Below are 915,333 nucleotides of genomic sequence, written 5' to 3'. Positions count from 1 at the left end.
CGAGCACGAGGGCATCGAACCGGACCTGATCGTGACGGCCAAGGGCATCGCCGACGGCCTGCCCCTGTCGGCGGTGACCGGCCGGGCCGAGATCATGGACGCCCCGCATGTGTCCGGCCTGGGCGGCACCTATGGCGGCAACCCGATCGCCTGTGCCGCCGCCCTGGCGACCATCGAGACCATCGAGGGCGAGCAACTCGTCGAGCGGGCCGGCGCCATCGAGCGTCTGATGAAGGATCGTCTGCACCGGATGCAGGCCGACGACGAGCGGATCGGCGATGTCCGGGGCCGCGGCGCGATGATCGCCATCGAACTGGTCAAGCCCGGCACCACCGAACCGGACGCCGAGCTGACCAAGGCCCTGTGCGCCGCAGCGCATTCCCGCGGCGTCATCGTCCTGTCCTGCGGCACCTACGGCAACGTGCTGCGTTTCCTGCCGCCGCTGACGATCAGCGACGAGTTGCTCACCGAGGCGCTCGACATCCTGGCCGCCGCATTGGCCGAACTGTCCGCCTGACCGGGGGGTGACCCGGCGGGCCGACTAGTGCGGCACCGGCGTCTGGCGACGGGATCCGAACAGCCGATTCCTGAGGCCGTGCCGGCGACGCGGCACCGTGGTCCGGTCCGGCTCGGTGGCCATGATCGGTCCGGTGTCGGTGCGGGTTTCGACCGGCATATCGCGCACGGTGGTGTCGCGCACGTGGGCGTCGCGCACCGTCACGTCACGGATGCTGCGCACCGAGACCCGTCCGATAGCCGCCGCGCCCAGGAAGACGATCAGTGCGCCGAGGCCGGAGAAGAAGGCCAGTTCCAGTGCCACACTCTTGGTCTCGGTGACGGCCACCGGGCTGCCCGGCGTGCCCAGGCCCAGCGGTGCGGCGAATGCCCGCCCGACGACGAACCACGCACCCGCGGCCACGCTGAGCCAGCCGCCCAGCATCGCGGTCGCGCGGTTGCGCGATGTCAACAGCAGCAAGCCGCCGATCACGGCGACCGCGCCCGGGAGAACCTCCAGCCAGCCGCGCCCCATGGTCCAGACCCACGGCGAGTCGGGTGTGTAGGCGAAATCGAAGTACGGACCGACGAATGGGATGAGCGCACCCCACACGCCGAGGACGATCAACAGAAAACCGCTCAGAGCTCCGCGACTGCGGGCGATGTGCATCCTGCCGCCGCGGGTGGTCACGCGTGTATCGGTCATGGTGGGCCTCCTCTGCCGCGGCAGTGATTACCCAACCCGGCCGACCCGTAACCGCTATCCGACCAGGTGAACCACCAGCAGCACCACCGCGATCAGCGGGAAGATTCCCTGGCTGACCGCGGCGCGGGCCTTGTCCGGTGAGGACAGCAGCAACACGAGCGCGGCCGCCAGCATCGAACCGACCCCGGCCAGGATCAGCGCCGCCCCGACCCCGGCATGTCCGGACGCGGCGGCAACGATGCCGATCACGGACACGATCGCCAGGAACAGGTTGTAGAACCCCTGATTGAACGCGAGTTCCCGGGTCGCCTCGGCCTCCTGCGCGCTCAGCCCGAACGTCGCCCTGGTGCGCGGCGAGGTCCAGGTCAGCGATTCCATCACGAAGATGTAGACGTGCAGCAGCGCGGCCAGGCCGGCGACGATCAGTGCGGCGACGAGCATGCCGGTCATTCAAACAGGCCGGTCTGCTGTCCCAACCCGCGAACCGGCGGTTGCAGGCCCAGATGGGTCCAGGCCAGCGGCGTGGCCACCCGCCCGCGCGGTGTACGCGCGATCATCCCGGCCCGCACCAGGAACGGCTCGCACACCTCCTCGACCGTGGTGGCTTCCTCCCCCACCGCGACGGCCAGTGTCGACACCCCGACCGGGCCGCCACCGAAGCTGCGGGTCAGCGCCGTCAGCACCGCGCGGTCCAGTCGGTCCAGGCCGAGTTCGTCGACGTCGTAGACCTCCAGGGCCGCCTTGGCGATATCGCGGGTGATGACGCCGTCGGCACGTACCTCGGCATAGTCGCGCACCCGGCGCAGCAGCCGGTTCGCGATCCGGGGGGTGCCGCGGGATCGTCGGGCCACCTCCGAGCCGGCGCTGGCTTCCAGTGCGATGCCCAGGATTCCGGCCGAGCGCTGCAAGACCAGCTCCAGATCGGGCGGGTCGTAGAAGTCCATGTGCGCGGTGAAACCGAACCGGTCGCGCAACGGCCCGGTCAGCGCGCCCGAACGGGTGGTCGCACCGACCAGGGTGAAGGGTGCGACATCGAGGGGAATCGAGGTGGCCCCGGGTCCCTTGCCGACGACGACGTCGACGCGGAAGTCCTCCATCGCCAGATAGAGCATTTCCTCGGCGGGCCGGGCGATGCGGTGGATCTCATCGATGAAGAGCACATCACCTTCGACCAGATTCGACAGCATGGCGGCCAGATCACCGGCGCGCTCCAGCGCCGGGCCGGATGTCACCCGCAGCGCCGAGCTGAGTTCGGCGGCGATGATCATGGCCAGCGAGGTCTTGCCCAGACCGGGCGGACCGGACAGCAGGATGTGATCCGGTGTGCCACCGCGGTTCTTGGCGCCTTCGAGCACGAGCTGCAGCTGTTCGCGCACCCGGTGCTGACCGATGAATTCCTGCAGCGACCGCGGCCGCAGGCTGGCGTCGATATCACCCTCGCCGACCGTCAGCGCCGGTGAGACATCCCGGTCCTCGGGTTCCTCGGCATCGTCGAAACGTCCCATGCCTACTTCTTACCGAGCATCGACAACGCCGCCCTCAGCGCACCGGAGGTGGTGGCGTTCGGCTCGTCGGCCAGCACCTTGTCGGTGGCCTCCTCGGCCTGTTTGGCCGCAAAGCCAAGTCCGACAAGGGCTTCCACCACGGGTACCCGCACCGCATGACCGCTCGCCGCGGCCGTGCCGCCGGACCCCGGCACCGCGCCGATCTTGTCGCGCAGTTCCAGCACCATCCGTTCGGCACCGCGCTTGCCGATCCCGGGCACCCGGGTCAGCGCGGTGACGTCGCCGTCGGCCAACGCCTGGCGCAGCGCCTGGGCGTCGTAGACCGCCAGGGTGGCCAGGGCGATCTTGGGCCCCACCCCGGACACCCCGAGCAGGGTGTTGAACAGATCGCGCGCCTCACCGTCGGCGAAGCCGTACAGCGTCATCGAGTCCTCGCGCACGATCATCGCGGTGATGAGCCGGGCCTGCTCACCGCGGCGCAGCGTGGACAACGTCGTCGGGGTGGCCATCACCTTGTAACCGACGCCGGCGGCCTCGATGACGGCGTGGTCCAGGGCGATGTCGATGACCTCACCGCGCACCGAGGCGATCACGCGCGCACCGCCTTCAGCCGGGCCTGATAGCGCTTCTTCTGTTCGGCCGCCTTGGCCTCGGCCTCGGCCATCCGCGCGATCATCGGCGCCCGCCAACAGTGGCAGATCGCCAACGCCAGCGCGTCGGCCGCATCGGCGGGCGTCGGTTTCTGTTGCAGGGCAAGGATCTTCGTCACCATCGTGGTGATCTGCGCCTTGTCGGCCCGGCCGTTGCCGGTGACCGCGGCCTTCACCTCAGAGGGGGTGTGGAAGTACACGTCGATACCGCGGCGGGCGGCGGCGAGCGCGATGACCCCGCCGGCTTGGGCGGTGCCCATGGCGGTGTTGGCGTTGTGGTTGGCGAAGACCCGCTCGATGGCGATCACGTCCGGGACGTGGGTGTCCATCCAATGCTCCACCGTGTCGCTGATGGTCAGCAGCCGCTTCTGCAGCGGTTCGTCGGCCGGGGTGCGCACGACGTCGACATCGAGGGCGGTGACATGGCGGCCGCGCCCGCTCTCGATCATCGACAACCCGCAGCGCGTCAACCCGGGATCGACTCCCATTACCCGCACGCCAACCCCTTCGCGTAAGAACACTTGTTCGATAGGTTAGCGGCCCGGGCCGACACGACGGGTCAGGGACACGCGTCAGATGGCGAAGTGACCCGATCGCCACCCGCCGGACACCTGCAGCGCCAACTCGTCGATGCGCGCCCCCGACCGTCGCCAACCGCGCACGAACTCGGTCTGGACCTCGGTACCGTCGCGCTCGACCACGATGCGCCAGCGCACCCCCAACCCCTTGGCCAGCAGCCAGAACGGCCAGAGCAGGAAGAACGGCGCCGCCAGCAGGATCCCGATCAGCCCGTCGAACGCGAGATCCACGACATTCCCGAAGGGCCACCAGCGCCGGTACACCGACCACTGCACGCCATTGGGGTCCGTCACGACAGCCATCGGCATATCTTGCCGTGGCAGGCTGGAAACATGCGAGTCATCATCGCCGGTGGACACGGCCAGATCGCCATGATTCTCGAAAAGTTGCTCGCCGAGCGCGGCGATACCGCGGTCGGCCTGGTGCGCAACCCAGCCCATGTGCCGGACCTGCAGGCCGTCGGCGCCCGGGCGGCGGTGCTGGATCTGGAGCACAGTTCGGTATCCGAGGTGGCCGACGTGCTGCGCGGGGCCGACGCGGTGGTGTTCGCCGCCGGGGCCGGTCCCGGCAGCGGTGTGCACCGCAAGCAGACAGTGGACCGCGACGCGGCGATCCTGCTGGCCGACGCCGCCGAGGCGGCCGGGGTATCGCGCTACATCATGGTGTCGGCGATCTCCGCCGACGACCGTAGCCTCGACGACTCCTACGACGAGGTGTTCCGCGCCTATATCCGGGCAAAATCCGAGGCCGACGCCGATGTGCGGGCGCGCGCCGGGCTGCGGGCCACGGTCGTGCGCCCGGGCCGGCTGACCGACGACGCCGGCACCGGGCGGGTGCGCATCGCCGATTCCACCGGCCGCGGCGACATCCCGCGCGCCGATGTGGCCGCGGTTTTGCTGGCGGTGCTGGATGATCCCGGCACCGCCGGGCGCACCTTCGAGCTGATCGGCGGTGACACCCCGATCAGCTCCGCGTTGTAGGGGCGAGCGGAGCGACGGGAGTTGGCTCAGTCCTCGTCGAGCTGGGCGGCGACATCATCGGGGATGTCGACGTTGGTGTAGACCTCTTGCACGTCGTCGCTGTCTTCGAGCGCGTCGACCAGCTTGAGCACCTTGCGGGCGGCCTCCAGGTCGACCTGCACGCTGACCGACGGCTGGAAACTGGCCTCGGCGGAGTCGTAGTCGATTCCGGCGTCCTGCAGCGCGGTGCGCACGGCGACCAGATCGGTGGGCTCGGAGATGACCTCGAAGCTCTCCCCCAGGTCGTTGATCTCCTCGGCGCCGGCCTCCAGCACCGCGGCGAGCACGTCGTCCTCGGACAGGCCGTTCTTCTCCAGCGTGATGATGCCCTTGCGGGAGAACAGGTAGGACACCGAACCCGGGTCGGCCATGTTGCCGCCGTTGCGGGTCATCGCGACCCGAACCTCGCCGGCGGCCCGGTTCTTGTTGTCGGTCAGGCACTCCACCAGGACCGCGACACCATTGGGCCCGTAGCCCTCATAGGTGATGGTCTGCCAGTCGGCGCCGCCGGCCTCTTCACCGGCGCCGCGCTTGCGCGCCCGCTCGATATTGTCGTTGGGGACGGAGTTCTTCTTGGCCTTCTGGATGGCGTCGTAGAGCGTCGGGTTGCCACCCGGGTCACCACCACCGGTGCGCGCAGCGACCTCGATGTTCTTGATCAGCTTGGCGAAGTTCTTGCCGCGACGGGCGTCGATGATCGCCTTCTTGTGCTTGGTGGTGGCCCACTTGGAATGGCCGCTCATGCAGATACGCCCTCTTTCTGGTGAAACGTCAGTCGACAAGTCTACGGGCACCGACGGCCGGGACCGTCGCACCGGGGCGCCGTTCGCACGCACCGAGCTCGGTGATGAACATGTGTTAACTGAACCACACTCGCTGGTCGGCTAACTTACTCCAAAGTAAGGTATGCGCCATGACCTTCTCCCTGGAGTTGTCCTCAGACCTGCTCGACGTGCAGAAGTGGGTCCACGAGTTCGCCGCCGACGTCGTGCGGCCGGCCGCCCCCGAGTGGGACGAGCGCGAAGAGACGCCCTGGCCGGTCATCAAGGAGGCCGCCAAGGTCGGCCTGTACTCCATGGAATTCTTCGCCGAGCAGGCCGCCGAACCCTCCGGGCTCGGCATGATCGTGGCCTTCGAGGAGATGTTCTGGGGTGACGCCGGTATCGCGCTGTCGATCCTGGGTACCGGTCTGGCCGCGGCGTCGCTGGCCGGCGGCGGCACCCCCGAGCAGATCGGCGAATGGCTGCCGCAGATGTTCGGCACGGTCGATGATCCCAACGTCGCCGCCTTCTGCTCCTCCGAACCCGGCGCCGGCTCCGACGTGGGCTCGATCTTGACCCGCGCCCGCTACGACGAGGCCACCGACGAGTGGGTGCTGAACGGCACCAAGACCTGGGCGACCAACGGCGGCATCGCCGAGGTGCACATCGTGGTCGCCTCGGTGCACCCCGAGCTGGGCAGCCGCGGTCAGGCGTCGTTCATCATCCCGCCGAACACGCCCGGCTTCAGCCAGGGCCAGAAGTTCCTCAAGCACGGCATCCGGGCCTCGCACACCGCCGAGGTGGTCCTCGACGATGTGCGCATCCCGGGCCGCCTCATCGTCGGCGGCAAGGACAAGTTCGACGAACGCATCGCCAGGGTGCGCGAGGGCAAGCGGACCAACGGACAGGCCGCGATGGCCACCTTCGAGCGCACCCGGCCGACCGTGGGCGCGATGGCCGTCGGCGTCGCCCGCGCCGCCTACGAATACGCCCTCGACTATGCCTGCGAGCGTGAGCAGTTCGGCCGCAAGATCGGCGAATTCCAGGGCGTGGCCTTCAAGCTGGCCGATATGAAGGCCCGCATCGACGCCGCCCGCCTGCTGGTCTACCGGGCCGGCTGGATGGCCCGCAACGGCAAGGCCTTCGAGTCCGCCGAGGGTTCGATGGCCAAGCTGGTCGCCAGCGAGACCGCCACCTACGTCACCGACGAGGCCATCCAGATCCTCGGCGGCAACGGCTACACCCGCGAATACCCGGTGGAGCGGATGCACCGCGACGCCAAGATCTTCACCATCTTCGAGGGCACCAGCGAGATCCAGCGGCTGGTGATGGCCCGCACCCTCACCGGGCTGGCCATCCGCTAGTCAGCGCAGCGAGTCGACGAACATCCGGTGCACCCGCCGGTCGCCGGTGACCTCCGGATGAAATGAGGTGGCCAGCACCTTGCCGTGGCGTACTGCGACGGGATGTCCTGCGGCGCTGGCCAACACCTCGACCTCGGGTCCGACGCGTTCCACCCAGGGCGCCCGGATGAAGACGGCATGCACGTCGGTGTCCAGGCCCGTGAACGGGATGGACTCCTCGAACGAGTCGACCTGACGGCCGAAGGCGTTGCGCCGCACGGTCATATCGATACCGCCCAGCGGCAGCGCCTCCCGGCCCGGCACCCCGGCATCAAGGATCTCGGTGGCCAGCAGGATCATCCCGGCGCACGAGCCGTAGGCGGGCATTCCGTCGGCCAGCCGGGCCCGCAGCGGCTGTAGCAGTTCGAACTCGCGCAGCAGATGGCTCATCGCCGTCGACTCACCGCCCGGAATCACCAGCGCGTCAACAGCGTCCAGTTCGGCGACACGGCGGACCGTGACCGCCTCGGCGCCGGCCTCGGTCAGCGCGGCCAGATGTTCGCGGGTGTCGCCCTGCAGCGCGAGAACCCCGACGCGGACCGTCACTTCGTGGGCGGGACGAAGTCGCGCTGATAGCGGGTCAGACCCTCCTGCATGACGGCCGCGACCATCTCGCCGTACTGATTGAACAACTTGCCCTGGGTCAACGCCCGACCGCCGCAGGCCGACGGCGAGGACTGGTCATACAGCAGCCACTCGTCGGCGCGGAACGGCCGCATGAACCACATGGCGTGATCCAGCGAGGCGATCATCAGGTGCTTGCGCTCGTCGGGGTGATTCACCTGCGCCGAGCCCAGCAGTGTCAGATCGGACAGGTAGGCCAGCGCGCAGATGTGCAGCACCGGATCATCGGGCAACGGGTCGCGGTGCCGGAACCAGACCTGCTGCTGGGACGCCTTACCGGGCACCTTGGTGACCTGATCACGGGGCACGATCCGGACGTCCCACTCGTCGAATTGCCGGAAGCTGGCGTCGTCGAACACCTTGGCGTTGGTCTTGAATCCGGGCACCTCGTCGGGACCGGGTGCGGTCGGCATGGCGTCCTGGTGCTCGATACCGCTCTGGTCGGTCTGGAACGACGCCGACATGCTGAAGATGGTCTGGCCGTGCTGCACCGCACTGACCCGGCGGGTGGCGAACGATCCGCCGTCACGGATGCGCTCGACCAGATACACCGATGGTGCGCGGGCGTCGCCGGGGCGCAGGAAATACCCGTGCAGCGAATGCACCTGGAACTTGGGGTCCACCGTGCGCACCGCCGACACCAGCGACTGCCCGGCGACGTGTCCACCGAAAGTGCGTTGCAGGAAACCTGATTCGGGGCTGAACACACCGCCGCGATAGATGTCGACCTCCAACTGCTCGAGGTCGAGGATCTCCTCGATCGACATGCGGCGGGCTACCAGCCGCGCTCGGCGAGGCGGTGCGGTGCCGGGATGTCGTCGACATTGATGCCGACCATCGCCTCCCCCAGCCCGCGCGACACCTTGGCCAGCACATCGGGATCGTCGTAGAAGGTGGTGGCCTTCACGATCGCCGCGGCACGCGCGGCCGGGTCGCCGGACTTGAAGATGCCCGAGCCGACGAACACCCCCTCGGCGCCGAGCTGCATCATCATCGCCGCATCGGCCGGGGTGGCGATACCACCGGCGGTGAACAACGTGACCGGCAGCTTGCCCGCGCGCGCCACCTCGGCCACCAGCTCATAGGGGGCCTGCAGCTCCTTGGCCGCCACGAACAGCTCATCCTCGGAAAGCGAGGTCAACCGGCGGATCTCGCCGCCGATCTTGCGCATGTGGGTGGTGGCATTGGAGACATCCCCCGTGCCGGCCTCACCCTTGGAGCGGATCATCGCCGCACCCTCGGTGATGCGCCGCAGCGCCTCACCCAGATTGGTCGCCCCGCACACGAACGGCACGGTGAATTGCCACTTGTCGATGTGGTTGGTGTAGTCGGCCGGGGTCAACACCTCGGACTCGTCGATATAGTCCACGCCCAGGCTCTGCAGGATCTGCGCCTCGACGAAATGCCCGATCCGCACCTTGGCCATCACCGGGATGGTGACCGCGGAGATGATGCCCTCGATCATGTCCGGATCGCTCATCCGCGACACGCCACCCTGGGCGCGGATATCGGCGGGCACCCGCTCCAGCGCCATCACCGCCACCGCGCCGGCGCCCTCGGCGATGCGCGCCTGCTCGGGCGTGACGACATCCATGATGACGCCACCCTTGAGCATCTCGGCCATCCCGCGCTTCACCCGCGCGGTGCCCGTCTGACTACCGGAACCAGGTGCGGTTTCCATCGCTATCTCCTCCACATCGCTACTGATTCAGTCTAAGGGTGGTGCCAAATCAATTGAATCCGCAGCCTCAGCGGATGGCCTGAGGCTGCGTACCGGGCCCGGCACCGCGCACGTCGGCCAGCTCACCGGCCTGCGCCAGCAGTTCGCCGAGCTGTAGCGGATACACGGACTCACCATTGGCGACCAGCTCGCCGATCATTGTCGCATCGCACCATCGGTGCCCGTGAATGTAGCTGCGTTCCAGCGGCGTGTGCCCCGTGGTCGACGGTTCGAAGCGCCGGGTCCGGTGCACGAAGAACATCTCCTCGCTGCGCACGACGGACCCGTTGAAGTCGATGACGGCCTCGCGCCGCCATACCGGGCCCACCAGCTCGGTGGGCGCCAACGCCAGCCCGGTTTCCTCGGCCAGCTCGCGTGCGGCGGTCTCGGCGAGCTCCTCTCCCGGTTCCACCGCGCCGCCGATGGTGAACCACCACCGCCGCGCGTCCGCACCGGCACGGGCCGGGTCGGAACCGCGGAACAAAAGCACACAGCCGTCCTCGTCGAGCAGCACCACCCGGGCGGACAGCCGATCGGTCACGGCCCCGGCCGTCCCGACGGCCGGTCCGGCGCGTTCGGCGATCTCGAAATAGCTCGGCAGGGCGGCCGTGCCGCCCAGGTGCAGCAACCGCACCATCGGACGTTCCCGCAGAGCCAGCGTGTCGCGCACCGCATCGTTGTGGAACCGGCGGGCCAGCAGCACCCTGGCCTCGGCATCGGCCAGTTCGGCGACGAGCGCCGTCGGCAGTGTCACCGGATCGACCTGCGACAGCGCCGCCGACAAGGCGTTCTCGGCGGCCTCGCGCGCGGGCCGGTCGGCCCGCTCGGCGGCATCGGCCAGGGCGGCCAGCCGCTTGCCCTCGGGCGCGCGCCCGTAGGCGTCGACGGCGACCGCACGCGCCACCACCGCGCGGCGGGCCAGCGCACCGTCGAGCGCCTGCCAGGACAGGTCGTAACGCACGTGCAGGCGGTCGAGGCGATTGGCGGTCAGGTACGCCCAGCTGCCGGCCAGCAGCAGCACCGATCCCAGCAGGATCAGCAGCACGACCACCCACACCATCACGGGGTGCTGCCGCTCGCCGCGCCGGCGATCTGCACCTTGGCACCCGATCCGCTGACCGTCTCGTACACCCGCATGATCTCGTCGGCCACCACCGACCAGTCGTACCGGCGCACCGCGGCGGCCGCCGCGCGCACGTAGCGCTGCCGCGCTTCGTCGTCGCCCAGCAGTTCGATCAGGCTGTCGGCCAATGCGTCGGCGTCGTCCACCGGCACCAACCGTCCGGCCGCGCCCTGGTCCAGGACGCGGGTGAAGGCGTCCAGATCACTGGCCACCACCGCGGTACCGGCGGCCATCGCCTCCACCAGCACGATGCCGAAGCTCTCTCCACCGGTGTTGGGCGCGCAGTAGACGTCGGCGCTGCGCAGTGCCGATGCCTTGGTGGCATCGTCGACGGCGCCGAGGAACCTCAGGTTCGCCGCGTACCGGCCGGCCTGCTCGGACAACTCGTCGGCATCGCCGCGGCCCACCACCAGCACCTCGACCTCGGGGAACCGCTCGACCAGTCGGGGCAGCGCGCCCAGCAACACCGACATGCCCTTGCGCGGTTCGTCGAAGCGGCCGAGGAACAGCACCGATTTCGACGGGCGCGGATACCCCGGCAGTGCAGGCGCATCGGCGAACTCCGCGATGTTCACCCCGTTGGGTATCTCGACCGCATCCGAGCCCAACGCCTCCATCTGCCAGCGCCGGGCCAGGTCCGATACCGCGATGCGGCCGACGATCTTTTCGTTCAGCGGGCGCAACATGCCCTGAAAGACGCTGAGCGTCAACGATTTCGTGGTCGAGGTGTGAAATGTCGCGACGATCGGGCCCTCGGCGATCATCAGGGCCAGCATCGACACGCTGGGCGCGTTGGGTTCATGCAGGTGCAGTACGTCGAACTGACCGTCCATGAGCCAGCGTTTGACCTTGCGGTGGGTGGCCGGGCCGAAGCGCAGCCGCGCCACCGAGCCGTTGTAGGGGATCGGGACCGCCTTGCCGCCGGAGACCACGTAGTCGGGCAGCGTCACATGCGGCGACGCCGGGGCCAGCACGCTGACCTCATGGCCGCGGGCGCGGAAGACCTCGGCCAACTGCAGCACGTGTGCCTGCACGCCACCGTGCACATCGAACGAGTACGGGCACACCATCCCGATGCGCATCAGCGCTCCCGGGGCTCTTCCAGCCGGGCCCGCCGCTCGGCGGACAGATCCGCGATCCACTGCGGCTGCATCATGTGCCAGTCCGCCGGGAACTCGGCGATACCGGCCTCGAAATGTTCGGCCAGCGCCTGGGTGATCGCACCGATATCACCGGAGGAGGTGTCCAGCGGGGCGTGGATGCGGGTGCCCCAGCCGCCGTCGGTGAACCAGGTGTGCACCGGCAACAGGGTGGCGCCGGTCTCCACCGCCAGCCGCGCCGGCCCGGCGGGCAGTCGGGTGGCCTCGCCGAAGAAGTCGACCTGCACACCGGAGCGGGTGAGGTCCCGGTCCGACATCAGGCAGACCAGCCCGTTGGCGCGCAACCGATCGGCCAGCACCTCCGCCGGCGGCCGCGCGCCGCCCGTGAGCGGCAGCACCTCGAAACCCAGACTCTCGCGGTAGTCGACGAACCGGTTGTACAGCGACTCCGGTTTGAGTCGTTCGGCCACCGTGGCGAACTTGCCGAAGGTGTTGGTCAGCCACACCCCGGCCATGTCCCAGTTGCCGCTGTGCGGCAGTGCCATCACCGCGCCCCGGCCGGCGGCCAGCGCCGCGGCGATGTGCTCGTCGCCCTCGATGCCGTCCTGCAACTGCAGCGCCAGCGTGCGGTGGTCCATCGACGGCAGCCGGAAGGCCTCCCGCCAGTAGCGGGCGTAGGACGCCGTCGACGCCCGGATCAGGCTGCCGGGCACCTGCTCGGGCGCCACGCCGATCACCCGGGCCAGATTCTTGCGCAGCTGCGCAGGCCCGCTGCCGCGCGCCGCGTAGAGCGCTCCAGCGTCGAACATGTTGCGGGCCGCGAACTCCGGCATGGCGCGCACCACCCGCCAGCCCGCCGCATAACCCAGATCGGACAGCTGACCGCCCAGCGGCAGCCGGAATCCCGCCAGGCTGGGCAGCCCGGCCGACGGAGTGCTCACGAATCGCCCTCCGTGGGTGTCGCCGGGGTAGTCGGCAGCGGGTCCATCGCTGTCGGGGAGGTCCGCACCGCGTGCAGGCGCTGCGCCAGGGTGACCAGGCTGGCGACCGCCAAACCCCACATGGCGACGTCCAACAGCACCGGCAGTCCGAAGATGCCGGCCAGACCGGCGCCGGTCAACACGATGACCAGCCGTTCGGGGCGTTCGATGATGCCGCCGTCGCCGCGCAACCCACTGGCCTCGGCGCGGGCCTTGATATACGAGATCACCTGCGAGGTGACCAGACAGATCAGGGTGGCGACCACCAGCGCGGTGTTGTGCGCGCCGAACGCCGCCCACCAGGCCAGCCCGCAGAAGATGGCGCCGTCGCTGAGCCGATCGCAGGTCGCGTCCAGCACCGCGCCGAACCGCGTTCCCCCACCGCGTTCTCGCGCCATGGCACCGTCGAGCATGTCGGCGAGCACGAAGAACCAGACGGCCACCGCGCCCCACCACAGCTGACCGATCGGGAACAGGGTGAGCGCCGCGACGATGGAACCCGCGGTGCCCAGGATGGTGATGCTGTCGGGGGTGAGCCCGGCGCTCAGGGCCGCCCTGGCGACCGGGCGGGAGATTTTTGTGTACGCCGCCCGGGTCATCAGGTAGAAGTTGCTCACGCTTGTTTCGCCCACTCGTCGGCGAGCAACCGGCGGGTCTCCCCCAGCAACTGCGGGATCACCTTGGAGCCGCCGATGATCGTGATGAAGTTGGCATCCCCGCCCCAGCGCGGTACGACGTGCATGTGCAGGTGTTCGGCCAGCGAGCCGCCCGCCGACGTGCCCAGGTTGAGTCCGACGTTGAATCCGTGCGGCCGCGATACCGCCTTGATGACCCGGATCGCTTTCTGCGTGAAGGCCATCAGCTCCGCGGTCTCATCGGTGCCGAGGTCTTCCAGTTCGGACACCCGCCGGTAGGGCACCACCATCAAATGGCCGGGGTTGTACGGGTAGAGGTTGAGCACGGCGTACACCAGGTCACCGCGTGCCACCATCAAGCCGTCCTCGTCCGACATCGCGGGGATATCGGTGAACGGCTCCTTCGACATCGCCGACCCGGCGCCCTTCTTCATGGGCGATTCGGCGATATAGCTCATCCGGTGCGGGGTCCACAACCGCTGCAGGTGGTCGGGTTCACCCACCCCGGTGTCTACGATCGCCTCGTCCTCGCTCACATCTGCACCGTCAGCAGATCGGCTGTGGGGGTGGCATTCTCACGCCGGGCGATCCAGTCCACGATCGCGTCGACCGCGGCGTCGCGGTGGATACCGTTGACCTGGGTGCGGTCGCCGAACCGGAACGACACCGCGCCGGCCTCGATGTCCTTGTCGCCGGCGAGCAACATGAACGGCACCCGCTGGTTGGTGTGGTTGACGATCTTCTTGGCCATCCGGTCATCGCTGCCGTCCACCTCGACCCGGACCCCGCGGCTGCGTAGCTGGGCGGCAACCTCTTCCAGATAGGGCAGGTGCGCGTCGGCGACCGGCACCCCGACCACCTGCACCGGGGCCAGCCAGGCCGGGAACGCGCCGGCGTAATGCTCGGTGAGCACGCCGAAGAACCGTTCGATGGACCCGAACAGTGCCCGGTGGATCAAGACGGGGCGCCGACGGGACCCATCAGGGCTGGTGTACTCCAGCTCGAACCGGTCCGGCATGTTGAAGTCCAGCTGGATGGTCGACATCTGCCAGTTGCGCCCGAGCGCGTCCTTGACCTGAACCGAGATCTTGGGCCCGTAGAACGCGGCGCCGCCCGGATCCGGCACCAGTGCCAGCCCGGACGCCTCGGCCACCTCACGCAGTGTGTCGGTGGCCTCCTCCCACACCTCGTCGGAGCCGACGTACTTCTCCGGGTCCTTGGTGGACAGCTCCAGGTAGAAATCGTCGAGGCCGTAGTCGCTCAGCAGATCCAGCACGAACTGCAGCAGCGAGCTGAGCTCGTCGCGCATCTGCTCGCGGGTGGTGTAGATGTGCGCGTCGTCCTGGGTCATGCCGCGCACCCGCGTCAGGCCGTGCACCACACCGGACTTCTCGTAGCGGTACACCGAGCCGAATTCGAAGAGCCGCAGCGGCAGTTCGCGGTAGGAACGGCCCCGCGAGCGGTAGATCAGATGGTGCATCGGGCAGTTCATCGGCTTCAGGTAGTAATCCTGGCCGGGTTTGCGGACCGTGCCGTCCTCGTTGTACTCGGCGTCGATCTGCATCGGCGGGAACATCCCGTCGGCGTACCACTCCAGGTGACCCGACGTGATGTACAGGTTCTCCTTGGTGATGTGCGGGGTGTTGACGAACTGGTAGCCGGCCTGCTCGTGCTTGCGCCGCGAATAGTCCTCGAGTTCCTTGCGCACGATCCCGCCCTTGGGGTGGAACACCGGCAGCCCCGAGCCGAGTTCATCGGGGAAGCTGAACAGGTCCAGTTCGACGCCCAGCTTGCGGTGATCGCGACGCTGGGCCTCCTCGATGAGTTCGAGGTGGTGGTCCAGCGCCTCCTGCGACTCCCAGGCGGTACCGTAGACGCGCTGCAGGCTGGCGTTGTTCTGGTTGCCCCGCCAGTACGCCGCGCTGCTGCGGGTGAGCTTGAACGCCGGGATATAGCGGGTGGTGGGGATGTGCGGACCGCGGCACAGATCGCCCCAGATGCGCTCCTTGGTGCGCGGGTTCAGATTGTCGTAGGCGGTCAACTCGTCTCCGCCGACCTCCATGACGTCGGGGTCGCCGGACTTGTCGTCGACCAGTTCGAGCTTGTACGGCTCACCGGAAAGCTCTTCGCGCGCTTGATCCTTGCTCTCGTACACCCGCCGGGAGAACAGCTGGCCGTCCTTGACGATCTTGGCCATCCGCTTCTCCAGCTTGGCCAGGTCCTCGGGCGTGAACGGCTCGGCGACGTCGAAGTCGTAGTAGAACCCGTCGACGATCGGCGGGCCGATGCCCAGCTTGGCCTGCGGGAAGAGCTCCTGCACGGCCTGGGCCAGCACGTGCGCGCACGAGTGCCGGATGACGCTGCGGCCGTCCTCGGTGTTCGCGGCCACCGGCTCGACGTGCGCGTCGGTATCGGGCACCCAGGACAGGTCGCGCAACCGGCCGTCGGCATCGCGGACCACCACCACGGCGTCCGGGGCACCGCGTTCCGGCAGCCCCGCCTCACGCACCGCTGCACCGGCGGTAGTCCCGGCAGCGACCCGGATCAGGGCTGCGGGGGCTGAACTGGCGGCGGCGGTCATCAGGGGTTCTCCTAGCGGTTCGAGTGAATCGCGACCATGCTATCGGGGTTATCCCAGCGCAATACCTACGACCCGATGCCGATCGGGCTCTTCAGCCAGGGCCAGTCGATACCGACCCAGCCGGCCACCAGTCCCACGGCGCCGAACAGCCACAACGTGACCACCACCACCGCCGCGGTGAAGGCCGCGCTGAGCGCCTTGACGACGATGTGCTGGCGGCCGAACCACGCCATCACCTTGTCGTAGCGCTCCCGCACCCAGTGCAGTGCGACCTGCGCAGCCCGGAACTCGGTGGCCAGGATGCCCAGGCCGAGGAAGACGATGGCCCAACCCGGGCCCGGATACGGGATGGTGATGATGCCGACGATGAGCACGACCGTGCCGATGACGCCGACCACGCTCCGGTACACGAGATTGGCCATCGGCCGTTCGCGCAGCTTGTCACGCCAGCGGGCCCAGGCGCGCTTGTCGCTCATGCGGTTCCCTCGCAGGCTCGGGTCCCGCATGCCGTCTGTCGATTCGCTCCGCAAGCGTCGCTCATGGCTGCCCCGGCTTGAGCCGGACGAACAGGGCGTCGGCCTCGGTCAGCACGTCGGGCCCGTCCGTCAATCGTCCGCTGACGAAGATCTTGCGGCCCTCGATCCGGTCGATACCGGCGTCCACCTGGAGTTCCCTGCCGATCGGCACGATTCTGCGGTAGTCGATGCCCAGGTGCGCCGTGCGCTGGTACATGCTCTTCGTCAGCTTCGCGGTGGTGTAGCCGAGCAACGAGTCGAACAGCAGACCCAGCACACCGCCGTGCACCGCGCCGTTGCGGCCGAGGTGGTAGCGCCGGAACTGCACGGTGCCGCTGACCCGGTCATCGGTGACGCGCAGATCCATCGGTACCGACATGATGTTGCCGCGGTTGGGCAGATCCATCCGCCGTCCCGACGGTGAATGCCACTCGTCGGCCTCATACGGTGCCAGCAGCGCCGCGACCTTCTCGACCAGATCGGCGGCCTCGCTGATCACCTCGTCGGGTGCGTCGGCGGCGCGGGCGTGGTCCTGCAGCGTCCGGACGGCCTCGATGAACCGTCCGTAATCGGGTCCGCCCCTATGGGTGGGCTCGGGCGGGTTGAATCCGCCGCCGGGATGCGCGCTGCCGGTCGTCACGCCGCCAACGTTATTGCACCGCCGCGTCGAGCAATGTCTCAGCCGCGGAGCGCGCGTACTCGGCCCGTGCGGGATCGTCGAACACCATGGCCCGGCCGGCGACACCGTCGGCCAGGATGGCGAGCTGTTCGGCGAGCGAGCCGGGGTCACGCACACCCAGTTCCTGCAGTAGCGCGGCCAGCCGCGCGGTGAACTCCTGTTTGCGGTCTCGGGTGTAGACGTGTGCCGGGCTCGCCGGGTCCGGGAACTCTGTGGCGGCCGCGGTGAACGGGCAGCCACGGATCGGGCCGTCCGGTCGGTCGATGTGGAACAGGGCAAGAATCCGCTCGCGCACGGGGATGTCCTGTCGCTCGAGGACGCTTTCGGTGGTGAGCCCGGCCTCGGACAGGTGCTTCAGATAGGCGAGCACCAGATCCTCTTTGACCGGAAAGTGCGCGTACAGGGTCCTTTTGGAGACCGGCGCCGCCGCGGCGATCTGCTCCATCGTCGTCGCATTGATCCCGCCGGCCTCGAACAGACGGGTCGCGGCCGCCAGGATCCGCTCGCGACCTCCTCGCGATGTCCCCACCCATTGAACTATACGGCAACGTTTACTTTGGCGCCGGGATTCGGTTAACATCGCACTCAAGTAAACGAGAACGTGTACACAAGGGAGTGTTGATGTCCGCAACGGATTCGCTGACGCAGTCCATCGACCATCTGGTCCGCAGCCGTCGGGCGACCCGCGCATTCCTGGCCGACGAGGTTCCCACCGACACCATCGAAGCGGTCTTCGAGCTGGCCAACCAGGCTCCGTCGAATTCCAATACCCAGCCGTGGCATGTCGAGGTGGTCAGCGGCCCGGCGCGGCAACGGCTGGCCGACGCGATCGTGGCCGCGGGAAAGGCCGGCCAGATCTCACTGGACTTCCCCTACAGCGAAGACATGTATCGGGACGTGCTGCGCGACCGGCGCAAGCAGTTCGGCGCGCATCTCTACCAGACCCTCGGCATCGACCGTGACGACGCCGCGTTGCTGGATGTCTACAACAAGAAGAGCTTGCGCTTCTACGGCGCACCCCATGTCGCCATGATCTTCGCCCCGAGCACCGCCGAGGCGCGCATCGCCGCCGATGTCGGGATCTATCTGCAGACCCTGCTGCTGGCCATGACCGCGCACGGAATCGCTTCGTGCCCACAGGGGTTGCTGTCCTTCTACGCCGACACGGTGCGCAACGAACTCGGTGTCGAGCCGGACCGCCGACTCCTGGTGGGCGTCGCCTTCGGCTACGCCGATGATGCTGCGCCGGTCAACGGTCTGCGGGTACCGCGCGCGAGTCTGGCCGAGACGACGCGGTTTCACCGCTGACGCGATGAGCGCACTGCCATAGTGGAGTTGTGGACCTGACCTATCCGGAAGTCGGTGCGACCAAGGGGCCGCTGCCCGACGGCTACCAGCACGTCCACGTGGGCGCAGTGATCGGGCACGGCCGGGCCCGGTTCGAGGAGGCCGCCGACGCGGTCATGCACTGGGGTATGCAGCGCGGCGCGGGGGTGCTGGTGCGCGCCGATGCCGAGGCCGCAGACGTGGGCGCCGAGGTGACGGTCGGATTCTGGCCACTGCGGGCGCCGTGCCGGGTGGTGTACGTGCTCGACGACATCGACCGGCGCGGATTCGCCTACGGCACGCTGCCCGGGCACCCCGAGTCCGGTGAGGAACTGTTCGCCGTGCGCTATGACCCGGCCGACGGGTCGGTGCACGCCGAGGTGACTGCGTTCGCCCGGCATGCGACGTGGTGGAGCAAGCTGGGCGGGCCGGTGACCCGACTGGCGCAGCGGGTGATCACCCGCCGCTATCTGACGGCGGTCTAGTTGCCCAACAACTTGGCGACGTTGTTCTTGAGTTCGTCGGTGCCGAACGTCAGCTCCTCGGCGGTGGTGGCGTAGTCCAGGGTGATCTGCACCTGACGTTCCAACTGCATGTTCAGGATGCGCTTGGTGGATTCCACGGCCTTCTGCGGCAGTTCCAGGATCTTCTTGGCCGCCGCCAGCGCCTCGGCGAGCGGGTCGGCGACGACATGGTTGGCCAGACCCAATTCGACGGCCTTCTGCGCCGGGATGCGGGCACCGGTCAGCGCATACTCCTTGGCCTGCAGGATGCTCATCTGCATGGGCCACACCAGCGGTCCACCGTCGGCGGCGACCAGACCGACCTGCACGTGCGGGTCCGACAGGAACGCCCGCTCCCCCATGTAGACGATGTCGCTCAACGCGACGACGCTGCAGCCCAATCCGACCGCGGGACCGTTGACGGCCGCGATCACCGGGATGCGGCAGCGCGCCATGCCCATCACGATCTCGCGGCCGTCGGCGATGGTCTTGGCACGCAGATCGGGGTCCTGGCTGATCTGCTGGATGTAGTTGAAGTCACCGCCGGCCGAAAAGGCCTTGCCCGCGCCGGTGATGACCGCGGCCCGGGCCGTGCGGTCCTGGCTGAGCCGGCCCCAGATCCGGGCCAGGCCGACATGCAGGTCGTCGTTGACGGCGTTGAGTTCGTCGGGCCGGTTCAGGGTGATGATGCGCAGCGGGCCGTCGGCCTCGACCTGGATCTCGTTGGGCATGTCGTACATGTCACACCGCCATTCTGAGGATTCGTCCCGCGATGATGTTCTTCTGGATCTGAGAGGTGCCGCCCATGACGCTCTGCGAGCGGCTGTACAGGTAGGTGCTGAAGAGGTCGGGATCGCTGGTGCCGGTCTGGGCCAGCACGGCGTGGCCGACCGACTGCTCCACCCAGGTCATCAGCAGTTTGTCGATGGAACCCTCGGGGCCGTGCGAGATTCCGTCGAGTTGTTCGGAGAGCCGGCGGCGCACATGCTGGCGCAGCACCTGCACTTGCACAGTGGCCCAGGCCAATTCGTCGCCGGGTTCGCCCGTGCGCGCCAACTGGTTGACGGTCTTCTCATAGCGGGCGGCGTACCCCAGTGTGGACGGTTCGCGTTCGTGGCCGACGACGGTCATCGCCAGCGCCCAGCCGTCGCCGGGATTGCCGACCATCTGACTGGCCGGCACCCGCGCGCCGTCGAAGAGCACCTGGCCGAACTCGTTGCTGACGCCGTTGATCATTTTCAACGGTCGCTGCTCGATCCCGGGCTGATGCATGTTCACCAGAAATGCTGAAATGCCCTTGTGCCGTGGCACATCTTTCTCGGTGCGGGCCAGCAGCAGGCACCAGTCGGCGACGTCGGAATAGCTCGTCCAGATCTTGTGCCCGTTGATGACGTACTCGTCGCCCTCGAGAGTGGCGGTGGTGGTCAGCGAGGCCAGATCCGATCCGGCGCCGGGTTCGGAGAAGCCCTGGCACCAGCGCTGCGTGCCGTCGATCATGCCGGGCAGGAAACGCTGTTGGATCTCCTCGCTGCCGTGGCGACCCAGGCCGGTGACCAGATAACCCAGGCTCGGTCGCGGCGGGGCTCCGGCGCGCGCCAACTCCTCGTCGACGATCACGTCGTAGACCGCGGGCAGTTCGAGGCCGCCGAACTTCTTCGGCCAGGTCGCCCCGAAAAATCCTGCCGCATGCAGGGATTGGTGCCACTCGCCCTGCCGGGCCCAGTACTCCTCGGTCGTCTTGGGGAAGTTGGGCGCCTGTTCGGTCAGCCAGGTGCGCAGCCGTTCCCGGAAGGCGAGTTCGGCCTCGGAGTCACGAAAGTCCAACGGAGATCTCCTTCAACGACACCGGCCACAGACCGGTGGACACCAGCACCCGGCGCAGGTAGACGTGCGCCGCGCATTCCCAGGTGTTGCCGATACCGCCGTGCACCTGGATGGACGTCTCGCAGATGGTGTGCGCCGATTTCGCGCAGTACACCTTGGCCACCCGCGCCGCCTCCAGCGCGACACCGGATGCCTCCTCGTCGACGGCCCAGGCCGCGTAACGCAGGATGCTGACCGAGCCCTCGATGAGCACCAGGCTCTCGGCCAACATGTGCGCGATCGCCTGATAGGAGCCGATGGCCTTGCCGTACTGCTCGCGGACCTTGGCGTAGTCGGTCGCCAGGTCGAAGGCGCCGCGCGCGGCGCCGAGGATGTCGGCGGCGGTGACCACCAACGCCAGCGCGTGGGCGCGTTGCGTCTTGTCGTCGTCGAGCACACCGGCCGGAGTGCGTTCGCCGGCCGCCGCCTGCCAGCGGGTCAGGTCCACACCTGGTGTCGCGGCGCCGAGGGCGACCGTGCCGACGGCCGCACCGTCGAGCACCACACCCGTCGGGATCCCGCGGGCGTCCGGCGCATGGTCCCCGAAGACGATGGTCGCACCGGTCTGCCCCAGATCATCGGCCAGCACCGGGCCGAGGAACGGCACATCGACCAGTCCGCGACCGAATTCCTCGGCCACGATGGCGACTTCGACACCGGAGGCGCCGTCGGAACGCAGCGAACGCCAGCCGGTGGCGTCCACCGTCTTCTCCAGCCGGGCGACGCGCCGGTCGTCCCCGAGCTCCCCGACCGCGCCCGGCCCGAGGTCGTCGGCGAGCTTGGCCGCGGCATCCCGAAGTTGCTGCTGCTCGCTGGTCAGCCGAACATCCATGAGAGGAGCCTATCCTTTCTGGAGAATCCGATTCTCATCTGGCCAGAACTTTACTACCAGAAGGGTGTTTGTCACAGCCCGCCGGCCAACCTCCATGCCCGCTGCGCCAGGCCGCGATAGCGGTCGCGGAACAGATCGGTGCCGGCGCGCGCGTCCGAGGCGTTGCCGTCGAGTCCGCGCCGCCACACGCCCGCCACGATCGAGGCGAGCCGGAACATCGAGAACACGACGAAGATCGGCAGGTCATCGGGCACGTCGCGACCCGCCTCCCGGCAGTACGCCGCAACGAACTCGGATTCGTCGGGGATACCGGTGCCGGTGAGATCCTCGCCCTCGACCCCCATCAACGGGTCGGTGTCACCGGGCAGGTGATAGGTCATCGCGGCGTATCCGAGATCGGCCATGGGATGGCCGATGGTGGCCAGTTCCCAGTCGAGCACCGCGACGATGCGTGGTTCGGTCGGATGCAACAAGACGTTGCCCAACCGGTAGTCACCGTGGGCGATACAGGCCTCGTCGGCGGTGGGCAGATGTTGGGGCAGCCAGGTGGCGAGGCTGTCCATCTCGGCACACTCCTCGACCTTGACGGTCTCCCAGGTCCGCGTCCACAACGCCACCTGCCGGGCCAGATAGCCGTCGGGACGGCCGAAGTCCGACAGCCCGGCGGTCCGCCAGTCCACCCGGTGCAACCGCGCCAGCACCCGCGCCAGATCGGCATAGACCGCGGCGCGGTCGTCCGGCGTCGCGTCGCGCAACACCCGGTCCGGGAAGATCCGGCCCGGCACATGCTCCATCACGAAGAACGGTGTGCCCAGCACCGAATCGTCGTCACACATCACCCGCATCCGCGGTACCGGGACGTCACTGTCGGCCAGCGCCGACATCACCCGGTGCTCGCGGCCGACATCGTGGGCCTTGGGCAACAGCGCACCCGGCGGCTTCTTACGCAACACGAATTCGCCTGCCGGGCTGTGTAAATGGAAGGTGGGATTGCTCTGGCCGCCCTGGAACTGGCGGATCTGCAGCGGACCGTCGATACCGTGGCCGGCCAGATATCGGCGCAGCGCCTCCTCATCGAATCGATGCTGGGGCAGGACCTCGACGAGTTCGGGAACACCGGACATCCCGGCAGCGTCTCACATCCGTTAACCCGGCCGACGCTCATTGAGCGCGCGCCGTGCACGCGGTGCTGCGAGACTTTGATCATGACCGACCTCGTCGCGCCGCCTTCCGCCTACGAACCCAGCCGCACCGGACTCTCGGCGGACGCCCTACGACGGGCCATCAACGATCACATCCGGTATTCGATCGGCCGCCCGGCCGCCGCGCTGCGCCCGGAGCATTACTACCGGGCTCTGGCTCTCGCGGTGCGCGATCGCATGCAGGACAACCGGGTGGCCTCCACCCAGACGTCGCTGGACCTCGGCAGCAAGGTGACCTGCTACCTGTCCGCCGAGTTCTTGATGGGTCCGCAACTGGGCGCCAACCTGCTCAACCTCGGTATCGAGGAGGCGGCCCGCACCGCGCTCAACGACATGGGACAGGACCTGGAAGAGATCCTGGCCTGCGAGGAGGAGCCCGGCCTGGGTAACGGCGGGCTGGGCCGCCTCGCCGCGTGTTATCTGGATTCACTGGCCACCCTGGAGCGCCCGGCCATCGGCTACGGCATCCGCTACGAGTTCGGCATCTTCGATCAGGAGATCCACGACGGCTGGCAGGTCGAAAAGACCGACAACTGGCTGATCAACGGAAACCCCTGGGAGATAGCCAAACCCGATGTGCACTACCCGGTGTTGTGGGGTGGTCACACCGAGCGCTATGCCGACGACGCCGGTGTGGCACGGGTGCGCTGGATCCCGCAGCGCATCATCCAGGGCGTGGCCTATGACACCCCCATCCAGGGCTACGGCGTCAAGACCTGCAATGTGCTGACGCTGTGGAGCGCGCGGGCCGTGCAGTCCTTCGCGCTGGAGGCCTTCAACACCGGCGACTACTACAAGGCCGTCGAGGAGGAGGTGACCTCGGAGACCGTCACCAAGGTGCTCTACCCCAACGACGAGCCCGAGGCCGGCAAGCGACTGCGACTGCTGCAGCAGTTCTTCTTCGTATCGTGCTCGCTGCAGCATGTGCTGCACATCATGGACGACTTGGCCGAGGCGTCGGTGCATGATCTGCCGAAGAAGTTCGCCCTGCAACTCAACGACACTCACCCCTCCATCGGCGTCGCCGAACTGTTGCGCCTGCTGGTCGACGAGCGTCGCCTGGACTGGAACACGGCCTGGTCCATCACGGTCGCCACTTTCGGTTACACCAACCACACCCTGCTGCCCGAGGCGCTGGAGAAGTGGCCGCTGGGCATCTTCGCCGAGAGCCTGCCGCGTCACCTGGAGATCATCTACGAGATCAACAGCCGGTTCCTCGACGAGGTGCGCGCCAAGTTCCCCGGTGACGAGGCACGCGTGCGCCGGATGTCGCTGATCGGTGAGAACGGTGCCAAGTCCGTGCGGATGGCCCATCTGGCCACTGTCGGCAGCCACGCCATCAACGGTGTCGCCGCGTTGCATTCGGAGTTGCTCAAGGACAGCGTGCTCAAGGACTTCTATGAGCTGTGGCCGGAGCGCTTCTCCAACAAGACCAATGGTGTCACACCGCGGCGCTTCGTCGCCCTGTCCAACCCGGGCCTGCGCCAGTTGCTGGACCGCACCGTGGGTGACGGATGGCTGACCCACCTGGACCGGATGCGCGGTCTGGAGGCCTTCATCGACGATGACGGCTTCCGTGCCGAGTGGCGGGATGTCAAGCGGGCCAACAAGTCCCGGCTGGCCGAGTTCGTCCATGCCGAGACCGGTGTCGAGCTGGACCCGACCTGGATGTTCGACATCCAGGTCAAGCGCATCCACGAGTACAAGCGCCAGCACCTCAACGTGCTCAACATCGTGACCCAGTACCTGCGGATCAAGAACAATCCCGGTATCGACATGGCGCCGCGCGCCTACATCTTCGGCGGCAAGGCCGCGCCCGGCTACTTCCTGGCCAAGCGCATCATCAAGCTCATCACCGCCGTCGGTGACATGGTCAACTTCGACCCTGAGGTCAACCGCTTCATGAAGGTGGTGTTCCTGCCGAATTTCAACGTGCAGAACGCCCATCTGATCTACCCGGCCGCCAACCTGTCCGAGCAGATCTCGACGGCCGGCAAGGAGGCATCCGGCACCGGGAACATGAAGTTCATGATGAACGGCGCGCTGACCATCGGAACGCTCGACGGTGCGAACGTCGAGATCCGCGAGGAGGCCGGCCCGGAGAACTTCTTCCTCTTCGGGCTCACGGTCGACGAGGTACAGGCACTCAAGCACGCGGGCTATCAGCCCTCCTCCCGCGTCGCCGCCAACCCGGAGTTGCGGGCCGTGCTCGACCTGATCGCCGGCGGCCACTTCTCACATGGTGACACCGAGGTGTTCCGGCCGCTCGTGGACAACCTGATCCACGACGACCCGTTCCTGGTGCTCGCCGATTACGCCTCTTATGTCGAGTGCCAGGACCGCGTCAGCGCGGCCTGGCAGGACCGCGACGCCTGGTCGCGGATGTCGATCCTCAACGCCGCCCGCAGCGGCAAGTTCAGCTCCGACCGGGCCATCGCCGAATACTGTGACGACATCTGGGGTGTGCACGCGGTTCCGGTCACCAACGAGAAATGACGACCGTGTTTAACCTCCTCCGAAAGTGGTAGGCCGATAGGTATGACGTCCACTGTGCTGTCCGATGATGAGGTCACCCAACTCGACGCCTACTGGCGAGCTGCCAACTATCTGTCCGTCGGGCAGATCTATCTGTTGGACAACCCGCTGCTGCGTGAGCCGCTGACCGCCGAGCATGTCAAGCCACGGCTGTTGGGACACTGGGGCACCACACCGGGGTTGAACCTGTTGTACACGCACCTGAACCGGGTCATCCGCCAACGCGACACCGACGTCATCTACATCACCGGGCCCGGGCACGGCGGTCCCGGTCTGGTGGCCAACGCGTACCTGGAGGGCACCTACTCCGAGGTGTACTCCGGCATCGGCGAGGATATCGACGGCTTGCGAAAGCTGTTTCGCCAGTTCTCATTTCCGGGTGGTATTCCCAGCCATGTCGCTGCCGAGACACCTGGCTCCATCCATGAGGGCGGCGAGCTGGGCTATGCGTTGGTGCACGCTTTCGGCGCGGCGTTCGACAACCCCGACCTGGTGGTGGCCGCCGTCGTCGGCGACGGCGAGGCCGAGACCGGACCACTGGCCGCGAGTTGGCATTCCAACAAATTCCTCGACCCGGTGCGCGACGGCGCGGTGCTGCCAATCCTCCATCTGAACGGGTACAAGATCGCGAACCCGACAGTGCTGGCCCGCATCCCGGCCGAGGAACTCGACGCGTTGATGCGCGGCTACGGTTATGTGCCGATCACCGTCGCCGGTGACGACCCGGCGCAGGTGCACCGACTGCTGGCGGAAGCCCTCGACGATGCATTCGACCAGATCGGCGCGATCCAGCGCGCCGCCCGCGAGGACGGGCAGACCGGTCGGCCGCTGTGGCCGATGATCATCCTGCGCACCCCCAAGGGCTGGACCGGACCTCGCGAGGTGGACGGCAAGAAGGTCGAGGGCACGTGGCGCTCGCATCAGGTGCCGCTGTCGGAAACACGCACCAACGCCGAGCATCTGGAGGCGCTGCGCGAGTGGCTGCACAGCTACCGGCCCGAGGAGTTGTTCGACTCCTCCGGTGCGCTGCGGGCCGACCTGCGCGCCCTGGCACCGGCGGGCAGTCGCCGGATGAGTGCCAATCCGCACGCCAATGGTGGGGCGCTGCTGCGCGATCTGAAGTTGCCGTCCATCGTCGACCACGCCGTCGACGTTCCCACCCCGGCCTCGGCGACCGGTGAGGCGACCCGGGTGCTGGGGACCTACCTGCGTGATGTCATCGCGCAGAACCCGGACAACTTCCGCCTGATGGGTCCGGACGAGACGGCCTCCAACCGACTGGCGGCGGTGTTCGACAAGACCGACAAGGTCTGGCAGGCAGAGCAATCCCCCGATGACGAGCACCTCGCGCCGGACGGCCGTGTGATGGAGGTGCTCTCCGAGCACATGTGCCAGGGCTGGCTGGAGGGCTATCTGCTGACCGGGCGGCACGGCTTCTTCAGCTGTTACGAAGCCTTCGTGCACATCGTCGACAGCATGGCCAACCAGCACGCCAAATGGTTGTACAGCAGCAACACCCTCGACTGGCGACGGCCCATCGCCTCGTTGAACTACCTTCTGACATCGCATGTGTGGCGCCAAGACCACAACGGTGCCTCACACCAGGACCCCGGCTTCATCGACCACATCGCCAACAAGCGACCCGAAGTGGTACGGGTGTACCTGCCGCCGGATGCCAACACGCTGCTGTCGGTGGCCGATCACTGCCTGCGCAGCCGCCAGTACATCAACGTCATCGTGGCCGGTAAACAACCGGGCCTGAACTACCTGACCATGGACGAGGCCGTCGCACACTGCACCCGCGGGGCCGGCATCTGGGAGTGGGCCGGGAACACCACCGGCGAACCCGATGTGGTGCTGGCCTGTGCCGGTGATGTCCCCACGCTGGAAACGCTTGCCGCAGCCGACATCCTGCGCCGCCGGCTGCCCGACCTGTTGGTCAGGGTGGTCAACGTGGTCGACATCATGCGGTTACAGCCGGAGAGCGAGCATCCGCACGGCATGTCCGACTACGAGTTCGACGCGCTGTTCACCACGGACAAGCCGATCATCTTCGCCTACCACGGATATCCCTGGCTGATCCATCGGCTGGCCTACCGGCATGCCAATCACGCCCAACTGCATGTGCGCGGTTTCAAGGAGCGCGGGACCACCACCACGCCGTTCGACATGGTGATGCTCAACGACCTGGATCGGTTCCATCTCGTGCTCGACGTGATCGACCGGGTGGACGGCTTGGGCAGCAAGGCCGCCGGGCTGCGTCAGGAGATGGTCGACGCCCGGCTGGCCGCGCGGCTGTACACCCGCGAGCACGGCGAAGACGACCCCGCCATCTCCGGGTGGACGTGGGAGCGACTCGACTGACGTTTCCCATTGCGACATTCGGGTAACCGATACCGCATGCGGACACCGGCGAAGAACAATTCCGCGCGCGGTGATGCAATGCGCACCTGGGTACTTGTGCCGATCATCACATCCGTGCTGCTCACCATCCTGGCCATCGCACTGCTGCTCGCCTACCGCTAACGCCGTCGGCGCTTCGAAATCCCACGCCCGCGCATCCCTGCACGAGGGTTTGCTCCACCGATCCGACGTTTGCCGGCGAGATCAGCGCAACGGCCGTGAGCGCGGCTCGGCAGGCCGATAGCGTGCGCATTTCGCACACGGATCTACTGAAGCGGAAGATTCTGCACCCTTGCGGTGGCGTGCAATTAGTGTGCTACGCGTGGACCTGGAGGGCTTGATCGGCGGCGGGCTGAGCTTGCTGGGCGCGGTGGTTAGACGGGCGCCGTTCGCCGGTGACGTGCTGCCGCTGCTCGCCGAAGCCGAACGCGCCGCGGTCCGGGTCGCGCGGCGACATCTGGCCGACCTCGATCCGCCGGCCGTCGAAGCCGCCGAGGACGACGACCCCGAGTCGCCGAACACCGTGCTGCGTCGCCTGCTGGACCGCTCCATGTACAGCAGTCCCGACCGCAGCCGTGACGCGCTGTATCTGGATCTGCTGGAATCGTTGGTCCCCGACGAGGCCCGCATTCTCGCTGCGCTATCGGACGGATCCGCCTATCCCGTGATCCATGTGGCCGAACCCGGCACCGGTGCGGCGCCGTCGTTCGCGTTGAAGAACGCCTCGACCGTCGGTCGATCCGCCGGAGTGTCGTTGCCGCGCCACACCCCGCTGTATCTGACCAGGATGTTGCGCCTGGGCCTGGTGCGGCTCGGCCCCGAAGCGTCCTCGATGTACGACGAGTACGAGATGTTGTTGACCGATTCGGTGGTCAACATCGCGCTGGCCACCGCGCGCCGCGGGGTTCGCGGCGCCCGTGTCATCCGGCGCACTGTTCGTATCAGCGATCTCGGCCAAGAGTTGTGGGAGGCAGCGAAATGACCGACTTCTGGGCGAACGCCTTCTCCTATCCGCTGTGGGTGTACTTCACGATCCCGCTCGGGGCGGCGTTCGTCGGCTGGATCACCAAGATCCTGGCACTGAAGATGATGTTCTATCCGGTCGAGTTCAAGGGCATCAAACCCTACCTCGGCTGGCAGGGGCAGATACCCCGGCGAGCACCGAAGATGGCTGCCGTGGCCGTGGATTCGCTGACATCGGGGATTCTCAAACCCGAGGAATTGTTCGACAAGATCGACCCCGACGAGTTGGTCGCCGAACTCGGCGACCCGCTGCGCGAGGCCGCCGAGGAACTGGTCGACACCATGATGATGTCGTTCCAGCCGCAGGTGTGGCGGGCCACCCCGGACCAGGTCAAGGATCTGATCGTCGCCAATGTCGAGGGTCGCATCCCCACGGCCGCACGCGGGATGTTCGAGGAATTCCGCGGCCAGGTCGACCAGATTTTCGATATCAAGCACATGGTCGTGACCAACCTGGTGCGCGACAAGGCCACGCTGAACTCCGTTTTCGAGGATATCGGCCGCCCGGCGTTCACCTTTCTGATCAGGTCGGGGCTGTACTTCGGGTTCATCATCGGCGTGGTCCAGATGTTGGTGTTCGGTTTCACCGGCTGGCATCTGGCGCTGCCGCTGTTCGGCCTGCTGACCGGCGGCCTCACCGACTGGGTGGCGCTGCAGATGATCTTCCGGCCGCTGGAACGCAAGAACATCTTCCTCGGTATCAAGTGGCAGGGTGTCTTCCAGGCCCGCCGCAAAGAGGTCATCCGGGGCTACGCCGCGCTGATGGCACGGGAGATCTTCACTCCCAAGGCCATCATGGAGAGCCTGCTCACCGGGCCGATGTCGGACAAGTTCTTCGACATCATCCAGACCGAGATCGGCCGGACGATCGACAGCCAGATGGGATTCGCCGGCCGGGTCATCAACGTCCTCGGCGGCCGCCAGTACCAGGAGATGAAGGTTCAGATCGCCAACTCCATCATCGAGAAGCTGCCCGAAACATCGTCCTATATCGAGGAATACGCGGCGAGCCGGCTCGATCTGGAGAACGTGATGGTCGAGAAGATGGACGATCTTGACTCACAGTCCTACGAGAATCTGCTCCGGCCGGCCTTCAAGGACGACGAGTGGATCATCGTCGTCCTCGGTGCCGCGCTCGGATTCCTGTGCGGTGATTTGCAACTGCAGCTGATCCTGTTGCTGGCTCACTGAGGTGCGGTTGGCGCGTCGCCGACCTTGACCAGGCGCACCTGTGGCTTGTCGGGCACGCGGTCGGCCAGGAACCACCGGAACGCGAGGTTGCCACGCGGATAATCCAGGGTGGTCAGCGAATTCGGGTGCGCGGTCTGCCCCCGCGACACCACGACCGTCACCGAACCGTCGCTGTTGGGCACCGCGGTGTGCCCGTTGACCGAACTGCGGGCATCGCGCACGCCCGGTACCGCCATGAATTGGTTCCAGACGACCAGGTTCCAGAACCGGCACGGCGGTGGGCGGTGCGTGATCACCAGCGCCTCGTCCTCGGCGAGGTCGAAGCTGCCATAGGAATAGCAGGCGTCACGCGCCGACCAACCGAAGTTGAAGTCGGGCACCTGATACGGCGCGGCGAAATCGTTGGCGGCCATATCGGTGACATGGCCGAGGTTGTGCTGGTCGGCGTTCCGCACGCCGACGGCCATCGGCACGATGGCGAACATGGTCTTCAGCCAGGTGGCCGTCGAACGCAGCGCGGCCGCGGTCTCTTCGTCACCGTGGCGGAACGGTTCCGGCGTTTCCAGCGCCTCGATGTTCCAGGTCACCGGTCTGCCGGTGTGCGGATCGGCCTGATAGTCCCGCGTCATCAGCACCGCAGCGTCGGCCACCGGTCCGAACTCGAAGGAGAAGTTGCCATCCGCATCGAAGTCCATATCGTCATCGCGCAGCAGCGCGACGATGCGGTCCGACCAAGCGCCGGGCGCCGGTTCGTTGTAGGCCGTCACCGAGAAGTACACGCTGTCACCGCGATTGCCGCTGATGCGGTAGCGGCGGGTCGGATCGACCGGGCACATGTGGTAGATGGCGTCGGTGTTGTCCCCTCCCCAGCGGCGGTCCGGCCGCCACGGCGAGTTGACCTCCAGCCAAAGCGGACGGCTCGGATCGGCGAACAGGTAGGTGTCCAGCGCCACCCCCAGGGTGGTGGCCAGCATGCGATAACCGTCGGCCACATGCCGGTCGTCGGTTACCGCCTTCGGCCCGGTCAAAAAGGAATCATCCAGGCCACGCAGGGTGTCGAGCAGTTCTCGCCACGCGCGCTGTGACTCGTGTGTCATGCCGAGATTCCTCTCACTATCAGGGTCGTGGTGCGTTCGAGCCAGCCGTCGTCGGGCGCGGTGCCGCGGGTCAGCACTGCCAGCAGGGTGATTCCGGCGATCGATTCGGCCAGATCGGTGGCGGTGACACCGGCTCGCACCTCCTTGCGGGCCACGGCCGAAGCGAGGTAGGTACCGAGGTCACGCTCCAGGATGTCGCCGAAGCGCACCAGCAGCGCGGCATGCAGAGCGGGATCGGCGGCCATCTCGGCGATGAGACCGGGCAGCGCAGCGCGGGCCGCCGGAGTGCTGAGCACCGCCAGCGTGCGGCGCAGCATCTGGCGAACGTCGTCGAAAACCACGCCGCTGACCGGCAATTCGGTGCCCTCCCCCAGCGGGAAGACCGCCTCGTGCACCAGTGCGGCCTTGGTGGGCCAGCGCCGGTAGATCGCCGGCTTGCTGGTACCGGCCCGGGCGGCGATGGCGCCGACGGTCAGATCCGCGTAAGAGGTCTGACCGATCAGCTCCACCGTCGCACGCAGGACGGCGGCATCGATGTGCGGATCGCGGGGTCGACCGATCTCTGTCCTCATTACGAAACTCAGAGTAACATAAACCGTGTGACCGACACCACACCTGCTGTCGTCGAGCTCGACGACCTCGCGCGACCGCGGTACAGCGCAGCGGCACAACAGATCCGGGATGTCATGGACTCGATGGCAGCTCAGTGCCCCCTCGATTCCGACGTACTGCACGACCGGGCCCGTGAGGCGACCGGTCTCGACGACTTCGGCGCCGCGGATTACCGCGACCGCCTGGACCGTTACCTGACCGAGTTGCGCGATATCGACATGCACGGTCCCGGCATCGTGAACTTTCACTCGCAGTTGGTGCAGTGGCTCAAGAACCGACTGCTGCTGACCGATCTGTTGACCCGCCATCCCGAGATCCACGACATCGAGTTGATCCCACCGGTCGTCATCGCAGGACTGCCGCGCACCGGGACCACACATCTGCACAACATGCTGGCGGCGGCGCCCACCTTCCGCAGCCTGCCCTACTGGGAGGGCGTGGAACCGTACCCGCTGCCCGCCGAATCCGGCCAGGTGCCCGATCCGCGGATCACCCGCATGGACACGGCAGTACAGGTCATGGACACTTTGATGCCGCATTTCGCATTGATGCACGAGATGACCACCGAGCACGCGCACGAGGAGATTCAACTGCTGGCCAACGACTTCTCCACAATGCTGATGGAGACGCTGGCCCATGTGCCGCGGTGGAGCGCGTACTACCGGTCCCAGGACCAGACCGGATCGTATGAGTACCTGCGCATGCAGCTCAAAGCACTGCAGTTCCTGCGGGGCGGGCGCCGGTGGGTGCTCAAGTCACCGCAGCATCTGGAGCAGATCGAGGTCCTCGACGCGGTGTTCCCCGGCGTCGTGGTCGCCTTCACCCACCGCGATCCCCTGCCCGTGGCGGTGTCGATGATCGCCATGATCACCTACAGCGCGCGCATGTACAGCGATCGGGTGGACGTGCCGGGCATTGCCGCGGCGTGGGTGCAGCGGCTGGGATCGCTACTGGACGGTTGTGTGCGACAACGCGATACGATTTCGCCGCAGCGGTCGATCGACATCCGGTTCGACGACTTCATGGCCGACGAATCCGGCACGGCTCGTGGGCTCTACGACCTGGCCGGCGAATCGTTCGACGAGCCTGCGCGCACGGCGATCGAGGCGTACCTGCACGGCCATCGCCGTGGCAGGCTGGGCCGGGTCGCCACCTCGGCGGCGATGTTCGGCCTCGACGAGGATGAACTGCGGGCACGCTTCGCGGCCTATTACGAGCGCTTCCTCGACTGAGGACCAAAGTCCTTTTCTCCGGTGCCTTTGGACTCCGGCGCCTGCGGGTGCGATTCTCCTACCGTCGAGCCATGACCTACGTGATCGGCTCCGCGTGTATCGATGTGATGGACAAGTCGTGTGTCGCCGAGTGCCCTGCCGACTGTATCTACGAGGGCGCGCGGTCGATGTACATCAATCCCGACGAATGTGTGGACTGCGGCGCCTGCCGAATCGCCTGCCGTGTCGACGCGATCGTGTACGAATCCGACCTGACCGATGACGAAATGCCGTATCTGGCAGACAATGCCGCGTTCTTCGAGTCGGTGCTGCCCGGCCGCGACACGCCGCTGGGATCCCCTGGCGGCGCCCATGAGGTGGGTCGGGTCGGCGTCGACACCCCGCTGGTGGCGGCGCAGCCGGTGCGCGACGCGCCGGCGCACTGATCGCGAGGGATGCTGGAGCACATGATTGAGGTATTGACCGATATGCCGGCGGGCGTGACCGGGATCCGGGTGTCCGGCCGGGTCGACGGTGATCAGATGCGCGCCTTCAAGCCGACGATGGACGAGATCGCCGCCGGCGGCGAGATCCGGATCGTCGAGGTGATCGAGCCCGACTATGCGGGTTTCGGTCCGGGCGGGTTGACTGAGGACCTGAAGATGGGTTTGGGCGCACTACTGCACCACCATTCGGCATTCAAGCGGATCGCCGTGGTGGCCGACCGGGACTGGATCATGCACACCGTTCACGCGATCGGCTGGATCTATCCAGGCGAGATCGAGGTCTTCGGCCCAGAGGATCTGGAGAAGGCCAAACAGTGGGCTGCCGGCTGAGACGGTTCAGCCGGTTGCCAGTTCGTCGGGGTCACTTGCACACAGCGAGGTGCTGCGCCCGAACAGAAAACCCTGCCCGAGTTCACAACCCCAATCCATCAGCAGCTCGCACTGCGTCACGGTCTCGATACCTTCGGCGATGATCGACAGCCCCAGAGTCGTACCCAGGCTCAGCACCGCCTGAGTGACCGCGGCACATCGCGCATCATCGGGCAACCCGGCGATGAACTGCTTGTCGATCTTGAGAATGTCGATCGGCAGGTCGACGATCTTCGCCAAACCGCTGAACCCCGTGCCGACATCATCGATGGCGATGAGCACACCGGCATCACGCAGACGCTCCAGGTCGGCCTTGGCGGAATGCGCGATGCGACCGGCGTAGGTCTCCGTCAGTTCCAGGACCAGCCGGTCCGAGCTCAGCTGAGAGTCTTGCAACGCCGTCATGACATCCGAGTGCAGATCGCCGACTTCGAGCTGACGTCCGGAGACATTGACGTGGATGGCCGCCGAAGCCAATGACCCGGTCCACTGTGCGGCTCGGCGACAGGCCTCGTTCAGCACGTAGCGACCGATCGCCGGCATATGTGGTGAGTTCTCCGCGACGGCAAGGAATCTGTCGGGTCGCAGCAGACCCTGCTCGGGATGGTCCCAGCGCAGCAGTGCCTCCATGGCGACGCAGCGACCGGTCGCCAGGTCCACGATCGGCTGGAAGTGCACGACGAGTTCGCCGAGGCGCACGGCGCGCTCCAACTCCGAGATCAGTTGCGACGCGGCCATCATCGCCGATTGCTCGAACTGACCGCCCGACGTGATGCGGTTCTTGCCGCTGCGCTTGGACTGGTACATCAGCGCGTCCGCACGCCGCAACAGGGTTTCTGCGGTGGAATCCGACTGCGATGTCGCCACGCCCGCGCTTACCGACAACTGGTCACAGATGTGGCCGGTGGACAGTTGTATCGGCCGTCGAACCTCGGCGCGAATGCGTTCGGCCACCCGTTGGATCTGTGCTGCCTCCGCGATACCCGGGCACAGCACGGCGAACTCATCCCCGCCGAGTCGCGCCGCGGTGTCATTCGACCTGATGGCGGACTGGATCCGTTGGGCCACCACGGTCAACACCTCGTCACCCTCACCGTGACCCCATGTGTCGTTGACGGCCTTGAAACCGTCGAGGTCCAGGAAGATCACCCCGACACCACCGAAGTCATCGCGTTTCGCTTCGGTCAGCGCGCGGTCCACGCGGTCCATCAGCAGCGCTCGATTGGCCAACCCGGTCAGTTGGTCGTGCAACACCATGTGCTGCAACGTCGCCTCGGCCTGCTTACGGGCGGTGATGTTCTCAACCAGGCAGATGCCGTACGGCACGGACCCGCGGGGGGCAATGACCGAGGCGGACGCCGAACCCCACTCCACGGAGCCGTCCGCGCGCTGCAGGGCCACCTCGGCCTCGAACCGGTCACCGATCGTGAGGGCAGGTAGCCGCCCCAAACTCTGTGGGCACGAATCACTGTCGTCATCGCACAGATCGGTGACGAGCATGCCGGGCACCTCACCCACCCGCCGTCCGATCAGTTTCGCCATCGCCTGATTACACCGGGTGATTCGCCCGGTCGATCCCGGTGCGACGTCGAACAGGAACATTCCCACCGGTGCGGTGTCGAATGCCAGCCTGAATCGCTCCTCGCTCTCCGCCAGCGCCTGCTCGGCCGCCTTCTGTTCGGTGATATCCGTTGCGACAAAGATGTATCCCGAGCAGGCGCCCACCGGATCGACCATCTGGGATACCGCCAGGCTCACCCGGACGTGGGCACCATCGCGCCGGACGTAGGTCCATTCGCGAACCTCGGCGCGCTCCGGCGAGACCCGGCGGGTGAACACCTCGAAACCGACCGGGACAGCCAATTCCACGGCGCGAGCCCCGACCTCGGCCACGTCGTGGATGTCGAGCAAGGTGCGGCCCAACATCTCGGATCGAGCCCAGCCGAGCAATCGCTCGGCGCCGTTGTTGAACACCGTGATGCTTCCCGAGGGGTCGGTGCCGATGATCGCCTGTTCGGACGCGGCCTGAAGGACACCGGCGAACAGGTCGCGCGCCTCCCGGAGGGCATCGGCATTCTTGCGCTCGTCGGTTACGTCACGGAACGCGATGACCTTGTGGCGCGATCGATTTGCCAGCGGCGCGGCCGTCAGCTCGATCACTCGGGCGTCGTGCGACGCGACGATGACGTCCCGCCGCGCGGCGGCGCCGGCACCTTCGCCGACGGTCGGATCCGGCCGTTCGGCAACAGACAACACATCCGTCACCAGATGCGACTCGCTTGCCTGCGCGTTCTCGAGCACGACCGTTCCGTCCGGAGCAACGACAACGACACTGTCGTGGATGCTGTCCAAGACGGCGCCCAACATCTGCGAGTCTCGATCCGCCCGGTCGCGCGCCGCTTCCAACTGGGTGATCAGTCGTGCCCGGGAATCGCGGTACAGCGACAGCGCCAACGTGACGATGGTCAGACTGCACACCATCGTCTGCGCCAGCAGCGCGCGGGTCTGCGGGTCCGCGACCGCGAAACCCCCTCGGCCCGACAGTGTCGCGTAGATGATCCATGCGCCGGCCAGCGCGAGGAACATCGTGCTCACCGTGGTGCTGTATCGCAGCGCCAACCACATCGCCGGTACGAGACTCAGAAACGCCAGTGACATACCGGTGTTGGCCCAGAACGTCCAGACGAACACCACGGCCACAGCCGCTGCGACGGCCATTGCCTCGGCGGTCGCGGCGGCCGTGATCTTGGGGCGCTGCCACGCCACGTCACGCAACCGCAGATAGATGGACACACCGAGTAGGGCGGATGCTCCGTTGCGCACGACGAACAGGGCGAACGTCTCCCAGATGCGGCCATCACCGCTCGCGGACAAGTAGGCGGTGGCCAGTACCGCCGCACAACTCGCAGCGCCGGTCACCGCGGCAATCAGGTGGGCCAGGTCCACCGGATCACGCAGCACCGCCCTGGCGCCTCGCCACTGCAGCAGGTACACCGTCACCACGGCGAGGGTGAGGTTGACCAGAACGAACCAGGCGGCCAGGCCGAGCGGTGCGCCGGTGGCGAGATTGGTGGCGAAGGTGACGGCCGCCAGGGCCGCGATATGGGCACCGCGTTCCACCGGTCCGCGGCGGTACACCGCGAGCAGCCATATGATTGCCACCGCCGCCGCCGGCCATGCCAGTGCGACCTCCCCACCGCCCAGCCGGGTCGCGCGTCCCGCCACGATGGCGAGCGCATAGGCCACCGCGAAGCCGCAGAGGATCATCGCCGAACGTGCACGTCGCGCCATCGCACCCCATTCATCGCAGGCGTCAATTAATAGCATGCGCGCAGCCGGCCCACCGCGAGGCGAATCCGCCGATGATCTTGTCGATAGCAAAGGCTTACCTTTGCGGAGAATGCCGCGCGTGCGGAGGTCGGTGACTACCGGCGCCCATGGAAAAGGCCGCCCATGCGGGCGGCTTTGTTGTGGTCCCGACTGGGATCGAACCAGTGACCTTCCGCGTGTGAGGCGGACGCTCTCCCCCTGAGCTACGAGACCGGGGAACGAGGAGGAAGACTAGCACGCGCCTACCGGCCAGCTGGAATCCCCTGGTCATGGTGGCGCCATATTCACCTCGAACGGGGCTGCGTGTCGACCCATGCGCGGGTAGACATAGGTCAGCACAGCCCCGACAGTGAGGATTGAGATGGCACGACATCTTTCGGTTCAGGTCGCATCGGCCGGCGCAGCGCTGGAACTGACCGAAGTGGACACCGCGCCACCGGGCCGCGATCACGTCCGCATCGCCGTACAGGCCTGCGGGGTGTGCGGCACCGACCACGCATTCGTCAACGGCGCCTTCCCCAACCTCACCTGGCCGGTGACCCCCGGACATGAGATCGCCGGCACCGTCGCCGAGCTCGGCGACGGTGTCCAGGGGTTCGCCGTCGGTGACCGCGTGGTCGTCGGCTGGTTCGGCGGGCACTGCGGACACTGCACGCAGTGCCGCAAGGGCGATTTCATCCATTGCGAGAACGCCCAGATCCCCAGCTGGCACTACCCCGGCGGGTACGCCGAATCGGTCACCGTCCCGGCCAACGCGCTGGCCCGCATCCCCGACGCGTTGTCCTTTGCCGAGGCCGCCCCGATGGCATGCGCCGGTGTGACGGTGTTCCACGGGTTGCGCGAGACGAAGGCCAAGCCCGGCGATCGGGTGGCCGTGCTCGGCGTGGGGGGCCTGGGACATCTCGGGGTGCAGTTCGCCCGCGCGATGGGCTTCGAGACCATCGCGATCGCCCGCGGCGCGGACAAGAAGCAGGACGCCCTGGATCTGGGCGCGCATCACTACGTCGACTCCAAGGCCGGTGACGTCGCCGAGGCGCTACAGGCTCTCGGCGGCGTCTCGGTGGTGCTCGCCACGGCCGCCAACTCCCAGGCCATGGCCGACACCATCGGCGGGCTGCTGCCGCGCGGTGAGCTGATCGTCGTCGGCGTGACACCGGACCCGCTGCCGATCAGCCCGATGCAGCTGATCTCCCCCGGACTGAGCGTGACCGGGCACCCGTCGGGCACCGCGCGCGATGTCGAGGACACCATGGAGTTCGCCGTGCAGTCCGGGGTGCGCGCCCGCATCCAGGAGATGCCGTTGGCCCAGGCAGCCGAGGCCTACGCGGCGATGGACACCGGCAAGGCCCGCTACCGAATGGTGCTCACGGTCTGAGCAGGAGCGATAGATTCGCGGCCATGACCCTTCGGCTTTTCAGCATGGCGGCCTCGTTGGGTGCCGCGGCGGCGGTGGTCGCGGCCCCGGCCGCGGCGGACGACCTCGCGCATTTCTCCTCGCCGAGCGGCAACGTGGGCTGCGTCCTGGATGCCGATTACGTGCGCTGCGATATCGCCGAGCATGATTGGGCAACGCCGCCGCGGCCGGCCGACTGTGAGTTTGATTACGGCCAGGGCATCGCGCTGTCGCTCGGCGAGCCCGCGACATTCGTCTGTGCTGGGGATACGACGCTGGGCGGTCCCGATGTGCTCGATTACGGGCAATCGATCACCCGCGGATCGCTGCGTTGCACCAGCACCGAGAGCGCGATGTCGTGCCAGAACACCGGCACCGGGCAGGGCTTCTCGATCTCACGGCAGGTTTACCAGGTGTTTTAGGCTTGATTGCCTGCATGTTTCAGGTGATTTGTAGTTACGCGTGGGGTTGGACTAATGTTCTGATCCGCACCGGGTGACGATCTCACTCGGAGCACGCGGATGTAGCGCAGTTGGTAGCGCATCACCTTGCCAAGGTGAGGGTCGCGGGTTCGAATCCCGTCATCCGCTCGAAGGTGCAGTGGCATCAACCCCAATGGTGGAGTGGCCGAGTGGTGAGGCAACGGCCTGCAAAGCCGTGCACACGGGTTCGATTCCCGTCTCCACCTCCATAGTTGGACCCGGCGCGATTAGCTCAGCGGGAGAGCGCTTCCCTGACACGGAAGAGGTCACTGGTTCAATCCCAGTATCGCGCACCACGTTCTACCAGCGGTTTTAACGGCATAGATCGGCTGTCATGCCAAATACGTGCCAAACGGATTGAAGCGGCTCTCGGCATCACCGAGAGGTTGCTCGCCAATGCCCACACCCGAAGTTGTCAGTCCCCCGGCGCACACTGCCGGCATGACACTCACAGCCGAGGTCAATCCGCATCCTGTCGATTCGGCGACCCGCACCTGCTGCGGCGGAATCGGCACCCACACCCGCGACTGCCCCTCCGATCCGGTGCCCCCGGCCGGTGCCGAACCGGACATGTGGAACGCCGAAGGTGTCCGCGAGGTCTACCAGCAGGTCGGTTACATCCCTGTCAGCACTGACCTGTTGTCCTGCCCGACCGTGACCGTGGCGGCCGAGCAGCGGCGCGACGGGTCCATCGGTTGCGTCGACATCCTGCTCGACGTGGCAATGGGTCGCTCCGATGCCACACTGAGCATCGCCCAGGCCCGCGAACTGTCCGCGCTACTCATCGAGGCGACGACGATTGCGGACGGGTGGGTGCAGCGATGACCGCGCCCGAGCAGGCATTGTGTTGCCAGTGCGGACAGATCCGCACCTACAAACGAGCCCGAAACACCGTTCCCGAGCGGATGGATTCGCAGACCTGGCATCGAATGACGGGCAACCTAAAATGCGCCGCCTGCGGCACCATTACGCGCCACGCACTGCTGCGTTCTGATACCGCCCGCGACTATGCCGAGGACTACCAGCGGTTGGCTCTGGGCGGTGAACCTGTCGACCGCCTCGAAGATGTCGACCGGGCCCGCAGCGAGTACCGGCTCGGATTGCCTCGCAACCCTTACCTGCAACACCGCTACTGGATATCTGAAGCGCGTACCGCGTGGCAGGACGGGTCAAAGATCGTCACCGCGTTGTGCGGTGAGCGCATCACACTCGATTGCGACCCCGACAGCGAACGCTGCGACCAGACCAATCTCACCGCGCCCACCGAGGTCCGCGACGACCAGGAATACGAGGACTCCACCACCGGCCTGTGGTGGGTGGAGATGGATTGCGTTGACTGCCTGCGGGTGTCGAACGCTGGTCGACTCAAGTATCAGCGCAAACTGCTGACGGCCGAGCTACTACAAGTGACAGGCTCTATCGACAACCTCGATGCGGTGCAGATTGCCGAACTCCGCGAGCACCTGGGCCGACTCACCGACAAAGCGGAACGCTCGTGACCGTCAACCCTGAGCAGATATTCGAGGTCGCCCGCCGTGCTTTGGCGGCCGAGGTCCGCGAGATGGTCAACACCCTCGCACCACGCGATCTGACGGCCAGCGAGTTGGCCGCGTTGGTGACCTTGCTTCGGCCACCCTACGAACGGTTCACCGCCGCCGCGCAGGCACAGCCGGCGCCCGTCCTTGAATTGGTGCCATCTGCCCGCAAGCGATCAGGTAAAGGTAAGTAGTGCAACGCAAAGACTGGTGGGTGCCCGGCCTCTACCTCGATGAGGCCGGGTACTACCAGTTCGACGGCGCGCCGATGGACGCCGAACTGTTCACCCAGGCGTGCAGCGACGTCGGTCGAAACGAAGGCCCTGCACTACTTCTCGATCTGTACAACGCAGGAGCCATCGAAATCTGGAACCACCCCGCTGTCGTTGTCGACGTATGGGCGATGTGCGAGTTCCCGGCCACCAGATTCGACCCGCCGACGATCTGGGTCGAGTTGTTCGAAGAGGCCGGGTTTACGCACGACGGTCAGCCCGCCGACCGACCCGAGCAGCCGGTGACCCTCTATCGAGGCTGCCATCCTGGCCGCCGATTCGGCATGTCCTGGACCACCGACACAGGGCAGGCCCGATGGTTCGCCCAGCGCGACCTCGGGCAAGGCGTCGGCGATGTCTACACAGTGTCCGCTGACCCCTCGTGGCTGCTCGCCTACATCGGCGACGAGCACCGACAGGAATCCGAGTACGTGATCGATCCGGCGTACCTCAACGACGGGGTTGTTAGCCAGTTGCGCACTCCCCCAATTGCTGCGGGTTAGACGTAATCTCCTCTCGGAGTTGCGCCTCGGCCTAGAGCATGTGACTCGCGGGGGGCAGCAACGTTATGCACAATGTCGTGCATGTGGTCCTTCAAGTTCGACATCGCGACCGTCCAGCATCTCGCCTCGCCAACTGTCGAGGAACCGAATTGTCTGGCATCAAGCCCTGATTTCACAGCAATCTTTGGCGGCTGGCCCAACTCGCTTCAGGGGCTCGGCAGCGCATTGATCGGCGGTTTGGTAGCAGCCTTGACTGCCTACGTTGTCGTACGTCTGACGGCCAACGACAATCGCAATCGAGCGCTCGAAGATGAGGCGAGGCTTGTGGCTCGTGACCTTCTGCGTGCGGTGAGTAAGAATTTTGTTGGTGTCTCCGATAAGCAAGAGCTTCGGGTGGACCATGAGACAGCAGGTGTACTCAACTTGGAACTGCGGTTTGCCGCCGCGGTGTTGGAACATTACAACGCCGGTCTAGCGAAGCACGTTGAAAACCAAGCCAACTACATCGAAAAGAAGGCGGAGCATTGGAAGACAGCTTTGCCGTCGGATACAGACGCACCCGCTCGCTACAACGACATGTTGCACGCAATCGAAAAACTGCAGGACCCTGTCATCGATTGGCTAAAATCCCCTGCGAGGCCCAAGCGGTTTTGGCGACGCCGTTCCGCCAGCAGGTAACCCGCGACCCTCGACTACCTCTTGGGCAAGACATGGGTCGTCGCGCTTGAGTTTGGAGAGGATGGCGTCAGCGTCGTTACGAGATGTTCGGGAATCAGTTGAGTGGCACTCAACTGAACGGCGGTCACCACCATTGACGTTTGCCTCCGGCACTGCTTCCCGCCATGCCTGCTCAATGCGGGCAGACAAGTCCGGGTCGTGCGCACCAACCCAAGCGGTCAGCGCATTTCGAGGTCGTCGCGGGGCAACTCTGCACGCACCGACGACTCGCCGCCGCCCTTAGCAAACGTTGGTTTCAAGTTGATCTCGACAGGCTGGATAGATGGCTCGTCGCCGGTAGCATCAGCGTTCATCTGTGTTTCGTCGGACACTACGAACTCCTTTCAATAATGACGCGGGTTGGACCTGGGGCACCTTGCGTGCCGAAGATGACACTGAGTGACGCAGCGATAATCAGCAGGGCGATCGCTGCAATGAGGATGCGGAAGCGCTTCGCAACACCGAACTTTCCATCCAAAACGCCGAGCGCATGACCGATGGCATCTTGATGGCCGCATGCGTAGTTGTAGTAAATCTGCTCGCGAGAGACGGGCGGCGACACCGCCAGGTGGACATCGGTATCAAATGCAACATTGACCTTCGCAGGGATGGGTTTGAAGATCAGAAACGCCATCGCAACTGCAGCTAGATAAGCGCAGATCGCGATCCAGAAAAAGACCTGCTGCCTAGGTCCGGTAGAGAATCCGAAGAAGGCGACCGCAGCGGTCGCCAGTGCCAGTAGCGTTGACGAATTCGCACGGTACTTATCGATCTGCCCCTCGACCAACGCACGAGCGGACTTCGACTCTTCATAGAACAGCTTTACGGTATCGAGCAGCACTTGCGCCACTGATGGCACCTCCCCATAACCCCACCTACCTGGTCATACGAGATACTGCCTCATGCCAGCCACACCCGCTCCGGTACCGCGCATCTTCGATGACGTCAAGCGCACAGATGCAACTCCTGCGTACGACACCGAAGACTCGTTCCATTTCCTCAATCGAGCAGCGGGTCCACACTGGCAGCGCGTCCGCGAGCTGGTCGATACCTGGTTCGCCGACTATCCGTCAGAAGCAAAACACGACCTCCGGAGCCGGTTCCGCGAAGCTGGCGCGCCACAGCACTATGGGGCCTGGTGGGAACTGTATGTCTACACCCTGTATCGACGCCTCGGCTATGACGTGCAGATCCATCCGACACTGCAAGGCACTACCCGACAGCCAGACTTTCTCGTCACGCGCGGAGAGGCCTCAGCATATGTCGAATGTGCGGTGTATCTGTCTCGCGCAGGCGCAACTGCCAGTGCCGGTGGTGAGCGTAGTTGGATCTTCGAAGCGACGAACCGGGCTCGCAATCCGAACTTCATGGTGGACATCGAGATTCGGCGCGCCGGAAAACAGAGGCCGAAAGCCTCGGAGATCATCGAACCGCTCGAACAGTGGCTCGCAGCTCTCGATCCAGATGCGGTGTCAGCACAGCTCGACCGCGGCTTCGAGCCTCCACAACTCGCCTTAGGGGTGCGGGGCTGGGAGATCGAATACGGAGCCTTTCCAGTGGACCCCGACCGGCGCGGGGTAGACGGTCGAATGATCGCTGTATACCCGCCGGTCACAGCGTTCATCAGCAACGACATGTCACGCTTCAAAGAACTCGTGAGACACAAGGGCGGCCGCTACGGCACGCCCGACAAAGCACTCACGATTGCGATCCTCAACACTTCAGGATTCTCGGAGACACAGGAGGTAACTGAGGCCCTGTTCGGTTCTGAAGCAGTGAGATTCTATGAAGGAGAACCTGGTTCAGTCCAAGGTTTCCGAAAGCGCGACGGGTATTGGAGGCAAGGGCCGCCCCCGCGAGGCACCCGCGTCTCATCGGTTCTGGTCGGGCAAAACATCTCACCGTGGAGAGTGACACCCGAACTACCAAGCGTGTGGGTCAACCCGTGGGCTGATATCCAGGCACCACACCTACCGCTAATAACCCGCACCGCTCACGACAGTGGCGAGGTGTACGAGGTACAGACCGGCGAGGCGGCACACACTATGTTCGGCCTCGACCAGGACTGGCCAGGTTTCCCAGATCTCACCTAAGGCTGTTCTGCGCCTTATAGATTGGACACCGGGACGACCACGTCATCGGGCGACACCACAACGTTCTGAACCGACCGATCCCACGGAAGGTGAAACCGCCGGCCCTTCACCGCGTACTGGACAAGCTCCACGCGGGCCTTCGGCACCGTCACGGGTTGGCCGGCCTCCAACGCCTCCAAGAGTCGGCGCGGCCGAACGAAGCACCCCTGCGAATGATCCTGCCGATCCGCCCACGAAATGTCGGGATCAGGCCACCCGCACAGGTCACGCTCCCGCGCCTGCATCCGCCCGTACACGCCCGGGATGCGGACGCCGACCTCACCGCCGCCGCTAACCCTGGGCACGCTGCCACCTCGCATTCGCCGCAGACCGAGCCCGCCGCGTAGTCGAGGACTCCGCTACCGCCAGATCCGTGCGCACCTGCTTCACCAACCGAGCCGACAACCCCTCCAACAACCGGATCTCCGCCGACAACTTCAACCGCTGCCCGACATCCTCGGTCTCCTCGTACACGACCAGAAAGTCCGCCTTCCGATCCAAAACCGATGCGATCTGCGCCAGAATCGATGCCTCAGCTGCACTCCACACCAGAGTGATGCCTTTGCTCCGTCCAGCCTCCGACAGCTCCCTATCCAACTCCCTGAGCACCTTTCGTGCCTCTGCGGACTTAGCTGCCATACGGAACACCTCCAAAATCAGCGTTTATGCGTGCTCAGACAACGAGAAGCGGGAGCCGGGGTGGCTGGTTGAGGGGCCCGGGAGGGGGTGGAGGCCGGGGTGTGGCTCGGGCTGCCTCCGGTAGTTCGGTCGCCCGCCTGTCGACCTGTTGCCTCCTGCGGGACAGTCCCGGCGGAGCGCGTGCTCGGGTGAGGTTGGTGCTGTTCTGTCTTGCTGGTGGCCGAGGTCCCAACTCTGGTCAGGTCTGATCGGTTGGTGACACCGCCGGCAGTTGACGTTGCCAGTAGCGACGTGTGCTGCCCATTGTTGGCGTTGCTTGCGGTGATCGTGGCCGTATCCGCGTGCTTGTGGGGTTCCTTGAGATGGCATGTCACTGCTCTCTATTGGTCGCTGATGTCGGGGCGCGGCGCAGGAACGGGCTCGGGTTTCGAAAGGAGGTGTGCCGTCATGGCCCGTCCTTCCCCGCGTATCAGTCGGGTAGTCACGCCGCGCCCCAGGTTCATCAGTGCGATCCGAGCTTGATGATGCGTCGTTCGGCTACGGGCGTTGGCTGCCGCAGGTGTCGGAGTTCGCGGATCGGTTGTGCGGTGTTGCTGGTGGTGGTGATGCCGGCCAGGACTGTGGGGTTCGGGTTGGCGGCGTTGATCCGTTCCTCGTTGAGCTGGTCGAGCTGGGCACGGGTGGGAATCCATGCCTGCGCGGTCGAGGTGGCCAGCCACAACAGGAACTCGACGGGGTCGGCGGGCCAGGGCTCAGCGCGGTGTGGTGATCCGTTGACCGTGACTGTGTGGTTCAGGCTGCCGGGTGTGCGCCAGTCGGGCCACAGCGCGTCGAGGTTCGCGAGGTGCAGATCGCTGGCGGGTTCTTCTCCACCTGCTGAGGGCTGGGCGGATTGCTGGTAGTCGGGGTAGTCGCGCATCACCGCTGTCTGGGCGAGGCGCAGTTGGTGGTAGTCGGCGGTGTGTGCGGTGAGGCGTTGCCAAGTGTCTCCCCGGTTGGCAGCAATCGCATCCTGGGCGGTGCTGGCTCCGTCGAGTTCGGTTGCGATGCCGGCGACCTCGGACAGCAGTGACTGCAGGTCGCTGTTGAGGCCGGCCAGGATGGTGTCGGCGTTGGTGAGCCGGATGCTGTTGGCGGATGCGCTGGCGTCACGGTGGAGTTCGGTCAGGGTGCGGAACAGGAGTTCGCGGCGGGCGATCTCGTTGGCGTGGTCGAGGGTGGCATCGATCCATGCCTCGGTGATCGCGCCCGTCTGGAGCGGGTGACCCTGACTGACCGTGGTGTCGACCGGCTTAAGGGCGTTGATGCGAGCACGGGCTTCGTCGGCGAGGTCGAGGTACTCGTTGTAGCGGTCGAGCCGGTCATAATGCTTGGCAAGGAACCGGTTAGATTCGCGGGTGTGTGCGGGCAGTGTCATGGGTCAGCCTTTCGCCTTGATGCCGAACCGCTTTTCGAGCTGCGCCTTGGCTTGCTCACCGGGCTTGGTGTTGCCGTGCCATCCGGGTGGGCGAATACGTGCCCACAGTGCGTGGAGTTCGTCGTCGCTCATGTCGACGAGTTGCTGTTCAGTTTCCGGGCTGAGTTCGGTCACTGTGCTGCCTTTCGAGGTAGTCGATTACGTCGGACTCGCGGAACAGGTAGCGTCCGCCAACGAGCTGGCCGCCGATCTCCTCGGCGTGCCGCTGCACGTACCGCAGGCCGCGTTGGAGCATGGAGGCGGTGGCTGCGGCTCCGATCCATGTCTCTGATGGTGGTCGATCAACTGTGGCGCAACTACTTTCGTGTCGCGCACACGACAACCTGATCTGTGCGTCGAGCCTCTGGTACAGCTTGCCCACTTCGGGTGGAATGGCGCGTTGCCCGACGTTGAGGTGCCGGACGAATCCCGCAACGGCGTAGTAGGCCGCTGCGGTTTCGGCGCCGTCCAGGTTCACGCGGGCACCGTCCGTTGGCGGCCGGGGCGATGTGAACGGACCCGGCCGGCGATCACACCGTAAGGCTGTTTCACCCTCGGCAGGCCGTCGAGCCAATCGCTACACCGGTCCAGCGCGGGGCACTGCCCGCACAAGCTGAGCGCCTGCGTATGCCGTTGGTGGACAGTGTGATCGGGTTCCCCGGTCGCAGCGTCATCGAACAGGGCAGACCGGTTGCGGCAGTTGGCACCGGGCAGGCTCGGAGCACCCGCGAGCAGCACCACAAGGTCGTTCCAGTTGGCACTCACTGGTCGTCCTCCCCCGCCGTGTCGAGGTCGGTGATGTCCGATTTGAGATCGGGAAACCCACCGAGGATGTCGTCGGTGTCCATCGCGTTCGCGGCGATGTCGTACCCGTCGACCGGTCTGACCTGACCTTCGGATTCGTCGTTGAGCTTGTTGATCTCGGTCACACGACCGTTCCACGACCGGGTTCGGGCCTCGGCGAGCATCACCCGAACGTCGTAGTTGGACGCGTGAGTCTCGAGTTCTTCGACCATCTGGGGCACCACGAGGGTGGCGATGGTGTCGAGGGCTGCCATCGTGACCAGGAACAACAGCCCGGTGTCGCCGTTCAATTCGTTGAACAGTCTCGTCTTTACGGTGTCGACGCGGTCATGCTCGTAGCCTTCTGCCTCGTCGGCGAGGCCGGCGTCGAGGATGTCGAACGTCAGCCGAGCGCCGAACAGCTCTTTGGCGGTAACCGAGGGCAGCGTTAGCGCGGCTCCGGTGCGGTTGCCGTCAGCATCGTGAGCCGGGATTGCGGTGATGAGCGTTGACCATGGTTCTTCGATCAGGCTCCAGCCGCGCGCTTCGTCGGCCTCAGAGCGTGCTTTCGCCAACCGAGCGGGCTGTTCGTCACGGGCCTTGTCGATGCCTGCCAGCAATTCCTTGGCCAGGCGCAGCGTCTCACCGGAGTAGTGCGAGACCTGCTCTGGGGTGGTGTTGTTCTCGGTCATGTCAGTAGGTCCCCTCGGAGATTTTGAAGTCGCCCGGTCGTCGCGGGCATGTGGATGTTTCGGTATCTGATGGCAGCCAGTGCCGCGTGTCGCAATGAGGGCAGACGATCTGCACGAGGCGGCGACCGTCGGACAGGGTGCGGCGTTGTCGGATCACAGCGTGCTTCACTGCGCCTCCCTGTTTGCTACGACGCATTCACCTCGGCCGCAATATCCGCGAGCTTGTTGACCGGAGAGCCGTAGTTCACCGCCGCAGAATCGGCATTGTGCATTGTTTGTGGCGGCATCCCCGTCAGAGGGCGTCAGAGGTGTCAGAACCGCAGGTGGAGTACCGTTTTCGTCCTGACGGGTATCGACGGTCTGACGGGGTAGGGCGTCAGATGCGAAAACCCCGTCAGACGGTTTATCCGGTTCTGCCTGCGGTTCTGACGGTCTGACGGGTTCTGACGGGGTGGCCCGCAGGTAACGATTGAACGCATCGCTGAAGGAGTCCAGCCGATACCCGCGCGCCGATCCTGCCGGGTTGTGTTTGGTCTTGATCTTGTACTCGCGCAGCCGGTAGGCGAGTTTGCTCGGGTCGAGGTCGAATCCCTGCCACGGCGAGTCCGATATTCGCCGCAACTCGGTGCACAATTCCTGCGACGGGATGAACGTGCGGCACTGTGAGGTGAAAACCTCGCGGATGTCAGTCAGCAGCAGCGTGCCCAGGTTGCCGTCCTCGTCGTCCTCGGCAGCCGAGTTGACCAACGCCGTGCACGCGGCCCGCGCCAATTCTGGCCACCGTCCCCCGGCAGCATCCGCCACCGCGATCAATGGTTCCCAGGTGTCGGCGGCACGGTCCTCTACGGGCATATCCGGTTCGGCCTTGGCGAGAACGTCGAGTTGCGCTGCCGCCCAGTACGCCAGGCGGTCACGCAACGCAGCCAGGATCGGGCCGTCACGGCGCGACCGGAACTGAGACACCGTTTCCCCTGGCGTGCGCCGTCGCATGGTGATGTTGACCGCACGGTCGGTGATCGTGTCGGGCATTGATCCGATCCCCGCCAACGCAGCCATAGCGAACGTCGGAAACTCAGTCGGGATCTGCTGCGGACCTACACACCGCAGCGCGGGCCGGCCGCGCTGGTGGCCGGCGTTCAATAAGGCGCGAAAATCCTCATTGTTCTCCGCGACCCGCTTGCTGCCGAAAATCGTGTCGGCCTCGTCCACAATCAGCGTCGGCGGGTGGTCCCCACCGATCGACCGAAACAGCGCCGGCACCGTGGCGTTGACCGTAGCGAGCGGGTTGTGACAGGTGCCGCCGATCACGTCGAGCAGACGACTTTTTCCGCACCGCTTCTGCGGACTGTTGGCGACATACCGGGGCGCAACCTCGAACGCCGATAGCGCGTGGGTCGTGGTGATCCATAACGTGGTCGCTGTCTCAGCGTGCGAATCGGGCAGCACCACATACTTCGTCAACGCAGCCCGCAGATCATCGAGCAGCGCCGCCCCGTCCTCGTTCATCGGTTCAACTGTGTTGGCGTCGATCACTGTGTGACCTCCCGCCGTGCCGCGACATCCCGCAGCGAACGAGCGGCAGCTTTCATATCGCCGCCGTGGTCGAGCACGGCATACGCCCGAAACTTTGTATAGCCGCGAGGGTTACCCGATTCGGTGATGTCGAACGGGGTGTTCGGTGAGTACACGAACAGGCATCCGTTCTTGATCGTCGCTGAGCACTTCGATGTGGCGGCCGGGTGTAGCCACCGAGCACCATCGACATCAGGATCGGCATCGATGCAGCGCCACCCGTGAATCTCCAGAATGGTTGCCCAACTGGCTTTCACGGTGAACTCGTCGGCAATGGACCGGCCACCGTTGAGCGAGTACGCCGGTCGCGGCGATGGAGACACCACCGGTTTCGGTTCGGGTCGCAGCAGTGCGACAAGCCAGGATGGCGGGGCGGCCACCGGGCCGTCAATGCGCCGATACTGCTGCCCCGATGCGGGGTGGATGGACGGTGCCTGCACTGTGTAGCCCGCCGAGGTCTTGATTTCCAAACCCTTCGGCAGGCGGGTGTACGACAACTTGCCCTGCGGTCGACGGAAGTACAGGTGCTTTCCGCCGGCCTCCCGACCTGAGATGGTCGTCAGCGTCTCCGGTAGAGGCTCGTAGGAGGTCTCCAGTTCAGCCAGTGCATCGAGGCTGTCGACATCGAGGACGAACATCGAATCAGGCACGCGCGCACCAATGTTGAACTCGCCTTGCGCCCACCAATCCGTGACCTGCTGAACGTCAGTGCTGAAGTCCAAGACACCGTGTGGGACGAGGCGTCCGAAGGGATCTTTACCGTGAAGGTGCAACACCCTCCCGGTTTTTCTGTCTCGGTGACAGAGTGGACCGACTGCCCAACCGTTCTGGGCGTACTCGATCGCGTGGGCGAGCATATTGGGTTCACTACTCACCGGTCACCGCCTTGGCAGCGCACTTCGGTCCGATGTGTGCGGCAACAGACTGCGGTGTGCTCAGCGGGTGCCCGCATTCTCGGCAGCGGACACTGATTGAGTATCCGAGTGCACGCAGCTCATCGAGCAACTGCTGTTCGCGGCGCTCGTCAGCGGTCGGCGCTGCGTATCCATCCTCAGGGCGATGGACGATAGAATCAGTGGCACAGGTTGAGTGATTGCGAAGGGGCCGGTCTGAGGGGGCCGGCCTTTTTCGTGGGCTCATGCCGCACCGCCAAACGGGCGCATCGCGTCGTCAACTTCGTTCAAGTCAACGCGGACGAGTCGGCTACCGCTGCGGTAGCCGGTGAGTCGCCCATCGGCGATCATCTGCCTGATGGTGCGTTCTGTTACGCCGAGGTAGTCGGCAGCTTCGCTGATCTTGCCGTAACGCCGCGCTCGACGGTCAGCCCGGTTTGGGCTTTGCGGCGTGGGACGATCGGCAGTTCGAGAGCACGTTTTGGACATGTGAAGCCAGTCCCCTTCGGGATCTGGCTCGCTGGCCCGTCGAAATTTGCGAGCGTCTGCGGACCCTGCCGCATGACCTGGCGCAGCTAGGAATTGTCCGAGTGCGCCGTCAGATCGGAGACTACACGAACTTCACCACAACTCCGCTCGGTGCCGTCGTACGCGGCGTGTCAGAAGCTATGTTTGACGGGGTGGGGAAACGGTTCTTTTTCCGGGTCGGCCCAGTATGAACTCCATCGACAACGCCCGCTCCCCTGAACACCGACATGCCAGCATCAGAAGCGATCTGGCTTCCTTCGCCTTCGTTTCTTCATGGTCCGAGATCGGAAAGAACTGCCAGTCTTTGTCGACGCGGATCGACGGTTTTCGCTGAGCCATGGCACGCGCCCTCTCTGCTGGCGGCATGTCTGTTGGCAGCCTGTCGATCGTCGACTCGACATCTCGGTACCGGACGACGCGGTAAGGGTTCAGTCGCAAGACTTCACACAGCAGCGACGCGCACCCTTTGCAGTAAATCTCATGCGTCACATACTTTTTGCGCCGATGCGCTGGGAGTGTGGCGAGGGCGTGCAACTGGTTACGCAGGTAGTCGTTCTGCGCCTGCAACTCGTTGTAGAAGTCGTCGTCGTGCATGATCTACGACCCTTCGGCGAGCTTCGAAAGTAGGGCAGCGATCTGTTTGTCGCGGCCCTGCGCGGCATGCTGGTAGCGCATTGCAGCCTGAGGTGTCGAATGCCCCAGCCTGGCCATGAGTTCGGCCAAACTCGCACCCGTCGCCGCCGCAAGCACCGCGCCCGAGTGCCGGAGGTCGTGCCAGCGCAGATCCTCCCGCTTCGCGGCGGCACGCGCCTTGTACCAGTGTCGGTACAGCGTTGAAGGCTGCATGTGCCCGCCGTTCTCGGCTGGGAAGAGTAGCGAATCAGACTTGTTACCAACAAATTTAGCGAGATGGTGTTCGATCTGTGGGAGGAGGTGCGGTGGAATGGCGATGTCTCTGACGCCGGCATCGCTTTTGGGTGTCGTCACCGAAAAGGTGCCGCCCTGCGCGCGAACCGCAGCGCGGCGAACTCGGATGATCTCATCACTCAGATCGATGTCTCCCCTGCGCAGTTCGACCGTCTCGCCGAACCGCATCGCGCACCAGGACGCCAGGGTGACCATCAGTTGTAGTCGCTCAGGCATCGCGGCAGTGACGGTAGCCAGCTCGGCGACTGACGCAGGTCTGATCTTGTGGACCCGTCTTGCTCGGCCAGCACCGGTGATCCGACATGGGTTGGCGTCAATCAGTTCATCGTTGACCGCGCTCCCGAGGATGGTCCGCAACAGGCTGTAGGTATGGCTACGCAATGTGGGCCTGTCGGCCAGGGTCGCCGCGTACCACTCACGAACATCCTTCGGGGTGATCGCCGAGACCTGACGATTGCCAAACGCCTCGATCAGGTGGTCATCGAGGATCGACTGATAGTGCTCGCGGGTGCGGTCCTTGATCGGCCGGCCGGCGACCTGGCGCGTGGCGAGCCAGCCTGTTGCGTAGGCGCTGAAGGTCAGCTGTTCGGGCTTCTTCGCGGCGGCCGCAGCGTTCCACAGGTTGGCGTCGATCTCACGGCGGCGGTCGGTGAGAAAGGCTTCGGCATCGATCTTCGCGGCGAAGGGTTTCGGTGCGGTGATGTAGCTGCCATCCGGGCCGGTGTAGCGGACCTGGTACCGACCCGAGGGCAGCTTCCGGATACTGCCGAACGCGCGCTTGTCCCGCCTGTCGGGGTCGCGTGCCAAACTGCGTGCCAAAGGATCGCCGCCATTTCGTGCCATGGAACTGTGTCGATTGCCAGTACCGTTTCGTGCCAAATACGTGCCAAACGAACATACATCAGTTTCCGCTTGACTCCGCTTAACTCCAGCGATACTGTGCGACGTGTCTGCAGTTCAGAGGCCATCTGCACTGGTCAGGCATCCGAATTGAAAACTCCGAGAACGCCTACTTCAATCCCAGTATCGCGCACCACACGTATTGAAGATCAGGCCCGGTTCCCACCGGGCCTTTCTTGTTCCTACACCAGCGGGTCGCCCACCCGCTGTGCCGTCAGCGGTGTCACCACCGTGTTCCCTTGATCGCCGCACTCGTTGCTCTCCACGACGGTCGTCAGCGCACCGGTGAACGTGCCGTCCGGCACCGGCGTGAACTCCAGGGTCACCCGCGTCCACGACTGTCCGGCGACGGACCCGTCGTCGTAGGTGCAGCTGGACTTCACCCGCGCCGGCGCGGTGTCCCTCCAGGCCCCGTTGGTCAGTTGGAACGACAGCGTCCGCGCCCCGGCCCGGCGCTGCCTGTCCGGTCCGAGCACCTCCCCGGTGGCCACGCAGGCCCCGTCGGTGCAGGTCGACGTCAGCGTCAGCCAATCCTGCGTCGGTGCACCCTCACTACCCCAGGTGACCTCGCCGCCGCCTTCGCGTCCGGTGTCGCGATAGGTGGCCCGATCCGGTTGGTAGCGAACGTGATAGACGCCGTCGAGCAGATCGGCGCGGGGTGCGGCGGCGGGTGCGGGATCGTCACGCAGCGCCCACACCGCGACACCGGACGCGGCGACGATCACCACCACGGCCGCAGCGACGGCGATGGCCGTGATGCGCCCCGATGACCACCGCGGCGGCTCGGGCTCGACGGCCTCGTCGTCTTCCAGACCCCAGGCGAACGCCGATTGGGTATCGGCGTCGGCCACACCGGCCAGTTCGGTGGGCGCCCCGGCCTCGGCCATGTACCCGGTGGGATCGTCCTCGGACGGCCCGCCCGATCGCGCCATAGCTGTGCACCCCCTCGCTCGATTCTCGTCAGCCTATCGGCGGGCAGCGCGGCAAACCGGCTTGTCGGTACCCGGACCTAGCATCCTCGCCAAGGACGCACAGCAAGGGGAACGGCAATGGCCAAGCGCGGGAGTGACGACGGTGCCTCCACCGTGCTCGGCGGCATCGTGGTCGGCATCGTGGTCGGCATCGTCATCCTCATCGCCATGGTCCCCAAGCCGGTGTGGATCGCTCTCGGCGTGATGCTCGTGGTCACGGTCGTCGTCTGGGCGGTGTACAAAGCCGTCGACTCCTACGACAAGCGGCAGGCGGCCGCCCAGGAGCAGGCACGCGTCGATCGGGCCGCGCAGGCCGCCGCGGCCAAACGTGACCGGGCCGAACACCTGCGCCGGCAAAAGCAGCGGCGCATCGATGCCATGGGACGCAAGAACGCCGATCTGGTCGACCTCGCCTGGGTGAAGGTCACAAAGGTCGCCGCATCGGAAGCGGCGCGCTCGGGATGGCTCGGTGATGTCGACTTCACCGCCGATATCGCCGGGATCACCGACAACTTCGAGAAGGCGCACGCACTACGCAAGGTGACCGACGAGTTGTCGGCGCTGGACAAGTCCAGCGCCGAGGATCGCAAGATCCTGGCCGACGCCAAACGCACCGCGGCCAACCTGGAACGCAGCGCCATCGAACTCGTCGAGTTGATCGACAAGTGCGCCACCGAAGCAGGTTTGGTCGACAAGTCGCTGCAGCAGGAGCGCCGCGACGCCCGCACCGCCGATCAGCGCGCCGAACTGCACGCCAAGCTGAGCTCCATGTTGTACGGCATCGAGGCGACGCCGGATCCCGCTGCCCGCGACTCGACCGCCGACGCGGTGATGGCGCGAGTGCAGGCCTACCGCGAGATCAAGAATCGGATACAGCTGGTCCGCGACGGCTGAAACCAGCCGTACACAACACGTTCCACCGCCATCTGCCGCCGCGCAGGACACCGTAGGCCTGCGCGTCGCCGGCCCGTCACGTGCGCTGCCCAGACTCGGCCGTGTCTCTCCCCCACCCCAGCCGGCGCGCATTGCTCAAGGGTGCGGTCATCCTCGGCGCACTGCCCATCGTGGGCTTCACGGGCCGACCGCTGCCCCGCGACCCGTTCACCCTGGGCGTGGCCTCCGGTGACCCCGCCCCCGACGGCATGGTCCTGTGGACCCGGTTGGCCATCGACCCGCTGGCGGGTGACGGCGCGGGCGGTATGCCCGCCCGCCCCGTCGATGTCGACTGGGAACTGGCCGCCGACGAGGCGTTCAGCCGGATCGAGCAGCGCGGCACCGTCACCGCGCTCCCCGAATCGGCGCACAGCGTGCACGTCGAACTGCATGGCCTGCGCCCCGGCGCCGACTACTTCTACCGGTTCCGCGCCGAAGGCCACCTCTCGGCACCGGCGCGCACCCGCACCGCGCCGGCACCGGGCAGCCTGGCACCCATGACCATGTGCGTGGCGTCCTGCTCGCACTACGAGCAGGGCTGGTTCACCGCGTACCGACGGCTGGCCGAGGACCAACCGGATCTCGTTGTGCACCTTGGCGATTACCACTACGAGTATGCAGCGGGCAAGGGTGGCGCCGCCCGCGTACGCGATCATGTCGGACCCGAGACGGTGACCCTGGCCAACTACCGGCAGCGCTACGCGCAGTACCGCACCGATCCCGACCTGCAGGCCGCACACGCCGCCGCGCCGTGGCTGGTGGTGTTCGACGATCACGAGATCGCCAACAACTGGGCCGACGAGATCCCCGAGAACCCCGATTTGTTCTTCGCGCGCCGCCGTGCGGCCGCGCTGCAGGCCTACTACGAGAACATGCCGCTGCGAGCGTCGGCCGCACCGCGGGGCATCGACATGCAGCTGTACCGCCGGGTGCCGTGGGGCACGTTGGCGACATTCCACATGCTCGACACCCGCCAATACCGCACCGACCAACCCTGCGGTGACGAGTTCCGCGCCGACTGCCCGCAGCGGCACGACCCGTCGGCGACCCTGACCGGCGCCGAGCAGGAACACTGGCTGCTCGACGGGTTCGCCACCTCACGGGCGCGCTGGGACATCCTGGGCCAGCAGGTGTTCTTCGGCGGCGTGGACATGACGCCCGGGCCGGAGGTCGGTGTCAATCCCGACGGCTGGGACGGCTACACCGCCAACCGGGACCGGGTGATCGCCGGGCTGACCACCTCTCCGGTACGCAATGCCGTGGTGCTGACGGGGGATATCCATTCCCATTGGGCGGCAACCGTTCACGCCGTCCCCGGCGGACCGCCGATCGCCACCGAACTGGTCACCACGTCGATCAGCTCCGGCGGTGACGGCTCGGACACCCGCGCCGAGGTCGAGGCGATCCTGCCGGAGAACCCACACATCAGGTACTTCAGCAATCGGCGCGGATACATCCGGGCGCGGATCACCCCCGACGACATCCGGGCCGATTTCCGGGTATTGCCCTACGTGTCGCGCCCCGGCGCGCCGGCCGATACCGGGGCGACGTTCGTCATCGCCGACCGGGAGCCGGACCTGCGCGCGCTGTGAATCAGGCCAGCGTCAGCATCCAGGCCGGGATCCAATGGGTCACCGGCCGCTCCCGGGTGCCGAACCGGATCTGATAGGTCACCAACCCCCACCACGCACCCTGCTCGCACAGACCCCAGCAGGTCAGCTCGGCCTCGACCACCCGGTGCATCTGCAGGCCGAGCGGATGGTGGCGGCCCCAGCGGCAGTGCGGCTGACGCGGGAACAGCGCGGCCAGGTCGACCAGGACGACCCGCGGCGGGTCGACGCGCCGGAACACCTCGCGCGTGGGCTGTCCGCCGTACCCGATGGCCTGCATCTCACCCACCGTTCGATCATATGTTCGAACGGCGGTTGCGGAAAAGCCGCCTAACGACCGTGTGCGTCGAAGAACACCGCCGCCGCCTGCGAGGCACTGAACGATCGGATGGCCGGCCCGACCTGGTCGGCCGGCAGGATCTCGGGCGCCCCCGGCCAGGTGTGCCCACCCCCGTCCACCCGCATGTAGACGACCTCGGAGCCCTCGGCACACGGATAGCTGACCCGTTCGACGTGCATACCGTCACCGGCGCCGGGCTGCGGTTCGATCAGTGGGGCCGGGTCGCAGCCGTTGAGAGCACGCCAGCTGTCCACCAGGGCGGTCGCGGCCAGGATGCTGCTGGCACCACCGCGACCCACCATCGGGCCACCGGCGAACGGCACGATCGGGTCCAGCGTGCCGTGCGTGGTCAGCACCGACACCGGGCGTGACGGATGACAGCCCATGTTGGCGCCCAGCGTCGCCCCGACCGGCGCGATGGCGGAGAAGACGTCGGCACGTTCACACGCCAACCGGTTCACCATGAATCCGCCGGCCGACAAACCGGTCGCGAACACCCGGCCGGGGTCGATGCCGAACTCCGCCGTCAGCCGCTCGACCAGGGCCACCAGGAAGCCGACATCGTCGACGCCGGTGCGGTCGGGCACCGAGGCACCTCGCCCGTCGGCCCAGCTGAAGTCGATGCCGTCGGGGTAGACGACGACGTACCCGCGCGCGTCGGCCACCGGGTTGAAGTTCGTCAGCGCAGCATGCTGGGCGCCGGTCTGACCGCCGGCGTGCAGGCTCACGACCAGACCGGTCGGCGGCCCGGGCGGCACGTGGAGCTGATAGGTCCGGCTCAGTCCCCCGAAGTCGATATGCGCCACGGGAGGCTGCGCCCGCGCAACAGGTAGGGGTCCCAGCACGCAGCCCAGTACCGCCAGCAACGATGCCGTGAGTTTCCCCCGCACCTGCGCGAGCTTAGATGCCGGCGCCGTACAGCGACTCGAACTTCTCGATCGACCGTTCGATATCACCCTTGACGGTGCGGGCGGCCACCGAACCGATCGGGCCGAACAGCGGTGGACCGCCCAGGTCGAGCGTGACGGCGAACGCGCAACCGGCCGAGGTCGGCTTGACCGCCATCTTCAACCCGTACTTGGTGCCGCCGACACCCTTGCCGGTGACCTCCAGCAGCCGGGGCGGATCCATCTTGCGCACGGTCCAGGTGACGCGATTGCGCATCCCCTTGGCACCGGCGACCCCGATCAGCGTCGTGCCGACCTCCAGTTCCTCGGGCACATCGCAGCGCCAGCCCTCGTGCATCACCAGCCAATCCCCCAACTCGGAGAGGTTGGCGGCATGCGCCCACGCCGCCTCGGGACTCAGCGTCAGTTCGCGGGACAGTTCAAGCTTGGCCATGGGCGAATGCTAGTAGGTTGGGCAGTCGTGGACGACGCACAGCGCAGCAGAGTCGATGCCGGAAATCTGACCGCAGTCTCGGAGACCGCGCTGCTCACCCTCAACGCCAGGGCCCATCAGGCGCGCCACCGTAAGCCGGTCATCGACGACCCGATGGCCATCCGACTCGTGGATGCCATCGAGTACGACTTCGACAAGTTCGGCCGCAAGGGCCAGGAGATGGCGTTGCGGGCCGTCGGCATAGACCGGGCCGCCACCGACTACCTGTCGACGCATCCGGCGGCCACGGTCGTTGCCCTCGCCGAGGGATTGCAGACCAGCTTCTGGCGACTGGTCAAGGCCCTGCGCAATGGTAGCTTCCGTTGGCTCACAGTCGACTTCGAGCCCATCATCGCGCTGCGGGAGAAGCTGCTACCGGCCGATCCGCGGATCACCGCACTGGCGCAGTCCGCCCTGGACTACAGCTGGATGGACCGCGTCGACACCGCCAACGGCGTGTTCATCACCGCCGAGGGCCTGCTGATGTACCTGCAACCCGACGAGGCGATGGGACTGATCACCGAGTGCGCCAAGCGTTTTCCGGGCGGCCAGATGATCTTCGACCTGCCGCCGGTGATCGTGAAGAAGCTGACCCGCAAGAACGGGATGCGCTCGTCGCGACGATACCGCGTGCCGCCCATGCCGTTCAGCCTGGCACCGGATGAGCTGGCCGATCTGGTCAACACCGTGCCGGGGATCCGCGCCGTGCACGACCTGCCGATCCCCAGGGGTCGCGGTCTGCTGTTCGGCAAGCTGTTTCCCGCGTACTGGCAATGGAATTGGAGCAAACAGTACCGGGGTGCTTACACCCTGCTGGAATTCGGCTGATGACAAGCTATGTCGCGCTGTTGCGCGGCATAAATGTCGGGGGCAAGAACATCATCGCCATGCGGGACCTGCGCGCGGCGCTGGATGAGCACGGTTATGACAATGTCAGCACCTACATCCAGTCGGGCAATGTGCTGTTCGACACCGATGCCGACGCCGCAACCCTGGAATCCGACGTCGAGGCCGTGCTGGAGAAGGCGTTCGGGGTACCGCTGGTCGTCGTCATCCGCTCGCACCGTCAACTGCAGTCGGTGATCAGCGAGGCGCCGAAGGGTTTCGGTACCGACCCGGACACCTATTACAGCGATGCGGTGTTCCTCAAGGCGCCGCTTGCCGCCGAACAGGTGATGAGCATCCTCGAGTTGCGTGAGGGTGTCGACCACGCCTGGCCGGGCAACGGCGTCGTCTATTTCGCCCGACTCGGCGCCGAGCGCACCAAGAGCAAGATGAGCAAGATCACCGCCAAACCCGAGTACAAGCAGATGACCATCCGCAACTGGAGAACGACCGTCAAACTGCTGAATCTGCTCGACGCTCAGAGCCCCAGCAGGTAGGCGATCACCGCGATCGACGGCACCGAGGCCAGCGTGGTGATCAACGTGGCGTTGCGCGCCAGCGATTCACCGCGTTCGAACACCGAGGCGTAGGTGTTCAGATTCTGTGCCGCCGGTAACGCCGCCAACACCGTGGCGATCGCCGTCTGCTCGGCCGACAGCCCGAATGCCCATCGTGCCAACACATACGCCAGCGCCGGCATCACCAGCACCTTGAACACGATCGCCAGCCACAGGTCCACCCGGTTCTCGCGGTCATCACGACCGGTCTGGCTGACCAGGGCGATACCGAAGGCGATCAGCACGGTCGGAATGGCCAGATCGGCCAGCAGCTCCAACGGCTGGTGCACAGCCCGCGGCAGCGTGACCCCGGTGAACGCCAGCAGCGTCCCGATGGCGCTGGCCACGATGATCGGGTTGGTCACCAGACTCCTGACCTGCGCGCCGATCGCACCGCCGTCCCGCCCGGCGGAGTTGATGATGCCCACACCCAGGGGCACCAGCACCACGGTCTGGAACACGATGAGCGCCGACACCTCGGTGGTGCTGCCCAGCACGTAGGCACTCAGCGGAATGCCCAGATTGCCCGAGTTCACCCACGACGCCGCCCACGCACCGATCGTGGCATCGGCACGATCACGACGCCGAAGCGTCACCGCGATCACGAAGTACACACCGAACATCACCATCGTGGTCAGCGAGGACACCAACAGCGGCAACGAAAAGACCTGCGATGGAGTGGAATCGGCCAGCGACAACAGCAGCAGGGCGGGCACCCCGATGTGGAAGGCGACCCGGTTGAGCACCATGCGCGCGTTGTCGCCGAGCACATTGCCGCGCCCGACGATCATGCCCACGACGATGATGATGGCGATGACGGCGAAGGCCTCCAGCACCGCCAGCACCGCACACTCCTTCGCTCACCACACCTCATCGGTGATTATCGCAGCCGCAGCGATGAGTTCTGCCATCGCAACCGGTCGGTAGCTGCATGACAGAGGACACCATGACGGCCACGCTGGTCGTGGACGCCCGACCCGATGCGATCTTCGACATCCTGACCGATCCATCCACACATGGCGCCATCGACGGCACCGGCCGGGTGCAGCCACCCGTCGATCCCGCACCGCTGACCGCAGTCGGACAGATTTTCCGGATGCGCATGTATCACCCGAACCATCCGAACGGCCACTACGAGATGGCCAACCGGGTCGAGGTGCTCGACCGGCCGCGCGCCCGATGTGTCGCCACATCACCGCGACATCGAGTTCCCGCCGTTTCCGCCCAGCCATCTGCAGACCTCGCTGCGCCATCTCGCCGAGCTGGCTCGCCGGCCGAGTGCGCCCTAACGCGTGGCCAGTTCGCGCAGCACCAGATCCGTCGTCGCCCAGTCCATGCACTTGTCGGTGACGGACTGACCATAGGTCAGCGGCCGGGCCTCGGGTGCCTGGGCTCCGGCGACCAGAAAGCTCTCCAGCATGACGCCGCTGACCGGCGCCCCGTCGCGCACCAGCTGGGCGACCTCGGCGGCCACCGCCGCCTGGCGCACATGGTCCTTGCCGGAATTGGCGTGGCTGCAGTCGATCACGAGTCGGCCGGGCAGGCCGACGGCGGTCAGTTTGGCCGCGGCCGCGCTGATCGATTCGGCACCGTAATTGGGCCCATCCGTGCCGCCGCGCAGGATCACGTGGCAGTCCTCGTTGCCGACGGTGGTCACCAGGGCGCCCCGGCCCATATCGTCCATTCCGAAGAAGACGTGCTGTGCGGCAGCGGCTTTCACACCGTCCACGGCGACCTGGATGTTCCCGTCCGTACCGTTCTTGAAGCCCACCGGCATGGACAGCCCGGAGGCGAGCTGGCGGTGCACCTGCGATTCGGTGGTCCGCGCACCGATGGCGCCCCACGCGACCGCGTCGGCGATGTACTGCGGGCTGGTCGGCTCGAGGAACTCGCAACCCACCGGCAGACCGATATCGATGATGTCGAGCAGCAGCTGGCGGGCGGTGCGCAGGCCACGCGCGACGTCGAAGGTGTTGTCCATCCCCGGGTCGTTGATCAGGCCCTTCCAGCCGATCGTGGTGCGCGGCTTCTCGAAGTACACCCGCATGACGATCTTGAGCCGGTCTCCGAGCTCGTCGGCGACCTTGACCAGCCGGCTGGCGTAATCCAACGCCGCTTCCGGATCGTGGACCGAACAGGGACCCACCACGACCAGGAGACGATCATCACGTCCGGCCAGGATCTCGGCGACCTCTTCGCGATCGCGGGCCACCCGTTCCGCCCGCCGCGGCCCCAACGGGAACTCGGTGAGCACATCGTGCGGGCTGGGAATCTCGCTGAAACTGCGGATCCGCCGGTCCGATGTCTCGGGTGCGGTGGCGATCTGCGCCATGTTCATGTGCTGAGGTGCCTTCCTGGTATGGGCACCTACGTGAGTCCGGCGCCCTGTAATGACGAAAGGCAGCGACCTGAATGGTCACTGCCTGGGCTCCGGGTGGATGCGCGGTTAAGTCAGCGCTTCATCGGCTCCGCCCGGAGCCTTGATAAAGCGCCAATAGGCGACGCATCCACCGATGTTCACGACGGCCACGTTACACGGCCGTCGCGATACGGCAAAAGCGCCCCCCGGGATATCTCAGGGCTTGAGCCGCCAGGCGTATCCGGCAATCCCGATCCCGATGAGGGCGATGATCGGGCCCAGCACCGACCACGTCGTGGTGTTGCTCATCGGACTCCCGCCCACCGCACCGAAACCCTGCAGGGCGAACAGGGTGCCGAACAGGGCCACCACGATTCCGATGCTCAACACCGCGATACGCATGCCCTCGACAGTAGCCTCGGCAATGATGCGTGAAACCTCTTTCCTGGACCGGACCCGCGACGGCTATGACCGCACGGCCGCCGGCTATGTCACCGCATTCGGCAATCACCTCGACGACAAACCACTCGACCGGGCAATGCTGCGCGCCTTCGCCGAGATGGTGCCCGCGGATCACCGGGTCGTGGACATCGGGTGCGGCACCGGGGTGGCCACCGCCGTCCTGCAGCGCCACGGTGTCGCTGTTTTGGGAATCGACCTGTCCCCCAATATGATCGCGCACGCGCGTCGCCGTCACCCGGATATCGAATTCACGGTCGGATCGATGACCCGGCTCGACCTGCCGGACGCCGCGATCGGTGGGCTGTGCGCGTGGTACTCGACCATCCACGTTCCCGACGAGGCACTGCCGGCGGTGTTCGCGGAATTCCATCGGGTGCTGATTCCCGGCGGCGTGGCACTGCTGGCCTTCCAGGTCGGCGATCACCCCCGGCACTTGACCGAAGCCTTCGGTGAAGAGGTCGATCTGCTGTTTCACCGTCGCCGGCCCGACACGGTTGCCGATCTCCTGCGCGACGCGGGCCTGCCGGTGCACGTACGGGTAACCCGCGAGCCCGACGACGACGGTGTTGAATCGACACCGCAGGGGTATCTCATTGCCCGCAAACCGATCTCAGGAGCAGATTCCGCGTGACCGACCGCATCGAAGTCCAGCGCACCATCGCCGCACCGGCCGGCGACATCTTCGCCGTGTTGACCGACCCGCACGGGCATGTTGCCATCGACGCCTCCGGCATGCTGCAGGATGCCACCGGCGAGCCCGCACGCCAGGTCGGCGACCAGTTCGTCGTCCACATGGACCGCGAGGCGCTCAACGATTTCCCGATGGGCCGCTACGACGTGACCGTCGACATCGTCGACTACGAGCAGGACCGGTTGATCGCCTGGACCATCCTGGGCCAGATCAAACCGCAGATCGGCCACGTCTACGGCTACCGCCTGGAACCGATCGAGGACGCAACGGTGGTCACCTCGTTCTACGACTGGTCGGCCATCGACGACAAGTGGCGCGAGGCGGGCATCTTCCCGGTGATCCCGGAGACCGCACTGCGCGCGACCCTGGGCATCCTGGATCGGACGGTGCGCCGCGGGTATCCCCGCCCATAACGTCAACCAACAGTTGACGCATGGAGAAAGTCAACCTACGGTTGACGCATGACCGATTCCGTCAGCCTCGACGAACTCATCCGCACCATCAAGTCCGTGCACACCGACGCCCTCGAACAGCTCTCCGACGCCGTCCTGGCCGCCGAACACCTCGGCGAGGTCGCCGACCACCTCGTCGGACACTTCGTCGACCAGGCCCGCCGATCCGGCGCCTCCTGGACCGAGATCGGGGCCAGCATGGGCGTGACCAAACAGGCCGCCCAGAAGCGGTTCGTCCCCAAGGGCGACACCATCGACCCGAACGAGGGGTTCGCCCGCTTCACCCCGCGCGCCCGGTCGGCGGTGGTGTTCAGCCAGAACGCCGCGCGCGACGCGCAGAACATCGAGATCACCCCGGACCATCTGCTGCTGGGACTGCTCGTCGACACCGAGTCCGTGGCGATCGCCGTGCTGCAATCCCAGGGAGTCGGCCCGGACGCCATCCGGGAGGCCATCGCCCTGCCGCCCGCGAGCGGCCAAGCCCTGGACCTGGTGCCGTTCAACGGACCCGCCAAGAAGGTCCTTGAGCTGACCTTCCGTGAGGCACTTCGGTTGGGCCACAACTACATCGGCACCGAGCACATGCTGCTGGCGCTGCTGGAATCCGAGGACGGTGACGGCACCCTGCATCGCCTGGGTGTCGACAAGGACCGGGTGACCGCCAAGGTCGTCGAACTACTCGACTCCATCACGGGAATGAAACCGCGCGCCTAGCTGTCCATCTCCCACATGGAACTCACCTCAGCCGCACGCGACCTCATCGGGTCCGGCGCCGACGCCACCCTTGTCACCATCAACGCCGACGGCAGTCCGCAGGCCTCGGTGGTGTGGGTGGCATGGCGGTCCACTCCCGACGGCGACGAACTGGTGGCCGCCCACCTGTCGGACAAGTATCAGAAGGTCCGCAACATCCGGCGCGACGGACGGGTCATCGCCACCGTGCTCGCGCCGAGCCGACCGGGCCTGCAGCGCGAGTATCTGACGGTGGCCGGCACCGCCCGCATCGTCGACGGTGGTGCCCCCGAACTGCTCAAAGAGCTCGCGGTGGCCATGCTGGGCTCCGACGAGCACTTCCCGCCCAAGGACGCACCGCAGGGTTTCCTGACCCGGATCCGCATCGAATCCGTCGGCGGCATGGGCCCCTGGGTGGGCTAAACCTCCGAGCCGCCGCCGGGCATGTGCCATCATGCGAGGCAGCAAAGGGAGGGTTCGTATGTCGCGCTTGTTGTCGGTGCTCTTCGCCGTGGTGACGATGATGGCCGTCGGTGTCGCACCGCCGGCCACGGCCGCCGAGACGCCGATCGGCAATCTCGGGGAGACGCTGCGCGTCGAATTCGACGACTTCGTCGCCGATGTGACCGTGCACGACGTGCTGCCGGTGCCGGTCCCGCCGGGCTGGGGCTGGAACGGGTCGCCGCGCTGGCGGGCGCAGGGTGGACCGTGGCGGGCCGACGTGACCGTCAACGTCATCTCGGCACCCAACCCCTACAAGCTCTCGATCGCCACCGCCTTCAACGGTGTCACCCCCTATGCCGACGCCTACGCCTCCAAGCACACCGATGCCCCGGACGCGCTGGAGAAGGCACTGCTCAACGCCGCGCCGGGGTCGACCGTCAAGGGCGGGGTCTACTGGGACGTCTACCGCGCGCTGGTGACCAATGTGGTGATGATCAACCCGCAGACCGGAACCCATCTGGCGCAGTGGAACATCTGGCAGCCCGGCACCCCGCTGCCTTGATCCGGCCCGCCGGCGGCGCCGATCTCGACGAACTCGCCGCGGTGGCCGCGACCACGTTCCCGCTGGCCTGCCCGCCCGGTGTCACCGAGGCCAACATCGCGGCGTTCATCGCCGACCACCTGTCGGTGACCGCATTCGGCCGTTACCTGCAGGACCCGGACCGAAAGGTCCTCATCGCCCGCGACGAGACGCGAATCCTCGGTTACGCCATGCTGATTCGCGGTGTACCCGATGATGCCGATGTGGCGCGGGCGGTGCCGCTGCGCCCGGCGATGGAACTGTCCAAGATGTATGTGCTGCCCGACGCACACGGCGCCGGCGTGTCGGCCGCGCTGATGGCCGAGTCGCTACGCCACAGCGCCGACTCGGGCGCGGTCTGCGTCTGGCTCGGCGTGAACCAGGACAATGTTCGGGCCCAGCGCTTCTACGCCAAGTCCGGCTTCGAGATCACCGGCACCAAGACCTTCCGACTAGGTGACAGCATCGAGAGCGACTACGTGATGACGGTCAAACTCGGCTGAGGACATCGCGGGCGACGGACAGCGTCTCGTCCGGATGCGTGAGATGCACCGAGTGTGTGGAATCGGGCCAGCACGTCAACGTCGCGCCCAGCGCATCGGCCAGCCTCCGGTGGGCCACCCATGTCGTGCTCGACGGTGAGCGGTCGGCGGTGACGACGACAGCGGGCACCCGGGGCAGGTCCGACTCGTCGAAGCCGGCTGCGACCGCACCCAGCCCGGTGACCGCGTGCGCGAGTTCGACCAGATCGGCCTCGGCGGCGATGCGGTTTTGTGCGGCAGCACAATCGGCGCGCATACCGCGTGCCTGCGCAGCCGCGCCACGTACTGCGCGGGCCTTGAAAAGCCGGTGCAGCAACGGAATTCGCGCCACCGCGCCGACGGCACGGAATGCCCACTCGGCCCGGCGGCACAGCGCCGCATCGTTGATCGGTGTGACGTCCAGCAGGACCAGACCGGCCACGTCGCCGGGGTGCTCGGCGGCCAGGAGCAGGGCGATGGCACCGCCCAGACTCTGACCGATGACGATGACCGGTCCCAGGCCGAGACGCGTGATCAAGTCGTGCAGGTGCGCCGAAGCTTCGCTCAGCGGCACGGCGATGTCATGCACGATGACACGGCAGCCCGGTTCGGCGACAAGGGATTCCGCCAGTCCGGGAAAGAACCCCGCGCAACGCGCACCGGCGCCGGGAATCAACAGGACGGCCGGGCCGGTCTCCCCGAGGACCTGCATCCCTACTTCGACTGCGCCGCGGCCGTCAGCGCCAACAGACGCGAGGTGGCGCGCAGGTACTTCTTGCGGAAGCCACCGGCGACCATCTCGTCGCTGAAGATGGTGTCCAGCTTGGTCCCCGAGGCCAGGATCGGCACGCCGGCGTCATAGAGCCGGTCGGTCAACGCCACCAGCCGCAGCGCGACGCTCTGATCGGTGATCGGGTGCACACCGGTGATGAACACTTCCTTCACCCCGTCGATCAACGCGTGGTAGCGCGAAGGATGCATGGTCGCCAGGTGCGCGCACAAGGCGTCGAAATCATCCAAGGTCGCACCGTCGACCCCGGTGGCACGGGCGCGAACCTCGTCGTCGGACAGCGGCTCGGGAGCCGGCGGCAACCCGCGGTGCCGGTAGTCCGGGCCCTCGACGCGCACGGTCGTGAAGATCGCTGCCAGGGTGTTGATCTCCCGCAGGAAGTCCTGCGCGGCGAACCGGCCCTCCCCCAGCTGCTCGGGCAGGGTGTTGGAGGTGGCGGCGATGGACACCCCGCGCTCCACCAGCGCCGACAGCAGCCGCGAGATCAGCGTGGTGTTGCCCGGGTCGTCGAGCTCGAACTCGTCGATGCAGACCACCACGTACTCGCCGAGCAGATCGATGCACTCGGTGAAGCCGAAGACCCCGGCCAGCTGCGTCAGCTCACCGAAGGTCGCGAACGCCGTCGGCGCCACATCGGCGCCCGACAGCGCGTAATAGGTCGAGGCCAGCAGGTGGGTCTTGCCGACGCCGAACCCGCCGTCGAGGTACACCCCGACGCCGGGCAGCACCTCTTTCTTGCCGAACAGTTTCTTCTTGCCGGCCCGGCGCTGCAGCGCCTGATCACAGAACGACCGGCACTTCTCCACGGCCGCGGCCTGCGACGGTTCTGCCGGATCGGGTCGATAGGTGTCGAAGCTGACATCGGCGAACGTCGGCGGCGGGACCAACCGCGCCACCAGTTGTTCCGGCGTGACTTTCGGGTGCCGATCCACCAGGCCGTCGACACCTGCGCCGCTTTGCATGTCGTGCACCCTATCGACGTGCTGCAATGAAACCCATGCCGGATAGCGCCGCTGGGACGGAATTCACAACGCTGGGACCCGTCGACACCCCGGACACCGAGCTCGCGCAGCGGTACGCCTACCCCGAGGATCCGCGGTCATGCTGGGTGCGGGCCAACTTCATCAGCAGCCTCGACGGTGCGGCCACCGCCGAGGGCAGATCCGGTGTGCTGGGCGGCCCCGGCGACCGGGCGTTGTACCGACTGATGCGCGAGCTGGCCGATGTGGTGCTGGTGGGCGCGGGCACGGTGCGCGTCGAGGGGTATTCGGGCGCGCAACTCGGTGCCGCCGAGCGGCAGCGCCGCAACGCCCGCGGACAGGGCGAGGTACCGCCGATCGCCATCGTCACCCGGTCCGGCTCGCTGGACCACACGCTGCCGGTGTTCACCCAGACCGAGATCGCCCCGCTGATCCTGACCGCCCGCAACTCGGCCGCCGACACCCGCACCCGGCTGGCCGGACTGGCCGATGTGCACGACTGCTCGTCGGACGATCCCGGCGCCGTCGACCTCTCCGTCGCGTTGCGCACGCTGGCCGAGCGCAACCTCATGCGCGTGCTCACCGAGGGCGGTCCCAGCCTGCTGGGCGCGCTGATCGCCGGCGGCATGCTCGACGAGCTGTGCCTGACCATCGCCCCCACCCTGGTGGGCGGGACCGCCAAACGCATCACCGAGGGCCACTCCGAGGCGCTCACCCGGATGCGGCGCAGACACACGCTCACCGACGACGACGGTTACCTGTACACGCGCTACAGCCGCGACTGATCCGGCGCCGTCGATCGCTACTGTGGTCGGCATGCGTGTGGTGCCTGGCCTGAAGTCGGCGATCGCCCTGTCTGCGGTCACAGTCCTGCTGACATCGTGCGCCCCGCTGCTGGCCGCCAACCCGCGCTACGCCACCGATGACGGTGCCGGCCCGCAGGGTGTGCCGGAACCGACCACCGCCGCGGCCGGCCCTCCCGCGGTGGAGGCCCCCCAGAACGATCCGCTGAACTGGTCGGACTGCACGGCGCAAACGTTCCGCGACGCCGCCGTGCCGGCCGTACCCGGCGTCACCCTGGAATGCGCCGACTACGTCGCCGACCTGGATCCCATCAAGGGGGCCACCGGATCCCTGAACATCGGTGTCGTCCGGGCGAGCAGCGCCGACACACCCGACGATGCCGGCCCGCTGGTGATGACCACCGGGAGCGACCTGCCCTCCTCGACGCAGCTTCCGGTCTGGCTGTCGCGGTCGGGCACCGATGTGCTCAAGACCCATCCGATCGTCGCCGTCGACCGGCGCGGGATGGGCCTGTCCGAGGCGATCGAATGCCGCGACCTGTTCGACCGTCAGGAGATGATCGACCAGACCCAGTTCGAGCCCGGTGATGATCCGGTGGCCAATCTGAGCGCGATCGTGCAGACCGCGACCACCACCTGCACCGACCAGATCGCCCCCGGCGACTCGGCATACGACAACGCCCACGCCGCCGAGGACATCGAGCGGCTGCGCAGCACCTGGGAGGTGCCCACCATCGCGCTGCTGGGCATCGGCAACGGCGCACAGGTCGCGCTGGCCTACGCCGGCTCGCACCCGGACAAGGTGTCGCGATTGGTGCTCGACTCGCCGCTGCCGCTGGCGATCGGGGCCGAGGCCGCCGCCGAACAGAAGGTCAAGGGTCAGCAGGCCGCACTCGACGCGTTCGCCCAGCAGTGCACCGCCGTCAACTGCCCGCTGGGCCCCGACCCCAAGGGCGCGGTCGACGCGCTGCTCAGCGCGGCACGCGACGGCAACGGCCCCAACGGCGCATCCGAGGCGGCCGTCGCCGATGCCATCACCACCGCGCTGGCCTACCCGCGCGGTGACCGGGTGGCCGCCACCAACGCGCTGGCCGGTGCCATCGCCTCGGCCCGCGGCGGTGACACCGCCGCGATGACCGATCTGATCGCCCAGGCCGAGGACCTACGCCGGACCGATGGCCAGTTCGTCAACAGCTGCAGCGACGCCCTCAACCGGCCCACGCCGGACCGGGTGCGCGAACTCGTCGTCGCCTGGGACCGCATCTACCCGCAGTTCGGCTCGGTCGGCGCGCTGCGCATGGTCGACTGCCTGAGCTGGCCCAGCGGCACCGCGCCCGAGGACCCTGCCAACCTGAAGATCCCGACACTGCTGCTCGGCGTGCAGAACGACCCGATCATCGGCAACGAGGGCGTGGCTGCGGTGGCGGCGACGATCATCAATGCCGGATCGAACAGCAAGCGGGTGATCTTCCAGGGCATCGGACACGGCGCCGGCATCTATTCGCCGTGCGCGCTGCCGCCGGTGATCGGCTACCTGGCCGAGGGCAAACTGCCCGAGACCGACACGTTCTGCCCTGCCTGAGGAGGCCGTCAGGCGGTCCGGTGTAAATTGCGCAGGTGTCGTTGCTGCCCTCAGTCCTGAACGCGTTCCGCCCCAGCACCTCACCGCCGAGCACCGCAACGATCCTGCGGTCCGTCCTGTGGCCCATCGCCATCCTGTCGGTGATCCACCGCAGTTACGTACTGGGCACCAACGGCTACATCACCGATGACTTCGGCCCGGTCTACCGCGCCGTCATCAACTTCAAAATGGGCTGGGACATCTACAACGAGAACTTCAACCACGTAGACCCGCACTACCTGTACCCGCCGGGCGGCACGCTGCTGCTGGCGCCGTTCGGCTACCTGCCGGTGGACGCCGCGCGCTACTGGTACATCACCTTCAACGTCCTGGCCTTCCTGATCGCGGCGTACCTACTGCTGCGGATGTTCGACTACACGCTGTCCTCGGTGGCCGCACCGGCTCTGGTGCTGGCCATGTTCTGCACCGAATCCGTCACCAACACCTTGGTTTTCACCAACATCAACGGGTGCATGCTGCTGGGTGCGGTGTTGTTCTTCCGGTACCTGCTCAAGGGCGGCCGCAATGCCGAACTGCTCGCCGGCGCGGCCATCGGCCTGACGCTGGTCGTCAAACCCTCGCTCGCGCCGCTGTTGCTGCTACCGGTGCTCAACCGCCAGTTCTACACGTTGATCACCGCCGTCGGTGTGCCGCTGGTGTTCAACGCGGCGGCCTGGCCGCTGGTGTCGGATCCGATGAACTTCGTGCGGCGCACCGTGCCCTACATCATGGAGACCCGCGACTACTTCAACTCCTCGATCCTGGGCAACGGCATCTACTACGGCCTGCCGATGTGGCTGATCCTGACGCTGCGCATCGTGTTCCTGCTGCTGGCCGCGGGCAGCCTGTACCTGCTGTACCGGTACTACCGGCAGCGCGACCCGCTGTTCTGGCTGCTGACCTCGTCCGGGGTGTTGCTCACCGCATCGTTCCTGGTGCTGTCACTGGGCCAGGGTTACTACTCCACGATGCTGTTCCCGTTCCTGATGACAGTGGTGCTGCGAAACTCCGTGCTGCACAACTGGCCGGCCTGGCTGGCGGTATACGGATTCATGACGATGGATCGCTGGCTGCTGGCCCACTGGCCGACAACCGGACGGTTCCTGGAGTACATGAAGATCACCTACGGCTGGTCGCTGATGCTGATCGTGGTGTTCTGTGTGCTGTACTTCCGCTACCTGAACGCCAAGGCCGACAACCGGCTCGACTCCGGTATCGATCCGCCATGGATGACGGATGCCGATCGGCGCGCTAGCGTGAATTCATGACGACCGAACCCGCTCCCAGAGTGCAGCTGAGCGACGACGAGTGGCGCGAAAAGCTCACCGCCGCCGAATTCCAGGTGCTGCGCCGGGCCGGCACCGAGCGACCGTTCACCGGTGAATACACCGACACCAAGACCGCCGGCGTGTACGAATGCCGTGCGTGCGGCGCCGAGTTGTTCCGCAGCACCGAGAAGTTCGAATCGCACTGCGGCTGGCCGTCATTCTTCGACCCCGCCGATTCCGACGCGGTGATCCTGCGCCGCGACGACTCACTGGGCATGACGCGGGTGGAGGTGCTGTGCGCCAGTTGTCACAGTCATCTCGGTCACGTCTTCGAGGGTGAGGGCTATCCGACTCCCACCGACCAGCGGTATTGCATCAACTCGATATCGCTGCGTCTGGTGCCGACCAGCGCGACCTGAGCAGCGCCAGCATCTCCTGGGGCGCCAACGGCTCACTGAACAGGTAGCCCTGCCCCACCTGGCATCCGAAATCCCGGAGCACCGAAGCGGTTTCGGCGGTCTCGACACCCTCGGCGACGGTGGTCAGCCCCAGCTCGCGCGCCAGGTCGATCACCGACCGGACGATGGCGGCCGCCCGCCGATCGTCGGTCAGCGCCGTGACGAAACCGCGGTCCAGTTTGAGTTCGTCGATGTACAGATCGCGCAGGTACGACAGGGCCGAGAAGCCGCTGCCGAAGTCGTCGATGGCGACCCGGACACCGTTTTCGCGCAGCCGGGTGATGACGGCCCCGACGAGCTGATTGTTCTCGATCAGCAGGTCCTCGGTGATCTCCACCGTCAGCAGCCCGAAGGGCAGATCGCGCGACTGCAACGCCCGCTCGATGCGGACGGGCAGCTCACGGTCGGCCAGCGACGGCGCGAACACGTTGACCGCCACCGGAACCGAGAACCCGAGATCACGCCACTGGGCCACCTGGTCGAGCGCCTGATCCAGGACGAGTTCGTTGATCGGGCGCATGAGCCCGTGGTCACGTACCAGCTGCAGGAAATGATCCGGGCCCAGCAGACCCCGGTCCGGGTGCGGCCACCGCACCAGCGCCTCGATACCCACGAGCGTGTCGTCGTGCAGGTCGAATTTCGGCTGGTACACCAGGGTCAGTTCGCGGTTGTCGATGGCCTGTCGCAGCTGCCCCAGTGTCTGGATGGCCACCGCACTGTCGACGGCATCGACGGCGGCGATGCGACGTTGTTCGGTGTGGTCGGCATCCCCGACGAGCACGTCGTCGTCGGAATAGGCACGCACACCGCGGATCCGGGTGCGTTTGGCGGCATACATCGCCACATCGGCGCGCTTGAGCAGCTCCTCCGCCGTCAGTCGCGGTCCGTGCGAGGTGGCGACGGCCAGTCCCGCACTGGGACACAACAACAACTCGTGGCCGTCGACGACGAAGGGTTCACCGAAGGCGGCCACCACCCGGTTGGCCACCAGCCGGGCCTGGACCTCGTCGCCCTCCATCAACACCACGAACTCGTCGCCACCCATGCGGGCCACCGTGTCACTGGTCCTGGTGTGCCCGATGATCCGTTCGGCCGCCTGCACCAGCAGCGAATCGCCGGCCAGATGGCCCAGTCCGTCGTTGACCAACTTGAAGTCGTCGAGATCCAGTGACAACACCGTCACCGACTGCTCGTCGCGGTGATGCAACGCCACGGCGTGGGCCAGGCGATCGGCGAACAACGCCCGGTTCGCCAGCCCGGTCAGCGGATCCCGCATCGCTTGTGCCGCAACGGTTTCCAGCAGCCGCCGGTTCTCGCCGACGACGATGAACTGGCGCAGCAACACCAACACGATCAGCAGCACCGAGGCGATCAGCGCCGGCGGGATTCCGGGTGTCGCGGCGAACCGCACGGTCGCCGCCACCATCGCCGCCACGATGGGCACATAGGGCAGCCACATCGCCGCACGGGAGATCCGCTGATCGCTGTCGATGCCGGCGCCGGTTCCCCGCTGCGAACTCAGTGCCGCCAGCGCGATCAGCAACAGTCCCAGTGCCCAGCCGACGCTGCCGAAGGTGACGGCGGCGAAATCGTTGTGGGCGTTGGTGTATACGAAGATCCCGTCGGCGATGGCCATCAAAGTCATCCCGCACACCAGCAACGCGAGCGACCTCCGCTGACTGGGTTTGGCGCGGCCCAGGACCAGCACCGCGACGGTCAGCACACCGAGGTCGAGCACCGGATAGGCCAGCGCGAGACCGACGGCGAACCGACTGCTCCCGCCGGAGGTGAACAGCTGATCCAGCACTGTCCACCAGCCGATCTGGAAGAACGCGACCGCCACGATGAAACCGTCGAGCACCAACCTGCCGTGGGTGTAGGTTGAGGCGCCGGCGGGCACCGCAAGCAGGCCGACGCAGACGAACACGGGCAACATCAGGTAGGCGATATCGGCGACCGTCGGGAACGGCGACACCGCCAGCCACCATTCGTAATACGCCCAGATCACCGAACCTGCCGTGTATCCGGCCATCCCGATGCTCACGCACACCCAGACCGAACGGTCTCGGCCGCGCGCCCGCCAGGCGGCGTGGGCACAGCACGCGGTGACGAAGACCGCGATGAACACGAAGGCCAGATCCTCGACGGCGAGGCGGGTCTGCGCCGAACCCCAGCCGCCGATCAGCCAGACACAGAACGCCGAGGTGGCGACCGCAGCCACCACCCCGATCCTGCCGGCTATCGGCATTCCCGAACGCTAGCAAACATCGGCGATCCGGGGGCCGCGACTGACGGGACCGCCGTTACGGCAGCTTCGACAGCAACTGCTCGACACCCACCCGCGGACCGGTGAAGAACGGCGTCTCCTCGCGCACGTGGCGCCGCGCGTCGGTGTACCGCAGTTTCCACATGAGCTCGACGATGCGGGCCAGGTCCGGGCCCTCGAAGGCCAGGATCCACTCGTAATCACCGAGCGCGAATGCCGGCACGGTGTTGGCTCGCACGTCGGGGTATTCGCGTCCGGCCATCCCGTGCTCGACGAGCATCTTGCGCCGCTCGTCCTCGGGCAGCAGATACCAATCCAGCGACCGCACAAAGGGATACACGCAGATGTAGTCACCGGGATCCTCACCGGCGATGAATGCCGGCACATGGCTCTTGTTGAACTCGGCCGGCCGGTGCAGGGCGACCACGCTCCACACCGGGTCGCTGGCCAGCCCCAGCGTGGTGCGCCGGAACGCCGAGTAGGTCGCCTGCAGATCCTCGATCCGTTCGGCGTGCGTCCAGATCATGTAATCGGCGTCGGCCCGGAAACCGGTGACGTCGTAGAGGCCGCGGACCACGACACCGTGCTCCTCCTGCTCTTTGAGGAACGTCGCGGTCTCGTCGATGACGGAGCTGCGGTCCTCGTCCAGCGCCTCGGGCTGGACGGCGAAAACCGAGATCATCATGTACCTGGTCATCGAGTTCAGCGTGTCGTAATCGAGCTTGGCCATACGCCCTATCCTGCCACCAGCCGTGCGGCCGCCTTGGCACCGGACCCGACACAGGCGGGCACCCCGATCCCGTCCAGATAACCGCCGGCGACGGCCAGCGCCGGCGGCAGACCGGCGCGCAGTTCGGCCACCAGATCGGCGTGGCCGGGACCATATTGCGGCATGGCCTCGATCCAGCGCTGCACGCGGTAGTCGACCGGGTCCGCGGCGATGCCGAAAACGTCCTGCAGATCGGCCAGCGACCAGTTCAGCATGTCGTCGTCCCCGACGCTGCGGGCCATGGTGTCGCCGAAGCGGCCGTAGGACAACCGCACCAGTTCGACGTTGCCGCGCCTGCCCCACTTGCGTGAGGTCAGCGTGATCGCCTTGGTGTGCAACTGCTCGCCGGAGGCCACCAGCACACCGGACTGGTCCGGCAGCGGTGTCCCGCCGGGCAGTGCGAGCGCCACGAGCGCGGTCGAGGCCACCGGGATGCGCCGGGCGGCGGCCGCGCTGCGCGCCGCGATGGGCTCGATCAGGCGGGCCAGTCGTGGGGCGGGCACCGCCAGCACGACGGCGTCGGCGCGCCAGCGGCCGCCTTCGTCGTCGACCAGCTCCCAGCCGCGCCCGGACGGCACCACCGACTCGATGCCCACATGTGCCCAGCGCAACCCGGATTGGCGGGCCAATTCGTCGACGAGCACACCGTAGCCGCCGTCCAGCGCCCCGAACACCGCACCGGGTTGCGGTGGCGGCAGTGCGGTGCGGACCGCCTCGGTGAGGTTGCGTGCCCCGCGGTCCAGCGCGGTGGCCAGCGTCGGGAACGCCGCGCGCAGCCCGATGGTGGCCGCCGATCCGGCGTACACCCCGGTCAACAGCGGCTCCACCGAGCGCGTCACCACCTGGGAGCCGAAGCGGTCGCCGATCAGTTCGGCCACCGAGGGGTCGGCGCCGGGCCGCCAGTTCAGCGGACGACGCGGCTCGTCGACGATCCGGGCCACGGTGGCGTCGTCCACCAGGCCGGCCACCGAATCGGCGTGCACCGGGACACCCTGCAGCGTGCCGGTGGGCAGTGGATGCAGCCGGCCCTGGCTGTAGATCAGTGGCCGGGCACCGGCGCTGGCGACCTGACGATGGGTCAGGCCCAGCTCGGCGAGCAGGGCCGGCACCTCGGGCCGGCGGGTGATGAATGCCTCGGCGCCCAGATCCATCGTCATGCCGCCGACCTGTTCGGTGCGCAGCACCCCGCCGAGCCGGTCGGCCGGATCGAACAGTGTGATGTTCGCGTCCGGACCGGCCGCGACGCGCAGCCGGTAGGCGGCGGTCAAACCCGAGATACCGCCACCGACAACGCAATACGTCGACGTCACAACGAATGCACCAGCGCGACGAGGTCGGTCACCACCCCGGGATCGGTGGCGGGCAGCACACCGTGGCCGAGGTTGAAGATATGGCCGGACGCCCCGGCCTCGATCGCCGCCCGACCATCCTCGACGACACTGCGCGCGGCGCGTTCGACCACCGGCCATCCGGCGAACAGCGTCACCGGGTCCAAATTGCCCTGCAGCGCCTTACCGGCGCCGACGCGCTGGGCGGCCGCCGCCAGCGAGGTGCGCCAGTCGACGCCGACCACGGTGGCACCGGCCTCGCCCATCGCGCCGAGCAGTTCGGCGGTACCGACACCGAAGTGGGTCATGGGGACCCCTGCCGAGGCGAGCGTCGCGAAGATCCGCGAGCTGTGCGGCAACACGTAGGCGCGGTAGTCGGCCAGCGACAGCGTGCCCGCCCACGAATCGAACAGTTGGATGGCGTCCACGCCGGCATCGAGTTGAGCCTGCAGGAAGGCGATTGTCAGATCCGTCAGCGAGGTCATCAGCGCGTGCCAGGTCTGCGGCTCACCGAGCATCATCGCCTTGGTCTTCTCGTGGTTGCGGCTGGGACCGCCCTCCACCAGATACGACGCCAGGGTGAACGGGGCGCCGGCGAAACCGATCAGCGGAACCTCACCGAGGGCGGACACCAGCAGTGCGACGGCCTCGCTGACCGGCGCGACCTGCGAGCGTTCCAGTGGCTTGAGCGCGTCGACGTCGGCGCGCGACCGGATCGGGTGCTCGATCACCGGGCCGACGTCGGGCACGATGTCCAGCGCAACGCCCGCGGCGCGCAGCGGCACCACGATGTCGGAGAACAGGATGGCCGCGTCCACCCCGTGCCGGCGGACCGGTTGCAGGGTGATCTCACAGACCAGTTCCGGATCGAAGCAGGCAGCCAACATGCTGTGCTGTGCCCGCAGGGCCCGGTACTCGGGCAGCGAACGTCCGGCCTGCCGCATGAACCACACCGGGGTGCGGGTCGGGGTGCGGCCGGCGGCGGCGGCCAGGAACGACGACTCTGGCAGGTCACGACGGGTGCTCATCGGCCCCTATGTTGCCACGCGCCGCGAAGTCGGCGCGCCTGCGCAAGGCTGAGACCAGTTGGGGCTAGCGTCGGTCACTGTGACGTCCGCCGAACCGGCTCAGTTCCGCACCGCGGTTGCGGCGATGAATGCCGCTACCGTGCGGCCGGAGATCGAGCTCGGGCCGATCCGTCCGCCGCAGCGGCTGGCCCCGTTCAGCTATGCGCTGGGCGCCGAGGTCCGCCACCCCGATACCGCCATCGTGCCGGAGCGCTCCGAGGGTGACGCGTTCGGCCGGCTGATCCTGCTACACGATCCCGAGGGCGCCGAGGCCTGGGACGGCACCATGCGCCTGGTCGCCTATATCCAGGCCGACCTGGACTCCAGCGAGGCCGTGGACCCACTGCTGCCCGAGGTCGCATGGAGCTGGTTGGCGGATGCGCTGGCCAGCCATGCCGAGGCGGTCACCGCCCTGGGCGGCACCGTCACCGCCACCACGTCGGTGCGCTACGGCGACATCTCCGGGCCGCCGCGCGCGCACCAACTGGAATTGCGGGCGTCGTGGACGGCGACCGATCTGGAGTTGGGACCGCACGTACAGGCATTCTGCGAGGTCCTCGAGCACGCGGCCGGACTGCCGCCCGCCGGCGTGACGAGCTTGGGATCCCGCACCCGCGCCTGACATGACCGAATCCGAGGAAACCGGGGCCGAGCCCGAGCCGGAAGCAACTCCCCTGCTGGCCCCTGCAGATGGGGTGCCACCGGTGGCGTTCTACCCCAGCGACATGGTCAAGGCCGCCGATCTGCTGGCGTCGGGCACCGGGCCGTTCGCCATCGACGCCGAGCGGGCGTCCGGGTTCCGCTACTCCAATCGTGCCTATCTGATCCAGATCCGCCGGGCCGGCGCCGGCACCGTGCTGATCGACCCGGTGAATCACGGCGGGGACTCGTTGACCGTGATGGCGCCGCTGGCGCAGGTGCTGAGCACCGATGAATGGGTGCTGCACGCCGCCGATCAGGATCTGCCGTGCCTGGCCGAACTGGGGATGACCCCGCCGCGGTTGTACGACACCGAGCTCGGTGCGCGGCTGGCCGGGTTCGAGCGGGTCAACCTCGCCGAGATGGTGCGTCGGCTGCTCGGTCTGGGCCTGGTGAAGGGTCACGGCGCCGCCGACTGGTCCAAGCGGCCGCTGCCGGCGGACTGGCTGAACTACGCCGCGCTGGATGTCGAGGTGCTGCTGGAACTGCGCGAGGCCGTCGCCGCGGTGCTGGCCGAACAGGGTAAGACCGAGTGGGCGGCACAGGAATTCGAGCATCTGCGCACCGCCGAACCGCCGACCACCCGGCGCGACCGTTGGCGGCGGACATCGGGCATCCACAAGGTGCGCGATCCGCGCGCCCTGGCCGCCGTGCGTGAACTGTGGGTCACCCGCGACCACATCGCGCAGCGCCGGGATATCGCGCCCGGACGCATCCTGCCCGACGCGGCGATCATCAATGCCGCGACGACCGATCCCGACACGATCGAAAAGCTCACCGCGCTTCCGGTGTTCGGCGGCAGCCGGCAGCGGCGCAGTGCACAGGTATGGCTGGATGCGCTGGCCCGGGCCCGCACCGACCCCGATCCGCCCACCGGCTCGGAGCCCACCACCGGTCCGCCGCCGCCGGCACGGTGGTCGCGGCGCAAACCCGAGGCCGCCGAACGTCTGGAGGCCGCCCGCACCGGGCTGGCCGAACTGTCGCAACGTGTTTCGGTGCCCACCGAGAATCTGCTGACCCCGGATACGGTCCGCCGCTTGTGCTGGGATTGGCAACCGGTGCCCGATGTGCGGGCCGGTGTCGAGGATTTCCTGGTGGCCTGCGGTGCGCGGCCATGGCAGCGGGAGTTGACGGTGCCGGTGCTGACGACAGCCTTGACTACACAGCCCGACGCGTAGCGGAGGACGCCGACGTGGCCGAAAAAGACGAGACGCACGACGAGAAGGACCGCCAGCGGTTCGCCGATCGCGTCCTCAGCATCGTCGAGGACGCCGTCTACTGGGCCATCGCGGCGATTCTGGTGGCCGGAGCGGTGGCCTTGCTGGTGGCCCAGGTCAGGACCATGTTCTCGCTGTTGGACAAGCCCACCTCCAACGTCATGCTGGAACTCCTGGACGGCGTGCTGCTGATCTTCATCTTCGTCGAATTGCTCTACGCCGTGCGGACCAGCCTGCGGTCCCACGAGATCGCCGTCGAACCGTTTCTGATCGTCGGAATCCTGGCTTGTATCAAAGAGATCGTGGTGCAGTCGGTGGAGGCGGCCAAGCTCGTGGGCCAGGGGCCGGAATTCGCCCGGACCATCGTGCAGACCGGGGTGCTCGGCGCACTGGTGCTGGTACTGGCGGTGGCGGCGTGGGTGCTCAGACAACGCCGCCTGGCGGCTCCGCCTGACGAGGACGACTGAGCGCCACGCAGACAGAGCCGACTAGTCGACGCTGTTCTCGACCCGGTCGCCGACCGCCGAGCCCAGCGCCGCCACCCATCCGGTGATCTGGCGGGCGATGTGCTGATCGGTCAACCCGACCTCGGTGAGCACCTCACCGCGGGAGGCATGCACCTGAAACTCCTGCGGCACACCCACATCGCGGCACGGCACGTCGATCTCGTTGTGCCGCAGAGCCGCCGACACCGAGGACCCGATGCCGCCGTGGACCCCGTTGTCCTCGAGGGTGACGACGAGTTTGTGCGCTCTGGCCAGGGCATGCAGCGCCTGCGGAACCGGCAGCACCCAGCGCGGATCCACGACCGTCACGCCGATGCCCTGCTGCTGCAGACGCTGTGCGACGGCCAGACCCATCTGGGCGAAGGAGCCGACGGCGATCAGCAGCACATCCTCGGATGATCCGGGGCCGGGCTTGGCCAGGATGTCCACACCGTCGCGCCGCTCGATGGCCGGAATGTCTTCGCCCACAGCACCCTTGGGGAATCGGATGGCGGTCGGGCCGTCCTTGACGTCGAGCGCCTCACCGAGTTCCTCACGCAGCCGGGATGCATCGCGCGGCGCGGCCACCCGCATCCCCGGCACGATGCCCAGGATCGACAGGTCCCACACACCGTGATGGCTGGCGCCGTCGGGGCCGGTGACACCGGCGCGGTCCAGCACGATCGTCACCGGCAACTGGTGCAGGGCAACGTCCATCATCATCTGGTCGAAGGCGCGGTTGAGGAAGGTGGAGTAGACCGCAACCACCGGGTGCATACCGCCCATGGCCAGGCCGGCCGCCGAGGTCATGGCGTGCTGCTCGGCGATGCCGACGTCGAACAGCCGGTCCGGGTACTGCTGGCCGAACGCTGCCAGGCCGGTCGGGCCGGGCATCGCCGCGGTGATCGCCACGATGTCGCGGCGTCGACGCGCGATCCGGATCAGCTCGTCGGAGAAGGTGCCGGTCCAGCCGGGGGCGGACTCCGAGGTCGCCAGACCGGTCACGGGATCGATGATGCCGCAGGCATGCATCTGTTCGGCCTCGTCGGCCTCGGCGGGCGCAAAACCCATGCCCTTGCGGGTGACGACATGCACGATCACCGGCGCGTTGAAACCACGCGCGTGCCGCAGCGCCGCCTCGACGGCGTGCTCGTCGTGGCCGTCGATCGGGCCGACGTACTTCAGGCCCAGGTCGGTGAACATGGCCTGCGGCTGCAACGCATCCTTGAGGCCGGCCTTGACGCTGTGCATGCACTGGTAGCAGATCTCACCGATGACGGGGACGCCGCGCACCACATCGCGGCCCTTCTCCAGCAGCTTCTCGTAGCCGGGCTGAAGCTGCAGTGCCGCCAGATGATCGGCCAGTCCGCCGATCGTCGGCGCATAGCTGCGACCGTTGTCGTTGACCACGATGACCACCGGCCGGTTGGACCCGGCGATGTTGTTCAGCGCTTCCCAGCACATACCGCCGGTGAGCGCGCCGTCGCCCACGACGGCGACGACATGCCGGTTGCGGTGGCCGGAAAGCTCGAAGGCCTTGGCCAGACCGTCGGCATAGGACAGCGCGGTGCTGGCGTGGCTGGACTCGACCCAGTCGTGCTCGCTCTCGGCGCGGGACGGATAGCCCGACAGGCCGTCCTTCATCCGTAGCTGATCGAAATCGGCTGCGCGCCCGGTCAAGATCTTGTGCACATAGGACTGGTGCCCGGTGTCGAAGATGATCGGGTCATGCGGCGAGTCGAAGACCCGGTGCAGTGCCAGGGTCAACTCGACGACGCCGAGGTTGGGGCCCAAATGTCCGCCGGTTGCAGCTACCTTGTGAATCAGGAATTCACGGATCTCACCGGCCAGCTCGTCGAGCTGCGACTGCGACAGGCGCTGCAGATCTGCGGGTCCGCGGATCTGTTTAAGCATCCCGCCAGCTTACCTACGTGTCACCCGTCAGTCCTGTCGAGGCTGGTAGATGTCGGGCACGCCGTCGTGATCATCGTCGGCGGTCTCGGTTTCCTGGATCCGGCGATAGGCGGCGTTCCTGGTGGCCAGCAGCACCGACGCCAGCACCGCGGCCGACAACGAGCCGGACAGCACACCGACCTTCACGAATTCCTCACGCCCGGGCTCGGCGTAAGCAAGATCACCGATCAGCAGCGACACCGTGAACCCGATCCCGGCGAGCATCGACACGCCCAGGACATCGATCCAGCGCAACGTGGAGTCCAGCTCCGCGCGGGTCACCTTCGACAGCGTCCAGGTGGTGAGGAAGATGCCGATCGGCTTGCCCAGGACGAGGCCGAGCACGATGCCCAGGGTGATCGGATGCGCCAGCGCGTTGGCCAAGCCGCTGAAACCGCCGAGGCTGACCCCGGCGGCGAAGAAGGCGAACACCGGGATGGCGACACCGGCCGACAGCGGCCGGCTCTTGTGCTCGAAGTACTCGGCCATCCCCGATCCGAGTTCGTCGCCCGTGCGGGTCACGGAGCGGTGGACGGGCACCGCGAAGCCGAGCAGCACACCGGCGACGGTGGCGTGCACCCCGGATTCGTGCATCAGCACCCAGGTCGCGATCGACAGCGGGATCAGGATCCACCAGGCCTTGATGCCGCGTTGCACACAAAGGGCGAACAGCGCCAACGGGATCAACGCCGCGGCGAGCGCGACGACGTCGAGATCGTCGGTGTAGAAGACCGCGATCACGGTGATGGCCAGCAGATCGTCGACGACCGCGAGGGTCAGCAGGAACATCCGCAGGGCCGACGGCAGATGGGTGGAGATCACGGCGAGCACGGCCACCGCGAAGGCGATGTCGGTCGCGGTCGGGATGGCCCAGCCGTGTAGCGCACCCTCACCGCCCCGTGCGGCGACCGCCGCGAAGATCAGCGCGGGTACCGCCATGCCGCCGACGGCCGCGGCGATCGGCAACGCGGCACGGCCAGGGTCGCGCAGGTCACCGGCGACGAACTCGCGTTTGAGTTCCAGGCCGACGACGAAGAAGAACAGCGCGAGCAGTCCGTCGGCGGCCCAGTGTCCGACGCTGAGGTTCAGGTGCAGGCCGAACGGTTCACCACCGATCTCGAAATCCCGGATGGCGAAATAGGTGTGGGCCCACGGCGAATTGGCCCAGATGATGGCGGCTGCGGCGGCGACGAGCAGGATGACGCCGCCGACGGTCTCCTTGCGCAGGATCTCCGAGACCCTGCGGGCTTCCGGCCATGAGCCGCGTGAGAGAAGTCCGGGGTTGTCCATGGGGCTCCCTTGGTCGGCGTTGCACGATCGCCGACCAGACTTCCCGGCACACCGGAAGTTGACCCTATTACACCTCGTCGAGTTCGGCGTCGGGGCGGGTCCAGCCCAGGATCATCGCCGGCGAGCAGCCACCGATCAGCAGGACCGTCAGTGCCATCAGACCACCGGCGTAGGGCATGTTGGGGTCGGTGCCCCCGGTGATCACGGCACCGAAGATCAGGTAGGCCACCGGAATCATCATCAGATTCTGTGTGATGGTCAGCCCGATGGACCGGGCGCTGTTGCGTTGGGCGATCTCGTATTCGTCCAAGGCGCCCTTCGGCGCATCACCGCGCCGACTGGACACGATCTGCATGGCGATCCACACCGGGAAGAACACCAGACAGGCCGGCAGCCACAGCAGCGGCGCCCAGTCGACACCGAATGCGCACAGCACGCTGACGCCGAACATGAACGTAAAGGTGACCGCGAGTGTGATGACGAGGATCCGCCTGCGACGGCGGCTGCGCCACGCGGGTAACGACGTGGCCCACACGTTCTCCTGCTTGAGGAACCGTCTGGTGCGGTAGTCCTGGTAGCGCTCGAGCAGATCCATCTCAGCCATCGTCGCGGCCCCCTTCGATTCGTCGGTACACCTGGGCGGACAGCGGCGCGAACTCGGTCCGTGAGAACACCGCCTCGACCGGAAGATCGAACACATCGCAGATCCGGAAGGCCAGATCGAGGCTCGGGTAATGGTCGCCGCGTTCCAGCGCGCCGACCGTCTGCGGGTTCACCTCGATCTGCGCCGCCAGGTCGGCCCGGCTCATTCCGCGTTCCGCGCGCAGCACGCGGATACGGTTGTGAATGGGAAGTGATTCCCCCCGTTTCACCGGGCTCATACAACCTATTGTTGGGAAAACCCAACGAATCGTCAAGACTGGTGCGTATACCGGCCGCGCACCCACTGGGCCGGATGGCGCGTCCGGCGGCGCGGCCGATAGCGCCGCAGACCGGCGGACCGGACGGGCCAATGCCGTGGGCGTGTCCGCCTGGCCGCACCATCGCGATATCGCGCCTTGTACGTGGCCAGATCGATCGGCTTACCCCAGAGACCGCCCTCGCGGCGGCCGGCGATGCGGATCTCCACCACCGCGGCGATGAAGGCGCCCACCGCGATACCCGCGGGCACCGCCGCCAGCCAACTCCCCGCAGCCCATCCGGCGATGAAGATGCCCAGCGCCATGAAACCCACGACCCCGAAGATGAACCCGATGTACGCGACGGTCGTCCCCGACAGATTTCTCATCACAATCACCTCGCGCGGTGGATACCCACTCCAGGCTGATCGCAGCACGTTATCCAGAACCAGATCAGGCCGCCTCGGCGCGATGTTCACCCGACTCGTCGGCCGACTGTTCGACGCGGCGATAACGGGCGCGGTAACGCTCGGCATCAGAGGACTTCGACTCGGACCACGGGCCGCCGGCCCGCGCGCCACTTCGCAAGCCTGCGATAGCGGCACCGAAGGCGATGACCACGCCCGGCCCGCCCAGCCACGCCAGCGGACTCTGCGTCGCCAGCGCCGCGACGAACAGTCCGAGCACGGCGAACCCGAGCAGACAGCACAGGTAACCGAGGAAGACGAGCGATGCACCCGAAAAACGCTTGAACAAACTCACACCTCTCATTTCGAACACCATCACCAACAATACGCTACGCGTAGCGTATCGCTCCGTTCAGCGTAGTCTCAGGCCTGAAATCTGTGGGCAGCCAAGCCGAGGAGAACTGTTGACACCGCCGACGGATACGGGCGACCGAATCGCCGACTCCGCCCTTCACCTTCTGCGGACCGGCGGTTCGAGGGCTGTCACCGTGCAAGGGGTTCAGACGCACTCCGGCATCGCCAAGACGACCATCTATCGCCGCTTTCGAAACCGCCGCGAGATGCTGAGGTCCGCGCTGTCGGCGTCGATGACCCCGCCGCCGGCGCCCCCGCGGGCAGACCCATCCGATCGTTTGCGCTGGCTCATCCGACAAGCCGTCGCGGCGGTCGACGGCGGGATCGGATTCGGCGGTTTCGCATCACTGTTGACCGAAGAGGACCCCGAGTTCATCGGGCTGTTCAGGGAAGTACTGTCCGAGCAGCGCGCCGCCCTGGTCGCGGTCGTCAACGAACTCGGCGACGATGGCGCCATCGCCGCAGGCCTCGATCCGGAGACGCTGATCGATGCCATAGTCGGCACATACGTCGCGGCACGTGCCCGCACCGGCGACCCGGGCAACTGGGAAGAGCGCACGTTCGCTCTGCTGAAGACCGCACTTGTCGTACGCCAGGTGTAGCCTTCATTCGTGTTCGAAAGTTTGTTCGATCTGGATCCCGCGGCCTCCGAGGAGGAGCTGCGGGACACGGTCGCGCACCTCGAACGCCTGAAGTCGGCCGCGGCCGCTGCCCAGGCGCGGGTCACCGCGCTGTGGTGGGCGAAACGACGGGCCGCCGAGGCCGCCGCCGGCGTCCCTGCCGCCAAACGCGGTCGCGGGCTGGCCGCCGAGGTCGCCCTGGCCCGCCGAGACTCGACCAAGAAGGGCGACCGACATCTGGGGTTCGCCAAGGCGCTCGTCCATGAGATGCCCTACACGTTGGCGGCCCTGGAGGCCGGGGTGCTCTCCGAATGGCGGGCAACCATCATCGTCCGCGAGTCGGCCTGCCTGGACGTCGATGATCGCCGCCGCCTCGACAAGGAGATGTGCGCGGACCCCGCCACGCTGGAGGGCCTGGGCAACACGCGCATCGCGGCCATGGCCAAGACGATCGCCTACCGGCTCGACCCGCACGCCGTTGTCGACAGGGCGGCCAGGGCGCCCGCGGATCGAACGGTGTCCACACGGCCGGCAGCCGACAACATGGTGTACCTGACGGCGCTGATGCCCCTGGCGCAGGGAGTGGCCTGCTACGCCAGCCTCAAACGACAGGCCGACGTCACCGGCGACGGCCGTTCTCGGGGACAGATCATGGCCGACACACTGTATGAGCGCGTCACCGGTCGCGTCGCCGCGGAACCGGTGCCGATGACGGTCGATGTGGTCCTCTCCGATGAAGCTCTCGTCGGCAACAGCGATGACCCGGCGTACGTCCAGGATCACGGCCCGATCCCCGCGGAACTGGCGCGCCGACTGATCACCGAGGCCATCGACAAACAGGGTTGGGTCGAACTGCGCCGCCTGTACGCCGCCCCGGCGACCGGAGCGCTGGTGGCGATGGAGTCCCGCGCCCGCGAGTTCCCGAAGGGACTGGCTCAGTTCGTCCGCCTACGCGACCAGGTCTGCCGAACGCCGTTCTGCGATGCGCCGATTCGCCATATCGACCATGCGCGCCCGCACAGCCGGCACGGGCCGACCAGTGCCCTGAATGGCCGAGGGTGCTGCGAGCAGTGCAACTACACCAAAGAACAACCGGGCTGGCACGTCCGGACGTTCTTCGATGCCGCGGGCAACCACGTCACCGAACACACCACCCCGACCGGCGCGGTCTATCGATCGACGGCACCACCGGTCGCCGGCGGGATGCGAATACTGACCCGTGACGTCCACCTCGTCACGATCAACCGCGCGGCCTGAACTACCGCGTCAGCACCGCCACGCATTCGACGTGGTGGGTCAGCGGGAACGAGTCGAAGACCCGTAGTGTCTCGACGGCGTACCCCTGTTTGAGGTACTCCCCCACATCACGGGCGAACGATGCTGCCTCGCAACCGATATGGATGATCCGCGGAACTCCCGCCAACGCCTCGATGATCTCGCGGCCGGCTCCCGAACGCGGCGGATCCAGCACGGCGACGTCGGGACGTGAGGGCTCCGCCGTGATGGCGCGGCGCACGGAATCGGTGACCACCGAGACCTGCGGCAGGTCGGCCAGCGCGGTGCGCGCGGACCGTGCCGCACCGCGCGAGGTGTCCACCGTCAACACCCGCCCGGTCACGCCCACACCGTCGGCCAGAACGGCCGCGAACACGCCGGCGCCGCCGTACAGATCCCACGCCGTCATCCCCGGTTGCAGCGCGGCCGCATCCCGGATCAACGCGCTGTAGGCGCGCGGTGCATCCTTGTGCGCCTGCCAGAACGCGGTCACCGGCACCTGCCAGCGACGCTCACCGATGCGCTGCACCGCTTCGTACTCACCCTCGATCACCTGGGTGCCGGCCTTGCGCCCGCTGCGCGGGCCGGCCTGCACGACATGGCGACGGCCCTCGTCGTCGAGAGCCACATGCAGTTGCGCGCCGGGGGTCCACCGCTGTCCATCGAGGCCGTCGACCAACCCGTCGGGCAGTTGCGCACAGTTCAGCGACTCGACCAGTTCGTCACTGTGATAGCGGTGGAATCCGGCACGGCCGGCGTCGGAGACATCCAGTCGCACCCGGGTCCGCCAGCCGGTCGCGGCGCCGTCACCGATCGCCTCGGCGACTCCGTCCCATTCGTACCCGCCCAATCTGCTGAGCTGGTTGGCCACCACCGCACCCTTGAGCCGGCGGGCGGCTTCCGGCGCCACGAACGCCAGGTCGCAGCACCCTGAACCCTGCGCGCCGGCGATCGGGCACAGCGGGTCGACCCGGTCCGGCGATGCCTCGAGCACCTCGACAACATCGGCGTGCCAATAGGATCCGCGCTCGGACATCACCTGCACCCGCACCACCTCGTCGGGCAGCGCGTGGCGCACGAACACCACCCGCCCGTCGTGGCGCGCCACACAACTGCCCCCGTTGGCCGCAGGCCCGGTGGTCAGCGTCAGAACGGTCAATCCAGAAATCCTCTGCGTGCATCGCCGGGTGCGGATTGCGGCTGCATGGTCTTGAGCCGCTCCGACGAGTTGAGCTGCCAGGGTACCGAAGTCACCATGACGTTCGGCTCGAAGAGCAGCCTGCCCTTCAGCCGCAGCGCGCTCTGATTGTGCAGGACCTGCTCCCACCAGTGCCCGACCACGTATTCGGGGATGAAGACCGTGACGACGGTGCGCGGGGACTCCTTGGTGATCCGCTTCACGTAATCGAGTACCGGCCTTGTGATCTCACGGTAGGGCGAGGCGATCACCTTCAGCGGTGTACTGACGTCGCTGTCCTCCCAGGTGTGCACCAGCTCACGGGTCTCGGCGTCGTCGACGCTGACGGTGATGGCCTCCAGCACATCGGGACGGGTGGCCCGCGCGTAGGCCAGCGCGCGGCGCGTCGGCAGGTGCAGCTTGGAGACCAGGACCACCGCGTGGTTGCGGCTGGGCAGCACGATGTCCTCGACCTCGGCCTCCTGCTCGTCGAGCTCACGCGCCACGGTGTCGTAATGCCTGCGGATCATCTTCATCAGCACGAACAGCGATCCCATCGCCAGGATCGCGATCCAGGCGCCCGCCATGAACTTGGTGACGACGACGATCACCAGCACCGTGCCGGTGCACGCACAACCGATCGCGTTGATCACCCGCGAACGCATCATGTGCCTGCGCACCGCCGGATCGGTCTCGACCCGCAGGTAGCGCGTCCAGTGCCGGACCATGCCGATCTGGCTGAGGGTGAACGAGACGAACACACCGACGATGTAGAGCTGGATCAGGTGGGTCACCTCGGCCTGGAACGCGACGACGAACCCGATGGCCGCCAGCGCCAGGAACAGGATGCCGTTGGAGAACGCCAGCCGGTCGCCGCGGGTGTGCAACTGCCGCGGCAGGAACCGGTCCTGGGCCAGGATCGCGCCCAGCACCGGGAAACCGTTGAACGCGGTGTTGGCCGCGAGCACCAGGATCAGAGCAGTCACCCCGGCGATGGCGTACAGGCCGATCGGGAAATCGTGGAACACCGCATCGGCGAGCTGGGCGATCAGGGTCTTCTGGTGATAGCCCTCGGGCGCGCCGACCAGTTGCGTCTCGGGATGCTCGGCGATCTTCACGCCGGTTTCCTTGGCCAGCATGATGATGCCCATGAACAACGTGGTGGCGATCACACCGAGCATGAGCAGCGTCAAGGCGGCATTGCGCGATTTCGGCTTCTGAAAGGCCGGAACCCCGTTGCTGATCGCTTCCACACCCGTCAACGCAGCGCACCCGGACGAGAACGCCCGCGCAACCAGGAACACCATGGCCACCGCCATCAGGTCGCCGTTCTCGGAATGCACATCGAAGGATGCGGATTCGGCGCGCAGATCGTGGTCGAGCACATAGATCTGGAACAGCCCCCAGCCCAGCATGACGAAGATGCCGATCATGAAGGCGTAGGTGGGAATCGCGAACGCGGTCCCGGACTCCCGGATGCCGCGCAGGTTCAGCGCCGCCAGCAGCAGTATCGCCGCCACCGCGAACCACACCTTGTGCTGGTTGATGAACGGCACCGCCGACCCGATGTTCGCCATCGCCGACGACATGGAGACAGCCACCGTGAGGACATAGTCGACCAGCAGCGCGCTGGCCACCGTCAGCCCGGCCGTTCCGCCGAGGTTGGTGGTGACGACCTCGTAGTCGCCGCCGCCGGACGGGTAGGCGTGCACGTTCTGCCGGTAGCTGGCGATGACGATCATCATCACCAACGCGACGGCCAGACCCACCCAGGGCGCGAACGAGTAGGCCGCCAAGCCGGCCATGGACAGCACCAGGAAGATCTCTTCCGGTGCGTAGGCGACCGAGGACAGCGCGTCGGAAGCGAACACCGGCAAGGCGATCCGCTTCGGCAGCAGCGTGTGCGACAGCTTGTCACTGCGGAACGGTCGACCCAGGACCAACCGCCGGGCGGCGGTCGAAAGCTTGGACACGAGTGCCAAGAGTAAGCGCACCGGCGATTGGCTGTAGCGTTCCGGGTGCGCTGGTTGAATGGCGTGTCAGATGTGACGGTATTCCTGGACGACGGCCAGAGAGGACCGAGAGTGCGGGTAGTCGTGATGGGGTGCGGCCGGGTCGGCGCCTCGCTGGCGGACGGGCTGGCCAGAATCGGCCACGAGGTGGCGGTCATCGATCGTGATTCCACCGCGTTCAACCGGCTGTCCCCCGAGTTCACCGGCGAGCGCGTGCTGGGCATGGGTTTCGACCGGGATGTGCTGCTGCGCGCGGGTATTCAAGAGGCCGGCGCCTTCGCCGCGGTGTCCTCCGGCGACAACTCCAACATCATCTCCGCCCGGGTGGCCCGCGAGACGTTCGGCGTCGAACGCGTCGTCGCGCGTATTTATGACGCCAAGCGCGCCGCCGTCTACGAGCGGCTCGGCATCCCGACGGTGGCCACCGTCCCATGGACCACCGATCGACTGCTCAACGTGCTGACCCGGGAATCGGAGACCACCAAGTGGCGTGACCCGTCCGGCAATGTCGGGGTCGCCGAGCTACCCCTGCACGAGGATTGGGCCGGACATCCGGTGACCGAATTGGAATCCGCCACCGGCGGCCGGGTCGCGTTCATGCTGCGGCTCGGTTCGGGGCTGCTGCCCGACAGCAAGACGATCATCCAGGCCGGCGATCACGTGTTCATCGCCGCCATCTCCGGACATATCGGCGAGGCGCTGGCGATCTCGGCGCTGCCGCCCAGCGAGGACAACGAATGAAGGTCGCCATTGCCGGCGCCGGGGCGGTCGGCCGGTCCATCGCCCGCGAACTCGTCGGCAACCACGAGGTCACGCTGCTGGAACGCGACCCCGAGCACATCGACGTCGACGCCATCCCGGCCGCGCACTGGCGCCTCGGCGACGCCTGCGAGATCAGCCTGCTGGAGTCGGTGCGCCTGCAGGAGTTCGACGTGGTGATCGCCGCGACCGGTGACGACAAGGCCAATGTGGTGGTCAGCCTGCTGGCCAAGACCGAGTTCGCGGTGCCACGCGTGGTGGCGCGGGTCAACGATCCGCGCAACGAGTGGCTGTTCGACGAGAACTGGGGCGTCGACGTGGCCGTGTCCACCCCACGCATGCTGGCCTCGCTGGTCGAGGAGGCCGTCGCGGTCGGCGATCTGGTGCGGCTGCTGAGCTTCCGCAAGGGCCAGGCCAACCTCGTCGAGATCACCCTGCCGGATGACACGCCATGGGGCGGCAAGGCCGTCAAGCGGCTGAACCTGCCGCGCGACGCCTCGCTGGTGACGATCCTGCGCGGTCCGCGGGTCATCGTGCCCGAGGGCGACGAGCCACTGGAGGGCGGTGACGAGCTGGTGTTCGTCGCAACGGCCGAGGCCGAGGACGAACTGCGCGAACTACTCCTGCGGCCGCAGGGCAGGTGATTCCTGCAGCGCCTTCTGCGCGGCCCGGATGGCGAACCAGGTGATCAGCGCGGCCACACCGGTCAGCGGCCAGCCCATGGCGATCCTGGCCACACCGAGCATGCCGACATCATCGGCGTCATACAGGTGGCGCTGCACGACGAACCGGGCGGCGAACACCACCGCCCAGGCACACGTCGCGACGTCGAAGGCGAGCACCGCTCGGCGCACCGACCGCCACTGCCGGCCCTGTCCGCTGAACCAGCCCCATGCATAACCCACCACCGGCCGGCGGATCAGCACCGAGACGGTGAAGATCGCGGCGTACACGAGCGACATCCAGATGCCGTAGGCGAAATAGCCGCGCGATTCCCCCAGCCACCACGCGATGAGTGCGCTGATGCCGACGCCGATGAATCCGGACACCGCCGGTTGGATCGTTTCTCTGCGGATCAACCGCCACACCAGGACCAGGGCCGCCGTACCGAGCGCCGCGTAGATCGCGGGCATCAGGCCGAACTGCGTGGAGACCGGGACGAACACCAGCACCGGCAGGGAGGAGTAGATCAGCCCGCTGACGCCGCCGATCTGGTCCAGGACGGCCTGGGCGCCCTTCTTGGGCGGCTCCTCGGTGGGTGTCTGTTCGGCGGAGGTCGGCTCCGTCACTTCTGAATCTCGTAGTGCGGGTTGTAGATCGCCTTGGCACCGCTGTCCAGCTTGCCGAGGCGGCCGTGCACGCGCAGGGTGCGGCCTGTTTCGATACCGGGGATCCGGCGCTGGCCCAACCAGACCAACATCACCGCGTCGGTGCCGTCGAACAGCTCGGCCTTGACTCCCCCGGCGCACGCCTTGCCGTTGCACTCGACGCTGCGCAGGGTGCCAACCATGGTGACTTCCTGGCCGCGTTCACAGTCGATGGCCTTCTGCGCGCCGGTGCCGGCCGCCTCATCGCTGAGTTCCTCGACGTCGAGTTGCTCGGGATCTTCCGTGAGCCGGCGGGTAAGCCGGCGGAGATACCCTTCGGCGGTAGCCATGACCTCTCCCTCACCGCGGATCGTCTTCGATCCACATACTGACCAACGCCACCGTAGACCTGTTGGTTCCGATTCGCCACGCCGGGCACCGGCGCGGCACCATCGTCCGATGACCGTCGACTTATATGGCGTCACGACCGTTTTGATGGCCGGCACCGGATCCGACGACGACTACGCCCGACGGGCGTTCGCGGACGCACTGCGCGAGGTCGGTGCGCAGGTGGTCACGCCCGCCCCCGAGCCGCAGCGACTGATCGCCGGTTATCTGTCGGCGTTGCAGGAGGCCGCCGGCGCGGGCGGTCGGATCGCGGTCGGCGGCGTCTCCATCGGCGCGGCCATCGCGGTCAACTGGGCGCTGCACCACCCGGGCAGCACGGTCGCGGTGCTCGCCGCGCTGCCGGCCTGGTCGGGCGCGCCCGACGACGCGTCCGCGGCGCGGGCCGCCCGCGCCTCGGCACATCAGCTGCGCACCGACGGTCTGGCCGACACCATCGCCGCGATGCGGGCCTCGAGCCCGGCGTGGCTGGCCGATGAACTGGCCCGGTCGTGGACCGGGCAGTGGCCGGGCCTGCCCGATGCCATGGAGGAGGCGGCGCGCTATGTGGCGCCGACACCGCAGGAGCTGAGGACACTGGCGGTGCCGATGGGCGTGGCCGCGGCCACCGACGACCCGGTACATCCGCTCGATGTCGCCGTCGGATGGGTCGCCGCGGCGCCTCGTGCGGCGCTGCGGACCGTCACCCTCGACGAGATGGGCGCCGACCCCGCACGCCTGGGCGCGGCGTGTGTGGCCGCCCTCGGCGAGCTCTAACCGCCGGTGATGGTGCTGCGCATCTGCTGCATCGCCGTGCCCTGGGCGCTGCGGCGCGCGGCGGGCTCCGGCGGGGTCTGACCCTGCGCCTGGGCTTGAGCCTGAGCTTGGGCCTGAGCCTGCTGAGCCGCGGCGGCGCGCAACTGGGCGGCCATCGCCTCGGGCAGCTGGATGGCCAGCGGGGTACGCACCGGCAACGGGGTGTCACCGCGGCGAACCACGGTGTCCACCAACGCCTCTCGGGCCTCGGCCGCTAAGGCGTCGACATTCTCGGGGAGCCCGTTGACCACACAGCGGATCATCCAGCGGTAACCGTCGACACCGATGAAGCGCACGACGCCGGGCTGCTGACCCTGCGGTGCGGCGTTGCTGGCGCCGACGACCTCGCGGCCCCACTTGCCGTCCTCGATGCGGACCTTCGCCCCGTCCTTGCGCAGCGACTCGGCGAGCTCGGCGGCAACCTCACGCCACAGGCCGGCCGACTTGGGCGCCGCGTAGGCCGCGATGGTGAATCGCCCGTTCGGGGTGACCACCCAGACCGAGCTGGGCACACCCTGATCGGTCAGCTCGACCTGTACCTGACCGGCCGCCGGCAGCGGGATCAGCACCGACCCGAGATCCAGTCGCGCGACGGTCGCGGACTCCGGATCGTCGAAATCCTCGATGTCGAAGGGACCGTCGAATTCTTCGTCGTTATCTTCCATCACAAACTCGCATGTCCGCCTGAGGAGCCGTGGCCACCGCCGCCACGGGAAGTGTCAGCCAGCCCGGCATCGTTGAACGACGACACCTCGACCAGCTCGGGAAGCTCCACCCGCTGCACCAGCAGCTGCGCGATGCGGTCACCGCGTCGCACCGCGATCGGTTGCTGCGGGTCGAGGTTGATCAGCGCCACTTTGATCTCACCACGGTACCCGGCATCGACGGTCCCGGGCGCATTGACGATCGAAAGACCTACGCGCGTAGCCAATCCGGACCGGGGATGGATCAACCCCACCATCCCGTGCGGGATGGCCACCGCGATCCCGGTGGGCACCAGGCTGCGGTGCCCGGGCTCGAGATCGACGTCGGCGGCGCTGTACAGGTCGACACCGGCGTCACCATCGTGAGCCCGGCTGGGCATCGGAAGGTCGCGATCCAGTCGCACGACCACCAGAGAAGTGGACACGACGAAGGAGATTACTCTTGGGCACGTGTCCGACACGCGCGCCATCACCCAAACCGTGCGCTACCGCGAACGCCTCCGCGTGCCGTGGTGGTTCTGGCTGCCCGGCCTCGGGCTGGCCGCGCTGATCGCCGCAGAGGTGAACATGGGTGTCGAGGCGCTACCGGACTGGGTGCCGTACGCGGTGCTGCTGCCGGTGGCGGCGGCGGTGCTGATGTGGATGGGCCGAATGGAGATCCGTGTCGTGCAGAACGGTTCTGCATCCGATCCGGCCGTGGAGTTGTGGGCGGGGCCCGCGCATCTGCCGGTCAACCTGATCGCCCGTTCGGCCGAGGTTCCCCGATCGGCCAAGTCGGCGGCCCTGGGTCGCCAGTTGGACCCAGCGGCCTATGTTCTGCACCGGGCCTGGATCGGCCCGATGGTCTTGATCGTGCTGGACGATCCCGACGATCCCACCCCCTACTGGCTTGTGAGCTGCCGGCATCCGGATCGGGTGCTGGCCGCGTTGCGCAGCTGATCGTCGGGAGATCCGCCCTGCACGGCCTGGTTCAGGCCGCGCAGTCCGTGCAGATCATCATGCCGTTCTTCTCGCTGGCCAGCCTGCTGCGGTGGTGCACCAAAAAGCAGCTCGAGCAGGTGAACTCGTCGGCCTGCTTCGGCACGACTCGCACCGACAGTTCCTCACCGGACAGATCGGCACCGGGCAGTTCGAATGATTCGGCAGACTCGGATTCGTCGACGTCCACGACGGCCGATTGGGCCTCGTTACGCCGTGCCTTGAGCTCCTCGAGCGAATCCTCCGAGACATCGTCGGTCTCGGTGCGTCGCGGAGCGTCGTAGTCGGTTGCCATTCAATCCCCTCCTAATCCATCAGCGTCATGCAGCAAGGCTTTGTACCAGCGTCGAACGCCTGCGCCAAATGATTCGTGCCCCGAATCGGTCCGGATTGACTGTGATTTATATCACAGACGAAAACTCCTGGTAGTCGGCCGCGCCCCGACCTACCTCTAAGGTGCAGGAGTGGTCGCATCCATCACCGAGGGCACGGCGTTCGACAAACACGGCCGGCCGTTTCGTCGCCGCAACTTCGTTCCCGTGCTGTGCCTGTTCGTGGTGCTCGCCCTGGTGACCGGCGTGGTGTGGGTCATCGCGCTCAACCAGACGACCGATGTCGCCCAGGCCAGGGCGTGCAACCCCCCGCCACCGGCCGAGGACGCCACCCAGACGCGACTGGGCGAGCCCGTCTCGCGCGCCGACATGGTCGAGGTGATGCCCGCACGCCTGGCCGACACCAAGGTGCAGGTGCTCAATGCCAGCGGGCAGGGCGGGCAGGCCGCCGAGGTGTCCGGTGCACTGCGCGACCTCGGTTTCGCCCAACCCACCGCCGCCAACGATCCCGTCTACGCCAACAGTCGGCTGGAATGTCAGGGCCAGATCCGCTTCGGCGAGACCGGTCGCGCCGCGGCCGCCGCAGTGTGGCTGGTCGCGCCGTGCACCGAACTCTTCCAGGACGGCCGCACCGACGACACGGTGGATTTCGCGATCGGCACCGAATTCACCGAATTCAGCCGCAGCGACGATATCGACGCAATGCTGGCGGGCCTGCGTCCCGATGCCACCCAGCCCGCGGATGCCGAGCTGTTGACCAAGATCCACAGCGCCACCTGCTGAGTCAGGCCGGCTGCGCCAGCCGCTCGCGCAGCGCGGCGGCGACACCCGGGGCCGCGGCCATCAGCGCAGTGCCACCGTCGTCGGGCAACTGGACCACCGCGCCGGCCTCGGTGGCGATCAGCGTGCCCGCCGCCCAGTCCCACACGTGCACGTCGTCCTCGAAATAGGCGTCCAGCCGACCGGCGGCCACCATGCACAGATCCAGCGCGCAGGACCCGATCCGACGCACATCGCGCACATCGGGCAGCAACCCGGCCAGCACCGCCGCCTGCCGGGCCCGCTGCTGCGCCTGATACGAGAATCCGGTGCCCACCAGAGCCATGGACAGATCGTCAATGACGTTGCAGCGCAGCGCGGTCTGCGTACCGGACCGGCTGACCGTCGCGCCCTGACCCGACGCCGCCGAATACAGCTCATCGGTCGACACGTTGATCACGGCGCCGGCCACCGAGACACCGTCGATCTGCACCCCGACCGACACGGCATAGGCCTCGATGCCGTAGACGAAGTTCACCGTCCCGTCGATGGGGTCGATCACCCAGACCGGGACGCCGGGTTCGCCGACGGCCGAGCCGCCCTCCTCCTCCCCGAGGACGTGATCGGCGGGGCGCAGCTCGGCCAGCCGCTCGCGCAACAGTCGCTCGGTCTCCTTGTCCACCACGGTCACCGGGTCGGTGGGTGTGCTCTTGCTCTCGACCGCACCGGCGGCCGGTGTGGCACCGAACACCTCGGCCCGCCGGGTCCGCACGAAAGCCGCGGCCTCCGTGGCTAGTTGCTCGGCCACCATGCGCAAGGTCTGCGGATCATTCATGGACACATCGCATCACACCGAGGACAAACTCGTTGTCGCGCACCACCTCCAAAACCGCGGTGACAGGCACTACTGTGGTGTCCGATTGTCCGCCGGACCCTGCTGAGGAGCGTTCCTGTGACCGAATCGCCCAATACTGGCTTCGGCGTCGACGTCGGCGGCAGCGGCATCAAGGGGGGCATCGTCGACCTCGACACCGGCGCCCTCGTCGGCGAACGATTCAAGTTGGCCACCCCACAACCGGCCACACCCGAGGCCGTCGCGGCCACCGTCGCGGCCGTGGTGCGCGAGTTCGGGTGGACCGGCAAGCTGGGGGTCACCTACCCCGGCGTGGTGACCAATGGCACGGTGCGCACCGCCGCCAACGTCGACAAGGGCTGGATCGGCACCAACGCCGCCGAGATCATCTCGCAAGTGCTCGACGGTCAACCGGTCACCGTGCTCAACGACGCCGACGCGGCCGGACTGGCCGAGGAACGCTACGGCGCGGGCAAGGACAACACCGGCGTCATCGTGCTACTGACCTTCGGGACCGGCATCGGGTCGGCGGTCATCCACAACGGCGTGCTGCTGCCCAACACCGAGTTCGGGCACCTGGAGGTCGGCGGCAAGGAGGCCGAGCACCGGGCCGCGTCCTCGGTCAAGGAACGCAAGGAATGGAACTACCAGCGCTGGACCGAGGAGGTCACCAAGGTCCTGGTGGCCATCGAGAACGCGATCTGGCCCGACCTGTTCATCGCCGGCGGCGGTATCAGCCGCAAGGCCGACCGCTGGATCCCGATGCTCAAGAACCGGACGCCGGTGGTGCCGGCCGCGCTGCTGAACTCGGCGGGCATCGTCGGCGCAGCGATGGCCGCCGAGGGCATTCACGTGCAGTAACACGCCGTCGGATTTGCCGCACGGCGCAGAAGTCGCGCACACTGTCGTTACAATGGTCGACGGCGGCCGCCTACCGACATAGTGGCGGGTATCCCAGCAGAGATCAACGCCATTATTCGAAAGACAGCCGACGAATTCCGGTGAGGCCTGCGCGCGCTCACCGTCCAGCAAGACCGAGAGGGTGTACGTGGCAGCGACAGAGGCAAGCCCGGCAACCGAAGAGCCGGTGAAGGCCACCGCCACCAAGACCGCCGCGAAGAAGGCGCCGGCCAAGAAGGCGCCGGCCAAGCGGGCCGCGAAGAAGGCCCCTGCGAAGAAGGCGCCGGCCAAGGCCGCCGCGCCCCGCGGCAAGAAGGACGAGTCCGCCGAAGACCTGGAAGGCGCCGAGGACCTCGACGTCACCGAGGAACTCGAGGCCGAGCCCGGCGACGATCTCGAGGACGTCGAGATCGACGACCTGGAAACCGACGATGATGCCGAGGACGCCGGCGAGGAGGCCGAAGGCGACGACGCCGCTCCCGCGGCCGCGGGCACACCGGCCAAGGAAGGGGACGACGAGCACCCCGAGCCGTCGGAGAAGGACAAGGCCTCCGGCGACTTCGTCTGGGACGAAGAGGAATCCGAGGCGCTACGGCAGGCCCGCAAGGATGCCGAGCTCACCGCGTCGGCCGACTCGGTGCGCGCCTACCTCAAGCAGATCGGCAAGGTGGCGCTGCTCAATGCCGAGGAAGAGGTCGAGCTCGCCAAGCGCATCGAGGCCGGGCTGTATGCCACCCAGCTGATGAGCGAGCTGGCCGAGAAGGGTGAGAAGCTGCCCGCGGCCCAGCGTCGCGATATGCAGTGGATCTGCCGTGACGGCGACCGCGCCAAGAACCACCTGCTCGAGGCGAACCTGCGTCTGGTCGTCTCGCTGGCCAAGCGCTACACCGGCCGCGGCATGGCATTCCTGGACCTCATCCAGGAGGGCAACCTCGGTCTGATCCGCGCGGTGGAGAAGTTCGACTACACCAAGGGCTACAAGTTCTCCACCTACGCCACCTGGTGGATCCGCCAGGCCATCACTCGCGCCATGGCCGACCAGGCCCGCACCATCCGCATCCCGGTGCACATGGTCGAGGTCATCAACAAGCTGGGCCGCATCCAGCGCGAGCTGCTGCAGGACCTGGGTCGCGAGCCCACGCCCGAAGAGCTGGCCAAGGAAATGGACATCACGCCGGAGAAGGTGCTGGAGATCCAGCAGTACGCGCGTGAGCCCATCTCGCTGGACCAGACCATCGGTGACGAAGGCGATTCTCAGCTCGGCGACTTCATCGAGGATTCCGAGGCCGTGGTGGCCGTCGACGCGGTGAGCTTCACCCTGCTGCAGGATCAGCTGCAGTCGGTGCTGGAGACGCTGTCCGAGCGCGAGGCCGGTGTGGTGCGGCTGCGGTTCGGCCTGACCGACGGTCAGCCCCGCACCCTCGACGAGATCGGTCAGGTCTACGGCGTCACGCGTGAGCGCATCCGCCAGATCGAGTCCAAGACGATGTCCAAGCTGCGCCACCCGAGCCGGTCCCAGGTGCTGCGCGACTACCTGGACTAGGCATTCGGCACGAGGCGGCCGCCCCCGACGATTCGGGGGCGGCCGTTTTGCGTTTCCGGCTAATGCCTGACTTTGCGCTCGCGAAGTTTGTAGCTCATCGGCCAGGACTCCCGGGACTCATCACCGGTCAGCGGCACCCCCTGGCTACCCAGCTTGACGTCGTAGGCCTCAAGATCAGGGCCGGCTTCACGCTCGGCGCGCTCCCGCGCCAGATAGTAGAGCTGGTCGATCTCGAGTTCCTTGAACGCGACGAAGGTGCTGCGCCGCACGGTGTGCGGGCTGGTCGCCTCGGCGACCATGCGGTCGGTCAGCACCCGACCGCCCAGCACCGCGCCGCCCAGTAGCAGGAACGGCACCACCCAGTAACAGATGAACGACAGCGGCGTCCTGGTGTCCAGGATGGTGGCGTCGCCGTACACGAGCGGCGGTATCGCCGAGGACAGCGTCATACCGGCGAACGCCGCGACCCAGATCCAGGTGATCAGCGTGGTGATGCGGCCGAACAGTTCGCTCTTGATGACCTCGGGGGGCTGATCGGCCTCGGCGAACTCACGCACGAAGGGCCGGCCGGCCAGCACCCCCACCAGCGCGACCAGGAAGATACCGGCGGCACTGAGCGGTTGGATCCAGCGTTCCATGAAGGCCTGACTCACCGTCACGGTGAGCACCGCCAACACGACAAACGTTGCGATCGCTCCGATTTCCAGTGTCCGGGCCTTCGCGCCACGGGCCCGGCCGACGACGAACGAACCGACCGCGACGGCCAGTGCCACCAGGACCGCCGCCAGGAAGGGGACGTTGCCGACCAGAATCCAGTAGACGATCCACGGCGCGAAGCCGGACAGTATTGCCACAGTGAGTCAGTTTACGAAATCAGGTCGATCTGTCACGCATCAGCGCAGCACCACGGTGCTCGGTGCGCGCGGCGCACCCAACATGGCGCGATGCGAGGGCGGCTTGCGGCCGCCCTCGTCGGCTATCCCGTAGCGCTCGGCGAGTTCGGCACCGATCAGCGTGTGCCCCGACAGCGCCGGAAGCTCCGGGTCACCGAACAGGGCGTCGATCAGATGACCGGTGAACTCCGGGGTCTCGGCGTGCTCGGCGGTGGCGGCCAGCGCCTCGGGCCGGCCGGTGAACGCCGCGCGTAACCGTTCGGTCAGCAGGATGCCCATCCAGATCGACACGCATGCCACCGACGTATCGCCGAAGTCGACGGCCATATCGGCGGCCATCTTGTCGATACCGGCCTTCTGCGCCCCGTAGGCGGGGCCGTGCATGTAGCACACCGACCCCGGCGAGGAGGTGAACGCGATCAGCCCGCGCGGGCGCAGCGACAACAGCGGGGCCGCGTGCCAGGACGCCACATAGGCCGAGCGCAGCCCGACGTTGAGCACATCACCGAGCCCGATCGGTTTGTCCCAGAACGGTTTCGAGCCGGTGAGCTCATCGTGCACGACCGCGGCATTGTTGACCAGCAGGTCCAACCCGCCGGCCTCGGCAGCGACGCGGCCGAACAGTTCGGCGACGGCATCGTCGTCGGCGTGATCCACCGTCACCGCGACGCCCTCGCCACCGGCCGCGGTGACCTGCTGCGCGGCCCCGGATTCCGCGATCGAGCGGCCGGTCAGATAGACCCGCCACCCGTGCGCGCCGAGCGCCACCGCGATCCCCCGCCCGGCGCCGCGACTGGCCCCGGTCACCACTGCAACCCGCGTGTCTGCCGTCACGCCCCCAACCTACGGCCCGGCCGCGATGACTACGATGGCGGCGTGCCAGCACTGCCGAATGCCGCGAATGACCCGTCGTCCGCCGGCAGATAGGGCGTGACACTTGTCACAGCAGCGGCCGGCAACGGGCCGTACAAGTGTGGGAACACCATCGATTCGGGATCGGTCGGCACGCCGGGCTCCCAGCGCACCGGATCCGTCAGCGCCGCCGGGTCGATGGTCAACAGCACGAGATCGGTTCGGCCCGCGAACAATCGGTTCGCCGGCAGATGAACCTGCTCAGGGGTCGAAAGGTGGACGAACCCGGCCTCGGCCAGCGATGCGGGCCGGTGCGCGCCGGCCGCCGAGGCCTGCTCCCATTCGGCCCCCGAACACAGGTGCAGAAGCACGTCAGATTGGGTATCCATGCCGTCCAGGTTGCCCGCACGGTAACACCGGCGCAGTGAGACACGACACACCGGTGAACCTCAGGGGAACAAGGCCAGAACCGAAAACGTCTGACACAGTAGACATACGCACCGAAGCAGAACGGAGGAAGCGCCGTGAACGCAACCTTGACCAGTCCGGAACTGACTCGGGCCGATCGCTGCGACCGCTGCGGTGCCGCCGCGCGCGTACGCGCGACGCTGCCGTCGGGAGCCGAGCTCCTGTTCTGCCAGCACCACGCCAACGAGCACGAGGCGAAGCTGATCGAACTGGCGGCCGTGATCGAAGTGAGTCCGGTCGACGCATAGCGAACGAACCGCGCCGCCCGACCGGGCGGCGCGGTTCATCGTCGGGGATGCTGGAGCGGTGATGACCGACCAGCCACCGGCGAAGCCATCACGTCATCACGTCTGGCCCATCACCAAACGCACCCTGTCGAAGGCTTGGGACGACTCGATCTTCGCGGAGTCGGCGCAAGCGGCCTTCTGGTGTGCGCTGTCCCTGCCGCCGCTGCTGTTGGGGATGCTGGGCAGCCTGGCCTATCTGGCTCCGCTCTTCGGTCCGGACACCTTGCCGACCATCGAAGATCAGCTGATCGGTACCTCGGAGCGGTTCTTCTCGCAGAACGTCGTGAACGAGATCATCGAGCCGACCATCTACGACATCGTGCGGTCGGCGCGCGGTGAGGTGGTGTCGCTGGGTTTCGTGATCTCGTTGTGGGCGGGATCCTCGGCGGTGTCGGCCTTCGTCGACTCGGTGGTCGAGGCGCACGACCAGACCCCGCTGCGCCACCCCGTGCGGCAACGATTCTTCGCGCTCGGGCTCTACGTGATCATGTTGGTGTGCGCGGTGGTGACCGCACCGTTCATCGCCCTGGGACCGCGCAAGATCACCGAGTTCATCCCGGACAGTTGGTCGCACGCCCTGCAGTACGGCTACTACCCCGTGCTGGTGATCGCCCTGATCCTGGCGGTGACCGTGCTCTATCGGGTGTCACTGCCCAGCCCGTTGCCCACCCACCGACTGGTGGTCGGTGCGGTGCTGGCGACCGCGGTGTTCCTCATCGCGACGTTCAGCCTGCGGTTCTACCTCACCTGGATCACCGCGACCGGTTACACCTACGGCGCGTTGGCGACGCCGATCGCCTTCCTGTTGTTCGCGTTCCTCGCCGGGTTCGCGGTCATGATCGGCGCCGAACTCAACGCCGCGATCCAGGAGGAGTGGCCGGCGCCGGCCACCCACGCCCGACGACTGCGAGTGTGGATCGCCGAGAAGACGGAGAAGACCGAGAAGGCGGAGAAGAACTCCGCTACTTCTTGAGCTGCTCGTAGATCTTCTTGCAGTCCGGGCACACCGGCGAGCCGGGCTTGGCGGCCTTGGTCACGGGGAACACCTCGCCGCACAGCGCGACGACATGCGTGCCCATGACGGCACTTTCGGCGATCTTGTCCTTCTTGACGTAATGAAAGACCTTGGGGGCGTCGTCATCGGTTCCGTCGTCGACGCGTTCGTCGGTATCGGGCCGTTCGATGGTCTGGGTCTGCATCCCTCCATTGTGCCCGGCAGGTGTGCAGGGTGTCGCAGGTGTGGGACAGTGGAGTCATGAAACAAAGCCCCGAGCTGAGTTTCGACGACGAAGGTCGCCCGGTGCTCATTACCCGCGCTGCTCTGCCCCACGACGAGCAGCACCGCGCACGGGTGCGCAAATATCTGACGTTGATGTCCTTCCGCATCCCGGCACTGGTGCTCGCCGCCGTCGCCTATGGCATCTGGAACAACGGGCTGATCTCCCTGGCGATCATCGTGGCCTCGATCCCGCTGCCGTGGATCGCGGTGTTGATCGCCAACGACCGGCCGCCGCGCACCGCCTCCGAGCCGCGCCGGTACCCCGACGCCGGCACCGGTCGGCGCACGCCGCTGTTCTCCACGGCGCAGCGTCCCGCGCTGCAGGCGCCGGTCCGGCCGGACCCGAGCGCGGACACCCCGCCCGCCGGGCCCGGCGTTCCCGACTGAGCAGCCTCTTCGTCACTTCTCAGGACATTCTCAGGTCGTCGGTTTAAACCCGCAGGTCAAGTGGTACGCCACAAGGACCGGGCGGGAACTCCCAGTCCCCCTCGGGCGTTGTACGCAGTGACAGTTCCGCCGAGCAGGGAGGCCGTACATGGCGATCGCCACCGCAAGCCGCATCGATTCCGATCTGGACGCCCAGAGCCCCGCCGCCGACCTGGTCCGCGTGTATCTCAACGGCATCGGCAAGACCGCGCTGCTGAACGCGGCCGACGAGGTCGAGCTGGCCAAGCGCATCGAAGCGGGTCTGTACGCAAAGCACATGCTGGACACCAAGAAGCGGCTCGGCGAGGCCCGTCGCCGTGACCTCGCCGCGGTGGTCCGCGACGGTGACGCCGCCCGCAGGCACCTGCTGGAGGCCAATCTGCGCCTCGTGGTGTCGCTGGCCAAGCGCTACACCGGTCGTGGCATGCCGCTGCTGGACCTGATCCAGGAGGGCAACCTCGGACTCATCCGCGCGATGGAGAAGTTCGACTACGCCAAGGGATTCAAGTTCTCGACCTACGCCACCTGGTGGATCCGCCAGGCCATCACCCGTGGCATGGCCGATCAGAGCCGAACCATCCGCCTGCCCGTCCACCTCGTCGAGCAGGTCAACAAGTTGGCCCGGATCAAGCGTGAGATGCACCAGAACCTCGGCCGTGAGGCCACCGATGAGGAACTGGCCGAAGAGTCGGGCATCCCGGCCGAGAAGATCGCCGATCTGCTGGAGCACAGCCGCGATCCGGTGAGCCTGGACATGCCCGTCGGCAGCGATGAGGAGGCACCCCTGGGTGACTTCATCGAGGACGCCGAGGCGATGTCGGCCGAGAACGCCGTCATCTCCGAGTTGCTGCACACCGACATCCGCTATGTGCTGGCCACCCTCGACGAGCGCGAGCAGCAGGTGATCCGGCTGCGCTTCGGCCTCGACGACGGTCAGCCCCGCACGCTGGACCAGATCGGCAAGCTGTTCGGGCTGTCCCGCGAGCGGGTTCGCCAGATCGAGCGCGAAGTGATGTCCAAGCTGCGTAACGGGGACCGGGCCGAGCGCCTGCGTTCCTACGCCAGCTAGACCCTGATCCATCCCCACCCGTGATGCCCGTCGCGTTCCGCGGCGGGCATCACAACGTGCAGGGGGATGTTGCAACCCTGTTCAACGCCCCGGACAGCTAGACTCGGGTGGTAACTGCAGGGCCTGGAAGGTAGGGCATGAACGATCTCATCGACACCACCGAGATGTACCTGCGGACCATTTATGACCTCGAAGAAGAGGGCGTGGTGCCGCTGCGGGCGCGTATCGCCGAACGCCTGGAGCAGAGCGGCCCGACCGTGAGTCAGACCGTGTCCCGGATGGAGCGCGACGGCTTGCTGCACGTCGCCGGTGACCGCCACCTCGAACTGACCGAGAAGGGCCGCTACCTGGCCATCTCCGTGATGCGTAAGCACCGCCTCGCCGAGCGGCTGCTGGTCGACGTGATCGGTCTGCCGTGGGAGGAAGTCCACGCCGAGGCGTGCCGCTGGGAGCACGTCATGAGCGAGGACGTCGAGCGGCGCCTGGTGCAGGTGCTCGACAACCCGACCACCTCACCCTTCGGCAACCCGATCCCCGGGCTGTCCGAGCTCGGCTTCGGTGGGTCCGGTGACAGCGAGGACGCCAATCTGGTGCGCCTGACCGAACTACCGGCGGGCTCGCCGGTGGCGGTGGTGGTGCGTCAACTGACCGAGCACGTCCAGGGCGACGTCGAACTGATCGGCCGACTCAAGGATGCCGGCGTGGTACCCAACGCCCGGGTGACGGTGCAGGCCAGCGATGACCCCGGCGACCAGGGCGGTGTGCTCATCCTGATCCCGGGCCATCAGGAAGTCGAACTCCCCCACCACATGGCGCACGCGGTCAAGGTCGAGAAGGTCTAGCCCGCCCGCCGGCCGAACGGCTGTCGCGGCGGCAGCCGGACGCCCAGCGTGCCGGCCGTCCTGTAGCCCGAATGCGCCAACTCGCGGATCTGTTCCGGCCGCATACCGGACTGCAGTGCGCAGTCCAGCATGGTCGCCATCCGGTGCCCGGGACCGATGGCGACCGCGGCTTCCAGCGCGATACCGGCCAGTGGACCGTCGCCGCGTGCATAGGCCGAGAACGCCAACAGTGTCAGCGCCTCCAGCCGCCAGGGGGCGCTCAGCAACCGGGCAAGCGTCGCCCACAGCGCCTCGGCATCGCCCGCGCCGGCGCCCACCGCCAGTGCATAGAGGGTGTCGCGCACCCTCGGGTCCGGCAGTGCCGCGGCGACGGTGACGATGTCGGCGTCCTCGATGTCTTCACCCGCACCGACCCGGGCCGCGAGCGCGATGGCGGCCTCGACCGCGCGGCGTGCCATGCGCATCGTCAGCGCAGGGCGAGTCGAGGTGCGCAGGGCCTCCTCGATCCGTCTGCTGCGCGCAATGTCGGTGACGGCGATGACCTGCTGCAGTTCGGTGCGGCGTCGATAGAGCCGCCGACCGTCGAGCACCGCCGCGGCCGCCAGCGGCGAGGACTCCGGATCATCGATGAATCCGCTTGCGTCACAACCGCAGACACAGCACCACCGGCCGCCGACCTCGACGCGGTCCACGGCCAGCACGGCCAGCAGTTCGACGCCCTCGTCCTGCATCGACAGGGTCAGGTCGGCGGCGAGATCCGCATGGTCTCCGCCGTGCTCGTCCACGATCACGGCGACCGCGCCGTCGTGACCCGAGGCGGCCACCACCTCGGCCAGATGTGCGGTGTTGCCGGTCAATTGCGGGGTCAGGTCGACGCGCATCACAGCGCCGAGGTCGCCGTCGTCGAGTGTGACCACCGTCAAGGACTGTTCCGGAACGAAACCCAGGACCGCGGGCAGCGCGGCGATCAGTGCAGCGGGACGGCCGAGGTCGAAACCGCGAGATTGTTGTGTCATGCGCCGATCGTCACTGCCGTCGGCGACCCGATCGGACCCCGCACCCGCCCGCACACCGCGGCCTGTGGATCAAACCGCGACTGTGGACAACTCAGGCCGCGGCGTCCGCCGTGGGCAGCAGTCGCTCCAACACGTCGGTCAGCGTGATCAATCCCAGCATCGCGCCGGCGTCGTCGGTCACCACGACCAGATGGCTGCGGGTTTCACGCATCGTGCGCAGCGCGGCATAGGCCGGGGTGGCTGCTTCCAGCAGCAGCGCCGGGCGCATCAGGTCGGCTGCCCGCACCTGCGGGCCGGCCTGCACCGTATCCCGAACGTGAACGACCCCGAGGATGTCGGCATCATCGCGGACCAGCAACCGTAGATGCCCGGTGCGCCTCGATTCCGCCTGGATCGCCGCGGGCGTCGCCGCCGGTACCACGCTGTCGGGCGCCGCACCGGTACGCAGCATGTCACCGATGGTCAGTGCCTCCAGTTCCAATGCGCTGACCAGATGACCGTGATAGCGCTCGTCCAGCGTTCCGACGGTGGCCGAATGTTCGACCAGGTGGCGCAGCGCATCGGGATCCTGGCCGGTGGCCACCTGGTCGACGGGTTCGACGCCGACCTTGCGCAGACACCAGTTGGCCAGCCGGTTCAAGGTGCCGATCAGCGGGCGGGTCAGCCACATGAAGGCCCGCATCGGCAGCGCCAACATGGTCGCCGACCGCTCGGGATGCGCGATCGCCCAGGATTTGGGCGCCATCTCACCGACCACCAGATGCAGGAAGGTGACGATGATCAGGGCGAGGATGAATCCGCCGACATCGGCCAGCCAGGACGGAGCGCCCCAACCGGCGAATGCGGGCGTCAGCCAGTGGTGCACCGCGGGTTTGGTGATGGCACCGAGCGCCAGGGTGCAGATGGTGATGCCCAGCTGAGATCCGGCCAGCAGCACTGACAGCTCCGAGGCCGAGCGCAGTGCCGCACGCGCCGAACGGCTTTCGGATGCGGCATCTTCGAGTCGGTGGCGCCGGGCGGCGATCAACGCGAACTCGACGGCCACGAAGAAGGCACTGGCCGCGATCAACCCGGCGGTCACCAGTGCGACGACCCAGGGGTTACTCATCGGGATCCTCCCGGTCCTCGGCTTCGGCGGGGATCTCGCTCACCGTCACCAGAACGCTTGCGGGGACGTACTTCTCGACCGATTCGACGGTCGCGTCGAGGCGCCGGCGCTGCGGCGGGTGATCGGCGACGAGTTCGGACGGCTCGACACCGAGGTCGACGGACACGGCGTCACCGACGTCGGGCAGACCGCCGAACTCGGCGATCAGCAGGCCCGCCAGCGTCTCGTAATCCCCCTCGGGAAGGTCATGTCCGACGGCGCGGCCCAACTCGTCGAGGGCGACGTCACCGCGCACCCGCCAACCGTCACCGCTGGGCACGATGTCATCGTCGGTACTCACCTTGTCGTGTTCGTCGTCGATCTCACCGACCAGTTCCTCGGCCAGGTCCTCGACGGTGAGCACGCCGGCGAACCCGCCGTATTCGTCGATCACCAGCGCCATTTCGTCGTGCGCCTCGGTCAGCGTCCGCAATGCGACCGGCAGGGGCAGCGTCTCGGGAAGAATCACCGCCGGGCGACACGCCGCGCCGGCCGTTGCCGACGGGTCCTCGGCGCCCAGCAGATCGTGCAGATGGATCACCCCGACGAGGTCATCGGGCGAGTCGCCGACCACCGGGTAGCGGGTGTGGCCGGTGGCCATCCTGGCCAGCACCGCACCCACCGGCTCATGGGCGCCCACCACGTCGACGCGGCCGCGCGGGATCATCGCGTGCTCGGTGGTGCGGGTGGGGAAGTCCAGGATGCGGTCCAGCAGGGTGGACAGCTCCTCGGGGATCTCACCGGTCTGCCGCGAGTCGGCGACGATGTGCTCCAGGTCGCGCGCGGTGGCCGAGTGTTCGACATCGTGAACAGGTTCGATGCGCAGCGCGCGCAGCAGCGCATTCGATGATGCGTCGAACAGTTTGATCAGCCAGCCGAAGACGCCGAGGTAGATGTTCGTGGACAGCGCCAACCGGCGGGCCACGGGCTCGGGACGGGCGATGGCGAGATTCTTCGGGAACAGCTCACCGAAGACCATCTGCACCACAGTGGAGAACACCATGGCCAGCACGGTGCCGATCGCCACGCCGACGGCCACCGGAACGCCAACCCCACCCAGCAGTTCGCCCATGCCCTCGCCGATCAGCGGTTCTGCGACATAACCGACCAGCAGACCGGTGACGGTGATACCCAACTGGGCGCCGGAGAGCATGAACGACGTCCGCCGCGTCACGGTCAACGCCCGCGCGGCCGCGCCGTCGCCGGCCTCGGCGCGCGCCTTCAGTCTCGATCTGTCCACCGCCATATAGGCGAATTCCTGGGCGACGAAATAACCGGTCAGCGCCGTGATGGCGCATACCACCAGGATTCCGACGAGAATTCCCAGCGCCGTCAGCATCGGGGGTCCTGCTCAGGTCTTCGAGGTTTGCGCTTGGCGCGTCGCATTGTGCTCTCTGTGTGGTGGGAAACTCCGTCACACCTACAGACGAACGAACCGGTACCGAAAGTTCCCGACGCAGAAAACTGCCGAAAGTTCACCCGGAGTTTGCCGTCCCCGGCATGCGTGTCGCCGACCGCGAGCGTAGGACTTCACCCATGGGTTCCATGCAGGAATACGACCTCGTCGTCATCGGCTCCGGGCCGGGTGGACAGAAGGCCGCGATCGCCGCGGCCAAACTCGGCAAGTCGGTGGCGGTGGTCGAGCGCGGCCGCATGCTCGGAGGGGTCTGCGTGAACACCGGGACGATCCCGAGCAAGACCCTGCGCGAGGCCGTGGTGTACCTGACCGGGATGAGCCAACGCGAGCTCTACGGCGCGAGCTATCGGGTCAAGGACAAGATCACACCGGCCGACCTGCTGGCCCGCACCCAGCATGTGATCGGCAAGGAGATCGACGTGGTGCGGTCACAGCTGATGCGCAACCGCATCGAGCTCTACGTCGGGCACGCGCGTTTCATCGACGCCCACACCGTTTACGTCGAGGATCCGACCCGTGCCGAGCGCGTCACGGTCAGCGGCCGTTACGTCGTCATCGCCACCGGAACCAAACCGGCCCGCCCCGGCGGCGTCGCGTTCGACGACCACCGGGTGCTGGACTCCGACGGCATCCTGGACCTCAAGAGCATCCCGACCTCCATGGTCGTCGTGGGCGCCGGGGTGATCGGCATCGAGTACGCATCGATGTTCGCCGCGCTGGGGACCAAGGTCACGGTGGTCGAGAAGCGGGCCACGATGCTGGAGTTCTGCGATCCCGAGATCATCGAATCGCTGAAATTCCATCTGCGCGACCTGGCGGTCACGTTCCGGTTCGGTGAAGAGGTCACCGCCGTCGACGTCGGCGCCGCGGGCACGGTGACGACGCTGGCCAGCGGCAAGCAGATCCCGGCCGAGACGGTGATGTACTCGGCCGGCCGACAGGGCCAGACCGACGATCTGGACCTGGCCAATGCGGGTTTGGAGGCCGACAATCGCGGCCGCATCTTCGTCGACGACAACTACCAGACCAAGGTCGACCACATCTATGCCGTCGGTGACGTCATCGGATTCCCGGCGCTGGCCGCCACCTCGATGGATCAGGGCAGGCTGGCCGCCTATCACGCGTTCGGCGAGCCGTGCCACGCCATGACCGAGCTGCAGCCGATCGGGATCTACTCGATCCCGGAGGTGTCGTATGTCGGTGCCACCGAGGTGGATCTGACCAAGGCCTCGGTGCCCTACGAGGTCGGTGTGTCGCGCTACCGCGAGTTGGCCCGCGGCCAGATCGCCGGCGACTCCTACGGCATGCTCAAACTGCTGGTGTCCACCGAGGATCTGCGGCTTCTGGGCGTGCACATCTTCGGAACCAATGCCACCGAGATGGTGCACATCGGCCAGGCAGTCATGGGTTGTGGCGGCACCATCGAGTATCTGGTGGACGCGGTGTTCAACTATCCGACCTTCTCGGAGGCCTACAAGGTGGCCGCGCTGGATGTGATGAACAAACTACGGGCGCTCAGCCAGTTCAAGAGCTGACGGGATTTCCGGTCGCCTGCCCGGTGTTGCACCGTTGTCAGGGGTCGCACACAGCGGTTCCGGCAAAGTGCGAGACACTAGTGAACAGGAGGTGAACCACATGGCCGATTCCCAGGAGCAGCATTACCAGCCCGAGCAGAACGGGATGTACGAGCTGGAGTTCCCCGCACCGCAGCTGTCCGCGGTCGACGGCAGCGGACCCGTTCTGATCCACGCCTTGGAGGGGTTCTCCGATGCCGGCCACGCCATCCGACTGGCTGCCGAGCATCTGAAGAACACCCTCGACACCGAGTTGGTGGCCTCGTTCGCCATCGACGAGTTGCTCGACTACCGGTCGCGGCGGCCGCTGATGACGTTCAAGACCGACCACTTCAGCGGCTATGACCAGCCCGAGCTCAACCTGTATGCGTTGCACGACAGCGTCGGCACGCCCTTCCTGCTGCTGGCCGGGATGGAGCCAGATCTGCGCTGGGAACGGTTCATCACCGCGGTGCGGTTGCTGGCCGAACGTCTCGGCGTGCGGCAGACCATCGGGCTGGGCACCATCCCGATGGCGGTACCGCACACCCGGCCGGTCACCCTCACCGCGCACTCGGCCAATGCCGATCTGATCGCCGATTACACGCCGTGGGTAGGTGAGGTCCAGGTGCCGGCCAGTGTGTCGAGTCTGCTGGAGTTCCGGATGGCCCAGCACGGCCACGATGCAGTCGGTTTCACCGTGCACGTGCCGCACTACCTGGCGCAGACCGCCTATCCCCCGGCGGCCGAGACGCTGCTGGCCGAGGCCGCCCGGGCCGGTTCACTGCAGATCCCGCTGGCCGCCCTCGGGGAGGCTGCCGCCGAGGTGCACACCAAGATCAACGAGCAGGTCGAGGGCAGCGCCGAGGTCGCTCAGGTGGTGAGCGCCCTGGAGCGTCAGTACGATGCTTTCGTTGCCGCTCAGGAGAACCGGTCGCTGCTCGCCCGCGACGAGGACCTGCCCAGCGGTGAGGAGTTGGGCGCGGAGTTCGAACGTTTCCTGGCCCAGCAGGCGGACGGCAAGGAAGGCTTTCCGGACAGCTTTCCCGACGAGAACGACCGCCCCTAGTCCCGCGAGGGCGGACCGGCGAGGAGTGGCCAGATGACCGAGCGCAAGACCACCCTTCGCAGCGTCCGCGAGGTGACGCCGACCCTGCAGTTCCGCACCATCCATGGATACCGGCGGGCCTACCGGATCGCCGGCTCAGGACCTGCGGTGCTGCTGATCCACGGGATCGGTGACAACTCGACCACCTGGCACACCGTGCAGACGATGCTGGCCCGGCGGTTCACCGTCATCGCACCCGACCTGCTGGGACATGGGCAGTCCGACAAGCCACGCGCAGACTACTCGGTGGCCGCCTACGCCAACGGCATGCGCGATCTGCTCAGCGTGCTCGACATCGACCGGGTGACCGTCATCGGCCATTCGCTCGGGGGCGGGGTCGCGATGCAGTTCGCCTACCAGTTCCCGCAATTCGTCGATCGGCTGGTGCTCGTCGGTGCCGGCGGGGTGACCAAGGATGTCAACGCCGTGCTGCGGATCGCGGCGCTTCCCGGGGTCAGCGAGTCGCTGGCGCTGCTGCGGTTGCCCTTGGTGCTTCCCGCACTGCAGGCGCTCGGACGCCTGGGCGGCACGGTGTTCGGGTCCACCGGAGTGGGCCGCGACCTACCCGACATGCTGCGGGTGCTGGCCGATCTGCCGGAGCCGACGGCATCGTCGGCGTTTGCCAGGACGCTGCGCGCGGTGGTGGACTGGCGCGGCCAGGTGGTCACCATGCTGGATCGCTGTTATCTGACCGAATCCGTTCCCGTGCAGTTGATCTGGGGCCGACAGGATTCGGTGATCCCGGTCAGCCACGCCTGGCTGGCGCACGCGGCCATGCCGGGTTCTGCCCTTGAGATCTTCGAGGGCTCAGGACATTTCCCGTTTCACGACGACCCCGAACGGTTCGTCGACATCGTCGGTGCGTTCATCGACAGCACCCAGCCATCCGAGTACGACCACGAGCTGCTGCGTGAACTGCTGCGCGCCGGCATCAGTGAACGCGCCATCACCGGCCCACTGGACACCCGGGTCGCCGTCCTGGATGCGATGGGCGCCGACGAGCGCAGTGCCACGTGAGCCGAGGACGAGATTAGGATCGTGGCATGGCCGTCGATGTTGATGTCTTACGCGTATTCACCAATGCCCGGGGCGAGTTCGGGAACCCGCTCGGCGTGATCGACGCCGCGACGGTCGATCCCGCGGACCGACAGCGGATCGCGGCCGAACTGGGTTACAGCGAAACCGTATTCATCGATGTGCCGGAGTCCGGCGCGGCCAGCGCGCATGTGCGGATCTTCACTCCGACGACCGAGCTGCCGTTCGCCGGGCACCCGACCGTCGGAACTTCGTGGTGGCTGAAGCAGCGCGGACTGCCGGTGCGCACTTTGCAGGTGCCGGCGGGCCTGGTGCAGGTCGACTATGTCGACGACGAGTTCACCGCGATCAGCGCCCGCTCGGATTGGGCGCCCGAACTCGCCATCTACGATGTCGATTCGGCCGAGCAGGTTTCGGCGGCCGACCCGGCCGACTACGGCGATGATGTCGAGCACTACGTGTGGGCGTGGACCGACCGGGAGGCGGGCGCTCTGCGTTCGCGAATGTTCGCCCCGCACCTGGGAATTGTCGAGGATGAGGCTACGGGAGCCGCCGCGGTGCGGATGACCGATTATCTGAGCCGGGATCTGCTGATCACCCAGGGCAAGGGCTCGGAGATCCGTACCTGGTGGGACCCCACGGGTTGGGTGAAGGTGGCCGGACGGGTCGTGGCCGAGGACTCACGTCGGCTCGACTGAGTGATTCAGCCCGAGGTGCTCACGCGATGGGCGCGCAGCGCCTCGATCTCGCGTTCGAAGTCGTCGGCCGAGGAAAACGACCGGTACACCGAGGCGAACCGTAGGTAGGCGACCTCGTCGAGGTCGCGCAGCGGACCCAGGATGGCCAGTCCGACTTCGTTACTGGGAATCTCCGGCGAGCCCGCGGCTCGCACCGCGTCCTCCACCTGCTGCGCGAGCAGGTTGAGGGCATCGTCATCGACCTGACGCCCCTGGCATGCGCGTCGCACGCCCCTGATGACCTTCTCGCGACTGAACGGTTCGGTGACGCCGCTGCGCTTGACGACCGCGAGCACCGCGGTCTCCACGGTGGTGAACCGCCGACCACATTCCGGGCACGAGCGCCGACGGCGGATCGCCTGGCCCTCATCGGTTTCGCGGGAGTCGACGACTCGCGAATCGGGATGACGACAGAACGGACAGTGCATCACTGCTCCTTTGCCGCACCACAATCGGACCGTATTTGACGCTTCCGAGCGTACCTGCATGGCCGGCGACCGTCGCACGTCGGATCAGCCGATCGGCGCGATCAGGGTCTGCCCGGCACGCACGGCGCCGGAATCGAGCTTGTTGAGTTCGCGGATGCGCTCCATCACCGAGTCGGCGGGCACATCCGGGGCGACGCGCTCGGCGATGCTGTGCAGTGTCTCCCCGGCCTGGACCTCGACGACCGACAACCGGGTCGGCATCTCGATCGGCTGGTCGGACGCGGGTGCGCCCACCTGTGCCACCAGCCCCAGCCACAGGGTGATACCGCCGGCCAGCAGCGCCAGCAGCACCGTGACCGCCGGGGTGATCGGCCGGCTGCGGTGCGATGCCCGCGACATCAGCACGCCGGTCCCCCGGTACCCGAGCGAGGCACCCCCGGGCCGGCGGGTCTGCGGGCGCCGGCGGCGGACCACCACGTCACGCGGCAGCGGCCACACCTCGGCCGCCGATGACGGCCGGTGCTGGAGTTCCCGGCGCCGGACGGCGCCGGCGTCCAGTCGGTCGCGATGGTCACGCACGTCGCTCCGCGCTTCCAGAATCGTCATGTGCCTGCCTCCTCGTGGCTGGTGTTCGCTTCTATGTTCGAACGATAGTCGATCATGTGTTCGATGGATAGAACACGTGATCGAACTGTTAGCGAACGATAGCGGCGACCACCGACAAGTCCGGGCGCCTCAGCCCGAGGCGCCGGCCAACAGGCCGGTGGAGGCGAATTTCAGGCCTCGGCGCAGTTCATCGAGGCTGATCGGATCATCGCTCTCGATATAGCGCAGCGTGGTCGCCACCGCCATGTTGTAGAACAGCCACGCCAGGGCCCGCGCGCTGAGCTCGTTGCGGTACCGGTCGCGGTAGTACCCCATGTGCAGCGTCGCCATCGCGAGCAGGGTCGCGTTCAGTCCGGAGATGTTGTCGAACGTGCGGACATGATCGGGCCGCTCGGCGAGATAGCGGATCAACCTCCGGTTCGCGATCGTGAAGTCGATCAGGATGTCGATCGAGGACTCCATGGCGGCCTCCGGTTCGGCCATGGTGACCGCGCGCAGCATGTCCTCGATCGCGGGCGCCTGCTCGGCGGCCAGTTTCTCGATGGCCGCGTTGATGATCTCCTCCTTGTTGGCGAAGTACTGATAGATCGACCCCTTGCTGACACCGGCCCGCTCGGCGATGGCATTGGTGGTCAGCTGCTCGGGGCCGGTCTTGCGCAACAGGGTCGCGGCAGTGTCCACAATTTTTGCGACCATCTCCCTCGAACGCTCCTGCTTCGGTGCCTTTCGATGCCGTGACGTGCTTTTATCGGCAGCCAATGCAGCCTCCTAACGCGACTTGAATGCGACCGATAGGTCATATTAGCGTCGCTGCCCCAAGCCTTGAGGAGGTGCGCGCAGTCATGACTGCCACCACGGATCTACCCGTTCACGATGCCGAAGACGCCGGCCGGCCCGAGCTGGTCCCGCTGGACTCACTGACCGCCGAGCACACCGGGCGCTGGACGTTTCTCATCGTCGACGGGGCGGCGTTCATGATGCAGGCCATGGAGCCGGTGATCGCCGAGATCACCGGCCGCTACTCGGCGGCCTTCCACGGCGACCCGGGTGGCCGCGCGATCCGCTCCGTCGACTCGGTGCTGCGGTGGACCTACGGCGGCACCGAGGCCGTCGCCGAGGGCAACCGGGTGCGCGCCATGCACCAGCCGATCACCATGCGCAGCGCCGCCGACGGCAAGCAGATCAGCGCACTGAACCCGCAGTCCTATCAGTGGGTGATCGCCACCGGCTACATCGTCACGGCCCAGGGCGGCCGGCTGCTGGTGGGGCGTGAGTTCACCGCCGACGAGAAGGCCGAGTTGCTACGCGACAACCGCCGACTGGCCCGGCTGTTGCACGTGCCGATGCGCGACTACCCGCAGACCCCGGCCGAGATGGATGCCTACTTCGAGTCCTGGATCGACAGGCTGGAAGCCACCCCGCAGGCACTGCAACTGATCGGCGAGATGAAGACCGGCAAGGTCGACCTGCCGCCATCGGTGCCCGCGCTCCTGCGCCCGCTGGCGCGCCGGATCCTGCGCCCCGGGCTGCGGCTGAATTACCTCTCGGTGGTGGGGCTGCTCGATCCGCGGTTGCGCGCGAAGCTCGGCGTCACCTGGAGCACGGCCGAAGAGCGTGAACTGCAGCGCATCTACACCGTCATCCGCACGGCCTACCGGATCCTGCCGGATCGGCTGACCTATTTCCCGCTGGCCTATCACGCCCGCAAGCATCACGAGTGCCTGGAGAAGATGAAGCAGCGCCAGCAGAAGTCCTTCGCCTACAACCTGCCCGGTGCCCGATGAGTGAGGTGCCCGCACCGCCGCCCACCACCCGCGCGCGCAGCATCGCCCGCCTGACGCTTGCCGGCGCGATGATCTTCGCCGGCCTCAGCCACCTGTTCTGGGCCCGTGAAGAGTTTCAGGCTCAGGTGCCGAAGTGGGTTCCGATGGATGCCGACGGTGTCGTGATGGCCTCCGGTGGCGTCGAGATCACCCTCGGCGTCGGCCTGGCCCTGCTGCGACGCGACCGCGTCCTGGTCGGCCGGCTGCTGGCGGCGTTCTTCGTGCTGATCTTCCCGGGCAACATCGCGCAGTACCTCAACCATGCCGACGGTTTCGGCCTCGACACCGACACCAAGCGCCTGGTCCGGTTGTTCTTCCAGCCGGTGCTGATCGCCTGGGCGCTGTGGTCGACCGGGATCCCGCGACGCCGATGAAGACACGCGACACGCCTCGAACACATGTTTGATTATCGGTGCGGCGGCGACTACATTCAGCCCCATGAGCGACAGCAGCGACACCCCTGAGGCACGCTCCGGCCTGACCGAGCGTCAGCGCACCATTCTCGAGGTCATCCGCACCTCGGTGACCACCCGTGGCTATCCACCGAGCATCCGGGAGATCGGCGACGCCGTCGGACTCACGTCCACCTCGTCGGTCGCCCACCAGCTGCGCACCCTGGAACGCAAGGGCTATCTGCGGCGCGATCCCAATCGCCCACGCGCGGTGGACGTCCGCGGCGCCGACGACACCGTGACGCCGATCGTCGCGACCGACGTCGCGGGCTCCGACACACTGCCGGAGCCGACCTTCGTCCCGGTGCTCGGACGCATCGCCGCGGGCGGACCGATCCTGGCCGAGGAGGCCGTCGAGGATGTCTTCCCGCTGCCCCGCGAGTTGGTCGGCGAGGGTTCACTGTTCCTGCTGAAGGTGGTCGGCGAGTCGATGGTCGACGCGGCGATCTGCGACGGCGACTGGGTCGTCGTCCGTCAGCAGAACGTGGCCGACAACGGCGATATCGTCGCCGCGATGATCGACGGCGAGGCCACCGTGAAGACCTTCAAGCGGACCAAGGGCCAGGTGTGGCTGATGCCGCACAACCCGGCGTTCGAACCGATCGACGGTAACGACGCCGTGGTGCTCGGCAAGGTCGTCACCGTGATCCGCAAGGTCTGATCAGTCGGCCCGCACGAAACCGTTCGCGCGGGCGAACTCCTCACTGGCGAACCAGATCTCGGCCTCGGTATCGCGGTAGCCGCGGCTGCCCGGCGCCCAGTACAGACCCGTCTTGGTGTCCGCCTTGATCGGATAACCCTCGGGGGCCCGGTAGCGGTCGGTGGTGGCCAGCCGCATGGACGTCCAACCGGCGTCTTCGGCCTCGTCGTCCGGTGCCGCCGCCGCGTGCCGGCCGCTGGGGACCTCGGGCTCGTAGGACGGCAGCGGCGGGACCCCGACCACCGCGGTCGGCGGCTCGACGTCGAGTTCGGGTACCGACGGCTCCGGCGGCAGCGTTTCGATGCGGGTGGGCGCGGTGTCCACCGCGTCCTCGTCGAACACCGGCTCCTGCGGTGCTTCCGCCGGCTCCGGCTCAGCGCCGTATTCGGGCTCAGCGCCGTATTCGGGCTCGTCGCCGTATTCGGGCTCGTCGACGTACTCGGCGTCGACGAAATCGTCCCGATCGTCGTCGTCGAGATCCTCGCCGAGATCGTCGGTGAAGTCGTCGGCGGGACGGGCACCGGCCTCGGCCGAACGCTTGGCATACGGCGGGGTCTCGCCGACCGGCGGCACCAGCGCCCACGGGCTCTGCGCACTCTGCTGCTCGTAACCACCGTCGTGCAGCACGCCGGTCTCGGGTTCCGCGTCGCGGCGGGCGTCGGGACCGTCATAGCCGTCATAACCGTCGTAGCGGTCCTCGTAGCCGCCGTAACCCCGGTCGTAGTCCTCGAATCGGTCGTCGCGGGAGCGCCGATTGCGCAGCACCGCAACGGCGATCACCGCGATCAGGCCGACCAGCGGGATCAGGCCGAGCAGCCACCACCAGCGCCACGTGTACCACTTGTCACCGTCACCGCCCGACGCCGCCTCGGGTGCGGCCGACGGGTTCTGCGGCGCCTCCGCGCCGGGCACCTGCAGACCGGTCAACTGCGATTGCAGGCCGGCCGGCTCGGTGCTGAACTGATTGGTGGACGAGTCCCAGGAGATGGACCCGCCGTTGAACTGCTGGGTGACGATGTTGCCGTTCTCGGTCTGATCCGCCTTGGGTGCGCCGAGCTCACCGGTTGCACCGCCCAGCTTCTGCCATGCCGCATTCATCGCGCCACGGACGATGACGGCACCGAAATCGGGCGTCCAGAAGATGACCGGCTGGTCCTCGGCGGCGAACGGCACCACCGCACTCTGCGGAGCCAGGCCACCATCGGCTTCGCTCGCGGTGGGAAATCCGAGATCCCCGGTCGGCCCGCCGACACTCTCGTACTTGGCCAGCACCTGACCGGTCACCACGTTGGCACCGGTGGCCGGGCTGTAGAAGATCTTGCCGCCGGCGTAGTTCTGACCGACACCGTCGGCACCGATCGCGTACTGCGCACCCTCCTCGGCACCCAGCGGGCCGAGCTCCCCACCGGCCGCCCGGCGGGCCGCGGCGATGGCCGAGGTGGCGTCCGAGGGAACCTCGACGGCACCGAGTTGACCCGCCAGTTCGGGCGGGACCGTCGTGAAGGTTCGAGTCTTGCGGTTCCAGGAGATCTCACCACCGGTGAACTTCTGGCTGACCACATCGCCGTCGGTGGTCTCGTCCTCGCTGGGCACCCCGAGCACCCCGGCCGATCCGCCCAGGGTGTCCCAGGCGCTGTTGATCGCACCGCGGACCACCCGGGCACCGGTGTCCGGTGTCCAGAAGATGACCGGGCTGTCCGGGGCATTGAACGTGACGTTCCGGCTGTTGGCCGCGCGGCCCGGACCCTCATCGATGGTCGGAAAGCCCAGGTCACCGGTGGGCCCGCCGAGAGATTCGTACTTCTCCAAGATGGCGCCGGTCATGATGTGGGCACCGGTCCCGGGGGTGAAGAAGATCTTGCCACCGGCGAAGTTCTGGCCGAAGCCCTCACCCGCGGGATAGACGCCGCCGTCCTTGGGTCCGAGTGGACCGGCCGGTCCGCCGCCGGCGGTCTCCCACGCAGCCGTGATCGCCGCGTCGGCATCGCTTTCCGGTGTCGCGACGGCCGGCGGCGCCAGCAGCACCGTCGCGGCCATCAGCCCGGCACTCACCAGCACTGCCGCCGCCCGCCCGGCCAGATTGCCGAACCGGGTTCGCTGCGTGGTCATTCGGTCCCTCCCGAAGTCGTGCAAAACCCCACGAAAGTATCGTGTTCGTCAACTTTGCGTCAGTTGACCGCGAACTCGTGGGATATTGCCACCTGCACCGACGGCGTGTCGGACCGGTCAGACTCCCAGGCCGCGCCCGATGATCTCCTTCATGATCTCGGTGGTCCCGCCGTAGATCGTCTGGATCCGCGAATCCAGGAAGGCCCGCGCGATCGGGTATTCGCGCATGTAGCCGTAGCCGCCGTGCAGCTGCAGACAGCGGTCCACCAGTCGCACCTGAGCCTCGGTGCTGTACCACTTGGCCATCGCGGCCTGCTCGACGGTCAGCTTGCGGTCGAGGTGCAACCGGATGAACTCGTCGACCATGATGCGGATCGCGGTCGCCTCGGTCGCCAGCTCAGCGAGGGTGAACCGGCTGTTCTGGAAGCTGCCGATGGGCTTGCCGAACGCCTTGCGCTCCTTGGTGTACTGCAGGGTCTCCTCCAGGGCGGACTCCATGGCCGCCGCGGCCATCACCGCGATACTGATGCGCTCCTGCGGCAGGTTCTGCATCAGGTACAGAAAGCCCATGCCTTCCTGTCCCAGGAGGTTCTCCGCGGGCACCCGCACATCGGTGAACGACAGTTCGGCGGTGTCCTGCGCCTCGAGTCCGATCTTGTCCAGATGCCTGCCCCGCTCGAAACCTGCCATGCCGCGCTCGACGACAAGCAGCGAGAAGCCCTGTGCACCCTTGTCCGGATCGGTGCAGGCCACCACGATCACCAGGTCGGCGTGGATACCGTTGGTGATGAAGGTCTTCGAACCGTTGAGCACATAGTGGTCACCGTCGCGCACCGCGCGGGTCTTGATGCCCTGCAGGTCGCTGCCGGTGCCGGGCTCGGTCATTGCGATCGCCGTGATCAATTCCCCGCTGCAGAAGCCGGGCAGCCACCGCTTCTTCTGCTCCTCGTCGGTCAGTTCGATCAGGTACGGCGCGATGACGTCGTTCTGCAGCGTGAAGCCCAGCCCGCTGTGGCGTCCGGCGGTGGTCTCCTCGGTGACGATGACGTTGTAGCGGAAGTCCGGGTTCCCGCCGCCGCCGTACTCCTCGGGCACGGCCATCCCGAGGAAGCCCTGCTTGCCGGCCTCGCGCCAGACTTCGCGGTCGACGATCTTGGCCTTCTCCCACTCCTCCTGGAACGGGGTGGCGTGGCGTTCGAGAAACGCGCGATAGGACTCGCGGAACAGGTCGTGCTCGGGCTCGAAGAGCGTGCGGTCGAACTTGACGGCGCCCATCTGTGACCTCCGGTACTGGTTGCGGATGTGTGGCGCCCAACATATATCAACCGGATGGTTGGTCGGCCCACCCGGCGTCGGACCTAGGATTGGCGAGGTGTCGCCCCGCAGCAGCCTTGCCCACTGGGGCGCCTTCACCGCCGACATGGCCGATGGTGACATCGCGTCGGTGACCCCGGATCCCGGCGACACCGATCCGTCACCGCTGCTGGGCAATCTGGCCGGCTCCGTGCGCCACCGCGCCCGGGTCGCCGGGCCCGCCGTGCGCGCGGGCTGGTTGCGCGACGGACCCGGCCCCAGCGCTTCGCGCGGCGCCGACGAGTTCGTCGGCGTCTCCTGGGACGAACTCACCGAACTGCTGGCCACCGAGTTGCGCCGCGTCGTCGACACCCACGGCAACGAGGCGATCTACGGCGGCTCCTACGGATGGTCCAGCGCGGGCCGCTTCCACCACGCCCAGAGCCAGGTGCACCGCTTCCTCAAACTGCTCGGTGGCTACACCTTCTCGCGGCATTCCTACAGCCTGGGCGCCACCGGGGTGATCATGCCGCGGGTGGTCGGCACCCATGACGATCTGTTCAAACGGTCCACGAACTGGGACGTCATCGTCGAACACACCGATCTGGTGGTGGCCTTCGGCGGACTGGCATCGAAGAACACCGGCATCAACCACGGCGGCACCACCGATCATCCGGCCCGCGCCGCACTGGGCCGGTTCCGCGACCGTGGGGGCCGGATCGTGTCCTTCTCCCCCCTGCGCGACGACGTCGAGGGCGAGCACGAGTGGCACGCGCCCCTGCCCGGTACCGATGTGGCGATCATGCTGGGACTGGCCCACGTCCTGGCCACCGAGAACCTGGCCGACCGCGCGTTCCTCGACGAATACTGCCTGGGCTACGACCGGTTCGAGCGCTATCTGCTCGGCACCGACGACGGCGTCCCGAAATCCCCGCAGTGGGCGGCCGGGATCAGTGGCCTGGCGGCCGAGGACATCGCCGCGCTGGCCCGCCGGATGGCCGCGGGCCGCACCCTGGTCACCGTCAGTTGGTCGTTGCAACGGGTCCGCCACGGTGAGCAGGCGCCGTGGATGGGATTGACGCTGGCCGCGATGCTGGGTCAGATCGGGCTTGCCGGAGGCGGTTTCGGCCACGGCTACGGGTCGATGAACGAGCCCGGACTGGCGCCGCTGCGCCACCCGCTGCCGGTGCTGCCGCAGGGTGCGAACCCGGTTCGCACCTTCATCCCGGTCGCAGCCGTCAGCGATATGCTGCTGCGCCCGGGCGAGCAGTTCGACTACAACGGCCGCCGGCTGACCTATCCCGACATCCGGTTGGTGTACTGGGCGGGCGGTAATCCCTTCCACCACCATCAGAACATCGGCCGGTTGCGGCGCGCGCTGGCCCGCCCCGAGACCATCGTGGTGCACGACCCGTACTGGACCGCGATGGCCAAACACGCCGATATCGTGGTGCCCTCCACCACCGCGTACGAGCGCGACGACTTCTCCGGTTCCAAGAACGATCCGCTGCTGGTGGCGATGCCCGCGCTGACCCAGCCGTACGCCGATGCCCGCGACGATTACACGACATTCGCCGCGCTGGCCGAGCGGCTCGGCGTGGGTGCGCAGTTCACCGAGGGCCGTACGGCGCGGCAGTGGCTGGCGCACATGTACGAGCAGTGGTCGGCGGCAGTGGACTTCGAGGTTCCGCCGTTCGACCAGTTCTGGGCCGACGGCAGGTTGCGGCTGCCGACCGAGCCGGGCCTGACGCTGCTGGCCGACTACCGGGCCGATCCGCACACCCACCGGCTGCACACACCGAGCGGGCGTATCGAGATCTTCTCCCCCGATATCGACGCATTCGGCTATTCGGACTGCCTCGGCCACCCGGCCTGGTTGGAACCCAGCGAATGGCTCGGCGGGCCACGCGCCGAGCGCTTCCCACTGCACCTGCTGGCCAATCAACCCGCCGCCCGGTTGCACAGTCAGCTCGACATGGGCGCCACCAGCCAGAACTCCAAGGTGTCCGGTCGCGAGCCCATCCGGATGCATCCCGCCGACGCCGCGGCCCGCGGCCTGACCGATGGTGATGTGGTGCGGGTGTTCAACGATCGCGGCGCCTGCCTGGCCGGTGTGGTGATCGATGATCGGCTGCGCCCGCAGGTGGTGCAGTTGGCCACCGGCGCCTGGTATGACCCGTTGGACCCGGCGGACCCGGATTCGCTGTGCGTGCACGGTAATCCGAATGTGCTGACCGAGGATGTCGGCACGTCATCGTTGGCGCGCGGCTGCACCGGTGCCCATGTGCTGGTGCAGGTGGAGAAGTACACCGGGCCGCTACCGCCGGTGCGGGCGCATGAACCTCCGGTGCTGCGTCAGCGCGCGGGCAGCGCAGGCGCGATCAGGTCGACGAAGGCATCCACGACGCGGTAGGTGTCGGCCATCGGGTAGTCGCGCAGGATCGACCCGGACAGCATCGTGGAGATGATGCCCCAGGCCATCACGGCGGTGTCGGCCGCCGATTGTTCGCCCAGTGAGGCGAAGTCGGCCGCCAGGGTGCGTTGGGCGACGGCGGCGAACTGGTCCATCAGTGCGCGCGCATTGGTGTCTGCGGTGTTCTGCAGCAGCATGCACACCTTGAAGAATGCGGGGCGCCGCTCGAAGCTGCCGATGACGCCGCGCAGCTTCTCACGGACCTGCGCCGCGGTGAGCGGGGTGTCCGCGGCGGCCTCGGCGAACACCGGCTGCGCCCACTCCATCAGCACGGCGGCGTACACATGCTCCTTCGAGCTGAAGTAGCGGTACAGGGTGCCCAGCGCCACTCCGGCGGCCTCGGCCACATCACGCATCTGGATCTGTTCGTAGTCGTGCGCCTTGAGCAGATCCAATGCCGCCGTCACGATCTGGGCGCGCCGGGCCTGCTTGTAGCCGGGCAGGGTCTCGGTCATGCGCGCGGCAGTCCGAGGATCATGGTCGCGATGATGTTGAGTTGGATCTCGATGGTGCCGCCGCCGATGACCTCGGCCGGCATCATCAGGCTGTCGGCCACCGCAGGCTGCGCCGCACCGCCCACCATGGCCGCCCGCCCGCTGAAGGCCAGCGCGTCGGCGGTCACCCGGCGCACCAGCAGCGCGGTGCCCACCTTGCCGACGCTGGAGGCCGGCCCCGGCCCGTGTCCGGCGAGCCGACGCAGCGTGTCGCGCACCGCCAGCGCACCGATGGCGTTGGTGGCGGCGCGAACCTGACCCAGCGCCTGACGCACCGCCACATCACCCGGGTCGGCGCGTCGCGCCAGGGCGCGCAGTTCACTTTCCTTGTCCAATTTGGCGTAGGCACCGATGGCGACGCGTTCGTTGGCCATGGTCGCCAGCGCATGGGACCACCCGGCGGTCGGCTCGCCGACCAGCATGTCGTCGGGCACGAACACGTCGTCGAAGAACACCTCGTTGAAGTGTTCGTCACCGCTGGCGGTGCGCAGCGGCCGGATGGTGATCCCCGGTGTGGTCATGTCGACCAGGAAGTAGCCGATGCCCCTGTGCTTTGCCGCGTCCGGGTCCGTCCTGGCCAGCAGCGCGCCCCAGTCGGCGCGCTGCGCCGACGATGTCCACACCTTCTGCCCGTTGACCCGCCAGCCACCGGCGACCTTGGTGGCGCGGGTGCTCAGGGCCGCCAGATCCGATCCGGCGCCGGGTTCGGAGAACAGCTGGCACCAGCCGATCTCGCCGCGCAGCGTCGGCACCGCGAACCGGTCACGCTGTTGGTCGGTGCCCGCGCTGAGCACGGTGGGCAGGATCCACTGCGCGATCCCCAGCGACGGGCGCACCAGCGTCGGCCGCTTGTCGAACTCCTCGTCGATGACGAGTTGCTGGGCCGGTGAGGCAGCCAGTCCCCACGGGGCCGCAAGGTAGGGCGCCACCAGACCGGCATCGGCCAGCGCGGTGCGCTGCGGGCCGGTCCAGTACTCGTCGTAATCGGGGTTCTGCCGGCCCGGAGCCTCATTGGTCAGCAGTGCCGCCGCGTCCAGTGCGGCGCCGACACGCGCGCGGAAGTCCTGCTCGACCTGAGCCAGCTCGATCGCGAAATCCCTTGCTGGGCGGTCCGGTTCGCCCAGGACACCGGCCCACTGCGCGACGTTGCCGGCCGCTGCGGCCAGACTGATCGACCGTTTCCAGTACAGATGCAGGTCGTGCTCCCAGGTGTAGCCGATGGCACCGAACATGGTCAGCGCATCGACCACCAGTTCCGGGAGCCGTCCGATCGCCGCGATGGCCGCCCCGGCGGCGGCGGTGTGGTGCTGCTCGACCGATTGTTCGGCACCGCGCACCGCATCCCAGGCCGACGCCGCGGCCAGTTCACTGTGGATGAACAGCATGGCGGCCTTGTGCTGCAGCGCCTGGAACGACCCGATGGGACGGCCGAACTGTTCGCGCACCTTGAGGTAGGCCACCACGTTGTCGACGCACCAGCGGGCGATACCCGCGGCCTCGGCCGCCATCAACCCGACGGTGTGGCACTGTGCGCGCACCGGGTCGATACCGGTGAGCACCTGCTCGACACCGATGCCCACGGCGGTACAGGTCAGCGTGCCGACATCGCGGGTCAGATCCGTCGGCTCCTCGGCGCGCACCGAGACCCCGGGTGTGTCGGGTCCCAGCACACACCACATCGGTTCACCGGCTTCGGTTTCGGCGTATGCGACGAGCCATGCCGCCGATGCCACCCCCAATTGCGGGCCGACCACACCGTCCAGAAGCCACCGGTCACCGTCGGGCACCGCCCGCAGTACGCCATCGGCCGGCAACAGCAGTGCGGCCGGTGCGCCGGCCGCGATCGCCGCCGCCGTCCTTGCGGCCGCGGGCTCGTCGACGACACCGGCAAGGACCGCTGCCGTGATCGCGGTGGACAGCAGCGGCCCCGGTAGCAACCCGTAACCCGCGGCGTCGACGACGCATGCGGCATCGGCATAACCACCACCCTGACCGCCGGCCTGCTCGGGCAGACCGATCGCGTGCAGGCCCTGGGCCACCAGCGCATCCCAGAACGCCGGCCGCGTCCCGGCGGCGAGGGCATCGAACTGCGAGCGGGTCAGTTCCAGTCCCCCGTGGCGGCGGGCGAACCCGGCCATCGCCTCGGTCAACTGGGATTGTTCGTCGGTCAGTGCGAGCGCCACGGATGGCTCCTATTCGGCTGCGGTGTAATGCAACAGGGTGATGTCGGCACCGTCGGGCTCGGTGAAGACCGGCGTCATCGGCATCCCGATCCGCAACCGCGCCGGGGCGACACCGACGATCTCGGTGGCCAGCCGTGGACCTTCGTGCCATTGCACGACACCGAGCAGATGCGGGACCGCGTCGGCGAACTGCGGTGCGACGGGTCGCTGTGCGACCGCGTAGCTGACCAAGGTGGCCTCCCCCGAGATCCGGCGCCATTGCAGATCATCGGCGAGGGTTCCGGGCGCGAGGACCCGCGGATAGAACACGTAGGCATCCAGTGACGGGGAGAACTGGATCCACACCTCTCGCCGGCGCAAGCCGTCCCAGAACGGTGCCGACGTCGGAGTCGGTATCGGAAGTGGTCGCTGCACGGCTAATCCCCCTCCAGCACAAGTGCTTCCTGTTCACTGAGCACACCGCCGTTGCCCGAGACGAAGGCCCGGTTGCAGTCGCGCACCTGGGTGCGCTCGGCACGGCCCATCAGCTGGCGGGTCGCATCGCAGACATGGTGCAGCCCACCGGCGTTGCCGGGTTGCCCGTAACCGAGCTGACCGCCGGCGGTGTTCATCGGAAAGTCACCGCGGAACGTCAGATCGTGGTCGGTGACGAACTGCATGCCCTTGCCCTTCTCGCAGAAGCCCGCGTCCTCCAGCGTCAGCAGCGCGGTGATGGTGTAGCAGTCATAGATCGACACCATGTCCATGTCGGCCGGGGTGAGCCCGGCCATCCCGAAGGCCGAGGCGGCCACCTTGACCATCGGTGTCTGCAACGGATCGGCGGCGTACACCGGTGACTTGTAGGGCACCCGCTCGCCGAACCCCTTGATCCAGACCGGGCGGTGGCGGCTCTTGCGGGCCAGTTCGGCATTGGTGACGAGCACGGCCGACCCGCCCATGCACGGCATGACGATCTCCAGCATGTGCAGCGGAGAGGCGATGATCGGGCTGTCCAGCACGTCGGCGACGGTCACCGGCTTGTCCCGGAACACCGCACCCGGGGTGTGATTGGCGTTGACCCGCTGGTCGACGACGATCTTGGCCATCGCAGACTCGTCGTAACCGTAAGCGGCGGCGTACATCTGGGCCACCTGGGCATAGGGCCCGTTCTGTCCGAGATAGCCGTAGGGGATCTCGAACTCCGCCTGCGGCGAGCCGTACCGAAAGCTGGAGGCGCCGTAGTACAGGGCGTCCCCGGGATCGTAAGGACGCTGCGCCGACATCGGGGTCAGATAGTTGGCCGGGATGGCGCACAGCACCGCCTGGCAGATGCCCAGTTCGATGGCCGCGGCCGCGCGCCACACCATCGCGGCCCCGGATGCTCCGCCCAGATCGACCAGCTCGGCGAAGTTGACCGCCAGTCCCAGATACTCGACGATCGTCGACGGGACGAACAGCTGGGATTCGGCGACCCCGCAGGTCACCAGGCCGTCGACCTGATCGACGGACAGTCCGGCATCGGCGACGGCGGCCGCGGCCAGTCGCGCCCACTGCTCGATGATGAACTCCGGCGCGCCGGACGGTTTCCGCGTCGCGGGCAGCTCGTGGAACCCGACGATGGCCGCCTCGCCGCGCAACCCCATGACACGTCCCCCTTCGGTCGACACCACCAGCGACATTATTAGAATGAGATTCTATTTTCAATCTGCGGGTTACGCTCCCGCCGCGGCGCTCGAGTGCGACGATCCGACCATGACTCCTGCACTGCGCATGGGGCGGCGGTTGCTCACGACGGTTCTCACCGTGGCGACGGCATTACTCATCACCGTCGCCACCACCCTGTCGATGGCCGTCGCGCTGGCCGCGACGGCGCTCATCGTGCCCGGTACCGGGACACCCAACGCCAATATCGTGGGCAACTACCTGGAGAACGCCAGGGATTACTACATCGCGCCGTTCAACCCGGCCTGCACCGCGGCCAACGACTGTGCGCTGCAGGGCATCGACTACCCGGCCCAGTTCTGGCCGATCCCGCTGCCGGGATGGGGCGGGCTCAGCGGGGCCAAATGGGATGTGTCCACCGGCGAGGGATTGGCCAACCTGAACTCGACCCTGGTCGACACGCTGGCCCAGAACCCGCCGAACACACCGGTGGTGCTGATGGGTTACTCGCAGGGCGGAAACATCGTCAGCCGCCAGAAGCGCAATCTCGGCTACCTGCCCAAGGATCAGACCTACCTGTCGTTCGTCATGATCGGCAACAGCAACCGACCCAACGGCGGCCTGTTCGAGCGGCTGGCGTTCTTGGGGCATGTCCCGATCCTGGATGCCACCTTCGGCCTGCCCGCACCGACGGACACCTGCGATCACATCTGCGCCACCGATATCGCCTTCGAGTACGACGGGGTGGCCGATTTCCCGCTCTACCCGATCAACGGGCTCGCGGTGCTCAACGCGATCGCCGGATTCTGGTACGTGCACGGCACCTACCTGGCCCCCAACGCCAACAGCGATGTCGGCGAACTTCCCGATGACTACACCCCCGAGGAACTGGCCGCCGAGGTCGCCGACCCCGACAACTGGCAGGAGCACGGCGACACCCGGTATGTCACCATCCCGACCAGGACGCTGCCGATCGTGCGGCCGTTCCTGGAATTCGCCTCGTTCACCAACACCGAATTCCTGATCAAGCCGATCGTGGCGCTGGTGTCACCGCTGCTGCGGGTGATCATCGACGCCGGCTACGACCGATCCTTGAGCTACGGCACACCGGCACCGTTCCGGCTCATCCCGCGGATCAACCCGATCACGTTCGCCAAGGACGTGGTCGAGGCCATCGACGAGGGAATCCATGCCGCGTTGGGCAGAAATCCTGCGCCGCAACAGGTTACGCCGAAGCCGGCACCGCGGGTCGAGGCCGCGACCGCCCAGTCGCCGGCCCGCGACGAACCGCGGGCACACCTCACCGGACTGCGCGGCCCGACCGGCGCCGAGGTGCTCGAGGCCGCACGCGACCGCGACACCGCCTCCACCGGCCACGACGACGAGCGCACCGAGGACGACGAGGCCGCCCTCGACGATGTCGTCACCGACGAGGGCTCCGGGAGCACCGACGATTTCGGGACCGAGGGCGCCGGGGCCGAAGACGCCGAGGATTTCGGGACCGACGACGCCGGGGAGACGAACACCACCGACGACGACGCGGAAACCGACCCGCCGGCGTCCACCGACGCCGAGGCGGCCTGACCCGCGAGCAGGCGCACCGACGCTGAACCGCGGGGGATTCAGCCGGTGTGCCTGCTCGTGTCGCTACCAGTTACTGAAGTCGCGCAACGCGGCGGCCAGCGACACCGGAACCCGAGCGGCGATCTTGGTGCCCTGCTCGATGTGCTCGGTCGACTCGATCCGGCCCTCGGCATGTACGCGTGCCACCAGGTCACCGCGGTCATAGGGCAGCGTCACATCGACGAAGGTGTCGGTCGGCTCGACCAGATCGGCCATCCGGGTGCGCAACTGCTCCAAGCCTTCACCGGTGTGCGCCGAGACGAACACCGCATCCGGCAGCGCCCGGCGCAACTGCGCCAGCGCCAGGTCACCAGCCGCGTCGATCTTGTTGACCACCAACAACTCCGGTGCCGGCGCCCCGTCGTGATCGCCGTACACGTCGCGGATCACCTCGCGCACGGCGGCGATCTGCGCCAGCGGGGTGGCATCGGAGCCGTCCACCACGTGCACGAGCAGATCGGCGTCGACCACCTCCTCCAGCGTGGACCGGAACGCCTCCACGAGCTGGGTGGGCAGGTGCCGGACGAATCCGACGGTGTCGGTCAACACGAACGGCCGACCGTCGGCGAGTTCACCGCGCCGGGTCGTCGGCTCCAGGGTGGCGAACAACGCGTTCTCCACCAGCACACCGGCCCCGGTCAGGGCATTGAGCAGGCTGGACTTGCCGGCATTGGTGTATCCGACGATCGCCACCTGCGGCATGTCGGAGGCCCGGCGCTGACCACGCTGGGTGTCGCGGATCTTCTTCATCTCGCGGATCTCGCGGCGCAGCTTGCTCATCCGCTCGCGAATGCGTCGCCGGTCGGTCTCGATCTTGGTCTCACCGGGACCACGGGTGCCCACGCCGCCGCCCGCACCACCGGCACGACCACCGGCCTGCCGCGACATCGACTCACCCCAGCCGCGCAGGCGCGGCAGCATGTACTCCATCTGCGCCAGTGACACCTGCGCCTTGCCCTCGCGGCTGGTGGCGTGTTGGGCGAAGATGTCCAGGATCAGCGCGGTGCGATCGATGACCTTGACCTTGACGGCCTTCTCCAAGGCGTTGAGCTGCGCCGGGCTCAGCTCACCGTCGCAGATGACGGTGTCCGCGCCGGTGGCGGTGACGATCTCACGCAGCTCGAGGGCCTTGCCGGAGCCGATGTAGGTCGAGGCGTCGGGTTTGTCGCGTCGCTGCACCAACCCTTCGAGCACCTCGGATCCGGCGGTCTCGGCCAACGCGGCCAACTCGGCCATGCTGGCGTCGACGTCGGCGGCGCTGCCCTCGGTCCAGACCCCGACCAGCACCACCCGTTCCAGGCGCAGCTGGCGGTACTCGACCTCGGAGATATCGGTGAGTTCGGTCGACAACCCGGCCACGCGGCGCAGGGCCGCGCGATCCTCCAGTGCCAGCTCGCCGGTACTGGGTGTCAGATGATTGGGTTCAGTCATATGTGCTTTCGATGGTGACACGCCGTCGGGCGCTCACGCATGTGAATAATCGCCTGCCAGTTCGCCGTGCGCGACAAGGACCGACGGGCCGCGCAGGAAACTGGTCGCGGCCGTGATCGCGACCTCGACCTCGCCACCGGGGATGCGCACCCGCAGCGAGCCGGTGTCCTCGCCCTGATCGACCAGTGCGGCGAGCGCCGCCGCGACGGTTCCCGTTCCACAGGAACGGGTTTCGCCCACACCACGCTCATGCACGCGCATGGTGACCACGCCGGCGTCCGGCCGGGTGAGCACCTCGACGTTGACGCCCTCGGGAAACTGGACCGGGTCGAACGACACCGGCGCCGCGACATCGAGTACGCCCAGTTCGGCCACGCTCAGATCGGTGACGCAGGCCAGATGGGGATTGCCGACATCGACGCCGAGGCCTTCGAAGGTGCGGCCACCCACCACCGCCGACCCCGAGCCCAGCCGGTTGGCCTTGCCCATGTCGACGGTCACCTCGGCGCGCGTGCCGTCCTGCGCGTCGAATCCGTGCACCACCACTGGACGGGGACCGGCCGGCGAACCGACGACGAACTCGTCACCGCGCTCCAGCCCGGAGGCCCGCAGATAATGCGCGAAGACCCGAACCCCGTTACCGCACATCTGCGCGATCGAACCGTCGGCGTTGCGGTAATCCATGTACCAGTCGGTGCCGGCCACCCCCTCTGGCAGTGCGGCGAAAACCCCCGCGGCCCGTGCCGCCGCGGCGGTGGTGACCCGCAGCACCCCGTCGGCGCCCAGACCGCGGCGCCGGTCGCACAGCGCGGCGACCCACGCGGGCGTCAACGCGAGGCGGGCGTCGAGGTCGGGCAGCACGACGAAATCGTTCTGCGTCCCGTGCCCCTTGGCGAACGGGATGGCGGGCGTCATCTGTCCAGGATACTCAGCGCCGCGTCGACGAGATCGGCGCGCGCACCGTCGAGCCAGTGCACCCGGTGATCGCGTCGGAACCACGACCGCTGCCTGCGCACGTACCGCCGGGTGCCCAGGAAAGTAGCCTCCTGCGCCTGCCGGAAGCCTGGGTCGTCACCGGCGTCCAGGGCGGCCAGCACCTGGGCGTACCCGAGCGCACGGGCAGCCGTGACGCCGTCGCGCAGACCCCTGCCGATCAGGGCCTGCACCTCGGCCACCAGGCCCTCGGCGAACATGGCCTCGGTGCGCAACGTCAGTCTCTCGTCGAGAGCGCTTGTCTCCCAGTCCAAGCCGATGATCTCGGTGCCCCAGCGCGGGTTGCCGATGCGCGGCGCGGACGCCGCGAACGGCTCGCCCGTCAGCTCGACGACCTCCAGTGCCCGCACGATACGCCGCCCGTCGGTGTCCAGGATGGCCGCACCGGCGGCGGGGTCCAGCCAGCTGAGCTCGGCATGCAGCGCGGCGACGCCGACCTCGGCCAACCGGGCCTCCCAGCGCGCCCGCACGGCCGGATCGGTGGCAGGGAACGACCACTGGTCCAGCAACGACTGGATGTAGAGCATCGATCCGCCGACGATCACCGGGACGGCAGCTCGCGCCATGATCGCCTCGATATCGGCGGCCGCGCGTTGCTGATAGCGCGCCACCGAGGCGTTCTCGGTGACGTCGAGGACATCGAGCTGGTGGTGGACGATCCCCAGTCTCTGCTCGGGCGGCAGTTTGGCGGTGCCGATGTCCATACCGCGGTAGAGCTGCATGGCGTCGGCATTGACGATCTCACCGCCGAGTCGCTGCGCCAGCGCCAGCGCCAGCGCCGATTTACCGGTCCCGGTCGGCCCGATGACGGCGATGGGACGGATCGGCAGGCTCATACCTTCCACGCGCCCACGAAGTAGCCGACCCCGTAGGGCGCGCCGCGGTACAGCTCGGTCGCCGCGACCGGGGACGCCCCGACCAGGCCCGTGAGCACCCGGTAGGCGTGGCATCCCACCGCCGGGGCGGCCGCACGGTGCACCGCCGCGGCGTCCCCGGCGGCCAGCGCGTCGTCGAGAGCGCCCTGCGCGGGCACCGACTCCGGCTCGAATCCCCCCGGTGCGGACGCGGTCAGGGTGTTGGCGCCGTCGGCGACGACGAGGACCCCCACCGGATCGGCGGACGCGTCGAGCAGCGTGCGCAGCCGCCGACCCGCGTCGACGCCGTCGGCTCCGTAGAGGCGCACCTCGGCGGTGGCGGTCGGCGCCACCTGGGCGCGCACCCAACCGGTGATCAGCGCGGCCAGCGGAAGCTCGGTCACCGGGCCGTCGGCCTGCGGTGACAATGCCACCGGCACATCGGCCCCATATCCGGCGAACGTGCCGACGGCGTGCGAACCGATGATCGCCTCGGTGACACCGGATGCGATGGCCACCCAGCGCTCCGGCAGCTGAGCGGTCGCGGTCAGCACCGCCGCACGCAGATCGGCCACCTCGGCCGCGGCCGCTCCGGCCAACTCCGGCACCAGGATCGGCGCCGACGGGATCAATGCAATGGCCGCCAACACATCTTCACGCTATCGTCCCGCCGATACCTGCCCGTCGGCCCAGCCCGCCTCACCGCGCGCCAGCGCCGCGGTCGCCAGCACCATCACCGTCACGGCGGCCACCAGGGTGACCCAGCCCGCCTCACCCGGGCGCAGCGTCTCGCCGAGCACCACGACGCCGAGCGCGGAGGCCACCACCGGTTCGGTGACCGTCATCGTCGGCAGCGACGCAGTCAGGGCGCCGGCCCGGAAGGCCGCCTGCTGATAGGCGGTGCCGGCGACGGCGACCAGCGCCCAGGCGTAGAGCTCCGGGGTGCGCAGCAGGTCGGCGAGGCCGTCACCGAGCCGGTCGACCACGCCCTTGGTGAGGATGGCGAAAACACCCCACAGCGCGCCGGAGACGACGGACAGCAGGATCGCGCCGAGCGGCCGGCCCGCCCAGATCCGCGCGCCGATGATGCACAGCACCAGCACCGGGCCCAGGACGGCGCCGACGCCGAGCCACACCTCGGTACCGGCCCGGGCCTGCCCGGCCGTCGGGTTGCCGACCGTCACGATCACCGCCACCGACGCCGCCAGCAGCACCGCCCATGTCCATTCGAACCGGCTTACCCGGTGCCGGTTGGCCCGCGCGTTGAGCGGCAGGGCGAACAGCAGCGAGGTGACCAGCAGCGCCTGCACCAGCAGCACCGAACCCAAGCCCAGCGCGGCGGCCTGCAGACCGAAGCCCAGCGCGGACACCAGGCTGCCGATCCACCAGCCACGGTCGCGCAGCAGGCGCAGGAACAGCTGCAGGTGGCTGACATCCTCGTCGGTGACCTCATGCGCCGAGCGTTGGTGGATGACATCGCCGATGGCGATGAACGCGGCGGCGCCGAGCGCCAGCAGTGCGGCGATGTCCGCCTTGTCCAACGCGTCCTCCTGAAGGTTCGGGTCCTGAGGGTGCCGGTAAACACATGCCGATCGCAACCGCGGTTTCCGCCGACCTGCTTGAATAGCGGGCGGAAGCAATCCGGCGCCGCGTCGCGCGGCAGGTGCGTGGGTCAGACCACGCGGAGTGCGAGGAAGACTATGACAACCAGCGACTCAGGTTCGGGCGAGACCACCGCGGCATCGGCTCCGAAGCCCAAACCCATCCCCCGGCCCGGCCCGCGGCCCGCACCCCACCCCCGACCCGCGGCGGCGGCGCCTGCGCCGGCCGTGCCGGCGTCGGTCGACCCGCACCGGTTCGGCCGCGTCGAGGACGACGGCACCGTCGTGCTCATCACCTCGGCCGGCGAGCGGGTCATCGGGTCCTGGCAGGCCGGTGACGCCGAGGCCGCGTTCGCACACTTCGGGCGTCGCTATGACGACCTGAACACCGAGGTGGCGCTGCTGGAGACGCGGTTGGCCGCCGGCACCGGGGATGCCCGCAAGATCAAGTCTGCGGCCGCCGCGCTGCTGGAGACGCTGCCGACCGCGGCGGTACTCGGCGATGTGGACGCCGTGGCGGCCCGGTTGACCGGCATCGTCGAACACGCCGACGGGGCGGCCGCCGAGGAGCGCGCGCGTCGCGATGAGCACCGGGCCGCCCAGACCGCCCGCAAGGAGGCGCTGGCCGCCGAGGCCGAGGAGATCGCGAACGCGACCGGTCAGTGGAAGGCCGCCGGTGACCGGCTGCGCGCGATCCTGGACGAATGGCGCACCATCACCGGCCTGGACCGTAAGACCGATGACGCGCTGTGGAAGCGCTACTCGGCCGCGCGTGAGACGTTCAACCGCCGCCGCGGCTCGCACTTCGCCGAGCTGGACCGGGAACGGGTGGGTGCCCGGCAGGCCAAGGAAGCGCTGTGTGAGAGGGCCGAGGCGCTGCGCGACTCGACCGACTGGGCGGCGACCGCCGCGGTGTTCCGCGATCTGCTGAGTCAGTGGAAGGCGGCCGGCCGCGCGGCCAAGGATGTCGACGACGCACTGTGGGCGCGCTTCAAGGCGGCCCAGGACACCTTCTTCACCGCGCGCAATGCCGTCCACGCCGAACGCGACGCCGAGTTCACCGCCAACGCCGAGGCCAAGGAAAAGCTGCTGGCCGAGGCCGAGCGCATCGACATCTCCGATCCGAAGGCGGCACAGGCGGCGTTGCGCGCCATCGGCGACAAATGGGACGCCATCGGCAAGGCGCCCCGCGAGCGGTCGGCGGATCTGGAACGCCGGCTGCGCGCCGTGGAGAAGAAGGTCCGCGACGCCGGCACCGTCGACCACACCGACGCCGAGGCGCAGGCCCGCGCCGATCAGTTCCGTGAGCGTGCCGAGCAGTTCGAGCGCCAGGCCGAGAAGGCCGCGGCCGCCGGCAAGACCAAGGACGCCGAGAAGGCCCGCGCCAGTGCCGCGCAGTGGCGGGAGTGGGCGGAGACGGCGGCCGAGGCCGTCACCAAGAAGCGCTAGTCCTGATCGTCGTCGAGCAGCGTCTTGCGCTGCTGCTGCGCGATCGCCGCGCGGCGTTCCTCTTCGGCACTCAGATGCACCGCGGTTCGCGTCCACACCACCCGGGCCCAGTGGAAGGCCAGCACCAGCACCGCGATCCAGGCGATGATCAGCCCGAGCCCGGGTCCGGGCAGGTCACCGCCGGCGGTCTGTCGCGACCACACCGCCAGCATGCCGGCCGGGCAGGCCACCGCGGTGCCGGCCAGCGCGATCCAGGCCAGCGTCCAGCGCCGGGTCAACAGCGCCAGGATCGAGAAGCCGACACCGAACACCAGTGTCAGCCAGACGAATACGCGCGAGGGCAGCGACAGCCCGTCCGCGTGCGCGACATCGCTGCCGATCAGCACGTCCAGTCCGCGCGAGGAACCGGTGTGCGGCAGGATGAACGTCACCAGCAGGACGAAGACGCAGATCGCGACCACCAGCGCCCGTGCGCCCGGGTCGATCTCGGCGGCGACGCGACGTTCGGCGGCCTCCAGGTCATCCTTGAACTCTTCGAAGTCCGATGAATTCTTGTCACTCACAATGTGCATCCAGACGTCGAACATCCCGGGACGGATGTGGTGGCGACCGGCGGCGCGCCGATACCGGGCATCCCCAGCCCGACGCCGGTGACCGGGCGCCGACCGGCGGCGTGCGCGTCACCGGCACGTGTGCGGCGATGCGTCAGGACCGGGCCGTCGGCGACCAGGAAATGCGGGGCCGCACGGGTCACGGTGGTGGTGACGATGTCACCGGGGCGGATATCGGCGCCGGCGGCGTCGAAGTGCACCAGGCGGCCGTCGCGGGCGCGGCCGGACAGCCGGGCGGTGGCGGCGTCCTTGCGGCCTTCACCGGCGGCGACCAGCAATTCGACCTCGCGACCGACCTGGGCCTTGTTCTCGGCCCAGGAGATCTGCTCCTGCAGTTCGATGAGCCGCTGATAGCGTTCGCCGACAACCTCTTTGGGGAGTTGGTCAGCCAGCACCGCGGCCGGCGTGCCGGGCCGCTTGGAGTACTGGAAGGTGAACGCGCTGGCGAACCGAGCCTGGGCGACAACGTCGAGGGTGGCCTGGAAATCCTCTTCCGTCTCCCCCGGGAATCCGACGATGATGTCGGTGGTGATGGCGGCGTGCGGGATCGCGGTGCGGACGCGGTCGATGATGCCGAGGAACTTCTCGGCGCGGTAGGACCGGCGCATGGCCTTGAGGATGCGGTCCGAACCGGACTGCAGCGGCATGTGCAGCGTCGGGCAGACATTGGGCGTCGTCGCCATGGCCTCGATGACGTCGTCGGTGAATTCGGCCGGGTGCGGCGAGGTGAACCGCACCCGCTCCAGGCCGTCGATACCGCCGCAGGCGCGCAACAACTCGGCGAAGGCTCCCCGGTTACGCGGGATCTGCGGGTCGGCGAACGACACGCCGTAGGCGTTCACATTCTGTCCGAGCAGCGTGATCTCGAGCACACCCTGGTCGACCAGGGTGCTCACCTCGGCCAGGATATCGCCGGGCCTGCGGTCCACCTCCTTACCGCGAAGGGCGGGCACGATGCAGAACGTGCAGGTGTTGTTGCAGCCGACCGAGATGGAAACCCAAGCCGCATAAGCCGATTCGCGAGCCGCCGGCAGCGCCGACGGGAATTCCTGTAGCGCCTCGGCGATCTCGACCTGGGCAACGCGTTGATGACGGGCCCGCTCCAGCAGCACCGGTAGCGAACCGATGTTGTGTGTGCCGAACACCACGTCGACCCAGGGCGCCTTCTTCAGCACGGTGTCGCGGTCCTTCTGGGCCAGACATCCGCCGACGGCGATCTGCATGTCGGGATCGGACGCCTTACGCGGGGCGAGGTGGCTGAGGTTGCCGTAGAGCTTGTTGTCGGCGTTCTCCCGCACGGCGCAGGTGTTGAACACCACGATGTCGGCGTCGGTGCCGTCGGCGGCGCGGGCATAGCCTGCCGCTTCCAACAGCCCGGACAGTCGTTCCGAGTCGTGCACATTCATCTGGCACCCGTAGGTGCGGACTTGATAGGTGCGCACGGCGGCGTCGGCCGGGTGCGAACCCGCCGGTATGTCTGCAGCCACCATGGAAGTCACGACGTTCATGTTACGGGGGTGTCGATACGCCCCATCGGCAGCATTACCTGGGTAGGGTCTGAGCCCATGACCACCGCGGCTTCGGTCCCGATGATCTCGCTACAGGCTGTCAACAAGCATTTCGGCGATCTACACGTGCTCAAGGACATCAACCTCGATGTCCCGCGCGGGCAGGTCGTCGTGGTGCTCGGCCCGTCGGGTTCGGGCAAATCAACGTTGTGCCGCACCATCAACCGGCTCGAGCCGATCGATGACGGCACCATCTCCATCGACGGCGAGGTGCTGCCCGAGGAAGGCCGCAAGCTGGCCCATCTGCGCTCCGACGTCGGGATGGTGTTCCAGTCGTTCAACCTGTTCGCGCACAAGACGATCATCGAGAACGTCATGCTCGCGCCGGTCAAGGTGCGCAAGATGGGCAAGGACAAGGCCCGCGCCGAGGCGATGAAGCTGCTCGACCGGGTGGGCATCGCCAGTCAGGCCGAGAAGTACCCCGCGCAGCTGTCCGGTGGGCAGCAGCAGCGCGTGGCGATCGCCCGCTCGCTGGCGATGAGCCCGAAGGTGATGCTGTTCGACGAACCCACCAGCGCGCTCGATCCGGAGATGATCAAAGAGGTGCTGGCCGTCATGACCGACCTGGCGACCGAGGGCATGACGATGCTGGTGGTGACCCATGAGATGGGTTTCGCGCGGCGCGCCTCCCACCGCGTCGTGTTCATGGCCGACGGCGCGATCGTCGAAGACGCCGAGCCCGAAGAGTTCTTCGGCAATCCCAAGTCCGATCGTGCCAAGGACTTCCTCGGCAAGATTCTCAACCACTGAATCGAAGGAGCACGCAATGTCATTTCGCGTTCGGGCGGCGGCCGCCGCCGTCCTGGCCGCAGCGCTTCCGCTGACCCTGGCCGCCTGCGGTGGCGGGTCCGGTGGCGACGAGAACAAGGTCGTCATCGGCACCAAGTTCGATCAGCCCGGCCTGGGCCTGAAGAACCCCGACGGCACCATGAGCGGTTTCGATGTCGACGTGGCAACCTACGTCGCCGAGCAGCTGGGCTATACGCCCGAGCAGATCGAGTGGAAGGAATCGCCGTCGAGCCAGCGCGAGACGCTGATCCAGAACGGGCAGGTGGACTTCATCGTGGCCACCTACTCGATCACCGATGCGCGCAAGGAGAAGGTCAGCTTCGCCGGGCCGTACCTGATCACCGGTCAGAGCTTGCTGGTACGTGCCGACGACAACGAGATCGTCGGGGCCGAGTCGTTGGAGAACAACAAGAAGCTGTGCTCGGTGACGGGATCCACCCCGGCGCAGCGCATCAAGGACAAGTACCCGGGCGTGCAGTTGCAGCAGTACGACACCTACTCGGCGTGTGTCGAGGCGCTCAAGAGCGGTGCGATCGACGCGGTGACCACCGACGAGGTGATCCTGGCCGGCTACGCCGCCCAGGAGCCCGGCACCTTCAAGCTCGTCGGCGAACCGTTCTCCGAGGAGCGTTACGGGATCGGCCTGAAGAAGGACGACACCGAGATGCAGACCAAGATCAACGACGCGATCACCAAGATGGAGACCGACGGCGCGTGGGCCGCGGCCTTCGAGAAGAACCTCGGCCCGGCCGGTATCGCGACCCCCGAACCGCCCGCCGTCGACAAGTAGTCGCCGCGCGTGCAGGTTTTCAGCGAGTATCAGGACCGGATCTTCGCCGCGTTCCTGGTGACCATCGAACTCACGGTGTACTCCGGTATCGGTGCACTGGTGCTGGGCACCGTGCTGGCCGCCATGCGGCTGTCGCCGGTGCCGGTGATGCGGGGTGTGGGCACCACGTATGTGAACGTGGTGCGCAACACCCCGCTGACCCTGATCCTGGTGTTCTGCTCGCTGGGTCTGGCCAACACGCTGCACATCACGTTGACCGATCCGGAGTCGCCGACCTCCATCATCGACAGCAACTTCCGGTTGGCGGTGCTCGGTTTGACGGTCTACACCGCGGCGTTCGTCTGTGAGGCGATCCGTTCCGGGGTGAACACGGTGCCGATGGGTCAGGCCGAGGCGGCGCGTTCGCTCGGCCTGACCTTCACCCAGAATCTGCGGATCATCCTGCTGCCGCAGGCCTTCCGGGCGGTGATCATCCCGCTGGGTTCGGTGTTGATCGCGCTGACCAAGAACACCACCATCGCCTCGGCGATCGGGGTGGCCGAGGCGGCGCTGCTGATGAAGGAGATGGTGGAGAACACCTCGGCGCTGCTGGTGGTCGGCGGGATTTTCGCGATCGGGTTTGTGATCCTGACCCTGCCGATGGGTCTGTTCTTCGGTTGGTTGGGCAAACGTTGGGCGGTGCTTCGGTGATGAGCGCTTGCGCGAAGAACAGCGGGCACATGAGCGCTTGCGCGAAGAACAGAGGGCACATGAGCGCTTGCGCGAAGAACGGACAAATATGAGCGCGGGTTCGTCAGTTCTGTTCGATGCGCCGGGGCCCCGGGCGCGCAAGGTCAACATGGCGCTCGCGGTCGTCACGGTCGTGGTGTTCGCCGCGATCCTGGCCTGGGTGGCGTGGAAGTTCGCCGCCGCCGGTCAGTTCGACGCCGCCAAGTGGGAGCCGTTCTTCACCGGCAATCTGTGGACGACGTACGTGCTGCCCGGTATCGAGGGCACGCTGACCGCGGCGGCGGTGTCGATCGTGCTCGCCCTGGTGCTCGGCTGCCTGCTGGGTGTGGGGCGGTTGTCACCGGTGCGGGCGGTGAGCTGGACCTGCGGTGTCTTCGTGGAGTTCTTCCGCGCGGTGCCGGTGCTCATCATGATGCTGTTCTCTTACGCGCTCTTCGCGATGTACGGGGTGTTCGCCTCGGAGTATCTGGCGTTGGCCGGCGTCATCACCGGCCTGACGCTGTACAACTCGGCGGTGATCGCCGAGATCGTGCGTACCGGTGTGCACGCACTGCCGCGCGGGCAGGCCGAGGCCGCCTCCGCGCTGGGGATGACGTGGTCGCAGACGATGGCCAACGTGCAACTGCCACAGGCGATCACTTCGATGCTGCCGGTGCTGGTGTCGCAGATGGTGGTGGTGCTCAAGGACACCGCGATCGGGTATCAGATCACCTTCGTCGAGATGGTGCGTCAGGCGCAGAGCGTCGGATCGGCCTACGGCAACTACATTCCGGCACTCATGGTCATCGCGGCGTTGATGATCGGACTGAACTTCGCACTGTCGGCGTTCGCCACGCGGCTCGAGGCACGGCTGCGCCGATCGAAGAAGGGACCCGAACCGCTGGAGGCCAAGCCGTTGTCGCAGGACGGCTCAGCGCTCTGACGGTCGGCCCAGCGCCAGACCGGCGCAGGAGATGAACGCCGCACACACCATCACGATCCCCAACGGACCGGCCGTGTGTTCGCCGGCCAGGCTGACCAATGGCGATACCGCGGCGGCGAGCAGGAACTGGGTGGCTCCGAGCACGGCCGATGCGGTGCCGGCCGCGCGGGGTGCGGCCGACAGGGCCAGGGCCGTGGCGTTGCCGAAAACCAGGCCCATGCCCGCGACGGCGGTGAACAACGGCAGCGCCAGCCACCCGGCCGGGATGCCGGTCAGCGAGATGGTGAGCACGGCGATGCTGGACACCAGGATGAGCGCCAGCCCGGCGGCGGCCAGTGGCCGCGGGTCCACCCGCGCCGACAGCCGGGCGCTAAGCGCACTCATCAAGAGCAACCCGAAAGCGTTGACCCCGAACATCGCCCCGTACTGCGCCGACAACAGACCCATCATCGTCTGATAGACGAACGGTGAGGCCGAGATGTAGGCCATCATCACCGCGAACGCGAACCCGAAGGCCAGTAGGTTGCCGAGATAGACGCGTTGGCTCAGGTCGCGCAGAGGCGAACCGGCGGTGGCCCTGTCGGCCCGCAATGCACTGCGGCGCTGCGCAGTGTGGGTTTCGCGGATGACCGTCAGAGCGGCGATCAGCATCACCACGACCAACGCCAGGATGACCGCCAGGGCACCGCGCCAACCCACCGGGCCGACCAGGAAACCGCCGGCCAACGGTGCGGCGATCGGCGCGACACCGCCGACGATCATCATCAGGCTGAATGCGCGCGCGGCGGCGCGCCCGGATGCCAAGTCGGAGATGATGGCCCGACCGATCACCATGCCTGCCGCGCCGGTGAGACCCTGGGCGAAGCGGGCAACGATGAGCACCTCGACGGTCGGGGCAAGGGTGGCGACGAGGCTCGCCCCGACACAGACGACGGCGCCGATCAGCAGCGGCTTGACCCGGCCGAACCGGTCCGACAGCGGACCGAAGATCAACTGTCCACCGGCCAGTCCGAGCAGGAACGCCGTCAAGGTCAGCTGCACGTCGGTGGCCGTGGTCTGCAAGTCGGTGACCATCTGCGGGAAGGCCGGCAAGTAGAGGTCGGTGGCGAACGGCGCGACCGCCGACAACAGCGCGAGGGTGACCAGCAGTCCGGGTGTAATGCGCGGCGCGGTGCCGGTACGCGCCGGGGCGTCGACGGATGTCGTCATACAGCATCTCCAGACATAGTTATCATTTGATAGTTATATTTCTATAACTATCAGGTAGGGTGACATCCATGCAAGCTCGATCGCGTCACACTGAACGGTTGGCCGACCTCGCCGACCTGGTGCTAGCGGTATCGCGTGCCATCAAGGCCCGCACGGCGGCAGACCCGTCCGTGCTCGATCTGTCGGCCACCGAGGTGACGGTGCTGCGCTTCATCGACCATCACCCCGACTCCAGCCCGAGTGTGGTGGCCGCCGGAACCGGTCTGCAGCGCAGCAACATGAGCCGGGCACTGCGCGATCTGGAGGCCAAAGGTTTGGTGCGGCGCGCCACCGACCCGGCCGACAGTCGCCAATCACTGTTGCGGTCCACCGATCTTGCCGCGCAGAATCTGGCGCGCATCCGGGCAGTCTGGGCGTCGATCCTCGATGCGGCACTCGACGGCCGAGAGGATGTCGACGCGGCGATACGACTACTCGGCTCCGTGGAACGCGGTCTCTACTAGGAACTCTCGGGCCACGCCCGGAGCGACCGATCAGCGATGGCGTGCAGATCCTCGCCGGAGGCACCACTGCGCGCCTGCACCGCGATCCCCTGACACGTCGCGGCGATCCAGCGGGCCAATTCGACCGGGTCCTCGCCGGGAATCTCACCTGCCGCCTGCGCCTGCGCGAACCGTTCGGCGAGCACGGTGACGGCGGCCTCGCGCATCTCGGCGAGTTCACAGCCGCCCTGCACCAGCAGACAGCCGGCCGGGTGGCCGGGCCGGATCGTGGCATCGGCCGCCCCGTGCACCATCGCTCGCGCGACGTCGCGGGCAGTGGGCATCCGCAGCGCCGCGGCGGCGTAGTTGCCATAGCCGGCCACGTAGTGCTCGGCGGCGCGGCGGAACAGATCCTCCTTCGACCCGAACGCGGCATACAGGCTGCGCCGGTTGACGCCCGTGGCGTCGGTGAGATCGCTGACCGACACGCCGTCGAAGCCGTGTTCCCAGAACAGGCGCGTGGCGATGTCGAGCACCTGCTCGGGCCGGAACCCCCTGGGTCGACCGACCGCCATCTCGCCTCCCTATGTGATGTGGACCACACCCGGAATGATTATCGCACTGCGGTACTTGACCTGGACAGAATTAATAACCGATCGGTTCGAAAGAACCTTCCGACCCGGAGGACACCATGACCGACACCACCACACCGCTGGCCGGACGACGCGCGCTGGTCACCGGCGCGTCCCGCGGCATCGGCGCCGAGATCGTGCGGCGACTGGCCGCCGACGGTGCCTCGGTCGCGTTCACCTACAACTCCTCGCCGGCCCCGGCCGAGGAACTGGTCGCCGAACTGACCGACGCGGGCGCCAAGGTGGTGGCCATCCAGGCCGATGCCGCCGACGCCGAGGCGACGGCAGCGGCGGTCGACACCGCGGTGGCCGAACTCGGCGGCCTGGACATCCTGGTCAACAACGCCGGTGTCGCGTCCGGCGCGCTCATCGAGGACTTCACGCTCGACGAGTTCGACCGGATCGTGAACGTCAACGTGCGCGGGGTGTTCGTCGCCACCAAGGCCGCCGTACCGCATCTGGGAAAGGGCGGCCGCATCATCAACATCGGCAGTGTGAACGCCGAGAGTGTTCCGTTGCCCGCCTTCTCGGTCTACGCGCTGTCCAAGGCGGCCGTCGCCGGCTTCACCCGGGGCCTGGCCCGCGAACTGGGGCCGCGCGGTATCACCGTCAACAACATTCAGCCGGGGCCGATCGCCACCGACATGAATCCCGCCGAGGGTCCGCTGGCCGAGCAGATGACCCCGCTCCTGGCCGTCGGCCACTACGGCCAGACCGGTGATATCGCCAGTGCCGTGGCGTTCTTGGCCTCACCGGAAGCCGGCTACGTCACCGGCATCGCCCTGAACGTCGACGGCGGCTTCCTGATCTGAGGTCACACGGCGCGCCGCTCGCGCTCCTGCGCGAGCTGCGTGCTGACCACGTCGAAGGCCATGCCCTGGCTGTAACCGCGGCGGGCCAGCATGGCGACCAGCCGCCGCGTCACCTTCAGCTCGTCATCGAGCCGTTCGCGGCGCAGCTTGGCGGCCACCAGCTGCTCGGCCTGCACCCGCCACTCCCCCGCGTCGACGCTGTCGAGCGTCGATGCGATCAGCTCGGCGTCGACACCCTTGGTCCGCAGCTCGGCGGCCAAGGCGCGCTTGCCTTTTCCACTGTTGGTGCGGCGGCTGCGCACCCACTCCTGCGCGAAGGCTGCGTCATCGAGCAGTCCGACCTCGACGAGACGATCGAGCACCCGGACGCCGACATCCTCCGGATAGCCTCGCTTGGCCAATTGGGCTTCCAGTTCGGCGCGGGTACGGGCTCGAACGGTGAGCAGGCGCAGGCACACATCCCGCGCCTGCTCATCCCGTTTGGGTCCAGCCGGCTCAGAAGTCGACGGGGGCGGGGAGAACGTCATCATCGGTCAGCACGGCACCGATACCGAGCTTCTCCTTGATCTTCTTCTCGATCTCGTTGGCCACGTCGACGTTCTCCAGCAGGAACTTTCGGGCATTCTCCTTACCCTGGCCCAGCTGCTCGCCCTCATAGGTGAACCACGAGCCGGACTTGCGGATGAAGCCGTGCTCGACACCCATGTCGATCAGCGAGCCCTCGCGGCTGATGCCCTGGCCGTACAGGATGTCGAACTCGGCCTGCTTGAACGGCGGCGACACCTTGTTCTTGACAACCTTGACCCGGGTGCGGTTACCGACGGCGTCGGTTCCGTCCTTCAGCGTCTCGATACGACGCACGTCCAGGCGCACCGAGGCGTAGAACTTCAGCGCCTTACCACCGGTGGTGGTCTCGGGCGAGCCGAACATGACGCCGATCTTCTCGCGCAGCTGGTTGATGAAGATCGCGGTGGTGCCCGAGTTGTTCAGCGCACCGGTCATCTTGCGCAGCGCCTGGCTCATCAGGCGGGCCTGCAGGCCGACGTGGCTGTCACCCATCTCGCCCTCGATCTCGGCACGTGGCACCAGGGCCGCCACCGAGTCGATGACCAGGATGTCCAGCGCGCCCGAGCGCACCAGCATGTCGGCGATCTCCAAGGCCTGCTCACCGGTGTCGGGCTGGGACACCAGCAACGCATCGGTGTCCACGCCGAGCTTCTTGGCGTACTCCGGATCGAGCGCGTGCTCGGCGTCGATGAACGCCGCGATACCGCCGGCGGCCTGGGCGTTGGCCACGGCATGCAGTGCCACGGTGGTCTTACCCGAGGATTCCGGACCGTAGATCTCGATGACGCGGCCGCGCGGCAGACCGCCGATGCCCAGCGCCACGTCCAGGGAGATGGAGCCGGTGGGAATGACCGAGATCGGCTGGCGCACCTCTTCACCGAGGCGCATCACCGAGCCCTTGCCGTAGTTCTTCTCGATCTGGGCCATCGCCAGTTCGAGTGCTTTTTCGCGATCGGGAGCCTGTGGCGCCATGGGAGTACCTCTCCGGTAGTCGTGCGGTTGACCGGGGTTCCGGTCGGTTGGCTGTGAGACTAGAACGCACCACCGACAAGTGACCGCGGTCGAACGATCACCAGACTAACGAACAGGTGTTCGAAGGCAAGGAGACACGCCGCCGACGCGGCGGGCGAGACGAAAGCTCACCACTGATCGCGCGGCACCTCGAAGTCCGCACACAGCGCCCGCCACACGTCCCGGGGGTCCACACCGGCCTCGATGGCCTCGGCAGCGGTTCGCCCACCGAGTGCGCTGAGCACGTGGTCGACGAGCACCGATGCCCCGTAGGCGGCACCGAACTGACCGGTGACACGTTCGTTGAACTCGGTGAGACGCACGCCGCCAACCTACCGACTCGCCGCCAACACGTCATGGCACACCCGTACCGGATCGGCGATCCCGGCGGTGTGCTCGCCCGCCCGGCGCGCGGCGCCACGGTAGGCCGGATCGGCCAGCACGGTTGCCACCGCCGACGTCAGCGATTCGACCGTCAGCGGCCGAATCAACTGCCCGAGACCCTGGCGCACAACACGATTGGAGATCTCCCACTGATCCCCACCGCCGGGCACGGTCACCAGCGGCACTCCGTGCAGCAACGCCTTGGACACGATGCCGTGCCCACCTCCGCAGACCAGCACATCGGCATGCGCCAACAGTTCGTCCTGGCGCCCCAGCCCGACCACCGCCCACGGCGGGACATCCAGATCGTCTCCGTTGAGCCGCGATATCGCCACCCGCAGCCCCTCGGGCAGGCCGCGCCCGGGCCCGAGTCCGCTCAGCGCCAGTTCGGCCAGACCGGCGGCGCCGGTCACCGCGGTGGAGGGCGCAACCACGACCAGCGGGCCGTCCCCCGGCGGGGGGCTCAACACCGCATCGGTGGGCTCGAAGTGCAATGGGCCGACGATGACGGCCTCATCCGGCCAGTCCGGGCGGGGTACCTCGAGTGCGGGCAGCGTGGCGATCAGGCGCCGCAACGGGCCCGGATCGCGGGCGGGCAACCCGATATCCACCCGGGCCCGGGCCCGGTGCCGATGCCCGGCGCGGATGGAGCGCGCGGTCAGCGCCCGCATCACCGTGTCGCGCAGCCGGCCGCGCACCCCGACACCGGGTGCCAGCCCACTGCCCAGCGGCGGCAACCCCTTCGACGGCAGGTACAGCGGGTGCGGATTCAGCTCGATCCAGGGCAGTCCGATCAACTCGGCGGCCAACCCGCCACAGGCAGTGATCACATCCGAGACCACCAGATCGGGCGACAGGGAGCGCAGCCCGCTCTCGTTCAGCACGGCCATTCGTGCGGCCCGGCGGTGAATCTTGGCCCCGGCGTCGGCATCATCGTCATCGGCGTCGGGATCCAGCCCCGCCAACAACACGGCGTCGATCCCGGCCGCCCGCGCCACGTCCAGCCACTGCGCACCGGTGAACAGCGTCGCCGAATCCCCCGCGGTGGCGAACAGGCGGCACAGCGCGATGGCCGGGAACGCATGCCCGGGATCCGGTCCGGCCACAACAGCTACACGCACGCCGCCCACCCTGTCACATACCCTGAGGTACATGACCGACCAGGCAACACCTGCCAGCACCGAAGCCGCCAACATCGCGACGGTGGAGAAGTTCCTGTTCGCACTGCGCGGACCCGATCTCGACACGGCGGGCGCGCTGATCGACGAGAACATCGTCTACCAGAACGTCGGGTTCCCGACCGTGCGCGGCAGGCAGCGCACCATCAAGGTCTTCCGATCTCTGGATCGCCCGGCCTTCGGATTCGACGTCGCCATCCACCGCACCGCCGCCGACGGTGCCGTCGTACTCAACGAACGCACCGATGCGCTGATCCTGGGGCCCGTCCGTCTGCAGTTCTGGGTGTGCGGCGTCTTCGAGGTCCACGACGGCCGCATCACCCTGTGGCGGGATTACTTCGACATGTTCGACATGACGAAGGCACTGGTGCGCGGGGTGGCCGGCGCCGTCATTCCCGCGCTCCGCCCCAGACTCTGACGGGCCGTTTCACGCCCCGCGCAGCTGCCCCAGCTCGCTGTAGGCCTGCGCCCAGCCCTGCAACCGGTCGGTGGCATGGACCAGCTCGTCGCGGTAGCGCTGCCGCGCCATCGGCGAGTGCGACACCTGGCCGTTGTTGACCGATGACACCAATTGCGCTGCGGCAGTGACCATTTCGTCGTACTGACGGGCGCCGTGGGAAAGCTGGGCGGTGAACGACGCGATGGTCGGCGCCAGATGCGCGCGCGCCCGCGGCGATGCCGATGCGGCGCGCTCCATGGCCACCACCTCACTTGCGGTGGCGGCCATGGTGACCGCCGTCTGCCCGGCGGCCTCGGCGATCTCGCGCAATTCCTGCTCGGGCAGCATCCGTCCACGTTGCAACACGCCGAGCAGTGAGTACAACCCCCGTTCCGAGGACGCCAGGTCGGCCATCGGCTTGCGGGCCGCCGAACCGAACGGCGGCATCCGCCGGGCCGTCGGACCGGCCGGCAGTGGCTCGGCCTTGAGCCACCGGTAGCGCAGGAACAGCAGCGTGGCCGGGAACGCGGCCCCCGCGGCGATCACGCCGGTGACGATCAACGCCCACACCGGGGTACTCCACGACGCCAGCACCGCGGTGACCAGGATCCAGAACGCACTGCTGACCGCGAAGAACAAGCCGAGCCGCAGCGCCCAGCGCCGTTTACGCAGCAGCTTGGCGCGCGGATCGGACATGGCGGCGAGCTTGCTCGCGAGCAGACCGGAGAACTCGGCCGCGGTGTCGATACCGCCCTGCAGTCCGCGTTCGGCGATACTGCGCCAACCGCGCGGCCGTCCTGCTCTAGAGCTCAGCGCCATGTCTCATTCCTATTGCGAGAGTGGGTTTTCCGGTGCCGCAGCCGGCGGGTTGGCGGCCGGGGTGGTCGGCGTCGCCGGAGTGGACTGCGGGGTGGACGCGCCGCCGGAGGGCAATGCCTCACCACGCATCGAGGCGCGGATCTGCTCCAGCCGGGAGTGCCCGGCCATCTGCACGCTGGCCTGCTGAACCTCCATCATGCGGCCCTGCACCGAGTTCTGGGCCAGTTCGGTGGCGCCCATCGCGTTGGCGTAGCGGCGCTCGATCTTCTCCCGGACCTCGTCGAGATTCGGGGTCGTGCCGGGCGCAGAGATCTCGCTCATCGAGCGCAGCGAGGCGCTGACCTGCTCCTGCATCTTGGCCTGCTCCAGCTGGCTCAGCAGCTTGGTGCGCTCGGCGATCTTCTGCTGCAGGACCATCGCGTTCTGCTCGACGGCCTTCTTGGCCTGGCCGGCGGCCTGCAGCGACTGATCGTGCAGGGCCTTGAGGTCCTCGACGCTCTGCTCGGCGGTCACCAACTGAGCGGCGAACGCCTCGGCGGCGTTGGTGTACTCGGTGGCCTTCGCGGCGTCACCGGCAGCGGTGGCCTGGTCGGCCAAGGTCAGCGCCTGCCGCACGTTGGCCTGCAGCTTCTCGATATCCGCGAGCTGACGATTCAGCCGCATCTCCAGCTGGCGCTGGTTTCCGATGACCTGCGCGGCCTGCTGGGTCAGGGCCTGGTGCTGGCGCTGAGCGTCCTCGATCGCCTGCTGGATCTGCACCTTGGGATCGGCGTACTCGTCGACCTTGGAGCTGAACAGCGCCATGAGGTACTTCCACGCCTTGACGAACGGATTGGCCATGGGTTCATTCCGCCTTCGTATGTTCGGGTTCTTCGGGTGCCAACCTATCGTTTAGGGACCGGGTCAGGCCACCGCCATGGACACCGCCTGCGGGATCACGACCTTGGTGCTGGCATCGATACCCGTGACGCTGGGCGCCGCCAGTTCTTCCTGTCGGGCCAGCTGCTCACCGGCATCGAAGAGCACCCGCGACATCGGGATGTCCAGGGCGTCGCAGATGGCGCTCAGCAGCTCGCTGGAGGCCTCCTTGCGGCCGCGCTCGACCTCGGACAGATATCCCAGGCTCACGCGCGCCGCGTCGGACACCTCCCGCAGGGTGCGCCCCTGCTCGGTCCGGGCGCCACGCAGGACGTCGCCGATCACCTCACGTAGCAGTGTCGTCATACAAGGGTCAACGCCGCGGACGGCTCGGGGGTTCCCGCGGCGCTCAGGTCGCCGGCCGGGCCCGTGAATCCCGCACGGCCGAAATCACATAGTCGATGCCGGTCAGCACCGTCAGCAGCACGGCCAGCCACATGATGGCGGTGGCCGTCCACAGCCACAGCCCCGAGATCGGAAGGATGAACAATCCGATCGCGACGGCCTGGACCAGCGTTTTCACCTTGCCACCGCGACTCGCCGGGATGACGCCGTGGCGCAGCACCGCCAGTCGTAGCACGGTGACGCCGATCTCACGGACCATGATGACGATGGTGATCCACCATGGCAGATCGCCCAGCATCGACAACCCGATCAGAGCCGAACCGATCAGCAGCTTGTCGGCGATGGGATCGGCCAGTTTGCCGAATTCGGTGACCATCCCGTAGGCCCGGGCCAGCGCCCCGTCGAGGTGATCGGTGATGACCGCCGTCGTGAAGACGACGAAAGCAATTGTCCGCCAGAAGGTCTCATGGCCGTCACCGACGAACAGCGCGGCCAGGAACACCGGGACGAGGATGAACCGGACCCCGGTCAGCAGGTTGGCGACGTTGGCTACCGACGCACGGGGCACCACGGGATCGGTATCTGGTTGGCCCGGCACCGCAACAGAATATCGGTTGCCGTTGCCGATACTCTCGCTGCTGTGAACCAGGACGTCGATCCGCCGGCCGAAGCCGTCACCGTGCGCCGGGCCAGGACGTCGGATGTGCCGGCCATCAAGGAACTCGTCGACATCTACGCCGGCAAGATCTTGTTGGAGAAGAACCTGGTCAACCTCTACGAGGCGGTGCAGGAGTTCTGGGTCGGTGAGATCGCCGGAGAGATCGTCGGATGCGGCGCGCTGCACGTGCTGTGGGCCGATCTCGGCGAGGTGCGCACGGTCGCCGTGCACCCCAAGGTGCGGGGTAAGGGCGTCGGGCATCGGGTGGTCTCCCAGCTGCTCGACGTCGCACGCGAGTTGCACCTGCAGCGCATCTTCGTGCTGACCTTCGAGACCGACTTCTTCGGGCGGCACGGGTTCACCGAGATCGCGGGCACCCCGGTGACCGCCGAGGTCTATGAGGAGATGTGCCGCTCCTTCGACACCGGCATGGCCGAGTTCCTCGACCTGTCCTATGTGAAGCCCAACATCCTGGGCAACACCAGGATGTTGCTCACCCTCTAGAAATCGTCCTCGTCGGCTGAGTCTTCTGCGCCGTTGGCGTCCGAGCCACCGCGGATCAGCGCCAGCGTTCCGGCCAGCTCATCCGGCTTGACCAGCACCTCGCGCGCCTTGGATCCCTCGGACGGGCCGACGATGTTGCGGGTCTCCATCAGGTCCATCAGTCGCCCGGCCTTGGCGAAGCCCACCCGCAGCTTGCGCTGCAGCATCGAGGTCGAGCCGAACTGGCTGGACACCACCAATTCCACGGCCTGCAGGAAGACGTCCATGTCGTCGCCGATGTCGGGGTCGACATCGGACCGGTCACCGTTGGGTTTGGCCGCGGTGACGCCGTCGACGAACTCCGGCTCGGCCTGGGCCTTGGTGGCCTCGACGACGGCGTGGATCTCCTCGTCGCTGATGAAGGCGCCCTGCATACGGATCGGCTTGTTCGCACCCATCGGCAGGAACAACCCGTCACCCATACCGATCAGCTTCTCCGCCCCCGGCTGGTCCAGGATGACGCGGCTGTCGGTCAGCGAGGACGTCGCGAAGGCCAACCGCGAGGGCACGTTGGTCTTGATCAGACCGGTCACCACATCGACCGACGGGCGCTGGGTGGCCAGTACCAGGTGGATACCGGCGGCACGGGCCTTCTGCGTGATGCGCACGATCGCGTCCTCGACATCACGCGGGGCGGTCATCATCAGGTCGGCGAGCTCGTCGACGATGGCCAGGATGTAGGGGTAGGGCTTGTAGACCCGCTCGCTACCCAGCGGTGTGGTGATCTCGCCGGAGCGCACCTTCTCGTTGAACACGTCGATATGGCGCACCCGGGAGGCCTGCATGTCCTGATAACGCTGTTCCATCTCTTCGACCAACCAGGCCAGCGCGGCGGCGGCCTTCTTGGGTTGGGTGATGATCGGCGTGATCAGGTGCGGAATGCCTTCGTACGGCGTCAGTTCCACCATCTTGGGGTCGATCAGGATCATCCTGACCTCCTCCGGGGTGGCGCGAGCCAGCAGCGAGACCAGCATCGAGTTGACGAAGCTGGACTTACCCGAGCCGGTCGAGCCGGCCACCAGTAGATGCGGCATCTTGGCCAGGTTCGCCGAGATGAAATCGCCCTCGATGTCCTTGCCCAGGCCGATCACCAGCGGATGGTGGTCGCGGCGGGTCGACGGCGCCGTCAGCACATCGGAGAGCCGCACCATTTCGCGGTCGGTGTTGGGCACCTCGATGCCCACGGCCGACTTGCCCGGGATCGGCGCCAGCATGCGCACGCTCTCGGTCGCCACCGCATAGGCGATATTGCGGTGCAGCGCAGTGATCTTCTCGACCTTGACACCAGGCCCGAGTTCGACCTCGTAGCGGGTGACCGTCGGACCGCGGGTGCAGCCGGTGACCGCGGCGTCCACCTTGAACTGTTGCAGCACCGAGGTGATGGCATCTTCCATCTGATCGTTGGCCGCGGTCCGCAGCTTGGGCGGATCCCCGGCGATCAGCAGATCCAGCGACGGCAGGGTGTAGGGACCCTCGACCACCCGGTCCACGACCATGGTGTCGTCGACCTTCTTGGGCTTCTTGGGTTCGACCTTGGGCTTGCGCGGTTTGACCGCGACCGGCTCGGGAACCGTTGGGGCCTCGGCCGGTTCGGGCAGCGGATAGTTCTCCATCGGCGTGCCGCCGGGCAGTTCGGCGGTCGGCCACTGCGCAGCGTCGCCGTAGTCCTCGTCGTAATAGCCGTCGGAGAAGTCCTCGGTGACGGCGTCGGTGTCGTCGTCGTAGTCGTCACGCTCGTCGTAGTCGTCGTAATCGTCCTCGTACCCACGGGTGCTGAACATGTCGCGCAATGTCGCGGGCAGTTCGCGGATGGTGGTGCCGGTCAGCAGCAACAGACCGAAGAGCACACCGATCACCAGTAGCGGTGTCGCGATCCACACCGTCAGACCATCCGAGAGCGGGCCGCCGATGACGAAACCGACGAAGCCGGCCGCCGCGCGGCGCTCCATCGGGTCCAGCGGCGCGCCGGACCAGATGTGCCACAACCCCAGAACCGGCAGCGCGACCATCGCCGAGCCGAGGATGAGGCGCGGGCGGGCGTCGAGATCGGGTTCGGTGCGCATCAGCACGATGGCGATGACGCCGACGATCACCGGCACCAGGACCACGGCGCCGCCGATGATGGTGCGCAGCACCGCGTCGATCCAGCCGCCGACCGGTCGGGCCGCGTCGAACCAGGAACTCGCGGCAACGACGACGGCGATACCCAGCAGTGCCAGCGCTATTCCGTCGCGGCGGTGGCCGGGCTCGAGATCGCGGGCCCGCCCGACGGAGCGGGCGGTGGAGCCCGCACCCTTGGCAACCATCAGCCAGCCGGCCCGGGTGCCGCGGCCGACGGCCGCGCCGGCGGCGGCGAAACGGGACGGTGAGCGACGCGGCGCGGGCTTGCGGCGCGGTGTCGTCGGGCGCTTCACCGGCTTGGTTGCTGCCCGCGACTTGGCGCCCGAACGGCTCTTTGACGTGCTCGAACGGGCTCCGGACCGGGCGGCGGTCTTGTTGGCCATGGGGGTCAGCCTAGTCGCAGCCGCCACTTTTTCACCATCTGCCACACGTGTCACAAATCGGTCTCGAAACCGGGCGCGGAGCCCTACGGTGCCCGAGTGAGCACTCCGAGCAAGGTCCGTTGTGCCGTATATGCCGCAATCGCGCTGATCGCGCTGGTCGCGACCTGGAGCCAGAACATCGCCTACCTGGACTCCGGCGTCGCGTTCCTGCCGGATTTCGCCGCGGATCTGATGGCCAGCGCGGCGAGTCGGTCGTTCACCGCCGACCTACTGCTCTTGGCGCTGGCCGTCGCGGTCCTCATGCTGACCGAGGCCCGCAGACACAGTGTGCGGTACGTGTGGTTCTACATCGGCGGCGGCATGCTCATCGCCATCAGCGTGACGTTCCCGCTGTTTCTGATCGCCCGCGAGGTCGCGATTGCCACGGCATCGAAAGCCGATGTGCTGTGACCGCCACCACGCGTTCTGGTTAAGCTAGACACCTGTCCGATTCCTACCCACCGAGGAGCGTTGCGTGCCCGTTGTCGTCGTCGCCACCATGACCGCCAAGCCCGAATCCGTGGATATCGTCCGTACCGCGTGCACCGATGCCATCGCCGAAGTCCACGCCGAGCCGGGCTGCGAGCTGTACTCCCTGCATGAGGCAAACGGCACCTTCGTGTTCATCGAGCAGTGGGCCGACGAGGACGCGCTGAAGACGCACAGCACCGCCCCGGCCGTCGGCAAGCTGTTCGGAACGGTCGGCGAGCATCTCGACGGCGCACCGGATATCAAGATGCTGGCACCGGTGGTGGCCGGCGATCCCGCCAAGGGCCGGCTGCGCGGATAGGCGTCGACGTGGGATCGCTGTCCGGCAAGGTCGCCTTCATCACCGGCGCGGCGCGCGGGCAGGGCCGAGCGCACGCGGTCAAGCTCGCCGCCGAGGGCGCCGACATCATCGCCGTCGACCTGTGTGACCAGATCGCATCGGTGCCCTATCCGTTGGCAACCCCGGACGATCTGGCCGCAACCGTCAAACTCGTGGAGGAAACGGGGGCCCGCATCTACGCCGCCGAGGCCGATGTACGCGACCGCGAGTCGATCAAGACGGCACTGCGGGCCGGCACCGAGGCACTCGGCGACCGGCTCGACATCGTCATCGCCAACGCCGGCATCGCCCCGATGGCCGGGGAGGACGCCTGGCAGGACGTCATCGATGTGAACCTGACCGGGGTGTACAACACCGTCGACGTCGCGATGAAGCCCATGGTGAAGTTCGGCAACGGCGGCGCCATCGTGTTGACCAGCTCGGTGGCCGGCCTGGTCGGGCTCGGCTCACCGATCGCCGGTTCCGTCGGCTATGCCGCGGCCAAACACGGCATCGTCGGGTTGATGCGGGTGTACGCGAATGTGTTGGCGCAGTTCAATATTCGCGTGAACTCGATCCATCCCGCGGGGGTGGACACCCCGATGATCGACAACGAGTTCACCCGCAGCTGGCTGGCCGGGATGGCCCAACAGGAGCAGCGCGGACCGGACATGTCCAATGCGCTGCCCGTGCAGACGCTGCAGGTCGACGATATCGCCAACGCCGTGCTGTGGTTGGTCTCCGATGCCGCCCGCTACGTCACCGGGGTGACGCTGCCGCTGGACGCCGGATACGTGAACAAGCGCTAGTGGTGTCGAATCCGGCCGCGCAGACGGCGTTCGGTCCGATGGTGCTGTCGGCCGTCGAGGCGCTGGAGCCACCCGAGCGGCGCCTGGTCGATGATGAGATGGCCGCCTCGTTTCTGCCCGGGCGGATGCGCGCGCTGGTACGCATGGCCCGGTCCGCGGTGGTGCGCCGGCTACTGGTCGCCGCATCGGACCGGTCCGGACCGGGCCTGTGGGCCGGCATCGCCTGCCGGAAACGGTTCATCGATGACAAGGTGTCCGATCCGGCCAGCGAGATCGACTCGGTGGTGATCCTGGGTTCCGGCCTGGACACCCGGCCCTATCGCATCGCGCGGTACAGCGATCTGCCGGTCTTCGAGGTCGACCAGCAGATCAACATCGACCGCAAACGAGCCGCCGTGCAGCGCGTCCTCGGCGCCGTACCCGACTCCGTGCATCTGGTCAGCGTCGACTTCGAGTCCGATCCGGTGATGGCGGCGTTGGCGGCCAACGGCTTTCGCGACACCGGCGCCACGTTGTACATCTGGGAGGGCGTGACCCAGTACCTGACGCCGGCCGCCGTAGACGGCATGTTCGACCAACTGCGCGCGGCGGTTGCGGGCAGCAGGTTGGTCTTCACCTACATCCGCCAGGACTTCATCGACGGTACGCAGCTGTACGGCGCCGACGCGGTTCACCGCAGGTTCCGGCGCCGCGCGCAGCTGTGGAAATCCGGATTCGTGCCCGAAGACCTCGAGGAGACGCTGCGCGGGTTCGGCTGGCGACTGATCGAGCAGGCAGGCCCCAGCTACTACCGCGACACCTACATCCGGCCCACGGGCCGCGCGATCAGTGCATCGCCGATCGAGTGGACGGCACTGGCCGTGCGGGTGCCCTAGATCTCGATGACCGTGGGCACGATCATCGGCTGCCGGCGGTAGGTCTCCCCCACCCATTTGCCGACGGTGCGTCGAACCGCCTGGGCTATCCGCACCGGATCGGTGACCTGGTCGCCGGCGAGGCGTTCCAACTCGTCGGCCACTTTCTCGGCGACCGGCTCGAGCGCCTTCGGGTCCTCGGAGAAGCCCCGCGAATGTAGATGCGCCGGCCCGGCGGCACGACCGGTCCCGCGGTGCACCACCACGGTGACGGCGACGAAACCCGATGACAGAGTGAGTCTCTCACCGAGGGTGGTCTCGCCCACATCGCCGGTGACCAGGCCGTCGACGAAGCGCTTGCCCACCGGCACCGCGCCGGCGATCGAGGCGACTCCGTTGATCAGATCGACGCTGACCCCGTTCTCGGCGAGCAGGACGTTCTCGGCCGGCACCCCGGTGCGCACCGCCAGCGCGGCATTGGCCCGCAGGTGCCGCCAGGTCCCGTGCACCGGCATGACATTGCGCGGACGCACGCCGTTGTACAGGAACAACAGTTCACCGGCATAGGCGTGACCCGAGACGTGGACGCGCGCCTGAGCATTGGTGACCACCCGGGCACCGATCTTGGCGAGCGCATCGATGACGCCGAAGACCGCCTCCTCGTTACCGGGAATCAACGACGAGGACAGGATCACCAGATCACCCGCGGTCAGGATGATGCTGCGATGCTCACCGCGCGACATCCGCGACAGTGCCGCCATCGGTTCGCCCTGGGTCCCGGTGGTGATGAGCACGACCCGCTCGGGCGGCATCATCTCGGCGGCGGCGATATCGAGGATGTCCTCATCGGCAACGCGCAGGAATCCCAGTTCGCGGGCGATGCCCATGTTGCGGACCATCGACCGGCCGACGAAGGACACCCGCCGTCCCAGCGCCACCGCGGCGTCGATGATTTGTTGCACCCGATCGACATTGGAGGCGAAGCAGGCAACGATCACCCGTCCGTCGGCACCGCGTATCAGGCGGTGCAGCGTCGGACCGACCTCGCTCTCCGACGGGCTGACACCGGGGTGCTCGGCATTGGTCGAGTCACACAGGAACAGGTCCACCCCGGCGTCGCCGAGGCGTGACATCCCGGGCAGGTCGGTGGGCCGACCGTCCAACGGCAGTTGGTCGAGCTTGATGTCGCCCGTGTGCAGGATGGTGCCGGCACCGGTGTGCACCGCGATGGCCAGGGCGTCGGGGATCGAGTGGTTGACCGCGAAGTACTGGCACTCGAACACCCCGTGGGTGCTGCGTTGCCCCTCGCCGACCTCGATGATCTTGGGTTTGATCCGGTGCTCGCGACACTTCTCGACCACCAGGGCCAGCGTGAACTTCGATCCCACCACCGGGATGTCGGCGCGCAGCTTCAGCAGATGCGGGATCGCGCCGATGTGGTCCTCGTGGGCGTGCGTCAGCACCAATGCCTCGACATCGTCGAGGCGGTTCTCGACATGGCGCAGATCCGGCAGGATCAGGTCGACGCCGGGCTCGTCATGACCGGGGAACAGCACACCGCAATCGATGATGAGCAGTCGACCCAGATGCTCGAAAACGGTCATGTTGCGCCCGATTTCGCCGATCCCGCCCAGCGCGGTGACCCGCAGACCGCCGGGGGCCAGCGGCCCCGGTGCGGTGAGTTCGGCCGTCATCGCAGGACGCCGGCGGTGCGCATGTCGGCGGCCAGCTCATCGATCTCCGAGGGCGCCGCCGGCACCTGCGGCAGCCGCGGCGCTCCGGCATCGATCCCCAGCAACCGCAGCCCCTCCTTGGACATCGTGACCCCACCCAACCGGCACTGGGCGTAGTACAGCGAGCCCAGCGTGGTGTTGATCTTGCGGGCGGTGGCGATGTCACCGGAGTTGAACGCGGTCAACATCTCTCGCAACTGCGGCGCGGCGACATGGCCCCAGACGCTGATGAAGCCGACCGCCCCCATGGCCAACCACGGCAGGTTCAGTGCATCGTCGCCGGAGTAGTACGCGGTGCCTGTTTCGGCCATGAACTGGCCGGCGCCGTGCAGGTCGCCCTTGGCGTCCTTGACCGCGACGATGTTCGGGTGCTCCGACAGTGTCCGCAAGGTGTCCCAGTCGATCGGGATGATCGAGCGCGGCGGGATGTCGTAGAGCACGACCGGCAGGTCGGTGGCGTCGGCGACCGCGGTGAAGTGGGCCACCAGCCCGCGCTGCGAGGGACGCGAGTAATACGGGGTCACCACGAGCAGACCGTGCGCGCCCGCGGCGGCGCTGGCCTTGGCCAGGTGAATGCTGTGGGCGGTGTCATAGCTGCCGGCGCCGGCGATGATGCGCGCCCGGTCGCCGACGGCCTCCAGCACGGCCTCCAGCAGCGCGATCTTCTCGTCGTCGGTGGTCGTCGGCGACTCCCCGGTGGTGCCGGACACCACCAGACCGTCGCAGCCGGTGTCGACCAGGTGCGTGGCTACCTTCTTGGCGGCCGCCAGGTCGAGCGAGCCGTCCGGGCCGAACGGCGTCACCATGGCAGTCAGCACGCTGCCCAAACGCGCGCTGACATCAATTCCACTGGCGGTCACGCGCGTCAGATTACCCGCTCACCCGAGCGGTTTATGCAGCGCGGTTTCGGTTCCGGTGACGCGGTCATCGCCCACGCCGGATCGACCGTTGCGCCGAATCTGGTGCGCACCTCCCCCGGACCCCGCCCATACGCTGGATCACAGCCATCAATCGGGGGACGAAGATGCTGCGGTGGAACGATTCTCAATGGTCGGCCGGGCCCGGCACAGGCTCGAAGAGGACTCGGTGCTCATTGACCTGGGCGTGCTGGACGAGCCGCCGTCTCATGACGACTACGGACAGTGATGCCTCCATCCGACGAGGTCAACAAGGTACGGCAGTACGGTTCCGCTGATACGGTTGACCGTATGAAGACGACGGTGACGTTGCCCGACGAACTGGTCCGGCAGGCGCAGGCGCTCGCCCGTCGCGACCACACCACCTTGCGCGAGCTGATCGAGACCGGCCTGCGTGCCGTCGTCAAGGAGCGGTCGTCGACCTCGGCCTTCACGCTCTCGGATGCCTCCGTCGACGGAAACGGGCCGAGGCCGGAATTCCGGGGCGCACCGTGGGCGCAGATCCGCGAATCGATATACGACGCGCGGACATGATCGCGGTCGACACCAACATCCTGGTCTACGCCCATCGTCGCGATGCCGAATTCCACACCGAGGCAAAACGTCTGGTTTCGACGCTCGCCGAGGGACGGTCCGCGTGGGCGATTCCGTGGCCCTGCCTGCACGAGTTCTTCGCCGTCAGCACCCATCCGCGGATATTCGATCCGCCGAGCACCGTTGACCAGGCGGTCGCGCAGATCGATGCATGGCTCGGTTCTCCGACACTGACGCTGCTCGCCGAGACCGCCGGCTACTGGGAGCTGTTTCGGCAATTGTTGGGCCCAGGCAGGGTGACGGGCCCGCTGGTACACGATGCACGAATCGCCGCGCTGTGCGCCGCTCACGGCGTGCGTGAACTCTGGTCGGCCGACCGCGATCTCGGACGGTTTGCCGACTGTGTGCAGGTGCGCAATCCGTTGATCCGGTGACGCCGGGCGCGCCGGCGCCCTATGCCGTGCTCAACGCGGGCGATCCGCCGACATAGACGATGCCGGGGTGGAACCGGGACTGGGTGGCACCGGCGATGGCCGCGGCGAATCCATCGGCCGAGGGTGTCGGCGCGATCCGGACCCCGTTGGTCATGTCACCCGAAACGACCGTGAAATGGATTCCCCGGCGCTGGAATTCGTTGCGCATGCCGTACATCGCGGTTTCCCCGGCGCGCATGCTCGCCGCGATCGGCGCGTAGCCCTTCGGCACCGCCTTGTGCGGATAGAAATGCGCCTGATGGCTGGTGACGTAGACGACGCGCGCACCCGTCGGCATCAGTGGCAGGGCCAGTTCGACGAGGCGGCGCTGGGCATCGCGATTGACCCGCATCGCGGCCGACGCGTCGGTGTCCAGATCGAGTCCGCCGGAGGCGTTGAGAACCAGTGTGTCGAGCCTTCCGAAGCGCAGGCGGATACCGGCGATCATCGACGTGGCCGCGGCGTCGTCGGCGATATCGGCGACCACCGCCGAAGCGTGTCCGCCGGCGGCGCGGATCGCGTCGACGACGGCGTGCGCGCGGTTGGCCTTGTCGCGATCGTTGACCACGACGTGGGTGCCCGGATGTGCCAGTTGCCGGGCCACCTCGGCACCGATTCCCCGGGAGGCACCGGTGACCAGGGCGATCTGAGTGTCGTGCATGTCGGATCCTTTCGTCCCTGGGGCTACTCGGATCACCGTACACCCAAATTAAGAAAAGTAAGAGATCTTTAAGGTCACGGTGAGGTGGAGGGTCCGTCGCAACCTAGAACCGGTCAATGGGACCCACCTGTCAGGAGGCCGTCCGCCGATGGCTCACGATACGGTTGCCGCCGGCGCGTTTGGAGCGGTACATCGCCGCATCGGCAACCGCGAGGAGTTCGTCGAGGAACGACGGATAGTCGACGTCGGCGCGGGCATCCAGCGTCGTCTCGCAGCTACCCAGACTCGCCGTGATACGTCCCGGCAGCGCCGCGATTCCCAGCCGGATCCGTTCTGCGGTGCCGGCGTGCAATTCGGCCGGCGCGGTATCGGCGATCACGAACTCCTCACCGCCGAGCCGCGCCACGACCCCACCCGGCCCACAGTGCTGTTGCAGCACCGCACCGATACCGACCAGCGCTTCGTCACCGGCGGCATGCCCGTGGGTGTCGTTGAGCGCCTTGAAGTCATCGATGTCGATCATCGTCACGTTGACCGGCGTCGCCACCCCGCGACGCGCCAGGATCATCTCGTGCACCGCGTTGTAGAACGAGCGGCGGTTCGGCAGGCCGGTCAGCGGATCACGGTCGGCGAACCGCAGGTCGGTGTGCAACGAATGCACCAGTGCATGGATGCCGAAGGGCACGCCGAGGTTCAACCCGAGCACCACCAGCACCGAGGCCACCACCAGCGCGGCGTCGCCGGTGCCGGCCAGCAGGCCGGCCGCCGAGATCGCCGCGCACGTCGCGGCGACCACGAAATTGGCCAGCACATGCACGAGGGCGTGAAAGTAGGCGAGCATCCCTCCGATCGCGGCGAACATGGTGCACCCCATCAGGCCGCCGTATGACGTCGACAACGTCAGACACCCCACGGCGATGGAGCCGCTGCACACCGCGTGATAGATCAGCGACCCGGTTCGGGTCGGCCAACCGACCAGCCACACCGAGGCCGCCGCGATCGCCAGCACCGACACGACGACGGCGATGATCCGCGCGGCAGGGCCGGCGGGACCGTACGGGCTCGCGATCATCAGCACCGGCACGGCGGCGAACAGCGCCGTGAACCCGAAAGTGGCGAGCCGCCACTGCAGATCGAGTCCGCGGTCCTGCAGGTATGCGCTGAACCAATGGAACTGATCGTCCTGTTGCCACCACCGTCGGTCCCGCCCGGACATCGGTAACAGTCTGCACGTTATTGACGAGTCCGTCATCCTTGCCTGGGCAACGACATCGGCGCGCCGGATCAGCGCTTCATGAATTCGACGACCACGGCCGCCAGCTGCGGGCCGATGTCTTCCTGCAGAAAATGTCCCCCGCCGGCCATCGTCACATGATTCTGACCGGCCGCACCCGGGATCAGCTTTCGCAACGGCGCATCTCCCCCGCTGGTGATCGGGTCGGAGTCGGAGAACGCACACAAAAATGGCCGCTCGAAACGGCGCAAACCCTCCCAGGCCGCGCGATTCGCCGCAGCCGCGGGATCGTCGGGAGTCGTCGGCACCAATGTCGGGAACTGCCGTGCACCCGCCTTGTACGAGTCGTCGGGAAATGGTGCGTCGTAGGCGGCGACCACCTCCGGCGACAGCGTACTGACGCAACCCCCGTCGACGATCTTGCCGACCGGGAAGTCCGGACTCTGCTGACTGAACCGTTGCCAGGCCAAGAACGCCTCGCCGGGATGCTGATCGCCGGTCGGCAGTGCCGTGTTGGCGGCCACCACGCCGGCGAATCGCTCCGGGTGCTCACCGACCAGACGCAGCCCGATCAGTCCGCCCCAGTCCTGGCAGACCAGCGTGACATCGCGCAGTCCGATCTGTTCGATCGCCTCCCAGGTCCAGTCGACGTGCGCTTGATACGTGTAATCCTCGCGCCGACGCGGTTTGTCGCTGCGGCCGAATCCGATGAGGTCGACAGCGACCGCCCGCAGTCCCGCCGCGACGAGCACCGGAATCATCGTGCGGTAAAGGTAGCTCCACGACGGTTCTCCGTGCAGCAACAGCACCACCGGGCCGTCTGCTGGTCCCTCGTCGAGGTGATGCACGCGCAGTCCGCCGACGTCGACGTAGTGCGGGGCGAACGGGAAGTCGGGCAGGTCGGCGAAGCGCTCGTCGGGAGTACGCAAGAAGTCCATGCCTTCACCCAAGCAGGCACCGGCCCGTTGGCGGTGGATTTTCCGCACCCGGCTTGTCGGACCCATGCCCTTTACTGTCCTGTTCCCCGGAACCGGGTCATCGCATCGCCCGCCCAACGATGCACTACGCGAAGGGAACGCGCATGTACTGGGCCATCGGCGGATTCGCCGCGATCATCCTGGCCGGACTCGGCGTCGTTGTCGTGATCCTGCGACGGCTCGACTCCTTCGATGCCGAACCGCTGGCCGATCACTTCCCGCCACCGGCGGATCAGTGAGCCAGCACGGCACGCAACGGGGTGACCAGATCGCCACGCTCGCCGACTGCCACATCCTCGAGGCCGAGCCACTCAGCCATCGACCGCAGGTGCGGCGCCATTCCCACCGCCACCCGCGACGGGTCCTCACCGGCCTCGGTGAACGCGCCCAGCACGTGCAGGGTCGTGCCCGCGCGTTTGAGGTCGACGCGCCCGACCAGCCGTCCGTCCAACAGGAACGGCCAGACGTAGTAACCGAACTGGCGCTTGGGCGCCGGGGTGTAGATCTCGATGCGATAGTGGAATCCGTCGAACAGCCGCTGCACCCGCGGCCGGAAGAAGATCAGCGGATCGAACGGGCACAGCAGGGCGCTGCCCCGGTCCCGACGCGGAATCGACTGTCCCGGAACGATATAGGCCGGCGCATTCCAGCCGGCGACCTCGACGGCCTCGAGCCGGCCTTCGGCCACCAGGTCGGCCAGTGCCGGCTTGCTGAGCTTGGGCCCGAGCCGGAAGTAGTCCCGCAGGTCGGGTTCGGTGCCGACGCCCAGTGCCGCGGCGGCGCGCAGCAGCAACTCGCGCACCGCCTCGTCGTCGGAGACCTCCCGGCCCAGCACCTCGGCCGGCAGGACCCGCTCGGTGAGGTCGTAGTGGCGGGCGAAACCGACCCGGGTCGCCGTGGTCAGCACCCCGGCCGACCACAACGCCTCGGCCACCCATTTGGTGTCGCTGCGGTCCCACCACGGGCCCTTGCGCCCGCGCGGTTCGTGTTCCAGATGCGCCTCGATCTGCCCGGCCGTGGACGGACCCAGTTCGGCGACGGCGGCGATGATGTCCTCGGCCAGCCGGCCGTTGCGCTTGACGATCTCGGTGCCCCAGCGACCGTGCTCGTACTCGCGCATCCGCCAGCGCAGCAGCGGCCAGTCCTCGACCGCCATCAGCGCGGCCTCATGGGCCCAGTACTCGGTGAGCAGGCGCGGTGCCCGTGCGCTGTGCGACCACGCCGCTTTGTCCAGCACATCCCGGTCATAGGGCCCCAGCCTGCTGAACACCGGGGCGTAGTGCGCGCGCACCGCGACCGACACCGAGTCCAGCTGCAACACCTGGATGCGCGAGATCAGCCGTTTGAGGTGGGCGCGGGTGACGGTTCCGCGCGGGGTGGGCTCGTGAAATCCCTGTGCGGCCACGGCGATGCGCCGGGCCTGCGCTGTGGTCAGAGTCGGCACGCCGCCATCGTGCCGCATGGCACCGACAACGGTGTCAGCGCAGGTAGCTGGAGAACCGGTAGCGCAGTCCGGAGCTGCTGGTCAACCACTCGCCGACGGTGCCGATCCAGGATTCGTCGAGCACCGGAGCCATCGCGTCGTCATCGTCACGCGTCAGGTCGACCTCGATCTCGGTGACCTCGCAGCGGTCGGCCGACGGCAACGCCAGGCCGTAGAGCTGCGCCCCGCCGATCACCCAGCCGTCCAGATCGGCGGGCAGGTCGGTGACGACCTCGGCGCCCTCGGCCGCGTACTGCGCATCGCGGGACACCACGATGTTGCGACGCCCGGGCAGTGGCCGCACCCTGGCCGGCAGCGACTCCCAGGTCAGCCGACCCATCACCACGGGCTGGCCCATGGTCAGCTCCTTGAACCGGGCCTGATCCTCGGGCAGCCGCCACGGGATGGAGTTGGCCCGCCCGATCACACCGGAGGTGGACTGCGCCCAGATCAGCTTCACACTGCCACCGGGGCCTTGATTCCCGGGTGCGGGTCGTAGTTCACGATCGCGATGTCCTCGTAGGTGTAGTCGAAGATCGAATCACGCGGCGCGAGAACCAGTTCGGGATACGGGCGCGGCTCGCGGGACAACTGCAACGTCACCTGGTCCACGTGGTTGTCATAGATGTGGCAGTCCCCGCCGGTCCAGATGAATTCGCCGACGCCCAGGCCGGCCTGCGCGGCCATCATGTGGGTCAGCAGCGCGTAGCTGGCGATGTTGAACGGAACCCCCAGGAACAGGTCGGCGCTGCGCTGGTACAGCTGGCACGACAGCTTCCCGTCTGCGACGTAGAACTGGAAGAACGCGTGGCACGGCGGTAGCGCCATCTGCGGGATCTCGCCGACGTTCCAGGCCGAGACGATGTTGCGGCGCGAGTCCGGGTCCCGCTTGAGCAGTTCCAGCGCCGCCGAGATCTGGTCGATGTGCGCACCCGACGGCGTCGGCCAGGACCGCCACTGCACACCGTAGACCGGCCCCAGATCGCCTGTCTCCGAGGCCCATTCATCCCAGATGGTGACGCCGTGGTCCTGCAGCCAGCGCACATTGGAGTCACCGCGCAGAAACCACAGCAACTCGTAGACGATCGACTTGGTGTGCACCTTCTTGGTGGTGATCAGCGGGAACCCGGCGCCCAGGTCATAACGCATCTGGTGGCCGAACAGGCTACGGGTCCCCGTGCCGGTGCGGTCCGCTTTGGGTGTGCCGTTCTCCAGCACCAGACGCAGCAGATCCTCGTAGGGAGTCACAACCGGAGCCACGGGAGTCAGCTTACGTGGCCCGACCCTCCGACCCCCGACCCCCGTTGACGGCGTGGCGCAGCCACCCGATCGGGTAGAACGGAGCTATGCCGACTTCCACCGACACCCTCACCACCGCGGACGGCAGCTGCCGGGTCACCGTGGCGACTCCCGACGGCGAGGGTCCCTGGCCCGGTGTGGTCATGTACCCCGATGCCGGCGGTGCGCGCGCCACCTTCGACGAGATGGCCGCGCGGCTGGCCGGCTATGGCTACGTGGTGCTGGTGCCCGATGTCTATTACCGCACGCCCGGCTGGGCGCCGTTCGAGATGGCCACCGTGTTCGGCGACCAGGCCGAGCGCAAGCGGCTGTTCGGGATGATCAAGAGCGTCACCCCCGACATCATGGCCGCCGACGCGGCCGCCTTCTTCGATCATCTCGCCGGACGACCCGATGTGATCGGCGAGCGCTTCGGCACCACCGGCTACTGCATGGGTGGGCGCACCTCGCTGATGGTCGCCGGTCGGGTGCCCGAGCGGGTGGCCGCGGCGATGTCGTTCCACGGTGGCGGTCTGGTCTCCGACGACGCCGACAGCCCGCATTTGCTGGCCGGGGAGATGAAGGCGGTCGTGTACGTCGGCGGCGCACAGGATGACGCCTCGTTCACCACGGCGCAGGCCGACACCTTGGACCAGGCGTTGACCGCGGCCGGGGTCGAGCACACCGTCGAGTTCTACTCGGCCGCACATGGATTCGCGGTACCGGACAATGCGCCCTATGACCCTGCCGCGGCCGAGCGGCACTGGAAGTCGATGGCCCGGGTGTTCGGGGCTGCGCTGGGCTGAGGGTTACTTGTTCCTGCGCGCGTGCAGGAAGGTGGCCAACGCCCGGAAGATGCCGCGCGAGGCATAAACCGCCGCGACGACCGACAGCACGATCAGAACGATGAACATCACCAGCCAGTTGGCGCGGCTGTGGCTGACGTTCCACCACACGATGGTGAAGAGCACCGTACAGATGAACACCACGATGTCGCGCCAGTTGCCGTCATAGGAGGCGGCCAGCTGGCGGATCTCACGCTGCTTCTCGACGGCGGTGACGATATCGTCGATCCGGATGTCGATCGATCGCTGCAGTGCGGCGCGGCGCTCGACCTGGTCTTCCGGCAGCATCGCCAGCAGCTCCATGTCGGCTTTGATGTTGCCGCGGATATCGGGTCCCTTGACGGCCCCGGCCGCCAATCCCAGCAGTGCGCCGCCTGCGATCGGTGCCGCACCGAGCGCGATCTCGGCGATTCCGGGCATGTCTCCTCCGTTACTGAGTCGGCGTCGCGGTCAGTGTGCCATCAATGCCGGATCGGCACGGTCATTGCATCAACTGCGCCGCGACGCTGGCTCCGAGGTTCCAGCAGGCTTCCAGGTCGCCCTTGTCCGGCTTCCCGGACACCACGACGTGCTCGGTCGCCTTGATCCACCCCAATCCGGCGGTGATGCCGTCGACCGCGCGCTGCGCGCCCTCGGTGCCCTCGTTACCGTGCAGATACAGCCCGAACGGCCGGCCGCGGGTGCTGTCGAGCAACTGGTAATAGGCACCGTCGAAGGCATGCTTGAGCGCACCCGAGATGTATCCCAGGTTCGCCGGTGTGCCCAACAGGTAGCCGTCGGCCTCCAGCATCTCCGCCGCCGAGACCGTCAGGGCGGGCCGGCGCAGCACCTCGACACCCTCGATCTCGGGATCGGTCGCGCCGGCCAGCACCGCCTCGAACATCTCCTGGCAGTGCGGCGACGGCGTGTGGTGCACGATGAGCAGCCTCATCGCGCGGCCCGTTCCATCTCGACGGCGGTGCGCATGGTCTCGCGCGCCCGGCTGCGGTCCCCGGCGTAGTCGTACGCCCGGGCCAGCCGGTACCAGCGCACCCAGTTGTCCCGGTCGGCTTCCAGTTCCTCACGCGTGCGCTCGAACAGCGCATCGGCGGCATCACGTTCGATGCGGCCCGACGCCCGGCGCGGCAGGTCGCTCACATCGAGGTCCATCCCGGCCGCGCGCGCCAGCCGGACCAAACGCTGATGCGCCAGCCCGGCGCGTAGCGTCGCCAGCATCGCCCACAACCCGATGATCGGCAGCGCCAGCAGCGCGATGCCCAGTCCGATCGGCGCCGGATCTCCGGAGTTGATCAGCGCCAGGGCCGTTCGGCCCAGCATCACGAAATAGGCGAGCAGCGCGACACACATGAATCCGATCAGCAGCTGGATCCGCAGGGCACGCCCGCCGTCGTCGCTCATGACAGATCGAGCAGCGGCTCAATCCCGATGGTCAGGCCGGGACGCCGGGCGATCTCACGCACTCCGAGCAGCACACCGGGAACGAACGAGGTGCGGTCCAGACTGTCGTGGCGGATGGTCAACGTCTCCCCCAGCGTGCCGAACAACACCTCCTGATGCGCGATCAGACCGGTCAGCCGGATGGAATGCACCGGCACGCCGTCCACATCGGCGCCACGGGCACCTGGCAGCCCGGTGCTGGTCGCATCGGGGTTGGGCGGCAGTCCCTTTCGCGCCTCGGCGATCAGCTTGGCGGTCCGGGCCGCGGTGCCCGACGGCGCATCGGCCTTGTGCGGGTGGTGCAGTTCGATGACCTCGACGGATTCGAAATGCCGGGCCGCCTGCTTGGCGAAGTGCATGCTCAGCACGGCGCCGATGGCGAAATTCGGGGCGATCAACACCGCCGCGCCGGGCTTGGCGTCCACCCACTGCCGCACCTGCGCGATGCGGTCCTCGGTGAAGCCGGTGGTGCCCACGACGGCGTGAATCCCGTTGTCGATCAGAAACTTCAGGTTCACCATCACCACGTCGGGGTGGGTGAAGTCGATGACCACCTCGGTGCCGCTGTCGGTCAACACGGTGAGCGGGTCACCGGCGTCCACCTCGGCGGACAGGTCCAAATCCGCCGCTTCCCGAACGGCCTCGACCATGGTGGCGCCGACCTTGCCCCGGGCGCCCAGCACTGCGACTCGCATGATCGGAAGCCTACTGCGCCGGTGGATCGGTACCGTGAGCACATGCGTCTCGCTCGGATTGCCCTCGTCGCGCTGGCCCTGGTCGGCTGTTCGGGGACCGCCGGCGCCGAGGAACCCAGCCCCGAGGGCCGCACGTTCGTGTCGGTGGGCGTCACCGGTGACCAGATCCCCGGCGGCGGGCCGCTGACGCTCGAGTTCGTCGACGGCCGGGTCTCGGCATTCGCCGGGTGCAACCGCGGGTCCGGCATGGCCGACCTGGCCGGGGGCCAGCTGAGTACCGGCGACCTCGCGACGACGATGATGGCCTGCCCGCCGCCCTTCGACGCGGCCGACGCCTGGATGACGCGACTGTTGCAGTCGCGCCCGGCCTGGACGCTCGCCGGTGATGATCTCACCCTGAGCGGCGCCGGCCTGACCGTCACGTTGCGGGACAAGGAGGTGCTCGACCCGGACCGGCCGCTGATCGACACCAACTGGCGGGTGGACAGTCTGATCACCCGCGACGCGGTGATGACCTCGGTGGTCCTGGAGCAGGCCAAGCCCGGGCTGACGATCCGCGCCGACCAGACCGTCGTCGGGTGGACGGGATGCAACACCTTCTACGGCCGCGCCGAGGTCACCGGACAGACCGTGGCCTTCGGACCGGTCAACACCAGCGGGCCCGCGTGTACGGGAGAGGTCGGTGAGCTCGAGCAGGCGGTGCTGCGGGCGCTGACCGGTGAGGTCAGCGCGATCATCGAGTCCGATGTTCTGACCCTGACCAACACCGAAGGGGACGGATTGCGGCTGCGCGCCGAGTAGCATCCGGCCATGCGTGGTTCCAAGATCCTGATCACCGGCCCGACGGGACAGGTTGCCGCTCCGATCGCGCGATCCCTGGCGGCCGACAACGAGGTGTGGGGTATCGCCCGGTTCACCGACAGCGCGGCGCGCGCGGACCTGGAGCGTGCCGGAATCCATTGCGAGACGGTTAATCTCGCCGCCGGTGACTTCAGCGCACTGCCCACCGATTTCGACTATGTGCTCAACCTCGCCGTCGCCAAGAGCGGCCGCTGGGACAAGGATCTGGGCGCCAACGCCGAGTCGGTCGGCCTGCTGATGGCCCACTGCGCCGACGCCAAGGCGTTCCTGCATTGTTCGTCGGCAGCGGTGTACGACCCGCCGGGTGACGAACCGCGCAGCGAGACCGCGGCTCTGGGCGACAACCACAAGCCGCTGTTCCCGACGTACTCCATCTCCAAGATCGCCGGGGAGGTGGTGGCCCGCACCATGGCGCGGGCGCTCGGCGTGCCGACGGTCATCGCGCGTCTCAACGTCCCCTACGGCGACAACGGCGGCTGGCCGTTCTATCAGATGGAGATGCTGCTGGCCGGCATGCCGATCCCGGTGCCTGCGGGCGGGCCGGCCCGCTACAACCCGATTCACGAGGACGATCTGATCGCCATGCTGCCGAAGATGCTGGACGCCGCGTCGGTGCCGGCGACGACGGTCAACTGGTGCGGCGACCAGACCGTCAGCCTGCAGGAGTGGTGCACCTATATCGGCGAACTGGTCGGCCGCGAGCCCGTCTTCGAGGTGAGCGAGCAGGCGTTGCGCAGCGGTCCGACCGACACGACCAAGATGCATGAACTGGTCGGCGGCACATCGGTGGACTGGCGCGACGGCATCCGGCGGATGGTCACCAAGTTCCATCCCGAATTGGTCGGTGCGGCCTCGTCAGCTCTCTAGTTCGGCGAGCGCCTCCTCGGCCTCGCCGAGCTCGGCGGCGGCCTGTTCTGCCACCTCGGCGGCTCGCGCCGCGGCCCGCTCGGCCGACTCGGCTTCGGCTGTCGCCGCGTTCATCTCGCGTTCGGCAGCGCTGAGGTCGGTCAGCAACTTCTCGTACCGGCGCAGTGCTGTCGAGGCCCTGGTCCGTGATTGTTCCAGGATCTCGCCGGCCTGCTGCGACGCTTCGCGGGCCGAGGCGGCCGTCTTGGCTGTCGTGTCGCGACGTTTGCGCGCCGCGCGCAGATCCGCGGCCGACACCCTCGGTTCGGCCGCGGACTCGGACTTGTCGGCCGGCGCGGACTTCGGGGCGGGTCGGCTCCGGGACCGGCCCGCCGCTGGCGTGGACACCGACTCGGACACCCCACCGAAGTCACCGAACCCCGACCACTCCTCGGCCTTCTCCAGTCGGCCCAGCCGCGACGCCACCTCCGGGTCGGCGATCGCGGCCTGCAGAGTATGGGTGACATCGTCGCGCAGGGTGGCCGTCGGGTCGCTCACCTCGGCCGCGGAGAATGCGGCCCGCGCCAGTTCGCCGACGAGGGTGCGTTGCGTAGTGGTCAACTCGCGGATCCGCGCGCCATCCATGGCGGCATGTGCCGCACGCAGTTGGGCGGTCAGTTCGGCCAGCCTGTCGACGACGGTGGCATCGGCGTGCACCAGCGCGTTGACCACCCAGGCCGCCGACGTGGGCCGCCGCGCTGCGGCCAAACGTTTGGCTGCCGCCGCGTCGCCCCGTTTCTTCGCCGCCGCTGCCAGTTCCTTGCGTAATGCGGTGAATTGGCCGGGCGCAACGCCATAGAGCGTGTCGAGATCCTCCTCGACGCTCATAGCGGCGACGCCCCGCGCAGGTGCTCGAAGATCAGCGAGGTCTGGGTGCCGGCCACATCGGCGTCGGCATTGAGGTTCTCGACGACGAATGCCCGCAGGTCCTCGGTGTCGCGGGCGGCGACATGCAGGATGAAGTCGTCCCCGCCGGCCAGGAAGTAGACATCCATCACCTGCGGTCGCTGCCGGATCTGGGCGATGAAGTCGCGGATACGGCCCCGGGCATTGGACTGCAGGCTCACCGAGATCATCGCCTGCAGGGTCAAGCCAACCGCCGCGGGGTCGATATCGGTGTAGAAGCCACGGATCACCCCGAGTTCCTGCAGTCGCCGCAGCCGTCCGTGACAGGTCGACGGCGCGATACCGACGATCTCGGCGAGCGCACTGTTGGCGATGCGCGCGTCGGCATGCAGCGCCAGCAGCATCCGCCGGTCGATCTCGTCGAGGTCCGAGGGTCGAACATCCTTCGGCGCGGGCGCGAGCCGCGGACCTCGCACTGACGATTTTTCAGTCATATGGGCAGTCTAACGAATTCTTCGCATAGTTATTGTGCTCAAGCCGACGTTTCTTCACACTTGGAAACACACCTGCATTCCAGCCAATCGCAAGGAGCGATCATGCTCGTCGGTATCCCGACCGAGATCAAGAACAACGAGTTCCGCGTCGCCATCACCCCGGCGGGCGTGGCCGAACTCACCAGGCGGGGCCACGACGTCATCATCCAGGCCGGTGCCGGTGCGGGCTCGGCCATCACCGACAACGATTTCAAGGCCGCCGGCGCCGAGATCGTCGAGACCGCCGAGCAGGTGTGGGCGGATGCCGAGTTGCTGCTCAAGGTCAAGGAACCGATCGAGCCCGAGTACGCCCTGATGCGCACGGGCCAGACCCTGTTCACCTACCTGCACCTGGCCGCGTCCAAGCCGTGCACCGATGCTCTGCTGGCCTCGGGCACCACCTCCATCGCCTACGAGACCGTGCAGACCGCCGATGGTGCACTTCCGCTGCTGGCCCCCATGAGCGAGGTCGCAGGCCGGTTGTCGGCGCAGGTCGGCGCGTATCACTTGATGAAGGCCCACGGCGGCCGCGGCGTGCTGATGGGCGGCGTGCCGGGCGTGGCGCCGGCCGAGGTCGTGGTCATCGGCGGTGGTGTCTCCGGCTACAACGCCGCGCGTGTCGCCGCCGGCATGGGCGCCCATGTCACCGTGTTCGACCTGAACATCAACACGCTGCGCCGCGTCGACGGTGAGTTCGGTGGCCGCATCGAGACCCGCTACTCCTCCAGCCTGGAGTTGGAAGAAGCCGTCAAGAAGGCCGACCTGGTCATCGGCGCCGTGTTGGTGCCCGGCGCCAAGGCCCCCAAGCTGGTCACCAATTCCACCGTCGCACACATGAAATCGGGCTCGGTGCTGGTGGACATCGCGATCGACCAGGGCGGCTGCTTCGAGGACTCCCGTCCCACCACCCACGACGATCCCACCTTCGCCGTGCACGACACCGTGTTCTACTGCGTGGCCAACATGCCGGGCGCGGTACCGCGCACGTCGACCTTCGCCCTGACCAACGCGACCATGCCGTATGTCCTCAAGCTGGCCGACAAGGGCTGGCGGCAGGCCTGCACCGATGACGCCGCGCTGGCCAAGGGGCTGTCCACCCACGAGGGCGCACTGCTGTCCCAGCAGGTGGCCACCGACCTCGATCTGCCGTTCACCGATCCCGCGGCACTACTGGCCTGAACCCCTCCCGCCGGCCGGTCGTGTCCCTACATTCCGGCCGGCGGATGGCCCAGGCAGATCAGCGCACCCAGCGGATCCTGGATGACGGCCAACGTGCCGTAGGGCGTCTCTTCCCCGGGCATCGGACTGCTCGCACCCAGCGACTCGGCCAGGGCCACCGTTGCGGCGACATCGTCGACGGTGATGTAGATCTGCCAGAACGACGGCACCTCGGGCCCGAACAGCGTCGCCGAATCCATGATCCCGGAGTACGCGCTGTCGCCGATGAACACCTGCGAGTAGCGGTCGGGCCCCACGGCCGCGGCGTCGCCGCCGGTGCCGATCTCCTCAAGGCGCGCCCCGATCACCGGCGGATAAAACGCCCGCGACTTCTCGTAGTCCTTGCTCTGGCATTCGAACCAGTACGGGGTGCCGTGCACGCCCCACTCGGTGAAACCCACGTGGGTGCCGGGCTGCCAGAAGCCGATGACCGCGCCGGCCGGATCGGTGACGACCATCATCGACCCCATATCGCCCACGGGCATCGGCGGTACGACGACCGTGCCGCCGTGCGTCTGGACCGCCGCTTCGGTGGCCGCGGCATCGGCGGTGTGCAGATACACCGACCAGATGTTCGCCGGCCCGTCGCCCATGTGCGGCGCCAGACCCGCGATCCGCTTACCGTTGCAGGTGAAGTTCTGATAGCCACCGAACTCGGCCTGCGGCGGGGCCTCGACCTCCCACCCGAAGATGGCGTTGTAGAACTCGGCCGCGCGGGCCGGGTCGCTGCTCATCAGGTCGCACCAGATCGGTGCCCCCACGGGGGCGGCGTACCTGCTCATACTGATCCCTTTCGTCGGCGTGGTCACCAGATATGACAGCGCAGCCGGAGAAAACTCATCGCTATGGCGTGCCGAGCAGGTGCGGCAGCACCAGCGCGGCGACCTCGCCGATCATCGGACGCAGTCCGGGTGCGTCCGGGTCGGCCGACTGGGTCCTGGTCATGATCGCCAGCAGCACCCGCGCGCCGTTCGGTCCGTAGGCGATGCCCACGTCATTGGTGGTGGCGTAGTCACCGCTCCCGGTCTTGTCCGCGGTCGTCCAGTCCGGCGGCAGACCGGCCCGCATGCTCGAGGTCTGGTTGGCCCGCATCCAGCCGTCGAGCACCGCCCGTTGAGCCGGGGGTAATGCATCGCCGGCCAACAGGTTCCGGTATCCATTGCCCAACGCCTCGGGCGTGCTGGTATCGCGCGGATCCCCCGGTATCGCCGAGTTCAGTTCCAGCTCCCAACGGTCCAGACGTGTCCGCTCGTCGCCGATGCTGCGGGCGAAGTCGGTGATGGCGCGGGGTCCGCCCAGGGTGGCCAGCAGCAGATTGGCAGCCAGGTTGTCACTGCGCTGCAGGGCGGCCTGACACAATTCGGCCAGCGTCATCTGTCCGCCCGCACGCTCCTGCGTGATCGGCGAGTTCGCGATGATGCCGGCCGGATCCACGAAAACCGGCTTCTCCAGTGATAATTCGCCGTCGGCCACCCGGCTCAACACCGACGCGGCGGCGTAGGTCTTGAATGTCGAACACATCGCGAACGCTTCGTCGGCGCGATTGCGCACCGACAACCCGGTGTCCAGATTCAGCCCGAACAACCCGATGAACGCGTTGTGCCGGGCCTCCAGGTCGCGGATCTGTTCGGGCAGCGAGGGCGCAGGAGCAGCCAGCGCGGACTCGTCAGCACAGCCGGCCGCTGCCCCCACCGTCACCAGCGCCAGACCACCGATCAGGAGATCACGTCGTGACAGAAGCATCATCCGACTGTAACAACTCACCCCGCGATATCTCGAAGTCGGTGCGGCAATGACCTTTTCGACTTGTACGGGCCGAGTACCGCGGCACCGAGCGGCTTGGTCAGCAAACGCCGGGCGACCGCGTTCACCTCTTCCAAGGTGACGGCGTCTATGAGTTCCAACGTTTGCGCGATGCTGCGGTGCGTGCCGAAGTTCAGTTCGCTGCGACCCATCCGGTGCATCCGCGAGCTGGAATCCTCCAGCCCGAGCACCAACCCGCCGCGCAGGGAACCCTTGGCGATGGCGCATTCCGCCTCGGTGATACCGTCGCGCGCCACGTCGGCCAGCACATCGGTGGCCACCCGGACCACCTCGTCGAAGCGCTCCGGCAGGCAGGCCGCGTAGACGGAGAAGGCACCGGCATCGGAGAACGTGTCGACGCTGGAGTACACCGAGTACGCCAGCCCGCGGGTCTCCCGGATCTGTTGGAAAAGCCGCGAACTCAGCCCGCCGCCCAACGCGGTGTTGAGCACCGACAGCGCCCAGCGGTGCTCCCAGTACCGACCGGGGCTGCGCACCCCGGCCATCAGGTGACTCTGTTCGCCGTCACGGCTGACCAGCTCCAGCGACGGCTTGCCCGGCACCCGGCCGGTGCCTTTGCGGTGCGGCGCCGCGGTGCGACCCCGGACCAACCGCGGCCCGAAGTACTCTCGCGCCAGAGCAACGACCTCGGCATGGTCGATATTGCCGGCCACCGCCAGCACCATCCGCTCGGGGGTGTAGCGGCGGACGTGGAAGGAATGCAACTGTGTGCGGGTCATCGCCGAGATCGACTCGACGCTGCCGATCACCGGTCGCCCCACCGGATGATCGCCGAACATGGCGGACAAGAAGATGTCGCCGAGGGTGTCCTCGGGATCGTCATCGCGCATCGCGATCTCCTCGAGCACGACATCGCGCTCGACCTCGACGTCCTCGGCGGCACAGCGCCCGTTGAGCACCACATCGGCGACCAGGTCGACGGCAAGTTCGAGGTCCGAGTCCAGCACGTGGGCGTAGTAACAGGTGTGCTCGCGCGCGGTGAACGCGTTGAGCTCACCGCCCACCGCGTCGACGGCCTGGGCGATCTGCACGGCCGACCGCGTCGGCGTCGATTTGAACAGCAGGTGCTCCAGGAAGTGTGCGGCACCGGCGACGGTGGCACCTTCGTCGCGGGAACCGACGCCCACCCAGACACCCACCGATGCCGAATGCACCGACGGGATGTGCTCGGTGACCACCCGCAGACCCCCGGGTAGGTCCGTTCGGCGCGTGGGCGTCGACATGGGCACTCCTTTCCGCGGCGACCCATGTTGCCGTATGTCGCTGCGGGCACCTAATTCGGCCCGCTCGGCGCGGCTCAAAGGGGAACGACGCCGGCGTACGGCACGCCGCTGAGATAGGCCATATCGCGTTCGAAGGTCACCAGGTCGTGGATGTCGAAGTCGGCCAGCCGCCGGTGTCCGCAGGCACGGGCCAGCACCGACATCAGATCGACCGTCGCGCCCAGGAACCGGGCCAGCCGCTGCGCGGCCTGCTGCACATGCAGCCGTTCCCGCAGATGCTCCTGTTGGGTGGCGATGCCGACCGGGCAGTTGTTGGTGCCGCAGGCACGCATCCCGACGCAGCCGATGGCCTGCAGTGCCGAGTTGGCCAGCGCGATCGCGTCGGCCCCCAGCGCCATGGCCTTGGCCATGTCGGCGGCCGTCCGGATGCCACCGGTGGCGACCAACGTCACCTCCCCCGACTTACCGCAGCTGTCCAGATGCCGCCGCGCCCGGGCCAACGCCGGAATGGTCGGCACCGAGATGTTCTCCCGGAAGATCAGGGGTGCGGCCCCGGTGCCGCCGCCGCGGCCGTCGATGATGATGTAGTCGACACCGATCTGCAACGCCGCATCGATGTCCTCCTCGATGCGCTGGGCGCTCATCTTGTAGCCGATCGGGATACCGCCGGAGCGCTCGCGCACCTGCGCGGCGAAGTCGACGTACTGGTCGATCGATGTCCAGTCCGGGAACCGCGCGGGTGAGATCGCATCGGTGCCCGGCGCCAGCCCGCGCACCTCGGCGATCTTGCCCACCACTTTTCTTCCCGAAAGATGCCCGCCGGTACCGGTTTTCGCGGCTTGACCGCCTTTGAAGTGAAAGGCCTGCACGACATCGAGGCGGCCGAGGTCCCAGCCGAAGCGACCGGAGGCCAACTCATAGAAGTACCTTGAATTGGCCTGCTGCTCCTCGGGCAGCATGCCGCCCTCGCCCGAACAGATGCCCGTTCCGGCCAGTTCGGCGCCGGCGGCCAGCGCGACCTTCGCCTCCTGGGACAGCGCCCCGAAGCTCATATCGGTGACGAACAGCGGGATGTCGAGCGCCAGCGGTTTGGCCGCCTTGGGGCCGACGACCACACCGGTTTCCACCGGTTCGTGATCGAGCAGCGGCGGCCGCGCCAGTTGCGCGGTCACGAGCTGGATGCTGTCCCACGACGGGAGTTCGGTGCGCGGCACACCCATGGCACCGGTCTTGCCGTGCATGCCCAGTCGCGACAGACCGTGGTCGGCCAGTTCTCGGATATCGGCGACGAACGGCTCCTCCGGCGTGCCGGCGAGATCCGAGAACTGTGCCTGGTATTGGCCGTTGCGCGCGAGCTGCGGGTGCCGGGCGGCATAGGCGCGCACCGCGGCGACATCGACGGACACCCGCCCGTCTCGGATGGTGGTGCCGAAGGTCGGCAGCGCGACGGAGTGGTTCACCGGGGACACCCCGGTGGCGATGTCGTAGCGCCATCCGTGCACGCCGCAGACCAGCGAATCACCGTCGACGTGACCGTCGGCCAACCGCACGCCGCGGTGGGCGCATCTGCCGTACAGCGCCGAGACGGTGTCGTCGGCCCGCCGCACCAGCACCAGGTCGACACCGGCGACGGTGATCGGGTGCGGGCTGTCGGGAACCAGATCGTCTAGGCGGACCGTGGTTTCGTGGTCGTCGATGGTGCTGACTTCGGACAAGGCGGTACTCCTCGCTGCTGTGCACCGAGCGAGTCCGCCCGGAGGGGCTTCACCCGCAACAGCATACGGAAAGTGCTTGCTACCCGCGCTTTTGGCGTCGAATACGCAACGATGCCCGGCACCTTCCGGTGCCGGGCATCGTTGCGGATCGGACTAGGCTTCGGCGCCTGCGGGTGCCTCGGCGTCGGCCGGTGCCTCGGCCGTCTCCTCGTCGACGAGCACCAGCGAGATCTTGCCGCGGTTGTCGATGTCGGCGATCTCGACGCGCAGTTTGTCGCCCACCTTGGCCACATCCTCGACCTTGGCGATGCGCTTGCCGCGGCCCAGCTTGCTGATGTGCACCAGCCCGTCGCGCCCGGGCAGCAGCGACACGAACGCACCGAAGTCGGTGGTCTTGACCACGGTGCCCAGGAACCGCTCGCCGACCTTCGGCAGCTGCGGGTTGGCGATCGCGTTGATCTTGTCGATCGCCGCCTGGGCGGCCTCACCATTGCTGGCGCCGACGAACACGGTGCCGTCGTCCTCGATGGAGATCGACGCGCCGGTCTCCTCGGTGATCGAGTTGATCATCTTGCCCTTGGGCCCGATGACCTCTCCGATCTTGTCCACCGGCACCTTGATGGTGGTGATGCGCGGGGCGTACGGGCTCATCTCGTCCGGGGTGTCGATGGCCTCGGCCATGACCTCCAGGATGGTGATCCGCGCGTCCTTGGCCTGGCTCAGCGCGCCGGCGAGCACCTGCGAAGGGATGCCGTCGAGCTTGGTGTCCAACTGCAGGGCGGTGACGAACTCCTTGGTGCCCGCGCACTTGAAGTCCATGTCGCCGAAGGCATCCTCGGCGCCCAGGATGTCGGTCAGTGTGACGAAGCGGGTCTCGCCGTCGACCTGGTCGGAGACCAGCCCCATGGCGATACCGGCGACCGGGGCCTTGAGCGGCACACCGGCGTTCAGCAGCGACAGGGTCGAGGCGCAGACCGAGCCCATCGAGGTGGAACCGTTGGAGCCCAACGCTTCCGAGACCTGACGGATGGCGTACGGGAACTCCTCGACGCTGGGCAGCACCGGGACCAGGGCGCGCTCGGCCAGCGCTCCGTGGCCGATCTCGCGACGCTTGGGCGAGCCCACCCGGCCGGTCTCGCCGGTGGAGAACGGCGGGAAGTTGTAGTGGTGCATGTAGCGCTTGGAGGTCTCGGGGCCCAGCGAATCGATCTGCTGGGCCATCTTGACCATGTCGAGGGTGGTGACACCCATGATCTGGGTCTCGCCGCGCTCGAACAGGGCGCTGCCGTGCGCGCGCGGGATGACCGCGACCTCGGCGCTCAGGGCGCGGATGTCGGTGACGCCGCGGCCGTCGATGCGGAAGTGGTCGGTCAGGATGCGTTGGCGCACAAGCTTCTTGGTAAGCGACCGGTAGGCGGCGCCGATCTCCTTCTCGCGGCCCTCGAACTGACCGGCCAGGCGCTCGAGCACCTCACCCTTGATCTCGTCGGTGCGGTCGTCGCGCTCGGCCTTGCCCGCGATCGTCAGCGCCTGCGAGAGCGCCTCGGTGGCCACCGCGGCGACCTGGTCGTACACATCGGCCTGGTAGTCCGGGAACAGCGGATACTCCACGGTTGCCTTACCGGCGGCGGCGTGCAACTCCTCCTGCGCGGTGCACAGTGCGGAGATGAACGGCTTGGCCGCCTCCAGGCCTTCGGCCACAACGGTTTCGGTGGGCGCGACGGCACCGCCGGCCACCAGTTCGATGACCTTCTCGGTGGCCTCGGCCTCGACCATCATGATCGCCACATCACCCTCGACCTTGCGGCCGGCGACGACCATGTCGAAGACGGCGTCCTCGAGCTGCTCGACGGTCGGGAACGCCACCCACTGGCCGTTGATGAGCGCGACGCGCACGCCACCGACCGGGCCGGAGAACGGCAGGCCGGAGATCTGGGTGGACGCCGACGCGGCGTTGATGGCCAGCACGTCGTACAGATCCTTGGGATCCAGGCTGAGCACGGTCACCACGACCTGGATCTCGTTGCGCAGACCGGAGACGAAGGTCGGGCGCAGCGGCCGGTCGATCAGGCGACAGGTCAGGATCGCATCGGTGGAGGGCCGGCCCTCACGGCGGAAGAACGAACCGGGAATCCGGCCCGCGGCGTACATCCGCTCCTCGACATCGATGGTCAGCGGGAAGAAGTCGAAATGGTCCTTGGGCGACTTGCTGGCGGTGGTGGCGCTCAGCAGCATCGTCTCTTCATCGAGGTAGGCGACGACGGAACCGGCCGCCTGCCGGGCCAGCCGGCCGGTCTCGAAGCGGATGGTGCGGGTGCCGAAGCTCCCGTTGTCGATGACGGCGGTGGACTCGAACACACCCTCGTCGGTTTCAACTGCAGACATTGCAGCCTTTCTGGGTATTCAGCTGTTTCGCGCGCTCACGCGCCAGCGGTCCCCTGAACTCGGCTACGGCCGTCGATCGAAGCGGCCGGGTGTGTACATCCCGGCAGCCACTACCGAAGACCGCCCGATCAGAGCGGACACTGCTTGTGACGCGCAGGGACGGTGCGCGCGGATCTGCGCGAACCGCACCTTCTTGCTCGGGCCGAACACGGCCCAAAACATCTTCATGCTACACCGGCGGTGTTCCCCGGCCGTCAGCCGACATCCTCGACGCACACCGTGAACCGGCGCTGGTCGTAGGCATAGCCGATACCGCTGCGGCACTGGTCGACATTGGCGACACCCCGCAGTATCTCGGTCGCGCGCTGCCGGTGCGGCTGCGCGCCGTCGGCGCAATCGACACGCAGCGGATCGCGGCCGTTGTCCGGGTCCACACTCATGCACTGGCCGACCACCCAGTCGACATCCATGCAGATGGTGCTGCTGGTGTCGCTGAAGGTGCTGTGCGTGGAGTAGTACGAGTCCACGTCCGTCGGGCAGCCGTCACTGGACGTGGCGGTCGCGATGACCTTGAACGTCGAGTCGGGGCTGCCGCAGGCAGCCTTGACGGCATCGGGCCGTTCGGGCGTGCCGACCACCTTCAGGCAATCTCCGACCTGAAGCGCGGCGGCGGCCGCCGACGAACAACCGGTAAGTCCCCCCACCACGCACCCGAGGGTGCAGATCGCAGCCAGAGCCGCGGTCCGGTGTGTCAGCGACGCAGCCCGAGGCGCTCGATCAGCGAGCGGTAGCGCTCGACGTCGACCTGCGCGACGTACTTGAGCAACCGACGCCGGCGACCGACCAGCAGCAGCAACCCCCGCCGCGAGTGGTGATCGTGCTTGTGAGCCTTGAGGTGTTCGGTGAGATCCTGGATCCGCTTGGTCAGCAGCGCGACCTGAGCTTCCGGCGAGCCGGTGTCGGTGTCGTGCAGACCGTACTGGCCCAGGATTTCCTTCTTCTGTTCGGCAGTGAGCGCCACGAAACAACTCCATCAAAAAGGTCCGCGAGGAACATCTGAGGCGCGGCCGCCGCGAACTGCAGCACGCGCTGGGTCGCCGGAAATAGTAACAGTGCCCCGCGCGCCGCGAAAATCGAGCTCAGGAGCCCACAGCGAGAATCGCGCGGGCCCGCTCGGTATCGGCTCCCATCTGCACCACCAGGTCGTCGACCGAGTCGAACTTCTCCTGCCCGCGGATGCGGGCCACGTAGTCGACGGCGACGTGCTGGCCGTACAGGTCGGCCTCGGTGTCCAGGACGAAGGCCTCGACCGTGCGGGTCCGCCCGGAGAAGGTCGGGTTCGTGCCCACCGAGACTGCCGCCTGATAGCGCTCGCCGGGAGTCACCGTCCCCACCACCGGCCCGTGCCCGAGCACGGTGAACCAGGCCGCGTACACCCCGTCGGCCGGGATGGCCGAGTGCATCGGCGGTGCCACATTGGCGGTCGGGAAGCCCAGTACCCGGCCCCGGCCGTCACCGCGCACCACCACGCCCTCGACGCGGTGCGGACGGCCCAGCGCCTCGGCGGCGGCCACCACATCGCCGGCGTCGACGCACGAGCGGATATAGGTCGACGAGAAGGTGACCGACTCGTCGCGGGCGAATTCCTCGGACACCAGGGTCATGCCCTCGACGGCGAACCCGAAACGCTCACCCGCCTTGCGCAGCAGGTCCACGTTGCCGGCGGCCTTCTTGCCGAAGGTGAAGTTCTCCCCCACCACGACCTCCACCACATGCAGGCTTTCGACCAGCAGTTCATGGATGTAGCGCTCGGGCGTCAGCTTCATGAAGTCCGCGGTGAACGGCATCACCAGGAATACGTCGACACCTGTTTCCTCGACCAGTTCGGCGCGCCGGGCAAGCGTCGTCAGCTGTGCTGGATGGCTGCCCGGGAACACCACTTCCATCGGATGAGGGTCGAAGGTCATCAGCACCGTCGGCACGCCGCGTGAGCGTCCCGACTTCACCGCATGACTGATCAACTCGGCGTGTCCGCGGTGTACACCGTCGAACACTCCGATCGTCAGGACGCATCGACCCCAGTCCGTGGGGATGTCCTCCCGGCCCCGCCACCGTTGCACAGCAGTCAGACTACGGCCCCGACGCCTCGCCGTCTGCGTCCGGGATGCACGGATCAGGCAAAGATTGCCTAAACTCACCAGTCGTGAGTCCGAACAGCAACCCCCAAGACTTGTCGACGGTTGCGCAGGACTACCTCAAGGTCATCTGGACGGCGCAGGAGTGGTCGCCGGACAAGGTGAGCACCAAACTTCTGGCCGAACGCATCGGCGTGTCCGCGAGCACCGCGTCGGAGTCCATCCGCAAGCTGGCCGATCAGGGTCTCGTCGATCACGCCAAGTACGGCGCCGTCACCCTCACCGAGGCGGGCCGTCAGGCCGCGCTGGCCATGGTGCGTCGGCACCGACTGATGGAGACGTTCCTGGTGCGCGAACTCGGTTACGGCTGGGACGAGGTGCACGACGAGGCCGAGATCCTGGAGCACGCGGTGTCGGACCGCATGCTGGACCGCATCGACGCCAAGCTGGGCTTTCCGACCCGTGATCCGCATGGTGATCCGATCCCGGCGCCCGACGGGCGGGTCCCGACCCCGCCGGCACGCCAATTGTCGGTGTGCTCGGACGGCGAGGACGGGACCGTGGCCCGGATCTCCGATGCCGACCCGGAGATGCTGCGGTATTTCGACAGCGTGGGCATCGCGCTGGATTCCCGGCTGCGGGTGGTCGCCCGCCGCGACTTCGCCGGGATGATCTCGGTAGCCGTGCAGAGCCCGGCCGATCCCGAGCAGTCGATCACCACGGTTGACCTGGGAAGCCCTGCCGCAGAAGCTATCTGGGTGGTCTAGCGCACCGCTCGCAACCGCCGCACGCTGCTGGGCGCCGCGCTGACGGTGTCGGGCGCAGAATGCACCAGTCGCAACGTCGGGCGCCGCACCGCGGATGGCTCGGATGCCGCCACCAGCAACATCTGCACGCTGTGCGCCAGTTGCTCGGCCCCGTCGCGCTCGATGACCGCCACGACGGGCTCGGTGAGCAGTTCACCGGCGATCTCGCTGGTGACCGTGAGCCGCGATCCGTCGTCGGCCGGTGTGATCAGGAACGTCAGGCGGGTGCGCAGGCCTGCCTCGCCGGTGCCGATGAGCACCAGCGTGCCCGGCGCCATCGCCGAGTCGACCGTCCACTCCACGGTGGCGGCGATTCCGAGCATCAGCGTCTCGGCGGTCATCCGCGCGCCGGGCACGAACTGCGCGCGCGGTTGGGTCACCCAGCGCTGGTGCACCGTGAGCCAGTCCGACCAGGTGCGCGGATCCGACAGCACCGTCCACAGCGCCGCCGGAGTGACCGGCAGGTGGGCATTGTGGGTCGCATGGCCGACCAGGGCGCCGTGCTCGCCGTGCGCCCAGGCGGGCTGATAGGTGAACAGCGGATGGTCGCAAACCGGTGCGTGCTCGCTCATGTTCTGTACAACGCCCACGTTCGGGCAAAAGTTCGCCGAGAACCTGGGATTTGGCTAATAAAAACACGGCGGAGACTGACGGCAACCTGATAACGCGGTTTGCGTCCACCGCGATCCGGCCTCACTCGTGCAGCCTGCGGTGGTACTGCGCGCGAGACTGTGCATCGACGACGCTGAAGGCCGTGTCGAAGTGCGTCGCGCGCATGATCCGGTGCCGGACTCGGTCCGGCAACGCATTCGCGAGGGTGACCAGCGCGCCGAGCTCGCGCGGCACCGACACCACCGGGCGACCGCTGCGGACGGCCGCGACGATCGCCGCGGCCACATCGGCAGGTTCGACCTCCGAGATCGGCCGAACCCAGGCCGGCACGGAGTGGCCGGCCGACAGTTCGGTGCGCACCACACCCGGCAACACGGCGGTGACCCCGATACCCTCGGCCGCCAGCTCCAGGTGCAGGGCCTCGGTGAAACCGACCACGGCGTGCTTGGTGGCGCAGTAGGTGGCCAAACCCGGGAATGCGCTCGCCCCCGCCAGTGAGGCGATGTTGACGATGTGGCCGCCCCGAGTGCGCATCCGCGCCGCAGCGAGTTTTGAGCCGTACAGGACACCGCGCAGGTTGACGGCAACGATCCGGTCCGTCATCTCGTCGGATTCCTCGACGAAGAGCCCCGTCGGCATGATCCCGGCGTTGTTCACCAGGACGTCCAACGACCCGAACCGGCTTTCGGTCTCGTCCAGAAAGCCGGCGAAGGTCGTCGGCTCGGTGACATCGAGCCGCAGTCCGCAGACCACCCCGCCGGTGGTCTCGGCAAGTTCGGCCGCCGTCTTCTCCACCAAGGCCTCGTCCACATCCCCGAGCGCCACCCGGGCCCCGACGCGGGCAAATGCCGCACCGGTGGCGCGGCCGATGCCCCGGGCGGCGCCGGTGATGGCCACCACCCGACCTGACATTGTCGGGATTCTGGTCATGAGCACTCCTCCTGCAGGACCTTCTTCAGGACCTTTCCGGTTTCATTGCGCGGCAACTGATCGATGAAGACGACATCGCGAGGGACTTTGTGGCGGGCCAACTGGGATCGCACGAACGCCCGGACATCGTCGGATTCGAGGGTCTCGCTGCTGCGAACGACGAAGGCGCGCAGCCGCTGTCCGAACTCCGCATCGCCGACCCCGACGACGGCGGCCTCCAGCACATCGGGGTGCTCGGCGAGCAGGTTCTCGACTTCCAGCGGGAAGACGTTCTCGCCGCCGGAGACGATCATGTCGTCGTCGCGACCGTCGACGAACCACAAGCCGCTCTCGTCGAAGTGACCGGTGTCGCCCGTGGACAACAATCCGTCGACCGACTCTTTGTGTCCGCCGTCGGTGTATCCCTGGAAGCTCAACCCGCTGGACACGAAGAGCGTGCCGGTGCGACCGGGTTCGGTGATTCTGCGGCGGCGCTCGTCGTAGGCGGCCATCGTGCACCCCAGCGGCGGCCGGCCCACCGTGCCCGGGGCCGCGCGGAGATCCTCGGGTGTGGCCACTGCCGCGACCGCTACCTCGGTCGAGCCGTACAGGTTGTACAGCACGTCACCGAAGGCGTCCGCCGTCCGCCGGCACAGCTCGGGAGAGAGCGCCGAGCCGGCCGCGAACACCACCCGCAGCGAGGATGTGTCGTACCGAGCGAGCACATCTGGCCCGAGGTCCAGGATGCGGGTCAGCATGGTGGGCACCACGATCAGTGCCTGCACCCGGTGTCGTTCGATCGCGACCAGTGCCGCGACAGGATCGAATCTGCGCGCCAGGATGACCCGGCTGCCCAGCGCGAGTCCCATGGTGCAGGTCGCCAATCCGGTCGCGTGGAACATGGGAGCGGCCACGTAGTAGCTCGCATGCGCGGGCCACGGGATGCGGTCGATCAACTGGGCCGACTGCAGGGGGCTGACCCTGTTGCGCGGTGCACCCTTGGGGGTTCCGGTGGTCCCGCTGGTGAGCAGCACGATGGCACCGACCGTGTCCGGTGCCGGCAGCGGGTCCGTGGGCTGGCCGGCGGCTATCGCCGTCAAACTCATTCGCCCACAGTCCCGCTCGGCCCAGCCGAGGACGCGCAGCACGCCCGGTTCCAGGACGTCGAGCAGATCGGAGAACTCCTCATCGGCGATCACGGTGGTGACGCGTTCCCGACGACACACGTCGGCCAGCTGCGGAGCCGCGAACCCGGTGTTCAACAGGACCACCCGCGCCCCGGTGTGGCCTGCCGCGAACAACGTCAACAGCAATCCACGGTGGTTACGCGCGAGCAGCCCGATCACCGCGTCGGCGCCGACGCCGTGCGCAGAAAGCCCATGCGCCAGCGCATTCGATTGGCGTTCGAGTTCGGCGAAAGTCAGGGTTCCGTGCTCGTCGGTCAGTGCCGGCGCCGAGCCGTACCGGGCGGCGCTGTGCCGTATCAGCCCGGCGAACGCGCCGTACTGTCGCATCCAACGCGACGCACGCAGCGCCTGCACCGGCCGACGCGGATCCACCAGTCCGCGGCGTAGCAGCACCAACGCAGCCGCGCCGAGATCGGTGGTGGTGGACACGATCTGGAGAAGATTCTTCACCTCACACCTTCCAACCCGACGACCAGCCGCGCCACCGTCTCGGGATCGTCGAGTTGTGGGCAGTGTCCAGAGCGGGGCAATATCACCAGCTCACTGCCGGGAATCTGTCGATGTAGTCGTCTGCTGGCGTGCACAGGGATGATTCGATCCTTTGCTCCGTGCACCACCACCGTGGGGCAGCTGACGCACACACCGTGGTGTCCCGCCGTGGTCTCTCGGGCATATTGCAGGGCATACCGCCCCAGGTGAGCGAGTTCGGATCCGCTGGCCAACAGCTGAGTCCAATACGCCAGCACCTCGGGGTCCGAGGTGGCCCCGGGACCGTAGAGCACCTGCCGAAGCGCTCGTGCCGCAACCCATTGCAGCACCCTGGATGGCACCGGCACACGGGCCACTTCCTGCCATACCCGCGCCGGGATGTCACCGTAGCGGGCAAGCCGCGCCAGCCAATGCCGGGCATTGACCGGGTCGTCGATCGCCACCAGACCCCGAACCAGCTGGGGTCGCCGATCGGCAGCCCGGACCGCGGTCGCGGCCCCGAGCGAATTACCCACCAGCAGTGCGGGACCCGTCTCCTCGAGAAGCGAATCGACGAAGGCATCGAACTGCGGTAGCAGTGGCCCCGGGTCGCGGGGACCTGCCCGGCCGAAGCCGGGCAGGTCCACCGCGACGGCACGCCGTCCTTGTTCACCCAGACACGCGAGCACTGCGCGCCAGGTGTCGGCGCTGTCGGCGTAGCCGTGTAACAGCACCACCGCAGCGCCGTCCCCCGGCACCGATAGCATGCGGGTGTCGACACCGTTGAAGGTGGCTGGACACTCCGCGATCATCCCGCGAGCAGGCCCTTCGCGATATGAGTGACCTGCACCTCGTTACTGCCGGCATAGATCATCAACGACTTGGCATCGCGGGCAAGCTGCTCGACACGGTATTCGGCCATATAGCCGTTGCCGCCGAACAGTTGCACGGCCTCCATGGCGACCTCGGTGGCGGCTTCCGAGGAGTACAGCTTGATCGCCGACGCCTCGGCCAGCGACGGAAGCGAACCCGCCTTCAGCCGCGCCAGCGTCTGGAACACCATGTTCTGCACGTTCATCCGGGCAACCTCCATCTTCGCCAACTTGAGCTGGATCAGTTGGAAGGCCGAGATCGGGGTACCCCAGAGGACACGGGTTCGCGCATAGTCCAGGCTGAGCCGATGACACTCGTTGATGATGCCGAGTGACATCAACGCAATGCCCACCCGTTCAGCGGCGAAATTCGCCCGGGCACTGTCGCGCCCGTCGCCGCTGGCGTGGCTTTCGGTCTCACCGAGCAACCGGTCTGGCGAGAGCCGGACATTGTCGAAGAACAGTTCTCCGGTCGGCGAGGACATCATGCCCATCTTTTTGAAGGCCCGGCCCTGGGTGAGGCCCGGCATGCCCGAATCCAGCACGAACGTGAGGACCGGACGGTCCCGGCGGTCGACGTCGGTGCCGTCATCCAGCTTGGCGTAGACCACCAGGACGTCGGCATCGGGACCGTTGGTGATGAACGTCTTCTGTCCGTTGAGGATGTAGTCGCCGCTGCCGTCACCCGCGCGCTTGACGTAAGTCTTCATGCCGCCGAAGGCATCCGACCCCGCATCCGGTTCGGTGATCGCCCATGCGGCGATCTTCTCCAGCGACATCAACTCGGGAAGCCAGCGTTCCTTCTGGGCCAGCGTGCCCCGACTCATGATGGTCGACGCCCCCAGCCCCAGGCTGACCCCGATGGTACTCAGCAGACCGATGCTCACCGCGGCCAACTCGACCACCATCACCGCGGCCATCGACGCCTGTGCGCCGATATCGCCGAGTCCCCCACCGGCGGACTTCGACTTCTCCTGCCGTGGCTCTGCCGAGCCCGCCGCGGACTCTTTGGCCCGCTGCCGGTCCAGCATCGACTTCACCGCGTCGGCGGCCATGGCGTCCAGGCCGAACTCACTGAAAAGCTTGCGCGCGAACGGGTACGGCGACAACTCGCCGGTCTCCAAACCGTCCAGATGCGGGCGGATCTCCTTGGCGATGAATTCGCGCACCGTGTCTCGCATGATGAGATCGGTGTCGGACCACTCGATCATGACGGCAGCCTGCCGGCAATGTCGTCGATCTGCCACAGACCGTCGGTCTCGATCGTGTCGACATCGTGCCAGCCGCGCAGTTGGGAGATGGCGCCGCCCTGCACGGCGTACACCTGCCCGGTGACCGGGCATTTCTCGGTCGCCAGATAGGCGACCAGCGGGGAGATGTTCGCCGGACTGAACAGATCGACCCCGCCGTCCTCGGGTTCGGCCATCAAGGCACCCATGCCGGGCGTGGCCAGCGTCAGCCGGGTGCGCGCAATCGGGGCGATGGCATTCACGCGCACGCCGTACCGCTCCAGTTCCTCGGCGGCGACCAGCGTCAGGGCGGCGATCGCGGCCTTGGCCGACCCGTAGTTGCACTGGCCTGCGTTGGGAATGGTGGTGCCGGAGCCCGAGGCGGTGTTGACCACCGCGGCGTTGGGCTGGTCCCCGGCCTTGGACTGCGCCTTCCAGTACGCCGCGGCGTGGCGCAACACCGAGAAATGGCCCTTGAGGTGCACCGCGATCACGGCATCCCAGTCGGACTCCTCCATCGTCGGGATGAAACCGTCACGCAGGATGCCGGCGTTGTTCACCACGATGTCCAGTCGGCCGAACTCCTCGACCGCCTGCTGCACCAGAGATTGCGCACCGCTCCAGCTGGCAACGTTGTCGGTGTGGGCCACGGCCGCGCCACCGGCCGCTCTGATCTCGGCCACCACGTCGTGCGCGGGACCTGCGTCGGTGCCGTCTCCGGTATTGCTTCCGCCCAGGTCGTTGACGACCACACTGGCGCCCTCCGCCGCGAACAGCAGGGCATGCTCGCGGCCGATCCCTCGGCCGGCGCCGGTGATGACGGCGACCCGCCCTTCCAATGCTCCCATGTGTTATGCCTCCTCGGCGATCTCGGCCAAACCGTCGGTGATGACGAGGTCGGCTCCGCGTGCAGTTTCGAATGCGTAGCTGGTGATTCCATCGGTGCTGGATTTCCGCCAGATGGTGGTGGTCAGGTCGTCACCGGGCAGCACCATCTTCGAGAAGCGCACGGCGAACCTCTTGAGCCGGTGCACGTCTGAGCCGGCCACCTCGGTCAGCACGGCCCACGACGTGAAGGCCATCGTGCACAGCCCGTGCGCGATGATGCCGGGCAGACCGGCGTCACGGGCCACCTCTTCGTCGAGGTGGATCGGCATCGGGTCACCCGCGGCCGGGCTGTAGCGGAAGGTCTGATCGTCGTCGACATGCTGGGTCACGGTGGCGACGGGTGGGTGGGCACGTAATGCGTCGTCGAAGCGGTGACTGGGGCTCAGTTCACCGACCGCCTTGCCCGCGTCGAATCCACGCACGAACGTCGTCACATACTGCTCGTTGACCAATTCCCCGTCCTCGGTGCGGCATTCGAGGTAGATCGCCGCCCGGGTCCCGTTCTCGAGACCTTCATAACCGATCATCTTGCCTCGCGAGACCAGCCGGTCCCCGGGTTTGATCGGCCGATGGAAGTGGAAATCCTGTTCGCCGTGCACCACCCGAGGAATCAACTCGACGGGCAGCACATCGACCGCCGGCACCAGCAGCGCCTCGAACACCGGCACGATGGCGAACACCGGAGGTGCAATGTGCCCCGCCCGGTGTGCGGCGATCGGATCGTTCGTGGCGGCGGCGTACGCCGCGAGGCGGTCCTCGGTGACCTCGAAGCGCTCCTCGTCGGTCCAGGTGTTCAGCCCGCTGTCATCGAAGACGAGTTCCGGGTCGCTGGTCACGTTGTTGGTCACCGTCATGCCGACGCCCGAGCCAGTGCGTCCAGAGCGTCCAGACTCTTGTCGAGCTGCTTGACACCGTCCTTCTCGACCGCCTTGGCCAGCGCACCCTTGACCAGTGCTCCCTCGAAGTCACCGGCGACGGTGAATCGAGAACCGTTGCCGGCCGGCTCGATGGTGAAGGTGAATCGCGCCTTGACGCCCGCCATTCCGGTTCCACTGAGCACGAGGCGCCCGGGCGCTTCGACCTCTTCGACGGTCCAGTCGATCTTGTTGGCCATTCCCAGCATGACGATCTTGGCGCTGAGTTTCACGCCGGCGGTGAGCGTGCTGGGCGGTTCGTCCAGCCACTTGTCGTGCACGGTGAACCACTTGTCCCAGGTCTGCGGGTCCGCCACGGTGGCCCACAGATCGCCGGGCCCGGCGGTCAGCTCGCGAGTTGCTTCGATATGTCCCATGGGTGTTCTCCTTCTGCGTGTTTGGACGATCAGCGCTGTGCGCGCCGATAGGCGGTGACGACGGCGGCGCCGCCGAGCCCGATGTTGTGTTGCAGCGCGGCGGTCACGTTGTCCACCTGACGCTTGTCCGCGGTGCCGCGCAGCTGCCAGGTCAGTTCGGCACACTGGGCCAGACCTGTCGCACCGAGCGGATGACCCTTCGAGATCAAGCCACCGGACGGGTTGACGACCCAGCGACCGCCGTAGGTGGTGTCACCGTTGTCGATGAGCTTTGCCGCCTCGCCTTCGGCGCAGAGGCCGAGGGCTTCATAGAGCAACAGTTCGTTGGCGGAAAAGCAGTCGTGCAACTCGATGACCTGGAAATCCTCGGGGCCGAGCCCGGACTGGTCGTAGACCTGTTGCGCGGCAGCAACATTCATATGGTATCCGATGAGCGCCTTGCAGCTTCCGTCGAAACTGTTCTCGAAGTCGGTGGTCATCGCCTGACCGACGATCTCCACGGCCTGGTCGGCCAATCCATGCTTGTCGACGAAGTCCTCACTGGCCAGGATCGCAGCCCCGGACCCGTCAGATGTCGGCGAGCACTGCAGCTTGGTCAGCGGGTCGTAGATCATCCGCGACGCCAGGATGTCGTCCAGACTGTATTCGTCCTGGAACTGCGCGTACGGATTGTTGACCGAGTGTTTGTGGTTCTTGTACCCGACCTTTGCGAAATGTTCTGCGGTCGAACCGTATTGCTGCATGTGCTCGCGTCCCGCGGCGCCGAACATCCAGGGTGCCGGCGGAAAGAGCACCTCGGATATCTCGGCGAGCGCCAAGAAGTGCTTGGCCATCGGCTGTTCGCGATCGTCGTAGGTCGACCCGAGCGATCCGGGCTGCATCTTCTCGAACCCGAGTGCCAACGCACACTCGGCGAGTCCGCTGCGAACCGCGCGCGCCGCCAGGTAGAGCGCGGTGGAGCCGGTGGAACAGTTGTTGTTCACGTTGACAATCGGAATGCCGGTCAGCCCCAGCTCGTAGACCGCCCGCTGCCCCGAGGTGGACTCGCCGTACACGTAACCGACATAGGCCTCCTGAATCTCGCGGTAGTCGATGCCGGCATCGGCCAGCGCCTTGGTGCCCGATTCACGGGCCATGTCGGGGTAGTCCCAGCCCTCGATCGCGCCAGGCTTCTCAAACTTCGTCATCCCGACACCGATGACGTAGGTCTTTCTGGGCATGATTCTCACTTTCTCTCCGGTGCCTAAAACATACCGTCTGGTTTGTATCTAAGCAAGAGTGAATCAGACGGGTGTCCCCATCGTGAGATGGTTACCGTCCAAAGAGGATTCGATCGTGCCGGTCATGGACAGCTGGTTGGCGATCGTGACGTTGCTCGCCCGCAGATAGCCGCGGTCGCTCCCGTCAGCGCCGCTGACGACGATGTTCGCGGTGTAGGTGATGTTGGTGAGGCTCGGATTGTTGGTGGTCGTTTCCGTTCCGTTGAGGATCATTCCCGCCTCGTCCTCGAAGTCGACGTAGGTGACCGTCGTCGTGGTGATATTGCCGACCTTGGTGGTGGTGACCTCGGCCCGGCCGCCCACCCGACCCTCGCGTGCCGGCTCCAATGGCGTCGCCTTGGGGACCACCGTCGCCAGCGCCGGAGCCCACGACGAGGTATCGGGCGTCGCGTTGCCGGCGGGCATGGTGCCGCCGTCGATGTTTCGCAACTCGGCCACGACCAGCCGCGTGTCGGTCGGGTCGGTGGTGCTACGTTCCCAGAACGCGACGCTGGTCCCGTCGGGACTCCAGTTCGCTACGGGCACAGAGTTGTACGCACCGGTGGGATCGCCGAGGAACAGGCCGTTCTCCCGATTCAACTCGTCCTCGCGCGACACCACCCAGGCCTCGTTGAGCGTGCCCTTCTTCGCCTGAAATGTCGGGAAGACGACATAGGCCGGGACGAAGGTGGGCCGCACGATCTGCGACATCGGAGTCAGATAGTCCTTGGTGCGCGAACTTCCCACGGCGAGCCATTCACCGTTGGGCGACATGTCCACCGATTCGTCATAGTCGAGGTTGGCGGTCAGTCGGGACACCTGGCCGGTGTGCAGATCCACCAGCACGCTATCGGCATTGCCGGCCTCGTACTTGCCGGAGAAGTCGGTGACGATGACACCCGAGCCGTCCTGGGTGAAGTTTTTCAGCTCACCCCCGATATAGACCGCCCGCGCGTCCACGACGTCATATCCCGTCTCGGTGCGCTGGAGCGTACCGACCGAAGCGACGAGTTGGGTGGCCGGTCCGGCCGCCAGCAGCTGCGTGAAGCCGACGTGCTCGCCGTCGGGTGCCACTCTCAGCTCACGCTGCTTCTGTACCACGGTCACACCCGGCGCGACCGCGGTCGGCACGTTGATCTTCAGCAGCGCCGAGCCGACGCCACAGGAACTGACCCCGCCGGCACATTCCAGGATGTAGTGCTCCGCGGTCTCCCCGCCGGTGTCCGACTGTGTGCCCGCGCTCAACAGCACCCGGTTGCCATCGTCGAACACAAACGGCTTGGACAAGTTGACGGTGACCTCCGGGGCCAGTCCCAGGGTGAGGCAGGCCAGGCCCGTGCCGTCCAGATTCACCCGGTAGATCTCCGACCGGGTACCGCCCTGTGGCGTGGCACGGAAGACGAGACCCGTTCCGTCCGCAGTGAAGACCGCATTCTGCGGCTGCAGGATGTCATCGGGCAGTGGAACGATGAAGCGTTCACCACTGGGCAGAATGCTCTCGACGTGCAACGAGATCCCCGCCTTGGGATTGCCGTGGTCACGTCTGACGAGGTCACGCAGACTGAAGACATTGTCGGTGACCCGGACCACGAATGTGTCGGTCCCGCCCGCCTGAGCAAAGTCCAGATCCGGTGTGTAGGTGAAGGTCCCGGTCTGCGGATCGATGGTGACGGTGCCGTGTTGCGGACCCTTGACGATCTTGTAGAAGATGCGATCGCCTTCGGGGTCCACCGCGCCGATCTGACCGGTGACCACCCCGTAGGCGCCCTGCACGGTGGTGGGATCATCGCGGAACTCCGGGGACTGATTGAAGAACGACCGGCGCACCCACTCCAGTAGTGCTGCCACGAAGGGAGGTTCGGCCGGCGCGCCGGCGGGCCGGGTGTCCAGCAACGGGCTGTCTACAGACGCGGCCACGGCAACCACGGTCGGCTGCCCGGCACCCGACTCCACCTCGGGCGCCCCGACGGCGGCAGTGTCCTCGCGGTGCACGCTCTGCACGGGGTACTCCACGCGCACCGGTGTCACAGGGATGGTCGGCAGCGTGCTGATTTCGGACGCGGGCTGCTGTGGCGGCGCGGCTAGGCCACCGTCGGTGAGTTCCGTGGCGCTGTCGACGAGCGCCGGTTCGCGATCCGAACGGTCGGCGCCGGTGGCGTCGTGGTCGATGTTCGGCGAACCGGACGGACCTTCGCTCGCGTCGTCGGTCTCGTCGGTCTCGTCGACATCGCTGTCGGCGGTGTCGCCGTTGTCGGTGTCCTCGATGTCGGTGGTGTCGCTGTCCTCGCTGTCGGTGTCGGTGTCGGTGTCCTCGCTGTCGCCGGCGTCGTCGCTGTCGGTGTCGTCGGCCTCCGCGGGTGCATCCGCGCCGCCAGTTCCTGCTTTCGACGACGGCGAGCTGGTCGAGGTGTCGGTGTCGGCATCCAGTGAGTCCGCATACGCCAGACCACCAGCCGGCCCGAACGCGAGCACAGCGGCCGCCGCCAGCGTCACCGACCCGTACTTGCCGGCATGTGCCGCCCGGTCCATCCAGGGCGCCAGGCCGGGCTCGGTGTGGGCGACGGGATCGGCGGAGCCGGCTTCAGAACCTTTGAACACGAGAAAACCTCCAGGTAGACGCGACGACACTGTTACATACATTCCGATACGCATGTTTCATCTCGGAGGTTACTGAGCGGCCACGCGCTCCGCAAGAAATTTGCACAACTGGCAATTGGGTCGAACGGATCAGAAATCGATATAGCGCACGGCGTAGGGCGTCATCCCGGCGTGTCGCACCGGTGAGACCCGCACGACCGACCCCGCGTTGGGAGCCTCCACCATCAGGTTGTCACCCAGGTACAGCGCGACGTGCTGTCCCCCGTTCTCGCCGTAGAAGAGCACGTCGCCGCGGCGCATCTGCGCCACCGGAACCCGCGCGCCCATCTCATACTGCGAGCCCGAATAGTGCGGCAGCGCGATCCCGACTCCGGCAAACGCGTACATCATCAGTCCCGAACAGTCGAAACCGACGATGTGTTCGCCGCCATCGATGCCCCGGGTCGGCCCGGATGCACCTCCACCACCCCACGAATAGGCGATACCGCGTTGCGAAAGCGCACGGGCAATCACCACTTCGCTGGCACGCCTGCCCACACCGGTGGGAAGTTGCCCGTAGCTCATGCCGGTGCGCGCGCCCTCGAGCGGCGTCACCAAGCCGAGCTGCGCCAGAAACGCCCCGCCCATCGCACTGGTCTCGCGCACCGACTCCTCGGCGACCGACATCAGCCGAGCTATCACCTCGGCGGGCTCACGCGCCGCCGAGGTCATCTGGGCTCCCTGCGATCCGGGCACGGCCGCGCCGGCTGCACCGACGGCTGCATCCAACGCGGCCTGCGCCGCGTCGCGTTCGGCGACCAGCTGGGCAACCGTGCGCTGGCGATCCTCCAGCGTCCGTTGCGCATCCGCCAGCGAGCGCACCGCCTCATCTCGACGGTCAGCCGCAACCGCGACCGCACGTTGCGCGCTCGCCGCCGTCGCACGGGCGCGGCGATGCTCATCTTCGCGTACCTGCTGCGCCGCCGCCAGAGCCCCGGTAGCGGCCCGCTGCCGGAGCGAGATCGCCTGCATCTGAACAGCAGTCTCGATGACCTCACCGGGATCACCGCCTAGCAGTCCGGCAGCGGACGGGCCGTTCATATAGGCCGCCGCAGCGAAGTCGTCGAACTCATCCTGAGCTCGTTCGAGCTGCCGATGCGCCGCCGTCGACGCGGTGCCGGCTGCGTCTTCTGCGCGCTGCGCGGTGCGTGCCTCCACGAGGGCCTGCTGCGCGCCGACCACGGCCCGGTTCACCTTTTCCCGCTCGCCACCGATCAGCAATTGCTGGTCGTTCAGCTGCTGCTCGGCGGCAGCGACCGCGTGCACGAGACGGGTGACGTCCTGGGCATCGGCCGGCCCGGGTGTGGCGACCGCGACGCCGGGTGCTGTCAGCACCAGGAGTGCGGTCAACAGTGCCGCCAGAGGTTTCATGAGTCACGACCGGCTCAGGACGCCGCGATGCGCTCTGTCGCACTCTGGAATCCACCGGCACTGGCCTCGACGGTGGTGCCGGCCGGCGCGTCGATCTCGGCGAATCCGCGATCATCGGTGGTGGCGCTCGAAGCGCCCGCGGTGACCTTGACACCCCGTACCGGGCGGGCGGTGTCGTCCTCGGGAAGTTCGGTGGTGACCCGAACTCCGCCATCGACCGCGGCGATCTTCAACACCGGCTTGTCGATGGTGGGGCAATCGGATTGGGTCGGGACGCCGGTGTACTTCCTCCCGTTGACCTCAGCGGACACATCGCCCGAGAACTTGTTCTGTGAACCGACTTTGATCGTTCCCTTGAGGTATCCGGACTGCTCGCCGCGGCCCTTGAGATTGGCCGACCACTCGGCTCCCGACGTGGCGATCGGGATCACGATCTTCTCGGTTCCGTCGAGGAAGGACTTCCCGTCATCGGAATAGTTCTTGTAGTCCACCGAGTAGGAGCCGATGGCGTAGGCGCCGAGGTACTGAACAGTGGCCGTGCCGGAGTGCTTACCCTTCAAGACCCGCAGGGCAACTTGCCGTCCCATCATCGGGTTGAAGTCCTTGACCGGCACGGACCATGTGGCGATCGCTTCCGGGTCCTGGTGCACCGGAGCCAGGGGCTGCGTCGGCTTGCGGGTTCCGAAGGCGATGATGCTGGTGCGCCAGGGTGTTTCGGGGGCTCCGGGCCCGTCTGCGCCGGCCGGGCGCTGCTGTTCGTTGATGACTGCTCGGGTCGAATCGGGAAACCAACTCCAGCCCCGGATGGTCCAATCCGCGTCGATCACGATGGGCTGCCCCGAGTAGCCCCCGAGCTGTTGACCCGGGTCCATCGACATCAGCCACGGCTCATTCATGCAGCGGCGGTTGTTCCACAGGCTCACCCGGCCGATCTGACCGAACGCCCCGCTGTCGATCAAGGATGGCCGCTGCAGAGCGGTGAAGACATCCATCCGATCGAGTCCACGTGCCGAGGTGAAGTACACACTCTTTCCGTCGGGCGCGACGTCGGCGGCCTCGTTGTAGTCGAGGTCGGTGGTGAGCTGTCGACGCTCGCCGGTCGCGGTGTCCATCAGGTAGATGTCGTAGTTGAGGCCGGTCGAGGTCGTCTGGTACTTCAGGATTCGCCCGCCTTCATGCCAACTCGCACCCTCATAGAAGCGCATCGCATTCGCGAGATCCGCAGCGTAGTCCGACTTCTTGGCCCATGTCGGGCTGAAGACGCGCTGCTCGGTCAACTCGTAGCCCTTGGCGGTCTTGGTCAACTTGGCGATACTCATCCGGGTGCCTTCGACTGCCGAGACCTCGTTCCACGAGACGTATTCGCCATGCGGATCGGGCTTGGCCTCGCGGTTCTGCGCCGGAAGGTTGCGCTTGTCGGACGGGAACTTGACCTTGGTGGTGCTCTTCTCCTGGCAGTCGTAGATCGACGGCGCGCACTCCAGAAGTGAGTAATTGATGCTGCCCGTTCCACCGCTGCCGGGGTCGTCGGTGGACTGCTGACCGGAGGTGTCGGCGAACCAGATGCGTTTGCTGTCCGCCAGCGCCAGGACCTTGGTGACATTGGTGGCTGCACCGCAGGAGATGCACTGGTAGCCGGCCCCCTCCAGATCGGTGACCCCCAGTTGGGTCTTGCCGTCCACCACCACTTCGACCAACAGATGCTCCGCATCGGGACTGAGGTCTGCGGTGTGTGCCCGCACGCCGTCGGGCAACTGGAACTCGATGACCTTCTCGATGCTGAACGGCTCCAATGCCGGTGCCGCCGGTGCGCTGTCGGGCTCCGAGAGCGCCGTTGGTGTGCTGACGCCGACGCCGGCCAGCAGGGCGGCGGCCAGCCCCGTGGCCATCACGGATCGATACAGTGCGAGCGACACTTTTCAGCCTCCTTTGGCGGTGCGACGAACGCAGCGCGGGCGGGTCACCCAGGAAACTGCATCGTCCACCGATCAGTGGACTGCTTCGGTCTGAGGATGTCTGGAAGGCTTGTTGACGATTACCTGTCGATGGTCACGACGTCGGTGCCGCTCCGACGCGGGGCAGCCTCACCGTCACCTGCGTCCCACAGCCCGGCTCGGATTGCAGCACCACCGAACCCCCGTAGCTGGTGACGATCGCGTGCACGATGGCCAGGCCGAGTCCGCTGCCCGCCGCGCCACCGTCGGCGCTGGTGAAGAATCGTTCGAAGACGCGTTCGCGATCGCCGGCCGGGATACCGTCACCGTTGTCGGCGAGCACCATGCGCACCGCGTCCGGGTCAGCCTCGACGGTGATCTGGATATCGGCGGCCGGGCCGCCGTGTGCCAGGCTGTTACTCACGATGTTGCGCAGTACCTGCGCCAGTCGGTCGGCGTGGGCGGATACGAAGAGCTCTTCGTCGGGAATGGCGGTGGTGACCGTGCGGTCCGGCGCGATGACGGCGACATCCTCGGCGATGACTGCGCACAGCGCACACACCTCGACATGCTCTGTCGGCAGCTGTTGGGGCGCTTCGACGCGGGCCAGCAGCGTCAACTGGTCGAGCAGACTGCGCATCCGGTCGCATTCCTCGACAATGCTGCGCATGGCTCGTTCGGTGTGCTCGATCTGGGACGGGCGCTGGAAGTGCAGCTCGGACCAGCCCTGAATTTTCGTCAGCGGCGTCCGCAATTCATGGGAGGCATTGGCGATGAAGTCCCGCAGCTCGGTCTCCGTCCTGGCCCGCCGATCCACCAGAGCGGCAATGGCGTTGGTCAACGTCGCCGACTCCCGGTACTTGCCCGCGCTCTGACGGACCCGGCGCATGGCACCGGTCGGAGGACGCTCTCCGAGCGTGGCCACCAGATCGGTCAGTGTGCTCAGCGGACGGGTCGTCCGTCGGACGACGAGCGTGATCGCCACCGCCGCACCGATCATCGTCACCACCGAGATCACCACCGACGCACCGACCATCACCCACAACAACTTTGTCGACGATCGCGTGCCCAAGGCGATGACGGCGGAATCTGCGGAGACAAGGTCGCCGGTGGCCGTGCTCGTGATCAACACCGGATGTTCGAACCGCACCAGCTGCGCCTTGACCATCTGATGGTTCAAGGGAACATCGACGATGCCGCCGGCGGCCACGGCGCCCAACATCCGGTCGAGCTCGGCCGGTGCCAGTTCCGTCGGCGAGGTCTGCCACACCGCACGCCGGCCACGGTCGGCGGCGAACACGATCGTCGCGGTCCGTGACATTCGCGCCGCGAACTGGTCCGGGTCGATGACCACCGACTGCCCTTGTGCGCCGAGATGACCCAGCACACGTGCCGCCAGGTCGACCTGACTTCGGGTGTAGACGTTGAGCAGTGCGGCAAGCCCGACGACCGCAGCCACCGAGATCAGCAGCACGGCGATACACACGATGGCCAGGGTCCGGCTTCGCACGGTCGCGACCATCGACGGCGCCTGGCTTCCGGACCGTCCGACGATGGGCAGCGATCGGCGGCGCCGCCTCAACCCGCGCACCGGCGCAGCGAGTAACCGAAACCGCGCACCGTATGAATCAGCGGCTCACCGCCGGCATCGATCTTCTTGCGCAGATTCGACACCACCTTCTCGACAACCATCCCCTCACCGCGAAAGTCGTACTGCCACACCTGATCGAGGATCTGTCCGCGCGACACCACCCGCTCGGCATTGCGCATCAGATAGACGAGCAGTCGCAACTCGGTGGGCGTGAGCGCCACCGCCTGCTGTCCCCGCCGCACGGTCAACCGCTGCATGTCCACCGTCAAATCGGCGTAGGTCACGCACTCGCCGTCGCCATCGCTGTCACCGCTGCGCGAGCGCCGCAACACCGCTTCGATGCGGGCCAGTACCTCGGTGGGGTGGAAGGGCTTGGTGACATAGTCGTCGGCGCCGCCGCGCAGCGCTTCCACCTTCGACTCGATATCGTTGCGTGCGGTCAACAGGATGATCCCCGCCGCGGCGTGATACCCCCGAATCCGGGGAATCAGGCTCGCGCCGTCCACATCCGGCAGCCCCAGATCGATCAGCGCGAGATCGACCGGGGTGGCCGCGGCAACGGCCACCGCCTCGGCACCGCTGCCGGCGCGCACGACCGCGTATCCGGACAGTTCCAAAACACATTCGAGCAAATCACAGATTCCGGCGTCATCGTCGACGATCAGCACCGATGTGGACATCTCCGGCAACTGCTCCTCACGACCGATACCGAATGGCCCGAATCGTGCTCACCGCCACAGTCTTCGCGCGAGATCCCGACCGCCGATCAGTCTACCGATGCGATGCACGATCGCCCCGCGAAGCGGCCCATAGGGGTACCACGTCAGCTCCGAGCGCAGCGGCGTCCGGGTGGCGACGATCGCTTGCGGTCGACAGAACTTGTAGATCGCATGACGTCCGTTGCGGGTGCCGATGCCCGATTCGCCACGACCACCCTGCGGCAGCGCCAGCGTGAACAGATTGGCGAAGACGTCGTTGATGTTGACCGCGCCCGTGTTCAGTCGACTTGCCAGTCGTTGTGCGCGTGCAATATCGGCCGAGAAGATCGTCGCCGACAAACCGTAACGGGAGTCGTTGGCCAGATCGATCGCCTCGGAGTCGCCGCTGAACCGCATCACCGGGAGCACCGGACCGAACGTCTCGTCCCGCATGCAGCTCATCGAGTGATCGACACCGACGAGGACGGTCGGCGGATACCTGCCCGATCGTGCGTCCAGCGCCGCTGCACCGGGACCGCCGGTCACCGCGCGTGCGCCCCTACTGAGCGCATCCTCGACGTGTGCAGCGACGATTCGATACTGTTCGCGGGTGATAAGCGGGCCGACGTCGACCTGGTAGGACTGCTGGTCGCTGCCGGTGCGCAGCGCTCCCACCTTGTCGGTGACCAAGGTGACGAAGCGGTCGATCACGTCGGCGTGGACGTATACGCGCTCGACGGACGTGCACATCTGACCGGCATTGGCCATCGCACCCCACACCGCGGCATTGGCCGCCCGTTCGAGGTCGGCGTCGGCCAGGACGATCATCGCATCCTTGCCGCCGAGTTCCAGACCGCACGGAATGAGCCGGTCCGCCGCGCGCCGGGCCACCGCCCGGCCGGTGGCCGAGGATCCGGTGAACTGGACGTAGTCGACGTTGTCGACGAGGGCCGCCCCGATCGCAGCACCGCCGCTGCACACCGAGAGCACCGGGGGCGCACCGATCTCCGACCAACCCCGGACCGCCCGGGCGACCGTGGTCGGTGTCACCTCCGACGGTTTGATGGCCACCGTCGCGCCGGCGAGCAAGGCGGGCACCGCGTCGAGCAGGGATAGTCCGAGCGGGAAGTTCCAGGGCGTGATGATGCCGACGACCGGATAGGGCTGCCAGTTCAGCAGCTGAGACTTTCCCAGCGCCAGCAGCCCATGCCTGGCCACCCGCGCGGTGCGCAGCTGACCTGGCGCCAGGCGCCCGTAGTAATTGATCGCGTCGACGACGTAGGGGATCTCGAGATTGGCTTCGGCCCAGGGCTTTCCGGTTTCGCCCTGCAGCGACACGGCAAGTTCCGTCTCATGGTCGAGAAGCCAGTCGCGATACCGGCACAGCCACCGCGCTCGCTGCGCCGGGGGCAGAGCCGCCCATTGCGGGGCCGCTGCGCGCAGGGCGGTTACCGTGTCGATGACGTCCTCGGCCGTCATGTCGTTCGCCGGTTCGGCCGCACGCCGCGGCTCGGGTGCCCCGACTACCAGCAGCGCATCCGTGTCGTGTGATCCCACTGCGCCGCTCTCCCATCCGCATGGCCTGCACCCGCGCTCCAGGGAAAGATACCAACCATGTTGTATGTAAACAACTAGGCGAGGACGTCGGTGGCGATGCGTCGGATGTTCTCGCAGGCGCGCTCCCACCGCCGTCGAGCGCGACCGGCATCCTGGTCGAAGAAGCTTGCCACCAGGATGCCCCGCAGAGCATCCATCGCCGTGTACACCACGTTGCGGATGTCTCGTTGCATGGCCTCGTCGGGCACCAGCTGCGCGATCGCCGCCACCAGGGTGCTGTTCACAATCGGCTCGACGCGGTCGATTTCGCGGGCCAGCGTCGGATCCGTGCGTGCGGCCACCCATAACTCCAGCGTGGCCACGAACACGGGGCCCTGATGCTCTTCCCAGATGAAATCGAGGATGGCCGAGATCGGGTCGGGGTTGGTGCGTACCCGGCCAAGCTGCGTGATGGCACTTTGCGCCCGCTGCTGGGCAAGGTGCTCGATCGCCGCGACGACCAGATCTTCTTTGGACCCGAAATGATGCACCTGGGCGCCCCTGGTGACTCCGGCAAGCTCAGCCACCCGCGCCGTGGTGGTGCCGGCATAACCGTATGCGACCAGACACTGCACAGTGGCATCCAGCAACCGTGTGCGCATCGCGGCGGTGCGCTCGGCCTGAGTTCGCCGGGTCTGTCCCCCACTACCCGAAGGCACAGTCGCCTCCCCCATCCTGTCGTCCTGCGCCGGTGATGACGCCCCCGCAGGCTGACCGGCAGGTACACCCATAGCCGCGAGGTGCCGCCATTGTCCACCACGCAGCGACATCCGGGGTGACCCCACACGGTTTGACGCCGACATGTCCGCGAAGCTCACCGGTGGCGCTCACCGCGCGCACGACGCCGGAAGGCACTGGGCGTCTCACCGGTCCAGCGGCTGAAGGCCCTGGTGAACGCCGCGACCTCGGTGTATCCGAGATGCTCGGCGGCGTCTTGCACCGCGAAGTCCGATGACAACAGCGTCGAGGCCAGCTTCGCGCGGACCTCATCGACGAGCGTCCGGTAACTGGTGTTCTCGTCGGCGAGCCGCCGATGCAGCGTGCGCTCCGACACACACAGTTCGGCGGCAAGAACTGCCATCGACGGCAGATTGCCGGGTTCCCGGCGCAGCCGCTCGCGCACCGGCCCTGCCAGCCCGCGCCGCCACCGGCGGGCGGCCATCAGCTCGTCGCATTGCCGGATGCACTCGGCGGCGGTGACCGCGTCCGCCGCGGGCATCGGACGGCCCAGCAGTGCGCGCGGGATGTACATCTTCGTCCGGGCGGCCGCGGTGTCGATCTCCATCTCGATCCGCAAGCGGCGCAATCTCTGCAGCGGCACCTGGATTCCCGGCAATTCCACGCGCACCACCGCATCCACGGCCAGCTGACCCACCAGCAGCGGCGCCATGTTGATCAACGCATACATGTCCCGCTCGAGCACAAATGGGCGCACGTCTGCGGGAAGGTGGTCATCCGCAAAGGAGATCGCGGCGCCGCCCGCCTCATCACGGCGGGTCAGCCGCAGAGATGTCGACGCCAACACCGCGTAACGACACGCGGTGTCGACAGCCTGGCCGATCGTCGGACTGGCGAGGATGGCATAGCCGAGGACACCCATATCGGCGAGGGTGTATCTGCTGCCCGCAGCTCTGGCCAGAGCGTGCGGATCCGCCACCACGCCCAACATGTTGCGGACCAGCGCCAGTTCCTGGGCGGCGTGCACCTCGCCGATGCCCCCGCGGATGTCGGCCATCGACAGACCGGTGCCGTCGAGGCATACATCCGGCGTAATCCCCTGTGTGCGTGCCGCTTCGAGCAGGCGTCGGCATGTCGATATCGGTCTGGCGGTATCCCACTCGAGCACGTCGAGGTGAACGGGACCGACCGCCGCGGGTTGCTTGGACACTGCGACACTTCCGGTTCAGGCGCGGGCGGTCTTGGGTCCCTTGACCCCGGAGGTCTTCGGTCCCTTGACCCCGGAGGTCTTCGGTCCCTTGACCCCGGCAATCCTCGTCGTCGGGGCGCTGCGATCGGTACGCACGCCCTGCAGACTCGTGGGTCGGTTAGCCCGAGCAGGCCGTTCGCCGTGGTAACCGGTATCGATGATCCGTCGCAGTGGTGCATCCAGTCGGTCGACCAACCTGTCGGGCACGCCCAAAGTTCTCAGGGGTCGCGTCAGCGGCAGCTGGTCGGTCGGCACCAGGACGTGGGTGGTGGTGCCCCCGAGCGAATTGGTGTCGACCGTGACGACATTGCGCGGATCGGCCAGGTCGACGCCACTCTTGTTGGGGTGCTCGTAGATCACGCCCGCGGCGGCGTTCAGCACGGCGAGGATGTTGAGTGGATTGTCCGGGAAATCGGCATATCCGTCGTACTCGTGGACGATTTCGATCGTGTCGTAGGGCGTTTCGACGGGCGCCTTCGGGATCGTCGCGTCCAGAATCGGTAAGCGAACGTGGGGAAGCTTCGCCAATAGGCCGCCGTCACTGTTCGTGGGATCGCCGATCGTGACGAACACCATGTTCTGCGGCGGCGGCGGATCGGCCTGCGCGAGCAACGCACTCTTCTCATAGTTGACCACCACGGCGCCTTGACTGATTCCCACCACCACGACGGGACCACGTGCCTCCGTCAGCGCGGCGCCGAGATTCGCGACTCCGACCGATACCGACTGGTCCAGGGTCAAGTCTCCACGCAGCGGCCAGATGTCGGCGGGGTAGGTGACCCCGACCGGGTCGGGGTCACTGATGATCCCCTGCTCGACCAGCTGGTGCATCATCTCCTCCGAGGGAGTGCCGTTGCCCGTTCCCCCGACGACGAGCGCCTCCCGGGTGTCAGGACCAAACGGCGCGTCGGCCGTCGCGACGCCACCGCCGGTGAGCGCAAGCGCCACTGCGGTCGAGGTGGCCACCGCAGCGGCCCACCGCTTGCCTGGGCGAGCTTCGATGCTCTTGCGCTGCGATGGGTACGACACAGAACCTCCACTGGTGATATATACAAACATTCTCGAATGTATCTAATATCACAGATGCGGGGCATCCGCCCAGGGCCTGTTCAGTTCCCGGGCACGGTGTAGGTGGCGGTGTGAAAGCCGCCCGCCTCGGCCGTCACCGCGGCACCGGGCGCAAGATCCAACACGGCGATCCCCCGTTCGTCGGTGGTCGCGGTCGCCCCACCCGTGGACACGACCGCGCCGCGGACCGCTCGCGCCTGCCCGTCGCCGGGGACCGTGGCGGTGACCCGCACCTGACCTTCCCCCGATCCTGCGGTGACAACGAGCTTCGGCTGCGACGCTGCCGGGCAACTCGCCTGAGTGGGAATGCCGGCAAGTTCTCGCCCGTTGATCACGGACTCGACTTTTCCCTTGTAGAAATTGTCGGGACCCACCACGACCAAACCCCGAAGATGGCCCTTGCGCACACCCCTGCTCTTCAAGTCCGCACTCCATGTGGCCGCAATCGGAGCCGCCGCCACCACCATCTTCTCGAATCCGTCGATGAAGGTCTCACCATCGTCGGAATAGTTCTTGTAGACCACCGAAAACGTGCCGGAGGCATACGTGCCGACGTAGGAGAGCAGAGCCGAGCCGGCGGATTTGCCCTTGAGTAATCTGGCCGGCATCGGACGCCCCATGAAAGGATTGAAATCCTTTACCGGAACCGACCATTGGGCTATCTGCTCGGCGTTCTGGTGCACGGGCGGCTGCGGCGGCGTCGGAGTTCGGGTCGGAAAGCGAAGGATGCTGGTCCGCCGCGGCGTGTTCGGGTCGCCACCGGACCCGCTGCCCGATGGTTTCTGTTGCTCGGTGACCACGGCACGGGTCGAATCGGCGAACCAACTCCAGCCCCTGATCGTCCACGCCGGGTCGATGATCACCGGCTGACCCGAGTAGCCACCCTGCTGCTGCCCGACAGCGGTGTTCATCACCCAAGGCTCGTTCATGCACCGGCGGTTGTTCCATAGGCCGACCCGACCGATCTGCCCGAAGCTGGCACTGTCGATCAGCGGTGGCCGTACCAACTGGGTGAACACCGTCATCCGATCCAGCCCGCGCGCCGAGGTGAAATAGGTGGTGCGGCCGTCCGGCGCGATCTCGCCTTGCTCGTTGTAGTCGATGTCGTTGGTCAACTGCCGCCGCTGTCCGCTCGCGGTGTCGAGGAGATAGATGTCGTAGTTCAAACCCGTGCTCGTCGCCTGGTACTTGAGCGTGCGGCCGCCGTTGTGCCAGCTCGCGCCCTCGTAGAAACGGGCGGCGTCGACCAGATCAGCGGCGTAGTCCGACTTCTTGTCCCACGCGGGGCTGAACACCCGTTGCTCGACGAGGTCAAAGGTGTCCCGACCGCGCACCAGCTTCGCGATACTCATCCGGGTTCCCTCGATCGGACTGACCTCATTCCACGTCACGTACTCGCCGTACGGATCCGGCTTCGCCTCGCGGTTCTGACCGCCCAGGAGGCTGCCCCCGGAGGGGAACTTCACCGGTGTGGACTTCCTGTCCTTGCAGTCGTAGATGGACGGACTGCACTCCAACATCGTGTAGGTGAACTTGCCGGTGCCGCCGCTGCTTCCCTCGGCAAACCAGATCCGCTTATCGTCTTCCAGCGCGGTGACCTTCGTGGCGCTCTTGGCGACACCACATGTCACGCAGCGGTATTGATCGCCGGCCAGATCGGTGATGGCCACCTGGGAACCGCCGTCGGTGTCGATTTCCACGATCAGATGCTCACCGTCGGGCGTGATCTCGGCCGCGTTTCCCTGACCGACACCGGAGGGAAAGTCGAAGTCGATGACCTCTTCCACGACGAAGGGCTCCAATGCGGAACCGGCGGACGTCTGCGGGTCGGCCACGCCGGTGGGTGAGCTGACGACAACGGCCGCCGTGACGGTGATGACCGTCAGGCCGGCGGAAAGGCAGGAAACAAGGCGCATGGCTGGTGGGATCCTCCGGAATTGCTCGGTACCGTCGTGACACTTTCGAATTCCACTGCGGGAACCTGTCGAAAGCCTGACGACGGGTGGAGGTTTAACTACCGATCCGGATGTGTGTGCCGCGCGGGCGCGCGCAGCACTATTCCGACCTTTCGATCAGCGGACCGCCGGGCGCGTTGTTCGGGTTCGGCGTGAAGCGCACGTCCGGGATCATCGTCGCCGGGTCACGGCCCCAGGCCTGTTCCAGTGCCCGCATCATGCCCGAGATACCGGTACCCGACAGGAACCCGTTGTCGATCGCACTCAAGGTGAGATCAATGGTGACCGAGGCGTTCATGTAGTCGCCGCGGATGACCTTGTCCACGTTGTCGATCGGGAATGGTGTCGTCAGCAGCAGCTTGAGCGCACCCACCAGGTACGGCGAGGCCTTGGCCAACTCCCGCAACGGACGCTGCAGGTTCTTCAGGTTTGTGTTAAGGTTGGCATTGGTGTTGCTCAACGTCTCATCGGCGGTCGCACTGAGCCGCCCCAGCGCGGTCACCGCGTCGGCGAAAAGATCCCGAGTCTGCGCAAAATGCTGGATCAACGGCGGGAACTCGGTGAGCACCCGATCCAACGTCTCATTGCGCTCGGCCACGATGGCCAACAACCGATCCGTCGAATCGATCGCCCGGGTGATGTCCTGGCGCTGCTGATTCAACTCGAACGTGAACGTGTCCAACCGATTCAGGAACTCCCGGATCTCCCCCGAGCGCCCCGTCAGGATCGCATTGACCTCGTTCTGGATCACCTCGATATTCGGGATACCACCACCGGTCAGGATGCCCGAAATACTGGCCAGCGTCCGCTCGATCGTCGGGAACGCCATCGAGCGCTCCAACGGAATCGTGTCCCCATTGCGCAGCGGCTCCGGCGACGGATCCTCCGGCTCATCCAGTTCCACGTGCTGCGAACCCAGCAACGAGGTCTGCCCGATCCGCGCCAGCGCGTTGTTCGGCAACTGCACCCCGGGCTCCAGATCCACCGTCAGCAGCGGCACCCAGTTCTTCAACTCGATCTTGCGCACCCGCCCGACGAACACATCGGCAACCCGGACCCGACTGTTCGCGTTGAGCGCCAACGTCTCCGGCATCTGGATGTAGATCGTCGAGTGCCCCGACTGAGTGCCCGGACCACCCGGCAACGGAACGTTGGCGATACCGCGCCACTGCCCACAACCGGACAGCATCAGCCCGGCCGCCAGCAATGCGGTGATCCGACGGCACGACGACCCCAATCGCATACCGGCACGCTATGGCCGGGCACACCGCATGTGAATGCTCGAACCGGACGGCGATTTGATATTTCCGGACAGCCGGGAATTCAACCCGCGAGCGTGGCCGGCCGCAGCACCACCACGGGCCGGGTGCGCGTGGCACCGTCCTCCAGCAACGCCATCACCCGCCCGTCGGGTGCCACTGCGGCGTACACGCCCTCGATGCCGGCCGGTTCCAGCGGCCGCCCGTGGCTGGTGTCCTCGGCCTGCTGTTCGGTCAGGTCGCGGCGGCCGAAGCCCAGCAGGCAGGCCGCGTCCAAGTCATAGGACAGCTCGGCCGCCTCGGCCAGGTCGTCGAGGCTGCGGGCCTCGCCCAGGCCGTAGCGGCCCACCGCGGTGCGCCGCAGCGCGGTGAGGTGCCCGCCCACCCCCAGCACGGCGCCTACATCGCGTGCCAAGGCCCGGATGTAGGTCCCCGAGGAACAGTCGACCACCACGTCGACATCGACGAAACCGGAGCCCCGACGCACCGCGCGCACGTCGAACCGCGCGATGTGCACCGGTCTGGCGGGCAGTTCGACGGCGCGGCCCTCGCGCGCCAGTTTGTAGGACCGTTCGCCTGCCACCTTGATCGCGCTGACCGCCGAGGGCACCTGTTCGATAGAGCCGCGCAGCCCCGCAATTGCGGCCTCGATCTCGCCATCGGTGATGTGCTCGGCCGGGACCGTCTGGAGCACCTCGCCTTCGGCGTCCTCGGTGGACGTGGTCTGCCCGAGGCGAATGGTGGCGGCATAGGACTTGTCGGTGCCGGTGATCAACCCGAGGATCTTGGTCGCCCGTTCGATGCCGATGACCAGGACGCCGGTGGCCATCGGATCCAGCGTCCCGGCATGCCCCACCTTGCGGGTGCCGAAAAGGCGCCGGCAGCGGCCGACGACATCGTGACTGGTCATCCCGGCCGGCTTGTCGACGATCACCAGGCCGGCCGGCCGGACTGGCCTGCTCACAGTGTGATCGCCGTCAACGCAATTCCGTCGGCCACCGACCAGCGACCCGACAGCGCGGTCAGCGGCGGACCGTGCTCGGCGGCCGGGTCGATCAGGATGGTCGACCGGAACGTTCCCGAGGTCCCGGACTCATCCGGGGTGAAGCTGATGTGGGCGTCCTCGAAACCCAGCCACCGATGTGTCAGCGGGAACCAGGCCTTGTAGGTGGCCTCCTTGGCGCAGAACAGGATTCGGTCCCAGTGCAGGCCCGAGGGCAGGGCCGAGAGTTCGTGACGCTCGATGGGCAGGCTGATGGCGTCCAGCACACCCTTGGGCAGCACGTCGTGCGGTTCGGCGTCGATGCCCACCGAACGCACCTCACCGCGCCTGCCGACCACGGCACCGCGGAATCCGTCGCAGTGCGTGAGGCTGCCGACCACGCCGTCGGGCCAGCACGGTTCGCCCTTGTCGCCCTTGAGGATCGGCACCGGTGCCACGCCGATCTCACCGAGTGCGATGCGGGCGCAGTGACGCACCGTGACGAACTCGTTGCGCCGCTTGGCCACCGACCGGGCGATCAGCGGCTCCTCCTCCGGCAGCGGCGACAGGTCCGGCGGGTCGTCGTACAACTCGGCGGTGACGACCAGGTCGGGTACGACGGCGGGCAGCAGTGCCACTAGAGGCCCCTGCGCGACTTGATGCGGTCGTTCATCTTCTGCGCGTTCTGCCGCATCTCCTCGGTGATCTCGAAATGTCCGCCGAACTCGTTGAGATATCCGGGCGCGTACTGGGGGTCGGGCAGGATCTGCCGCAACCAGCGATAGGGCTTGCGGCGCCGCCATTCTCGCGGATAACCGACGGATACCTCTTCGAAGCGCACATCGTCATACCAGGTGGTGCGCGGGATGTGCAGGTGCCCGTAGACCGAGCAGATGGCGTTGTAACGGGTGTGCCAGTCCTTGGTCGCGGTCGTTCCGCACCAGAGCGCGAACTCGGGATAGAACATCGCATCGCAGGGTTCACGCACCAGCGGGAAGTGATTCACCAGCACGGTGGGCGTCATCCAGTCCAGGTCTTCGAGGCGCTTGCGGGTGTAGGCCACCCGGTCGCGACACCACGCGTCGCGGGTGGCATACGGCTCGGCGGACAGCAGGTATTCGTCGGTGCCGACGATATTGCGTTCCTTGGCCAGCGCCAGCCCCTCGGCCTTGGTGGCGGTGCCCTCGGGCAGGAACGAGTAGTCGTACAGCAGAAACATCGGCACGATGGTCGCCGGGCCGCCCTGCTCGTTCCACACCGGATACGGGTGCTCGGGGGTGATGACGCCCATCTGATCGCACATGTCGACCAGGTAGTCGTAGCGGGCTCGGCCGAAGATCTGCATGGGGTCGCGCGTGGTGGTCCACAGTTCGTGGTTGCCGGGCACCCAGATGACCTTGTCGAACCGTTTGCGCAGCAGATCCAGTGCCCAGCGGATCTCATCGGTGCGTTCTCCGACGTCGCCGGCGACGATCAGCCAGTCGTCGGGGCTCGACGGATACAGCGATTCGGTGACCGGCTTGTTCCCGGTGTGGCCGGTATGCAGGTCGCTGATCGCCCACAGCACCGGTCGGCGTTGTTCTCGTGACGGCAAGGACACAACAGTCCAGCCTACTTGCAGCGGCACGGCGCTCGGAGATGACCGAACCCCGGCAACTAGAACTTGTTCTCGTTTAGACTCCCGGCAGGGTTCCGCACGGACCCGCGGGTCGGATGACGAAGTGTGGGGGTTTGATGGGTGCCAAACTGCGGCTGCTGTCGGCGCTGAGTGCGCTGGTCGCGGCGGTGATCGTGGTGTGGCAGGCCAACCCGGTCGGCGCTCCCGCCCAGGTGAGCGTCGCCGACCTGCCGATGACCAACGTGTCCACCACGATCAAATGGCCGGTCATCGAGACCACCGATCCGCGCCCGTTCGATCCGTGCGAGGAGATTCCGCTGGATGTGGTGCAGCGCATCGGGCTGGCGTTCACCCCGCCCATGCCCGAGGACGGGCTGCGGTGCAAGTACGACGCCGGCAACTACCAGATGGCGGTCGAGGCTTTTGTGTGGCGGACCTATGAAGCCACCTTGCCCGCCGACGCCGTCGAGCTCGACATCGCCGGACACCGGGCCGCGCAGTTCTGGATCATGAAGCCGACCGACTGGAACGACCGTTGGTGGGTGACCTGCATGATCGCTTTCAAGACCAGTTACGGCGTGCTGCAGCAGTCGATGTTCTACTCCCCCATCCATTCGCCGGACCGGCCGGACTGCCTGCAGGTCAACCTGCAGCGCGCGCACGAGCTGGTGCCCTACTACAAGTTCTAGATACGTAATGTCGATCAGGTGAGCTCACCAGTTTCCCGTTACGCACGGCAGGCAATGAGCCGGGCGCTGAAGCTACCCGATCCGACCAACGACTTCGTGGTGCACCGGCGGATACCGGTACCGATGCGCGACGGTGTGGATCTGCTCGCCGATCACTACGAACCGCTGACCGCGACACCGGCGGGCACCCTGCTGGTGCGCGCCCCCTACGGCCGGCGCTTCCCGTTCACCGTGCTGTTCGGCAGCGTGTACGCCACCCGCGGATACCATGTCGTGTTCCAGAGTGTGCGTGGCACTTTCGGGTCCGGCGGTGAGTTCACCCCGATGGTCAACGAGATCGCCGACGGTGTGGACACCGCGGCATGGCTGCGTGAACAGCCCTGGTTCACCGGGACGTTCGCCACCGTCGGCCTGTCGTATCTCGGCTTCACCCAGTGGGCGTTGCTGACAGATCCGCCGCCCGAACTCGCCGCGGCCGTCATCACCGTCGGCCCCCACGATTTCGCCGAATCATCCTGGGGCACCGGCGCCTTCTCACTCAACGACTTCCTCGGCTGGAGCCATATGGTGGCGCGCCAGGAAGATCCCGGTATCGCCGCGGCGCTCATGCGCCAGGCCACCGCGGGCCGGCGTGTCGGCGCGGCCGCCCTGGACCTGCCGTTGGGGACGGGCGGACGCACGCTGCTCGGCGAGGGTGCACCGTGGTACGAATCCTGGTTGCAGCCCCCCGAGGCGGATCCCGAACATTGGCAACGGCTGAGTGCCACCACCGCGCTGGACCGCGTACAGGTACCGGTGCTGCTGCTCAGCGGTTGGCAGGACCTGTTTCTGGAACAGACGCTCGCCCAATACCGGCATCTGCGCGACCGTGGTGTCGAGACCGCCCTGACCGTCGGTTCGTGGACGCACACGCAGATGATGACCAAGGGCGGGCCGACCGTCATCCGCGAAACCCTCGACTGGCTCGGCGCCCACCTGAACCGGTCGCGAGAACCATCGCGTGGTCCGGTGCGTATCCATGTCCACAATGGGTTCGGCGACGGCTGGGTGGATCTGCCGGATTGGCCGCCGGCGGGACCGACGCGCGTGCTGTACCCGCACACCGGCGGCGCGCTCGGCGAGGCGCCGGGCGACGGTGAATCCAGCTTCACCTATCAGCCCGCCCACCCCACGCCCACCATCGGCGGGCGATTGCTGTCGCCCGACAGCGGGTACCGCGACGACTCGGTACTCGCCGAACGCGCCGATGTGCTCGCCTTCACCGGAGAACCCCTGTCCCACGACCTGTACCTGGTCGGCACCCCCGTGATCGAGCTGGCGCATCGCGCCGACAACCCGCACCATGACGTGTTCGTGCGGATCAGCGAGGTGACCGGCAACGGTCGGTCACACAACGTCACCGACGGCTACCGCAGGTACACAAGGGATTCCGACGCCGACGTCATCAGCATCGAGCTCGACGCCGTGGCGCACCGGTTCGCCGCGGGCTCGCGCATCAGGGTGCTGGTCGCCGGCGGCTCGCATCCGCGGTACGCCCGCAACCTCGGCACCGGTGAGCCCGTCGCCTCCGGTACCGCGATGCGACCGGCGACCCACACCGTCAGCCACGGCGAGCGGACCCGGGTGATCCTGCCCGCCGACACCCGGCTCCCGTCAGCCCACTGAGTTCCGCACCCGCGCCGCGATACCGGCCAGCGTGTCGGCATCGTGCACGGGTTCGCCGTAGCGCGGGTCGGGCACCGGCAGCTGCACCCAACTGGCACAGCCGCGGTGATCCGGCGTGCGGGACAACCGCACCGGCTGCCGCAACGGCAGCGTCTGCACCACCAGCACGGTCAGGCGGTGCCGCGGCCGGAAGTCCAGCCGGTCGGCCCGCACGGAGTCCTCGGTCCAGATGTGCAGATCGGCGATCGCACCGATCCGCTCGGGCACGTTGACCGACACGGCGGCAACCACTTTCGCTCCCGCACGCAACAGCACGGCGTCCTCGCTGCTGTCCGCCGAGCCGACCAGCATGTCGCGGTGTTCGGGCCGCACCCGCTCGGTATGGCTGTGTGCGACGGTCGGGAACAGCAGGAACTCCCCCGCGCTCACCTCGAAGCGCTTCTCGTGGATACCGCCCTTGCGCAGCAGCACGGTCTGCCTGCCGTCCAGCAGGGCGTGCACCGCCGCGCCCCACTCCTTGAGCGCGGGTGTGCTCACAGACCCAGCCGGGCCCGCACCTCGGGGCGGCGCAGCGGCGGCACGGTCTTGGGCGGCTGCCGGCGCGGCGGCAGTTGGGCCAGCAGGCGTTCGGTGGTGGCGGTGACCTCGGCGACGGCGGCTTCGAACGCGTCGGCGGTGGCCGCGGTGGGACGGGTGACCCCGCTGATCTTGCGGATGTACTGGCGGGCGGCGGCCTCGATCTCCTCGGATGTCGCCGCCGGTTCCAGTCCACGCAACTCGGTGATGTTTCGGCACATGACCTCAACGATAGGTCGTTGACACGTGTCGATACGGTGTGGAAATGACTGAATCGCCCGTCTTGCTGATCGAGACCACCGACCGGGTCCGCACCCTGACCTTCAACCGGCCGCAGGCCCGCAATGCGCTCTCGGCCCGGCTGCGCGACGAGTTCATCACCGCACTGCGCGCCGCCGAGGCCGACGACGATGTGGACGTCATCATCCTGACCGGTGCCGACCCCGTGTTCTGCGCCGGACTGGACCTCAAGGAACTCGGCGACACCACCGAACTGCCCGACATCTCCCCGAAGTGGCCGCCGATGCGCAAGCTCGTCATCGGCGCGATCAACGGTGCGGCCGTAACCGGCGGATTGGAGATGGCGCTGTACTGCGATGTGCTGATCGCCTCGGAGCGGGCGAAGTTCGCCGACACCCATGCCCGCGTCGGCCTGCTGCCGACCTGGGGGCTGTCGGTGCGGCTGCCGCAGAAGGTCGGCGTGGGGATGGCGCGACGGATGAGCCTGACCGGTGACTACCTGTCGGCCGAGGATGCGCTGCGAGCCGGTCTGGTGACCGAAGTGGTGCCCCACGACGAGTTGATGCCCACCGCGCGGCGGATCGCGGCGACCATCGTCGGCAACAACCAGAAGGCGGTGCGGGCGCTGCTGGAGTCCTATCACCGCATCGACGCCGAGCAGACCCAGGCGGGGCTGTGGATCGAGGCCGAATCGGCGCGGGCCTGGATGGCCACGACGACCGGTGACGACATCGCCGCCAGCCGCAGTTCGGTGATCGAGCGGGGACGGACGCAGGTCTGACCATGAGCGCACCCACCGTTGCCGATATCGCCGCGATGATCGACCACACGCTGCTCAAGCCGGAGGCCACCGCCGCCGACGTCGCCGCGCTGGTGGCCGAGGCCGCCGAACTGGGCACCTACTCGGTCTGCGTCTCCCCGTCGATGCTGCCGATCACCGTGCCCGACAATCTGAAAGTGGCGGTGGTGTGCGGATTCCCGAGCGGTAAGCACACCTCGGCGGTGAAGGCGGCCGAGGCCGCCGAGGCCATCGGCAACGGCGCCGACGAGATCGACATGGTGATCGATGTCGGCGCCGCCAAGGCGGGCGACTTCGACGCCGTCCACGCCGACATCACCGCGGTGCGCGCCGCCGCGCCCGCACCGGCGGTGCTCAAGGTGATCATCGAGTCCGCGGCGCTGACCGACGACGAGATCGTCGGGGTGTGCCGCGCGGCGGTGGGCGCCGGGGCAGATTTCGTTAAGACGTCCACCGGGTTTCACCCGTCCGGTGGTGCCGACGTGCACGCCGTGGCGTTGATGCACCGCACCGTCGCACCGGCGGGCCTGCAGGTCAAGGCCTCCGGTGGGGTGCGCACCCTGGAGCAGGCCCGCGAGATGATCGCCGCCGGCGCCACCCGCCTCGGGGTGTCGGGATCACGGGCGCTGCTGACCTCGGGCGACCAGGGGGCCGGCTCAGGGTACTGAGTCGTCCCGGTGTTCGGCGGCCAGCGCTGCCACGCTGTCGCCGGCGACGAGGCGGTCCAGTGCGCCCATCATCGTCGGGCAGTCCTGAGCCGGGTGATCACTCGGGCAGTTCATCGCATGGGTCAGGAACTGCTGGGCGCCGCGGGCCCGCGCGATCACCTCGTCGAGGTGGGTGAGCTGGTCGCGCACCGCGGCGCGCCAGCGGTCGGCCGGCTCGTCGAGTACCGCGGCGGCGGTGTCCAGCGGTAACCCCAACTGATGCACGATCTTGAGGAACGCCAACCGTCGCAACTCGACCGGTCCGTACATGCGCCGACCGGCGTGGCGCTGCTGCGGGCGCACCAACCCGCGCTCGTCGTAATAGCGCAAGGCGGACGTGCGCATCTGCAGTCTGGCCGCCGCCGCACCGATGGGGATCAAATCCATCTCGACATTTGACTTCAACCCGGCTTGAACCGGCAAGGTCGTGGCATGAGCGAGGACGCACCCGTGGTCAACCATCATGCCGATCACCCCGGATTCGCCGGTCCGACCGGCGCCGTGTTCGGGTTGATGTTCCTGCTGACCGGCAAACGTAATGCCGAAGCGGCGGTGCGAGCCGCCCGGGTCGAGGCCGGTGACCACGTGGTGGACATCGGTTGTGGTCCCGGCACGGCCGCCCGGCGGGCGGCCACATGTGGCGCCCGGGTCACCGGAATCGACCCGTCACCGGTGATGTTGAGGCTGGCCCGGGCGGTCACGCGCAAGCATGCGGGCATCGTCTGGGCGCAGGGCAGCGCCGAGGCGCTGCCGGTCCCGGACGGCGCGGCCACCGTGGTGTGGTCGCTGTCGACGGTGCACCACTGGCGCGATGTGACGCAGGGGCTGGCCGAGGCCGTCCGCGTGCTCGCGCCCGGCGGGCGGCTGCTGGCCGTGGAACGGGTGTCGCCGCCGGACGCCACCGGCGTCGCCGGTCACGGCTGGACCGCGGCGCAGGCCGAGGCATTCGCCGGCCACTGCCGCGCCGCCGGACTGATCGATGTGACCGTGCGCGAACAGGATTCACGGTGGACGGTGCTGGCCCGCCGGCGGTGATCCGGTGTCAGCGGTCGAGTCCGCGGGCGGCGGCGGATCCCGCGGCATGCAGCCAGCGGCGTGGATCGGCCATCGCGGCATCGGCCGATCCGGCCAAATCCGACAGCGACAGTGTCGGCACACCGGCGCCGGCGACGACCTGTCCGGCGATCACCATTGCGGGCACGCCGGCCCGTTCGGCCGTGCCCAGCAGGTGGCCGACCAATTTCCCCGTCCACGAGGTGCCGTCGAACCGGCCCTCACCGGTGACCAACAGGTCCGCCGACGCCAGTTGCTCGTTCAGTCCGGTGAGCGAGGCGATCCGTTCGGACCCCGAGGCGGCGTGCGCACCCCAGGCCATCAGTCCGAAACCGACGCCGCCGGCCGCACCCGCACCCGGGCGGTCCGGATCGGCGGACAGTCCGGCGGCCGCCAGCGCCCGCGCCCAGCGCGTCAGGCCGTCGTCCAGCGCTGCGATGTCCGCGGGCTGCGCACCCTTCTGCGGGCCGAAGACCGCGGCCGCGCCGTCGCGCCCCACCAGCGGTGCGGCGGTGTCGACCAGGATCTCGACACCGCCGGGCGGGAGCGGGGCCAGCCCGTCGGCATCGACGCGCGCGACATCGCGCAGACCCGCGGCACCCTCGCCGATCGGGACACCGCGACAGTCGAATGCCTTGAGACCCAGCGCCATCAGCGCACCGGCGCCGCCGTCGGTGCTCGCCGATCCGCCCAGAGCGATCTGGACGGATCGCACGCCGGTGCGCAGCGCCTCGTCGAGCACCTGACCGAGGCCGCGGGTGCCGGCCCGCCACGGATCCAACCGCGACATCAGCGCGATCCCCGAGGACTCGGCGAGCTCGACGAGCGCCCGGTCGTCGTCACCGAGCAACCATCTGGCCATCACGGGTCGCCCGTCGGGGCCGTCCACCATCGTCTGGCGGCGACGCCAGGTCCCGGTGGCGGCGACGGCGGCCAGCGTGCCCTCCCCGCCGTCGGCCTGCGGCAGGACGACGATCTCGTCGTTGCCGCGCACCGCTTTCCAGCCCGCGGCCAGCGCCTCGGCCACCTCGGCGGCGCTCGCAGTGCCCTTGAACGAATCGGGCGCGATCAGGATCTTCACAGTGCGGGCAGCACCAGGTCGCGGTAGCGGTCCTTCATGGTCGCCAGGACGGTGTGCCCGTCGGTGGCCCACACCGCCTCATTGAAGATCTCGACCTCGACATCACCGGTGTAGCCCGCCGCCGTCACCAGCTCGGTGATGGCACGGAAGTCGATGACGCCGTCGCCCATCATGCCGCGGGACACCAACGGATCCGAAGCCATGGGCACCAGCCAGTCGCAGACCTGGAACGAACTGATCCGGCCCTGCGCGCCTGCCTCGGCGATGCGGTCGGCCAGCTCGGGATCCCACCACACGTGGAACGTGTCCACGACGACGCCGACGGTCTCGGCCGGGTGCGGTGCGGCCAGCGCCAACGCCTGTCCCAGCGTGGAGATCACGGCCCGGTCGGCGCAGAACATCGGATGCAGGGGTTCCAGCGCCAGCCGCACATCCCGTTGCGCCGCGTACGGGACCAGCGCGGCGATGCGGTCGGCCAGCCGGGCACGCGCCGCGGGCAGGTCCCGGTCCGGGATGCCGCCGGCGACCATGACCAGCTCCGGTGCGCCCAGGGTGGCGGCCTCGTCGATCGCGCGGCGGTTGTCGTCCAGCGCGGCCGGCCCGTCCTGGGCACCGGTGAGGAATCCGCCGCGGCACAGGCTGGATACCCGTAGCCCGTTGTCGCGCACCATTTTCGCCGCGTCATCGACCCCGGCCTCGGCTACCCGGTCCCGCCACAGCCCGACGGCCGGCAGGCCCGCGGCCGCGGTCTCCTCGACCGCCTCGCGCAGGGTCCAGGACTTGGTCGTCATGGTGTTCAGCGACAACCGGTGATAATCGCCGCTCATGACCGGACTCCGTTCACCGCGAGGTAGATCCGCATCCGCTCGGCGGCCAGTTCCGGGTCGGTGAGCAGGCCGGCCCGATCGGCGAGCACGAACAGCTCGCACAGGTGGGCCACCGACCGGCCGGCGGTCAGCCCGTTGACCATCGCGAAACCGGGCTGATGACCGTTGAGCCAGGACAGGAAGGCGATTCCGGTCTTGTAGTAGTAGGTCGGGGCCGCGAAGATGTGCCGGCCCAGGGCTCGGGTCGATTCCAGGATGTCGTGCGCCGCCGCGGTATTGCCGGCGTCGAGTTCCTGCAGCGCGGTCGAGGCCGCCGGGTAGATGGCGGCGAAGATGCCCAGCAAGGCATCCGAGTGGCCTGCCTCGTCACCGATGATCAGTTCGGGATAGTTGAAGTCATCGCCGGTGTACAGGCGCACCCCGTCGGGCAGTGCGCGACGCAGCGCCACCTCGTGGCCGGCGTCGAGCAGTGACACCTTGACGCCGTCGATCTTGTCGGCGTGAGCGCCCAGCAGTTCACGGAACGTGGCGGTCGCGGCGTCGATATCGGCGCTGCCCCAGTACCCGCGCAACGCCGGGTCGAACATCTCACCGAGCCAGTGCAGGATCACCGGCTGATCAACCTCGGCCAGCAGGGTGCCGTACACCGAGAGGTAGTCGGCGGGCGAGTCGGCCACCTGCGCCAGTGCGCGCGACGCCATCAGGATCACCTCGGCGCCGGCCTCGCGGACGACGTCGATCTGCCTGCGGTAGGCGTCGGTGACGACGGCCAGACCTGCCGCGCCGCCGGGCACCTCGGCCAGATCGAGTTGATCGGTACCCGCACCGCACGCCAACCGTCCACCCGCGGCGGCGGCTTCACGACCGCTGCGCGCGATCAGATCCTGGGTGGCCACCCAGTCCAGACCCATCCCCCGCTGCGCGGTGTCCATGGCCTCGGCGACGCCCAGGCCGTAGGACCACAGCTCGTGCCGGTAGGCCATGGTGGTGTCCCAGTCCAGCTCGGCGGGTGTGCCGGGAGTGCAGTCGGCCGTCACCGCGGGGATGACATGGGCTGCGGCATAGACGATCCGGGAGGTGATCGGGGCGCTAGGGCGCCGCCAGGGGCCGGGCCTGCCCAGCTCGTGCTCGCGCAGTTCGCCGGCGATGGGCAGGCGCAGCCGGATCCCCGTTCCCTCGGTCAGCGCGGTCACAGCACGATCTCCGGGACGCTCAGGCGGCGGCCCTCGGCCGAGCTGCGCAGGCCCAGTTCGGCCAACTGCACGCCGCGCGCCGCCGACAACAGGCCGAAGCGGTGCTGACGGCCGGCCAGCACGTCGCGCAGGTATTCCTCCCACTGCAGCTTGAACCCGTTGTCCAGATCGGCGTTGGCCGGCACCTCCAGCCACTGATCGCGGAACTTCTCGGTGACGGGCAGGTCGGGGTTCCACACCGGCTTGGGGGTGTGGGCGCGCTGCTGGGCCACGCAGTTGCGCAACCCGGCCACCGCGGAACCGTGCGTTCCGTCGATCTGGAACTCGACGAGCTCGTCGCGGTGCACGCGCACCGTCCAGGACGAGTTGATCTGGGCGATGACGCCGCCCTCGATCTCGAAGATGCCGTAGGCGGCATCGTCGGCGGTCGCGGTGTAGGCCTTGCCCTGCTCGTCCCACCGGGTCGGGATGTGGGTCACGGTGCGCGCCGTCACCGCCTCGACGGTGCCGAGCAGTCCCTCCATCACGTAGTTCCAGTGGCAGAACATGTCGACGGTGATACCGCCACCGTCCTCGGCGCGGTAGTTCCAGCTGGGCCGCTGGGCGGGCTGGCCGTCGCCCTCGAACACCCAGTAGCCGAATTCGCCGCGCATCGACAGGATGCGGCCGAAGAATCCCTCGTCGATCAGTCGGCGCAGCTTGACCAGGCCGGGCAGGTACAGCTTGTCGTGCACGACGCCGGCAACCACCCCGGCATTTTCGGCCATCCGGGCCAATTCGATTGCCTCGGTGAGCGTTTCGGCGGTCGGCTTCTCGGTGTAGACGTGCTTGCCCGCCTTGATGGCGGTCGACAGCGCCTCCATGCGCCGCGAGGTGACCTGCGCGTCGAAATAGATGTCGACGCTCGGATCGGCGATCACCGACGCGACATCGGTGGTCCAGGACTCGATTCCGTGCTCGGCCGCCAACTCGGCGAGCTTGTCGGCGTTGCGGCCGACCAGGATCGGCTCGACGGCCACGCGGGTGCCGTCCTCGAGCAGCAGACCGTTGTCACGCAACGGGAGGATGGAGCGCACCAGGTGCTGCCGGTAGCCCATCCGGCCGGTGACGCCGTTCATGGCGATGCGCAGCGTGCGGCGGCCCGCCGGGGTGTTGTCAGAGGAAGACATGTGCAGATTCCTTGCCTGAGGAGACTTGAGGGGTGTGCTGACGTGACCTCGCGGCCGAACCCGATATCGGGTCGACGGCGGTGTCTGCACTTCGGAATGCGCTTTCCAAGGTAAGCTCTGGGCACGCTCCGGTCAACCCCTGGAGCCCGAGCGGCGAAGGCGGGACGCACATGGCGGCGGTGACACTGCAGGACGTTGCGCAGCGCGCCGGGGTATCGCAGGCAACAGCATCGCGCGTGCTCAACGGCTCGAACCGGATACCCGGTGAGGGCGTGGCCGACCGCGTGCGCGCCGCCGCTCGCGAGCTCGGATATGTGCCCAATGCGCAGGCCCAGGCACTGGCCCGGGCATCGACGGGGTTGCTCGGCCTGATCGTGCACGATATCGCCGACCCGTACTTCTCCTCGATCGCGCGCGGCGTGCAAGCGGCCGCCCGCGCGGCGCGCAAGCAGGTGCTGCTGGCCGGCACCGATCGGGATTTCGATATCGAGCGCGAGGCGGTGAGCACCTTCATCGCCCACCGTGCCGACGCCATCGTGCTGGCGGGTTCGCGCCAGAGCGGCGACCTGGACCGAGAACTGGAGGCCGAATTCGGTCGGTACCGCGCCAACGGCGGCCGAGTGGTCGTGATCGGTCAGCCACTGGCCTTCGGTGGTGCGGTCGAACCCGAAAATCACTTTGCCTCAGCAGAATTGGCCGAAGCTCTGGTGGCCCACGGACACCGTCAGTTCGCCGTGATCGGCGGTCCCGGCAACATCCGCACCTCGGTGGACCGCCGCAACGGTTTCGTCGAGGCACTCGGCAGGCACGGTGTGACGCCGCTGGTGGAGGTATCCGGCGACTTCACCCGCGACGGCGGCTATTCGGCCGCCCGCCGGCTGGCCGCAGCACTGGACCTGGAACCGGGGCGCCCGACACCGCCGGTCTGCGTCTTCGCCGTGACCGACGTCATGGCCATCGGCGCCATCGCCGCCTGGCGCGAAATCGGACTGGTCGTGCCGCGCGATGTGTGTGTCGCGGGCTTCGACGATATCCCGACCCTGCGCGACCACACTCCCAGCCTCACCACGGTCGTGCTACCGCTGGAGGAAATCGGTTCTCGGGCAGTCGATCTGGCCCTGCGAAAGGACGAGGGCGCCGACGACCTGCGTGAGCGGATCCCGGGTGAGATCGTGCTGCGGGACAGCACCGACCTGAGCTGATTCTCAGCATCGGGAGGCGCGCACCACGATGTGGTTGACAGTGTGCGCCACGTCACGTTACTGTCGGAATCGCTTCGGAAAGCGCATTCCCAACGGGATCACCCCCCGTTCCACTGCGAACTAGAGGACATTCCATGGCGGTCACCGCATCGGCCCGCGTACAGACGCCGGACTCCGGCACGGCCACAGGCTCCGGCCCCACACCCAAACCGAAACGAGCGCGCGGGGTCTTCTCCCCACGACGCACCGCGGCCAACACCTGGCGGCCGGTCGTCCTGGTGATCGCTCTGCTGGCGGCCTGGTGGGCCGTCACCGAGGCCGAACTCGTCGCGCCCTACATCCTGCCCTCGCCCGCCGACACCTGGGCGGCCACCCATCAGAACGCCGCTTACCTGGCGCACAACACCTGGGTCACCACCTGGGAGACGGTTGTCGGGTTCATCATCGCCGCCCTGGTCGGCGTCTTCGTCGCGGTGATGATGATCTACTCGTCGAGCTTCGAGAAGACCGTCTACCCGCTGATCCTGTTCGCACAGGTCATCCCGAAGATCGCGATCGCACCGCTGTTCATCGTGTGGCTGGGCTTCGGACCGTCACCCAAGATCCTGGTGGCCGTGCTGATGGCCTTCTTCCCGATCGTCATCTCCGGACTGGCCGGCCTGCGTTCGGTGGATCCCGAGATCCTGGAACTCACCTCGACGATGGGTGCCAGCCGATTCAAGACCTTCATGAAGGTCCGGTTCCCCGCGTCGCTGCCGCAGCTGATGTCCGGCCTCAAGGTCGCCGCCACCCTGGCCGTCACAGGTGCGGTCGTCGGTGAATTCGTGGGCGCCAACGAAGGATTGGGATACGTGATCCTGCAGGCCAACGGAAGCCTGGACACCGCAATGCTTTTCGCCGCACTGATCATCATGTCCATCCTCGGCATCGTGCTCTTCGCGATCATCGAGATCGCCGAGAAGCTGCTCATCCCCTGGCACGCCTCGCGCCGCACCTCGAACTCCGCGTCCACCGCGGCCGCCTGACCCCCCACCCCCGACAGGAGACCACAGCATGTTTTCCCTCCCCCGTCGCGCCGCAGGCGCGATCGCCGCGACCACCGCGATGCTCACCCTGGCCGCCTGTGGCGGCAGCGGCCCGGCCGAGAACAACTCCGCCGCCGAGGGCGCCGAAGGCGCCGAACCGGTGACCCTGATGCTCAACTGGTACCCCTACGGCGAGCACGCTCCGCTGTACTACGGCGTCAAGGAAGGCATCTTTGCCAAGCACGGCATCGACCTGACCATCGATCCCGGCCAGGGCTCCACCCGCACCGCCCAGGCCGTCGGCGGCCAGCAGGTCGACTTCGGCTGGTCGGACACCGCCGCGGTGCTCAGCAACATCGATCAGGGCGTCGACATCAAGAGCGTGGGCGTCTTCCTGCAGACCACCCCGTCGGCGGTGCAGGTCTTCGCCGACTCCGGTATCGAGGAGCCCGCCGATCTGGCCGGACGCACCATCGCGGTGTCCGCCGGCGACGCCCCCACCACGACCTTCCCGATGTTCCTCGCCGATGTCGGCCTGGAGCCGGGTTCGGTCAAGGAACAGAACCTCGATTCCGCGGGCAAGATGGCCGCCCTGATGGCCGGCCGGGTCGACGGGCTGATCGGGTTCGCCCATGACCAGGGCCCGACCATCGCCAACAAGAGCGGCCGCGAGATGCGGTACTTCCGCTACAGCGATGCCGGCCTGAACTTCTTCAGCAATGGTCTGATCACCCACAACTCGACCATCGGCGACAACCCTGAGCTGGTGCAGTCGATGCTGGACGCGGTCAGCGAATCCTATGAGGCAGCCAAGCAGGATCCCGAGGCCGCGGCCCAGGCCATGGTCGGTGTGGACCCGCAGACTCCGCCGGAGAACGTGCTGCTGCAGCAGTGGCAGGAGACCATCCCGCTGCTGAACACGGAGGCCACCACCGGCAAGGTGCCCGGCACCAACGCCGAGCAGGACTGGACCTCGACCATCGCGACCCTGAACGAGGCGGGCCTGCTGAAGACCAACAAGTCCCCGGCCGACTACTGGGCGTCCTCGTTCGTTCCCGCTGCGGGACAATAACGGACCATAGGGAGCACAGGGATATGACCTCCGCAACGATCACCGCACCGAGGACCAGCGTGACCTCAGACGCCATCGCCATCGACAACCTCACCGTGACGTTCTCGTCGAAGCGGTCGACGGTGACCGCCGTCGACAATGTCGACCTGCGGGTCTCCGACGGTGAGTTCGTCTCCATCGCCGGCCCCTCCGGCTGCGGCAAGTCGACGCTGCTGAAGGTGGTGGCCGGACTGACCAACGCCACCTCCGGCGATGTCCGGCTGCGCGGCAACCGGGTGCAGGGACCGCAACGCGAGATCGGCTACGTCTTCCAGCGGGCCGCCCTGCTGGAATGGCGGTCGGTACGCAAGAACATCCTGCTGCAGGCCGAGATGCGCGGTATGGCGCGCAAGGAGGCCCAGGCCCGGTGTGACTACCTGATCGAGATGACCGGGTTGACCGGCTTCGAGAACGCGCTGCCGCACGAACTCTCCGGCGGTATGCAGCAACGTGTCTCGCTGTGCCGGGCACTGCTGCATCAGCCCCGCGTGCTGCTGATGGACGAGCCGTTCGGCGCGCTGGACGCACTGACGCGGGAAAAGATGAACGTCGAGCTGCACCGGATCTGGCGTGAGACGGGTACCACCGTGGTGCTGGTCACGCACTCGGTGGCCGAGGCGGTGTACCTGGCGAACCGGGTGGTGGTGATGAGCCCGCGTCCGGGACGCATCATCGAGACCCTCGACGTCGATCTGCCCGCCGAGCGTGCGTACGGCGAAACGATGGAACGGCCCGAGTTCATCAAGGTGGCCAACCGGGTGCGCGATCTGCTGGGAAGCACGACCGCCGCGGACTGAACACCGTCGACCGGGACGCCCGGCGCGCTCAGCGCGCCGGGCGTTCGCGCGTCCGCGACCAGCGCATCAGCATCACACCGCCGGGGAAGGCCATCGGCGCGGCGGCCGGAGCGAAACCCGACATCATCGAGCCATCGGGAAACAGCCGGCGACCGCCGCCCTGCACGAACGGATATACGAACAGTCGGTACTCGTCGACGAGATCGGCGGCGATCAGCGCGTGACACAACGTGATGCTGCCGGTGACGACGATATCGCCGCCCGTGGCGGTCTTCAGCGCACGCACCTCGTCGATCGGGTCGCCGGTCAGGATGGTGGAGTTCTGCCATCCGGGATCGGACATGGTGGCCGACACCACGAATTTGTCGACCTTGTTCAGGTAATCGGTGACGCCGGTGCTGTCTTCGGTCTGGACCGGCCAGTACCCGCGGAAATCCTCGAAGGTCCGCCGGCCCAGCAGCACGGCATCCGCGGTCGCATCTTGCCGGTGCATTTCGGCCGTGAGCTGGTCATCCTGGGCGTGCGGGTCGAACCAGGAAGCCTCCTCCAGCATCTCGATCGAACCGTCCAGCGTGATGTTCTGGGTGATGATCAATGAGCGCATGCCGCTACTGACCGTTCGCCGACGGTGAACTCATCGCCGTAACGAAAAGTGCTCACACCGCGACGTATTGAGCAACGAACGTTGCGCGCCTCGCAGGCGCCGCCCTACAGAGGACGGAAAAAATCTGTGATGAAACCTGTGCTCACCCGAATACTCTTGGGCCTGATGGCCGCGCTACTGCTCGCCGGGTTGATCCAGCCGACCACCGCGTCGGCGTTCTCACGTCCCGGCCTGCCGGTCGAGACCTTGATGGTTCCCTCGGCCGCGATGGGCCGCGATATCCCGGTGCGCTTCCAGGGTGGCGGCCCACGGGCGGTGTACCTGCTCGACGGATTGCGCGCCCGCGATGACAACAGCGGCTGGGATATCGAAACCGCGGCCTTCGAGACGTTCTTCGAGTCCGGCGTCTCGGTCGTCATGCCGGTCGGTGGCATGTCGAGCTTCTACACCAACTGGCAGGGCCCGGCCACCGGTAACGGCCAGACCTACAACTACCAGTGGGAGACCTTCCTCACCTCGGAGCTGCCGAACTACCTGGCCGCCAACAAGGGCATCTCACCGAACGGTAATGCCGTTGTCGGACTGTCGATGTCGGGCAGCGCGGCGCTGACCCTGGCCGCCTATCACCCCGGCCAGTTCAGTTACGCGGCCTCGCTGTCGGGGTATCTGAACCTGTCGCAAGGCCTGTGGCCGCTGCTGGTCACCTTCGCCATGGCCGACGCCGGCGGCTTCAACGCGGTGAACATGTGGGGTCTGGGCGGTGGACCGGCCTGGCGGCGCAACGACCCCACCGTCAACGTCGGCAAGCTGGTCGCCAACGGCACCCGGATCTGGGTGTACTGCGGTACCGGTCGGCCCGGTGAGCTGGGCGGCGGCGGTGACGTGGCCGGACAGGTGCTGGAGACCATCACCCTGGACAGCAACAAGAACTTCCAGCGCCAGTACCAGAACGCGGGTGGCGCCAACGGCACCTTCAACTTCCCGCCGAACGGGACACACGGCTGGGGTTACTGGGGCGGTCAGCTCAACGCCATGAAGGGCGATATCCAGCGCACGCTGGGCGCCTGAGCCTTGACATTGCGGTGAGGGCGACAACGTCCGAGTGACATGCGCCCTCACCGCAGAGTCACCGCAGCAACGCTCACCGCAGAGTCACCGCAGCAACGCTCAGCCGGTGCCGGCGATCAGCCAGCGTCCCGACACGGTGCGCCAGCCGACGAACACCAAGCGCAACACCATGAAGGTGGACAGGCCGGTCCAGATGCCGGCCAAACCCCAACCGAACGCCAGCGACAACCAGATCAACGGCAGAAAGCCGATCAGGGCACTGGCCAGCGTCGCGTTGCGCATGAACTTCGCGTCACCGGCACCCAGCAGCACACCGTCGAGCGCGAACACGATCCCGGCGACGATCAGTTGGCCGACCAAAAACCACCAGGGCACGGCGATCTGATCGAGCACGGCCCGATCCGAGGTGAACAGCCGCGGCAGGATGTCCGCTCCGGCCGCGAACAGGATCGCGAACACCGTTGCGGCCGCGGCGGAGAACACGGTGACGCGCGCGGCCACCGATTTCGCGTGGCTCAGCTGTCCGCCACCGAGCGCTGCGCCGACCAGCGACTGCGCGGCGATCGCGAGCGAATCCAGTACCAGCGCAAGGAAACTCCACAGCTGCAGCACCACCTGGTGCGCGGCGACCGCCGCCGCACCGAACCGGGCGGCCACCGCGGCGGCCGAGACGAAGCACGCCTGGAACGCCAGCGAACGCAGCAGCAGATCGCGGCCCATCACCAACTGCGCGGCCAGCACCGACTTCTCGGCCCGCAACGGCACCCGCTCGGCCAGCAGGGCGCGGCAGAACAGCAGTGCGGCCAGCCATTGGCCGACGAGATTGGCGATCGCCGAGCCCTCCAGCTCCAAACGGGGCAGCCCGAGCCAGCCATACACCAGCAACGGGCACAGCACCGCCGACACCGCGAAACCGAACACCACGTAACGCAGCGGACGCGCGGTGTCCTGCACCCCGCGCATCCAACCGTTGCCCGCCAAGGAGATCAGCAACGCCGGCGCACCGCAGATCGCGATGCGCAGCCACGGCAGTGTCTCGGCGGCGATGGCACCTCCGTCGGCCAACACGGTGACCAGCGGCACCGCGAACACCTGCACCACCGCGATGATCAGCACACCCAGTCCGACGGCCAGCCAGGTGGCCTGCACACCCTCGCGCACCGCCGCGGCCCGGTCGCCCGCCCCGAAGAAGCGGGCCGAACGCGCCGTCGTCCCGTAGGACAGGAATGTGCCCTGGGAGGCCACCAGTGAGAGCACCAGCCCGCCGATCGCCAGGCCGGCCAGGCTCAGGGCGCCGAGCCGGCCCACGATGGCGAGATCGAACAGCAGGTAAAGCGGTTCGGCCGCAAGCACACCCAGCGCCGGTAGGGCCAGCCCCGCGATGCGCCGGGCGGTGACCGCCTCGTCAGCCAAGAGCCGACCGCAGGGCCGCGACGACGTCATCGGCCGAGCCGGTCGCCGAGTACCCGGCCGCCTTGCGATGTCCGCCACCGCCGAAGGTGCTCGCGACCGCCGAGATGTCCAACGACTTCGAGCGCATCGACACCGACCAGTGCCGTGGTTCGATCTCCTTGAGCACCGCGGCGACCTCGGCCTGGGCCGTGGTGCGCACGATATCGACGATGCTCTCCACTTCCTCGGGCCGCGCCCTCGCCCATTCCTCGTGCGGCACAACCGCATAGACCAGACCGCGACCATCGGCGACATCATCGAGCAGCCGGGCCGTGCCCAGCACCCGCGACAGCATCGGCAGCCAGGCGAACGGGTGGGTGTCCATCAGGGTGCGGCTGATACCGGCGTTGTCGACGCCGATGTCGAGAAGCCGGGCGGCCAGCCGGTGCGCGCGGGCGCTGGCCCACCGGAACGAACCGGTGTCGGTGGTCAGCCCGGCGTACAGGCAGTGCGCGACCGCCTCGTCGATCGGCTTGTCCCAGGCGTCGAGTAGATCGGCGATCAGCATGGTCGTCGAATCCGCCTTGGGATCGACGAAATTGGCGGTGCCGAACAGCGTGTTGGATGCGTGGTGGTCGATCACCAGCACCTCGGGCGCACCGGCGGCCAGCTCGCTGAGGCTGCCGAGTCGGTTCACCGACGGGATGTCGACGGTGACGACCAGATCCGGGTCGGGGCGCACCTGATTCGGCTTCACCAGCAGGTGCCCGCCGGGCAGGGTCGCCAGCGATTCGGGGAGTTCGTCGGGGGCGGCGAAGCTGACCTGGACGTCCTTGCCCGCGGCGGCGGCGACCTGGGCCAGCGCCAGCCCGGCGCCGATGGTGTCGGCATCGGGATAGACGTGCGCGACGATGACGATGCTGTCGGCACGGCCCAGCGCATCGGCCGCGCCGTCCGCGTCGACGCGGGTGCCCACTGCGGCTGTGTCGGTCATCGGATCGATCGCGGTCATCGTTGTCCTCGGTGTCAGTGCGCTTCCGTCCCCCCGTTGCCCCCACCTCAGAGACCACGGTACGGGTCCGTGCCACGAGCGGCGTCGGTACCCTCCCGCGACCGCAAAGGTCCCGCACACTGCGCGTGTGCGGGACCTTCCGTCGGTCCGGTCGCCCTCAGACCCCGGATTACGCGGTCGGCAACCCCGGTTGACCGCTGATTCCGGGGGTGCCATCGGCCTGACCAGCGCCGCCGTCACCGCCGGGACCGCCGGCGCCACCGGTGTTGACGGATGCACCGCCCACACCACCCGCACCGCCGGCGCCGTTGAGGACGGGATCGACGAAGGTTCCGCCGGCCCCACCGTTCCCGCCGTCCCCGCCGGTGCCGCTGACTCCGTCGCTGTGCCGGATGCTCGCCAGCCCGCCGGCACCGCCCGCGCCGCCGACGGCTCCGTCGGTGCCCGCGGCACCGCCGTCACCACCGTCGCCTCCGGTGGCCGTCCCGTTTCGGGTGATCGAACCGTTGCCCGCCGCGCGGACCTGGCCCTGTCCCCCGGCGCCACCGTTGCCGTCGTCGCCCGCGCCACCGGCACCGCCGAGGGCGTCGGTGTCGATGATGGCGCCGCCGCCGGTGGCCTCGATCGAGGCGGCACCGCCCTGACCGCCGAGGCCGCCCGCCGCCCCGGTGCTGCCCGCGGCACCGGCGATCGCGGCGCCGTCGGTGATCGAACCCGTCGCGGTGTTGAGGGATGCATTGCTACCGGCGACCGCACCCACGCCGTTGGATCCGGTGGCCACACCACCGGTGATGGCGTCGTTGTTCTGCCGCGCGGTGATCGTGGCGCCACCGCCCGCGCCGCCGTTGACACCGTCGAGTCCGGCCCCGCCGATCCCGCCGGTCGACACGCCCTGCGCGGTGCTGTTCATGCCTGCGCCCGAACTCTGACCCGAGCCGATGATGGCCTGTCCGCCCGCGCCACCGATGGCCGCGGTGCCGCTGCCGCCCGCACCGGCGGTGACCGTGCCACCGGCGGTGGACCCGTTGCCCTGAGCGGTGATCTGTGCCCGGGCGCCGGCGCCACCGGTGCCGCCGTCAGCGCCCGCACCGCCGGCGCCGCCGAAGGCGCTGCCGGTTGCCGTGGACGCGGTGCCGGAGGCGATCACGGTCGCGAAGCCGCCGGCACCGCCCCTACCGCCGGTCGTGGCATCACCGCCCGCGCCACCGACGGCGGTGCCGTTCGCCTCGGTATCGGCGCCCAGGCCGGCGGTGAGACCCGTCTGCACGGTGGCACTGGCGCCGGCACCACCCACGCTGCCGACGCCGTCGGCGTCACCGCCGGCACCACCGGTGGCGGTGCCGGCCGCCGTGCTGCCGGCACGCTGCGCCACCACCGCGGCGGCCCCGCCCGCTCCGCCGACACCTCCATTGCTCCCGTCGCCGCCGTCACCGCCGGTCGCCACGGCACCGTCGACCTCGCCACCATTGCTCGCCGACACGGTGGCGGCGCCGCCGTTGCCACCGGAACCGCCGGCGGAGTCACCCTCACCGGCGTCGCCTCCGGTCGCCGACGCCCCGGTGACCGAACTACCGGCGCCGACCGCGGTGACGGTCGCGCTGCCGCCGATTGCGGTGGCACTGTTGCGGCCCCCGACCGCGTGGCTGTCGGCGATGGTTGCACCACCGGTCGCGCTGACCGTGGCATAGCCACCCAGACCGCCGGCCGCACCGTCGGCGGCGGTGGCGCTGCTGTCGATGACCGTCCCGTTGACCGCGGTGATCTGGGCGATACCGCCATTGGTGGTTGTCGCGTCGCCGCCGACGGCAGTGCTGCCCGTGATGACACCGCCGCTGCCGGCGTCACCGAACGTCCCGGCGAAGACATAGGCCTGCCCACCGAGAACCGACGAACGATTGCCGCCGTCGGTGGCATCACCACCGGCACCGCCCGTCGCGGAACTGCCGGTGGCAATGCTGCCGGTGGCGTTGGCGACGATCCGGCCCTGTCCACCGGCGCCACCGCGCCCGCCGGCCGCGGCCGCGCCGCCATCGCCGCCCGTCGCGGTTCCGCCCGCCGCGCTGTCGATGCCGAATGCCTGGATGTTGCCGATGGTGCCGTTGCCGCCGATGCTGCCGACACCGGTCGCGTCACCGCCGTCGCCACTGCGCCCAATGCCGGTGGCCGTCGCCCCGGCCGCGAACGCGCCGACCTGACCGGCGCTGCCGTTGCCGCCGAGCCCGTCGAGAAGACCGTCGCCGCCGTTGCCGCCGATACCCTGACCGTCGGCCACCGCGTCGATGCCGCCGGCCACGACGCTGCCGGTCCCGCCGTTACCGCCCGTGCCGCCGCCGGTGGCGGCCCCGCCGGCACCGCCGGTGCCTGACCCACTCGCCGAGCCGCCGTCGCCACCGATGTCCGGGCGGACGAAGCCGGCCTGCACGTTTCCGCTGCCACCGTTGCCGCCGACGCTTCCGGCACCTTGTGCGTCACCGCCGTCGCCACCGCGGCCCGTGCCGGTCGCGACGCCTCCCGCGCCGCCCTGCAGGCCCGCGGTGAGCTCGGAGTAGCCTCCGTTGCCGCCGATGCCTCCGTCGAGCCCGTCGCCGCCGGACCCGCCGGTGGCGCTGCCGGTGACGACACCGCCGCCACCCGCGCCGACCACGGCCGCACCGCCGGTGCCGCCGGTACCGCTACCAGTGGCCGATCCGCCCGCACCGCCGGCGGCGACGCTGCCGGTCACGGTGCTGTCCGCGCCGTCGGACCGGACGACGGCAGTCCCGCCGGCACCGCCGACACCGGCGTCCGCATCGGCCCCTGTCCCGCCCGCACCGCCGAGGGCGGTGGTGCCCGTGACGACACCACCGTTGACCTGATGAACGGTGGCACCGCCGCCGCCACCGCCGCCGCCGCCGCCGAGACCGGGTGCCGATGCCGTCCCTGCGCCGCCGGCGCCACCCGCGCCCCCGGCCCCGCCGACCGCTCCGGTCCCGAAACTGCCACCGGCACCGCCCATTCCGCCGGCGCCACCGCTGCCATAGCCGGCGTCGGTGTTCACCAGGAACAACATGCGGCCGGTTCCGCCTTCTCCGCCGACACCGCCACGACCACCGGCACCGCCGGTGCCGGCCGCCACGGTGTCGGAGCCGGCGAACCCGGCGCCGCCGCGACCACCGCGACCGCCGACACCGGCCAGGCCGCCGAGGCCGATGATCAGGCTGGCGGCACCACCGTTACCGCCGGCACCGCCCATCCCGCCCGGACCGGCGGCCGACATCTCCGTTCCGGCAAGGCCGTCGGCGCCCGCACCACCGGTACCACCGGCGCCACCGTTGCCGAACAGCGACAGTGCACCGACATTGCCGCCCTGACCACCGGCGCCACCGAGCGCCGCCACATCCAGAGCTTGGCCGCCGGCCCCACCGGCCCCGCCGCTGCCGACCAGAAGTCCGCCGGTGCCCCCCGCACCGCCCGCACCGCCGGTGCCGCCGACACCACCCACGCCGCCTGTCCCGCCGAAGCTGATCAGGCCCAGCACACCGGCGCTACCGCCGCCGCCTCCGGCACCGCCGACACCGGTGATCGAGCCCAGCCCGCCGACGCCACCGTCACCGGGCGCGGCGATGAGGCCGATCAGGCCGCCCGAACCACCGTCGCCACCGACGCCACCGATCTCGCCCGCACCGCCGGCACCGCCGCGACCGCCGCCGCCGACGATCGCCAGCATCCCGGCGTCGCCGCCGCTGCCGCCGGCACCTCCGGTACCGCCGGGCAGGTCGGCCCCGGCTCCGCCGGTGCCGCCGGTACCGAAGAACAGACCGCCGGTACCGCCGTCGCCACCGCGGCCGGCGTTGAACAACACGACACCGGCACCGCCGGCGCCGCCGTTGCCGAACCATCCTGCCGATCCGCCGTTGCCACCGTTGAAACCGCCGCCGCCGCTGCCCAGCAGGCCACCGTTGCCGCCGGTGCAGATGACGGCAACGCAGGTGGCTGCGGTCCACGTGTAGCCGTTGCCGAGCAACAGGCCGCCGTTGGGATGCGCGGCGGTGCCGTTGCCGATGAGCAGCACCTGTCCGATCCAGATCTGGAAGGGCGCCGGCGCCGAGCTGGTCAGCACCGGCACCGCGGCGGCGTCGACCAATCCCAGTGGGGCGTCGCCGGCGGAGTCGGTTGTCGCGGCGCGGTAGGCAGTTCCTGTTGCCACGTCCGGCGCCGCCGCCACCACGACGGGAGTGCTCTGCGCCGACTTCTCGTCGGCAGCCTCGGTGATCCTGGCGTGTCCGGGACCGGCTTCGCGCGATGAGCGTGTCGACGCCGTCCCGGCCGCCTGCCCGCCCGAGCGCTGTGCGGCTTCACTCAGTGCGTCGTCCGCGTCATCCTCTTCGTCGTCATCCTCTTCGTCGTCATCCGAAGTATCGAGGTCCGTCGACGTCGTGTCGTCATTCGAGGTGGGCTTGTCATCGGGTGGTGTGCTGCTCGGCGGGCTCGCCTCGCCGGCCGGGTTCGAGCCGCCCGATGACGTGTTGCCACCCGAGGGCGTCGAATCACCCGATGCCGAACTCGCACCCTCCGACGTGCCACCTGCAGTCGTCGAGTCCGCAAAGGCGGTCGGCATCCAGGCCGTGATCGCCGCACCGATCCCCAAGGCGACGGCCAGCGCACCGACCCGGCCGATGTAATGCGCGGAACGAGCCGCGGACCGCGGTTTGGCATGTTTTGCCATAACGTGCGTCGGGGCCGCTTTTCGCGCCTCGGTACTCCGCGCCGTCGCCGGATTCACCGCATCATGATCAAGACCTTTGGTACTCATCAGCAATCCCCCAGACCGCTATAAAGTGCTTGCACTTGCACTTATGTCCGACAGATTGTCGAACTAGCGAAGGACTCTATACCCGAGTCCGGACACGATGGGAGCATTCGCGGAAATTCATGTCTGATTTTGCCACTTATTTGCTGAATGATCAGCGGCGGCGATCTGCACATCCCGGCGGCGCGAAGCCGCGCGGGCATGCGCAGCCGCCGCAGAGCAGCCGCGTGGTGACGCCACCGACAATGAGCGGCGCAATCAGCAAATAATCAGAGGTCGCTCTCCGGCAGCGGCTTGCTGCGGTGAAGCGAAGGGCATTGCCTCGCAACCACTTCGGCGCCACCGCGACGAAACGTGCTCAGAAAGACCGCTTCCCGCTCCCGGACGGACCGGAAGCGGGAAGCGGTTACTCAAATGTGTTCGTGCTCAGCGAGTGTCGCCGTCGTCCTCGACATCGTCGTCATCGGTGCGCGGCGCCCGGTACGGGTCGGCATCGCCTGCCGGCTGCGCACCCTCGCGGGCCCGGGCCAGGTCGGCGTCGGCCTCGCGCACCTTCGACAGCAGTTCCTCCATGCGGTGCGCCGCATCCGGAACGGTGTCCCGCACGAACGCCAGGGTCGGGGTGAAACGCACCCCGGTGCCGGCACCGACCTTGGAACGCAGCACGCCCTTGGCGCTCTCCAGCGCCGCGGCCGCGCCCGGATAATCCGGCTCGTCCTCCAGGGTCGGACCCATCACCGTGTAATACAGCGTGGCGTCGTGCAGGTCGGCGGTCACCTTCGCATCGGTGATCGTCACGCCGGCCAGCCGCGGATCCTTGATCTCGTACTCGATGGCCGAGGCCACGATCGTGGAGATCCGCTTGGCCAGCCGGCGCGCGCGTGCTGGATCAGCCATTGTTACGTCCGCGCCTTCTCGACCAGCTCGTAGGTCTCGATGACATCGCCTTCCTTGATGTCGGAGTACGTCAGCGTCAGACCGCATTCGTAACCCTCGCGCACCTCGGTGGCGTCATCCTTCTCCCGCTTGAGCGAGGAGATGGTGAGGTTCTCGGCGACCACGACGTTGTCACGCAGCAGGCGGGCCTTGGCGTTGCGCCGCATGATGCCCGACTGCACGAGGCAACCGGCGATGTTGCCGACCTTCGAGCTGCGGAAGATGGCGCGGATCTCGGCGCGGCCGAGCTCCTTCTCCTCGTAGACCGGCTTGAGCATGCCCTTGAGCGCGCTCTCGATCTCGTCGATCGCCTGGTAGATGATCGAGTAGTAGCGGATCTCCACCCCGTCGCGGTTGGCCAGCTCGGTGGCCTTGCCCTCGGCGCGGACGTTGAAGCCGATGATGATCGCATCCGAGGCCGACGCCAGGTTGACGTTGGTCTCGGTGACGCCACCGACACCGCGGTCGATGACGCGCAGCTGCACCTCGTCGTCGATCTCGATGTTCATCAAGGCCTCTTCCAGCGCCTCGACCGTACCGGCGTTGTCGCCCTTGAGGATCAGGTTCAGCTGGCTGGTTTCCTTCAGCGCCGAATCCAGGTCCTCCAGGCTGATCCGCTTGCGGCTGCGCGCGGCCAGCGCGTTGCGCTTGCGCGCGCTGCGCCGGTCGGCGATCTGGCGGGCGATGCGGTCCTCGTCGACGACCAGCAGGTTGTCACCGGCACCGGGCACCGAGGTGAAACCGATGACCTGGACCGGACGCGACGGCAGGGCCTCTTCGACGTCCGCACCGTGCTCGTCGACCATGCGACGGACACGCCCGTAGGCGTCGCCGGCGACGATCGAGTCGCCGACCCGCAGCGTGCCGCGCTGGATCAGCACGGTGGCCACCGGGCCGCGGCCACGGTCCAGGTGCGCCTCGATGGCCACACCCTGGGCCTCCATGTCGGGGTTGGCCCGCAGATCCAGTGCCGCGTCGGCGGTCAGCAGGACCGCCTCTTCCAGCGCCTGGATACCGATGTTGTTCTTGGCCGAGATGTCGACGAACATCGTGTCGCCGCCGTAGTCCTCGGCCACCAGGTTGTACTCGGTCAGCTGAGCCCGGATCTTCTGCGGATCCGCGCCTTCCTTGTCGATCTTGTTGACCGCCACCACGATCGGCACATCGGCGGCCTGCGCGTGGTTGATGGCCTCCACCGTCTGCGGCATCACGCCGTCATCGGCGGCGACCACCAGGATCGCGATGTCGGTGGCCTTCGCACCGCGGGCACGCATGGCGGTGAACGCCTCGTGACCCGGGGTGTCGATGAAGGTGATGAGCCGCTCGGCACCCTCGTGCTCGACGGCGACCTGGTAGGCGCCGATGTGCTGGGTGATGCCGCCGGCCTCGCCCTCGCGCACGCTGGCGTTGCGGATGGTGTCCAGCAGTCGGGTCTTGCCGTGGTCGACGTGACCCATGACGGTGACCACCGGCGGACGGGACTCCAGATCCTCTTCGGTGCCCTCGTCCTCGCCATAGGTGAGGTCGAAGGATTCCAGCAGCTCGCGGTCCTCGTCCTCGGGGGACACGACCTGCACGACGTAGTTCATCTCGCTGCCCAGCAGCTCGAGGGTCTCATCGCCCACGGACTGGGTGGCGGTCACCATCTCGCCCAGGTTGAACAGCGCCTGCACCAGCGCGGCCGGGTTGGCGTTGATCTTGTCGGCGAAATCGCTCAGCGACGCACCACGGGCCAGCCGGATGGTCTCGCCGTTGCCGTGCGGCAACCGCACGCCACCGACGACCGGGGCCTGCATGTTCTCGTATTCGGCCCTTTTCGCGCGCTTGCTCTTGCGACCGCGACGAGGGGCGCCACCGGGACGACCGAAGGCACCCGCGGCACCGCCGCGCTGGCCGGGGCGGCCACCGCCGCCGCCACCACCGGGACGACCACGGAATCCGCCGGCTGCACCGCCGCCGCCACCGGCACCTGCGCCGGCGCCGCCGCCACGGTAGTTACCGCCGCCGCCACCGCCGGGACGACCACCGGGAGCGGGACGACCACCGGGTCCGGGACGCGGACCACCGGGGCGGCCGGTCGCGCCGGGCCGTGCGCCGGGCGGGCGGGGAGGCATGTTGCCGGGTGAGGCGGCACCGGGACGCGGGGCGCCCGGGCGCGGTCCGCCGGGACCGGGGCCCGGACGGGGACCGCCGGGACCGGCGGCCGGCCGCGGCGCCGGGCGCTCGGCCGGCTGCTGCGAGGAGAACGGATTGTTGCCGACCCGCGGCGCGCGCGGAGCGGGCTTGGGACCCGGGGTCGGTCCCGGGCGGGGACCGGGGGTCTGGGTACCGGGGGTCTGGGTACCGGCCGATGCGGCGGGAGCCGACGGCGTCGGACCCGGGGTGGGGGCCGGCGGCGCCGGGGTGGCCGGCTTGGGAGCGCTGACCTCGGGAGCCGGGGCCGGCGCAGGCGCCGGCGCGGGACGGGGTGCCGGCTTGGGACCGGGCTTGGGACCACCGGAGGACGCGGCGGGCTTGCCGGGTGCCTTCGGGGTGGGTGCGTCGGTCGCCGGTGCGGACTTGCCGCCGCCGAACGACTCGCGAAGACGGCGGGCCACCGGGGCCTCCACCGTCGACGACGCGGATTTGACGAACTCGCCCTGTTCGTTCAGTCGGGCGAGGACTTCCTTGCTTGTGACACCGAGTTCCTTGGCCAACTCGTGCACGCGGGCCTTACCTGCCACTACTTCTCCTCGTTTGGAGGCGACAGCGGTGGTGGGCCGCGCCTCGGGTTTAGCTATGACGCATGGTCATCGGGACTTCACGGTGTGCTCATGTTCTTCGCTACCTGTTCTCTAGCCGGTGGACGTACGTACTCTTCCACCGCGGTGGTGTCCGGCGAACCGGAGATGCGCAACGCTCGGCCGATTGCCCGCCGGCGAAGTGCTACGTCCAGACACTGCGGATCGGGGTGCAACCATGCGCCCCGCCCCGGCAGGTTACCCGCTGAGTCCACAATCACGGCGTAATCGCCGGGCCTGTCGGAGACAGCGGTCAGTCGAAGCAGATCGACGGCCAACTCTCGCTTCCGGCACCCCACACATGTGCGCACCGGTCCGTCGGGACTTCGATGCGCACGAGCCGGGGTGGCCGGAGTCTCGCGCTGGATCACGGCTCAGTCTACCGTTAGGAGTTCGCGCAGACAGAATCGCGTGTCGCAAGCGCGACCCGACGGCCGCTACGTGGCGTGTTCGACGCCTGCCGCATCGGGTGCCGGGGCGGCGTCGCTGCGGATGTCGATGCGCCATCCGGTCAGACGTGCGGCCAACCGCGCGTTCTGTCCCTCCTTGCCGATCGCCAGCGACAGCTGGAAGTCCGGCACCACCACACGGGCCGCGCGGGTGTGCTCGTCGATGACGGTGACCGAGACGACCTTGGCCGGTGAGAGCGCATTGGCGACGAACCGGGCGGGGTCCTCGTCGAAGTCGATGATGTCGATCTTCTCGCCGGACAGCTCGCTCATCACATTGCGCACCCGCTGGCCCATCGGCCCGATGCAGGCACCCTTGGCGTTGAGTCCGGACACCCGCGACGCGACGGCGATCTTGGACCGGTGCCCGGCCTCGCGGGCCACCGCAACGATGTCTACCGAACCGTCGGCGATCTCGGGCACCTCGAGGGCGAACAGTTTGCGCACCAGGTTGGGATGGGTGCGCGAGAGTTCGATCTTGGGTTCGCGGGCGCCGCGGGACACCCCGATGACATAGCAGCGCAACCGGTCGCCGTGCTCGTAGCTCTCACCGGGCACCTGCTCGGCGGGCCGGATCATGCCGTCGGAACCCTTGGCCTCGGTGCCGACGCGCACCACCACGTTGCCGCGGGTGTTCTCCCGGGCATCGCGCTGCACGACGCCGGCGACGATGTCGCCCTCGTGCGCGGAGAACTCGCCGTACATCTTCTCGTTCTCGGCGTCACGCAACCGCTGCAGGATGACCTGACGCGCGGTGGTCGCCGCGATCCGGCCGAATCCTTCTGGGGTGTCGTCCCATTCGCTGATCAGGTTGCCGTCGCCGTCGGTCTCCCTGGCCATCACCTTGACCACACCGGTCTTGCGGTCGACGTCGATGCGCGCGTCGGCCTCATGCCCTTCGGTGTGACGGTAGGCGGTCAGCAATGCCGACTTGATGGTGTCGACCACGACATCGACCGAGATGCCCTTGTCCGCCTCGATTGCGTGCAACGCCGCCATATCGATGTTCACGACCCGGCCCCCTCTCCTGACTGTTCGACCAATTCCAACTCACGCCGGTTCGGCGGTGAAAATTCCACTTGCACAACAGCCTTCACAATCCGATCGACCTCGACCGGCTGTACGGCGAAATTCTTGCCATCGGGTACCACCAGAGCCACCACACCGTCGGCGGTGGCGCCCAGCCGTCCGGTGATCGCCGATCCGTCGGCCAGTGACACGTCGACCTTGCGCCCCTTGGCGCGCCGGAAGTGTTTCTCCTCGGTCAACGGGCGGTCCACGCCCCGGGACGTGACTTCGAGCACGTACGGCGCGATATCGGCATTGTCGGCGTCGTCGAGCAGCGCCGATGCCAGCCGGGACAGCTCGGCGACCGCGTCCAGGTCCAGGGCCTGTTCGCCGTCGGCGACCACAATGATCTTCGGCGGCCGGGTCGACGCCGTGATCGTCACGTCCTCGACTTCGTAACCCGCGCGCGCGAACTCACCGTCGAGAAGTTCGATCACCTGCTCACGCGACGGTAGTCGCGCAGACCGCAGCGGGTCGTTCGATGCCACGGCGAGCTCCTCATCTTGAGTTGTGCGGACATATCCTGCGGCCACCCGGCCGGGAGAATCGGTTACCAAACGATACGCCAGCGGCGACGCGGCAATCACCAAACGAGCAGCCCGGGCCAACATGGCAGGATGTGGGCGTGCCGAGCGCCCTGCCCACCCTCACTCGGCGGCGCCTGCTGATCGGCGCACTGCCCGCCACCCTGGCCCTCGGCCTGCTCGGGTCGACGGCCGGCTGCGCCCCCGAGGCCCCGCCGGCGGATCTGGCCGACCTGCGCACCCAGTTCGACCGGGCGCGCTCCGACAGCGATCTGGCCGGCGATGCGGCGACCGCGCTGACCGGACCGACCCGCGCGGACCTGGTCGCCGCGCTCACCGCGATCGCCGCCGAACGCACCGCCCACGCCGACGCACTGGCCGCCGAGATCACCCGCCTGACCGATGGAGAAACTCCCGAGACCACCACCAGCGCGGCACCCACCACCAGCGCCGCACCGGCCCCCGCACCCACCGTCGCGCAGGTCGTCGAGGCACTGCGCGGTTCGGCCGAGCAGGCCGCCCAGTTCGCCGAGCGGTTGTCGGGCTACCGCGCCGGGCTGCTCGGCTCGATCTCGGCGTCGTGCACCGCGGCGTATCTGGTGGCGCTGGGCGGAAAGGCGAAGCCATGACTGCTCCGAACCCGACGCCCACACCTGACCCCGACCGACCCGAGGATGCCGCCCACGCCGCGCTGTTCGACGCCGTGGCCAACGAGCACGGCGCGATCTACGGCTACGGGATGGTGTCGGCGCATTCGACCCCCGAGGACAACTGGCTGGTCGCCGAGGCGATGGCCCAGCACCGCGAGCGCCGCGAGCAGGCGCTGGCGATGCTGGCCGACCGGCAGGTGACCGCGCCGCTGCCGGCTCCCGGGTATGCGCTGCCGACCGAGGTCACCGATCCCGGCGACGCCGCCGAACTCGCGGTCCGGATGGAGTCCGACACCGCGACCGCTTGGCGTGCGGTGCTCGAGCAGTCCCAGACGTCACAGGACCGTGCGTTCGCGGTCGAAGCGATGACGCAGGCCGCGGTGCTGGCCGCGCGTTGGCGCACCGTCCTCGGGACCGCCCCGGTGACGGTGGCGTTCCCGGGCGGGCCCGAGCAGTCGGGCTAGACGTTCAGGCTGGCCGCCACCTCGGCGGCCGCACCGTCGACCGCCAGTTCACGCGTTTCTCCGCTGAACCGGTTGCGCAGTTCGACCACACCGTCGGCCCAGCCCCGGCCGACCACCACGATCCACGGCATACCGAGCAGTTCGGCGTCCTTGAACTTCACCCCCGGTGAGGAGGTGCGGTCGTCGAGCAGCACCTCGAAGCCCAGCCGCGACAGCTCGCCGGCCAGATCGGTGGCGCCCGCGCGGGCGGCGGCGTCCTTGTTGGCGATCACCACGTGCACGTCGAAGGGTGCGACCGCCGCGGGCCAGCGCAACCCGATCTCGTCGTGCTGCTGCTCGGCGATGACGGCGACCAGCCGCGACACCCCGATGCCGTAGGAGCCCATGGTCAGCCGCACCGGCTTGCCGTTCTCGCCCAACACGTCGGCGCTGAACGCGTCGGCGTACTTGCGGCCGAGTTGGAAGATGTGGCCGATCTCGATACCGCGGGCGGAGGTGAGTACCCCGGCACCGTCCGGGGAGGGATCACCGTCGCGCACGTCGGCGGCCTCGATGGTGCCGTCAGGGGTGAAGTCACGGCCGGCGATCAGGCCCACGACGTGTTTGTTGGGCTCGTCGGCGCCGGTGATCCAGGACGTCCCGGACACCACCCGCGGGTCGACCAGGTAGCGAACGCCGTTGTCCTGCAGGGCCTTCGGGCCGACGTATCCCTTGACCAGGAACGGGTTGGCGGCGAAGTCGGCGTCGTCGAGCAGCGCGAACTCGGCGGGTTCCAGCGCGGCGCCGAGTCGCTTCTCGTCCACCTCCCGGTCCCCCGGTACGCCGATGCCGAGCAGTTCCCAGTCCCCACCGGGCCCGCGGGTCTTGAGCAACACGTTCTTCAGCGTGTCGGCCGCGGTGACGGTGCGGCCGTCGAACTGCGCCAGAGCGGCCGAGTTGGCCCAGTCCACCAGCGTCGCGATGGTGGGTGTGTCCGGGGTGTCGTGCACCTGAGCCGCCGGCTGACCCTCGATCGGGATCTCCTCGGGGGCCCGGGTGATGACGGCCTCCACGTTGGCGGCGTAACCGGATTCCCGGCAGCGCACGAAGGTGTCCTCACCGATCTCGCTCTCGGCCAGGAACTCCTCCGAGGCGCTGCCGCCCATCGCCCCGGACACCGCCGAGACGATGACGTAGTCCACCCCGAGCCGGCCGAAGATGCGCTGATACGCCTCGCGGTGCGCGTGGTAGGCGGTCTTGAGGCCGTCATCGTCGACGTCGAAGGAGTACGAGTCCTTCATGACGAATTCGCGCCCGCGCAGGATGCCTGCGCGGGGCCGAGCCTCGTCGCGGTACTTCGTCTGGATTTGGTACAGCAGTACCGGGAAATCCTTGTACGAGGAGTACTCGCCCTTGACCGTGAGGGTGAACAGTTCCTCGTGGGTGGGGCCGAGCAGATAGTCGTTGTTGCGCCGGTCCTGCAACCGGAACAGCGTGTCGCCGTATTCGGTCCAGCGGTTGGTGGTCTCGTAGGGGGCGCGCGGCAGCAGGGCCGGCAACAGGATCTCCTGACCGCCGATCGCGTTCATCTCGCTGCGGACGATGTTCTCGATCTTGCGCAGCACCCGCAGACCCAGCGGCAGCCAGCTGTAGATCCCCGGGCCGATCGGGCGGACATAGCCGGCCCGGACCAGCAGCTTGTGGCTGGGCACTTCGGCGTCGGCGGGGTCGTCACGCAGGGTTCGCAGGAACAGCTCGGACATACGGGTGATCACGAGCGGTCAGCCTAGCCGTCCTCAGTCGCGGCCCTGCCAGGTGCACACGCACGCCTCGTTGCCCTCGGCGTCGGCCAGCACCCAGAACGCCGGCGCGGCGGCGTCCGACACCAACCGGCCCCCGGCGGCCAGCGCGGCGTCGATCCGGGACCGAGCGTGCTCGGGCGGCACGTCGACGTCGATGTGGATCCGGTTGCGCTGCGGGCGAGGCGCATCCATCTGCTGGAACCAGATGACCGGACCCCGGCCCAGCGGGTCGGCCAGCGCACCCGGCGGCCCGTCGGCCGCGAGGGATTGGTCGAGGTATCCGGTGACGGCCCGCCAGAATCCGCGCACCAGCGGTATGTCGAGCGCATCGATGGCGATTTCAAGGGCCTGCGGCGCGATGTCGGCGGCGCCGGGCACCGTCGCGAACCCCTCGGCGGCCAACGCCTCGGTGATGGTGTGGGCCAACTCCAGGTCGCGCCGGGTCACCCGGCCGGTGCCGACATCGCGCAACCGCAGCACGGCGCGGTCATCGGCGAGGTCGACGGTCAGATGTCCCTGGCCGTCGCCCGCCCGCACGGCGACCGACGCGGCACTCAGCGCATGTTCCAGCGACGCCGCGGGAACGTGGGTGATCAGCATGTCGAGGATCAGCCGCCAGCCCAGCGGATCGGCGACGGCGGAGATGTCGTGACGACGCACAGGGCTCCTCGCTCATGGCTCGTCGGTTATCCACAGGATTCATGCACAGGTGTGGAGTAGTTACACGAGTGTGTTTTAGGCACAGCAAGGGACGATCAACTCGGTGCTGACCGGCACATACCCGCGCCGACACAGCATCAAACATCTTTTTCGAAGAATTTTTTCCCGCCCGCGTTTTGTCGGCGGCTGCTCCCGGGCAATCAGCCCGCATGACGCAACCGGCCCCCGTGCGGCACCGCCGCATCATCGTCGACGGTATCGACACCTTTTATCGTGAGGCCGGCCCCGCCGACGCCGATATCGTGCTGCTCCCCCACGGCTATCCGTGTTCGTCCTACGCCTATCGCCGGCTGCTGCCCGCCCTCGGTGACCGCTGGCGGCTGCTGGCGCCGGATCTGCCGGGTTTTGGTTACAGCGCCACCCCGGCACCGGAGCAGTTCGGCTACACATTCGAGGCCTACGCGCAGTTCCTGCGCCGCTATGTCGAGGTCATGGAGCTGCCGCGCTACGCGATCTGGTTGCACGACTACGGCTCGCAGTTCGGCCTGCAGCTGGCGATGTCGGCCCCCGAACGGGTCAGCGGACTGATCATCCAGAACGGTGACATCTACCCCGACGCGTTCGGCCCCAAGTACGACTTCCTGAAGCGCGCGTGGGAGAACCCGGGTCCGCAGGCGCGCCGCAGTATCGCCGGGCACGTGAGCCTCGACGGCTTCCGTAGTGAGTTCGTCGGCGAGCTGCCGACCGGTCTGGCCGACCGGATCAGCCCGGACCTGTGGACGCTGCACTGGACGCTGATGTCGACCCCGGAACGGATCGCGAATCTGATCCGGCTGCTGGAGGATCAGCCGACGACGCTGGGCCGCTTCGCCGATGAACAGGGCTACCTGCGTGAGCACACCCCGCCGGCGCTCATCGTGTGGGGCGTCAACGACGGATACATGCCCGAGGCGTCGGCCCGGGCCTACCTGCGCGATCTACCCGAGGCGGCCCTGCACACCTTCGACGGCGGGCACTGGCTGCTGGAGACGCATCTGGGCGAGGTGATCCCGCTGGTGCGGGACTTCCTCAGTTCTCCAGCTCTCCGGCGTCGATCGCGTCCTTGACCTCCTGGGCGTGCGCCACTTCCTCCGCGGTGTAGCGGATGAACAGCGCGGCGGCACCCACCACGACGGCGACGGCGGCGACCCACAGCAGCCCGTAGGTGTAACCCTGGTCCAGCGCGTTGAGCTGCGCCTCGTTCATGTTCTTCACCGGGCCGGTGGTACCGCCCAGATACAGGGTGCGCGAGGTGATGACGGCCTGGATGATCGCCAGTACGACCGGACCGCCCAGGTTCTGCAGCATCAGGGCGATGGCCGACACCGGACCGATCTCGTCGAACCCGACACCGGCGATCGCCGACACGGTCAGCGGCACCACGATCATGCCGATGCCGAAGCCACCGACGGTGATCGGGATGACCAGGTTCGGGAAGTACGGGATGTCACCGTGCAGCGTCGAACCGTAGATCATCGCGGCGAGAACCAGCACCCCACCGGCGATCACCAGCAGCCGCGGCGCGAACTTCGAGACCAGCACCGAGGACAACCCCAGTCCGATACCGAGAGCGATGACGAACGGGATGAAGCCGATACCGGCACGCAGCGCGCTGTAACCCATGACGTCCTGGACGTACAGGCCGATCAGCACGGTCAGCGTGAACATCACGCCGCCGGCCAGGAACACCGCATAGAAGGTGGCCACCCGGTTGCGGTCCCGGAACAGCGAGAACGGCACGACCGGGTTCTCGGCGGTGCGCTCGACGTAGAGGAAGGCCAGGAAGAACACCACGGCGCCGACACCGGAGGCCAGCGTGACCGGATCCAGCCAGCCGCGTTCGGGTCCCATCGAGAAGCCGAACACCGCGGCGGTGCAGCCCAGGGTGGCCAGGATGGCGCCGGCGGCATCGAGCTTCATCGGGGCCCGGTCGGTCTCGCGCAGGTGGGTGCGGGCCAGGTAGAGCATGACCAGACCGATCGGGACGTTCACCAGGAACGCCCAGCGCCAGGACACCTCGGTCAGAGCGCCGCCGACCACCAGACCCATCACCGATCCGACACCGGTCATGGCCGCGAACACCGCGGTCGCGGTGTTGCGGGCCGGACCCTTGGGGAACGTCGTGGCGATCAACGCCAGGCCGGTCGGCGAGGCGATGGCCGCACCGACACCCTGCAGCAACCGCGCGATGACCAGGGTGGCCTCGTCCCAGGCGACACCGCAGAGGATCGAGGCGATGGTGAACAATGCGACGCCGACGATGAAGGTGCGTTTGCGGCCGATGGTGTCACCGAGGCGGCCACCGAGCAGCATCAGGCCACCGAAGGTCAGCACATAGGCGGTGATGACCCAGCTGCGGCCGGCGTCGGAGAGCCCGAGCTCATCCTGAATCTTAGGAAGCGCGACGATCGCGACGGTGCTGTCCATCGTGGCCAGCAGCTGCATGCCGCCGATGGCGATGACGGCCGCGATGAAGTTCCAGGACGGCAGAAACGCCGGCGACTTGCCGTTTTGCTGCATATCCCCTCGGCCCACGTGTACTGGCAGGGCCCGGTTGCTGCCGTCTGCACCGTCTCGGCTGGACTTGCGGCCAGCGGCGTTGAGAGCAGTCATACCGGGCTACTTTACAGTAATCTTAAGAATCCTTTAACTACCGAACGCCGCCACCGGGCCGATGACGATGATCGCAGGCGGCCGGATCCCCTCCGAACGGACCTTCTCGGCGACGTCGGTGAGGGTGGCCCGGACCGTCCGCTGGGCGGCCGTCGTCCCGTGTTGCACCACCATCACCGGCGTATCCGCAGGTCGGCCGCCCGCGAGCAGCGCCTGGGCGAAAAGCTCGATCCGCTCGACGGCCATCAGCAGGACGATCGTCCCGGACATCGCGGCCAGCGCATCCCAATTCACTAACGATTCGGGGTGCCCCGGCGCAACATGGCCGCTGACCACCACGAACTCGTGCGTGACGTGGCGATGGGTGACCGGGACGCCGGCCAACGCGGGAACGGCTATGGCACTGGTCACACCGGGCACGACGGTGACCGGCACGCCGGCTTCGGCGCAGGCGATCACCTCTTCGTAACCCCGGGCGAAGACGAACGGGTCACCACCCTTGAGGCGCACCACGAACTTGCCGGCCTTGGCCCGGTCGATGAGGACATCGTTGATGGCCTCCTGGGCCATGGCCCGGCCGTACGGGATCTTGGCGGCGTCGATCACCTCGACATGCGGGGGCAGTTCGGCGAGCAGTTCCGGCGGTGCGAGCCGGTCGGCGACGACGACATCGGCGTTGGCCAGCAGGCGCCGACCGCGCACGGTGATCAGCTCCGGGTCGCCGGGGCCGCCGCCGACGAGGGCCACACCCTCGTGCACGGTGACGCCCTCGGCGCCGGTGTTGCCGGCACGGTCGCTGATGATCCCGCGCTGCAGGGCTTCGTGGATCGCCGAGCGGATGGCCGCCGAACGCCGGTGCTCACCGCTGGCCAGCACCCCGACCGACAATCCCTCGTACTCGAAGGACGCCGGTGTCACCGCGGTGCCCTCGATGGCCACATCGGCGCGCACACAGAAGATGCGGCGGCGGTCGGCGCCGGCCACGATCGCCGCGTTGACCTCCGGGTCATCGGTGGCCGCCAACGCGTACCAGGCGCCGTCGAGGTCCTCGTCGCGGAACTCGCGCAGCGAGACGGTGACGGTGGCGCTGGAATCGCCGAATGCCTCCACCGCGGGGGTGGCCTCGCGCGCGACCACGTGCACGTCGGCGCCCGCGGCGACCAGCAGGGGCAGCCGGCGCTGCGCCACGCTGCCGCCACCGACCACGACGACTTTGCGGCCCTCCAGACGCAGACCGACAAGGTAGGCGTTGTCTGTCACTGGGCTCCTCGGGTGCGGATCACCCGCCGAGCTTAAAGGTTGCCGCGGCGGTCACGAAGCGCGAGCATGCCTGTGGGTGTCCCGCCGGATGGGTGTGCAGGTAGCCGGCATGCACACCGCGGTGCACCGCGCCGTCGCGGCCGCCGCCGCCGGTGAAGCCCCAGGCCGGTTCGTAATCGTCGGTGAAAGTGACTGCGGTGCGGTGGAATTCGTGCCCGGACACCCGCTCCCCCGCGGCGTGCAGCGACGAGTCCGCCACCGCGACGGCATCGCGGTAACCCAGGGTGAGCCGCTCGGTGAACCGGGCCGAACCCGCCAGCACCCCGCACATCGGGGCGCCGTCCAGATCGTCGACCAGATAGGTCAGCCCGGCGCATTCGGCGTGGATCGGGGCGCCCGCGTCGGCCAGCGCCCGGATCTCGTCGCGCACCGGCGCATTGGCCGACAGATCGGCGGTGAACTGCTCGGGGAATCCGCCCGGGATCACCAGTCCGCGGGTGCCGGCGGGCAGGGTCTCGGTGAGCGGATCGAAATCGACGACATCGGCCCCGGCGGCCTCCAGCAGCTCGCGGTGCTCGGCATACCCGAAGCTGAAGGCGCGCCCGGCGGCCAGCGCGATGGTCACCGGCGCGTCGATCCGGCGGTCGGATTCCGGGCACCACGGCGGCGCATCGACCCGCGCCGCGGCGACCCGGGCGATCGCGGCGACGTCGACGTGCCGGCCGACCAGATCCGTCATCGCCGTGACGGCATCCTCGGCGAGCCTGCCGTATTCGACCGCGGTGACCAGACCCAGATGCCGCGAGGGCACCTCCAGTTCCGCGGCCCGCGGGATGGCGCCGAGCACCGGCACGCCGGCCTGTTCACAACCCTGCCGCAACACCTGCTCGTGGCGGGTGGAGCCGACCCGGTTGAGGATCACCCCGGCCACCCGGATCGAGGTGTCGAACGTCGTGAACCCGTGCAGCAGCGCGGCGATGCTGTGCGCCTGTCCCCGCGCGTCGACCACCAGCACCACCGGCGCACCCAGCATGGCGGCGACGTGCGCGGTGGAACCGCGAGCCGGGCCGGCGTGCTGTTCGCCGATGCGGCCGTCGAACAGCCCCATTACACCCTCGACGACGGCGATATCGGCACCCGCCGTGCCGTGCCGGTACAGCGGGCCGATCAGCGGCTCGCCGACCAGTACCGGGTCCAGGTTGCGTCCCGGCATCCCGCTGGCCAGGGCGTGGTAGCCGGGGTCGATGTAGTCCGGGCCGACCTTGAACGGCGCCACCCGGTGCCCGGCGCGCCGCAGTGCACCCATCAGACCCGTTGCGACCGTGGTCTTCCCGCTGCCCGAGGAGGGCGCGGCGACGACAACCGCCGGGACCGTCATGCGCGTCCCCGGCGAGCGTGCGTCTCTGCAGGCAACACGCCGCCTTCCCACGCGAGTCCACGCACGCTCGTCACCACTCGATCCCCCGCTGCCCCTTGCGGCCGACGTCCATCGGGTGTTTCACCTTGGTCATCTCGGTCACCAGATCGGCGGCGTCGATAAGGGCTTGCGGCGCATCGCGGCCGGTGATCACCACATGCTGGCGGCCGGGGCGGTCGGCCAGGGTGGCGATCACCTCTTCGGTGTCGATCCACCCCCACTTGAGCGGGTAGGTGAACTCGTCGAGGACATAGAAGTCGTGGCGCTGCTCGGCGATCCGGCGGCTGATCTCGGCCCAGCCATCGCGTGCGGTCTCGGCATGGTCGACCTCCGATCCCTGCTTACGCGTCCACGACCAGCCCGAACCCATCTTGTGCCACTGCACCGGAGCGCCGACACCGTGCTCGTCGTGCAGCTTGCCCAGCTCGCGAAAGACGTTCTCCTCGCCCACTTTCCACTTCGCGCTCTTGACGAACTGGAACACCGCGATATCGAAACCCTGATTCCATGCCCGCAGCGCCATCCCGAATGCCGCGGTCGACTTGCCCTTGCCGGGTCCGGTGTGCACGGCCAACAGCGGCGCGTTGCGCCGGGCCTTGGTGGTCAGCCCGTCATCGGGCACGGTCAATGGTTGTCCCTGTGGCATGGTGCCTCCTACGCCGCGGTCTTGACCAGCGAGGTGAGCTCACCGGCCTGCAGGTGCGCCAGCCGGACCGCGGGCGCCTGCAACTGCCGCGCCAGTTCCTCGGCCAGACCCAAACGCACAAAGGATGTCTCGCAGTCCACCACGACCGCCGCCGCACCCTCGGCGACCAACATCCGGGCCGCGGCGGCGGCCCGGCCCAGCGGGTCCGGTCCCCCGGTGGCACGGCCATCGGTCAGCACCACCACCAGCGGACGCCGGGCGCGGTCGCGGGCCTTCTCCCGCACCACCACGTCGCGGGCCGCCAACAAACCCTGGGCCAGCGGTGTCTTGCCGCCGGTGTCGAACCGCGCCAGCCGGCGGCCGGCGATGTACACCGACGAGGTCGGGGGCAGCAACACATCGGCCTGCCCGCCGCGGAAGGTGATCACCGCGACCTTGTCCCGGCGCTGATAGGCATCACGCAGCAGCGACAGCGTCGCCCCGCCGACGGCGGACATCCGGTCGCGCGCGGCCATCGACCCCGAGGCGTCCACCACGAAGATGACCAGGTTGCCCTCGCGTCCCTCACGCACGGCGCGGCGCACATCGGCGGCCTGCACCCGCGGCCGCCCGGGCCTGCGCTGGTTGCCCACCGCGGCCAGCAGGGTGGCGAACACATGGGTGCCGTGCCCTTCCCCGGGCACGTCGGTGGCGCCGACGGTGCTGCCGGTGCGGTTACGGGCCCGCGACCGCCGGCCCGGTGCACCCTCACCGACCCCGGGCACCACGAGCGCCCGGGTCCGGAAGGTGGCCGACGGCGGCGCGCTGGACCGCGTCGGGGGCGGCTTGGCCTGTCCCTGCTGTTGTCCGTTGGACGACGAATCACCCTGTACCACTGCCTCATCGGAGGGGGCATCGGATCCGCCACCGGGCGGCTCGGGATCGGGTTCGGGGTCCTCGGGCGGCTCGGCGGTCTGTGACAGTGCGTCGTCGAGGCGTTCGGGGTCCAGACCCGGATCGTCGAACGGATCGCGGCGGCGCCGGTGCGGTAGCGCCAGTTCGGCCGCCACCCGGATGTCCTCCTCCTCGACCACCGCGGCGCCGCGCCAGGCGGCGTGCGCGACGGCGGTCCGCGCAACCACCAGGTCGGCGCGCATCCCGTCTACGTCGAACGCCGCGCACAGAGCGGCGATCCGGCGTAACTCGGCATCGCTCAACACGACATCGGCCACCGCCGCCCGCGCGGCGGCGATCCGCCGGGCCAGGTCGGCGTCGGCCTGCGCGTACCGGGCGGCGAACCCTTGCGGGTCGGCCTCGTAGGCCAGCCGGGACCGGATGACCTCCACCCGGGTGTCCACATCGCGTGAGGCCGCCACGTCGACGGTGAGACCGAACCGGTCCAGCAGCTGCGGACGCAGCTCACCTTCCTCGGGGTTCATCGTGCCGATCAGCACGAACCGCGCGTCGTGCGAATGCGACACGCCGTCGCGTTCGATGTGCACCCGGCCCATCGCGGCGGCATCGAGCAGCACGTCGACCAGATGGTCGTGCAGCAGGTTCACCTCGTCGACGTAGAGCACGCCACCGTGCGCGCGGGCGAGCAGTCCGGGTGAGAACGCATGCTCGCCGTCGCGTAACACCTTCTGCAGGTCCAGTGACCCGACCACACGGTCCTCGGTGGCCCCGATCGGCAGTTCGACCAGGCGGGCGTCATCGTCGACACGCGACAGCACCGCCGCGAGCGCCCGCACCGCGGTGGATTTCGCGGTGCCCTTCTCGCCGCGGATGAGCACGCCACCGATATCCGGGCGCACGGCACACAGCACCAGGGCCAGGCGCAGCCGGTCGTGGCCGACCAGCGCCGAGAACGGATAGGTCACGCCAACCCCGCCCCGGGCCGCAGCATCGCGATGTGCGGGATGCCGTCCTCGATGTACTCCTCGCCCTCGGGCGAGAATCCGTGCGCGGCGTACATGTCCTGCAGGTAGGTCTGCGCGTCGATCCGGCACGGATAGGTGCCGACCTCGGCGAGCGCGGCCTGCATCAGCCGGGCGGTGTGCCCGCGGCCGCGGTCGGTGCGCTTGGTGCACACCCGGCCGATCCGGAACACCTTCTCCCCGCCGGGATGCTCCTCCATCAAACGCAACGTCGAGATCACTTGTCCGTCTTCGCCTTCCAGCCAGAAGTGCCGGGTCTCGGCCAGCAGGTCGCGACCGTCGAGTTCCGGGTAGGGGCACGCCTGCTCGACGACGAACACCTCGACGCGCAGTTTGAGCAGTTCGTAGAGGGTGGCGGCGTCGAGGTCCTTGGCCCAGTTGCGGCGCAGCGCGACGGTCATGACGACATCACCGTCATACGGGCGCGGGGGCATCCAGCTTGAGCACCTTGGTGCCGTGATCCCAGACCTCGCGGAACAGTCCCGGCTCATTGGACAGCTTGGTGCCCAGCGACGGCACCATCTCCTTGAGCTTGGGCAGCCAGCCCTGATAGCGGTCGGCGAAGCACCGTTCCATCACCTCGAGCATGGCCGGCACCGCCGTCGACGCGCCCGGGGAGGCACCCAGCAGACCGGCGATGCTGCCGTCGGCCGCCGAGAGCACCGTGGTGCCGAACTCCAGCACACCACCGGCACCCTTGCGGCGGATGACCTGCACGCGCTGCCCGGCGATGTCGAGCTCCCAGTCGGAATCGACTGCGCTGGGCGCGAACTCGCGCAGCGCGTCGACCCGGTCGGCCTCGCTGAGCAGCAGCTGACCGATCAGGTACTGCAGCAGGCTCATCTCGGTCAGCCCCACGCCCAGCATGGAGGCCAGGTTGTTGGGCTTGACCGACAGCGGCAGGTCGGTCACCTTGCCCTGCTTGAGGAATTTCGGCGACCAGCCGGCGAACGGACCGAACAGCAGGTAGGACCGGCCGTTGATGACGCGGGTGTCCAAGTGCGGCACCGACATCGGCGGCGCACCCAACGGCGGGGCACCGTAGACCTTGGCCTGGTGCATCGCGGCGAGCTCGGGGTTGTCGGTGCGCAGCCACTGGCCGCCCACCGGGAACCCGCCGAAGCCCTTGGCCTCGGCGATGCCGGACTTCTGCAGCAGCGGCAGGGCGCCGCCGCCGGCGCCGACGAACACGAATTTGGCGTTGATCTTGCGCTTGGCCCGGGTCCGGCGGTTGGTGACCTTGAGGGTCCAGGTGCCGTCGGACTCCTTGCGCAGATCGCGCACGTCGTGGCCGAACAGCGTGGTCATGCCCTGCCCGGCGGTGTACCCGATGAGCTGGCGCGACAGCGAGCCGAAGTCGACGTCGGTGCCGTCCTGCGTCCAGTTCAGCGCGACCGGCTCGTCGAAGGTGCGCTTGGCCGCCATGAACGGCAGCCGGCGGCTGAACTCGTCGGGGCTGTCGATGTACTCCATGCTCGCGAACAGCGGGTTGGTCACCAGCGCGTTGTAGCGGGCCCGCAGGTACTTCGCGTTCTCCGCGCCCTCGACGAAGCTGACGTGCGGGATCGGGTTGAGGAAGCTGCGGACGTCCGGCAGCACCCCGTTCTCCACGGCGTAGGCCCAGAACTGCCGCGACACCTGGAACTGCTCGTTGACGTTGACGGCCTTGGCGATGTCGATGGTGCCGTCGGACTTCTGCGGCGTGTAGTTCAGCTCGCAGAGCGCCGAGTGCCCGGTGCCGGCGTTGTTCCACGGATCGCTGCTCTCGGCGGCCGCACCGTCGAGGCGCTCGATCATGGTGATCGACCAGTTCGGCTCCAGCAGGCGCAACAGCGCGCCCAGCGTCGCGCTCATGATGCCGGCGCCGACTAGTACGACATCCGTCTTGGCAACTTTCGGGTCAGACACGCACATAAGGTTATCCCCCGCCAATTCCCGTCGCGTCGCTCGCCCCGGCAAGGTAGCCTGGCGAGCCGTCGGGGCTGATCGGTCACTAGAGTGGCTGACGTGACCGGCTGGGAGCCCGATGTACTGCCTGGCTATTGGCAGCAGGAGCTGGCCCTCGGGATCGATCCCGACGGCGAGGGTGAACTGGTGGCGACGCTGGTGCGCCGGGGCGAGCAGCAGCCGGGTGCGCGTGCGGTGCTGGTGGTGCACGGCTACACCGATTACTTCTTCCACACCGAACTGGCCGACCACTTCGCCTCCCGCGGGCTGACCTGCTACGCGCTGGATCTGCCCAAATGCGGCCGGTCCCACCGGGCCGGGCAGACCCCGCACTACACCTCGAATCTGGCCGGCTACGACACCGCGCTGGAGGCTGCGCTGGCGCTCATCGACGCGCCGGAGGTGCTGGTGTACGGGCACTCCGCGGGCGGACTGATCGTGACGCTGTGGCTGGACCGGTTGCGCCGCCGCGGCGCGACGGCTCCGATCAGCGGGTTGGTCCTCAACAGCCCGTTCTTCGATCTGCACGGCCCGGCCATCCTGCGCACCCCGCCGACCTCCGCCGCGCTGATCGCGCTGGCCCGGGTGCGCAAGACGGCCGTGGTCCGCAAGCCGACCGTCGGTGGTTACGGCACCACCCTGCACCGCGATTACGCCGGCGAGTTCGATTACAACCTGGACTGGAAGCCGGTCGGCGGATTCCCGATCACCTTCGGCTGGATCAACGCGATCCGGCGCGCCCAGAAGCGCCTGCATCGTGGCCTGGACGTCGGTGTTCCGAGCCTCATCCTGCGCTCCGACCACAGCGTCACCGAGGCCGGCGACCCCGATCTCATCCAGCGCGGCGACGCGGTGCTCGACGTCGCCCAGATCGCCCGCTGGTCCGGCTGCGTCGGCGGCCGGCTGACCGTGGTGCCGATCACCGACGCCAAGCACGACGTGTTCCTGTCGCTGCCCGAACCCAGGGCCGCGGCCTACCGCGAACTCGACCTCTGGCTGGACCGGTATCTGAGAACCGGAACATCCTCGACCACAACCGGATAGGACGGCCCATGCAGCACTACGACCTGACCATCATCGGCACCGGGTCGGGCAACAGCATTCCCGATCCTGGGTTCGACCCCCGCTACGGCGATATGCGCATCGCGATCTGCGAGCAGGGCACCTTCGGCGGCACCTGCCTCAACGTCGGGTGCATCCCGACCAAGATGTTCGTCTACGCCGCCGAGGTCGCCGCGAGCGTCCGCAGGAGTTCGCGCTACGGCATCGACGCGCACATCGACAAGGTGCGGTGGCCCGATATCGTCACCCGGGTCTTCGACAACCGGATCGATCCGATCGCGGCCGGTGGCGAGGCCTACAAGCGCAGCCTGCCCAATATCGACGTCTACGGCTATCACACCCGGTTCACCGGTGCCGCCGACGGGCGCTACACGCTGCGCAGCGAGGACGGCGCGGAGTTCAGCTCGGATCGCGTGGTCATCGCCGCCGGCGCCCGGGCGGTCGTGCCGCCGGCCATCACCGAATGCGGGGTGAAGTTCTACACCAGCGACAACATCATGCGGATCGCCGCGCTGCCCGAGCATCTGGTGATCGTCGGCGGTGGTTTCGTGGCCGCCGAGTTCGCGCACGTCTTCTCCGCGCTCGGGGTGAAGGTGACCATCGTGGTGCGCGGGCCGGGCATGCTCACCCACTGCGACGAGACGCTGTGTCACCGGTTCACCGACCTGGCCGCGGCCAAATGGGACCTACGCACCCATGTCAACGTCGTGGGTTCGCGCCCCGCTGACGGCGACGGCGTGGTGCTCGAACTCGATGACGGCTCCGAACTGGCCGCCGATGCCCTGCTGGTGGCCACCGGCCGACGCCCCAACGGCGACCTGCTCGACGCCGAGCTGGCCGGGGTGCAGGTCCGCGACGGCATGGTGACCGTCGACGAGTACCAGCGCACCACCGCGCGCGGGGTGTGGGCGCTCGGGGATGTCTCGTCGCCGTATCAGCTCAAGCATGTGGCCAACCACGAGATGCGGGTGGTGCGCCACAACCTGCTGCGCGACTGGGACGACACCGCGGCCATGGTCGCCAGCGATCACCGGTTCGTGCCCTCGGCGGTGTTCACCGATCCGCAGTTGGCGACCGTGGGCCTGACCGAGGCCGAGGCTCGCGAGGCCGGTCACGACATCATCGTCAAGGTGCAGAACTACAGCGACACCGCCTATGGCTGGGCCATGGAGGACACCACCGGGTTGGCCAAGCTGATCGCCGACCGGGCCACCGGGCGACTCCTGGGCGCACACATCATGGGCTATCAGGCCTCCTCGATCATCCAGCCGCTGATCCAGGCGATCAGCTTCGGCCAGACCGCCAAAGAGGTTGCCACCGGCCAGTATTGGATCCATCCCGCGCTGCCCGAGGTGATCGAGAACGCCCTGCTGGGCCTGGTCGACTGATCAGTCCCGCCGGGTCGCGGTGACCAGCAGGTACTCGGCGTCCCAGTGGCCGTCGCGGCGGCTTTCGCCGAGGAAGTCCAGGAACGCGGCATCGAGGGCCGCCACCCGCTGCGGATCGTCGGCGTTGAATTTGTAGGCCGCGATGGTCGGACCGTAGTTGCGCTTCCAGTACTCGCGGAACTCCAGCGGCTCGCTGCAGCGGTCCAGCCGAACCGTCTGCCGTCGCACGGTGAGGTCGCCGACCCGGTCGCCCAACAGTTCTCGGACATGATCCTCATCACCCCACAGCGGGGCCGGGCTGGCACCCGGCGGGGGTGGCGGCGCGTACGGCTTCATGGTGGCGAACAGCCGTCCGATGAAACCCGTTGGCGTCCAGTTCAACAGCGCGATGGTGCCACCCGGACGGCAGACCCGGATCAGTTCGTCGGCGGCGGCCTGATGATGGGGCGCGAACATCACCCCGACACACGAGATGACGGCATCGAAGGCCCCGTCGGCGAACGGCATCGCCTCGGCGTCGGCTTCCACCCATTCCAGCTCGACACCCCGGGCGGCCGCCGCCGCCCGGCCCGCCTCGAACAGCTCAGGGGTCAGATCCGCGGCGGTCACCACGGCACCGGCGGCCGCCGCCGGGATGGCCGCGTTGCCCGCGCCGGCGGCGATGTCGAGCACCCGATCGCCGCTGCCGATGCCGGCGGCGCGCACCAGTTCGGGCCCCAACTCCGGGATCAACTCCGTGGCCACCGCGACGTAATCGCCGGAGGCCCACAGGGCGCGGTGCTTGGCCTTGAGCGCCCGGTCGGCGTCGGTCGGATGAGGTTCGGTGGTGCTCATGATGGTTCCTTGCGTGATGCGGACGGCGTGAAACCATGCTGATCCCGAACAAGGCGTCGGTTGGCGGGTTTCGCCAAAATTGTCGTAGCGGTTGCCTGCGGACCTCAGCTGTGCCCGGCACCGATCCAATGCAGCAGGTCGTGCACGATATCGTCGTTGAGTCGATAACTGACCGACCGGCCGACGCGGCTGCTGGTCACCCAGCCCTGGGCGCGCAGCACCCGCAGCGCCTGCGACACAGCGTTTTCCGACCTGCCCAGCGCGGCCGCCAGATCACTGACGCAGATACCGGGAACTCGGTGCAGACTCAGCAGGATCTGGAGGCGATGCGCGTCCGACAGCAGGTCGAAGCGGCGGGCCCATTCGACCGCGTCGACGTCCGACAGCGCCGATGACGCCTGCTGCACCACCGACGGATCCTCCATGACAGGCAATCTAATACCCGTCGCCGGGTGCGTGTGCGGCTGTCAGTCCAGGAAGCCGTGCAGCAGCGCCGCCGACCCGGCCAGGTGTGCACACATGGCATCGGCAGCGGCATTTGCATCCCCGGTGAGAATTGCCGCGACGATGGCGTCGTGCTGCTCGTCGGAGTGCGCGATATTGCGTGCCAGCAGCGGGATCTGGTCCAGCAGCGCGTTGATCCGCATCCGGTTCTCGGCCACCAGCGGCACCAGGGACACCGAGCCGGCGGCCTCGGCGATGGCCAGGTGCAGCCGCGAGTCCAGCCGGCGGTAATCCTCGGCGGCGGCCCCGCGCACATCGTCACAGCGCGAGCGCAGTTCGTCGCGTTCGGTGTCGCTGAGATCGCGGGTGGCCGCCATCCGGGCCGCGCCGACCTCCAGGATCTCGCGCAACCGCAGCGCGTCGTCGAGTTCGTCGCGGGTGACCCCGTCGGCGGGTTGCCGCGGGGCGGGCAGCTCACCGGACAGGAAGGTGCCGCCGTAGCGTCCGCGCTTGGACACCAGATAGCCGGTGTCCGCGAGCGATTTGATGGCCTCCCGCACGGTGTCGCGGCTGACGCCGAGCCGGGCCGCCAGTTCGCGTTCGGGCGGCAGCGAATCACCCGGTGCCAGCACGCCGAGCCGGATCATCTGCAACAGCCTGCCGACGGTGTCCTCGAACGCGTTGCCCAGCCGTACCGGGCGTAGCAACGCGTCACTGGCGGGCTGCGAGTCCGGTCCGGCCGACAACGCACTACCCCTTACAGCGGGGTGACGTAGGCGGAGCTGATACCGCCGTCGACGAGGAACGACGAGCCGGTGATGAACGAGGCGTCATCGCTGGCCAAGAATGCCACCGCGGCGGCGAGTTCCTCGGGTTCGGCGAATCGGCCGACCGGAACATGGACCAACCGGCGGGCCGCCCGCTCGGGATCCTTGGCGAACAGCTCCTTGAGCAGCGGGGTGTTCACCGGGCCGGGGCACAGCGCGTTGACCCGGATGCCCTGACGGGCGTACTGCACGCCGAGCTCGCGCGACATGGCCAGCACCCCGCCCTTGGAGGCGGTGTAGGAGATCTGCGAGGTCGCCGAGCCCATCACCGCAACGAAGGAGGCGGTGTTGATGATCGACCCCTTCTGGGCCGGAACCATGTGCCGCAGTGCAGCTTTGGAGCACAGGAACACCGACTTGAGGTTGATGTCCTGGACCCGCTGCCAAGCGTCGAGGCTGGTGTTCTCGATGAGGTCGTCCTCCGGCGGGCTGATCCCGGCGTTGTTGAAGGCGATGTCGACCCCGCCGTGCACCTCGAAGGCGGTGTCGAACAGGTTGTCGACCGCGACCGGATCGGACACGTCGACCTGCACGAACGTGACGTTCAGGTCGTTGGCGACGGTCTGCCCGGTGGCGGGGTCGACGTCGCCGATGACGACGATGGCGCCTTCGGCCTGCATGCGCTTGGCGGTCGCCAGGCCGATGCCGCTGGCGCCGCCGGTGATGACGGCGACCTTGTCCTTGAGTCGCTGGGTCAGGTCCACTTGGTTCTCCTCGCTGTGTTCGTTTGGTCGGCTCGCCGACGTGCTCAATCGGTCGGCTCGCCGACGTGGATGAACACGTTCTTGGTCTCGGTGAAGGACAGCGGCGCATCGGGTCCCAGTTCACGGCCGAGCCCGGACTGCTTGAACCCGCCGAACGGGGTGCTGTAGCGCACCGAGGAATGCGAGTTGACGCTCAGGTTGCCCGCCTCCACCGCGCGCGACACCCGCAGCGCCCGCGACAGGTTGTCGGTCCAGATCGACCCGGACAACCCGTAGTGGGTGTTGTTGGCCAGGGCGATGGCATCTGCCTCGTCCTCGAACGGCAGTACCGTGACGACGGGCCCGAAGATCTCCTCGGTGACCGTGCGGTCGGTGCGCTGCGGTGTCAACACCGTTGGCGGGAACCAGAACCCGGGACCGGTGGGGGCGGTACCGCGGAACGCCACCGGCGCGTCGTCGGGCACGTAGCTGCGCACCGACTCCCAGTGCTTGCGCGACACCAACGGGCCCATCTCGGTGTCGGCGGAGGTGGGATCGCCCACCGCGACGCCGGCCACCGCGGGTTCCAGCAGCTCCATGAAGCGGTCGTAGACGTTGCGCTGCACCAGGATCCGGCTGCGCGCGCAGCAGTCCTGGCCGGCGTTGTCGAAAACACCGTAGGGCGCGGTGGCCGCCGCCCGCTCCAGATCGCAGTCGTCGAAGATGATATTGGCGCTCTTGCCGCCCAGTTCCAGGGTCACCCGTTTGACGTGGGCGGCCGCACCTGCCATCACCCGGGTGCCGACCGCGGTGGAACCGGTGAACACGACCTTGCGCACCTGCGGATGGGTGACGAAGCGGTCACCGACCACCGGTCCCGCACCGGGCAGCACCTGGAACAGATCGGCGTCCAACCCGGCCTCGACCGCGAGCTCCGCGAGCCGCATGGTGGTCAGCGGGGTCCACTCGGCAGGTTTGAGCACCACCGCGTTGCCGGCCGCCAGCGCCGGCGCGAAACCCCAGGACGCGATGGTCATCGGGAAGTTCCACGGGGTGATGATCCCGACCACACCGAGCGGCTCGTTGAACGTGACGTCGATACCGCCGGCAACCGGAATCTGTTTTCCAGCAAGCCGTTCGGGGCTAGCGGCGTAGTAGGTCAGTACATCGCGGACATGTCCGGCCTCCCATTCGGCCTGGCCGATCGGATGCCCGGAGTTGGCCACCTCGAGTGCGGCCAGCTCACCGACGTGGGCGTCGACGACGGCGGCGAAGGCCCGCAGCGCACCCGCACGCTCGGCCGGCGCGAGCCGCGCCCATCGCCGTTGCGCCGCAGCCGCCCGGGCCACCGCATCGTCGACGGCGGCCACATCGAGCAGTTCGACCTGCGACAGCAGCTCCTCGGTGGCGGGATTGATGACGTCACAACTGGTCATGACACGCTTTCTGTCGTTCGGCGGCCGGCGGCGGCGTAGCTGCGCGCCGCATTCACCGCGGCGGCGAAGAGCCGGAGATCGTCGAGTCGTTCCTCGGGGTGCCACTGCACCGCGATCGCGAACTGGTCCGGATACACATCCGGGTCCAGTTCGACGGCCTCCACCGTGTCATCGGTGTCGTCGTGCGCGCTGATGATCAGACCACGCCCGAGCCGGTCGATACCCTGGTGGTGATAGCACTGCGCCTCGGTCGATTCGCCCACCAGGGCGGCCAGCCGGGTGCCCGGCACCGTGCGCACCGTGGAGGTGGTGAACACGGCGTTGCCCACCTGATGCCGGTTGTGGCCCAGCACGTCGGGCAGGTGCTGGTGCAGGGTGCCGCCGAGCACCACGTTGAGAATCTGTGCGCCCCGGCAGATTCCGAGCACCGGCAACCGTCTGGCCAACGCGCACTCGACGAGGGCGAACTCCCAGCCGTCGCGGTCACCGGCGGGCTCGTCGGTCAGCGGGTGCCGGTCCTGCCCGTAACTGCGGGGGTCGACATCGCGGCCGCCGGTGATGATGAGCCCGTCCAGCCCGTCGAGCACCCGGTCGGCGACATCGGTCTGCTGTGGGGGCAGCAGCACCGCGGTACCACCGGCCAGGTTGACGCCCTGCAGATAGATGGCGGGCAGGAAACTGGCCTGCACATCCCACACCCCGGTCTGGGCCTGCTGCAGGTAGGTGGTCAGTCCGAGGACGGGACGGTCACAACCGTTCAAAACCACGAACCCTCTCCCAATCGGTGACGGCGGCGTTGAACGCCGTCAGTTCGACGCGCGCGTTGTTCAGGTAGTGCGCCACCACCTCGTCGCCGAAGGCGGTGCGGGCGACCTGTGATCCCTCGAACAGTTCGGCGGCCTCGGCCAGCGTGGTGGGCAGCCGGTCGGCGCCGCTGGTGTAGGCGTTGCCGGCCAACGCGTCGGGCAGTTCGAGTTCGTTGTCGATACCGTGCAGACCGCCGGCGATCAGTGCCGCCACCGCCAGGTACTGGTTGACATCACCACCGGGTGCGCGGTTCTCCATCCGCATGCCTTGGCCGTGCCCGACCACGCGCAGTGCGCAGGTGCGGTTGTCCAGACCCCAGGCCACCGCCGTCGGGGCGAAGCTACCATCGGCGAATCGCTTGTAGGAGTTGATGTTCGGCGCATACCACAAACTCAGCTCGCGCAGCGTGGCCAGCTGGCCGGCGACGAAGCTGCGGAACATCGGCGACATCCCGAGCGGGTCGCGCTCGTCGGCGAACACCGCCGCACCGTCCTTGCCCCGAAGAGAGATGTGGATGTGGCAGCTGTTGCCCTCGCGTTCGTCGAATTTGGCCATGAAGGTCAGCGACTTGCCGTGCTGGTCGGCGATCTCCTTGGCACCGTTCTTGTAGATGGTGTGGTTGTCGCAGGTGATCAGCGCCTCGTCATAGCGGAAGGCGATCTCCTGCTGGCCGAGGTTGCACTCCCCCTTGACGCCCTCGCAGTACATGCCGGCGCCGTCCATGCCCAGCCGGATATCGCGCAGCAGCGGCTCCATCCGGGTCGAGGCAAGCATGGCGTAGTCGATGTTGTAATCGCTGGCCGGCGTCAGCCCGCGATAGCCGGCCTTCCAGGCGTCGCGGAAGGTGTCGTCGAACACCATGAATTCCAGTTCGGTGCCGACGTAGGCGCTCAGTCCGCGCTCGGCCAGCCGGTCCAGCTGGGCACGCAGGATGCTGCGCGGGGCCGGGGCCACCGGGGCGCCGTCGGTGAAGGACAGATCGGCCATCAACAGCGCGGTTCCCGGAAGCCACGGCAACCGCCGCAGCGTGCTGAAATCCGGCGTCATCACCATGTCGCCGTAGCCGGTCTCCCAGCTCGACATGGCGTAGCCCTCGACGGTGTTCATGTCCACGTCGACGGCCAGCAGGTAGTTGCAGCATTCGGCCCCGTGCGCGGCCACCTCTTCGACGAACAACCGCGCCGAGACCCGCTTACCGGTCAGCCTGCCCTGCATGTCGGGAAACGCGACGATGACGGTGTCGATCTCGCCCTCGGCGACCAGACGCTCCAATTCGGCTTGCGTCAGCATGCTGGCTCCGTCCTGTCGGTTCCGGCGCGGATCGGCATTGACCCAGCCGTCACCTCTAAAGGTAGGCCATCAGACCAATGGAATGCGAGCGGACCCGCCCGCGTCGCGACAAGTCACCAGGTGCTGGTGCGCATCACGATCTCGGCGGCCAGCTGCGCCGTGGATTCCCCGGCGTTGCGCCGGCTCAGCAGCTCCACCACGCGGTACTCACCGAACACGTGACGTTGGCTGCTCTGGGCGACCGCCGCCGCCTTGGCGTTGCTCACCAGCATGGTGGTGGCGACCTCGACCGCCGGGCAGTTCTCGTCGCGCACGGCACCGCTCTCGTCGGCGACCCTGGGGTGCCCCCGATCGATCACCACCAGCCCGGTAAACCGGTCCAGTCGGGTGGCCGCCAGCTGCCAGGCGATCTCGGCGCCGGCCCGGTCCCCGACCAGCGTGCTCCACCGCACGCCCAGCTCGTCCATGATGCCGATCACCGATGCCGCCGTCAGACGTGGGTGTGCCGCGATGACGACTGTGCGCAGCGAGGCGGTGTGCAACCGCTGGCACACCACCTCGTAGGCGGCCGGAGCCAGCTGCGCCGAACCGATCAGCACCACCACGCCCGCGTTCTCGGGTCCGGTGACCTCGACCGGAAACGCGCATCCGTCGACGGTGACCGTGCTGGGGGGCATCTCGGTCACGCTAGGTCATCCAGCGGATGCGCGCAGGCGTTTTCGCCGGTCTTCACGCTTGCTCCAGCCGCTGCGCCTGTTTGCCCGTGATCTCCAGAAAGGTCTGTGGCAGCGTCGCTTTGGCGCTGATGGCCGGGTTCGGGGTGGGAAAGGCGACGCCGAACACGGCCATCGAGCCGACATTCTCGAAGGAGAACCACACGCTGGAGCGCTCCCCGCCGAGGTCCATCGTCTGCTCGTAGACCAATGCGCCGTCGCGATCGGTGTCCAGCCGCTCGGTGGTCATCGGGATGGCGGGTGCGCCGGGTGCGAAGAAGGTCGAGAACTCCGCGCAGCGTTCACCGATTGCCTCCAGGGTCTCGATGTCCAGCGACCAACTCAGCATCGTGATGAGCATGCGCGCACCGTCATAACCGACGACGTACTTGAGGGCGCTGCCCGGGCCGCGCTCGGCAGAGGCGCCGATCGACTTGCTGAAACCCTCACTGCAGCCCGCCGGATCCGAGAGCATCGGCGGCGGGCCGCCGGCGCCGTCGGACACCCCCGCCGATTCCACGATGCGGTCGACCTGCACCCCGTCCGGGAAGTCGGCGGCCGTCAGCATCGCCTGCTCCAGCCGCGCGCCCGGCCACGTGGCGGTCCCGGAGATGGCGTTGCTGCAACCCGTCAACGACGCCAGGACGGCTACCAGCGCAAGCAGTCGTCGCCTCATGGGGCCAGGCTACCGATGGTCGAGCCGATCACCGGCCGCGGCGGCGGACCGGCCAGCAGTGCCAGCAGCGCATCGATATCGGTGTGGGCGGCCAGCGCGTCGGCCATGGCGTCGAGTTGGGCGTCGCGCCGGGCCGGCACGCTGACATCGTCGGCGACGACGAATCCGCTGCGGCCCGCGGCCCCGGCGACCTCGGTCAGCCAGTCCCGGCGCACCGCGTCGTTGTCGAGCAACCCGTGCCAGTGCGTGCCGTACACCGCGCCGCGCCGCAGGCCCACCCCCAGCCAGTCGGTCTCGGCGGCATCGGCGACCTGGCCGTGATGGATCTCATAGCCGTGTAGCGGAGTTTCCCAGTGCCGCAACGTCTTCGCCTGCGCAAAGACGATATCGGCGGCCAGCAGGCCCAGCCCCGGCACCGTACCTGCGCGCGACTCCACCGGATCGTCGATGCGCCGGCACAACATCTGGAAGCCCCCGCACACGCCGAGCACGGGGCGCCCGGCGCCCGCATGCGCGCTCACCGCGTCGGCGAGCCCCCGTTCGCGCAGCCACGCCAGGTCGGCGACGGTCGCCTTGCTGCCCGGCAGCACCACCACGTCGGCGTCGGCGATCTCGGCCGGTTCGGTGACCCAGTGCACCGCGACCCCCGGCTCGCACGCCAGCGCCTCCACATCGGTGGAATTCGAGATGCGCGGCAACCGGACGGCGGCCACGCGCAACCAATCCCGCCCGCGCGGGGCGATGGGTGCGCCGAGCGTGCGACCGGCCTGTACCGACAGCGAGTCCTCGGTGTCCATCCACAGTTCCTCGAGGTAGGGAATCACCCCGTAGGTGGGACGCCCGGTCATCGCCTGCAGCTGGTCCAGACCCGGCGCGAGCAACGTGGGGTCGCCCCGGAATTTGTTGACCAGGAAGCCACTGATCAGGCGCTGATCGGCAGCTTCCAGCACGGCGACGGTCCCGAAGAGATGCGCCAGCAGACCACCGCGGTCGATGTCACCGACCACCACCACCGGCAGCTCGGCGGCACGGGCCAGACCCATGTTGGACAGGTCGGTGGCACGCAGGTTGATCTCTGCAGGCGAGCCCGCACCCTCGCAGATGACGACGTCGAATTCGTCTCGCAGCGAACGTAATTCGCCGTTGACGATATCGGCGAGCTGAGTCCGGCGGGTGAAGTAGTCACCGGCGGCCATGGTGCCGGCGACCTGCCCGCGAACCACCAACTGGGAGGTGCGGTCGCTGCCGGGCTTGAGCAGCACCGGGTTGAACCGCACGCTGGGCGCCAGCCCACAGGCGCGGGCCTGCACCGCCTGCGCACGGCCGATCTCACCGCCCTCGACAGTGACTGCGGAGTTGTTGCTCATGTTCTGCGCCTTGAACGGCGCGACCCGAATCCCGTTGCGCGCCAGCAATCGGCACAGGCCCGCCACCACCATCGACTTGCCGGCATCCGAGGTCGTGCCGGCGACCAGCAGCGCGCCTCTCACACCAGGGTCAGGATGTCGGCACCGTCATCGGTGACCACCAGGGTGTGCTCGAACTGGGCGGTCCACTTGCGGTCCCTGGTGGCCACCGTCCAGCCGTCGTCCCAGATCTCGTAGTCCAGCGCACCGAGGTTGATCATCGGCTCGATGGTGAACGTCATCCCCGGTTGCAGGATCGTCTCGACGGCGGGCTGGTCGTAATGCAGGACCACCAGCCCGTTGTGGAACGTCTCGCCGATACCGTGCCCGGTGAAATCGCGAACGACGTTGTAGCCGAACCGGTTCGCGTACGCCTCGATGACGCGGCCGACGATCGACAGCTGCCGGCCCGGCTTGACGGCCTTGATGGCACGCATGGTCGCCTCATGGGTGCGCTCGACCAGCAGCCGGTGCTCCTCGGCGACATCACCGGCCAGGAAGGTCGCGTTGGTGTCACCGTGCACCCCGTCGATGTAGGCGGTGACATCGATGTTCACGATGTCGCCGTCTTCGATCACCGTGGAGTCCGGGATGCCGTGGCAGATGACCTCGTTGAGCGAGGTGCAGCACGACTTCGGAAATCCCTTGTAACCGAGCGTCGACGGGTAGGCGCCGTGGTCGATCATGTACTCGTGCGCGACGCGGTCCAGGTGATCGGTGGTCACCCCGGGAGCCACGGCCTTGCCCGCCTCGGCCAGCGCGCCGGCGGCGATGCGTCCGGCAACGCGCATCTTCTCGATCACCTCGGGTGTCTGGACCCACGGTTCGTTGCCCTCCACCGCCGTCGGTTTCCAGGCGTATTCGGGACGCTCGATCGACTTGGGCACCGGCAATGTCGGTGACAGTTCGCCGGAGCGAAGTGGGGCACGAACAGGCATAACGGCCAGCCTACCGAGGTGTCGGCCGCCGCCGTGCGCACCCGCTGGAGTACCGCATTCTCCGAAACCGGTAATGATGTTACCGTTCGACCATGACCGAGACCGTGCACATGCTGCGGCTGCTGGACTACCGCGAGGTGGAGTCCGGTCCCGACCGGCTGGTGTTGGAGATGGACAACCGGCCGGACCTGTCGAACGTCCGCGGCGCACTGCAGGGCGGTCTGGTGGCGACGCTGATCGATATCGCCGCGGGCATGTTGGCCGGTGCGGCCAGCGGCGCCGGTTATGACGTCACCACCGCCGATCTCAACATCCACTATCTGGCACCGATCATGGGCACCGCGCGGGCCGAGGCGACCATCGTGCGCTCGGGCCGAAGGCTGATCGTGACCGCCGTCGATGTCACCGATCTCAGCCGGGACCGGTTGGCGGCGCGGGCCACGCTGACGTTCGCCGTGCTGGAACCCCGCTAGGTGCTACGGCGCAGGGACGGCTTCCAGGTGCGGCGCGGGCCGCGGATGTCCACCGAGCCGCACACCACCTTGCCGGTCAGCACGATATGCGGGGTGCCCTCGGCGGGCGCGTCGCGGCGGTGGTCGGCGGCACTGCCGACGACCACCTCCACATCATCGATCGAGGCGCTGGCCCCCTCGGGCAGGCGCAGGTCCAGCCCGCCGAAGCGCATATCGAGTTCCACCACGATCATCGGTCCCGCGAATCGGGCCCTGGTCAGATCCAGGTCCACCGAGCCCATCCGCCGGTGCAGCGCCAACCGGGTCGGCACCACCCACTCCCCGTGCCGCTTCAGCGATCCCATCACGCCGCGCAGTTCCACCCGGTCGGCGGCCGAGGTGATGATGGCGCCCGGACCGGGCAGATCACCGACCAGCGCCTCCAGTTCGGTGTGCAGCCGGGCCTGCGACACCAGCGCCGAGCGTTCCTCGAACTCGCCGATGTCGATCAATCCCAGGGCCACCGCGTTGTGCAGTCGCCGCAGCGTGCCGTTGCGGTCGGCGTCGGAGACGCGCAGCGCCGCGTGATCATCAGTGCCCGTCATAACCGCCCGTCATAACCGCCCGTCATCACCCCTGACTTCTCAGGAGCCAGGTTACTCAGGCCAGATAATCCGCGGGCAGCCCGTTGAGCATGTCCCGGCACATCCGCACCGCGTACTCCGAACTGCCGCCGCCCACGATGAGGGCCGCGAACGCCATGTCACCGCGGTAACCGGTGAACCAGGCGTGCGATCCGCCGTTGAACTCGGCCTCACCGGTCTTACCGCGGACATCGCCGAGCCCGTTGAGATCCTTGGCGGTGCCGTTGGTGACCACCAGCCGCATCATCGGCCGCAGGCCCTCGATCATCTCGGGGCTCAGCGGCTCGGGCATCGGGCCGTCCACCTCGGTCTCGCGGCCCTCGATCAAATGCGGCACCGGGGTCTTGCCCGCCGCGACCGTCGCGGCCACCAACGCCATCCCGAACGGGCTGGCCAGTACCTTGCCCTGTCCGAAACCGTCCTCGGTGCGCTCGGCCAGATCGACCGTCGGGGGCACCGACCCGGTGACCGTCGGAACACCGTCGACGATGAAGTCCGGGCCCAGCCCGTAGCGGGCCGCCGCGGTGGTCAGCCCGCGCGGCGGCATGGTGCTGGCGAGTTCGGCGAAGGTCGTGTTGCACGAGTTGGCGAATGCACGCGACAGCGGCACGGTGCCCAGGTCGAACGCGTTGTAGTTGGTCACCGTGCGGTGCCCGATATCGAGCGTGCCGGGGCAGCCAAGCAGGGTGTTCGGGGTGGCCATATCGCGCTCGATGGCCGCGGCCGCGGTGACGATCTTGAACGTCGATCCGGGCGGATACAGGCCCATCGTCGCGGTGGGGCCATCGGCGTCTGCAGCGGGATTCTGCGCGACGGCCAGGATCTCCCCGGTCGACGGTTTGATGGCGACGATCATCGCCTTCTTACCGACCATGTTCACCGCGTCCTGTGCGGCGTTCTGCACGGCGCGGTCCAGACTGATGGTGACCGACGGCGCCGGATCTCCGGCCTCCTCGTTGAGCACCGCGACGTCGACGCCGTTCTGGTTGACGCTGACGACGCGCCATCCGGGCTCACCGGCGAGGTCGTCGCCGACAGCCTTCTTGACCTCCTGCACGATGGCCGGCGCGAACTTCTCGTCGGTCGGCAGCATCTCCGGCTGCGGGGTGGCCACCACACCGGGCCGCTTGCCGATGGCCGCGAACACCCGATCGTGATCGGTCTTGCGCAACGTGATCAGGCTCAGCGGGCTGGTGCGTGAGCTGGCCTCCTCAGCCAGCCGCTGGGCGTCCAGAGTGTCGTCGAAGGGGCGCAGTGCGTCCACGACGGCCTTGGCGGTGGGCATCAGTTCGGCGCCGGCCTCGCGGGCGTCCAGCGCGTAGTGGTACAGAAAGCCGGGCACCAGCACATCGCTGCCGGAACGTTCGTTGACCGAGGCGCGCCGCGGCGGGTCCGCCCGCAGCGCCAGGGTCTGGTTGGCGCCCAGACCCGGGTGCAGTCCGGTGGTCGTCCAGCGCACCTGCCACTGGCCCTCGTTGCGCACCATGTTGAGCTCACCGTCGTAGGTCCAGGTCCGCTCCTTGGGCAGATGCCAGGTGTAGCGGTATTTGACGGTGCCGGTGTCGAGTTCGTACTTCGACCCGGTGATCTGGGTGTCAAGTCGGTTGGCCTGCAGTCCGGCCCATGCCTCGTTGAGGGCGGCCTGCGCATCGGCCGGTTTGTCGGCCAGCTCGGCGGCCGCGGCGGTATTCCCGGTCGACAGTGCGGCGAAGAACTGCGCGGCGACGGGCTCGGGTCCGTCGGGTTTGGGGGTGCAGGCGCTCAGTGCGCCGACGACCGCGATGACGGCGACGATCGCGGCCGGCCGCGCACGCCGTGTTGCTGCTGAGGTGATCGATGCCATTGAGGCAGATGTTATGGGTGTGACAAGCGCTAGTGAGGGAGGCGCACCGAGACACAACCGTGATCGCCCCGAGATCGACGTTTCGGCAATGCCGACCTGGCACTTTCCCGCCGAAATGTTCGGTTCGGCGGGGAGGAGGAGGTGGAGGTCAGTCGAGGAGGATGGTGGCGAAGGTGCCGACCTGGGTGAATCCGATCTTGGCGTAGGTCGCGCGCGCCACCTCGTTGAAGCTGTTGACGTACAGGCTGGCGATCCGCCCGCTGCGCAACACCGCGGCCGAGACGGCGGCGGTGCCCGCGGCGCCCAGGCCCCGGCCGCGCCACTGCGGATGCACCCACACACCCTGGATCTGACCGACGGTCGGCGACTGCGATCCGACCTCGGCCTTGAAGACCACCTCGCCCTGTTCGAAACGCGCCCAGGCTCTCCCCGCGGCGATCAGGCCGGCCACCCGGCGTCGGTAACTGCGCCCACCGTCACCCACGCGTGGGTCGATGCCGACCTCACCGATGAACATCTCGATGGCCGCCACCAGATAGGCGTCCAACTCCTCCATCCGCACCTGGCGCACCGCCGGGTCGAGGGCACACACCGGCGGACCCGACAGCGCCATCAACGGTTGGTCATCGCGCACATCACGCGCCGGGCCCCAGCCCGCCGCCAGGTGCCGCCACATCGGCATGACCAGTTCGGCCCGGCCCACCAGTGACGAACACCGGCGCGGTGCACTGAGCGCCTTGGCCGCAAAAGCCGCCAGGTCCTCGGCGGCGCCACGCAGCGGGATGAGATTCGCCCCGGCGTAACACAGGGATTCGGCCGGTCGCCGGCGCGTCCAGAGCTCACCGCCGATCGCGCTGGGGTCGACACCGAGGTCCAGCACGCGGCAGGCCACCATGCAGGAGGCCACCGGATCGTCCTCCAGCACGGCCCGCGCCTGCTCCAGGTCACGAACCACCGAGACCCGTCGGTCTGCGGTGACGCGGGACAGCGGTGGAGCCGACATGGGGAACTCTTTCTGGGGGCCGGCCGATCTTCGGTGGCCCTGCTCACAGGGCCGAGTTTCAGCTTACGGTGACAACCGGCGGGCCGGAGGGAGTTCCCTGCGCGTCGGCCTCCCCCGCGATGCGCATGGCCTCTTCGATGAGGGTCTCCACGATCTTGGCCTCCGGCACGGTCTTGACGACCTCGCCCTTGACGAAGATCTGCCCCTTGCCGTTTCCGGACGCCACACCCAGATCGGCCTCACGCGCCTCGCCTGGACCGTTCACCACGCAGCCCATCACCGCCACCCGCAGCGGCACGTCCAGTCCGTCCAGACCGGCCGACACCTCGTTGGCCAAGGTGTACACGTCGACCTGGGCGCGACCACATGATGGGCAGGACACGATCTCCAGCCCGCGCGGGCGCAGGTTCAGCGATTCCAGGATCTGGGTGCCGACCTTGATCTCCTCGGCCGGCGGCGCGGACAGCGAGACCCGGATGGTGTCGCCGATACCGCGGCTCAGCAGCGCACCGAAGGCAACCGCGGACTTGATGGTGCCCTGGAACGCCGGACCCGCCTCGGTGACACCGAGGTGCAGCGGGTAGTCGCACTGGGCGGCCAACTGCTCGTAGGCCTCGACCATGACGACCGGGTCGTTGTGCTTGACGCTGATCTTGATATCGCCGAAACCGTGCTCCTCGAACAGCGAGGCCTCCCACAGCGCGGACTCGACCAACGCCTCGGGGGTGGCCTTGCCGTACTTCTCCAGCATGCGCTTGTCCAGCGACCCGGCGTTCACCCCGATGCGGATCGGGATATTCGCTGCCGCAGCCGCTTTCGCGACCTCCTTCACGCGGCCGTCGAACTCCTTGATGTTGCCCGGGTTCACCCGCACCGCGGCGCAACCCGCGTCGATCGCGGCGAAGATGTACTTGGGCTGGAAGTGGATGTCGGCGATCACCGGGATGTTCGCCTTCTTGGCGATGATCGGCAGCGCGTCGGCATCCTCCTGGCGCGGGCAGGCCACGCGGACGATATCGCAGCCCGAGGCCGTCAGCTCGGCGATCTGCTGCAGCGTCGAGTTGATGTCGTGGGTCTTGGTGGTGCACATGGACTGCACCGAGATCGGCGACTCGCTACCCACGCCGACATCGCCGACCTTGAGCTGGCGGGTCTTGCGACGGGGGGCCAGTACGGGCGGCGGCGGGGCGGGCATGCCCAGACCGATGGAGGTCATCTCTCTCCTAGTGGCTGTCTATTGGAAGAGTCTGATGGGGTTGACGAAGTCGGCGGTGACCGTCAACAGCATGTAGCCGGCGACCAGCACCAGCACGACGTAGGTGGCCGGCATCAGCTTGAGATAATTGACCGGCGCCGCGGCGACTTTGCCGCGCGCCGACCGGATCATATTGCGGATCTTCTCGAACACCGCGATCGCGATGTGCCCGCCGTCGAAGGGCAGCAGCGGGATCAGGTTGACCGCGCCGAGTACGAAATTCAGCTGGGCCAGGAAGAACCAGAACGCCACCCACAGCCCGGCATCGACGGTGTCACCGCCGATGATCGAGGCGCCGACCACCGAGATCGGGGTCTCCGGATCACGCTCCCCGCCGCCGATGGCGTCCACCAGGGCGCCGATCTTGGTGGGGATCTTGGCCAGCGCCTTGCCCAGTTCGACGGCCAGGTCACCGGTGAACGCGAACGTCGCGGGGACGGCCGACAGCGGGTTGTACTGCGTCGGGCCCGGCGGCAGCGCCGCGCTGACCCCGATCGCCCCGACGGTCTCCGGGGTCTCGGCATCGGCGGAGGTGAAGCGCTGGGTCGGGGTGACGTCGACGACGGTGGACAACCGCTGTCCGTCGCGTTCGTAGACCACCGGGACGGGGCCGTCGAGTTTGCGGATCTCGGCGGCCATGTCGGCGAAGGTCGCGACATCGGTGTCGCCGACCTTGACGATGGTGTCACCGGGTGCGATACCGGCCAGCGCCGCCGGACCCGGACCTGGCTGCGGGCACGGACCGTAGGGATCCTCGCCACCCTTGGCCACCTGCGGTGCCACACAAGCGGTTTCGCCGACGATGGCGGTGGTCGGCGGGTGCAGGTTGGGCAATCCCCAGACGATGGCGATGCCGTAGATCAGGACCAGACCGATGATGAAGTTCATGGCGGGCCCGGCGAAGAGCACCGCGACGCGCTTCCACACCTTCTGCCGGTACATGGCGTACGGGCGGTCCTCGTCGGCGATCTCGTCGACCGCGGTCATACCCGCGATATCGCAGAACCCGCCGAGCGGAACCGCCTTGACGCCGTACTCGGTGCTGCCGAGTTTGTTGGGCCGCCGCGTCGACCACAGCGTGGGCCCGAATCCGACGAAGTACCGGCGCACCTTCATGCCGGTGGCCCGGGCCACCCACATGTGGCCGCACTCGTGCAGCGCCACCGAGGCCAGGATGGCGAGTGCGAACAGCACGATGCCGACCGTGAACATCATCGGCTTCCCACTACCTCCTGGTTGATCGCGCTGCCTGCCCGGTCACGGGCCCAGTCCTGCGCTTCGAGTATCTCTTCCACGGTAGCTGGTTGCGCGGCCCATTGATCTGCGGCGTGCAGCACATCGGCAACGGTTCGGACAATCGCCGGGAATCGGATGCGGCCGGCCAGGAAGGCCTCGGCCGCCTCCTCGTTGGCGGCGTTGTAGACCGCGGTCAGGCAGCCACCGCGCCGGCCCGCCTCGCGGGCCAGGTCGACGGCGGGGAACACCGTGGCATCCAGCGGCTCGAACGTCCAGGTCGAGGCCGTCGTCCAGTCACACGCCGCGGCCGCGCCGGGCACCCGGGCCGGCCAGCCCAGCGCCAGGGCGATCGGCAACTTCATATCGGGCGGGCTGGCCTGGGCCAGGGTGGAACCGTCGGTGAAGGTGACCATCGAGTGCACGATCGACTGCGGGTGCACGACGACCTCGATCCGGTCGTAGTCCACACCGAACAGCAGATGCGTCTCGATGAGCTCCAGGCCCTTGTTGACCAGGGTTGCCGAGTTCAGCGTGTTCATCGGGCCCATCGACCACGTCGGGTGCGCTCCGGCCTGCTCGGGCGTGACATCTTCCAGCGCCGCCGCCGTCCAGCCGCGGAACGGGCCGCCCGAGGCGGTCAGCACCAGACTTGCGACCTCGTCGGCGGCGCCGCCGCGCAGGCACTGGGCCAGCGCGGAATGCTCGGAGTCCACCGGCACGATCTGTCCCGGCGCGGCGGCCGCCAGTGCCAGTGGGCCGCCGGCCACCAGCGACTCCTTGTTCGCCAGCGCCAGGCGCGCCCCGCTGTGCAGCGCGGCCAGGGTCGGTTTCAGGCCCAACGCCCCGACCAATGCGTTGAGCACGACGTCGGCCTCGGTGTTCTCGACCAGTTGCGTCGCGGCGTCCGGGCCGCGGTAGCGCGCCTCGATCGGGGCAGCCGCGTCGGCGACGGCCACATTCGTCACGCCGGTCTCGGCGGCCTGGCGGACCAGCGATTCGGCGTTGCCGCCACCGGCGGCCAGCCCCACCACCTCGAAACGGTCCGGGTTCGCGGCGATCACCTGCAGGGCCTGGGTGCCGATCGACCCGGTGCTTCCCAGGATCAGCACCCGCTGACGGTCAGAACTCACGCCGACCATTGTGCCCCGCCCGTGGGGCGAATTCCGGTCCGGACCCATCCGGGCCGTCGGAGGCTCCGAATGACCGGTGTAGGGCCAAACGGGTCGGTACCGACCACCCGCCAACAAGGAAGTTGAGTCTCATGAGATTGACCCACCATCGCATCGCTTTCGCCGGGTTCGCCGCCGTCGCGGCTCTCGGCATGTCCGCCTGTTCGGGCGGGGATTCCTCGGTCGAAAGCAGCGCCAGTGAGGCCAGTTCGTCGGTCTCCTCCATGACCTCGTCGATGGCCGCCCCGGAAACGTCGACGTCGATGGCCGCCCCGGCCTCTGCCCTGATCGGTTCGGGTTGCGCCGCCTACGCCGAGCAGAACCCCGAGGGTCCGGGCTCGGTCACCGGTATGGCCGCCGATCCGGTCACCGTGGCCGCCTCCAACAATCCGATGCTCAAGACCTTGACCCAGGCGCTGTCGGGCCAGCTGAACCCCGACGTCAACCTGGTCGACACCCTCAACGGCGGCGAGTTCACCGTCTTCGCGCCCACCGACGACGCGTTCGCCAAGATCGACGCCGCCACGCTGGAGACGCTCAAGACCGATGCGGACATGCTGACCTCGATCCTGACCTACCACGTGGTCCCCGGCCAGGCCAGCCCCGACCAGGTCGCCGGTGAGCACACCACCGTGCAGGGTGCGCCCGTCACCGTCACCGGTGCCGGCGATGACCTCAAGGTCAACGACGCCGGCCTGGTCTGCGGCGGCGTCCAGACCGCCAACGCCACCGTCTACATGATCGACACCGTGCTGATGCCCCCGGCGGCCTGAGCACCCCGATGAGCCGGCGAGGCAGCCCGTTCCCCCGACTTGGCTGCCTCGCCCCATCGGGACGTCGTTCCCCACCCATACGAAACGTACGACGACCGAGAAAAGGAATTGATCGATGACTGTCTCGCTGAAAACCCGCACGCTGGCCGGCCTCGCCTGTACCGCGGCGGCCGCAACCGGATTGATGTTCGCCTCGACCGGTGTCGCCAACGCCGAACCCGTCGGCCCCGGCTGCGCCGCCTACGCCGCGCAGAACCCGGTCGGCCCGGCCTCGGTGACCGGTATGTCCATGGACCCGGTGGCCGTCGCGGCGTCGAACAACCCGATGCTCAAGACGCTGACCCAGGCGCTGTCGGGTCAGCTGAACCCGAACGTCAACCTGGTCGAAACCCTCAACAGTGCGCCGTCGTTGACGGTGTTCGCCCCCACCGATGAGGCATTCGCCAAGATCGACCCGGCGACCATCGAGCGGCTCAAGACCGACTCGGCGCTGCTGACCAGCATCCTGACCTATCACGTGGTCGAGGGACAGGCCAGCCCCGCGCAGGTGGTGGGCACCCACAAGACGATGCAGGGCGCCGAGGTCAACGTGACCCAGCCGAACATGGCCATGCCCGCCGATCTGAAGGTCAACGACGCGAGCGTGGTCTGCGGTGGCGTACAGACCGCCAACGCGACGGTCTATCTCATCGACACGGTGCTCATGCCGCCGATGTGATCGCCGTAGCGGTCATCGGCCCCGGTCGCATTGCGGCCGGGGCCGATTCGCGTGCCGGGCAATCCAAAAGCCTTGTGGTGTCGAATGACTCACATGACGACCCTGATCGTGATCGGCTTCGTCGGTGGGCTGATCACCGGCATCTCACCGTGCATCCTGCCGGTGCTGCCGGTGATCTTCTTCTCCGGAACCCAGGGCACGGGCACCGAACCTGCCGGCGCGGCCGGCGCCGTGGCGATCCGGGCACCGGCCCGGCCGGCGTTGTCCTCGCGGCTGCGGCCCTATCTGGTGATCGCGGGTCTGGTGCTCAGCTTCAGCCTGGTCACCCTCGTCGGGTCGGCGCTGCTGTCCTGGGCGCGCCTGCCGCAGGACACGCTGCGCTGGGTCGCCCTGGTGGCGTTGGTGGTGATCGGACTCGGCTTGATCTTCCCGCCGTTCGAGGCGTTGTTGGAAAAGCCGTTCGCGCGGTTGCCGCAGCGGCAGTTCGGTTCCGGTAAAAGCGGTTTCGGCCTCGGGTTGGCGTTGGGCGTGCTGTATGTGCCGTGCGCGGGACCGGTGCTGGCCGCGATCGTGGTCGCGGGCTCGACCGGCACCATCGGCCTTGAGATCGTGGCGTTGACGTGTGCGTTCGCCGTCGGCGCCGCGCTGCCACTGCTGTTCTTCGCCCTGGCCGGCCGGCGGGTGGCGCAACGCGTCGCGGCCTTCCGCCGGCGCCAGCGCGAGATCCGGGTCTCCGCCGGGATCGTCACGATCCTGCTGGCCGTCGCGCTGGTGTTCAATCTGCCCGCCGTGCTGCAGCGCGCAATTCCCGACTACACCGGCGCTCTGCAGGAACAGGTCGGCGGCGACGAGCAGTTGCGCGACCAGCTGAACCTCGGCGGTCTGATCAACGAGCAGAACGCCGAGCTGTCCAACTGCACCAACGGCGCGCCCGTCCTCGAAAGCTGCGGCACCGCACCCGATATCACGGGCATCACGAAGTGGCTGAACACCCCCGGCAATGCCCCGATCGACCTGCAGTCACTGCGCGGCAAGGTGGTGCTGATCGACTTCTGGGCCTACTCGTGCATCAACTGTCAGCGCGCGACACCGCATCTGGTCGGCTGGGATGAGGCCTACCGCGACCGTGGCCTGCAGGTGATCGGCGTCCACACCCCCGAGTACGCCTTCGAGAAGGAGGAGGCCAATGTCGTCAGCGGGGCCGAGGATCTGGGCATCACCTACCCGATCGCGATGGACAACAACTTCTCGACGTGGACCAACTACCGCAACCGCTACTGGCCCGCCCACTACCTGATCGACAAACAGGGCGTCGTGCGGCACATCAAATTCGGCGAGGGCGACTATGCCACCACCGAAAAGCTCATCCGCCAACTGCTTTCCGACGGCGATGACGGCGCCCTGCCGGCGGCCACCGAACGCGTCGACGACACCCCGACCGCGCCCACCACGCCCGAGACGTACTTCAGCGTCGGCAAGGTGGTGAACTACGGCGGCACCGGCACGTATGACGAGGGCACCCACACGTTCGACTTCCCCGCCGCGCTGGCCGCGGACCGCTTCGCACTGCGCGGCACGTGGGACGTCGACTACCAGGGTGTCACCGCCCGGTCACAGGATGCCGCGATCCGGCTGAACTACCACGCCCGCAACGTCTATCTCGTCGTCGGCGGCACCGGTACCGTCCGGATCACCCGCGACGGGGTGACGCGCGAGGTGGCCGTCAGCGGCCCGCCCAACATGCGCCAGATCGTCGCCGACGACACCGACGGGGCGGGCAGCCTGGAGGTCTCGCTCGATGCGGGCCTGCAGGCGTTCTCGTTCACCTATGGCTGAGTGTCAGATCTTTCCGTCGAGCGCCTGCCGCTGCCCCAGCAGCGAATGCCGGCGACCGTAGAGGAAGTAGATCAGCACGCCGAGGACCATCCATGCCGCGAACCGGATCCAGGTCAGCGCGGTCAGGTTCAGCATCAGCCACAGGCAGGCCACGATCGAGGCGATCGGCAGCACCGGCACCCACGGCACCCGGAAGCCGCGTTCGAGGTCGGGCCGGGTGCGGCGCAGCACCAGCACGCCGGCCGAGACGAGCACGAAGGCGAACAGCGTGCCGACGTTGACCATCTCCTCGAGGCGGTTGACGGGGAACAGCGAGGCGGCCAGCGCGACCAGGACGGCCACGATCACCGTGATCCGGACGGGGGTGCCGCGGGTGCCGGTACGGGCCAGCGAGCGCGGCAGCAGCGCATCCCGCGACATCGCGAACAGCACCCGCGACAGACCCAGCATCAGCACCATCACCACGGTGGTCAGGCCGGCCAGCGCGCCGATGGCGATGACCTTGGCCGCCCAGTCCACCCCGTTGAGCTCGAAGGCGGTCGCCAGGTTGGGGTGGCCCGCACCGGCCTGCTGCAGATCCAGGTAGGAGGCCATGCCCGACAGCACGACGGCGACCGCGACATAGAGCACCGTGACGATCGCCAGCGAGGCCAGGATGCCCTTGGCGACGTCGCGCTGCGGGTTCTTGGTCTCCTCGGCCGTGGTGGCGACGACGTCGAACCCGATGAACGCGAAGAAGACGATCGAGGCGCCGGCCAACAGACCGTAGATGCCGTAGTGGCTGCCGGCCGCGCCGGTCAGCAGGGAGAACAGCGACTGGTCCACCCCGGTTCCGGCCGACTCACCGGATTCGGCGGGCGGGATGAACGGGGTGTAGTTGGCGGCCTTGATGTAGAACGCGCCGACGATCACGACCAGTAGCACCACCGACACCTTGATCGCGGTGATGACGAGGCTGAAGTGCGAGGACAGCTTGGTGCCCAGTGCCAGCAGCACCGCGACGGTGCCGACGATCAGCAGCGCACCCCAGTCGAAGTCCAACGGCCCGAGCTCCACGACGCCGCCGGAGAACCCGAACACCGTGCCCAGATAACTCGACCAACCCTTGGCCACCACGGCGGCGCCGACGGCGAACTCCAGGATCAGGTCCCAGCCGATGATCCAGGCGACGAACTCGCCGAAGGTGGCATAGGAGAACGTGTACGCGCTGCCGGCCACCGGCACCGTCGAGGCGAACTCGGCGTAACACAGCGCGGCCAGCCCGCAGGTGACCGCGGCCAGGATGAACGACACCGAGATGGCCGGTCCGGTGATGTTGGCGGCCGTCGACGCCGTGACCGTGAAGATGCCGGCGCCGACGACGACCGACACCCCGAACACGGTGAGGTCCCACCACGTCAGGTCCTTGCGCAGCCGGGTGCCCGGCTCGTCGGTGTCGGCGATGGACTGCTCTACGGATTTCCTGCGCCAGCTCTGCGTCACGATCGCAAGGTACCCACTGTGTCGGGTGTTGACTGCGCGGTATGCCAGAATGGGCGCAATCGGATTCACCGGACGTGAGGAGAAGGCGTGTCACGCACCGAGGTCGAGCGTCACAACGGCGTCGATGTGGAAGATGTGCCGTCTGCGGCATGGGGTTGGTCCACCGAGAACCCGCGGGTGCTGCACATCATCGGCATCTTCAGCGCGATCTTCCTGGTCGTCATGACCCACGGCAACCATGTCGGACACGTCGAGGACATCTTCCTGATCCTGTTCGCGGTGGTCATCCTCGGCATCGTCGCGCGCGACTGGATCGCCCGCAGCCGCGGCTGGTACCGCTGACCTCAGGCATCGACACGCCCCGGAGCCCATCGCTCCGGGGCGTTTTCGTCAGCGGACGGCCGTCAGGTCCGGCCCGTCGGCGGGATACCAGAGCGCGCAGCTGAGGAATTGTTCGGTCGGCGCCACGACACCGGGCAGTCCGGCGGCGGCCAGGGCGTGCGCCTTGAACGCGCGCGCCGCCGGGCTGAGCCGGAACTGCACGTTCTCGACGCTGTAACCCGGTGCGGCGAGGGCGTCGTCACCCCACATCGTGACCTCGGCCCAGCCCCGCTCCAACGCCTGGGTGACATGGCCTCGGAGATCCGCGTCGGCCCCGAACGCCCGGGCCGACACCGCCAGCGCCGCGGGTTCGGACGGCAACTCGGCGGCCCGGCGCCCGGCGGCGACCGAACGGACTCCCAGGATGTCCAGCGGCCGGCCGTCACAGGAGCCCGGCACCACGACGCTGACCTTCCATCCGGCCCGCACCCGGTCGTAGAGCCACCCACCCGCGCCGCGCACCACGTCGGCGACATCGGTCGCGACGACGGTCAGGTCGTAGGTCAGCAGGTCGGTCGCCGTCGCGCGGACTCCGACGCCACGGCGGTCACCGAACGCGGACCTGTCGTCGCGATGTAAGGGATGGGCTTTCACGCTGGCTGTCTCCTTCGAGAACCGACATCGGCACGGCCATCATCAGCGTGACATTTATTCCAGAATCTGTAAAGCTCTCCGGGCATGACGCTGTATGCCGGACACGGCCCGCTCGGCCGTGACCCCGCAGGCGAATTCTTCCCGGCGATCCCCGACGATGTGGTCTTCATCGAACCGCACCCCCGCCGGGTGCAGGCGGTGCTCAACGGGCGCAACGTCATCGACACCGAGTCCGCGCTGTTGGTGCACCGCCGCGATGCCCCGCTGAGCTATGCCTTCCCGGCCGCCGAGGTGTTCGGGCTACCGACCGAACCGGTGCCCGAACGCCCCGGCTACGTGCGGGTGCCCTGGGACGCGGTGGACGGCTGGATCGAAGAGGGTCGGCGGCTGGTGCACTACCCGCCCAATCCCTATCACCGGGTGGACTGCCTGCCGACCGGTCGCGGTCTGCGGGTCAGCGTCGACAACACGGTGCTGGTCGACACCACCGATACCGTGATCGTCTTCGAGACCGCCTTGGCGCCAAGGCTCTACGTCGACCCGGCGCACGTCCGCACCGACCTGCTGCAACCGAGCACCACCACCAGCTACTGCAACTACAAGGGCCGGGCGGTGTACTGGTCGGCCGTCGTCGGCGATGCAGTCTTGTCCGACATCGCCTGGAGTTATCCCGAGGCACTCCCGGAATCCAGTGTCATCAAGGGGTTTCTGAGCTTCGACGAGAAGCGCGTCGAGATGATCGCCGAATTACCGTCGGGTGCCGGCGGTTGCGGCTGCTGACCCATCCCTGAGAAAGGCATTCCGTTGGGCATTGTCACCACCAGTTCGGAGACCGCATTCAGCCGGCCGGCCGAGGTGATCTACGACTTCGTCACCAACCCGGCCAACTGGGCCAAGACCTACCCGGGCGGTCCGCGCATCACCGGGGTGCGTGACACCCTGCCCCTGCAGGTCGGTGACACCTGGCAGGAGGCCCATCCCACCGAGGACCGGGTGTTCACCTGGCAGCTGGCCATCGCCACCCGCCCGCGCATGTGGGTGTTCAGTTCGGTGGGGCGGTTGGGCGCCGACTACGCCGGTGCCGGCGGGTTCGAGGGGCGGATGACGGTCGAATACCGTTTCACCGCACCGGGTCCCGACGTCACGCTGTTCACGCGCACCATGAGCATCGAGGCCTACCGCGACGCCCCGATGCATGACGGGTTCTTCCGTATCGTCAATCCGTCACATATCGACGCCTACCATGCCGCGGTGGCCCGCGAGCTCAGCTGAAGGCGCGGCGCAGTGCCGCGCCCTGCCATGCGAACAGCCGGGTGCTGATGTCGCACTGCGGTACCAACGAGTCGAACCCGTGACAGGTCCCGGGGAGCACGTGCAGCTCGGTGGGGACGCCGGCCCACATCAGTCGCAGCGCGTAGTCGACCGCCTCGTCACGCAGCGGGTCGAGTTCGGAGCAGCTGATGAAGGCCGGTGCCAACCCGCTCAGGTCGGCGGCGCGGGCCGGCACGGCGCCCCGGGGTGCGCGCTCCCTCGCCAGGTAGTACCGCCACATCAGATCGACGGCCACACCGTCGAATCCGGGCGTGTCGCAGAACTCCTGCTTCGACGGTGTCAGTTCGTCGTCGAGCACCGGTTGGTGCAGCAACTGCAAGACGATGGGCGCCGCCTCACCGGCGGCCGACCGCTGCGCCAATCCGGCCGCCAGGGCGCCACCGGCGCTGTTGCCCGCCACGGCGAGCGGGCCGGACAGGCACGTTGCCGCCCAACCGAGCACGGTCAGCGCATCGTCCAGGCCGGCCGGATAGGGATGTTCGGGCGCGAGCCGGTAGTCCACCGAGATCACCGTGGCCTGTGCACGACGAGCCAGCTCGACGCACTGCCGATGATCGGTGTCCAAATTGCCCAGCACGAAGGCGCCGCTGTGGCAGTACAGCACGACTCCGGTCGCACCGCCGCGATAGACCCGGACCGGAATGTGGCCCCCGACAACATCGTCGGTGATCTCGACGCCGGCGGTGTCGATGTCCGACAGGCTCTCGCGGCGGCGCAGGTTCAGGCCCTGGCGCACCACGGGTAACAGGTCGGCGGACAGATCGGTGCGCGCCGCCGCCAGGTGACGCAGCGCCGGATCGAGGCGTTCGGTGATGCCCATCAGCCCTCGAAGGTGTACGGGCCGGGCCGAAACCGGCGGGTCAGCTGCCAGAAGGCACGGGCGCTGCGCGGCCATTGGGTCACCACCCGGCCGTTCGGGGCCCGGAAGTAGCTGTTGCACCGCGTGAGCCAGACCGTGCCCTGCATCCAGCCGTCGATGCGGGTCAGATACTCGCGCATGGCATCCGGGCGTACCGCGACATAGCTCTTGCGGTGGCGGCGCAGATGCCGCAGCGCTCGCACGATGTAGTGCGCCTGGGCCTCCAGGACGAAGATGACGCTGTTGGATCCGACGTTGGTGTTGGGCCCGTACAGCATGAAGAAGTTCGGGAATCCGGGCACCGCCATGCCCAGATAGGCATAGGCACCGTCACGCCAGGTCTCGCGTAAGGTGCGGCCGCCCTCCCCGGTCACCTCGATCTGTCCCAGATAGTCCGCGGCGGCATATCCGGTGGCGCACACCACGATGTCGACGTCGAGTTCGCGGCCGTCGGCGGTGACCAACGCCCGCTCGGTCAGCGCGCGGGCGGGACTGTCGACGACCTCGACATCGGGCCGGGTCAGGGTGGACACGAAATCCGAGGAGAACACCAACCGTTTGCAGCCCAGCGGGTGATCGGGTGTCAGTCGGGCGCGCAGGTCGTCGTCCTCGACGGTGCTCTGCAGCATGTTCAGCGCCACCGCCTTGAACTGCTGGGTCTTGTCGCTGCCGTCCTCGATGACCGCGATATTGGACTCGCTGCGCAGCCACAGCCGAGTGCGGTAGATCTTCTTGGCCAGCGGCACATGGGCGAACACCCAGCGTTCCCGCGCGGTGTACGCGCGGTCGGGTTTCGGCAGGATCCACGTCGGGGTGCGCTGCACCGAATACACCTTCTCGGCGACCTTGGCCAACTCCGGAACCACCTGCGAGGCGGTCGATCCGGTGCCCAACACCGCGATCCGGGCGCCGGCCAACGGCACCGTGTGGTCCCATTCGGCGGTGTGCATGACGGTTCCGGTGAACCGTTCTTGGCTTTCCAGGTCCGGCATCAGCGGCCGGGTGAACAGGCCGACCGCCGAGACCACGATGTCGAAGCTGTGCTGCGCACCGGTCGAGGTGGTCAGCGTCCAGGTGTGGCTGTCGGCGTTCCAGCGCGCCGCGGTGATCTCGGTGTTCAGCCGCAGGTGCGGTTGCAGCCGATGCCGACGGGCCGAGTTCTCGAAATAGGCCAGGATCTCCGGCTGGCCCGACCACAGCCGCGACCAATCGGCGTTGAGGTCGAAGGAGAACGAGTACAGGTGGGATTTCACATCGCAGGCCAGTCCCGGGTAGGTGTTGATCCGCCACGTTCCCCCGACGCCGTCCTCCCGGTCGAAGATGGTGAAGTCCCGAAAGCCTGCCTTGCGCAGAAATATTCCCAGCGCCAGGCCGCCCGGGCCGGCACCGATAATTCCCACCGACCGTGTCCTGGTCATCGCATCATCCGATCTTCAGGATCTGGCCGCCGTCGATGACCAGTTCCGATCCGGTGATGAAGGATGCGTTGGCCGAGACCAGGAATGCCACCGCGTCGGCGACCTCCTCAGGCGTGCCGAGACGCCCCGATTCCCCGAGCCGGGCCTGGGTGCGCTCGTCGAGCATGGGGGTGGCGATCGGACCGGGGAACACGGCATTGACCCGGATGCCGACCGCAAGCAGTTCCACCGCGACCGTTTGGGTCAGGCCGCGCAGGGCCCACTTCGACGATGCATAGGCGGCGTGGTGGGCGAAGGGGCGGATCGCGCTGGTACTGCAGGTGTTGACGATCGACGCGTTCTCGGCTGCACGCAGGTACGGCAACGCGGCCCGGATCCCCAGGAACGGCCCCAGGCAGTTGACTCGCCAACTGTCCTCGAATCCGGCGGCGGTCTCCTCGGCGATGGCGGCGCGGTGCAGCACGCCGGCATTGTTGACCAGGGTGTTCAGCGTTCCGAAGCGCTGCACGGTCGCGGCGACGGCGGCGTCCCACTGTTGTTCGGAGGTGACGTCGAGTTCGATGCCGAGGACATCCGCGCCCTCGTCGACTGTTGCGGAGCCCGGCAGATCGCAGGCGGCGACCCGGTATCCGTCGGCGCGTAGGCGCGCCACGATCGCCGCACCCTGTCCGCGCGCCGCCCCGGTCACCAACGCCACCGGCCGTGGGGTCATCGCCCGCTCGCTTCGTCGAGATGGGCCAGGGCGCCACGCCGCAGCGCTTGTGATTCCGAGGCCAGCGTGATCATCCGAAATCCCAGCCCGGACATGCGTTTACCGATACCTCCGCTTCCGGCGTGGACACCGGCCACCAATCCGGCGGCGGCGGCCGTCGAGGCAACGGCAGCCATGGCGTCGAGAATGCCGGGATGGGTGAAGGCCTCGGTGGGCCGGCGGCCCATCGAGATGGCCAGATCCGCCGGCCCGACGTAGACGCCGGTCAGTCCCGGCACGGCACAGATGTCGGCCAGCGCGGCCAGTCCAGTCGCGGTCTCGATCATGACGTAAACGCTTGCCGCGGCTTCCAACGCGGTGATGTCGTGACCCAGCGATGCGCGCAGCGGCCCGAAACTCCGCACCCCGGCCGGTGCGTACCGGGTGGCGGCGACGGCCGCCTCGGCCTGCGCGGCGGTCTCCACCATGGCGATGACGACGGCGTCGGCGCCGGCGTCGAGCACTCTGCCGATCGGCGCGGGATCGGTCGACGGCAACCGGACGACGGTCGCGATCGGCTGATGTTCGAGCCGACGTAGCAGCAGCGCGATATCGGCGTCGTCGAGATAGCCGTGCTGGAGGTCGAATCCGACATAGTCGTATCCGGCGGCCGCGAACTCCTCGGGTCCGATGACCGTGGGACCCACCACCCAGCCGCCCCAGATCCGCCCCTTGGCGGCCAGTGCATCCTGCAGCCGGGTCATGAGGTGATCGCAATCTTGACGCGGCCGGGGTCGGGTCGGCACGCCAGCTCGAATGCCGCCGGCGCGTCGTGGACGGGGAACGTGTGGGTCAGGTACCGCGCGGGAAGATCGGGATGGCGCCGGGTGAACTCGTCGGCGGCCGCCAGCATGCGTCGCCGGTCGTGCGTCACACCGGATTTCAGGGTCAGGTTGTTGCGCAGCATCGTTCTGATGCTGATGGGATAGACGTCGTCATCGGTGACGCCGAAGTAGAAGATGGTGGCGCCGAAGGCCGCCGCGTCGATGGCGTGACCGAGGGTGGCGACCTGATGACCGACGGCTTCGATGACGATGTCGAACTTCTCGTCGGGCCGCAGGTGCCGGATCCACCGGTCGCTGGTCGCCCGCACCACCTCGTCGACACCGAATGCCGGGCCGAGGCGGCTGCGGTCGATCGGGTCGACACCGGTGACGTGGGCGGCGCCGACGGCCTTGGCGACATGGCTGAACAGCAGGCCGATGGAGCCCTGCCCGATCACCGCGACCCTCTTGCCGGTGACATCTCCGAGTTGTTCGACGGCGTAGAGCACACACGCCAGCGGTTGCAACCCGATCGCCTGCGCCGGTTCCAGATCCGTTGCATGGCGGTACAGCCCGTCACCGTCGGCGATCACCCGCGCCTGCAGACCGTCGAACCCGGAGGCCCACCCGACCACCCGGTCCCCCGCCGTATGGTCCGGGTGTGCGCTGGCCAGCACCTCCCCGGCGATCTCGTGGATGGGGAATCCGGCCATGCCCGCCGCGGAGCACCCGGTGTCGCCGGGTAACTTGCCCTGGGTGCCGCGGTAGCCGGGCAGGTCGCTGCCGCAGATGCCGGCGGCGAGGAAGTCGAGCAGTACCTGTCCGTCGGCCAGCGTCGCGGGATCCGGTTCGGGTACATCAGTGCGTTCCAAGGTGTACGGCGCCGTGAGTCGATAGCTCCACATCAGCGGCCCTGGACTTCGACGGGCAGGTTGTTCCAACCCCACTGGAAGCTCGACGGTGGCCGCGACGCGCGTTCGGACACGATGCGATAGTCGGTCACCCGTTTGAACCACTCCTGCATCATGATGGTGATCTCCAGTCGAGCGACATGCACGCCCAGACAGAAGTGCTGGCCGTGCCCGAAGGACAGCAACCGCTCGATGCGCCGGTTCCAGATGAACCGGTCGGGCTCGCGGTACTCCCGGTCATCGCGTGCGGCCGAGGCCAGCAGCGTGATGACCCGCTGGCCGGGTTCGATGGTGGTGCCGTGAATGGTGTAGGGCCGGCGCACCGTTCGGGCGAACCACTGTGCCGGTGCGGTGTAGCGCAGGATCTCCTCCCGCGCGATGGGCACGTTGGTGTGCAGGTCTGCGCGCACCGCGGCGAGTTGGTCGGGGTGCTGTTCGAGCTGCCACAGCCCGGCCGCGGTGATCTTGGGTACGGTCTCGGTGCCGCCGATGAACACGCCGAGCATCTGGATCGCGGCCTCGGTGTCGGTGAGCTTCGAGCCGTCGGGCAGTTCGAAGTTGATCAGGCTGTCGGCGATCGGGCAGCTGCCGTCGGCGCCGGCGGCACGGCGTTCGGCGATGATCGGCGTGAGGTAGGTCAGATATCCGGGTCGGGCATTGGCCACCTCCACGCCCTCGCCGGGTTGGGCCAGGCTGCCCGCGTTGACCGACGCCAGCACCTCGGATGCGAGTTCGGTTGGCAGACCGACGAACTCGCAGACCATGGCGGCCGCGACGATCCCGCCGTAATCCTGGGTCAGGTCGAAGGTACCGCGCGGCAGCAGTTCGTCGAGTCGTTCGTTGGCCAGTGCCCGGATGCGGTCGGCCAGCCTTGCCGCCGAGCGTGGCCGGAACTGTGCCGACGTGCAGCGCCGCACGTTCTCATACAGCGGTGAGTCGAAGTTGGCGTGGAACGGCATCGGGTGCAACGGTGGGTCGGCGACCGGCCCGTCGTTGTGGCGCTCCAGCACGTTGGCCGCGGGCAGCGTGCCCTCGGAGGCGACGAAGGTGCCGTCGGCTGTGCGCAGCACCTCCCAGATGTCGTCGAAGCGCGACAGCGCGTAGGTGTCCCATCTCGGCAGGTAGTAGACGGGATATTCGTCGCGCAGCACCCGGTAGTAGGGCATCGGGTCGGCCATCACCTCGGGGGCGAAGGGATCATACGAGAATGCTTGTGACACGATGGTTCTCATTGCAGCGGCGAGGGTGGGAGCGCGGCCAGCACGGAGTCCTCCCAGCCGTCGCGCAGCGCCGGGGCGACACTCATCCAGGTGACGATCTCGGCGGGCGGACTGTCCTTCCAGGACGGGTAGTGGTTCTCGAAGCAGTCCCAGCCGCCCTCGAGCGCCCAGTAATGGATGACCTCGTTGAAACGGAAGGTGGTGGTGAAGGATCCGAGCCAGCGTTTGCCGGTGCTCTCCGACCAGGGAACGTAGAGCCGTTCGAGTTCGCGGATGTAGTCGTCCTGCCGGCCCGGTTTGGTCTGCATGATCTCCTGGATGACGAGTTCGGCTTTGAATCCCTCGCTCTGCAGTTGTGCCAGGTTGCGGTTCTGCGGGGCGGCGTACATGATCCGGCCCTCGCCGTGGGCGCCGGTTGCGCCGAGGTAGCCGGCCCATTCGGCGGCCGCGGCGGCGTGGCTGCCGCCACGGGCCTGCGCCCTGCCGATTCGGGCGTAGTCGGCGAAGGAGTCGATCTCCCAGATGATGGTGGCCTGCGGCCAGTGACCGTTGTACGGCGTGGTTTCCCAGATCGAGAAGAGCCGGGCACCCAGATCGGCCATCATCGGGTGATAGAGGGTGCTGAACCGCTCGGTGAACTCGTCGCCACCACCGCGTCCGAGTTCGATGGTCTCGTGCAGGTACAGCAGCGTGTGCCGGTGATATGTACGCACTCAGCGAGCGTGACATTTTGGACGTGTTTTGTAAAGCTTTGCCGCACGGATGGGCTATCGTGACGCCATGACAGTCCAGCCGTTGGCCAACGGGTTCTGTTTCGGTGAGGGCGCCCGGTGGTTCGAGGGGCTGGTCTGGTTCTCCGACATGCTCGGCGAGGCCGTCCACACGGTGACGCTCAACGGCGAGATGTCGACCCTGCCGCTTCCGGGACATGCCCCCTCCGGCTTGGGGTTTCGCCCCGACGGCACCTGCCTGATCGTGTCGACCCGGCACCGGCAGCTGTTGGCCTATGACGGCGAAACCGTTACGGTGCTGGCCGATCTCGCCGATCGGGTGCCTGCCGATCTCGGCGATATGGTGGTCGACGACCACGGCCGGGCCTATATCGGGTCACAGGCCCGCACCGGCGGCGTGATCGTCCGCGTCGATCCCGATGGCCGGGCCTGCGTCGTGGCCGAGGATCTGGACTTTCCCAACGGGATGGTGATCGGCCCCGACGGCGCGTTCATCGTCGCCGAGTCCACCGCACGCCGACTGTCGGCCTTCGACATCGATGACAGCGGAGGCCTGTGCAGGCGTCGGGTCTGGGCCACCGGATTGGATGGGCCTCCGGACGGCTTGGCCGTGGACGCCGACGGCGGTGTGTGGACCGCGTCGACGCTGGCGCACAAGTTCGACCGGGTGACCGCCGACGGGGTCACCGACAGCATCGACATGGCCGGGCGGACTGCCATCGCCTGCGCACTCGGCGGCCCCGAGGCGCGCACCCTGTTCCTGTTGTCCGCCACCGACGCCTACCCGGAGCGGTTGATCGGCACCACGTTGTCGACCCTCGACGCGGTCAGCGTCGACGTGCCGGCCGAACGGAGGTGACCGGTGCCCGACTCCTATTACGTGCTCGACGATCCCGAGGATCCGATCGGTGAGCGGTTCACCGCCACCGATCTGGTGCGCAGCACCTGGTCGGCGGCCATCCAGCACGGCGCGCCGGTGTCGGCGCTGTTGGTACGGGCGCTGGAACGCTGTGAGTACCGTGCCGACACCCGACTCAGCCGGGTGTTGATCGACCTGCTGGGTCCGGTACCCGCCGAGGGCGACCTGTGGGTGCGGGCCACGCGCGAGCGTGCCGGCAAGCAGATCGAGCTGATCACCGCCGACCTGCTGGCCACCGGCCCGGACGGCGCACCGCGGCCCGTTGCGCGCGCCAGCGGTTGGCGGCTACAGCAGCAGGACACCACCGAAGTGGTGCACGTTTCCGCACCTCCGCTGCGGCCACTGACCGAGGCCCGTAGCCGCGATATGGCCAAGGACTGGGACACCAACTATGTGCACAGCGTCGACTGGCGCTGGCTCACAACGCCGTTGGCCGACGGCGCGGGCGAATCGTGGATCCGGCCGACGGTCGCGCTGGTCGCCGGCGAACCGCTGACACCGCTGCAGCGGCTGTTCACCGTCGCCGATGACGCCAACGGCATCGGCACCAGGATCGACATCCGGCGATGGACGTTCCTGAACACCGATCTGGTGGTGCACATCCATCGGGTGCCCGCCGGCGAGTGGATCGGCGTGCGCGCGGAGACCAACTACGGTCCCGATGGGATCGGCACCACGCTGGGCACGCTGTTCGACGAACAGGGCCCGGTCGGCGCAATCCAGCAGTCGGTGCTGGTGCGCCGCCGCGCGCCTGCTGCATCGGGCTGAGCCGGCCGCCCCGGCGGGGTCACTGTGTAGTTGTCAAGGTGCACTGAGGCTTTGGGTTATGCGGCGGCCGGTAGGTCGGTCATGGTGCGGCGGGCATGCGAGCGCAGGTGCGCTGGTTGTGGTCCGGTCGGGTCGTGGGGTGGGATGAACCATGGGTGGCGGTCGGGGCCGAGGTAGACCTGCCAGCCACCGTGATGGATCTGGGTGTGGTGGTAGCGGCAGAGCAGCACCCCGTTGTCCAGACTCGTCTCGCCCCCGGCGCCCCACGGCTTAATGTGGTGGGCGTCGCACCACGACACCGGCCGCCCACACCCCGGATGCGCACAGCCCTTGTCCCGTATCCCCAACGCTTTACGGATCGCAGGAGTGAACAGGCGCTCGCTGCGCCCGACATCGAGTGGCACCCCGGTGTGATCCACGACCACCGAGGTCAGCGTGGAGTCACACGCGATCAGATCGGCGGTGGCGGTGCTGATCGGGCCACCGAAACCCAGCCTGTCGACGTCTTCGTCGCCGGCCGCTGCAGCGTTCGGCCGGATCAGCGTGACGTGCGGCAGCACGCCACCGGACATCGGTCGCGTCGACTGCGACAAGTAGGTGCGCAGAATCTGCCCGATCGCGTCGCCGCGACGCCTACCGATCGGGCGCGGATCCGGTGAGCCGTCCGGCAGCGGGACGGGCCTACACAACGGATCCAACGCCGCACACAATTCCTCCCCGGTCCCCACATCCAGATCCAACGAGGCCTCGAATCGGCCTTCGCCGTTCTGGACCAGGGTCATCTCATTGAGGTCGGCGTCCTCGGCCACCGGCACCGGCCTTTCCCCCACCGGCTGTGCCGCGGTCTTATCGATGGCGATCGCGCGGGCCTTCGAGTCCACCTGAGCCGGGGTGATCTGAATCATCAGCTTGCGCACCACGCTGGCGCGGTCCTGCTCGGACAACTCGACGCGGCGCTCGATATGGGCCACACCTTTACCGACCGCGTCGACGAACTCGATGCCCAACCCACCCACGCGCTGGGACCGCGTCAACGCCGGCATCGACGACGCCGCGCGTCCCACCCGTGCCGCGCGCTGCGCGGCACCCGGCGACATCCCCAGCGCGGTGAGCAGATCCGCCCCGCTGCGCAGGCGTTTGCGCGCCGGCACCCCGAGCCGCTCCGCCGCCGCCACCGCAGAAGCGATCACGTGATCGAAAAGGTTGCGGGCCGTCACCGCGGCCGTCAGCACCGCCAACAGCGGCACCTCATCAACCACCTTCCGCGGACAGTCCAGCAGATGAAACAACGTCCGCCCGACATCATCATCATTTGGCGGAACAGACGGTGCGAGATCGTCGATCAACGCATCAATGAAAGAACTCAAATCGGTGGCGTCCATCCCGGGACCCAACCTTTCGGACAAGGCCAACACACACTCGCCCCCAAAGGGGCACCACGGCTCAGACAAACCCTCGTCAGGGTCGTCGAACCTCTTCGGCGACCCGTAGCCGCCGACACGGGCTCACCTGGAGAGTGGGAGCCACTTCGCTTCGAACTTGTGTTCGATCCTACGCCGAATCTGGGCACCGTGCAACAAAATTCCGAGACGAGAATTGGTGGGAAATTGTGCATCAGGACATCGGTGACACTTCGAATGGTCTTGGTAGCGACACTTCCCCACCGCACCTCCGACTCAGCCCACATACGCGGGCAACCGCTTGATGCCATGCACGAAGCTGCTGTACAACAAGTCCGGCGCACCGAACTCGATCGTCGTCAGTCGGGTGAGCAGCTCCCGAAAGATGTTGCGCAGTTCGCATTTCGCCAGCTGATTGCCCAGGCAGAAGTGCGGGCCGCCGGCGCCGAAACCCACCTGCGGATTCGGCGCCCGGCTCAGGTCGAAGGTGTGCGGGTCGGTGAACACCCGCTCATCACGGTTGGCCGAGCAGTAGAACAACCCCACCTTGTCCCCCGCGCTGATCTGCTGACCGGCCACCTCGACATCCTCGGTGGCGAATCTCGCGAATTGCAGCACGGGCGTCGACCAGCGCACGAACTCCTCGGTGGCCATCCCGATACGCGCGTCGAAATCATCCATCAGCCAATCTCTTTGGCCAGGATTCGCGGCGAGCGCCAGCATGGCATGGGTGGTGGTCTGCTTGGTGGTGTCGTTACCGGCCGAGGCCAGCAGCATCAGGAATGCCCCGATCTCCTCGTCGGTGAGCCGACGCCCGTCCACCTCCGCGTCGACGATGCTGGTCATCAGATCGTCCCCGGGATTGGCGCGACGGAACTTGGCCAGCTCGACACCGGTGTTCGAGATCAGCATGATCTCGTTGATGGTGTCCATCGCCCGCTCTTCGAGCGTCGAGTAATCGTCATCGCTCATGCTGAACAGTTTCTCGGCGGCCGCGGCCAGCGCCGGCTGATCGGCCTTGGGCACGCCCAGCATGTCGCTGATGGTCATCATCGGCAGCTTGGCGGCGCAGTCGTGCACGAAGTCGATGTCACCGGCTCCGATCAGTTCGTCGACGATCGCCACCGCGTTGTCGTGGATCTGCTCCTCGATCCTGCGCACATTGCGCGGTGTGAACGCCGAGCTGATCAACCGCCGGTAGGTGGTGTGCTCGGGCGGATCCATCATGAGGAAGAACGTGGCGAACTTCTGCATCTCGGCAGGCATCGGGTCCAGCGCCACACCCCGAGTCGAGGTGAACAGATGCGGGTTCTGGCTGACGAACTGCAGATCGGCACGCCGCGTCACCGCCCAGAATCCGGGCTCCTCCAGATCGAAAAGGGTCGGTAGCGGCGGATGCCAGCTCAATCCGTCCAGCGCCCTCAGCTGGGCGAAAGTCTGATCCCGAACGTCGAAGGGCTGACTCCAGAATCCGTGCGACGTGATGTCGAACGGACTGTATTCGCGTGCCCGCGGGGCGCTGGCGACTGTCACGGCGATTCCCTCCTGGGGCTGGCGACGGCGATGTCGCGACAGAGATGAGCGTGACAGTACGAAGATAATTTGTAAAGCTGATGCCATGTCCCAGGTGACCACGCGTGAGCGGATCCTCGCCGCCACCGCCGAGGTGCTGGGCAACTACGGGATGACCAAACTCAGCCTGTCGGAGGTCGCGCTGCAGGCGGGTGTGTCCCGTCCCACGTTGTATCGATGGTTCGCCTCCAAGGAGGACCTGCTCGACGCCTTCGTCATCTGGGAGCGCAAACACTACGAGCGGGCGATCGCCAGGATCAGCGCCGAGTTACCCAGCGAGGAAAGGCTCGACGCCATCCTGCGGATCATCGTCGATTATCAGAGCTCCTACCCTGGTCTGCGCATGGTGGACATCGAACCGGCACAGGTCATCACCCGGCTGGCACAGTTCATCCCGCTGATGCGCGAATGGCTGGAACGACTGACCTCGGGCAAACACGCCGATGTCGCAGCGGCCACAGCGGTGCGCGTCGCCATCTCGCACTATCTGGTCCGCAGCGATGACGAAGCCGACTTCCTGGACCAGTTGCGGCACGTTGCCGGCGTGGACAATGGACACGGTGACTGACAGCACCGACCGCATCGCCGATCTGACCACCGCCGAACAAGCCGCCCTCGGCAGCGGAGCCACCTTCTGGACCACCAAGACGATCGGCAGCATCCCGGCGATCGTGCTGACCGACGGTCCGCACGGCGTGCGCAAGCAGTCCGGCAGCGGTGGCGATCACGTCGGCATCGGTGACAGCGAACCGGCCACCTGCTTCCCGCCGGCAGTCGCGCTCGGCCAGTCCTGGGACCCCGAGTTGGTGGCCCGCGTCGGTGCCGCCCTCGGCGCCGAGGCCCGGGCCCTCGGTGTGCAGGTGCTGCTCGGCCCCGGCGTGAACATCAAGCGAGATCCCCGCTGCGGCCGCAACTTCGAGTACTACTCCGAGGATCCACACATCTCCGGGGTCCTCGGCGCTGCGTGGGTACGCGGACTGCAGAGCCGCGGAGTCGGCGCATCGGTGAAGCACTTCGCGGCGAACAACGCCGAGGACGACCGGATGCGCGCGAGTTCGCAGGTCGACGAACGCACGCTGCGCGAGATCTACCTGCGCGCGTTCGAACACATCGTCACCCGCGTGCAGCCCTGGACGGTGATGTGCTCCTACAACCGGATCAACGGGGTGTACGCCGCCGAGAACGACTGGTTGCTGACCACCGTGCTACGCGACGAATGGGGATTCGACGGCGTCGTCGTCAGCGACTGGGGCGCGGTGCGCGACCGGGTGGCCGCGGTGGCTGCGGGTCTGGATCTGGAGATGCCGGCCACGGGCGGCGTGACCGATGCCGAACTGACGGCCGCCGTCGACGCCGGCACGCTGGATCCGGCCGTCGTCGCACGCGCCGCCGAACGGGTGGCGCGACTCGTCGACCGGGTGTCCGAACACAGTGACAGCGCAGTTTCTTTCGATGCCGACGAGCATCACGAACTGGCCAGGGCGGCGGCCGCACGCTCGATCGTGTTGCTCAAGAACGACGATGATCTGCTGCCGCTGGCGCCGGCGTCCTCCATCGCGGTGATCGGCTCCCTGGCCACCGCGCCGCGGTATCAGGGCGGCGGCAGTTCACACGTCAAGCCGACCCGACTGGACATCCCGCTCGACGAGATCAAGGCCCGCGGCGGTCAGGTCAGCTTCTGCGACGGCGTCACACCCGAGACGCTGGAAGCCGCGCGCGCCGCCGACACCGCCGTGGTGTTCCTCGGCCTGCCCGCCGATGCGGAGTCCGAGGGCTTCGACCGCACCCATATCGACCTGCCCGACGAGCAGGTGCAACTGCTCGCGGCGGTGGTGCAGGCCCAGCCGCGGACCGTGGCGGTGCTCGCGCACGGCGGCGTGGTGCGGCTGGATACCGTCGCCGAACTGGCACCGGCCATCATCGATGCCGCCCTGCCCGGACAAGGCGGCGGCGCGGCCATCGCCGATGTGCTGTTCGGCGCGGTCAACCCGTCGGGCCGGCTCACCGAGACGGTTCCGGCTCGGCTGCAGGACAGCCCCGCCTACCTGAACTTCACTCCCGAGGACGGTCAGATCCGCTACGGGGAACGGATATTCGTGGGTTACCGCTGGTATGACGCCCGCGAACTGGCGGTCACGTTCCCGTTCGGGCACGGGTTGTCCTACACCAGCTTCGAGTATGCCGATCTGGAGGTGCGACAGGGCACCACGGCGCTGACGGTCCGGTTGACGGTGCGCAACACCGGAACCCGCACCGGCCGCGAGGTGGTGCAGATCTACGCCGGGCTGCCCGGTGCCCGGGCGTCTCGGCCGACGCGGTGGCTGGTCGGCTTCGGGGATGTGACGCTACCGCCGGGTGAGAGCCGCACCGTCGAGATCACCGTGGAGCGCGCCGAACTCGCCTACTGGGACGTCGACACGACGCGGTGGACCATCGAATCCGGTGAGTACGAGCTGTGGGCGGCGGCCTCCTGCCGCGACCTACGGCTGCAGACCACCGTGACCATCGACGGCGATGAGAGGACGACACCGTTCACCGTCGACTCGACGCTGGGCGAGTTGTTGGCCGATCCGGTGGCCGCACCGATGCTGGCCGAGGCGATGGCCGACGCAAGCCCCGGCAGCGCCGGACTGGGCACCGACATGATGCGCATGCTCGCCTCCATCCCGGTCGGCCGAATCACCTCGTTCAGTGGCGGCGTGGTGAGCCTGGAGCAGGTGGCCGAGCTGCTGGAGACCATCAATCGTCAGCGGTCCTGAGCCAATTCGGCGCGGATCTGCGCGGTGTGCTCGCCGAGTTCGGGCGCGGGGCCGCGCGGCCGCCACGGTGTCGCGGAGAAGTCGGCCGGCGTGGCGACCATGGGCGTGCTCGAATCCCCCTGTCCTACATCGACGATGCCGCCTGCGGCGTAGAACTGCTCGTCGGCGAGCACATCATCCAGCGAGTTGACCGGGGACCAGAAGAAGTCCGGTTCGGCGGCAAACAGCGCCTCCCAGTCGGCCAACGCCCGGGTGGCGAAGATGGCGTCGAGTTCGGCGATGATCTCGCGAGCGTGGGCGAACCGGTCCCGCGGCGTCGGGTAACGGGTCAGCCATTCGTCGCGATCGACCACGCGGCACAGCGACGGCCAGTGCCGGGCGACATCGAGACCGACGATCCAGAATCGTCGACCGTCACCGGCGGCGTAGTTGTTCATGCACGGGTTGCCCATCGTCTCGCGCTGCCCGATGGCCACCTGCTGGCCGGTCATCAACACCGTGTTCAGATCGAAGGCGACCGTGTAGGCGCCCTGACGGTACAGCGAGGTCGTGACCAATTGTCCTGTGCCGGTGCGGTTCCGGGCCAGCAAGGCAGCGCACAACGCCGCCGCCAGCGTCATCCCGGCGGAATGGTCGCCCATGCCGCCGCGCTGGAACGGCGGGGTGTCGCCCGGACGGGTCAGCAGGTCGGCGATACCGGCGCGCGCCCAGAAGGCGGCGACGTCATAGGCGGCGCGGTCGGCATCCGGACCCTCGGTCCCGTAGCCGGTGATCAGGCCGTAGACCAGGCGCGGATTGGCTGCGGCCACCGTGGTGAAGTCCAGTCCGAGCCGGGTCAGCGCCGCGGGCCTGATGTTGGTGAGGAAGACGTCGGCCGTGCCGAGCAGGTCGGCGGCGGTGCGCCGGTCATCTTCGGAAGCCAGGTCCAGCACGATGCTGCGCTTGGAACGGTTGTCCATCTGGAACGGCGGGTTCGCGGCCGGGCCCAGGTCGGCGTCCAGGCCCAGCATCCGGCCGAAGGCGCGGGCCGGGTCGCCGCCCGGAGGTTCGATCTTGATGACATCGGCGCCCCAGTCGGCCAGGATGGCGCCCGCCGCGGGCGCGGCCACCCAGACGCCGAGTTCGATCACCCGGAAGCCCTCCAGGGGTCCCGCCATGACGCATCCTTCCGTTCGGGCTTTACAAATCGTCTTAGATTTGTAAGCTTGCACGATGCCTCCGCAGGTCAGCAGCGTTGCTCCGATATTCGGTCTGGCAGCCCACCTGGGCCGCGGAGTGCAACGTATCGCAACCGACGCGGTGTGCGGCCGCACCCGCGGGTTCCCGCGTCGCATCGCCGATCTGGATGCGGCGTTCCTGTCCGGCCTGCTGGGCCGCGATATCACCTCGGTCACCCGCCTCGACGGTGACGCCGGCACCTCATCACGCGCCCGCCTCGCCCTCACCGGCGACGACGCGCCGGCCTCGGTGTTCGTGAAGATGCCCGCCGAGACGGCGGCGACGCGGTTGATGGGCGAGTTGGGCCGGCTGGCCGACACCGAGGTCCGCTTCTACCGCGAACTCGCCGGCGGTCTCACCGATGTCCCCCGTTGCCACGGCGCTCGCTTCGATCCGGTGACGGGGCGGTTCGTGCTGGTGCTGGAGGATCTCGACGGTTGTGAGTTCCCCGACACTTTGCACCCGCTGAGCATCGACCGCGCCGCGCTCGTCGTCGAATTGCTGGCGCGGGTGCACGCGAGCTTCTGGGAACGGGCCGACCGCCACCGCTGGGTGTATTCGGCCTCCGGTGACGTGACCTCGCTGCTGACCGGCACGCTGGCCAACGCGTCGATGCGCCGCCTCGTCGACCGGACGGCGATCCCCGTCGACTCGGGCCAGTTCATCATCGACAACTACCGCGCCGCGGCCACGCTGATCGACACCGGACCGCATACCGTCATGCACGGTGATGCGCATCCGGGAAATGTGTTCTTCCGCAATGGAAAAGCCGGGCTGCTGGACTGGCAGGCGGTGCGCCGCGGGCACCCGTCACGCGAGCTGTCCTACACCTTGATCACCAGTATGACGACAACGGACCGGACGGCGGTTCAATGCGATCTGCTCGATGTCTACCGCACCGCTCTGGCCGCCGCGGGCGGACCGGACCTGGAGCGCGACGAGCTGTGGCTGCGCTATCGCCAGGCCGCGTTGTACGCCTATATCGCGACGTTGATCACGGCCGGGATGGGCGGCATGCAGGACGACGGTATCGCGCTGGAGGGGCTGGATCGCGCGGTGGCGGCACTGGCCGATCTCGACACGGTCTCGGCCTTACGCGCCTCTTTGTGATGCGACAGGACTTACCATCGGTTACGTGAACAAGCCCCTGCCCGCCCAGACCGAGGCCGCCGAGGACACCTCGACGCAGCGCCGGATCCTGGCCGCGACGGCCGAGGTGCTGGGACGCAACGGTCAGACCAAGCTGAGCCTGTCCGAGGTCGCACTACAGGCCGGGGTGTCCCGGCCGACGCTGTACCGCTGGTTCGCCTCGAAGGAAGAGTTGTTGCGCGCCTTCGGCAAGTACGAGCGAGAGATGTTCGACACCGGTATCAGCACCGCGACCGCCGGTCTGCGTGGCACCGAGAAGCTCGATGCGGCACTGCGATTCATCGTCGAGTACCAGCAGGCGTACTCCGGTGTCCGGGTCGTCGACATCGAGCCCGAGGTCGTCATCGCCCAGCTCGGCCATGTGATTCCGGTCATGCGGGCGCGGCTGCTGAAACTGCTCAGCGGCGCCAACGCCAACGTGAAGGCGGCCACCGCGATCCGCGTCGCGATATCGCATTACATTGTGCGCAGCGACGACGACGGACAGTTCCTGGCCCAGCTGCGTCACGCCGTCGGGATCAAGTAGCCGATTCGGCCCAAGGGGCTGACACTGCACGCCCGATTTGTAATGCTGAGCAGATGACCAGCGTGCAGGACGAAACGGGCGTACTGGCCGGCGATGAGCGGATGCTGATCGACGGCGAACTACAACACACCGCCGGCGGCGGGATGTTCGACGTCATCCACCCGGCCAGCGAGCAGATCGCCGGTCGGGCCACCGACGGCACGGTCGACGATATGGCGCGCGCGGTCGGCGCCGCTCGTCGCGCCTTCGACGAGACGGACTGGTCCCGCGATCTGGAGTTCCGCTACCACTGCCTGACGCAGCTGCACGAGGCGTTCGAACGCAACAAGGAGCGGCTGCGTCGCGTCCTGGTCACCGAGGTGGGCTGCCCGGTGAAGGTGACCGGCAGCCAGATCGAGAGCCCGATCGAGGAGGTCCGACACTGGGCCGAGCACGGCAGGGCTTTCGAGTATCTGGCCGACAACGGGGTGCACGACACCCCGCTGGGCCCGGCCCGGCGCAAGATCCACTACGAGCCGGTGGGTGTCGTCGGCGCGATCACCCCGTGGAACGTGCCGTTCTATCTCAACGTCGCCGAGACCGTGCCCGCCCTGATGGCCGGTAACACCGTGGTACTCAAGCCCGCACAGCTGACCCCGTGGTCGGGCACCGAGTATGGGCGCATCGTTGCCGACGAGACCGATATCCCACCCGGGGTGTTCAATGTGGTGGTCAGCAATGCCAACGTGGTCGGTGCCGCGCTGTCGGCCGACCCGCGCGTCGACATGATCACCTTCACCGGGTCGACCGCGACCGGCCGGGCGATCCTGGCCGCCGGTGCCGCGACGGTGAAGAAGACCCTGCTGGAGCTGGGCGGTAAGTCCGCGCACATCGTGCTCGACGACGCCGACTTCACCATGGCCCTGCCGATGGCGGCGCTGATGGCGTGTGTGATGTCCGGCCAGAGCTGCATCCTGCCGAGCCGGATCCTGTTGCCGCGCAGTCGTTATGACGAGGGTATCGCGATCATGAAGGCGATGATGGAGAATTTCGCGGTCGGCGATCCGTGGGACCCGGCCAACATGCAGGGCCCGCAGATCAGTGAGACGCAGCGACAGAAGGTGCTCGGCCTGGTGGCACGCGCCGTGGACGACGGGGCCCGACTGGTCACCGGCGGTGGCGTGCCCGAGCACCTGCCCATCGGCTACTACACCCAACCCACCCTGCTGGCCGATGTCGACCCGGATTCCGAGATCGCCCAGGAAGAGGTGTTCGGACCGGTGCTGGCGGTGATCCCCTACGACACCGACGAGCAGGCCATCGCGATCGCGAACAACTCGATCTACGGACTGTCCGGCGAGGTGTCCGGCGGCGATCTGGAGCGGGCCTTCCGGGTCGCGACGCGGATGCGCACCGGCAACGTCACCATCAACGGCAAGAGCCACTTCGGCATCGGCAGCCCGTTCGGCGGCACCAAACAGAGCGGGCTGGGCTACCGCAACGGCGCCGAGGGCTACAAGGAATACCTCGACGCCAAGACCATCGGCATGCCCGACTCCCCGCCGAACTGAACAAACGGGCGCCGAAGTGCGAGAAGAACCGGACAAAACGTCAATCTCGGCGGCGGGTTTCGCCGAACGAAAGGCCTAACCCTCGGCGGCCAATTGCCCACAGGCGGCGGCGATCTCGCGGCCCCGGGTGTCGCGCACGGTGCACGACACACCCTTGGCCTGCACGCGCCGGACGAATTCACGCTCGACCGGTTTGGGACTGGCGTCCCATTCACTGCCCGGAGTCGGGTTCAGCGGGATCAGGTTCACGTGCACCAGCGGACCGAGCTTGCTGTGCAGCTTCTTGCCCAGCAGGTCTGCGCGCCACGGCTGGTCGTTGACATCGCGGATCAGCGCGTACTCCACCGACACCCGACGGCCGGTGACGTCGGCGTAGTACCGCGCGGCGTCGAGCACCTCGTCCACCTTCCAGCGGTTGTTCACCGGGACCAGCGTGTCGCGCAGCTCGTCGTCGGGGGTGTGCAGTGACAACGCCAGGGTCACACCGAGCCGCTCGTCGGCCAGCTTGCGGATCGCCGGTGCCAGCCCGACGGTGGACACCGTCACCGACCGTGCGCCGATCCCGAAACCCTCAGGGGGCGCGGCAATGATGCGCTTGACGGCGGCAACCACCCGGTTGTAGTTGGCCAGCGGCTCCCCCATGCCCATGAAGACGATGTTGGACAGCCGCCCGTCGTGTTCGTTGCGCATGGCCGCCGAGGCCGCGCGCACCTGTTCCAGGATCTCGGCGGTCGACAGGTTGCGTTGCAGCCCACCCTGCCCCGTCGCGCAGAACGGGCACGCCATGCCGCAGCCGGCCTGCGATGAGATGCACACGGTGTTGCGCTGCGGATAGCGCATCAGCACCGATTCGAAGGTGGTGCCGTCGAGCGCGCGCCACAACGTCTTTCGGGTCTCCCCGGCATCGCACTGGATCTGCTTGGCCGGGGTGATCAAGGCCGGGAACAGCGCCTCGGCCACCTCGTCGCGGACGGCGGCCGGGAGATCGGTCATCTCGTGCGCATCGGCGCTCAACCGGCCGTAGTAGTGGTTGGCCAGCTGCTTGGCCCGGAACTTCGGCAGCCCGAGTTCGGCGACGGCCGCAACCCTGCCGTCGGCGTCGAGATCGGCCAGGTGCCGCGGCGGCAGTGCGCGTCGCGGTGCTTCGAAGACCAGTTCCTGCTTCATGTTCGGCTCCAGTATCAGGCTTGTTCGGCAAGAACGTCACGGACGGTCTGCTCGACGGCGTCCAGTACGGCGGGGTCCATCCCGGTGCGACCACGCACGAACACCGAGGCGCGGTTGCCCGGCGGCAGACCCTCGGCCGGGCACAGTCCGTCGGGCAATCGACCGATCATCGGCAGCAGCGCGACCCCCAGGCCCGAGCGCACGGCCGCATACAGGCCCGACAGGTCGGCCGATTCCGCGGCGATGCGGTAATCGGTGCCCAGCCGCTCCAACGTCGCGAAGGTGGGTTCGCGCAGAGTGCACGGTTCGGAGAACATCACCACGGGAAGCGGCTGTCCCGCCGAGAACTCGAAGTTACGGCTGGACACCCATTTGAGCACCAGCATCCCGGAGGCGTGGGCCGGGTCCAGACCGGAGCCGTCCAGCATCACCGCCAGATCGACGTGCCCGTGTTCGATCGCATCGGCGAGCATGACATTGCGGTCCAGCCGGAACCGCAGCCGCCAGTCCGGCAACCGCTGCCCCAGTGCCGTGGTCAGTCCCGGCAGCATGACATCGGCGCCGTGCTCGGTGGCCCCGATCAGCAGGACGCGTTCCTCGGCGGCTCCCAGATCGGCCAGCGCGGCATCGTGGGCAGACAGGATGGTGCGCGCATGTCCCAGCAGGCGGTGGCCCAGTTCGGTGAAGGCGACGCCACGGCCGGACCGCTCGACGACCGGACCGCCGACGACGGCCTCGATGCGTCGGACATGCTGACTCACCGCGGACTGTGTCATGTGCAGCACCGCGGCCGCGCGGTGAAACCCGCCACAGTCGGCCACGGCCACCACGCTGCGCAGCGGCGCGATGTCGAGGACCTGACCCATGCCGCCAAGGTACTCCGATCAGCGACAACGATCAAAAATCGGAGAATTCCCAGGATCGCAAGAACGCTGATCACTGACCGATCAGCATCGTCGATCAATCGCGATTGCCGATATTCGTTGGACCGCGACGTGCCGCGGCCCGCACGATGAGATCCATGACGCCGACCCGGATGCCGCTGCGCACGGCGACTGCCGTCACGTTCTTCTATGCCCTCGGCTATCCGATCGGCAACATCGCCGTCCATGCCCTGTCGCCGATGGCGGTGCTGGCCCTCCGGTTCGGGTTGGCCGGGCTGATTCTCGGCATCTGGGCGCTGGCCACGCGGGTCAAGATCCCGACCGGGCGCACCTTGGCCCATGTCGCGGTGGCCGGTCTGTTGATGCAGGCCGTGCAGTTCTGCGCGCTGTACTTCGCCATCCAGCGAGGCGCGCCCGCGGTGTTGTGCGCGGTGGTCATCGCGATGAACCCGGTGGCCACGGCGCTGCTGGCGGCGGCCTTCCTGAAGGACCGCCTGACCCCCGGCCGGGTCGTCGCGCTGATGCTCGGGGTGGCCGCGGTCCTGGCGGCGTGCGCGACCCGCCTGATCGCGACCGGCGGCGTGGATCCCGTGGTGGGCCTGCTGCTGGTCGCGTTGCTCGGCCTGGCCGCGGGCGGGGTGTATCAGCAGCGCTTCTGTGCCGATGTCGACTTCCGGGCGTCCACCTCGGTGCAGAATCTCGTGGCGTTCGTGCCGGCGCTGGCCCTGACGCTGGCGACGCCGGTCGAGGTCCACGATGCCACCCGGGCCGTCCTGGCGGTGGCCGGTGTGGTGCTACTCAATGCCGTGATCGGGGTGTCGATGTACGTCCGCGCCATCAATCTGCACGGCGCCTCGTCGGTCGCCATGCTGTTCTGCGTCATTCCGGCGGTCGCCGGCGTGATGTCGTGGCTGATGCTCGGCGAACGCGTCGACCTCGGGATCGGGATCGGCCTCGTCCTCGGCGCGCTGGCCTGCTGGCTGAACGCCCGGTCAGGCAAGCAGCGTCAGCACGAGCCAGCCGATGACGGCGGCCGGCAGCATGGCGTCGATGCGGTCCATGATGCCGCCGTGACCCGGTAGCAGCGTGCCCATGTCCTTGATGCCGAGATCGCGCTTGACCTGAGATTCCACCAGGTCACCCAGCACACCGGTGATGACCAGCAGGATACCGAGCGGCACACCGATCCAGGCGGGCTTGTCCATCAGGACGGCGACCGAGAACACCGCCGCGCCGGTGCCGAAGACCAGCGAGCCGCCGAGGCCCTCCCAGGACTTCTTCGGGCTGATGGCCGGGGCCATCAGATGCTTCCCGAACAGCACCCCGGCGACGTATCCGCCGATATCGGCGAAGACGACCGTGGCGATGACCGTGAACACCCGCACGCCGCCGTCGTCGGCGAAGATCAGCAGCGCGGTGAACGCCGCGAACAACGGCACCCAGGTCGCCAGCAGCACCGACACGGCGATATCGCGAAGGTAGTTGATCGGCTGCTGATTCAGGCCCTGCCCCAGCAATCGCCACACCATGGCGACGACGATGGTGGCCGCGTAGGCGCCCAGCATGCCGGTGGCGCCGTAGGGCCAGGTCAGCCAGATCATCGCCTGACCGCCGAGCAGCAGCGGGATGGTGGGCAGCGCGAAACCCTGTTCGCGCAGTCGCCGGATCACCTCGTGGGTGGCGATCGCGATCGCCACCGCCAACAGCGGCAGCCACCACAGCGGCGCGAACAGCAGCGTGCCGATGGCCAGACCGCCCAGCGCGACGCCGACGGCAATGGCCGCGGGCAGGTCACGGCCTGCGCGCGATTGTTTTTTGGGTGGTTCGGCGTCTACCACGGGACTGCCCTGCTGAAAGGTCATCAGACCTCCAACAGCTCGCCTTCTTTGTGCTTGACCAGCTCGTCGATCTGCGTCACGTACTGCCCGGTGGTCTTGTCGAGGTCCTTCTCGGCACGCCCGACCTCGTCCTCGCCGGCCTCGCCGTCCTTCTTGATCCGGGCCAGCTCGTCCATGGCCTTGCGGCGGATGTTGCGTACCGACACCTTGGCGTCCTCGCCCTTGGACTTGGCCTGCTTGACCAGTTCCCGCCGGCGCTCCTCGGTGAGCTGCGGGATGGAGATGCGGATGACGCTGCCGTCGTTGGACGGGTTGACCCCGAGGTCGGAATTGCGGATGGCGTCCTCGATGGCCTTGAGCTGATTGGCCTCGTACGGCTTGATGACCACCAGCCGCGCCTCGGGGACGTTGATGCTGGAGAGCTGGGTGATCGGGGTCGGCGAACCGTAGTAGTCGATGTTCAGTCGGGAGAACATGCCGGGGTTTGCGCGGCCGGTGCGGATCGACGACAGGTCGTCGCGGGCCACCGACACCGCCTTCTCCATCTTCTCCTCGGCATCGAAGAGGGTTTCGTCGATCACGTATCTATCTCCTTAAAGGCGGCGCTCAGCTGGTGACCAGTGTTCCGATCTTCTCACCTGCAACCGCTCGCGCGATATTGCCGTCGGTGAGGAGATTGAACACCAGGATCGGCATGCCGTTGTCCATGCAGAGGCTGAACGCGGTGGAATCGGCCACCTGCAGCCCACGGTCGATCACCTCGCGGTGGGTGATGGCGGTCAGCAGCTCGGCATTCGGATCCTTGCGCGGGTCGGCGGTGAAGACGCCGTCGACGGCCTTGGCCATCAGTACGACCTCCGCGCCGATCTCCAGCGCCCGCTGCGCGGCGGTCGTGTCGGTGGAGAAGTACGGCAGACCCATACCGGCGCCGAAGATGACCACGCGGCCCTTCTCCAGGTGCCGCTGCGCCCGCAACGGGATGTACGGTTCGGCGACCTGCCCCATGGTGATGGCGGTCTGCACCCGGGTGTCGATTCCCTCCTTCTGCAGGAAGTCCTGCAGGGCAAGGCTGTTCATGACGGTGCCGAGCATGCCCATGTAGTCGCTGCGGGTGCGTTCCATGCCGCGCTGCTGCAACTGCGCGCCGCGGAAGAAGTTGCCACCGCCGATGACGACGGCGACCTGCGCCCCGGCGCGCACGACATCGGCGATCTGCCGGGCGACCTGGGCGACCACATCGGGGTCGAGCCCGACCTGCCCGCCGCCGAACATCTCACCGCCGAGCTTGAGCAGAACCCGCTTGTACGCGGGTCGGATGACTCCGGGGCTGGTGCTGGCTGGCTCGGCCATCAGACTCCTTCGATCCCGCGTACACAAATCGGGGTCAATCCTGCCTCATGACGGCGCCCCCACGACTGTCGGGTCGTGGGGGCGCGTCGCGGGCGTCGTGCGGATCAGCCCAGATGTGCCGACAGCAACCAGGCGCCGACGGATTTGAGACCGGTGGGCTCCGAGCGGATGTCGTTGCCGGCGAAGGGTCCGGCCTCGACGATCGCGTCGGGGAAATTGGCGTGGATGCGCGCCGGCCGGATCTCGTCGATCTGCCAGTATCTGCCGACCACCTCGCGCAGTTCGGATTCGGTCACGGCGTTGATCGGCCCGCCCGCGGGCAACGCCGCGGAATCGAACACCAGAACGTGATACGAGGCGCCCGGCGCCGCGGCGCGCACGATCGAGCGCTGGTAGCCCTCGCGCAGTTCCACCGGCATCGAGTGGAACAGCGTCGAATCGATGATCGTGCCGAAGCGCCCGTCATAGCCGCCGAAGTCGCTGATATCGGCGACCTCGAAGGAGGCGGTGGTCAGCCCCCGCTCGGCAGCCTCCGCGCGCGCCATGTCGATGGCCGTCGGCGACAGGTCCAGGCCGACGGTGGTGAATCCGCGAGCGGCCAGGTCCAGCGCGGTGGCGGCCTCACCGCACCCGGCGTCGAGCACCTCGCCGTGCACCTTGCCCGCCTCGATCAGTGCCGCGATCTCGGGCTGTGGCGCCCCGATACTCCAGGGCGGACGCTGCCCCTCGAACTCGGGCGCATCGCCGCGGTAGGCCTGTTCGAACATCTCCTGCGGTACGTCGGTCATGAATCCGGTATATCAACCTCGTTGATATGTGTCAATAATGTGGACATGACTGGGCACCTGGCGGACCAACCGCTCGGCTACCTGCTGCACCGGGCCGCCCTGGCGCTGCGCAACGATGTCACCGCCAACGTCTTGGAACCGCTGAATCTGGCCTTCCCGCAATACATCTGCATGCGCATCCTGTCCAAGGCCCCCGGCAGATCAAATGCCGAGCTGGCGCGCGACCTGGAGGTGTCACCGCAGGCGATGAACATGGTGCTGCGCGCACTTGAGGACCGCGGCCTGGTGTCGCGACCGGCCAGCGCCTCCTCCGGGCGTGCGCTGCCTGCCGAACTCACCCGCGCCGGGCAGGCCCTGCTGCAGCGCACCGACGATGGCGTGCGCGCCGCCGAACGACGGGTGCTCGGGCAGCTCACCGATGACGACCGGCAGGCGCTCAAACGCATCCTGGCCGCCGTCGGCACGGATTAGAGCTGGAACGTCACGCCCGAGGGCTGTTCACCTGGACCGTCGCCGAGCAGTTGGCCCGGCGTGACATCGTTCTTTTCCAGCGATGTGAACAGAAGGCCGACGGTGTCCCCGGCGCCGGCCTCATCGCGCCGCTTGCGGAACGACTCGATACCGTCGACCGTCACCGGCCGACCGCCGACCCACACTTGGTCACCGACCCTCAGTGTTCCGGCGGTGATGGTGCCGGTGACGACGACGCCGCGACGCTGGATGTAGAAGACGTCGTCGACCGGCATGGTGAACATGGGCTCCGACGCTACCGCGACGGTCAGTGCCCGTGGCAGGCTTTCGGCGGTGACGGCGGCAGGTCCAGGGCCGGGTTGCCGTCGAAGAAGCCGACCGGCTTGAGCTTGAATCCGGTGTAGTGACACGGCATCACCGGCCAGTCCTCCGGACAGACGACGTGATGTGCACCGACGGTGTACCAGAGCACCACGTCCGTGTCCTCCAACGGCGCATCGTCGGCGACATATTCGGGCAGGCCCTGTGCGTCGGCCGACTGGTACATGTAGTCGCCGGCGGCGTAGAGCTCCTTGGCGTCGAACTTGGTGACCCAAAGGTTGTGCTGCACGAACCGCGCCCGGTCGTAGATCACCGACCCCTCCTGCACCATCACCGGCACGATGTCCTTGGGCATCAGCTTGTAGCCAACTGGTGAACCGAACTCATTGAGCTTGGACGGGTTGACCACCTTCCAGTACCGTCCGGTCGAGTATTCCCAGTCCCGCGCCCCCTCGGCTTCGGAGGCCACCAGGGTGTCGCGGGTGATCCAGGCATTGTGGTGCGGGTTGAGCGCAGGATCAGGCTCCGGGATCGAATCCACTTCGTAAACACTGTTTCCCGGACCGTCGACACTCATGTCCATCCGGAAGTTGAAGAAGTGCTGATGGTTCGGGCCGTACATGCCCGGTGCCACCATCTTCCCCCAGCGTGGGGTCTCCCCCTCGGCGATCGCGCCGGTGGTCAGCACCCCGGTGAGCTTGACTTCCATCTCGATGGAGGCGTCGTTGTAGAGATACCAGAAGAACCCGTACTCGTAGTTGCCGACGGTGCAGATCATCGAGATGACCAACCGGCGGGACCGGCGCACCTCGACCTCGCCGGTACGGAAATCGGTGTGCTTCCAGGAGATCCCGTAGTCCTCCTCGTGCATGCAGATGGCGTTCGGGATGGTGACGGCGTTGCCGTCGGAATCGTTGACCGTGCCGTCGAAGTAGAAGATCTCACCCAGGCAGTCACAGCCCAGCGTCAGGGGGTTGGCCGAGAATCCCATCCCGACCTCGCCCATGTCGAAGACGTTCTTGTTCCAGTGCGTCGGCGACGAATCACCGTAGGGCACCACCATTTCCGAGAGTGCGGCGCGGTACATGATGGGCCGGACCGTGCCACGGTCGGTGTAGGTGAGCTCGTGCAGCACCAGGCCCTCGCGCGGGTTGAAGCCGACCCGCAGTGCCCACTTCTGCCACGTGACATTCCAGCCGTCGACGGTGAAGCTCGGCCCGTCGGGTTGGGTGATCGCGATCTCCTTGACGTCATCGCGGAAACCGCTGAACGCCGGCCGGTTGTCGGGGCTGAACATGAACTCCGGCGCGTAGTTGCCACCCTTGGTCGGCAACGCCACCGCGCCATGGTCCTCGACGTCGAGCACCGTCATGGTGTCCAGGTCGAAGGTGACGATCAGCCCCTCGACCGGCCGCGCGTAACCGTTTTCTGATGGCGCGGCCCGCATGAAGGTCAACGGACGGCAGATCAACGGCGAGTTGTCGTAGTGGTCCTGCGCACCGTAGTACCCGGCCGGCCACGGATCGATCATGGCCAGGCTGAAGTCGGTGACACCGCGTTTGCGCAGCGCCTCCTGCCAGCGCTCGTCCTTCATCACCGCCTCCTCCACCCCGGTCATGTGCTCGACCAGGTAGGACGGGAAACGACCCGGAACCGCTGACCAGGAGTCGATCACGCGGGCATCGATATCGACGATCGCCTCGTAGACCATCTTCGCCGCAGCGTCGTACATCGTCACGAACGCCTGACGCGGCACATCCTGGCGCCCCGCGAACGTCAGCTCTGCGGCCTTGGCGGGTTCGGCCAGGCTGATCATGACGAACTTCAGCGTCGCTGTGGCGTAGTCGGATCCGGAGATGACGGCGGCCGCCGCCTCGATCTCGGCACCGCTGAGGGGGTCGAGCGGATAGCGCGTGGCACCCTCGGTCAGCTCGGATCCCAGCACGGTGTGCTCCATCGTCATTTGGGCGATTCCTCCTTGTTGAGATCAAACACGGCCAGGTGGGCCAGTGAATCTTCTTGGGATACCTTGCGGGCCGACCGGCGGCCGAAGATGTACACGATCAGGCCGAGCGCAAACATCCCCAGGCTGATGCAGCCCACCCAGGTCATCCAGGTCGCCTGCGGGACGTCCAGCCACGGGGTGACGAACGAGTAGTAGATGCCGCCCGCGGTCGCTGCCGAACCGACGATCACGGTGATCCAGACGCCGACCATTCCGCCGGGGATACGCCAGAACTCCTCGGTGGCGTACCGGTCGGCGTACTTCTTGCGTGCCACCACGACCGGGATCAGGAAGAAGAAACCGGACAGCAGCCACACCGTGGACAGCCCGCCCTGCAGGTACACCGTGACATTGGCCATGCTGCTCTGCGAGTACAGCGTGACCAGAATCAGCGAGGAGATGACACCCTGGATCAGGATGGCGGTCACCGGGTTACGAGTGCGCGGGTTCAGGTGGGTGAAGATCCGCGGCAGGTGACGTTCCAGACCAGACACGAAGATCAGCCGGGAGTAGGCGACCTGATAGGTCATCAACGCGACCACCACGATGAAGGCCAGAATGACGGCCCCGATCTCCATCAGTCCCGGGAAGCCCGCGACATCGAGCATGCCGATCACCCCGGTCACCGGGTCGATCTGGTCACCCGGCAGCGCCATCATGGTACCCAGGGTGGTCAGCAGGTAGATCGCCACCAGCGCCGTCGAACCCCACAGGATCATCCGCGGGCCGCTCTTGCGGACCGACAGGAATTCCGCACCCATGTTGTAGGGCGTCTCGACACCCAGCAGGTAGAGCAGCACGGTGCCGTACAGGAAGCCGGCGACAGCGAAGTTCGGGATGGTTGCCTCGGCCCAGCTGAACGGGGTGGCCGAACCGTTGTTGACGGCGAAGAGCAGGCCGGAGATGAAGATGGTCAGGGTCAGCACGCCGTACACCACGAAGACGATGTTCATGATCTTCTGGTTGGCCGCGAGCTTGGCCAGTGCCAGGCCGATGACGGTCCAAAGGATCACCAGCTGCAGGATGATGCTTGCCGTCAAACCGATTTCGGTGTGGAAGGCCAATAGCAACAGCTGCAGCACGATCGCCGGTGAGGAAGCCGCATTCAGGATCACCGGCACCCAGGACAGGTAACCGCCGATGTAACCCCAGGTCTCTCCCATGGTGCGGGTGGCCCAGATGTACACACCGCCCTGGCCCGGCCACAGGTTGCCGAGCTCGACGACGGCCATACCGGCCGGCACCAGGAAGGTCAGGATGCCCAGCACCCACATCGGGATCGCCGTCCAGCCGCCGCCGGCCATCACCGAGGATCCGGTGATCCAGCAGATGATGAAGACGTAGGCGGCGGTGAGGCCGAACGTCGTCATCACCTTGGGCAGGATCTGTTCGGGGACAAGCTCGGTGGTCATCAACTTGTCGCGGTCGGCGGAGCCGACCATCGGGCCGGAGCCGGCGTTCGGCGCCTCTAATTCTGCAGTCATACGATCTGTCCGTCCTTCATTCGCACGACGCGGCTCGCTTCGTCGGCCACCGCGGGATCATGGGTGCTGGCGACCACGGTGACGCCCAGCGTCGAGCACAGGTCGCGCAGCATGCGCACCACCGTCTCCCCCGTACGGTGATCCAGATTGGCCGTCGGCTCGTCGGCCAGGACGAGCGTCGGGTTGCTGATCAGCGAGCGCGCGATCGCGGTGCGCTGCTGCTCGCCCCCGGACATCTTGGTCGGCTGATGATGCACACGGTGCCCGAGGCCGACGATCTCCAGGAGCTCGGTGGCTCGCTTGCGCAGCGCCTTGCGGTCATACGGCTCGAACATCAGTGGCAATTCGACATTTTCGACCGCGGACAGGAAGGGGATCAGGTTGTAGCTCTGGAAGATGAAGCCGATGGTGTCGTGCCGCAAAGCCGCGAACTGGCTCTCGGTGAGCGTGCCGGTGTCCTGGCCGGCGACCGACACCCTCCCCTTGGTCGGCCGGTCCAGTCCGCCCATGATGTTGAGCAGGGTCGACTTGCCACTACCGCTGGGTCCCATCAGGCAGACGAATTCACCCGGCATGACCTGGAGTTCAACGGCGATGAGGGCCTTGACCACCTCGTCGCCGAGCTTGTGCAGTTTCCAGACATCGGAGATGTCGACGACGGGAGCGGCTTTGGTCGCCGCGGCGGGTTCGAGCGCTGTTTCGTCGATGGCGGTCATGGTTATCCTCCGCTGCTCAGTGATCGGATCGGGGGCCGCGAGGCGGCATTCCAACTGGGGACGATGCTGGTGGCCAGGGCCGCGACGATGCTGACGAGCACCGCGACGGCGGCACCCGCGGCCAGCCCGGCCGGGTCGACACCGGTCGGTGCGAGTCCGACGACACCCAAGACGGCGCCGGCGACCGCGGCCAGTGCCGCGCCGCCGACCGCGCCGAGGACGGCGGCCAGCACCGGTTCGACCAGTAGCGCGGCGACCACCGGGCCGCGACGAATTCCATTGGCGCCCAGCACACCCAGTTCACGGGTGCGGGTGGCCACGGTACGGGTGGTGGCGACGGCCACCTCGACCACACCGACCAGCAGGACGGTCACCGCGATCAGCACGACCGCCGCGCCGATCTCGTCGGCGTTGCCCAGCGCCGCGGACTGGGCGTGGATGCCCTCGGACATGCCGAAGACGATGACCACCAGGAAGGCACCGGTGGCGGTGGTGACGGCGGGCAGGATCATCTCGCGCAGGCGGCGCCGCGCGGACAGCCAGCCGTAGCTCAGACCGTATCTCATCGGGGTCTTCTCCTCTTCGCGCAGGCGCTCATCGGTCTCCCAGCAGGTCGACCGGCCGCCGCTGCAACAGTCGGTGCACCGGCACCAGCGCACCGACGATGGCCATGGCGGGGATGAATGCGGCGACCATCCCGGCGGCCTGCGCCCACGCGGTCAACGTGGCGATCTGCGGAATCACCAGGGCCACTGCGGCTCCCGCAGCCAGCACGCCGACGATATAGGCGGTCAGGAAGGCGATGCCCGATTCGACGAGGAAGAAGTACAGCACCTCGTCGGCCAACCCGATGCTGCTCATGATGCCGAACTCACGCTTACGCTCGGCGACCGCCGCCAGGAAGGACGACACCGCAATGACGAATCCGAGGATCAGGCCGATGGTCGAGATGACCCCGAGTGTGGAACTGGTGACCTTGCCGGAGAACAGCGCGGAGAACTTCTGGTCGAAGGTCAGCGGTCCCGATCCGCCGACCGTGTCGTAGATCAGGCCGGGGCCGGCAGCCTCGGGTTGTACCGACGGATCGGCCGTCGCCGGCAGGCCGGTGGCCGCGCCGAACTCCTTGGCCAGGTCACGTCGGTGTTCCTCACCGGGCGGGGCCGACACCGTCCACCAGCCGTTCTCCCCGACCAGCGATCGGGCCAGATCGGTTGACACGGTGATGGATTGACCGGTTCCCTCGATCGCGGCGGTGAGCGGTTGCCCGGCGATCTCGATGACGGCGCCGGCGGTGATGCCCAGCCGGTCGGCCGCCGCCGCACCGACTGCTGCCTGACCGGTGGTCGCGGTGTCGGCGCCGCGCAGCGATACGGTGGCGCCGTCGACGGTGGTCGTGCCCGACAGCGTGCGTACCGCGGTCCATCCGGTCGGTGCGGCGAAGGTGGGTGCGGGACCGTCGGCGATCAGCGCCTCGGCATCGGGTTCGAAGTGCACACCGGCGGCGGGCACCACCCACAGCTGGGCGTCACCGAGGACGTCGGTGACCGAATCCGCGCCGGTTATCGCGAAACTCGCCGATATGGTGCGCACGACGGTGACACAGGCGATCGCCAATGCGATACCGAGGACAGCGAGCACAAAGCGTTCCGGGCGTCGTCGGATGTTCGCGACCGCGAATCGGACAAGGCACCCGAAGGTGTTTCCCGATGTGCGGGCGATCTCCGGTGACCGAACGATTGTGGGTGCGAGGGGCTCCACGCAGAGAATGTTGAGCGCACCGTGTTTCGTCGAACGCGACTTCTCGTATCGGCAGCGTTACGCGGCTCCGTTTGCGATTACGACAACATGTCTTGGCCGCAACGGATTTCGTCGAGTTTCAGTCCTGGATGCGTGCGAAGGGACTGGCCTGCTCGAGTTCGAAAGCCAGTTCCAACAGCGTGCGCTCGTTGCCCGGTGCCGCCGCGAACATTGCACCGATCGGCATACCGTCCGCAGAACGACTGAGCGGCAACGAGATCGCCGGGTCGCCGGTGACGTTCTGCAACGGCGTGAACGCCACCCAGTCGATCAGCCGGTCGATGATCTGTTGGTAGTCCGCGGTCGGGTCGAGATGCCCGATCCGTGGCGTGGTGTCGGCCAGTGTCGGCATGAGCAGCACGTCGTAGGTGTGGGCCAGCCGCGCGGTGATCCGGCGGATGCGCGACAAGCGCGCGATTATCATTGGCATGCGGTGCAGGTTGCGCCCGGCCAGTTGCTCCAGTCCGCGGGTCAAATTGTCCAGCCGGTCCCGGTCGAAGCTCGGACCGAAGGTCCGCTTGCCACCGCGCACCAGCGCATAGGCCAGCAGCGACCAGTACCGCAGGAAATCGTTCATGAACGACGCCGGGATCGGATTGCTGATCACGCTGACCCGGTGCCCGAGGCCCTCCAGCAGCGCCGCGGTTTTCATGGTCGCCTCGCAGACTTCCGAACTGGCCTCGCGCGCAATCGATTCCGTGGTGACGGCGATATGCAGCCGGCGCGTTCCCGGGCCGGTCACATTGCCGATGGCCGGCAGCTTCGGGTTGCGGTAGAGCAACTCCATCTCCCGGTAGAAGGCCGCGGTGTCGCGCACCGATCGGGTCACCACGCCGTTGGCCACGATGCGTAGCGGCATCTGGCGCATCTGCCTGTCCAAAGGCAACCGACCGCGGGTCGGCTTCAGCCCGACCAGCCCGTTGCAGGCGGCCGGGATGCGGATCGAGCCGCCGCCGTCATTGGCGTGCGCGAGCGGCACCACACCGGCCGCCACGAACGCACCTGATCCCGACGAGGACGCCCCCGCGGTGTAGTCGGAATTCCATGGGTTACGCACCGCCCCCAGCCGGGGATGCTCGGCCGACGCACTGAACCCGAACTCCGAGAGCTGGGTCTTGCCGAGCGCGACCAGTCCGGTGCCCAGATAGGCGCGCGCGAAGTCGCCGTTGCTCGGTGCCGGGCGCGGGATCCACGCGTCGGTGCCGTCCATTGTCGGCATGCCCGCGACGTCGGCGTTGTCCTTGACGAACGTCGGCACCCCGGCGAAGAACCCGCCGCGGTCGTGCGCGGTGCGGGCCCGGTCGAAGGCCCGGTATGCCAGCGCGTTCAGCTGCGGGTCGACCTTCTCGGCGCGGGCGATCGCGGCGTCGATCAACTCGGCGCGTGAGACGGCGCCGGCGCGCAGCGCGGCGGCCATACCCACCGCGTCGAGGTCTGCCAGAGCGTCGTCACCGAAAGCGTGGATACGTGCCATGGCCCGACGGTACCAGCACGTACCACCTGGTGGCGGCGTTTTCGCCGCGCAAAAAGCCCCGCATCGCAAGAGGCGATGCGGGGCTCTTCGGTGGTGTGGGCTAGGCCTGGCCGACCTCGAAACGGACGAACCGGGTCACGGTCACACCGGCCTCGTCGAGCAGCGCCTTGACGGTCTTCTTGTTGTCGGACACCGACGGCTGATCCAGCAGCACGACATCCTTGTAGAAGCCGGTCACGCGACCCTCCACGATCTTGGGCAGCGCCTGCTCGGGCTTGCCCTCGGCCTTGGCGGTCTCCTCGGCGATGCGACGCTCGTTGGCGACGATGTCCTCCGGCACGTCCTCACGGGTGAGGTACTTGGCCTTCAGCGCGGCGATCTGCAGTGCGACCGCGTGCGCGGCGCTCTTGTCGTCGCCGGTGTACTCGACCAGCACGCCCACGGCCGGCGGCAGATCCGCGGCGCGCTTGTGCAGGTAGGTCGAGACCTGGCCGTCGAAGTAGGCGACGCGGCGCAGCACGAGCTTCTCGCCGATCTTGGCCGACAGGTCGGCGACGGCCTGCTCGACGGTCGAATCGCCCAGCTTGGCGGCGTTGAGCGCCTCGACGTCGTTGGCCTTGGCCTCCAGTGCCGCGGCCACGATCGCATCGGCCAGCCCCTGGAACTCGGCGTTCTTGGCGACGAAGTCGGTCTCGGAGTTGAGCTCGATCAGCACGCCGTCCTTGGCGGCCACCAGGCCCTCGGCGGTGGCGCGCTCGGCGCGCTTACCGACATCCTTGGCACCCTTGATGCGCAGCAGCTCGACGGCCTTGTCGAAATCGCCGTCCGATTCGGCCAGCGCGTTCTTGCAGTCCATCATGCCTGCGCCGGTCAGCTCCCGCAGTCGCTTGACGTCGGCAGCGGTGTAGTTAGCCATATGAAGCGTTCTCCTGGAATTAAGAAGCGTCGGTGGTGTTCTCGGCAGCTGCAGCGCCGTCCGCGGTACCGGTGGTGGCACCGGCCAGCAGTTCCTGCTCCCACTCGGCGAGCGGCTCGGCGGCCTCGGCTGCCTCGGTCTTGCCGGCACCCGAACGGGCCTGCAGGCCCTCGGCGACCGCGGAGGCGATCACCTTGGTCAGCAGTGCGGCCGAACGGATGGCGTCGTCGTTACCCGGGATCGGGTAGTCGACCAGGTCGGGATCGCAGTTGGTGTCCAGGATCGCGATGACCGGGATGTTCAGCTTGCGAGCCTCTGCGACGGCGAGGTGCTCCTTGTTGGTGTCGACGACCCAGATGGCCGAGGGCACCTTCTGCATGTCCCGGATACCGCCGAGGCTGCGCTCCAGCTTGTTCTTCTCACGCGTCAGCATGAGGATTTCCTTCTTGGTGCGACCCTCGAAGCCACCGGTCTGCTCCATGGCCTCGAGCTCCTTGAGGCGCTGCAGGCGCTTGTGCACGGTGGAGAAGTTGGTGAGCATGCCACCCAGCCAGCGCTGGTTCACGAACGGCATGCCGACCCGGGTCGCCTCATCGGCGATGGATTCCTGAGCCTGCTTCTTGGTGCCGACGAACATGATGGAACCGCCGTGCGCGACGGTCTCCTTCACGAACTCGTAGGCCTTGTCGATGTAGGTCAGCGTCTGCTGCAGATCGATGATGTAGATGCCGTTGCGGTCGGTGAAGATGAACCGCTTCATCTTGGGGTTCCAGCGGCGGGTCTGATGCCCGAAGTGGGTGCCGCTGTCGAGCAGCTGCTTCATGGTTACAACAGCCATGGCTGTGCCTTGCTTTCATTCGTCGGTTGTCGTCCGGAATCGGGTGAGACCGGACCCTGGCGACTGCTGCTGCCGGACCCGTCCGGTTCCCCGGTCGGGACCGCCCGGCATGCTGGTGACAACCTGAGATACGGGCTGCCGTGCAGACGCGCGAAGTCAGCCCACGGAAGTGAGCTGCGGATAGCAGTTTACACCGTGGACACAGGTGCTTTTACCACGCGGTTCTGCACAAATCCCGGTTCGTCCACAATCCTCGTCGCGGCGGCTTCCGTTGCCGGCTCCGAAGCGCTGAACTGGGGTGATGCGCATTGTCGCGGTCCTGGTCACCGTCGCTGTGCTGGTCGCGGCACCGGCGGGCGCCGACGCGGTCCGGCTGCGCTGGCCGCTGCGGCCCGATCCCCCGGTGACCCGGACCTTCGACGGGCCCGAACCGAACTGGCAGCGCGGCCACCGCGGTGTGGACCTGGCCGGGGTCGCCGGCCAGCCGGTGTATGCCGCTGCCGACGGTGTGGTGGTGTTCGCCGGTGAACTGGCCGGGCGGCCCCTGATCTCGGTGCAGCACCCCGGCGGGTTGCGCACCAGCTATGAGCCGGTGCGCGCCGCGGTTCGCGCCGGGCAGCGGGTGCAGACCGGCACCGCGCTCGGTGAGCTGGTGGCCGGGCATGCCGGCTGCCCGGTGCCGGCCTGCCTGCACTGGGGCGCCATGTGGGGCCCGGCGTCGCGGGCCGACTACGTCGACCCGTTGGGCCTGCTCGCCTCAACCCCGATCGTGCTCAAACCGCTCCTGCGATTTCGGTGAGGATGCGTGCGCACACCGCACGTTTCCTCACCGAAATCACGCCGGTCACGCCCGCGGGTGAGCCTGATCGTGCACGGCGCGCAGCCGCGCCACCGAGACGTGGGTGTACAGCTGGGTGGTCGCCAGCGTCGAATGCCCCAACAACTCCTGGACGACGCGCAGGTCCGCCCCACCCTCGAGCAGGTGCGTGGCCGCGCTGTGCCGCAGACCGTGCGGACCGATATCGGGGGCACCGTCCACGGCGGCCATCGTCTGGTGCACCACGGTGCGGGCCTGGCGCTGGTCCAGCCGTCCACCGCGGGCACCGAGCAGCAGCGCCGGCCCGGAACGCGATGTCGCCAACGCGGGGCGACCGGATTTCAGCCAGGCGGCCAGCGCGTCCTCGGCGGGTTCGCCGTAGGGCACGGTGCGCTGCTTGTTGCCTTTGCCCAAAACCCGGAGCACCCGCCGCGGCACGTCGACATCGTCGATGTCCAATCCGCACAGCTCGCTGACCCGGATACCGGTCGCATACAGCAGCTCCACGATCAACCGGTCCCGCAAAGCCAGCGGATCACCTTGCTGTGCACCGGAATCCAACGCGTCCATGGCATCGAGGGCCTGGTCGCGGCGCAGCACCGCGGGCAGCACCCGGTGCGACTTGGGCGTCTGCAACCGCACCGCGGGATCGGTGCTCAACAGCCCGCGGTGCAGCGCCCAGGCCGTGAACGTCTTGACCGCCGAGGTGCGCCGGGCCAGCGTGCTGCGGGCCGCGCCGGCGCCGGCCTGCGCCGCCAGCCACGACCGCAGCCGCGGCAACGTCAGCGTGGTCAGCCCACCACCGGTGAAGTCGAACAGCGAGCGCAGATCCCCCAGATAGGCGCGGCGGGTGTGCGCCGAGCGCCCCCGCTGCAGCGCCAAATACTCGTCGAATTCCTCAAGGAGGGTCTCGATGGCCGGATCACTCACCGCACCACCGTCGCAGATCCGCGCGGACTGTCTAGGTGACGCGCCGCAACGTGTCCGGGGTGAGATCGGCCAGGCTCGGATAACCGTCGATGGCCATGATCAGGTCCGCCTCGGCCAGCAGCGACCGCAGTACATGCACCACCCCGTCGGTGCCGCCGAGAGCCAGACCGTAGACGTAGGGGCGCCCGACCCCGACCGCGGTGGCGCCCAGGGCGAGCGCCTTGACGATGTCGGCGCCGCTGCGCACCCCGGAGTCGAACAGCACCGGCAATCCGTCGGCGGCGTGCACGACCTCGGGCAGGCAGTCGATGGCGGGCAGTCCGCCGTTGGCTTGGCGACCGCCGTGATTGGAGCAGTAGATGCCGTCGACGCCGACGTCGCGGGCGCGCCGCACGTCATCGGGGTGCTGGATGCCCTTCACCAGCAGCGGTAGTTCGGTCTGCGAGCGCAGCCAGGTGAGGTCGTCCCAGGTGACGGGCTGACCGAAGGTGCTCACCCATTGCAGGATCGCGGCCTGCGGGTTCTCCTCGGGCGGCTGGGCCAGGCTCGCGCGGAAGACCGGGTCGCTGGTGTAGTTGGACAGGCACTTGCCGCGCAGCTGCGGGAAGTTCGACGTGCTGAGATCCCGCGGGCGCCAGCCCGGGACCCAGGTGTCCAGCGTGACGATGATGGCCTTGTAGCCGGCCTTCTCGACGCGTGCCACCAGGCTGGCCGCCAGCTCGCGGTCCTTGGGGGTGTAGAGCTGGAAGAAGCCGGGGGTGTCACCGAATTCGGCGGCGACGTCCTCCAGCGGATCGGCGGTCAGCGTCGACACCGTCATGGGCACCCCGGTGCGGGCGGCGGCGCGTGCGGCGGCCAGATCACCGTGGCCGTCCTGGCTGCAGATGCCGGTGACGCCGATCGGTGCCATGAACACCGGCGACGGCAGGGTCAGGCCGAACAGTTCGACCTTGAGATCGCGTTCGGTGGCGCCGACACCCATCCGCGGGACCAGACCCCACTTCTCGAAGGCACTGACGTTGACCCGCTGCGTGCGCTCGTCACCCGCCCCGCCGGCCACATAGGACCAGACCGACGGCGAGAGCGCGGACTGCGCCCTGTCCTCCAGTTCGGCGAAGGCCATCGGATAGGACGGCACGACGCCGGCCAGGCCCTGCAGGTAGATCTCCAGTTGGTAGTCGCCGTATGCCATGGGGGTCAGTCTGGCTGGCCCGCCTCGGACTTGGCCAGTTCCGATTTCCACTGCCGGAAGGTCTCCTCGGTGCGTCCGCGGCGCCAGTACCCGGAAATCGAGGCCCACTTGGCATCCACGCCGCGCTCCTTGCGCAGGTAGGGACGCAGATTGTGCATGACGGCCTGGGCCTCTCCGTGCACGAAGACCTGAACCTGACCGGGCAGCCATTGCATCTCCTTGACCGCGGAGATGAGGGGGGCGTGATCGCCGGCCTGACTTTCACTGACCAGGTCGGCACGCCCGCCGCGGTAGATCCAGTGCACGTCGACACCGTCGGGGGCCGTCAGCGCCACCTCGTCGTCGGGACCGCTCACCTCGATGAACGCCTTGCCGATTGCGTTGGGCGGCAACGCCTCCAGTGCCGCGCTGATCGCGGGCAGGCCGGCCTCGTCACCGGCGAGCAGGTGCCAGTCCGCGGCGGGATCGGGGGCGTAGGCACCGCCGGGACCCATCAGATAGACCGGCTGGCCGGGCTCGGCCGACGCCGCCCACGGCCCGGCCACGCCCTGTTCGCCGTGCACGACGAAGTCGATGGCAATCTGCCGCTTGGCATCGTCGACGCTGCGAACGGTGTAGGTGCGCACGGTCGGACGCTTGGCTTCGGGCAGCTCGTTGAAGCTGTCGAGCGTCAGCGGATGCGGCAACGCCGTGACATCGACATCGGCCGGGACGATCGCGATCTTGACGTAGGAGTCGGTGAACTCACCTGGGGTGAATGTGTCGAAGCCGACCCCCCCGAGCACCAACCGGATCATGTGGGGTGTCAGCTGTTCCTTGCTGATCACTTCGAATGTGTGAATGGGACGTCCCGCCATAGCACTACCTCGCAATACCGTTAGCTGATCTCGTCACCACTGTACGAGCATCGGCCGGGTCGCGGTCGGCTCCGGTTACCGGGTGCACGATCCGCCAGTGACCGTCGCGGCGCTCCACCAGGCCGGCGATCTCCAGCAGCGTCAGCGGCCCGAGCACCTGCTCGGCGGGCAGGCCGGCATCGACCGCGATCTGTTCGACGCTGCGCAGTCCGCGCGCCGGCAGCGCCTCATAGACCAACGTCTCTTCGCGCGACAGATCGTCCAGCGGTTTCCGCGGATGATCGGGCTCGTCGGCCAATTCGCCGATCCTGCCCACGATCTCGACGATCTCCTCGGCACGGGTGATCAGTTCGGCCTTGTTCTTGATCAGCACATGACAACCCGCGGACGCTGCGGAGGTGACCGGTCCGGGCACCGCGCCCACCACCCGACCCATCACCCTGGCCCAGGCCGCGGTGTTGGCGGCACCACTGCGCAGGCCGGCCTCCACGACAACGGTCGCTCCGGCGAGCGCGGCGACCAACCGATTCCGGGTCAGGAACCGGTACCGCGTCGGCCGCTCCCCCGGCGGATACTCGCTGAGCAGCAGGCCGCTACCGGATATCCGGTGCAACAGCGACGATTGCCCGGCCGGATAGAGGACGTCGACACCACAGGCAAGCACCGCCACCGTGACACCATCGACGCCCAGCGCGGATCGGTGCGCCGCACCATCGATGCCGTAGGCGCCACCAGATATCACCGCCACGTCGCGCTCGGCCAGTCCCGCGGCGAGATCGGTCGTCACATGCTCGCCGTAGGCCGTGCACGCCCGGGTGCCGACGATGGCCGCCGACCGCGCCGCGACCTCGTCGAGTCGGGCCGGGCCGACGGCCCACAACACCAGCGGCGCCCGCCCCGACGCTCGCTGGGTGACGTCGCTGGAGCCGAACACGCTGAAGGCCAGGTGTGGCCACTCGTCGTCGTCGGGAGTGATCAACCGCCCACCGCGACGGTCGAGGTTATCGAGATCTGCTGCCGCCCGGTCGATTTCGCGCCGCGCGGCGACGGCCTCCCGCAATTCCTCCGGTTCCCGGCCTGCGCGAATCTTCGCCGCCGCCTCGACCGGACCGCAGTCGGCGACCAGGGCCGCCAGGTGGCGGTTCGGCGGCTCGGCCACCCTCGACAGGTAGGCCCACGCCCGTCGCTCCTCGTCGGTCATCGCACACCGCCCTGACGAAAGCTCAGCGCCGTGGCCACGTGGTCCGGACTCGGCGACTGCGCCCCGGCCAGATCGGCGATCGACCATGCGATCCGCAGCGTGCGGTCGGCACCCCGCAGATTGATGCGGCCGCAGTCGACGGCTTTGCGCAGCACCGCCATCGAGGCCTTGGCCGGCCGGAAATCGTTGCGCAGCGCGGGTCCGGGCACCTCGGCATTCGTCCGCACCCCGAGCCGCTGCCATCTGTCGGCCGCCGCCGACCGGGCCGCGGCGACCCGGGCCCGCACCGCGGTGGTCGGCTCCCCCATCTCGTGGGTGAACGCACCGGACCGGATCGGGTGCATCTCGACTTTCAGGTCCACTCGATCCATCAGCGGCCCGGACAATTTCCCCAGATAGCGGCGCTTGGCACCGGGATTGCACAGACAGTCCGCCGGATTGGTGGGCGCGCACGGGCACGGATTTGCGGCCATCACCAACTGGAACCGCGCCGGGTAGCGCGCCACGCCGTCGCGACGGGCGAGCCGGATCTCGCCGTCCTCCAACGGCGTTCGCAACGCCTCCAACACCTGCGTGCCGATCTCGGCGCATTCATCGAGGAACAGCACTCCGCGATGCGCCCGGCTGACCGCGCCGGGCCGGGCCAGCCCCGTCCCACCACCCACCATCGCGGCCACGGTCGACGAATGGTGCGGGGCGATGAAGGGCGGGCGGGTGATCAACGGGGTATTCGGTGACAATGTGCCGGCGATGGAATGGATCGCGGTGACCTCGATGGACTCGTCCTCCGTCAGCATCGGCAACAAGCCCGGCAGACGTTGCGCCAGCATCGTCTTCCCGATACCGGGCGGACCGGTGAACAACAGGTGGTGCGCGCCTGCCGCGGCGATCTCGACGGCCATCCGCGCCTCGGTCTGCCCGATCAGATCGGCCAGATCCAGACATGGTGGCAGCGCACCGGCATCCACATCCTCGATCCGGGCGGTCAACTGCTGCGTGTCCTCGAACCAGGACTGCAGTTGTTTGAGCGATTCCACACCCCAGACCTCGATACCGTCCACAAGGCTGGCCTCGGCCAGGTTGCCGACCGGCACCACCACCGCGGGCCAACCGTCGCGTTTGGCCGCCAATACCGCCGGCAGCACACCGTTGACCGGGCGCACCCGCCCGTCGAGCGCCAGTTCACCGAGCAGCACGGTCCGCTCCAACTTCGCCCACTGCTGCTTCAGATGTGCCGACAACACCGCGGTCGCCAACGCCAGGTCATACATCGAGCCGCCCTTGGGCAGTGTGGCCGGTGAGAGCGCCAAGGTCAGCCGGGTGTCGGGCCAACTGTTGTCGGAGTTGGTGATCGCCGCGCGCACCCGGTTGCGGGCCTCCTGCAGCGCGGTGTCGGGTAGCCCGACCAGATGTACACCGGGCAGTCCCCCGGTGATATCGGCCTCGATCTCGACCGTGATGCCGTCCAGCCCGCGGATGGCCACCGCGAACGCCCGCCCGAGCGCCATCAGCCGACCGCCTGCAGGTGGCTGAGTTCCGGTTCCCGGCTGCGCCCGAACCGGACCCCGATGACATCCAGGCGCACCGCCGCATAGCCACCGGGGTGCGCGGCCAGCCACAGCCCGGCCAACCGGCGGAGCCGACGCACCTTGTCAGGGGTCACCGCGTAGGCGACACCGCCGAACCGATCGGTGGTGCGCGCCTTCACCTCGACGAAGATCACCACCCGAGCCGCCTCGTCGAACGCGATGACATCCAACTCGCCGTAACGGCACCGCCAATTGCGTTCCAGCACGGTCAAACCGAGCGTGCCCAGATAATCCACCGCGAGCTGTTCGCCCAGTGCACCGATCTCGGCGCGGGTCCAGGTTTCCATGACCCGAACCCTGCGCCCGGCCTCCGACAAACTACCGACGCACCGGGCCCGGTGACCTAGTTGTCCACAGTCACCGATTCATCCACAACCGACCACCCGACCGGGCTAACCCAGGGCGTCGCTGTCGGTGGCCACCACCTTCTCGACTTCGGCGCGCACCCGATCCAGTTCGGCGCGCTCCTGCGCGGTGTACTCACGTGCGGTGTCATCGAGCACGCAGACGGTGCCGACCACCTGACCCTTGGCGTCGTGGACCGCCACGCCGAGATAGTTGTGCAGCCCGAACTCGGTCTCGTCCTCGTTACCGGCGAAGGTTGCGTCGGTTCGCGAATCTCGCACGAAGAGCGTCTCATCGGTGTCGACGACCCGTTCGCAGTACAGCGGGGCCCGTTCGGCGTCCGCGCGGGCCTTCTTGCCCGCCGCGCCGACGGTGTAGTGCTTGGTGGCCTCCCCCGCGGTGGCGGCCACGACCATCGAATCCGGCTCGGATCGCATCACCAGAACCGACTTGACGCCCAACCGGGCGGCCAGTTCTTCCAGCTGTGGCGCAAGACCCGACAGGGCCGCGGTGGAGTCGGTCTGGAACGGCTCGGCTTGGCTCATGGCCGCGATTATCATCACGCCTGCCTGGGTACGCAACGGTTGCGCGCAGCGATGAGTCCAACGGGCACGGCGATCTCCTGCTGGGCTCAGACCGGAACGCGCCGCTCCCGATCCGACGTCGGCCACACATAGGGCAGGTTGTCCTCGACACCCGGGAAGAGCGGACCGTAATGCTGGGGATCCTTGCGTAACAGCGCCGATTGATGGCTGCGGTGAAACGCCGACTCCCCCAGCCAGGGCGGCAGATCCCCGTCGGCGGCCAGTTCCTGTTGGGTGCGTACGGTGGCGACGCGGATCGCCGCGCGCAGGTCGGTCACCAACGTCAACGCACAGCTGTCACCGTGACCGTGCTCTACCCAGACCGTGCAGATGTCGAGTCCGTAGCGCACCACCGCTTCCTCATAGCCCGCCCACATCGCCGCGGCGGGGTGATGCCGCCATCCGTATCCGGGCACGGTGAGCGCGCGCAAGACCTGGATCGTCTCCACCCGCTGCTTGCCCAGCCGGCGCGCGTCGAGCACCTTGGCGGACTCGGCGAACGACTCGTAGGGCAGGAAGGTCTGCATCGCCGGTGATTACCCGACCGCCGGTGGTGTCACACGCCGGCCCTGGCGCCGATCGTGGCACGGTTTCGCGCACGTCAAAAAGTGGTATTCGGGCCCATCGACGTCAACCGCCTCGGGAGAAATCATGAGTATGAGTGCCAGCGGAGTCCACGGCGCCGTGGACCGGGCCACCGACAGCGACGCCTTCCAGTACGGCGCGCGCGCAGGCTTTGCGGCCAGCGGTGTGCTTCATCTGCTGCTCGGCCATATCATTCTGCGCCTGGCACTGGGCAGCGGAGGCAGCGCCGACCAGTCCGGCGCGCTGGCCACCCTGGCCGCCCAGACCGGTGGCCAGGTGATGTTGTGGATCGCCGCCCTGGGCCTGTTCGCCCTTGGCCTGTGGCACCTGGCCGAGGCGGTCGTCGGCTCCAAGCCCAGCGAGCGCTCCGGTAACGACGACTCACCGGCCTGGAAGCGCGCCAAGTCCATCGGCCTGGCGATCGCCAACATCGCGATGGCGTTTTCCGCGTTGCGATTTGCGATGGGTGCCGGCCAGTCCAGTGGTCAGCAGAACTCGGGGCTGTCGGCGCAGCTGATGCAGTCGGGCTGGGGCAAGGCGGTGTTGATCGTGGTCGGTCTCGGAGTGCTCGGGGTCGGCGGATACCACGTCTACAAGGGTGTCGCCAAGAAGTTCTTCAAGGATCTGCGGGTGTCCGGTGGCTCCGGTATCACCGCCGTCGGGGTGGCCGGCTACACCGCCAAGGGCCTGGTGCTGGCCGGTGCCGGCATCCTGGTCGTCATCGCCACCCTGCAGGCCGACCCGGCGAAGGCTTCCGGGCTCGACGCCGCGGTCAAGACCCTGGGGCAGGCCCCGTTCGGGAAGTTCCTGCTGATCCTCGCCGCCCTGGGCATCGCCGCCTTCGGAGCGTACAGCTTCGTGCGCAGCCGCTACGGCCGGCTCTGAGCGCAGGGCGTTACGGTGCTGGAACAGCCACGAAGGAGTTCCATGCCCGTTTACGCCCTGAACCTGTTCGACATCGCCGACGCCGACGAGTACCTCGCGTACTCGCGCCGGGCCCCGGAGGCGATCGCCAAACACGGCGGCAGCGTCGTGGCCCTCGGCGAATTCCAGGAATCCGTCGTCGGCGAGATCGCGCCGCGTCAGGTGATGATCCTGGTGCAGTGGGAATCCCGGGCAGGATTCGACGCCTACAACGACGACCCGGAGTTGGCCGATCTGCACCCGCACCGGGTCGACGGCACCTCGAACTACGTGTGGCACCTGTTCGACCGCCTCGACGGTCTGGGCCCGCTGCTACGCGCCCATCGCAAGAATTAACTCAACGCGTCGATCAACGCGGCCAGCTGGCCGGGCGACACCGCCACCCCGCAGGACCGGCGCAGGTCGATAAGCGGGCGCGCGATGTTCTGCAGATCCAGGAACTCACCGGGGTGGGTCAGGAAATAGCCGCGGATCGACTGCTCGGCCTGCGCGGTGGGCTGATTGGCGGCTGCGGTCAGCACATCGTTGGCGGACGGATGCGTGTCCAGGTAGCCGCCCGCCTGGGCCAGCACGCCGCTGGCCACGGTGGCCAGGTTGCTCGCCGAACACGGCGGAGCGGCCGACGCTGCGGGCGCGCCCGAGACGGAGACCATGGACGCGGCGAGGCCGGCGAGCGCGAGCGTGGCAATCGGTTTCATGTGTCGATCCTGCGGGATCGTCGCCGGCATTGCACCACCTTGTCGCGAAATGGACATGTCAGACCTCCTCATTACGCTCACGCCATGTCCACCCCCACCCCAGTTCTTCGGCCCGAGTTCCCGGCGCCCACCGGGGCTTTCGACGACGACACCGCCATCGCCCTGGTCGCCGATTTCTGCGCCGCGCACCACGTGCACCGCCGCACCGGGTACACGGTGGTGCCCGATCTGGATCGCGCGCTGCGCATCGCATCGGTCCTCGGTGCCGATCCCCGCTGGGACCGGATGGCGCGCTGGTCGGGGAACTGGGATGTCGAGGATGTCCCGGGAACGGTGTTGCTGCGTGACGAGCGCGACGCCCTCTACAACCGTTTCGTGGCGGACATGCCCGAGGCCGACTGGTTGCCGCCGAACACGGTGGTGTCGGTCAGCAGGTGGGCACGCTTCTCGGCGCCGATGCGGCAGGCCGAGCACATCGGTCTGGGCTGGATCCTGCCGATCCAGGGCGAGGTGCTGCTCGTGCCCATGCCCAGGACCCGCTACCAGGACGGCCTGTTGCACTGCGATACCGGTCGCCCGGCCATCGAATGGGCCGACGGCAGTGGCCCGTACTTCCTGCACGGCGTCGGTTTCGAGGAGGCGCTGCTCCGCGCGGTCCTGGCCGGTGAACTGTCGGTGCGCCGGATCGCGTCGCTTCGCAACAAGGACCAGCGAGCAATCGCTTTGCGCTATCTGACCTTTGATCGCGCCACCGAAGCCGGTGCGGAGCGGATCGACAACGATGTGTACCGGTTGGCGCTGCCGCGGCGGCTGGCCGCAGACCGCAGCATCGGCCCAGGTCCGTTCCTGTACCTGCGGCGGCTGGGTAACAGCCAGTCCATCCAGTGGGTCGACCCGCGGACCGTCCTCGACCCGGAACCGATGCCACGGCAGAAGCTGCGTTGCCTGTGAAAATGCCAGGAAGGCAATCCTTACCTCGGTGAGGGGTGTAAGGATTGCCGGATGGGAATCCACGTGCGCCGCATCGCCGCTGTGCTGTCCGTCGTCACTGTCGTGGCGGCCGCGACGGCCTGCTCCTCCGGCGACCAGGGCGACGAGCTGTTGATCTACAACGCCCAGCACGAATCGTTGACCAAGGAGTGGATCCAGGCCTTCACCGAGGAAACCGGGATCAAGGTGACCTACCGGCAGGGCGGTGACACCGAAATGGGCAACCAGCTCATCGCCGAGGGGGATTCATCGCCGGCCGATGTGTTCCTCACCGAGAACTCCCCGGCGATGGCCGCCGTCGAACAGGCCGGTCTGTTCGCCGACGTCGACGCCGGCACCGTCGAACAGGTTCCGGCCCAGTACCGGCCGTCGACCAACAAGTGGACCGGTGTGGCGGCGCGCACCACGGTGTTCGTCTACAACACCGACAAGCTCACCGAAGCGCAACTGCCGCAATCGATCATGGATCTGCAACGGCCCGAATGGAAGGGACGCTGGGGTGCGCCGCCGGCCAAGGCCGACTTCCAGGCGATCATCTCGGCGATGCTGCAACTGACCGGTGAACCGGCGACGGCGGCGTGGCTGACGGCCATGAAGTCAGGCGCCACCCTGCTGCAGGACAATATCGCCACCCTGCGCGCGGCCAACGACGGTGAGATCGACGGCGGCATCATCTACCACTACTACTGGTTCCGCGATCAGGCCAAGACCAAGGAGATCAGCGCCAACACCGCGCTGCACTACTTCCGCAACGAGGACCCGGGCGCGTTCATCAGCATCTCCGGTGGCGGCGTGCTGGAATCCAGCAACAAGAAGGACCAGGCCCAGCAGTTCCTGAAGTTCATCACCTCCCAAGCCGGTCAGGAGGTGCTGGAGAAGGGCACCTCGTTCGAATACCCCGTCGCCAGCGGCGTGCCGGCCAATCCGGCACTGCCCGCCCTCGACACCCTGCAGGCCCCGGCGGTCGACCCGTCCACCCTGGACGCGGCCGAGGTCACCGACCTGATGACCAAGGCGGGCCTGCTCTAGGTGGTCCCCACCCGCACCGATCGACCGACCGCCGGACCGCGCGCACCGGCCCGGCCCGGTCCCCTGCTCAGCGGTGCCATCGCCGCGCTGGTCGCCGCCACCTTCATCCCGCTGGGGTACGTCGCCTGGGCTGTCATCAGCACCGGGCCGACGCGCATCTACGAACTGATCGTGCGACCCCGGGTCGGCGAACTGCTGCTCAACACCGTCGGCCTGGTCGTGGTGACCGTGCCGCTGTGCGTGGTGTTCGGTGTCGGCGCCGCGTGGTTGGTGGAACGCACCGACATCCCCGGGGCTGCGGTGTGGCGTCCGCTGCTGGTCGCCCCGTTGGCGGTACCGGCGTTCATCAACAGCTTCGCGTGGGTCAGCGTGTGGCCGACATTGCACGGGTTCGGCGCCGGGGTCCTGGTCTCGACGCTGTCGTACTTCCCGTTCGTGTTCCTGCCGGCGGCAGCGACGCTACGCCGCCTCGATCCAGCCATCGAGGAGTCCGCGCAGGCGCTCGGTTCGGGCAGCGTCGGGGTGTTCTTCCGGGTGGTGTTACCGCAACTGCGGCTGGCCATCCTCGGCGGTGGCCTGCTGATCGGTGTGCACCTGCTGGCCGAATACGGGGCGTTCGCCATGCTGCGGTTCTCCACCTTCACCACGGCGATCTTCGAGCAGTTCCAGGCCACCTTCGACGGGGCAGCCGGGGCCACCCTGGCCGGGGTGCTGGTCATGTTGTGTCTGGTGCTGCTGGTCACCGAGGCGGCTCTGCGCGGCAGCGCCCGGTTCGCCCGCGTCGGTTCGGGTGCGCCCCGCGCGCTGACCCCGATCCGATTGGGCGCCTGGTCGGTTCCCGCGCTCGCGGGATTGGTGGCGCTGCTGGTGGCTGCGCTCGGGGTTCCGGTGTGGACGCTGTTGCGTTGGTTGTGGATCGGCGGCGCCGAGGTCTGGGCGCTGGGCGATCTGACCGAATCGCTGGGCCAGACGGCGGTGCTGGCTGCCGCCGCGGCGGCGGTGACGACGGTGGCGGCCTTCCCGTTCGCCTGGCTGGCCGTGCGCTACCGCGGCCCGTTCGCCCGGACCGTCGAGGGCGCCAACTTCGTCACCAGTTCGATGCCCGGGATCGTCACCGCACTGGCGTTGGTGACCGTCGCGATCCGGTTCGCTCCCCCGCTGTATCAGACGGTGACGCTGGTGGTGTGCGCCTACGTGCTGATGTTCCTGCCGCGCGCCCTGGTCAGCCTGCGTTCCGGGCTGGCGCAGATCCCACCCGGTCTGGAGGAGGCGTCGCGGTCGCTGGGTCTGTCCCCGGCGCACAGTTTCGTGCGGATCACCCTGCGGCTCGTCGCGCCGGCAGCCGGCGCCGGCGCGGCATTGGTGTTCGTCGCGGTGGCCACCGAACTGACCGCGACGCTGTTGCTGGCCCCCACCGGCACCCGCACATTGGCGATGCGGTTCTGGTCGCTGTCCAGTGAACTGGACTACGCTGCCGCGGCACCGTACGCGCTGGTGCTCGTGGCCCTGTCCATCCCGGTGACCGTGGCCCTGTTCCGGGAAGCAACGAGGGCGGGCTCATGAGCACCGACGTCCTGGTGGTGCGGGAACTGACCAAATCCTTCACCGGCGCAATGGTTCTCGACGGTGTCGACCTCACGCTGCCCGCGGGCAGCATCACCGCCGTGGTCGGCGCATCGGGATGCGGTAAGACGACCCTGTTGCGGCTGGTCGCCGGCTTCGAGCGGCCCGACGGCGGCACCGTCGACATCGCCGGTCGACGGGTCGCCTCGGCGCAGACCAGTCTGGCCCCGCACCGCCGCTCGGTCGGCTACGTCGCCCAGGACGGCGCCCTGTTCCCGCACCTGACCGTCGGCGCCAACATCGCCTACGGTCTGGGCGGCCGCGACCGCAGCACCCGGGTCGCCGAACTCCTCGAAACCGTCTCACTGGAGCCGTCTTTCGCCGCCCGGCGGCCGCACGAGCTGTCCGGTGGCCAGCAGCAGCGCGTGGCGTTGGCCCGGGCCATGGCCCGCAGGCCCGCGCTCATGCTGCTCGACGAACCGTTCTCCGCACTCGACACCGGGTTGCGCGCGGCCACCCGGCGCGCGGTGACCAAGGTCCTCACCGATGCCGGGGTGACCACCCTGCTGGTGACCCACGATCAGGGCGAGGCGCTGTCGGTGGCCGACCAGGTGGCCGTCATGCGTGACGGTCGGTTCACCGCGGTCGGCACCCCGCAGCAGGTGTACCGCCGCCCCGATGACCGGTTCACCGCCGAATTCCTCGGTGACTGTGTGTTCCTGCCCGCCGTGGTGCACTCGGACGCCGCCGACTGTGCGTTGGGCCGCATCCCGCTGGCCCGGTTCGCCCCGCAGGGACCCGGCACGCTGTTGCTGCGCCCGGAGCAATTGGTCGCCACCGAGATCACCGATGAGGGTCAGCAGCCCGAGCCCGGGATCGGCACCGTGCTGGCCACCGAATTCCTCGGCCATGACGTGCTGCTCACCATCGACATCGGCGACACCGTTCCGATCACGGTGCGCCAGCACAGCATCAACCCGCCGGGGGTGGACGCCAAGGTCCGCATCACCGTCCTCGGACACGGTCTGGCGTTGCCGTGAACGGCCTCGTCGGGCACCTGCGCGACCACGGCGACCGCCCGGCCGTGCATACCGCCGACACCACACTGAGCTACCGGACACTGGCCCATCTGGTGCAGACCGCCGCCACCGAATTCGGCAGCACCCGCAGGCTGATCCTGCTCGAGGCGCGCAACGATATCGCCACGCTCACCTACTATCTCGGCGCGCTGGCCGGCGGGCATGTCGTCCTGCCGGTCCCGCCCGGCGGTGATCACCGCGAACTGCTCGACACCTATATCCCCGATATCGTCATCGACGGTGACGGAGCGCACCGCAGGCCCGCGCCACCGCATCGGTTGCATCCGGACCTGGCGCTGCTGCTGTCCACCTCGGGCAGCACCGGATCACCGAAGCTGGTCCGGTTGTCGCGCGCCAACCTCATCGCCAACGCCGCCTCGATCGCCGAGTATCTCGACATCCGCGATACCGACTGTGCGGTGACGACGCTGCCGATGTCGTACTGCTACGGGCTGTCGGTGATCCACAGTCACCTGCTGCGCGGCGCCGCGCTGATCCTCACCGACCTGTCGGTCATCGACGAGCGGTTCTGGCACCTGTTCCGCACGCATCGGGCAACGACATTCGCCGGTGTGCCCTACACCTTCGATCTGCTGGACCGCATCGACTTCGCCGCCATGGAATTGCCGCACCTGCGCTATGTCACCCAGGCCGGCGGCGCCCTGGCACCGCACCGGGTACGCCAGTTCGCCGAACTGGGCCGCCGCCGCGGATGGACGCTGTTCGTGATGTACGGTGCGACCGAGGCAACGGCCCGGATGGCCTATCTGCCACCGGAATTCGCCGTCGAACGGCCCGAGGCCATCGGGCGGGCCATTCCCGGCGGACGGCTGAGCATCGACGCGCCCGACGGTGAGGTCGGCGAACTGGTCTACCGCGGACCCAACGTGATGATGGGCTATGCCCGCACCAGCGCCGACCTGACGGCCGACGCCGGTCCCGACACCCTGCGCACCGGCGATCTGGCCCGCCGCGGTCCCGACGGCCTCTACGAGGTGATCGGCCGCGCCGACCGGTTCGCCAAACTGTTCGGGTTGCGCATCGACCTGCAGCGGGTGGAGAACACGTTGCGGGAGCGTGGGCTGCCCGCGCTGTGCGCCACCGCCGAGGACAGCCTGGTCGTCGCGACCACGGCCGAGGTGTCGACCGTGCGCTCGGCGGTCACCGAGACCACCGGTCTGCCTGCCGGCGCGGTGGACGCCGTCGCGGTGCCCACCCTGCCCATGCTGACCTCGGGTAAACCGGACTACCCGGCGGTGCGCGCGCTGCACAGGCACAGCACCGCAGCCACCCCGCTGCGTGAGATGTTCGCCGAGGTCCTGCATCTCGATCCGGACGCCATCGACCCCGATGCCAGTTTCGTCGACCTGGGTGGCAATTCCCTGACCTACGTGACGATGTCGGTGCGCATCGAACGCGCGCTGGGGCGGCTACCCGACCGATGGCCGCAGCTGACGCTGGCCGAACTGGAACGCATGCAGCCACGGCGGCGCCGGTGGACGGCGACGCTGGACACCAGCGTGGTGTTGCGGGCGGTGGCGATCGTGCTGATCGTGGGATCACACGCCGATCTGTTCGACATGTGGGGCGGCGCGCACATCCTGCTCGGGGTCGCCGGGTACAACTTCGGCAGGTTCTGCCTGACCGCCGCGCCGCGGGGTGACCGGATCCGGCTGCTGCGCGACACCGTCGGCTGGATCGCGGTGCCTGCCGTCGTGTGGGTGGCCCTCACCATGACCTTCAGTGACGACTACCGGTGGACGAATCTGCTGCTGGCCAACAAGATCCTCGGGCCCTCCGACAGCATGACCGCGGGCCGCTTGTGGTTCATCGAGGTGCTGGTGTGGATCCTGGTACTGCTGGCGTGTCTGTTGGCGCTGCCGGCCATCGACCGGCTGGAACGACGCCATCAATTCGCGTTCGCCACAGCGTTTCTGGCCGTCGGCATGGCGCTGCGTTACACCGTGACCGGCGAACAAGCCTGGTTCAGCATGCTGTCGTTCTGGTTCTTCGCGCTGGGATGGGCGGTGTCCAAGGCGTCGACGAGGTGGCAACGCGCCGCGGTGACGGTGGTGGCCGCGATCGGCCTGTACGGGTACTTCGCCGACCCGTTCCGCGAGGCGCTGGTGTTCGGTGGGCTCGCCCTGCTGATCTGGCTGCCGTCCATCCGGTGCCCCGTGGGGGCGTCCAGCGTGTTGGCGCTGCTCGCCGACGCCTCGCTCTACATCTATCTGATCCATTTCCAGGTGTATCCGCTCTTCGGCGAACACCGGCTGGCCGGGGTGCTGGCCGCGCTGGCCGCCGGGGTGCTGCTGGCGCAGGCGATGCGCCTGCTGCGTCAGCGGTTGGCCGCCAGACCTTCCTGGACCATGGTGGCGGCGATGACGCCGTCGGCCCGCAGCAGCGCTGCGGTCACCACGCCCCGGCCGCGCGCGGCGGCCGGTGACCGGGATTCCAGAAGGTTCCACTGATCGGCGAAGATCCGATGGTGCAACCACATCGATGAGTCGGTGGTGCCACCGCGGTGGGTGCGATCGCCCATCGTGTGACCGTGCACCTGGAAGATCGGGTCGATGCCGTACAGATCGGTGATGTACACCGCGACCAGCGTGTGCGTCAGCGCATCATCGGGCAGTGCGACATTCGCGCGCCACCAGAATCGCCGGACGAACTCACCGTCGACACGCTGATCGTCGACGCGGATGTCGAACTCCTCCAACGGCACCGACGGGGACGGTCCCAGCGACCCGTCCGGATCCAGGGTGTCCGGGTGGGCGGGCATGGCCTCGCGCACGCCGTGCTCGGGCCCGGCCATCGGCGCCGAGAACGACACGGTCGCGGTGGTGAGCAGCCGGTCGTGCTGGCGGCTCTCGACCCGGCGCGCCGCCGCGGTCCGGCCGTCATAGACCCGGTCCACCCGGTAGTCGGTGTCGGTACCGGCGTCGCCGCCGCGCAGGAACTGCAGGTGCAGGTTGGTGGGGGCCTTGTCCTCGTCTTCAACGGTGGCGCAGGCCGCGGCCAGGCTCTGCGCGGCTAACAACCCGCCGAAAGACCGCTTCCCGGTCGGGCCGGCAGCCGGTCCGACCCACCGGTCGGCCCCGGCCTCGCGCAATGTCAACAGATCCAGCAGCACGCTCACGCGATGGTTCCCGCCGCGAAGAGCCCGTCGATCTCGTCGGCCGACAGTCCCAGCGCGGCGAGCACCCGCGCGGTGTCATCACCGAGCGCGGGAGCGGGGACCGCGGCCGCATAGTCGCCATCGATCGAGATGGGCAGCCCCGGTGCCAGGTACTGACCGATGCGCGGTTGGTCCAGCCGGGTGAACAAGGGGTTCTCGGTGACCCGTGGTTCTGCGGCGACCTCGGCGAAGCTGCGGTAGCGGTCCCACAGCACCGACGTCTGCGACAGTGCGGTGGTGATCTGCTCGGCCGTGCGTTCGGCGAACCACAGGGTGAACAGCCCGGTGAGTGCGTCCCGATGCCGGTAGCGCTCACCCTCGTCGGTGAAGTCCGCGCCCAGCGCGTCGCCGAGTGCGGCGACGGCCGCGGTGGTCCCGGTGAGTTCGGTCAGATCGCGGAAATGCCTGCCGGTCAGCGCCACCAGCATGAACACGACACCGTCACTGCTGGTGAAGTTCTGGCCGTACTGGCCGTAGAGCGCGTTGCCGATACGCGGGCGCTCGGCGCCGCCGAGCATGGCCTCGGTGAGGAAGCTCAGGTTGCCGGCGGTGGCCAGCGCGACGTTCTCCAGCGGTATCGCGATGCGCTGCCCGGTCCCGGTCGCGTCCCGTGCCCGCAGCGCGGTGACGACCGCGAGTGCGGCGTACAGCCCGCAGGACACGTCCCAGGCCGGCAGCACATGGTTGACCGGGGTGGCCAAGTTGGCCGGCCCGGTGACCAGCGGGAAGCCGACCGCGGCGTTGACGGTGTAGTCCACGCCGGTGGTGCCGTCGGCGCGTCCGGAGATCTCGACGTGGATCAGGTCCGGCCGCAACGCCACCAGTTCGTCATAGGAATGCCATGGGCGGCCAACGACATTGGTGATCAGGATGCCGGCGTCGGCGATCAGCCGGCGGATCAGGCTATGCCCCTCGGCCGCGCGCATGTCGACGGCGACGGACTGCTTACCCTTGTTCAGACCGGCCCAGTAAATGCTGTCACCGGCCTCGGTGACCGGCCAGCGCCGGTAATCGGCGGCGCCGCCGACGGGGTCCACCCGGATGACGTCCGCGCCGAGCTGGGCCAGGGTCATCCCGGCCAGCGGTACCGCCACGAAGCTCGATATCTCGATGATGCGCACCCCGGCCAGGGGCCCCTGCGCCACACCAGTCATCCGGTCAAGCTATCAACCCTGGATCAGCACGGCCCGTTCCCGGTTCGCCGTGAGCAGCACGCCGCGGCCCCTGTCGATCACCACCCCGCGCACCCACCGCGAGCCCGGGGTCGCACCGTCGAAGATCTCGGACGTGACCTCCTCGGCCAGCACCGAGCGCCCGTTGTCGGTGAACAGGTAGCGGTACCGCGTCTCGGTCTGGCCCTGTCCGAGGTCTTCCGAATCGATGTCGAGCTCGACATCATCGGGCTTGGCGATGCCCAGCACGGTCAGCACCGCCTCCGGGGAGAGGGTGTCGAGTTCGATCTCGCGGGTCGTCTCCACCGGCAGGTCGACCTGCGCGGGCTCCTCGGCTGCGTCCAGGAAGCGCACCAGCCGCCAGCCGTCGTCGACCCCGCGCAGCGCGATGCGCTGTCCGCTTGGGTGCAGTTGCGCGACCAGCACCGACTCGTCGACGTACAGGGCCGTCGCGCCGGCGACCTCGCCGAGGTCGGCCGCGACCCGGCGCAGCGCCGACAGATCCCACGGACGCACCCTGGAACCCAGATCATCGGCGCACAGCGCCCGGACCGCCGCGGCGATGGCCGTGCGGATCGGCCCCTTGTGGCAGCGCAGCGGAACCTCATCCCCGTCGCGCAGGGACCGGATGGCGGCGACGACCTCGGGTGCCAGTTCGACGGAGTCAGACACGACACGTCAGATTACGGCCTCTAGATTTGCTTTATGACGACCATCACCCTGGACACTCCCGGCGGTCCCATCGACGCCCTGGTCGACACCCCGACCGGCACCGGCCCATGGCCCGGCGTGGTGATCGTGCATGACGCCATCGGCTATCTGCCCGACAAGGAGGCGGTGTCCGAGCGGGTCGCCGCGGCCGGGTACCTGGCCGTCACCCCGAACCTGTACGCCCGCGGCGGCCGCGCCCGCTGCATCACCGCCGTCATGCGCGCCGCACTGACCCGCCAGGGACAGCCGATCGACGACATCCTGGCCGCGCGGGATTTTCTGGGCAACCACCCCGACTGCACCGGCACGGTCGGAATAGCCGGGTTCTGCATGGGCGGACAGTTCGCACTGATCCTGTCTCCCAAGGGTTTCGGTGCGGCGGCGCCGTTCTACGGCACACCGTTGCCGAAGAATCTGGAAAACACCCTGCGCGGCGCATGCCCCATCGTGGCCAGCTTCGGCGCCAAAGATCCGCTGGGCCGCGGCGCGCCGGGCAAGCTCAACAAGGCCATCGCCGCACAGCAGATCGACGCCGATATCAAGGTGTACCCCGACGCCGGGCACAGTTTCGCCAATCAGCTACCCGCGCAGGCGCTGCTGCGGGTCACCGGGTTCGGGTACAACGAGGCCGTCGCCGAGGACGCCTGGAAGCGGGTGTTCACCTTCTTCGACAGGCATCTGCGCGGTTAGGCCCGCACCAACTCCACCACCGGGATCACCCGGTCGGTCTTGCGCTGATAGTCACCGAACTGCGGTTCGACCTCGACCTGCTTGGCGTAGATCTCGTCACGCTCGGCTCCTTCGAGCACCCGCGCCGTGGCCTGGTAGGTCTCGGTGCCGAGTTCGACGGTGATGTCCGGATGGGCCACCAGGTTGCGGTACCAGTCGGGGTTGCTGTCCGCGCCGCCCTTGCTGGCGAAGATGTATACCCGGTCGTCGTCGAGCAGCGGCACCAGCGGCGCGATGCGCTCGGTGCCCGATTTCGCACCGACGTGGTGGACGAGCACCAGCGGCTTACCGGTGAAGACGCCGCCCGCCTTCCCGCCGGTGGTGCGGAACTCCTCGATCACGGCCTGATTCATCGCATCGAAGTCTGCTTTTTCCATGTCAACTACATACCCTGGCGGTCGGTCAGCTATTCCCGGCGCCGACATTGAGCGACCGCAGCCGGGCTCGACCGTCGGCGTCGATGTCGAGCGCGGTGATGCTCGGTGCCGCCACGGGGACCATGCGGGCCGTGGACAGTCCGACGAACTGGTCCAGCACCGCCCGGATCACCCCGCCGTGCGTCACGACGAGCACGGGCCCGGCTTCGGCGGCCGCGTCGCGGGTGGCCGCCGTCGTGCGTTGCCGTACGGCCTCCGGGGTCTCACCCGCCGGCGGCACCAGCACCCCGGACCGCCACAAGGCGTAATCACCGCCGATCTGCTCCGGGGTCTGGCCCTCCCACTGCCCCAGGCCGGCCTCCGCCCAACGGCAGTCGAATCGGACGTCGGTGGCCCCGAGCAATGCGGCCGTCGATCGGGTGCGGGCCAGCGGTGAGCAGATCACCGTCTGCGGGCACCAGGACTGGACGGCGGGCGCCAGTCGGGCGACCTCCGCGCGGCCCTCGTCGGACAGATCGATATCGGTTCGGCCTTGCAGACGGCCCTGTCGAGTCCATTCGGTCGCACCATGTCTGACCAGCAGCACAGTGGTCATCGGCGGTGTCCCGTCTCGTCGAAAACCGCTGCGGGAGCACCGGGTAACACCAGACCGGTGCGGTGTCCCGGCTGCGCCGGGCGATCGGACACCACCGCGACCCGGTCCGCGCCCACCTTTCCGGTGACCAGATACCGGCCGGCCATCGGGATCGATTCCAACACCTCGAACGCCACCGCGGCCTCATCCTGCAGCGCCAGGTCCTCGGGACGGTACATCGCCTGCCAACCGGGGGCGAGACCGTCGATCACCGCACCGCCCAGCAGCACCGCGGGCGGCGTGCCGAGAAATGCGGCGACGAACGCGGTGGCAGGTCGGTTCAACAGCTCATCGGGGGTCCCGAACTGTTCCACCACGCCACCGTTCATGACGGCGATATGGGTGGCCATCGCCAGTGCCTCGGTCTGGTCATGGGTGACGTAAACGCTTGTCGCCTGCGTCATCCGGTGCATCCTGACGATCTCGGCGCGGGTCTCGACGCGCAGCCGGGCGTCCAGGTTGGACAGCGGTTCGTCGAACAGCAGGACCGCCGGCCGCGGGGCGATGGTGCGCGCGATGGCCACCCGCTGTTGCTGACCACCGGAGATCTGTGCCGGCTGGCGCTCGGCGAGGTCACCGATCTCCAGTGCGGCCAGCACCTCCTCGATGCGCTGCTCGCGTTCGGCACGTTTCCACCCGGCCACCCGCAGCGGCCAATCGATGTTGCCGCGCACCGTCATATGTGGCCACAGCGCGTAACTCTGGAACACCATGCCCAAGCCCCGCTTGTCGGCCGGTACCTCGATGCCGTTCTCGACGTCGACGACGGTGCGTTCACCGACGCGGATCACGCCGCTGCCGGCCTGCTCCAGACCGGCCAGGATCCGCAGCGTGGTGGTCTTGCCGCAGCCCGACGGGCCCAGCAGCACCAGGAAGGCACCCCCGGGCAGGTCGATGTCGACATCGCGCAACGCGACGTGGGTTCCGAAGCGTTTGCCGAGTCCGTTGATGGTGATACCGGTCATGAGGTGGTTCCTGTCGCAGTGGAAGCGGTGAGGCGGCGCGCGAGAACCGTTGCGGCCACCGAGATGACGGCGATCACGAGGGTGATCGCGTTGGCATGCTGGGTGAATCCCTCCGATGCGTAGCGGTAGGTCATCGTGGCCAGCAGTGGTGTGGCAGGAGTGACCAGCAGAACAACCAGCGACAGGTCGCGCACCATGGTGACGAACACCAGCACCCCACCGCCGACCACACCGCGCGACACCAGCGGCGCGGTGATCCGGGCGAACCGCCGCGGGCCGCGCGCACCGGTCAGCACCGCGGCCTCCTCGAGTTCAGCGGAGACCTGACCCAGCGACGCCCGTGAGGTCTGGAAGGCGAACGGCAGACTGGCCGCCATTCCGGCCAGCACCAGGATGGCGAAGGTTCCGTACAGCGAGGGCAGCGGCCCGATGGATGCGCCGAACAGGGCGATGAAGGCCGCACCGAAGGCCACCCCCGGAATCAGGAACGGGATGTAGGACAGGAATCCGATCGTCGCGCCGATGAACGGTGGTCGGCTGACACGGCGCGCGGCGTAGGCGCCCAGCAGACCGAGCAGGCCCGCGCCGACCGCGACGCACAGGCCGAGCAGGATGGTGTTCTGCAACGCCGACAACGCGATCGGGTCACGCAGGACGCCGCGCATGCCCTGTGCGACGGTGCCGTCGGAGTCCCCGATCCAGTAGTGCAGGGTCAGTCCACCATCGAGAGAGTTTGTGCGCCGCAACACCGTCGACACGGCGAGCACGATGCCCGGCACGATCGCGGTGGCGCCCACCAACAGGGCCGCCAACGTGAACAACGGCCAGCGCCAGGCGCCCGTGCGCACCGTCCGGGCCCTGGTGGCCTTGCCGGTGATGGTCTCGAAGGACCGGCCGCGGGTGAACCGGTTACCGGCCCACAGCACCAGACCGGCGACGATGACCAGCACGATCGACAGCGCGTAGCCACGCACCGCATCACCGGTGGAGATCGCGCCGTAGAGCCTGGTGCTCAGGGTCTGGAAGCGCACCGGCAATCCCAGCAGCGCGGGCACCGCGAAATTGCTGACACCTTCGGCGAATGCCAGCAGGAAACCCGACAGCAGCGCAGGTGCGGTGGCGGGCAGCACGATCCGGGTCGCGACCTGCAGCCGCGACGCCCCGGTCAGCTCGGCTGCAGCCACCAGGTCGCCACCCACCCCCAGCAACGCGGCCGAAACCACCACGAACGACAGCGAATAGTAATGCGCGGTGAGCACCAGGATGGTCGGTACCGCGCCCCAGGACAGCACGTCGGGCACAGCGATCCCGAGACCGGACAGCAGCCCCGGTACGCCGCCGAGACGTTCGTTGCGAAAGACGCTTTCCCATGCGAGCGCGATCGCGAAGCTCGGTAGCGCGAACGGCACCGCGGCCAGCACGCCGATGAGCCGGCGTCCGGGGATATCGCTCATCACCACCACCCAGGCCAAGAAGGCACCCAGGATCGTGGCGCACACGCCGGTACCGAGTCCCACCAGCAGCGAGTTGGTCAGCGGCTGCCAGAGCAGGTTGGCCGACAGCGGGCTGTTGAGAACCTCGCCCCACACACCGTCGGCGTCGGCGTCCAAGGTGCGCGCCACCAGACCCGCCAGCGGTGCCGCGACCAGCAGCGCCAGCACCGCGATGACGCCGGCGGCCAGCCCCAGCACGGACCTCACTGGATGGTGAGCAGGAAATCGGCCACCTGCGAACGTCGTTCGGCAGAGGCCTGCGGATCGATGGACCATGCGCCGAGTTCGTCGAGGGACAGGGCATCGGCCGGCGCGACGATGTCCTCGCGGGTCGGGTAGTCACCGGCCACGTGGAACGGTTCGAAACCGGGTCCGCCGGTCTCGGAGTCATCGCCCATCATGTGGTCGATGAGCAGCCGGGCCGCCGCTGGATGTGCCGCGTTGGCCGTCACACCCAGCATCGCCGGGAAGACGATCCCCGGTGACGGTGCGACACCGGAGGCCACCTGCAACGCCCAGCCCTCGTCTTGGTTGTCGCGACGGTCGGAGTAGGTGGTGAAACCGACCGGCGGTGTCGCCTGTCCGCGGGCCCCGACCGATGCGTTGACGGTGTCGGTGTCGTCGACGAGCACCACGTCATTGGCGTACAGATCCGAGATGAACTGCAGCCCCGCGTCTTCCACACCGTCGCCGAGTTCGATCGGCCGCCCGAAGTGTTCCTGGTACGCCTGCGCCATTTCCTGCGATTGCAGCGACATCTCGGTGACCAGGTCCAGATAGTCACCGCGCACATTGGGGTCGACCATCATCACGCGGCCGCGCCACGCGGGTTCGGTGAGCTCCCACAGGTTGCGCACCGGCGGACCGTCGGGATGGGCCTCCTCGTTGTACATCAGCACTTTGGTGGACAGCCGGTTGGCGGCCAGCGGGTCGCGGTGCTCGGCCGGTAGCGCGTCGCTGACACGTTGCGGCACATAGGGAGTCAGGATGCCGTCGACCAGCAGTTCGGTGACCACGACCGGCGCATCGGAGACGTAGGCGACATCGGCGGTGGTGCTGCCGGCGCGGTGCTCGCTGGCCAACCGGGTGATCAGTTCGGTGGACGACACATCGGTGGCGACCACGTCGATCCCTGGATACGCCGCCTCGAACGACTCCTCGATGGAGGCGATACGGCTGGTGAAGGCGTACACCGAGACGGTCCCCTCCTCCTGCGCGGCCGCGACGAGCTCATCGTGGCTCATCGCCTCCCAGTCGCGTTCCGGCGCGGATGGCGACGCTTCGTCGGTGGAGCCGCCACATGCGGTGAGCAGAAGCGCGAGCACCGATGTGGCAACGGTTGTGCGGACGGGTACGGACATGACGAACCTCCGGTTTGTTGTGGCGGGGTGTTTCAGGCGTCGAGACGGTCGATCAGATCGGCGAGTTTGTCCAGGGAGCGGTTGGCGGCATCGGGTTGGCGCCGGGCGATGGTCAGCACCAGCGCGTTGCCGATCGCCATCGGCACGGTCAGCGACAGGAACTCATCGCCGCGGCCGCGCGGTGCAGCCACCAGCGCGTCGGGACGCGGCTGCATCGACAACAGCGTGTCGGTGATGACGGCGCTGTGGCAGCCCGTTTCGGCGGCTATGGTCAGCAACGGTCCGAGCAGGCCGGGCATCCGCCGAAAGGCGAAGGCCAGCAACATGTCCTCGCCGGTGAGGCTGGAGACGCGTTCGGCGACATCGCGTCGCGAACCGGTCAGTGCGGTCACCCGGATACCGAACCGGTGCAGGCGTCGCACCATGAGGTCGGCGAGCACCGTGGCGTTGCCCTGGCCGAAGACGAAGACGTGGCCGGCGGCCATGATGCGGGTGGCGATGTCGTCGAGTTGATGCTGGCTGACATGTCGGGTCAGCTCGGCGAGCACATGGAGCTCGTCCTCGACGAAACCGCGCAGCACGTCGTGTTCGGGATGACGGCCCAGCCGGCCCTGCACCCGCTGCGCGGGGCCCTCGCCGGTCATGTAGTCCTGGCGCAGGGCCTCCCGCAATTCGGGATAGCCGGTGAACCCCAGCCGCTGGGCCAGCCGGGTCGCCGCCGACTGGTGCAGTCCGAGTGGCTCGGTTAGCTCGGCGGCCATCCAGTAGGACGCCGACGCCGGCTGGGACTGGAGCGCCGCGATGAGTCGACGGTCATTGGCCGTGAGACGATACCCGCAGGTCGCGACCAGATCCGTGAGAAGCACGCCCCGAAGTTATGTGCAATCGCACTTGCAGCGCGCGCAAGCCTTGCAAGTTCACGTGCTGTTTGCCAGATGTGCATGGCCCCGTCGCCGAGCAGGTGGCGCGGGCCACAGCCGGCTCAGTCGGGCAGCCGCAGCTCGGGCTTCTCGACCTCTTCGATGTTGACGTCCTTGAAGGTGATCACCCGGACCTGCTTGACGAACCGGGCCGGGCGGTACATGTCCCACACCCAGGCGTCGGCCAGGCGTAGCTCGAAGTAGACCTCGCCGTCGGCGTTGCGGGGCACCATCTCGACACTGTTGGCCAGGTAGAAACGCCGTTCGGTCTCCACCACGTAGCTGAACTGCCCGACGATGTCCTTGTACTCGCGGTACAGCGAGAGCTCCATCTCGGTTTCGTACTTCTCGAGATCCTCGGCACTCATCTGCTCTGCTGTCCTTCGTCTAGGTTGGGCTCCATCATTCCCCACACACTCATGCCGCGTCGCACCGATCCCGCGACTCGTCGCACATTGGCGAACGAATAGCGGTGCTCGCTGCACGGACCCAGATCCTCCAACGCGGCGGTGTGCACCGGCGTGCAGTATCCCTTGTGCTCGGCGAAACCGTACCCGGGGTGCTCGGTGTCCATCGCGACCATCAACCGGTCCCGGCTGACCTTGGCCAGCACGCTGGCCGCCGCGATACAGGCCGCCGCGGCATCTCCCCCGATCACCGGCAGTGACGGCATCGGCAGGCCCGGCACCCGGAATCCGTCGGAGAGCACATAGCCCGGACGTATCGGCAGCCCGGCGACCGCGCGCCGCATCCCCTCGATGTTCGCGTGGTGCACTCCGCGCCGGTCCACATCGATCGAGGGAATGAAGACCACGTGATAGGCCAGCGCGTAGCGGCGGATCAGCGGGAACAGCCGCTCGCGTTCGGCCTCGTTGAGCTTCTTCGAATCGTCAAGTGCAGCAAGGCTGTTCAGCCGGTTGGGGCCCAAGATGCACGCCGCGACCACCAACGGGCCTGCGCAGGCGCCACGACCGACCTCGTCCACGCCGGCGACCGGGCCGAGCCCGCTACGGTACAGCGCGGATTCCAGGGTGCGCAGGCCGGATCTGCGGATCACGGCTCTGGGCGGCCAGCTTGCCGGCACAGCACCGCTCCCTAATCGGCCTGCGGGGCAGTCTGCGGATTCACGCTGCTCACGCCGCCCCAGCGGCCCGGCGGCCAAGCGATGAACCGAGCCTTGCCGATCACATTGTCGACCGGGATCGTGCCGGCCTCGGGGTCGCCGGTGCAGATAAGTCCGCGCTGGGCGTCCTGGGGCAAGCTCGTGCAACGCGACCGGGAATCCGCGGAGTGGGTGCGGTTGTCACCCATCACCCACAACTTGCCCTGCGGCACGGTGACCGGACCGAACTCGTTGCCCAGGCACGGGTAGACCTCGGTGTCCGCGTTCATGGTGGTCGGATCCAGGTACGGCTCGTTGAGCTTCTTGCCGTCCACGGTCAGCCCCGTCGCGGCCCGGCACTGCACGGTCTGGCCACCGGTGGCGATGACACGCTTGACCAGATCGTTCTCGTCGGGCGGCACGAATCCGACGAAGGACAGCGCGTCCTGGACGAACTTGATCGCCGGGTTGTCCGAGCGGATCGACTGATAGCCGATGTTCCAGTTCGGCGGGCCCTTGAACACGACGACGTCACCGGGTTCCGGCTCGCTGAACCGGTAGGTGAGCTTGTCGACCATGATCCGGTCGCCGACACAGCCGGGGCAGCCGTGCAGCGTCGGCTCCATCGATTCCGAGGGAATCAGGTACGGACGCGCCACGAACGTCAACATCACGTAGTAGAGAACCAGCGCGATGGAGACCAGAATGGCACCCTCGCGCAGCGCGCCGTGCTTCTTCTTGGGCTTGCGCTGCTCGTCACCGTCGGTGTCGGTGCCCGATTCGGGCTGGGCGGTGTCCTCGGCGTCGTCGGTCACGGCATCAGGGTAGTCAGCGCGGCTGGGAAAGCGGCTGACCGGCGGGAGGCCGGACGTGGCAGGCGTGTCGCAACGAACACACCCGGCAACGTCAGCGCTTCTCCTTGATCTTCGCCTTCTTGCCGCGCAGCTCGCGCAGGTAGTACAGCTTGGCGCGACGGACGTCACCGCGGGTCGCGACGTCGATGTGGTCGATGTTGGGCGAGTGCACCGGGAAGGTCCGCTCGACGCCGACGCCGTAGCTCTCCTTGCGCACGGTGAAGGTCTCCCGGATGCCGCCACCCTGGCGACGGATCACGACGCCCTTGAAGACCTGGATGCGCTCCTTGGAACCCTCGATGACCTTGACGTGCACGTTGACGGTGTCGCCGGGGCCGAATGCCGGGATGTCGTCGCGCAGCGACGCCTGGTCGACGAAGTCAAGCGTGTTCATCGGTGACTCTTCCTTGCTGTGGGCGGCTCTTCGTGGGCGGCGCCGTGTTCGCGCAGCCGAGCCGACGTATTCGGGCGGATCTGACTGGATGTACCGGGCAGCAGAGAATGACCCTGCGCAGGCAACTGCTCAATTGTGCCAGACGAGGCGCAGCAGGCGAAATCGCGTCCGTAACCGGTCGCCGGGCGACACCCGCGGCGGGGTCCGGCGTCGTCGTGGCCCGATGGTTAGGCTACTGGGCGTAGGGGTAGAGGTCCTGTCATCGTGGCCGGGACCTCCCCGCGCCACCAGCACCCGGAGGACTGCATGCCGCGGCCGTCGAACGTACTTCAGGCGGCCGTGGCGGCAGCGTGTACGGCGGTCCTGCTCGCCGGGTGCGAGGCCCGCGGGTACAGCGCAGCGCCGGCCTCTCCCGACGCGCCGCAACTGACGGTGGTGGCTCCCTTGGCCACATCGGCGCCGCTGCCCGAGGAACCGCCCGATCAGCCGGCCGCCACCTTCGACGGGCTGCAGGGGCGGGTCAACCAGGCCGATGCGGACGCCGCGGATGCCGGCGCCGATCTGACGGTCGCGGTGATGGACCGCAACACCGGGCAGGTCATCACCGACGGCGTGCCCGACACCATCGCGATCGCGTCGGTGGTCAAGCTGTTCATCGCCGATGACCTGCTGCTACAGGAGGCTCAGGGCAAGACCGAACTGAGTCCTGATGACCGCGTCATGCTCGACGTGATGCTGCGCTCCTCCGATGACAGCGCCGCCGAGATCTTCTGGAATCGCAGCGGGGGCACCGACATCATCGACCGGGTCGTCGACCGGTACGGCCTGACCTCGACCAGGGCACCCGGAAACGGCCGGTGGTTCAACACCATCAGCACCGTGACCGACCTGGTGCGCTACTACGACAAACTGCTCGCCGGCACCGGCGGACTGCCGCCCGAGCGCGCCAGCATCATCATCGCAAACCTGTCCCAATCCACCCCGACCGCACCGGACGGCATGGTGCCGGGCGGGATCTACCCGCAGCGCTTCGGCATTCCCGAAGGCATCCCGGGCGAGCCGGTCGCGGTCAAGCAGGGCTGGATGTGCTGTATCGGCGCGGACTGGATGCATTTGTCCACCGGTGTCATCGGCCCCGACCGCCGCTACGTGATGGCGATCAGTTCGATGCAGCCGACCGGCGCGGATGCGGCACGGCGGACCATCACCGACGCTGTGCGGACGATCTTCCCCGGCGGGCACCTCTAGGTCCGACGGGACAGCGTCAACCTGGTTCGGGCGCTCCGGCACAACCGACAGATGGTGCACCTACCTGGCTTCAGCCCACTCCGGCTCACCCGGCACTCCGCTGAACTCACGCACACCCGACCCGACACTGGACCTACCTGGCTTCAGCCCACTCCGGCTCACCCGGCACCCGGCCGAGCTCACGCACACCTGACCGCGTCCTAATCGTCGCGGTCGGCCTGCTCCCCCACCAGCAAATCGGGCCTGCGCTCGCGGGTGCGCTGCAGCGACTGCTTTAGCCGCCAGGCCTCTACCTTGGCGTGATCCCCGGACAGCAACACCGACGGGACCTCGAGCTCACGCCATACCGGCGGCCGGGTGTAGCTCGGTCCTTCGAGCAGGCCGTCGGAGTGCGAATCCTCTTGATGTGATGCCGGATTGCCGAGTACCTCGGGAATCAGCCGGACGACGGCCTCGATCATGACCAGTGCGGCCGACTCTCCCCCGGCCAGCACGTAGTCGCCGATGGACACTTCCTCCACCCGCATCCGTCGCGCCGCATCATCGGCCACACGTTGATCGATACCCTCATAGCGCCCGCAGGCAAACACCAGGTGCGTTTCGGTGCTCCACCGCGCCGCGGTCGCCTGGGTGAACGGCCTGCCGGCCGGCGTCGGGACCACCAGCAAAGTGTCCGGTGTGCAGATCTCGTCCAGGGCCGCACCCCACACCGGCGCCTTCATCACCATGCCGGGTCCGCCGCCGTAGGGCGAATCGTCGACCGACTTGTGCACGTCGTGGGTCCAGCGGCGCAGGTCGTGCACGCCGAGTTCGATGATTCCGGCCTGAATTGCCTTGCCCGGCAATGCTTGTCGCAAAGGCTCGAGATAGGCGGGAAAGATCGTGATGACGTCCAGCCGCATGTCAGTCCATATCGAGCAGGCCGTCGGGGGGATCGATGTCCACCGTGCCGTCGGCCAGCGATACCGCAGTCACGATGGCACTGACGAAGGGCACCAGCACCTCGGCACCCTCGGGGGTCTTGACCGACAGCAGTTCCCCGGCGGGTGTGTGCAGCACCTCGGCGACCGTGCCGACCGCCGTCCCGTCGACGGTGCGCACCGCCAGCCCTTCGAGCTGGTGGTCGTAGAACTCGTCGGGATCCTCGATCGGCGGCAGGTCCGCGGACTCGACCAGAAACAAGGTGCCGCGCAGTTCGTCGGCGGCGTTGCGGTCGGCGACGCCGGTCAACCGCATCAGCAGTCGACCGGCGTGCTCGCGCACCGTTTCGATGACGTAGGTCCGTTCCGGACCGCCGCGCGGTTTGCGTCCGCGCAACTGCGCGCCCGGGGCGAAGCGCTGCCCCGGGTCATCGGTACGGACCTCCACGACGATCTCGCCGGTGACACCGTGTGCCTTGGCGACCCGCCCGATGACCAGTTCCATCGGTGACTACTGGTCGGTGTCCACCACGTCGACGCGGATGCCGCGACCACCGATGCCGGCGACCAGCGTGCGCAGCGCGGTGGCGGTGCGACCTCCGCGGCCGATGACCTTGCCCAGGTCATCGGGGTGCACATGGACCTCGACGGTCCGTCCGCGCCGGTTGGTGACCATGTCGACCCGGACGTCGTCGGGGTTGTCGACGATCCCGCGCACCAGGTGCTCCACGGCGTCGACGACGACGGAACTCATTCGGCGGCGGACTCTTCGGCGGGAGCCTCAGCAGCCTCGGCCGGCGCCTCGTCAGCCTTGGGGGCCTTCTTCTTCTTCTGGGTCACGGCCTGGCCGGCGGGCGCATCGTCAGCGGCGGCCAGCGCGGCGTTGAACAGATCCAGCTTCGACGGCTTGGGTTCCTTGACCTTCAGCGTGCCCTCGGCGCCCGGCAGGCCCTTGAACTTCTGCCAGTCACCGGTGATCTTCAGCAGGGCCAGGACGGGCTCGGTGGGCTGCGCGCCCACGCTCAGCCAGTACTGCGCACGCTCGGAGTCGATCTCGATCAGGCTCGGCTCTTCCTTCGGGTGGTAGCGGCCGATGACCTCGATGGAGCGGCCGTCGCGGCGGTTACGCGCGTCGGCGACGGAGATGCGGTACTGGGGATTGCGGATCTTGCCCAGACGGGTGAGCTTGATTTTGACAGCCATGAATCACTCCTGTGCTTGCCACGCTGCAATGCGGCGATCTCCGGCGGGATGCCGGGATCCGGTTTTGCCTTACGTGTGTGACCGCCGCGCGGCGCATCTAACGAGTCGCGTACGGACAGCCGATCATTGTGCCAGAGGGCCCGGGGCCTGCCCAAATCCCGGCATTCGGCGCCGGCCGACCGTGTCGGTACGCCGACACGCCGTCGTGGCTGACCGTTTGCGGTCGCTCGCCGGAGAAGCCGGTCCGCCTCAGACCACCCGGTCGAAGCACTTCTCCTCGACGCGCTTGGTCATCCGCCAGCCCTCGGCGGTGCGGACGAACTCGTCGTCGTACCAGAGCCCGCAGAACAGCACCTGGCCCTCCTCACCGCCCAGCACCATCGGGTTGAAGCACAGCGTCCGCGCGGTGGCGGTGTCGCCGGTGATCGTCACGTCGAAGTTGCCCAGCATGTGCGCGTACGCCGGAAAGTTCGGCAACACCTGCGACAGCCACGCCTTCACCTCCGGGTAGCGGCCGTCGACCCCGCCCATGGCGCGGTAGTCGACGTAGGCGTCCGGGGTGAACACCTGATCGAGGTCGTCGAAGCGGCGCGCGTCGATCGCGGTGGAGTACGCGACGAGCAGCTGCTGGATTTCGAGGCGGTCGGAGATCTCTTCGAGGCTCAGCACGCCCTTGATTGAACCACCGGACGGGTCAGGCCTGCGGGCCTTCCGAGGGCGGCCAGTGTTCGCCTTCCCACTCTCCCGGCTCGGCGTGATCCCCGCGCGACAGCGGCACCCACTGCTCGGTGGGCGCGGGCTGCTTGGACGACGGGAAGTCACGCAGCTTGCCGGTCGGGTGAGCATCCCACTTGGCGAAGGTCAGCGGGGTCTGCAGCCAGGCGAACAGCAGGTTGTAGACACCTTCGAGCGAGTCGATGTGGGTGCGTTCCCAGCCGTGGCTGCCGTCCAGCCCGAAGCCGACCAGCGCGGCGCGGGTGTTGGCGCCGGCCTCGATGGCGGCGGCCGCATCGGAGCGGTAGTAGCGGAAGACATCGCGCGCGTGCGGGATGTCGAGATCCTCGGCCAGCTTGCACAGTTTTCGGGTCAGGTGGTAGTCGAACGGGCCGTGCAGATCCGCCATCGGGATGGTCACGCCATCTTCCATGGAGTGCTGGCCGGGCGCGCAGACAGCGTTGTCCACCGAGACGAGTTCGGCGACATCGGGATCCAGACCGTGGCTGGCGCCGTGGCCGACCTCCTCGGTGATGGTCACCATGATCGTGGTCTTGTGCGGCAGCACGATCTTCTCCTCGGCGACGGTCTTGGCCAGCGCCAGCGCAACGGCCACGCCGGCCTTGCCGTCGAGGTGCCGGGACACGATGTAGCCGTCGGAGGTGAGCTCCGGCGCGGCGATCAGCGCGACGAAGTCACCGACGTGAAACCCCAGCCGCTCCAGGTCGGCGCGGCTGGTGACCTTGCGGTCGATGCGGACCTCGACGTGCTCCCATTCGGTCGGCTGGGTGTCGATCTCGTCACCGAACGCATGCCCGGATGCCTTGAGCGGCATGACCGTTCCGGTGAAGAACTCGTCCGGGTCATCGGTGAAGACGCGGACGCGGGCGCCGGTGGCGAACCGCGCCGAGAACGTGCCGACCGGGATCAGTTCGAGGCGACCGTTGTCCTTGAGGTCGCGGACCATGCATCCGATGGTGTCGGCATGCACGACGACCGCGCGGTCGGTGGTGTCCGACTCCCCGGGCAGCACGGCGGTCAGCGCGCCGCGGCGGGTCAGCGTGAACGGAACACCGATGTCGTCGAGCGTGTCGCCGATCAGTTGCATCACCGCGTCGGTGCGGCCCGACGGGCTGGGTGTCTGCAACATCGCCAGCAGGGTGTCGATCATCCAGGCCCGGGTCGCCTCCGGCATGACGGCACGTTCGGACAAAACGCCTCCTTCTCAGCGTTGATCGGTAGGCCGCGCAGGGCCGGTGTGCTGCTATCCCTGGTCGACGGGATCGGGCTGCCAGGCCCACGGGGTGGCCGCGGTACGTGGAAAGAGTAGATCCACGAAGGCCTGCGCCGTCGGCCGCGGTTCGTGATTGGCCAAACCCGGCCGCTCATTGGCCTCGATGAAGACGTAGTCCTCACCGTCGACGGCGGGCACCATCAGATCGATCCCCGTGACGGGGATGCCGATGGCATCCGCGGCGTCGACCGCGACCTTGGCCAGTACCGGGTTCAGATCGTCGGTGACATCGAGGATGGTGCCGCCGGTGTGCAGGTTCGCGGTGCGTCGCACCACCAGGTGCTCGTTGGCCGGCAGCACATCGTCCATGTCCCAGCCGGCCTCGCGCACGGTGTCCTCGGTGACCGAGTCCAGCGGAATCCGCGACTCGCCCTGGGTGGCGGCCGATCGGCGCCGGCTCTGCGCCTCGATGAGCGCCCCGATGCTGTGTTTGCCGGTGCCGATGATCTCCGGTGGGCGCCGGACGGCGGCGGCGATGACCTTGCCGTTGATCACCACGATGCGCAGATCCTCACCGGCGCAACGCTCTTCGATCAGGACGTCCGGGCAGTGCTTGCTGGCCAGTTGCAGCGCCCGGTCCAGTTCGTCGTGGCGGGTGACACCGACGGTGATCCCGGCACCCTGTTCACCGCGGGCCGGTTTGACCACCACCGAGCCGACCTCACCCAAGAAGCGGTGGTCTTCTTCGCCGAAGGTGGCGGTGACACCCTTGGGCACGGTGATACCGGCCTCGCTGACCACCTTGCGCGCGATGCGCTTGTCGTCGCAGCGGCTCATCGCGACGGCATTGGTCAGCTCCGACAGCGATTCGCGGGTGGTCACGGTGGTGCCGCCGTGAGTGAGTTGCAGATAACCGCCCTGCGCGTCGAGCACCTGGACTGCGATACCGCGCAGGATCGCCTCGTCGGCGATGATGCGGGCGTACGGGTTGAGCTGGTCGAGTTCCTCTTCGGGCTGGGCGGGCGCGAACAGCTTTTCGTTGATCGCGTTCTTGCGTTTGACCCCCAGTTCGGGGACGCGCTCGAATCCCATCCGCTCATACAGCGCGATGGCGCCCTCGTTGTCGTGCAGCACCGACAGGTCCATCTGGGCGCGGCCGCGCCGGATGAACTGCTCGACCAGCGACCGCACCAGCAGGCCGCCGGCCCCCGGCCGGCACAGGGTGGGGCTCACGGCCAGACACCACAGGCTCGACCCGTTCTCGGGGTCGTCGAACAGTTGGGCGTGGTCGATGCCGGTGACGGTGCCGACGACGGCACCGGTGTGGTCGTCGACGGCCACCAGGTAGATCATGTGTTCTTCGGACTGGCTGTTGTGCCACATCAGGTCGACGTCGGCGGGCACCATGCGGCACTGCAGGTAGATCTCGTTGATGGCAGCGCAGTCGGCCATCGACTCGACCGGGCGCACCGTCACCCCGGGCAGATCGGCGGGCCGGTAGGCCAGCGGCTCGGTCAGGTCGAGCCGGTAGGTGAAGCTCGGATCGATGAAGAATTCCTGCGGGTTGAGCGCCACGAAGACGTGCGGTGCCTCCAGGTACATGCCGATATCGCGGCGGCCACTGGCCTCGGCGCGCAGCGCGGTGCCCAACTCCCCGGGATCGTCGAAGGTCTGCCCGAACACCAAGCGACCCCACCCGAGGTCCTGCACAACCTCTTTCGGAGCGGCGTCGCTGTCTGGAGTCGCCTTCTCCAGGGTCATCTCGTCGTTACCCCATCCACATGGTGCGCCAGCCAGAGTTCCAGCAGCCCGAGCTGCCACAGGGGGTTACCCCGAAGTGGGGTGTGATAACCGTTCGGATCGGCCAGCAGGCGATCGACCTCGGCCGGATTGAACAGCCCGCGTGCCTTGGCGCCCTCGCTGTGCAGGGCGTCGCGCACCAGATCCAGGTACGGCCCGGACAGGTGTTTGAGCGCCGGCACCGGGAAGTAGCCCTTGGGGCGGTCGATCACCTCGTGCGGGATGACGCGACGGGCCGCCTCCTTGAGCACGCCCTTGCCCTCGTACGCCGTCTTGAGATGCGGCGGGCAGGTGGCCGCCAATTCGACGAGCTCATGATCCAGGAAAGGCACCCGGCCCTCCAGGCCCCACGCCATCGTCATGTTGTCGACGCGTTTGACCGGGTCGTCGACCAGCATGACGGTGGTGTCCAGTCGCAGCGCGCGGTCGGTGGCGGTGGCCGCGCCGGGGCTGGCGAAGTGCTCGAGCACGTAGTCACCGGCGATATCGGCGTCCAGCCGCCAGGACGGTTGCAGCAGGGTGTTCAACGCGGTGTGGTCGCGATCGAAGAAGGCCTGCCGATAGCTGGCCAGCGCGGCCGCCGGATCACCGTCGGGAGCGTGCGCCATCGGCGGATACCAGTGGTAGCCGGCGAAGATCTCGTCGGCGCCCTGTCCGGACTGCACCACCTTGACGTGCTTGCTGACCTCCTGGGACAGCAGGTAGAAGGCCACGCAGTCGTGGCTCATCATCGGCTCGCTCATCGCGGCGATGGTGCCGCCCAATGCGGGCAGCATGCGGGCGGTGTCGATGCGGATCTGATGGTGGTCGGTGCCGTAGTGCCGGGCGATGACGTCGGAGTACTTGAACTCGTCGCCCTCCTCACCGCCGGCGGCCTCGAACCCGATCGAGAAGGTGGCCAGCCCGTGCTGGCCCGCCTCGGCCAGCAGACCCACTATCAGGCTGGAGTCCAGTCCACCGGAGAGCAGGCAGCCGACCGGGACGTCGGCGACCAGTCGACGCTCGACGGCGGTGCGTAGCGAGGCCAGGATCGCCTCTTCCCACTCCGGCTCCGACCAGGCCGCACGTTCGGCCGAGCGCTCGAAAACCGGTTCCCAGTAGGTGTGTTGGGTGCGCGAGCCGTCGGGCTCGATGCGCATCAGGGTGCCGGGCGGCAGTTTCTTGACGCCACGCAGGATGGTGTGCGGCGCCGGAACCACCGAGTGGAAACTCAGATAATGGTGCAGCGCAACGGGATCGATGTCGGTGTCGACACCACCGGCGGCGACCAGGGCCGGTAACGACGAGGCGAACCGCAGCGCGTCGGCGACCTCGGTGTAGTACAGCGGCTTGATGCCCAGGCGGTCGCGGGCCAGCAGCACCCGGCCGCTGTCCACCTCGGTGACGGCGAAGGCGAACATGCCGTAGAGGTGATCGACGACCTTCTCGCCCCACTCGCGGTAGCCCTTGAGGACGACCTCGGTATCGCTGTGCGAGAAGAACCGGTACCCCTTCGCCAGCAGTTCCTGACGCAGTTGCGGGTAGTTGTAGATGCATCCGTTGAAGGCGACCGTCAGCCCGAGTTCGGGATCGTGCATGGGCTGCTGGCCGTGACTGGACAGGTCGATGATCGCCAGCCGGCGGTGCCCCAGCGCGATGTTTCCCTGGGACCAGAATCCCCCGCTGTCGGGGCCTCGCGGCACCATGGTTTTCGCCATCTCGGCAATGGCTCCGAGATCTGCCGACCGGCCGCGAGCAACCTCGCCGGCGATGCCGCACATTGTTTTCGTCCCCCTCGATGGTTGAAGGCCACTCTGGTTCGCGCTGGTCTTACGTTACCGGTGGCGGCGCCTTCCAAACCTCTGGCCTCGAAAGGTAGTTAGGCTCACAACTCATGCGCAGGCTCGTCGCCGGTCTCATTTCAGTGCTCGTCATGTGCACCGCCGGGCTCGGCTCGGCCGGTGCCGTCACCGGGGTGCAACAACCCCTCGGCTCGGTGCCGATACCCGACGGACCTGCGCAGGCGTGGGTGCTCGCGGACATGGACACCGGAGCCGTGCTGGCCGCGCGCGACGCCCACGGCCGGTACGCACCGGCGAGCACCATCAAGGTGCTGCTGGCCATGGTGGCCCTCGACGAACTACCCCTGGAGATGACCGTGGTGGCCGACGAGGCCGACACCCGGGTGGAGTGCAACTGCGCCGGGGTGGCACCCGGGCGCGCCTATACGGTGCGTCAGCTGCTGGAGGGTCTGCTGCTGGTGTCGGGCAACGACGCAGCAAACACATTGGCGACCGCTCTCGGCGGGCGGCCCGCGGCGCTGGCGAAGATGAACGCCAAGGCGGCGGCGGTCGGTGCTCACGCCACCGTGGCCGGTAGCCCGTCGGGTCTGGACGGCCCCGGTATCGAGATCTGGTCCTCGCCGCACGACCTCGCGGTGATCTTCCGGGCCGCGATGGCCCATCCGGTGTTCGCGCAGCTCACCGCGCAGCCGACGGCGCTGTTCCCGGGCAAGGACGGTGACCGGGTGCTGGTGAATCAGGACGAGTTGCTGACCCGCTATCCCGGCATGCTGGGCGGCAAGACCGGCTTCACCGATCTGGCGCGCAAGACGTTCGTGGGCGCGGCTGGGCGCGACGGCCGCCGGCTGGTGGTGGCACTGATGTTCGGCCTGGTGCGCGAGGGTGGGCCGACGTATTGGGACCAGGCCTCGGCACTGCTGGACTGGGGGTTCGCCCAGGACCGGGCCGCCGGCGTCGGCGTGCTGTAGTTCGAGACCCGACGGAGACCGTTTCGAGTCCTGCCGACCGTAGCGTTACGCGCGGGGCGAGCGTAGCGCCAGCGGAGCGACGGGAATGAGGGACAGTGCGGCATCTGCTCGCGGCGACCGGACTCGCCCTCAGTACGGTCCTCGCGGCACCCGCGCATGCCGCTCCCACCGTGGAACCCATTGGCGCGCAATCGTTCACCAACGGTCCCGCCAAGGCGTACCTGCTGGCCGACCTGGACACCGGCCGGGTGCTGGCCGCCAACGATCCGCACGGGTCCTACGCCCCGGCCAGCACCATCAAGGTGCTGTTGGCGATGACGGTGCTCGATCACCTGCGTCCGGACAACTTCGCTCGAGCCAACGGCTCGCACACCAAGGTCGAATGTTCCTGCGTGCATCTCAAACCCGGCCAGCCCTACACCGTCACCCAGCTGCTCAGCGCACTGCTGATGGTGTCGGGCAACGACGCCGCCAACATGCTTGCGGACATGCTGGGCGGGCAGCGCGTCGCGCTCGCGGCGATGAACCGCAAGGCAGCCGCCGTCGGGGCCCGCAGCACCCGGGCGTCGTCACCTTCCGGACTGGACGGCCCCGGTTGGGAATCCGTCACCACACCGCACGACCTGGCCGTCATCTTCCGGGCCGCGCTGCGCTACCCGCTGATCGCGCAGATCATGCAGTCCCGGTCGGCCGAGTTCGCGGGCAGGACGCTGTCGAACCAGAACGAGTTGCTCACCCGGTACCCGGGCGATCTCGGCGGGAAGACCGGTTTCACCAACCTGGCCCGTAAGACCTATGTCGGCGCAGCTCAGCGCGGGAACCGTCGGCTGGTTGTGGTACAGATGTACGGGTCCGGCGACCTGTACGGACAGGCCATCAGCCTGCTGGACTGGGGTTTCAACCAGCCCTGAGAGGGAGGCCCCCACGGGCGCCCCACAGCAAGTAAGGTCACCCTAATTTCAGCGCCGGGCTACGGCGCGTGACAAAGGGGGCTAAGTGACCGGCCAAGCTGATCTCTCACTCATCGTCGCGTTCGGCACCGACATGGGTAACGCCGAGGACGCGGCGATGACCTTCGCCGAATCGGTCGGCGAGATCGGGATCGAGGTCGAGGCCGTCGAGCTGAACCAGGTCGAGATCTCCGAGTTGCAGAACACCACGCATTTCGTCGTCGTCGTCTCGACCTTCGGTGAAGGTGAGTTCCCCGATTCGGCCACCCTGTTCTGGGAGTCCATCAGCGCGGACACCGAGCGGTTGGAACACCTGAACTTTGCGGTGCTGGCTCTCGGGGACAGTTCCTATGAACTGTTCTGCAATGCCGGCAAGCTCCTCGACGAGCGCCTGGAGGCCCTCGGCGCGCACCGGATGGTGGACAGGGTCGACGTCGACGGGTTCTATGAGCAGCCCGCCAAGGCGTGGACCGCCGATATCGTCAAGATGCTCACCGCCACGCAGGGTGACACGGCGGCCGCGCCGGCGCCCGCTGTCGAGCGAGCGGAACCGCGTGAGCGCAATGTCGCGGTCACCGCGCGGCTGTCGGTCAACCGTCGGCTCAACTCCACCGATTCCGACAAGGAGGTTCGCCACTACGAAATCGACCTCACCGGAACCGGACTCAGCTATCAGGCCGGGGATTCCATTGCCGTGCACGCGACCAACGATCCGGTGCTGGTCCGGGCATTGCTGGACGAGTTCGGCGTGACCGCCGAACACGGCGTGCCCGGCTACGAACAACCGTTGGGCACGCTGCTGACCGAGCACTTCGAGATCCGCACGCCGTCGCGGGCATTGCTGGACCTGGCGGCCACCCGCACGACCGACGCGCAAGTGTCAGCGGCCCTGCAGTCGGGCGACACCCACGGTGGCACGCAGAACTCGTGGCTGTACGGCAGGGATGTGCTCGATATCGTCGCGCTGGCCGACCTCAAGGTCGACGAGGTGCTCGATACGTTGCGGCCGTTGCAGTTCCGCGATTACTCGGTAGCGTCGAGCCCGCTGGAGCATCCCGATTCGGTGCACCTGACGGTGGCCAGCGTGCGTTATGAACTGGGCGACCGCGTGCACGGCGGAGTGGCATCGACCTACCTGGCCGACCGCTGCGAGGACGTCCGGGTGCAGCTGCGCCCCAACAACCACTTCCGGTTGCCCGCGGCCGATGTGCCGATCATCATGATCGGCCCGGGTACCGGCATCGCGCCGTTCCGGGCCTTTCTGCAGGAGCGTCGCGCCACCGCGGCAACAGGTGCGTCCTGGCTGTTCTTCGGGGATCGGCGCCGCGGCACCGATTACCTGTACGGCGAGGAGCTTCAGGAGTTCGTCTGCTCCGGTGTGCTGACCCGGCTGGACCTGGCGTTCTCGCGCGACCAGGACACCAAAGTGTATGTGCAGCAACGCATGCAGGAGAATGCCGAGGAGTTCTACCGCTGGCTGATCGACGGTGCGCACCTGTACGTGTGCGGGGATGCCGACCGGATGGCCAAGGATGTCGACGCCGCGCTGCACGATATCGTCGCGCGCTGCGGCGCGATGTCGGCGCAGGCCGCGCACGCCTACGTCAACGACCTGATCAAGAGTCACCGCTACGTCCGCGACGTGTACTAACCCCTCGCCCCCTTTTCGCCCAAACGTACAAACGGGTGAAAAAGTGCGAGAGGATCCCGCCCAAACGTCAATCTCGGTGCTAGCTCCAGATGCGCCCGCGCAGGATCACCAGATCCGGGTCACCGACGCCGACCTCCCGCGGGTCGTCGCGGAAGCACAGCAGGTCGGCCGAGGCGCCGTGCTCCAGCGCGGGACGGCCCAGCCACGCCCGCGCGTCCCAGCATGCCGCGCCCAGCGCCTGCGTCGGTGTCATGCCCACCCGGCCCAGCGCCGCGATCTCGTCGCCGATGCGGCCGTGAGCGACCATCCCGCCGGCATCGGTGCCCGCGTACACCCGCACCCCCGCCTCGTGGGCGGCGCCGACCCGCCGATGACATGACGCGTACAGATCGCGCATGTGCTTGGCATAGGTCGGGTACTTGGCCGCCTGCTCGGCGATACCCGGGAAGTTCCCGATGTTGATCAGCGTCGGCACCAGCGCGGTGTCGTGCTCCAGCATCAGGTCGATGATGTCCTCGGTGATGCCGGTGCCGTGCTCGACGCAGTCGATCCCGGCCTTGATCAGTCCCGGCAGTGCGTCCTCACCGAAGACGTGCGCGGTGACGCGCGCACCCTCGGCATGCGCGGCCGCTATCGCCTCGACCAGCACGTCATCCGACCACAGCGGCGCCAGATCCCCCACTCCCCGGTCGATCCAATCCCCGACCAACTTCACCCAGCCGTCGCCCCAGCGCGCCTGCTCGGCGACGTAGGCCGGCAGCTGCGACTCGTCCTCGATATCGATCGGCAGCCCCGGCAGGTAGCGCTTGGGGCGGGCCAGGTGCCGGCCGGCCCGGATGATGCGCGGCAGGTCGTCGCGGTCGTCGAAACTGCGGGTGTCCACCGGTGATCCGGCGTCGCGCAGCAGCAACGCACCGACATCGCGTTCGGTCTCGGCCTGCTCGACGGCCTCCTCGACGCTGGTCGGACCGCCGGGGCCGAGCCCCACGTGACAGTGCGCGTCGACCAGGCCCGGGATGATCCAGCCGCCGTCGAAAACTGTTACCGCGTCGGCGACCGGCTCGGCCGACAGCCGCCCGCTGTGCCCATGCTCTTCGAGCGAGCGCTCATCGACAACCCACCACTGCACCTCCTCGCCGTCGGGTAACCCTCGGCCTCGAAGATGCAGCCGCATCTATTTCTGCCCCGGGAACTTCAGCTTCGACAGGTCGATATTGGCCAGACCGGGCGGCAGCTCGTCGAGCCCCTTGGGCATGCCGGTCAGGTCCGGGAATCCGGCGGGCATGCCTGCGCCCATCGGATTCTTCGGCGGCGTCGGTCCTTTGGCGCCGCGCCCCTTCTTCTTACCGGCCTGCTTGTTCTTACCCTTGGCGGCCTTGCGTTGGGTGTTCTTGCGTCCGAACGGCATTCCCATCTGGCCCGCCATCTGCGACATCATCTTGCGGGCCTCGAAGAACCGGTCGACGAGCTGGTTGACCTCGGAGACGCTGACACCGGAGCCGTTGGCGATGCGCAGCCGGCGCGAGGCGTTGATGATCTTCGGATCGGCCCGCTCGGCGGGGGTCATACCGCGGATGATGGCCTGCACGCGATCGAGCTGGCTGTCGTCCACGGCGGCCAGCGCGTCCTTCATCTGGCCCGCTCCGGGCAGCATGCCCAGCAGGTTGCCGATCGGCCCCATTTTGCGGATGGCCAGCATCTGCTCCAGGAAGTCCTCCAGGGTCAGCTCACCGGAGCCGATCTTGGCGGCGGCGGCTTCGGCCTGCTCGGCGTCGAAGACCTGCTCGGCCTGCTCGATGAGCGACAGGACGTCGCCCATGCCCAGGATGCGGCTGGCCATCCGGTCGGGGTGGAAGACGTCGAAGTCCTCGAGCTTCTCACCGCTGGAGGCGAACAGGATCGGCACGCCGGTGATCTCGCGGACCGACAGCGCGGCACCGCCGCGGGCGTCGCCGTCGAGCTTGGTCAGCACCACGCCGGTGAATCCGACGCCGGAACCGAAGGCCTCGGCGGTGCTGACGGCGTCCTGACCGATCATGGCGTCGAGGACGAACAGCGTCTCATCCGGTGAGACGGCATCGCGGATCGCGGCGGCCTGCCCCATCAGTTCCTCGTCGATGCCGAGGCGGCCGGCGGTGTCGACGATGACGACGTCGAAATGCTTGGCCCGGGCCTCGGCCAGACCGGCGGCCGCGACGGTCACCGGGTCACCGGTGGTCATCTGGTCGATGGTGACGCCGTCCGGCGACACCCCGGGGTGCGGGGCGAAGACGGACACGCCCGCGCGTTCACCGACGATCTGCAGCTGGTGCACCGCACCCGGACGCTGCAGGTCACACGCCACCAGCAACGGCGTGTGGCCCTGGCCCTTGAGCCATCGGGCGAGCTTGCCGGCCAGGGTGGTCTTACCGGAGCCCTGCAGACCGGCGAGCATGATGACCGTCGGCGGTGTCTTGGCGAAGGCGAGCTGACGGGTCTCGCCGCCGAGGATGCCGATGAGCTCCTCGTTGACGATCTTGACGACCTGCTGGGCCGGGTTCAGCGCCGCGGACACCTCCGCGCCCTTGGCGCGATCCTTGATGCGGCCGACGAAGGCGCGCACCACGGGCAGCGATACGTCGGCCTCGAGCAGGGCGAGCCGGATCTCGCGGGCGGTGGCGTCGATGTCGGCGTCGGTCAGCCGGCCGCGGGAGCGCAGCCCCTGGAGAGCACCGGTCAACCGGTCAGACAGCGATTCAAACACCTGGCAAGCCTAGCGGTCAGCCAGGATGAACTCACCGCGCACTCTGGCCTCGGGCGACCACGGGGCGTTAATCTGTCAACGCCCGATGACAGATTAGCGCCGGAGGACCCCATGACCGCGATCGACCTCCCCATCGCTGCGGTGCGCGGCACGGCGCCCGAGGAAGACAGCGTGACGCACATCAGCCAGTGCACGCTGTGCGAGGCGCACTGCGGCATCCACGTCACCGTCACCGACGGCCACGTCAGCCGCATCGCCGGTAATCCCGACGACGTCTTCTCCAAGGGCTACATCTGTCCGAAGGCGACCGCGATGGGCGCGCTGCACCACGACCCGGACCGGCTGCGCTCCCCGATGCGCCGGGTCGGAGACTCCTTCGAACCGGTCAGCTGGGCCGAGGCGTTCGACGAGATCGGCACTCGGCTGCGTGTCATCCGACGCAAGCACGGCGTTCGCGCGTTGGGCATGTACCTGGGCAACCCCGCCGCGCACAGCTCAGGGGCGCTGTACGGCCTGGCGCTGCGCATCGCGCTGCTGACACCCAACTTCTTCTCGGCATCCTCGATCGACCAGATGCCCCATGAGTACGCCGCCTGGCGGGTGTTCGGATCCAACGCCCTGGTGCCGATCACCGATATCGACCGCACCCAGCGGCTGGTCATCCTGGGCGCCAACCCGGCGGTATCCAACGGCTCCTTGTCCATCATGCCCGGCGCCAAGCGGCGCATCAAAGCCGTCCGAGACCGCGGCGGCAAGGTCATCGTCGTCGATCCGCGCCGCACCGAGACCGCGAAACTGGCCGACCAGCACGTGGCCGTGAAACCCGGCGGTGATGTCCATCTGCTGCTGGGCATGCTGAACGTGTTGATCACCGAAAACCTCTGCGACGCTGCGGCAATCGTGCGGTGGGCCTCGGGCTGGCAGGAGCTGCGGCGGCTGGTGGCCGACGCCACTCCCGAGGCCGTGGCCGAGACCGCCGGGGTGAACGCCGAGGAGATCCGGACTTTGGCTCGCGAGCACGCGGCCGCCGAATCGGCGGCCATCTACGCCCGTATCGGCATCTGCCAGCAGGAGACCGGCACGTTGGTGAGCTGGTTGGTCATGGTGATCAATGCCGTGACGGGCAACCTGGATCGCGCCGGCGGGACGATGTTCTCCACGCCGATCATCGATGTGCCGCGGCTCGCCAAGTACATCCCCGTCGGACACGGCTGGTGGACCGACCGCTCGGGCCGGTACAAGGCGTTCCGCGCCGAACTGCCTGCGGTGGCGATGGCCGACGAGATCCTGACCGCCGGCCGCGGAAAGATCCGCGCGATGGTCACCTATGCCGGTAATCCGGTGTCGTCCATCCCGCAGAAGGGCCGCCTGGACGAGGCCATGGGTCAGCTCGATCTGTATGTGGCCGTGGACATGTACGTCACCGAGACGACCCGCCACGCCGATTTCATCCTGCCGCCGGTCTCGCCACTGGAGCGCGAGGATGTCGGCCTGTTGACCACGGTCTTCAGCGTGCGCAACAACATTCGGTATCAACACCGGTCGTTCGAACCCGCGCCGGGGGCGTTGGAAGACTGGGAGATCCTGAGCCGGTTGACCTTCGAGCTGCTACCGGCACCGCTGCGTCAGCTCAGCAAGCCGCTGCGCAACCGGTGGATCGCCTTCGCCGACCCGCTGCGGCTGACGGCGGCCGTGCTGGCGACCGGCCCCTACGGACGGCTGCGCCGAGGCCGCAAGGGCGTCACGATGCGCGCGTTGCGCGACAGCGCCGGCGGTCTGGACCTCGGGCCGCTGGAACCACGTTTGGACAAGGTGATCGCGACCAAGGACCGGCTGGTGCACCTGGCACCCGCGGAGTTCGTCGCCGATGCCGCGGCCCGGCTGGCCACCCGGACCGACGCACCGGCCGATGGCCGGTTGCAGCTGATCGGCCGACGCAACCTGCGCAGCAACAACTCCTGGCTGCACAACGTGCCGACCATGACGGGCGGCAACAACAAGTGCACGGTGCTGATGCATCCCGACGATGCCGCCGCGCGCGGCTTGTCCCAGGGCGATGTGGTGCGGGTGGCCTCCGACATCGGCCAGATCGAGATCCCGGTCGATATCAGCGACGAGATGCGCGCCGGCACCGTCGCCGTGCCGCACGGGTGGGGCCACCGCCACACCGGATGGTTGCACGCCAACACCCTGCCCGGCGCCAATGTCAACGATCTGCACGATCCCGATCAGGTGGACACCTTCACCGGGACCGCTGCGGTGAACAACACCTGGGTGACCGTCTCGGCCACCGGCTAACTCGCCTCGGACACCTTAGGCGGGGGCGGCGCGGGCAGCACCGCGAACAGGTCGCGCTCCAGATTTGCGCGCACCCCATCGAGTTTCGTATCGCTCAGCGCCGGCACCACGATGCTGAACACGTCGATCACCACCGACCCCAAGGTGGTGACCTTGGCCCAGCTGATATCGAGACCGTCGCGTTCGATCACCGCGGTCAGCCGGGACAGCAGACCGGGCCGGTCACCGGCGCGCACCTGCAGGACGAGCTCGCCGGGCGCACTGCCGTCGAACCACAGGATGCGCGGCGGGGCGGTGGTGCCGGTGGCCGGCACCGAGGCCGGCGTCTCGCCCGCCCGATTCGGGCCGGCCGCGGCCGCCTCGGAGTCCCGGCGTTCCAGGGTCTCAGCGACGTCCAGCCCGCCGTCGAGGGCCAGGATGAACTGTTGGCGCAGCAACTCGGCGGCCGGCGGGGTGCCGAAATGCGGTGACACCACAAAGGTGTTGATGGCCAGTCCGTCTCGGCTGTTCACCGATGCCGAATGCACGCGCAGTGCGTTCAGGGCGAGCACCCCGGCGGCCTTGGACAGCAGGCCGCGCCGGTCCGGAGCGATCATGGTGACGTTGTGGATGTGCGGGCTCTCACCGGTCGCCAACTCGACATGAACCCCCGCGTCGGCGGCCAGGGCCACATGGCGCGGGTCGATCGGATCCGGGGTGGGCAGCGGTTCCCCGGCCATCACCAGTCGGCAGCGGCGCACCAGATCACCGATCAGCGACGCCTTCCAGTCGCCCCACACCCCCGGACCCGTTGCCAGCGAGTCGGCCTCGGCCAGCGCGTGCAACAGTTCCAGCAGCAGTGAGTCACCCCCGAGCGCCTCGACCACTGCGGCAATGGTGTTGGGGTCCTGCAAATCGCGGCGGGTGGCGGTATCGGGCAACAGCAAGTGGTAGCGCACGATCTTGGAGAGCACCTCGACATCGGAGGGCCAGAGCCCCAGCCGAGTGCCGATCTGGGTGGCCAACTCGGCGCCGATGACGCTGTGGTCGCCGCCGCGCCCCTTACCGATATCGTGCACCAGCGCACCGAGCACGAGCAGGTCCGGCCGGGAGACGCGGGTGGTGAATGCCGCTGCACGCGCGACGGTCTCGACGAGGTGGCGGTCGACGGTCCAGATGTGCACCACATCGCGCGGCGGCAGGTCGCGCACCGCGCCCCATTCCGGGAACAGCCTGCCCCACAGCCCGGTGCGGTCGAGTGCCTCGACGGTGGCGACGGCGGCCGGTCCGGCCGAGAGCAGCACCAGCAGATCCTTGAGCGCCTCCCGCGGCCACGGCATGCGCAGTTCGGGTGCGGCACCGGCCAATCGGCTGAGCGTGGAGGCGGCGATCGGTAGTCCCGTGGTGGCCGAGGCTGCGGCCACCCGCAGGATCAGGCCCGGGTCCCGTTCGGGGCGCGCGTCGCGGGCCAGGATGACTTCGCCGCCGTATTCGATGACGCCCTCGTCCAGGGGGCGTCGGGTCGGTCGGCGCAACGCGGCGAAACCACGGCGCGGCAGGGCGTTTCCCGCGGTTCGGATGCCGGCGTCGACGTAGTAACTGATGGTCCGGGCGGCATCGGAGATGGCGCGGGCCAGGTCGAAGCGGTCGCCGATGCGCAGCGCGGCACCGATCTCGTCGGCGTACTGGGCGAGCACCTGTTCACGACCTCGCCCCGAGACCCGGTGCAGTTCGGTGCGCACATTCAGCAGCGACAGGTGTGCTCCGCCGAGGGTTCCGGTGGGTGAGGCCAGCAGCCGACTGGGGTAGACATCGGCCAACTGCGCGATGGCCAGCGCGTTGAGCAGTTGCACGTCGCGGATGCCACCGCGGCCGTTCTTCAGATCCGGTTCGGCGCGGTGGGCGATCTGCCCGCTGCGCTCCCAGCGGGCCTTGGTGTGCTCGACGAGTTCCTCGTATCGGCCCGCGATTCCGATGCGCCATTGCCGCCGGGCACCGCCGGTCAGCAGATTGGACAGTTCGGCATCGCCGGCGATGTGGCGGGCGTCGAGCATGGCCAGCCCGACCGCAATGTCCGCACCGGCGACCTTGAGCGCCTCGGGCACGGTGCGTACGCTGTGATCGATGCGAATGTTGGCGTCCCACAGCGGATACCAGAGCAGCTCGGCGACCTGGGTCACGACGTCGGCGGGCATGTTGTCGTGCAGCAGCGTGAGGTCCAGGTCGGAATACGGGAGCAGTTCACCGCGGCCCAGTCCCCCGGTGGCGACGATGGCGAAGCCGCTGGTGGCGGTGATGCCGATCTCGGCCGCCTTCGTCGACAGCCAGAATTCGTGCAGGTCCAGCAACGCGTGCCGCAGCGCAGCCGAATCCAGTTGCTTGGCACCGGCTTTGAGCAGTTGTTCGGATGCCTTGGCCAAATCGGTGGCCGGACGCGGCGATCCCGCCGCCGGAGCCTCCCATCGGGAGCCTTCGGCGGCGGGATCTCTTGTCTGATCGGTCATTTCGGTTCCTCCCCCGGCCCTACGTTCGAACATTCTTCCTGTATGGCCGGGAAACGACCGTCCTCAACCGGTGATCAGAGTGCGTCGACTCCCCGTTCACCGGTGCGCACGCGCACCACGGTGTCCACGGGGCTCACCCACACCTTGCCGTCTCCGATCTTGCCGGTGCGTGCGGCCTGGACGATGACGTCCACCACCTTGTCGACGGCGGAGTCGTCGACGACGACCTCGACGCGCACCTTCGGCACGAAGTCCACCGAGTACTCGGCGCCGCGGTAGACCTCGGTGTGCCCCTTCTGGCGGCCGTAGCCCTGCACCTCGCTGACGGTCATACCGAGGATGCCCGTCTGCTCCAGGCCGGTTTTGACGTCTTCGAGTGTGAACGGCTTGACGATCGCGGTGATCAGCTTCATTTGGTCGATCCTTCCAGAACTGGAGTCAATTGTTCCCGATCATGCGAGTTCATAAGCGGTTTCTGCGTGCTCGGTCTCATCGATGCCAGTGGCCTCGTCTTCCTGGCTGACACGCCAGCCTAGTGGCTTGACGACGAAGGCGATGATGGTCGTCAACACCGCGGTGAAGATCAGTGCGACAACGGCGATCACGACCTGGACCACCAACTGCTTGTAGTCACCGCCGACGAACAGGCCGGCGTCGGTGGCGAAGAAGCCCAGTGCCACGGTGCCCCACAGGCCGGCCACCAGGTGCACGCCGACGACGTCGAGCGAATCGTCATAGCCGAACTTGTACTTCATGCCGATGGCCAGTGCCGACAGGATGCCGGCGATCGCGCCGACCACCAGCGACCAGATCGGGGTGAGGTTGCCGCAGGCCGGGGTGATGGCGACCAGGCCGGCGACCACACCGGAGGCGGCGCCCACGCTGGTGGCGTGGCCGTCGCGCAGGCGCTCCACCAGCAGCCAGCCCAGCATCGCGGCCGCGGTGGCGGCGGTGGTGTTGACCCAGACCAGGCCGGCCAGCACATCGGCGGCACCCTCGGAGCCCACGTTGAATCCGAACCAGCCGAACCACAGCAGGGCCGCGCCCAGCATCACGAACGGGATGTTGTGCGGGCGGAAGGCGGTCTTGCCGAAGCCGGCTCGCTTGCCCAGCAGGATGGCCAGCACGAGTGCGGCCATACCGGCGTTGATGTGAACCACGGTGCCACCGGCGAAGTCGATCGGCGCGACGTTGGCCGCTCCTTCGTCGTCGACACCGAACAGCATGGCCGCCAGACCCTGATCGCTACCCGAGAGCAGGCCGCCGCCCCAGACCATGTGCGAGAGCGGGAAGTACACGAAGGTGACCCACAGGCCGCCGAACACCAGCCAGGTGCCGAACTTCATGCGCTCGGCGACCGCACCGCTGATGAGCGCGACGGTGATGACGGCGAAGGTCAGCTGGAAGGCGACCCAGACGATGGCCGGTACGGAACCGAAGCCGCCGGCGACGAAGGTGGCGACGCCGTCGACCTCGCGCTCCTCCATCAGCTGGTTGACGCCGAACAGCGAGAAAGGATTGTCGAAGAACAGTCCGGGGGTCGCGCCGGTGTGCGCCGAGGAGAACGACATCGAGTAGCCCCACAGCACGTAGATCACGCTGACCAGGCCGAGGGATCCGAAGGACATCATCATCATGTTCAGCACGGACTTCTGCCGGGACAGACCACCGTAGAAGAACGCGAGACCCGGGGTCATCAGCAACACCAGGGCGGCGGATGCGAGAACCCATGCCGTGTCACCGGAGTTCAAGCCATCCGGACCGAATGGCTTGAAATTTTCGTCGGGTATGGCCAGGGCCACGTCAAGCAAGCCGGGAACCACTTTGATTGAACCTCCTCGGGATATCGCCGATGGAATCGGCCTCGCAGAAGAGACTCTTTTGCCCGCGTTTCATCTGTGGTTCACAGATGTTTCGCAAGCGTGAACGGATTCCCGTTGTCTGTTACACGTATGTTTCCCGGCCGCCGGATGTGCTATCCGAGGAGCGCGTCGACGAATGCCGACGGCTCGAAGGGAGCCAGATCGTCGGGTCCTTCGCCCAGTCCGACCAGCTTGACCGGGACACCGAGTTCCTGCTGTACGCGGAACACGATGCCGCCCTTGGCGGTGCCGTCGAGCTTGGTCAGCACGACACCGGTGATGTCGACGACTTCGGCGAACACCTTGGCCTGCGGCAGGCTGTTCTGGCCGATGGTGGCGTCGAGCACCAGCAGCACTTCGTCGACCTTGGAACGCTTTTCGACGACGCGTTTGACCTTGCCGAGTTCGTCCATCAGACCGGTCTTGGTGTGCAGGCGGCCCGCGGTGTCGACGACCACGACATCGGCGCCGGTGGCGATGCCCCGGTCGACGGCGTCGAAGGCCACCGACGCCGGGTCGGCCCCCTCGGGACCGCGCACGACGTCGGCACCCACCCGCGATGCCCAGGCCTGCAGCTGATCGGCCGCGGCGGCGCGGAAGGTGTCGGCGGCACCGAGGACGACGCGGCGCCCATCGGCGACCAGCACCCGGGCCAGCTTGCCGACGGTGGTGGTCTTGCCGGTGCCGTTGACGCCGACGACGAGCAGCACCGAGGGCTTGTCGGCGTGCGGCAGGGCACGGATGGAGCGGTCCAGGTCCGGGCGCAGCTCGGAGATCAGCACCTCTTTGAAGATGGCACGGGCGTCGGCCTCGGTGCGGACCGAGGCGCTGGCCATCTTGGAGCGCAGCGAGGCCAGGATCGATTGGGTGACGACGGGGCCGAGGTCGGCGATCAGCAGGGTGTCCTCGATCTCCTCCCAGGACTCCTCGTCGAGGTCGCCGCCGCCGAGCAGGCCCAGCACACCGCGGCCCAGGGTGCTCTGCGATTTGGCCAGCCGGCCACGCAGCCGTTCCAGCCGGCCTTCGCTCGGGGCGATCGGCTCGATGGTCGGCTCGGGTTCGGGCTCGGGCTCTGGTTCGGGCTCGGGCGTCGGCTGCGGTGCCGGCTCGGGGGTCGGTGCGGGAACCGGCTCGGGCTCGGGCTGCGGGGCGGGTTCGGGTTTCGGTTCGGGCTCTGGCTCGGGCTTCGGTCCGGGCTCGGTGACCGGCTTCGGGGGTTGCACCACCGGTGGTTCGGGCAGCTTGACGTCGGCGATGGTGCGTTTGGGAGCGTCGCGCGGCACGGCCGCGTCATCGCCCACCCCGGGCAGGCCGGTGGTGTCGACCTTCTCGGCCGGCGGTGCGGTCGCCGAGGAACTGAACGTGATGCCTGAGGAGGCCTTATAGCCACCCGACTTGTCGAGCTGGGTGGTGGTGTCAGGGGCTGACAGGCTGATCCGCCGCTTGCGGTAGCGCACCAATCCGACGACCAACGCGACTACGACCAGGACGGCTACGACCGCGAGCGCGATCCACAAGGCATCTGACACCCGACCATTGTCTCAGGGGCCGAAGATCCCGAGTTGCCGGAGGCGCGAGACTGGCTGTCATGTTCGAGCAACTGCTGGCCGAGGGCGCAGCCGCCGATGTCACCGGCTGGGATTTCTCCTGGCTCGACGGGCGGGCCACCGAGCAGCGCCCGCCGTGGGGGTATGTGGGGTTGTTGTCGGCCAGACTCGGCGACGTCGACGCTGCCTTGGACGTCCAGACCGGTGGCGGGGAGGTGTTCGGTGAGGCGCTCCGTGCCGCCGGGCGGCGGCCGCCGGTGTTGGCCGCCACCGAGGCCTGGCCGCCGAGCGTCGCCGCGGCCGCCCACGTGCTGGACGGCGTGACGGTGCGCGAGGCGCCCGAGACGGCGCTGCCGTTTCCCGATGCGACCTTCGATCTGGTCAGCAGTCGGCACCCCGCGACCATCGCGTGGCCGGAGATCGCGCGGGTGTTGCGCCCGGGTGGGTCGTACCTGGCCCAGCATGTCGGCCCCGCGAGCGCGTTCGAACTGATCGAGATCTTCACCGGTCCCCAGCCTGAGGCGCGGCGTCACCGCGACCCGGATGACGAGGCGAGCGCCGCGCGGGCCGCCGGCCTGGACGTCGTGGACGTGCAGGTGGCGCGCACCCGCATCGAGGTGTTCGATATCGCCGCGGTGGTCTACCTGCTGCGCAAGGTGATCTGGTGGGTGCCCGATTTCTCGGTGCAGCGTTACCGGGACAAGCTGGCCGAGTTGCATGCTCAAATCGAGGCCGAGGGAAAGTTCGTCGCGCATTCGACGCGGCATCTGATCGAGGCGCGGCGGCGCCGCTAGCGCCGGATATGGCAATGTCGATCGGGTGACCATCGGCCCCGGCTTCGACGACCGCATGCAGATGCGCAAGCGTCGGCATATCGACGTGTGCCTGTCGGAGGCCGTCCAGTATCAGACAGTCACCACCGGACTCGAGCGTTATAGGTTGCCCTACAACGCGTTGACGCAGACCAGCCTGACCGGTATCGACCTGAGCACGGAGTTCCTCGGGGTGCGGTTGCAGGCGCCGGTGTTGATCGGGGCGATGACCGGCGGGTCGCAACTGTCGGGCACCATCAACCGCAACCTGGCCACCGCGGCGCAGGCGCTCGGGGTGGGGATGATGCTCGGATCGCAGCGCATCATGCTCGGCGAGGAGTCGGTGAACACCTTCCACGTGCGTGACGTGGCGCCCGATGTGTTGCTGGTCGGCAATATCGGCCTGGCACAGCTCAACCGGGCGGTGGTGCCCGAGCTTCGCCAGGCACTGCAGAGCGTCGGGGCCAATGCGCTTGCCGTGCACACCAATCCGCTGCAGGAGGCGGTGCAGCACAACGGCGACACCGATTTCACCGGTTCCTTGGCGCAGCTGCGCGCGGTGGTCGACACCATCGGCTATCCGGTGCTGCTCAAGGAGGTGGGTCACGGTATCGGGGCGGTGGCCGCGCGTGCGTTGAGCGATATCGGCGTGGCCGCCGTGGACGTGGCGGGCGCCGGTGGCACCTCCTGGGCACGGGTTGAGCAGTTCGTCCGCTACGGCGGTATCAACGATCTGGGGCTGGCCGAATGGGGCATTCCGACCGCGCAGGCGCTAATCGAGGTGCGTTCGGTGTTGCCGTCGATGCCGCTGGTGGCCTCCGGCGGCATCCGCACCGGGATGGACGCGGCCAAGGCGATCGCACTGGGCGCCGAGGTGGTGGCGGTGGCCCATCCCCTGCTGGTGCCCGCCATCGAGTCGGCCGCGGCGGTGCAGGAATGGCTGGAGCGTTTCATCGGTGAGCTGCGGGTGTGCCTGCACGGGTGCGGTGCGCCGGATCTGGCGGCGTTGCGCGCCGGCGGTGTCGACCTGGTCTAGAGCCACAGGTACAGCGCCGAGAGCAGCGCCCACATCCCGATGCAGTAGGTCTCGAACGCGGCCCGCAGCGGTATCGGGGCGTGCCGCAACTCCATGAAGTCCAGGCCGACCAGGCGGACCTTGATGGCGGCGATGCCCAGCACCAGCACCGCCACCGATGATCCGGTGCCGTGTTCGGCGCCCACTGCCCAGGACAGCACGGTCGCGGCGACCAGGAACAGCCAGCTGGCGCCGGCGCGGTTCTTCACCAGGTTCAACACGGTCATTTCAACTCACCAGGTACAGCAGCGCGAACAGGAAGATCCACAGCAGGTCGACCAGATGCCAGAAACACGCGCCGCCCTCGACCAGGGCGGTGCGGGTGTCGCTGAGCTCGGGCCGACGGGTCTGGCTCAGGACGAACGTCAACGCACCCAGGCCCAGGCAGACGTGGAACAGGTGCAAGCCGGTGAGGATGAAGTAATACAGGTAGAAGTCGTTGGCGCCCGGACCGTGTCCTGCGGTGGCCAGCGAGACGTACTCGTAGACCTTCAGAGCGATGAACAGCAGACCGAACAGCATGGCCGCGGCGGTGGCTCTGGTGGCCAGCTGGCGGCGGCCGGCGCGCAGCGCGTTGAGGGTCAGCACCACGCACAGCGAACTGGTCAGCAGCACAAGCGTATTGAGGACGCCGACGCCGATGTGCAGGGTGGTGCGGGCGGTGTCGAAGACCTCGGGTGCCTTGGCGCGCTCGACGAGGAACGTCACGAAGAACGCGCCGAAGACCAGCATGTCGCCGAACAGGAAGACCCAGGTGCCGCTCTCGCCGGGGATCCGTCTTTCTTGCGGGCGTGCCGCGGTCGCCGTCACGCGGGAACGAGGGCGTGTTGTTCGGCCTTGATGGAGTTCAGCAGCACCGCGGTGGTGCTGAACAGCCACACCACCAGGACCAGGCCTGGGATGTAGAACGCGAAGATGCCGTCCCAGGCCAGCGGGCCGTCGTTGAAGACGACGACGACGCAACCCGGCAGCGACAGGGTGGCGACCCACAGGTTGAGGTAGCCGTACCAGCGCGGGAAAGTCGGCGGGTTGGCCCTGTCGACGAACGCCGCGCCGGCCAGGGTCAGGTTCTGGATGATGATGGTGCCGACGATGCCGATGAACCACAGCCAGAACACGTCGTTGAGGGCCTGGGTGAGTTCGGCGGAGCGCTCCTCGGGGCGGAAGGCGGCCACGCCGAGAAAGAACTGCGGAAACAAAAGCGCGGGGACGAAGACGGTGGCGGCCATCAACTGGGTCATCGAGAGCATGCCGAACTGGCCTTCGACGCGTCGGATGCGCAGGATGATCGTCGCGAGGAAGGGCAGGGCGAGGACCGCGCTGAGCAGCGCACCGGAGACGCCGAAGCGGATCCAGAGTTTGTGCTCGACGAAGAAGGCCGAGATCTCGTCGGCCGAGGCGGCCGGTGACAATGGTGGGAACAGTTGGGCGATACCGGAAAAGCTGGCGCCGTAGAGCAGGATCATGATGGTTCCGCACCAGGCGCCGATGCGTTGCAGGGTCAGCTCCACCTCGGGGACGCTACCCGGATCGAGGTGAGGTTTTGTCATTTTTGCCGTTCTGATGCGCCCCGGTCGCGTCACCGGCCGACGCATCTGTATCCAAATTGGTGCGCGTTCTGGCATCGTCCCGCAAATAGACTTGAGCCCGGATAGAGGGGGTGGACGTTCCGGTGGGTGCGCTCGAAGGCTTCTTGTCGACGTGGGACAAGGCTCGACAGACCTTTGGTTCGGGTGTTCCGCAGACCGGCGAGCAGTTCGATCAGAGCGCACAGCTGGAGCAAATGCAGTCCACGGTGCAGACCGCCGCCCCGGGGTCGCTGTGGACCGGGACGGCGGCCAATGCCTACGGCGCGGTGAACACCGAGCACGCCCGGGTGTTGGGAGAGCTGGCCGCCCTGGACAGGCGGCTGGCCGCCCACGTGAATGAGTCGGCCAACGTGGTCGCCACCGGCCGACAGAACCTGGACACCCTGCGCCAGTGGGTCGTCGACGCCGCGGCCTCGGTGCCGCCGGGCAAGAACCGCGAACAGCTCCTGCTGCCCATCGTGCAGAAGGGTCTCGGCGATCTGTCCGGGATTGTGAGCGACTCCAACACCGAACTGAACCGCGTCGCGGGCAACATCACCAAACTCGGAAACGAGTGGGATGCGTTGCAGGATCAGAAGTTCGGTGGGGCCGGCAAGGAGGACAGCGAGGATAAGCGCGACGACGAGGTTCAGTTGGTGAACCACGAGGAGAAGTTGGAGGAAATTACCTCAGCTTCTGAGACTGGCGCATCAGACGCGGAAGCCATGCAGGATGGTCAGCTGACCCCAGAGCAGCAGCAGCGCCTCGAAGACAACACCACTCTCACGCCCGAGCAGCAATCCGCGCTCGATAACGGCAATCTTCAACTTCCACCTGAGCAAATGTCGTACTTGCAGGGCTTCTCTCGGGCGTTCGGCGATAAGACCCCGGCCGAAATAAAAGCAATCATGGACAAAGCCGGCCCTCCCGGAGGGCAAGTCGCCGATGCATTTCAGATTGCCTCGAATCCGAACATCACGACGGGACTGCCACCCACCGACCCACCCTCAATCGAAAACCCCTCCAGCGGAGGAAAGTACGCACTTCCTGACGGTATCCAATCAGTGCTCGACGGTCCGGCAATGACACAGCCAATGTCGACTGGGGTGTTCGAAGATGGCCGGTGGATAGTGCCTCCCGAGCCAACCGGACCACTACAGCCGACCCAAGGGTTCAATGAGCTTGCGGACATCATTCAGAGCGGAAACCGGGATCTCCAACAAGGGACTGCCCTCGATGCAGGGCTGCTGACGAAGAGCCAAGAGATGCTCGACATAGCTAATCAGCGTCCCATTCCTCAGGCAGAGGGCCCTGGCTTCGGCCCGCTAAGCGACCCCGTTCGCTGGCATCACGAGAATGTCGATCCCACATTGCAGAACATGTTCAATGCCGTGAACAAAGACGAGATGGTGATCCACGATGCGTTTGCGTCAGATACGCCCGCTGTCAATCCCGACGGCCGCAGCACCTTCCTGACACCAGAAGGAAAAGCGTTCCTCGACGACATCACCGAACACCAGTGGCAAGACGACGGATTAGCCGCAGGAGGTCTACTCGACTGGATCGATGGCGCCGCCGCTGAAGATTCATCTGGCCGCGCAGCTGCGACAGCTCACGCTCTCGCCGAGTACACCAGCGATAACAATGATCGACTTCTGAACTTGCCTGGCGCCGACAATCAAAGCCTTGGTGAAGTTAATCCCGAACTGACCCGGGACATGGCACGAGCATTCTCTCCGTACTGGGATGACATGGTCGGCCCGAGCAACGGCGACAGTAACGGCGGTTTCCCACCGCTGGATCTCGCCAAAGACGGCTTGGCGCCCACACATACTCGTGATCTGTTGAGTGTGATGTACTCCGATCACCCGCCGATTAACGATGCTCCAATAGACGTCAACGCTCCACGCACCGCTAGCGAGATCGCAATGGGAGGTGTCCACGACCACATGAACAAATACTTCGAGGGATCTGCGGCATCAATCGTGGACTCTGAAGCCGGCGAATCACACTCGAGGATGATCGCCGCAGGGCGTCTCCAGGCCGCCCTTGACTTGGGAGCCTATGACGAACGCTATAACGCCGCACAGGACACCGAGACAGCAAGGAAGGAGGCTTACACCTTGCGCTCTAAGGCCTATGACGGAGCCATGTTGGTCACCGGACTTGTCCCCGGTGCAGGCCCCGCGGCATCAGTGGGCGGATTCATGAAAGAATTCTTCATCAGCCCCGACAGCGTTGCGCCCGGTGTAACGGGCGTCGCGACGCGCGACATGCAAGTTGTCCAGATGCAGATGGCCGAATCGCTGATACCTGCCGGGGTGGGGAATCCGCAGTTGCGCGAAGAATTAAAAGGTCTACTCATAGGCGGCGACCTGATTGCGCCCTCGCAAGACACAGATGCGTTCTATGACTTCCAAGACAACTTAGGTAGTTACATCCACGACGTACCAGCCGCCGAGTCGCTCATTCAATCGTATTGGGAGACATACACTGGCGCGATAGCCAATGCGGAGCCTCAGAAGTGATGTCACTGACGTCATTTCGATTGGCCTCGTTTGGGGTCGCCGCATGCCTGCTGGCCGCATGCGGCGCCCCGAACGACGAGACGGCCCAGACTCCTGACGAGCCCGCAGAGCGCGATGGTTCGAACTGGCCAGCGCTGCTAGACGACTTCCGTTTCCACTGGAGTGCGGATCCCACTATAGATTTGACGTCACCGCCGGCCAGCGTAGTTCGGGCCTATGTAGAGTCTTACTCGATCGTTAATTACACTTTCAATGCTGCCAACTCATACCTTGGATTTGACCGTGCTACACCGGAAAACGAGTCCACGGAGTCGGAACACTTTCTATGGCAGCTCATCAGGGTCCGCCCACTCGGCGACGGCGCCCTGTCGCGCCCAGAGGACGCGCGGCCGCAGTTCGGATATCAGCCGCTTCACGTCCTCGAACTGACACCGACCGACAACGGGTACCGCGCCGTCTTGTGCTCTGGCGACTATGCACGCTTCGTGCCTAGTAGCACTCAACCCGGCAAGTTTGCATCGGTGGTCTTCAACGAGGAACTGGGTACCACCGTTCCTATCGACAATCCTGGTGTCGGGGTGCGACTAGTCGAACTAGCACAGCGCGATCGTTCTGCCGGGTCGACCGCGCCTACGACGCCGATGAGCCCGCAAGAGGGGCCGCTGCCTGCGCCAATCGATGATGTTTTCGGCGATTGGTCCGTGACCGGTTCTAGCACTACTTTCTGGGGACCAAATGATCGGTTCGTCGACATTGCGTCCCAGTACCAAGAACGCTGTGAAGCAGCGATGCCTGATGCACCCGAAGTTCGGCGGAACCTGATGAGTGGACTCAGAAGCGAACCGCCGGCGCCTGGCCAAGCCGTTCCCGGATGGCCCGGTCACGCTAACTAATAGCAACTCACTAGCACGGCGCCCCATTCGCAGTCGGAACAACGGTAGATCATGCACTAGCCGCTGAACTGCTTGTGCGGACCAAGTCGCAAAGCAGGTCACCAAGACGGCAAGCTCCACAAACGCCTACTTGTCAGATTTCGCCCGGCGCGCCGGTAACCGCGGCAGCCCTACCCGGCAGCGCGTACCGACCCCTGACACTGCCTAGGAGCCACCTCATCGGCGGCCTTGACCAACCAACATGAGACGACGTTGCCGCAGTGCAAGAAGTGCACTAGACGGGTGGAGCGGTCGCTTAAACTGACAGTTGCGCACGGATGGCTAGCATCTGCTTATGGTGCTCGATAGCAATGGGGGTGGCTTCGTGGTGGCGCGCAATTCTCAAAGGTGGCGCCGGTGACGAATCCCCCACCGCCCGGCAATTGGGGTCCATCGCAGCCCGGACCTCAACCGCCGTATGGCCATGGTCAACCGCAGTATGGCCACGGCAGTTGGCCTCCGTCGCAGGGCTGGGGGCCTCCACCGCCCAAGAACAACGGCTTAAAGTTTCTCTTAGTTGGTATTGCAGTTCTGCTAGTTATCGCTGTCTCGGTTGGCGCAACACTGCTCGTTACACGCGACGGACCAGAAGTGCCATCCTCCATCGGAGATTTGCCGACAACCGAGGACATAGCCAGTGCAAGCGATGCTGCGCCTGTAAGCGTCATTACTGAGGATCCGTCGTGCGCGCCCTCGCGCGCGATATTCGATGCAATCTCTGCTACTCAGAAAAAAGGTTGGAATACCAGCGATTTTACGAAGCCCACGTCGTCATGGACTGACAGCGAGCGAAACCAGTACAACGAAGTTGCCGATGCGATGCGAAGCGCTGCGGATCAGACCGTGGAACTAGCGAAACTGACGCCGCACCGAGCTATGCGCGAATTGTACTTGCAAACGATCGCATACTGGCGCGCATACGCAGACAGCATTAGCGACTACAAGCCCGCCGATCATGAACTCGCTAAAACGGCAGGTGCGATCTCTAGCGCAATTGTATGGATCTGTAGCGCCATAAATAATCAGTCAGCCGCGACATGGGGAGCTCTCGTCGAGTCCGCCCCAGAGCCAATTTCGCCCAACTCCGACATCAATATCGCCAATCCGAGAATTTTTATGGACTCTTCGCCGAATGATCAGTGTCCTACGTTCAAAGAGGCTATCGAGCGATTTGAAACTGCTGCAGCTCCATGGTACGCGCTGGATGCGAACTTGCCGGCGACGCAGTGGACACCCGAGCAGCAAGCGTCGATGAAACAAACTTCGGCTGAGATGGAGATTCTTGCTCAAGAGCTAGAACAAATCGGCCAAGCATCGGGCGACACAATTTTCAATGACTTTTCCTCGTTGGCAGCACAATATTGGAGGGCATTTGGTAGAGCGTTGCCTACATACACGACGGCGGATAGTTACTTGTCGAGTGCCGCTTCCTCGATTGGGTTTGCAATATTCGACGGGTGCACATTCGCGAGTAGCAGCTAATGGGATTTCCTCGGCCTAGCGGTAATTATGCCAGTGAGATGCTCGCTAATGGCGGATGGCCCGACTTAGACGAACAATCATTGGTTGACCGAAGCGCAGCGCTAACCCAGTTGTTGAAATCTCTTACCACCAGTTCGGAGTCTTGGCTCCGCGAACATACAGAACTAGCGAGCGGAGGCGTGTGGTCAGGATCGGGTGCCTCCGCTGGAACCGTCGCAAGCCAGAGTCGGGCTTCCGAAATGCAGTCTGCACAAATCTCACTTGTTAAGGCGATATGTTGGCTTAACTATGCCTACGCGATTACTTTCACCACGAAGCTTACGATTTTTAATCGCGTCCTGTCAGCGCAGGGCGAGATAGCCAAACTCGAACTGACAAACCTTCGCCCCGAAATACGGCAGGACCGAATCGACGCGATTGTTGCGGCAACAAACAATGCCAACATCGACGACGTCACATCTGCTGCTGGATCGGTTCCATTTTCGAACTTGAGCATCTCCGATGATCAGATCGAAGCTGCCGTCGAATCTTTAACCCGGCCCGGTTCCGCGGACGGTGATCTGTTGCGAGAAGATATGCCGTCGACAAACGCCCCCTCTTCGAATACGTCGAATTTTGCAGCATCGCCGGTTTCGCATGGCACGGCGCCGGCACCTCGCTATACCAGTCAGAGTCGAAATGATCCCTCTACTCCGACTGCTTCAAACACGGAATCGTCGGAGGAGACCGCACCGCCTCGACAAGTTAGTTCAGATCAGGGCGACCCCTCCACCACGACTACGCCGTCCCAAGCGCAGAGTCCAGCGCCTGTGGCACCGCCTCCGCAATCGACATCGCATAGGGGAGATGTCAGCACTCCAACGTCGCCGCCACCGCAGCCTCCGCGGGGACCCTACACGGAGGGCCCATTTACCAGTCCCTCTGCCCCGGTGAACAGCCAGCCCTCACCCCCCATCCCCACCGGCCCCAAAGGCTCCCCCACCGCCCCCAGCCTCGGCTCCGGCGGCGGCTCAGCCTCGTCCGGAAGCGGCGGCCTGGGCTCCTCGGGCAGCGGCTCCAGCGGCGGTTCCCAAGCCCCTGCTGCATCCGCCGGCAACAACACCAATTCCGGTGCGGCTCCGGTCAACACGCCGCAACAAGACTTCCAGAAAGGCTTCAACGAGGTCACCAAAGCCGCCGCCTCAACCCAGACACCGCTGTCCCAAACACCGCTGGGCTCCCCGGCGCCCGCAGCAGCCCCGGCTCCGGCTCCGCCGGTCTACCAGCCGCCGGACACCTCCGGGTCCACCTCACCGGCGGCCGCGGCCAACCACACCAGCGGCGCAGCCGCACCCCACGCCCCGACCGCCGCGCCGGCGCCCGCCACACCCCCGCCGGCCGGCGCGCCGGCGATGCCGCTGGCCCCTCCCTCCACCCCGGCACCGGCCGCACCCGTACCCCCTGCAGCCGGCGGACCCGTCGGCCCCGCGGTGGCCCCGGCATCGACCAACCAAGCCGCCGCAGGCGCGGCAGCCGCCCCCGTACCCATCTCCGCGGCCCGCGCCGAGCGCGACGCCATCGCCGCAGCCGCGACAGCCGGAGCCCTACGCCGCCAGGGAAACAACCCGCGCCAACTCGCCCGCCACATCGCCGCCGCGCTCAACGTCGACATCACCGACCCCAGCCTGTTCTGGATCACCGCCGTCACCGGCGACGGCCACATCCTGGCCGCCAACAACTACGGCCTGGCCTACATCCCCGAACACGTCTTCCTGCCACCACAGGTCAAGATGGTCACGGCCGACGAATCCATCCCCGCCCACACCCGCGGCACCTGGGCCACCTATCCCCTACTCGCCGTCCAGGAATGGGCACGCCACCACAACGCCACCCTGCAAGCCGTCGTCGGCAAAGAAGAAAACCTCAAAGGATTCGACCTCGGCGCCGCCCGCGACATCCTCACCCCCGAAGACATGCCCGACAACGGAAAAATGCAGGGCCGCAACCGACTCGAAGTCATCGCCCCCGACGTCGCCACCAAACTCGCCGCCATCGGACCCACCGGACTGGCCGAACTCCTCCCACCCGCACCCGCAGACAACACCCCACCACCGAACAACCGCATCAACCTGCTGCTCGAAGTCTGCAAACCACTACTCAGCGCCAACCCCGACCGCGCCGGCGCACACCTCAAAGCCATGGTTGCCTACGCCGACCATCTGCAGGCCGTCGCGCTGCACAGAGCGCACACCGCGTTGGATCCGGACCTGCAGCGCGCGGCGATCACCGACTGGATCTACTGGCAGCACGTCAGCGTCCTCACTTCGGACGCACTTTCCGCGATGGTGAGCTGACCGGTTGGTACTACCGGCAGTATCACTTCCGGCCGGTACTGCGGGTAGTACTACGTTTCGAGACGCTTTGTCGGCTGGAATCCGACGCAACAAGCAACTACAGGTTGATCGTCGAATCCCGCTGAGACCCCGGTTGCGCCTCGTCGACTGGAGCGCGCTCCCCGGAACCATCGGCCGCAGGCCCCGTGTCATCCGCTTTCGCGGATTCCGTGACCTGCTCAACCAGCTGTGTGACCTGCTCACCGACCTGTTGCGCACCCTGCATCACCGACTGCGGCAGCGACCCTGCCATGCCCGCGACCTGCTGCGGAATCTGGCCGGCCTGCTGGGCCATCTGCATCGGCATCCCCAACATGCCGCCCATCCCGCCGGCACCGGCTGCAGCGGCCGGGACACCCGAGGCGGCAGGGGCCGCAGGCGCACCACCGGCAGGGATGGCGCCCCCACCGCCGGCAGGAGCGCCTCCCGAGGCCGGCACTCCACCACCAGAAGCCGGTGCTCCACCGCCAGAAGCCGGCGACCCACCCGCAGGCGGGGGCGTCGCCTTTTCGATCCTGCTCCGCAACAGAGCGTCGGTCTGCGCATAGCGCCTGGCGGCCTCGACGACGGACTCCGCGGTGCTGATCGCGTTCCGCTTCATCGGCGGCAGACCCTCGATGATCGGGTTCTCCGCCTTCGGAATCTCCATGGCCAGGGTTTGCGACAGTTCGTCGGGACCTGCGGCGACCGTGAACGGCTCCAACTCCCCCGGCAATCCCTGTGCCGCGCTCAACAGCCGCTCCCCTGCAGCCTGGAGCAGTTCGGCGTCCACCTTCAACGGTTCCATCGGGCCCCCTCCAACCCCAAAGACCCTACCGGAGGCCGCCACCCCCGAATCGCACCAAAATCAGCCGGCCCCGACCAGATCCTGCCCGCGCATGCGCTGCGAGATCACCTGCGTGATGCCGTCACCCTGCATGGTCACCCCGTACAGCGCGTCGGCGATCTCCATCGTCGGCTTTTGATGAGTGATCACGATCAGCTGCGACTTCTCTCGCAGTTGCTCGAACAACCCCAGCAGGCGGCGCAGGTTCACGTCGTCCAACGCCGCTTCGACCTCGTCCATGATGTAGAACGGCGACGGCCGCGCCCGGAAGATCGCCACCAGCATCGCCACCGCGGTCAGCGACTTCTCACCACCGGACAGCAAGGACAAGCGCTTCACCTTCTTGCCCGGTGGCCGCGCCTCCACCTCGATGCCCGTGGTCAGCAGATCTTCGGGATTGGTCAGCAGCAGCCTGCCCTCACCGCCGGGGAACAGCGACGCGAAAACCTGCGTGAACTCTCGTTCCACATCGGTGTACGCGTCGGCGAACACCTTCAGGATGCGCTCGTCGACCTCGGCGATGACATCGAGCAGATCCTTGCGCGCGGCCTTCACATCCTCCAACTGGGTGGACAGGAAGTTGTACCGCTCCTCCAGCGCCGCGAACTCCTCCAGCGCCAGCGGATTCACCCTGCCCAGTTCGGACAGCTCGCGCTCGGCCTTCTTGGCTCGCCGCTCCTGGGTGGGCCGGTCGAACGGCATCGGCGCCGGCGCGGTGACCTGCTCACCGCGCTCGCGCGCCTGCTCGTACTCGGCCATCTCCAGGTCGGTTGGCGGCAGCGGCACATCCGGACCGTATTCGGCGATCAGGTCCGCCGCGGCCAGCCCGAACTGTTCCAGCGCCTGCTGCTCCAACTGCTCGATGCGCAGCGCCGCTTGGGCTTTGGCGACCTCATCGCGGTGCAGCGAATCGGTCAGCGCGGTGATCCGCGCGCTCAGTTCGGTGACCTCGGTGCGCGCCCGGTTCAGTGCCTCGGCCCGCTGCCCCCGCTCGACGGCCAATCGGTCGCGGGTGCGCGAAGCCGCAGCCACCGCCGACGCCAACCGGGCGGCCACCATCCGGCCCCCATCGGCGACAGCGGCCGCCACTGTCGCGGCGTGCTCACGCGCCTCCCGCGCCCGCGCCGCCCGCAGCCGGGCCTCGCGTTCGGCGGCAGCCGCGCGTCGCAGCGAATCCGCGCGCCCGCGTACGGCATTGGCGCGTTCCTCGGCGGTGCGCACGGCCAGCCGGGCCTCCACCTCGGTGGCCCGGGCCGCCTCGGCGGCCATGGTGAATTCGTGCCGGTCCTCGGTGTCGTCGACCTCGAACATCGGCGCCTGCTGCGCGTTGTGCAGCCGAGACTCCAGCTCCGTCAGCTCCTCGACGGTGGCGACGCGACCGGTCTCCAACTCGTCGCGCTGCTTGAGTAGCCGCTGCCATTCGGCGTCGGCGTTTCGCGACTCCTGGCCCAGCCGGCCCAACTGCTCGTAGATCGACGAGATCGCGGCGTCGGATTCGTTCAGCGCGGCCAGCGCCTGCTCGGCGGCATCCTGTCGGGCCGCCTGTTCTTCCTTCGCACCGGCCAACGCCGCGGCCAGTTCGGCGGCCTGACGTTCGGCCAGTTCCAGCTCGGTCTTGGCCTTCTCGATCTCCGAGGCGATCTCCAGCGTGGACACCTTGCGGTCCGAACCACCGCTGACCCAGCCCGCGCCGACGAGATCACCGTCGGCAGTGGCGACCCGAAGATGCGGACGCGCCGCCACCAGGTCGAGCGCCGCGGACAGATCGGCCATCACGGCAACGCCGGACAGCAGCGCGGTGACTGCACCGCGCAGCCGCTCGGGCGCCTCGACCAGATCGACGGCCCACTGACCGCCATCGGGCAGGACCTCGCCGCTGCGGACGTCGTGAATCGGCCAGTCTCCCAACAGGATTGCCGCGCGGCCACCGTCGGCCTCCTTGAGCGCGGCGACCGCGGCCCGGGCGGCGCCGACGTTCTCGGCGGCCAGCGCGTCGGCGGCCGGTCCCAGCACGGTCGCCACCGCCACCTCGTAGCCCGGCCGCACCCGCACCAGTTTCGCCACAGACCCGAAAAGCCCTGTCTCGGTATGATTTTCGGCCAACCAGGTGGCGCCGTCCTTGCGCTCCAACCCGACCGACAGCGCATCGATGCGCGCCTGCAGCGACACCGCGGAACGCTCGGCGCTGCGTTCGGCGGCCTGAAGCTCGGCCACCCGCTCATCGGCGACCCGTAGCGCGGTCACCGACCGGTCATGCTGATCGTCCAGGCCCACCTCGCCCTCGTCGAGTTCGCCGACGCGGGCCTGCACCGTCTCGAACTCGGCCTGGGCGTGCTGCACACGCGCGGCCGCCTCCTCGATGCGGGTGGTCAGTGTGGCGATCCCGTCATCGGTGGATTCGACGCGGGCGCGCAGCGTGTCGACCTTCCCGGCCAGCCGGGCCAGGCCCTCGCGACGGTCGGCCTCGGCCCGCGCTGCCGCCCGGTGCGCGCGCTCGGCCTCGGCGGCCAAGTTCTCCCGCTCGGCGAGTTCGGCCCGGGCATCCTCCAGGGCCACGCGCGCGGCCTCCAATTCACCGAGCAACTCCATCTCGTGCTCGGCGACCTCGTCGGCCTCGGCCTCCAGCGCGTCGGGATCGCGCCCGGAACCGGTCTCCGGTTCGACCTCGAGCAGCTGGGTGCGTTCGGTGGCAATCCGAACCGTCGCACTGACCCGTTCGGCCAACGCCGACAACCGGAACCAGGTCTGCTGGGCCGCCTCGGCCCGCTCGGTCAGCTCGGCGACCGCCGATTCGTGGGCCTCCAGCTCGGCGCCGGCGATCTCCAACCGCCCGGTGGCCTCGTCGTGCTCGCGACGCAGCGTCGTCTCGGCCTGGTTGGTGTCGTTGAACTCGGTCTGGCGGCGCAGCAGGTCGTCGGCGGCCAACCGGAGCCGGGCGTCGCGCAGATCGGCCTGGATGGTCTGGGCACGCCGGGCCATCTCGGCCTGACGGCCCAGCGGCTTGAGCTGACGGCGCAGCTCGGTGGTCAGATCGGTCAAGCGGGCCAGGTTGGCCTGCATCGAATCGAGCTTGCGGACCGCCTTCTCTTTGCGCTTGCGGTGCTTGAGCACGCCGGCGGCCTCTTCGATGAAGGCGCGACGGTCCTCGGGACGGGACTCCAGGATTTCCGAGAGCTTGCCCTGACCGACGATGACGTGCATCTCCCGGCCGATACCGGAGTCACTGAGCAGCTCCTGCACATCCATCAGCCGGCAGCTGCTGCCGTTGATCTCGTACTCGCCGGCGCCGTCGCGGAACATCCGGCGGGTGATCGACACCTCGGAGTACTCGATGGGCAGCGCGTTGTCGGAGTTGTCGATGGTCAGCGTCACCTCGGCGCGGCCCAGCGGGGCGCGCGAGGACGTCCCGGCGAAGATGACGTCCTCCATCTTGCCGCCGCGCAGCGTTTTGGCACCCTGCTCGCCCATCACCCAGGTCAGGGCGTCGACGACATTGGATTTTCCGGACCCGTTGGGCCCGACGACGCAGGTGATGCCCGGTTCGAAACGCAGAGTCGTCGGCGCGGCGAAGGACTTGAAGCCCTTCAGCGTCAGACTCTTGAGATGCATGACGTGAAACCCTACCGTCGCGGGGGTTAACGCTCGCTGAAGCCCGCGATCGGGTCGCCCGCCTCGGACCAGTCGACAACCACGTTGTCCACACTTCCGGGCGTCGTGCCGGACTTCAGCAGCTCCAGCAGACGCTCACAAGCGGCCCGCGGCCCCTGCGCCACGACGTGTACGCGTCCGTCGGGACGGTTGGAGGCGTAGCCGGTCAGGCCCAGTTCGAGCGCCCGCGCCCGGGTCCACCAGCGGAAGCCGACGCCCTGCACGTGGCCGTGCACCCAGGCGCTGAGCCGAACGTCAGGACTTGCCGACATCGGTCACCGCCAGCGTCACCTCGGTCCCGGCCTTCAGGGTGTTCCCGACGGTGCAGACCTTGTCGATGGAGCGCCGCACGATGGTCAGCAGCCGGGCCCGTTCCTCGTCGGTCAGGCTGGACAGGTCCACCTCGAGGCGCTCCTCCAGGTGCGGGTAGACCTCGCGTTCCCGGTCGGCGGCACCGGAGACCTTGATGGTGGCCTGATAGTCGTCACCGAGGCGGGTGCGCAGCGGGTGGTCACTGCTCATCCCGCTGCAGGCGGCCAACGCGATCTTGAGCAGCTCGCCCGGGGTGAACACGCCCTCGACGTCCTCGGAACCGACCAACACCTCGGCACCACGGGTGCTGCGCCCGACGTAGCGGCGCACGCCCGTGCGCTCGACCCACAGTTCCGTCATCCTTCGCCCGACCTCCTGGTATCCGACTGGCGTCCGGGGGCGAGTGTACGGACGCCGTGGTGGTTGCCCGGCGAGTTAGTGTTGGAAGACACCAGCTGAGGAGCCATCGCAGTGACGCAATATCCCCCGCAGCAGCCGGGGCCGTGGGATCCCCACCAGCAGCAGCCGCAGGCCTACGAGTACCCGGAGTACCCGGTCTACGGTGCCCAGCCGTACGGATACGGCGTCCCGCCGGCCGGCTACCCGTATCCCTATGCCCCGCAGCCGCCCAAGAAGAGCAACCGCGCGCTCTGGATCGTCGGCGGTGCGTTGAGCCTGCTGCTGGTGGCCGCGTTGGTGGTCGGTGGAGTGTTCCTGTTGCGCAACGGCGACGAGATCGTGATCTCGGGCGACGAGGCAGAGATCAAGCAGCTCGTCGAGGACTTCAGCGCAGCCGGCAATACCGGCAGCTTCTCCGACCTCGGTCAGTACTTCTGCGCCGCCGAGGCCGGAATGTTCAGTGCCCTGAGTGAACTCGGTCAGATCCTGGAGGGCATCGAGATCCCGCAGGGGGCGGCGCCGACCGAGCTGTCCGCGACCAACATCCAGATCAAGGGCGAGGTCGCGTCCGCCACCATGGACTCCGGCGGACCGTTCGAGACCGCCTACTTCCGCAAGGAGAACGGCGAGTGGAAGGTCTGCATGTCCGCTGCGGTGGAGTTCAGCCAGAAGTAGTGCGGCGGCGGATACGCGGTCGCGGTTGGCATTTCGGGCAATAGAACGACGAGCGGTTCATGAACTTGTCCCGCTGCATGGCCGCGCCGCAGCGCCGACAGGGCTCGTCGACGCGCCCGTAGGCCTCCAGTGACCGGTCGAAATAGCCTGACTCGCCGTTGACATTGACATACAGCGAGTCGAACGACGTCCCACCCTGCCCCAGCGCACCGGTCATCACGTCGGCCGCGGCGTCCAGCACCTCGGCCAGCTGGCGACGGGTCAACGACGAGGCCATGCGCGCGCCGTTGATCTTGGCGCGCCACAACGCCTCGTCGGCGTAGATGTTGCCGATGCCCGATACCACCGTCTGGTCGAGCAGCTGTCGTTTGATCTCGGAATGCTTGCGCCGCAACACCGTGACGACGCCGTCGCGGTCGAACGCGGGATCCAGCGGGTCACGGGCGATGTGCGATACGGGTTCGGGGATGTCGGTGCCGTCGATGGTCACCAGATCGGCGAGCATCCAGCCACCGAAGGTGCGTTGGTCGACGAAGTTCATCGAGGTGCCGTCGGCGAAGACGGTCGCGATACGCAGGTGTGTCGGGTTGGGCACCTCGCCGATGAGCATCTGCCCGCTCATTCCCAGGTGCACGACGATCGCCTCGCCGCTGCTCACCGTCAGCCAAAGGTACTTGCCGCGTCGGCCGGTGCCGGTGATCTGGGTGCCGCGCAGCCGTGCCGTGAGGTCCAGCGAGCCGGCCAGGTGCCGGCGCGCGGCGCGCGGATGCAGCACCTGCACATCGGCGATGGTGCGGCCGAGCACGTGTGCGTCCAGACCGCGACGCACCACCTCGACCTCAGGAAGCTCCGGCACCGTCGGTTCCCGACGCGTCCAGCGCGCTCCACGCCGCGGCGGCCGCCTTGAGTTCGGCCTCCTTCTTGGTGCGCCCCACGCCGCGGCCGTACTCGCGGTCGGCAACGATCACCACCGCGGTGAATTCCTTGTGGTGGTCCGGCCCCTGAGCCGTCACGGTATAGGACGGCGGTCCGAGGCCGCGTGCGACGGTGAGCTCCTGCAGGCTGGACTTCCAGTCCAGACCGGCGCCCAATGTCGGTGCGGTGTCGAGCAATTCACCGAACAACCGCAGGATGGCTTCGCGCGCCGTGACGTTGCCGCATTCGAGATAGATTGCACCCAAGAGGGATTCGACGCCGTCGGCAAGAATGCTGGACTTGTCGGCGCCACCGGAGCTCTCTTCGCCCTTGCCCAGCAACAGATGTCCGCCCAGGCCGAGCTTGCGGCCCACATCGGCCAGCGCTTGGGTGTTGACGATGCTGGCACGCAGTTTGGCCAGATCACCTTCGGCACGGTCGGGATGGCGGTGGTAGAGCTCCTCGGTGATGGTCAGCCCGAGCACGGCGTCACCGAGGAATTCCAGACGTTCGTTGGTGGGCAGCCCACCGTTCTCATAGGAGTAGCTGCGGTGGGTCAGGGCGATGGTGAGCAGGTCTGCGGGCAGCGGCACACCCAGCGCCTCGATCAGCGCTTCGTGCTCAGTTGTCACCGCGGTCTCCGACCTGGTCGCGCAGCGCAGCGAGCTTGGCCCAACGGGGGTCGATCTTCTCGTGCTGGTGACCCGGTTCGGCCTGGGCGAGCACGATGCCGCAGTCCGGGCACAACCCGGCGCAATTCTCACCGCACAGCGGGGTGAACGGCAACGCCAGCCCGACCGCATCGACGACGGCCTGCTCGATGTCCACCCGGTCGTCCACGACGTGGCCGACCTCGTCTTCCTCGGTCGTCTCTTCGGTGGCACTGCCCGGGTAGGCGAACAGTTCGGTCAGGTCGATGCTGACATCGCCGGTGATCGGCTCCAGGCAGCGCACGCACTCACCGGTGGTGGGCGCAGACACGGTGCCCGTGACCAGCGCCCCTTCGGACACCGATTCGATGCGCAGATCGAGGTCCAGTGGAGCCCCCTGCTCGATGCGGATCATCTCCAGGCCGATGCGAGACGGTGCCGGCACCGTCTCGTGCACCTCCATCATCGAGCCCGGCCGACGACCCAGGCGCGAGATGTCGATCGCAAGGGGACTCTTGGCGGCCATGTCCGCAATTCTAGTTGACGGCCATACCCGTGACCCGGACCACCAGATCAGCGAGATTTTTAAGTCTCCGGACGACTTGCGGCAGGTGAGATGGGCGGCGCGCCGGTGTGCGCGGGCACGTCGTCTTCCACGCCGCCATCGGCGGCCGATACTCGACGCCACCAGGACAACCGGCAGCCGAAGGACGATATCTGTGACCGTGAAACTGCACTGGTTTCTGCCCACCTACGGCGACAGCCGACTGATCGTCGGCGGCGGGCACGGCACGCCGGCCGGCGCGGCGGGCGGCGACCGGGACGCGAGCATCGACTACCTGGCCTCGATCGTGCGGGCCGCCGAACGTTTCGACTTCACCGGCGCGCTGATCCCGACGGGGGCATGGTGCGAGGACGCGTTCATCACCGCCTCATTGCTGGCGCGTGAGACCACGTCGCTGGCGTTCCTGGTGGCGTTTCGCCCGGGACTGATCAGTCCCACCCTGTCGGCCCAGATGGCGGCGACCTTCGCCCGCCACGCACCCGGACGCATCCTGCTCAACGTGGTCGTCGGCGGCGAGGCGCACGAACAGCGCGCCTTCGGTGACCACCTCGACAAGGACGCCCGCTATCACCGCGCCGACGAGTTCCTGGATGTGGTGCGCCGCCTGTGGGCCGGTGAAACCGTCACCCGCCGGGGCAGCTACATCGATGTCGAAGAGGCCGCCCTTGCGGTGCCGCCCAACCCGATTCCGCCGCTGTACTTCGGCGGCAGTTCCCAGGCCGCGGGCCCGGTTGCCGCCCGTCATGCCGACGTGTATCTGACGTGGGGTGAGCCGCCGGCCGCGGTGGCCGAGAAGATCGCCTGGATTCGTGCACTCGGCGATCAGCAGGGTCGCAAACTGCGCTTCGGGATCCGGTTGCACACCATATCCCGCGACACCTCCGACGAGGCGTGGGCGCAGGCCGAGAAGTTCGTCGCCGCGCTGGATGACGAGACCGTCGCCGCGGCACAGGCCGGTCTGTCCCGCAGTCAATCCGAGGGGCAGAGACGCATGCTGGCGCTGCACGAGGCCAGCCGCGCCAATGGAACCTGGAGTGACGCAAGAAGTCTGGAGATCGCTCCGAACCTGTGGTCGGGTGTCGGCCTGGTGCGTGGTGGGGCCGGCACGGCCCTGGTGGGCAGCCATACCGAGGTGGCCGAGCGCATCGCCGAGTACGCGGCCGTCGGCATCGATGAGTTCATCTTTTCCGGATACCCCCACCTGGAGGAGCTGTACTGGTTCGGCGAAGGCGTGGTGCCACTGTTGCGCCGACGGGGACTGTTCAACGCCGGCTCGAATGAGGCTCCCAGCGTATCGATTCCGTTCGTCGGTGCCGCCCGGTGACCGCACGTACCGAGGACCTTCGGATCGCGGACACCGCGCGGGCGCTGACGATCGCCGCCGAATTGTCCGCCGCGTTCGCCGAAGACGCGGCGATCCGCGATGCCGAACGCGCGCTACCCCACGCATACGTGCAGCGCCTGAAGGATTCTGGACTGCTGGCGTTGTCGGTGCCGGCGGAGTACGGCGGCATCGCCGCGCCGGCGACGGTGCTGGCCGAGGTGTTCCGCCTGTTGGCCCACGGAGACCCGTCGCTGGCACAGATCCCGCACTCACACTACGCATTCGTGGAGGCGCTGCGCCTGCAGGGCACCGCGGCGCAGAAGTCCTTCTTCTACGAGAAGATTCGCAGCGGAGCCCTTCTGGCCAATGCTCAGTCCGAACGCGGACCACACCCCATCGACGTCGATGCCACCACGCTGAGCCGCGACGGTGAGAACTACGTGCTGCAGGGCCGCAAGTACTACTCGACCGGCGCCTTGTTCGCCGACTGGATCGTCGTGCGGGCATCCCTGCCGGGGGCGGCCGGGCAGACACCGACGTCGTCGACCCCGAAGGCGTTGGCGTTCATCCCCGCCGACACCGATGGTCTACGAGTGGTCGACGACTGGGACGGCATGGGTCAGCGCACCACTGCATCGGGCACCGTGATCCTCGACACGGTACGGGTGCCGACGGCGCAGGTGGTGCCGTTCACCCCGATCTTCAGCCGACCCAGCACCTTTGGGGCACGCGCCCAACTGCTGCACACCGCGATTGATGTCGGGATCGCGACCGCGGCCCTGACCGAGGGTGTCCGTCAAGCCGGCAAGGCGCGCCCGCATTTCGAGGCCGGTGTCGATGTCGCGGCCGACGATCCGACCGTCGCGCACATCGCCGGCGAGTTGACCGTGACCGTGCGCGGTGCCCAGGCGTTGTTGGCCGAGGCCGCCCGCGCGGTGGATGCGGCAGCGCAGGACCTGACCGAGGACAGCGCGGCAGCGGCGTCCATCGCCGTCGCCACCGCCAAGGTGGCTGCCACTCGGGCGTCCCTGGAGGCGTCGAGCACGCTGTTCGAGCTCGGTGGCACGCGGAGCGCGGGCGGCGCGGCGAACCTGGCCCGGTACTGGCGCGATGCCCGTACGCACACCCTGCACGACGCGACGCGGTGGAAGCTGCAGCACATCGGCCGCTACACCCTGTCGGGCACCAAACCGCCGCGGCACGGCCAACTCTGAGACCGTTTTAATGGCCACCGCCTGTGCGCGCCGAGACTGACGAAATGGCGTGAACCACCCGCACTTCGCCGCCCGTTTGTTCGTTTGGGCGGTAGTTGGGTTCGGGAGGGTGGGGTGGGGGTGGTGGACTACCGCGTGGCGTAGTCGTGGGTGCCGGCCGCGGTGCGCAGCTGGTGGCGGCCCCGGCTCACCGAACGCAGCGTGCCGTTGAGGTAGTCCTCGAACTCGGCGAGCTTGCTGTCGACGTAGATATCGCATTCGCCGCGCAGCCGGTCGGCCTCGGCGTGGGCGGTGTCGACCAGACGGGTGGCCTCGGCGGTCGCGGTCTGCACGATCTCGGTCTGCGACACCAGGCGCTGCTGCTCCTTGATGCCCTCCTGGACGGCCTTCTCGTAGGACAGGTTGCCGTTCTCGATCAACCGATCGGCCTCGGACTTGGCCCGGCCGGTGGTGGCCTCGTACTCGCGCTTGGCGGTCGACACGATCCGGCCGGCCTCCTCACGCGCCTCGTTGACCATGCGGTCGCTGTGCGAACGCGCCTCGGCCACCATGCGATCGGCCTGGGCCTTGGCGTCGGCGAGCAGCCGATCCGCCTCGCCACGGGCGTGGTTGACCAGCGAATCGGCCTCGGCGGTCGCCGTGGCGACCATCGACTGGGAGTGTTCGCGCGCCTCGTTGAGCATCCCGTCGCGGGCGTCGAGCACGTCCTGGGCGTCGTCGAGTTCACCCGGGATGGCGTCCTTGATGTCGTCTAGCAGTTCCAGGACATCGCCACGGGGCACCATGCAGCCGGCCGTCATCGGGACACCACGCGCCTCTTCGACGATCGCGCTGAGTTCGTCAAGGGCCTCAAAAACTCGGTACACGGCAGCACCCTCCAGGCGTAGTTGTTAGTGACCAGTGTGCCTGGTGTTACGCCTGTGACTCGGCTTTGCGGGCCGGTGTGTCGCGATCAGTGGCTGGGAATCGGCTGACGATCAGCCCTTGAGCTTCTCCTTGAGACGCGCGTTGACCGGTTCGGGCAGCAGATCGCTGACATCGCCACCGAGCGTGGCGACCTCCTTGGCCAACGATGACGACACGAACGAGTACCGCGGGGTGGTCGCCACAAAAAAGGTGTCCACGTCGGCCACATGCTTGTTCATCTGCGCCATCTGCAACTCGTACTCGAAATCGGTCCCCGAGCGCAGCCCCTTCACGATCGCGGTCAGTCCGCGCTCCTTGACGAAGTCGACCACCAGACCGGAACCGGATTCCACCCGCAGATTGGGCAGGTGGCCCGTCGACGCCCGGATCAGCTCGATGCGTTCCTCGGCGCTGAACATCCCCTTCTTGTTGGGGTTCACCAGCACCGCCACGATCACCTCGTCGAACTGGGCCGCGGCCCGTTCGAAGATGTCGACGTGGCCGAGCGTGACGGGGTCGAAGGATCCGGGACATACGGCGCCACTCATGCGGCCGCCTCGCAGGCTCGAAGGCCATATTCCCGATCAACGGTTCGCTCGCACGCTTCGCTCACAGGGCAAGACGCTACGCGATGACGCCGAACTCCAGTCGGGTGTCACCGTAGCGACGTTCGTCATCGGCGTCCCAGCCTGCCGGCCAGGTCAGTGCGGCGGCGCCGACCGGGCGCTCGATCACCGCGACAGCACCGTCGCGCACCCACCCGTTGGCGCGCAGCGCCGTCAGCACACCCTCGACGGCGACGGTGCTCACCTCGTACGGCGGATCGGCGAACACCAGATCGACCGCGCGCCCGGATGATTGCACAACCTTGTCGACCGGGGCCCGGCGCACCGTTGCACCGCGGATGCCGAGATCGGCGATGTTCGCCTCGATCACCGAGGCCGCGCGACGGTCGGCTTCCACGAACAGCGCCGAGGCAGCACCGCGCGACAACGCCTCCAGGCCGAGCGCACCCGAACCGGCGTACAGGTCCAGCACCGCGATCCCGCCGAACTCCATCCGGGCTGCCAGCACGTTGAACAACGACTCGCGCACCCGGTCGGTGGTGGGACGAGTCCCACTGGCGGGCACCGAGATTCGACGCCCGCCGTGCGAGCCGGAGATGATGCGGGTCAGCTGACGACCACCAGGAGGTCGCCGCCCTCGACCTGGGCGGTGCCGGTGACCGCGATGCGGGCCACAGTGCCGGCCTTGGGGGCGGTGATGGCGGCCTCCATCTTCATGGCTTCGATGGTGGCGACGGTCTGTCCGGCCTGCACGGTGTCCCCGGCGGCCACCCCGACGGTGACCACACCGGCGAACGGCGCGGCGATGTGGTCCGGGTTGGACTTGTCGGCCTTCTCGGCGGCCGCGACATCGCTGGCAATGCTGCGGTCGCGCACCAGGACCGGGCGCAACTGACCGTTGAGAATGGCCAGCACGGTGCGCATCCCGCGTTCGTCGGCCTCGGACACCGCTTCCAGCCCGATCAGCAACTCCACCCCGGGTTCGAGTTGCACGCGGTGTTCCTCGCCCTGGCGCAGGCCGTAGAAGAACTGGTTGGCGCTGAGCATGGAGGTGTCGCCGTACTGGTCGCGGTGGGCCTCGAACTCCTTGGTGGGGCCCGGGAACAGCAGCCGGTTGAGCACCGCCTGACGCTTGACGCCGGGCTGGGCCAGCGCCGCCTCGTCCTCGCCGGACAGCTGCGTCTCCGGCTTGGCCGCGCCGCGGCCCTGCAAGGCCTTGCTGCGCAACGGTTCCGGCCAGCCGCCGGCCGGGTCGCCGAGCTCACCGCGCAGGAATCCGATGACGCTGTCGGGGATGTCGTAGCGGTCCGGGTCGGCGGCGAACTCCTCGGCACCGACCCCGGCACCCACGAGCGCCAAGGCCAGATCACCGACCACCTTCGACGACGGGGTGACCTTGATCAGCCGGCCCAGCACGCGATCGGCACCGGCGTAGGCGTTCTCGACATCCTCGAACCGGTCCCCCAGCCCCAACGCCACGGCCTGGGTGCGCAGATTGCTCAACTGCCCGCCGGGGATCTCATGGGTGTACACCCGCCCGGTCGGGGATGGCAGCCCGGCCTCGAACGGCGCGTAGACCTTACGCAACGCCTCCCAATACGGCTCCAGATCGCACACCGCTGCCAGCTCCAGGCCGGTGTCGAACTCGGTGTGCGCGGTCGCGGCCACGATCGCCGACAGCGCGGGCTGGCTGGTGGTGCCCGCCAACGGCGCCGACGCTCCGTCGACGGCCGAGGCGCCGGCGTTCCAGGCCGCCAGATAGGTGGCCAGCTGCCCGCCCGGGGTGTCATGGGTGTGCACGTGCACCGGCAGATCGAACCGCTCGGTCAACGCCGAGACGAGTTGCGTGGCGGCCTGCGGACGCAGCAGCCCGGCCATGTCCTTGATGGCCAACACATGGGCCCCGGCCGCCACGATCTGCTCGGCCAGACGCAGGTAGTAGTCCAGGGTGTAGAGATCCTCGGCCGGATCGGACAGGTCCCCGGTATAGGACATCGCCACCTCGGCCACCGCGGTGCCGGTCGCGCGAACGGCGTCGATGGCCGGGCGCATCGACTCCACATTGTTCAGCGCATCGAAGATCCGGAAGATGTCGACCCCGGTGGCGGTGGCCTCATCCACGAACGCGCTCGTGACCAGTTCCGGGTAGGGGGTGTAGCCCACGGTGTTGCGCCCGCGCAGCAGCATCTGCAGACAGATGTTGGGCATCGCCTCCCGCAGCGCCGCCAGCCGCTCCCACGGATCTTCCTTCAGGAAGCGCAGCGCCACATCATAAGTCGCGCCACCCCAGCATTCCACCGACAGCAACTGCGGGGTCAGCCGCGCGATATAGGGCGCCACCAGCAGCAGACCGTTGGAGCGCACCCGGGTGGCCAGCAGCGACTGATGCGCATCGCGGAAGGTGGTATCGGTGACACCCAATTCCGGAGAATCCTTGAGCCACTGGGCAAAACCCTGCGGTCCGAGTTCGACGAGCTTCTGCTTGGACCCCGCAGGCGGGGCCACGGACAGATCACACGGGGGCAGCTTGTCCTGCGCGTACACCGCCGACGGGCGCTCCCCGTGCGGCTTGTTCACCGTCACATCGGCCAGGTAGTTCAAGATCTTGGTGCCACGGTCGGCCGGCGTGTGCGAGGTCAGCAGCTGTGGGCGCTCGTCGATGAACGACGTCGTCACCCGCCCGGCCCGGAAATCCGGATCATCGATCACGGCGAGCAGGAACGGGATGTTCGTCGACACGCCACGCACCCGGAACTCGGCCAGCGCGCGCCGCGCACGCGCCGCGGCCATCGTGAAATCCCTTCCACGACAGGTCAATTTGACCAGCATGGAGTCGAAGTGCGCGCTGATCTCGGCACCGGTGTGGGTACCACCGTCCAGCCGGATACCCGCACCACCGGGCGACCGGTAGGCCGTGATGCGCCCGGTATCGGGCCGGAATCCCTTGGCCGGGTCCTCGGTGGTGATGCGGCACTGCATCGCCGCGCCACGGATCTGCAGTGCGTCCTGGCTCAGGCCCAGATCGGTCAGCGTCTCCCCCGCCGCGATACGCAGCTGCGAGGACACCAGATCCACATCGGTGATCTCCTCGGTCACCGTGTGCTCCACCTGGATACGCGGATTGCACTCGATGAAGACGTGGTGGCCGCGCTCATCCAGCAGGAACTCGATGGTGCCGGCGCAGAAGTAATCGATGTGCCGGGCCAGCGCCACCGCATCCGCGCAGATCCGCTCGCGCACCGCCGGATCCAGATTCGGTGCCGGCGCCAGCTCGATGACCTTCTGATGCCGTCGCTGCAGACTGCAGTCCCGCTCGAACAGGTGGATCACATTGCCCGCGCCGTCGGCGAGGATCTGCACCTCGATATGGCGCGGGTTGATGACGGCCTGCTCCAGGTAGACCATCGGATCCCCGAAGGCCGACTCGGCCTCCCGGGACGCCGCCTCGACCGCTTCGCGCAGCCCCGACGCGTCGGCCACCCGACGCATACCGCGCCCACCGCCACCGGAGACCGCCTTGACGAACAGCGGGAACTCCATCGATTCGGCCGCTGCCACCAGGTCGTCCACCGAGGCCGACGGCTCCGAGGACGCCAGCACCGGCAGCCCCGCCTCCTTGGCCGCCGCGATGGCACGCGCCTTGTTACCGGTCAACTCCAGCACATCAGCCGACGGCCCCACAAAGGTGATGCCCTCGCGCGCGCACGCCGAGGCGAGCTCGGGGTTCTCCGACAGGAAGCCATAACCCGGATACACCGCATCCGCCCCGGCATGCTTGGCCACCCGGATGATCTCGTCCACCGACAGGTACGCGCGCACCGGATGGCCCTCGTCACCGATCTGATAGGACTCATCGGCCTTGAGCCGGTGCAGCGAGTTGCGATCCTCGAACGGATAGACCGCGACGGTCGCGATGTTCATCTCCGTCGCGGCACGGAACGCGCGGATGGCGATCTCACCGCGGTTGGCCACCAAGAGCTTCGAAATCATCGAACTCGTCTCCTTCACCTTCGGATCGCGACGGCCCGAACCGCGTCGAACGGCGTGGGCGTCAGATGTGGCGCACATGGCGACACCAGCAGTTTCCCGTCGTGACGCGCAGGTATGAGGATACTGACCTGCAGATTGCTCACAGCGGCATGTCCCCCGACTGTGAAGTCGGCGGCTACAGCAGGGTTGACCAGTAGTTCCAGAACCGGACGAGGATGAGCAGCACAACGGCGGTGAACCACAACGCCACCAGGGACCAGCGCCAGTCGTAGATGATGCGGCCCGGCCCGGTCGCGTGCTCGGCGCGCAGCGCTATCGAGCCCACGATGACCAACAGCGGGACGGTGACCGCCCACACCACCATGCAGTACGGGCACAGCGCCCCGATGCGGTACAGGCTCTGGAAGATCAGCCAGTGCACGAACACCACGCCCAGCGCGGTGCCGATGGTCAGACCGGTCCAGTACCAGCGCGGCAACGTCACCTTGGCCACGGCCAGCACACCGGTGACCAGCACCACCGTGAACGCGATGATCCCGATCAGCGAGTTCGGGAATCCGAACTGGGAGGCCTGTGGCGTGGTCATCACCGAACCGCAGGACAGCACCGGGTTCAGGCTGCACGACGGCACGTAGCTCGGATCGATCAGGATCTCGATCTTCTCGATGGTCAGCGCGGCGGCCGCGGCCAGACCGAGCACACCGGCGATCAGCACGCCGATCGCACCGGCCCTGCGCACGCCGGTCTCCTCGGCCGGGGATTCGGCCGATTCGAGGTCGGCGGTCACGGTCACGATGCCGCGGCCAGGCCCGGAACGTCGCCGACGATCTCCTTGATCTTGCCGACCATGGCCTCCGGCGTGCTGTATTCGTAGTCCTCGCCGTTGATCCGCACCGTCGGGGTCGCGTTGATCTCGGTGGCCGCGGCCATGCCGGAGGCCATCTCGACGTAGCGCTCCTTGTCGATGCATTCCGGCACGCCGCCGGCGGCGCCGGCCTGCCGCGCCGTCTCGATCAGCTGCGCGTTGGTCGGGTAGACGCCGCCGGTCTCGTGCGGCTGCTGGGCGAAAAGGGCGCCGTGGAAGCGGCGGAACGCCTCGACCGACTCGTCGGCCACGCAGTACGCCGCACCGCTGGCCCGCGAGGAGTAATTCTGATTTCCGGCGCTGTCCAGGATGCCGACCATGTAGTAGTCGACCGCGATGACGCCCTTGTCGATGAGTTCGTTCAGGGTGGGACCGAAGGCCTTCTCGAAGGCACCGCAGTGCGGGCAGAGCGGATCCTCGTAGACCGACACCACCGCCTTGGGCTCGATGCCGTCGTCCTTCTTGATCACATTGCTGGACTCGACACGCACCGCGCGGGCCTCGCCGGCCTCGGGGTTCGTCTCACCGTTCAGCACGATCCAGAGCACCAGCGCGACCGCGAAGAGCACCACGACCGAGGTCAGCCCGATCTGGACGAGAAGGTTGCGCTTGCGGTCAGCGGCCTTCAAGTCGTACTTGGCCTGCTTCTTCGGTTTGTTCGCCACGTGTGCAGCCTACCGGCTGAGATGAGCCCGTAGCGCCGAGGTGAGGTCGGCCACTGCGAGCTCGCTGTCACCGCCGAGGGGGAAGAAATTGATGAACGCATGTACCAGCGACCCGTACTCGCGCCGATCGACGGGCACGCCGGCCGCCGCGAGCGCCTCGGCGTAGGCGCGGCCCTCGTCACGCAGCGGGTCGAACCCGGCGGTGACCACCAGCGCCGGCGACAGCCCGGTCAGGTCCTGGGCCCGCAACGGGGCCACCCGCGGGTCCTCCCCGGAGATTTCGGATCCGCCCACATAGTGCCGGTCGAACCACTCGATATCGGCCTTGGTCAGGAAATATCCGTCGGCGAACAGGTTCCGCGAGACGGTTTCGCCGACCGGGTCGACCATCGGGTAGATCAGCAGCTGCAGCGCGGGCAGGGTGGCACCTCGATCACGCGCGGTCTGGGTGACCACCGCGGCGAGGTTGCCACCGGCGCTGTCTCCGCCGACGGCGATGCGGTCGGGGTCGGCGCCCAGTTCACCGGCGTGCTCCAGCGCCCACTGGTACGCCGCGAAGCAGTCCTCGGCGGCCGCCGGAGCCTTGTGTTCGGGTGCCAGCCGGTAGTCGACCGACAGCACATGCACGCCGGCGTCCTGGCACAGCCGGCGACAGAACCCGTCATGCGTGTCGAGGCTGCCGACGACGAAGCCACCCCCGTGCAGGAAGACCAGCAGCGGCGCGCCGGCATCGGCACGGTAGTGCCGAACCCGCAGCGACCCGTCCGGACCGGGCACGGTGAAGTCGCGCGACGGCACCACGATGTCGGTGCCGAAGGCCGCCGAGGCGGCGTCCAGCTGGGCCCGGGCGACGCCGACGTCATCGCTGGCCACCAGCCCACCGATGCCGGAGGCGCGCTGCGCGGTCAGCAGTAGCTGCAGGCTGGTGTCCAGGGTATTGCCGTCGATGGTGACCGAACGCCTGCCCAGCAGGAGCCGCTTGGCCGGATCCGGGATACGTGCCATCACCGGTACCGACACCCGGCTCGCCATGACGGCGGCCTTCAGCCGGAACGGACCCGGTTTCTGCCGCGCTGGCAGACTCTGTGTCATGACTGCCCTTTCAAGCCCCATGCTCATGCTGAACGACGGAAATTCGATTCCCACGGTCGGGTTGGGAGTCTGGCAGACCCCGCCGGAGGACACCAGGGTGGCCGTGGAAAGTGCCCTGCGCACCGGGTACCGCCACATCGACACCGCCGCCGCCTACCAGAACGAGACCGAGGTCGGTCAGGGTCTGAAATCCTCCGAGGTGCCCCGCGAGGACATCTACCTGGTCACCAAGCTGTGGAACTCCGTGCAGGGCTACGACAAGGCGTTGCGCGCGTTCGATGCCAGCGCGCAGCGCCTGGACGTGGACTATGTCGACCTGTACCTGATCCACTGGCCGCTGCCCGAGGTCAACCTGTACGTCGAGAGCTTCAAGGCGCTGGCGAAGCTGCGCGAGGACGGCCGGATCCGCTCCATCGGCGTCAGCAATTTCGCGCCCGAACACCTGCGCACCCTGATCGACGGCACCGGCATCGTGCCTGCGGTGAACCAGATCGAGCTGCACCCGCGGCTGCCGCAGCAGGAGCTGCGCGATCTGCACGCCGAGCTCGGGATCGCCACCGAAGCGTGGAGCCCACTGGGTCAGGGTGGTCTGCTGTCGGACCCGGCCGTGACGACCATCGCCGAGGCGCACGGAAAAACGCCGGCCCAGGTGCTGATCAGGTGGCACCTGCAGCTGGGTAATATCGTCATCCCGAAGTCGGTGAACCCGGATCGGATAGCGAGTAACTTCGACGTGTTCGACTTCGAGCTGAGCGCTGCGGACATCGAGTCCATCGCGACACTCGATGACGGCACCCGCCTGGGACCCGACCCACGGACCTTCAACTTCACGGGATAGGTAGGACATGACTTCGGCAGCAGCGGTGCCCAACATCGGTTTGAACGACGAGAACACGATTCCGGTTCTCGGCATCGGGGTGGGCGAGCTGACCGACGCCGAGGCCGAGCACGCGGTGGCTGCCGCGCTGGAAATCGGTGTGCGGCTTATCGATACCGCCGCCGCTTACGGTAACGAGGCCGGTGTCGGGCGGGCCATCGCCGCCTCCGGCCTACCGCGCGCCGAGATCTTCGTCACCACCAAGCTGGCCACCGGCGACCAGGGTTTCCAGGCCTCCCAGGACGCCGCCAAGGCCAGCCTGGAACGGCTCGGTTTGGACTACGTCGACCTGTACCTCATCCACTGGCCGGGCGGGGACAGCGGTAAGTACGTCGACAGCTGGGGTGGGCTGCTGCGCGTGCGCGAGGACAACCTGGCCAAGTCGATCGGTGTCGCCAACTTCACTCCCGACGACCTGACCAACATCATCGACCTGTCCTTCGTGGCGCCCGCGGTCAACCAGATCGAGCTGCACCCGCAGCTGGTGCAGACCGAACTGCGCGCGGCGCACGCCGAGCACAGCATCGTCACCGAGGCCTACAGCCCGCTGGGCGTCGGCAAGCTGTTGGAGAACCCGACGGTCACCGGGATCGCCGCCGAGTACGGCAAGACCCCGGCGCAGGTGCTGATCCGCTGGAACCTGCAGCTGGACAACGTGGTGATTCCGCGGTCGTCCAAGCCCGAACGCATCGCGGAGAATTTCGACGTGTTCGATTTCGAGCTGGGCGCCGAGCATCTGGCCGCGCTCACCGCGCTGGACGACGGCACCCGGTTCCGCCCGGACCCCACCACCTACACCGGCACGTAGGCTTTTCTCGCGAGCAGACGCAAACTCTCCCGAAAACCGAGGTTTTCGGGAGAGTTTGCGTCTGCTCGGCAGTAACTAGGAGACCGCGGCGGGCGCGGGCGCCGGCCGGGCCGCCGACACGGTGAGCGCCGCGGCCGTACTGAGCCCGGCGATGACGAAGCACAGCACCGTGTACCAGAGGCTGCCGACCGGATCGCCGTTGGCGGTGACGCCGTCCACCGACCCGAAGTAGGCGGGCAGCGCGGTCACCCACAACACCGCCATCACCGCGAGATACAGCACGCCGTAACGGATCATCTGCGGGTGCACATACCGCGCCTCGGTGGCCGAGGCCGCCGTGTTGCGCAGTCGCTGCCACTGCTTGACCAACACCGGAACCGCGACGGCCGTGATCACCACCAGCTCCAGTGCGTACACCACACCCATCACGGTGAAGTTTGTGAACGAGCCGATGATCGTCGCCGGCGAGGGCAGCAGCACGGTCCCGATCGATGCGAGCAGGCCGACCACGACGGTGCGCCAAAGGATCTGAACGCCGGTGAAGCGCCGGCCGCGATCGACATGCCGGCCGACGAAGAACTGCACACAGAACGCCAGCGACATCGGCCACAGCGCCGCGAACACCACCACGCTGGGCAGCGGAACCGCGTCCAGGAACGGCTGATTCAGCGGATGCTCCAGCGTCCACTCCCACCAGCGCAGCTGCGGACCGATGTGGTCGAAGATCTCGTAGAACGCGTGATGCACGAATCCCACACAGACCGCGCCGACCAGCGTCCCGTAGCGGCGGAACACCCCGAGGGTCCGCACGATCTCGAAGGCGATCGTGGCCATCATCGGGTAGATCGCCACGATGTAGAGCGGCAGTCTGCCCCAGAGGAATTCGACGGTGAACACGTTGTGCGCGAACATCGTGTCGACGTGCTGCTCGATGCCGAATGCCGCCGGGAAGTACAGCGGCGGTTCGATGATCAGCAGATAGGCGATGGCGCCGAACCAGAGCACCAGATTGGTGGCGTCACCGTGGCGGCGCAGTCGAATCACCGCATACACCAACGCCAGCACCGCGCCGACGACGATGGTCAGCTCCAGCACCGGCAGCGTCCAGTTCTCCAGGGCGAACGGGCTGCGCAGTTCGAACAGTCCGCCGGCCTCGGCACAGCTGAAGCCCAGCCGCTCGGCGAGTTGCTCGAAGGTCGGCCTACACAGATCAGACATCGGCGGTCTGCTTTTCCGCGGTGTACCAGTTGGTCACGTCGTAGCCCTCGTCGTAGCGTTTGAACCATTCGCCGGCCAGCGCGGGAAGCTTCTCGTGTTCGGGATTGTGACCGGGGATCTGACTGCGCACGATACCCACGAGCGCGGTGAGTGTTTCGCGCTTGCCGAGATTCGGGAACGGGCTCTGGAACGGCCCGTAGTCGGGCCGGCGCCCGATGCGTTGCAGCAGCGCGTTCTTGGCCCGCGCCAGGGCGAAGGTGGACACGGCGTCGACCTTGCGCACCTCCAGCGGGATATGCCTGTTGAAACCGTCGCAGGCCATCCGCACCACATCCAGTACGTGTTTGAAGATCGACGGGGCGACCCGGGCGCGATACCACGGGTCGCCGACCAGATCGTCGTAGATGATCAGTGCCGAACTGCGGTGCTCGACTTCTTCGACGAAGTGCCACAGGAACAGCGACGCCACCCGGTCGTCGCCGGGTGCGAACAGGGTGGCGTCGTTGTCGAGCATCAACTTGAACACCGGGGTGAAGGTGGCCTCCAGATCGGCGGTGTAGGCGAGCCGGTACTTGAGCGGCTTGTTCTCGACCAGGTCGTCGAAGGCCGCGATCACCTCGTCGAGCGTCTCCTTGAGTGCCGGATAGGCCTTGATCAGCCCGCGCGCGTGTTGCCGGTGCGCCATCGAGTGCTGGCCCTCCTGGCGGACGAACGCGTCGGCCTCGTCGGCGATCGGCGAATCGACCAGCAGTGGCTTCGCCTCCGCCATGGTGCTGACGATCATCTTCTCGAACGCGATCGCCAGGAATGACACGGCATTGGCCATCGCCGAGAACGCCGGATTGGTCTCGTTCCACACGAAGGGGACGTCGTAGTCGGCGAACGCGAAGCGCATCTTGCGCACCTTCAGATCGGTCATGCCGGCAAACTATCACACGATCATACGCATTAGCGTCTAACTGTATGATGACGGTCGCGTGCTAGCGTCGCGTACTCCGAGAGGAAGGTGCCGATGGCGCGCAGGCGCGGGTGGGGCGGCGATCCGCCGCAGACCGATGAAGAGGCCGCCCGCCGCATCGTCACAGCCGCCGTCGACCTGGTCAGCGCCACCGGCGCGGCGATCTCACTGGCCGACGTGGCCAACTCGCTGGGCATCATCCGCCAGACCGTCTACCGCTACTTCCCCACCTCCGATGCACTCATGCACGCGGTGGCGATGGCGTCGGTGGATGCCTTCCTGGACCGCCTCGCCGAGAACGTGCGGGGCATCCACGATCCGGCCGACGCCATCACCGAGGGCACCGTCTTCACCCTCGACGAGGTCACCCGCACGCCGCATCTGGGCATCCTGCTGTCGCAGTCCTACCCGCACAACCACAGCGAGGACCTCACGTCCGAGGAGGCCCGCGCCATCGGCATGCGGATGATCGACCGGTTCGACGTCGACTGGGCCGCACACGGTTACGACGAGGACAGCCAGCGCGAACTGGTCGAGTTCACCCTGCGGGTCATGATGTCGTTCTTCGTCGCCCCGAACGCCGGGCGCCCACCGCAGGAGCTGCGAAACTTCCTGCGCCGCTGGCTCGGTGGGGCGGTGACCGCCCAGCAGAACAGAGCCGGCACACCGACGGCCGACTGACCTGATCTTCGGTGCCTTATGGTTAGCGCGTGGAGGGCATCCCGTTCGGTCGCTATCGCCTGGTGAAGGTGCTGGGCCGGGGCGGCATGGGCGAGGTGTGGCAGGCCTATGACACCGCGATGAACCGAGTGGTGGCGCTGAAGGTGCTGCCCGCCAACCTCGCCGACGATGACACCTACCAGCGCCGGTTCCGGCGCGAGGCCCAACTGGCCGCCGGCCTGGACGAGCCGCATATCGTGCCCATCCACGACTTCGGCGAAATCGACGGACGACTGTATGTGACGATGCGGCTGATCAACGGCAAGACCGTGCACGAGCTGCTGGAGACCGGTCCGCTGCCGCCCCCGCGGGCGGTCGGCATCACCGAACAGATCGCGGCGGCGCTGCATGCCGCGCACCGCGTCGGACTGGTACATCGCGACGTGAAGCCGTCGAACATCCTGGTGACGCCCGAGGATTTCGCGTATCTCATCGATTTCGGCATCGCGCAGTCCACCGGCGGCACCAAGCTCACCAGCACCGGTTCCACCATCGGCACCCTGGCCTACATGGCGCCCGAGCGGCTGTCCACCGACAGCTCGGATGCGCGGGCCGACATCTACGCGCTGACATGCGTTCTGCACGAATGCCTGACCGGATCACAGCCATTTCCCGGCGACAGCGTGGAGCGTCAGATCACCGGTCATCTGACGCTGCCGCCGCCGCGACCGTCGAGCATCCAACCCGGCGTGCCACCGCGGATGGACGATGTCATCGCAACCGGTATGGCAAAGAACCCCGAGCACCGATACGCCACCACCGGCGAATTGGCGGCGGCCGCCCGAGCCGCGGTCACACCCGTCACCGGGCACGACCGACCCACCGCCGGGCACTGGCCCACCCCGCCGTATGCCGCCGCACCGCCGTATCCGCCGCCGGTCCCCGGTCCGGTGCACCCTCAGCAGTGGCCCGTTCCCACGCCGCAGCCATGGCACCAGGCACAGCAGCCGGCGCAACCATGGTGGCGCGGTCCGGCCATTCTCATCCCGATCGGCCTCGCCGTCGCCGCGGTGGTGGTCCTCATTGCCATCGTGCTGGTGGTCGACGGCGGCGACGATCCCGGGTCCGGACAGCAAATCGCCGGGCGCACCGATTCCGCGCGTACCCCTACGCGCACCAGTACCGCTGCGCCGCAGACGAATCCCCCGACCGCGTCCCCCACGCCAGTGAGTCCTGCACAGATCCAGACCGCCGACGGTCTGGCCGGATTGGTGCAGACCATCCGGGACAAGTTCGGCGACGCGATGGGCTTCTCACTCGTGGTCTACCCCGAATACGCGATCGTCGACCGGGCCGACCCGGCCAACGCCAATATCACACAGGGCTATACCTATCGCGGTGACGGCTGGCAGGAATGGGGCTCACCGACTTCGACCGCCGGCTTCGATCATCTGGCCGATCTGAGCATGTTCGACGCGCCCGCGGTGGCCGCAGTGCTGGCCGACGCACCGCAGACCATCGGTGCGCCTCCGGGCACCGGGTGCTATCTGATCATCGAGGGCACCGAGGACGGCGGCCTGGAGTTGACCATCCATTCGACCGAACCGGGTACCGGATTCATGCAGGTGAACCCGGACGGCACCATCAAGCAGGTCTATCCACCCTAACCACTTGTGCGACAACGGTATCGATGACCTCAGACCGGCGCGCGGCTCATCGACCACCCAACTCGGTTCGGCATGCCACCGACACAGGATGTGTCGGCTTTCGAGGAAGACGGTCGGGGTGCCCGGTACAGCGGATCGGCAGGTGCACCTCACCGGTTGCCGGTGTTTCGCTTTTTGCCCGAATACGTGTCCGACATTGGACACCATTTTGCTCCGCGCGTGAGGTCGGTTGGCCTTATCTTCAAGAGGTGGGGAATTCGAATCGCATGCTGGATTTCGGCGTCACAACGCCCGGGGGTCCCTGCGCCACCGACGAGCTCGACGCGGTCTCGGATCTGCTCGGCCGGAATCCTCAGTATGTGCTCTGGTATGAGGATTTCGCCTCCCCGCCGCCACTGGACGAACTGGCGGCCGCCGACCGCATCGGCGCCGTTCCGGTGATCACCTGGGAGCCGTGGACGACATCCGACCGCGGAAACGACACATGGCAGAGTTTGTGCACCGGCGCCTTCGATGAATATATCCACGAATGGGTTGCCGAATTGCAGAATTGGCAACGCCCGATCTGTTTGCGGTTCGCACACGAATTCAACGGCGACTGGTATCCGTGGACCCCGGACGGCGGCACGCCGCCGGATGCTCACGCCGCGTCCTGGCGCCGAATCCACGGCATGTTCACCGCCGGGGGCGCGACCAATGTGCGGTGGATGTGGTGCCCCGATGCCGGGCTGTCCCGGGACACCACGCTCAAGACCTGGTACCCGGGTGACGAGTTCGTCGACATCATCGGTGTGGACGGCTTCAACTGGGGGACGTCGCGCACGGCGACCCGGTGGCGTTCCCCGGCGGAGATCTTCGATGCCGTCCTGGCCCAAGCCGAAGACATCGCCGACGGCCGGCCCGTCGTGATCGCCGAGGTGGCCTGCGCCGAAGAAGGCGGCAGCAAAGCCGACTGGATCACCGCGTTCGTCCGGTATCTGCGCGAGTGCACCACGGTCTCGGGTTTCGTCTGGTTCGACCACGACAAGGAGACCGACTGGCGGATCACCAGCACGCCGCGCGCCGCCGCCGCGCTGGTCGGTGCCCTGCGAGGGCCGGCATGAGCGGACCGTCACTGCAGGATCGCTACACCCTGCCCGCCGACGTCGAGGCCGAGCGGCTGCACGCCGTCGAACAGGTCTATCAACTCGACACCGCACCCGAGGACCGTTTCGCCCGTGTCACCAGCATGGCGCGCTGCGCACTCGGTGTGCCGATGGCGGCGATCTCACTGCTGGCCGAGGACCGGCAGTGGTTCAAGCAATGCGACGGACTGGATCTCGACGGCAGCGTGCCGCGCGGCCAGACCGTCTGCCAGGCGACCATCGCCCGGACCTACGAGGGTCTCGACCCCGCGCTGATCATCGAGGACACCTGGCAGTCCGAGTTCGCCGACCTGCCGGCGATCCGCGCCGAGGGCGGCATCCGGTTCTACGCGGGATATCCGTTGCGCGGTCCCGGCGGCCACGCCATCGGCACCTTCTGCGTCTACGACACCGAACCGCGTTCGCTCAGCGCGGCGCAGCGGCAGACCTTCATCGAATTGGCCGGCTGGGCCGAACGCGAACTGCAGAGTACCGATGACCTTGAGCGTGCCGCCGCGGTGCAGCGTCAACTGCTGCCCGCACCTCTGTCGACCCTGACGGGCTACTCGGTACAGGGCCTGTGCCTACCGGCATTCGCCGTCGGAGGTGACTTCTACGACCACTACCCGGTGTCCGACGGCGTGGTGTTCACCATCGCCGACGTCATGGGCAAGGGGCTGGCCGCGGCGATCGTCACCGCAACGGTGCGCTCGGCGCTGCGCGGCGCCTCACGCGCCATCGACTGGGTGGGCGGCACCGCCGATATCGCCGATGCGGTGAATTCGGTGGCCCATCAGATCGCCGACGATCTCAACAGCACCGACAGCTTCGTGACCATGGTGCACCTGAAACTGCGCACCGCCGACGGCGTGCTGGACTACGTGGACGCGGGTCACGGGTTCGCCGCGCATGTCGGTGCCGATGCGACGGTGACACCGCTGCGCAGCAACGGACTTCCGCTGGGCATCGTGCCCGAGGAGGTGTGGACTTCGGAGCGGGTGACGCTCGCGCCCGGCGACAGCATCGTGCTCGCGTCCGACGGTGTGCTCGATCTGGTCAGTGACGGCTGCGATGTCCGACCGGCACTGCGGTTCGTCGCGCAACACCGCGACCCGTCCGACCTGTGCGCCCGGATCCGGGCGCTGGCCGCCGCACAACCCGGACTCGACGATGTGACGCTGGTGGCCATCCGACGCGAGCCGTCGGGATGACGCACCGACTGCCGGACGCCTCGGTCGGGAAGCTCCCGTCGCCGTGGCTGCGACTGCTGATCCTGTGCACGGCGCTGTTGGGCATCAACTACATCGTCTGGCGCTGGATGGCATCGTTGAACTGGTCGGCGTGGTGGATCGCGGTGCCACTGGTGCTGGCCGAGACCTACAGCGTGATCGACTCGATGCTGTTCGCGTTGACGATGTGGCGGGTACTGCGCCGCCACCCACCGCCACCACCACCGGACGGCGCCACCGTCGACGTGCTGATCACGACGTACAACGAACCGATCCCGATGGTGCTGGAGACCGCGCGTGCGGCCCAGGCGATCCGCTATCCGCACAGCACCTGGATCCTCGACGACGGTGACCGCGCCGAATTGGCCGCCGCCGCAGCCGAAGCCGGGGTCGGTTATGTGACCCGGTCATCGCACTGGGACGACAAGCCCCGGCACGCCAAGGCGGGCAACCTCAACAACGCGCTGTTCGAGACCGCGGGCGAGTATCTGCTCATCCTGGATGCCGACCAGGTGCCCGATCCGCGGATCCTGGATCACACCCTGGGTTATTTCCGGGACCCGCAGATGGCGCTGGTGCAGACCCCGCAGTATTTCCACAACGTTCCCTTCAGTGACCCGCTGGGCAGCCAGGCGCCGCTGTTCTACGGTCCCATCCAGCAGGGCAAGGACGGCTGGAACGCGGCGTACTTCTGCGGATCGAACGCGGTCCTGCGACGAGAAGCGTTGATGCAGCTCGGGATCCGCGGATACGTACAGGCCGTCGAGGACGGCATCAAACGCACCCTGTTCGCCGCGCGCAAGATGCTCAAGACCGCTGCGGCACAGGCCGGTCCCGATCAACCCGAGGTGCAGGCGGCGCTGGAGTCGGTCCGGCAGGCGACCGCCGACGCGCGCCGCCAGCTGCGCGACAAGCGTGAGCTCGCCGATATCACCTACGAGTTCCAGCAGCGCGTGGATGCCGCCGCCCGCTCGATCGTCGATGCCGACGTGACGGCGATGCGCGCCGACCTGGAAGTCATCACCGCCTTGCAGCAGGATCCCGAACACACCTCCACGGAAGTGATATTCGATGACGAGGCCCTCACCTCGCTGGCCGGCCGGGACTGGTCCCCGCTGGGCGCCATCGAATCGATCAGCGCCATGGTGCGCGCGGTCGATGTCGGCCGCGACGACGAGGCGCAACCGGTGCTCCCGATGGCCACCATCTCGGTGACCGAGGACATGGCGACCTGCATGCGTCTGCACGCACAGGGCTGGAAATCCGCCTATCACCATGAGGTGTTGGCGCGCGGCCTGGCTCCCGATGATGTGCGCACCATGATGACCCAGCGGCTGCGCTGGGCCCAGGGCACCATTCAGGTGATGCTCAAGGAGAACCCGCTGGTTCAGAAGGGCCTGAGCATCGGTCAGCGCCTGATGTACTGGGCCACGATGTGGAGCTATCTGGCCGGTTTCGCCGCGCTGGCCTACATCGCCGCGCCGGCGATCTACCTCATCTTCGGCATCATGCCGGTGCAGGCCTACAGCTGGGACTTCTTCGGCAGGCTCATCCCGTTCCTCATCCTGAACCAGTTGATGTTCATCATCATCAGCCGTGGCACACCGACCTGGCGCGGTCAGCAGTACAGCCTCGCGCTGTTCCCGGTGTGGATCCGGGCCTGCGTCACCGCGTTCCGCAACGTCTACTTCGACCGGCCGCTGGGCTTCGCAGTCACACCCAAGACCAAACAGTCCGTCGACTCCGTGCCGTGGCACCTGGTGAAATGGCAGCTGGCGGCCATCGCGATGCTGGCGGTGGCCTCGGTGATCGGCATCGTGCAGCTGTACTTCGGCGCCATCTCGATGCTCGGTGTCGGCGTCAACCTGTTCTGGGTGCTGTTCGACATCATCATCTTGAGCGTGGTGTTCCAAGCCGTCCGATACCGCGGCCACGAGGCCGAAGAAACCTGACAATCGAGGAGTCCAGTGAGCCAATTCCCCACCCGCACACATACTTCCGGCGTTGTGGTGGTCAAGCCGGCCGGGCGGCTGAACATGGTGGCCGCGCCGGTCCTCCGCAAGGAACTGCATGCGCTGGTCGGCAACGGTCAACACCGTGTGGTGGTCGACCTCAGCGAATGCGAGTTCATCGACTCATCGGGCCTGGGTGCCCTGATCTCGGGGCTGAAGACTGCCCGCCAAGCCGGCGGCGATCTCCGGATCGCCGCGCCGACCCGCCAGGTGAGCACCGTGCTGGAGCTGACCAATCTCAACCGCGTGCTGCGCGCCTATCCCGACGCCGATGGTGCCTTCGATGACCGGTCCTGACCCGCTGACCCTGGACACCGTCACCGGACCGGATACCCTGGCCGCGATACAGCAGACCCTCGACGCCGTGTGGGAGCACAGCGACATCCCCGAGATCGTGCGCCTGCACATGGATCTCGCGGCCGGCGAGATCGGCGCCAACATCATCGAGCACTCCGGTGACGGGCAGCCGGTACACCTGCGGATGACCGTCGAACTGACCGACGACTGCATCCGCGCCGTGTTCACCGATGATGGGCATCCCGCACCGATGGACCTCGCGCGGCTGCAGATGCCCGACGAGATGTCCGAACGCGGCCGCGGCCTGGCGATCGCCTACCGGGTGCTCGACGAGCTGTCCTACCGCCGCGATGCCGAGGGCAACCACTGGACGCTGGTGCACAGTCGCTGCGAGTGACGTCAGAGATGTGTCGCCGGCCACAAGTCGGGGTACCCGCGCTCGCATGGCACATCGACTCGCACTGTCGGCGGCCTTCCTGGCCGTTCCCACGCTCGCCCTGACGTCCTGCAACTCCGGCAGTGATACCGGCGACGAATCCACCACCGGCGCGGTGCCCGCCGGGACGGAACGGCTGTCCGCGCAGCTGGTGACCGCGGACGGGACGCCGGTCGCCGACGCCACACTGGACTTCGCCGACGGCTTCGCACGAATCACGGTCAAGACCGTCGAGAGCGGCATCCTGAGCCCGGGATTCCACGGCATGCACATCCATTCCGTCGGCGAGTGCGAGCCGGACTCCGAACCCCCCGGCGGCGGCGACCGCGGTGACTTCTTGTCGGCGGGCGGTCATTTCCAGGCCGCCGGGAACACCGGCCACCCGGCCAGCGGTGACCTGACCGCACTGGAGGTTCGTTCCGACGGCACGGCCGAACTGGTCACCACCACCGATGCTTTCACCGCGCAAGATCTCCTCGACGGCGAGGGCACCGCCCTGATGATCCACGAGGACGAGGACAATTTCGGGCACATCCCCGACCGTTACACCGGGCCCGGCGGATCTGCCGGACCCGATGAGGACACCCTGGCCACCGGGGATGCCGGCGCGCGTGTCGCGTGCGGGGTGATCGAGTCCGTGTCGGCGACATCGACGTCATCCGCCACGGCGTCATCCACCACGACCACCACGACCGGCTCCACCGTGACCGAGACGACGGTGATCAGCCCGACAGTCATCGTGCCGCCGACGATCACCGAAACGGCACCTCCGACGATCACCACAACAGTGACCACGACGCCGCCGACCACGACCGAGACCACCGCACAGACCACCCAGACACCGCCTGCCGGCCAGGGATGACCGTGCTGCCGCCACCGGCGGCGCGCGCTCAGCCGGTCGGGCAGGTCCCCGCGGCCTCGCGCAACACCCGCGCCGACGACGCGTCGACCGGCAGCCGGTATCCGCGCAGCACCTCGGCGAACTGCACCGCGTACTGACACCAGAACGCCCGGTTGGGCGGCATCCACAGCGCCGGCTCGCTGTCGCCCTTGTCCTGGTTGGCGCCACCGGAGACGGCGATCAGGTTGGCCGGGTCATTGGCGAAGCGCAACCGCAACTCATCAGACCAGGACCGGGCACCCAGATCCCAGGCCAGTGCCAACGGCACGATGTGGTCGATCTGAACCGAGGCCCCGATCTGGTTACCGCGGACGAAGGCGATCGTCTCGTTGGTATACGGGTCGACCAGCGTTCCGGTCGCGACCGCGGTCGGACAGCGTTTGATCGACACATACGATTTCTCGACCAGATCGCGATCGAGAATGTCGTTGCGGGTGTCGCAGCCATTGCGACCGCCCGGCGCGTCGTTGTCATCGTCCCAGGAATCCCCGAAGGCATCGCGCCGGTAGTCGTAGGCCGGCGTCCGGGAAGGAATTTCGACGACGCCTGCCAGGACGTCGATGCCGGGCGCCACCGTCGGCGTATCGGCCTCGGCGACGAAACGTGATGAGCCGGTACCCGGTTCGGTGCTGACCTGCACCGCCACCAGCACCGTGAGTGCGACACCGGCGGCCAGCACCGCCATCCGTTTCATGACTTGTCCAGGTACTGGACGCGATCGGTGTCGGAGAACGGCGCGGCCAGCACCTCCAGACCCGGCTGATGCGGATCGTCCAGATAGGCCTGCTCGCAGAAGCTGCGTGCGTCCTGGATGACCCCGAGGTGCTCGGCCAACGACAGATAACGCAGGGTGGTCAGCCGGCCGGACTGGTTGTAGCCCAGCACATCCCCCTCCTGTCGTTCTTGCAGGTCGAGGTCGGCCAGTTCGAAACCATCCAGCGTTCCGGCGACCGCGCGCAGTCGCTCCCCGGCCCTGGACGTCGACGGCATCCGCGTCACCAATAGGCACAGGCTGGGGTGCTGGCCGCGCCCGATGCGGCCGCGCAGCTGATGCAACTGGCTGATGCCGAACCGGTCGGCGTCCATCACCACCATGACGGTTGAGTTGGGCACGTCGACGCCGACCTCGATGACGGTGGTGCACACCAGCACATCGATGTCACCGGCCCGGAAGGCCGACATCACCGCGTCCTTCTCTTCGGGCGCCAGCCTGCCGTGCATCAGGCCCAGCCGCAGCCCGGACAGCGGGCCGCCGCGCAGTCGGTCCAGCAGCTGCAGCACCGTGACCGGCGGTGGGCCGTGCTCGTAGGCGTTCTTCTTGTCGGGTTCCTCGTCGATCCGGGAGGCCACCACGTAGGCCTGCCGGCCGGCGCCGACCTCCTCCTTGATGCGCTCCCACGCCCGGTCCAACCAGGCCGGGTGTTCCTTGGTGAAGATGACGTTGGAGACGATCGGCTGCCGCCCGCGGGGCAGCTCGCGCAGGGTGGAGGTCTCCAGGTCGCCGAACACCGTCAGCGCGATGGTGCGCGGGATCGGAGTCGCCGTCATCACCAGCAGATGCGGTGTGATCCCCCCGGTGGCCTTGGCCCGCAACCGGTCACGTTGTTCGACCCCGAACCGGTGTTGCTCGTCGACCACCACCATGCCCAGCCGGGCGAACTCCACCGACTCCTGGATCAATGCGTGGGTCCCGATCACGATGCCCGCGGCCCCGGAGACGATGTCGTCGCGGGCCTGCCGCTTCTGCTGCGGGGACATCGACCCGGTGAGCAGTGCCACCCCGGTGGCTCCGTCCGCGGCGCCCAGTTCCCCGGCCATCGCCAGCGGTCCCAGCACCTGACGGATGGACCGGTAGTGCTGGGCCGCAAGGACTTCGGTGGGCGCCAACAACGCGCACTGCATGCCGGCGTCAACCATCTGTAGCATCGCCAGCACCGACACGATGGTCTTGCCGGAGCCGACCTCACCCTGCAGCATGCGATTCATCGGCCGCGAGCCCGCCAGCTCACCGGAGATGACCTCCAGCACCTCGCGTTGCCCGCCGGTGAGTTCGAACGGCAGCTGCGCGCCGAGCGCGGCCAACAACCCGTCGTCGCGTACCGGCGCGGTCGGGCCGGTCTCGCCGAGCTCACCGTAACGCCGGGAGACCAGTGCCCACTGCAGCCCGATCGCCTCGTCGTAGGTCAGCCGCTCATGCGCCGCTGCCCGCTCCACGGCGTTGCGCGCCAGGTGGACACCGCGCAGGGCCGCATCCTCGGAGATCAGATCCCATTGTCGCAGAACAGATTCGGGCAGCAGCTCGGGTACCGGGTCGAGCACCGCCAGCACCTGACTGATACAGGCGAAGATGTCCCAGCTCTGCAGCTTCTTGGTGGCCGGATAGATGGGGAAGAAGTCTCGTTCGAACGCCGCCAGCACGTCATCGCCGGTCTGACCGGACGCGTCGGCGATCTTCTTGAACGAGCGGGTGCCGATGGTGCGCCCGTTGCGTTCGTCGAGCACCAGAAACGCCGGATGGGACAACTGCACGGTGTTGCGGAAATAGCCGATCTCACCCGACAGCATCACCCGGGTGCCCTCGGTGAGGCTGCCGACCAGATAGTCCGCATTGAAGAAGGTCGCGGTGATCGGCGGGTTCCGGTTGCCCAGCGTCACCCGCAAAAGCTTGCGTGCCCGCTTGCCCGGCTGCGGTTTCATCGGGCGCACATCGGTTTTGGTGATGGTGTCCACGAAGGTCACGTGGGTGCCCTCTTCGAGTTCGATCTCCTCGCCCTCTTCGCGGACATTGATCCCGTCGCTGTACTTGCGCGGATAGTGCCGCAACAGGTCGTTCACGGTGCGGAGCCCGAAGGCCTCCTCCAACGAGTTCGCGGCCTTGACGCCCAGCACATGGGACAGCAGATCCCCGAGAACGGCCACCGCTACTCCACTCCGATCAACAACGCGTCCCCACCGTGGCCCGTACGGTAGCTGACCAGTTCGGCCCCGAGGTGCTCGCGGCGCACGTGTTCGCGCAGCCGCTCCCCCACGCCGTCGTCGACACCGGCACCCAGCAACACGGTGACCAACTCGCCACCGGAGGCCAACAGCAGATCGATCAGCCCCGCACCGGCGGTGGCGATATCACGCCCCACGATCAGTACTTCGTCACCGGTGATGCCCAGTCCGTCACCGGTTTTGCAGGCACCCGCCCAGGTCAGTGCATCCTCGGTCGCGACCCGCACCGAACCGTGCCGAGCGCCCGCGGCGGCCCGCGCCATCGTGTAGCCGTCGTCGACCCCCTCGCGGGCGCCGTCGTGCACCGCCAGCGCGGCCAGCCCCTGCACCATCGACGCGGTCGGCACCGGGACGATGTCGATGCCCCAACCGGTGGCCGCGGTGCAGCCGGCGACCAGCTCCTCGGCTGCGACAAAGCCGTTGGGCAACAACATGATCTGCGCGGCATCGGCGTCGACGAGCGCCCGGAGCAATTGCTGGGCACTGATCGGGCGGCCGTCGCCGGGTCGTAGCACCCTGGCGCCCTCATCGGCGAACAACGTCTCGGCACCGTCACCGTCGACGACGGCCAACACCGCGCGGTCGCGGCTGCCGGCGGCCACCGGTCGGGCACCGGTGAGCAAGGTGATCTGGATACCGCTGGGCACGCCCACCGCAAGTCCGGCCTCCACGGCCGCTCCCGCGTCATCGGTGTGCACGTGCACCGAATGCGCGCCGCCGCGTCCAGAGGTGATCGCCACGGAGTCGCCCAGGCCGGCCAGCGCGACGCGCAACTGCTCGATGGCGTCGGGGGCACATCCGGTCAGCAGGTACATCACCTCGAAGCGCGGCGGTGCCGGTTCGGTGCGTGAGGGTTCGGTTGCCGCCGCGGCCGGCTGGTAGACCTGTCGCGCCGGCGCGGTTCCGGCCAGCGTGGCGGTCATCGCGTCGAGCAGTACCAGCAGACCCCGCCCACCGGCGTCCACCACGCCGGCCTCGGCCAGCACCTCCAACTGTTCGGTGGTGCGGTCCAGCGCGTCCGCCGCAGCCGCGGCACTGGCGGTGACCACCGCGTCCACCGACTCGGCGGCATGTTTCTCGGCCGCCTGGGCGGCCTCGCCGAGCACCGACACGATGGTGCCCGGCACGGCCTGTCCCATCGAGGCGATGACCAGCGTCTCGGCGCACCGCAGCGCGGCGGCGAACGCCGTGCCGTCGACCTCGCTCAGCCGGCCCTCGGCGGTGACATCGGCCAGGCCCCGCAGGATCTGGGACAGGATCACCCCGGAGTTGCCGCGGGCGCCGCGCAGCGCGCCGTCGGCCAGCAGAGCGGTCAGCCCGACCAGATCGAGATCGTCGCGACCTTCCGCGCCGGCCACCGCGGCACGCATCGTGAACAGCATGTTCGTGCCGGTGTCGGAATCGGCGACCGGGAACACATTGAGGCGGTTGATCTCGTCGGTGTGCGTGATGAGCTGCCCGACGGCCGTGTGCGCCCAGCGCTTCAACGTCGGTGCGTCGAGCCGCGCCACCGACATCTACACCTCCTGAACGTCCCGCGGACCGTGCGCGCCAGAATAGTCACCGGCGCCGACAGCGCCCGAGTTGTGCACAGGTTGGACATCCGATCAGCAGGTGCTGCGGGCACCGTTTTGCAGATCCGTTCCCGGCCCCGGTATCCTGGTCAGGTTGTCGGGTCACCCAGGCCTAATGGTTGTTGACCCACCAAGTACTGATACGAGGAGTTCTACACATGGCTGCCGTGTGCGATGTCTGCGGAAAGGGCCCCGGCTTCGGTAAGTCGGTTTCACACTCCCATCGCCGGACCAGCCGTCGGTGGAACCCGAACATCCAGTCGGTGCGCGCCGTCGCGCGTCCGGGTGGCAACAAGCAGCGGGTCAACGTGTGCACCTCCTGCCTGAAGGCCGGCAAGGTCACCCGCGGCTAGACACCGCCCAGCGGCGCTGAACTCGATTCATCGTCCCATCGCATCCCCGCGCGATGGGACGATGTCGTGTCTGCGCACAAATGGCGCTAGGGCAGTTTCCAGTCCACCGGGTCCGCACCCAGCTGCGTCAGCAGTTCGTTGGTGCGGCTGAACGGTTTGGACCCGAAGAATCCGCGTGACGCGGACAGCGGCGACGGGTGCACCGACTCGATCACCCCGCACCCGCCCTCGACCAACAGCGGTTTGAGCGTGCCGGCGTCCCGTCCCCACAGGATCGCCACGAGCGGTTGCGGCCGGGCGACCAGTGCCCGGATGGCGCACTCGGTGACCGCTTCCCAGCCCTTGCCGCGGTGCGATGCCGGCGTGCCCGGCCGCACCGTGAGCACCCTGTTGAGCAGCATCACCCCGCGCTGCGACCACGGGCTCAGATCACCGCTGGACGGGGTCGGATGCCCCAGGTCGGCGCTGTACTCGGTGAAGATGTTCACCAGGCTGCGCGGCACCGGTCGCACGTCGGGGGCCACCGAGAAACTCAACCCGACCGCGTGGCCCGGCGTCGGGTACGGGTCCTGACCGACGATGAGCACCCGCACCTCCTCGAACGGGAAGGTGAACGCCCGCAAGACGTTCTCCCCGGCCGGTAGATAGCGGTGCCCGGCGGCCAGTTCGGCGCGCAGGAACTCCCCCACCTGCGCGACCTGCGGGGCCACCGGTTCCAGCGCGCGAGCCCAGCCGGGTTCGACGAGATCGGTCAACGGGCGTGGTGTCACGAGCGCCAAAAATAGCGTGCCGAGACCTCAGTAGGACTGCCAGCCCGCACTTGCATGCCATGGCCTGCCGTCCACCAGCACCATCGACGGCCCCTCGACGGTCGTACCGATCGCCCGCCAGCCCGGCGGGATCGGGCCCGGGAACACCGCGGCCAACGCGTGCTCCTCGCCGCCACCGAGCACCCAGGTCCATCCGTCCTCGCCGGTTGCCGCCGCGGCCGCGGCGACCGCGGCGTGATCGGCACCCAGCGACTCCCGCGTCAGCATGATCCCGATACCCGACGCGGCGGCGATATGACCGAGATCGGCCAGCAGTCCGTCGGACACGTCGGTCATGGCGCTCGCACCGGCCTCGGCCGCGATCCGACCCTGACCATACGGCGGCGCAGGCACCAGATGCCGTTCCCGGAGTTGCTGGTGGCCGTCGATTCCATTGCGCCACAACGCGTATCCGGCCGCCGAAGTCCCGAGGTCACCGATGACGGCCACCGTCTGCCCCGGTGCGGCGGTATCGCGTCGCACCGGGGCCCGCCCATCGAGATCTCCCAGTGCAGTCACCGAGATGACCCACAGCGGTGCGCTGACCAGGTCCCCGCCCGCGATCCCACCGCCACAGCGGTGCGCCTCGTCCCACATCCCGTCCGACAACTCCTGCGCGGCCGCGGCCGGGGTGTCCGGCGGCGCGGCGAACGCGACCACGAAGGCCGACGGCACCGCCCCCATCGCCTCGATATCGGCGGCGTTCTGGGCGATGGCCTTGCGGCCGATGTCGTGCGGAGTGGACCAGTCCAGCCGGAAATGCCGGTCCTGCACCAACATGTCGGTGGTCACCGCCGTCGCCGCATGAAGCACGGCGGCGTCGTCACCGGGCCCCAGCGTCACCGCCGCCGGTTGGCGCCGGTTCGCGACGATCCGGTCGATCACGCCGAACTCGCCGACCTGCGCCAGCGTCGGCCCGTTGTCGCTCATCTCACCGTCCTGCCTGGGAGTCGCGCCCTGTTCACGGTCGTCTGCGCAGAGTCTATGCAGCGCAAACGGAGGGCTATCCCGCGGTGGAGGCAGTCTTGCTGATCCAGACCGCGGCCGGTCGCGCCGTCGTCGGTCGGGTGGCAGACGTGGCCGGGATCACGCGGACCCTGACCTGCCCGATCGCCGGAACCGGGCAGCCATAGAGTTGTCGGTGTGACCGACCCCGATGAACACGACGGCCCGCCGCGGTCGCTGATCATCGCCGCCGTCGGTGTCGCGGTCGCCGCCGTCATCGTGCTGCTGACCTTCGCCGCCACCCGCCAGGTCGCGCCCGAGCCGACGCCCGTGCCGATCGCCGCCGCCCCGGCACCGCAGGCCGAGTCCCCGCAGTGCACCGCGTTGATGGGCGCACTGCCCGAACAGCTCGGTGATTACCGTCGCGCCGAGGCGGTCGAGCCCGTCCCGGCCGGTGCGGCCGCCTGGCAGGCCGATCCGTCGGCCGATCCGGTGATCATGCGGTGTGGGCTGGAGCGCCCCGTCGACTTCGTGGTCGGCACGCCCGTGCAGGTGGTCGACGAGGTCCAGTGGTTCGAGGTGAGTCAGCACGGCGTCAGCACCTGGTTCGCGGTCGACCGCGGCACCTATGTCGCACTGACGCTGCCATCGGGGTCCGGGCCGACGCCGATCCAGCTGATCTCCAAGGCCATTGCCCGGACCATGCCGGCCCAGCGGCCCGATCCGGGACCCGCGCGCTAGCTGATCCGCGCCGAGATGGACGTTTTGGCCGGCAGCACTCGCACTTTGGCGCCGGTTTGTTCGATTGGGCGAAAAGTCAGCGCAGGCCGGTGCCGCGGGCGAGCGCCGTCTCGACCATGGTCGCCAGCAGTGTGGGGTAGTCCACCCCGCTGGCAGCCCACATCCGCGGGTACATCGAGATGGTGGTGAAGCCGGGCATGGTGTTGATCTCGTTGATCACCGGCCCGTCCTCGGTGAGGAAGAAGTCGACCCGGGCCAGCCCCTGGCAGTCGATGGCCCGGAACGCCCGGATCGCCAGCGCACGCAACTCGTCGGCCACGTCGTCGTCGACCTTGGCCGGCACGTCGAGTTCGGCCGCGTCGTCGAGATACTTGGTGGCGAAGTCGTAGAAGGTGTCCTCGCGGTCGCGCACCCCGGCCACCCGGATCTCACCGATCTCGCTGGCCTCGACGCGACCATCCGGGAACTCCAGCACCCCGCACTCCACCTCGCGGCCGATGATGGCGGCCTCGACGATCACCTTGGGATCGTGGCGGCGGGCGTCGGCGATCGCGGCGGGCAGTTGGTCCCAGGCGGTCACCCGGCTGACCCCGATCGAGGAACCACCACGGGCCGGCTTGACGAACACCGGCAGACCCAACCGCTCGCGGTCATCGAGGCTCACGGTGTCCTGCTGTGCTCGCAGCACCACGTGGTCACCGATCGGCAGCCCGTCGGCGAGCAGCAGTTTCTTGGTGAACTCCTTGTCCATCCCGGTCGCGCTGGCCAGCACACCGGCACCGACGTAGGGCACACCGGCCAGCTCGAGCAGACCCTGGATGGTGCCGTCCTCGCCGTAGGGGCCGTGCAGCACCGGGAACACCACGTCGACCGCTGCCAGCACCTGCCCCGCACCTTCGCCCAGTGACAGCAGCTCGCCGCGGCGCACCGGGTCCGCGGTCAGCGCCAGCGCGGTGCCGTCGGCGACATCGGGCAGCTGTCCGTCGGTGATGGCCAGCGTCTCGGGCCTGCCGTCGGTCAGCACCCAGCTGCCGTCGCCGGTGATGCCGACGGCGACGACCTCGAAGCGTTCCGGATCGAGATTGCGCAGGATGCTGCCTGCGGAAACACAGGAAATCCCGTGCTCGGAGCTGCGTCCGCCATAGATGACGGCGACTCGGGTACGGGCACTCACAACCTGCAGAGGCTACCGGCTGTGGCGCACGACCGGCTGCTCAGGTGAGTGCGCGCTCGATGTCGGCGACGATATCGTCGGTGTCCTCGATACCCATCGACAGCCGCGCGAAGCCGTCGCCGACGGGGTCACCCCAACGGGCGCGGCGGTCCACGCAGGTGTGGATGCCGCCGAAACTGGTCGCCGCGACCAGCAGCGCGCTGCGCTGCACCAGGGTGTGCACGGCGGCGGCATCGGCCAGTTCGACGGCCACCAGGCCGCCGAAGCGGCGCATCTGCTCGACGGCGATGGGGTGGGACGGGTCATCGGGCAGACCGGGATAGCGCACCGATCGCACCGCCGGATGATCACGCAGCGTCAGGGCGACGGCGTGCGCGTTGCGGCACTGCCGTTCGACGCGCAGTCCGGCGCTGCCCAGGCTGCGCAGGGCCAACCACGCCTCGAACGGCCCCAGCACCGGTCCGGTCAGCAGCCGCTCCCGCTCGACGGCGGCCATCAGATCGGGATGGCTGCCCGCGACATACCCGGCGAGCAGATCGCTGTGCCCGGACAGTGCCTTGGTGGCACTGGCTACCACCAGATCCGCGCCCAGCATCAGCGGTTGCAGCCCCAGCGGCGTGGCGGCGGTGTTGTCGACGACGAGCGTCGCGCCGCGGCTGCGGCAGATATTGGCCAGCCGGTGCAGGTCCACCACGTCCAGGGTGGGGTTCACCGGTGTCTCCGCGAAGATGACATCGGCGTCAGCGGCCGCCGCGCACATCTGGTCGGCGGTCGCCTCGACGACGGTGACACCCAGCGGTCCGAGGTATTCGGCGGCGTAGCGGCGCACCTGGTAATAGCCGTCGGCAGGTACCACCAGGGTGGTATCGGGTTTGGCCAGCACCCGCAGCACCGCGCTGATGGCGCCCATTCCGGAGCCGAAGGTCAGCGCCGCGGTCGCACCCTCCAGTTCGGCCAGCGCCGATTCCAGCTGTCGCCAGGTCGGATTCGATGCGCGGCCGTAGGTGTCCAGCGGTTCGGACTCATCGGGTGACAGATGGTAGGCCGAGGCCGGGACCGGAACCGCGGCCACCGGCTGGCCCGGAACCGCGTGCGCACCAACGGCATTGACGCTGCGGGTGGAGTCGCCGTATTCCATACCTTCTGCTCCCCTCGCCCCGGACGGCTATTCCGGCTTGGTGCTGCGACCCAGCAACAACATGACCGCCTGCTCGACCGACAGCCCGTGGTGGCAGACCTGGTAGACCGCGTCGGTCAGCGGCATCTCGACGTCATAGCTGGAGGCCAGCGCGAGCACCGACTGACACGAGGTGGCTCCCTCGGCAACGTGCCCCTGGGTGGCCTGCATGGCCGATTCCATCGATCCGCCCTGTCCCAGCCGCTCACCGAAGGTGCGGTTGCGCGATTGCGGCGACGTGCACGTCGCCACCAAGTCACCGACACCGGCCAGACCGGCCAACGTTGCCCCTTTGGCTCCCAATGCGATTCCCAGGCGCATGATCTCGGCCAGACCGCGGGTGATGATCGCCGCCGCGGTGTTCTCCCCCAGTCCCGCGCCGGCGGCCATGCCACAGGCCAGTGCGATGACGTTCTTGCAAGCCCCGCCGACCTCGGCGCCGACCACATCGGAGTTGGTATAGGGCCGGAAGTACGCGGTGGACATCGCCCGCTGCAGCGCGACGGCGCGGCCCGAGTCCGTACAGGCCACCACCGTCGCTGCGGGCTGTTCGTCGGCGACCTCCTTGGCCAGATTCGGCCCGGTGACCACCGCGACGCGTGCCGGGTCGGCACCGGTGACCTGGATGATGACCTGACTCATCCGCATCAGCGAATCGAGTTCGATGCCCTTGGCCAGGCTGACCAGCGTGGCATCGTCATCGATGAGGTGCTTCCAACTCTCCAGGTTGGGCCGCAGTGTCTGTGACGGCACACCGAGCAGCACCGTGCACGCACCGTCGAGCGCCTCGGCGGGGTCGCCGGTCGCCCGGATGCGCGCAGGCAACGGCACGTCACCGAGGTAGGCGGGGTTGCGGTGGGTGGCGTTGATCTCGTCGGCGAGTTCGGTCCGCCTGGTCCACAATCGGACACCGTTACCGGCGTCGGCCAGCACCTTCGCCAGTGCTGTTCCCCATGCTCCGGCACCCATCACCGCGGCTTCGACCACGGCTCAACCCTAGCCGTATTCCAGGTGCTGGCAGGATGGCGGTATGAGTGGCACCAGCGCACGGCCGGAGGTCGGCCTGCTGATCGCGGTGAAGCGACTGACCGCCGCCAAGACGCGGTTGGCGCCGGTGCTGTCGGCCGCAGCGCGCGAGCAGTTGGTGCTGGCGATGCTGACCGACACCATCACCGCCGCGGCCTCGGTGCCGACGGTGAGATCGATCACCGTGGTGACGCCGGACCCGGACGCCGCCGCGGCGGCGCGTGCGCTGGGTGCCCAGGTGTTCGCCGACCCCACACCGGGTGGTCACCCCGACCCGCTCAACCACGCGATCGGCACCGCCGAGCTGTCCAGTGTCACACCCAATCTCGTTGTCCTGCAGGGCGATCTACCGGCGCTGCGAACCGCCGAACTGGATGCCGCACTCGCCGAGGCCGAGCATCACCCGCGGAGTTTCGTCGGTGACCGGCACGGCACCGGTACCGCGGCCCTGTTCGCCTTCGGCGCCCCGCTGGACCCTCGGTTCGGACCGGAATCCACACGGCGTCATGCTGATTCGGGCGCGGTGGCGCTGACCGGTGATTGGCCCGGGCTGCGCTGCGATATCGACACCCCCGAGGATCTGACGGCGGCGTTGACACTCGGCGTGGGCGCGGCGACACGGCAGGTGGCCGGGCGGCTGTGCCCGACCGGTTGCCAGAGCTGACGGCGTTACTGGAATGCGCACCGGGGATAGGCGATGATCGAACCATGACTGAAGCCGAGACATCACCAGCAGACACCGAATGGACGACGGCGGACTCTGTGGACTCGGCCCCGGATGCGCCGCCGGCAGCCTCGGCCGCCACCATCGAGAACGCGCTTCCCGACGACCGTTACCTCAACCGCGAGCTGAGCTGGCTGGATTTCAACGCCCGCGTGCTCGCGCTGGCGGCCGACACTTCACTGCCGCTGTTGGAGCGCGCCAAGTTCCTGGCGATCTTCTCGTCGAATCTCGACGAGTTCTACATGGTCCGGGTTGCCGGTCTGAAACGTCGTGATGAGATGGGACTGTCGGTGCGTTCCGCCGACGGGCTCTCCCCGCGCGAGCAGTTGCGCCGTATCGGTGAGCGCACCCAGCAGATCTCCAGCCGGCATGCCCAGGTCTTCCTGGAGGCGGTGCGCCCGGCACTGGCCGAGCAGGGCATCCTGATCGTCAGCTGGGCCGACCTCGGCGAGGACGAGCGCTCCGCGCTGTCCACGTATTTCCACGAGCAGGTGTTCCCGGTGCTCACCCCGCTCGCGGTCGATCCCGCGCACCCCTTCCCCTTCGTGAGCGGGCTGAGCCTGAACCTGGCGATCACGGTCCGGCAGCCCGATGACGGCACGCAGCACTTCGCCCGAATCAAGGTGCCCGACAACGTCGACCGTTTCGTCGAACTGCCCCGCCGGGCCACCGAGGACGGCAACCCGGGTCCGGACCGTTTCCTTCCGCTGGAGGAACTCATCGGCGCGTTCCTGCCGGTTCTTTTCCCGGGACTGGAAATCGTGGAGCAGCACGCCTTCCGGATCACCCGCAACGCCGATTTCGAGGTCGCCGAGGATCGCGACGAAGATCTACTCCAGGCGCTCGAGCGCGAACTGGCCCGGCGCCGCTTCGGCTCACCGGTGCGGCTGGAAGTCGCCGACGATATGACCGAGAACATGCTCGAGCTGTTGTTACGTGAGCTCGACGTCCATCCCGGTGACGTCATCCAGGTTCCCGGACTGCTCGACCTTTCGTCACTGTGGCAGATCTACGGTGTGGACCGGCCGGATCTGAAGGACCGTCCGTTCGTGCCCGCCACCCCGGCCGCGTTCGGCGAACGCGAGACGCCCAAGAGCATCTTCTCGACGTTGCGCGACGGCGACGTGCTGGTGCACCACCCCTACGACTCGTTCTCGACGACGGTGCAGCGCTTCATCGAACAGGCCGCGGCCGATCCGAACGTGCTGGCCATCAAGCAGACTCTGTACCGCACCTCCGGCGACTCCCCGATCGTCAATGCGCTCATCGACGCCGCTGAGGCCGGCAAGCAGGTCGTCGCGCTGGTGGAGATCAAGGCGCGATTCGACGAACAGGCCAACATCAAGTGGGCCAGGGCGCTGGAACAGGCCGGCGTGCACGTGGTGTACGGCCTGATCGGTTTGAAGACGCACTGCAAGACCGCACTGGTGGTCCGCCGCGAGGGCTCGACGATTCGTCGGTACTGCCATATCGGCACCGGCAACTACAACCCGAAAACCGCCCGGCTGTATGAAGATGTGGGTCTGTTGACCGCCGCTCCCGATATCGGGGCCGATCTGACGGATCTGTTCAACTCACTGACCGGGTATTCGCGCAAGGTCTCCTACCGCAACCTGTTGGTGGCGCCGCACAGTGTCCGCAACGGCATCATCGAACGGATCGAGCAGGAGACCGCGGCGCATCTGGACGACGGCCAGGGTCGGATCCGGTTGAAGGCCAACGCCCTGGTCGACGAACAGGTCATCGACGCGCTCTACCGTGCATCGCAGGCCGGGGTGCGGGTCGAGGTGGTGGTGCGCGGTATCTGTGCGTTGCGGCCGGGCCAACCGGGCCTGTCCGAGAACATCGTGGTGCGTTCGATTCTCGGCCGTTTTCTGGAACACTCCCGAATTATTCATTTCCGCGCCATCAACCAGTTCTGGATCGGCAGCGCGGACATGATGCATCGTAATCTCGACCGTCGCGTCGAGGTCATGGCACAGGTCAAGGATCAACGGCTGACCACCCAGCTGGACGAGATGTTCGAGTCCGCCATGGATCCGGCGACCCGGTGCTGGGAGCTGCAGCCCGACGGTCGCTGGACCGCTCTGCCGTTGCCCGGCCAGACCGTGCGCGACCACCAGGTCGAGCTGATGGCCAGACACCGCGCACCTTGATCGGCCGCCCCTGTCCGCCACCGGCAGTACGAAGGAGTTGATGTGTCGGACGCCCCGACCCGTCGCAAGAGGAAGACAGTTCACGCGGCGGGGGCGGTGTTATGGCGTGATCACGACGGGCGCACCGAAGTTGCCGTGGTGCACCGGCCGCGCTACGACGACTGGTCGCTGCCCAAGGGCAAGGTCGATCCCGGCGAGACCCATCCGGTCACCGCGGTCCGTGAGATCGGTGAGGAAACCGGCTTCGCCAGCCGTCTGGGCCGACGCCTGCACGTGATCAGCTACCCGGTCGGTGAGACCACCAAACGTGTTGTCTATTGGGCGGCGCACGCGGTGGACGGCAGTTTCAATCCCGCCGACGAGGTCGACGAGCTGCTCTGGTTGACCCCGGATGCGGCGATGAAGAAGCTGGCCTACCCGGCCGACCGGAAGGTGCTGCGCCGCTTTGGCAAAGCGCCGCACGACACCGAGACCCTGTTGATCGTGCGGCACGGCCGGGCAGGCTCACGGTCGAAGTACTCCGGGGACGACCGCAACCGGCCACTGGACAAGCGCGGTCGGGCTCAGGCGGAATCGCTGGTGGGCCAACTGCTCGCCTTCGGCGCGACCGCGGTCCACGCCGCACCGCGGGTGCGCTGCACACAGACCGTCGAGCCGCTGGCCCAGGAACTGGGCGTCTCGATCGAGCTCGAATCCACCCTGACCGAAGAGGCCTACGCCGAGGATCACAAGGCCGCCCGCCGACGGGTTCTGGAGATCGCCGAAGGCGGTGGCGTTCCGGTGATCTGCACCCAGGGCGCGGTGATCCCCGATCTGGTCAAGTGGTGGTCCGACCGGGCGGGTGTGCGGCCGGACAAGTCGCGCAACCGCAAGGGCAGCACCTGGGTGCTCTCCTCGGCCGGTGGCGTACCGGTCGCCGCCGACCACATCGGCAGCCCCCTGGCGATTCTGGAATGACACGCAAAAGCACCCCAAACCAGCCGGTTTGGGGTGCTTTTGGTGGGTGATCCGATTTAGCGACGGCCGCGCTTGGCCGGAGCCTTCTTGGCCGGTGCCTTCTTGGCCGGAGCCTTGGCGGCGGTGGCCTTCTTGGCCGGAGCCGCCTTCTTGGCCGGTGCGGCCTTCTTGGCGGCGGTGGCCTTCTTGGCCGGAGCGGCCTTCTTGGCGGCGGTGGCCTTCTTGGCCGGAGCCGCCTTCTTGGCGGCGGTGGCCTTCTTCGCCGGAGCCGCCTTCTTGGCCGCGGTGGCCTTCTTCGCCGGAGCCGCCTTCTTGGCGGCCGGTGCGGCCTTCTTCACCGCTGCGCGCTTGGCCGGAGCGGCCTTCTTGGCGGCGGTGCGCTTGGCCGGGGCGGCCGAGACACCACGCTTGACGGCCGGGCCGTCAGCCGGGAGACGCTGCGCGCCAGAGACAACCGCCTTGAATTGAGCGCCGGGGCGGAAGGCCGGAACCGACGTCGGCTTGACCTTGACCGTCTCGCCGGTGCGCGGGTTACGGGCCACACGGGCGGCGCGACGACGCTGCTCGAAGACGCCGAAGCCGGTGATGGTGACGCTCTCGCCCTTGTGCACAGCGCGCACGATGGTGTCGACGATGTTCTCAACCGCGGCAGTAGCCTGTCGACGATCGGTGCCCAACTTGGTTGTGAGTGCGTCGATGAGCTCTGCTTTGTTCATGCAAACCCTCCGAAGTCCAGTGGTCCACCTTGGACCGACTAGAGGACACGGTAAACCCATTTGCTGCATATTTCCAAGAGCCACGCGCAGTTTCAGGCGTAGCTGAGAGATATTCAGGCAATCCGGTTGGCCCACTTAGGTAGTGGTACCGGCGTCTGAGAAAGCGGTTGCCGGGCCATATTTGGCGGCCCGGAACCGGTGAATTCAGGCCGGCAGAGTGCGCGGTTTGAAGCTCGGGCGAGCCTGCTCGTACGTCTCGATTTCGTCCTGTTTCCGCAGCGTAAGGCCTATATCGTCGAGTCCTTCGAGCAGCCGCCAGGCGGTGTAGTCATCAATCGTGAACGGCACCATGACCGTTCCGGCGGCGATGGTTCGATCTTGAAGATTCACAGTGATTTCCAACCCCGGATTCTGCTCGATCAGCTTCCAGAGAAGTTCGACATCATCATGGGTGACTTCGGCCGCCAGAAGGCCGGCTTTTCCGGCATTGCCGCGGAAGATATCGGCGAACCGGGACGAGATGACGACCCGGAATCCGTAATCCATGAGCGCCCAGACGGCGTGTTCCCGGGACGAACCGGTGCCGAAATCGGGTCCCGCGACCAGCACCGACCCTTTGTCGAAGGGCGCCTGATTGAGGATGAAGGCCGGATCGGTGCGCCAGGCGGCGAACAATCCGTCTTCGAAACCCGTTCGGGTGACCCGCTTCAAATACACCGCGGGAATGATCTGATCGGTGTCCACATTCGAGCGCCGCAGCGGGACGCCGATGCCCTTGTGGATCTGGAATGCCTGCATGTTCTGGTACTCCTTGCGGTTCGAAATCTAGGCGTTCGCGACGCGGGCCAGATCGGCCGGCGACGACAGGGTTCCGCGCACAGCGGTGGCCGCGGCGACGGCGGGCGAAACCAGATGGGTTCGACCGCCCTTGCCCTGCCGGCCCTCGAAATTGCGGTTCGAGGTTGAGGCGCACCGCTCGCCAGGAGAGAGTGTGTCGGGATTCATACCCAGGCACATCGAGCAACCGGCCTGGCGCCACTCGGCGCCTGCGGCGGTGAAGATTTCTCCCAGACCTTCGGATTCGGCCTGCGCACGGACCCGCATCGACCCGGGCACGACGAGCATGCGGACTCCGTCGGCCACCTTGCGGCCGTCCAGGATCTCGGCGACCACCCGCAGATCCTCGATCCGACCGTTGGTGCAGGAGCCGACGAACACGGCGTCGACCGCGATATCGCGCATCGGCGTACCGGCCCGAAGGTCCATGTAGGTCAATGCTTTCTCGGCGGCCTGACGCTCGTCATCGCTGAGCATCATCTCCGGATCCGGCACGTCGGCGGACAGCGGGACGCCCTGTCCGGGGTTGGTCCCCCAGGTGACGAACGGGCTCAGCGATGCCGCATCCAGGTAGACCTCGGTGTCGAATTCGGCTCCCTCGTCGGTGCGCAACTGCCGCCAGGCCGCCACGGCCGCGTCCCAGTCAGCGCCGGTCGGGGCGTGCGGTCGGCCCTTGAGGAACTCGAAGGTGGTCTCGTCCGGCGCGACCATGCCGGCGCGGGCGCCCGCCTCGATGCTCATGTTGCAGATCGTCATCCGGCCTTCCATCGACAACGATTCGATGGCACTGCCCCGGTATTCGATGACATGTCCCTGCCCACCGCCGGTGCCGATCTTCGCGATCACCGCCAGGATGATGTCCTTGGCACTCACGCCCTCGGGCAGCTCGCCGTCGACGTTGACCGCCATGGTCTTGAACGGTTTGAGGGCCAAAGTCTGCGTCGCCAGGACATGTTCGACCTCCGAGGTGCCGATCCCCATGGCGATGGACCCGAACGCGCCGTGGGTGGACGTGTGGCTGTCGCCGCACACGATCGTCATACCTGGCTGCGTGAGACCCAGTTGCGGGCCGATGATGTGCACGATGCCCTGTTCGGCATCGCCCATCGGGTGCAGGCGGATTCCGAATTCCTCGCAGTTGCGGCGCAGCGTCTCCACCTGGGTGCGCGACACCGGGTCGGCGATCGGCTTGTCGATATCGACGGTCGGAACGTTGTGGTCCTCGGTGGCGATGGTCAGATCCGGTCGCCGCACCGGGCGGCCGGCCAGCCGCAGACCGTCGAAGGCCTGCGGGCTGGTGACCTCGTGCACCAGGTGCAGGTCGATGTAGATCAAATCGGGTTCTTTGGCGGTACCCTCGCCGGCGCCGCGGGACACCACATGCTGATCCCAGACCTTTTCGGCCAGGGTGCGCGGTTTTGCTTGCTCCATTGGGTTCTCTATTCACCTCGGGCGTCCGCCGTGACGGGCTGGCAATCTCACGATGCGGAACGCTAGTATCTCCCTGTGAGACAGGATAGCGGCATCGGCGTCCTCGACAAAGCGGTGGGTGTACTGCACACGGTGGCCGAGTCACCGTGCGGGCTCGCCGAATTGTGTGAGCGCACGGGTCTGCCACGGGCCACCGCGCACCGGCTGGCCGCGGGCCTGGAGGTCCATCGCCTGCTGGCCCGTGACAACGAAGGCCGGTGGCGGCTGGGGCCGGCGCTGACCGAACTGGCCGGGCAGGTCAACGATCCGCTGCTGGCCGCCGGTGCCACGGTGTTGCCCCGGCTGCGCGAGTTGACCGGTGAAAGCGTCCAGCTCTACCGGCGAGAGGGCAATTCCCGGGTCTGTGTGGCCTCTTTGGAGCCACCGGTCGGGTTGCGCGACACCGTCCCGGTGGGCACGCGGCTGCCGATGACGGCCGGCTCGGGGGCCAAAGTGTTGTTGGCCTACAGCGATACCGCGACGCAACAGGCGATCCTGCCGGCCGCCAAGTTCACCGAACGCACGCTGGCCGAGGTGCGCAAGCGTGGTTGGGCCCAGAGCGCCGCCGAGCGCGAGACCGGCGTCGCGAGCGTGTCCGCGCCCGTGCGGGATGGACGCGGCGCGGTGATCGCGGCCATCTCGGTGTCCGGGCCGATCGATCGCATGGGCCGTCGGCCCGGGGCGCGCTGGGCCGCCGATCTGCTGGCCGCCTCCGAGGCATTGACTCGACGGTTGTGATTCTCGGCACGGGGCGCGTCGTCCGGGTACGTCCGTTCAGCCGAGTTGCGTCGGGCCACACCAGACTGAACCCATGCACACGATCCCGGCTCCCGGGCGTACCTCAGCTCAGCCCATTCACACCTCAGCCCACGAGACTGAACTCACGTAGAAAACCCGACATACAAAAGGCGCCCGCTCCGGATCGGAGCGGGCGCCTGCTGTACCCCCGATGGGATTCGAACCCACGCTACCGCCGTGAGAGGGCGGCGTCCTAGGCCGCTAGACGACGGGGGCTAGAACATCTTCCGGACGGAAAGCATAGCTCAGGAGCTTGTGCTGACCTAATCGCCCGGAGGCGCTGGGGTACCAGGACTCGAACCTAGAATGGCTGAACCAGAATCAGCTGTGTTGCCAATTACACCATACCCCATTTGATGCTCATCCCTGCAGGTCAGAGCATCTTTTGGTCCGATTCTCACGCTTGAGGGTCACTCCGTTGTGGTTATCGGGCCGACGAGCAGACTACCAAAGATTTCGGACCACTTTTCACACCCGGTCCCTGGCCGCCGCCAAACGCGCCAAGCTGCGGTCACGTCCCAGCAGTTCCATGGACTCGAACAGCGGCGGACTGATCGTGGCGCCGGTGACCGCCACCCGCAGCGGGCCGAAGGCCTTCCGAGGTTTGAGCTCCAGACCGTCCAGCAGCGCCACCTTCAGCGCATCCTCGATCGCCGCGGTGGTCCACTGTCCCAGGCCCTGCAACGCTGCCAGGGACGCGTCGAGCACCGCAGCCGCCTCGGGCTTGAGTTCCTTGGCCGCGGCCTTCTCGTCGATCTGGTAGCTGGCGTCGTCGAAGAACTTCAACAGGTCCCATGCGTCGCCGAGCACCACGATGCGCGTCTGCACCAGCGCGGCCGCCTCGGCGAAGCCGGCCTCGTCCAGACCGGTGTCATGACCGTGCGTGTCCAGGTAGGCGCGCAGGCGCGCGGTGAAGTCCTCGGGGCTCAACAACCGGATGTGCTCGGCGTTGATGGCATCGGCCTTCTTCTGATCGAAACGGGCCGGGTTGGAGTTGACGTCGACGACGTCGAACGCGGCCACCATCTCGTCGAGGCTGAACAGGTCGCGATCATCGGCGATCCCCCAGCCCAGCAGCGCCAGATAGTTGAGCAGACCCTCCGGGATGAACCCGCGATCGCGGTGCAGGAACAGGTTGGACTGCGGATCTCGTTTGGACAGCTTCTTGTTGCCGTCGCCCAGAACGCTTGGCAGGTGGGCGAACTCCGGGATGAAATCGGTCACACCGACGCGGATCAGGGCCTGGTACAACGCTAGCTGGCGCGGCGTGGAGGGCAGCAGATCCTCACCGCGCAGCACATGGGTGACCTTCATCAGCGCGTCGTCGACCGGATTGACCAAGGTGTACAAGGGATCGCCGCTGGCCCGGGTGATGGCGAAATCGGGCACCACCCCGGCGGCGAAGGTCGTCTCACCGCGCACCAGGTCGGTCCATGACAGGTCGGCATCGGGCATCCGCAGGCGCAGCACCGGCTTGCGCCCCTGCGCCTCGAACTGCGCGCGCTGGGCGTCGGTGAGTTCGCGATCGTGATTGTCGTAGCCGAGTTTGGGATTGCGACCGGCCGCCACATGGCGCGCCTCCACCTCCTCCGGCGACGAATAGGCCGGATACACCTCACCGGCGTCGAGCAGTTTGGCGATCACCTCGCGGTAGATCTCGGAGCGCTCGGACTGCCGGTACGGCCCGTAGGGGCCACCGATCTCCGGACCCTCGTCCCAGTCCAACCCCAACCAGCGCAAGGCATCCAGAATGGCGTCGTAGCTCTCCTGGCTGTCGCGGGCGGCGTCGGTGTCTTCGATGCGAAAGACGAAAGTGCCACCGGTGTGGCGGGCGTACGCCCAGTTGAACAGCGCGGTGCGGACCAGCCCGACGTGCGGGGTGCCCGTGGGCGATGGGCAGAAACGAACGCGAACGGTCACGACGACTTTCCTTTGCGCACAACGGGATTGGAGAGGGTGCCGATACCCTCGATGGTGATGCTGACGGTGTCACCGTCTTCTATCGGCCCGACACCCTCGGGCGTCCCGGTCAGGATCAGGTCACCGGGCAGCAGCGTCATGACCGCCGACACCCATTCGACGATGGCACCGACATCGTGCAGCAGCAGCGCGGTGTTGCTCTGCTGACGGATCTCGACCTCGGGCGCGGAGTCCTGGCCCTGACGCATGATCTCGGTGCGAAGGTCCAGACCCGACGGGTCCACCGCGGTTTCGATCCAAGGACCGACCGGGCAGAAGGTGTCGTGCCCCTTGGCCCGCATCCACTGCCCGTCCTTGGCCTGCTGATCGCGCGCGGACACGTCATTGGCGATGGTGTAGCCGAGGATGTAGTCGGCGGCCTTGGCCGCGGGCACGTCCTTGCAAGGGCGTTCGATGACGATGGCCAGCTCACCCTCGTGATGGACCGGGTGGGCGTCGGCGGGCAGCTGGATGGGGACGTTGGGTCCGATGATCGCGGTGTTGGGCTTGAGGAAGATGACCGGATCTTCGGGTTCCTGCATGGCGGACTCGCGCGCGTGCGCCGAATAGTTCAGGCCCATGCACACCACCTTCGACGCCAGGATCGGCGCCAGCAGCCGCACATCGGCCAGTGGCCAACTGCGACCCGTGAAGGTGGGGTTGCGCGACAGGTACTGCTCGGCGATCTCGCGGCACACCGCATCGGAGTTCGAGTCGCCCTCGATAGCCACGAAGGCGACCCCGTCTGGACTGGCAATTCGACCGAGGCGCATGCATCCAGCCTAATGAGCGCCACATACCTGGCGACGCGCCGGGCGGGTGACCGCCACACCCGCTTGGTGGAAGTTCATATGATGGGAAACCGATTCAATATTTTGAGATGTGCGTGGCACCATGAGGTCATGGCCAGGGAATCCATCGGTACGGCTCGCCGCTGGTCCATGCTGGTGGTGGCGCTCACCGCAACCACCTGCGCCAACGTGTTCATCAACGGCGCGGCCTTTCTCATCCCCACGTTGCACACCGAGCGTGGGGTGGATCTGGCCGCCGCCGGATTGCTCTCGGCGATGCCCAGTTTCGGCCTGGTGCTGACGTTGATCGCGTGGGGGTGGCTGGTCGACCGGGTCGGTGAGCGCATCGTGCTGACCGCCGGATCGGCACTCACCGCGGCCTTCGCCTTCGGCGCCGCATCGGTGCATTCGCTGTTCGCCGTCGGCGCGTTCCTCTTGCTCGGCGGCATGGCGGCGGCGAGTAGCAACTCCGCGAGTGGGCGCGTAGTCGTCGGCTGGTTCCCACCCGAACAGCGCGGATTGGCGATGGGAATCCGCCAGACCGCCACCCCACTGGGCGTCGGACTGGGCGCGCTGGTGATTCCGCGGGTGGCCGAAAGCCACGGTGTTGCCACTGCACTGCTGTTCCCGGCGGTGGTCTGCGTGCTGTCGGCAGTCATCTGTGCGGTGGGCGTGCTCGACCCGCCCCGGCCGCCGCGCGCCGAGGCGCCGGCCGAACATCTGGCCAACCCCTACCGCGGATCATCGATACTGTGGCGCATCCACGCGGTCTCCGTGCTGCTGGTGATCCCTCAGGGTTTCCTGTGGACGTTCACCTTGGTATGGCTGATGACCGAGCGCGGGTGGTCGGCGGCCTCGGCTGGTGCGCTCGTCACCGTGGCCCAGATTCTCGGCGCCGGTGGGCGTATCGCTGCGGGCCGGTGGTCCGATGTCGTCGGATCCCGGTTGCGGCCCATCCGCTCGATCGCCGCGGCGGCCGCGGTGACGATGGCAGCACTCGCCGTGACCGATGCGCTGGATTCGCCGGTGAGCATCGCGCTGATGATCATCGCCGCGGTGGTCACCGTGTCCGACAACGGTTTGGCGTTCACCGCGATCGCCGAGATCGCCGGCCCATTCTGGAGCGGTCGCGCCCTGGGGACGCAGAACACCAGCCAGCACCTCGCCACCGCGCTGGGGTCACCGCTGTTCGGCGGACTGATCGCGATCGCGGGCTTCCCGGTGGCCTTCGCGGTGTGTGCGGTGTCCGCGCTGCTGGCGTTCCCATTGGTGCCGGCGGACCTCGACACCTCCCCGAAATAACACACCCGCGAACGACTTTCGGCCACACCCCCCTGTGGCGACCATCACGGCGGCAAGGGTTGTCGTCGCCATGGCCGAACCGGCAGAATCGAGACGAACATTGGAATAATTCCAAATTAGAAGGAGTGTTTCGGCGATGCCCTTGCTCACGATCGGCGACCAATTCCCCGCTTATGACCTGACCGCAGTCATCGGTGGTGACCTGTCCAAGGTCGACGCCAAGCAGCCCGACGACTATTTCACCCGCATCACCAGTTCCGACCACGACGGCAAGTGGCGCATAGTGTTCTTCTGGCCCAAGGACTTCACGTTCGTATGCCCCACCGAGATCGCCGCATTCGGCAAGCTCAACGATGAATTCGAGGACCGTGACGCCAAGGTTCTCGGCGTCTCCGTGGACAACGAGTTCGTGCACTTCCAGTGGCGTGCCCAGCACGACGAGCTGAAGAAGCTTCCGTTCCCGATGGTTTCGGATCTCAAGCGCGAACTCGCCACCGCCGCGGGCGTGCTCAACGCCGAGGGCGTGGCCGACCGGGCGACCTTCATCGTCGACCCGAACAATGAGATCCAGTTCGTCTCGGTCACCGCGGGTTCGGTCGGCCGCAATGTCGACGAGGTACTGCGCGTTCTCGACGCACTGCAGTCCGACGAGCTGTGCGCGTGCAACTGGCGCAAGGGTGATCCGACCATCGACGCCGGCGAACTGCTGGCCGAGGCGGTCTGACATGTCCATCGACAACATCAAGGACGCGCTGCCCGAGTACGCCAAGGACCTCAAGCTGAATCTGGGTGCCATCTCGCGCAGCACCGAACTCAACGAGCAGCAACTGTGGGGCGCTCTGGTGGCCACCGCAGCGGCCACCAAGTCGCAGCGATTGCTGCGCGAGATCGCCGAGGACGCACTCGACGTGCTGTCCGAGGAGGCCTACAACGCCGCCCTCGGCGCGGCCGCCATCATGGGCATGAACAACGTGTTCTACCGCACCAAGGGCCAGCTCGACGGCCGCTACGATGATCTGCGGGCGGGCCTGCGGATGAACATCATCGCCAATCCCGGTGTGGCCAAGGAGGATTTCGAGCTGTGGTCGCTGGCGGTGTCGGCGATCAACGGCTGCGGGCACTGCCTTGCCGCACACGAGACCGTGCTTCGTGACGCCGGCGTGGACCGCAGCGTGATCTTCGAGGCCATCCGATTGGCGTCGATCGTCTCGGGTGTGGCCCAGGCGCTCTCGACCGCGGATGCGCTCGCGACGGTATGACGCGCTCGTTCTCGGGCAAGCGAACTCCCGCCCTTCGGCATGGAAGGGCGGGAGTTTTCGCATTGCGCCTCGATCAGGACACCGCGGCCATGTCACCGGTCGCCGGTACTCCGTCGATCAGACCGTACTGCAGGTGCACGATGCCGTTGGGCCCCGTCGCAGGTGGTGCCAACAACGTGACGTTGGTCGGCACCACGCCCGCATCGAATACCTTTTTGCCCGTGCCCAACATGATCGGGTGCACCCACAGATCGAGACGGTCGAACAGCTTCTTCCGCAGCAAGGTCTGCACCAGGTTAAGGCTTCCGACCACCTTCACCTTCTCGTGCCGGCGTCGTACCTCATGCACCGCGGTCACCAGGTCCGGACCCAACAGCGTCGACCCCGACCACGACAGCTCCGGGTTGCCGCGCGATGCCACGTATTTCGGGATGGTGTTGAACAACGTGCCGAAATCGTCGGTCTGGCCCGGCCAGTGCGCGGCGAAGATGTCGTAGGTGCGCCGTCCGAGCAGCAGCGCATCGGTGCCCTGATACGCGGTGTCGACCTGCGCCCCGGACACCTCGTCGATCAGCGGCGCCTGCCAGCCGCCGAAGGCGAACCCGCGCTCGCGGTCCTCATCGGGGCCGCCGGGTGCCTGCCCGACGAGGTCGAGTGTGGTGAACAGTTCGATATCGATGACTCCCATGCCGGATAGACCGGCATGGGGCCACGAAGTCATCGCAGAGCTACAGCAGCGACAGGATCCGGTCGCCGACCTCGGCGGTGGACAGCGTCGCCGCGCCGCGAGTGGCCAGATGCTCGGCGACGGCGTTGTCCACCCGCGCGGCCGCGGCGTCCTCGCCGACATGCGCGAGCAGCAGCGCCACGCTCATCACCGCCGCGGTGGGATCGGCGATGCCCTGCCCGGCGATATCGGGGGCGCTGCCGTGCACCGGTTCGAACATCGACGGATTGCTGCGGGTGGCATCGATATTGCCGCTGGCGGCCAGTCCGATCCCGCCGCAGACGGCGGCCGCCAGATCGGTGATGATATCGCCGAACAGGTTGTCGGTGACGATGACATCGAAACGGCCCGGGTCGGTGACCATGTGGATGGTTGCGGCGTCGATGTGCTGATAGGCGACCTCGACATCGGGATACTCGGCGCCGACCTCGGCGACCACCCGCGACCAGAGGCTGCCCGCGAAGGCCAGCACGTTGGTCTTGTGCACCAGCGTCACATGCTTGCGCCTGTTCTGCGCACGCGCGAACGCATCCCGTACCACCCGCTCGACGCCGAAGGCGGTGTTGACACTGACCTCGGTGGCCACCTCATGCGGCGTCCCGACGCGCAGCGCGCCACCGTTGCCGGTGTAGGGCCCCTCGGTCCCTTCGCGCACCACCACGAAGTCGATACCGGTCACACCCGAAAGTGGACTGGTCACACCGGGATAGAGCCGGCCCGGCCGCAGGTTGACGTGATGATCCAGGGCGAAGCGCAGTTTGAGCAGCATCCCGCGCTCCAGCACCCCGCTGGGCACCGACGGATCACCGATCGCGCCGAGCAGGATCGCGTCGTAGCCGCGCAGTTCCTCGATGGTCGCCTCGGTGAGCAGCTCGCCGCTGGCGTGGTACCGGCGCGCGCCCAGGTCGTACTCGGTGCGGTCCACGCCAGGCAGCACCGCGTCGAGCACGCGCAAGGCCTGATCGATGACCTCGGGACCGATGCCGTCACCGGCAATCACAGCGAGTTTCATGCGAGATCGACCACTTCCAGCGTGGTGGCGCCGACCGCCGAGGCGATCGCGGCGCGCACATCCTGCGGCACATCGGTGTCCAGACGCAGCATCACGGTCGCACTCTCACCGCTGGCATCCTGGCTCATCTGCGCGGCCAGGATGTTGACGTCCGCGCCGCCGAGCAGGGTGCCGATCTTGCCGAGCGCCCCGGGCTGATCGGTGTAGTTGACGATCAGGTTGACGCCTTCGGCGCGCAGATCCAGGTTGCGGCCGTTGATCTGGACGATTTTCTGCACCAGCTGCGGACCGGACAGCGTGCCCGCGACGTTGAGCGCACCGCCGTCGGCATAGACCGCGCGGACATCCACCACGCTGCGGTGGTTGGGGCTCTCGCTGGCAGTGCTGATCTCGGCGGTCACACCACGATCCTTGGCCAGCGCCGGGGCGTTGACGAAGGTCACCTGCTCGTCGACGACAGCGGAGAACAGCCCGCGCAGTGCCGACAACCGCAGGATCTCAACATCTTCCGACGCCAGCTCACCGCGCACCTGCACCGAAAGCGATACCGGAGCGGCCTCGGCCAGCGATCCGACCAGCAGGCCCAGCTTGCGGACCAGATCCAGCCACGGCGACACCTCCTCGCCGACGGCTCCCCCGCCGACATTGACCGCGTCGGGGACGAACTCACCCGCCAACGCCAGCTTCACGCTGGCGGCCACGTCGGTGCCGGCACGGTCCTGCGCCTCGGCCGTCGACGCCCCCAGATGCGGGGTGACCACGACCTGCGGCAGCTCGAACAACGGGCTGTCGGTGCACGGCTCGGTGGCGAACACGTCCAGACCCGCGGCGCGCACATGGCCGCTGGTGATGGCATCGGCCAGTGCCTGCTCGTCGATCAGGCCGCCGCGTGCGGCGTTGACGATGATGACGCCGGGCTTGGTCTTGGCCAGATTCTCCCTGCCGAGCAGGCCCGCGGTCTCCTTGGTCTTCGGCAGGTGCACCGAGATGAAGTCGGCCCGGCTCAGCAGTTCGTCCAGACCGACGAGTTCGATGCCGATCTGCGCGGCGCGGGCGGTGGACACATAGGGGTCATAGGCGATGACATGGGTGCCGAAGGCGGCCAGCCGCGCCGCGACCAGTTGGCCGATACGGCCCAGACCGACCACACCGACGGTCTTGCCATAGATTTCGGTGCCCGAGAACGAGGACCGCTTCCAGGTGTGATCGCGCAGCGTGGCATCGGCGGCGGGGACCTGGCGGGCCGCCGACAGCAGCAGTGCCAGCGCGTGCTCGGCGGCGCTGTGGATGTTCGAGGTCGGCGCGTTGACCACCAGCACACCGCGGGCGGTGGCGGCGTCGACGTCCACGTTGTCCAGGCCGACGCCGGCGCGGGCGACGATCTTCAGTTTGGGCGCGGCGGCCATGACCTCGGCGTCGACGGTGGTGGCCGAGCGCACCAGCAGGGCGTCGGCGTCGGCGACGGCGGCCAGCAGCTTGGGCCGGTCCGGACCGTCCACCCAGCGGACCTCTACCTGGTCACCGAGAGCGGCAACGGTCGACTCGGCAAGCTTGTCGGCGATCAGTACAACGGGAAGACTCACGGCGCTACAGCCTAATGTGTGCCGTCCGCGCTACCACAGTCACGTGCGGGTCGGCGTCCGAACCGAGCAGACACACCGGGCGATGTTGTCTACTGGTGTCGTGGACGTCACCGTCGTCGGAAGCGGGCCCAACGGCCTGACCGCAGCCGTCATCCTCGCCCGTGCGGGCCTGTCCGTGCGGGTCATCGAGGAGCAACCCACCGCCGGGGGCGGCGCGCGCACGCTGCCCGACCCCGAGTACTCCGGGGTCGGCCACGACATCTGCTCGGCGGTGCATCCACTCGCGCTGGCCTCACCGTTCTTCGCCGCCTATGACCTGCAGGCGCGCGGTGTCGAGTTGGCGGTGCCCGATATCGCTTACGCCAACCCGATGCCGGACGGGCCCGCCGCGGTCGGTTATCGCGATCTCGAGCGCACCTGCGCCGAACTGTCCGATGGCGATTCGTGGCGGCGACTGCTCGGTCCGCTCGCGGCCGACTGTGAAGGTGTCGTGGGACTCATCCTCGGCGACAAGCGTTCGATTCCGCCCTCGCTCACCGCCGGACTCAAACTGGCGCCACGACTGCTGGTCCAGGGCGGCCCGCTGTGGAACACGCTCAAGGGTGAGGACGCCCGCGCACTGTTCACTGGCGTTGCCGCTCATACGATCTCGCAGATGCCCTCGCTGGTGGCGTCCGGCGCCGGGCTGATGCTGGCCACTCTCGGACACGCGGTGGGCTGGCCGATCCCGGTGGGCGGATCGCAGGCCATCCCGGACGCCCTGATCGCCGACCTGCTCGACCACGGCGGCGAACTCGTGCTCGGTGAGCGGGTGACCACCCCGCCCGGCGGTGTCGTGCTCTACGACACCGCGCCGACCGCGCTGCTGTCGATCTATGGATCCTCGCTGCCGCCGCGTTACGCAAAGGCCTTGCGGCACTACGCGTATGGACCCGGTGTGGCGAAGGTGGACTTCGTACTGTCCGGCGAGATCCCGTGGCGCGATGCCCGCGTCGCGCAGGCGCCGACGCTGCACCTGGGTGGCACCCGCGCTCAGATGGCGTTGGCCGAACGGGAGATCGCCGCGGGCCGGCACGCCGAATGGCCGATGATCCTGGCCGCGCTGCCGCATCTGGCCGATCCGAGCCGCATCGATGCGCAGGGGCGCCGGCCGCTGTGGGCCTATGTGCACGTACCGGCCGGTTCGACGGTGGACATGGCCGAGGCCGTCACCGACGTCTTCGAACGGTTCGCCCCCGGCTTCCGCGACCTGGTCGTGGCCGTGCGCAGCGTGCCGGCCGCGCGGTTGTCCGAACACAACGCCAATCTGGTCGGCGGCGATATCGGTGTCGGCGGCAACAACATGCGCAGCGCGATCGCCGGTCCCACCCCACGCTGGAATCCGTGGTCCACACCGATTCCCAAGGCGTACCTGTGCTCCTCGGCCACCCCGCCGGGCGGCGGTGTGCACGGCATGGCCGGCTACTACGCCGCACGTGCCGCTCTGCGACACGAGTTCGGGATCCGCGACCTGCCTAAACTGGCGCCATGACCCGCCTCGCTGTCATCTATTACTCGGCCACCGGCCACGGCACCTCGATGGCGGCGCGGGTGGCCGCCGCTGGTGAGGCCGCCGGCGCGCAGGTCCGGGTCCGCCACGTCGCCGAGACCGCCGATCCGGAATCGTTTGCGCAGAACCCGGCCTGGACCGCCAATTACGAGGCGACCAAGGAACGTCCCGCCGCCACCGGTGAGGACATCGTCTGGGCCGACGCGGTGATCTTCGGCTCCCCCACCCGATTCGGCTCACCGGCGGCGCCGTTTCGCGCGTTCATCGATTCGCTCGGCGGTCTGTGGGCCGACGGCAAGCTCGCCGACAAGGTGTACGCCGGATTCACCTCCACCCAGACCACGCACGGCGGTCAGGAATCCACCCTGCTCAATCTCTACGTCACGCTGATGCACTTCGGCGGCATCATCGTCGCGCCCGGCTACACCGATCCGGTGAAGTTCGCCGACGGCAATCCCTACGGTGTCGGCCTGATCGCCAACCGGGACAACGTCTCGGATCTGGACGAGGCGACCAACAACGCCCTCGATCACCTGGCCCGGCGCGTCGTGGCGATCGCCGACCGGATGGGTGACTGAAACCGCCCGCACCCGGGTACACCGCCGGAATGAGCGAATCATTCAAAAAGGGCGACAAGGTGTCGTGGCAGAGCCACGGCACCACCGTGCCCGGCACCGTCGAGAAGAAGATCACGTCGGACACCGAAGCTGCCGGGCGCACCGTACGCGCCAGCAAGGACGAGCCGCAGTATCAGGTGCGCAGCGACAAGTCCGGTAAGGACGCCGTGCACAAACCCGAGTCGCTGAAGAAGCGTTCGTCGTGAAATCGGTGGACGAAGCCCACGCCCGGCCCGACGGCGCCTCCGATGACACCGTCGAGGCCGCAGGCAAGGTGTCCGAGGCATTGGAGTACGTCGAGCGTGCCCGCGGATACCTGTACTCGTTTCACCAATTGATGGGGCACGCCGATCTGCTGCTCGGAGAGGCGGCCGACGCGCTGCGCGACGCCGGGCATGCCGAGATCGCCGATCGGCTGACCGAGGACATGGTCGGACGCAATGTTCTGCAGGGCCGCTGGACATTTCAGATTGTCGAAGATTTCGATGACAACTACTGGGCCGTGATGCGCGACCACGAGAAGCGGGTGCGCGACGAGTTGATGGACGGTAAGCGGCATGTGTTCGAGGCGGAGATGAAAGAGGACCGGCGCACGAAGGGCCGCGCGGGTCATGAGGCGACACCATGAGCGAGGACAATGACGGCACGTACGAGGAGTTCTCCGAAGTCGTGAACATGACGGCCGGTGAGCTGGAGAAGTGGCTGAAAACCGACGAGTCCAAGGACGTCGGGCAGAAGAAGGACGGCGGCGAGTCGACCGGGCATGAGAGCGGCCGTCGGATCGTTTCGATTCTGAAGACGAAGAAGGCCGATCTGTCCGACGAGGACTACGCGCACATGCGCAAGGTCGTCGGGTATTGCCACCGCCATCTGGCGCAGCACCCCAAGGGCGATGTCGAGGACAGCGCCTGGCGGTACTCGCTGATGAACTGGGGACACGACCCCACCAAGAAATAACCGTGGCGTCTCGTGTGAAAGGCGTGTCCGATCTAGTTCGGGCATGGCCAGATACGCGAAATGGCTGCTACCGATCTCTCGGTAGCAGCCATTTCGCGTATCTCGGCGGGGTGAAACCTAGGCGGTTTCGGTGATCGGCCGATCGACCCAGCTCATCAGGTCGCGCAGCTTCTTGCCGGTGACCTCGATGGGGTGCTCGGCGTTCTCCTTGCGCAGGCCCTCGAGCTCGGTGTTGCCGTTCTCGACGTTGGCGACCAGGCGCTTGACGAACGAACCGTCCTGGATGTCGGAGAGGATTGCGCGCATCCGGTCCTTGGTGTCGGCGTCGATGACACGCGGGCCGGAGATGTAGCCGCCGAACTCCGCGGTGTCGGACACCGAGTAGTTCATCCGGGCGATGCCGCCCTCGTAGATCAGGTCGACGATCAGCTTGAGCTCGTGCAGCACCTCGAAGTAGGCCATCTCCGGGGCGTAGCCGGCCTCGACCATGACCTCGAACCCGGCCTTGATCAGCTCCTCGGTGCCGCCGCACAGCACGGCCTGCTCACCGAACAGGTCGGTCTCGGTCTCTTCCTTGAAGGTGGTCTTGATGACGCCGGCGCGCGCCCCACCGATGGCGGCGGCGTACGACAGCGCCAGCGCCTGGCCCTCGCCCTTGGGGTCCTGGGCCACGGCGATCAGCGCGGGCACACCCTTACCGTCGACGAACTGACGACGCACCAGGTGGCCGGGACCCTTCGGCGCGACCATGCCGACGGTGATGTTCTCAGCCGGCTTGATCAGACCGAAGTGGATGTTCAGGCCGTGCCCGAAGAACAGCGCGTTGCCGTCCTCCAGGTTGGGCTCGATGTCGTTCGTGAAGATCTCGGCCTGCGCGGTGTCGGGCGCGAGCACCATGATCACGTCGGCCCACTTGGCGACCTCGGCCGGGGTACCGACCTCCAGGCCCTGCTCCTCGACCTTGACGCGGGACTTCGAGCCCTCCTTCAGGCCGACCTTGACCTGCACGCCCGAGTCACGCAGCGACAGCGAATGGGCGTGGCCCTGGCTGCCGTAGCCGATCACCGCGACCTTGCGGCCCTGGATGATCGACAGATCCGCGTCGTCGTCGTAGAACAGTTCGATTGCCACTCTGTTTTCCTTACCTTGTTTCTCGATGAAAGCTATTTGGCAGTACCGATACCGCGCGGCCCACGCGCCAGCGACACGATGCCGGACTGCACGATCTCCCGGATCCCGTACGGCTCGAGCACCCGCAGGAATGCTTCGAGCTTCTCCGGAGTTCCGGTGGCCTCGATGGTCAGTGACTCGGTGGACACGTCCACCACTTTGGCCCGGAATAGATTAACCGCTTCGATAACCTGGCTGCGGGTGACCGCATCGGTGCGCACCTTGATCAGTGCCAGTTCGCGCGACACCGACTGGGACTCGTCCTGCTCGACGATCTTGATCACGTTCACCAGCTTGTTGAGCTGCTTGGTGACCTGCTCCAGCGGGAAGTCCTCGACCTCGACGACGATCGTCATCCGGGACAGGTGCTTCTGCTCGGTGGCGCCGACGGCCAGGGACTGGATGTTGAAGCCGCGGCGGGAGAACAGCGACGCGACGCGCGCCAGCACGCCGGGCTTGTCCTCGACGAGCACCGACAGGGTATGGGTCGACAGTGTCATCAGGCGTGTCCCTCTTCGGAATCGAACAGTGGCCGGATACCGCGCGCGGCCTGGATCTCGTCATTGCTGGTGCCGGCGGCGACCATCGGCCACACCTGTGCGTCGGCGCCGACGATGAAGTCGATCACCACCGGACGGTCGTTGATCTCACGCGCCTGCTGGATGACGGATTCGACGTCTTCGGCTCGCTCACAACGTAATCCGACACAGCCGAGCGCCTCGGCCAGCTTCACGAAGTCCGGGATCCGGCGCGAGTGGGTCGCCAGATCGGTTTGGCTGTACCGCTCTTCGTAGAACAGCGTCTGCCACTGCCGCACCATGCCCAGGTTGCCGTTGTTGATCAGCGCCACCTTGATCGGCGCACCTTCGATCGCGCAGGTGGCCAGCTCCTGGTTGGTCATCTGGAAGCAGCCGTCCCCGTCGATGGCCCACACCTCGGCCTCGGGCCGGGCGAACTTGGCGCCCATGGCCGCCGGCACGGCGTAACCCATGGTGCCCAGCCCACCGGAGTTCAGCCAGGTCTTGGGGTTCTCGTACTTGACGAACTGCGCGGCCCACATCTGGTGCTGACCGACACCTGCGACATACACCGCCTCCGGTCCGGCGAGCTGGCCCAGCTTCTCGATGACGAACTCGGGGCTCAGGCTGCCGTCGCTCTGCGGGCCGTAGCTCAGTGGGTAGGTCGCCTTGATGCCGGACAGGTACTGCCACCAGCTGTCCAGGCCCAGCGAGGATGCCGACACCTTGTCGCGGCGCAGCACCTGCAGCAGATCGGCGATGACATTGCGCACATCACCGACGATGGGCACATCGGCGTGCCGGTTCTTGCCGATCTCGGCGGGGTCGATATCGGCGTGGATGACCTTTGCGTCCGGCGCGAAAGAGTCCAGCTTGCCGGTCACGCGGTCGTCGAAGCGGGTGCCCAGGGCGATCAGCAGATCGCTCTTCTGCAGAGCGGCCACCGCCGAGACCGAACCGTGCATGCCCGGCATGCCCATGTGCTGCGGATGGCTGTCGGGGAACGCACCGCGCGCCATCAGGGTGGTGACCACCGGGATTCCGGTCAGCTCGGCCAGTTCCAGCAGTTCGGCGGTCGCCTCACCACGGATCACGCCGCCACCGACATAGAGCACCGGCTTACGCGCCTCGGCGATCAGCTTGGCCGCCTCGCGCACCTGACGGCTGTGCGGCTTGGTGTTCGGCTTGTATCCGGGCAGGTCCATCACCGGCGGCCAGGCAAAGGTGCACTCGCCCTGCAGGATGTCCTTCGGGATATCGACGAGGACTGCTCCGGGCCGTCCGCTCTGCGCGATGTGGAACGCCTCGGCGATCACGCGCGGGATCTCGTCGCCGTCGCGCACCAGGAAGTTGTGCTTGGTGATCGGCATGGTCATGCCGGTGATATCGGCTTCCTGGAAGGCGTCGGTGCCGATCAGGCCGCGACCGACCTGACCGGTGATCGCCACCACCGGAATGGAATCCATCTGCGCATCGGCCAGCGGGGTGACCAGGTTGGTTGCACCCGGGCCGGACGTGGCCATCATGACGCCGACCTTGCCGGTGGCGTGCGCATAGCCGCTGGCGGCGTGGCCGGCGCCCTGCTCGTGGCGGACCAGCACGTGTCGCAGCTTGCGCGAGTCGTACAGCGGGTCGTACACCGGCAGCACCGCACCGCCGGGGATACCGAAGATCACCTCGACGCCGATCTCCTCGAGCGAGCGCACCACCGACTGCGCACCGGTCATCTCTTGCGGGGCAACATTATTGGCCTTCGGCGCCGCCGCGGGGGCCTGGGTGCCGTTCGCGCGCTGGGTGGATTCCGGCGGTCGCGTGGTGGGTGCGCTCACTTTTTCCTCTTAGATTCGATGAGTTGTGGGGGTCGGGATTGTCCTGTGACAGCAAAAAACCCCCGTCAGCGGTGTCCGCTGTACGAGGGTTGGCGCGTCGATGCTGTGGCTATGCCCGGCAGAGGGCCAGCGCGGCATCAACGCGCCAACCAATTACTACGAGCATGTCCGGGGTGTACATAACCTGCGACGGTAGTCCGGCCACTGCTCAAAGGTCAAATTGCCCCTGTGCCCGGAAGCGGCGGTGACCGGCGATGCGAAGATGTTCGGCGTGAGTCAGCCCTCCCCGCTCGTCATCCGCATCTCCCCGATGGCCCATATCGCGGTCGGCTTCATCACGCTCGGGATCTTCGCGCTGATCTATGCGCTGCCCAACTGGAGCTGGGCGCTGCTGGTCGTTCCGGTGCTGGCATCGGCGGTCATCGCGCGCTATCGCACCGTCGCCGACCGGGAGCACGTGACCGCACGGTCGCTGCTGGGCAGCAAGACCGTGGCGTGGACCGATATCGAGGGCCTGCGGTTCACCCGTTCGTCGTGGGCGCGGGCCCGACTGACCGACGGCACCGAGTTGGCGCTGCCGGCCGTCACTTTCGCGACGCTGCCGCTGTTGACGGCCGCCAGCGGCGGCCGGGTGCCGAACCCGTACGCGTAGCGGTCAGGCCAGCGGATTGGCGCCGTTGAGCAACACCCACATGCCGACGCCGACGCCGATGCCGACAAGCAGCGCCAGGAACGACCCGACGAAGGGCCGACGGGCCCATCCGCGTCCGGCGTCTAACCCGTAACGTCCCGGTCCGGTCAGCGTCAGCGCCGCGGCCAGCAGCACCAGGGTCACCTGATGCTCGTGTCCGGTCGGGACGACGAAATCGGAGAATCCGACGCCCTCCTGCCCGGCGATCGAGGCCAGCAGCGCATTGATCAGGTAGGCCAGTGCGGCGGCCGCGGCCAGCGGGGTGAACAGGCCCAGTACCAGCAGCAGACCGGCACCGATCTGGGCGGCGGCCCCGACATAGGTCAGCAGGCCCGCGTGCTGGTAACCGAGTTCGGCCAGCGACCCCTCGAACTCGCCGAGACCGGACCCGCCCCACCAACCGAACGCCTTCTGCAGCCCGTGCACGATCAGCAGTGCGCCGAGCCCCAGCCGCAGGATCAGCAGTCCGAGGTCGAGGGTGCCGCGACGGCCGGCGGCACGGATCTGCGCCTCGGCGTCGTAGGGGCCGATCTCCGCAGGCCCGGCCGGAGCGGCGGCGTACGGATTCGGTGTGGCCGGCGAAACGTAGGGAAGCGGTTCGGGCTCGTTGAGCAGCGGGAAGTTCGGCTGGTCCGACTTCGACGCGCCGGTCGTGTCGTAACGCGGAATGGCGGTGGTCTCGAAATCGCCCCCGTAGGTCGACGAGGGAAGATCGTCTTCCGGGTCGACCATCTGCGCCGACGCGGGCCGTTGCCAGTCGGTCAGGTTCTGAGGTTCAGCGGTCACAAAACCCAGCGTAGGTGCAAGTCACGGCAGAACCAGGGATTGGCGCGGCGCATTGCGCACCTTATCCGCACCGTTGCCGAGTTGTGACACACGAGTACCGGCGGTGCCCCTTCGTGGCCGCACTGCCGGGGAATCCGTAACCTGGCCAGCATGACTTTGGGCGGACCGGCACGGATTGCCGTGGTGCTGTGCGCGGTGATGCTGGCGGGTTCCGGATGTGCGCGCTTCGACGACGCGCAATCCCAACCGTTCACCACCGAACCCCAGATGGCGCCGCCTCCCCCGACCAAGCCGGAGCCGCCACCACCGCTGCCGGCCACACCATTCCCGAAGGCCTGCCCCGCGCCCGGCGTCATGCAGGGCTGCCTGGAGAGCACCAGCGGCCTCATCATGGGTGGGGACAGCCAGTCCGCGCTGGTGGCCGAGCGCACCACCGGCGTGATCAAGGAGGTGTCGACCAAGGCCGAGCCGGTGGTGAAGATGACCATCCCGGTCGACCCGTCCGGCGACGGCGGTCTGCTCGACATCGTGAAGTCGCCGACCTACCCGCAGGATCGGCTGATGTACGCCTACGTCAGCACGCCGACCGACAACCGGGTGATCCGCATCGCCGACGGCGACGTCCCCAAGCCGATCCTGACCGGCATCCCGAAGGGCCCGGTCGGCAACACCGGGGCGCTGCACTTCACCAGCCCCACCACCCTGCTGGTGCTCACCGGCGATGCCGGCAACCCGGCCCAGGCCAACGACCCGGCGTCCCTGGCCGGCAAGGTGTTGCGCATCGAGCAACCGACCACGGTGAACCAGGCGCCGCACACCACCGCGCTGAGCGGGATGGGCAGCGGCGGCGGCATGTGCGTCGACCCGTCCGACGGCTCGCTGTATGTCACCGACCGCACGCCGACAGCCGACCGGATGCAGCGGATCACCAAGGATTCCGCGGTGTCCACGGTGTGGACCTGGCCGGATCGTCCGGGTGTGGCCGGTTGTGCCGCACTGGACGGGACCGTGCTGGTGAACCTGGTGAACACCAAACAGACGGTCGCGGTGCGACTGGCACCGGAAACCGGCGCCGTCACCGGCGAACCCGAGGTCGTCCGACAGGATCAGCACGGCCACGCCTGGGCGCTGGCGGTCTCCCCCGACGGCAACATCTGGGGTGGCACGGTCAACAAGACCACCGGTGACGCCGAGCGGCTCGACGATGTCGTCTTCCCGCTGTTCCCGTCCGGTGGCGGGTTCCCGCGCCAGAACGCCGACAAGACCTAGGAGACCTCGCGATTTCGGTGAGGTTCCGTGCGGTGTGCGCACGGAACCTCACCGAAATCACTCAGGAACAGGCGGCGAGCACCAGTTCCCGGACGCGCGCGGCGTCGGCCTGCCCCTTGGTGGCCTTCATGACCGCGCCGACGATGGCGCCGGCGGCCTGCACCTTGCCGCCGCGAATCTTGTCGGCGACATCTGGGTTCGCGGCCAACGCCTCGTCCACTGCGGCCTGGATCAGCGAATCGTCGCGCACCACGACCAGTCCGCGATCGTTCATGACCTGCTCGGGTTCGCCCTCACCGGCGAGCACCCCCTCCACGACCTGGCGCGCCAGCTTGTTCGACAACTTGCCGTCGTCGACGAGCTTGACCACCGCGGCAACCTGGGCGGGCGTGATGGGCAGCGCATCGAGTTCCACACCGGATTCGTTGGCCTTCTGCACCAGGAAGTTGCCCCACCAGGCGCGCGCCGCCTCGCTGGAGGCGCCCTTGGCGACGGTGGCCGCCACCAGGTCGATCGCGCCGTTGTTCACCAGGTCGCGCATCACCTCGTCGGAGATCCCCCACTCCTGCTGTACCCGCTTGCGGGTCAGCCACGGCAGTTCCGGGATGGTGGTGCGCAGACGCTCGACCAGTTCGGCCGGCGGTGCCACCGGTTCCAGGTCCGGTTCCGGGAAATACCGATAGTCCTGCGCGGTTTCCTTGCTGCGGCCGGCGGTGGTGTGGCCGTCCTCGTGGAAGTGCCGGGTCTCCTGGGTGACGGTGCCGCCGGACTTCAGCACCGCGGCCTGGCGGCGCATCTCGTAGCGCACGGCGACCTCGACACTGCGCAGCGAGTTCACGTTCTTGGTCTCGGTGCGGGTGCCGAATTCGCTTGCGCCCTTGGGCTTCAGCGACACGTTGGAGTCGCAGCGCATCGAGCCCTGGTCCATCCGGACATCCGAGACGTCCAGTGCCCGAAGCAGATCGCGCAGTGCGGTGACATAGGCGCGGGCGATCTCGGGCGCGCGCTCACCGGTGCCCTCGATGGGCCGGGTGACGATCTCGATCAGCGGCACGCCCGCGCGGTTGAAATCGGCCAGCGAGGTCGTCGCACCGGCGATGCGGCCGGTATCGCTGCCCAGGTGGGTCAGCTTGCCGGTGTCCTCCTCCATGTGCGCGCGCTCGATCTCGACCCGCCAGGTGCTGCCGTCCTCCAGCGGGACGTCCAGGTAGCCGTTCACCGCGATCGGTTCGTCGTACTGGCTGATCTGGTAGTTCTTCGGCTGGTCCGGGTAGAAGTAGTTCTTGCGGGCGAACCGGCCCCACGGCGCGATCTCGCAGTTGAGCGCCAACCCGATCCGGATCGCCGAGTCCACCGCGGCCTGGTTGAGCACCGGCAGCGACCCGGGCAGGCCCAGGCATACCGGGCAGACCTGGGTGTTGGGTTCGGCCCCGAACTTGTTGGCGCACGGGCAGAACATCTTGGTCGCGGTCGAAAGTTCGACGTGCACTTCCATGCCCATCACCGGGTCGTACTCGGCGATGACGTCGTCGTAGTCGGCGAGTTCGGCAATAGAAGTGGTCATGACAGGTGATTTTAGTGCCAGCCCTCGCCCCCCGAGCTACCAGGTTTCAGCCGCGAGGAGCAGGGTGCAACCATGCTGACGCCAGGCACGCAAGAACGCCCGCACAGCTACACCAGTTCAGCCGGGCTTCGACATCAACAACGAGACTGAAGCCACGTCTGAACCGAGGCTCAGCCGAAGAACTCGGCGGCGTCGTCGTAGCGGCTCTGCGGCACCAGCTTGAGTTGTCGGGTGGCATCGGCCAGCGGAACCCGCCCGATGTCCTGCCCGCGCAGCGACACCATCATCCCGTACTCCCCCGCGTGCGCGGCGTCGGCGGCGTTGACGCCGAACCGGGTGGCCAGCACCCGGTCATAGGCCGTCGGGGTGCCGCCGCGCTGGACGTGGCCGAGCACCGTCACCCGGACATCCTTCTTGATGCGCTTCTCCACCTCGATGGCCAGCTGCTGGGCCACCCCGGTGAACTTCTCGTGGCCGAACTCGTCCATACCGCCCTGGCGCAATTGCATCGATCCCTCGGCCGGCTTGGCGCCCTCGGCGACCACGCAGATGAAATGCGAATCCCCGCGCTGGAAGCGCTGTTTCACCAGCCGGCAGACCTCCTCGACATCGAAGGGCTGCTCCGGGATCAAGGTCATGTGCGCTCCGGAGGCCAGCCCCGCGTTCAGCGCGATCCAGCCGGCGTGGCGGCCCATGACCTCGACGAGCATGACGCGCTGGTGCGACTCGGCGGTGCTGTGCAGCCGGTCGATGGCCTCGGTGGCGATCGTGAGCGCGGTGTCGTGGCCGAACGTGACATCGGTGCAGTCGATGTCGTTGTCGATGGTCTTGGGAACCCCGACGACCGGCACCCCTTCTTCGGACAGCCAGCTCGCGGCGGTCAACGTGCCCTCGCCACCGATCGGGATCAGCACGTCGATCCCGTTGTCCTCCAAGGTCTGCTTGATCTGCGGCAGACCCGCCCGCAATTTCTCCGGGTTGGTGCGCGCGGTGCCGAGCATCGTGCCGCCCTTGGCCAGCAGCCGGTCGTTGCGGTCATCGTTGCGGAGCTGGATCCGGCGGTCCTCCAACAGACCGCGCCAACCGTCGAGGAACCCGACCACCGACGAGCCGTACCGGGCGTCACTGGTCCGCACCACCGCCCTGATCACCGCATTCAGGCCTGGACAGTCGCCGCCGCCGGTCAGCACTCCGATCCGCATGCACCCGATCTTGCCAGCTTCGGCCCGGCGCGGCGCGATCACCGACCGAACGTGTGAGATCGCGGCATCGGGGTATCCGGGCCGGACATGCACCGATCGGAAGTAGACATGACTGCCACTCCGCCCGACCCTGACCCACGTCGTACACCCGGTCTCGAACCTGGCGGCGGGGTGACGCCGGGAAGTACCCCGCCGGACTCCGCCCAGACCTCGGGCCTGGGCGAGCCCTATCCCAGGCCACGCCGCAAACTCACCCCAACCGCCGTTGTCAGCCTGATCGCGCTCGCGTTGTTCGTGTTGATCTTCGCGGTCTCGGCGGTGTATCTGCTGGCCGTCGACATGCCGAACTGATCACCATGGCCGACGATGTCGCCGATTATGTCCTGGCCCGGCTGCGGGAATGGAATGTCCGCCACGTCTTCGCCTATCCCGGCGACGGCATCAACGGACTCGTCGCCGCGTTCGGCCGCTCCGATGACAACCCCCGGTTCATCCAGACCCGGCACGAGGAGATGGCGGCGTTCGCGGCCGTCGGGTACGCCAAATTCACTGGTGAGGTCGGTGTCTGCATGGCCACCTCGGGCCCGGGTGCGATCCACCTGCTCAACGGGCTCTACGACGCCAAGCTCGATCACGTGCCGGTGGTGGCCATCGTCGGCCAGACGGCGCGCAGCGCCATGGGCGGCAGTTATCAGCAGGAAATCGATCTGCAGGCGCTCTACCGCGATGTCGCCAGCGATTACCTGGTCGAGGTGAACACGCCCAACCAGCTACCCAACGCCCTGGATCGCGCCATCCGCACGGCCCAGACCCGGCGCGCACCGACGGCGGTGATCATCCCCGCCGATGTGCAGGAGGAGCAGTATTCGGCTCCGGAACACGCCTTCAAACAGGTGCCGTCCAGCCCACCGAGCGATGCCGCACCCATGATGGGTCCGGATCCGCAGCTGATCGAGCAGGCCGCCGAGATCCTGAACGCGGGCTCCAAGGTGGCGATCCTCATCGGCCAGGGTGCCCGTGCGGCGGCGGCACATGTCTGCGAGGTCGCCGAGATCACCGGAGCCGGTGTGGCAAAAGCGTTGCTGGGCAAGGACGTTGTGCCCGACGATCTGCCGTATGTCACCGGCTCGATAGGTCTGCTGGGCACCCGGCCCAGCTACGAGCTGATGCGCGACTGCGACACCCTGTTGATCGTCGGCTCGAATTTCCCGTATTCGCAGTTCCTTCCGGAGTTCGGGCAGGCCCGCGCCATCCAGATCGACAATGACGGCACCTCGATCGGGATGCGCTATCCCACCGAGATCAACATCGTCGCCGACGCCACCGCGGCCTTGACCGAGCTGATCCCCCGGCTGACATATGCCGCCGACCGGTCCTGGCGCGAGACGGTGGAGAATAACGTCGCCGATTGGTGGCGCACGATCGAGCGGCAATCCCAGACGCCGGCGGACCCGGTGAACCCCATGCTGGTGGCCGCCGAACTGTCACCGCGCCTTCCGCACGACGCCATCGTGACGGCCGATTCCGGATCGTCGACCAACTGGTACGCGCGGTGCCTGCGATTCACCGCGGGCATGCGCGGCTCCCTGTCGGGCACGCTGGCCACCATGGGAGCGGCCGTGCCGTACGCGATCGGCGCCAAGTTCGCCCATCCCGACCGGCCCGCCATCGCGCTGGTGGGCGACGGCGCGATGCAGATGAACGGGCTGGCCGAACTGTTGACCGTCAGGCGATATCACGCCGAGTGGTCCGACCCGCGTCTGATCATCTGCGTCTTCCACAACAACGACCTCAATCAGGTCACCTGGGAGTTGCGCGCGATGGGTGGAGCGCCGAAATTCGAGCAGTCGCAATCGCTTCCGGAGGTGTCCTACGCCGACATCGCCCGATCGATGGGTCTGGCGGCCATCGCGGTGGACGATCCGGCCCAGGTCGGCCCGGCCTGGGACGCCGCGTTGTCGGCCGACCGACCCACCCTCATCGATGTGCGCTGCGATCCCGAGGTGCCGCCCATACCGCCGCACATCACCTTCGAACAGGCCAAGGAGATGGCCGGGGCCGTGATCAAGGGTGATCCCAATCGCTGGCATCTGCTGATGCAGGGCGCCAGGATCAAGGCCAAGGAGTTGCTGCCCGGCCGGTGATCAGAGCGCGGTGCGCAGTGCGCCGCGCGCCTGTTCGTAGGCCGCGCCCACCCGGTAGAGCCGGTCATCGGCATGCGCGGGCGCCATGATCTGCAGACCCACCGGCAGGTCGTCCTCGGCGGCCAGCCCCGACGGCACCGACATACCGCAGTGCCCGGCGAGGTTCAGCGGCAGCGTGCACAGGTCGAACAGGTACATGGCCAGCGGGTCGTCGACCTTCTCCCCCAACCGGAATGCGGTGGTCGGCGTCGCCGGCGAGACCAGCACATCGACCTGCTCATAGGCGCGGTCCAGATCACGCGCGATCAACGTGCGCACCTTCTGCGCCTGGTTGTAGTAGGCGTCGTAGTAGCCGGCCGACAACGCGTACGTTCCGATCATGATGCGGCGCTTGACTTCCGGGCCGAATCCGGCGGCGCGGGTCATCGCCATGACCTCTTCGGCGCTGTGGGTGCCGTCATCACCGACCCGCAACCCGAAGCGCATGGCGTCGAAGCGCGCCAGGTTCGACGACACCTCCGACGGCAGGATCAGATAGTAGGCCGCCATCGCGTGATCGAAGTTCGGGCAGTCCACCTCGGTGACCTGAGCTCCCAAACCCTGCAACTGCTCGACGGCGGTGTTGAAGGAGTCCAGCACCCCGGCCTGATAGCCCTCGCCGCGCAGCTGTTTGACCACACCGACGCGGACACCGGTGAGATCGCCGGAGGCACCGGCGCGGGCGGCGGCCACCACATCGGGCACCGCGACGTCCACCGAGGTGGAATCACGCGGGTCGTGGCCGGCGATCACCTGGTGCAGCAGCGCGGTGTCGAGCACGGTGCGCGCGCACGGGCCGCCCTGGTCCAGCGACGAGGCACACGCGATGAGCCCGAACCGGCTGACCGTGCCGTAGGTGGGTTTGACGCCGACGGTCGAGGTCAGCGCGGCGGGCTGACGGATCGAGCCGCCGGTGTCGGTGCCGATCGCCAGCGGGGCCTGGAACGCGGCGAGCGCTGCCGCGCTGCCGCCGCCGGAACCGCCGGGCACCCGCTCGGTGTCCCACGGGTTGCGGGTCGGGCCGTAGGCCGAGTTCTCGGTCGAACTGCCCATCGCGAACTCGTCCATATTGGTCTTGCCCAGGATGGGGATGCCCGCGGCGCGCAGCCGGGTGGTCACCGTCGCGTCGTACGGGGAGTTCCAACCCTCCAGGATCTTCGACCCGCACGTGGTCGGCATGTCCGTGGTGGTGAACACATCCTTGAGCGCCAGCGGAACCCCTGCCAGCGGTGACGGCAGTTCCTCGCCGGCGGCAACGGCCTTGTCCACCTGCGCGGCCGCGGCCAGGGCCTGCTCGGCGCCGACGTGCAGAAAAGCGTGGTAGCGCTCGTCGGTGGCGGCGATCTGGTCCAGATGTGCCTGGGTGACCTCGCTCGAGGACACTTCCTTGGCGGCGATGCGGGCGGCCAGCGTGGCAGCGTCTTCCCTGATCAACTCGGAACTCATCACTCGGCCTCCCCCAGGATGCGCGGCACCGCGAAGCGACCGTCCTCGGCGCGCGGGGCGGCATCGAGGGCCGCGTCCTGCGTCAGCCCGGCCACCACGGTGTCCGGACGGGTCACGTTGACGCTCTTGAGCGGGTTGTCCGTGGGCTCGACGCCGGTGACGTCGACGGACTGAATCCGGCCGACATGGGCCAGGATGGCGTCGAGTTGGCCGGCAAAACTGTCCAGCTCACCATCGGTCAGCGCGAGCCGGGACAGGCGCGCCAGGTGGGCGACCTCGTCACGAGATATCTGGGACACGGCGCTCAAGCCTAGTCGTGACCGTCGGGCCGAATCGCCGCGCCCCGACGCCTGTGACAGGGTGTTCGCCGTGCCGTCTTATCTGCTGCGGGTCCAGCTGGAGGACCGACCGGGCAGCCTCGGCTCGCTGGCCGTGGCCCTCGGTTCGGTGGGCGCCGACATCCTGTCCCTCGACGTCGTCGAGCGCGGTGCGGGTTATGCCATCGACGATCTGGTCGTCGAACTACCGCCCGGCGCGATGCCCGATGCGCTGATCACCGCCGCCGAACACATCAAGGGCGTCTACGTCGACAGCGTCCGGCCGCACACCGGCCTGCTGGAGGCACACCGCGAACTCGAACTCATCGACCACATCGCCGCCGCCCACGGCCGGCTCGACAAGCTGCGGGTGCTCGCCGACGAGGCGCCCAAGGTGCTGCGCGTCGGCTGGTGCACCGTGCTGCGTGCCGACGGCACCGACGTAGCGACCGTCGTCGGCAGCGCCGGCGCCCCGGAAACCCGCGCGCAGGCCGCACCCTGGCTGCCCCTGCAGCGCGCCGCGGCCCTGGATGCCACCGCGGACTGGGTGCCGCAGGTGTGGCGGGACATGGATATCGCGCTGGCCGCGGCGCCGCTCGGCGACCCGGCGACCGCGGTGGTGCTCGGACGCGCGGGCGGACCGGAGTTCCGGCCCTCGGAGGTGGCCCGGCTCGGATATCTGGCCGGCATCGTCGCGACCATCCTGCGCTGACCTTCGCCGATTCAGCTGAGAGTCCGCTGTGCGTCCGGCTGTTACGGTGGAATTGCGCCATCTGCCGACTGCCGTCGAAGCACTCTGAAAGGTCTTGCGTGGGAGAACTGCTGATCGTCCTCGCCATCGTCCTCATCGCGGCCGCAGTCATCGTCTTCCTCGTCGCGCGCAGCCGCCCGAAGAAGCCGGCAGCGCCGGTCACCCGCCAGGACCCGCTGCGTTTCGCCTCGCAGACCGACACCTTCGGCCCGCGTCAGCTCGGTCCCGGTGCCATCGTCAGCTACGGCGGCACCGATTACGTGGTGCGCGGCTCGGTGACGCTGCGCGAGGGCCCGTTCGTCTGGTGGGAGCACCTGCTGGAGGGCAAGGCCGACGAGCCACCGGTCTGGTTCAGCGTCGAAGAGGACGAAGGCCGTCTCGAACTGTTCTGGTGGCACAAGCGCACCGGACTGCCCGCCGACCCGGGCAGCAGCGTCACCGTCGACGGCGCCACCTTCACCGTCGAGGAGAACGGCCGCGCCTCGTATACCACCGAGGGCACCACGGGGCTGCCCGCCGGCGGCGACATGGACTATGTGGACTACAGCGGCCCCGGTGATGCCAAGCTCGGCTACGAGCGCTGGGCGCCCGGCATGGCCTGGGAAGTGTCCTACGGCAAGCCGGTTCGGGCCGGTGAGCTGACCGTCTACCCGGCACCGCCGGCCGGCTCCTAGGCACTGCCTTGCCGTTGCACCGTCTGCACGTGGTTCCCGCCGATGTCAGCGGCGCCGGTCTGCGGCTGACATTGAACGCCCCGGCACCGCAACCGCTGGTGAGCTGCACGCTGACCCATCCGCACGGCGCCGATCTGGTGCTCGGCGTGCTGGGCGCCTCGCATGTGATCAGCGTCGACCGGTTCTGCGAACAGGTGTCGTGCACCGTCCTGCCCGACAGCGCGGTGCTACCGGATCGCGCCGAGAAGCCGGGCTACCGTCTGCATTCCGACACCGTCGTGCACGACGAGCCGGCGTTCCGGCGCATCGCCGATGATCTGCGCCACCGCTGTGAACACGAGCGCGGCTGGCTGGGCGGCAGCTTCCCCGGTGACGAAGCCGCGCTGACGGCGCTGTGCGCCGAGCCGGACGGGCCGGGCTGGCGCTGGCAGACCTGGCATCTGTATCCCGATTCCCGCGACGGGTTCGGGGGAATGATCGTGCACACCGAAAGCCGGTGGCAGCCGTGACCCGCGGCAGTCTGTTCGGATTGGCCGGGCTACTCGGCGTGCTCGGCGTGATGTCGTTGATCGGCGGAATCGTGTTGCAGAGCAAAGATGTTCGCAGCCATGTTCGCGACACCTACCGGCAGTATTCGGCCGACGGCAGCAACGGTCGTTATGAATGCACCGGTTCGCCCAAGGCCGTCGCCGACGACATCGCCGCCTACGACGCCCCCGAGGCGCGCGCGTCGGACCGCGGGACCGAGTACCTGCGCTACAACGACGACATCGTGACCGTCGGACCCGAGGGGACCTACCCGTGCAGCGTGCGGGTCGAGGACGTCAACGACCGCTACAGCGGCGGTGCATTCATATTCCTGGGCCCGGGATTCACCCCGGGCTCACCAGCGGGCGGCTCGGGCGGAAGCTCCGGCGGACCCGGCGGAACGAAGTAACGGGGAGAGACCGATGTTGTTGGCAGCAATCGAGTTCGGCACCGTCGACGGCGCCGGCCTGACCCAGAACGTGGTCGCGGCGGTGCTCTACTTCATCGTCGGGATCGTGGTGTTCGGCGCGGGCTTCCTGCTCACCGACCTTCTGACACCCGGCAGCCTGCGCGAACTCATCTTCGTCCAGCACCGCCCGAACGCGGTCGCGGTGGCCTGCGGCATGTACGGGGCGCTGTCGCTGGTGACCGCCGTAGCGATCATCGCCAGTTCGGCCGAACTGGGCCAGGGCCTGATCGATGCGCTGGTGTACGGACTGGTCGCCGTGCTGCTGCAGGGAGCCGCGCTGCTGGTGCTGGAGGCGCTGGTGCCGGGACGATTCCGGGACCTGATCGCCGATGAGACGCTGCATCCCGGTGCCGTCGCCACCGCGGTGATCCTGCTGGCGGTGGGAGGGGTGAACGCCGCCGCGCTGTCATGACGACCGCCCGATGGCGGGCGCTGCTGCTCGCCGCGGTGGCGGCCTGCGCGGCATGCGGGCTGATCTACGAACTGGCGCTGCTGACGCTGTCGACCAGCCTGCACGGCGGCGGGATCGTCGCGACCTCACTGATCGTCGCCGGGTTCGTGGCCGCGCTCGGGGCCGGCGCCCTGGCGGTCAAACCGTTCCTGGGGCACGCGGCCATCACCTTCATCGCCGTGGAGACGCTGCTCGGCCTGATCGGCGGATTGTCCGCGGCCGCAATGTATGTGGCCTTCTCTTTCATCGGCGACGGGCTGTGGATCCTGGTCCTGGGCACCGCGCTGATCGGCACCCTGGTGGGCGCCGAAGTTCCGCTGCTGATGACTTTGCTGCAGCGCGGCCGCACCGCCGGTGCCGCCGATGCCGGGCGGGTACTGGCCAATCTGAACGCCGCGGACTATCTCGGTGCGTTGATCGGCGGACTGGCCTGGCCGTTCCTGGTGCTGCCCCAACTCGGGATGATCCGCGGCGCCGCCATCACCGGGATGATCAACCTGGCCGCCGCGGCCGTGGTGTCGGTGTTCCTGCTGCGCACCATCATCGGCCGCCGCCAACTGGCCGGCGCACTGGCGGTGCTGACGGCGGCGGCGGTGACGTTGACCGCGCTGATCATCGCCTCCGACGACATCCAGACCACGACCCGCCAGCGTCTCTACGCCGATCCGATCATCGCCTACCAGCAGTCGGCCTATCAGGAGATCGTGGTGACCCGCCGCGGTGCCGACACCCGGTTGTATCTGGATGGCGGACTGCAGTTCTCGACGCGCGACGAGTACCGCTACACCGAGAGTCTGGTGTATCCGGTGCTCGCCGACGAGGCGCGGTCGGTGCTGGTCCTCGGCGGCGGTGACGGGCTGGCCGCCCGCGAACTGCTGCGCATGCCGGGCGTCGAGACGATCGTGCAGGTGGAATTGGACCCGGCGGTCATCGAACTGGCGCGCGGCGCGCTGCGCGCCACCAATGGTGGCGCGTTGGACGATCCCCGCGTCCACGTCGTCGTCGACGATGCCATGACGTGGTTGCGCGACCCCGGCACGCGCTACCAGGGCGGGTTCGATGCCGTCATCATCGACCTGCCCGATCCGGACAACCCGGTGCTGGGCCGGCTGTACTCACTGGAGTTCTACGCCCTGGTGACCCGGGTGCTGGCCCCGGATGCGCTGGTGGTGGTGCAGTCCGGCAGCCCGTTCTCCACGCCGAAGGCGTTCTGGCGCACGGTGTCCACACTGGAATCGGCCGGGTTCGCGGTCACGCCGTACCACGTGCACGTGCCCACCTTCGGGGACTGGGGATTCGCACTGGCGCGGCGCGGTTCGACTCCACCGGTCCCCACCCTCGCCGAAGACGCTCCCCCGCTGCGCTTTCTGACCCAGCCCGTGCTCGATGCGGCGACGGTGTTCGCCCCGGACAATGCCCCGCAGGTTCTGGAACCGTCCACGCTGGAGAACCCGCGGATCGTCGAGGACATGCGCCGCGGATACCGCTAAATCGGTTGACGGCCGCCCTACGGTCGATGTCGTGGGAGTAGCGAGCATCGCAGTGACCAGGATCCGCCGCGGCTAGCGGCGGAGAACCGGAGCCGGATCATTCCGCCGCCATCAGCAGTCATCGCTGGGCGGCCATCAACGCTGCCCGGGCCATCCCCTCGCCCGGAGTTATTGTCCCATGCCATCTTTCGCCTCCGGCCGTCACGAGCACGGCCAGAACTTTCTCCGTGATCCCGAAACCATCGCGCGGATCGTCGATCTGATCGCCGCCACATCGGGGCCCATCGTCGAGATCGGCGCCGGCGACGGCGCGCTGACCCTGCCGCTGCAGACCCTGCGGCGCCCGATCACCGCCGTCGAGATCGACGCCCGACTCGTGCACCGGCTGCGGTCCCGGGTGAACGGACGGACCCGCATCGTGCACGGTGACTTCCTGCACCACCACCCGCCGCGGACCCCTCATGTCGTGGTCGGCAATCTCCCGTTCCACCAGACCACCGCGATGCTGCGGCAGATCCTGCACGCCAGGCACTGGACGGATGCGGTGCTGCTGGTGCAGTGGGAGGTCGCCCGCCGCCGGGCCGGTGTCGGCGGCGCGACGCTGATGACCGCCCAGTGGTGGCCCTGGTATGACTTCACGGTGATCGCGCGGGTGCCGTCGGCGGCATTCACACCCCGCCCCGGCGTGGACGCCGGGTTGCTGACGATCACCCGGCGACCCACGGCGCTCATCGAGCAGGGCGCCCGACGCCGGTATGCCGCGTTCGTGCACCGGGTGTTCACCGGGCGCGGCCACGGCCTTGCCGCGATCCTGCACCGGGCCACGGGGGCGCCCGCGCGCACCGAGGTCAAGAGATGGCTTGCCGCTCAGGGCTTCCGGGGTGTGGCGCTGCCCCGCGACCTGTCTGCGCGGCAGTGGTGTGAGCTGTTCGAGATCGTCGACCGCTACTCGGCCGGTTGAACCGCCGCCGGCCCGCCGGCCAGCAGGGCGCGGAACCCGTCCTCGTCGAGGACCGGCACTCCGAGCTCGATCGCCTTGTCGTACTTGGATCCCGGGGCGTCACCGGCCACCACGAAGGACGTCTTCTTCGACACCGATCCGGCTGCCTTTCCGCCGCGCGTCAAGATGGCCTCCTTGGCCTCGTCACGGGAGAAACCGGTCAGCGAGCCGGTCACCACGATCGACAGCCCCTCCAGGGTGCGTTCGATATCGGCATCGCGTTCGTCGACCATCCGGACACCGGCGGCCTGCCACTTGTCGACGATGGCACGGTGCCAGTCGACGTCGAACCACTCGATGACGGCGGCGGCGATGGTCGGGCCGACACCCTCGACCGCGGCCAGTTCGGCCTCTGAGGCCGCACGGATGGCGTCCAGACTGCCGAACTCCCCGGCCAGCGCGCGGGCCGCGGTGGGACCGACATGGCGGATGGACAGCGCCACCAGCACCCGCCACAGCGGCTGGGACTTGGCGTTGCCGAGGTTGGCGAGCAGCCGCTTGCCGTTGGCCGACAGCTCACCCTTCTTGGTGGTGAACAGCTCGGTCTGCAGCAACTGCTCGGCGGTCAACGTGAACAGGTCGCCCTCGTCGGTGATGACGCCGGCCTGCAGCAGCGCGGTGCCCGCCTCGTAGCCCAGGCCCTCGATGTCGAACGCGCCGCGACCGGCCACATGGAACACCCGCTCGCGCAATTGTGCCGGGCAGGTGCGGGTGTTCGGGCAGCGGATGTCGGCGTCACCCTCCTTGGCCGGCGCCAGCGGCGTCCCACATTCCGGACATGTTGTGGGCATGACGAATTCGCGCTCGGTGCCGTCACGCAGGTCGACCACCGGGGCCAGCACCTCGGGAATGACGTCACCGGCCTTGCGGATCACCACGGTGTCACCGATCAGCACGCCCTTGCGTTTGACCTCCGAGGCGTTGTGCAGGGTTGCCAGCCCCACGGTGGACCCGGCGACCTTCACCGGCTCCATGTAGGCGAACGGGGTGACCCGGCCGGTGCGGCCGACGTTGACCCGGATGTCGAGGAGTTTGGTGGTGACCTCCTCGGGAGGATACTTGTAGGCGATCGCCCAGCGCGGTGCCCGTGAGGTCGCCCCGAGCCGACGCTGCAGCGAGACATCGTCGACCTTGACCACCAGTCCGTCGATCTCGTGTTCGACATCGTGGCGGTGTTCACCCCAGTAGGCGATGCGCTCGCCGACGGCGGCGATGCCGGTGACCTTGGTGGTGTGGGTGGACACCGGCAGGCCCCAGGCGCCCAGCGCACGGTAGGCGTCGTGCAGGGAAGCGGGCGTGAAGCCCTCCGCCTTGCCGAGGCCGTGGCAGATCATCCGCAGCCGGCGCCGCGCGGTGACGGCGGGGTTCTTCTGGCGCAATGATCCGGCCGCACTGTTGCGCGGGTTGGCGAAGGGCGGTTTACCCTCTGCCACCAGACCGGCATTGAGGTCCTCGAAGTCGGCGACCCGGAAGAACACCTCGCCGCGCACCTCCAGCACGGCCGGTACCGGGAATTCGTCGGTGCCGGTGAGCCTTTCGGGGATGTCGTCGATGGTGCGGGCGTTGAGGGTGACGTCCTCGCCGCTGCGTCCGTCGCCGCGGGTCGCAGCGCGCACCAGCACACCGTCGCGGTACACCAGGGCCAGCGCGACCCCGTCGATCTTGAGCTCACACAGGTAGTCGATATCGGTGCCGATCTCGGCGCCCAGGCGCGCCGCCCACGCCGACAGCTCATCGGTGTCGAACGCGTTGTCCAGCGACAGCATCCGTTCCAGATGGTCGGCCGCGGCGAAGTCGGTCGCGAACCCGGCACCGCCCACGAGCTGGGTCGGCGAGTCGGGGGTGCGTAGTTCCGGGTAGCTGTCTTCGAGCGCCTGCAGTTCACGCAGCAGCGTGTCGAACTCGGCATCGGAGATGATCGGCGCGTCCTTGACGTAGTACCGGAACTGATGACCACGCACTTCCTCGGCCAGTTCCTGCCAGCGACCACGCGCCTCTGCGTCCGGTGAGCTCACCTTGGTCAGGTTAGTCCAGTGCTCCGACACGACGGTCGATGTCCAGCCCGGGTCGTAAGCTGGCGATGTGCCGCATCCGGTGATGTTCTCCGATGATGATTTCGGGCTGGCCGAACTACGCGAACGCGCCCTGGCATTCCCGGAGACCTTCGAGAAGATCTCCTGGGGCCGCCCGGTGTTCTGCGCCCCGAAGATGTTCGCGATCTACGGCGGCAACGCGAAGGGCGATGGTGGGATGACCGCCTATCCGTACTCGCTGCTGGTGAAGGTCGACGAGTCCGATCGGCTTTCGCTGGAGCAGGACGACCGGTTCTTCTTCCCGGCCTATCTGGGACCGTTCGGTTGGCTGGGGCTAGATCTGACCGCGGCCGAGGTGGATTGGGGCGAGGTCGGCGAACTGCTGGATGTGTCGTTCCGGATGGTGGCACCCAAGAGATTGATCCGCCGCCTCGACGAGAACGCTTGATGTCACGTCGTTTTCAGGAATGTCCGCAGCCGGTCGAGGACGAGATCTGGACACTGCTCGACGATCCAATGCCCCACGCCGGGCACCAGTTCGAGCTCGAAGTCCTGGCACTTCTCCGGCAGCACCCGCAGCAGTTCGGGGGTGAGCACCGAGTCGTCGGTGCCGTGCAGCCAGCGCACCGGAATGGTCACGGTGTGATCGTCGAATTCGCCTCGTAGCCAACGCAGCGCCTCGCGTCGCTGAAAGGTGCGATACCACCGCGAGCCCGCCTCGGCGTACCCGGGCCGGCGCATACAGGCCACATAGAAGGCGATGTCGGAGGCCGGGGTCTGGAAGTCACCGCCCACCCAGGAGCCCAGCATCCTGAAATAGCGGGCCTTGGGGTCGCCGATCACCTTGGGACCGATCACCGGCAGCATCATCGGCACCTGGTACCACATCCGCCAGATGTTGAGGATCGCCTCCCGGTCGTGTTTGAGCCACGGCACGGCGGTGTTCATCCCCATGAACGCGGCGACCTTGTCCGGGTGGCGCAACATGAAGATGGTGGCCACCGGACCGCCCCAGTCGTGGGCGACGAGTTTCACCGGTCCCACACCGAGGCGGTCACAGACCGCGGCGAGATCGTCGGCCATGTCGTTCTTGCGGTAGTGGTCCCGGGGCGCCGAACTCCAGCCCGCGCCACGCAGATCCGGGCACAGCACCCGGTAGCCGTCGGCGGCCAGCGGCCCGATCAGGGCGTGCCACTCCCACCAGTTCTGCGGGAACCCGTGGATCAGCATGACCGGCGGACCGTCTGCCGGGCCGGCGTCGGCCACGTGGATCGTCACCCCGGCACCGAGGTCGAGGTAGCGGTGCTCCACGCCGGGAAGTTCGGGCGGGTTGTCCACGTCGACGGTCATCACGACACTGTACGTTATGCGGTACCGCCGGTATCGCACGGATCGGCGAACATCCGCCCAGAGCGGCCACGCGCACCCCGAAGTCATGATGAGATAGGCGACACCATGAGCATCGAAAGCCCCTTCCCCCAGGTGCAGATCCCCACGTCGAGCGTCTACGACTATCTGTTCGCCGATATCGATCCGGCCGTGCTGGACGATGTCGCCCTGCTCGACACGAAATCCGGCACACCGACCACCTACCGCGAGATGATCGGCCGCATCGACGCGTTCGCCGGTGCGCTGGCGCACCGCGGGCTGGGTCCCGGCGACGTGGTCGGACTGTTGGCACCCAACAGCGCGGCGTTCGCGGTGGCGTTCCACGGCATCCTGCGCGCGGGTGTCACCGCGACGACGATCAACGCGTTGTTCACCGCCAAGGACATCGCCAAGCAGCTCACCGATTCCAAGGCCGCCCTGCTGGTGACCATCTCCGCACTGCAACCGCAGGCGGTCGAGGGTGCCGCGGCCGCCGGCCTGCCGGCCTCCGCGGTCGTCGTGCTGGACGGACCGGGCGCCGACAGCGACGGTCACCCCAACGCCGAGGATCTGCTCGGACCGGCCCATCCCGCGCCGAGCGTCGAGTTCGACCCGGCGACCCATCTGGCGGTGCTGCCCTACAGTTCGGGCACCACCGGCAACCCCAAGGGGGTCATGCTGACCCACCGCAACCTGGTGTCCAACGTCGCCCAGATCCGGCCGCTGCAGAAGATGACCGCCGGCGACCGGGTGTTGGCGGTGCTGCCGTTCTTTCACATCTACGGCATGACGGTGCTGCTGAACGCCGCATTGCACGCGCGGGCGCAGCTGGTGATCATGCCCAGTTTCGACCTGACCGAGTTTTTGGCCAATATCGCCGAACAGAAGTGCACGCATGCCTTCATCGCCCCGCCGGTCGCGGTCGCGCTGGCCAAGCACCCGCTGATCGACGAGTACGACCTGTCCTCGCTGCGCGGCATCATGTCCGGCGCGGCGCCGCTGGACGAGGACCTGGGCCAGGCCGTGACGGCACGGCTGGGCTGCCCGCTGGTGCAGGGCTACGGCATGAGCGAGCTCAGCCCGGTCAGCCACATCACCCCCTTCGACGGCGGTCAGCAGGCGCTCGGGGTCAAGGCCCCGGTCAGCGCGTGCGGCTGGACGGTGCCCAACTCCCAGAGCAAGTTGATCGACCCGGCTTCGGGCGCGGAGATCGGGTTGCCCGAATCGGGTCTGTCCGAGACCGGTGAGCTCTGGTTCAAGGGCCCCAACGTGATGGCGGGTTATCTGAACAACGAGGCCGCGACCCGGCAGACCATCGACGCCGACGGCTTTCTGCACACCGGTGACCTGGCCCGGGTGGACTCCACCGGATGCGTGTTCATCGTCGACCGGCTCAAGGAGCTGATCAAGTACAAGGGCTATCAGGTGCCGCCGGCCGAACTGGAGGCGGTGCTGCTGAGCCATCCGTCCATCGCCGACGCCGCGGTGATCGGTGTGGTGGACTCCGATTCCGGCGAGGAGGTGCCCAAGGCGTTCGTGGTGCGCCAGCCCGACGCCGACCTGAGCGCCGATACGGTGATGGAGTTCGTCGCCGGGCAGGTGGCGGCCTACAAGAAGGTGCGGCAGGTGGCGTTCATCGACGCCATCCCGAAGTCGGCCTCGGGCAAGATTCTGCGCAAGGATTTACGCGCGCGATAGCGCGCATGCTCAGGCGCGCGATAGCGCGCATGCTCAGGCGCGCAGTAGCGCTACCGAGCGGCAGTGAGCCGACCGACCGCGCGGGCGGCCCGCGCCTGGCGATAGCCGAGCGCGGCGCCGGCCAGCGGGATGAGCAGCAGCCCGGCAATGCCGAACCACGAGGTCATCGGTTGTCCGGGGCGCGCGCCGTCGGTCGGGATACTCAGCATCGACTGTTCGATCCGGGCCATCCGCGGGGCCGGGTCCGGCGCGACCGCGGCCGGTTGCGGCGCCACGGCAGGAGCGGGCGGCGCGGCGACGGCGCGGGGCTCGGGCGCCACCGGCCGCGGTTGGGGGGCCTGCTCTCTTGCGGGTGCGGCGCTGCGTTCCGGCACGGTGTACTCGGTGCCCGGCGGGTCCGGCCATGGCCGGCGATCGGAGCCGCGCCGGTCCGGGGTCGTCGACGGCCGGCGGGTGGTCGTCGCGGTGCGGCGTCCCGTCTCGGCGGACTCGGTCGCGCGGGCGGTTTCCGGGCTGTCGGCGACCCGGCGTCCACTATCGGGCGCGCTGTCATCGCGGCGCGCGTCGGCGGCGCGCCGATCGCCACGCTCCCCGCGTCCGGCATGGCCGGATTCGCCGGCGTCGCCGCGGCGGGCACCATCACGGCCGTCATTGCCGGCACCGCCGCGGGTATCGGAGTGCGAGGAATGTGATCCGCGGTCCCCGCGGTCGGCGATCGCCGTCGTCGGCGCGGCCATGAGCAGGGAAAATGCGACCGTCGCTGCCGCTCCGGTCGCCCATAAGCGATTCAGTCTGCTCACGATTCCCCCCGCTGTCGGGGCCCACTTTACCGCTCTCGCGGCCTGCGCAGTGTTTGCCGGTCAGATTGCTTCGGGATCGGCCTGCAGACCGTCGGCCGCGCGCTGCGCCAGCACGATGGCCGCGCGTGCCCAACTCTCGGTGGCACCGGCGAGCCCGCAGGCCGGCGTGATGCCGATGCGGTCACGCAGCACCGCGCGGGAGAAGCCGAGTCGATCCGTCACCGCCGCGGCCGCCGCGGCGACCTGCTCGGGTGCCCACCGCTGCGGCGGCGCGGCGCCGGGCACGACCCCGAGCAGCACGCTGCGTCCGGACTCCACGAACTCGCCGACCCCGTCGAGATCGGCCGCCTGCAGTGTCGACACATCGACCGCCAGCGCAGCGAACATGCTGCGCTGCAACATTTTCCAGGGTAGGTCGGCAGCACAACTGTGCAGCACGACGGTCCCGCCGAGGGCCCCGACCACCTCGTCGAGCAGGGCGGAGGCCAGCTGTTCGTCGACCGGGTGTACCGGCGAGAGACTGGTGACGCCGGTCAACCTGCCGGCCAGCGCGGCGGGTAGCGAGGGCTCGTCCAGCTGCACGACGACCTCGGCGTCGAGCCGGCGCGACACCTCGGCACGGTGGGCCGACAGACCCTCGGTCAGTGAGCCGGCCAGGTCACGCAGGGCCCCGGCGTCGGTGATCGCGCGGTGACCGTTGGGCAGTTCCAGCTCGGCGGCCAGCGTGATCGGCCCGGCCGCCTGCACCTTGACGGTGCGCTTCGCTCCCCGCAGGCCGGCCTTCTCCCAGGCCTCCTCCAGAGCGTCGAGGTCCTCGTTGAGCAGGCTGGTCGCCCGGCGCAGCGCGGAACTGCGGCCCGCGGCGATCCGGTAGGCGCGCGGCGCGGTGTCGATGCCGATATCGACCAGCAGGGCACCGGCGCGTCCGATCAGATCCGCGCCCACCCCGCGGGCCGGCAGCTCCACCAGGTGCGGCAGCGTGTGCAGCTCACCGACGATGACCTCGGCGGCCTGATGCGCCGAGGTGCCCGGCCACGATCCGATGCCGGTGGCGGCGAGGATCTTCACGCGCGCGCGACGGTGGCGCTGGCGATGACCTCGTCACCGTCGGGGTCGGGCCGGTAGAGCACCATCGTCTGCCCGGGTGCCACACCGCGCAGCGGTTCCCGCAGGTCGGCCACCAGCTTGCCGTCCACCACCCGGACCACGGCCGCAGCCAGCCCACCGTGCGCACGTACCTGCACGACACCCTCGACGGGACCGGACAGAGCGGTTCCCGAGGTGAACACCGGCTTGTCCCCGGTGAGTTCGCGGACGTCGAGATCCTCGGCGGCACCGACGCGCACGGTCCCGGTCGCCGCGTCGATCCCGGTCACATAGCGCGGTTGCCCGTCGGGGCCGGGTCCGCCGATGCCCAGACCCTTGCGCTGGCCGATGGTGAAACCGTGTACCCCGTCGTGCTCGGCGAGTATCGTGCCGCCGGCATCGACGACCGCGCCCGGACGGATGCCGATCTTGGCGCCGAGGAACGCCCGAGTATCCCCGGACGGGATGAAGCAGATGTCGTGGCTGTCCGGCTTGTCCGCCGTCGCCAGTCCGCGCCGTGCCGCCTCGGCACGGATCTCGGTCTTGGGTGTGTCGCCGATGGGGAACACGGCGTGGCGCAACTGTTCGGCCGTCAGCACGCCGAGCACATAGGACTGATCCTTGTCGGCGTCGACGGCCCGGCGCAGCCGGCCACCGGACAGCCGCGCGTAATGCCCGGTGGCCACGGCGTCGAACCCGAGCGCCAACGCGCGGGCGGACAGCGCCGAGAACTTGATGGTCTCATTGCATTTCACGCACGGGTTGGGGGTCTCACCGCGGGCATAGGACTCGACGAAGTCGTCGATCACCTCGGCCTTGAACCGGTCGGCGAAATCCCAGACGTAGAACGGGATGTCCAGGATATCGGCCACCCGCCGGGCATCGCCGGCGTCTTCCTTGGAGCAGCACCCGCGCGACCCGGTGCGCAGGGTCCCCGGTGCGGCCGACAGCGCCAGGTGCACGCCGACGACATCGTGGCCGGCATCGACCATGCGCGCGGCGGCCACCGAGGAATCCACCCCGCCGCTCATCGCGACCAGCACCCTCATGATCGCGTCCCCGCACTGGCCAACGCGGCCTCGCGAGCACGCTGCACGGCCGCCGGCAACACATCGAGGGCGGCATCCACGTCGGCGTCGGTGCTGGTGTGTCCCAACGAGAGGCGCAGCGATCCGCGTGCGGCGACCGGGTCGGCACCCATCGCGATCAGCACATGGGAGGGCTGCGCCACCCCGGCCGTGCAGGCGGACCCCGTCGAGCATTCCACGCCCTTGGCATCCAGCAGCATCAGCAGGGCATCCCCCTCACATCCTCGAAAGGTGAAGTGTGCGTTGCCCGGGAGCCGGTTCTCACCGTCGGCGCCGTTGACGTCGACATCTTCGATGACGTTGCGCACACCGCTGATCAACCGATCCCGCAGTGCCCGCACCCGGCCGCTGGATTCGGCGAGCCCGCCGATCGCGACCTCGGCGGCCGCGGCCATCGCCACCGCCGCGGCCACATCCGGTGTGCCCGAACGCACATCGCGTTCCTGACCACCGCCGTGCAGGATCGGCACGCACGCGGTGTCGCGGCGCAGCACCAGAGCGCCGACCCCGGTGGGGCCACCGAACTTGTGCGCCGCCACGCTCATGGCCGACAACCCGCCGGCGGCGAAGTCGACGGGGATGTGCCCGACGGCCTGGATGGCGTCGCTGTGCATGGGCACCTCGAACTCGGCGGCCACCGCGGCCAGTTCGGCGATCGGCAGGATGGTGCCGACCTCGTTGTTGGCCCACATCACCGACACCAGCGCAACGTCATCGTGGGCGGCCAGCAGTGCGCGCAGATCCTCGGCGGTCACCGAGCCGTCGGCCTGCACGGGCAGCCAGCTGACCTCGGCACCCTCGTGTTCGACCAGCCATTCGACGGCGTCGAGCACCGCGTGGTGCTCGACCGGGCTGGTGATGATCCGGCGCAACCGCGGTGACGAGTCGCGACGCGCCCAGAAGATGCCCTTGATCGCCAGGTTGTCCGATTCGGTGCCACCGGCGGTGAAGATCACCTCCGACGGACGTGCGCCCAGCAGGCGCGCGATGCTCTCGCGGGCCTCCTCCATCCGGCGCCGCGCGGTCCGCCCGGACGTGTGCAGCGAGGAGGCGTTGCCGACCGTGGCCAGCACGCCCATCATCGCCTCGATGGCAGCCGGGTGCATCGGGGTGGTGGCGGCGTGGTCCAGGTATACGGCGCTCATGGCCCAACCAGGATAGCCGTCGAGCGGATCGGAGCCGTCCGCCGTGCTCAGGCCGCGACGACATCCCCAGCAGCCGACGGGTGTCCGTGCGCCCCGTGGCTGACGGGCGTCGCGTCGGCGCCGCGCACGGCCGCCTCGCAGCGCGCCGCCAGGTCGCGCCGGTCGGCACCCGGTAGCTGCAGGGACTCGACGCGGACATGCACCACGGTGCGTCGCGCGGTGACCAGCCTGCGGATGGAGTCGAGCAGGGTGTCATCGCCGATATAGGCGGGCACCGTCGACGGGCTGCCGTCGCGGTGGTGGTAGGTCAGGGCCAGCGGCTGCACGGGTCGCCCGGCATCGACGGCGGCCTGGAACATGGCCGGCCGGAACTGGCCGTAGCCGAGCCCGCACCAGGTGGTGCCCTCGGGGAAGGCCACCACGGTCTGGCCGTTGCGCAGCCGCGCCGCGACGGCGCCGACCACGGCGGGCAATCGGCGCAGGCTTTCGCGCTCGATCGGGATGACCTTCATGATGCGGGCCAGGATGCCGAGCGCGGGCCAGTCGATGAGGTCCGCCCGGGCCACGAACGACCCGGGCATCACCGCGCCGATGGCGAAAATGTCCAGCCAGGACACGTGTCCGCTGACCACCAGCACACCGCGGAGGTTGCGAATCGGACCGCCGGACACGGTGATACGCACGCCGACGCACCGCAGCATGAGGCGGCAGTAGCCGCGCTGCAGGTGTGAGCGGCCCGGCAGCGGCACCGCGAGCAGCGGCACGGCCGGCAGCAACAGCATGGCTCCGATGATGCGCAGCGTGGTGCGGGTCCAGATGGCCGGGCGGGACCCGAGCGGCGCGGCTCCGGCATGCATGCAGTTGGCGGTGCAGGAGGCCTTCGGCAACCAGGCGTGCGTTGTCGTCGTCACGACCGGACCTCACCCTCGGTCGCCTGGGACACCGAGCGCAGCCGTTTGAGGTAGCGGACGTCGGCGCGCCGTTTGTCCAGCAGCGCGGGGAAATCCCCGACGCCGAAGTCGGGGTCGTGGGCCGGTTCGCCGCACACCTGGGCACCCAGGCGCAGGTAGCCGCGCATCAGTGCGGGCACGCTGACCCGCGCCGGCGGCTCGATATCGTCGAGGCCGCGGCCGTCGAGGACCACCGGGCGGTACGGCCGCACGGTGAGCTCGGCGGGCGCGGCGTGTCGGCGCAGCACGAAGTCGCGGACCCCGCGCAGTTGGCTGCCGGGCTGCTCGCCGGCCGGATGGGTGGGCACCGACACGCAGCCGGTGACGTAGTCGTAGCCGCAGCGGTCCAGGTAGGCCAGGATGCCGGCCCACATCAACAGCACCACTCCGCCGTTGCGGTGGTCGGCACGTACCACCGCGCGGCCCATCTCGACCAGTGAGGGCCGCAGCGCGTCGAGGGCGCTGACATCGAATTCCGTTGCGGTGTAGAGCCCGCCCGCGGCGATGGCGCCCGGTGGCGGGAGCATGCGGTAGCAGCCGACCAGTTCGCCGGAGGTGTCCTCGCGCACCAGCAGGTGATCGCAGAACTGGTCGAACCGGTCGGCGTCCAGGCCGTCGAGGGCCGACTCCAGGGCGAAGCCGGGCTCGGAGGTGAACACATCGTGGCGCAGCCGTTGGGCGGCCTCGATATCGGCCGGGTCGGCGGACAGCAGGAGCGTGTAGCGCGGGACCGGGGCGCCGGATGTCGACTGCTCGGTGTTGTCGGCGGGTATGAGTACGGATGCGGTGCTCATATACAGCACGGTCGCGCCTGCGGGTCTCCGGGCGGCATCGCCTGCGTGACGTGTCCGTGCACGACACGTGAACACCGCGAGCAGACGCAAAAGTGCCCCTTTTCGAGGAGAAAAGGGGCACTTTGCGTCTGCTCGCGCAGAGAAAATCAGCCCTTGCGGGCCTTGACTGCCTCGGTCAGCTGCGGGGTGACCTTGAACAGGTCGCCGACGATGCCGAGGTCGGCGATCTCGAAGATCGGCGCCTCTTCGTCCTTGTTGACCGCGATGATGGTCTTGGACGTCTGCATGCCGGCGCGGTGCTGGATGGCACCGGAGATGCCGAGCGCGATGTACAGCTGCGGCGACACGGTCTTACCGGTCTGACCGACCTGGAACTGACCGGCGTAGTAGCCGGAGTCGACCGCGGCGCGCGAGGCACCGACGGCGCCGCCGAGCGAATCGGCCAGCTCCTCGACGACCTTGAAGTTCTCTTCGCTGCCGACACCGCGACCACCGGCGACCACGACGCTGGCCTCGGTGAGCTCGGGGCGGTCACCGGCCACGACCGGCTCGCGCGATGTGATCTTCGTCGCATTCTCGGCCTGGGCCGGAACCTCGACCTCGACGACCTCGCCCGCACCCTCGGCCGGCTCGGCGTCGACCGCGCCGGGGCGCACGGTGACCACGGGCAGCTCACCGGTGGCCTGGGCCTCGACGGTGAACGCGCCACCGAAGATGCTGTAGATGCCGACGCCACCGTCCTTGAGGCCGACGACGTCGACCAGCAGGCCCGAACCCAGACGCGCGGCCAGCCGGCCGGCGACCTCCTTGCCCTCGGCGCTGGCGGCGATGACGACACCGGCCGGGGCGGCCGACTCGGCGAGCGCGGCCAGCACGTCGACCTTGGGGGTAACCAGGAAGGTTTCCACGTCGGCCGACTCGGCGACGTAGATCTTGGCGGCACCGGCGGCCTTGAGGCCGTCGGTCAGTCCGGCGGCGGTGCCGGGAGCGCCCACCACGACGGCGGACGGCTCGCCCAGCACCCGGGCGGCGGTGATCAGTTCGGTGCTGACCTTCTTCAGCGCACCGTCGGCGTGCTCGACGAGCACAAGTACTTCAGCCATGAATGTGTCCTTAAGTGTGTGTCTGAGGGATCAGCTGCTAGATCAACTTCTGGGAGACCAGGTACTCGGCGACCTTGCTGCCGCCGTCGCCCTCGTCGGTGACCTTCTCGCCCGCGGTCTTGGGGGGCTTGGGGGTCGAGGACAGCACCTTGGTGCCGGCGTTGGCGACGCCGACCTCGTCGGACTCCACGCCGATCTCGGCCAGGGTCAGGACGGTGACTTCCTTCTTCTTGGCGGCCATGATGCCCTTGAAGGACGGGAAGCGCGGCTCGTTGATCTTCTCGTTGACGCTGACGACGGCGGGCAGCGTGGCCTCCAGGCCGAACACACCCTCGTCGGTCTCGCGCTCGGCGGTGACCTTTCCGCCCTCGACGTTCAGCTTGCGCACGTGCGTCAGCTGCGGCAGACCCAGATACTCGGCGATGACGGCGGGCACTGCGCCGCCGACACCGTCGGTGGCCTCGTTGCCGGCGATGACCAGCTCGGTGCCCTCGATGGTGCCCAGCGCGCGGGCCAGGGCCCAGCCGGTTTGGATCAGATCGGAGCCGTGCATGCCGTCGTCCTTGAGGTGCACGGCCTTGTCGGCACCCATGGACAGCGCCTTGCGGATGGCCTCGGTGGCGCGCTCCGGGCCTGCGGTCAGCACGGTGACCGTGCTGTCGCCGCCTTCACGCTCCTTGATCAGCAGCGCTTCCTCGACGGCGCGCTCGTTGATCTCGTCGAGCACGGCATCGGCCGCCTCGCGATCCAGCGTGTAGTCGCCGTCGGACAGCTTGCGCTCCGACCAGGTGTCAGGGACCTGCTTGATCAGGACCACGATGTTCGTCATGAGTGTGGTTCGTCCTCCTCGATGAGGCCGTCTGCCGGCCTGGGCATATCACGTTTCACGCAACGGCCTCCAGGTTACTCGCCGGTAACTTGAGCGGCACGTAAGGACACCATAACTGGTCAATCGGCATCTCCCGACCGCACGGTCGGTCGGGCATCCGTTCGCGAACCGGCCATCACGGGTTAGCCTGCCTTCCAATGAGCACATTCGGTTCAGTCGACAGCACCGGCGCGGGTGATTCCCTGCCTCTCACCGGCGAGCGCACCATCCCGGGCCTGGCCGAGGAGAATTACTGGTTCCGCCGTCACGAGGTGGTGTATCAGCGTCTGGCCGACCGATGCGCCGGTCGCGACGTTCTGGAGGCCGGCCCCGGCGAGGGGTACGGCGCCGATCTGATCGCCGGTGCCGCGCGCTCGGTCGTCGGCGTGGACTACGACGAACAGGCCGTCGCGCACATCCGCGCCAAGTACCCGCGGGTGGCCATGCACCTGGGCAACCTGGCCGATCTGCCATTAGCCGATGGTTCGGTCGACGTGGTGGTCAACTTCCAGGTGATCGAGCACCTGTGGGACCAGGGCCAGTTCGTGGCCGAATGCGCGCGGGTACTGCGTCCGGGCGGTGTGCTGCTGATGTCCACCCCGAATCGGATCACCTTCTCCCCCGGGCGCGACACCCCGCTCAACCCGTTCCACACCCGGGAGCTCAACGCCGCCGAGTTGACCGAACTGCTGACCGACGGCGGGTTCCGGGTCGAGTCGATGCTCGGGGTCTTCCACGGTGCGAGCCTGGCCGAGATGGACGCCCGCCACGGCGGCTCGATCATCGACGCGCAGGTGGCCCGGGCCGTCGCCGATGCGCCGTGGTCACCGCAGTTGCTCGCCGATGTCGCCGCCGTGCGTGCCGACGACTTCGACCTGACCGACGCCGGCGATATCGATGACAGCCTGGACCTGGTGGCGATCGCGGTGCTTACGTGACCCAGGTCCCCGGCCTTTTCACGCTGGTGCTGCACACGCACCTGCCCTGGCTGGCCCATCACGGGCGCTGGCCGGTCGGCGAGGAATGGCTCTACCAGTCCTGGGCCGCCTGCTATCTGCCTTTGATGAAGGTGCTGGAAACCCTGGCCGCCGAGGATCGCAGCCATCTGCTGACCCTGGGCATGACACCGGTGGTGACCGCCCAGCTCGATGACCCCTACTGCCTGACCGGCATGCACCACTGGCTGGCCAACTGGCAGCTGCGTGCGGTGGAGGCCGGCACCGTCCGGCGCGGACCCGACAGCGGATATGCCGCACCGGAAGCACTGCGGCGCTTCGGTGTTCGCGAGGCGGCGGCCGCCGAGGCGGCGCTGGCGGACTTCACCACCCGGTGGCGCCACGGTGGCAGCCCGCTGCTGCGACCGCTCGTCGAGGCGGGCACCATCGAACTGCTCGGCGGACCGCTGGCCCACCCGTTCCAGCCGTTGCTCAACCCGCGGTTGCGCGAATTCGCGCTACGGGAGGGCCTTGCCGACGCGCGGCACCGCATCGCCCACACCCCGAAGGGCATCTGGGCACCGGAGTGCGCCTACGCCCCCGGCATGGAGACCGGTTATGCCGCGGCCGGGGTCGGCCATTTCATGGTCGACGGCCCCTCACTGCACGGGGACACCGCACTGGGCCGCACCGTCGGTGACAGCGACGTGGTGGCGTTCGGCCGGGATCTGCAGGTCAGCTACCGGGTGTGGTCGCCGAAATCCGGTTACCCGGGCCACGCGGCCTACCGCGACTTCCACACCTACGACCACCTGACCGGCCTGAAACCGGCGCGGGTGACGGGTCGCAATGTGGCATCCGAGGCCAAGGCGCCCTATGACCCAGAGCGGGCCGACCGGGCCATCGATGTGCACGTCGCCGATTTCGTCGACGTCGTGCGCCGCAGGCTGATCAGCGAGTCCGAGCGGATCGGACGACCGGCCCATGTGGTGGCCGCCTTCGACACCGAACTGTTCGGGCACTGGTGGTTCGAGGGTCCGCAGTGGTTGGAGCGACTGCTGCGCGCACTGCCGGCGGCCGGCGTCCGCGTCGGCACGCTGTCCGACGCGATCGCCGACGGTTACGTCGGCGGTCCCGTCGAATTGCCGCCCAGCTCATGGGGTTCCGGTAAGGACTGGCAGGTGTGGAACGGCGAGAAGGTGGCCGATCTGGTGCAACTCAACACCGAGGTGGTCGATACCGCGCTGGCTGCGGTGGACAAGGCGATGATGCACAGCGACACCGGTACCCGCGACCCGGTGGCCGATCAGATCCTGCGCGAGACCCTGCTGACGGTGTCCAGCGACTGGCCGTTCATGGTGAGCAAGGATTCCGCCGCGGAGTATGCGCGGTACCGCGCTCATCTGCACGCGCACGCGACCCGCGAGATCAGCGCCGCGCTGGCGTCGGGGCGCCGCCCTGCGGCCCAGCGGTTGGCCGAGGACTGGAACCGCGCCGACGGTCTGTTCGGCGCACTGGACGCGAGGCGGTTACCCCGATGACCCTCCCCCTTCCGGCGAGCGTGCGTGTCTGCTGCGCGACACGCCGCCGCGGCGCGGTAGTTCACGCACACTCGTGCGCCCCCGGAGGTGTCCGCGCGTGAAGATCCTCATGGTCTCCTGGGAGTACCCGCCGGTCATCATCGGCGGTCTTGGCCGCCACGTACACCATCTGGCCACCGAACTCGTCGCCGCCGGTCACGAGGTCGTCGTGTTGTCGCGCCGCCCGACCGGTACCGATCCGAGCACCCACCCGTCCACCGACGAGGTGAGCGAGGGCGTGCGCGTCATCGCCGCCGCCCAGGACCCGCACGAGTTCACCTTCGGTACCGACATGATGGCCTGGACGCTGGCCATGGGCCATGCGATGGTCCGCGCCGGGCTGACCCTGCGCGACTGGCAACCCGACCTGGTGCACGCGCACGACTGGCTGGTCGCGCATCCGGCCATCGCCCTTGCCGAATTCTTCGACGTCCCTTTGGTTTCCACCATCCACGCCACTGAGGCGGGCCGACACTCGGGATGGGTGTCGGGATCGGTCAGCCGCCAGGTGCATGCGCTGGAATCCTGGCTGGTGCACGAATCCGATTCGCTCATCACGTGTTCGGCGTCGATGCGCGAGGAGATCACCGAGCTGTTCGGGCCGGGATTGGCCGAGACGAGCGTCATTCCCAACGGAATCGACACCCACGGTTGGCCTTTCGCACCGCGCCGGCCCCACGACGGGCCGGCCGAGCTGCTGTTCTTCGGCCGGCTGGAGTACGAGAAGGGAGTGCACGACGCGATCGCCGCGCTCCCCCGCGTCCGCAAGACCCACCCCGGCACCACCTTGACCATCGCAGGTGACGGGACGCAAGTGGACTTCCTCACCGAGCAGGCCCGCAAGCACAAGGTGCTCAGGTCCACCAGGTTCATCGGCCGGGTGGATCACGAGGGGCTGGTGGGGCTGCTGCACCGGGCCGACGTCGCCGTGCTGCCGTCGCATTACGAACCGTTCGGCATCGTCGCCCTGGAGGCCGCGGCCACCGGCACCCCGCTGGTCACCTCCAATATCGGTGGCCTCGGCGAGGCGGTCGTCGACGGTGTCACCGGGGTGTCCTGTGCCCCGCGCGATGTGGCCGCTCTGGCCGGGGCGATCCGACGCGTGCTCGACGATCCGGCCGCCGCGCAGCAGCGCGCGATCGCGGCCCGCGACAGCCTCAGCGATTTCTCCTGGCCGACGGTGGCCGATCACACCGCGCAGGTGTATCTGTCGGCCAAACGTGCCGAGCGCCAACCCCAACCGCGACGCCTGATCGTCGAGCGGCCACTGCCCGACTACGGCTGACACCTCCTGTCGAAACACGCGTACCGGGGGCCGATCGCGCCGCGAGAACCCCGGGTACGCGGGTTTCGCCAGAGCTCGAGGCCATTGACAAATTATTTTGTCAAGGCCAGACTGGGGCGCATGGTCGAGGTGGAGGTGATCACCGATCCCGCGGCGGCCGCGTGCATCCTCGATCCGGTACGCGGCAGGCTTCTGGCCGAACTGACCGAACCCGCTTCCGCGGCAACGCTTGCCACGCGGGTCGGCCTGACGCGGCAGAAGGTCAATTACCACCTGCACGCATTGGAGCGCCATCGGCTGGTGTCGGTGGCCGAGGAACGTCCGTGGGGCGGGCTCACCGAACGGTTGCTCGTCGCCAGCGCCGCTTCCTATGTGGTCTCGCCGAGCGCACTGGGCGACGTCGCCCCGGATCCCGGCAAGTCCAACGACCGACTGTCCGCCGGCCATCTCGTCGCCCTGGCCGCCCGCGCGGTGCGGGAGGTCGGCGAGTTGTGGCAGACCGCCCGCCGCGCCGACAAGCGCCTGGCCACCCTGTCCATCGACACCGCAATCCGCTTCCGGTCCCCGGCGGATCGTGCCGCGTTCACCCGGGACCTGTCCGAGGCGGTCGCGACGCTCGCGGCGCGCTACCACGATGATTCCGACGGCGCGGGCCGGTCGCACCGACTACTGGTCGCGTCCTACCCCATGCCGTCGACCGCACAGAACTGAAGGGAGCGACGGCATGCCCATCAACCACGACGACGGTAAGCGCTGGCTCGAACTGAACCTGGTGGTCCCGGGCACGCCGGAGCAGGTGTGGCGCGCGGTCGCCACCGGCGCCGGCAACTCGGCATGGTTCACCCAGACCGAGATCGACGAGCGGGTCGGCGGGGCAATCCGTTTCGACTTCGGCCCGAGCGGCAGCTCGGAGGGTGAGGTCACCGAATGGGATCCCCCGCGCCGGATCGGATATGTCGAACGCGACTGGTGCGGGGACGCGCCGCCGGTGGCCACCGAGATCACCGTGACGGCCCGCTCCGGCGACCGGTGCGTCATCCGGATGGTGCACTCGCTGTTCACCGACGCCGACGACTGGGATGACCAGATCGAGGGTTTCGAGTCCGGCTGGCCCGGACATTTCGCCATCCTGCAGAGCTATCTGGCGCATTTCCCGGACCGGCCCGCGGCCACGTTCCACATCTCCGCCGGCGCGGACGGCACCGAACCCTGGAAGCGGTTCACCGCGGCCTTCGGCGTCGACGGTGTCGATGTCGGCGACCTGCGCACCATCGGGGTGGTCGCCGACAACATCAACGGACAGGTCGAGCGCATCTACCAGGATCAGCGACAGCGGTACATGCTCCTGCGCCTGGCCGAACCGATTCCCGGTCTGATCCAGCTCGGCATGCACACCTCGCCGGAACACGCCGTCGTCGGGATCAACGCGTTCTTCTACGGCGACAAGGCCCGCGAGGATGCCGAACTCAGCCGCGCGTCCTGGCAGCGACTGCTCGACGACACGCCGTCCTGAACCGCGGCGACAATGTCAGCGCGCGGCCTTCTTGCGCTCGATATCGGCCAGGTCTGCGGCGAGCTTGGCCCGTTCGGCGGCCGACGCGTCCCAGGCCACCTTGCGGTTCTTGACCACTCGCGCCGGTGACCCGACCGCGATCGAGAAGTCCGGGATCTCGCCCTTGACGACGGCATGCGCGCCCAACACGCAGCCGCGCCCCACCGAGGTGCCGCGCAGCACGCTGACCTTGGCCGCCACCCAGGTGTCCGGCCCGATGCGCACCGGGCTCTTGATGATGCCCTGATCCTTGATGGGCAGTTCCAGGCTGTCCATCTTGTGGTCGAAATCGCAGATGTAGCACCAGTCGGCCATCAGCACCGAGTCACCGAGTTCGATGTCCAGATAGGTGTTGATGACGTTGTCGCGGCCCAGCACCACCTTGTCGCCGATGCGCAGCGAACCCTCGTGGCAGCGGATGGTGTTCTTGTCACCGATGTGCACCCAGCGGCCGATCTCCATCGTCGACAACTCCGGGGTGGCCTCGATCTCCACACCCTTGCCCAGGAACACCATGCCGCGGGTGATGATGTGCGGGTTGCGCAGCTTGAACTTCAGCAGCCGCCAGTAGCGCACCAGATACCAGGGCGTGTACGCCTTGTTGGCCAGCACCCAGCGCAGCGAGTCGCGGGTCAGGAAACGGGCCTGGCGCGGATCACCGAGCCGCGAGCCCCGCCACCTTTTGTGCAACGGCGCACCCCACATCGTCGTCATGGCCGGTCAGCCTACCCAAGGCGGTGACGGGCTAGTCTCGGGACTCGATGCCTGCTCTCCGAAGATCCGCGCGCCGGCTCGCGGCCGTCGGGACGATGACCGCGCTGCTGGTCTCGGCCTGCGCAAACACCGATTCCTGGGTCGAGGCCCACCCCGCGACGGGGTGGCCGGCCCAGTACGCCGACGCCGCCAACAGCAGTCACAGCCCGGTGGCGGGTGCCGAGGCGCTGACCCCCGACTGGCAGCGCTCGGTCAAGGGCGAGTTGGGCGCGCAGGTGGCGCTGGGCTCGGGCAGCTACCTGGCCGTCAACGGGCAGACGGCCGCGGGCTGCTCGCTGATGGTCTGGGAGAACGACAACAACGCCCGGCAACGCTGGTGCACCCGGCTGTGGCAGGGCGGCGGGCTGTCCAGTCCGCTGTTCGACGGGTTCGACAATCTCTACATCGGCCAACCGGGCGCCATCATGTCCTTTCCGCCGACGCAGTGGATCCGCTGGCGCCAGCCCGTCATCGGGATGCCGATGACGCCGCGGCTGCTCGATCCCGGACGGCTGCTGGTGTTCACCCACCTGGGCCAGGTGCTGGTGTTCGACGCGCACCGCGGCACCGTGGTCGGCACGCCGGTGGATCTGGTCAGCGGTGTGGACCCCACCGATTCCCAACGCGGGCTGCAGGACTGCGCGTCCGCGCGCAGCGGCTGCCCGGTCGCGGCGGCACCCGCGTTCAGCGCCGAGACCGGGACTCTGGTCGCCGGACTGTGGGAGCCCGGAGCCGATGCACCGGTGCTGATCGGTCTGCGCTACCGGCCCGAGCAGACCCCGATGCTGACCCGCGAATGGACCAGCACCGCGGTCGGTGGAGGGCCGATCGGGGCGCCGGCGCTGTCCGCCGACGGGCAAACCGCCTATGTCAACGGCCGCGACGGACGGCTGTGGGCCCTCGACAGCGCCAACGGCACCGCGAAATGGTCGGTGCCGCTCGGCTTTACGCCGCAGACCCCGCCCTCGATCAGTCCGGGCGGTGACATCATCGCCGGCGGCGGTCCGCAATCCCGCCTGGTGGGTATCGACCAGTCCGGCGAGATCGCCTGGGGCCGAGACGATATCGAGCCGCTCACCACGTCGAGTCTGGCCGGCGAACGCATCGGATACACGGTGGTCCGCGACGGTGAACGCGGTCAGGCGCTGCTGGTCTTCGACACCACCGACGGACGCACGGTCAACCGCTACCCGTTACCGGAGGCCACCGGTTTCCCGGTCGGGGTGTCGGTCGGCCACGACCGCCGGGTGGTGGCCGCCACCAGTGACGGTCAGGTGTACGGCTTCGCGCCGGCCTAGGCCAGCAGCGGGGCGACCGTCGCGCGCGGGACCGAAACCTGCACCGCCCCTGCCGATTCCGGCAACAGCTCGCCCTGGCTGAAGAAGAAGATCAGCGCATCGTCGGTGAGCGCGAAGTTCTGGTAGTTGGCCGGGTCCAGACCGGCCTCGGGCAGCACCGGGTCCGGCATCCCGGACTGCATGGCCAGATCGGCCTGCACCACCGGGAAGATCACCGGCAACGGGTCCACACCCGCACGGAACAGCTTCTCGAAGGTGATGGGCTTGCGGTACGCCTGATCCCAGCTGAACGACTTGTAGAACGTCTGCGGATGGGCGCCACCGACGTTCTGATAGGTGGTGAACACCACCGACTCGGTCCCGCGCGGCGGCACCGCGGAGCTGTACCGGGTGGCGGTGCTGTCGAGCTCGTACGGCATGCCGCGGAAGTCCGGGGATTTCGCGACGTTGAGGAAACCGTCCCGGGTCTGCTTGACGTAGTCGATGACCGGCTTGGCGTCGGGATAGTTGGCCGGGAAGCTGATGTTGAGCATGTAGGCCGGGTCGTTCTGCACGATGGTGCAGTTGCCGTCGGGACCGAGGACACCGTCCACATCGCTGCACGACGGCGGGGCGGCCGACGCCCCCGGTGCACCCATGAGCCCCGACAGGGCGGTGGTGGCTGCTGCCAGCACGGTGACAGCCAGCGGGGTTACGCGCATGTTGGGGGATCCTCCGGAAGAAATTCAGGCGGCACGGGCGCCGCTGGCATCAAGATTACCGTGGCACTATCGCGACGGACGACAAATGAATGCCACCGCCCGCCCGGCCGCCCCGGTGCCGAGGCGGGTGATGACGACCGCCAGCGCGCGTTCGCCGCGCAGCTTCAGCCTGCGGCGCAACACATCGGGGTCGACATCGACGCCGCGGACCAGGATCTCGAGCGCCCCGGCGTCATGGGCCGTCAGTTCCCGGCGCAACCGCTTCTCGTCGAATCCGACCTCGCCGAGCACCTCGAATCCCCGTACGTTCGCGGGCAGCTCAGCACCGGACAGGTAGGCGATATCGGGGTCCAGTTGCCACAACCCGTGCCGAGTCGCGTACTGGCGCACCAGCCCGGCACGCACCACCGCACCGTCGGGATCGATGATCCATCGCCCGACCGGCGCGACGGCGCAGTCGTCGGGGTCGGCGTCGGTCAGGTGCTCGTCACGGTCCAGCACGGTGGCGCGTCGGCGTACCCCCGCACTCAGGCCCGGCGGCCACAGACACGCTTCACGGACACTGCCGCCCAGGGAACACAATTCGATCTCACCGGCGAATCCCAACTCTCCCAGCTGCTCGAAATCGACACCGGGCGCGCACTTCACGACGAGGTCGCGGTCGCGGTAGGTGTCGAACAGTTCGTCCAACGGCGGGGTGTAGTCACGCGGGTCGAAGCGGCGACGCCCGCCGGTGCGCCGTCCCGGATCGGCCAACACCACGGTGTCGCGGGTGACCGGTCGGAGCGCATCGGCCCGGCACAGCTGCGCATCAGGGATATTGTTGCGCGCCATGGCCAATCGAACCGGATCGATATCGCTGCCCACCACGGTCGCGGCCACCTTCCGCAGGGCTGCCAACTCGGCGCCCACCGAGCAGGTCACATCGTGCACGCGCGCACCGGCCAACCGTGCGGCCCGGTGGGCCGCCACCGGCGCCGCGGTCGCCTGCTGCAGTGCATCGTCGGTGAACAACCACGACGACGGATCGGCGAACTTGGCCCGCGCGCGCCGGCGCAGCAGTGTGGTCTCCACCAGCACCGCGGTGCGGTCACCGAAACGTGCCCGCACCGAAGCGATATCGGCGACCCGGCCGGCGTCGCTCAACGACAGGTCTGCCACCTCGGCCAGCGCATGCCGGCCGTCGGCACCGCACAGGTAGGCGACGTCCTCGACGGTCCAGGCTACGACGGCTTGACCCCGGTGACCATCACGTTGTAGAACCAGCCCTTCGGCACCACGCGACGCCACACATTGGCATCCACCCAGCTCAGGGTGGTCCAGCTGTTGAAGGCGAATTTGGCCCAGCCCCAACCCAATCGGCCCGGGGGCACCGACGCCTCGAAGGTGCGGATCGGCCAGCCCAGCATCGCGGCGGTGAACTCCTCGCTGGCGGTGGCGACCTCGACGGCACCGGCGTTGGTGGCCATCCGCTCCAGATCTTCGGGATCGAAGGTGTGCAGATCGACCACGGCCTCCAGGGCCGCGGCGCGCGAGGACTCGTCGAGTTCGGACTGCGGGCGCCGCCAGCTCTGCAGACCGGGCAGCTTGGTGATGTTGGTGGACACATGCCACGTCAACGTCGACAGGTTGCGTGCGTAGACGTTGCCGGCGCTGGTCGGCTCGCCGGCGAAGACGAAGCGACCGCCGGGCTTGAGGATGCGCACCACCTCGCGCAGCGACTTCTCCACATCGGGGATGTGGTGCAACACGGCGTGTCCGACCACCAGGTCGAAGGTGTTGTCCTCGTACGGGATGCCCTCGGCGTCGGCGACCCGGCCGTCGATGTCCAGCCCCAGGCCCTGCCCGTTGCGGGTGGCGACCTTGACCATGCCCGGGGACAGATCGGTCACCGAGCCGCGTCGGGCCACACCGGCCTGGATCAAGTTGAGCAGGAAGAACCCGGTGCCGCAGCCGAGCTCCAGGGCTCGGTCATACGGCAGCTCGCGCTGCACCTCGTCGGGGACGATCGCGTCGAAGCGGCCGCGCGCGTAGTCGATGCAGCGCTGGTCATAGGAGATCGACCACTTGTCGTCGTAGGTTTCGGCCTCCCAGTCGTGATAGAGGATCTGCGCCAGCTTGGTGTCCTTCAGCGCCGCCTCGACCTGCTCGGCCGTGGCGTGCGGGTTGGGCTGCAGCTCCTCGTCGGCCGCGGCCGAAACATCGGCGGGAGTGTGGTCCGTGCTCGTCATATGGGCAGCCTAACTGCCGGTGAACGACCGGAAGACCTCGACGTAGCGGCGGACGCCGTCACCTGCACCGTCGACCATCGCCTTGGCGCCGGCGAGCACGTGCGCGGGAGCGTCGGCGTGCCGGCGCGCCCAGGCCAGCGCGGCGTCGTACACGCCGTCCGGGGCCACCATCTCGTCGACCAAGCCCAGCGCCAGCGCCTCCTCGGCGCCGACGAACCGTCCGCTGAACACCAGATCCTTGGCGCGCGCGGCACCCATGGTGCGTACCAACCGGTCGGTGCCCGCGGCGGGCAGCAACCCGGCCAGGATCTCGGTGACGCCGACCTTGACGTTGTCCCCCGCGACGCGCCAGTCCGCGGCCAGCGCCAAAGCCAGCCCGGAGCCCAGCGCATAGCCGGTGACGGCGGCGACGGTCGGCTGCGGGATGGCCGCCACGGCGTCCAGCGCCGCGCGGCAGGCCGTCGTGACGCTTTCGGCGTCGGCCGCGTCGAGGTGGCGCAGCAGCGCGATGTCATCACCGGCGCTGAACACCTCGTGACCGCCGAACAGGATGACGGTGTGCACGTCGGGACGGCGGCCGAGCGCGGCGGCGACGGCGGCGATCTCGCGATACATCTGCCGGGTCAGCGCATTGGTGGGCGGCCGCGACAGCACCAGGGTGCCGATCCCGTCGTCGACGACCGAGGTGACGAACTCGGTCATGCGCGCTGGGTGTCGTTGTAGCCCTCGGGCGAGCGTCGGTTGCGGGCCTCGTTGTAGCGGGCGCCGTCGAAGAACTCGATGTCCCAGTCCCCGGTCGTCTTGTCCGCCGACAGGCTCGGCATCATCGCGACGATCTTGCGTTCGGTGGCCAGCACCTCGGCCACCGTGCGCCCGTTCAGCGAATCGAGTTGCGACCAGGTCGGCGGCAGCAGGAACGAGCGGCCCTCGGCGAACTCGTCGAGGGCGGCCTGCGGGGTGGACCAGAACGCGCGGTCGCTCTCGGTATTCTCGCCGTCGGCACGCTGACCGTGCGGGATGGCGCCGACGAAGAAGTAGGTGTCATAGCGGCGGGTGCGCTCCTCGATCGGGGTGACCCAGTTGGCCCACGGCCGCAGCAGGTCGGCGCGCAGGACCAGCTTCTCATCGCGCAGGAAGTCGGCGAAGGACAGCGAGTTGTTGGCCAGCGCCGCCCGCTGCTCCCGGTACACCGAGGCGTCGTCGACGAGGATGTCGGAGTCATCGGCCGCCCCGGCGAACAACACGCCGGACTCCTCGAACGTCTCGCGGGCGGCGGCGCACACCAGCGCCTCGGCGAGATCGACGTCGACGTTGAGGCGTTCGGCCCACCAGGTGGGTTCCGGGCCGTACCAGGCGATACCGGTTCCGCGATCGCGTTCGTCCACGCCGCCGCCGGGGAAGACCATGACGCCGGCGACGAAGTCCATCGCCGAGTGGCGGCGCATCAGGAAGATCTCCAGCGATTCCGGGGTGCCCTGATCGCGCAACAGCATCACCGTGGAGGCGGGCCGGGGAACGAGCGGATCTGTCATGAACGCCTCCTATGCGCCGCGCGGCTGCGGGTGCGCCGCGCGAAGTATCGCCCGTCGATGTAGTCGAGGGCGATCGACTGACCGAAGGCCGCCGACAGATTCTCCGACGTCAGGACGTCGGCCAGCAGGCCCGACGCGACGACGCTGCCCTCCGACAGCAGCAGGCAATGGCTGAATCCCGGCGGGATCTCCTCGACGTGATGGGTGACCAGGACCAGTGCCGGGGCGTCCGGATCGGCGGCCAGGTCGGCCAGCCGCGCCACCAGTTCCTCGCGCCCACCGAGGTCGAGACCGGCGGCCGGTTCGTCGAGCAACAGCAGTTCTGGATCGGTCATCAGCGAGCGCGCGATCAGCACCCGCTTGCGCTCCCCCTCGCTCAGCGTGCCGTAGGCGCGCTCGGCCAGGTGTTCGGCGCCGACGCTCTCCAGCATGTCGACGGCCTGTTCGTAGTCCATCTCGTCGTACTTCTCACGCCACCGGCCCAGCACGGCATATCCCGCCGACACCACCAGGTCGCGCACGACCTCGTCGTCGGGGATGCGTTGGCTCAGTGCCGAACTGCTCAGGCCGACGCGTGAGCGCAGCTCGGACATGTCGGTGCGCCCCAACCGTTCTCCGAGCACGAACGCCGTCCCGGACGAGGGATGGTCGATGGCCGCGGCGATCCGCAGCAGCGAGGTCTTCCCTGCGCCGTTGGGTCCGATCACCACCCAACGCTCGTCCAGTTCGACGGCCCAGTTGATGGGGCCGACCAAGGTCTTGCCACCGCGTCGCAGGGCGACCTTGGCGAAATCGATCAGCAGGTCGGGGTCTGCGATGGGGTCGTCTGCCGGCACCCGCTCATCGTAGTGTCGGCGCCCTTGAGCGTCCGGCCGTGCCCCGGCGCACCGAAGTCGTGAAAGAGCAGTCGCCGCGGCATGAATCGCAGCATCACCTGCACCAGCGGACCGATTCCCGGGGCGTAGACCAGCGTGCCGACACCGACGGTGCCGCCGAGGGCGAACCCGACGGCCAGCACCGTCACCTCGATGACGGTCCGGATCAGGCGCACCGAGCGGCCGGTGCGGGCCACCAGGCCGGTCATCAGTCCGTCCCGCGGTCCCGGTCCGAGCCCGGCGCCGATATAGAGGACGGTGCTGAACGCGTTGAGCAGGACCGCCCCGAGCATCATCGACACCCGCACCCACATCTCGTGCGGGACGGGCAGGATCGCGATGCCCAGGTCGACGGTCACCGCGATGACGATCACGTTGGCGACCGTGCCGATCCCGGGTCGGTTGCGCAGCGGGATCCAGGCCAGCAGCACCACGACGCCGACGAGCGCGGACGCCGCCCCGATCGTCATGCCGGTGTGCCGGGCCAGTCCCTGGTGGAAGACGTCCCAGGGGTCCAGTCCCAGCCCGGCCTGCACCATCATCGCCATCGAGAAGCCGTAGCCGGCCAACCCGACGAGCAGCAGTGCCGCTCGCGTCATGCGTGGTCGGGGAATCGTGCGCGGATGGCATCCAGTTCGTTGCGCACCCGGCGCGCATCGGCGTTGTCGACATCGCCGGCGCCGCGGCGTGTGTAGGGACCGGACCGCCGGTACTTCCCCGCCACTCGAGAAAGCCACTTTTCTTTCATGTCTCGATAATCGGGCGCTACTGGCTTGCTATTCAATAGCCAGTTCACAGATACTGGCCTCAATGTCCGAATCACCGTCGACCATGAATGCCAGATCACTCGATGTGGACCTTTTGGCCCGCGAGCTCGGCAACTGGCGCACGTCCAGTCTGACCGGACCGGCATATCTCGGCCTGGCCGATGCCATCCGACTGCTCATCGTCGACGGCCGCATCCCGGTCGGCTCCCGGCTACCCAGCGAACGCGCCCTGGCCGATGTGCTGCGGGTGTCCCGGACCACGGTGACCGCCGCGTTCACCGCACTGCGCGATGACGGCTACCTCAACGCCCGCCGCGGGGCACGCAGCACCGCCGCGCTGCCGCCGCGACCACAACAGCCCGTGGCGGCCGGCCCGCCGACGATGAACCTGGCCGCCGCCGCGCTGTCGGCGCCCAGTGCCGCGGTGCTCGACGCCTATGCCAACGCTGCCCGCGATGTCACCCCGTATCTGGCCGAGGTGGGCCACGAGCTTTCCGGGGTGTGTGCGTTGCGCGCCGCGGTCGCCGAAAGGTACACCGCCCGTGGCCTTCCGACCGATCCGGGGCAGATCATGATCACCACCGGTGCCCAGCACGCCATCGGTCTGATCCTGTCGGCGTTCACCCAGCCCGGCGACCGTGTGCTGGTCGAACAACCCACTTATCACGGTGCGCTGTCGGCGATTTCGACCTCGGGCGCGCGTGCCGTGCCGGTTGCTCTCAACGACCAGGGCTGGGAGTTGGACGCCGTGCATGCCGCCATCCGCCAACTCGCGCCCAGCCTGGCCTACCTCATCCCCGACAACCACAACCCGACGGGCTTCACCATGACCCCGCCCGACCGGATCCGGTTCGGCCACATCGTTTCCGAGACGCGAACCCGCACCATCGTCGACGAGTCGATCATGGACATGTGGCTCGACGATGCCCCGCCCGCGCCCCTGGCCGCCGCCATGGGAGCCCGCCGCGAGCTGATGCTCACGGTCGGATCCATGTCCAAGTCCTTCTGGGGTGGTCTGCGCATCGGCTGGATCCGCGCCGAACCGGCCACCCTGGCCACCATCGCGCCCATCCGGTCATCCGTGGACCTGGGCACCCCGATCCTGGAGCAACTCACCGCGGCGCGGCTACTGGAATTGCGTGATGAGATCCTGCCCGAGCGTCGCGAGTTGCTGCGCAGTCGGCGCGAGTTCCTGCTGGACCTGCTGGCCCGCGAGCTGCCGGACTGGCGCCCCGGACCGGGCCGCGGCGGGATGTCGCTGTGGATCCAGCTGCCGGCGCCGATGAGCACCGCGCTGTCGGCGTCGGCGTCGCGGCTGGGGCTGGATCTGCCCGCCGGGCCACGGTTCGGTGTCGACGGCACGCTGGAACGGTTCATCCGGGTGCCCTACGCCCTGCCCGAGCCGCAGCTGGAAGCGGCCGTCGCGCTGATGGCGCGGGCGTGGCGGTCGATCACCGGGGTCGCCGTCGCCCCGGAGACCCACGCGGTCGTCGTCTAGCCCGGGATGTCGACCCGGCGCACCGTCCCGTCGACGGCGTCGGCGGCCTCGATCTCCCCACGTGTCACGCCGAGGATGAACAGCACGGTGTCCAGGTAGGGGTGGCTCAGTGACGCGTCGGCGACCTCGCGCAGTGCGGGTTTGGCGTTGAACGCCACGCCCAGTCCCGCCGCCGACAGCATGTCGATATCGTTGGCGCCATCACCGACGGCAACCGTCTGGGCCATCGGCACGCCCGCCTGTTCGGCGAAATCGCGCAGCGCCTTGGCCTTCCCGGGCCGGTCGATCACGGTGCCGACCACCCGGCCGGTCAGCTTGCCGTCGACGATCTCCAGTTCGTTGGCGGCCACGAAATCGAGCTTGAGGTCATGGGCCAGCGGATCGATCACCTGCCGGAAGCCGCCGGAGACGATGCCGCAGTGGTAGCCCAGACGACGCAGGGTGCGGATCGTCGTGCGCGCCCCGGGTGTCAGCTCGATCTGCTCGGCGACCTCGTCGAGCACCTCGGCGGGCAGCCCGGCCAGGGTGGCCACCCGCTTGTGCAGCGATTCGGCGAAGTCCAGTTCGCCGCGCATGGCGGCCTCGGTGACCTCGGCGACCGCCGCCAGCGCACCGGCCCGATCCGCCAGCATCTCGATGACCTCACCCTGGATCAGGGTGGAGTCGACATCGAACACGATGAGGCGTTTGGTGCGTCGGGACAGGCTGTAATCCTCCAGGGCGATGTCCACACCCAGGTCCACCGCGGTGCGGGCCATCACGCTCTGCAGTTCGGTGTACACCGCACCAGGGGGCACCGAGACCCGCAGTTCCAGGCCGGTCACCGGGTAGTCCGACACGCCGCGGATGAAGTCGATGTTCACCCCGAGCGCGGCGACCTCGCGGGCCACCACCCCGAACGCCTCGGCCGTGATCGGCCGACCCAGCACCACGATGGTGTGCGTGGAGGGTTCCTCCATGACCGGCTTGTCGTCGCTGCGCTCGATCGAGACGTCCAGTCCCACACCGTGGATGGCGGCCCGGATCTCGCCGGCGAAGTCGGCGCCGTCGGCAACCGACGAGTCGACCGAGACCAGCACACCGAGGGTGAGCCGTTCCCGGATCACCACCTGCTCGACGTTGAGCAGTTCGACGTGGTGCCGGGACAGCACCTCGAACAGGGCCGACGTCACACCGGGCTGATCGACACCGGTGACGGTGATCAGCAGCGACGAACGTCCGCGCGCGACATCGACAGACTGCGAGGCCGTCGGCACAGCTACCTCCGTTTGAATGCCTCGGATCGGCTAATCAGGTCAGGTACGAACGTTCTCGTCGTCGAGGCGCGTCACGTCGCCGTCGGCCGGACCGTGGGCGCGACCGATGTGGGCCTCGGCGCGCATCCGCTCCACCATGTGCGGATAGTGCAGCTCGAACGCGGGCCGTTCCGACCGGATTCGGGGCAGCTCGGTGAAGTTGTGCCGCGGCGGCGGGCAGCTGGTGGCCCACTCCAGGGAGTTGCCGTAACCCCACGGGTCGTCGACCACCACGGGCTCGCCGTAGCGCCAGCTCTTGAACACGTTCCACACGAACGGCAGCGTCGAGATGCCGAGGATGAACGCGCCGATGGTGGACACCACGTTCAGCGTGGTGAAGCCGTCGCTGGGCAGGTAGTCCGCGTAGCGGCGCGGCATACCTTCGTCACCCAGCCAGTGCTGCACCAGGAACGTGGTGTGGAAGCCGATGAAGGTCAGCCAGAAGTGCAACTTGCCCAGCCGCTCGTCGAGCAGACGACCCGTCATCTTCGGGAACCAGAAGTAGATGCCCGCGTAGGTGGCGAACACGATGGTGCCGAAGAGCACGTAGTGGAAGTGCGCGATGACGAAGTAGCTGTCGGTGACGTGGAAGTCCAGCGGCGGGCTGGCCAGCAGCACGCCCGACAGACCACCGAGCAGGAAGGTCAGCAGGAAGCCCACCGAGAACAACATCGGTGTCTCGAAGGTCAATTGCCCCTTCCACATCGTGCCGATCCAGTTGAAGAACTTGATACCGGTGGGCACCGCGATCAGGAACGTCATGAAGGAGAAGAACGGCAGCAGCACCGCGCCCGTGGCGTACATGTGGTGCGCCCACACCGCGACCGACAGCGCCGCGATACCCAGCGTCGCGTAGATCAGGGTGGTGTAGCCGAAGATCGGCTTGCGGCTGAACACCGGGAAGATCTCACTGACGATGCCGAAGAACGGCAGCGCGATGATGTACACCTCGGGGTGACCGAAGAACCAGAACAGGTGCTGCCACAGCAGCACACCGCCGTTGGCCGGGTCGTAGATGTGCGCACCGAGATGGCGGTCGGCGGCCAGGCCGAACAGCGCCGCGGTCAGGATCGGGAACGCCAGCAGCACCAGGATCGAGGTCACCAGCACGTTCCAGGTGAAGATCGGCATCCGGAACATGGTCATACCGGGTGCGCGCATGCAGACGATGGTGGTGATGAAGTTGACCGCACCGAGGATGGTGCCGAGACCACCGACGGCCAGGCCCATGATCCACAGGTCACCGCCGGCGCCCGGGGAGTGGATGGCATCGGTCAGCGGCGAGTACGCGGTCCAGCCGAAGTCCGCGGCGCCGCCGGGGGTGATGAAGCCACCCATCGCGATCAGGGCGCCGAACAGGAACAGCCAGAAGGCGAACGCGTTCAGCCGCGGGAAGGCCACGTCCGGCGCACCGATCTGCAGCGGCAGCACCAGGTTGGCGAAGCCGGCGAAGATCGGCGTCGCGTAGAACAGCAGCATCACCGTGCCGTGCATGGTGAACAGCTGGTTGAACTGCTCGTTGGACAGGAACTGCAGTCCCGGCACCGCGAGCTCGGTGCGCATCAGCAGCGCCATCAGGCCGCCGATGAGGAAGAAGCCGAAGCACACGACGCAGTACATGATGCCGATCAGCTTGTGATCGGTCGTCGTGATCAGCTTGTAGATGAGGTTGCCCTTGGGCCCCATGCGCTCCGGGAACGGACGCCGTGCCTCGAGTTCTCCGATTGGGGGCGCTTCGGCTACCAACAGATCCTCCATAAAAAAGTCGACGGGGTGTTCCCGGCACTGTTCTGTTCGTGATCTTATCCCCATCCGCATCGGCTGCGACATGGGTGTCCTACAAAGTGTCGTATTCGCTCGTGGAGACCTTTCGGCAGCCGGATCGAATGGCGCGATCGGCACGGTTGATACCGTCGGCGGCGTGCTGTTCTCCTCCGTGCGCACGGGCCTGCTTGCCGTCGGCGTCTCGGCCCCGTTGATGCTGCTGACCGGCTGCGGAGGCGCCGAGACCGCACCCGCAGGCGGCCCCGACTCCCCGATCACCAGCACGACGCGCATCGCCAGCGCGGGCGTGCTCGGCAATCAGCGCAAACCGGACGAGTCGTGTGCGGCCGAACCCGCCGCCGCCGGACCCGGTGCGCTCGAGACCGGCCGCGACGTCCGCAACGCGGTGCCCGCCGGCACCGACATCCCGGCCGCCACCGAGGTGCGTGGCGATCCGCAGCGCATCGTGGCTCTGGCCGCGGGGCAACTGGACGCGCTGTGCGCGCTGGGCCTGCAGGACCGGGTGGTGGGAACCGCCGTGCCGCAGCCGTCCTATCTGGGCACCGTGCTGCACGACGCACCCGCCGTCGGCGATGCGGCGGCCGTGCACGCGGCCGACCCCGATCTGATTCTCGGGTCGGCCGGGCAGGGTCTGGCGGAATTCCCCGCGCTCAGCGATATTGCCGCCACCGTGTTCACCGGTCCCGACTGGCGCGACACCCTGCGCGCGGTCGGCGCGGCCACCGGCCGGGCCGGCGCGGCCGACCGCGTGCTCGACGATTTCGAACGCGAGGCCCGCGAGGCCGGTGAACGCAATGACGCCACCCACTATCAGGCCTCGGTGGTCCAGTTCACCGAGAACACGGTGCGGGTGTACGGCGCCGACAACTTCCCCGCCTCCGTGCTGACCGCGGTCGGGGTGGATCGTCCTGCCGCACAACGGTTCACCGACCGGCCCTATATCGAATTGGACATCTCCGACCTCTCCGAGAACACCGACCTGTCGGCCGCCGACGGCGATATCGTCTACCTGTCGTTCGACTCACCGGCGGCCAAGGACCGCGCGCCGGAAATCCTCAACAGTGCGGCGTGGCGCAAGTTGTCGGCCAACGGTGACGACCGTGTCTTCGCCGTCAACAACGAGGTATGGCAGACCGGTCAGGGTGTCATCGCCGCGCGCGGCATCGTCGAGGATCTGCGCTGGCTGAACGCGCCGATCAACTAGCAGTACGCTCTGTCCCGTGTTCCACGTCCTCAACATCACGTACCTGCAGCCGCTCGAGGTCATCGACGAGTCCCGTCCGGCACATCTGGAATGGCTCAAGAGCGAGGTCGACGCCGGCCGGATCCTGCTGGCCGGCCGCCTGGAATCGCAGGAGGGCGCGGTGTTGATCGCTGCCGACATGTCCGCCGAGGACGCCGACGCCATCACCGCGGCCGACCCGTACACCCAGGCCGGCGTGGCCCGCTACGACCGGGTCAGCTTCAACGCCGGGTTCCGCGCCGCCGGGCTTTGAGCCAACTCACAGGCGGAGCGGGGACTAGACCCGCGGCCTCCGTCGTTGTGTGTTCACGGGGCGCACTGCTGCGCCCGTTTCACTACGGTGAAGATGCATGAATTCGCACGTGTTCATACAAAGACGCAGGTAAAGAGGATCAATCGATGACCACCACCGTTTCCGCCTATGCCGCCCCGTCGGCGACCGCACCGCTGACCAAGACCACCATCGAGCGTCGTGAGGTCGGCCCCCACGATGTGGCCTTCGACATCAAGTTCGCCGGCATCTGTCACAGCGATATCCATACCGCCCGCGGCGAGTGGGGCGGCCAGGCCTATCCGCTGGTCGTCGGCCACGAGATCGCCGGTGTGGTGACCGAGGTCGGCTCCGAGGTCACCAAGTACAAGGTCGGCGACCACGTCGGCGTGGGCTGCATGGTGAACTCCTGCCAGGACTGCGAGAACTGCGCGGCCGGGCTCGAGCAGTACTGCACCGGCACCGGCATGATCGGCACGTACGGCGCCACCGACCGCGACGGCACCGTCACGCAGGGCGGCTACAGCCAGGCGATCGTCGTCGACGAGAAGTTCGTGCTGCGCATCCCCGACAGCATCCCGCTGGACAAGGCCGCTCCCCTGCTCTGTGCGGGTATCACGCTGTTCTCCCCGCTCAAGCACTGGAATGCCGGTCCCGGCAAGAAGGTCGCGATCATCGGTCTCGGCGGACTGGGCCACATGGGCGTCAAGCTCGCGCACGCGATGGGTGCGGAGGTGACGGTGCTGAGCCAGTCGCTGAAGAAGATGGAGGACGGTCTGCGCCTCGGTGCCGACGAGTACTACGCCACCAGCGACCCGGAGACCTTCGCCAAGCTCAGCGGCAAGTTCGACCTGATCCTGAACACCGTCTCGGCCAATCTCGATCTGGGTCAGTACCTGGGCCTGCTCAAGATCGACGGCACCCTCGTCGAACTGGGCGCCCCGGAGCACCCGCTGGAGGTTCCGTTCTTCCCGCTGGCCGGCGGCCGGCGCAGCATCTCCGGTTCGATGATCGGCGGCATCGCGGAGACCCAGGAGATGCTCGACTTCTGCGCCGAGCATGACGTCACCCCGGAGATCGAGGTCATCGAGGCCTCCTATGTCAACGAGGCGTGGGACCGCGTGGTCTCCAGCGACGTGCGCTACCGCTTCGTCATCGACACCTCGACGATCTAGCCGCCACCGTCGGTGACTCGGCGGGCCGGGATCAGGTGTGCAACATCAGACTCCGGCCCGCCGGCCACCGCGGCGCCACCATGGCCGTCACCGGCCGCGGCTGGAACTCGGCGGATCGCACGGGCACGGGAACTCCGATCACGGTCCCGCGTGTCGCTCCGGCCGGGGACTGGAGATCGAAGGTCTGACCCGGATCGCCGTAGATGCCGGCGCACTCGTCACCGTCACATCTTCCGGTGAGCGGGTCGATCCGACCCTCCAGGATGTCACTCACCCAGCCGCCCATGAGGATCTGGGCGGCCGCCTGATTCTGCGCCGTCGGGAAGCCCTGGTAGAGGTTCGAGATGAACTGGATCAGCCAAGTACCGCCGTCCATGGAATCGAGGTGCTTACCCTTTTCCAGCACGATGCCGTTGAACTTGCCCGGCCGGTGTTCGTTCAGGGCCGCATCGACCCGGCGGGACTCTTTGGGCGCACCGAGTTCGAGCACCGGGATGTACGTGCCGATCCCATCCAGTTTGACCAGCGCATCGGTCAGCACGCTGCCCTGCGGCGCGGCATCGAGCAGCACCACCCCGGCCAGTTGGTTGGCCTCGCCTGCGGCTGCGATCGCCTCGGCGTAGTACCCCGCCGCGCCGGCCACCAGATTGCCGCCGAGCGAGTGCCCGACCAAGGCGAAACGGTCCGGCAGCGCGACGCCGGCACCGTATCTCTGGGCATAGCCGGCCGCAATTGCACTGGCCGTCAACGCCTCTCGTTCGCCGAGGAACAACGCGGCGGTGGCGCGCAGCGCCTGATCGCTGCCCAGCCAGAACCCGTCGTGGACGTTCCGGTTGGAGGTCAGCGTCGGCACCACGACAATGCTGTTGGTGCTTTCGGCCAGATTGGCGGCCGTGTAGCTGTACATGGCGCCGACACCGAGGAATCCATGCTGCAGGTAGATGATCCGCTGCGGCGGCTCGTCGCCGTCGGGGTAATACCAGTGGGCGGGCACGGTGTGCTTGTCGTCGATCTTCAGCGTCGACGTCTTCACCGTCACCGTGCTGCCGCGCGGTACGACCGGCGGCCCGGCGATGAAGGTGACGGCCACCCCCACGAAGTCGAAGATGAACGACGCGATGATGTCCTGCAGCGACCGCTGTGGCGACGCGGCCGCTGCGGTGACTGTCGCCTTCGCGACTGCCGCCGCCATCGGTGCCGCCACCGCCGACATCACGTTCGGGGTCTGCACCTCGGTCGCGGTGTCGTTTTCGTAGCTGTCGGACTCGACGACGGCGGGTTCGTCGGTGATCTGCGGCTCGTCCGTTACGGCTTCGGAGGTGAGAGGTTCCTTCGGCTGGGGGTCGATGACGTCCGACTCCAGTGAGTCGCCTCTGTCCGAGGACTCCGCGTCGTCGGCGTTCTTCTCGCCTCCCGGCTTTGCACCCTCCTCGCGACCCTCGCCGTCCTCGGCAACTTCGGTGTCATCGGCGTCGTCGGCGACTTCGCTGTCTCCCGTGTCGTCGGCGACTTCTGTGTCGTCGGCGCCATCGGCATCGCTGTCATCGCCGTCGGACTGGCCATTGGAACCGTCATCGCCGTCGGCCTCGGAGTCGGTGTCGGTGTCGGCATCCGACGTGCTCTCGGAAGCGTCCTTCTCGGACGCTCTCTCAGACCGACTGGGACGCGTCTGATCACGGCCGGAGGAGCTCGTCGCAGACCCGGCCGAGGCGTCTGAACCGGTGTCGGCGCTCGCCACATCAGCCCCGACGACCATTGCGGCGGAAACCCCCGCGGCGACCACACCCGCACCCATCCACGCCGAAATGTGCGACACGCTGCCTCCAGGAATCGATCGTTGACAACCGTCAAGTTAGCGCGTTTTGACACGTGCGTAGATAAATTGCCGAAACTGCCGCGCCGCGGTAGACCGAGTACTGCCCGCAGCCGAATCTGCGTGCGACGATCGTCGTCGTGACTCGCGTTGTGCACCTGATCTCGCTACTGGGCGTGATCGCGGTACCCGTATGGGGGTGGTTTACCCAGGACTGGTCCGGTGCCACCACGCTTGCGGTGTACTGGTTCGAGACGCTGACGGCGTCGCTGTTCATCCTGGCGCGCATTGCGCTGCATCAACGCTGGTCGCCCAAGCGCGGGCACTATGACTACAACGCTGCCGGCAAGGACGGTGGCCGATACCGCTACACGGTCAACGGGCGACGGCGCAGCGGTAAATCGCTCTCGACGTACATGTCCAGCTTCGCGGTCATCTGCCTGAGCTTCTGCGCGGTGCACGGAATCTTCCTCGGGGTGGTGCTCCTCCTGCTGAACCACAACGGCGTCGGACACCTGGTTCAGGTCGACTGGCGCAGTGTCGGTTTCGGAACCCTGAGCGTATTCGCGTTCATGACGGTCGACTTCCTGGTGGATCTCACCCAACTGCGCAACTGGCCGTTCCGCCGTTTGGAGGAGATCGGCAGCCAGGTTCTCGGCCGCGTCATGGTTGTGCACATGACGCTGTTGATCGGTTTCCTCGCCATTGCGATCACCGATACGCCGGACGCCTTCTTCGGCGTGTTCGTTGTTCTGAGGACCATGGCGCAGCTGAGTTCCGCGTTGCCGCAGTGGAAACCCGCACGACCACCCGAATGGCTGAGCAACATCCTCAATCGCGTCCCGAATGTGCATCCCGGCAAGAAGTTCGAGGACTTCTGGGCCGAGGAGCAGACCGAGGAACGGCAGCGCCTTGAGGCCAACGAGCACCCCTGGGAACCTCGCGTTTAGGTGCGGGCGGCTCCGTTGCGAGACACCGCGCAGCCGGCTCACTGTTCAGTTTTCAAGGTGCGCTGAATCTTTGGGTTATGCGGCGGCCGGTAGGTCGGTCATGGTGCGTCGGGCGTGCGACCGCAGGTGTGGTGGTTCGGGTCCGGTTGGGTCGTGTGGTGGGATGAACCAGGGGTGGCGATCGGGGCCGAGGTAGACCTGCCAGCCACCGTGGTGGATCTGGGTGTGGTGTAGTCGGCAGAGCAGCACACCGTTGTCCAGGCTTGTTTCGCCGCCGGCACCCCAGGGTCGGATGTGGTGGGCGTCGCACCATGACACCGGCCGGCCACACCCCGGATGCGCACAGCCCTTGTCGCGTATCCCCAACGCTTTACGGATCGCAGGAGTGAACAGCCGCTCGCTGCGCCCTAGATCGAGTGGGACCCCGGTATGGTCGACGATCACCGAGGTCAGCGTGGAGTCACAGGCGATCAGATCGGCGGTGGCGGTGCTGATCGGGCCACCGAAACCCAGGCTGTCGACTTCTTCGTCACCGGCCGCTGCGGCGTTCGGCCGGATCAGGGTGACGTGCGGCAGCACCCCGCCGGACATCGGTCGTGTCGACTGCGACAAGTATGTGCGCAAGATCTGCCCGATCGCGTCGCCGCGACGTGTGTTGATGGGGCGAGGGTCCGGGGAGCCGTCCGGCAAAGGGACGGGCCTACACAACGGATCCAGGGCGGCGCACAGCTCTTCCCCGGTACCCACATCCAGATCCAACGTGGCCTCGAATCGGCCCTCGCTGTTCTGAATCAGGGTCATCTCGTTGAGGCCGGTGTCCTCGGCCACCGGCACCGGTCTTTCCCCCACCGGTTGTGCCGCGGTCTTGTCGATGGCGATCGCCCGGGCCTTGGCGTCCACCTGACCCGGGGTGGTCTGGATCATCAACTTGGTCACCACCGCCGCGCGGTCTTCCTCGGACAGCTCGACGCGGCGCTCGATATGGGCCACGCCTTTACCGACCGCGTCGACGAACTCGATGCCCAACCCACCCAAACGTTGGGACCGCGTCAACGCCGGCAGACCGGGCGCCGCGCGTCCCACCCGTGCCGCGCGCTGCGCGGCACCCGGAGACATCCCCAGCGCTGTGAGCAGATCAGCCCCGCTGCGCAGACGTTTGCGCGCCGGCACCCCCAAACGCTCCGCCGCCGCCACCGCAGAAGCGATCACATGATCGAACAGATTGCGGGCCGTCACCGCCGCCGCCAGCACCGCCAACAGCGCCGCCTCGTCGATCACCTTCCGCGGACAGTCCAGCAGATGAAACAACGTCCGCCCGACGTCATCATCGGGTGGAGCAGACGGTGCGAGATCGTCGATCAGCACATCGATGAAAGAACTGAAATGGGTGGCGTCCATAACGGGACCCAACCTTTCGGACAAGGCCAAACACACACACTCGCCCCATAAGGGGCACCACGGCTCGACCAAACCCTCGTCAGGGTCGTCGAACCTTTTCGGCGACCGGTAGCCGCCGACACGGGCTCACCTGGAGAGTGGGAGCCACTTCGCTTCGAACTTATGTTCGAGTCTACGCCGAATCTGATCGCCATGCAACAGATTTCCGAGACGGGAATTGGTGGGGAAATTGTGTATCAGGACATCGGTGACACTTCGGGGTCCTCAACCGCCGGAAGCCTGCCCTTGCCGGGCCCCGAACTAGCGCAGATCCGCCAGCGGCCACCCGGCGGCGGCCAGTCGCGCCGCCACCCTGGCGGTGTTCTCCGGCCCCGGGTCGTGACGGGTGTACTCGGCGATGAACGTCTCGATGTCATCGCGGGTGATCGGATCATCGATATCGGCCGGCGCCGAGGCCTCCGCGATATTGCGGACCACCTCGCGCAGTTCGTCCTCGCTCAGCGGCGTGGCCCGCAGCAGCGCGAGCAGCGGTACCCGGTCGGGTCCGGGGACGCCGTCCGGATAGCCCGCGCGCAGCCACTTCACCACCGAGTTCACCATCGACGAGACGGTCATCAACCGAGTGTATCGGCGGCGCGACGCAACGCACGCACAATGCTGTTGCGGGCCAGCGCGATCTTGAATCCGTTCTGCGCCAGCGGCTCCGCGCCGACAAGGAGTTCGTCGGCCGCGGCACCGAATGCGGTCTCGGAGGCCGGGGATCCGATCAGTGCGGCCTCGGCCGCGGCCACCCGCCACGGTTTGGCTGCCACCCCGCCCAGTGCCACCGCCGCCGCGCTGATCCGGCCGTCGACAATGCCGATCCCTGCCGCCACCGACACCAACGCGAACGCATAACTGTGCCGATCACGGACTTTCAGATACCAGCTGTTCCGGGCGAGCGGCGACGTCGGCAGTTCGACACCGGTGATCAGCTCGCCGTGGCGCATCACGTTGTCGCGCTCGGGGTGGCGCCCCGGCAGCACGAAGAAGTCGGCGATGTCGATGCGGCGCGGCCCGTCCGGACCGATGGTGTGCACGCGGGCGTCGAGGGCGGCCAGCGCGACGGCCATGTCCGAGGGATGCACCGCCACGCATGACGTGTCGGCACCGAACAACGCATGTTCGCGATTGAAGCCGCCCTGCGCGGCGCACCCGCTGCCCGGTGCACGCTTGTTGCACTGACCGAACGCCGGATCCATGAAGTACGGACAGCGGGTGCGTTGCATGAGATTCCCGCCGACGGTGGCCATGTTGCGGATCTGCGTTGTGGCCCCGGACAGGGTGGCCTGGGACAGCATCGGATACTGCCGCCGGATCAGCCGGTCGTTGGCGACCGCGCTGTTGGTGGCGTTCGCACCGATCAACACACCGCCGTCGGCTGTGGCGGTCACGGCGCGCAGATCCAGACGCCCGATGTCGACGAGCGCATCGGGTGTCTCGACGCCCAGTTTCATCAGATCCAGCAGGTTGGTGCCTCCGGCGTAGTACCGGGCACCGGTCTGCGCCTGCCGCACCGCATCATCGACCGTCGTGGCGTGCCGAAAGGCAAACGTCTTCACGATGCACACTGTCTGATCGCGGCCAGCATGTTGGCGTAGGCCCCGCAGCGGCAGATGTTGCCGGCCATCCGCTCCCGGATCTCGTTGTCCGACAAGTCTTGCGGCCCCGACGCGACCGCGGTGCGACACTCTTCGAAGGACGCCGCGGACAGGTCGCCGCGGCGGTGTTCGCGCAGCAGCGCGCGCGCCGAGGTGATCTGCCCCGGCGTGCAGTACCCGCACTGGAATCCGTCATGCGCCACGAAAGCCTCTTGCACGGCGTCGAGCTCGTCACCACCCTCGATGGTGCCGACCTCGGCGCCGTCGATCGACACGGCCAATGTCAGACAGCTCAACACCCGCTCACCGTCCACCGTGACCGTGCACGCACCGCACAGGCCGTGATCACAGCCCTTTTTGGTGCCCGTCAGTCCCAGCCGTTCGCGCAGCAGGTCCAGTAGGGTGGACCGGACATCGACGTGCAACTTCGTCGGTGATCCGTTGACCGTCAATTGCAGTGGCGTCATGGTGTGCTCCTCAACAGTGACTCCACCGTGATCGGCAGATCGCGCAGCCGCTTTCCGGTGGCGTGGAAGATGGCGTTGGTGATCGCGGCGGGTACCCCGCAGGTTCCGATCTCGCCGATACCGCGGACGCCGACCGAATTCAGGCCGTAATCCGGGGTGTCGACGAAGCTGATGTCGAAATCCGGGACATCGGCGTGAGTGGGAAGGTAGTACTCGCCGATCAGTTGAGCGGTGCGCGGGTCGTAGGGCACCTGCTCCAGCAACGCCATACCGAGCCCGAAGGTGATCCCGCCCATGATCTGGTTGGTCGCCAGCTTCGGGTTGAGCACCCGCCCGCAGTCCATGACCGCGGTCCATCGCGTGACGGTGGCCCGGCCGATCTCCTCGTCGACCTCGACCTCGCAGAAGTGCGCACCGAAGGATTGCGAGGTCGAACCGGTCTCCTGCGCCCCGTCGGCGGTGACGGTGAAAGACAATGCTTCCGTCAGGCCCGGGGTGTCGCTCAGCAAGTCGCGTAGTTCGGCCGCGGATCGGACTGTCCGGCCGAGCCGCTGCCTCCACTGCTCGGCCGCCATATGCACCGCGGAGCCCACCGTCGCGGTGGTCTGCGAGGCACCACTGTAGGGCGCGTCGGGGAACAACGAGTCACCGGAGTCGAAGCTGACCGCGTCCGGCGGTAGGCCGGTGCCGTCGGCGGCGATCTGCGCCATCACGGTCCGCACCCCGGTACCGATCTCATGGGTGGCGGCGGCGAACCGGACATGGCCGTCGGCGGTGGTGGTGACCCCGCATCCGGCGGGCATCCGGCGGCCCGGGTAGCTGGCGGTGGCCATTCCCCAACCGACCTGGATACCGTTGCGGCGCATGGCGCGTGGTTCACCGAGGCGTTGTGCCCAGCCGAATCGCTGCGCGCCCAGGTGATAACAGTCGAGCAGGTGCTTGCCCGACCAGGGCCGGCCGCTGGGCTGGTCGACCTCGGGATCATTGGCGATCCGCAGCGCCACCGGGTCGGTTCCGGTGGCATAGGCCAACTCGTCCATCGCCACCTCCAGCGCGAACAGGCCCGGCGCCTCACCCGGTCCGCGCATGAAACACGGTGTGGGGCCGTTGATTCGCGCGACGGTGTGCGATACCGCCATCCGCGGTGATCGGTACAGGAACCGCGCCGACAGACCGACCGGCTCACAGAAGTGCGCCACGGTGGAGGTTTCGGTGACGGTGTGCTGTTCGGTGCTCAGCAGCGCACCGTCGCGCCCGGCGACCAGGGAGACCTGCTGCACCGTGCGGGGACGGTGCCCGGTCGAGGTGAACATCTGGTTGCGGGTCAGCACCAGCTTTACCGGACGGTCCACCACCTTGGCGGCAACCGCGCACAGGACCACGTGCATCCACAGGAAGTTCTTCGAGCCGAAGGCCCCGCCGACCAATGGTGACAGGATGTGCACCCGGTCCTCGGGGATGCCGAGATAAGCGGCCAGCGTTCGGCGTTCGCCGGTGATCCAGCGTGTGCTGTCGTGCACGGTGAGCGCATCATCGTCCCAGTGCGCAATGGTCGCGGCCAGTTCGATCGGATAGTGCGCATTGACCGGCGTCGTGAACCGGCTCGCGACCTTGATTCCCGCCGGCTCGTCATCGGCTCCCCTGCGGTCCTGTAACCGCTCGTCGGCGAGTTTGACGAAGTGGTCCGGGCGGTACCAGCCATGCCGGATCTGACCGTCCTTCGCATCGGGCGACACCGGCTCGGACATCACTTGTTCGGCACTCAGCTGGGCCGGTGCTTCGGTGTACTCGAATCTCATGAGCGCGGCGGCCGCGGTGGCTTCTTCGAGGCTCCCGGCCACCACCACCGCCAGGTGCTGGCCGACATGCTGCACCGTCAGGTCCGACAGCGGTGGGCGCCGTTCCATGGGCAGGTCCCAGGTCAGGTCGACCGGAAGGACGTGCAGTGTCGGGCAGTTCAGCGGGTTGAGCACGTGCAGCACACCGGGTGCCGCCGCAGCGCGGGCGGCGGCGGCCGCCATCGACTCGGCGGTGACGGCACCGTGGGCGATATCGCTTTGCACCAGCACCGCGTACGCGAGGCCAGACACCGCGACGTCTGCCGTGTAACGTGCTGCGCCGGTGACTTTTTCGCGGGCTTCGACACGGTCGACGGGCAGCCCGATCTGTGCACTCACGCGTCGATCGGGTTGCGTCGTGGCACGATCAGCGGGTCGCTCGTGGTCAACGGGAAGTCCGGTAGAGCATCGAGGTGTGTGTCGAAGGCAGCGGCCAGCACGTTGCGTGAATAAGCGCTCACCGATGCCCGGTAGCCGATATCGGCAGGAAACGGCTGGTCGAAGAAGATCAGGAAGTGCCACGGATCGCTGCCGGTGTTCTCGATGTGATGTGGGTAGGCCCGCGGGATGAAGTACAGATCACCGGCGGTCAGATTCCAGGTGTCCAGCGTGCCATCGGGATTCATGATCGTCATGCGAGCGTCGCCGTGCTGCACATAGCCCATCTCGGCGGTGACCGGATGCCAGTGCGGCTCGCGCATACCGTCCTCGGCGATGCGCAGCGAGTACATCGAGATGTCCTTCAGCGCCGGCCAGAACTGGTCGCGGGCGAAGCGCGCGTTGCCATAGGCGTAGGTCAGCCCGGCCGGTTGTCCCTCGATATCGAACCGATGCGGGTCCTTGAAGTACGCGCTCGGCGGGATGTCGGGATCACCGGCGCGCCCGGCGAGTTTGCGGTCTTCGGTGCCGCGCCGGATGGTGGACAGATCCGCGGCCGGCAGATCGTAGGTGTTGCCCAGCACTGCATCGGTGAAAGCGCCCATGGTGGCTCCGAATCCGAAGTCCTCGGGACGCTCGTGACGGAAAGCGATGATGAACTCGGCCGGCTGCTCCCCGATGTTCTCGATGTGATGCAGTGCGCCCGAGTCGATGTGGAACATCTGCCCGGCCGTCACGACGAAGCTGGAGAACCGGCTGCCGTTGTCCAGGACCGACACCAGCGCCGTGCCCGCCACGCAGTAGGTCAGCTCGTTGGCATTGGCGTGCCAGTGCGGGGTACGCATGGCACCCGGATTGAGCACCAGGCGCTTGATGGACAGCCGGCGCAGGATTCCGAAGTTGTCGGCCGTCACCCGCTGTATTGAACCGAACTCACTGAACTCGGCGTCCTCGCTGTCGAGCAGGGAGATCCGGTGTGCGCTGCGCGGCGGTGCGGTGGTCATGGCATGTCCTCCTCTGGTGTCTCGGTGTGCTCAGCTTCGTCGTCGGCGGTGTCGATGTCGTCGCTGCTGGCGGCCAATCGCGAGGAGGGGATCACGCACACCGGGTTACCGGTTAACCCCCAAATCGGCTCCGCGGACTGCCGTCGAGCGATACCGGGTGCGACAATGTCGCCGCGCCGAAGTGTTCGGCGGCGGAAGGACGGCATGAGCGATCTGCGAGTGGTCATCGCCGACGACGATGTGCTGCTGCGCGAGGGGCTGGCCAGCCTGCTGCAGCGGGAGGGTTTCGATGTCGCCGGGCAGGCCGGTGATGCCTCCGAATTGTTACGCCTCGTCGAGGATCACGATCCGCAACTCGTACTGGTCGACATCCGGATGCCGCCCGACCACAACGCCGAGGGACTGGACGCCGCCCGCGCGATCCGGGAGCGCTCCCCCGACACCGCCATCCTGGTGCTGTCGGCGCACGTCGACGTCGATCACGCCATGGAACTGCTCGCCGGTGGCCGCAGCATCGGTTATCTGCTCAAGAGCCGGGTGACCGATGTCTCCGACTTCGTCGACACGTTGCGCCGCATCGCCCACGGTGCCTCGGTGGTCGATCCGGCACTGGTTGCCGAGCTGGTGTCGGCACGGCGCCGCGATGACCCGTTGGCAGCGTTGAGCGCCCGCGAACGTGAGGTGCTGACCCTGATGGCCGAGGGGCTGTCCAATGCCGGCATCGGACGCCGGCTGTGGGTGACCGAGGGCACCGTCGAGAAACACGTGCGCAGCATCCTGACCAAACTGGACCTGCCGGAGACCGGCGACGACCACCGTCGCGTACGCGCGGTCATCATGTATCTCGAATCGCGCTAGCCGTTCAGCAGATCCCGGATCCGGTCCGGGGACAACGTCAGCTTCGGCAGGAATCCCAGGGCCGGGCTCGCCACGATCAGGTCGGCGAAGTCCTGCTCGTCATGGGTGGAGGTGAGGATCACCGCCACCCCGGTCAGCTGGTCGGCCACGTCGAACCCGCTGTCGGCGCCCAGGTCGACGTCCACCAGGGCGATATCGGGCTGCAGTTGCGCCGACAGCCGCAGCGCTTCTTCCGCATCGGCTGCGGTGCCGACGACTTCGAAACCACCGCGCTCCAGCATGCTGCGCGCGGCAGCACGGAACGCGGCGCTGTCGTCGACGATCAGGCAGCGTGCGGTACACATGACTCCACCATGTCAGGCCGCGCGGGCGATGACATTCCCGTTAACGGGAATCTTCGCCTCCGTCACCTCCGCTGGGTTTGCCGACCTCATACGATCATCCGCGTGAACTGGCGAACTCTGCCGAATCGGGCGCTGGCTCAGATGGTGCGCCCCACAGCGCGGCCACTGGGTGTGGGCATCGTCGTCGCGGCCGGCTTCCTGGCCCTGGAGTACGGGCTGGTGTCGGCACTGCGACTGGTCGCACCCGAGAACGCCTTCGGTGCGCTGCTGTTGCTGGGAGTGCTGGTGATCTCGGCCGGTTGGGACTTCCCGTTGGCCTTGGCGACCTCACTGGCCAGCGCCGGGGTCTACGTCTATCTGCACCTGGAGGGCCGCGACTCGCTCGCGCCGGCCTTGGCCGTCTTCCTGACGCTGGCGCTGCTGACCAATGTGCTCGTCGGACAGGCACGACTGCGGGCCGCGGAGGCCGAACAGCGACGGTCACAGGCCGATCAGTTGGCCGGCCAGCAGGCCGCGCTGCGCCGGGTCGCCACTCTGGTGGCCCGTTCGGCCGAGCTCGCCGAGGTGTATGCGGTGGCGGTCCGCGAACTGGCACACAGTCTGGATGTGGATCATGTGACGCTGGTGCGCTTCGACTCCGATGACAGCTGCGTGGTGGTCGCGGCCTACGATCTGGCGCACGTGTCGGGAATCGCGGTGGGTGAACGTTTCTCGTTGACGGGCGACAATCTCAGCGCCCGGATCCGGGCCGCCGGGGCGCCGGCCCGTATCGACGACTACGCCGACGCCGAGGGGCCGATCGCCGAGCGTCTGCGCGATCTTCGGGTGCGCTCGGGTGCGGGGGCGCCGTTGATCGTGGACGGCGCGGTTAGGGGTGCGTTGATCGTCGGATCGCGTGCCGCCGAGGCCATCTCACCGCAGTGCGAGGACCATATCGGGGATTTTGCGGATCTGGTGTCCACCGCGATCGCCAATGTCGAGACCCGGGCGGCGCTGACCGCTTCGCGCGCGCGGTTGGTCGCCGCCAGCGATGAGGCGCGTCGCGGATTCGAGCGGGATCTGCATGACGGGGCACAGCAGCGGATCGTGTCGCTGAGTCTGGAGTTGCGCGCCGTGGAGGCCTCGGCCGACGAGCCGCTGCGGACGGAGTTGTCGCGGGTGGTCGACGGGCTCGCGGAGTTGCACACCGACCTGCAAGAGCTGTCTCGGGGGATGCACCCGGCGGTGCTGTCCCGCGGCGGGCTGCGGCCGGCGCTGCGGGCGCTGGCCCGCCGCTCCCCCGTACCGGTGGAGTTGGACATCCGGGTCGACGGGCGGCTACCCGAATCGGTGGAGGTCGCCGCCTACTACGTGGTGGCGGAGGCGCTGACCAATGCCGCCAAGTACGCCGATGCCGACGTGGTGACGGTGTGTGCCGCCGTCGACGGAGATGTTCTGAAGTTGTCGGTGTCCGACGACGGGGTCGGCGGCGCGGTCGCCGGCGGTGGCTCGGGCCTGGTGGGGTTACGCGACCGCGTGGAGGCGCTGTCGGGCCAATTCGGGGTGAGCAGCGCGCCGGGTGAGGGCACCACCGTCACCGCGACCATCCCGGCGGTCAGCGGCTGAACGGCAGCACCCGGCACGGCACCGGCGCGGCCGTTTCGCGTGCCAGCTGTCCCAGGTAGGACGGGTGGCGACGCTGCGCCTCGCGCAGGGCGCGCAGGTTGCGCTGGGCGCGACGCGGGGTGAGCTCGACGACATTGCTATCGCTGATCGATGTCGCGGCCATGATGTCCTCCTTGAGCCGGCATTCAAACCGTCATCGTCCACATTGGGCTGCGAACCGATGAGGGACCTCAACGAAACCCGTGAACTTCGTGAGAATGCCCACCTGGAAGAACCGGCAAACGGAGCCGGCTATTTCTTGACCGCGATGTTATGACCGCCCGGGTCGACTAGAAGTCCCAGTCCTCATCCTCGGTGACGACGGCCTTGCCGATCACGTAGCTCGACCCCGAGCCGGAGAAGAAGTCATGGTTCTCGTCGGCGTTGGGGCTCAGCGCGGACAGGATCGCGGGGTTGACGTCGGTCTCGTCCTTGGGGAACAGCGCCTCGTAGCCCAGGTTCATCAGCGCCTTGTTGGCGTTGTAGCGCAGGAACTTCTTGACGTCCTCGGTGAGGCCGACGCCGTCATAGAGGTCCTGGGTGTACTCGACCTCGTTGTCGTAGAGCTCGAAGAGCAGCTCGTAGGTGTAGTCCTTGAGCTCGGTGCGCTTGGCGTCGTCGACGAGCGCCAGGCCGCGCTGATACTTGTAGCCGATGTAGTACCCGTGCACGGCCTCGTCGCGGATGATCAGCCGGATCATGTCGGCGGTGTTGGTCAGCTTGGCGCGGCTGGACCAGTACATCGGCAGGTAGAAGCCCGAGTAGAACAGGAAGCTCTCCAGCAGGGTGGAGGCCACCTTGCGCTTGAGCGGGTCGTCACCCTTGTAGAAGTCCATCACGATCTGCGCCTTGCGCTGCAGGTTCGGGTTCTCCTCCGACCAGCGGAACGCCTCGTCGATCTCGGCCGTCGAGCACAGCGTGGAGAAGATGTTGCTGTAGCTCTTGGCGTGCACCGACTCCATGAAGGCGATGTTGGTGTAGACGGCTTCCTCGTGCGGGGTGAGCGCGTCCGGGATGAGGCTCACCGCCCCGACGGTGCCCTGGATGGTGTCCAGCAGCGTCAGACCGGTGAACACCCGCATGGTGAGCTGCTTTTCGTGCTCGTTCAGGGTGCCCCAGGACGGGATGTCGTTGGACACCGGCACCTTCTCGGGAAGCCAGAAGTTGCCGGTCAGCCGCTCCCACACCTCGGCGTCCTTGTCGTCTTGCAGACGGTTCCAGTTGATGGCCGAGACGCGGTCGATCAGCTTCATTCCATCGGACACCTTGGACCCCAATTCACCTGGCTTCTTGTGACACTGCAGGGAGTTGTCCCGCAGCAACTCCAACACTACAACTGGTGGAAATAATCACCGCGCTCCACGAGATGTTGTGTTCTGGCGTGTCGCGCTCCACGCCCAGGTCGAGCTCCGCGAGATTGCGGTTATCTTGCGGAAGTTCGAGAGCCGGCGACGATAACGGCAATCTCGCGGCGATTTCGTGTCGGTTGCGCGGATCTAACCGACGGCGTGATCGGGCGCCTGCTGACGTCGCACCGCGTTGTGTACGGGCTGGTCAGGGTCGATCTCGACACCCATCAGTTCGGCGGTGCCGTTCACGGCGCCCATCATGATGGTGGTCATGTGCGCGACGAAATCGTCGGCCGGCATCCGGCGGGTGCCGTCCTCGTTGCCGCCGAGCCACCAGTCGGTGGCCGAGGCCGCGGTACCGAACAACGCGAACGCGGCGAGTTCGAAGACCTCGGGTTGCAAGTTCATGTCCTTGAGCTCACCGCTGACCATCTCGGCGATGGCCAAGGTGATGTCACGCCCGCGGTTGACGGTGGACATGGCCGCCGCCGACTGGTCGGCGAACCGACCCTGCAACAGGAATCGCACCACGTTCGGATGCTGGTCTACCAACTCGACGTAATGCGCCACGGCGCGGCCGATCACCTGACGCGCCGAGTCGGATTCGATGTTGATCGACGGGATGACGGCCGAATACAACATGTCGCGCATGCGCTCGCCGATCTGGGCGAACATGTCCGACTTGTCGGTGAAATGCCGGTAGATCTTCGGTTTCGCGGTGCCGGCCTCTTCGGCGATCTCACGCACGCTGACGTTGGGACCGAGCCGGTCGATGGCGCGGAACGCGGCCTCGACGATCTCGGCGCGCACCTTCTTCCGGTGCTCACGCCACCGCTCGCTACGCGCATCGACCTTCACGCCGGGTTGTCCCGGCAGCGGAATGGAGGGTCTGCGCACCCGTCCACTGTACCGGGCGCGGTCGCTGACCTGCTCGGACAGTCCCGCTCCGCGCGGCGACGCCGCTGAGGTGTCCATTTGCTCGCGCAGCGGGCGGCGAATGACGCGAGTAGCATCGCCATGTCATGCCCAAATTCATCGAGACGAGCGAATGACTGCCCGATACGACGTTGTGATCGCAGGTGGAGGCCCCTCCGGCGCCGCCGCCGCGTGGCAGGCCGCCCAGACCGGCGCCCGCGTGGTGGTGCTGGACAAGGCCGAATTCCCCCGCGCCAAGCCCTGCGGTGACGGTCTGACCGCCCGCGCCGTGAGCTACCTGCAGAAGATGGGCCTGGCCGACGAGGTTGCGACCTATCACCGGGTGAACAAGGTGACGGTGTACAGCCCGAGTGCCTGGGAGCTGTCGTTCCCGCGCCGCCCCGGGATGCCCGACCACGGGCACACGGTGGCCCGTGAGCACCTGGACACCGTGCTGCTCAAGCACGCCGAATCCGCCGGGGCCGAGATCCGCCAGGGCTCCGAGGTGGCCGGTCCGGAATTCGACGCCGACGGCCGCGTCGTCGGCGTGGTGCTCAAGAGCGGTGAGAAGGTGCTCGGCGATGCGGTCATCGCCGCCGACGGCGCTTACTCCCCCATCAAGCGCGCGCTGAAGATCGATTCGGAGTACAACGGCTATTCCGCGATCGCGATCCGCTCGGAGATGCATCTCAACCGACCCGACAACGACAGCCTCGACATATATCTGAAGCTGCTGTTCCAGGGTGATCAGCTGCCCGGCTACGGCTGGGTGTTCCCGATGGGCAACAACGTCTTCAACATCGGCCTGGGCTATGTGAACAGCTACAAGAACTGGCAGGCGATCAACGCCACCCAGTTCCTGGGCGATTTCCTGCGCACCTTGCCCGCCGAGTGGGAAGCCCCGCCGATCGAGGAGCTCAAGAAGAACAAGAGCGTGCGCGCCTGGCGATTGCCGATGGGCTTCACCGCCTGGCCGCCGTGGCGTCCCGGTGTGCTGTTCACCGGCGACTCGCTGGGCGCCGGCAAGCCGGCCTCGGGCGCGGGCATCTCCAAGGCGCTGGAGTCCGGGCTGGCCGCCGGTGAATGCGCGGTCGCCGCGTTGACCAACGGCGGTCCCGACGACTTCACCAACTACGCGCAGCGTATGGAAGCGGCGTGGGGCAAGGAGTACCGCCGCGGTCGCTACATGCACAAGTTGATCGGTTATCCGAAGCTGGCGGACGCGGGCATCAAGCTGATCGACAACGCCGCGTTCCGGGACCGGATGCTCAAGGCGCTCTACAAGAAGGCCCAGGGCCCGCAGCATTCGGTGAAGTAGATGTCGGTGGCCTGGGGTAGACCGAGGCCATGACATCTACGCAGCTGACCGCGTTCATCTGCTACCGCGAACCCGAGCGGGCACAGCGATGGATCTCCGAGGTCCTCGGGTTTCACGTCGTCCGCAGTTTCGCCGACGGCGGGCAGGTGCTGCATGTCGAGATGCGTCGCGGCCGCGCCGTGGTGTGCCTGCAGCACGACGACCGCGGCTACGACATACCGGCGCCCAACGGTGACTGCGTCGGCGCCGGCCTGTATGTGGTCGTCGAGGACGCCGCCGAGGTGGGCAGGATCCACTCCCGTGCCCTGGACGCCGGGACGGCGGTGCTGATCGCACCCGAGACGACCAAATGGGGCAACTTCCGGATCGAGCTGCTCGACCCGGAGGGCCGGCAGTGGTCGGTCGGCACGTATCTGCCGGGGCAGCCCGACGAGCGGTGAGGTCTGCACGTCGGTGGTGCTGGGTAACCTGCGCCACATGGAGCAACGCATCAGTCTGATCACCCTTGGTGTCGACGATCTCGACCGGGCCCGCGCGTTCTATGAGCAGGGCCTGGGCTGGGAGCCCAAGGCGGCTCCCGAGGGTGTGGTCTTCTATCAGCTGCCCGGGATCGCGCTGGCCCTGTTCGGCCGGGCAGATCTGGCCGCGGACGCGCAGCATCCGGTCGACGGCCGGTTCTCCGGCATCACCATCGCGATCAACCAACGCTCCGAGGCCGACGTCGACGCCGTCCTGGAGCAGGCGGCCGCGGCCGGCGCCACCATCCTCAAGCCGGCGCACAAGGTGTTCTGGGGTGGCTACTCGGGGTATTTCGCCGACCTGGACGGCCATGTCTGGGAGGTTGCACTCAACCCGGAGTGGACCATCAATGACGATGGCACGCTGACGATCTGATCTCGGAGCTCGGCTAGCGCTTACCCCGCTTGGCCGGCGGCCGCCCGACCTTCCCGGCGGCGGCGCGGGCGGCCTGTTTGGCCAACGTCTTTTCCCGGGCGGTGCGCTTGGGTACCGGTTCGGCCAGGCCCCGCGAGGAGCTGGATTTGCGACCGCGCACGATGCCGATGAACTCCTGAACCCGGTCGGACTGCTCGCCGTCGGGAAATGCCAATGCCACCGCACAGGTGGGTGCGCCGACGATCGGGCGGTAGCTGAGATCCTTGCGGTGGTGCAGCCGCGCCAAGGACTGGGGCACGATCAGCAACCCCACCCCGGCGGCGACGAGTTCGATTGCGTCCCTGGTGGTATCGGGCCGGTGTTGCACCGGCACACCGGCCGTCCAGTCGACGACGTCGTCCAGCGGAGCCAGCATCGGCTCCTCGGCGAGATCCGCGCCGGCGACCTCGTCGACGGCGGTGAGCAGGTGATCGGCGGGCACCACCACGACGGTCGTCTCCGCGTAGAGCCCGATGACGGCCAGCCCCGTCGCGTCGGTCGGCAGGCGCAGCAGGGCGATGTCGACGGTGCCCGCGCGCACCGCATCCGCGGCGTCGGCAGCCTCGACGGCGGTCAACCGTAACGGCACGTCGGGATGCCGCTGCGCCCAGGTCCGCGCCCATTTCGCCGGCGTCGCGCCGGGGACGTACCCGACGGTGAGCGAGGGCGCAATCACCGCACCAGGCTACCGATACGCTCTATCCATGAGTAGGCCGAACGCGCAGTCCATGAAGCCCGCCACCGCGGCGAAGAAGCTGGACGTGTACCTGCCCGCGACGCCCGCGGAGTTCCAGGGGAACGCGATCACCCGCGCCGAGCTGGCCGCGCTGCAGGAGGATCCGCCGCAGTGGCTCAAGGATCTCCGCAAGAACGGGCCACACCCGAAGAACCTCGTCGCGGCCAAGCTCGGCGTCTCGATCGCCGGGCTGGCGCGCGGCGGCGTCACCGACGCGCTGACCACCGAGCAGATCAACGCACTGTTGGCGGACAAGCCGGACTGGCTGGTCGCCGAGCGAGAGAGCTACCAGAACGTGTTGGCCGAGGAGCGACGCATCAAGGCCCAGCAGTCGGACCGCGCCAAGGACCGCTGAGGGCAACGGTCGTTGAAGGTGACACGCCACAGTTATTCGAAGGTCGCCGCGGGATTACGAAAGTGGCTGCGGCACGATCACGCTAGCGTTGACCGACGATGAATACCTCGACAACGAAGCCATCGATAGGGCCACGGGCGTTCGCCGCGGCGGCCTGCGCACTGATCCTCGCCCTGGGCACGACCGGTTGCGGCAACGACGCAACCGAACCGACGCCCACAACGTCGCCCAGCCAGGAGAAACCGGGTCCCGGTGCCCCGGCAACATCCGTCGTCCCGACTATGTCGCCGCGCCCCTCGAAGGACGCTTCGACACCCGATACCCAGCCCATGATGCCCAACCCCAATGGCGACGGAACCTGGGTGCCATGTGAGGGCACCATCTGCACCAACCCCAACCACGGCGCCGGACCTGACCCCGAAGACAACGGTGGCGCCGAAATGCCCAACCCCGACGGGGACGGCTCCGTCGTGCCATGCGAAGGCACCATCTGCACCAACCCCAACTACGGGGGCGGCGACGACCCGGATGCCGGACCACCGGAGCCCGGACAGACCGAATTCACCGGTCCCGACGACAACTGAGCACGTCGCCGGCGATCCGGCGAAAGTGCTTCTGCCGATGCTCCGACCGGGGCTATCGGTCGAACCTGTCACTGAGGCGATCGAAGAAGCGGTCGACGCGCTGCGCCAGTCGCGTGCCTTTGCCCCACTTCTCCCACGCGTAGATCGCGCCGAACAACGCGATGACGATCCCGAGTACCAGGGCCGTGACGAGGATGACCTCAGCCGTCGTCGACATCGCCGAGCATTCCCGCGGCACCGGGCGTTGTGCGGGTACTCATGTGCTGTCCCGATACGCCGTAGGGCTGACACCCACCCGCTGTTTGAAGGTGGTCGCGAAGTGGCTCGGGGTGGAGAATCCCACCGCCGAGGCGATCTCGGTGATGGTCGCCGAACTCGCCGACAACATCTCCCGAGCTCGCACGATGCGTTGCTCGATCAGATACTGATGTGGCGTCGTGCCGAAAGCCGCCGTGAACGCGGGCAGAAACGCACTCGGGGTCATGTCCACCAGATCGGCCAGCCGATTCAGGTCGATGCGATGATCCAGTTCGGCGAGCAGATAGTCGATGACGATCTGCTGGTCACCGGCCTTCAGGCTGCGATTGGCTTGCACAGGTCGCCGGCGTGCGCGGGGCGCGGCGTACAGATCGGCCAGGTGCATCTGCATCGTCTGGGCCAGCGACTGTCGGAACAGCTGCGCCGCGGCACCGCCCTGGTGCGACTGTCCGGCCAGACGCTCCACCAGACGATGCAGCAACATGTCCCGGTAGCCGACACGCGGTGTGACCTCGCGGCCACCGAAGACCGAGGTGGGAACGGCTATCTCGCAGAAGCCGACGGTCAGTCCCCGGACCAGCGCCGCATACCGCTGCTCGGCGGGAATGGCCCACACGTCGCCGACCCGAGGCAAGCACGAGCCCGACGGTCCACTTTCGAACTCGATCTCCATCGACTCAAGATCCCCACGGCGGTGTACGACGAAGACGTGGTGTGGTTCTTGGAAGCACCAGTCGGTGGGGTCGGTCACCCGCTCGGCGACGAACCGAAAATCCAACCCCTGGAGTTGCAGAGCGCGCGCTGCCACCACGGTGCGGGGGCTGCGATCTCGACGCCCGTCCCAGACGTGCATTCGTTCCTCGTTCTGCGCCATTCGAAAGTTCCCGGTTTCTCGAAGGTACCTGGCGATGAAGTCACGATAGCGTTTCCGCCGCAGGTCACAGGGAGGAACACCCGGCGGTCGCCGGCTCCGATGCCGCTTGACCCGCCGTGACCGGCGCGGATGAACCCACGAAGAACGGAAAATCCCAGCCATGTCTCAGGCGCTGACCCCCGAGATTCGGGCGCTGATCGACGCCGCCAACGCCGGCGACACCGACGCGTTCTTGGCGGCCTTCACACCACACCTGGGACTCGTCGACGACTGGGGACGCAGATTCGACGGCGCAGACGCCATCCGAGGTTGGAGCGATGCCGAGTTCATCGGGCGGAATGTGTCGTTGAACGTCGTTCACTTTTATGCGCTCGACGAGACCGAGGTGGTGGTCATCGCCAATGTCGGCGGCGACGGATTCAACGGCCCCAGCACATTCAGCTTTCGCGTCGCCGACAACAAGGTCACCGAAATGCGGATCACTGCGTAGCGGTGGAAGCCCTTCCCCGCCAGGCAAATCCCGATTCACCCAACCGTACGAGCGGGACTTTCCCTCGGGTACGGAATGGGAATGCCGCCATGTTGATCGCACCACCCCTGGCCCATGTGGCGCCTCGGTCGGTGCAATGCTATGAACCCCGGCGCGGGAACACCTTTCGATTTTGCCCGGCCACTTGCGAAATAGCCCGGCCCACTGGTCGACATCCCGGGATCACCGGCATACGTTGGCGCCCATGACCACACTCACCGGAAAGACAGCCATCGTCGCCGCCGGAGCAAAGAACCTCGGCGGACTCATCAGCCGAAGCCTCGCCGAACGTGGCGCGAATGTCGCTGTGCACTACAACAGTTCGAGCTCGGAAGCCGACGCGGATGCGACGGTGGCAGCCGTCGAGGAGACCGGCGCGCGGGCCATCAAAGTGCAGGGCGACCTCACCGTACCCACCAATGTGGAGCAGCTGTTCGAAGCGGCGATCGACGCCTTCGGCAGCGTCGACATCGCGATCAACACCGTGGGCAAGGTGCTGCGCAAACCCCTCACGGAGACCACCGAGGCCGAATATGACTCGATGTTCGACATCAACGCCAAAGCGGCGTACTTCTTTCTCCAGCAGGCAGGCCGACGGCTCAACGACAACGGGTCGGTGGTCACCATCGTGACCGCGCTGCTCGCCGCGTTCACCGACGGCTACTCCACCTACGCCGGAGCCAAGAGTCCCGTCGAGCACTTCACGCGCGCGGCCGCGAAGGAGTTCTCGCACCGGGACATCAACGTCAACAACGTCGCCCCGGGACCGATGGATACCCCATTCTTCTACGGTCAGGAAACCCCGGAGCGGGTCGAGTTCCACAAGTCCCAGGGGATGGGTGGCCGACTCACCCTCATCGAGGACATCGCCCCGCTGGTGGTGTTCCTGGCAGACGAGGGTCACTGGATCACCGGACAGACCATCTTCGCCAACGGCGGTTACACCACCCGGTGACTCGTGCGCCGGCGGCGTGCCACGAGAACACGGGACGAAAACAGTGGAATTTCCAGTCCAAGCCGGCACCTACTTTGCCACTACCTGATCAAGCACCACAGCGCCCGCAACCGTGCAGGTTGCGGGCGCTGTAGACCCCTCGGGATCAAGCGGTCGCTCGGGTCACTCCTCGTGGGTCGGCTGGTCGCTGTTGTGCAGATACCACAGGCCATCGTCATGCTGGAGGCAATACCAGTACTGGTAGAAATTGTCCTCGCCCACGTTATCGAGGTGCATGTCCGGGCCGTCAGATATGCACGCGCCCTTGGTCGGCCAGCTCCATGGGATTCCCGTCGCGCCGTCGTAGACGATGATGTCGTCGGCCGCAGCAACACCCGCGGTACCCAGCATCAGACCAGCGGCGGTCGCCAACCCCACGATCAGCGTTCTCATTGTCCCTGCCTTCCCGACAGCCGAACTCGCCTCCGGACGGATGACCAGAGGTGTACGCAGCACCGTATCCGAGCCATTCACAGCGAGCTTTCAGAAAATGTCGAGGCTTTCGAGAAACGAAATGCCGCTACCCGGACGACATCCGTGAGATCCGGTACAGCTTGATGTGTGCGGGCCGGGGGATCTGACCGAGAACAAGGCACGCGAATACCCGGTTCCAAGAGGTGAAAAACGAAGCAGGCCAGGGAGTAGTACTTTCCCTGGCCTGCTTCGACTCGCCTAGAACAGCGTCACAACATGCAGCTGACGCAACCCTCCACCTCGGTGCCCTCCAGCGCCATCTGCCGCAACCGGATGTAGTACAGCGTCTTGATCCCCTTGCGCCAGGCGTAGATCTGCGCCTTGTTCACATCGCGGGTGTTGGCGGTGTCCTTGAAGAACAGCGTCAGGCTCAACCCCTGATCCACGTGCTGGGTCGCCGCGGCGTAGGTGTCGATGATCTTTTCGTACCCGATCTCATACGCGTCCTGGTAGTACTCCAGGTTGTCGTTGGTCAGGTACGGCGCCGGGTAGTAGACGCGACCGATCTTGCCTTCCTTGCGGATCTCGATCTTCGATGCCACCGGGTGGATCGAGGACGTCGAGTGGTTGATGTAGCTGATCGAGCCCGTCGGCGGCACGGCCTGCAGGTTCTGGTTGTAGATGCCGTGCGTCTGTACGGATTCCTTGAGCCGCTTCCAGTCGTCCTGGTTCGGGATGCGGATTCCGGCATCGGCGAACAGCTTTCGCACCTTGTCGGTGGCCGGCTCCCACACCTGCTCGGTGTACTTGTCGAAGAACTCGCCCGACTTGTATTTGGACTTCTCGAAGCCACCGAACGCGGTACCCCGTTCGATCGCAATGCGATTCGACGCCCGCAGCGCGTGGTAGAGCACCGTGTAGAAGTAGATGTTGGTGAAGTCCACACCCTCTTGCGAGCCGTAGTGGATCCGCTCGCGGGCCAGGTATCCGTGCAGGTTCATCTGCCCCAGACCGATGGCGTGGGACTCGTTGTTGCCCTGCTCGATCGAGGGCACCGACCAGATGTGGGTCTGATCGCTCACCGCGGTCAGAGCCCGGATCGCGACCTCGATGGTCTGGGCGAAGTCCGGCGAGTCCATCGCCTTGGCGATGTTCAGCGAGCCCAGGTTGCAGGAGATGTCCTTACCCACCTTGGCGTAGGACAGATCGTCGTTGAACTCCGAGGGCGTGGAGACCTGCAGGATCTCCGAGCACAGGTTGGAGTGGGTGATCTTGCCCTCGATCGGGTTGGCCCGGTTCACCGTGTCCTCGTACATGATGTACGGGTAGCCCGACTCGAACTGCAGCTCGGCAAGCGTCTGGAAGAACTCGCGCGCCTTGATCTTGGTCTTGCGGATCCGCGCGTCGTCGACCATCTCGTAGTACTTCTCGGTGACCGAGATGTCGGCGAACGGCACACCGTAGACGCGCTCGACGTCGTACGGCGAGAACAGGTACATGTCCTCGTTCTTCTTGGCCAGCTCGAAGGTGATGTCGGGGATCACCACACCCAGGCTCAGGGTCTTGATGCGGATCTTCTCGTCGGCGTTCTCCCGCTTGGTGTCCAGGAAGCGGTAGATGTCGGGATGATGCGCGTGCAGATACACCGCGCCGGCACCCTGACGCGCGCCGAGCTGGTTGGCGTAGGAGAAGGAATCCTCCAGCAGCTTCATGATCGGGATGACACCCGAGGACTGGTTCTCGATGTTCTTGATGGGTGCGCCGTGCTCGCGGATGTTGGTCAGCAGCAAGGCAACTCCACCGCCACGCTTGGACAGCTGCAGGGCCGAGTTGATGGAGCGCCCGATGGACTCCATGTTGTCCTCGATGCGCAGCAGGAAGCAGGACACCGGCTCGCCGCGCTGCTTCTTGCCCGAGTTCAGGAACGTCGGGGTGGCGGGCTGGAAGCGGCCGTCGATGATCTCGTCGACCAGCTGCTCGGCCAGCGTGGTGTCACCGGCGGCCAGCGTCAGCGCCACCATCACGACGCGATCCTCGAAACGCTCCAGGTAGCGCTTCCCGTCGAAGGTCTTCAGCGTGTAGGAGGTGTAGTACTTGAACGCGCCGAGGAAGGTCGGGAACCGGAACTTCTTGGCATACGCCCGGTCCAGCAGCGTCTTGACGAAGTTGCGGCTGTACTGATCGAGCACCTCACGCTCGTAGTACTCCTTCTCGATCAGGTAATCGAGCTTCTCGTCCTGGCTGTGGAAGAACACCGTGTTCTGATTGACGTGCTGCAGGAAGTACTCGCGGGCGGCCTGCACATCCTTGTCGAACTGGATCTTGCCGTCGGCGTCGTACAGGTTGAGCATCGCGTTGAGCGCGTGATAGTCCGTCTCCCCCGGAAGCGCGTGCGCGCCGGTGGTTACAGGTTCTGCAGCTGTGACGGTTGGTGGCACGTCTGGTCCTTCCAGAAGTCTGCGAGGCCGGCGCGGACGGCGAAGACGTCGTCCGTCGTTCCCATGAGTTCGAATCGGTAGAGGAATGGGACGCCGCACTTGCGGGAGATGACGACCCCCGCATAGCCGAATTCGGCGCCGAAGTTGGTGTTGCCCGCGGCGATGACGCCGCGGATCAACGACCGGTTGTGTTCGTTGTTGAGGAAGGCGATCACCTGCTTGGGAACGTAGCCCCCGCGATCAGGATCAGGACCGTTGGCGTGCCCGCCACCATAGGTGGGGAGCACGAGCACATAGGGCTCGTCGACCTCGATCCGTTCCCTGAGCGGGATGCGGATCGCAGGCAGTTCGAGCTTCTGCACGAACCGATGGGTGTTCTCCGACACGCTGGAGAAGTAGACGAGGCTGCTCATTGTCTGCTCCTCTCGGTCGGTCCTCGGATGGTCTAGGCGGTGACGGCGGATGCTCCGGCCAGGGCCTTGATGCGGTCCGGACGGAACCCGGACCAGTGCTCGTTGCCGGCGACGACGACGGGCGCCTGCAGATAGCCCAGCGCCATGACGTAGTCACGGGCCTCGGCGTCCAGGCTGATGTCGACGACCTCGTACGCGATGCCGGCCTTGTCCAGCGCCTTGTAGGTGGCATTGCACTGCACGCAGGCGGGCTTGGTGTACACGGTGACGGACATTGACACTCCTAGACTCCTGTGTGGCGGGCAACTGCTCGGGTAACGCATTTCACTTCAGTTCAGCGGTCCGCGAGGCCCGGAAATTCCGGTGTTCGGGGCGTGATCTCCGGTGACCGACACCGGGTGGATCAGGCTCCGCCGGGCTCCTCGGGCGTTGGGGCCTCGCGGTCCGTCAGACACTACACCTAGTGTCCGACAAACCGAAGAGATACAAGATGTTCTGAACAACATTCGTGAAATTCCCAGGTCGTAAGCATCTGAGCGTGTCGGCTTCCGGCGTGTCGCACGTCACATTCGAGCGCGTGTCGCACTCTAATCGGCGGGTCCGACAACCGGCGCCTGCGCGGTTCGCCGGCCGGACCATCCGAGCAAAGCCGTCGGCATCCGGCGCGGGGGGCCTCACGTCATCCGCGCCGCGACCGCCGCGTGTCCTTCGAAGCCACCCGAGCCGGCCGCCTCCCGATAGCGCGCGGCAAAGCTGCGGTACCCGTCGGCATCGCCCGCGGCACCGGCCGCCAGGGCCCGCAACCGTAACAGCGTCACGTCCTGCAGGACGAATCCGCGCGCGGCGGCCAACCGGTCGATCGCGGCCCGGGCCGCTGCCAGGTCGCCGTGCCGGTTGCGCTTCAGCAGTGCTTCGACCAGGACCGCGGTCGCCGGTCCGCGCCACACCACCGAGCCGAGGTCGAAAAGGGCGTCCACCACCGCATCGGCCAGGACCGCGGCACCGTCGTAGTCACCGCACAACCAGCGCCGGCGGGCGAACTGGATATCGGCGATGTGCACGATCGAGGCGTTACCGCAGCCGCGCAGCGCGGCCTCCCGGGCGGTGTGCAGGTGGCCGAAGCCGACCTCGCGCTCGGCACCTTTGCGCGCAACCAACACGATGCCGCGGGCCAGATGCGCATGCACCACCGTGAAATCGTCACCGGATCGCTGCGCCACGGCCAGCGATTCGGCCGTGTCCCGCAGCGCCGCGGCACTGGCGCACAACGCGCCGAGTCCGATCTGGGCGTACTTGTGCAGGACGGCCACGGTGTTGATCAGCGGGTCGAGCGCACGGGCGGTGTCGATGGCACGGTCCAGATCGTCCTTCCAACCGGGTTGTCCCAGGCACATACCCGCCACGCCGCGCATCGCGTAGGCCAACGTCAGGGGCGACCCGACGAACGGACTACCGACCGACACCAAGACGGGATCCATCTCGATGACCCGCTGCGCCAACCTGAACACCTCGCGCACCTCACCGGTCTCCCATTTCGCGGCCAGCACCCCGAAGGACACCCCGACTGTCAGTGCCTTGTCATCGATGCGTTCCAGCAGATCCAGCAGTTCGGTCGCCCGCACCGACGCCTCGCGGGGGCGGTCGTGGAATGTCAGCGCCATCACATAACCGGCCATCCCCATCGCCAGCGACCGCCGATCCCGGTGTTCGGCGCACAGTCGGCGCAGATCGTCGAAGGCGGTCTGCGCCTCGGCCAGCCCCGCCCGCCAGGCACTGCCGCACAGCGCCGTGCGCGCCTCGATGAGAGCGGCCGGCCGGTCGGGTTCGTCGGCATCGAGTCGTTCGGCCAGTTCGGCCGCCCGGCGCCAGCTCGCTCGGGCTGCGTCGTTGTCGCGCATGGCCAGCCATGTCCCCGAGCGCATGTGCCAGCAGATGGCCGATCGCAGATCACCGGCGCCTTCGAGATGCGTGGCGATCAACGCGGCGTTCTCGTCGGGCGTACCGGGGCCGTCCCGTTCGATGGCCGTGGCCAGCGATCGGTGCAGCCGGGCGCGATCCGAGCGCAGTTGGGATTCGTAGGCGACAGTCCGGATCAGCGGATGCCGAAACGCGAAGACGTCGGTGCGCTCCGGTACCGGTTCGATCATCTCCGCCGACAGCAACTCGTCGAGGCACACCTGATCGACCAGACCCGCCAGGCGGTCCCTGGCGAACCTGCTGCCGATCACCGCGGCGGCGTTGAGCGCATCCTTGGCCGTCTCCCCGAGCCGGTCGATGCGCGCGCCGATGGTTGCCTGCAACGTGGCCGGTACGCCGGTCACCGTGGCATCGGCGCCGGCGACGTAGCAGCCCGTCGATCCTTGCAACACACCACGTTCGGCGAGGTCCCGCACGATCTCCTCGGCGAAGAACGGGTTGCCGGCAGCCCGGTCGGCGATCGCGCCGGCCACCGTGGCGACCGACGGGTCCGGACCGAGCAGGTAGGCGATCAGCGCGGCGGAGTACGAATCATCCAGCGGGCGAAGCGGTATGGCCGACGCAGCCGCGATCTCGGCCAGCGCACCCCGGTATTCCGGTCGGTAGGTGATCACGGCCAACGATCGCGTACCGCGCAGCTTCGTCAGGAACTCGGTGATGGTCGACTCGCTGGCCTCGTCGATCCAGTGCGCATCCTCGATGACATAGAGAGCCGGTGCCGCATCCGCGCGGGACGCCGTGGTCAGCAGAGCGCTCAAGCGGCGCCGCCGGGCATCGGGATCGATGGCGGGTGCGCGCACGTCCGGTTCACCGATACCCAACAGATCGTCGAGCAGCTGCAGGTCGGCCGGGTCCGCATCGGACAGACGCAGCCGGACCCGGTGGCGTGCGGCCGGCCCGCGCACACTGCCCACCCCGGTCAGGCTGCGGAACAACCGCGCCGCCGCATGAAACGGGACGTCGCGGGCGTGCGCCTCGCAGAAGGTTGCCGCCACACCGAGACCGCGTGCCTCACCGAGCCGCACCGTCTCGGCCACCAGCCGGCTCTTTCCGATACCGGGCGGCCCGATGACACCGATGACTTTGCCGCCGCCCTGCTGTGCCGCGTCCAGGTGCGCGCGCAGCATCTGCATCTCCGCATCGCGACCGACCAGACGCGATGGGCTGCCCCGAGTGCGCGTGGCCGAGATGGACCGCAACCGGCGGGCCGACACCGGCACGTCGCTGTTCTTGATCCGCACGCTCTCGGGGGCACCGACTTCGGCGATCCCCTCCACCAGACGCGCAGTGGACCCGCTGAGCATCACCCCGCCCGGCGGTGCGGCCGCCTCCATCCGTTGCGCCAGCCCGACGTGCGCACCGATGGTGGTGTAACTGCCCGGCCCGGATCCGAGCTCACCGGCGATCACCTGACCCGAGTTCAACCCGACGCGCAGCTGCAGGCCGGTACCGTCACGCCTGCGCATGTCGGCGGCCAGCACCGCCGCCTCGGCCTGCAGATCCAGCGCGGTCAGGCAGGCGCGCAAGGCGTGATCTTCCAACGCGACCGGTGCGCCGAACACCGCCATGATGCCGTCGCCGGTGAAGTCCACCGACCCGCCGTAGCGCCGCACGATATCGCGGGATCGCCGGTACAACTCGCTCATGACCTCGCGCAGGCGTTCGGTGCCCAACACCGAGGCCAGGTCCATCGAGCGCACCACATCGGCGAACACCACGGTCACCTGTTTGAACTCCGGGTGATGCGGCGCAGGTGCCAGCGCGGCACCGCAGGCGTCGCAGAACCGGGCCCGGGCCCGAGGTTCGGTGCCGCACTCCGCGCAGGCCGGGCTCATCGTCGACGTCCAGATCGCCTAGAAACGGCGACGCGGATACCCGCTCTGTGGCCATCGTTGCACGTCAACGCTCCACGCTCAGGAGTCGAGCCGGTGCCTCGACTCTGCTGGCGAGTCTATGCCGCGACGCTGACGGCCGCGCCATTTTTGCCGGCCGAGCCGACGCGGCTCAGCCGATCTCGGCCACCAGCTTGCCGACGACATCGCGCACCGCAGCCACCGTCTCGGCATGCTCGCGCGGGTGCTCGTCGCCGAGCGTCTTCGACGGGATCGACAGCGTGAGATCCTCGACCGCCCGCGGTCCGGCGATGCCCAGCGACTTGCGCGCCTCGTCATGCGCCCACACCCCGCCGTACTGGCCCAGCGCGGTACCGACCACGGCGAACGGCTTGTCCTTGAGCGCGCTGTTGCCCCAGGGGCGAGACAACCAGTCGATGGCGTTCTTGAGCACCCCGGGGATGGACCCGTTGTACTCCGGGGTGACCACCAGTGCGGCATCGGCCGCGCCCGCCGCCTCCCGCAACGCGCGCACCGGCTCGGCGACATCCTCGTTGTCGATGTCCTCGTTGTAGAACGGCAGTTCGCCCAGGCGATCGAATACCCGCAGCGTCACACCTTCGGGCGCGGTTTCGACGGCCAGTTCGGCCAGTTGCCGGTTGATGGAGGCCGCCCGCAAGCTTCCGATGAGCACCAGCACGTTCGTCCCGTTGTCGGACATCATCCACGTTCCCTTTCGTCGTCACTCGATCCTGACACAGCATAACCGGACCGCGGTCCGAATAATTCCGGCTGAGTTAAAGTGCAGGTGTGAGCGCCCCCGAACCGCTGAGCGTGCTCCCGCCCTCGTCCGCAGTCCCGGGCGAGCGCGGCGACGCCGCGCGCAACCGCGCGCTGCTACTCGACGCCGCCCGCCGCCTGATCGCCGACCGCGGCGCGGACGCCGTCTCGATGGACGATGTCGCCACCGCTGCCGGTGTCGGCAAGGGCACCCTGTTCCGCCGTTTCGGCAGCCGCTCGGGCCTGATGATCGTGCTGCTCGACGAGGACGAGATCGCCGAGCAGCAGGCCTTCATGTTCGGCCCTCCCCCACTCGGCCCGGGCGCACCGCCGCTGGACCGTCTGCTGGCCTACGGTCGCAGCCGACTGCGGTTCGTCCACAGCCACCGCGCCCTGCTCTCCGATGCCGCACGCGACGCGCATACCCGGTTCAACGCACCGGCAACCCTGCATCGGGCCCATGTCCGTATGCTGCTCGAAACAGCAGGAACGACAGGCGATCTCGACGCCCAGGCCGATGCACTGCTCGCCCTGCTGGACGCCGACCGGGTGGCCCACGAACTCATCGACCGGCACAAGACGCTCGAAGAACTCGACATCGCGTGGGAGAGCGTGGCCCGCAAGCTCTGCGGCACGTGAGCGCGTGGATCCTGCACGTGGACCTGGACCAGTTCCTGGCCTCGGTCGAACTGGGCCGCCACCCCGAATTGAAGGGGCTGCCGGTCATCGTCGGCGGCAGCGGCGATCCGAACGAACCACGCAAGGTGGTGACCTGTGCGTCGTACGAGGCACGCGAGTTCGGTGTGCACGCCGGCATGCCACTGCGCACCGCGGCCCGCAAATGCCCCGAGGCCACCTTCCTGCCCTCGGACCCCGCCGCCTATGACGCCGCCTCCGAACGGGTGATGGGCCTGCTGCGCGATCTCGGCCATCCGCTGGAGGTATGGGGCTGGGACGAGGCGTATCTCGGTGCCGATGTCGCCGATCCGCTCGCACTGGCCGAGCGGATCCGGACCGTCATCGCCGCCGAGACCGGCCTGGCCTGCTCGGTCGGGATCAGCGACAACAAGCAGCGCGCGAAGGTGGCCACCGGCTTCGGCAAACCCGACGGTGTCTTCGCGCTCACCGCCCAGAACTGGATGACCCTCATGGGTGACCGCCCGGTCGACGCCCTGTGGGGTGTGGGCCCCAAGACCGCCAAGAAGCTTGCCGCACTGGGCATCATGACGGTGGCCGATCTGGCCGCGACCGACGCGTCCACGTTGACGGCCGCCTTCGGACCCAGCACCGGATTACAGCTGCTGCTGTTGGCCAAGGGCGGTGGCGACACCGAGGTCAGTTCCCAGGAATGGGTGCCGCGCTCACGCAGCCACGTCATCACCTTCGCCCAAGACCTCACCGACCGCACCGAAATGGACCGCGCCATCACCGAACTGGCCGCGCGCACCCTTGCCGAGATCAGCGCCGACGGCCGGACCGTCACCCGGGTGGCCGTGACGGTGCGCACCAGCACCTTCTACACCCGCACCAAGATCCGCAAACTGCCCATGCCCGGAAACGATCTCGAGGTGATCACCGACGTGGCCCTGACCCTGCTCGAGGAATTCGAGGTAACCCGACCGGTCCGACTGCTCGGCGTCCGGCTGGAATTGGAGATGCCGTGCTGAGCACCATCGCGGTGCGCGGCTACCGGTCGCTGCGCGAGGTCATCATGCCGCTGGACCGGTTGACCGTCGTCACGGGTGCCAACGGCAGCGGAAAGTCCTCGCTGTACCGGGCTTTGATGCTGCTGTCGGACTGCGGCCGCGGCGAGGTCATCGGTTCACTGGCTCGCGAAGGCGGTCTGCAGTCGGCATTGTGGGCCGGCCCCGAACAGACCGCGGGGGCGCGACGTAGCGGCGCAGTCGAGGGCACCCTGCGGACCCGTCCGGTCTCGCTCGAACTCGGCTTCGCCTCGGTGCCCACGGATCTCGGCTCGGCCGCGGGAGACTTCGGCTACCTGGTGGACCTGGGGCTACCGCAGTACGCGGGGCCCGGTTCCATGTTCGCCCGCGACCCGGAGATCAAACGCGAGGTCGTATTCGCCGGCCCACGGTTGCGCCCGTCGGCCGCCCTGGTGCGCCGCAACGCCGAATACGCCGACGTGGCAGACGAATCCGGGACCGGGTTCACCGAGCTGACCAGGGCGCTGCCGGCCTATCGCAGTGTGCTCGCCGAGTATGCCGGTGCATTGGCCGAACTCGATGCCGTGCGGGACCGGCTGCGCGACTGGCGGTTCTACGACGGCTTCCGCGTCGATGCCGGGGCACCGGCACGCCAACCCCGGGTGGGCACCCGCACCCCGGTGCTGGCCGATGACGGCGCTGACCTCGCGGCCGCCCTGCAGACCATCATCGAGATCGGTCACGACGATCTCGCCCGGGCCATCTCCGATGCCTTCGACGGCGCAACAATCTCGGTCGTCGACAACGACGGGCTGTTCGAGCTACAACTGCGCCAGCAGGGCATGCTGCGGCCGTTGCGGGCCGCCGAGCTGTCCGACGGCACCCTGCGCTTCCTGCTGTGGGCGGCGGCGCTATTGAGTCCCCGGCCCCCGTCGCTGATGGTGCTCAACGAGCCGGAGACGTCCCTGCATCCGGACCTGATACCCGCGCTGTCGGCGATGATCCGCCGTGCCGCGGCCGCCACCCAGGTCGTGGTGGTCACCCATTCGGCGGCCATGCGGGCGCATCTGACCGCCGCCGACGCACTCACCGTCGAACTGGTCAAGCAGTGGGGTGAGACCTGTATCGAAGGTCAGACCATGCTCACCGCCCCGCCGTGGGACTGGGGCAAGCGCTGACGCGCCGGGCACCCGATGCACCGGTGTCGGCGGATACCAGCGCATAACATCGGTGCACATGACCGAGCGACCGGGCGATCCGAACGACTACCCGCACGACGAACCGACGCTGTACTCCGATTACAGCGAGCCGGCCGATCCATATCAGCCGGTCGAAGAACCCCAGCCCTGGTATCAGAAGCCGGCTGCGCTGGTGGGCCTCGGCGCGGTCACCGCGATCGTGCTGGCACTGGCCGGTTACGGCATCTTCAGCGCGGTGTCCTCCGACGACTCGGACGGCGCACCGGTGACCACCACGACGTCGACGACCACCACCACAACGGAGGAATCCGTGGCACCGGGCGCGCCCGTGGCTCCCACCACGGTCACCGAGACGGTGCCGCCGTCGACCACGACCACGACCACCACCACGGCACCGACGACCACCACCACGAGCACCACGACCACGACGACGACGACCACCACGACGGTGCCGCCCAGTACGGTCACCGAGACACAGACCGAGACGCAGACCGTGACCGACTTCGCACCGCCGCCGGGCGGCGAACTGTCCCCGCCCTGATGAACGCCCCGGGTCAGTACACGTCGCGCACGTAGCGCTTCTCGCGCTTGAGCGAGTTCACGTACTCGGTGGCGGCATCGGCGGCCATCCCGCCGTGCGCTGCAACGAGTTGGTGCAATGCCTTGTCGACGTCCTTGGCCATCCGCGTGGCATCGCCACAGACGTAGAAGTGCCCGCCGTCCTCAAGCCAGGCGAACACCTCGGCACCATGCTCCAACATCCTGGTCTGGACGTAGATCTTCTCGGATTGGTCACGCGAGAAGGCCAGATCCAGTCGGGTCAGCAGGCCATTTTCCTGCCAGTCCAGCAATTCGGACTGGTAGGCGAAATCGTGTTCACGGTGCTGATCGCCGAAGAACAACCAGTTGCGCCCGCCGGCTCCACGCTGCTCACGCTCCTGCAGGAACGCCCGGAACGGTGCCACACCGGTTCCCGGGCCCACCATGATCATCGGCGCGGCATCATCGGTCGGGACACGGAACGACTTGTTGGGCTGCAGGAAGATCTTGGCGGTGCCGCCGCGGTCGGCCAGGAAGGTCGAGCAGACGCCGCCGCGGGTGCGGCCGTTGCTCTGGTAGCGCACCGCCGCGACCGTCAGATGGATGCGATCCGGATGTGCCAGCGCGCTCGAGGAGATCGAATAGGCCCGGTGCTGAAGCGGTTTCAGCAGGCCGATGAACTCGTCGAGGCTCAGCAGATCACCGGCGATGCGCAGGACGTCCAGGATGTCCTTGCCGTACAACCAGCGTTCCAGGGTTTCCTTGACCCCGCCGCGCAGCACGTGGGACAACTCCTCGTTGTCGGCACGCTTCTCCACCTCGCCCAGCAGATCCTTCGACGGCGCGCTGATCTCGTAGCGTCTGGCCAGCAGCTCGCCCAGCGGCCGGTCGTCGACCAGCGTGTCGGGTGAGACGCGGAAATGCTCGGCGATGGCCTCGACGAGCACCGGATCGTTCTCCGGGATGACCGCCAGCGCATCGCCGGCCTCGTACTCGATACCGCTGTCGGCCAAGGCGAATTCGACGTGGCGGATCTCCTTGTCCGAACCGGGCCCGGACAGCAGCCGGTTCACCGCCACCTCGGCGACGAACGGGTTCTTGCGGGTCCAGCCGGACCGGGCGACCGCGCTCGGCGGCGGCGTGCTCGGGGTTCCGCTGGCACCGGATGTCGGCACCAGCGCGGTCAGGGCACCCTGGATCCACTCCGCGGCATGCGCCTCGTACTCGACATCGCAATCGGTGCGCGGGACCACCCGGGTGGCGCCCAATTGCTCCAGCCGGATATCGAACAGCTTGCCGGCCTGACAGAACTCGTCGTAGCTGGTGTCACCGAGGGCCAGCACGCCGTAGGACACACCCTCCAGCCGCGGAGCGGTGGTGCCCGACAACGCTTCCCAGAACAGTTCGGCGTTGTCGGGCATCTCGCCCTCGCCGTAGGTCGACGTCACGATCAGCACATACTTCAGACCCGCGAACTCGTCGAGTTCGATCTCGTCGAGGCCGCTGACCTTGACGTCGAAGCCCTGCAATTTGGCCGCCGCGGCCGCGTCATTGGCCACGCCCTCGGCATTACCGGTCTGGGTGCCGTACAGGATCCGCAGCGCGGGTCGCGATGCGGGAGCGTCGGCGACGGCCGCCGGGGGCGGCGCCACGTTCATGGCCAGTCGCGAGTGCAGACCGGCCAGGAAACCGGACAGCCAGGCGCGCTGATCCTCGTTGAACGGGGCGTCCTGGGGAATGTAGGCGATCTTCACGAGGCACTCTCCAAAGTGGTCAGCGAGGCCACCACGTCCGGCACGGACTGGGCGGCGAACAATTCCTCGAACGAGGGCAGCCGGCCGATCCGCTCGACGTTCTTGGCGCTCTGGAACAGGATCCAGCCGTAGGTGCCCGGACTGTCCATCGACAGCACATTGCGCTGGGACAGCGCGTCCTTGTAGTCGGTGATGCGCTTGTTGGCGATCAAGACCGCGAGGTCCTCGTCGCTGAATCCGTCGATCGCCTCGCGGGCGTAGCGCTGCAACTTCTGGATCAGGAAGAAGTCCTCGGTGAGCACCAGGTTGCGCACGGTCTTGCCGATCGCCGGGTCGCTCACATCGGTCACACCCGGCAGCCGGGTCAGGGCCAGCTGCTGCGCCATGTTGAGCACCGTGTAGGTGTTCAGCAGCGCGTACATCTCCTCGGTGTCGGTGTCCCCGTAGCCGGGCACCGCACCGTCGAGCACCGACTCACCGGCGCGGTAGGACCGCTTGAACTTGGCCACCTGATAGCCCGACAGCGCCGAGGCGAGCTCGTCGAGCAGTTCCTTGCGGGTCTTGGCGGCCAGGATCGCATCGGCGTCCTGGTACTGCAGCAGCGCACGCGGCATCGCATACTTCACGTGCTCGCGCGTGGTCTCCCAATCGGCAAGCAGCGCAGTGGCCTTCGCCGATCCGGTGGCCTCGACGTGCCAGCCCAGCAGCGTCTTGGCGGCGACCTCGTGGAACGGCGCCTCGGTCAGCGGGGCGATCAGCACCGAGTCCGCGCTCACCTTCGCAGCCAGCGCACCGTCGGGGTCGTACTGGTACAGGAAGCCGCCGCTCATACCGTTGGCGACGCCCTTGCCGAACCCGCCGATGTTGAACACCGCACCGTTGGTCATGTACTCGCACAGGAATTCGCCGACACCCTCGACCACCGCGGTGGCGCCGGAATTGCGCACCGCGAACCGGTCGCCGGCCTCACCGGCGACGAACAGCCGCCCACCCGAGGCGCCGAACAACGCGAAGTTGCCGATCAGCACGTTGCCGCCGGGCAGATCCGATCCGCCGCCGGGTGAGCGGACCGCGATGGTGCCGCCGCACTGGCTCTTGCCGACACCGTCGTTGCAGGTGCCGGTGTGGGTCATGGTCATACCGTCGTTGCAGAAGGCGCCGTAGCTCTGGCCGGCCGAACCGTCGGTGGTGATCAGCACGCTGTCGGGCGTGAGGAACCGGCGGCCGCGTTCGTCGACGGTGACCGCCTGGCCCTGCGCCCCTTCGTGATTGAGCATCCGCTCGATATCGATGGCCAGTTGGCCGCCGACGCTCTTGTTGCCATTGGTCAGCGTCACCGGCGCCATCGACACCCCGGCCAGGTTCAGCTGGGCCAGGAACGCGTCATCGACGGCGTAATCCTTCTCCATGTAGATCGGGTCATCCGGGACGAATCCCTCGGCGACGGTCAGCATCGCCTTGAGGTCCAGCCGGCCGATGCTGGACGGGTGGTCCAGCAGGTGCAGCAGGTCGCTGCGACCGCGCGCGTGCCGCAGCGACGGCAGGCCGAGCATCGCCAGGATCTCGCGGACCTCGTGCGAGATGTTGAGCAGGTACTGCGCCAGCGCGCGCGGATCGCCCTCGAAGGCCTCGGAATTGGTGGTCAGACCGGCCGGGCACTTGATGTTGCAGTTCTTGGCCATCACGCACTTGAGCATCATCAGTGCGGTGGTGCCGAACTCGTAGCTGTCGGCGCCCAGCAGTGCGGACTTCACCACATCGCTGGCGGTCTGGTGCGCCCCGGAGGCGCGCAGCACGACCTTCTGCCGGATACCGTTGGCCACCAGTGCCTGATGGACCTCGGCCACGCCGATCTCGGCGGACCGGCCGGCATATTTGAGGCTGGTGACGGCGGCCGCACCGGTGCCGCCGGTGTTGCCGGCGACGTTGATGACATCCGCACCCGCCTTGGCCACACCCGCGGCGATGATGCCGATACCTTCCGAGCTGACCAGCTTGACGATCACCCGGACCCGGGCGGCCTTGCAGTCGTGGATCAGCTGGGCCAGGTCCTCGATCGAATAGGTGTCGTGGTGCGGCGGCGGGGACACCAGCTCGACGCCGGGCGTACCTCCGCGGGCGGCGGCGATCTGCACCGTCACCTTGGGCGCCGGGAGCTGGCCGCCCTCACCGGGTTTGGCACCCTGGCCGATCTTGATCTCCAATTCACGCAGCATCGGATCGGCCAGATATCCGGCCCATACCCCGAACCGGCCGGAGGCGAACTGCTTGATCCGCGAGCCGCGGATGGTGCCGTAGCGGGTGATGTGCTCGCCACCCTCACCGCAGTTGGACAGCCCGCCGACCATGTTGGTGCCGTGCGCGACGGCCTCGTGTGCCGACGCCACCAACGCGCCGTGGCTCATGGCCCCGGACGCCAGCGTGGCGGCGATCTCGTCGGCGGCTTGCACCGAGGACAGCGGGATCGAATCCGGGGCGGTGTGCACCTTGGACAGGTACTGCAGCGCCTCACCGGCGGCGCGCAGCCACAACCGGTCTTCGACGATGTCGTAGTCGACGATCTCGCTACCGAAGCGCTGCCGCAGCGATTCGGCCAGTTCGGTCAGCCGGCCCGCGGAATGGGCCAGCTTGAGGGTGAACTCGTCACCGACACGCGAGATGGTCAGCCCGCGCACCAGGTAACCGTTGTTACCCCACAGCGCGAACTGTCCCATCTCGGAACGGAACTCCTCGGCGGTGCGCAGAAAGTTCACGTCGGCCGGGAAGGCCAGCACATCACGCAGCGCCGCGGGGCGCCGGGCCCGCTCGGTGTTCATCGCCATCACGAAATTGCGGTAACCCGGGGTGATGTCGAAGCTGTTGATCGCCCGCGGCGACATCTGTTCGAAGCTGTTGTTGCGGTAGGCCTCGTCGTCCAGACCGAACGCACCCTCCAGCTGATGCAGCGGCAACCGGCGCAGATACAGCGGGTCGGCCATGTCGGGGTTCTCCGGGCGGGCCTCGTCACCGAAGGAGATGGCCTCCTCGGTCATGTCGACGAAACCGCGCACCGCCGTGGTGCCGTAGGAGTGGCCCGCACCCTCGGCGCGTTCCTTGAACAGCCCGAGCAGCGGGACGTCCTTCTCACCGGTGACCGCCAGTGCGCGGCCATGCCACTGCGCCGCGGTCTCGGCCAGGGTCGAGAACCCGACGCCGCCCACCGGCGAGACGACATTGGGGAAATAGCGCCGCAGCACCGGCTCGGCGGTATCCAGGTAGCTCGGCTCGAAGAACTCGCCGCCGATATAGCTCTCGGCGGTGCACAGACCGACGCGGCCCATCGTCTTCATCAACGACTTCTCGGCGGCCTTGGCGAAGTGTTTGAACGCCGCGGCAACATGCTGCTCGTCGGGCCCGAACTTCTCCTCGGCGCGCATCTGGACACCCAGCGGGTACACCGCCGACGCACCGAAGCCCAGCGCGGTCGCGACATGATGCGATGAGCAGATCTGTCCGCTCTCGGCGATCACCGAGACCCGCAACCGCAGTCCCTCCTCGATGAGGCGCTGGTTGATCGCGGAGATCACGATGATGAGCGGTATTGCCGCCAAACCACTTTCGACGTGCCGGTCGGAGATGACGGCGATACCGCCGGTCTCCCTGGCGAACTCCTCGACCTCGTCACAGACCTTGTCGATACCCCGCACCAACGCCTCGGCATTGGCGGCTGCATCCTGCAGATCGATCCGGTAGAACATGCCGAAACGCTCGACCGGGGTGTGCTTCTGGTCGCGGATCCTGAGCATCTCCAGGTGCGTCAGGATCGGCGTCGGCACCACGATCTGCGGCGCGGGCTTGCCACCGCTGTTGGGTTTGGCGCCCAGGGCCACCCGCAGCGTCATCCCGTCGGCCTCGCGGATGCTGTCCAGCGGCGGGTTGGTCACCTGGGCGAAACGCTGGGTGAAGTACCGCGCGATACCGCCCTCGTGATTGGACAACGCGTTGATGGCCGCGCCGTAGCCCATCGCCGAGATCTTTTCCTGACCCGTGGTGAGCATCGGATCCATCAGGAATTTGAAGCTCTCCTGGTTCAGCGAGTAGGCCACATACCGCTGATGCCGCGTCAGGTCACCGTTGTAGCGCGCGGGCGAGAGCTGCCCCTCGGGCGCAACGGCGGGCAGATCGGCCAGGTTGACCCTGGCCTCGCCCAGCATGCGCTCGTAATCATGTTTGGCGGCAAGCTTTTCCAGCGCCTCGACGGTGCTGTACGAGCGGTGCTCACGGTGGTCGTAGTACAGCATGCCGCCGGCCTCGATGCGCCCGCGCTTGATGACCTCGCCGGGCGGGAAGTACACCTGGCCGGCCTCGGACATCACACCGAGGTACTCGGCGGTCTCCACGGTCCGCAGGGGGCGCAGCCCCAGCCGGTCCAGCCGGGCGCCGATATAGGTGCCGTCACCGAAGATCAGGGCGGCCGGACCGTCGTTCTTCTCCTCGTAGAGGCTGAAGAACTCCAGCATGGCCCGCACCTGCGGGGACAGCGTGTCGTCGTTCTCCCAGGCCGGTGGCATCATCGCGACAACCGCGGTGATCAGGTCCAGATCGTCTTCGAGCACCCGACTCTGCAGCGTCTGGTCCAGCCGGCAGCTGTCGGACTGCCCCACCGGGCGTACGATCGCCCGGTTGCGGGCCCGCGCGACGGCGTTGTCGGACAGCCGGTTCTTCTTGTCGGTGTTCAGCTCACCGTTGTGCGCCATCAACCGGAACGGTTGCGCCATGGTGGCATTGGGCACCGTGTTGGTGGAGAAGCGGGTGTGGAAGAACATCGAGTGCACTTCCATCCGCGGGTCGGACAGGTCCCGGAAATACGGGACGACCTCGTTCGAGTTCAGCCGGCCCTTGAGCACCTGGGTGCGGGCGCTGACCGACAGCGGGTACAGGCCCAGCAAGGTCGGTTCGGTGTAGGCGACGGCCTCGATGGCCATCAGGGCGTCGTGGATGCGGCGGTCGAACGCGTCGCCGGCACCGTAGGTGAACACCCATTGGCGGATCGGCAGCTGGTACTTGACGGCGGCCGGTCGGATGGCCGTGTCGTCCACGGGCACATCGCGTTTGACGACGATGTCGAAGCCCTGGGCGCGCAGTGCGCCTTCGATGACGGCCTCGGCCTCGGCGTGGAACGCGGCATCGTTGGGCAGGAAGAAGTTGCCTACCCCGAATTGGCCGAGTTCCAGATCGGCACGCCCGGTCACCTCACGGAAGAAGCGCACCGACAGGTCCAGGTTGACCCCCGCGCCGTCGCCGACGCCCTCGGAGGACATGCCACCGCGGTGCGGCACCGCGCACAGCGCCTCGTGCAACTTGCGGATGACCTCGTGGGTCTGGCGGCCGTCCTTGCGCGTCAGGAACCCGACGCCACAGCTGCTCTTTTCCAGATCCGGATCAAAAAGTCGCGACAACCGGTGATCTCCTCAACGTCGAACCGTCCCAGCGCACCGCGTGGGCCTCTCGACGTTGAGCCGTCCCGCACGAGAGCCTGTCATCGCCAGGCTCCGGCGCGCGCAAATGTCTTAGCCTAACCTAAAACCCCTGGTAGCCGCCGTGGCCCGGGGTGTGATATTTCCAACGCGAAAGTTCAGCGGGCGGCGCGCTGCTTGGGCCGCAACGCCCGGGTGAACAGCACGTTGACCCGGCGCATCGCCACGCTGTAGGGCCACCAGGCGACGCGTTTGAAGGTGTACAACGCTCGGATGTCGGTCGAGGTGTAGATCAGGAAGCGGTTGCGCCGCACGCCGGCCAGGATCTTCTCGGCCGCGCGTTCCGGGGAGATGGCGTGCCCGGCGAACCGGTCCACCCACTTGGCCACCCGGGGATCTTCGCGGTCCACCCCGGCGATCTGCACCGTCTGCACCAGACCCGTCTTCACCGCGCCGGGCACGACGACCGACACGCCGATGCGGTGCCGGGCCAGGTCGAACCGCAACACCTCGCTCAGGCCGCGCAGCCCGTACTTGCTCGCGCTGTAGGCGGCGTGCCAGGGCAGCGCGACGATGCCCGCCGCCGAGGACACGTTGACCAGGTGACCGCCGCGGCCGGCCGCGACCATCGGCGGCACGAACGTCTCGATGACGTGGATGGGTCCCATCAGGTTGACGTCGATCATCGACTTCCAGTGCTCGTGGGTCAGCGTGGACACGGTGCCCCACGCGGAGATCCCGGCGATGTTCATGACGATGTCGAGCGCACCGTGCGCGGTGTGCACGTCGGTGGCGAAGGCCGAGACCGCCTCGAAGTCGGTGATATCAAAAGCACGGTAGGCCCGGACAACTGCGCCCAGCGCCTGGGCGTCGGCGACCGTGGTGGCCAGACCCTCGGCATCGCGATCGGTGAGGAAGAGTTCGGAGCCCTGGGCGGCCAGGTCCAGGGCGAGCGCACGGCCGATACCGCTGGCCGCACCGGTGAGCAGAACCCGTTTTCCGGCGAAGCCGTCAGCGGTAGCCATGGTCCAACACTACCCAGGCGCCGCCCCTGCCGCGTCACTCCTCCCAGGAGGCCGCGCTTCCCCACAGGGCGTTGAGCCAGAGGCGTTCGAGCACCTCGACCGCGCGGGCCGGATCGGTGCCCCGGCCGACGAAGGCGGTGTCGTGCGACAGCGTCCACGCGCTGGTCGCCGTCAGCATCCGGACCAGGGCCGGGATGTCGTCGGAGATCGGCCGGGTGCCCTTGGCCACCTCGTCCTCGACGACGGCGACGATCTTGGCGATGACGGCGTCCTCGAAGTCGTTCATGATGTCGCTGATCTGGGCGTCGCTACTGCGCGCCGACGTGCAGGCGACCATGATCGGGTCGTTGGTGATGAACACCGCCGCGGCGCTGCCGACCATCCGCTTGGCGAAGGCGGCCGGCGATTCGCCGGGATCGCGCGGCGCGAAGTTGTGGGTCAGCTGATCGAGTTCGGCCAGGGCGTCCTTCACGATGAAGGCCAGCACGTCGTACTTGGAATCGAAGTAGAAGTAGAAGCCCGACCGGGCGACCCCGGCGCGTTCGCTGATCATGCTGACCGACAGGTCAGCGAAGGGCTTGGTGCCCAGCAGTTCACGAACGGCGTTGACGATCGCATCGCGCTGCCGGTCACCGCGTGTACGTCGAGTCTCGGACTCGGTATCCGGTGAGGCGCTCATGGCATTAAACCTTGGCACCGCGCCACGCGAGAACAAAACTTGACATGCGTCAAGTGTGACAGACAGGATGAGTTTGCAGAGTGATATCCACCACAGTCCGCCGGCATTCTTCGCAGCGTTCCAGGCAGGAGCTTCTCGATGGCGACCATCAGCACCCCGTCCTATCTGCTCGATCAGGCCAGACGCCGATTCACTCCGACCGTCAACACCATTCCCGGGATGGGGTTGCTGGAACAGCGATTGCTCGAGCACCAGTGGAAACAGAAGACCCTGGCCGAGCCGCCGGCAAACAGCGGCCTCAGGCCCATCCTCGGCGACTCGGGCCTGCCACTGGTCGGCCACATCGTCGAGATGTTCCGCGAGGGCGCTGACTACCCGCTGCACCTGTACAACACCCGCGGACCCATCACCTACGCCGATTCACCGATCCTGAGTTCGATCGTCGCCCTCGGCCCGGACGCCACGCAGACGATCTTCTCCAACCGCAACAAGGACTACTCGCAGAAGGGCTGGCATCCGGTCATCGGTCCGTTCTTCAACCGCGGCCTGATGATGCTCGACTTCGAGGAACACATGTTCCACCGCCGCATCATGCAGGAGGCCTTCACCCGGACCCGGTTGACGAACTACGTCGAGCACATCGACCACGTCGCCACCGCCGTCGTCGCCGACTGGCCCACCAACGACGCCCGCTTCCTGTTCCACCCGGCCATGAAGGAACTCACGCTGGACATCGCCTCGGTGGTGTTCATGGGCCACGAGCACGCGGGTGACGACCGCGAACTGGTCACCAAGGTCAACGACGCCTTCGCCACCACCACCCGCTCGGGCGGGGCGATCCTGCGCTTTGCCGTGCCACCGTTCAAGTGGTGGCAGGGGTTGCGGGCCCGCAAGGTCTTGGAGGACTACTTCGAGGCGCGCATCGAAGAGCGGCGCGACTCCGGCGGCACCGACATGCTCACGGTGCTGTGCCATGCCTGCGACGAGGACGGCAACTCGTTCTCCGACGCCGACATCGTCAACCACATGATCTTCTTGATGATGGCCGCCCACGACACCTCGACGTCGACGGCGACCACCATCGCCTACCACCTGGCCGCACATCCGCAATGGCAGGACCGCTGCCGCGAGGAGTCCGACCGACTCGGCGACGGGCCGCTCGACATCGAGGCACTCGACAAGTTGGAGACCCTCGACCTGGTCATGAACGAGTGCCTGCGGCTGGTGACCCCGCTGCCGTTCAACATGCGCCAGACCGTGCGCGACACCGATCTGCTCGGGTACTACGTGCCGGCCGGCACCAACGTGGTGACCTGGCCGGGGATGAACCACCGGCTGCCCGAACTGTGGACCGATCCGGAGAAATTCGACCCGGACCGCTTCGCCGAACCGCGCAGTGAGCACAAACGCCACCGCTACGCCTTCGCCCCGTTCGGCGGCGGCGCGCACAAGTGCATCGGCATGGTGTTCGGGCAGTTGGAGGTCAAGACGATCGTGCACCGGATGCTGCGCAGGTACCGACTTGAGCTCGTCAAGCCGGGCTACAAACCGCGCTGGGACAACGGCGGCATGCCGGTGCCGATGGACGGCATGCCGATCGTGCTGCGCCCGATCCGTTGACGGCTCGTTCGGCGGCACAGCCGAATTCGTTTGCCAACCCAAACTTGACAGGCGTCAAGTTAGCCGTAGAAGATGGGCGCAGGAGTGACATCGACCACAGGTCTTGTCTGCACGAAGGAGTTCCGTCAATGGCGACCACCATCAGCACGCCGGCTTATCTGCTGGATCAGGCCAAGCGAAAGTTCACCCCGACGCTGAACAACATGCCCGGGATGGGCGCGGTCGAACAGCGGCTGCGCCAGCACGACTTCAAGCAGTTCGTGCTGGCCGAGCCGCCTGCCGGCAGTGGGCTCAAGCCGGTGCTGGGTGACTCGGGCCTACCGATCCTGGGTCACATGATCGAGACCTTCCGGGCCGGCCCCGAGTATCTGCTGGAGGTCTACAAGAAGTTCGGCCCCGTGCACTACGCCTACTCCCCCGCGCTGCCCAGCGTCGCCGCACTCGGCCCGGACGCCACCCAGGCCGTGTTCTCCAACCGCAACAAGGACTTCTCGCAGAAGGGCTGGGATCCGGTCATCGGCCCGTTCTTCAACCGCGGCCTGATGATGCTCGACTTCGACGAGCACATGTTCCACCGCCGGATCATGCAGGAGGCGTTCACGCGTAGCCGGCTGACCGGTTACGTCGAGCACATCGACCGGGTGGCGTCGGCCGTCATCGCCGGCGACTGGGTCGAGAACGATGCCCGCTTCCTGTTCTATCCGGCGGTCAAGGAGCTGACGCTCGACATCGCCTCGGTGGTGTTCATGGGCCACGAGCCCGGCACCGACAAGGAACTGGTCACCAAGGTCAACGACGCCTTCACCATGACCACCCGGGCCGGCGGCGCCATCATCCGCACCGGTGTGCCGCCGTTCAAGTGGTGGCGCGGTCTGCAGGCCCGCAAGGTGCTCGACCAGTACTTCGAGGAGCGGGTCAAGGAGAAGCGCAACTCCGACGGCACGGACATGCTGACGGTGTTGTGCCACACCGCCGACGAGGACGGCAACACCTTCACCGATCAGGACATCACCAACCACATGATTTTCCTGATGATGGCCGCCCACGACACCTCGACCTCGACGCTGACGACGATGGCGTATCACCTGGCGGCCAACCCGGAATGGCAGGAGCGCTGCCGCGAGGAGTCCGAGCGCATCGGCGACGGCCCGCTAGACATCGAGGCCCTCGACAAGCTGGAGACCTATGACCTGGTGATCAACGAGGCGCTGCGCCTGGTCACCCCGCTGCCGTTCAACGTGCGCTCCACGGTGCGCGACACCGATCTGCTGGGCCACTTCATCCCGGCCGGCACCAACGTCGTGACGTGGCCGTCGATCAACCACCACCTGCCCGAGCTGTGGACCGATCCGGAGAAGTTCGACCCGGCCCGCTTCGCCGAGCCGCGCAACGAGCACAAGCGGCACCGCTACGCCTTCGCCCCGTTCGGCGGCGGCGCCCACAAGTGCATCGGCATGGTCTTCGGCCAGCTGGAGATCAAGACCGTCATGCACCGCCTGCTGCGCAAGTACCGCCTTGAGCCGCCGTACCCGGGCTACCAGGCCAAGCTGGATTACGCCGGTATGCCGGTGCCGATGGACGGCATGCCGGTCATCCTGCGCCCGCTGCACTGACCTCCGCGAGCAGACGCAAACTGCCCACTTTCGGCGTGAAAGTGGGCAGTTTTGCGTCTGCTCGCCGGGAGGTGCCCCCAGCTCGCCGGGAAAAGTGTCAGGCCGCCAGCCGGTTGGCACAGGCGATGACGGCCCGCAGCGCCGACTGGTTCGGGCATTCCGACCAGCCGATCGCCCACTCGGTGTGCACACCGTCGGTGCCGCGGATGAACGTCGCGGTCTGCCCGCCGGCCCGCAGCTGGTGAAAGTTCAGCATTTCCAACGCGATTCCGTGTTCGTACAGCATCGCGGTCAGCGCGGCCAGCGGGCCAGCTGCGGTGACCGAGGACACCGCGATGCGTCCGCCGATGGTGATGGTGGCCCGATACGTGGTGCCGCGCCGCGCGCCGATGATGTGCGGACCGCGCCCGTCCTGATCCCAGTGGTCCAGGCTCACCGGTCCGTTCGCGGAACCGAAGGTCGCCGCGACGTCATCCCAGGACATCCCGGCGGCCTGGTCCCGCAGGCCGCGGGGCAGCGGCGCGTCGAAGAAGTCCGCGAAACGGTTGTTCGCGATGTCGGTGGTGATGTGGGAGTTCATGTGCCGGTCTTCTCTGCTCAAAGGGAGCGACCGACGGGTAGTAGCTTCCGACCCACAGCGGGGGGTCGGTCTGGATCAGACCCCGCTGCGGGTACTGGCTACTACGAGAATGCGATGCACGATCGCCGAGGTTAGCCCTCCCGGATGGCGCGCGCAACTTCCTTTTGCCGCCCGCGCCGACGGTCGGCTACTCTAATTGAGAATTTGTTCAATCCATCAAGTCGCAGGATCTCCATGCCGAATCGCCACCCACCCGGAACCGAGCAGCCGCTCTACGAGATCAAGGCCAATCTCTTCAAGGCGCTCGCGCACCCGTCGCGCATCCGGGTGCTGGAGATCCTGTCCGCCGCCGAGGAACCCACCCCGGTCAGCGCGATCCTCGCCCGCAGCGACATCGAGCCGACGCTGCTGTCCCAGCACCTGGCCGTCCTCAAGCGCCATCAAGTGGTCACCGCCGAACGCATCGGCAACGCGGTCTTCTACCGGCTCGCCCATCCGAAGATCTCCGAACTGCTGGTCATCGCGCGCACCTTCCTGGCCGACACCCTCAGCGCCCGCCGCGATCAGCTCGACGCGCTGGCCGCGCTGCCCCCGATCGGCGGCCTCGGTGTCGAGTGACGTCGGGCGGCTGCTGCCGCGGCGCGCCGATTACGCCGAACTCCCCCGCAGCTGGCGCCAGGACCTGCTGGCCGGCATCACCGTCGGCGTGGTGGCGCTGCCGTTGGCGCTGGCGTTCGGCATCAGCTCCGGGGTCGGGGCCGCCGCCGGACTCATCACCGCGGTCATCGCCGGGCTGGTCGCCGCGGTGTTCGGCGGCTCGGATGTGCAGGTGTCCGGCCCGACCGGGGCAATGGCCGTCGTCCTCGCCCCCATCGTCGCCGCCTACGGGCTCGGCAGCGTCGCACTGGTCACGCTGCTGGCCGGGCTGATGGTGCTGGCCATGGGCGCCACCGGCCTGGGCCGCGCGGTCACCTTCATCCCGTGGCCGGTGATCGAGGGGTTCACCCTGGGGATCGCGGCGATCATCTTCCTGCAGCAGGTGCCGGCCGCGCTCAACACCACGGCCCCGGCAGGCACGAGTCCCCTGGTCGCCGCCTGGGCGGTGCTGACCGGCGCGGACTGGTCGGCCGCGCTGCCGGCACTGCTGGTGGTGGGCATCGTGGCGGTCCTGATGGTGGTGCTGCCCCGGCTGCACCGCGGCATCCCGGAATCACTGGCCGCGATCATCGTCGCCGCCGCTGCCGTTGGCGCCCTTGGCCTTTCGGTGGACCGGATCGGGGAACTCCCGGACCACCTGCCCGCGCCGGTGTTGCCGCACGCCGACCCGGCCGCGTTGCGGGCGCTGCTCGGCGCGGCGCTGGCCATCGCCGCGCTGGCCGCCATCGAGTCCCTGCTGTCGGCCCGGGTGGCGGCCACCATGTCACCGACCGGCCCGTACGACCCGGACCGCGAACTCGTCGGGCAGGGTCTGGCGTCGGTGGCCTCGGGCATGTTCGGCGGGATGCCCGCCACTGGGGCCATCGCCCGCACCGCGGTCAACGTCCGCTCCGGGGCCCGCACCCGGGTCGCCGCGATCGTGCACTGCCTGCTGCTGCTCGCGGTGGTCTACTTCGCCAGCGGGCCGGTGGCCACCATCCCGCTGTCCGCGCTGTCGGCGGTGCTGATGGTGACCTCGTTCCGGATGATCTCCACCCGGACCGTCGCCAAGATCCTGCGGGCGAGCCGTTCGGATGCGCTGACCTTCGTGCTCACCGCGACGATCACCATCGTCTTCGACCTGATCGACGCCGTGGTGATCGGCATCCTGGTGGCCGCGTTCTACGCGTTGCGCGCGGTGGCCCGACGCAGCAGCGTCACCCGCGAGAAGCTGCCCGTGCCGTATCGGCCCGGGGACGAGCGCATCGCACTGCTGCGGCTGGACGGTGCGATGTTCTTCGGTGCGGCCGAACGGATCTCCAGCGCGATCGTCGACGCCGACCATCCCGAGGTGTCGGTGGTGATCATCCGGATGTCCCAGCTGGGCATGCTGGACGCGACCGGCGCACACACGCTGGCCCAGATCACCGCCGACCTGGAGGCGCGCGGAGTCACCGTGATCATCAAGGGCGTGCAGCCCGAACACCTGGAGCTGCTCACCACGGTCGGGGCCATCGAGTCGCTGCGCCACGAGAACCACCTGATCGACTCGCTCGACGAGGCGATCGCCCACGCCCGCAGCCACGTCTCCGGTTGACGCGGATCGGCACGGCCCACACCGGTAGGCAAGGATGGGCCCAGTGACCGGGTGGGAGATCGCACTGCTGTTCGTCGCCGGCATCGGTGGCGGGCTGACCGGCAGCATCGCCGGCCTGGCCTCGGTGTCGACCTACCCCGCGCTGCTCATGGTGGGCCTGCCACCGGTGACCGCGAACGTGACCAACACCGTGGCGCTGGTGTTCAACGGCGTCGGATCGGTGCGCGGCTCACTGCCCGAGCTGGCCGGACAGGGCCCGCGGCTGCGTCGGCTGATCCCGATGGGTGCGCTCGGCGGGCTGGCCGGAGCGGTGCTACTGCTGTCCATCCCCGACGACGGCTTCGAGAACGCGGTCCCGGTGCTGCTGGCGGTGGCCTCGGTGGCCATCGCGCTGCCCAAGGGCAGGGACGGGGCACGCCCGCTGTCGCGGCGCCGAAAGATCACCCAGGCGGTGGTGATCGGGCTGATCTGTCTCTACGGCGGATTCTTCGGCGCCGCAGCGGGTTTGCTGATGCTCGCCGTGTTCACCCGCACCGAGATGGTGACCTTCGCCGAGGCGAATGCCACCAAGAACGTGGTGCTCGGGGTCGCCAACGGCGTTGCGGCCGTGGTGTTCACCATCGCCGCCTCGGTGTACTGGCCGGCCGTGGCGGTGATGGGCGCGGGATGCCTGATCGGGGCCCGGCTCGGGCCGATCGTGGTGCGACACGCCCCGGCCACCCCGCTGCGGCTGCTGATCGCCGCCGCCGGACTGACCCTGGCGGTCAAGCTCGGCGTCGACACCTACTCCTGAAACGACTTCGGCGCGTTCACGTCCGCAGCACGGACGTGAACGCGCCGAAGTTCACCGCTTACTTGGGGGCGAACCGCTGACCGGCGTCCAGACGCAGGCACTGCCCGTTGAGCATCGGGTTCTCCACGATCGCCAGCGCCAGCTTCGCGTATTCCTCGGGCTTGCCGAGACGCTTCGGGAAGGCGGCATCCTTGGTGAGCACGCTGGCGAACTCATCCGGGATGCCCTCGGTCAGACCGGTGGCGAACAGGCTCGGCGCGATGGCCAGCGCCCGGATGCCCAGGCTGCCCAGGTCGCGGGCCATGGTCAGGCACATGCCGGCGATGGCGGCCTTGGAGGCGGTGTAGGCCACCTGGCCGATCTGGCCCTCGAAGGCGGCGATGGACGCGGTGTTGATGATGACACCGCGCTCCTCGGCCTCCTCGTCGACCGGGTCGTTCTTGCTCATGTGCCAGGCCGCGAGGCGGCTGACATTGAAGGTGCCGATCAGGTTCAGGTCGATGCTCTTCCGGAACGACTCCAGGTCGTGCGGGCCGTCCTTCTTGACGGTGCGCTCGGCGATCCCGCCACCGGCGGTGGTCACCGCGATGTGCAGCCCGCCCAGATCCTCGACGACCTTGGCCAGCAGCTGTTCGGTGCCCTCGAAGTCGAGAATGTCGACGTCGTGGAAGGATCCGCCGATTTGGTCGGCGACGTCCTTGCCCTTGGACTGCGGACGGTCGAGGATCGCGACAGCGGCGCCCCGCTTGGCCAACGCCTCGGCGGTCGCCCGGCCGAAGCCGGATGCCCCGCCGACAACCACGGCCTTCTTGCCCGAAATCTCCATCTAGCTCCCTTTCCATAAATCGGTCGAAATGTAACGTTACGGCAAGATCGTCACTTTACGGTAAGGCTTTCGGCACGTCGGCTCGGCTAGCGTGGTCTGGTGGTTCGCACATCCCCGGACATCCCTGCAGCGACTCGGATCCTCAGCGGTATCGCCGCAGCCGCGGTGACCCTGGGGCTGAGCGCCCTAGTGGCCGTCCCACTGGGCTCATCCGCCGACGCCCGCAACGCGATCGGGTCGACCGTCATCGACCTGACGCCGGGTCCGGTCAAGGAATGGGCGATCCAGACCTTCGGCACCGCCGACAAGCTGTTCCTGACGGTGATGGTGCTGCTCGTCATCGCCGTGCTGGCCGGTCTCGCCGGGCTGCTGGAGCGCCGCCGGCTGCCGATCGGGTCGGTGATGTTCGCCGCCGCGGCGATCGCCGGCTGCGTCGCGGTGCTGACCCGCGCCGGCGCGGCCCCGGTCGACGTGATCCCCACCGCCGTCGGCGGTCTGGGCGGCATCCTCACCCTGCGGTTCCTGACCTCGGGCCGGTTGACCGACGGCACCGCCCACGAGGCCGCCGAGGCCGATCCGGGACGGCGGCTGTCGCTGGCCGCGCTGGGTCTGCTCGGCTTGGGTGTGCTGGGCGCGGCGGTGGGCTCGGCCTGGTCGCGGCGGGTGCATTCGGTGGCCGGCGACCGGGCGGCGTTCGCCCCGCCGCCGGTGGCCGCACCGGCGGCGCCGGTGCCGCCGGGCGTGCAGCCGACCGGGGTGGACGTGACCCCGTTCGTCACCGACAACGCCGACTTCTACCGCATCGACACCGCGCTGAGCGTGCCGCAGCTGTCCCGGGACGGCTGGCGGCTGCGCATTCACGGCATGGTGGACAGCGAGAAGACATTCAGCTTCGCCGATCTGGAGCAGTTCGAGTTCGTCGAGCAGATGGTGACGCTGGCCTGCGTCTCCAATCCGGTCGGCGGTGACCTGGTCGGCAATGCGGTGTGGGGCGGCTACCGGGTACGCGACCTGCTCGCCGCCGCCGGGGTCTCCGCCGAGGCCGACATGGTGCTCTCGGAGTCCAGTGACGGGTTCACCGCGGGCACCCCGGTCGAGGCGATGACCGACGACCGGGACGCGCTGCTGGCCGTCACCATGAACGGGCAGCCGCTGCCCATCGAACACGGCTACCCGGCCCGGCTGGTGGTGCCCGGCCTGTACGGCTACGTCTCGGCCACCAAGTGGGTGGTGGATCTGGAGTTGACGAGATTCGATCGGGCTCAGGGTTATTGGACGCCGTTGGGTTGGTCCGAGCGCGGCCCGATCAAGACCCAGTCCCGTATCGACGTGCCACGCTCCGGGCAGGACGTGGCGCTCGGGCCGGTCCGGTTCGGCGGGGTGGCCTGGGCGCAGCCCCGCGGGGTGCGCGCGGTGGAGGTGCGCATCGACTCCCCCACCGGCGAAGGTCAGTGGCAGCAGGCCACCCTGGGTGCGGCCTATTCGAACGACACCTGGCGGCTGTGGAGCTTGGACTGGCAGGCCGAAACCTCGGGCCTGCACACCATCACGGTGCGCGCCACCGACAACACCGGGTACGTGCAGACCTCGGACTGGGCCAGCGTCATCCCCGACGGCGCCACCGGCTGGCATTCGGTGGACTTCGCGGTGGGCTGAGGGACTTTCGGCACTAGTTGCGCACCCCTCGGCGGAGCAGGCTGGGGATATGGACGCGACCTTTCCCGATCGGCACACCGTCGAGACGGTGCTGTCGTTGGCGACCCGCGCACCGTCGATCCACAATACGCAGCCCTGGCACTGGCGCGTCCACGCCGACCGACTGGAGTTGCACGCCGACCCCGAACGCGCTCTGCCGCAGACCGATCCGGACTCCCGGGATCTGCTGCTCAGTTGCGGCGCCACGCTGCATCACGCGGTGATCGCGCTGGCCGCGCACGGTTGGCAGGCGCAGGTGCGCCGGCTGCCCGACCCGGATCAGCCCGGATATCTGGCCAGCGTCGGCGTGCGCCGCTGTGCACCGGCCGGCTCGGACGTGCCGCTGGCCGCGGCGATCCCGCGGCGGCGCACCGACCGCCGGGGCTATGGCGCCTGGGCCGTCTCGGATGCCGACATCGCCCTGATGGGGGCGCGGACCGCCCGGGCAGGGGTGATGCTGCGCCAGGCGCAGCGGCTGCCCGAATTGCAGCGGATCGTCACCGAGGCGGTCTGGCGGCACGCCACCGACCGGGAGTATCTGACCGAATTGTCCACCTGGAGTGGGCGTTACGGCTCACTCGCCGGGGTCCCGGCGCACAACACCCCCAAACCCGATCCGGCGGCCCGGATCCCGGCCCGGCTATTCGCCGGCCCGGTGCTGGCGCAACCGGCCGACGGCAGCGGTGAGCACGACGGCGTCGCGGTGCTGGCGCTGGGCACCAAGGACGACAGCGCGCTGTCACGGTTGCGGGCCGGCGAGGCGACCAGCCTGGTGCTGCTCACCGCGACCACCCTGGGGCTGGCCAGCTGCCCGGTCACCGAGCCGCTGGAGATCGCCGAGACCCGGGCCGCGGTGCGCGACGACGTGTTCGGCGACATCGGGTATCCGCAGATGCTGCTGCGGGTGGGCTGGGCGCCGGTCAACGCCGACCCGCTGCCCGCCACACCGCGGCTGCCGTTGTCAGCGGTCGTGGACTGGCCCGCGCAGCTGGGCTGACTGCTCCAGCTTGGACGCGAAAACCGCTGCCTGCGTACGGCGTTGCATGCCCAGTTTGGCCAGCAGCCGGGACACGTAGTTCTTCACCGTCTTCTCGGCGAGGAACATCCGCGCCGCGATCTGGCGGTTGGTCAGCCCGTCGGCCAGCAGGTGCAGCAGGGTTTTCTCCTGCTCGGTGAGCCCGGTCAGCGGGTCGTTCTTCTCCGCGGCCCCGCGCAGGTTGGCCATCAGCGCGGCCGCGGCCCGGGTGTCCAGCAGTGAGCGGCCCGCGCCGACGTCCTTGATGGCCCGGGCCAGTTCGAGGCCCTTGATGTCCTTGATCACGAACCCGCTGGCGCCGGCCAGGATGGCATCGAGCATGGCCTCGTCGGAGGTGAACGACGTCAGCATCAGACAGCGCAGATCGGGCAGGTCCGACAGCAGGTCTCGGCACAGTTCGATGCCGTTGCCGTCGGGCAGCCGGACGTCGAGCACCGCCACATCGGGGCGGGCGGCCGGGATGCGGGCCAGCGCCTCGGCCACCGTGCCGGCCTCGCCGACCACCTCCAGCTCGGGATCGGCGCCGAGCAGATCGATCAGTCCGCGCCGCACGACCTCGTGATCGTCGACCAGGAACACCTTCACCACGGGCATCGCCCCATCATCCCCGGTCCCGGTCACGCGCGGTACTGCGGCCCGGCGTCCTCCCGGAACTCGCGGCCGGTGATCCGCTCGGTGCGGATCCGGATGAAGTGGTCGCGGCGGCCCTGGGCCCACGGCTCGATGAAGGTCCCGGCCACCTCGACCAGATCGTCGATCCCGGAGATGGATTCGGCCTGCCCGACCACCGTGACGCTCCACCCGTTGCGCAGATCGGGATCGAGTTCGTCGGCCTCGAAGGCCACCACCTGATTGGCGGTGGCCGCCTCCAGTTTGGGTCCACCGGCCACCCGGATCACCACATCGTCGCGCCACAACCGGAAGTTGACCGGCTGGATCGCCGGCAGGGCGTCCTCGGTGAACACCAGCCTGCCGACTCTGACCTGCGCCAACCTGTCCAGGCACTGCCTACGGTTGAGTACGTCGAGTTGCTGGCCGTGCGACATGGTCATCACCTTCCTTCCGCGAACTCCGCTCAGTGTGCGCCGCGAAACCCCGACCCAGCAGAGCCGAAGGTCCCTACTTCGCCGTCACCAGCCGCGGCGGTGCGGCTGAGAACCGACCAGTTCCGTGCCGGCGGCGACATCACGGCTGCGGTAGACGATATAGGGCCGGAACAAGTATCCGATCGGGGCACTGAAGACGTGCACCAGCCGGGTGAACGGCCACAGACAGAACAGCACCAGCGCGATGACGACGTGGATGTGGAACTGCAGCGGCGCCTCGACCATCAGATCACCGCGGGGTTGCAGGATCCAGATGGACCGGAACCACGGCGAAACACTCTCCCGGTAGTCGTGATCGGCGCCCGCCGGGGTCGCGCCGAGCAGCGTGCAGGCGAAGCCGGCGATCATCGCGGCCACCAACGCCAGATACATCACCTTGTCGTTGACGGTGGTGGCCATGAACACCGGGCCGCGGGTCCGCCGACGGTAGATCAGCAGCGCGATACCCACCAGCGCGGCGACGCCCGCGATGCCGCCGAGAATGACGGCCTGCAGGTGGTAGGCGTGCTCGCTGATCACCAGGTCCATCCAGGACTCCGGGATCACCAATCCGATCACGTGCCCGATGATCACCACCAGCATGCCGAAGTGGAACAGCGGGCTACCGATCCGCAGCAGTCGTGATTCGTAGAGCTGTGAGGAACGGGTGGTCCAGCCGAACTTGTCATACCGGTACCGCCACCACGTGCCGACGATGACGACCGCCAACGTCACATAGGGCACCACGTCCCAGAAGATCTCCCAACCCGACATGTCAGCCCCCTCCAGCTGCCCGGCGGGGCGGCACGGTCAGTTGAAATGGTTGCAGTCCAACGGTTTCGGCGGGCGGCCCGGTGCTGAGCAGACGATGCACCTGATCCTCGGCGGTGACCGGCAGCGTCGTGCACACCGCCATCACCGCGTGGGCGTACGGCGAACCCGTCTCGTCGAGGGCCTGGCGCAGCGCCTCGATCGGCACCCGGTGCTCGGTGAGCAACGCGCGACCTGCCGCCGGGTCGACGGTGGCGGCGAACTCCAGCACCACCGGCAGGTGATCGGGTGCCTCACCGGCCGGCGGTTGCGCACCCGCGGCCCGGTAGGCCTGGGCAAAGGTCAGCATCTGCATGCCCCGGTTGCGAGTGTCCCCGGCGGTCCAGTAGGTCAGCAGCATGGTGCGGCGCCGACTCAGATCGAAGGTCTGCACGTACTCGGACTGCGCGGTCAGCGCGTCGAGGCTGCGCAACCCGGACAGCGCGGCGCGCAACGGGGACGCATCCGGGTCGCCAAGGTGCTCGATCAATCCCTCGACGCTGTCCAGTCGGGCGGCGTGCCCGTCGTCGGGGTAGGCCAGCAGCAGTGAAGCGGCCTGCCACACCAGACGGTCCCGCAGCATATTGCTGCTGCGGGCAGCATCCTTGCGCCACTTCACGATTTGTCCTTCGGGAAGATACCGGCCGGCACACCACGGCCGTCCCAGTTGAGCAAGTTCACCCGGGACGGCCGGTCGGCGTTGGCGGCCATCCCCTCGGTGGTCTGCCGGTGGTGCAGTGCGTGGAAGGTCTCGACCGCGACCGGCACCGGCCCACCGGAGGCCTCCCCGAACGGACCGGACTCGTACATGCCCGGGCCGCCGTCGAAGTCCAACGAGCAGCCCGGTTCCTCCAGACGTCCTCCGTCGGCACCGTAGGCGGTCGGGATGACGTAGCGGTCTTCGTATTTCGCGATGGCCAGCAGCCGGTACATCTCGTAGATCTGCTCTTCGGTCATCCCGACCGCCGCCGGGATGTGCGGCTGGGTCTCCCGCCCGAGGTTGATGTCGCGCATGTAGGCGCGCATCGCGGCCAGCCGGCGCAACACCCCGTCCACTACCGCGGTGTCACCGGCGGTGAACAGGCCGGCCAGATACTCGATCGGGATGCGCAGTGCCTCCAACGCCCCGAACAGGTTGCCGATGTCCTCACCGTCGTGCCCGTCGCGGCTGACGGCGTCGACCACCGGTGACAGCGGCGGGATGTACCACACCATCGGCACTGTCCGGTATTCCGGATGCAGCGGCAGCGCAACGCCGTAGGTGTGGATCAGTTTATATACCGGGGACCGCTGCGCGGCCTCGATCCATTCGTCGGAGATGCCCTCGGCGCGGGCCCCGGCGATCACCGCCGGGTCGGTCGGGTCCAGCAGGATCTGCCGGTGCGCCTCGTAGAGGTCTTTGTCATCGGGCACCGATGCGGCGGCGAGCACCTTGTCCACGTCGTAGAGCACCAGGCCGAGGTAGCGCAGCCGGCCCACACAGGTCTCCGAACACACCGTCGGCAGGCCGACCTCGATGCGCGGGTAGCACATCGTGCACTTCTCGGCCTTGCCGGTCTTGTGGTTGAAATAGACCTTCTTGTACGGACATCCGGAGACGCACATCCGCCAGCCCCGGCAGCGGTCCTGGTCCACCAGCACGATGCCGTCCTCGGCGCGTTTGTACATCGCGCCGGACGGACACGACGCCACACAGGACGGGTTCAGGCAGTGCTCGCAGATGCGGGGCAGGTAGAACATGAAGGTCTGTTCGAGCTCGAGCTTGATCTGCTCACTGACCTTCTGCAGCACCGGATCTCCCGGCACGATCTCCGGAGAGCCACCGAGATCGTCATCCCAGGCCGCCGACCACGACACCTTCATCGGTTTCCCACTGATCAGGCTGCGCGGCGGGGCGACCGGAATGTGCTCGCCCAGTGGCGCGGTGGTGAGATTCTCGTAGTCGTAGGTCCACGGTTCGTAGTAGTCGTCGATGGACGGCAGTTTCGGGTTGGCGAAGATGCGCAACAGCTTGGCGAAGCGGCCGCCGTCGCGTAGCCGCAGCCGGCCGCGGCGATCCAGTCGCCAGCCGCCGCGCCAGCGTTCCTGATCTTCGTAGGTCCGCGGGTAGCCCTGTCCGGGCCGGGTTTCCACATTGTTGAACCACACGTACTCGGTGCCGGCCCGGTTCGTCCAGGCCTGCTTGCAGGTCACCGAACAGGTATGACAACCGATGCACTTGTCCAGATTCATCACCATCGCCATCTGGGCCATGACCTTCACTGGTACTCCACCTCCTGCGACCGCCGCCGCACCACGGTCACTTCGTCGCGTTGGTTACCGGTCGGGCCCAGATAGTTGAAGGCGAAGGAGTGCTGGGCATACCCGCCGGCCAGGTGGCTGGGTTTGATCAACAGCCGGGTCAGCGAATTGTGGATGCCGCCGCGGGTTCCGGTGGTCTCGGTCAGCGGCACGTCGATGGTGCGCTCCTGGGCGTGGTAGACGAACACCACGCCCTCGGGCATCCGGTGACTGACGATCACGCGGCAGACCAGCACCCCGTTGCGGTTCACCGCCTCGACCCAATCATTGTCGCGGACGGCAATTTTCGTCGCGTCGGCCGGCGACATCCACATCGTCGGACCGCCGCGGGACAGCGAGAGCATGAACAGGTTGTCCTGGTACTCGGAATGGATCGACCATTTCGAGTGTGGTGTAAGGTACCGCACCGTCAACCCCACGCCGTTGGAACCGGGCTCCCCCACCTGCGGTTCACCGAACAGCCGGCCCATGTCCAGCGGCGGCCGGTAGATCGGCAGTTGCTCGCCGAGTTCCTCCAGCCAGTCGTGGTCGACGTAGAAGTGCATCCGTCCGGTCAGGGTGTGAAAAGGCTTGAGTTCCTCGATGTTGACCGTGAACGGCGCGTAGCGCCGCCCGCCGGTTTCGCTGCCCGACCATTCGGCACTGGTGATCACCGGCACCGGCCGGGCCTGCGTGTCGGCGTAGGTGATGCGGCGCTCCTCACTACCGGCGGCAAGGTGCGCCAGTTTCCGGCCGACCCGCTTCTCCAGTTCCAAGAAGCCTTCCACCGCGAGCCGGCCGTTGGAGGTGCCCGACAGCGCCAGAATCACGTCGGCCATCCGCTCGGCCGTGGTGATTGCCGGCCGGCCCTGCGCGGCACCGGAATCCATCACCCCAAACTTTGCGCCGAGTTCGCGCACCTCCTGATCCGGGTGGGTCGTCACGCCCTTGGTGGTCACCCCCAAGGAGTCCACCAGTGGCCCCAGAGTGGCCCACTTCTGCGCGATCGCACCGTAGTCGCGCTGCACCACCGCGATCGGACCCATCGTCCTACCTGGGACCGGCACCTCCCCGGTAACGCGCCAATCATGCTCGGCACCGGACGGATAGGCCATCGCGCCGGGGGTGTCGTGTTGTAGAGTGCCCAACACCACATCGGTGCGCACCCCCAGGTGTTTGGCGGCCAGCGCGCTGAATGTGCGGGCCACCGCGCCGAACGCCTCGAAATCCGAGCGGGTTTCCCACGGCGGGTCGACGGCCGGGCTGAACGCATGCACATAGGGGTGCATATCGGTGCTGGACAGGTCCGCCTTCTCGTACCAGGTCGCGGCGGGCAGCACCACATCGGAGAGCAGCGTCGTCGAGGTCATCCGGAAATCGATGGACATCAGCAGGTCGAGCTTGCCTTCCGGGATGTCCTCGGTCCAGCGGACATCGTTGGGCCGCAATTCATCTGGGGCAGGATCGCCCTGCACATTCGAAGTGGTACCCAGTAGGTGGCGCAAAAAGTACTCGTTGCCTTTACTCGAGGATCCCAGCAGATTGGCCCGCCACACATTGAGTACCCGCGGCCAGTTGGCCGGGTTGTCCGGGTCGGTGACGGCCAGTTTGAGTTCGCCCGAGGCCAGCTGGCCGGCCACATACTCCGGGATGTCCTGGCCTGCGGCGGTGGCCTCGTCGGCCACGTCCAGGCTGGACCGGTCGAACTGCGGGAAGAACGGGCTCCACCCCATCGCGGTCGCCGAGGCCAACACGTCCATGGTGTGCTTTCCGGCGAATCGGCCCCGGCCCACCGGGCTGGCCAGGGTGTCGGCACGGTAGCCGTCATAGCGCCACTGATCGGTGTGGGCGTACCAGTAGGAGGTGCCGGCCATCTGCCGGGGTGGCCGCGACCAGTCGGTGGCCATCGCCATGGTGGCCCACCCGGTGACCGGGCGGCACTTCTCCTGGCCGACGTAGTGGGCCCAGCCGCCGCCGTTTCGTCCCATCGATCCCGTCAGCAGCAGCAGGGCCAGCACGGCCCGATAGGTGGCGTCCCCGTGGAACCACTGGCAGATGCCGGCGCCCATGATGATCATCGATCGGCCGTTGGACTCTTCGGCGTTGCGGGCGAATTCACGGGCGATCCGGATGACCTGTGCCGCCGACACGCCGGTGATGGGTTCCTGCCAGGCCGGGGTATAGGGACGCTCGGCATCCTGGTAGCCGCTGGGCCAGTCACCGGGAAGACCGGGGCGGGCCACCCCGTACTGGGCCAGCATCAGGTCGAACACCGTACACACCAGGAGGTCTCCGACCCGGCGCACCGGTACCCCGCGGGTCATCGTCTCGCCGTGCCCGTCCACGGTGTCGAAGCGCGGCAACCGGATCTCGGCGGTCTCACCGCCCTCGACCGCCACGGTGAGGGCGGGCACCAGGTTTTCCAGGTCCAGGTTCCAGCGACCTGCCCCACTGTCTCCGAACCGGAATCCCAACGAGCCCTGCGGCACCGCGACGCTGTCGCTGACGCTGTCCAGCAGCACCGGTTTGAACGCTGAATTCTCCTGTGCCGCGATGTCTCCGCCGAGGTCGGCGGCGGTCAGATTCTTGCCCGGCACCACGGCATCGCCACGGGCTTCCAGCGTGACCAGGAACGGCAGGTCGGTGAACTTGCGCACGTAGTCTACGAAAAACGGGACACGTTTGTGCACAAAGCATTCCGACAGAATCACATGGCCCATCGCCATCGCCATCGCGCCGTCGGTGCCGGCCGCGCACGGCATCCACTCATCGGCAAATTTCGTGTTGTCGGCGTAGTCGGGGCTGATCGTCACCACTTTCGTTCCGCGGTATCGGACCTCGGCCATCCAGTGCGCGTCCGGTGTCCTGGTGACCGGCACGTTGGACCCCCACATCAGCAGATATGCCGCGTCCCACCAGTCCCCCGATTCCGGGACGTCGGTCTGGTCACCGAACACCTGCGGCGAGGCCACCGGCAGGTCGGCGTACCAGTCGTAGAACGAGGTCATCACCCCGCCGAGCAGTTCCACGAATCGGGACCCGCACGCATGGCTGACCATGGACATCGCCGGGATCGGCGAGAAACCGGCCACCCGGTCCGGGCCATAGGTCTTGATGGTGTGCACGTGTGCGGCCGCGATCATCTCGGTGGCCTCGGCCCAACCAACCCGCACCAGGCCGCCCTTGCCGCGGGCCTGCTGGTAGCCGCGGCGGCGGTCCGGGTCGCCCTGGATGTCGGCCCACGCCAGCACCGGATCCTGCAGGCGCGCCTTGGCCTCCCGGTACATCTCGACGAGCACGCCGCGCGCGTACGGGTATCGGACCCGGGTCGGCGAGTAGGTGTACCAGGAGAACGCGGCCCCGCGCGGGCAGCCGCGCGGCTCGTACTCGGGCCGGTCCGCCCCCACCGACGGGTAGTCGGTCTCCTGGGTCTCCCAGGTGATGATGCCGTCCTTGACGTAGATCTTCCACGAGCACGACCCGGTGCAGTTGACCCCGTGGGTGGACCGCACGATCTTGTCGTGGCTCCACCGGTCCCGGTAGAACACGTCGCCCTCGCGCCCACCGCGGTGGCTGACGGTGCGCAGGTCCGCCGAGAAGGTGCCCGGGGTGAAGAACCGGCCGCTGCGTTCCAGCAGTTCTTCGGCGGCACCTCCGATATGCGGTGTGGTCACGACGGCGCCTCCTTGACGGGTTCGTGGGCGTGCAGGCGCAGAGCCGTGTAGCCGAAGGCGATCAGCGCCGTGACCACCAGCAGGACCAGACCGGTGGAGTAGTCGTTGTCGACGGGGTCATACGTCGTCCCCATCACCAGCGGCGGGAAGTAGCCACCCAAACCTCCTGCGGCGGAGACGATCCCGGTGATAGACCCGACCGATCTGGCCGGTGACCGGCGGGCCACCCAGGCGAAGACGCCGCCGGTGCCGATACCGAGGAACACCGCCAGGGTGACGAATGTCAGCGCGGACCACAGGTCCGGCGGGGGTTGGAGCATCGCGATGCCCGCCAGTACGGCGGTCCCACCGAAGGAGGTGAGCACCACGTATTTCGGCGGTATCCGGTCGGACAGCATGCCGCCCACCGGTCGGGCCAGCACGGCCGCCACCGCGAAGCCCGCGGTGCGGGCGCCCGCATCGACGGCGGAGAACTCGTAGATGGTCTTGATGTAGGTCGGCAGATAGTTGCTGAAGGCGACGAACCCGCCGAACACCACCGCGTAGAGGAACGCCATCTCCCAGGTGACCCGAAGCTTCGCAGCGGCCTTGAGTTTGGGCAGCACCGGGTCGGTGTTCGGGTGGAACGCCGCCGAATCGCGCATGGCCACCAGGCACAGCACCGCGGTCAGCGCCAGCGCCACCGCGATGATCAGGTGAGTGGTGAACAGACCGAACCAGCCCACGAATCGGGGCGTGAAGAACGCCGACAGTGCGGTGCCCACCATGCCCATGCCGAACACCCCGGTGGCGAATCCGCGCCGACTCGGCTCATACCAGTTGTTGGCGAAGGGAATACCGACCGCGAAGACGGTGCCGGCGATGCCGAGGAAGAAGCCGCACACCAACAGCATCGGGTAGGACCCGGCGGCACCGGCCGCCCCGACTGCCAGCACCGGGGGAATGGACGCCAGCGTGACCGCGATGAACATGACCCGACCACCGAAGCGGTCGGTGAGCGATCCGATCACGATGCGCCCCAACGACCCGACCAGGATGGGCGTGGCGACCAACATCGAAGCCTGCGTGCTGGACAGCCGCATATCGCCGGCATAGGTCGTCGACAGTGGCCCGATCATGTTCCAGGCCCAGAAGTTGATCGCCGAAACCCAGGTGGCGAGCACAAGGTTCATCGTTCGAGCAGAGCCGGTGATCGGCTCAACAGCCGCGTACACAGCCACAAGCGAACCATTGATCCGGCCGCACGGCATCTTTTTGAGCAATCTCGTCGTCACCGCACCGATGCGGCGAATACTCTGGCATTCACCGACGACGGCACCGGTGTCGCGATCTCACCAGCCTCGTCTGGCGGGCCGCGTCGGACGGCCACTGGACGCGCGATTACTGAACAGCGCCCAGCAAACTTCCCGGCGGATCGGTCGGCGCACTGACGCTGGTTCAGCGCCCGTTCGGCGGGGCGTCCGGGCTGCTGAGCACGCTTTCCCTCAAGTTCTGTCGGTCCCCGGTGGCAGGCTGGACGAATGTTACTCGCCGAGATCGCGGCCACCTCGACCGCGGTGGGCGCCCTGTCGGCGCGCCTGGCCAAGGTGACCCGGGTGGCCGAGACGCTGTCCGCGCTCGACTCGCCCGCCGAGATCGCGGTGGTGGTGGCGTGGTTGTCCGGGGAGCTCCCGCAGCGCCAGATCGGTGTCGGCTGGGCCGCGCTGCGCATCCTGCCCGAGCCGGCCGACTCCCCCACCCTCACGGTGGGGGCCGTGGACGCCGCGTTCTCGGCGATCAAGGGACTCGCCGGGCGTGGGTCGCAGGCCCAGCGCGCCGATCGGCTGCGCGCGTTGTTCGGTGCCGCCACCGGCGAGGAACAACAGTTCCTGCGGCGACTACTCGGTGGTGAGCTCAGACAGGGCGCGCTGGCCGGGGTGATGGTCGACGCCGTCGCCAAGGCCGCCGCGATACCGGTGGCCGCGGTGCGGCGGGCGGCCATGCTGGCAGGGGATCTGCCGGTGGTCGCGGCCGCCGCGCTCACGGGCGGCGAGTCCGCGCTCGACCAGTTCACCCTGCAGGTGGGCCGGCCGGTGGGGCCGATGCTGGCCCAGACCGCGACCTCGGTGCAGGACGCGCTCGAAAAGCTCGGCGGCACCGCGTTGTTCGAATCCAAGCTGGACGGTGCCCGGGTGCAGGTGCACCGCGCCGGGGACACCGTCTCGATCTACACCCGCAGCTTGGACGATGTCACCGCGCGGCTACCCGAGGTGGTCGCGGCGACGCTCGCGCTACCGGCGACCCAGCTGATCGCGGACGCCGAGGCCATCGCGCTGCGTCCGGACGGCCGGCCGCACCGTTTCCAGGTGACCGCGTCGCGGTTCGGGACCCGCTCCGGCGAGGCGCACCGCGAGCCCTTGTCGGTGTTCTTCTTCGATCTGCTGCACCGCGACGGCGTCGACCTGCTGGACGCACCGATGACCGAGCGGCTCGCGGCGCTCGACGAGGTGGTGCCCGAGTCGCAACGCATGCGTCGGCTGGCGACGGCCGACGCCGTTGCCGCACAGCAGTTCCTGGAGCACACATTGGCCGCCGGGCACGAGGGCGTGATGGCCAAGGACCCCGCTGCCGGCTACGCGGCCGGCCGGCGCGGCGCGGCATGGCTGAAGGTCAAGCCGGTGCACACCCTGGACCTGGTGGTACTGGCCGTGGAGTGGGGTTCGGGGCGGCGCGCCGGAAAGCTGTCCAACATCCACCTCGGCGCCCGCGACCCGGAGACCGGCAGATTCGTCATGCTCGGCAAGACCTTCAAGGGGATGACCGACGAGATGCTGGCCTGGCAGACGGCGCGGTTCACCGAGCTGGCGACCGGTCCGCTCGGCGAGTACGTGGTGCCGGTGCGGCCGGAGCAGGTCGTCGAGATCGCGCTGGACGGTGTGCAGGCCTCGACCCGCTACCCCGCCGGCATGGCGCTGCGCTTCGCGCGGGTGCTGCGCTACCGGGACGACAAGCCCGCCGCACAGGCCGACACGGTGGACACCGTCCGTGAGCTGTTCGAACGCAACGGTTGAGGTGAAAGTCCCAACACCGTCCTGGTGCAATGCAAGGATCGACATATGGGATCACCGACTGCTCCTGGACGCACCGAGGAAACCCGCGGCGACATCACCTATGTCCGCACCGACAAGGATCTGCCGCCGGTAGCGATCATCGACCGCTCACCGATCACCACCAAGCACAAGATCATCTTCGCGGTGATCGCCGTGCTGGGCGCGGTGGCCTGGGCCATCATCGCGTTCTTCCGCGGTGAGACGGTCAACGCGGTGTGGTTCGTCATCGCCGCCATCTGCACCTACGTGATCGGCTTCCGGTTCTATGCCCGGCTGATCGAGATGAAGATCGTCAAACCGCGCGATGACAACGCCACGCCTGCCGAGATCTTCGAAAACGGCACCGATTACATGCCGACCGACCGGCGGGTGCTGTTCGGTCACCACTTCGCGGCCATCGCCGGGGCGGGTCCGCTGGTCGGCCCGGTGCTGGCCACCCAGATGGGTTTCCTGCCCGGCACCATCTGGATCATCATCGGCGCCCTGGTCGCCGGGTGCGTGCAGGACTACCTGGTGCTGACCATCTCCACCCGCCGGCGCGGCCGCTCGCTGGGCCAGATGGCGCGCGACGAGCTCGGACCGGTCGGTGGTGTGGCCGCGATCGTCGGTGTGCTGGTGATCATGGTGATCCTCTTGGCGGTGCTGGCGCTGGTGGTGGTCAACGCCTTGGCCGAGAGCCCGTGGGGGGTGTTCTCCATCGCGATGACCATCCCGATCGCCATCTTCATGGGCCTGTATCTGCGGTTCCTGCGCCCCGGCCGGGTGTCCGAGGTGTCGCTGATCGGGGTGGCGCTGCTGCTGCTGGCCGTGGTGTCCGGCGGCTGGGTCGCCGAGACCTCATGGGGCGCAGACTGGTTCACCCTGTCGAAGGTGACGCTGTCGTGGTGCATCATCATCTACGGCCTGGCCGCCTCGGTGCTGCCGGTGTGGTTCCTGCTGGCACCGCGCGATTATCTGTCCACGTTCATGAAGGTCGGCACCATCGCGCTGTTGGCGGTCGGCATCCTGCTGGCGCGCCCGTTGATGGAGGCGCCGGCGATCTCGCAGTTCGCCACCCGCGGTGACGGCCCGGTGTTCGCCGGTGCGCTGTTCCCGTTCCTGTTCATCACCATCGCCTGCGGTGCGCTGTCGGGCTTCCACGCGCTGATCTCCTCGGGCACCACGCCCAAGCTGCTGGAGAAGGAAAGCCAGATGCGCCTCATCGGCTACGGCGGCATGCTCACCGAGTCGTTCGTGGCGATCATGGCGCTGATCACCGCGTGCATCCTGAATCAGCATCTGTACTTCGTGATGAACGCCCCGGCCGCCGCGACCGGCGGTACGGCGGAATCGGCGGCCGAGTACGTCAACGGTCTCGGCCTGTCGGGTGCACCGATCACACCGGCCGAGATCGAGGCGGCCGCCGAGGGTGTCGGCGAGGAGTCGATCATCTCGCGCACCGGCGGTGCCCCGACGCTGGCGTTCGGCATGTCCGAGGTGCTGCAGGTGTTCGGCGGGGCGGGCCTCAAGGCCTTCTGGTATCACTTCGCGATCATGTTCGAGGCGTTGTTCATCCTGACCACCGTCGACGCCGGCACCCGGGTGGCCCGGTTCATGCTGTCGGACGGCCTGGGCAATATCGGCGGTCCGATGCGCAAGCTGCGTGACCCGAGCTGGCGGGTCGGCGCCTGGGCGTGCAGTGTGATCGTCGTCGCGGCATGGGGTTCGATCCTGCTGATGGGTGTCACCGATCCACTGGGCGGCATCAACACGCTGTTCCCATTGTTCGGTATCGCCAATCAGCTGTTGGCCGCCATCGCCCTGACGGTCGTCACGGTGGTCGTCATCAAGAAGGGCCACCTGAAATGGGCCTGGATACCCGCGCTGCCGCTGGCCTGGGATCTGGTGGTGACGATGACGGCGTCGTGGCAGAAGATTTTCTCCGCCGACCCCAAAGTCGGCTACTGGAAGCAGCATTCGCAGTATGTGGCGGCCAAGGAGGCCGGTGAGTCGTCGTTCGGCGCGGCCAAGACGCCGGATCAGATCGACGCGGTGATCCGCAATACGTTCATCCAGGGCTCGTTGTCGATCATCTTCGCCGTGCTGGTGCTGGTCGTGGTCGCGGCGGGGGTGATCGTGGTGATCCGCCATCTGCGCGGTGGCGGGATCCCGCTCACCGAGGATGATCCGGTGCCCTCGCGCATCTTCGCACCGTCCGGGTTGATGCTCACCGAGGCCGAGAAGGAGGTGCAGAAGCAGTGGGACGAGTTGGCTCCGTCGTCAGGCAGATCGGTTGGTACTGGTCATCATTGATGGGCGACAATCACTACCGCCGCTATGTCGAGCACCGGGCTCGCACCCATCCGGGTGAGCCGGTGCCCACCGAGCGGGAGTACTGGCGGATGCGGCACGCCGCGACGGAAGCCAACCCGCAGTCCCGCTGCTGCTGACCTATCTCCGGCGAGCGTGCGTGTCTGCACCCCGACACACCGTGTTTCGGCAAGAGTTCACGCACGCTCGCCGCGGGTCAACCCGTCACCCGGTACCGCAACGGCAGGTGCTTGAGTCCGCCGACGAACGTGGTCGCCATGTGCTGCGCTGGTCCGGCGAGTTCGACCGACTCCAGCCGCGGCAGCAGTGCGGAGAAGAAGCTGTTGACCTCTAGGCGGGCCAGCGCGGCGCCCAGGCAGAAGTGCACTCCGTAGCCGAAGGCGATGTGTTTGTTGGGATCTCGGCCGATATCGAAACGGAACGGTTCGTCGAACACGTCTTCGTCGCGGTTGCCGGATACGTAGGACAGCAGCACCGAGTCACCGGCGGGAATTCGGACGCCACGAAGGTTGTAGTCGCGTTGGGCTGTCCGCATGAACTCCTTGACCGGGGTGGTCCAGCGGATCATCTCCTCGACCGCCAGCGGCATCAGTTCCGGGTGGGCACGCAGTCGGGCCAGCTGATCCGGGTGTTCGACGAGCGCGTGCATCCCGCCGGAGATGCTGGCGCTGGACGTGTCATGCCCGGCGGCGGCCAAAATCGCGTAGTACGACACGGTTTCGATATCATCGAGCGGTTTGCCGTCGATGGTCGCGTTGGCGATCGTGGAGGCCAGGTCGTCGGTCGGGTTGGCCCGCCGTGCCGCCGTGAGTTCGGTGAAGTACTGAAACATCTCCAGCAGCGCACCCATGCTCTCTTCCATGCTGCCGCGCTGCATCTCCTCGTCATCGCTGCCGAAGAGTTCCTGGGTCCAGCGCAGCATCCTGGCGAAGTCGGATTCCGGCACCCCGAGCAGGGTCATGATCATGTACAGCGGATAGTTCACCGCCACCTGCTGCACGAAGTCGCATTCGGGCCCCTCGGCGGCCATGGTGTCGACGAACTGCACGGCCAGCAGGTCGGCGCGGTCCTTGAGCGCACGCATCGCCTTGGGCCGGAACCAGTTCGCGCCGATGGCGCGGAAGTCGCGGTGCTGCGGGTCGTCCATGTGGATCAGCGTCTTGATGCCGACGGCGGCTTGCTGCTCGTCGCCCTGTCTGGTGACCAGCACCGGCCGGGGTGAGTTGGTGAAGATGTCGTTGGCGCGCTCGATCTCCATGATGTCGGCGTGTTTGGTGATGGCCCAGAACGGGGCGTAGTCGGGCACGTCGACCCGGGAAACCGGGCCATGCGCGCGCAGATGTGTCAGTGCCGCATGCAATGCGACCTCGTCGGTGTAGGCCTTCGGGTCCGCCAAGACCTTCGCTGCATCGTCCATGGTCGGTGTGCTCACCAGATACTCCTCATGATTCATTACTCACCACACCGAACGCGGCCTGCGCGCGGTGCTCATAGCTCGACCGCGACGCGGTATCGAATTCCAGGAACACCGTGTCGGTGCCGAAACGCCGGCCCACCCACCGCCGGCCACGCGGGCCGAGAAGTCCGATGGGGCCGAGCAGGAACCGGATACCGCCCGGGACGGTGATGTGGGTCTTGGGTTTGTCGAGCGCCTTGACGATCGCCGCGGCGATGGCCTCGGGTTCGACCGGCCGGTTCGACCGGGTTTCCGTGGTCCCGGAGATCAGTTCGGTGCGGGTGAACGGCGGCATCACCACACTCACCTGGATACCGCGGGCCACGAACTCGTCGGCCAGCGCGCTGGACAGGCTGATAACCGCGGATTTTGTTCCGGCATAGACGGTTTGGCCGGGCACCGGCATCAGCCCGGCCAGCGACGCGACGTTGATGATATGGCCGGTGCGGCGCTCGATCATCTCGGGCAGCACCAACTGGCAGCCGGTGACCACACCGTAGAAGTTGACCTCGATCGCCGACCGGATGGCCTGCACGGATTGGTCCAGAAAGCCGCCGATCGGCATCACGCCGGCGTTGTTGATCAGCACGTCGATGGGTCCGCCGGTATCGGCACGGGCCTTGTCCAGGAATGCCGAGAATGATTCCCGGGCGGTGACATCCAGTGGATGGCCGCTGACACCATCGCCCAGCGAGGCCACCGCGGATTTCAGCGCAGCCACATCACGGTCGCCGATGACCACACGTGCCCCGCGGTTGCGCAGCGCCCTGGCGGTCGCATACCCGATGCCCCGGGCCGCGCCGGTGACGACGACGGTCCTGCCGTTGATTCTGTCCGTCATGATTCTCTTTCCGCCAACGTCTTTCGCACGTCATCCAGCACCGCCGCGATGGCGGACTCCGACATCTGGGCCGGGAATCCCGGCAGCACCCGGTCGATCGCGCCCGCGCAGCGCCGGACCAGTGCGTCGGCGACATCGGGTAACTCCGCGACGACGGCGAACGCCGCGAGGACCTCGTCGTCGATCAGGGTGGCCATGGTGTCCCACTCCCCCAGCCGCGACAGCCGGTGCAACTCGGTGTGCAGATCACCCCAGCCGTGCAGCTCGAGCACCTTGCGGTACGCCGGCGTCGACCCGTAGAAAGCCAACTGTTTGCGGTGGGCGGCCGCCGACGCCTCGTACTGTTCGGCGTTCTCACCGGTGACCACGAAAACCGGGCAGGACAGCTCGAACGAATCCCGGGGCCGGCCGGCGGCGTCGAGCCCGGCCTGCAGCGCGGGCGCCGTCACCTCGTCGAGGTAGCGACGGGTGGTGAAGGCGTGTGCGATGACGCCGTCGGCGACCTCACCAGCTGTCCGCGTCATCAGATCGCCCACCGCAGAAATGAAGATCTTGGGTACGCCGTGGGGTTGCGGCTCGGGGGTGAACATCGGCGTCATCAGGGTGTGGGTGTAGAACTCGCCCTCGAAGTTCAGCCGTGTCCCGTCCTGCCACGTCGCCCAGATGGCTTGCACCGCAGCGACGAATTCGCGCATCCGTCGCGCCGGGTGGCTCCACGGCATCCCGTAGCGCCGCTCGATATGCGGCTGCACCTGGGTGCCCAGGCCGAGGATGAAACGCCCCTGCGAGTAGGTGTTCAGGTCCCAGCCGAGATTGGCGATCAGCATCGGATTGCGTGCGAAGGCGACCGCGATGCTGGTCCCCAGCTGAAGGCGGGAGGTGTGCTCGGCGGCGAGCAGCAGCGGCAGGAACGGGTCGTGAGCCAGCTCGCCGGTCCAGCAGCCGTCATACCCCTGCTCTTCGAGTTCCCGGGCCCGCGCGGGCACTGCGGCGAGGTCGCTCGGAATACCACGATCGATGCTCAGCCGGGCGACATTACCCATGCCGGGGACGCTACAGTAAGCAATTCAGTATGGTCAACGAAGCAATGCCGGTTACGCCAGAACAGGACCTGTGAATGACGAACGCCTCCGAGTGGCAGGACACCCTCGACGACCTCGATCGCCGCCGTGCCCACGCGCTGGCGATGGGCGGACCGGACCGCGTCGCCAAGCACCACGCCAAGGGCAAGCTCGATGTGCGGACCCGCATCGACCGGCTGCTGGACGCAGGCACATTCCATGAATTCGGCACGCTGGCCGGCGGTGAGATCGCCGCCGACGGGATCGTCACCGGATCAGGCCTGATCGACGGCGCACCGGTGATGGTCGGCGCCGAGGATTTCACCACCCTGGCCGGCAGCATCGGATCCACCGGCAACGCCAAACGCTACCGCCTCGCCGAACTCGCTGTGCGCGACAAGATTCCGCTGGTGATGCTGTTGGAGGGAGCCGGGTTCCGGCCCACCGGAAGCCATTACGGGCGCACCCCCACCGACCTCATCGCCCAGGCGCAGTGCTCGGGGCGGGTGCCGACGGTGGCGGCCATCCTGGGACCCTCGGCCGGCCACGGCGCGCTGGTGGCCCCGGTCAGCGACTTCCGGATCATGAGCAGCCAGGGCGCCATCTTCACCGCCGGCCCGCCGGTGGTGCGCGAATCAACCGGGGAGGACATCAGCAAGGAGGATCTCGGCGGACCGAAGGTGGCCCTGCACAGCGGGGTCGTGCATAATCACGGCGAAACCGACGAGGCCGTCATCGACGATATCCGCCGCTACCTGTCGTACTTCCCGTCCAGCGCATGGTCCTACCCTGACCCGCTGCCCTTCGACGAAGACGCCGAACCGCGGCCCACCCCGGAGCTACTCGACATCATCTCCCGGGACAACCGCAAGGTATACGACATGCGCGCAGTGCTCGACGTCATCTTCGACAACACCGACTGGTTCGAGGTCCAGCCACAGTTCGGCAAGGCCATCGTCTGCGCGCTCGCGCACCTCGGTGGCCACCCGGTGGCGGTGGTGGCCAATCAGCCCAATGTGCTGGCCGGCTCGATCGACGCCGACGCCGCCGACAAGGCGGCACATTTCATCATGGTGGCCGACTCGTTCCACCTGCCGATCGTGTTCCTGGCCGACAACCCGGGCATGCTGCCGGGGAGCCGGTCCGAGCGTTCCGGAGTGCTCCGCGCCGGAGCCCGGATGTTCGCGGCGCAGACCGCGGCGACGACATTGAAATTGCATGTGACACTACGTAAGGCCTACGGGTTCGGGTCGATGGTGATGTCGCTGTTGGGATTCGACGGTCAGGAGGCGACCTTTGCCTTCCCTGGCGCGACGATGGGCGCGATGAGCGCCGCGGCGCTGTCGAAGGCCTCCCATGCCGAACAGGATCTGTCGGCCAAGCTACGCGAGGCCGAACTGAGCGCGTCCTACCGCTCGGCCGATCACCTCGGCTTCGATGAGCTGATCGACCCGCGCGAGACCCGCGATCAATTGCTCGACGCGCTGCGCCGTGGTCTGCGTGCCCGGCAGGCCGCCGCCGAACCGGTGGCCCGCACCGTCATCCTCCCCTAGTTGCGATTTGTGGAGTCTTACCCGGACTCCTTGCGGCTAAGACTCCACAAATCAACGGGTGAGCGCACATTGGATCTGTGCAATCACCCGCTCGGGGTACTCGGTGAGGTCCAGCCAGGTGAAGCGCAGGACCAGATATCCGGCGAGGATCAGTGCGTTCTGTCGCTTGCGGTCGTTGTTGAAATCGCCGACGTCGCTGTGGAAGGCGAAGCCGTCGGTCTCCAGGATCAGTTTTACATCGGGGAAGGCGTAGTCGACCTTGTACCCGGCGACCCGGTAGTTGACCTTCCAGCCGGTGATGCCCGCCTGGCGCATGAGTTTCGCGAGCAGTCGTTCGGCCGCGGAGCGTGTTCCGTCCTCCGCAGCACGCAGCAATCTGCGTGCGGCCGGTGACCCGTGGCGGCCCTTGTTGTTCAGGTGGGCTTTCCACAGTGCGGGCAGGTCGACGTGGCGCTGCAGCGCAGAGTCCATCAACCTCGCCCCGCCGCCGCGGCGGGCGGCGGCTTCCACGACGGTCAGCGGCAGCGCCGTCACCCGGAGCCCTTCCCGTTCGATCACCTCTGCCGGGTCCAGGTCGCGCCGGCGAAGTCGCGTGCCGCGACGAAACTGCAGGCGACAGTCCCTCGGCACGGTCACCTCCACGACTTCGGGCGCAAACTGCGTGAGGCGTAGCCACCAGGCTGCCGCCATACCGGTGGCCACTGCACGCTCGCCATACGCCCATGTACCAGCCCGAATCCGGGCGCGATCGGTGAACTCGCGATCGTCGGCGAAATACACGCCGCGGAAGCACCGTCGCCACTGGCCGAGCCGCACGCGGTAGTCGACATCGTCCTGGCTCAAGCCGGCTTGTTGAGCGTGAGCGAGCGTGATGACGCCGTCGTGAGCGCGCAGCAGGTCCGAAAGCATACTGAGTTGGACGCTGCACAGCCCCGATCGGTTCCACCCATTGTGATTTGAGGAGTCTTACCCTTAAGGAGTCCGGTTAAGACTCCACAAATCACGCGGTGGTGGCGCGGTATTCGGCGACGATGGGCGCCAGCTCGTCGGGGGTCGCACCGTGCATGATCACCGCGTCGGCACCATAGTCGAACTCCTTGCGGATCCGGTCCACGCATTGGCGTGCCGAACCGGTGGCCGACGGCTCCAGCCATTCGTCGGGGATGAGCGTCGCGATGTGCTCGATCTGCTCGGCTGTGGCCTTGTGGTCGATACCGCCGCCGATGGACTGGACCACCTGGTCATCGCGAAAGCGCTGCAGCACTGCGGGATCCCAGCCGTTGGTGTTGATCAGCAGGTCTCCGTACCCCTGCAGGTAGGTGGCCAACCGGGCCACGGTCTTCTTCAGCCGCAACTCTTCGGGCAGGTGATCGCCGACGGTCGCGAAACACGACCACACCCGCACACTGGCGGGGTCGCGGCCCGCCTGCTCGGCGGCATCCTTCACCGTCTTCACCGCGCGCGCCAGCGTCTCCGGGGTGAAGTAGGTGTGCAGGATGACGTCGTCGAACTCGCGGCCACCGAGTGCGAGGGTCTGCGGGCCGAACGCGACGATGGCCAGCCGGATGTCCTCCCGAAAATCCGGATCCAGGAACAGCAGCTGATACTTGCCGATCGGGCCGTCGTGATTGAAGATCAACTCCCCGTGCCAGAGCCGGCGCATGACCTGCGCGAAATCCTCCATCTGCGCGGTCGTCACCGCCGGCACGCCGAAGGCGCCGTACATCGCGGCGATGCCACGGCCGAGGCCGAGGGTGAATCTGCCGCCCGACAGCCGATGCATGGTCGTCGCCCAGGATCCGGTGATCAACGGGTGCCGGGTGTTGTGATTGGTTGCGGCCGTGGCGATCTGCATCCGGCTGGTGACGGCCAACGCCGCACCGGTCAGCGATGACGCCTCCTTGACATTCCAGCGCTCGGAGATGAAACCGGTGCCGAAGCCCAGTTCTTCACCGCGGCGGGCCTCCTCCATGAGGTTGGCCGGACCTTCACCGCCCGCACCCGCCAGCAGGTAGTAACCGAGTTCGTGCAACACTGCCTCTGTCATGCCCACACCCCTTCCTTGTAGCCACAGTTCCACACCTCGGTGATCCGCCCGTCGACCACCCGGAAGATCTCCATGCTCCCGATCGTGGTTGCCGTCCCGTCCTTCAGCGTCATCGGCGACTGGTACACGATCGCCACATGCTCGCCGTCGTCGCCGGCCACCACCAGGCTCAGGTCGAATCGGATGGTCTCGAACATCGCCCAGTGATCGACGACCCGGGCGACGGCCTGCTCGTGCGTGAGCACCGTGACCTCGCCGACCGCGTGACGGGTGACGGTCTCCCCCAACAGTTCATTGGCCAGTGCGAAATCACGCTCGTTCCAAACCACCAGGTTGTACCGCTCGACCACCTCACGCGCTGTTCTCATGCGTAGACCTCCAGGGCCTCGTTCTCTTCGATGGCCGCGACCGCGCGGTCGATCAGGGTCAGGCAGAGCTGACGCGACCTTTCCGGCACACTGTCCCAGGTCAGCAGCGCGACCACCGGCATGTACAGCAGCAGCGCGGTGGCCAACCGGTAGTCGCGCCACGCCTCGCCGAACGGGTAATCCGGAACCAGCGCCGCGTATTCGGCCACCAACCGTTCGTCCTGTCCACTCCGAACTTCCGTCGGCAGGCCCTGGCCGATCAGATAGGCGATATCGGCGGCACCGGCGCCCCGGACGGTCAACTGGAAATCGACCAGTTTGAGCTCGTCGCCGCAGAAGAACATGTTGTCGGCCCGGATATCACCGTGCAACAACATGTTCCGCATGCTCAACGCCGTCAGCGCCTGCGGGGCCAGCTCGGCGAACCGTTCGGCGAATGCGGCCACCGCGGCCGGTACCGTGCGACTGGTGTGGTCGCGGTAGAGCGCCCATCCGGGCGCGAAGGCGGGCAGGAACAGATCGCGCGTCATCGCACTGTCGATACCCGGAAACGCCTCAAGGATGACCGGATCGGCTTCCGCGGACCAGGCGTGCAGGCCCGCCAGCTGACCGATGCACTGCCGCGCTTGATCGATCGACAGCCCGGCCAGATGATCGGCATTGTCCCAGTCGCGCAGGTCCTCCAGCACCAGTACGAAGTCCTGACCGGCGATCCGGGCGGCATGACACTGTGGGGTGGCGATCGGTGCGAGCGGGGCGATCTCGGAGTAGAACCGGATCTCGCGCTCGTACCCGCCCAACATCTCCATACCGCCGCGGGCCAGCGATTCAGCAGGCAGCTTGACGATCACCGATTCGGGCCCGCCACCGGTCAGGTGTACCCGGTACAGATTGGCCGAGAAGCCGGTGTCCTCGGCGATGCGTTCGGCTCGTGCGTGCGTGACGGGTGCCGACAGCACATCGGCCAGCCACGGCGCGGTCACCTCGGCGATCGTCGACGGCACCAGGGTCATCGTCGACCTCCTGTTATTTGACACTGAACAAGTAAGTTAGTTGTCGACCGTCTAATATGCAAGGGTGCCAGCCCAACGCCTCACCCAACCCGAACGCGTCGAGCAGTCGTCGCGTCGGATGCTGCAGGCGGCGGCCGAGTTGATTGTCGAGAAGGGCTGGGAGGCAACGACGGCCGCGGAGATCGGACGCCGCGCCGGGTACAGCAGGGCCATGGTGCACGCGCGCTACGGCGGCAAGGATGCCATCCTCGAGGCGTTTCAGCAGGTGTATGTCGCGCGCCTGAACCCCGATCCCGAGCCCGGCGCCTCCGGACTGGTGCAGGTGCTTACGCATTTCGACCGGGTCCGACAGATCCACGCCGAGGACGCCGCGGTCACCAGGGCCATGTTCGTCTCGGCCTTCGAAGCGGTGAAGACCAGTTCACCACTGCGCGAGGGGGTTCGGGCTCAGCTGGCAGCAGCGGAGCAGAAGATCAGCGTCGGCGTGCGGACCGGGATGGCCGACGGTTCGATACGCGCCGATATCGACGCCGATGCGGCGGTCCGCGATATCACCGGGGCGATCTTCGGCATCGCCTATCAATGGGTTGTACTGCCCGAACGCCACGACCTTGCTCGCGAGATCGACACCGTGCGGGCCCGCATCATCACGACCTACGGGCCTGACCCACCAGGAACCGCTCGGTAGCCTCCTGCACACCACCGGCGAACAGGTGCCCGACGTGGCTGCCGTCGTGCCAGTACAGTTCCCCACCCCACCGCTGATGCATGGCCAACGCCGAACTGCGCATGGCCATCTGGTCGTGCCAGGCGCCGACGATGAGCCGGCGGTCGGTGCGCGGCGTGGTGGCCAGCGGGTCGATGACCGAGGTCAACGCGGACACCGTCGCCGACTGCAACTGCGCCGCCGCGTCCCGCCCCGTCGGTCCCCAGCGACCCAGATGCAGGCCGATCATGGTGTTCAGGCCGAGGATCGGCGTGTACAGCGCCACCGCATCGACGGCCGAATCCAGGTGCGCGACCAACGCGGCCACCGCGCTGCCCAGCGACAGTCCCGACACCACCACCGGTCCCGAATCCGCGGCGAGCCAACCGATCAGCGCCCGCACCTCGGAGACCACCCGGATGGTCCCGGCGACATTGGCCGCCGGATCGCGGGCCGGGTACTCGGGCTGTTCGCGGCGCCGCGGGCCGTGACCGGGCTGTACCGGCAGCGCGACGTTGAATCCCAACGTTGCGAGCCGACGCACCCGCGCGACCATGAGATCCATCGGATCCCCCTGTCCGGCACCGTGGATCCACACCACCCAGGGTCGATCCTGCCCGGACCGGTACAACCGCACCCGGGCCGTCGCCGGGCCGCCGTGCCCATCGGCGAACAGCGAATCCGGCAATCCGGGAACGTGCTCGAACGTCAACTCCTCGTACTGCAGCGCCCCGAAGCTGCGCGGCCGTATTTTATTCACAGCCAGCGGTTCCGGGTCCCGGTGTGCGCCGTCGACCCCGAGCGCCCCGAGTTCCTCGGCCGCAGCCGCATAGGCCGCAGGCAGTCGCGGCAGCTGCGGAGGCGGGCCGGTCAAGGTCATGCCCGTGACCACGAGTTCGTCGAGGGCGACCTCACCGAGCTGACGCCACCCGGCCGGTGAGAACCGCGGCCAATCCCCGGATGCGTGCAGCGCACCGACCGACCGGGGCAGCACGCCGGCGAGCTCCCAGGCGATCTGGGCTGCCCTACGCAAGGGTGAAACCCTGATAGCCGTTGGCGGCGATCTCGTCGCAGCGCCGCCGGTACTCAGGTATGCCTGCGGTGTAGCCCATGTACATCCGCTTCTTACCGAGCACGTTGGCGCCGTTGTACCAGGAATTACAGGACGGGTGGGTCAGCACCGTCGGCGCCACCAACGACGTGGCGTGCTCGATCCACTCCCGCTGCGCCGTGGGTTGCGCATCGATGCTGCGGTAGCCGTGCCGACGCAGATAGTCGATACAGTTCGCGATCCACTCGATGTGCTGTTCCATGGCGGCGACGAAGTTGGTGGCCGCCGAAGGGCTGCCCGGGCCCTGCACGGTGAACAGATTCGGGAATCCCGCCACGGCCAGGCCCAGGTAGGACAGCGGCCCCTCCTCGGCCCAGAAGTCACCGAGCAGCCGACCGTCGACGCCGCGGACCTTCATCCGGCTCAGCGCGCCGGTCATGGCGTCGAAACCGGTGGCGTAGATGATCACATCCAGCGCGAAATCACCTTGCTCGGTCGAGATTCCGTCCGGGGTCACCGTGACGATCGGGCCCTTGCGCAGATCCACCAGCGTCACGTTGTCGCGGTTGAAGGTCTGGTAGTAGCCCTGGTCGATGATCGGGCGTTTACACGCGAACGGGTGCGTGGGCACCAGTGCGGCGGCGGTCACCGGGTCGGTGACGATGCGGGCGATCGCCTCGCCGTACAGCGCGGTGGCCATCCGGTTGGCCTCGATATCGAAGAACACGTCACCCCAGTTGAGTGCGCCCATCACACCGCGCTCGTCAATGGCGCGCAGTTGCTCTTCGCGGGTGGCGGTCTTGATCGGCGGGCTGGCCAGCATGTCGAGCAGCACCGAGAAGGCCGAGAGCCGCGCTGCGCCAACCGGATGCTCGCGCTGCGCGGCTCGGATGGCGCGGTAGTCGGCCTTCAGTCCGTCGAGTTCGCCGTCGGCGAAGGTGTGCACGGTCCAGGGCAGCGTGAACGCCGCAGAACGTTGGAACACGAACAACTGCCCGGCTTCTCGGGCCACCACCGGGATCAGCTGCACACCGGTGGAGCCGGTACCGATCACCCCGACCCGTTTGCCGGTCAGATCGACACCGTCGGGCCACCGGTTGGTGAACAACGACTCCCCCGCGAACGTATCCCTGCCCGGGATCGCCGGTTCCAGTGGCACCGAAAGGATGCCGGATGCGGCAACCACGAATTGGGCGGTGTACTCGGCTCCGCTCGCCGTCTGCAGCAGCCAGTGACCGTCGTCGTAGGTCATCGCGGTGACCTCGGTGCCGAAGTCGATATCGCCGCGCAGGTCGAGTCGGTCGGCGACGAAGTTGAGGTACGCCTCGATCTCGGGTTGGGCCGGCATGGACTCCGTCCACACCCACTCCTGCTCGATCTCCGGGGAGAAGCTGTAGGAGTACTCGATGCTCTCGATATCACAACGGGCACCGGGATATCGGTTCACCAGCCAGGTCCCGCCGACGGCGTCGGCACGCTCCAGGATCCGCACCCGCAGACCGAGTTCGCGGAGTCTGTACAGCGCGTACAGGCCGGAGAACCCGGCGCCGATCACTGCGACATCGAGATCGGTCACGACGCCCTCCTACGGTGACGCTCGAGGAAGAAGCGGGCGGTCCGGGCAATGGCCTCGGTGGCGGGTTCGGGTTTCCAACCCAACTCCCGGGTCGCCTTCGAATGATCCAGCGGTGACGTCCTCACCATCAGCCGCGCCGATGTCGGGGTGACCAGGGTGTCGCGCCGGGTGAGGGTGCCGATGAGGCCGCCGACCGCCGCGGCGACGGCATCGGTGCGCGGCTCGCCCATGGCTACGGCGCCGGGGTGAAACGGAGGATGGTGCGGGTCAGGTGCAGGCTGGTGATCACCCAGGATCCGTCGCGTTTTTCGTAGGTCTCGTGATAGTGCCCGGCGCCGAAAAGCTCACCGCCGTCGGCGAACAACAACAGATCCTCCATCGCCCAGATCGCCGAGGCCGCAGTGTCGGAGGTGAGGGTGATCTCCGGGGTGTGCACATGGTGTTTGGTCTGCGCATGCTCGACACCGCCGAGCACCACGGGCACGAACGCGTCCAGCCCGACCAGGTCGGGGGCGGTCTGGCCGTCGGCGCCGGCGGTCGAGATGGCCATGTCCAGCTTTACCACCACATCGGGGGCGAACAGTTTCTTCCACGCCTCGTAGTCCTTGGTGTCCAGGAATCGGCAGTAGCGGGCCTTGAGCTGGCGGATCGCCTCGTAATCGTCCATGTCTAGAACTGCGCCATTCCGTTGTCGATGGACAGTGCGACCGCGCTGATGTGCCGCGCCTCGTCGGAGGCCAGCCAGACCGCCGAGGCCGCGACATCCTCGGGTTCGACGATCCAGTTCGGGGTGAACGGGGTGCCCATCTGCACCAGCGGCGGGTTGGTCTCGAACGCCTTGTTCAGGGCGACGACCATGTCACCGGTACCCATCGAGGTGTTGACCGGGCCGGGGTGCAGGCTGTTGACCCGGATGTGGTGGCGCCCCAGCTCGGCGGCGAACGCCCGGGCCATCCCGGTGACGGCGTGCTTGCTGGCGGTGTAGTGCACCATGAACGCCTGCATCTTCACGCCCGCAAGGGAACTCACCAGGATCACCGATCCGCCACGGCCACCGTCGATGATGTGCTGGGCGCCTGCCATCACGGTGTTCCAGACACCGATGACGTTGACGTCGATGGTGTCGCGGAATGATTCGGGGGTGATGTCATGCCAGGCCTCCGGGATGGTGATCCCGGCGTTGGCCACGATCACGTCGAGGCGGCCCAACTCGGCGACCCCGTCGTCGACGGCGGATTTCAGTCCGTCGAAGTCCCGCACGTCGACCGCGCGGTGAAAGATCCGGCGGCCGGTGGCCTTCACCAGGTCGACGGTCTCGGCGAATTCGTCGGGTGTGGCCGACAGGTAGGGCACCTTCGCCGGCAGTGGCCCGGCGATGTCGACGGCGATGATGTCGGCGCCTTCGTTGGCCATTCGGACCGCGTGCGCGCGGCCCTGACCGCGGGCGGCACCGGTGATGAAGGCGACCTTGTCGGTCAGCAGGCCGGGCATCGTGCTCCTTTGCATTTGGCGGCGTTCCCGGACGATACTACTGTAAGCTCTTCAGTATCTCGCGTGGATCCGGAGGGTGTAGATCGTGAAGGTTCCGTTCACCTGGAAGGTCACCGGCTGGTTCATGATCGGCTGGTCCGCCGAGTTCGTGGCCGGCGAGACGCGGCCGTTGCGATACTTCGGCGAGGACCTGGTCGCCTGGCGCGACGAGGATGGCGAACTGCACCTCATGGAGGGGCACTGCAAACATCTCGGCGCGCACCTCGGCCACGGCGGCAAGATCGTCGGTGACTGCGTGGAGTGCCCCTTCCACGGCTGGCGCTGGGGACCCGACGGCACCAACCGCTTCATCCCCTACCAGCCCGACAAACCCAACCGCGGGTTGCGGCTGCGCACGTACCCGATCGCCGAGCAGCACGGCTGTGTGTTCATGTGGTATCAGCCGCACGGTGAGCCGCCGAAGTGGGAGCTACCCGACATCTTCGACAAGCATCCCCAGTTCGAGACCGACCCGGATGCCTACTATCGCCCCTTCCCGGAGTTCTCCCGGTTCGCCGAGAACGAACCGGTGCATCCCCAGATCGTGGCCGAAAATGGCCCGGACAGCGCGCATTTCCGGTACGTGCACCGCGCGACCGTCACCCCGGTATGCCTGGACTGGCAGGTCGTCGACAACGAGTGGCGCTTCCTCACCGGCTGGCCCGATGCCCGCAGCGACGACCCGGACAAGATGTCGCTCTACATCCACAGTCACTTCTCCGGACTGGGATTCGCGATCAGTGCCTTCGAGGGTGCGGCCAGCCACCGGCTGATCTTCGCCTGCACTCCGGTCGACGATGAGGTATCCAACATGTTCTATTCGATCTGGTGGCCCAGGGATCCCGGCGACACCTCCGACATCCCACCCGAGCATGTGCGTCAGCGAGTCGAGAAGCAGTACCTGATCACGGTGTGGGATGACCTGGACATCTGGCGTTATCAGAAGTACGTCGAACGGCCGTCGCTGTCCAAGATCGATGCGAAACCGTATATGGCCATGCGGAAATGGGCCGAGCAGTTCTATGAGGTGCCGGGGATTGCGACGTCGGGGGTATGACGACCGCGGTCGTCACCCAGGAACTCCAGGGCGCGGTCGTCGGCCCCAACGCCGGCCTGGGCGCACTGGCCAAGGAGGCCCAACGTTTTGCGTTGCCCAACATCGCGCGACTGCTACCTGCCGCGCGCAACGCCGGCCACCACATCGTGCACTGCACGGTGCAGCGCCGACCGGACGGCCTGGGCTCCAACCACAACGCCAGGCTGTTCGCTGCGGGTGAGAAAGCCGTCGATATCACCCCGGGCAGCGAGGGGGCGGCGCTGCTACCCGAATTCGGCCCCGAGCCAACCGATCTGGCGCTCGCACGTTGGCACGGTGTCGGCCCGATGGGTGGCACCGACCTGGATGCGGTGCTACGCAATCTCGGTGTCGACACCATCGTCGCCGTCGGCGTATCGCTGAACATCGCCATCCCCAGTCTGGTGATGGACGCCGTCAACGCCGGTTACCGGGTGGTACTGCCGCGTGACGCCGTCGCCGGCTTCCCCGCCGAATACGGCCAGGCCGTCATCGACAACAGTCTCTCCCTGCTCGCCACCGTGACCACCACCGATGACCTCATCGCCTCCTGGAAGTAGCCCATGACCCAATTCACCGTCTCTGCCGTCGCCGAAGCCGTCGCCGCCGCGATCCCCGACCGCACCTTGGTGGTTCAGGGTGAGCGCCGCTACAGCTACGCCGACATCGTCGGCCGCTCCCAGAAGCTGGCCGCCTACCTACACGCCCAGGGCCTGGGCGCCCACACCGATCGCGCCGCACTGGCCGGACACGAGGTCGGGCAGGACCTGCTGGGGATCTACGCCTACAACGGACCCGAGTTCGTGGAAGGCATGCTGGGCGCCTTCGGAGCCCGGGTCGCGCCGTTCAACGTCAACTACCGGTATGTGAAGAACGAATTGCAGTATCTGCTGGCCGATTCCGAGGCTTCGGCGCTGCTCTACCACGCCGCGTTCGCACCGCGGGTCGCCGAGATCCGGGCCGAACTCCCCCACCTGCGGGTGCTGATCCAGATCGCCGACGATTCCGGGCACGAATTGCTGGACGGCGCGGTCGATTACGAGTCGATCGTCACTGCCGACGGCGTCGCGCCACCCGTGGAGCCCAGCCCCGACGATCTGTACGTGCTTTACACCGGCGGCACCACCGGCATGCCCAAGGGTGTGCTGTGGCGCCAACACGACATCTTCATGACCGCGTTCGGCGGCCGGAACATGGTGACCGGAGAACGCGCGACCTCGGTCGAGGAGATCGCCACCCGGGTCGCCGAGAATCCCGGCACCAAGCTGATGATCCTGCCGCCGCTCATCCACGGTGCCGCACAGTGGGCGGCGATGACGGCGATCACCACCGGTCAGACGCTGGTGTTCCCGGCCACCGTCGACACCTTCGATGCCGACGAGGTGGTGCGCGCCATCGAGACCGAACGGGTGCTGGTGGCCACCGTGGTCGGCGACGCGATGGCCCGTCCACTGCTGGCGGCCATCCGTAGCGGCGCCGCCGATGTCTCCAGCTTGGCCGTCATCGCCAACGGTGGCGCCCAATTGACCCCGTACGTCAAACAGCAACTCATCGACGCCAAACCCGGCCTCATCGTCATCGACGGTGTCGGCTCTTCGGAGACCGGTGCGCAGATGAGTCACATGTCCGCGCCCGGCGCGGTCTCGACCGGCACCTTCAATGCCGGGCCCGATACCTGTGTGGTCGCCGAGGATTTCGGCGCCGTGTTACCCGCTGCCCATGACGGGCTGGGCTGGTTGGCCCAACGGGGTTATGTCCCGTTGGGCTACAAGGGTGATGCCGCCAAAACCGCCAAGACCTTTCCGGTGATCGACGGTGTCCGGTTCGCCGTACCCGGGGACCGCGCCCGCCATCTGGACGGTGGTGCCATCGAGTTGCTGGGCCGCGATTCGGTGACCATCAACTCCGGCGGCGAGAAGATCTTCGCCGAGGAGGTCGAGTCCGCGATCGCCTCGCACCCGGCGGTGGCCGATGTCGTGGTGGCCGGTCGGCCGAGCGAACGGTGGGGCGCCGAGGTGGTCGCGGTGGTGGCACTCGCCGACGGCGCGCAGGCCAGCGCCCAGGATCTCATCACACACGCCGAGACGACGATCGCCCGGTACAAGTTGCCCAAGGCGGTGGTCTTCCGGCCGGTGATCGTGCGCAGCCCCGCCGGTAAGGCCGACTACCGGTGGGCCCGCGAGCAGGCCGGTCTCGGCGACTAGTTCACCGGGAAGCCAGCCGGCGCCGGGTCCGGCGCCGGGCCAGGCCCAGCGACAGGTCGGCGTACATCCGCATTCCACGCCGGAACGGCGGGGCGGCCGATCCGGTCATGCTGAACGGCAGGTCGGTGCCCACCACGGTGCGGTGGTGGCTGAAGGCGTCGAAACCGGCCTTGCCGTGATACGCCCCCATCCCGCTGCGCCCGACACCACCGAACGGTGCGGCGGACGGGATCATCTGGGCGGCAAAGTCATTGCGTGCGACCCCGCCGCTGCGGGTCCGGCGGATGAAACCGCGGAACCCGTCACCGTCGGGGCCGAACCAGTACGCGACCAGCGGCGCGGGCCGGGCGTTGACGTAGTCGATCACCTCGTCCAGTGCCGAGTAGCCCAGCACTGACAGTACCGGACCGAAGATCTCCTCCGATGCGATCGCCATGGTGTCGTCGATACCGGTGACCAGCGTCGGTGCGATCTTGCGGCTGGCCCGGTCGGGCAGCGTCTCGCCGGCCGGCGCGACGGTGTGCACACCCGCCCCGCGCGATCGGGCGTCCTCGACGAGCGCCACCACCCGGTCGAAGTTGGCCTCGTTGACACTCGAGCAGTAGTCGTCGTTGGTGACGATGTGGGAGAACATTCCCACCCAGGTCTGCCGGACGACGGTCAGGAATCTCGCCAGATCGGCCTGCGGGACGAAAACGTAATCCGGACAGACGCATACCTGACCACCGTTGACCATGCGTGCCTGTGCAATCCGGGTGGCCGAACGGTCGATATCGGCGTCGGGCGCGACGACGACGGGATTCTTGCCGCCCAGCTCCAGGGTCACCGGGACGAGGTTGGCCGCCGCGGCCCGCTGGACCAACGACCCCACCGCGGGGGACCCGGTGAAGAACAGATGGTCGAAGGCGAGGGAGGCGAATTCCGCGGCCACCTCGGGGCCGCCGGTCACCACCGCCAGTTCGGTGTCCTCGAAGTACTTCGGAGCCAATTCGGCCATCAGTTCGGCTGTCCGAGAGGTGACTTCGGACATCTTGATCATCACCCGGTTACCCGCCGCGAAGGCCGCCGCCGCCGGCAGCACCACCAGGTTGAGCGGGAAGTTCCAGGGTCCGATGATCCCCACGACACCCAGCGGGGCCGGTTCGACCTCGGCGCGCAACCCCGCAAACCGCGCGGCCCGCATCAGCGGGGTGGCCTTCATCCATTGCGGGACATGGGCTCTGGTGTGTTCGATGACCGGGATCATGCCGACGACCTCGGTGAACAACGAGGCGGCCCGCGACCGGGTACCGAAGTCGGCGGCCATTGCGTCGACGAAGGCGTCGGTGTTGTCCAGCACGAGGGCCAGCAGTCGATCGATGCGGTTGCGACGCTGTGCGATATCCGGCGGCCCCGCGGCGACAAAGGCCTGACGTTGACGATTCAGCAGGTCTGCCAGATCCGTCCGGTCCTCGGTGGACACCCGGGCTGCGCTCATCGTCGAACTCCTTTCGGTAAATCCGACGGTAGCAGCCTGCAACAGCCGCGCCAATGATTCATCGGCACTGGAAGAGGCAACAGTTCGTACGGACAGGACGTTCTACTGTAAGCTTTACAGTAATATCGGTCGGTAACGACCCGAGACGGGAGCAGCAGTGGACAGTCAGACCCGGGAGATCGAGCCGGTCGGGGCGGTGGAAGCCGCTCTCGGTGAGTCGTTCAATCTGCTGCGCAACCCCTATCCCCTGTTCCAGGCGCACCGGAGCCGGCACGGCGTCTTCGAGGGCAGCGTCATGGACTGGTCCAAGACGCCCGACGAGTTCCGCCCCGCCCACCAGTACGCCGCGGTGTCCTTCGACGCGGTCAACACCGCCTTCCGGGACAGCAAGTCCTTCAACTCGAAGATCTACGACGAGACGATCGGGCTCTTCATCGGCCCGTCCATCCTGGCGATGGAGGGCCCACTACACCGGGCGCACCGCAATCTGGTCACCACCGCCTTCAAGGCCAAGTCGCTCAAGCGATGGGAACCCGAGATCGTGCGCCCCATCTGCGAACAACTGATCGACGAGTTCATCGACACCGGTCGGGCGGACCTGGTCAAGGATTTCACCTTCGAGTTCCCGACCCGCGTCATCTCCAAGCTGCTGGGCCTACCCGAGGAGGACCTCACCTGGTTCCGGGCCCGGGCCGTCGAACTGATCAGCTACCACGTGAAATACAAGCGCGCCTTCGAAGCGTCGGCCGCCCTGAAGGATTACTTCGTCAACCAGATCGAGCTGCGCCGGTCCGCCCCCACCGACGACATCATCGGCGACCTGGTGACCGCAGAGGTGGACGGCGAGAAGCTCACCGACGAGGAGATCTACTCGTTCCTGCGCCTGCTGTTGCCGGCCGGACTGGAGACCACGTTCCGATCCTCGGGCAATCTGCTCTACCTGCTGCTGACCCATCCCGACCAGTTCGCCGCGGTGCAGTCCGATCACGAACTGATCGGTGCGGCCATCGAAGAGGGCCTGCGGTACGAGACACCCTTGACCACGGTGCAGCGCTCGGCCAGCGTGGACACCGAACTCGACGGGGTGGCGCTGCCCGCCGGTGCGGTGATCGACGTGTGCATCGGCTCGGCCAACCGCGACGAGAGTCGGTGGGCGCGTGCCGAGGAGTTCGACATCTTCCGGGACCGGGTGCCGCACATCACCTTTGCCGCCGGCGAGCACACCTGTCTGGGTCTGCACCTGGCCAGGATGGAGACCCGGGTGGCCATCGAGTGCCTGCTCGACCGGGTCACGAATATCGAACTCGACACCACCGACGATCCGCATATCTTCGGTCAGCCCTTCCGATCCCCCACCGCCGTGCCGGTCACCTTCGACCCGATCCGCTGAGCATGGCCCGCAGGACACGTCGGGAGCGGGGTTCGATCAGCGTCGAAGAGATCCTCAACGGCGCGTTCGAGGTCGCCGCCGAGGTGTCGATCGACAATCTGAGCATGCCGCAGTTGGCCAAGCATCTCGATGTCGGCGTCACCAGCATCTACTGGTACTTCCGCCGCAAGGACGACCTGCTGGACGCGATGACCGACCGTGCGCTCGACGAATACGATTTCACCGCATCGAGCATCGACGCCGGCAACTGGCGCCAATCGCTGGCCCACCACGCCCGCATGATGCGAAAGACGTTCCGCGGCAATCCGATCCTCTGCGATCTCGTCTTGATCCGCGGCTCCTACGGGCGTGCCGCCGTGCAGGGCGCCATCCGCAAACTCGAATCTCCGGTCGCCGCACTGGTCCGCGCCGGACTGTCCACCGAGGACGCCTTCGACACCTATTCGGCGATCGCCACCCACGTCCGGGCCACCGTGATCATGGAGCGCCTCCAGGACAAGATGCCCGGCATCACCCCACGCGCCGACGGCGACCGCGGCATCATCGACGCGGCCACCATGCCGACCATCGCCGAGGCGACCGGGCGCGGGCACCGGATGGGTGTCGCCGATGACATCAACTTCGAATACGTGCTGGAGTGCATCCTCGATCACGCCGAGGGACTAACCCTGCCGCGGTAGCCGCCACCCGATGGTCTTCGTCTCGGTGTACTGCGCGAAACCCTCGATACCGCACTGTCTTCCGACACCACTGTTCTTGTAGCCGCCGAACGGCGCGTCGGCGCCGTAGTACATGCCGCCGTTGACACCGATCGCACCGGTGCGGATCCGGCGGGCCACACCCATCGCCCGCTCGGGTGACTTCGACATGACCGCACCGGCCAGTCCGAAGCTGCTGTCGTTGGCCAGCCGCACCGCCTCGTCATCGTCGTCGAATGGGATGAGCACCAGCACCGGTCCGAACACCTCGTCCTGCGCGATCGCCGACGCGGGATCCGCGCCCACAATCACCGTCGGCGCCACGAAGTGGCCTTCGGCCAGATCGGCGGGCAGACCGACGGGTTCGCCGCCGCCCACCACGATCTGGGCACCGTCACGGCGGGCACCCTCGATCGCGTCGAGCACCCGCTGCTTCTGCGCCGCGCTGATCAGCGGTCCGACCAGGGTGCCGGGTAGCGCCGGGTCACCGACCGGCACGCCGGCGAATGCCATGGTCACATTGGCCACGGCCTCGTTGAACAAGCTGCGGTGCACCAGCATCCGGGTGTTCGCCGCGCACGCCTGACCGGCGTGCACACACGCGCCGATGGCACCGGGAATGACGTGCCCCGGGTTGGCGTCGTCGAGCACGATCATCGCCGACTTACCACCTAGTTCCAGGAAAGTGCGCTTCATGGTGTCCGCGCCGACCCGCATCAGATGTCTTCCGACGGCCGTGGATCCGGTGAACGACACCATGTCGACGCGCGGGTCGGTGCCCAACAATCCCGCGACATCGTTGGATGCGGTGGGCACCACATTGACCACCCCGGCGGGCAGGTCCGTGCGCTCGGCGATCAGCCGACCGAGCCGGGTCGCGTTCCACGGTGTGTGCGGATCCGGCTTGAGCACCACGGTGTTCCCGGCGGCCAGTGCGGGTCCCAGCTTGTTGAGGATGACCTCGACCGGGAAGTTGGACGGGGTGATCGCGGCCACGACGCCGACCGGTTCCTTGACCACGGTGCGCGCGTTGCGCTCCCCGAAGAGCCCGCCCCCGTCGAGGCGACGTTCCCATTCGAACTCGTCGACCAGGCGCGCCGGGTAGCGCAACGCATCGGCCAACGGCCAGTCGAGCTGGGCGTTCTGGGTGGTCATCACCGGGCAACCGACCTCGGCGATGAGCTCCTCGCGTAGCTCCTCCGTTTCGGCCTCGATGGCGTCCTGCAGTTGCAGCAGCACCCGCCGGCGCAGCGCTCGGTTGGTCGACCAGTCGGTGTCATCGAAGGCCCGACGTGCAGCACCGATCGCGGCGCCCATCTCCTCGGGTCCGGCCGCCGCGGTGGTGCCGAGCAGCAATCCGGTTGCCGGGCTGTGGTTGTCGAACTCCGCCGCCGCCTCGACCAGATCGCCGTCGATCAGCATCCGCTTCTCGGCGCGTGCGGCCGCACGACGGCCGATCTGCACGCTCGTCTGATCGACCACAACGTCACTCACGACGACCTCCCGTTCCCGATGATGTGAAGCTACGATACTGTAAGAATTACAGTTGGCTAGTTCAGTTACCGATTGCGAGGAGAGCCGGATGCAGAAAGCACTGGCAGAGGACATATCGACGTGGCCGGACGCCCAGCCCGCGTTGATCGGCAGTCGGTGTGGCAACTGCACGGCGACGACGTTCCCGGTGCAGCGGCGGTGCCCGGCGTGCAGCAGCGACGCGATGACAGCCGAACACCTGCCGCGCCACGGCACCCTGATCGCCTGGACCACCCAGGGCTTCCCGCCCGGTCCGCCTTACAAGGGACCGACCGGCAAGGATTTTGTGCCGTTCGGGGTCGGGCTGGTCCAGCTCGGGGACGTGATCCGGGTGGAAGGCCGACTCACCGAGAACGACCCGGCAAAACTGGAATTCGGTATGCCGGTCGAGCTCACCATGATCCCGTTCACCACCGATGCCGACGGCGACGAGATCGTCACCTTCGCCTTCAAGCCCCTGGGAGCATCCTCATGAACGACGTCGCCATCATCGGGGTCGGACTGCACCCGTTCGGCCGGTTCGAGGGCAAGTCGGCCATGGAGATGGGCGTCGACGCCATCTTCGCCGCCGTCGCCGACGCCGGGGTGGACTGGAAGGACATCGGGGCCGCCACCGGCGGCAGCTGGACCGTCGCCAATCCGGACGCCATCGTCGGCATGGTCGGCCTGTCCGGGATCCCGTTCACCAATGTGTTCAACGCCTGCGCGACCGCCGCCAGCGCGGCCAAGGTGTGTGCCGACGGAATCCGGTTGGGCGACTACGATATCGGCGTCGCCGTCGGACTGGACAAGCATCCCCGCGGCGCCTTCACCGAGGACCCCGCACTGGTCGGCATGCCCGCCTGGTACGCCGAGAACGGCCAGTACCTGACCACCCAGTTCTTCGGCATGAAGGCCAACCGGTACCTGCACGACCACAACATCTCGCAACGCACGCTGGCCAAGGTCGCCAACAAGAACCTGCGAAACGGCGCGATGAATCCGAACGCGTTCCGCCGCAAGCCGATCAGCGAGGACGACATCCTCAACTCGACGATGCTGAACTACCCGCTGACCCAATACATGTTCTGCGCCCCCGACGAGGGTGCGGCCGCGGTGGTGATGTGCCGGGCCGACCTGGCCCACAAATACACCTCGAAACCGGTGTACCTGCGGGCCGTCGAGGTACGCACCCGCCGCTACGGGGCCTATGAGGTGAACACCACCTGCGCCCCCGTCACCGAGGACGTCGCACCCACCGTCTACGCCGCCCGCGCCGCATTCGAGAGAGCCGGGGTGGCGCCCGAGGACGTCGACGTCGTGCAGCTGCAGGACACCGACGCGGGGGCCGAGATCATCCACATGGCCGAATGCGGTTTCTGCGCCGACGGCGATCAGGAAAAGCTGCTGGCCGACGGCGCCACCGAGATCGGCGGGTCGCTGCCCGTCAACACCGACGGCGGGCTGATCGCCAACGGCGAGCCCATCGGCGCGTCCGGGCTACGGCAGATCCACGAACTGGTGCGTCAGCTGCGCGGCGAGGCGGGCGACCGGCAGGTCCCCGGCAACCCGCGGGTCGGCTTCGCGCAACTCTATGGCGCCCCCGGCACCGCCGGCGCCACCGTCCTCACCACCTGATGCACGAGCAGACGCGAACGGCCCCAAAATTGGCTGATTTGAGGGCCCTTCACGTCTGCTCGCGGGAGAAAAGGAACCCACCATCATGACCGAGCAGTTCCGGGACGCACCGATCTTCGATGCCGACCAGCACATGTACGAGACCGCCGATGCGCTGATCAAGTTCCTGCCCGAGAAGTACAGCCGCGCGGTCCAGTACGGGCAGTTCGGCCGACAGACCCGGGTGGTGATCAATAACCGGGTCACCGATTTCATCCCCAACCCGACCTTCGAGCGGGTCGCCGCACCCGGCGCCCATGAGAAGTTCTTCGCCGGCGAGAACACCGAGGGCCAGACACTACGCGAGATGCAGGGCAAGGCCATCGAGGCGCCCGAGGCCACCCGCAGTCCCGAAGCCCGCGTCAAGGAACTCGACCGCCAGGGCGTCACCGAGTGCCTGAACTATCCGACGCTGGGCAGCCTGGTCGAACATTCCAGCGCCGATGATCCCGCGCTGACGCTGGCCATCGTGCACGCGCTCAACGAGTGGATCCACGAACACTGGAGCTTCAACTACCAGGATCGGGTGTTCACCACCCCGATCATCAATCTGTCCGAGGTCGATGCCGCTCAGCGCGAATTGGAATGGATCCTGGAGCGCGGCGCCAAGGTGGCGTTGATCAAACCGGGGCCGGTCAACGGTCTGCACGGCTGGCGCTCCCCCGCGCTACCGGAGTTCGACCCGTTCTGGCGCGATGTCGAGTCCGCCGGGCTTCCCATCGTGCTGCACGCCAGCTACCCGCCGCTGGATGACTACGTCGGCAAGTGGGAGCCGCCGTACACGCAGAACTTCATGGCGCAGAGCGCCTTCCGCTGGATGGTGCTGGGCCATCGTGAGATCGCGGACATGATCACCGCACTGATCTGCCATGGCACGCTCACCCGCTTCCCGAAGTTGCGGGTCGCCAGCGTCGAGAACGGCAGCGGCTGGATCTTCCCGCTGTTCAATGATTTCGAGGATCTGCAGAAGAAGATGCCGCAGAACTTCCCCGAACACCCGCACGAGGTGTTCCGGCGCAACATCTGGGTCAGCCCGTTCTGGGAGGGCTGTGTGTCCGATGTGGTGACGACCGTCGGCTGGGACAAGGTGCTGTTCGGATCGGACTATCCCCATCCCGAGGGTCTGGCCGAGCCCAAGGGGTTCTGGCGCTACGCCGAGGGGATGGACGTGCGGCGCACCTATGACTTCATGGGTGACAACGCCCGGCGGTTCATGGGCCTGCCGATCGCGAACCCGGATCCGGCGGCGGTCGATCCCCCGGTGCTCGCCGCCCCATGAACCCCGCGAGCAGACGTAAATGGTCGCTATAACCGAAGGTTTTCGCGACCATTTGCGTCTGCTCGCGGCTAGGAAACCTTGGCCTTGGGCGGCGAGTAGTTGGGCTTGCCCAGCCCCAGGACGTGCTGGGCGATCATGTTCCGGAACACCTCGAGCGTGCCGCCGTAGATACCCACCAACGGCGCGAACCGATACACGTACTCACTGCGATCATCGGCACCACCGTCGGCTCCGATCGGCAGTGCGGCAACGGATCCGGCGATATCCATCAGGTCGGGCGACACGTCACGCATGGTCTGCGCCAGCGCCACCCGACCGAAGATGCTCGGCGCCGACAGCGAGGCCTCGATACGGGCGACACTGCGGCCCAGCCGATAGGCCACCGAGGCATCGTCGATGCGCGGTGCTACCAGGGCGGCGACATTGTCGGCGGCCTCGGCCATGAACCCGGCCTGATGGGCCATGATCGCCACATCGGCGAGCCCGTCATCGGCGGCGGCCACCGCACCGTGCTCGGCGTCGAGTGGTTCGCGCACGACCGTCCAGCCGCCGTTCACCTCACCGAGGCGGTACTTGTCGTCGACGCGGACATCGGAGTAGTAGACGATGTTGGTGCGGTCACCGTCGACGGTGCGGATGCCCTGGATCTCGACGCCGGGTGAGTCCAGCGGGACCAGGAACATGGTGAGGCTCTTGTGTTTCGGCGCCTCGGGGTCGGTGTTGGTGATCAGGAAGACGTACTTGCAGTTGTGCGCGCCGGTGGTGAACATCTTGGACCCGTTGATAACCCACTGGTCGCCGTCGCGCACGGCACGGGTCTTGCAGGTGGCGACGTCGGACCCACCCTCGGGCTCGGTATAGCCCAGTGCCATCCGGACGGTCCCGTCGAACACCCCGCGCAGCACGTCGTCGCGGATCTCGTCGGAGCCGAACTTGGCGACCGACCGGGCGATCATGATGGTGGTACCCCAGGTCACCCACGGCACCTCGGCCCGGCGCCGCTCCAGAGCCCAGATGCGCGACTGCACCCGGGTAAATCCCCCGTCCGCCTCGGACCGGAATTCCTTCTCCAGGTAGCCGGCCGCGCCGAGTGCCAGATGCACACCCTCGTGGAAGTTGTCGCCGGTTTCGCGGTCGTGGCGGATGACGTCCTCGGTCACCACCTCTGCCAAAAACTCACGCAACTCGGTCTGGAACGCCTTGTCCTCATCGGACAGGTCGACGACTGAGAAATCCATTTGGTTACGCCTCCACACTCTCGCGGGCCGTGACGATCCGGGCGATGTGCACCGCAGTGGCACCGGGATCACCGCCGGCCAACGCCCAGCCGCGCGCCCGGACCAGGTAGGCCGTCGCGGCGGCTTCGGCCGACACCCCGAGCCCACCCTGGACGTGCACGGCCATGGTGGCGGCCTTGGCGGCCTCTTCGGCCATGAAGACATACGCCGAGGGCGCCAGCTCCGGACGTTCCTCGGGTTCGTTGTCCAGGAACCAGGCGGCCCGCCGGGCCAGCCCGCGACCGGACTGCACGGTGATGGCGATATTGGCCAGCGGATGCGAAATGCCCTGCAGGGTGCCGATCGGCACGCCGAGCGTGTAACGGGTCTTGGCGAATTCCGCGGCGATCGTCATGGTCTCCTCGACCAGACCCACCAGCGCCGATGCGGTCAGCAGCCGCCATTCGTCGAGCGCCCGTTGGTATTCGGTCAACGCCGCCGCACCACTGGCCAGCACGGTGCGGTTGTCCGCAGCCGCCGGATCCACCCAGGCCATCGGCAGCTTGCCGATGTTGTCGACCTTGGCCGGTCGCGTCGAGTAGCCGAGCTGTACCAGGTCCTCGCCGTCGCGGACGATGATGTGGTCGGCGATCGAGCCCGCCGGAATCAGCCTGCTACCGCTCGGCTCCACCTGCGCAGGATCGAGCGCGACGAGTTGGGTGCCGGCCACGATCTCCGGGGAATCCAGCACACCGAGCCGTGCCAGCAGCCGTGCCGCCACCACATGGTCGATCCACGGCACCGGGGCCAGCACCCGCCCGATCTCCTCGGCGACCAGGGTCAGGTCAACCAGGGTGGCGCCGTCCCCGCCGACGGACTCGGGCAGACCCATGGTGGTCGCCCCCATACCGCACAGGCGTTCCCATAGGCTCTTGTCGAACCCGGCCGGTTCGGCCGCCCGCACCGTTTCGATATCGCAGTGGGTTTTGAAGAACTGTTTGTATGCCGCCTGCAGATCGGTGTGATCCTCGGTCAGGCTGTAATCCAGCCTGCGCAGTTCGTAACGGTCCATCAGTTCCTCATATCCTTTGTGCTCCTCGCGTCCGCGGTCTCGCCGAAGAAGAACTCGGCAGCGTTGTTGTAGAGGTAGTTGTCCAGCACGTCGGCGGGCAGGTCCAGGGCGAGCGCCTCGGGCACCACCCGCTGCATACGCAGCACCGGGAAGTCGGAGGCGAAGATGATCTTCTTCGGCCCTCGGGTCCGCATGTAGTGCAACAGGCTGTCCGGCAACCGCTTCGGCGACCACGCCGAGGTCATCAACCGCAGGTTCTGGTACTTGATCAGCATGCGGATCGCGATATCCCACCACGGATCAGCGCCGTGGATCATGCACAGCTTGAGTTCGGGGAACCGCACGCACACCCGGTCGAGGTGGATCGGGTTCTGTACCTCACCGGGGATCGGCGGGCCCGGCATCCCGGTGTTGACACACAGCGGCAGTTCCAGTTCGGCGCATTTGGTGTACAGCGGGTAGTACACCGCATCGCTCGGCGGGTACTGACCGTCTGCCCAGAAGCTGGGCCCGACAACGGTGTACACCACCGGTAGATCCCGGGTGATGGCTTCCAGTTCGCGTAGCGACGGGATGGGCCGCAGCAGATTCACCCCGCCCATGGCCAATGCGAAACGATCCGGATGGGCCTCGACGAACTTGCGGGCGGTCACCGAGGGTTTGGCCAACGAGTCCATCAGGATGGCCTTGCGGACACCGTGGGCATCCATCTCGTCGAGCATCTCGGCCAGGTCGATCGGCTCGTACATCGACTTCGGGCCCTTGAAGTAGTCGTCCCGCACCTTCTTCATGAAGGTCGGCTGGTTCTCCGTCTCACCGAAGTGCACATTCGCCAGGCAGTCGATCACCTTGTTCATGCGAGCGTCTCCACTTGTTGCACCACTTGGTCTTTGGCCCACCGGTAGTCGGCCTTGCCGTTGCCCAGGCGCCGGACCTGGTCGACGAACAGCACATCCTTAGGGATTTTGAATCGGGCCAGCGTCATCGCACAGTGCTCGCGCAGGACCTCGGCGCTCACCGGCGCACCGGCTGCGACGATCGCGACCAGCTCCTCACCCCAGCGCTCGCTGGGACGGCCCACCACCAGGGCATCGACGATGTCGGAGTGCGCCCGCAGAGCCTGCTCGACCTCTTCGACGAACACCTTCTCGCCGCCGGTGTTGACCACCAGCGAGTCGCGTCCGTACAGCCGCAGCGACCCGTCCGCGGCCAGCGCCGCGCGGTCCCCGGACACCACCACCCGTTCGCCACCCACTTCGGGGAAGGTCCGCGCGGTGGCCTCGGCATCCTCGAAGTAGCCCAACGGAATCCGGCCGTTGCGGGCTGCCCAGCCGACCTGTTCCTCGCCGGGTGCCAGGAACCGGGTGTAGTCCTCGGCCAGCACCAGGCCACCGGCCCGCAGTTGGAACGTGTCCGCCGTCTCGGTCTGGCGCTGGGTGTGGCCGAAGCCCATGTTTCCGGTCTCCGAGGAGCCGAATCCGTTGATGATGGTGATCTGCGGAATGTGTTCCAGCAGCACGCGTTGGTGCCGTGGGTTGGTCGCCGCGCCGCCGGTGCCGATGGCGAACATCGACGACAGGTCGTAGGAGTTGCGACCGAGCTCTTCGACCAGGGGTGCGGCGTAGGCATCGCCGACCATGGTCATCAGGCCGACCTTCTCGCGTTCGGCGGTCTGCAGCACGGTACGGGCATCGAAGCGCGCCTTGGTGTCGTGCAGTACCACGGTCTGCCCAGACAGCAACCCGGAGAAGGCCGTCCACATGCCGGCCGCGTGCATCAGCGGGGACACCGCGAACCACGGCGGGCCCGCGTGCGCCACCTTGGCATGGATCTCGCCGACATCCTCGTGGTCGGCACCGTTCATCGACGAGACATAGATGTCACCCTGGCGCCACATGACCCCCTTGGGCCGTCCGGTGGTGCCGCCGGTGCAGATCATCAGCAGATCGTCGGGCCGCCCCACCGCTGCGTTGGACGAATCCTGTTGAGCCAGTATTTGATCCAGTGTGATAGCGCCGTTGATGTCGGGGCCGTCACCGTCGTCGACGGAGATCAGCAGTTCGGCATCCAGTACGTCGGCGAACTTCGTGCCGAGTGAGCGGTGATAGATGATGGCGCGGGGTTGCAGGTAGGCCAGCAGATCGGCGACCTCACCCGCTGAGTAGTAGTAGTTGACGTTGACCGGTACCGTGCGGGCCTTCAGGCACCCGATGACCATTTCCGGATACAGGTCGTTGTGCATCAGCAGCGCGACCCGGTCCTGACCGCATTCCCAGCGGTGCAGCTGGTGACGTTCGGTGTGTACGCCGAACCCGTTACGGGTCAGGAAGTTGGCCAGCCGACGGGTGCGCTCGGCACCTTCGGCGAAGGTGGTGCGCCGCGTCCCGCACACCGTCATCTCGCGGTCCGGCACCGCCTCGGCGATGGCGTCGATGACGGCGCCGATGGTCCACTCGGGCACCGTGGTTACACCGAGACCGTCAGATCGCGCACCCCGGGGGCCACCCGATTGACATCACCGAGAAGCTCAAGAGCGTTGTCGCGCATGACCTTACGGGTGTCCTCCAAACTGAATTCGGGGAACTGCGGAATGTCAGCGGTGAACGTCGTCGGATCGGCCAGGCCCTCGCCGTGCGGCCAGTCGGATCCGAACAGGATCTTGTCGACGCCGATGGTGTCGGCGAGCAACTTCACGTCGTCCTCGTAATACGGCGCGATCCAGACGTTGTTGCGCAGCTGCTCGACCGGATCCTCGGTGAAGTGGTACGGCGCGTTGTTGGCTGCCTTCTTCAGACGCTTGATCAGCCGGTACACGAAGTAGGAACCATTCTCGATACTGCACACCTTCAGATTCGGGTGCCGGGTGAACACCTGGTGCACGATCATCGAGGCCATCGTGTCGTGGATGGCGCGGTCGTCCATGATCACCATGTCCAGCGGGTCGCGCTTGCCGAACCCTCTGAAAACCCCACTGCCTCCCCATAGCGCGGGTACCGCCATGTAACCGGAGTCCGACAGGTGGAAGACCACCGGGACGCCTGCCTCGGCGAGCCGCGCCCAGACCGGGTCGTGCGACGGATCGCCGAGAGAACGCGGCCGCACCGCGCCCGGCACCGGAGCCGGTCGCACGCACACCAGCTTGGCGCCGCGGCCGATCACGAACTCGACCTCCTCGACGGCCTTGACCGGATCCGCCAGCGAGATGAGCGGTGCGGAGACGAAGCGTCCGTCGGGCCGATGGAAGCCCCAGTCCTCATCGAGCCACAGGTTGAAAGCGTGCACCGAGGCCATGGTGGCCTCGATATCGTGCTTGAGCCCCTCTTCGACGCCACACGCGAAAGTCGGCAACATGAACACCGTTTCGAGGCGCTGACGGTCCAGCACGGCCAGCCGGGCGTCCCGGTTCTGATACTCCGGATGCTCCGAGAGCCGGTCGACCTTCATCAATGATGCCGGGTCGACACCCTCGGGAATCTCACCGCGAAACAGCAGATCCAGACACCCCGGTTCGATGATCGGGTCGAATGTGGGATTCGGGATGAAGTGGTTCACGGTGCCCCCGAACAACGCCATGGTGCGTTTACCGTCCTGCACCATCTGGACCCCGCGGCTGCGGAACTCCTTGGGCAGGTGCCGGGTGAAGGCATCGATCGGTTCGTAGTAGTGGTTGTCGACGTCGACGGCCAGGTACGGCAGTTTCTCCGGGGTATCAGTCATTTTCGTCAACCTTTCGCGACAGTGTCGGGAAGTTCGGGGGGCGTTTCTCGAAGAAGGCGGTGATGCCCTCGATGAGGTCGGGCCGCACCATGGACTCGTGCATCAATGTCTCGGCGCGACCACTGACGTCGACGACATCGTCGTTCGCATCGCCGTAGAGCTGCCGTTTGATCACCGCCATCGAGGCCGGCGAGCAGTTGCTGGCCAGGTCCTCGGCATAGGCCAGCGCGGTCGGCAGCAGATCTTCCGGTGCGACAACCGATTTGACCAGTCCGAGCTCGGCGGCCTCCTCGGCCAGGAAGGTACGCCCGGACAGCAGCAGGTCCGCGGCGGCGCCCCAGCCGGCCAGTCGCGGCAGGATCCAGGTGATGCCGTACTCGCCGATCAGACCGCGACGCGGGAAGGCGGTGGCGAATTTCGCTCCCGCGGAAGCGAACCGGACATCACACATCAGGGCGTGGGTCAGGCCGATCCCGACACAGGCACCGTTGATGGCGGCGATCACCGGTTTGCGCAGTGTGGTCAGGAAGTGCGGGTGCCGTTCACCGACGATCTTGCTGACATCAGTGTCGCCGCTGATGGACTCGCCGAGATCCTGCATGGCGCCCATGTAGGCGCCCGCGCAGAATCCGCGACCGCTACCGGTCAGCACGATGGACCGCACCGCGTCATCGGCCTCGGCGCGGTCGAAGGACGCGTACACCCCACGCGAGATGTCGGCGCCCCAGGAGTTCAGCCGCTCGGGTCGGTTGAGGGTGATGACGGCGACGCCGCCGGCGGTGACGTCGTAGAGCACCGCCTCGGTGCCCACACTGTCGGCAACCGTCATGACCGGGAGAGCCTGCGTTCGGACATACTTACTGTATACCTATCGGTAGTACATTCCGCAAGCCTCCCGCGCGGCCTTCCACCTGCGAAAAGTAGCGCCGAACCGGTCCGTCACCCAGTCCGGTATTTCACCCGCGCGGCAGCAGATCCTCATCGATGATCTGCACACTTCCGTTGCCGTCGCCGTTGCTGCCGGTCACCAGAACGGCACCCGAACGGGGAGCCACCGCAACCGAATTGGGTTGCTGCACGGTCGGCACGTCACCGAGCACCCGGGAGGAGGCGGGGTCGGCCACGTCGACCACCCGCAGCAGGTTCGACGCGGTCAGCGTCACATAGAGTCGTTCGCGACCGCCGTCGTAGGCCAGCCCGTATGTTCTGCCCGGCGCATCGATGCGGGCCACGTCGGCGATCCGGGGGTCGATGCGTTCGATCAGGACGGCGCCGCCGTCGGTGTCGGCGAAGGCGGCCAAATCGCCCGTCAGCGAGATCGCGTGCGTCAGCTTGGTCCCGACGCGGGCCTGCGCGACCTCTCGGGCCGCGGCGGCGTCGTACACCCACACACCGTCCTGCACATCCGCCACGGCCGCGTAATTTCCCTCGGCCGCAACGCCACCCGGCTGTGGCGGCCCCGCGGGCAGTGATGCGGCGACTCGCCCGTCGCGCACGAACAACACCCCGCCGCCGCCCTCGTTGGCGACCACGATGGTGCCGTCGGCGGTCGCGGCCGCGTCGTGCGGTTGTCTACCGACCGCGTCCGGTTCTGATTCAGCACTACAGCCGGCGAGCAACGCGCCCACGGCCAGCACACTCGTCACGGCGTGGCAACGTCTGTTCATCCTTCTACAGTGCCCACCCTGGGCCCCGTCAACCGGATCAGCCGCGCATCAGAGGAAGTCGCTGCCTCCGTCGACGTTGACGTTCGCGCCAGTCATGTACGAGTTGCGCCGCGACGCCAGGAACGCCGCGACGGGTGCGATCTCGGACGGCAGGCCGGCCCGCGGCAGGTGCGCCGGGTGCCCGAAATGCTCGTCGATGGCCGCCATGAGTGCGTACGGATCGTCGCCGTCGACACCCACCGACGCCGCCCAGCCCCGCAGCGCCTCGGACGAGATACTGCCCGGCGAGACCACGTTCACCATGATCTCGTCGGGCGCCAACTGCAGCGACAGGTTCTTGGACACGCTGTTCAGCGCGGCCTTGGCGGCCGTGTAGGCAGGTAGCCGGGTGCTCTGCCGCTGTGTCGAATGGGCCGAGAAGTTGACGATGCGACCCCACTCGGCATTGCGCAGCAACGGGATTGCCGCTCGCACGCAGCGCACCATACCCATCAGGCCGGCGTCGAAGGCCTCCCGCCACTGCTCGTCGGTGAGCTCCTCGAAATTGCCGGCGGCACCGGGGCCCACGGTGTTGATCAGGGCGTTGACCTGGCCGTCCCAACGGGCGCCGATCTCGGCGAAGGCGCGCCGCACGCTCTCCTCGTCACCGGTGTCGGCGACGACGGCCACCGCATCGGGACTCCCCCGCCGGGTCAGGTCCGCGGCTGCCGCCTCCACCACCTCGCGGGTGCGACCGATGAGCGCCACCCGGGCACCGTCGTCGGCCAGACACTGCGCCGTCGCGAAACCCATCCCGCGACCGCCACCGACGACGACCGTCGCCGCGCCCGCGAAGCCGAGATCCATCGGGCTAGCTGCCGGTCCAGTTCGGCTTGCGCTTCTCGGCGAAGGCGGTGGCGCCCTCGATCGCGTCCTTGGACCCGAAGACCGGGCCCATGATCTCGTTCTGCTTCTGCCACATCTCGGCGGGGCTCCACTCGGCAGACTTGACGATGATCTCCTTGGTTGCGGCGACCGCCAGCGGGCCGTTGGCGGTGATCTTCTCGGCCAGTTCCAGTGCCCCGTCGAGCGCCTTGCCGGGTTCGGTCAGCTTGTTGACGAAACCCCATTCGGCGGCCTGCTCGGCGGTGAAATTCTCACCGGTGAGCGCGAGTTCGAGCGCCTTCTGGTAGGGAATGCGTTGGGGCAGGCGCAACAGCCCGCCGCCGCCGGCGACCAGGCCGCGCTTGACCTCCGGGATACCGAATTTGGCTTCCCGCGAGGCGACGATCAGATCGGTGGCGAGCACCATCTCGGTACCACCGGCCAGCGCATACCCCTCGACCGCGGCGATCACCGGTTTGCGCGGCGGACGTTCTGTGAACCCGATACCCCGGCCCTCGACATAGGGCAGCTCGCCGGAGGCGAAGGCCTTGAGATCCATTCCGGCACTGAAGTTTCCGCCGGCACCGGTCAGGATCGCCACCGAGAGCTCCGGGCTGTCGTCGAGTTCGTCCATCGCGGCGGCCAATCCCTGCGCCACCGGCAGGTTGAACGCGTTGCGGGCCTCCGGCCGGTTGATGGTGATGATCAGGGTGCGGTCCCGGCGCTCGGTCAGGATTTCGTCGGCCACTCTCGGTCCTCGCTATCGGCAGTGAAAGGGGGCAGATCAAACACCGGAAAACATTACTATATTTATTACGGTAACCGGCCGAGAGTCGCGTATCGCAGTCCCGAGAATGCGTGTATCGGTGCCGACGGTATGGCTACCGGTAAGCTTGACGGTTCACTGCACAGTTCCGGACGCGAGAAGGGTGGCCGTTGTGGCGAAGCCGGTTGCCGAGAAACGACAGCGCCGCGAGCGCGGGTCGATCAACCCCGACGACATCATCAAGGGCGCGTTCGAACTCGCCGAGCAGGTCGGCATCGACAACCTCAGCATGCCGTTGCTCGGTAAGCACCTGGGTGTCGGCGTCACCAGCATCTACTGGTACTTCCGCAAGAAGGACGATCTGCTCAACGCGATGACCGACCGGGCACTGAGCGAGTACGTCTTCGCGACCCCGTATGTCGAGGCCAAGGATTGGCGCGAAACCCTGCGCAACCATGCACGCACCATGCGAAAGACGTTCACCGGCAACCCGATCCTGTGCGATCTGATCCTGATCCGGGCGGCGCTGAGCCCACGCGCCGCCAAGCTCGGCGTGCTGGAGATGGAGAAGGCGATCGCCGGCCTGGTCGAGGCCGGACTGTCCGCCGAGGACGCCTTCGACACCTACTCCGCGGTGACGCTGCATGTGCGCGGGTCGGTGGTGTTACAGCGCCTGGCCGAGAAAAACCAGTCGGAGGACGACAGCCCAGGCGCTTACGACCAGACCCTGGTCATCGATCCGGACGTGGCGCCGCTGCTGGCCCAGGTCACCGGCGAGGGGCACAGTTTCGGCGCCTCGGACGAGAACAACTTCGAGTTCGGCCTGGACTGCATCCTTGAGCATGCGAGCCGCACGCTCGAGGACGCACCCAGGAAGCGTCGAAGGTGACTACACCTCGATGACGACGCCGCCGCCCTGACCGCCGCCGGCGCACATCGCCGCGACACCGATGCCACCGCCGCGACGCTGCAGTTCGTAGACCATCGTGGTGATCATGCGCGCACCGGAGGCCGCGATGGGATGGCCCAGGCTGCAGCCACTGCCGGAGTAGTTCACCAGTTCCTCGTCGAGGCCGTACTCGCGGACCGCGGCCACCGGCACCGAGGCAAACGCCTCGTTGATCTCCCACAGCGCGACATCGGAGGGCTTCAGGCCGGCCCGGTCGAGCACCTTGCCGATCACCTTGACGCCACCCAGTCCGGTGTCGCGGGCGGCGACACCGACCGAGCCCCAGGCCCGGACCTTGGCCAGCACGGAGAGGTTCTCCGCGGCCGCATAGGCGTCATCGACCAGTGCGACAGCAGCGGCAGCGTCGTTGGTGCCACTGCTGTTGCCCGCGGTAATGGAGAATCCTTCGATCTCCGGATGCAGGACCTTGAGGCCGGCGAGCTTCTCGACCGTCGTGTCGCGGCGCGGGTGCTCATCGACGCTGAACTCGGTGACGGATCCGTCGATCTGAGTCACCTTCAGGGGCACGATCTCGTCGGCGAACTTGCCGGCGTCCTGGGCGGCGACGGCACGCTGGTGCGAGCGCGCGGCCCAGGCATCGAGCTCCTCGCGGGTCAGACCATAGGACTGCGCAGTGTTCCAGCCTACCGTGATCGACATGTCGCGGGCCGGGGCGTCCGGGGTCTCGACATGGATGGGCGGCAGCCACCGCTCCTCGAACTTGAGCTCCGGTCCGATGACGCGCTGGCTCATCAACGGCGTCATCGACAACGACTGCACACCGCCGGCAACCAGTACCCGCTCCATCCCCGAGCCGATCTGCGCGGCGGCGTTGCCGATGGCGGTGAGACTGCCCGCGCAGTGCCGGTTGACGGCCTGGCCCGGCGCATTCTCGAAGCCGGCCACCAGCGCGGCATAGCGCGCCAGGTCACCACCGCCGTAATGGGATTCGGCGATGATGATGTCGTCGATCGCCGACGGGTCGATGCCCGCGCGCCGGACCACCTCGGGCAGCACGGCACCCAGCAGCGCGTCGGGCGGCGTGTTGACCAGCGTCCCCTTGAAGGACCGGCCGATGGCGGTGCGCGCGGCACCGACGATAACGGGTGAGGGCATGACTACCGCCTTTACGATATCCAGTGATTATGTAAACGTAGCACCCACTGTAGGTGCCACAATGCGGGGTTGGCTACCGAGGCTCCGGCACGTGCGGTTCAGGCACATGGAAGTGCTCGTCACGTAAGCGGAATGCTTCTTTGGTGCCGTGCTGCGCCCGGGTCTTGACGAAGTTGAACTCCCCGGGGGAGAACTGAAGGTTGGTGCCGTACGCGTGGAAAATGTAGCTCGCGACCTCCTCACCCTGATAGGCCTGGTTCTGCTCGACCAGCCGGAAGGCCTCCTTGGCGATCACCACACCGTCGGCCGGCATCTTGGCCGCTTTCTCGGCCCAGTAGCGCGCCCTGGCCGGCACCTGCGCGACATCGCAGGTGTCGGTGAAAATGCCCAGCTGCTCGACGGCACCGGCATCGATGATGTCGCCGGTCAGCAGCATCCGCCGGGCCAGCACCGGGCCGAGTCGGTGGAAGAACATGTGCAGACTGCCCAGCGCCGGTCCCAGGAATCGGGTGGCCGGCATCCCGATCTTGGTGTCACGGGCGATCACCGAGATATCGGTCATCAGCGCCATCTCGAAACCACCGCCCAGGGCGTAGCCGCTGATCTCGCCCACGGTGACCTTCGGGAAACCCATGAAGTTGTGATAGAAGCCGAAAGATTTGCGATCGACGGTGAGCCGCCGACGTTGACTGGGCCGGGACTTCTTGGGCTCCTCCTTCGAGCCATACCAGCCATAGGCGTTGTTCATATCCGCCCCGGTGGAGAACACCCCCTCCGCACCGCGCAGCAGCACGACGGTGATGTCATCGTCATCGGCGACGATGTCGAGGTAGCGGGCGATCTCGTCGCGCATGGCGGCGTCGTAGGAGTTGCGCCGTTCGGGATTGTTGAAGGTGATGGTGGCGATCCGGTGGTCGGCGTCGACCTCGAAGAGCACCCGGTCATCGGTCATGCGAAATCAGCCTCGCTTCAATGGTTTTGTCGGTCCCGGCGGCCAGCGTGGTGTGCCTGGCGGCGGACAGGTGGTCGGTGGCCAGTCTGGTGGCCCGGGAGGCGTTGCCCTCGACGATGGCGTCGAGCAGACGCTGATGATCGCTCAGCGCCGCGCGCATGGTCCTCTCGTTCACGGCCTCACCCTCGTCGGCCCACACCTTCGACTCGTGGGTGGACCAGATCAGCTCCAGTGAGCCGATCAGCAGGATCATCGGCTCGTTACCGCAGCGGGCCACCAGCACCTCGTGGAACCGGCGGGCGTTGGGTACATACCGCGTCGGATCGCCGAATTGTGCTGTCTGGTTGTCGATCTCGTCCTGCAGGTAGGGCACCACCTCGGTGGCGCGATCCGGCCGCGCGGCGCACATACCGGCGCAGATGGGCTCCAGGTGCAGCAACGCTCCACTGACGTCGGCAGGTGTGGCCGCCCGGCTCTGCAGCACCATGCCGATCATGTGGGCGGTCCGTTCCGGCGAGGGCTGACGCACCACCGCGCCACCCATGTTGCCGCGCCGCACGGTTATCAAGCCGTCGGTCTCCAGCAGATGGATGGCCTCGCGCAGCGCCGGCGGACTGACCCCGAACTCCTGGAACAGGCTCTCCTGCGTCGGCAGGATGTCGCCCTCGCGCATCCGCCCCGAGAGGATGTCATCGCGCAGCTTGGACGCGACGATCTCGGCAACCCGTGGCTGCCGGATGCGCCGGGCGCGTCCTTCCATCGATGGCCTTTCCTTGCTAACTTGTACAAGATAGTAACCGCATCGCCTACTGTATGGGCAACTGTATGGCTCAGGAAAGGTCGGATCCCGGTGTCTGACGGTTCGGTGATCTCCGCTCGGCGGGACGGTGTCCTGCACCTCACGCTGGACCGTCCCGACCGCCGGAACTCGCTGAGCCACAGCATGATCGATGCACTGGTCGATGAGCTGACCCGCGCGGCGAGCGACGACACGCTGCGCGCGGTGCACCTGACTGGGGCGGGTACCGATTTCTGCGCCGGCGCCGACTGGGTTTCGACGAACAGCTCCGACCGGCGACCCCGCACCGGTGACCTGGTCCGCCGCATCCCGCACACCGCGCACCGCGTCGTCGAGCTGATCGCCACCATCCATCTACCGGTGGTGTGCTCGGTGCGAGGCTGGGCGGTCGGACTGGGCTGCAATCTGGCGCTTGCCGCCGATTTCACCGTCGCCGACGTCGGCGCGACGTTCTGGGAACCCTTCCTGTCCCGCGGTTTCAGCCCCGACTCCGGGGCCACCTGGCTGCTGCCGCGGTTGGCCGGCGTCGCCCGGGCCAAACGGATGCTGCTGCTCGGCGAGAAGGTCGACGGCGCCGCGGCCGCCGACTGGGGTTTGATCCACAGCGCGGTGCCCACCGACGATGTCGACGCCGGTGCCGACGCACTCCTGACCAGGCTCGCCCAAGGCCCCACGGTCGCGGTCGGGCTGGCCAAACAGGCCATCGCCTATGGGCAGCACGCCACCCTCAGCCAATCGATGAACCAGGAGCTGTCCAATCTGGAAATCTGTTGTCGCACCAAGGATTTCAAGGAAGGGCTGGCCGCGTTCCGGGAACGCCGCGACCCGAATTTCACAGGCTTGTAGAAAGGTTTCGATGTACGACACAATCACCTATCAGGTGGACGGTCACAAGGCGACCATCACGCTGAACCGCCCCGAGGCGCTCAACGCGTTGTCCCCGCACATGATCACCGAACTACGCGACGCATATCGACGAGCCGAGGATGACGACGACATCTGGCTGATGATCGTCACCGCCACCGGGCGCGCCTTCTGCACCGGCGCCGATGTCACCGAGATCCCCGGCGATGGCAAGGTCGTCAACGAGCGGCCGTATCTGTCCACCTACGAGCAGTGGGAGGCCCCCCAGGAAGGCACTCCCCCGTTCCGCACCATGACCAAACCGGTCATCGTCGCGATCAACGGAATCTGTTGCGGGGCAGGTTTGGACTGGGTGACGACCGGAGACATCGTCATCGCCTCCGACAAGGCGACCTTCTTCGACCCGCACGTCAGTATCGGCCTGGTCGCCGCCCGCGAGATGGTCCGACTGGCCAAGGCATTGCCCCGGTCGGTGGCCCTACGGATGGCACTGATGGGCAAACACGAACGGATAACGGTGCAGCGTGCCTACGAATTGGGGCTGATCACCGAGATCGTCGAGCACGATCTTCTGATGGAACGCGCCCACGAGATCGCCGACACGGTGAACCGAAATGCGCCACTTGCGGTTCGGGGCACCCGACTGGCCATCCACAAGACCTTGGATCTGCCGCTGCACGAGGGTGAGATCCTGGCCGAGACCTTCCGTGAGCGGGTGACCCGCACCGAGGATGCGCTCGAGGGGCCGCGGGCCTTCGCCGAGAAACGCGCACCGAACTGGCAGGCCCGCTAGTGGAGACGCTGCTGCTCGACCTCGATCACCAGACCCGTATCGCCACCATCACGCTGAACCGCCCCGACGCCCTGAACTCCTTCAACCGGGCCATGTGCCATGAGATGCGCGATGCCTGGCACACCATCAAGGCAGACGAGGGCATCCACGCCGTGGTGCTGCGCGCCGCCGGCGACCGCGCCTTCAGCGCCGGCCTGGACGTGAAATCCAGCTACGGACAGCCGAATATCGTGTGGAACCACGAGGATCCGGGTGAGCTGCTCAGCCCCAAATGGCAGAAGATGTGGAAACCGGTGGTCTGCGCCGTGCAGGGCATGTGCACCGCCGGCGCCCTGTATTTCATCAACGAGTCCGACATCGTGATCTGCTCACAGGATGCCACCTTCTTCGACTCACATGTCAGTGCCGGGCTGGTGTCCGCACTGGAGCCGATCGGTTTGATGCGCCGCATCGGCCTCGGTGACACCCTGCGAATGGCGCTGCTGGGCAATGACGAACGGGTCGGTGCCGATACCGCGCTGCGGATCGGACTGGTCACCGAGGTCGTGGCCCGCGACGAGTTGTGGGCACGTGCCGACGAGATCGCCACCAGCATCGCTGCCAAACCACCGACCGCCACCCAGGGCACCGTCAAGGCGATCTGGGAATCGCTCGACAAGCCCTACCGTGCCGCGATGGACCACGGCTTGATCTACACGCGGCTCGGCAATCCGATCGCCAAGGACGAATTGGCGGCACGGCCACCGGCCAAAGTCAGCCCACGGATACGCTGATGTCCCACCCTCTTTCGCGACGCATCAGCACGGTGCTGGATCTGGATCCGGCCGCGCGAGCACTGCAGTACGAGGACGAATGGTCCATTTGGGGGCAATTGGCTACCCTGGCCCGGCGGATCGGCACGCTGACCGGACCGGTCCGGGTCGGGGTCATGCTTCGCAACAGCCCGGCGCACGTGGCCGCCCTGCTCGGGGTGCTGGAAGTCGGCGGCACGGTTGTGGTGATCAACCCGGCGCGCGGTGACGAACGCACCCGCGCCGATATCGCCGCGCTCGGGCTGCCGGTGATCGTCGGCCTCGCCGAGGACCACGCCACCCTGGTGACACCGGCCCCCGACACCCTGCAGATCACCCTCACCGATCTGGACACCGCGCCGACGGTGACCGGCACCGTCGGCGCGGACACCGGCCGGCCCGGGGTGGCGGTGTGGATGCTCACCAGCGGCACCACCGGACCGCCCAAGCGCGTCGATCTGACCTACGACATGCTGGCCCGCAGCGTCATGGGCTCCTCGCCGGAACCCACCGAACTGCGCCGCGGGGTCGCCATCGTCAACTCGCCGCTGGTGCATGTCGGCGGGGTGTTCCGGACACTGCTGTGCCTGGCCGAGGCCCGGCCGTTTGTGCTCTTACCGAAATTCGACCTACCCCGCTGGACGGCCGCCGTCCGTGAACATCGCCCGCGCGCGGTGTCCCTGGTGCCTGCCGCGTTACGGATGGTGCTGCACTCGGATCTGACGCGCGAGGATCTGGCCGGGGTCGTGGCCGTCACCTCCGGCACCGCGCCGCTGTCCGCCGATGACGCCGACGCCTTCACCGCGAAGTTCGGCATCCCGGTGCTGACCTCGTATGCGGCCACCGAATTCGGCGGCGGGGTGGCCGGTTGGACCTTGGCGGACCATCAGCAGTACTGGGCGGCCAAGCGCGGCAGCGTGGGCCGGGCCAACCCTGGCGCACAACTGCGGGTGGTCGACGAGGACGGCCGGGTGCTCGGCCCCGACGAGCAGGGCCTGCTGGAAGTCATTCCGGCGCAGTTGAACACCGGGGGGTGGATACGCACGACCGACCTGGCCCGTATCGACGCGGACGGATTTCTCTGGATCCTCGGCCGCGCCGATCAGGCCATCATCCGGGGCGGTTTCAAGGTCATGCCCGACGACGTGCGGACCGCATTGGAGAGCCATCCCGCTGTCCGCGGTGCCGCGGTGATCGGCCGAGCCGACGAACGCCTCGGGGCGACGCCGGTGGCGATGGTCGAGTTGCACGGCCACACCGATGCGGCAGCGCTTGTCGAGTTCCTGCGGGACCGACTGGCGCGTTATGAGATCCCCACCGACATCGCCATCGTCGAGACCATTCCCCGAACCCCCTCGGGCAAGGCCGATCTCGGGGCGGTGCGCGAGCATTTCGCCGCCGCATATCCCGTCGCTTAGCTCGCCCCGGACCGTGCCTGAGATCGTCGACCTGTTGGCCGGCCGCGGTGAGCACCCGCTGCTGATCTGCGATGCCGAACGCCTCACCTACGGCGATGCCGACCGGCGGTCCGCCGACCTGGCCCGTGGTTTGCTTGCGTTAAGTGCGGGCAAGGGCACACACATCGGCCTGTTGTATCCCAATGGTCCCGACTTCGTGGTGGGCATGCTCGCCGCGGCGCGGATCGGCGCGGTCGTCGTGCCGTACTCGACCTTCCTCACCGCCGCGGAGTTGCGCACCCAACTGCTCGACAGCGATACCGCGATCATGCTGTCGGCTCATCGATATCGCGGCCGTGACTTCCACGAACTGCTGGCCGAGGCCGGCCCCACCCCATGTCTGCGTCACACCCTGTTCGGCCCGCCCGACGACCTCGTTGCACCCGCGATGCTGGCCGACTTCGAGGCCGACGTCGACGGATGCGACCCGTTGGCCATCGTCTACACCTCGGGCTCCAACGGTCCGCCCAAGGGTGCGGTACATACGCACGCCGGGCTGATCGGGCATCAACACAATCTCAATGCGATACGTGGGTTGACCGACTCGGATGTGTTGTTCTGCAACTCGCCCTTCTTCTGGATCGGCGGATTCTGTTTCGGACTGCTGGCGACTCTGGCTGCCGGGGCCACCCTGCTGTGCTCCAACAACACCGACGCCGGGGCAACCCTGGTTCTGTTGGAGGCGGATCGCCCGACGATCACGAATAGTTTCGCCGCGGGGATCGCACATCTCACCCGGCATTCGAGCTATCCCGACCGCCGTTTCACTGCCCCGCGCGGCAAGCTCAACCCGATCATGGCCGCCGATGTACCGTCGACGGCTTCTACCGCACAGGCGATCTGGGCCGCCTGGACGCTGACGGATTCCTGTTCTACCACGGCCGCTGCGATGACATGTTCAAGGTCAGCGGTGCGACCGTGTACCCGAGCGAGGTGGAAAGGGCCGGTGGTGACGGCGCTGCCGATCGACGCACTGCGTACCGCAACCAAGGAACTGATCAGTGGCTTCAAGGTACCCACCGTGTGGTTGCACTCAGACGACCTGCCGATCGGTGCGACCGGCAAGGTGGACAAGCAGAGGGTGCGGATGATGCTGTCAGACGATGGCGTTGTCACGTAGCACCGCGATCTGCGCTGCGTCGTAGCCGATCTCGCCGAGCACCTCATCGGTGTGCTCGCCGAGCAACGGCGCCCGGTGCCGGATGCTGCCGGGGGTTGCCGACATCCGGAACGGCGTCTCGATGATGGGCACGTCACGTGCTGCGCCAGGAAAGGCGACACGTTTCAGGTAGCCCATCGCCTCGATGTGTGGATCCTCGAGCACGTCCTGGGTGGAATGCAGCGGTGCGGCGGGCATCTTGGCTTTCTCCAGCAGATCGAGGACCTGCGCCTTGGTCTTGTCGGCACACCAGTCGGCCATGATGTCGTTGAGTACATCGCCGTTCTCCCAACGGCTGTCGTCGTTGGCGAACCGCGGATCCGCGAACAACTCCTCCCGGCTCATGAGGCGACACCAGCGTTTGAACATCGGTTGGCCGGCCACCTGCAACAGCACCCATTGATCGTCGGCGGTGCGGTACAGATCGCACGGGGCGACGGAGGCGCCCTTGTTGCCCATCCGCGGCTTGTCCTTCTGCAGCAGTTCCCGCTCGATCAGGAACGCGTTCGACAGCATCAGCGCGGTGGGCAGCAGTGCGCCCTCGACATGCTGGCCCGCACCGGTGCGGTCGCGGTGGTGGAGCGCCATCATGACACCGATGGTCAGTGTCAGAGCCGTGCCGAAGTCGGTGTAGGGCACCACGGTGCGGATCGGTTGGTCCGGCAGGCCCTGGCGATACACCGCGCCGGACATCACCTGGCCGGCGCCGTCGAAGCCGACCTTGTCGCTATAGGGTCCGCCCTCGCCGTAGGCGGTCGCACTGGCCAGGATGATGTCGGGTTTGACGGCGCGAAGTGTCTCGTAGTCCAGGCCGCTGGCCCGCATCCCGGCGGCCGGCATGTTGGCGATCACGATATCGGCGCGGGACACCAGTCGACGGGTGATCTCGGCGCCCTCAGCAGTGGTGGAATCCAATGTGAGGGAACGCTTGTTGCGGTTGCACTGCAGGAAGGTGCCGCCCTCACCGCCGTCGGTGACCGCCTGTACCCAGCGGTCCTCACCGCCCTCGCGCTTCTCGACACGCAGCACATCGGCTCCCATATCGGCCAGGATCGCACTACACCAGGGTGCGGCGATGAACCGGCCGTAGTCGAGGACGCGAATCCCGTCGAGCACGCCTGCCATGACCGGACCCCAATCCGTTGAGTTACCGACTGTAAGTATTACAGTATGACTCCATCGTCCGGTTCCGGACCCGGCTCATCACGTTCCGGGTCCAAGAGTTCTTCGGGATGGAAGTGGTGGTTGATGGTGTCTTGTCCGGTGTCCATCAATGGTGGCGGATACCAATGCACGCGCCCGGTTTCGGAGTCGATTTTGGTGGTCCAGCCCAGTTCGGCGAGTCGATTGTCCGGCGGACAGCCCAGAGCCAGGGTCGGGGCGTCGGTGTAGCCGCCGTTTGCCCAGCTGGGGTCGGCGTGATGGGCCTGGGTGAGGTTGGCACACCGGGTGCAGCCGGGTCGGGTGCAGCCGCGGTCGCGGTTGTAGAGCAGCAGGCGTTGGGCTTTGGTGGCCAAACGTTTGGTACGGCCCATGTAGAGCGGTTCGGCGGTGTGTTTTCGGTAGACCACCAGGTAGTGATACGAGTGCTCGGCCATGCGGAGCAGGTCGGGCATGGGCAGCAGGGTGCCGGTGCCGGTGACGGCGAGCCCGGCGGCGGATTCCAGTTCGCGCAGGGTGGTGGAGACCACGACGGTGACTGGTAGTCCGCCGTGTTGGCCGAGACGACCGGAAGCCAGGGTGTCGCGCAGGATGGCTTTCAGTGCGTCGTGATTGCGTTGGGCCGGGGTGCGCGTGTCGCGGACGGCGGCCCGGTCGGCCAACGCCTGGAAGTCGATGGCGGGGCGAGGCGTAGCGGCCTCGGCGGCAGCCACCGCGTCCATCCGGTCAGCCAGATCATCGAAGGTCGCGAACTCGGGCAGATCGTCAAAGCTCGGCACACCATCAGACCCAGACCCGGGCTGGGGTGCGGGTTCGGGCGCCACCTCAGGTTCGGGCTCCGGCGTCCGTCCAGCGCCGGGTTCAGCGTCACACTCTGCCTCTGCCTCTGCCTCTGCCTCTGCCTCTGCCTCTGCCTCTGCCTCAGGCTGCGGCGTCGGCGCGGGTTCGGCGTCGTCGTCGAGGGGGTTGGGGTCCGGATTGTGTTGTGGTTCGGGGTCGTCGGGGTTGTTGATTCCGGGGCGGGCCCACGCGTCGAAGGCGGTGCCCAGATAGGCGGCCAGCTCGGGATCGACCCAACCGCTGATGTGGGTCAGCCCGTCGGCATCCTGCTTGCCGATCCGGATCCCGCGCTTGTGGCGGGCTAGGTCCGGGCCGGGACCGTCCTGGTTGAGCAGCATCAATGCGTGCGTGGCCGCTGTCTGTACCGTCTCCGGACCTGCGGCCACGGCGACTGCGACCAGGATCTCTTCGAGTTCCGCGCATTTGGCCGGGCTGGTGTACTTCGCAGCTTGGTGCACCGCGTCACGGATGACCTGGATGTGCCCGTCGTTGATCGTCCCGTCGGCCAGTGCGGCCGCGCACGCCGGCAACAACGGTGCCAGTACCTCTCCGCCGATGGCGTGGCGCGGTCCCAAATCTTTGGCGGCCTTGATCCGCCGGCCGGCCTCGGCGCCCGACACCCGCATCCGGGTGGACAGCACGTCGGCCCAGGTTTTCCCGCCGATCTCATGGGCGGTGGCCCGATCCATCAGCACGGACAGGATCCGGTGATCGACCGCCGCATCGGCTCGGGCGCGTTCCTCGCGCTCGGACTGGATCGCCAGCAACTCCGCGGTGTCAAAGCACGTAAAATCGGCATCCAGCAAGGCCTTCACGGATGCGGAGCGGTCGGCAAGTGCATGCTGCACCGACTCCCGACTCGCCACCGCATCCGACTTCATGACCCGAACATACGGGCGACCACCGACAAAAACGGCCGCTGCGTGACTCATGCGACAGATGGGTCCAAAGTTTCTTCAGGACAACATAAGTCGCTCGATTGTCGCTCCTAGGAGGGCAGTTCGACAACCTCGTCGGCCTTCAACATCCGCCGCAGGAACGCCACCTGATCATCGACCGTCTTGTCGAACCACGCATTTCCCGGCCACACGTCGAAGTGGTCGCACGCGTACCGGTGGACCTGCGCCCTGGCCGCCTCCGCGGTCTTGGCCACCGCGCCCGCAGGCACGAACCGGTCGAAGTCGCCGATCTGCACCAGCACCGGACACCGCAGCCGCCGCGCCGCGGACTTGACGTTCAACCGTCCGAGTTCCATGCCGACCGACGAGTCGATCTCGTTGCGCCATGTCGGACCGGCCATCGCCAGATAACTCTCGTAGGCTCCCGACAGCGTCAGCGCCCCCGCCTCCCCCGGCCGGCCGACGATCGGCATCATCGTCGCAGTCCCGCCGCGGGCCACCGACAACTTGCTGCGCACCCCGGTCGCCGTCCACCGCAGCGCGGTCAACACATCTCGCTCACTGACCGCGGCGCGCCCGGCGGCCAGCCCGGAGGTCAACGGTGTCAGCGCGATCACCGCGGCGATCTCCGGTAGATCGGCGGCCACCTGCAGTACATGCCCACCCGACATGGACGCTCCCCACAGCGCGATCCGCGCGGAATCCACGTCGGGCAAACCGGACGCGAAGACGACGGCATTGCGAAAGTCGGCCAACTGCCGCGTCAGCGAGATGGTCTGCCGCGGAGAGCCTTCCGACGCGCCGAAGCCGCGGTAGTCGAAGGCCAGCACGTCGAATCCCGCGGCCGCGAAGCGACGGGCGAATGGTTCGAGCCCGGAGTCCTTGGTCCCGCCGAATCCGTGCGCCATCACCACCGCCGGTCGCGAGCCATCCACCGGCGCCTGAAAATGCCATGCGCTACAGGGTGTCCCGGACGATTCGAACCAGATCTCCCGGTAGCTCATCGCAGCTGTCCGTAGATTGTGCCGAGCCACACCGCCGCCGCGCCGTCCAACAACTGCTCGCGGGTCAGCGAGCCGCCCAGGATGAACCGTTCGAGCAGCCGGTCGTTGAGTTCCAGCAGCACCGCCGCAAGCACCTCGGGATCGGGTGACTCACGTTCGGCGCGGATCAATTCGGCGACCGACGGGACGAAGGCATTACGCGCGTCATCCCAGATCTGGCGCACCGTCGCGCTGGAGCCACGGGCCTCCAGCATGGCGTTGAAGACGTGCCGATACCGGTCACAGGTGTCGAACAGGCCACCGAGCATCGCGTACACGCGGTCCCGCGGGCTGTCGGCCCCGGTGGTGAACTCCTCGTTCACGGCAAAGGTCTCGTTGACCATCCGTTCCATGAGTGCGGCGACCGCGGCGGCCTTGTTCTCGAAATAGAAGTAGAAGGCGGACCGCGTCACCCCCGCCTGCGCGGTGATCTCGGCGACGTTGATGGCATCCAGGCTGGATTCCTTCAGCCACCGGTCGAGTGCGTCCAGGATCGCGTCGCGGCGTTCGTCGCTGCGCAGCGCGGGCCGTCGGTCGGTGGGCGACCTCATGCCATCACCGCACGCCGCACCCCGGCCGGGATCTCCTTGGTGCGGATGTCGTGCTCGTAGTAGAAGTAGTCGACCTGCTGTGTGTGCCGCGGTCGGTCGGTGCAGTGGCCGGCGTGCAGTTGCTGGTCGGCGTCGATGACGCGCTCCATCTCGGCGACCGACGGCAGCGCGTACCGACCTGCGGCGTAGGCGGCCAACAGCCGCGACTGGCATTCGACGAACGGGAACAGCGTCGGGATCGCCTGCGCGAATCCGATGAAGACCAGATCCTCGAATCCCGGCTTGAACATCCGCTTGTACAGCCGGATCTGGTTGTCCGGGGCGCTGATCAGTTCGGGATCGAAGAACGGGAACGTGATGTTGTATCCGGTGGCATAGACGATGACGTCGAACTCGTCGGCGGTGCCGTCCTCGAAATGGACCGTGTGGCCGTCGAGCAACCGAACGTTGGGCTTGGGTATGACATCGCCGGAGCCCAGCCGCAGCGGCAATTCGACCGACTGCGTCGGATGGGCCTCGAAGAGCTTGTGATTGGCCGGCGGCAGCCCGTATCTGGTCGGATCGGCCCCCACCAGCGGCGCAAACGCCTGCGCCGCCTTGCGCTGCCAGGACAGCGGCAGATACGGCGTGGTCTTGAAGATCTTGTCACCGGGTTGTCCGGCAAGGTACTTCGGCACGATCCAGGCGCTGGACCGGGTGGACAGCGTGACGGTGTTCTGCAGTGTTCTCGACGAGAGTTCGACGGTGATGTCGGCCGCACTGTTGCCGATCCCCACCACCAGGATGCGCTTGTTCGTCAACGCCAGCGGGGTCTGCGGGTCGACATAGTGATGCGAGTGCATCGATTCACCGGTGAACGTCCCGGGAAACGACGCCCACCGGGCATCCCAGTGGTGACCGTTGCCGACGACGAGCAGATCGAACTCGCGGACAGAACCGGCCTGGTCCTCGATGAGCCAGCCGCCGCCATCGCGCCGTCGGGCCGAGACCACCGCATTTTCGAACTCGATGTTCTCCTGCAATCCGAACGCTTCGGCGTAGGAGTCCAGATACGCCTTGACATCGGAGTGGTGCGGAAAGGCCGGATAGTGCTCGGGCATCGGAAAGTCTTTGAACGACAACCGATGTTTGGAAGTGTCGATGTGCAGCGACCGGTACGCACTGCTCATCCCGTTTGGATTGCCGAACGCCCAGTTTCCGCCGATGCGGTCCGACATCTCGAAGGTGGTGTACGGGACGCCGTAATCCTTGAGCATCTTGCCCGCGGTCAACCCGCTGATACCCGCGCCGATCACCGCTGTCCGGGGCGGCGTCTGGGAGAACGTCGTCATCGCGAACACCCCCGTTGCTGGGCTCGCCGGGGGCAAGCTCCTCAGGTCCTGCCGCCGGACGCTATCAGCGGATTTGACGTACGTCAATGAATTCTGACAAGTGTCAGCGGCCCACCCGACATAATCGTCCGGTAGCCGTCGAGGGAGTGCCGATGAGAACCGTCGAACCGCCATGACGGCGCCACCGCAGCCGGAGTCGGACTCGCCGCTGGGACTGGCGCTGGTCTGTCTCACCGCCGGTGTCGCCGGTGTCGGCATCGGCTTCGTGGGCGGGGCCTTCCGCTGGTGCCTGGAGCGCGCCGACACGCTGCGCGCCGGCCTGGCCGAATGGGCGCATCGCCTCCCCGGACCGGGCTGGCTGGTACTGGTGTTCGCGGCCGCCTCCGGGGCGGCGCTCGCGGCACTGATCGTGCGGCGGGTTCCGCTGGCCGCCGGCAGCGGTATCCAGCACGTCGAAGCCGTCCACCGCGGCGAGGCCCGCCCGCCGCTGTTGACACTGCTGCCCGCCAAGTTCATCGGCGGAGTGCTGGCCATCGGCTCGGGTCTGGTCCTGGGCCGCGAGGGGCCGACCGTGCACATGGGTGCCGCGCTCGGCGCCGAGGCCGCCCGGCGCGGCCGCCTCGCCGACGCCGACGTCCGGATGCTGCAGGCGGCCCTCGGCGGCGCCGGACTGGCCGTGGCCTTCAACGCACCGATCGCCGGCGTGCTGTTCACGCTGGAGGAGGTGACGAAGTCGGTTCGGTTGCGCACCGTGCTGGCGACCGTCCTGGCAACGGCGACCGCGGTGGGGTGCTCCCGGCTGATCACCGGCGATGACCCCGACTTCGCCGTGGGACCCGTTGACACGCCCGCTCTTTCGTGGCTTCCGCTGTTCATCGCCTTCGGCCTGCTGACCGGTCTTGCCGGAGTGCTCTACAACCGGTTGGTCCTGGCGTTCCTGGACGGCGCCGCCAGGATTCCCCGGCTGGGCGCCATCTCCAGGGCCATGGTGATCGGGGCGATCATCGGATTGGCGACCTTCGTCGACCCCCTCGCCACCGGCGGAGGTGACACGTTGAACCAACTGATCCTCGGCGCCGACTCGGTGGTCCTGTGGACGGTGGCCGGTTTCCTGGCGGTGCGGTTCATCGCGGGCCCACTGTCCTATGCGGCGGCGGTGCCCGGTGGCCTGTTCGCCCCACTCCTGGCCATCGGCACCCTGTGGGGCGTGCTGTTCCTCGGAGGTTTCGGCGCGGTGTGGCCGGGTGAGCTCGCGGGCCTGGCGATCCCGATGGCGATCGTGGGCATGGCGGCATTTTTCGGCGCCACGGTCCGCGCACCGCTGACGGCCATCGTCGTCGTCATCGAGATGACCGCGACGACGGCGGTGGCGGTGCCGATGCTGGCCGCGACGGCGGCCGCGGTCCTGGTCGCCGAGGTGCTGCGCTGCCCACCGATCTATGACAGTCTGCGGCAACGGATGCCGACGGAATGACTAGTGCTCGGTGATGACCCCGCGTTCGATCAGGTGCGCGGTCAAGGGTCCGACACCGATCGTGAAGTGTTCGGCCATCGCCGCCCGCGCGGCATCGGAATCCCCACGCTCCAACGCATCGATCACCCGGCGGTGGTCCCTGATCGACTGGGCGGGCCAGCCGTCCAGCGTCGGAAACACCGACTCGGGCTGATATCTGGTGATACCGGACATGAACTGCGTGAGCTTCGGCGATGCGGCGGCCACGTTGATCAGCCGGTGATACTCGTGGTTCAGCCGCACGGTGCGGTCCGGGTCGGTGTCGGAGTACGCGCGCTCCAGTCTGTCCTGGATCGACTTCAGCTCCGAAAGCTGTTCGGCGCTGATGTTCTCGGCCGCGCGCGCCGCCAGCTCACCGCCGACATAGGCCTGCACATCGGCGACATCGGCCAGATCGCGGGCGGTGAATTCCAGCACCATGAACCCGCGTCGCGGATGCTGCACCAGCAGACCCTCGGCCCGCAGGTTCAACAGCGCCTCGCGCACCGGGGTGACACTGATGCCCAGATCGACGGCGAGTTGGTCCAGCCGCAGGTATTCACCGGCCGGGTACGTGCCGTCGAAGATCCGCCGGCGCACCACCCGCGCGACGTCGTCGGACAGTTGTGGCCGGGCGGCGAAGTCCGGTTCAGAGCCGATACTCATCGAGCAGACTCTTGCTGATGATGGTCTTCTGGATCTCGCTGGTGCCCTCGCCGATCAGCAAAAACGGCGAGTCGCGCATCAGCCGCTCGATCTCGTACTCCTTGGAGTAGCCGTAGCCGCCGTGGATGCGGAAACTCTGCTGGGTGACCTCGGCGCAGAACTCACTGGCCAGATACTTGGCCATGCCGGCGGCGACGTCGTTGCGCTCACCGGAGTCCTTGAGCCGCGCGGCATTGACCATCATCAGGTGCGCGGCCTCTACCTTGGTCGCCATCTCGGCCAGCTGGAACGCGATGGCCTGATGCCCGGCGATCGGCTTGCCGAATGTCTCGCGTTGCTGCGCATAGCGGATCGCCAGTTCGAAGGCCCGGATCCCGACCCCGCAGGCCCGCGCCGAGACGTTGACCCGGCCGACCTCGATACCGTCCATCATCTGGACGAAACCCCTACCCGGCGCCTCGCCCAGCACATCCGCCGACGACGCCCGGTACCCATCGAAGATCAGCTCGGTGGTGTCGATTCCCTTGTAGCCCAGTTTGTCGATCTTGCCCGGGATGGTCAGTCCGGGTGCCACCTCGCCGAATCCGGCCGGCTTCTCGATCAGGAAAGCCGTCAGGTTGCGATGCGGTTTATCCGCTCTCTCATCGGTTTTCACCAGCGCGGCCACCAGCGTCGAGCTACCGCCGTTGGTGAGCCACATCTTCTGACCGGTGATGACGTAGTCGTCCCCGTCGCGCACCCCCTTGGTGCGGATGGCGGCGACATCGGATCCCAGTTCGGGTTCGGACATCGAGAACGCGCCGCGCACCTCACCGGTGGCCATCCGCGGCAGGTAGCGCTGTTTCTGTTCGTCGGTGCCGTGCTGGCGGATCATGTACGCGACGATGAAGTGGGTGTTGATGACGCCGGAGACGCTCATCCAGCCGCGGGCCAGTTCCTCCACGCACAGTGCGTAGGTCAGCAGCGACTCCCCCAGCCCGCCGTACTCTTCCGGGATCATCAACCCGAACAGACCCATCTCGCGCATCTGATCCACGATGTGCTGCGGATAGGCGTCCGCGTGCTCCAGTTCCTGGGCGTGCGGGATGATCTCCCTGTCCACGAACTGTCGCACGGTGGCGACGATCTCGGCCTGGACATCGGTCAGGCCCGCGGTCTGGGCCAGCCTGGTCACGAGGCAGTCCGTTCGAAGACGGCGGCCAGCCCCTGCCCGCCACCGATGCACATGGTCTCCAGCCCGTAGCGCGCATCGCGCAGCTCGAGTTCACGGGCCAGGGTCGCCAGCATCCGCCCACCGGTCGCACCGACCGGATGACCCAGCGAGATGCCCGACCCGCGGACGTTGGTGCGCTCGAAATCGGTGTCGGTGAACTTCCACTCGCGTGTGCACGCCAGCGCCTGTGCGGCGAAGGCCTCGTTGAGTTCGATCAGGTCCATGTCCGCCAGCGACAGTCCGGCCTTCTCCAACGCACGCGCGGTGGCGGGCACCGGACCGATCCCCATGATGTCGGGCGCCACACCGGCAACAGCCCAGGACACGAGCCGCACAAGCGGTTTCAGGCCGAGCTCGGCGGCACGCTCGGGGGTGGTGACGATGCACATGGCGGCGGCGTCGTTCTGTCCGCTGGAGTTGCCCGCGGTGACGGTGGCCTCCGGGTCATTCTTGGCGAGCACCGGGCGCAGCTTGCTCAATGCCTCGACGGAGGTGTCCGCGCGGGGGTGCTCGTCGGTGGAGATCACCTGGTCACCGGATCGCGAGGACACCGTGACTGCGATGATCTCCTCGGCCAGCACCCCGCTGGTCTGGGCGGCGACGGCGCTGCGATGGGACCGTACCGCGAGTTCGTCTTGTTCGGTTCGCGAGATCCCGTACCGGCGGCGCAGGTTCTCGGCGGTCTCCAGCATGCCGCCGGGAACCGGGTGGTTCTTACCGCCGGCGGTGACCCGCCCACGGGCCAGGCCGTCGTGCACGGTGATCCCGCCGCGAGCACCTCCCCAGCGCATATCGGTGGAGTGGAAGGCGACGTTGCTCATCGATTCCGCGCCGCCGGCGATGACGAGATCGTCGTTGCCGCCGGCGACTTGCAATGCGGCCTGGATGACGGCCTGCAGGCCCGACCCGCACCGCCGGTCGATCTGCATGCCCGGCACCGTGACCGGCAGCCCGGCATCCAGGGCCACCACCCGCCCGATCGCGGGTGCCTCCGGCGAGGGATAGCAGTGCCCGAGCACGACATCGTCGACATCATCGGGCTTCAGACCGGTGCGCTGCAGCAGCCCTTGTAGCGCGGCGACGCCCAGTTCGACGGCGGTCAGGGACGCGAACATGCCGCCGTAGCGGCCGATCGGGGTGCGGACGGGCTCACAGACCACGGCGGTACGCATCAGATATGCCGTCCCCCGGTCACTTCCAGCACCGTGCCGGTCATGTACGACGACAGGTCCGAGGCCAGGAACAGCGCGACGGAGGCGACCTCGCTGGGTTCGGCGGCCCGGCCCATCGGGATCTCGGCCAGCTTCTGGTCCCAGATGCGTTGCGGCATGGCCTCGGTCATCGCCGACCGGATCAGCCCGGGTTGGATGGCGTTGACCCGCACGCCGAGGTGCGCGACCTCCTTGGCCGCCGCCTTGGTCAGGCCGACGATACCGGCCTTGGCGGCCGAGTAGTTGGTCTGCCCGACCAGCCCGACCTTGCCGGAGATCGACGAGATGTTGACGATGGCACCGCTTCCCGCCTCGCGCATGATGCCTGCCGCCAGTCGGGTGCCGTTCCACGATCCCTTCAGGTGCACCGAGATGACCTGGTCGAACTGCTCCTCGGTCATCTTGCGCATGGTGGCGTCGCGGGTGATGCCTGCGTTGTTGACCATGATGTCGAGGCTGCCGAAACGCTCGACCGCGGTGCCGACGAGCGCCTGGACCTGACCGGCATCGGTGACATCGCAGCGAACCGCCGCGGCGACATCGGCGCCGCCCAGCGTGGCGGCGGCCGCCTCGGTGGCTTCGGGATTCAGATCACCGAGCACGACGCGGGCGCCCTCGGCCACGAATCGTTCGGCGATGGCGAACCCGATTCCCTGCGCACCGCCGGTGATCACCGCGGTCCGTCCGTCCAGCAGAGCCATCAAGCACCTCCTCAAGCGCGAGCTGTCGAAAACATAAAATATGATATTTCTTGGATCAAACCACACCGGCTCGTATCGATTTCAGGAGGACCCGCCGATGGCCGAGACTGTGTCGGACGCCGATTTCGCCGATATCCACGCCGCCACCCGGCAGTTCATCCGGACGCAGGTCGTTCCCCGCGAGCTCGAGATCATGTCCGCCGACCGGGTCCCCGACGATATCCGGGACCAGGCCAAGAACATGGGGCTGTTCGGTTATGCCATCCCGCAGGAATGGGGCGGGCTGGGGCTCGATCTGGTCCAGGACGTCGAATTGGCCATGGAGTTCGGCTACACCAGCCTGGCCTTGCGCTCGATGTTCGGCACCAACAACGGCATCGCCGGCCAGGTACTGGTCGGCTTCGGCACCGACGAGCAGAAGTCGCGCTGGTTGGAGGGCATCGCCTCCGGCGAAGTTGTCGCCTCGTTCGCGCTCACCGAGCCCGGCGCCGGATCGAACCCGGCCGGTCTGCGCACCAAGGCCGTTCGCGATGGCGACGACTGGGTGATCAGCGGGCACAAGCAGTACATCACCAATGCGCCCACCGCCGATCTGTTCATCGTGTTCGCCCGCACCCGGCCCGCGGACGCCGACGGGCCCGGTATCGCGGTGTTCCTGGTACCCGCCGATACGCCGGGACTGGCGGTCGGCAACAAGGACGCGAAAATGGGCCAGGAGGGCGCCTGGACCGCGGATGTGAACTTCGACGGCGTGCGCGTCGGCCACGACACCCTCATCGGCGGCAGCGAAGACATCGGCTATCGCGCGGCCATGACATCCTTGGCGCGCGGACGCGTGCACATCGCCGCGCTTGCGGTCGGATGCGCCCAGCGCGCGCTCGACGAGTCGATCTCCTACGCCGCGACGGCCACCCAGGGCGGCACACCGGTCGGCAGCTTCCAACTGGTGCAGGCCATGCTGGCCGATCAGCAGACCGGTGTGATGGCCGGACGGGCCATGGTCCGCGAGGCCGCCCGACTGTGGGTCAGCGGTGAAGATCGGCGCATCGCCCCGTCATCGGCCAAGCTGTTCTGCACCGAGATGGCAGGCACGGTGGCCGATCTCGCGGTGCAGATCCACGGCGGCAGCGGCTATATGCGCGAGGTTGCGGTGGAACGCATCTACCGCGAGGTCCGCCTGCTCCGCCTCTACGAGGGCACCAGCGAGATCCAGCGGCTCATCATCGGCGGTGGGCTGGTCAAAAACGCCCAGCGCCAGATGACGAGCTGACCGCAGGTTTCAGGCGATATAGCGGATGATGGACTCGGCAACCGCCGCAGGCTTTTCCGAGTCTTCGATCTCCACGGTGATCGTGACCGTGGACTGAGCCGCGCCCTCGAGCTTGGCGACATCGGTGATCACCGCACGGGCCCGGATCCGGGCACCGACCTTGACCGGCGTGATGAATCGGACCTTGTTGTAGCCGTAGTTCACGGCCAGCGAGATGCCCTTGACGCCGTAGAGGTGATGGGAGAAGTACGGCAGCAGCGACAGGGTCAGCAGTCCGTGTGCGATCGTGCCACCGAACGGACCACCCGCGGCACGCTCGGGATCCACATGGATCCACTGCCGATCCTCGGTTGCCTCGGCAAACTGATTCACGCGATCTTGGTCGATCTCCAGCCAATCGGTGGGTCCGAGCTCGGTGCCCGCCGCCGCCACCAACTCGTCGAGACTTTCGAAAACCTTCATTCCATCCTCCTTGGGAAAGCGCCATCGACTGCCACGTCATGCATAGCGCCTGGCCCTCGCGGCGATGCCACCGGGGCGGTCTTGTGACGTTGTGCGTTCGCGGGGAACGGCAGCGAATGCCGCCAACCGCCCCGCTTTCTGGAAACTCATAGAAAACTTCGGCATATGAAGATCAAATTTGCCATAACTGACGCGCACGATAATTTTGCCAGCATTGGCTCTATGCGAATTCACCTTTGCGAAATTGCCAGAACCCCCCAAAAGCAGCGCTGGCTACTAATGTCAGTCTGTGTCACTTAACTGAGTCTGGCATCTGCGCTGGATATAGCGATACTTAACTGGACTTATTTGAAATTATCCAGTGGCCATACATCCGTGTGGCAACGTTCCTTACCGATCGGTGGGTCAAGTCAATGAGCGTCTCGGTCGCCGAAGCCGGCATTAGCGTCCTCCCCGACAATGCGTCCGTTCAATGGTGGGATCGCGATACCGACTGCACGCTGGTTCTCGCGACACCGTCCGCCGAACCCGAACTTTGGGACGATTTCATCGACGGCGCCTTGCGAAGTTACCGCAAACACGGAGTGGAACGGGCGATAGACCCGAGCACACTGGCCGACCCCGATGCCACCTCATTGTTCCTCACCGCCGTCGATGACGCCGGACGCGCGATCGGCGGCGTCCGCGCACAGGGCCCGTACCGAGATGCCGACGAATCACATGCGGTGATCGAGTGGGCGGGTCAGGATGCTCTGCCCAGGGTGCGCAAGATGATCACCGACCGCATCCCGTTCGGTGTCGTCGAGATCAAGACCGCGTGGTCGTCCGACGACCGGCCCACCGACCGTGAGCGGGGCCGACTGCTCACGCCGGTGTTGGCCCGCATGCCACTGCACGCCACCCTGGTCCTGGGCGCCAAGTTCGCGATGGCCACCGCGGCCGCCCATGTCCTGGCACGCTGGGAGTCCTCCGGCGGTGTGGTGGCCACCCGCATCCCGGCGACGCCGTACCCCGACGAACGATATGAGACGAAGATGATGTGGTGGGACCATGCCGAGTTCACCCGTACCGCTGATCCCCAACAGATTCTCGCCACCCGCGCCGAGGCACGTCTGCTGCTTCCCCTGCTCGACCAGGTGAGCGCCGCGATGCAGCCCGGCCTATGAGCGACGCCCACGCCGCCGTCATCCTGACCGAGGGAAACTCCGAGGACGCAAAGCTGTTGTGGGAGTTGCGTGCCCGCCAGGACATCAAGTTCATCGACAATGCCGGACGGCAGCGCGCGGCGCTGGGCACACTGACGCCGGCCCCGACCGGTGAGTTGCTCACCGAGCCGTTCCGGTGGGTGTACTACCCGTGGCGGCGTTGTGTGGTGGCGATGCTCGGTCCGCGCGCCTACCGCCGACTTCGACTGGACCGCAACCGCAATCTGATCACCGATGACGAACAGCGGACGCTGTCGCAGTTGCGCATCGGTGTCATCGGACTGAGCGTGGGTCATGTCATCGCGCACACGTTGGCAGCTCAGGGTCTCTGCGGTGAGCTGCGGCTGGCCGATTTCGACGAACTCGAAGCCACCAATCTGAACCGGGTGCCCGCCACCGTGTTCGACGAGGGCCTCAACAAGGCGACCGTCGCGGCTCGCCGGATCGCCGAGCTGGACCCGTATCTGGACGTGCGGGTGCATGCCACGGCCATCACCGCCGACACCGTCGAGGAATTCTTCGACGGACTCGACATCATCGTCGAGGAGTGCGACTCACTGGACACCAAGGCCCTGGTGCGAGAAGCCGCGCGCGAGCGCGGAATTCCGGTGTTGATGGCCACCAGCGACCGCGGCCTCATCGACGTGGAGCGTTTCGATCTCGAACCGGATCGCCCGATCCTGCACGGACTGCTGGGCAGTGTCGACACCGCCGGGCTGGCCGGGTTGAGCAGCACCGACAAGGTGCCCTACGTCCTGGGGTTGCTCGATGCCGGATCCCTGTCGGCCCGCATGGCGGCATCGCTGTTCGAGGTCGGCGAAACACTGTCGACGTGGCCGCAATTGGCCGGTGAGGTGGTCCTCGGCGCCGCGGTGATCGCCGAATCCGTGCGCCGGATCGGGTTGGGCGAGCACCTCACATCGGGGCGCACCCGGCTGGATGCCGGTGCGGCGCTGGCCGCCATCGAAGATCCCGTCGCCGCAACGCCCACCGCCCCACCGGACACCGCCGATGACGTCACCGAGCCGCGCTTCGGCTCGGTGCTACACGCCATGGCATATGCGGCCCATCGCGCTCCCTCCGGGGGTAATTCGCAGCCCTGGTTCATCGATGTCGGCGACAGCGCAATCGATCTGCGGATCGACGCGCAACGCACCAGCGCGATGGACGTCGAATTCCGCGGTAGCGCAGTGGCACTGGGTGCCGCCGCCCTGAATGCCCGGATCGCGGCCGCCGCGCACGGGCATGGCACCGCACTCGATATCGCACCCGATGAGCTTTCACCCCTGCATATTTCGGTCACGCTGACGGGCGGGCCCGACCCGGAGCTGGCCGGGATGTACGGGCCGATGCTGCAACGCAGCACCAACCGCCACCTCGGGGTCCCCGTCACATTCGGCGCCGCCCTGCTCGATGCCCTGCACGGTGCGGCCGCGGCCCATGGTGCCCGATTGCACCTGGTGACCCGACGCGACGAAATTCAGGAGTGCGCGGCGGTTCTCGCCGCCGCCGACCGCATTCGTTATCTGACCAATCAGCTGCATGCCGAGATGTTTGCTGAAATCTGGTCACCCGGTGACCCTTCGCCCGAGTACGGCATCGACGTACGCACCCTGGAACTGCCGGCATCCGACCTGGCGGTGCTCGACGTCTTGCGCCGAGGCGAGGTGATGGACGAGTTGGCGCGCTGGGACGCCGGTTCGGCGCTCGGCAACAATACGCGTGACCGGGTGGGCGGTGCCGCGGCCGTCGCGATCATCTCGGTACGCGGACATACCCTCGTCGATTACGCGCGTGCCGGATCGGCGGTGGAAGCGGTGTGGATCACCGCGCAGGCAGCGGGTTTGGCCGTTCAACCGGTGTCGCCCGCCTTCCTGTACGCCCACGATGATCACGAATTGGCACAGTTGGCCCCGGCATACTCCGAAGAACTCGGACGTCTGCAATACACTCTCCGCAGGCTGACCGGTTCTCCGCCGGAGGAGGCTCAGGCGTTGGTGCTGAAAATCACCGAGGCACCTGGCCCGTCGTTGCGAAGTCGCCGACGGCCACTGAGCTACGCGTCGCCGCAACGTCCGACGCCACATCGAGAGGTTTAGGTGCCCCGCAGCCTCGAACTCGTCGTCACCGCGGTCGCCACGCGACTGAGCGCCGTCGACGCCGCGACCGCGGCAGGCGTGAGCCAGCAGGTACTGGCCGAACTGGTCGCGTACTTCAATGTCGACTTCAGCTTCCTGCGGCACAACGACCACGCCATCCACGCCACCCGGCTCATCGCCGAATGGCCGCCACGGCCTGCCGATGTCGACCCGGATCCGCTGGAGCTGATCTACTTCGCCGATGCCGACCCGGTGTTCGCGATGGCCGAACACCTCAAGGAACCGACCGTGTTCCGCCCCGAGACCACCGACGACTACCAGCACACGATCGAGGCCGGTCGCAACATCCCGACGACCTCGATGGCCTGCGTTCCGCTGTTGTCCGGGGATGTGACGACCGGGGTCATCGGTTTCGTCAAGATCGGTGTCCGGGAGTGGAGCGCCGAGGAACTCAACGCGTTGGTCGCCATCGCCACGCTCTTCGCGCACGTGCAGGCCCGCGTCGAGGCCGAGGACCGACTGCGCTACCTGGCCGAACACGATGACCTGACCGGGTTGAACAACCGGCGGGCGTTGATGGCACATCTGGACGCACGGCTGGCCGAGGGGCAGCCGGGTCCGGTCACCGCGCTGTTCTTCGACCTCGACCGGCTCAAGGCGATCAACGACTACCTCGGCCATACCGCCGGTGACCGGTTCATCCGGGTACTGGCCGAACGGCTGGCCGTCGCGGCCGGTCCCGCCATGATCGCCCGGCTCGGCGGTGACGAGTTCGTGGTGGTCCCCGACTCCCCCGCCGATATCCCGCAGGCCGAGGCACTGGCCCACCGGCTGCAGGAGGTGCTGTCACAACGCGTGCCCATCGACGGTGAGATGGTGACCCGGTCGGTCAGCATCGGTGTCGCCGTTGGCATTCCCGGTCATGACACCACGTCGGACCTGCTGCGCCGGGCCGACCAGGCCGTCCTGACTGCCAAGAACACCGGCGGCAACCAGGTGACGGTGTACTCGGATGCCATCGCACTGGAGAGCGAGTTCCGCAACGATATCGAGTTACACCTGCAGAGCGTCATCGAAACCGACGCGCTGTTCCTGCGTTTCCTGCCCGAGATCGACATGCGCACCGGCAAGATCCTGGCCACCGAGGCCCTGGTCCGGTGGCAGCATCCGACCCGGGGCATGCTGTCGCCGGACTCGTTCATCGCGGTGGCCGAATCGATAAACCTGGCAGGCGAACTGGGCCGCTGGGTGATGCGCAGCGCGTGTGCGGAGTTCGCACGCTGGCGCGCCGCCGGCGTCGGTCACGACATCGTGCTACGGGTCAACGTGTCCCCGGTACAGCTGGTGGCCGACGGTTTCGTCGAGTCCGTCGCGACGATCTTGGACGAATACGATATCGACGCCGGGTCGGTGTGCCTGGAGATCACCGAGAGCGTGGTCGTGCAGGACATCGACACCACCCGCATCACGCTGGCCGGGCTGCACGAGGTCGGTGTGCAGGTGGCCATCGATGACTTCGGTACCGGTTACAGCGTGCTGTCCCTGCTGAAGTCGTTGCCGGTGGAAGCGCTCAAGATCGACAAGAGTTTCGTACGCGATCTCGGCGCGAGCCCCGGCGATCTGGCCATCGTGCGCGCCATCATCGCCCTGGCCGAGGCCTTCGGTCTGCAGCTGGTGGCCGAGGGTGTGGAGACCGAGGCGGCGGCGGTCACCCTGTTGCGTCACGGATGCCACCGGGCGCAGGGATTTCTGCTGTCCCGGCCGATCGCCGGCGAGGAGATGGCGGAGCTGCTGCGCAGAGGCCGTGTCCCGGTGGATTTCTCGCCGGGACTGCGACCGTAGCCGCTACAGATCTGCCGGGGGCGCGACCTCACGGAGGATCTCGAGTCGGCCGAACCGGCCCGCACGCCGGCCGACCAGGCTGATCCGGCCGCCGACCTCCAACGGGTGCTCGTCGATGACGACATGCGCCCCGGTGACGGCGATCCCCACCCGGGCCTGCACCGCCCACGGCCCCTCCGGGGTGTCGACGATCACGCCCGCGATCCGATGATCCTCGTCGAACACGATGCGGTGCAGACTGCTGTCGGCCTGCACCTCGATGTCCCGGTCGCCGGCCAGGTCACTCAGCCAGCCGGTGAGCGTCTTGCCCTCGGTGGTCACCTCGGCCAGCGTGGCGACCTCGATCGCCGAACCGCCCGTCGTGCGCATGGCCACCGTCGGCCAGTAGGCCACCCGGGTGAACATGACCCCATAAGGTGAACCCAGGCAGCGCGCCGCCCAATCCCACAGCCGAGACCCGACGAAGGTCTCCACCTGACTGCGGCGTCCCCCGGTCTCCGGCGGAGGTCGGTAGGCGTTGCGCATCGCCAGTTCCGGCGCGTCGATCGTCGGCAGTTCCGCACCGAGGGCGTCGAAGTACTCTGTGGTCGCGGCGTCATCCAGAAGAGGCAGCCAGCCACGCGGCCCGGCGGGACCGGTGGGATCGGTGGCTGTGGGCGGACGTGCGACGAACACGTCCAGGTCGGCGTCGACCGCGGCAATGGCGCAGGCCAGCCCCGCCGGCCCGGCTCCCACGGCGACCAGATCGACCATCTCGTCCCACATACGTCGTTATCAACCTCGCAGTAGCTGTAATCTCCGCCACAGTGACGAACCGCCAACGTCGGCAACCTTAGTACAAGTCACCTGACTGGCATTTTCCTGTGGAACCAGCCGTGTCTGTCCGTCATGGCAAAGATGTGCCGCGATTCACGCCGGGGCTCAAGAGCGTTTGCCAGCGGGGATCACGGCAACTTCCACACGATAGCACTCGACGCATTTGCGCCGATATTTTGCGCAACGCCGGGTGACCAGCACAACACGCTTTGTTCGCCAGAATATGTCCACGCGCGTACCGGCCCGCGCGCCGACGAGATTTCCCAACCGGCTACTGGACTGCTACTTATATATCTAAGTTAGATAGCCGGACGGGAAAGGCAGGCACCATGGACCTGAGCTGGTCGGAGGCGGACACCGCCTTCCGCGATGAGGTGCGCCAGTTCATGGCGGACCGGATGACGCCCGAGATCCAGCGCGCCGGACGCCTGATGACCAGCGTCTACAGCGATCACGAGGCCAGTCTGGCGTGGCAGGCGATCCTGCACGAACGCGGTTGGGCCGCCCCGGCCTGGCCGGTCGAATACGGAGGATGCGACTGGAGCCTGACCCAGCACTACATCTTCAGCCGAGAGTCACAGCTGGCCGGTGCGCCGTCGCTGTCGCCGATGGGGATCAAGATGGTCGCGCACGCGATCGTCAAGTTCGGCACCGAGGAACAGAAGAACTACTTCCTGCCGCGCATCCTCACCGCCGAGGTCTTCTTCTGCCAGGGCTATTCCGAGCCCGAGGCGGGATCCGACCTGGCCGCCCTTTCCATGGCCGCGGTCTCCGACGGTGATGACCTGATCTGCACCGGCAGCAAGATCTGGACAACCCACGCGACCGAGGCCAACTGGATGTTCGCACTGGTGCGCACCTCCCGCACCGGCAAGAAGCAGCAGGGCATCACGTTCGTGCTGATCGACATGAGCACCCCTGGCATCGAGATCCGCCCGCTGGTCATGACGTCGGGCGAAGAAGTGCAGAGTCAGGTCTTCTTCGATGGAGTCCGCGTTCCCAAGGCAAACGTCATCGGTGCCATCGACGAGGGCTGGACCGTCGCGAAATACCTGCTCGAGTTCGAACGCGGCGGCGGTGCCACGGCACCGGCGCTGCAGGTGATGGCCGAGGACATCGCCCGCGTCGCGGCCGGACAGCCGGCGCCCGACGGCGGTCTGCTGATCGACGACCCGGCCTTTGCCCGCAAGCTCGCCGACGCACGCATCCGCACCGAGGTACTCGAGATCCTCGAGTACCGGGTGCTGGCCGCGCTGGCCGGCGGTGGGCATCCCGGTGCCGCATCCTCGATGCTGAAGATCATCTCCACCGAACTGAGCCAGACGCTCACCGAGCTGGCCATGGAGGCGGCGGGGCCGCGCGGCCGTGCCTACCAGCCGCACGCCACCTGTCCCGGCGGACCGATCGCCGATTTCGAACCGCCCGCCGACGGCTACGTGACCGGTGAACCGTGGCAGGCCGTCGCTCCGCTGCGGTACTTCAACGACCGGGCCGGCTCGATCTACGCCGGCAGCAACGAGATTCAGCGCAACATCCTCACCAAAGCAGAGTTGGGACTGTAGATGGACTTCACACTGACCGACGAGCAGGAAATGCTCCGCAACGGCCTCACCAAGTTCCTGTCCACCCGGTACACGCTCGAATCCAGCCGTGCGGCAGCCAAACTCGGCCCCGGCTGGCAGCCCGAGATCTGGCGCTCCTTCGCCGAGGAACTCGGTATCCTGGGCGCCGCGCTGCCCGAGGAAGTGGGTGGCATCGGCGGCGGGCCGGTCGAGATCATGGTCATCGCAGAAGCTTTGGGCCACGCCCTGGTCGTCGAACCGTATGTCGACACCGTGGTGGTGGCCGGCGGCCTGCTGCAACGGGCGGGCGGCGCGACCGCCGATGCACTGTTGGAACGGATCGCCGCGGGCCAGGCGGTGGTATCGCTCGCCGCGACCGAGGCGGCCACCGGCGAACGCTGGCAGGAGGCCGCCACCACGGCCCGCCGCGACGGTGACCATTGGTTGCTCGACGGCGCCAAGATCATGGTGCTGAACGCGCCGCTGGCCACCCACCTGTTGGTCAGCGCCACCACGCCGGCCGGGCTGTCGCTGTTCTCGGTCGATCTTGCCGATCAGCCCGCTGGGCTGCGGCTGCACGGTTACCGCACCGTCGACGATCGTCAGGCCGCCGATATCGAATTCACCGGCGTCCGCGCGGTGCTGCTCGGCGAGGACGGGCAGGCATGGGACGCATTGGCGCGCGCCCGCGATGAGGGTGCCGCCGCGGTGTGCGCCGAAACGGTCGGCAACATGCGGAAGGTGTTGGCCGACACCGTCGAATACTGCAAACAGCGCCAACAGTTCGGCACACCGATAGGCAGTTTCCAGGCGTTGCAGCACCGCATGGTCGATATGCACATCGAGCTCGAGCAGTCGGTGGCTGCGGTATATCTCGCGGTGCTGAATCTGCAGGCCCCGGCATCGCAGCGCGCCCGTGCGGTGTCGGCGGCCAAGGCCACCGTCGGCCGCGCGGCCCGGTTCATCGGACAGAACGCCGTGCAGCTGCACGGCGGTATGGGTATGACCGAGGAATTGGCCATCGGGCATTACTTCAAGCGGTTGACCGCGGTGCAGTATGAGTTCGGTTCCACCGATCACCACCTGGCGCGGTATGCCGAGCTGACCAGACCCTGAGCGCACCGGATCTTTGCTGTGATCGTCCGCGACCGGGCGGTACGCTGATCTTGTCATGGAGATCTCGGCGCTGACGGTCACCGCCTACCTGCTCGTGGGCGTGCTGTGCGCTGCCTGGTTCTGGCGGGTCATCCGGGCCACCGGTCACCGCGTCAACCTGGCCCTGATATTGGCCAGCGCGGTGTTCGGCGCGTTCTGGCCGGCGATGATGCCCGGGGTCAGTCTGTACCGATGGATGTTGCGGCGGCCCATCGAGATTCCGGAGGACGCCGCCACACCGGTGCGACGTTAGGGCGCACCCGCCGCGGCGGCGCGCAGCTGCGGGATGACGGGCCGGGCGTACGCTGAGCCGCGATGACCATCGACCTGATCCACGACCTGGTCGCCGCATCGGCCACCGTCGCCCCGGACCGCGCGGCGATCATCGATGCGGACGGAGAATCGATCACCTTCGCGCAGTTCGAGTCCCAGATCGCCGACACCGCGGCGTGGATCGCGGCGCGCAGCCGCCCCGGCGACCGCATCGCGGTGATCGCCGACAACAGCCCCGACTATGCCCGCCTGTACTACGGTGTGCCGCGCAGTGGCCGCGTCCTGACCCTCATCAATCAGCGGCTCGGCGCCGGCGAGCAGCGAGCCCAGCTGGACGCCGTGCGACCGGCGCTGATATTGGGTGACGCCTGCTACCTCAGCGACGTTGCAGGGCCGACGGTGTGCTTCGACGAGATCGACCGGCGGCCCGATGACGCCAGTACCGTGGACGTCGCGGTGGTGCCCGACGACCCGGCCTGGCTGTTGTTCACCAGCGGTTCCACCGGCACGCCGAAGGGTGTGCTGCACACGCACCGGTCGATCACCACCGCGGTGCGGGGCACGATCGCCGGCCGCTCGGTGGCCACCGGGGGCGTCTACCTGCTGCCGTTCCCGATGTGCCATATCGCCGGCTACAACATGCTGGTCCACCACGGCAGCGCGTCCACCGTGCTGCCGGTGCCGGCCTTTCGGCCCGAATCCTTCGTCGCCGCCGTCAACACCTTCGGCGTGACGTCCTGCTCACTGGCACCGACGATGCTGCACAGCCTGCTGGCGCATCTGGAGGACACCGACACCGCGCTGCCCACCCTGCGCGATATCGCTTATGGTTCGGCGGCCATCTCCGCCGATCTGCTGCACCGGGCCGTGCAGCGGCTCGGGGTGGGATTCCACCAGGGCTACGGCATGACCGAAACCGGCGGCAACGTCACCTTTTTGGGCCCGGCCGACCACCGCAGCGCTGACCCTGCGATCCTGCGCGGTGCGGGCAGACCCCATGACGAGGTGGAACTGCGGATCGCCGAGGACGGCGAGATCCTGGTCCGCGGCGCGCAGGTGGCGGCCCGCTACTGGCCGGACTCGCCGGCCACCGACGACGGCTGGCTGCACACCGGTGACGTCGGCTCCATCGACGACACCGGACGGCTCATGGTCACCGACCGCCTCAAGGACATCATCATCACCGGCGGTGAGAACGTGTCCTCCCGCGAGGTCGAGGATGTGCTGTCGCGGCATCCCGCCGTCGAGCAGGTCGCGGTGATCGGGGTGCCGGATCCCTATTGGGGCGAGGCGATCTGCGCCGTCGTCGTGCCCGCGTCCCCCGTCACCGCCGACGCACTCATCACCCATGTCCGGGCCCGGCTGGCCGGCTTCAAACGGCCTCGGCACGTGGTGTTCGTCGACACGCTGCCGCTGACGAGCAACGGCAAGGTGGCCAAGGCCGAGCTCAGGCAGCGGATGGCCCAAGACCTGCCCGCTCGACGCTGAGCAGGCTCTCGGTGTGATGCTCGGCCAGATACGCTTGCCCGCCACCGTTGATCCCGAACAGCCGCTTGCTCCACAACAACCACACCACCGCGACGATGTTGATCAGCACCGCCGCCACCCGCAGCACCGTGACCTTCTCGGTCAGTTCATAGATCTCCAACGGCAGGAAGGCGCTCGTGGCGATCACCGCGAAGTATTCACCCCAACGTTTCATGGACCACAGCCCGATCGCCTCGATGAGTTCGAGTGCGGCGTAGGCGATCAACCCGATGGCAACCCACAGCAGCGTGGTCTCCGACAGGGTGAAGGCCTCACCGATGTGTTGGACGATCTTGGAATCGTCCAAATTCCACCCGATCTGGTCACTCAACGGCTTGATCAGGGGTAGTTCGGCCTCGAATTTCTGCTGATACTCGGCGCGGGCGCCGCGCAGCTTGAGGACCGCGGCGGCCGCCAACAGGACGACGAGCGCGCGAATGACGCGTTCCACGGCCAGGATCCGCATCAGGGTGCGGTCCCGCAGCAACCGTCCGCGCGGTACCTCAGGCGCGGTATCGGCCGGCCCGTGGCCGCGGGGCGGGCCGACCACGTACGTCTCGCACCGTAGGCACCGCCAGGCCTCCCCGGCCGGGGTGTCCACCCGCAGCCGGTCGGCCAGTTCGCGTTCGTCCGGGGCGAACGTCGCGTGCCCGTGCAGCCCGCACGAGCGCAGCGCGAAATCCAGTTTCATGGCGCCATTATCGCGTGCGATGCGCCGCGCACCGGGGACGCCGACGTCAGGCGACCCTGACGACGTGGGCGGCGGAATCGCCGATGGTGGCGTCCGCGTCGCCGATCATGGTGCGTAGCAGCGTCTTCTGCTCCCGTTCGCCGCGCGCGGCGTCCTGTGCTGCCAGGCCCGGCAGCGCGAGCACCGAGATGCTGCGCAGCATGTTGACCGGCAGTCGGAGCACCGGATACCACGGCGGCACCTGGGCGGGCAGTCCCAGCGCGCGCATCGCGCGCGGCCCGAGGAAGGCACTCGTCACCGAAAGGTGCTGAGCGCGGGCCAACCTGCGCCGCAGACCCTGCAGATTACCGTAGTGCCAGGTAAGAGGGTCCTGGGCCATCGGGACCGCGAGCGCCCTGGTGGATTCGTCGGGCTCGGCGAGTGCGGTCAGCGTGTGGAACAACACCCGGATGCCGTCGCGGTAGTCGCGGGGCAACCACTCGTCGTCGACGCCGATCAGCCAACCCACGTAGCGGGTCAGGTGCGCGATGCCCGCATAGTCCCTCGGCGACAACAGGATACCCATGCCAAGTCCGCCCGCCGACGGCGCGATCAGCGCACCGACCAGCGTCGCGGCCATATCGGTCTGGTTGATCGGTACACCCCAGTCGTCACCGCGCCAGTCCGGCATGGCGGCGACATGCCGACGCACCAAGGCATGGATGAGTCGCACCCGCAGCGTGGAGCGGTAACCCAAGCCGTGCGGGTCCATACCGTTCTCGGAGATGACGTCCATGGCCCATTGCATGGTTTCGGCGAACCGCTTGTTGGAGCCCTTCTCCAGGGCGCCGGTCCGCACGAGCGTCTTGTTGAAACCGGAGAACTGGTATCCCCCGAGCAGGGATACATCCCGGGCGATGTACATACCGTCGGCACCGGCGCGACGCATGGCCTGTTCACCGCGGCGGATCAGGTCCCAGTCGACCCAGTCCGGGACGGTCTCGACGGTGGCGAAGAACTCGCGCAGCGGCGCGGGCGCGTCGGGCACGGCGGCGACCCCGGCCTCAAGCGCGCGGTCGAACAGCGGCCGCGTCTGTGCCATACCGGTTTCGGTCATCCAGGCCACCAGTCGATCGGCTGCATCGTCACCGACGGTGAGGCGCTCACCGAGGCGGCGCCACTGATCGGCGTCGGGCCCGGGCACACCCAGCACGGTGGCGAAGACCCGCACCGCCGCGGGCACCGCGCCGGGCCGGTCCGGGTGGCGGGTGGGAATCGCCTCGCTCATCGTCGCTCTCCTTCGCGCCACACTTTGGATTACACGCGTCGTCCGAACTTAGGCGGCGGGTAGGGTGCTGTCAATGAAGCGCGCCAAGGTGGAGCGGGACTACGGCGGGATCAGCGCAGCTGACCGCCGCGCCGACCGTCGCCGCCGACTCCTGGCCGCGGGTCGCCAGCTCTGGGGTGAGTCGGGCGTCGCCGAGGTGACCGTGCGCGGTGCGTGCAGTCACGCCGGCCTTATCACCCGTTATTTCTACGAGCAGTTCGACAATCGTGAGGCGCTGATCTTCGCCGTCGCCGATGATGTCCGCGATCAGCTGCTCGAGGCGATGGTCGCCGCCGGCGTCGGCGACCCGGGCACGCTGGCCGACAAGCTGCGCTCGGCGTTGACGGCGTTCCTGGAAATCATCGCGGCTGATCCGCATGTGCACCGGATCTCCACCGGTGACGTCAGCAATGTGCCCGGCCTGGCCGAACATCGCGCCAAAATCCTCGATCTGATCACCGACGAGGTGACCCGGCGGGCTCCCGATGTGCTCGGCGATGAGGTCCCCGATTTCGTCGAGCTACGCCGCGGCGCGCTGTTCATCGTGGGTGGGGTGAACCAGCTCATCGAGGACTGGCTCGCCGACCCGAAGCTCGCCCCGGCGGAGTTGGCGGGTATCGCCGCCGATATGTGCGTGGCGCTCTTCCGCGGCCTGGCGCACACCCCCGATCAGCGTGCGACGGGCCAGGCCCAGACCGACATGTCACCGCGCGGGTAGTTCATGCACACGGCGGCAGCCTTGGCGACCACACCCTTGTTGTTGAAGAACACCTTGGCCCAGTTGCCCCACCGGGTGGCCACCTGCTCGTAGTAGATGTTGGTGGCGGTGTCCTCGGAGTACTGGCGACGGCCCGCGGCGTCCAGCGAGTAGAACCAGTGGATGCGGTCCACCGCCATCTGCTGCACATCGAGCGGGCGGTTGCTCTTGTCCAGCATGTACCGCTCGAAGTAGACGGGACTGGTGTCCCGCGCCGCCGCCAGATACTGCTCTGCGTCGCACGTGGTTTCGATCTGCTTGCTCGGGATGGGGTATTCGTCGGTGGCGTCGGCCTGTGCGGTCGGTGCGCCCGACAGCAGTGCGGCGACGGCCGCGGCGGCGATCACGGTGCGCTTCATCGTTGGGCCTCCAGTTTGTCCAGATGCACCGGGCAGTACATGCGCAGCGCGGTGCCCAGAAACTGCCAGACCTGCTCGGTACTGTTGGTCCGGGCCAGGTTCTGCGCCAGGAACTGCGCCGAATTCGTTGCTGCGGCGTCGACTCCGGTGTCGAGTCGCTTGCAGGTGATCTTGGCCAGCCAGGCGTTGTAATCGCGTTGACCGTAGATCCCGAAGCCGTGCAGCTGGTTCGCGAAGTCGGTGTCGCGGTCGGCGACGGCGGTTGCCGTCCCGAACGGCAGCATCACCGTCGCCACCGCCGCCGCGGCGATCACGAACCGCTTCATGAGAGCACCTCTTCGGGACTGCGCTGCAAGGGTTTCGGCCACGGCTGCGGTCTCGGACGTGGACGCACCTGCAGCGGCCACCAGAACCAGCGACCCATCATCGCGGCGATCGACGGTGTCATCAGCGAGCGCACGATCAGGGTGTCGAACAGCAGGCCCAGACCGATCGTGGAACCCACCTGACCGATCACGATCATGTCGGATACGAGCATGCCGATCATGGTGAAGGCGAAGACGAATCCCGCTGCGGTGACCACGGATCCGGTGCCGGCCATAGACCGGATGATCCCGGTGTTGATGCCGGCGTGCACCTCCTCCTTCATCCGTGACACCAGCAACAGGTTGTAGTCCGCGCCGACGGCCAGCAGCACGATCACCGACATCGGCAGCACCATCCAGCCCAGTGGGATACCGACGATGTGCTGCCACACCAGCACCGAGAGACCGAACGCCGAACCGAGGCTGAGCACGACGGTGCCGACGATGACGGCGGCCGCCGCGACGGCCCGGGTCAGGATCACCATGATCAGGAAGATCAGGATCAGCGAGGCGACCGCGGCGATCAGCAGATCGTAATCCGCGCCCTGCTGCATGTCCTTGTACATGGCGGCGCTGCCGCCGACATAGATCGTCGATCCCTCCAGCGGGGTGCCCTTGATGGCGTCGGCCACCGCGACGCGCATCGGATCGATACGCTCGGTGCCGTCCTCGGTCAGCGGGTCGCCCTGATGGAAGACGGTGAACCGCACCGCCTTTCCGTCCGGTGACATCATCAGCTTCATGCCGCGTTGGAAGTCGGCGGTCTCGAATGCCTCCGGCGGCAGGTAGAACGTGTCATCGTTGCGGGCGGCGTCGAAGGCCTCCCCCATGGCGGTGCTGTCCTCCAGGTTCGCCATGTTCTGATCCTGCTGCATCTTCTGCGCCTGATACTGGTTCAGCAACATCTGCTTCTGGTTCTTCAGCGTCTGGATCTGCGCCGGCAACACCGCAGCCATCTGTGGCGTGAGCACGGCCATCTGCTCGATATCGGGAACCAGCTCGGTGAAATCGTCGCTCATGGTGCTGATGCCGTCGAGGCTGTCGAAGACCGACCGCATCGACCAGCACATCGGGATGTTGAAGCAGTGCGGTTCCCAGTAGAAGTAATTGCGCAGCGGCCGGAACTGATCGTCGAAATCCGCCAAATGATCACGGACGTCGTTGAGATTGTCCGAGGTGTCGGCCATCTTGTCCGCCATCCGCCGGGTCACCTCGGCGAGTTGCAACGTGACGCTGTGCATGGTTTCCATCGACTCGATGCTCACCTGCAGGTCGTTGGCCTGCTGCAGCGTGTTGTCCAGCACCGTCTGCTGGAAGTCGTTGTTCATGATCTGCCCGGTGCCGCTCTGCCCCACCGTGTAGGCCAGCGTCGAGTGCTTGATGGGCTTGCCGTCGGGTCGGGTGATGGTGGTGACCGAGGCGATACCGTGCACCTTGACCAATGCCTTGGCGATCTTGTCGATCACCAGGAAGTCGGCCGGGTTACGCAGATCGTGGTCGGCCTCGACCATCACCAGATCGGGATTCATCTTGGCGTCGGAGAAGTGCCGGTCGGCCGCGGCGTAGCCGACGTTGGCCGGCACATCGTCGGGCAGATAGATCCGATCGTTGTAGGTGGTGTGGTAGCCGGGCAGGGTCAACAGACCCACCAGGCACAGCACCATGGCCCCGACCAGGATGGCACCCGGCCAGCGCACGGTCGCGGCGCCCAGCCGGCGCCAGCCCCGGGCCCGGCCATTGCCCTTGGGCTCCAGCACCTTTCCGAATCGCGTGACGATCGAGATCAGCGCCGGACCCATCGTCAGTGCAGCGGCCACCACGATCGTCATGCCGACCGCCAGCGGGAAGCCCATGCTCTGGAAGTACGGCAGCCGGGTGAAGTGCAGGCACAGCGTCGCGCCCGCGATCGTCATACCCGAGGCGAGCACCACGTGCGCGGTGCCGTGGAACATGTCGTAGTAGGCGTCTTCGCGGTCCAGCCCGGTGCGTCGCGCCTCCTGATATCGGCCGATCAGGAAGATGGCGTAGTCGGTGGCCGCGGCGATGGCCAGCGTCACCACCATGCTGGTCGCGAACGTCGTCAGCCCGAACACCTCGTAGAAGCCGAGGAAGGACACGATGCCGCGCGCCGAGAGCAGGCCGACGAAGACCATCGCCATGATCACCAGCGTCGTGAAGAACGACCGGTAGATGATCAGCAGCATCACGATGATGATGCCGATGGTCACGCCTTCGATGGTCTTCATGCTGGCGTCGCCGACGATGTTCTGATCGGTCGTCAGCGCCGCGGGACCGGTGACGTAGGCCGCAACACCCGGGGGCGCCTGGGTTCCCTCGACGATGTCGCGCACCGTCTGCACCGATTCGTTGGCCAGCGCCTCACCCTGGTCACCGGCGATGTAGACCTGCACATAGGCGGCCTTGCCGTCGATGCTCTGCGCGCCGGCGGCGGTCAGGGTGTCACCCCAGAAGTCCTGCACGTGCTGCACGTGCTTGGTGTCGGCGTTGAGCTTTCGCACGATCTCGTCGTAGAAGGTGTGCGCGTCGGCGCCGAGTGGCTGATCACCTTCCAGCACGATCATCACCGAACTGGAGGTGTCGTACTCCTGGAACTTCTCGCCGACGTGCTTGGTGGCGATCAGTGCGGGTGCGTCGTTGGGGCTCATCGAGACCGCGCGCATCTTGCCGACGTCCTCGAGCTGCGGCACCGCGGTGTTCAGGAATCCGACGATGACGACCCAGCCGATGACGATCGGGATCGAGAAGGCCCGGATGAAGCGGGGTAACGCGGGCCGCTTGGTGTGTCGGGCGGGCTGCAGTGGGCCGGTGGGCGCGTCGTCCGTATGTACGCTCATGCGGCCTTCACCAGGCAGTAGGTGGCGGCGTTCATACCTTCAGCCGTCCTTTCGTCTTTGACCTCGTCATCGACGGTGACGCGGCAGCTGATGGAGGAACCGTCGCCCTGGGCCACGATGTTCGGCATGACCGACGGCAGCGTCGTCTCCAGGGTCAGGGTCCAGGGCAGGCTGACTTCACCTGTGCGCTGGGGCTTGCCGTCCAGGTCGGCGTAGTTGATCGTCGCGTAGGAGCCCGTGCCGTAGACCTCGTAGGTGACCACCTTCGGGTTGAAGTTGTCGGCGGTGTCGGCGTCGATCGGGGTGACGATCGCGCCGTCGGAGCCGAACACCGAGCGCAGCTGCGAGACGGTCAGACCGCCGATGACGACGGCGAACACCACGAGCACGGGCAGCCAGACCCGCTTGACGACCTTCACGACCGACCAGACCCGCTGAGGCACAACGGTTTCAACCGCCCGCGGGCATGCTCGAAGACACTGGTCACGATCGGGCCTTTCGGGTTCCGGGCGCCGCGATCCACTTTGCGCAGGCGATCCTGAGAGAATCTAAGCTTCGAAGTGGATAGAGTCAATCCGTTTATAGCCAACGGTAAGCCTCGTCACTAAAGTGGGACCTGTGATTGACAAACCATGCCGCGGCCTGCGCAAGGACGCCGAGCGCAACAGACAGCGCGTGCTCACGGCTGCGCGCGAGCTGTTCGCCATCAAGGGCATGGAAGCCACCCTCAACGATGTCGCCCACCACGCCGGCGTCGGCGTGGGCACCGTCTACCGCCGCTTCCCCACCAAGGAGGACCTGGTGGAGGCCATCTTCGAGGACGGTATCGCCGAGGTGGTGGCGCTGGCGGAAAAGGCGCTGCAGCACGAGAATTCGTGGGACGGCTTCGTCTGGTTCGTCGAACGCCAGTGCGAGCTCGCGGCCACCGACCGGGGCCTGCGCGAGATGATCTACAGCCGGGCCTACGGCGGCGACCGCGTCGACTGCGCCCGCGAGGAACTGGTCCCGCTGGTCTACCGCCTGGTCGAGCGGGCCCGACGCGACGGTTACCTGCGCCCGGACATCCAGCATCCCGACACCCCCATCATCGGGCTGCTGGCCGGCACGGTCAGCGAGTGGGCCGGTCACGTCGAGCCCCAGTTGTGGCGTCGCTACGTCGCGCTGCTGCTGGAGGGCATGCGCAACCGGCCCGATCTCAAGCCGCTGGGTGTCGAGCCACTCAACGAGGGACAGATGCACGAGGCCATGCACGGCTGGGATCCGGCGAGCTGACTCTCGCACTGCAGATCTACCTGAGTTCAGTCTTGTGAGACCGGTCGCTCCGACACTGAAGCCCGGTATCAAAATCGGCGTCTGGACCTACCTGAGCGCAGCCTCGTGTCCGCGGACCGCACGAGACTGAAGCCACGTAGGTTGCGGCTACCCGTACGCGGGATAGCGGCCCTCCCAGGTCGCGAGCTGATCGGCGCGGTGACGGCGGGCGATGCCGTTCTCGGGGCCGAGCAGCATCGTCGTGCCTCCGGCGCCGCCGTAGCGTTCCCACGGCTCTGCTCCCCGGATGAACTCAAGCCACAGGTCTTGCACCGTGTCCGACATCCGGCGCGTCGCCTCGTCGGTACCGGCCAGCGCGGGTGCGGCGTCCAGGTTGCCGAACAGCAGCGGCAGGCACGAATCGTGGCACGCGCCGAACCCCGCCCGCGGCGACGGCCACTGCAGTTCGTACCGGTAGACGGCGTTACCCCGCGCGGCGTGCGCCCGGATGAACTGCTCGGTCGGCGCGGTGAAGTGGTAATCGGTGACCAGTGCGCTCGCGATATCGCGCAGCGTGTCGTGCCCGGTGCGGTAGGTCGACACCACGGCGTCGGGATCGTGACGTTCTCCGGCCAGTGCGCGCGCCCGGTCCCGCACGTACTGCTCGGTGAACACGCCGTCATCCAAGGCCGCGTCGAAGATCCGCCACTCGTCGCGGGTCGTCCCGGCCAGGATCGGGATCGCCGGTAGGGCGCGTGTCCGTGCAACCACCAGCGGATGCTCGACGATCACGTCACCGTCGATGCAGGGATGGAACGGGCCCTGCGGCGGCACGAATCCGGTGTCGATACCGCGTTGCACGGCGAGAATCTCCTCGATACCGGCATCCCCGGTCTCCGGTACCTGATCGGCCACCGCGGCGGCGGCGGTTGCGGATCTGACCCGTTCCAGGCCGCCGCTCTGCAGGATCGCGCGGTCGAAGAGACCACATCCGCCGGCCAGCAGCGCCGCGATACCGACTGCGCCGGAGGATTGCCCGGCCACCGTGATCGCACCGGGATCTCCGCCGAAGGCACCGATCTGCGCGCGCACCCACCCCAGCGCGTGCGTCTGATCGCGCAGGGCCAGGTTGGTCGAGTCGGCCCCGTGCCGCTCGGGCGCATACAGCGAACCGAGCACCCCCAGTCGGAAATTCACCGTCACCACCACGATGTCACCGCGCCGGGCCAGCCGCGAACCGTCGAGCAGCGGCGCCGATCCGTGCCCCAGCGCCTGTCCGCCGCCGTGCAGGAAGACGAGCACCGGACGGCGGGCGTCATCGGCCGCGGGTGTCCAGATGTTGAGGGTCAGGCAGTCCTCGCTCATCGTGAGGCCGCGTTTGGCCAGCCGTGCGGGCGAGATGTCCTGCGGGGCAATCGGACCGAACGCGGTCGCGTCCCGCACACCTTTCCAGCCGGGTACGGGTTGCGGTGGTCGCCAACGGTTTTGACCCGTCGGCGCCGCGGCGTACGGCACCCCGCGGAACGCGATGACGTCCCCGGTGGCGTCGCCGCGCAAGGCGCCGTATGCGGTGTGCGCGATTGCGGTCACGGGCGCTCGGTCAGGGGATGGTCGCGAGCCATCTGGCCGTCGAGGATGCGGGTCAGGAAGTCGCGGCCCTTGAAGCTCACCACCTCCACACGCATCCCGGTGCGTGGATCGCGCAGGAACGCCACACCGGCGCCGGTGCGCTCCAACACCCACCCGTCGTCCTGCAACCGGGCGACATCGTCGCGCCAGCGCGCCCCGTAGTAGCCGATGCGATGCATGCCGCCGCGGCTCGGTTCGGCGAAGATCGAATCATGCACGGCGACAACCTCGATCAGCTCCAGGTACGGTGGTCCGCTCGAGGAGAACGCGATGCGCACGGTCTGATCGTCGGGCGATCCGTCGGGGCGGGTGAAACCGCTGCGCATCTCGAACGGCGGCGCCCAGGTGATCTGCATGGCTCCGGCGAGCGTCTGCATGGCGATCGCCAGATCCGGCACGAGGTGGCCGACGTGATAGACGTTGTCGAACGTCGCCTCGGCGAGCGTGTGCAGTGTGGGGTCCATATCAGATCCGGTATCTGCTACGGATGGCGTCGAAGCGTTCGTGCAGTTGGGCGGCCCGCTCCTGCCCGGTGACGCGCCGGGTGTCGGCCGGCAGGATGCCGTCCAGTTCGGCGGCCGGGACGACGGTGGTGCTGACGTCGGGCAGCTGTCTGCTCCCGATCACACGCATGGTCAGGTAGCCCTCGCTGAACTGTTGGGTGTCGATCCAGTTGTGGATGCCGGGGTCGTTGTGCGCCATCACCATTCGCACGCGACCATCGGAGTCGACCGCCGATCGGCTCGGCGTGTAGCTGACCGGCCGGTACAGGTAGTCCATGCTGTTCCAGAACGCGCCCATATTGGTCAGCATCCAGAACTCGTCGTCATCGGCGAATTCGAAGATCAGCGCCTCGTCCGGCGCCAGACGCCACGGCATGGTGACGATGAGCCGGCCGCGGCGTGCATCGCGTTGTTCGGCCGTACCGGCGAAACGCGCACCGGGGAACACATTGGGCTCGGGTTCGCCGAACAGCGAACCGATCTGCAGCTCGCGGTCCGGCCAGTCCGTCATCGCCCCGATGAGAAAATCACCGGCCCACTGCATGGACGCGATGAGATCCTGCGGGGTGGGCACCGGGCGCGGCCCGTCCATGTCGAGGCGCTCGATGCTGAACTGCGCCGACCGCTCGGCCCACGAGTCGAAGCCCTGCCGCATGAACAGCTTGCGCGAACCCGGGGTGGTGGGCAGCCAATTCGGTTCGCGCCGTTCACCTCCGACATAGAGGACGAAGCTGCCGTCGGGCTCGGTCACCAGGTCGTCACCGGTGATATTGGCCTCGGGGGTGTCGCCGAACGGTTCGTGCAGGTTCGGGTGATCGGCGCCGTAGTAGACGTCCCTGTCCGGTGGGGGCCCTGGACGGTGAAGTTGATGAAGCGCGCAGTGCCGCGGTCCCCGGCGATCCGGTAGGTCGAGTTGCCGTCGATCCACGCCTGCAGATACACGAAATCGGCGTTGTCGCCGCCCAGTTTGCGGGCCGGTCCGCAGAACGGGTGGATCGCCGGGTACCGGGGGTTCTTGGTCTCCAGTGCCAGGTCGTAGGCCTGGCCGAGGTTCTGCGTCAGGTAGCGGAAGGCGTCGGCGCGCTGCAGCGGGTCCGCCGGCGAGGTGTCCTTGAACGCGAGATCGCCGGCCGCCTTGAGCCGGTCGCAGAATTCGTGCCATGCCGCGCGGAGTCCGGCGTCCTCGGCGGTGTCACCGAACGCCATCAGCGCCTCGTCTCGATGTCGATGCCGAACCGCTCGCGATAGTCGGCGAATTCGTCGTGCAACTGCTGCACGGGAATCGGCAGGACATCGGTGGAGTAGGTGAACTTGCCGTAGCGGTCGCTGCGGTTGGTGGCGAGGTACTCGCGCATCGCCTTCTCGGCCTCGGTGGTGAACGGGACTCCGGCGAAGTCGTAGAAGCCGCCGATGGCGGCCACCGGGTCGGCGACGAAATCGCGGTAGCGCACATGGTGGATGCGGGGGTCGTCCACGAGCGGGTCGGTGAGGTAGGCGTGGAAGTTGGCGCGCGAGCCCTCGATGGTGTCCTTGGCGTATTGCGTCCAGTCCAGTGCGCCGGCCAGGCTCTCGTTGATCTGACCGAATGCGACGATCTGCGAGGCGAGCACCTGCACCGGGTCGCGATGCACCCAGACGATGCGGGCGTCGGGATAGGTGTCGAACAGTGCCCGTAGCCGGCGGCCGTGAAAACCCTTCAGCACCCAGCGTTTCGGCGGTCGGGTATGCTGGATGTGCTGCAGCATCATGCGGTGCAGAGCGTATTGCGCCTGATGGTCCTGGGCGAAGTTCTGGATTGTCATGGGAACCCGCCACCATGCGCTGGGATTGGTGGCGCGGAAGTCGAAGGCCCAGGTGCGTTCGCACTCGGGCAGTCCGGCGCCGAGCAGATCGTTGTAGGGGTGGCTGACGATCCACGGTGGGATGCGGTCGAGGATCTCGCGCCAGTCGGCATCGGCCTGCGCGCGGCGCGGATCGTCGATCGTGGCGGCACCGGGCACCGGCGAGGGGTACATGACCTCCCAGAACCGCAGCGCACGGGAGCCCTCGTCCTCGGCGAGCAGTGCGTGCAACAGCGTTGTGCCCGAACGTGGCTCGCCGGTGGCGAACAGCGGGGCGGTGATGTGCTCCTGCGCCAGCGGCAGGCGGGCGCGGTCGGCCATGAACCGCAGGCGGCTGGTCAGCAACCCGCCGATCGTGTGGGCGGCCGCGCGTGATCCGGGTTCGTCGATGCCCGCACTGTTGATTCGCTCGACGACCAGGGCCACCCGATCGGGCAGGGTGTCATCACCGAAGTCGTCGATTCCGGTCGTTTCTCGGGCCTCGTTCAGCAGGACGTCTGCGTCCAGAAATGTCATGATGTGCTTCCTGTGAGCTGCAGTAGGGCGTCTTCGGTGTCGCGGACCTTGCCTGCCGAGGCGGCGGCATACGCCTGCCCAGCCATGCCGCTGTAGTCGAGGACCGACACGACTCGGGCACCGGCCTCGCCGAACTCGGCGATCTGCCCGGCGACCTGTTTCGGTGTGCCGTGCGGGACGACCGACAGGATCGCGGCCGGGTCGACATCGGTGAAGAGCCGCAGCAGTCGGTCGCGGGACAGTACGCGGGGGTCGATGTCCTGAATGCCGCGCCAGCGCTCCCCCATCGGATGGCGGTGCCTGGCTTCTCGCAGCGCATCGGCGGTGAGTTGCAGCACCAGCGATTTCACCAGCGGGCGTTGCAGCATCTCATCCAATTCGTCGGGTTCGCCGATGAGGCAGACCACCATCTTGGCCGGGGTGATGGCCTGCGGGTCGCGGCCGGACCGCTCGGCCGCCTCTCGGATGGTCGCCAGCTGGGCGGCATAGGTTTCGGGGCCCGCGCTGCCCGTCGGCCACCAACCGTCGCCGTGCTCACCGACCAGGTTCAGCACGCGGGGGCCGTTGGCGCCGATCCAGATCGGTGGCGGACCGCTGGCGTGTGGTTCGGTGTCCAGCCGGGCGTGCTGCAGCGTGTGGTGGCGGCCCACGAAGTCGAGAGGTCCGTCGGCGGTCCACAGCATCCGGATCAACTGCAGTGCTTCGGCGAACCGGCTGACCTTGGCCCGGTCGTCGAAACCGTAGGGCACCAGGTTCTCGCGTTCGCCGGCCCCGAGGCCCAGGATGAAGCGGCCCTGGGAGATATGGCTCAGCGTCAGCGCCGACTGGGCCAACATCACCGGGTGACGGCGGACCGTGTCGAGCACGCTGGTGGCGATGCGGGTGCGGGTCGTGCGAGCCGCGGCGGCCCCGGCCAGCGCGACGGTATCCAGGTAGCGGTGCGGTGACGGCGACGCCTCGGCGAGGTCGGTGAACTCGGGGGTCCAGATCGAGTCGGGCCAGAAGCTGACCAGGTGATCGGGCATCCACAGCGAGTGGTAGCGGCCGCCATCCAGGGCGTCGAGCCTGCCGAGGTCCAGCGGCAGCGTCGTCCGGAAGAACGAGGCCAGCTCCAACGGCATGTAGCGGAAATTACCGCAGGATCGACGCGGCGTCCCGGGAATGCTGTGCATTCGCTCAGCAAGGCCGATCTGCTGGTGTCAGTCTCGCGAGCACGGGCGCCGACAGACTGAAGCCAGGGATGAGATCCGGCGCGCAGAACTACCTGCGTGCAGCATGGTCAGCGCGGGCCATACGAGACTGAACTCAGGGACGAGAAAGGGCCCCAGGCGAAAAGCCTGGGACCCTCTTCAACGTGGAGCTAAGGGGATTCGAACCCCTGACCCCCACACTGCCAGTGTGGTGCGCTACCAACTGCGCCATAGCCCCGTTTGTTGTGCTGTAGAAACGTACACCACTGCCCCGCGCAGGTTCAAAACGCCTGGTCAGGGCACCTCGCCACCGGCCTCTGGGCCCAGCGGGCGGGCCGGGGTGTGCTCCGCGGGCGGCCGACCGCGGGTTTCCGGGGCGAAAACCCAGGCCAACGCCGCGACCAACAGGATGAAGCCACTGATGACGAAGGCCCACGAGTACGACAGGTACTGCGCGATCAGACCGACCAGCAGCGAACCGCCGATCGACCCGACATCGGCCATCATCTGGAACGTCGCCACCGCGGTACCCCCGCGCGACTTGCTGCCCACCACGTCGGCGACGGCGGCCTGCTGAGGGGAGACGAAGATGCCGGTCGCCGCCCCGGCGATATACGCCGAGACCATGAACACCGGCAGCGACGTGGTGAACCCGACCAGTGCGGTGGACACCGCCGCCAGCGTCAACCCGACGATCAGCAGCTTGCGCCGCCCGAACTTGTCCGACAGGTACCCGCTCGGGATGACGACGGAGATGTTGCCCACCGCGAACGCCGTCAGCGCCAACCCGGCCACCCCGGGGCTGCCGCCCAGCACCTCGACGATGAACAGCGGGACCAGCGCGATCCGCAGCCCGAAGGAGGCCCATCCGGTCGCGAGATTGGACACCAGTGCGGCCTTGTACGCCCGGTGCGCGAACACCGCGCGGAACGGCACCGGCGGGCCGTCGTCCTCATCGGATCCGGTCACCACCGTCGAATGGCGCAGGCTGACGAACACCACGGTCGCGGCGACCAGCAGCGCCGCGCCGTAGATCAGGAACGGCGCCGCCAGACCGAAGCCCGCCGTCAGCGCGCCCAGGATCGGTCCGCCCACCGAACCGATCATGAAGCCCGACGAGAACAGCCCGGCCACCCGGCCGCGCGCGTCGGCCGGCGAGATCCGGATCATCAGCCCCAGCGAGGACACCGTGAACATCGCCGACCCGACCCCGCCCAGGGACCGGAACAGCAGCAGCTGCCAATAGGTCTCGGCCAGCGCGCAGGCCGCCGTCGACAACGCGACGATGATCAGGCCGCTGATGTAGACCCGGCGTTCCCCCAGCCGCTGCACCAGGAACCCGGCCGGCGGCGCACCGACCAGCCGCATGATCGCGAACGCGGTGATGACAAAGGTGGCCGCGGCGATGCTGACACCGAAGTGCCGCGCGTACTGCGGCAGCACCGGAGCCACCACGCCATAGCCGAGTGCCACCACGAAATTCGCGGCGACCAGGACCCAGACCTCGCGGGGCAGCCGCGTCTTGCCTTCGGCGGGAGAACTCACCCGATGACTGTATTGACCACCGACTTGGCGGCCTCCTGCACCTCCGCCAGATGCTCCGGCCCCTTGAATGACTCGGCGTAGATCTTGTAGACGTCCTCGGTGCCCGACGGGCGCGCGGCGAACCAGGCGTTTTCGGTGGTGACCTTCAGCCCGCCGAGGCCGGCGCCGTTACCCGGGGCGGTGGTGAGCTTGGCGGTGATCGGCTCACCGGCCAGTTCGGTGGCGCTCACCTGCTCCGGGGACAGCTTGGCCAGCCGGGCCTTCTGCTCGCGGTCGGCCGGCGCATCGATGCGGGCATACGTCGGTGCGCCGTGGCGCTCGGCCAACTCGGCGTAGCGCTGCGACGGTGTCGAGCCGGTGACCGCCAGGATCTCCGAGGCCAGCAGCGCCAGGATGATGCCGTCCTTGTCGGTGGTCCAGGTCGATCCGTCGGTGCGCAGGAAGGACGCGCCCGCGCTCTCCTCACCGCCGAATCCGATTGTCCCGCTGACCAATCCGTCGACGAACCATTTGAACCCGACGGGCACCTCGACCAGTGTGCGGCCCAACCCGCCGACGACCCGGTCGATGATCGAGCTGCTGACCGCGGTCTTGCCGACGGCGGTGTCCGGAGACCAGTTCGGCCGGTGCGTGTACAGGTAGTCGATGGCCACGGCCAGATAGTGGTTGGGGTTCATCAGTCCGGCGTCGGGGGTGACGATGCCGTGCCGGTCGGAGTCGGCGTCGTTGCCGGTGGCGATCTGGTACTTCTCCCGGTTGGCGATCAGCGAGGCCATCGCGTTCGGCGAGCTGCAGTCCATCCGGATCTTGCCGTCGGTGTCCAGCGTCATGAACCGCCAGGTGGCGTCGACCAATGGGTTCACCACCGTCAGGTCCAGCTTGTGGGTCTCGGCGATGGCGGCCCAGTAGTCGACGCTGGCCCCGCCCAGCGGATCGGCCCCGATACGCACGCCCTGGGCACGGATGGCGTGCAGGTCGACCACATTGGGCAGGTCCGCGACGTAGGCGTTGAGGTAGTCGTGGCGCTGGGCCAGTTCCAGCGCCCGCGCCAGCGGGATCCGCTTCACCGCACGAAGACCGTCGCGCAGAATCTCGTTGGCGCGCTTGGCGATCACCGAGGTGGCATCGCTGTCGGCCGGTCCGCCGTTGGGCGGGTTGTACTTGAAGCCGCCGTCGCGCGGCGGATTGTGCGACGGGGTGACGACGATCCCGTCGGCCAGATCGCCCGAACGGCCGCGGTTGAAGGTCAGGATGGCGTGGCTGACCGCCGGGGTCGGGGTGTAGCGGTCGGCGGCGTCGATCATCGCGACGACATCGTTGGCGGCCAGCACCTCCAGCGCCGACGCCCACGCCGGCTCACTCAGCGCATGGGTGTCGCGGCCGATGAACAGCGGTCCGGTGGTGCCCTGCGACGCCCGGTATTCGACGATGGCCTGCGTGGTGGCCAGGATGTGCGCCTCGTTGAACGCCCCATCCAACGCCGAACCGCGGTGTCCGGAGGTACCGAACACCACCTGCTGCGCGACATCCTCGGGGTCGGGCTGCACGGTGTAATACGCGGTGACCAGATGAGCGAGGTCGACGAGATCTTCGGGTTGTGCCGGCTGCCCGGCTCGCGGATTGGCCACCATGGGTCCATCCTTGCCTACCCGCGGGCCGCGTGTCTCCCCGTACTCGCAAGCCCGTCACAAGTTCGCCGCAAGTGGACACCGACAAGGTGATCGACATGAACAGCTCCGGACAAAAAGCCCAACTCACCGCCGTCGAACCCGACCTCAGCGGCATCCTGCTCGCCCACCGCGCCATGGTCACCGATATCGGCCGGCTGGCCGACCTGCTCACGGGTATCGCCCAGCGGCGCACGCCGTGCAGCATCAAACGGGCCCGCGCCATCACCCGCTACCTCGAGTTGATGTGCGAGTCGATCCACCACCACCACAGCATGGAGGACGACGTGTTGTGGCCGATCATCGAATCCTCGGCCGCCGGGCTGGTCGATCTGACCGAGCTCACCGAGGATCACGCCACGCTGGACCCGCGCCTGGACCGCCTGCGCGCCATGGCCACCGCGTTCGCTCGCTCCGGTGAGCCGGACCTGGCGCGTCCGCTGGCCGCCGCGCTGGCCGATCTGCACCGGCTGCTGCACGCGCATATCGCCGACGAGGAACGCGACCTGTTCCCGGTGATCCGTCGACACGTCTCGGTGGCCGACTGGGAGGCCGTGGAGACCGCGGCGCGCAAGAGCGGACGGTTGTCGTTCGACGGGCCGCGGGTGCTGGCGGTGGCCACCGCGACCGAGCGCGCGACGATCGCCGCCGCCGTGCCGGGCCCGCTGATGCTGCTGTTGCGCTATCTGGCCCGACGGCACGACAAGCTGGAGCGCGCGGTCTTCGGCTGAGCCTTCTGCCCCGGCGAAACTCGCGTACCCGGGGTGAATCCGGCGATCCCGACCCCGGGTACGCGGGTTTCGCCGGGGGTTGAAGATCTCAGCGGATCAGCGCCTGGGCGGCGACGCCGAGCCGCGAGCCAAGCTCGGCGGCGGCCGCGCGGTACGTCGCGGCCTGCGCAACGTCTCCGTCGGCCTCGGCGACCGCGGCCAGCGCGGCGTCCACCGGGCCGGTGAGCAGGGTGCCGTTGTCCAGTCCGGCCATCCGCCCGGTGTACGGTCGCAGCTCGGCGGCGACGCGGCGGGCCTCGTCGAGGTCGCCGAGGGCGATCGCGGCGTGCACCCGCATGGTGGACATCGCCACGAAGTAGTAGGACCGCTCGATGGGCGAACGTTGTGACCAGATGTCCTGCGCCTCAGCGGTTCTGCCGCATTGCTGCAGCGCCAGCGCGGCGCCGTCGGCGATGGTGCGCGACACCGTGTGGTGCACGGCCACCAGGTCGTCGGCCATGGCGGCGAGGTCACCGCGCACCAGCGCGGCGCTGACCCGCCCGACCAGGGCGACCAGGGCACCGTTGGCCACCCCGTACTCGGCCAGTTGCGCGGCCGCGGCCAGATAGCGCTGTTCGCCGTCGTCCGGCCGGCCGGCCAGCACGGTCAGCTGCGCGTCGAAGGCGTCCAACACCCCCAGCAGGAAGCCGAGCTGACCGGTGCCGGCCCGTGCCACCGCCAGCCCGACGCGTTCGGTCGCGGCGGCCAGATCGGAACGCCCCGCGGCACTGAGGAACAGCAACCAGTGCGCGACGGCCTGATAGTCCACGGCGTCGACGGCCTCGGCCACCGAAAGCAGTTCGGCCGCAGAGCTTTCCCGCTGATCGGCCAGATCGGGTCCCAGACAGGCGAACGCCCAACCGTTCAGCGCCGCACAGAACAACCGGTGATGCGCCGCGGGATCCTGCGCGTACAGGGTCCGCGCCAACTGCAGCGCTTCGCCGACGGCGGCCAGCGCCGCCTCGTGTTCGGCCCCTTCCACTTCCATGAACAGCGCGAGCAGCAGCCGGACCCGCACCTGTGGCGGATGGTGCTCGCCCAGCGTGCGGCGCAGCGGGTCGACGATGACCGGATCGATGAAATCGCCCATACGCAAACGCCATACCAGCGGGGCGTCCATCGCCGTCAGCGCCCGCACCGTCAGCTGCGGATCGCCGCCCACGACGGCCATGATGCGATGCAGTTCCTCGCGGGCGGCGATGGCGTCACCGGCACGCGCCAGCGCGCGGATCAATCCGCACCGCGCCGGCACCGCCTCGATCCCCACACCACCGGTCAGGTCGAACATCCGCACCGCGGCGCGCCACTGCCGGGCGGCCTCCACCGGCGCGCCGACGGCATCGGCCTCGGCGGCGGCGGTCATCGCGAAATCCGCGGCTTCGGCGGCGGTGTCGGCGGTCGCCGCGGCGACGGCGTGATGGGCCAGCGAGGCGGCATCGGTGCCCCGTCCGCGCAGCAGGTCCAGCGCCGACGCGTGCAGCCGGGACCGCCGCAGCACCGAGGTGTCCTCGTACAGTGTGTCGCGGATCAGGTTGTGCGCAAACCTGATCCGTCCCGGCGCCGGCTCGTCCAGCAGACCGGCCAGCACGGCGGGTTCCAGCGCGTCGAGCAGTTCGTCGTCATCGCTGCGGGCCAGCTCACCGAGCAGCGTGATGTCCACCTCGCGGCCCAGCACCGCGGCCTGACGCAGCGCGGTCACGGTCTGTGGCGGTAGCCGGGCCAGCCTGCGCCGCAGCACATCTCCCACGCCGGCAGGGATGCGCCCGTGCGCGGCGTCGGTGCCCTCGGCGGCCATCAGCCGGGCCAGCTCCCGGGCGAACAGCGGGTTGCCGCCGGTGCGTTCGCGCAGCAGCCGCAGCGTCTCGCGCGTCACCGCGGGCAGGCCGCAGTCGGTGGCCAGTTCGGACAGCGCAGTGTCGTCCAGACCCGCCAGCTTCAGGTGGGCGGCGGTGTGATTGGCCAGCGCCGCCCGGGCCTGGCCCAGTTCGGCGGCCGACTCCGACGGCCGGTAGGTGCCGATCACCAGCACCCGCCGGGCGGCGAGCCGGTCGGCGGTCAGCCGCAGCAATTCCAGGGTCAGGCCGTCGGTGCGGTGCAGGTCGTCGAGCACGATCAGCAGCGGCGCGCGGTCGGCGGCGCGGGTCAGCACATCGGCGAGTGCATGGGCGATCCAGAACGCGCCCGCACTGTCGGTGCTGGTGCCCGGATGCAGCAGCGGGCCCAGCGCATCGGTGTGCGGCACCTGCGGGTCGCCCAGGGTGGTCAAGACCTCGCTCCACGCCCAGCCGGGCGGGGCGCCGTCGACCTCGGGGCTGCGCCCGGCGGCGACCGTCCAGCCGGCGTCGCGCAGCCGGGCCGCGGCGGTGTCGACCACGGTGGTCTTACCGGCTCCGGCCTCGCCGCCGATCCAGACCACCTTCAAGCCGTCGCACAGCGCGGTCGCGGCGGCGGTGTCGATGGCGCGCAGTTCCTCGGCGCGGCCGCGGGTCCCGCGCCCGGTGGGCACCTCGTGATGCGCCGGGACGGTCACCGGCTCCAACGCGATGGGGTCCAGGTGATCGGCCTGGCGCAGGATGTCGCGTTCCAGATCGCGCAGTGCGCGCCCGGGTTCCAGGCCGAGCTCGTCGACCAGATAGCCGGTGGTGCGTCGCAGCACGTCCAGCGCGGCGACCTGATGCCCGCAGCGGTAGTGCGCAGCGGCCAGCAGGCAGGCCGCGGCCTCGCGGGCCGGATGGTCACGCACATGGGACTCCAGGGCGCGCACGGCGGCGGCATGGTTACCCAGTCCGGCCTGTGCGGCGGCGTGGGCCTCGACCGTCGCCAGCCGCAGCTCACCCAGCCGCGCAACCTCCGGGGCCGCCCACAGCGCATCGCGCACCTCGGCGTACGGATCCCCCGACCACGCCGCCACCAGTTCCTCCAACAGCGGGGCCGGCTGCCCCGCCTGCTCGGCCGCGGCGAAACCGGCCTCCAACGCCCACACATCGACGCACGCATCGGGCAGCCGCAGGCAGTACCCGGGTGCGGCGCTGACGATGACCCGGGCCGGGGCCCGGCGCTGCCGGCCGGGTTCGAGCACCCGGCGCAGATGCGAGATGTAGGCCTGCAGCGCGGCCAGCGCCTTCGGCGGGGGTTCGCCGGCCCACAGATCCTCGATGAGGCGGTCGACGGAGACCACCTCGCGATGGGCGAGCACCAGTCGCAGCAGCACCGACCGCTGCTTCGGACCGCCGAGATCGACCGCGCGCCCGTCCACCTCGGCGCGAACGGGTCCGAGCACACGGATCCGCACCGCGGGAAAATCGTGCTCGATCATGGTGTGCCGACCTTAACCGGAGGCGCGTCTGCCGACATACTTTGCGGGTGGCGCTCACCGATCGGCGGGAACTGGCCGCGGTCTTCGTCGGCGGCGGCATCGGCACCCTGGCGCGGGCCGGCCTGACCCACGCGCTGGCGGTCCCGCCCGGACACTGGCCGTGGGCCACCTTCATCGTCAACATCGTCGGCGCGGCGCTGCTGGCTTTCTTCACCACGCGGCTGCTGGAACGGCTCCCGGTGTCGGGGTATCGGCGCCCGCTGCTGGGCACCGGGCTGTGCGGCGGGCTGACCACCTTCTCCACCATGCAGGTCGAGACGGTGGTGATGCTGGAGCACGGGCACTACGGGCTGGCGGCCGGCTACACCGCGGCCAGCATCGGTCTGGGACTGTTGGCGGCGCAGGCGGCCACCGCGCTGGTCAGGCGGGCCCGGCCATGACGGTGTGGGTCGGCGTGTTCGTCATCGGCGGGCTCGGGGCGGTGTGCCGCCTGCTCGTCGACCGGCTGGTGTCCCGGCGTTTGGGGAGCGGATTCCCGGTCGGCACGCTGGCGGTGAACATCAGCGGCGCCTTTCTGCTGGGCCTGCTCGGGGTCGTGGCGCTCAGCCCGCACGCCGCGCTGCTGGCCGGTACGGCGTTCGTCGGCGCGTACACCACGTTCTCGACCTGGATGCTGGAGACCCAGCGGCTGGCCGAGGAGCGGCGCGGGCGGTCCGCGGTGCTCAACATCGTGGTGAGTGTGGCGCTGGGCTTGGTCGCGGTGTGGCTGGGTCAGCTGGTCGGGAGGCAGCTGTGACGCGCCGACTGACCGCCTATTTCGACGAAAGACAGCGCGGCGCAGACGGTTTTGTCGCCGACTCGCTGCTGGACATGTTCGCGGAGCGCGCGGTCGCCGACAGTGTGGTGTTGCGCGGTATCGCCGGGTTCGGCCCGCGCCACGAATTGCGCACCGATCGGGCACTGAGCGCCTCGGAGGATTTGCCGCTGGTGCTGACGGCGGTGGACACCGATGAGCGCATCACCGCGCTGGCCGAGCAGGTCGTGGGCGAAGTGCAGCACGGATTGGTGACGCTGGAGCAAGTGACCGACGCGCCCCACGGTGAATGCGCGCTGAGCCTGCAACTGCGGCGTCATGACCGGTTCCGGGATGTCACCGATCTACTGCACCGTCACGGATTCCTGGGCGCCGCTGTGTATCTCGGCGTGGACGGCACAGTGCGAGGCCGACGGCAGCGTGCGCGGTTCTTCGGCGCCAACACCGAGGTGCCGTTGCTGGTCGACGCCGTCGGCACCGCCGAAAAGGTGGCGGCGGTGCGGTCCGCGCTGCCCACAGCGGTGGTGCGGCCGGTACAGGTGTGCAAACGCGACGGGGTGCTGCTGGGCACCCCGATCGCCTGGCCGGCCACCGATCCGGCCGGTCGCCCGATCTGGCAGCGGCTGACCATCCACACCGACGAGGCCACCCGCCGAGACGGGGTACCGATCCACCGCGGCATCGTCGACGCACTGCGGGAGCGAGGCACCGGCGGCGGTGTCACCGTGCTGCGCGGCGTCTGGGGTTTCCACGGGGCCCATCGGCCGCACGGGGACCGGTTGTTCCGGGTCGCCCGTCGGGTGCCGGTCACGACGGTGCTGGTGGACACCCCGGACCGGATCGCGCGGTGTTTCGACATCGTCGATACCTGGACCGGGACCCACGGCCTGGTCATCAGCGAGGTGGTGCCCGCGGCGGTGTCCATCGATTCGGGCCGATTGCTGGGTGGCACCGCATTCGCCGACACGAGTGGGGCCTAGCACATCAGGTAAGCCTACCCTGAGTAAATTCTCAGGTGTAGGGTCGCCGAACATGGAAATGTCACAGTCCGAAGCGGTGAACCCTCAGCTCCTGGCAATCCTGCGTGAAGACCTCAACATCGACGTCAGCAGGGTCAGCCGCGATTCCCGGCTCGTCGACGATGTCGGCATGGACTCGGTGGCGTTCGCCGTCGGCATGGTCGCCATCGAAGACCGCCTCGGTGCGGCGCTGGACGAGGAAGACCTGCTGAACTGCGAGACGCTCGGCGACCTGGAGAAGATCGTGCTGGCGAAACTGCCTGCGGACCAGGCCAACTCGTGACCACAGCGCCATCGGTTCTGGCGCACGCCCTGTCGGCGTCGATGACCTCGACCGACCGTGCGCTGGCCGTGCTCGATACCGAGACCGGGAACTGGAACCGTCACCCGTGGGGTGAAATCCACGCCCGGGCCGAGAACGTCGCCGCCCACATCTGCGATGACGGAGCAAACGTCGTCGGCCTGGTCGGCGATCCGACCGCCGAATTCATCTCGGCCATCCCGGGCGCCTTCCTGGCCGGCGCCGGTGTCTCGATCCTGCCCGGGCCGGTGCGCGGGGCCGACCCCAAGCGGTGGGCGCGCGCCACCCTGGACAGGTTCGCCCGCATCGGGGTGCGCACCGTGTTCAGTCACGGCTCGCACCTGCGTGAACTCGGCGCCGCCGACAGCCACCTGACCGTGCACGATGTCAGCCGCATCGCGCACCCGCACCGCTCGCACACCCACACCGGCACCGTCGGTGCCGCCGATACCGCGGTGCTGCAGGGCACGGCCGGCTCGACCGGGACCCCGCGCACCGCACAGTTGTCGCCCGAGGCGGTGCTGGCCAATATCCGCGCCCTGGTGTCCCGGGTCGAGGTCACCGCCGCCGACTGCGGTCACTCCTGGCTGCCGCTCTACCACGACATGGGTCTGTCGTTCGTGCTCACCATGGCGCTGGCCGGGGCCGAACTGTGGCAGGCGCCGACCACGGCGTTCTCGGCCCAGCCGTTCGGCTGGCTGAAGTGGTTGACCGACAGCGCCGCGACCGTCACCGCGGCTCCGAACATGGCCTACAACATCGTCGGCAAGTACGCCGGCCTGGTCCGCGATGTCGACTTCGCGCACCTGCGCTTCGCACTCAACGGCGGTGAGCCGGTCGATTGCGACGGCAGTCGGCTGTTCGCCTCGGAGATGGCGCGCTTCGGGCTGGATCCCGGCGCGCTGGCACCGTCCTACGGACTGGCCGAATCCAATTGTGCCGTCGCGGTTCCCGCGCCCGGAAGCGGACTGCGGGTCGATGAGATCCACGTCGTCACCGACGACGGCGGTTATGCGCGCAAGCACGCCGTGCTGGGTGAGGCCATTCCCGGGATGGAGATCCGCATCGCGACCAGCGAGCGGTTCTCCGGTGACGTGTCCGACCGCGAGGTCGGCGAGGTCGAGATCCGCGGCACCTCGATGATGCACGGCTACCTCGGCGAGGCCACGGTGGACCCGCAATCCTGGTTCCCCACCGGCGATATCGGCTACTTCCTGGACGGCAGCCTGGTGATCTGCGGGCGCGCCAAGGAGATCATCACCGTGGCCGGGCGCAACATCTTCCCGACCGAGATCGAGAACGTCGCCGCTCAGGTCGAGGGCGTGCGCGCCGGCGCCGTCGTCGCCGTGGGCACCGACGGCCCGGCCACCCGGCCCGGTCTGGTGATCGCCGCCGAGTTCAAGGGCGCCGACGAGCCCGCCGCCCGCACGGCCATGGTGGCGCTCATCGCCTCCGAATGCGGTGTGGTGCCTGCCGATGTGGTGTTCATGCGGCCCGGGTCGCTGCCGCGCACCTCCTCGGGCAAGCTGCGCCGCCTGGAGGTCAAACGAAATCTGGAGGGTGCCGGACAATGACCGTGATCGACGATCGCCCCGTCAACACCTCCCTGCAGGAATTCGAGGAGCTGCTGGACCGGGTCTTCGATGACCGGGTCCGCGCCTGGACCGCCGAGGCCGAACGCACCGGCAAGTTCCCCCGCGAGCTGATCGAATACCTGGGCCGCGAAGGGGTTTTCGCCGCCAAGTGGGGTGACGCGCAGCAACCCGATGTCGCCAAGGTCATCGCGCTGGCGCTGCGGCTGGGCAAGCTCGGGTCGGCCGGTATCGCGGTCGGGGTCAGCCTGCACGACTCGGCCATCGCGCTGCTGCGCCGGTTCGGCCGCTCCGAACACCTGCGCGCGATCTGCGAGCAGGCCATCAGCGGGCAGACCGTGTTGTGCGTCGGGGCCTCCGAGGAGTCCGGCGGTTCGGACCTGCAGATCGTCGGGACCACCGTCCGATCGGTGCGCGACGGGTTCGAGGTCACGGGCGTCAAGAAGTTCGTATCCCTGTCCCCCATCGCCGATTACGTGATGGCGGTGGCCCGCAATGTCGACAACGATCCGGACAGCAGGCATGGCAACGTCGTCGTCATCGCGGTCCCGCTGCATGATCCGGGTGTGCAGGTGCAGACGCCCTACAACAAGGTCGGCGCCGGTCCGCTGGACACCGCCGCGGTGCACATCGACACCTGGGTGCCCGCCGATGCGCTGGTGGCCCGGGCCGGAACCGGGCTGGCCGCGATCTCCTGGGGGCTGGCGCACGAGCGGATGTCGGTGGCCGGCCAGATCGCCGGCAGCTGCCAGCGCGTGCTGGGAATCACGTTGGCGCGCATGATGAACCGCAGCCAGTTCGGCCACACCCTGTACGAGCATCAGGCGCTGCGGATGCGGATGGCCGATCTGCAGGCCCGGGTGGATCTGCTGCGGCACGCGCTGACCGGTATCGCAGCGGGCGGCAAGCTCGACCTGCGCACCGCCGCCGCGATGAAGGTGTGCGCGGCCCGTCTCGGCGAGGAGGTGGTCTCCGAATGCATGCACATCTTCGGCGGCACCGGCTATCTGGTCGACGAGACACCGCTGGGTCAGTGGTGGCGGGACATGAAACTGGCCCGCGTCGGCGGCGGCACCGATGAGGTGTTGTGGGAGTTGGTCGCCGCGGCGATGAAACCCGATCATGACGGCTACGCCGAGATGATGGGCGCCATGGCCTGAGGGACAGCGGCGCTCAGCGCAGCGCCGGGATGTCCTCGGGGGTACGCGGGAACACGTACAGCGCCATCTTGCGGTTTGCCATCTGGTGTTCGCCGAGAAAGGTGCAGCCCACATACTCGACGAGGCGGCGGGCGCCGGCGTTGCGGTGGTCGGGGTCGAACATGACCCGTCGGCACTGCGGTTCCCGGTCGAAGATATCGGCCATCAGCTTCGGCAGCATCAGCGGTGCGATGCCCCGGTTGACCAGCCGGGTGTCGGCGATCGCGGCGTGCACACCGAGGTCATATGGATCGGCCTCATACCGCGTCGCGATGGAATCCTTTGCGGCTCGGTACACTTCGATGTACCCGATGTCCTCACCCTTGCGACTGGTCAGGAACGGTCGCGAAAACGTTCCGGCCAGTTGGGCTTTCAGGTACAACCGCCAGCGTTCCGGCGGCCAGGCGTACTCCCACGCCTGCACCAGGTGCGGCAGGTTCATCCATTCCGAGATCATCTCGGCGTCCTTGTCGGGATCGACCAGGCGTACGCCATACGGGCCTTTGACGGTGGGTGTCAACGGCGGACCCACCCGACGCACCTCGTCCGGGACATCGGTCAGCTCGCGCGGCAGGATCGGCAGCGGCTCGTCAATCTCGATCATTTGACCGCCGAGCCTACCTGCCGACGTGATCTTGAGGTCGGCTACATCGGGGGCCGTGACGATGCACACCCATGATGAGATCGTAGGGAGATGAATCGCGACTTCGTCGAGGAATTGCGAAGGTGGGAGGACACCGGTGCGCACTGGGAGGTGGTGGATCGCCGGCCCGACCGGCTGACCATCGCGCTGCTGCGCTGCGACGGTGGTGAGGAGGTCGATCGCTTCACCTCGACCGACCCAGCGTTGCTGGCTTTCGTCGGATCCCGGGACCGCTCGGCTTAGAGTCGTCGCTGTGCAGATCCCGATCAGCCCGGCCGCCGACCAGGTCGCCGCCACCGCGCTGGCCGATGCCGCCGAGGAGCGGGAGAACATCGAGGCGCTGGACGCCGAACCGCCCACCGCCGACCCTGCGCTGCCGTTGCAGAAGATGGAGAACCGGCTGGTGCGGTTGCACCTGGCCCATCCCGGCATCCTCGATGACGAGCAGCTGCGTCGGCTGCGCTATCTGCTGAACTTCGCGAAGCTGGCCGAGTTCGAGCCGGGCGCGGCCGGCCCGGGCGGCACCCGCGGCCGCGGTGACGTGTCGGTGGCCGCCGAGCTGGCCACCTGGCGCGAGCGGGTCACCGATCTGCTGCACGGGCCGCTGCGCAACGAACGCCACGCGGTCACGGCGCTGAAGGCCGCCCGGCAGGTGCTCGGTGTGCTGTCGGCCGGTCAGGACGAGCAGCGCGCGCTGCTGATCGAGCGGCATGCCGATGACTTCTCGGCCGCCGAACTCGACGCCGAGGTGGGCCACAAGAAGCTGGTCACGGTACTCGGGGGGCGGGGGCGGCGCCGGCTTCGTCTACATCGGCGGCATGCAGCGGCTGCTGGAGGCCGGTCAGGTCCCCGATTACATGATCGGCTCGTCCATCGGATCGGTGATCGGCGCGGTGATGGCCCGCTCGCTGCCGGTGCCCATCGAGGAGTACGTGGCGTGGGCCAAGACGGTGTCCTACCGCGCCATCCTGGGACCCGAGCAACTGCACCGCAGGCACGGCCTGACCGGCATGTTCTCCCTGCGCTTCGACGAGTTCGCCGACGCGCTGTTCACCCGGGAGGACGGTGAGCCGATGCGGATGTCTGATCTGGGCATTCCGTACGAGGCGGTCATCGCCGGGGTGCGCCGCCAGCCGTTCGCCGCGCTGCCGGCCAAGTTCCGCCATCAGGAGTCGGCCGTGTTGCGGCTGCGCACGCTGCCGTTCCTGCCGATCGGGATCGGCCCGGAGGTCGCCGCCCGGCTGTGGCAGGCCGCGGCGTTCATCGACTCGCGGGTGGTCAAGGCCATCGTCGTCGGCGGGGATGCCCTGACCCGCGATTTCAACGTCGTGGACGCGGCTTCGTTCTCGTCGGCGATTCCCGGTGTGCTGCACCATGAGACCCGCGATCCGCGGATGGTGCCGATCCTCGACGAGGTGTTGCGTGCCCACGATATCGGCGCGATCGTCGACGGCGGCGCGGCCAGCAACGTGCCGGTGGAGTTGGCCTGGAAACGGATCCGCGACGGGCGCCTGGGCACCCGCAACGCGGTCTACCTGGCGTTCGACTCCTTCCACCCGCAGTGGGATCCGCGCCACCTGTGGCTGGCACCGATCGCGCAGGCCATCCAACTGCAGATGGTGCGCAATCTGCCCTATTCCGACCACATCGTGCGGTTCTCGCCGACCCTGTCCCCGGTGAACCTGGCACCGTCGACCGGTGCGATCGACCGGGCGTGCAGCTGGGGTCACAAGCGGGTGGACAAGGCCATCGGCGTGACATCGACGCTGCTGCAACCGATCTGGTGGGATGACGCGCTCTCACCCACCGGCGTCCGGGCGGCCCGGGACACCGCCACGCCGATGAGCACGGTGCTCTCGGAGGCGTCGCGGCCGCGCAACCGCTTGCAGCGGTGGCGCAACCGACACATCACCTAGAGATCGCTCGCATCGTCGGGAACATCGACGGCATACTCGGCCAGCACCTCCAGCGGGACGATGGCCAGGGCGCGTTCGTGCGTGCACGCCATCACCACCGGTGCGGCGTAACCGTCCTGATAGGCGCGCAGCCAGTTCACCGCCGTCACGCACCACCGGTCACCGGGCACCAGTCCCGGAAACCGGTACTGCGGCATCGGGGTGCTCAGGTCGTTGCCGATCGAGCGCTGATGCTCCAGGAACTCCGCGGTCACCACGGCACAGATGGTGTGCATCCCTGCGTCTTCCGGGCCGGACGAACAGCAGCCGTCCCGGTAGAAGCCGGTGACCGGGTCGCTGCCGCAGGGCTCGAGCGGGCCGCCCAGCACATTGAGTTCGGGGTGTTCGGGCATGACCCCATCATGCCGCCGACATCACAGCGCGCTGACCGCCACCCCGTTGACCGTCACGCCGATCAGTTGATACAGCCACGCCGCGACGTTGGTGTAGGCGGTGGCGATCGCGTTGGACCGTTGCAACGCCAGGTTTCTGAACGTGATGCCGCTGACGCTCGCGCCATTTTCGGCGATCATGCCCAGGATGCGGCCGGCGGTGATCGGGGTGCCGCTGATCGTCAGGTCGGCGATGGTCACATCGCGCACGCTGGTGGCCGCGTTACCGGCGTACACCAGCACCGCGCCGTGCACCACGGTGGAGCTGGTGTTGGCGTTGGTGACGGTTCCGCCGAGGATCCGCACCCCGTCCACGGAGCGGGTGTTGTAGCTCCATTCGGTGGCGATGTACACGCCGGCCGAGTCGGTGTCGCGCACGGTGATGTTGTTGTAGGTGATGTTGGTGCCGCCGACGACGCTGACCCCGCGTCCCCAGGTGGTGCCGTTGACGGTGGGATTGTTGATGGTGATATCGCGGCTCATGCCGCCGACATCGGGAACATAGGACACCACGGCGATGCCGTCGTCACCGGTCCATTCGGTGTACGGGTTGTTCAGCACCCCGTTGTGGGAGCCGTTGGTCATGTGGATACCGTCGGCGCGGGACCGGATCACCCGGACATCGTTGAGCTCGAAATAGCCTGCGTTGTCCAGGTATATCCCGGCGCCGGCGGAGCCGTGGATGGTGACGTCGGTGACGGTGACATGGTCGGCCATGATGACCAGCTTGTGATGCTGCGGGGCGTAGTACCGCGGGCCGGTCAGCGCCGCGGCCAGCGTGATGTCGTGCAGTGTCACCCCGTCGGCCAGGATCTGCACCGACGAGGTGTCGTCGTTGGTGGCGTACAGGGTGGCACCGTTGCCGTTGATGGTCACCCCGGGTACCCGGATGGTCAGCACCCCGGAGTGCCGGTAGGTCTGCGGTGCCAGCGTCAGGGTGTCACCCGGCTTGAGGGCGTCGAACATGCTCTGCAGCAGGCCGGTGCTGTCACCGGGCACGGTGGTGCTGCTCGGCGCGATCTGCACCGTCACCGCGATCGTGGCCGAACCGACCTGACCGTCGTTGGCGGCGACGTGAAAGGTGACGGTGTCGATGCCCGGGGTCTGCGCGGCGGCGTCGCGCGCGGCCTGGGTGGGTGTGAAGGTGTATCCGCCTTGGGCATTGATCAGCAGCGTGCCGTTGGTCGGTGCCTTGGTGACGGTGTAGGTCAGCGGGTCGCCGTCGGGGTCGGTGAAGTTCAGGTGCCCGGTGACGACGCCGGTCTGGGCGTTGGGCGCGCCGACCGTCGGGGTGCCGGCCACAGGTGCGGTGTTCCCGCGGCCGATGGTCAGGGTGCGCAGCGAGTTGTCCACCATGTCGGTGATGTAGATCTGGCTGCCGTCCGGGCTCAGTGCCAGGCGGTGCGAACCTGTTTCGGCCCAGCCGTCGATGGTCACGGTGCGCAAGACGGCGCGCGTTGCGGTGTCGATGATGGCGACGGTGTCGCGGCCGTTGGCGACGTAGAGCAGGCTCGCATCCGGGCTGAGGGCGATGCCTTGCGGTTGCGCGCCGACGGTGATGGTGGCGATCACCGGGTTGGTGGCGGCGGGGTCGATCACCGACACGGTGCCACTACCGTGATTGGTGACGTAGATCCGTGAACCGTCGGCGGCCGCCACCATTTCGGAAGGGTTGGCGCCCACGGTGATCGGGCTGCCGACGATCCTGTTGGTCACCGTGTCGATCACCGAGACGGTGCCGCTGCCGCCGTTGGCGACGTAGAGACGCGATCCGGCGAGCACGACGCCGCCGGGCCTGCTGCCCACCCCGATGGTGGCGATGACGCTGCCGGTCGCGGTGTTGAGCACCGAGACGGTGTTCTTGCCGTAGTTGGTCACATAGGCGCGGGTGCCGTCGGCCGAGACGTCGATACCGTAGATCTGTCCGCCGTTGGTGGTGATCTTATGCACGACGGTGTTGGTGGCGGTGTTGACCACCGAGACCGCGTTGCTGCCGCCGATGTACAGGCGGGTTCCGTCGGGGCTCAACGCGATTGCCTTGGGCGAGCTCACCACCTTGATGGTGCTGGTGGCCCCGGTGGTCCGGTCGATCACCGAGACCGAGTTGCTGCCGGCGTTGGTGACGTAGATCTTGGTGCCCGACACCACGACTCCGGCCGGGCTCCAGCCCACGCCCTTCGACGACGGGCCCGACACCACCGACGGCAACACCGGCACCGTGACGGTGACCGTGGTGGTGTGTGTGCCGTCACCGACGGCGACGGTGAAGGTGTCGTGATCGGCCGCGGTGGTGATGCCGGCGGCGAAGCGGGCCGCCGCGGTCGGCGTGTAGGTGAAGACACCGGTCGTCGGGTGCACGGTGAGCACACCGCGCGCCGGCCCGCTGGTGACGTGGTAGCTCACCGGGTTCGGCGCGGAGCCGTTGATGGCGCCGGTCACGGTGCCGGTGTTCTGGTCCGGTGCGCCCTGGGTGGGCGACGCCGACGGCGGTGTCGCGGTGACGGTGGTCAGCAGCAGCGCTTCTTCGGTCTGGCGGCGGGTCCACGCCAGCAGGGCCAGCGCGGCCGGTGTCTGCACCGGGATGTCGGGCGCACCGTCGGCGGCGGGTCCCGATGAGATGGTCTCGGCCGTCATCGGCGCGGAAGCCGTGCCGGACGTGATGACCTCGGGTTCCGGCGCTGTCGGCACCGCCGGTGCGGGAACCGGGATTTCGGCGGGCTGGGCCGGTGGCGCGGATTCGACCGGTGGTGCGGCGTCGAGATCGACGGCTTCGGGTTCGGGCTCGGTGATCGTCGGGGCGGGCTTCTGCGGGGCAGCGTCACGGCAGGTGGTGCAGGAGATCGCGGTCCGAGAATCGCGCTTGCGGGTACTGCTCGCGGTGGTCTCGGGCTTCGGGTCTTCGGCCGTGGGTTCGGTGGGTTCCTCGACGTCCGGGGCCGCGGGTGGCTCGGGTTGCGCGTCTTCGGGTTCCGGGTCCGGATCGCCGGCCGGGGTGTCGGCTGTCGATTCCGCGGGGGCAGACGGTTCGGCGGGCTCCGAGGACGCGGTGTTGGACTCGCCATCGCTGCGGCCGGGTTCGGTGTGGCGGAGGCGATCGCCGGGGCGCCGAGGATTGCGTACCCGATTCCGAGGGACACCGCCAACGCCCCGATGCGGCCGATATGCGTTGCACAATTCGTTGCCATGAACCAGCCCGTCCGAGTGGGAGGCGAACCTCGTATTTGGTTGTTGCATTCGCGATCATGGCCAATCCGACCCGAATTGCATGCTCTTTCAATGAATATCCTGCAAATTCCCTGGCAGACGCAGTGATTGCGTCCACCGCCCGGAGTCAATTCCGAACGCGTCAAAATTTGCTGTAAATGCAGTTTGATGCAGAGACTGCGGCATATGGCCCGCCGCATTTCGATTAGCTGAAATTGCCAGAATTGCAACCGCATGCAGACTCATCCGCAGCGGTCGGTCGCCGGTCTAGAGTGTCGCCCGTGGTACTCATGCTCATGGTGCGCGTCATCGACGTCGTGGTGCGCGCCGTACGACTGATGGCGAGCGGATCCCCGGCGGGCATCGCGCTGCTGGCGATCGTCGTCGTGTTGTTCACCGCCGGGGCGTTCTCGGCCGTCGTACTCGCGGCGTGGCTGTTGGCGATGATGCAGAACAACCACGGCTGGATGGATGCCGTCCTGCCCTGCGCACTGGGCGGAACCTGCGTTCCCTAGCCGGGTTCCACCACCCACGCACCGCGGCGCAGCACACCCGCCACCGTCAGATCCGCATCCAGCACCACCAGATCGGCCGCGTTCCCCGCGATCAGCCGCGCATCCGGCAATCCCAGCGCGCGCGCCGGGTTGACCGAGGACTGCGCGACCGCCGACAGCAGTGCCTCATCGCGTGCTGATCCGCTGTGCGTCACCGCGAACCGGAACACATGGTCCATCGTCGCGGTGCTGCCGGCGATGGTGTCGGTGCCCGCGACGCGGGCCACCCCGTGGGTCACCTGCACGCCCAGCGGGCCGAGCTCGTAGTGGCCGTCGGCCATGCCGGTCGCGGCCATCGCATCGGTGACGAGCGACACCCGCTGCGGCCCAGCGCTTTGCACCACGTGCCGGTAGATCGCCGGGCCGATGTGCACGCCGTCGGTGATCACCTCGACGGTGACCCGCGGATCCTCCAGCAGGGCGATCACCGGGCCCGGTTCCCGACGATCGATGGGACGCATGGCATTGAACAGGTGCGTGCCCACCGTCGCGCCGGCGTCGATCGCGGCCCGGGTCTGCGCGTAGCTGGCCTCGGTGTGCCCGACGGCCACCACCACGCCCGCATCGGTCAACTGCGCGATCGCTTCTCGGGCGCCGTCGCGTTCCGGGGCCAATGTCACCATCCGCACCGCGCCACCGCCGGCGGCGAGCACCCGCTCGATCTCGGCCGGATCCGGATCCCTCATCAGCGCGGGTTCATGGGCACCGCAACGGAGTTCGGACAGCCACGGCCCCTCCAGGTGGATACCGTCGAGCAGGCCCGCGCGCACATCGGCCGACAGCGCACCGACCTGACGCAGCACCTCGTCGGGGGCGGCGGTCACCAGCGAGGCCACCAGCGAGGTGGTGCCGTGGTGGCGATGGATCCCGACGGCGGTCGCCGTCTCCTCCGCGGTGCCCGCGGTGAAATTCGCCCCGGCCCCACCGTGCACGTGGGTGTCGACGAAGCCCGGCACGATGGTCACCGCACCGAGGTCGCGGTCGACGGGTCGCGGCGGCGCGCCGGTACCGACCGCGCGGATCTCGGTGCCGGATACGTCGATCCAGCCGGGCCGCAACAGATCCGCGCCCGTGGCCAGGGTTTCAGCGGCCAGCAGCACTCAGATGCCCTGCCAGTCGGGCTTGGACCGGTAGGTCTCGCGGTAGTACTCGGCCAGTTGCAGGCGCCGCGCCGCGGCACCGTCGAGCAGCACCGTCACATGCGGATGGTGCTGCAGCACGCTGGCCGGCCACATCGCGCTGACCGCACCCTCCACCAGGTGGTGCACGGCCTCGGCCTTGCTGCGCCCGGTCGCCACCAGGACCACGTGCCGCGCATCGAGGATGGTGCCCAGGCCCTGGGTCAGGCAGTGGGTGGGCACCGCATCGATATCGTCGTCGAAGAATCGGGCGTTGTCGGAGCGGGTCTGGGCGGTCAGCGTCTTGATGCGGGTGCGCGAGGCCAATGAGGATCCGGGTTCGTTGAAGCCGATGTGACCGTCGGTGCCGATCCCGAGGATCTGCAGATCCACTCCCCCGGCGGCCCGGATCGCCGCCTCGTACGCCGCGCAGGCGGCCGGGATGTCGGCGGCCAGACCGTCGGGGCCCTGCACGGCGCCGTCGGCAAAATCGACCCGCGAGACGAACACCGTGTCGATGACGTTGCGGTAGCGCTCCGGGTGATCGGCGGGCAGGCCGACGTACTCGTCGAGCGTGAAGCCGCGGACCTGGGCGAACGAAAGCCGGCCTGCCTCATGGCGTCTGGTGAGTTCGTCGTAGATGGACAGCGGTGACGATCCGGTGGCCAAGCCCAGCACCGCGTCGGGTTTGCGGGCCAGCAACGCGCTGATCGCGTCGGCGGCGAGGGTGCCGATCGCGGCGGCGTCGGGCGCGATGATGACTTCCATCAGCGGTGTGCCTCGAACAGTCCGGCGCCGACCGTCAGGTGCGCACCCACCGGCGGGGTGACCGTGATGTTGGCGGGTTCGCGTTCGTCCATGACCACCACCGGCACGATCGGGTTGAGACCCTTGGCCACCACCGACGGGATGTCGTAGGTGATGACGACCTCGCCGGCGGTCACCGCCGCGCCCTGCTGCAGGTGGGTGGTGAACCCGTCGCCGTTGAGCGCGACGGTGTCCAGACCCAGGTGCACCAGCACGCCGACGTTGTCGGCGGTCAACACGACGAAGGCATGCGGCATCAGTTTGATCAGCTTGCCGCTGACCGGCGCGACGGCCTCGACGACCTCGTGCGGCGGGTCGATGGCCGCGCCGTAACCGACCATGCCTTGGGAGAACACCGGGTCGGGAACGTCGCCGAGGGCGACCGCGCGGCCGGGCACCGGGGCGATAACTGATGTCGTCATGGTGCCAACAGTAGGCCGAAGACGGTCTTGGGCACCGGTGTTCTCGTCTAAGCTCCCGCCAATGACAGGGTCCACGAAACCGCAGAGCAGTCGCCGAATTCCGGGGTTCGCCCAGTTGCAGCGCCTCGGCAAGAGTCTGATGTTGCCCATCGCGGTGCTGCCCGCGGCCGGCATCCTGCTGCGGTTGGGCCAGCCCGATCTGCTGGGCCGCATCGAGTCGCCGGTCATCGGGCCGTTCTTCCAGGCCATGAGCGCGGCCGGCGGTGCGCTGTTCGACAATCTGGCGTTGCTGTTCGCCGTGGGTGTGGCCATCGGGTTCGCCAAGAAGGCCGACGGTTCCACCGCATTGGCGGCCGTCGTCGGCTATCTGGTGATGGACAAGGTGTTCGAGACCATGTCGCCGTTCGTGCTCGACGGCGTGCTCGACAAGGCCGGCGAACAGGCGCAGATCAACTACAGCGTGTTCGGCGGCATCGTCATCGGACTGCTGACCGCGTGGCTGTTCGACAAGTACCACACCATCGAATTGCCGTCCTACCTCGGCTTCTTCGGCGGCCGCCGGTTCGTGCCGATCGTGGTGTCGCTGGCCAGCCTGTTCGTCGCGTTCGCGATGAGCTACTTCTATCCGATCTTCGATGCCGGCCTGACCAGCCTCGGTGAGTTCATCGGCGGGGCGGGAGCGATCGGCGCGTTCGTGTACGGGTTCGCCAACCGGATGCTCATCCCGGTCGGGCTGCACCACATCCCGAACTCCTATATCTGGTTCCTCTACGGCGATTACGAGACCCCCAACGGGGTGGTGACCGGTGAGCTGACGCGCTTCGCCGCCGGCGATCCCACCGGCGGGCACCTGACGGCGGGCTTCTATCCGATCCTGATGTTCGGTCTGCCCGCCGCGGCGCTGGCGATGATCCACGTCGCCAACAAGAAGCAGCGCAAGATCGCCGTCGGCATCCTGTCGGCGGCCGCGTTGACGGCGTTCCTCACCGGTGTGACCGAGCCGCTGGAGTTCGCCTTCATGTTCGTGGCGTTCCCGCTGTACGTCATCCACGCGGTGCTGACCGGTCTGTCGCTGGCGATCGCCTACGCGCTCGACATCCATCTGGGGTTCTCGTTCTCCGCGGGCCTGATCGATCTGTTGCTCTATGGCGGCGCCCCCGCGGCGAAGAACATCCCGCTGCTGGTCGGGATGGGACTGGTCTTCTTCGTCGTGTACTACCTGCTGTTCCGCTTCGCCATCACGCGGTGGAACCTGCGCACCCCGGGCCGCGAGCCCGAAGAGGAGTTCGAGGCCGAGGAGGCCGCCAATGTCGGCGCCGGCACCGAGTCCACCACCGCGGTCAGCTCCGGAGCCGACGCCGGCCGCACCGAGCAGGTCATCGCCGCGTTCGGCGGTAGGGAGAACCTGGTGAACGTGGACGCGTGCATCACCCGGTTGCGCATGGAGGTCGCCGACCCGGCCAAGGTCGATCAGGCGCGGCTGAAGACGCTGGGCGCCGCCGGTGTCATCGAGGTCGGCAACAACGTGCAGGCGGTGTTCGGCACCGAGGCCGAGGCGCTGAAGAACGACATCCTCGGCGTGCTCTGATTCAGCGGCAGTAGTCGTGCGTCGCGTATTCCAGCGCGCGGCGAAACACCGGATCGAGGTTGCGGTTGACCGTCACCTCGGTGATGGCCGCCTCCCGCTCGGCGGGACACGACGGGTCGTGCAGTTCCGGCTGACGCTGCGCGATCTCGTCGACCATCCGCTGGTTGAGGGTGTCGATTGTGGCGCGGGTGGCGGCCAGGTCGGGTGCGGTGACCGGGGCCGTGGCGGGGTCGAGCTTCCAGTGCGCAAACAGGCTGTGCTGCAACGAGACCGTGGCGTCGATCTGGTCGCGGAAGATGTCGCGCACGTAGGCGGGGTCGGCTCCGCGGGTCTGGGCGGCGGCCGCGACGGTGTCGAGGACCTGCTGTTCACGCTGTGGGTCTTCGATGGCGCCGCCGGTCAGGTATTTCGAGGCGGCGACGGGGTCGGCGGTCTGCAGTCGCTGGGCGGCGGCGTCGACGAGCGGCTGCAGCGGGCTGAGCACGTCGGCGGCGGCGGTCGGGGCCGCGGTGGCTGCGGCAGCAGCGGTCAGGGCGGCGGCCAGCAGCAGCCGCATCAGCGGGCCCCGCGCAGCAGCCGGCCGGGGCGCTTGCCGGTGTCCACACCGTCGCGGCGGGTGACGACGCCGTTGACGATCGTCGCGGTGTAACCGGAGGCGCCCTGCACCAGCCGGTGCCCGCCGGCGGGCAGATCCCAGGCCATCTTCGGTGCGTGCAGGGTCAGCGCGTCGAGGTCGATCACGTTGAGGTCGGCCTTCTTTCCGATCTCGATGACCCCGCGGTCGGTCAGCCCGAACAGCTGCGCGGTGTCATGGGACTGTTTACGCACAACGTACTCCAGCGGCAGCTTGGCGCCGCGGTGACGATCACGTGCCCAGTGCGTCAACAGGAAGGTCGGGTATGAGGCGTCGCAGATCATGCTGCAGTGCGCGCCCCCGTCGGACAGGCCGAGCACGCCGGCGGGGTGGGTCATCATCTCGCGGATGGCGTCATGGTTGCCCTCGGCGTAGTTGAACATCGGCAGCATCAGCATGGTCGACGCGTCGTCGCCCAGCATCAGGTCATACATCGCGGCCAGCACGTCCTGGCCGCGCGCCTCGGCGATGGCGGCCACCGTCTTGTCGCGGGTGGGCTCGTAATCGGGCGGCTCGCCGAGTGAGTACAGCCGGTCGGCGGAATACTGGGCCAGCGCGAACATCCCGTCGAACAGCACATTCGGGTCGATCGGCAGGTCCTCTTCGGCCAGGATCGCCTGGCGTACAGCGGGTTCGGCGAGCCTGGCGGCCAGTTCCTCGCGGCTGCACCCGGCCTTGAGGGTGCGGTAGGTGGGCCGGTGGGTGAAGGCGTGATGGCCCGGGAAACCCAGCAGCATGCCGAACGGGCGGGCCGCGACCTGGGGGTGCAGCCGGCTGCCCGCCTCGTGCGCGGCCGCCGAGAGATCGAGCTGTTCGCGCCACAGGTGAGGGTCCGCATCGACCTGGATCAGTGCGAAGCTCAGCGCGCAGTCGATCTCCTCGCCGAGGCGGCGCATCCATTCCAGTTCCTTGCGGGGCGCGATGATGTCCTCGCCGGCCGCGCCCTGCGGGGCGAGTTCGAACACCGCGCCGCCGCCGGCGGCGGTGGCGCGGCCGAGCGCGAACAGTTCGTCCTCGGCGGCGAAGGTGCCCGGCACGGGTTCGCCGTCCATGGCGCGGTGGGCCAGCGTGCGTGACGACGAAAAGCCCAGTGCCCCGGCCTCGATGGCCTCCTGCACGATGCGGCTCATGACCGCGATGTCCGCAGGCGTGGCGGGTTCGTTGCGGGCGCCGCGCTCGCCCATGGCGTAGGCGCGCACGGTGCCGTGGGCGATCTGGCTGCCCATGTCGACGGCCAGTTCGCGGCGGCCGATGACGTCGAGGTAGTCGGCGTAGCTTTCCCAGCCCCAGGTGATGCCCTCGGTCAGTGCCGTGCCGGGGATGTCCTCGACACCCTCCATCAGCTCGATCAGCCATTGCTCCTGGCCGGGGCGCACCGGGGCGAATCCGACCCCGCAGTTGCCGGCCACGACGGTGGTCACGCCGTGGCTGGCCGACGGTTCCAGCACATCGTCCCAGCTGACCTGGCCGTCATAGTGGGTGTGGATGTCGACGAAGCCGGGGGCGACGATCTTGCCGGTGGCGTCGATGGTTTCGGCGGCATCGCCGTTCAGCGGAGGGTCGTGCGGGCCGCGCCGGTGTACCGCCACGATGCGTCCGTCCTTGACGGCCACGTCCGCGGTGAACCGGTCCGCGCCGGTGCCGTCGACAACCGTTCCGCCGATGATCTTGAGATCGAACACGACTCGCTCCTTCGGTTCCCTTGGATCGTGTGTAGCACTTGGGGCGCCGCGGACTAGGCAGATTTGTAAAAGTGTTCACTGTCGGCTCTCCGGCCGATATACCCCGCGCAACGCTTACGCGACTTCGACCTCACGGTCGTCGATCCGGGCAGTTCCCCGGCCGGCAACGACCCTGCGACCGATCTCGCCGCAAGATCGGCTCTAGGGCGGTGAAAACCCCAACGCACCCGATGACGCACGACCCTGATGTCAATCTCGGCCAACGGTCCGCACCCCTATCCGGGCAGAGACGTCCGCAGTTATCCACAGCCGAGGCGCCGCGAAGGCCACCGACCCGGCGAATTTGTCGGCGCCCGAAGAAACCATGCCGTCATGGAACCTCTTCGAGGCAGCGACGCCGTGGCCGACGGCATCCTCACCCGCGGTGTCCTGCGGTCGCGCTACACCGCGGTCCTGCCGAACATCTACGTCGCCAAAGACACCGAACTGACCCTGGAGGTGCGCGCGCGGGCCGCACTGCTGTGGACCGGCGACACCGGGATCATCGCCGGCCGTACCGCCGCGGCGCTGTACCGCAACCCGTCCGCGGTGACCACCGCGCCGATCGAACTCATCGCGCGCCACACCCGACACCCTGTCGGCCTGACCATTCGCAATGAGCGCATCAGCGTGGACGAGATCACCCTCCGGGTGGGACTTCCGATCACCAATCGGATCCGGACCGCCCTGGACATCGCGCGACACCTCCCCCGCGACGAGGCCGTAACGCTGCTGGACCCGTTCACCGCGGCGGGTGGCATCACCAAGGCCGACATCTGGGAACTGGCCGAGCGCTATCCGGGCGCCAGGGACATCCGGACGGCAGACCTCGCCATCCAGGAGATCGACCCCGGCGCGGAAAATCCCGAGGAGACGCGCGTCCGACTGATACTCGCCGACGCGGGACATCGCCCGACGCACAGCCAGATTCGCATCACCGACGGTTACGACGAGGCGCTGGTGGCCATGGGATGGCCGCGGCTGAAAGTCGGCGTCGGCTGCGGTCCCGCCGGTGCGCACGCCGTGGCGACGGCAGAGTTCCTGCAGCACAAGGGCTGGCGGTACGTCCACGCCGATCCGCAGGACACCTCGACGACGCTCGTCTACCGCGTGCGCCGGGCACTGTGGTCGCGGCCTAGGAGGCCGAACTGAAAGCCGGCAGCGTCCGCGCGCAGACCTCTTGGGCCTCGGCCTGGGTCATACCCAGCAACCGCAGCACATCCTCGGTCACCGCATCGGAGGCGCGGGCATCATCGCGATCGGGCTGGGCGCGCAGCAGATTGCCGAGTCCGAGCAGCGCGCCACCAGCGACGGCCAGGGCGAGTTCGGGATCATCGACACGGAAGCGTCCCGCAGCGACGCCGGCTCGGATATCGCGCAGCGCACGCGGTGCCAGCCCGCGGTCGGACTGCAGCAACATCAGCCCATTGGCCAGCAGCACCTGACTCTCCTGAGGGCGGTTGCGGAACATGCGCCCGGTCAGCCGGAACGAGGCGGCGAAGATCTCGGCCGGGTCGTCCAGGTCGGCGGTGCACACGTCGAGCAACGCGCCGTGGGTGTCCAGGACCTCCGTGACCGCGGCCTCGAACAGTTGCTCGCGCGACTCGAAGTGGTTGTAGAACGAGCCCATGCCGACGTCGGCGGCCTGGGTGATCTCCAGGATCGGCGCGTTCAGCCTGCCCTCGGCGATGAACCGTTGCGCAGCGTCCACCAGCGCAGCACGGGTGCGTTGCTTACGGCGGTCGGTGCGGGTCGGTGCGTCGCGCATGCACCATAGTGTGCCTCATTTCTGATGAATTCGTCAGAAACTGTTGACTGAACATCTCGTCGCATGTGACGATTTCATCAACATAGGAGGTGCCATGGCCACTGACGTGCACAAGGATCTGCACAGCGAGCGCGGTGCCGTCCGCGGGGAGCACACCGGCCGCGCCCGAAACCCGGTGATCAAGGTCGTCGATCTGGCTTGGTTGGAGTTCGAGAAACCGGACCTCATCCGTGCCGAGGCCTTCGCCCGAGCCTTCGGTTTCCAGACCGCCCAACGCACGCCAACCGAACTGCAGTTGCGTGGCACCGATGCCGGTGCGCCGTGTGTGCTGCTGCGGCACGGGTCACGGACCCGATTCCGCGGCCTGGCATTGCGGGCCGCCGACGAGGTGGACGTGCTGCGCATCGCCGACGCCGTCGGCGCGGGCGTCCGAGCGCTGCCCGAGGTGATCGGCGGCGTCGCGGTCGACCTGACCGATCCCAGCGGCACCCCGGTGCGCGTGGTCGCCGGAATGCACACATTGCCCGAAACCCCCGTTCAGCAACCGTTGACCTGTAATACCGGACGAGACATCACTCGCATCAACGCCACCCAGCGCCCGGCCCGGGTGCCGGCCCGGGTTCAGCGGCTCGGCCATGTGGTGCTGCAGTCCACCACTTACCTCAAGACGCTGAACTGGTACCTGGACATGTTCGGGATGATCGTCAGCGATTTCCTGTACTTCCCCGGCCAACGCGACCGCGGCCCCACCATGAGCTTCGTCCGCTGCGATCGCGGGGCCACGCCCGCCGACCACCACAGCCTGGCGTTGGCACTCGGTCCGGCCAACCGGTACGTGCACTCGGCCTATCAGGTCAGCGATCTCGATGCGCTGGCCGCCGGCGGTGAATACCTCGGCGAGCGTGGCTATTGGAGGTCCTGGGGTATCGGCAGGCACATCCAGGGCAGCCAGCTGTTCGATTACTGGCGCGATCCCGATGGTTTCCTGGTCGAGCATTTCGCCGATGGCGACATGTTCGACAACACGCTGGAACCCGGGTGGGCCGAGTTCAGCGCGACCGGGTTGTCGCAGTGGGGCCCGCCCGTCACCCGCGACTTCCTGGGCACCGATGCCCGCTCGGTCCGCCACGAGGCGGCCGCGATGTTGACCGCCCTGCGCGGTGAGAACGAATTCGATCTCCGGCGCCTCGCCGGTCTACTGAAAGTTGCCTCCTCATGACCGTTTCCATTCTCCGTACCGCCGACGCCTGGTGGGTGCGCACCGCCGACAATGCCGCCCGCATCGACACCACCGCCACCACCACCGCCGAACTCCTGGCCGACCGCGCCGCCATCGCGACCACCGGCGATTCCGTCGCGGTGGACAGCCTCGACCTGATCTCCCCCGTCACCACACCGTGCCGGGTCGTCGCACAGATGACCAACTTCGAATCCCATGTCCGAGATGCCGGGATGGATCCGAAGACGGTGCCGCTCACCTTCTTCCGTAAATCCTCGGCATCGATCAGCGGGCCGTTCGACGATATCGTCAAGCCCGAGCACGTCCGGTTCCTCGACTATGAGGTGGAGATCGGGCTGGTCATCGGCCGCGACATCCCGGTGGGCACGGTCCTGACCGAGAACGACCTCGCCGGTGCAATCGCCGGTCTGGTGATCACCAACGACGTGTCCGCACGCGACATCCAGCTGCCGCAGACCCAGTTCTACGAGGCCAAGTCCTACCCGACCTTCACCCCGGTGGGCCCCGAGCTGGTGCTGGTCGACAGTGACGAGCTCAAGCGATTCGGCGACCTACGACTGCGCCTGTCGGTCAACGGATCCGAGCGACAGAACGCCGTGGTCGAGGGTGACATGCTGTACCGCCCGCTGCAGGCATTGCAGTCGCTGACCCGGTTCCAGGACCTGTCCGCCGGCGATCTGGTGCTCACCGGGACGCCGGTCGGCACCGCGCTGAGCGCCCCGCCCAAACCCATCGAGATCATCGGCAGCCTGCTGCCGCCCGCGGTGAAGTGGAAGGCGTTCTTCAAGCGCCAGGCCACCAACCAGAAGTACCTGCGCGACGGCGATATCGTCGAGGCCACCGTCGCCACCGACGACGGAACCATCGACCTCGGTGGCCAACGCATGCGGGTGCGGTACCGGTGACCACCCACGTGCCCGTCGTCGTCATCGGTGCGGGCCCCACCGGGCTGACCGCGGCGACCCTGCTGGCCCAGCAGGGGATCCGGACACTCGTTCTCGACCGCTGGCCCGATGTGTACCCACAACCGCGCGCGGTCCATCTCGACGACGAGGTCTACCAGATCCTGGACCGGGTGGGCGTCGCGGATCAGTTCGCCGCGATCTCGCGGCCCGCCGAGGGACTGCAACTGGTCGACGAACGTCACCGGGTGCTGGCCCGCTTCCGCCGCGGAACCGGCCGCAGCGGCTTCCCGCAGGCCAATATGTTCGACCAGCCCGAGCTGGAGAAGTTGCTGCGCACCAACAGCTCCCGCTTCCCTGAGCTGGAGCTGCGCGGTGGAATCGAGGTGGTCGACGTAGCACCCGGTGCCCCAGCGCGCGTCACGCTCCGTGACAGCGAGATGATCACCTGCGACTATCTTCTCGGCTGCGACGGTGCGAACAGCTTGGTGCGCAACCGGATCGGCGTCGGTATGCACGACCTCGAATTCGATCAGCGCTGGCTGGTGGTGGACATCGAGACCGACGCCGAGCTCAACCTGTGGGGCGGTGTTCACCAGTTGTGCAGCGCACGGCGGGCCGCGACGTACATGCGCATCGGTGACACCCGGTACCGTTGGGAGTTCCAACTGCTCGACGGTGAAACAGTAAGCGATTACGGCAGCATCGACGCGTTGCAGCCGTTGATCGCACCGTGGCTCGCAGCGGGTACCGAACTGCACCTGGTGCGGGTCACCGAGTACACGTTCCGGGCGCAGATCGCGGACCGCTGGCGGAAAGAGAACGTATTTCTGCTCGGGGATGCCGCGCACCTGACCCCGCCGTTCGTCGGCCAAGGCATGGGCTCGGGCCTGCGTGATGCGAGCAACCTGGCCGACAAGCTGGCCGCCGTGCTCACCGGCCGCCTTCCGGTACACATCCTGGACAGTTACGAGAAAGAACGAAAGCCACATGCGCGCAACATGATCCGGCTGGCATTGGTTGTGGGTCGGGCGATGACCTCTGGTGGTCGCGCCGGTGATAAGGCACGTCGACTGCTCGCCGCAGCGGTGATCGTCGCGCGTAGTTGTGCGCGGCCGCTACACCGAAAGACCTCCAGAGTGGATTTTGCGTTCACCGCTGCCCGGAGGCTCCGGTGATCGGCTACGCCGCCGACATCTACCGCACCGCGGCCATCCTCGATCCGTATCCGCACTATCGCCGGCTACGCGAGCTCGGTCCGGTGGTGTGGCTGAAGCGGCACAGGTGTTTTGCACTGCCTCGCTACGCCGAATGCAAGGCGGTGCTGCGCAATGATCAACAGTTCTTGTCCGCCGATGGGGTCGCACTGAACGCGGTGACCGATCTCCTGGCGCGCGGCACCACGTTGGCCAGTGACGGCGACGAGCATTCTGAGCGGCGCAAGCTCGTCGCGCATCGACTGATGCCGCGGGCGCTGCGCGGCATCGGTGACGCGATCGACCAGCAGGCGCACGCGGTGGTCGAACAGGCCGTGCGCGGCAGCGAGATCGACGGTGTCGCACTCGCATCAGCTCTCCCGCTGGCCGTGGTCCCCGACCTGGTCGGCTGGCCGCGCGATCGGCGCGATCACCTGATCGAGTGGGGCGGAGCAACCTTCGACATCCTCGGCCCACTGAACTGGCAGGCGCTCAGATCCGTTCCGCGAGCACTTCAGATGCTGCGATTCGCCCGGCGGGTGGTGCGGCGCCACGATGTGCTGCCCGGCAGCATCGCCGATGAGCTGCTGTCGGCCGCCGACGACGGCGCCCTGGAACGCTCGGAATGCCCGAAGCTGATGGTCGACTACATCGCCCCGTCGCTGGACACCACCATCAGTGCCATCTCGAACGCGCTGTACCTGCTGGGTACCCATCCCGAGCAGTGGGAGCTGCTCAAACACGATCCCGACCTGATCCCGGCGGCGGTGAACGAGGTGGTGCGCTACGAGTCACCGCTGCGCGGCTTCGCCCGGCGGGTCAGGTACGACACCGAGATCGCCGGGATCGCGGTGCCGGCGGGGTCCAAGGTGCTGGTGCTCTACGCGTCGGCCAACCGCGACGAACTGGTCTGGGACTCGCCCACGACATTCGACATCCGTCGCAACGCCGGCGCGCACATCGGATTCGGCAACGGTGCGCACGCCTGCGCCGGACAGGGGCTGGCGCGGTTGGAGACCACCGCGATACTGCGGGCCCTGGTTCAGCAGGTGGAACGCATCGAGGTGGCCGCCGAACCGGAATGGGCTGTCAACAACATCATCCGCAGGCACAAGAGGCTGCCGTTGCGGCTCGTGGCCTAGAGATCGGCGAAGCAAGGATCGCTCTCGCCGGTCGGGATGGTGGCGTCGGTGCTGGAGAAGGTGCCGTCCACACCGGTGTCGGTGACGGTGACGCTGTCGGCCTTGATGCCCAGCGGATAGTTCTCGTTGAGCTGGGTGGTCAACTCGTCGAGCGCGGTCTGCACGGTGGCCTGGTCGAACGCGCCGGTGACCTCCTGCACCACCAGTTCGAGGTTGCCGTCGCGGACCTCGGGCTCGGCGGTGATGCTGGTGTCTCCGGTGGCGTCCAGGATGAGGGTGCCCGCGCTTGCGTCGGTGCGCACCGAGGTGACCAGGTCGCCGACGACCGGTAGGTTCTCGGCCACGGTCTGTTTGATGCCGTCGGCGGTCCACGACAGCGTGGCCTGCACCGAGCCGATGGTGCCCGCGGAATCGCCGGAATCCCTGAGTTCGATATCGCTGAGGGTGACATCGGCGGTCATGCCCTTGGCGGCCTGCACGCGGTCACCGGTCGTGATGACCGAGATGTCGGTGTAGTGGTCGGTCAGGTACTGCCACAGAAACGGCGGTGTCACCGAGTACGAGACGTCGGCGGTGTCCTCGACCAGACAGTCGGTGATGCCCGACAGCACGGTGCCGGCGCGGTGGCGGGCGAACAGCTCGGCCCCGGCCAGTGTGCCGATCAGCGCGGCAACCACGATGACCGCGATCAGCACGATGCTCTGCCGATTGCGTGTGGCCTTCGGTTCGGGCTCCTGCGGGCCGGGCGGCAGCGTCTGCAGCGGGGGCGGCGGGATGGGCGGTGGCGGCGGCACCGGGATCTTGCGAGTGGCCGGATCGGGCACCCGCATCTTGTCGGTCGGCGGTTCCGGACGCCGGATCTGCTGGGTGGGCGGTTCGGCGTGCGGAATGCGCTGGGTCGGCAGGTCCGGCCGGGGCGGCCTGGGGATGCGCCGCGTCGCCGGGTCGCGCGGCTGTTCGGGCGGCTGCGGTCCGGGTGGCGTCGGCGGCATCTCCCGATTCTGCCAAAACGCCGCCGGCGGGAAACGTGTGTTTCCCGCCGGCGGAGCGTTGCGGGCCTACTCGGCCGGATTCTGTTCGGTGGCGTTGTACCTGGTCCAGAAGGCGAAGGCGACCAGGCCGGAGGCGGCGGCCACCGCGACCCACACCACGAAGGAGATGATCAGCGACACCGGCGACAGCCCGAAGCTCGACAGCGCAAACCCGGCGTACACCAGCCACAGCAGTCGGTAGATCGACCACACCGCGCTCAGCCCGGCGATGATGGCGATGGCCAGCGCGGGGGTGCGCTCGACGCGCTTGGTGAGGTCCTGGAGCTGGGCGGGGATGATGTTCATCTGTCTTCCTTTCGTGGGGCGCCGCCTCTGCCGGCGTCGTCATGGCACAAGTACAACCGCGCGCTTTCGCTACCGATCCCAACAATTCGGAGTTGAATTGACGCATGAGCAAGCCCGACATCGTCATCCTGATGACCGACGAGGAACGCGCCGTGCCGCCGTACGAGACCGACGATGTGCTGGCCTGGCGGCAGCGCGTCCTGACCGGGCGACGCTGGTTCGACGAGCACGGCGTCGCCTTCACCCGGCACTACACCGGATCGCTGGCCTGCGTGCCGAGCCGGCCCACCCTGTTCACCGGGCACTATCCCGATCTGCACGGTGTCACCCAGACCGACGGCCTGGGCAAGCGCTATGACGACTCGCGGCTGCGTTGGCTGCGCCGCGGTGAGGTGCCCACGCTCGGAAACTGGTTCCGCGCCGCGGGTTACGACACCCATTACGACGGCAAATGGCATATCTCGCATGCCGACCTGACCGATCCGTCCGGCAAGATCCTGGCCACCAACGATGACGACGGTGTCGTCGACGAGGCTGCGGTGCAGGCGTATCTGGACGCCGACCCGCTGGGCCCGTACGGGTTCTCCGGCTGGGTCGGGCCGGAACCGCACGGAGCGGCCATGGCCAACAGCGGTTTTCGGCGTGACCCGCTGTTCGCCGACCGGATCGTGGCGTGGCTGCAAGATCGCTATGCCCGCCGACGCGCCGGGGACGCCGACGCGTTGCGGCCGTTCCTGCTGGTCGCCAGTTTCGTCAATCCGCATGACATCGTGCTGTTCCCGGCGTGGTCGCGGCGCAACCCGCTGCCGGCCGACCCGGCGGCCGATCCCCCGTCGGTGCCCGCCGCCCCGACGGCCACCGAGGATCTGCGCGCCAAACCGGCCGCGCAGGCCGCCTTCCGGGATGCCTACTACTCGGGGTACGGGCCCACCCGCGCCGTGCAACGCACCTACCGCACCAAGGCCCAGCAGTACCGCGACCTGTACTACCGGCTGCACGCCGAGGTCGACGGCCCGCTGGACCGGGTCCGCCGCGCCGTCGTCGAGGGCTCGACCGAGGCGGTGCTGGTACGCACCTCGGATCACGGTGAACTGCTCGGCGCGCACGGCGGCCTGCACCAGAAGTGGTTCAACCTGTACGACGAGGCCACCCGGGTGCCGTTCGTCATCGCCCGCATCGGTTCACAGCCCACGACGGCTCGGGTGGTCGATGCGCCGACCTCGCATGTGGATGTGGTGCCGACGCTGCTGGGCGCCGCCGGGATCGACGTCGAGCGGGTCGCCACGGACTTGGCGGCCGAGTTCAGCGAGGTGCATCCGCTGCCGGGCCGCGATCTGATGCCGGTGGTCGACGGCGGCGCACCCGATGCCGACCGCGCGGTGTACCTGCTGACCCGCGACAACGTGCTCGAAGGCGACACCGGGGCGTCGGGGCTGGCACGTCAGCTCGGCCGCGATGTCAATCCGCCTGCGCCGCTGCGCATCCGGGTGCCCGTCGACGTGGCGGGCAACTTCGAGGGTCTGGTGGCGCGGGTGGACGGGCGGCTGTGGAAGCTGGTGCGCACCTTCGACGATCCGGGCACCTGGACCGAACCGGGGGTACGGCAGCTGGCCTACACCGGCCGCGGGGCACAGCGCTACCGCAGCGATGTGCTCGACGACCAGTGGGAGCTCTACGACCTGACCGGCGATCCGGGCGAGGCCGTCAACCGCTGGGACGATCCGGCGCTCGACGAGGTGCGCGCGCAGCTGCGGACCCGGCTCAAGCAGGAACGGGCGGCGTCGGTACCCGAGCGCAACAATCCGTGGCCGTATGTGCGCCGGCAGCCGCCCGCGACGCCGCGGAAGCGGTGGTTCCGGCGCTGAACTCAGCCCTTGGCCAGGTGCACCAGGAATTCGATGGTCGCGATCGGCTGCACCTGCAGCAGCGAGGCGAACGGTTTCGGCGGGTCGACGTTGAAGTCAAGGAACCGGATCGGCACCGTGCCCGCGACGTCGACGCGGTCCCCGTTGCGCCGCACGTCCACCTGCGCCAGGGCGGGCCGGGTGACACCCTTGATCGTCAGTTGCACCGGCACCTCGAGCCGCACCGGGCTGCCGTCATCGGCGATCCCCGACAGGTCGAGGGGCACATTGCTGGTCAGCTCCGCGGTCGGAAAGGTCGCGGTCTCCAGGGCGTCGGTGCTGCGGAACTTGTCATCGCGTCCCGGGCTGCCGGACTGCATGCTCGCCACGTCGACGCTGATTTCGATTGACCTGACGTGGGATTCGGCGATCTCGACGCCGCCGGTGACCGCCGAGGTGCGGCCGTTCACGTCGACCATCTCCCACAGCAGTTGCTGCTGTACGCGGTAGCCGACCTGCGAGCCGGGCTGCACCGTCCAGGACCCGTCGACGCCGGTGGTGGCCGGCGCGGCGCCCGCCGCGAGCGTCAGAACGGGGTCGGGCGGGCCCTGCACCTGGGTCTTGTAGGCCCACGGGGCGACCGCGACGGCGATGACCAGCAGCAGGCCCAGCACGCCCGCCACGATCGCCGCCGCTTTCCTCATCGGGTCATGGTGACAAACGTCCAGCGTCCCTGGGGTGATCTTGAACGAATTGACGTCGTTGCAGGTAGTCGAGCACGTCGGCGCCGTCATCGGTGACGTGAATCAGCTCGTCGAGCGGGACCGGCAGGAAACCGTCGCTCTCCATCCGGCGCAGCTGCATCACCAGCCCGTCGTAGAACCCGGCGGTGTTCAGCAGCACCACCGGCTTGCTGTGGTGGCCGTGTTTGCGCAGCTCCAGGATCTCGGTGGCCTCGTCCAGGGTGCCCAGGCCGCCGGCGAGCACCACCAGGGCATCGGCGCGGGCCAGCAGCTGGGCCTTGCGGTCGGCCAGGTCGCGGGCGAACTCCCGGGCAGGGGTGGTGTAGCGGACGTCCAGGTCGGCGGCGGACAGGAAGACGCAGATGTGCATGCCGCTCAATTTAGGCATTGCCCGCGGCGGCCAATACCATCGATACCGATATGACCGAAAACGCCGTGACCACCGCCGACGCCAAATCAGCCGCCCGGATCGCCACCGAGGCCGGCCGGCGTCGCACCTTCGCCGTCATCAGCCACCCCGACGCCGGTAAGTCGACGCTGACCGAGGCGCTGGCGCTGCACGCCCGGGTGATCAACGAGGCCGGCGCGATCCACGGCAAGGCGGGCCGCAAGTCCACCGTGTCGGACTGGATGGAGATGGAGAAGGCCCGCGGTATCTCGATCACGTCGACCGCGCTGCAGTTCCCCTACCGAGACTGCGTCATCAACCTGCTCGACACCCCCGGTCACGCCGACTTCTCCGAGGACACCTACCGGGTACTGACGGCCGTCGACGCCGCGGTCATGCTCATCGACGCGGCCAAAGGCCTTGAGCCGCAGACGCTGAAGCTGTTCCAGGTGTGTAAGCACCGCGGCATCCCGATCATCACGGTGATCAACAAGTGGGACCGCCCCGGCCGGTACGCCCTCGAGCTGATGGACGAGATCCACGAGCGCATCGGGTTGCGCACCACGCCGCTGACCTGGCCGGTCGGCATCGCCGGGGATTTCAAGGGCGTGATGGACCGCCGCAAGGGCCACTACATCCGGTTCACCCGCACCGCCGGTGGCGCCACCGCCGCCCCCGAGGAGCACATCCCCGCCGAGCGCGGCCATGACGAGGCCGGCACCGACTGGGACACCGCGGTGGAGGAATCCGAACTGCTGTCGATGGACGGTTCGGACTACGACCGCGACACCTTCCTGACCGGCGAGTCCTCCCCGGTGCTGTTCACCTCGGCGGCGCTGAACTTCGGGGTGAACCAACTGCTCGACGTGCTGGTGGACCTGGCACCCTCCCCCGGTGCCATCGTCGACGTCGAGGGGCAGCCGCGGCCGGTGGACGCGCCGTTCAGCGCATTCGTGTTCAAGGTCCAGGCCGGGATGGACACCTCGCACCGCGACCGCATCGCCTATGCGCGGGTCTGCTCGGGCACCTTCGAGCGCGGTGATGTGCTCACCCACGCCGGCACCGGTAAGCCGTTCGTCACCAAGTACGCGCAGTCGGTGTTCGGCCGGGAGCGCTCGACGCTGGACGACGCCTGGCCCGGTGATGTGATCGGCCTGGCCAACGCCGCGGCGCTGCGGCCCGGGGACACGCTGTATCGCGATGTGCCGGTGAGCTTTCCGCCCATCCCGAGCTTCTCCCCCGAGTACTTTTCGGTGGTGCGCGGCAAGGATCCCAGCAAGCACAAGCAGTTCCGCAAGGGCATCGAGCAGCTCGACCAGGAGGGCGTGGTGCAGGTGCTGCGCTCGGACAAGCGCGGTGAGCAGGCACCGGTGTTCGCCGCCGTCGGGCCCATGCAGTTCGAGGTGGCCGCGCACCGGATGGAGGCCGAGATCGGCGCGGCGATCACCCTGGAGCCGCTGCCCTATCAGGTGGCCCGCATCGTCGACCCCGCCGATGCCGAGTTCATGAACAAGCAGGTGTCCGCCGAGGTGCTGACCCGCTCGGACGGGGTGCTGCTGGTGCTGTTCTCCACACCGTGGCGGCTGGAGGGCTTCCAGCGCGACAACCCGGACATCAAACTGCGGTCGTTGGTGGCCGCGGCCGAGAGCTAAGCGGCGAAGCCCGCCAGCGCGGCGGCGATGTAGTCCAAACTGCAGTCGCTCGTGGCGACCTCATTCATCAGGTCTTCGGCCCGGTCGACGTCGAACTGCGGGGACAACTCAAAGCCGTTGATGTACAGGAACGTCCATGCCGACGCCCACGCGGTTCGTTTGTTTCCGTCGACCAGCGCGTGATTTCGCGCCAGAGATTGCAGCAATGCGGCGGCCTTGTCCCACAGTTGCGGATAGGCGTCGACTCCGAACACCGTCGCCTGAGGCCGGGCCACCGCCGCATCCAGCAGCCCGTAGTCGCGGACGGTCAGTTCGGCGCCGAATGCTATCGATCCGGCGGTGAGCACATCGTCACGGTCGAGATAGTCCGTCATGCCAAACGGCGGTTGAGCTCCGCCGACCGCTCGGCCACCAGCCGCGCCGCCTCGGCGACCCTGCGCTTGTGCATGCTGGCGCGTTCCATCACGGCCGCGTGCACGAACTTTTTCAACGACAGATCATCCGCACGCGCCGCTGCGCGGATTTGCTCCATCTCGGCGTCGTCAAACTCCAGGTTCAGCGAGGGCACCACAGCAGCGTACCTCGTTTGGTACCAAATTCGGTACCTTGACGTGGTCGCCGCCGAGAGCTGAGTTTCGGCACATCTCACGCGGGTAACCCCGCCGCATGGAGTCAGCCCACTTCACCGAGGTTTCCGTGCACGTCGACGGCACCGGCCACACCGTTCGGATAGACAACCGCACCACCGTGCTCGACCTGCTGCGTGAGCATCTCGGGGTCACCGCCCCGAAAAAGGGGTGTGACCACGGCCAATGCGGGTCGTGCACGGTGCTGATCGACGGCCGCCGGGCCATCAGTTGCCTGGCGCTGGCCGTCGCGCACGACGGGGCGGAGATCGTGACCGCCGCCGGCCTCGGTGAGGGGCACGGGCTGCACCCGGTGGCACAGGCCTTCCTGGATCACGACGGCTTCCAGTGCGGCTACTGTACGCCGGGTCAGATCTGTTCGGCGGTTGGCATGCTCGACGAGGTGAAGTCGGGGGCGCCCAGTCATGTCACCGAGCATCTGGAGGCCACCCCCGAACTGACCGATGACGAGATCCGAGAACGCATGAGCGGCAACCTGTGTCGCTGCGCGGCGTACCCGAACATCGTCGACGCGATCCACGAGGCAGCCCGATGATCCCCTTCGACTACCACCGCGCCACCAGCGTCGAGGACGCCGTCAGCACGCTCGCCGATCATCCCGACGCCATGTTCCTGGCCGGCGGCACCAACCTGGTCGACCATCTCAAGCTCGGCATCGCCGAGCCCAGCATGCTCGTCGACGTCGGCCACCTGTTTCCGCTGCAGGAGGTGGAGGTCCGCGAGGACGGGTCGCTGCGCGTCGGCGCCGATGTCCGCAATGCCGATCTGGCCGCCCACCCGGTGGTGCGTGCCAATTTCCCGGCGCTCGCCCGCGCGCTGCTGGCCGGTGCGTCGGGTCAATTGCGCAATGTCGCGACCACCGCGGGCAATCTGCTGCAGCGCACCCGCTGCGTGTATTTCCAGGACGTCACCACACCGTGCAACAAGCGCAGCCCGGGCACCGGGTGCTCGGCGATCGGCGGGTACACGCGGTATCACGCGATCCTCGGCGCCTCCGAACACTGTGTGGCCGCGCACCCCTCGGATATGGCGGTGGCGATGATGGCGCTGGACGCCCATGTCGTCTACGTCGACGTCGACGGTGAGCACCGGTTGCCGATCGACGAGTTCTACCGCTTGCCCGGTGATGAACCCGACCGCGACACCACCCTGCCCGCCGGTGCGCTGATCACCGCCGTCGAGATCCCGGCCCCGCCCGACGGCGCGCATTCCACCTACCGCAAGGTCCGCGACCGCGCGTCCTACGCGTTCGCGCTGACCTCGGTGGCCGCCGAACTCGTCGTCGACGGCGATACCGTCACCTCGGCGCGCATCGCGCTCGGCGGGGTGGCGCACAAACCGTGGCGGGCCCGGCGCGCCGAAGAGGCACTCATCGGCGCGCCGGCCACCCAGGAGGCCTTCGAACGGGCCGCCGATGCCGAACTCGAGCAGGCGAAACCCTTGGAGGGCAACGAGTTCAAGGTGGATCTGACCCGACGGGCGATGACCGCCACCCTGTTGTCGATCGCGGAAGGAGCCCTGCGATGACCATCCTGGAACCCCGCGCCATCGGGACCGCCGTCACCCGCCGCGACGGCGTCGCCAAGGTCACCGGCACCGCGCCGTACGCGTTCGAGTACCGCGTGGACGATCCGGTGTATCTGCATCCGGTGCAGGCCACCATCGCCAAGGGCCGCATCGCGTCCATCGACACCGCGGCCGCCGAATCCGCCGATGGTGTGCTGGCGGTGATCACCGCGTTCGACGCACCCGAATTGGCCGATATTTCCAACGGTGACCTGACCGTGCTGCAGGGTCCCGAGGTGAATTACCGCGGGCAGCTGATCGGCGGCGTCATCGCCGTGAGCGCCGAAACCGCCCGGCACGCCGCCGGTCTGGTGCGCGTCGAGTACGACGAGCAGCCACCCGACAGCGAGTTGACCGTGGACCATCCCACGCTGTACACCCCGGAGAAGGTGAACCCGGACTACCCCGCCGAGACCTCCGACGGTGACGTCGAGGCCGCGCTGCGCGACGCCCCGATCGTCGTCGACAACACCTACACCACCCCGCACGAGCACAACAACCCGATGGAGCCGCACAGCTGTATCGCGTTGTGGGACGACGGGGAACTGACGCTGTGGGACTCCACGCAGGGTGTGCACGTGGTGCGCAAGCAACTCGCCACGTCGTTCGGCCTGGAACCGGAGAAGATCCGGGTCATCGCACGCAATGTGGGCGGCGGGTTCGGCTCCAAGGGGGCACCGCACTCGCACAACATCCTGGTCGTGATGGCCGCGATGCGGACGCCGGGCCGGCACGTCAAGCTGGCGCTGACCCGCCAGCAGATGTTCGACATGGTCGGTTACCGCACGCCGACCATCCAGCATCTGCGCATCGGCGCCCAGCAGGACGGCAGCCTGATCGCCATCGACCATCAGGTGGTCGAACAGACCGCGACGGTCAAGGAGTACGCCGAACAGACCGCGACGCCGACGCGGATGATGTATGCCGCGCCGAACCGCAGGACCGGGCACAAGCTGGCCACCCTCGATGTGCCGGTGCCGTTCTGGATGCGCGCCCCCGGCGAGTGTCCGGGCATGTACGCCCTTGAGGTCGCCATGGACGAGGTGGCGGTCGCCTGCGATATCGACCCGATCGAGCTGCGGATCCGCAATGAGCCGCCGGTGGATCCGGAGACCGGCAGCCCCTGGTCGAATCGACGGCTGATCGAATGTCTGCAGACCGGCGCGCAGCGGTTCGGCTGGGCCGATCGGGATCCCAAGCCGGGCAACCGGAGCGACGGTGAGTGGCTGATCGGGACCGGAGTGGCCTCGGCGGTCTACCCGGCGATGCTGATGCCCGGCAACTCCGCGCGCATCGAACATGTCGCGCCGGGCCGCTATGTAGTGCAGATCGGTGCGGTCGACATCGGCACCGGCACCTGGACGGCGCTGGCGCAGATCGCCGCCGACGCCCTGGACTGCGATCTGTCGGCGATCGACCTGCAGATCGGCGATACCGCGCTGCCGGACGCCTCGGTGGCCGGCGGCTCCTCCGGTATCACCTCGTGGGGCCGGGCCATCGTGGCCGCCGCGCGGGCGTTCCGCCATGACCACGGCGAGCATCCCGAGGTGGGTGTGCACACCACCGCCGCGGCCACCGACGCCAACGAGGACGCCGAGAAGTACGGAATGTATTCGTTCGGTGCGCATTTCGCCGAGACGCGGGTCAACCGGTTCACCGGTGAGATCCACGTGTCGCGGATGCTGGGGGTGTTCTCGGTGGGCCGGGTGATCAATCCGACGACGCTGCGCTCCCAGCTCATCGGCGGTATGACGATGGGGCTGTCGATGGCGCTGCACGAGGAGAGCGTGCGCGATCCGCGGTTCGGCCACGTCGTCACCCGCGATCTGGCGACCTACCACATCAGTGCGCACGCCGATGTGCCCGCAATCGAGGCCATCGCGTTGGATGATCTCGACGAGCACGCCAACCCGATGGGATCCCGCGGCGCCGGTGAGATCGGCATCGTCGGCTCCGCGGCGGCGGTGGCCAATGCGGTGTTCCACGCCACCGGGGTGCGGGTGCGCGATCTGCCGATCACGTGTGATGCGTTGATCTAGGAGTTCAGCGCGGCCGCCAGCGCGGCGCCGAGCCGACGACCTGACAGCCAGGCCGATTCGACGCGCGGCGCGCCCGTCGGGCACCAGGAGTCCCCGCACAGGCCAAGCGGTCGCCCGGCGGTGGACAGGCCGAACTCCGCATCGCCGTGGGTGCCTGCGGGTTTGGCGAACGTCCAGCGGTGCGCATGCGTCCAGTCCGGTTGGGCGTCGATGTCGAGCAACCGGCGCAGCGCGGTCAGCACCGGTGCCACCGCGTCGTCGGGCCGGTCGAGGTGTTCACGCGCCCGCGCGGCGGTGGTGTGGGCGACGAGCACCGCGGCACCATCACCGCGGCGTGCGCCGTCGTCGGCGACGAACGACAGGTCGGGGTCGTCGTTGACGAACGCGGCGTCGGCCATCGTCCAGCACCGGTCCGCCCAGCCGGCGGCCACCGCGATCACGGGTTCGTAGTCCACCCAGTGCGCGGCCTCAGGTGCCAGCCGCGCGGCCTGCGGGTCCGGCATGGCCAGCACGACCGCGTCGTGCGGCAGGTCGTCCAGGGAATCGACAACGGCGGTCAGGCTGACATCCTCGGCGAGGACGTCACGCACCAGCGCGCGCAGCCCGTCGGGTGTCGAGAAGCGCACCGGGCCCGTCGTGGCGTCGCGTCCGGCCGGGGACACGGCATCGAAGGTGTCGGTCCAGGGCCGAGCCAGGCCGCGCGCGACCCAGTCGTCGACGACGGCGCAGAAGTCCGGGTCCTTGGCGGTGAAGTACGCCGCGCCCAGGTCGACGCGGCGGCCGTGCAGGCTCGGCGAGGCCATCCGCCCGCCCGGGGCGCGGCCACGTTCGAAGATCTCGACGGTGACGCCGTTCTCCCGCAGCGACTGCGCGCACGCGGCGCCGGACAGTCCCGCTCCGATGACCGCGACCCGTGGTGATGCCATGCCGGTAGTCGGGCTACTCGGCCTCGCCGTTGACCGCGGCGGGGACGCGCAATCCGGCGTAGGGCAGGTCGATCCCGTTGTCGTCGAACGCGCTGAGGATCTCGCGGCGCAGCCGCCGCTGCACCGACCACTGGGCGTTGGGTTTGGTCTTGATGGTCAGCCGCAGCGTCACCTGTTCCGAGGACATGGCCTGCACACCAAGCATTTCCGGCTCCCCGATGACCTTGGCGGCGATCGACTCGTCGGTGATCGCCTCGCGGGCGGCATTCAGCGCCACCTTCTCGGCTTCGTGCACATCGGCATTGAGCGCGACGGGCACGTCGATGCGGGCGACGGCGTAGTCCTGGCTCATGTTGCCGACGCGGGCGATCTCGCCGTTGCGGACGTACCACAGCGTGCCGTCGATATCGCGCACGGTGGTGATGCGCAGGCCGACGCTTTCGACCTCGCCGATCGCTTCACCCAGGTCGACGGTGTCGCCGACGCCGTACTGGTCCTCCAGCAGCATGAACACACCGGTGACGAAGTCGCGGACCAGATTCTGCGCGCCGAAACCGATGGCCAGGCCGACCACACCGGCCGAGGCGATGAACGGCGCGATGTTGACGCCGAACACGTTGAGCACGGTCAGCACCACCCAGACCAGCAGCACGATCGACACCGTCGACTTCAGCACCGAGCCGATGGTCTGCGCGCGCTGCTGGCGGCGGGCGGCGGCCTTGGCGGCGCTGGCCGAGTTACCGCGCTCGCGCAGTCCACGCAGGCGGCTCGCCCGCTTCGGTTCGGCGTCGTCGACGATCTTGGGGTTGCGGCCGGTGGTGGCGCGGTCGATCATGCGGTGCAGCACGAAGCGCGCAATCAGCGCGACCAGGAGGTATACCGCTACTCGGATGGGTACTTCGATGAGCCAGTGTCTGTTGGTGTCCGTCCATTCGAAAGCAAGGTTGACCACATCCATGTTTTCGACCGTACCCACATCGGTTCGGGGTCAATCGGGGGTGGGGGCCACGACGTCTACCTGGTTTCAGCGTGGTCGCCGGATCGCTGACCGTGCTGAACTGGTGTAGGCGTTGGGGTATGAATCCGCTACTTAGATTCAGCCCAGTCGGTCAGACCACATCGAGACTGAACTCACGTAGATTCGCCCAAAGCCGCGCTCACCTGCTCGAACGTCGTTTCGTCGAAGGCGACGATCCGGACCTGCGTGACATTCGTCTCTGCTGCCGTCACGGTGTCGATGGCCGCGGCGATGGCATCGTCCTTGGGCCAGCCGTAGATTCCGGCGCTGATCAGCGGGAAAGCGATTGCGCGGGCACCGAGTTCGTCGGCGACCTGCAGGCTGCGGGCGTAGCACGAGACGAGCAGCGCCCGATCACGCTGACCTGCGCTGTAGTTGGGGCCGACGGTGTGCACCACCCAGCGCGCCGGTAACCGGCCCGCGGTGGTCCAGCCGGCGTCGCCGGTGGCCAGGCCGTCGGGGAAGCGTGCGATGCAGTCTTCGAGCACGGCGGGCCCGCCGGCGCGGTGGATGGCGCCGTCGACTCCCCCGCCGCCGCGCATGGCGTTGTTGGCGGCGTTGACGATGGCGTCCACGTTCTGCCGGGTGATGTCGCCGTGCACGGCGGTGATGGTCGGCATGGCACCCACTATGCCTGCGCCAGCGCCAGCACCTCTTCGGCTGACGGCGGGCTGGCCGGGTGATAGGACAGGCACCACGGCGCGGTGACGCGGTGGAACGACTTGCCCTCGGTGGCGACGTAGAAGTTGCCGGCACGCAGTCGGCTGATATCGCTGATCAGTCCGCCCTTGGCGCGGGCCATCTCCTCGGCGGTCGCGATCTGCACCGGCGAGTTGAGCAACCCGTAGAACTGGGTGGCCGCGTTGCCGGGGATGTGGTTGTGCAAGCCCTTGGGTGCCTGGGTGGCGAAGATCAGCCCCAGGCCGTACTTGCGGGCCTGTGACGCCAGCGCCAGCGTGCTGCGGGTGCTGGCGGTCAGTCCGCGCGCCGGGGCCAGCGTCTGCGCCTCGTCCATCACCAGCAGCCCGCCCAACGGCTTGTCGCCGGCCGGGTTGCGTTTGATCCAGGCGAACAGCGCCATCTGCAGCTGGCTGACGAAGCTCTGCCGCTGCTCGTCGCTGGGCAAGCCGATCATGCTGATCACCGAGACGCGGGCCCGTTTCCCATCGGCCGGGGTGAGCAGCACACCGGGATCCAGCGGGGTGCCGGCGCCACCGAACAGCGGATCGTTGACGGTGGCCGCGCGCAGGTTCTGCGCCATCTCGGCGGCCATCTTGCGCGCGTCGGCGAGCTCGCTGACGTCATCGGGCAGGTCGGCGAGCATGTTGATGAACCCGGGCAGCGTCGGCGACGGGCGACGGCCATACTCCTGTAACGCTTCTCGTAGCACCGCGCGGGATCGGGCGGCCTTGGCGGTCTGCCCGGCGATCTGAGCACGCGGTTCCAGGGCGGCGACGGCGGATTCGACGGCCTCGATGAACTCATCGTGGTCATCGCGCACGCTGTCGAAATCGGGCAGCGGCTGGAAGGCCACCGGCCGGCCGGTGGAGCGGCGCGGCGTCCAGATCACGACGTCGGTGTTGTCCAGGTAGTCGCGGGCGCGCTCATCGTCGGAGCGGCGCCAGCCCGTCGGTTTTTCCGGCCAACCGGTGCCGAGGCGGGACAGATCGTTGTTGGGGTCCAACACGATCGACGAGACACCGCGCAGCGCGGCCTCCTCGACAAGGCGGCGGATCAGCACGGTCTTGCCCGAGCCCGACCCGGCGAAGATGGCGACGTGTTTGCGCATGGCGGCCAGGTCGATCGCGACGGTGTCCTCGGTGCGCACGTCGATGCCCAGCGGCATCTTCGTCTTGCCGGCGCTGAACTCGGGGCCTTCGGGCGTTTCGACTTCGTCTTCCTTGATGATCTGCGTCGGTGCGTCGCCGTTGAGGTTGAGCGCCTCGCGCAGCACGGTGATGCCGTGCGCGGGACGCCGCACCCGCAGCCATTCGGTCAGGCCGGCGACGTCATCGTCGATCAGGTCGCGCAGCGCGGTCATGGTGCGGATGTCGTCATCGGGCAGCGTCAGGGTGCGCCCGCCCTGCTCCTCGAAATCCCTTATCAGCGCCTCGGTTTTCGGGCCGGACGGCCACGGGTGGTTGCGCAGGAAGAACAGGCTGCGCCGGTCATTGCCCGCGCTGAGACCCGTTGCGCTGAGTGTCTTCTTGATCCGGTTCTGGGCGGCGACGGCGTTGGTGGCGCCGATCGCACGGAACGCCCAGTGCCGCTCGTCGTCGGTGGCGGCGTCCAGGGATTGGCGCAGCCGGGCGTGCAGCACGACGTGCGAGCCCGGTGGCGGGTCGCAGACATAGGACTGGTCGTCGCCGTGCTCGGCGATCCACGCGGTCAGCGCCGCGCCCAGCAGCGCGGGCACGGCGGTGTCCTCGCCGTCGGCGTCCAGCGCGGCGGCCGGCACGGCGCGGGAACGGTATTCGGTGAACAACCGGTCGATCGGGGAGGTCGTCGGCGTCTCGGACTTGTCCGGTTTTGTCGACGCGGGTAGGGGCTTGTCGAGATCCTCGAGCTCGATCACCTCTTCGCGGCGCAGGCATTCGCGGACGTGGGCGTCGGCGCGGATCAGCAGCTGGCGTGGGGTGTAGCCGGTGGTGCCCTCGAACGCCGACGGTGTGATCGGCCAGCTCGGGTACGGCGGGGTGAAACCGACCGTCAGATAGGCGGATTCGAAGCGGCGCTCCAGGATGGCGCGGCCGATGTCGGCGCTGGGCAGCGGGGCCAGCGGCGCGGTGACGCGGAACCGGTCGGACACGCTGGCGGTGGCGCGGTCGCGGATGCTCTCCCATGCCGAGGGCAGGCACGCGACGACGGGCACGGTGCGGCGCATGGTCTGGCGCACCGACATCAGGCCGTGGGCCACCTGTTCGAGCACACCGTCACCGCCGGTGTGGCTCTCGCCGGTGCGGGCCGAGGACTGCGCCAGCAGGGTGTCGATCTGGTCGAGGGCGAGGATCGAGGGGCCGGCCAGCGCGGCGAGTCGGGCGATATCGCGCACGCAGTGCTGGGCCGAAGGTGCGGTGCCGCGCAGCCGCCAGTGCAGTCGGTCGTCGGCGCCGGCCTCCTCGCTGCCCTGTAGGTAGGAGTCGCCGATATCGCGGGCGACAAGGTCGTTGGCGGACAACAGAACCAGCGCGCGCAGCGTCTGGTGGCAGTCGCGCACATCGCGGCGGGCCTTGGCCAGTTCGTTGACGAAGGTGTCCAGGGTTTCGCGGTCCAGGTCCTCGTCGCCGATGATGGCGCGCCGGTCGGCGCGTGACACGTGTGCAATCGAGGACAGTTCCCACAGCAGGTCTTTGAGCTGGGTTTCGCGGGTGGCGCCACGGCGGCCCAGGCTTTCCAGCACGCCGGCGCGCACCGATTCCCAGAAGCTGGCGGCGTCGAGCAGTTCGACGACGAAGAAGTAGCCGCCGCCGGCCTGCGCGCGTTCGCGGATCTGGCCGAGGAGATGGGTCTTACCCGAGCCGGCCTCACCGCGGATGGTGACGCCGAGCGGGGCGGATTCGGGGTCGCGCAGCGCGTCGTCGAAGGCCTCCATGACATCGTCGACGGCGCGTTCGTTGAGTCCGCTGACGTGGGTCGGGGCCTGGGGTCGCCACAGATCGTCGCTGGTGGGTGCCCAGGTGAGCCTCAGGGCGGCGAGCGCCTCGCGGTGTGCGTCCTGCATCAAACCTCAATCGCGATCAGGTGTTTGGCCTTACCGCCGATGGTCAGCGCGGCGGCCCGGTCCTCGTCGGCGAGGGCCTTCTGGTTTTCTTCGGGGATCAGGCTGACGGCGCCGGTGCGGTACAGCTCGGTCAGCGTGGTGTCGAGATCGTCGACGTCTTCGAGCTCCTGGCGCAGAGATTTCAGGCCCACCCAGGCGCCGGGGCGTGGCGCGAGCGCGGTGTAGGTGGCGGTGATGCGGGCCGCGGTGCTCTGCGGCGGTGCCGAGCCGAACACGTCGGCCAGGCTGAGGTCGGCGGCGCCCAAGTGGCGGTTCAGGCCGGCCAGCACGGTGTAGAGCGTCTTGGCGGGGCCGGTGGAGCGTGGCGGGGCGCCGGCGGTGATGATGTCGCGGCACAGCCGCCAGCCGCGGTCGGTGAGGTCGTGCACGTAGCGGCCGGAGGACCGGTCGGATTCGATGAGCTTGAGCTCGTTGAGCTTGTCGCGGCTGGGTTTGTCCAGTTTGGGGCCGAATTCGACGAGTTCGGGGTTGGGCACGGGACGGGCCTGGGCCATCAGGACGAGCAGTACGGCGCGTTCGGTCCCGGTCAGGTCGGCGGGCGTGACACTCACGCGTTACAACGTAGCGGCATCGGCATGGTGGCGTGCCGGCTAGCGGATCCGGTCGATGAAGGGAACCCGGTCGAGCACGGGATTGTCGCGGATTCTCGGCGCCGGGGCCGGTCCGGGGGCCGGCGGTGGTGGCGGTGCCTGAACCGGCGGTGGGACGTTGAGCAGTTTGGCGCGTTCCGGGGCCTTCGGTGCTGCGGGCGCGGGGGCGAGGTTCTGCGCGAGCTGGGGACGCGGGTCTGGTTCGGGTTCCGGCGCGGGCCGCGACGGCCACGCCAGCGTCAGGGACACCGAGACGACGAACACGATGACCGCGGCGACGAGGGTGACGGTCAGGGCTTTGACTTTGCTGAACCCCGGTGTGGGTTCGGGTTCGTCGGGGATGCTGGCGGCGTGCGCGGAGGCCAGCGCGGCGCCGCGGGTCAGCGCGAAGTCGGCTTCGGTGGCGGTGATGACGGGCCGGTCGGCATCGGCGCGCAGGGCGGTCACGAGGTCGTCGGTGTCGGCGGAGCCGAGGATGTAGACGGCGTCGGGGCTGGGTTTGGCGGCGCGCACGACGGCCAGTACGCGGTCGGTCAGGGTGGCAGCGTCGGCGTGATCGACGCTTTCGACGTGGATGTGGAAGCCGTCGACGGTGGCGACGACGGAGCTGTCGGGTTCGACGACGCAGACGACCAGGAAGTCGTGGCCGGTCAGGTCGGCGATGCCGCGGGCCAGGGCCTCGGCGGCCTCGACATCGCGGACCGGGACAACGGGGGCTCCCCCGCTGTAGGTGTCCAGGGCCTCGCGGACCTTGATGGCCTCGTCCTCGGCGTCGTGCGACCAGGTGAGCCCGACGGCGTGCAGGTCGGCGTCGGCGGGCAGTTGGGCCAGGTAGTCCTCGATCTCGTCGACGTCGAGGACGCGGCGGTCCAGGTGGTCGCCCTGTCCGGTGACGCCGTCGACCAACTCGCCGTGGACGTCCTTCGAGGTGACCGAAAGACCCAGTACGAGGCTCACGTCGTTATCCCCCTGATCTGTTTCTGTGATCTTGAGGTTACCCAGTTGGGGCGGGAACGACTCGTCGTGGCAGGGCGCCGCCGCGGAAGTGGGTATGCCGGTGCCCGCCTTCGAGCGACAAAGCAGCGACAGGTCGGGTTTGCCGTGGCAGCAAGCGTTGCGGCCGGCGGCGGACCACCGTTCGCTGTCATGACCATTCGTGGTCGCAGTGGCTGCAGTGCCACATGTCGCTCTTCGGGCAGCACCCGCCCATGTACCGCCACGGACCCCACTCGTCCGGGCTGGTGGGCATGCCGTATCCGATCGTCTGCGTGCGTCGGCCGCCGCATTCCGGGCAGGCCGGGTGTTGGGCGAACTGGTACTTCACGAAGCTCGTGTAGCCGCCCGACCGCATCCGGCCGGCGCAGCGCCTACAGAGCACTGCGGGCCAGTCCCGCGCGTCGTACCGCGTCGACAGCCGGTCCGGGTTGCGCTCCGGGTAGTTGGCTGTGGTCCGGATCGGCGACAGCGGCTGCGGACGCGGCAGCGGGTCGGCGGTATGCACGTGGATCTGATCGCGCGCATCGGCGTTGGTGAGGTCGATTTCGTCGTGGCAGCTGTGGCAGTTGCCCCAGAAGCCGAGCAGGTTGCGCGCCTGGGCCACCGTCGAGTGCCCCCAGCGGTCCCGGCGGTTGCCGTGCACGGGAGTTTCGTGTAGCGCCAGGATGATTCGCTCGGCCTCCTCGTCGGTGAACCGCCAGTCGTCGAAGGCGTCTGGCAGGTCGAGCAGCATCGCCAGGGTGGTCAGATCCACCAAATGCATTGAGTAGCGCCGCAGATTGAGTGCTGCGCCGCCCAGGCCGTCCTCCTGGTCGATGTGCGCCAGCACCGTCAGGACCGACACGGGGTCGGTGCCGAGCACGATGACCGCCCAGTCACCGGGTCGGGCGTCGCCGAACGCATAACGCCACGGTCGGTAGGGCGACCGGGGCTCCAGGATGGTGATGATCCCGTCCTTCCAGTCGGTGGCTTCGAGCACGTGCAGACGGATGTGAGCGGTTTGCGGCATGACGCTATTGTCCCAGGTGGGTATGACATTTCTGGGTTGCTCGGGTACTGGTTGAGGGCTGGTGGTCGTGGTAGAAACAGCGGGTGACCGAGGCCGATGATCCGCTGCTGCTGGGCCAGCGCGTGGTGGCGATCCTGGAGACCGGTGCACGGGTGGCGACGTACAAGCTGGCCACGCTGATGGCGCTGATCGACCACTGCATCGAGAATCTTCCGGAGCAGTCTTCGGACTCGCTCGTCGTGCCGATCCCCGACCTGGCGCACCGGGTACTGGAACTGTATTGGCGTCAGGTCCGCCCGTTCGAGGGTCAGGATCTGCGGCAGTCGAGCGGCGAGAAGGAACGAATCCCGCGCGCCGTCCGTGCTTTACGCGCCGTATCCCCCACGCTCGGTCTGGCCGCGGCGTCGCCGCTGTATCAGTCCACCATCGATGAGATCGGGTTGTGCCTGGCCCAGCAACCGCTCTATCGGTTGCAGCGACTTCCCGGTGGCGAAGCCGGTGAGCCATTTCTCTACGACGACAGCTTCCTGCACTCGGGCGTGTCCCGGCGGGCGCTGCGCGCGCACGGCGACGCCATCGTGCTGATGCCCGGTGTGGCAACGGGATTGGCGCGGTTGGCCGGGTTGTTGAAGCCGGCCTTGGAGATCATGTGGGTCGAGGATGTCCGCCGGTTGAACAAGTTCGTGTTCGACGACGCCCCGGATATCGCGGGACATCTGTTCGGCCGGGATCGGGTGGCGCTGGCCGCGGTGCGCGGGCCGTTCAAGGAGGCGTTCGGTGCCCGATGCTTCTATTGCGGTGCGGGGCTGCCGTCGGACAACCCGATCGACCATGTGCTGCCGTGGTCACTGGTCGGGATCGACGGGCTGGCGAACCTCGTGCTGGCGTGCCTTCGCTGCAACTCCGACAAACGGCATGCGCTACCGGCGGTCGATATCGTCGCCTCCGTGCTGGACCGCGACCGGACGGCGCTCGAGCAGATCGCGAGCGAGATCCGTTGGCCCACCGAGTATCGGCGCGTCGAGGCCGCCGCGAACGGTCTCTATCGGACGCAGCCCCCCGGGGTGGCGATGTGGTCGGGCTACCGGTCGAGCGTGCGGTGGGATGTGGCGTTTCCGCCTGCGTGGCGGGGAGGATCTGCGACATGATGATCTATCGGGTTCGGGCCGAATTGGACGGCTCGGCGCCACGCGTCTGGCGGCGTTTCGATGTGCGCTCGGATCTGCCACTGGACGTGGTGCACCTGGTGCTGCAAACGGTCTTCGACTGGGAGAACCGGCATCTGTACCGATTCTCGATGGCCGGCGGGCCATTCGAGGCGGACAGCGTGAAGTTTCTGTGCGACGAGGATGTCGCCGAGGGCGACGATGGCACACCCGCGACTCGGGTAGCGCTGGACACGACGATACGTCGTGCCGGGGACCGCTTGGCCTACGTGTACGACTACGGCGACTGCTGGGAAGTGACGTTGGAGCTCGAGGAGGTCGTCACCGCACTGGACGATGTCTCGGCCGTAACGGCGATCGACGGCGTCGGTGCTGCGCCGCCAGAGGACAGTCGGGGTTCGAAAGTGGCTGGCTCACCGTTCGATGCCCGCCGGGTCAACAATATTTTGCACGGGCCCGGCTTCAGGGCGATCACCTATGGTGTGGAGCCCGAACTGCTCGGACTGATCGGGCGGCTACGGGCGGGGCCAGTTCTTTCCCACTTCGCCGAGCAACTCCCCCTACTGAGCACGGGTCCGACGACAGTCAGTGATGCTGCGTTGCACGCCAATCTTGCTGCGTTCCAGTGGTTTCTGGATCGCGCCTCCGACGGCGGTATCCCGCTGACTTCGGCGGGCTATATGAAACCCGCCGAGGTGGTGGCGGCGTCCGCCGCACTGCCGGCGATGGCCGAGTGGATCGGCAAGAACAATCGCGAAACGCATTGTGCACCGCTGCTGGACTTTCGGTCGGCGGTGCAATCGCTGGGCCTGCTGCGCAAGTACAAGGGTGCGCTTGTGCTTACGAAGCTCGGTATTGCAGCGCAGGCAGACCGCGCCACGCTATGGCGGCATTTGGCTTCCCGTCTGATTCCGCAGGAGCGGGGTTCCTTCGAGAGGCAGGCGACGATGCTGCTCTTCACACAGGCCGCCGGGGCCGAGGACGGTCTGCTGAACCTCGACGTGGCCGCCGCCGCGATGTCGCAGCTCGGCTGGCGGCTGCCCGACGGTAGGCAGGTGCCGGATTGGACGTTCTACCGGTTGCTCGCCTATGACGTACTGATGAATGTGTCCGACCGGCCGCGACGGTTCAGCGAGCGGGACCGGGTCAGTCCGGCGGCGGCAGCGTTGGCACGGGCCGCGTTGCGGCGGTGACTTTCAGTGTTCCCACACCGGACGCTCTCGCCTGTCAGCGGTGACAAAGGCCCGTGAGATGCAGTACCGCCCGCAGTACTACCGTTCGGGCAGTCCTACCGGTAGTACTGCGTTTCGCGGTGCCATGCCGCCGATTTTTCTAGCGGACTGGTAGATGCGAGACAACAATGTATGTGGTGGCGCCCTCCAGCTTCGGAATCAGGACGATGCTCTTGCGTTTACCTTCGTAATTGTCGCACGACCCGTAATCCGCCGGATTGATGGAAGCGCCTGCGAAGGCGAGCATCTCGTCCGTCGGGTAAACGATGATCGGCGCGAGGTCGAGCCCCTTCATTTGCGCGTTCTTGCATGACTCAGCGAGGACTTGACTACGAGGAGCCGTGAAGCTGATGACTGCTTTGTCACGAAAGTCTTCCAGTGGCGGTCTCGAGACCGTGACCGCCTCAGCGTCACTGGGCAGCTCGATGTTGTAAGCATTCAGGATCTGGCGAGCGTCTTGCAGCGGTGGCAGCTTCGGCTCTCCAGCGTGTGTACTTGTCGGGTCGTCTGGAGCGCCGCCGCTGCAACCTACAGCCGCCAGAGTGCAAGCAACTCCGATAAGAACGAGAGTCCTAACCACCACTGTGAACGCCTGCGCTTCCGGTCATTGTGAACTCCTTGGCCCAACCAATCAGATGAAAGCGTCCAAATTGGCTGTCGGTGATCGGCATTCCGCCGATCGGCGTTGACTTCGTGACATCCCAGTTGTACCGGTCGCGGATGTTACATCTGCGTCGAGCGCGTATGTCCATTGTCCGCCGGGTTGTGCTGGTGGGTATACCGTAACTTCCCCATTGAGGTTGTGGTCGAAACTGCCGACGGCCAGATACCAGTCTCGCTGATCATTGGGGATCGTGACACCGTCCCACGCAGTGTTGACCGGATACGTGATGGGGGGTTTGGGCCGGGCCCGCGGAACGGGAGTCATCGCGGGAACTCCGGCGGCAGGTACTGCCCGTGCACACCGCGCGGATCGCCCTGCTGAAAGAGCCGGTCTTCCCGGTCGGCGCGCTGGGCGAGCATGTCGCGCTGGAACTGTTCACGGCGCTGGTGCTCCTCGCGCTGTTGGGCGGCCCGCAGCGCCCAGAATCCGACACCGGCCAGCACACCGATCACCGCGAGAACGACGAGCAGCCAGGGGTGTTGGGCCACCAGGCCCATCAAGAAGAACACGCCGAACACCGCCAGCGCGATCAGCGGCCGCCGATTGCCGGTACGCACCACCGAGCCGTTGCCCGCGACGGCCACGGCCGAGGACGGCCCGCCGCCGAAGATCGCGACCAGCGCCCAGATCGGCAGCCACAGCCCGCAGGTGAGCAGGGTCAGCACCAGGTGCAGCCCGTGGCTGGTGCCGCCACCGTGGGACACCGCGACGGCCACGGCCTGCGGCGCCGGATGCGCCGGCGGGGTCGGCGTGAAGTGTTCGGTCCAGCGGTGGCCGTCGTGGTAACGCTGGCCGGGTTGGCCGGCGGGGTCCGGGTACCAACCGGGGTTCGTGTTCATGGTGTCCTCCGTTCTCAGGTGAGCCGGACAGAATGGCAGGAACCACCGACAACCTCGATCGGCTGCGTTGTCGGTGCCCCGCGCTAGCTTCGCCGTGGGAGGTTCAAGACATGCAGGAGTACGTGCCGGACAGGGTGCATGTGGTGGTGGGGTCGCCGTGGCGTGACGCGGTGTTTGCGCTGCTCGGCGCGCCGCTGCGACCCTGGTCGGTCGACGGCGAGGTGCACCGCGGGGACGGCGTGCTGGTCGTCATCGACAGTGATCCGCAGCTGGTGTTGACCGATGTCGTGGTGGTCGGCGCGGACGGTGACGTGCATGTGTCCATCACCGAAGAGACCCGCGGGCGGTTTCATGTGCCGACTGCGTCGGTTGCCGATATCGAGGCCGACGTGGGCTGGGCCCTCGGCGGTGTCATCGTCGGTACGCGAGTCGGTGAGCTGATGGCAGTTATGGATGAGCACGGGTGGAAAGACGGTGCCGCAGCAGGTTTCGGGCAGACGACGCTGGCGGCGGCCCGCACGTTGCTCACCTCGGGCGGGTACTGCACCGGGTGCGGCGTGACCTTTCCTGTGCGGACAGCCGCGGGTCGTGATTCGGTGTCGGTGTGGGCCGTCGAGGGATCGTCGGGACCGAGGCACTCACCGGACGACTGGCCGGCCGCACTATGCGCCGAGTGCCGAAACCGGGTGGCAGAAGGCGGTTTCACTCGATTCCTGGACTACCGCTTCGCCCGTCACCCGCGCTGCCCACGCTGTGGCGGACAACGGACCATGGCGGCATCCTTCGGGATGCCGATATTCCCCGCGCAGGAGCCGCCCTGGGTGGACCAGCGGGGATGCGTCGTCACGCCGGACGAGTGGACGTGCAGCCTGTGCGAGCACTACTGGTAGCCGGTCACCGGCACGCTAGTCGACGGCGCGCCTGAACAGCTCGGCCGGACGACCCCGACCGGCGGCCACCCGCTCGCCGGTCGGAATCAGGTGTGGTTCCATCGCGCGGCGAAAGGTGTCGCGCTGCAATGCCTCCCCGGCGAGGGCTTCGTGCACCAGGCGCAGATCGCGCAGCGTGAACGCTTCCCCCAGCAGCCGGTCCGGATCGGGTGTGGCGGCGTAGCGCGCGCGCACCTCGGCGACGGCCAGGGCGATGATCTCGCGGTGGTCGTACACCAGCCGACCGGGCGCGTCGACGGGCACCAACCGGGTGGCGGCGTGTCGGTCGGCGAGCTTCTCGGCCGGGACCACGGCGACGTGCGCCACCGATAACACCCACCCGCGGTCATCGCGGTCTGGGGCGTCGAACACGTGTAGCTGTCGCGGATGCAGATCCCGGACGCCGGCCTTGTCCGCCAGTGACCGGTTGACCGCGGCGGCGAGCACCTCGCGCTCGTGCAGGAAGGTCCCGGGTAGCGCCCAGCCGCGGGTGCCCGGCCGCGGAACTTGCAGCACCAGCAGCTGCTGCTCGGTTCCGATGGTGAGCACCGCGGTGTCGACGGCAACCGAGGGCCGCGGGTAGTCGGTGAGACTCTTCCCGCTGCTCTCAGGGTCGGTGTTCGTGGTCATTGTCGGAGCCTCAGCGTACAGTCATCCTCAATTAGCGCAATATCGCGCAAAATGATGGGAGGGTGCCATGACTGCACTGAATGACCGGGTGGAGGGCGTGCTGCTGGGCACGGCGGCCGGCGATGCTCTGGGCGCACCGTACGAGTTCGAGGGTCCACGCGGGCCCGAACTGCCGGTGCAGATGTCCGGCGGCGGGCCGTGGGAGCCCGGTGAGTGGACCGACGACACCGCGATGGCCATCGCCATCGCCGAGGTCACCGCGACCGGTGCGGATCTGCGCTCGGAGTCCGCCCAGGATGCGATCGTCGCGCGCTGGTACGAGTGGTCGCGCGGGGCCAAAGATGTTGGGATTCAGACGCGGTCGGTGCTGCGGCGCAGTGGCGGTGTTTCCGCGGCGCGGGCCCGGGTAGCGGCCGCTGCGGTGCACGACGAGACGGGGCGCTCGGGCGGCAACGGGTCGCTGATGCGCACCGCCCCGGTCGCGTTGGCCTATCTGGACGACGAGGACGCGCTGATCGCCGCGGCGCGGGCGATCAGCGGGCTGACACACTTCGATCCGGAGGCCGCCGACGCGACGGTGATGTGGTGTTGCGCCATCCGGCACGCGGTGCTGACAGGAGAACTCGATGTCCGGATCGGGTTGTCGCACATCGACGCCGAACGCCGCGAGGGGTGGCGGGCGCGGATCGAGCAGGCCGAGCGGTCGGTGCCGTCGGACTTCCCGAAGAACGGCTGGGTGGTTCAGGCGCTGCAGGCGGCGTGGTCGGCGATCGTGGTGTCACGCGGCGACGGCGGTGGACCCGAGCATTTCGCCCGGGCGGTGGAGGCGGCGGTGCGGTGCGGATTCGACACCGATACGGTCGCGGCGATCGCCGGCGGGCTGGTCGGCGCGGCGTACGGGGCGTCGGCGGTGCCGCTGGGATGGCGGTATCTGCTGCACGGCTGGCCGGACATGACCGCGCGCGATCTGGTCCGACTGGCCGCGACCATCCAGCGCGGCGGCCGGCCTCCGGTTCAGCTGGATTACACCGGGTACCGAACAGGCGCGTTGGCGGTGCATCCGCGTGATCCGGGTGTGCTGATCGGGGCGATCGGCGCCCTGCGGCAGTTGCCGGCCGGTGTGGATGCGGTGGTGTCGCTGTGCCGGGTGCCCGAAGGTGATGTGCCAGTGGGGATGCCGCATGTGGAGGTGCGGCTGATCGACAGCACCGATCCGCATGCGAATCCGCACCTGGACTTCGTGCTGTCGGAGGCGGTCGCTGCCATCGAGGCGCTGCGGGCTGACGGGCGGACGGTCTTGGTGCACTGTGTGGAGGCGTTGAGTCGGACGCCGACGGTCGCCGCGTTGTACGGTGCACGGCGGGGCGCGGCGGATCCGCTGGCTGAGGTGTTGGCGGTGTTGCCGGAGGCGGATCCGAACCCGGTGTTTCGGGAGGCGCTGCGGCGGTTGGGAGGAACGGCGTGATCGACTGGCTGAACTCGGCGTTCGTCACGATCGGCGGGAATGCCACGAGTTGGGCGGAATTCCTGGGTTTCGTCACCGGCGGGTTGTGTGTGGCGCTGGTGGTGCGCCGCAACATCCTGAACTTCCCGATCGGCATCGCCAACAACGTGTGCTTCCTGGTGCTGTTTGCCTCGGCGAGCCTGTGGGCGGCGTCGGGCCTGCAGGTGCTCTACATCGCACTGGGCATCGCCGGGTGGTGGCAGTGGCTGCACGGCCGCGGCGAGGCCGGCGAACTGGTGGTGCGGCGCACCGGCCGCACCGAACTGGCGGTCTGCGCGGTATTTCTGGTGCTGGGCACCGGGCTGCTGTACGTCGTGTTGACCGCCGCCGATGATGCGGCACCGTTCCTGGACGCATTGACGACCTGTTTGGCGCTGGTCGCGCAGTGGCTGCTGAACACGCGGCGCATCGAGAGCCGGTACTTCTGGATCGTCGCGGACTGCATCTACATCCCGCTGTATCTGAGCAAGGGACTGGTGCTGACCGCGGCGGTCTATGTGCTGTTCCTCGGCCTGTGCGTCGCGGGCCTGCGATCCTGGACGCGCGCCGCGAGCGAGACGGTGCCGGTGCGGTGACCGAGTTCCGGCACGGCCTGATGATCGGCAAGTTCTATCCCCCGCGGATCGGGCATCACGAGGCGATCCGGGCCGCCGCGGCGCGCTGCGGCGAGTTCACGGTGTTGGTGATGGCCTCGGCGGTGGAGTCGCTGACGTTGGAGCAGCGGGTGAGCTGGATGCGTGAGGAACATGCCGGTGACACGACGGTGCGAGTGGCCGGGATTCGTTGTGACGCACCGATGGACGTGACCGACCCACGGGTGTGGGCCGCGCAGGTCGCCGCGATGAAGGCCGGGGTGCGCGCATCCGGGGCTCTGACCGATGTCGATGCGGTGTTCAGCGGGGATGACTACTGCCATGAGCTGGCCCGGTGGTTCGACGCCAAGGCGGTGCAGACGTCGCGGACCGGTGCCAGCACCGACGTCCGGGCGGATCTGGCCGGCCGGTGGTGGGAGATGGCGCCGGCGGTGCGGGCCGGGCTGACGACGCGGGTCGTGGTGGTCGGTGCCGAGTCGACCGGGACGACGACGGTGGCTCAACGGTTGGTTGAGCACTTTCGCGCCCGGGGTGGGGCGTGGGCGTCGACGCAGTGTGTGTCCGAGTACGGGCGCGAGTACACCCAGCTGAAGATGGAGTCCGGCCGTGGTGTTGCCGACTTGGTTTGGGATGCCGCGGATTTCGACGTGATCGGCCCGGAGCAGACCCGTCGCGAGGAGGCGGCCGCGCGGGTCGGGTCGCCGGTGCTGATCTGCGACACCGATGCGTTTGTGACCGGGATCTGGAAGCGGCGCTACCTCGGTGATGTGTCGGGCGGGCCCTGGACGTCGGTGCCCGATCGTGCGGTGTACCTGCTGACCGACCATGACGGGGTGCCGTGGCAGGACGACGGGATGCGCGAGGGAGACCTCGCGATCCGCGCGGCGATGACCGACTGGTTCGCCGAGGCGCTCACCGCAGCCGGGCATTCGTGGGTGCTGCTGACGGGGACTCTTGAGGAACGGCTGGACGTGGCGATCCGGACGGTCGAGCCGCTGGCGGCGTTGCGGGCGAAGTTCGGGGAGCCGTTGCGCGGACCGGGTTTTGAGGCACGGTGAGCCCCACCGACGACGCGTCCCGCACCGGAGCCGAGGCCCCACGCTTGCATTCGAGGCGGCGAAGCACGTCATCCGGACTCCGTCCCGCGGGCCTTGTCGATCTGCTGCTTGATTTCCCGGTAAGCCTGCACCCGCGCCATCACCGCCTCGACGGCCGAATCGGCGGGGGTGGTGTCCGGAGCGCGGCATCTACGGCAGTCAGCCGCCGGGGATTGCGACGTGGTCTGGGTACAAAGCGACCGTACGGTTGGATATCGGGTTTGCCCCGGGGTGGATGCGTTCCTGACGTGCGTGCGTCCCGGACATCGACGATCACATCGCCTTCAGAGGTCGGGCAGGCACGTCGCTTGTCGGTCGCGTGCTGCTGCGTGGAACAGGCGTGAGGGATTGTTGTGCCGGCCTACTCGTAGCGCACCGCGCTGTCGATCGCCCCGCCGGCCTCGTGGTCCTGTTGGTCATAGACGTCGGCGGCTGCGCGCAACGAATCTCCCAGTGTCGTCAGGTCGGAACGCAACCGCGCCGCCTGCGCTTCCAGCACATCGATGAACTTCCCGAACCCAGGTGTGCCTTTTTCCTTCCAAGCCGCGCCTTGGGTCGAGACACTGTCGGCGACCGCCGCGCGACTGGAGGACGCCTCACCGGCGACGACGGCCATCTGATCAGCGGATAGCCGCACCTGGGCTGTCGACACAACGATGTTCTCGTGACTCATGGCGTGCCACTCCCCCCGGCGGACAGCCGGCAGGCGATGGTTCCGGTGATCAGCGACGCCTCGATGGAGCCGAACCTCAGCTCGCGACCATCATCGCTGGTGATGCTCACATCGTGGGCGCCGGCCGAATTCTGCATCGCGGAACTGTTCGTCAGACCCGCTTCAGCGGCCAGGCGCTCGACGGCGGGCAGCACGAGCGCCCATTCCTCATCGGTGAATGAATGCGTCGACGTGAGCTTGGCGAAGTACAGTGAGACCCCGCGCTGACCGTGATTGTCGCAACCTCCCCGCATTTCCTCGCGTCGCCATTGCCACGGCACACTGTTGGGAACAAGCTCGCTGACCTCGGCGCGTACCGCCTCAAACAGCTCCAGCATCTGCGTGCGGGTCGCCTCGATGTCAGGCAGGTTCTTGATATCCATCTTCGGAACGTCCTCGTTGATGATAGGCGAGTCGTAGTTCTCACCGGAGCCGGAACTGCCACCGTCGCTACTGCATCCCGCCAAGGCCAGCATTCCAACGGCAATAGTGGCCGCCAAGCATCGGCCCACGATCCACGTCACGTTCATCGGATCAACCTCTCTCGACCGTCGTCCAACGGTACGTCCGCGAGTCCCCCAGCGATGATCGCAAGGTTGTACCCCGTGGTACGTAAACGGTTGTTGTCGTCAGAGCGCGGATAGTCCGCATGGCTTTCGGCACCGGTGCGCGGCAGATTGTCGGTTGGACTCACCGCGGCGTTCGACGACAGCTGTTCCAGTGGCAGCGTCGTCGGGTTTGGCCCGAACTGACCGAGGTCGCCTGCTGACGGTAGCTCGAACGGCCCCAGTTTCGGGTCGCCGGATATCCAGTCGCCGGGTGCGGTCATGACGTAGGCGTGGCCGTCGGCGAGATTCATATCAACCTCATCGCCGATCGGCCGCATCAGCTCGATCGGAACTCCGTGAGCTCCGAATCGGGTCATCGTGTCGTCGGTGTGGCCCAGTCCGGGCGAGCCGTAGAAGGCCGCATCATCGACGACGCCGGTATGGCCGAGCTCGCTGAGTGCCTGAGCGGTGGTCAGCGACCCGTAGGAGTGACCGAATGCCGACAAGTGGACATCGGACCCGTTCTCATTGGTCGCATTGATACCGCGGTAGAACTCGGCCAGATCGGGTGCCGCCTCGTTGGCCCGGCTCTCAAACCCCGCCTCCAGCACCGAGATGTCTTTACCCGGCGGTTCGTAGCCGAGCCAGGCGATGGTCGCGATGTCTTCGTCGGGTCTGTGCGCCAACTCGAGTTGGTTCAGGGTCTCGTTTTGGAGTGCAGTCGCTTCGTCGACCATCCCGGGCATGCTGGTGGCTCGGGTATCGACGCCCGGTGTGGTGACGCTGACATGGTCGGCGGTGTCGGGGTTGCCGACGGCGATCGCGGCTCGGGTCTCGCGGCCGTCGGGATACTCGAGCAGCATCAAATACCTATTCGGGTCGTAATCCTTGTCTGGATTGTTTTCCAACGACATCGCCCCCTTGAGCGCCCGGGCCTCGTCCAGCCGAGCGTGTCGGTCCGCCACCATGCGGTCGTATTCGTTGCGCTTCGACGCCGAACCGGGCCCGCCGGCTCCGGCACCGGCGTACTCCTGGAAGGTCGGGATCTCGTCGACTGCCCGCTGCGCATCGGCCAGTTCTTGGTCGAGCTGGGCCTTGTTGACCTCGCTGCGCACCGGTGTGGGCACACCGGGGCGGTCGCCGATCCACTCCGGATGCTCGGCCATGACCTTCGCCTGCTCCTTCGCCGACAGAGCGTCCCACCACGCCTTCACATCGGTGGGCAGCACACCCTCACCTTCGGGCGGGTACGGCGCGGACAATTTGGATTGTTCGCGGCCCATCTCTTGGGCAGACACGAAATCAGGCGCCCCGCGGGCGGTGATGTCACCGTTCTCGACGTGGCCGAACACCTCGGCGCAGTCGGCGTCGATGTCCTCGGCCTGGTGGATCAGCGCCTTGGCCCGCGTCTCGATGTCCTCGGCGATGTGCTTGAGTTCCTCACGCACATCCGGAGGACCGGTGACGGTGACATCGCCGTTGTCGGCGAGCACCAGAAACCCGCCCTGGGCTGCAACATCGGCGCGCACCGCGTCCACACCGGCCTGCACCGTCGCGACCGCCGCCGCGGTCTCCGCTGCCAGCTGCGCCACGGCGCCGATCACGGCAGCGTCGTCGAGCACCTTGCCGGTGGACTCGGCGATCTTGCCGCGGGCGGCGTCGGCGGCCGGCGACTCCCACCCCGGGAGTCGGGAGATCAGCTCCAGGTCGGAGGCCACGCCCTCGATCGTCGTCAGCTCGTCGCCGAGTTCATGCGCGATCGACTGCAAGGCGCCCACATTCCAGGACTCGATATCACTGAGCAGCACCGCTGACTGTTCCCCTTCCCCACCGATACGCTATCGCGCCGCCGGAGGGGTCCGGTGCACCAAATGTGCACCGAACCGGTGTTGACGTAAGCGCCCCGGCACTTGTCGGTGGCCACCCTCATACTGATCAGCTCGCTTGGACCGGCCACGACGAGCGGAGGGAACCACACCGGGATGACCACGCGGATCGCCACACTCAACATCCGCCAAGGCGGCACCAAGTACGCCGAGGCGCTGACCACTCGCCTGTTGGGGTATGACGCCGACATCCTGGTGGTCACCGAGTTCCGCGCCAACGCCGCCGGCGATCGGCTGATCAACCGACTCACGGGGGCCGGCTACAACACCTCGCATCCGGATGTCGCGCCGAACGTGAACACCGTGCTGATCGCGGCACGCGGCGGGATCAAGCGGTCGTGGGCCTTCGATGATGCGTTGGACCCGCGGCATCTGTGGTGTGCTGAGATCGACGGTGCCTACGTGTGCGGGGTGTACATGCCGCAGGGGCGGGCGAAACTCCCCTACTGGGCGACGCTGATCGACAAGGCCCGTGCTGCCGGTATCGACCTGTTGATCGGAGACTTCAACACCGGCAACAACGATTTGGACAAGAATCCGCGAGGATCGAAGTTCATCGGGCCGGAGATGCCCGGACGATTGAGCGCGACCGGCTATCTCGACGTGTGGCGGTCGCTGCACCCCGGCGTGCGGGAGTACTCGTGGTTCAGCCGGCCCAGGGACAACGGATTCCGGCTCGACCACATCTACGCGGCGCCGGAGTTGGCGCAGCGGATCTGGCGGTGCGAGTTCGACCATGCGCCACGGTTGGCCGGGGAGACCGATCATTCGGGCCTGGTTGCGGCGGTGGATCATCGAGGGCGCTGGGTGCGGTGGAGTCGTGGGGCACCCGACCGTGCACTCAAAGAATTCGCTGAAGCCCAAAATGAAACCTCCGCCGCCCGATACGGTCGCGATTGGGCCGTTGAACGACTACATCAAGAGGGGCGACGAATGATGGCAGCGAGGCCACCTAGGCTCCGCCAGCGGCGCGACGCGTTCGCTCAGTTTGCGCCCATGCTGCAGAAGCTGACAGACCAGCAGCTTGAAGAAGAGATCGAGAATCCGAATCAACTCTTACTTCAAACTGGAACGGCTGGCCGCAGGCGAATAGACATCGCCTACGCCCCGTTTGATGACGCGAACGTCGACGCTCGACTCGTCCTTGTCGGCCTCACACCGGGGCGACAACAGATGCGTAACGCACTGCAAGAGGCCAGGCGTGGCTTACGTGCCGGGCTCACCGAAGCCGAAGCACTTGCCGCAGCCGAGTCGTTCGCAAGTTTCTCCGGACCGATGCGTAACAACCTCGTCGCAATGTTGGACTACATCGGCGTCCATCGCCTTCTGAAAATTGACTCAACGTTATCGCTGTGGGATGCGGACAAGGGTTCGGTGCATTTCACCTCGGTCTGTTGCAATCCTGTGTTCGTTGACGGCAAGAACTACTCCGGCGCCCCGCCGTTACTCACGACCCCAATCCTGCGGGAACAGCTGGAAACGTGCTTCGTACCCGAAGTCCAAGCTCTCCGGCACAGCATCTTTGTGCCGTTAGGGACGCAAGTCGGTCAAGCCGTCGCGTTTGCGGCGGCCCAAGTCGGTGTCGAGCAAGATCGGGTGTTACAGGGGTTGCCGCATCCCAGCGGAGCGAACGCCGAGCGGATCGCGTTCTTCCTGCGGCGCAAAGCACGGGAGGACATATCGACCAAGGTAGAACCCGATCGCTTGATTGCCGCCCGCACCGAACTAAAGAGGAAAGTCACCAGGTTGAAGCGGGCCGCGCGCGCCGACTGAGCGACCCGCGTCAGAAGTCCGCACTTATTGCGGACTCCGCACTTTGTGCGGTATGGTGGTGCATGTCCAACCGGTACGAACAGATCCGCGCAGATCTCACGCAGGCCGAGACTGCCGCATCCGCCGAACAAGCACTGCAACATCTCCGGTCCGTCTTGACGGAGGTCGGTCAACTGCTCGACGAGCAGCTGGCACGAGCCGTGGTCGACGACGAAATGTCGATTGCGGCAGCGGGAAAGAGTGCCGGGCTCACCGAGAATGCCGTTGGTCCCCGCTTGGCCAGCACTCCTCGACTGAACCCATACGTCACCAGCGGTGACCGCATCACCGCCGCCGACGTCAAACGCGCCCGTAACGACAAGCACGCCAGCAGCCCGCTGCCGCCGGCAGCGCCCGCAGAGCCGATGCGGTTCAAACCACGACGAAACAGCAAGCCTCGCTAGTCATCTACCGAAAGGACCCGACCATGTCGAACCCAAATCTCACCCTCATTGCGTTCCTGCTCGACCGGTCCGGGTCCATGCAGTCGATCAAGTCCGATGTCGTCGGCGGTTTCGACGCGTTCATCACCGAGCAGCGTGCCGGCGACGGCGAGTGCCGGGTGACGCTCGCGCAGTTCGACGATGTGTACGAGGTCGTCTACCAGGGCGTGCCCGTAGCGGATGTGCCGGCGCTGGAGCTGAACCCGCGCAACAGCACCGCACTGCTGGATTCGATGGGCAAGTTGATCACCGACACCGCTGCCGAGATCGCCGCCTTGGACGAAGCCGACCAGCCGGGTTCGGTCATCATCGCGATCATGACCGACGGCCTGGAGAACTCCAGCCAGGAGTGGAGCCGGCCGGCGATCAAGTCGCTTGTCGAGCTGCAGACCAACCAATCCGGTTGGGAATTCCTCTACATGGGCGCTGACCAGGACGCCGTCGAGGTCGGCCGCGGTCTTGGCGTGAAGGCCGAGCAGGCGGTCACTTACGGCCGAGGGAAATCACGGGAGGCAATGGTTGCGATGTCGGGAAATGTGCGGGGGTACCGGCGAGCGAAGATCGCGGATGCGGACGCGGCGATGCCGGCGTTCAGCGATGCGCAGCGGACGGAGTTGGCAGAGGACTAATCACGCGAACTCCGCACCGATAGGGCAAGCACACTCCAGTCCGGAGCCGTGACCAATAGTCAGCTGCCGCGATTGATCTTCGCTGCCTCATGAATGGCCGCCTCGAGTTCATCGTAAGCACACACACGCGGGCCGAGGGCTTTCAGCGGCCCAAGTCGAATCGTCTTCTGCGTCGGAACTCGTAGGTCCAGCTCGCTGGTGGGCAGGACATAGAACGTCCAATGGCCGACGTCGAGTGGGTCGATGCTTTTGCGATCCTCACCCTCAAGCACACAGAAGACGTACACATCTGCGCTTCGCTTCGTATCAGTGGCATAAGTGTTGGTGCGCGCGTTCCAACCCATTGCGGGGCGGATGCCGAACGCGATATCTGACATCCGGGTTTGCTCCCACGTTTGCACGTAGGCAGCTGATTTCACTTCCACCCCGACTCCGTCGATATCCAGGTCGTGCATATCCCATTCGAGTCGCTTCGTGTCGCTAAGGCCGAGTGCTTTGGCCACGATGTACTCAGCCAACACTCCACGGGTCGTGTTCGTGAGTAGGTCGTCGTACGCCCATTCGAGAAATTCCTGCTTGTTCATACGAGTCATCGCGGAGCCTTCATCGCTCGAGCAGTTCCCTGACCTAGCACGGTCGTCACCTTATACCGGTCGATGCCGTCGAGGGTTAGCAGCGCTTCGGGCCGGGTGATCCGCTTGATGTCCTCCATCCGTGGCTGCGGCACCTCCAGCGCCAGTTCGCGCGCCTCATAGACGTCGATGTTGGTGTGTACCCACTCGCTCTGCTCGGTGAGCTCGTGGTCGACGCTCACGAACCAGTTCGCCATGAATTCCTTCAGGTGCGGGATCAGTGTCCAGACCTTGTGCCGGGCGAGTGCCGACCGCGCATCAGGCCGCGTGAATGCTAGCCAGGCCAGTTCTCCACTGTCGGCCTCGGTTAGCTTCCAGAATGCCCGGCCGTTGTGCGCGAGGAGATTCGTCGAGCGGGAGACGACGTCCTGTCCGATCTCACGGGCCAGCCTTCTGTAGTCGGGAAGGGTGTCCTTCCAGTCGGGCACGCTGTCAAAGTAGTCGTGTGGCCGTTGCCCAGGCCGTCTGCCACGAACGGCGTTCATCAATCGCGTCCCCTCACCCCAGGGACCAACTAGTGCCGGCCCCGCCCGCTCCCGACGCTCGGTTCCTCGGTCGCATACAAAACTCTCAGCATTTTATGCCGCTACGTGTCTTTGGCCATCTCGAAACTGAAGATCGTTTCGAAGAGTCTTGCCAGATCAAGCATCGCGACCTCTTCGCCGGGCGACCGACCCGGTTCGGCGACTTGCGCCGCGCCACCGAACCATTCCCGCCCCGCCCATTCCGATCCTCCACGATCGTGGACAGAGTCGCGCCAGGGTGCCGGCAACTTGCTGTCGACTCAATCGGACCGCCCGTGTCGGACCGCACGGTTATGGTTTGCGAGATTCGATTACTCGATGATCGTGGGGAGGACTCGCGGGGTGTATGGACGCAGTGACGACGAGTGGGACCACATGGTCGACGATGCCGTCGACTTCCTGACCGAGCAGGCGCGCCTGCAGCGCACCGTCAGCTACAGCGACCTGAATTCGGCCTTGGCTCAAGCCGGTCACACCCCGTTCGACTTCGGGCTGGAGCGGGACCGCGCCGCAATGGGAATGGTGCTCGGCGACACGGTGCGCCGCACGATCGCCGACTCCGGCGCAATGCTGTCGGCGATCGTGTCATACATCGGCCAGAACGATCCTGGCCCGGGGTTCTATAGGTACGCCGCCGACCTGGGTCTACTACCCAACACGGCAACCGCCGACGACAAGCTGGTCTTCTGGGCCCGGCAGGTCAAGGCAGTTCATGAGTGCTACGCGCGGCCGGCCCGGCAGCAGTGATGACAGATCTGCGGAATCGGGTGCTGTCCTTTGTCGGGGAGCCCGCCAAGCCTCTGGTTGAGCGGTTCTTCAACATCGACGGGCCGTTTGCTGCCACGACCTTCGACACGCTGCCCGACAACGACCGCAACCGATTCACCACGACGGACCTCCTAGCGGTGACTCTGCTCGACGTCGCGCTCCCTCCACCGTCGGTCCGCAGTCTGCTGGACACCGACGCGGCCACATTCAACGGTCTCCTCACGACGGTGCCCGACGACGTGGACCTGTGGGATGTGTCTGACGAAGGCCTCGCGCATGCCGAAGCTCTGTACTGGGCACTGCGCAAGCTCCACAACGTGGGCCGAACCCGGACCAGCAAGTTGATGGCACGAAAGCGGCCCCGACTGATCCCCGTGGTCGACAGCGTCATCATCGAGGCCTTGAACCTCGGGGACGATTCCTGGCGAGCGTTGCGTGCCTGCCTCAGTGACGCCGAGGTCCGGGAATCGATCGAAGCCACTCGTCCAGATAACGCACCGGGCCAGTCGATTTCAACACTTCGCCTGCTCGATGCCGCGGTGTGGATGCGTTGCAGTCAATCGCGGCATGCGAAGAATGCACGGAAGGCGACGGGTCTGACCGGACGCAATCCCTACTAGGTAGGCAAAGACGGCGACACCCAGGCCGCCAGCAGAAACGTCGCGGCCTGGCCACCCAGATTCCAAATGCACAGCCGATCACAACAACCTCCGGAGCCATCAGTTGCCGTCCACAGTCAACGATCTACTGACGGCCGCGTCGTTGACGCATGACGGTGTCGTCCAATGGGGCACACGAGTCCGGCTCGCTGCGCCCGGCGTCTATCTCATCGCCACCGTTGAGTCCCCCAATACCCTGGTGACACACGATGTCTGCCCGGTCTCCGACTCAGCTGTCCAGACGCTGCTGGAATGCCGACCCGAACTTCTGGTGGACGGCGTGCGCCCCAGCCACGAACAGCTCCGCGCACGCCTGGCATCGATGTGGCTGGCCGACGAGACCGTCCTCTACGTCGGATTGGCCGGCACCTCTATCGCCCAACGCGTCCGCCAGTACTACCGCACGCCGCTCGGCGCCCGAATGCCGCACGCTGGTGGCTGGCCGCTGAAGACACTGAGCCTTCTAAACAGCGTATGGGTGCACTATGCCGCCTGTAGTGCCGTCGATGACGCCGAACGCGCGATGGCAGCAGCCTTCGTGGAAGGGGTATCACCGACAACACGCACCCGGTTGCACGATCCTGCACACCCGCTGCCGTTCGCGAACCTTACGGTGCCGAAGGGTCCGCGCAAGAAACATGGCATCACCGGCGCGACCGAGGCACGGTGAGAGATCGATACGTCAGTGGCTCGGGGTCGTATCTAATGCATGAAACTCATGACCTACTCGAACCAGAAACATCTCATTATTAAGAAGGACGTTGACTATGCAGAGTGCTGCCCTTGGCCGTCTGACAGTCGTTCCGCCACGGCAAGTCTGGCCGCATGAAGCACGTGACTTCACGCCGTGGCTACTACAAAACGTCGATGTTCTCGGAGACCTCCTCGGCATGGAGCTTGAACTCGAGGTCGCCGAACACCCGGTGGGAGACTTTTCACTCGATCTAATCGGACGGGATCTCTCCGATGACAGCGTCGTGATCGTCGAGAATCAGCTGGAGGCCTCTGACCATAGCCATCTTGGGCAGATTCTCACGTACGCCGCAGGCACCGACCCGAGGACCATCGTCTGGGTGACGACCCGGTTTCGTCCGGAGCATCGCGCGGCACTTGACTGGCTCAATGAACATACCGATCCGGGGACCCGATTCTTCGGCGTCGAGATCGAGGTGGTCAAGATCGGCGATTCGGCGCCTGCTCCCAATTTCGCGCTTGCAGCCCAACCGAATGACTGGGGCAAGCAGGTCAAGGCCGCAGCGGTCGCCGCTGGCACCAGCGAGAAGTCTCAGCACTACTGGAATTTCTGGGGAACCTTCCTAAGCACTCTCACCGAGCGGCATCCCACCTGGACCAATCGGAAGACCTCGTCCAGGGACAACTTCTACGACCTGTCGACCGGAACCAGCGGCGCAGTCTACTCACTAACTTTCGGCACCAAAGGCCTTCGCCTGCAACTTTATTTCAACGGGACCGATGAACTGAACCTCGCGCGCTTCCTGGCGTTGCAATCCATGAAGGACCAATTCGAGCAGGTGCTAGGCGAGCAAGCCGAGTGGGACGAGAAGCCCGGAATGAAATCGGCGTCGGTGGCGGTGGTCTCACAATTCACCGATGTCGCCGAGGTGGACCAATGGCCGGTGATGATCGACTGGCTGATCGACCAACTGGCGCGATTCCGACGGGCGATCGACGCCGTCGGAGGGCTCGCTGCATTGGCGTGAGAAGACGGACTCCGCGGCTGCCCCAGGTTCGGTCGGGATGCTGAGTTCCGAACTACAGCAAGGAGGCCACCATCCCGCAGAGATGCCTAACCTCGGCGGCTGACGGCTGGAGCTCAAACGCATGAACATGGCAAGCGCTGCTGAGCCGGTTCCACGCGATCGCAGCAGAGTCGGCAGCCTCTTCTGAATCCAGGGACCTCAGAACCACCAGCTTGCTGCGTGTACTGGCCCACGCCACTGTCGCACCGAGACGTTCACAGCGTTGCTCGATGAGCTGTTCTAGCGCCTGACGGGCCAGGAATGCCGCCATGCGCGACGAAAGGCCATCCGGCCGTGGTTCATTGAGGATACGTTGCGCCTGACCCAACAACTCGACGGCGCTCATTGCGCACCGACGAGATCCGCTACCGCGCGTTCGAGGTCACGCACATCGGCTTTGGTCAGCGTGCCCACCTTGCCGTGGGCTCCCGTGTTTCCGATGTCCAGCACGTTCTTTCGTCCCGGTTGCGCACCAATCCAACTCGACACATCGGCCTTCGCATCGCCGAGCACCGCCAGCGCGAGACGCTGCCGGGTGGTTTTCGCCGCCTGCCACTGCTCCTCAGCGATCGTCCGCTCGGTACCGGCAAGAGACTGCCGCGCGTAGTGCGCCTGTTTGGCGGCCGACTCTAGCGCCATCCGGAACAGGTTCGGCGCGACGCGGCCCTTCACATCGTCGTGCAATTTGTCGTCCTGGATCATGGCGAACGCATCGCCGATCAGGCGCCGGGCGGGGTCGATGTTGGGGCGCGCCCGGACCTTGGAGCCGGATTCACGGACGACTTCGATCAAGCTTGCGTCGATCCCGGTTTCCCGGATGACCGAGGCCAGCCGGTCGTCGTGGGAGAACACCACCACTTGGTGGGTACGCGCGATGTCGGTGAGCACCCGGACGAACCCGTCGATCTTGGATGGATCCATGGCCTGAATCGGATCGTCGAGAACCACAAAACGGAACGGGCTCTTCACCGAGGTGGCGCGAGGCAGGAACAACGCCAGCGCAACGGCGTTCTGCTCCCCCTGGCTCATCACCGACAGGGCTTGTGTCGGCTCGCCGTCGACCGATCCTCCGAGAACCGCCTTGCGTTTGGTCGCGGTGCCGGCCAGCGTGATATCGCCGAGGTCGACGTTGCTTTCCTGTCGCAGCTCAGCCCAGATCTGGCGGGCCTGCGCGGCAATCGGTTTGAGTCGCAGGTTGCGGAACTCGGCGCCCTGTTTCGTAGCCCAGTTGCGGGCTGCAGTGATCGCCTTGAATTGGGCGTCGAGTTGTTGGGCTCGGCGCTCGGCCGGGATCCACGCTGCCACTTTCTCGGCCAGCGGACCCCAGGCATCCTCGCGTTCAGCCAGCGCCGCGGCCGCCTCGTCCCGCAGAGCCTCAGCGGCACCGACGGCCTCGAGCAGTGCCGTTTCGAGATGAGTCGCGCACTCCTGGTGATCGGTGGGTACAGACTGTGCGCGCTCGGCTGCCGTGTTGTACGCGCCCAGGGTCGCCAGTGCTACACCGGGAACCGCTCGCGCGGGTTGCAGTTGCGCAGCCAGGGAGTCGGCATCAGCACGGGCGGAATTCAGCTCGGCTACCGCAGCGCGGTATTCGGTGACTGATCGCTCGCCCTCGGCGACCGAAGTCCGCGCACGATCGGCCCAGTCGGCGTCGAGGCGGCCCTCCCCGCACACCGGGCATTCGGCGTCGCCGGCCCGGGAGTGATAGTCGAGTGCACTGTGCAGCAGGTCTACGCGTTCGGCGGTTAGCGCGGCCAGGTCCTGCTCGCTGAGCCGCAGCGCCTCCGCCGCGGCACGCAGCCGCGCCGCGCAACCCTCGATGTCGGCCACCTGCGGTGGCGCGGTCTGACTGAGTGCTTCGAGTGGCCGAATGACGTCGCGGTCTATGTGGCCGGACCCGGTCACCGCGGCCACGATCTCGTCGAGCGGACGGACATGCTTCTTGAGTAGCTTCACCAACGGACCGGCTCGCTCATCATCGGAAGTCGACAACGCGGCCATGGCCTGCTTTCGCGCGTTGTCGGCGGTGTCGCGAACCGCCTTCGCTTCCCTCAGGTCGGCGGCCAGCTTCTTCTCCACGGCGGCGAGCACTTCGAGACCGAGAAGCTGCGCCAGTGCGTCGTATAGCGCGGACGGTCCCCCATCGAACAGCCGGCCGAGCTCCTCATAGGTCAGCACCGGACGGTAAAGCTCCAGTGCCTCCACCCACCCGAGACTGTCGATGCCGTCGGTGGCCTGCTCACCGTCGCGCTGGGTCCACAGGGTGCGATCGGCCAGCTCCGCCTCGGGTTCCCAGTCGACTCCGACCTTGACCGGCCCGCTGCCCTCGCGGGTGAATCCGACCCGCAGCGCGCACGGGTTCGGCTTGTGTAGGTTGCGCCAGGATTCGGACCAGAGCGCCTGTTTACCGCGCCATCGGTAGCTGCTGCCGGTCAAAGCGAGCTCGACGGCTTCAGCGAAGCTGGACTTGCCGGAGCCGTTGCGACCGCTGATCACCGTCAGCCCCGGCGCGGGGTGGAGGTCGAGTTTGGCGGTGGAGCCGATCCCGCGGAAGCCGGACACCGTGATGTTGGTCAGGTACGTGGGTGACACGTCGGCTGTGGTCCCGCCGTTCTCATCCACCACCTCGGCAAGGGCACCGAGGACGAGGTCGCGGGCAACGTCGTCAAGGTCGGTATCGGCGTCGAGCAGATGCAGGATGGCGTCCTGGACGGACTGCTCGGCATGACTTGAGCCCCCGGGTTCAATTTCCTCCACGAGACGATTGAACTATGCAGGTCTGACAATTCCGACGTGAATCGCCGGATCAACGGCCACAACCACATTGGTGCTCACCTTGTACCGTCTTGTGAGCACGGAACGTCCAGATCAACGATCGTCGGGCTGTGGTCGCTGTACGCAATCCAATCGTTGAATGAGCCTGTTACGACATTCTTGATGGCGTCGGGACGGGATACGAAAGTGTAATCAATGTGGTACGTCGCGCCTTCTTTACGACGCCACCACAGCGTGGGATCCGGTTCTGCTCCCAAATTCCACCCGTGGTGATGGTGGTACACGCTGACAAAGCCACGGTGCTGTAGCTCGCGGTTCAGATCGCCAAAGTTTCGGAGTCTCCCCGGCTTATCCCAGATAACCGACGCATTAAAATCTCCACTGATCAGGCTGAGGTCGGCGTCCCCAGCTAAGAAATCTGCGTAATGCGGCAGTGCGACCCGCACCGAGCCACGTTGACGCGCCTCCGGATACCCGGTGCCACGCCTGTCCATCTCCCACACGGCGAGCACCCGCAGATGCCTCGGCCCGCTGAGGTGAAGCGGCAGCACCCATTGGTATCCCGGGTCGTAGCTGGCGTCGACATCCAGCTGCCACTCGCCGAAGCTGGCCGCAAGCAACCCCTTGTTTGGGTTGGTACCGATCCACCGGATAGAAGTGGCGCCTATATCCCGCAGGGCGTTGCGGGTGCGCTCGGTGTTGGCAGACTCCGGAAGGACGGCAATGGTGGGTTCTAAGTCGGAGAGCAGATGAGCTTTCTTGTGGAGTGACATCGCGACGTTCCACTCGACCACCCGGACCGGCAGCGTGGCGTCCGGTATCAAAGCCCCTACCTGACTTTCGGTGCCACGTGCTCGGTCCAGCGCAGTCCGTCCCAGTAGCGAAACATCCGAGGATTCTGCGGATCGTCGTACCAAGCCGCGGGTGGCAGCGGAGGCGCCGCCGGCGTGGAGGGCGTGACCGATTCGGGCTGAGATACATAGGAGTGCCGCGCGCCGAATTGGACCTTCGTGTCCATCCAGTCGGGAAGTACGTATGCCTCGGGGTCATCCTGTACATCCGTCAGCGGAGGCAGCGTCACCGGCTCACCGTCGAGGACCCTTTCATCGGCCTCGTTGGCCTTGATGCCGTCGATCCGCACCTCTGCCGCTACCGCCGATCCCTTGATGTCACCCCAGCATGCGGTGACCAGTCCACGCGACGCTAGGTGTCGGATCATTGGCAAGAACCGCTGGCTCATCTGCGGTGTCAATTGACCGATTCGCTCGTCGTCGATACGGACTTCGACGACCGGCTTCGCGGATGCCGCCCGGCCCGAGAGACTTTCGTGCAAGGTCACAAACAAGGTGCCATACCCTGACCCGGGGACAAACTTGAGCAATGCGTCGGTGTGCTCGTCTTCTTTGGTGACCTGCACGATCGCCGACCGCGGGATCATGGTGTATGGAACCGTCGGCGGATTGTTGATCGGCAACGCGCCGTCGGGATCACCGAGCTTTATTTGCACTGTCGATGCAAACTCCCGGGGCGGGTCACTCTCGCCGTCCCATTCATCCCAGTTCTTGGCATCACGAGCGTAGATGCGGCCCGGAACCATCGCGATCAGGCCGGAGGCGGCAACCCGTCGGACGACGTTGGCCCATGACCGGCAGTCCTGACGTGGGATATAGCCAACCGTCTTGCCGTCGGCGCGCACAGAGATCGCCCACCGGTCGTGCGGATTCGCTGGTTCTGGGACCAGTTCGAACATCCGCTGCGTTTCGAAGCCTTCTCTCGACCAATCGTCAGGCAGTAGACCGTAAATGGCCACGCCGTGGTATTGCTCGCCGACAATGTCGTAGTTGCACCAGTCACCGCGTAGCTCGTTCCATAGCAAGTACGCGCCTGGCTGGTTCCCCACCTACCCCCCTCGATTTCGAGCTCCGTTAGACCTGTCGACTGCAGTCCGTCCAGCCCTACTCGGCAATCCACTTCCACGCGTCTCGTAGTGGCGCCGGAATCCAAGAAGGTTCCTCCGATTCGCCTTTAGATTCGGAATGCATGTCATCTGCGCGAGCACGCACAATCTGGCCTCGGATTTCCTGGTAGGCCTGCACTCGGGCAATGACGGAATCTGCCGCCGATTCGACCGGCACCGCATGCGCGGTATCAGTGACATACAGTAGAGCCGCCAGCTCGCCATGCAGTTCCTCACGCTGTGCGGCCAACTGCTTTTCGTCGCGTTCCTTGCGCAGGGAATCGTCGATCAGCGCCGCCTCGGAAGCACATTTCTCCAGGAGCTTGACACGTTCGGAGGCCCTTCGCTCCAGCCTCGTAATCGAGGATCTCGCGTGCGCAACGATATCTCGATCGTGCGAGCTCGGCGCGGGCAGCCCTGACAGCTCATTTGACTTCGCCTGCAGGGCTTGCAGTTTCCTCAGGCTATCTTCGATATCTTTGACGTCCGGGGCGAAGTCGACCTCCCCGAGATGACCAAGCTGGGCCGCCTCGGTCGATACGACCTGCTGCACACTAGATTTCGCTCGTTTGAGAAGTGCTGCGCCGCGCTTACCTAGCGCCTCCGTGAGATTTCTTTCCTCAAGTCGGGCCCGTTCCTCCTTCTGTCGCCTGTGAGCAGCTGCTTTCTCACGGGCCAGGCGAGCCGCCTCCTCCCGATGAATCCGCTCTTTCTCGCGCCGTTGCGCTGAGCGGGTAGTGACGTATGCATAAACCGCAACGCCGACAAGCAACAAGACGAATACAGCAATTCCGATTGCCAAGGCAATGAATTTCACTGACTCACCCCTTTTGCGGCGTTGTTTCGGTGGGAAGGATGGTTCTGACGAACGGATTTGATCCGTTGCACGCATACATATACCGGCTGCGGCCCGGTGCCGAGGCTCATCGACCGCTCGGTATCGACCAAAACACCGAGACGATCGACGGCGGTGATCCGGTGGAGTTTGGTGCTCAACGTTAGGATGAAGGTGCCCGGACCGCTCAATTCCGACACCATATCGAAAAGGTCGTCATCGAATTCGGCTGCGCTCATGCCAATCTGACCGCCACGGGCTTGTGCAGCTTGTCCAGGTCAAGCGTCAGTCTGACCGTTCGCCTTAGATCTCCCACACCTGGTCCGGATCATCAAGCGCAGCGCGAATCTGACTGAGATCCCCAAGGTCGGCGAGGGGCGACGTCTTCGCGATGTCGACGATCCCGCGCACCATCAGTGCCACCGTTTCGCCGTCGTTCGCTTCCAATGCTCCATCGAGGCGACTGAACAGCTCCTCGAAGGTTGATCGGCGCTCAGCGAAAACCTTCGAAAAATAGTCCTTGAGAACCGACTCAGCTGCTTTTATACGCGCCACTTCCGTGGTCTCGTACGTTTGTAGCCGCGCGCGCTTGCTCTTCTCCGTCTCATGAACAGCGATGCATTCTTTGGCAGCGGAAACGATCTGGTTGAGCGCGTCGAAACCTTGCAGCGCCGTCACACCGCCGGCGGCCCGTCCAACTACCTTGGCAGTGTGCACCTTTGCGGGATCAGGCACCGGCGGCCTCCTCAGTCATCGCGCGATACCTGACCGTCAGGTCCGCACTCTCTTCCGTCAGATCGCCGGCCTCGTCCACGACGGGGGCGGCGGCAACATCCCGCACCGCCATCGCCAAAGTCATTGCCCGCTGGAACCGGTCTGCGTGCACAGTTGCATCGAATGATCCGGATTCCAGCACGTCCAACGCCGCGACCGCTCGTCCGCGCAGATCGCGGAGCACGGCGCGCAACTCGTCAACCCGCGTGTCCACGGCAGACAGCTTGGCGTCGAACTCGTCAAGCTCGGCAATTGCGACGTCGACTTTGGCGCACACTTCCTTCGCGTTAGTCAGAGCTTTGTCGCCCTGCATATGTGCGACAAAGCCACCCATTAAGAGGGCGGGCCCGATCGTCACGAAGTTCAGCGCGGCTGCCCCCAAGGCCATCCCGCCGCCGCCGGACGCCAAGCTGCCGCCGCCAAGAAACGCCAGTGCAGCATTGGATGCAGCGACGCCGGACAAGCCCGAAATCGCCGCCCCGGTGCTAGCAACTCCGAAGCTCGCGGCAGCTGCGGAGACCCCTGCACCGGCACCGTAGCCGACACCAACAGATCCAAGCGCTCCAGCGATCCACGACGCAGCATCAATGTCGAGCGTCGTGAGCCCCGTGACTCGCTGCATCGTTGCGTCGATCCCGTCGACCAACAATCGCTCATTCTCCCGAACCTGCCGTTCGTTGCGCCGGAGGAACTCCGCCATACGCAGCACGACGTCGACAAGCGCCTGCTGTTGGTCACCGCCGAGGCCCTCAAGATGTGTGTTCGTCTGAGCGACGTGCGCCTCACTCAGCTCTCGACGCGCCTCATACCGCTTGATCGCATCACTGCGCTGCGACTGAGCCTTCTTGATCGCAAGGCCACCCTTGCCACCCAACGCCAGTCCACCACCACCGGTGACTGCACCTACAGCAATCAGAGCAACTGGTATCAACGGCAAGACCATGCAACCACCCCCGCAGTTCTGGAAACGTGTGCGCACACTATCGCGACATCGCCATCGGTTGCTAGCGAACACTCCAGATATTGTCGGACACGTCAGGCAGAATCGCCTCCCGGGTCCGCACTGGCGTCAACGCGCGGGTGCAAAACCTTCAGCTATCCGCAACAAGCAGACCTGTACTCAGTAAGTTAGTTACCAAGCACATGACCAAGGGGGAATTGATCGGTGAGGGACGACCGCTGGGTCCAGATCGCCGAGTCGCAGTTCGCCCACGAACAAGCCGGCCTCGACCTCGTCAAGCAGGCCCTGCCCGACGCCCCGCCGTACCGCGCCTGGGCGAACTTCGAGTTCCGCGACAACCGCGGCCGCTGGCATGAGGTCGACCTCCTAGTCCTCGCCCAAGACACGCTCTACCTCGTCGAACTCAAGCACTACCGCGGCATCCTCACCGGCAACGACCATCGCTGGCAGCGCAATGGCCGATCGGAGGACTCCCCGCTACTGCTGGCTCGGCGCAAAGCCCAGTACTTCGCCTCATTGCTCAAGGACGCGATCCGCCAACGCGGCGGCCATGAAGCTGTCCGGAGAATCCCCTACGTCCAAGAACTGGTCTTCCTGCACCACGAGGAGTTCAAGTGCGAACTCTCCGAGACCTCGAAGATCAATCTCTACGGCCTGGATGGCCTCGAGGGGCGGACCAGGCTGCCTGGCATTTCGAAGGCGCTGCTCGCTCCGGCACGCCATGAGCTGATCCCCGAGCGCGACAGCCAACTCATCGCCGGCCTGATGAAAGCCATCGGTCTGGCACCGCGCCGGCAACGCGAGGTCGGCTCCTGGATCATCGACGAGCAACCGCTGGCCGACGGCGAAGGCTGGCAGGACTGGCCCGCGTTCCACCATGTCGACGCCGAACGTCACGCCCGCATCCGCTTCTACCTGACCAGCCAAGGAGCCTCGTCGGCAGATAAGCACGCCCGCCAGCGCGCAGTCACCTCCGAATATCACCTGCTGTCCCGGCTGCGCTTCGACGGGCTGCAGGTTCCCGAGGACATCGTCGACGAGCCCGAGCTGGGCATCGGCCTGGTATTCCCGCAACCCAAGAACGACGTCCCACTAGACCTGTGGCTGGCCGATAATAAGGCCTCGATGCCGCTGGAGCGCCAGCTTGACCTCATCGGCGATATCGCCGACATCGTGCATTACGCGCATCGCAACCGGGTGGTGCATCGCACGCTGAACCCGCGGGCCGTTGCGATCCGCGAACGCGGCTCGAAGCTGCTGCCGCAGATCACCGACTGGGACAGCGCCGGGGTGCTGCCGGCCAACCCCGACACCGCGGTGAGCCGGCTGTCGTCGGGGTCGCTGAGCCTGATGGCCGCCAGCCCCAGTGACGCCGCGCAACTGTTCGGCGCCCCGGAAGGGCAACGTCCCACCGACCCGGCGCGCATCGACATCTTCGGGCTCGGCGCACTGGCCTTCTACATCCTCAGTGGTCAATCACCGGCCACCGAACGCGGTGAACTGATCGATCGGCTGCGCCGCGACCGCGGCCTGGACCTCGCCGCCGAAATGCCGCAGATCCGCACCAAACTGCGACAACTGGTGCTCGACGCCACCAATCCCAGCCCCGCCGAGCGAATCGCTGATGTCGGCACCTTCCTCGACGAACTCGGGCAGGCGCGTAAGGAGATTTTCAACGAGGGCACCGGCACCGACCCCCTCGACGCGCTGCCCGCCGACGTGCTCGACGGCCGCTTCGTCTACAAGCAGAAGCTCGGTGCCGGGTCCACCGCCGTCGGCATCCTCGTCCTCGATAAGCAGGTCGGTGACGCCGAACGCGTCCTCAAGGTCGCCAAGGACGCTGAGGCGGCCGAACGGCTGTACGCCGAAGCGCAGGTGCTCGGCAAACTGGAGAACGAAGACCGCATCGTCACCCTGTACGACCGTCTCGAAGTCGGTGGCCGCACCGCGCTGCTGCTGCGTTATGCCGGACGCACCACCCTGGCCGAGGAACTCAACAACCGCGGCCGGCTATCCATCGACGTACTAGAGCGTTGGGGCACCGACCTGCTGACCGCCGTCGTGACGCTGGAGCGGGTCGGCGTCACCCACCGCGACATCAAACCCTCGAATCTCGGTGTCTACCAGTCGAGTTCCCGCACCGACTCGCATCTGATGATGTTCGACTTCTCGATGGCCGGGGTTGATGCCCGCAATGTGGAGGCCGGCACCCCGCCATACCTGGATCCGTTCCTCGGCTTCGGCGGGCGCCGCCAGTACGACACCGCCGCCGAACGCTACGGCGCCGCGGTGGTGCTGTTCGAAATGGCGACGGGCGGGCGCCCCTGCTACGGGCCCGACGAGAACGCCAACCCCGCCACCGTCGACGACGACGTGACCCTGCAGCCCGAGATGTTCGAGTCGAGCATCGCCGCCGCGTTGGTGGACTTCTTCCGGACGGCGCTGTCCCGCGACGCCGCAGCCCGCCCCGACACCGCCGAGGACATGCTGCGCGCCTGGCGCACCGTCTTCACCACGCTCGGCACGAAGGCGGCCGATGCCGGAGACGACACCGCCGCCGATAAGGCCACTGCCGCAACGCCCCTGGGCGTAGCCGGTCTGACCGCGCGCGCGGTGTCCGCGCTCGCCTCCGTTCAGGTCACCACCGTTGGGGCACTGCTGGCGTTGGACTCGACCCGGCTGAACCGGCTGGTGGCCCGCGAGGCCAAGGACACCCGCAAGGAAATCACCGCCCGCTACCGGGCCTGGGCCAAACGGCTCGGCAAGGACACCAAGCGCACCGCTGGGGACGCGCTCATGGGTCTCGACGACGCGGTGGCGGTGCTGCTGTCCGCGGTGTCGGGGGCACGGTCATCGACCCGCAAGGACGCCGCCGAGCTTCTCCTGGGTGTGACGCCCGGACTCGACGCCTTCGCCAGCAGCACAGAACTGGCCGCAGCCCTGGACAAGGCCTCCCAACGCGGGCCACAACTGCTCAAGGAGCTGCAGGACGATTGGGCGCAGCGACAGGACACCCGCGACCTGCTCGACGCGATCGGTGACATCACCCGACAGGTGCTCTCCGACTTCGGGGGTGTCGCGGCCATCGACACGCTGACCGCCGAGATCCGAGCCCGCCTCCCCGAGGCCGCGGTGCCCTCCCCCGATCCCTACCGCCAGGCCCAGGCCGACCGCACCGCCGGCGGACTGCTGCGGGTGGCTCTGGAACGTGTCAGCGAGCACGAAAACGCCACCGGGAACAAGGACTTCGTGCGACGCAGGCACGGCCGTCGGCTGGCGCTGCTCGCCACCGACGAGCTACTGATCGCGGCCGCCGAGTCCGCGGCCAAGCGCGCCGACGAGATGGTCAGCTCGGATCTCAACGTGGTCATCCCGCCGTCGACCGCGGCGCGCGAACTCGGTGCCGCCTTCCAGGCCGGGTATCGCGCCGTCAACGACGATGCCGACGCCCGCACGGCGCTCCCCGGTGAGAGCCGGTTGATCCGACTGGCGGCCGCCATCTCCAAGCATGCCGCCGTGTCGGGGCGCGGCGAACTGCATAACCGTGACATCGCTCCAGCCGCCGCCATTCAAACGGCGCTGACCGGTTTGGCGCAGTCGGAGTCGTTGTCTCCTTCGCAGATCCGCAGCCGGGTCAGCGCCCGCTTCCCCGAGCTGGATCGGGTACCGGCGCCGCCGCACCTGGATACCTATCTGGCGCAAACGACGCTCAATCTGGAATGGGACGCCGGCACAGGCACCTATCGGTTCCGGGATGCCAAGCCGCCGAGTGCGACGACGCTACACACCCGTAGGCCGACCGCGGTTCCTACCACCACGACCACGGTGTCCGATGAGTCAGACCATGGTGTCGATCAGCAGGCGGTGTTGCGCCGCAGCATCGCCGAACACGGCTTCCTCGCGGTCGGGGTTCCCATTCCCGCGGACCGGCCCGGCCAGCATGAGCGTGTCGCCACCGAACTCGCCGTATCGTTCAGCGGGCAGTTGGTCGACGTCACGGCGCGCCTCATTGAAGCCATGCGGTCTCTGGCTGAGCAGCAAGGGGTTTCGTGGGATCTGGTGCGCGGCGCCGATGCGGCGGATGCGACGCCGATGGATGCGCGTGGCCTACGTGCGGTGATCGACCGGGTGGTGCCGCAGCTGCGAAAAGATTTGGAGGCGAGCGTCTTCGAAGGCGATGCGCGCGACGAGCCGGTGATTCTCACCGAGGTGTCGCCGCTGGCCCGCTACGGCCATCTGGACGTGTTGGCCAAGTTGAGCGACCTCGCCGCACCGCGGCGGCGACCGGTGTGGGTGATTCTGCCGCAGCTGCGTGGACAGCTCGGCGCGTTGGTGGATCGTAAACCCATTCAGTTGGGATCGCCGGGTGGGCAGTTCTTGGTATGGAAACAGACTCCGGACCTGGTGCCGGCGCGTGATGATGAGGGAGATCGGTGATGGCCTCGGCTCCATCGAATGTGGTGGCGGCACTGCGCTCGTTGGTGCTGGACCTGGAGGCCGATCTACGGGCTCGGGTCGACGGTGACGACCCCGATTCCCGGCAGGACGGCGTGTTCGACGCGTGGAAGCGCGACTACGATCGGGCAGCCGCGGCGAACCGGACCGCGGCGGCGTGGCCGGAATGGCGCAATGATCGGGTGACCCAGGCTGCCGTGGCCTGGGTGCTGTTGACGGTGTTCGCCCGATACTGCGAGGACAACGCGCTGGTGACGCCGCGCTGGATCTCCGGTGCCGACGCCGATGAACGAGCCCACGCGCTCGATGCGCGCCGCGCCTACTTTCAAGCCCATCCCGAAGACACCGACCGGGAATGGCTTACCCAGATCAGCGGCCACTTCACCAAGTTCCCCGCCACCGCGGGCCTGGTGGACCGGTTCTCCCCCATGCATCTAACCGCACCGTCCGGTGACGCCGCACGCAAGCTGCTGGAGTTCTGGTGGCAGCAGGACGGCGATGGCACACCGCTGTTCTCGTTCACCGGGATGGACACCCGCTTCCTCGGCGACATCTATCAGGATCTATCTGAGCACGCCAAGAAGACCTATGCGCTGCTTCAAACCCCGGAATTCGTCGAGGAATTCATTCTCGACCAGACTATGGAACCCGCCCTGGCCGACCGGCCGCTGGAAGGGTTCACGGTCATCGACCCGACGTGCGGATCGGGGCACTTCCTGCTCGGGGCGTTCCATCGCCTACATGATCGGTGGCAACGCCATGCCCCCGCCCTCGGACCGCGAGAATTGGTCGAGAAGGCGCTCGACGGCATTTACGGTGTCGACATCAATCCGTTCGCCGTGGCGATCGCCCGCTTCCGACTTCTCGTCGCGGCGTTGCAAGCCGCCGGCGACACCAGCCTCGAACAGCGCATTGCGTACACCCCGCACCTCGCCGCTGGCGATAGCCTGCTGTGGGGCGCGAATCAACAGTTGCTACCGGACGATCTGCTAGCCAGCGGACCGTCAGTGCGTGCCGACACCACCGAGGACGCCGACGCGCTGACCGAGATTCTGCAGCGGGAACACGATGTGGTGGTGGGGAATCCGCCATATATCACGGTCAAGGATGCTGCGCTGAACTCGACCTACCGGCAGCTCTACACGACGCCGCACCGACAGTACGCGCTCACTGTGCCCTTCATGGAACTGCTATTTCGCCTGGCCCGGCCTAGCGGTCGTGATCGGCCCTCCGGTTGGGTCGGACAGATCACCTCAAACTCGTTCATGAAGCGGGAGTTTGGGTCGAAGCTGATCGAGCAGTTCCTACCCACTATGGATCTCCGAACCGTGATCGACACCTCCGGCGCTTACATACCAGGGCATGGCACACCAACCGTGATTATCATTGGCCGTCGACAGCGTCCGATGACCGACAGCGTTCGTGCCGTACTTGGCATTCGCGGTGAGCCGGGCCGCCCCAGCGAACCGGCGAAGGGGGTGGTGTGGACTTCAATCACCAATCACATTTCCCAACCCCGCTTCGAAGATTCCCACATAAGTGTTCGCGATCTGCCACGCTCCTTGCTGGCCGCACATCCCTGGAGCTTAAGTGGGGGTGCCGCCGTTAATCTCCTGGCACACGTCAACAACAGATCAAACAAAACACTGGGCCAAGAGACAGCAGCAATTGGGCGAACTACGGTGGTGGGTGAAGACGACGCCTGGTTGTATCCCGAATCGGCGGTCTCAGTCACGCATCAGGAGCTTCCGTTTCAGCAATTCGTTACAGGTGAAGACGTTCGGGACTTCTCTATCGCTCCGCGGCTAGTGGCCGTGAATCCTTATGTCGACGCGGCGAACTCAGAACCCGTAACAGCATATTCTGTTGTTCCGAATCACCTTTGGCCCTTCCGTACGCTTCTCAATCAACGAACTGTCTTCAGCAAGAGCTTCGCGGACCGCGGTCTTCCCTGGTGGGTATATCTAGAGAGCTATTCCTCCAAGCTCCGCACCCCCCTCTCCATCACCTTTGCGGAAGTTGCGACGCACAACCACTTCGTGCTCGACCGCGGTGGCAAAGTCTTCAAACAGACTGCGCCGGTCATCAAGTTGCCCGAGGGCTCATCAGTCGAGGATCATCTCCGGCTGGTCGGGGTGCTGAACTCATCGGTGTCATCGTTCTGGCTTAAACAGAACTGCTTCAATAAGGGTCGACCAGGTGCCGAGCAGGCGGGCGCGGACGAACCTTGGGAGCATCGTTACCAGTTCAACGGAACGACTGTCGGCGATATCCCTATGCCTGCCTCAACACCGATCGGGCATGCGGAGATCCTCGATGAACTCGCGCGGTCGATTCAACAGCAGACTCCACGCGAAGTCGCCAGCAGGGCAACGCCGTCGGCGTCAGCCCTGGCAGTAGCACGGTCTGAATACGACCGCCTGCGCGGGTTGATGATTGCCCACCAAGAAGAACTCGATTGGGATTACTACCGCATCTATGGCCTAGTCGACGAAGATTACACCTACGCCGGGCATGTTCCACCGATCGCGCCAGCGGAACGCTCCTTTGCCATTGATCTCGCGCGTCAAGTTAGTGAAGGCGAGACAGACACGACGTGGTTCATTCACCACAATCATCGCTTCATGCCGACCACAAAGATCCCCGACCACCTTCCCGCCGATTACCAAGCACTGCTGCAACGCCGCCTCGACACAATCGTGTCAAATCCGCACATTCGCGTGTTGGAACGACCGGAGTACAAGCGCCGCTGGGCTGTTGAGCCGTGGGAAAAGCAGGTGCAGTCCGCGCTGCGCAATTGGCTGCTCGACCGGGTGGAGGACCGCTTACTGTGGTTCGACCGCGATGGTCGGCCCACACCCATGTCGGTCGCCCAGTTGGCCGATGTGCTCGACCGCAGCGACGACTTCCGCAATGTGCTGCGCCTATGGGCCGGCGACAACAACATCGCCGCGGGTACCGCACTCGCGAAACTGCTTGCCGACGAATCGGTTCCCTACCTGTCGGCCTACCGGTACAAGCCCACCGGACTTGAGAAGCGTGCAGTATGGGAGCAGACCTGGGAGCTGCAGCGGCGCGAGGACCGCGGCGAGAAGCTCGAGACGCCGATCCCCGTCCCGCCGAAGTACAAGCCCGCAGACTTCGCCAAGACCTCCTTCTGGTCCCACCGCGGCAAGCTCGACGTTCCCAAGGAACGCTTCATCTCCTACCCCGGCGCTGGCCGTGACTCCGACACCACCGAACTGCTCGGTTGGGCCGGCTGGGACCACGCCGACCAGGCCTTGGCCGTGGCCGGGCTGATCAGCCAACGCATAGAAGACGGCTGGGACACCCCCAAACTCATCCCCATGCTCGCCGGTCTGAACGAACTGCTGCCCTGGGTGCAGCAGTGGCACAACGAGATCGACCCCGAGTACGGCGAATCTGTAGCCGACACCATCGCCGACGAACTCACCACCCGCCTGGCCGAGAACCACCTCACCGTCACCGAACTCACCGCGTGGCGCCCCGAACCGACCCGCAAACCACGCACCAGGAAGACGTCATGACCACACTGCTCCGCGACGTCATCACCATTCCCGAACGCGTCGGCAGCGACGACTACGTGCTGCGCCTCACCGACAGCACCAACGACGAAGCCCACATTCAGGCCACCTTGGACGAGTACGTCATCACCGAATCACTGCGCGACAACTTCACCGCGGCCATCGATCTCGTCGCCGACGCACTGAACAAGAACACCTCCCGCGCCGCCTATCTGACCGGATCCTTCGGCTCCGGCAAGAGCCACTTCATGGCTGTGCTGTACGCGCTGCTCGGCAACCACCCCGCGATCCGCACCACCAAGTTCCAGGACCTCACCGGCCACTACGACGGCGAACTGTCCGGTAAGAAGATCCTGCGGCTCACCTACCACCTGCTCGGCGCCACGAGCCTGGAACAGGCCGTCCTCCGAGGCTACGTCGACCAGATCACCCGGCTGCACCCCGACGCACCGCTGCCCGCAGTACACCTGTCCGACACCTTGCTCGCCGATGCCGAGAACCTCCGGGACCGCATGGGTGATGACGAGTTCCTCGCCGGGCTCGGCGGCGGCTCCGGGGGCGGCGGAGGCTGGGGCAACCTGGTCGACGGTGCCTGGGACCTGCCGCGCTACCAGGCGGCACGCCAGGCATCCGCGGAAGACAGCGAACGCCGCGAGTTGGTCTCCGCACTGGTCAACGGCTACTTCAAGTCGTTCACCGAGACCGCCGATTACGTTGACCTGGACCGGGGTCTGGTCATCATCACCGAACACGCCAAATCCCTCGGTTACGACGGGGTGGTGCTGTTCCTCGATGAGCTGGTGCTGTGGCTGGCGTTCTCGGTCCGCGACACCGAGTTCTTCGCCCGCGAATCCCAGAAGATCACCAAGCTGGTCGAATCCTCGGGGCGCAACCGCGCCATCCCGCTGATCTCCTTCATCTCCCGGCAGATGGATCTGCGCAAGTGGTTCGCCGATGCCGGAGCGTCCGGCGCCGAGCAGGAAGCCCTCGACCGGGCGTTTCAGTATCAGCAGGGCCGTTTCCGGGAGATCCAACTCGGTGATGACAACCTCGCCGAGGTCGCGCACGCCCGGCTGCTTAAACCGAAGGACGAGGCCGCCCGCGCGATCCTCGACGAGGCCTTCAACAACCTCACCCGTTCCAAGGACGTGTGGGATGTGTTGCAAGACAGCTTGAACACCGATGAACACCATCGCGGGGCATCGGCTCAGGACTTCCGGCTCACCTACCCGTTCTCCCCTGCGCTGGTGTCCACACTGCGCAACCTGTCCTCTGTGATGCAGCGGGAGCGGACCGCGCTCAAGGTGATGCAGCGCATGCTCGTCGACCGCCGCGACACCTTGACCGTCGAAGACCTGATTCCGGTCGGTGATTCCTACGACTACATCGTCGACGGCGGTGACCCCATCGACGGGCACGCCGGCGCCATGTTCAAAGCCGCCAACGACCTCTACAAGAACCGGTTGTTGCCCGCGCTGTTGGAGAAGCATTCGGTCAGCAGGGAGCAACTCGACACCGACCCGACCTCCGTGCCGGCCGGTTTCCGCGGGCAGGAGCGGGTCGCCAAGACCCTGCTGCTGTCGGCGATCGCCCCGAAGGTCCCCGCGCTGCGCGATATTACCGCTGCGCGGCTCGCGGCACTCAACCACGGTTCGATCAAATCGCGGATGGCCGGCGGTGAGGCCCGCACCGTGCTCGCCATCGTCCGGGATTGGTCATCCAAGGAAGTGCCGGAGATCAATGTCTCGGATGCCGCCAACCCCGTTATCCGGGTGCAGCTCGCCGACGTCGACTACCAATCGATCGTGGAACGTGTTCGTGGCGAAGACAATTCGGGACGTCGACGTGTCCTGCTACGTCGACTCATCCACAAGGCGCTCGGCGTAACCGGGCAGGACGACCTGAGCGGCGCCGCCAGCCGAACCGTCATCTGGCGCGGATCGCGCCGCGAAGTCGACATCGTATTCGGCAACGTCCGCGACGCCAGCTCGCTGCCCGAGCAGACCTTCGATCATCGGCCGGGAACCTGGCGGATCGTCGTCGACTATCCCTTCGACGACGCCGGCTTCACCAGCAAAGACGATATGGACCGGATCGACCGACTGCTGGCTAACGGTGACCGCAACACCCTGGTGTGGCTGCCGCGGTTCTTCACCGAGTCCGCGATGGAGGATCTGGCGTTGCTGGTCAAACTCGACTGGCTGTTCACCGGCAGCGGCGACCGCTGGGAGGAGAACTCCGACCACCTCCCGGCGACCGACCGCGCCCAGGCCCGCGGCATCCTGGAGAACCTGCTCAGCGGCACCCGGACCAGCATCGAGAATGTGCTCAAGCAGGCCTACGGTATCGAACCGCACGATCCGAAGCGCATTACCGACGAATCCACCCAATTCGATGTCCTGACCTCGCTGTCGCGCGATTTCAGCCCGTCGATGCCGCCGGCCGCCAGCCTGGCAGACGCGCTCCTCAAGCTCGTCGACCAGGCCTTCACGGCGACCTACCCGCGCCACCCTGCCTTCGATCCCAGCGACGAGGAGGTCACCGCGCGCAACTACGAAACCGTCCGCGACTACGTGGAGCAGGCCTCCGCCCACCGCGATGGCCGCGTCCCCACCAATCCCGGCGCCGATAGGAAAGCCGTCCGCCGCGTTGCTGCCCCGTTGGGTCTCGGCAAGGCCACCGAGGACCACTACCTGTTCGGCGAGGAGTCGTTCGCGTATTGGGCCGGCGAACTCGACCGTGCCGCCCACGCCGCCGACCCGGTGACCATCGGCGGGCTGCAGCAGCACATCGACGGGCTCACCCCGGCGTGGGGGCTGAGCCCCGAAGCTCGGGACCTCGTGATCAGCGCCTGGGCCCTGCTGCGCAAACGGGCGTGGTTCGAAGCCGGGCAGGCGATGACGCCGCCCGCGCTGGGCCGGCTACGACCCAATATCGAACTGCGGGCCGAAGAGTTGCCGGAGCAGCAAGCCTGGGACGATGCCCGGACCGCAGCGTCGAAGCTGTTCGGCTACACCATGCCTCGCACCTATCTGACCGGCGCCAACGCGGCCGACTTCGCTACCCAGGTTCGCGCCAAAGCCACCGAAAGCACTAGCCAGCTGACCTACCTCATCGAGGAGTTGGAGACCCGCTATCGGCAGCTGGGTATGACCGCCGGTGGCGGTGACCGCCTCACCGCCGCCGCGGCCCTGCGCACGCTCATGGAACAGCTGCACGCCACGTCGGGCACCGTGCCGGTGATCAACAAGACAGCCGCCGCAGCATTGCCGGTGGCGGCCGAGACGGCGGGGCAGATCCGCAACGACGCTGCACGCGACACGGCAGCGCTGCGCAACTTCAAGTGGAAGCTCGTCGAGAAGCTGCATCAAGGTGTCGAGCGGGCCGATGCCACCGGCGATAACGCCCGTGCCATCGAAAAAGCCCTGCATGAGGCGATCTCGGTGCCGGGTCGCTCACTGAGTGACGAACTCACCTCCGTCGAGAACAAACTGGTCGCCTGGGTGGTCGACGACCAGCCTGTGACCCCGCCCCCCGCCACACCGCGGACAGCCAAGGGCGACGTCACACTCCGAAACACCGACGATATCCCCGGCCTGACAGCCGACCTGGAGAAGGCGATCGCCGAACACGGCAAGCGGGTCCACGTGCGCTGGTGGGTGGAATGACCGCGGTCGCTGCCACCGAACCCGTCATCCGCGCCCGGCTGAAGAAGGCGCGGGAAAAGAAGTACACCCACGGCGTTCTGGGGTTGCGTGCCAAACCTTCCTACGAGGGCGCCGACTTCGACTACTTCGGCACACCCGTCACCGTCGCACCCTGCCCCTCGGTGCTGGCGATCTGGGAGGCCATCGACCGTCGTGATCCGAGCGGCTGGACCGTCGTGCTCACCAGCGTCGACGATGATGACCTCGGTGACACCGTGCTGGCCCACCTGCTCGACGGCCGCCTCATCACCCCCGACCCGTGGGATGCGTTGGGCAGCAACTTCTCCGCCACCACCATCGAACCCACCCTCTACCGGACCGCCAACGACCGCGCGATCGCCAACGGGCTGCTCGCCGCGCTGTCCGCCGATGCCTACATTCCGGCGCCGGGCGGCGTCCTCACTCGGGATCACGCCATGTCCGCGCTCGCGCGGGATGCCCTCGGCATCGTCAAAGACGTCGGCGTCGAGATCGACACCCTGGCCGTGCTGGAGTGGAGCCGATCCTCGGATGTCGCTCAACGGCTCGAATCGCTTCGATCCGTTGGTGGGCCGGAGCTGTTTGGCGCGTTCCAGGGATGGCTGGCCGCGCGCAGCGGTCGTCTGCACGCACCGGTCGCCGCGCTGCTGGGCAATGGCCGGATCGCGGACCTGGTGCCGCTGGGCATCGTCGCGGGAGTGCTCGATGACACCGAGAGCAAGGCCGCCGGCAAGTTCCTGCTGCGCAGCAATGTGCCCAACCTTGCCGATGACGAACTGCGGTTCTGGTATCAGGACACCTACGGGTTGGTCATCAATTCATTGAAGCCCGAACAACAGCAGGCCGTCCTGGCAGCCGCGGCCGCGGTGGTCACCGAGCTGGGCATCGGCGATACCGCCGCGTCCTCCGATCTGCTCCCCCACGGCCTGGACGCACGGCTGGTGCAGCTCTCACACGCCATTACGGCGGCACTGCCCAGTCCCCTGCCGGCAGACCTCGACGCCCCGTTGTTGTCCGCTGCGGCACTGCGAGACATCGAAAGCTGCTGGGAACACGTACAACACCACTTCCTGTCGGCCGCAGATCGCAGTTGCCATGCGTTCGGCGGGGCGGTTCGTCTCGCCCGACACCTGGCGACCGACACCACCCGACAGAAGGGCCTCGCGTCGCTGACCGACGGGTACGTGCGTACCGACTCCTGGGTGGACTCCGCTCTGGTGGTTACCCGTCGCGGCGCCGATAATCCCATTCCGGCGGCGGCGCTGCGAGCCATCATCGACACCACGCTGGCCCGGCGCGCCCGCCACGATCGCGCATTCGCCACCGCACTCGCCGATGCTCCTGATCCGCCGGTGCAGACCATCGAAAATGTCCTGCGCGACCAGGTGATCCCGCTCGCGAAGAAGACCCCGACCCTGCTGCTCGTCGTCGACGCGCTCTCGGTCGCTGCCGCAAACGATCTCGTACGATCAGCCCAACAGGACGGGTGGACCGAGATCGCCGCGAACAACGATGCGCGCCGTGCCGGTGCCCTGGCCGTGCTGCCGACACTCACGCAACGCAGCCGCTGCTCGCTGCTGTGCGGTGAACTGCGATCGGGCGACAGCTCGGTGGAGCGTTCCGGCTTCCTTTCGCTGCTGCGGGAGTCGCAGCTGGAAGCTACCGGCGGCGTGCCAGACCCGATCTTCCACAAGAAGGCACTCGACGCGGTGACCAGCGGGGCCCAGCTGGCCACCGAAGTCCGCAATGCGATCGCCGATATCGACCGTCAACGCCTGATCGCGGTGGTGCTGAACTACGTCGACGACACGCTGCACCACACCGACCCCGGCGGCACCGACTGGACGCTGCAGACCATCACCTACCTCGCGCCATTACTCACGGCCGCGAAGAACGCTGGCCGCGCCGTGCTCATCACCTCCGATCACGGCCACATCATCGAATACGGCACCAGCGTCAAAGCGGACCGCGCCAACACGTACGGCCAACGCGCACACGGTGACCTGGCTCAAGCGGACCCCCACCGCGAAGTTGTGGTCAAGGGGCCGCGTGTGCTCACCGAATCCCAGCAGGTCGTCCTCGCGGTCGACGAAACCATCCGGTACGGCGCCCGCAACGCCGGCTACCACGGCGGTGCCACCCCCGCCGAAGCCATCGTCCCGGTCATCGCTCTGGTCGCCGGCGAGCTACCCGACGGTGCGTCGCGGGTGGTCGGGGCCGAGCCACCCTGGTGGTACGCCGGATCGACCACTGCACCAGAGAACCCACCGCAACCGCCGACCCCGAAGAAGGGCCGCAAGGCCGCCCAAGACGGGCCCGGACTGTTCGACGACGTGCCAGGTGTCGCCTCGAGTTCCCTGCCCGCCGCTGTCGTTCGCAGCAAGGTCTTCACCGAACAACTCTCCGTTGCCGGCCGAATCGTGTTGCAGAAGGCCCAGATCCAGGCTCTTCTGCAGGCACTGCTCGGTGCCTCGGCCCGCGAGATCACCCTCGCCCAGGCCGCCGCGGCACTCGGTGTCGCGACGGTCAGCGTCAATGGCGCCCTGATGCAGGCGAAACGACTCCTGGATGTAGAGGGCTACGAGGTGCTGCGCGTCGGCGGCGGTGTGGTGCGCCTGGACGTCGAGGCACTCAAAGAGCAGTTCGGGGTCACCGAATGACATCGCCGGTCTCGGCGCGGCGCCGCCGCGAGGTCCTCGATGCCCTGCGCCGGGGCACGGTGCCGTCCAACGGGCTCGATCAGCTCGCCGTCGGGCTAGGGCGTTTCGAGATCGAGCTGGATGCAGAGCTCGATGTGGTGGCCGCTGGTGGTGCGGTATTCAAGGCTGTGCGCGGCGAATACGGTTCCGGCAAGACGTTCTTCGCGCGCTGGCTGGGTGATCGTGCCATGAAGAAGGGCTTCGCGGTCGCCGAAGTCCAGATCAATGAAATCGACACACCGCTGCACAAACTGGAGACTGTGTATCGGCGGAGCATCGAATCCCTGCGCACAGCCTCCATCCAGCCCAGCGCGTTGCGGCCGATCCTGGACGCGTGGTTGTTCACCGTCGAGGACGACGCTCAGCAGCAGGGCGTCGAGGTTGACGTCATCCTGGAGCGCCGCCTCACCGACGTCGCTGCGCATGCGCCGGTGTTCCCCATGGCGATCCGGGCCTATCGACGGATGGTGGCCGAGGGTGATAATGACGGCGCCGATGGTCTGGTGGCCTGGCTGGGTGGACAGCCGCACGTCGCCGCGTCGGTGAAGCGGCGGGCGGGCATCAAGGGGGACCTCGATCATTACTTGGCTCTCGGTTTTTTGCGTGGGCTGCTCGCCGTGCTTGCCGACGCCGGACATCCCGGCCTGCTGCTGGTGCTCGATGAGGTGGAAACGCTGCAGCGGGTGCGCAGTGACGCCCGCGCCAAGGCATTGAACGCGCTGCGGCAGTTGGTTGACGAAGTCCACGACGGGCACTTCCCTGGACTTTATCTGTTGATCACCGGCACACCGGCATTCTTTGAGGGGCGCCAAGGCATTCCGCTGCTGCCACCGTTGGCCGACCGGTTGCACACCGAGTTCGCCAAGGACCCACGGTTCGACAACCCCCGCGCACCGCAACTGCGCCTCAACGGGTTTGACCAGGACCGGCTGATCGAACTCGGCACACGGGTGCGCGATCTCTACGTCGGCGGTGTTCCCGATCCCGAGCGGGTGAGCAGGGTCGCCGACGATACCTTCGTGAGCCGGTTCGCCGCGGCCGTGGCCGGTGAGCTGGGCGGCAAGGTCGGCATCGCGCCGCGGCTGTTCCTGCGCAAGTTGGTCGACGTGCTGGACAAGATTGAACAGTTCGCCGACTTCGACCCGTACAAGGACTACGAGGTGCGCATTGCGGCGGCCGAGCTGTCCGATTCCGAGCGCGCTGCATTGACCGCGGATGACGTTCCGCTGGATCTTTGATGGACGCGTTCGATCGACTACACCCCGGCGTGCAATACCATCTGGCGAACACGCTGCGGTGGAACGGGTTACGTCCAACCCAAGCCGACGCAGTTGAACCCATACTGACCGGTCAGGACACCCTGGTGCTGGCGCCGACCGCCGGCGGCAAGACAGAGGCCGCCGTCTTTCCGCTGCTATCGCGGATGGCCGCGGAGGACTGGCAAGGCGTATCGGTGTTGTACGTGTGCCCGCTGCGCGCGCTGTTGAACAACCTCCAGCCACGTATCGATGGCTACGCCAGTTGGCTCGGGCGGACCGCTGCGGTCTGGCACGGCGATGTCGGACAGCCGCAGCGCCAACGCATTCTGGTCGAACGCCCCGACTTTCTCTTGACCACACCGGAGTCCCTCGAAGCGATGCTGGTGTCGACGAAGGTCGATCCGCGGGTGATGTTCGCCGGGCTCCGCGCGGTAGTGGTCGACGAAATCCATGCCTTCGCCGGTGATGACCGAGGGTGGCACCTCCTCGCGGTGTTGGAGCGCTTGGCACGCGTCGCCGACCGTGACCTGCAGCGGATTGGGCTGTCTGCGACAGTGGGCAACCCCGATGAGCTGCTCGGTTGGCTGCAGGGCAGCTTTCACCGTCGCGAGTCGGTTGTCGTAGCACCCGCAACGCCGCCCGCATCGGCGGCACCGGACATCACCGTAGATTTCGTCGGATCTTTGTTCAACGCCGCGAAGGTGATCTCGTCACTGCATGCCGGTGAGAAACGGCTCGTATTCGTGGACAGTCGCCAGCAGGCCGAGGAGATCGGGGCGATGCTGCGCGACAACGGCATCGAAACCTACATCTCGCACTCGTCGCTTTCCGCTGCGGAACGAAGGCGCTCCGAGGCCGCCTTCGCCGACGCGCGAGACACGGTGATCGTCGCGACCTCGACCCTGGAACTTGGGATCGATGTCGGCGATCTGGACCGCGTCATTCAGATCGGATCGACACGAACCGTCGCGTCATTCCTGCAGCGGCTGGGTCGGACCGGCCGGCGCGCCGGAACCTCCCGGAACTGTCTGTTTCTGTGTGTCGATGACGAATCTCTGTTGCTGGCGGCAGGCATGCTCAAGCGGTGGTCGGACGGCTGGGTCGAGCCGGTTCAGCCGCCCGCGCACCCGCGGCATATCGCCGCCCAGCAGTTGATGGCGCTGTGTCTGCAGGAGCAGCGGATAACCGCCGAGGCGGTGTCGTCCTGGGGTGATCTTGCCGTGTTCGACGACAGCGCTGGCGAGATCTTCGACTTCCTTGTGACAGAGGGCTATTTCGAGGCGGACGGACCGTTCTTCCACATCGGGCAAGAGGCCGAACGGCGATTCGGTCGACGATACTTCTCCGACCTCACCGCGGTGTTCACCGCACCACCCGAGTTTCTGGTTCTGGCTGGCCGCGTGGAGGTCGGCACGATTGGGACAGACCTTCTGACCGGCCAGGTCGAGGGACCTCGAGTTCTCCTGCTCGGCGGTCGATCTTGGAAAGTCACCCACGTCGACTGGGAGCGGCGACGCTGCTTCGTTGAAGCCGCTGACGGTGGTGGTAAAGCAAAATGGTCAGGTTCCGGCGGCGGGTTGTCCTACGACATCACGCGCGGGATGCGTGAGGTGATTCTCGGTGCGCTACCCGCCGGGGTGACCTTTACGGGGCGCGCCTCGGGCATGATCGACCAACTGCGGCAGAGCTACGGTGACAACGTTTCCGACGAGAAGCTGATCGTTCGGCTGCCGTCCGACTCAACCGGCAGGTGGTGGACGTGGGCCGGCACCGCCGCGAACCGGACGTTGCAGGCTTCGCTGCCGACGGTGGTCGACCCTCGGCAGCGGATTGATGAGAAATCGGTGCGGCTGCTCCCCGGTGTGACGGTCGAGGAGTTCAGCGCAGCGATCAGCCAGGTTCAATGGCAACAGCCAGCTGTTGATGCGACTGCACTACGAGGCCTGAAGTTCTCAGCTGCACTGCCGACAGATCTCGCCACACAAACACTGAGTGCCCGACTTGGCGACCGCTCAAGCGCCGAAGGCGTAGCTTCCGAACACCGATCTATTCATCGAAACCACTAAGTGGGGAGTAACAGTGATCAAGTCCGTTGCCAACGACCCAGTGCACAAGCTACTCAGCAACCAAGACACCGTTGTCTACGAAATCCCTAAATATCAAAGGGAATACGCCTGGACACGACAGCAATGGGACGAGCTTTTCAATGACCTACTCGAAGAAGACGACGCGGCCTCCGGGCACTTCCTCGGAACCATCATCTGCATCAATAGGACGTCGAACGCAACTAAGGAGAACGTTCTCGAGCTCGTCGATGGCCAACAACGGCTAACAACGCTATCAATCCTAATGGCTGCCATCTACGCATTTCTCACCAGGCACATCGACCAACTGGACGAAGACCAACGTATCGACACCAGCAATCTGCGCCGCCAGCTCATTTTGAAGGATCCGGTCCGCCCGCGAGTGCGGCCACAGGTGCAGAACAACAACAACGCCGACTACTTGAATGTCCTTAAAACAGCGGGCATCGACATCAAAGCACCCATAGTCAAGTTTCTAGGCAACCGGCGCATCATGAAGGCGTACAGCCATTTCAGTGGTCTGATCGAACAGCATGCTGGCCCGAAGGCGTCGGTGACCCCTGTGCTCGATCTACTCGAACGGGTCAAGCGCGCGATTCTGGTAAAGCTCGAAGTTGAAAGCACCTCGGATGCATTTACATTGTTCGAGTCTTTGAATAATCGCGGCATACCGTTGACCCCAATAGACATCATCAAAAACTCGCTGCTCGCGGCGGCCGACAAGAAGCGACCGAAAGGCCTGTCAGCAGACCACGTGTTCGACCAGTGGAACGAACTTCTGCGTGATCTCGGTGACGACTACAAGATTCAAGAACGGTTCTTTCGGCACTACTACAACGCCTTTAAAGATGAACTGCCGGCGATCCCGAAGGTCCAGCTCGCGACGCGGTCGAATCTCATCAGGATTTACGATCGGATCATCGATGTGGACTTGGAGCGCCGGCTCGACGATATTCTGCTGTGCGGTGGGCTATATCGCCGCATCGTCGGAAACTTAGACGCTGACGAGGCAACAGACTCGTTCGACGAAGCGCTGGCGAATCTCGCGCGCGTACAAGGTTCACCTTCGGAGGCGCTGCTGTTGTATCTCATGGCGTACCGCGATAGCCGTGAGCTCAGCGACGAAATGCTGACAGAGATCACCGAGATTCTGACAAGCTTCTTTGTGCGCAGGAACCTCACCGGTAGCCCCGCAAGTAACCTGCTGCAGCGACTCTTCATGTCGATCATCACGGACGTGTCCGGAATGACCGGCCAGCGAATCGTCGACACAGTACGGAAACGCCTCCGGAAGGTCGTCTCAAGCGATTCGGAGTTCTACGCCAAACTCACCGGGCCCTTGTACAACGAGAATGCGGACGTAACCAGGTACCTATTGATCGCGTTGGCCTGTGACGCCATGACCAAGGAGACATTCACCGACCTTTGGGAACGTGAGGGCAGGAACTACAGGTGGACAATCGAACATATCTTGCCGCAGGGCCCAGGTCTGCCGAAGGACTGGCTGACCATGCTTGGCGGCGCCGAGACCGCAGCAGCGGTGCAGCAGCAGCACGTTCACCGGCTCGGCAACCTGACCATTACCGGCTACAACAGCACGCTCGGCAACCGTTCGTTCTCGTACAAGAAGAACCGGAAGGACATCAAGGGGAAGTACGTCGGATTCAAGAACGGCTTCGACCTCAATACCGATGTCGTCGCGGCTAGCCAGTGGACCGAGGCCGAGATCGAGATCCGGACAGACAAACTCGCGAAGCGAGCGCTCGAACTATTCCCGCTGTAGATCGAGCAGGCCGGCGGATCCGCCCGGTATCGACCGTGCATGGACACCGAAGCTCCACTAACCCTAGCTATAACTGCCAGGCGATCTTCCACGCCGCCAGCTGCTGGGCTTGTGTGAACGCATAGCTTCACTGGCCGCGTCGTCGGAGGCCTTCTCTATCTCGGTTTTGGGGCGTCTGCGCTCAGGAGTGTTCAGTTCATGGATCCGCTTTCGTACCTTCTCCGGATCGAGGGGCGGCTTCCTCGCCTCCCACTCGGCGATCTGCTCTTCTTTGCTGATGAACGGGATTCCTGACCGCCTCGGACGAATCGGCCGTTTCCGGGCCTTTTTACCCGGTTGTGGTCGCGCAGGATTGGACGACTGAGTACGGATCACCACGTCTTCGGGGCCCTCCGCGCTCGCCAGCAGATCGGGCTTCCGCTGCGAGAGGGGACGATAGGAATCACGAAGCCAACGTTCCACTTGGCGGGTGAGTGTGGACGACCCAGACCGAGCCTTCACGCCGTGCTCTCTCAGGCGAACCAGAACATCCTTGACGGGCACGCCTAATTGCTGCGCGATCTCCCGGATCTGGGTGCCGTTGTCGTTCATCGACGAAACTCCTCCGTTCGATCAGATGGAAGCTCGAAAACCCAATCCGGCGTCCCACTTGTTGCTGCTTCCCAAACGAACACTGTGTCCGCGGGGCCTTTGGCGCCAGCACCGAACTCGCTACCGGATGCAATCACACTGGGAAGCAAGGCCGGATTTCAGACTGCAAGCAGCGGCTACTTACGTTAGCCGTCAGCTCGCCTATCGAACTCGTCCACTGTTACTTCATCGCCACCGATGGTGGTCAGGTACTGATGCGAGGGCCTACAACACCGATCTTTCCAGCAACGCTGCCTTATCTCATACAACTCCACGGGTATACGACTATTGCTCCGACCGTTGGCTATCAACCAGGCCCACTGATTGAGCGCCATTCGGGGCAGCTGCCGTTCGGTCCGGTCGTCGCCTTCTGGCCTGCACGAGACCAGACGAGGTGAAGCGGGAGCGATCCAACAACCCGCGGAATCTGCAGTGCAAAGTGCCTCAATTGACCGCTGGTCGCGATCAAGAACGATCGACGTCGAGCGAGTGAGCCCTGAGTCTGAACCGATGCTGTCTACGGGAGCTTCACCTTTAATGCCAACACCAGACAAACTGGTTCGCGACGGCGACTTGCTGGCCCAATTCCCAACGGTTCTTTTAGAAGCATTGCGTACCGACATCTTGCCATCGACTTCGTTGCGTGGGATCTCCCGCCCGTCCGGGGCAGTCAAGTACAGATGGTCAGGCTTACAACATGCCGGCTTACCGCACCGCCTCCGAACGTGAAAAAGTTTCCCCGACAAAGGTTTCTTTGTGTGTCCGTGAACAATCATGTACGTCCAACGGTGCGGCGCTATCGCCGGCAGGTGCCGTTCGGCACGCGTGTCAGCTTCTGCACGGCAAGCAACGGGGCCCGAGGTGGGCGCGATCCAGCACCCATCGTTATCTCGCGTGCACAACGAGGCGATGAAGCCGATATCGTCCTCGAGGACCAGTCGCGAAGACGTCCGTTCGTCGGCGAGTGTCGCCGTATCTGACATCGGAATCGAAGACGTGACAATCGCTTCCACGTCGGCTCGTGCCAATTCCGCCCCGCCTGGAGAACTGGGGTACAGATGCGCTGGGTTACAACACGTCTTCGTATCGCAGCGGCGCCGAACCTGTACAAGATGCGTAGGCACCGGAGGGTTCGAGTATCCATTGTCGACACACCATGCCCATCGGTGGAGTGCAAGTTTAGGAAGGTCGAGTGCATTCCTCTCATCGCCACGTGCGCGACATCGAACTGCAGTAGTCGAAGGCGCTAGCCAGCAGCCTGTTTCGGTCCGCTGGCATAATCTTGCAATTTCGATTAGGTCGTCACTCACCTCACGTACCCAGACGCTGCCATCAAAGGTCGGAGGAATGTATTCGGCCTGGTCCGGCACACGCGAAATGGCGGAGTTCTGCACTGTCGCGCCTGCGATCTCACTGTGCTCGAAGTCGACTGATTTCAGCGAAAGCGAAGAAGCTGCAGCAGTTTCCTCTGCGATTTGCCGTTGAAAGGGTTTCGCCTGAGCCGGTTTCAAGCCATTTTCCTGCTTCCGCACCGGATCCGGCAGCCTCTGGACCAAAACGACCGAATCATCGACTGAGTCGGTGTGAACAGATTGAGCAGGTTCAATCTCACGGGAGACCCCGTTACTCGCAGACCAGTCCCGGGTTACGGGTTTTGTGCCTTCAAAGCTCGGATCAATCCAGTCCGCAGTCCGTATATCTAGCGCATCGAGCCTTTCCCACAGCGACTGCAATGTCCGCGGCATATCCGCATAGAAGACCGACTCCCGGATGCGGAAGAACTTCCATCCGCACCGTTCCAGGTCACGCTGGCGCGCCAGGTCGGCCTCGTACTTGTCGGGGCCGTGCCAGAAATCGCCGTCACACTCGATGGCTAGTCGATCCTTGGCTCCGTTGACCACCATGTCGATGCGGTAGCCCAGCGCCTCGACTTGGGGAGCCACCGTGTAGCCCCGGCCGATCAGGCGGTTGAACACCCGCTGCTCGAAGAGAGAATCAAAGGGTGGCACGGGCACGTCCTCCGGGACTGCCGTGGCGATCGTCCCGTCCTGCTGGTTGTGAACACGGTTAGCCACTCCGTAGCAGTAGTCGAGCAGCTGGAAGCGCATGTCTTCCTTGTTAGTCAACGCCTCACGGGGCATCGAGTGGTACACCCACATCTGGTCTTTCGCACGTGAGGCCGCCACGTTAAACCGCTGCACGTACTGCGCCTGGGTGAGCACCCCCATCCGCTTGTCCGGTTCGACCGACTTAACCATGGACAGGAACATGACGTCACGCTCGGAACCCTGGAAGTCCGATGCGTCACCGCATCGAAGTTCCCGTGCCGCCCACTCGTCGGGTGGTACCGCATCGAGCAGCTTGTGCTCGATCAGCTTGGCCTGTTCCTTGCCCAGCAGGGAGATCACGCCGAAAGTCATCCCGTCGTAGTGCGGCTCAGCAAGGCACTTTCGTATCTGTTCAACGATCGCTTCAGCTTCGACCGCGTTGGTTTTGTTCGGTGCTTCGTGCCCCTCTTCGAGGTACACAACCTTGATCGGCGCGAGCCGTTCCGCCCCGAACTGACGGACCGGGACCAAGTGGATCCCTTCTGGCTCATAGGCGATCCGGTTGGAGAAGCCGATAATCTCAGGCACGCAGCGACGATGTTCGGTCAAAGTGATGCGTCCGCCGAAGCGCATGTTGGCTGCGTCGAAGTAGCTGCATTTCGGGTCCAGCCACGACTCCCGATAAGGATCGTCGCTTAGATACATGCTGGCGAGGTCGCGCAGCTGCTGTTGATCGACGCCCACGGCTGACGGCGAAACCTGTTTGTCGTCACCGATTACCACGATCTTGGGCGCTAGGTACTGCAGAAAAGACGCTTCTAGCCCAGCCTGGGACGCTTCGTCGACGATGACGACGTCGTACAAGTTGGGCTCGACGCGCACCTGTTCCGCGATTCGGTACAGCGGCATGATCCACACCGGCACCGACGGGCGGCACCGATCCATCGCTTCGGCGATCGCGACACGCTGCTTCGCCGCGTACTTGCCTGTACCCTTCCCCAGGCGAGACACCAGCTGGGCGTACTGGGTGAGGTTGGCGCGTGCACTGCCGGTGATGCGGTCGGGCGCGACGGCGTGCCCCCAGGCCCGCTCGGCCGCCAACCGCTCGACTTCGCTTCGGATCTGGTCCTCGATGGCGTTCAGGCTCACCTTCAACGCATTCGCATCCTCGCTGTCCTGTGCCAGGATCCATCGGCCGGTCATTTCCCACTGCCAGGCTCGCTCGAAGCTCGCGAGTCGGCTGTCCCACTCCAGCGCTGCAGGGTCGGCCGCGATGGCACCCGCCAATCGAGGCGCCGACCTGTCCAGCTCATGCCGGATGCGGTCACGCTCGGCGACCGATTGAGCGATCCGATGTAGATGAATCAGCCGGTCGTGGGCGGCACCGTAGGCGTCAACGCTGCGGTCTCGGACTGCCGCGAGCAACTCCGCGGCGATGGCGGGCGGGCTGGGCAGTTGTGCCTGGCCACGAAGATAAACGTGCAGCGCCTCAACCGGGGTCGTCGCAGCCACCGCCTCGTCGGCCGCTGAAGCCGCTTCGACCAGTTCTGCATAGCGTTGGATATCGGCGAGGTTGTTCCAGTCCGGGACCGGAAGGTTGTTGCTCTGGAACCACTGTCGTTCGACATCGAGCTGGTCACCGAGAGCCAATACCTTATCGAGCTGCTCGACCTCCGTCAGGTGCCACTGCAGCTTCTCACCCAGAGTGTCTTCGTCCGGGATGGTGACGGTCGCGGGCCACGCCTGGTCCATCGCCACAATAGTGCGGCTTGCATCGACCCAGTCGATGAAGATGGAGAGTTGTTCCTTCGTCACGGCGGGCAGATCGTTGATCTTCACCGCGTCGAAGAACGGCTCAGCGGCCTTAATCGTTTTCGAAGTGAACGCGCCAATCTTGGGTGCTCCGTCGGGCCGGACCTTAATGGTGCCGCCGGAATCAATGTGAGCCAGCAGCGACTTCGCCACCTGCTGATGGACACCCAGGTCGCCTCCGCCGACTACGACCGAGGTGGTCGGCCCGATCCGCCGGGTGAGTTGGCCGGCCGAGTCGGCAAGCGATTTGATTTGGGTGGAGCGCGCCACCCAAGCCTGTTGACGGCCGCTGCGGACGTCGCGCAATGCGTCGTTCATCCATGCTTCGTCGCGCCGCTCAAGGTTGACGGCTTGCTCGGCTAGGTTCGCAACCCGTCCGCGTAGCTCATCGCGTAGCGCCGAAGTCAAGGACCGCACGAAGTCGAAGGATTCGTGCGCCAGCAGTGTGGCGAATTGGCCTTTACGCTCTGACGCCTGTTGCTCGGCGGCCACAAGAGCGGCGAAGTCCTGCGGTGCTGCCAGCGCCGATACGGCGGGCAGGACCTGAGTGGCTTCGGCCTCGTTCTGGGCTACGTCATCATCCCGCAGCAAAAGACGCCACAACTGGATTTCGTTCGTGGACACAGTCTTTCCAGAGCCGTCTTCGTCGACATTAAATTCGCGAATCCACTGGTAATCGCCCTCGTGCTGCAGGTGGTCGTAGGCAATCGCGGCGAGCGTTCCTTGAACCGGTCCGTCACTGCGTGTTTCGACCTCCTGTCGTCGCACAACGAGCAGGCGGTTGCGGACTGCGGCGCGCTGGCGACGAAGCTCTTCGATCTTGTCGAGAAGGCGCGTGATCGACCGCTGGGACTCACGGACATCGAAGTCGTCGGCGCGGCGGGAGATATTGTCCACCGCGGTGCGCAGGTCTGCCATGTCCGAGCGGGACTGTCCGATCACCGCCACAGCGAGTGACTGAATCTCGCGCGGCAGTTTCGCGCGGACCTCGCGCAGTGCTCGGTCGGTTTGCGCAGTGATCAGGATGCGCTTGCCCTGGGCGAGCTGGTGCGAGACCAAGGCTGCGGCAGTGTGTGTCTTGCCTGTGCCGGGCGGGCCTTGCACCACGGTCTGTGCACGACTGTCGACGCGCTCGATGATCTGGCGTTGTCGATCATTCACGGGCAGCGGCAGGAATTCTTCCTCGTCCACGGTGACGACGGCGCCGGGTGTGTTCCCTGCGGACATCAATTCCGGCTGTCGGTCGGGGTCGATCAGCGGCAGCACACCGGCAGGAACCTCGCCGGCCTTGCGGATTTGCGCGACGATCTGCTCGTAGATCTGGACGAGTCCGCGGTTCGTTCGGCGCCGCAGGATGAGGGCCGGCGCGAATGCACCGCGCGGGCTTGTGCCGCTGGGTGCCCGGACGGCATCTTCGTCGTACTCCGCGTCAGCATCGAGTCGATGGATCAGGCGGCGGCAGATCTCACCGACCGCGGGTTGGTCCAACAGATGCCCGTCGAACTCTGCTGCGGCTTCCTTGATCTCGTCGATCTTGGCCGGACTGGAGATGAGCGCGGCGTCGAGCATGTCCAGCTCGATAGTGACCGCGTCCGGGGCAGTGACCTGAGTGACGGTGAGGCGTCCCGAGTTCTCGTCGAAATCTATTGCGATCGGGGCGGTCGCGACGTGCCGGAGCACCTGCTCGTGGCCGTCGGGGCGCCACGTCAGGCAGCCGACGCCGAGAACTAGTTCGAACTCTTCGCTGTGGTCCGTCGACTTCAGATGGGTAGCGAATAGCTCTTTATACAGATCGCGAACAGTGGTGTCGCGACTTTCCCGTTCCGCCCACAGTCGCCATTCGGTCAGCCAGCTCTCGAAAGCGTCCGCGATATCGGGCCGCTCGGTGAGCTCGACCCTGCGTCGGGTCACATCGGGTTCGTCGTCGTCGTTGTCATCCGCCGCGGGGACTGGTTCCTCGGTGTAGATCGCATCGCGAATCGGCGGCTCTTGGGCGGGATCGTCAAGCTTGCCGTCGACCCACGCAGTTAGCACGTCGGGAACTGGCGGCGGATCGAGCTTGGCGACCCGGTCAACGGTCAGCAGCGGAGCATCGGGGTCGAGCTCGGCGATCCGATGAGCCGACCTGATTGCTTCGTGTTCTGGCAGGTCGCCAAACCACAGCGTCTGCTCGAACTTGTCCACCGTTCGGGCTGGCCGTTCCATCAGCCGCTGAGTACCGCTCAAGAAGGTAAAGAGGTTGATCGCGCGACGCACCAATCGCTCGTTCTCGGATTCGTGCTCTGCGGTCATACTCTCTCCTTGGTGCGTGTGCTGTTCCTGGGAACGGACGGGATGCAAACCGACAAACCCGTCAATAAGCCGTCATTATGGCGTATGCGTCCGACAAGTCAGCAAACGCGTCACCACTAGGACAGACGATCAGTGGTTGGATTAGTCGTTTTCGCAATCGAGGCGCCATGGTCCATGCTTCTACGCGGGAAAAGTCAATGTTGGCGCGACCGTTCCATCGATGTCGCTATTGGATCTCATGGCAACCTTCAAGATCAGAAAGCGCGGGACGCGCGGCTAGACAGCGAACATCTCACCCATAATTGAACCTAAGCCACAGCGGCCCGTGCCCCCAGATACACCTCTGCCGGCATCGGCCTCCGCAACCGCCAGGTGATGGCCATCGGCCGCTCCCCCTCGTGTGACACGTAGTCCGCCGGGCCCAGGAATACGTACGGCGCACCGTCGCCGTAGACCGACTTCTTGGTCTCGCGCACAAACAGCAGAATTTGCGAACCGGTGGTGCGATGGTTGACGTAGCGCTGCCCGGTCGGCGAGGCCGCTGACGTCGTGGACTGCGATTCCCAGTGGAATAGCTCTTGGCTCAGCGCGAAGTCCCGGTACATCGTCGTCGGTGAGTAGTCGGTGTCGGACTTCTTCAGCGTGATCAGGAAGGCGTCCGCGTTCACGGCCGGGCACCACGCGACGCCCTCACGCATTGTGGCGGGGCTCCGTCCCTCCGCGGTCCAACCGAGCGCCGCGAGAATCTCTTCACGGGAGTAGGTGGCGTGTAGCGACAGTGGCACATCGGCCAGGGTGGGCTCGAACGTGCCCACGTCGTAGGTGCTGCGGCGAGCGGCGTCGAACGCAATGTCGATGATCTGTCTCATCTCATCGACAATCTCCTCGCGGTGCAGAGCGTTGACTCCCTCGCCAGGACTGGTGAATCCGCCACCGCCCGGAAACAGCGAGTAGAACAGCATCTGAGCCAACCGCTGTTCAGCCACGGAGTCGCCCGGGCCAGCCCCCGCGAGCATCGCCCGGTAGGCATCGGCGCGGCGGCGGTCATCGACATGGGCGATCGCTTTGAGCCGCTTGACCAGTTCCGTTTCCCGCGGGCCGGCGTCGGCTGACAGCTTGCCGGCCGCCCGGCACAGCGTCGTCCACGAACGATCCGCGCGTAGGACATCGTCCAAGCCGCGCTGGTACTCGTCGAGATAGCCCGCAAGATCTTGGCCCTGATACCCACGGATCTCCGTAATCAGCGCCGCCTTCTTGGGAGCGACCTGCTGCTTGATGTTCGCGAGCACCAGCTCCTTGGCCACCGTGTCGAGAACGATCTGGCTGCCCGAGGGCAGAAAGGGAAAGCCCTCCTGCACTTGGCGTTCCAACTGCTTGCGGGTCAGTCCGGTCAGCGCTTGAAAGCGTTGGTCGAAGCGAAACTCGCGGTGCTGGTGGCCGACGAAATCAAGGGCGGTCAGGACTGACTTGCCGGGAGCAAGCCGAAGACCGCGGCCGAGCTGTTGCAGGAACACCGTGGCGCTCTCGGTAGGCCGCAGGAATAGGACGGTGTCGACCAGTGGAATGTCGAGTCCCTCGTTGAAGAGGTCGACAGTAAAGAGCATGTTGATGTCTCGGTCACGCAGCGCGGCAAGGGCGCCGCGGCGCTCGGATGTGTCGTCGAGGCCCACGATGGCACGCGCCGGGATACCGGCCTGCACAAACTTCTCAGCCATATACCGCGCGTGTTCCACGCTGACGCAGAATCCCAGCGCACGCATGTCACCTACGTCAGTGATCTTGTCGCGCAGTTGGTCAAGCACGATGCGGGTACGCGCGTCGTTGCCGGTGTAAAGGCTGTTCAATTGAGCGAGGTCGTAGCCGCCCCGCTTCCATTGCAACGCTTCAAGATCGGTGTTGTCGTGGATACCGAAGTAGTGGAAGGGACACAGCAGATTCTGCTCAAGCGCGTCCCACAGGCGCAGCTCGGCGGCGGTACGTCCACCGAAGAACGCACGCACATCGATGCCGTCGCTACGTTCCGGCGTGGCGGTCAACCCGAGCAGTTCGATCGGCTCGATATGCTCCAGCAGCCGTTGGTACGAGGCCGCTTGGGCGTGGTGGAATTCGTCGATGACCACCACTTCGAAGTGGTCGGGCTTGATGCCGGCGAGGCGGTCGGCCGACAGTGATTGGATACTGGCGAACACATGTTGCCACTTCTGCGGCTGCTGACCGTCGACCAGCATCTCGCCGAAGACCGCATCGGTGAGGACCTCCCGGTACATGCGGCGGGCCTGTTCGAGGATCTCCTTGCGGTGCGCGACAAAGAGCAGCCTCAGATTGGTGCCATGCACCTCCCGGGCCAGGCGGCGGTAGTCGAGTGCGGCGATGACGGTCTTGCCAGTGCCGGTGGCTGCCACGACGAGGTTGCGATGCCGGTCGTGCAGGACGCGCTCGGCATCGAGTTGCTCTAGCAGTTCGGCCTGATACGGCTTGGCGGTCACCTCCAATCCGGACAGGGTGATGGCAAGCGGATCACGCTCCCTCTTGCCGGATGCGACTTCCAGGGCCCGCCGAAGCCGGTCACCGTCCTGCGACGGCGAGTATGGTTCGAACTCGCGGTTCTCCCAGTAGGAGTCGAACGTCGCGCTGAACTTCTCCAGCAGGTGCGGGGTGGCGATCGCAGACAACCGCACGTTCCATTCAAGCCCGTCGACCAGCGCCGAGTGAGACAGATTGGACGAGCCCACGTATGCGGTGTGGAAACCAGTGTTCCGCCGCAGCAGCCACGCCTTCGCATGCAGCCTGGTCATATTGGTGTCGTAGTTGATCCGGACCTCGGCACCGAACTCGTCGACAAGCCGGTCAAGCGCCTTTGCATCGGTAGCACCTATGTAGGTGGTCGTGATGACGCGCAATGGGACGCCGCGGTCTCGTAAGTCGACGAGTTGGCTTTCCAGCAGGCGAAGCCCGTGCCACTTGACGAACGCACACAACAGGTCGACCCGGTCCGCACTGGACAGCTCTGCCCTCAGCTCGGCGGCCAGCGTTGGTTCGTTGCGTGCGTTAGTCATCAGTGCCGCATCCGACAGCGGAGTGGCCGGCCGCGGCGGCCGCACGGCGCCAAGCACATCGGCAGTGACCGCATCAAGTCGACGAATCTTGCTCGGGTCGTCCTGATAAATGCTCTCAGTCAGGACGTCCTCTGTTCCCAGAGCGTCGAGGATCTTCGCAGTCAGTTGGGCCCGCTCCTCGGCGCCGCGGGCCGACCGCAGCTGCCGCTCAATAAGCGGACTGAGGTGTCGCGCGAGAACCAGGGCCTGCTCGGCGTCGTCGACGGTGCTCAAATCGGCGACGAGGCCAGGAGTGTCCTCGAGTTCAGCCCTGAGTCGCGCAGTCAGAAGCGATTCGTACAGTCCGGCGTCCACGTGCGGAGGTTATCCCGAGGAGGCGACAAACCGGGCGCACCCAACTTGATCGAACCGCTATTTCTATGACGCTCGTGCACCTCCCGCCAGCGCAACGTTCAGGAAATCTCCTGCCGGCAGATGATTTTGTCGCTAGAACTAAGTATGGTTTGCCCAAACGTTTCGCCGTTGACGCGGACGTCAGTATTGGTGTTTGCCGCTTGGTGGGGGTTTTGAGGGTGCTGGCATTCCGCCGAAGGGTGCGATCTTCGTCGTTGCTGCACGTCAGTCAGCTGCGTGGCCTGTGACCACGTCGACTCGACCGATGCCTCCGGCAGCCGAGGCCGCCCATCAAGCGCTGTCTGAGTTCGGGCCACTGGCTGCGTCCGAGCTTCGCGAGAAACTCCGGCCGCGCGGCTTTGTCCAGCCGATCGAGCGCCTGCAGCAACTCGCCGACAGGTTTCCTCACCGCTTTCAGGTGAACAGCGACGGCCTTCTCACCGTCGCAACGACGACGGCCGCCTCCAGAGACGACGACCCCGACCGCGATCACGGGGACGACGTCGACTGGTACCGCCCGCACCCGGATCGCGTCCCGCTCGACCGGGTCGCGGTGCTCGACCTCGAAACCACTGGACTCAACCGAGCCACCGACTTCATCACGGAGATCGCAGTCGTCCGACTCGACGGCACACTCCTGCTGGACGTGGCAATCGAACTTCCCCCGGGAATCGATCGTCCAGCACCAGCGCGGTCAGACCCAGTACCCCTTGGCGAGGCGCTTCGCCGGTTCGAGACTGACATTGCGGACATCGGCCTCCTCGTCGGCCACAACATCGTGAACTTCGACCAGAAGTTCCTCACCACGGCAGCCAACCGTGAGGGCCTGCGCCCCCCGGAGCTGCCACCCACCGCCGACAGCCTTCACTTATCTCTTCTTCTTGACGTCGCCCTGCCCAACCGGGGCCTTGGCGATCTGACTCAGATGCTCGAAGTCGACCACGCCGCGCCCCATCAAGCGCTTGCCGACGCCACGGCGACCGCCGCCGTATGCAGGAAAATGATCGCCAAGGTCAGCGTGACAGAACCCAGTTGGGCACTCGCCATTGCCGCGCTTGAGACACATTCGCACCCGCTGGCCTTGATCATGCCGCCGCTAAGCTCCGTTCCCGAGCTCACAACATTGACTCGCGATGCCGACCCGCTGCTGACGCCGACGGGATCGTCGTCCCCCGATGCATGGTCTGCCACGCGAAACGCGTTTCCCGTCCTGCACCAACAGCGGGGCCTTCGATCGCGTCCAGCTCAGCAGGAAATGGCGCACGCCGTCGCGCAGGTCTTCGACAACGGCGGCCGGGTTGCCGTCGAGGCACCGACCGGAACCGGAAAATCGCTGGCCTACTTGCTGCCGGCGATCGGTCGCGCGTCGCGGCCCCGACAGCCCGTCTTGTTGGCAACCGCCACCAAGGCTCTGCAAAGCCAGTTGCGTGACGAAGCTGCGCGACTGCAGCAAGAGAATCTGCTCGCCGCTCCGTTCCGCCAGATTCAGGGCGTCGGCAACTATGTCTGCGCACGCGAGCTCGAAGATGCCCTGCCGGATGTCGACGCGTCCGGGCTGGCGCTGGCTGTCGCCGTCCGTGCTCTCGCCACCTCTCCCACTGGCACATGGGACGACGTGACCGACGACGTGGTGCGGCGCGCCGACACCCGGTACGCCCGCACCCGCGCACGTATCAGGACAAGTTCAGGCGGGTGCGATCGCACGTCATGCAAATGGGCGTCGTTGTGCCCTCTGATGCGTCAGATTCAGGGGCTCGATAGCTCGCCCGGCATCGTGTCGGTCAACCACGCACTCATCGCCAGTTGGATAAAACTCGCGCAGAGCGGCATTCCCGCTCCCGGAGACGTACTGGGGGAAGGCCGTGCCGACCTCGTCCTCGACGAAGCCCACGCGCTTGAGGACTCACTGACAGCCGCCTGGACCGAAGGGATCGACGCGCTCGAACTTGAGATCCTCGTCAATAGTCTGTCGCGGCGATCGCGGTTGGTCCGCGACATTCAAAAGCGCGCATCTGGGCGCACCGACGTAGTGGACGCCTTGCAAGCAATCGCCGCCACGCTGCCGCAGATCCGCCCAGCTGGCACCGAACTTGCCGAAGCTATCGCGACTTATCTGCATGAGTATGCAGGTCGGGCGGACGCCGTCGTCCTGCGTTCCGGCGTCGTTGACGGTCGCCCGGAGTTCAGAATCCTCCGCCAAGCGGCCCGCCAGGTCCGTTTCCAGCTGATCCAATTGGCGAAAGCCGTTTCCTCGCTGCGCAGTTCACTCGGTGACGTCGGGGGGACCGGATCCGCCCGCCAACGTCTCCGCGGCTATGCCGAACGCCTCGACAATGCCATCAACCTTCTCGAAACGCTCGGACCACTACCAGACAGCCACCTGTGGGTATACCGACTGGCCGCCGAAGAAGACGATCCCGCCGCGTGGACATACGAGCGGCTCCCGATCCATATTTTCCCGGAGTTCAAGCAGTGGGTCGTCGATCGAACACATTCGACGGTGCTCTGCTCGGCAACGTTGACGGTTGAGCACCGCTTCGACTACATCGCCTCTCGACTTGGCGTAAGTATCGATCCCGAACCAGGCGACGATGATTTCCGAGCACTCCGCTTGGCATCGCCGTTCGACTATCAGAGCCAATCGGTTGTCGTACTCACCAACCACCTTCCGGTCCCGATCCCGGTCAACGAGCGGGAATTCTGTGAGGAAATGGCGGCAGACCAGGCCGGATTTCTGTCGCTGGCGGGGGGCCGGACGCTCACCCTCTTCGCTGCCCGAAAACGCATGGACGCAGTGGCAGATGGAGTACGCACGAAAACGACTGAACTCGCGCAACGCGGAGTTGAACTCCTCGTACAAGGCGAGCTGGGCCGATCACAGATCGCTCATCGCTTTCGGCACGAACCGGGAACCGTTCTGTACGGCCTCAAGTCGTACTGGGAAGGGTTCGATGCACCCGGAGAGACGCTGTCCTACCTGTTCATCGAGAAGCCGCCCTACCCGCACCCCGACGATCCCTTGGTGTCCGCCCGGCAGAGGGCCATCGCTGAACGTGGCGGAGATCCATTCCTTGACTACGTGCTCCCGATGACTGCCATGCAGTTCACGCAAGGCTTCGGGCGCCTCATTCGGTCCGAGACGGACAAGGGCGCAGCCTTGATTTGTGATCGCCGACTGCACGCGCCGACTCAAGCACAACGGGTCATGCTGGGATCGCTTCCAGGGCCAGCGATACACGAATCCCAGGACCGTGACGACGCCTGGACTCGCGCCATCGAGTTTGTCACTGGTGAGCCCCCTGACCTATCTACCGCGATCTCATTCGGACGCGACGACGTCACGCAACTACTCGAGTCGCTTCGCCTCATCGAAGGGGAGGATCCGACCGCGAAACTCATCGAAGCGGCCGAGAAGCTGTTCGGCATTGCCGAACTACATCCGAAGCAACTCGAAGTGATGCGGGCGATCATCGACGGCAAAGATGTTGTTGCCATTCTTCCCACGGGATTCGGGAAGTCCGTGTGCTTCCAGCTGCCGGCACTCCTTGCACCCCAGGCCCGCGCGACGGTGGTGGTATCTCCGCTGGTCGCACTCATTAAGGACCAGGTCAACGATCTCCGCGGCCGCCGAGGCATCCGTCCGGTTCAAGGGATCACTGGAACGACCTCGCGGATTGTGCAAACGGAGATCCTGCGCGACACCGCCAAAGGTGACGTGCGCCTGCTCTATGTATCGCCTGAGCGCTTAGCACGCGATCCAGTGCTGCGCGGAGCGCTCGGACGCCAACAGCTGAACCGTGTCATAGTCGATGAAGCGCACTGTATTTCAGTGTGGGGGCACGACTTCCGCCCGGAGTTTCGGCAAGTGCCGGCATCGGTGGCGTCATTCGACACACGCCCGCCGCGCGCCGGCCTGACCGCGACAGCAACCCCTGACGTCGAGGTCGACATCACGGGGGCTTTGGACATGATCGAACCCGTGAGTGTTCGCGAGCCCAGTGACCGTCCTAACCTGAAGTTCCGCGTCGTGCATTGTGCCGATGAACGTGACCGGGCGAGGGAGTTGCTCCGGTTCGTCACGTGGTGCGCCGGTGTCCCGGGAATCGTCTACGTCTCTAAACGCGCTCTTGCAGAGGAGATTGCGGCGTTGCTGCGACGAGCCGGCTACTCGGCCCGGCCGTATCACGCGGGCATGGTGCCCGAGCAGCGAGATGCTGTGCAAGAGGACTTTGATTCCGACACGACGCAGATCATCGTGGCGACTAAGGCTTTTGGTATGGGTATCAACAAGCCGAACATCGGATGGGTGCTGCACTACGACCTCACCGATTCACTTGACGGTTATGCGCAGGAGGCCGGACGTGCAGCACGGTCCCGTGACCTGACGGGCAATTGTGTCCTTCTCTACACCAACTCCGATCTTGCTCGGCGGCGGCGGCTCATCGAAGCGAGCAGTACCAAAGCGGACGCTGCGATCACGCAGCGGCTGCTAGGTCTCCTGTGGACATGTACCGAGCGGCGCGACAGCCATGTGTTTGATATCGATGAAGTCGCCGATCAGCTTGGCATCGACGACGACGAAGTCAATGTGCACTTGGCCCAACTTGAGCGTGTTGGAGCACTGGAGCAAGAATTGGATTGCTCAGCGCGCGGCACGGTTGATGTCGGTTTTCGCGAACCCGAAGATGAGCGTGAGCGCACGCTGTTTCGGGAGCTCTTCTACCGTGCCCATCGGGCGCGGCCGAATGTCCGGATTCAAATCGACTTTCAACAGCTGAAGGACGCGCACGGCTACGACCCTGACGACCTCGAACGACAACTCATCGATTGGTCCCTCGACCGATTGGTGACCTTTTCGAGTTCACGCCGACTTCGCCGAGTGCGTCTGCTCAAGCGCGTCGCCCCGGAAGATGTGCTAGCGCGTGAGTCTGCCCGATGGAAGTGGTGGCAGAAGCGTCGTCTTCAAGCGATGATCGACTACGCCACAAATGAATCGGACTGCCGTCGGATGATTGTTGGCCGGCACTTCGGCGACGAGATCGCCGACTGTGGAAGCCGCGCTATCGTCACATGCGACATCTGCGAAGGCACGCCGGCCCCGTGGGCGTCGACTCCGGACCACCTGGTTCCCGATCCCGAACTCCTGGTCAATGCTGAACTCACTGCCCTACAGGCGATCGCGTGGTCGTCGTCGTACCGCCGGGGCGCCTACGGCGAGGCCAGCCTGAAGGCTGCGGTCCTTGGCAGAGATTCCCTTGGTGAGGGCCGGCCACTGGGCGCCGGAGTTCTGAGTTGCCCGCAGTTCGGCGCGCTGCGGCACGTCCGCAATGGCGAACGCCGTTGGGACGAAACGGTGCACAACCTGCTTGACAAAGGCCTCATTGAGCGACGTGCCGTCGAACGAGAAGCGACGCGCACGCCATACCAAAGTTTGGCGCTCACCGCCCTTGGGGCACAAACACTCGGCGTACCGGGAGCACAATGATCGAGAAGCGCATCACCCAGCCGCTACTGGAGTCAGGCCAGCTGACTCTCACCGAACGAGAGTGCAGTGCGCTCACCCTGCCGGAACACAGCAGCAGCATCAATCTCGAGCTCGAGGGCGAGCCGTTCCACGCCCAGTGGAGTGGCCGCAGCCGTCAACTCACCGGCGACGTCCTCACCGAGCGCCTGCAGGACTACGGCCAAGACGGAGGACTGCTTCGCCTTCGACTGGTCGACCAGACATACCGGCTTCAGTTGCTGCCTCCTGGGACGGCCAGCCAGCTGACCGTCGCCCCTCCGCCCACGCCTGTTACCACCCGCGCGAAAGCAACCAAGACTAAGCGTCGCGCAACGGTCGACCGGCAGTTTCATGCCGACACCGAGTACGACTGGGGCACCAGTGGCGCTAAGACCATCGGGTTTCTTGCAGCGGCCAAAGAGCTTCTGGCCGATCAGCTCAAGGCTGCCGGCTTTGACCCCTTGGAACTCGTTGAACTTCGCCTTCAAGGCGAAGAGCTCGCGACCTTGGATGATTTCGAGGAGCTCCTCGCTGTCGACGTCGCCAATGTAGACCGGATGCCGCATCAGGAATCGGTTGCGCGCCATGCGCTATCTCGGCTTCGAGGACGAGCGGTTCTAGCCGATGAGGTCGGTCTCGGTAAGACCATCGAGGCAGGCCTTGCGGTCAAGGAGCTGGCGCTGCGTGGCTTGGCGAAACGTGTTCTGATCCTGTGCCCGGCTCCGCTACGTGAGCAGTGGCGTGAGGAGATGAACCAAAAGTTCGATCTCAACTTCGATATCGCCTACCGAGGGCCGGAGATCAAACAACAGGACAAGCTGATTCTCAGTCTGACGCTCGGCAGATCGAACGCCGACCAACTGACTAAGAAGCCGTGGGATGTCGTCATCATCGATGAGGCGCACCGAGCCGCCGGTCAAGGTGCCAGGAAAACGCGAGACCTCATCACCTCGTTGACGACCGCGTGCCGCTATGCATTCTTTCTCACCGCAACACCGGTACAGAATGACCTGCTCGAGCTGTACCGGCTGGTCGAACTGCTGCGCCCGGGAACATTCGAATCCGTCAACGCTTTCAAACGCCAATTTATGCGGTCATACGATCCGCGGACGCCGAACGACCCTGCCGCTCTGCGCAGGCTGATCAGTAGCGTGATGGTTCGTACTACCCGCGCCCAGGCCGGTGTCGACCGGGTGACCCGCCGTGCGGTAGATGTGCCGGTCGACCTTGGCCCTCGCGAACACGAGCTGTATGCCCTCTGCACAAACCTGCTCCGGAACGTCATGCGGGACTCCGGGGACACCATGCGCCGCCGCAGCCTCGCGCTCCGGCTGACGGCGAGTCCCTTCTCGATGGGAACGACGGCGCTGCGGATGGCCGATCGCCACCCCGATCCCAGGGTCCGGGAGGTGCTTAGTCGAATCGGACACATGGCGATGGACATCAAGGTTTCGGCCCGCGAGAACAAGGCGATTGAAATCACCCGCAAGTGGCTTCGCGACCACGGCCGGGTCCTGATCTTCACGCAACACACGGATACCGTCACCGGACTATTACGGCGGATGGCAACCGAAGGCATCGTCGCGCGAAGCTTCCACGGCTCAATGTCCGCGAGTGAACGCGCAGCCACGATCGCAGCATTCAGATCAGGCGACGCGCCCGTGATGATCTCGACCGACGCAGGAGCCGAAGGCCAGAACCTCCAGTTCTGCAACTGCGTACTGAACTACGACTTGCCCTGGAATCCGATGCGGATCGAGCAACGGATCGGCCGCGTCGATCGATTGACCCAGCCCAAAGATGAAGTTCACATCGCAAACCTGTACGCACGCGGCACGATCGATGAAAGCGTCTACAAACTGCTGGCGGAGAAGCTTCGCATGTTCGAGCTGCTTTTTGGCCAGGTTACAACGATCCTGGGTGAACTTGACGAAGCCAAGTCCGCGACCTTCGAAACACGCGTCCTTGAAGCACTTTTCGCAGATAACGACACAAAAATGGAAGGTCTTCTCGGCAAGCTTGGCACCGAACTTGTGCACGCCCGAGAGAAGGCGTCTGAGCTCATCGCCGCCGACAGCGGCCTCAGTAACTGGATGGCAGAGGCCTTCGAGCACCGCAAGGGTCTGACCAAAGCCGGCAGTAACGAACTCGCTCCCGAGGCGATTGAGCGAGCCCGTATGCGACAGCGCCGTGTTCAGAACTGGGTTCGCAGTGTGCTTAAGGCGCTTGATGTGCAACTGCTTCACGACACAGGCGAGGGCGATGGCGCGTTTCTTACAGCGCAGTTCGACGAGGAGTTTGACGCAGAGCTTGGCGGTCGCACGCTGATGCACCTCGCCTTCGACCGACTGGGCTTGGAACACCATCCCGATGCCGAACTATGCGCCGTTGGGTCGCCAGTTTTCGACGAGCTGCTCGGACTACTTCGGGTGCGCGGAGACATGCACGCTACGGTGCCGATCATCCCCGACGATATTGGCGGTAGCCCACTCAAGCACGCACCCAATGTGACGCTGATGCGACGTCGCCTGGTCCCGTCTGGCTCATGGAGCGGACAGGCAACATATCGCGCCACGATCGGTGAAGCCGAGACTACGGAGCACCTCATTACCGCGGACATCAACGGTCACAGCCAACAGCGGCTCGACCGACGTCCGTTGCAGGAGGGCGAAACCCTCCCCTCTGCCTTCGACACCCCGTCAAAAGTCATCGCTGCATTCGAAAAGGCTGCGACGAGTCAACTCGAACGGCTCCGCCGCGACCGATCGAAGAAGGTTGAGTCGGACCAGGCGATCGAGCTCGATCGCATCACTAACGGCTACAGGGCTCAAATTGCCGAGGCCACGGGTGAGGACCGAGCGCGTCTCCAGCGCGCCCTGCGGTCCGAGGAACGCCGATTGAACCGTCAACCCGATGTACGTGCTCGCGCCAAGGTACTGGCTTTGACACTCGACGAAGACGATTGGCTTGCCGAAGAAACGTGGGTGGGGCCGAATGGTTCCGAAACCACGCTCACGTATGCCTGGGAGGATCCCGAGCCCCCGCTCGTCGAAAGCGATGCCTCGGGCAACCCGATCGAAGTTCTGGCGCTGTGTTCCGATTCCCACACCGTCGACATAACTGAAGCGCTGCACTGCGGATCTTGTGACCATGTCCGATGCAAGGCCTGCGGCGTCGATGCTGAATTCGCCGAATGCCCACTGTGCGGTGCCGACTCTTGTGGCGTGTGCCGCAAAGCCACCGGCGGGCTTTGCCGGCCGTGCGCATCGCCGACCCGCGCCCCAGACCTCGACGAAGAGTTTGCGATCGGCTGGCGCCTGAACGGCGGCGCCACACTTCTGGTTGGACCTCGTGTCGCTGAGTTGGTCCGGCCAAGCGGTTGGAGTCACGTGCTGGTTCCCGACGAGGATGTTGCAGACCGCAATCGCCAACGCATGCGGTCCTACGCGAAGCAACACGGCCTACCTCTGGACTGCGGCTTGGCGCTTCGCAATCTGACAGACCGCGCGGACTCCGACAACGTGAATCGTGTGCGCCTCAGATCGTCAAGTGCTGTGAAAGTCGAGCATTCTGTATCTGCCGGGAGCGGCTCAGGCATCAACGCCTCCGCGATCGATGACATTGCCGACGGACCGGCAGTAGAAGCATTGTCCGAACGCATATTCCGCGTTGAGTCGCTCTTGCAGAGTTTGCGCTCTCAGGTGCCGCCTCCGCTGCCGCCAGCTGTCGTAGTGACTTATCGATCAACGTTCGACGATATGTATCTAGATTCCGATGGCCTAGCCCGAGAACACTCAGTCACCGACGATGACGGTTCGCTCAAGGTAGTCCAAACTGAGTCAGTACCGTTCTCCTGGTATCAACCGCTGACACATAGCTCCGACCTGGCGGCCGCGGATCTTGGAGGCCTTCGCGTCTCACTGCAGCGGCGCAACGAATGCGTCCTCGTCCAGTGCCGAGACGCCAACAATGCATCTGTTCACCAGTGGGCAGCTATACCTCACGGACACAACCTGAATGCAGAGCTCGGTTGGTTCCGCTACCTCGAATCACTTGGAATGCCTGGAGGACGGCTGGGGAAATTCGCTGAGGAAGTTCTCACCATGGTCACACCGTTCCCGGTGCCCTCCGAGTGCGAACTCATCGACCGAACAATCAAACCCGTGACCGTACTTGCAGAATCCGCGCCCGGCGACGAGCTGGTCTCCGCCAATGACTCGATGCTGGAGTTGGTAGGCCATACGCCCGACGCTTCAGCGGGGCGAAGTATTTCAGCTCTGCCCGCGGCGATGAACCATGTTCTGCTACAACGAGTTGCCCGTCCCTACACCGCTGCACTCCGCAAAGGACTCGAAATCACCGAGGTATGGCAAGGCCACGGCCGGGCTACACACCGGTACACCGCCTTCAATGGTCACGCTTCGGCACCAATTATCGACGATGGCAACCACCGAGATCCGAACTTTGGCGTGTGCCGTGACGGCCACTTCTATCCGGCGGGGTCAGCTGCCCTGTGCGGCTCATGCGACTCATGGGCCTGCCGGGCGTGCGACGAAGTCACAGGGCTGGCGTCAGTGACCTGCTCGGGCTGCTCCGTGTCAGTATGCCAGCGTTGCGCAGCTGCAGAGCACGCAGTCCCGATAACATCGTGCGTTGTTTGCCGGGATCACGCTTGCTCGGAGTGCGGCCGTGATCCGTCCGTCATTGGATGCGAGATGTGCGGCCGCGATGTATGTCGCTCATGCCGGTCCGACAAGATCTGCCAGGCCTGTGCACATCTCGCTCCCGCGGCGGAGGAACAACTTGCTGAACTTCCTGTTGAGCTCATCTCGGGGGGAGCGACAGCGCTCATAGGCTCCGACCCCGACGCCACCATCGTGGTGCTCAATCGAGGCGGTGCATACGAGCAGGCCATCATCCGGAATGGTTTAGTCACCCGCTGGACGGCTTTCGGCCGATCAACGATCAACCACGAGTACGAATTGCGGTTGGCAGCCAGCCACCAGGCCGGTACGCAGGTTGTTCCGGTACAAGCTGCGAAGTCCCCCGCTACCACGCTGGCCGATCCGCACGTCGTCGTCGCCACGGATTCTTCGTACTTTCCTGCATGGTCACTGCCAGAAAAGGCGCTTCGCGGCAGATCGACGACTTCGTTCGGTCGTCCGGAGTCTGACCTGATGCAGTCCGTTGTGAAAGAGTTTCCGACGCCAGCTGTGCTACCGCATCCAGACTTCACCACGCCGCCAGCAATGAAGTCCGTCTTCAGTGCAATGGATCGACCCTCGCCCCTTCAGCTCGAAGTAGGTTGGGAGAGATCTGGTTTCGAGTTTGCAGTAACGTCGAAAGGAATCTTGTGCCGGCACTTTGACGGAACCGAGGAACAGAGCGCATTCACAGCTTGGACCTGGGCAGACGCGCCCACGATGTGCTGGGTTTCTGAGGCCTGGGAACCGGCACCTTCCATCCGCGCGCATGCACTGTCATCGGAAGTCGAAGCTGCGCTTGTGAGCATTGCGTCGCTGTGGGCACTGGGCGTACGCACACCTCAAGGAACACGTTGGTACAGAGTGCGGGCTTCCGATTCCGCAGTGGCCGCAACTGCTCTTTCGCGGTGGATGGGGCTCGATGACGCAGACGAGGTCGGTGTCTTCACCGATCCGAAGGCCGTCAGACTCTCCCACGCGAGAAATGCTGCTCGGGTGGTCGTTACGACCCTTCCGGCAGGATTCCTGAAAGTTGGAGTGAGAACCGCTTCGAGTAATGCGACGAAGGCGCTGTCCGCGTGGTCGCCGCCGGCGGCAACGAAACAGCCGGAACTTCAACAATTGCCGCAGCCACTGAGGCTGTCGTTGGAGCAGTTAATCGGCCCAGTCCTCAAGTGGATGCAGCTCGACATCGGCGCACACGTTGAGCAGTTGACAACAATGCCCAACGGCCATGACTGGTTGTACCAACGCACCCTTCCGGCGGGACAGATTGATGCGCGTCGAACCAACGCAACGTCGGGCCACGTGCTCGATGAAGGCGTAATCGACCGCGAGGGACATTTCGGCGTCGCGTCGACACAATGCCAGTACTGCGGCGGAATGACCTGCACTGTCTGCACGTCCAAAACTGTGGCCTGCGACTGCTGCGCAATCGACATTTGCAAGCTCTGCATCAGAGAGCCCCACGACAATCTGTGGCTATGCCCGGCGTGTATTGGGACGCGACGGCCCAATCGGAGCGAGGCCAGAGAGCATGGACGATTACTGTCCACACGCCGAATGCTCATCGGTAACGATCCGCGACACGCGGTCGTATTCGAACGTTCGAAACAACATTGGACACGTCGTGATGCTGCCGGAGGAGGAAAGCAACTGATCGCTAATCCATCTGTCACCGAGTACCTGGACGGACGGTTGGCGCAGGCCGAGTAGCAATCGTTGGCGGGGCGCACCTTTTCCACGAGGCATCTCGCCGTAAACAAATTTTTTCGCAGAGCAGTGATCACATCTACCGAACAACAAGATTCAGGGGCGAATGCAGTGCGATTCCTGACATGGAACATTCAAAGCGGTGGCGGCAACCGCATCGAGATGATCGTCGACGAAATTGCCAAACTTGAGCCAGACGTAGTTGGGCTTACCGAAGTGAGGCACGGCAACCTAGGCTCGCTGCGTGGCGCACTACACCAGCGCGGCTACGAGTTCATCGAAACAACGTGCTCGACCGGCAGCACCAACAGTGTCCTCATCGCGTCAAAGCTTCCCCTCAAGTCTATTGACGAACCAGTCGCCCATGACCCCGAGCGCTGGCTGCCTCTGCAGGTCGCCGAGCGCGATCTTCACATCCTGTGTGTTCACATTCCTGGCGGTACCGACAACAAGTTCGGCGCCGACGGCTTGGGTATGTCGGGAAAGAAGCGGAAAGAACTCCTGTGGGACGAGGTCATCGCATATGCTCGACGGCACCGTGATCAGCGCGTCGTCTTGCTAGGCGACTTCAACACCGGTCTGCCGGAAGATGCGCAAGGTACGCCCTTCGTCCTGTCTGACTACATTCGTGTGTTGCGTCTTGAAAAGTACGTTGACACCTGGCGGAACCGCAATCCGAAAGCGCGCGAATACACGTGGTACACGAAGCGGAAGAACAAAGAGACACAGACTTCGGACGACTACAACGGTTTCCGGCTCGACTACATCTTCGTTTCACCGACACTTCGTGACCGAGTTGTCGACGCCAGACATGTTCACGATGTGCGGATCAACAAGGTATCGGACCACGCGATCGTCATTGCAGACGTGGATGTGACGACGTGACGCAGACTTCGACCTGACGATCCTCGACAGTCACACGCGACGGGAACAGCTACGGATGAGTCATGAGTTTCGTCTGCACTCTTGTCCAAAGTGTGTATTTCGCTGGCGGCCGCTGGCAAGCGTTGCCGTTCTTTATCTTGACAGCCGAGCTCGCAGGGCCGTCAGTCGGGTCTGCTGCACGAGTAGGTGACAGTTTCGGTCACGCGGCCTGACTGGCCGGTGTGGTCATGATCGCTTCGAATTCGATCGGGGTCAACCGCCCGAGGCCGGCTTGGCGGCGCCGGCGATGGTAGGTCCGTTCGATCCAGGTGACGATCGCGATCCGCAGCTCTTCTCGAGTACGCCAGCGCCGGCGATCGAGCACGTTCTTCTGCAGCAGAGCGAAGAAGCTCTCCATGGCTGCATTGTCGCCGGCCGCACCGACGCGGCCCATCGATCCGGCCATCTCGTAGCGCCCGAGTGCGTGCACGAATCTCCTTGACCTGAACTGAGATCCACGATCGGTGTGGACAATGCAACCGGCCACATCGCCGCGGCGTGCCACCGCACTAGCGAGCGCAGTGGTGGCCAACCGGGACTTCATCCGAGAGTCGATCGAATACCCGACGATGCGGTTAGAGAACACGTCCTTGATCGCGCAGAGGTAGAGCTTGCCTTCATCGGTGCGATGCTCGGTGATATCGCTGAGCCACAGCTGATTTGGACCAAGTGCGGTGAAGTCGCGCTCGACGAGATCATCGTGCACCGGTGGCCCTGCTTTGCCGTTCTTGCCGCGCTTCTTGCCGAACACACTCCACAGTCGATGCTGCGAGCAGATCCGCCAAGCGGTGCGCTCGGCCATCGCTTCTCCGGCCTCTCGTGCCTCCTCGACCAGGTAGCGGTAGCCGAACTCCGGGTCGTCCCTGTGGGCGTCGAACAGTGCATTGGCACGGTAGGCCTCGACGACCTCCGCGTCGGTGATCGGATCGGCCCGCCAGCGGTAGTAAGGCTGGCGGGCGAGCTTGAGTACCCGGCACGTCACCGCGACGGGGATCCCGTCAGCGGCGAGCTCTTTCACGAGCGGGTAGAGCCTTTTCCCGGCAGGTTGGCCTGCGACAGATACGCCGCGGCCCGGCGCAGGACCTCGTTCTCTTGCTCAAGCAGTTTGATCCGCCGCCGGGCTTCGCGCAGCTCACCGGACTCGCTGGTGCTCTTGCCGGGCTTAGCGCCCTCGTCGATGTCGGCCTGGCGCATCCACTTGTGCAGCGTCATCGGGTGGACCCCGAAATCTGTGGCGATCTGTTCGATCGTCACACCGTCATCACGGTTGCGGGCCACGCGCACGACATCGTCGCGGAACTCACGGGGATAGGGCCTTGCCATGGGGACATCCTTCCAGCCCGCCCACGCTGGGCAAGCCAACTCAGATGTCACCTACTCGAGCAGCAGACCCGTCTGGCACGCGACTCGGAAGGCATGCACTGCCCGAGGTTTAACGGCGGGTCGAGCAAGTCGAGCACCGACCTCTCGACAAGTCCTAACGAATCCCGATCATCGAATGGCGCGATTCCCACTCTGAGATGCTCAGCAATCCATGAGGAGACGATCGCGTTGCTTGTTGCATCGAGGCGTCCACCGCCCGCCGGCACCAGCGACAGTCGATCGAGCAGCAACGCGGACACTGTCCGCCGAAAAGTCGACGAGCGAGTATTGCCACGGATGTGTTGGCGGCCAATCCTGCTGGCCAGGGTGGACGACGACCGCTTGCCCGATGGCCATTTGGTCGCGCCAGCCTGACCGACGTACAACAGCGGTCCCAACTGCATATCGATCGGCGCTCCGAGAGCGGCTCTGGCTTCTTCGTCGCCCCACCATGCGTACATGCCCGGGCGCTCTGCCCACGCTCGATCTATCGGGAAGTCTGCTGGCGCGAGCGCATTCGCGGGACCCGAGAGAATATCGACGACCTCTTGTACGTCTGGCACCCCTACTCCTCCAGCCCCAACCTCCGCGCCAAATCCGCCCCACCCACCGCCGCGATGAACTCCGGATCCCCGCACACCACCAACTGATCCCGTGCCCGCGACAACCCGACGTACAGCCGCTCCCGGGACCGCTCGAACGCCGACTGCTCGTTGACCACCAGCACCACGGCCCGGCGCTCCAGCCCCTTGAACCCGAGCACATGACCGTAGAACACCTGCCCGGCGTCCCAGAAGCTGTCCCAGTACGCGGCGCTGCCGGCGGCCTGTCGCTCACGCTGCTCCGGATGCCTTGTCCCGGTCGTCAACAGCGCCACATCCTCGGGCCGCCAGCCCTCCTCCAGCAACATCTCCACTTCGTCGTCACCGACATTCATCGCGTCTTCGGCCGAGCAGGCGACAAACTTCACCGCGGGACCGTCCCCACCGAGGAACCGCATCGGGTGATCGACCAATGGTTGAAACGCCGTCGCGATCTGCCGGGTGTTGCGCAGGTTGTGATCGAGTACCAACGGGACCAGCGGCACCGGCGGTGAGCCGTGCCGGTTGAACACCCGCTGCCCCTCGTCGGTGAACAGGTACAGCCCACCGCTCTCGTCGTCCTTCAACGCCCCGAGCAGCGGATCCCACCACGCGTCGGCGAAGTCCTGCGCCTCATCGACCACGATCGCATCGAACCGCTGTCCGGGCTCCAAACCTGCTGCCAGCTCGGCCATCTGGGCCGGCAGATCGTGCTCCCAGAACTGCACGGTGTCCTCGGTGCGCAGCGATTCGTCCGGGCCCCCGGGCGCACCCCACATCTTCCCGAGATCGTGGAACTCCCCGACATAGGCGGGCTGCTGGCGCCGCGGCCACCCACCGGTGATGCGCTCCAGGTACGAAGCCAGGCCATGCGAGTAGCAGACCAGCGCCACCCGCTGCCCGGCCCGCGCCAACCGGCGAGCCTGCTCCATCGCCAGGAAGGTCTTGCCGCTGCCGGCGCCGCCGCGGATCTCGACCCGATTCAGCAGCCGGATCGCATCGAGGATCACCGATTGGTGCTCGGTGAGCACGTCGGCGGCGTCCTCGTTCTCCAACGCACGGGCCACCACATCACGCTGCGGCAGACCACGTCCGCTCAGCGACACCATCAGCTGATCGACCCCATCGGCACTCAGCACCGGACGGTCAAGCTCCTGGCTGTGCAGGTTATTACGCATCCGCCCCACGAGATCACCAAGATCATTGCGGTCGAATGCCTTCCACCGCGGACAGTCGGCCAGGCCGAAGTCCTCGGGCAGTTCGGTGTTGGGCAGCACGATCACGTGGTCCCAGCGGAGCCGGCCTTGGCGCCACCGCGGGTCGCTCTCCACGAAGCTGCGTAGCGCATAGCACGCATCGCGGGCCTGCCGCACCGGTTCGATCTCGCATTCCCGTCCCCGCCGGATCTGGCGCCAGCTCTGACCGTCGTGCCAGACGTCCCCGCCTTTGACCTCGACGCAAACGATGCCCGCACCCTCGATCGCGACCAGGAAATCCACCTCGTGGTCCTTGAGGTGGTCGGTGACCCGCTTACCGGCGATCACGACACCGTCATCACCGAGCTGCTCGACGAGCAGATGGTGAACCCGGCGTTCGGCGGCGTTGGCCAGCCGCGGTCCTGCCACATCGGTGCTCATGCCGCCTCCCCCGCTTCTGTTCGGATGGTATCGAGCAGCGCAGACAAGTCACGAGTCCTCGAAGTCCGTGTCGCGCGCCGTGTTGAATAGCGCCATGGCGGGACATCTCTTTGTACTTCGCGGGAACCTCGTGCGGCTCAAGTGCAGCGCAATCCTCATCCCCTGCGACACCAATTGGGAATTGACGAACCATTGGAAGGCTCTGCTCCAGATCGACAAGTTCGACGAGTCGCCCTGGGGCCTTCGGCTTCGTGATCGCCCGGCAGAAGCACGGTTCGTCGACCTAGCAGATCATGCCGGGCGACGAATCCGCATGGTCCCGACCGCCAACGACGCCGTTCTCGATCCGAATTGGGTGGCAGAGGGAGTCGCCGCGGCGATCAAAGACTTCGCGATCGGGCTTGAGACCGTTTCGGGCAGGATCAAGCCTCTGGTGGCGCTCCCGTTGGTGGGCACCGGCGCGGGTGGATTCGAGCACCGGCGCGGTGCGCTGATTGCAGCACTGCTACCCGCGCTGCAGCGTGTGGCTCGCGACTCCGACATCGACGTGGCACTGGTGCTCTACCACGAACGCGACCACACCGCCGTCCAAGGTCTCCGGTCCCGGGACGACTGGAGCGAGTTCACGAAGGAGCAGCTGGTCGTCGCGGACACCCTCGGCCAGCGGGCGGCGAAACAAGAGCTCGCGCTGTTCCTCGGTTCCGGCGTCAGCGTCCCTCTCGGACTTCCCGACTGGAAAGGACTGCTCACCGAACTGAACGGCGCCGAACTGGAGAATTACTCGGCCGGCGACGCACCGAAGATCGCACAACAACTCGCCGACAAACTCGGGGCCGACCACGTGCACCGCGTCGTCGCCGACCGCACGGCGATCTCGGACGTTTCCCCCGCCCACCTCCTCCTAGCCGGCCTCGGTGTCCGCCAGAACGTCACCACCAACTACGACCTGGCTTACGAATCGGCCCTGACCGGCACGCTGGGCACCGAAGGATTTCAGACGCTGGCCCGCGAACTCGCTGTCCAGTCCAAGACATGGTTGTTGAAGATGCACGGCGATGCCCGTCGGCCCGACAGTATCATCCTGACCACCGATGACTACACGCACCTTGAGTCCGAGCTGCGGGCGGTGCTCGCCGTGGTCGAAACCTTGCTGCTGACAAGCCATCTGTTGTTTGTCGGCTACAGCATGGAGGACGACGACTTCACCGCGGCCGCCGACCGGGTGCGCCGGATCCGCGCACTTGCGGAGGCACCGTCCGGCGACGACTTCGCGACCGTGCTGGCCTTGCACCCGGACTCGGTGAAACCCCAGTCGGGCCTGAAGACGATTGCGATGTTGGAGTCAGCCGACACCCTGGCTGCGGCACGCAAACTGGAGATCTTCCTCGACCGCATTTCCTGGGCCGCCGCCCGCGCAAACCAACGCTCGCACGCACACCTTCTCGACCCGCACTACGACGACCTCTTCGCCGACGACCCAGCAGACACCCGACTGCGCGAACTACTGGCCACCCTCGTCAGCCTCGACCCCGACGATCCCGCACGTAAGAGCAGCGCATGGGAACGGGTGGAGTCGCTGCTGAAGGATCTCGGCGCCGACTCGCGCCCCTGATGCGCTACCCCGCCGCATCCCAATACTGCTGCAACCCACCGCGAACCCGATCCTCGAGGCCCTTCTGCACCTCGTCGATCATCGCCAACGTCTGGGCCGTCGACTCCGCACCAATGCCGCTGCGCTGGTGGGCAAACGGGACAAAGGCACGCAGCAGGGCAGGCAGGCGAAGCACCGTCTCCACTGGTTCGTTCCTGCCGTCCGGCAAGTCCCCTATCGCGTAGATGACCCGGAATGCGCTCCAACGCTGCGGGTCCCCGCTACGCATGCCGATCAGTTCCTCCAGCACCTCACCGAACTCGGCGTAGCCGAAGCGCCGTCCCTCCGGAGAAGCAAAGAACGCCTCGACCACGTCCGCCGCGCTCTGATCCGCGTCATCGCCCTGGTATTGCTGCCCACCTTCGGGCAGCCGAGAAGCCAGCCACTTGACCACCGCCGAGAACCCCGGACGTCTTTCCCTGACCGGGCGGGCAATGCCCCAGACGGAACGCCTGCTCGATCCAGGCCCGCGCGTCGGCTGTCGTCATCTCCCTCGGGTGGCCCACCCATTCCCAGGACTCCAATCGGACGAGCACGGCATTCAGCGGCTTGTCCCAGATCCCGACATCCTTGACCGTCGAGTACTCCAGATGGTCGATCAGCACCCCGCAGGTGATCGCACGACCGTCGGTCAACCGCACCTCGAACAGGACTTCATCCAGATCACCGAACGCATTGGTCAACTGGATCGCGCGACCGACCGTCAGGCCCGGCAGATCGGTGATCCAGCGCGGCACCGCATCGGTACGTGCCGCGACCTCTTCGCGGCACCGCTGCTGGAAGTGCTCGTCGCCGACCGCCATCTCGCCGAGCAACGTGACCACCGCGGTGTAGTCCGGTGGCCGCGCCGCGGCGGCCTCGTCGATCAGTTGCGGCGGATCGAGGCGCTCCTTGCTGAGGCTCGCGAGGTACGAAAACTCACGCGGTAGCAGCACTTCGATCATCCGCCCCACGAAGAGCAGCATGTCCAGCGGATGCTCCGCAGTCGATGCGCTCCGCACGGGGTCGATCCTGCTCGGTTCCGGGCGCACAGCCCGCCGTCGCGCGTCTCGGCGGGCCCGCTTGGCCTGTCGCCGCTTCCGTCCGTCGTTCATGAGCCGGAAGCTACGCCCGCTCCCCGACAGACCGGCGCCAACAGAGCCCGGCCGTCTGCCAGGGTTGTGGATAAACCCACAGCCGACTGTGGCTGTCACCGCAACCGCGGCAGTACCCACCCCCAATCGATGCGCTCCTGTTCCAGCCGCACCCGCTCCCCCAGACTCGACTCCACCAACTCGGTGTACAGGCTGAGCTCCGGCGGCGTCAGCCGGGTCAGGATCGACGATGCCGGACGGTCTTCGGTGACCCAGCGGTCACGGTGGGTCAGTAGCGTCTCGCGATCCATCAGCACCGACCGTGCCGCCGGCAGCCAGGCCCGTAGCCGATCCAGGATCGCAAATCCATGCGTGTCGATATCGCCCCAGTACACGACGTCGGCACCGGCCAGCCAGGGCAGTCGACCCGCGTTGTCGACCTCGAATCCCTTGCCCCAGATCACGGCACCGTCCTCGGGAACCGGGGCGCTGAGATAGCTGATCTCGTTCTCGATGATGATGGCGATGCGGGGCGCCACGTCGAGGTCGACCAGTTCCGCGGCGCGCACCGCCAGTTCGGTCAGCGGGCCGGGCAGTCCCAGGGACGCGGCCGGGCGCAACCGCACCAGCGTGGGCTTCACTCGCAATCCGAGGTCTGCCAGAAACCCCGAAGCCGATGCGGACACTCCCAACATGCCGGCGAGGTCAGTGCGGTACCGCTCGGCGAACTTGGTGTCCACTCCTGGCGCACTGATCTCCCGCAGGTACCGCTGCGAATGCCGGTGCCCGTCGAGCCATTCGTAGGCCGCGACCAATCCCGGCAGCTGCGGCGCGAGTGTCAGCGCGCGGTGCGGGTGCGCGATGATCCAGTCCCGGATTCCGGGGTGGGGCACGGCGAGCATCTCGTCGAAGTGCCGAACCTCGGCCGCGACGCCGAGCAATGCCCAAGCTTGCTCACGGGTCGCGATCACGGCACGGAAGGGCAGCTGATTGCGGCCGATCTGCCTGCCACCCACCGTCTTCCATTCCAGCGCATACCGGGTGTCCGCGCGTCGGCCGCGGTCCAGGTCGGCCACCCAATCCCGGGCGGCACCCAGATCGTCGCCGATCTGCGCCGGGGTGGGACCGCGTAGGGACACCGCGATGGGTTCGAACGGCTCACCGCGGGCGTGACCGCTCAGCAGCGACCCGTCGTCCCAGCGGCGTCGGACCTTCGCGGTGATGTCGGCGACCGTGGTCCACGCCGCACTCACGTGCGGTCCCTCCGATCACGGAACTCCTCGATCGTCATGGTCTGCAGCCGCGAATAGGTACCGGTCGGATTGTCCACGATGCCAATGGCTTTCACGTACGGCTCGATGACGTGCACCTTCTGCAACGGTGTGACGATCAGCAGCTGCAGCCCCAATGTCGCGAACAGATCCAATGCGTATCGGGTGGAGACATCCGACCCCCTGCCGAAGGCCTCATCGATGACGGCGAACCGGAAGTCGCGGGATTGCGCGGCACCCCATTCCAGACCGAACTGATACGCCAGCGACGCCGCCAGGATAGTGTAGGCGAGCTTCTCCTTCTGCCCACCGGATTTACCGTCGGAGTCGCTGTAGTGTTCCCATTCGACGTCGGTGTCACGGTCGCGTTCGGAGGCCGAGAACACGAACCAGTTGCGCACATCGGTGACCCGCCGTGTCCAGTTCTTGTCCGATTCGGCATAGCCATCGCGGCCACGGAACCGTTCGATGATCCGCTTGACATCTAGGAACCGCTGCTCGGAGTATTGTTCGCCGTCGACGGCCAGGGTGTCGTTGGTGAGGTTGCGCAGATCGGACCGGAACAGCGCGACATCCTGATTGGTGGTCGGTTCCTTCTCCAACCGGATGAACCGGCCCGGGTTGTAGGGCACCGCGCCGAGTGCCTCATTGATGCGGTCGACCCGTTCGTCGATGGCCGCGGCCTGCCGGCCCAGCCAGTTGTTGAATCCGGCCAGCTCCTGGATGGCGTTCTTGTTGAGCTGCTCCTTGAACTCGGTTTCGAACCGCGGCAGATCGTCGGTGGCCACCCGTTGCCGAAACGCCAGGAAGTCACCGCGGGCTTCCACCGTGGCGTCCATATCGGCGCGCAGCTCGGGCCACCGGTTGAGGACCACGGTCATGTACTGGCCCAGGTTCAGGCCGTGACCGTTGAGTTCGCGGGTGAGTCGCTCGATGCGCCGATGCAGCTCATCTGTCAGCGCCGACTCGACTCCGGCGCAGTCCGCCGCACGTTGGGGTTGCTGCTTGCCCAGGCGCTCGCGAAGCGCGGGGTATGCCGCGCGGGCCGCTTGCAGCCGTTCGGTCGGCTGGGTGGCGACCAGCTCGTCGTCGCGGATGCGGTCTGCCTGAGCGCGCTGCACGGCCGCCTGGGTGGTGGCCAGCTCGCCGGTGAGCTTCTTGATCAGTTCCTTTGCGGCAGCTTCCTCCTCGGCGTTGCGGTGCAGCGCCCGGGTAATCTCCTCCAGTCGCGATGAGCCTTCCTGCAGCCGGATCCGTTCGGCATCATGGTCTTTCGCCCGGAGCTCAGCCTCCTCGACATCGAGGTCGGCCCAGGACCGAAACCCCTCCACACGCAGGAACGCATCCAGTCGACGCTGCAACGCTTCCCGCTGCTCGCCGAGCCGCGCCGCCTCGGCGGCCGCGAGTTCGCGATCACGTTCCAGTTCGGCCAGTTCGTCGCGCAGCGCGGCGACCTTGCGTTCGTTGACCCAACCCAGCACCCACCGGCGGGGATCGTCCACACGGTGCCGGTCGTCCTTCTCGTGCCGGTCACCCGAGCGCACCTGGCCCTGCCGGGTGACCGCGCGGCGGTGCGCACGGAACTCGTCCAGGCTTGCCGCGCAGCGGAAGTCCGCCCGCTTGGTCAACTCGTTACGCAGATAGCCGGCGAACTGTCCCTCCCGCACGTCGAGACAGTCGGCCAGCAGCAGGCCGTCGGCACCCGCCGGTTGCAACCGGACCCGATGCTCGGGCACCCGTTCGTAGACCAACTTGGCGCCGCGGCCCGCGACGGTGAGCCGACGTCCGTCGACCCAGCCGGCCACGGCCTCGTAGTGCCGTTGCGGAACCAGCAGCGACAGCGCGAATCCGCGCAGCACCCGTTCGGCGGCACCGCGCCACTCGGCGTGCTCGTCGGACACGTCGAGCAGCTCACCGGCATACGGCAGGTCCTCAGGTGTCAGCCCCAGCCCCGCACACAGTTCGGCGCGTATCACGACCTGCTCGTGGGGCAGGTTGTTCGTTCGTTGCTCCAGGCTGGCGATCTCTTCGGCGAGGGCGCCGCACCGGCGCTGGTATTCCTTCTCCCGGCCGATCGCCTCGATGGTCGCGGTGTCCAGGTCACGCTTCTTGTCGGCGAGCCGCGGACGCTCGGCTGCCACCAGGGCAGCCAGCGCGGTGAACGCCGCACTGTCCTCGGCCGCCGGCAGCCCGGCATCGCCGACCGCGACATCGAACAGCGTTCTTGTCTGCCTGCGTGTGTCGGCTTGGACGCGGGCCTCCTCGGCGAGGCGTTCCAGTTCGCCGATCCGGTCCCCGCCGGCCTTGGCGCGCTCCTCGATGAGGGCCTCGCGGTCCTGATTGAGCTTGCGTTGGTTGCTTTCCGCGGCATCCTGGCGTTGCCACAGCGCCGCGCCGTCGGCCTCCAGCCGGGTGATCTCCGCGGCGAGCAACCCGGAGCGCAGTTCGGCGATGAACAGCCGGACAGCTGAGCGCTCCACCTCCAACCCGTCGCGTTCGGAATGCGCGGCATCGTACTTGGCGGCGGTGTCCACGACCGGCTGCAGCGCCTCCAACTGTTCGCGGGCACGTTTGACCGCGTCGTGCGCCTTGGTCAGATCGTCGAAATGGCCGATGATGTCGGCGACCCGGCCGCTGACATCGCTCGGTTCGAGCATGTGGTCGCGCACGAAATCGTTGAGGTTGCCCACCGATTTCATCGATACCGTCTGGTGAAACAGTTCCAGCGCCTGCTCGGAGCGGATGCCGAGCAGCCGTCGCAGTGAGGTGGCGTACTTGGGAAAATCGTCGAAGACGTCGGCACCGGCGGACCGCAACCGCTTACGCAGGTCGCGTAGATCGGTGCCGAAATCGGCGAAGTCCGTCGCGATGGACAATTCTTTGGCGCCGGTGACGAAGAAACGGTAGGGCTGACCGGTGCTCTCGCGCTGCTGAAACACCTGCGCCAGGGTGACCGTCTCGCCGTGGCCGTGGTTGTGGAACACCCCGAGGATCACCGAGTAGGTACGTTTGTTCTCCCGCAACCCTTTTGGCCGGGACTTGCCGGTGGCCTCGTTGCGTGCGGACTTGTAGTGGCCCTCGACGTAGGAGCGCAGCGTGCGTTCCTTGGCGTCGGCGCCGGCGGCCTTGTTGTAGGCGGCCTTGTGCGAAGGCACCAACAGTGTGGTGAGCGCATCGACGATCGTCGACTTCCCGGAACCGATGTCCCCAGTGAGCAGGGCGGTGTTGGTGCCGGCGGTGAAGCGCCAGGCGCGGTCGTCGAACGTGCCCCAGTTGTACACCTCGGCGTACTGCAGCCGGTACCCTGCCCCGGGTTCGGTTGTACTGAACAGTGTTTCACTCATCGTCGGCCGTCGCTCCGGCGTACTCACGCAGCTTGGCCGCGAAGTCGTTCAAGGTCTGGGCGTCCACATAGGCCTTCAGGATGCGACGCACCTCCCAGTGGTCGCGCTGCCCGCGCAGGGGGCGCAGGAAACCGAGTTCGGCGGCCTTCTTGATGGTCGTCTCGGCCTGGTCGACCACACGTGCGTCGTTGGTGGATTCGGCCTGGAACAGCCGCAGCATCTCGATGATCTGCTCGGTGCTGAGCACCAGGCGGCCCTCTCCGCCGTTGGTTTCGAATTCGACGAGCCGTTTACGGAGCAGGACCAGCAGCAGACTCACGTTGTAGGTCAGGGCGCGTCGGCGCACCAGCCGCGGCAGCGCCTCCTCACCCTGCTCCTCGGGCCGGGACCGCAGGTAGGCGTAGCCCTCGGTGTCGTCGATCACCACGTCGACGCCGATGGTGGCGAAATGGTCCTTCACGCCGGCACCCAGCCGCTCCAACGTCCCCCAGGTGTCCTCGTCCGCGGCGCGGTAGACGACACCCTGCATCAACCGGATGATGGCGGCGGCGACGGCGCGGTCGTTACTCATGAACGGCGCACCGTCACCTTCGGTAGCCGGGCCCGCTTGGTGACCTCTGGGTCGCTCGGGTCGAGGTAGTCGAGCACAGTCTCCTGGGTGTCGTCCAGATCGATGCTGACATCCTCGTCGTCGAGGGCCAGGTAGCCGACGATCTCGGCGGCCCCTTGCTCGATCGGGTGCACCGCAATGACATCGGACAGCAGCGCCGAGGAGTTATGCGGCAACACCGCACGAATGGTCTCGGCCAGCCGGGTCTGGTCTATGTAGGTCTGAGTGAACAGCAGATCGGCGTCGACAGCCTCGTCGGCTTGGGTGACGTCGCTCTCGACGGCGGCCGCAACCGGCGGCTGATACAGCGGCCGCTCGAACGGCAGCGCGATCTCGATGCCTGCATCGTCGACGTCGAGGCCGAAGGCCGGCGGACGTTCACGAACCGCGAGGGCCGCGGCCTCCACCGCCCGGACCAGATCCAGCACCCGTCGGTTCTCCAGCCACACCTGGTCATCGAGGAAACGGCGCAGTTGCTCGGAAATCTGCCGGACGGTGCGCTGGGCCCGGTCGGCGGCCTCCGACCAGTCGTGATGGATGCCGCGCATCCGCGGATCGGCATCGACGGTGTCCAGTGCGGATACCTTGGCCAGCAGTCCGGCAAGTTCGGTCTGGCGTTGCTCGGAAAGCAGGAATTCGTAGAAGGACTGAAAGCTGCGGCCCTGATCCGACCCGGCGATCTCGGAACGGCTGCCCACCAGATCGGCGAGCAGGTCACCCTTGGAGCCGTCCCAAGCGGCGATCTTCTCTCGAGCCGCCCGATCCAGCAGCCGGAAGTTCTCCTCGACCTCCCGGAAGTCCGAGAGCAATTCCCGCGCGGTCGACGACAGCTGTTGGTAGCGGTCCCGCACTCCGGTCGCGTCGAGCATCGGCACATCGCCGGATTCGACGGCAGCGATCTCGGCGTCGAGTTCGGCCCGGCGCCGGTGCAATTCGGCCAGCCGGACCTCGGGTTTCACCTCCGTGCCGTGCACAATCTGACGCAGCAGTTCGATCACGGTGTGCAGCCGGGATTCGGTACCGACGAAGGACCGGCCCTGCAAGCCCAGTACCCAGGCGTAGGCCTTCTCGAAGGCCGGCGTCACCTCGTAGTGCACTTCGTCGTCACCGGGCTGGTAGAAGCGGCGAAGGTATCCGGCATCGGTGGCGGCCCAGTCCTCCAGGTAGGCGCGCGGCGCCTTCGGGTATCGGGCCTCTTCGGCGTTGAGCGCATAGAGGTGGTCGTCCAGGGCGTCGGCGACCGCACTTGCCGAGTGGGCGCCCCGATTGCCCTCGACGAAGAAATGTCCGAGGAAGGACAGGACCAAGGCGGCGTTCCCGGCGCGCAACAGCCGCCAGGCCGGGTGTCGGTCCCGGATCGCGGTGATCGCGTCGTGATCCACAGCCAAGAGCGTAAAGAGTCGGGCCGACAACGTCGTGTTGCGCATCACCGGTCGCACCCGTTTGGAGCCGCTATTCACGCTAGCGTGAATAGCGTGATCTAGCTATCGTGAACGCATGGATAGCAGCGTCACCAGCACCGAGGCCAAGAACAAGCTCAACCGAATCTTGGCCGATATCGAGCGCACCGGCGCGTCGGTGACCATCACCAATCACGGGCGCCCCGTCGCTCGACTTGTGCCGGTGCAGCCCGCGCCACGGATCTTCGGACAGTTGCCAAACCTGTTGATTCCCAGAGACTTTGACGAACCACTTCCCGATGCCGAGCTGAACGCATGGGACGGCGTCGAAGACCGGTGAATATTCTGCTCGACACGCACACGCTGTTGTGGCTGATCAGTTCACCGACCGACATCGACGCCGTAGCGCTGGACACATTGGCCAGTCCCGACACCCGTGTGTGGGTCAGTGCCGCGTCGGCCTGGGAGATCGCGATCAAGACCCGGATCGGCCGACTCGACGGCGAGGCACTGCTGTCAACGTGGTCAGACGTCATCGCCGGCATGAATGCCGGGGAACTGCACATCGAGTCCGCCGACGCGATCCTCGCCGGCCGACTCCCGTGGCCGCATCGGGATCCATTCGATCGAGCAATCGTCGCTCAGGCACTTCGTCGCAATCTCACCGTCGCGACCCGCGATACCAAGATCCTCGACTCCGTGCTGGCGCCCGTCATCAGGGCGTGATTACCCAACACTGACCCTGAGCCGTCCGTATAGATCCGTATACCTTGGGAGGATCTATACCGAACTATGCGGTAGGTGTGCTGATGGAGTTGAGCCCGTACGCACCGGGCTCGCTGCCGGAGTATCTGACAGGCCGCGGCCATGAACGCAAGCTGATCCGTGACACGGTGTAGATAGAACCTCGCACGCGCCGTGGCGCGAAAGTCGGTCGCCCGTGAGCTTGTCAGGACACCGTGCCGCCGGCCAGGACTTCGGTATTCACACCGAGCGCCAGGTAGGTCGCCCGGGCACGCGCATCCCGGGTCGCCAGAACTGCGCCGTGCTCACGAGCGGCCAATGCGACGAGCCCTCGTAGGTCGCGCCGCCCGCAATGCCCCTCCGGGCTCGCGATGCGCGTGCGCCGAACTGAAGCGGCGCGGCGAAGTTTTCGTCGATCAGCGTCACCGCGTCGGAGGGAAGGACGCGGGCATCGCCGGGCAGGCGGGTCAGCACCGAGTACGTTTCGGCCAACGCATGCCCGCTGAGTCCGTCAGTGACCACGGTGTCGGCCTTGGCGACCAGGCACCCGTCGTCATCGCGTTCCAGTCGGGCCGTTCGCCCGCCGGGCACGATCTGCAATCCGCCGCCGTATGCCGAGATGTCAACCGTCGAACCGGGGATCAGCCCTAAAGCGTCACGCAGTGGCTTGGGCAGTACCACTCGACCATCGGAATCGACAACGACCTCCATGGCATTACGGAACCGGTCAGATCCCATTACACATCCACCCAGCCAGACACACCGTGCCCATGCCCGAGCACCCGTGATTTGTCGGACCCCTCCGACACAATCCGGACATGAGCCGACACAACCGCCAGAAGCGCGCGGCCAAGCAGAAGGCCCGCCGCCGCGCCTCATCTCAACGCCAACACCGCGAGCCCGAACCGGGCCATGACCGCATCGTCCTCCTCGACCACCTTGTTTCAGCGTTGTACGACTCGGCGAACTGTCCCGACCACGACGCCGAGTTCCACGCCGCCGAGCTGCTCCAAGAGTTCTCCGGTTGGACCCGTGACCTCGACGCTGCCGCCGACATCGCCCTGGCCGGTGCCATCGGCCGGTCATGGGCGGCGGGCTGGTCCCCGAGCGACCTGCACGAGCTCGTTCGTCGCCGCCTCGACGGATCGGCGACCGACTACCTGGACGAAGCCATCGTGCGCGAATCGCGGCAGTACGCGACGGCAACGCTGCATCCGCGGTGGCGCGCCGACCTCGCCGCGCTGTCCACCAAGATCGATCCCGCCACTCATGCGCCGCAGATGTGGGAATGGGCCGACCGGCACGCGCTCAGTCATCGCGCGGCATTGGCGGTCGTGCTGAACCTGCTCCGGTTCCTGGGGCGGCTTCCCGCCCTGGAGCCGGTACTGCCTCTTCCTGGTGCGCGCCGCCACGAAGCTGTCGTGGTCGGCGGCGTCGACGCCAAGGCACTCGGGCGTGTGCGCGGACTGCTCGCCAAGGCCGAGGCGACCAAGTTCCCCGAGGAGGCCGAAGCGCTTTCCGCCAAGGCGCAGGAACTGATGAGCAAGTACTCGCTGCACAGCGCCATCCGCAATCACGAGGCCGGTCGTTCGGCGGAGGCCGTCGCACGACGGCTCTGGATCGACAATCCCTATGCCGGCGCCAAGGCGACACTGGTGCAGGCGGTGGCGACGGCCAATGGTTGTCGGGTGGTGTGGGCGGAGAAGCTCGGATTCGTCACCATCGTCGGCGCCGACGCCGACCTGGAGTCCGTCGAGCTGCTGATCACGTCGCTGCTGGTGCAGGCCAACCGGGCGATGCTGGCCGCCGGACGCCAAACCACCAGTAAGCACGCCAGAACGAGATCCTTTCGCCAATCGTTTCTCGTCTCGTATGCCATCCGTGTCGGCGAACGCCTCACCGCCGCCAGTACGACCGCCACCGCCGACCTCGATCACGACAAGCTGCTACCGGTACTGGCGGCGCGCAGCCAGGCAACCGACGACCTGTTCGACCGACTCTGCCCGGCTGCCGTTGCCCGTGCGGTGTCGGCGTCCAACATCGCCGGGCTGGCGGCCGGGCGTGTCGCCGCCGACCTCGCCCAGCTGGATGTGCGCAGACCGATCGCCGGCTAGTTGCAATCAGAGCTTTTTTCGTCGAGTGCCTTCATCAACGGTGGCCGCCGTTCGTACTCCCGCCGATCTCGGCCATGAAAGTCGCGAAATCGGCACTGCGTCCGCCCTTCGTACAGCTTCGCCATGGTGGCCGGCCAGACGAGCTGTGGGCGGAATAGGTCTGCCGCAGCGACGAGGTCGAGCGTCGGCACGCGCCTGCGCCAGTTCCGTCAGACCCAGCCTGGGCCCTGACGCTCGACATAAGCCGGACACAGTCAGGGGACCAACACCGGACCCCGCGCCGTTGTCGCTCATTTGTCGCTACGAGGCGGGCAGCGACTTACTCACTTCCGCGCCGGATATAGGCCGCGGCCTTGGCGCCGAGCGAGTCCTCGATATCGCGGCGGATACCGTCGAGCTCGAAGGCGATCTCGTCGACATCCTCGCTACCGAGATGGACCCCCAGACCCCCGTATAGATCCGTATACTTCCAGGCGATTTATACCAAACTATGCGGGGAGGTGCGCCGATGGAGCCGAGCCCATACGCCCCCGGGTCGCTGCCGGAATACCTGGCCGGCCGCGGCCGCGAACGCGAGCTGATCCGGGACAAGGTATCCCGGCTGAGCATGCTCGGACGATCCGGCGGTCCCCTGCTGGCCTTCCACGCTCCGCGCGGACTCGGCAAGACGTCGCTGCTGCGGATGGCTCAGCGCGACGCGCTCGCCGAAGGCTTCCTGACCGTGTGGGTCACCGGCCGGGATGACCGGCCGATGTCGCCCGATATGGCGCAGGGCTTGAGCTCGGCGGTCAAGGACCATTCCTTCGGGGACCGGGCGAACGCGCTGCTGGACCGACTGGCCCAGGTCCAGGTCGAGTTCGGGATCCCGGGAGTCAGGGTCGGCGCGACGCTATCCGCGCAGGACAAGGCCCCGGGGTCGGCCGTGCTGGAAAAGCTGCTCGAAGATGCCGGCCGGTTCAGCCGCACGCATGCCGCCAAGGGGCTCGTCGTGTTCGTCGACGAGTTCCAGGAGGCCCAACTTGGCGATCGCAAGAGCCTGCTGATCGGGCTGCAACACTTCGACGGCGCCCCGGACGCGATCCCGGTCGCGGTGATCGCCGCCGGGCTGCCCTCGCTGCCGCCGGCGGTGACCGAGGCGGCCACCTTCGGCGAGCGGTCCCGGTTCGTCGAACTCGGCCTGCTCACCGAGGTCGCCGTCGCCGAGGCCATCCGGTTGCCCGCCGAGCATCACCAGGTCACCTGGTCCGACGAGGCCATCATGGCCGCCATCGAGCTCGCCGCCGGCTACCCGCACAAGGTGCAGCTCATCGGCGACTCCACCTGGGAGATTGCCCGGCCCACCGCCGGGAGCACGATCAACGTGGGTCACGTCCGGCGGGCCGAGGAGGAGATCGAGGACCGCATGACGGGCCTGTTCCGCACCCGCCTGACCCGCGTCACCCCCGAGCAGCAGCGGTTCCTGGCGGCCATGGCCGCCGTCGGGGACGGCCCGGTGGAACGGGCGGCGATCGCTGCCGAACTCGGGGTGGCGACGACCGCGGTGAGCCGACCGCGGCAGCAGTTGATCGACGGCGGCTATATCGAGGCGGTGGGGCACGGCAAGCTGCGGTTCACCATTCCCGGGTTCGCCGCCTACGTTCGCGCCAACGGTTGACGGGACGACGTGCGGCGCCGGCCCCGTTGTCGCTCAATTGTCGCTACAAGGCGGGCAGCGACTTACCCACTTCCGCGCCGGTCATGCGCGACGTCGCCCCAACCGCGTCACCCACGCCGGCACCGCCAAGCCATGGATGATCCGCTGCGTCCGGAACAGCTGCCGCGGCAGCGACGCCGAGTTGTACGGCAGGTCGTACTTCTCGCACAGCTGACGCACCCGCTCGCTCACCTCGGGCAGCCGATTGCTCGGCAGGTCCGGGAACAGGTGATGCTCGATCTGGTAGCACAGATGCCCACCCGAGATGGCCAGCAGCGGACCGGCTTTGAAGTTCGCCGTCCCGATCATCTGCCGCAGATACCACTCACCCTGGGTCTCGTCCTCGACCACCTTCGGGTCGAACGTCTCGGCCCCGTCGGGAATGTGACCGCAGATGATGTTGACGTACACCCACAGGTTGCGGATCGTGTTCGCGGTGAGGTTGGCCGCGAACGTCCGGCGCCACCGCCGCCCGCTCAGTGCCGGCACGAACACGTAGTCCTTGCTCAGCTGCCGGGCGATCTTGCCGACGAACTTGCGCTTCTCCCCCGCCAGCACGGCCGGCTCACCGCGCAGCTTCTCCGAGTGCAGGCCGTGCAGGGCGATGCCCCACTCGAACATGGCCGCCAGCACGAAGTTTCGCAGCGGCGTCGCCAGGTACCACAGCCGCCACGGCTGGTCCTCGGTCACCCGCAGCAGCCGGTAGCCGATGTCCTCATCCATGCCGAGCACATTGCTGAACACGTGGTGCCGATAGTTGTGCGAGTACCGCCACTGCGCCGACGCCCCGACCATGTCCCACTCCCAGGTGTTGGAGTGGATCTCCGGATCGTTCATCCAGTCCCACTGGCCGTGGGAGATGTTGTGGCCCAGTTCCATGTTCTCGATGGACTTCGCGTACGCCAGCGCGCCCGTGCCCAGCAGCCAGCCGGTCTTGGACTTGCTACACGCGATCACCAAACGCGCCGCGACATCCAAAGCGCGCTGGAAGTGGATCACCCGCCGGATATAGGCCGCGTCCTTGGCGCCGAGCGAGTCCTCGATATCACGGCGGATCACGTCGAGTTCGAAGGCGATCTCGTCGACATCCGCGCTACTGAGATGCAGGTAGGCAGGCACGTCGGCGATCGCCATCAAATGTCCTCGGGGGTGCGGCGTGAGCGGCACATACCGGGCCACTGTCAGGGTCGGACCGCAGCCTAGGCGCTCGGGCTGAACGACGGGTAATCGAGACCCGCCGCTCCGGCGAACTCCGGCACCGACCTGCGGCGATGGGCTGAGAACGTTCTCAGCGAGGCGCCCGCACGTAGTGCCGCGGATCGATCCAGGTCTCCCCCGACCACCGATAGGCCGTCAGGGCCCCGCCGACGACCGCGCTGAAATCGACGCACGCGGCGTAGTCGGTCCAGTCGCGCAGGTGCGTCGGCTCACCCTTGCGCCAGTAGTGACCGTAGAAGACCGGCACCTGCCCGTCGTACACGTACTCCTGCGCCACATCGATGGCCGGCAACCCCGGATACGGCGCGCCGTCGGCGGTCGTGAAGTCACCGCCGATCTCGGCCACATCGGCCAGCGTCGTCGCCGCCGAGTTCCACCAGCGCAGCCGCGCCGCGTCGCGGCGGTGCCCGTCCTTGTCGACGTAGGGCTGCGCCCCGTGGTCGATCAGGCTGATCTCCGGACCCTTCAGCAGCGACTCCACGGCGTCGTACATCGGGTCGCCCTTGGTGGACGCTTGGATCAGCTGCTCGTCGCTCAGGATCCGGTCCGTGCCGAGCACCGCCATCGACTCCTCGTGCCAGCAGGCGTGCACCACCCGGATCTCGCCCAGGTCCAGCCACAGCGGCAGGGTCCGGAACCACGCCAGGTATTCGGCGCGCTGCGTCCCGGTCACCTGCGCCAGGAACGCGGCGTGCTGCGCGGTGTTCTTCGCCGACCGTTCCCGCAGATATCGTCTGGAGCCCGCCGGCCACTCGAAGTCATACGCCAGCGCGTTGAATTCGTGGTTGCCCAACACCATTCGGGCGCTGCCGGCGTCGACCATCGCCTTGACCGTCTGCAGCACCCGCAGCTGCTGGGGGCCGCGGTCGATGAGGTCGCCGACGAAGATCGCCTCGCGACGCGGGTGCCGGTGCGCGCCGTCACGCATCCGATAACCCATGTGCACCAGCAGCGCGTCGAGGTCATCGGCACAGCCGTGCACATCGCCGATCACGTCGTAACCGGGTTGGTCGAGCGTCATGATGGGTGCTCCCTTCCGCCGCCTCGGTGAAGGCAGCGCTTGCTTTGGATTGTCGACCCGTGGCCTCGCGCCGGCGATCCGGCGGGCAGGTCTGAAATCTGACTTCAGGATATCGCGCGCCTCCGACATGTCGGTGCGCCGACGTATCCTGGGTTCAGCTCACGAGCGGACGGCTGTTCGGGTACCTGGCCCGCCGTCCCGGCAACCGCGCGCCACCGCACGGTGCCCCAGGGGAAGAGCCGGCACGACAGTGCAAGCGGTGGGCGCCCGAACGCGGCGCCGCCAGGAATGGCGAACGATGACCGAACAACCCTTGACCCCGGCGGACGCGGCCCTGCGCGCACGCATCACCGAACTGTCGGTGCACATTCCGTGCGGCACGCTGCGCGGACCGGTGTATCGCCGGTGGCAGTCCTGCCGTCACGAGGACCGCCCCTCGAAGTGGGAGGGCCACGACGTGTCCCGCGAGCACGACCTGTGCATCGTCTGCTTCCGCGGCACCGCCGGCGGCTCGTCGCGCTGGTCATGGCTGGCGTGCGAACACTGCCGGGCGGTCAACACCGCCCACGGGCGGCCGCTGCCGCTGGGCCGGCACAGCATCATGAACGGCATCGTCGAGATTCACCGGCTCGTCGAGTTCGCCGGCGGCGACTGGCGCCTCAACGGTTGGCGTGAGCACGAATACCGGCTCATGGCATTGCGTTTCGAGCCCGACGCCGATGTGCCGCTGCGGGAGTGGCAGCAGGCGTGGCCGCCGAGCCGGCAGGCGTCCGAGGACGCGTTCAGCCGGCTGACCGGGCTATGACCGGCGCCGCACCCGCGCCGGAATCGGCGCGTCGGCGACCATCGTGAACGGCACCGCCAGTGGGAACTCCGTTGCCAGCGAATCGATCTCGACCGTACGGATCACGGCGGCCAGCGCCAGCGTCGCCTCCAGCACCGCGAAGTGATCACCGATGCAGGTGCGTGGCCCACCACCGAAGGGCAGGTACTGCCAGCGGTCCAGCTCGGCCATGTTCGCCGGGCTGAACCGCTCGGGGTCGAACGCCTCGGGATCGGGCCACAACTCGGGGTTGCGGTGCAGGCCGAAGATGCCGACCAGCACCATGTTGCCCGCCTCGACGCGGTACCCGTCGACGGCGATATCGCGTAGCGCGGTTCGGCCCGCCACCGCCACCGGCGGGCACAGCCGCAGCGCCTCGCGCAACACCTGGGTCGTATAGCCGAGTCCGGCAACCGAATCCGGGCCCAGCGGGCCGTCCCCCAGCGCGGCGACCTCGTCGGCGACACGCCGCTGCATCTCGGGTTGGCGCCCCAGCTGCCACAACGCGTAGGCGATCGTCGTCGCCGTCGTGTCATGCCCGGCCACCATGAACGCGATGAGGTCACTGGCGATATCGAAGTCCGACAGGCGTTCACCGGTGTCGGGATCGGTGGCGTCGATGAGTGCGCGCACCAGCGGCGCCTCCCGGTCAGGATCGGCGCGGCAGCCGGCGACGACGTCATCGGCCAGGCCGCGCATCCGGGCCACCGCCGCGCGGGCCCGCCGGCGCGCCGGGGTCGGCAGCCACCGCGGTGCGCGCACCGGGCGCATGCTGCGGTCGGCGATATAGGACAGCGCGATGGTCAGCGGTTCGGCCAGCGACTCGGCTCGGGTGTCCAGATCCATGCCCAGCACGGTGCGGCCGAGTACCCGCATGGTCAGCCAGCGCGCCTCGGCGTCCAGGTCCACCTCGGCCCCGTCACTCCAGCCCTGCGCGATCTCCTCGGCGGTGCGGGCCATGTGGTGACCGAACCCGGCGACGTGGCGTGGGGTGAACACCGGTTGCAGCGTGCGTTTGCGCGACTTCCACGGGGCGTTGGGCAGATCGGCCAGGTTGTCGCCCATGAGGTGGCGCATCTCGTCGTGCAGGGAGGTGCGGTCACAGTGTTCGTTGTTGAGCGCCAGCACATCCCGCGCACCCGAGGGTGACATGACGAAGACGATGGACGGCCCGGAGCCGGCCGGTCCCAGGACCACGCGGGTCACCGGACCTCCGGACTGCAGCAGCGTCACCTGACCGTGGTGATAGTGCCGTGCCGCGGCCAGCCGCGCCCGCAGCGGTAGCGGGTTGGCCGGCGCGACCGGCAGGGTGTCGACATCGGGCGACATCGTGGACTGCGTCATCAAACTCCCCCTATGGATCACCATTCACGCGAGGGGCCGACCGACGAAATCCGGGCGATCCGCGAGGCCCTCCCCCCATGAGCCCCGCGGATCGCGTCCGTGGATCGGTCGTCGCGCACCCCTCGAACGCGGACCGATCGGGCCGCTAGGTCTCCGCCGCGCCGGGCGCGAACTGTCCCTTGCGGATCAGCGATGTCACGGCGGCATCCCACCGCTGCAACTGGGCGGGCGTGCGGAACGGCTCGGGAATATGCCGTTCGATGTGGTTGCGCAGGATCATCGCGCCGACGCGCAGGATCAGCGGATTCAGGGCGCCCCAGTCGAAGTCGAGGTCATCGCGCAGCAGGCCCTGGGCGTCGAAACCCTTGCCCTGCTCGATGCTGATCTGCAGCAGACCGTCGAAGATGACATTGCCGATCTCATCGCCCTGGCTGAGCGCGTGCGCGACGTAATCGGTGACCTCGGGGTACTCGTGGAATAGCTGGGTGAAGCGGCCGCGGATCTCGTCGGACTGTTCCGACGGCGGGTGCGGCAACGGGCTCGCCTCGAGGACCTCGTTGAACACCTGCAGGACGTGTTCGTCGACCGCGGCGATCAGACCGGCCTTGTTACCGAAGTAATGCTGCACCAGCCCGACGCTGACGCCGGCAGCATCGGCGACCGCACGCAGCGGGGTGTTCGTAACACCCTGCTGGGCAAAGGATTTGATCGCCGCATCGACGATGCGCTCCCGGGGCGTGGGTTCGGCCGGGGCGGACTGACGAAGGAACACGCTGCCTGCCACCACCTCGACAATACTGTAAGCCTGCATAACCATACAACTGACCCGCCTTGCCATATTTGCATGCGGTAATGCAATATGCACATATGGTTCACCGCGGGGGCGGCGCTTTGGCCGTATCAAAGGTTTGCTGGCAGACTTCGATCCCACCGACAACGCATGGGCGGTCGCGAGCGTTCGGCTCGTGAATCCTTCGCTACAACAGCAGATTCAAGCCGTTTGCGACGAACTGCACCACGATCCGCTTGACTCCGACGCCTTCGACCGGCTGCGCCGACTCTTCGGCGCCGCGGCCGAGGTCTCCCACGACACCTGGCGACGCCTGGTCCGGATCGCCTGCGATGAGCTCTACGACGACCCGGAGAGCACCGACGCGCGCGACCGGCTGCTCCTGCTGCTGGCAGCCGGCGGCGCGGTGACGGCCTGAGTCAGGGACAGTCCTCGGAGTCGATGCGCACGACACCGAAGTCGATCTCGGTGGTCGCGGTGAAGACCGATCCCGGCGGCGGCGTCGAGCTGCACACCTGCCAATTGCGGTCGCTGAGCTGGGCACGGCCCTGACCGGTCAGGTCGGTCGAGGTGCTGAACCAGACCTCGCCGCCGCTGACCGATTGGATGGCATCTTGGGCACCCTGCAGGTCCATCCCGATGAGGTTCGGCATGGTCCAGGACGACTCGGCCGCTGCCGGCGGGCTCATGGCGATGGCGAACCCGATCAGCGCCGTCGCGAGGGCGAACTTCTTCATGACTTTCTCCTTGGCTCGAAGTAGCCGCACATCGTCGCACCCGGCACCGACAAGTCATTGTGGTTGACTCTGCGTCCACGGCGCGGCCTTCTCGCCTCAGACTCAATCGGTCGCTGCAACACCCTGATGAGCTCGGAGGTGTTGTTCGGTGGGATTTCGTGCGCATGGCAGCAAAGCGGTTCCGGAGTCGGCCCGTGAGGCCTTCCTGGAGGGGTTGAGATCGGGGTTGTCGCAGTCGGCAGCCGCCACGGTGGTTGGGGTGCACCGCTCGACGGGCCAGAAATGGGCCAAGGCGGCGGGTGTCGCTGCCAATCCTGCACATTGTGGGATCCGTTTCCGGGCGGCCACGCGAGAGTTGTTCTGGGAGGCGATGCATTCGGGAGCATCGCTGACTGAGGCCGCCCTGATCGCCGGTGTGTCGGAGAACGCTGCCGTGTCTTGGGTCAAACAAGCTGGTTATGTGCCCAGAACCCCAGCCCCGATCGACAACGCTGCCAGCTGCCCGGCGCGGGCGCGGGCGCGGGCGCCCTTGACCTTTGTCGACCGCTGCCGGCTCGAAGACCTTCTCGCGAACGGCTCGACATCTGCGCAGGCAGCCGTGAAACTGGGCCGCCATGTCGACACGATGAACCGCGAGATCGCGCGGGGCCGCACAAGGTCGGGGTATCGAGCTCGCGTCGGCCAGGACGTGGCCGAGGCGAACCGCCGCCGACCGAAGGTTCGCAAGCTCGAGGTCAACCCTGTGCTGCTGACCGAGGTCGTGACACGCTTGAAAAAGCGCGACAGTCCCGAGCAGATCGCGGGCCGGTTGCGCCTGGATTTCCCCGACGATCCGGAGATGTGGGTGTCGCACGAAACGATCTACCAGGCCCTATACGTGCAGCCACGCGGTGAGCTGGCACGACTGGTTAAGACCGCGCTGCGCACTGGACGGGTTCGACGGAAACCGCAGGGCCGCACTGAGAATGGCACCGGTCAAATCAAAAACATGATCAACATCAGCGACCGCCCCGCCGAGGCTGACGACCGCGAGATCCCCGGTCATTGGGAAGGCGACTGCATCCTGGGTAGCACGGCCTCAGGCTCTGCGATAGGCGCCATGGTCGAACGCACCACCGGATTCGTGGTGTTGCTGCACCTACCTGGGAATCGCACCGCGGCCACCATGGCCGCGGCAATGACGGCCAAGATCCCTGAGATCCCTGAGATCCTGCGCCGGTCGCTGACCTGGGACCAGGGCAAGGAAATGGCATTGCACACCAAGATCACCGAGGCCACCGGCCTGCCAATCTATTTCTGCGATCCGCACAGCCCCTGGCAGCGCGGCACCAACGAGAACACCAACGGCCTGCTGCGTCAGTACTTCCCCAAAGGGACCGATCTATCGTTCTACGGCCCTGGCTGGCTGGACCAGGTCGCCGCGGAACTCAACGCCCGACCCCGCAAACGCCTCGGCTGGCGCACCCCAGCCGAAGAACTCGACCGACTATTGTCAGACCCATCCACATTCGTTGCAGCCACCGCTTGAATCCAAGCGCACTTTCGCGCCACCACCGCAGAGTCAGCGGCGCCGCCGATGCTCCGGCGAATACTCAGACCGCCAGGGCCAACGAATGCCCGCTTGATACCCGAGCAAGTAGACCAGCGCGAATACGCCCAGTGTGGCCACGCCGGCAACCACGAGTTGAACGATCTGACCGCGCGCTATCCGGTACCCCCAGGATGCGTCCTGGTGTCCAATCATCAGCGGAAGCACAACGACAACCAGACCGGACCCTGCCGCATACCATTTGCCATCAGATGACAACAGATACAGGACACCAATTAGCGCGCACGCTACGGCGACAGCTGCAAAGAGCCACCACATCTTCGGTGCGGTCGCTAGTCCTGCGTATGCGTCGAACTCCGCGGGATGGCGTCCCGGATCCCGGTCGGAGTTTCTGAGATTGAAAGCGTACATTCGACCACGGATTCGCAGGTGAGACGTACTCATATACGCCCGTAACACCACCACTCCGGCGAGCGATCCTGCGAACACTAGTCCGCCTCGCCAATCGGGCGGGTACACCATCAAGAAGGCCGCTACCACGGCGACAGCGGCGCCGATCCAGTACAAGCGGCGTTCGGCATCGTCACTTCTCGTGGGCAGCAACGGGAGTGCAAGACCGACCAACACCATCACCGCGAAAACCGGGTTGATCATCGCTAGCGGGTCGCGATCCGATAGCCCTGCTGGCCCGCCCATTCACCGGCGAAGGAGCCAGCTATTCCTCCTGCAAGTGCGCCCACGAAGACACCTACGGGACCACCTGGGGAACCTGCCCAAGCTCCGACCTCAGCTCCGAGCAGTGTCCCTGCCATACCTCCGCCAACTTTGGAACCTACTTCGCCGATTGGGGCTCCGTTACTTACCTCGTAAATGGCTACGGTCGCCTCCAGCACGTTGCCGACCGTTCCAAGCTTGCTAGAAATATTCTTGAGCGACTCGAGGTCCTCGGGCGTGTACTCGATGCCGGGTTTCCAATGGTCGCCCGTCGGCACTACTTGGCGATATTGATCCACCGCTTCAGATCCTCCGGCAGCGACCTTGCTTCCATTCTGCGCCAGCGCCACGAGTTCCTGCGGCACAGAACCATTTGACATCGCATCGACTGTCGCAGCCGCACCTGCCGGCGACATCCCAGCTCGTTGCAATTCTCTGTCTAAACGGTCAAGCACAGCCGCCTGGCCCGCAGCTTCGCTTTGATTAAGCCATTCTGTCGCCTGGTCGGGCTTCATCGCTGCCGTACCCAACAGCCCTTGCTCCAATTTCTGTTGCCAATCGAGTCGGGTCTGTGCGCGCGATCGAGCATCACCTCCCAAGATTGGATCGACGGGCATCGGTCCGGTTGCGTTCGCCACGTGGTAGTCGTCGAGTCGCTGGCTCGCATACCTGAGTGCGTCGATATCCGCTGTCGGGTCGTTGATCGTCGCGTAGTCGCGAAGTCGGCCAGCTGCAGCTTGCTTCTCCGGGGTCCAGGGGCCAGGTGAATTGACTATTTGCTGATCTACTGAACGTTGGCCCGCGTCGTATCTTTCCGCCATTGCGTCAGAAGCTGAGGTCGAGCCCTGGTCGCTCCCTTCTGCACCATCCATCGCACCGGCCGAATATCCTTCGGCCGCCAACTCACTCCGTGACTGTTCAAGCTGCTCAGCGTAACCATCCCGGATGGCTTGCACTTCTCTGAGCGCTACCGTTGTGCGTTCGACGGCCGCTTGCCTCAGGTGCGACACATCTGCAGGTTCGCTATTGGCGGCAGCTGTTCTCAGCGCATGATCGATCTGTCCGTCGATTGCCTTCAAGGCGGCCTCGAGATTGCCGATAGATACGCCGCCGCTGCGCTGAGCTTCTGCCAGAGACGCCGCTATGTTCTGGAGATCGACAGCAACCTTAGCCAGCTTGTCCCGGTTGTAATTCATAGACTCGGTTGCGCGCTGGACTTCGACAGAGTCGTTTATCGGATGGCCCCCACCATCTTGTCGGTCCCACGCCGATTCAAATCGCGCTTTGGCTGCAAGAAACTCGTCTGTGGTTTCCTGCGTGCAACTGCTTGCCAGCCTGAACGCAGTTGCGAGCTCACTGATTTCGCCAGGAGCTCCTGCCTGAATCGAACGGTCCAACAGCCAGGGATCGCCGCCAGCCGAATCGGTGAGATCGCCAACGTCAAGGTGTTGCAGGTGTAGCGACATGCGACGTCAGTCGAGCGTATCGCCAGCCGTGGTCAGCGCCTCAGCGGCCGTTTCGTCCCCTGTCACAAAAGTGGTGGCTGCGACATTCGCCTTCACGGCGAGCGCATCAAGCTCCGTAGAGTGAAGAGTCATTGCTTCGACATGAGATTTCTGCGCCGCGCTGAGGGTTGCTTGAAAACTGTTAGCAGCGTCGAAATCACCGAAGATTCCCGAGCGCGCCTGCGCTTCAGAGAACTGCGAAGCACCCCGCCGCACAATTGAAGCGGCACTATTTGAATAGTCCGCGCCCATTCGCAGCAGGTCCGTGTCAAGAATCATCTCGCTCCCCCGTCCGTCGATTGAATGATACTGGCCACGGTGCGCCAGCTGGTGCACCAAATTGGCTAGCTCAGATCGAAGGCGAAATTCTCGAGCGGCACCAGCGCCGCTGTATCGGATGGGTCCACGACAAAAACCCAGGTCCGTCCGTCGTCAGCGACCCGGGTCGCGTGTCCGTGCCGCCCGTCGATTGCCTTCATATCCGCGGCCGCAGTGTCAGGATCGTCGTAAACGCCTACCAAGACCTCCTCACGCCCGGGCGGAGTGAGGCATAAAGCAACGGGGTCAGCGCCGGGAAGCCATGAGTTCGGCGACGCATCCATCACGGATGGACTGCCACATGCCGCAGTCAGCCACGCGATTCCGTCGAGCGTCTGGAACGGCGGTTCGAGATCCGCGACCTCACTTGTAGTCGACGATGTCGACGCAGTAGTTGCCGGCGTCCCGCTATCGCCGCACGCAGCAAGTGCAATCGCGATACCGATGGCAGCACCAAATCGCATCACCCGAGAGCTTCGCCAAGTAGATGACATGCCGTTCTTCCTACCGCACGTGCGCCAAGACCACGGCATGACGTCACCTCGAATGACCACACCGCAGAATCACCGGGCAGCTACCCGCTCGCCGGGTGCCCACCCGCGCCGGGCGCGGCGTCGACCAGATCATGCGACATCCCGTACCGCGCCCGCTGCTGCGCCATCACCTTGGGGTACCCGGCCAGCGCCCGCCGGGTCCGCCACGACGACACCCCGGGCACCGCGCCGAGCAGGCGGTTCACTCCCCCGACCACCGGGCCGATCACCGTCGGCAGATGCTTGAACACCGTGTCCGGAAGCCCGAGCTGCGAAGCCGCCTGATCGCCGAGGAACGCCCGCGTCAACCCGTTGATCACCGCGACCCCGACCGCGTGGCCACCGACGGGCAGCAGGTCGGCGATCTCGACCGCCAGATAGTCATGGGTCAACGCCCGCACGAAATCCCGGTCGCCGTCATCGGGGTTGCTACCGGTCAGCGCGTACAGCTCCTCGATGCGCACATGATCGGCCTCGCACGCCGGGTTCAACGGAGCCTGAACACCATTTAGCAGCCCGACATAGCGCCAGAAGTGGAAGATGTCGTCGAGTTCGGCGGCGGTGTAGCGCACTCCGAGCTGATGCATGGCCGTCAGCGCGATATTGCCGAACTCGACGATGGTGAACGCCATGAAGCTCTGCGGGATCGGCGCACCCCAGGCCTGTGTGTCCCAGGACCCGCTGTCCCACAGCGATTTCCGCACAAAGGCATGGATCAGCCGCACCCGCAGCGTCGTCGCGAAGCCCGCGCCGGTGCGTCGCAGGCCGCCGGGAGTCAGGATGGTCTCCATCCACGACCCGACCTCCAGCGAGCGCACCGCGGCCTGGCTGGTGTAGCGGTTGGTGATCACCAGCGGCATGCCGGCCACCTGGTTCATCGCCCCCTTGGTCAGCGATGCCGCGCCCAGCACGATGCCGTAGGACGCCATGTGCCGCACCAGATGCCCGGCCGCGCGGTCCATCTTCGCGTGATCCAACCAGGACGGCTCGACATCGACCTCGGCGAAGAATTCACGCAGCGCCGGTGGTGCGTCCGGCACCGCGTCGATGCCCTCGGCCAGTGCCGTGCGGAACATCTGCATGCCCCAACCCTTGGGCAGTTCGGCGAAGGCCGCCACCACCGCATCGGCCGGCGGGTCGGCGATGAACACGCCGTCGACCCAGTCCTGGCCGCGGTCGCCGTAGCGCGCTACGGCGAGGTCCGCATTGGGGACGGCAACGGGCGATTCGCTGGCGATACTCATGCATCCATGCAAACATGAGAATTCCTCACTTACTACTCACCTTTGAACGGACCAAGCGATGCCCACTCAGGCGCGACGGCTCCCCCAGCAGCAGCGGGCCCGCGAGATGCGTCGGCGACTGCTCGACAGCACCCGCACCCTGATCGCCAAACGCGGTATCGGAAACCTGAACACCCAGGCCATCGCCGACACCGCACACGTCAGCATCGGCACTGTCTACAGGTACTTTCCCGACCGCGCCGCGATCCTGGCCGAGCTGGTCGACGAGGCCACCCGCGACATCTCGTTCGAGCTGGTGCGCGGGGTGAGCGCGGCGATGGATCGCGACGTCCCCGACGCCGCGCTGATCGTCGTCGACACCCTGACCACCGCCTACGAGAAGCACGCCCCGATCTTGCAGGCGGCGCTGACCTCCTCATCTTTCGACATCCCCGCCTACCTCAATCACACCGCGATGGACGAGATCGAACGCAGTCTGCTGCCGCTGGGCAGCGCCATCCCGGGGCGGGCGCGGCCGGACCTGGACGCCGAGCAGCTGCAAGATCTGGTGTTCGTCACGATGGGCGTCACCTCGAGTGCGTGCCTGCGCATCGCGCTGCAGCGCCCGCCGGGCTCGGACCGCGACGCGATGGTGGCGTTGACGGCCAAGATGCTGGCGGCGGCCTTGACGCCGGACTGATTGTCGCTCGTTTGTCGCTCAAAGGCGGGCAGCGGCATACCCACTCGAGAGCCCCAGCCCCAAGGAACCCGGCAAAGTCAACGCTGCGGTATCGCGTCGCTGTACGGCGCGGTGCTGCGGTCGTGCAGGGGATGAACCACCATGTACACCAACCCGATTCCGATCACCACCACCGCCGACAGCGCGACGATCCAGTTGTCGTACCAGGCGGCATCCGGGGTCCGCGGCCAGGCCATGTTCACCATCGCCACCACCCCGTAAGCCAGCGCTGCGATATTGACCGGCAGCCCCCACTTGCCCAGCGTGTACTTGCCCGACGGCACCCAGCCCTTGAGCCGCGCCCGCAGCGCGGCCAGCACCACCATCTGGAAGGCGATGTAGATCCCCAGCGCGGCGAAGCTGATGATCTTGGTGATGGCGTCGGTGGAGAACCGCGAGCCGATGACGATCACCGCCGGCACGATGGCCGCCAACACCAACGCATACGGCGGGACGTGGCGGGTCTCGGAGAACTTTCGCAGCAACGACGATCCCATGATCATCCCGTCGCGCCCGTACGAATACGCCAGCCGGCTCGCCGCGGCCTGCAGGCTCATCGCGCAGGACAGGAAGGAGATCAGCACGATCACCAGGATCACCTTCGAGCCGAAGGCCCCGAACGCCTCGGTGAGCACGGTGCTGACCGGATCGGTGTCCTCACCGGCGATCACGGCCGGGATGTCGGCGACCGACAGCACCAACGCCAGGCAGACGAAAGTCGCTGCGGCACCGCCGATGTAGATGGTGCGGCGCATGGCCTTGGGGATCAGCCGGCCCGGATCGGGCACCTCCTCGGCGACGTCACCGCACGCCTCGAACCCGTAGTACTGGTAGATGCCGATCAGCGCGGCGGCCGCAAAGGCGAACATGTAGTTGCCGTCGCCGCCGGTGCCGAAGCTGTCGAACAGCACGCCCAGATTGTGTTCGCGGTGCGCGATCAGCAGCCAGCCGCCGACCACCAGAGCGCCGATGATCTCAGCCGTGAACCCGATGATCGCCGCCTTGGCAAGCACTTTCGTGCCGAGGAAGTTGATGAAGGTGGCCAGCGCGATCAATCCGAGCGAGAACAGGATGACATTGTCGACGGTCGCCTCGATACCGAAGGTGGCGGCCACGAAAGGCCCACCGCCGTAGGTCACCGACGCGATGGTCACCAACAACGCCACCAGGTACACCCAGCCGGTCATCCAGGCGTATCTGCGCCCCCACAACCGGCGCGCCCACGGGTACACCCCACCGGCGACCGGGAACTGGGCGACGATCTCACTGAAGATCAGCGCGACCAGCAGCTGGCCGACGCCGACGATCAGGAAACTCCAGATCATCGGTGGCCCACCGGTGGCCAGCGCGAACGCGAACAACGTGTAGACGCCGACGACCGGCGACAGATAGGTGAAACCGAGGCTGAAGTTGGCCCACGGGCTCATGTCCCGTTTGAACTGCGAGGTGTAGCCGAGCGCGCCGAGGCGGGCATCGTCGTCGTCGAGGTGGTCGGCGGGGCGCGAAGTAGTGGTCACTGGCCTGCTCTCCTCTGGGCAAGAATCCGAGTGAGCGAAAAACTACATTCCTATTGTTTATCCCGTCCCCGAAACGGCAAGATTGCCCCGCAATCCGGTAGATTGCCGTCACCGGAGGATGGGAGGGAGGACGGCACGTGGTCTCGTCGCTGTCCCCGCTCGTGGCCCCCGAAGCCCCGGTGGGCCGCGCCGACGAGATCGTCCAGCGCATCACCGAGGCGATCCATCTGGGACTGCTCGACGACGGTGAACGGCTTCCCGTCGAGGTCGATCTGGCCGCCCAGTTCGGCGTCGCGCCGATGACCGTCCGCGACGCCCTGTCCACGCTGCGCGAGCAGCAACTGGTGGAGACCCGCCGCGGCCGCAGCGGCGGATCGTTCATCAGACGCCCCGCCGGCCCCCCGGTCGAGCAGCTCACCCAACGCCTGACCCAGATGAGCGCCTCCGACCTGCGCGATCTGTTCGACGAACACACCGCCGTCGCGGGGCAGGCCGCCAAACTGGCCGCCGAACGCGCCGCGCCGTATGCCGTGCGACGACTGTTCGCGCTCACCGATCAGCTCGGTGCCGCCGCCACCCTGGGTGACCGAATCCGCGCCGACAGCCGCTTCCACATCCAGGTCGCGGTCGCCTCGCAGTCGGCCCGACTGGCCCGCCGCGAGGCCAACCTGCAGGCCGAGGCCGCCGGCCTCATCTGGCTTCCGATCGGCCCGGACATCGACGTCCACGCCCATGTCGAGCAGCAGCACGCCATCGCCGCGGCCGTGGCCTCCGAGAACGCCACGGAGGCACGCCGATTGGCCGAAGATCACGTGATGACCCAGCTGGCCCGGCTCACCCGCGTCAACCTGGACCTGCAAGGACCGGACTCATGACCGCCCACGAACTGGCCGAACAGGCCTCAGCAACCCTCGAGCCGGTTTACGACTCGCTGCGCCGCGTCGCCGAGGAGGTGCTGCGCAGCCGCCCACCACGGGCCGCGCTCACCGAGGCGCACTTCTCCGGGCTGCACCGCCTGCTGGCCGAACTGATCGGCGACGACCACGGCCTGTGGGGCATGGGTTTCGTGGCGGCGCCGTTCGTCGTCGAGGGTTGTGAGCGCTACATGGCCTGGTGGCAGCGCCACAACGAACGCATCGCCCGGCTGCGCCTGAACTTCGACCCCACCAGCATCGACGTCTACGACTACCTGCAGATGGACTGGTATCAGCTGGCCCAACGCGGCCAGCAACGAGTGGCCTACGGCCCGTACGTCGACTACAGCGGCTCGGACATGTACACCATCACCGCGACTGTCCCGGTGCTCGCCGACGGCGCCTTCCTCGGCGTCGCGGGCGCCGATCTGGTGGTCGGCGATGTCGAACGCCGCCTCATCGAGGTGCTGCGGCACGCCGACGGGGACGCCGTCGTGGTCAACACCGAACGCCGCGTCATCGCCGCCAACACGCCGCGCTGGTATGTCGGCTCCCGGTTGCCCGCGGTCCCGGCGCAGGACGACACCTTCTCCGATGTCGCCGAACTGCCGCTGGGCCTGGGCTGGGCCGTCGCGCTCGCCCGCTGACCGACCGGGTTACGCGTTTTTAACCAAACCCGCATCGCCGATAACAATCTAGTTCTAGAGTCTTTATCACTCGACTCGCCACGCATCCCGGAGGTCTTCCCGATGCCGCCCGTCTCCACCGACCAGGTTCCCCACTTCGATGTCGCCGACCCGACCTTTGCCCTGACCTCGGCGCAGGTCCACGACGCCCGCGAACGCAGCTGGTACGCAACGACTCCCTACGGCATCGCCGTCCTGCGCTACGCCGAGATGAACAAGCTGCTCAAGAGCCGGCAGATGCGCCAGGGCAGCATCATGTGGCCGGCCCACAACGGTGTCACCGAGGGCCCGTTCGCCAGGTGGTGGGCCAGCTGGTTGCTCAACAAGGAGGGTGAGGAACACCGCCGGCTGCGCCGCCTGATGACCCCGGCCTTCACCCAGCAGCTCATCGCCGGTCAGGTGCCCCGATTCCAGGCGCTGGCAGGCGAACTCGTCGACGCCTTCGCCGAGCCGGACCGCTGCGAGTTCATGTCGGAATTCGCCGAACCGTACTCGGCCCGGGTCACCGCGATCATGTTGGGCACCCCCGAGGCGGACTGGAAGCTGCTGGCCGACGAGTCCACCACCATAGGCCTGGCCATGGCGGTGACGCTCAAGGACGATCTGGCGCGCATCGAGGCCGCGCTGGCCCGCCTCTACGACTACTGCGACGCCCAGATCGCCGACCGGCGCGCCCATCCCCGCGACGACTTCGTCACCGCGTTCGTCAACGCCGCCGACCCCGAGGACGGCAGGCTGTCCGACACCGAACTGCGCGACGGCCTGGTCATGCTGATCTTCGCGGCGTTCGACACCACCCGCAACCAGCTGGGCCTGGCGATGCAGACCTTCCTGGCCCACCCCGATCAGTGGCGGCTGCTCGGGCAGCGCCCCGACCTCGGTGGCAAGGCCGTCGAAGAGGTGATGCGACTGAACCCCACCACCCGCTGGGTCACCCGCGAGGTCATCGAGGACTTCGAATTCCAAGGTTTGGAACTCAGAGCCGGCACCACCGTGCACCTGTACGCCGAGTCCGCGGGCACCGATCCGCGCGTCTACACCCCGGGCGTCGACATCACCGCGGAACGCAAGCCGCACTTCGGTTTCGGTGGTGGACTGCACTACTGCCTGGGCCACTTCGTCGCCCGCGCCGACATGAGCGAGGCGCTGCCCCTGCTGGCGCGGCGCATGCGCGACCCGCACGAACTGCCCGGAGCCACCTGGCTGCCCGACTCCGGCAACACCGGACCCATCAACTATCCCATCGGCTTCACCCCGGCCCCTTAAGGAGACACCGATGACCATGACACCGCTCGACACCCACCGGCACGCCAACGCCGACAGCGCCCTGTTGGCCGAAGTCCTGAACACCATCACCGACCGGGGCGTGGAGTTCGTGTACTTCCAGGCCGTCACCATCACCGGCCGGGTGGTCGGAAAGGTGGCCCCCGCCAAGCACTTCGCGCGTCTGGCCGTCAAGGGCGTGCAGCAACACCAGACCGCGATCGCCAACCTGCAGGGCACCCGCGAGGGCATCCTGCTGGCCGGTGGGGTGAACGCCCCCGAATACACCGCGATCCCCGACCTGGAGACCTTCGCGGTGCTGCCCTGGGACAACAGCTTCGCCCGGGTCTTCTGCCGACTGTATGAACCCGACCACCTCGCCGTCGACGCCGGCATCGAGCTGGCCTGCGATTCGCGCGCGCTGCTACGCCGGGTGCACGACGGCTTCACCGACCGCACCGGTCTGGTGATGCGCACCGGTTGCGAACCCGAGATGACCTGGCAGGGCGACGGTCTGGAGGCACAGTTCCGACCCGGATCCAGCCCGGCGTATCACATCGAGCACCTGGAACGGAACCGCCCGATCGTCAAGAAGGTCATCGAATACGCCACCGCGCTCGGCCTGGACATGATCGAGGGCGACTACGAGGACGAGTTCCAGGTCGAGCTGAACTTCATGTACGACCACGCCAATCAGACCGCCGACCGGCTGACCACCTACCGGCAGATCTGCAAACAGGTCGCCCGCGAACTCGGCATCCACGCCAGCTTCATGCCCAAACCGGCCACCGGCATGATGGGCAACGGCTGCCACCACAACTTCAGCTTCTGGCGCGATGACGTGAACGTGCTCATCGACCCCGGCGTCACGGAGCTGCACCTGTCCGAGATCGGCCGCCATGCCCTCGGCGGGCTGCTCTCCCACTCGGCCGGCGCCATGCTGATCAACGGTTCCACCGTCAACTCCTACAAACGCTACTGGGACGCGGGGCAATTCGCGCCGTCGCGGATCAACTGGGGGCTGGACAACAAGACCTGCACGGTGCGGCTGTCGGCCAACGGCCGGCTGGAGTACAAGCTGCCCGACGCCGCGGTGAACCCGTATCTGTCGCATGCGATCCTGCTGGCCGCGTGCGAGGACGGCATGAAGAACGCCACCGATCCGGGCCGGCCGTGCCAGGGGTCGTCGTATGACACCCCGGCCGACGAGCGCTTCCCGGCGCTGCCGCTGACGCTCGGTGAGGCCATCACCGCCTTCCGCAACGACACCGTCATCACCGAGACCTTCGGACCGAAGCTGTCTCAACTGCTCATCGACTTCCACACCGATGAGTGGGCGCGATTCTGTGGGTACGTCACCGATTGGGAGCGCGAGATGTATTGGAACGATGCCCCGTGAGCGTGTTGAGACTGGCCTGTCTGGACGCCGAGGCTCCTCCGCTGTTCACCCTGTGGACCCCGGAGAACGGCCGCGACGGATACGAGCCCGGGGTCGCCGAGGCACTCGGCAACGAGCTGGGCCGGGAAATCGAATGGGTGCGGGTGCCGTGGGTGGACATGATCCCGTCGGTGCAGCGCGGTGATGCCGATGCGGTGCTGTGCGGGCAGGGCATCACCGCCGAGCGGCAGGCCCAGGTCGACTTCACCCGGCCGTACGCGATCTTCCACGAGGGGGTGCTGGTCCGACGCGGTGACGACATCCATTCCGCCGCTGACCTCGTGGGCCGCAAGGTCGCCGCCATCGAGAACAGCACCAACATGGCACTGGCACAGACGTTCACCGGCGCCGAGCCGGTCGCGTTCGGCGCCGGGTCCGAGGACGTGTACGCCGACATGCTGGCCGCGCTGCTGGCCAAGGATGTCGACGCCGTCGTCGACGACGACGTGGTGTTCGTGCCGCTGGGCGCCACCCATCCCGACTACGAGCTGGCGTTCACGGTGCAGACCGCGAACAAGTGGGGCATCGCCGTGTCCAAGGACCGGCCCGAGACGCTGGCCGAGATCGACGAGGCTCTCGGCCGGCTCATCGCCTCGGGGCGGCTGCAGCAGGTCTGGACGCAGCATCTGCCCACGCTGGACTACCCGTTCTGAGCATGGTCCGTCCGCTCATCGCGGTGATCGGTCGCCGGGCCGCGCAGGTGCCGATCCTGCGCTTCTCCGCGACACTGGCCGCCGAGGCCATCTGCGAGGCGGTGTGGGCCGCCGGCGGCGAACCGGTCATCCTGCACGGGCCGGCCGCCGACCCGGTCGCCGAGCTGCCCGCCCGGCTGGACGCCTTCGACGGTGTGCTGCTGCCCGGCGGCGCCGACCTGGAACCGCACCGCTACGGCGCGGTGCCCGCAGCCGAGACCACCGACGTCGTCGCGTTCCAGGACGATTACGAGATCGGCGTCACGCAAGCCGTCATCGCCAACAGTATCCCGACGCTGGCGATCTGCCGCGGCATGCAGGTGCTCAACGTCGCCCTCGGCGGAACACTGATCCAACACCTGTCCGACCCGTTGCACCACAACAGCATTCATCCCGTACGTGTACTAGAAGGCTCTCGACTGCACAGCATCGTCGGCACCGACACCGTCGAGGTGTCCTCCTACCACCATCAGGCCATCGATATCCTCGGCGCAGATCTCACCGTCACCGCGACCGCCGACGGTGTCATCGAAGCCGTCGAGCACGCGCTCGCCGACATCGTGGCCGTGCAATGGCACCCCGAGGACCGCCACGCCGAATCATTTACCGACGCAGCCCTGTTCGCCGACCTGGTGGACCGCGCACAGAAACGGAGGGAAACACGATGACCACCCGGGTGCTCCGCGAGGACGTCCTGCCCGATCTGCCGATGCCCGAGGCACCACGCGCGCACATCTGCGTGCTGGCGTCGCTGAACTTCCCGGACATCAGCGACGCCGACGTCGCGCTGATCCGACGGTTCACCAAGGTGGCGCTGAGCACGCTGGTCGAACTCGGTGCAGCATATGAACTGTTCGACACCACCGAGCCGCTCGACGATGCCTCGGCGGCGGCCAATTTCGACGGTCTACTGTTGCTCGGTGGCGGTGATATCGACAACGCCTGCTACAACGTCGCCACCCGGCACCCGAAGTCCTACGGTGTCGACGCCCGCGCCGACCGCGACGCCTTCGAGGCCATCGCCGCCGCAGAGGCCGCCGACCGCCCGATCTTCGGGATCTGCCGAGGCTCGCAGCTGCTCAACGTCTTTCGCGGCGGCACCATCATCGGTGACATCGAGGACTACGCGCTGCACCACGGCGCGCCGGGTGAACCCGAGTTCGTCGACGAGCCGATCGACATCATGGCGGGCACCCGACTGGCGTCGATCCTGGGCACCGACCGCGTCACGGGACGGTCCGGGCACCACCAGGCCGTCGACACGATCGGCACCGGCCTGGTGGTCGCCGCGCGGGCGCTGGACGGCATCACCGAGGGCATCGAGGACCCCAGCCGCTTCTACCTCGGCGTGCAGTGGCATCCCGAGGACGACGACGGCCCGGCCGCCGACCGGCTGGCGTTGTTCGGGGCGTTCGTCGACGCCGCCGCGCAAGCGCGGGCCAAAGGCTTGGCAGCGGCCGCCTACGTGGACTGACTCGCAGGAAGCCTAGAGATCCAGCACCAACCGCTCGCCCGGGAACCGGGCCCGCGACACGCAGACCAGCATGTCTCCGGCGGCGCGCTGCTCATCGGTGAGCCGGACGTCACGGTGCTCCACCTCGCCGGACACCACTCGTTGCACGCAGGTGCCGCAGAACCCCTGCTGGCACGAGTAGCCGATATCCGGCCGGGCGCCCCGCAGCGCGGCCAGGGTGCTCTGATTCGCCTGCACCTCAACAATTTCGCCATCGTGCAATTCCAGCTCGAACGGCGCTCCGTCGACCACCGGCAGCGGCGAGAACCGCTCGACGTGCAACTCGGCGTCCGCCGGCACCGCCAGGGCCACCATCTCCATCATCGGCGGCGGACCGCAGGCGTACACCGCGGTCGAGCCGTCCACCCCGTCGAGAAGATCGGCGGCGGTGGGCAATCCGGCGTCGTCGGTGCGCACCGTCACCTTGTCACCGAAGGCGGCCAACTCGTCGAGGAACGGCAGGCTGGCCCGGCTGCGGCCGGTGTAGCGCAACGACCAGGGCACGCCGACGCGGTCGACCAACCGCACCATGGGCAGGATCGGGGTGATGCCGATACCGCCGGCGATGAAACGCAAACTCGTTGCGCGCGAACCCGATCCGGGCAGCGGCATCATGAAACCGTTGCGCGGGATGCTGATCTCCAGCGTGTGCCCCACCGCCAGCTCGTGCATCTCCACCGAGCCGCCGAGCCCTTCGGCGCTGTGGCGCACCGCGATCCGATACTCGTTGCTGCGCTCGGGATCGCCGCACAGCGAGTAATGCCGGGTCCGCCCCGACGGCAGGTACACGTCGATATGCGCCCCGGCATGCCAACCGGGCAACTCGGCGCCGTCCGGTGCGGCCAGCGTCAATGCCACCACCTCGGGATCGGTGGCCACCACATCCCGGCCCGTGACCCGCAGAGTAAGCCGGTTCGACTTCGTCGCCAGCTCGGGTAGGTCCTCGTCGGGAACGAGCTTCATCACCACCGACAGGAAATGCGGCACCGCCGCGCCGGCCACGCGGATCAGCAGATCGGGCGCCGAGCGGTACAGGCCGGGTGGCGGCTCACCCACGTACGGGCGCAGCAGCTTGTCGAGTCTGCTCATGAAAAGGCGCGCGCGGCCGGCGAGCTGGCCAGGTAGGCGACGGCCTGGGCGGTGCTGCCCTCATTCGCCGGGTTGTAATCGCGTTTGAGCAGCGTCAGCCCCGAACGCGCGATGAAGCCCACCGACGGGGTGGACCCGCGCTTGGCGGACTTGCGCAGCTTCCACATCATCCGGATGTAGCCGTCGTTGGGCAGCGCCGGGTCCTCGCGGACCAGGAACTTCATCGCCCGCAGCACGATGGTGAAGAACACGATGCTGGTCAGCGCGCCGGCGGCGGCTTGGGCCACGTAGTCCATGCCGAAGTACTTCGCCACGTTGTAGGACACGTGGCGGTGCTCGACCTCCTCGGCGCCGTGCCAGCGGTACAGATCCGACATCGTGGGGTCGGCGTCGAGCTCATCCCAGTTGTTGTTCAGCGCCCAGTCGCCCAGCACGCCGGTGTAGTGCTCGGCGGCGCTGAGGGCATGGGTTCCCGAAGCCAGCGCCTTGCGCCGGTTGGTCGGGTTGGCCTTGGCCATCCGCAGCTCGTACTGGCCGACGACCCATTCGAGCTGGCGCTGGAACGGCCCGGGATCGATACCGTGGCGCAGCAGGTACTCGTCGAGCACGTCATCGTGGGTCTTGGCGTGCACGGCCTCCTGGCCGATGAACCCGATGATCTCCTCACGCAGCTGGTCGTCGCGCACGTACTCCAGCGCATCGGAGAGCAGTTTGGCGAACCAACGCTCGGCCACGGGCAGCACCAGGTTGAGCGCGGTCACGGAATGCGAGCCGTACGGGTCGCCGGGGATCCAGTGCAGCGGGGCGGCTGACCAGTCGAAATTCACTTTTCGGGGCCGTAGGGCGACTTCTTCGGGGTCGAACGTGTCCGCCGCAGCCGAGTACGCGCGGTCTTCAGGCATTACCCCATACTGCCCGTAAATCCGTCGCGAAAACATCTACAGAGCAAATCCTGCGCCTGCGGGACCCCGGTCCGGACCGCTGACCAGGCGGCATACTCCAGTGCGTGGCGAAGAAGCGGGACGCAGCGCGCGGGGAACCGACGGCCTGGTTGACGCCCGATCAACAGCGCGCCTGGGTCGCCTACATGCGGGTCCAGCTGCGGATGGACTATGAGATGAACCGCCAGTTGCAGGCCGATGCCGGGCTGTCGCTGTCGGACTATCACGTGCTGGTGGCGCTGAGCGCCAATCCCGACGGCATGCGCGTGGGCGACCTGGCCGCCCATATCGGCTGGGAGCGCAGCCGGCTGTCCCACCAGCTGCGGCGCATGGAACAACGCGGATTGACCGCCCGCGAGGCCGGCGCAGGCGACGGCCGCACCACCAACGTCGTGCTGACCGCCGCCGGCCGCACCGCGATCGAGGAGGCCGCGCCGGCGCACGTCGACCTGGTGCGCCGGCTGTTCTTCGACGCGCTGCCGGACACCCTGCTGGCCCCGCTGACCGCGGCGATGGAGCACGTCCACGTCAATCTCAATCTGAACAGCTCGCTGCCGCCCGCGCCGTCGTAGAGTTGCGTGATACATCACCCACCCGAGAGGCGACCATGAGTGACATCGTGACCGGCCTGATGCAGGCGAATCTGCTCGCCGTCTTCAACGAGCGCGACCCGCAACGCCGGGCCGCCGCCATCGCCACGACCTACGCCGATCAGGTCCGCTGGACCGATGACGAGGGCGTCACCGTCGGCCATGACGGGCTCGATGCGAAAGCGGCACAGCTACAGAGCAACCTGGTCGGCATGCATTTCGCGGCCGCCGGGCCGGTACGACAGACCCGCGATTTCGGCCTGCTGGCCTGGGAGGTGCGCCGCGACGAGGACGATGTCGCGGTGATGACCGGATTCGACGCCGCGGTGATCGCCGAGGACCGGATCGCGCAACTGTGGACCGTGCTGACCGGACCACCCTCGGAATAGGTGACATATCACCGAACGTTCTGGCTGTCGCAACACCGCGACGAAAGGAACGATCATGGGACAGCTGCAGAACAAGACGGCACTGGTGACCGGCGGCACCTCCGGTATCGGGCTGGCAGGTGCCAAACGGTTCGCCGACGAGGGCGCCGAGGTCTTCATCACCGGACGCGACCGCGCCCGCCTCGATGAGGCCGTCGCCGCCATCGGCCCACGTGCGCATGCGGTGCAGGGCGATATCAGCAATATCGCCGATCTGGACACGCTGGCCGCCGAAATCGCTTCGCACGGACAGGGTCTGGACATCCTGTACGCCAACGCCGGCGGCGGCGACTTCGCCACACTGGCCGACGTCACCGAGAAGCACTACCGCGACAACTTCGACCGCAACGTGGCGGGCACGGTGTTCACCGTGCAGAAGATGCTGCCGCTGCTCAACGACGGCGCCTCGGTCATCCTGACCGGCTCGACCGCCGCGTCGGAGGCCATCCCCAGCTTCGGCCTGTACGCCGCGTCCAAGGCCGCCATCCGCTCCCTGGGCCGCACCTGGGCCGCCGAACTGGCCGACCGCAACATCCGGGTCAACACCATCGTCCCGGGCCCCATCGAGACGCCCGGGCTGACCGGGCTGGCTACCGATGCCGAGCAGGAAAAGGCGCTCAAGGACGGACTGGCCACCGGCGTCGTGCTCAAACGACTCGGACACGTCGACGAAATCGCCTCGGCTGTACTGTTTTTGGCGACGGACCAGAGCAGCTATATGACCGGCGCCGAGCTGGCCGTGGACGGCGGCAGACTGCAGTTCTGAGTCACCAGGCCGCCGGGGCGTAGTCCTTGAGGAAGCAGCCGTGCACGTCCTCGCCGGCCTCGCCGCGCACGATCGGGTCATACACCCGGGCGGCGCCGTCGACGAGGTCGAGCGGGGCGTGGAAACCCTCCTCGGCCAGCCGCAGCTTGGTCGGGTGCGGGCGCTCGTCGGTGATCCAGCCGGTGTCCACCGCGGTCATCAGGATGCCGTCGGTGGCCAGCATCTCCCCCGCGCTGGTGCGGGTCAGCATGTTCAGCGCGGCCTTGGCCATATTGGTGTGCGGATGGCCGGGCCCCTTATAGCCGCGGCCGAACTGACCCTCCATCGCCGAGACGTTGACGACGTACTTGCGCCGCGCCGCCGCGGCGGCCATCGCCGGACGCAGCCGGCTGACCAGGATGAACGGCGCGGTCTGGTTGCACAGCTGCACCTCGAGCAGCTCCATGGCGTCGATCTCGTCGACGTGCTGGGTCCAGCTGTTGACCGGCGCGGTGTCCGGTAGCAACCCGCCGGCATCGATCGCGGTGCCCGCAGCGATGCGTTCCGGGGACGCGCTGCGCGCCTGCAGCGCGAGCTCGGCGACCGCGTGCGGACTCTGGTGCTCGGCCAGGCTGCCGGCCAGCGCGGCCGGGTGCGCGTCGCTCACCCGGTCGAAGGAGATGACGCCGTCGGTCCTGGCGACCAGTTCGGTGGCCGGGCTGCGTTCGGCCTCCACCAGCGCGGTGTAGGAGCCCGGTGAGCGGCGCACGGTCTGGGCGGCGTTGTTGATCAGGATGTCCAGCGGGCCCGCGGCGGCGACGGTGTCGGCCAGCGCGACGACCTGCGCCGGGTCGCGCAGGTCGATCCCGACGACGCGCAGCCGGTGCAACCAGTCCGCGCTGTCGGGCATCGCGGCGAAGCGGCGCACCGCGTCGTTGGGAAAGCGGGTGGTGATGGTGGTGTGCGCGCCGTCGCGCAGCAGCCGCAGGGCGATGTACATGCCGATCTTGGCCCGGCCACCGGTGAGCAGCGCGCGCCGGCCGGTCAGGTCGGTGCGGGCATCGCGCTTGGCGTGGTTGAACGCCGCGCAGTCCGGGCAGAGCTGGTGGTAGAAGGCGTCGACGACGGTGTAGTGGACCTTGCAGACATAGCAGTGCCGCGAGCGCAGCAGGGTGCCTGCGGTGGCGCCGGCGGCCGTGGACACCAGCGGCAGTCCGGCGGTCTCGTCGTCGATGCGCCCGGGCGCCCCGGTGGCGGTGGCGGCGATGACGGCACGGTCGGCGGCGGCGACCTCGTCGCGCTTGGCGGCCCGTCGCGCCTTGCGGACGGACTTGAAGATGCGGGCGGTGGCCCGGCGCACGGCGACGGCATCGGGGTGCTCCGAGGGCAGTGCCTCGACGTCGGCGAGCACCTGCAGGCAGGTGTTCAGCTTGTCGGGGTCGATCGCGTTCACCGAGGTAGCGTACGGGTTCGACCCTGATTCAGCCGAACAGGTCGTCGAGCGCGCTCTGCTCCAGCTTCACCCAGCGGGCGACGTCCTTGCGGACCGCGTCGACCTGTTTGGGCGTCAGGTGCTGCGCGCCGTCCTCGGGGGTGATGCGGCACAGATCCATCGGCCCGCCGACGCTCGGTGAGGACGCATCCAGCGCGTCGAGCACCCGCAGCGCGGCCACCACGCCGTAGTCGACATCACGTTCGGCCACCTGGAACTGGGTCAACAGCGCGTGCGCCTGCTGCGCCATCGCCGCGCCGCTGCCGACGGCCTGGAAACCCGTCTCCTCGTGATGGCCGAGCAGCGCATTCGGGTCGAGGTCGATGATGAACGGCTTGTCACCGACGTAGCCCGCCGCCAGCACGTAGGTGGCCGGGGTGCCGGCCTTCTCCTGCCCCGGCACCTCGGGGATGAAGTTGTCGTAATGGTGCTGCATGATCGGCCGGACCCGGGCCTGGATGGCGTGCCCGACGTCCTTGGCCTCGACGATGGCGTCGGCCTCCTCGCCGAAGAGCTTCTCGACGTCGTAGAGCACCGCACGCGACCCGCTGCCACCCCAGGCGGCGTTGTCGCCGAGGGGGTGCAGCTTCTGGGCGGGGTAGGTCAGCCCCCGGCCGGGATCGGTGATCTGGGAATCCGATGCCATCACGATTCCGTTGGCGCATCGCAGAGCGAGGACGACGGTCATGATCCGAGCCTACGGTGGGGTCATGACCGCGGACGAGCAGCGTGCCGGCGTCGATCTGACCAACCTGGACCAACCGCTGAGCCCGGACGGCGGGGCCACCAAGCGTGACCTGGTGGACTATCTGGACGCGGTCGCCGACCGGATGCTGCCGGGGCTGGCGGGCCGGCCGCTGACGGTGCTGCGGGTGTTGCGTGGCCGCGCGCCGTTCATGCAGAAGAACGTCCCGAAGTACACACCGGACTGGGTGAAGACGGTGCCGATCTGGGCCGAGGCATCGCACCGGGAGATCCGTTACGCGGTCTGCGATGACCGGCGCACCCTGTTGTGGCTGGCCAATCAGCGCGCCATCGAGTACCACCCGGCGCTGGGGCCGGCCGAGGACATCTACCGGCCGACGCACCTGATCCTGGACCTCGACCCGCCCGACGGCGCCGATTTCGGCGCGGTGGTGGCGGTGGCGTTGTTGGTTCGCCAGGCGCTGGCCGATGCCGGGTTGGCGGGGGCGGTGAAGACCAGCGGCTCGCGCGGGGTGCACATCTTCGTGCCGGTTGATGCTCCGGGTGACGACGTGGCCGCCGCCACCCGCGCGCTGGCCGCCCGTACCGAGGCGCTCGATCCGTCCATCGCCACAACGGCTTTCATCGTCGAGGACCGCGGCGGCAAGGTGTTCGTCGACGCCACCCGCTCCGGCGGCGCGACGGTGGCCGCGGCCTACAGCCCGCGGCTGCGGCCGGGTACGCCGGTGTCGTTCCCGCTCGCGTGGTCGGAGCTTGCCGATGCGCAGCCCGGCGATTTCACCGTGCACACCGCGCTGGAACGCCTGGGCGACCGCGATCCGTGGGCCTCCGAGATGCCCGCACCGCAGCGGCTGCCGGACGACCTGATCGCCCACGGGCACACCATCCCGGTCGCCCGGGTCGCGGCGATGCACGAGGGCAAGCGCCGGGCGAAGGCACGACGCGAACAAGGCTCGGTTTGATCACGGCCATTGCCGATGGATGTGCGCCGACGTTGAATCGTCACGGTGGGAACGCTTGTCCTGATCGTCGGCGTCGCGATGGTGGCCGCGGTGTGCGGCTACGTCTTCGGCCGGCGTAGTCAGCGGCGCACGCGCCGGGTGTTCGTGGTCGGTTTTCTCTGCGGGTCGGTGGCCGGACCGGTGCTGCGGCGCAGGCTGATGCGGGTGTTCGCGGTGCGACGACGGGTTCGGCTGTGAAACTCACCCGGACCACGATCACGCTCGCGGCGGTCTTCGCGGTCATCGCACTGACCGGTTTGGCCATGCGGGTGATCGGCCCGCAACTCGGTCCGGAATCTCATATCGGCCAGGACATGCGGATTTTCGGGCCGCTGGTCGCCATGCTCGGCGGTTTCGGGTTGTTCATGACCCTGTTCGTCGGCGTCCTGAAGTCGCCGAAGAAACCGGCGGCCGGTTGGTATCCCGACGCCCACGATCCGGCGCTGCTGCGCTACTTCGACGGCCGACAGTGGACCGAGCACACCGCTTCCCGGCAATAGGTCAGGATGCCGCGCGGATGAAGTCGACGCCGGCGTTGATGGCGGGGCGGTGCCGCAGGATCCGGTAGTGCGACAGGCGTCCGAGCCCGCGGGTCGTGACCAGCTCCGCACCGGGCCAGGCATCCATGAGCGCCGCGCTGTAGTGATACGGCGCATCGGGATCGTCGGGGTCGTGCACGACCAGCAACGGTGTCGGGGTCTGCAGGTTGGCCCCGATGACGCCGAGATCGGTGTCCGACAACGGCATCTTGATGAGCGTGGCGAGCCGGCGGGCCAGGCCGCCGCGGATGCGCTTCCCGAACCCGTGCCGGGCGGCGAAAAGGTCGAGATAGAAACCGAAGTCGCCCATCGGCGCCAGGAACACCAGGCGTTCGATCGGGGTGCCGCGGGTCAGGGCCAGCGCGGCGGCCTTGGCGCCGAGCGAATGCGCGACGACGGCGCGGGCCGGGCCGTGTGTGCGCACAAACGCGCTGAGCGCCTCGCTGCACTCGACGAGATGCGTACGCCCGGGTGCCAGCGCACCGTGGTCGGAATCATTGTGCGCCGGCAGGTCGAAGGCGATGACGCGGTGACCGGACTCGACGAGCGGTTTGACGAAGACGCCGAGGTGCGCGCGACAACCGCCCCAGCCGTGCACCAGATACACCGTCGGGCCCGCACCCCAGGCCTCCCCCGCCACCCGGTGCCCGGACCAGTACGCCTGCACCGGCTCACTGGGCGGAACACCCGGCGGCATGCGCAGGCTGGCATCCACCACCGGCGGGGTGCACCACAGTTCGGTGGCCCAGCGGGCCCCGATCGCCGGAGCGAACCGTTCCAGCAGGCCCAGCGCACGGCGGATCCGAGGCTCGACCGGCGGCTCGATCCCCGAGCCCGCCTGCCCCTCAGACTGTGCGGTGTCACCGACCATGAAAAATATCCCCTCGCCCGTTGGCGCCGATCCTAGTTGCGGCGCCCGACGCCCTGGCACACTGTCCGCCATCGACCCCAACGTGCGCACCGTGCCGCGACGTCCCGGCGATATCGACGTCGCGACGTTCCGTGCGCTGACCGGCCGCACCGACGTCACCGCCGTCCGGCTCACCGGCGAGGACCACGGCACCGCGCTGCGGGCGCGCCTGGAGGTCGACGGCGGCGCGGGCCTGCCCAGCCGCGCCTTCGTCAAGCTCGCGCCGGTGCGGCCCGCCGAGGCCGTCTTCAATCGGGTGATGAACCTGGCGCACAACGAGGCGCTGGCCTATTGGCTGCTGCGCGACGACCTGGGCGACGCGATCCCAGCCGTGTACGGAACAGCTGCCCGCCGCGGTCGCGCCATCGTGCTGCTGGAAGATCTCAGCGACCGCGACGCGCGTTTCCCCGCGCTGGCCGACGGGGCGAGCGCCGAAGAAGCGCTGGCCGTCGCCCGCGCACTGGGCGCCGTACACCGTCGATTCTGGGGCCGCGGCGACGACGCCGCGTTGGCCGCGTTCGCGCCCAACCGGTCCCGCAGCACTCGGCTCGGACCGCACTCATGGCATCTATTGCGCACCATACCAAGGGATTTCGACGATATCGTCACCCCCGACATCCGGGACACCGCGCTCGGGCTGATCCGGCGGCGCCGCGAGATCGCCCGGATGATGCGCGACGAACCGGCCACTTTGCTTCACGGTGACACCCATCTGGGCAACATCTGCTTCGTCGGCGGGCAGGCGGTGCTGTTCGACTGGCAGATGGCCTCGGTGGGGCCGGCGGTCAAGGACCTCGCCTATTTCGCCGGCACCTCCCTCGACGTTGACATCCGACGCGAGATCGACGCGGCACTGGTGAACGCCTACGTCGACTCGCTGAACAACGATGGCGTACAACGGCTTACGGTCGAGAAGGCGTGGGAGAGCTACCGGCTGTTCGCGTTCACCGGTTTCATCGCCGCCGGTGTCACCGCCGCCTTCGGCAAACGCCTGCAGGGCGTGGCGACGACCCGGGCCGGGTTGCAGCGCGCCGTGGCGGCGATGACGGACCTGGGATCCCTGGAGTTACTCGAAAACCGGTTGAGATGAGGAGCATTCATGCAGACACGCACCCTGGTCCGCGCCATCGGCATCGCCCGCACCTTCGGTGGGCTGTCGGCGTATGTGTGGCCGGACGCGTTCGCCAAGTACGGGCAGCTTCCCGAGGCCGCCGGTAACGCCGACGCGCGGTACGTGTCGCGGTTGTTCGGCGCCCGCGACATCGTCATCGGCCTGGCGACTGTCGCCGGCCCGTCGCAGCGCACCGGCCTGTGGATGGGCGTGGCGTTCGACGCCTTCGACACCGCGTCGAACCTGCTGGCCGGTCGCGACGGCAAGGAAGCCCGCTGGGTCGGTGCGGCGAGCACGTTGACGGCCGGATTCACCGTCGGTGGGGTGCTGGTGGGGCGGCGCTGGGCGGCCGAGGACCGGCAAACTGCTCCGAATCTGAACTAGATGGCGCCTTCGGCGTGATTTTCGTCATCTTCTTCAGGTTCGGCGCAAGAAGCCGCGGACGAAAAAGGCCCGGACCTCGCGGTCCGGGCCTTTCATGTGGAGCTGCCGGGAATTGAACCCGGGTCCTACGGCATTCCCTCAAGACTTCTCCGTGCGCAGTCCGCTATGCCTCTACTCGGATCTCCCGGTCACGCGAACAAGCCGAGATGACGATCCCAGTCGCTGTTTGATGTCCCCACGGGTCCCGCGACCGAACCCGTGGGTGGGTCCCTCTAGCTGATGCCAGGGTCCGGGCCGAGGGCGCTCCCGGTCTGACAGACACGCAGTCGCTTAGGCAGCGAGTGCGTAGTCGCGCTGATTGGAATCGGCGCTTAATTGGTTGCAACGACGCTTACGGTGGTCTCTTGCCTGCACCGGCACGCTTCCCTTGATTCGATGCGCGAAGTCGAAACCGTTCAGCCCCTCGCATCCCCGCCGACCTTCGGCAGGATTTTCCATACTACCGGTCATCCCAACAACTGCCAGCGAGTTTTTACTCCCGTCAGCAGCCGCAGCCCCGCACGCACTCCAAGGTGTCGGCCAGGTCTGCGATCGGCACCGGGCGACCGAACAGGTATCCCTGCGCCAGTTGCCCGCCGGCACGGCACACCATATCGGCCTGCTCCGACATCTCGATGCCCTCGGCGATCACCGCGAGTCCCAGATCGTCACACAACCGCAGCACCGACCGGTACAGCGTCAGGTCGCGTTCGGGCGATCCGCCGACGGCCAGGCTGCGATCCAACTTCACGATGTCGACCGGCAGCGCGTGCAGGTAGGTCAGCGAGTTGAACCCGGACCCGAAATCGTCGAGTGCGATCTTCACGCCGAGATCGGCGAACCGGTTGATCTGGGTGGCGGCCCTGTCCAGGTCGACGATCGGCACCGTCTCGGTGATCTCCAGCACCAGTCGCCCCGGCGGGATGTCGTGCCGCCTGAGCACCTCGCGGACCTGCCACTCGAAGCCCGGATTGCCCAGCCGCGCGCCACCGATGTTGACGTGGATGTCGAGGTCCAGCCCGCAGGCGGTCACCTCGGCACACGCCATGTCGAGCACCAGCGCGTCGAAGTCCGCGCCCATCCCGGCCGCCTCGACGTCGGCGACCAGGGTCTCCGGTGAGATGTCGATGCCGTTGGCCGCGGTCCAGCGGGCCAGCGCCTCCACGGCCACCGGACGTCCGCTGCTGATCTGCACGATCGGCTGATAGACCAGGCGGAAACCGAGCGGTGTGCGGCCGCCACTGCCGCGCATGACCGTCGGGAAGTCGACCACCGCACCGACGGCCGGGTTGTAGACGATCGCGGTGTCCTTACCCATCCGCTTGCTGGCATACATCGCGACATCGGCCTGTCGCAGCAGGTCGTCGGACGTCTGCGCCAACCCGTCGGTATCCGGGCGGACCAGTCCCATGCTGGCCTTGACCTGCACCGAGGTGCCGTGCACGGGAAACGGATCGCGCAGGGCGATGCGCAACCGCTCGGCCGCACCCTCCAACTGTTCACCGTGCTCGGCGGTGCTCTCGATCAGGACCGCGAACTCGTCACCGCCGATGCGGGCCAGCGTGTCACCGTCGGCGACGCAACGCACCAACCGCTCCCCCACCGCGCACAGCAGGTCATCGCCGGCACCGTGGCCGAACCGGTCGTTGACCTCCTTGAAGTCGTCGAGGTCCAGGTAGATCAGCACGAACCGGCCGTGCGCCATCGCCTCGGCGAGCCGGCGGGCGAACAACGTCCGGTTCGGCAGCCCGGTCAGCGCATCGTGATGCACCTGATGGGCCAGGCCGCGCTGGGCCCAGTACAGCGACTGCGTCAGCGCCCGCTCGGCGCGGGTGGCCAGCACCTGCCGCGTCGCCACCAGACCCACCATCAGCACCGTCAGCACCACCGCGGCGGTCGGCAGCTGCTGTCCGATGACCGTGTGGAAGGTGAACAGCACGGCAATCCCGAGGAACCCGACGTAGGGCAACACCAGCTGCAGCCAGTCGTCGCGGCGGCTTGCACCGCTGCGGTCCAGGTGTGAGGTCTGCAGGAACGACAGCCCGATCAGCGCCGGGCCGAGGATCAGCCCGATACCGGCCCATCGGTCGGCGCCGGGCACGTCGACCGCGCGAAAGTAGGCCAGCAGCCGGTTGGCCGACCCCATCATCAGCAGACCGCCGGCCAGCAGCAGATAGTTGGTGCGGTTCGGCCGGCTCGGGTCGTAGATCATGGCGATCACCACGACCGCGGCGACGACGAAGATCTCGGCGCTGATGAAGGCGACGTCCAGCACGCGCATGCCGGGGCTGAACGCGGCGAACTTGCTGCCGAGATTGCTCATCAACGCCAGGATCAGGAACGCGATCCCGGCGATCACCCCGTCGAGCGCGTTGGTGACGAACGGCTGGCGCAGCGGGCTGTCGTGCGGGGCGGCCACGCCGCCGCTGGAGCGCAGCAGCAACACCACCGAGGTCAGCACCAGCACCGGCAGGCACATGTAGACGATCCGCACCAGCGCCGGGGCGTGGTTGCCCGTCCCGGTCCACCACAGCGTCTGGCCTATCACCCAGGTCACCAGCGCGGCCACGAACACCAGCCGCCACCACCGGTCGGCGCCGTGCACCCGCATCGCGATCACGCCACCGCAGATCGCGGCGCCCAGGCCCACGAGCATCTGCAAGGCCATCTCACCGGTGCGCGCCGCGTCGTCACCCCAGAGCGCCAGCGCGTTGACCGCGGCCAGCACGACGACGCCACCGACCACCCGAAGGAGTAGACGCGAGCGTCGCACTGTCACGCATCCCCCTCCACGTCCGCGCACGTGGGACTCACGATATCGCTGCGAGGACGCCGGGCACGAGCGTGCGCGAACTACTCGGTGGACGCGGCGTGTCGGGGTGCAGACCCGCACGCTCGCCGGGGAAGAGTCAGTACATGCCCTTGGCGCGGCGGCCCAGCTCGCGGACCACCTCACGCTGGGCGTCGCGCTTGGCAAGGTCCTGCCGCTTGTCGCGGGCCTCCTTACCGCGGGCCAGCGCCAACTCGACCTTGACCTTGCCGTCGACGAAGTACAGCGACAGCGGCACCAGCGTCAGGTTGCCGTCGCGGATCTTGCCGACCAGGGTGTCGATCTGGCGCCGGTGCAGCAGCAGCTTGCGGTTGCGCCGCGGGGCGTGATTGGTCCAGCTGCCGTGGTGATACTCGGCGATGTGCAGGTTGCGCAACCAGATCTCACCGTCATCGACGGTGGCAAAGGCGTCCACCAGCGAGGCCTGCCCGTCGCGCAGGCTCTTGACCTCGGTGCCGACCAGCACGACCCCGGCCTCGAAGGTCTCCAGGATCGAATAGTTGTGCCGCGCCTTGCGATTGGTCGCGACGACGAAATTGTTCGCCTTCTCGCCGGCTTTGTCCGGCTTCTTGCTCTTGGTTGCCATCATCATCTTCGTACGTAGAGGCGCAGCGTCACGTACGCAGTCAGCCCGGCCATCGCCACACCCACGAACAGCAGGATCGGCGAAATATAAAGTATGTCGGCGAAGTCCAGCGGCGCAATCAAATTAGCCTGGGTGAACTGGGACAGCGCCTTCTCCAGGAACAGCGACCGCACCGTCAGCAGGCCCAGCAGCGCCAGCACCACACCGATGAACGCCGCCAGCATCGCCTCCACCAGGAACGGCAGCTGGGTGTACCAGCGGGTCGCCCCGACCAGGCGCATGATGCCGATCTCGGTGCGCCGCGTGTAGGCGGCCACCTGAACCATGTTGGCGATCAACAGGACCGCACCGATGGCCTGCACCAGCGCCACCGCGAACGCCGCGCTGGACATGCCGTCGAGCAGGGCGAACAACCGGTCGATCAGGTCCTTCTGGTTGAGCACGTTGAGCACACCGGGCTGGCCCTGCATGGCGGTGTCGAACTCCATGTGCTGCTCGGGGTTCTCCAGCTTGACGATGAACGATGCCGGGAAGGCGTCCTTGCTGGCCACATCCTTGAACGCCGGGATCTTCTTGATGGCGTCCTCGTAGGCGTCGGCCTGATTCAGGTAGCGCACCGAGCGGACGTCGTCGCGCGCGTCGATCTGCGCGCGCAGCGCCTTGCACGGATCCTGATCGCAGCTCGGGTCGTTGGCCGAGACGTCGTTGGTCAGAAAGACCTGGCTCTCCACCCGATCCAGGTAGATGTCACGGGACTGGTCGGCCACCCGCATCACCAGCAGACCGCCGCCGAACAGGCCGATGGAGATGGCCGTCGTCAGGATCATGGCCACCGTCATGGTGACGTTGCGGCGAAGTCCGGTCCAGACCTCGTTGATCAAAAAGCCGAAGCGCACTAGCGATCCATTCCGTAGACACCGCGCTGTTCGTCGCGGATGAGCCGGCCCAGTTCCAGTTCGATGACGCGTTGACGCATCGAGTCCACGATGTGGTGGTCGTGCGTCGCCATCAGAACGGTGGTGCCGGTGCGGTTGATCCGCTCCAACAGATCCATGATGTCCTTGCTGGTTTCCGGGTCCAGGTTGCCGGTCGGCTCGTCGGCGATCAGCAGCAGGGGGCGGTTGACGAACGCCCGGGCGATCGCGACGCGCTGCTGCTCGCCACCGGAGAGTTCGTGCGGCAGCCGGGCGGCCTTACCGGACAGGCCGACCATCTCCAGCACATCGGGCACCACCCGGTTGATGACGTCACCGCGCTTGCCGATCACTTCGAGGGCGAAGGCGACGTTCTCGAAGACCGTCTTCTGCTGCAGCAGCCGGAAGTCCTGGAAGACGCAGCCGATGACCTGGCGCAGCTGCGGGATGTGCCGGTCGGCGAGCTTGTTGACGTGGAATTTCGAGACGCGGATATCGCCCTTGGAGGGGTGCTCGGCGCCGAGCAGCAGGCGCATGAACGTCGACTTGCCCGAGCCGGACGGCCCGATCAGGAAGACGAACTCACCCTTGTCGATTTTGAGCGAGACGTCATCCAGCGCCGGTCGAGCAGAGGATTTGTACTGCTTGCTCACTTTGTCGAGGGTGATCATCACGGCACGCCAGTGTAGCCGGATGTCGACGCGTGTCAGTTCGCGCTGGGTGCGGGCGGTGGTGGCGTCGCACCGGCAGCCGGCGCCGGAGGAGGCAGCACAGGCAGCGTGATCGGCGGCAGCAGCCCACCTGGACCGTCGGGGTCGAACACCGTCGTGGTGGGCGGGGCACCCGGTGACGTCGTCGGCGTGTCCTCGAGTCCCGGCGGGCCCGTCGGCGTGGTCGTCGGAGTCGATGTCGTCGGCGATGTCGTCGTGGTGGTCGGCTCCGGCACCTCGGTGGTCGTCGGCGTCGTGGTGGTCGGATACGTCGTGCGGGGACGTTCCTGCACCTGGGTGCGCGGCACCCAGGTGTAGTCCGGATCGGGCACGAAACCCGGCGGCACGGTCTGGTTGACCGGCGGCGGCGCCGGCGGCGGTGCGTACGTCTCGTACAGCCACGCGGTGAAGAAGAAGGCGACGATCAGGGCGATCGTCGAGGTGCGCACCCGGCCGCCCAGGACGTAGGCGGGCCAGCGCTTCTCATCGTCGTCGCTGGAACGCGAGATTATTCTCACTGGCCGCGGACCTCCGAGTTCGCGGCCAAGGACGTCGACTCCGGCTTGGTGGCGATGCCGGCCCGCGCCAACGCCGCGATGACCAACAGCCGTAACCGCCGGCCCACCTCGAATTGCTTACCGGGCAGCGTGCGTGCCACCATCCGCAGATTCACGGTGTCCAGTTCGATGCTCTCCACACCCATCAGCTGCGGCTGGTCCAACAGCAGGTCGCTCATCTCGGGGTCCTTCATCGCGTTCTCGCACACCGCGTGCAGCAACTCGTTGATGGCGTTGAGGTCCGCCGAGCTCGGCACCGGGATGTCCACCACGGCGCGCGCCCAGTCCTTGGACAGGTTGAGTGATTTCATGATCTGACCGTTGGGGACGGTGAAGACCTCACCGTCGCTGGTGCGCAGCTTGGTGATGCGCAGCGTGACGTCCTCGACGGTGCCGGTGGCGTCGTTGGACGCGCCGAGGGTGAGCGTCACCAGGTCACCGAAGCCGTACTGCTTCTCGGTGATGATGAAGAAGCCCGACAGCAGGTCCTGCACGATTCGCTGGGCCCCGAAACCCAGCGCCGCACCGAGCACCGCGGCCGGCGCCACCAGCGAGCCCAGCGGAATCGCCATGATGTCGGTGATCTGCAGCCCGACGATGACACAGATCAGGGCGATGGTCACCCAGGAGATCACCGAGGCGACGGCCTGGCGGTGCTTGGCCGTCTCGGTGCGCACCAGCGCGTCGCTCTCCCGGAAGTCGGCGTCGATGCGCCGGGTGATGCGCTGCGCGGCCCAGTTCACGAACCGGGCGAGCAGGATGGCGAAGATGACCAGCATGACGATGCGCAGGCCGCGGGTGATGATCCACTCGCCGATATCACCGCGCCAGAAGTCATGCCAGCGGTCGGCCACTGACAATGCGAGAACGCTGTTACTCGTCATCTTTCCTATTGCGCCATCGGATGCCGGCCTCCAGGAAACCGTCGATATCGCCGTCGAGCACCGCGGCCGGCGAGCCGACCTCATATTCGGTGCGTAGGTCTTTCACCATCTGGTAGGGGTGCAGAACGTAGGACCGCATCTGGTTACCCCAGGAACTGCCGCCGTCACTCTTGAGCGCATCCATCTCGGCGCGCTCTTCCTGACGCTTGCGTTCCAGCAGCTTGGCCTGCAGCACGCGCATGGCCGATACCTTGTTCTGCAGCTGGCTCTTCTCGTTCTGGCAGGTGACGACGATGCCGGTCGGGATGTGCGTCAGCCGCACCGCCGAGTCGGTGGTGTTGACCGACTGCCCGCCCGGGCCGCTGGAGCGGTAGACGTCGACGCGGATATCACCCTCGGGGATCTCGATGTGGTCGGTGGTCTCGGTGACGGGCAGCACTTCGACCTCGGCGAACGACGTCTGCCGGCGACCCTGGTTGTCGAACGGGCTGATGCGCACCAGGCGGTGGGTGCCCTGTTCGACCGACAGCGTGCCGTAGGCGTACGGGGCGTGCACGGCGAAGGTGGCGCTCTTGATGCCGGCCTCTTCGGCGTAGGAGGTGTCGAAGACCTCGACCGGGTACTTGTGCGCCTCGGCCCAGCGGATGTACATCCGCATCAGCATCTCGGCCCAGTCGGCGGCGTCGACGCCACCGGCGCCGGAGCGGATGTTGACCAGCGCCTCGCGCTCGTCGTACTCGCCGGACAGCAGGGTCCGGACCTCCATGGCCTCGATGTCCTCGCGCAGCTTGGCCAGTTCCGCGTCGGCCTCGGCTTTCTCGTCTTCACCGCCCTCTTCGGCGGCCAGTTCGTAGAGCACGGGCAGGTCGTCGACGCGCTGGCGCAGCTCCTCGACGCGGCGCAGTTCGTTCTGCGCGTGCGAGAGCTCGCTGGTCACCTTCTGGGCGTGCGACTGGTCGTTCCACAGGGTCGGGTCGGCGGCCTCGGCTTCGAGCGTTGCGATGCGGGCGCGCAGACCTTCGACATCGAGCACCCGCTCCACGGTCGTGAGCGTGGTGTCGAGGGCGGCGATATCGGCAAGACGGTCTGGATCCACGATTGTTGAGGTTACCGGGCGGCTTCTGTCGACTCGGCCCTCGATCGGCGCGGCGCGACTAGGCTCGGGTGCGGCAACCGCCCCCGGCGACGACGCGACAGCCCCTTGCGCGCCGCCGGTCAGCCTCACGAAAAGGCCATGCATGCGCCCGTACCACGTGGCGATAGTCGGCTCCGGCCCGTCCGGGTTCTTCGCCGCCGCATCGCTGTTGAAGTCAGATGCCGATGTGCTGATCGACATGATCGAGATGCTGCCGACTCCCTGGGGCCTGGTGCGCTCCGGCGTGGCGCCCGATCATCCGAAGATCAAGTCGATCAGCGCGCAGTTCGCCAAGACCGCCGACGATCCGCGGTTCCGCTATTTCGGCAATGTCGCCGTCGGCGAGCACGTGCACGCCGCCGAGCTCTCCGAGCGCTATGACGCGGTGATCTACGCGATCGGCGCGCAGGCCGACCGGGTGCTCAACATCCCCGGTGAGGATCTGCCGGGCAGCGTGTCGGCGGTGGACTTCGTCGGGTGGTACAACGGGCATCCGCATTTCGAGGAGACCGCACCCGATCTGAACGTGCAGCGCGCCGTGGTGATCGGCAACGGCAACGTCGCGTTGGACGTGGCGCGGATCCTGATCAGTGAGCCGCAGATCCTGGCGCAGACCGATATCGCCGACCACGCGCTGGATCAGCTGGGCACACGCGCGGTGCAGGAGGTGATCGTCGTGGGCCGGCGCGGTCCGCTGCAGGCGCCGTTCACGACGATGGAGCTGCGCGAACTCGGGCACATGGAGCAGATGGCCGAGGTGGACATCGTGGTCGAGCGGGCCGATTTCGACGGCATCACCGATGACGACCTGGCGGCCGCCGACAAGACCGTGCGCACCAATATCAAGGTGCTGCGCGAGTACGCCGAACTGGAACCCGAGGGTGCCCAGCGGCGGGTGGTGTTCCGCTTCGCGACGTCGCCGATCGAGATCAAGGGCTCGGACAAGGTCGAGTCGATCGTGTTGGGCCGCAACGAACTTGTCGACGAGGGCGGCCGGGTGGTGGCCAAGGACACCGGCGAGCGCGAGGAACTGCCGGTGCAGTTGGTGGTGCGCGCCGTCGGCTATCGCGGGGTCGCCGTTGACGGGCTGCCGTTCGACGAGCGCTCCGGCACCATCCCGCACACCGACGGGCGGGTGGACGGCAGCCGCAACGAGTACGTGGTCGGCTGGATCAAGCGTGGGCCGTCCGGGGTGATCGGGTCGAACAAGAAGGACTCCGCCGACACCGTCGAGACATTGCTGAACGATCTGGGCGAGCCGGCGTTCGACGAGGGCCACGCCCAGGAGTTGCACGACTGGGTGTTGTCGCGTCAGCCGAAATTGGTCACCGACGCGCACTGGCAGCGCATCGACGCGCACGAGCGCGCGGTCGGCGAGGCGCAGCACCGGCCGCGGGTCAAGGTGGCCAACGTCGAGAAGCTGCTGGGGATCGCGCACGGCTGAGGCTGTCGGCGGGTGCCGCGAGATTGCCGTTATCCACAGCGTCTCTCGCACTTTTGATTGATAAGCGCAATCTGGCCGATCGGTGTCGGTGGCTGGATGCAGCATCCGGACATGAGGAAGTTGATCGTCGGCAGTCAGGCCCGCGCAGCCGGCACCGTCACAGAGAATGACCTGCGCCGCGGCTATGACCGCGTACACCGCGACATCTACAAGCCGCGCGGCCATCGGCTGACGCTGACGGAACGTATCGAGGGCGCCTGGTTGCGCACCCGACGCGAGGGCGTGGTTGCCGGTGTCGCGGCCTCGGCGTTGCTCGGCGCCCGCTGGATCGACGATGACATCCCCATCGAGATGATCTGGAACGTCAGCCGTCCGCCGCCGGGGATCATCGTCCGCCGTGATCGCCTGGCACCCGACGAGATCATGGTCGACAACTGTGTTCGCCTGACGACACCCGCCCGGACCGCTTTCGACCTGGCCCGGTTTCAACCACGCGGAACGGCGCTCGCCAGACTCGACGCACTGCAGTATGCCTACGCCTTTCGTCCGCAAGACGTCCTCGCACTGGCAGATCGCTACCGCGGAGCACGCGGGATCACACAGGTCCGCGAGCTACTGCCCCTCGTCGACGGAGGGGCGGCGTCGCCACAGGAGACCAGGTTGCGGTTGCTGTTCCTCGACGCCGGCTTTCCGAAGCCGACCACCCAAATCGCCGTCTACGACGGTAGGCGCCTGCTGCGCAAGCTCGATATGGGTTGGGAGCAGTGGAAGGTCGCGGTCGAGTACGACGGAGGTCAACATCAGACCGACCGCTTCCAGTACCTGAAGGACCTCCGGGTGCTGCCGTTGGTCGAACGCAGAGGCTGGAACCCACTGCGTGCGGTCAAGGAGGACAGTGACGGCGAGCTTCTGGTGAGCGCCTATCGTGCGCTCATCTCGCGGGGTTGGGACGGGAAGCTACGACCGCCGCACCCTGCCGTCGCACGGCTTGTCGCGAGATTGCCGTTATCGACCTCCGCTCGCGCACTTTCCGCCGACAACCGCAATCTCGTGGGATAAGGAGCGTGCCGGCCCTATTCGCCCGGCGGGGGCGTGATCCTGTCGGCCTCGATGGTGAGGATCAGCCGCGTCTCGTCTGGGTTGCCGCTGAAGTACGGATACGGCATGCCCAGGTACTTCTGCGAGATCTCGTGGATGCTCTCGTGCCCGCCCTCGGCCGTGCTGGCCGCCACCCGGCCCCGGACGGCGTAGAAACGCCGGATGTCATCGGGATCGGCGATGTTGATCGCGATCCGCGGATCGCGGCTGAGGTTCCGGTCCTTCTGCGATCCGCCGACGATGTTGAGCACGATGTGCTCACCGTCGGTGTGTACCCACGTCTCGGTCAGTTGCGGCGAGCCGTCGGGCATCAGCGTCGCCACGAAACAGGGGCTCGGTTTGCGCAGCAGGTCCAGCAGACCGGCGGGAAGGGGTTGCGGCACGGGACGTGCGGCCTCTCAGTTGTTGGGCGGCGGCGGGTAGCTGGGCGGCGGCGGGGGCGGATAGTCCGGTGGCGGCGCGTCCGGCGGCGCGAAACCCCACTTGTCGGGGTTCTTCGGCGAGTAGACGACGTCGATCAACTGGCCGATGGTGGGCCACTGGTCGACGTCGACGACCATCCGCTGATAGACCACGTGCTCGTTGACCGTCGGGCCGTTGATCACGCCGCTGATGGTGACGAACTGCTCGCCGACCTCGTCGGGCCGCGGGCTCACCCCGGTCACCAGCAGCGTGCCGGGTGCCATGTTGGAAGGAGCGCCGCCGGGCCGGCCCGACCCGCCCGCGGCGGCGCGCTTACGGATCCACGGCGCCGCAATCAAGACCAGCGCACCGACCATCAGCAGGATCATCGCGAATTCGACCACACCGCCATGGTAGGCATGCGGGCATGCCCGACGTTTCCGACGATCTCGCCCTCGCCCTGCAACTCGCCGATCAGGCCGACGCCCTGACCATGGATCGGTTCGGCGCACTGGACCTGACGATCGAGACCAAACCGGACCTGACACCGGTCACCGATGCCGACAAGGGCGCCGAGGAGACGCTGCGCGCGGCGTTGGCGACGGCCCGCCCCGAGGACAACGTGTTCGGTGAAGAGTTCGGCGGCGCAACGGTTTCCACCGGCCGGGTGTGGGTCATCGACCCCATCGACGGCACCAAGAACTTCGTCCGCGGGGTGCCGGTGTGGTGCACCCTGATCGCGCTCATCTGCGACGGCGTACCGACCGTCGGCGTCGTCAGCGCGCCGGCGCTGAGCCGACGCTGGTGGGCCGGCCACGGCCTGGGCGCGCACACCTCGTTCGCCGGACGCGAACGGCGCATCCAGGTGTCCGGCGTCGCTGACCTGGACGCGGCGAGCCTGTCGTATTCGGATCTGACCACCGGTTGGGATGACCGCCGCGAACAGTTCGTGGCGCTGACCGACGCGGTGTGGCGGGTGCGCGCCTACGGCGACTTCTGGTCCTACTGCCTGGTGGCCGAGGGCGCGGTCGACATCGCCTGCGAACCCGAGGTCAAGGTCTGGGACATCGCGCCGTTGGACATCCTGATCCGCGAGGCCGGCGGCACCTTCACCAGCGTCGACGGTCAACCCGGCCCGCACGGCGGCAGCGCGCTGGCCACCAACGGCCTGCTGCACGACGCGGTGCGCGCCCGGCTCGCCGTCGTGTGACGTTGGTTACAGCCTCCCGCTATCTTACTCTGGAGTAAGATAGCGTCTGACGCACTGACCCCACCATGCGAGGCTGTGATGACCCAACTCGAATCCCGTTCGAAGCGCGCCGGTCACGAGAGCGCCGTCGGACTGCAGAAACACAAGCGCACCGCCACCGATATCGGTATCGCGTTGTTGACGCCGTTGGTCGGCCAGGAATTCCTGGACCGCTACGGACTGCGTGACCCGCTGAACAAGGGCATCCGCTACGGAGTGAAGACGGCGTTCTCGGCGATCGGCGCCGGCAACCGTCAGTTCAAGCGGATCCAGAACATCGGCGGCTCCCCCACCCGGCTCGCGCCCAAGGAGTCCGACTACTTCGACCTGACCCCCGATGACGACCAGAAGATGATCGTCGAGACGGTCGCCGAGTTCGCCGAGGAGATCCTGCGCCCGGCAGCACACGACGCCGACGCGGCCGCCACCTATCCGGCCGACCTGATCGCCAAGGCCGCCGAGATCGGTGTCACCTCGCTGAACATCCCGGAGAACTTCGACGGGATCGCCGAACACCGCAGCACCATCACCGGCGCGCTGGTGGCCGAGGCGCTGGCCTACGGCGATATGGGTCTGGCCCTGCCGATCCTGGCGCCCGGCGGCGTCGCCTCGGCGCTGACGCACTGGGGCAGCGCCGACCAGCAGGCCACCTACCTGCCCGAGTTCGCCGGTGAGAAGGTGCCGCAGGCCTGCCTGGCCATCGTGGAACCGCACGCGCTGTTCGACCCGACCGCCCTGAAAACCACGGCCGTGCGCACCCCGGGCGGTTACCGGCTCTCCGGCGTGAAATCGCTGGTGCCCGCCGCCGCGGACGCCGAGCTGTTCATCATCGCCGCTCAGCTCAACGGTAAGCCGGCCTTGTTCATCGTCGAATCCTCAAGTGCGGGTTTGACCGTCGAGGCCGACCCGTCGATGGGTGTGCGGGCCGCCGCACTCGGCCGCATCGCCCTCGACGATGTCGCCGTGCCGCTGCACAACCGCCTCGGTGATGGCGACCGAACCGACCAGGACTACGCCCAGGACTACTCCGAGGCCATCGCCTACTCCCGATTGGGTTGGGCCGCATTGGCGGTCGGCACCTCACATGCGGTGCTCGACTACGTCGTCCCCTATATCAAGGAGCGCACCGCGTTCGGCGAACCGATCGCGCACCGGCAGGCGGTGGCGTTCATGACCGCCAACATCGCCATCGAACTCGACGGCCTGCGACTGATCACCTGGCGCGGCGCCTCCCGCGCCGAGCAGGGGCTGTCGTTCGCGCGCGAGGCCGCGCTGGCCAAGCGTATCGCCACCGACAAGGGCATGCAGATCGGCCTGGACGGCGTGCAGCTGCTGGGTGGCCACGGCTACACCAAGGAACACCCGGTCGAACGTTGGTACCGCGATCTGCGGGCACTCGGTGTCGCCGAGGGTGTCGTCGTTCTCTAGGGAGGTTGAAAGATCATGGCAATCAATCTGGAAATGCCCCGCAAGCTGCGGGCCGTCATCGAAAAGGGACACCAGGGCGCAGCCGAGATGCTGCGGCCCATCTCCCGCAAGTACGACCTGTCCGAGCATGCCTACCCCGTCGAACTGGACACCCTGGCAACGCTTTTCGAGGGTATCTCGGCGGCCAAGACCATCTCGTTCGCCGGCGCCGACGGGGTCGGCGGCGGTGACGTCGACGGTAAGACCAACGTCAACGGCGCCAACATGTCCGCACTGGTCAACGCGCTCGAGGTGTCCTGGGGTGATGTCGCGCTGCTGCTGTCGATCCCCTATCAGGGCCTGGGCAACGCCGCCATCTCCAGCGTGGCGACCAAGGAACAGCTTGAACGGCTCGGCAAGGTGTGGGCCTCGATGGCCATCACGGAGCCGGGCTTCGGGTCCGACTCGGCGGCGGTGACCACCACCGCGGTGCTCGACGGTGACGAGTACGTCATCAACGGCGAGAAGATCTACGTCACCGCCGGGTCGCGGGCCAGCCACATCGTGGTGTGGGCGACGGTGGACAAGTCGCTGGGCCGCGCCGCCATCAAGTCGTTCATCGTGCCGCGTGAACACCCCGGTGTGACCGTGGAACGCCTGGAACACAAGCTCGGCATCAAGGCCTCCGACACCGCGGCCATCCGCTTCGAGAATGCCCGCATCCCCAAGGAGAACCTGCTCGGGGACCCGGAAGTCAAGACCGACAAGGGTTTCGGCGGGGTCATGGAGACCTTCGACAACACCCGCCCGATCGTCGCGGCGATGGCCGTCGGCGTCGCCCGCGCCGCGCTGGAGGAACTGCGGGTCATCCTCACCGAGGCCGGTGTGGAGATCTCTTACGATAAGCCGGCCCACGCCCAGAGTGCGGCCGCCGCGGAGTTCCTGCGCATGGAGGCCGAGTGGGAGTCCGGCTACCTGCTGACCGTACGGTCGGCCTGGCAGGCCGACAACAAGATCCCGAACTCCAAAGAGGCCTCGATGGGTAAGGCCAAGGCCGCTCGCGTCGGCAGCGATATCACGCTCAAGGCCGTCGAGATGGCCGGCACGGTGGGCTATTCGGAGCAGTCGCTGCTGGAGAAGTGGGCCCGCGACTCGAAGATTCTGGACATCTTCGAGGGCACCCAGCAGATCCAGCAGCTGGTGGTCGCCCGCCGCCTGCTCGGGCTGTCCTCGGCCGAACTGAAGTAGTCCGAGCTGAGGTAGTCCGAGCCGGCGTAGCCGGCAGACAGCACACAACCGCCCGCCCGGGCGCCCCGACTTCGGTCAGGGCAATACCGGGCGGGCGTTCTGCTGGGTGGGCGCGTCGTCTGCCGTGGCCCCATACCGCCCCATACCGCGGAAAAGAAAATCCCCCCGTGGCAGAGGCCTCGGGGGGATTTCCGTTGTCGCTGTGGGCGTTACGCGCCCAGGACCCGCTGCAGATCCGGCAGCATGGCCTGCAGCTCCCGGCCCCAGTACGCCCAGTTGTGCGTGCCGTTGTCCGGGAAGTTGAACACACCGTTGCTACCGCCCGCGGCCAGGTAGTTGTCGCGGAAGGTGATGTTGGTGCGGATGGTCAGGTCCTCGAGGAAGGTCGCGGGCAGGTCGCCGCCACCGAGCTCGTTGGGCTTGCCGTTACCGCAGTAGACCCAGAGGCGGGTGTTGTTGGCGACCAGGGTCGGGATGTTGACCATCGGGTCGTTGCGCTTCCAACCGCTGTTGGGATCCTCGGTCTTGCCCCACATGTCGTCGGCCTTGAAGCCGCCGGCGTCACCCATGGCGATGTTGATCAGGAACGGCCACCAGCCCTCGGAGGGGTTCAGGAAGCCCGACATCGAACCGGCGTACACGAACTGGCCGGGGTGCCAGGTGGCCAGGTTCAGCGCGGCCGAACCGGCCATCGACAGACCGATCGCGGCGCTGCCGGTGGGCTTGACGGCCTTGTTGGCCTGCAGGTAGGCCGGGAGCTCCTGGGTCAGGAAGGTCTCCCACTTGTAGGTGACGGTCGGGCCCTTGTTGCGGGCCGGGGCGTACCAGTCGGCGTAGAAGCTGGACTGGCCACCGACGGGCATGACGACCGACAGGCCGGAGTCCAGGAACCACTCGAAGGCCTGGGTGTTGATGTCCCAGCCGCTGAAGTCCTCCTGCGCGCGCAGGCCGTCCAGCAGGTACACGGCCGGCGAGTTCTCGCCACCGCTCTGGAACTGGATCTTGATGTCGCGACCCATGCCGGCCGACGGCACCATCAGGTACTCCACCGGGAGACCGGGGCGCGAGAAGGCACCGGCTGTGGCCGTCTCACCGGCAATGGCGATCGCGCCCGGCACGACCAGCGCGGCCGCGGCAGCGGCTCCGATCCGGCGCAACCACCGGCCTACAACGTTCTGCATCAATTTCTTCCCAACTCTAATTGTTCACGGTCCCGCCCGACCCTCGGTGACGCGATGTCCCCGTCACCCAGAGATACCGCAGTGCGTCGTTGCACTGCGGTATCCGCGTCCGCTCGCCCGTAGTCCGAATCGGATCGTGGAGCGGACCGAGAATTCAGTTGTCGCGGGTTGCAGTAAAACATGCAGCCAGCGGGTGTAGAAAGTCAGGGTCACCGGCGTGCCGCCGTAGGCTGCCGCTCATGACGTCCGCCCCCACGCCGTCCGGCAACCGTCTGACCACGGACGACTGGCTCCAGGCCGGCTACGCGATCCTTGCTGAGGACGGTCTCAAATCGCTGAAAATCGACCGTCTGTGTCAGCGCCTGGGCGTCACCAAAGGCAGCTTCTATTGGCACTTCGACGGTATGCCCAGCTACCGCAGCGCACTCATCGAGGGTTGGCGCGACCTGCGCGATGACGATCGACGCCAGATCGACGCCGTCGTCGACCTGCCGCCCCGGGACCGGTTGGCGCAGATGATGGCCTCGCTGGTCAGCCCGCGGCACTGGACGCTGGAGCGCGCCATGCGCGAATGGGCCCGCACCGACGACACCGTCGCCGACAGCGTGCGCGGTGCCGACCGCCGCATCCTGGCCGCGGTCCGCACGGCATTCGAGGATGCCGGTTTCGCCGCCGAGGAGGCCGACCTGCGCGCCAACGCCACGTTCGCGGTGGGCATCGGGTTCCTGCACCTGTCCGGGGAGGCGCCCGACGCCCGGATGACGGCCCAGAGCGAGCGCTTCCTGGATCTGATGCTGGCCGACTGACCCGCTCTCCATACTAAAAAGTATGGTAGTTTTCGGACCATGACGACGATCGCGGGCCGCGGCCTGATCACCGATGAGTTCGTGGCGGCGCTGGCGCAGCGCGCCGAGGAGGCCGAGACACTGCGCCGGCTGCCCGATGCGACGGTCGCCGACGTGACGGCGTCCGGGTTCACCGACCTGTTGGTTCCGGCGGCGTACGGAGGCGTACAGGCCCCATTCCCGGCGCTGCTGGACCCGGTCCGGCGGATGGCCCACGGCTGCACGTCGAGCGCGTGGACGATCGGCTTCCTGGCGCTGCACAACTGGATGCTGGCGCTGTTCGGCGAGCAAGCCCAGCAGGAGGCGTTCAGCGACCGGCCCTTCCTGGCGCCCGCCCCGCTGGCACCCACCGGGCGCGGGCTGCCCGTCGACGGAGGTATCCGGCTGACCGGCCGCTGGTCCTGGGCCACCGGCCTCATGCACGCGAACTGGATCATCGTGGCCGCGCTGTGCGGACCGGACGACGGCCTCTACCCCGCCCTGGCGCTGCTGCCGGCGGCCGATATCACCGTCGAGGACGTCTGGCACACCGACGGTATGCGCGCGACCGGGTCCAACGACGCCATCGTCACCGATGTGTTCGTCCCTGAGCACCGGCTGGTCAAGGTCACCGACATCTACGCCGGAACCGCGCCGGGCGCCGGGTTGCACGACAGTCCCACCTATCGCTGGCCGATGGTCCCGGCGCTGGCCCTGCTGTCGGCCATGCCGGCCCTCGGCAGCGCCGAACGGGTCACCGAGATGTACGCGCAACGCCTGGCCGAACGGGTGCTGGCGTACGAGGGCGTCATGCAGAAGGACAAGCCGATCGCCCAGGCCCACCTGGCGGGCGCGCAGGTGCGGTTGCGGGCGCTGCGCGGTCTGCTCGCCGACACCGTGGCCGAGATCGAGACGATCGTGTTGACCGGCGACAGCGTCGAGCGGCCGGTGCGGGCGCAGGCCCGGCTGGCCGCGGCGCACATCGTCGCGGAGTCCCGGGCGGTCATCGCCGACCTGATGGGTGCCGGCGGGGCCAGCGTCCACTTCCTGTCCAGCCCGCTGCAGCGCTACAAACGCGATGTCGACGTCCTGTCCGGGCATGTGGTGTTCGACTACGACACCACCCGCGAGTTGGCCGGCGCGCTGGCGCTGGGGATGAAGATTCCCCGGACCTCGATGATCTGAGCATCGTCGGCCCGGATCTCGCGCGCGGCTACGATAGAACTCGCAGCAGGCGTCTGCGTCCGATCAGCCGCACGATATGAGATGGCGATATGAGCACCGACAGTTCCGCCGTTGACGGCGTTGCGCTCGCGGATTCACCGGAGGCGCCCCTGCAGCCCCGTCCGCTGGGGCCGACGCCGGCCGGTGAGGACGGGGCGACGACGGCCGGTGGACCGACCATGGTGCTGCTGTTCACCGCGGGCTTCATCACGTACAAGGTGTGGCGGTTCCGACGTCGCCGACGCTCGAAGAGCTGATCGGGCCTACCTGACTTCAGTTTCTCGCGCGGTTGCCCGACCGGACTGACACCACGCAGCAGAATCACCCCCGCAGACCTACCTGACCTCAGCCCAGCACAGCACTACCCGACCGGACTGACACCACGCACTACCCGACGGGCACCGGCTCATCCTCGGCCGGTGACGGCCGGTCCCGTCGCGCCCGCCGACCCGAGGGCCACCAGTTGTACTTGCCCACCAGCACCGCCAGCGCCGGGACCGTCAGGGTGCGCACGAGCAGCGTGTCCAGCAGCAGGCCGATGCCGATGATGAAACCGCCCTGCACCATCGAACTGATGCTGGAGAAACACATCGCCAGCATCGGTGCGGCGAAGATCATGCCCGCCGAGGTGATGACGCTGCCGGTCGCGCGCACCGTCTTGATCACGCCCGAGGAGATGCCGTGTGGCGACTCGTCGCGTATTCGCGAGATCAACAACATGTTGTAGTCCGCACCGACGGCCACCAACACGATGAACGCCAATCCCGGTGTGCTCGCCGCGATCTGCTGATCGGCCATCACCTGCAGCACCAGCACCCCGATGCCGAGCGCCGACAGGCACGAGATGATCACCGAGACAACCAGATACAGCGGCGCCACGATCGCGCGCAGCAGCAGCACCAGGATCACGAACACCACGGCCACGGTCATCACCACGATGAACAGCAGGTCCCGGTCGTAGTAGTCACGCAGTTCGCTGTAGTACGGCGTCATCCCCGACATGGAGATCGACGCGTCGGCGAGCACCGTGTTGGCCTGCGCCCCGCGCGCGGTGTTCAGGATGGTCTTGACCTGATCCATGGCGTTGGTGTCATACGGGTCCAGCGCGGACTCGATCAGATAGCGCGCCGAGTGCCCGTCCGGTGACATGAACACCTGCACGACATCCTGGAACTGCTCGTTGTCCAGGATTTCCGGTGAGACGAAGAACCCGGCGGTGCCGGGATCATCGGCGTTGCGCTTCATCGACATCAGGAACGCCGACGCATCGAGCAGACCCTTGCCCAGTTCGTCGGTCTGCTCGTCGAGCATCTTGACTCCCTCGGCGAGCTGGCGGCTGCCCTCGGCCAATGCCGTTGCGCCCTGGTCGATCTGGGCGATCTGCGACTGCAGTCCGCCGGCACCACTGGAACCGAGCGTGGAGAGCACCTTGGAGGCCGCGTCCAGCGAGGGCTGCACCTTGTCGAGCACCTCGACCACCCGCTGCCAGCGATCCCGGTCGGCCGCGCACGCCGGATCCATATCGCAGTTCGGGTTGTTCTGCAGGCTGCGCACCACGAACCGGGTGAACTCCAACGACTCCTTGAAACTCTGCGCGTCGGACACCACCGGACCGCCGGGCATCTGGGGCAGCAGCTCGGAGTTGGTCAGCGAATTGCGGACATCCGACATCGTCTTCTTCAGCCCGTCGAACACCGACGTCGCCTCCGTCAGCTGGGAGCGCACCGAGGCCAGGCTCTCGGCGAGCTGATCGGCTCCCCCGGTCAATTGCGCACGCGCATCGGTGCTCTCGGTGATCTTGTCCGACGCGTCGGCCAGCCGGCTGCCGATCTCGCCGGCCTGGAAACTCAGCGTGGCCTGTTCCAGCGGCTCACCGGTGGGCCGGGTGACACCGCGCACCGTCTCGATATCGGGCAGCTGGCTGACCCGCTGCGCCATCTGCTCCATATCTGCCAGCGCCTCGGTGGTGCGCAGATCGTGCGGTGACTGGATGAAGATGTACTGCGGTGCGGTGATGCTGGCCGGGAAATGCTCCTCGATGGCGGCCATGCCGACATTGCTCTCCGCCGACGGCGGCAACGCGGTGCGCGCGTCGTAGCTGGTGTCCATCGCCAGCACGCACAGCGCCAACGGCACCAGGATCAGCAGGCTGCCGACCAGATGCGCGGTCGGGCGCCGCACGATCCGCACCGCCGAACGCCGCCAGAACTGCCGGGTCAGTTCGCGGCGCGGTTTGGCCCAGCCGCGCCGCCCGCAGAGCACCAGGAACGCCGGCAGCAGGGTCACCGAGGACAGGAACGCCACCACGATCGATATCGCCAGCGCGGGCCCGGCGGTGGAGAACACCTTCAGGGTAGTGAAACCCATGCCGAGGAAGGTGACCGCCACGGTGGCCGCCGACGCGGCGATCACCTTGCCGATGGCGGTGATGGCCTGGGCGACGGCCTCATCGGGTCCCAGCCCGGCGCGCAGATACTCGTGATAGCGACTGATCAGGAAGACGGCGTAGTCGACGCCGGCGCCGATCATCATCGCCGACATGAACACCAGCGTCTGCTGCGAGATGGCCAGCCCCATCTCGGCCAGCGCCGCCACGAACTGCGCCGCGGCGACCTGGGAGATGGAGATGGTCAGCAGCGGCAGCAGCATCGTGACGATGCTGCGATAGACCACCAGCAGGATGATCAGCACCAAACCGACGGTGACGGTTTCGATCAACCGGAGGTCTTTCAGACCGATCGCTTCGCGTTCGGCGACGGTCGCGGTCAGGCCGGTCATGTGCAGCGTCAGGTCCGACCCGGCCACCGTCTGCTCGACGTCGTCGACCACGCGTTGATACGCATCGGTGGATTCCGGTGAGCCCAGCTCGCCCACGATGCCGACGGGGATGAACCAGGCCTTGTCGTCCTTGCTCTGGAACACCTCGCGCAGCGGCGGCTGGCTGACGAAGTCCTGCACCATCACGACGTCGCGCGGGTTGTCGTGCAGCCGGTCGACGAGTCTTCGGTAGACCTCCTCGTCGGCCTCGCTGAGACCGTTCTCGTTGACCAGCACCACCAGGGCGATGTTCTGGATGCCCGGTTCGCCGAAGTCCTCGGTCATCTGCTTGGTGGCGACCATGACCGCGGCGTCGCTGGGCAGCATCTCCTGGTCGCGGTCGCTGGCCAGTTGGATCAGCGGCGGGATGGTCGTGGCGAGAACCGACACCAGCACCAGCCACGTGGCGATCACCAGCCAGGGGCGCCGCACGACGACGCGGCCCAGTAACCCGAAGAACCCGTTGACCGTCCAACGGCGGCCATCGGTGCGGGGCTCGGCGGGTTCGGATGGGGTGTGGGAGAACCTCAGCTTCACGGCGCCTCACCGAGCAGCCCACGCAGCCGCGGGCCGTAGCGGTCCAGGGCATCGGCGGACAACATGTCCTGGTGCGTGCACTCCACCGCATGCACGGTAATCGTCCCGTCGACATGCGGCGCCCACCTGCGGTGCAGATAGCCCGCACGGTCGGTGTCGTCGTCGAGTTCGGCGGAGAACAGCACGAGCTCACCGGTGAAGACCCCGGCCTCGTGCACCCGGTAGTGCTCGATATTGGTCTCGACGTTGTGCAACATCGTCTCGACCAGGTCGGTGAGGTCCATCTCGGTGCGTCCGGCCAGCAGGTCGTCCACCTGACGGCGGTCGATCCTCGTGTCGGCGTGCTCGCTCAGCGTCGGTTCGGCGTCGAGCAGGATCAGCCGGTCGACGACGGCGCCGCGGCGCTGCAACTCCACGGCCACCGCGTGGGCCAGTACCCCGCCGAAGGACCAGCCCAGCAGCCGGTACGGGCCATCGGGATGACCGACCTGGATGCGGTCGGCGTGCCGGGCGGCCAGCTCGGCTAACGAGGCCGAGGACGTGTCGGGCACCTGCTGCACACCGATGACCGGACCGTCGAGCACCCCGCCGAGCACCTGGTACTGCCAGCTGACACCGCTGACGGCGTGCGGGGTGAACACCGGAGTGCCGGTCCCACTGTGCAGGGTCTGCAGCGCCGCGATCTGCTGCCCGCCGCCGGTGCCGCCGTCCAGCTGGGCACCGAGTGCGGCCACCGTCGGCGAGGCGAAGATCGCCGAGACCGACAGGTCGGCGTCCAGCGCGGCGTTGACGGCCGCGACCAGACGCATCGCGGCGATGCTGTCACCGCCGAGGTCGAAGAACGACTCATCGGCAGACACCGTCGCCGGGTCCAGGCCCAGGATCCGGCCGAACACCTCGGCCAGCGCCTGCTCGGTGGCGGTGACCGGAGCGCGGTAGGCCCCGGTGAACTCCGGTGCCGGCAGCGCCCGGGTGTCCAGCTTGCCGTTGACGGTGACCGGCAGCGTGGCCAGCACCACGACGGCCGCGGGCACCATGTAGCCGGGCAGCTGCTCCTTGAGCGCCGTGCGCACCGTTGCCGGATCGGCGGTGCCGGTGACGTAACCGATCAGCCGCTGGTGGCCCGGTTGGTCCTCGCGGACCATGACGGCCGCCTGCTCGACACCGTCGCAGGCAGCCAAAGCCGTACGCACATCACCGAGTTCGATGCGGAACCCGCGGATCTTGACCTGCTCGTCGGCGCGGCCCAGATACTCCAGCTGCCCGTCGGCGCTCCAGCGCGCCAGGTCGCCGGTGCGGTACATGCGCTGTCCTGGTTCACCGAACGGGCACGGCACGAAATGCGTGCCGGTCAGGGCGGGCCGGCGGCCGTAGCCGACGGCGACACCAGTGCCGGCCACGTACAACTCGCCGACCATTCCGGTGGGCACCGGCCGCAGGAACTCGTCGAGCACGAAGGTCGCCGCGCCCGGCACGGGTGCGCCGATGGGCATCGCGCCGCCGGGGGTCAGCGAGGTACTCGACGATGCGTACACCGTGGATTCGGTGGGGCCGTAGATGTTGATCAGCGTGCGGCCGCCGGCGCTCCACCGATCGACGAGCTCGCGTTGGCACGGCTCACCGCCGACCAGCAGCGTCATGTCCTCCAGGCCGTCGGACGCCAGCATGGCGGCCGCCGACGGGGTCTGGCCGAGCGCGGTGACCCGTTCGGCGATCAGCAGATCGTGGAAGTCATCCGGTGCGGCGGTGATCGTTTCGGGCACCACCACCAGACGTCCGCCGTGCAGCAGCGCCGCCCAGATCTCGCCGACCGACCAGTCGAAGGCGTACGAGTGGCATTGCGCCCACACCTGCTGCGGGGATCCCGCCAGGACCGGCGACGAGAACTGTCCGGTGACGTTGCGGTGGTTCACCACAACACCCTTCGGGACACCGGTGGTGCCCGAGGTGTAGATGACGTAGGCCAGGTCGTCCGCGGACGGCGGCGACGGCGCCGTGTCGGGTTGGGTGTCGATGCGCGGATCGGCGCTGTCGATGACCGGCAGTGTGCCGAACCGGTCGGCGAGCGCACCGGTGGTGACCGCGGCGACGGGTGCGGTGTCGGCGAGCATGAAATCGCGGCGTTCGGCGGGCATGGCCGGATCGATCGGCAGGTAGGCCGCACCGGTCTTGAGCACCGCCAGGATCGCCACGATCGCCTCGGTGCGCCGGCCGAACATCAGTGCGACGAACTCCCCCGGCCCGGCGCCGTGCCCGATGAGCAGGTGCGCCAACCGGTTTGCGGCCGCGTCCAACTCGCGGTAGGTCATCGGTTCGCGGTCCGGGCAGGTCAGTGCCGTCGCATCCGGGGTGCGGGCCACCTGCGCGGTGAACAGTTCCGGGATCGACGCCGCAGCCGGCGCCGCGGTCAGCACCGACCGGTGGGCGAACCGGTCCAGCCGTCGGTGTTCGGCGTCGTCGAGCAGGTCGACGGTGGCCAGCGCGCGGCCCGGGTCGGCGCTCATCGCGGCCAGCAGCCGCTCGAATCGTGCGATGAGCGTGTCGATCTCGGCGCCGCCGAAGACCTCGGTGTCGTATTCGACGCGCAGGCCGAGTTCGGCACCCGGGGACACCTGCACCGACAACGGATAGTGGTTCTGTTCGTGCGCGTCGAAGTCGGTGATCGCCAGCGCGTCGCCGAAGCCGGCGGCCGCCGCACCCAGCGGGTAGTTCTCGTAGGCGAACATCGTGTCGAACAGCCGGTCCTGACCGGTGATGCGGTGGATTTCGGCCAGCGCCAGATGCTGGTGTTCCAGGGTGGTGTTGTGCGCGTCGCGCATCTGGTCGAGCAGATCGGCCGCCGTGCTGTCGGTGCGCACGGTCGCCCGCACCGGCACGGTGTTGATCATCAGACCCACCATGGCATCGGCGCCGGCCATATCGGTCGGCCGGCCCGACACCGGGGTGCCGAACACGACATCGCGTTGTCCGGTCAACCGCATCAGCAGTTGTGCGTACGCGCTCTGCAGCACGATGTTGACCGTCGTCTGCCGGGTGCGCGCCAATTCTCCGATGGCCGTCGTGGTTTCGGCGGACAGCCGCAACGAGCGCACCTCGCGGCGGCCCTGCGGGTTCTGACGCCCGATCAGTGTCGGCGTGTCGAACCCGGCCAGTACCTGCGCCCAGGCGGTCCGCGCGGCGTCGGTGTCGCGGTCGGCCAGCCAGGTCACGAACGACCGGAACGACACCGCGCCGGGCAGGTGCCGGCCGTGGTAGGCGGCGAAGATCTCGTGCAGCAGGATCGGCAGCGACCAGCCGTCCATCACGATGTGGTGGTTGGTCAGGATGAGCCGGTGCCGGTCGGTGCCGGTGCGCACCAGCGCCACCCGCAGCGGTGGCTGATCGGACAGCGCGCAGACCGCGGCGCGTTCGGCCTCCCGCAGCCGCTCGATCTCGGCGTCGGAGCCCGATTCGACCAACTGCCAGACGATTTCGGGGTCGGCGGTGATGACCTGGACCGGTTCGTCGAAGCGTTCCTCGAACCGGGCGACCAGATGCGGGTGCCGGGCGATCACGGTCTGCACGGCGTCGCGCAACCGCTCGGTGTCCAGCGCCCCGGCCAGGGTGAGGTCGAGTTGCACCGCATACAGGTCGGCGCCCTCGGCGGTGGTGGCGTGGAACAGCAGGCCCTGCTGTAGCGGGGTCAGCGGCAGGATGTCGGCGACCGGGTACCGCTGCTGCAGGTCGTCGATCTGGTGCTGCGCCAACCGGGCCGGCGCGATATCGGACGGGGTGAGCCCGCCGCCACCGGCTCGCACGTGGGCGCCGATACCGCGCAGCGCCTCGAACCACAACCGGCTCAGCCGGGCGACCTGATCGTCGTCGAGCACCGAGGGCGCCCAGGTCCAGTTGGCGTGCAGTTGTGGACCGTCGGCGGTGTCGACGGTCGCGGCGTTGAGTTCGACGGTGTGCATGAGCGGCATCGGCACCGCGGTGCTGACGGCGGTGGCCGCCGAGCCGTCGGTGGCCGGCCGCCACAGTTCACCGGTGAGTTCGGGCCCGCCGCCGAGGCGGCCCAGGTAGTTGAATCCGATGGGCGGTTCGGCACCGTCGAGGTCGACGTCGGTGTGCAGGTAGCGCAGCAGACCGTAGCCGAGCCCGTCCGGATGGGCACGAAGCTGTTCCTTGGCGTCCTTGAGCACCGCGCCCAATGCGGCGTCACCGGCACGCACCTGCGCCCAGGTCAGGCCGGGAACGTCAAGGGCCACCGGGTACTTCGTGGTGAACCAGCCGACGGTGCGGGACAGGTCGAGATCGGCGGCCAGTTCCTCGTGGCGGCCGTGACCCTCGACGTCGATCGCGATGCGGGTGTGGCCGACGAATTCCGCTGCGGCCAGCGCGAAGCCGAGCAGCAGGATGTCGTGGATACCGGCATGGAACGCGGCCGGCGCATCGCGCAGCAGGGTCTGCACGATATCGGTGTCGTCCAACGACACCGACAATCGTCCGGCGGTGGCATAGGTGTCGGCACCGGGTGCGGGCAGGGCGGCGGGGGTGTCGGCGATGCGGCGCCAGGTATCGCTGTGGGCGGACACCTCGGCCGACCGGGCGTGCCCGGCCAGCACCTGCGACCACCGGGCGAACGATGTCCCCGTCACCGGCAGCGTGACGTTCTGCCCGCCATGGTGTTGACCCCAGGCGATGTTGATGTCCTCGATCAGGATTCGCCAGGACACACCGTCGATAGCCAGGTGGTGCACGATGAGCACCAGTTGACCGGAGTGGCGCGCCCACAGCGCGCGCAGCACCGCTCCGGTGGCGGGGTCGAGTTCGGCGCGGGCGGCCAGCACCGCTTCCTCGGACACCTCGTCGACGACGTGCAGACAGGATGCGGCATCGACGGTGCCGGGTTCGGGGACCTGCACGGCGGCTCCGTCGGCGCGCAGGCGCAGCATGCCGTGCCGATCGAGCAGGGCTTGCAACAGGATTCGCACATCGGCCTCGGTGGCCGCGGACGGCGCCTGCAGCACCACGGTCTGGTTGAACTCGTCGGTCGGGCCGTCGACGCCGTCGAGCCAGCGCATGATCGGGGTGGCCACCACCGGTCCCACGCCCTCGTCGATTTCACCGGCGCCGTCGGCGGTGCCGACCACCCGGGCCAGCCGCGCCACCGTCTGCTCGACGAATATGTCGCGGGGCCGGCAGGTCAGCCCGACCGCCCGGGCTCGCGCCACGGCCTGCATCGACATGATGCTGTCGCCGCCCAGTTCGAAGAACGAGTCGTCGACACCCACCCGCTCCAGGCCGAGCACCTCGGCGTAGATGGCGGCGAGTGTCTCCTCGACGGCGCTGCCCGGCGCCCGGTACCGGTCGGGCTGGTCGTAGCTGGGCGCCGGCAGCGCGCGGCGGTCCAGCTTGCCGTTGGGGGTCAGCGGCAGCGCGTCGATCGTCACGATCGCCGCGGGCACCATGTAGCCGGGCAACTGGGCGCCCAGGGCCTCGCGGGCGGCGGCGGTGTCGGCATCGCCGACGACGTAGCCGACCAGCCGCTTGTCGCCGGGTCGGTCCTCACGGGCGATCACGACGGCCTGCTGCACACCGGGCAGCGCCGCCAACGCCGTTTGCACATCGCCGAGTTCGATGCGGAAGCCGCGGATCTTGACCTGCTCGTCGGCGCGGCCCAGGTACTGCAACTGACCGTCGGCGCCCCAGCGCACCAGGTCGCCGGTCCGGTACATCCGCTCCCCGGGTGCGCCGAACGGGCAGGCCACGAAACGGGATGCGGTCAGCTCACCGCGGCGCACGTAGCCGGCGGCCACGCCGGTGCCCGCCAGGTACAACTCGCCGACGACGCCGATCGGGACCGGCCGCAGCCAGGAGTCCAGGACGAAGGATGCCGCCCCGGGCACCGGGGCTCCGATCGGCACCGCGCGGGTGGCGGTGTCGGTCTCGGCGCGCAGCGGCGCGCTGACCGTCGCGTAGATGGTGCCCTCGGTGGGCCCGTACGCGTTGAGCATCGTGATCCGCGGGGCCCAGCGGTTCACGAGTTCGGCCGGGCAGGCCTCACCGGCGACCACCAGGGTGGTCACGTCCAGCCCGTCCGGGGTCAACATCAATGCCGCCGAGGGGGTTTGGGTCAGCACGGTGACCTTTTCGGTGGCCAGCAGCGTGTGCAGGTCCTCCGGCGAGCGGGCCACCCATTCGGGCACGACCACCAGCCGACCGCCGCGCAGCAGCGCACCGAAGATCTCCCACACCGAGACGTCGAACGCCAGTGAGTGCCACTGGCTCCACACCCCGGCGGGAGCCAGCGCGTCACCGGCCTCGCCCAGCAGGCCGATGACGTTGCGGTGGGTGACGGCAACACCTTTGGGCACACCGGTGGTGCCCGAGGTGTAGATCAGGTAGGCGATGTCACCGGGATCCGGCGCGGGCAGCACCGTGGCCGGTTGTGCGTGCAGCGCCGGGTCGTCGAGATCGAGGACGACCGGCGCCTCGATCCGTTCGGCCAGATCGGCGGTGGTGAGCACGGCGACCGGTTGTGCATCGGCGAGCACGAAGTCGACACGCGCCGACGGCAGCGCCGGGTCGATCGGCAGATAGGCGGCCCCGGTCTTGAGCACGGCGAGGATGGCGGTGATCGCCTCGGCCGAGCGGTGCAGCAACAGCGCGACGGTCTGCCCGGCGCGGGCACCGCGCGCGGACAGCAGGTGCGCCAAGCGGTTCGACAGGTCGTCGAGTTCGGCGTAGGTCCAGGTGCGGTCGGTGCGCGGGTCGGTCAGTGCCGGCGCATCCGGGGTCCGGGCGACCTGGGCGGCGAACGCCTCGGCCAAGGACACCGGCGTGTCTGGCGCGCCGTCCAGGGCTGCGGTGTGGCCGAGGTCGTGCAGACGGGTCCGCTCACCATCGTCGAGCAGCCCGACCGTGGACACCGGCCGGTGCGGGTCGGCGGTGGCGGCGGTCAGCATCCGTTCGAGCCGGTCGATCAGGGTGGCGACGGTGTCACCGTCGAACACGTCGGTGCGGTATTCGACCTCACCGCCGATCCCGGCGGGTGCGCCGGTCGCGGTCCAGCGTTCGGCCAGTGAGAACGTCAGGTCCATCCGGGCCGACTGGGTGGTCAGCGGCACCGAGGTGACGTCGACCCCCTTGAGTCCGGGTCCGCCGGCGGCGTCGTGCACGCCGGTGAAGTTCTGCCAGGCCAGCAGCACCTGGACCAGCGGGTGATGGCTCAGGCTGCGGGCCGGGTTGAGCTTGTCGACCAGCACCTCGAACGGCACGTCCTGATTCTCGAAGGCCTCCAGGCTGCGGCTGCGCACCTGCGCCAGCAGATCGGCGAAGCTGGGATCGTCGGCCATGTCGGCGCGCAGCACCATGGTGTTGACGAAGAAGCCGACCAGGTCATCGAGCGCCGGGTCGCGGCGCCCGGCGATCGGGAAGCCCACGGCCACATCGGAACTCGCGGTGACTCGGGACATGAGGGCCAGCAGCGCCGCCTGGATGACCATGAAGGCGGTGGCGTGGTGTTCACGCGCGACCCGCCCGATCGCCTCCTGCAGTGCCACCGGCCAGTCCACGGCGACGGTGGCGCCCGCCATGTCGGCGATCAGCGGGTAAGGCCGGTCGGTGGGCAGCTCGAGACGCTCGGGCAGGCCGGCCAGCGCCTGCTCCCAGTAGCTCAGCTGCGCGGCGACCCGGCTGTGGACATCGTGCAGATCGCCGAATTGCGCACGCTGCCACAGGGTGTAGTCGACGTACTGCACACCCAACGGCTCCCAGTCCGGCGCCTGGCCTACGCAGCGGCCCGCATAGGCCAGGCTGAGATCGGCCACCAGCGGCCGCAACGACCACCCGTCGGCGGCGATGTGGTGCAGCACCGTCACCAGCACGTGGTCGTCCTGCGACACCCGGAACAGGGTGACCCGCAGTGGGATATCGGTGGTCAGGTCGAAGGTGTGCCGCGCCGCCGCGGTCACCGCCTCGTGCAGCCGGTCGGCCGACCAGTCGCCGGCATCGATGACCCGCCAACCGAAGTCGGCGCGTTCGGCCGGCACGACGACCTGCTCGGGGGTCCCGTCGGGCGCCACGAACAGGGTGCGCAGGCTCTCGTGCCGGGTGACCACGTCACCGAACGCGGCATGCAGCGCCGCGGCATCCAGCGGACCGCTGCACCGCAGCGCCGAGGCCATGTTGTACACCGCCGACGGGCCCTGCAACTGGTCGACCAGCCACAGCCGGTTCTGTGCGAACGACAGCGGGATGACCGCGGGCCGCACCGCGGGCACCAGCGGCTCGCGCTGCGCGGCGCCCTGCTCGACGCGCTGGGCCAGCTGGGCGACGGTGGGCGCCTCGAAAACGGCGCGCACCGGCAGGTCGACCTCGAGCGCGGTGCTGATCTCGGCGACCAGCCGCATGCTGGACAGTGAGTCGCCGCCGAGGTCGAAGAACGAATCATCAACGCCCACATGGTCGACGCCCAGGACGCGGGCGAAGATGCCGACCAGCACCTGCTCCGCGATGCTGTCCGCGGCGCGGTGCGGCATACCGGTGTAGTCGGGCTCGGGCAGCGCCCTGACGTCGAGCTTGCCGCTGACGGTCAGCGGCAGCGCATCCACGACGGTGACCGCCGACGGCACCATGTAGTTCGGGAGTCGCTCGGCCAGCGCGGCTCGCGCCGCGGCCGGGTCGGCCGTCCCGGTGACATAGCCCAGCAGTCGTTTGCGGCCGGCGCCGTCGGTGCGCACGATCACCGCGGCATGCTCGACGCCGGGCAGCGCCGCGAGCGCGGAGCGCACCTCGCCGAGTTCGATGCGGTAACCGCGGATCTTGACCTGATCATCGGCGCGGCCCAGGTACTCCAGCTGACCGTCGCCGCGCCAGCGGACCAGGTCACCGGTGCGGTACATGCGTTGTCCGGCAGGCCCGAACGGGCACGGCACGAACCGGCCCGCGGTCAGGCCCGGCCGCTGCCAGTACCCGACACTGACACCGGAGCCCGCGACATAGAGCTCACCGGCGGCGCCCGGACGGACGGGGCGCAGCCAGTCGTCGAGCACGAACAGCGCCGCACCCGGCGGGGGTGTACCGATCGGCGGCACACCGGTTCCCGGGCGCAGCGGCGCGCTGGCCGCCGCCCAGATGGTGATCTCGGTGGGCCCGTACAGGTTGACCATCACCCGGTTTGTGTGAGCGGTCCAGCGGTCCACCAACTCCGGCGGGCAGGCCTCGGCACCGACCATCAGCGACACCGCGTCCAGGCCGTCAGTGGGCAACAACGCTGCCGCCGAGGGGGTTTGGCACAGCACGGTGACCGCTTCGCGGACCAGCAGATCGTGGAAGTCGGTGACCGAGCGCGCGGTCGCGTCGTCCACCACGACCAGCCGGCCGCCGTGCAGCAGCGCGCCCCAGATCTCCCACACCGAGAAATCGAAGGCGTAGGAGTGGAATTGCGACCAGACCTGCGCGGCGGTCAGGTCGATGCCGATCTGCAGCCCGTCGAACAGTTGGGTCAGGTTGCGGTGCGCGACCGCGACGCCCTTGGGCCTGCCGGTGGTACCCGAGGTGAACATCACGTAGGCGATGTCGTCGGGTCGCGGCGACGGCAGCGTGCCGACGGGCTCGTCTGTATCGTCGTGCCCGATGTCGATGACCGCCAGCCGGTGGCGGTCGAAGCGCTGCACCAGGTCGGCGATGGTGACGGCCGCCACCGGTGCGGCATCGGCGATCATGAAATCGATGCGCGCCGCCGGCATGGCCGGATCCATCGGCAGGTACGCCGCACCGGATTTGAGCACCGCCAGGATCGCGATGACACCCTCGACCGAGCGGGGCACCAGCAGGGCGACGGTCCGGCCGGGCCCCGCACCCGCGGCGACGAGTCGTCCGGCCAGCCGTTCAGAGGCGCCGTCGAGTTCGGCGTAGGTCAGCGTCCGGTCACCGCAGACGACCGCCGTCGACTGCGGCGCCGTGGCGACCTGGGCGGCGAACATCTCGGTGACCGTTGCGCCGGAACGGTTTTCGGACAGCACACCGTGGTTGCCCCAGCCGGCGAGCAGGTCTCCGGCGCGCGGGTCGAGCACCGGGATGCTCGACAGCGCACGCAGCGGCTCGACGGTCATGGTGGACAGCACCGTGCTGAACCGATCGGTAAGCGCGGCGATCTCGGCGGCGTCGAAGATCTCGGTGTCGTATTCGATGCGCAGCGTCAGGTGCGGTCCGGGCTGTGCCTGCACCGTCAACGGGTAGTGGCTGGATTCGCGCGTGCTGACGTCGGTGACCGTGAGTTCGTCATCGCCGGACAGCGCTTCGGCGTTCACCGGGTAGTTCTCGTAGGCGAACATCGTGTCGAACAGCTGGTCGTGCCCGGTGACGCGGTGGATCTCGGGTAGCGCCAGATGCTGATGGTCCAGGGTGTCGTTGTACGCGCCGTGCAGTTGGGTCAGCAGGTCCGCGGTGGTGGTAGCCGCGGTGCTCCGTGCCCGCACCGGCACCGTGTTGATGAACAGCCCGATCATGGACTGCACGCCGGCGACCTCGGCGGGGCGACCGGACACGGTGGTGCCGAAGGTGACATCGTGGCGGCCGGTGAGCCAGCCCAGCGTCTGGGCATAGGCGGCCTGCAACACGGTGTTCGCCGTGGTGTGGTGTGCGCGGGCCAGGGCGGCCACCGCGTCGGCCAGACCATCGGCCAGCACCGCGGTGTGCACCCCGCGCGGGCCCGATACCGCCCGGCCAGGTGCGGCCACCAGCGTCGGCTCATCCAGATCACCGAGCAGGCGCGCCCACACCGCCCGCGCCTCGTCGAGATCCAGTGCGGCCAGCCATTCGAGGTAACTCCGGTACGCAGCGGCGGCGGGCAGCCGGTGCCCGTGGTAGCCGGCGAAGATCTCACCCAGCAGGATCGGCATCGACCAGCCGTCGAGCACGATGTGGTGGTTGGTGAGCACGAACCGGTGCCGGTCGGCGGCAAAACGGATGAGCGCGGCCCGCAACGGCGCGTTGCGATCGAGGTCGCCGACGGCGGCGCGTTCCTCGGCGCAGATGCGCTCGATGCCCGGATCTTCGGCGCCCAGATCGATGACGCGCCACGGCACATCCGGGTCGGCGGGGATGACCTGGACCGGTCCGGGCTGGGTGAAGTGCGCCACCAGATGGGGATGGCGCCGGATCACCGCACGCACGGCCGCGTGCAGCCGCTCCGGATCCAGCGGGCCGGTCAGCTCGATGCCGATCTGGCCGGCGTAGAGGTCCTGGGCGCCCTCGGCGGCGTGGAAGAGCAGCCCCTGCTGGACCGGGGTCAGCGGCAGGATGTCGGCGATCCGGTACCGCTGCGCCAGGGCATCGATCTGCTGCTGGTCCAGCCGGGCCGGTGCGATATCCGACGGGGTGAGCCCTCCCCCGCCGGCGCGGACATGCGCGCAGATACCGGCCAGCGCCTGGAACCACAACCGGTTCAGCTCGTCGACCTGTTCGCGGTCCAGCGCCGAGGGCGCCCACGTCCAATTCGCCTGCAGTATCGGGCCTTCGGGGCCATCGACGGTGACGGCACCCAGTTCCAGGGTGTGCATCAGCGGCATGCTCGCCGCCGACGCCGACGCCGTCAGCGACCAGTCGTCACCGGGGCGCCAGAGCTGGTCGGACAGCCCGGACAGACCGGTCTGACGACCCAGGTAGTTGAACCCGATCGCCGGGTCCGCGGCGGGCAGGTCCACCTCGTCGTTCAGGTGGCGCAGCAGTCCGTAGGTCAGTGCGTCGGGATGGCTGCGCAGTTGCTCCTTGATGTCCTTGAGCACCGCGCCCAGCGCGTCGGCACCGGAGGCCACCTGCGCCCACGGCAGTCGGCGGGGATCTTCCCCGTCGCATCGCTCGCCCCCGACATCCAGGGAGACCGGTGACTTGGTGGTGAACCAGCCGACGGTGCGGGACAGGTCGATATCGGCGGCCAGTTCCTCGTGGCGGCCGTGCCCCTCGACGTCGACGGCGACCATCGGCGCACCGGTGAATTCCGCGGCGGCCAAGGCGAATCCGATCAGCAGCAGATCCTGCACGCCGACGCCGAAGGCCTTGGCGGCGGTGTCGGACAGCATGGCGGTGGTCTCGGCGTCCAGCCGGGCGGTCAGCTGCCCGGCGGTGGCGAAGGTGTCGCGCTGCGGCGCCACCGCGGGGAGCGCGGGCGGTGTCGCGGCGATCCGCCGCCAGGTGTCGGCGGCGTCGACGACGTCCGGCCGGTGGGCGTGCTCGACGAGCAGTGCCGCCCACCGCTGCAGGGAGGTGCCACCGGCCGGTAGCTGCACCGGCTGCCCGGACTGCAGCTGGCCCCAGGCGATGTTGATGTCTTCCAGCAGGATTCGCCACGATGCGGCGTCCACGGCCAGGTGATGGATCATCACCACGAGCTGGCCGGTGGCCGGTGCCCAGATGGCGCGCAGCAGCGCTCCGGTGACCGGGTCGAGATCGCTGCGCACCTCGGCGAGTACCTCGTCGGTGATCGCGGCGGCGGTGCGCAGACAGTCGTGGGCATCGACGCTGCCCGGCTCCCCCGCCTGCAGGGTGGCGCCGTCGATCAGCCGCAGCCGCAGCGCGGCATGCCGGTCCAGCAGCGCCTGCAGCACCGCCAGCACATCGGATTCGATGGCGCCGGCGGGCGCCTGCACCGACATCGTCTGGTTGAACTCGGCGGTGGGACCGTCGACATCGTGTAGCCACCGCATGATCGGGGTGGCCACCACCGTGCCGACACCGTCGTCGGTCCCGGCGTCGTCGGTGACGGTGCCGACGACGCGGGCCAGCCGCGCCACGGTCTGCTCGACGAAGATGTCGCGGGTGCGGCAGTTCAATCCGGCGGCGCGGGCGCGGCTGACCACCTGCATCGAGGAGATGCTGTCGCCGCCGAGGTCGAAGAACGATTCGTCGGTGCCGACCCGGTCGACGCCCAGCACCTCGGCGTAGATGCCGGCCAGGATCTCCTCGACCGCACCGCTCGGCGCGCAGTATTCGCCGGTGCCGTACTCGGGTGCCGGCAGGGCCCGCACGTCGAGTTTTCCGTTGGGGGTCAACGGGAGTTCGGCCATCGCGATGATGGCCGCCGGGATCATGTAGCCGGGCAGCGTGTCGCCGAGTGCGCCGCGCAGGGTCGCCGGCTCGGCGGTTCCGGTGATGTAGCCGACCAGACGCTTGTCGCCGGGGCGGTCCTCCCGGGCGATGACGACGGCCTGCTCCACCCCGGCCGCCGCGGCCAGCGCCGCGCGCACATCGCCGAGTTCGATGCGGTAGCCGCGGATCTTGACCTGCTCGTCGGCGCGGCCCAGGTAGTCCAGCTGCCCGTCGGCCCGCCAGCGCACCAGGTCACCGGTGCGGTACATCCGCTGTCCGGCAGGGCCGAACGGGGATGCCACGAATCGGGCGGCGGACAGGCCGCCGCGGTTGACGTACCCGGCGGCCACCCCGCTGCCGGCGATGTACAGCTCGCCGATCACGCCCTCGGGCACCGGACGCAGCGCGGCGTCGAGCACGAAAAGGGCGGCACCGCCGGCCGGTGCGCCGATCGGGACCGCGGGATCGGCGGTCAGCGGCGCGCTGACCGAGGCGTAGATGGTGCCCTCGGTGGGGCCGTAGGCGTTGATGATCGGCCCCGGCCACCGGTCCACCAGCTCGGCCGGGCAGGCCTCACCGGCCACGATCAACGTCACCCCGTCCAGTCCGGCGGTGGGCAGTGCGCCTGCCGCCGAGGGGGTTTGGCTCACAACGCTGACCTGCTCGGCGAGCAGCAGGTCGTGCAGCTCCTCGGGTGCGCGCGCCACCGACTCGGGCACCACGACCAGCCGCCCGCCGTTCAGCAGTGCGCCGAAGATCTCCCACACCGACACGTCGAACGCCAGCGAGTGCCATTGCGACCACACCCCGGTGCGCGGCAGACCGTTGGCTTCCGAACGCAGCAGCGTGACGACGTTGCGGTGGGTGACCGCAACACCTTTGGGCACACCGGTGGTGCCGGAGGTGTAGATCAGGTAGGCCAGGTCGTCGGCGGCCGGGCCCGCGGGCGCGGTGTGGGGCTGGTCGGCGACGGTGGTGTCGTGCACGTCGAGCACGGTGCCGCCGTACCCGTGCAGGTTCGCGGTGAGCTCGGCGGTGGTGACGACGGCGACGGGCGCGGCATCATCCAGCACGACCGCGACGCGGGCCGGTGGGAGCGCCGGGTCGAGCGGCAGATAGGCGGCACCGGATTTCAGCACCGCCAGGATGGCCACGATCGCCTCGGCCGAACGCGGCAGCAGCAGCGCCACGGTGGCACCGGGACCCGCACCCCGGGCGGCCAGCAGATGCGCCATCCGGTTGGCCGCGGCATCGAGTTCGGCGTAGGTCAACGACCGGCCGGCACAGGTCAGCGCGGGCGCATCCGGGGTGTCGGCGACCGCGGCGGCGAACAGTCCGGGGATCGACGCGGCCGCGGCGGGGGCGGCCAGCATGTCGCCGTGCCCCAGCGCGTCCAGCCGGTCCCGCTCGGCGTCGTCGAGCAGGTCCAGAGCCGAAAGTGGTTGTGCCGGTGCGGCGGTGGCAGCGTGGAGCACCCGGCGCAGCCGCTCGACGAGGCTGACGATGGTGGTGGCGTCGAAGATGTCGGTGCGGTATTCGACGGAACCGCCGATACCGGCGCGCTCACCCTCGGCGGTCCAGAGTTCGCCGAGCGAGAAGGTCAGATCCATCCGCGCGGTCTTGGTGTCGACCGGCAACGGCTCGATCTGCAGCCCGCCCAGCGACAGCCCGGAGGTGTTGTCGCGTTGGCCGGGCAGGTTCTGCCAGGCCAGCATGACCTGCACCAGCGGGTGGTGGCTCAGGCTGCGGGTCGGGTTGAGGCGTTCGACCAGGACGTCGAAGGACACGTCCTGGTTCTCGTAGGCCTCCAGGCTGCGCTGCTGCACCTGGGCCAGCAGATCGGCGAAGGTGGGGTCACCGCCCGGGATGTCATCGATGTCGACGCGCAGCACCAGCGTGTTGACGAAGAAGCCGACCAATTCGTCGAGCGCGGCGTCGCGCCGGCCCGCGACCGGCACGCCGACGGCCACGTCGGTGGTCGCCCCGACCTTGGCGAGCAGCACGGCCAGCGCCGCCTGCACGACCATGAACCCGGTCGCGTTGTGGTCACGCGCCAATTGCGTGATCCGACGCTGCAATTCGGCCGGCCACCGCACCGGGATGACCGCGCCGCGCTGCTCGGCGACCAGCGGGTAGGGCCGGTCGGTCGGTAGCGGCAGCCGCTCGGGCAGCCCGGCCAGGGTGCGCTGCCAGTACGCCAGCTGCCCGGCGATGGGACTGTCGGCGACGTCGAGTTCGCCGAACTGCCGGTGCTGCCACAGCGTGTAGTCCACGTACTGCACGGGCAGCGGCGCCCAGTCCGGCGCCTGCCCGGCGCACCGGCAGGCATAGGCCACGCTGAGATCGCGGGCCAGCGGGGTCATCGACCATCCGTCGGCGGCGATGTGGTGCACCGCGGCGACCAGGATGTGCTCATCGCGGGTCCGGCGGATCAGGTGCACACGCAGCGGGATTTCCGCGGACAGGTCGAAGGCGTACCGGGTCGCGGCGTGGGCGGCCTCGTCCACCTGTTCGTCGGTCCAGCCGTCGGCATCGGTGAACTGCCATCCGCATGAGGCGTTCTCGGCGGGCAGCACCACCTGCTGCGGGATACCGTCCGGAGCGATGAGCAGGGTGCGCAGGCTCTCGTGCCGGGCGACGACGTCGTCGAGCGCCGCGCGCAGCGCCTCGATGTCCAGGTCGCCGCGCAGCCGCAGCGTGGTGGCCATGTTGTAGACCGCCGACGGACCCTGCAGTTGCTCCAGGAACCACAACCGGTTCTGTGCGAAGGACAGCGGGATGACCTCGGGTCGCTCACCGGCCACCAGCGGTTCCAGCGGGCTGGTGCCGTCGGCGACCCGCGGTGCCAGTTCGGCGATGGTGGGCGCCTCGAAGATGGTGCGCACCGCGAGGTTGGTGTGCAGGCTGGTGTTGACCGCCGCGATCAGGCGCATCGCGGTGATGCTGTCCCCGCCCAGGTCGAAGAACGAATCGTCGACGCCGACAGCGGATTCCAGCCCCAGCACGGCGGTGTAGACACCGGCCAGGATCTCCTCGACCGCGCCCGTCGGCGCCCGGTACACCCCGGCGACGTAGTCGGGTGCGGGCAGCGCGCGGGTGTCGAGTTTGCCGTTGGAGGTCAACGGGAGGGCGTCGAGCACCACGATCGCGGACGGCACCATGTAGGCGGGCAACCGGGAACTCAGCGCGGCGCGCACCTGGCCGGGCTGGGCCGACCCGGTGAGGTACCCGACCAGGCGCACGTCGCCGGGACGGTCCTCGCGGGCGATCACGGCGGCCTGCTCGACCCCGGGCGCCGCGGCCAGCGCGGTCTGCACGTCACCGAGTTCGATGCGGTAACCGCGGATCTTGACCTGCTCGTCGGCGCGGCCCAGGTAGTCCAGCTGCCCGTCGGCCCGCCAGCGCACCAGATCACCGGTACGGTACATCCGTTGTCCCGCGGACCCGAACGGGCAGGCCACGAAGCGTGATCCGGTCAGCCCGGACCGGCCTAGGTACCCGGTGCCGACGCCCGGTCCGGCGACGTACAACTCGCCGATGACGCCGGCGGGCACCGGCCGCAGCCAGGGGTCGAGCACGAACAGGGCGGCGGGCGGCACCGGCGCGCCGATGGGGATGGTGCCCGGTGCCGCCGACAGCGGGGCGCTGACGGTGACGCACATGGTCGTCTCGGTGGGTCCGTAGGCGTTCAACATGACCCGGCCGTCGGCGGCCCAGCGCGCCACGACCTCCGGTGCGCACGCCTCGCCGACCGCCACCAGCACCGCGGACTCCAGACCGTCGGACGGCAGAACCGCTGCGGCCGAAGGGGTCTGGGTCAGCACGGTGACGCCGCCGGCGACCAGCACACTGTGCAGTTCGGTGACATCGGCGGTGGCTGTCGGCGGGACCACGACGACCCGGCCGCCGCGCAGCAACGCCCCGAAGATCTCCCACACCGACACGTCGAAGGCCAGGGTGTGGGCATGGCTCCACACACCGCCGGCGGGCAGTCCGGCGTCCAGCGTTGCCAGCAGCTGCGTCACGTTGGCATGGGTCAGTCCGACGCCCTTGGGCACCCCGGTGGTGCCGGAGGTGTAGATGACATAGGCCAGGTCATCCGGCGAGGGTGCGGGCAACGCGGTGGTGTCACCGGTGTCGGGCACGTCGTGGATGTCGATGACGGGACGGTCGGCCGCCAGGTGCGCGGTGTCACCGCCTGCGACCGCGGCGACCGATTGGGCATCGTTGATGACGAAGTCGATGCGCTCGGCCGGCCAGCCGATATCGATCGGCAGATAGGCGGCGCCGGTCTTCAGGATCGCCAGGATCGCGATCACGGCGTCGGCCGAGCGCGGCAGCAACAGCGCGACCGTGGCGCCCGGAGCCGCGCCGTGGCGCGTCAGCAGATGCGCCAGCCGGGTCGATGCCTCGTCGAGGGCGGCGTAGGTCAGTGACCGCTCACCGCTGATGGCCACCGCATCCGGGATGCGCGCGACATGCTCGGCGAACAGTTCGGGCATCGAGATCGGTTGCGGCGCAGCGGTGAGCGCGCCGGCGTTGCCCAGGGCGTGCAACCGGGTGCGTTCGTCGGGGTCCAGCAGGTCCAGCGAGGCCAGCGAGCGTGCCGGGTCGACCGTCATCGCGGTCAGCATCCGCTGCAGTCGGTCGACCAGGTGCGCCACCGTCGCCGCGTCGAACACGTCGGTGCGGAACTCGACGATGCCGCCGATCCCGGCCGGCGCGCCGGTCGCGGTCCAGCGTTCGGCCAGGGAGAACGCCAGATCCATGCGCGCGGAATGGGTGTCGACCGGCAGCGGGGTGATCTCGAGCTCGCCGAGGACCAGTCCGGCGGCGGTGTCATCGTGTTGCCAGGGCAGGTTCTGCCAGCCCAGCATCACCTGCACCAACGGATGGTGGGTCAGGCTGCGCGCCGGGTTGAGCCGCTCGACGAGCACCTCGAACGGGACGTCCTGGTGTTCGAAGGCGGCCAGGCTCGCGCTGCGCACCTGCTCGATGAGGTCGGCGACGGTCGGAGCACCGCTCAGTTCGACGCGCAGCACCAGGGTGTTGACGAAGAAGCCGATGAGGTCATCCAGTGCGGTGTCGGACCGCCCGGCGATCGGGAAGCCCACGGCCACATCGGAGCTGGAGCTGATCGCCGACAGCAGGGCCAGTAGCGCGGATTGCACCACCATGAAGCTGGTGGCGTTGTGTTCGGCGGCGACGCGGGCGATCTGCTGCTGCAGATCGGCGGGCCAGTCCACCTCGATGGTGGCACCGCGGTGATCGGCCGCGCGCGGGTAGGGCCGGTCGGTCGGCAGGTCGAGGTGCTCCGGCAGCCCGGCCAGGGCGTTCTCCCAGTAGGCCAGCTGCCGGGCGATCGGACTGTCCGCGTCGTCGATATCACCGAGTTGGGCGCGCTGCCACAGGGTGTAGTCCACGTACTGCACCGGCAGCGGCGCCCGATCAGGTTGCCGTTCCGCGCTTCTCGCGGCATAGGCCGCGCCGAGGTCGGTGACCAGCGGTCGCAGCGACCAGCCGTCGGCGGCGATGTGGTGCACGACGGCCACCAGCAGATGCTCGTCGTCGGCGACCCGCAACAGTGTTGCGCGCAGCGGGATCTCGGCCGACAGGTCGAAGGCGTGTTGCGCGGCGGTGCCGATACCGGCTTCCAGCTGATCGGGGGTCCAGCCGGTGGCGTCGACGGTGTCCCAATCCACGACGATCTCCCGGGCGGGCAGCACCACCTGCTGCGGGACGCCGTCGGTGGCGGTGAACACGGTGCGCAGGCTCTCGTGCCGGGTGACCACATCGGCCATGGCGGCCCGCAGCGCGGCGGTGTCGAGGGTGCCGCGCAGCCGCAACGCCACCGCGATGTTGTACACCGGCGACGGTCCCTGCAGTTGGTCGACGATCCACAACCGGTTCTGCGCGAAGGACAGCGGAATCTGTGCGGGCCGCTCGACGGGCACCAGAGGTCGGCGCGCCACGGCGCCGCGGTCGACGCGCTGGGCGAGTTGCGCGACGGTCGGCGCCTCGAAGACGGTGCGCACCGGCAGGTCGGCCTCCAGCGCGGTGTTCACCGCGGTGATCAGGCGCATCGTCGACAGCGAGTCGCCGCCCAGGTCGAAGAACGAGTCGTCCACACCCACCCGCTCCAGAGCGAGGATGTCGGCGAAGATCTCGGCCAGGGTCTGCTCGACGGCGTCGGCGGGCGCCCGGTAGTGGGTGCTGTCCCGGTAGTCCGGGGCGGGTAGCGCGCGGGTGTCCAGTTTCCCGTTGACCGTGACCGGAATCTCGGGCACCGCGAGCACGGTGGACGGGACCATGTAGCCGGGCAACGTGTCGGCCAGCGCGGCGCGCGCGGCCGCCGGGTCGGCGGTTCCGGTGATATAGCCGACGAGGCGTTTGTCCCCGGGGGCGTCCTCGCGGGCGATGACCACCGCCTGCTCCACCCCGTCGAGGGCGGCCAGCGCCGAGCGCACCTCGCCGAGTTCGATGCGGTAGCCGCGGACCTTGACCTGTTCGTCGGCGCGGCCGAAGTAGTCCAGCTGACCGTCCGGGCGCCAGGACACCAGATCGCCGGTGCGGTACATCCGGGTTCCCGGTTCGCCGAACGGGCAGGCCATGAAACGCGTTGCGGTCAAGGCGGTTCGGCGCAGGTAGCCGAGACCCACGCCGCGGCCGGCCAGGTACAGCTCGCCGACCACCCCGGGTGGTACCGGTCGCAACCATTCGTCGAGCACGAAGAAGGCGGCACCAGCGGTGGGCGATCCGATGGGCGGTGCCCCCGAACCCTGCGCCAGCGGCACGCTCTTGCAGGCCCACATCGTCGTCTCGGTGGGTCCGTAGACGTTGACCATGACCCGCCCCGGCGCCCACCGGTCCACGAGTTCCGGTGGGCACGCCTCGGCACCGATCACCAGGTCGACGTCCAGGCCGTCGGTGGACAGCACCGCCGCCGCTGACGGTGTCTGGGTCAGCACGGTCACCCGTTCGGCGATCAGCAGATCGTGGAAGTCCTGTGCCGAGCGGGCGATATCGTCGCCCACCACGACCAGGCGGCCGCCATGCAGCAGCGCTGCCCAGATCTCCCACACCGAGAAATCGAAGGCATAGGAGTGGAATTGGGTCCACACCTGATGCGGCGCCAGGTCGATGCCGATGTCCAGGTCGTCGAACAATTGCACGACGTTGCCGTGGTTGACCGCGACACCCTTGGGCACACCGGTGGTGCCGGAGGTGTAGATGATGTGCGCGATATCGTCGGTGCCCGGGCCGGCCGGTGCGGTGGCCGGCTGTGCGGCGATATCGGCGGGGCCGGCGTAGGTGATCACCGGAACTGCGCGGACGCGGTCGGCCAGTGCCGGGGTGGTCAGCACCGCGACCGGTTCGGCGTCGGCGAGCATGAATTCGATGCGGGCATCGGGGATCGCGGGATCCATCGGCAGATACGCCGCACCGGATTTCAGCACCGCCAGGATTGCGACGATCGCGTCGGCAGACTTGCCGAACAGCAGAGCCACCGACCGGCCCGGGCCGGCGCCGTGCGCGATGAGCAGGTGCGCCAATCGGTTGGCGGCCTCGTCCAGTTGGGCGTAGGTCAGGGCGGTCTGTCCGCAGACCACCGCCACCGCGTCGGGTGTGCGGGCGACCTGGGCGCCGAAGCGTTGCGGCACCGTGGCCGCGGTGTACGGCTGGTGCAGCACGGTCCGGTTGCCCCAGTGGTCCAGCCTGGCGCGCTCGACATCGTCGAGCAGATCCATCGAGGACAGTCGACGCTGCGGATCGTCGGTCAGCGCGAACAGCATTCGCTCCAACCGCGCGACCAGCGCCTGCACCCCGGCCGCGTCGAAGATGTCGGTGCGGTACTCGACGGTGACATCGAGTCCGTCGGGGTCGCCGTCGCCTGTCCACCGCTCCCCCAGCGAGAACGCCAGATCCATCCGGGCGGTCTCGGTGTCGACCGCGATCGGGCTGACCTGCAGATCGCCCAGGGCCAGGCCGGCGGCGTCCCCGGGTTGCCAGGCGAAGTTCTGCCAGCCCAGCAGCACCTGCACCAGCGGGTGTCGGGTCAGGCTGCGGGTCGGGTTGAGCCGCTCGACGAGCACCTCGAACGGCACGTCCTGATGTTCGTAGGCGGCCAGGCTGCGGCCGCGCACCTGGCCGAGCAGCTCGGCGAAAGTCGGGTCCGCGCCGGGGAATTCGTCGAGCTGGACGCGCAGCACCAGGGTGTTGACGAAGAAGCCGACCAGATCATCCAGTGCGCTGTCGCGCCGTCCGGCAATCGGGAAGCCGACCGCGACATCCGTCGACGCACTGATCTCGGCGAGCAGCGCGGCGAATGCCGCCTGGATCACCATGAAGGTGGTGGCGTTGTACTCGCGGGCCACCCGCCGGACCTGCTGCTGCAGGTCGGTCGGCCACTGCACCACGACCCGGGCGCCGTGGTGGTCGGCGACCGGCGGATACGGGCGGTCGGTCGGGATCTGCAGCTGCTCGGGCATCCCCGCCAGCGCGGTCTCCCAGTAGGCCAGCTGCGCGGCGATCGGGCTGTCCGCGTCGTCGAGCTCACCGAGTTGGGTGCGCTGCCACAGGGTGTAGTCGACGTATTGCACGGGCAGCGGCGCCCAGCCCGGCGCCTGCCCCACACACCGGCCGGCATAGGCCAGGCCGAGATCGCGGACCAGCGGGGTCACCGACCAGCCGTCGGCGGCGATGTGGTGCACCACGGCCACCAGGATGTGTTCGCGTTCGGCCACCCGGAACAGGTTGGCGTGGAACGGGATATCGGCGGACAGGTCGAAGGTGTGCCGCGCCGCGGCGCCGACCTGCTCGTCGATGCGCTCTCCCGGCCACCCGGCGGCATCGACACTCTCCCAGCCGATATCGGCGTCCTCGGCGGGCATGACGACCTGTTGTGCGGTGCCTTCGGGTGCGATGAACCGGGTGCGCAGCGATTCGTGCCGGGCGATGACGTCGTTGATCGCCAGCCGCAGCGCGTCGGCGTCCAGGTGTCCGCGCAGCCGCAGCGCGACGGCCAGGTTGTAGATCGGCGACGGGCCCTGCAGCTGATCGAAGAACCACAACCGGTTCTGCGCAAAGGACAGTGGGATGACCTCGGGACGCTCGCCGGCGACCAACGGCGCCAGCCTGGCGGCGTCGCCGCCGACCCGCGGGGCCAGCTCGGCGACGGTCGGCGCCTCGAAGATGGTGCGCACGGACAGATCCGCGTCCAGGCTGGTGTTGATGGCGCCGATCAGCCGCATCGCCGACAGCGAGTCCCCGCCGAGGTCGAAGAAGGAGTCGTCGACGCCGACCCGCTGCAGCCCCAGCACGTGGGCGTAGATGTCGGTCAGGATCTCCTCGACCACACCGGAGGGTGCGCGGTAACCGTCGGCCTCACCGAATTCCGGTGCGGGCAGCGCGCGCCGGTCGAGTTTGCCCGAGGACGTCAGCGGCATCTCGTCGAGCACCACGATGTGCGGGGGCACCATGTAGTCGGGCAGCCAGGTGCTCAACCGCTGCCGGACCGCACTGACCTTGGTGGCGCTGTGCGGTTCGTTGGCGTGGGCGGCGTGCGGTGCGGGCAGGTACAGATCGGTCAGTGCCTGCCGGTCGGCGGCGCGCAGGAACACCGCGTCCACCGTTCCCGGTTCGCGGCCCCAGGTGACGGCCACCTGATGACCGAGTTCCTCGCCGAGGACGTAGAGCTCGTGCGGTGTGAGCGAGGATGTTTCTATGTCGGCCGGCAGCCCGGTCGTCAGGGACTGTTCGAGCCGCACATCGGTGATCACGCCGGCGCGCGGGATGCCGGCGACGCGAAGGGCGTCCGTGGCGGTGAGCCCGGCGCGCAGGCCGGCCAGATCGGCGACGTCCGCCCATGGCCGGACGGGGACCTCGGCCACCGAGCGGACCGCGGCGGGGCCCTTGTGGATGACGACGTCATACCGGTAGCGGCTGAGTTCGTTGTCCGACGCTTCGCGCTTGACCTGGATGTCGACCCCGGCGGCCGCCTCGTGACGGTCGACCAGAGAGGTGAAGAACTCCGGTGCCAGCAGCAGTTCGGGTTCACCGAGCACGGCGTGCTGGACGCGTTGGCGGATGACGGCGGGGTCGAGATGTGCGCCGGCGTGGCGCGCCATGGCGATACCGGTCTGGAAGGCGTGCTGCAGGTTGTGGTTTCGGACGTCGCCGATGAACAGCGTCCCGCCGGGGGCCAGCAGGTCCAGCGCGTTGTCGATGACCTCCGCCAGATACGCCGCGTTGGGGAAGTACTGCACCACCGAGTTGATGACGATGGTGTCGAAATGCGCGTGCGGCAATCCCTCGGTGACGTGCGCGGCCCGGGCCATCAGCTGCACCCGGTCCCGCCATCCGATGTCGTTGTGCTGCAACGCCTGGGCGATGGACTCGACGACGACCCCGGAGATGTCGGTGGCGACGTACTGTTCGCAGCTGCCGGCGACCTGGGACAGCAGCAGACCCGAACCGACGCCGATCTCCAGTACCCGGCGCGGCCGCAACCCCAGGATCCGTTCGACGGTGCCGGCCCGCCACTGGCGCATCTGGTCCAGCGGGATCGCGTCGCCGGTGTAGCTGCTGTTCCAGCCGCGGAAGTCGTCACCGAACCCGGGCGCCTCGATATCGGCGCCGTACAGCTCGTCGTAGATGCTCTGCCACTCCCCGACGATCTCGCTGTCGTGGCCGTCGTCGCGGCCGGCGTCGGTGGCGTGCTCGAAGGTGATGTAGGCGACCAGCTGCGAACCGGCGGTGCCGTGGTGCACGGTGGCGGCGGCCTGGCTGACCTGTGGGCAGGCCAGCAGCGCGCTCTCGATCTCGCCCAGTTCGATGCGCTGTCCGCGCAGTTTGATCTGGGTGTCCACCCGGCCCAGATAGTCCAGGGTGCCGTCGGGGTTCCACCGGGCGAGATCACCGGTGCGGTACATCCGTTCGCCGGGGCCGCCGTGCGGATCGGCGACGAAGCGGTCCGCGGTCAGCCGGGCCCGGCCGATATAGCCATGCGCCAGCGCCGGTCCGGCCAGATACAGTTCGCCGACCACGCCGGTCGATACCGGTCGCAGCCCGGCGTCGAGCACCAGCGTGCGGGTACCGGCGATCGGGGATCCGATGTTGACCGGACGCTCGGGTGCCAGCGGGGTGCCGGCCGCCCAGATGGTCGACTCGCTCGGGCCGTACGCGTTGAACATCCGCCGCCCGGGCACCCAGGCCGCCACCAGCTCGTCCGGGCAGGCCTCACCGCCGGTGACCAGGGTGTCCAGGCAGTCCAGGCGCGACCGGTCCAGCGATGCCGCGACCGTCGGGGTGAGCAGGGTGGCGCTGACCCGATGGCGTTGCATCAACGCGGTCAGTGTGTCGCCGGCGTAGACGTCCTTGGGCGCGACGACCAGCGCCGCACCCGATCCGGTGGCCATCAGGATCTCGAACAGCGACGCATCGAAGGTCGGCGCGGCGACCATCAAGACCCGTGATTGCGGGGCGAGCCCGTACATGGTGCGTTGTGCGGCAGCGGCTCCCAGCAGGCCGGCGTGACCGACCGCGACACCCTTGGGCTCACCGGTGGAGCCGGAGGTGAAGATGACGTAGGCGGTGTCGTCGATGCCCAACGCGGCCGTGCGATCTGCATCGGTGAGCGCGTCACCGGCCGCACCGGACAGGTCAACGGCGTCGATGCGCAGCACCGGTCGTGTCCCCGCGCCGGCGACGGTGTCGGCGCCGATGGTCAGCACGGCCACCGCATGCACCGAATCCAGCACGGTGGCAATGCGTTCCACCGGGTGGGTGCGGTCCACCGGCACATAGGTGCCACCGGCCTTGAGCACGGCCCACCAGGCGGCCACCAGCTCGGCGCTGCGTTCCACGGCCACGCCGACGGCACGCTCGGGACCGATGCCGGCGTCGATGAGTTTGCGCGCCAGGCGATTCGACCAGGTGTCGAGTTCGCCGTAGGTCAGCACGCGGTCACCGTCGATGATCGCGGGCGCGTCGGGGTCGGCGGTCACGGCGGCGGTCAGCAGATCCTGCGCCAGTCCGACGGGCGCCTGGAGTCCGGCACCGGACCACTGCGACAGCCGGCGTTGTTCGTCGGCGCCGAGGATGTCGATGGACAGCAGCCGCTGGGTGGGGTCGGCCGTCATCGCCTGCAGCAGCCTGCCCAGCCGGGCGATCAGCGCGTCGATGGCGCCCGCGGTGAACACGTCGGTGTCGTATTCGACGTGCAGGTTGAGCTGGTCACCCGGTAGGGCCTCGACCGTCAGCGGGTAGTGGTTGAACTCGCGGTTGCTGAACTCGGCGATCGCCAGATCGTCGATGCCCAGCGCCGCACCGGTGTCCACCGGGTAGTTCTCGTAGACGAACAGCGTGTCGAACAGCTGCTCGTGGCCGGCGGCGCGGTGGATGTCGGCCAGCGCGAGGTGCTGGTGGGCCAGCGTGTCGTTGTGCGCGGTGTGCAACTGTTCCAGCAGTTCGGCCGCGGTGGTGGTCGCGGTGATGTTCGCCCGCACCGGCACGGTGTTGATGAGCAGGCCGATCATCGATTCGGCGTCGGCCATCTCGATCTGACCCAACCGGGACCGGGCCGTGCCGAAGGCGACATCGGTGTGGCCGGTCATCGAGGTCAGCAGCACCGCCCAGGCGCCCTGCAGCGCCGTGCTGACGGTGGTGCGGCACGCACGGGCGAGTTCGCCGAGCGCGGTGGTGGTCTGCGCCGGTATCTCGAAGGCGGCGAAACCGCGTCCGCCCTGGCCCAGTCGGTCCTGGCGCCGGTTCGGTGCGGCCACCAGCGTCGGGGTGTCGAAACCGGCGAGCGCGCCGCGCCAGGCGTCACGCGCGGCGTCCAGATCGCGGTCGGCCAGCCAGGTGAGGAAAGTCCGGTACGACGCGGCCGCGGGTAGCCGGGTGCCGGCGTAACTGGCGAAGATCTCGCGCAGCAGGATCGGCATCGACCAGCCGTCCAGCAGGATGTGGTGATTCGACAGCACGAACCGGTGCCGATTGGTGCCGACCCGGATCAGCATGGCGCGGAACGCCGCCTGATTCGCCAGATCGCCGACGGCCACCCGTTCGTCGGCGCACAGCCGGGCGATCGCGTCCTCGTCGAGTTCACCGCTGAGATCCAGGTATTTCCACGAGATTTCGGGGTCCTGCAGCAGGATCTGCACCGGTTCCTCGTAGTCGGAGATGAACTGGGCCGCCAGGTGCGGGTGGCGGGCCACCACGGCCTGTACAGCCCGGTGCAGTCGCTCCGGGTCCAGCGTGCCGGTCAGGGTGAAGTCCAGTTGCACCGAGTACATGTCGGCGGACATGTCGGCGTGCGCGCCGCCGGTGTGGAACAGCAGACCCTTTTGCAGCGGAGTCAGCGGCAGGATGTCGGCGATGCGGTGCTTGTCGACCAGTTCGTCGATCTGCGACTGGGTCAATCGCGCTGGTGCGATGTCGGACGGGGTCAGCCCGCCGCCGCCGGCGCGCACGTGCGCGCAGATGCCGGCCAGCGCCTCGAACCACAACCGGCTCAGCCGGTCGGCCTGGGCGTCGTCGAGCACCGAGGTGGCCCATGTCCAATCCGCCTGCAGGCGAGGGCCTTCCGCGGTGTCCACGGTGCCCGCGTTGAGTTCGACGGTGTGCGGCAGCGGCATCGGCATGGCCGACGCGGTCGCGGTCAGCGACAGTCCGTCCGGACCGACCCGCCAGGTGTTCTCGTCACCGTGCGTGGCGGTGGCGGCGAGCCGGCCGAGGTAATTGAACCCGATCGTCGGGTCGGCGCCGTCGAGTTCGACCTCGTCGTTGAGGTAGCGCAGCAGGCCGTAGGTCAGCGGGTGCGGCAGCGCCCGCAGCTGCTCCTTGGCACGCTTGATCACCGCGCCCAGCGCGGCGTCACCGGCCGAGACCTGCGACCAGGACGGCACGTCGACCACCAGGCCGACGGGATACTTCGTGGTGAACCACCCGACGGTGCGGGACAGGTCGACATCGGCCAGTTCCTCGTGCCGCCCGTGGCCCTCCACATCGATGGCGATGCTCGGATCTCCGAGGAATTCGGCTGCGGCGAGGGCGAACCCGATCAGCAGGATGTCCTGCACACCGGCATGGAAGGCCGCGGGCGCGGCACCGAGCAGGGTTCGGGTGTTCTCGGCGTCCAGGGTCGCCGAGAGCCGGCCGGCGGTGGCGAAGGTGTCGACGGCCGACGGCGCGGGTAGCGCGGCGGGGCGGGTGACGCGACGCCAGGTGTCGGCGTGGGAGACGACGTCGGGGTGATGGGCGTGCTCGGCGAGAAGCTGCGCCCAGCGCTGGAACGAGGTGCCGGTGGACCCGAGCTCCACCGGCTTCCCGGCGCGCCGCTGGGCGGAGGCGATGCCGAGGTCTTCCAACAGGATTCGCCAGGACACGCCGTCGACGGCGAGGTGGTGGATGATCAGCGCGAGCCGACCGCGGGCCGGCACCCACAGCGCGCAGAGCATGTTGCCGGTCGCCGGGTCCAGACCGTCCCGCGCGGACAGCACGGCGGCGTCGGTCAGTTCGTCGACGACGTGCAGCCGGTCGACGGCCCGGACGCTGCCCGCCTCGGGGATGTGCAGTGACCCGTCCTCGCCGACCCGCAGGCGCAGCGCCGGGTGCTGGTCGAGCACGGCCTGCAGCACCGCCTCGACATCGGCTTGGTCCGCCCCGGCGGGCGTGTGCAGCACCATGGTCTGGTTGAACTGGGCCGCCCATCCGTCGGAGCCGCCGAGACCGCTGAGCCAGCGCATGATCGGCGTGGCGGTGACCGGGCCGATGCCCTGATCGACGGGGGCGTCGGGATCGGCGCCCACGCCGATGACGCGGGCCAGCCGGGCCACCGTCTCCTCGACGAAGATGTCGCGGGGCCGACACGTCAGGCCGGCGGCCCGGGCGCGGGAGGCCACCTGCATGGACATGATGCTGTCGCCGCCGAGTTCGAAGAAGGAGTCGTCGACGGATATCGCGGCCGGGTCCAGTCCCAGCACCTCGGCGTAGATGCCGGCGAGCAGCTTCTCGGTCGATGTCTCGGCGGCTCGGTGCCCGCCGCCGGTGTATTCGGGCGCGGGCAGCGCCTTGGTGTCGAGCTTGCCGCTGGAGGTCAGCGGCAGCTCCGGCAGCACCAGCACGGCCGCCGGTACCATGTAGCCGGGTAGCCGGGCGGCGAGCGCGGCACGGGCCTGTGCCGGGTCCACCGTGCCGGTGACATATCCGACCAGGCGCACATCGGCGGGCCGGTCCTCGCGGGCGATGACGACGGCGTGCTCGACGCCGGCGATATCGGCCAGAGCCGCTCGCACCTCGCCGATCTCGATGCGGTAGCCGCGGATCTTGACCTGCTCGTCGGCGCGGCCGACGTAACGCAGTTGACCGTCGGAGCCCCAGTACACCAGGTCGCCGGTTCGGTACATGCGCTGCCCGTCCGCGGCGAACGGGCATGCCACGAAACGCGATCCGGTCAACCCGGCCCGGCCCAGGTATCCGACGCCGACCCCGGCTCCGGCGACGTAGAGTTCGCCGATCACCCCGGCCGAGACGGGTTGCATCCAGCCGTCGAGCACGAACAGTGCCGAGCCCGGCACCGGCGCCCCGATCGGGGCCGCCCCGTCACCGGCGTGCAGCGGCGCACTGACCGAGACGTAGATCGTGGTCTCGGTGGGTCCGTAGGCGTTGATCATCACCCGGCCCGGTGCCCACTGATCCACCACCCCGGCCGAACAGGCCTCACCGCCCATCACCAACGCCGTCGACTCCAGGCCCTCGGGGTTCAACATGGCGACGGCGGAGGGGGTTTCGGTCAGGACGTTGACGCGCTGGGCCACCAGGTAGTCACCGAACTCCTCGGGTGCGCCGACGATCGACTCGGGGATCACCACCAGTCGGCCGCCGCGCAGCAGCGCGGCGAAGATCTCCCACACCGAGAAGTCGAACGAGTAGGAATGCCAGTGCGACCAGGCCTGCTCATGCGCGGCGGGCAGCCCGCCGTCGAGCGAGGCGATCAGCTGCGTGAGGTTGTGGTGGGTGATCGCCACCCCCTTGGGAGTTCCGGTGGTGCCGGAGGTGTAGATCAGATAGGCGATGTCGGCCGGGGACACCGCCGCGGGCACCGGATCGGTGCCGGCGCCGACCGGTTCGGTGATGTCGATGACGCGGCCGGCGAAATCGCCCAGCCGGTCGGCGAACACGGCGTTGGTGACGGCGGCCGACGGGGCGGCGTCGCCGAGCATGAACGCGATGCGCGCCGCGGGCAGCGACGGGTCGATCGGCAGGTAGGCCGCACCCGTCTTGAGGATGGCCAGGATGGCGACCACCGCGTCGACCGTGCGCGGCAGCAGCATCGCGATCACCTGCCCCGGGCCGGCACCGTCGCCGATCAGGTGCTGCGCCAGCCGGTTCGACGCCTCGTCGAGCGCTGCATAGCTCAGCGAGGTGTCGGGCCCGCTGAGGGAGACCGCGTCGGGGGTGGCGCGCGCCTGGGCGCCGAACATCGCCGGGATGGAGGTCGGCTCGCCGGTCGCGGCGGTCAGCGCCGACCAATTGCCGAGTGCGGCAAGGTCGGCGCGTGCCGAACCGGCCAGCGGGTCCACCGTGGACAGGGCGCGGGCCGGGTTGGCGGTCATCGCGGCCAGCACCCGCTGCAGCCGGCCGGCGACCTCGGTGACCGGCGCGGTCGCGAATGCCGGGTCGGTGCCGAAGGTGCTGAGCAGCAGGTCGTCGCCGGCGCCGGTGAACATCAGCCCGGAGCCGCGACCCAGACCGGACATCAGGACGGCCGATGCGGTGGCCCCGCCGAACGGGACGGTGAAGGCCGAGGGAAGGAAGTCGATGACGGGGCGGTCGGCCACCTCGCCCGGCGCGCGCATATCGGCCTCGCGTTCCAGTGCCTCGACCGGAAAGCGCTGGTGTTGCAGGGCTTCTCGGATGCGCTCGTCGACGTGGGTGCAGAAGTCGGCGACCGACATCTGCGGTGACATCTGCAGCACCAGCGGAACCACGCCGGCCACCATGCCCGGCAGGGTCTTGGATTCCGGCTCGACGCGGCGGCTGACCGGGAAGTCGAAGACGAGTTCGTCCCCGTCGGCGTAGAGACCGCGCAGCAGCAATGCGCACGCGGCGGTGATGAGCGAGGACCGTGGGATGTTTCGGGCCTGACTCAGCTTCTCGACCCGGGCCAGGATGGCGGGATCCAGCGGTATCCGCTCCAGCGCGAGGTCCGGCTCGCCGGGCGCGATACCGGCCGGCGGACGTTCACGACCGGAACCGCTGGGCAGATGCTCACGCCAGTACGCCTCGTCGGCGGCGTAGGCCGCGGAATCCTCGTAGGCGCGTTCCCATTCCAGCAGGTCGCTCAGGGAACCGAAGACGCTCGGTGAGATCGGGGCGCCGGACACGGCCGCGGAGTAGATCGCCGCGATCCGCTGGCACACCAGCACCATGCCGAGACCGTCGACGACGATGTGGTGCGCGCAGACGAACAGATAGTTCTTCGTCGGTCCGGCCCGGAAGAGCGCGAACGTGAACAGCCGGTCGTCCAGCGGCATCGGCGTGCGCTGGATCTCCAGCGCCATCCGCAGGGCTTCACCGGCCGGGTCGGCCGATTTCCTCAGATCGATGACGGTGAGCTCGGCGGGCGCATCGTCGATCAGCCGCTGATACACCTGACCGTCGGCTTCGAAGAAGCTGACGCGCAGCGGTTCGGATTCCTCGACGGCGCGACGCACCGACCATTTGAGGGCACGTCGGTCCAGGGTTCCGTCGATCTCGACGAACAGCCCGAGTTGCCATTCGGTGTCGGAGTGACCCGTTTCCTGCGCCAGCCAGATGTCCAGCTGTGCGCGGCTGACCGGTGACGCTGCTTGTCCGGCTTCCATTCCCACCCTCGAATCGCGACGTTGTGGTGTCGACCGAATCAGTTGGCGGCCAATCGGTCACGCAGACTCTTGGGTCGGATATCGGTCCATTCGCGTTCGATGTAGTCCAGACATGCCGCGCGGTCGTCCTCGCCGAAGACGACGCGCCACCCGTCCGGGATGTCGGCGAACGTCGGCCACAGACTGTGCTGCTCCTCGTCGTTGACGAGCACCACGAAGCGGCCCTTGTCATCGTCGAACGGGTTGGTGGTCACGCTGCCTCCAATGCAATTGACGAACAGGACAATTCGAGGACGTGGTAGACGGGCCGATCGTCGCCGGAGGCGAAATCTTTCCTGAAGACACCGACACCTTCCGGTTCGGCAGTTCAGCGCGGGTTTCGCCGACGGTCGATGCGTTGCCGGGCCCGGCCGAGTTGGAGCAGCCTTCGGGACTCTCCGAGAGGATGGGGGCGTGTAAACCCGCAAACGTCAAAGCGAAAACAACTTTCTCCGCGATATCGACACATGGCTGCGACAGGTGTGCCGCCGAGATCGGATTCCGTTCCTGCGCACATCCAATCATCAGCGCCCCCCTGGCAACCATCCGGGTGTGAGCTTACCCAACCTCGCAATGACAACGGGCCGTGTCAATACAAAAACCGCAGGCAGAGCGAACATCATTGATCGCGAATTGACCTCTGCGAAAATTCGTGCGGCGCAGCCGAATGCACATGTCGTCTCGGTCCGCCGTCCCACCCACCGAGATCGGATCCGCCGTTCGTTCGAATGCGCCCCCGCGGGGCCCTATTGTGGTGGTCATGCGGCCAGCAAAGATGCACTCCGATCTCCGACGGCGCACCGCCGCCCGAGTCGCCGGCGCGTTGGCGGCCACAGGAATGGGCATATCGGCACTCGTCATGCCATCGGTCGCCGCGGCCGAGGTGGCACCCGATCAGGTCGCGCTGTCGACGCTCGATGAGATCGTGCGCGGTGACTACCCCGCCGCCACGGCGGAGTTCAACCCGACGATGAGGATGTTCCTGCCCGCGCCCGCGCTGCAACAGTCCTGGGACATGTACCAGCAGATGTTCGGGCGCTATCAGTCACATGGCGTTCCGGAGAACATCCAGCGCGGTGACGTGACGGTGGTGAACGTGCCGCTGCAGATGACTCAGCGGCACGGTCAGCTTCGGGTGTCGGTGCAGCCCGACGGCAGCGTCGCCAGCCTCACCTTCCTGCGCGAGGGCGTGCCGGTCCCCTAGACCGCACCTCCTTCCCCTTTGCGCGAGAGACCGTGTCTGTACACGACACGCCGGTCGCGAAGTGCAGTTTGCGGTCACTCGCTGGAGGTTGAACCTTGCGCGGCGCCGAAACGAAAAGTAACGTCACTTTCAGTTTTCCGGTCGTCGATCGCCGAGGAGCACCATGGAATCCTTCGTCCACCTGCGCAGAGGCAAGACGCCCAAGCGCGTACACGCCGATCTCGACGGCCTCAAGGACGATGAGCTCGGCCGCGGCGGTTTCGTCGGGCGCACCGCCAACATGTACCGGCGCAACGACCCGACCGCCTACCGCACCGTCGGTCCCCTGCGCCCCACCGACGTGCTCTCCTCGGAACTCAAGCCCGGCGATGCGACCGACGCCCACGGTGGCCCGCTGCTGATGTTCTCCAACGACGACTGCCTGGTTCTGCTGTCCCGGCGCACCGAACCGATGCCGTTCTTCGTACGCTACGTCGACGGCGACCTGCTCATCTTCGTGCACAAGGGCGCCGGCCTGTTGGAAACAGAGTTCGGACCGTTGCGCTACCGCGAGGGTGACTGGGTCTACCTACCCAAGGCGTGCACCTTCCGGCAGGTGCCCGATGAGGAATCGACGTGGCTGATGATCCAGGCCACCGACGACTTCCGGGTTCCGCCGGCAGGCACCCTGGGCCGGCACTTCCCGTTCGATCCGGCGCAGGTCACCATCCCGGAGCCGAGCCCGATCGATGACGACGGACGCGACGAGTACGAAGTCCGCCTGATCCACGAGGGCGGACCGACATCGCTGTTCTATCAACATCATCCACTCGACGTCGAAGGTTGGCGCGGCGATAACTTCCCGTTCACCTTCAACATCGAGGACTACACCGTCATCACCTCCGAGAGCGTGCACCTGCCGCCCACCGTGCATCTGTTCATGCAGGCGACGGGCGTGTACGTGATGAACTTCCTGCCCAAGCCGGCCGAGAGCGTCCCAGGCACCGAACGCACGCCGTGGTATCACCGCAACGTGGACTACGACGAGATCGCGTTCTTCCACTCCGGCTCGCTGTACGGAATCCCGATGCCGCCGGGACTGGTATCGCATGCGCCGCAGGGGGTGCACCACGGCGCGCCGGAGAAGGCGCGGGAACGGGCTCGCCGCAAGTTCGACGAGTACGACCGGGTGGACTGGTCGGTGATCGCCATCGACACCCGACGCCGCCTGGTCCCGTCCGCCGAAATCCTCGCCAACGATCTGGGGCAGCACTGATGAGCGCTTGCGCGAAGAAGAGAAGGCACTGATGAGCGCTTGCGCGAAGAAGAGAGGGCACTGATGACGACGACCGAAGCACCCGTGAAATACGATTACGACCGCATCCCCTACCTGGTCGCCTACCAGAACACCTCCAGCGTCCGCGACGTCTACGGCGGCGTGGCCGAGCTGGTGGTGCTGGAGAGTTATCTGCTCAAGCCCAAGACCAAGGAGTCCGACACCGTCCTGGTGTTCATGCACCCGATCGGCGGCGGCGCCTACCTGCCGATGATCAACGCGCTGGCCCGCGCCGGGCACCATGTCATCTACTGCAACAGCCGCTTCCGCGGTACCGACTCCGCGCTGCTGATGGAGAAGGTGGTCGAGGATCTGGGTGAGTGCATCAAGGACGCCAAGAACCGGCTGGGCTATGACAAGGTGGTGCTCGCCGGCTGGAGCGGCGGCGGGTCGCTGTCGGTGTTCTATCAGCAGCAGGCGCAGCATCCGACCGTCACGGCCAGCCCGTCGGGTGACGGTCCGGACCTGACCGAGCTCGGACTGATACCGGCCGACGCCATCATGCTGCTGGCAGCCCATATCAGCAGGCACGGCACCATGACCGAATGGATGGACGCCTCCATCCTCGATGAGAACGATCCGACCAAGCGCGACCGCGAGCTCGACCTGTACAACCCGGACAATCCGAATCAGCCGCCTTACACGCAAGAATTCCTGGACCGCTACCACGAGGCGCAGATCGCCCGCAATCGCCGAATCACCAAGTGGGTCAAGGAGAAGTTGGCCGAGCTCAAGGCGGCCGGCCGCCCGGATGACGAGTACGCCTTCGTCGTGCACGGCACCATGGCCGACCCGCGATGGCTTGACCCGGCGGTGGATCCCAACGAACGCACGCCGGGCCAGTGCTATCTGGGCGATCCTCAGGTGGTGAACATGAGTCCGGTGGGCCTGGCCCGGTTCTGCACCCTGCGCAGCTGGCTGTCACAGTGGAGCTATGACGACGCCAACGGCGACGCGGTCAAGGCCGGACCCGATATCGCGGTGCCCACCTTGGTGATCGGCAATCTGGCCGATGATGCCTGCACGCCCAGCCACACCCGTCGCCTGTTCGAGGCGATCGGGCACCCGGACAAGGAGATGCACGAGATCCACGGCGCCAATCACTATTACTCCGGGCCCGATCAGCGCGGGACGCTGCGCGAGGCGGTCGGGATCTGTACCGACTGGCTGCACCGGCACGGGCTGTCGCAGTGACGACGCACCGGCGAACAGACACAAACCTGCGCATGTCGGCAGGTTTTGCGGCGAGTTTGCGTTCCCCCGCAAGCGGGAGGTGCCCCCAGCTCGCGGGGAGGCCGGGCGCATGACCGCGACCGTCACCGGAGCGCTCGACGGTATCCGGGTCCTCGAACTCGGCACCCTGATCTCGGGCCCGTTCGCGGGCAGGCTGCTCGGCGACATGGGTGCCGACGTCATCAAGATCGAGCTGCCGAGCACGCCGGACCCGCTGCGCACCTGGGGTCAGGCCGAGCTGGACGGACACCATTTCTTCTGGACGGTGCACGCCCGCAACAAGAAAGCGGTCACCCTCGATCTGCGCACCGACCGCGGCCGGGACCTGTTCCTGGAACTCGTGGACCGCAGCGACATCATCGTCGAGAACTTCCGGCCCGGCACGCTGGAGAAGTGGAATCTCGGCTACGACGTGCTGCGCGAGCGCAACAGGGGGATCATCCTGGTGCGGGTCTCCGGCTACGGGCAGACCGGGCCCGACGCCGGTAAGGCCGGATACGCCTCGGTCGCCGAGGCCGCCAGCGGACTGCGGCACATGAACGGCTTCCCCGGCGGCCCTCCCCCGCGCCTGGCGCTGTCGCTGGGTGACAGCCTGGCGGGGATGTTCGCGGCGCAGGGCGCGCTGGCGGCGCTGTATCGGCGCACCGTCACCGGCGAAGGACAGATCGTCGACACCGCACTGACCGAAAGTTGCCTGGCCGTACAGGAATCCACCATCCCGGACTATGACGTCGGCGGCGTGGTACGCGGCCCGTCGGGAACCCGGCTGGAAGGTATCGCGCCGTCCAACATCTACCAGAGCGCCAACGGCAGCTGGGTGGTCATCGCGGCCAATCAGGACACCGTCTTCCGCCGGCTGTGCGCCGCGATGGGCAGTCCCGAACTGGCCACCGACGAACGGTTCGCCGATCACGTGGCGCGCGGGCGCCATCAGGACGAACTGGACAAGATCATCGGCGATTGGGCCGCACAGCGCCAACCCGAGGACATCATCACCACACTGTCGGCGGCCGGGGTGATCAGTGGCCCCATCAACACCGTCGCCGAGGTCGTCGAGGACCCACAGTTGCAGGCCCGCGGCATGATCGCCGACCATTGGGACGAACGTATCGGACGTAACGTCAAAGGTCCCGGCGTGGTGCCGGTGCTGTCGGAATCGCCGGGCACCATTCGTCATTCGGGATCATCGCGGCCGGGTCAGGACAACGACGAGATCTACACCGGGTTGCTCGGACACAGCGCCGAGGAACTCGCATCGCTGCGTGCCGAGGGGGTGCTGTAGACATGGACCTGCCCGCACACGTGGATATCCGCGAGGTGTGCCTGCGCGACGGACTGCAGATCGAGGATCCGATTCCGTTGGCGGCCAAGATCGAGATCCTGGAGGCGATCGTCGCCACCGGGGTCCGGGAAATCGAGGCGACCGCCTTCGTCTCCCCGTCGAAGGTGCCCGCACTGGCCGATGCCGCCGAACTCGCCGCCGAACTGTATCGGTTTCCCGACGTGGCCTTCTCCGCACTGGTCGCCAGCCCGAACGGCGCCAAACGTGCCATCGCGGCCGGGCTGACGTCCATCGAGTACGTGGTCTCGGCCTCCGACGCGCACAGTCGCGCCAACGTCGGGCGTGATTCCACCGAGGCGACCGCGGCCATCGCCGATGTCGCCCGCATCGCCCACGATCACGACGCGACGGTCGAGGTTATCATCGCGACGGCCTGGGACTGCCCGTTCGACGGCCCCACCGATCAACGGAAGGTACTCGATATCGCCTCGGCCGCTGTCGAACTCGGTGTCGACCGGATCGCGATCGCCGACACCATCGGCACCACGACCCCGCGGCGGGTCGCGACCCTGGTCGAGGCCATCCGACCGATCGTCGACGGACTGCCGCTGGGTGCGCATTTCCACAACACCCGCGGCGCCGGGCTGGCCAGCGCCTTCGCCGCCGTGCAGGCCGGCGTGACCCGGCTGGACGCCGCGGTCGGCGGCCTGGGCGGGTGCCCGTTCGCGCCGGGAGCCAGCGGCAACATCGCCACCGAAGATCTGACCTATCTGTTGCGTGACAGCGGGATCGGCGTGGACGTCGACCTGCCGGCGGCCATCGAGGCGGCCCGCGTCGCGCAGCGGGCGGTCGGTCACGAACTGCCCAGCGCGCTGTTGCGCGCCGGGGACCGAATCCTGGGCTGACGTGACCGCCGCGAATTCCTCGCTGCCGCTGACCCCCAAGGGTCGCCAAACCCGGGAGGCCATCGAGCTGGCCGCCCGGAAGCTGTTCGCCGAACGCGGTTTCCACGGCACCACGTTGGCCGATATCACCTCGGCGGCCGGTAAGTCCGCCGCGGTGTTCTACCGCTATTTCGACGACAAGGAGGATCTGCTGGCCTCGCTGGCCGAGTCCTTCCTGCACGATATCGTCGAGCCGTCGGGCAACCGCGTGCCGCTGCCCGAATCACCCGAGGACACCGAGTACTTCCACACCGTGGTCACCGGATACTGGAACCTGTTCAAGCGCAATATCGGAATCATGATCGCGGTCGCCCAGCTCGGCGCCACCCAGCCGCGATTCGCCAAGGTGCAGCACGAGTTCCGCCGGTTCGGGATGGACATGGTGGCCGAATCCGTCCGGCGTGCTCGCGAACAGGGTTACGCCCAGGACCTCGAACCCGAACACATCGCCGCGGCGATCGCGCTGTTGTTCGAGAATTTCACCGTCGTCGTGGTAGGCAATCCTGGAACGGAACTGCAGATCAGCGATGCCGACGCCATCACCACCCTGTCGACGATCTGGAAGAAAACCCTGTACGGCAACTGAGTCGAGGAGAGAGCACCGTGGATTTCGCTTTGCCGGAACACCTTCCGGGCCTGCTCGCCGAGATGGACGCGTTCATCGAGGCCGAGATCAAGCCGCTGGAACGTGAGAACATGCAGTACTTCGACCGGCGCCGCGAGTTCGCTCGCACCGACCTGGCGGGCGGTGGAGTCCCGGCCCGCGAGTGGGAGGATCTGCTCGACGAGATGCGCCGGCGCGCCGATGCCGCCGGCTGGCTGCGCTACGGGCTGCCCGAGGAGTTCGGTGGCCGCGGCGGCTCCAATCTCGACATGGCCGTCATCCGGGAACACTTGGCCCACAAGGGACTCGGGTTGCACAACGATCTGCAGGACGAGTCGTCGATCGTGGGCAACTTCCCGCAGGTCATCATGATGAGCAAGTTCGGCACCGAGGCGCAGAAGGCCGAGTGGATCGAGGCCATGCTCACCGGTAAGCGGTCCATGGCCTTCGGGCTGACCGAACCCGACCACGGCAGCGACGCCACCTGGCTGGAGACCACCGCGGTGCGCGACGGTGAGGACTGGGTGATCAACGGCGCCAAGCGCTGGAACACCGGCGTGCACCGGGCCACCCATGATCTGATCTTCGCCCGGACCTCCGGGGAGGCGGGCTCGGCCACCGGCATCACCGCATTCCTGGTGCCCACCGACACCCCCGGCTTCACCGTGCCCTACTACTGGTGGACCTTCAACATGCCCAGCGACCACGGCGAGGTCGAGCTCTCCGACGTCCGGGTTCCCTCCGATGCGGTGCTCGGCGAGGTCGATCACGGCCTGGAGGTGGGCCAAACCTTTCTGCACGAGAACCGGATTCGGCAGGCGGCCAGCAGTTTGGGTGCCGCCCAGTACTGTATCGACCGGGCCGCCCGATACGCCGGCGAGCGCATCGTCTTCGGCAAACCGCTGTCGGTGAACCAGGCCGTCCAATGGCCGCTGGCCGAGTTGCAGACCGAGGCACAGATGGTGCGCCTGCTGGTGTACTACGCCGCCTGGCATCTGGACCGCGACCACCACATGGAGGTCTCGGACAAGGTCTCGATGGCCAATTACCGGGCCAACCGGCTGGTGTGCGAGGCCGCCGACCGGGCCATGCAGATCCACGGCGGTATCGGCTACAGCCGGCACGAGCCTTTCGAGCACATCTACCGCCACCACCGCCGATACCGGATCACCGAGGGCGCCGAGGAGATCCAGATCCGCCGCGTTGCCCAGCGGATGCTCAAGTTCGGCCGCAAGTGATCGACCCGGACGCGCTGGCGGCCGTCCTCGAACCGGCACTCGGGCCGGTCCGCGTCACCGATCTGCGGGTGTTGACCGGCGGGGCGAGCCGGGCGACGCTCGCCTTCACCGCCGACGATCGGCCGCTGATCCTGCGCACCGGCCCACCCGATGACGTGCACGCAAGCATGGAGTTGGAGGCGGCCGCGTTGCGCCGCGCGGCCGCTGCAGGCGCACCGGTGCCGCAGATCATCGCCGCCGACGACTCCCCCGCCGCGCTCGGCAATCCGTACCTGGTGTGCGATTTCATCAACGGTGAGACGATCGTCCGCAAGATCGCGCGCACCCTCGACGACGGGTCACGGGCCCGGCTGCTGCGTCAGTGCGCGCAGGCGCTGGCGGCCATCCACCGCGCCGACCCGGACGGTATCGGACTGTCGGCCACCGACCCGCTGACGGAGTGGCGCACCCAGCTCGACGAGATGGGAGACACCACAGCGGTATTCGAGTACGCCTTCCGGTGGCTCGAACAACACCGGCCGGCACGTACACCCCCGGTGCTGGTGCACGGGGACTTCCGGATGGGCAATCTGATCGTCGACGACAACGGGCTGGCCGCGGTGCTCGACTGGGAGCTCACCCATATCGGGGAGGCGCTCGACGACCTGGCCTGGTTCTGCATCCGCGCGTGGCGGTTCGGGGCACCGGCGAGCCTGGGCGCCGGTGGGCTGGGCAGTATCGAGGACTTCGTCGGCGCCTACGAGGCGGCCGGCGGCGCGGCGGTCGACCGCGACGCGCTGCGCTGGTGGCTGGTCGCGGCGACGCTGCGCTGGGGTGTCATCTGCCGGTATCAGTTCGAGCGGCATCGGTCCGGGCAGACGCGCTCGGTGGAACTCGCCGCGATCGGGCGCCGGGTGTGTGAAACGGAGTACGACCTGCTGACCTTGCTGGAGACGACATGACGGATCTGCACTACCGGCCCACCGCCGCCGAACTCGTCGCCGCCGTCGCCGAGTTCCTGGAGGGCGAGGTGCGCTCGGAGACCGGGCCGGACGGTCGGCTCGCCGACGCTGGGGCGCTCAACTTCCACGCCCGCGTCGCCGCCAACGTGCTGCGCACCGTCGAACGGGAGCTGCTCGACGAGCGTCCCGCCCCGGATCTGCTCGGGTTCGCCGATGAGGCGGCCCTGGCCGCGGCCATCCGCGCCGGCGAGTTCGACGGCCGCGACGGCGAGCTGATGCCGACGCTGCGGACGCTGGTGGCGCATCGGGTGGCGGTCGCCCATCCCGGCTACGACCACGAGTGACTCGGCGCTGATGTCCTCGGCGCCGCGCCATCGCTCAGACCCGGCGCACCCGCGCCAGCCAGGCGGGCTCGTCGACGACGGCACCGGCCGGCAGCCCCAACGCCGCGGCGTGCATCTGCCCCACCACGCCGCGGTAGGTCGTGGTGTCCAGCGCTTCGATCTCCCAGCCGTCGGTGAAGGCCGCCCGGATCACCGGCTCGCTGACCTGCGGCCCGAAGCCGCGGCCGGCGTCGGAGAGCGCGAGCAGATGCAGGTACCCGCCCGGCGTCAGGGCGCGGTGCAGCCCGGCGACGTAGCGGGCCCGCTCGTCATCGTCGTCGAAGATGTGGAACAGCGCGCTGTCCAGGATGCTCTGGTGAACCGCGGTGACCTCGAAGGCATCGGCAACCTCGAAACGCGCGTCCACTCCGCGTTCGGCGGCGTTGGCGCGGGCCTGGGCGATGGCATGCGGCGCGAAGTCGATTCCGCGGACGTCATAGCCCAGCCGGGTGAGCATGATGGTGTGCTCGCCGGATCCGCAGCCGATGTCGAGGATGCCGCTGCGCAGCACGCCGGTGCGTTCCAGGGCCACCACCGCGGGTTGGGGCTCGCCGATCACCCATGGCGCGGTGTGTGTTTCGTAGGCCGAATCGAAGCGTTGTCTCATCCGACCAGTGTTCAACCTGAACGAAAGTTGAGGTCAATACCATGACCGAAGCCGTTGCCGACCGCCTCTTCGGGGCCATCGAACGCGGCGACTACGCCGCTGTGGAGGCGCTGTGGGCCGCCGACGTCGCCGTCTGGCACAGCGGTGATGCGGCCGACAACGACCGCGTGCTCGCGCTGAAGGTGATCCGCTGGTTTCTGCGGGTCACCGCAACGCGGCGCTACGAGATCCTGGACCGGCAGTTCTTCGAGGGCGGTTTCGTGCAACAGCACATCCTGCATGCCGAGGCCACCCATGGCGCGACGATCCATTTGCGGGTATGCATCGTGATCAAGGTGGGCACCGACGGTCTGATCACCCGGATCGACGAGTACTTCGATCCCGCCGAGATGGCGCCGTTGCTGGGAAACCGAGGAGCATGATGGATCTGCAGGACTGGGCCGGGACCTGGCGATTGGACCCGCAGCGGACGACGGTCACCGCCCACAGCCCGACCTTCTGGGGATTCGTGCACGTCAAAAGCGTGTTCGAGGTGCGCGACGGCAGCGCGGTGGTCGACGGCGACCGGGTCACCGGCTCGGTTACCGTCGATGCCGCATCGGTGCGCACCGGTATCAAGCGCCGCGATGAGCACCTGCGTTCTGCGGACTTTTTCGACACCGAACGCTTCCCGACGGTCGAGGTCGCCGTCGACTCCGCCGAGGTCACCTCGCCGTCGTGGGTCACCCTGCAGGTGCGGGTGACGATCAAGGGCCGCGAACAGGAATTCGACCTGCCCGCCCATGTGCGCGGCCTGGCCGATGGCGCCGTGCGGTTGAGCACCACGGCGACCCTGAACCGGCGCACGTTCGGTGTCGACGGCAACCTGCTCGGCATGATGGGCGACGCGGCAGGCATCGAAGCGGCCGCGGTCTTCGTCCGTCAGCCGTAGCATCGGGGCGTGGCCGACACCGATGCGCAGCTACGGATTTTGGTGTACAGCTCCAACAACCGCACGCGGGAGCAGGTGCGCTCGGCGTTGGGCCGACGCATCCATCCGGACCTGCCCGAGCTGACCTATCTGGATGTGGCGACCGCCCCGATGGTGCTCACCCAGGTTGTCGACGGCGGGTTCGACCTGCTGATCCTCGACGGGGAGGCGGCTCCGAGTGGCGGGATGGGCCTGGCCAAACAGCTCAAGGACGAGATCGCGGATTGTCCGCCGATCCTGGTGCTCATGGGCCGGGCCGATGACGCCTGGCTGGCGTCGTGGTCGCGTGCCGAGGCCGCGGTGTCGCATCCGATCGATCCGATCAGGCTCGGCGAGGCGGTCGCGGACCTGTTGCGCAGAATGGCCTGATCCAGCACGAAATCGGCTGTGGCCGTTGACTCTTCATCACCCTCGCCGGTGAGGGTGAGCGACCCAGCTGTTGGTTGAAATCCTATCGGAAATGCGGCGCCCCGACCGTTGACGTGTCTAAGCTGTGTTCTAGCTCACATCGACAACTCCGACGAGAGAGCGGCGCAGACATGAACGTCTACACACCGATTCTGGTGCTCGGGACGATCGCCGCGGTGTTCGCGATCGGCTCGGTGGGAATCGCCACGTTCATCGGGCCGCGCCGGTACAACCGGGCCAAGCTCGAGGCCTACGAGTGCGGTATCGAACCGCTGCTGCCTGCCGCCGACGCCAAGGTCGCCACCGGGCAGCGATTCCCGATCAAGTACTACCTGACGGCGATGTTGTTCATCATCTTCGACATCGAGATCGTGTTCCTCTACCCGTGGGCGGTGTCGTTCGACTCGCTGGGCCTGTTCGCGGTCGTGGAGATGTTGTTGTTCATGCTCACCGTCTTCGTGGCCTATGCCTACGTCTGGCGCAGAGGTGGTCTGTCATGGGATTAGAAGAACAACTGCCCGGCGGCATCCTGCTGTCCACCGTGGAGAAGGTGGCCGGGTACGTCCGCAAGGGCTCGTTGTGGCCGGCCACCTTCGGTCTGGCCTGCTGCGCGATCGAGATGATGGCGACGGCCGGGCCGCGCTTCGATATCGCGCGCTTCGGCATGGAACGGTTCTCCGCGACACCGCGCCAGGCCGACCTGATGATCGTCGCCGGCCGGGTGAGCCAGAAGATGGCACCGGTGCTGCGGCAGGTGTACGACCAGATGGCCGAACCGAAATGGGTTCTGGCCATGGGTGTCTGCGCCTCCTCGGGCGGGATGTTCAACAACTACGCCGTGGTGCAGGGCGTGGACCATGTGGTGCCGGTCGACATCTACCTGCCGGGCTGCCCGCCGCGGCCCGAGATGCTGCTCAACGCAATCTTGAAGCTGCACGCCAAGATTGCCGAGATGCCGCTCGGGGTGAACCGCGCCGAGGCCATCGCCGCCGCCGAGCAGGCCGCGCTGGCATCGCGGCCGACCATCGAGCTGACGGGGCTGTTGCGATGACGGACAGGGAGGTTATCGGCACCCGCCGCGGCATGTTCGGTGTCACCGGCACCGGGGACACCTCCGGCTACGGGCGCCTGGTCCGCGAGGTGAGCCTGCCGGGCAGTTCACCACGGCCCTACGGAAGTTACTTCGACGAGGTTGTCGACGCGCTGATAGACGCGCTGGGACCGCAGCGGTTCACCGAGGCGGTCGAACGCGTGGTGGTGTTCCGTGACGAGCTCACCCTCGACATCCGCCGCGACCATCTGCCGGCCGTCGCCCAGACGCTGCGCGACGAGCCCGCCCTGAGATTCGAGCTGTGCTTGGGCGTTTCGGGAGTGCACTTCCCGAACGAACAGGACCGCGAACTGCACGCCGTCTACCCGCTGATGTCGATCACGCACAACCGCCGGCTGCGTCTCGAAGTGGCCGCCCCCGACACCGATCCGCACGTGCCCTCGCTGTTCGCGGTGTACCCGACCACCGACTGGCACGAACGCGAGACCTACGACTTCTTCGGCATCATCTTCGACGGGCATCCCGCCCTGACCCGCATCGAGATGCCCGACGACTGGGTGGGCCATCCGCAGCGCAAGGACTACCCGTTGGGCGGTATCCCGGTGGAGTACCACGGGGCGCAGATCCCGCCGCCCGACGAACGGAGGGCCTACAACTGATGTCTGTCGAGGCCGATCCACCCGTCGTCATGGTCGGTGGCCAGGACTGGGATGCCGTCGTCGCCGCCGCCCGTGAACATGCCGGGGAACGGATCGTGGTGAACATGGGCCCACAGCACCCGTCCACCCACGGCGTGCTGCGCCTGATCCTGGAGATCGAGGGTGAGACGATCACCGAGGCCCGCTGCGGTATCGGGTACCTGCACACCGGAATCGAGAAGAACCTCGAATACCGCAACTGGACCCAGGGCGTCACCTTCGTCACCCGGATGGATTATCTGTCCCCGTTCTTCAACGAGACCGCCTACTGCCTGGGCGTGGAGAAGCTGCTCGGCGTCACCGACGACATCCCCGAACGGGCCAGCGTCATCCGGGTGCTGCTGATGGAACTCAACCGGATCTCCAGCCATCTGGTGGCGTTGGCCACCGGCGGGATGGAACTGGGGGCCATGTCGGCGATGTTCTTCGGCTTCCGCGAACGCGAGCTGATCCTGAGCATGTTCGAGACCATCACCGGTCTGCGGATGAACCACGCCTACATCCGCCCCGGCGGACTGGCCGCCGACCTTCCGGACGAGGCCATGCCGCAGCTGCGCGAGCTGATCCGGATTCTGCCCGACCGGTTGCGGGACCTGGAGAAACTGCTGCGGGAGAACTACATCTGGAAGGCCCGCACTCAGGGCATCGGCTATCTGGACCTGACCGGGTGCATGGCACTCGGTATCACGGGCCCGGTGTTGCGGTCCACCGGCCTGCCCCATGATCTGCGCCGCGCCCAGCCCTACTGCGGGTACGAGAACTACGACTTCGACGTGTGCACCGATGACAACTGTGATGCCTACGGCCGCTATTTGATCCGCGTCGACGAGATGAAGCAGTCGCTGCGCATCGTCGAGCAGTGTGTGTCCCGGTTGAAGCCGGGCCCGGTGATGCTCACCGACAAGAAGCTGGCCTGGCCGGCCGACCTGAGACTCGGCCCCGACGGACTGGGCAACTCGCCCGAGCACATCGCCAAGATCATGGGCTCGTCGATGGAGGCGTTGATCCATCACTTCAAGCTGGTCACCGAGGGGATTCGGGTGCCGGCCGGGCAGGTGTACGTGGCGGTGGAATCACCGCGCGGCGAGTTGGGCGTGCACATGGTCAGCGACGGCGGGACCCGGCCGTACCGGGTGCACTACCGCGACCCGTCGTTCACCAATCTGCAGGCGGTGGCGGCGATGTGCGAGGGCGGCATGGTGGCCGACGCGATCTCGGCGGTGGCCTCGATCGACCCGGTGATGGGAGGTGTGGACAGATGACGTCCGTACCGCTGCAGCTCGGTCAGCGACCCGACGAGGCCGGCCCCCCGATCAGCGCTGGGCCGCAGACCTATTCGGATGAGGTGACCGCCCGGTTGGCGACCGATGCCGAGCAGATCATCGGACGCTACCCGGTGGCGCGATCGGCCCTGCTGCCGCTGCTGCACCTGGTGCAGGCGCAGGACGGATACCTCACGCCGGCCGGGATCGGTTTCTGCGCACAGCAGTTGGACCTCACCCCGGCCGAGGTGACCGCCGTCGCCACCTTCTATTCGATGTACCGGCGCACCCCCACCGGCGATTACCTGGTCGGGGTGTGCACCAACACGTTGTGCGCCGTCATGGGCGGTGACGCCATTCTCGAAGCCCTGCAGGAACATCTGGGTATCCACGCCGGGCAGAGCACCGCCGACGGATCGGTCACGCTGGAGCACATCGAGTGCAACGCGGCCTGTGATTTCGCACCGGTCATCATGGTGAACTGGGAGTTCTTCGACAACCAAACACCGTCGTCGGCCCGGGATCTCGTCGACGATCTGCGGCAGGGCAACGGCGCCCGGCCCACCCGCGGCGCTCCGCTGTGCACGTTCACGCAGACCGCACGCATCCTCGCCGGTTTCCCGGATCAACGGCCCGGCGCCAATGACGGCGCGCCCGGGGACGCGACGCTCGCGGGATTACGCCTGGCACGCGAACGCGGCATGACCGCACCCGAATCGGCGCAGCGCACGGTGCAACGCCCCGACGATGACCGCATCACCGAGCAGACCGCACGCAACGAGCCGGCTCCGGGACCGTCGGCGGAGATCCCACCGCGGAACGGGGAACGCCCGTGACACTGGCCCCCGTACTGAGCGCGCATTGGGATGACGCCGATTCCTGGACGCTGGACGGCTACCGGCGCCACGGCGGGTACGAGGCCATGCGCACCGCCCTGGCCATGGATCCCGACGCGCTCATCGCGCTGGTGAAGGACGCCGGCCTGCGCGGACGCGGCGGGGCGGGCTTCCCCACCGGCCAGAAGTGGTCGTTCATCAACCAGAGCGATCCGAAGCCGAAGTACCTGGTGATCAACGCCGACGAATCCGAACCCGGTACCTGCAAGGACATTCCGCTGATGCTGGCGAATCCGCACGTGCTGGTGGAGGGCGCGATCATCGCCGCGCACGCCATCCGCGCCGCGCACGCCTTCATCTACCTGCGCGGTGAGGTGGTGCCGGTGCTGCGCCGCCTGCAGGGCGCGGTCGCCGAAGCATACGACGCCGGATATCTGGGCAACGGGGTGGATCTGGTGGTGCACGCCGGGGCCGGCGCCTATATCTGCGGTGAGGAGACCGCGCTGCTGGACTCGCTGGAGGGCCGCCGCGGCCAGCCCCGGCTGCGCCCGCCGTTCCCGGCGGTTGCCGGTCTGTACGCCTGCCCGACGGTGGTGAACAACGTCGAATCCATTGCCAGCGTGCCCGCCGTCGTCGCGCGCGGGGTCGACTGGTTCCGGTCGATGGGTTCGGACAAGTCCCCGGGCTTCACGCTGTACTCGCTGTCCGGACATGTCAGCACACCAGGACAGTACGAGGCACCGCTGGGCATCACGCTGCGCGAACTGCTGGAGTACGCCGGCGGTGTGCGGGCCGGCCACGAGCTGAAGTTCTGGACGCCGGGCGGTTCGTCGACCCCGCTGCTGACCGCCGAACATCTCGACGTGCCACTGGATTACGAGGGGGTGTCCGGGGTCGGGTCGATGCTGGGCACCAAGGCGCTGCAGATCTTCGACGAGACCACCTGTGTGGTGCGGGCGGTGCGGCGCTGGACGCAGTTCTACGCCCACGAATCGTGCGGCAAGTGCACCCCGTGCCGGGAGGGCACCTACTGGCTGACCCAGATCTACGAACGGCTGGAGACCGGGCGCGCGACGCACGAGGACATCGACAAGCTGCTCGATATCTCCGACGCCATCCTGGGCAAGTCGTTCTGCGCGCTCGGTGACGGCGCGGCCAGCCCGATCATCTCGTCGATCAAGTACTTCCGCGACGAGTATGAGGCGCACCTGGGCGCCGGATGCCCGTTCGATCCGCACGCCTCGACGGTGTTCGCGACGGCGGAGGCCCGCGCATGAGGGTCACCATCTCCCCGCGAGCAGACGCCAACGGCCCTCTCCACTCGACATTTTGGGGCCCCTCGCGTCTGCTCGCGGAGACAAAGGGGGTACGAGCATGACATTGGCCGGGCCCGCCAAGGACACCACCGGGGTCGAGATGGTGTCGCTGACCATCGACGGACACCAGGTCAGCGTCCCCAAGGGCACCCTGCTGATCCGCGCCGCCGAACTGATGGGCATCCAGATCCCGCGGTTCTGCGATCACCCGCTGCTCGACCCGGTCGGCGCCTGCCGACAATGCCTGGTCGAGGTGGAGGGCCAACGCAAACCGCTGGCGTCGTGCACGGCGACGGTGACCCCGGACATGGTGGTGCGCACCCAGCTGACCTCCGAGATCGCCGACAAGGCCCAGCACGGTGTGATGGAACTGCTGCTGATCAACCACCCGCTGGACTGCCCGGTCTGCGACAAGGGCGGTGAGTGCCCGCTGCAGAACCAGGCGATGTCCAACGGGCGCAGCGACTCCCGCTTCACCGACGTCAAGCGCACCTACCCCAAACCCATCAACCTGTCGGCCCAGGTACTGCTGGACCGTGAGCGATGCGTGCTGTGCGCGCGGTGCACCCGGTTCTCCGACCAGATCGCCGGCGACCCGTTCATCGAGCTGCTGGAACGGGGTGCGCTGCAGCAGGTCGGGATCGCCGAGGGCGAGGCCTTCGACTCCTACTTCTCCGGCAACACGGTGCAGATCTGCCCCGTCGGCGCGCTCACCGGGACCGCGTACCGGTTCCGGGCCCGGCCGTTCGACCTGGTGTCCTCGGCCAGTGTCTGCGAGCACTGCGCGTCGGGCTGCGCGCAGCGCACCGACCACCGGCGCGGAAAGGTGTTGCGGCGGCTGGCCGGTGACGATCCCGAGGTCAACGAGGAGTGGAACTGCGACAAGGGCCGGTGGGCGTTCACCTATGCGACCCAGGGCGACCGGATTGCCACCCCGCTCATCCGTGATCCCGACGGCAGCCAGCGCCCGGCCTCCTGGTCCGAGGCGGTCGCCGTCGCGGTACGCGGTCTCACCGCGGCCACCGGCCGGGCCGGGGTGCTGGTGGGCGGCCGGTCGACCATGGAGGACGCCTGGGCGTACGCCAAGTTCGCCCGGATCGTGCTGAGCAGCAACGATATCGACTTCCGCATCCGGCAGCATTCGGCCGAGGAGGCGCAGTTCCTGGCACACGCCGTCGCCGGCCGACCGCTCGCGGTCAGCTACGCCGATATCGAATCCGCCCCGGCGGTGCTGCTGGTCGGATTCGAACCGGAGGAGGAATCCCCCATCGTCTTCCTGCGGCTGCGCAAGGCCTTCCGCAAGCGGGCGCTGTCCGTGACCGCCATCGCGCCGTTCGCCACCCGCGGACTGCACAAGATGGGCGGACGTCTGGTGACGACGGTCCCCGGCCTCGAGGCAGAAGCCCTGGACGGCATGCACGGCGAGATCGCCGAGGGCACCCTGATTCTGACCGGGGAACGGCTCGCCGCCTCGCCGGGTGCCTACTCGGCGTTGATCAGGCTGGCCACCGCCACCGGATCCCGGATCGGCTGGGTTCCCCGCCGCGCCGGTGACCGCGGCGCGCTGGAAGCCGGTGCAACTCCGAACCTGCTGCCCGGCGGGCGTCCGGTCGACGACGACCGGGCCCGCGCGGAGGTGGCCGCCGCCTGGAACGTCGAGCAGCTACCCACCACCGCCGGCCGTGACACCGACGCGATCCTGGCCGCCGCCGCGACCGGCAACCTGCAGGCACTGCTGCTCGGCGGGGTCGATGTCGACGATCTGCCCGACCCCGAGTACGCCCTGGCCGCCGTCGATGCCGCACCCTTCGTCGTCAGCCTGGAACTGCGGCACAGTCCCCTCACCGATCGCGCCGATGTGGTGTTCCCGATCGCACCGGTCGCCGAGAAGGCGGGCACCTTCGTCAACTGGGAGGGCCGTCACCGGCCCTTCGATGCCGCGCTGCCGCCGTCGGCCACCTCGGATATGCGGGTGCTGGCCGCCCTGGCCGACGAGGTCGGCGTCGATCTCGGCCTGTCCGATGCCGCGGCGGTGCGTGCCGATCTGAACCGGTTGGGCAGCTGGGCCGGAACCCGTCCCGCGGCCCCGCAGGTAACCGCCGGCCAAGCCCTCGCCGCCGGTTCTGGCGAGGCGGTCCTGACCGGGTGGCGGATGCTGCTCGACGGCGGTCGGATGCAGGTCGGCGAACCGCACCTGGCCGGCACCGCCCGACCGGCCGCGGCGCGGCTGTCGGCGACCACCGCCGCCGAGATCGGCTGCGCCGACGGTGATCCGATGCGCATCAGCAGCGATCGCGGTGCGCTCACCCTGCCGGTGCACATCACCGACATGCCCGACCGGGTGCTGTGGCTGCCGTTGAACACCGCGGGCGCACCGGTGTACCGGAGCCTCGGGGTGCCGCTCGGGTCGGTCGTGCGGATCGAGCCGTCATGACCATGCCGGATCTGAATTCGTTCGGCCACGATCCGTGGTGGCTGATGCTGGCCAAGTGCCTGGGCATCTTCGTGTTCCTGGTGCTCACCGTGCTGGTCGCCATCCTGGTCGAACGGAAGGTGTTGGGTCGCATGCAGATGCGGTTCGGACCGAACCGGGTCGGGCCGTTCGGACTGTTGCAGAGCCTGGCCGACGGGATCAAGCTGGCGCTCAAGGAGGGGCTGATCCCCGCCGGTGTCGACAAACCGATCTACCTGCTGGCACCGGTGATCTCGGTGATCCCGGCGATCATGGCGTTCGCCGTCATCCCGATGGGCGGGCAGGTCTCGGTGTTCGGTCACACCACCGCGTTACAGCTGACCGACCTGCCGGTCGCGGTTCTCTACGTGCTGGCCGTCACCTCGATCGGTGTCTACGGAATCGTGTTGGCGGGCTGGGCATCCGGGTCCACCTATCCCCTGCTGGGCGGGCTGCGTTCCAGCGCCCAGGTGGTGTCCTACGAGATCGCGATGGCGCTGTCGTTCGTGGCGGTGTTCCTCTATGCGGGCACCATGTCGACGTCCGGGATCGTCGCCGCCCAGCAGAGCACCTGGTTCGTGTTCCTGCTGCTGCCGTCCTTTCTGGTGTACGTCACCTCGATGGTCGGTGAGACCAACCGCGCCCCGTTCGACCTGCCCGAGGCCGAGGGCGAACTCGTCGGCGGATTCCACACCGAGTACTCGTCGCTGAAGTTCGCGATGTTCATGCTGGCCGAATACGTCAACATGACGACGGTGTCGGCGCTGGCGGCCACCATGTTCCTCGGCGGCTGGCAGGCGCCGCTGCCGTTCAGCCTGATCGACGGCGCCAACTCCGGATGGTGGCCGCTGCTGTGGTTCGTGGCCAAGGTGTGGGGATTTCTGTTCCTGTTCATGTGGTTGCGCGCCACCCTGCCCCGACTGCGCTACGACCAATTCATGGCGCTGGGCTGGAAGGTGCTGATCCCGCTGTCGCTGGGCTGGATCGTCGTCGTCTCGATCACCAAGACCCTGCGCGACCAGGGTGCCCCGGCCTGGACGACGGCGGCCGTCAGCGCCGCGGCGATCGCCGTGCTGGCCGTCGCCGTGCTGGTGCGCCGGATGCTGCGCCGGCATGCCATCCCGCATTTCACCCTGCCCACCGACCCCGACGCGGTCAGTTCGTTCCCCGTCCCGCCCATCCCCAGCCCACCGAAGAAGGAGTTCTCCGATGTCTAAGGTCGGCGACGCACTGGCCGGTTTCGGTGTCACGTTCAAGACCATGTTCAACAAGCCGATGACCGAGCAGTACCCCGAGAAGCCCGGCCCGGTGGCACCGCGTTATCACGGTCGCCACCAACTCAATCGGTACGCCGACGGGCTGGAGAAGTGTATCGGCTGCGAACTGTGCGCCTGGGCCTGCCCGGCCGATGCGATCTTCGTCGAGGGCGCCGACAACACCGAGGCGCAACGGTTCTCACCGGGCGAGCGCTACGGCCGGGTCTACCAGATCAACTATCTGCGCTGTATCGGGTGCGGGCTGTGCATCGAGGCCTGCCCGACCCGCGCGCTGACGATGACCAACGACTACGAGATGGCCGATGACAACCGTGCCGACCTGATCTACGGCAAGGACAAACTGCTGGCACCGCTTGCCGCAGACATGACCCCACCGCCGCATGCGATGGCCGAGGGCAGCACCGATGAGGACTACTACCGCGGCAACATCGGCGCCCACGGACTGACCCGGGAATCGGAGACATCCCGGTGACCGCGACGTCGACCGGTGAGGCGGTCGTGTTCTGGGTGCTCGGCGCCCTGGGGCTGCTGGCCGCGATCGGCGTCGTCGCCGCCCCCAAGGCGGTGTACTCGGCGCTGTTTTTGGCCATCACCATGATCAACCTGGCCGTGCTGTACATCGCCCAGGACGCAATCTTCCTCGGTGTGGTGCAGATCGTCGTCTACACCGGCGCGGTGATGATGCTGTTCCTGTTCGTGCTCATGCTCATCGGCGTCGACTCCTCCGAGTCGCTGGTGGAAACCATTCGCGGGCAACGCATTGCGGCGATCGTCGCCGGCCTGGGCTTCGGGGTGCTGCTGATCGGGTGCATCGGCAACGCCTCGCTGGGCGGCTTCGTCGGTCTGGACCAACCCAACGGGGCCGGCAATGTCGAGGGTCTGGCCGTCTTGATCTTCACCCGCTACGTGTGGGCGTTCGAGTTGACCAGCGCGCTGCTCATCACCGCGGCGGTCGGCGCGATGCTGCTGGCGCACCGGGAACGTTTCGACCGGCGCAAGACGCAACGCGAACTGGCCACCGAGCGGTTCGCCGCGGGCGGATACCCGACACCGAGACCCAATCCCGGTGTGTACGCGCGGCACAACGCCGTCGACATCCCGGCTCGGCTACCGGATGGCACCGCGGCGCCCACCTCGGTGAGTTCGGTGCTGATCCCGCGAAACCGGGAGCAGCAACGGTGAATCCGGCCAACTACCTGTACCTGTCGGCGTTGTTGTTCACCATCGGCGCCGCCGGAGTTCTGCTGCGGCGCAACGCCATCGTCATGTTCATGTGCGTGGAACTGATGCTCAACGCCGCCAACCTGGCCTTCGTGACGTTCTCCCGGATGCACGGGAACCTCGACGGTCAGGTGGTCGCGTTCTTCACCATGGTGGTCGCCGCCTGCGAGGTGGTCGTCGGGTTGGCGATCATCATGGCGATCTTCCGGGCCCGACAATCGGCGTCGGTGGACGGCGCCAGTCTGCTGAAGAACTGATATGGGCACCCTCAGCTGGCTGCTGATCGCGCTGCCGTTGGCCGGTGCCGCGGTGCTGCTGCTCGGTGGTCGCGCCACCGACGCGTGGGGCCATCTGCTCGGATGTGCCACCGCGCTCGGGTCGTTCGTCATCGGAGTGATCCTGTTCGCCGACCTGCTCGGCCGGCCCGCGCAGGACCGCACCGTCACGCAGACCCTGTTCAGCTGGGTGCCGGTCGGGGAACTACGGGTCGACTTCGGGTTGCAGGTCGACGCCCTGTCGATCTGCTTCGTGTTGCTGATCACCGGCGTCGGATCGCTGATCCACCTGTACTCGGTCGGTTACATGTCCCATGACCCCGACCGCCGGCGGTTTTTCGCCTACCTCAATCTGTTCGTGGCCGCGATGCTGCTGCTGGTGCTGGCCGACAACTTCCTGGGCCTCTATATGGGCTGGGAAGGTGTGGGTCTGGCGTCGTATCTGCTGATCGGCTTCTGGTCACACAAACCGTCCGCGGCGACGGCGGCCAAAAAGGCGTTCGTGGTCAACCGCGTCGGCGACATCGGTCTGGCCGTGGCGCTGATGGTGATGTTCATCTCCGCCGGAACCGTCTCCTACGCCGGCGTTTTCGCCGCCGCCCCGCAGATGTCGCAGGGTTCGCTCACCGCCATCGGCCTGCTGTTGCTGCTGGCGGCGTGTGGCAAATCCGCGCAGGTGCCGTTGCAGTCCTGGCTGGGTGACGCGATGGAGGGCCCGACGCCGGTGTCGGCGCTGATCCACGCCGCCACCATGGTCACCGCCGGCGTCTACCTGATCGTGCGGTCCGGCCCGGTGTTCAACCTCGCCCCCATCGCGCAGGTGGCCGTCACCGTCGTCGGCGCGGTCACGCTGCTGTTCGGGGCGGTGATCGGGTGTGCCAAGGATGACATCAAGAAGGCGCTGGCCGCCTCGACCATGAGCCAGATCGGGTACATGGTGCTGGCCGCCGGGCTCGGCCCGGCCGGCTACGCGGTGGCCATCATGCACCTGATCACGCACGGCTTCTTCAAGGCCGGGTTGTTCCTGGGCGCCGGCTCGGTGATGCACGGGATGAACGACGAGACCGATATGCGCCGCTTCGGCGGATTGCGCACGGTCATGCCGATCACCTTCGTGACATTCGGGCTCGGCTACCTCGCCATCATCGGCCTGCCGCCGTTCGCCGGGTTCTTCTCCAAGGACGCCATCATCGAAACCGCCTTCGGCGCAGGCGGTGTCAAGGGTGTACTGCTCGGTGGCGCGGCCTTGCTCGGTGCGGGTATCACCGCGTTCTACATGACCCGGGTGATGCTGATGACGTTCTTCGGCCCGCGCCGCTGGGTTGAGACAGTTCATCCCCACGAGTCTCCGGCGATCATGACCGCGCCGATGGTGGTCCTGGCGCTGGGCTCCGTCGGCGCCGGTGCGGTGCTGGCCGTCGGCGGCGGGTTGGCGCACTGGCTGGAACCCGTTGTGGGGACGCACGAAGTGCACCACGTGATCCCGGTCTGGGCCATGACGGTGATCATCCTGTCGGTGGTGGCGGTCGGCATCGCCGTTGCCTACCGCATGTACGCCACCAGGCCCATCCCGGAGATCGCGCCTGCCGGTTCGGCGTTGACCACCGCCGCCCGGCACGACCTCTACGGTGACGCACTCAACGAACGCGTGTTCATGCGCCCCGGCGCCCGACTGACCGAGGGGCTGGTGGAGATCGACGACGACGCCGTCGACGGCGCGACCCGCGGGCTGGCGGCCGTCATCGCCGGCGCCTCGCAGCGACTGCGGCACTGGCAGACCGGCTTCGCCCGGTCCTACGCGTTGTCCATGCTGGCGGGCACCATCCTGGTGATCGGGGCGATTCTGGTGGTGAGGGTCTGGTGAACGGGATCGGCTGGCTGACCGCGCTGTGGGCGGTACCGATGGTGGGCGCCGTGGTGGTGATCCTGCTGCCGTCCAAGGTGTTCGCCCGGTGGGCCGCGCTGGCGGTGTCGCTGGCGGTGCTGGCCATCGCGGCGCTGCTCGCGGTGCGGTTCGACCCGGCGGGTGCACAGTTCCAGTTCGTCGAGGACTATCCGTGGATCCCGTCGTTCGGCACCGGCTACATCCTGGGTCTGGACGGTATCGCCCTGGCCCTGGTGGCGTTGACCGCGGCGCTGGTGCCGCTGCTGATCGTGGCGGGCTGGAACGACGGCCATCCGCGTGCCGGAGTCGCGCCGAACAGCTTTGCCGGCCGGTCGACCCAGTCCTACCTGGCGCTCACCCTGGCCGTCGAGGGCATGGTGCTGATCTCGCTGATGGCGCTGGACGTACTGCTGTTCTACGTGTTCTTCGAGGCCATGCTGATCCCGATGTACTTCCTGATCGGCGGATTCGGCGGGGCCAACCGCTCGGCCGCAGCGGTGAAGTTCCTGCTGTACAACCTGTTCGGCGGCCTCATCATGCTGGCCGCCGTGATCGGGCTGTACGTGGTGACGATGGACGAACTGGGCGGCACGTTCGACTTCCGGGCGATCGTCACCGCGGTGCAGAGTGGCCAACTGGCGATCGACCCGGCGCTGCTCAATGCGCTGTTCCTGGGCTTCATGTTCGCCTTCGCCGTCAAGGCACCGCTGTGGCCGTTCCACCGGTGGCTGCCCGACGCCGCCGTCGAATCCACCCCGGCCACCGCCGTGTTGATGATGGCCGTCGTCGACAAGGTCGGCACGTTCGGCATGCTGCGCTATTGCCTGCAACTGTTCCCGGACGCGTCGAAGACGTTCCAGCCGTTGATCATCACCCTCGCCGTCATCGGCATCATCTACGGCGCCATCGTCGCGATCGGGCAGACCGACGTGATGCGGCTGATCGCCTACACGTCCATCTCCCATTTCGGTTTCATCATCCTGGGCATCTTCGTGCTGACCAGCCAGGGCCAATCCGGGTCCACGCTGTACATGGTCAATCACGGAATCTCCACGGCCGCACTGTTCCTCATTGCCGGGTTCCTGGTGTCGCGGCGCGGCTCGCGCGTCATCGCCGACTACGGCGGGGTGCAGAAGGTGGCGCCGGTGCTGGCCGGCACCTTCCTGGTCGCCGGCCTGGCCACCCTGTCGCTGCCCGGGCTGGCGCCGTTCATCAGCGAATTCCTGGTGCTGATCGGCACCTTCAGCAGATTCCCGGCGCTGGCGGTGATCGCCGCGCTGGCGCTGGTGCTGTCCGCGGTCTACATCCTGTGGGCCTACCAGCGCATGATGACCGGCCCCGTCGCGCACGGTAACGAGACCCTGCGCGATCTGATCCCCCGCGAGCTGATCGTGGTGGCACCGCTGATCGCGCTGCTGCTGGTGCTCGGCATCTATCCCAAACCGGCGCTCGACGTCATCAACCCGGCGGTCACCCACACGCTGACCACCATCGACGTCGAGGACCCGGTACCGGCGACGGCGGGAGGACCGGCTCGATGAACGTCCAGGCACCGACCATCGAATACGCCCAACTGTCACCACTTCTCATCATCCTCGGTGTCGCGGTGACCGGCGTCCTGGCGGAGGCGTTCCTGCCGCGCCGCAGCCGCTACGCCGCCCAGCTGACCCTGGCGCTGGGCGGTCAGGTCGCCGCGCTGGCCGCGGTGGTGTGGGTCAGCGTCGACCTGGGCTCCTCGGCCGGTAACAGCGCGGCCGTCGGGTCGCTGGCGGTGGACCGGCCCGCGCTCTTCCTGCAGGGTCTGCTGCTGCTGATCGGGATTCTCGGGGTGCTGCTGGCCGCGGAGCGACGCATCCCGGCCTCGGCGGGCGCCGGGCTGGACGCGTTCACCCCGCAGGCCGCGGCGGTGCCGGGCAGTGTCGCGGAGAAGATCGCCGCGAAAGCCGTTGTGGCCCAGACCGAGGTCTTCCCGCTGATGATGCTGGGCCTCGGCGGCATGATGATCTTCTCGGCTGCCGACGACCTGCTGACCATGTTCGTCGCGCTGGAGGTGTTGTCGCTGCCGCTGTACCTGATGTGCGGTCTGGCCCGGCGGCGCCGACTGGTGTCGCAGGAGGCCGCACTCAAGTACTTCCTGCTCGGGGCGTTCGCGTCGGCGTTCTTCCTGTACGGGATCGCGCTGCTGTACGGCTATTCCGGCGGTTTCCGGCTCGACGATATCGCCACGGCTGTCGCGGACGGCGGCCCCGATACCGCGCTGGCGCTCGCCGGTGTCGGCCTGGTCGCCGTCGGCATTCTGTTCAAAGTCGGTGCGGTGCCGTTTCATTCGTGGATACCCGATGTGTATCAGGGCGCCCCGACTCCGGTGACCGCGTTCATGGCCGCGGCCACCAAGATCGCCGCGTTCGGGGCGATGCTGCGGATCTTCTATGTCGCACTGCCCGGTCTGGTCTCCGACTGGCGGCCGATGATGTGGGTCATCGCCATCGCCACCATGGTGGTCGGGACGCTCACCGCGGTCACCCAGAACGATGTGAAGCGGATGCTCGCCTACTCGGCGGTGGCCCATACCGGCTTCATCCTGACCGGCGTCATCGCGCTCAACGAGGCGGGTATCTCGGCCACCCTGTTCTATCTGTTCGCCTACGGTTTCAGCACGCTCGGCGCGTTCGCGCTCGCGGGGTTGGTGCGCCGCGCCGACGGCGAGGAGGAGACCACCCTGTCGGCGTGGGCGGGGCTGGGGCGCCGCTATCCGGTGGTGGGCGTGGTGTTCTCGCTGTTTCTGCTCGCGTTCGCCGGTATTCCGTTGACCAGTGGTTTCGTCAGCAAGTTCGCGGTGTTCAAGGCGGCGGCCGAGGGTGGGGCCGCGGGCCTGGTGGTGATCGGCGTGATCGCCAGCGCGGTGGCCGCCTATTTCTATGTGCGGGTGATCGTGTTGATGTTCTTCACCGATCCGCCCGCCGACGCCCCGGAGGTGGTGGTCCCGAGCGCGCTGACCATGGCGGCCGTGACGCTGACCGCGGCGGTCACCTTCGCCCTCGGCGCGCTGCCGCAACCGCTGCTGGATCTGGTGAACGACGCGCAACAGTTCGTGCGCTAACTCACGGCGTCGCGCACCCGGCCGGCGATCAGTTCGTACATGCCCCGGGTTATCTCGGTGGCGTCGCTCATGATGTTGTAGCCGTGGTCGACGTCGGGCACCTCGACATAGTCGACCAGTGCGCCGACCGCATCGAGGCTTTTGGCGTACCCGGCGGCCTCGTCGCGCAACCGGTCGTACTCGGCCGTGATCACCAGAGCCGGTGCGATACCGGCGATTCCGTCGGCATTGTCACCCCACGCCGGGGAGGCCAACGGGTCGCGACGATGCTGTCGCTGCGGGATGTACGCGGTGTCGAACACCTCGCCCATCCACGGTTTCATGACGGCCTTGCCGCCCAGCGGGGAGCGCTTGTTCGCCGTCGCGGTCATCAGATCCAGCGGGGCGTAGTGCAGCACCTGCAACGCGATGCCCGGGCCGCCCTCGGTCAGCGCGAGCCGCGACACCGCCGCCGAGAGGTTGCCGCCCGCGCTCTGGCCACCCAAGCACAACCGATCACCGGGCCAGTCCCGCTGCGGCGCGGCCGTCCACGTCAGCACGTCGTAGAGCTGTTCCACCGGTGTCGGGAAGCGGTGCTCGGGAGCCAGCAGATAGTCGGTGTTGACCACGACCACGTTGGCGCGGGCAGCCAGGAACCGGCACCACGGGTCGTCCTGTTCACGGTGCCCGACGACGAAGCCGCCACCATGGATATTCAGGTACACCCCGTCCGGGTCGCCGGCGGGTCGGTACACGGTGGCGGCGGTGTCACCGTGCCGGGTGGGGATGCCGACCTCGGCGGTGTCGGCCGGGATCTCCGAGAACCGTACGCCTGACTTGGGTGTGGGATTGACCACGCGGGAGAACAATCGGGCCAGGGTGTCGGCAACGACGGGGGTCGACAACACGGACACGACGGGGCCACCTCCGGAAAATCGGTGAAATAGGGTCTACATATCGACCATACGCATAGGTTCGACGACATGAGCTTGCTGTTGGGTTCCGATCATGGTGCGGTGCGGTTACTGACCTTGAACCGCCCGCAGGCGCGAAATGCTCTCAGCCGCGATCTGATCCGTGCGTTCTACGCCGGACTGACGTCCGCCGATGCCGACGATGCGGTACGCGCGGTGGTGATCACCGGCGCAGATCCCGCCTTCTGCGCGGGTGTCGATCTCAAGGAGGCCGCCCGCGACGGACTGAAGTACTTCGCGGAGTTCCGTTCGCAGAGTTGCATCACCGCGGTGCGCGAGATGAACACCCCGATCATCGGCGCGGTGAACGGAGCGGCGTTCACCGGCGGTCTGGAGATCGCGCTCGGTTGCGATTTCCTGGTGGCGTCCGAGCGCGCGGTGTTCGCCGACACCCACGCCCGGGTGGGTATCCTGCCCGGCGGCGGTCTGACCGCCCGGTTACCGCAGGTGGTGGGTCTTGCGATGGCGCGGCGGATGTCGATGACCGGTGAGGTGATCACCGCTGAGCGCGCCGAACGGATCGGATTGGTGACCGAGGTCGTCGCCCATGATCAGCTGCTGCGACGGGCGCTGGAGTTGGCCGGTCAGATCGCCGAGGTGCCCGGTCCGACGATGGCCGGGCTGAAGCAGATCTACACCGAGGGCGCGGCGGCGGTGATCGATCCGGCGCTAGATGCCGAGGCGCGCATCGCCCATGCGCAGCAACGGGATTTCGAGGGGCTCGGCGATCAGTTCCGCGCGGTGTCGGCGCGCAATAAAAGTCAGATCAGCGCGCACCGAGCTTGACGTGAAGTCGGCGTCCACTCGCACTTCGGCGCCCGTTTGTTCGTTTGGGCGGGAGGTCAGCGGACGACGCCGTGCACCACGATCGCGGTGGTCTGCGCCACCCACTCGTCGTCGAGGTCCTGGCCGGGAGTCAGCAGCATCCGCAGCAGGGTGGCCCCACCGATCAGCTCGATGAGCCGTTGCGGGTCGACGTCGGCGTGCACCTCACCGCGGTCCACTGCGTGCTGCAGTCGCAACCGCACCACCTCGAACAGCCCGGTGAACCGGTTCATCACCCGGTCGTTGAGGTCCGGGTCGGCGGCCATATCGGCGATCAGTCCGGGCAGCGCGGCGCGCACCACCGGGCTGGTGAACACCGCGCCGGCGGCGGCGATCATGGCCCGGACATCCGAGGCGATATCGCCCTCGGGCATGCTCAGCGCCGTCGGTGCGGTGGGAAACGCCGCCTCGTGCACCAATTCGGCCTTGCTCGACCATCGGCGGTACAGCGCGGTCTTGGTGGTGCCGGCGCGCTCGGCGACCGCGGCCATGGTCAAGCTCGAATACCCGATCTCGACAAGCAGATCCACCGTCGCCGCCAGGATCGCGGCGTCGATGCGGGGGTCGCGCGGACGGCCGGCACCCTTGTCAACCGATGGCAAGTCTGATTTCATATCGCTACCCACCGTATCGTAATTCGGGCCGGAAGGATGCACCGTGGCACATGAACCGGCTGTCGAGGACGTCAGCCGCCTCCAGCACTCCAGCCGAGATGTCAGCACGCTGCCCGACCTGCTGTCCTCGTGGTTGTCCACCGTGCGTCCGGAGCGGTCGGCACCGCACATCACCATCGAGAGCGGTGTGGACGCCAACGGCATGTCCTCCGAGACCATTCTGCTGACCGCACGCTGGGATGACGGCGACGACCAACGACTCGTGGCCCGGGTGGCGCCGACCGCCGATGACGTGCCGGTCTTCTCGACCTACCGCATGGATCATCAGTTCGAGCTCATGCGACTGGTCGGCGAACTCACCGACGTGCCCGTCCCGCGGGTGCGCTGGATCGACGCCGACGGATCCGTGCTCGGCACACCGTTCTTCCTGATGGACCGGGTCGACGGCATCGTCCCGCCCGATGTCATGCCGTACACCTTCGGCGGCAACTGGTTTGCCGACGCCACGCCCGAGCGGCAGCGCGAACTGCAGGACGCCACCGTCGAGGTACTGGCCAAGTTGCACGCCATCCCCGATGCGGCACAACAGTTCTCCTTCCTGACCGAGGTCGACCCGCCCGGCGACACGCCGCTGCGGCGGCATTTCGGCTGGCTCACGCAATGGTACGAGTTCGCGGTTCCCGACATAGGCCGCTCCCCCCTGGTCGAACAGGCGTTGGCATGGCTGGAGAACCACTTCCCCACCGATATCGCCGCCGGCACCCCGGTGCTGTCATGGGGCGACTCACGGGTGGGCAATGTGCTCTACGACGACTTCCGGCCGGTCGCGGTGCTGGACTGGGAGATGGCCGCACTCGGCCCGCGCGAACTCGATGTCTCCTGGATCATATTCGCGCACATGGTCTTCCAAGAACTCGCCGGGCTGGCCGGATTACCCGGACTGCCCGATGTGCTGCGCGAGGACGATGTCCGGGCCACCTACGAACGGCTGACCGGGACCCGACTCGGCGACCTGCGCTGGTTCTACATCTACTCCGGTGTCATCTGGTGCTGTGTGTTCATGCGCACCACCGCCCGGCGTGTGCATTTCGGCGAGATGGACAAACCCGAGGACGTCGAGTCGACGTTCTACCACGCAACCCTGCTGCGACGACTGCTCGAGGAGAACTGATGCTCGGTCCGATGGACGAGTTCCCGATTCACCAAGTACCACAACCGATTGCCTGGCCGGGATCATCGGACCGCAACTTCTACGACCGGTCCTACTTCAACGCCCATAACCGCACCGGGGACATCTTCGTCATCACCGGCATCGGCTACTACCCGAACCTGGGCGTCAAGGATGCGTTCCTGCTGGTCCGTCGCGGCGACACCCAGACCGCGGTGCACCTGTCCGACGCAATCGACCAGGATCGACTGAACCAGCACGTCAACGGCTACCGCGTCGACGTGCCCGAGCCGCTGCGCCGGCTGCGGATCACCCTGGACGAGACCGACGGCATCGCCGCCGACCTGACCTGGAACGCGTTGTTCGACGCGGTGCAGGAACAGCCACACCTGATGCGTCAGGGCAACCGGGTGACCCTGGACGCCCAGCGTTTCGCCCAATTGGGTTCCTGGAGCGGGCATCTGGAGATCGACGGGGAGCGTATCGCGGTCGACCCGGCGACCTGGATCGGATCCCGGGACCGGTCCTGGGGCATCCGGCCGATCGGCGAGGCCGAACCGGCGGGCCGGCCGGCCGATCCCCCGTTCGAGGGCATGTGGTGGCTGTACGTGCCGATGGCCTTCGACGACTTCTCGATCGTCATCATCATCCAGGAGGCCCCGGACGGTTTCCGTTCGCTGAACGACTGCACCCGGATCTGGAAGGACGGCCGGGTCGAGCAGCTCGGCTGGCCGCGGGTGAAGATCCACTACCGCTCCGGCACCCGGATCCCCACCGGCGCGACCATCGAGGCCTCGGCGCTCGACGGTTCGCCGGTGCGTTTCGAGGTGGAATCCAAACTGCCGGTGCCCATTCACGTCGGCGGCGGCTACGGCGGTGACTCGGACTGGATCCACGGCGTGTGGAAGGGCGAGAAGTTCACCGAGCGCCTGACCTATGACATGACCGACCCGGCGATCATCGGCCGGGCCGGATTCGGGGTCATCGACCACGTCGGCCGCGCGGTCTGCACCGAGGGTGGGGTCACCGCCGAAGGCTGGGGCCTGTTCGAGCACGGTGCGCTCGGCCGGCACGACCCGTCCGGTTTCGCCGACTGGCTGACCGTCGCACCGTAACCCTCAGGCGGCCGCCCAGAACAGCGCGGCCGCCGCCACGGCCTCCACCAGGCAGTAGAACCAGTTCGGGTAGAACGGCGTCCGGTCCCCCAGTACCGCAGAAATGACCCGTCCCGCGGCCATACCGGCCAGCGCCACCCCCACGGTGAGCACGATGCCGCTGCGCACCCCGTCGGAGGCGATCAGGGCATAGCCGAGCACGCCGGCGATGGCGATGCCGAATCCGCCGTACACCGCCCGCACCTCGGCGCGCTCGGTGTCGGTGCCGACCGGAAAACCGAACGGCCGCAACATGGTCGCCGGTGCGGCCAGCGCGAACAGACCCATTCCGACGAAGAACACCCCGACGACGACGATGACGGCAACGGCCACGGTAGCCTCCTGATCGATGGACAGGAGGCCAGCATGTCAGTGCCAGCAGCGTCCGAGCTTCCACAAACCTGCTATCCGGCGGTGTGGTTGTGGCCCGGGCAGGCGCTGTACTCCGGTCCGGCGCTGGGCCTGGACCCGCATTCGGGCTCGGTGTGGTGTCTGGCCGTCGGAGTACAGGCGCCGCTGACCGTCGATGCCGACGGGCAGCGCGTCACCGCGCGCACGGTACTCATCCCGCCACGGCTGACCCATCAGCTGCGCATGCAGGGACCGTTGGTGTCCTGCTATCTGGACCCGGCATCGCAACGCAGCACCGCCTGCCGCGGGCAGTTCGACACCTTCGTCCACGGCATCGGCATCGGACATACAGGTGAGCAGCAGCTGATAACGCCACCGCGTGACGACGCCGCGGCCCGACGCTGGCTCGACACCGCCGCACCTTCGCAGGTTCACCGTGTCGATCCGCGGATCGAGTTGGCAGCCGAGCAGATTCGCGATGACCCGGCCGCCGCACCGTCGGCCGCCGAACTCGCCGCCGACGCCGGCCTGTCCGAATCCCGGTTCCTGCACCTGTTCACCGCCGAGGTCGGCACCAGCCTGCGCCGCTACCGACTGTGGTGCCGGCTGATGCGCGCCGGCACCGAGCTGGCCGGTGGCGCCAACCTGACCACCGCGGCCGTCGAGGCCGGATTCGCCGGTTCCTCGCATCTGGCCGACCGGTTCAAGACCACCTTCGGCCTGTCGGCCACGCAGCTACTGGCGACGGGATTGACCGTCCGGGTGCCCTGAGCGTGCGCAAGCTCCGGTGAGAACGCGGCGTGTTGGCCTCAGACTCGCACGCTCGCCGAAATGGGTGGGGTGGCCGGGGGGTGTGCGGCGGGCCGGTCGGACTGCACCCGGCCGAACACCATCGACTCCTCGATCTTGTCGAAGCGGTGCTCGAAGGCGTCCAGCGCGTAATTGTGCCGCACCTTCCAGGGCCGGCGGGTGCCCGACTTCGGCAACGCGTGCAGCGCGCGCTTGACGTAGCCGGCGTCCAGGTCGAAGGTCGGCTTCTCGGGCATGACCACCGAACCCAGATGCGGGTAGGCGTGTGTGTAGCCGTGAGATTGCATGTATGCCAACAACTTGGCCACCGCGCGCGCCGTCATGTCGGCCCGCAGCGTCCAGGACGCGTTGGTGTAGCCGATGCACCAGGCCATGTTCGGCACGTCCTCGAGCAGGCACTCCTTGTAGACGAACCGGTCGGTGGGATCGACGCGGGCGCCGTCGACGGTGATTTCGATTCCGCCCAAGGCCTGTAGTTGCAGGCCCGTGGCGGTGACGATGATGTCGGCGTCGATGCGCTGCCCCGATTGCAGTGCGATGCCCTCGGCGTCGATGTGGTCGATGTGGTCGGTGACCACCTCGGCACGGCCCGCGCTGATGTCCTCGAACAGGTCGCCGTCGAGCACCAGGCACATCCGCTGATCCCACGGGTTGTACCGGGGCTTGAAGTGCACGTCGACCGGATAGCCGGCGGGCAGCGCACCGATGGTGGCGCGGCGGATGAGCTTGCGCCCCGCATTCGGCAGGGTGCGGAAGAACATGTAGTACAGATAGTGCATCCACGCGTTGCGGAACCGCACCACTTGGTGAGAGATCCTGCGCGGCAGGATCTTCCGGACCGCCTCGGTGGGTTTGGGTACCGCGGGCATCGACATCATGTAGGTCGGCGAGCGTTGCAGCATCGTCACGTGGCCGGCCTTCTCGGCCAGCGCGGGTACCAGGCTGATGGCGGTGGCACCGCTGCCGATCACCACGATGCGCTTGCCGGTGTAGTCGAGGTCCTCGGGCCAGAACTGCGGGTGCACGACGGTCCCGCCGAAGTTCTCGATGCCGGGGAAGGCCGGGGTGTAGGGCTCGTCGTAGTTGTAATAGCCGGTGCCGAAGAACACGAACCGGCACCGGTGGGTGGTCGCCACTCCGTCGGACTCGGCCTGCACCGTCCAGGTGTCGGTCGAGGAGTCCCAGTTCACCGAGGACACGGTGGTCCGGAACCGGATGTGCCGGTCGATTCCGTACTTGTGGGCCGTCGCCGTCAGGTACTCGCGGATATCGGCACCCTCGGCGACATGCGCCCGCCCCGTCCACGGCTCGTAGGGGAAACTCAGGGTGAAGATGTCGCTGTCGGAGCGAATGCCCGGGTAGCGGAACAGGTCCCAGGTGCCGCCGATGCGTTCGCGCCGCTCCAGGATGGTGTAGTTCAGCTGCGGGTTGCGCTCGGTGATGCGGTAGGCCGCGTTGATCCCCGAGATGCCCGCCCCGATGATCAGGACGTCGCTGAACTCGGGTTCGGCAGCCTCGTTTCGCTCGGCCATCGGACAACCTCCTCGTGGTCCTGCCCCGTACCAACCACCATAGGACCTCAGGTGCGCAGCGCGTCAACGATCTGGGCCAAAGAGTCGGCCGCGATCGGTCCGGGTTGATAGATGCAGATCTTGTCGGAGATGCCCGCGACCCGGTCGCGGATGTGCGCGGCGATCTGCGCCGGGGTGCCGCAGGCGGCGATGGTGTGCAGCACGTCGTCGTCGATCAGTGCGCCCATGTCGGCCCATCGGCCCTGCTTGGACAGCGCGTTGAGCTGGGGCTGCAGCTCCCCCCAGCCATGGATGTCCAATACCGGACGATAGGCCGGGGTCGACCCGTAGAAGGCCAACAGCTGGCGGGTGGCGGCATGTGCCTCGTCGTTCTCGCCCACCGAGACGATGATCTCCGGGACGATTGCCAGGTCGGACCGATTCCGTCCGGCCGCGGCCAGTCCCTCGTCGACGGCGGCCATGGTGACCTCGTGCAGGAATTTCTTGTTGCCGAAGGGCATCACCAGCAGGCCGTCGGCATGCGCGGCGGTGGCCTTGGTCAGCCGGGGGCCCAGCGCACCGACGTAGATCGGCGGCGGACCGTACGGGTTGTCGCGCGGGGTGAACGTCGGCGTCATCAGCGTGTGCCGGTAGAACTCGCCGCGGAAGTCGAGCCGCTGCCCCGTCGACCAGGTGTCGAAGATGGCGCGCAGCGCGGCCACCAGTTCGGTCATCCGCGCCACCGGGCGGTCGAAGTCGGCGCCGAACCGCTTCTCGATCTGGGTGCGGATCTGGGTGCCCAGCCCTAGGGTGAATCGGCCCTTGGTGAGGATCTGGTGATCGATCGCCTGATGGGCCAGATGAATCGGGTTGCGCGGGAACGCGATCGCCACGTTCGTCATCAGGTCCAGGCCTTCGACCGTCGAGGCCAGGGTCAGCGGGGTGAACACATCGTGCGGGCCCTCGAACGTGAAGACACCGCTGGCACCGGCATCACGCAGTTCTTGTGCTCGCTCGACGGCTCCGGACGGTCCATACAGCGCGGTCATCACCTTCACAGGGCCACACACTAACGTGACTTGTGGAACGAAACTCGGTTTGGCGCGTGTACGCGCCGCGGCGCCATCACTCGACGTCCGACTCTCCCGGATCGCCATCGCTCAGTCCTTGAGTTTCTTGTCTGGGGAGCAGTTCTTCGGGGTGGAAGTGGTGGTTGATGGTGTCTTGGCCGGTGTCCATCAACGGTGGTGGGTGCCAGTGCACGCGTCCGGTGGTGGGGTCGATGCGGGTGGTCCAGCCCAGTTCGGCGAGTTGGTTGTCAGGCCCGCAGCCCAGTCCGAGGGTGTCCGCGTCGGTGAGCCCGCCGTTAGCCCAGCTGGGGTCGGCGTGATGGGCCTGGCAATGGTTGGCACATTTCGTACAGCCCGGCCGGGTGCAGCCGCGGTCGCGGTTGTACAGCAGCAGGCGCTGGGCCTTGGTGGCCAGGCGTTTGGTGCGGCCCATGTAGAGCGGTTCGGCGGTGTGTTGTCGATACACCACCAAATAGTGATGGGCATGCTCGGCCAGGCGAATCAGGTCCGGCATCGGCATCAAGGTGCCGGTCCCGGTGACCGCGATCCCGGCCCCGGACTCCAACTCACCCAGCGTGGTGGACACCACCACCGTCACGGGGAGCCCGTTGTGCTGGCCCAGGCGCCCCGAGGCCAGGATCTCGCGCAGCACGGCTTTGAGTGCGTCGTGTTGGCGCTGGGCTTGGGTGCGGGTGTCGCGGTAGGCGGGCCCGGTCAGCGGGGGCAGCGACGGCGCCGGGGTGGCTGCGGCTGCGGCGGCGGCCTCGACCGCGTCGATCCGCTCGGCCAGCTCATCGAAGGTGGTGGGCAGCGGTAGCTGCTCCCACACCGACGCCGGATCCTGCTGTGGGTCCCGCGGCTCGGCTTCCGGCGCTTCCGGTTCGGTGCCCGGCGCTGCCGGCTCGTCGGCTTCAGCCTCGGGCTCCGGCTCGGGGTTGGCCGGTGAGTCCGGGTCCTCGGGATTGTTGACCCCGGGACGGGCCCAGGTGTCATTCACCGTACCCAGATAGGCCGCCAGCTCCGGATCCACCCAGCCGGTGATCCGGGTCAACCCGTCGGCATCCTGCTGACCGATGCTGATACCGCGCTTGTGGCGCACGATATCGGGGCCGCAGCCATTCTGATTCATCAGATACAACGCGGACACCGCGGTCGCGTGCACCGTCTCAGGAACACTGGCCCGGGCCAGCGGCACCAGGATGGCCTCCAACTCCGCACACTCGGCGGCATCGACATACTTGGCCGCCAACCGCACCGCCTCGGCGATCACCGCCACATGCCCCTCACCGATAGCCCCCTGCGCCAACGCCTGCGCGCACAACCCCAACGCCGGCTCCAGCGTCTGCCCGGTGATCGACTGCCTAGGAGCCAGTTCTTCGGCGCGGCGCACCCGGCGCGCGGCCTCGCGCCCGGACAGCCGCATCCGGGTGCCCAGCACATCGGCCCAGTTCTTGCCGCCGATCTCATGCGCGCTCGCCCGCGCCATCAACGCCGCCAGAATCCGGTGATCGACCGCCTCATCCTGGCGGGCGCGTTCCTCACGCTCGGACTGCAACGCCAACAACTCCGCGGTGTCGAACACCGAGAAATCAGCATCCAACAACGCCTTCACCGACGCGGCACGATCACCGACCGCGGCGGCTACCGCGTCCCGGGACTGCACCACATCCGACTTCATGACCCGAACATACGTGCGACCACCGACAAAACCGGTCACAATGTGACGCGAGATGCCAACGGGGCCAGAGAAATTCGCGTCGCTGGATTGTCGCTCGCCAGGCGGCAAGGAGACCGACCGTCAGCCGACCTGCTTCCTAGCGACAACCACGGCGATGGAAATGATCGGCGTGCCCGGCGGCGAACAATCAGTGATTCCCACGCCAAGACCCCCAGAGCGCATCCAGGCGCGCCGCGAGGCGGCACACTGGGGGTGTGACCGATGTGATCGTGGTGGGGGCCGGATTCGCGGGGCTGACGGCAGCGCGCGAACTGACACGTAACGGGCACGACGTGCTCGTGCTCGAGGGTCGTGACCGGGTCGGGGGCCGCTCCCACACCGCGACGATCGCCGGGGTGCCGGTCGATCTGGGCGCCACCTTCGTCGGGCCCACCCAGGACGCCGTGCTGGCGCTGGCCGCCGAACTGGGCTGCCCCACCGTCCCGACCTACAGCCGCGGCAAGAACCTCATCCGCTGGCACGGCAAGGTGCGGTCCTACCGCAGCACCATCCCGAAGTTGTCGCTGATCGAACTGCTCGACGTGTCCCGCATCCAGTGGCGGTTCGACCGACTCTCACGGCTGATCCCGGTCACCGACGCCTGGTCGGCCGATGCGGCCCCGCGACTCGACCAGAAAAGCCTGGAGGGCTGGCTGCGCGCCGTGCACGCCAGCGCGTCCACCCGCAATCTGATGGCCATCATGTCGCGGGTGACCTGGGGGTGTGAGCCCGACGAGGTCTCGATGCTGCACGCGGTGCGCTATGTCAAGGCCGCGGGCGGACTGGGCCGGATGCTCGACGTCAAGGGTGGAGCCCAACAGGACCGCTTCCCGGCGGGCACCCAGCCGATCGCGCAGCGGATGGCCGACGAACTAGGCGCGAAGGTGATCACCGGCGCGCCGGTGCAGCGCATCATCCGCACCGACGACGGCTACACGGTGGAATCGGCCGCCGGCCGGTACACCGCGTCGGCGGTGGTGTTGGCCATCCCGCCACAGCATCGCGGCGAGATCACCTTCGAGCCCGCGCTGCCGGACGGCCACGCCGAACTGCCCGCGCACTGGCCGCAGGGAAATCTCAGCAAGGCCTACGTCGCCTACGAGAAACCGTTCTGGCGCGCCGGCGGCTGCTCGGGCGAGGCACTGTCGGATGAGGGTCCGGTGTTCATCACCTTCGATGTCAGCCCCGACGACGACGGGCCCGGAATCCTGTTGGGATTCGCGGCAGCACGAACCTTCGACGTACTGTCCCCGGCCGCCCGTCGCGAACAGGCCGTGCAGTGCTTCACCACCCTGTTCGGCAAGGCTGCCGCCCATCCCATCGACTATCTCGATCACTGTTGGAGCGCCGAACAATTCGCCCCCGGCGGGCCGACGGCGGCCGTACCGCCGGGGTCGTGGACCACCTACGGCCGACATCTGCGCACGCCGATCGACGGAATCTTCTGGGCCGGCACCGAAACCGCCGACGAATGGACCGGATTCCTGGACGGCGCGGTGCGTTCGGGCCGGCGCGCGGCCGGCGAGGTGAGTGCCTACCTCAGGACGTGAGGCGTTGCCGCACCACGGATTCGGCGAGTGCGCGCAGCCGCTGGTTGACCTCGGCCGGCCGCTCCAGGATGGCGCAGTGCCCGCCGGCCAGCTCGACGAAGTCGGCCAGATTGGGTGCGTGCTCGGCGATGTGCCGCGAGGCGTTGATCGGCAGCAACCGATCCTTGGTGCTGCCGATCACCAGCGTCGGCACCGACAGGTTCTGCAGCGAGATGTGTTTGGGCCCAAGGCCGTCGACCAGCACCCGGGCCCATCCGCCGCGGCCGGCGGCCGGCGTGGTGGCGAACAGCCGGTAGACCAACTCGCTCACCTGGGGATCGGCGTCGGCACCGACGGCCAGGTAGCCGACGAATCGCTTGTTGGCGCGGTCGGCCAGCTTGGGCACCGGGCTCGCACCGAACGTCTTCAGCAGCGAGCCCGCGGTCCGGATGCGGGTGGCGGCCAGCGCGGCGGGCACCCGGGCCAGCTGCACATCGCGTAGCAGGTCACCGGTGCTGGTGTTGATCAGCGCAACCGCGTCGGCGCAGCGGGTGACGCGATGCGGATAGCGCTGCGACCACGAGGTGATGGCGATACCGCCCATCGAGTGCCCGCCGATCACCGCGCGCTCCCCCGGCGCCAGCGTCGCGTCCAGGACCGCGTCCAGGTCGGCGGCCAGGTGGTTGAGGCTGTATCCGTGGCGGCTGCGCGGTGTCTCGCTGCGGCCGTGCCCGCGGTGGTCGTAGGCGATGACGCGGTAATCACCGGCCAGGTCGGCGATCTGGTGAGCCCACACCTCGATGGCGCAGGTGATGCCGTGGGCCAGCACGATCGGGTACCCGTCCTCGGGTCCGAAGACCTGGGCGTGCAGGCGGGTGCCGTCGGTCGAGCGCACCTCCACGGGTCGTCCGTCGGGAATCGCGGGCAGCGTCACTGCGGCTCCAATCATCGGCGTCGTTGCCTGAAACGGCAGCTTAACCGCCGGTGACGAGCACGGGCTTGATCACCGCACCGGATTTCGCCGCGGTCCACGCGTGGGCGAAATCGCCGAAGGCGAAGGTGCTGACCAGCCGGTCCAGCGGCAGCCGCCCGTCCCGGTACAGCTGCGCCAACTGCGGGATGAACACCTGCGGATCGCTGTCCCCCTCGACGACACCGCGCACCGTCAGTCCCTTGGCCATGATCAGCGTAACCGGAAGCTCGGCATTCGGCGCGCCCAACCCCAGCAGCGCCAGCGTGCCGCGCGCGGCCAGCACCCCCACCGCCGCGGTGATCACATCCGGGCGCGCCGTGGTGTCCACCGCGCCGGCCACTCCGCCGGTCAGCGCCATGATCTCGGCCGCGGCATCGGTGGTGGTCGGGTCCAGCGTGGCGGTGGCGCCGAGTCCGGCGGCCAGTTCCCGGCGTTCGGCGATCGGGTCGACCGCGATGATGGTGCCGGTGCCGGCGATCCGCGCGCCCATGATCGCCGACAGTCCGACCGCCCCGGCGCCGAAAACCGCGATGCTGTCGGCCGGGCCGATGACGTTGAGCACCGCACCGACCCCGGTCTGCACGCTGCACCCCAGCGGCGCGGCCAATGCGGCATCCATGCCGGCGGGCAGCGCGACGGCATTGCGGCTGCCGGCCATCGCATAGGTGGCGAAACTGGACTGCCCGAAGAAGCCACCGGTGATCGGTGCGCCGTCCAGCCGCAGCGCGCTGGTCTCATCGCGGCGACCGCCGCGCATGTTGAGGTTGGTCGATTGGTCGCAGTACGCGGGCCGGTCCTTCACGCAGTTGCCGCACGCACCGCAGCTGGCGAAGGTCAGGACCACCTGATCACCGACCGAATGCCGGGCCTGCGGGCCGACGGCCACGACGGTGCCGGCACCCTCGTGCCCGAACACCATCGGTGTCTTGCGCAGGATGGCGGACATCGTGATGTCGGTGTGGCAGATGCCGACGGCGTCGACGCGCACCAGCACCTCGTCCCCGATCGGATCGCGAAGTTCGACATCGGTGAGCTGCGGGTCCCGCCCCGTTTCCAGGACCACCGCGGCACGTGCCTTGATCACTTGACGCATGTTAAATGGTGAGCCATGCGCGCAATTCAGATACCCCGGTTGGACGGACCCGAGGCCGCCGAGCTGGTCGAAGTCGACGAACCGGGTACCGACGGTGTGGTCATCGATGTGCATGCGGCCGGGGTGGCGTTCCCCGATGCCTTGCAGACCCGCGGCCTCTACCAGCACAAGGCACCGCTGCCGTACATCCCCGGTGCCGAGATCGCCGGTGTGGTGCGCAGCGCCCCGGACGGGTCCGGGTTCGCGTCCGGTGACCGGGTCGCCGGGCTGTGCATGCTGACCGGCGGGATGGCCGAGGTGGTGTCGCTGCCGCCCGACCGGGTGTTCGCGCTGCCGGACACGGTGTCCTTCGAGGCCGGCGCCGGCATCCTGTTCAACGATCTGACCGTGCACTGCGCGCTGCGCACCCGCGGTCGACTGGCCGCCGGCGAGACGGTGCTGGTGCACGGCGCCGCCGGCGGGATCGGCACCTCGGCGCTACGGCTGGCCCCGGCATTCGGCGCGAGCCGCACCATCGCGGTGGTCAGCACCGAGGAGAAGGCGCAGACCGCGCGGGCGGCCGGGGCGTCGGACGTGGTGCTGGCCGACGGATTCAAGGATGCGGTCGCCGAACTCACCGACGGGCGCGGGGTCGACATCGTGCTCGACCCGGTCGGCGGTGACCGGTTCACCGATTCGCTGCGCTCGCTGGCGCCGGCCGGTCGGCTGTTGGTGGTCGGTTTCACCGGCGGTGAGATTCCGACGGTCAAGGTGAACCGGTTGCTGCTCAACAATGTCGACACCGTCGGCGTCGGTTGGGGTGCCTGGGCCGCCACCCACCCGGGTTATCTGGCCGAGCAGTGGGCCGAGCTCGCGCCGCTGCTGGCCGACGGCCGGGTGAGCGCCCCGGAGCCGGTCGTGTACCCGTTCGAGGAAGCCGGTGCGGCGATCGCATCGCTGGAGAACCGCACCGCGGTCGGCAAGGTCGTGCTCAAGATCCGATAGCGCCCTCGGTCGGGAGGATCAGCCGGGACCGCGGACCGACGGTGTGGCGACTGCGGATCAGCCGTGCGGCGGTCCATACCGGTTCGCCGGTCCCCGGGTTGCGCGCGAAGCGGGGGTAGGAACCGCCGGCGATCGACACCCGGATCCGTGCTCCGGCCGCGAACCGGTGCGCGATCGGGTCGAGGTCCAGCTTCAGCACCCCGACGTCGGCCGGGGTCCGGCTGACATACCCGTCGCTGACGTTGCGGGAGCGCCCGTCGGCGCCCACCTCGCTGATGCGTACCGACACATCGCACCAGCCGGTGTCGGCGTGGTGATCCAGTTCGACGCGTGGAACGCCGATCACCTCCAGGTCGGTGTCGAGCACCGCACCGGTGAAGGTGACGACGTCGCCACGGGCGGCCAACGCACTGTCCTCGCGATAACCGCGGGGAACGAACAACATTCGGCCACCGATCGTCGGTGTCGGATCGCCGGGATCGAAGACGAACCGCGCCGGCGGCGCATCGTCGGGCGGTGTGCGCGCGGTCAGCGCGGCACGTGGCCCCAGGTACAGCACGCGCTCGGTCGCCGGCGGCGGCCAGGACGCCAGCTCGCGCCACCGGCCGGCCCCGGTGACATGCACCCGCACCCCGCGTGGCCGGTTGCCGTCCAGCCAGTGCAGCGACTCGCGCAGCACATCGCCGCCGGCATCACCGTGGCTCCACGGGCCGACCATCAACGTCGGCTCGGCGCCGCGATCCCGCAGCGCCCGGTACTGGTCGAACGTCTGAGTGAGGAAGACGTCCTGCCAGCCGGTGACCAGCAGCACCGGCGTGCTGACCCGGTGCAATGCTCGGCCGAGCCGGCTGGGCTGCCAATACGGATCGGTGAGATCGGGGGTGCTCAGCCACGACTCGTGCCAGGGGGCGCGGTTGCGCAGGATCCGGGCGCCGGCCGCGCGCAGCGGCACCATCTGCAGCGGTCGACGTAGCCGGCGGGGCATCGTCGTCATCCGGATGATGGTGCGCAGCGTGCCGCCGTCCTCCTGGGTCGCGACCTGGGCGCTCCACATCAAGAAGTCGGCCAGCGCGAAGGCCCCGGTGCTCCAGGTGGATTCGGCGAAGTCATGGGGTGCCATGCCGATCACCGAGGTCTGCAGCTCGGCGGGCGGGTCGGCCAGCAGCGCCCACTGGGTGAAGCCCAGGTAGGAGGACCCGACGGTGTCGAACCGGCCGTCGAACCAGGGCTGGGTACGCATCCAAGCCACCGTGTCGGCGGCGTCATCGGCCTCGGCGAGACCGGGATGGAACTCGCCGCCGGATCCGAAAGTGCCTCGCACACTTTGCATGACGACGCGGTACCCACGTTCGGCGTAGATGGATCCGGTTATCTCGGCGGGCAGGTTGGACCGACCGTACGGCGTGCGGATCAACACCGTTCCGGTCGCGCGCTCGGGCAGGTACAGATCGGTCAACAGTTCGACACCGTCGCGCATCGGAACCGCGATACCGCGGCACACGACGAATCCGGTGTCGGCGCGGGGCAGTTTGTGCCGGGCGCTCATCATCCGGGTGGCCAGCCGGACCAGCGGGCCGGGCCGGTTCTGCTCCATGGTCGCCATCGCGCACCATTGTGTCCGAATCGACGCCATAATCACCCACCCGGTACCCGATCGGTCGCTACCGTCGGAGGGATGCGCACAAGTGTGTCCGTCGGCCTGGCCGTCTCAGCTGCGGCCCTCGCCCTCGTCGGCGCACCGAGCGCACCGGCCGATGAAGTTAATGAACGCGCCTATCTCGACGCGCTGCGCACCGCCGGTATCGTGCCCGAGTTCTACACCCCGGCCGCGGCGCTCACCAGCGCCCAGAAGTTGTGCACCGCAATGGATGGCGGTATCGATCAACTCGACGTGGTGGACGTCGTGATCGGCTCGGACCGGGTGCCGGAGAACGTGGCGACCTTCGTCGTGGGGACGGCGACCGTCGCGTTCTGTCCGTGGAACTCGATGAACGGTTAGCTCGCGCCGACCTCGAGACCGCGCTTGACCTCCAGGCGGCGCAGCTTGCCCGATGAGGTGCGCGGCAGCGTGCCGGGCTTGACGAACACCACGTCGGCGGGCACCACACCGCAGCCGGAGGCGACCTGCTGCATCAATTCGGCGCGGGCGCCGGCCTCGTCGGGCCCGCGGAATTCTGCGGTGACGACCAGCCCGGGGCGCACCGATCCCTCACCGACGCCGACGGCGACCACCGCACCCTCGCGGACACCGGAGACGCGGGCGGCGATCCGCTCGACCTCGGCCGGGAAGATGTTGCGCCCGGCGACGGTGATGATCTCCTTGGCGCGGCCGCAGACCACCAGACCGTCGTCGACCAGATAGCCGATATCGCCGGTGCGGAACCAGTCGTCGGCACCGTGTGCCTCGCCGCCCAGATAGCCCGACATCATCGAGGTCCCGCGGATGGCCACCTCACCGATCTCGCGATCGGCGACCTCGGTCGAGCCGCCCTCGACCGGTTCGATGCGCACCTGCATACCGTCGATCGGCTTGCCGAGCACGGCATGCCGGCGCGGGGCGGTGCCTTCGGCGGTGATGAACGTCGTCTCGTCGATGATCAATCCTGCACCGGGCACGGGAACCGTTACCGCGCAGGTTGATTCGGCCAGGCCGTAGGAGGGCGACAGCGCGCCCGCGGCGAAGCCGAAACGGGCCATCTCGGTGGCGAAGCGCTCGGTGAGCTCACAGTCGACGGGTTCGCCGCCGTTGAGGGCGAAGCGCACCGCCGACAGGTCGACATCGGTGATGCGGCGCGAGTACTTGCCGATCATCCCGTAGGCCATGTTGGGACCGGCGGTGATCGTGGCGCCGCTGTCGGACAACCAGTTGAGCCAGCGGAACGGCGATGCCTGGAACGCGGCGGTCGGTGCCTGCCACACGTCATTGCCGGCCAGCGCTCCGGCCAGCAGGAAGCTGAGCCCCATATCGTGGTACAGCGGCAGCCAGGAACAGCCGATATCGCCGGCGCGTACGCCGATGCGCTGGTTGAGTCCGCTCAGGTTGGCCAGCACCGAGGCGGGCGGCAGCTGGACCGTGCGCGGGGTGCCGGTGGAGCCTGCCGTGCCCTGCAGGATGGCGACCGGGGCGTCGACGCCAGGTAGCTGCAAACCGCCGGATCGTTGCGGGGACGCCAGGTCGGCAAGGTCCACGACGGCGGGGTCCGCACCGCTGGTCGAGATCTTCTCCAGATAGTCGCCCTGGCTGCCGACCAACTGGGCCGAGATACCGCGGAACCGCGCCTTGGTGGCCTGTGCCCACGCCGTGGTGTCGGCCCCGCGGATCGGGCCGGGCAGGATCGACACGGCAGCGCCGGCGTAGAAGGCGCCGATCACCGAGGCCACCAGTTCGGCGGTGGGTGCGCCGACCAGACCGATGCACCGGATGTCGTCGTCGAGCAGCCGCTCGGCGACGTTCTGGGCGCGGAGGTGGATCTCGGGCCACGGGTTGCGGGTCCACTCCTTGTCGGCGAGCAGCACCAGGTCCCGGTCGCTGGTCGAGATCGATTCCGCCAGCGCAGCTGCCAGCACGTTGCCCATCAGTTCTGCCCACCGTTCATGGTCGCGACGCGCACCTTCCGCACCGAGAAGAAATCCATGGATGGAAACTATATGACCTTTGCTCGAAATGGCTTCCTACGCTAACGCCCGCGACAATTTGACTTCCGGCGGAGGTCGTGCGCAATTCCGTGACGTGCCACAAAGTTGAATTCACCTGCCGACCGTCGCTGAGAACGACCTCAGCAATGACGAACGCCACATCTTTGCGGCATCGCGGTGCCGGCTCACGATCAGTTGAACGGGTCGGCTGACGCGCCTTAGCCCCCGGGCTGGCCCGGCGCAGGCGCGGGTGCACCCGGCGGCGGTGGTGCCGGCGCAGCCGGTTCACCCTCCGGGTTGCACAGCTCGTCGAGTTTGGTGTTCTCGGCGTCGGCGTCCTGCAACCGCTGGGTCTGCGCGGGATCGTTGGTGGGGATCTCGGCGATGGCCGCGGCACCGATGTCCATCAGCGTATTGCCGAAGTTGCGTGCCGCCTCGGCCAATTCGTCCGGAGTGGCGGGGTCGACGCGGTTGAGCAACAACTGGCCGCCCCCGAGGAGCGCGAGGCGCGCATTCGCCGCGACGGCGATCGCGGCCCCGAAATCTCCTTGGCCCTGCTGAGGTTGCTGCAGCGCGCTGCTGTTGGCCACGCCCACGCTGACGAGCGCGAACGCGTCGCACACCTTGGCCTCGGCCTGGTCGCGGTCTTCCTGGCTGAAGGACTCGGCGGCCGGCTCATCTGCGGCCGGCGTCGCCATTCCGGCGTTCACCGGGTTGCGCCACATGTACGCCGACGCGCCGAGCGTCGCGATGGCCAGCAGCATGGCGGTGACCGCGATGACCGCCGGGCTGCGTGACGATTTCACCTCGTCGACGGATGCCGGCTCGACATCGGTGTCGTCGACTCTGCGTTCCTTGTCGTCGGGCACGCCGGCCATCGTAGCAACGGCGTTACGGCCGGCCGCTCACCCGACACAGCCGGCTTTTCCCACGTCGCGTCATCCCGCGAGAGACCGTGTCTGTACGCCGACACGCCGCCAGCCCGGACACTTCGGGGTCGCTCACCGGAGCTCAGTGCAGCCCATAGCGTCCGGGGGCGAGATGGGCCCGTTCCAGGAACACCTGTATGGCCGCCAGCATCTGCCAGTGCAGACGCTGTAGCCGCTGCGCCAGGTCGGGGCCGGGCTCGAACACCGCGGGGCCGTCGGTCGGTGGTGGCGGCAGTTCACCGAGGACGCGCGCCATGTCCACCTCTATATAGGTGAAGTCGCCGCAGGGCCGCTTGGCGTCCGCGGCGGCCGCCGGGAATTGCCCGGCGGCCAGGCGGTCCTCGCAGTCGTATTCCGAGGGCCAGCGGATCTCGATACTGCGCAAGAGCTTCAGGTGCTCCGCTGTCGCGGTCACCTGTCCGTCGTCGTCCACGCCGAGATCCTCGGCGGACAACCCGTCGTACCCGCGCAGCGCGGCACCAACATCGGCGGAAGTCAGATTCTGCAGCGGATAGCGCCCCGGCTCCAGCTCACCGTGGCGCAGCACGCGCGCCATGACGAAGAACATCTCCACGTGGCGACGCCCGAGCGCGACGGCATCATCGGCTCCGAACACCTCCTCCAATTGGGCGAGCAGATCCGCGCGTCCGTAGGGGCGGTGGGGGTCCAGCATCGGGGCGCCCCGTTCCGCCCCGTCCCAGGCCAGCCGCGCGCTGCGCAGCAGGGCCAGGTGTGACTCGGTGATCTCGAAGGACCCGTCACCGAACCAGCCGCCGCCGTCGAGTTCGAAGGCATCGGCCGGATCGCGCCACAGCGCACATACCGGCTCGGGCAGCTCCGCGGCTCGGCTGCCGACCATGTCGTCGGTCGCTGCGCGCAATGCCGCGTCGTGCTCGGCACCGCTCCTGCGGGATTTCCGGTACGCACCGGCGAACTTGACCATGAACTTCGCACGTTCGAACACCGCGGCTCCTGCATCGGGGATGGTTGTGGGCAATCAACCATAGTGAGCGGGCATAAATACCTGTCACGCGACAGAAACATTGGACGCGCGTTGTTAACAACGCCCGAATCATCGGTTACATCGGCGCAACCACCACATCGCGTTCGACGCGAAAACTGTCATCCGACAGAAAGTCCGCTCCCCCAAGCGGACTCACTACTGGGTGAGAGTGAACAGTGAGCAGCACGCTTTCCGACGGTCGGCCCGCCGACGTCCCCACGTCCGACACGGCCACCACGGCCGGTGCCCGGGCACACGCCCGGGCCCAGCACGGCCGCACCGCCGAGTTCATGCGCCACCAACCGGCGTCGACCTCCCCCACGACGCCCGCCGGTATCCCGGCCACACAGCTGGTGTGGTCGGAAACCGTTGCACCGGGCGGATATACCAGCGCCGTCCTGGCCCGCGGCTCCCGCATCCGATTGACCGACCCCCTCGGTGACGCCTGCGCACATCTGCTGCTGCACCGCGCCGACGCCCCCCATGAGCGGCTCAACGTCGCCGACACCGTCAAGGTGCCTTGGCAGGCCTACCTCGGTGCCGGTCATCCGTTGCTCAGCGGTTTCGGTCGGGTGCTGGCCACCGTCGTCGCCGACACCTCGACCCAGCACGACGCGCTCACCGGAACCTCCACCCGGGCAGGCAATCTGGAGCGCTACGGGGCGGCAGCCCCCGAGTCGGCGGCACCGGCCGGACGCGAACTGTTCACCCTGGCCGCGCTCAAACACGGCCTGGACCGCCGCGACCTGCCGCCATCGGTGTCGTTCTTCCAAGGAGTCCGCGTCGACCCCGACGGTGCCGTGCGCTGGCTCGGATCCGCCGGCCCCGCGACAGCGGTCGACCTGCTGCTACACGTCGACACGATCGTGTTGCTGGCCAACACGGCACACCCGCTCGATCCCCGGCCCGACTACACCTGCTCGCCGCTGCTGGTGCACGCCTGGCCCGCCACGGCCGAGCTGGGCCTGTTGGCCGCCGGAGAGCTGTTGGGGCCGTTGGGTCCCGAACACACCCAAGCCATCGTCAACACCGACGCCGACCTCGCCGCAAGGGGACAGTTGTGACCACACTCGAGATTCCCGCGCTGGTGCCGGGCAGCGTCGTGCTCGACGAGTACGTCGCCGCCCGGGCCTCCTGGTCGGCGGTCGTCGCCGCCGGCGACGTCCTGACCATCGTCGACCTGGCCGGCAACCAGGCCGTGGACTGCCTGCTGTACTCGGCGGTCGACACCGGTGTGCGGTACTCCGCGCCGGAAACCATTCGGCGCCAGGGCCGTATCGCGTTGACCACCGGATCGGTGTTGCGTGCCGACACCGGTGACGCGCTGATGACGGTCGTCGCCGACGAGGTCGGCGTCCACGACACCCTCGGCGGGGCGTGCTCCAAGGAGTCCAACACCCTGCGCTACGGCCAGCACACCCGCGCCCAGCACGGCTGCCTGGACAACTTCCTGATCGAGGGTTCCCGGCACGGGTTGGGCGCGCGCGATATGGCCAGCAATATCAACTGGTTCATGAACGTGCCGGTGGACCCCGACGGGGCACTCGGCATCGTCGACGGACTGTCAGGCCCCGGCAAGCGCGTCGCGTTGCGCGCCGAGATCGACACCCTGGTGCTGGTGTCGAACTGCCCGCAGATCAACAACCCGTGCAACGCCTTCGACCCGACTCCGGTGCGGATGATCGTCACACGACCGGGAGCAGCGGCATGAATCACACCGTCCTGATCGCCAACCGCGGTGAGATCGCGGTCCGTCTGATCCACGCCGCACGCACCCTCGGCCTGCAGACCGTCGCCGTGTTCTCCGACGCCGACCGCGGCGCACCACATGTCGCACTGGCTGATCGCGCCGTCCGCATCGGTCCGGCCGCACCGCGCGACAGCTATCTGCGCACGGCCGCCATCCTCGAGGCTGCCACGACCACCGACACCACCATCGTGCATCCGGGCTACGGATTCCTGTCCGAGGACGCCGATTTCGCAACGGCCGTCGAGGCCGCCGGTATCGCCTTCGCCGGCCCCAGCCCTGAGCAGCTACGCCGATTCGGCACCAAGCACACCGCACGCGCCGCGGCCCGCACCGCCGGGGTTCCCATCTTTCCCGGCTCCGACCTGCTCGACGACCTCGACGCCGCCGTGACCGCGGCCGAGGCCATCGGCTATCCGGTGATGCTCAAGGCCACCGGTGGCGGCGGCGGTATCGGTATGCAGGTGTGCCGCACCGCCGATGACCTCCGATCGGCATATCGGCGGGTGGTCGCGCAGGCCGAGCGCAGTTTCGGATCGGCCGGGGTGTTCGTCGAACGGTACGTCGACAACGCCCGCCACGTCGAGGTGCAGATCTTCGGCGACGGCACCGGCCGGGTGCTCTCGCTCGGTGACCGGGACTGCTCGCTGCAGCGCCGGCACCAGAAGGTCATCGAGGAGGCCCCGGCGCCCGCGCTGCCCGCCACCGTCCGCGAGCAGCTGCAGGCCACCTCGCGGGCGTTGGCAGCCTCTGTGCATTACCGCTCGGCAGGCACCGTCGAATTCGTGTACGACGCCGCCCGGCAGGAGGCGTCGTTCCTGGAGGTCAACGCCCGTCTGCAGGTGGAACATCCGGTGACCGAGGCGGTCACCGGCGTCGACCTGGCCGGCTGGATGATGCGGCTGGCCACCGGTGACACCGCGATGTTCGACGAATACCCCGCCGGCACCGTCGCGGTCAGCGGCCACGCGGTCGAAGCGCGGGTCTATGCCGAGGATCCCAGCCGCGACTACCGGCCGAGCACCGGCACCATCACCGCCGTCAGCTTCCCCGACGACGTCCGGGTGGACGGGTGGGTGGCCGACGGCACCGAGGTCACCGCCTCCTATGATCCGCTGCTGGCCAAGGTCATCACGCAGGCCGACGACCGCGACGCGGCACTGGACCGCCTCACCGAGGCAATAGCCAAGTCCGAGTTACACGGTATCGAGGTCAACCTCGGCATGCTCGGTGCGGCACTGGATCACCCGGACGTGCGAGCCGCCCGGCACAGCACCGCGACCCTGGCCCAGATCACCGATCCCCGCCCCCGCATCACCGTCGAACGACCCGGCCTGCTGACCACCGTGCAGGATGTGCCCGGCCGCGTCGGACTGTGGCAGGTCGGGGTGCCGCCGAGCGGTCCGATGGACGATCTGTCCTTCCGGCTCGGCAACCGCGCCCTGGGCAACCCCGAGCATGCGCCCGGATTGGAATGCACCGCAAGCGGTCCGGCGCTGCGGTTCAGCCATCCCAGCACCGTCTGCGTCACCGGCGCCGAATGCCTGGTCACCGTCGACGGTGTGCCGGCGCCGATGTGGGAACCGATCGACATCCCCGCCGACGGCGTGCTCGACATCGGCGCCGCCGAGACCCTGGGCCTGCGCACCTATGTCCTGCTGGCCGGTGGCCTGGACGTGCCCACGTACCTGGGCAGCGCGTCGACGTTCACCCTGGGCCGCTTCGGTGGCCACGGCGGCCGCGAACTGCACACCGGAGATGTGCTGCGCACCAACGACACCGCGGTACAGACCGAGGGTCCGGTGCCGGCGGCGTCGCGTCCGGCCTTCAGCACCGAGTGGGAGCTGGCGGTCACCGAGGGACCGCACGGCGCCCCGGAGTTCTTCACCCGCAGCGATATCGACACCCTGTTCCAGGCGTCGTACCGGGTGCACTTCAACTCCGCGCGCACCGGGGTCCGGCTGGAGGGCCCGAAACCACAGTGGGCCCGACCCGACGGTGGCGAGGCCGGACTGCATCCGTCCAACATCCACGACAACGCCTACTCGGTGGGGGCGCTCGACTTCACCGGCGACACCCCGATCCTGCTGGGCCCCGACGGCCCGAGCCTGGGTGGTTTCGTCTGCCCGGTCACGGTGATCTCGGCGCAGCGCTGGAAACTCGGGCAGTTGCGTCCCGGCGACACCGTCCGTTTCGTGCCGGTACAGGCGGCCGACGCGCCGTCGCGGGCCGAACTCGGCGCCCGCCGCATCGCTCCGCTGATCCGCCGCGGTGATGGTGACGACGGGGTGCTGGCCCGCCGCGACGGTGTCGGGGGTGCGCCGGCGGTGACCTACCGACGCAGCGGCGACGACAACGTCCTGATCGAATACGGCGACATCGTCCTGGATCTCGCGTTGCGGGCCCGGGTGCACGCCCTGCACACCCGCCTCGACGGCAGCGTCAACGGCATCCTGGATCTGACGCCGGGCATCCGCTCGCTGCAGGTCCACGTCGACCCGGACGTGCTGCCGGTGTCGCGGCTGCTCGGTCTGTTGGCCGAGATCGAGGATGAGCTGCCGGCCTCCTCGGAGCTGGTGGTGCCCAGCCGCCGGGTCCGGTTGCCGCTCAGCTGGGATGACCCGGCCACCCGGGAAGCCATCGCCCGATACACCTCCGGTGTCCGCGACGACGCGCCGTGGTGCCCGTCGAACATCGAATTCATCCGTCGGATCAACGGTTTGGACAGCCAGGCCGATGTGTACGACACGGTGTTCGCCGCCGAATACCTCACCCTCGGTCTCGGCGACGTCTACCTCGGGGCGCCGGTGGCGACACCGCTGGATCCGCGGCACCGGCTGGTGACCACGAAATACAACCCGGCCCGCACCTGGACCGCGGAGAACTCCGTCGGCATCGGCGGCGCGTATCTGTGCATCTACGGCATGGAGGGTCCCGGCGGTTATCAGTTCGTGGGCCGCACCACCCAGGTGTGGAGCCGGTTTCGGCACACCGCGCCGTTCGAGCCCGGCAGCCCCTGGCTGCTGCGGTTCTTCGACCGGATCTCGTGGTACCCGGTCTCGGCCGACGAACTGCTGGAGTTGCGCGCCGACATGGCCGCCGGGCGCGGCAGCGTCGATATCACCGAGGGCACCTTCTCGCTGGCCGAGCACGACCGGTTCCTGGCCGACAACGCCGCCGATATCGCGGCGTTCCGGGACCGTCAGGCGGCCGCCTTCGCCGCCGAGCGCGCGGCGTGGGAACGCGCCGGCGAATTCGACCGCGCCGAGCGGGCCGCGTCCAATGTGGCGACTAGCACCGACGACCTCGTGCTGGCCGACGGGGATCAGCGCATCGACGCGCCGTTCTCGTCGAGCGTGTGGAAGGTCGACGTCGCCGTCGGTGAGCAGGTCGTCACCGGGCAACCGCTGCTGGCGCTGGAGGCGATGAAGATGGAGACCGTCCTGCGGGCACCGGCCGACGGTGTGGTGACCCAGATCCTGGTGTCCGCCGGACATCTGGTGGATCCGGGCACCCCGCTGGTGGTCGTCGGGACGGGCGGTGCCGCGTGAGCGCCACCGACCGGGTCCGCGCGGCCTACGCAGCCATCGAGGCCGCCGACCGTCCGGAGATCTGGATCACGCTGCGGCCGTTGGCCGATGCCCTGGCCGACGCACAAGCGGTGGACGAGGCCGACACCGATCTGCCGCTGGCCGGGCTGGTCGCGGCGGTCAAGAACAACATCGACATCGCCGGGATCGCCACCACCGCGGCGTGCCCGAGCTATCCCGACGGTCCGGCCGACACCGACGCGACGGCGGTGGCCCGGCTGCGCGCCGCAGGCGCGGTGATCATCGGCGCCACCAACCTGGACCAATTCGCCACCGGTCTGGTCGGCACCCGCAGCCCGTACGGCGCGGTCCGGGATTCCCGCCGACCCGAATACATCTCGGGCGGATCCAGTTCCGGGTCCGCGGTCGCCGTCGCGCTCGGTCTGGTCGACATCGCGCTTGGCACCGACACCGCGGGGTCCGGCCGGGTGCCGGCCGCCCTGCAGGGCATCGTCGGGATCAAACCCACCCTCGGTGTGGTGCCCACCGACGGTGTGGTGCCGGCCTGCCGCTCGTATGACTGCGTGACGGTGTTCGCCCGCGATCTCGATACCGCCGATGCCGCCATGGGGGTGATCGCCGGTGGCGCCCGGCCGTTCCCGCCGGATGCCCCGCTGGCAGCACCTTCGGTCACCAGGGTCGCGGTGCCGCGCACCCTGCCCGGGTTGGCACCGGAGTGGTCGCAACTGTTCCGGAGCGCATGTGACCGATTGGCGCACAACGGGATCGAACTTGTCGACATCGACCTGGACCTGTTCCTGCAGGCCGCCCGCCTGCTCTACGACGGAGGTCTGGTCGCCGAACGGCACGAGGCCGTGGGCGCCTTCGTCGACGCCCACCGCGGCGCGGCCGACCTGGACCGCACTGTCGCGGGCATCATCGGGGCGGCCGGCACCGTTTCGGCGACCCGGTTGTTGCACGACCGGGTTCGGCTGGCCGAACTGACCGCCGCGGCAATGACCGAACTCGGTGACTGTCACGCACTGCTGGTGCCCACCACCACCGAACACCCGACGCTCGCCGAGGTCGCCGCCGACCCGGTGGGCGTCAACTCCCGGCTGGGTACCTATACCAACTTCTGCAATCTGATGGATCTGTGCGCCGTCGCGGTGCCCGCCGGAACCGATTCCGCGGGTGCACAGTTCGGTGTCAGCGTGATCGCGCGCGCCGGCCATGACGCGGTGGCCCTGGATATCGCGCGGTTGCTGACGTCGGCCCGCACCGGGGACGCGCCCTGGCCCACGCGTGCCGGCCTGGACACCACCCGGTTGTTGGTGGTGGGTGCACATCTGCGCGGGCAACCGTTGGCCTGGCAGCTCGACGAACGCGGCGCGCGGTGGCTCGGGCCTGCCACCACCGCACCGCATTACCGGTTGGCGCGCCTGGACACCGAACCACCCAAGCCCGGTCTGGTGCGAGTGTCCGAGCACGGCACCGCGATCGGCGGACAGGTGTGGCTGATCGGCACGGCCATGCTCGGTGACTTCCTGGCTGCGCTGCCGGGGCCGATGGCGCTGGGGCAGGTGGAACTCGCCGACGGTTCCGAGGTCGTCGGTTTCGGCTGCAGCCTGCAGGCCTGGGAGTCCGGTACCGACATCACCCATCACGGGGACTGGCTCGGATACCTGCGCCGCGCCACCGCGGGCACGGCGGCAACCCGGGCCGATATCGAACACCGCAGCTGGCGTCGCACTGCCATCGCGGTGCCCGGCAGCCCGGTGGACACCGACAGCGATGTCGAGTGGCTGCAGGCCGGCGAGTTGTACGTCGATGTGCGCACGCCCGCCGGCATGCCCCCGATCCACGGCACCTCACTGGACACCCTGACCCGTGCCGACCTCGAGGCACTGTGCACCCAGCAGGGCTTCGCCGGACGTTTGGTCGCCGAGGACGAGACATGGTCCTGGCAGCGCGATATCGACCTGCACCCGGCCGAAGCGCTGCCGGACCGCGGCCGCCTGCACATGGCCGGTGAGGTGCTCGTCGAGACCGGCATCGGCCGCGACTATCACGAGGACTGGCGTGCCCAGCCTGTTGGCGGACCCGTCGTGGAGCTGCGGCTGCACGATCCGAGTGGCCGGGACGGCATGCTGCTGCGGGTCGGAAATCGGTTTGGCTACGCCCGTGGACGCGGCGTCGACCTGGATGCGGATTCCCTGGTCGAGGCCGTCACCGCCGCCGATCTGGATGACGCCCGCGCGTTGCTCGATGTCGAGATCTCGCTCGGCGTGATCGACGAAACAGGTTGGCGCATCACCAGGTCCACGCTGCCGTTCCGGGTCGGTGACGACCTGGCCCCGGACCTCGACACCGACCGGGTCAGCACCGCCGAACGGGACCGCTCCGGTGCCGTCGTCCGCCGGTACTGGACGGTATCAACCCTCGAACACGCACTAGCCCTACAGGATTGATGATGAGCACTGACTTCACCGACGTACCCGTGCTGGATATCGCAGCGCTGCTCGACGAGGCCGACCCGGGCTACCACGATGCCGTCGCCGCTCTCGGTGACGCCGCCCGCCGCGTCGGTTTCGCCCAGGTCGTCGGGCACGGTATCGACCGGCAACTGTTCGACGATCTACTGCAGCACACCCGCGCCTTCTTCGCGCTGCCCGAGGCGGAGAAACGCAAGGTGTACATCGGGCTGTCGAGCAACCATCGCGGTTACGTCCCGCCCGGTGAGGAGGTGTTCGCCTCGGGCACCGTGGACGCCAAGGAGGCCTTCGACCTGTCGGTCGAGCTGCCCGCCGACGACCCGCGTTATCTGGCCGGCCATCCGTTGTTGGGCCCGAACCAGTGGCCCGAGCTGCCCGGGTTCCGCGAGGCCGTGACCGTCTGGTACGACGCCGTTTTCGCGTTGTCCCGGCGCCTGTTGCGGGCCTTCGCGGTCGCGCTGGGCGAACCGGCGGACCGCTTCGAACGCCACGTCACCGCACCGCCCTCGCAATTGCGGCTGATCCACTATCCGTATGACCCCGCGGCCGCCGACCGGCCGGGGATCGGTGCACACACCGACTACGAGTGCTTCACCCTGCTGCGTCCCACCGCACCCGGTCTGGAGGTGCTCAACGCCGCCGGTGACTGGATCGACGTCCCGCTCATCGAGGACGCGTTCGTGCTCAACATCGGTGATCTGCTGGAGATCTGGACCAACGGCGAATTCGTCGCCACCACGCACCGGGTCCGCAAGGTGGCCGAGGAACGCTACTCGTTCCCGCTGTTCGTCAACGTCGACGATGACACCGAGGTGGCGCCGCTACCCGCGTTCGTCGCGGACGGCGCGCCGGCCCGCACACCGGTGATCGCCGGGGAACATCTCTTCGCGCAGACCGCGCAGAGCTTCCGTTATCTGCAACAGCGCCTCGCCCGAGGGGAGGTGACGCTGCCCGAGGGCGCCCATCCCCTGGCGACATTCGGCCGCAAGGCCCTGGTCGCCACCTGAGTCTTTCGCAACGACGCGGATCCGAACTCAATCTCCGGCAACGTCGCCGGGACTCCCTGACAACCCCTACTCCCCCGATGGAGTCCGCCATGATCATCACCGGCGTTGCCATATTCCTGCTCATCCTCACCATCAGCGGTGTCGTGTCCGCGCGCCGCGTGCGCGGCGACTGTTCGAACTATCTGGTTGCCGGGCGGGCCCTGCCCGCCGTGCTGGTCACCGCGGTCCTGATCGCCCAGCCCGTCGATTCCAACGCCACCATCGGTAACGCCGATCTGTCTGCGGCCTTCGGCTTCTGGGCCGGTGCGGCGCTACCCATCGGCCTGGCGGTGTGCCTGGTGCTCATGGGTCTGTTCTTCGCCAAGCGGATGCGCGCGGCCGATGTCGTGACGCTGCCCGAGTACTTCCGTAACCGCTTCGGTCGCAGCACCGAGGTGGCGTCGTCGTTCCTGACGATCGCCAGCTTCATCATCCTGTTGGCCGGCAACCTGGTCGCCGTCGGCTTCCTGCTGGAACGCTTCCTCGGTGTCTCCTACGCCTTCGGCATCCTGCTGACGGTTCCGTTGGCCCTGCTGTACACCATCAGCGGTGGCATGTTCGCCTCGGTCTACACCGGCGTGGCGTGCGTCGTCGTCAACATCATCGGCGTTGTCTCGCTGGTGATCTGGGTGGCCTCCACGCACGGCTTCAGCGCACCCGAGGGCATGGGTGCCGGTGATCTGGCGCAGCTGACCTCCAGTGAGTCGGGCGCGGTCATCAACTGGGCCACCATCATCGCGCTCGGTCTGGGCAATCTGGTCGCCATCGACCTCATGCAGCGGGTGTTCTCCGCACGTACCCCCGGTGGGGCGCAGAAGGCCTGCTTCGCCGCCGCGGCCGGGCTGCTGATGCTGTGCATCCCACTGTCGTTCGTGGCGCTGGCCGCGGTCAGCATCGTCGGCGATGCCGCCGCGGACGGTCCGATCCTGTACACCCTGCTGGGCCAGTACGCACCGGCCTGGCTGGCCATCATCGTCATCTCGGGTCTGCTGGCCGCCACCCTGACCACCATCAGCGGCATCCTGTTGTCGACCGCTGCGGTGTTGATCCGCAACATCTTCCGCATCGACGCGCACGCCGTGGTGATGACCCCGCGGGTGCTGACGGCCACCCGGTGGGCCACGCTACCGATGGCGGTGCTGGCCGCCGTGGTGGCGCTGCGGGTGCCGCAGACCGGAATCCTGTTGACCCTGGCGTTCGATCTGCTGCTGGCCAGTCTGGTGGTGCCGTTCATCCTGGGTCTGTACTGGTCGCGCGGCGGGGCGGCGGCGGTGTGGGCGGCGATCATCGTCGGCATCGGGGTGCGGATGACGTTCTTCGTACTGACCCCGACCATCTACGGCGTCGACAACACGCTGCTGTACATCCCGAACGAATGGGTGAGCACGGCGGTCGACGGATGGAGCACTCTGTTGGCCGGGGCCGCCTCGCTGATCGCCTACCTGGTGGTCGCCGCGCTGACACCGCGGCCGGTCTCGCTCGCGGAGGAGATCGAGTCGGCGCCGGTGCCCGAGGTGCTGACGGCGGCACGGTCCTGACCGCCCGACACGACGCTGCGGTCGCGCACGTGTCGAGCCTGCCGAACTGGCAGGATCGACACGTGCGCACCACCGCGAGCGGCCGGCCCCGGCTTGAGGGACGCAAGAGACCCGGTGACACCGCCCGCGACGAGGTACTGGACGCTGCCGCCGAACTGTTCACCACTCTGGGCGTCGCGGCCACCACGACGCGCCAGATCGCCGAGTCCGTGGGCATCCGGCAGGCCTCGCTGTATCACCACTTCCGCACCAAGAATGACATCCTGGCCGCGTTGCTCAGCGGAACCGTGCTGTCCTCGCTGACGGCGGCCCAGAAGCTGGGTGAGCGCGGCGAACCGCCGGTGGTGCTGCTGCACGCGCTCAGCTATCTGGACTGCCGGCTGTTGTGGGACAGCCCGTGGAATCTCGGCATCCTTTACCTGCTGCCCGAGGTGCGCGACCCGCGGTTCGGCGAATTCCACAGTCAGCGCGCTGAATTGCGGGAGGCCTATCGACGGTTGTCGCACCAGGTGATCGACACGGTGCCGACGGCACCCGACGCGCTGGACATCGGCCGCGACGCCGACGCGGTGTTCCGTCTGGTCGAGAGTCTGCCCAACCTGCGTGCCGATGGCCTCGGTGAGCCGGACCAGCCGCGGCGCACCGCGGACCTGGCGGTACATCTGCTCGGCTGGCGCGGTGACTGGGACGGCCTGCGGGCGGCCTCCCAGATCGTCGCCGACGAGGTGGCCGCAGCTGGGCCTTAACCGCTGGTAGTCCGCAAATGCGGATGAGTTATGGTCATGTATCCGCACCAGCGGACTGACCATTACCCGCGGGAGGCATGCATGCCGGCGATACGGATCAAGGACGCGGCGGCGCTGCTGGGCGTCAGCGATGACACGGTGCGCCGCTGGATCGACACCGGCACCCTGGCGGCCGACAAGGACGAGTCGGGCCGCAAGGTCATCGCCGGTGACGTGCTGGCCCGCTTCGCCCGCGAACATGCCGCACCGCCATCGGATCCGCTCGGCGTCGGAAGTTCGGCGCGCAACCGGCTGGTCGGGCTCGTCACCGAGGTCACCTCGGACACGGTGATGAGCGAGGTGCAGATGCAGTGCGGGCCGTTCACGATCACCTCGCTGATGAGCACCGCCTCCGTCGAGCAGCTCGGGCTTGAGCCCGGCGCGCTGGCCGTCGCCGTCGTCAAAGCCACCAACGTCATCGTCGAAACACCCGGCGGGACATCGTGAAATCGTCCGTCGCTGTTCTCAGCGTCACCGTGGTCCTTGCCGGATGCCAATCGGCACAGTCCCCCTCGCCGACGAGCCTGACCGTGTTCGCGGCCGCGTCGCTGAAGACGACGTTCACCGAACTGGGTGAGCGTTTCGAAAGCGACCACCCCGGCACGACGGTGAAATTCAACTTCGCCGGCTCCTCGGATCTGGTCGCCCAGCTGACTCAGGGCGCGCCCGCCGACGTGTTCGCCGCTGCCGACATCACCAACATGACCAAGGCCGTCGACGCCGGTGTGACCGCCGGGGACCCCGTGAACTTCGCGACCAACACCCTGACGATCGTCACCCCGCCCGGAAACCCGGCGGGCATCGCGTCTTTCGCCGACCTGGCCGATCCCGGCGCCCAGGTCGTGGTGTGCGCGCCGCAGGTCCCGTGCGGAGCCGCGACCGAGAAGGTCGAGAAGACCGCCGGGGTGACACTGGCCCCGGTCAGCGAGGAATCGTCGGTCACCGATGTGCTCGGAAAGATCACCTCCGGGCAAGCCGACGCGGGCCTGGTCTACATCACCGATGCCGCCGACGCCGGCGACAAGGTGACCGCCATCCCGTTCCCGGAAGCCGCCGGCGCGGTGAACACCTATCCGATCGCGACGCTGCGGGAGGCCGCCGATCCCGCTGCGGCACAGCAGTTCGTCGATTTGGTGACCGGTCCCGCAGGCCGGGAGGTCCTGTCGGCGGCAGGATTCGCCGCCCCATGAGATCGCCGCGCCGCACGGCGGTTCGGGTCGGGCTGCCGGCCTGGATCTTCCTGCCGGCGGCAGTCGGCGCGCTGTTCGTGATCCTGCCGCTGATCGCGATCCTGCTCAGGATCGACTGGGCGCAGTTCATCCCGCTCATCACCTCCGAATCCTCACTGGCGGCACTGCTGCTCAGCGTGCAGACCGCCGCCGCCAGCACGCTGGTGTGTGTGCTGCTCGGTGTGCCGATGGCCGTGGTGCTGGCCCGCAGCACCTTTCGGGGCCGGTCGGTGCTGCGCGGCATGGTACTGCTGCCGCTGGTATTGCCGCCCGTCGTCGGCGGTATCGCGCTGCTGTACACCTTCGGCCGTCAGGGGCTGCTCGGTGAGCAGCTGGACGTGTGGGGCATCCGGATCGCCTTCTCCACCGCCGCGGTCGTGCTCGCGCAATCCTTTGTCTCGCTGCCCTTCCTGGTGGTCAGCCTGGAGGGAGCGCTGCGGTCGGCGGGGTCGGGGTACGAGCAGGTCGCCGCGACACTCGGCGCACCTCCCACCCGGGTGCTGCGCACGGTGACCCTGCCGCTGGTACTGCCCGGGCTGGTATCGGGGGCCGTGCTGGCCTTCGCGCGTTCGCTCGGCGAGTTCGGGGCGACGCTGACCTTCGCCGGTTCGCTGCAGGGCGTGACACGCACACTGCCGCTGGAGATCTACCTGCAGCGGGAAACCGACGCGGATGCGGCGGTCGCGCTGTCGCTGTTGCTCATCGTGGTGGCCGCGGTGATCGTGATCGCCTCGGCGAGCCGACGGCTGGCGGGCCCGCTGTGAGTGCGGTACAGCTGTCCGCTCGCGTCGAGGATCGTGGTATCGACGTCGATATCGCCCTGGACGACGGCGAGGTGCTGGCCGTACTGGGCCCCAACGGCGCCGGCAAATCGACACTGCTGCACATGATCGCGGGTCTGTTGCGCCCCGATACCGGCCGCATCACCGTCGGTCAAAGGGTCCTCACCGACACCGCGGCAGGCGTTTTCACTCCCCCGCATGCTCGTGGCGTGACCATGCTGTCCCAACAGGCGATGCTGTTCCCGCACCTGACGGTCGCTGCGAATGTCGGCTACGCGCCGCGCTGCCGTGGCCTGTCCCGTTCGGCGGCCGAGGCGGCGGCTCGGCGCTGGTTGGCGGCGGTCGATGCCGTGGAGTTGGCCGACCGGCGCCCGGCTCAACTGTCCGGCGGACAGGCCCAGCGGGTCGCGGTCGCCCGGGCCCTGGCCGCCGAGCCGGAGGTGTTGCTGCTCGACGAGCCGATGGCCGCGCTCGACGTCACCGCGACCCCGGCGCTGCGCCGGCTGCTGCGGGAGGTGTTGGCCGACCGGACGGCCATCCTGGTCACCCACGATCTGCTCGATGCGTTGGCCGTCGCCGACAAGGTCATCGTCGTCGACGGCGGACGAGTGGTGGAGCGCGGCCACGTCCGTGACGTACTGACCGCACCACGCAGTGACTTCGCCGCGCGCATCGCCGGGGTGAATCTGATATCCGGGGTCATCCTCGAACCGGGCACGTTGCGCACCGGCTGGGAGACAACGGTTTCCGGCCTGGGCGATACCCCGGCCGGCTCCGCTGCGGTCGCGCTGTTTCGCCCCGCGACGGTGGCCGTGCATCCGACTCCGCCGCATGCCAGTCCACGCAATGTCATCGAGGTGCGCATCGCCGAGCTCGACGTGCACGGCACGACCGTGCGGATCCGCGGCGCCGAGCAGCCCGACGGCGGCACCGGTCTGGCCGCCGACATCACCGCGGCCGCTGCCGCCGAGCTGGACGTGCACCTCGGCCAGACGGTGTACTTCGTCGTGAAAACACAGGAAGTCCAGCTTCATCCGGCGTTGGTACCGATGATGTAGGGATGCTGGAAGAGAAGACCGTACAGCGGAGGCCGTCCGACATCCGTCCGCTGCGGTTGGCGATCGTCGTGGGCGCCCTGGGCGTGGTGTTCGGCGATATCGGCACCAGCCCCATCTACACCCTGCAGACGGTGTTCAATCCTGCGGACCCGCACCCCGTGCCGCTGTCCGAGGCCAACGTGTACGGGGTTGTCTCCCTGATCTTCTGGTCGGTCATGCTGATCGTGACCCTCACCTATGTCACGCTGGTGATGCGCGCCGACAATCACGGCGAGGGCGGCATCATGGCGCTGATCACCCTGCTGCGGCGCGGGGCGCACACCCGCGGTCACCGCACCGCCATCGTGCTGGGCTTCCTCGGATTGTTCGGCGCGGCGCTGTTCTTCGGTGACTCCATGATCACCCCGGCGATCTCGGTGCTCTCGGCGGTCGAGGGACTCAAGACCATCGAACCCGACCTCAAGGACTGGGTGGTGCCGATCACCGCCGTCATCATCGTCGTGTTGTTCAGCGTGCAGCGTCAGGGCACCGCGGTCGTCGGCCGATTCTTCGGGCCCGTGATGATCGCCTGGTTCGTCGCGATCGGCGCCTGCGGCATCAACGGCATCGCGGCGCACCCGGGGATCCTCGCGGCGCTGTCACCCACGCACGCCATCGCCTTCGTCAGCGGACATTTCCACATCGCCTTCTTCGCGCTGGCCGCGATCGTGCTCGCGGTCACCGGTGCCGAGGCGCTCTATGCGGACATGGGCCATTTCGGGCGCCGCGCCATCGTCATCGGCTGGCTGAGCCTGGTGCTGCCGGCCTGCACGCTGAACTACGTCGGGCAGGGCGCACTCCTGCTGCGTGACGACAGCGTGCACAGCGCGCCGTTCTTCCTGCTGGCGCCCGAATGGGCGCGGCTGCCGCTGGTGCTGCTGGCCACCGCGGCCACCGTCATCGCCTCCCAGGCGGTGATCACCGGGGCGTTCTCGGTGGTGTCGCAGGCCGTGCAACTCGGATACCTGCCGCGGTTGCGCATCACCCACACCTCGGCCAAGGCGATCGGGCAGATCTATGTGCCGTGGATCAACTGGGTGTTGATGGTGTCGGTGCTGACGCTGGTGTTCGCGTTCGAGACCTCGGCCGCGCTGGCCTACGCGTTCGGCATGGCGGTCAGCGGCACCATCACCATCACGACCCTGCTGTTCCTGTACTACGCACGGCAGCAGTGGAAGTGGCCGCTGTGGCTGCTGATCGGCGGTGGCGGGATGCTGCTGGCGGTGGATCTGATGTTCTTCGCGGCCAACCTGACCAAGCTGGTACACGGCGCGTGGCTTCCGTTGGCCATCGCGATCTTCGCGTTCACCGTGATGACGACCTGGCAGCGCGGCAGGCACCTGGTGACCGCCTCTCGACGCGAGATCGAAGGGCCGCTGCGCCCCTTCATCGACGAGTTGGCGCAACGGCGGCCGGCCCTGGCACGCGTCGCGGGAACATCGGTGTTCCTCAATCGCAGCGATGACACCACTCCGCTGGCCATGCGGGCCAATGTGGAGCACAACCACGTGCTGCACGAGCATGTCATCATCGTCGCGGTGGAGACACTGCCGGTGCCCCGCCTCACCGATGACGAGCGCATCTCGGTGGACGCGCTCGGGTATCGCGATGACGGCATCATGCACGTGACGGTGCATGCGGGATACATGGAGCGGCCCGACGTCCCTGCCGCGCTGCGCCTACTGCCGGCCGAGGTCACCGAGGGCGGCGTCGATCTGGACCGCGCGTCATTCTTCCTGTCGCACCTGGAGTTGGTACCCGGGGACAGCACCGACATGGTGGGCTGGCGGAAGCGACTCTTCGTGGCCACCTCGTTCCTGACCGCCGACGCGGCCGGCTATTTCCACCTCCCGCAGGACCGGACGGTCATCATCGGATCACGATTGGATGTCTGATCGACCCCCCTCGTGTGATCCGCATCACAAAGACGTTAGAGTGGGTACACGCCGCGGGTACCTGAGGCGGCGACGAACTTCACGGAGCGGGTAGCTCCAGACCCAAGGAACGGCCCCGGTGTGTTCCCCGGGGCCGTTCCAATGTTTCGGGGCCATTCGATTCGCCGAGTAGGGACCGGTCCGGTTCTGGTCGCCCACCTTGTCGGTGGGACCGAGTAGTGTAGAACACATGTTCGAAGGATGCGATCGCGACACGCTTGCGGCGTTGAGTGACGAAGCGCTCATCACCGCCGTCGCGGCCGCCACCCGCTCCGAAGCCACCGCCGCGGCGCGCCGGTTGGCCTTCATCGCCGAGGCCACC

The 915,333-nt window shown here is 67.5% G+C and carries 838 protein-coding genes, 7 tRNA genes, 1 other RNA gene, 7 pseudogenes and 1 riboswitch (1 of these 854 only partly in view); of the genes and pseudogenes, 358 read left to right on the top strand and 495 right to left on the bottom strand.

The genetic code is table 11. The annotated features are described in order from the left end of the window. Positions 1-517, top strand: the end of a protein-coding gene (gene gabT, locus ACWDUN_RS04265) for a 4-aminobutyrate--2-oxoglutarate transaminase (RefSeq protein ID WP_449924972.1). The gene continues 830 nt to the left of window position 1, outside the view; the window shows 517 of its 1,347 coding nt (coding positions 831-1,347); the start codon falls outside the window, past its left edge; it ends in the stop codon at positions 515-517. A gap of 24 nt (positions 518-541) precedes the next feature. On the opposite strand, the gene ACWDUN_RS04260 is transcribed toward gabT, so the two are convergent. The 6 genes from ACWDUN_RS04260 to ACWDUN_RS04235 all read right to left on the bottom strand — a co-directional run bounded on the left by ACWDUN_RS04260 (position 542) and on the right by ACWDUN_RS04235 (position 4,237). Further along, a complete protein-coding gene (locus tag ACWDUN_RS04260) occupies positions 542-1,201 on the bottom strand; it encodes a hypothetical protein (RefSeq protein ID WP_449924970.1) in 660 nt (219 codons plus the stop codon). 54 nt (positions 1,202-1,255) lie between these two features. Beyond that, positions 1,256-1,642, bottom strand: a complete 387-nt coding sequence (locus ACWDUN_RS04255; RefSeq protein ID WP_449926247.1) for a DUF1304 domain-containing protein — start codon at positions 1,640-1,642, stop codon at positions 1,256-1,258. Positions 1,643-1,647: 5 nt separating this feature from the next. Next, entirely contained in the window at positions 1,648-2,706 is a 1,059-nt protein-coding gene (gene ruvB, locus ACWDUN_RS04250; protein WP_449924967.1) for a Holliday junction branch migration DNA helicase RuvB, read from the bottom strand. Positions 2,707-2,708: 2 nt separating this feature from the next. Further along, positions 2,709-3,299 (bottom strand): Holliday junction branch migration protein RuvA, encoded by a 591-nt coding sequence (gene ruvA, locus ACWDUN_RS04245; RefSeq protein ID WP_449924964.1) that lies wholly within the window; start codon positions 3,297-3,299, stop codon positions 2,709-2,711. Beyond that, entirely contained in the window at positions 3,296-3,853 is a 558-nt protein-coding gene (gene ruvC, locus ACWDUN_RS04240; protein ID WP_030135185.1) for a crossover junction endodeoxyribonuclease RuvC, read from the bottom strand. The genes ruvA and ruvC overlap by 4 nt, the downstream gene beginning before the upstream one ends. A gap of 75 nt (positions 3,854-3,928) precedes the next feature. Continuing rightward, the gene (locus tag ACWDUN_RS04235; protein WP_449924961.1) at positions 3,929-4,237 is read right to left on the bottom strand and encodes a hypothetical protein; all 309 of its coding nucleotides are present in this window, start codon (positions 4,235-4,237) and stop codon (positions 3,929-3,931) included. Between the two features lie 30 nt (positions 4,238-4,267). Here ACWDUN_RS04235 and ACWDUN_RS04230 point away from each other — a divergent pair, with 30 nt between their 5' ends. Further along, complete coding sequence (locus ACWDUN_RS04230) at positions 4,268-4,915, top strand: NAD(P)H-binding protein (protein WP_449924958.1); 648 nt, start codon at positions 4,268-4,270, stop codon at positions 4,913-4,915. 26 nt (positions 4,916-4,941) lie between these two features. Here ACWDUN_RS04230 and ACWDUN_RS04225 read toward each other — a convergent pair whose 3' ends face one another. Further along, the gene (locus ACWDUN_RS04225) at positions 4,942-5,697 is read right to left on the bottom strand and encodes a YebC/PmpR family DNA-binding transcriptional regulator (RefSeq protein ID WP_449924955.1); all 756 of its coding nucleotides are present in this window, start codon (positions 5,695-5,697) and stop codon (positions 4,942-4,944) included. Between the two features lie 170 nt (positions 5,698-5,867). Between ACWDUN_RS04225 and ACWDUN_RS04220 the strand changes: the two genes are divergently transcribed. Further along, a complete protein-coding gene (locus tag ACWDUN_RS04220) occupies positions 5,868-7,079 on the top strand; it encodes an acyl-CoA dehydrogenase family protein (protein WP_449924952.1) in 1,212 nt (403 codons plus the stop codon). On the opposite strand, the gene pdxT is transcribed toward ACWDUN_RS04220, so the two are convergent. From pdxT to ACWDUN_RS04160, 12 genes are all read right to left on the bottom strand, one after another. Then, the gene (gene pdxT, locus ACWDUN_RS04215) at positions 7,080-7,664 is read right to left on the bottom strand and encodes a pyridoxal 5'-phosphate synthase glutaminase subunit PdxT (RefSeq protein ID WP_449924949.1); all 585 of its coding nucleotides are present in this window, start codon (positions 7,662-7,664) and stop codon (positions 7,080-7,082) included. Beyond that, a complete protein-coding gene (gene tesB, locus ACWDUN_RS04210) occupies positions 7,661-8,509 on the bottom strand; it encodes an acyl-CoA thioesterase II (RefSeq protein WP_449924947.1) in 849 nt (282 codons plus the stop codon). The genes pdxT and tesB overlap by 4 nt, the downstream gene beginning before the upstream one ends. 8 nt (positions 8,510-8,517) lie before the next feature. Continuing rightward, positions 8,518-9,423, bottom strand: a complete 906-nt coding sequence (gene pdxS / locus ACWDUN_RS04205) for a pyridoxal 5'-phosphate synthase lyase subunit PdxS (protein WP_449924945.1) — start codon at positions 9,421-9,423, stop codon at positions 8,518-8,520. A 67-nt stretch (positions 9,424-9,490) separates the two neighbouring features. Next, positions 9,491-10,522: an NUDIX hydrolase gene (locus tag ACWDUN_RS04200; RefSeq protein WP_449926245.1), complete on the bottom strand. Its 1,032-nt coding sequence runs from the start codon at positions 10,520-10,522 to the stop codon at positions 9,491-9,493. Continuing rightward, positions 10,522-11,667, bottom strand: a complete 1,146-nt coding sequence (locus ACWDUN_RS04195; RefSeq protein ID WP_449924943.1) for a glycosyltransferase family 4 protein — start codon at positions 11,665-11,667, stop codon at positions 10,522-10,524. The genes ACWDUN_RS04200 and ACWDUN_RS04195 overlap by 1 nt, the downstream gene beginning before the upstream one ends. Continuing rightward, positions 11,667-12,596: a phosphatidylinositol mannoside acyltransferase gene (locus tag ACWDUN_RS04190; protein WP_449926242.1), complete on the bottom strand. Its 930-nt coding sequence runs from the start codon at positions 12,594-12,596 to the stop codon at positions 11,667-11,669. Before ACWDUN_RS04190 ends, ACWDUN_RS04195 begins: the two co-directional genes overlap by 1 nt. A 26-nt stretch (positions 12,597-12,622) precedes the next feature. Continuing rightward, positions 12,623-13,282 carry a phosphatidylinositol phosphate synthase gene (gene pgsA / locus ACWDUN_RS04185; RefSeq protein WP_449924940.1) on the bottom strand — a complete coding sequence of 220 codons (660 nt, stop codon included), beginning with the start codon at positions 13,280-13,282 and terminating at the stop codon, positions 12,623-12,625. After that, entirely contained in the window at positions 13,279-13,836 is a 558-nt protein-coding gene (locus tag ACWDUN_RS04180) for an HIT family protein (protein WP_449924938.1), read from the bottom strand. The genes pgsA (ACWDUN_RS04185) and ACWDUN_RS04180 overlap by 4 nt, the downstream gene beginning before the upstream one ends. Continuing rightward, positions 13,833-15,881 (bottom strand): threonine--tRNA ligase, encoded by a 2,049-nt coding sequence (gene thrS, locus ACWDUN_RS04175; RefSeq protein WP_449924935.1) that lies wholly within the window; start codon positions 15,879-15,881, stop codon positions 13,833-13,835. Before thrS ends, ACWDUN_RS04180 begins: the two co-directional genes overlap by 4 nt. Before the next feature lie 65 nt (positions 15,882-15,946). Continuing rightward, positions 15,947-16,357 carry a TIGR02611 family protein gene (locus tag ACWDUN_RS04170; RefSeq protein WP_449924933.1) on the bottom strand — a complete coding sequence of 137 codons (411 nt, stop codon included), beginning with the start codon at positions 16,355-16,357 and terminating at the stop codon, positions 15,947-15,949. 61 nt (positions 16,358-16,418) lie between these two features. Continuing rightward, positions 16,419-17,036: a PaaI family thioesterase gene (locus ACWDUN_RS04165; protein ID WP_449924930.1), complete on the bottom strand. Its 618-nt coding sequence runs from the start codon at positions 17,034-17,036 to the stop codon at positions 16,419-16,421. Positions 17,037-17,046: 10 nt separating this feature from the next. Further along, positions 17,047-17,604: a TetR/AcrR family transcriptional regulator gene (locus tag ACWDUN_RS04160; protein ID WP_449924927.1), complete on the bottom strand. Its 558-nt coding sequence runs from the start codon at positions 17,602-17,604 to the stop codon at positions 17,047-17,049. Positions 17,605-17,696: 92 nt separating this feature from the next. Here ACWDUN_RS04160 and ACWDUN_RS04155 point away from each other — a divergent pair, with 92 nt between their 5' ends. Then, on the top strand, positions 17,697-18,383 hold the full coding sequence (locus ACWDUN_RS04155; protein ID WP_449924924.1) for a nitroreductase: 687 nt from the start codon (positions 17,697-17,699) through the stop codon (positions 18,381-18,383). A 29-nt stretch (positions 18,384-18,412) separates the two neighbouring features. Then, a complete protein-coding gene (locus tag ACWDUN_RS04150; protein WP_449924922.1) occupies positions 18,413-18,886 on the top strand; it encodes a DUF1990 domain-containing protein in 474 nt (157 codons plus the stop codon). Here the strand turns inward: ACWDUN_RS04150 and ACWDUN_RS04145 are convergent. The 4 genes from ACWDUN_RS04145 to ACWDUN_RS04130 form a co-directional block, all read right to left on the bottom strand. Beyond that, the gene (locus ACWDUN_RS04145) at positions 18,883-19,644 is read right to left on the bottom strand and encodes an enoyl-CoA hydratase/isomerase family protein (protein WP_449924919.1); all 762 of its coding nucleotides are present in this window, start codon (positions 19,642-19,644) and stop codon (positions 18,883-18,885) included. The two genes, ACWDUN_RS04150 and ACWDUN_RS04145, sit on opposite strands and share 4 nt — an antisense overlap. Position 19,645: 1 nt before the next feature. After that, on the bottom strand, positions 19,646-20,728 hold the full coding sequence (locus tag ACWDUN_RS04140; protein ID WP_449924917.1) for an acyl-CoA dehydrogenase family protein: 1,083 nt from the start codon (positions 20,726-20,728) through the stop codon (positions 19,646-19,648). Beyond that, positions 20,715-21,599 carry an acyl-CoA dehydrogenase family protein gene (locus tag ACWDUN_RS04135; protein WP_449924915.1) on the bottom strand — a complete coding sequence of 295 codons (885 nt, stop codon included), beginning with the start codon at positions 21,597-21,599 and terminating at the stop codon, positions 20,715-20,717. Before ACWDUN_RS04135 ends, ACWDUN_RS04140 begins: the two co-directional genes overlap by 14 nt. 71 nt (positions 21,600-21,670) lie before the next feature. Further along, positions 21,671-22,723, bottom strand: coding sequence for a phosphotransferase family protein (locus ACWDUN_RS04130; RefSeq protein WP_449924913.1), 1,053 nt, complete (start codon positions 22,721-22,723; stop codon positions 21,671-21,673). Positions 22,724-22,804: 81 nt separating this feature from the next. Between ACWDUN_RS04130 and ACWDUN_RS04125 the strand changes: the two genes are divergently transcribed. The 5 genes from ACWDUN_RS04125 to ACWDUN_RS04105 all read left to right on the top strand — a co-directional run bounded on the left by ACWDUN_RS04125 (position 22,805) and on the right by ACWDUN_RS04105 (position 29,953). After that, positions 22,805-25,297, top strand: a complete 2,493-nt coding sequence (locus tag ACWDUN_RS04125) for a glycogen/starch/alpha-glucan phosphorylase (protein ID WP_449924910.1) — start codon at positions 22,805-22,807, stop codon at positions 25,295-25,297. A gap of 42 nt (positions 25,298-25,339) precedes the next feature. Next, positions 25,340-27,700, top strand: a complete 2,361-nt coding sequence (locus ACWDUN_RS04120) for a phosphoketolase family protein (RefSeq protein ID WP_449924907.1) — start codon at positions 25,340-25,342, stop codon at positions 27,698-27,700. 36 nt (positions 27,701-27,736) lie between these two features. Further along, a complete protein-coding gene (locus ACWDUN_RS04115) occupies positions 27,737-27,862 on the top strand; it encodes a hypothetical protein (RefSeq protein WP_449924904.1) in 126 nt (41 codons plus the stop codon). 199 nt (positions 27,863-28,061) lie between these two features. Further along, a complete protein-coding gene (locus ACWDUN_RS04110; RefSeq protein WP_449924902.1) occupies positions 28,062-28,721 on the top strand; it encodes an Abi-alpha family protein in 660 nt (219 codons plus the stop codon). Then, complete coding sequence (locus ACWDUN_RS04105; RefSeq protein WP_449924899.1) at positions 28,718-29,953, top strand: DUF445 domain-containing protein; 1,236 nt, start codon at positions 28,718-28,720, stop codon at positions 29,951-29,953. Before ACWDUN_RS04110 ends, ACWDUN_RS04105 begins: the two co-directional genes overlap by 4 nt. On the opposite strand, the gene ACWDUN_RS04100 is transcribed toward ACWDUN_RS04105, so the two are convergent. Both ACWDUN_RS04100 and ACWDUN_RS04095 read right to left on the bottom strand, forming a co-directional pair. Next, the gene (locus ACWDUN_RS04100; RefSeq protein WP_449924896.1) at positions 29,947-31,050 is read right to left on the bottom strand and encodes a DUF1214 domain-containing protein; all 1,104 of its coding nucleotides are present in this window, start codon (positions 31,048-31,050) and stop codon (positions 29,947-29,949) included. The genes ACWDUN_RS04105 and ACWDUN_RS04100 overlap by 7 nt on opposite strands. Then, entirely contained in the window at positions 31,047-31,622 is a 576-nt protein-coding gene (locus tag ACWDUN_RS04095; protein WP_449924893.1) for a TetR/AcrR family transcriptional regulator, read from the bottom strand. The genes ACWDUN_RS04100 and ACWDUN_RS04095 overlap by 4 nt, the downstream gene beginning before the upstream one ends. A 27-nt stretch (positions 31,623-31,649) precedes the next feature. Between ACWDUN_RS04095 and ACWDUN_RS04090 the strand changes: the two genes are divergently transcribed. The 3 genes from ACWDUN_RS04090 to ACWDUN_RS04080 all read left to right on the top strand — a co-directional run bounded on the left by ACWDUN_RS04090 (position 31,650) and on the right by ACWDUN_RS04080 (position 33,709). Further along, on the top strand, positions 31,650-32,894 hold the full coding sequence (locus ACWDUN_RS04090; RefSeq protein WP_449924890.1) for a sulfotransferase family protein: 1,245 nt from the start codon (positions 31,650-31,652) through the stop codon (positions 32,892-32,894). A 71-nt stretch (positions 32,895-32,965) separates the two neighbouring features. Continuing rightward, a complete protein-coding gene (fdxA, locus tag ACWDUN_RS04085; RefSeq protein WP_449924887.1) occupies positions 32,966-33,319 on the top strand; it encodes a ferredoxin in 354 nt (117 codons plus the stop codon). Between the two features lie 21 nt (positions 33,320-33,340). Continuing rightward, positions 33,341-33,709 carry an STAS/SEC14 domain-containing protein gene (locus ACWDUN_RS04080; RefSeq protein ID WP_449924884.1) on the top strand — a complete coding sequence of 123 codons (369 nt, stop codon included), beginning with the start codon at positions 33,341-33,343 and terminating at the stop codon, positions 33,707-33,709. A 6-nt stretch (positions 33,710-33,715) separates the two neighbouring features. Here the strand turns inward: ACWDUN_RS04080 and ACWDUN_RS04075 are convergent, their stop codons facing one another. Continuing rightward, positions 33,716-37,039 carry an EAL domain-containing protein gene (locus tag ACWDUN_RS04075; RefSeq protein ID WP_449924882.1) on the bottom strand — a complete coding sequence of 1,108 codons (3,324 nt, stop codon included), beginning with the start codon at positions 37,037-37,039 and terminating at the stop codon, positions 33,716-33,718. 180 nt (positions 37,040-37,219) lie between these two features. Continuing rightward, a tRNA-Val gene (locus tag ACWDUN_RS04070) sits at positions 37,220-37,291 on the bottom strand. Between the two features lie 148 nt (positions 37,292-37,439). Between ACWDUN_RS04070 and ACWDUN_RS04065 the strand changes: the two genes are divergently transcribed. The 10 genes from ACWDUN_RS04065 to ACWDUN_RS04020 all read left to right on the top strand — a co-directional run bounded on the left by ACWDUN_RS04065 (position 37,440) and on the right by ACWDUN_RS04020 (position 41,941). After that, positions 37,440-38,453 (top strand): alcohol dehydrogenase catalytic domain-containing protein, encoded by a 1,014-nt coding sequence (locus ACWDUN_RS04065; RefSeq protein WP_449924879.1) that lies wholly within the window; start codon positions 37,440-37,442, stop codon positions 38,451-38,453. Positions 38,454-38,497: 44 nt separating this feature from the next. After that, positions 38,498-38,893 (top strand): DUF6636 domain-containing protein, encoded by a 396-nt coding sequence (locus ACWDUN_RS04060; RefSeq protein WP_449924876.1) that lies wholly within the window; start codon positions 38,498-38,500, stop codon positions 38,891-38,893. 95 nt (positions 38,894-38,988) lie between these two features. Continuing rightward, a tRNA-Gly gene (locus ACWDUN_RS04055) sits at positions 38,989-39,061 on the top strand. A gap of 27 nt (positions 39,062-39,088) precedes the next feature. After that, positions 39,089-39,162, top strand: a tRNA-Cys gene (locus ACWDUN_RS04050). Positions 39,163-39,174: 12 nt separating this feature from the next. After that, positions 39,175-39,249: transfer RNA gene (locus ACWDUN_RS04045), tRNA-Val, on the top strand. Between the two features lie 145 nt (positions 39,250-39,394). Then, on the top strand, positions 39,395-39,778 hold the full coding sequence (locus tag ACWDUN_RS04040) for a hypothetical protein (RefSeq protein ID WP_449924873.1): 384 nt from the start codon (positions 39,395-39,397) through the stop codon (positions 39,776-39,778). Continuing rightward, positions 39,775-40,452: a DUF6315 family protein gene (locus tag ACWDUN_RS04035; protein WP_449924870.1), complete on the top strand. Its 678-nt coding sequence runs from the start codon at positions 39,775-39,777 to the stop codon at positions 40,450-40,452. Before ACWDUN_RS04040 ends, ACWDUN_RS04035 begins: the two co-directional genes overlap by 4 nt. After that, the gene (locus ACWDUN_RS04030; RefSeq protein ID WP_449924867.1) at positions 40,449-40,682 is read left to right on the top strand and encodes a hypothetical protein; all 234 of its coding nucleotides are present in this window, start codon (positions 40,449-40,451) and stop codon (positions 40,680-40,682) included. Before ACWDUN_RS04035 ends, ACWDUN_RS04030 begins: the two co-directional genes overlap by 4 nt. Beyond that, positions 40,682-41,263 carry a hypothetical protein gene (locus ACWDUN_RS04025; RefSeq protein ID WP_449924866.1) on the top strand — a complete coding sequence of 194 codons (582 nt, stop codon included), beginning with the start codon at positions 40,682-40,684 and terminating at the stop codon, positions 41,261-41,263. Before ACWDUN_RS04030 ends, ACWDUN_RS04025 begins: the two co-directional genes overlap by 1 nt. A gap of 81 nt (positions 41,264-41,344) precedes the next feature. Continuing rightward, the gene (locus ACWDUN_RS04020) at positions 41,345-41,941 is read left to right on the top strand and encodes a hypothetical protein (protein WP_449924863.1); all 597 of its coding nucleotides are present in this window, start codon (positions 41,345-41,347) and stop codon (positions 41,939-41,941) included. A gap of 218 nt (positions 41,942-42,159) precedes the next feature. Here ACWDUN_RS04020 and ACWDUN_RS04015 read toward each other — a convergent pair whose 3' ends face one another. Together ACWDUN_RS04015 and ACWDUN_RS04010 are read right to left on the bottom strand one after the other, a co-directional pair. Beyond that, a complete protein-coding gene (locus ACWDUN_RS04015; RefSeq protein WP_449924860.1) occupies positions 42,160-42,312 on the bottom strand; it encodes a hypothetical protein in 153 nt (50 codons plus the stop codon). Continuing rightward, positions 42,312-42,830, bottom strand: coding sequence for a hypothetical protein (locus tag ACWDUN_RS04010; RefSeq protein WP_449924858.1), 519 nt, complete (start codon positions 42,828-42,830; stop codon positions 42,312-42,314). The genes ACWDUN_RS04015 and ACWDUN_RS04010 overlap by 1 nt, the downstream gene beginning before the upstream one ends. A gap of 52 nt (positions 42,831-42,882) precedes the next feature. Between ACWDUN_RS04010 and ACWDUN_RS04005 the strand changes: the two genes are divergently transcribed. Beyond that, positions 42,883-44,073 carry a hypothetical protein gene (locus ACWDUN_RS04005; RefSeq protein WP_449924855.1) on the top strand — a complete coding sequence of 397 codons (1,191 nt, stop codon included), beginning with the start codon at positions 42,883-42,885 and terminating at the stop codon, positions 44,071-44,073. A gap of 14 nt (positions 44,074-44,087) precedes the next feature. On the opposite strand, the gene ACWDUN_RS04000 is transcribed toward ACWDUN_RS04005, so the two are convergent. The 12 genes from ACWDUN_RS04000 to ACWDUN_RS03945 form a co-directional block, all read right to left on the bottom strand. Next, complete coding sequence (locus ACWDUN_RS04000) at positions 44,088-44,417, bottom strand: hypothetical protein (RefSeq protein ID WP_449924853.1); 330 nt, start codon at positions 44,415-44,417, stop codon at positions 44,088-44,090. 836 nt (positions 44,418-45,253) lie between these two features. Beyond that, on the bottom strand, positions 45,254-46,168 hold the full coding sequence (locus ACWDUN_RS03995) for a hypothetical protein (RefSeq protein WP_449924851.1): 915 nt from the start codon (positions 46,166-46,168) through the stop codon (positions 45,254-45,256). Between the two features lie 3 nt (positions 46,169-46,171). After that, positions 46,172-46,342, bottom strand: coding sequence for a hypothetical protein (locus ACWDUN_RS03990; RefSeq protein ID WP_449924848.1), 171 nt, complete (start codon positions 46,340-46,342; stop codon positions 46,172-46,174). Beyond that, complete coding sequence (locus ACWDUN_RS03985) at positions 46,317-46,685, bottom strand: hypothetical protein (protein ID WP_449924845.1); 369 nt, start codon at positions 46,683-46,685, stop codon at positions 46,317-46,319. Before ACWDUN_RS03985 ends, ACWDUN_RS03990 begins: the two co-directional genes overlap by 26 nt. Positions 46,686-46,968: 283 nt before the next feature. Then, on the bottom strand, positions 46,969-47,682 hold the full coding sequence (locus ACWDUN_RS03980; protein ID WP_449924842.1) for a hypothetical protein: 714 nt from the start codon (positions 47,680-47,682) through the stop codon (positions 46,969-46,971). Between the two features lie 165 nt (positions 47,683-47,847). Beyond that, positions 47,848-49,215: a DUF3631 domain-containing protein gene (locus tag ACWDUN_RS03975; RefSeq protein WP_449924840.1), complete on the bottom strand. Its 1,368-nt coding sequence runs from the start codon at positions 49,213-49,215 to the stop codon at positions 47,848-47,850. Then, positions 49,212-50,129 carry a bifunctional DNA primase/polymerase gene (locus tag ACWDUN_RS03970; RefSeq protein WP_449924837.1) on the bottom strand — a complete coding sequence of 306 codons (918 nt, stop codon included), beginning with the start codon at positions 50,127-50,129 and terminating at the stop codon, positions 49,212-49,214. Before ACWDUN_RS03970 ends, ACWDUN_RS03975 begins: the two co-directional genes overlap by 4 nt. Beyond that, positions 50,122-50,394, bottom strand: coding sequence for a DUF6011 domain-containing protein (locus tag ACWDUN_RS03965; RefSeq protein ID WP_449924834.1), 273 nt, complete (start codon positions 50,392-50,394; stop codon positions 50,122-50,124). Before ACWDUN_RS03965 ends, ACWDUN_RS03970 begins: the two co-directional genes overlap by 8 nt. Continuing rightward, positions 50,391-50,636, bottom strand: a complete 246-nt coding sequence (locus ACWDUN_RS03960) for an excisionase family DNA-binding protein (RefSeq protein ID WP_449924831.1) — start codon at positions 50,634-50,636, stop codon at positions 50,391-50,393. Before ACWDUN_RS03960 ends, ACWDUN_RS03965 begins: the two co-directional genes overlap by 4 nt. A 177-nt stretch (positions 50,637-50,813) precedes the next feature. Next, positions 50,814-51,269 carry a hypothetical protein gene (locus ACWDUN_RS03955; RefSeq protein ID WP_449924828.1) on the bottom strand — a complete coding sequence of 152 codons (456 nt, stop codon included), beginning with the start codon at positions 51,267-51,269 and terminating at the stop codon, positions 50,814-50,816. Between the two features lie 3 nt (positions 51,270-51,272). After that, complete coding sequence (locus tag ACWDUN_RS03950) at positions 51,273-52,445, bottom strand: tyrosine-type recombinase/integrase (protein ID WP_449924826.1); 1,173 nt, start codon at positions 52,443-52,445, stop codon at positions 51,273-51,275. 239 nt (positions 52,446-52,684) lie between these two features. After that, a complete protein-coding gene (locus tag ACWDUN_RS03945; RefSeq protein ID WP_449924823.1) occupies positions 52,685-53,434 on the bottom strand; it encodes an Rv2253/PknI dimerization domain-containing protein in 750 nt (249 codons plus the stop codon). Between the two features lie 117 nt (positions 53,435-53,551). On the opposite strand from ACWDUN_RS03945, the gene ACWDUN_RS03940 reads away from it, so the two are divergent. Both ACWDUN_RS03940 and ACWDUN_RS03935 read left to right on the top strand, forming a co-directional pair. Continuing rightward, positions 53,552-54,367 (top strand): hypothetical protein, encoded by an 816-nt coding sequence (locus ACWDUN_RS03940; protein WP_449924820.1) that lies wholly within the window; start codon positions 53,552-53,554, stop codon positions 54,365-54,367. Between the two features lie 101 nt (positions 54,368-54,468). Beyond that, entirely contained in the window at positions 54,469-55,998 is a 1,530-nt protein-coding gene (locus ACWDUN_RS03935) for an alkaline phosphatase D family protein (protein WP_449924818.1), read from the top strand. A 1-nt stretch (position 55,999) separates the two neighbouring features. Here the strand turns inward: ACWDUN_RS03935 and ACWDUN_RS03930 are convergent, their stop codons facing one another. The 3 genes from ACWDUN_RS03930 to ACWDUN_RS03920 are packed head-to-tail and all read right to left on the bottom strand — an operon-like array spanning position 56,000 to position 57,697. Further along, positions 56,000-56,305 carry a hypothetical protein gene (locus ACWDUN_RS03930; protein ID WP_449924816.1) on the bottom strand — a complete coding sequence of 102 codons (306 nt, stop codon included), beginning with the start codon at positions 56,303-56,305 and terminating at the stop codon, positions 56,000-56,002. Positions 56,306-56,346: 41 nt separating this feature from the next. Beyond that, positions 56,347-57,246 carry an extracellular catalytic domain type 1 short-chain-length polyhydroxyalkanoate depolymerase gene (locus ACWDUN_RS03925; RefSeq protein WP_449924814.1) on the bottom strand — a complete coding sequence of 300 codons (900 nt, stop codon included), beginning with the start codon at positions 57,244-57,246 and terminating at the stop codon, positions 56,347-56,349. Between the two features lie 10 nt (positions 57,247-57,256). Next, complete coding sequence (locus tag ACWDUN_RS03920; RefSeq protein WP_449924812.1) at positions 57,257-57,697, bottom strand: type II toxin-antitoxin system Rv0910 family toxin; 441 nt, start codon at positions 57,695-57,697, stop codon at positions 57,257-57,259. Between the two features lie 6 nt (positions 57,698-57,703). Here ACWDUN_RS03920 and ACWDUN_RS03915 point away from each other — a divergent pair, with 6 nt between their 5' ends. Both ACWDUN_RS03915 and ACWDUN_RS03910 read left to right on the top strand, forming a co-directional pair. Then, positions 57,704-58,564: a class I SAM-dependent methyltransferase gene (locus tag ACWDUN_RS03915; RefSeq protein ID WP_449924809.1), complete on the top strand. Its 861-nt coding sequence runs from the start codon at positions 57,704-57,706 to the stop codon at positions 58,562-58,564. Further along, a complete protein-coding gene (locus ACWDUN_RS03910) occupies positions 58,564-59,118 on the top strand; it encodes a DUF1697 domain-containing protein (RefSeq protein WP_449924806.1) in 555 nt (184 codons plus the stop codon). Before ACWDUN_RS03915 ends, ACWDUN_RS03910 begins: the two co-directional genes overlap by 1 nt. Here ACWDUN_RS03910 and ACWDUN_RS03905 read toward each other — a convergent pair. The 3 genes from ACWDUN_RS03905 to ACWDUN_RS03895 all read right to left on the bottom strand — a co-directional run bounded on the left by ACWDUN_RS03905 (position 59,100) and on the right by ACWDUN_RS03895 (position 61,939). Continuing rightward, complete coding sequence (locus ACWDUN_RS03905; RefSeq protein WP_449924804.1) at positions 59,100-60,023, bottom strand: AEC family transporter; 924 nt, start codon at positions 60,021-60,023, stop codon at positions 59,100-59,102. The two genes, ACWDUN_RS03910 and ACWDUN_RS03905, sit on opposite strands and share 19 nt — an antisense overlap. Positions 60,024-60,463: 440 nt before the next feature. Then, positions 60,464-61,516: a 3-deoxy-7-phosphoheptulonate synthase gene (locus ACWDUN_RS03900; protein ID WP_449924801.1), complete on the bottom strand. Its 1,053-nt coding sequence runs from the start codon at positions 61,514-61,516 to the stop codon at positions 60,464-60,466. 237 nt (positions 61,517-61,753) lie between these two features. Next, a complete protein-coding gene (locus ACWDUN_RS03895) occupies positions 61,754-61,939 on the bottom strand; it encodes a hypothetical protein (protein WP_449924798.1) in 186 nt (61 codons plus the stop codon). Positions 61,940-61,964: 25 nt separating this feature from the next. Here ACWDUN_RS03895 and ACWDUN_RS03890 point away from each other — a divergent pair, with 25 nt between their 5' ends. From ACWDUN_RS03890 to ACWDUN_RS03865, 6 genes are read left to right on the top strand one after another with little or no spacing between them, the layout of a single operon-like run. Beyond that, positions 61,965-62,630: a class I SAM-dependent DNA methyltransferase gene (locus ACWDUN_RS03890; RefSeq protein WP_449924795.1), complete on the top strand. Its 666-nt coding sequence runs from the start codon at positions 61,965-61,967 to the stop codon at positions 62,628-62,630. After that, a complete protein-coding gene (locus ACWDUN_RS03885; RefSeq protein ID WP_449924793.1) occupies positions 62,627-63,103 on the top strand; it encodes an SRPBCC family protein in 477 nt (158 codons plus the stop codon). The genes ACWDUN_RS03890 and ACWDUN_RS03885 overlap by 4 nt, the downstream gene beginning before the upstream one ends. Positions 63,104-63,151: 48 nt before the next feature. Beyond that, complete coding sequence (locus ACWDUN_RS03880) at positions 63,152-63,856, top strand: Clp protease N-terminal domain-containing protein (protein ID WP_449924790.1); 705 nt, start codon at positions 63,152-63,154, stop codon at positions 63,854-63,856. Between the two features lie 15 nt (positions 63,857-63,871). Further along, positions 63,872-64,297, top strand: coding sequence for a PPOX class F420-dependent oxidoreductase (locus tag ACWDUN_RS03875; RefSeq protein WP_449924788.1), 426 nt, complete (start codon positions 63,872-63,874; stop codon positions 64,295-64,297). A gap of 58 nt (positions 64,298-64,355) precedes the next feature. Beyond that, complete coding sequence (locus ACWDUN_RS03870) at positions 64,356-64,880, top strand: hypothetical protein (protein WP_449924785.1); 525 nt, start codon at positions 64,356-64,358, stop codon at positions 64,878-64,880. Further along, positions 64,844-65,401, top strand: coding sequence for an N-acetyltransferase family protein (locus ACWDUN_RS03865; RefSeq protein WP_449924782.1), 558 nt, complete (start codon positions 64,844-64,846; stop codon positions 65,399-65,401). The genes ACWDUN_RS03870 and ACWDUN_RS03865 overlap by 37 nt, the downstream gene beginning before the upstream one ends. On the opposite strand, the gene ACWDUN_RS03860 is transcribed toward ACWDUN_RS03865, so the two are convergent. Both ACWDUN_RS03860 and zapE read right to left on the bottom strand, forming a co-directional pair. Beyond that, complete coding sequence (locus ACWDUN_RS03860) at positions 65,388-66,131, bottom strand: alpha/beta fold hydrolase (RefSeq protein WP_449924780.1); 744 nt, start codon at positions 66,129-66,131, stop codon at positions 65,388-65,390. The two genes, ACWDUN_RS03865 and ACWDUN_RS03860, sit on opposite strands and share 14 nt — an antisense overlap. A 2-nt stretch (positions 66,132-66,133) precedes the next feature. Further along, positions 66,134-67,171 carry a cell division protein ZapE gene (gene zapE / locus ACWDUN_RS03855; RefSeq protein WP_449924777.1) on the bottom strand — a complete coding sequence of 346 codons (1,038 nt, stop codon included), beginning with the start codon at positions 67,169-67,171 and terminating at the stop codon, positions 66,134-66,136. Between the two features lie 35 nt (positions 67,172-67,206). Between zapE and ACWDUN_RS03850 the strand changes: the two genes are divergently transcribed. The 4 genes from ACWDUN_RS03850 to msrB are packed head-to-tail and all read left to right on the top strand — an operon-like array spanning position 67,207 to position 71,300. After that, the gene (locus tag ACWDUN_RS03850; RefSeq protein WP_449924774.1) at positions 67,207-67,974 is read left to right on the top strand and encodes a pyrimidine reductase family protein; all 768 of its coding nucleotides are present in this window, start codon (positions 67,207-67,209) and stop codon (positions 67,972-67,974) included. Between the two features lie 31 nt (positions 67,975-68,005). Next, a complete protein-coding gene (locus ACWDUN_RS03845; RefSeq protein WP_449924772.1) occupies positions 68,006-69,574 on the top strand; it encodes an alpha/beta hydrolase in 1,569 nt (522 codons plus the stop codon). Positions 69,575-69,609: 35 nt separating this feature from the next. After that, positions 69,610-70,881, top strand: a complete 1,272-nt coding sequence (aftC, locus tag ACWDUN_RS03840; RefSeq protein WP_449924769.1) for an arabinofuranan 3-O-arabinosyltransferase — start codon at positions 69,610-69,612, stop codon at positions 70,879-70,881. Beyond that, entirely contained in the window at positions 70,878-71,300 is a 423-nt protein-coding gene (gene msrB, locus ACWDUN_RS03835; RefSeq protein ID WP_449924766.1) for a peptide-methionine (R)-S-oxide reductase MsrB, read from the top strand. Before aftC ends, msrB begins: the two co-directional genes overlap by 4 nt. Here msrB and ACWDUN_RS03830 read toward each other — a convergent pair. From ACWDUN_RS03830 to hemE, 4 genes are read right to left on the bottom strand one after another with little or no spacing between them, the layout of a single operon-like run. Then, on the bottom strand, positions 71,257-73,587 hold the full coding sequence (locus tag ACWDUN_RS03830) for a putative bifunctional diguanylate cyclase/phosphodiesterase (protein ID WP_449924764.1): 2,331 nt from the start codon (positions 73,585-73,587) through the stop codon (positions 71,257-71,259). The genes msrB and ACWDUN_RS03830 overlap by 44 nt on opposite strands. A 55-nt stretch (positions 73,588-73,642) precedes the next feature. Further along, positions 73,643-74,335 (bottom strand): hydrogen peroxide-dependent heme synthase, encoded by a 693-nt coding sequence (gene hemQ, locus ACWDUN_RS03825; protein ID WP_449924761.1) that lies wholly within the window; start codon positions 74,333-74,335, stop codon positions 73,643-73,645. Positions 74,336-74,340: 5 nt separating this feature from the next. Beyond that, positions 74,341-75,684 (bottom strand): protoporphyrinogen oxidase, encoded by a 1,344-nt coding sequence (locus ACWDUN_RS03820; RefSeq protein ID WP_449924758.1) that lies wholly within the window; start codon positions 75,682-75,684, stop codon positions 74,341-74,343. Further along, positions 75,681-76,730 carry a uroporphyrinogen decarboxylase gene (gene hemE, locus ACWDUN_RS03815; RefSeq protein ID WP_449924756.1) on the bottom strand — a complete coding sequence of 350 codons (1,050 nt, stop codon included), beginning with the start codon at positions 76,728-76,730 and terminating at the stop codon, positions 75,681-75,683. The genes ACWDUN_RS03820 and hemE overlap by 4 nt, the downstream gene beginning before the upstream one ends. A gap of 79 nt (positions 76,731-76,809) precedes the next feature. Between hemE and ACWDUN_RS03810 the strand changes: the two genes are divergently transcribed. The 3 genes from ACWDUN_RS03810 to ACWDUN_RS03800 are packed head-to-tail and all read left to right on the top strand — an operon-like array spanning position 76,810 to position 79,152. Continuing rightward, positions 76,810-77,391: a DUF3000 domain-containing protein gene (locus ACWDUN_RS03810; RefSeq protein ID WP_449924754.1), complete on the top strand. Its 582-nt coding sequence runs from the start codon at positions 76,810-76,812 to the stop codon at positions 77,389-77,391. Position 77,392: 1 nt separating this feature from the next. Continuing rightward, on the top strand, positions 77,393-78,646 hold the full coding sequence (locus tag ACWDUN_RS03805; RefSeq protein ID WP_449924751.1) for an HRDC domain-containing protein: 1,254 nt from the start codon (positions 77,393-77,395) through the stop codon (positions 78,644-78,646). A 14-nt stretch (positions 78,647-78,660) separates the two neighbouring features. Further along, the gene (locus tag ACWDUN_RS03800; protein ID WP_449924748.1) at positions 78,661-79,152 is read left to right on the top strand and encodes a phosphate-starvation-inducible PsiE family protein; all 492 of its coding nucleotides are present in this window, start codon (positions 78,661-78,663) and stop codon (positions 79,150-79,152) included. A gap of 21 nt (positions 79,153-79,173) precedes the next feature. On the opposite strand, the gene dxs is transcribed toward ACWDUN_RS03800, so the two are convergent. From dxs to ACWDUN_RS03770, 6 genes are all read right to left on the bottom strand, one after another. Then, positions 79,174-81,084 carry a 1-deoxy-D-xylulose-5-phosphate synthase gene (gene dxs / locus ACWDUN_RS03795; protein WP_449924746.1) on the bottom strand — a complete coding sequence of 637 codons (1,911 nt, stop codon included), beginning with the start codon at positions 81,082-81,084 and terminating at the stop codon, positions 79,174-79,176. A 27-nt stretch (positions 81,085-81,111) separates the two neighbouring features. Continuing rightward, positions 81,112-82,413 carry a Na+/H+ antiporter NhaA gene (gene nhaA, locus ACWDUN_RS03790; protein ID WP_449924743.1) on the bottom strand — a complete coding sequence of 434 codons (1,302 nt, stop codon included), beginning with the start codon at positions 82,411-82,413 and terminating at the stop codon, positions 81,112-81,114. A gap of 67 nt (positions 82,414-82,480) precedes the next feature. Next, complete coding sequence (locus ACWDUN_RS03785; protein WP_449924740.1) at positions 82,481-83,017, bottom strand: hypothetical protein; 537 nt, start codon at positions 83,015-83,017, stop codon at positions 82,481-82,483. Next, entirely contained in the window at positions 83,010-83,294 is a 285-nt protein-coding gene (locus ACWDUN_RS03780) for a helix-turn-helix transcriptional regulator (RefSeq protein ID WP_449924738.1), read from the bottom strand. The genes ACWDUN_RS03785 and ACWDUN_RS03780 overlap by 8 nt, the downstream gene beginning before the upstream one ends. A 32-nt stretch (positions 83,295-83,326) precedes the next feature. Next, positions 83,327-83,701, bottom strand: a complete 375-nt coding sequence (locus tag ACWDUN_RS03775; protein ID WP_449924736.1) for a hypothetical protein — start codon at positions 83,699-83,701, stop codon at positions 83,327-83,329. A gap of 64 nt (positions 83,702-83,765) precedes the next feature. Next, the gene (locus ACWDUN_RS03770) at positions 83,766-84,083 is read right to left on the bottom strand and encodes a hypothetical protein (RefSeq protein WP_449926344.1); all 318 of its coding nucleotides are present in this window, start codon (positions 84,081-84,083) and stop codon (positions 83,766-83,768) included. 100 nt (positions 84,084-84,183) lie between these two features. Between ACWDUN_RS03770 and ACWDUN_RS03765 the strand changes: the two genes are divergently transcribed. Both ACWDUN_RS03765 and ACWDUN_RS03760 read left to right on the top strand, forming a co-directional pair. Next, on the top strand, positions 84,184-84,735 hold the full coding sequence (locus tag ACWDUN_RS03765) for a TetR/AcrR family transcriptional regulator (protein WP_449926239.1): 552 nt from the start codon (positions 84,184-84,186) through the stop codon (positions 84,733-84,735). A 9-nt stretch (positions 84,736-84,744) separates the two neighbouring features. After that, the gene (locus ACWDUN_RS03760; protein ID WP_449924732.1) at positions 84,745-86,010 is read left to right on the top strand and encodes an HNH endonuclease; all 1,266 of its coding nucleotides are present in this window, start codon (positions 84,745-84,747) and stop codon (positions 86,008-86,010) included. Between the two features lies 1 nt (position 86,011). On the opposite strand, the gene ACWDUN_RS03755 is transcribed toward ACWDUN_RS03760, so the two are convergent. Then, entirely contained in the window at positions 86,012-87,187 is a 1,176-nt protein-coding gene (locus ACWDUN_RS03755; RefSeq protein ID WP_449924730.1) for a class I SAM-dependent RNA methyltransferase, read from the bottom strand. Then, the gene (locus tag ACWDUN_RS03750) at positions 87,184-89,178 is read right to left on the bottom strand and encodes an APC family permease (protein WP_449924727.1); all 1,995 of its coding nucleotides are present in this window, start codon (positions 89,176-89,178) and stop codon (positions 87,184-87,186) included. Before ACWDUN_RS03750 ends, ACWDUN_RS03755 begins: the two co-directional genes overlap by 4 nt. Positions 89,179-89,289: 111 nt before the next feature. Between ACWDUN_RS03750 and ACWDUN_RS03745 the strand changes: the two genes are divergently transcribed. Further along, complete coding sequence (locus ACWDUN_RS03745) at positions 89,290-89,958, top strand: potassium channel family protein (RefSeq protein WP_449924724.1); 669 nt, start codon at positions 89,290-89,292, stop codon at positions 89,956-89,958. Beyond that, positions 89,955-90,620 carry a potassium channel family protein gene (locus ACWDUN_RS03740; RefSeq protein ID WP_449924721.1) on the top strand — a complete coding sequence of 222 codons (666 nt, stop codon included), beginning with the start codon at positions 89,955-89,957 and terminating at the stop codon, positions 90,618-90,620. The genes ACWDUN_RS03745 and ACWDUN_RS03740 overlap by 4 nt, the downstream gene beginning before the upstream one ends. On the opposite strand, the gene ACWDUN_RS03735 is transcribed toward ACWDUN_RS03740, so the two are convergent. Together ACWDUN_RS03735 and ACWDUN_RS03730 are read right to left on the bottom strand one after the other, a co-directional pair. Beyond that, entirely contained in the window at positions 90,594-91,265 is a 672-nt protein-coding gene (locus ACWDUN_RS03735) for a DUF3159 domain-containing protein (protein ID WP_449924719.1), read from the bottom strand. The genes ACWDUN_RS03740 and ACWDUN_RS03735 overlap by 27 nt on opposite strands. Beyond that, complete coding sequence (locus tag ACWDUN_RS03730) at positions 91,262-91,633, bottom strand: OB-fold nucleic acid binding domain-containing protein (protein ID WP_449924716.1); 372 nt, start codon at positions 91,631-91,633, stop codon at positions 91,262-91,264. Before ACWDUN_RS03730 ends, ACWDUN_RS03735 begins: the two co-directional genes overlap by 4 nt. Positions 91,634-91,742: 109 nt before the next feature. Here ACWDUN_RS03730 and ACWDUN_RS03725 point away from each other — a divergent pair, with 109 nt between their 5' ends. After that, on the top strand, positions 91,743-92,444 hold the full coding sequence (locus tag ACWDUN_RS03725; protein WP_449924714.1) for an alpha/beta hydrolase: 702 nt from the start codon (positions 91,743-91,745) through the stop codon (positions 92,442-92,444). Here ACWDUN_RS03725 and ACWDUN_RS03720 read toward each other — a convergent pair. Together ACWDUN_RS03720 and dut are read right to left on the bottom strand one after the other, a co-directional pair. Next, positions 92,441-93,148, bottom strand: a complete 708-nt coding sequence (locus tag ACWDUN_RS03720) for a DUF3710 domain-containing protein (RefSeq protein WP_449924711.1) — start codon at positions 93,146-93,148, stop codon at positions 92,441-92,443. The two genes, ACWDUN_RS03725 and ACWDUN_RS03720, sit on opposite strands and share 4 nt — an antisense overlap. Further along, positions 93,148-93,612, bottom strand: coding sequence for a dUTP diphosphatase (gene dut / locus ACWDUN_RS03715; RefSeq protein WP_449924709.1), 465 nt, complete (start codon positions 93,610-93,612; stop codon positions 93,148-93,150). The genes ACWDUN_RS03720 and dut overlap by 1 nt, the downstream gene beginning before the upstream one ends. A 25-nt stretch (positions 93,613-93,637) precedes the next feature. Between dut and ACWDUN_RS03710 the strand changes: the two genes are divergently transcribed. Then, positions 93,638-94,126 (top strand): DUF3093 domain-containing protein, encoded by a 489-nt coding sequence (locus ACWDUN_RS03710; protein WP_449924706.1) that lies wholly within the window; start codon positions 93,638-93,640, stop codon positions 94,124-94,126. Positions 94,127-94,157: 31 nt separating this feature from the next. Here the strand turns inward: ACWDUN_RS03710 and ACWDUN_RS03705 are convergent, their stop codons facing one another. Continuing rightward, positions 94,158-94,460: a DUF4193 domain-containing protein gene (locus tag ACWDUN_RS03705; protein ID WP_442011136.1), complete on the bottom strand. Its 303-nt coding sequence runs from the start codon at positions 94,458-94,460 to the stop codon at positions 94,158-94,160. A gap of 169 nt (positions 94,461-94,629) precedes the next feature. Between ACWDUN_RS03705 and cei the strand changes: the two genes are divergently transcribed. Next, positions 94,630-95,280, top strand: coding sequence for an envelope integrity protein Cei (gene cei, locus ACWDUN_RS03700; protein WP_449924702.1), 651 nt, complete (start codon positions 94,630-94,632; stop codon positions 95,278-95,280). Between the two features lies 1 nt (position 95,281). On the opposite strand, the gene ACWDUN_RS03695 is transcribed toward cei, so the two are convergent. Beyond that, the gene (locus ACWDUN_RS03695; protein ID WP_449924699.1) at positions 95,282-96,091 is read right to left on the bottom strand and encodes an inositol monophosphatase family protein; all 810 of its coding nucleotides are present in this window, start codon (positions 96,089-96,091) and stop codon (positions 95,282-95,284) included. A gap of 117 nt (positions 96,092-96,208) precedes the next feature. Between ACWDUN_RS03695 and ppgK the strand changes: the two genes are divergently transcribed. Together ppgK and ACWDUN_RS03685 are read left to right on the top strand one after the other, a co-directional pair. Continuing rightward, positions 96,209-96,970: a polyphosphate--glucose phosphotransferase gene (gene ppgK / locus ACWDUN_RS03690; protein ID WP_449924697.1), complete on the top strand. Its 762-nt coding sequence runs from the start codon at positions 96,209-96,211 to the stop codon at positions 96,968-96,970. Positions 96,971-97,157: 187 nt separating this feature from the next. Further along, complete coding sequence (locus ACWDUN_RS03685) at positions 97,158-98,552, top strand: RNA polymerase sigma factor (RefSeq protein ID WP_449924694.1); 1,395 nt, start codon at positions 97,158-97,160, stop codon at positions 98,550-98,552. Positions 98,553-98,611: 59 nt separating this feature from the next. Here ACWDUN_RS03685 and ACWDUN_RS03680 read toward each other — a convergent pair whose 3' ends face one another. The 3 genes from ACWDUN_RS03680 to ACWDUN_RS03670 are packed head-to-tail and all read right to left on the bottom strand — an operon-like array spanning position 98,612 to position 100,686. Next, positions 98,612-99,406, bottom strand: a complete 795-nt coding sequence (locus tag ACWDUN_RS03680) for a hypothetical protein (RefSeq protein ID WP_449924692.1) — start codon at positions 99,404-99,406, stop codon at positions 98,612-98,614. A 39-nt stretch (positions 99,407-99,445) separates the two neighbouring features. After that, positions 99,446-100,279, bottom strand: coding sequence for an SDR family NAD(P)-dependent oxidoreductase (locus tag ACWDUN_RS03675; RefSeq protein ID WP_449924689.1), 834 nt, complete (start codon positions 100,277-100,279; stop codon positions 99,446-99,448). A gap of 29 nt (positions 100,280-100,308) precedes the next feature. Then, positions 100,309-100,686, bottom strand: a complete 378-nt coding sequence (locus tag ACWDUN_RS03670) for a DUF952 domain-containing protein (RefSeq protein ID WP_449924686.1) — start codon at positions 100,684-100,686, stop codon at positions 100,309-100,311. 135 nt (positions 100,687-100,821) lie between these two features. Between ACWDUN_RS03670 and ACWDUN_RS03665 the strand changes: the two genes are divergently transcribed. Together ACWDUN_RS03665 and ACWDUN_RS03660 are read left to right on the top strand one after the other, a co-directional pair. Then, positions 100,822-101,013, top strand: a complete 192-nt coding sequence (locus ACWDUN_RS03665) for a DUF7455 domain-containing protein (protein WP_449924683.1) — start codon at positions 100,822-100,824, stop codon at positions 101,011-101,013. Positions 101,014-101,074: 61 nt separating this feature from the next. After that, positions 101,075-102,025, top strand: coding sequence for a YihY/virulence factor BrkB family protein (locus ACWDUN_RS03660; RefSeq protein WP_449924680.1), 951 nt, complete (start codon positions 101,075-101,077; stop codon positions 102,023-102,025). On the opposite strand, the gene ACWDUN_RS03655 is transcribed toward ACWDUN_RS03660, so the two are convergent. Next, entirely contained in the window at positions 102,015-102,251 is a 237-nt protein-coding gene (locus tag ACWDUN_RS03655) for a DUF3039 domain-containing protein (RefSeq protein WP_030135100.1), read from the bottom strand. The two genes, ACWDUN_RS03660 and ACWDUN_RS03655, sit on opposite strands and share 11 nt — an antisense overlap. 56 nt (positions 102,252-102,307) lie before the next feature. Between ACWDUN_RS03655 and ACWDUN_RS03650 the strand changes: the two genes are divergently transcribed. The 3 genes from ACWDUN_RS03650 (at position 102,308) to ACWDUN_RS03640 (ending at position 104,668) form a co-directional block, all read left to right on the top strand. Then, positions 102,308-102,718: a DUF3099 domain-containing protein gene (locus ACWDUN_RS03650; protein WP_449924677.1), complete on the top strand. Its 411-nt coding sequence runs from the start codon at positions 102,308-102,310 to the stop codon at positions 102,716-102,718. A 148-nt stretch (positions 102,719-102,866) separates the two neighbouring features. Beyond that, on the top strand, positions 102,867-103,826 hold the full coding sequence (locus ACWDUN_RS03645; protein WP_449924674.1) for a sigma-70 family RNA polymerase sigma factor: 960 nt from the start codon (positions 102,867-102,869) through the stop codon (positions 103,824-103,826). Positions 103,827-103,963: 137 nt separating this feature from the next. Continuing rightward, positions 103,964-104,668, top strand: a complete 705-nt coding sequence (locus ACWDUN_RS03640) for an iron dependent repressor, metal binding and dimerization domain protein (RefSeq protein ID WP_449924671.1) — start codon at positions 103,964-103,966, stop codon at positions 104,666-104,668. Here ACWDUN_RS03640 and ACWDUN_RS03635 read toward each other — a convergent pair. From ACWDUN_RS03635 to ACWDUN_RS03625, 3 genes are all read right to left on the bottom strand, one after another. After that, the gene (locus tag ACWDUN_RS03635) at positions 104,665-105,684 is read right to left on the bottom strand and encodes a DUF4192 domain-containing protein (RefSeq protein WP_449924669.1); all 1,020 of its coding nucleotides are present in this window, start codon (positions 105,682-105,684) and stop codon (positions 104,665-104,667) included. The genes ACWDUN_RS03640 and ACWDUN_RS03635 overlap by 4 nt on opposite strands. A gap of 91 nt (positions 105,685-105,775) precedes the next feature. After that, positions 105,776-106,792, bottom strand: coding sequence for a hemolysin family protein (locus ACWDUN_RS03630; RefSeq protein ID WP_449924666.1), 1,017 nt, complete (start codon positions 106,790-106,792; stop codon positions 105,776-105,778). Further along, positions 106,785-108,170 (bottom strand): hemolysin family protein, encoded by a 1,386-nt coding sequence (locus ACWDUN_RS03625; protein ID WP_449924664.1) that lies wholly within the window; start codon positions 108,168-108,170, stop codon positions 106,785-106,787. Before ACWDUN_RS03625 ends, ACWDUN_RS03630 begins: the two co-directional genes overlap by 8 nt. Positions 108,171-108,376: 206 nt before the next feature. Between ACWDUN_RS03625 and sthA the strand changes: the two genes are divergently transcribed. From sthA to ACWDUN_RS03605, 4 genes are all read left to right on the top strand, one after another. Beyond that, positions 108,377-109,783: a Si-specific NAD(P)(+) transhydrogenase gene (gene sthA / locus ACWDUN_RS03620; RefSeq protein WP_449926236.1), complete on the top strand. Its 1,407-nt coding sequence runs from the start codon at positions 108,377-108,379 to the stop codon at positions 109,781-109,783. A gap of 100 nt (positions 109,784-109,883) precedes the next feature. Further along, the gene (locus tag ACWDUN_RS03615; protein ID WP_449924661.1) at positions 109,884-110,870 is read left to right on the top strand and encodes a proteasome assembly chaperone family protein; all 987 of its coding nucleotides are present in this window, start codon (positions 109,884-109,886) and stop codon (positions 110,868-110,870) included. 33 nt (positions 110,871-110,903) lie between these two features. Next, the gene (locus ACWDUN_RS03610; RefSeq protein WP_449924659.1) at positions 110,904-111,926 is read left to right on the top strand and encodes an alpha/beta fold hydrolase; all 1,023 of its coding nucleotides are present in this window, start codon (positions 110,904-110,906) and stop codon (positions 111,924-111,926) included. Positions 111,927-111,952: 26 nt separating this feature from the next. Then, positions 111,953-112,642 carry a PhzF family phenazine biosynthesis protein gene (locus ACWDUN_RS03605; protein WP_449924656.1) on the top strand — a complete coding sequence of 230 codons (690 nt, stop codon included), beginning with the start codon at positions 111,953-111,955 and terminating at the stop codon, positions 112,640-112,642. Between the two features lie 5 nt (positions 112,643-112,647). On the opposite strand, the gene nrdR is transcribed toward ACWDUN_RS03605, so the two are convergent. The 3 genes from nrdR to ACWDUN_RS03590 all read right to left on the bottom strand — a co-directional run bounded on the left by nrdR (position 112,648) and on the right by ACWDUN_RS03590 (position 114,411). Beyond that, entirely contained in the window at positions 112,648-113,109 is a 462-nt protein-coding gene (gene nrdR / locus ACWDUN_RS03600; RefSeq protein WP_449924653.1) for a transcriptional regulator NrdR, read from the bottom strand. An 84-nt stretch (positions 113,110-113,193) separates the two neighbouring features. After that, positions 113,194-113,715: a LysM peptidoglycan-binding domain-containing protein gene (locus ACWDUN_RS03595; RefSeq protein WP_449924650.1), complete on the bottom strand. Its 522-nt coding sequence runs from the start codon at positions 113,713-113,715 to the stop codon at positions 113,194-113,196. Positions 113,716-113,844: 129 nt separating this feature from the next. Continuing rightward, on the bottom strand, positions 113,845-114,411 hold the full coding sequence (locus ACWDUN_RS03590) for a TetR/AcrR family transcriptional regulator (RefSeq protein ID WP_449924647.1): 567 nt from the start codon (positions 114,409-114,411) through the stop codon (positions 113,845-113,847). Between the two features lie 146 nt (positions 114,412-114,557). Here ACWDUN_RS03590 and ACWDUN_RS03585 point away from each other — a divergent pair, with 146 nt between their 5' ends. From ACWDUN_RS03585 to lexA, 3 genes are all read left to right on the top strand, one after another. After that, a complete protein-coding gene (locus ACWDUN_RS03585) occupies positions 114,558-115,499 on the top strand; it encodes an oxygenase MpaB family protein (protein WP_449924644.1) in 942 nt (313 codons plus the stop codon). Then, complete coding sequence (locus tag ACWDUN_RS03580; RefSeq protein ID WP_449924641.1) at positions 115,496-115,912, top strand: DoxX family protein; 417 nt, start codon at positions 115,496-115,498, stop codon at positions 115,910-115,912. Before ACWDUN_RS03585 ends, ACWDUN_RS03580 begins: the two co-directional genes overlap by 4 nt. 64 nt (positions 115,913-115,976) lie before the next feature. Beyond that, the gene (lexA, locus tag ACWDUN_RS03575; protein ID WP_449924639.1) at positions 115,977-116,651 is read left to right on the top strand and encodes a transcriptional repressor LexA; all 675 of its coding nucleotides are present in this window, start codon (positions 115,977-115,979) and stop codon (positions 116,649-116,651) included. On the opposite strand, the gene ACWDUN_RS03570 is transcribed toward lexA, so the two are convergent. Both ACWDUN_RS03570 and ACWDUN_RS03565 read right to left on the bottom strand, forming a co-directional pair. After that, on the bottom strand, positions 116,652-118,799 hold the full coding sequence (locus ACWDUN_RS03570) for a sunset domain-containing protein (RefSeq protein WP_449924636.1): 2,148 nt from the start codon (positions 118,797-118,799) through the stop codon (positions 116,652-116,654). A 117-nt stretch (positions 118,800-118,916) separates the two neighbouring features. Further along, a complete protein-coding gene (locus tag ACWDUN_RS03565) occupies positions 118,917-120,074 on the bottom strand; it encodes an acyl-CoA dehydrogenase family protein (RefSeq protein ID WP_449924633.1) in 1,158 nt (385 codons plus the stop codon). A gap of 25 nt (positions 120,075-120,099) precedes the next feature. Here ACWDUN_RS03565 and ACWDUN_RS03560 point away from each other — a divergent pair, with 25 nt between their 5' ends. Continuing rightward, positions 120,100-122,505 (top strand): molybdopterin-dependent oxidoreductase, encoded by a 2,406-nt coding sequence (locus ACWDUN_RS03560; protein ID WP_449924630.1) that lies wholly within the window; start codon positions 120,100-120,102, stop codon positions 122,503-122,505. On the opposite strand, the gene ACWDUN_RS03555 is transcribed toward ACWDUN_RS03560, so the two are convergent. Genes ACWDUN_RS03555 through ACWDUN_RS03540 form a run of 4 tightly spaced genes read right to left on the bottom strand, consistent with a single transcriptional unit; the run spans position 122,448 to position 126,864 of the window. Next, positions 122,448-123,020, bottom strand: coding sequence for a TetR/AcrR family transcriptional regulator (locus ACWDUN_RS03555; protein ID WP_449924627.1), 573 nt, complete (start codon positions 123,018-123,020; stop codon positions 122,448-122,450). The genes ACWDUN_RS03560 and ACWDUN_RS03555 overlap by 58 nt on opposite strands. After that, positions 123,017-125,242: an acyl-CoA dehydrogenase family protein gene (locus tag ACWDUN_RS03550; protein ID WP_449924624.1), complete on the bottom strand. Its 2,226-nt coding sequence runs from the start codon at positions 125,240-125,242 to the stop codon at positions 123,017-123,019. The genes ACWDUN_RS03555 and ACWDUN_RS03550 overlap by 4 nt, the downstream gene beginning before the upstream one ends. Before the next feature lie 9 nt (positions 125,243-125,251). After that, positions 125,252-125,656 carry a Zn-ribbon domain-containing OB-fold protein gene (locus ACWDUN_RS03545; RefSeq protein ID WP_449924621.1) on the bottom strand — a complete coding sequence of 135 codons (405 nt, stop codon included), beginning with the start codon at positions 125,654-125,656 and terminating at the stop codon, positions 125,252-125,254. A gap of 2 nt (positions 125,657-125,658) precedes the next feature. Next, positions 125,659-126,864: a thiolase family protein gene (locus ACWDUN_RS03540; RefSeq protein ID WP_449926233.1), complete on the bottom strand. Its 1,206-nt coding sequence runs from the start codon at positions 126,862-126,864 to the stop codon at positions 125,659-125,661. A gap of 109 nt (positions 126,865-126,973) precedes the next feature. On the opposite strand from ACWDUN_RS03540, the gene ACWDUN_RS03535 reads away from it, so the two are divergent. Continuing rightward, a complete protein-coding gene (locus ACWDUN_RS03535) occupies positions 126,974-128,467 on the top strand; it encodes a PE-PPE domain-containing protein (RefSeq protein ID WP_449924619.1) in 1,494 nt (497 codons plus the stop codon). A 63-nt stretch (positions 128,468-128,530) separates the two neighbouring features. On the opposite strand, the gene hflX is transcribed toward ACWDUN_RS03535, so the two are convergent. From hflX to ACWDUN_RS03510, 5 genes are read right to left on the bottom strand one after another with little or no spacing between them, the layout of a single operon-like run. Beyond that, positions 128,531-129,937, bottom strand: coding sequence for a GTPase HflX (hflX, locus tag ACWDUN_RS03530; protein ID WP_449924616.1), 1,407 nt, complete (start codon positions 129,935-129,937; stop codon positions 128,531-128,533). A gap of 33 nt (positions 129,938-129,970) precedes the next feature. Beyond that, positions 129,971-130,840: a diaminopimelate epimerase gene (gene dapF, locus ACWDUN_RS03525; protein ID WP_449926230.1), complete on the bottom strand. Its 870-nt coding sequence runs from the start codon at positions 130,838-130,840 to the stop codon at positions 129,971-129,973. A gap of 8 nt (positions 130,841-130,848) precedes the next feature. Next, complete coding sequence (miaA, locus tag ACWDUN_RS03520; protein WP_449926227.1) at positions 130,849-131,754, bottom strand: tRNA (adenosine(37)-N6)-dimethylallyltransferase MiaA; 906 nt, start codon at positions 131,752-131,754, stop codon at positions 130,849-130,851. A gap of 8 nt (positions 131,755-131,762) precedes the next feature. Continuing rightward, complete coding sequence (locus ACWDUN_RS03515) at positions 131,763-132,434, bottom strand: hypothetical protein (protein ID WP_449924613.1); 672 nt, start codon at positions 132,432-132,434, stop codon at positions 131,763-131,765. Positions 132,435-132,443: 9 nt separating this feature from the next. After that, complete coding sequence (locus ACWDUN_RS03510; protein WP_449924610.1) at positions 132,444-133,325, bottom strand: DMT family transporter; 882 nt, start codon at positions 133,323-133,325, stop codon at positions 132,444-132,446. A gap of 159 nt (positions 133,326-133,484) precedes the next feature. On the opposite strand from ACWDUN_RS03510, the gene ACWDUN_RS03505 reads away from it, so the two are divergent. Beyond that, complete coding sequence (locus ACWDUN_RS03505) at positions 133,485-134,834, top strand: DUF349 domain-containing protein (RefSeq protein WP_449924608.1); 1,350 nt, start codon at positions 133,485-133,487, stop codon at positions 134,832-134,834. Here the strand turns inward: ACWDUN_RS03505 and ACWDUN_RS03500 are convergent. Together ACWDUN_RS03500 and miaB are read right to left on the bottom strand one after the other, a co-directional pair. After that, positions 134,831-135,406 carry an Rv2732c family membrane protein gene (locus ACWDUN_RS03500; RefSeq protein ID WP_449924605.1) on the bottom strand — a complete coding sequence of 192 codons (576 nt, stop codon included), beginning with the start codon at positions 135,404-135,406 and terminating at the stop codon, positions 134,831-134,833. The two genes, ACWDUN_RS03505 and ACWDUN_RS03500, sit on opposite strands and share 4 nt — an antisense overlap. Then, complete coding sequence (gene miaB / locus ACWDUN_RS03495; RefSeq protein ID WP_449926224.1) at positions 135,394-136,935, bottom strand: tRNA (N6-isopentenyl adenosine(37)-C2)-methylthiotransferase MiaB; 1,542 nt, start codon at positions 136,933-136,935, stop codon at positions 135,394-135,396. Before miaB ends, ACWDUN_RS03500 begins: the two co-directional genes overlap by 13 nt. Before the next feature lie 99 nt (positions 136,936-137,034). Here miaB and ACWDUN_RS03490 point away from each other — a divergent pair, with 99 nt between their 5' ends. The 4 genes from ACWDUN_RS03490 to ACWDUN_RS03475 all read left to right on the top strand — a co-directional run bounded on the left by ACWDUN_RS03490 (position 137,035) and on the right by ACWDUN_RS03475 (position 140,243). After that, positions 137,035-137,763, top strand: coding sequence for an amino acid ABC transporter ATP-binding protein (locus tag ACWDUN_RS03490; RefSeq protein ID WP_449926221.1), 729 nt, complete (start codon positions 137,035-137,037; stop codon positions 137,761-137,763). A 16-nt stretch (positions 137,764-137,779) separates the two neighbouring features. After that, positions 137,780-138,592 carry a glutamate ABC transporter substrate-binding protein gene (locus ACWDUN_RS03485; protein WP_449924603.1) on the top strand — a complete coding sequence of 271 codons (813 nt, stop codon included), beginning with the start codon at positions 137,780-137,782 and terminating at the stop codon, positions 138,590-138,592. 9 nt (positions 138,593-138,601) lie between these two features. Continuing rightward, the gene (locus ACWDUN_RS03480) at positions 138,602-139,282 is read left to right on the top strand and encodes an amino acid ABC transporter permease (protein WP_449924600.1); all 681 of its coding nucleotides are present in this window, start codon (positions 138,602-138,604) and stop codon (positions 139,280-139,282) included. Between the two features lie 88 nt (positions 139,283-139,370). Beyond that, positions 139,371-140,243, top strand: a complete 873-nt coding sequence (locus ACWDUN_RS03475; RefSeq protein ID WP_449924598.1) for an amino acid ABC transporter permease — start codon at positions 139,371-139,373, stop codon at positions 140,241-140,243. Here the strand turns inward: ACWDUN_RS03475 and ACWDUN_RS03470 are convergent. Further along, positions 140,232-141,452, bottom strand: a complete 1,221-nt coding sequence (locus ACWDUN_RS03470; RefSeq protein WP_449924595.1) for a multidrug effflux MFS transporter — start codon at positions 141,450-141,452, stop codon at positions 140,232-140,234. The genes ACWDUN_RS03475 and ACWDUN_RS03470 overlap by 12 nt on opposite strands. 98 nt (positions 141,453-141,550) lie before the next feature. On the opposite strand from ACWDUN_RS03470, the gene ACWDUN_RS03465 reads away from it, so the two are divergent. After that, positions 141,551-141,955 carry a MarR family winged helix-turn-helix transcriptional regulator gene (locus ACWDUN_RS03465; RefSeq protein ID WP_449924593.1) on the top strand — a complete coding sequence of 135 codons (405 nt, stop codon included), beginning with the start codon at positions 141,551-141,553 and terminating at the stop codon, positions 141,953-141,955. Here ACWDUN_RS03465 and ACWDUN_RS03460 read toward each other — a convergent pair. Then, the gene (locus ACWDUN_RS03460; RefSeq protein ID WP_449924591.1) at positions 141,952-142,509 is read right to left on the bottom strand and encodes a TetR/AcrR family transcriptional regulator; all 558 of its coding nucleotides are present in this window, start codon (positions 142,507-142,509) and stop codon (positions 141,952-141,954) included. The two genes, ACWDUN_RS03465 and ACWDUN_RS03460, sit on opposite strands and share 4 nt — an antisense overlap. Before the next feature lie 116 nt (positions 142,510-142,625). Between ACWDUN_RS03460 and ACWDUN_RS03455 the strand changes: the two genes are divergently transcribed. Continuing rightward, positions 142,626-143,378, top strand: coding sequence for a 3-oxoacyl-ACP reductase family protein (locus tag ACWDUN_RS03455; protein WP_449924588.1), 753 nt, complete (start codon positions 142,626-142,628; stop codon positions 143,376-143,378). A 2-nt stretch (positions 143,379-143,380) separates the two neighbouring features. On the opposite strand, the gene recX is transcribed toward ACWDUN_RS03455, so the two are convergent. The 4 genes from recX to ACWDUN_RS03435 form a co-directional block, all read right to left on the bottom strand. Further along, on the bottom strand, positions 143,381-143,905 hold the full coding sequence (gene recX / locus ACWDUN_RS03450) for a recombination regulator RecX (RefSeq protein WP_449924585.1): 525 nt from the start codon (positions 143,903-143,905) through the stop codon (positions 143,381-143,383). Further along, positions 143,874-144,917, bottom strand: a complete 1,044-nt coding sequence (recA, locus tag ACWDUN_RS03445; RefSeq protein WP_083059726.1) for a recombinase RecA — start codon at positions 144,915-144,917, stop codon at positions 143,874-143,876. The genes recX and recA overlap by 32 nt, the downstream gene beginning before the upstream one ends. A 167-nt stretch (positions 144,918-145,084) precedes the next feature. Then, on the bottom strand, positions 145,085-145,279 hold the full coding sequence (locus ACWDUN_RS03440; RefSeq protein ID WP_449924582.1) for a DUF3046 domain-containing protein: 195 nt from the start codon (positions 145,277-145,279) through the stop codon (positions 145,085-145,087). A 9-nt stretch (positions 145,280-145,288) separates the two neighbouring features. Then, positions 145,289-146,461 carry a glycosyltransferase gene (locus tag ACWDUN_RS03435; protein WP_449924580.1) on the bottom strand — a complete coding sequence of 391 codons (1,173 nt, stop codon included), beginning with the start codon at positions 146,459-146,461 and terminating at the stop codon, positions 145,289-145,291. 31 nt (positions 146,462-146,492) lie between these two features. On the opposite strand from ACWDUN_RS03435, the gene ACWDUN_RS03430 reads away from it, so the two are divergent. Further along, on the top strand, positions 146,493-146,936 hold the full coding sequence (locus tag ACWDUN_RS03430) for a limonene-1,2-epoxide hydrolase family protein (protein ID WP_449924577.1): 444 nt from the start codon (positions 146,493-146,495) through the stop codon (positions 146,934-146,936). 9 nt (positions 146,937-146,945) lie between these two features. Here the strand turns inward: ACWDUN_RS03430 and pspM are convergent, their stop codons facing one another. From pspM to pgsA (ACWDUN_RS03410), 4 genes are all read right to left on the bottom strand, one after another. Then, positions 146,946-147,770 carry a phage shock envelope stress response protein PspM gene (pspM, locus tag ACWDUN_RS03425; protein ID WP_449926218.1) on the bottom strand — a complete coding sequence of 275 codons (825 nt, stop codon included), beginning with the start codon at positions 147,768-147,770 and terminating at the stop codon, positions 146,946-146,948. A gap of 15 nt (positions 147,771-147,785) precedes the next feature. After that, a complete protein-coding gene (gene pspA / locus ACWDUN_RS03420) occupies positions 147,786-148,616 on the bottom strand; it encodes a phage shock protein PspA (protein WP_449924574.1) in 831 nt (276 codons plus the stop codon). 63 nt (positions 148,617-148,679) lie between these two features. Beyond that, positions 148,680-149,000 carry a transcriptional regulator ClgR gene (clgR, locus tag ACWDUN_RS03415; RefSeq protein WP_449924571.1) on the bottom strand — a complete coding sequence of 107 codons (321 nt, stop codon included), beginning with the start codon at positions 148,998-149,000 and terminating at the stop codon, positions 148,680-148,682. Positions 149,001-149,043: 43 nt separating this feature from the next. Continuing rightward, on the bottom strand, positions 149,044-149,637 hold the full coding sequence (pgsA, locus tag ACWDUN_RS03410) for a CDP-diacylglycerol--glycerol-3-phosphate 3-phosphatidyltransferase (protein WP_449924568.1): 594 nt from the start codon (positions 149,635-149,637) through the stop codon (positions 149,044-149,046). Positions 149,638-149,718: 81 nt separating this feature from the next. Here pgsA (ACWDUN_RS03410) and ACWDUN_RS03405 point away from each other — a divergent pair, with 81 nt between their 5' ends. Beyond that, entirely contained in the window at positions 149,719-150,201 is a 483-nt protein-coding gene (locus ACWDUN_RS03405) for an amino-acid N-acetyltransferase (protein ID WP_449926215.1), read from the top strand. On the opposite strand, the gene ACWDUN_RS03400 is transcribed toward ACWDUN_RS03405, so the two are convergent. Beyond that, positions 150,198-152,744, bottom strand: coding sequence for a DNA translocase FtsK (locus ACWDUN_RS03400; RefSeq protein ID WP_449924565.1), 2,547 nt, complete (start codon positions 152,742-152,744; stop codon positions 150,198-150,200). The two genes, ACWDUN_RS03405 and ACWDUN_RS03400, sit on opposite strands and share 4 nt — an antisense overlap. Positions 152,745-152,840: 96 nt before the next feature. On the opposite strand from ACWDUN_RS03400, the gene ACWDUN_RS03395 reads away from it, so the two are divergent. The 4 genes from ACWDUN_RS03395 (at position 152,841) to ACWDUN_RS03380 (ending at position 155,275) form a co-directional block, all read left to right on the top strand. Beyond that, positions 152,841-153,194 carry a DUF2834 domain-containing protein gene (locus ACWDUN_RS03395; protein ID WP_449924562.1) on the top strand — a complete coding sequence of 118 codons (354 nt, stop codon included), beginning with the start codon at positions 152,841-152,843 and terminating at the stop codon, positions 153,192-153,194. 64 nt (positions 153,195-153,258) lie between these two features. Next, entirely contained in the window at positions 153,259-153,573 is a 315-nt protein-coding gene (locus ACWDUN_RS03390; RefSeq protein WP_449924560.1) for a putative quinol monooxygenase, read from the top strand. An 8-nt stretch (positions 153,574-153,581) separates the two neighbouring features. Next, a complete protein-coding gene (locus ACWDUN_RS03385) occupies positions 153,582-154,400 on the top strand; it encodes a mycofactocin-coupled SDR family oxidoreductase (RefSeq protein ID WP_449924557.1) in 819 nt (272 codons plus the stop codon). Continuing rightward, positions 154,400-155,275, top strand: coding sequence for an SAM-dependent methyltransferase (locus ACWDUN_RS03380; protein ID WP_449924554.1), 876 nt, complete (start codon positions 154,400-154,402; stop codon positions 155,273-155,275). Before ACWDUN_RS03385 ends, ACWDUN_RS03380 begins: the two co-directional genes overlap by 1 nt. On the opposite strand, the gene ACWDUN_RS03375 is transcribed toward ACWDUN_RS03380, so the two are convergent. Next, complete coding sequence (locus tag ACWDUN_RS03375; RefSeq protein WP_449924551.1) at positions 155,272-156,948, bottom strand: ribonuclease J; 1,677 nt, start codon at positions 156,946-156,948, stop codon at positions 155,272-155,274. The two genes, ACWDUN_RS03380 and ACWDUN_RS03375, sit on opposite strands and share 4 nt — an antisense overlap. After that, positions 156,945-157,847, bottom strand: coding sequence for a 4-hydroxy-tetrahydrodipicolinate synthase (gene dapA / locus ACWDUN_RS03370; protein WP_449924548.1), 903 nt, complete (start codon positions 157,845-157,847; stop codon positions 156,945-156,947). The genes ACWDUN_RS03375 and dapA overlap by 4 nt, the downstream gene beginning before the upstream one ends. A 348-nt stretch (positions 157,848-158,195) precedes the next feature. On the opposite strand from dapA, the gene ACWDUN_RS03365 reads away from it, so the two are divergent. After that, positions 158,196-158,438: a type II toxin-antitoxin system VapB family antitoxin gene (locus ACWDUN_RS03365; RefSeq protein ID WP_449924546.1), complete on the top strand. Its 243-nt coding sequence runs from the start codon at positions 158,196-158,198 to the stop codon at positions 158,436-158,438. Further along, positions 158,435-158,872: a type II toxin-antitoxin system VapC family toxin gene (locus ACWDUN_RS03360; protein ID WP_449924543.1), complete on the top strand. Its 438-nt coding sequence runs from the start codon at positions 158,435-158,437 to the stop codon at positions 158,870-158,872. Before ACWDUN_RS03365 ends, ACWDUN_RS03360 begins: the two co-directional genes overlap by 4 nt. A 19-nt stretch (positions 158,873-158,891) precedes the next feature. Here ACWDUN_RS03360 and ACWDUN_RS03355 read toward each other — a convergent pair whose 3' ends face one another. From ACWDUN_RS03355 to ACWDUN_RS03345, 3 genes are all read right to left on the bottom strand, one after another. Next, on the bottom strand, positions 158,892-159,572 hold the full coding sequence (locus ACWDUN_RS03355; RefSeq protein ID WP_449924540.1) for an SDR family oxidoreductase: 681 nt from the start codon (positions 159,570-159,572) through the stop codon (positions 158,892-158,894). Between the two features lie 130 nt (positions 159,573-159,702). Then, positions 159,703-160,788 (bottom strand): diguanylate cyclase domain-containing protein, encoded by a 1,086-nt coding sequence (locus tag ACWDUN_RS03350; RefSeq protein WP_449924538.1) that lies wholly within the window; start codon positions 160,786-160,788, stop codon positions 159,703-159,705. Between the two features lie 68 nt (positions 160,789-160,856). Further along, complete coding sequence (locus tag ACWDUN_RS03345) at positions 160,857-161,744, bottom strand: haloalkane dehalogenase (RefSeq protein WP_449924535.1); 888 nt, start codon at positions 161,742-161,744, stop codon at positions 160,857-160,859. 143 nt (positions 161,745-161,887) lie between these two features. Between ACWDUN_RS03345 and ACWDUN_RS03340 the strand changes: the two genes are divergently transcribed. Next, on the top strand, positions 161,888-162,022 hold the full coding sequence (locus ACWDUN_RS03340; RefSeq protein WP_449924533.1) for a hypothetical protein: 135 nt from the start codon (positions 161,888-161,890) through the stop codon (positions 162,020-162,022). Here the strand turns inward: ACWDUN_RS03340 and ACWDUN_RS03335 are convergent. Genes ACWDUN_RS03335 through ACWDUN_RS03325 form a run of 3 tightly spaced genes read right to left on the bottom strand, consistent with a single transcriptional unit; the run spans position 162,016 to position 164,514 of the window. Further along, positions 162,016-163,227, bottom strand: coding sequence for a winged helix-turn-helix domain-containing protein (locus tag ACWDUN_RS03335; RefSeq protein ID WP_449924531.1), 1,212 nt, complete (start codon positions 163,225-163,227; stop codon positions 162,016-162,018). The genes ACWDUN_RS03340 and ACWDUN_RS03335 overlap by 7 nt on opposite strands. 34 nt (positions 163,228-163,261) lie before the next feature. Further along, entirely contained in the window at positions 163,262-163,726 is a 465-nt protein-coding gene (locus ACWDUN_RS03330; protein ID WP_449924528.1) for a dihydrofolate reductase, read from the bottom strand. Continuing rightward, positions 163,723-164,514, bottom strand: a complete 792-nt coding sequence (locus ACWDUN_RS03325; protein ID WP_449926212.1) for a thymidylate synthase — start codon at positions 164,512-164,514, stop codon at positions 163,723-163,725. The genes ACWDUN_RS03330 and ACWDUN_RS03325 overlap by 4 nt, the downstream gene beginning before the upstream one ends. Positions 164,515-164,612: 98 nt before the next feature. On the opposite strand from ACWDUN_RS03325, the gene ACWDUN_RS03320 reads away from it, so the two are divergent. Next, complete coding sequence (locus tag ACWDUN_RS03320; RefSeq protein WP_449924525.1) at positions 164,613-165,350, top strand: dienelactone hydrolase family protein; 738 nt, start codon at positions 164,613-164,615, stop codon at positions 165,348-165,350. 3 nt (positions 165,351-165,353) lie between these two features. On the opposite strand, the gene ACWDUN_RS03315 is transcribed toward ACWDUN_RS03320, so the two are convergent. The 4 genes from ACWDUN_RS03315 to dapB all read right to left on the bottom strand — a co-directional run bounded on the left by ACWDUN_RS03315 (position 165,354) and on the right by dapB (position 167,521). Beyond that, a complete protein-coding gene (locus ACWDUN_RS03315; protein WP_449924522.1) occupies positions 165,354-165,809 on the bottom strand; it encodes a hypothetical protein in 456 nt (151 codons plus the stop codon). A 61-nt stretch (positions 165,810-165,870) separates the two neighbouring features. After that, on the bottom strand, positions 165,871-166,320 hold the full coding sequence (locus ACWDUN_RS03310) for a flavodoxin family protein (protein WP_449924519.1): 450 nt from the start codon (positions 166,318-166,320) through the stop codon (positions 165,871-165,873). Next, the gene (locus ACWDUN_RS03305; protein WP_449924516.1) at positions 166,317-166,787 is read right to left on the bottom strand and encodes a hypothetical protein; all 471 of its coding nucleotides are present in this window, start codon (positions 166,785-166,787) and stop codon (positions 166,317-166,319) included. The genes ACWDUN_RS03310 and ACWDUN_RS03305 overlap by 4 nt, the downstream gene beginning before the upstream one ends. Continuing rightward, on the bottom strand, positions 166,784-167,521 hold the full coding sequence (gene dapB / locus ACWDUN_RS03300) for a 4-hydroxy-tetrahydrodipicolinate reductase (protein WP_449924513.1): 738 nt from the start codon (positions 167,519-167,521) through the stop codon (positions 166,784-166,786). Before dapB ends, ACWDUN_RS03305 begins: the two co-directional genes overlap by 4 nt. 42 nt (positions 167,522-167,563) lie before the next feature. On the opposite strand from dapB, the gene ACWDUN_RS03295 reads away from it, so the two are divergent. Beyond that, the gene (locus ACWDUN_RS03295) at positions 167,564-168,322 is read left to right on the top strand and encodes an META domain-containing protein (protein WP_449924510.1); all 759 of its coding nucleotides are present in this window, start codon (positions 167,564-167,566) and stop codon (positions 168,320-168,322) included. A 9-nt stretch (positions 168,323-168,331) separates the two neighbouring features. Further along, a complete protein-coding gene (locus ACWDUN_RS03290) occupies positions 168,332-169,249 on the top strand; it encodes an NAD-dependent epimerase/dehydratase family protein (RefSeq protein WP_449924508.1) in 918 nt (305 codons plus the stop codon). Here the strand turns inward: ACWDUN_RS03290 and ACWDUN_RS03285 are convergent. Next, positions 169,238-170,116 (bottom strand): hypothetical protein, encoded by an 879-nt coding sequence (locus tag ACWDUN_RS03285; RefSeq protein ID WP_449924505.1) that lies wholly within the window; start codon positions 170,114-170,116, stop codon positions 169,238-169,240. The genes ACWDUN_RS03290 and ACWDUN_RS03285 overlap by 12 nt on opposite strands. Beyond that, positions 170,113-170,628, bottom strand: a complete 516-nt coding sequence (locus ACWDUN_RS03280; protein ID WP_449924502.1) for an Lrp/AsnC family transcriptional regulator — start codon at positions 170,626-170,628, stop codon at positions 170,113-170,115. Before ACWDUN_RS03280 ends, ACWDUN_RS03285 begins: the two co-directional genes overlap by 4 nt. 102 nt (positions 170,629-170,730) lie before the next feature. On the opposite strand from ACWDUN_RS03280, the gene ald reads away from it, so the two are divergent. Next, positions 170,731-171,846 carry an alanine dehydrogenase gene (gene ald, locus ACWDUN_RS03275; RefSeq protein WP_449924499.1) on the top strand — a complete coding sequence of 372 codons (1,116 nt, stop codon included), beginning with the start codon at positions 170,731-170,733 and terminating at the stop codon, positions 171,844-171,846. A 26-nt stretch (positions 171,847-171,872) separates the two neighbouring features. Here the strand turns inward: ald and ACWDUN_RS03270 are convergent, their stop codons facing one another. The 8 genes from ACWDUN_RS03270 to ACWDUN_RS03235 all read right to left on the bottom strand — a co-directional run bounded on the left by ACWDUN_RS03270 (position 171,873) and on the right by ACWDUN_RS03235 (position 181,152). Next, a complete protein-coding gene (locus tag ACWDUN_RS03270; RefSeq protein ID WP_449924496.1) occupies positions 171,873-172,667 on the bottom strand; it encodes a VOC family protein in 795 nt (264 codons plus the stop codon). A 61-nt stretch (positions 172,668-172,728) separates the two neighbouring features. Beyond that, a complete protein-coding gene (gene bla, locus ACWDUN_RS03265) occupies positions 172,729-173,631 on the bottom strand; it encodes a class A beta-lactamase (RefSeq protein ID WP_449924493.1) in 903 nt (300 codons plus the stop codon). A gap of 14 nt (positions 173,632-173,645) precedes the next feature. After that, positions 173,646-174,932, bottom strand: a complete 1,287-nt coding sequence (locus tag ACWDUN_RS03260) for a M16 family metallopeptidase (protein WP_449924491.1) — start codon at positions 174,930-174,932, stop codon at positions 173,646-173,648. 74 nt (positions 174,933-175,006) lie between these two features. Next, positions 175,007-176,647 (bottom strand): glutamate synthase-related protein, encoded by a 1,641-nt coding sequence (locus ACWDUN_RS03255; protein ID WP_449924489.1) that lies wholly within the window; start codon positions 176,645-176,647, stop codon positions 175,007-175,009. Positions 176,648-176,800: 153 nt separating this feature from the next. Further along, positions 176,801-179,032: a polyribonucleotide nucleotidyltransferase gene (locus tag ACWDUN_RS03250; RefSeq protein ID WP_449924486.1), complete on the bottom strand. Its 2,232-nt coding sequence runs from the start codon at positions 179,030-179,032 to the stop codon at positions 176,801-176,803. A 254-nt stretch (positions 179,033-179,286) separates the two neighbouring features. Continuing rightward, on the bottom strand, positions 179,287-179,787 hold the full coding sequence (lppU, locus tag ACWDUN_RS03245) for an LppU family putative lipoprotein (RefSeq protein ID WP_449926209.1): 501 nt from the start codon (positions 179,785-179,787) through the stop codon (positions 179,287-179,289). Next, complete coding sequence (rpsO, locus tag ACWDUN_RS03240) at positions 179,784-180,053, bottom strand: 30S ribosomal protein S15 (RefSeq protein ID WP_083059664.1); 270 nt, start codon at positions 180,051-180,053, stop codon at positions 179,784-179,786. The genes lppU and rpsO overlap by 4 nt, the downstream gene beginning before the upstream one ends. Before the next feature lie 118 nt (positions 180,054-180,171). Further along, a complete protein-coding gene (locus ACWDUN_RS03235; RefSeq protein ID WP_449924482.1) occupies positions 180,172-181,152 on the bottom strand; it encodes a bifunctional riboflavin kinase/FAD synthetase in 981 nt (326 codons plus the stop codon). 44 nt (positions 181,153-181,196) lie between these two features. On the opposite strand from ACWDUN_RS03235, the gene mntR reads away from it, so the two are divergent. Next, positions 181,197-181,934, top strand: coding sequence for a manganese-binding transcriptional regulator MntR (gene mntR / locus ACWDUN_RS03230; protein WP_449924479.1), 738 nt, complete (start codon positions 181,197-181,199; stop codon positions 181,932-181,934). Here mntR and ACWDUN_RS03225 read toward each other — a convergent pair. From ACWDUN_RS03225 to ACWDUN_RS03135, 19 genes are all read right to left on the bottom strand, one after another. Next, entirely contained in the window at positions 181,931-182,545 is a 615-nt protein-coding gene (locus tag ACWDUN_RS03225) for a type II toxin-antitoxin system Rv0910 family toxin (RefSeq protein ID WP_449924476.1), read from the bottom strand. The genes mntR and ACWDUN_RS03225 overlap by 4 nt on opposite strands. Before the next feature lie 121 nt (positions 182,546-182,666). Then, positions 182,667-183,515, bottom strand: a complete 849-nt coding sequence (locus ACWDUN_RS03220; protein WP_449924473.1) for an SDR family oxidoreductase — start codon at positions 183,513-183,515, stop codon at positions 182,667-182,669. After that, on the bottom strand, positions 183,512-185,131 hold the full coding sequence (locus ACWDUN_RS03215) for an acyl-CoA synthetase (protein ID WP_449924470.1): 1,620 nt from the start codon (positions 185,129-185,131) through the stop codon (positions 183,512-183,514). Before ACWDUN_RS03215 ends, ACWDUN_RS03220 begins: the two co-directional genes overlap by 4 nt. Next, positions 185,128-185,916: an alpha/beta fold hydrolase gene (locus ACWDUN_RS03210; protein ID WP_449924467.1), complete on the bottom strand. Its 789-nt coding sequence runs from the start codon at positions 185,914-185,916 to the stop codon at positions 185,128-185,130. Before ACWDUN_RS03210 ends, ACWDUN_RS03215 begins: the two co-directional genes overlap by 4 nt. A 41-nt stretch (positions 185,917-185,957) precedes the next feature. Further along, entirely contained in the window at positions 185,958-187,232 is a 1,275-nt protein-coding gene (locus ACWDUN_RS03205; RefSeq protein WP_449924465.1) for an acyl-CoA dehydrogenase family protein, read from the bottom strand. Beyond that, the gene (locus tag ACWDUN_RS03200; protein WP_449924462.1) at positions 187,229-188,098 is read right to left on the bottom strand and encodes an SDR family oxidoreductase; all 870 of its coding nucleotides are present in this window, start codon (positions 188,096-188,098) and stop codon (positions 187,229-187,231) included. The genes ACWDUN_RS03205 and ACWDUN_RS03200 overlap by 4 nt, the downstream gene beginning before the upstream one ends. Before the next feature lie 3 nt (positions 188,099-188,101). Then, positions 188,102-188,992 (bottom strand): MaoC/PaaZ C-terminal domain-containing protein, encoded by an 891-nt coding sequence (locus ACWDUN_RS03195; RefSeq protein WP_449924459.1) that lies wholly within the window; start codon positions 188,990-188,992, stop codon positions 188,102-188,104. Beyond that, positions 188,989-189,429 carry a type II toxin-antitoxin system Rv0910 family toxin gene (locus ACWDUN_RS03190; RefSeq protein WP_067998452.1) on the bottom strand — a complete coding sequence of 147 codons (441 nt, stop codon included), beginning with the start codon at positions 189,427-189,429 and terminating at the stop codon, positions 188,989-188,991. The genes ACWDUN_RS03195 and ACWDUN_RS03190 overlap by 4 nt, the downstream gene beginning before the upstream one ends. Positions 189,430-189,458: 29 nt before the next feature. Beyond that, positions 189,459-190,649, bottom strand: a complete 1,191-nt coding sequence (locus ACWDUN_RS03185; protein ID WP_449924454.1) for a lipid-transfer protein — start codon at positions 190,647-190,649, stop codon at positions 189,459-189,461. 63 nt (positions 190,650-190,712) lie between these two features. Continuing rightward, on the bottom strand, positions 190,713-193,286 hold the full coding sequence (locus ACWDUN_RS03180; RefSeq protein WP_449924451.1) for a hypothetical protein: 2,574 nt from the start codon (positions 193,284-193,286) through the stop codon (positions 190,713-190,715). A 129-nt stretch (positions 193,287-193,415) separates the two neighbouring features. After that, on the bottom strand, positions 193,416-194,696 hold the full coding sequence (locus ACWDUN_RS03175; protein ID WP_449924449.1) for an NlpC/P60 family protein: 1,281 nt from the start codon (positions 194,694-194,696) through the stop codon (positions 193,416-193,418). 14 nt (positions 194,697-194,710) lie between these two features. Then, positions 194,711-196,612, bottom strand: coding sequence for a hypothetical protein (locus ACWDUN_RS03170; protein WP_449924447.1), 1,902 nt, complete (start codon positions 196,610-196,612; stop codon positions 194,711-194,713). Positions 196,613-196,745: 133 nt separating this feature from the next. Beyond that, the gene (locus ACWDUN_RS03165) at positions 196,746-198,140 is read right to left on the bottom strand and encodes a sensor histidine kinase (protein WP_449924444.1); all 1,395 of its coding nucleotides are present in this window, start codon (positions 198,138-198,140) and stop codon (positions 196,746-196,748) included. A 68-nt stretch (positions 198,141-198,208) separates the two neighbouring features. Beyond that, positions 198,209-198,901 (bottom strand): response regulator transcription factor, encoded by a 693-nt coding sequence (locus ACWDUN_RS03160; protein ID WP_449924441.1) that lies wholly within the window; start codon positions 198,899-198,901, stop codon positions 198,209-198,211. Between the two features lie 48 nt (positions 198,902-198,949). Beyond that, the gene (locus ACWDUN_RS03155) at positions 198,950-200,476 is read right to left on the bottom strand and encodes an aldehyde dehydrogenase family protein (protein WP_449924438.1); all 1,527 of its coding nucleotides are present in this window, start codon (positions 200,474-200,476) and stop codon (positions 198,950-198,952) included. Positions 200,477-200,550: 74 nt separating this feature from the next. Beyond that, on the bottom strand, positions 200,551-201,189 hold the full coding sequence (locus ACWDUN_RS03150; protein WP_449924435.1) for a TetR/AcrR family transcriptional regulator: 639 nt from the start codon (positions 201,187-201,189) through the stop codon (positions 200,551-200,553). 140 nt (positions 201,190-201,329) lie between these two features. Next, positions 201,330-202,403 carry an AraC family transcriptional regulator ligand-binding domain-containing protein gene (locus ACWDUN_RS03145; RefSeq protein WP_449924432.1) on the bottom strand — a complete coding sequence of 358 codons (1,074 nt, stop codon included), beginning with the start codon at positions 202,401-202,403 and terminating at the stop codon, positions 201,330-201,332. 15 nt (positions 202,404-202,418) lie between these two features. Beyond that, a complete protein-coding gene (locus ACWDUN_RS03140) occupies positions 202,419-203,471 on the bottom strand; it encodes a PE-PPE domain-containing protein (RefSeq protein WP_449924430.1) in 1,053 nt (350 codons plus the stop codon). A gap of 80 nt (positions 203,472-203,551) precedes the next feature. Further along, entirely contained in the window at positions 203,552-205,180 is a 1,629-nt protein-coding gene (locus tag ACWDUN_RS03135) for a hypothetical protein (protein ID WP_449924427.1), read from the bottom strand. Between ACWDUN_RS03135 and ACWDUN_RS03130 the strand changes: the two genes are divergently transcribed. Further along, on the top strand, positions 205,151-205,357 hold the full coding sequence (locus tag ACWDUN_RS03130) for a hypothetical protein (RefSeq protein WP_449924425.1): 207 nt from the start codon (positions 205,151-205,153) through the stop codon (positions 205,355-205,357). The genes ACWDUN_RS03135 and ACWDUN_RS03130 overlap by 30 nt on opposite strands. Before the next feature lie 208 nt (positions 205,358-205,565). Here ACWDUN_RS03130 and ACWDUN_RS03125 read toward each other — a convergent pair whose 3' ends face one another. The 4 genes from ACWDUN_RS03125 to ACWDUN_RS03110 all read right to left on the bottom strand — a co-directional run bounded on the left by ACWDUN_RS03125 (position 205,566) and on the right by ACWDUN_RS03110 (position 209,306). Further along, positions 205,566-206,708 carry a virulence factor Mce family protein gene (locus ACWDUN_RS03125; protein ID WP_449924423.1) on the bottom strand — a complete coding sequence of 381 codons (1,143 nt, stop codon included), beginning with the start codon at positions 206,706-206,708 and terminating at the stop codon, positions 205,566-205,568. 80 nt (positions 206,709-206,788) lie between these two features. Continuing rightward, entirely contained in the window at positions 206,789-207,688 is a 900-nt protein-coding gene (gene truB / locus ACWDUN_RS03120; protein WP_449924421.1) for a tRNA pseudouridine(55) synthase TruB, read from the bottom strand. Further along, on the bottom strand, positions 207,685-208,344 hold the full coding sequence (gene pptT / locus ACWDUN_RS03115) for a 4'-phosphopantetheinyl transferase PptT (RefSeq protein WP_449924418.1): 660 nt from the start codon (positions 208,342-208,344) through the stop codon (positions 207,685-207,687). The genes truB and pptT overlap by 4 nt, the downstream gene beginning before the upstream one ends. Beyond that, positions 208,344-209,306 carry a metallophosphoesterase family protein gene (locus ACWDUN_RS03110; protein WP_449924416.1) on the bottom strand — a complete coding sequence of 321 codons (963 nt, stop codon included), beginning with the start codon at positions 209,304-209,306 and terminating at the stop codon, positions 208,344-208,346. Before ACWDUN_RS03110 ends, pptT begins: the two co-directional genes overlap by 1 nt. A 134-nt stretch (positions 209,307-209,440) precedes the next feature. Between ACWDUN_RS03110 and ACWDUN_RS03105 the strand changes: the two genes are divergently transcribed. Further along, positions 209,441-210,013, top strand: a complete 573-nt coding sequence (locus tag ACWDUN_RS03105) for a DUF3558 domain-containing protein (protein WP_449924413.1) — start codon at positions 209,441-209,443, stop codon at positions 210,011-210,013. 54 nt (positions 210,014-210,067) lie between these two features. Continuing rightward, a complete protein-coding gene (locus tag ACWDUN_RS03100) occupies positions 210,068-211,678 on the top strand; it encodes a CocE/NonD family hydrolase (RefSeq protein WP_449926207.1) in 1,611 nt (536 codons plus the stop codon). On the opposite strand, the gene ACWDUN_RS03095 is transcribed toward ACWDUN_RS03100, so the two are convergent. Both ACWDUN_RS03095 and ACWDUN_RS03090 read right to left on the bottom strand, forming a co-directional pair. Next, positions 211,667-212,215, bottom strand: a complete 549-nt coding sequence (locus tag ACWDUN_RS03095) for a DUF1802 family protein (protein ID WP_449924410.1) — start codon at positions 212,213-212,215, stop codon at positions 211,667-211,669. The two genes, ACWDUN_RS03100 and ACWDUN_RS03095, sit on opposite strands and share 12 nt — an antisense overlap. Continuing rightward, entirely contained in the window at positions 212,212-212,475 is a 264-nt protein-coding gene (locus ACWDUN_RS03090) for a DUF2277 domain-containing protein (RefSeq protein ID WP_449924407.1), read from the bottom strand. The genes ACWDUN_RS03095 and ACWDUN_RS03090 overlap by 4 nt, the downstream gene beginning before the upstream one ends. Before the next feature lie 44 nt (positions 212,476-212,519). Here ACWDUN_RS03090 and ACWDUN_RS03085 point away from each other — a divergent pair, with 44 nt between their 5' ends. Further along, entirely contained in the window at positions 212,520-213,275 is a 756-nt protein-coding gene (locus ACWDUN_RS03085; protein WP_449924404.1) for an enoyl-CoA hydratase, read from the top strand. A 2-nt stretch (positions 213,276-213,277) separates the two neighbouring features. After that, on the top strand, positions 213,278-213,961 hold the full coding sequence (gene deoC / locus ACWDUN_RS03080; RefSeq protein ID WP_449924401.1) for a deoxyribose-phosphate aldolase: 684 nt from the start codon (positions 213,278-213,280) through the stop codon (positions 213,959-213,961). Here deoC and ACWDUN_RS03075 read toward each other — a convergent pair. Then, complete coding sequence (locus tag ACWDUN_RS03075) at positions 213,950-214,387, bottom strand: MerR family transcriptional regulator (protein WP_449924398.1); 438 nt, start codon at positions 214,385-214,387, stop codon at positions 213,950-213,952. The two genes, deoC and ACWDUN_RS03075, sit on opposite strands and share 12 nt — an antisense overlap. A 45-nt stretch (positions 214,388-214,432) precedes the next feature. On the opposite strand from ACWDUN_RS03075, the gene ACWDUN_RS03070 reads away from it, so the two are divergent. Then, positions 214,433-215,035, top strand: coding sequence for a class I SAM-dependent methyltransferase (locus ACWDUN_RS03070; protein WP_449924395.1), 603 nt, complete (start codon positions 214,433-214,435; stop codon positions 215,033-215,035). A gap of 7 nt (positions 215,036-215,042) precedes the next feature. Here the strand turns inward: ACWDUN_RS03070 and ACWDUN_RS03065 are convergent, their stop codons facing one another. From ACWDUN_RS03065 to ACWDUN_RS03050, 4 genes are read right to left on the bottom strand one after another with little or no spacing between them, the layout of a single operon-like run. After that, a complete protein-coding gene (locus ACWDUN_RS03065; RefSeq protein WP_449924392.1) occupies positions 215,043-216,134 on the bottom strand; it encodes a glycerate kinase in 1,092 nt (363 codons plus the stop codon). Continuing rightward, positions 216,131-216,961, bottom strand: coding sequence for a sugar phosphate isomerase/epimerase family protein (locus ACWDUN_RS03060; protein ID WP_449924389.1), 831 nt, complete (start codon positions 216,959-216,961; stop codon positions 216,131-216,133). The genes ACWDUN_RS03065 and ACWDUN_RS03060 overlap by 4 nt, the downstream gene beginning before the upstream one ends. After that, positions 216,958-218,154, bottom strand: a complete 1,197-nt coding sequence (locus ACWDUN_RS03055; RefSeq protein ID WP_449924386.1) for a dihydrodipicolinate synthase family protein — start codon at positions 218,152-218,154, stop codon at positions 216,958-216,960. Before ACWDUN_RS03055 ends, ACWDUN_RS03060 begins: the two co-directional genes overlap by 4 nt. After that, positions 218,151-219,323: a Gfo/Idh/MocA family protein gene (locus tag ACWDUN_RS03050; RefSeq protein ID WP_449924384.1), complete on the bottom strand. Its 1,173-nt coding sequence runs from the start codon at positions 219,321-219,323 to the stop codon at positions 218,151-218,153. Before ACWDUN_RS03050 ends, ACWDUN_RS03055 begins: the two co-directional genes overlap by 4 nt. Positions 219,324-219,493: 170 nt before the next feature. On the opposite strand from ACWDUN_RS03050, the gene ACWDUN_RS03045 reads away from it, so the two are divergent. The 4 genes from ACWDUN_RS03045 (at position 219,494) to ACWDUN_RS03030 (ending at position 223,458) form a co-directional block, all read left to right on the top strand. Then, on the top strand, positions 219,494-220,525 hold the full coding sequence (locus ACWDUN_RS03045; RefSeq protein ID WP_449924381.1) for a LacI family DNA-binding transcriptional regulator: 1,032 nt from the start codon (positions 219,494-219,496) through the stop codon (positions 220,523-220,525). A 134-nt stretch (positions 220,526-220,659) separates the two neighbouring features. Continuing rightward, positions 220,660-221,550, top strand: a complete 891-nt coding sequence (locus tag ACWDUN_RS03040) for an ABC transporter permease (protein ID WP_449924379.1) — start codon at positions 220,660-220,662, stop codon at positions 221,548-221,550. A 28-nt stretch (positions 221,551-221,578) separates the two neighbouring features. Then, the gene (locus ACWDUN_RS03035) at positions 221,579-222,622 is read left to right on the top strand and encodes an ABC transporter substrate-binding protein (protein ID WP_449924376.1); all 1,044 of its coding nucleotides are present in this window, start codon (positions 221,579-221,581) and stop codon (positions 222,620-222,622) included. A gap of 23 nt (positions 222,623-222,645) precedes the next feature. Further along, on the top strand, positions 222,646-223,458 hold the full coding sequence (locus tag ACWDUN_RS03030) for an ABC transporter ATP-binding protein (protein ID WP_449924373.1): 813 nt from the start codon (positions 222,646-222,648) through the stop codon (positions 223,456-223,458). A 28-nt stretch (positions 223,459-223,486) separates the two neighbouring features. Here the strand turns inward: ACWDUN_RS03030 and ACWDUN_RS03025 are convergent, their stop codons facing one another. Continuing rightward, positions 223,487-224,062 carry a dihydrofolate reductase family protein gene (locus ACWDUN_RS03025; RefSeq protein WP_449924370.1) on the bottom strand — a complete coding sequence of 192 codons (576 nt, stop codon included), beginning with the start codon at positions 224,060-224,062 and terminating at the stop codon, positions 223,487-223,489. 165 nt (positions 224,063-224,227) lie between these two features. Here ACWDUN_RS03025 and ACWDUN_RS03020 point away from each other — a divergent pair, with 165 nt between their 5' ends. Continuing rightward, entirely contained in the window at positions 224,228-225,130 is a 903-nt protein-coding gene (locus tag ACWDUN_RS03020) for an alpha/beta hydrolase (RefSeq protein ID WP_449924368.1), read from the top strand. Positions 225,131-225,229: 99 nt separating this feature from the next. On the opposite strand, the gene ACWDUN_RS03015 is transcribed toward ACWDUN_RS03020, so the two are convergent. The 8 genes from ACWDUN_RS03015 to rimP all read right to left on the bottom strand — a co-directional run bounded on the left by ACWDUN_RS03015 (position 225,230) and on the right by rimP (position 238,044). Then, positions 225,230-226,573, bottom strand: coding sequence for an MATE family efflux transporter (locus ACWDUN_RS03015; protein WP_449924366.1), 1,344 nt, complete (start codon positions 226,571-226,573; stop codon positions 225,230-225,232). Beyond that, positions 226,536-227,534 carry a DHH family phosphoesterase gene (locus tag ACWDUN_RS03010; protein WP_449924363.1) on the bottom strand — a complete coding sequence of 333 codons (999 nt, stop codon included), beginning with the start codon at positions 227,532-227,534 and terminating at the stop codon, positions 226,536-226,538. Before ACWDUN_RS03010 ends, ACWDUN_RS03015 begins: the two co-directional genes overlap by 38 nt. 169 nt (positions 227,535-227,703) lie before the next feature. After that, positions 227,704-232,239, bottom strand: a complete 4,536-nt coding sequence (locus tag ACWDUN_RS03005) for a beta strand repeat-containing protein (RefSeq protein WP_449924360.1) — start codon at positions 232,237-232,239, stop codon at positions 227,704-227,706. Between the two features lie 510 nt (positions 232,240-232,749). Further along, entirely contained in the window at positions 232,750-233,220 is a 471-nt protein-coding gene (gene rbfA / locus ACWDUN_RS03000; RefSeq protein WP_449924358.1) for a 30S ribosome-binding factor RbfA, read from the bottom strand. 2 nt (positions 233,221-233,222) lie between these two features. After that, on the bottom strand, positions 233,223-235,982 hold the full coding sequence (gene infB, locus ACWDUN_RS02995) for a translation initiation factor IF-2 (protein ID WP_449924355.1): 2,760 nt from the start codon (positions 235,980-235,982) through the stop codon (positions 233,223-233,225). 77 nt (positions 235,983-236,059) lie between these two features. Beyond that, complete coding sequence (locus ACWDUN_RS02990) at positions 236,060-236,338, bottom strand: YlxR family protein (protein WP_449926204.1); 279 nt, start codon at positions 236,336-236,338, stop codon at positions 236,060-236,062. A gap of 138 nt (positions 236,339-236,476) precedes the next feature. After that, positions 236,477-237,499, bottom strand: coding sequence for a transcription termination factor NusA (gene nusA / locus ACWDUN_RS02985; protein WP_449924352.1), 1,023 nt, complete (start codon positions 237,497-237,499; stop codon positions 236,477-236,479). Next, a complete protein-coding gene (gene rimP, locus ACWDUN_RS02980) occupies positions 237,496-238,044 on the bottom strand; it encodes a ribosome maturation factor RimP (protein ID WP_449926201.1) in 549 nt (182 codons plus the stop codon). Before rimP ends, nusA begins: the two co-directional genes overlap by 4 nt. A 137-nt stretch (positions 238,045-238,181) precedes the next feature. Here rimP and ACWDUN_RS02975 point away from each other — a divergent pair, with 137 nt between their 5' ends. Next, on the top strand, positions 238,182-238,709 hold the full coding sequence (locus tag ACWDUN_RS02975) for a hypothetical protein (RefSeq protein ID WP_449924350.1): 528 nt from the start codon (positions 238,182-238,184) through the stop codon (positions 238,707-238,709). Next, on the top strand, positions 238,706-239,194 hold the full coding sequence (locus ACWDUN_RS02970; RefSeq protein WP_449924347.1) for a ferritin-like domain-containing protein: 489 nt from the start codon (positions 238,706-238,708) through the stop codon (positions 239,192-239,194). The genes ACWDUN_RS02975 and ACWDUN_RS02970 overlap by 4 nt, the downstream gene beginning before the upstream one ends. Here the strand turns inward: ACWDUN_RS02970 and ACWDUN_RS02965 are convergent. Further along, complete coding sequence (locus ACWDUN_RS02965) at positions 239,191-240,948, bottom strand: proline--tRNA ligase (RefSeq protein WP_449924344.1); 1,758 nt, start codon at positions 240,946-240,948, stop codon at positions 239,191-239,193. The genes ACWDUN_RS02970 and ACWDUN_RS02965 overlap by 4 nt on opposite strands. 21 nt (positions 240,949-240,969) lie before the next feature. Next, positions 240,970-241,635: a VOC family protein gene (locus ACWDUN_RS02960; RefSeq protein WP_449924342.1), complete on the bottom strand. Its 666-nt coding sequence runs from the start codon at positions 241,633-241,635 to the stop codon at positions 240,970-240,972. Between the two features lie 209 nt (positions 241,636-241,844). Here ACWDUN_RS02960 and ACWDUN_RS02955 point away from each other — a divergent pair, with 209 nt between their 5' ends. Then, on the top strand, positions 241,845-242,741 hold the full coding sequence (locus ACWDUN_RS02955) for an alpha/beta fold hydrolase (RefSeq protein WP_449924339.1): 897 nt from the start codon (positions 241,845-241,847) through the stop codon (positions 242,739-242,741). On the opposite strand, the gene ACWDUN_RS02950 is transcribed toward ACWDUN_RS02955, so the two are convergent. The 7 genes from ACWDUN_RS02950 to mqo all read right to left on the bottom strand — a co-directional run bounded on the left by ACWDUN_RS02950 (position 242,704) and on the right by mqo (position 251,380). Then, positions 242,704-244,194, bottom strand: a complete 1,491-nt coding sequence (locus ACWDUN_RS02950; protein WP_449926198.1) for an MFS transporter — start codon at positions 244,192-244,194, stop codon at positions 242,704-242,706. The genes ACWDUN_RS02955 and ACWDUN_RS02950 overlap by 38 nt on opposite strands. A 126-nt stretch (positions 244,195-244,320) precedes the next feature. Then, positions 244,321-245,547: a uroporphyrinogen-III C-methyltransferase gene (cobA, locus tag ACWDUN_RS02945; RefSeq protein ID WP_449924337.1), complete on the bottom strand. Its 1,227-nt coding sequence runs from the start codon at positions 245,545-245,547 to the stop codon at positions 244,321-244,323. Positions 245,548-245,566: 19 nt separating this feature from the next. After that, positions 245,567-246,925 (bottom strand): cobyrinate a,c-diamide synthase, encoded by a 1,359-nt coding sequence (locus ACWDUN_RS02940; protein ID WP_449924334.1) that lies wholly within the window; start codon positions 246,923-246,925, stop codon positions 245,567-245,569. Positions 246,926-246,995: 70 nt separating this feature from the next. Further along, on the bottom strand, positions 246,996-247,610 hold the full coding sequence (gene cobO / locus ACWDUN_RS02935) for a cob(I)yrinic acid a,c-diamide adenosyltransferase (protein WP_449924332.1): 615 nt from the start codon (positions 247,608-247,610) through the stop codon (positions 246,996-246,998). Positions 247,611-247,618: 8 nt separating this feature from the next. Then, a complete protein-coding gene (locus tag ACWDUN_RS02930; RefSeq protein ID WP_449924329.1) occupies positions 247,619-249,469 on the bottom strand; it encodes a magnesium chelatase subunit D family protein in 1,851 nt (616 codons plus the stop codon). Beyond that, positions 249,466-249,927, bottom strand: coding sequence for a GNAT family N-acetyltransferase (locus ACWDUN_RS02925; RefSeq protein ID WP_449926196.1), 462 nt, complete (start codon positions 249,925-249,927; stop codon positions 249,466-249,468). The genes ACWDUN_RS02930 and ACWDUN_RS02925 overlap by 4 nt, the downstream gene beginning before the upstream one ends. 13 nt (positions 249,928-249,940) lie before the next feature. Continuing rightward, on the bottom strand, positions 249,941-251,380 hold the full coding sequence (gene mqo, locus ACWDUN_RS02920; RefSeq protein ID WP_449926193.1) for a malate dehydrogenase (quinone): 1,440 nt from the start codon (positions 251,378-251,380) through the stop codon (positions 249,941-249,943). A gap of 153 nt (positions 251,381-251,533) precedes the next feature. Here mqo and ACWDUN_RS02915 point away from each other — a divergent pair, with 153 nt between their 5' ends. Then, positions 251,534-252,517, top strand: a complete 984-nt coding sequence (locus ACWDUN_RS02915) for an alpha/beta hydrolase (protein ID WP_449924326.1) — start codon at positions 251,534-251,536, stop codon at positions 252,515-252,517. 8 nt (positions 252,518-252,525) lie between these two features. Then, positions 252,526-253,923 (top strand): mycothione reductase, encoded by a 1,398-nt coding sequence (gene mtr / locus ACWDUN_RS02910; RefSeq protein WP_449924323.1) that lies wholly within the window; start codon positions 252,526-252,528, stop codon positions 253,921-253,923. Here the strand turns inward: mtr and ACWDUN_RS02905 are convergent, their stop codons facing one another. The 11 genes from ACWDUN_RS02905 to map all read right to left on the bottom strand — a co-directional run bounded on the left by ACWDUN_RS02905 (position 253,924) and on the right by map (position 263,977). Then, the gene (locus ACWDUN_RS02905) at positions 253,924-254,757 is read right to left on the bottom strand and encodes a class I SAM-dependent methyltransferase (RefSeq protein WP_449924320.1); all 834 of its coding nucleotides are present in this window, start codon (positions 254,755-254,757) and stop codon (positions 253,924-253,926) included. 104 nt (positions 254,758-254,861) lie between these two features. Then, positions 254,862-255,182: an ArsR/SmtB family transcription factor gene (locus ACWDUN_RS02900; protein ID WP_449924317.1), complete on the bottom strand. Its 321-nt coding sequence runs from the start codon at positions 255,180-255,182 to the stop codon at positions 254,862-254,864. Between the two features lie 42 nt (positions 255,183-255,224). Further along, positions 255,225-255,947, bottom strand: a complete 723-nt coding sequence (locus tag ACWDUN_RS02895) for a FadR/GntR family transcriptional regulator (RefSeq protein WP_449924315.1) — start codon at positions 255,945-255,947, stop codon at positions 255,225-255,227. 11 nt (positions 255,948-255,958) lie between these two features. Further along, positions 255,959-256,732, bottom strand: coding sequence for a 3-oxoacyl-ACP reductase (locus ACWDUN_RS02890; RefSeq protein WP_449924312.1), 774 nt, complete (start codon positions 256,730-256,732; stop codon positions 255,959-255,961). A gap of 44 nt (positions 256,733-256,776) precedes the next feature. Then, positions 256,777-258,147 (bottom strand): aldehyde dehydrogenase family protein, encoded by a 1,371-nt coding sequence (locus ACWDUN_RS02885; RefSeq protein ID WP_449924309.1) that lies wholly within the window; start codon positions 258,145-258,147, stop codon positions 256,777-256,779. Continuing rightward, positions 258,144-258,908, bottom strand: a complete 765-nt coding sequence (locus tag ACWDUN_RS02880; protein WP_449926191.1) for a gamma-glutamyl-gamma-aminobutyrate hydrolase family protein — start codon at positions 258,906-258,908, stop codon at positions 258,144-258,146. The genes ACWDUN_RS02885 and ACWDUN_RS02880 overlap by 4 nt, the downstream gene beginning before the upstream one ends. Next, a complete protein-coding gene (locus tag ACWDUN_RS02875; RefSeq protein WP_449924307.1) occupies positions 258,895-260,244 on the bottom strand; it encodes a glutamine synthetase family protein in 1,350 nt (449 codons plus the stop codon). Before ACWDUN_RS02875 ends, ACWDUN_RS02880 begins: the two co-directional genes overlap by 14 nt. 113 nt (positions 260,245-260,357) lie before the next feature. Then, positions 260,358-260,921 carry an alpha/beta fold hydrolase gene (locus ACWDUN_RS02870; protein ID WP_449924304.1) on the bottom strand — a complete coding sequence of 188 codons (564 nt, stop codon included), beginning with the start codon at positions 260,919-260,921 and terminating at the stop codon, positions 260,358-260,360. A 52-nt stretch (positions 260,922-260,973) separates the two neighbouring features. Beyond that, on the bottom strand, positions 260,974-261,633 hold the full coding sequence (locus ACWDUN_RS02865; RefSeq protein ID WP_449924301.1) for a hypothetical protein: 660 nt from the start codon (positions 261,631-261,633) through the stop codon (positions 260,974-260,976). Next, positions 261,630-263,123, bottom strand: a complete 1,494-nt coding sequence (locus ACWDUN_RS02860; RefSeq protein WP_449924298.1) for a cobyric acid synthase — start codon at positions 263,121-263,123, stop codon at positions 261,630-261,632. Before ACWDUN_RS02860 ends, ACWDUN_RS02865 begins: the two co-directional genes overlap by 4 nt. Continuing rightward, positions 263,120-263,977 (bottom strand): type I methionyl aminopeptidase, encoded by an 858-nt coding sequence (gene map / locus ACWDUN_RS02855; RefSeq protein WP_449924295.1) that lies wholly within the window; start codon positions 263,975-263,977, stop codon positions 263,120-263,122. The genes ACWDUN_RS02860 and map overlap by 4 nt, the downstream gene beginning before the upstream one ends. 92 nt (positions 263,978-264,069) lie before the next feature. Here map and ACWDUN_RS02850 point away from each other — a divergent pair, with 92 nt between their 5' ends. After that, positions 264,070-264,450, top strand: coding sequence for a PaaI family thioesterase (locus ACWDUN_RS02850; RefSeq protein WP_449924292.1), 381 nt, complete (start codon positions 264,070-264,072; stop codon positions 264,448-264,450). Here the strand turns inward: ACWDUN_RS02850 and ACWDUN_RS02845 are convergent. From ACWDUN_RS02845 to dxr, 6 genes are all read right to left on the bottom strand, one after another. Further along, a complete protein-coding gene (locus ACWDUN_RS02845) occupies positions 264,447-265,034 on the bottom strand; it encodes a DUF1707 SHOCT-like domain-containing protein (protein ID WP_449924290.1) in 588 nt (195 codons plus the stop codon). The two genes, ACWDUN_RS02850 and ACWDUN_RS02845, sit on opposite strands and share 4 nt — an antisense overlap. 55 nt (positions 265,035-265,089) lie before the next feature. Next, positions 265,090-266,916 carry a penicillin-binding transpeptidase domain-containing protein gene (locus ACWDUN_RS02840; RefSeq protein ID WP_449924287.1) on the bottom strand — a complete coding sequence of 609 codons (1,827 nt, stop codon included), beginning with the start codon at positions 266,914-266,916 and terminating at the stop codon, positions 265,090-265,092. Between the two features lie 148 nt (positions 266,917-267,064). Beyond that, positions 267,065-267,919: a GNAT family N-acetyltransferase gene (locus ACWDUN_RS02835; RefSeq protein ID WP_449924284.1), complete on the bottom strand. Its 855-nt coding sequence runs from the start codon at positions 267,917-267,919 to the stop codon at positions 267,065-267,067. Between the two features lie 58 nt (positions 267,920-267,977). Beyond that, positions 267,978-269,135 carry a flavodoxin-dependent (E)-4-hydroxy-3-methylbut-2-enyl-diphosphate synthase gene (gene ispG / locus ACWDUN_RS02830; protein ID WP_449924281.1) on the bottom strand — a complete coding sequence of 386 codons (1,158 nt, stop codon included), beginning with the start codon at positions 269,133-269,135 and terminating at the stop codon, positions 267,978-267,980. A gap of 18 nt (positions 269,136-269,153) precedes the next feature. Continuing rightward, positions 269,154-270,389, bottom strand: coding sequence for a M50 family metallopeptidase (locus ACWDUN_RS02825; protein ID WP_449924279.1), 1,236 nt, complete (start codon positions 270,387-270,389; stop codon positions 269,154-269,156). Beyond that, positions 270,386-271,549, bottom strand: a complete 1,164-nt coding sequence (gene dxr / locus ACWDUN_RS02820; protein WP_449924276.1) for a 1-deoxy-D-xylulose-5-phosphate reductoisomerase — start codon at positions 271,547-271,549, stop codon at positions 270,386-270,388. Before dxr ends, ACWDUN_RS02825 begins: the two co-directional genes overlap by 4 nt. Before the next feature lie 122 nt (positions 271,550-271,671). On the opposite strand from dxr, the gene ACWDUN_RS02815 reads away from it, so the two are divergent. The 3 genes from ACWDUN_RS02815 to ACWDUN_RS02805 all read left to right on the top strand — a co-directional run bounded on the left by ACWDUN_RS02815 (position 271,672) and on the right by ACWDUN_RS02805 (position 274,906). Continuing rightward, positions 271,672-272,352, top strand: coding sequence for a fasciclin domain-containing protein (locus ACWDUN_RS02815; protein WP_449924273.1), 681 nt, complete (start codon positions 271,672-271,674; stop codon positions 272,350-272,352). Between the two features lie 115 nt (positions 272,353-272,467). Further along, a complete protein-coding gene (locus tag ACWDUN_RS02810) occupies positions 272,468-273,070 on the top strand; it encodes a fasciclin domain-containing protein (protein ID WP_449924271.1) in 603 nt (200 codons plus the stop codon). A gap of 93 nt (positions 273,071-273,163) precedes the next feature. Further along, positions 273,164-274,906, top strand: coding sequence for a cytochrome c biogenesis protein DipZ (locus ACWDUN_RS02805; protein ID WP_449924268.1), 1,743 nt, complete (start codon positions 273,164-273,166; stop codon positions 274,904-274,906). Positions 274,907-274,909: 3 nt separating this feature from the next. On the opposite strand, the gene ACWDUN_RS02800 is transcribed toward ACWDUN_RS02805, so the two are convergent. After that, positions 274,910-276,388, bottom strand: a complete 1,479-nt coding sequence (locus ACWDUN_RS02800; RefSeq protein WP_449924265.1) for an amino acid permease — start codon at positions 276,386-276,388, stop codon at positions 274,910-274,912. Between the two features lie 87 nt (positions 276,389-276,475). Here ACWDUN_RS02800 and ACWDUN_RS02795 point away from each other — a divergent pair, with 87 nt between their 5' ends. Next, positions 276,476-276,730, top strand: a complete 255-nt coding sequence (locus ACWDUN_RS02795) for a DUF2631 domain-containing protein (protein ID WP_449924262.1) — start codon at positions 276,476-276,478, stop codon at positions 276,728-276,730. Between the two features lie 48 nt (positions 276,731-276,778). Here the strand turns inward: ACWDUN_RS02795 and ACWDUN_RS02790 are convergent, their stop codons facing one another. Beyond that, positions 276,779-277,363: a hypothetical protein gene (locus ACWDUN_RS02790; RefSeq protein ID WP_449924259.1), complete on the bottom strand. Its 585-nt coding sequence runs from the start codon at positions 277,361-277,363 to the stop codon at positions 276,779-276,781. An 84-nt stretch (positions 277,364-277,447) separates the two neighbouring features. On the opposite strand from ACWDUN_RS02790, the gene ACWDUN_RS02785 reads away from it, so the two are divergent. Both ACWDUN_RS02785 and ACWDUN_RS02780 read left to right on the top strand, forming a co-directional pair. After that, positions 277,448-278,143, top strand: a complete 696-nt coding sequence (locus ACWDUN_RS02785; RefSeq protein WP_449924256.1) for a DUF427 domain-containing protein — start codon at positions 277,448-277,450, stop codon at positions 278,141-278,143. Between the two features lie 24 nt (positions 278,144-278,167). Then, positions 278,168-278,635 carry an SRPBCC family protein gene (locus ACWDUN_RS02780; protein ID WP_449924253.1) on the top strand — a complete coding sequence of 156 codons (468 nt, stop codon included), beginning with the start codon at positions 278,168-278,170 and terminating at the stop codon, positions 278,633-278,635. On the opposite strand, the gene ACWDUN_RS02775 is transcribed toward ACWDUN_RS02780, so the two are convergent. From ACWDUN_RS02775 to ACWDUN_RS02745, 7 genes are read right to left on the bottom strand one after another with little or no spacing between them, the layout of a single operon-like run. After that, entirely contained in the window at positions 278,628-279,515 is an 888-nt protein-coding gene (locus ACWDUN_RS02775) for an alpha/beta hydrolase (RefSeq protein WP_449924250.1), read from the bottom strand. The genes ACWDUN_RS02780 and ACWDUN_RS02775 overlap by 8 nt on opposite strands. Beyond that, the gene (locus ACWDUN_RS02770; RefSeq protein ID WP_449924247.1) at positions 279,515-280,972 is read right to left on the bottom strand and encodes a flavin-containing monooxygenase; all 1,458 of its coding nucleotides are present in this window, start codon (positions 280,970-280,972) and stop codon (positions 279,515-279,517) included. Before ACWDUN_RS02770 ends, ACWDUN_RS02775 begins: the two co-directional genes overlap by 1 nt. A 4-nt stretch (positions 280,973-280,976) precedes the next feature. Next, the gene (locus ACWDUN_RS02765; RefSeq protein ID WP_449924245.1) at positions 280,977-281,684 is read right to left on the bottom strand and encodes an SDR family NAD(P)-dependent oxidoreductase; all 708 of its coding nucleotides are present in this window, start codon (positions 281,682-281,684) and stop codon (positions 280,977-280,979) included. Continuing rightward, positions 281,681-282,427 carry an HpcH/HpaI aldolase family protein gene (locus ACWDUN_RS02760; RefSeq protein ID WP_449924243.1) on the bottom strand — a complete coding sequence of 249 codons (747 nt, stop codon included), beginning with the start codon at positions 282,425-282,427 and terminating at the stop codon, positions 281,681-281,683. The genes ACWDUN_RS02765 and ACWDUN_RS02760 overlap by 4 nt, the downstream gene beginning before the upstream one ends. Beyond that, a complete protein-coding gene (locus tag ACWDUN_RS02755) occupies positions 282,424-283,392 on the bottom strand; it encodes a zinc-binding dehydrogenase (protein ID WP_449924240.1) in 969 nt (322 codons plus the stop codon). The genes ACWDUN_RS02760 and ACWDUN_RS02755 overlap by 4 nt, the downstream gene beginning before the upstream one ends. Beyond that, complete coding sequence (locus ACWDUN_RS02750; RefSeq protein ID WP_449924237.1) at positions 283,392-284,630, bottom strand: cytochrome P450; 1,239 nt, start codon at positions 284,628-284,630, stop codon at positions 283,392-283,394. Before ACWDUN_RS02750 ends, ACWDUN_RS02755 begins: the two co-directional genes overlap by 1 nt. Continuing rightward, entirely contained in the window at positions 284,627-285,331 is a 705-nt protein-coding gene (locus tag ACWDUN_RS02745) for an NIPSNAP family protein (RefSeq protein WP_449924234.1), read from the bottom strand. The genes ACWDUN_RS02750 and ACWDUN_RS02745 overlap by 4 nt, the downstream gene beginning before the upstream one ends. 67 nt (positions 285,332-285,398) lie before the next feature. Here ACWDUN_RS02745 and ACWDUN_RS02740 point away from each other — a divergent pair, with 67 nt between their 5' ends. Together ACWDUN_RS02740 and ACWDUN_RS02735 are read left to right on the top strand one after the other, a co-directional pair. Beyond that, positions 285,399-286,208 (top strand): SMP-30/gluconolactonase/LRE family protein, encoded by an 810-nt coding sequence (locus ACWDUN_RS02740; protein WP_449924231.1) that lies wholly within the window; start codon positions 285,399-285,401, stop codon positions 286,206-286,208. A gap of 3 nt (positions 286,209-286,211) precedes the next feature. Then, positions 286,212-287,036, top strand: a complete 825-nt coding sequence (locus ACWDUN_RS02735) for a thioesterase family protein (RefSeq protein WP_449924228.1) — start codon at positions 286,212-286,214, stop codon at positions 287,034-287,036. 56 nt (positions 287,037-287,092) lie between these two features. On the opposite strand, the gene ACWDUN_RS02730 is transcribed toward ACWDUN_RS02735, so the two are convergent. Together ACWDUN_RS02730 and ACWDUN_RS02725 are read right to left on the bottom strand one after the other, a co-directional pair. Beyond that, a complete protein-coding gene (locus ACWDUN_RS02730; protein ID WP_449924226.1) occupies positions 287,093-288,418 on the bottom strand; it encodes a DUF222 domain-containing protein in 1,326 nt (441 codons plus the stop codon). Between the two features lie 294 nt (positions 288,419-288,712). After that, a complete protein-coding gene (locus ACWDUN_RS02725) occupies positions 288,713-289,969 on the bottom strand; it encodes a cytochrome P450 (RefSeq protein ID WP_449924223.1) in 1,257 nt (418 codons plus the stop codon). An 85-nt stretch (positions 289,970-290,054) separates the two neighbouring features. On the opposite strand from ACWDUN_RS02725, the gene ACWDUN_RS02720 reads away from it, so the two are divergent. Together ACWDUN_RS02720 and ACWDUN_RS02715 are read left to right on the top strand one after the other, a co-directional pair. Then, complete coding sequence (locus ACWDUN_RS02720) at positions 290,055-290,576, top strand: TetR/AcrR family transcriptional regulator (RefSeq protein WP_449924222.1); 522 nt, start codon at positions 290,055-290,057, stop codon at positions 290,574-290,576. Continuing rightward, positions 290,569-292,767, top strand: coding sequence for a glycoside hydrolase family 3 C-terminal domain-containing protein (locus ACWDUN_RS02715; RefSeq protein ID WP_449924220.1), 2,199 nt, complete (start codon positions 290,569-290,571; stop codon positions 292,765-292,767). The genes ACWDUN_RS02720 and ACWDUN_RS02715 overlap by 8 nt, the downstream gene beginning before the upstream one ends. Here the strand turns inward: ACWDUN_RS02715 and ACWDUN_RS02710 are convergent. Then, positions 292,755-293,924, bottom strand: coding sequence for a CaiB/BaiF CoA transferase family protein (locus tag ACWDUN_RS02710; RefSeq protein ID WP_449924217.1), 1,170 nt, complete (start codon positions 293,922-293,924; stop codon positions 292,755-292,757). The genes ACWDUN_RS02715 and ACWDUN_RS02710 overlap by 13 nt on opposite strands. Before the next feature lie 55 nt (positions 293,925-293,979). Between ACWDUN_RS02710 and ACWDUN_RS02705 the strand changes: the two genes are divergently transcribed. Genes ACWDUN_RS02705 through ACWDUN_RS02695 form a run of 3 tightly spaced genes read left to right on the top strand, consistent with a single transcriptional unit; the run spans position 293,980 to position 297,210 of the window. Next, positions 293,980-295,095: a phosphotransferase gene (locus tag ACWDUN_RS02705; RefSeq protein WP_449924214.1), complete on the top strand. Its 1,116-nt coding sequence runs from the start codon at positions 293,980-293,982 to the stop codon at positions 295,093-295,095. A 25-nt stretch (positions 295,096-295,120) separates the two neighbouring features. After that, positions 295,121-295,660, top strand: coding sequence for a TetR/AcrR family transcriptional regulator (locus ACWDUN_RS02700; RefSeq protein ID WP_449924211.1), 540 nt, complete (start codon positions 295,121-295,123; stop codon positions 295,658-295,660). A gap of 53 nt (positions 295,661-295,713) precedes the next feature. Beyond that, complete coding sequence (locus tag ACWDUN_RS02695) at positions 295,714-297,210, top strand: aldehyde dehydrogenase family protein (protein WP_449924208.1); 1,497 nt, start codon at positions 295,714-295,716, stop codon at positions 297,208-297,210. 75 nt (positions 297,211-297,285) lie between these two features. Here the strand turns inward: ACWDUN_RS02695 and rlmN are convergent, their stop codons facing one another. Both rlmN and ACWDUN_RS02685 read right to left on the bottom strand, forming a co-directional pair. Beyond that, on the bottom strand, positions 297,286-298,377 hold the full coding sequence (rlmN, locus tag ACWDUN_RS02690) for a 23S rRNA (adenine(2503)-C(2))-methyltransferase RlmN (protein ID WP_449924206.1): 1,092 nt from the start codon (positions 298,375-298,377) through the stop codon (positions 297,286-297,288). Positions 298,378-298,391: 14 nt separating this feature from the next. After that, positions 298,392-299,243, bottom strand: coding sequence for a LysR family transcriptional regulator (locus ACWDUN_RS02685; protein ID WP_449924203.1), 852 nt, complete (start codon positions 299,241-299,243; stop codon positions 298,392-298,394). Between the two features lie 155 nt (positions 299,244-299,398). Here ACWDUN_RS02685 and ACWDUN_RS02680 point away from each other — a divergent pair, with 155 nt between their 5' ends. Next, on the top strand, positions 299,399-300,343 hold the full coding sequence (locus ACWDUN_RS02680; protein WP_449924200.1) for a DMT family transporter: 945 nt from the start codon (positions 299,399-299,401) through the stop codon (positions 300,341-300,343). Here the strand turns inward: ACWDUN_RS02680 and ACWDUN_RS02675 are convergent. The 4 genes from ACWDUN_RS02675 to ACWDUN_RS02660 form a co-directional block, all read right to left on the bottom strand. Beyond that, positions 300,254-301,123, bottom strand: a complete 870-nt coding sequence (locus tag ACWDUN_RS02675) for a phosphatidate cytidylyltransferase (protein WP_449924197.1) — start codon at positions 301,121-301,123, stop codon at positions 300,254-300,256. The two genes, ACWDUN_RS02680 and ACWDUN_RS02675, sit on opposite strands and share 90 nt — an antisense overlap. Beyond that, positions 301,123-301,680 carry a ribosome recycling factor gene (gene frr, locus ACWDUN_RS02670; RefSeq protein ID WP_449924195.1) on the bottom strand — a complete coding sequence of 186 codons (558 nt, stop codon included), beginning with the start codon at positions 301,678-301,680 and terminating at the stop codon, positions 301,123-301,125. Before frr ends, ACWDUN_RS02675 begins: the two co-directional genes overlap by 1 nt. A 25-nt stretch (positions 301,681-301,705) precedes the next feature. Next, positions 301,706-302,449, bottom strand: coding sequence for a UMP kinase (pyrH, locus tag ACWDUN_RS02665; RefSeq protein ID WP_449924192.1), 744 nt, complete (start codon positions 302,447-302,449; stop codon positions 301,706-301,708). Between the two features lie 104 nt (positions 302,450-302,553). Beyond that, complete coding sequence (locus ACWDUN_RS02660) at positions 302,554-303,237, bottom strand: class I SAM-dependent methyltransferase (protein ID WP_449924189.1); 684 nt, start codon at positions 303,235-303,237, stop codon at positions 302,554-302,556. Positions 303,238-303,282: 45 nt separating this feature from the next. On the opposite strand from ACWDUN_RS02660, the gene ACWDUN_RS02655 reads away from it, so the two are divergent. Further along, on the top strand, positions 303,283-303,708 hold the full coding sequence (locus tag ACWDUN_RS02655) for a MarR family winged helix-turn-helix transcriptional regulator (protein WP_449924186.1): 426 nt from the start codon (positions 303,283-303,285) through the stop codon (positions 303,706-303,708). Here the strand turns inward: ACWDUN_RS02655 and ACWDUN_RS02650 are convergent. From ACWDUN_RS02650 to rpsB, 9 genes are all read right to left on the bottom strand, one after another. Next, positions 303,705-303,992 (bottom strand): EF-Tu/IF-2/RF-3 family GTPase, encoded by a 288-nt coding sequence (locus tag ACWDUN_RS02650; RefSeq protein WP_449924183.1) that lies wholly within the window; start codon positions 303,990-303,992, stop codon positions 303,705-303,707. The genes ACWDUN_RS02655 and ACWDUN_RS02650 overlap by 4 nt on opposite strands. A 23-nt stretch (positions 303,993-304,015) precedes the next feature. Then, positions 304,016-305,992 carry a primary-amine oxidase gene (locus ACWDUN_RS02645; RefSeq protein ID WP_449924181.1) on the bottom strand — a complete coding sequence of 659 codons (1,977 nt, stop codon included), beginning with the start codon at positions 305,990-305,992 and terminating at the stop codon, positions 304,016-304,018. Then, positions 305,989-307,518 (bottom strand): APC family permease, encoded by a 1,530-nt coding sequence (locus ACWDUN_RS02640; RefSeq protein ID WP_449924178.1) that lies wholly within the window; start codon positions 307,516-307,518, stop codon positions 305,989-305,991. Before ACWDUN_RS02640 ends, ACWDUN_RS02645 begins: the two co-directional genes overlap by 4 nt. Beyond that, positions 307,515-308,234, bottom strand: a complete 720-nt coding sequence (locus ACWDUN_RS02635) for an ABC transporter ATP-binding protein (protein WP_449924177.1) — start codon at positions 308,232-308,234, stop codon at positions 307,515-307,517. Before ACWDUN_RS02635 ends, ACWDUN_RS02640 begins: the two co-directional genes overlap by 4 nt. Before the next feature lie 2 nt (positions 308,235-308,236). Next, a complete protein-coding gene (locus tag ACWDUN_RS02630) occupies positions 308,237-308,800 on the bottom strand; it encodes an FtsX-like permease family protein (protein WP_449924174.1) in 564 nt (187 codons plus the stop codon). 28 nt (positions 308,801-308,828) lie between these two features. Further along, positions 308,829-310,001, bottom strand: a complete 1,173-nt coding sequence (locus ACWDUN_RS02625; RefSeq protein ID WP_449926188.1) for an FtsX-like permease family protein — start codon at positions 309,999-310,001, stop codon at positions 308,829-308,831. A gap of 109 nt (positions 310,002-310,110) precedes the next feature. Further along, a complete protein-coding gene (locus ACWDUN_RS02620; protein ID WP_449924172.1) occupies positions 310,111-311,505 on the bottom strand; it encodes an amidase in 1,395 nt (464 codons plus the stop codon). 100 nt (positions 311,506-311,605) lie between these two features. Continuing rightward, positions 311,606-312,421, bottom strand: a complete 816-nt coding sequence (gene tsf / locus ACWDUN_RS02615; RefSeq protein WP_449924169.1) for a translation elongation factor Ts — start codon at positions 312,419-312,421, stop codon at positions 311,606-311,608. Positions 312,422-312,440: 19 nt separating this feature from the next. Further along, positions 312,441-313,259: a 30S ribosomal protein S2 gene (gene rpsB, locus ACWDUN_RS02610; RefSeq protein WP_449924166.1), complete on the bottom strand. Its 819-nt coding sequence runs from the start codon at positions 313,257-313,259 to the stop codon at positions 312,441-312,443. Between the two features lie 301 nt (positions 313,260-313,560). On the opposite strand from rpsB, the gene ACWDUN_RS02605 reads away from it, so the two are divergent. Then, positions 313,561-314,058 (top strand): M23 family metallopeptidase, encoded by a 498-nt coding sequence (locus ACWDUN_RS02605; RefSeq protein ID WP_449924164.1) that lies wholly within the window; start codon positions 313,561-313,563, stop codon positions 314,056-314,058. Between the two features lie 45 nt (positions 314,059-314,103). Here ACWDUN_RS02605 and ACWDUN_RS02600 read toward each other — a convergent pair whose 3' ends face one another. From ACWDUN_RS02600 to ACWDUN_RS02565, 8 genes are all read right to left on the bottom strand, one after another. Then, positions 314,104-314,991, bottom strand: coding sequence for a tyrosine recombinase XerC (locus ACWDUN_RS02600; protein WP_449926185.1), 888 nt, complete (start codon positions 314,989-314,991; stop codon positions 314,104-314,106). Positions 314,992-315,037: 46 nt separating this feature from the next. Beyond that, positions 315,038-316,198 carry an alpha-hydroxy-acid oxidizing protein gene (locus ACWDUN_RS02595; protein ID WP_449924161.1) on the bottom strand — a complete coding sequence of 387 codons (1,161 nt, stop codon included), beginning with the start codon at positions 316,196-316,198 and terminating at the stop codon, positions 315,038-315,040. A 5-nt stretch (positions 316,199-316,203) separates the two neighbouring features. Continuing rightward, positions 316,204-317,055, bottom strand: a complete 852-nt coding sequence (locus ACWDUN_RS02590; protein ID WP_449924158.1) for a siderophore-interacting protein — start codon at positions 317,053-317,055, stop codon at positions 316,204-316,206. A gap of 4 nt (positions 317,056-317,059) precedes the next feature. Then, the gene (gene dprA, locus ACWDUN_RS02585) at positions 317,060-318,256 is read right to left on the bottom strand and encodes a DNA-processing protein DprA (protein WP_449924155.1); all 1,197 of its coding nucleotides are present in this window, start codon (positions 318,254-318,256) and stop codon (positions 317,060-317,062) included. Further along, a complete protein-coding gene (locus tag ACWDUN_RS02580; protein WP_449924153.1) occupies positions 318,253-319,764 on the bottom strand; it encodes a YifB family Mg chelatase-like AAA ATPase in 1,512 nt (503 codons plus the stop codon). The genes dprA and ACWDUN_RS02580 overlap by 4 nt, the downstream gene beginning before the upstream one ends. Then, complete coding sequence (locus ACWDUN_RS02575; RefSeq protein WP_449924151.1) at positions 319,764-320,132, bottom strand: YraN family protein; 369 nt, start codon at positions 320,130-320,132, stop codon at positions 319,764-319,766. The genes ACWDUN_RS02580 and ACWDUN_RS02575 overlap by 1 nt, the downstream gene beginning before the upstream one ends. Positions 320,133-320,237: 105 nt before the next feature. Beyond that, the gene (locus ACWDUN_RS02570; protein WP_449924148.1) at positions 320,238-320,735 is read right to left on the bottom strand and encodes a GAF domain-containing protein; all 498 of its coding nucleotides are present in this window, start codon (positions 320,733-320,735) and stop codon (positions 320,238-320,240) included. 86 nt (positions 320,736-320,821) lie between these two features. Then, on the bottom strand, positions 320,822-321,301 hold the full coding sequence (locus ACWDUN_RS02565) for an MSMEG_6728 family protein (RefSeq protein ID WP_449924146.1): 480 nt from the start codon (positions 321,299-321,301) through the stop codon (positions 320,822-320,824). A 124-nt stretch (positions 321,302-321,425) separates the two neighbouring features. On the opposite strand from ACWDUN_RS02565, the gene ACWDUN_RS02560 reads away from it, so the two are divergent. Then, the gene (locus tag ACWDUN_RS02560; RefSeq protein WP_449924143.1) at positions 321,426-322,244 is read left to right on the top strand and encodes a DUF1206 domain-containing protein; all 819 of its coding nucleotides are present in this window, start codon (positions 321,426-321,428) and stop codon (positions 322,242-322,244) included. A gap of 42 nt (positions 322,245-322,286) precedes the next feature. After that, complete coding sequence (locus ACWDUN_RS02555; RefSeq protein ID WP_449924140.1) at positions 322,287-322,619, top strand: DUF1330 domain-containing protein; 333 nt, start codon at positions 322,287-322,289, stop codon at positions 322,617-322,619. Here the strand turns inward: ACWDUN_RS02555 and ACWDUN_RS02550 are convergent. Further along, a complete protein-coding gene (locus ACWDUN_RS02550) occupies positions 322,616-322,981 on the bottom strand; it encodes a heme-binding protein (protein WP_449924137.1) in 366 nt (121 codons plus the stop codon). The two genes, ACWDUN_RS02555 and ACWDUN_RS02550, sit on opposite strands and share 4 nt — an antisense overlap. 84 nt (positions 322,982-323,065) lie before the next feature. On the opposite strand from ACWDUN_RS02550, the gene ACWDUN_RS02545 reads away from it, so the two are divergent. The 5 genes and pseudogenes from ACWDUN_RS02545 to ACWDUN_RS02525 all read left to right on the top strand — a co-directional run. Beyond that, positions 323,066-323,932 carry a hypothetical protein gene (locus ACWDUN_RS02545; RefSeq protein WP_449924134.1) on the top strand — a complete coding sequence of 289 codons (867 nt, stop codon included), beginning with the start codon at positions 323,066-323,068 and terminating at the stop codon, positions 323,930-323,932. A 51-nt stretch (positions 323,933-323,983) separates the two neighbouring features. Further along, a complete protein-coding gene (locus ACWDUN_RS02540; protein WP_449924131.1) occupies positions 323,984-325,000 on the top strand; it encodes an iron ABC transporter substrate-binding protein in 1,017 nt (338 codons plus the stop codon). Continuing rightward, positions 325,001-326,563, top strand: coding sequence for an ABC transporter permease (locus ACWDUN_RS02535; RefSeq protein WP_449924128.1), 1,563 nt, complete (start codon positions 325,001-325,003; stop codon positions 326,561-326,563). It abuts the gene before it with no gap. Next, the gene (locus ACWDUN_RS02530; RefSeq protein ID WP_449924125.1) at positions 326,560-327,603 is read left to right on the top strand and encodes an ABC transporter ATP-binding protein; all 1,044 of its coding nucleotides are present in this window, start codon (positions 326,560-326,562) and stop codon (positions 327,601-327,603) included. Before ACWDUN_RS02535 ends, ACWDUN_RS02530 begins: the two co-directional genes overlap by 4 nt. Continuing rightward, a pseudogene (locus ACWDUN_RS02525) lies at positions 327,600-330,041 on the top strand (AMP-binding protein); the annotation flags it as partial. The gene ACWDUN_RS02530 and the pseudogene ACWDUN_RS02525, both read left to right, overlap by 4 nt. Here the strand turns inward: ACWDUN_RS02525 and ACWDUN_RS02520 are convergent. From ACWDUN_RS02520 to ACWDUN_RS02510, 3 genes are read right to left on the bottom strand one after another with little or no spacing between them, the layout of a single operon-like run. After that, positions 329,981-330,781, bottom strand: a complete 801-nt coding sequence (locus ACWDUN_RS02520) for an acyl-CoA thioesterase (protein ID WP_449924122.1) — start codon at positions 330,779-330,781, stop codon at positions 329,981-329,983. The pseudogene ACWDUN_RS02525 and the gene ACWDUN_RS02520 overlap by 61 nt on opposite strands. Beyond that, a complete protein-coding gene (locus ACWDUN_RS02515) occupies positions 330,778-331,974 on the bottom strand; it encodes a CoA transferase (protein ID WP_449924119.1) in 1,197 nt (398 codons plus the stop codon). The genes ACWDUN_RS02520 and ACWDUN_RS02515 overlap by 4 nt, the downstream gene beginning before the upstream one ends. Before the next feature lie 12 nt (positions 331,975-331,986). Beyond that, positions 331,987-332,664, bottom strand: a complete 678-nt coding sequence (locus ACWDUN_RS02510) for a hypothetical protein (protein WP_449924117.1) — start codon at positions 332,662-332,664, stop codon at positions 331,987-331,989. A gap of 33 nt (positions 332,665-332,697) precedes the next feature. Here ACWDUN_RS02510 and ACWDUN_RS02505 point away from each other — a divergent pair, with 33 nt between their 5' ends. Continuing rightward, on the top strand, positions 332,698-333,393 hold the full coding sequence (locus ACWDUN_RS02505; protein WP_449924115.1) for a dienelactone hydrolase family protein: 696 nt from the start codon (positions 332,698-332,700) through the stop codon (positions 333,391-333,393). Here ACWDUN_RS02505 and ACWDUN_RS02500 read toward each other — a convergent pair. The 10 genes from ACWDUN_RS02500 to rplS form a co-directional block, all read right to left on the bottom strand. After that, positions 333,390-333,809 carry a nitroreductase family deazaflavin-dependent oxidoreductase gene (locus ACWDUN_RS02500; RefSeq protein WP_449924112.1) on the bottom strand — a complete coding sequence of 140 codons (420 nt, stop codon included), beginning with the start codon at positions 333,807-333,809 and terminating at the stop codon, positions 333,390-333,392. The two genes, ACWDUN_RS02505 and ACWDUN_RS02500, sit on opposite strands and share 4 nt — an antisense overlap. Positions 333,810-333,834: 25 nt before the next feature. After that, entirely contained in the window at positions 333,835-334,404 is a 570-nt protein-coding gene (locus ACWDUN_RS02495) for a histidine phosphatase family protein (RefSeq protein WP_449924111.1), read from the bottom strand. Continuing rightward, positions 334,401-335,408, bottom strand: coding sequence for an ABC transporter ATP-binding protein (locus ACWDUN_RS02490; RefSeq protein WP_449924108.1), 1,008 nt, complete (start codon positions 335,406-335,408; stop codon positions 334,401-334,403). Before ACWDUN_RS02490 ends, ACWDUN_RS02495 begins: the two co-directional genes overlap by 4 nt. Continuing rightward, positions 335,405-337,108 (bottom strand): ABC transporter permease, encoded by a 1,704-nt coding sequence (locus ACWDUN_RS02485; RefSeq protein ID WP_449924105.1) that lies wholly within the window; start codon positions 337,106-337,108, stop codon positions 335,405-335,407. The genes ACWDUN_RS02490 and ACWDUN_RS02485 overlap by 4 nt, the downstream gene beginning before the upstream one ends. After that, positions 337,105-338,262 carry an ABC transporter substrate-binding protein gene (locus ACWDUN_RS02480; RefSeq protein ID WP_449924102.1) on the bottom strand — a complete coding sequence of 386 codons (1,158 nt, stop codon included), beginning with the start codon at positions 338,260-338,262 and terminating at the stop codon, positions 337,105-337,107. Before ACWDUN_RS02480 ends, ACWDUN_RS02485 begins: the two co-directional genes overlap by 4 nt. A gap of 32 nt (positions 338,263-338,294) precedes the next feature. Continuing rightward, complete coding sequence (locus ACWDUN_RS02475) at positions 338,295-339,128, bottom strand: MurR/RpiR family transcriptional regulator (RefSeq protein ID WP_449924099.1); 834 nt, start codon at positions 339,126-339,128, stop codon at positions 338,295-338,297. Positions 339,129-339,244: 116 nt separating this feature from the next. Continuing rightward, entirely contained in the window at positions 339,245-339,550 is a 306-nt protein-coding gene (locus ACWDUN_RS02470; protein ID WP_019511324.1) for a DUF2469 domain-containing protein, read from the bottom strand. After that, positions 339,547-340,266 (bottom strand): ribonuclease HII, encoded by a 720-nt coding sequence (locus ACWDUN_RS02465; protein WP_449924092.1) that lies wholly within the window; start codon positions 340,264-340,266, stop codon positions 339,547-339,549. Before ACWDUN_RS02465 ends, ACWDUN_RS02470 begins: the two co-directional genes overlap by 4 nt. An 11-nt stretch (positions 340,267-340,277) precedes the next feature. Further along, positions 340,278-341,099, bottom strand: coding sequence for a signal peptidase I (gene lepB / locus ACWDUN_RS02460; protein ID WP_449924089.1), 822 nt, complete (start codon positions 341,097-341,099; stop codon positions 340,278-340,280). A 91-nt stretch (positions 341,100-341,190) separates the two neighbouring features. Further along, entirely contained in the window at positions 341,191-341,532 is a 342-nt protein-coding gene (gene rplS, locus ACWDUN_RS02455) for a 50S ribosomal protein L19 (RefSeq protein WP_083060875.1), read from the bottom strand. Between the two features lie 306 nt (positions 341,533-341,838). Here rplS and ACWDUN_RS02450 point away from each other — a divergent pair, with 306 nt between their 5' ends. Beyond that, entirely contained in the window at positions 341,839-342,780 is a 942-nt protein-coding gene (locus ACWDUN_RS02450; protein WP_449926182.1) for a serine hydrolase, read from the top strand. 200 nt (positions 342,781-342,980) lie between these two features. Here the strand turns inward: ACWDUN_RS02450 and trmD are convergent, their stop codons facing one another. The 8 genes from trmD to ACWDUN_RS02410 all read right to left on the bottom strand — a co-directional run bounded on the left by trmD (position 342,981) and on the right by ACWDUN_RS02410 (position 350,411). After that, positions 342,981-343,682, bottom strand: a complete 702-nt coding sequence (gene trmD / locus ACWDUN_RS02445) for a tRNA (guanosine(37)-N1)-methyltransferase TrmD (protein ID WP_449924085.1) — start codon at positions 343,680-343,682, stop codon at positions 342,981-342,983. Position 343,683: 1 nt separating this feature from the next. After that, positions 343,684-344,205, bottom strand: a complete 522-nt coding sequence (gene rimM / locus ACWDUN_RS02440; RefSeq protein ID WP_449924083.1) for a ribosome maturation factor RimM — start codon at positions 344,203-344,205, stop codon at positions 343,684-343,686. A 6-nt stretch (positions 344,206-344,211) separates the two neighbouring features. Further along, positions 344,212-344,454, bottom strand: a complete 243-nt coding sequence (locus tag ACWDUN_RS02435) for an RNA-binding protein (RefSeq protein ID WP_003928628.1) — start codon at positions 344,452-344,454, stop codon at positions 344,212-344,214. Then, the gene (rpsP, locus tag ACWDUN_RS02430) at positions 344,451-344,903 is read right to left on the bottom strand and encodes a 30S ribosomal protein S16 (protein ID WP_449924081.1); all 453 of its coding nucleotides are present in this window, start codon (positions 344,901-344,903) and stop codon (positions 344,451-344,453) included. The genes ACWDUN_RS02435 and rpsP overlap by 4 nt, the downstream gene beginning before the upstream one ends. A 249-nt stretch (positions 344,904-345,152) precedes the next feature. After that, on the bottom strand, positions 345,153-345,572 hold the full coding sequence (locus ACWDUN_RS02425; RefSeq protein ID WP_449924078.1) for a nuclear transport factor 2 family protein: 420 nt from the start codon (positions 345,570-345,572) through the stop codon (positions 345,153-345,155). Positions 345,573-345,597: 25 nt separating this feature from the next. Further along, a complete protein-coding gene (locus ACWDUN_RS02420) occupies positions 345,598-346,812 on the bottom strand; it encodes an osmoprotectant NAGGN system M42 family peptidase (RefSeq protein ID WP_449926179.1) in 1,215 nt (404 codons plus the stop codon). Between the two features lie 69 nt (positions 346,813-346,881). After that, positions 346,882-348,612: an N-acetylglutaminylglutamine synthetase gene (ngg, locus tag ACWDUN_RS02415; RefSeq protein ID WP_449924075.1), complete on the bottom strand. Its 1,731-nt coding sequence runs from the start codon at positions 348,610-348,612 to the stop codon at positions 346,882-346,884. After that, the gene (locus ACWDUN_RS02410; protein WP_449924074.1) at positions 348,609-350,411 is read right to left on the bottom strand and encodes an N-acetylglutaminylglutamine amidotransferase; all 1,803 of its coding nucleotides are present in this window, start codon (positions 350,409-350,411) and stop codon (positions 348,609-348,611) included. Before ACWDUN_RS02410 ends, ngg begins: the two co-directional genes overlap by 4 nt. Positions 350,412-350,524: 113 nt before the next feature. Here ACWDUN_RS02410 and ACWDUN_RS02405 point away from each other — a divergent pair, with 113 nt between their 5' ends. From ACWDUN_RS02405 to ACWDUN_RS02395, 3 genes are all read left to right on the top strand, one after another. Continuing rightward, entirely contained in the window at positions 350,525-351,400 is an 876-nt protein-coding gene (locus ACWDUN_RS02405; RefSeq protein ID WP_449924071.1) for a D-alanyl-D-alanine carboxypeptidase family protein, read from the top strand. 95 nt (positions 351,401-351,495) lie between these two features. Then, positions 351,496-352,311: a D-alanyl-D-alanine carboxypeptidase family protein gene (locus ACWDUN_RS02400; protein ID WP_449924069.1), complete on the top strand. Its 816-nt coding sequence runs from the start codon at positions 351,496-351,498 to the stop codon at positions 352,309-352,311. An 85-nt stretch (positions 352,312-352,396) separates the two neighbouring features. After that, complete coding sequence (locus ACWDUN_RS02395) at positions 352,397-354,001, top strand: diflavin oxidoreductase (RefSeq protein WP_449924066.1); 1,605 nt, start codon at positions 352,397-352,399, stop codon at positions 353,999-354,001. A 79-nt stretch (positions 354,002-354,080) separates the two neighbouring features. Here the strand turns inward: ACWDUN_RS02395 and ACWDUN_RS02390 are convergent, their stop codons facing one another. Together ACWDUN_RS02390 and ffh are read right to left on the bottom strand one after the other, a co-directional pair. Continuing rightward, a complete protein-coding gene (locus ACWDUN_RS02390; RefSeq protein WP_449924063.1) occupies positions 354,081-355,175 on the bottom strand; it encodes an amidohydrolase family protein in 1,095 nt (364 codons plus the stop codon). Next, on the bottom strand, positions 355,176-356,744 hold the full coding sequence (ffh, locus tag ACWDUN_RS02385; RefSeq protein WP_449924060.1) for a signal recognition particle protein: 1,569 nt from the start codon (positions 356,742-356,744) through the stop codon (positions 355,176-355,178). Between the two features lie 111 nt (positions 356,745-356,855). On the opposite strand from ffh, the gene ACWDUN_RS02380 reads away from it, so the two are divergent. Then, the gene (locus ACWDUN_RS02380; protein ID WP_449924057.1) at positions 356,856-359,042 is read left to right on the top strand and encodes a molybdopterin-dependent oxidoreductase; all 2,187 of its coding nucleotides are present in this window, start codon (positions 356,856-356,858) and stop codon (positions 359,040-359,042) included. Here the strand turns inward: ACWDUN_RS02380 and ACWDUN_RS02375 are convergent. The 4 genes from ACWDUN_RS02375 to ftsY form a co-directional block, all read right to left on the bottom strand. Beyond that, positions 359,039-361,525 (bottom strand): [protein-PII] uridylyltransferase, encoded by a 2,487-nt coding sequence (locus ACWDUN_RS02375; RefSeq protein ID WP_449924054.1) that lies wholly within the window; start codon positions 361,523-361,525, stop codon positions 359,039-359,041. The two genes, ACWDUN_RS02380 and ACWDUN_RS02375, sit on opposite strands and share 4 nt — an antisense overlap. A 74-nt stretch (positions 361,526-361,599) precedes the next feature. Then, positions 361,600-361,938 (bottom strand): P-II family nitrogen regulator, encoded by a 339-nt coding sequence (locus tag ACWDUN_RS02370; RefSeq protein WP_030133509.1) that lies wholly within the window; start codon positions 361,936-361,938, stop codon positions 361,600-361,602. Positions 361,939-361,977: 39 nt separating this feature from the next. Further along, positions 361,978-363,327, bottom strand: coding sequence for an ammonium transporter (locus ACWDUN_RS02365; RefSeq protein ID WP_449926176.1), 1,350 nt, complete (start codon positions 363,325-363,327; stop codon positions 361,978-361,980). Positions 363,328-363,500: 173 nt separating this feature from the next. After that, positions 363,501-364,916: a signal recognition particle-docking protein FtsY gene (gene ftsY, locus ACWDUN_RS02360; RefSeq protein ID WP_449924047.1), complete on the bottom strand. Its 1,416-nt coding sequence runs from the start codon at positions 364,914-364,916 to the stop codon at positions 363,501-363,503. Between the two features lie 59 nt (positions 364,917-364,975). Between ftsY and ACWDUN_RS02355 the strand changes: the two genes are divergently transcribed. Beyond that, on the top strand, positions 364,976-365,728 hold the full coding sequence (locus ACWDUN_RS02355; RefSeq protein WP_449924045.1) for a class I SAM-dependent methyltransferase: 753 nt from the start codon (positions 364,976-364,978) through the stop codon (positions 365,726-365,728). A 55-nt stretch (positions 365,729-365,783) separates the two neighbouring features. After that, positions 365,784-366,782, top strand: a complete 999-nt coding sequence (fni, locus tag ACWDUN_RS02350; RefSeq protein ID WP_449926173.1) for a type 2 isopentenyl-diphosphate Delta-isomerase — start codon at positions 365,784-365,786, stop codon at positions 366,780-366,782. Here fni and ACWDUN_RS02345 read toward each other — a convergent pair. From ACWDUN_RS02345 to ACWDUN_RS02335, 3 genes are read right to left on the bottom strand one after another with little or no spacing between them, the layout of a single operon-like run. Then, positions 366,779-367,048 carry a cytochrome C oxidase subunit IV family protein gene (locus tag ACWDUN_RS02345; protein WP_449924042.1) on the bottom strand — a complete coding sequence of 90 codons (270 nt, stop codon included), beginning with the start codon at positions 367,046-367,048 and terminating at the stop codon, positions 366,779-366,781. The genes fni and ACWDUN_RS02345 overlap by 4 nt on opposite strands. 1 nt (position 367,049) lies before the next feature. Then, positions 367,050-367,631 carry a cytochrome c oxidase subunit 3 family protein gene (locus ACWDUN_RS02340; protein WP_449924039.1) on the bottom strand — a complete coding sequence of 194 codons (582 nt, stop codon included), beginning with the start codon at positions 367,629-367,631 and terminating at the stop codon, positions 367,050-367,052. Further along, complete coding sequence (locus ACWDUN_RS02335; protein ID WP_449926171.1) at positions 367,628-368,287, bottom strand: hypothetical protein; 660 nt, start codon at positions 368,285-368,287, stop codon at positions 367,628-367,630. Before ACWDUN_RS02335 ends, ACWDUN_RS02340 begins: the two co-directional genes overlap by 4 nt. A gap of 206 nt (positions 368,288-368,493) precedes the next feature. Between ACWDUN_RS02335 and ACWDUN_RS02330 the strand changes: the two genes are divergently transcribed. The 3 genes from ACWDUN_RS02330 (at position 368,494) to ACWDUN_RS02320 (ending at position 375,664) form a co-directional block, all read left to right on the top strand. After that, complete coding sequence (locus ACWDUN_RS02330; protein WP_449924036.1) at positions 368,494-370,917, top strand: TPR repeat region-containing protein; 2,424 nt, start codon at positions 368,494-368,496, stop codon at positions 370,915-370,917. A gap of 1,523 nt (positions 370,918-372,440) precedes the next feature. Continuing rightward, complete coding sequence (locus tag ACWDUN_RS02325) at positions 372,441-373,331, top strand: hypothetical protein (RefSeq protein ID WP_449924033.1); 891 nt, start codon at positions 372,441-372,443, stop codon at positions 373,329-373,331. A gap of 929 nt (positions 373,332-374,260) precedes the next feature. Further along, complete coding sequence (locus ACWDUN_RS02320; protein ID WP_449924031.1) at positions 374,261-375,664, top strand: hypothetical protein; 1,404 nt, start codon at positions 374,261-374,263, stop codon at positions 375,662-375,664. 97 nt (positions 375,665-375,761) lie between these two features. On the opposite strand, the gene ACWDUN_RS02315 is transcribed toward ACWDUN_RS02320, so the two are convergent. Genes ACWDUN_RS02315 through ACWDUN_RS02300 form a run of 4 tightly spaced genes read right to left on the bottom strand, consistent with a single transcriptional unit; the run spans position 375,762 to position 380,849 of the window. Further along, positions 375,762-376,490, bottom strand: a complete 729-nt coding sequence (locus ACWDUN_RS02315) for a hypothetical protein (protein ID WP_449924028.1) — start codon at positions 376,488-376,490, stop codon at positions 375,762-375,764. Positions 376,491-376,550: 60 nt separating this feature from the next. Next, positions 376,551-380,138 (bottom strand): chromosome segregation protein SMC, encoded by a 3,588-nt coding sequence (gene smc / locus ACWDUN_RS02310; protein WP_449924025.1) that lies wholly within the window; start codon positions 380,136-380,138, stop codon positions 376,551-376,553. Positions 380,139-380,164: 26 nt separating this feature from the next. Then, positions 380,165-380,449 (bottom strand): acylphosphatase, encoded by a 285-nt coding sequence (locus tag ACWDUN_RS02305; RefSeq protein WP_449924022.1) that lies wholly within the window; start codon positions 380,447-380,449, stop codon positions 380,165-380,167. Beyond that, positions 380,433-380,849 carry an OsmC family protein gene (locus ACWDUN_RS02300; protein WP_449924019.1) on the bottom strand — a complete coding sequence of 139 codons (417 nt, stop codon included), beginning with the start codon at positions 380,847-380,849 and terminating at the stop codon, positions 380,433-380,435. Before ACWDUN_RS02300 ends, ACWDUN_RS02305 begins: the two co-directional genes overlap by 17 nt. Positions 380,850-380,960: 111 nt before the next feature. Between ACWDUN_RS02300 and ACWDUN_RS02295 the strand changes: the two genes are divergently transcribed. Then, complete coding sequence (locus tag ACWDUN_RS02295) at positions 380,961-381,563, top strand: Rv0361 family membrane protein (protein WP_449924016.1); 603 nt, start codon at positions 380,961-380,963, stop codon at positions 381,561-381,563. Here the strand turns inward: ACWDUN_RS02295 and mutM are convergent. Genes mutM through ACWDUN_RS02280 form a run of 3 tightly spaced genes read right to left on the bottom strand, consistent with a single transcriptional unit; the run spans position 381,550 to position 383,654 of the window. Next, positions 381,550-382,419 (bottom strand): bifunctional DNA-formamidopyrimidine glycosylase/DNA-(apurinic or apyrimidinic site) lyase, encoded by an 870-nt coding sequence (mutM, locus tag ACWDUN_RS02290; RefSeq protein WP_449924014.1) that lies wholly within the window; start codon positions 382,417-382,419, stop codon positions 381,550-381,552. The genes ACWDUN_RS02295 and mutM overlap by 14 nt on opposite strands. Next, positions 382,403-383,110: a ribonuclease III gene (gene rnc, locus ACWDUN_RS02285; protein WP_449924012.1), complete on the bottom strand. Its 708-nt coding sequence runs from the start codon at positions 383,108-383,110 to the stop codon at positions 382,403-382,405. The genes mutM and rnc overlap by 17 nt, the downstream gene beginning before the upstream one ends. Then, positions 383,100-383,654: a YceD family protein gene (locus ACWDUN_RS02280; protein WP_449924009.1), complete on the bottom strand. Its 555-nt coding sequence runs from the start codon at positions 383,652-383,654 to the stop codon at positions 383,100-383,102. The genes rnc and ACWDUN_RS02280 overlap by 11 nt, the downstream gene beginning before the upstream one ends. 193 nt (positions 383,655-383,847) lie before the next feature. Here ACWDUN_RS02280 and ACWDUN_RS02275 point away from each other — a divergent pair, with 193 nt between their 5' ends. Together ACWDUN_RS02275 and ACWDUN_RS02270 are read left to right on the top strand one after the other, a co-directional pair. Continuing rightward, positions 383,848-385,017, top strand: coding sequence for an LLM class flavin-dependent oxidoreductase (locus tag ACWDUN_RS02275; protein ID WP_449924007.1), 1,170 nt, complete (start codon positions 383,848-383,850; stop codon positions 385,015-385,017). Then, positions 385,014-386,231, top strand: coding sequence for an SfnB family sulfur acquisition oxidoreductase (locus ACWDUN_RS02270; RefSeq protein WP_449924004.1), 1,218 nt, complete (start codon positions 385,014-385,016; stop codon positions 386,229-386,231). Before ACWDUN_RS02275 ends, ACWDUN_RS02270 begins: the two co-directional genes overlap by 4 nt. A 128-nt stretch (positions 386,232-386,359) precedes the next feature. Here the strand turns inward: ACWDUN_RS02270 and sepIVA are convergent, their stop codons facing one another. The 7 genes from sepIVA to ACWDUN_RS02235 all read right to left on the bottom strand — a co-directional run bounded on the left by sepIVA (position 386,360) and on the right by ACWDUN_RS02235 (position 394,315). Further along, positions 386,360-387,097 (bottom strand): cell division protein SepIVA, encoded by a 738-nt coding sequence (sepIVA, locus tag ACWDUN_RS02265; protein ID WP_449924001.1) that lies wholly within the window; start codon positions 387,095-387,097, stop codon positions 386,360-386,362. 111 nt (positions 387,098-387,208) lie between these two features. Further along, on the bottom strand, positions 387,209-387,685 hold the full coding sequence (gene coaD, locus ACWDUN_RS02260) for a pantetheine-phosphate adenylyltransferase (protein ID WP_449923998.1): 477 nt from the start codon (positions 387,683-387,685) through the stop codon (positions 387,209-387,211). A gap of 76 nt (positions 387,686-387,761) precedes the next feature. Next, positions 387,762-388,313: a 16S rRNA (guanine(966)-N(2))-methyltransferase RsmD gene (gene rsmD / locus ACWDUN_RS02255; protein ID WP_449926168.1), complete on the bottom strand. Its 552-nt coding sequence runs from the start codon at positions 388,311-388,313 to the stop codon at positions 387,762-387,764. Further along, positions 388,310-391,693 (bottom strand): pyruvate carboxylase, encoded by a 3,384-nt coding sequence (locus ACWDUN_RS02250; protein ID WP_449923995.1) that lies wholly within the window; start codon positions 391,691-391,693, stop codon positions 388,310-388,312. Before ACWDUN_RS02250 ends, rsmD begins: the two co-directional genes overlap by 4 nt. 175 nt (positions 391,694-391,868) lie before the next feature. Continuing rightward, complete coding sequence (locus tag ACWDUN_RS02245; protein WP_449923991.1) at positions 391,869-392,486, bottom strand: vitamin K epoxide reductase family protein; 618 nt, start codon at positions 392,484-392,486, stop codon at positions 391,869-391,871. After that, positions 392,483-393,223, bottom strand: a complete 741-nt coding sequence (locus ACWDUN_RS02240) for a DsbA family protein (RefSeq protein ID WP_449923988.1) — start codon at positions 393,221-393,223, stop codon at positions 392,483-392,485. Before ACWDUN_RS02240 ends, ACWDUN_RS02245 begins: the two co-directional genes overlap by 4 nt. Positions 393,224-393,232: 9 nt before the next feature. After that, positions 393,233-394,315, bottom strand: coding sequence for an alpha/beta hydrolase (locus ACWDUN_RS02235; protein ID WP_449923985.1), 1,083 nt, complete (start codon positions 394,313-394,315; stop codon positions 393,233-393,235). Between ACWDUN_RS02235 and ACWDUN_RS02230 the strand changes: the two genes are divergently transcribed. Both ACWDUN_RS02230 and ACWDUN_RS02225 read left to right on the top strand, forming a co-directional pair. Further along, positions 394,314-395,153, top strand: a complete 840-nt coding sequence (locus ACWDUN_RS02230; protein WP_449923982.1) for an aldo/keto reductase — start codon at positions 394,314-394,316, stop codon at positions 395,151-395,153. The two genes, ACWDUN_RS02235 and ACWDUN_RS02230, sit on opposite strands and share 2 nt — an antisense overlap. 7 nt (positions 395,154-395,160) lie before the next feature. Then, the gene (locus ACWDUN_RS02225; RefSeq protein WP_449923979.1) at positions 395,161-396,000 is read left to right on the top strand and encodes an aldo/keto reductase; all 840 of its coding nucleotides are present in this window, start codon (positions 395,161-395,163) and stop codon (positions 395,998-396,000) included. 75 nt (positions 396,001-396,075) lie between these two features. Here the strand turns inward: ACWDUN_RS02225 and ACWDUN_RS02220 are convergent, their stop codons facing one another. Both ACWDUN_RS02220 and ACWDUN_RS02215 read right to left on the bottom strand, forming a co-directional pair. Beyond that, a complete protein-coding gene (locus ACWDUN_RS02220; RefSeq protein ID WP_449923976.1) occupies positions 396,076-397,218 on the bottom strand; it encodes a hypothetical protein in 1,143 nt (380 codons plus the stop codon). Beyond that, positions 397,211-398,137, bottom strand: coding sequence for a metal-dependent hydrolase (locus tag ACWDUN_RS02215; RefSeq protein WP_449923974.1), 927 nt, complete (start codon positions 398,135-398,137; stop codon positions 397,211-397,213). The genes ACWDUN_RS02220 and ACWDUN_RS02215 overlap by 8 nt, the downstream gene beginning before the upstream one ends. Positions 398,138-398,230: 93 nt before the next feature. Between ACWDUN_RS02215 and ACWDUN_RS02210 the strand changes: the two genes are divergently transcribed. The 8 genes from ACWDUN_RS02210 to sodC all read left to right on the top strand — a co-directional run bounded on the left by ACWDUN_RS02210 (position 398,231) and on the right by sodC (position 406,463). Beyond that, a complete protein-coding gene (locus ACWDUN_RS02210) occupies positions 398,231-398,857 on the top strand; it encodes a TetR/AcrR family transcriptional regulator (RefSeq protein ID WP_449923971.1) in 627 nt (208 codons plus the stop codon). Positions 398,858-398,886: 29 nt separating this feature from the next. Then, a complete protein-coding gene (locus tag ACWDUN_RS02205; RefSeq protein WP_449923968.1) occupies positions 398,887-400,503 on the top strand; it encodes a serine/threonine-protein kinase in 1,617 nt (538 codons plus the stop codon). Between the two features lie 248 nt (positions 400,504-400,751). Next, entirely contained in the window at positions 400,752-401,606 is an 855-nt protein-coding gene (locus ACWDUN_RS02200; protein ID WP_449923965.1) for a glycoside hydrolase family 26 protein, read from the top strand. Beyond that, positions 401,603-402,838 carry a PP2C family protein-serine/threonine phosphatase gene (locus ACWDUN_RS02195; RefSeq protein WP_449923962.1) on the top strand — a complete coding sequence of 412 codons (1,236 nt, stop codon included), beginning with the start codon at positions 401,603-401,605 and terminating at the stop codon, positions 402,836-402,838. The genes ACWDUN_RS02200 and ACWDUN_RS02195 overlap by 4 nt, the downstream gene beginning before the upstream one ends. Beyond that, positions 402,835-404,808 carry a glycosyltransferase gene (locus tag ACWDUN_RS02190; RefSeq protein ID WP_449923960.1) on the top strand — a complete coding sequence of 658 codons (1,974 nt, stop codon included), beginning with the start codon at positions 402,835-402,837 and terminating at the stop codon, positions 404,806-404,808. The genes ACWDUN_RS02195 and ACWDUN_RS02190 overlap by 4 nt, the downstream gene beginning before the upstream one ends. A gap of 15 nt (positions 404,809-404,823) precedes the next feature. Beyond that, on the top strand, positions 404,824-405,165 hold the full coding sequence (locus ACWDUN_RS02185; RefSeq protein ID WP_449923957.1) for an STAS domain-containing protein: 342 nt from the start codon (positions 404,824-404,826) through the stop codon (positions 405,163-405,165). Beyond that, positions 405,152-405,562 carry an ATP-binding protein gene (locus tag ACWDUN_RS02180; protein WP_449923955.1) on the top strand — a complete coding sequence of 137 codons (411 nt, stop codon included), beginning with the start codon at positions 405,152-405,154 and terminating at the stop codon, positions 405,560-405,562. The genes ACWDUN_RS02185 and ACWDUN_RS02180 overlap by 14 nt, the downstream gene beginning before the upstream one ends. Before the next feature lie 46 nt (positions 405,563-405,608). Next, a complete protein-coding gene (gene sodC / locus ACWDUN_RS02175; RefSeq protein ID WP_449923952.1) occupies positions 405,609-406,463 on the top strand; it encodes a superoxide dismutase[Cu-Zn] in 855 nt (284 codons plus the stop codon). Between the two features lie 28 nt (positions 406,464-406,491). Here the strand turns inward: sodC and ACWDUN_RS02170 are convergent, their stop codons facing one another. Genes ACWDUN_RS02170 through ACWDUN_RS02160 form a run of 3 tightly spaced genes read right to left on the bottom strand, consistent with a single transcriptional unit; the run spans position 406,492 to position 411,016 of the window. Continuing rightward, the gene (locus tag ACWDUN_RS02170; protein ID WP_449923949.1) at positions 406,492-407,196 is read right to left on the bottom strand and encodes an HNH endonuclease family protein; all 705 of its coding nucleotides are present in this window, start codon (positions 407,194-407,196) and stop codon (positions 406,492-406,494) included. After that, positions 407,193-409,421: an ATP-dependent DNA helicase RecG gene (gene recG, locus ACWDUN_RS02165; RefSeq protein WP_449923947.1), complete on the bottom strand. Its 2,229-nt coding sequence runs from the start codon at positions 409,419-409,421 to the stop codon at positions 407,193-407,195. The genes ACWDUN_RS02170 and recG overlap by 4 nt, the downstream gene beginning before the upstream one ends. A gap of 2 nt (positions 409,422-409,423) precedes the next feature. Next, positions 409,424-411,016, bottom strand: coding sequence for a DAK2 domain-containing protein (locus ACWDUN_RS02160; protein ID WP_449923944.1), 1,593 nt, complete (start codon positions 411,014-411,016; stop codon positions 409,424-409,426). 215 nt (positions 411,017-411,231) lie between these two features. Here ACWDUN_RS02160 and rpmB point away from each other — a divergent pair, with 215 nt between their 5' ends. Beyond that, entirely contained in the window at positions 411,232-411,426 is a 195-nt protein-coding gene (gene rpmB, locus ACWDUN_RS02155; protein WP_030135717.1) for a 50S ribosomal protein L28, read from the top strand. Positions 411,427-411,512: 86 nt separating this feature from the next. Here rpmB and ACWDUN_RS02150 read toward each other — a convergent pair whose 3' ends face one another. Next, positions 411,513-412,196, bottom strand: a complete 684-nt coding sequence (locus ACWDUN_RS02150; protein ID WP_449923938.1) for a uracil-DNA glycosylase — start codon at positions 412,194-412,196, stop codon at positions 411,513-411,515. 27 nt (positions 412,197-412,223) lie between these two features. Then, a complete protein-coding gene (locus ACWDUN_RS02145) occupies positions 412,224-413,165 on the bottom strand; it encodes a thiamine-phosphate kinase (RefSeq protein ID WP_449923936.1) in 942 nt (313 codons plus the stop codon). Positions 413,166-413,378: 213 nt separating this feature from the next. Here ACWDUN_RS02145 and ACWDUN_RS02140 point away from each other — a divergent pair, with 213 nt between their 5' ends. Further along, the gene (locus ACWDUN_RS02140) at positions 413,379-413,921 is read left to right on the top strand and encodes a DUF3515 domain-containing protein (protein ID WP_449923934.1); all 543 of its coding nucleotides are present in this window, start codon (positions 413,379-413,381) and stop codon (positions 413,919-413,921) included. 76 nt (positions 413,922-413,997) lie between these two features. Here ACWDUN_RS02140 and ACWDUN_RS02135 read toward each other — a convergent pair whose 3' ends face one another. From ACWDUN_RS02135 to ACWDUN_RS02125, 3 genes are read right to left on the bottom strand one after another with little or no spacing between them, the layout of a single operon-like run. Further along, positions 413,998-415,095 (bottom strand): D-alanine--D-alanine ligase family protein, encoded by a 1,098-nt coding sequence (locus tag ACWDUN_RS02135; RefSeq protein WP_449923931.1) that lies wholly within the window; start codon positions 415,093-415,095, stop codon positions 413,998-414,000. Between the two features lie 40 nt (positions 415,096-415,135). Continuing rightward, positions 415,136-416,233 (bottom strand): cystathionine gamma-lyase, encoded by a 1,098-nt coding sequence (locus ACWDUN_RS02130; protein ID WP_449923929.1) that lies wholly within the window; start codon positions 416,231-416,233, stop codon positions 415,136-415,138. 27 nt (positions 416,234-416,260) lie between these two features. After that, the gene (locus tag ACWDUN_RS02125; protein ID WP_449926165.1) at positions 416,261-417,241 is read right to left on the bottom strand and encodes an NAD(P)H-dependent glycerol-3-phosphate dehydrogenase; all 981 of its coding nucleotides are present in this window, start codon (positions 417,239-417,241) and stop codon (positions 416,261-416,263) included. A 61-nt stretch (positions 417,242-417,302) separates the two neighbouring features. Between ACWDUN_RS02125 and cofC the strand changes: the two genes are divergently transcribed. Genes cofC through mutT1 form a run of 3 tightly spaced genes read left to right on the top strand, consistent with a single transcriptional unit; the run spans position 417,303 to position 421,135 of the window. Further along, positions 417,303-417,962, top strand: coding sequence for a 2-phospho-L-lactate guanylyltransferase (gene cofC / locus ACWDUN_RS02120; protein ID WP_449923926.1), 660 nt, complete (start codon positions 417,303-417,305; stop codon positions 417,960-417,962). 44 nt (positions 417,963-418,006) lie between these two features. Beyond that, the gene (locus ACWDUN_RS02115; protein ID WP_449923923.1) at positions 418,007-420,178 is read left to right on the top strand and encodes an RNA degradosome polyphosphate kinase; all 2,172 of its coding nucleotides are present in this window, start codon (positions 418,007-418,009) and stop codon (positions 420,176-420,178) included. Positions 420,179-420,220: 42 nt separating this feature from the next. Next, on the top strand, positions 420,221-421,135 hold the full coding sequence (gene mutT1, locus ACWDUN_RS02110; protein WP_449923920.1) for an 8-oxo-(d)GTP phosphatase MutT1: 915 nt from the start codon (positions 420,221-420,223) through the stop codon (positions 421,133-421,135). 56 nt (positions 421,136-421,191) lie between these two features. On the opposite strand, the gene ACWDUN_RS02105 is transcribed toward mutT1, so the two are convergent. The 3 genes from ACWDUN_RS02105 to leuC form a co-directional block, all read right to left on the bottom strand. Then, on the bottom strand, positions 421,192-421,851 hold the full coding sequence (locus ACWDUN_RS02105) for an HU family DNA-binding protein (protein WP_449923917.1): 660 nt from the start codon (positions 421,849-421,851) through the stop codon (positions 421,192-421,194). A gap of 204 nt (positions 421,852-422,055) precedes the next feature. Next, a complete protein-coding gene (leuD, locus tag ACWDUN_RS02100) occupies positions 422,056-422,649 on the bottom strand; it encodes a 3-isopropylmalate dehydratase small subunit (protein WP_449923914.1) in 594 nt (197 codons plus the stop codon). Positions 422,650-422,676: 27 nt separating this feature from the next. Beyond that, positions 422,677-424,119 carry a 3-isopropylmalate dehydratase large subunit gene (gene leuC / locus ACWDUN_RS02095; RefSeq protein WP_449923912.1) on the bottom strand — a complete coding sequence of 481 codons (1,443 nt, stop codon included), beginning with the start codon at positions 424,117-424,119 and terminating at the stop codon, positions 422,677-422,679. Between the two features lie 75 nt (positions 424,120-424,194). Here leuC and ACWDUN_RS02090 point away from each other — a divergent pair, with 75 nt between their 5' ends. After that, positions 424,195-424,896 carry an IclR family transcriptional regulator gene (locus ACWDUN_RS02090; RefSeq protein WP_449923909.1) on the top strand — a complete coding sequence of 234 codons (702 nt, stop codon included), beginning with the start codon at positions 424,195-424,197 and terminating at the stop codon, positions 424,894-424,896. Positions 424,897-425,099: 203 nt separating this feature from the next. Here the strand turns inward: ACWDUN_RS02090 and ACWDUN_RS02085 are convergent. The 4 genes from ACWDUN_RS02085 to ACWDUN_RS02070 form a co-directional block, all read right to left on the bottom strand. Beyond that, positions 425,100-425,172 (bottom strand) — tRNA-Glu (locus tag ACWDUN_RS02085). Between the two features lie 64 nt (positions 425,173-425,236). Beyond that, positions 425,237-425,308: transfer RNA gene (locus ACWDUN_RS02080), tRNA-Gln, on the bottom strand. 116 nt (positions 425,309-425,424) lie between these two features. Beyond that, positions 425,425-426,876, bottom strand: a complete 1,452-nt coding sequence (gene gltX / locus ACWDUN_RS02075) for a glutamate--tRNA ligase (RefSeq protein WP_449923906.1) — start codon at positions 426,874-426,876, stop codon at positions 425,425-425,427. Beyond that, positions 426,873-427,688, bottom strand: coding sequence for a fumarylacetoacetate hydrolase family protein (locus ACWDUN_RS02070; protein ID WP_449923903.1), 816 nt, complete (start codon positions 427,686-427,688; stop codon positions 426,873-426,875). The genes gltX and ACWDUN_RS02070 overlap by 4 nt, the downstream gene beginning before the upstream one ends. 129 nt (positions 427,689-427,817) lie before the next feature. On the opposite strand from ACWDUN_RS02070, the gene ACWDUN_RS02065 reads away from it, so the two are divergent. The 3 genes from ACWDUN_RS02065 (at position 427,818) to ahpD (ending at position 430,267) form a co-directional block, all read left to right on the top strand. After that, positions 427,818-429,008, top strand: coding sequence for an MFS transporter (locus tag ACWDUN_RS02065; RefSeq protein ID WP_449923900.1), 1,191 nt, complete (start codon positions 427,818-427,820; stop codon positions 429,006-429,008). A gap of 136 nt (positions 429,009-429,144) precedes the next feature. Further along, positions 429,145-429,732, top strand: coding sequence for a peroxiredoxin (locus ACWDUN_RS02060; protein ID WP_449923897.1), 588 nt, complete (start codon positions 429,145-429,147; stop codon positions 429,730-429,732). A 1-nt stretch (position 429,733) separates the two neighbouring features. Further along, complete coding sequence (gene ahpD / locus ACWDUN_RS02055; protein WP_449923895.1) at positions 429,734-430,267, top strand: alkyl hydroperoxide reductase AhpD; 534 nt, start codon at positions 429,734-429,736, stop codon at positions 430,265-430,267. Positions 430,268-430,340: 73 nt separating this feature from the next. On the opposite strand, the gene ACWDUN_RS02050 is transcribed toward ahpD, so the two are convergent. Genes ACWDUN_RS02050 through serA form a run of 3 tightly spaced genes read right to left on the bottom strand, consistent with a single transcriptional unit; the run spans position 430,341 to position 433,589 of the window. Beyond that, positions 430,341-430,955 (bottom strand): dihydrofolate reductase family protein, encoded by a 615-nt coding sequence (locus tag ACWDUN_RS02050; RefSeq protein ID WP_449923893.1) that lies wholly within the window; start codon positions 430,953-430,955, stop codon positions 430,341-430,343. Positions 430,956-430,995: 40 nt separating this feature from the next. Further along, positions 430,996-432,006 (bottom strand): 3-isopropylmalate dehydrogenase, encoded by a 1,011-nt coding sequence (locus ACWDUN_RS02045; protein WP_449923890.1) that lies wholly within the window; start codon positions 432,004-432,006, stop codon positions 430,996-430,998. Next, positions 432,003-433,589 (bottom strand): phosphoglycerate dehydrogenase, encoded by a 1,587-nt coding sequence (serA, locus tag ACWDUN_RS02040; RefSeq protein ID WP_449923887.1) that lies wholly within the window; start codon positions 433,587-433,589, stop codon positions 432,003-432,005. The genes ACWDUN_RS02045 and serA overlap by 4 nt, the downstream gene beginning before the upstream one ends. A 16-nt stretch (positions 433,590-433,605) precedes the next feature. On the opposite strand from serA, the gene ACWDUN_RS02035 reads away from it, so the two are divergent. Genes ACWDUN_RS02035 through ACWDUN_RS02015 form a run of 5 tightly spaced genes read left to right on the top strand, consistent with a single transcriptional unit; the run spans position 433,606 to position 436,712 of the window. Then, positions 433,606-435,120, top strand: a complete 1,515-nt coding sequence (locus ACWDUN_RS02035; RefSeq protein ID WP_449923885.1) for a phytoene desaturase family protein — start codon at positions 433,606-433,608, stop codon at positions 435,118-435,120. After that, entirely contained in the window at positions 435,117-435,716 is a 600-nt protein-coding gene (gene wrbA / locus ACWDUN_RS02030; RefSeq protein ID WP_449923882.1) for an NAD(P)H:quinone oxidoreductase, read from the top strand. Before ACWDUN_RS02035 ends, wrbA begins: the two co-directional genes overlap by 4 nt. Positions 435,717-435,745: 29 nt before the next feature. Beyond that, positions 435,746-435,961: a DUF2945 domain-containing protein gene (locus tag ACWDUN_RS02025; protein WP_449923879.1), complete on the top strand. Its 216-nt coding sequence runs from the start codon at positions 435,746-435,748 to the stop codon at positions 435,959-435,961. After that, the gene (locus ACWDUN_RS02020; RefSeq protein ID WP_449923876.1) at positions 435,958-436,383 is read left to right on the top strand and encodes a hypothetical protein; all 426 of its coding nucleotides are present in this window, start codon (positions 435,958-435,960) and stop codon (positions 436,381-436,383) included. Before ACWDUN_RS02025 ends, ACWDUN_RS02020 begins: the two co-directional genes overlap by 4 nt. Beyond that, the gene (locus tag ACWDUN_RS02015) at positions 436,380-436,712 is read left to right on the top strand and encodes a DUF3140 domain-containing protein (protein ID WP_449923873.1); all 333 of its coding nucleotides are present in this window, start codon (positions 436,380-436,382) and stop codon (positions 436,710-436,712) included. Before ACWDUN_RS02020 ends, ACWDUN_RS02015 begins: the two co-directional genes overlap by 4 nt. Before the next feature lie 117 nt (positions 436,713-436,829). Here ACWDUN_RS02015 and ilvC read toward each other — a convergent pair whose 3' ends face one another. The 3 genes from ilvC to ACWDUN_RS02000 are packed head-to-tail and all read right to left on the bottom strand — an operon-like array spanning position 436,830 to position 440,229. After that, a complete protein-coding gene (gene ilvC / locus ACWDUN_RS02010) occupies positions 436,830-437,831 on the bottom strand; it encodes a ketol-acid reductoisomerase (protein WP_449926162.1) in 1,002 nt (333 codons plus the stop codon). 44 nt (positions 437,832-437,875) lie between these two features. After that, positions 437,876-438,382 (bottom strand): acetolactate synthase small subunit, encoded by a 507-nt coding sequence (gene ilvN, locus ACWDUN_RS02005; RefSeq protein ID WP_449923871.1) that lies wholly within the window; start codon positions 438,380-438,382, stop codon positions 437,876-437,878. Continuing rightward, complete coding sequence (locus tag ACWDUN_RS02000) at positions 438,382-440,229, bottom strand: acetolactate synthase large subunit (protein WP_449923868.1); 1,848 nt, start codon at positions 440,227-440,229, stop codon at positions 438,382-438,384. Before ACWDUN_RS02000 ends, ilvN begins: the two co-directional genes overlap by 1 nt. Before the next feature lie 262 nt (positions 440,230-440,491). Between ACWDUN_RS02000 and ACWDUN_RS01995 the strand changes: the two genes are divergently transcribed. Then, positions 440,492-440,881: a PH domain-containing protein gene (locus tag ACWDUN_RS01995; protein ID WP_449926159.1), complete on the top strand. Its 390-nt coding sequence runs from the start codon at positions 440,492-440,494 to the stop codon at positions 440,879-440,881. A 3-nt stretch (positions 440,882-440,884) separates the two neighbouring features. On the opposite strand, the gene ACWDUN_RS01990 is transcribed toward ACWDUN_RS01995, so the two are convergent. Beyond that, the gene (locus ACWDUN_RS01990) at positions 440,885-441,706 is read right to left on the bottom strand and encodes a DoxX family membrane protein (RefSeq protein WP_449923866.1); all 822 of its coding nucleotides are present in this window, start codon (positions 441,704-441,706) and stop codon (positions 440,885-440,887) included. A 150-nt stretch (positions 441,707-441,856) separates the two neighbouring features. Here ACWDUN_RS01990 and ACWDUN_RS01985 point away from each other — a divergent pair, with 150 nt between their 5' ends. Continuing rightward, on the top strand, positions 441,857-442,975 hold the full coding sequence (locus ACWDUN_RS01985) for a PQQ-dependent sugar dehydrogenase (RefSeq protein ID WP_449923863.1): 1,119 nt from the start codon (positions 441,857-441,859) through the stop codon (positions 442,973-442,975). 61 nt (positions 442,976-443,036) lie between these two features. On the opposite strand, the gene gatB is transcribed toward ACWDUN_RS01985, so the two are convergent. Together gatB and ACWDUN_RS01975 are read right to left on the bottom strand one after the other, a co-directional pair. Next, entirely contained in the window at positions 443,037-444,539 is a 1,503-nt protein-coding gene (gene gatB / locus ACWDUN_RS01980; protein ID WP_449923860.1) for an Asp-tRNA(Asn)/Glu-tRNA(Gln) amidotransferase subunit GatB, read from the bottom strand. Positions 444,540-444,709: 170 nt separating this feature from the next. Continuing rightward, complete coding sequence (locus ACWDUN_RS01975; protein ID WP_449923857.1) at positions 444,710-445,741, bottom strand: ATP-dependent 6-phosphofructokinase; 1,032 nt, start codon at positions 445,739-445,741, stop codon at positions 444,710-444,712. Between the two features lie 108 nt (positions 445,742-445,849). On the opposite strand from ACWDUN_RS01975, the gene ACWDUN_RS01970 reads away from it, so the two are divergent. Continuing rightward, a complete protein-coding gene (locus ACWDUN_RS01970; protein ID WP_449923855.1) occupies positions 445,850-446,092 on the top strand; it encodes a DUF6480 family protein in 243 nt (80 codons plus the stop codon). A 5-nt stretch (positions 446,093-446,097) separates the two neighbouring features. Beyond that, the gene (locus ACWDUN_RS01965; RefSeq protein ID WP_449923853.1) at positions 446,098-447,885 is read left to right on the top strand and encodes a thiamine pyrophosphate-requiring protein; all 1,788 of its coding nucleotides are present in this window, start codon (positions 446,098-446,100) and stop codon (positions 447,883-447,885) included. On the opposite strand, the gene gatA is transcribed toward ACWDUN_RS01965, so the two are convergent. Together gatA and gatC are read right to left on the bottom strand one after the other, a co-directional pair. Beyond that, positions 447,886-449,370 carry an Asp-tRNA(Asn)/Glu-tRNA(Gln) amidotransferase subunit GatA gene (gene gatA / locus ACWDUN_RS01960; protein ID WP_449923850.1) on the bottom strand — a complete coding sequence of 495 codons (1,485 nt, stop codon included), beginning with the start codon at positions 449,368-449,370 and terminating at the stop codon, positions 447,886-447,888. It abuts the gene before it with no gap. Continuing rightward, the gene (gene gatC, locus ACWDUN_RS01955) at positions 449,370-449,669 is read right to left on the bottom strand and encodes an Asp-tRNA(Asn)/Glu-tRNA(Gln) amidotransferase subunit GatC (RefSeq protein ID WP_449923847.1); all 300 of its coding nucleotides are present in this window, start codon (positions 449,667-449,669) and stop codon (positions 449,370-449,372) included. Before gatC ends, gatA begins: the two co-directional genes overlap by 1 nt. A 70-nt stretch (positions 449,670-449,739) precedes the next feature. Between gatC and ACWDUN_RS01950 the strand changes: the two genes are divergently transcribed. The 7 genes and pseudogenes from ACWDUN_RS01950 to erm all read left to right on the top strand — a co-directional run. Further along, positions 449,740-450,399, top strand: coding sequence for an amino acid-binding protein (locus ACWDUN_RS01950; RefSeq protein ID WP_449923844.1), 660 nt, complete (start codon positions 449,740-449,742; stop codon positions 450,397-450,399). A gap of 98 nt (positions 450,400-450,497) precedes the next feature. After that, a complete protein-coding gene (locus ACWDUN_RS01945) occupies positions 450,498-451,112 on the top strand; it encodes a DUF4178 domain-containing protein (protein ID WP_449923841.1) in 615 nt (204 codons plus the stop codon). Positions 451,113-451,120: 8 nt separating this feature from the next. Next, positions 451,121-451,621 carry a DUF2617 family protein gene (locus tag ACWDUN_RS01940; RefSeq protein WP_449923838.1) on the top strand — a complete coding sequence of 167 codons (501 nt, stop codon included), beginning with the start codon at positions 451,121-451,123 and terminating at the stop codon, positions 451,619-451,621. Next, entirely contained in the window at positions 451,618-452,049 is a 432-nt protein-coding gene (locus ACWDUN_RS01935; RefSeq protein WP_449923834.1) for a DUF4247 domain-containing protein, read from the top strand. Before ACWDUN_RS01940 ends, ACWDUN_RS01935 begins: the two co-directional genes overlap by 4 nt. Before the next feature lie 13 nt (positions 452,050-452,062). Next, positions 452,063-452,521: a DUF350 domain-containing protein gene (locus ACWDUN_RS01930; RefSeq protein WP_449923832.1), complete on the top strand. Its 459-nt coding sequence runs from the start codon at positions 452,063-452,065 to the stop codon at positions 452,519-452,521. Further along, positions 452,518-454,050, top strand: a complete 1,533-nt coding sequence (locus ACWDUN_RS01925) for a polyamine aminopropyltransferase (protein WP_449923829.1) — start codon at positions 452,518-452,520, stop codon at positions 454,048-454,050. The genes ACWDUN_RS01930 and ACWDUN_RS01925 overlap by 4 nt, the downstream gene beginning before the upstream one ends. A 178-nt stretch (positions 454,051-454,228) precedes the next feature. Then, positions 454,229-454,984, top strand: a pseudogene (gene erm / locus ACWDUN_RS01920) (23S ribosomal RNA methyltransferase Erm); the annotation flags it as partial. An 11-nt stretch (positions 454,985-454,995) separates the two neighbouring features. Here the strand turns inward: erm and ligA are convergent. After that, positions 454,996-457,065: an NAD-dependent DNA ligase LigA gene (ligA, locus tag ACWDUN_RS01915; RefSeq protein ID WP_449923827.1), complete on the bottom strand. Its 2,070-nt coding sequence runs from the start codon at positions 457,063-457,065 to the stop codon at positions 454,996-454,998. Positions 457,066-457,132: 67 nt separating this feature from the next. Between ligA and ACWDUN_RS01910 the strand changes: the two genes are divergently transcribed. Further along, positions 457,133-457,531, top strand: a complete 399-nt coding sequence (locus tag ACWDUN_RS01910) for an MmcQ/YjbR family DNA-binding protein (RefSeq protein ID WP_449923824.1) — start codon at positions 457,133-457,135, stop codon at positions 457,529-457,531. A 2-nt stretch (positions 457,532-457,533) separates the two neighbouring features. On the opposite strand, the gene ACWDUN_RS01905 is transcribed toward ACWDUN_RS01910, so the two are convergent. After that, entirely contained in the window at positions 457,534-458,433 is a 900-nt protein-coding gene (locus ACWDUN_RS01905) for an alpha/beta fold hydrolase (RefSeq protein WP_449923822.1), read from the bottom strand. 105 nt (positions 458,434-458,538) lie between these two features. On the opposite strand from ACWDUN_RS01905, the gene ACWDUN_RS01900 reads away from it, so the two are divergent. Next, on the top strand, positions 458,539-460,149 hold the full coding sequence (locus tag ACWDUN_RS01900) for a 4-coumarate--CoA ligase family protein (protein WP_449923819.1): 1,611 nt from the start codon (positions 458,539-458,541) through the stop codon (positions 460,147-460,149). A 50-nt stretch (positions 460,150-460,199) separates the two neighbouring features. On the opposite strand, the gene ACWDUN_RS01895 is transcribed toward ACWDUN_RS01900, so the two are convergent. The 8 genes from ACWDUN_RS01895 to ACWDUN_RS01860 form a co-directional block, all read right to left on the bottom strand. Continuing rightward, positions 460,200-460,886 (bottom strand): hypothetical protein, encoded by a 687-nt coding sequence (locus ACWDUN_RS01895; protein ID WP_449923816.1) that lies wholly within the window; start codon positions 460,884-460,886, stop codon positions 460,200-460,202. A 123-nt stretch (positions 460,887-461,009) separates the two neighbouring features. Further along, positions 461,010-462,017 carry a methionine synthase gene (locus tag ACWDUN_RS01890; RefSeq protein ID WP_449923815.1) on the bottom strand — a complete coding sequence of 336 codons (1,008 nt, stop codon included), beginning with the start codon at positions 462,015-462,017 and terminating at the stop codon, positions 461,010-461,012. Then, a complete protein-coding gene (gene mnmA / locus ACWDUN_RS01885) occupies positions 462,014-463,084 on the bottom strand; it encodes a tRNA 2-thiouridine(34) synthase MnmA (RefSeq protein ID WP_449923812.1) in 1,071 nt (356 codons plus the stop codon). The genes ACWDUN_RS01890 and mnmA overlap by 4 nt, the downstream gene beginning before the upstream one ends. Next, positions 463,081-464,268, bottom strand: coding sequence for a cysteine desulfurase family protein (locus ACWDUN_RS01880; protein ID WP_449923809.1), 1,188 nt, complete (start codon positions 464,266-464,268; stop codon positions 463,081-463,083). Before ACWDUN_RS01880 ends, mnmA begins: the two co-directional genes overlap by 4 nt. 47 nt (positions 464,269-464,315) lie before the next feature. After that, positions 464,316-465,125 (bottom strand): lysophospholipid acyltransferase family protein, encoded by an 810-nt coding sequence (locus ACWDUN_RS01875; RefSeq protein ID WP_449926156.1) that lies wholly within the window; start codon positions 465,123-465,125, stop codon positions 464,316-464,318. A 50-nt stretch (positions 465,126-465,175) separates the two neighbouring features. After that, positions 465,176-466,012, bottom strand: coding sequence for a GNAT family N-acetyltransferase (locus ACWDUN_RS01870; RefSeq protein WP_449923806.1), 837 nt, complete (start codon positions 466,010-466,012; stop codon positions 465,176-465,178). A 146-nt stretch (positions 466,013-466,158) separates the two neighbouring features. Beyond that, positions 466,159-467,115, bottom strand: a complete 957-nt coding sequence (locus tag ACWDUN_RS01865; protein ID WP_449923804.1) for an electron transfer flavoprotein subunit alpha/FixB family protein — start codon at positions 467,113-467,115, stop codon at positions 466,159-466,161. A gap of 37 nt (positions 467,116-467,152) precedes the next feature. Beyond that, positions 467,153-467,944, bottom strand: coding sequence for an electron transfer flavoprotein subunit beta/FixA family protein (locus tag ACWDUN_RS01860; protein ID WP_449923801.1), 792 nt, complete (start codon positions 467,942-467,944; stop codon positions 467,153-467,155). Between the two features lie 197 nt (positions 467,945-468,141). On the opposite strand from ACWDUN_RS01860, the gene ACWDUN_RS01855 reads away from it, so the two are divergent. The 5 genes from ACWDUN_RS01855 (at position 468,142) to ACWDUN_RS01835 (ending at position 473,296) form a co-directional block, all read left to right on the top strand. Next, positions 468,142-468,921 carry a class I SAM-dependent methyltransferase gene (locus ACWDUN_RS01855; protein WP_449923799.1) on the top strand — a complete coding sequence of 260 codons (780 nt, stop codon included), beginning with the start codon at positions 468,142-468,144 and terminating at the stop codon, positions 468,919-468,921. Beyond that, positions 468,918-470,459 carry a 1,4-alpha-glucan branching protein domain-containing protein gene (locus ACWDUN_RS01850; RefSeq protein ID WP_449923796.1) on the top strand — a complete coding sequence of 514 codons (1,542 nt, stop codon included), beginning with the start codon at positions 468,918-468,920 and terminating at the stop codon, positions 470,457-470,459. The genes ACWDUN_RS01855 and ACWDUN_RS01850 overlap by 4 nt, the downstream gene beginning before the upstream one ends. A gap of 97 nt (positions 470,460-470,556) precedes the next feature. Beyond that, the gene (locus ACWDUN_RS01845; protein WP_449923793.1) at positions 470,557-471,783 is read left to right on the top strand and encodes a glycosyltransferase family 4 protein; all 1,227 of its coding nucleotides are present in this window, start codon (positions 470,557-470,559) and stop codon (positions 471,781-471,783) included. Positions 471,784-471,903: 120 nt separating this feature from the next. Continuing rightward, positions 471,904-472,494 carry an ArsR/SmtB family transcription factor gene (locus ACWDUN_RS01840; protein WP_449923790.1) on the top strand — a complete coding sequence of 197 codons (591 nt, stop codon included), beginning with the start codon at positions 471,904-471,906 and terminating at the stop codon, positions 472,492-472,494. Positions 472,495-472,507: 13 nt separating this feature from the next. Further along, complete coding sequence (locus tag ACWDUN_RS01835; RefSeq protein ID WP_449923787.1) at positions 472,508-473,296, top strand: SRPBCC family protein; 789 nt, start codon at positions 472,508-472,510, stop codon at positions 473,294-473,296. A gap of 15 nt (positions 473,297-473,311) precedes the next feature. Here the strand turns inward: ACWDUN_RS01835 and ACWDUN_RS01830 are convergent, their stop codons facing one another. Next, a complete protein-coding gene (locus ACWDUN_RS01830) occupies positions 473,312-474,049 on the bottom strand; it encodes an acyltransferase (RefSeq protein WP_449923784.1) in 738 nt (245 codons plus the stop codon). Positions 474,050-474,144: 95 nt separating this feature from the next. On the opposite strand from ACWDUN_RS01830, the gene ACWDUN_RS01825 reads away from it, so the two are divergent. After that, positions 474,145-475,386 carry an outer membrane protein assembly factor BamB family protein gene (locus ACWDUN_RS01825; protein WP_449926153.1) on the top strand — a complete coding sequence of 414 codons (1,242 nt, stop codon included), beginning with the start codon at positions 474,145-474,147 and terminating at the stop codon, positions 475,384-475,386. Here ACWDUN_RS01825 and ACWDUN_RS01820 read toward each other — a convergent pair. The 8 genes from ACWDUN_RS01820 to ACWDUN_RS01785 form a co-directional block, all read right to left on the bottom strand. Further along, the gene (locus tag ACWDUN_RS01820; RefSeq protein ID WP_449923781.1) at positions 475,383-476,087 is read right to left on the bottom strand and encodes an esterase; all 705 of its coding nucleotides are present in this window, start codon (positions 476,085-476,087) and stop codon (positions 475,383-475,385) included. The two genes, ACWDUN_RS01825 and ACWDUN_RS01820, sit on opposite strands and share 4 nt — an antisense overlap. 66 nt (positions 476,088-476,153) lie before the next feature. Further along, complete coding sequence (locus tag ACWDUN_RS01815) at positions 476,154-477,353, bottom strand: THUMP-like domain-containing protein (RefSeq protein WP_449926151.1); 1,200 nt, start codon at positions 477,351-477,353, stop codon at positions 476,154-476,156. Further along, positions 477,311-478,318, bottom strand: a complete 1,008-nt coding sequence (locus ACWDUN_RS01810; protein ID WP_449923778.1) for a class I SAM-dependent methyltransferase — start codon at positions 478,316-478,318, stop codon at positions 477,311-477,313. Before ACWDUN_RS01810 ends, ACWDUN_RS01815 begins: the two co-directional genes overlap by 43 nt. 9 nt (positions 478,319-478,327) lie before the next feature. After that, positions 478,328-479,020 carry an enoyl-CoA hydratase gene (locus tag ACWDUN_RS01805; protein WP_449923776.1) on the bottom strand — a complete coding sequence of 231 codons (693 nt, stop codon included), beginning with the start codon at positions 479,018-479,020 and terminating at the stop codon, positions 478,328-478,330. Then, complete coding sequence (locus tag ACWDUN_RS01800) at positions 479,017-479,850, bottom strand: NUDIX hydrolase (protein WP_449923773.1); 834 nt, start codon at positions 479,848-479,850, stop codon at positions 479,017-479,019. Before ACWDUN_RS01800 ends, ACWDUN_RS01805 begins: the two co-directional genes overlap by 4 nt. Further along, positions 479,847-480,686, bottom strand: coding sequence for an ABC transporter ATP-binding protein (locus tag ACWDUN_RS01795; RefSeq protein WP_449923770.1), 840 nt, complete (start codon positions 480,684-480,686; stop codon positions 479,847-479,849). The genes ACWDUN_RS01800 and ACWDUN_RS01795 overlap by 4 nt, the downstream gene beginning before the upstream one ends. Continuing rightward, positions 480,647-481,324, bottom strand: coding sequence for a membrane protein YczE (gene yczE / locus ACWDUN_RS01790; protein WP_449923768.1), 678 nt, complete (start codon positions 481,322-481,324; stop codon positions 480,647-480,649). The genes ACWDUN_RS01795 and yczE overlap by 40 nt, the downstream gene beginning before the upstream one ends. Continuing rightward, on the bottom strand, positions 481,321-481,473 hold the full coding sequence (locus tag ACWDUN_RS01785; RefSeq protein ID WP_449923765.1) for a hypothetical protein: 153 nt from the start codon (positions 481,471-481,473) through the stop codon (positions 481,321-481,323). The genes yczE and ACWDUN_RS01785 overlap by 4 nt, the downstream gene beginning before the upstream one ends. A 62-nt stretch (positions 481,474-481,535) precedes the next feature. On the opposite strand from ACWDUN_RS01785, the gene yczR reads away from it, so the two are divergent. Beyond that, entirely contained in the window at positions 481,536-482,990 is a 1,455-nt protein-coding gene (gene yczR, locus ACWDUN_RS01780) for a MocR-like transcription factor YczR (protein ID WP_449923762.1), read from the top strand. Here yczR and serB read toward each other — a convergent pair. Together serB and ctaD are read right to left on the bottom strand one after the other, a co-directional pair. Further along, positions 482,987-484,246, bottom strand: coding sequence for a phosphoserine phosphatase SerB (serB, locus tag ACWDUN_RS01775; protein WP_449923760.1), 1,260 nt, complete (start codon positions 484,244-484,246; stop codon positions 482,987-482,989). The genes yczR and serB overlap by 4 nt on opposite strands. 39 nt (positions 484,247-484,285) lie before the next feature. After that, positions 484,286-486,031 (bottom strand): aa3-type cytochrome oxidase subunit I, encoded by a 1,746-nt coding sequence (ctaD, locus tag ACWDUN_RS01770; RefSeq protein WP_449923757.1) that lies wholly within the window; start codon positions 486,029-486,031, stop codon positions 484,286-484,288. 175 nt (positions 486,032-486,206) lie between these two features. On the opposite strand from ctaD, the gene ACWDUN_RS01765 reads away from it, so the two are divergent. The 3 genes from ACWDUN_RS01765 (at position 486,207) to ACWDUN_RS01755 (ending at position 488,759) form a co-directional block, all read left to right on the top strand. After that, the gene (locus tag ACWDUN_RS01765) at positions 486,207-487,274 is read left to right on the top strand and encodes an ABC transporter substrate-binding protein (protein WP_449923754.1); all 1,068 of its coding nucleotides are present in this window, start codon (positions 486,207-486,209) and stop codon (positions 487,272-487,274) included. Positions 487,275-487,290: 16 nt separating this feature from the next. Further along, positions 487,291-487,566 (top strand): YciI family protein, encoded by a 276-nt coding sequence (locus ACWDUN_RS01760; protein WP_449923751.1) that lies wholly within the window; start codon positions 487,291-487,293, stop codon positions 487,564-487,566. Between the two features lie 146 nt (positions 487,567-487,712). Beyond that, positions 487,713-488,759, top strand: a complete 1,047-nt coding sequence (locus tag ACWDUN_RS01755; RefSeq protein WP_449923749.1) for an NAD(P)-dependent alcohol dehydrogenase — start codon at positions 487,713-487,715, stop codon at positions 488,757-488,759. 31 nt (positions 488,760-488,790) lie between these two features. Here the strand turns inward: ACWDUN_RS01755 and ACWDUN_RS01750 are convergent, their stop codons facing one another. Further along, the gene (locus ACWDUN_RS01750) at positions 488,791-490,575 is read right to left on the bottom strand and encodes a hypothetical protein (RefSeq protein WP_449923746.1); all 1,785 of its coding nucleotides are present in this window, start codon (positions 490,573-490,575) and stop codon (positions 488,791-488,793) included. Between the two features lie 137 nt (positions 490,576-490,712). Here ACWDUN_RS01750 and ACWDUN_RS01745 point away from each other — a divergent pair, with 137 nt between their 5' ends. Next, complete coding sequence (locus ACWDUN_RS01745; RefSeq protein ID WP_449923744.1) at positions 490,713-491,522, top strand: DUF6498-containing protein; 810 nt, start codon at positions 490,713-490,715, stop codon at positions 491,520-491,522. Between the two features lie 75 nt (positions 491,523-491,597). Here the strand turns inward: ACWDUN_RS01745 and ACWDUN_RS01740 are convergent, their stop codons facing one another. From ACWDUN_RS01740 to ACWDUN_RS01715, 6 genes are all read right to left on the bottom strand, one after another. Next, positions 491,598-492,920: a DUF222 domain-containing protein gene (locus tag ACWDUN_RS01740; RefSeq protein ID WP_449923742.1), complete on the bottom strand. Its 1,323-nt coding sequence runs from the start codon at positions 492,918-492,920 to the stop codon at positions 491,598-491,600. A 300-nt stretch (positions 492,921-493,220) separates the two neighbouring features. Next, complete coding sequence (locus tag ACWDUN_RS01735; RefSeq protein WP_449923739.1) at positions 493,221-493,535, bottom strand: DUF3349 domain-containing protein; 315 nt, start codon at positions 493,533-493,535, stop codon at positions 493,221-493,223. Further along, the gene (locus ACWDUN_RS01730) at positions 493,535-494,521 is read right to left on the bottom strand and encodes an FAD binding domain-containing protein (RefSeq protein WP_449923736.1); all 987 of its coding nucleotides are present in this window, start codon (positions 494,519-494,521) and stop codon (positions 493,535-493,537) included. The genes ACWDUN_RS01735 and ACWDUN_RS01730 overlap by 1 nt, the downstream gene beginning before the upstream one ends. Next, positions 494,518-495,027: a (2Fe-2S)-binding protein gene (locus tag ACWDUN_RS01725; protein ID WP_449923733.1), complete on the bottom strand. Its 510-nt coding sequence runs from the start codon at positions 495,025-495,027 to the stop codon at positions 494,518-494,520. The genes ACWDUN_RS01730 and ACWDUN_RS01725 overlap by 4 nt, the downstream gene beginning before the upstream one ends. Then, on the bottom strand, positions 495,024-497,204 hold the full coding sequence (locus ACWDUN_RS01720) for a xanthine dehydrogenase family protein molybdopterin-binding subunit (RefSeq protein WP_449923730.1): 2,181 nt from the start codon (positions 497,202-497,204) through the stop codon (positions 495,024-495,026). Before ACWDUN_RS01720 ends, ACWDUN_RS01725 begins: the two co-directional genes overlap by 4 nt. After that, positions 497,201-498,247, bottom strand: a complete 1,047-nt coding sequence (locus tag ACWDUN_RS01715; RefSeq protein ID WP_449923727.1) for a cupin domain-containing protein — start codon at positions 498,245-498,247, stop codon at positions 497,201-497,203. Before ACWDUN_RS01715 ends, ACWDUN_RS01720 begins: the two co-directional genes overlap by 4 nt. 204 nt (positions 498,248-498,451) lie before the next feature. Between ACWDUN_RS01715 and ACWDUN_RS01710 the strand changes: the two genes are divergently transcribed. Continuing rightward, positions 498,452-499,105 carry a response regulator gene (locus tag ACWDUN_RS01710; protein ID WP_449923724.1) on the top strand — a complete coding sequence of 218 codons (654 nt, stop codon included), beginning with the start codon at positions 498,452-498,454 and terminating at the stop codon, positions 499,103-499,105. Here ACWDUN_RS01710 and ACWDUN_RS01705 read toward each other — a convergent pair. Then, entirely contained in the window at positions 499,102-499,449 is a 348-nt protein-coding gene (locus tag ACWDUN_RS01705) for a response regulator (protein ID WP_449923722.1), read from the bottom strand. The two genes, ACWDUN_RS01710 and ACWDUN_RS01705, sit on opposite strands and share 4 nt — an antisense overlap. Positions 499,450-499,590: 141 nt before the next feature. Between ACWDUN_RS01705 and ACWDUN_RS01700 the strand changes: the two genes are divergently transcribed. Continuing rightward, positions 499,591-501,054 (top strand): GAF domain-containing sensor histidine kinase, encoded by a 1,464-nt coding sequence (locus ACWDUN_RS01700; protein WP_449926148.1) that lies wholly within the window; start codon positions 499,591-499,593, stop codon positions 501,052-501,054. Here the strand turns inward: ACWDUN_RS01700 and ACWDUN_RS01695 are convergent. The 3 genes from ACWDUN_RS01695 to ACWDUN_RS01685 form a co-directional block, all read right to left on the bottom strand. After that, positions 501,044-501,217, bottom strand: coding sequence for a hypothetical protein (locus ACWDUN_RS01695; protein ID WP_449923720.1), 174 nt, complete (start codon positions 501,215-501,217; stop codon positions 501,044-501,046). The genes ACWDUN_RS01700 and ACWDUN_RS01695 overlap by 11 nt on opposite strands. 166 nt (positions 501,218-501,383) lie before the next feature. Further along, entirely contained in the window at positions 501,384-502,346 is a 963-nt protein-coding gene (nrdF, locus tag ACWDUN_RS01690; RefSeq protein WP_449923717.1) for a class 1b ribonucleoside-diphosphate reductase subunit beta, read from the bottom strand. A gap of 243 nt (positions 502,347-502,589) precedes the next feature. After that, positions 502,590-503,339 (bottom strand): TetR/AcrR family transcriptional regulator, encoded by a 750-nt coding sequence (locus ACWDUN_RS01685; RefSeq protein ID WP_449923714.1) that lies wholly within the window; start codon positions 503,337-503,339, stop codon positions 502,590-502,592. Positions 503,340-503,490: 151 nt separating this feature from the next. Here ACWDUN_RS01685 and ACWDUN_RS01680 point away from each other — a divergent pair, with 151 nt between their 5' ends. From ACWDUN_RS01680 to ACWDUN_RS01670, 3 genes are read left to right on the top strand one after another with little or no spacing between them, the layout of a single operon-like run. After that, on the top strand, positions 503,491-504,675 hold the full coding sequence (locus tag ACWDUN_RS01680) for an NAD(P)/FAD-dependent oxidoreductase (protein WP_449923711.1): 1,185 nt from the start codon (positions 503,491-503,493) through the stop codon (positions 504,673-504,675). Between the two features lie 29 nt (positions 504,676-504,704). After that, positions 504,705-505,115, top strand: a complete 411-nt coding sequence (locus tag ACWDUN_RS01675) for a VOC family protein (RefSeq protein ID WP_449923708.1) — start codon at positions 504,705-504,707, stop codon at positions 505,113-505,115. 37 nt (positions 505,116-505,152) lie between these two features. Continuing rightward, positions 505,153-505,569 (top strand): VOC family protein, encoded by a 417-nt coding sequence (locus tag ACWDUN_RS01670; protein WP_449923705.1) that lies wholly within the window; start codon positions 505,153-505,155, stop codon positions 505,567-505,569. 13 nt (positions 505,570-505,582) lie between these two features. Here ACWDUN_RS01670 and ACWDUN_RS01665 read toward each other — a convergent pair whose 3' ends face one another. Next, entirely contained in the window at positions 505,583-506,284 is a 702-nt protein-coding gene (locus ACWDUN_RS01665) for a LysR family substrate-binding domain-containing protein (protein ID WP_449923702.1), read from the bottom strand. 28 nt (positions 506,285-506,312) lie between these two features. Here ACWDUN_RS01665 and ACWDUN_RS01660 point away from each other — a divergent pair, with 28 nt between their 5' ends. Together ACWDUN_RS01660 and ACWDUN_RS01655 are read left to right on the top strand one after the other, a co-directional pair. Continuing rightward, entirely contained in the window at positions 506,313-506,699 is a 387-nt protein-coding gene (locus tag ACWDUN_RS01660) for a DUF5997 family protein (protein ID WP_449923699.1), read from the top strand. A gap of 332 nt (positions 506,700-507,031) precedes the next feature. Then, on the top strand, positions 507,032-507,283 hold the full coding sequence (locus ACWDUN_RS01655) for a hypothetical protein (RefSeq protein ID WP_449923696.1): 252 nt from the start codon (positions 507,032-507,034) through the stop codon (positions 507,281-507,283). Between the two features lie 52 nt (positions 507,284-507,335). On the opposite strand, the gene ACWDUN_RS01650 is transcribed toward ACWDUN_RS01655, so the two are convergent. Together ACWDUN_RS01650 and ACWDUN_RS01645 are read right to left on the bottom strand one after the other, a co-directional pair. Beyond that, the gene (locus ACWDUN_RS01650) at positions 507,336-507,500 is read right to left on the bottom strand and encodes a hypothetical protein (protein ID WP_449923694.1); all 165 of its coding nucleotides are present in this window, start codon (positions 507,498-507,500) and stop codon (positions 507,336-507,338) included. Positions 507,501-507,539: 39 nt separating this feature from the next. Beyond that, positions 507,540-508,394, bottom strand: coding sequence for a helix-turn-helix domain-containing protein (locus ACWDUN_RS01645; RefSeq protein ID WP_449923692.1), 855 nt, complete (start codon positions 508,392-508,394; stop codon positions 507,540-507,542). Positions 508,395-508,575: 181 nt separating this feature from the next. Here ACWDUN_RS01645 and ACWDUN_RS01640 point away from each other — a divergent pair, with 181 nt between their 5' ends. Together ACWDUN_RS01640 and ACWDUN_RS01635 are read left to right on the top strand one after the other, a co-directional pair. Next, positions 508,576-508,905 carry a nuclear transport factor 2 family protein gene (locus tag ACWDUN_RS01640; protein WP_449923690.1) on the top strand — a complete coding sequence of 110 codons (330 nt, stop codon included), beginning with the start codon at positions 508,576-508,578 and terminating at the stop codon, positions 508,903-508,905. A gap of 244 nt (positions 508,906-509,149) precedes the next feature. Further along, positions 509,150-509,899 carry an SDR family oxidoreductase gene (locus ACWDUN_RS01635; protein ID WP_449923687.1) on the top strand — a complete coding sequence of 250 codons (750 nt, stop codon included), beginning with the start codon at positions 509,150-509,152 and terminating at the stop codon, positions 509,897-509,899. A 162-nt stretch (positions 509,900-510,061) separates the two neighbouring features. On the opposite strand, the gene ACWDUN_RS01630 is transcribed toward ACWDUN_RS01635, so the two are convergent. The 6 genes from ACWDUN_RS01630 to ACWDUN_RS01605 form a co-directional block, all read right to left on the bottom strand. Beyond that, positions 510,062-510,331, bottom strand: a complete 270-nt coding sequence (locus tag ACWDUN_RS01630; protein WP_449923685.1) for a hypothetical protein — start codon at positions 510,329-510,331, stop codon at positions 510,062-510,064. Positions 510,332-510,621: 290 nt separating this feature from the next. Next, positions 510,622-512,790, bottom strand: coding sequence for a class 1b ribonucleoside-diphosphate reductase subunit alpha (gene nrdE / locus ACWDUN_RS01625; RefSeq protein ID WP_449923682.1), 2,169 nt, complete (start codon positions 512,788-512,790; stop codon positions 510,622-510,624). Next, entirely contained in the window at positions 512,757-513,203 is a 447-nt protein-coding gene (nrdI, locus tag ACWDUN_RS01620) for a class Ib ribonucleoside-diphosphate reductase assembly flavoprotein NrdI (protein ID WP_449923680.1), read from the bottom strand. Before nrdI ends, nrdE begins: the two co-directional genes overlap by 34 nt. Positions 513,204-513,235: 32 nt before the next feature. Next, entirely contained in the window at positions 513,236-513,478 is a 243-nt protein-coding gene (locus ACWDUN_RS01615) for a redoxin NrdH (RefSeq protein WP_449923677.1), read from the bottom strand. Positions 513,479-513,877: 399 nt separating this feature from the next. Next, on the bottom strand, positions 513,878-517,015 hold the full coding sequence (locus tag ACWDUN_RS01610; protein ID WP_449923675.1) for an ATP-binding protein: 3,138 nt from the start codon (positions 517,013-517,015) through the stop codon (positions 513,878-513,880). A 169-nt stretch (positions 517,016-517,184) separates the two neighbouring features. Next, positions 517,185-517,733 (bottom strand): NADPH-dependent FMN reductase, encoded by a 549-nt coding sequence (locus tag ACWDUN_RS01605; protein WP_449923674.1) that lies wholly within the window; start codon positions 517,731-517,733, stop codon positions 517,185-517,187. A gap of 89 nt (positions 517,734-517,822) precedes the next feature. On the opposite strand from ACWDUN_RS01605, the gene ACWDUN_RS01600 reads away from it, so the two are divergent. Genes ACWDUN_RS01600 through ACWDUN_RS01585 form a run of 4 tightly spaced genes read left to right on the top strand, consistent with a single transcriptional unit; the run spans position 517,823 to position 521,196 of the window. Continuing rightward, positions 517,823-518,431 (top strand): helix-turn-helix domain-containing protein, encoded by a 609-nt coding sequence (locus ACWDUN_RS01600; RefSeq protein ID WP_449923671.1) that lies wholly within the window; start codon positions 517,823-517,825, stop codon positions 518,429-518,431. Then, entirely contained in the window at positions 518,428-519,459 is a 1,032-nt protein-coding gene (locus tag ACWDUN_RS01595) for a DNA polymerase IV (RefSeq protein WP_449923668.1), read from the top strand. The genes ACWDUN_RS01600 and ACWDUN_RS01595 overlap by 4 nt, the downstream gene beginning before the upstream one ends. Further along, the gene (locus tag ACWDUN_RS01590) at positions 519,453-520,634 is read left to right on the top strand and encodes an AAA family ATPase (RefSeq protein ID WP_449923665.1); all 1,182 of its coding nucleotides are present in this window, start codon (positions 519,453-519,455) and stop codon (positions 520,632-520,634) included. The genes ACWDUN_RS01595 and ACWDUN_RS01590 overlap by 7 nt, the downstream gene beginning before the upstream one ends. Positions 520,635-520,692: 58 nt before the next feature. After that, the gene (locus ACWDUN_RS01585; protein WP_449923662.1) at positions 520,693-521,196 is read left to right on the top strand and encodes a hypothetical protein; all 504 of its coding nucleotides are present in this window, start codon (positions 520,693-520,695) and stop codon (positions 521,194-521,196) included. Between the two features lie 13 nt (positions 521,197-521,209). Here ACWDUN_RS01585 and ACWDUN_RS01580 read toward each other — a convergent pair whose 3' ends face one another. The 4 genes from ACWDUN_RS01580 to ACWDUN_RS01565 all read right to left on the bottom strand — a co-directional run bounded on the left by ACWDUN_RS01580 (position 521,210) and on the right by ACWDUN_RS01565 (position 530,109). Then, positions 521,210-522,949: a sulfite reductase subunit alpha gene (locus ACWDUN_RS01580; protein WP_449923659.1), complete on the bottom strand. Its 1,740-nt coding sequence runs from the start codon at positions 522,947-522,949 to the stop codon at positions 521,210-521,212. Further along, complete coding sequence (locus ACWDUN_RS01575) at positions 522,946-528,387, bottom strand: glutamate synthase-related protein (RefSeq protein WP_449923656.1); 5,442 nt, start codon at positions 528,385-528,387, stop codon at positions 522,946-522,948. The genes ACWDUN_RS01580 and ACWDUN_RS01575 overlap by 4 nt, the downstream gene beginning before the upstream one ends. A gap of 176 nt (positions 528,388-528,563) precedes the next feature. Then, a complete protein-coding gene (locus ACWDUN_RS01570; protein ID WP_449923653.1) occupies positions 528,564-529,430 on the bottom strand; it encodes an SDR family oxidoreductase in 867 nt (288 codons plus the stop codon). Positions 529,431-529,464: 34 nt separating this feature from the next. After that, positions 529,465-530,109 carry a TetR/AcrR family transcriptional regulator gene (locus ACWDUN_RS01565; protein ID WP_449923650.1) on the bottom strand — a complete coding sequence of 215 codons (645 nt, stop codon included), beginning with the start codon at positions 530,107-530,109 and terminating at the stop codon, positions 529,465-529,467. Between the two features lie 138 nt (positions 530,110-530,247). On the opposite strand from ACWDUN_RS01565, the gene ACWDUN_RS01560 reads away from it, so the two are divergent. Both ACWDUN_RS01560 and ACWDUN_RS01555 read left to right on the top strand, forming a co-directional pair. After that, entirely contained in the window at positions 530,248-531,729 is a 1,482-nt protein-coding gene (locus tag ACWDUN_RS01560; RefSeq protein ID WP_449923647.1) for a cytochrome P450, read from the top strand. A gap of 128 nt (positions 531,730-531,857) precedes the next feature. After that, positions 531,858-533,342, top strand: coding sequence for a cytochrome P450 (locus ACWDUN_RS01555; protein ID WP_449923645.1), 1,485 nt, complete (start codon positions 531,858-531,860; stop codon positions 533,340-533,342). A 97-nt stretch (positions 533,343-533,439) separates the two neighbouring features. On the opposite strand, the gene ACWDUN_RS01550 is transcribed toward ACWDUN_RS01555, so the two are convergent. After that, positions 533,440-533,922, bottom strand: a complete 483-nt coding sequence (locus ACWDUN_RS01550) for a homocitrate synthase (RefSeq protein WP_449923642.1) — start codon at positions 533,920-533,922, stop codon at positions 533,440-533,442. Between the two features lie 234 nt (positions 533,923-534,156). Here ACWDUN_RS01550 and ACWDUN_RS01545 point away from each other — a divergent pair, with 234 nt between their 5' ends. From ACWDUN_RS01545 to ACWDUN_RS01535, 3 genes are read left to right on the top strand one after another with little or no spacing between them, the layout of a single operon-like run. Continuing rightward, positions 534,157-534,540 carry an ArsR/SmtB family transcription factor gene (locus tag ACWDUN_RS01545; RefSeq protein ID WP_449923639.1) on the top strand — a complete coding sequence of 128 codons (384 nt, stop codon included), beginning with the start codon at positions 534,157-534,159 and terminating at the stop codon, positions 534,538-534,540. Further along, on the top strand, positions 534,530-536,155 hold the full coding sequence (locus ACWDUN_RS01540; protein ID WP_449923636.1) for a SulP family inorganic anion transporter: 1,626 nt from the start codon (positions 534,530-534,532) through the stop codon (positions 536,153-536,155). Before ACWDUN_RS01545 ends, ACWDUN_RS01540 begins: the two co-directional genes overlap by 11 nt. 34 nt (positions 536,156-536,189) lie before the next feature. Continuing rightward, a complete protein-coding gene (locus ACWDUN_RS01535) occupies positions 536,190-536,948 on the top strand; it encodes a sulfite exporter TauE/SafE family protein (protein WP_449923633.1) in 759 nt (252 codons plus the stop codon). A 58-nt stretch (positions 536,949-537,006) separates the two neighbouring features. Here ACWDUN_RS01535 and ACWDUN_RS01530 read toward each other — a convergent pair whose 3' ends face one another. Then, complete coding sequence (locus ACWDUN_RS01530) at positions 537,007-537,774, bottom strand: SDR family NAD(P)-dependent oxidoreductase (RefSeq protein WP_449923630.1); 768 nt, start codon at positions 537,772-537,774, stop codon at positions 537,007-537,009. 99 nt (positions 537,775-537,873) lie between these two features. On the opposite strand from ACWDUN_RS01530, the gene ACWDUN_RS01525 reads away from it, so the two are divergent. After that, positions 537,874-539,430, top strand: a complete 1,557-nt coding sequence (locus ACWDUN_RS01525) for a molybdopterin-dependent oxidoreductase (protein WP_449923627.1) — start codon at positions 537,874-537,876, stop codon at positions 539,428-539,430. Between the two features lie 49 nt (positions 539,431-539,479). Beyond that, positions 539,480-540,466, top strand: a complete 987-nt coding sequence (locus tag ACWDUN_RS01520) for an Acg family FMN-binding oxidoreductase (protein WP_449923625.1) — start codon at positions 539,480-539,482, stop codon at positions 540,464-540,466. On the opposite strand, the gene dosR is transcribed toward ACWDUN_RS01520, so the two are convergent. The 7 genes from dosR to ACWDUN_RS01485 all read right to left on the bottom strand — a co-directional run bounded on the left by dosR (position 540,431) and on the right by ACWDUN_RS01485 (position 549,526). Continuing rightward, positions 540,431-541,093, bottom strand: coding sequence for a hypoxia response regulator transcription factor DosR/DevR (dosR, locus tag ACWDUN_RS01515; RefSeq protein WP_449926146.1), 663 nt, complete (start codon positions 541,091-541,093; stop codon positions 540,431-540,433). The two genes, ACWDUN_RS01520 and dosR, sit on opposite strands and share 36 nt — an antisense overlap. Before the next feature lie 29 nt (positions 541,094-541,122). Further along, positions 541,123-541,551, bottom strand: coding sequence for a pyridoxamine 5'-phosphate oxidase family protein (locus ACWDUN_RS01510; protein ID WP_449923622.1), 429 nt, complete (start codon positions 541,549-541,551; stop codon positions 541,123-541,125). Between the two features lie 84 nt (positions 541,552-541,635). Then, positions 541,636-542,364 (bottom strand): respiratory nitrate reductase subunit gamma, encoded by a 729-nt coding sequence (narI, locus tag ACWDUN_RS01505; RefSeq protein WP_449923619.1) that lies wholly within the window; start codon positions 542,362-542,364, stop codon positions 541,636-541,638. A 1-nt stretch (position 542,365) separates the two neighbouring features. Next, positions 542,366-542,983: a nitrate reductase molybdenum cofactor assembly chaperone gene (narJ, locus tag ACWDUN_RS01500; RefSeq protein ID WP_449926143.1), complete on the bottom strand. Its 618-nt coding sequence runs from the start codon at positions 542,981-542,983 to the stop codon at positions 542,366-542,368. 32 nt (positions 542,984-543,015) lie between these two features. Continuing rightward, a complete protein-coding gene (gene narH, locus ACWDUN_RS01495) occupies positions 543,016-544,662 on the bottom strand; it encodes a nitrate reductase subunit beta (protein WP_449923616.1) in 1,647 nt (548 codons plus the stop codon). Continuing rightward, on the bottom strand, positions 544,659-548,354 hold the full coding sequence (locus ACWDUN_RS01490; RefSeq protein WP_449923613.1) for a nitrate reductase subunit alpha: 3,696 nt from the start codon (positions 548,352-548,354) through the stop codon (positions 544,659-544,661). Before ACWDUN_RS01490 ends, narH begins: the two co-directional genes overlap by 4 nt. Next, the gene (locus ACWDUN_RS01485) at positions 548,351-549,526 is read right to left on the bottom strand and encodes a nitrate/nitrite transporter (protein ID WP_449923610.1); all 1,176 of its coding nucleotides are present in this window, start codon (positions 549,524-549,526) and stop codon (positions 548,351-548,353) included. The genes ACWDUN_RS01490 and ACWDUN_RS01485 overlap by 4 nt, the downstream gene beginning before the upstream one ends. Before the next feature lie 348 nt (positions 549,527-549,874). On the opposite strand from ACWDUN_RS01485, the gene ACWDUN_RS01480 reads away from it, so the two are divergent. Genes ACWDUN_RS01480 through ACWDUN_RS01470 form a run of 3 tightly spaced genes read left to right on the top strand, consistent with a single transcriptional unit; the run spans position 549,875 to position 553,872 of the window. Next, complete coding sequence (locus tag ACWDUN_RS01480; protein WP_449923607.1) at positions 549,875-551,404, top strand: ATP-dependent DNA ligase; 1,530 nt, start codon at positions 549,875-549,877, stop codon at positions 551,402-551,404. Between the two features lie 45 nt (positions 551,405-551,449). Further along, positions 551,450-553,735 (top strand): carbon starvation CstA family protein, encoded by a 2,286-nt coding sequence (locus ACWDUN_RS01475; protein ID WP_449923604.1) that lies wholly within the window; start codon positions 551,450-551,452, stop codon positions 553,733-553,735. Then, positions 553,681-553,872, top strand: coding sequence for a YbdD/YjiX family protein (locus tag ACWDUN_RS01470; protein WP_449923601.1), 192 nt, complete (start codon positions 553,681-553,683; stop codon positions 553,870-553,872). Before ACWDUN_RS01475 ends, ACWDUN_RS01470 begins: the two co-directional genes overlap by 55 nt. A 77-nt stretch (positions 553,873-553,949) precedes the next feature. On the opposite strand, the gene ACWDUN_RS01465 is transcribed toward ACWDUN_RS01470, so the two are convergent. From ACWDUN_RS01465 to ACWDUN_RS01455, 3 genes are read right to left on the bottom strand one after another with little or no spacing between them, the layout of a single operon-like run. Beyond that, a complete protein-coding gene (locus ACWDUN_RS01465) occupies positions 553,950-555,185 on the bottom strand; it encodes a cytochrome P450 (RefSeq protein WP_449923598.1) in 1,236 nt (411 codons plus the stop codon). 10 nt (positions 555,186-555,195) lie between these two features. Beyond that, a complete protein-coding gene (locus ACWDUN_RS01460; RefSeq protein ID WP_449923595.1) occupies positions 555,196-556,050 on the bottom strand; it encodes an SDR family oxidoreductase in 855 nt (284 codons plus the stop codon). Further along, positions 556,047-557,093, bottom strand: coding sequence for an LLM class F420-dependent oxidoreductase (locus tag ACWDUN_RS01455; protein WP_449923592.1), 1,047 nt, complete (start codon positions 557,091-557,093; stop codon positions 556,047-556,049). The genes ACWDUN_RS01460 and ACWDUN_RS01455 overlap by 4 nt, the downstream gene beginning before the upstream one ends. A 74-nt stretch (positions 557,094-557,167) precedes the next feature. Here ACWDUN_RS01455 and ACWDUN_RS01450 point away from each other — a divergent pair, with 74 nt between their 5' ends. Then, positions 557,168-558,664 (top strand): acyl-CoA carboxylase subunit beta, encoded by a 1,497-nt coding sequence (locus ACWDUN_RS01450; protein ID WP_449923589.1) that lies wholly within the window; start codon positions 557,168-557,170, stop codon positions 558,662-558,664. A 51-nt stretch (positions 558,665-558,715) separates the two neighbouring features. Here the strand turns inward: ACWDUN_RS01450 and ACWDUN_RS01445 are convergent, their stop codons facing one another. From ACWDUN_RS01445 to ACWDUN_RS01430, 4 genes are all read right to left on the bottom strand, one after another. Beyond that, positions 558,716-559,573, bottom strand: coding sequence for an endonuclease domain-containing protein (locus ACWDUN_RS01445; protein ID WP_449923586.1), 858 nt, complete (start codon positions 559,571-559,573; stop codon positions 558,716-558,718). Between the two features lie 91 nt (positions 559,574-559,664). Next, positions 559,665-560,711, bottom strand: coding sequence for a TIGR03857 family LLM class F420-dependent oxidoreductase (locus tag ACWDUN_RS01440; protein WP_449923583.1), 1,047 nt, complete (start codon positions 560,709-560,711; stop codon positions 559,665-559,667). After that, complete coding sequence (locus ACWDUN_RS01435; protein ID WP_449923581.1) at positions 560,708-561,079, bottom strand: nuclear transport factor 2 family protein; 372 nt, start codon at positions 561,077-561,079, stop codon at positions 560,708-560,710. Before ACWDUN_RS01435 ends, ACWDUN_RS01440 begins: the two co-directional genes overlap by 4 nt. Beyond that, a complete protein-coding gene (locus ACWDUN_RS01430; RefSeq protein WP_449923578.1) occupies positions 561,076-562,092 on the bottom strand; it encodes a phosphotransferase in 1,017 nt (338 codons plus the stop codon). The genes ACWDUN_RS01435 and ACWDUN_RS01430 overlap by 4 nt, the downstream gene beginning before the upstream one ends. Before the next feature lie 64 nt (positions 562,093-562,156). Between ACWDUN_RS01430 and ACWDUN_RS01425 the strand changes: the two genes are divergently transcribed. Further along, positions 562,157-562,780, top strand: a complete 624-nt coding sequence (locus ACWDUN_RS01425) for a TetR/AcrR family transcriptional regulator (protein ID WP_449923576.1) — start codon at positions 562,157-562,159, stop codon at positions 562,778-562,780. Here the strand turns inward: ACWDUN_RS01425 and ACWDUN_RS01420 are convergent. The 5 genes from ACWDUN_RS01420 to ACWDUN_RS01400 are packed head-to-tail and all read right to left on the bottom strand — an operon-like array spanning position 562,740 to position 566,916. Next, positions 562,740-563,831: an alpha/beta fold hydrolase gene (locus ACWDUN_RS01420; RefSeq protein WP_449923574.1), complete on the bottom strand. Its 1,092-nt coding sequence runs from the start codon at positions 563,829-563,831 to the stop codon at positions 562,740-562,742. The genes ACWDUN_RS01425 and ACWDUN_RS01420 overlap by 41 nt on opposite strands. Then, a complete protein-coding gene (locus ACWDUN_RS01415) occupies positions 563,824-565,425 on the bottom strand; it encodes a flavin-containing monooxygenase (protein ID WP_449923571.1) in 1,602 nt (533 codons plus the stop codon). Before ACWDUN_RS01415 ends, ACWDUN_RS01420 begins: the two co-directional genes overlap by 8 nt. Beyond that, the gene (locus tag ACWDUN_RS01410; protein WP_449923568.1) at positions 565,422-565,655 is read right to left on the bottom strand and encodes a hypothetical protein; all 234 of its coding nucleotides are present in this window, start codon (positions 565,653-565,655) and stop codon (positions 565,422-565,424) included. Before ACWDUN_RS01410 ends, ACWDUN_RS01415 begins: the two co-directional genes overlap by 4 nt. A gap of 2 nt (positions 565,656-565,657) precedes the next feature. Further along, positions 565,658-566,092, bottom strand: a complete 435-nt coding sequence (locus ACWDUN_RS01405) for a nuclear transport factor 2 family protein (protein ID WP_449923567.1) — start codon at positions 566,090-566,092, stop codon at positions 565,658-565,660. A 2-nt stretch (positions 566,093-566,094) separates the two neighbouring features. Beyond that, a complete protein-coding gene (locus ACWDUN_RS01400) occupies positions 566,095-566,916 on the bottom strand; it encodes a mycofactocin-coupled SDR family oxidoreductase (RefSeq protein WP_447708704.1) in 822 nt (273 codons plus the stop codon). Between the two features lie 85 nt (positions 566,917-567,001). Here ACWDUN_RS01400 and ACWDUN_RS01395 point away from each other — a divergent pair, with 85 nt between their 5' ends. From ACWDUN_RS01395 to ACWDUN_RS01385, 3 genes are read left to right on the top strand one after another with little or no spacing between them, the layout of a single operon-like run. Further along, the gene (locus tag ACWDUN_RS01395; RefSeq protein ID WP_449923563.1) at positions 567,002-568,012 is read left to right on the top strand and encodes an aromatic ring-hydroxylating oxygenase subunit alpha; all 1,011 of its coding nucleotides are present in this window, start codon (positions 567,002-567,004) and stop codon (positions 568,010-568,012) included. After that, complete coding sequence (locus ACWDUN_RS01390; protein WP_449923560.1) at positions 568,009-568,590, top strand: cysteine hydrolase; 582 nt, start codon at positions 568,009-568,011, stop codon at positions 568,588-568,590. The genes ACWDUN_RS01395 and ACWDUN_RS01390 overlap by 4 nt, the downstream gene beginning before the upstream one ends. Before the next feature lie 3 nt (positions 568,591-568,593). After that, the gene (locus ACWDUN_RS01385) at positions 568,594-570,234 is read left to right on the top strand and encodes an acyl-CoA synthetase (protein WP_449923557.1); all 1,641 of its coding nucleotides are present in this window, start codon (positions 568,594-568,596) and stop codon (positions 570,232-570,234) included. A 1-nt stretch (position 570,235) separates the two neighbouring features. Here ACWDUN_RS01385 and ACWDUN_RS01380 read toward each other — a convergent pair whose 3' ends face one another. Further along, entirely contained in the window at positions 570,236-571,711 is a 1,476-nt protein-coding gene (locus ACWDUN_RS01380; protein ID WP_449923554.1) for an aldehyde dehydrogenase family protein, read from the bottom strand. A gap of 196 nt (positions 571,712-571,907) precedes the next feature. Here ACWDUN_RS01380 and ACWDUN_RS01375 point away from each other — a divergent pair, with 196 nt between their 5' ends. Both ACWDUN_RS01375 and ACWDUN_RS01370 read left to right on the top strand, forming a co-directional pair. Then, positions 571,908-573,101 (top strand): cytochrome P450, encoded by a 1,194-nt coding sequence (locus tag ACWDUN_RS01375; RefSeq protein ID WP_449926141.1) that lies wholly within the window; start codon positions 571,908-571,910, stop codon positions 573,099-573,101. A gap of 2 nt (positions 573,102-573,103) precedes the next feature. Beyond that, on the top strand, positions 573,104-573,781 hold the full coding sequence (locus tag ACWDUN_RS01370; protein ID WP_449923552.1) for a TetR/AcrR family transcriptional regulator: 678 nt from the start codon (positions 573,104-573,106) through the stop codon (positions 573,779-573,781). Here the strand turns inward: ACWDUN_RS01370 and ACWDUN_RS01365 are convergent. Further along, positions 573,764-575,293, bottom strand: a complete 1,530-nt coding sequence (locus ACWDUN_RS01365) for an aldehyde dehydrogenase family protein (RefSeq protein WP_449923549.1) — start codon at positions 575,291-575,293, stop codon at positions 573,764-573,766. The two genes, ACWDUN_RS01370 and ACWDUN_RS01365, sit on opposite strands and share 18 nt — an antisense overlap. Before the next feature lie 88 nt (positions 575,294-575,381). Here ACWDUN_RS01365 and ACWDUN_RS01360 point away from each other — a divergent pair, with 88 nt between their 5' ends. The 3 genes from ACWDUN_RS01360 (at position 575,382) to ACWDUN_RS01350 (ending at position 578,267) form a co-directional block, all read left to right on the top strand. Next, the gene (locus tag ACWDUN_RS01360; RefSeq protein WP_449923546.1) at positions 575,382-575,807 is read left to right on the top strand and encodes a Zn-ribbon domain-containing OB-fold protein; all 426 of its coding nucleotides are present in this window, start codon (positions 575,382-575,384) and stop codon (positions 575,805-575,807) included. Further along, positions 575,804-576,949 carry a thiolase family protein gene (locus ACWDUN_RS01355; RefSeq protein WP_449923543.1) on the top strand — a complete coding sequence of 382 codons (1,146 nt, stop codon included), beginning with the start codon at positions 575,804-575,806 and terminating at the stop codon, positions 576,947-576,949. The genes ACWDUN_RS01360 and ACWDUN_RS01355 overlap by 4 nt, the downstream gene beginning before the upstream one ends. 85 nt (positions 576,950-577,034) lie before the next feature. After that, positions 577,035-578,267: an amidohydrolase family protein gene (locus tag ACWDUN_RS01350; RefSeq protein ID WP_449923540.1), complete on the top strand. Its 1,233-nt coding sequence runs from the start codon at positions 577,035-577,037 to the stop codon at positions 578,265-578,267. 68 nt (positions 578,268-578,335) lie between these two features. Here ACWDUN_RS01350 and ACWDUN_RS01345 read toward each other — a convergent pair whose 3' ends face one another. The 9 genes from ACWDUN_RS01345 to ACWDUN_RS01305 form a co-directional block, all read right to left on the bottom strand. Next, positions 578,336-579,505 (bottom strand): acyl-CoA dehydrogenase family protein, encoded by a 1,170-nt coding sequence (locus ACWDUN_RS01345; RefSeq protein ID WP_449923537.1) that lies wholly within the window; start codon positions 579,503-579,505, stop codon positions 578,336-578,338. A gap of 4 nt (positions 579,506-579,509) precedes the next feature. Next, complete coding sequence (locus ACWDUN_RS01340; protein ID WP_449923534.1) at positions 579,510-580,556, bottom strand: acyl-CoA dehydrogenase family protein; 1,047 nt, start codon at positions 580,554-580,556, stop codon at positions 579,510-579,512. Beyond that, positions 580,556-581,413, bottom strand: a complete 858-nt coding sequence (locus tag ACWDUN_RS01335) for an amidohydrolase family protein (RefSeq protein WP_449923531.1) — start codon at positions 581,411-581,413, stop codon at positions 580,556-580,558. Before ACWDUN_RS01335 ends, ACWDUN_RS01340 begins: the two co-directional genes overlap by 1 nt. Continuing rightward, the gene (locus ACWDUN_RS01330; RefSeq protein WP_449923528.1) at positions 581,410-583,017 is read right to left on the bottom strand and encodes an acyl-CoA synthetase; all 1,608 of its coding nucleotides are present in this window, start codon (positions 583,015-583,017) and stop codon (positions 581,410-581,412) included. Before ACWDUN_RS01330 ends, ACWDUN_RS01335 begins: the two co-directional genes overlap by 4 nt. A gap of 5 nt (positions 583,018-583,022) precedes the next feature. Continuing rightward, a complete protein-coding gene (locus tag ACWDUN_RS01325) occupies positions 583,023-584,273 on the bottom strand; it encodes an amidohydrolase family protein (protein ID WP_449923525.1) in 1,251 nt (416 codons plus the stop codon). Next, positions 584,266-585,102, bottom strand: a complete 837-nt coding sequence (locus ACWDUN_RS01320; RefSeq protein ID WP_449923522.1) for an enoyl-CoA hydratase — start codon at positions 585,100-585,102, stop codon at positions 584,266-584,268. Before ACWDUN_RS01320 ends, ACWDUN_RS01325 begins: the two co-directional genes overlap by 8 nt. A gap of 127 nt (positions 585,103-585,229) precedes the next feature. After that, positions 585,230-585,940, bottom strand: coding sequence for a YncE family protein (locus ACWDUN_RS01315; RefSeq protein WP_449923519.1), 711 nt, complete (start codon positions 585,938-585,940; stop codon positions 585,230-585,232). A 48-nt stretch (positions 585,941-585,988) separates the two neighbouring features. Beyond that, entirely contained in the window at positions 585,989-586,786 is a 798-nt protein-coding gene (locus ACWDUN_RS01310) for an SDR family NAD(P)-dependent oxidoreductase (RefSeq protein WP_449923516.1), read from the bottom strand. Positions 586,787-586,790: 4 nt separating this feature from the next. After that, positions 586,791-587,552, bottom strand: coding sequence for a crotonase/enoyl-CoA hydratase family protein (locus ACWDUN_RS01305; protein WP_449923513.1), 762 nt, complete (start codon positions 587,550-587,552; stop codon positions 586,791-586,793). Between the two features lie 190 nt (positions 587,553-587,742). Here ACWDUN_RS01305 and ACWDUN_RS01300 point away from each other — a divergent pair, with 190 nt between their 5' ends. Then, entirely contained in the window at positions 587,743-588,459 is a 717-nt protein-coding gene (locus ACWDUN_RS01300) for a TetR/AcrR family transcriptional regulator (protein WP_449923510.1), read from the top strand. On the opposite strand, the gene ACWDUN_RS01295 is transcribed toward ACWDUN_RS01300, so the two are convergent. The 3 genes from ACWDUN_RS01295 to ACWDUN_RS01285 all read right to left on the bottom strand — a co-directional run bounded on the left by ACWDUN_RS01295 (position 588,460) and on the right by ACWDUN_RS01285 (position 591,347). Further along, a complete protein-coding gene (locus ACWDUN_RS01295; protein ID WP_449923507.1) occupies positions 588,460-589,635 on the bottom strand; it encodes a thiolase family protein in 1,176 nt (391 codons plus the stop codon). It lies immediately after the preceding gene. Between the two features lie 73 nt (positions 589,636-589,708). Next, the gene (locus tag ACWDUN_RS01290; protein WP_449923504.1) at positions 589,709-590,587 is read right to left on the bottom strand and encodes an enoyl-CoA hydratase/isomerase family protein; all 879 of its coding nucleotides are present in this window, start codon (positions 590,585-590,587) and stop codon (positions 589,709-589,711) included. Continuing rightward, the gene (locus ACWDUN_RS01285; RefSeq protein ID WP_449923501.1) at positions 590,577-591,347 is read right to left on the bottom strand and encodes a FadR/GntR family transcriptional regulator; all 771 of its coding nucleotides are present in this window, start codon (positions 591,345-591,347) and stop codon (positions 590,577-590,579) included. The genes ACWDUN_RS01290 and ACWDUN_RS01285 overlap by 11 nt, the downstream gene beginning before the upstream one ends. 90 nt (positions 591,348-591,437) lie before the next feature. On the opposite strand from ACWDUN_RS01285, the gene ACWDUN_RS01280 reads away from it, so the two are divergent. Genes ACWDUN_RS01280 through ACWDUN_RS01260 form a run of 5 tightly spaced genes read left to right on the top strand, consistent with a single transcriptional unit; the run spans position 591,438 to position 596,411 of the window. Beyond that, positions 591,438-592,232: an enoyl-CoA hydratase/isomerase family protein gene (locus ACWDUN_RS01280; protein ID WP_449923498.1), complete on the top strand. Its 795-nt coding sequence runs from the start codon at positions 591,438-591,440 to the stop codon at positions 592,230-592,232. 10 nt (positions 592,233-592,242) lie between these two features. Continuing rightward, positions 592,243-593,043, top strand: a complete 801-nt coding sequence (locus ACWDUN_RS01275) for an enoyl-CoA hydratase/isomerase family protein (protein ID WP_449923495.1) — start codon at positions 592,243-592,245, stop codon at positions 593,041-593,043. Continuing rightward, on the top strand, positions 593,043-593,816 hold the full coding sequence (locus ACWDUN_RS01270; RefSeq protein WP_449923492.1) for an enoyl-CoA hydratase/isomerase family protein: 774 nt from the start codon (positions 593,043-593,045) through the stop codon (positions 593,814-593,816). Before ACWDUN_RS01275 ends, ACWDUN_RS01270 begins: the two co-directional genes overlap by 1 nt. Further along, on the top strand, positions 593,816-595,252 hold the full coding sequence (locus ACWDUN_RS01265) for a class I adenylate-forming enzyme family protein (protein WP_449923489.1): 1,437 nt from the start codon (positions 593,816-593,818) through the stop codon (positions 595,250-595,252). Before ACWDUN_RS01270 ends, ACWDUN_RS01265 begins: the two co-directional genes overlap by 1 nt. 13 nt (positions 595,253-595,265) lie before the next feature. Then, on the top strand, positions 595,266-596,411 hold the full coding sequence (locus tag ACWDUN_RS01260) for an AMP-binding protein (RefSeq protein ID WP_449923487.1): 1,146 nt from the start codon (positions 595,266-595,268) through the stop codon (positions 596,409-596,411). On the opposite strand, the gene ACWDUN_RS01255 is transcribed toward ACWDUN_RS01260, so the two are convergent. From ACWDUN_RS01255 to ACWDUN_RS01235, 5 genes are all read right to left on the bottom strand, one after another. After that, positions 596,388-597,575 (bottom strand): CaiB/BaiF CoA transferase family protein, encoded by a 1,188-nt coding sequence (locus ACWDUN_RS01255; RefSeq protein ID WP_449923484.1) that lies wholly within the window; start codon positions 597,573-597,575, stop codon positions 596,388-596,390. The two genes, ACWDUN_RS01260 and ACWDUN_RS01255, sit on opposite strands and share 24 nt — an antisense overlap. A gap of 38 nt (positions 597,576-597,613) precedes the next feature. Then, entirely contained in the window at positions 597,614-599,332 is a 1,719-nt protein-coding gene (locus tag ACWDUN_RS01250; RefSeq protein WP_449923482.1) for a DUF222 domain-containing protein, read from the bottom strand. Between the two features lie 107 nt (positions 599,333-599,439). Further along, the gene (locus ACWDUN_RS01245; RefSeq protein WP_449923479.1) at positions 599,440-600,354 is read right to left on the bottom strand and encodes an alpha/beta hydrolase; all 915 of its coding nucleotides are present in this window, start codon (positions 600,352-600,354) and stop codon (positions 599,440-599,442) included. After that, entirely contained in the window at positions 600,351-600,944 is a 594-nt protein-coding gene (locus ACWDUN_RS01240; protein ID WP_449923476.1) for a TetR/AcrR family transcriptional regulator, read from the bottom strand. The genes ACWDUN_RS01245 and ACWDUN_RS01240 overlap by 4 nt, the downstream gene beginning before the upstream one ends. Next, a complete protein-coding gene (locus ACWDUN_RS01235; protein ID WP_449923473.1) occupies positions 600,941-602,275 on the bottom strand; it encodes a flavin-containing monooxygenase in 1,335 nt (444 codons plus the stop codon). The genes ACWDUN_RS01240 and ACWDUN_RS01235 overlap by 4 nt, the downstream gene beginning before the upstream one ends. 172 nt (positions 602,276-602,447) lie before the next feature. On the opposite strand from ACWDUN_RS01235, the gene ACWDUN_RS01230 reads away from it, so the two are divergent. Further along, positions 602,448-603,749 (top strand): ClC family H(+)/Cl(-) exchange transporter, encoded by a 1,302-nt coding sequence (locus ACWDUN_RS01230; RefSeq protein WP_449923471.1) that lies wholly within the window; start codon positions 602,448-602,450, stop codon positions 603,747-603,749. Here the strand turns inward: ACWDUN_RS01230 and ACWDUN_RS01225 are convergent, their stop codons facing one another. Genes ACWDUN_RS01225 through fabG form a run of 4 tightly spaced genes read right to left on the bottom strand, consistent with a single transcriptional unit; the run spans position 603,750 to position 607,558 of the window. Further along, entirely contained in the window at positions 603,750-604,433 is a 684-nt protein-coding gene (locus ACWDUN_RS01225) for a GntR family transcriptional regulator (RefSeq protein WP_449923468.1), read from the bottom strand. After that, positions 604,417-605,607 (bottom strand): acyl-CoA dehydrogenase family protein, encoded by a 1,191-nt coding sequence (locus tag ACWDUN_RS01220; RefSeq protein WP_449923466.1) that lies wholly within the window; start codon positions 605,605-605,607, stop codon positions 604,417-604,419. Before ACWDUN_RS01220 ends, ACWDUN_RS01225 begins: the two co-directional genes overlap by 17 nt. Beyond that, positions 605,604-606,818, bottom strand: coding sequence for an acetyl-CoA C-acetyltransferase (locus tag ACWDUN_RS01215; protein ID WP_449923463.1), 1,215 nt, complete (start codon positions 606,816-606,818; stop codon positions 605,604-605,606). Before ACWDUN_RS01215 ends, ACWDUN_RS01220 begins: the two co-directional genes overlap by 4 nt. Continuing rightward, entirely contained in the window at positions 606,818-607,558 is a 741-nt protein-coding gene (fabG, locus tag ACWDUN_RS01210; RefSeq protein WP_449923460.1) for a 3-oxoacyl-ACP reductase FabG, read from the bottom strand. The genes ACWDUN_RS01215 and fabG overlap by 1 nt, the downstream gene beginning before the upstream one ends. Positions 607,559-607,655: 97 nt before the next feature. Between fabG and ACWDUN_RS01205 the strand changes: the two genes are divergently transcribed. Continuing rightward, positions 607,656-608,828, top strand: coding sequence for an acyl-CoA dehydrogenase family protein (locus tag ACWDUN_RS01205; protein ID WP_449923457.1), 1,173 nt, complete (start codon positions 607,656-607,658; stop codon positions 608,826-608,828). A gap of 9 nt (positions 608,829-608,837) precedes the next feature. Here the strand turns inward: ACWDUN_RS01205 and ACWDUN_RS01200 are convergent, their stop codons facing one another. Further along, positions 608,838-609,290, bottom strand: a complete 453-nt coding sequence (locus ACWDUN_RS01200; RefSeq protein ID WP_449923455.1) for a MaoC family dehydratase — start codon at positions 609,288-609,290, stop codon at positions 608,838-608,840. A 413-nt stretch (positions 609,291-609,703) separates the two neighbouring features. Here ACWDUN_RS01200 and ACWDUN_RS01195 point away from each other — a divergent pair, with 413 nt between their 5' ends. From ACWDUN_RS01195 to ACWDUN_RS01185, 3 genes are read left to right on the top strand one after another with little or no spacing between them, the layout of a single operon-like run. Beyond that, positions 609,704-610,456, top strand: a complete 753-nt coding sequence (locus tag ACWDUN_RS01195; RefSeq protein ID WP_449923452.1) for a hypothetical protein — start codon at positions 609,704-609,706, stop codon at positions 610,454-610,456. Continuing rightward, a complete protein-coding gene (locus tag ACWDUN_RS01190) occupies positions 610,453-612,594 on the top strand; it encodes an Rv1355c family protein (protein WP_449923449.1) in 2,142 nt (713 codons plus the stop codon). Before ACWDUN_RS01195 ends, ACWDUN_RS01190 begins: the two co-directional genes overlap by 4 nt. Further along, positions 612,595-614,436 (top strand): putative bifunctional diguanylate cyclase/phosphodiesterase, encoded by a 1,842-nt coding sequence (locus ACWDUN_RS01185; RefSeq protein ID WP_449923447.1) that lies wholly within the window; start codon positions 612,595-612,597, stop codon positions 614,434-614,436. Positions 614,437-614,439: 3 nt separating this feature from the next. On the opposite strand, the gene ACWDUN_RS01180 is transcribed toward ACWDUN_RS01185, so the two are convergent. Continuing rightward, positions 614,440-615,201: a hypothetical protein gene (locus ACWDUN_RS01180; protein ID WP_449923444.1), complete on the bottom strand. Its 762-nt coding sequence runs from the start codon at positions 615,199-615,201 to the stop codon at positions 614,440-614,442. 380 nt (positions 615,202-615,581) lie between these two features. On the opposite strand from ACWDUN_RS01180, the gene ACWDUN_RS01175 reads away from it, so the two are divergent. The 4 genes from ACWDUN_RS01175 to ACWDUN_RS01160 all read left to right on the top strand — a co-directional run bounded on the left by ACWDUN_RS01175 (position 615,582) and on the right by ACWDUN_RS01160 (position 619,730). After that, complete coding sequence (locus ACWDUN_RS01175) at positions 615,582-616,814, top strand: acyl-CoA dehydrogenase family protein (RefSeq protein ID WP_449923441.1); 1,233 nt, start codon at positions 615,582-615,584, stop codon at positions 616,812-616,814. Then, positions 616,815-617,930 carry an acyl-CoA dehydrogenase family protein gene (locus ACWDUN_RS01170; RefSeq protein ID WP_449923439.1) on the top strand — a complete coding sequence of 372 codons (1,116 nt, stop codon included), beginning with the start codon at positions 616,815-616,817 and terminating at the stop codon, positions 617,928-617,930. 55 nt (positions 617,931-617,985) lie between these two features. Next, complete coding sequence (locus ACWDUN_RS01165; protein WP_449923437.1) at positions 617,986-618,222, top strand: hypothetical protein; 237 nt, start codon at positions 617,986-617,988, stop codon at positions 618,220-618,222. A gap of 62 nt (positions 618,223-618,284) precedes the next feature. Next, entirely contained in the window at positions 618,285-619,730 is a 1,446-nt protein-coding gene (locus ACWDUN_RS01160) for an AMP-binding protein (RefSeq protein ID WP_449923434.1), read from the top strand. On the opposite strand, the gene ACWDUN_RS01155 is transcribed toward ACWDUN_RS01160, so the two are convergent. Next, positions 619,690-620,460, bottom strand: coding sequence for a DUF2127 domain-containing protein (locus tag ACWDUN_RS01155; protein WP_449923431.1), 771 nt, complete (start codon positions 620,458-620,460; stop codon positions 619,690-619,692). The two genes, ACWDUN_RS01160 and ACWDUN_RS01155, sit on opposite strands and share 41 nt — an antisense overlap. Before the next feature lie 46 nt (positions 620,461-620,506). Next, positions 620,507-621,727, bottom strand: coding sequence for an oxygenase MpaB family protein (locus ACWDUN_RS01150; RefSeq protein WP_449923428.1), 1,221 nt, complete (start codon positions 621,725-621,727; stop codon positions 620,507-620,509). 73 nt (positions 621,728-621,800) lie between these two features. Here ACWDUN_RS01150 and ACWDUN_RS01145 point away from each other — a divergent pair, with 73 nt between their 5' ends. Further along, a complete protein-coding gene (locus tag ACWDUN_RS01145; protein WP_449923425.1) occupies positions 621,801-622,484 on the top strand; it encodes a TetR/AcrR family transcriptional regulator in 684 nt (227 codons plus the stop codon). Here the strand turns inward: ACWDUN_RS01145 and ACWDUN_RS01140 are convergent. The 4 genes from ACWDUN_RS01140 to ACWDUN_RS01125 are packed head-to-tail and all read right to left on the bottom strand — an operon-like array spanning position 622,436 to position 626,521. Beyond that, positions 622,436-622,882 carry a DUF5078 domain-containing protein gene (locus ACWDUN_RS01140; RefSeq protein ID WP_449923422.1) on the bottom strand — a complete coding sequence of 149 codons (447 nt, stop codon included), beginning with the start codon at positions 622,880-622,882 and terminating at the stop codon, positions 622,436-622,438. The two genes, ACWDUN_RS01145 and ACWDUN_RS01140, sit on opposite strands and share 49 nt — an antisense overlap. Then, positions 622,879-623,208, bottom strand: coding sequence for a DUF732 domain-containing protein (locus ACWDUN_RS01135; RefSeq protein ID WP_449923419.1), 330 nt, complete (start codon positions 623,206-623,208; stop codon positions 622,879-622,881). Before ACWDUN_RS01135 ends, ACWDUN_RS01140 begins: the two co-directional genes overlap by 4 nt. Further along, positions 623,205-626,102 carry an MMPL/RND family transporter gene (locus ACWDUN_RS01130; protein WP_449923416.1) on the bottom strand — a complete coding sequence of 966 codons (2,898 nt, stop codon included), beginning with the start codon at positions 626,100-626,102 and terminating at the stop codon, positions 623,205-623,207. Before ACWDUN_RS01130 ends, ACWDUN_RS01135 begins: the two co-directional genes overlap by 4 nt. Next, the gene (locus tag ACWDUN_RS01125; RefSeq protein WP_449923413.1) at positions 626,099-626,521 is read right to left on the bottom strand and encodes an MmpS family transport accessory protein; all 423 of its coding nucleotides are present in this window, start codon (positions 626,519-626,521) and stop codon (positions 626,099-626,101) included. The genes ACWDUN_RS01130 and ACWDUN_RS01125 overlap by 4 nt, the downstream gene beginning before the upstream one ends. Before the next feature lie 199 nt (positions 626,522-626,720). On the opposite strand from ACWDUN_RS01125, the gene ACWDUN_RS01120 reads away from it, so the two are divergent. After that, complete coding sequence (locus ACWDUN_RS01120; RefSeq protein WP_449923410.1) at positions 626,721-627,374, top strand: TetR/AcrR family transcriptional regulator; 654 nt, start codon at positions 626,721-626,723, stop codon at positions 627,372-627,374. A 147-nt stretch (positions 627,375-627,521) separates the two neighbouring features. Here ACWDUN_RS01120 and ACWDUN_RS01115 read toward each other — a convergent pair whose 3' ends face one another. The 8 genes and pseudogenes from ACWDUN_RS01115 to pgm all read right to left on the bottom strand — a co-directional run bounded on the left by ACWDUN_RS01115 (position 627,522) and on the right by pgm (position 636,208). Further along, complete coding sequence (locus ACWDUN_RS01115; RefSeq protein ID WP_449923407.1) at positions 627,522-628,943, bottom strand: carboxylesterase/lipase family protein; 1,422 nt, start codon at positions 628,941-628,943, stop codon at positions 627,522-627,524. Continuing rightward, positions 628,940-629,446: a VOC family protein gene (locus ACWDUN_RS01110; RefSeq protein ID WP_449923405.1), complete on the bottom strand. Its 507-nt coding sequence runs from the start codon at positions 629,444-629,446 to the stop codon at positions 628,940-628,942. The genes ACWDUN_RS01115 and ACWDUN_RS01110 overlap by 4 nt, the downstream gene beginning before the upstream one ends. Position 629,447: 1 nt before the next feature. Next, positions 629,448-630,691: pseudogene (locus ACWDUN_RS01105) on the bottom strand (DUF1214 domain-containing protein). Continuing rightward, positions 630,691-631,845, bottom strand: coding sequence for a sulfotransferase family protein (locus ACWDUN_RS01100; protein WP_449926138.1), 1,155 nt, complete (start codon positions 631,843-631,845; stop codon positions 630,691-630,693). Before ACWDUN_RS01100 ends, ACWDUN_RS01105 begins: the two are co-directional and overlap by 1 nt. Next, positions 631,839-632,963: an LLM class flavin-dependent oxidoreductase gene (locus ACWDUN_RS01095; RefSeq protein ID WP_449923402.1), complete on the bottom strand. Its 1,125-nt coding sequence runs from the start codon at positions 632,961-632,963 to the stop codon at positions 631,839-631,841. The genes ACWDUN_RS01100 and ACWDUN_RS01095 overlap by 7 nt, the downstream gene beginning before the upstream one ends. A 234-nt stretch (positions 632,964-633,197) precedes the next feature. Then, a tRNA-Ala gene (locus ACWDUN_RS01090) sits at positions 633,198-633,270 on the bottom strand. A gap of 56 nt (positions 633,271-633,326) precedes the next feature. After that, positions 633,327-634,577, bottom strand: a complete 1,251-nt coding sequence (locus tag ACWDUN_RS01085) for an MFS transporter (protein WP_449923399.1) — start codon at positions 634,575-634,577, stop codon at positions 633,327-633,329. Further along, a complete protein-coding gene (pgm, locus tag ACWDUN_RS01080) occupies positions 634,574-636,208 on the bottom strand; it encodes a phosphoglucomutase (alpha-D-glucose-1,6-bisphosphate-dependent) (RefSeq protein ID WP_449923397.1) in 1,635 nt (544 codons plus the stop codon). Before pgm ends, ACWDUN_RS01085 begins: the two co-directional genes overlap by 4 nt. A 95-nt stretch (positions 636,209-636,303) precedes the next feature. Between pgm and ACWDUN_RS01075 the strand changes: the two genes are divergently transcribed. Continuing rightward, positions 636,304-636,975: a hemerythrin domain-containing protein gene (locus ACWDUN_RS01075; protein ID WP_449923395.1), complete on the top strand. Its 672-nt coding sequence runs from the start codon at positions 636,304-636,306 to the stop codon at positions 636,973-636,975. An 88-nt stretch (positions 636,976-637,063) separates the two neighbouring features. On the opposite strand, the gene ACWDUN_RS01070 is transcribed toward ACWDUN_RS01075, so the two are convergent. Next, positions 637,064-640,330 carry a BTAD domain-containing putative transcriptional regulator gene (locus tag ACWDUN_RS01070; protein WP_449923392.1) on the bottom strand — a complete coding sequence of 1,089 codons (3,267 nt, stop codon included), beginning with the start codon at positions 640,328-640,330 and terminating at the stop codon, positions 637,064-637,066. Positions 640,331-640,377: 47 nt separating this feature from the next. Between ACWDUN_RS01070 and crcB (ACWDUN_RS01065) the strand changes: the two genes are divergently transcribed. Genes crcB (ACWDUN_RS01065) through mbtN form a run of 6 tightly spaced genes read left to right on the top strand, consistent with a single transcriptional unit; the run spans position 640,378 to position 645,216 of the window. Continuing rightward, positions 640,378-640,770: a fluoride efflux transporter CrcB gene (crcB, locus tag ACWDUN_RS01065; RefSeq protein WP_449923390.1), complete on the top strand. Its 393-nt coding sequence runs from the start codon at positions 640,378-640,380 to the stop codon at positions 640,768-640,770. Continuing rightward, positions 640,767-641,126, top strand: coding sequence for a fluoride efflux transporter CrcB (crcB, locus tag ACWDUN_RS01060; RefSeq protein ID WP_449923388.1), 360 nt, complete (start codon positions 640,767-640,769; stop codon positions 641,124-641,126). The genes crcB (ACWDUN_RS01065) and crcB (ACWDUN_RS01060) overlap by 4 nt, the downstream gene beginning before the upstream one ends. Further along, entirely contained in the window at positions 641,123-642,124 is a 1,002-nt protein-coding gene (locus tag ACWDUN_RS01055) for a DUF190 domain-containing protein (protein ID WP_449923385.1), read from the top strand. Before crcB (ACWDUN_RS01060) ends, ACWDUN_RS01055 begins: the two co-directional genes overlap by 4 nt. A gap of 52 nt (positions 642,125-642,176) precedes the next feature. Beyond that, positions 642,177-642,446 (top strand): acyl carrier protein, encoded by a 270-nt coding sequence (locus ACWDUN_RS01050; RefSeq protein ID WP_449923382.1) that lies wholly within the window; start codon positions 642,177-642,179, stop codon positions 642,444-642,446. 17 nt (positions 642,447-642,463) lie between these two features. Next, positions 642,464-644,038 carry a long-chain-fatty acid--ACP ligase MbtM gene (mbtM, locus tag ACWDUN_RS01045; protein ID WP_449926136.1) on the top strand — a complete coding sequence of 525 codons (1,575 nt, stop codon included), beginning with the start codon at positions 642,464-642,466 and terminating at the stop codon, positions 644,036-644,038. Then, complete coding sequence (gene mbtN / locus ACWDUN_RS01040; RefSeq protein ID WP_449923380.1) at positions 644,035-645,216, top strand: mycobactin biosynthesis acyl-ACP dehydrogenase MbtN; 1,182 nt, start codon at positions 644,035-644,037, stop codon at positions 645,214-645,216. Before mbtM (ACWDUN_RS01045) ends, mbtN begins: the two co-directional genes overlap by 4 nt. Before the next feature lie 13 nt (positions 645,217-645,229). On the opposite strand, the gene ACWDUN_RS01035 is transcribed toward mbtN, so the two are convergent. Then, positions 645,230-645,859, bottom strand: a complete 630-nt coding sequence (locus tag ACWDUN_RS01035; RefSeq protein WP_449923377.1) for a GNAT family N-acetyltransferase — start codon at positions 645,857-645,859, stop codon at positions 645,230-645,232. A 90-nt stretch (positions 645,860-645,949) separates the two neighbouring features. Between ACWDUN_RS01035 and ACWDUN_RS01030 the strand changes: the two genes are divergently transcribed. Continuing rightward, complete coding sequence (locus tag ACWDUN_RS01030; RefSeq protein WP_449923375.1) at positions 645,950-646,141, top strand: hypothetical protein; 192 nt, start codon at positions 645,950-645,952, stop codon at positions 646,139-646,141. Between the two features lie 58 nt (positions 646,142-646,199). Next, positions 646,200-647,814 (top strand): annotated as a pseudogene (locus ACWDUN_RS01025) (patatin-like phospholipase family protein). On the opposite strand, the gene ACWDUN_RS01020 reads toward ACWDUN_RS01025, so the two are convergent. Both ACWDUN_RS01020 and ACWDUN_RS01015 read right to left on the bottom strand, forming a co-directional pair. Beyond that, positions 647,811-648,206 carry a DUF2237 family protein gene (locus ACWDUN_RS01020; RefSeq protein WP_449923372.1) on the bottom strand — a complete coding sequence of 132 codons (396 nt, stop codon included), beginning with the start codon at positions 648,204-648,206 and terminating at the stop codon, positions 647,811-647,813. The pseudogene ACWDUN_RS01025 and the gene ACWDUN_RS01020 sit on opposite strands and share 4 nt — an antisense overlap. A 21-nt stretch (positions 648,207-648,227) precedes the next feature. Beyond that, positions 648,228-651,419 carry an Ig-like domain-containing protein gene (locus ACWDUN_RS01015; RefSeq protein WP_449923369.1) on the bottom strand — a complete coding sequence of 1,064 codons (3,192 nt, stop codon included), beginning with the start codon at positions 651,417-651,419 and terminating at the stop codon, positions 648,228-648,230. A gap of 311 nt (positions 651,420-651,730) precedes the next feature. Between ACWDUN_RS01015 and ACWDUN_RS01010 the strand changes: the two genes are divergently transcribed. Further along, positions 651,731-651,964: a hypothetical protein gene (locus tag ACWDUN_RS01010; protein ID WP_449923366.1), complete on the top strand. Its 234-nt coding sequence runs from the start codon at positions 651,731-651,733 to the stop codon at positions 651,962-651,964. Here the strand turns inward: ACWDUN_RS01010 and nagA are convergent. From nagA to ACWDUN_RS00995, 3 genes are read right to left on the bottom strand one after another with little or no spacing between them, the layout of a single operon-like run. Then, positions 651,961-653,103, bottom strand: coding sequence for an N-acetylglucosamine-6-phosphate deacetylase (nagA, locus tag ACWDUN_RS01005; RefSeq protein ID WP_449923363.1), 1,143 nt, complete (start codon positions 653,101-653,103; stop codon positions 651,961-651,963). The genes ACWDUN_RS01010 and nagA overlap by 4 nt on opposite strands. Next, positions 653,104-653,889, bottom strand: coding sequence for a glucosamine-6-phosphate deaminase (nagB, locus tag ACWDUN_RS01000; protein ID WP_449923360.1), 786 nt, complete (start codon positions 653,887-653,889; stop codon positions 653,104-653,106). Further along, entirely contained in the window at positions 653,889-654,350 is a 462-nt protein-coding gene (locus ACWDUN_RS00995; protein ID WP_449923357.1) for a PTS sugar transporter subunit IIA, read from the bottom strand. The genes nagB and ACWDUN_RS00995 overlap by 1 nt, the downstream gene beginning before the upstream one ends. 61 nt (positions 654,351-654,411) lie before the next feature. Between ACWDUN_RS00995 and ACWDUN_RS00990 the strand changes: the two genes are divergently transcribed. Next, positions 654,412-655,938 (top strand): PTS transporter subunit EIIC, encoded by a 1,527-nt coding sequence (locus ACWDUN_RS00990; RefSeq protein ID WP_449923354.1) that lies wholly within the window; start codon positions 654,412-654,414, stop codon positions 655,936-655,938. Position 655,939: 1 nt separating this feature from the next. On the opposite strand, the gene ACWDUN_RS00985 is transcribed toward ACWDUN_RS00990, so the two are convergent. Both ACWDUN_RS00985 and ACWDUN_RS00980 read right to left on the bottom strand, forming a co-directional pair. Then, the gene (locus ACWDUN_RS00985) at positions 655,940-656,494 is read right to left on the bottom strand and encodes a chorismate mutase (RefSeq protein WP_449923351.1); all 555 of its coding nucleotides are present in this window, start codon (positions 656,492-656,494) and stop codon (positions 655,940-655,942) included. Further along, positions 656,494-658,254, bottom strand: a complete 1,761-nt coding sequence (locus tag ACWDUN_RS00980) for an N-acyl-D-amino-acid deacylase family protein (RefSeq protein ID WP_449923348.1) — start codon at positions 658,252-658,254, stop codon at positions 656,494-656,496. Before ACWDUN_RS00980 ends, ACWDUN_RS00985 begins: the two co-directional genes overlap by 1 nt. A gap of 372 nt (positions 658,255-658,626) precedes the next feature. Between ACWDUN_RS00980 and ACWDUN_RS00975 the strand changes: the two genes are divergently transcribed. Then, positions 658,627-659,445, top strand: a complete 819-nt coding sequence (locus tag ACWDUN_RS00975) for a hypothetical protein (protein ID WP_449923345.1) — start codon at positions 658,627-658,629, stop codon at positions 659,443-659,445. Here the strand turns inward: ACWDUN_RS00975 and ACWDUN_RS00970 are convergent. After that, complete coding sequence (locus ACWDUN_RS00970) at positions 659,429-660,061, bottom strand: TetR/AcrR family transcriptional regulator (RefSeq protein WP_449923343.1); 633 nt, start codon at positions 660,059-660,061, stop codon at positions 659,429-659,431. The genes ACWDUN_RS00975 and ACWDUN_RS00970 overlap by 17 nt on opposite strands. Positions 660,062-660,155: 94 nt before the next feature. Between ACWDUN_RS00970 and ACWDUN_RS00965 the strand changes: the two genes are divergently transcribed. From ACWDUN_RS00965 to ACWDUN_RS00950, 4 genes and pseudogenes are all read left to right on the top strand, one after another. Beyond that, positions 660,156-661,280 (top strand): VOC family protein, encoded by a 1,125-nt coding sequence (locus tag ACWDUN_RS00965; protein ID WP_449923340.1) that lies wholly within the window; start codon positions 660,156-660,158, stop codon positions 661,278-661,280. Then, positions 661,277-662,206 carry a fumarylacetoacetate hydrolase family protein gene (locus tag ACWDUN_RS00960; RefSeq protein ID WP_449923337.1) on the top strand — a complete coding sequence of 310 codons (930 nt, stop codon included), beginning with the start codon at positions 661,277-661,279 and terminating at the stop codon, positions 662,204-662,206. Before ACWDUN_RS00965 ends, ACWDUN_RS00960 begins: the two co-directional genes overlap by 4 nt. 8 nt (positions 662,207-662,214) lie before the next feature. Further along, positions 662,215-663,336 (top strand): annotated as a pseudogene (mhpA, locus tag ACWDUN_RS00955) (bifunctional 3-(3-hydroxy-phenyl)propionate/3-hydroxycinnamic acid hydroxylase MhpA); the annotation flags it as partial. Positions 663,337-663,377: 41 nt separating this feature from the next. Continuing rightward, complete coding sequence (locus ACWDUN_RS00950) at positions 663,378-664,541, top strand: cytochrome P450 (RefSeq protein WP_449923334.1); 1,164 nt, start codon at positions 663,378-663,380, stop codon at positions 664,539-664,541. Here ACWDUN_RS00950 and ACWDUN_RS00945 read toward each other — a convergent pair. Continuing rightward, entirely contained in the window at positions 664,538-665,533 is a 996-nt protein-coding gene (locus ACWDUN_RS00945; protein ID WP_449923332.1) for an LmeA family phospholipid-binding protein, read from the bottom strand. The two genes, ACWDUN_RS00950 and ACWDUN_RS00945, sit on opposite strands and share 4 nt — an antisense overlap. Positions 665,534-665,599: 66 nt before the next feature. Then, positions 665,600-665,878 (bottom strand): hypothetical protein, encoded by a 279-nt coding sequence (locus ACWDUN_RS00940; RefSeq protein ID WP_449923329.1) that lies wholly within the window; start codon positions 665,876-665,878, stop codon positions 665,600-665,602. A gap of 104 nt (positions 665,879-665,982) precedes the next feature. On the opposite strand from ACWDUN_RS00940, the gene ACWDUN_RS00935 reads away from it, so the two are divergent. After that, complete coding sequence (locus ACWDUN_RS00935; RefSeq protein WP_449923326.1) at positions 665,983-667,743, top strand: sulfatase-like hydrolase/transferase; 1,761 nt, start codon at positions 665,983-665,985, stop codon at positions 667,741-667,743. Positions 667,744-667,745: 2 nt separating this feature from the next. Here the strand turns inward: ACWDUN_RS00935 and ACWDUN_RS00930 are convergent, their stop codons facing one another. Both ACWDUN_RS00930 and ACWDUN_RS00925 read right to left on the bottom strand, forming a co-directional pair. Then, positions 667,746-668,426, bottom strand: coding sequence for a YceI family protein (locus ACWDUN_RS00930; protein ID WP_449923323.1), 681 nt, complete (start codon positions 668,424-668,426; stop codon positions 667,746-667,748). Between the two features lie 4 nt (positions 668,427-668,430). Beyond that, positions 668,431-668,835 carry an LOG family protein gene (locus ACWDUN_RS00925; protein WP_449923321.1) on the bottom strand — a complete coding sequence of 135 codons (405 nt, stop codon included), beginning with the start codon at positions 668,833-668,835 and terminating at the stop codon, positions 668,431-668,433. 50 nt (positions 668,836-668,885) lie between these two features. Here ACWDUN_RS00925 and ACWDUN_RS00920 point away from each other — a divergent pair, with 50 nt between their 5' ends. Then, positions 668,886-670,505, top strand: coding sequence for a peptide chain release factor 3 (locus tag ACWDUN_RS00920; RefSeq protein ID WP_449923318.1), 1,620 nt, complete (start codon positions 668,886-668,888; stop codon positions 670,503-670,505). On the opposite strand, the gene ACWDUN_RS00915 is transcribed toward ACWDUN_RS00920, so the two are convergent. Together ACWDUN_RS00915 and ACWDUN_RS00910 are read right to left on the bottom strand one after the other, a co-directional pair. Then, entirely contained in the window at positions 670,502-670,879 is a 378-nt protein-coding gene (locus tag ACWDUN_RS00915; protein ID WP_449923316.1) for a type II toxin-antitoxin system death-on-curing family toxin, read from the bottom strand. The two genes, ACWDUN_RS00920 and ACWDUN_RS00915, sit on opposite strands and share 4 nt — an antisense overlap. Next, positions 670,876-671,073, bottom strand: coding sequence for an antitoxin Phd (locus ACWDUN_RS00910; protein WP_449923314.1), 198 nt, complete (start codon positions 671,071-671,073; stop codon positions 670,876-670,878). Before ACWDUN_RS00910 ends, ACWDUN_RS00915 begins: the two co-directional genes overlap by 4 nt. Before the next feature lie 98 nt (positions 671,074-671,171). Here ACWDUN_RS00910 and ACWDUN_RS00905 point away from each other — a divergent pair, with 98 nt between their 5' ends. From ACWDUN_RS00905 to ACWDUN_RS00895, 3 genes are read left to right on the top strand one after another with little or no spacing between them, the layout of a single operon-like run. Then, positions 671,172-671,687 carry a 2Fe-2S iron-sulfur cluster-binding protein gene (locus tag ACWDUN_RS00905; protein WP_449923311.1) on the top strand — a complete coding sequence of 172 codons (516 nt, stop codon included), beginning with the start codon at positions 671,172-671,174 and terminating at the stop codon, positions 671,685-671,687. Further along, positions 671,684-672,679, top strand: coding sequence for an FAD binding domain-containing protein (locus ACWDUN_RS00900; protein WP_449923309.1), 996 nt, complete (start codon positions 671,684-671,686; stop codon positions 672,677-672,679). Before ACWDUN_RS00905 ends, ACWDUN_RS00900 begins: the two co-directional genes overlap by 4 nt. Next, positions 672,676-674,757, top strand: coding sequence for a xanthine dehydrogenase family protein molybdopterin-binding subunit (locus tag ACWDUN_RS00895; protein WP_449923306.1), 2,082 nt, complete (start codon positions 672,676-672,678; stop codon positions 674,755-674,757). The genes ACWDUN_RS00900 and ACWDUN_RS00895 overlap by 4 nt, the downstream gene beginning before the upstream one ends. Here the strand turns inward: ACWDUN_RS00895 and ACWDUN_RS00890 are convergent. The 7 genes from ACWDUN_RS00890 to ACWDUN_RS00860 all read right to left on the bottom strand — a co-directional run bounded on the left by ACWDUN_RS00890 (position 674,754) and on the right by ACWDUN_RS00860 (position 683,077). Continuing rightward, positions 674,754-675,683: an NAD(P)/FAD-dependent oxidoreductase gene (locus ACWDUN_RS00890; protein ID WP_449923303.1), complete on the bottom strand. Its 930-nt coding sequence runs from the start codon at positions 675,681-675,683 to the stop codon at positions 674,754-674,756. The two genes, ACWDUN_RS00895 and ACWDUN_RS00890, sit on opposite strands and share 4 nt — an antisense overlap. Before the next feature lie 13 nt (positions 675,684-675,696). Then, on the bottom strand, positions 675,697-676,641 hold the full coding sequence (locus ACWDUN_RS00885; RefSeq protein WP_449923300.1) for a mechanosensitive ion channel family protein: 945 nt from the start codon (positions 676,639-676,641) through the stop codon (positions 675,697-675,699). 173 nt (positions 676,642-676,814) lie between these two features. Then, positions 676,815-677,321, bottom strand: a complete 507-nt coding sequence (locus ACWDUN_RS00880; RefSeq protein WP_449923297.1) for an O-acetyl-ADP-ribose deacetylase — start codon at positions 677,319-677,321, stop codon at positions 676,815-676,817. Positions 677,322-677,329: 8 nt separating this feature from the next. After that, complete coding sequence (locus ACWDUN_RS00875) at positions 677,330-680,422, bottom strand: helicase HerA domain-containing protein (protein ID WP_449923295.1); 3,093 nt, start codon at positions 680,420-680,422, stop codon at positions 677,330-677,332. Beyond that, entirely contained in the window at positions 680,422-681,033 is a 612-nt protein-coding gene (locus ACWDUN_RS00870; protein ID WP_449923292.1) for a hypothetical protein, read from the bottom strand. The genes ACWDUN_RS00875 and ACWDUN_RS00870 overlap by 1 nt, the downstream gene beginning before the upstream one ends. A 39-nt stretch (positions 681,034-681,072) precedes the next feature. Then, on the bottom strand, positions 681,073-682,029 hold the full coding sequence (locus ACWDUN_RS00865) for a DUF7159 family protein (protein ID WP_449923289.1): 957 nt from the start codon (positions 682,027-682,029) through the stop codon (positions 681,073-681,075). 187 nt (positions 682,030-682,216) lie between these two features. Continuing rightward, on the bottom strand, positions 682,217-683,077 hold the full coding sequence (locus ACWDUN_RS00860; protein ID WP_449923286.1) for a hypothetical protein: 861 nt from the start codon (positions 683,075-683,077) through the stop codon (positions 682,217-682,219). Positions 683,078-683,160: 83 nt separating this feature from the next. Between ACWDUN_RS00860 and ACWDUN_RS00855 the strand changes: the two genes are divergently transcribed. Beyond that, a complete protein-coding gene (locus tag ACWDUN_RS00855; protein WP_449923284.1) occupies positions 683,161-684,225 on the top strand; it encodes an HNH endonuclease in 1,065 nt (354 codons plus the stop codon). Further along, on the top strand, positions 684,222-685,436 hold the full coding sequence (locus ACWDUN_RS00850) for a plasmid pRiA4b ORF-3 family protein (RefSeq protein ID WP_449923281.1): 1,215 nt from the start codon (positions 684,222-684,224) through the stop codon (positions 685,434-685,436). The genes ACWDUN_RS00855 and ACWDUN_RS00850 overlap by 4 nt, the downstream gene beginning before the upstream one ends. A 139-nt stretch (positions 685,437-685,575) precedes the next feature. Here the strand turns inward: ACWDUN_RS00850 and ACWDUN_RS00845 are convergent, their stop codons facing one another. Continuing rightward, on the bottom strand, positions 685,576-685,770 hold the full coding sequence (locus ACWDUN_RS00845) for a hypothetical protein (RefSeq protein WP_449923278.1): 195 nt from the start codon (positions 685,768-685,770) through the stop codon (positions 685,576-685,578). 629 nt (positions 685,771-686,399) lie between these two features. Then, the gene (locus ACWDUN_RS00840) at positions 686,400-686,978 is read right to left on the bottom strand and encodes a DUF2510 domain-containing protein (RefSeq protein ID WP_449923275.1); all 579 of its coding nucleotides are present in this window, start codon (positions 686,976-686,978) and stop codon (positions 686,400-686,402) included. 110 nt (positions 686,979-687,088) lie between these two features. Between ACWDUN_RS00840 and ACWDUN_RS00835 the strand changes: the two genes are divergently transcribed. Further along, positions 687,089-687,868, top strand: a complete 780-nt coding sequence (locus tag ACWDUN_RS00835) for a hypothetical protein (RefSeq protein WP_449923273.1) — start codon at positions 687,089-687,091, stop codon at positions 687,866-687,868. Positions 687,869-687,883: 15 nt separating this feature from the next. Here the strand turns inward: ACWDUN_RS00835 and ACWDUN_RS00830 are convergent, their stop codons facing one another. Continuing rightward, complete coding sequence (locus tag ACWDUN_RS00830; protein WP_449923270.1) at positions 687,884-688,537, bottom strand: NUDIX hydrolase; 654 nt, start codon at positions 688,535-688,537, stop codon at positions 687,884-687,886. Positions 688,538-688,604: 67 nt separating this feature from the next. Between ACWDUN_RS00830 and ACWDUN_RS00825 the strand changes: the two genes are divergently transcribed. From ACWDUN_RS00825 to ACWDUN_RS00815, 3 genes are read left to right on the top strand one after another with little or no spacing between them, the layout of a single operon-like run. Next, positions 688,605-690,002 (top strand): ADP-ribosylglycohydrolase family protein, encoded by a 1,398-nt coding sequence (locus ACWDUN_RS00825; RefSeq protein WP_449923267.1) that lies wholly within the window; start codon positions 688,605-688,607, stop codon positions 690,000-690,002. After that, positions 689,999-690,616, top strand: coding sequence for a nicotinamide riboside transporter PnuC (gene pnuC, locus ACWDUN_RS00820; RefSeq protein ID WP_449923264.1), 618 nt, complete (start codon positions 689,999-690,001; stop codon positions 690,614-690,616). Before ACWDUN_RS00825 ends, pnuC begins: the two co-directional genes overlap by 4 nt. Continuing rightward, positions 690,613-691,692 (top strand): AAA family ATPase, encoded by a 1,080-nt coding sequence (locus ACWDUN_RS00815; protein WP_449923261.1) that lies wholly within the window; start codon positions 690,613-690,615, stop codon positions 691,690-691,692. Before pnuC ends, ACWDUN_RS00815 begins: the two co-directional genes overlap by 4 nt. 400 nt (positions 691,693-692,092) lie before the next feature. On the opposite strand, the gene ACWDUN_RS00810 is transcribed toward ACWDUN_RS00815, so the two are convergent. Genes ACWDUN_RS00810 through ACWDUN_RS00800 form a run of 3 tightly spaced genes read right to left on the bottom strand, consistent with a single transcriptional unit; the run spans position 692,093 to position 694,799 of the window. After that, positions 692,093-692,404, bottom strand: coding sequence for a type VII secretion target (locus tag ACWDUN_RS00810; protein WP_449923258.1), 312 nt, complete (start codon positions 692,402-692,404; stop codon positions 692,093-692,095). Beyond that, complete coding sequence (locus ACWDUN_RS00805) at positions 692,401-692,973, bottom strand: LppA family lipoprotein (protein WP_449923255.1); 573 nt, start codon at positions 692,971-692,973, stop codon at positions 692,401-692,403. The genes ACWDUN_RS00810 and ACWDUN_RS00805 overlap by 4 nt, the downstream gene beginning before the upstream one ends. After that, entirely contained in the window at positions 692,970-694,799 is a 1,830-nt protein-coding gene (locus tag ACWDUN_RS00800) for an alpha/beta hydrolase (RefSeq protein WP_449923252.1), read from the bottom strand. Before ACWDUN_RS00800 ends, ACWDUN_RS00805 begins: the two co-directional genes overlap by 4 nt. A gap of 174 nt (positions 694,800-694,973) precedes the next feature. Here ACWDUN_RS00800 and ACWDUN_RS00795 point away from each other — a divergent pair, with 174 nt between their 5' ends. The 3 genes from ACWDUN_RS00795 (at position 694,974) to ACWDUN_RS00785 (ending at position 697,761) form a co-directional block, all read left to right on the top strand. After that, entirely contained in the window at positions 694,974-696,650 is a 1,677-nt protein-coding gene (locus ACWDUN_RS00795) for an endonuclease/exonuclease/phosphatase family protein (protein ID WP_449923249.1), read from the top strand. A gap of 62 nt (positions 696,651-696,712) precedes the next feature. Next, positions 696,713-697,093: a hypothetical protein gene (locus tag ACWDUN_RS00790; protein WP_449923246.1), complete on the top strand. Its 381-nt coding sequence runs from the start codon at positions 696,713-696,715 to the stop codon at positions 697,091-697,093. A gap of 23 nt (positions 697,094-697,116) precedes the next feature. Further along, the gene (locus tag ACWDUN_RS00785) at positions 697,117-697,761 is read left to right on the top strand and encodes a VWA domain-containing protein (protein WP_449923243.1); all 645 of its coding nucleotides are present in this window, start codon (positions 697,117-697,119) and stop codon (positions 697,759-697,761) included. Positions 697,762-697,820: 59 nt separating this feature from the next. Here the strand turns inward: ACWDUN_RS00785 and ACWDUN_RS00780 are convergent, their stop codons facing one another. Both ACWDUN_RS00780 and ACWDUN_RS00775 read right to left on the bottom strand, forming a co-directional pair. Next, a complete protein-coding gene (locus ACWDUN_RS00780; protein ID WP_449923241.1) occupies positions 697,821-698,345 on the bottom strand; it encodes a hypothetical protein in 525 nt (174 codons plus the stop codon). Between the two features lie 5 nt (positions 698,346-698,350). Continuing rightward, the gene (locus tag ACWDUN_RS00775; protein ID WP_449923238.1) at positions 698,351-698,821 is read right to left on the bottom strand and encodes a hypothetical protein; all 471 of its coding nucleotides are present in this window, start codon (positions 698,819-698,821) and stop codon (positions 698,351-698,353) included. A gap of 471 nt (positions 698,822-699,292) precedes the next feature. Between ACWDUN_RS00775 and ACWDUN_RS00770 the strand changes: the two genes are divergently transcribed. From ACWDUN_RS00770 to ACWDUN_RS00755, 4 genes are all read left to right on the top strand, one after another. Continuing rightward, positions 699,293-699,664, top strand: a complete 372-nt coding sequence (locus tag ACWDUN_RS00770; RefSeq protein WP_449923235.1) for a hypothetical protein — start codon at positions 699,293-699,295, stop codon at positions 699,662-699,664. Next, positions 699,664-700,305 carry a DUF6308 family protein gene (locus ACWDUN_RS00765; protein ID WP_449923232.1) on the top strand — a complete coding sequence of 214 codons (642 nt, stop codon included), beginning with the start codon at positions 699,664-699,666 and terminating at the stop codon, positions 700,303-700,305. The genes ACWDUN_RS00770 and ACWDUN_RS00765 overlap by 1 nt, the downstream gene beginning before the upstream one ends. A 103-nt stretch (positions 700,306-700,408) precedes the next feature. After that, positions 700,409-701,014, top strand: a complete 606-nt coding sequence (locus ACWDUN_RS00760; RefSeq protein ID WP_449923229.1) for a hypothetical protein — start codon at positions 700,409-700,411, stop codon at positions 701,012-701,014. A gap of 97 nt (positions 701,015-701,111) precedes the next feature. Then, positions 701,112-702,065, top strand: a complete 954-nt coding sequence (locus ACWDUN_RS00755; protein ID WP_449923226.1) for a DUF4268 domain-containing protein — start codon at positions 701,112-701,114, stop codon at positions 702,063-702,065. 52 nt (positions 702,066-702,117) lie between these two features. On the opposite strand, the gene ACWDUN_RS00750 is transcribed toward ACWDUN_RS00755, so the two are convergent. The 8 genes from ACWDUN_RS00750 to ACWDUN_RS00715 form a co-directional block, all read right to left on the bottom strand. Beyond that, positions 702,118-702,450, bottom strand: a complete 333-nt coding sequence (locus tag ACWDUN_RS00750) for a hypothetical protein (RefSeq protein ID WP_449923223.1) — start codon at positions 702,448-702,450, stop codon at positions 702,118-702,120. Further along, the gene (locus ACWDUN_RS00745) at positions 702,447-704,861 is read right to left on the bottom strand and encodes an AAA family ATPase (RefSeq protein ID WP_449923220.1); all 2,415 of its coding nucleotides are present in this window, start codon (positions 704,859-704,861) and stop codon (positions 702,447-702,449) included. The genes ACWDUN_RS00750 and ACWDUN_RS00745 overlap by 4 nt, the downstream gene beginning before the upstream one ends. A gap of 74 nt (positions 704,862-704,935) precedes the next feature. Then, entirely contained in the window at positions 704,936-705,673 is a 738-nt protein-coding gene (locus ACWDUN_RS00740; RefSeq protein WP_449923217.1) for a hypothetical protein, read from the bottom strand. A 35-nt stretch (positions 705,674-705,708) separates the two neighbouring features. Beyond that, positions 705,709-706,779 carry a DUF2510 domain-containing protein gene (locus ACWDUN_RS00735; RefSeq protein ID WP_449923214.1) on the bottom strand — a complete coding sequence of 357 codons (1,071 nt, stop codon included), beginning with the start codon at positions 706,777-706,779 and terminating at the stop codon, positions 705,709-705,711. Between the two features lie 55 nt (positions 706,780-706,834). Then, the gene (locus ACWDUN_RS00730; RefSeq protein ID WP_449923211.1) at positions 706,835-707,653 is read right to left on the bottom strand and encodes a hypothetical protein; all 819 of its coding nucleotides are present in this window, start codon (positions 707,651-707,653) and stop codon (positions 706,835-706,837) included. Continuing rightward, a complete protein-coding gene (locus tag ACWDUN_RS00725; RefSeq protein ID WP_449923208.1) occupies positions 707,650-707,910 on the bottom strand; it encodes a hypothetical protein in 261 nt (86 codons plus the stop codon). The genes ACWDUN_RS00730 and ACWDUN_RS00725 overlap by 4 nt, the downstream gene beginning before the upstream one ends. 64 nt (positions 707,911-707,974) lie before the next feature. Then, positions 707,975-708,406, bottom strand: a complete 432-nt coding sequence (locus tag ACWDUN_RS00720) for a hypothetical protein (protein WP_449923206.1) — start codon at positions 708,404-708,406, stop codon at positions 707,975-707,977. Next, on the bottom strand, positions 708,399-709,388 hold the full coding sequence (locus tag ACWDUN_RS00715; RefSeq protein ID WP_449923203.1) for a hypothetical protein: 990 nt from the start codon (positions 709,386-709,388) through the stop codon (positions 708,399-708,401). Before ACWDUN_RS00715 ends, ACWDUN_RS00720 begins: the two co-directional genes overlap by 8 nt. Before the next feature lie 222 nt (positions 709,389-709,610). Here ACWDUN_RS00715 and pglW point away from each other — a divergent pair, with 222 nt between their 5' ends. Genes pglW through ACWDUN_RS00680 form a run of 7 tightly spaced genes read left to right on the top strand, consistent with a single transcriptional unit; the run spans position 709,611 to position 728,917 of the window. Next, the gene (gene pglW, locus ACWDUN_RS00710; RefSeq protein ID WP_449923201.1) at positions 709,611-713,843 is read left to right on the top strand and encodes a BREX system serine/threonine kinase PglW; all 4,233 of its coding nucleotides are present in this window, start codon (positions 709,611-709,613) and stop codon (positions 713,841-713,843) included. After that, positions 713,843-717,409, top strand: a complete 3,567-nt coding sequence (gene pglX / locus ACWDUN_RS00705) for a BREX-2 system adenine-specific DNA-methyltransferase PglX (RefSeq protein ID WP_449923198.1) — start codon at positions 713,843-713,845, stop codon at positions 717,407-717,409. Before pglW ends, pglX begins: the two co-directional genes overlap by 1 nt. Next, the gene (locus tag ACWDUN_RS00700; RefSeq protein ID WP_449923195.1) at positions 717,406-721,074 is read left to right on the top strand and encodes a DUF6079 family protein; all 3,669 of its coding nucleotides are present in this window, start codon (positions 717,406-717,408) and stop codon (positions 721,072-721,074) included. Before pglX ends, ACWDUN_RS00700 begins: the two co-directional genes overlap by 4 nt. Further along, positions 721,071-723,752, top strand: coding sequence for a BREX-2 system phosphatase PglZ (pglZ, locus tag ACWDUN_RS00695; RefSeq protein ID WP_449923192.1), 2,682 nt, complete (start codon positions 721,071-721,073; stop codon positions 723,750-723,752). Before ACWDUN_RS00700 ends, pglZ begins: the two co-directional genes overlap by 4 nt. Continuing rightward, entirely contained in the window at positions 723,749-725,029 is a 1,281-nt protein-coding gene (gene brxD, locus ACWDUN_RS00690) for a BREX system ATP-binding protein BrxD (protein WP_449923189.1), read from the top strand. Before pglZ ends, brxD begins: the two co-directional genes overlap by 4 nt. After that, a complete protein-coding gene (locus ACWDUN_RS00685; RefSeq protein ID WP_449923186.1) occupies positions 725,029-727,116 on the top strand; it encodes a DEAD/DEAH box helicase in 2,088 nt (695 codons plus the stop codon). The genes brxD and ACWDUN_RS00685 overlap by 1 nt, the downstream gene beginning before the upstream one ends. A gap of 13 nt (positions 727,117-727,129) precedes the next feature. Beyond that, entirely contained in the window at positions 727,130-728,917 is a 1,788-nt protein-coding gene (locus ACWDUN_RS00680; RefSeq protein ID WP_449923184.1) for a DUF262 domain-containing protein, read from the top strand. 63 nt (positions 728,918-728,980) lie between these two features. Here ACWDUN_RS00680 and ACWDUN_RS00675 read toward each other — a convergent pair whose 3' ends face one another. From ACWDUN_RS00675 to ACWDUN_RS00665, 3 genes are all read right to left on the bottom strand, one after another. Further along, the gene (locus tag ACWDUN_RS00675) at positions 728,981-729,508 is read right to left on the bottom strand and encodes a hypothetical protein (protein ID WP_449923181.1); all 528 of its coding nucleotides are present in this window, start codon (positions 729,506-729,508) and stop codon (positions 728,981-728,983) included. Between the two features lie 185 nt (positions 729,509-729,693). Beyond that, positions 729,694-735,699, bottom strand: a complete 6,006-nt coding sequence (locus ACWDUN_RS00670) for an AAA domain-containing protein (RefSeq protein WP_449923178.1) — start codon at positions 735,697-735,699, stop codon at positions 729,694-729,696. 308 nt (positions 735,700-736,007) lie between these two features. Next, on the bottom strand, positions 736,008-739,109 hold the full coding sequence (locus tag ACWDUN_RS00665) for a DUF3427 domain-containing protein (protein ID WP_449923175.1): 3,102 nt from the start codon (positions 739,107-739,109) through the stop codon (positions 736,008-736,010). A gap of 304 nt (positions 739,110-739,413) precedes the next feature. On the opposite strand from ACWDUN_RS00665, the gene ACWDUN_RS00660 reads away from it, so the two are divergent. The 3 genes from ACWDUN_RS00660 to ACWDUN_RS00650 all read left to right on the top strand — a co-directional run bounded on the left by ACWDUN_RS00660 (position 739,414) and on the right by ACWDUN_RS00650 (position 751,952). Then, positions 739,414-744,633 (top strand): RecQ family ATP-dependent DNA helicase, encoded by a 5,220-nt coding sequence (locus ACWDUN_RS00660; protein ID WP_449923173.1) that lies wholly within the window; start codon positions 739,414-739,416, stop codon positions 744,631-744,633. Further along, a complete protein-coding gene (locus tag ACWDUN_RS00655) occupies positions 744,630-751,070 on the top strand; it encodes a DEAD/DEAH box helicase (RefSeq protein ID WP_449923170.1) in 6,441 nt (2,146 codons plus the stop codon). Before ACWDUN_RS00660 ends, ACWDUN_RS00655 begins: the two co-directional genes overlap by 4 nt. A gap of 108 nt (positions 751,071-751,178) precedes the next feature. Next, positions 751,179-751,952: an endonuclease/exonuclease/phosphatase family protein gene (locus tag ACWDUN_RS00650; RefSeq protein ID WP_449923167.1), complete on the top strand. Its 774-nt coding sequence runs from the start codon at positions 751,179-751,181 to the stop codon at positions 751,950-751,952. Between the two features lie 199 nt (positions 751,953-752,151). Here ACWDUN_RS00650 and ACWDUN_RS00645 read toward each other — a convergent pair. The 3 genes from ACWDUN_RS00645 to ACWDUN_RS00635 all read right to left on the bottom strand — a co-directional run bounded on the left by ACWDUN_RS00645 (position 752,152) and on the right by ACWDUN_RS00635 (position 755,571). Beyond that, positions 752,152-753,314, bottom strand: a protein-coding gene (locus tag ACWDUN_RS00645) for an IS3 family transposase (RefSeq protein ID WP_449923165.1) whose coding sequence is annotated in 2 segments (ribosomal slippage) — positions 752,152-753,027 and positions 753,030-753,314 — 1,161 coding nt in all. Because the reading frame shifts where the segments join, the coding sequence is not laid out codon by codon here. Positions 753,315-753,361: 47 nt separating this feature from the next. Next, positions 753,362-753,757 (bottom strand): GIY-YIG nuclease family protein, encoded by a 396-nt coding sequence (locus tag ACWDUN_RS00640; protein WP_449926133.1) that lies wholly within the window; start codon positions 753,755-753,757, stop codon positions 753,362-753,364. 161 nt (positions 753,758-753,918) lie between these two features. Next, positions 753,919-755,571 (bottom strand): NERD domain-containing protein, encoded by a 1,653-nt coding sequence (locus ACWDUN_RS00635; protein WP_449923163.1) that lies wholly within the window; start codon positions 755,569-755,571, stop codon positions 753,919-753,921. Between the two features lie 94 nt (positions 755,572-755,665). On the opposite strand from ACWDUN_RS00635, the gene ACWDUN_RS00630 reads away from it, so the two are divergent. Further along, positions 755,666-757,183 carry an SIR2 family protein gene (locus ACWDUN_RS00630; RefSeq protein ID WP_449923161.1) on the top strand — a complete coding sequence of 506 codons (1,518 nt, stop codon included), beginning with the start codon at positions 755,666-755,668 and terminating at the stop codon, positions 757,181-757,183. Between the two features lie 4 nt (positions 757,184-757,187). Here ACWDUN_RS00630 and ACWDUN_RS00625 read toward each other — a convergent pair whose 3' ends face one another. The 6 genes from ACWDUN_RS00625 to ACWDUN_RS00600 all read right to left on the bottom strand — a co-directional run bounded on the left by ACWDUN_RS00625 (position 757,188) and on the right by ACWDUN_RS00600 (position 764,902). Continuing rightward, positions 757,188-757,616 carry a hypothetical protein gene (locus ACWDUN_RS00625; RefSeq protein ID WP_449923158.1) on the bottom strand — a complete coding sequence of 143 codons (429 nt, stop codon included), beginning with the start codon at positions 757,614-757,616 and terminating at the stop codon, positions 757,188-757,190. Next, the gene (locus ACWDUN_RS00620; RefSeq protein WP_449923155.1) at positions 757,558-758,223 is read right to left on the bottom strand and encodes a hypothetical protein; all 666 of its coding nucleotides are present in this window, start codon (positions 758,221-758,223) and stop codon (positions 757,558-757,560) included. The genes ACWDUN_RS00625 and ACWDUN_RS00620 overlap by 59 nt, the downstream gene beginning before the upstream one ends. Before the next feature lie 188 nt (positions 758,224-758,411). Next, positions 758,412-759,548, bottom strand: a complete 1,137-nt coding sequence (locus tag ACWDUN_RS00615; protein ID WP_449923152.1) for a Wadjet anti-phage system protein JetD domain-containing protein — start codon at positions 759,546-759,548, stop codon at positions 758,412-758,414. Then, entirely contained in the window at positions 759,545-762,910 is a 3,366-nt protein-coding gene (locus tag ACWDUN_RS00610) for an ATP-binding protein (RefSeq protein WP_449923149.1), read from the bottom strand. The genes ACWDUN_RS00615 and ACWDUN_RS00610 overlap by 4 nt, the downstream gene beginning before the upstream one ends. Continuing rightward, positions 762,903-763,481 carry a DUF4194 domain-containing protein gene (locus tag ACWDUN_RS00605; protein ID WP_449923147.1) on the bottom strand — a complete coding sequence of 193 codons (579 nt, stop codon included), beginning with the start codon at positions 763,479-763,481 and terminating at the stop codon, positions 762,903-762,905. Before ACWDUN_RS00605 ends, ACWDUN_RS00610 begins: the two co-directional genes overlap by 8 nt. Then, positions 763,478-764,902, bottom strand: coding sequence for a DUF3375 domain-containing protein (locus ACWDUN_RS00600; RefSeq protein WP_449923144.1), 1,425 nt, complete (start codon positions 764,900-764,902; stop codon positions 763,478-763,480). The genes ACWDUN_RS00605 and ACWDUN_RS00600 overlap by 4 nt, the downstream gene beginning before the upstream one ends. 115 nt (positions 764,903-765,017) lie before the next feature. Here ACWDUN_RS00600 and ACWDUN_RS00595 point away from each other — a divergent pair, with 115 nt between their 5' ends. Both ACWDUN_RS00595 and ACWDUN_RS00590 read left to right on the top strand, forming a co-directional pair. Beyond that, positions 765,018-765,260, top strand: coding sequence for a type II toxin-antitoxin system Phd/YefM family antitoxin (locus ACWDUN_RS00595; RefSeq protein ID WP_449923141.1), 243 nt, complete (start codon positions 765,018-765,020; stop codon positions 765,258-765,260). Then, positions 765,257-765,646 carry a type II toxin-antitoxin system VapC family toxin gene (locus ACWDUN_RS00590; RefSeq protein ID WP_449923139.1) on the top strand — a complete coding sequence of 130 codons (390 nt, stop codon included), beginning with the start codon at positions 765,257-765,259 and terminating at the stop codon, positions 765,644-765,646. The genes ACWDUN_RS00595 and ACWDUN_RS00590 overlap by 4 nt, the downstream gene beginning before the upstream one ends. 223 nt (positions 765,647-765,869) lie before the next feature. Here ACWDUN_RS00590 and ACWDUN_RS00585 read toward each other — a convergent pair. Continuing rightward, positions 765,870-766,231, bottom strand: a pseudogene (locus ACWDUN_RS00585) (VapC toxin family PIN domain ribonuclease). 24 nt (positions 766,232-766,255) lie between these two features. Continuing rightward, positions 766,256-766,375 (bottom strand): annotated as a pseudogene (locus tag ACWDUN_RS00580) (AbrB/MazE/SpoVT family DNA-binding domain-containing protein); the annotation flags it as partial. A gap of 107 nt (positions 766,376-766,482) precedes the next feature. Here ACWDUN_RS00580 and ACWDUN_RS00575 point away from each other — a divergent pair. After that, positions 766,483-767,778 carry a DUF2786 domain-containing protein gene (locus tag ACWDUN_RS00575; RefSeq protein ID WP_449923136.1) on the top strand — a complete coding sequence of 432 codons (1,296 nt, stop codon included), beginning with the start codon at positions 766,483-766,485 and terminating at the stop codon, positions 767,776-767,778. Between the two features lie 508 nt (positions 767,779-768,286). Further along, positions 768,287-769,432 (top strand): ATP-binding protein, encoded by a 1,146-nt coding sequence (locus tag ACWDUN_RS00570; protein WP_449923133.1) that lies wholly within the window; start codon positions 768,287-768,289, stop codon positions 769,430-769,432. A gap of 81 nt (positions 769,433-769,513) precedes the next feature. Here the strand turns inward: ACWDUN_RS00570 and ACWDUN_RS00565 are convergent, their stop codons facing one another. Then, complete coding sequence (locus tag ACWDUN_RS00565; protein WP_449923130.1) at positions 769,514-770,605, bottom strand: fatty acid desaturase family protein; 1,092 nt, start codon at positions 770,603-770,605, stop codon at positions 769,514-769,516. 154 nt (positions 770,606-770,759) lie between these two features. Next, positions 770,760-771,710 (bottom strand): metallophosphoesterase, encoded by a 951-nt coding sequence (locus ACWDUN_RS00560; RefSeq protein ID WP_449923128.1) that lies wholly within the window; start codon positions 771,708-771,710, stop codon positions 770,760-770,762. A 157-nt stretch (positions 771,711-771,867) separates the two neighbouring features. Then, positions 771,868-771,975, top strand: a riboswitch (SAM riboswitch). Positions 771,976-772,008: 33 nt separating this feature from the next. Between ACWDUN_RS00560 and ACWDUN_RS00555 the strand changes: the two genes are divergently transcribed. Then, positions 772,009-772,515, top strand: coding sequence for a hypothetical protein (locus tag ACWDUN_RS00555; protein WP_449923125.1), 507 nt, complete (start codon positions 772,009-772,011; stop codon positions 772,513-772,515). Here the strand turns inward: ACWDUN_RS00555 and ACWDUN_RS00550 are convergent. Both ACWDUN_RS00550 and ACWDUN_RS00545 read right to left on the bottom strand, forming a co-directional pair. Beyond that, complete coding sequence (locus ACWDUN_RS00550) at positions 772,510-773,877, bottom strand: cytochrome P450 (protein WP_449923122.1); 1,368 nt, start codon at positions 773,875-773,877, stop codon at positions 772,510-772,512. The genes ACWDUN_RS00555 and ACWDUN_RS00550 overlap by 6 nt on opposite strands. Before the next feature lie 145 nt (positions 773,878-774,022). Next, positions 774,023-774,661, bottom strand: a complete 639-nt coding sequence (locus ACWDUN_RS00545) for a TetR/AcrR family transcriptional regulator (protein ID WP_449923120.1) — start codon at positions 774,659-774,661, stop codon at positions 774,023-774,025. 124 nt (positions 774,662-774,785) lie between these two features. Here ACWDUN_RS00545 and ACWDUN_RS00540 point away from each other — a divergent pair, with 124 nt between their 5' ends. Then, positions 774,786-775,085, top strand: a complete 300-nt coding sequence (locus ACWDUN_RS00540; protein ID WP_449923117.1) for a hypothetical protein — start codon at positions 774,786-774,788, stop codon at positions 775,083-775,085. Between the two features lies 1 nt (position 775,086). Here ACWDUN_RS00540 and ACWDUN_RS00535 read toward each other — a convergent pair whose 3' ends face one another. Next, positions 775,087-775,404 carry a hypothetical protein gene (locus ACWDUN_RS00535; protein WP_449923115.1) on the bottom strand — a complete coding sequence of 106 codons (318 nt, stop codon included), beginning with the start codon at positions 775,402-775,404 and terminating at the stop codon, positions 775,087-775,089. A 370-nt stretch (positions 775,405-775,774) separates the two neighbouring features. On the opposite strand from ACWDUN_RS00535, the gene ACWDUN_RS00530 reads away from it, so the two are divergent. Continuing rightward, complete coding sequence (locus tag ACWDUN_RS00530; protein WP_449926130.1) at positions 775,775-776,932, top strand: IS30 family transposase; 1,158 nt, start codon at positions 775,775-775,777, stop codon at positions 776,930-776,932. A gap of 677 nt (positions 776,933-777,609) precedes the next feature. Here ACWDUN_RS00530 and ACWDUN_RS00525 read toward each other — a convergent pair. The 3 genes from ACWDUN_RS00525 to ACWDUN_RS00515 form a co-directional block, all read right to left on the bottom strand. After that, entirely contained in the window at positions 777,610-779,133 is a 1,524-nt protein-coding gene (locus ACWDUN_RS00525; RefSeq protein ID WP_449923112.1) for a putative alpha/beta hydrolase, read from the bottom strand. A 6-nt stretch (positions 779,134-779,139) separates the two neighbouring features. Beyond that, positions 779,140-779,451, bottom strand: coding sequence for a DUF2563 family protein (locus ACWDUN_RS00520; protein WP_449923109.1), 312 nt, complete (start codon positions 779,449-779,451; stop codon positions 779,140-779,142). Positions 779,452-780,064: 613 nt separating this feature from the next. Beyond that, positions 780,065-781,267, bottom strand: a complete 1,203-nt coding sequence (locus tag ACWDUN_RS00515; RefSeq protein ID WP_449923106.1) for an oxygenase MpaB family protein — start codon at positions 781,265-781,267, stop codon at positions 780,065-780,067. A 58-nt stretch (positions 781,268-781,325) separates the two neighbouring features. On the opposite strand from ACWDUN_RS00515, the gene ACWDUN_RS00510 reads away from it, so the two are divergent. Further along, positions 781,326-781,946 (top strand): TetR/AcrR family transcriptional regulator, encoded by a 621-nt coding sequence (locus ACWDUN_RS00510; RefSeq protein ID WP_449923103.1) that lies wholly within the window; start codon positions 781,326-781,328, stop codon positions 781,944-781,946. A gap of 77 nt (positions 781,947-782,023) precedes the next feature. Here the strand turns inward: ACWDUN_RS00510 and ACWDUN_RS00505 are convergent, their stop codons facing one another. Then, entirely contained in the window at positions 782,024-783,502 is a 1,479-nt protein-coding gene (locus tag ACWDUN_RS00505) for an APC family permease (RefSeq protein ID WP_449923100.1), read from the bottom strand. Positions 783,503-783,639: 137 nt separating this feature from the next. On the opposite strand from ACWDUN_RS00505, the gene ACWDUN_RS00500 reads away from it, so the two are divergent. From ACWDUN_RS00500 to ACWDUN_RS00470, 7 genes are all read left to right on the top strand, one after another. Then, positions 783,640-784,377, top strand: coding sequence for a FadR/GntR family transcriptional regulator (locus tag ACWDUN_RS00500; RefSeq protein WP_449923097.1), 738 nt, complete (start codon positions 783,640-783,642; stop codon positions 784,375-784,377). Then, positions 784,374-785,063 carry a cache domain-containing protein gene (locus ACWDUN_RS00495; protein WP_449923094.1) on the top strand — a complete coding sequence of 230 codons (690 nt, stop codon included), beginning with the start codon at positions 784,374-784,376 and terminating at the stop codon, positions 785,061-785,063. Before ACWDUN_RS00500 ends, ACWDUN_RS00495 begins: the two co-directional genes overlap by 4 nt. A 102-nt stretch (positions 785,064-785,165) precedes the next feature. Further along, the gene (locus ACWDUN_RS00490; RefSeq protein WP_449923091.1) at positions 785,166-786,368 is read left to right on the top strand and encodes a cytochrome P450; all 1,203 of its coding nucleotides are present in this window, start codon (positions 785,166-785,168) and stop codon (positions 786,366-786,368) included. 10 nt (positions 786,369-786,378) lie between these two features. After that, positions 786,379-787,764 (top strand): glutamine synthetase family protein, encoded by a 1,386-nt coding sequence (locus tag ACWDUN_RS00485; RefSeq protein ID WP_449923088.1) that lies wholly within the window; start codon positions 786,379-786,381, stop codon positions 787,762-787,764. After that, the gene (locus ACWDUN_RS00480; RefSeq protein WP_449923085.1) at positions 787,761-788,456 is read left to right on the top strand and encodes an ABC transporter substrate-binding protein; all 696 of its coding nucleotides are present in this window, start codon (positions 787,761-787,763) and stop codon (positions 788,454-788,456) included. Before ACWDUN_RS00485 ends, ACWDUN_RS00480 begins: the two co-directional genes overlap by 4 nt. A gap of 2 nt (positions 788,457-788,458) precedes the next feature. Next, entirely contained in the window at positions 788,459-789,163 is a 705-nt protein-coding gene (locus tag ACWDUN_RS00475; protein ID WP_449923082.1) for a gamma-glutamyl-gamma-aminobutyrate hydrolase family protein, read from the top strand. Continuing rightward, positions 789,160-789,969, top strand: coding sequence for a gamma-glutamyl-gamma-aminobutyrate hydrolase family protein (locus ACWDUN_RS00470; RefSeq protein ID WP_449923079.1), 810 nt, complete (start codon positions 789,160-789,162; stop codon positions 789,967-789,969). The genes ACWDUN_RS00475 and ACWDUN_RS00470 overlap by 4 nt, the downstream gene beginning before the upstream one ends. A gap of 12 nt (positions 789,970-789,981) precedes the next feature. Here the strand turns inward: ACWDUN_RS00470 and ACWDUN_RS00465 are convergent, their stop codons facing one another. Further along, positions 789,982-791,097, bottom strand: coding sequence for a PDR/VanB family oxidoreductase (locus ACWDUN_RS00465; RefSeq protein WP_449923076.1), 1,116 nt, complete (start codon positions 791,095-791,097; stop codon positions 789,982-789,984). Next, positions 791,094-791,999 (bottom strand): metal-dependent hydrolase, encoded by a 906-nt coding sequence (locus tag ACWDUN_RS00460; protein WP_449923073.1) that lies wholly within the window; start codon positions 791,997-791,999, stop codon positions 791,094-791,096. The genes ACWDUN_RS00465 and ACWDUN_RS00460 overlap by 4 nt, the downstream gene beginning before the upstream one ends. Before the next feature lie 104 nt (positions 792,000-792,103). On the opposite strand from ACWDUN_RS00460, the gene ACWDUN_RS00455 reads away from it, so the two are divergent. The 3 genes from ACWDUN_RS00455 to ACWDUN_RS00445 are packed head-to-tail and all read left to right on the top strand — an operon-like array spanning position 792,104 to position 793,822. Continuing rightward, positions 792,104-792,610, top strand: a complete 507-nt coding sequence (locus ACWDUN_RS00455) for a MarR family winged helix-turn-helix transcriptional regulator (RefSeq protein WP_449923070.1) — start codon at positions 792,104-792,106, stop codon at positions 792,608-792,610. Between the two features lie 35 nt (positions 792,611-792,645). Next, entirely contained in the window at positions 792,646-793,017 is a 372-nt protein-coding gene (locus tag ACWDUN_RS00450) for a nuclear transport factor 2 family protein (RefSeq protein WP_449923068.1), read from the top strand. Between the two features lie 55 nt (positions 793,018-793,072). Beyond that, on the top strand, positions 793,073-793,822 hold the full coding sequence (locus ACWDUN_RS00445) for an SDR family oxidoreductase (RefSeq protein WP_449923066.1): 750 nt from the start codon (positions 793,073-793,075) through the stop codon (positions 793,820-793,822). Position 793,823: 1 nt separating this feature from the next. On the opposite strand, the gene ACWDUN_RS00440 is transcribed toward ACWDUN_RS00445, so the two are convergent. Both ACWDUN_RS00440 and ACWDUN_RS00435 read right to left on the bottom strand, forming a co-directional pair. Then, complete coding sequence (locus ACWDUN_RS00440) at positions 793,824-795,254, bottom strand: SDR family NAD(P)-dependent oxidoreductase (RefSeq protein ID WP_449923063.1); 1,431 nt, start codon at positions 795,252-795,254, stop codon at positions 793,824-793,826. A gap of 28 nt (positions 795,255-795,282) precedes the next feature. Next, positions 795,283-795,981, bottom strand: coding sequence for a proteasome protein (locus ACWDUN_RS00435; RefSeq protein ID WP_449923060.1), 699 nt, complete (start codon positions 795,979-795,981; stop codon positions 795,283-795,285). A 22-nt stretch (positions 795,982-796,003) separates the two neighbouring features. Here ACWDUN_RS00435 and ACWDUN_RS00430 point away from each other — a divergent pair, with 22 nt between their 5' ends. Genes ACWDUN_RS00430 through ACWDUN_RS00420 form a run of 3 tightly spaced genes read left to right on the top strand, consistent with a single transcriptional unit; the run spans position 796,004 to position 797,499 of the window. Further along, a complete protein-coding gene (locus tag ACWDUN_RS00430; RefSeq protein ID WP_449923057.1) occupies positions 796,004-796,960 on the top strand; it encodes a DNA polymerase domain-containing protein in 957 nt (318 codons plus the stop codon). A gap of 45 nt (positions 796,961-797,005) precedes the next feature. Then, on the top strand, positions 797,006-797,197 hold the full coding sequence (locus ACWDUN_RS00425) for a hypothetical protein (RefSeq protein ID WP_449923054.1): 192 nt from the start codon (positions 797,006-797,008) through the stop codon (positions 797,195-797,197). Then, a complete protein-coding gene (locus ACWDUN_RS00420; protein ID WP_449923053.1) occupies positions 797,194-797,499 on the top strand; it encodes a DUF2510 domain-containing protein in 306 nt (101 codons plus the stop codon). Before ACWDUN_RS00425 ends, ACWDUN_RS00420 begins: the two co-directional genes overlap by 4 nt. A gap of 1 nt (position 797,500) precedes the next feature. On the opposite strand, the gene ACWDUN_RS00415 is transcribed toward ACWDUN_RS00420, so the two are convergent. Next, positions 797,501-798,409: an alpha/beta fold hydrolase gene (locus ACWDUN_RS00415; protein WP_449923050.1), complete on the bottom strand. Its 909-nt coding sequence runs from the start codon at positions 798,407-798,409 to the stop codon at positions 797,501-797,503. 91 nt (positions 798,410-798,500) lie between these two features. Between ACWDUN_RS00415 and ACWDUN_RS00410 the strand changes: the two genes are divergently transcribed. Together ACWDUN_RS00410 and ACWDUN_RS00405 are read left to right on the top strand one after the other, a co-directional pair. Beyond that, positions 798,501-799,538, top strand: coding sequence for a phosphotransferase (locus ACWDUN_RS00410; protein WP_449923047.1), 1,038 nt, complete (start codon positions 798,501-798,503; stop codon positions 799,536-799,538). A 9-nt stretch (positions 799,539-799,547) separates the two neighbouring features. Continuing rightward, positions 799,548-799,943, top strand: a complete 396-nt coding sequence (locus ACWDUN_RS00405) for a hypothetical protein (protein WP_449923044.1) — start codon at positions 799,548-799,550, stop codon at positions 799,941-799,943. Positions 799,944-800,037: 94 nt separating this feature from the next. On the opposite strand, the gene ssrA is transcribed toward ACWDUN_RS00405, so the two are convergent. The 8 genes from ssrA to prfB all read right to left on the bottom strand — a co-directional run bounded on the left by ssrA (position 800,038) and on the right by prfB (position 807,559). Next, positions 800,038-800,406, bottom strand: a transfer-messenger RNA (tmRNA) gene (ssrA, locus tag ACWDUN_RS00400). A 78-nt stretch (positions 800,407-800,484) separates the two neighbouring features. Continuing rightward, positions 800,485-802,761: a putative bifunctional diguanylate cyclase/phosphodiesterase gene (locus ACWDUN_RS00395; protein WP_449923041.1), complete on the bottom strand. Its 2,277-nt coding sequence runs from the start codon at positions 802,759-802,761 to the stop codon at positions 800,485-800,487. A gap of 130 nt (positions 802,762-802,891) precedes the next feature. Then, complete coding sequence (gene smpB, locus ACWDUN_RS00390) at positions 802,892-803,398, bottom strand: SsrA-binding protein SmpB (protein WP_449923038.1); 507 nt, start codon at positions 803,396-803,398, stop codon at positions 802,892-802,894. Between the two features lie 2 nt (positions 803,399-803,400). After that, on the bottom strand, positions 803,401-804,294 hold the full coding sequence (gene ftsX / locus ACWDUN_RS00385; RefSeq protein WP_449923035.1) for a permease-like cell division protein FtsX: 894 nt from the start codon (positions 804,292-804,294) through the stop codon (positions 803,401-803,403). Next, positions 804,294-804,983 (bottom strand): cell division ATP-binding protein FtsE, encoded by a 690-nt coding sequence (gene ftsE / locus ACWDUN_RS00380; RefSeq protein WP_019514436.1) that lies wholly within the window; start codon positions 804,981-804,983, stop codon positions 804,294-804,296. The genes ftsX and ftsE overlap by 1 nt, the downstream gene beginning before the upstream one ends. A 35-nt stretch (positions 804,984-805,018) precedes the next feature. Next, entirely contained in the window at positions 805,019-805,540 is a 522-nt protein-coding gene (locus ACWDUN_RS00375; RefSeq protein WP_449923033.1) for a hypothetical protein, read from the bottom strand. Next, positions 805,537-806,463, bottom strand: a complete 927-nt coding sequence (locus ACWDUN_RS00370; RefSeq protein WP_449923031.1) for a mechanosensitive ion channel family protein — start codon at positions 806,461-806,463, stop codon at positions 805,537-805,539. The genes ACWDUN_RS00375 and ACWDUN_RS00370 overlap by 4 nt, the downstream gene beginning before the upstream one ends. Beyond that, positions 806,453-807,559 carry a peptide chain release factor 2 gene (gene prfB, locus ACWDUN_RS00365; RefSeq protein WP_449923028.1) on the bottom strand — a complete coding sequence of 369 codons (1,107 nt, stop codon included), beginning with the start codon at positions 807,557-807,559 and terminating at the stop codon, positions 806,453-806,455. The genes ACWDUN_RS00370 and prfB overlap by 11 nt, the downstream gene beginning before the upstream one ends. Before the next feature lie 142 nt (positions 807,560-807,701). Between prfB and ACWDUN_RS00360 the strand changes: the two genes are divergently transcribed. Further along, complete coding sequence (locus ACWDUN_RS00360; RefSeq protein ID WP_449923025.1) at positions 807,702-809,042, top strand: FAD-dependent oxidoreductase; 1,341 nt, start codon at positions 807,702-807,704, stop codon at positions 809,040-809,042. Positions 809,043-809,153: 111 nt separating this feature from the next. After that, complete coding sequence (locus ACWDUN_RS00355) at positions 809,154-810,101, top strand: hypothetical protein (RefSeq protein ID WP_449923023.1); 948 nt, start codon at positions 809,154-809,156, stop codon at positions 810,099-810,101. A gap of 14 nt (positions 810,102-810,115) precedes the next feature. Here ACWDUN_RS00355 and ACWDUN_RS00350 read toward each other — a convergent pair whose 3' ends face one another. Both ACWDUN_RS00350 and ACWDUN_RS00345 read right to left on the bottom strand, forming a co-directional pair. Further along, the gene (locus ACWDUN_RS00350; RefSeq protein WP_449923022.1) at positions 810,116-810,523 is read right to left on the bottom strand and encodes a PPOX class F420-dependent oxidoreductase; all 408 of its coding nucleotides are present in this window, start codon (positions 810,521-810,523) and stop codon (positions 810,116-810,118) included. Between the two features lie 15 nt (positions 810,524-810,538). Then, positions 810,539-810,946 carry a hypothetical protein gene (locus tag ACWDUN_RS00345; protein ID WP_449923020.1) on the bottom strand — a complete coding sequence of 136 codons (408 nt, stop codon included), beginning with the start codon at positions 810,944-810,946 and terminating at the stop codon, positions 810,539-810,541. Positions 810,947-810,969: 23 nt separating this feature from the next. Here ACWDUN_RS00345 and hisN point away from each other — a divergent pair, with 23 nt between their 5' ends. The 3 genes from hisN to ACWDUN_RS00330 all read left to right on the top strand — a co-directional run bounded on the left by hisN (position 810,970) and on the right by ACWDUN_RS00330 (position 814,446). After that, the gene (gene hisN, locus ACWDUN_RS00340) at positions 810,970-811,752 is read left to right on the top strand and encodes a histidinol-phosphatase (RefSeq protein ID WP_449923017.1); all 783 of its coding nucleotides are present in this window, start codon (positions 810,970-810,972) and stop codon (positions 811,750-811,752) included. A 78-nt stretch (positions 811,753-811,830) separates the two neighbouring features. Continuing rightward, positions 811,831-813,219, top strand: coding sequence for an acyl-CoA dehydrogenase family protein (locus tag ACWDUN_RS00335; RefSeq protein ID WP_449926124.1), 1,389 nt, complete (start codon positions 811,831-811,833; stop codon positions 813,217-813,219). A 15-nt stretch (positions 813,220-813,234) separates the two neighbouring features. After that, positions 813,235-814,446 (top strand): acyl-CoA dehydrogenase family protein, encoded by a 1,212-nt coding sequence (locus ACWDUN_RS00330; protein ID WP_449923014.1) that lies wholly within the window; start codon positions 813,235-813,237, stop codon positions 814,444-814,446. 209 nt (positions 814,447-814,655) lie between these two features. Here ACWDUN_RS00330 and ACWDUN_RS00325 read toward each other — a convergent pair whose 3' ends face one another. Beyond that, complete coding sequence (locus ACWDUN_RS00325; protein WP_449923011.1) at positions 814,656-815,627, bottom strand: esterase family protein; 972 nt, start codon at positions 815,625-815,627, stop codon at positions 814,656-814,658. 239 nt (positions 815,628-815,866) lie between these two features. On the opposite strand from ACWDUN_RS00325, the gene ACWDUN_RS00320 reads away from it, so the two are divergent. The 3 genes from ACWDUN_RS00320 to ACWDUN_RS00310 all read left to right on the top strand — a co-directional run bounded on the left by ACWDUN_RS00320 (position 815,867) and on the right by ACWDUN_RS00310 (position 817,932). Next, a complete protein-coding gene (locus ACWDUN_RS00320) occupies positions 815,867-816,433 on the top strand; it encodes a TetR/AcrR family transcriptional regulator (protein ID WP_449923008.1) in 567 nt (188 codons plus the stop codon). A 39-nt stretch (positions 816,434-816,472) separates the two neighbouring features. Then, a complete protein-coding gene (locus tag ACWDUN_RS00315; protein WP_449923006.1) occupies positions 816,473-817,636 on the top strand; it encodes an acyl-CoA dehydrogenase family protein in 1,164 nt (387 codons plus the stop codon). 89 nt (positions 817,637-817,725) lie between these two features. Continuing rightward, positions 817,726-817,932, top strand: a complete 207-nt coding sequence (locus ACWDUN_RS00310) for a hypothetical protein (protein WP_449923003.1) — start codon at positions 817,726-817,728, stop codon at positions 817,930-817,932. A gap of 130 nt (positions 817,933-818,062) precedes the next feature. On the opposite strand, the gene ACWDUN_RS00305 is transcribed toward ACWDUN_RS00310, so the two are convergent. From ACWDUN_RS00305 to ACWDUN_RS00295, 3 genes are read right to left on the bottom strand one after another with little or no spacing between them, the layout of a single operon-like run. After that, the gene (locus tag ACWDUN_RS00305) at positions 818,063-821,029 is read right to left on the bottom strand and encodes an MMPL/RND family transporter (protein WP_449923000.1); all 2,967 of its coding nucleotides are present in this window, start codon (positions 821,027-821,029) and stop codon (positions 818,063-818,065) included. Then, entirely contained in the window at positions 821,026-851,967 is a 30,942-nt protein-coding gene (locus tag ACWDUN_RS00300) for a non-ribosomal peptide synthase/polyketide synthase (RefSeq protein ID WP_449926122.1), read from the bottom strand. Before ACWDUN_RS00300 ends, ACWDUN_RS00305 begins: the two co-directional genes overlap by 4 nt. Positions 851,968-852,005: 38 nt before the next feature. Then, positions 852,006-852,221, bottom strand: a complete 216-nt coding sequence (locus ACWDUN_RS00295; protein ID WP_449922997.1) for an MbtH family protein — start codon at positions 852,219-852,221, stop codon at positions 852,006-852,008. A gap of 545 nt (positions 852,222-852,766) precedes the next feature. Here ACWDUN_RS00295 and ACWDUN_RS00290 point away from each other — a divergent pair. The 9 genes from ACWDUN_RS00290 to ACWDUN_RS00250 all read left to right on the top strand — a co-directional run bounded on the left by ACWDUN_RS00290 (position 852,767) and on the right by ACWDUN_RS00250 (position 861,111). Continuing rightward, positions 852,767-853,210 carry a hypothetical protein gene (locus ACWDUN_RS00290; RefSeq protein WP_449922995.1) on the top strand — a complete coding sequence of 148 codons (444 nt, stop codon included), beginning with the start codon at positions 852,767-852,769 and terminating at the stop codon, positions 853,208-853,210. Positions 853,211-853,373: 163 nt separating this feature from the next. Then, positions 853,374-854,465 (top strand): homogentisate 1,2-dioxygenase, encoded by a 1,092-nt coding sequence (locus tag ACWDUN_RS00285; RefSeq protein WP_449922993.1) that lies wholly within the window; start codon positions 853,374-853,376, stop codon positions 854,463-854,465. 63 nt (positions 854,466-854,528) lie between these two features. Then, complete coding sequence (locus ACWDUN_RS00280) at positions 854,529-855,719, top strand: alpha/beta hydrolase family protein (protein WP_449922991.1); 1,191 nt, start codon at positions 854,529-854,531, stop codon at positions 855,717-855,719. A 109-nt stretch (positions 855,720-855,828) separates the two neighbouring features. After that, complete coding sequence (locus ACWDUN_RS00275) at positions 855,829-857,040, top strand: CaiB/BaiF CoA transferase family protein (protein WP_449922988.1); 1,212 nt, start codon at positions 855,829-855,831, stop codon at positions 857,038-857,040. A 2-nt stretch (positions 857,041-857,042) separates the two neighbouring features. Next, positions 857,043-857,945 (top strand): hydroxymethylglutaryl-CoA lyase, encoded by a 903-nt coding sequence (locus ACWDUN_RS00270; protein WP_449922985.1) that lies wholly within the window; start codon positions 857,043-857,045, stop codon positions 857,943-857,945. 1 nt (position 857,946) lies between these two features. After that, positions 857,947-858,570, top strand: a complete 624-nt coding sequence (locus ACWDUN_RS00265; RefSeq protein ID WP_449922983.1) for a TetR/AcrR family transcriptional regulator — start codon at positions 857,947-857,949, stop codon at positions 858,568-858,570. A 17-nt stretch (positions 858,571-858,587) separates the two neighbouring features. Continuing rightward, positions 858,588-859,826 carry an acyl-CoA dehydrogenase family protein gene (locus ACWDUN_RS00260; protein ID WP_449922981.1) on the top strand — a complete coding sequence of 413 codons (1,239 nt, stop codon included), beginning with the start codon at positions 858,588-858,590 and terminating at the stop codon, positions 859,824-859,826. Continuing rightward, the gene (locus tag ACWDUN_RS00255) at positions 859,823-860,767 is read left to right on the top strand and encodes a phosphotransferase family protein (protein WP_449922979.1); all 945 of its coding nucleotides are present in this window, start codon (positions 859,823-859,825) and stop codon (positions 860,765-860,767) included. The genes ACWDUN_RS00260 and ACWDUN_RS00255 overlap by 4 nt, the downstream gene beginning before the upstream one ends. Beyond that, a complete protein-coding gene (locus ACWDUN_RS00250; RefSeq protein WP_449922976.1) occupies positions 860,764-861,111 on the top strand; it encodes a DUF6285 domain-containing protein in 348 nt (115 codons plus the stop codon). Before ACWDUN_RS00255 ends, ACWDUN_RS00250 begins: the two co-directional genes overlap by 4 nt. A 34-nt stretch (positions 861,112-861,145) precedes the next feature. On the opposite strand, the gene ACWDUN_RS00245 is transcribed toward ACWDUN_RS00250, so the two are convergent. After that, positions 861,146-861,757: a class I SAM-dependent methyltransferase gene (locus ACWDUN_RS00245; RefSeq protein ID WP_449922973.1), complete on the bottom strand. Its 612-nt coding sequence runs from the start codon at positions 861,755-861,757 to the stop codon at positions 861,146-861,148. A 41-nt stretch (positions 861,758-861,798) separates the two neighbouring features. Between ACWDUN_RS00245 and ACWDUN_RS00240 the strand changes: the two genes are divergently transcribed. From ACWDUN_RS00240 to nuoN, 17 genes are all read left to right on the top strand, one after another. After that, positions 861,799-862,179: a nuclear transport factor 2 family protein gene (locus ACWDUN_RS00240; protein WP_449922971.1), complete on the top strand. Its 381-nt coding sequence runs from the start codon at positions 861,799-861,801 to the stop codon at positions 862,177-862,179. After that, entirely contained in the window at positions 862,179-862,688 is a 510-nt protein-coding gene (locus tag ACWDUN_RS00235) for a YceI family protein (RefSeq protein WP_449922968.1), read from the top strand. Before ACWDUN_RS00240 ends, ACWDUN_RS00235 begins: the two co-directional genes overlap by 1 nt. A gap of 9 nt (positions 862,689-862,697) precedes the next feature. Next, on the top strand, positions 862,698-863,096 hold the full coding sequence (locus ACWDUN_RS00230) for an Rv3143 family two-component system response regulator (RefSeq protein ID WP_449922965.1): 399 nt from the start codon (positions 862,698-862,700) through the stop codon (positions 863,094-863,096). A gap of 170 nt (positions 863,097-863,266) precedes the next feature. Beyond that, a complete protein-coding gene (locus tag ACWDUN_RS00225; protein ID WP_449922962.1) occupies positions 863,267-863,641 on the top strand; it encodes an NADH-quinone oxidoreductase subunit A in 375 nt (124 codons plus the stop codon). Next, complete coding sequence (locus tag ACWDUN_RS00220) at positions 863,632-864,186, top strand: NuoB/complex I 20 kDa subunit family protein (RefSeq protein ID WP_024455018.1); 555 nt, start codon at positions 863,632-863,634, stop codon at positions 864,184-864,186. The genes ACWDUN_RS00225 and ACWDUN_RS00220 overlap by 10 nt, the downstream gene beginning before the upstream one ends. Continuing rightward, positions 864,183-864,845 carry an NADH-quinone oxidoreductase subunit C gene (locus tag ACWDUN_RS00215; protein WP_449922958.1) on the top strand — a complete coding sequence of 221 codons (663 nt, stop codon included), beginning with the start codon at positions 864,183-864,185 and terminating at the stop codon, positions 864,843-864,845. Before ACWDUN_RS00220 ends, ACWDUN_RS00215 begins: the two co-directional genes overlap by 4 nt. Further along, the gene (nuoD, locus tag ACWDUN_RS00210) at positions 864,845-866,146 is read left to right on the top strand and encodes an NADH dehydrogenase (quinone) subunit D (RefSeq protein WP_449922955.1); all 1,302 of its coding nucleotides are present in this window, start codon (positions 864,845-864,847) and stop codon (positions 866,144-866,146) included. The genes ACWDUN_RS00215 and nuoD overlap by 1 nt, the downstream gene beginning before the upstream one ends. After that, on the top strand, positions 866,143-866,982 hold the full coding sequence (nuoE, locus tag ACWDUN_RS00205) for an NADH-quinone oxidoreductase subunit NuoE (RefSeq protein WP_449922952.1): 840 nt from the start codon (positions 866,143-866,145) through the stop codon (positions 866,980-866,982). The genes nuoD and nuoE overlap by 4 nt, the downstream gene beginning before the upstream one ends. Beyond that, positions 866,979-868,259: an NADH-quinone oxidoreductase subunit NuoF gene (gene nuoF, locus ACWDUN_RS00200; protein ID WP_449922949.1), complete on the top strand. Its 1,281-nt coding sequence runs from the start codon at positions 866,979-866,981 to the stop codon at positions 868,257-868,259. Before nuoE ends, nuoF begins: the two co-directional genes overlap by 4 nt. 97 nt (positions 868,260-868,356) lie before the next feature. Continuing rightward, the gene (locus ACWDUN_RS00195; protein ID WP_449922947.1) at positions 868,357-870,732 is read left to right on the top strand and encodes an NADH-quinone oxidoreductase subunit G; all 2,376 of its coding nucleotides are present in this window, start codon (positions 868,357-868,359) and stop codon (positions 870,730-870,732) included. Further along, on the top strand, positions 870,729-871,967 hold the full coding sequence (nuoH, locus tag ACWDUN_RS00190; protein ID WP_449922944.1) for an NADH-quinone oxidoreductase subunit NuoH: 1,239 nt from the start codon (positions 870,729-870,731) through the stop codon (positions 871,965-871,967). The genes ACWDUN_RS00195 and nuoH overlap by 4 nt, the downstream gene beginning before the upstream one ends. Continuing rightward, a complete protein-coding gene (gene nuoI, locus ACWDUN_RS00185) occupies positions 871,960-872,499 on the top strand; it encodes an NADH-quinone oxidoreductase subunit NuoI (protein WP_449922941.1) in 540 nt (179 codons plus the stop codon). Before nuoH ends, nuoI begins: the two co-directional genes overlap by 8 nt. Beyond that, positions 872,496-873,209: an NADH-quinone oxidoreductase subunit J gene (locus tag ACWDUN_RS00180; RefSeq protein WP_449922938.1), complete on the top strand. Its 714-nt coding sequence runs from the start codon at positions 872,496-872,498 to the stop codon at positions 873,207-873,209. The genes nuoI and ACWDUN_RS00180 overlap by 4 nt, the downstream gene beginning before the upstream one ends. Then, the gene (nuoK, locus tag ACWDUN_RS00175) at positions 873,206-873,505 is read left to right on the top strand and encodes an NADH-quinone oxidoreductase subunit NuoK (protein WP_449922936.1); all 300 of its coding nucleotides are present in this window, start codon (positions 873,206-873,208) and stop codon (positions 873,503-873,505) included. The genes ACWDUN_RS00180 and nuoK overlap by 4 nt, the downstream gene beginning before the upstream one ends. A gap of 1 nt (position 873,506) precedes the next feature. Continuing rightward, entirely contained in the window at positions 873,507-875,387 is a 1,881-nt protein-coding gene (gene nuoL, locus ACWDUN_RS00170) for an NADH-quinone oxidoreductase subunit L (protein ID WP_449922933.1), read from the top strand. Beyond that, positions 875,384-876,949 carry an NADH-quinone oxidoreductase subunit M gene (locus ACWDUN_RS00165; protein WP_449922930.1) on the top strand — a complete coding sequence of 522 codons (1,566 nt, stop codon included), beginning with the start codon at positions 875,384-875,386 and terminating at the stop codon, positions 876,947-876,949. Before nuoL ends, ACWDUN_RS00165 begins: the two co-directional genes overlap by 4 nt. Next, positions 876,946-878,508, top strand: a complete 1,563-nt coding sequence (gene nuoN / locus ACWDUN_RS00160) for an NADH-quinone oxidoreductase subunit NuoN (RefSeq protein ID WP_449922927.1) — start codon at positions 876,946-876,948, stop codon at positions 878,506-878,508. The genes ACWDUN_RS00165 and nuoN overlap by 4 nt, the downstream gene beginning before the upstream one ends. On the opposite strand, the gene ACWDUN_RS00155 is transcribed toward nuoN, so the two are convergent. Beyond that, entirely contained in the window at positions 878,505-879,401 is an 897-nt protein-coding gene (locus ACWDUN_RS00155) for an alpha/beta hydrolase (protein ID WP_449922924.1), read from the bottom strand. The genes nuoN and ACWDUN_RS00155 overlap by 4 nt on opposite strands. 69 nt (positions 879,402-879,470) lie before the next feature. Here ACWDUN_RS00155 and ACWDUN_RS00150 point away from each other — a divergent pair, with 69 nt between their 5' ends. Continuing rightward, the gene (locus tag ACWDUN_RS00150; protein WP_449922921.1) at positions 879,471-880,247 is read left to right on the top strand and encodes an enoyl-CoA hydratase; all 777 of its coding nucleotides are present in this window, start codon (positions 879,471-879,473) and stop codon (positions 880,245-880,247) included. Positions 880,248-880,303: 56 nt separating this feature from the next. Here ACWDUN_RS00150 and ACWDUN_RS00145 read toward each other — a convergent pair whose 3' ends face one another. After that, positions 880,304-880,900 carry a TetR/AcrR family transcriptional regulator C-terminal ligand-binding domain-containing protein gene (locus ACWDUN_RS00145; protein ID WP_449922919.1) on the bottom strand — a complete coding sequence of 199 codons (597 nt, stop codon included), beginning with the start codon at positions 880,898-880,900 and terminating at the stop codon, positions 880,304-880,306. Between the two features lie 43 nt (positions 880,901-880,943). Here ACWDUN_RS00145 and ACWDUN_RS00140 point away from each other — a divergent pair, with 43 nt between their 5' ends. Both ACWDUN_RS00140 and ACWDUN_RS00135 read left to right on the top strand, forming a co-directional pair. Then, entirely contained in the window at positions 880,944-882,071 is a 1,128-nt protein-coding gene (locus tag ACWDUN_RS00140; protein ID WP_449922916.1) for a phosphotransferase family protein, read from the top strand. Next, positions 882,071-883,183, top strand: coding sequence for a hypothetical protein (locus ACWDUN_RS00135; RefSeq protein ID WP_449922913.1), 1,113 nt, complete (start codon positions 882,071-882,073; stop codon positions 883,181-883,183). The genes ACWDUN_RS00140 and ACWDUN_RS00135 overlap by 1 nt, the downstream gene beginning before the upstream one ends. A 3-nt stretch (positions 883,184-883,186) precedes the next feature. Here ACWDUN_RS00135 and ACWDUN_RS00130 read toward each other — a convergent pair whose 3' ends face one another. After that, positions 883,187-883,555 carry a DUF4345 family protein gene (locus ACWDUN_RS00130; protein ID WP_449922911.1) on the bottom strand — a complete coding sequence of 123 codons (369 nt, stop codon included), beginning with the start codon at positions 883,553-883,555 and terminating at the stop codon, positions 883,187-883,189. Positions 883,556-883,588: 33 nt separating this feature from the next. On the opposite strand from ACWDUN_RS00130, the gene ACWDUN_RS00125 reads away from it, so the two are divergent. Then, positions 883,589-884,344 (top strand): helix-turn-helix domain-containing protein, encoded by a 756-nt coding sequence (locus ACWDUN_RS00125; RefSeq protein ID WP_449922908.1) that lies wholly within the window; start codon positions 883,589-883,591, stop codon positions 884,342-884,344. Positions 884,345-884,382: 38 nt separating this feature from the next. Here the strand turns inward: ACWDUN_RS00125 and ACWDUN_RS00120 are convergent, their stop codons facing one another. From ACWDUN_RS00120 to ACWDUN_RS00110, 3 genes are all read right to left on the bottom strand, one after another. After that, positions 884,383-885,915, bottom strand: coding sequence for a flavin-containing monooxygenase (locus ACWDUN_RS00120; protein WP_449922905.1), 1,533 nt, complete (start codon positions 885,913-885,915; stop codon positions 884,383-884,385). A gap of 47 nt (positions 885,916-885,962) precedes the next feature. Beyond that, positions 885,963-886,943 (bottom strand): TIGR03617 family F420-dependent LLM class oxidoreductase, encoded by a 981-nt coding sequence (locus tag ACWDUN_RS00115; protein ID WP_449926119.1) that lies wholly within the window; start codon positions 886,941-886,943, stop codon positions 885,963-885,965. Between the two features lie 76 nt (positions 886,944-887,019). Further along, positions 887,020-888,642: a DUF222 domain-containing protein gene (locus tag ACWDUN_RS00110; RefSeq protein ID WP_449922902.1), complete on the bottom strand. Its 1,623-nt coding sequence runs from the start codon at positions 888,640-888,642 to the stop codon at positions 887,020-887,022. Between the two features lie 254 nt (positions 888,643-888,896). Between ACWDUN_RS00110 and ACWDUN_RS00105 the strand changes: the two genes are divergently transcribed. After that, positions 888,897-890,231 (top strand): flavin monoamine oxidase family protein, encoded by a 1,335-nt coding sequence (locus ACWDUN_RS00105; RefSeq protein WP_449922899.1) that lies wholly within the window; start codon positions 888,897-888,899, stop codon positions 890,229-890,231. Here ACWDUN_RS00105 and ACWDUN_RS00100 read toward each other — a convergent pair. Together ACWDUN_RS00100 and ACWDUN_RS00095 are read right to left on the bottom strand one after the other, a co-directional pair. Beyond that, entirely contained in the window at positions 890,221-891,159 is a 939-nt protein-coding gene (locus ACWDUN_RS00100; RefSeq protein WP_449922896.1) for an alpha/beta fold hydrolase, read from the bottom strand. The two genes, ACWDUN_RS00105 and ACWDUN_RS00100, sit on opposite strands and share 11 nt — an antisense overlap. Before the next feature lie 25 nt (positions 891,160-891,184). Next, positions 891,185-892,267 (bottom strand): NAD(P)-dependent alcohol dehydrogenase, encoded by a 1,083-nt coding sequence (locus ACWDUN_RS00095; RefSeq protein ID WP_449922893.1) that lies wholly within the window; start codon positions 892,265-892,267, stop codon positions 891,185-891,187. 24 nt (positions 892,268-892,291) lie between these two features. Between ACWDUN_RS00095 and ACWDUN_RS00090 the strand changes: the two genes are divergently transcribed. Next, positions 892,292-893,260, top strand: coding sequence for an NADPH:quinone oxidoreductase family protein (locus ACWDUN_RS00090; protein WP_449922890.1), 969 nt, complete (start codon positions 892,292-892,294; stop codon positions 893,258-893,260). Here the strand turns inward: ACWDUN_RS00090 and ACWDUN_RS00085 are convergent. After that, positions 893,247-894,863 (bottom strand): CocE/NonD family hydrolase, encoded by a 1,617-nt coding sequence (locus ACWDUN_RS00085; protein WP_449922888.1) that lies wholly within the window; start codon positions 894,861-894,863, stop codon positions 893,247-893,249. The genes ACWDUN_RS00090 and ACWDUN_RS00085 overlap by 14 nt on opposite strands. A gap of 72 nt (positions 894,864-894,935) precedes the next feature. Between ACWDUN_RS00085 and ACWDUN_RS00080 the strand changes: the two genes are divergently transcribed. Further along, positions 894,936-895,259, top strand: a complete 324-nt coding sequence (locus ACWDUN_RS00080; protein ID WP_449922885.1) for a DUF732 domain-containing protein — start codon at positions 894,936-894,938, stop codon at positions 895,257-895,259. Here the strand turns inward: ACWDUN_RS00080 and mbtM (ACWDUN_RS00075) are convergent. From mbtM (ACWDUN_RS00075) to ACWDUN_RS00065, 3 genes are all read right to left on the bottom strand, one after another. Then, positions 895,256-896,836 carry a long-chain-fatty acid--ACP ligase MbtM gene (gene mbtM / locus ACWDUN_RS00075; protein WP_449922882.1) on the bottom strand — a complete coding sequence of 527 codons (1,581 nt, stop codon included), beginning with the start codon at positions 896,834-896,836 and terminating at the stop codon, positions 895,256-895,258. The two genes, ACWDUN_RS00080 and mbtM (ACWDUN_RS00075), sit on opposite strands and share 4 nt — an antisense overlap. Before the next feature lie 278 nt (positions 896,837-897,114). Further along, positions 897,115-897,765, bottom strand: a complete 651-nt coding sequence (locus ACWDUN_RS00070; protein ID WP_449922879.1) for a hypothetical protein — start codon at positions 897,763-897,765, stop codon at positions 897,115-897,117. Between the two features lie 142 nt (positions 897,766-897,907). Next, positions 897,908-898,822 carry a hypothetical protein gene (locus ACWDUN_RS00065; RefSeq protein ID WP_449922876.1) on the bottom strand — a complete coding sequence of 305 codons (915 nt, stop codon included), beginning with the start codon at positions 898,820-898,822 and terminating at the stop codon, positions 897,908-897,910. Between the two features lie 182 nt (positions 898,823-899,004). Between ACWDUN_RS00065 and ACWDUN_RS00060 the strand changes: the two genes are divergently transcribed. The 12 genes from ACWDUN_RS00060 to ACWDUN_RS00005 all read left to right on the top strand — a co-directional run bounded on the left by ACWDUN_RS00060 (position 899,005) and on the right by ACWDUN_RS00005 (position 914,972). After that, positions 899,005-899,892 carry an urea amidolyase associated protein UAAP1 gene (locus ACWDUN_RS00060; RefSeq protein WP_449922873.1) on the top strand — a complete coding sequence of 296 codons (888 nt, stop codon included), beginning with the start codon at positions 899,005-899,007 and terminating at the stop codon, positions 899,890-899,892. Beyond that, the gene (locus tag ACWDUN_RS00055; RefSeq protein ID WP_449922870.1) at positions 899,889-900,539 is read left to right on the top strand and encodes an urea amidolyase associated protein UAAP2; all 651 of its coding nucleotides are present in this window, start codon (positions 899,889-899,891) and stop codon (positions 900,537-900,539) included. The genes ACWDUN_RS00060 and ACWDUN_RS00055 overlap by 4 nt, the downstream gene beginning before the upstream one ends. Further along, positions 900,536-904,126, top strand: coding sequence for an urea carboxylase (uca, locus tag ACWDUN_RS00050; RefSeq protein WP_449922867.1), 3,591 nt, complete (start codon positions 900,536-900,538; stop codon positions 904,124-904,126). The genes ACWDUN_RS00055 and uca overlap by 4 nt, the downstream gene beginning before the upstream one ends. After that, positions 904,123-906,576, top strand: coding sequence for an allophanate hydrolase (gene atzF / locus ACWDUN_RS00045; RefSeq protein ID WP_449922864.1), 2,454 nt, complete (start codon positions 904,123-904,125; stop codon positions 906,574-906,576). The genes uca and atzF overlap by 4 nt, the downstream gene beginning before the upstream one ends. 2 nt (positions 906,577-906,578) lie before the next feature. Then, on the top strand, positions 906,579-907,607 hold the full coding sequence (locus ACWDUN_RS00040) for an isopenicillin N synthase family dioxygenase (protein ID WP_449922861.1): 1,029 nt from the start codon (positions 906,579-906,581) through the stop codon (positions 907,605-907,607). 89 nt (positions 907,608-907,696) lie between these two features. Continuing rightward, complete coding sequence (locus tag ACWDUN_RS00035) at positions 907,697-909,184, top strand: sodium:solute symporter family transporter (protein WP_449922859.1); 1,488 nt, start codon at positions 907,697-907,699, stop codon at positions 909,182-909,184. 62 nt (positions 909,185-909,246) lie between these two features. Continuing rightward, positions 909,247-909,930 carry a TetR/AcrR family transcriptional regulator gene (locus ACWDUN_RS00030; RefSeq protein WP_449922856.1) on the top strand — a complete coding sequence of 228 codons (684 nt, stop codon included), beginning with the start codon at positions 909,247-909,249 and terminating at the stop codon, positions 909,928-909,930. 81 nt (positions 909,931-910,011) lie between these two features. Then, on the top strand, positions 910,012-910,416 hold the full coding sequence (locus tag ACWDUN_RS00025; protein ID WP_449922854.1) for a TOBE domain-containing protein: 405 nt from the start codon (positions 910,012-910,014) through the stop codon (positions 910,414-910,416). Beyond that, on the top strand, positions 910,410-911,159 hold the full coding sequence (modA, locus tag ACWDUN_RS00020) for a molybdate ABC transporter substrate-binding protein (protein WP_449926116.1): 750 nt from the start codon (positions 910,410-910,412) through the stop codon (positions 911,157-911,159). Before ACWDUN_RS00025 ends, modA begins: the two co-directional genes overlap by 7 nt. Then, the gene (locus ACWDUN_RS00015) at positions 911,156-911,962 is read left to right on the top strand and encodes an ABC transporter permease (protein ID WP_449922852.1); all 807 of its coding nucleotides are present in this window, start codon (positions 911,156-911,158) and stop codon (positions 911,960-911,962) included. The genes modA and ACWDUN_RS00015 overlap by 4 nt, the downstream gene beginning before the upstream one ends. Then, the gene (locus ACWDUN_RS00010; RefSeq protein WP_449922849.1) at positions 911,959-913,038 is read left to right on the top strand and encodes a sulfate/molybdate ABC transporter ATP-binding protein; all 1,080 of its coding nucleotides are present in this window, start codon (positions 911,959-911,961) and stop codon (positions 913,036-913,038) included. Before ACWDUN_RS00015 ends, ACWDUN_RS00010 begins: the two co-directional genes overlap by 4 nt. Positions 913,039-913,040: 2 nt before the next feature. After that, positions 913,041-914,972: a potassium transporter Kup gene (locus tag ACWDUN_RS00005; RefSeq protein WP_449922846.1), complete on the top strand. Its 1,932-nt coding sequence runs from the start codon at positions 913,041-913,043 to the stop codon at positions 914,970-914,972. Positions 914,973-915,333: the final 361 nt, after the last annotated feature.

This window comes from Mycobacterium sp. NPDC003323, from assembly GCF_053589535.1.
The sequence above is the reverse complement of the archived record's forward strand: the minus strand, read 5'-3'. Positions and strand labels throughout refer to the sequence as shown.

Bases quoted from the DNA above. Each gene is read 5' to 3' on its own strand.
- ACWDUN_RS04260 (WP_449924970.1), bottom strand. From the start codon at position 1,201: ATGACCGATACACGCGTGACCACCCGCGGCGGCAGGATGCACATCGCC.
- ACWDUN_RS04255 (WP_449926247.1), bottom strand. From the start codon at position 1,642: ATGCTCGTCGCCGCACTGATCGTCGCCGGCCTGGCCGCGCTGCTGCAC.
- ruvB (WP_449924967.1), bottom strand. From the start codon at position 2,706: ATGGGACGTTTCGACGATGCCGAGGAACCCGAGGACCGGGATGTCTCA.
- ACWDUN_RS04235 (WP_449924961.1), bottom strand. From the start codon at position 4,237: ATGGCTGTCGTGACGGACCCCAATGGCGTGCAGTGGTCGGTGTACCGG.
- ACWDUN_RS04230 (WP_449924958.1), top strand. From the start codon at position 4,268: ATGCGAGTCATCATCGCCGGTGGACACGGCCAGATCGCCATGATTCTC.
- ACWDUN_RS04225 (WP_449924955.1), bottom strand. From the start codon at position 5,697: ATGAGCGGCCATTCCAAGTGGGCCACCACCAAGCACAAGAAGGCGATC.
- ACWDUN_RS04220 (WP_449924952.1), top strand. From the start codon at position 5,868: ATGACCTTCTCCCTGGAGTTGTCCTCAGACCTGCTCGACGTGCAGAAG.
- tesB (WP_449924947.1), bottom strand. From the start codon at position 8,509: ATGTCGATCGAGGAGATCCTCGACCTCGAGCAGTTGGAGGTCGACATC.
- pdxS (WP_449924945.1), bottom strand. From the start codon at position 9,423: ATGGAAACCGCACCTGGTTCCGGTAGTCAGACGGGCACCGCGCGGGTG.
- ACWDUN_RS04200 (WP_449926245.1), bottom strand. From the start codon at position 10,522: ATGGTGTGGGTGGTCGTGCTGCTGATCCTGCTGGGATCGGTGCTGCTG.
- ACWDUN_RS04195 (WP_449924943.1), bottom strand. From the start codon at position 11,667: ATGCGCATCGGGATGGTGTGCCCGTACTCGTTCGATGTGCACGGTGGC.
- thrS (WP_449924935.1), bottom strand. From the start codon at position 15,881: ATGACCGCCGCCGCCAGTTCAGCCCCCGCAGCCCTGATCCGGGTCGCT.
- ACWDUN_RS04170 (WP_449924933.1), bottom strand. From the start codon at position 16,357: ATGAGCGACAAGCGCGCCTGGGCCCGCTGGCGTGACAAGCTGCGCGAA.
- ACWDUN_RS04155 (WP_449924924.1), top strand. From the start codon at position 17,697: ATGTCCGCAACGGATTCGCTGACGCAGTCCATCGACCATCTGGTCCGC.
- ACWDUN_RS04145 (WP_449924919.1), bottom strand. From the start codon at position 19,644: ATGTACGACATGCCCAACGAGATCCAGGTCGAGGCCGACGGCCCGCTG.
- ACWDUN_RS04135 (WP_449924915.1), bottom strand. From the start codon at position 21,599: ATGGATGTTCGGCTGACCAGCGAGCAGCAGCAACTTCGGGATGCCGCG.
- ACWDUN_RS04130 (WP_449924913.1), bottom strand. From the start codon at position 22,723: ATGTCCGGTGTTCCCGAACTCGTCGAGGTCCTGCCCCAGCATCGATTC.
- ACWDUN_RS04125 (WP_449924910.1), top strand. From the start codon at position 22,805: ATGACCGACCTCGTCGCGCCGCCTTCCGCCTACGAACCCAGCCGCACC.
- ACWDUN_RS04120 (WP_449924907.1), top strand. From the start codon at position 25,340: ATGACGTCCACTGTGCTGTCCGATGATGAGGTCACCCAACTCGACGCC.
- ACWDUN_RS04115 (WP_449924904.1), top strand. From the start codon at position 27,737: ATGCGGACACCGGCGAAGAACAATTCCGCGCGCGGTGATGCAATGCGC.
- ACWDUN_RS04105 (WP_449924899.1), top strand. From the start codon at position 28,718: ATGACCGACTTCTGGGCGAACGCCTTCTCCTATCCGCTGTGGGTGTAC.
- ACWDUN_RS04100 (WP_449924896.1), bottom strand. From the start codon at position 31,050: ATGACACACGAGTCACAGCGCGCGTGGCGAGAACTGCTCGACACCCTG.
- ACWDUN_RS04095 (WP_449924893.1), bottom strand. From the start codon at position 31,622: ATGAGGACAGAGATCGGTCGACCCCGCGATCCGCACATCGATGCCGCC.
- fdxA (WP_449924887.1), top strand. From the start codon at position 32,966: ATGACCTACGTGATCGGCTCCGCGTGTATCGATGTGATGGACAAGTCG.
- ACWDUN_RS04080 (WP_449924884.1), top strand. From the start codon at position 33,341: ATGATTGAGGTATTGACCGATATGCCGGCGGGCGTGACCGGGATCCGG.
- ACWDUN_RS04075 (WP_449924882.1), bottom strand. From the start codon at position 37,039: ATGGCGCGACGTGCACGTTCGGCGATGATCCTCTGCGGCTTCGCGGTG.
- ACWDUN_RS04065 (WP_449924879.1), top strand. From the start codon at position 37,440: ATGGCACGACATCTTTCGGTTCAGGTCGCATCGGCCGGCGCAGCGCTG.
- ACWDUN_RS04060 (WP_449924876.1), top strand. From the start codon at position 38,498: ATGGCGGCCTCGTTGGGTGCCGCGGCGGCGGTGGTCGCGGCCCCGGCC.
- ACWDUN_RS04040 (WP_449924873.1), top strand. From the start codon at position 39,395: ATGACACTCACAGCCGAGGTCAATCCGCATCCTGTCGATTCGGCGACC.
- ACWDUN_RS04035 (WP_449924870.1), top strand. From the start codon at position 39,775: ATGACCGCGCCCGAGCAGGCATTGTGTTGCCAGTGCGGACAGATCCGC.
- ACWDUN_RS04020 (WP_449924863.1), top strand. From the start codon at position 41,345: ATGTGGTCCTTCAAGTTCGACATCGCGACCGTCCAGCATCTCGCCTCG.
- ACWDUN_RS04005 (WP_449924855.1), top strand. From the start codon at position 42,883: ATGCCAGCCACACCCGCTCCGGTACCGCGCATCTTCGATGACGTCAAG.
- ACWDUN_RS03995 (WP_449924851.1), bottom strand. From the start codon at position 46,168: ATGACACTGCCCGCACACACCCGCGAATCTAACCGGTTCCTTGCCAAG.
- ACWDUN_RS03980 (WP_449924842.1), bottom strand. From the start codon at position 47,682: ATGACCGAGAACAACACCACCCCAGAGCAGGTCTCGCACTACTCCGGT.
- ACWDUN_RS03965 (WP_449924834.1), bottom strand. From the start codon at position 50,394: ATGAGCCCACGAAAAAGGCCGGCCCCCTCAGACCGGCCCCTTCGCAAT.
- ACWDUN_RS03960 (WP_449924831.1), bottom strand. From the start codon at position 50,636: ATGTCCAAAACGTGCTCTCGAACTGCCGATCGTCCCACGCCGCAAAGC.
- ACWDUN_RS03955 (WP_449924828.1), bottom strand. From the start codon at position 51,269: ATGCACGACGACGACTTCTACAACGAGTTGCAGGCGCAGAACGACTAC.
- ACWDUN_RS03950 (WP_449924826.1), bottom strand. From the start codon at position 52,445: ATGGCACGAAATGGCGGCGATCCTTTGGCACGCAGTTTGGCACGCGAC.
- ACWDUN_RS03945 (WP_449924823.1), bottom strand. From the start codon at position 53,434: ATGGCGCGATCGGGCGGGCCGTCCGAGGACGATCCCACCGGGTACATG.
- ACWDUN_RS03940 (WP_449924820.1), top strand. From the start codon at position 53,552: ATGGCCAAGCGCGGGAGTGACGACGGTGCCTCCACCGTGCTCGGCGGC.
- ACWDUN_RS03920 (WP_449924812.1), bottom strand. From the start codon at position 57,697: ATGGCCAAGCTTGAACTGTCCCGCGAACTGACGCTGAGTCCCGAGGCG.
- ACWDUN_RS03915 (WP_449924809.1), top strand. From the start codon at position 57,704: ATGCTAGTAGGTTGGGCAGTCGTGGACGACGCACAGCGCAGCAGAGTC.
- ACWDUN_RS03910 (WP_449924806.1), top strand. From the start codon at position 58,564: ATGACAAGCTATGTCGCGCTGTTGCGCGGCATAAATGTCGGGGGCAAG.
- ACWDUN_RS03900 (WP_449924801.1), bottom strand. From the start codon at position 61,516: ATGAACATGGCGCAGATCGCCACCGCACCCGAGACATCGGACCGGCGG.
- ACWDUN_RS03895 (WP_449924798.1), bottom strand. From the start codon at position 61,939: ATGCGTATCGCGGTGTTGAGCATCGGAATCGTGGTGGCCCTGTTCGGC.
- ACWDUN_RS03890 (WP_449924795.1), top strand. From the start codon at position 61,965: ATGCGTGAAACCTCTTTCCTGGACCGGACCCGCGACGGCTATGACCGC.
- ACWDUN_RS03880 (WP_449924790.1), top strand. From the start codon at position 63,152: ATGACCGATTCCGTCAGCCTCGACGAACTCATCCGCACCATCAAGTCC.
- ACWDUN_RS03875 (WP_449924788.1), top strand. From the start codon at position 63,872: ATGGAACTCACCTCAGCCGCACGCGACCTCATCGGGTCCGGCGCCGAC.
- ACWDUN_RS03870 (WP_449924785.1), top strand. From the start codon at position 64,356: ATGTCGCGCTTGTTGTCGGTGCTCTTCGCCGTGGTGACGATGATGGCC.
- ACWDUN_RS03860 (WP_449924780.1), bottom strand. From the start codon at position 66,131: ATGCAGGTCCTCGGGGAGACCGGCCCGGCCGTCCTGTTGATTCCCGGC.
- zapE (WP_449924777.1), bottom strand. From the start codon at position 67,171: ATGCAAAGCGGCGCAGGTGTCGACGGCCTGGTGGATCGGCACCCGAAA.
- ACWDUN_RS03850 (WP_449924774.1), top strand. From the start codon at position 67,207: ATGCCGGATAGCGCCGCTGGGACGGAATTCACAACGCTGGGACCCGTC.
- ACWDUN_RS03845 (WP_449924772.1), top strand. From the start codon at position 68,006: ATGCGTGTGGTGCCTGGCCTGAAGTCGGCGATCGCCCTGTCTGCGGTC.
- msrB (WP_449924766.1), top strand. From the start codon at position 70,878: ATGACGACCGAACCCGCTCCCAGAGTGCAGCTGAGCGACGACGAGTGG.
- ACWDUN_RS03830 (WP_449924764.1), bottom strand. From the start codon at position 73,587: ATGCCGATAGCCGGCAGGATCGGGGTGGTGGCTGCGGTCGCCACCTCG.
- hemQ (WP_449924761.1), bottom strand. From the start codon at position 74,335: ATGGCCAAGCTCGATTACGACACGCTGAACTCGATGACCAGGTACATG.
- hemE (WP_449924756.1), bottom strand. From the start codon at position 76,730: ATGAGCACCCGTCGTGACCTGCCAGAGTCGTCGTTCCTGGCCGCCGCC.
- ACWDUN_RS03805 (WP_449924751.1), top strand. From the start codon at position 77,393: ATGACCGAATCCGAGGAAACCGGGGCCGAGCCCGAGCCGGAAGCAACT.
- dxs (WP_449924746.1), bottom strand. From the start codon at position 81,084: ATGCTTAAACAGATCCGCGGACCCGCAGATCTGCAGCGCCTGTCGCAG.
- nhaA (WP_449924743.1), bottom strand. From the start codon at position 82,413: ATGGACAACCCCGGACTTCTCTCACGCGGCTCATGGCCGGAAGCCCGC.
- ACWDUN_RS03785 (WP_449924740.1), bottom strand. From the start codon at position 83,017: ATGGCTGAGATGGATCTGCTCGAGCGCTACCAGGACTACCGCACCAGA.
- ACWDUN_RS03780 (WP_449924738.1), bottom strand. From the start codon at position 83,294: ATGAGCCCGGTGAAACGGGGGGAATCACTTCCCATTCACAACCGTATC.
- ACWDUN_RS03775 (WP_449924736.1), bottom strand. From the start codon at position 83,701: ATGAGAAATCTGTCGGGGACGACCGTCGCGTACATCGGGTTCATCTTC.
- ACWDUN_RS03770 (WP_449926344.1), bottom strand. From the start codon at position 84,083: ATGAGAGGTGTGAGTTTGTTCAAGCGTTTTTCGGGTGCATCGCTCGTC.
- ACWDUN_RS03740 (WP_449924721.1), top strand. From the start codon at position 89,955: ATGAAGGTCGCCATTGCCGGCGCCGGGGCGGTCGGCCGGTCCATCGCC.
- ACWDUN_RS03730 (WP_449924716.1), bottom strand. From the start codon at position 91,633: ATGGCTACCGCCGAAGGGTATCTCCGCCGGCTTACCCGCCGGCTCACG.
- ACWDUN_RS03725 (WP_449924714.1), top strand. From the start codon at position 91,743: ATGACCGTCGACTTATATGGCGTCACGACCGTTTTGATGGCCGGCACC.
- ACWDUN_RS03720 (WP_449924711.1), bottom strand. From the start codon at position 93,148: ATGGAAGATAACGACGAAGAATTCGACGGTCCCTTCGACATCGAGGAT.
- ACWDUN_RS03705 (WP_442011136.1), bottom strand. From the start codon at position 94,460: ATGGCAACCGACTACGACGCTCCGCGACGCACCGAGACCGACGATGTC.
- ACWDUN_RS03695 (WP_449924699.1), bottom strand. From the start codon at position 96,091: ATGAATGATCCGCAGACCTTGCGCATGGTGGCCGAGCAACTAGCCACG.
- ACWDUN_RS03670 (WP_449924686.1), bottom strand. From the start codon at position 100,686: ATGGATACCCAATCTGACGTGCTTCTGCACCTGTGTTCGGGGGCCGAA.
- ACWDUN_RS03660 (WP_449924680.1), top strand. From the start codon at position 101,075: ATGACCGACCAGCCACCGGCGAAGCCATCACGTCATCACGTCTGGCCC.
- ACWDUN_RS03655 (WP_030135100.1), bottom strand. From the start codon at position 102,251: ATGCAGACCCAGACCATCGAACGGCCCGATACCGACGAACGCGTCGAC.
- ACWDUN_RS03650 (WP_449924677.1), top strand. From the start codon at position 102,308: ATGAAACAAAGCCCCGAGCTGAGTTTCGACGACGAAGGTCGCCCGGTG.
- ACWDUN_RS03645 (WP_449924674.1), top strand. From the start codon at position 102,867: ATGGCGATCGCCACCGCAAGCCGCATCGATTCCGATCTGGACGCCCAG.
- ACWDUN_RS03640 (WP_449924671.1), top strand. From the start codon at position 103,964: ATGAACGATCTCATCGACACCACCGAGATGTACCTGCGGACCATTTAT.
- ACWDUN_RS03635 (WP_449924669.1), bottom strand. From the start codon at position 105,684: ATGACACAACAATCTCGCGGTTTCGACCTCGGCCGTCCCGCTGCACTG.
- ACWDUN_RS03630 (WP_449924666.1), bottom strand. From the start codon at position 106,792: ATGAGTAACCCCTGGGTCGTCGCACTGGTGACCGCCGGGTTGATCGCG.
- ACWDUN_RS03625 (WP_449924664.1), bottom strand. From the start codon at position 108,170: ATGCTGACGGCGCTGGGAATTCTCGTCGGAATCCTGGTGGTATGCGCC.
- sthA (WP_449926236.1), top strand. From the start codon at position 108,377: ATGCAGGAATACGACCTCGTCGTCATCGGCTCCGGGCCGGGTGGACAG.
- ACWDUN_RS03615 (WP_449924661.1), top strand. From the start codon at position 109,884: ATGGCCGATTCCCAGGAGCAGCATTACCAGCCCGAGCAGAACGGGATG.
- ACWDUN_RS03610 (WP_449924659.1), top strand. From the start codon at position 110,904: ATGACCGAGCGCAAGACCACCCTTCGCAGCGTCCGCGAGGTGACGCCG.
- ACWDUN_RS03605 (WP_449924656.1), top strand. From the start codon at position 111,953: ATGGCCGTCGATGTTGATGTCTTACGCGTATTCACCAATGCCCGGGGC.
- nrdR (WP_449924653.1), bottom strand. From the start codon at position 113,109: ATGCACTGTCCGTTCTGTCGTCATCCCGATTCGCGAGTCGTCGACTCC.
- ACWDUN_RS03595 (WP_449924650.1), bottom strand. From the start codon at position 113,715: ATGACGATTCTGGAAGCGCGGAGCGACGTGCGTGACCATCGCGACCGA.
- ACWDUN_RS03590 (WP_449924647.1), bottom strand. From the start codon at position 114,411: ATGGTCGCAAAAATTGTGGACACTGCCGCGACCCTGTTGCGCAAGACC.
- ACWDUN_RS03585 (WP_449924644.1), top strand. From the start codon at position 114,558: ATGACTGCCACCACGGATCTACCCGTTCACGATGCCGAAGACGCCGGC.
- ACWDUN_RS03580 (WP_449924641.1), top strand. From the start codon at position 115,496: ATGAGTGAGGTGCCCGCACCGCCGCCCACCACCCGCGCGCGCAGCATC.
- lexA (WP_449924639.1), top strand. From the start codon at position 115,977: ATGAGCGACAGCAGCGACACCCCTGAGGCACGCTCCGGCCTGACCGAG.
- ACWDUN_RS03570 (WP_449924636.1), bottom strand. From the start codon at position 118,799: ATGACCACGCAGCGAACCCGGTTCGGCAATCTGGCCGGGCGGGCGGCG.
- ACWDUN_RS03565 (WP_449924633.1), bottom strand. From the start codon at position 120,074: ATGGGCGCCGTCAAGTTCGACCGCACGCTCTTCGAGCCCGAGCACGAC.
- ACWDUN_RS03560 (WP_449924630.1), top strand. From the start codon at position 120,100: ATGTGTGGCGCCCAACATATATCAACCGGATGGTTGGTCGGCCCACCC.
- ACWDUN_RS03555 (WP_449924627.1), bottom strand. From the start codon at position 123,020: ATGACCGAGACCCTGCCCGGCTACAAGCAGGCCCGGCGCGCCCAGATC.
- ACWDUN_RS03540 (WP_449926233.1), bottom strand. From the start codon at position 126,864: ATGGGGTTGCGCGGCGAGGCGGCCATCGTCGGGTTCCACGAGCTGCCC.
- ACWDUN_RS03535 (WP_449924619.1), top strand. From the start codon at position 126,974: ATGACTCCTGCACTGCGCATGGGGCGGCGGTTGCTCACGACGGTTCTC.
- hflX (WP_449924616.1), bottom strand. From the start codon at position 129,937: ATGACTGAACCCAATCATCTGACACCCAGTACCGGCGAGCTGGCACTG.
- ACWDUN_RS03505 (WP_449924608.1), top strand. From the start codon at position 133,485: ATGACAACCAGCGACTCAGGTTCGGGCGAGACCACCGCGGCATCGGCT.
- ACWDUN_RS03500 (WP_449924605.1), bottom strand. From the start codon at position 135,406: ATGCACATTGTGAGTGACAAGAATTCATCGGACTTCGAAGAGTTCAAG.
- miaB (WP_449926224.1), bottom strand. From the start codon at position 136,935: ATGGTGGCTGCAGACATACCGGCGGGTTCGCACCCGGCCGACGCCGCC.
- ACWDUN_RS03490 (WP_449926221.1), top strand. From the start codon at position 137,035: ATGATCTCGCTACAGGCTGTCAACAAGCATTTCGGCGATCTACACGTG.
- ACWDUN_RS03485 (WP_449924603.1), top strand. From the start codon at position 137,780: ATGTCATTTCGCGTTCGGGCGGCGGCCGCCGCCGTCCTGGCCGCAGCG.
- ACWDUN_RS03475 (WP_449924598.1), top strand. From the start codon at position 139,371: ATGAGCGCGGGTTCGTCAGTTCTGTTCGATGCGCCGGGGCCCCGGGCG.
- ACWDUN_RS03470 (WP_449924595.1), bottom strand. From the start codon at position 141,452: ATGACGACATCCGTCGACGCCCCGGCGCGTACCGGCACCGCGCCGCGC.
- ACWDUN_RS03460 (WP_449924591.1), bottom strand. From the start codon at position 142,509: ATGGCGGTCGGTCGACCCAGGGGGTTCCGGCCCGAGCAGGTGCTCGAC.
- ACWDUN_RS03455 (WP_449924588.1), top strand. From the start codon at position 142,626: ATGACCGACACCACCACACCGCTGGCCGGACGACGCGCGCTGGTCACC.
- recX (WP_449924585.1), bottom strand. From the start codon at position 143,905: ATGACGTTCTCCCCGCCCCCGTCGACTTCTGAGCCGGCTGGACCCAAA.
- recA (WP_083059726.1), bottom strand. From the start codon at position 144,917: ATGGCGCCACAGGCTCCCGATCGCGAAAAAGCACTCGAACTGGCGATG.
- ACWDUN_RS03430 (WP_449924577.1), top strand. From the start codon at position 146,493: ATGACCGACCAGGCAACACCTGCCAGCACCGAAGCCGCCAACATCGCG.
- pspA (WP_449924574.1), bottom strand. From the start codon at position 148,616: ATGGCCAATCCGTTCGTCAAGGCGTGGAAGTACCTCATGGCGCTGTTC.
- clgR (WP_449924571.1), bottom strand. From the start codon at position 149,000: ATGACGACACTGCTACGTGAGGTGATCGGCGACGTCCTGCGTGGCGCC.
- ACWDUN_RS03400 (WP_449924565.1), bottom strand. From the start codon at position 152,744: ATGGCCAACAAGACCGCCGCCCGGTCCGGAGCCCGTTCGAGCACGTCA.
- ACWDUN_RS03375 (WP_449924551.1), bottom strand. From the start codon at position 156,948: ATGACGGCCGAACTCACCGCACCGGGGCCGCTGGCCCCCGGCGGTCTG.
- ACWDUN_RS03365 (WP_449924546.1), top strand. From the start codon at position 158,196: ATGAAGACGACGGTGACGTTGCCCGACGAACTGGTCCGGCAGGCGCAG.
- ACWDUN_RS03360 (WP_449924543.1), top strand. From the start codon at position 158,435: ATGATCGCGGTCGACACCAACATCCTGGTCTACGCCCATCGTCGCGAT.
- ACWDUN_RS03355 (WP_449924540.1), bottom strand. From the start codon at position 159,572: ATGCACGACACTCAGATCGCCCTGGTCACCGGTGCCTCCCGGGGAATC.
- ACWDUN_RS03350 (WP_449924538.1), bottom strand. From the start codon at position 160,788: ATGTCCGGGCGGGACCGACGGTGGTGGCAACAGGACGATCAGTTCCAT.
- ACWDUN_RS03345 (WP_449924535.1), bottom strand. From the start codon at position 161,744: ATGGACTTCTTGCGTACTCCCGACGAGCGCTTCGCCGACCTGCCCGAC.
- ACWDUN_RS03340 (WP_449924533.1), top strand. From the start codon at position 161,888: ATGTACTGGGCCATCGGCGGATTCGCCGCGATCATCCTGGCCGGACTC.
- ACWDUN_RS03320 (WP_449924525.1), top strand. From the start codon at position 164,613: ATGCCGACTTCCACCGACACCCTCACCACCGCGGACGGCAGCTGCCGG.
- ACWDUN_RS03315 (WP_449924522.1), bottom strand. From the start codon at position 165,809: ATGCCCGGAATCGCCGAGATCGCGCTCGGTGCGGCACCGATCGCAGGC.
- ACWDUN_RS03310 (WP_449924519.1), bottom strand. From the start codon at position 166,320: ATGAGGCTGCTCATCGTGCACCACACGCCGTCGCCGCACTGCCAGGAG.
- ACWDUN_RS03305 (WP_449924516.1), bottom strand. From the start codon at position 166,787: ATGAGCGACGACGGCGGGCGTGCCCTGCGGATCCAGCTGCTGATCGGA.
- dapB (WP_449924513.1), bottom strand. From the start codon at position 167,521: ATGCGAGTCGCAGTGCTGGGCGCCCGGGGCAAGGTCGGCGCCACCATG.
- ACWDUN_RS03295 (WP_449924510.1), top strand. From the start codon at position 167,564: ATGCGTCTCGCTCGGATTGCCCTCGTCGCGCTGGCCCTGGTCGGCTGT.
- ACWDUN_RS03290 (WP_449924508.1), top strand. From the start codon at position 168,332: ATGCGTGGTTCCAAGATCCTGATCACCGGCCCGACGGGACAGGTTGCC.
- ACWDUN_RS03285 (WP_449924505.1), bottom strand. From the start codon at position 170,116: ATGAGCGTCGAGGAGGATCTCGACACGCTCTATGGCGTTGCGCCCGGC.
- ACWDUN_RS03280 (WP_449924502.1), bottom strand. From the start codon at position 170,628: ATGACTGAAAAATCGTCAGTGCGAGGTCCGCGGCTCGCGCCCGCGCCG.
- ald (WP_449924499.1), top strand. From the start codon at position 170,731: ATGCTCGTCGGTATCCCGACCGAGATCAAGAACAACGAGTTCCGCGTC.
- ACWDUN_RS03270 (WP_449924496.1), bottom strand. From the start codon at position 172,667: ATGAGCAGGTACGCCGCCCCCGTGGGGGCACCGATCTGGTGCGACCTG.
- bla (WP_449924493.1), bottom strand. From the start codon at position 173,631: ATGATGCTTCTGTCACGACGTGATCTCCTGATCGGTGGTCTGGCGCTG.
- ACWDUN_RS03260 (WP_449924491.1), bottom strand. From the start codon at position 174,932: ATGTCGACGCCCACGCGCCGAACGGACCTACCCGGGGGTCTGCGGGTG.
- ACWDUN_RS03250 (WP_449924486.1), bottom strand. From the start codon at position 179,032: ATGTCTGCAGTTGAAACCGACGAGGGTGTGTTCGAGTCCACCGCCGTC.
- mntR (WP_449924479.1), top strand. From the start codon at position 181,197: ATGCACGGATCAGGCAAAGATTGCCTAAACTCACCAGTCGTGAGTCCG.
- ACWDUN_RS03225 (WP_449924476.1), bottom strand. From the start codon at position 182,545: ATGAGCGAGCACGCACCGGTTTGCGACCATCCGCTGTTCACCTATCAG.
- ACWDUN_RS03220 (WP_449924473.1), bottom strand. From the start codon at position 183,515: ATGACCAGAATCCCGACAATGTCAGGTCGGGTGGTGGCCATCACCGGC.
- ACWDUN_RS03210 (WP_449924467.1), bottom strand. From the start codon at position 185,916: ATGCTATCGGTGCCGGGGGACGGCGCTGCGGTGGTGCTGTTACACGGC.
- ACWDUN_RS03205 (WP_449924465.1), bottom strand. From the start codon at position 187,232: ATGATCGAGTGGTCCGACACCGATCTCATCATGCGAGACACGGTGCGC.
- ACWDUN_RS03200 (WP_449924462.1), bottom strand. From the start codon at position 188,098: ATGGGAGCATTGGAAGGGCGGGTCGCCGTCATCACCGGCGCCGGCCGA.
- ACWDUN_RS03195 (WP_449924459.1), bottom strand. From the start codon at position 188,992: ATGACGGTGACCAACAACGTGACCAGCGACCCGGAACTCGTCTTCGAT.
- ACWDUN_RS03190 (WP_067998452.1), bottom strand. From the start codon at position 189,429: ATGGGACATATCGAAGCAACTCGCGAGCTGACCGCCGGGCCCGGCGAT.
- ACWDUN_RS03185 (WP_449924454.1), bottom strand. From the start codon at position 190,649: ATGCCCAGAAAGACCTACGTCATCGGTGTCGGGATGACGAAGTTTGAG.
- ACWDUN_RS03175 (WP_449924449.1), bottom strand. From the start codon at position 194,696: ATGAAACCTCTGGCGGCACTGTTGACCGCACTCCTGGTGCTGACAGCA.
- ACWDUN_RS03160 (WP_449924441.1), bottom strand. From the start codon at position 198,901: ATGTCCACATCGGTGCTGATCGTCGACGATGACGCCGGAATCTGTGAT.
- ACWDUN_RS03150 (WP_449924435.1), bottom strand. From the start codon at position 201,189: ATGGGGGAGGCGACTGTGCCTTCGGGTAGTGGGGGACAGACCCGGCGA.
- ACWDUN_RS03125 (WP_449924423.1), bottom strand. From the start codon at position 206,708: ATGCGATTGGGGTCGTCGTGCCGTCGGATCACCGCATTGCTGGCGGCC.
- ACWDUN_RS03105 (WP_449924413.1), top strand. From the start codon at position 209,441: ATGGGTGCCAAACTGCGGCTGCTGTCGGCGCTGAGTGCGCTGGTCGCG.
- ACWDUN_RS03100 (WP_449926207.1), top strand. From the start codon at position 210,068: ATGAGCCGGGCGCTGAAGCTACCCGATCCGACCAACGACTTCGTGGTG.
- ACWDUN_RS03090 (WP_449924407.1), bottom strand. From the start codon at position 212,475: ATGTGCCGAAACATCACCGAGTTGCGTGGACTGGAACCGGCGGCGACA.
- ACWDUN_RS03085 (WP_449924404.1), top strand. From the start codon at position 212,520: ATGACTGAATCGCCCGTCTTGCTGATCGAGACCACCGACCGGGTCCGC.
- deoC (WP_449924401.1), top strand. From the start codon at position 213,278: ATGAGCGCACCCACCGTTGCCGATATCGCCGCGATGATCGACCACACG.
- ACWDUN_RS03075 (WP_449924398.1), bottom strand. From the start codon at position 214,387: ATGGATTTGATCCCCATCGGTGCGGCGGCGGCCAGACTGCAGATGCGC.
- ACWDUN_RS03070 (WP_449924395.1), top strand. From the start codon at position 214,433: ATGAGCGAGGACGCACCCGTGGTCAACCATCATGCCGATCACCCCGGA.
- ACWDUN_RS03060 (WP_449924389.1), bottom strand. From the start codon at position 216,961: ATGAGCGGCGATTATCACCGGTTGTCGCTGAACACCATGACGACCAAG.
- ACWDUN_RS03050 (WP_449924384.1), bottom strand. From the start codon at position 219,323: ATGTCTTCCTCTGACAACACCCCGGCGGGCCGCCGCACGCTGCGCATC.
- ACWDUN_RS03045 (WP_449924381.1), top strand. From the start codon at position 219,494: ATGGCGGCGGTGACACTGCAGGACGTTGCGCAGCGCGCCGGGGTATCG.
- ACWDUN_RS03040 (WP_449924379.1), top strand. From the start codon at position 220,660: ATGGCGGTCACCGCATCGGCCCGCGTACAGACGCCGGACTCCGGCACG.
- ACWDUN_RS03035 (WP_449924376.1), top strand. From the start codon at position 221,579: ATGTTTTCCCTCCCCCGTCGCGCCGCAGGCGCGATCGCCGCGACCACC.
- ACWDUN_RS03030 (WP_449924373.1), top strand. From the start codon at position 222,646: ATGACCTCCGCAACGATCACCGCACCGAGGACCAGCGTGACCTCAGAC.
- ACWDUN_RS03025 (WP_449924370.1), bottom strand. From the start codon at position 224,062: ATGCGCTCATTGATCATCACCCAGAACATCACGCTGGACGGTTCGATC.
- ACWDUN_RS03020 (WP_449924368.1), top strand. From the start codon at position 224,228: ATGGCCGCGCTACTGCTCGCCGGGTTGATCCAGCCGACCACCGCGTCG.
- ACWDUN_RS03015 (WP_449924366.1), bottom strand. From the start codon at position 226,573: ATGACGTCGTCGCGGCCCTGCGGTCGGCTCTTGGCTGACGAGGCGGTC.
- ACWDUN_RS03010 (WP_449924363.1), bottom strand. From the start codon at position 227,534: ATGACCGCGATCGATCCGATGACCGACACAGCCGCAGTGGGCACCCGC.
- ACWDUN_RS03005 (WP_449924360.1), bottom strand. From the start codon at position 232,239: ATGGCAAAACATGCCAAACCGCGGTCCGCGGCTCGTTCCGCGCATTAC.
- rbfA (WP_449924358.1), bottom strand. From the start codon at position 233,220: ATGGCTGATCCAGCACGCGCGCGCCGGCTGGCCAAGCGGATCTCCACG.
- ACWDUN_RS02970 (WP_449924347.1), top strand. From the start codon at position 238,706: ATGACTGCTCCGAACCCGACGCCCACACCTGACCCCGACCGACCCGAG.
- ACWDUN_RS02955 (WP_449924339.1), top strand. From the start codon at position 241,845: ATGACGCAACCGGCCCCCGTGCGGCACCGCCGCATCATCGTCGACGGT.
- ACWDUN_RS02950 (WP_449926198.1), bottom strand. From the start codon at position 244,194: ATGCAGCAAAACGGCAAGTCGCCGGCGTTTCTGCCGTCCTGGAACTTC.
- ACWDUN_RS02940 (WP_449924334.1), bottom strand. From the start codon at position 246,925: ATGACGGTCCCGGCGGTTGTCGTCGCCGCGCCCTCCTCGGGCAGCGGG.
- cobO (WP_449924332.1), bottom strand. From the start codon at position 247,610: ATGCCACAGGGACAACCATTGACCGTGCCCGATGACGGGCTGACCACC.
- ACWDUN_RS02925 (WP_449926196.1), bottom strand. From the start codon at position 249,927: ATGACCGTCGCGCTGCGCCGCAACTGGGCCAAGGACCTCGACGCCGCC.
- mqo (WP_449926193.1), bottom strand. From the start codon at position 251,380: ATGAGCGCGACGCTGGGCGCGCTGTTGCGCCTGCTGGAGCCGAACTGG.
- mtr (WP_449924323.1), top strand. From the start codon at position 252,526: ATGCAGCACTACGACCTGACCATCATCGGCACCGGGTCGGGCAACAGC.
- ACWDUN_RS02905 (WP_449924320.1), bottom strand. From the start codon at position 254,757: ATGAGCACCACCGAACCTCATCCGACCGACGCCGACCGGGCGCTCAAG.
- ACWDUN_RS02900 (WP_449924317.1), bottom strand. From the start codon at position 255,182: ATGGAGGATCCGTCGGTGGTGCAGCAGGCGTCATCGGCGCTGTCGGAC.
- ACWDUN_RS02885 (WP_449924309.1), bottom strand. From the start codon at position 258,147: ATGACCAGTTGTGACGTCATCAATCCCGCCACCGAGGAGCTGCTGTCG.
- ACWDUN_RS02875 (WP_449924307.1), bottom strand. From the start codon at position 260,244: ATGCTGACGCAAGCCGAATTGGAGCGTCTGGTCGCCGAGGGCGAGATC.
- ACWDUN_RS02870 (WP_449924304.1), bottom strand. From the start codon at position 260,921: ATGCCCCCCAGCACGGTCACCGTCGACGGATGCGCGTTTCCGGTCGAG.
- ACWDUN_RS02865 (WP_449924301.1), bottom strand. From the start codon at position 261,633: ATGAGGCGACGACTGCTTGCGCTGGTAGCCGTCCTGGCGTCGTTGACG.
- map (WP_449924295.1), bottom strand. From the start codon at position 263,977: ATGCCTGTTCGTGCCCCACTTCGCTCCGGCGAACTGTCACCGACATTG.
- ACWDUN_RS02850 (WP_449924292.1), top strand. From the start codon at position 264,070: ATGACCGAGACCGTGCACATGCTGCGGCTGCTGGACTACCGCGAGGTG.
- ACWDUN_RS02845 (WP_449924290.1), bottom strand. From the start codon at position 265,034: ATGACGGGCACTGATGATCACGCGGCGCTGCGCGTCTCCGACGCCGAC.
- ACWDUN_RS02840 (WP_449924287.1), bottom strand. From the start codon at position 266,916: ATGGCATCGATCACCTCAGCAGCAACACGGCGTGCGCGGCCGGCCGCG.
- ACWDUN_RS02835 (WP_449924284.1), bottom strand. From the start codon at position 267,919: ATGTCGGCTCCACCGCTGTCCCGCGTCACCGCAGACCGACGGGTCTCG.
- ispG (WP_449924281.1), bottom strand. From the start codon at position 269,135: ATGACCTCCATCGGTCTGGGCATGCCCGCCCCGCCGCCGCCCGTACTG.
- ACWDUN_RS02825 (WP_449924279.1), bottom strand. From the start codon at position 270,389: ATGATGTTCACGGTCGGCATCGTGCTGTTCGCACTCGCCATCCTGGCC.
- dxr (WP_449924276.1), bottom strand. From the start codon at position 271,549: ATGGTCGGCGTGAGTTCTGACCGTCAGCGGGTGCTGATCCTGGGAAGC.
- ACWDUN_RS02815 (WP_449924273.1), top strand. From the start codon at position 271,672: ATGAGATTGACCCACCATCGCATCGCTTTCGCCGGGTTCGCCGCCGTC.
- ACWDUN_RS02810 (WP_449924271.1), top strand. From the start codon at position 272,468: ATGACTGTCTCGCTGAAAACCCGCACGCTGGCCGGCCTCGCCTGTACC.
- ACWDUN_RS02805 (WP_449924268.1), top strand. From the start codon at position 273,164: ATGACGACCCTGATCGTGATCGGCTTCGTCGGTGGGCTGATCACCGGC.
- ACWDUN_RS02785 (WP_449924256.1), top strand. From the start codon at position 277,448: ATGACGCTGTATGCCGGACACGGCCCGCTCGGCCGTGACCCCGCAGGC.
- ACWDUN_RS02775 (WP_449924250.1), bottom strand. From the start codon at position 279,515: ATGGGCATCACCGAACGCCTCGATCCGGCGCTGCGTCACCTGGCGGCG.
- ACWDUN_RS02770 (WP_449924247.1), bottom strand. From the start codon at position 280,972: ATGACCAGGACACGGTCGGTGGGAATTATCGGTGCCGGCCCGGGCGGC.
- ACWDUN_RS02765 (WP_449924245.1), bottom strand. From the start codon at position 281,684: ATGACCCCACGGCCGGTGGCGTTGGTGACCGGGGCGGCGCGCGGACAG.
- ACWDUN_RS02760 (WP_449924243.1), bottom strand. From the start codon at position 282,427: ATGACCCGGCTGCAGGATGCACTGGCCGCCAAGGGGCGGATCTGGGGC.
- ACWDUN_RS02755 (WP_449924240.1), bottom strand. From the start codon at position 283,392: ATGTGGAGCTATCGACTCACGGCGCCGTACACCTTGGAACGCACTGAT.
- ACWDUN_RS02750 (WP_449924237.1), bottom strand. From the start codon at position 284,630: ATGAGAACCATCGTGTCACAAGCATTCTCGTATGATCCCTTCGCCCCC.
- ACWDUN_RS02740 (WP_449924231.1), top strand. From the start codon at position 285,399: ATGACAGTCCAGCCGTTGGCCAACGGGTTCTGTTTCGGTGAGGGCGCC.
- ACWDUN_RS02730 (WP_449924226.1), bottom strand. From the start codon at position 288,418: ATGGACGCCACCGATTTGAGTTCTTTCATTGATGCGTTGATCGACGAT.
- ACWDUN_RS02720 (WP_449924222.1), top strand. From the start codon at position 290,055: ATGTCCCAGGTGACCACGCGTGAGCGGATCCTCGCCGCCACCGCCGAG.
- ACWDUN_RS02710 (WP_449924217.1), bottom strand. From the start codon at position 293,924: ATGGCGGGACCCCTGGAGGGCTTCCGGGTGATCGAACTCGGCGTCTGG.
- ACWDUN_RS02705 (WP_449924214.1), top strand. From the start codon at position 293,980: ATGCCTCCGCAGGTCAGCAGCGTTGCTCCGATATTCGGTCTGGCAGCC.
- ACWDUN_RS02695 (WP_449924208.1), top strand. From the start codon at position 295,714: ATGACCAGCGTGCAGGACGAAACGGGCGTACTGGCCGGCGATGAGCGG.
- rlmN (WP_449924206.1), bottom strand. From the start codon at position 298,377: ATGAAGCAGGAACTGGTCTTCGAAGCACCGCGACGCGCACTGCCGCCG.
- ACWDUN_RS02685 (WP_449924203.1), bottom strand. From the start codon at position 299,243: ATGGGTCAGGTCCTCGACATCGCGCCGCTGCGCAGCGTGGTGGCCGTG.
- ACWDUN_RS02680 (WP_449924200.1), top strand. From the start codon at position 299,399: ATGACGCCGACCCGGATGCCGCTGCGCACGGCGACTGCCGTCACGTTC.
- ACWDUN_RS02675 (WP_449924197.1), bottom strand. From the start codon at position 301,123: ATGACCTTTCAGCAGGGCAGTCCCGTGGTAGACGCCGAACCACCCAAA.
- pyrH (WP_449924192.1), bottom strand. From the start codon at position 302,449: ATGGCCGAGCCAGCCAGCACCAGCCCCGGAGTCATCCGACCCGCGTAC.
- ACWDUN_RS02660 (WP_449924189.1), bottom strand. From the start codon at position 303,237: ATGACCGACGTACCGCAGGAGATGTTCGAACAGGCCTACCGCGGCGAT.
- ACWDUN_RS02655 (WP_449924186.1), top strand. From the start codon at position 303,283: ATGACTGGGCACCTGGCGGACCAACCGCTCGGCTACCTGCTGCACCGG.
- ACWDUN_RS02650 (WP_449924183.1), bottom strand. From the start codon at position 303,992: ATGTTCACCATGCCGGTCGACGACGTCTTCTACATCCAGCGTCGCGGC.
- ACWDUN_RS02645 (WP_449924181.1), bottom strand. From the start codon at position 305,992: ATGACGATGGAGCACACCGTGCTGGGATCCGAGCTGACCGAGGGTGCC.
- ACWDUN_RS02640 (WP_449924178.1), bottom strand. From the start codon at position 307,518: ATGACTGCAGAATTAGAGGCGCCGAACGCCGGCTCCGGCCCGATGGTC.
- ACWDUN_RS02635 (WP_449924177.1), bottom strand. From the start codon at position 308,234: ATGACCGCCATCGACGAAACAGCGCTCGAACCCGCCGCGGCGACCAAA.
- ACWDUN_RS02630 (WP_449924174.1), bottom strand. From the start codon at position 308,800: ATGAGATACGGTCTGAGCTACGGCTGGCTGTCCGCGCGGCGCCGCCTG.
- ACWDUN_RS02620 (WP_449924172.1), bottom strand. From the start codon at position 311,505: ATGGCACGTATCCACGCTTTCGGTGACGACGCTCTGGCAGACCTCGAC.
- tsf (WP_449924169.1), bottom strand. From the start codon at position 312,421: ATGGCTAACTACACCGCTGCCGACGTCAAGCGACTGCGGGAGCTGACC.
- rpsB (WP_449924166.1), bottom strand. From the start codon at position 313,259: ATGGCTGTTGTAACCATGAAGCAGCTGCTCGACAGCGGCACCCACTTC.
- ACWDUN_RS02605 (WP_449924164.1), top strand. From the start codon at position 313,561: ATGCGCATTGTCGCGGTCCTGGTCACCGTCGCTGTGCTGGTCGCGGCA.
- ACWDUN_RS02595 (WP_449924161.1), bottom strand. From the start codon at position 316,198: ATGGCATACGGCGACTACCAACTGGAGATCTACCTGCAGGGCCTGGCC.
- ACWDUN_RS02590 (WP_449924158.1), bottom strand. From the start codon at position 317,055: ATGGCGGGACGTCCCATTCACACATTCGAAGTGATCAGCAAGGAACAG.
- dprA (WP_449924155.1), bottom strand. From the start codon at position 318,256: ATGACCGACGAGGAGCGACGGGCGTGGGCCTACCTGTCGAGGGTGGCC.
- ACWDUN_RS02580 (WP_449924153.1), bottom strand. From the start codon at position 319,764: ATGGCGCTCGGGCGGGCGTTCGCGGTGGCCATCCGCGGGCTGGACGGC.
- ACWDUN_RS02575 (WP_449924151.1), bottom strand. From the start codon at position 320,132: ATGGAAACCTGGACCCGCGCCGAGATCGGTGCACTGGGCGAACAGCTC.
- ACWDUN_RS02570 (WP_449924148.1), bottom strand. From the start codon at position 320,735: ATGAGCCAAGCCGAGCCGTTCCAGACCGACTCCACCGCGGCCCTGTCG.
- ACWDUN_RS02565 (WP_449924146.1), bottom strand. From the start codon at position 321,301: ATGCAGACCTTCCTGCCCTACGAGTCGTTCGCCGAGTCCGCCAAGGTG.
- ACWDUN_RS02560 (WP_449924143.1), top strand. From the start codon at position 321,426: ATGAGTATGAGTGCCAGCGGAGTCCACGGCGCCGTGGACCGGGCCACC.
- ACWDUN_RS02555 (WP_449924140.1), top strand. From the start codon at position 322,287: ATGCCCGTTTACGCCCTGAACCTGTTCGACATCGCCGACGCCGACGAG.
- ACWDUN_RS02550 (WP_449924137.1), bottom strand. From the start codon at position 322,981: ATGAAACCGATTGCCACGCTCGCGCTCGCCGGCCTCGCCGCGTCCATG.
- ACWDUN_RS02545 (WP_449924134.1), top strand. From the start codon at position 323,066: ATGTCCACCCCCACCCCAGTTCTTCGGCCCGAGTTCCCGGCGCCCACC.
- ACWDUN_RS02540 (WP_449924131.1), top strand. From the start codon at position 323,984: ATGGGAATCCACGTGCGCCGCATCGCCGCTGTGCTGTCCGTCGTCACT.
- ACWDUN_RS02530 (WP_449924125.1), top strand. From the start codon at position 326,560: ATGAGCACCGACGTCCTGGTGGTGCGGGAACTGACCAAATCCTTCACC.
- ACWDUN_RS02515 (WP_449924119.1), bottom strand. From the start codon at position 331,974: ATGACTGGTGTGGCGCAGGGGCCCCTGGCCGGGGTGCGCATCATCGAG.
- ACWDUN_RS02505 (WP_449924115.1), top strand. From the start codon at position 332,698: ATGACGACCATCACCCTGGACACTCCCGGCGGTCCCATCGACGCCCTG.
- ACWDUN_RS02500 (WP_449924112.1), bottom strand. From the start codon at position 333,809: ATGGAAAAAGCAGACTTCGATGCGATGAATCAGGCCGTGATCGAGGAG.
- ACWDUN_RS02495 (WP_449924111.1), bottom strand. From the start codon at position 334,404: ATGACCACTGTGCTGCTGGTCAGACATGGTGCGACCGAATGGACTCGA.
- ACWDUN_RS02490 (WP_449924108.1), bottom strand. From the start codon at position 335,408: ATGACCGGTATCACCATCAACGGACTCGGCAAACGCTTCGGAACCCAC.
- ACWDUN_RS02480 (WP_449924102.1), bottom strand. From the start codon at position 338,262: ATGTCCGTACCCGTCCGCACAACCGTTGCCACATCGGTGCTCGCGCTT.
- ACWDUN_RS02470 (WP_019511324.1), bottom strand. From the start codon at position 339,550: ATGAGTGCCGAGGATCTCGAGAAGTACGAAACCGAGATGGAGCTCTCG.
- rplS (WP_083060875.1), bottom strand. From the start codon at position 341,532: ATGAACACGCTTGACTTCGTCGACCAGGCGTCGCTGCGCGACGACATC.
- ACWDUN_RS02450 (WP_449926182.1), top strand. From the start codon at position 341,839: ATGCCGCGGCCGTCGAACGTACTTCAGGCGGCCGTGGCGGCAGCGTGT.
- trmD (WP_449924085.1), bottom strand. From the start codon at position 343,682: ATGCGGCTGGACGTCATCACGATCTTTCCCGCCTATCTCGAGCCTTTG.
- rimM (WP_449924083.1), bottom strand. From the start codon at position 344,205: ATGGAACTGGTCATCGGGCGGGTCGCCAAGGCACACGGTGTCACCGGC.
- ACWDUN_RS02435 (WP_003928628.1), bottom strand. From the start codon at position 344,454: ATGAGTTCCGTCGTCGTCGACGCCGTGGAGCACCTGGTGCGCGGGATC.
- rpsP (WP_449924081.1), bottom strand. From the start codon at position 344,903: ATGGCTGTCAAAATCAAGCTCACCCGTCTGGGCAAGATCCGCAATCCC.
- ACWDUN_RS02420 (WP_449926179.1), bottom strand. From the start codon at position 346,812: ATGCCGGAGGCGACCCGGGCCTGGATGATCGACACCCTGCTGGCGATG.
- ngg (WP_449924075.1), bottom strand. From the start codon at position 348,612: ATGACCCTGGAGAAGGCGACTCCAGACAGCGACGCCGCTCCGAAAGAG.
- ACWDUN_RS02410 (WP_449924074.1), bottom strand. From the start codon at position 350,411: ATGTGCGGCATCGCCGGCGAGGTTGCTCGCGGCCGGTCGGCAGATCTC.
- ACWDUN_RS02405 (WP_449924071.1), top strand. From the start codon at position 350,525: ATGCGCAGGCTCGTCGCCGGTCTCATTTCAGTGCTCGTCATGTGCACC.
- ACWDUN_RS02390 (WP_449924063.1), bottom strand. From the start codon at position 355,175: ATGCGGCTGCATCTTCGAGGCCGAGGGTTACCCGACGGCGAGGAGGTG.
- ACWDUN_RS02380 (WP_449924057.1), top strand. From the start codon at position 356,856: ATGACCGCGATCGACCTCCCCATCGCTGCGGTGCGCGGCACGGCGCCC.
- ACWDUN_RS02375 (WP_449924054.1), bottom strand. From the start codon at position 361,525: ATGACCGATCAGACAAGAGATCCCGCCGCCGAAGGCTCCCGATGGGAG.
- ACWDUN_RS02370 (WP_030133509.1), bottom strand. From the start codon at position 361,938: ATGAAGCTGATCACCGCGATCGTCAAGCCGTTCACACTCGAAGACGTC.
- ACWDUN_RS02355 (WP_449924045.1), top strand. From the start codon at position 364,976: ATGTTCGAGCAACTGCTGGCCGAGGGCGCAGCCGCCGATGTCACCGGC.
- fni (WP_449926173.1), top strand. From the start codon at position 365,784: ATGCAGATGCGCAAGCGTCGGCATATCGACGTGTGCCTGTCGGAGGCC.
- ACWDUN_RS02345 (WP_449924042.1), bottom strand. From the start codon at position 367,048: ATGACCGTGTTGAACCTGGTGAAGAACCGCGCCGGCGCCAGCTGGCTG.
- ACWDUN_RS02335 (WP_449926171.1), bottom strand. From the start codon at position 368,287: ATGATCCTGCTCTACGGCGCCAGCTTTTCCGGTATCGCCCAACTGTTC.
- ACWDUN_RS02315 (WP_449924028.1), bottom strand. From the start codon at position 376,490: ATGGAACCGTTGAAGGTGGACGCCGAACTGCTCCAGGCTGCAGGGGAG.
- smc (WP_449924025.1), bottom strand. From the start codon at position 380,138: ATGCATCTCAAGAGTCTGACGCTGAAGGGCTTCAAGTCCTTCGCCGCG.
- ACWDUN_RS02305 (WP_449924022.1), bottom strand. From the start codon at position 380,449: ATGTCGGCAAGTCCTGACGTTCGGCTCAGCGCCTGGGTGCACGGCCAC.
- ACWDUN_RS02300 (WP_449924019.1), bottom strand. From the start codon at position 380,849: ATGACGGAACTGTGGGTCGAGCGCACGGGCGTGCGCCGCTACGTCGGG.
- ACWDUN_RS02280 (WP_449924009.1), bottom strand. From the start codon at position 383,654: ATGGCCGCCAAGAGTCCCCTTGCGATCGACATCTCGCGCCTGGGTCGT.
- coaD (WP_449923998.1), bottom strand. From the start codon at position 387,685: ATGAGTGGCGCCGTATGTCCCGGATCCTTCGACCCCGTCACGCTCGGC.
- ACWDUN_RS02250 (WP_449923995.1), bottom strand. From the start codon at position 391,693: ATGATTTCGAAGCTCTTGGTGGCCAACCGCGGTGAGATCGCCATCCGC.
- ACWDUN_RS02230 (WP_449923982.1), top strand. From the start codon at position 394,314: ATGACTGCCCTTTCAAGCCCCATGCTCATGCTGAACGACGGAAATTCG.
- ACWDUN_RS02235 (WP_449923985.1), bottom strand. From the start codon at position 394,315: ATGACACAGAGTCTGCCAGCGCGGCAGAAACCGGGTCCGTTCCGGCTG.
- ACWDUN_RS02225 (WP_449923979.1), top strand. From the start codon at position 395,161: ATGACTTCGGCAGCAGCGGTGCCCAACATCGGTTTGAACGACGAGAAC.
- ACWDUN_RS02220 (WP_449923976.1), bottom strand. From the start codon at position 397,218: ATGTCTGATCTGTGTAGGCCGACCTTCGAGCAACTCGCCGAGCGGCTG.
- ACWDUN_RS02215 (WP_449923974.1), bottom strand. From the start codon at position 398,137: ATGACCGATCTGAAGGTGCGCAAGATGCGCTTCGCGTTCGCCGACTAC.
- ACWDUN_RS02210 (WP_449923971.1), top strand. From the start codon at position 398,231: ATGGCGCGCAGGCGCGGGTGGGGCGGCGATCCGCCGCAGACCGATGAA.
- ACWDUN_RS02195 (WP_449923962.1), top strand. From the start codon at position 401,603: ATGAGCGGACCGTCACTGCAGGATCGCTACACCCTGCCCGCCGACGTC.
- ACWDUN_RS02190 (WP_449923960.1), top strand. From the start codon at position 402,835: ATGACGCACCGACTGCCGGACGCCTCGGTCGGGAAGCTCCCGTCGCCG.
- ACWDUN_RS02180 (WP_449923955.1), top strand. From the start codon at position 405,152: ATGACCGGTCCTGACCCGCTGACCCTGGACACCGTCACCGGACCGGAT.
- sodC (WP_449923952.1), top strand. From the start codon at position 405,609: ATGGCACATCGACTCGCACTGTCGGCGGCCTTCCTGGCCGTTCCCACG.
- ACWDUN_RS02170 (WP_449923949.1), bottom strand. From the start codon at position 407,196: ATGAAACGGATGGCGGTGCTGGCCGCCGGTGTCGCACTCACGGTGCTG.
- ACWDUN_RS02160 (WP_449923944.1), bottom strand. From the start codon at position 411,016: ATGTCGGTGGCGCGGCTCGACGCACCGACGTTGAAGCGCTGGGCGCAC.
- rpmB (WP_030135717.1), top strand. From the start codon at position 411,232: ATGGCTGCCGTGTGCGATGTCTGCGGAAAGGGCCCCGGCTTCGGTAAG.
- ACWDUN_RS02145 (WP_449923936.1), bottom strand. From the start codon at position 413,165: ATGAGCGACAACGGGCCGACGCTGGCGCAGGTCGGCGAGTTCGGCGTG.
- ACWDUN_RS02130 (WP_449923929.1), bottom strand. From the start codon at position 416,233: ATGGAATACGGCGACTCCACCCGCAGCGTCAATGCCGTTGGTGCGCAC.
- ACWDUN_RS02125 (WP_449926165.1), bottom strand. From the start codon at position 417,241: ATGGGTGCCGGAGCATGGGGAACAGCACTGGCGAAGGTGCTGGCCGAC.
- cofC (WP_449923926.1), top strand. From the start codon at position 417,303: ATGAGTGGCACCAGCGCACGGCCGGAGGTCGGCCTGCTGATCGCGGTG.
- ACWDUN_RS02115 (WP_449923923.1), top strand. From the start codon at position 418,007: ATGACTGAAGCCGAGACATCACCAGCAGACACCGAATGGACGACGGCG.
- ACWDUN_RS02105 (WP_449923917.1), bottom strand. From the start codon at position 421,851: ATGAACAAAGCAGAGCTCATCGACGCACTCACAACCAAGTTGGGCACC.
- leuD (WP_449923914.1), bottom strand. From the start codon at position 422,649: ATGCAGGCATTCCAGATCCACAAGGGCATCGGCGTCCCGCTGCGGCGC.
- leuC (WP_449923912.1), bottom strand. From the start codon at position 424,119: ATGGAGCAAGCAAAACCGCGCACCCTGGCCGAAAAGGTCTGGGATCAG.
- ACWDUN_RS02070 (WP_449923903.1), bottom strand. From the start codon at position 427,688: ATGCGCCTCGGTCGAATTGCCAGTCCAGACGGGGTCGCCTTCGTGGCT.
- ACWDUN_RS02065 (WP_449923900.1), top strand. From the start codon at position 427,818: ATGGCCAGGGAATCCATCGGTACGGCTCGCCGCTGGTCCATGCTGGTG.
- ACWDUN_RS02060 (WP_449923897.1), top strand. From the start codon at position 429,145: ATGCCCTTGCTCACGATCGGCGACCAATTCCCCGCTTATGACCTGACC.
- ahpD (WP_449923895.1), top strand. From the start codon at position 429,734: ATGTCCATCGACAACATCAAGGACGCGCTGCCCGAGTACGCCAAGGAC.
- ACWDUN_RS02050 (WP_449923893.1), bottom strand. From the start codon at position 430,955: ATGGGAGTCATCGATATCGAACTGTTCACCACACTCGACCTCGTCGGG.
- ACWDUN_RS02045 (WP_449923890.1), bottom strand. From the start codon at position 432,006: ATGAAACTCGCTGTGATTGCCGGTGACGGCATCGGTCCCGAGGTCATC.
- wrbA (WP_449923882.1), top strand. From the start codon at position 435,117: ATGACCCGCCTCGCTGTCATCTATTACTCGGCCACCGGCCACGGCACC.
- ACWDUN_RS02025 (WP_449923879.1), top strand. From the start codon at position 435,746: ATGAGCGAATCATTCAAAAAGGGCGACAAGGTGTCGTGGCAGAGCCAC.
- ACWDUN_RS02015 (WP_449923873.1), top strand. From the start codon at position 436,380: ATGAGCGAGGACAATGACGGCACGTACGAGGAGTTCTCCGAAGTCGTG.
- ilvN (WP_449923871.1), bottom strand. From the start codon at position 438,382: ATGACACTGTCGACCCATACCCTGTCGGTGCTCGTCGAGGACAAGCCC.
- ACWDUN_RS01995 (WP_449926159.1), top strand. From the start codon at position 440,492: ATGTTCGGCGTGAGTCAGCCCTCCCCGCTCGTCATCCGCATCTCCCCG.
- ACWDUN_RS01985 (WP_449923863.1), top strand. From the start codon at position 441,857: ATGACTTTGGGCGGACCGGCACGGATTGCCGTGGTGCTGTGCGCGGTG.
- gatB (WP_449923860.1), bottom strand. From the start codon at position 444,539: ATGACCACTTCTATTGCCGAACTCGCCGACTACGACGACGTCATCGCC.
- ACWDUN_RS01975 (WP_449923857.1), bottom strand. From the start codon at position 445,741: ATGCGGATCGGAGTGCTGACCGGCGGCGGCGACTGTCCAGGCCTGAAT.
- ACWDUN_RS01970 (WP_449923855.1), top strand. From the start codon at position 445,850: ATGACTGCCACTCCGCCCGACCCTGACCCACGTCGTACACCCGGTCTC.
- ACWDUN_RS01965 (WP_449923853.1), top strand. From the start codon at position 446,098: ATGGCCGACGATGTCGCCGATTATGTCCTGGCCCGGCTGCGGGAATGG.
- gatA (WP_449923850.1), bottom strand. From the start codon at position 449,370: ATGAGTTCCGAGTTGATCAGGGAAGACGCTGCCACGCTGGCCGCCCGC.
- ACWDUN_RS01930 (WP_449923832.1), top strand. From the start codon at position 452,063: ATGTTGTTGGCAGCAATCGAGTTCGGCACCGTCGACGGCGCCGGCCTG.
- ACWDUN_RS01925 (WP_449923829.1), top strand. From the start codon at position 452,518: ATGACGACCGCCCGATGGCGGGCGCTGCTGCTCGCCGCGGTGGCGGCC.
- ACWDUN_RS01905 (WP_449923822.1), bottom strand. From the start codon at position 458,433: ATGACCGTCGACGTGGACAACCCGCCCGAACTTCCCGGCGTGGAGCAC.
- ACWDUN_RS01900 (WP_449923819.1), top strand. From the start codon at position 458,539: ATGAGCATCGAAAGCCCCTTCCCCCAGGTGCAGATCCCCACGTCGAGC.
- ACWDUN_RS01895 (WP_449923816.1), bottom strand. From the start codon at position 460,886: ATGGCCGCGCCGACGACGGCGATCGCCGACCGCGGGGACCGCGGATCA.
- mnmA (WP_449923812.1), bottom strand. From the start codon at position 463,084: ATGAGGGTGCTGGTCGCGATGAGCGGCGGGGTGGATTCCTCGGTGGCC.
- ACWDUN_RS01880 (WP_449923809.1), bottom strand. From the start codon at position 464,268: ATGAGCGCCGTATACCTGGACCACGCCGCCACCACCCCGATGCACCCG.
- ACWDUN_RS01875 (WP_449926156.1), bottom strand. From the start codon at position 465,125: ATGCATGCCGGAGCCGCGCCGCTCGGGTCCCGCCCGGCCATCTGGACC.
- ACWDUN_RS01870 (WP_449923806.1), bottom strand. From the start codon at position 466,012: ATGAGCACCGCATCCGTACTCATACCCGCCGACAACACCGAGCAGTCG.
- ACWDUN_RS01865 (WP_449923804.1), bottom strand. From the start codon at position 467,115: ATGGCTGAAGTACTTGTGCTCGTCGAGCACGCCGACGGTGCGCTGAAG.
- ACWDUN_RS01860 (WP_449923801.1), bottom strand. From the start codon at position 467,944: ATGACGAACATCGTGGTCCTGATCAAGCAGGTCCCTGACACCTGGTCG.
- ACWDUN_RS01855 (WP_449923799.1), top strand. From the start codon at position 468,142: ATGAGCACATTCGGTTCAGTCGACAGCACCGGCGCGGGTGATTCCCTG.
- ACWDUN_RS01840 (WP_449923790.1), top strand. From the start codon at position 471,904: ATGGTCGAGGTGGAGGTGATCACCGATCCCGCGGCGGCCGCGTGCATC.
- ACWDUN_RS01835 (WP_449923787.1), top strand. From the start codon at position 472,508: ATGCCCATCAACCACGACGACGGTAAGCGCTGGCTCGAACTGAACCTG.
- ACWDUN_RS01830 (WP_449923784.1), bottom strand. From the start codon at position 474,049: ATGACGACGATGTGGGGTGCGCCGTTGCACAAAAGGTGGCGGGGCTCG.
- ACWDUN_RS01825 (WP_449926153.1), top strand. From the start codon at position 474,145: ATGACCGCGCTGCTGGTCTCGGCCTGCGCAAACACCGATTCCTGGGTC.
- ACWDUN_RS01820 (WP_449923781.1), bottom strand. From the start codon at position 476,087: ATGCGCGTAACCCCGCTGGCTGTCACCGTGCTGGCAGCAGCCACCACC.
- ACWDUN_RS01810 (WP_449923778.1), bottom strand. From the start codon at position 478,318: ATGACGAGCACGGACCACACTCCCGCCGATGTTTCGGCCGCGGCCGAC.
- ACWDUN_RS01805 (WP_449923776.1), bottom strand. From the start codon at position 479,020: ATGACCGAGTTCGTCACCTCGGTCGTCGACGACGGGATCGGCACCCTG.
- ACWDUN_RS01800 (WP_449923773.1), bottom strand. From the start codon at position 479,850: ATGACAGATCCGCTCGTTCCCCGGCCCGCCTCCACGGTGATGCTGTTG.
- yczE (WP_449923768.1), bottom strand. From the start codon at position 481,324: ATGACGCGAGCGGCACTGCTGCTCGTCGGGTTGGCCGGCTACGGCTTC.
- ACWDUN_RS01785 (WP_449923765.1), bottom strand. From the start codon at position 481,473: ATGAAAGAAAAGTGGCTTTCTCGAGTGGCGGGGAAGTACCGGCGGTCC.
- yczR (WP_449923762.1), top strand. From the start codon at position 481,536: ATGTCCGAATCACCGTCGACCATGAATGCCAGATCACTCGATGTGGAC.
- ACWDUN_RS01755 (WP_449923749.1), top strand. From the start codon at position 487,713: ATGACCACCACCGTTTCCGCCTATGCCGCCCCGTCGGCGACCGCACCG.
- ACWDUN_RS01740 (WP_449923742.1), bottom strand. From the start codon at position 492,920: ATGGACGCCACCCATTTCAGTTCTTTCATCGATGTGCTGATCGACGAT.
- ACWDUN_RS01735 (WP_449923739.1), bottom strand. From the start codon at position 493,535: ATGACCGTCTCGTCGATGGTGAACTCGGTGGTGAAGTGGCTGCGCGCG.
- ACWDUN_RS01725 (WP_449923733.1), bottom strand. From the start codon at position 495,027: ATGACGCCACTGCAATTGACGGTCAACGGATCACCGACGAAGTTGCAC.
- ACWDUN_RS01715 (WP_449923727.1), bottom strand. From the start codon at position 498,247: ATGACCACCGCACCGCCGCGCAGCGCACACCGGATCTCCCTGCTCGAC.
- ACWDUN_RS01710 (WP_449923724.1), top strand. From the start codon at position 498,452: ATGAGCGATCTGCGAGTGGTCATCGCCGACGACGATGTGCTGCTGCGC.
- ACWDUN_RS01705 (WP_449923722.1), bottom strand. From the start codon at position 499,449: ATGTGTACCGCACGCTGCCTGATCGTCGACGACAGCGCCGCGTTCCGT.
- ACWDUN_RS01700 (WP_449926148.1), top strand. From the start codon at position 499,591: ATGGTGCGCCCCACAGCGCGGCCACTGGGTGTGGGCATCGTCGTCGCG.
- ACWDUN_RS01695 (WP_449923720.1), bottom strand. From the start codon at position 501,217: ATGGCCGCGACATCGATCAGCGATAGCAATGTCGTCGAGCTCACCCCG.
- nrdF (WP_449923717.1), bottom strand. From the start codon at position 502,346: ATGAAGCTGATCGACCGCGTCTCGGCCATCAACTGGAACCGTCTGCAA.
- ACWDUN_RS01680 (WP_449923711.1), top strand. From the start codon at position 503,491: ATGACTGCCCGATACGACGTTGTGATCGCAGGTGGAGGCCCCTCCGGC.
- ACWDUN_RS01675 (WP_449923708.1), top strand. From the start codon at position 504,705: ATGACATCTACGCAGCTGACCGCGTTCATCTGCTACCGCGAACCCGAG.
- ACWDUN_RS01670 (WP_449923705.1), top strand. From the start codon at position 505,153: ATGGAGCAACGCATCAGTCTGATCACCCTTGGTGTCGACGATCTCGAC.
- ACWDUN_RS01660 (WP_449923699.1), top strand. From the start codon at position 506,313: ATGAGTAGGCCGAACGCGCAGTCCATGAAGCCCGCCACCGCGGCGAAG.
- ACWDUN_RS01655 (WP_449923696.1), top strand. From the start codon at position 507,032: ATGCCCAACCCCAATGGCGACGGAACCTGGGTGCCATGTGAGGGCACC.
- ACWDUN_RS01650 (WP_449923694.1), bottom strand. From the start codon at position 507,500: ATGTCGACGACGGCTGAGGTCATCCTCGTCACGGCCCTGGTACTCGGG.
- ACWDUN_RS01645 (WP_449923692.1), bottom strand. From the start codon at position 508,394: ATGCACGTCTGGGACGGGCGTCGAGATCGCAGCCCCCGCACCGTGGTG.
- ACWDUN_RS01640 (WP_449923690.1), top strand. From the start codon at position 508,576: ATGTCTCAGGCGCTGACCCCCGAGATTCGGGCGCTGATCGACGCCGCC.
- ACWDUN_RS01635 (WP_449923687.1), top strand. From the start codon at position 509,150: ATGACCACACTCACCGGAAAGACAGCCATCGTCGCCGCCGGAGCAAAG.
- ACWDUN_RS01630 (WP_449923685.1), bottom strand. From the start codon at position 510,331: ATGAGAACGCTGATCGTGGGGTTGGCGACCGCCGCTGGTCTGATGCTG.
- nrdI (WP_449923680.1), bottom strand. From the start codon at position 513,203: ATGAGCAGCCTCGTCTACTTCTCCAGCGTGTCGGAGAACACCCATCGG.
- ACWDUN_RS01615 (WP_449923677.1), bottom strand. From the start codon at position 513,478: ATGTCCGTCACCGTGTACACCAAGCCCGCCTGCGTGCAGTGCAATGCC.
- ACWDUN_RS01610 (WP_449923675.1), bottom strand. From the start codon at position 517,015: ATGAGCCCGGCCTGCGCGGAGTGCGGCACCGAACCTCGGGCCCGGGCC.
- ACWDUN_RS01605 (WP_449923674.1), bottom strand. From the start codon at position 517,733: ATGTCCGACAACGGGACGAACGTGCTGGTGCTCATCGGAAGCTTGCGG.
- ACWDUN_RS01585 (WP_449923662.1), top strand. From the start codon at position 520,693: ATGACCGAGCGACCGGGCGATCCGAACGACTACCCGCACGACGAACCG.
- ACWDUN_RS01570 (WP_449923653.1), bottom strand. From the start codon at position 529,430: ATGGCTACCGCTGACGGCTTCGCCGGAAAACGGGTTCTGCTCACCGGT.
- ACWDUN_RS01565 (WP_449923650.1), bottom strand. From the start codon at position 530,109: ATGAGCGCCTCACCGGATACCGAGTCCGAGACTCGACGTACACGCGGT.
- ACWDUN_RS01560 (WP_449923647.1), top strand. From the start codon at position 530,248: ATGGCGACCATCAGCACCCCGTCCTATCTGCTCGATCAGGCCAGACGC.
- ACWDUN_RS01555 (WP_449923645.1), top strand. From the start codon at position 531,858: ATGGCGACCACCATCAGCACGCCGGCTTATCTGCTGGATCAGGCCAAG.
- ACWDUN_RS01550 (WP_449923642.1), bottom strand. From the start codon at position 533,922: ATGAACTCCCACATCACCACCGACATCGCGAACAACCGTTTCGCGGAC.
- ACWDUN_RS01545 (WP_449923639.1), top strand. From the start codon at position 534,157: ATGCCGAATCGCCACCCACCCGGAACCGAGCAGCCGCTCTACGAGATC.
- ACWDUN_RS01535 (WP_449923633.1), top strand. From the start codon at position 536,190: ATGGGCCCAGTGACCGGGTGGGAGATCGCACTGCTGTTCGTCGCCGGC.
- ACWDUN_RS01530 (WP_449923630.1), bottom strand. From the start codon at position 537,774: ATGGAGATTTCGGGCAAGAAGGCCGTGGTTGTCGGCGGGGCATCCGGC.
- ACWDUN_RS01520 (WP_449923625.1), top strand. From the start codon at position 539,480: ATGGACGCGACCTTTCCCGATCGGCACACCGTCGAGACGGTGCTGTCG.
- ACWDUN_RS01510 (WP_449923622.1), bottom strand. From the start codon at position 541,551: ATGTCGCACGGCCAGCAACTCGACGTACTCAACCGTAGGCAGTGCCTG.
- narI (WP_449923619.1), bottom strand. From the start codon at position 542,364: ATGTCGGGTTGGGAGATCTTCTGGGACGTGGTGCCCTATGTGACGTTG.
- narJ (WP_449926143.1), bottom strand. From the start codon at position 542,983: ATGCTGCGGGACCGTCTGGTGTGGCAGGCCGCTTCACTGCTGCTGGCC.
- ACWDUN_RS01485 (WP_449923610.1), bottom strand. From the start codon at position 549,526: ATGAACCTTGTGCTCGCCACCTGGGTTTCGGCGATCAACTTCTGGGCC.
- ACWDUN_RS01480 (WP_449923607.1), top strand. From the start codon at position 549,875: ATGTTACTCGCCGAGATCGCGGCCACCTCGACCGCGGTGGGCGCCCTG.
- ACWDUN_RS01475 (WP_449923604.1), top strand. From the start codon at position 551,450: ATGGGATCACCGACTGCTCCTGGACGCACCGAGGAAACCCGCGGCGAC.
- ACWDUN_RS01460 (WP_449923595.1), bottom strand. From the start codon at position 556,050: ATGACGGACAGAATCAACGGCAGGACCGTCGTCGTCACCGGCGCGGCC.
- ACWDUN_RS01455 (WP_449923592.1), bottom strand. From the start codon at position 557,093: ATGGGTAATGTCGCCCGGCTGAGCATCGATCGTGGTATTCCGAGCGAC.
- ACWDUN_RS01450 (WP_449923589.1), top strand. From the start codon at position 557,168: ATGACGAACGCCTCCGAGTGGCAGGACACCCTCGACGACCTCGATCGC.
- ACWDUN_RS01445 (WP_449923586.1), bottom strand. From the start codon at position 559,573: ATGCTTTCGGACCTGCTGCGCGCTCACGACGGCGTCATCACGCTCGCT.
- ACWDUN_RS01440 (WP_449923583.1), bottom strand. From the start codon at position 560,711: ATGACAGAGGCAGTGTTGCACGAACTCGGTTACTACCTGCTGGCGGGT.
- ACWDUN_RS01435 (WP_449923581.1), bottom strand. From the start codon at position 561,079: ATGAGAACAGCGCGTGAGGTGGTCGAGCGGTACAACCTGGTGGTTTGG.
- ACWDUN_RS01430 (WP_449923578.1), bottom strand. From the start codon at position 562,092: ATGACCCTGGTGCCGTCGACGATCGCCGAGGTGACCGCGCCGTGGCTG.
- ACWDUN_RS01410 (WP_449923568.1), bottom strand. From the start codon at position 565,655: ATGGGCGAGCCGCGCACCGATGCCGTCGCCGCGGCGGTCGGCGGCCTC.
- ACWDUN_RS01405 (WP_449923567.1), bottom strand. From the start codon at position 566,092: ATGGACGATTACGAGGCGATCCGCCAGCTCAAGGCCCGCTACTGCCGA.
- ACWDUN_RS01400 (WP_447708704.1), bottom strand. From the start codon at position 566,916: ATGCCCGGCCTGCTGACCGACAAGGTCGCCTTCATCACCGGTGCCGCC.
- ACWDUN_RS01390 (WP_449923560.1), top strand. From the start codon at position 568,009: ATGACGACCGCGGTCGTCACCCAGGAACTCCAGGGCGCGGTCGTCGGC.
- ACWDUN_RS01385 (WP_449923557.1), top strand. From the start codon at position 568,594: ATGACCCAATTCACCGTCTCTGCCGTCGCCGAAGCCGTCGCCGCCGCG.
- ACWDUN_RS01380 (WP_449923554.1), bottom strand. From the start codon at position 571,711: ATGAGCGCAGCCCGGGTGTCCACCGAGGACCGGACGGATCTGGCAGAC.
- ACWDUN_RS01370 (WP_449923552.1), top strand. From the start codon at position 573,104: ATGGCCCGCAGGACACGTCGGGAGCGGGGTTCGATCAGCGTCGAAGAG.
- ACWDUN_RS01360 (WP_449923546.1), top strand. From the start codon at position 575,382: ATGCAGAAAGCACTGGCAGAGGACATATCGACGTGGCCGGACGCCCAG.
- ACWDUN_RS01355 (WP_449923543.1), top strand. From the start codon at position 575,804: ATGAACGACGTCGCCATCATCGGGGTCGGACTGCACCCGTTCGGCCGG.
- ACWDUN_RS01350 (WP_449923540.1), top strand. From the start codon at position 577,035: ATGACCGAGCAGTTCCGGGACGCACCGATCTTCGATGCCGACCAGCAC.
- ACWDUN_RS01345 (WP_449923537.1), bottom strand. From the start codon at position 579,505: ATGGATTTCTCAGTCGTCGACCTGTCCGATGAGGACAAGGCGTTCCAG.
- ACWDUN_RS01340 (WP_449923534.1), bottom strand. From the start codon at position 580,556: ATGGACCGTTACGAACTGCGCAGGCTGGATTACAGCCTGACCGAGGAT.
- ACWDUN_RS01335 (WP_449923531.1), bottom strand. From the start codon at position 581,413: ATGAACAAGGTGATCGACTGCCTGGCGAATGTGCACTTCGGTGAGACG.
- ACWDUN_RS01325 (WP_449923525.1), bottom strand. From the start codon at position 584,273: ATGACTGATACCCCGGAGAAACTGCCGTACCTGGCCGTCGACGTCGAC.
- ACWDUN_RS01320 (WP_449923522.1), bottom strand. From the start codon at position 585,102: ATGACGGTTGCCGACAGTGTGGGCACCGAGGCGGTGCTCTACGACGTC.
- ACWDUN_RS01315 (WP_449923519.1), bottom strand. From the start codon at position 585,940: ATGAACAGACGTTGCCACGCCGTGACGAGTGTGCTGGCCGTGGGCGCG.
- ACWDUN_RS01310 (WP_449923516.1), bottom strand. From the start codon at position 586,786: ATGGATCTCGGCTTCGCGGGCGCGGCGACGGTCGTCGTCGGTGGCGGT.
- ACWDUN_RS01295 (WP_449923507.1), bottom strand. From the start codon at position 589,635: ATGCCCTCACCCGTTATCGTCGGTGCCGCGCGCACCGCCATCGGCCGG.
- ACWDUN_RS01290 (WP_449923504.1), bottom strand. From the start codon at position 590,587: ATGACCGATGACCGGGTGCTCTTCGAGGTCGACGCCGACCACCGGATC.
- ACWDUN_RS01285 (WP_449923501.1), bottom strand. From the start codon at position 591,347: ATGGAAGGACGCGCCCGGCGCATCCGGCAGCCACGGGTTGCCGAGATC.
- ACWDUN_RS01275 (WP_449923495.1), top strand. From the start codon at position 592,243: ATGTACGACACAATCACCTATCAGGTGGACGGTCACAAGGCGACCATC.
- ACWDUN_RS01265 (WP_449923489.1), top strand. From the start codon at position 593,816: ATGTCCCACCCTCTTTCGCGACGCATCAGCACGGTGCTGGATCTGGAT.
- ACWDUN_RS01255 (WP_449923484.1), bottom strand. From the start codon at position 597,575: ATGGCAGGCGTGCTCGACGGGATTCGCGTCCTCGACTACGGCCGGTTC.
- ACWDUN_RS01250 (WP_449923482.1), bottom strand. From the start codon at position 599,332: ATGAAGTCGGATGCGGTGGCGAGTCGGGAGTCGGTGCAGCATGCACTT.
- ACWDUN_RS01245 (WP_449923479.1), bottom strand. From the start codon at position 600,354: ATGAGCTACCGGGAGATCTGGTTCGAATCGTCCGGGACACCCTGTAGC.
- ACWDUN_RS01240 (WP_449923476.1), bottom strand. From the start codon at position 600,944: ATGAGGTCGCCCACCGACCGACGGCCCGCGCTGCGCAGCGACGAACGC.
- ACWDUN_RS01235 (WP_449923473.1), bottom strand. From the start codon at position 602,275: ATGACGACGTTCTCCCAGACGCCGCCCCGGACAGCGGTGATCGGCGCG.
- ACWDUN_RS01230 (WP_449923471.1), top strand. From the start codon at position 602,448: ATGACGGCGCCACCGCAGCCGGAGTCGGACTCGCCGCTGGGACTGGCG.
- ACWDUN_RS01225 (WP_449923468.1), bottom strand. From the start codon at position 604,433: ATGAGTATCGGCTCTGAACCGGACTTCGCCGCCCGGCCACAACTGTCC.
- ACWDUN_RS01215 (WP_449923463.1), bottom strand. From the start codon at position 606,818: ATGCGTACCGCCGTGGTCTGTGAGCCCGTCCGCACCCCGATCGGCCGC.
- fabG (WP_449923460.1), bottom strand. From the start codon at position 607,558: ATGGCTCTGCTGGACGGACGGACCGCGGTGATCACCGGCGGTGCGCAG.
- ACWDUN_RS01205 (WP_449923457.1), top strand. From the start codon at position 607,656: ATGGCCGAGACTGTGTCGGACGCCGATTTCGCCGATATCCACGCCGCC.
- ACWDUN_RS01200 (WP_449923455.1), bottom strand. From the start codon at position 609,290: ATGAAGGTTTTCGAAAGTCTCGACGAGTTGGTGGCGGCGGCGGGCACC.
- ACWDUN_RS01195 (WP_449923452.1), top strand. From the start codon at position 609,704: ATGAGCGTCTCGGTCGCCGAAGCCGGCATTAGCGTCCTCCCCGACAAT.
- ACWDUN_RS01190 (WP_449923449.1), top strand. From the start codon at position 610,453: ATGAGCGACGCCCACGCCGCCGTCATCCTGACCGAGGGAAACTCCGAG.
- ACWDUN_RS01180 (WP_449923444.1), bottom strand. From the start codon at position 615,201: ATGTGGGACGAGATGGTCGATCTGGTCGCCGTGGGAGCCGGGCCGGCG.
- ACWDUN_RS01175 (WP_449923441.1), top strand. From the start codon at position 615,582: ATGGACCTGAGCTGGTCGGAGGCGGACACCGCCTTCCGCGATGAGGTG.
- ACWDUN_RS01170 (WP_449923439.1), top strand. From the start codon at position 616,815: ATGGACTTCACACTGACCGACGAGCAGGAAATGCTCCGCAACGGCCTC.
- ACWDUN_RS01165 (WP_449923437.1), top strand. From the start codon at position 617,986: ATGGAGATCTCGGCGCTGACGGTCACCGCCTACCTGCTCGTGGGCGTG.
- ACWDUN_RS01160 (WP_449923434.1), top strand. From the start codon at position 618,285: ATGACCATCGACCTGATCCACGACCTGGTCGCCGCATCGGCCACCGTC.
- ACWDUN_RS01155 (WP_449923431.1), bottom strand. From the start codon at position 620,460: ATGAAACTGGATTTCGCGCTGCGCTCGTGCGGGCTGCACGGGCACGCG.
- ACWDUN_RS01150 (WP_449923428.1), bottom strand. From the start codon at position 621,727: ATGAGCGAGGCGATTCCCACCCGCCACCCGGACCGGCCCGGCGCGGTG.
- ACWDUN_RS01145 (WP_449923425.1), top strand. From the start codon at position 621,801: ATGAAGCGCGCCAAGGTGGAGCGGGACTACGGCGGGATCAGCGCAGCT.
- ACWDUN_RS01140 (WP_449923422.1), bottom strand. From the start codon at position 622,882: ATGAAGCGCACCGTGATCGCCGCCGCGGCCGTCGCCGCACTGCTGTCG.
- ACWDUN_RS01135 (WP_449923419.1), bottom strand. From the start codon at position 623,208: ATGAAGCGGTTCGTGATCGCCGCGGCGGCGGTGGCGACGGTGATGCTG.
- ACWDUN_RS01130 (WP_449923416.1), bottom strand. From the start codon at position 626,102: ATGAGCGTACATACGGACGACGCGCCCACCGGCCCACTGCAGCCCGCC.
- ACWDUN_RS01110 (WP_449923405.1), bottom strand. From the start codon at position 629,446: ATGGACCCCACACTGCACACGCTCGCCGAGGCGACGTTCGACAACGTC.
- ACWDUN_RS01095 (WP_449923402.1), bottom strand. From the start codon at position 632,963: ATGCCGTTGGAGCTGGCCTCGTTCTTCCGGACGACGCTGCCGCTGGAC.
- pgm (WP_449923397.1), bottom strand. From the start codon at position 636,208: ATGGTGGCCAATCCGCGAGCCGGGCAGCCGGCACAACCCGAAGATCTC.
- ACWDUN_RS01075 (WP_449923395.1), top strand. From the start codon at position 636,304: ATGAACAGCTCCGGACAAAAAGCCCAACTCACCGCCGTCGAACCCGAC.
- ACWDUN_RS01070 (WP_449923392.1), bottom strand. From the start codon at position 640,330: ATGATCGAGCACGATTTTCCCGCGGTGCGGATCCGTGTGCTCGGACCC.
- crcB (WP_449923388.1), top strand. From the start codon at position 640,767: ATGACGGTGTGGGTCGGCGTGTTCGTCATCGGCGGGCTCGGGGCGGTG.
- ACWDUN_RS01050 (WP_449923382.1), top strand. From the start codon at position 642,177: ATGGAAATGTCACAGTCCGAAGCGGTGAACCCTCAGCTCCTGGCAATC.
- mbtN (WP_449923380.1), top strand. From the start codon at position 644,035: ATGACCGTGATCGACGATCGCCCCGTCAACACCTCCCTGCAGGAATTC.
- ACWDUN_RS01035 (WP_449923377.1), bottom strand. From the start codon at position 645,859: ATGATCGAGATTGACGAGCCGCTGCCGATCCTGCCGCGCGAGCTGACC.
- ACWDUN_RS01030 (WP_449923375.1), top strand. From the start codon at position 645,950: ATGAATCGCGACTTCGTCGAGGAATTGCGAAGGTGGGAGGACACCGGT.
- ACWDUN_RS01020 (WP_449923372.1), bottom strand. From the start codon at position 648,206: ATGCCCGAACACCCCGAACTCAATGTGCTGGGCGGCCCGCTCGAGCCC.
- nagB (WP_449923360.1), bottom strand. From the start codon at position 653,889: ATGGAAGTCATCATCGCGCCCGACGCCGCCGCGATCGGCACCCTCGCC.
- ACWDUN_RS00995 (WP_449923357.1), bottom strand. From the start codon at position 654,350: ATGACGACATCAGTTATCGCCCCGGTGCCCGGCCGCGCGGTCGCCCTC.
- ACWDUN_RS00990 (WP_449923354.1), top strand. From the start codon at position 654,412: ATGACAGGGTCCACGAAACCGCAGAGCAGTCGCCGAATTCCGGGGTTC.
- ACWDUN_RS00985 (WP_449923351.1), bottom strand. From the start codon at position 656,494: ATGCGGCTGCTGCTGGCCGCCGCCCTGACCGCTGCTGCCGCAGCCACC.
- ACWDUN_RS00975 (WP_449923345.1), top strand. From the start codon at position 658,627: ATGGAACCTCTTCGAGGCAGCGACGCCGTGGCCGACGGCATCCTCACC.
- ACWDUN_RS00970 (WP_449923343.1), bottom strand. From the start codon at position 660,061: ATGCGCGACGCACCGACCCGCACCGACCGCCGTAAGCAACGCACCCGT.
- ACWDUN_RS00965 (WP_449923340.1), top strand. From the start codon at position 660,156: ATGGCCACTGACGTGCACAAGGATCTGCACAGCGAGCGCGGTGCCGTC.
- ACWDUN_RS00960 (WP_449923337.1), top strand. From the start codon at position 661,277: ATGACCGTTTCCATTCTCCGTACCGCCGACGCCTGGTGGGTGCGCACC.
- ACWDUN_RS00945 (WP_449923332.1), bottom strand. From the start codon at position 665,533: ATGCCGCCGACGCCACCCGGACCGCAGCCGCCCGAACAGCCGCGCGAC.
- ACWDUN_RS00940 (WP_449923329.1), bottom strand. From the start codon at position 665,878: ATGAACATCATCCCCGCCCAGCTCCAGGACCTCACCAAGCGCGTCGAG.
- ACWDUN_RS00935 (WP_449923326.1), top strand. From the start codon at position 665,983: ATGAGCAAGCCCGACATCGTCATCCTGATGACCGACGAGGAACGCGCC.
- ACWDUN_RS00930 (WP_449923323.1), bottom strand. From the start codon at position 668,426: ATGAGGAAAGCGGCGGCGATCGTGGCGGGCGTGCTGGGCCTGCTGCTG.
- ACWDUN_RS00925 (WP_449923321.1), bottom strand. From the start codon at position 668,835: ATGCACATCTGCGTCTTCCTGTCCGCCGCCGACCTGGACGTCCGCTAC.
- ACWDUN_RS00920 (WP_449923318.1), top strand. From the start codon at position 668,886: ATGACCGAAAACGCCGTGACCACCGCCGACGCCAAATCAGCCGCCCGG.
- ACWDUN_RS00915 (WP_449923316.1), bottom strand. From the start codon at position 670,879: ATGACGGACTATCTCGACCGTGACGATGTGCTCACCGCCGGATCGATA.
- ACWDUN_RS00905 (WP_449923311.1), top strand. From the start codon at position 671,172: ATGGAGTCAGCCCACTTCACCGAGGTTTCCGTGCACGTCGACGGCACC.
- ACWDUN_RS00900 (WP_449923309.1), top strand. From the start codon at position 671,684: ATGATCCCCTTCGACTACCACCGCGCCACCAGCGTCGAGGACGCCGTC.
- ACWDUN_RS00895 (WP_449923306.1), top strand. From the start codon at position 672,676: ATGACCATCCTGGAACCCCGCGCCATCGGGACCGCCGTCACCCGCCGC.
- ACWDUN_RS00890 (WP_449923303.1), bottom strand. From the start codon at position 675,683: ATGGCATCACCACGGGTCGCGGTCATCGGAGCGGGACTGTCCGGCGCC.
- ACWDUN_RS00885 (WP_449923300.1), bottom strand. From the start codon at position 676,641: ATGGATGTGGTCAACCTTGCTTTCGAATGGACGGACACCAACAGACAC.
- ACWDUN_RS00880 (WP_449923297.1), bottom strand. From the start codon at position 677,321: ATGCCGACCATCACCGCCGTGCACGGCGACATCACCCGGCAGAACGTG.
- ACWDUN_RS00875 (WP_449923295.1), bottom strand. From the start codon at position 680,422: ATGCAGGACGCACACCGCGAGGCGCTCGCCGCCCTGAGGCTCACCTGG.
- ACWDUN_RS00860 (WP_449923286.1), bottom strand. From the start codon at position 683,077: ATGCCGCAAACCGCTCACATCCGTCTGCACGTGCTCGAAGCCACCGAC.
- ACWDUN_RS00850 (WP_449923281.1), top strand. From the start codon at position 684,222: ATGATGATCTATCGGGTTCGGGCCGAATTGGACGGCTCGGCGCCACGC.
- ACWDUN_RS00845 (WP_449923278.1), bottom strand. From the start codon at position 685,770: ATGAAGGGGCTCGACCTCGCGCCGATCATCGTTTACCCGACGGACGAG.
- ACWDUN_RS00840 (WP_449923275.1), bottom strand. From the start codon at position 686,978: ATGAACACGAACCCCGGTTGGTACCCGGACCCCGCCGGCCAACCCGGC.
- ACWDUN_RS00835 (WP_449923273.1), top strand. From the start codon at position 687,089: ATGCAGGAGTACGTGCCGGACAGGGTGCATGTGGTGGTGGGGTCGCCG.
- ACWDUN_RS00830 (WP_449923270.1), bottom strand. From the start codon at position 688,537: ATGACCACGAACACCGACCCTGAGAGCAGCGGGAAGAGTCTCACCGAC.
- ACWDUN_RS00825 (WP_449923267.1), top strand. From the start codon at position 688,605: ATGACTGCACTGAATGACCGGGTGGAGGGCGTGCTGCTGGGCACGGCG.
- ACWDUN_RS00810 (WP_449923258.1), bottom strand. From the start codon at position 692,404: ATGAGTCACGAGAACATCGTTGTGTCGACAGCCCAGGTGCGGCTATCC.
- ACWDUN_RS00805 (WP_449923255.1), bottom strand. From the start codon at position 692,973: ATGAACGTGACGTGGATCGTGGGCCGATGCTTGGCGGCCACTATTGCC.
- ACWDUN_RS00795 (WP_449923249.1), top strand. From the start codon at position 694,974: ATGACCACGCGGATCGCCACACTCAACATCCGCCAAGGCGGCACCAAG.
- ACWDUN_RS00790 (WP_449923246.1), top strand. From the start codon at position 696,713: ATGTCCAACCGGTACGAACAGATCCGCGCAGATCTCACGCAGGCCGAG.
- ACWDUN_RS00785 (WP_449923243.1), top strand. From the start codon at position 697,117: ATGTCGAACCCAAATCTCACCCTCATTGCGTTCCTGCTCGACCGGTCC.
- ACWDUN_RS00780 (WP_449923241.1), bottom strand. From the start codon at position 698,345: ATGAACAAGCAGGAATTTCTCGAATGGGCGTACGACGACCTACTCACG.
- ACWDUN_RS00770 (WP_449923235.1), top strand. From the start codon at position 699,293: ATGGTCGACGATGCCGTCGACTTCCTGACCGAGCAGGCGCGCCTGCAG.
- ACWDUN_RS00765 (WP_449923232.1), top strand. From the start codon at position 699,664: ATGACAGATCTGCGGAATCGGGTGCTGTCCTTTGTCGGGGAGCCCGCC.
- ACWDUN_RS00755 (WP_449923226.1), top strand. From the start codon at position 701,112: ATGCAGAGTGCTGCCCTTGGCCGTCTGACAGTCGTTCCGCCACGGCAA.
- ACWDUN_RS00750 (WP_449923223.1), bottom strand. From the start codon at position 702,450: ATGAGCGCCGTCGAGTTGTTGGGTCAGGCGCAACGTATCCTCAATGAA.
- ACWDUN_RS00725 (WP_449923208.1), bottom strand. From the start codon at position 707,910: ATGAGCGCAGCCGAATTCGATGACGACCTTTTCGATATGGTGTCGGAA.
- ACWDUN_RS00715 (WP_449923203.1), bottom strand. From the start codon at position 709,388: ATGGTCTTGCCGTTGATACCAGTTGCTCTGATTGCTGTAGGTGCAGTC.
- pglX (WP_449923198.1), top strand. From the start codon at position 713,843: ATGGCCTCGGCTCCATCGAATGTGGTGGCGGCACTGCGCTCGTTGGTG.
- ACWDUN_RS00700 (WP_449923195.1), top strand. From the start codon at position 717,406: ATGACCACACTGCTCCGCGACGTCATCACCATTCCCGAACGCGTCGGC.
- pglZ (WP_449923192.1), top strand. From the start codon at position 721,071: ATGACCGCGGTCGCTGCCACCGAACCCGTCATCCGCGCCCGGCTGAAG.
- brxD (WP_449923189.1), top strand. From the start codon at position 723,749: ATGACATCGCCGGTCTCGGCGCGGCGCCGCCGCGAGGTCCTCGATGCC.
- ACWDUN_RS00685 (WP_449923186.1), top strand. From the start codon at position 725,029: ATGGACGCGTTCGATCGACTACACCCCGGCGTGCAATACCATCTGGCG.
- ACWDUN_RS00675 (WP_449923181.1), bottom strand. From the start codon at position 729,508: ATGAACGACAACGGCACCCAGATCCGGGAGATCGCGCAGCAATTAGGC.
- ACWDUN_RS00670 (WP_449923178.1), bottom strand. From the start codon at position 735,699: ATGACCGCAGAGCACGAATCCGAGAACGAGCGATTGGTGCGTCGCGCG.
- ACWDUN_RS00660 (WP_449923173.1), top strand. From the start codon at position 739,414: ATGCCTCCGGCAGCCGAGGCCGCCCATCAAGCGCTGTCTGAGTTCGGG.
- ACWDUN_RS00655 (WP_449923170.1), top strand. From the start codon at position 744,630: ATGATCGAGAAGCGCATCACCCAGCCGCTACTGGAGTCAGGCCAGCTG.
- ACWDUN_RS00640 (WP_449926133.1), bottom strand. From the start codon at position 753,757: ATGCAGTTGGGACCGCTGTTGTACGTCGGTCAGGCTGGCGCGACCAAA.
- ACWDUN_RS00635 (WP_449923163.1), bottom strand. From the start codon at position 755,571: ATGAGCACCGATGTGGCAGGACCGCGGCTGGCCAACGCCGCCGAACGC.
- ACWDUN_RS00630 (WP_449923161.1), top strand. From the start codon at position 755,666: ATGGCGGGACATCTCTTTGTACTTCGCGGGAACCTCGTGCGGCTCAAG.
- ACWDUN_RS00610 (WP_449923149.1), bottom strand. From the start codon at position 762,910: ATGAGTGAAACACTGTTCAGTACAACCGAACCCGGGGCAGGGTACCGG.
- ACWDUN_RS00605 (WP_449923147.1), bottom strand. From the start codon at position 763,481: ATGAGTAACGACCGCGCCGTCGCCGCCGCCATCATCCGGTTGATGCAG.
- ACWDUN_RS00595 (WP_449923141.1), top strand. From the start codon at position 765,018: ATGGATAGCAGCGTCACCAGCACCGAGGCCAAGAACAAGCTCAACCGA.
- ACWDUN_RS00575 (WP_449923136.1), top strand. From the start codon at position 766,483: ATGAGCCGACACAACCGCCAGAAGCGCGCGGCCAAGCAGAAGGCCCGC.
- ACWDUN_RS00570 (WP_449923133.1), top strand. From the start codon at position 768,287: ATGGAGCCGAGCCCATACGCCCCCGGGTCGCTGCCGGAATACCTGGCC.
- ACWDUN_RS00565 (WP_449923130.1), bottom strand. From the start codon at position 770,605: ATGGCGATCGCCGACGTGCCTGCCTACCTGCATCTCAGTAGCGCGGAT.
- ACWDUN_RS00560 (WP_449923128.1), bottom strand. From the start codon at position 771,710: ATGACGCTCGACCAACCCGGTTACGACGTGATCGGCGATGTGCACGGC.
- ACWDUN_RS00555 (WP_449923125.1), top strand. From the start codon at position 772,009: ATGACCGAACAACCCTTGACCCCGGCGGACGCGGCCCTGCGCGCACGC.
- ACWDUN_RS00550 (WP_449923122.1), bottom strand. From the start codon at position 773,877: ATGACGCAGTCCACGATGTCGCCCGATGTCGACACCCTGCCGGTCGCG.
- ACWDUN_RS00535 (WP_449923115.1), bottom strand. From the start codon at position 775,404: ATGAAGAAGTTCGCCCTCGCGACGGCGCTGATCGGGTTCGCCATCGCC.
- ACWDUN_RS00530 (WP_449926130.1), top strand. From the start codon at position 775,775: ATGCATTCGGGAGCATCGCTGACTGAGGCCGCCCTGATCGCCGGTGTG.
- ACWDUN_RS00525 (WP_449923112.1), bottom strand. From the start codon at position 779,133: ATGTCGCTACACCTGCAACACCTTGACGTTGGCGATCTCACCGATTCG.
- ACWDUN_RS00520 (WP_449923109.1), bottom strand. From the start codon at position 779,451: ATGATTCTTGACACGGACCTGCTGCGAATGGGCGCGGACTATTCAAAT.
- ACWDUN_RS00515 (WP_449923106.1), bottom strand. From the start codon at position 781,267: ATGAGTATCGCCAGCGAATCGCCCGTTGCCGTCCCCAATGCGGACCTC.
- ACWDUN_RS00510 (WP_449923103.1), top strand. From the start codon at position 781,326: ATGCCCACTCAGGCGCGACGGCTCCCCCAGCAGCAGCGGGCCCGCGAG.
- ACWDUN_RS00495 (WP_449923094.1), top strand. From the start codon at position 784,374: ATGACCGCCCACGAACTGGCCGAACAGGCCTCAGCAACCCTCGAGCCG.
- ACWDUN_RS00490 (WP_449923091.1), top strand. From the start codon at position 785,166: ATGCCGCCCGTCTCCACCGACCAGGTTCCCCACTTCGATGTCGCCGAC.
- ACWDUN_RS00485 (WP_449923088.1), top strand. From the start codon at position 786,379: ATGACCATGACACCGCTCGACACCCACCGGCACGCCAACGCCGACAGC.
- ACWDUN_RS00475 (WP_449923082.1), top strand. From the start codon at position 788,459: ATGGTCCGTCCGCTCATCGCGGTGATCGGTCGCCGGGCCGCGCAGGTG.
- ACWDUN_RS00470 (WP_449923079.1), top strand. From the start codon at position 789,160: ATGACCACCCGGGTGCTCCGCGAGGACGTCCTGCCCGATCTGCCGATG.
- ACWDUN_RS00465 (WP_449923076.1), bottom strand. From the start codon at position 791,097: ATGAGCAGACTCGACAAGCTGCTGCGCCCGTACGTGGGTGAGCCGCCA.
- ACWDUN_RS00460 (WP_449923073.1), bottom strand. From the start codon at position 791,999: ATGCCTGAAGACCGCGCGTACTCGGCTGCGGCGGACACGTTCGACCCC.
- ACWDUN_RS00450 (WP_449923068.1), top strand. From the start codon at position 792,646: ATGAGTGACATCGTGACCGGCCTGATGCAGGCGAATCTGCTCGCCGTC.
- ACWDUN_RS00445 (WP_449923066.1), top strand. From the start codon at position 793,073: ATGGGACAGCTGCAGAACAAGACGGCACTGGTGACCGGCGGCACCTCC.
- ACWDUN_RS00435 (WP_449923060.1), bottom strand. From the start codon at position 795,981: ATGACCGTCGTCCTCGCTCTGCGATGCGCCAACGGAATCGTGATGGCA.
- ACWDUN_RS00430 (WP_449923057.1), top strand. From the start codon at position 796,004: ATGACCGCGGACGAGCAGCGTGCCGGCGTCGATCTGACCAACCTGGAC.
- ACWDUN_RS00415 (WP_449923050.1), bottom strand. From the start codon at position 798,409: ATGGTCGGTGACACCGCACAGTCTGAGGGGCAGGCGGGCTCGGGGATC.
- ACWDUN_RS00405 (WP_449923044.1), top strand. From the start codon at position 799,548: ATGCAGACACGCACCCTGGTCCGCGCCATCGGCATCGCCCGCACCTTC.
- smpB (WP_449923038.1), bottom strand. From the start codon at position 803,398: ATGGCAACCAAGAGCAAGAAGCCGGACAAAGCCGGCGAGAAGGCGAAC.
- ftsE (WP_019514436.1), bottom strand. From the start codon at position 804,983: ATGATCACCCTCGACAAAGTGAGCAAGCAGTACAAATCCTCTGCTCGA.
- ACWDUN_RS00370 (WP_449923031.1), bottom strand. From the start codon at position 806,463: ATGACGAGTAACAGCGTTCTCGCATTGTCAGTGGCCGACCGCTGGCAT.
- ACWDUN_RS00360 (WP_449923025.1), top strand. From the start codon at position 807,702: ATGCGCCCGTACCACGTGGCGATAGTCGGCTCCGGCCCGTCCGGGTTC.
- ACWDUN_RS00355 (WP_449923023.1), top strand. From the start codon at position 809,154: ATGAGGAAGTTGATCGTCGGCAGTCAGGCCCGCGCAGCCGGCACCGTC.
- hisN (WP_449923017.1), top strand. From the start codon at position 810,970: ATGCCCGACGTTTCCGACGATCTCGCCCTCGCCCTGCAACTCGCCGAT.
- ACWDUN_RS00335 (WP_449926124.1), top strand. From the start codon at position 811,831: ATGACCCAACTCGAATCCCGTTCGAAGCGCGCCGGTCACGAGAGCGCC.
- ACWDUN_RS00330 (WP_449923014.1), top strand. From the start codon at position 813,235: ATGGCAATCAATCTGGAAATGCCCCGCAAGCTGCGGGCCGTCATCGAA.
- ACWDUN_RS00325 (WP_449923011.1), bottom strand. From the start codon at position 815,627: ATGCAGAACGTTGTAGGCCGGTGGTTGCGCCGGATCGGAGCCGCTGCC.
- ACWDUN_RS00320 (WP_449923008.1), top strand. From the start codon at position 815,867: ATGACGTCCGCCCCCACGCCGTCCGGCAACCGTCTGACCACGGACGAC.
- ACWDUN_RS00315 (WP_449923006.1), top strand. From the start codon at position 816,473: ATGACGACGATCGCGGGCCGCGGCCTGATCACCGATGAGTTCGTGGCG.
- ACWDUN_RS00310 (WP_449923003.1), top strand. From the start codon at position 817,726: ATGAGCACCGACAGTTCCGCCGTTGACGGCGTTGCGCTCGCGGATTCA.
- ACWDUN_RS00300 (WP_449926122.1), bottom strand. From the start codon at position 851,967: ATGGAAGCCGGACAAGCAGCGTCACCGGTCAGCCGCGCACAGCTGGAC.
- ACWDUN_RS00290 (WP_449922995.1), top strand. From the start codon at position 852,767: ATGCGGCCAGCAAAGATGCACTCCGATCTCCGACGGCGCACCGCCGCC.
- ACWDUN_RS00285 (WP_449922993.1), top strand. From the start codon at position 853,374: ATGGAATCCTTCGTCCACCTGCGCAGAGGCAAGACGCCCAAGCGCGTA.
- ACWDUN_RS00280 (WP_449922991.1), top strand. From the start codon at position 854,529: ATGACGACGACCGAAGCACCCGTGAAATACGATTACGACCGCATCCCC.
- ACWDUN_RS00275 (WP_449922988.1), top strand. From the start codon at position 855,829: ATGACCGCGACCGTCACCGGAGCGCTCGACGGTATCCGGGTCCTCGAA.
- ACWDUN_RS00270 (WP_449922985.1), top strand. From the start codon at position 857,043: ATGGACCTGCCCGCACACGTGGATATCCGCGAGGTGTGCCTGCGCGAC.
- ACWDUN_RS00250 (WP_449922976.1), top strand. From the start codon at position 860,764: ATGACGGATCTGCACTACCGGCCCACCGCCGCCGAACTCGTCGCCGCC.
- ACWDUN_RS00245 (WP_449922973.1), bottom strand. From the start codon at position 861,757: ATGAGACAACGCTTCGATTCGGCCTACGAAACACACACCGCGCCATGG.
- ACWDUN_RS00240 (WP_449922971.1), top strand. From the start codon at position 861,799: ATGACCGAAGCCGTTGCCGACCGCCTCTTCGGGGCCATCGAACGCGGC.
- ACWDUN_RS00235 (WP_449922968.1), top strand. From the start codon at position 862,179: ATGGATCTGCAGGACTGGGCCGGGACCTGGCGATTGGACCCGCAGCGG.
- ACWDUN_RS00225 (WP_449922962.1), top strand. From the start codon at position 863,267: ATGAACGTCTACACACCGATTCTGGTGCTCGGGACGATCGCCGCGGTG.
- ACWDUN_RS00220 (WP_024455018.1), top strand. From the start codon at position 863,632: ATGGGATTAGAAGAACAACTGCCCGGCGGCATCCTGCTGTCCACCGTG.
- ACWDUN_RS00215 (WP_449922958.1), top strand. From the start codon at position 864,183: ATGACGGACAGGGAGGTTATCGGCACCCGCCGCGGCATGTTCGGTGTC.
- nuoD (WP_449922955.1), top strand. From the start codon at position 864,845: ATGTCTGTCGAGGCCGATCCACCCGTCGTCATGGTCGGTGGCCAGGAC.
- nuoE (WP_449922952.1), top strand. From the start codon at position 866,143: ATGACGTCCGTACCGCTGCAGCTCGGTCAGCGACCCGACGAGGCCGGC.
- ACWDUN_RS00195 (WP_449922947.1), top strand. From the start codon at position 868,357: ATGACATTGGCCGGGCCCGCCAAGGACACCACCGGGGTCGAGATGGTG.
- nuoH (WP_449922944.1), top strand. From the start codon at position 870,729: ATGACCATGCCGGATCTGAATTCGTTCGGCCACGATCCGTGGTGGCTG.
- nuoI (WP_449922941.1), top strand. From the start codon at position 871,960: ATGTCTAAGGTCGGCGACGCACTGGCCGGTTTCGGTGTCACGTTCAAG.
- nuoL (WP_449922933.1), top strand. From the start codon at position 873,507: ATGGGCACCCTCAGCTGGCTGCTGATCGCGCTGCCGTTGGCCGGTGCC.
- nuoN (WP_449922927.1), top strand. From the start codon at position 876,946: ATGAACGTCCAGGCACCGACCATCGAATACGCCCAACTGTCACCACTT.
- ACWDUN_RS00150 (WP_449922921.1), top strand. From the start codon at position 879,471: ATGAGCTTGCTGTTGGGTTCCGATCATGGTGCGGTGCGGTTACTGACC.
- ACWDUN_RS00145 (WP_449922919.1), bottom strand. From the start codon at position 880,900: ATGAAATCAGACTTGCCATCGGTTGACAAGGGTGCCGGCCGTCCGCGC.
- ACWDUN_RS00135 (WP_449922913.1), top strand. From the start codon at position 882,071: ATGCTCGGTCCGATGGACGAGTTCCCGATTCACCAAGTACCACAACCG.
- ACWDUN_RS00125 (WP_449922908.1), top strand. From the start codon at position 883,589: ATGTCAGTGCCAGCAGCGTCCGAGCTTCCACAAACCTGCTATCCGGCG.
- ACWDUN_RS00120 (WP_449922905.1), bottom strand. From the start codon at position 885,915: ATGGCCGAGCGAAACGAGGCTGCCGAACCCGAGTTCAGCGACGTCCTG.
- ACWDUN_RS00115 (WP_449926119.1), bottom strand. From the start codon at position 886,943: ATGACCGCGCTGTATGGACCGTCCGGAGCCGTCGAGCGAGCACAAGAA.
- ACWDUN_RS00110 (WP_449922902.1), bottom strand. From the start codon at position 888,642: ATGAAGTCGGATGTGGTGCAGTCCCGGGACGCGGTAGCCGCCGCGGTC.
- ACWDUN_RS00100 (WP_449922896.1), bottom strand. From the start codon at position 891,159: ATGATTGGAGCCGCAGTGACGCTGCCCGCGATTCCCGACGGACGACCC.
- ACWDUN_RS00090 (WP_449922890.1), top strand. From the start codon at position 892,292: ATGCGCGCAATTCAGATACCCCGGTTGGACGGACCCGAGGCCGCCGAG.
- ACWDUN_RS00085 (WP_449922888.1), bottom strand. From the start codon at position 894,863: ATGGCGACCATGGAGCAGAACCGGCCCGGCCCGCTGGTCCGGCTGGCC.
- ACWDUN_RS00080 (WP_449922885.1), top strand. From the start codon at position 894,936: ATGCGCACAAGTGTGTCCGTCGGCCTGGCCGTCTCAGCTGCGGCCCTC.
- mbtM (WP_449922882.1), bottom strand. From the start codon at position 896,836: ATGGGCAACGTGCTGGCAGCTGCGCTGGCGGAATCGATCTCGACCAGC.
- uca (WP_449922867.1), top strand. From the start codon at position 900,536: ATGAATCACACCGTCCTGATCGCCAACCGCGGTGAGATCGCGGTCCGT.
- ACWDUN_RS00040 (WP_449922861.1), top strand. From the start codon at position 906,579: ATGAGCACTGACTTCACCGACGTACCCGTGCTGGATATCGCAGCGCTG.
- ACWDUN_RS00035 (WP_449922859.1), top strand. From the start codon at position 907,697: ATGATCATCACCGGCGTTGCCATATTCCTGCTCATCCTCACCATCAGC.
- ACWDUN_RS00025 (WP_449922854.1), top strand. From the start codon at position 910,012: ATGCCGGCGATACGGATCAAGGACGCGGCGGCGCTGCTGGGCGTCAGC.
- ACWDUN_RS00015 (WP_449922852.1), top strand. From the start codon at position 911,156: ATGAGATCGCCGCGCCGCACGGCGGTTCGGGTCGGGCTGCCGGCCTGG.
- ACWDUN_RS00005 (WP_449922846.1), top strand. From the start codon at position 913,041: ATGCTGGAAGAGAAGACCGTACAGCGGAGGCCGTCCGACATCCGTCCG.